At 39.7% G+C, this 922,746-nt stretch carries 631 protein-coding genes, 4 tRNA genes and 4 pseudogenes (2 of these 639 running past the window's edge); 278 read left to right on the top strand and 361 right to left on the bottom strand.

Going from position 1 to position 922,746, the window contains the following annotated elements; all coding sequences use genetic code 11:
• On the bottom strand, positions 1–6,117 hold the 5' portion of the coding sequence (locus UABAM_RS03365) for a HEAT repeat domain-containing protein (RefSeq protein WP_151966588.1). Its footprint begins 2,202 nt before the window's first position; only the first 6,117 of its 8,319 coding nucleotides appear in the window; the start codon lies at positions 6,115–6,117; the stop codon falls past the left edge of the window.
• A 268-nt stretch (positions 6,118–6,385) separates the two neighbouring features.
• Between UABAM_RS03365 and UABAM_RS03360 the strand changes: the two genes are divergently transcribed.
• A complete protein-coding gene (locus UABAM_RS03360) occupies positions 6,386–6,766 on the top strand; it encodes a hypothetical protein (protein WP_151966587.1) in 381 nt (126 codons plus the stop codon).
• A 9-nt stretch (positions 6,767–6,775) separates the two neighbouring features.
• The gene (locus UABAM_RS03355; RefSeq protein WP_151966586.1) at positions 6,776–7,741 is read left to right on the top strand and encodes an ABC transporter substrate-binding protein; all 966 of its coding nucleotides are present in this window, start codon (positions 6,776–6,778) and stop codon (positions 7,739–7,741) included.
• A 57-nt stretch (positions 7,742–7,798) separates the two neighbouring features.
• On the opposite strand, the gene UABAM_RS03350 is transcribed toward UABAM_RS03355, so the two are convergent.
• From UABAM_RS03350 to UABAM_RS03300, 11 genes are all read right to left on the bottom strand, one after another.
• Positions 7,799–8,170, bottom strand: coding sequence for a VOC family protein (locus UABAM_RS03350; RefSeq protein ID WP_151966585.1), 372 nt, complete (start codon positions 8,168–8,170; stop codon positions 7,799–7,801).
• Positions 8,171–8,852: 682 nt separating this feature from the next.
• A complete protein-coding gene (gene trxB, locus UABAM_RS03345) occupies positions 8,853–9,869 on the bottom strand; it encodes a thioredoxin-disulfide reductase (protein WP_173013109.1) in 1,017 nt (338 codons plus the stop codon).
• 1 nt (position 9,870) lies between these two features.
• The gene (locus tag UABAM_RS03340; protein ID WP_151966584.1) at positions 9,871–11,181 is read right to left on the bottom strand and encodes a Glu/Leu/Phe/Val family dehydrogenase; all 1,311 of its coding nucleotides are present in this window, start codon (positions 11,179–11,181) and stop codon (positions 9,871–9,873) included.
• A 12-nt stretch (positions 11,182–11,193) separates the two neighbouring features.
• Positions 11,194–13,140, bottom strand: a complete 1,947-nt coding sequence (locus UABAM_RS03335; RefSeq protein ID WP_151966583.1) for an acetoacetate--CoA ligase — start codon at positions 13,138–13,140, stop codon at positions 11,194–11,196.
• A gap of 12 nt (positions 13,141–13,152) precedes the next feature.
• On the bottom strand, positions 13,153–14,241 hold the full coding sequence (gene hppD / locus UABAM_RS03330) for a 4-hydroxyphenylpyruvate dioxygenase (RefSeq protein ID WP_151966582.1): 1,089 nt from the start codon (positions 14,239–14,241) through the stop codon (positions 13,153–13,155).
• 21 nt (positions 14,242–14,262) lie between these two features.
• Positions 14,263–14,877 carry an endonuclease III gene (gene nth, locus UABAM_RS03325; protein ID WP_151966581.1) on the bottom strand — a complete coding sequence of 205 codons (615 nt, stop codon included), beginning with the start codon at positions 14,875–14,877 and terminating at the stop codon, positions 14,263–14,265.
• A complete protein-coding gene (locus tag UABAM_RS03320) occupies positions 14,846–15,808 on the bottom strand; it encodes a hypothetical protein (protein WP_151966580.1) in 963 nt (320 codons plus the stop codon). The genes nth and UABAM_RS03320 overlap by 32 nt, the downstream gene beginning before the upstream one ends.
• A gap of 15 nt (positions 15,809–15,823) precedes the next feature.
• A complete protein-coding gene (locus UABAM_RS03315; protein WP_151966579.1) occupies positions 15,824–16,381 on the bottom strand; it encodes a hypothetical protein in 558 nt (185 codons plus the stop codon).
• A 4-nt stretch (positions 16,382–16,385) separates the two neighbouring features.
• Positions 16,386–16,844 (bottom strand): hypothetical protein, encoded by a 459-nt coding sequence (locus UABAM_RS03310; protein ID WP_151966578.1) that lies wholly within the window; start codon positions 16,842–16,844, stop codon positions 16,386–16,388.
• A 130-nt stretch (positions 16,845–16,974) separates the two neighbouring features.
• Positions 16,975–18,333, bottom strand: coding sequence for a type IV pilus twitching motility protein PilT (locus UABAM_RS03305; RefSeq protein ID WP_151966577.1), 1,359 nt, complete (start codon positions 18,331–18,333; stop codon positions 16,975–16,977).
• A gap of 83 nt (positions 18,334–18,416) precedes the next feature.
• On the bottom strand, positions 18,417–19,508 hold the full coding sequence (locus UABAM_RS03300) for a type IV pilus twitching motility protein PilT (RefSeq protein WP_151966576.1): 1,092 nt from the start codon (positions 19,506–19,508) through the stop codon (positions 18,417–18,419).
• 597 nt (positions 19,509–20,105) lie between these two features.
• Here UABAM_RS03300 and UABAM_RS03295 point away from each other — a divergent pair.
• The 11 genes from UABAM_RS03295 (at position 20,106) to UABAM_RS03245 (ending at position 31,338) form a co-directional block, all read left to right on the top strand.
• On the top strand, positions 20,106–20,465 hold the full coding sequence (locus UABAM_RS03295) for a roadblock/LC7 domain-containing protein (RefSeq protein WP_151966575.1): 360 nt from the start codon (positions 20,106–20,108) through the stop codon (positions 20,463–20,465).
• Between the two features lie 127 nt (positions 20,466–20,592).
• Complete coding sequence (locus UABAM_RS03290; RefSeq protein WP_173013108.1) at positions 20,593–22,170, top strand: response regulator; 1,578 nt, start codon at positions 20,593–20,595, stop codon at positions 22,168–22,170.
• Between the two features lie 100 nt (positions 22,171–22,270).
• Positions 22,271–22,675, top strand: a complete 405-nt coding sequence (locus UABAM_RS03285) for a hypothetical protein (RefSeq protein WP_151966573.1) — start codon at positions 22,271–22,273, stop codon at positions 22,673–22,675.
• Between the two features lie 2 nt (positions 22,676–22,677).
• Entirely contained in the window at positions 22,678–24,072 is a 1,395-nt protein-coding gene (locus UABAM_RS03280) for a DUF6134 family protein (RefSeq protein ID WP_151966572.1), read from the top strand.
• 193 nt (positions 24,073–24,265) lie between these two features.
• Positions 24,266–25,021, top strand: a complete 756-nt coding sequence (locus tag UABAM_RS03275; protein WP_151966571.1) for an FHA domain-containing protein — start codon at positions 24,266–24,268, stop codon at positions 25,019–25,021.
• Positions 25,021–26,886, top strand: a complete 1,866-nt coding sequence (gene asnB / locus UABAM_RS03270) for an asparagine synthase (glutamine-hydrolyzing) (RefSeq protein ID WP_151966570.1) — start codon at positions 25,021–25,023, stop codon at positions 26,884–26,886. Before UABAM_RS03275 ends, asnB begins: the two co-directional genes overlap by 1 nt.
• Complete coding sequence (locus tag UABAM_RS03265) at positions 26,879–27,475, top strand: DUF938 domain-containing protein (RefSeq protein WP_151966569.1); 597 nt, start codon at positions 26,879–26,881, stop codon at positions 27,473–27,475. Before asnB ends, UABAM_RS03265 begins: the two co-directional genes overlap by 8 nt.
• 3 nt (positions 27,476–27,478) lie before the next feature.
• On the top strand, positions 27,479–28,069 hold the full coding sequence (locus UABAM_RS03260) for a hypothetical protein (RefSeq protein ID WP_151966568.1): 591 nt from the start codon (positions 27,479–27,481) through the stop codon (positions 28,067–28,069).
• Between the two features lie 11 nt (positions 28,070–28,080).
• Positions 28,081–30,249, top strand: coding sequence for a serine/threonine-protein kinase (locus UABAM_RS03255; protein WP_151966567.1), 2,169 nt, complete (start codon positions 28,081–28,083; stop codon positions 30,247–30,249).
• Between the two features lie 3 nt (positions 30,250–30,252).
• Positions 30,253–30,720 (top strand): DUF402 domain-containing protein, encoded by a 468-nt coding sequence (locus tag UABAM_RS03250; protein ID WP_151966566.1) that lies wholly within the window; start codon positions 30,253–30,255, stop codon positions 30,718–30,720.
• Between the two features lie 66 nt (positions 30,721–30,786).
• Entirely contained in the window at positions 30,787–31,338 is a 552-nt protein-coding gene (locus UABAM_RS03245; protein WP_151966565.1) for a hypothetical protein, read from the top strand.
• A 149-nt stretch (positions 31,339–31,487) separates the two neighbouring features.
• Here UABAM_RS03245 and UABAM_RS03240 read toward each other — a convergent pair whose 3' ends face one another.
• From UABAM_RS03240 to UABAM_RS03230, 3 genes are all read right to left on the bottom strand, one after another.
• Positions 31,488–31,982, bottom strand: coding sequence for a hypothetical protein (locus UABAM_RS03240; protein WP_151966564.1), 495 nt, complete (start codon positions 31,980–31,982; stop codon positions 31,488–31,490).
• Between the two features lie 123 nt (positions 31,983–32,105).
• Positions 32,106–32,396 (bottom strand): hypothetical protein, encoded by a 291-nt coding sequence (locus UABAM_RS03235; RefSeq protein WP_151966563.1) that lies wholly within the window; start codon positions 32,394–32,396, stop codon positions 32,106–32,108.
• A 43-nt stretch (positions 32,397–32,439) separates the two neighbouring features.
• Complete coding sequence (locus UABAM_RS03230) at positions 32,440–33,966, bottom strand: hypothetical protein (RefSeq protein WP_151966562.1); 1,527 nt, start codon at positions 33,964–33,966, stop codon at positions 32,440–32,442.
• A 237-nt stretch (positions 33,967–34,203) separates the two neighbouring features.
• Between UABAM_RS03230 and UABAM_RS03225 the strand changes: the two genes are divergently transcribed.
• From UABAM_RS03225 to UABAM_RS03215, 3 genes are all read left to right on the top strand, one after another.
• Positions 34,204–34,623 carry a CBS domain-containing protein gene (locus UABAM_RS03225; RefSeq protein ID WP_151966561.1) on the top strand — a complete coding sequence of 140 codons (420 nt, stop codon included), beginning with the start codon at positions 34,204–34,206 and terminating at the stop codon, positions 34,621–34,623.
• A gap of 155 nt (positions 34,624–34,778) precedes the next feature.
• On the top strand, positions 34,779–35,336 hold the full coding sequence (locus UABAM_RS03220) for a hypothetical protein (protein ID WP_151966560.1): 558 nt from the start codon (positions 34,779–34,781) through the stop codon (positions 35,334–35,336).
• Positions 35,337–35,604: 268 nt separating this feature from the next.
• A complete protein-coding gene (locus UABAM_RS03215; RefSeq protein WP_151966559.1) occupies positions 35,605–37,908 on the top strand; it encodes an ankyrin repeat domain-containing protein in 2,304 nt (767 codons plus the stop codon).
• 91 nt (positions 37,909–37,999) lie between these two features.
• Here UABAM_RS03215 and UABAM_RS03210 read toward each other — a convergent pair whose 3' ends face one another.
• The 7 genes from UABAM_RS03210 to UABAM_RS03180 form a co-directional block, all read right to left on the bottom strand.
• Complete coding sequence (locus UABAM_RS03210; RefSeq protein WP_151966558.1) at positions 38,000–38,779, bottom strand: SMI1/KNR4 family protein; 780 nt, start codon at positions 38,777–38,779, stop codon at positions 38,000–38,002.
• Positions 38,745–40,667, bottom strand: a complete 1,923-nt coding sequence (locus UABAM_RS03205) for a transglutaminase-like domain-containing protein (protein WP_151966557.1) — start codon at positions 40,665–40,667, stop codon at positions 38,745–38,747. The genes UABAM_RS03210 and UABAM_RS03205 overlap by 35 nt, the downstream gene beginning before the upstream one ends.
• An 8-nt stretch (positions 40,668–40,675) precedes the next feature.
• Positions 40,676–41,953, bottom strand: coding sequence for a hypothetical protein (locus UABAM_RS03200; protein ID WP_151966556.1), 1,278 nt, complete (start codon positions 41,951–41,953; stop codon positions 40,676–40,678).
• A gap of 135 nt (positions 41,954–42,088) precedes the next feature.
• Complete coding sequence (locus tag UABAM_RS03195; RefSeq protein WP_151966555.1) at positions 42,089–42,424, bottom strand: hypothetical protein; 336 nt, start codon at positions 42,422–42,424, stop codon at positions 42,089–42,091.
• A 7-nt stretch (positions 42,425–42,431) separates the two neighbouring features.
• Positions 42,432–42,944 (bottom strand): RNA polymerase sigma factor, encoded by a 513-nt coding sequence (locus UABAM_RS03190; RefSeq protein WP_151966554.1) that lies wholly within the window; start codon positions 42,942–42,944, stop codon positions 42,432–42,434.
• A 60-nt stretch (positions 42,945–43,004) separates the two neighbouring features.
• Positions 43,005–44,498: a PspC domain-containing protein gene (locus UABAM_RS03185; RefSeq protein ID WP_151966553.1), complete on the bottom strand. Its 1,494-nt coding sequence runs from the start codon at positions 44,496–44,498 to the stop codon at positions 43,005–43,007.
• Positions 44,499–44,672: 174 nt separating this feature from the next.
• The gene (locus UABAM_RS03180) at positions 44,673–46,580 is read right to left on the bottom strand and encodes a PspC domain-containing protein (RefSeq protein WP_151966552.1); all 1,908 of its coding nucleotides are present in this window, start codon (positions 46,578–46,580) and stop codon (positions 44,673–44,675) included.
• 106 nt (positions 46,581–46,686) lie between these two features.
• On the opposite strand from UABAM_RS03180, the gene UABAM_RS03175 reads away from it, so the two are divergent.
• Positions 46,687–47,103, top strand: a complete 417-nt coding sequence (locus UABAM_RS03175; protein ID WP_151966551.1) for a hypothetical protein — start codon at positions 46,687–46,689, stop codon at positions 47,101–47,103.
• A gap of 32 nt (positions 47,104–47,135) precedes the next feature.
• On the opposite strand, the gene UABAM_RS03170 is transcribed toward UABAM_RS03175, so the two are convergent.
• From UABAM_RS03170 to UABAM_RS03130, 9 genes are all read right to left on the bottom strand, one after another.
• A complete protein-coding gene (locus tag UABAM_RS03170) occupies positions 47,136–48,896 on the bottom strand; it encodes a hypothetical protein (RefSeq protein WP_151966550.1) in 1,761 nt (586 codons plus the stop codon).
• Positions 48,896–52,564 carry a serine/threonine protein kinase gene (locus tag UABAM_RS03165; protein WP_151966549.1) on the bottom strand — a complete coding sequence of 1,223 codons (3,669 nt, stop codon included), beginning with the start codon at positions 52,562–52,564 and terminating at the stop codon, positions 48,896–48,898. The genes UABAM_RS03170 and UABAM_RS03165 overlap by 1 nt, the downstream gene beginning before the upstream one ends.
• A 21-nt stretch (positions 52,565–52,585) precedes the next feature.
• Positions 52,586–53,119 (bottom strand): RNA methyltransferase, encoded by a 534-nt coding sequence (locus UABAM_RS03160; RefSeq protein WP_229759351.1) that lies wholly within the window; start codon positions 53,117–53,119, stop codon positions 52,586–52,588.
• Positions 53,109–54,623: a carboxypeptidase M32 gene (locus UABAM_RS03155; RefSeq protein ID WP_151966548.1), complete on the bottom strand. Its 1,515-nt coding sequence runs from the start codon at positions 54,621–54,623 to the stop codon at positions 53,109–53,111. The genes UABAM_RS03160 and UABAM_RS03155 overlap by 11 nt, the downstream gene beginning before the upstream one ends.
• A 9-nt stretch (positions 54,624–54,632) precedes the next feature.
• A complete protein-coding gene (locus tag UABAM_RS03150) occupies positions 54,633–55,973 on the bottom strand; it encodes a formylglycine-generating enzyme family protein (protein ID WP_151966547.1) in 1,341 nt (446 codons plus the stop codon).
• 178 nt (positions 55,974–56,151) lie between these two features.
• Positions 56,152–59,604 carry a serine/threonine-protein kinase gene (locus tag UABAM_RS03145; RefSeq protein WP_151966546.1) on the bottom strand — a complete coding sequence of 1,151 codons (3,453 nt, stop codon included), beginning with the start codon at positions 59,602–59,604 and terminating at the stop codon, positions 56,152–56,154.
• Between the two features lie 120 nt (positions 59,605–59,724).
• The gene (locus UABAM_RS03140; RefSeq protein WP_151966545.1) at positions 59,725–61,482 is read right to left on the bottom strand and encodes a serine/threonine protein kinase; all 1,758 of its coding nucleotides are present in this window, start codon (positions 61,480–61,482) and stop codon (positions 59,725–59,727) included.
• A gap of 22 nt (positions 61,483–61,504) precedes the next feature.
• Positions 61,505–62,206, bottom strand: a complete 702-nt coding sequence (locus UABAM_RS03135; protein ID WP_151966544.1) for a glycosyltransferase — start codon at positions 62,204–62,206, stop codon at positions 61,505–61,507.
• Positions 62,207–62,537: 331 nt separating this feature from the next.
• On the bottom strand, positions 62,538–62,846 hold the full coding sequence (locus tag UABAM_RS03130; protein ID WP_151966543.1) for a YceK/YidQ family lipoprotein: 309 nt from the start codon (positions 62,844–62,846) through the stop codon (positions 62,538–62,540).
• Between the two features lie 47 nt (positions 62,847–62,893).
• On the opposite strand from UABAM_RS03130, the gene UABAM_RS03125 reads away from it, so the two are divergent.
• Positions 62,894–64,057 carry a DUF7079 family protein gene (locus UABAM_RS03125; protein WP_151966542.1) on the top strand — a complete coding sequence of 388 codons (1,164 nt, stop codon included), beginning with the start codon at positions 62,894–62,896 and terminating at the stop codon, positions 64,055–64,057.
• On the opposite strand, the gene UABAM_RS03120 is transcribed toward UABAM_RS03125, so the two are convergent.
• Complete coding sequence (locus UABAM_RS03120) at positions 64,052–64,996, bottom strand: MDR/zinc-dependent alcohol dehydrogenase-like family protein (protein WP_151966541.1); 945 nt, start codon at positions 64,994–64,996, stop codon at positions 64,052–64,054. The genes UABAM_RS03125 and UABAM_RS03120 overlap by 6 nt on opposite strands.
• An 11-nt stretch (positions 64,997–65,007) precedes the next feature.
• Positions 65,008–67,074: a hypothetical protein gene (locus tag UABAM_RS03115; protein ID WP_151966540.1), complete on the bottom strand. Its 2,067-nt coding sequence runs from the start codon at positions 67,072–67,074 to the stop codon at positions 65,008–65,010.
• 457 nt (positions 67,075–67,531) lie between these two features.
• On the opposite strand from UABAM_RS03115, the gene UABAM_RS03110 reads away from it, so the two are divergent.
• Positions 67,532–69,028, top strand: a complete 1,497-nt coding sequence (locus tag UABAM_RS03110) for an outer membrane lipoprotein-sorting protein (protein ID WP_151966539.1) — start codon at positions 67,532–67,534, stop codon at positions 69,026–69,028.
• Positions 69,029–69,306: 278 nt separating this feature from the next.
• On the opposite strand, the gene UABAM_RS03105 is transcribed toward UABAM_RS03110, so the two are convergent.
• The 4 genes from UABAM_RS03105 to UABAM_RS03090 are packed head-to-tail and all read right to left on the bottom strand — an operon-like array spanning position 69,307 to position 75,378.
• Complete coding sequence (locus UABAM_RS03105; protein ID WP_151966538.1) at positions 69,307–69,993, bottom strand: ABC transporter ATP-binding protein; 687 nt, start codon at positions 69,991–69,993, stop codon at positions 69,307–69,309.
• Positions 69,994–70,005: 12 nt separating this feature from the next.
• Positions 70,006–72,033: an ABC transporter permease gene (locus UABAM_RS03100; protein WP_151966537.1), complete on the bottom strand. Its 2,028-nt coding sequence runs from the start codon at positions 72,031–72,033 to the stop codon at positions 70,006–70,008.
• Between the two features lie 11 nt (positions 72,034–72,044).
• Complete coding sequence (locus UABAM_RS03095; protein WP_151966536.1) at positions 72,045–73,715, bottom strand: FtsX-like permease family protein; 1,671 nt, start codon at positions 73,713–73,715, stop codon at positions 72,045–72,047.
• Positions 73,716–73,734: 19 nt separating this feature from the next.
• Complete coding sequence (locus tag UABAM_RS03090) at positions 73,735–75,378, bottom strand: outer membrane lipoprotein-sorting protein (protein WP_151966535.1); 1,644 nt, start codon at positions 75,376–75,378, stop codon at positions 73,735–73,737.
• A 316-nt stretch (positions 75,379–75,694) separates the two neighbouring features.
• Here UABAM_RS03090 and UABAM_RS03085 point away from each other — a divergent pair, with 316 nt between their 5' ends.
• The 4 genes from UABAM_RS03085 to UABAM_RS03070 are packed head-to-tail and all read left to right on the top strand — an operon-like array spanning position 75,695 to position 82,608.
• Positions 75,695–78,340, top strand: a complete 2,646-nt coding sequence (locus tag UABAM_RS03085) for a PEP/pyruvate-binding domain-containing protein (protein WP_151966534.1) — start codon at positions 75,695–75,697, stop codon at positions 78,338–78,340.
• Complete coding sequence (locus UABAM_RS03080; protein WP_151966533.1) at positions 78,337–79,380, top strand: 3-oxoacyl-[acyl-carrier-protein] synthase III C-terminal domain-containing protein; 1,044 nt, start codon at positions 78,337–78,339, stop codon at positions 79,378–79,380. Before UABAM_RS03085 ends, UABAM_RS03080 begins: the two co-directional genes overlap by 4 nt.
• A gap of 4 nt (positions 79,381–79,384) precedes the next feature.
• Complete coding sequence (locus UABAM_RS03075) at positions 79,385–82,009, top strand: aminotransferase class III-fold pyridoxal phosphate-dependent enzyme (RefSeq protein ID WP_151966532.1); 2,625 nt, start codon at positions 79,385–79,387, stop codon at positions 82,007–82,009.
• Positions 82,010–82,020: 11 nt separating this feature from the next.
• Entirely contained in the window at positions 82,021–82,608 is a 588-nt protein-coding gene (locus UABAM_RS03070) for a hypothetical protein (protein WP_151966531.1), read from the top strand.
• A 259-nt stretch (positions 82,609–82,867) separates the two neighbouring features.
• Here UABAM_RS03070 and UABAM_RS33300 read toward each other — a convergent pair whose 3' ends face one another.
• Together UABAM_RS33300 and UABAM_RS03065 are read right to left on the bottom strand one after the other, a co-directional pair.
• Entirely contained in the window at positions 82,868–83,011 is a 144-nt protein-coding gene (locus UABAM_RS33300; protein ID WP_173013107.1) for a hypothetical protein, read from the bottom strand.
• Positions 82,992–84,095 (bottom strand): hypothetical protein, encoded by a 1,104-nt coding sequence (locus UABAM_RS03065; protein ID WP_151966530.1) that lies wholly within the window; start codon positions 84,093–84,095, stop codon positions 82,992–82,994. Before UABAM_RS03065 ends, UABAM_RS33300 begins: the two co-directional genes overlap by 20 nt.
• Positions 84,096–84,134: 39 nt before the next feature.
• Between UABAM_RS03065 and UABAM_RS03060 the strand changes: the two genes are divergently transcribed.
• From UABAM_RS03060 to UABAM_RS03050, 3 genes are all read left to right on the top strand, one after another.
• The gene (locus tag UABAM_RS03060) at positions 84,135–90,269 is read left to right on the top strand and encodes a type I polyketide synthase (protein WP_151966529.1); all 6,135 of its coding nucleotides are present in this window, start codon (positions 84,135–84,137) and stop codon (positions 90,267–90,269) included.
• Positions 90,262–91,269 carry a methyltransferase gene (locus tag UABAM_RS03055; RefSeq protein WP_151966528.1) on the top strand — a complete coding sequence of 336 codons (1,008 nt, stop codon included), beginning with the start codon at positions 90,262–90,264 and terminating at the stop codon, positions 91,267–91,269. Before UABAM_RS03060 ends, UABAM_RS03055 begins: the two co-directional genes overlap by 8 nt.
• A gap of 90 nt (positions 91,270–91,359) precedes the next feature.
• Positions 91,360–91,926: a hypothetical protein gene (locus tag UABAM_RS03050; RefSeq protein ID WP_151966527.1), complete on the top strand. Its 567-nt coding sequence runs from the start codon at positions 91,360–91,362 to the stop codon at positions 91,924–91,926.
• A 21-nt stretch (positions 91,927–91,947) separates the two neighbouring features.
• Here UABAM_RS03050 and UABAM_RS03045 read toward each other — a convergent pair whose 3' ends face one another.
• Positions 91,948–92,955 (bottom strand): leucine-rich repeat domain-containing protein, encoded by a 1,008-nt coding sequence (locus UABAM_RS03045; RefSeq protein ID WP_151966526.1) that lies wholly within the window; start codon positions 92,953–92,955, stop codon positions 91,948–91,950.
• A gap of 220 nt (positions 92,956–93,175) precedes the next feature.
• Here UABAM_RS03045 and UABAM_RS03040 point away from each other — a divergent pair, with 220 nt between their 5' ends.
• Positions 93,176–93,487 carry a flotillin-like FloA family protein gene (locus tag UABAM_RS03040; RefSeq protein ID WP_173013106.1) on the top strand — a complete coding sequence of 104 codons (312 nt, stop codon included), beginning with the start codon at positions 93,176–93,178 and terminating at the stop codon, positions 93,485–93,487.
• An 83-nt stretch (positions 93,488–93,570) separates the two neighbouring features.
• Here UABAM_RS03040 and UABAM_RS03035 read toward each other — a convergent pair whose 3' ends face one another.
• From UABAM_RS03035 to UABAM_RS02940, 20 genes are all read right to left on the bottom strand, one after another.
• The gene (locus tag UABAM_RS03035; protein WP_151966524.1) at positions 93,571–94,659 is read right to left on the bottom strand and encodes a hypothetical protein; all 1,089 of its coding nucleotides are present in this window, start codon (positions 94,657–94,659) and stop codon (positions 93,571–93,573) included.
• Positions 94,660–94,938: 279 nt separating this feature from the next.
• Positions 94,939–95,373 carry a hypothetical protein gene (locus UABAM_RS03030; protein WP_151966523.1) on the bottom strand — a complete coding sequence of 145 codons (435 nt, stop codon included), beginning with the start codon at positions 95,371–95,373 and terminating at the stop codon, positions 94,939–94,941.
• A gap of 239 nt (positions 95,374–95,612) precedes the next feature.
• A complete protein-coding gene (locus UABAM_RS03025; protein WP_151966522.1) occupies positions 95,613–96,026 on the bottom strand; it encodes a F0F1 ATP synthase subunit epsilon in 414 nt (137 codons plus the stop codon).
• 9 nt (positions 96,027–96,035) lie between these two features.
• Positions 96,036–97,451: a F0F1 ATP synthase subunit beta gene (atpD, locus tag UABAM_RS03020; RefSeq protein ID WP_151966521.1), complete on the bottom strand. Its 1,416-nt coding sequence runs from the start codon at positions 97,449–97,451 to the stop codon at positions 96,036–96,038.
• Between the two features lie 100 nt (positions 97,452–97,551).
• Positions 97,552–98,415, bottom strand: coding sequence for an ATP synthase F1 subunit gamma (atpG, locus tag UABAM_RS03015; protein ID WP_151966520.1), 864 nt, complete (start codon positions 98,413–98,415; stop codon positions 97,552–97,554).
• Between the two features lie 6 nt (positions 98,416–98,421).
• Entirely contained in the window at positions 98,422–99,927 is a 1,506-nt protein-coding gene (atpA, locus tag UABAM_RS03010) for a F0F1 ATP synthase subunit alpha (protein ID WP_151966519.1), read from the bottom strand.
• Entirely contained in the window at positions 99,917–100,474 is a 558-nt protein-coding gene (gene atpH / locus UABAM_RS03005) for an ATP synthase F1 subunit delta (RefSeq protein WP_151966518.1), read from the bottom strand. The genes atpA and atpH overlap by 11 nt, the downstream gene beginning before the upstream one ends.
• A gap of 62 nt (positions 100,475–100,536) precedes the next feature.
• Positions 100,537–101,130: a F0F1 ATP synthase subunit B gene (gene atpF, locus UABAM_RS03000; protein ID WP_151966517.1), complete on the bottom strand. Its 594-nt coding sequence runs from the start codon at positions 101,128–101,130 to the stop codon at positions 100,537–100,539.
• A gap of 13 nt (positions 101,131–101,143) precedes the next feature.
• On the bottom strand, positions 101,144–101,392 hold the full coding sequence (gene atpE, locus UABAM_RS02995) for an ATP synthase F0 subunit C (protein ID WP_151966516.1): 249 nt from the start codon (positions 101,390–101,392) through the stop codon (positions 101,144–101,146).
• A gap of 33 nt (positions 101,393–101,425) precedes the next feature.
• Positions 101,426–102,247, bottom strand: coding sequence for a F0F1 ATP synthase subunit A (gene atpB / locus UABAM_RS02990; RefSeq protein WP_151966515.1), 822 nt, complete (start codon positions 102,245–102,247; stop codon positions 101,426–101,428).
• Between the two features lie 354 nt (positions 102,248–102,601).
• Positions 102,602–102,793, bottom strand: a complete 192-nt coding sequence (locus tag UABAM_RS02985; RefSeq protein ID WP_151966514.1) for an AtpZ/AtpI family protein — start codon at positions 102,791–102,793, stop codon at positions 102,602–102,604.
• Between the two features lie 145 nt (positions 102,794–102,938).
• A complete protein-coding gene (locus UABAM_RS02980; RefSeq protein WP_151966513.1) occupies positions 102,939–104,168 on the bottom strand; it encodes a hypothetical protein in 1,230 nt (409 codons plus the stop codon).
• Positions 104,169–104,656: 488 nt separating this feature from the next.
• Positions 104,657–105,895, bottom strand: coding sequence for a hypothetical protein (locus UABAM_RS02975; RefSeq protein WP_151966512.1), 1,239 nt, complete (start codon positions 105,893–105,895; stop codon positions 104,657–104,659).
• A gap of 110 nt (positions 105,896–106,005) precedes the next feature.
• On the bottom strand, positions 106,006–107,652 hold the full coding sequence (locus tag UABAM_RS02970) for an acetolactate synthase large subunit (protein WP_151966511.1): 1,647 nt from the start codon (positions 107,650–107,652) through the stop codon (positions 106,006–106,008).
• A 316-nt stretch (positions 107,653–107,968) separates the two neighbouring features.
• Complete coding sequence (locus tag UABAM_RS02965) at positions 107,969–108,763, bottom strand: hypothetical protein (protein WP_151966510.1); 795 nt, start codon at positions 108,761–108,763, stop codon at positions 107,969–107,971.
• A 131-nt stretch (positions 108,764–108,894) separates the two neighbouring features.
• Positions 108,895–109,980, bottom strand: coding sequence for a coiled-coil domain-containing protein (locus UABAM_RS33295; protein WP_173013105.1), 1,086 nt, complete (start codon positions 109,978–109,980; stop codon positions 108,895–108,897).
• A 48-nt stretch (positions 109,981–110,028) separates the two neighbouring features.
• Positions 110,029–113,736, bottom strand: a complete 3,708-nt coding sequence (locus UABAM_RS02955) for a hypothetical protein (RefSeq protein WP_151966509.1) — start codon at positions 113,734–113,736, stop codon at positions 110,029–110,031.
• 120 nt (positions 113,737–113,856) lie between these two features.
• Complete coding sequence (locus UABAM_RS02950) at positions 113,857–116,370, bottom strand: hypothetical protein (RefSeq protein ID WP_151966508.1); 2,514 nt, start codon at positions 116,368–116,370, stop codon at positions 113,857–113,859.
• A 13-nt stretch (positions 116,371–116,383) separates the two neighbouring features.
• Positions 116,384–117,493, bottom strand: coding sequence for a FecR domain-containing protein (locus UABAM_RS02945; protein WP_151966507.1), 1,110 nt, complete (start codon positions 117,491–117,493; stop codon positions 116,384–116,386).
• 59 nt (positions 117,494–117,552) lie between these two features.
• Positions 117,553–118,110: an RNA polymerase sigma factor gene (locus UABAM_RS02940; protein ID WP_151966506.1), complete on the bottom strand. Its 558-nt coding sequence runs from the start codon at positions 118,108–118,110 to the stop codon at positions 117,553–117,555.
• A gap of 278 nt (positions 118,111–118,388) precedes the next feature.
• Between UABAM_RS02940 and UABAM_RS02935 the strand changes: the two genes are divergently transcribed.
• From UABAM_RS02935 to UABAM_RS02905, 7 genes are all read left to right on the top strand, one after another.
• The gene (locus tag UABAM_RS02935) at positions 118,389–119,846 is read left to right on the top strand and encodes a hypothetical protein (RefSeq protein WP_151966505.1); all 1,458 of its coding nucleotides are present in this window, start codon (positions 118,389–118,391) and stop codon (positions 119,844–119,846) included.
• Positions 119,843–120,652 carry an MlaE family ABC transporter permease gene (locus tag UABAM_RS02930; protein WP_151966504.1) on the top strand — a complete coding sequence of 270 codons (810 nt, stop codon included), beginning with the start codon at positions 119,843–119,845 and terminating at the stop codon, positions 120,650–120,652. Before UABAM_RS02935 ends, UABAM_RS02930 begins: the two co-directional genes overlap by 4 nt.
• Before the next feature lie 2 nt (positions 120,653–120,654).
• Positions 120,655–121,401, top strand: coding sequence for an ABC transporter ATP-binding protein (locus UABAM_RS02925; protein ID WP_151966503.1), 747 nt, complete (start codon positions 120,655–120,657; stop codon positions 121,399–121,401).
• Positions 121,402–121,531: 130 nt separating this feature from the next.
• A complete protein-coding gene (gene rlmN / locus UABAM_RS02920; RefSeq protein ID WP_151966502.1) occupies positions 121,532–122,596 on the top strand; it encodes a 23S rRNA (adenine(2503)-C(2))-methyltransferase RlmN in 1,065 nt (354 codons plus the stop codon).
• A gap of 14 nt (positions 122,597–122,610) precedes the next feature.
• A complete protein-coding gene (locus UABAM_RS02915; RefSeq protein ID WP_151966501.1) occupies positions 122,611–122,979 on the top strand; it encodes a Bor/Iss family lipoprotein in 369 nt (122 codons plus the stop codon).
• 16 nt (positions 122,980–122,995) lie between these two features.
• On the top strand, positions 122,996–123,358 hold the full coding sequence (locus tag UABAM_RS02910; protein ID WP_151966500.1) for a hypothetical protein: 363 nt from the start codon (positions 122,996–122,998) through the stop codon (positions 123,356–123,358).
• Between the two features lie 15 nt (positions 123,359–123,373).
• On the top strand, positions 123,374–125,479 hold the full coding sequence (locus tag UABAM_RS02905) for a bifunctional serine/threonine-protein kinase/formylglycine-generating enzyme family protein (protein WP_151966499.1): 2,106 nt from the start codon (positions 123,374–123,376) through the stop codon (positions 125,477–125,479).
• 226 nt (positions 125,480–125,705) lie between these two features.
• On the opposite strand, the gene UABAM_RS02900 is transcribed toward UABAM_RS02905, so the two are convergent.
• The 8 genes from UABAM_RS02900 to UABAM_RS02865 all read right to left on the bottom strand — a co-directional run bounded on the left by UABAM_RS02900 (position 125,706) and on the right by UABAM_RS02865 (position 139,772).
• Entirely contained in the window at positions 125,706–125,897 is a 192-nt protein-coding gene (locus tag UABAM_RS02900; RefSeq protein ID WP_151966498.1) for a hypothetical protein, read from the bottom strand.
• A 116-nt stretch (positions 125,898–126,013) separates the two neighbouring features.
• Positions 126,014–127,252: a hypothetical protein gene (locus tag UABAM_RS02895; RefSeq protein WP_151966497.1), complete on the bottom strand. Its 1,239-nt coding sequence runs from the start codon at positions 127,250–127,252 to the stop codon at positions 126,014–126,016.
• A gap of 404 nt (positions 127,253–127,656) precedes the next feature.
• Positions 127,657–129,669, bottom strand: a complete 2,013-nt coding sequence (locus UABAM_RS02890) for a sensor histidine kinase (RefSeq protein WP_151966496.1) — start codon at positions 129,667–129,669, stop codon at positions 127,657–127,659.
• A gap of 4 nt (positions 129,670–129,673) precedes the next feature.
• Entirely contained in the window at positions 129,674–131,347 is a 1,674-nt protein-coding gene (locus tag UABAM_RS02885) for a methyl-accepting chemotaxis protein (RefSeq protein WP_151966495.1), read from the bottom strand.
• Positions 131,348–131,349: 2 nt separating this feature from the next.
• Complete coding sequence (locus UABAM_RS02880; protein WP_151966494.1) at positions 131,350–131,820, bottom strand: chemotaxis protein CheW; 471 nt, start codon at positions 131,818–131,820, stop codon at positions 131,350–131,352.
• A 2-nt stretch (positions 131,821–131,822) separates the two neighbouring features.
• Positions 131,823–133,181: a methyl-accepting chemotaxis protein gene (locus tag UABAM_RS02875; protein WP_151966493.1), complete on the bottom strand. Its 1,359-nt coding sequence runs from the start codon at positions 133,179–133,181 to the stop codon at positions 131,823–131,825.
• Positions 133,178–135,808 (bottom strand): hybrid sensor histidine kinase/response regulator, encoded by a 2,631-nt coding sequence (locus UABAM_RS02870; protein WP_151966492.1) that lies wholly within the window; start codon positions 135,806–135,808, stop codon positions 133,178–133,180. Before UABAM_RS02870 ends, UABAM_RS02875 begins: the two co-directional genes overlap by 4 nt.
• A gap of 1 nt (position 135,809) precedes the next feature.
• Positions 135,810–139,772 carry a tetratricopeptide repeat protein gene (locus UABAM_RS02865; protein ID WP_151966491.1) on the bottom strand — a complete coding sequence of 1,321 codons (3,963 nt, stop codon included), beginning with the start codon at positions 139,770–139,772 and terminating at the stop codon, positions 135,810–135,812.
• Positions 139,773–140,427: 655 nt separating this feature from the next.
• Here UABAM_RS02865 and UABAM_RS02860 point away from each other — a divergent pair.
• Complete coding sequence (locus tag UABAM_RS02860) at positions 140,428–141,231, top strand: CDC27 family protein (RefSeq protein WP_151966490.1); 804 nt, start codon at positions 140,428–140,430, stop codon at positions 141,229–141,231.
• A 69-nt stretch (positions 141,232–141,300) separates the two neighbouring features.
• On the opposite strand, the gene UABAM_RS02855 is transcribed toward UABAM_RS02860, so the two are convergent.
• On the bottom strand, positions 141,301–141,942 hold the full coding sequence (locus UABAM_RS02855) for a hypothetical protein (protein ID WP_151966489.1): 642 nt from the start codon (positions 141,940–141,942) through the stop codon (positions 141,301–141,303).
• A 170-nt stretch (positions 141,943–142,112) separates the two neighbouring features.
• Between UABAM_RS02855 and UABAM_RS02850 the strand changes: the two genes are divergently transcribed.
• Together UABAM_RS02850 and UABAM_RS02845 are read left to right on the top strand one after the other, a co-directional pair.
• Complete coding sequence (locus tag UABAM_RS02850; protein WP_173013104.1) at positions 142,113–146,021, top strand: serine/threonine-protein kinase; 3,909 nt, start codon at positions 142,113–142,115, stop codon at positions 146,019–146,021.
• Positions 146,022–146,032: 11 nt separating this feature from the next.
• Complete coding sequence (locus tag UABAM_RS02845; RefSeq protein ID WP_151966487.1) at positions 146,033–147,643, top strand: tetratricopeptide repeat protein; 1,611 nt, start codon at positions 146,033–146,035, stop codon at positions 147,641–147,643.
• 50 nt (positions 147,644–147,693) lie between these two features.
• On the opposite strand, the gene UABAM_RS02840 is transcribed toward UABAM_RS02845, so the two are convergent.
• Entirely contained in the window at positions 147,694–148,545 is an 852-nt protein-coding gene (locus UABAM_RS02840) for a PhzF family phenazine biosynthesis protein (RefSeq protein ID WP_151966486.1), read from the bottom strand.
• Positions 148,546–148,552: 7 nt separating this feature from the next.
• Entirely contained in the window at positions 148,553–149,605 is a 1,053-nt protein-coding gene (mnmA, locus tag UABAM_RS02835) for a tRNA 2-thiouridine(34) synthase MnmA (protein WP_151966485.1), read from the bottom strand.
• A gap of 177 nt (positions 149,606–149,782) precedes the next feature.
• Between mnmA and UABAM_RS02830 the strand changes: the two genes are divergently transcribed.
• Entirely contained in the window at positions 149,783–151,438 is a 1,656-nt protein-coding gene (locus UABAM_RS02830) for an EF-hand domain-containing protein (RefSeq protein ID WP_173013103.1), read from the top strand.
• Between the two features lie 115 nt (positions 151,439–151,553).
• On the opposite strand, the gene UABAM_RS02825 is transcribed toward UABAM_RS02830, so the two are convergent.
• From UABAM_RS02825 to UABAM_RS02790, 8 genes are all read right to left on the bottom strand, one after another.
• Positions 151,554–154,541, bottom strand: coding sequence for a protein kinase domain-containing protein (locus tag UABAM_RS02825; RefSeq protein ID WP_173013102.1), 2,988 nt, complete (start codon positions 154,539–154,541; stop codon positions 151,554–151,556).
• A 399-nt stretch (positions 154,542–154,940) separates the two neighbouring features.
• Positions 154,941–155,975 (bottom strand): hypothetical protein, encoded by a 1,035-nt coding sequence (locus UABAM_RS02820; protein ID WP_151966482.1) that lies wholly within the window; start codon positions 155,973–155,975, stop codon positions 154,941–154,943.
• 176 nt (positions 155,976–156,151) lie between these two features.
• Entirely contained in the window at positions 156,152–157,168 is a 1,017-nt protein-coding gene (gene ltaE / locus UABAM_RS02815; RefSeq protein WP_151966481.1) for a low-specificity L-threonine aldolase, read from the bottom strand.
• Positions 157,165–158,115 carry a hypothetical protein gene (locus UABAM_RS02810; protein ID WP_151966480.1) on the bottom strand — a complete coding sequence of 317 codons (951 nt, stop codon included), beginning with the start codon at positions 158,113–158,115 and terminating at the stop codon, positions 157,165–157,167. Before UABAM_RS02810 ends, ltaE begins: the two co-directional genes overlap by 4 nt.
• A gap of 17 nt (positions 158,116–158,132) precedes the next feature.
• Positions 158,133–158,402, bottom strand: coding sequence for a helix-turn-helix domain-containing protein (locus UABAM_RS02805; protein WP_151966479.1), 270 nt, complete (start codon positions 158,400–158,402; stop codon positions 158,133–158,135).
• 279 nt (positions 158,403–158,681) lie between these two features.
• Positions 158,682–159,758: a redox-regulated ATPase YchF gene (locus UABAM_RS02800; protein ID WP_151966478.1), complete on the bottom strand. Its 1,077-nt coding sequence runs from the start codon at positions 159,756–159,758 to the stop codon at positions 158,682–158,684.
• 16 nt (positions 159,759–159,774) lie between these two features.
• The gene (locus tag UABAM_RS02795; protein WP_151966477.1) at positions 159,775–161,016 is read right to left on the bottom strand and encodes a metallophosphoesterase; all 1,242 of its coding nucleotides are present in this window, start codon (positions 161,014–161,016) and stop codon (positions 159,775–159,777) included.
• A 74-nt stretch (positions 161,017–161,090) separates the two neighbouring features.
• Entirely contained in the window at positions 161,091–164,375 is a 3,285-nt protein-coding gene (locus UABAM_RS02790; protein ID WP_151966476.1) for a HEAT repeat domain-containing protein, read from the bottom strand.
• Between the two features lie 396 nt (positions 164,376–164,771).
• On the opposite strand from UABAM_RS02790, the gene UABAM_RS02785 reads away from it, so the two are divergent.
• The 4 genes from UABAM_RS02785 (at position 164,772) to UABAM_RS02770 (ending at position 170,497) form a co-directional block, all read left to right on the top strand.
• The gene (locus tag UABAM_RS02785; RefSeq protein ID WP_151966475.1) at positions 164,772–166,724 is read left to right on the top strand and encodes an endonuclease V; all 1,953 of its coding nucleotides are present in this window, start codon (positions 164,772–164,774) and stop codon (positions 166,722–166,724) included.
• Positions 166,724–167,800: an S-methyl-5-thioribose-1-phosphate isomerase gene (gene mtnA / locus UABAM_RS02780; RefSeq protein ID WP_229759350.1), complete on the top strand. Its 1,077-nt coding sequence runs from the start codon at positions 166,724–166,726 to the stop codon at positions 167,798–167,800. The genes UABAM_RS02785 and mtnA overlap by 1 nt, the downstream gene beginning before the upstream one ends.
• A gap of 127 nt (positions 167,801–167,927) precedes the next feature.
• Positions 167,928–170,165 (top strand): FHA domain-containing serine/threonine-protein kinase, encoded by a 2,238-nt coding sequence (locus UABAM_RS02775; RefSeq protein WP_151966473.1) that lies wholly within the window; start codon positions 167,928–167,930, stop codon positions 170,163–170,165.
• A gap of 71 nt (positions 170,166–170,236) precedes the next feature.
• A complete protein-coding gene (locus UABAM_RS02770) occupies positions 170,237–170,497 on the top strand; it encodes a type B 50S ribosomal protein L31 (protein WP_151966472.1) in 261 nt (86 codons plus the stop codon).
• A gap of 72 nt (positions 170,498–170,569) precedes the next feature.
• Here the strand turns inward: UABAM_RS02770 and UABAM_RS02765 are convergent, their stop codons facing one another.
• From UABAM_RS02765 to UABAM_RS02745, 5 genes are all read right to left on the bottom strand, one after another.
• Positions 170,570–171,748: a metallophosphoesterase family protein gene (locus UABAM_RS02765; protein ID WP_151966471.1), complete on the bottom strand. Its 1,179-nt coding sequence runs from the start codon at positions 171,746–171,748 to the stop codon at positions 170,570–170,572.
• A 9-nt stretch (positions 171,749–171,757) separates the two neighbouring features.
• Entirely contained in the window at positions 171,758–172,915 is a 1,158-nt protein-coding gene (locus UABAM_RS02760) for an ATP-grasp domain-containing protein (protein WP_151966470.1), read from the bottom strand.
• Between the two features lie 37 nt (positions 172,916–172,952).
• A complete protein-coding gene (locus UABAM_RS02755) occupies positions 172,953–173,996 on the bottom strand; it encodes a serine/threonine protein kinase (protein WP_151966469.1) in 1,044 nt (347 codons plus the stop codon).
• Positions 173,997–174,009: 13 nt separating this feature from the next.
• Positions 174,010–175,239, bottom strand: a complete 1,230-nt coding sequence (locus UABAM_RS02750) for a cytochrome P450 (RefSeq protein ID WP_151966468.1) — start codon at positions 175,237–175,239, stop codon at positions 174,010–174,012.
• 310 nt (positions 175,240–175,549) lie between these two features.
• Complete coding sequence (locus UABAM_RS02745) at positions 175,550–179,746, bottom strand: alpha-2-macroglobulin family protein (RefSeq protein WP_151966467.1); 4,197 nt, start codon at positions 179,744–179,746, stop codon at positions 175,550–175,552.
• Positions 179,747–180,023: 277 nt separating this feature from the next.
• Between UABAM_RS02745 and UABAM_RS02740 the strand changes: the two genes are divergently transcribed.
• The 4 genes from UABAM_RS02740 to UABAM_RS33860 are packed head-to-tail and all read left to right on the top strand — an operon-like array spanning position 180,024 to position 181,909.
• Positions 180,024–180,560, top strand: a complete 537-nt coding sequence (locus UABAM_RS02740) for a hypothetical protein (protein WP_151966466.1) — start codon at positions 180,024–180,026, stop codon at positions 180,558–180,560.
• 47 nt (positions 180,561–180,607) lie between these two features.
• Positions 180,608–180,742, top strand: a complete 135-nt coding sequence (locus UABAM_RS33865; RefSeq protein WP_261343958.1) for a hypothetical protein — start codon at positions 180,608–180,610, stop codon at positions 180,740–180,742.
• Positions 180,743–180,762: 20 nt separating this feature from the next.
• Complete coding sequence (locus UABAM_RS02735) at positions 180,763–181,788, top strand: hypothetical protein (RefSeq protein ID WP_151966465.1); 1,026 nt, start codon at positions 180,763–180,765, stop codon at positions 181,786–181,788.
• Positions 181,781–181,909 (top strand): hypothetical protein, encoded by a 129-nt coding sequence (locus UABAM_RS33860; protein WP_261343957.1) that lies wholly within the window; start codon positions 181,781–181,783, stop codon positions 181,907–181,909. The genes UABAM_RS02735 and UABAM_RS33860 overlap by 8 nt, the downstream gene beginning before the upstream one ends.
• Here the strand turns inward: UABAM_RS33860 and UABAM_RS02730 are convergent.
• Positions 181,906–182,790, bottom strand: a complete 885-nt coding sequence (locus UABAM_RS02730) for a LysR family transcriptional regulator (RefSeq protein WP_173013101.1) — start codon at positions 182,788–182,790, stop codon at positions 181,906–181,908. The two genes, UABAM_RS33860 and UABAM_RS02730, sit on opposite strands and share 4 nt — an antisense overlap.
• 110 nt (positions 182,791–182,900) lie before the next feature.
• On the opposite strand from UABAM_RS02730, the gene UABAM_RS02725 reads away from it, so the two are divergent.
• Positions 182,901–184,058: a type 1 glutamine amidotransferase domain-containing protein gene (locus UABAM_RS02725; RefSeq protein WP_151966463.1), complete on the top strand. Its 1,158-nt coding sequence runs from the start codon at positions 182,901–182,903 to the stop codon at positions 184,056–184,058.
• Positions 184,059–184,245: 187 nt separating this feature from the next.
• Here UABAM_RS02725 and UABAM_RS02720 read toward each other — a convergent pair whose 3' ends face one another.
• The 6 genes from UABAM_RS02720 to UABAM_RS02695 are packed head-to-tail and all read right to left on the bottom strand — an operon-like array spanning position 184,246 to position 194,997.
• Positions 184,246–186,429, bottom strand: coding sequence for a serine/threonine-protein kinase (locus UABAM_RS02720; protein WP_151966462.1), 2,184 nt, complete (start codon positions 186,427–186,429; stop codon positions 184,246–184,248).
• A 34-nt stretch (positions 186,430–186,463) separates the two neighbouring features.
• Positions 186,464–187,588, bottom strand: a complete 1,125-nt coding sequence (locus UABAM_RS02715) for a glycosyltransferase family 4 protein (RefSeq protein ID WP_151966461.1) — start codon at positions 187,586–187,588, stop codon at positions 186,464–186,466.
• Entirely contained in the window at positions 187,588–188,289 is a 702-nt protein-coding gene (locus UABAM_RS02710) for a hypothetical protein (protein WP_151966460.1), read from the bottom strand. Before UABAM_RS02710 ends, UABAM_RS02715 begins: the two co-directional genes overlap by 1 nt.
• A gap of 11 nt (positions 188,290–188,300) precedes the next feature.
• Complete coding sequence (locus UABAM_RS33855) at positions 188,301–191,570, bottom strand: protein kinase domain-containing protein (protein WP_151966459.1); 3,270 nt, start codon at positions 191,568–191,570, stop codon at positions 188,301–188,303.
• Between the two features lie 9 nt (positions 191,571–191,579).
• Positions 191,580–192,974, bottom strand: coding sequence for a formylglycine-generating enzyme family protein (locus UABAM_RS02700; protein ID WP_151966458.1), 1,395 nt, complete (start codon positions 192,972–192,974; stop codon positions 191,580–191,582).
• 10 nt (positions 192,975–192,984) lie between these two features.
• Positions 192,985–194,997: a hypothetical protein gene (locus UABAM_RS02695; protein ID WP_151966457.1), complete on the bottom strand. Its 2,013-nt coding sequence runs from the start codon at positions 194,995–194,997 to the stop codon at positions 192,985–192,987.
• A 253-nt stretch (positions 194,998–195,250) separates the two neighbouring features.
• Between UABAM_RS02695 and UABAM_RS02690 the strand changes: the two genes are divergently transcribed.
• The 4 genes and pseudogenes from UABAM_RS02690 to UABAM_RS02675 form a co-directional block, all read left to right on the top strand.
• Positions 195,251–197,092, top strand: coding sequence for a M1 aminopeptidase family protein (locus UABAM_RS02690; protein WP_151966456.1), 1,842 nt, complete (start codon positions 195,251–195,253; stop codon positions 197,090–197,092).
• Between the two features lie 11 nt (positions 197,093–197,103).
• Positions 197,104–198,294: a GTP-binding protein gene (locus tag UABAM_RS02685; protein WP_151966455.1), complete on the top strand. Its 1,191-nt coding sequence runs from the start codon at positions 197,104–197,106 to the stop codon at positions 198,292–198,294.
• A 32-nt stretch (positions 198,295–198,326) separates the two neighbouring features.
• Positions 198,327–200,024, top strand: a complete 1,698-nt coding sequence (locus UABAM_RS02680) for a serine/threonine-protein kinase (RefSeq protein WP_151966454.1) — start codon at positions 198,327–198,329, stop codon at positions 200,022–200,024.
• 333 nt (positions 200,025–200,357) lie between these two features.
• A pseudogene (locus UABAM_RS02675) lies at positions 200,358–201,353 on the top strand (leucine-rich repeat domain-containing protein); the annotation flags it as partial.
• An 86-nt stretch (positions 201,354–201,439) separates the two neighbouring features.
• Here the strand turns inward: UABAM_RS02675 and UABAM_RS02670 are convergent.
• Both UABAM_RS02670 and UABAM_RS02665 read right to left on the bottom strand, forming a co-directional pair.
• Positions 201,440–203,074, bottom strand: coding sequence for a zinc ribbon domain-containing protein (locus UABAM_RS02670; protein ID WP_173013100.1), 1,635 nt, complete (start codon positions 203,072–203,074; stop codon positions 201,440–201,442).
• A complete protein-coding gene (locus UABAM_RS02665; protein ID WP_173013099.1) occupies positions 202,980–203,636 on the bottom strand; it encodes an IS607 family transposase in 657 nt (218 codons plus the stop codon). Before UABAM_RS02665 ends, UABAM_RS02670 begins: the two co-directional genes overlap by 95 nt.
• Before the next feature lie 362 nt (positions 203,637–203,998).
• Here UABAM_RS02665 and UABAM_RS02660 point away from each other — a divergent pair, with 362 nt between their 5' ends.
• Both UABAM_RS02660 and UABAM_RS02655 read left to right on the top strand, forming a co-directional pair.
• Positions 203,999–205,450 (top strand): C1 family peptidase, encoded by a 1,452-nt coding sequence (locus tag UABAM_RS02660; protein ID WP_151966450.1) that lies wholly within the window; start codon positions 203,999–204,001, stop codon positions 205,448–205,450.
• Between the two features lie 10 nt (positions 205,451–205,460).
• Positions 205,461–206,414 (top strand): hypothetical protein, encoded by a 954-nt coding sequence (locus tag UABAM_RS02655; RefSeq protein ID WP_151966449.1) that lies wholly within the window; start codon positions 205,461–205,463, stop codon positions 206,412–206,414.
• Positions 206,415–206,525: 111 nt separating this feature from the next.
• On the opposite strand, the gene UABAM_RS02650 is transcribed toward UABAM_RS02655, so the two are convergent.
• Genes UABAM_RS02650 through UABAM_RS02640 form a run of 3 tightly spaced genes read right to left on the bottom strand, consistent with a single transcriptional unit; the run spans position 206,526 to position 212,208 of the window.
• Complete coding sequence (locus tag UABAM_RS02650; protein WP_151966448.1) at positions 206,526–210,650, bottom strand: serine/threonine protein kinase; 4,125 nt, start codon at positions 210,648–210,650, stop codon at positions 206,526–206,528.
• Between the two features lie 41 nt (positions 210,651–210,691).
• A complete protein-coding gene (locus UABAM_RS02645; protein ID WP_151966447.1) occupies positions 210,692–211,849 on the bottom strand; it encodes a leucine-rich repeat domain-containing protein in 1,158 nt (385 codons plus the stop codon).
• Between the two features lie 44 nt (positions 211,850–211,893).
• Entirely contained in the window at positions 211,894–212,208 is a 315-nt protein-coding gene (locus UABAM_RS02640; protein WP_151966446.1) for a hypothetical protein, read from the bottom strand.
• A 352-nt stretch (positions 212,209–212,560) separates the two neighbouring features.
• Between UABAM_RS02640 and UABAM_RS02635 the strand changes: the two genes are divergently transcribed.
• Both UABAM_RS02635 and UABAM_RS02630 read left to right on the top strand, forming a co-directional pair.
• Positions 212,561–213,157 carry an RNA polymerase sigma factor gene (locus tag UABAM_RS02635; protein WP_151966445.1) on the top strand — a complete coding sequence of 199 codons (597 nt, stop codon included), beginning with the start codon at positions 212,561–212,563 and terminating at the stop codon, positions 213,155–213,157.
• 149 nt (positions 213,158–213,306) lie between these two features.
• Positions 213,307–215,589, top strand: a complete 2,283-nt coding sequence (locus UABAM_RS02630) for a DUF3160 domain-containing protein (RefSeq protein WP_151966444.1) — start codon at positions 213,307–213,309, stop codon at positions 215,587–215,589.
• A 290-nt stretch (positions 215,590–215,879) separates the two neighbouring features.
• Here the strand turns inward: UABAM_RS02630 and UABAM_RS02625 are convergent, their stop codons facing one another.
• From UABAM_RS02625 to UABAM_RS02615, 3 genes are read right to left on the bottom strand one after another with little or no spacing between them, the layout of a single operon-like run.
• Complete coding sequence (locus UABAM_RS02625; RefSeq protein ID WP_151966443.1) at positions 215,880–219,248, bottom strand: serine/threonine-protein kinase; 3,369 nt, start codon at positions 219,246–219,248, stop codon at positions 215,880–215,882.
• A 30-nt stretch (positions 219,249–219,278) separates the two neighbouring features.
• Positions 219,279–222,725: a beta-alanine-activating enzyme beta-propeller domain-containing protein gene (locus tag UABAM_RS02620; RefSeq protein WP_151966442.1), complete on the bottom strand. Its 3,447-nt coding sequence runs from the start codon at positions 222,723–222,725 to the stop codon at positions 219,279–219,281.
• Positions 222,722–226,642, bottom strand: coding sequence for a protein kinase domain-containing protein (locus UABAM_RS02615; RefSeq protein WP_151966441.1), 3,921 nt, complete (start codon positions 226,640–226,642; stop codon positions 222,722–222,724). The genes UABAM_RS02620 and UABAM_RS02615 overlap by 4 nt, the downstream gene beginning before the upstream one ends.
• Positions 226,643–226,743: 101 nt before the next feature.
• Between UABAM_RS02615 and UABAM_RS02610 the strand changes: the two genes are divergently transcribed.
• From UABAM_RS02610 to UABAM_RS02600, 3 genes are all read left to right on the top strand, one after another.
• On the top strand, positions 226,744–228,537 hold the full coding sequence (locus UABAM_RS02610; protein ID WP_151966440.1) for an SIR2 family protein: 1,794 nt from the start codon (positions 226,744–226,746) through the stop codon (positions 228,535–228,537).
• 25 nt (positions 228,538–228,562) lie between these two features.
• Positions 228,563–229,396 (top strand): hypothetical protein, encoded by an 834-nt coding sequence (locus UABAM_RS02605; protein WP_151966439.1) that lies wholly within the window; start codon positions 228,563–228,565, stop codon positions 229,394–229,396.
• Between the two features lie 563 nt (positions 229,397–229,959).
• The gene (locus UABAM_RS02600; protein WP_151966438.1) at positions 229,960–230,406 is read left to right on the top strand and encodes a hypothetical protein; all 447 of its coding nucleotides are present in this window, start codon (positions 229,960–229,962) and stop codon (positions 230,404–230,406) included.
• 204 nt (positions 230,407–230,610) lie between these two features.
• Here UABAM_RS02600 and UABAM_RS02595 read toward each other — a convergent pair whose 3' ends face one another.
• From UABAM_RS02595 to UABAM_RS02555, 9 genes are all read right to left on the bottom strand, one after another.
• Entirely contained in the window at positions 230,611–231,438 is an 828-nt protein-coding gene (locus UABAM_RS02595) for an SIR2 family NAD-dependent protein deacylase (protein ID WP_151966437.1), read from the bottom strand.
• Positions 231,435–232,736 carry an STAS domain-containing protein gene (locus UABAM_RS02590; RefSeq protein ID WP_151966436.1) on the bottom strand — a complete coding sequence of 434 codons (1,302 nt, stop codon included), beginning with the start codon at positions 232,734–232,736 and terminating at the stop codon, positions 231,435–231,437. The genes UABAM_RS02595 and UABAM_RS02590 overlap by 4 nt, the downstream gene beginning before the upstream one ends.
• Positions 232,736–233,494 carry a hypothetical protein gene (locus tag UABAM_RS02585; RefSeq protein WP_151966435.1) on the bottom strand — a complete coding sequence of 253 codons (759 nt, stop codon included), beginning with the start codon at positions 233,492–233,494 and terminating at the stop codon, positions 232,736–232,738. The genes UABAM_RS02590 and UABAM_RS02585 overlap by 1 nt, the downstream gene beginning before the upstream one ends.
• A 12-nt stretch (positions 233,495–233,506) precedes the next feature.
• Positions 233,507–234,811: an NHL repeat-containing protein gene (locus UABAM_RS02580; RefSeq protein ID WP_151966434.1), complete on the bottom strand. Its 1,305-nt coding sequence runs from the start codon at positions 234,809–234,811 to the stop codon at positions 233,507–233,509.
• Between the two features lie 179 nt (positions 234,812–234,990).
• Complete coding sequence (locus tag UABAM_RS02575; protein WP_151966433.1) at positions 234,991–235,575, bottom strand: nucleotidyltransferase family protein; 585 nt, start codon at positions 235,573–235,575, stop codon at positions 234,991–234,993.
• Positions 235,576–235,598: 23 nt separating this feature from the next.
• Positions 235,599–238,673: a potassium channel family protein gene (locus UABAM_RS02570; RefSeq protein WP_151966432.1), complete on the bottom strand. Its 3,075-nt coding sequence runs from the start codon at positions 238,671–238,673 to the stop codon at positions 235,599–235,601.
• A gap of 54 nt (positions 238,674–238,727) precedes the next feature.
• The gene (locus tag UABAM_RS02565) at positions 238,728–239,177 is read right to left on the bottom strand and encodes a hypothetical protein (RefSeq protein ID WP_151966431.1); all 450 of its coding nucleotides are present in this window, start codon (positions 239,175–239,177) and stop codon (positions 238,728–238,730) included.
• 18 nt (positions 239,178–239,195) lie between these two features.
• A complete protein-coding gene (locus UABAM_RS02560) occupies positions 239,196–241,133 on the bottom strand; it encodes a hypothetical protein (protein WP_151966430.1) in 1,938 nt (645 codons plus the stop codon).
• A gap of 9 nt (positions 241,134–241,142) precedes the next feature.
• Positions 241,143–241,601, bottom strand: a complete 459-nt coding sequence (locus tag UABAM_RS02555; protein ID WP_173013098.1) for a tetratricopeptide repeat protein — start codon at positions 241,599–241,601, stop codon at positions 241,143–241,145.
• A gap of 147 nt (positions 241,602–241,748) precedes the next feature.
• Here UABAM_RS02555 and UABAM_RS02550 point away from each other — a divergent pair, with 147 nt between their 5' ends.
• The 9 genes from UABAM_RS02550 to UABAM_RS02510 all read left to right on the top strand — a co-directional run bounded on the left by UABAM_RS02550 (position 241,749) and on the right by UABAM_RS02510 (position 251,864).
• Positions 241,749–242,897: a M20 family metallopeptidase gene (locus UABAM_RS02550; protein ID WP_151966428.1), complete on the top strand. Its 1,149-nt coding sequence runs from the start codon at positions 241,749–241,751 to the stop codon at positions 242,895–242,897.
• Positions 242,894–244,171, top strand: coding sequence for a DUF58 domain-containing protein (locus tag UABAM_RS02545; protein WP_151966427.1), 1,278 nt, complete (start codon positions 242,894–242,896; stop codon positions 244,169–244,171). Before UABAM_RS02550 ends, UABAM_RS02545 begins: the two co-directional genes overlap by 4 nt.
• The gene (locus UABAM_RS02540; RefSeq protein ID WP_151966426.1) at positions 244,171–247,110 is read left to right on the top strand and encodes a DUF4129 domain-containing transglutaminase family protein; all 2,940 of its coding nucleotides are present in this window, start codon (positions 244,171–244,173) and stop codon (positions 247,108–247,110) included. The genes UABAM_RS02545 and UABAM_RS02540 overlap by 1 nt, the downstream gene beginning before the upstream one ends.
• Positions 247,110–247,430 (top strand): zinc-ribbon domain-containing protein, encoded by a 321-nt coding sequence (locus UABAM_RS02535; protein ID WP_151966425.1) that lies wholly within the window; start codon positions 247,110–247,112, stop codon positions 247,428–247,430. Before UABAM_RS02540 ends, UABAM_RS02535 begins: the two co-directional genes overlap by 1 nt.
• A gap of 2 nt (positions 247,431–247,432) precedes the next feature.
• Complete coding sequence (locus UABAM_RS02530; protein ID WP_173013097.1) at positions 247,433–247,861, top strand: zinc ribbon domain-containing protein; 429 nt, start codon at positions 247,433–247,435, stop codon at positions 247,859–247,861.
• A complete protein-coding gene (locus tag UABAM_RS02525; RefSeq protein WP_151966423.1) occupies positions 247,858–248,421 on the top strand; it encodes an NUDIX domain-containing protein in 564 nt (187 codons plus the stop codon). Before UABAM_RS02530 ends, UABAM_RS02525 begins: the two co-directional genes overlap by 4 nt.
• Before the next feature lie 2 nt (positions 248,422–248,423).
• Positions 248,424–248,978, top strand: coding sequence for an NADAR family protein (locus UABAM_RS02520; protein WP_151966422.1), 555 nt, complete (start codon positions 248,424–248,426; stop codon positions 248,976–248,978).
• Positions 248,979–249,075: 97 nt separating this feature from the next.
• Entirely contained in the window at positions 249,076–250,467 is a 1,392-nt protein-coding gene (locus UABAM_RS02515) for a hypothetical protein (RefSeq protein ID WP_151966421.1), read from the top strand.
• A gap of 83 nt (positions 250,468–250,550) precedes the next feature.
• The gene (locus tag UABAM_RS02510; protein WP_151966420.1) at positions 250,551–251,864 is read left to right on the top strand and encodes a hypothetical protein; all 1,314 of its coding nucleotides are present in this window, start codon (positions 250,551–250,553) and stop codon (positions 251,862–251,864) included.
• A 10-nt stretch (positions 251,865–251,874) separates the two neighbouring features.
• On the opposite strand, the gene UABAM_RS02505 is transcribed toward UABAM_RS02510, so the two are convergent.
• The 3 genes from UABAM_RS02505 to UABAM_RS02495 all read right to left on the bottom strand — a co-directional run bounded on the left by UABAM_RS02505 (position 251,875) and on the right by UABAM_RS02495 (position 254,243).
• Positions 251,875–252,966, bottom strand: coding sequence for a 1-acyl-sn-glycerol-3-phosphate acyltransferase (locus UABAM_RS02505; RefSeq protein WP_151966419.1), 1,092 nt, complete (start codon positions 252,964–252,966; stop codon positions 251,875–251,877).
• Positions 252,967–253,091: 125 nt separating this feature from the next.
• Entirely contained in the window at positions 253,092–253,535 is a 444-nt protein-coding gene (locus UABAM_RS02500; protein ID WP_151966418.1) for a hypothetical protein, read from the bottom strand.
• Between the two features lie 153 nt (positions 253,536–253,688).
• Complete coding sequence (locus tag UABAM_RS02495; RefSeq protein WP_151966417.1) at positions 253,689–254,243, bottom strand: hypothetical protein; 555 nt, start codon at positions 254,241–254,243, stop codon at positions 253,689–253,691.
• Between the two features lie 184 nt (positions 254,244–254,427).
• Here UABAM_RS02495 and UABAM_RS02490 point away from each other — a divergent pair, with 184 nt between their 5' ends.
• Positions 254,428–255,114: a CPBP family intramembrane glutamic endopeptidase gene (locus tag UABAM_RS02490; protein ID WP_151966416.1), complete on the top strand. Its 687-nt coding sequence runs from the start codon at positions 254,428–254,430 to the stop codon at positions 255,112–255,114.
• Positions 255,115–255,417: 303 nt separating this feature from the next.
• Here the strand turns inward: UABAM_RS02490 and UABAM_RS02485 are convergent, their stop codons facing one another.
• The 3 genes from UABAM_RS02485 to UABAM_RS02475 all read right to left on the bottom strand — a co-directional run bounded on the left by UABAM_RS02485 (position 255,418) and on the right by UABAM_RS02475 (position 258,986).
• Positions 255,418–256,704, bottom strand: a complete 1,287-nt coding sequence (locus UABAM_RS02485; protein WP_261344000.1) for an IS4 family transposase — start codon at positions 256,702–256,704, stop codon at positions 255,418–255,420.
• A gap of 158 nt (positions 256,705–256,862) precedes the next feature.
• A complete protein-coding gene (locus UABAM_RS02480) occupies positions 256,863–258,125 on the bottom strand; it encodes a WG repeat-containing protein (RefSeq protein ID WP_151966414.1) in 1,263 nt (420 codons plus the stop codon).
• Positions 258,126–258,185: 60 nt separating this feature from the next.
• Positions 258,186–258,986: a TraB/GumN family protein gene (locus UABAM_RS02475; protein WP_151966413.1), complete on the bottom strand. Its 801-nt coding sequence runs from the start codon at positions 258,984–258,986 to the stop codon at positions 258,186–258,188.
• A gap of 402 nt (positions 258,987–259,388) precedes the next feature.
• Here UABAM_RS02475 and UABAM_RS02470 point away from each other — a divergent pair, with 402 nt between their 5' ends.
• Together UABAM_RS02470 and UABAM_RS02465 are read left to right on the top strand one after the other, a co-directional pair.
• Positions 259,389–260,018 (top strand): glutathione S-transferase family protein, encoded by a 630-nt coding sequence (locus tag UABAM_RS02470; RefSeq protein WP_173013096.1) that lies wholly within the window; start codon positions 259,389–259,391, stop codon positions 260,016–260,018.
• Between the two features lie 65 nt (positions 260,019–260,083).
• Positions 260,084–262,243 (top strand): protein kinase domain-containing protein, encoded by a 2,160-nt coding sequence (locus UABAM_RS02465; RefSeq protein ID WP_151966411.1) that lies wholly within the window; start codon positions 260,084–260,086, stop codon positions 262,241–262,243.
• 53 nt (positions 262,244–262,296) lie between these two features.
• Here UABAM_RS02465 and UABAM_RS02460 read toward each other — a convergent pair whose 3' ends face one another.
• The 4 genes from UABAM_RS02460 to UABAM_RS02445 form a co-directional block, all read right to left on the bottom strand.
• Positions 262,297–262,851 (bottom strand): hypothetical protein, encoded by a 555-nt coding sequence (locus tag UABAM_RS02460; RefSeq protein ID WP_151966410.1) that lies wholly within the window; start codon positions 262,849–262,851, stop codon positions 262,297–262,299.
• A 127-nt stretch (positions 262,852–262,978) separates the two neighbouring features.
• Positions 262,979–264,277: a hypothetical protein gene (locus tag UABAM_RS02455; protein WP_151966409.1), complete on the bottom strand. Its 1,299-nt coding sequence runs from the start codon at positions 264,275–264,277 to the stop codon at positions 262,979–262,981.
• A 48-nt stretch (positions 264,278–264,325) separates the two neighbouring features.
• The gene (locus tag UABAM_RS02450; protein WP_151966408.1) at positions 264,326–266,965 is read right to left on the bottom strand and encodes a PEP/pyruvate-binding domain-containing protein; all 2,640 of its coding nucleotides are present in this window, start codon (positions 266,963–266,965) and stop codon (positions 264,326–264,328) included.
• A gap of 234 nt (positions 266,966–267,199) precedes the next feature.
• The gene (locus tag UABAM_RS02445) at positions 267,200–268,414 is read right to left on the bottom strand and encodes a S41 family peptidase (RefSeq protein ID WP_151966407.1); all 1,215 of its coding nucleotides are present in this window, start codon (positions 268,412–268,414) and stop codon (positions 267,200–267,202) included.
• A 355-nt stretch (positions 268,415–268,769) separates the two neighbouring features.
• Between UABAM_RS02445 and UABAM_RS02440 the strand changes: the two genes are divergently transcribed.
• On the top strand, positions 268,770–270,278 hold the full coding sequence (locus tag UABAM_RS02440) for an ankyrin repeat domain-containing protein (RefSeq protein WP_173013095.1): 1,509 nt from the start codon (positions 268,770–268,772) through the stop codon (positions 270,276–270,278).
• Positions 270,279–270,422: 144 nt separating this feature from the next.
• Here the strand turns inward: UABAM_RS02440 and UABAM_RS02435 are convergent, their stop codons facing one another.
• From UABAM_RS02435 to UABAM_RS02425, 3 genes are all read right to left on the bottom strand, one after another.
• Positions 270,423–271,373, bottom strand: coding sequence for a calcium/sodium antiporter (locus UABAM_RS02435; RefSeq protein ID WP_151966405.1), 951 nt, complete (start codon positions 271,371–271,373; stop codon positions 270,423–270,425).
• Between the two features lie 319 nt (positions 271,374–271,692).
• Positions 271,693–272,679: an NAD(P)/FAD-dependent oxidoreductase gene (locus tag UABAM_RS02430; RefSeq protein WP_151966404.1), complete on the bottom strand. Its 987-nt coding sequence runs from the start codon at positions 272,677–272,679 to the stop codon at positions 271,693–271,695.
• A 5-nt stretch (positions 272,680–272,684) separates the two neighbouring features.
• Complete coding sequence (locus UABAM_RS02425) at positions 272,685–275,123, bottom strand: hypothetical protein (RefSeq protein WP_151966403.1); 2,439 nt, start codon at positions 275,121–275,123, stop codon at positions 272,685–272,687.
• 191 nt (positions 275,124–275,314) lie between these two features.
• Between UABAM_RS02425 and UABAM_RS02420 the strand changes: the two genes are divergently transcribed.
• Complete coding sequence (locus tag UABAM_RS02420; RefSeq protein ID WP_151966402.1) at positions 275,315–276,388, top strand: leucine-rich repeat domain-containing protein; 1,074 nt, start codon at positions 275,315–275,317, stop codon at positions 276,386–276,388.
• 33 nt (positions 276,389–276,421) lie between these two features.
• Positions 276,422–277,291: a helix-turn-helix domain-containing protein gene (locus UABAM_RS02415; protein WP_151966401.1), complete on the top strand. Its 870-nt coding sequence runs from the start codon at positions 276,422–276,424 to the stop codon at positions 277,289–277,291.
• On the opposite strand, the gene UABAM_RS02410 is transcribed toward UABAM_RS02415, so the two are convergent.
• The 6 genes from UABAM_RS02410 to UABAM_RS02390 all read right to left on the bottom strand — a co-directional run bounded on the left by UABAM_RS02410 (position 277,292) and on the right by UABAM_RS02390 (position 282,375).
• Positions 277,292–278,218 carry an MBL fold metallo-hydrolase gene (locus UABAM_RS02410; protein WP_151966400.1) on the bottom strand — a complete coding sequence of 309 codons (927 nt, stop codon included), beginning with the start codon at positions 278,216–278,218 and terminating at the stop codon, positions 277,292–277,294. It lies immediately after the preceding gene.
• 184 nt (positions 278,219–278,402) lie between these two features.
• The gene (locus UABAM_RS02405; RefSeq protein ID WP_151966399.1) at positions 278,403–279,302 is read right to left on the bottom strand and encodes a homocysteine S-methyltransferase family protein; all 900 of its coding nucleotides are present in this window, start codon (positions 279,300–279,302) and stop codon (positions 278,403–278,405) included.
• A gap of 101 nt (positions 279,303–279,403) precedes the next feature.
• Positions 279,404–279,961 (bottom strand): hypothetical protein, encoded by a 558-nt coding sequence (locus UABAM_RS02400; RefSeq protein WP_151966398.1) that lies wholly within the window; start codon positions 279,959–279,961, stop codon positions 279,404–279,406.
• 51 nt (positions 279,962–280,012) lie between these two features.
• A complete protein-coding gene (locus UABAM_RS02395) occupies positions 280,013–281,662 on the bottom strand; it encodes a DUF2330 domain-containing protein (RefSeq protein ID WP_151966397.1) in 1,650 nt (549 codons plus the stop codon).
• On the bottom strand, positions 281,644–281,811 hold the full coding sequence (locus tag UABAM_RS33660) for a hypothetical protein (protein WP_229759349.1): 168 nt from the start codon (positions 281,809–281,811) through the stop codon (positions 281,644–281,646). The genes UABAM_RS02395 and UABAM_RS33660 overlap by 19 nt, the downstream gene beginning before the upstream one ends.
• On the bottom strand, positions 281,812–282,375 hold the full coding sequence (locus tag UABAM_RS02390) for a hypothetical protein (protein WP_151966396.1): 564 nt from the start codon (positions 282,373–282,375) through the stop codon (positions 281,812–281,814).
• Positions 282,376–282,601: 226 nt separating this feature from the next.
• On the opposite strand from UABAM_RS02390, the gene UABAM_RS02385 reads away from it, so the two are divergent.
• The 5 genes from UABAM_RS02385 to UABAM_RS02365 all read left to right on the top strand — a co-directional run bounded on the left by UABAM_RS02385 (position 282,602) and on the right by UABAM_RS02365 (position 291,754).
• Positions 282,602–286,093: a WD40 repeat domain-containing serine/threonine-protein kinase gene (locus tag UABAM_RS02385; protein ID WP_151966395.1), complete on the top strand. Its 3,492-nt coding sequence runs from the start codon at positions 282,602–282,604 to the stop codon at positions 286,091–286,093.
• A gap of 247 nt (positions 286,094–286,340) precedes the next feature.
• Complete coding sequence (locus UABAM_RS02380) at positions 286,341–287,321, top strand: cyanophycinase (protein WP_151966394.1); 981 nt, start codon at positions 286,341–286,343, stop codon at positions 287,319–287,321.
• Positions 287,322–287,353: 32 nt separating this feature from the next.
• Positions 287,354–288,541 carry a cyanophycinase gene (locus UABAM_RS02375; protein WP_151966393.1) on the top strand — a complete coding sequence of 396 codons (1,188 nt, stop codon included), beginning with the start codon at positions 287,354–287,356 and terminating at the stop codon, positions 288,539–288,541.
• A gap of 23 nt (positions 288,542–288,564) precedes the next feature.
• A complete protein-coding gene (locus tag UABAM_RS02370; RefSeq protein WP_151966392.1) occupies positions 288,565–290,682 on the top strand; it encodes a HEAT repeat domain-containing protein in 2,118 nt (705 codons plus the stop codon).
• Positions 290,683–290,746: 64 nt separating this feature from the next.
• On the top strand, positions 290,747–291,754 hold the full coding sequence (locus tag UABAM_RS02365; RefSeq protein ID WP_151966391.1) for an NADP-dependent oxidoreductase: 1,008 nt from the start codon (positions 290,747–290,749) through the stop codon (positions 291,752–291,754).
• A gap of 133 nt (positions 291,755–291,887) precedes the next feature.
• Here UABAM_RS02365 and UABAM_RS02360 read toward each other — a convergent pair whose 3' ends face one another.
• On the bottom strand, positions 291,888–292,850 hold the full coding sequence (locus UABAM_RS02360) for a sulfite exporter TauE/SafE family protein (protein ID WP_151966390.1): 963 nt from the start codon (positions 292,848–292,850) through the stop codon (positions 291,888–291,890).
• 232 nt (positions 292,851–293,082) lie between these two features.
• Here UABAM_RS02360 and UABAM_RS02355 point away from each other — a divergent pair, with 232 nt between their 5' ends.
• A complete protein-coding gene (locus UABAM_RS02355) occupies positions 293,083–296,232 on the top strand; it encodes a VPS10 domain-containing protein (RefSeq protein WP_151966389.1) in 3,150 nt (1,049 codons plus the stop codon).
• 47 nt (positions 296,233–296,279) lie between these two features.
• On the opposite strand, the gene UABAM_RS02350 is transcribed toward UABAM_RS02355, so the two are convergent.
• From UABAM_RS02350 to UABAM_RS02330, 5 genes are all read right to left on the bottom strand, one after another.
• On the bottom strand, positions 296,280–297,647 hold the full coding sequence (locus tag UABAM_RS02350; protein WP_151966388.1) for an ankyrin repeat domain-containing protein: 1,368 nt from the start codon (positions 297,645–297,647) through the stop codon (positions 296,280–296,282).
• A gap of 178 nt (positions 297,648–297,825) precedes the next feature.
• Positions 297,826–299,703, bottom strand: a complete 1,878-nt coding sequence (locus tag UABAM_RS02345) for a S8 family peptidase (RefSeq protein WP_151966387.1) — start codon at positions 299,701–299,703, stop codon at positions 297,826–297,828.
• Between the two features lie 156 nt (positions 299,704–299,859).
• Positions 299,860–301,689, bottom strand: a complete 1,830-nt coding sequence (locus tag UABAM_RS02340) for a S8 family peptidase (protein WP_151966386.1) — start codon at positions 301,687–301,689, stop codon at positions 299,860–299,862.
• A 196-nt stretch (positions 301,690–301,885) separates the two neighbouring features.
• Positions 301,886–302,920, bottom strand: coding sequence for a hypothetical protein (locus UABAM_RS02335; protein WP_151966385.1), 1,035 nt, complete (start codon positions 302,918–302,920; stop codon positions 301,886–301,888).
• A 67-nt stretch (positions 302,921–302,987) separates the two neighbouring features.
• The gene (locus tag UABAM_RS02330) at positions 302,988–304,607 is read right to left on the bottom strand and encodes an endonuclease/exonuclease/phosphatase family protein (protein WP_173013094.1); all 1,620 of its coding nucleotides are present in this window, start codon (positions 304,605–304,607) and stop codon (positions 302,988–302,990) included.
• 240 nt (positions 304,608–304,847) lie between these two features.
• On the opposite strand from UABAM_RS02330, the gene UABAM_RS02325 reads away from it, so the two are divergent.
• Both UABAM_RS02325 and UABAM_RS02320 read left to right on the top strand, forming a co-directional pair.
• Entirely contained in the window at positions 304,848–305,069 is a 222-nt protein-coding gene (locus UABAM_RS02325) for a helix-turn-helix transcriptional regulator (RefSeq protein WP_151966383.1), read from the top strand.
• 164 nt (positions 305,070–305,233) lie between these two features.
• The gene (locus UABAM_RS02320; protein WP_151966382.1) at positions 305,234–306,454 is read left to right on the top strand and encodes an outer membrane protein assembly factor BamB family protein; all 1,221 of its coding nucleotides are present in this window, start codon (positions 305,234–305,236) and stop codon (positions 306,452–306,454) included.
• A 36-nt stretch (positions 306,455–306,490) separates the two neighbouring features.
• Here UABAM_RS02320 and UABAM_RS02315 read toward each other — a convergent pair whose 3' ends face one another.
• Complete coding sequence (locus tag UABAM_RS02315) at positions 306,491–306,907, bottom strand: hypothetical protein (protein ID WP_151966381.1); 417 nt, start codon at positions 306,905–306,907, stop codon at positions 306,491–306,493.
• 181 nt (positions 306,908–307,088) lie between these two features.
• Between UABAM_RS02315 and UABAM_RS02310 the strand changes: the two genes are divergently transcribed.
• Positions 307,089–309,113, top strand: a complete 2,025-nt coding sequence (locus UABAM_RS02310) for a serine/threonine-protein kinase (protein ID WP_173013093.1) — start codon at positions 307,089–307,091, stop codon at positions 309,111–309,113.
• Positions 309,114–309,153: 40 nt separating this feature from the next.
• Positions 309,154–312,789 (top strand): serine/threonine-protein kinase, encoded by a 3,636-nt coding sequence (locus UABAM_RS02305; RefSeq protein ID WP_151966379.1) that lies wholly within the window; start codon positions 309,154–309,156, stop codon positions 312,787–312,789.
• A 97-nt stretch (positions 312,790–312,886) separates the two neighbouring features.
• Here the strand turns inward: UABAM_RS02305 and UABAM_RS02300 are convergent, their stop codons facing one another.
• Positions 312,887–314,080, bottom strand: a complete 1,194-nt coding sequence (locus UABAM_RS02300) for a leucine-rich repeat domain-containing protein (protein ID WP_151966378.1) — start codon at positions 314,078–314,080, stop codon at positions 312,887–312,889.
• 114 nt (positions 314,081–314,194) lie between these two features.
• Between UABAM_RS02300 and UABAM_RS02295 the strand changes: the two genes are divergently transcribed.
• On the top strand, positions 314,195–314,788 hold the full coding sequence (locus tag UABAM_RS02295; protein WP_151966377.1) for a class I SAM-dependent methyltransferase: 594 nt from the start codon (positions 314,195–314,197) through the stop codon (positions 314,786–314,788).
• 26 nt (positions 314,789–314,814) lie between these two features.
• On the opposite strand, the gene UABAM_RS02290 is transcribed toward UABAM_RS02295, so the two are convergent.
• The 5 genes from UABAM_RS02290 to UABAM_RS02270 all read right to left on the bottom strand — a co-directional run bounded on the left by UABAM_RS02290 (position 314,815) and on the right by UABAM_RS02270 (position 324,660).
• Complete coding sequence (locus tag UABAM_RS02290) at positions 314,815–316,047, bottom strand: ATP-grasp domain-containing protein (protein WP_151966376.1); 1,233 nt, start codon at positions 316,045–316,047, stop codon at positions 314,815–314,817.
• Positions 316,047–317,189, bottom strand: coding sequence for an MFS transporter (locus tag UABAM_RS02285; RefSeq protein WP_229759348.1), 1,143 nt, complete (start codon positions 317,187–317,189; stop codon positions 316,047–316,049). Before UABAM_RS02285 ends, UABAM_RS02290 begins: the two co-directional genes overlap by 1 nt.
• 226 nt (positions 317,190–317,415) lie before the next feature.
• On the bottom strand, positions 317,416–319,797 hold the full coding sequence (locus tag UABAM_RS02280; RefSeq protein WP_151966375.1) for a flavin reductase family protein: 2,382 nt from the start codon (positions 319,795–319,797) through the stop codon (positions 317,416–317,418).
• Positions 319,798–319,945: 148 nt separating this feature from the next.
• Complete coding sequence (gene ppsA / locus UABAM_RS02275; RefSeq protein WP_151966374.1) at positions 319,946–322,339, bottom strand: phosphoenolpyruvate synthase; 2,394 nt, start codon at positions 322,337–322,339, stop codon at positions 319,946–319,948.
• A gap of 98 nt (positions 322,340–322,437) precedes the next feature.
• On the bottom strand, positions 322,438–324,660 hold the full coding sequence (locus UABAM_RS02270) for a leucine-rich repeat domain-containing protein (RefSeq protein ID WP_151966373.1): 2,223 nt from the start codon (positions 324,658–324,660) through the stop codon (positions 322,438–322,440).
• Positions 324,661–324,953: 293 nt separating this feature from the next.
• On the opposite strand from UABAM_RS02270, the gene UABAM_RS02265 reads away from it, so the two are divergent.
• Positions 324,954–325,445: a hypothetical protein gene (locus UABAM_RS02265; RefSeq protein WP_151966372.1), complete on the top strand. Its 492-nt coding sequence runs from the start codon at positions 324,954–324,956 to the stop codon at positions 325,443–325,445.
• On the opposite strand, the gene UABAM_RS02260 is transcribed toward UABAM_RS02265, so the two are convergent.
• Complete coding sequence (locus UABAM_RS02260; RefSeq protein ID WP_151966371.1) at positions 325,442–325,738, bottom strand: hypothetical protein; 297 nt, start codon at positions 325,736–325,738, stop codon at positions 325,442–325,444. The genes UABAM_RS02265 and UABAM_RS02260 overlap by 4 nt on opposite strands.
• A 237-nt stretch (positions 325,739–325,975) precedes the next feature.
• On the opposite strand from UABAM_RS02260, the gene UABAM_RS02255 reads away from it, so the two are divergent.
• The 11 genes from UABAM_RS02255 to UABAM_RS02205 all read left to right on the top strand — a co-directional run bounded on the left by UABAM_RS02255 (position 325,976) and on the right by UABAM_RS02205 (position 341,467).
• On the top strand, positions 325,976–329,908 hold the full coding sequence (locus UABAM_RS02255; RefSeq protein WP_173013092.1) for a DUF4062 domain-containing protein: 3,933 nt from the start codon (positions 325,976–325,978) through the stop codon (positions 329,906–329,908).
• A 20-nt stretch (positions 329,909–329,928) separates the two neighbouring features.
• Positions 329,929–330,960: a S66 peptidase family protein gene (locus UABAM_RS02250; protein WP_151966369.1), complete on the top strand. Its 1,032-nt coding sequence runs from the start codon at positions 329,929–329,931 to the stop codon at positions 330,958–330,960.
• A gap of 41 nt (positions 330,961–331,001) precedes the next feature.
• Positions 331,002–331,481 (top strand): dual specificity protein phosphatase family protein, encoded by a 480-nt coding sequence (locus UABAM_RS02245; protein WP_151966368.1) that lies wholly within the window; start codon positions 331,002–331,004, stop codon positions 331,479–331,481.
• A gap of 196 nt (positions 331,482–331,677) precedes the next feature.
• A complete protein-coding gene (locus UABAM_RS02240; RefSeq protein WP_151966367.1) occupies positions 331,678–332,100 on the top strand; it encodes a VOC family protein in 423 nt (140 codons plus the stop codon).
• A 215-nt stretch (positions 332,101–332,315) separates the two neighbouring features.
• Positions 332,316–332,546 carry a hypothetical protein gene (locus UABAM_RS02235; RefSeq protein ID WP_151966366.1) on the top strand — a complete coding sequence of 77 codons (231 nt, stop codon included), beginning with the start codon at positions 332,316–332,318 and terminating at the stop codon, positions 332,544–332,546.
• Positions 332,547–332,630: 84 nt separating this feature from the next.
• A complete protein-coding gene (locus UABAM_RS02230) occupies positions 332,631–334,016 on the top strand; it encodes an efflux RND transporter periplasmic adaptor subunit (RefSeq protein ID WP_151966365.1) in 1,386 nt (461 codons plus the stop codon).
• The gene (locus UABAM_RS02225) at positions 334,013–336,583 is read left to right on the top strand and encodes an HlyD family efflux transporter periplasmic adaptor subunit (RefSeq protein WP_151966364.1); all 2,571 of its coding nucleotides are present in this window, start codon (positions 334,013–334,015) and stop codon (positions 336,581–336,583) included. Before UABAM_RS02230 ends, UABAM_RS02225 begins: the two co-directional genes overlap by 4 nt.
• A 2-nt stretch (positions 336,584–336,585) precedes the next feature.
• Complete coding sequence (locus tag UABAM_RS02220; protein ID WP_151966363.1) at positions 336,586–338,547, top strand: ABC transporter permease; 1,962 nt, start codon at positions 336,586–336,588, stop codon at positions 338,545–338,547.
• 70 nt (positions 338,548–338,617) lie between these two features.
• Complete coding sequence (locus UABAM_RS02215; protein ID WP_173013091.1) at positions 338,618–339,457, top strand: O-methyltransferase; 840 nt, start codon at positions 338,618–338,620, stop codon at positions 339,455–339,457.
• Positions 339,458–339,623: 166 nt separating this feature from the next.
• On the top strand, positions 339,624–340,124 hold the full coding sequence (locus UABAM_RS02210; protein WP_151966361.1) for an RNA polymerase sigma factor: 501 nt from the start codon (positions 339,624–339,626) through the stop codon (positions 340,122–340,124).
• The gene (locus UABAM_RS02205; RefSeq protein ID WP_151966360.1) at positions 340,121–341,467 is read left to right on the top strand and encodes a hypothetical protein; all 1,347 of its coding nucleotides are present in this window, start codon (positions 340,121–340,123) and stop codon (positions 341,465–341,467) included. The genes UABAM_RS02210 and UABAM_RS02205 overlap by 4 nt, the downstream gene beginning before the upstream one ends.
• Positions 341,468–341,585: 118 nt before the next feature.
• Here UABAM_RS02205 and UABAM_RS02200 read toward each other — a convergent pair whose 3' ends face one another.
• Genes UABAM_RS02200 through UABAM_RS02190 form a run of 3 tightly spaced genes read right to left on the bottom strand, consistent with a single transcriptional unit; the run spans position 341,586 to position 344,231 of the window.
• The gene (locus tag UABAM_RS02200; RefSeq protein ID WP_151966359.1) at positions 341,586–342,155 is read right to left on the bottom strand and encodes a GDYXXLXY domain-containing protein; all 570 of its coding nucleotides are present in this window, start codon (positions 342,153–342,155) and stop codon (positions 341,586–341,588) included.
• Positions 342,148–343,212: a DUF4401 domain-containing protein gene (locus tag UABAM_RS02195; RefSeq protein WP_151966358.1), complete on the bottom strand. Its 1,065-nt coding sequence runs from the start codon at positions 343,210–343,212 to the stop codon at positions 342,148–342,150. Before UABAM_RS02195 ends, UABAM_RS02200 begins: the two co-directional genes overlap by 8 nt.
• Positions 343,200–344,231 carry a DUF2157 domain-containing protein gene (locus UABAM_RS02190; protein ID WP_151966357.1) on the bottom strand — a complete coding sequence of 344 codons (1,032 nt, stop codon included), beginning with the start codon at positions 344,229–344,231 and terminating at the stop codon, positions 343,200–343,202. Before UABAM_RS02190 ends, UABAM_RS02195 begins: the two co-directional genes overlap by 13 nt.
• A 289-nt stretch (positions 344,232–344,520) precedes the next feature.
• On the opposite strand from UABAM_RS02190, the gene UABAM_RS02185 reads away from it, so the two are divergent.
• On the top strand, positions 344,521–347,580 hold the full coding sequence (locus UABAM_RS02185) for a serine/threonine-protein kinase (RefSeq protein ID WP_173013090.1): 3,060 nt from the start codon (positions 344,521–344,523) through the stop codon (positions 347,578–347,580).
• 75 nt (positions 347,581–347,655) lie between these two features.
• Here UABAM_RS02185 and UABAM_RS02180 read toward each other — a convergent pair whose 3' ends face one another.
• The 5 genes from UABAM_RS02180 to UABAM_RS33290 form a co-directional block, all read right to left on the bottom strand.
• Complete coding sequence (locus tag UABAM_RS02180) at positions 347,656–350,082, bottom strand: protein kinase domain-containing protein (protein ID WP_151966355.1); 2,427 nt, start codon at positions 350,080–350,082, stop codon at positions 347,656–347,658.
• Positions 350,083–350,181: 99 nt separating this feature from the next.
• Positions 350,182–352,983 carry a serine/threonine-protein kinase gene (locus UABAM_RS02175; RefSeq protein ID WP_151966354.1) on the bottom strand — a complete coding sequence of 934 codons (2,802 nt, stop codon included), beginning with the start codon at positions 352,981–352,983 and terminating at the stop codon, positions 350,182–350,184.
• Between the two features lie 47 nt (positions 352,984–353,030).
• The gene (locus UABAM_RS02170; protein WP_151966353.1) at positions 353,031–355,832 is read right to left on the bottom strand and encodes a serine/threonine-protein kinase; all 2,802 of its coding nucleotides are present in this window, start codon (positions 355,830–355,832) and stop codon (positions 353,031–353,033) included.
• Positions 355,833–355,872: 40 nt separating this feature from the next.
• Positions 355,873–358,983: a serine/threonine-protein kinase gene (locus tag UABAM_RS02165; RefSeq protein WP_151966352.1), complete on the bottom strand. Its 3,111-nt coding sequence runs from the start codon at positions 358,981–358,983 to the stop codon at positions 355,873–355,875.
• Positions 358,976–359,113, bottom strand: coding sequence for a hypothetical protein (locus UABAM_RS33290; RefSeq protein ID WP_173013089.1), 138 nt, complete (start codon positions 359,111–359,113; stop codon positions 358,976–358,978). The genes UABAM_RS02165 and UABAM_RS33290 overlap by 8 nt, the downstream gene beginning before the upstream one ends.
• 259 nt (positions 359,114–359,372) lie before the next feature.
• Between UABAM_RS33290 and UABAM_RS33655 the strand changes: the two genes are divergently transcribed.
• From UABAM_RS33655 to UABAM_RS02150, 3 genes are all read left to right on the top strand, one after another.
• Positions 359,373–362,294: a vWA domain-containing protein gene (locus UABAM_RS33655; RefSeq protein WP_229759347.1), complete on the top strand. Its 2,922-nt coding sequence runs from the start codon at positions 359,373–359,375 to the stop codon at positions 362,292–362,294.
• Positions 362,295–362,484: 190 nt separating this feature from the next.
• Positions 362,485–364,101, top strand: a complete 1,617-nt coding sequence (locus UABAM_RS02155; protein WP_151966351.1) for a serine/threonine-protein kinase — start codon at positions 362,485–362,487, stop codon at positions 364,099–364,101.
• 108 nt (positions 364,102–364,209) lie between these two features.
• Positions 364,210–365,694 carry a hypothetical protein gene (locus UABAM_RS02150; RefSeq protein ID WP_151966350.1) on the top strand — a complete coding sequence of 495 codons (1,485 nt, stop codon included), beginning with the start codon at positions 364,210–364,212 and terminating at the stop codon, positions 365,692–365,694.
• Between the two features lie 121 nt (positions 365,695–365,815).
• On the opposite strand, the gene UABAM_RS02145 is transcribed toward UABAM_RS02150, so the two are convergent.
• From UABAM_RS02145 to UABAM_RS02135, 3 genes are all read right to left on the bottom strand, one after another.
• The gene (locus tag UABAM_RS02145; protein ID WP_173013088.1) at positions 365,816–366,313 is read right to left on the bottom strand and encodes a leucine-rich repeat domain-containing protein; all 498 of its coding nucleotides are present in this window, start codon (positions 366,311–366,313) and stop codon (positions 365,816–365,818) included.
• Positions 366,314–366,425: 112 nt separating this feature from the next.
• Positions 366,426–367,028, bottom strand: coding sequence for a leucine-rich repeat domain-containing protein (locus tag UABAM_RS02140; RefSeq protein ID WP_151966348.1), 603 nt, complete (start codon positions 367,026–367,028; stop codon positions 366,426–366,428).
• Positions 367,029–367,097: 69 nt separating this feature from the next.
• Positions 367,098–367,343, bottom strand: a complete 246-nt coding sequence (locus UABAM_RS02135) for a helix-turn-helix domain-containing protein (RefSeq protein WP_151966347.1) — start codon at positions 367,341–367,343, stop codon at positions 367,098–367,100.
• A gap of 120 nt (positions 367,344–367,463) precedes the next feature.
• Here UABAM_RS02135 and UABAM_RS02130 point away from each other — a divergent pair, with 120 nt between their 5' ends.
• The 3 genes from UABAM_RS02130 (at position 367,464) to UABAM_RS02120 (ending at position 374,025) form a co-directional block, all read left to right on the top strand.
• Positions 367,464–369,143 (top strand): RNA-binding domain-containing protein, encoded by a 1,680-nt coding sequence (locus UABAM_RS02130; protein WP_151966346.1) that lies wholly within the window; start codon positions 367,464–367,466, stop codon positions 369,141–369,143.
• A gap of 437 nt (positions 369,144–369,580) precedes the next feature.
• Positions 369,581–372,283: a serine/threonine-protein kinase gene (locus UABAM_RS02125; protein WP_173013086.1), complete on the top strand. Its 2,703-nt coding sequence runs from the start codon at positions 369,581–369,583 to the stop codon at positions 372,281–372,283.
• Positions 372,280–374,025, top strand: coding sequence for a serine/threonine protein kinase (locus UABAM_RS02120; RefSeq protein ID WP_151966344.1), 1,746 nt, complete (start codon positions 372,280–372,282; stop codon positions 374,023–374,025). Before UABAM_RS02125 ends, UABAM_RS02120 begins: the two co-directional genes overlap by 4 nt.
• Positions 374,026–374,058: 33 nt before the next feature.
• Here the strand turns inward: UABAM_RS02120 and UABAM_RS02115 are convergent, their stop codons facing one another.
• The 5 genes from UABAM_RS02115 to UABAM_RS02095 form a co-directional block, all read right to left on the bottom strand.
• On the bottom strand, positions 374,059–375,681 hold the full coding sequence (locus UABAM_RS02115) for a hypothetical protein (RefSeq protein WP_151966343.1): 1,623 nt from the start codon (positions 375,679–375,681) through the stop codon (positions 374,059–374,061).
• A gap of 86 nt (positions 375,682–375,767) precedes the next feature.
• Positions 375,768–376,652 (bottom strand): hypothetical protein, encoded by an 885-nt coding sequence (locus UABAM_RS02110; RefSeq protein ID WP_151966342.1) that lies wholly within the window; start codon positions 376,650–376,652, stop codon positions 375,768–375,770.
• 145 nt (positions 376,653–376,797) lie between these two features.
• Positions 376,798–379,554 carry a VIT domain-containing protein gene (locus tag UABAM_RS02105; RefSeq protein WP_151966341.1) on the bottom strand — a complete coding sequence of 919 codons (2,757 nt, stop codon included), beginning with the start codon at positions 379,552–379,554 and terminating at the stop codon, positions 376,798–376,800.
• Complete coding sequence (locus tag UABAM_RS02100) at positions 379,554–379,943, bottom strand: MerR family transcriptional regulator (protein WP_173013085.1); 390 nt, start codon at positions 379,941–379,943, stop codon at positions 379,554–379,556. The genes UABAM_RS02105 and UABAM_RS02100 overlap by 1 nt, the downstream gene beginning before the upstream one ends.
• A 129-nt stretch (positions 379,944–380,072) precedes the next feature.
• A complete protein-coding gene (locus UABAM_RS02095) occupies positions 380,073–381,164 on the bottom strand; it encodes an STAS domain-containing protein (RefSeq protein ID WP_173013084.1) in 1,092 nt (363 codons plus the stop codon).
• A 181-nt stretch (positions 381,165–381,345) separates the two neighbouring features.
• Between UABAM_RS02095 and UABAM_RS02090 the strand changes: the two genes are divergently transcribed.
• The 4 genes and pseudogenes from UABAM_RS02090 to UABAM_RS02075 all read left to right on the top strand — a co-directional run bounded on the left by UABAM_RS02090 (position 381,346) and on the right by UABAM_RS02075 (position 386,140).
• The gene (locus UABAM_RS02090; protein WP_151966338.1) at positions 381,346–382,104 is read left to right on the top strand and encodes a metallophosphoesterase; all 759 of its coding nucleotides are present in this window, start codon (positions 381,346–381,348) and stop codon (positions 382,102–382,104) included.
• A gap of 331 nt (positions 382,105–382,435) precedes the next feature.
• Positions 382,436–383,644: pseudogene (locus tag UABAM_RS02085) on the top strand (IS4 family transposase); the annotation flags it as partial.
• A gap of 313 nt (positions 383,645–383,957) precedes the next feature.
• A complete protein-coding gene (locus UABAM_RS02080; protein WP_151966336.1) occupies positions 383,958–384,818 on the top strand; it encodes a hypothetical protein in 861 nt (286 codons plus the stop codon).
• Positions 384,815–386,140, top strand: coding sequence for a glycosyltransferase (locus UABAM_RS02075; protein WP_151966335.1), 1,326 nt, complete (start codon positions 384,815–384,817; stop codon positions 386,138–386,140). Before UABAM_RS02080 ends, UABAM_RS02075 begins: the two co-directional genes overlap by 4 nt.
• A 2-nt stretch (positions 386,141–386,142) precedes the next feature.
• Here the strand turns inward: UABAM_RS02075 and UABAM_RS02070 are convergent, their stop codons facing one another.
• Genes UABAM_RS02070 through UABAM_RS02050 form a run of 5 tightly spaced genes read right to left on the bottom strand, consistent with a single transcriptional unit; the run spans position 386,143 to position 391,140 of the window.
• Positions 386,143–387,324 carry a glycosyltransferase family 2 protein gene (locus UABAM_RS02070; RefSeq protein ID WP_151966334.1) on the bottom strand — a complete coding sequence of 394 codons (1,182 nt, stop codon included), beginning with the start codon at positions 387,322–387,324 and terminating at the stop codon, positions 386,143–386,145.
• A complete protein-coding gene (locus UABAM_RS02065) occupies positions 387,321–388,526 on the bottom strand; it encodes a glycosyltransferase (RefSeq protein WP_151966333.1) in 1,206 nt (401 codons plus the stop codon). Before UABAM_RS02065 ends, UABAM_RS02070 begins: the two co-directional genes overlap by 4 nt.
• Complete coding sequence (locus UABAM_RS02060; protein WP_151966332.1) at positions 388,523–389,320, bottom strand: SDR family NAD(P)-dependent oxidoreductase; 798 nt, start codon at positions 389,318–389,320, stop codon at positions 388,523–388,525. Before UABAM_RS02060 ends, UABAM_RS02065 begins: the two co-directional genes overlap by 4 nt.
• A gap of 1 nt (position 389,321) precedes the next feature.
• Positions 389,322–390,308 carry a 3-oxoacyl-[acyl-carrier-protein] synthase III C-terminal domain-containing protein gene (locus UABAM_RS02055; RefSeq protein WP_151966331.1) on the bottom strand — a complete coding sequence of 329 codons (987 nt, stop codon included), beginning with the start codon at positions 390,306–390,308 and terminating at the stop codon, positions 389,322–389,324.
• The gene (locus tag UABAM_RS02050) at positions 390,286–391,140 is read right to left on the bottom strand and encodes an MBL fold metallo-hydrolase (RefSeq protein ID WP_151966330.1); all 855 of its coding nucleotides are present in this window, start codon (positions 391,138–391,140) and stop codon (positions 390,286–390,288) included. Before UABAM_RS02050 ends, UABAM_RS02055 begins: the two co-directional genes overlap by 23 nt.
• A 203-nt stretch (positions 391,141–391,343) precedes the next feature.
• Here UABAM_RS02050 and UABAM_RS02045 point away from each other — a divergent pair, with 203 nt between their 5' ends.
• A complete protein-coding gene (locus UABAM_RS02045; protein WP_151966329.1) occupies positions 391,344–393,206 on the top strand; it encodes a serine/threonine protein kinase in 1,863 nt (620 codons plus the stop codon).
• Between the two features lie 10 nt (positions 393,207–393,216).
• Entirely contained in the window at positions 393,217–394,143 is a 927-nt protein-coding gene (locus UABAM_RS02040) for an FHA domain-containing protein (RefSeq protein WP_173013083.1), read from the top strand.
• A 3-nt stretch (positions 394,144–394,146) separates the two neighbouring features.
• Here UABAM_RS02040 and UABAM_RS02035 read toward each other — a convergent pair whose 3' ends face one another.
• Positions 394,147–395,139 (bottom strand): NAD-dependent epimerase/dehydratase family protein, encoded by a 993-nt coding sequence (locus UABAM_RS02035; protein ID WP_261343956.1) that lies wholly within the window; start codon positions 395,137–395,139, stop codon positions 394,147–394,149.
• Positions 395,140–395,267: 128 nt separating this feature from the next.
• Here UABAM_RS02035 and UABAM_RS02030 point away from each other — a divergent pair, with 128 nt between their 5' ends.
• The 3 genes from UABAM_RS02030 (at position 395,268) to UABAM_RS02020 (ending at position 398,972) form a co-directional block, all read left to right on the top strand.
• Positions 395,268–396,467: an MFS transporter gene (locus UABAM_RS02030; protein WP_151966326.1), complete on the top strand. Its 1,200-nt coding sequence runs from the start codon at positions 395,268–395,270 to the stop codon at positions 396,465–396,467.
• A gap of 191 nt (positions 396,468–396,658) precedes the next feature.
• Positions 396,659–397,183 (top strand): hypothetical protein, encoded by a 525-nt coding sequence (locus tag UABAM_RS02025; protein WP_151966325.1) that lies wholly within the window; start codon positions 396,659–396,661, stop codon positions 397,181–397,183.
• A 151-nt stretch (positions 397,184–397,334) separates the two neighbouring features.
• The gene (locus UABAM_RS02020) at positions 397,335–398,972 is read left to right on the top strand and encodes a peptidase U32 family protein (protein ID WP_151966324.1); all 1,638 of its coding nucleotides are present in this window, start codon (positions 397,335–397,337) and stop codon (positions 398,970–398,972) included.
• A 185-nt stretch (positions 398,973–399,157) separates the two neighbouring features.
• On the opposite strand, the gene UABAM_RS02015 is transcribed toward UABAM_RS02020, so the two are convergent.
• From UABAM_RS02015 to UABAM_RS01995, 5 genes are all read right to left on the bottom strand, one after another.
• Complete coding sequence (locus UABAM_RS02015; protein WP_151966323.1) at positions 399,158–400,126, bottom strand: leucine-rich repeat domain-containing protein; 969 nt, start codon at positions 400,124–400,126, stop codon at positions 399,158–399,160.
• Between the two features lie 98 nt (positions 400,127–400,224).
• The gene (locus UABAM_RS02010) at positions 400,225–403,269 is read right to left on the bottom strand and encodes an NAD(P)-binding protein (protein ID WP_151966322.1); all 3,045 of its coding nucleotides are present in this window, start codon (positions 403,267–403,269) and stop codon (positions 400,225–400,227) included.
• A gap of 93 nt (positions 403,270–403,362) precedes the next feature.
• The gene (locus UABAM_RS02005; protein WP_151966321.1) at positions 403,363–404,148 is read right to left on the bottom strand and encodes a 3'(2'),5'-bisphosphate nucleotidase CysQ family protein; all 786 of its coding nucleotides are present in this window, start codon (positions 404,146–404,148) and stop codon (positions 403,363–403,365) included.
• A 2-nt stretch (positions 404,149–404,150) separates the two neighbouring features.
• The gene (locus UABAM_RS02000) at positions 404,151–405,122 is read right to left on the bottom strand and encodes an oxidoreductase family protein (protein ID WP_151966320.1); all 972 of its coding nucleotides are present in this window, start codon (positions 405,120–405,122) and stop codon (positions 404,151–404,153) included.
• A 451-nt stretch (positions 405,123–405,573) separates the two neighbouring features.
• A complete protein-coding gene (locus tag UABAM_RS01995) occupies positions 405,574–408,333 on the bottom strand; it encodes a MaoC family protein (protein WP_151966319.1) in 2,760 nt (919 codons plus the stop codon).
• 214 nt (positions 408,334–408,547) lie between these two features.
• Between UABAM_RS01995 and UABAM_RS01990 the strand changes: the two genes are divergently transcribed.
• From UABAM_RS01990 to dtd, 4 genes are all read left to right on the top strand, one after another.
• Positions 408,548–411,538 carry an NAD-glutamate dehydrogenase domain-containing protein gene (locus tag UABAM_RS01990; protein ID WP_151966318.1) on the top strand — a complete coding sequence of 997 codons (2,991 nt, stop codon included), beginning with the start codon at positions 408,548–408,550 and terminating at the stop codon, positions 411,536–411,538.
• 428 nt (positions 411,539–411,966) lie between these two features.
• On the top strand, positions 411,967–412,581 hold the full coding sequence (locus tag UABAM_RS01985; protein WP_151966317.1) for a hypothetical protein: 615 nt from the start codon (positions 411,967–411,969) through the stop codon (positions 412,579–412,581).
• 21 nt (positions 412,582–412,602) lie between these two features.
• Entirely contained in the window at positions 412,603–413,706 is a 1,104-nt protein-coding gene (locus tag UABAM_RS01980) for a DUF11 domain-containing protein (RefSeq protein WP_173013082.1), read from the top strand.
• A gap of 105 nt (positions 413,707–413,811) precedes the next feature.
• The gene (gene dtd, locus UABAM_RS01975) at positions 413,812–414,252 is read left to right on the top strand and encodes a D-aminoacyl-tRNA deacylase (RefSeq protein ID WP_151966315.1); all 441 of its coding nucleotides are present in this window, start codon (positions 413,812–413,814) and stop codon (positions 414,250–414,252) included.
• Here the strand turns inward: dtd and UABAM_RS01970 are convergent, their stop codons facing one another.
• From UABAM_RS01970 to UABAM_RS01960, 3 genes are all read right to left on the bottom strand, one after another.
• Complete coding sequence (locus tag UABAM_RS01970; protein ID WP_151966314.1) at positions 414,253–414,921, bottom strand: hypothetical protein; 669 nt, start codon at positions 414,919–414,921, stop codon at positions 414,253–414,255.
• A 162-nt stretch (positions 414,922–415,083) separates the two neighbouring features.
• Positions 415,084–415,524 (bottom strand): FxsA family protein, encoded by a 441-nt coding sequence (locus UABAM_RS01965; RefSeq protein ID WP_151966313.1) that lies wholly within the window; start codon positions 415,522–415,524, stop codon positions 415,084–415,086.
• 5 nt (positions 415,525–415,529) lie between these two features.
• Positions 415,530–416,252: an FHA domain-containing protein gene (locus UABAM_RS01960; RefSeq protein ID WP_151966312.1), complete on the bottom strand. Its 723-nt coding sequence runs from the start codon at positions 416,250–416,252 to the stop codon at positions 415,530–415,532.
• Positions 416,253–416,465: 213 nt separating this feature from the next.
• On the opposite strand from UABAM_RS01960, the gene UABAM_RS01955 reads away from it, so the two are divergent.
• Positions 416,466–416,645, top strand: coding sequence for a hypothetical protein (locus UABAM_RS01955; protein WP_151966311.1), 180 nt, complete (start codon positions 416,466–416,468; stop codon positions 416,643–416,645).
• Positions 416,646–416,693: 48 nt separating this feature from the next.
• On the opposite strand, the gene UABAM_RS01950 is transcribed toward UABAM_RS01955, so the two are convergent.
• The 5 genes from UABAM_RS01950 to UABAM_RS34080 form a co-directional block, all read right to left on the bottom strand.
• Positions 416,694–417,359 carry a type IV pilus modification PilV family protein gene (locus UABAM_RS01950; RefSeq protein ID WP_151966310.1) on the bottom strand — a complete coding sequence of 222 codons (666 nt, stop codon included), beginning with the start codon at positions 417,357–417,359 and terminating at the stop codon, positions 416,694–416,696.
• A 267-nt stretch (positions 417,360–417,626) separates the two neighbouring features.
• Complete coding sequence (locus tag UABAM_RS01945) at positions 417,627–418,391, bottom strand: PilW family protein (RefSeq protein WP_151966309.1); 765 nt, start codon at positions 418,389–418,391, stop codon at positions 417,627–417,629.
• Positions 418,392–418,402: 11 nt separating this feature from the next.
• On the bottom strand, positions 418,403–418,960 hold the full coding sequence (locus UABAM_RS01940; RefSeq protein WP_151966308.1) for a pilus assembly FimT family protein: 558 nt from the start codon (positions 418,958–418,960) through the stop codon (positions 418,403–418,405).
• A 4-nt stretch (positions 418,961–418,964) separates the two neighbouring features.
• A complete protein-coding gene (locus UABAM_RS01935) occupies positions 418,965–419,660 on the bottom strand; it encodes a type II secretion system protein (protein ID WP_151966307.1) in 696 nt (231 codons plus the stop codon).
• Positions 419,661–419,671: 11 nt separating this feature from the next.
• Positions 419,672–420,337 carry a type II secretion system protein gene (locus UABAM_RS34080; protein WP_173013081.1) on the bottom strand — a complete coding sequence of 222 codons (666 nt, stop codon included), beginning with the start codon at positions 420,335–420,337 and terminating at the stop codon, positions 419,672–419,674.
• Between the two features lie 504 nt (positions 420,338–420,841).
• Between UABAM_RS34080 and UABAM_RS01925 the strand changes: the two are divergent.
• Positions 420,842–422,050 (top strand): annotated as a pseudogene (locus UABAM_RS01925) (IS4 family transposase); the annotation flags it as partial.
• 152 nt (positions 422,051–422,202) lie between these two features.
• Here UABAM_RS01925 and UABAM_RS01920 read toward each other — a convergent pair.
• Positions 422,203–424,902 carry a bifunctional serine/threonine-protein kinase/formylglycine-generating enzyme family protein gene (locus UABAM_RS01920; protein WP_151966304.1) on the bottom strand — a complete coding sequence of 900 codons (2,700 nt, stop codon included), beginning with the start codon at positions 424,900–424,902 and terminating at the stop codon, positions 422,203–422,205.
• Positions 424,903–425,194: 292 nt separating this feature from the next.
• Here UABAM_RS01920 and UABAM_RS01915 point away from each other — a divergent pair, with 292 nt between their 5' ends.
• From UABAM_RS01915 to rpe, 3 genes are read left to right on the top strand one after another with little or no spacing between them, the layout of a single operon-like run.
• Positions 425,195–426,658, top strand: a complete 1,464-nt coding sequence (locus UABAM_RS01915) for a protein kinase family protein (protein WP_151966303.1) — start codon at positions 425,195–425,197, stop codon at positions 426,656–426,658.
• A gap of 5 nt (positions 426,659–426,663) precedes the next feature.
• Positions 426,664–427,989: a M48 family metallopeptidase gene (locus tag UABAM_RS01910; protein ID WP_151966302.1), complete on the top strand. Its 1,326-nt coding sequence runs from the start codon at positions 426,664–426,666 to the stop codon at positions 427,987–427,989.
• 9 nt (positions 427,990–427,998) lie between these two features.
• Positions 427,999–428,676, top strand: a complete 678-nt coding sequence (rpe, locus tag UABAM_RS01905; protein ID WP_151966301.1) for a ribulose-phosphate 3-epimerase — start codon at positions 427,999–428,001, stop codon at positions 428,674–428,676.
• Between the two features lie 28 nt (positions 428,677–428,704).
• Here rpe and UABAM_RS01900 read toward each other — a convergent pair whose 3' ends face one another.
• Positions 428,705–430,447 (bottom strand): AMP-dependent synthetase/ligase, encoded by a 1,743-nt coding sequence (locus tag UABAM_RS01900; RefSeq protein WP_151966300.1) that lies wholly within the window; start codon positions 430,445–430,447, stop codon positions 428,705–428,707.
• Positions 430,448–431,107: 660 nt separating this feature from the next.
• Here UABAM_RS01900 and coaE point away from each other — a divergent pair.
• From coaE to UABAM_RS01880, 4 genes are all read left to right on the top strand, one after another.
• Positions 431,108–431,830, top strand: a complete 723-nt coding sequence (gene coaE / locus UABAM_RS01895) for a dephospho-CoA kinase (RefSeq protein WP_151966299.1) — start codon at positions 431,108–431,110, stop codon at positions 431,828–431,830.
• Positions 431,831–432,003: 173 nt separating this feature from the next.
• On the top strand, positions 432,004–433,380 hold the full coding sequence (rho, locus tag UABAM_RS01890; protein WP_151966298.1) for a transcription termination factor Rho: 1,377 nt from the start codon (positions 432,004–432,006) through the stop codon (positions 433,378–433,380).
• Between the two features lie 9 nt (positions 433,381–433,389).
• Positions 433,390–434,319 carry a hypothetical protein gene (locus tag UABAM_RS01885; protein WP_151966297.1) on the top strand — a complete coding sequence of 310 codons (930 nt, stop codon included), beginning with the start codon at positions 433,390–433,392 and terminating at the stop codon, positions 434,317–434,319.
• Between the two features lie 10 nt (positions 434,320–434,329).
• Positions 434,330–435,232 (top strand): HEAT repeat domain-containing protein, encoded by a 903-nt coding sequence (locus UABAM_RS01880; protein ID WP_151966296.1) that lies wholly within the window; start codon positions 434,330–434,332, stop codon positions 435,230–435,232.
• A gap of 415 nt (positions 435,233–435,647) precedes the next feature.
• On the opposite strand, the gene UABAM_RS01875 is transcribed toward UABAM_RS01880, so the two are convergent.
• The 4 genes from UABAM_RS01875 to UABAM_RS01860 all read right to left on the bottom strand — a co-directional run bounded on the left by UABAM_RS01875 (position 435,648) and on the right by UABAM_RS01860 (position 442,456).
• On the bottom strand, positions 435,648–438,437 hold the full coding sequence (locus UABAM_RS01875) for an AAA family ATPase (RefSeq protein ID WP_151966295.1): 2,790 nt from the start codon (positions 438,435–438,437) through the stop codon (positions 435,648–435,650).
• A gap of 3 nt (positions 438,438–438,440) precedes the next feature.
• A complete protein-coding gene (locus tag UABAM_RS01870) occupies positions 438,441–439,244 on the bottom strand; it encodes a hypothetical protein (protein WP_151966294.1) in 804 nt (267 codons plus the stop codon).
• A gap of 6 nt (positions 439,245–439,250) precedes the next feature.
• Entirely contained in the window at positions 439,251–440,618 is a 1,368-nt protein-coding gene (locus UABAM_RS01865; protein WP_151966293.1) for a hypothetical protein, read from the bottom strand.
• 194 nt (positions 440,619–440,812) lie between these two features.
• Complete coding sequence (locus tag UABAM_RS01860) at positions 440,813–442,456, bottom strand: metallophosphoesterase family protein (protein ID WP_173013080.1); 1,644 nt, start codon at positions 442,454–442,456, stop codon at positions 440,813–440,815.
• 242 nt (positions 442,457–442,698) lie between these two features.
• Here UABAM_RS01860 and UABAM_RS01855 point away from each other — a divergent pair, with 242 nt between their 5' ends.
• On the top strand, positions 442,699–443,421 hold the full coding sequence (locus UABAM_RS01855) for a zinc ribbon domain-containing protein (RefSeq protein WP_151966291.1): 723 nt from the start codon (positions 442,699–442,701) through the stop codon (positions 443,419–443,421).
• 2 nt (positions 443,422–443,423) lie between these two features.
• On the opposite strand, the gene UABAM_RS01850 is transcribed toward UABAM_RS01855, so the two are convergent.
• Both UABAM_RS01850 and UABAM_RS01845 read right to left on the bottom strand, forming a co-directional pair.
• Positions 443,424–444,353: a S1C family serine protease gene (locus UABAM_RS01850; RefSeq protein WP_151966290.1), complete on the bottom strand. Its 930-nt coding sequence runs from the start codon at positions 444,351–444,353 to the stop codon at positions 443,424–443,426.
• A gap of 11 nt (positions 444,354–444,364) precedes the next feature.
• A complete protein-coding gene (locus tag UABAM_RS01845; RefSeq protein ID WP_151966289.1) occupies positions 444,365–445,432 on the bottom strand; it encodes a S1C family serine protease in 1,068 nt (355 codons plus the stop codon).
• 192 nt (positions 445,433–445,624) lie between these two features.
• Between UABAM_RS01845 and UABAM_RS01840 the strand changes: the two genes are divergently transcribed.
• Positions 445,625–446,569 (top strand): hypothetical protein, encoded by a 945-nt coding sequence (locus UABAM_RS01840; protein WP_151966288.1) that lies wholly within the window; start codon positions 445,625–445,627, stop codon positions 446,567–446,569.
• A gap of 44 nt (positions 446,570–446,613) precedes the next feature.
• Here the strand turns inward: UABAM_RS01840 and UABAM_RS01835 are convergent, their stop codons facing one another.
• Positions 446,614–446,952, bottom strand: coding sequence for a DUF962 domain-containing protein (locus UABAM_RS01835; RefSeq protein WP_151966287.1), 339 nt, complete (start codon positions 446,950–446,952; stop codon positions 446,614–446,616).
• 170 nt (positions 446,953–447,122) lie between these two features.
• On the opposite strand from UABAM_RS01835, the gene UABAM_RS01830 reads away from it, so the two are divergent.
• Both UABAM_RS01830 and UABAM_RS01825 read left to right on the top strand, forming a co-directional pair.
• Positions 447,123–449,408 carry a protein kinase domain-containing protein gene (locus UABAM_RS01830; RefSeq protein ID WP_173013079.1) on the top strand — a complete coding sequence of 762 codons (2,286 nt, stop codon included), beginning with the start codon at positions 447,123–447,125 and terminating at the stop codon, positions 449,406–449,408.
• Positions 449,409–449,438: 30 nt separating this feature from the next.
• Positions 449,439–450,503 (top strand): threonine aldolase family protein, encoded by a 1,065-nt coding sequence (locus tag UABAM_RS01825; RefSeq protein ID WP_151966285.1) that lies wholly within the window; start codon positions 449,439–449,441, stop codon positions 450,501–450,503.
• A gap of 78 nt (positions 450,504–450,581) precedes the next feature.
• Here the strand turns inward: UABAM_RS01825 and UABAM_RS01820 are convergent, their stop codons facing one another.
• The 3 genes from UABAM_RS01820 to UABAM_RS01810 form a co-directional block, all read right to left on the bottom strand.
• Entirely contained in the window at positions 450,582–451,430 is an 849-nt protein-coding gene (locus UABAM_RS01820; protein WP_151966284.1) for a hypothetical protein, read from the bottom strand.
• A gap of 107 nt (positions 451,431–451,537) precedes the next feature.
• Positions 451,538–453,070, bottom strand: a complete 1,533-nt coding sequence (locus UABAM_RS01815) for a hybrid sensor histidine kinase/response regulator (RefSeq protein WP_151966283.1) — start codon at positions 453,068–453,070, stop codon at positions 451,538–451,540.
• A 2-nt stretch (positions 453,071–453,072) separates the two neighbouring features.
• Positions 453,073–454,917 (bottom strand): MASE1 domain-containing protein, encoded by a 1,845-nt coding sequence (locus UABAM_RS01810; protein WP_151966282.1) that lies wholly within the window; start codon positions 454,915–454,917, stop codon positions 453,073–453,075.
• 251 nt (positions 454,918–455,168) lie between these two features.
• Between UABAM_RS01810 and UABAM_RS01805 the strand changes: the two genes are divergently transcribed.
• Entirely contained in the window at positions 455,169–456,239 is a 1,071-nt protein-coding gene (locus UABAM_RS01805; protein ID WP_151966281.1) for a C45 family autoproteolytic acyltransferase/hydolase, read from the top strand.
• Positions 456,240–456,250: 11 nt separating this feature from the next.
• Here UABAM_RS01805 and hemA read toward each other — a convergent pair whose 3' ends face one another.
• The 3 genes from hemA to UABAM_RS01790 are packed head-to-tail and all read right to left on the bottom strand — an operon-like array spanning position 456,251 to position 458,913.
• Positions 456,251–457,519: a glutamyl-tRNA reductase gene (hemA, locus tag UABAM_RS01800; RefSeq protein ID WP_151966280.1), complete on the bottom strand. Its 1,269-nt coding sequence runs from the start codon at positions 457,517–457,519 to the stop codon at positions 456,251–456,253.
• Positions 457,519–458,343 (bottom strand): cytochrome c biogenesis protein CcsA, encoded by an 825-nt coding sequence (ccsA, locus tag UABAM_RS01795; RefSeq protein ID WP_151966279.1) that lies wholly within the window; start codon positions 458,341–458,343, stop codon positions 457,519–457,521. Before ccsA ends, hemA begins: the two co-directional genes overlap by 1 nt.
• Before the next feature lie 9 nt (positions 458,344–458,352).
• Positions 458,353–458,913, bottom strand: a complete 561-nt coding sequence (locus UABAM_RS01790) for a DUF1294 domain-containing protein (protein WP_151966278.1) — start codon at positions 458,911–458,913, stop codon at positions 458,353–458,355.
• Between the two features lie 203 nt (positions 458,914–459,116).
• On the opposite strand from UABAM_RS01790, the gene UABAM_RS01785 reads away from it, so the two are divergent.
• The 5 genes from UABAM_RS01785 to UABAM_RS01765 are packed head-to-tail and all read left to right on the top strand — an operon-like array spanning position 459,117 to position 464,699.
• Positions 459,117–460,010, top strand: coding sequence for a hypothetical protein (locus UABAM_RS01785; protein ID WP_151966277.1), 894 nt, complete (start codon positions 459,117–459,119; stop codon positions 460,008–460,010).
• The gene (locus tag UABAM_RS01780; protein ID WP_151966276.1) at positions 460,010–460,918 is read left to right on the top strand and encodes an ABC transporter ATP-binding protein; all 909 of its coding nucleotides are present in this window, start codon (positions 460,010–460,012) and stop codon (positions 460,916–460,918) included. Before UABAM_RS01785 ends, UABAM_RS01780 begins: the two co-directional genes overlap by 1 nt.
• Positions 460,915–461,688, top strand: a complete 774-nt coding sequence (locus UABAM_RS01775) for an ABC transporter permease (RefSeq protein ID WP_151966275.1) — start codon at positions 460,915–460,917, stop codon at positions 461,686–461,688. Before UABAM_RS01780 ends, UABAM_RS01775 begins: the two co-directional genes overlap by 4 nt.
• A gap of 2 nt (positions 461,689–461,690) precedes the next feature.
• Positions 461,691–462,887 carry an exonuclease/endonuclease/phosphatase family protein gene (locus UABAM_RS01770; RefSeq protein ID WP_173013078.1) on the top strand — a complete coding sequence of 399 codons (1,197 nt, stop codon included), beginning with the start codon at positions 461,691–461,693 and terminating at the stop codon, positions 462,885–462,887.
• A gap of 21 nt (positions 462,888–462,908) precedes the next feature.
• Positions 462,909–464,699, top strand: coding sequence for a potassium channel family protein (locus tag UABAM_RS01765; protein WP_151966273.1), 1,791 nt, complete (start codon positions 462,909–462,911; stop codon positions 464,697–464,699).
• 371 nt (positions 464,700–465,070) lie between these two features.
• On the opposite strand, the gene UABAM_RS01760 is transcribed toward UABAM_RS01765, so the two are convergent.
• The 9 genes from UABAM_RS01760 to UABAM_RS01720 all read right to left on the bottom strand — a co-directional run bounded on the left by UABAM_RS01760 (position 465,071) and on the right by UABAM_RS01720 (position 477,313).
• Complete coding sequence (locus UABAM_RS01760) at positions 465,071–466,774, bottom strand: DEAD/DEAH box helicase (RefSeq protein ID WP_151966272.1); 1,704 nt, start codon at positions 466,772–466,774, stop codon at positions 465,071–465,073.
• Between the two features lie 235 nt (positions 466,775–467,009).
• Complete coding sequence (locus UABAM_RS01755) at positions 467,010–467,876, bottom strand: outer membrane beta-barrel protein (RefSeq protein WP_151966271.1); 867 nt, start codon at positions 467,874–467,876, stop codon at positions 467,010–467,012.
• Between the two features lie 375 nt (positions 467,877–468,251).
• Positions 468,252–468,698, bottom strand: a complete 447-nt coding sequence (locus UABAM_RS01750) for an RrF2 family transcriptional regulator (protein ID WP_151966270.1) — start codon at positions 468,696–468,698, stop codon at positions 468,252–468,254.
• Between the two features lie 309 nt (positions 468,699–469,007).
• Positions 469,008–470,435 (bottom strand): DUF2330 domain-containing protein, encoded by a 1,428-nt coding sequence (locus tag UABAM_RS01745; RefSeq protein WP_173013077.1) that lies wholly within the window; start codon positions 470,433–470,435, stop codon positions 469,008–469,010.
• A gap of 28 nt (positions 470,436–470,463) precedes the next feature.
• Complete coding sequence (locus UABAM_RS01740; RefSeq protein WP_173013076.1) at positions 470,464–472,923, bottom strand: DUF2330 domain-containing protein; 2,460 nt, start codon at positions 472,921–472,923, stop codon at positions 470,464–470,466.
• Between the two features lie 166 nt (positions 472,924–473,089).
• Complete coding sequence (locus UABAM_RS01735) at positions 473,090–473,659, bottom strand: hypothetical protein (protein ID WP_151966267.1); 570 nt, start codon at positions 473,657–473,659, stop codon at positions 473,090–473,092.
• A 118-nt stretch (positions 473,660–473,777) separates the two neighbouring features.
• Entirely contained in the window at positions 473,778–474,794 is a 1,017-nt protein-coding gene (locus UABAM_RS01730) for a TauD/TfdA family dioxygenase (protein WP_151966266.1), read from the bottom strand.
• An 8-nt stretch (positions 474,795–474,802) separates the two neighbouring features.
• Positions 474,803–475,552, bottom strand: a complete 750-nt coding sequence (locus tag UABAM_RS01725; protein WP_151966265.1) for a lysophospholipid acyltransferase family protein — start codon at positions 475,550–475,552, stop codon at positions 474,803–474,805.
• A 3-nt stretch (positions 475,553–475,555) separates the two neighbouring features.
• On the bottom strand, positions 475,556–477,313 hold the full coding sequence (locus tag UABAM_RS01720) for a hypothetical protein (protein ID WP_151966264.1): 1,758 nt from the start codon (positions 477,311–477,313) through the stop codon (positions 475,556–475,558).
• Positions 477,314–477,590: 277 nt separating this feature from the next.
• Here UABAM_RS01720 and UABAM_RS01715 point away from each other — a divergent pair, with 277 nt between their 5' ends.
• The gene (locus UABAM_RS01715) at positions 477,591–479,159 is read left to right on the top strand and encodes a phytoene desaturase family protein (RefSeq protein WP_173013075.1); all 1,569 of its coding nucleotides are present in this window, start codon (positions 477,591–477,593) and stop codon (positions 479,157–479,159) included.
• 527 nt (positions 479,160–479,686) lie between these two features.
• On the opposite strand, the gene UABAM_RS01710 is transcribed toward UABAM_RS01715, so the two are convergent.
• The 6 genes from UABAM_RS01710 to UABAM_RS01685 all read right to left on the bottom strand — a co-directional run bounded on the left by UABAM_RS01710 (position 479,687) and on the right by UABAM_RS01685 (position 486,184).
• Entirely contained in the window at positions 479,687–480,460 is a 774-nt protein-coding gene (locus UABAM_RS01710) for an ABC transporter permease (protein ID WP_151966262.1), read from the bottom strand.
• Between the two features lie 2 nt (positions 480,461–480,462).
• Positions 480,463–481,119: an ABC transporter ATP-binding protein gene (locus UABAM_RS01705; protein ID WP_151966261.1), complete on the bottom strand. Its 657-nt coding sequence runs from the start codon at positions 481,117–481,119 to the stop codon at positions 480,463–480,465.
• Positions 481,120–481,192: 73 nt separating this feature from the next.
• Positions 481,193–481,900 carry a PEP-CTERM sorting domain-containing protein gene (locus tag UABAM_RS01700; RefSeq protein ID WP_151966260.1) on the bottom strand — a complete coding sequence of 236 codons (708 nt, stop codon included), beginning with the start codon at positions 481,898–481,900 and terminating at the stop codon, positions 481,193–481,195.
• Between the two features lie 253 nt (positions 481,901–482,153).
• Positions 482,154–484,223 carry a transglutaminase-like domain-containing protein gene (locus tag UABAM_RS01695; RefSeq protein WP_151966259.1) on the bottom strand — a complete coding sequence of 690 codons (2,070 nt, stop codon included), beginning with the start codon at positions 484,221–484,223 and terminating at the stop codon, positions 482,154–482,156.
• A gap of 255 nt (positions 484,224–484,478) precedes the next feature.
• A complete protein-coding gene (locus tag UABAM_RS01690; RefSeq protein WP_151966258.1) occupies positions 484,479–485,651 on the bottom strand; it encodes a CIA30 family protein in 1,173 nt (390 codons plus the stop codon).
• A 14-nt stretch (positions 485,652–485,665) separates the two neighbouring features.
• A complete protein-coding gene (locus UABAM_RS01685; RefSeq protein ID WP_151966257.1) occupies positions 485,666–486,184 on the bottom strand; it encodes a GNAT family N-acetyltransferase in 519 nt (172 codons plus the stop codon).
• A 142-nt stretch (positions 486,185–486,326) separates the two neighbouring features.
• Here UABAM_RS01685 and UABAM_RS01680 point away from each other — a divergent pair, with 142 nt between their 5' ends.
• Positions 486,327–490,451, top strand: coding sequence for a serine/threonine-protein kinase (locus UABAM_RS01680; protein ID WP_151966256.1), 4,125 nt, complete (start codon positions 486,327–486,329; stop codon positions 490,449–490,451).
• A gap of 116 nt (positions 490,452–490,567) precedes the next feature.
• Positions 490,568–494,659 carry a WD40 repeat domain-containing serine/threonine protein kinase gene (locus tag UABAM_RS01675; RefSeq protein ID WP_151966255.1) on the top strand — a complete coding sequence of 1,364 codons (4,092 nt, stop codon included), beginning with the start codon at positions 490,568–490,570 and terminating at the stop codon, positions 494,657–494,659.
• A gap of 32 nt (positions 494,660–494,691) precedes the next feature.
• Here the strand turns inward: UABAM_RS01675 and UABAM_RS01670 are convergent, their stop codons facing one another.
• The 16 genes from UABAM_RS01670 to UABAM_RS01595 all read right to left on the bottom strand — a co-directional run bounded on the left by UABAM_RS01670 (position 494,692) and on the right by UABAM_RS01595 (position 520,589).
• The gene (locus UABAM_RS01670; protein ID WP_151966254.1) at positions 494,692–495,813 is read right to left on the bottom strand and encodes an SGNH/GDSL hydrolase family protein; all 1,122 of its coding nucleotides are present in this window, start codon (positions 495,811–495,813) and stop codon (positions 494,692–494,694) included.
• 90 nt (positions 495,814–495,903) lie between these two features.
• Positions 495,904–497,160 carry a phosphopyruvate hydratase gene (eno, locus tag UABAM_RS01665; protein WP_151966253.1) on the bottom strand — a complete coding sequence of 419 codons (1,257 nt, stop codon included), beginning with the start codon at positions 497,158–497,160 and terminating at the stop codon, positions 495,904–495,906.
• A gap of 67 nt (positions 497,161–497,227) precedes the next feature.
• Positions 497,228–498,325, bottom strand: a complete 1,098-nt coding sequence (locus UABAM_RS01660; RefSeq protein ID WP_151966252.1) for a serine/threonine protein kinase — start codon at positions 498,323–498,325, stop codon at positions 497,228–497,230.
• Positions 498,326–498,485: 160 nt separating this feature from the next.
• The gene (gene rpsU, locus UABAM_RS01655; RefSeq protein ID WP_151966251.1) at positions 498,486–498,704 is read right to left on the bottom strand and encodes a 30S ribosomal protein S21; all 219 of its coding nucleotides are present in this window, start codon (positions 498,702–498,704) and stop codon (positions 498,486–498,488) included.
• Positions 498,705–498,945: 241 nt separating this feature from the next.
• Complete coding sequence (locus tag UABAM_RS01650) at positions 498,946–499,230, bottom strand: hypothetical protein (RefSeq protein ID WP_151966250.1); 285 nt, start codon at positions 499,228–499,230, stop codon at positions 498,946–498,948.
• Positions 499,227–500,144, bottom strand: a complete 918-nt coding sequence (locus tag UABAM_RS01645) for an ATP-grasp domain-containing protein (protein WP_151966249.1) — start codon at positions 500,142–500,144, stop codon at positions 499,227–499,229. The genes UABAM_RS01650 and UABAM_RS01645 overlap by 4 nt, the downstream gene beginning before the upstream one ends.
• Before the next feature lie 6 nt (positions 500,145–500,150).
• Positions 500,151–501,191 (bottom strand): HEAT repeat domain-containing protein, encoded by a 1,041-nt coding sequence (locus UABAM_RS01640; protein WP_151966248.1) that lies wholly within the window; start codon positions 501,189–501,191, stop codon positions 500,151–500,153.
• A gap of 1 nt (position 501,192) precedes the next feature.
• The gene (locus UABAM_RS01635) at positions 501,193–501,624 is read right to left on the bottom strand and encodes a hypothetical protein (protein WP_151966247.1); all 432 of its coding nucleotides are present in this window, start codon (positions 501,622–501,624) and stop codon (positions 501,193–501,195) included.
• Positions 501,625–501,712: 88 nt separating this feature from the next.
• Entirely contained in the window at positions 501,713–506,086 is a 4,374-nt protein-coding gene (locus tag UABAM_RS01630) for a serine/threonine protein kinase (RefSeq protein ID WP_151966246.1), read from the bottom strand.
• 10 nt (positions 506,087–506,096) lie between these two features.
• On the bottom strand, positions 506,097–510,944 hold the full coding sequence (locus tag UABAM_RS01625) for a serine/threonine-protein kinase (protein WP_151966245.1): 4,848 nt from the start codon (positions 510,942–510,944) through the stop codon (positions 506,097–506,099).
• 1 nt (position 510,945) lies between these two features.
• Entirely contained in the window at positions 510,946–515,271 is a 4,326-nt protein-coding gene (locus UABAM_RS01620) for a serine/threonine protein kinase (protein ID WP_151966244.1), read from the bottom strand.
• Between the two features lie 9 nt (positions 515,272–515,280).
• Complete coding sequence (locus tag UABAM_RS01615; RefSeq protein ID WP_151966243.1) at positions 515,281–515,907, bottom strand: MBL fold metallo-hydrolase; 627 nt, start codon at positions 515,905–515,907, stop codon at positions 515,281–515,283.
• Entirely contained in the window at positions 515,907–517,730 is a 1,824-nt protein-coding gene (locus tag UABAM_RS01610) for a TapB family protein (protein WP_151966242.1), read from the bottom strand. Before UABAM_RS01610 ends, UABAM_RS01615 begins: the two co-directional genes overlap by 1 nt.
• Positions 517,731–517,791: 61 nt before the next feature.
• A complete protein-coding gene (locus UABAM_RS01605; protein WP_151966241.1) occupies positions 517,792–518,037 on the bottom strand; it encodes a hypothetical protein in 246 nt (81 codons plus the stop codon).
• Positions 518,038–518,134: 97 nt separating this feature from the next.
• Positions 518,135–519,310 carry an esterase/lipase family protein gene (locus UABAM_RS01600; RefSeq protein WP_151966240.1) on the bottom strand — a complete coding sequence of 392 codons (1,176 nt, stop codon included), beginning with the start codon at positions 519,308–519,310 and terminating at the stop codon, positions 518,135–518,137.
• A gap of 562 nt (positions 519,311–519,872) precedes the next feature.
• Positions 519,873–520,589 (bottom strand): transposase, encoded by a 717-nt coding sequence (locus UABAM_RS01595; protein WP_151966239.1) that lies wholly within the window; start codon positions 520,587–520,589, stop codon positions 519,873–519,875.
• A 515-nt stretch (positions 520,590–521,104) separates the two neighbouring features.
• On the opposite strand from UABAM_RS01595, the gene UABAM_RS01590 reads away from it, so the two are divergent.
• The 5 genes from UABAM_RS01590 (at position 521,105) to ade (ending at position 530,274) form a co-directional block, all read left to right on the top strand.
• Positions 521,105–522,307 carry a pyridoxal phosphate-dependent aminotransferase gene (locus tag UABAM_RS01590; protein WP_151966238.1) on the top strand — a complete coding sequence of 401 codons (1,203 nt, stop codon included), beginning with the start codon at positions 521,105–521,107 and terminating at the stop codon, positions 522,305–522,307.
• Positions 522,308–522,334: 27 nt separating this feature from the next.
• Complete coding sequence (locus UABAM_RS01585; RefSeq protein WP_151966237.1) at positions 522,335–526,429, top strand: protein kinase domain-containing protein; 4,095 nt, start codon at positions 522,335–522,337, stop codon at positions 526,427–526,429.
• 154 nt (positions 526,430–526,583) lie between these two features.
• On the top strand, positions 526,584–528,002 hold the full coding sequence (locus UABAM_RS01580; RefSeq protein WP_151966236.1) for an ATP-binding cassette domain-containing protein: 1,419 nt from the start codon (positions 526,584–526,586) through the stop codon (positions 528,000–528,002).
• Positions 527,999–528,562 carry a 16S rRNA (guanine(966)-N(2))-methyltransferase RsmD gene (gene rsmD, locus UABAM_RS01575; RefSeq protein ID WP_151966235.1) on the top strand — a complete coding sequence of 188 codons (564 nt, stop codon included), beginning with the start codon at positions 527,999–528,001 and terminating at the stop codon, positions 528,560–528,562. Before UABAM_RS01580 ends, rsmD begins: the two co-directional genes overlap by 4 nt.
• Positions 528,562–530,274, top strand: a complete 1,713-nt coding sequence (gene ade, locus UABAM_RS01570) for an adenine deaminase (protein ID WP_151966234.1) — start codon at positions 528,562–528,564, stop codon at positions 530,272–530,274. The genes rsmD and ade overlap by 1 nt, the downstream gene beginning before the upstream one ends.
• A gap of 30 nt (positions 530,275–530,304) precedes the next feature.
• Here ade and UABAM_RS01565 read toward each other — a convergent pair whose 3' ends face one another.
• The gene (locus UABAM_RS01565; RefSeq protein WP_151966233.1) at positions 530,305–531,813 is read right to left on the bottom strand and encodes a serine/threonine protein kinase; all 1,509 of its coding nucleotides are present in this window, start codon (positions 531,811–531,813) and stop codon (positions 530,305–530,307) included.
• Positions 531,814–532,199: 386 nt separating this feature from the next.
• Between UABAM_RS01565 and UABAM_RS01560 the strand changes: the two genes are divergently transcribed.
• The 5 genes from UABAM_RS01560 to UABAM_RS01540 all read left to right on the top strand — a co-directional run bounded on the left by UABAM_RS01560 (position 532,200) and on the right by UABAM_RS01540 (position 540,410).
• Positions 532,200–534,542 (top strand): bifunctional serine/threonine-protein kinase/formylglycine-generating enzyme family protein, encoded by a 2,343-nt coding sequence (locus tag UABAM_RS01560; protein ID WP_151966232.1) that lies wholly within the window; start codon positions 532,200–532,202, stop codon positions 534,540–534,542.
• A gap of 10 nt (positions 534,543–534,552) precedes the next feature.
• The gene (locus tag UABAM_RS01555; RefSeq protein ID WP_151966231.1) at positions 534,553–535,032 is read left to right on the top strand and encodes an aminoacyl-tRNA deacylase; all 480 of its coding nucleotides are present in this window, start codon (positions 534,553–534,555) and stop codon (positions 535,030–535,032) included.
• Positions 535,033–535,186: 154 nt separating this feature from the next.
• Entirely contained in the window at positions 535,187–536,530 is a 1,344-nt protein-coding gene (locus UABAM_RS01550; RefSeq protein WP_151966230.1) for a serine hydrolase, read from the top strand.
• Positions 536,531–536,644: 114 nt separating this feature from the next.
• The gene (locus tag UABAM_RS01545) at positions 536,645–539,878 is read left to right on the top strand and encodes a bifunctional serine/threonine protein kinase/MFS transporter (RefSeq protein WP_151966229.1); all 3,234 of its coding nucleotides are present in this window, start codon (positions 536,645–536,647) and stop codon (positions 539,876–539,878) included.
• A gap of 310 nt (positions 539,879–540,188) precedes the next feature.
• Positions 540,189–540,410, top strand: coding sequence for a hypothetical protein (locus UABAM_RS01540; protein WP_151966228.1), 222 nt, complete (start codon positions 540,189–540,191; stop codon positions 540,408–540,410).
• Positions 540,411–540,744: 334 nt separating this feature from the next.
• Here the strand turns inward: UABAM_RS01540 and UABAM_RS01535 are convergent, their stop codons facing one another.
• From UABAM_RS01535 to UABAM_RS01520, 4 genes are all read right to left on the bottom strand, one after another.
• Entirely contained in the window at positions 540,745–541,014 is a 270-nt protein-coding gene (locus UABAM_RS01535) for an FmdB family zinc ribbon protein (protein WP_151966227.1), read from the bottom strand.
• A gap of 50 nt (positions 541,015–541,064) precedes the next feature.
• Entirely contained in the window at positions 541,065–541,337 is a 273-nt protein-coding gene (gene rpsT, locus UABAM_RS01530) for a 30S ribosomal protein S20 (RefSeq protein WP_151966226.1), read from the bottom strand.
• Between the two features lie 16 nt (positions 541,338–541,353).
• Positions 541,354–542,733, bottom strand: a complete 1,380-nt coding sequence (locus UABAM_RS01525; protein ID WP_151966225.1) for a tetratricopeptide repeat protein — start codon at positions 542,731–542,733, stop codon at positions 541,354–541,356.
• Positions 542,734–542,949: 216 nt separating this feature from the next.
• The gene (locus tag UABAM_RS01520; protein ID WP_151966224.1) at positions 542,950–543,690 is read right to left on the bottom strand and encodes an OTU domain-containing protein; all 741 of its coding nucleotides are present in this window, start codon (positions 543,688–543,690) and stop codon (positions 542,950–542,952) included.
• Positions 543,691–544,062: 372 nt separating this feature from the next.
• Between UABAM_RS01520 and UABAM_RS01515 the strand changes: the two genes are divergently transcribed.
• The gene (locus UABAM_RS01515; protein ID WP_151966223.1) at positions 544,063–545,145 is read left to right on the top strand and encodes a hypothetical protein; all 1,083 of its coding nucleotides are present in this window, start codon (positions 544,063–544,065) and stop codon (positions 545,143–545,145) included.
• Positions 545,146–545,256: 111 nt separating this feature from the next.
• Here the strand turns inward: UABAM_RS01515 and UABAM_RS01510 are convergent, their stop codons facing one another.
• From UABAM_RS01510 to UABAM_RS01500, 3 genes are all read right to left on the bottom strand, one after another.
• Positions 545,257–546,051, bottom strand: coding sequence for a hypothetical protein (locus UABAM_RS01510; protein WP_151966222.1), 795 nt, complete (start codon positions 546,049–546,051; stop codon positions 545,257–545,259).
• 11 nt (positions 546,052–546,062) lie between these two features.
• Positions 546,063–547,493 carry a hypothetical protein gene (locus tag UABAM_RS01505; RefSeq protein ID WP_151966221.1) on the bottom strand — a complete coding sequence of 477 codons (1,431 nt, stop codon included), beginning with the start codon at positions 547,491–547,493 and terminating at the stop codon, positions 546,063–546,065.
• A 290-nt stretch (positions 547,494–547,783) separates the two neighbouring features.
• On the bottom strand, positions 547,784–549,349 hold the full coding sequence (locus UABAM_RS01500; RefSeq protein ID WP_151966220.1) for a glycosyltransferase family 39 protein: 1,566 nt from the start codon (positions 549,347–549,349) through the stop codon (positions 547,784–547,786).
• A 98-nt stretch (positions 549,350–549,447) separates the two neighbouring features.
• Between UABAM_RS01500 and UABAM_RS01495 the strand changes: the two genes are divergently transcribed.
• Positions 549,448–550,587, top strand: coding sequence for a hypothetical protein (locus UABAM_RS01495; RefSeq protein WP_151966219.1), 1,140 nt, complete (start codon positions 549,448–549,450; stop codon positions 550,585–550,587).
• A gap of 43 nt (positions 550,588–550,630) precedes the next feature.
• Here UABAM_RS01495 and UABAM_RS01490 read toward each other — a convergent pair whose 3' ends face one another.
• Positions 550,631–551,884, bottom strand: coding sequence for a serine/threonine protein kinase (locus UABAM_RS01490; RefSeq protein WP_173013074.1), 1,254 nt, complete (start codon positions 551,882–551,884; stop codon positions 550,631–550,633).
• Positions 551,885–551,991: 107 nt separating this feature from the next.
• Between UABAM_RS01490 and UABAM_RS01485 the strand changes: the two genes are divergently transcribed.
• From UABAM_RS01485 to UABAM_RS01470, 4 genes are all read left to right on the top strand, one after another.
• The gene (locus tag UABAM_RS01485) at positions 551,992–552,738 is read left to right on the top strand and encodes a SpoIIE family protein phosphatase (RefSeq protein ID WP_173013073.1); all 747 of its coding nucleotides are present in this window, start codon (positions 551,992–551,994) and stop codon (positions 552,736–552,738) included.
• 7 nt (positions 552,739–552,745) lie between these two features.
• Positions 552,746–553,954 carry an SGNH/GDSL hydrolase family protein gene (locus UABAM_RS01480; RefSeq protein ID WP_173013072.1) on the top strand — a complete coding sequence of 403 codons (1,209 nt, stop codon included), beginning with the start codon at positions 552,746–552,748 and terminating at the stop codon, positions 553,952–553,954.
• A 626-nt stretch (positions 553,955–554,580) separates the two neighbouring features.
• A complete protein-coding gene (locus tag UABAM_RS01475; RefSeq protein WP_151966215.1) occupies positions 554,581–555,522 on the top strand; it encodes an isopenicillin N synthase family dioxygenase in 942 nt (313 codons plus the stop codon).
• A gap of 63 nt (positions 555,523–555,585) precedes the next feature.
• Positions 555,586–556,314 (top strand): site-2 protease family protein, encoded by a 729-nt coding sequence (locus UABAM_RS01470; RefSeq protein WP_151966214.1) that lies wholly within the window; start codon positions 555,586–555,588, stop codon positions 556,312–556,314.
• A 66-nt stretch (positions 556,315–556,380) separates the two neighbouring features.
• Here UABAM_RS01470 and UABAM_RS01465 read toward each other — a convergent pair whose 3' ends face one another.
• On the bottom strand, positions 556,381–556,920 hold the full coding sequence (locus tag UABAM_RS01465) for a hypothetical protein (RefSeq protein WP_151966213.1): 540 nt from the start codon (positions 556,918–556,920) through the stop codon (positions 556,381–556,383).
• A gap of 10 nt (positions 556,921–556,930) precedes the next feature.
• Entirely contained in the window at positions 556,931–559,843 is a 2,913-nt protein-coding gene (locus UABAM_RS01460) for a protein kinase domain-containing protein (protein WP_151966212.1), read from the bottom strand.
• Between the two features lie 251 nt (positions 559,844–560,094).
• Between UABAM_RS01460 and UABAM_RS01455 the strand changes: the two genes are divergently transcribed.
• Both UABAM_RS01455 and mddA read left to right on the top strand, forming a co-directional pair.
• Positions 560,095–561,837, top strand: coding sequence for an adenylate/guanylate cyclase domain-containing protein (locus tag UABAM_RS01455; protein WP_151966211.1), 1,743 nt, complete (start codon positions 560,095–560,097; stop codon positions 561,835–561,837).
• 78 nt (positions 561,838–561,915) lie between these two features.
• Positions 561,916–562,644 carry a methanethiol S-methyltransferase gene (mddA, locus tag UABAM_RS01450; RefSeq protein WP_151966210.1) on the top strand — a complete coding sequence of 243 codons (729 nt, stop codon included), beginning with the start codon at positions 561,916–561,918 and terminating at the stop codon, positions 562,642–562,644.
• An 11-nt stretch (positions 562,645–562,655) separates the two neighbouring features.
• Here the strand turns inward: mddA and yaaA are convergent, their stop codons facing one another.
• The 5 genes from yaaA to UABAM_RS01425 form a co-directional block, all read right to left on the bottom strand.
• Positions 562,656–563,423 (bottom strand): peroxide stress protein YaaA, encoded by a 768-nt coding sequence (yaaA, locus tag UABAM_RS01445; protein WP_151966209.1) that lies wholly within the window; start codon positions 563,421–563,423, stop codon positions 562,656–562,658.
• Between the two features lie 15 nt (positions 563,424–563,438).
• A complete protein-coding gene (locus UABAM_RS01440; protein WP_151966208.1) occupies positions 563,439–563,960 on the bottom strand; it encodes a hypothetical protein in 522 nt (173 codons plus the stop codon).
• A gap of 83 nt (positions 563,961–564,043) precedes the next feature.
• A complete protein-coding gene (locus UABAM_RS01435) occupies positions 564,044–565,267 on the bottom strand; it encodes an ATP-grasp domain-containing protein (protein WP_151966207.1) in 1,224 nt (407 codons plus the stop codon).
• Positions 565,268–565,284: 17 nt separating this feature from the next.
• Positions 565,285–567,009, bottom strand: a complete 1,725-nt coding sequence (locus UABAM_RS01430) for a bifunctional metallophosphatase/5'-nucleotidase (protein ID WP_151966206.1) — start codon at positions 567,007–567,009, stop codon at positions 565,285–565,287.
• An 8-nt stretch (positions 567,010–567,017) separates the two neighbouring features.
• Complete coding sequence (locus tag UABAM_RS01425; RefSeq protein WP_173013071.1) at positions 567,018–569,417, bottom strand: serine/threonine protein kinase; 2,400 nt, start codon at positions 569,415–569,417, stop codon at positions 567,018–567,020.
• A gap of 204 nt (positions 569,418–569,621) precedes the next feature.
• Between UABAM_RS01425 and sucC the strand changes: the two genes are divergently transcribed.
• Positions 569,622–570,791, top strand: a complete 1,170-nt coding sequence (sucC, locus tag UABAM_RS01420; protein WP_151966204.1) for an ADP-forming succinate--CoA ligase subunit beta — start codon at positions 569,622–569,624, stop codon at positions 570,789–570,791.
• Positions 570,791–571,690 carry a succinate--CoA ligase subunit alpha gene (gene sucD, locus UABAM_RS01415; RefSeq protein WP_151966203.1) on the top strand — a complete coding sequence of 300 codons (900 nt, stop codon included), beginning with the start codon at positions 570,791–570,793 and terminating at the stop codon, positions 571,688–571,690. The genes sucC and sucD overlap by 1 nt, the downstream gene beginning before the upstream one ends.
• A gap of 33 nt (positions 571,691–571,723) precedes the next feature.
• On the opposite strand, the gene UABAM_RS01410 is transcribed toward sucD, so the two are convergent.
• On the bottom strand, positions 571,724–572,701 hold the full coding sequence (locus UABAM_RS01410; protein ID WP_151966202.1) for a hypothetical protein: 978 nt from the start codon (positions 572,699–572,701) through the stop codon (positions 571,724–571,726).
• 178 nt (positions 572,702–572,879) lie between these two features.
• On the opposite strand from UABAM_RS01410, the gene prfB reads away from it, so the two are divergent.
• From prfB to rdgB, 4 genes are all read left to right on the top strand, one after another.
• Positions 572,880–573,978, top strand: a protein-coding gene (gene prfB, locus UABAM_RS01405) for a peptide chain release factor 2 (RefSeq protein WP_151966201.1) whose coding sequence is annotated in 2 segments (ribosomal slippage) — positions 572,880–572,948 and positions 572,950–573,978 — 1,098 coding nt in all. Because the reading frame shifts where the segments join, the coding sequence is not laid out codon by codon here.
• Positions 573,979–574,131: 153 nt separating this feature from the next.
• Positions 574,132–574,686: a hypothetical protein gene (locus tag UABAM_RS01400; protein WP_151966200.1), complete on the top strand. Its 555-nt coding sequence runs from the start codon at positions 574,132–574,134 to the stop codon at positions 574,684–574,686.
• A 12-nt stretch (positions 574,687–574,698) separates the two neighbouring features.
• Positions 574,699–575,580, top strand: a complete 882-nt coding sequence (locus tag UABAM_RS01395; protein ID WP_151966199.1) for a leucine-rich repeat domain-containing protein — start codon at positions 574,699–574,701, stop codon at positions 575,578–575,580.
• A 14-nt stretch (positions 575,581–575,594) separates the two neighbouring features.
• On the top strand, positions 575,595–576,191 hold the full coding sequence (rdgB, locus tag UABAM_RS01390) for an RdgB/HAM1 family non-canonical purine NTP pyrophosphatase (protein ID WP_151966198.1): 597 nt from the start codon (positions 575,595–575,597) through the stop codon (positions 576,189–576,191).
• Between the two features lie 47 nt (positions 576,192–576,238).
• On the opposite strand, the gene UABAM_RS01385 is transcribed toward rdgB, so the two are convergent.
• Genes UABAM_RS01385 through lexA form a run of 4 tightly spaced genes read right to left on the bottom strand, consistent with a single transcriptional unit; the run spans position 576,239 to position 578,540 of the window.
• A complete protein-coding gene (locus UABAM_RS01385; RefSeq protein ID WP_151966197.1) occupies positions 576,239–576,688 on the bottom strand; it encodes a GNAT family N-acetyltransferase in 450 nt (149 codons plus the stop codon).
• An 11-nt stretch (positions 576,689–576,699) separates the two neighbouring features.
• Positions 576,700–577,641, bottom strand: a complete 942-nt coding sequence (locus tag UABAM_RS01380) for an NAD(P)-dependent oxidoreductase (protein ID WP_229759346.1) — start codon at positions 577,639–577,641, stop codon at positions 576,700–576,702.
• A gap of 21 nt (positions 577,642–577,662) precedes the next feature.
• Positions 577,663–577,911 carry a BolA family protein gene (locus tag UABAM_RS01375; protein ID WP_151966195.1) on the bottom strand — a complete coding sequence of 83 codons (249 nt, stop codon included), beginning with the start codon at positions 577,909–577,911 and terminating at the stop codon, positions 577,663–577,665.
• A gap of 11 nt (positions 577,912–577,922) precedes the next feature.
• Positions 577,923–578,540 (bottom strand): transcriptional repressor LexA, encoded by a 618-nt coding sequence (gene lexA, locus UABAM_RS01370; protein ID WP_151966194.1) that lies wholly within the window; start codon positions 578,538–578,540, stop codon positions 577,923–577,925.
• Positions 578,541–578,962: 422 nt separating this feature from the next.
• Between lexA and UABAM_RS01365 the strand changes: the two genes are divergently transcribed.
• Positions 578,963–580,537 (top strand): GNAT family N-acetyltransferase, encoded by a 1,575-nt coding sequence (locus tag UABAM_RS01365; protein WP_151966193.1) that lies wholly within the window; start codon positions 578,963–578,965, stop codon positions 580,535–580,537.
• 57 nt (positions 580,538–580,594) lie between these two features.
• Here UABAM_RS01365 and UABAM_RS01360 read toward each other — a convergent pair whose 3' ends face one another.
• Positions 580,595–581,431 carry an ion transporter gene (locus tag UABAM_RS01360; protein ID WP_151966192.1) on the bottom strand — a complete coding sequence of 279 codons (837 nt, stop codon included), beginning with the start codon at positions 581,429–581,431 and terminating at the stop codon, positions 580,595–580,597.
• 174 nt (positions 581,432–581,605) lie between these two features.
• On the opposite strand from UABAM_RS01360, the gene UABAM_RS01355 reads away from it, so the two are divergent.
• The 3 genes from UABAM_RS01355 (at position 581,606) to UABAM_RS01345 (ending at position 588,832) form a co-directional block, all read left to right on the top strand.
• Positions 581,606–585,271, top strand: coding sequence for a hypothetical protein (locus UABAM_RS01355; protein WP_151966191.1), 3,666 nt, complete (start codon positions 581,606–581,608; stop codon positions 585,269–585,271).
• A gap of 11 nt (positions 585,272–585,282) precedes the next feature.
• Positions 585,283–586,374 (top strand): hypothetical protein, encoded by a 1,092-nt coding sequence (locus UABAM_RS01350; RefSeq protein ID WP_151966190.1) that lies wholly within the window; start codon positions 585,283–585,285, stop codon positions 586,372–586,374.
• A gap of 457 nt (positions 586,375–586,831) precedes the next feature.
• Entirely contained in the window at positions 586,832–588,832 is a 2,001-nt protein-coding gene (locus UABAM_RS01345) for a (Fe-S)-binding protein (protein WP_173013070.1), read from the top strand.
• A gap of 85 nt (positions 588,833–588,917) precedes the next feature.
• On the opposite strand, the gene UABAM_RS01340 is transcribed toward UABAM_RS01345, so the two are convergent.
• The 4 genes from UABAM_RS01340 to UABAM_RS01325 form a co-directional block, all read right to left on the bottom strand.
• Positions 588,918–590,234 (bottom strand): serine/threonine-protein kinase, encoded by a 1,317-nt coding sequence (locus tag UABAM_RS01340; RefSeq protein WP_151966188.1) that lies wholly within the window; start codon positions 590,232–590,234, stop codon positions 588,918–588,920.
• Between the two features lie 205 nt (positions 590,235–590,439).
• Positions 590,440–592,788, bottom strand: coding sequence for a 3-hydroxyacyl-CoA dehydrogenase/enoyl-CoA hydratase family protein (locus UABAM_RS01335; RefSeq protein WP_151966187.1), 2,349 nt, complete (start codon positions 592,786–592,788; stop codon positions 590,440–590,442).
• Positions 592,785–593,930, bottom strand: a complete 1,146-nt coding sequence (locus tag UABAM_RS01330) for a thiolase family protein (RefSeq protein ID WP_151966186.1) — start codon at positions 593,928–593,930, stop codon at positions 592,785–592,787. Before UABAM_RS01330 ends, UABAM_RS01335 begins: the two co-directional genes overlap by 4 nt.
• A 109-nt stretch (positions 593,931–594,039) precedes the next feature.
• Positions 594,040–595,875 (bottom strand): acyl-CoA dehydrogenase family protein, encoded by a 1,836-nt coding sequence (locus UABAM_RS01325; protein ID WP_151966185.1) that lies wholly within the window; start codon positions 595,873–595,875, stop codon positions 594,040–594,042.
• A gap of 423 nt (positions 595,876–596,298) precedes the next feature.
• On the opposite strand from UABAM_RS01325, the gene UABAM_RS01320 reads away from it, so the two are divergent.
• From UABAM_RS01320 to UABAM_RS01295, 6 genes are all read left to right on the top strand, one after another.
• Positions 596,299–596,372: transfer RNA gene (locus UABAM_RS01320), tRNA-His, on the top strand.
• An 82-nt stretch (positions 596,373–596,454) separates the two neighbouring features.
• On the top strand, positions 596,455–597,951 hold the full coding sequence (gene hisS / locus UABAM_RS01315; protein WP_151966184.1) for a histidine--tRNA ligase: 1,497 nt from the start codon (positions 596,455–596,457) through the stop codon (positions 597,949–597,951).
• A gap of 276 nt (positions 597,952–598,227) precedes the next feature.
• Positions 598,228–599,322 carry a type IV pilus twitching motility protein PilT gene (locus UABAM_RS01310; RefSeq protein ID WP_151966183.1) on the top strand — a complete coding sequence of 365 codons (1,095 nt, stop codon included), beginning with the start codon at positions 598,228–598,230 and terminating at the stop codon, positions 599,320–599,322.
• Between the two features lie 19 nt (positions 599,323–599,341).
• Positions 599,342–600,259 carry a hypothetical protein gene (locus tag UABAM_RS01305; RefSeq protein WP_151966182.1) on the top strand — a complete coding sequence of 306 codons (918 nt, stop codon included), beginning with the start codon at positions 599,342–599,344 and terminating at the stop codon, positions 600,257–600,259.
• A gap of 17 nt (positions 600,260–600,276) precedes the next feature.
• The gene (gene rnc, locus UABAM_RS01300; RefSeq protein WP_151966181.1) at positions 600,277–601,359 is read left to right on the top strand and encodes a ribonuclease III; all 1,083 of its coding nucleotides are present in this window, start codon (positions 600,277–600,279) and stop codon (positions 601,357–601,359) included.
• Between the two features lie 193 nt (positions 601,360–601,552).
• Positions 601,553–603,040 carry a DUF3536 domain-containing protein gene (locus UABAM_RS01295; RefSeq protein ID WP_151966180.1) on the top strand — a complete coding sequence of 496 codons (1,488 nt, stop codon included), beginning with the start codon at positions 601,553–601,555 and terminating at the stop codon, positions 603,038–603,040.
• 363 nt (positions 603,041–603,403) lie between these two features.
• On the opposite strand, the gene UABAM_RS01290 is transcribed toward UABAM_RS01295, so the two are convergent.
• Complete coding sequence (locus tag UABAM_RS01290; RefSeq protein ID WP_151966179.1) at positions 603,404–604,324, bottom strand: glycosyltransferase; 921 nt, start codon at positions 604,322–604,324, stop codon at positions 603,404–603,406.
• Between the two features lie 29 nt (positions 604,325–604,353).
• On the opposite strand from UABAM_RS01290, the gene UABAM_RS01285 reads away from it, so the two are divergent.
• Genes UABAM_RS01285 through UABAM_RS01275 form a run of 3 tightly spaced genes read left to right on the top strand, consistent with a single transcriptional unit; the run spans position 604,354 to position 609,166 of the window.
• Positions 604,354–605,487 (top strand): glycosyltransferase family 4 protein, encoded by a 1,134-nt coding sequence (locus UABAM_RS01285; RefSeq protein ID WP_151966178.1) that lies wholly within the window; start codon positions 604,354–604,356, stop codon positions 605,485–605,487.
• A gap of 20 nt (positions 605,488–605,507) precedes the next feature.
• Positions 605,508–605,954, top strand: a complete 447-nt coding sequence (locus UABAM_RS01280; protein ID WP_151966177.1) for a hypothetical protein — start codon at positions 605,508–605,510, stop codon at positions 605,952–605,954.
• Between the two features lie 17 nt (positions 605,955–605,971).
• Positions 605,972–609,166, top strand: a complete 3,195-nt coding sequence (locus UABAM_RS01275) for a response regulator (protein WP_151966176.1) — start codon at positions 605,972–605,974, stop codon at positions 609,164–609,166.
• Positions 609,167–609,269: 103 nt separating this feature from the next.
• Here the strand turns inward: UABAM_RS01275 and UABAM_RS01270 are convergent, their stop codons facing one another.
• The 7 genes from UABAM_RS01270 to UABAM_RS01240 form a co-directional block, all read right to left on the bottom strand.
• Positions 609,270–611,891 carry an FAD-binding and (Fe-S)-binding domain-containing protein gene (locus tag UABAM_RS01270; RefSeq protein WP_151966175.1) on the bottom strand — a complete coding sequence of 874 codons (2,622 nt, stop codon included), beginning with the start codon at positions 611,889–611,891 and terminating at the stop codon, positions 609,270–609,272.
• A 517-nt stretch (positions 611,892–612,408) separates the two neighbouring features.
• Positions 612,409–612,924, bottom strand: a complete 516-nt coding sequence (locus UABAM_RS01265) for a HEAT repeat domain-containing protein (protein WP_151966174.1) — start codon at positions 612,922–612,924, stop codon at positions 612,409–612,411.
• Positions 612,925–613,167: 243 nt separating this feature from the next.
• Positions 613,168–614,460 carry a homogentisate 1,2-dioxygenase gene (gene hmgA / locus UABAM_RS01260; protein WP_151966173.1) on the bottom strand — a complete coding sequence of 431 codons (1,293 nt, stop codon included), beginning with the start codon at positions 614,458–614,460 and terminating at the stop codon, positions 613,168–613,170.
• Entirely contained in the window at positions 614,457–617,954 is a 3,498-nt protein-coding gene (locus tag UABAM_RS01255; RefSeq protein WP_173013069.1) for a protein kinase domain-containing protein, read from the bottom strand. Before UABAM_RS01255 ends, hmgA begins: the two co-directional genes overlap by 4 nt.
• 15 nt (positions 617,955–617,969) lie before the next feature.
• Positions 617,970–619,619, bottom strand: coding sequence for a 2,3-bisphosphoglycerate-independent phosphoglycerate mutase (gene gpmI, locus UABAM_RS01250; protein WP_151966171.1), 1,650 nt, complete (start codon positions 619,617–619,619; stop codon positions 617,970–617,972).
• Between the two features lie 4 nt (positions 619,620–619,623).
• Positions 619,624–622,266, bottom strand: a complete 2,643-nt coding sequence (gene ppc, locus UABAM_RS01245) for a phosphoenolpyruvate carboxylase (protein ID WP_261343953.1) — start codon at positions 622,264–622,266, stop codon at positions 619,624–619,626.
• Positions 622,267–622,391: 125 nt separating this feature from the next.
• Positions 622,392–623,831, bottom strand: a complete 1,440-nt coding sequence (locus UABAM_RS01240; RefSeq protein ID WP_151966170.1) for an aldehyde dehydrogenase family protein — start codon at positions 623,829–623,831, stop codon at positions 622,392–622,394.
• Positions 623,832–624,032: 201 nt separating this feature from the next.
• Between UABAM_RS01240 and UABAM_RS01235 the strand changes: the two genes are divergently transcribed.
• The 7 genes from UABAM_RS01235 (at position 624,033) to UABAM_RS01205 (ending at position 634,267) form a co-directional block, all read left to right on the top strand.
• A complete protein-coding gene (locus UABAM_RS01235; protein WP_151966169.1) occupies positions 624,033–625,061 on the top strand; it encodes a zinc-binding dehydrogenase in 1,029 nt (342 codons plus the stop codon).
• Positions 625,051–625,896: an alpha/beta hydrolase gene (locus UABAM_RS01230; protein ID WP_173013068.1), complete on the top strand. Its 846-nt coding sequence runs from the start codon at positions 625,051–625,053 to the stop codon at positions 625,894–625,896. The genes UABAM_RS01235 and UABAM_RS01230 overlap by 11 nt, the downstream gene beginning before the upstream one ends.
• A 25-nt stretch (positions 625,897–625,921) precedes the next feature.
• The gene (gatA, locus tag UABAM_RS33850) at positions 625,922–628,786 is read left to right on the top strand and encodes an Asp-tRNA(Asn)/Glu-tRNA(Gln) amidotransferase subunit GatA (RefSeq protein WP_151966167.1); all 2,865 of its coding nucleotides are present in this window, start codon (positions 625,922–625,924) and stop codon (positions 628,784–628,786) included.
• Between the two features lie 8 nt (positions 628,787–628,794).
• A complete protein-coding gene (gatB, locus tag UABAM_RS01220) occupies positions 628,795–630,540 on the top strand; it encodes an Asp-tRNA(Asn)/Glu-tRNA(Gln) amidotransferase subunit GatB (RefSeq protein ID WP_229759345.1) in 1,746 nt (581 codons plus the stop codon).
• Positions 630,541–631,152: 612 nt separating this feature from the next.
• Positions 631,153–631,530, top strand: a complete 378-nt coding sequence (locus UABAM_RS01215; protein ID WP_151966166.1) for a BlaI/MecI/CopY family transcriptional regulator — start codon at positions 631,153–631,155, stop codon at positions 631,528–631,530.
• Positions 631,530–633,578: a M56 family metallopeptidase gene (locus UABAM_RS01210; RefSeq protein WP_151966165.1), complete on the top strand. Its 2,049-nt coding sequence runs from the start codon at positions 631,530–631,532 to the stop codon at positions 633,576–633,578. The genes UABAM_RS01215 and UABAM_RS01210 overlap by 1 nt, the downstream gene beginning before the upstream one ends.
• Positions 633,578–634,267 carry a hypothetical protein gene (locus UABAM_RS01205; RefSeq protein WP_151966164.1) on the top strand — a complete coding sequence of 230 codons (690 nt, stop codon included), beginning with the start codon at positions 633,578–633,580 and terminating at the stop codon, positions 634,265–634,267. Before UABAM_RS01210 ends, UABAM_RS01205 begins: the two co-directional genes overlap by 1 nt.
• Positions 634,268–634,614: 347 nt before the next feature.
• Here UABAM_RS01205 and UABAM_RS01200 read toward each other — a convergent pair whose 3' ends face one another.
• Together UABAM_RS01200 and UABAM_RS01195 are read right to left on the bottom strand one after the other, a co-directional pair.
• On the bottom strand, positions 634,615–635,934 hold the full coding sequence (locus UABAM_RS01200; RefSeq protein ID WP_151966163.1) for a M28 family metallopeptidase: 1,320 nt from the start codon (positions 635,932–635,934) through the stop codon (positions 634,615–634,617).
• Between the two features lie 14 nt (positions 635,935–635,948).
• Complete coding sequence (locus UABAM_RS01195; RefSeq protein ID WP_151966162.1) at positions 635,949–637,139, bottom strand: sigma-54 interaction domain-containing protein; 1,191 nt, start codon at positions 637,137–637,139, stop codon at positions 635,949–635,951.
• A gap of 197 nt (positions 637,140–637,336) precedes the next feature.
• Here UABAM_RS01195 and UABAM_RS01190 point away from each other — a divergent pair, with 197 nt between their 5' ends.
• Entirely contained in the window at positions 637,337–638,755 is a 1,419-nt protein-coding gene (locus tag UABAM_RS01190; RefSeq protein ID WP_173013067.1) for a S8 family peptidase, read from the top strand.
• 78 nt (positions 638,756–638,833) lie between these two features.
• Here the strand turns inward: UABAM_RS01190 and UABAM_RS01185 are convergent, their stop codons facing one another.
• The 6 genes from UABAM_RS01185 to UABAM_RS01160 form a co-directional block, all read right to left on the bottom strand.
• Positions 638,834–639,409, bottom strand: coding sequence for a PEP-CTERM sorting domain-containing protein (locus tag UABAM_RS01185; RefSeq protein WP_151966160.1), 576 nt, complete (start codon positions 639,407–639,409; stop codon positions 638,834–638,836).
• Positions 639,410–639,411: 2 nt separating this feature from the next.
• Positions 639,412–641,394: a transketolase gene (tkt, locus tag UABAM_RS01180; protein WP_151966159.1), complete on the bottom strand. Its 1,983-nt coding sequence runs from the start codon at positions 641,392–641,394 to the stop codon at positions 639,412–639,414.
• Complete coding sequence (locus tag UABAM_RS01175; protein ID WP_151966158.1) at positions 641,391–644,054, bottom strand: DUF3352 domain-containing protein; 2,664 nt, start codon at positions 644,052–644,054, stop codon at positions 641,391–641,393. The genes tkt and UABAM_RS01175 overlap by 4 nt, the downstream gene beginning before the upstream one ends.
• A complete protein-coding gene (gene cutA / locus UABAM_RS01170; RefSeq protein ID WP_151966157.1) occupies positions 644,047–644,364 on the bottom strand; it encodes a divalent-cation tolerance protein CutA in 318 nt (105 codons plus the stop codon). Before cutA ends, UABAM_RS01175 begins: the two co-directional genes overlap by 8 nt.
• A gap of 128 nt (positions 644,365–644,492) precedes the next feature.
• Positions 644,493–645,977 carry a glycerol kinase GlpK gene (gene glpK / locus UABAM_RS01165; protein WP_151966156.1) on the bottom strand — a complete coding sequence of 495 codons (1,485 nt, stop codon included), beginning with the start codon at positions 645,975–645,977 and terminating at the stop codon, positions 644,493–644,495.
• Positions 645,978–646,284: 307 nt separating this feature from the next.
• Positions 646,285–647,328 carry a HEAT repeat domain-containing protein gene (locus tag UABAM_RS01160; RefSeq protein WP_151966155.1) on the bottom strand — a complete coding sequence of 348 codons (1,044 nt, stop codon included), beginning with the start codon at positions 647,326–647,328 and terminating at the stop codon, positions 646,285–646,287.
• 109 nt (positions 647,329–647,437) lie between these two features.
• Here UABAM_RS01160 and nadC point away from each other — a divergent pair, with 109 nt between their 5' ends.
• From nadC to UABAM_RS01130, 6 genes are all read left to right on the top strand, one after another.
• Positions 647,438–648,289: a carboxylating nicotinate-nucleotide diphosphorylase gene (gene nadC, locus UABAM_RS01155; RefSeq protein ID WP_151966154.1), complete on the top strand. Its 852-nt coding sequence runs from the start codon at positions 647,438–647,440 to the stop codon at positions 648,287–648,289.
• A gap of 8 nt (positions 648,290–648,297) precedes the next feature.
• A complete protein-coding gene (gene rocF / locus UABAM_RS01150; protein ID WP_151966153.1) occupies positions 648,298–649,218 on the top strand; it encodes an arginase in 921 nt (306 codons plus the stop codon).
• 13 nt (positions 649,219–649,231) lie between these two features.
• The gene (locus tag UABAM_RS01145) at positions 649,232–651,202 is read left to right on the top strand and encodes a protein kinase domain-containing protein (RefSeq protein WP_173013066.1); all 1,971 of its coding nucleotides are present in this window, start codon (positions 649,232–649,234) and stop codon (positions 651,200–651,202) included.
• Between the two features lie 23 nt (positions 651,203–651,225).
• Entirely contained in the window at positions 651,226–654,807 is a 3,582-nt protein-coding gene (locus tag UABAM_RS01140) for a hydantoinase B/oxoprolinase family protein (RefSeq protein WP_151966151.1), read from the top strand.
• Positions 654,808–654,827: 20 nt separating this feature from the next.
• Positions 654,828–656,045, top strand: coding sequence for an acyl-CoA dehydrogenase family protein (locus UABAM_RS01135; RefSeq protein ID WP_151966150.1), 1,218 nt, complete (start codon positions 654,828–654,830; stop codon positions 656,043–656,045).
• A gap of 137 nt (positions 656,046–656,182) precedes the next feature.
• Positions 656,183–656,752, top strand: a complete 570-nt coding sequence (locus UABAM_RS01130; RefSeq protein WP_151966149.1) for a glutathione peroxidase — start codon at positions 656,183–656,185, stop codon at positions 656,750–656,752.
• Between the two features lie 64 nt (positions 656,753–656,816).
• Here UABAM_RS01130 and UABAM_RS01125 read toward each other — a convergent pair whose 3' ends face one another.
• On the bottom strand, positions 656,817–658,142 hold the full coding sequence (locus UABAM_RS01125; RefSeq protein WP_173013065.1) for a formylglycine-generating enzyme family protein: 1,326 nt from the start codon (positions 658,140–658,142) through the stop codon (positions 656,817–656,819).
• Between the two features lie 56 nt (positions 658,143–658,198).
• The gene (locus tag UABAM_RS01120; RefSeq protein WP_151966147.1) at positions 658,199–662,809 is read right to left on the bottom strand and encodes a protein kinase domain-containing protein; all 4,611 of its coding nucleotides are present in this window, start codon (positions 662,807–662,809) and stop codon (positions 658,199–658,201) included.
• 238 nt (positions 662,810–663,047) lie between these two features.
• Here UABAM_RS01120 and UABAM_RS01115 point away from each other — a divergent pair, with 238 nt between their 5' ends.
• Together UABAM_RS01115 and UABAM_RS01110 are read left to right on the top strand one after the other, a co-directional pair.
• Positions 663,048–665,141, top strand: coding sequence for a hypothetical protein (locus tag UABAM_RS01115; protein WP_151966146.1), 2,094 nt, complete (start codon positions 663,048–663,050; stop codon positions 665,139–665,141).
• Between the two features lie 111 nt (positions 665,142–665,252).
• Entirely contained in the window at positions 665,253–666,446 is a 1,194-nt protein-coding gene (locus tag UABAM_RS01110; RefSeq protein ID WP_151966145.1) for a protein kinase domain-containing protein, read from the top strand.
• Positions 666,447–666,471: 25 nt separating this feature from the next.
• On the opposite strand, the gene UABAM_RS01105 is transcribed toward UABAM_RS01110, so the two are convergent.
• Positions 666,472–667,230, bottom strand: coding sequence for a class I SAM-dependent methyltransferase (locus UABAM_RS01105; RefSeq protein WP_151966144.1), 759 nt, complete (start codon positions 667,228–667,230; stop codon positions 666,472–666,474).
• 176 nt (positions 667,231–667,406) lie between these two features.
• On the opposite strand from UABAM_RS01105, the gene typA reads away from it, so the two are divergent.
• From typA to UABAM_RS01090, 3 genes are all read left to right on the top strand, one after another.
• Positions 667,407–669,218 carry a translational GTPase TypA gene (gene typA / locus UABAM_RS01100; RefSeq protein WP_151966143.1) on the top strand — a complete coding sequence of 604 codons (1,812 nt, stop codon included), beginning with the start codon at positions 667,407–667,409 and terminating at the stop codon, positions 669,216–669,218.
• A 72-nt stretch (positions 669,219–669,290) separates the two neighbouring features.
• The gene (locus UABAM_RS01095; RefSeq protein WP_151966142.1) at positions 669,291–669,764 is read left to right on the top strand and encodes a hypothetical protein; all 474 of its coding nucleotides are present in this window, start codon (positions 669,291–669,293) and stop codon (positions 669,762–669,764) included.
• A 246-nt stretch (positions 669,765–670,010) separates the two neighbouring features.
• On the top strand, positions 670,011–671,543 hold the full coding sequence (locus UABAM_RS01090) for a M4 family metallopeptidase (RefSeq protein ID WP_151966141.1): 1,533 nt from the start codon (positions 670,011–670,013) through the stop codon (positions 671,541–671,543).
• A gap of 613 nt (positions 671,544–672,156) precedes the next feature.
• Here the strand turns inward: UABAM_RS01090 and UABAM_RS01085 are convergent.
• Positions 672,157–674,946 (bottom strand): BamA/TamA family outer membrane protein, encoded by a 2,790-nt coding sequence (locus tag UABAM_RS01085; RefSeq protein ID WP_151966140.1) that lies wholly within the window; start codon positions 674,944–674,946, stop codon positions 672,157–672,159.
• Positions 674,943–677,873 carry a glutamine amidotransferase gene (locus tag UABAM_RS01080; RefSeq protein ID WP_173013064.1) on the bottom strand — a complete coding sequence of 977 codons (2,931 nt, stop codon included), beginning with the start codon at positions 677,871–677,873 and terminating at the stop codon, positions 674,943–674,945. Before UABAM_RS01080 ends, UABAM_RS01085 begins: the two co-directional genes overlap by 4 nt.
• A gap of 419 nt (positions 677,874–678,292) precedes the next feature.
• On the opposite strand from UABAM_RS01080, the gene UABAM_RS01075 reads away from it, so the two are divergent.
• The 3 genes from UABAM_RS01075 (at position 678,293) to UABAM_RS01065 (ending at position 681,462) form a co-directional block, all read left to right on the top strand.
• A complete protein-coding gene (locus UABAM_RS01075) occupies positions 678,293–679,717 on the top strand; it encodes a ChaN family lipoprotein (protein WP_151966138.1) in 1,425 nt (474 codons plus the stop codon).
• A 142-nt stretch (positions 679,718–679,859) separates the two neighbouring features.
• Positions 679,860–680,780, top strand: coding sequence for a multiheme c-type cytochrome (locus tag UABAM_RS01070; protein ID WP_151966137.1), 921 nt, complete (start codon positions 679,860–679,862; stop codon positions 680,778–680,780).
• Between the two features lies 1 nt (position 680,781).
• A complete protein-coding gene (locus UABAM_RS01065) occupies positions 680,782–681,462 on the top strand; it encodes a type 1 glutamine amidotransferase (protein ID WP_151966136.1) in 681 nt (226 codons plus the stop codon).
• 43 nt (positions 681,463–681,505) lie between these two features.
• On the opposite strand, the gene UABAM_RS01060 is transcribed toward UABAM_RS01065, so the two are convergent.
• The 5 genes from UABAM_RS01060 to UABAM_RS01040 all read right to left on the bottom strand — a co-directional run bounded on the left by UABAM_RS01060 (position 681,506) and on the right by UABAM_RS01040 (position 687,761).
• Entirely contained in the window at positions 681,506–682,597 is a 1,092-nt protein-coding gene (locus tag UABAM_RS01060) for a hypothetical protein (RefSeq protein WP_151966135.1), read from the bottom strand.
• Positions 682,598–682,660: 63 nt separating this feature from the next.
• The gene (locus UABAM_RS01055) at positions 682,661–683,203 is read right to left on the bottom strand and encodes a hypothetical protein (protein ID WP_151966134.1); all 543 of its coding nucleotides are present in this window, start codon (positions 683,201–683,203) and stop codon (positions 682,661–682,663) included.
• Positions 683,204–683,206: 3 nt separating this feature from the next.
• Positions 683,207–683,578 carry a hypothetical protein gene (locus UABAM_RS01050; protein ID WP_151966133.1) on the bottom strand — a complete coding sequence of 124 codons (372 nt, stop codon included), beginning with the start codon at positions 683,576–683,578 and terminating at the stop codon, positions 683,207–683,209.
• A gap of 36 nt (positions 683,579–683,614) precedes the next feature.
• Complete coding sequence (locus UABAM_RS01045) at positions 683,615–685,000, bottom strand: WD40 repeat domain-containing protein (protein WP_151966132.1); 1,386 nt, start codon at positions 684,998–685,000, stop codon at positions 683,615–683,617.
• Positions 685,001–685,259: 259 nt separating this feature from the next.
• Complete coding sequence (locus tag UABAM_RS01040; protein ID WP_151966131.1) at positions 685,260–687,761, bottom strand: VIT domain-containing protein; 2,502 nt, start codon at positions 687,759–687,761, stop codon at positions 685,260–685,262.
• A 236-nt stretch (positions 687,762–687,997) separates the two neighbouring features.
• Here UABAM_RS01040 and UABAM_RS01035 point away from each other — a divergent pair, with 236 nt between their 5' ends.
• Entirely contained in the window at positions 687,998–688,987 is a 990-nt protein-coding gene (locus UABAM_RS01035; RefSeq protein ID WP_151966130.1) for an ROK family protein, read from the top strand.
• A 53-nt stretch (positions 688,988–689,040) separates the two neighbouring features.
• Here the strand turns inward: UABAM_RS01035 and UABAM_RS01030 are convergent, their stop codons facing one another.
• The 4 genes from UABAM_RS01030 to UABAM_RS01015 form a co-directional block, all read right to left on the bottom strand.
• The gene (locus tag UABAM_RS01030) at positions 689,041–690,522 is read right to left on the bottom strand and encodes a NupC/NupG family nucleoside CNT transporter (RefSeq protein WP_229759344.1); all 1,482 of its coding nucleotides are present in this window, start codon (positions 690,520–690,522) and stop codon (positions 689,041–689,043) included.
• Between the two features lie 64 nt (positions 690,523–690,586).
• Positions 690,587–691,246: a hypothetical protein gene (locus UABAM_RS01025; protein ID WP_151966129.1), complete on the bottom strand. Its 660-nt coding sequence runs from the start codon at positions 691,244–691,246 to the stop codon at positions 690,587–690,589.
• A gap of 33 nt (positions 691,247–691,279) precedes the next feature.
• Positions 691,280–692,281: an NAD(P)H-dependent glycerol-3-phosphate dehydrogenase gene (locus UABAM_RS01020; RefSeq protein WP_229759343.1), complete on the bottom strand. Its 1,002-nt coding sequence runs from the start codon at positions 692,279–692,281 to the stop codon at positions 691,280–691,282.
• Positions 692,271–693,863, bottom strand: coding sequence for a 1-acyl-sn-glycerol-3-phosphate acyltransferase (locus tag UABAM_RS01015; RefSeq protein ID WP_151966127.1), 1,593 nt, complete (start codon positions 693,861–693,863; stop codon positions 692,271–692,273). The genes UABAM_RS01020 and UABAM_RS01015 overlap by 11 nt, the downstream gene beginning before the upstream one ends.
• Before the next feature lie 423 nt (positions 693,864–694,286).
• Here UABAM_RS01015 and UABAM_RS01010 point away from each other — a divergent pair, with 423 nt between their 5' ends.
• Together UABAM_RS01010 and UABAM_RS01005 are read left to right on the top strand one after the other, a co-directional pair.
• Positions 694,287–694,682: a DUF6567 family protein gene (locus UABAM_RS01010; protein WP_151966126.1), complete on the top strand. Its 396-nt coding sequence runs from the start codon at positions 694,287–694,289 to the stop codon at positions 694,680–694,682.
• A 32-nt stretch (positions 694,683–694,714) separates the two neighbouring features.
• Positions 694,715–695,074, top strand: a complete 360-nt coding sequence (locus tag UABAM_RS01005) for a DUF6567 family protein (protein WP_151966125.1) — start codon at positions 694,715–694,717, stop codon at positions 695,072–695,074.
• A gap of 73 nt (positions 695,075–695,147) precedes the next feature.
• Here the strand turns inward: UABAM_RS01005 and UABAM_RS01000 are convergent, their stop codons facing one another.
• Positions 695,148–698,597, bottom strand: coding sequence for a serine/threonine-protein kinase (locus UABAM_RS01000; RefSeq protein WP_173013062.1), 3,450 nt, complete (start codon positions 698,595–698,597; stop codon positions 695,148–695,150).
• A gap of 228 nt (positions 698,598–698,825) precedes the next feature.
• Here UABAM_RS01000 and UABAM_RS00995 point away from each other — a divergent pair.
• From UABAM_RS00995 to UABAM_RS00985, 3 genes are all read left to right on the top strand, one after another.
• Positions 698,826–698,900: transfer RNA gene (locus UABAM_RS00995), tRNA-Pro, on the top strand.
• Positions 698,901–699,079: 179 nt separating this feature from the next.
• On the top strand, positions 699,080–700,951 hold the full coding sequence (locus UABAM_RS00990) for a prenyltransferase/squalene oxidase repeat-containing protein (RefSeq protein WP_151966123.1): 1,872 nt from the start codon (positions 699,080–699,082) through the stop codon (positions 700,949–700,951).
• A gap of 55 nt (positions 700,952–701,006) precedes the next feature.
• Complete coding sequence (locus UABAM_RS00985; protein ID WP_151966122.1) at positions 701,007–701,849, top strand: tetratricopeptide repeat protein; 843 nt, start codon at positions 701,007–701,009, stop codon at positions 701,847–701,849.
• A gap of 3 nt (positions 701,850–701,852) precedes the next feature.
• Here UABAM_RS00985 and UABAM_RS00980 read toward each other — a convergent pair whose 3' ends face one another.
• On the bottom strand, positions 701,853–703,127 hold the full coding sequence (locus UABAM_RS00980) for a radical SAM protein (protein WP_151966121.1): 1,275 nt from the start codon (positions 703,125–703,127) through the stop codon (positions 701,853–701,855).
• A gap of 13 nt (positions 703,128–703,140) precedes the next feature.
• Complete coding sequence (locus tag UABAM_RS00975) at positions 703,141–704,058, bottom strand: Gfo/Idh/MocA family oxidoreductase (protein WP_173013061.1); 918 nt, start codon at positions 704,056–704,058, stop codon at positions 703,141–703,143.
• A gap of 136 nt (positions 704,059–704,194) precedes the next feature.
• Here UABAM_RS00975 and UABAM_RS00970 point away from each other — a divergent pair, with 136 nt between their 5' ends.
• On the top strand, positions 704,195–708,919 hold the full coding sequence (locus UABAM_RS00970) for a serine/threonine-protein kinase (protein ID WP_173013060.1): 4,725 nt from the start codon (positions 704,195–704,197) through the stop codon (positions 708,917–708,919).
• 38 nt (positions 708,920–708,957) lie between these two features.
• On the opposite strand, the gene UABAM_RS00965 is transcribed toward UABAM_RS00970, so the two are convergent.
• A complete protein-coding gene (locus UABAM_RS00965) occupies positions 708,958–710,175 on the bottom strand; it encodes a hypothetical protein (RefSeq protein ID WP_151966118.1) in 1,218 nt (405 codons plus the stop codon).
• Between the two features lie 726 nt (positions 710,176–710,901).
• Here UABAM_RS00965 and glsA point away from each other — a divergent pair.
• Together glsA and UABAM_RS00955 are read left to right on the top strand one after the other, a co-directional pair.
• Positions 710,902–712,845, top strand: coding sequence for a glutaminase A (gene glsA / locus UABAM_RS00960; protein ID WP_151966117.1), 1,944 nt, complete (start codon positions 710,902–710,904; stop codon positions 712,843–712,845).
• Between the two features lie 313 nt (positions 712,846–713,158).
• Positions 713,159–713,689 carry a PEP-CTERM sorting domain-containing protein gene (locus UABAM_RS00955; protein WP_151966116.1) on the top strand — a complete coding sequence of 177 codons (531 nt, stop codon included), beginning with the start codon at positions 713,159–713,161 and terminating at the stop codon, positions 713,687–713,689.
• Positions 713,690–713,749: 60 nt separating this feature from the next.
• Here the strand turns inward: UABAM_RS00955 and UABAM_RS00950 are convergent, their stop codons facing one another.
• Positions 713,750–715,168 carry a hypothetical protein gene (locus UABAM_RS00950; protein WP_151966115.1) on the bottom strand — a complete coding sequence of 473 codons (1,419 nt, stop codon included), beginning with the start codon at positions 715,166–715,168 and terminating at the stop codon, positions 713,750–713,752.
• Between the two features lie 260 nt (positions 715,169–715,428).
• Here UABAM_RS00950 and UABAM_RS00945 point away from each other — a divergent pair, with 260 nt between their 5' ends.
• Entirely contained in the window at positions 715,429–717,732 is a 2,304-nt protein-coding gene (locus UABAM_RS00945) for a serine/threonine-protein kinase (protein WP_151966114.1), read from the top strand.
• Between the two features lie 58 nt (positions 717,733–717,790).
• Here the strand turns inward: UABAM_RS00945 and UABAM_RS00940 are convergent.
• The 7 genes from UABAM_RS00940 to UABAM_RS00910 form a co-directional block, all read right to left on the bottom strand.
• A tRNA-Phe gene (locus UABAM_RS00940) sits at positions 717,791–717,863 on the bottom strand.
• Between the two features lie 59 nt (positions 717,864–717,922).
• Positions 717,923–719,641 (bottom strand): DNA polymerase/3'-5' exonuclease PolX, encoded by a 1,719-nt coding sequence (gene polX, locus UABAM_RS00935; protein WP_151966113.1) that lies wholly within the window; start codon positions 719,639–719,641, stop codon positions 717,923–717,925.
• Between the two features lie 3 nt (positions 719,642–719,644).
• On the bottom strand, positions 719,645–722,947 hold the full coding sequence (locus UABAM_RS00930; RefSeq protein WP_151966112.1) for a M20/M25/M40 family metallo-hydrolase: 3,303 nt from the start codon (positions 722,945–722,947) through the stop codon (positions 719,645–719,647).
• Between the two features lie 147 nt (positions 722,948–723,094).
• Positions 723,095–723,982 (bottom strand): 16S rRNA (adenine(1518)-N(6)/adenine(1519)-N(6))-dimethyltransferase RsmA, encoded by an 888-nt coding sequence (gene rsmA, locus UABAM_RS00925; RefSeq protein ID WP_151966111.1) that lies wholly within the window; start codon positions 723,980–723,982, stop codon positions 723,095–723,097.
• Between the two features lie 5 nt (positions 723,983–723,987).
• Positions 723,988–725,571 (bottom strand): FHA domain-containing protein, encoded by a 1,584-nt coding sequence (locus tag UABAM_RS00920; protein WP_151966110.1) that lies wholly within the window; start codon positions 725,569–725,571, stop codon positions 723,988–723,990.
• Between the two features lie 179 nt (positions 725,572–725,750).
• Positions 725,751–726,152 (bottom strand): hypothetical protein, encoded by a 402-nt coding sequence (locus tag UABAM_RS00915; protein ID WP_151966109.1) that lies wholly within the window; start codon positions 726,150–726,152, stop codon positions 725,751–725,753.
• A gap of 123 nt (positions 726,153–726,275) precedes the next feature.
• A complete protein-coding gene (locus tag UABAM_RS00910) occupies positions 726,276–729,302 on the bottom strand; it encodes a serine/threonine protein kinase (protein WP_151966108.1) in 3,027 nt (1,008 codons plus the stop codon).
• A gap of 122 nt (positions 729,303–729,424) precedes the next feature.
• On the opposite strand from UABAM_RS00910, the gene UABAM_RS00905 reads away from it, so the two are divergent.
• The 3 genes from UABAM_RS00905 to UABAM_RS00895 all read left to right on the top strand — a co-directional run bounded on the left by UABAM_RS00905 (position 729,425) and on the right by UABAM_RS00895 (position 733,027).
• The gene (locus UABAM_RS00905; RefSeq protein ID WP_151966107.1) at positions 729,425–729,889 is read left to right on the top strand and encodes a hypothetical protein; all 465 of its coding nucleotides are present in this window, start codon (positions 729,425–729,427) and stop codon (positions 729,887–729,889) included.
• A 12-nt stretch (positions 729,890–729,901) separates the two neighbouring features.
• Positions 729,902–731,197, top strand: a complete 1,296-nt coding sequence (locus UABAM_RS00900; protein WP_151966106.1) for a hypothetical protein — start codon at positions 729,902–729,904, stop codon at positions 731,195–731,197.
• A gap of 147 nt (positions 731,198–731,344) precedes the next feature.
• Positions 731,345–733,027, top strand: a complete 1,683-nt coding sequence (locus UABAM_RS00895; RefSeq protein WP_151966105.1) for a helix-turn-helix domain-containing protein — start codon at positions 731,345–731,347, stop codon at positions 733,025–733,027.
• 63 nt (positions 733,028–733,090) lie between these two features.
• On the opposite strand, the gene UABAM_RS00890 is transcribed toward UABAM_RS00895, so the two are convergent.
• From UABAM_RS00890 to UABAM_RS00880, 3 genes are read right to left on the bottom strand one after another with little or no spacing between them, the layout of a single operon-like run.
• Positions 733,091–735,217: a S41 family peptidase gene (locus tag UABAM_RS00890; RefSeq protein ID WP_151966104.1), complete on the bottom strand. Its 2,127-nt coding sequence runs from the start codon at positions 735,215–735,217 to the stop codon at positions 733,091–733,093.
• A 29-nt stretch (positions 735,218–735,246) separates the two neighbouring features.
• Positions 735,247–735,675 (bottom strand): rRNA maturation RNase YbeY, encoded by a 429-nt coding sequence (gene ybeY, locus UABAM_RS00885; RefSeq protein WP_173013059.1) that lies wholly within the window; start codon positions 735,673–735,675, stop codon positions 735,247–735,249.
• A complete protein-coding gene (locus UABAM_RS00880) occupies positions 735,644–736,582 on the bottom strand; it encodes a PhoH family protein (RefSeq protein ID WP_151966102.1) in 939 nt (312 codons plus the stop codon). The genes ybeY and UABAM_RS00880 overlap by 32 nt, the downstream gene beginning before the upstream one ends.
• 357 nt (positions 736,583–736,939) lie before the next feature.
• Between UABAM_RS00880 and UABAM_RS00875 the strand changes: the two genes are divergently transcribed.
• The 15 genes from UABAM_RS00875 to UABAM_RS00805 all read left to right on the top strand — a co-directional run bounded on the left by UABAM_RS00875 (position 736,940) and on the right by UABAM_RS00805 (position 752,999).
• Entirely contained in the window at positions 736,940–738,958 is a 2,019-nt protein-coding gene (locus UABAM_RS00875; RefSeq protein ID WP_151966101.1) for a urocanate hydratase, read from the top strand.
• A gap of 171 nt (positions 738,959–739,129) precedes the next feature.
• Positions 739,130–739,204 (top strand) — tRNA-Gln (locus UABAM_RS00870).
• Between the two features lie 179 nt (positions 739,205–739,383).
• A complete protein-coding gene (locus UABAM_RS00865) occupies positions 739,384–740,340 on the top strand; it encodes a ribose-phosphate diphosphokinase (RefSeq protein ID WP_151966100.1) in 957 nt (318 codons plus the stop codon).
• A gap of 17 nt (positions 740,341–740,357) precedes the next feature.
• A complete protein-coding gene (locus tag UABAM_RS00860; RefSeq protein WP_173013058.1) occupies positions 740,358–740,942 on the top strand; it encodes a 50S ribosomal protein L25 in 585 nt (194 codons plus the stop codon).
• Between the two features lie 5 nt (positions 740,943–740,947).
• Positions 740,948–741,526 (top strand): aminoacyl-tRNA hydrolase, encoded by a 579-nt coding sequence (pth, locus tag UABAM_RS00855; protein WP_229759342.1) that lies wholly within the window; start codon positions 740,948–740,950, stop codon positions 741,524–741,526.
• Positions 741,527–741,562: 36 nt separating this feature from the next.
• Positions 741,563–741,925: a 30S ribosomal protein S6 gene (gene rpsF / locus UABAM_RS00850; protein ID WP_151966098.1), complete on the top strand. Its 363-nt coding sequence runs from the start codon at positions 741,563–741,565 to the stop codon at positions 741,923–741,925.
• Between the two features lie 145 nt (positions 741,926–742,070).
• Positions 742,071–742,481, top strand: coding sequence for a single-stranded DNA-binding protein (locus UABAM_RS00845; protein WP_151966097.1), 411 nt, complete (start codon positions 742,071–742,073; stop codon positions 742,479–742,481).
• Between the two features lie 175 nt (positions 742,482–742,656).
• The gene (rplI, locus tag UABAM_RS00840) at positions 742,657–743,133 is read left to right on the top strand and encodes a 50S ribosomal protein L9 (RefSeq protein WP_173013057.1); all 477 of its coding nucleotides are present in this window, start codon (positions 742,657–742,659) and stop codon (positions 743,131–743,133) included.
• Positions 743,126–744,454, top strand: a complete 1,329-nt coding sequence (gene dnaB / locus UABAM_RS00835; protein ID WP_151966095.1) for a replicative DNA helicase — start codon at positions 743,126–743,128, stop codon at positions 744,452–744,454. The genes rplI and dnaB overlap by 8 nt, the downstream gene beginning before the upstream one ends.
• A 315-nt stretch (positions 744,455–744,769) precedes the next feature.
• Positions 744,770–747,085 carry an outer membrane protein assembly factor BamA gene (gene bamA / locus UABAM_RS00830; protein ID WP_151966094.1) on the top strand — a complete coding sequence of 772 codons (2,316 nt, stop codon included), beginning with the start codon at positions 744,770–744,772 and terminating at the stop codon, positions 747,083–747,085.
• A gap of 11 nt (positions 747,086–747,096) precedes the next feature.
• On the top strand, positions 747,097–747,918 hold the full coding sequence (gene lpxC, locus UABAM_RS00825) for a UDP-3-O-acyl-N-acetylglucosamine deacetylase (protein ID WP_151966093.1): 822 nt from the start codon (positions 747,097–747,099) through the stop codon (positions 747,916–747,918).
• 15 nt (positions 747,919–747,933) lie between these two features.
• Entirely contained in the window at positions 747,934–748,503 is a 570-nt protein-coding gene (gene hpt, locus UABAM_RS00820; RefSeq protein WP_151966092.1) for a hypoxanthine phosphoribosyltransferase, read from the top strand.
• A 1-nt stretch (position 748,504) separates the two neighbouring features.
• Positions 748,505–749,740 carry a metallophosphoesterase gene (locus tag UABAM_RS00815; protein ID WP_173013056.1) on the top strand — a complete coding sequence of 412 codons (1,236 nt, stop codon included), beginning with the start codon at positions 748,505–748,507 and terminating at the stop codon, positions 749,738–749,740.
• Between the two features lie 22 nt (positions 749,741–749,762).
• Entirely contained in the window at positions 749,763–752,204 is a 2,442-nt protein-coding gene (locus tag UABAM_RS00810; protein ID WP_151966090.1) for an alpha-amylase family protein, read from the top strand.
• On the top strand, positions 752,205–752,999 hold the full coding sequence (locus UABAM_RS00805) for a metallophosphoesterase family protein (protein WP_151966089.1): 795 nt from the start codon (positions 752,205–752,207) through the stop codon (positions 752,997–752,999).
• A gap of 667 nt (positions 753,000–753,666) precedes the next feature.
• Here UABAM_RS00805 and UABAM_RS00800 read toward each other — a convergent pair.
• The gene (locus UABAM_RS00800) at positions 753,667–755,427 is read right to left on the bottom strand and encodes a leucine-rich repeat domain-containing protein (protein WP_151966088.1); all 1,761 of its coding nucleotides are present in this window, start codon (positions 755,425–755,427) and stop codon (positions 753,667–753,669) included.
• Positions 755,428–755,834: 407 nt separating this feature from the next.
• Between UABAM_RS00800 and UABAM_RS00795 the strand changes: the two genes are divergently transcribed.
• Positions 755,835–757,019: a fasciclin domain-containing protein gene (locus UABAM_RS00795; protein WP_151966087.1), complete on the top strand. Its 1,185-nt coding sequence runs from the start codon at positions 755,835–755,837 to the stop codon at positions 757,017–757,019.
• A 183-nt stretch (positions 757,020–757,202) separates the two neighbouring features.
• Here the strand turns inward: UABAM_RS00795 and UABAM_RS00790 are convergent, their stop codons facing one another.
• The 5 genes from UABAM_RS00790 to UABAM_RS00770 all read right to left on the bottom strand — a co-directional run bounded on the left by UABAM_RS00790 (position 757,203) and on the right by UABAM_RS00770 (position 762,637).
• Positions 757,203–757,844 carry a glutathione S-transferase family protein gene (locus UABAM_RS00790; RefSeq protein WP_173013055.1) on the bottom strand — a complete coding sequence of 214 codons (642 nt, stop codon included), beginning with the start codon at positions 757,842–757,844 and terminating at the stop codon, positions 757,203–757,205.
• A 138-nt stretch (positions 757,845–757,982) separates the two neighbouring features.
• Positions 757,983–759,116 (bottom strand): S8 family serine peptidase, encoded by a 1,134-nt coding sequence (locus tag UABAM_RS00785; protein WP_151966085.1) that lies wholly within the window; start codon positions 759,114–759,116, stop codon positions 757,983–757,985.
• On the bottom strand, positions 759,103–760,926 hold the full coding sequence (locus UABAM_RS00780; protein WP_151966084.1) for a S8 family peptidase: 1,824 nt from the start codon (positions 760,924–760,926) through the stop codon (positions 759,103–759,105). The genes UABAM_RS00785 and UABAM_RS00780 overlap by 14 nt, the downstream gene beginning before the upstream one ends.
• Before the next feature lie 12 nt (positions 760,927–760,938).
• Positions 760,939–761,622 carry a hypothetical protein gene (locus tag UABAM_RS00775; RefSeq protein WP_151966083.1) on the bottom strand — a complete coding sequence of 228 codons (684 nt, stop codon included), beginning with the start codon at positions 761,620–761,622 and terminating at the stop codon, positions 760,939–760,941.
• 109 nt (positions 761,623–761,731) lie between these two features.
• Positions 761,732–762,637 (bottom strand): NmrA family NAD(P)-binding protein, encoded by a 906-nt coding sequence (locus UABAM_RS00770; RefSeq protein ID WP_151966082.1) that lies wholly within the window; start codon positions 762,635–762,637, stop codon positions 761,732–761,734.
• Between the two features lie 283 nt (positions 762,638–762,920).
• Between UABAM_RS00770 and UABAM_RS00765 the strand changes: the two genes are divergently transcribed.
• Both UABAM_RS00765 and UABAM_RS00760 read left to right on the top strand, forming a co-directional pair.
• Complete coding sequence (locus UABAM_RS00765; protein WP_151966081.1) at positions 762,921–767,777, top strand: DUF3320 domain-containing protein; 4,857 nt, start codon at positions 762,921–762,923, stop codon at positions 767,775–767,777.
• An 86-nt stretch (positions 767,778–767,863) separates the two neighbouring features.
• A complete protein-coding gene (locus UABAM_RS00760; protein ID WP_151966080.1) occupies positions 767,864–768,700 on the top strand; it encodes a metallophosphoesterase family protein in 837 nt (278 codons plus the stop codon).
• 90 nt (positions 768,701–768,790) lie between these two features.
• Here UABAM_RS00760 and UABAM_RS00755 read toward each other — a convergent pair whose 3' ends face one another.
• Positions 768,791–771,124: a choice-of-anchor L domain-containing protein gene (locus UABAM_RS00755; protein ID WP_173013054.1), complete on the bottom strand. Its 2,334-nt coding sequence runs from the start codon at positions 771,122–771,124 to the stop codon at positions 768,791–768,793.
• 273 nt (positions 771,125–771,397) lie between these two features.
• Here UABAM_RS00755 and UABAM_RS00750 point away from each other — a divergent pair, with 273 nt between their 5' ends.
• From UABAM_RS00750 to UABAM_RS00735, 4 genes are read left to right on the top strand one after another with little or no spacing between them, the layout of a single operon-like run.
• A complete protein-coding gene (locus tag UABAM_RS00750) occupies positions 771,398–771,901 on the top strand; it encodes a hypothetical protein (protein ID WP_151966078.1) in 504 nt (167 codons plus the stop codon).
• A 12-nt stretch (positions 771,902–771,913) separates the two neighbouring features.
• Complete coding sequence (locus UABAM_RS00745; protein WP_151966077.1) at positions 771,914–772,387, top strand: low molecular weight protein-tyrosine-phosphatase; 474 nt, start codon at positions 771,914–771,916, stop codon at positions 772,385–772,387.
• A gap of 2 nt (positions 772,388–772,389) precedes the next feature.
• Entirely contained in the window at positions 772,390–773,238 is an 849-nt protein-coding gene (locus UABAM_RS00740) for a fructosamine kinase family protein (protein ID WP_151966076.1), read from the top strand.
• Between the two features lie 13 nt (positions 773,239–773,251).
• Positions 773,252–773,812, top strand: a complete 561-nt coding sequence (locus tag UABAM_RS00735; RefSeq protein WP_151966075.1) for a biotin transporter BioY — start codon at positions 773,252–773,254, stop codon at positions 773,810–773,812.
• Here UABAM_RS00735 and UABAM_RS00730 read toward each other — a convergent pair.
• Positions 773,744–774,049 carry a hypothetical protein gene (locus UABAM_RS00730; RefSeq protein ID WP_151966074.1) on the bottom strand — a complete coding sequence of 102 codons (306 nt, stop codon included), beginning with the start codon at positions 774,047–774,049 and terminating at the stop codon, positions 773,744–773,746. The genes UABAM_RS00735 and UABAM_RS00730 overlap by 69 nt on opposite strands.
• A gap of 181 nt (positions 774,050–774,230) precedes the next feature.
• On the opposite strand from UABAM_RS00730, the gene UABAM_RS00725 reads away from it, so the two are divergent.
• From UABAM_RS00725 to UABAM_RS00700, 6 genes are all read left to right on the top strand, one after another.
• On the top strand, positions 774,231–777,290 hold the full coding sequence (locus UABAM_RS00725) for a right-handed parallel beta-helix repeat-containing protein (protein WP_151966073.1): 3,060 nt from the start codon (positions 774,231–774,233) through the stop codon (positions 777,288–777,290).
• Between the two features lie 272 nt (positions 777,291–777,562).
• Positions 777,563–779,443: a C25 family cysteine peptidase gene (locus tag UABAM_RS00720; RefSeq protein ID WP_151966072.1), complete on the top strand. Its 1,881-nt coding sequence runs from the start codon at positions 777,563–777,565 to the stop codon at positions 779,441–779,443.
• A gap of 81 nt (positions 779,444–779,524) precedes the next feature.
• The gene (locus UABAM_RS00715; protein ID WP_151966071.1) at positions 779,525–780,700 is read left to right on the top strand and encodes a pyridoxal phosphate-dependent aminotransferase; all 1,176 of its coding nucleotides are present in this window, start codon (positions 779,525–779,527) and stop codon (positions 780,698–780,700) included.
• Positions 780,701–780,777: 77 nt separating this feature from the next.
• Complete coding sequence (locus tag UABAM_RS00710) at positions 780,778–780,951, top strand: small basic protein (protein WP_151966070.1); 174 nt, start codon at positions 780,778–780,780, stop codon at positions 780,949–780,951.
• A gap of 154 nt (positions 780,952–781,105) precedes the next feature.
• Positions 781,106–782,215: a pyridoxal phosphate-dependent aminotransferase gene (locus UABAM_RS00705; RefSeq protein WP_151966069.1), complete on the top strand. Its 1,110-nt coding sequence runs from the start codon at positions 781,106–781,108 to the stop codon at positions 782,213–782,215.
• Positions 782,216–782,565: 350 nt separating this feature from the next.
• Entirely contained in the window at positions 782,566–782,820 is a 255-nt protein-coding gene (locus UABAM_RS00700) for a hypothetical protein (protein WP_151966068.1), read from the top strand.
• Here the strand turns inward: UABAM_RS00700 and UABAM_RS00695 are convergent.
• From UABAM_RS00695 to UABAM_RS00675, 5 genes are all read right to left on the bottom strand, one after another.
• Positions 782,812–783,111 carry a hypothetical protein gene (locus UABAM_RS00695; RefSeq protein WP_151966067.1) on the bottom strand — a complete coding sequence of 100 codons (300 nt, stop codon included), beginning with the start codon at positions 783,109–783,111 and terminating at the stop codon, positions 782,812–782,814. The genes UABAM_RS00700 and UABAM_RS00695 overlap by 9 nt on opposite strands.
• Positions 783,086–784,405: a hypothetical protein gene (locus tag UABAM_RS00690; RefSeq protein ID WP_151966066.1), complete on the bottom strand. Its 1,320-nt coding sequence runs from the start codon at positions 784,403–784,405 to the stop codon at positions 783,086–783,088. Before UABAM_RS00690 ends, UABAM_RS00695 begins: the two co-directional genes overlap by 26 nt.
• Positions 784,406–784,407: 2 nt before the next feature.
• Entirely contained in the window at positions 784,408–784,974 is a 567-nt protein-coding gene (locus UABAM_RS00685; protein WP_151966065.1) for a hypothetical protein, read from the bottom strand.
• 2 nt (positions 784,975–784,976) lie between these two features.
• Positions 784,977–786,668 carry a pilus assembly protein PilM gene (pilM, locus tag UABAM_RS00680; RefSeq protein ID WP_151966064.1) on the bottom strand — a complete coding sequence of 564 codons (1,692 nt, stop codon included), beginning with the start codon at positions 786,666–786,668 and terminating at the stop codon, positions 784,977–784,979.
• Between the two features lie 268 nt (positions 786,669–786,936).
• Positions 786,937–787,842, bottom strand: coding sequence for a hypothetical protein (locus UABAM_RS00675; protein ID WP_151966063.1), 906 nt, complete (start codon positions 787,840–787,842; stop codon positions 786,937–786,939).
• Between the two features lie 369 nt (positions 787,843–788,211).
• Between UABAM_RS00675 and UABAM_RS00670 the strand changes: the two genes are divergently transcribed.
• The 8 genes from UABAM_RS00670 to UABAM_RS00635 all read left to right on the top strand — a co-directional run bounded on the left by UABAM_RS00670 (position 788,212) and on the right by UABAM_RS00635 (position 796,895).
• A complete protein-coding gene (locus UABAM_RS00670) occupies positions 788,212–789,222 on the top strand; it encodes a zinc-dependent alcohol dehydrogenase family protein (RefSeq protein ID WP_151966062.1) in 1,011 nt (336 codons plus the stop codon).
• Positions 789,223–789,556: 334 nt separating this feature from the next.
• Positions 789,557–790,285: a hypothetical protein gene (locus UABAM_RS00665; protein ID WP_151966061.1), complete on the top strand. Its 729-nt coding sequence runs from the start codon at positions 789,557–789,559 to the stop codon at positions 790,283–790,285.
• A 50-nt stretch (positions 790,286–790,335) separates the two neighbouring features.
• Entirely contained in the window at positions 790,336–791,994 is a 1,659-nt protein-coding gene (locus UABAM_RS00660; protein WP_151966060.1) for a mechanosensitive ion channel family protein, read from the top strand.
• A gap of 163 nt (positions 791,995–792,157) precedes the next feature.
• Complete coding sequence (locus UABAM_RS00655) at positions 792,158–793,219, top strand: NAD-dependent epimerase/dehydratase family protein (protein WP_151966059.1); 1,062 nt, start codon at positions 792,158–792,160, stop codon at positions 793,217–793,219.
• Between the two features lie 21 nt (positions 793,220–793,240).
• Positions 793,241–793,891, top strand: coding sequence for a TetR family transcriptional regulator (locus UABAM_RS00650; protein WP_151966058.1), 651 nt, complete (start codon positions 793,241–793,243; stop codon positions 793,889–793,891).
• A 128-nt stretch (positions 793,892–794,019) separates the two neighbouring features.
• The gene (locus UABAM_RS00645; protein WP_151966057.1) at positions 794,020–794,553 is read left to right on the top strand and encodes a hypothetical protein; all 534 of its coding nucleotides are present in this window, start codon (positions 794,020–794,022) and stop codon (positions 794,551–794,553) included.
• Positions 794,554–794,604: 51 nt separating this feature from the next.
• Positions 794,605–795,822: a metallophosphoesterase gene (locus tag UABAM_RS00640; RefSeq protein ID WP_151966056.1), complete on the top strand. Its 1,218-nt coding sequence runs from the start codon at positions 794,605–794,607 to the stop codon at positions 795,820–795,822.
• Complete coding sequence (locus tag UABAM_RS00635; RefSeq protein ID WP_151966055.1) at positions 795,819–796,895, top strand: hypothetical protein; 1,077 nt, start codon at positions 795,819–795,821, stop codon at positions 796,893–796,895. The genes UABAM_RS00640 and UABAM_RS00635 overlap by 4 nt, the downstream gene beginning before the upstream one ends.
• Before the next feature lie 127 nt (positions 796,896–797,022).
• Here UABAM_RS00635 and UABAM_RS00630 read toward each other — a convergent pair whose 3' ends face one another.
• From UABAM_RS00630 to UABAM_RS00620, 3 genes are all read right to left on the bottom strand, one after another.
• Positions 797,023–799,002, bottom strand: a complete 1,980-nt coding sequence (locus UABAM_RS00630; protein ID WP_151966054.1) for a 4Fe-4S dicluster domain-containing protein — start codon at positions 799,000–799,002, stop codon at positions 797,023–797,025.
• Positions 799,003–799,005: 3 nt separating this feature from the next.
• Complete coding sequence (locus UABAM_RS00625; RefSeq protein WP_151966053.1) at positions 799,006–799,971, bottom strand: carbohydrate kinase family protein; 966 nt, start codon at positions 799,969–799,971, stop codon at positions 799,006–799,008.
• Positions 799,972–800,146: 175 nt separating this feature from the next.
• Positions 800,147–804,586, bottom strand: coding sequence for a hypothetical protein (locus UABAM_RS00620; RefSeq protein WP_151966052.1), 4,440 nt, complete (start codon positions 804,584–804,586; stop codon positions 800,147–800,149).
• Positions 804,587–804,995: 409 nt separating this feature from the next.
• On the opposite strand from UABAM_RS00620, the gene rfaD reads away from it, so the two are divergent.
• The 6 genes from rfaD to mnmE all read left to right on the top strand — a co-directional run bounded on the left by rfaD (position 804,996) and on the right by mnmE (position 811,571).
• A complete protein-coding gene (gene rfaD / locus UABAM_RS00615; RefSeq protein ID WP_151966051.1) occupies positions 804,996–805,958 on the top strand; it encodes an ADP-glyceromanno-heptose 6-epimerase in 963 nt (320 codons plus the stop codon).
• The gene (locus UABAM_RS00610; RefSeq protein WP_151966050.1) at positions 805,921–806,394 is read left to right on the top strand and encodes a hypothetical protein; all 474 of its coding nucleotides are present in this window, start codon (positions 805,921–805,923) and stop codon (positions 806,392–806,394) included. The genes rfaD and UABAM_RS00610 overlap by 38 nt, the downstream gene beginning before the upstream one ends.
• Positions 806,395–806,493: 99 nt before the next feature.
• Complete coding sequence (locus UABAM_RS00605; RefSeq protein ID WP_151966049.1) at positions 806,494–807,066, top strand: hypothetical protein; 573 nt, start codon at positions 806,494–806,496, stop codon at positions 807,064–807,066.
• 135 nt (positions 807,067–807,201) lie between these two features.
• A complete protein-coding gene (locus UABAM_RS00600; protein WP_151966048.1) occupies positions 807,202–807,969 on the top strand; it encodes a metallophosphoesterase family protein in 768 nt (255 codons plus the stop codon).
• A gap of 131 nt (positions 807,970–808,100) precedes the next feature.
• On the top strand, positions 808,101–810,035 hold the full coding sequence (gene yidC / locus UABAM_RS00595; protein ID WP_173013053.1) for a membrane protein insertase YidC: 1,935 nt from the start codon (positions 808,101–808,103) through the stop codon (positions 810,033–810,035).
• 186 nt (positions 810,036–810,221) lie between these two features.
• On the top strand, positions 810,222–811,571 hold the full coding sequence (gene mnmE, locus UABAM_RS00590; protein ID WP_151966046.1) for a tRNA uridine-5-carboxymethylaminomethyl(34) synthesis GTPase MnmE: 1,350 nt from the start codon (positions 810,222–810,224) through the stop codon (positions 811,569–811,571).
• 10 nt (positions 811,572–811,581) lie between these two features.
• Here the strand turns inward: mnmE and UABAM_RS00585 are convergent, their stop codons facing one another.
• Positions 811,582–812,100, bottom strand: a complete 519-nt coding sequence (locus tag UABAM_RS00585; RefSeq protein ID WP_151966045.1) for a hypothetical protein — start codon at positions 812,098–812,100, stop codon at positions 811,582–811,584.
• Between the two features lie 20 nt (positions 812,101–812,120).
• Between UABAM_RS00585 and UABAM_RS00580 the strand changes: the two genes are divergently transcribed.
• Complete coding sequence (locus UABAM_RS00580) at positions 812,121–812,507, top strand: hypothetical protein (protein WP_151966044.1); 387 nt, start codon at positions 812,121–812,123, stop codon at positions 812,505–812,507.
• A 135-nt stretch (positions 812,508–812,642) separates the two neighbouring features.
• Here UABAM_RS00580 and UABAM_RS00575 read toward each other — a convergent pair whose 3' ends face one another.
• Together UABAM_RS00575 and UABAM_RS00570 are read right to left on the bottom strand one after the other, a co-directional pair.
• Positions 812,643–813,776 carry an ATP-binding protein gene (locus tag UABAM_RS00575; protein ID WP_151966043.1) on the bottom strand — a complete coding sequence of 378 codons (1,134 nt, stop codon included), beginning with the start codon at positions 813,774–813,776 and terminating at the stop codon, positions 812,643–812,645.
• 19 nt (positions 813,777–813,795) lie between these two features.
• Positions 813,796–814,854: an RluA family pseudouridine synthase gene (locus tag UABAM_RS00570; protein WP_151966042.1), complete on the bottom strand. Its 1,059-nt coding sequence runs from the start codon at positions 814,852–814,854 to the stop codon at positions 813,796–813,798.
• Between the two features lie 653 nt (positions 814,855–815,507).
• On the opposite strand from UABAM_RS00570, the gene UABAM_RS00565 reads away from it, so the two are divergent.
• Positions 815,508–817,457, top strand: coding sequence for a SpoIIE family protein phosphatase (locus tag UABAM_RS00565; RefSeq protein WP_151966041.1), 1,950 nt, complete (start codon positions 815,508–815,510; stop codon positions 817,455–817,457).
• 94 nt (positions 817,458–817,551) lie between these two features.
• On the opposite strand, the gene UABAM_RS00560 is transcribed toward UABAM_RS00565, so the two are convergent.
• The 7 genes from UABAM_RS00560 to UABAM_RS00530 all read right to left on the bottom strand — a co-directional run bounded on the left by UABAM_RS00560 (position 817,552) and on the right by UABAM_RS00530 (position 823,521).
• On the bottom strand, positions 817,552–818,148 hold the full coding sequence (locus UABAM_RS00560) for a hypothetical protein (protein ID WP_151966040.1): 597 nt from the start codon (positions 818,146–818,148) through the stop codon (positions 817,552–817,554).
• The gene (locus UABAM_RS00555) at positions 818,141–819,598 is read right to left on the bottom strand and encodes an SUMF1/EgtB/PvdO family nonheme iron enzyme (protein WP_151966039.1); all 1,458 of its coding nucleotides are present in this window, start codon (positions 819,596–819,598) and stop codon (positions 818,141–818,143) included. Before UABAM_RS00555 ends, UABAM_RS00560 begins: the two co-directional genes overlap by 8 nt.
• 1 nt (position 819,599) lies before the next feature.
• Positions 819,600–820,166, bottom strand: a complete 567-nt coding sequence (locus UABAM_RS00550) for a BMC domain-containing protein (RefSeq protein ID WP_151966038.1) — start codon at positions 820,164–820,166, stop codon at positions 819,600–819,602.
• Entirely contained in the window at positions 820,166–820,780 is a 615-nt protein-coding gene (locus UABAM_RS00545; RefSeq protein ID WP_261343951.1) for a hypothetical protein, read from the bottom strand. Before UABAM_RS00545 ends, UABAM_RS00550 begins: the two co-directional genes overlap by 1 nt.
• A 180-nt stretch (positions 820,781–820,960) precedes the next feature.
• The gene (locus UABAM_RS00540; RefSeq protein WP_261343950.1) at positions 820,961–821,263 is read right to left on the bottom strand and encodes a BMC domain-containing protein; all 303 of its coding nucleotides are present in this window, start codon (positions 821,261–821,263) and stop codon (positions 820,961–820,963) included.
• Positions 821,264–821,323: 60 nt separating this feature from the next.
• The gene (locus UABAM_RS00535) at positions 821,324–822,871 is read right to left on the bottom strand and encodes an aldehyde dehydrogenase family protein (protein WP_151966036.1); all 1,548 of its coding nucleotides are present in this window, start codon (positions 822,869–822,871) and stop codon (positions 821,324–821,326) included.
• Between the two features lie 209 nt (positions 822,872–823,080).
• Positions 823,081–823,521 (bottom strand): heme-binding domain-containing protein, encoded by a 441-nt coding sequence (locus tag UABAM_RS00530; RefSeq protein WP_151966035.1) that lies wholly within the window; start codon positions 823,519–823,521, stop codon positions 823,081–823,083.
• Positions 823,522–823,746: 225 nt separating this feature from the next.
• Between UABAM_RS00530 and UABAM_RS00525 the strand changes: the two genes are divergently transcribed.
• Positions 823,747–824,646, top strand: coding sequence for a ChaN family lipoprotein (locus UABAM_RS00525; RefSeq protein WP_151966034.1), 900 nt, complete (start codon positions 823,747–823,749; stop codon positions 824,644–824,646).
• 114 nt (positions 824,647–824,760) lie between these two features.
• On the opposite strand, the gene UABAM_RS00520 is transcribed toward UABAM_RS00525, so the two are convergent.
• Both UABAM_RS00520 and UABAM_RS00515 read right to left on the bottom strand, forming a co-directional pair.
• Positions 824,761–825,018, bottom strand: coding sequence for a hypothetical protein (locus tag UABAM_RS00520; protein ID WP_151966033.1), 258 nt, complete (start codon positions 825,016–825,018; stop codon positions 824,761–824,763).
• Positions 825,019–825,095: 77 nt separating this feature from the next.
• On the bottom strand, positions 825,096–826,040 hold the full coding sequence (locus UABAM_RS00515; RefSeq protein WP_151966032.1) for a hypothetical protein: 945 nt from the start codon (positions 826,038–826,040) through the stop codon (positions 825,096–825,098).
• Between the two features lie 68 nt (positions 826,041–826,108).
• On the opposite strand from UABAM_RS00515, the gene UABAM_RS00510 reads away from it, so the two are divergent.
• Positions 826,109–826,468, top strand: a complete 360-nt coding sequence (locus UABAM_RS00510) for a GFA family protein (protein WP_151966031.1) — start codon at positions 826,109–826,111, stop codon at positions 826,466–826,468.
• A gap of 8 nt (positions 826,469–826,476) precedes the next feature.
• On the opposite strand, the gene rfaP is transcribed toward UABAM_RS00510, so the two are convergent.
• The 3 genes from rfaP to UABAM_RS00495 are packed head-to-tail and all read right to left on the bottom strand — an operon-like array spanning position 826,477 to position 832,345.
• On the bottom strand, positions 826,477–827,289 hold the full coding sequence (rfaP, locus tag UABAM_RS00505) for a lipopolysaccharide core heptose(I) kinase RfaP (RefSeq protein WP_173013052.1): 813 nt from the start codon (positions 827,287–827,289) through the stop codon (positions 826,477–826,479).
• A 16-nt stretch (positions 827,290–827,305) separates the two neighbouring features.
• The gene (locus UABAM_RS00500) at positions 827,306–830,989 is read right to left on the bottom strand and encodes an SIS domain-containing protein (protein WP_151966029.1); all 3,684 of its coding nucleotides are present in this window, start codon (positions 830,987–830,989) and stop codon (positions 827,306–827,308) included.
• 15 nt (positions 830,990–831,004) lie between these two features.
• A complete protein-coding gene (locus UABAM_RS00495; RefSeq protein ID WP_151966028.1) occupies positions 831,005–832,345 on the bottom strand; it encodes an FHA domain-containing serine/threonine-protein kinase in 1,341 nt (446 codons plus the stop codon).
• 262 nt (positions 832,346–832,607) lie between these two features.
• Between UABAM_RS00495 and serS the strand changes: the two genes are divergently transcribed.
• From serS to UABAM_RS00450, 9 genes are all read left to right on the top strand, one after another.
• Positions 832,608–833,867, top strand: a complete 1,260-nt coding sequence (gene serS, locus UABAM_RS00490) for a serine--tRNA ligase (RefSeq protein WP_151966027.1) — start codon at positions 832,608–832,610, stop codon at positions 833,865–833,867.
• A gap of 12 nt (positions 833,868–833,879) precedes the next feature.
• Positions 833,880–835,940 (top strand): protein kinase domain-containing protein, encoded by a 2,061-nt coding sequence (locus UABAM_RS00485; RefSeq protein WP_173013051.1) that lies wholly within the window; start codon positions 833,880–833,882, stop codon positions 835,938–835,940.
• A gap of 53 nt (positions 835,941–835,993) precedes the next feature.
• Positions 835,994–837,763: a hypothetical protein gene (locus UABAM_RS00480; protein ID WP_151966025.1), complete on the top strand. Its 1,770-nt coding sequence runs from the start codon at positions 835,994–835,996 to the stop codon at positions 837,761–837,763.
• 9 nt (positions 837,764–837,772) lie between these two features.
• A complete protein-coding gene (gene gspF / locus UABAM_RS00475) occupies positions 837,773–838,981 on the top strand; it encodes a type II secretion system inner membrane protein GspF (RefSeq protein WP_151966024.1) in 1,209 nt (402 codons plus the stop codon).
• A gap of 11 nt (positions 838,982–838,992) precedes the next feature.
• Positions 838,993–839,409 carry a type II secretion system major pseudopilin GspG gene (gene gspG / locus UABAM_RS00470; protein WP_151966023.1) on the top strand — a complete coding sequence of 139 codons (417 nt, stop codon included), beginning with the start codon at positions 838,993–838,995 and terminating at the stop codon, positions 839,407–839,409.
• A 64-nt stretch (positions 839,410–839,473) separates the two neighbouring features.
• Positions 839,474–840,070 (top strand): DUF4291 domain-containing protein, encoded by a 597-nt coding sequence (locus tag UABAM_RS00465; RefSeq protein ID WP_229759341.1) that lies wholly within the window; start codon positions 839,474–839,476, stop codon positions 840,068–840,070.
• Between the two features lie 260 nt (positions 840,071–840,330).
• Complete coding sequence (locus UABAM_RS00460) at positions 840,331–841,506, top strand: hypothetical protein (RefSeq protein ID WP_151966022.1); 1,176 nt, start codon at positions 840,331–840,333, stop codon at positions 841,504–841,506.
• Between the two features lie 79 nt (positions 841,507–841,585).
• Positions 841,586–841,984, top strand: coding sequence for a type II secretion system protein GspG (locus tag UABAM_RS00455; RefSeq protein ID WP_173013050.1), 399 nt, complete (start codon positions 841,586–841,588; stop codon positions 841,982–841,984).
• A gap of 113 nt (positions 841,985–842,097) precedes the next feature.
• On the top strand, positions 842,098–842,769 hold the full coding sequence (locus tag UABAM_RS00450) for a lipopolysaccharide kinase InaA family protein (RefSeq protein ID WP_151966020.1): 672 nt from the start codon (positions 842,098–842,100) through the stop codon (positions 842,767–842,769).
• On the opposite strand, the gene UABAM_RS00445 is transcribed toward UABAM_RS00450, so the two are convergent.
• Positions 842,764–843,210, bottom strand: a complete 447-nt coding sequence (locus tag UABAM_RS00445; RefSeq protein WP_151966019.1) for a hypothetical protein — start codon at positions 843,208–843,210, stop codon at positions 842,764–842,766. The genes UABAM_RS00450 and UABAM_RS00445 overlap by 6 nt on opposite strands.
• A gap of 102 nt (positions 843,211–843,312) precedes the next feature.
• Here UABAM_RS00445 and UABAM_RS00440 point away from each other — a divergent pair, with 102 nt between their 5' ends.
• Together UABAM_RS00440 and UABAM_RS00435 are read left to right on the top strand one after the other, a co-directional pair.
• A complete protein-coding gene (locus UABAM_RS00440; RefSeq protein ID WP_151966018.1) occupies positions 843,313–844,767 on the top strand; it encodes a protein kinase domain-containing protein in 1,455 nt (484 codons plus the stop codon).
• An 87-nt stretch (positions 844,768–844,854) separates the two neighbouring features.
• Positions 844,855–845,328 carry a hypothetical protein gene (locus tag UABAM_RS00435; RefSeq protein WP_151966017.1) on the top strand — a complete coding sequence of 158 codons (474 nt, stop codon included), beginning with the start codon at positions 844,855–844,857 and terminating at the stop codon, positions 845,326–845,328.
• 205 nt (positions 845,329–845,533) lie between these two features.
• On the opposite strand, the gene UABAM_RS00430 is transcribed toward UABAM_RS00435, so the two are convergent.
• Positions 845,534–846,211 carry a thioredoxin family protein gene (locus UABAM_RS00430; protein WP_151966016.1) on the bottom strand — a complete coding sequence of 226 codons (678 nt, stop codon included), beginning with the start codon at positions 846,209–846,211 and terminating at the stop codon, positions 845,534–845,536.
• A gap of 174 nt (positions 846,212–846,385) precedes the next feature.
• On the opposite strand from UABAM_RS00430, the gene UABAM_RS00425 reads away from it, so the two are divergent.
• Positions 846,386–847,294: an alpha/beta fold hydrolase gene (locus tag UABAM_RS00425; RefSeq protein WP_151966015.1), complete on the top strand. Its 909-nt coding sequence runs from the start codon at positions 846,386–846,388 to the stop codon at positions 847,292–847,294.
• A 31-nt stretch (positions 847,295–847,325) separates the two neighbouring features.
• Here the strand turns inward: UABAM_RS00425 and UABAM_RS00420 are convergent, their stop codons facing one another.
• Positions 847,326–848,951 (bottom strand): protein kinase domain-containing protein, encoded by a 1,626-nt coding sequence (locus UABAM_RS00420; RefSeq protein WP_151966014.1) that lies wholly within the window; start codon positions 848,949–848,951, stop codon positions 847,326–847,328.
• Between the two features lie 163 nt (positions 848,952–849,114).
• On the opposite strand from UABAM_RS00420, the gene UABAM_RS00415 reads away from it, so the two are divergent.
• Positions 849,115–849,954 (top strand): phosphatase PAP2 family protein, encoded by an 840-nt coding sequence (locus UABAM_RS00415; RefSeq protein WP_151966013.1) that lies wholly within the window; start codon positions 849,115–849,117, stop codon positions 849,952–849,954.
• On the opposite strand, the gene UABAM_RS00410 is transcribed toward UABAM_RS00415, so the two are convergent.
• Complete coding sequence (locus tag UABAM_RS00410) at positions 849,951–851,738, bottom strand: hypothetical protein (protein WP_151966012.1); 1,788 nt, start codon at positions 851,736–851,738, stop codon at positions 849,951–849,953. The genes UABAM_RS00415 and UABAM_RS00410 overlap by 4 nt on opposite strands.
• 29 nt (positions 851,739–851,767) lie before the next feature.
• Between UABAM_RS00410 and UABAM_RS00405 the strand changes: the two genes are divergently transcribed.
• Positions 851,768–854,275, top strand: a complete 2,508-nt coding sequence (locus tag UABAM_RS00405) for a HEAT repeat domain-containing protein (RefSeq protein WP_151966011.1) — start codon at positions 851,768–851,770, stop codon at positions 854,273–854,275.
• A gap of 45 nt (positions 854,276–854,320) precedes the next feature.
• Here the strand turns inward: UABAM_RS00405 and UABAM_RS00400 are convergent, their stop codons facing one another.
• Both UABAM_RS00400 and UABAM_RS00395 read right to left on the bottom strand, forming a co-directional pair.
• On the bottom strand, positions 854,321–855,274 hold the full coding sequence (locus UABAM_RS00400; protein ID WP_151966010.1) for a hypothetical protein: 954 nt from the start codon (positions 855,272–855,274) through the stop codon (positions 854,321–854,323).
• 209 nt (positions 855,275–855,483) lie between these two features.
• Positions 855,484–856,368, bottom strand: coding sequence for a DHH family phosphoesterase (locus UABAM_RS00395; protein WP_151966009.1), 885 nt, complete (start codon positions 856,366–856,368; stop codon positions 855,484–855,486).
• 212 nt (positions 856,369–856,580) lie between these two features.
• Between UABAM_RS00395 and UABAM_RS00390 the strand changes: the two genes are divergently transcribed.
• Entirely contained in the window at positions 856,581–860,519 is a 3,939-nt protein-coding gene (locus UABAM_RS00390) for a WD40 domain-containing protein (RefSeq protein ID WP_151966008.1), read from the top strand.
• Positions 860,520–860,818: 299 nt separating this feature from the next.
• Here the strand turns inward: UABAM_RS00390 and UABAM_RS00385 are convergent, their stop codons facing one another.
• The 9 genes and pseudogenes from UABAM_RS00385 to UABAM_RS00345 form a co-directional block, all read right to left on the bottom strand.
• A complete protein-coding gene (locus UABAM_RS00385) occupies positions 860,819–861,514 on the bottom strand; it encodes an LETM1 domain-containing protein (RefSeq protein ID WP_229759340.1) in 696 nt (231 codons plus the stop codon).
• An 8-nt stretch (positions 861,515–861,522) separates the two neighbouring features.
• The gene (locus UABAM_RS00380) at positions 861,523–863,031 is read right to left on the bottom strand and encodes an HDIG domain-containing metalloprotein (RefSeq protein ID WP_151966007.1); all 1,509 of its coding nucleotides are present in this window, start codon (positions 863,029–863,031) and stop codon (positions 861,523–861,525) included.
• An 82-nt stretch (positions 863,032–863,113) separates the two neighbouring features.
• Positions 863,114–864,874, bottom strand: coding sequence for a 30S ribosomal protein S1 (locus tag UABAM_RS00375; RefSeq protein WP_152021942.1), 1,761 nt, complete (start codon positions 864,872–864,874; stop codon positions 863,114–863,116).
• 390 nt (positions 864,875–865,264) lie between these two features.
• Positions 865,265–868,120, bottom strand: coding sequence for a tetratricopeptide repeat protein (locus UABAM_RS00370; RefSeq protein ID WP_151966006.1), 2,856 nt, complete (start codon positions 868,118–868,120; stop codon positions 865,265–865,267).
• A gap of 282 nt (positions 868,121–868,402) precedes the next feature.
• Positions 868,403–870,550, bottom strand: a pseudogene (locus UABAM_RS00365) (ATP-dependent Clp protease ATP-binding subunit); the annotation flags it as partial.
• 320 nt (positions 870,551–870,870) lie between these two features.
• Positions 870,871–871,122 carry a hypothetical protein gene (locus UABAM_RS00360; RefSeq protein ID WP_151966004.1) on the bottom strand — a complete coding sequence of 84 codons (252 nt, stop codon included), beginning with the start codon at positions 871,120–871,122 and terminating at the stop codon, positions 870,871–870,873.
• A 330-nt stretch (positions 871,123–871,452) separates the two neighbouring features.
• Positions 871,453–874,944 carry a PEGA domain-containing protein gene (locus tag UABAM_RS00355; protein ID WP_151966003.1) on the bottom strand — a complete coding sequence of 1,164 codons (3,492 nt, stop codon included), beginning with the start codon at positions 874,942–874,944 and terminating at the stop codon, positions 871,453–871,455.
• A gap of 490 nt (positions 874,945–875,434) precedes the next feature.
• Positions 875,435–876,265: a sigma-70 family RNA polymerase sigma factor gene (locus UABAM_RS00350; protein WP_173013049.1), complete on the bottom strand. Its 831-nt coding sequence runs from the start codon at positions 876,263–876,265 to the stop codon at positions 875,435–875,437.
• A gap of 244 nt (positions 876,266–876,509) precedes the next feature.
• The gene (locus UABAM_RS00345; RefSeq protein ID WP_173013048.1) at positions 876,510–878,693 is read right to left on the bottom strand and encodes a DNA internalization-related competence protein ComEC/Rec2; all 2,184 of its coding nucleotides are present in this window, start codon (positions 878,691–878,693) and stop codon (positions 876,510–876,512) included.
• Between the two features lie 100 nt (positions 878,694–878,793).
• Between UABAM_RS00345 and UABAM_RS00340 the strand changes: the two genes are divergently transcribed.
• Complete coding sequence (locus UABAM_RS00340; protein WP_151966000.1) at positions 878,794–879,153, top strand: 5-carboxymethyl-2-hydroxymuconate Delta-isomerase; 360 nt, start codon at positions 878,794–878,796, stop codon at positions 879,151–879,153.
• Positions 879,143–880,009, top strand: coding sequence for a UbiA family prenyltransferase (locus tag UABAM_RS00335; RefSeq protein ID WP_151965999.1), 867 nt, complete (start codon positions 879,143–879,145; stop codon positions 880,007–880,009). Before UABAM_RS00340 ends, UABAM_RS00335 begins: the two co-directional genes overlap by 11 nt.
• Before the next feature lie 475 nt (positions 880,010–880,484).
• On the opposite strand, the gene UABAM_RS00330 is transcribed toward UABAM_RS00335, so the two are convergent.
• The 21 genes from UABAM_RS00330 to UABAM_RS00230 form a co-directional block, all read right to left on the bottom strand.
• A complete protein-coding gene (locus UABAM_RS00330) occupies positions 880,485–883,526 on the bottom strand; it encodes a tetratricopeptide repeat protein (RefSeq protein ID WP_151965998.1) in 3,042 nt (1,013 codons plus the stop codon).
• Positions 883,527–883,552: 26 nt separating this feature from the next.
• Entirely contained in the window at positions 883,553–886,915 is a 3,363-nt protein-coding gene (locus UABAM_RS00325; protein WP_151965997.1) for a serine/threonine protein kinase, read from the bottom strand.
• A gap of 36 nt (positions 886,916–886,951) precedes the next feature.
• Entirely contained in the window at positions 886,952–889,585 is a 2,634-nt protein-coding gene (locus UABAM_RS00320) for a DEAD/DEAH box helicase (protein WP_151965996.1), read from the bottom strand.
• A complete protein-coding gene (locus UABAM_RS00315) occupies positions 889,575–891,488 on the bottom strand; it encodes an ATP-dependent helicase (protein ID WP_151965995.1) in 1,914 nt (637 codons plus the stop codon). Before UABAM_RS00315 ends, UABAM_RS00320 begins: the two co-directional genes overlap by 11 nt.
• Positions 891,485–896,506 (bottom strand): serine/threonine-protein kinase, encoded by a 5,022-nt coding sequence (locus tag UABAM_RS00310; RefSeq protein WP_151965994.1) that lies wholly within the window; start codon positions 896,504–896,506, stop codon positions 891,485–891,487. The genes UABAM_RS00315 and UABAM_RS00310 overlap by 4 nt, the downstream gene beginning before the upstream one ends.
• Before the next feature lie 3 nt (positions 896,507–896,509).
• The gene (locus UABAM_RS00305) at positions 896,510–898,213 is read right to left on the bottom strand and encodes a transglutaminase-like domain-containing protein (protein ID WP_151965993.1); all 1,704 of its coding nucleotides are present in this window, start codon (positions 898,211–898,213) and stop codon (positions 896,510–896,512) included.
• 22 nt (positions 898,214–898,235) lie between these two features.
• Entirely contained in the window at positions 898,236–899,309 is a 1,074-nt protein-coding gene (locus tag UABAM_RS00300; RefSeq protein WP_151965992.1) for a hypothetical protein, read from the bottom strand.
• Positions 899,296–899,631 carry a hypothetical protein gene (locus UABAM_RS00295; protein WP_152021941.1) on the bottom strand — a complete coding sequence of 112 codons (336 nt, stop codon included), beginning with the start codon at positions 899,629–899,631 and terminating at the stop codon, positions 899,296–899,298. The genes UABAM_RS00300 and UABAM_RS00295 overlap by 14 nt, the downstream gene beginning before the upstream one ends.
• Before the next feature lie 10 nt (positions 899,632–899,641).
• Positions 899,642–900,199: a 3'-5' exonuclease gene (locus tag UABAM_RS00290; protein WP_151965991.1), complete on the bottom strand. Its 558-nt coding sequence runs from the start codon at positions 900,197–900,199 to the stop codon at positions 899,642–899,644.
• Between the two features lie 10 nt (positions 900,200–900,209).
• Positions 900,210–901,622 carry an extracellular solute-binding protein gene (locus UABAM_RS00285; RefSeq protein WP_173013047.1) on the bottom strand — a complete coding sequence of 471 codons (1,413 nt, stop codon included), beginning with the start codon at positions 901,620–901,622 and terminating at the stop codon, positions 900,210–900,212.
• Entirely contained in the window at positions 901,619–902,980 is a 1,362-nt protein-coding gene (locus UABAM_RS00280) for an ABC transporter permease subunit (RefSeq protein WP_151965989.1), read from the bottom strand. The genes UABAM_RS00285 and UABAM_RS00280 overlap by 4 nt, the downstream gene beginning before the upstream one ends.
• 4 nt (positions 902,981–902,984) lie before the next feature.
• Positions 902,985–903,908, bottom strand: a complete 924-nt coding sequence (locus UABAM_RS00275; protein ID WP_151965988.1) for a carbohydrate ABC transporter permease — start codon at positions 903,906–903,908, stop codon at positions 902,985–902,987.
• Between the two features lie 5 nt (positions 903,909–903,913).
• Complete coding sequence (locus UABAM_RS00270) at positions 903,914–906,292, bottom strand: tetratricopeptide repeat protein (RefSeq protein ID WP_151965987.1); 2,379 nt, start codon at positions 906,290–906,292, stop codon at positions 903,914–903,916.
• The gene (locus UABAM_RS00265; RefSeq protein ID WP_151965986.1) at positions 906,258–907,517 is read right to left on the bottom strand and encodes a CCA tRNA nucleotidyltransferase; all 1,260 of its coding nucleotides are present in this window, start codon (positions 907,515–907,517) and stop codon (positions 906,258–906,260) included. The genes UABAM_RS00270 and UABAM_RS00265 overlap by 35 nt, the downstream gene beginning before the upstream one ends.
• A gap of 11 nt (positions 907,518–907,528) precedes the next feature.
• Positions 907,529–908,692, bottom strand: a complete 1,164-nt coding sequence (locus UABAM_RS00260; protein ID WP_173013046.1) for a 3-deoxy-D-manno-octulosonic acid transferase — start codon at positions 908,690–908,692, stop codon at positions 907,529–907,531.
• Positions 908,693–908,829: 137 nt separating this feature from the next.
• Positions 908,830–909,210, bottom strand: coding sequence for a hypothetical protein (locus UABAM_RS00255; RefSeq protein ID WP_151965984.1), 381 nt, complete (start codon positions 909,208–909,210; stop codon positions 908,830–908,832).
• 113 nt (positions 909,211–909,323) lie between these two features.
• Positions 909,324–909,818 carry an STAS domain-containing protein gene (locus UABAM_RS00250; protein WP_151965983.1) on the bottom strand — a complete coding sequence of 165 codons (495 nt, stop codon included), beginning with the start codon at positions 909,816–909,818 and terminating at the stop codon, positions 909,324–909,326.
• 112 nt (positions 909,819–909,930) lie between these two features.
• Entirely contained in the window at positions 909,931–911,028 is a 1,098-nt protein-coding gene (locus UABAM_RS00245; protein ID WP_151965982.1) for a tetratricopeptide repeat protein, read from the bottom strand.
• 113 nt (positions 911,029–911,141) lie between these two features.
• Positions 911,142–912,341: a tRNA pseudouridine(13) synthase TruD gene (gene truD / locus UABAM_RS00240; RefSeq protein WP_151965981.1), complete on the bottom strand. Its 1,200-nt coding sequence runs from the start codon at positions 912,339–912,341 to the stop codon at positions 911,142–911,144.
• Positions 912,342–912,366: 25 nt separating this feature from the next.
• Complete coding sequence (locus tag UABAM_RS00235; RefSeq protein ID WP_151965980.1) at positions 912,367–913,389, bottom strand: formylglycine-generating enzyme family protein; 1,023 nt, start codon at positions 913,387–913,389, stop codon at positions 912,367–912,369.
• 61 nt (positions 913,390–913,450) lie between these two features.
• Positions 913,451–915,205: a serine/threonine-protein kinase gene (locus UABAM_RS00230; protein ID WP_151965979.1), complete on the bottom strand. Its 1,755-nt coding sequence runs from the start codon at positions 915,203–915,205 to the stop codon at positions 913,451–913,453.
• Between the two features lie 218 nt (positions 915,206–915,423).
• Here UABAM_RS00230 and UABAM_RS00225 point away from each other — a divergent pair, with 218 nt between their 5' ends.
• From UABAM_RS00225 to UABAM_RS00210, 4 genes are all read left to right on the top strand, one after another.
• The gene (locus UABAM_RS00225) at positions 915,424–916,704 is read left to right on the top strand and encodes a thiolase family protein (RefSeq protein WP_151965978.1); all 1,281 of its coding nucleotides are present in this window, start codon (positions 915,424–915,426) and stop codon (positions 916,702–916,704) included.
• A gap of 4 nt (positions 916,705–916,708) precedes the next feature.
• On the top strand, positions 916,709–918,841 hold the full coding sequence (gene fadJ, locus UABAM_RS00220; RefSeq protein WP_151965977.1) for a fatty acid oxidation complex subunit alpha FadJ: 2,133 nt from the start codon (positions 916,709–916,711) through the stop codon (positions 918,839–918,841).
• Positions 918,842–918,948: 107 nt separating this feature from the next.
• On the top strand, positions 918,949–920,367 hold the full coding sequence (locus UABAM_RS00215; protein WP_151965976.1) for a 1-acyl-sn-glycerol-3-phosphate acyltransferase: 1,419 nt from the start codon (positions 918,949–918,951) through the stop codon (positions 920,365–920,367).
• The gene (locus UABAM_RS00210; protein ID WP_229759339.1) at positions 920,364–920,864 is read left to right on the top strand and encodes a hypothetical protein; all 501 of its coding nucleotides are present in this window, start codon (positions 920,364–920,366) and stop codon (positions 920,862–920,864) included. Before UABAM_RS00215 ends, UABAM_RS00210 begins: the two co-directional genes overlap by 4 nt.
• A 69-nt stretch (positions 920,865–920,933) precedes the next feature.
• On the opposite strand, the gene UABAM_RS00205 is transcribed toward UABAM_RS00210, so the two are convergent.
• Entirely contained in the window at positions 920,934–922,163 is a 1,230-nt protein-coding gene (locus tag UABAM_RS00205) for a serine/threonine protein kinase (RefSeq protein ID WP_173013045.1), read from the bottom strand.
• Positions 922,164–922,402: 239 nt separating this feature from the next.
• On the opposite strand from UABAM_RS00205, the gene UABAM_RS00200 reads away from it, so the two are divergent.
• Positions 922,403–922,746, top strand: the beginning of a protein-coding gene (locus UABAM_RS00200; RefSeq protein ID WP_151965974.1) for a hypothetical protein. The gene runs 610 nt beyond the window's last position; the window shows 344 of its 954 coding nt (coding positions 1–344); the start codon lies at positions 922,403–922,405; its stop codon lies beyond the right edge, outside the window.

Genomic DNA, 922,746 nt, shown 5'->3' with positions numbered 1-922,746 from the left:
TTGATCGCGAACTTCTTTGATGGGGCTCTTTAGATACTCGACGATTTTACGTGTATGCTCTACTTGCTCTTGGGTCCAGATATTCTGCAAAGTTTTGACTTTTTCAGCATCTTTTTGTAGATTTTTTGTGATATTTTCTACTTGAGATTTCTGTTCTTGTTCTTTCCACTTTGCAAACCATGTGTCCACTTTTTCTTGCCACTTATCTTCATCTACAGGAGAAAAAGCAACTTCAGGTTTACTACCAGCCCATTTACTTAGAAGATCGTAAGAATGTTTACGAACCTTTAGGTGGCTATCACTTAGTGTCGCTGCAATCGCAATTCCTTGGTTGAAATCACCAATGAGTCCCATTGCTTTTACAGCACCAAGACGCACACTGTCGACCTTGTCAACTAGTAGTGGTGAAATTGCACTCACAACACTGTGTCCATATTTATTCAAAGCTGCCTTGGCATCATCATCGGTCATGTCACCTGCAACTTCTTTTAGCGTACTTGTCAAAGCATCGCTGTCAATACTTTGTTCTTGCTTTTCTTTCCAGAAGTTTTGTAGCTTCGCAATTTGAATACCCCAAACTTTTTCCTGATCAGGACGTTCAGGTAATTCACTGCCACTGATAGCAATAAGTGCTTTTGTCGCGGCATCGCGTACTTTTTCACTTTGGTGATTTGCAAGATCAATGATCGCGGCAACATTTGTTGTTGATTTCACCGCTGCACTTAAACTTAGAGCCGCAAGTTGCTCTTTTTCCTCTTTAGAATTTAGCAGAGCTTTGGCACTATTCGCTGCTTCTTTGCCTAAAGAGCTTAGTTCTTTCACAGTTTCATCAACCTTGTTGTCCGCAACAGCTTTCTTCAACTGTTCTTCCACATTTCTCAAAGCTTCTTGCTTCTTGATCGCCCAGTCTTTTGCCCATTTTTCTACTTGGGTATTGACTTGGTCCCACTCTTTTTCATCTTTAGGAGCTTGAGGAGCAAAAGCTTCACCAGTAATGGCGCGAACTGCATTGATAATGAGAGTTCTCTCTGCATCTTCTGTTCCCGATAGATATGGCTGTAAGGCCGCAACACTATCTTTACTGTTGATCTCAATTAAGGCAGAAACAATTGCCTGCTTCACGGCAAGACGCTTGTCCGCCAGATAGTCAACAATCACAGTGTGGTCGTTTAATGCCGCAAGCTTTTTCGCCGCATCTTCGATTTTACCATCTGCCTCTAAAGCAGTAGTAATTTCGTCGATTTTACTCATGGCATCGTTTTTGAGCTCTTCGCTCTTTGTCTGCCACCAAGCTTGCAAGTTTTTGACTTGTTCTTGTCGTTGTACAGCTTCAACGGATTCCATAGGTAGTTCACCGATGAGCTTTTTCAGTGCCTTTTCTGCGGCTTTACGCGTTGCTTCTTTTTGCAGGAGTAAAATAATTTGTTCTACCGACTGCTTCGCATCTAATGCCACAAGTGCTTCTATAGCACCAACTACAACTTTAGCGTTGTCGTTTGCCAATTGTTTTTCCACAAACTCGATAGCGCTAGAACCTAGTTTGGCAACATCTTTCGCAACTTTTTCGCCATCTGCTTTTTCGTCACTTAGACTAGAAAGAAGTTCATCTACTTTTTTCTTTGTCGCCTGTTGCGCTTCTTGATGTTTTACTTGTAGTTTTGCTTGTTCAGCAGTCCACCAAGTGTTTACTTTTGCAACATTACTTTGCCATTCGCTTTCGCTTTTTGCGTCAACAACTAGATCTTTTATCTCCGCTCCGCTTAGTGATTCAACAGCTTTTTTCGCTGCCATGCGCACATTGATATCGGAATCAGATAGCAATCTTGCGATTTCGATAGACATATCGCGGCGCTTCATTTCACCTAAGGTCTCAACAGCGTATTTGCGAACAACACCCATAGGAGAGTTTAGCTCTTCTTTGAGTAGGCTTGCTGCCGCAGCTCCAAAACTAATAATGCGCTTTTTCACTTCGTCAATATTCGCTTGTGGATCACTCAGGCTTGCAACTAAACCTTGCAATTCTTCTTCTTGCTTGTGCTTCACCCACCATGAATTCCATGCGGCAATTGACTCTTTTCTTTCTTCTGCTTCCGCATCGAATGCAATGTTTTCACCAGAAAGTGAGACAAGTGCACTGTATGCATTGGCACGCATTTCAGGAAAAGGGTTGTTCAAGTGCGCAATTAGCTTAGGAATGATCGAGTTTTCGCCAAGTGATTTTAGGTGATCAACGGCCATATTTTGGATATTAAGCGGTTGATTTTCAGCAAACATTTCGAGAGAAGTTTCTTTCGAAGCTTCTTTGCGTTGTAGTAACCAATAGTAAGCTTCTTCGCGAACGCGGAAGTCAACATCACCAAGGTTATTGCGCAGTAGATCTGCGGCGTCTTTGCTGCTTTTACCAATGGCTTGAATGGCGGCAAATCTAATCTTTGCATCATCATTTTTAGCTAGATTGGTAATCACATTTGGCGCTTTGTCATAACCGATTTTCGCGATCGCGTTCACAGCGATCAATTGTAGTGATTTGTTTTCGTCATCTAAGAAGCGAGAAAACAAACTGATTTGTTCTTCGGTTGGTGATGCGGCGAGGAAAGACAACAAACCAATTTTACCTTGCGAGGAAACTTGTGCATCGTCTAGGTATTTTTCGAGTGCCTTATCTTTTATTTCTAAAGAGGAAAGTTCTTTCGCTGCATTTTTTCGTTCTAGAATATCAGAGGAAGCTAAGTTTTCAAGTACAGTATATACTTTTTCTTGCTTAACCAATTCCTTCTTGTATTCTAACCACCATGTAACAAAACTTTTACGTGAAGTTCGCGCTTCGTCGCTAAGAGCGCTGTAGCCTTTCAAAGCTGCTAGAAATGGTTTTGCTGTTTCTTCATTTCCGTCAACAATCTGCTTCGCTGTGGTACGTAAATTTTCATTGTTTACATTTTTTTCCACGAGAGATAGCAGAGTTTTTTGCAACTTCTCGTCTGCGCTTGGCAATAAAGCAGCAATAATGTTACTGTCAGCATATTTGTTCAAAAGGGAAAAAACTACGTCGTTATTTTTCGCGCTTTTTACAAACTCTGCTAGTTTATCTTGGTAAACCTCTGGGTATGCTTTTAACAATACATTGAGTAGTGTCAACTTCGCATCTAGGTCTAACTCGAACAGATAAAGTGTCGCTGCTTCTTTTGCAAAATTGGCGTCGCCTGCTAGAAATTCATAGGCTGCTTTGCGTAGTTTGGCATCACCACTTTGGGTCAATCCATTGAAAAAGTTTGTTGTTTCAGGTGTTTGCCAACCACTTAAAACCCCAATTGCTTTTGCATTAGTGGCATGATGACTTACAATTTCGTTTGTGGCAATTGTCTTGTGTTCTGCCAGTGCTTTTTTTGCCGCGGCAATATCGTCTTCTTTGTCAGAAGTTAGCACAGTATTCAGATTTTTTACCACCGCTTGGTATTTTTGATTCCACGCTGATATTTCTTCCGCTTTGACTTCTTCGCTACCCATAATCGACTTAAGGGCGCTTTGTGTGGCGTCAAATAATTCTTGTGACTCGTCGTTAATGATGAAAGGCAGAAGGGTCGCAACGTGTTCTTTGCCCATGATGGCACCACTGTTTTTGATAATCTCTACTTTTTGTTCCGTAGTGCTGTTTTCCATGACATTCGCAAAATGTTTTTTCGCTGCGGCAGCATCTGTTTTTACTAAAACGGAAAATACAGCAACATTTACACTTTTTTCCAAACTTGCCTTAGCAAATTCGGCAGCCTTTTGCGGTTTTACATCACTCAAAGTCGAAAGAATAGCATTTTGCAAAGACGCATCTTGTGTTTTCGAATATACTTCAACAAGTTTGTCTGCCAAAGTATTGTCTTTTGTGTCTAGCTTGCTAAGAGCGAGCTTTTGCAATTCACTGTCTTTACCGTTTGTGACTAGTGCAACTAACAATTCCTGGCTTTTTTTCGCATCCAGAGAGTGCAGACGTTCCACAAGAAGTTTTTTCACTGCGGTGTCTTTTTCTGCATCCAACGCTTGTTGCAATTTGTCATAATCTTCTTTTGTATAGGTGGTAGCACCATGAAGTTTTAAACGCACTGCCGCGTTTGTCTCTTTTTTCAAACGTTCAGCAATGTACGAGTCTTTCTTGTCTCCCAAGAGATTTAAGTAATTCTCAACAGCAGCAATTTGCATGTCACCTTCTGCTGTAGAAAGTTTTTCAAAAAAGCTCTTGGTGGCATCGTTATTCACTTTTGCAATCGCGCCAAGTAATGCGGTTTTCGCTTTAGCATCTGCTTCCGCGTACTTTTTCATCGCACCGTCGACAGATTTCTCTAACTCAGATACTGGTAGGTTGTTACAAAAAGCCACAACAACATCACTATCTTTTTCTGCACTAAACGCTGCTCCCAAGTTCGCATATTCACTAGGAACTTCTTGCAAATCATGTAGCAAGGTTATTTTGTCTGCAGATTCGAGATGAGAAAAGTTTTTGGAAAGTACACTCCATGCTTGTGGATTTTTTTCTTGTAGTAGATGTGTCACAACTTTTTTTGCTATCGCATTTTTTTGCGAAATATGGTTGGCTAATTCACCATAGAAAGCTGGTGTGACGTACTCAAGAGTTTTTTCTACGCTGCTACCATCTTTGATTGTTGCTTGTACAAATTCAGTGGCATTTTTGTAGTTAGCTTGTGCAAGATTAAATGCTAATGACAGGTCTTTTTCTTGTGCAGCATCAAATACATTTTGCAACGGCACGAGAATTTTTGGGTCCTGTAGTTTCTTCCATGCTCGGAAAGTGTTTACGGTACTAGCTTTTTTAATAGCGGCATTGTCGCTCCCTAGTCCTTTTGCAATTGTAACGAGGGCTTGCGGAGTCGGGTAATTTCCCAACAAGTTAATAATGCGTTCTTTACCAGACGCGCTGGCATTGTCGTAATTTTCGATCAACGTTGTGGTGCTTGATATTCCATACTCTAGTATTTTGTTATATGCTTCTTCTGCTTCATCTGCTTCTGCTGCGTCTAACCAATAGACCAATTCATCTATTTGTTTCCACTTTTGCCATTCGCCAATGCTCGGTACACGAGACGTTAAGTCTGCTTTGGCGTTGTATCCAAAGGTTTTTCCCGTTGTCTGTGATAGTTTACCAAAAGCTTTTTGGCGAACATTGACATCTTCATCCCAAAGAAGAGAAACTAAAACTCCAATATTTTCGCGATCGATAAGCGGTAAAACATTTTCTACGGCTTTTACACGCACTGAATTACTCGTTGCATTTTGAGCAACGCGCATTAGGATATCTGTTCCGATTTGTTTTTTGTGTTTTGTGGCGCATGCAACAACTTGCTCTAAAACTTCGTCTTTTTCCTGTGAAAAATCCAGTTTTGCCAATTCTAACAGTAATTCCGCAAGTTGTTTATCATCTCCTTGGGTGCAAAACTTTTCATAAATAGCTGCTTTGACATCAGGGTAACTCTCGGTCTTTAATGCAGAAAATAATGTGTCTAGGGCCTGTTCTTTTTTTAGTGCGACGAGAGAGTTCACGGCTTCCATACGCACAGCAGGAATTTCGTGTTCTAAAAGTTTTACAAGCTCTTCCTCTGCGGCTTGCCATGCAACTAAAGCACCCATCATTTTCTTGATAACTTTGACATCATCTTCGCTCTTTAGAGCATTTACAAAACTTTTGGTCACTTTTTCTTTGTGATCCGTAGCCTTGGAAAGTATGTCAGCACAGTGACCTCGAACTATAGGGTTGCTGTGACTAAGACCTTTGGTAACAACATCTATTGTTGCTGAAAGATCGGTACTTAGTTTATCAAGCGCTTCAGCAACTTCTTTTTCGTTATCTGAAGCTAAATTGTCCAACCACTTCTCTTCCTGAGGCTTTTCTTCGGCGTCGTCTTCTGCATTGGCGTCGTCTTCTGCATCGGCGTCGTCTTCTGCTTTTTCAGCATCCCCATTTTGAGGAGGGTTGTTTTCATCATTTTCAGGTTGCTCTTTTTTCGTTTGATCGTCAACCTGATCATTTTCGTCATTTTGTGCGTTTATAGCGACACTAAACATAAACAATAACATCGCAATCAAAAGCACAATATTTTTTGGGTAGAACTTCATAAAGAAGCCCTTTCTATTATGTCTTAGAAAATAAACTTCGAGTAGGTATATCAAATGAGAAGCGAGGTTTTTAGACCTCTTGAAGCTACGAAGTGTAGCAAAATTGAACTTTAGCGTCAATGAAAATTTCTCGCTAACATCACGAAATGGGCGATCAAAATTATTTGTATTGATGCAAAGTGGAACATATAATATATTTTAAAGGAAAGAGTCAATCTGTTTTACTGTAAAATAACAGCAAAATGTTTTAGTAGAAAAGAGTACAAATATGTATAGTTTCAAGACATTTTTTATATGTGTATTCATCGCATCTTTTCTTGGTTGTTCCTCAAGTGAAGAGAGATACGAACGCATATCAAGACAAGAAACAGCATTAAAAGAAGAACGCAAAAAAATAGTCAATTTACAAAACGCTATCGAGGATGCGGCGAAAGCACATTCCAATTTAAAAAAGCGTTACACACAACTAGAGCAATTGCGTGAAGAAAACGACAATAATGGTAACCCTGTGGGGCCAACACCTCCAAGTATCGATGATGCTTATGGAGATCAGTTGCGTCAAATCAAAAAAAATTACGAAGAAATTACCAATAAAATCGAAGAATTATTTGAGGAAAGAAAACGCATTGTCGAAGAGCAATATGACTAAAGATAAAATATGAGTAAAATATATTGGTTACTAGTGCTGTTTTTCCTGGCAACTTGTGGCTGTGAAAAACAACAACAAAACAATCTTACCAAAGTAGATTTGTATCTAAATTGGTTCCCCGAAGCAGAGCATGGTGGGTTCTATACCGCTCTATTGTCTGGATACTACAAAAAAGAAGGTCTTGATGTAAATATTGTTCCTGGGGGACCAGGAACACCTGTTTTACAACAAGTAGCGCGTGGCAATGCCGCATTTGGTATCTCAAATGCGGATCGCGTACTTCTCGCGCGTTCCCAAGAAGCACAAATTGTCGCGGTCATGGCTCCCATTCGCAAAAGTCCACGCTCTATTATGCTACACAAAAGTTCCCGTATACAAAAGTTGGAAGACATCCGTGATATGACACTCATCATGTCAGCCTCTGCTTCTTTTTCGCATTACGTGAAGTACAAATTACCGCTCACCGGAGTAAAAATAGTTCCCTACACCGGAAACATAACCTCTTTCTTGCGCGACAAAAATAGCGCGCAACAAGCGTATATATTTAGCGAACCTTTTATTGCCAAAAGCAAAGGTGTTGAAGTAAAAAATATATTGGTTGCCGATGCTCTAGGTTTCAACCCTTACACCAGCATTTTGGTAACCTCACAACAATACGCACAAAAAAATAGTGCTGTTGTAAAAAAAATGGCGATCGCCAGTCGCAAAGGATGGTTGAAATACTTGCAGTCACCACAAAAAACCAATGAATATATTCATTCCATAAACCGCGAAATGAGTATGGAAATCTTACAATACGGTGTGGAACAATTGCAACCATTGGTCTTCTCGGGTTTAGAAAAGCGCGAGACATTGGGGGTGATGGAAAAAGAACGTTGGCAGGCGTTGCTGCAACAAATGCATGCAGCAAAAATGTTAAAAAAAGAAAATATCGATATCGAGCAAGTTTTTAGCAATCGTTATTTGCAAAAATAACTCAATGCGTTCCCGATTTAACAAAACACGTACCAAATCGGGAACGTTTGAAACTACCTACACATGCTGATCAAATAGTATCGGATTACCGTCGGGATCAACAACACTAAAGTTGCCCGGACCACTCGTACTCTCATCCACTTCATCTTTGATCTCAACTCCCGCGGCCTTAAACTTCTTTTGTAGCTCGCGAACGTCTGCGAATGAATCAAGTTTGTTACAGGTCTTGTCCCATCCAGGATTAAAAGTCATCGCATTTTTTTCAAACATCCCTTGGAATAATCCAATGGTGTGGTCTCCATTGCGCATGATCGCCCAATTTTGCGCAACATCTCCTCCGACCATCGCAAAACCCAATTTTTCATAAAACTCTTTGGAAACGTTGATATCCTTGACACTCAAACTTACGGAAAAAGCTCCCAACTCCATATTTTTCTCCTTAAGGTAATTACCTAAATTTAGTTATACCTATATCTTAAAAAAAATTCGCTACATAAGTCAATACAAATAGTACAAAAACCGTACAAATAGTTTGTATTTTTTATAGGTATATTTAAAATCGGTGGATGTTTTCTAAGCAGAGATTTTCTAGTATTTGGTGCCCCCACAATCGGCTTCGCCGATTACTCCCCCACTGGGGTGTTAGGGGTAGGTTTTTTGTAAAACATTTGATAAAAAGTACTTGTAGTTAAAAACAGATATTGCTTCAAACTAAATTTTCCCAGGGGGGTCATTCCTGCGAAAGCAGGAAACCAGCAATATAAATTCGACTTGAAAGCGCCTGGGGCCCTGGTCAAGCCAGGGATGACAACCTTGAGATTTTTTAGTGTAAAAGCTTTTATCTCTTTTATTTATCTGTATTTAACAAAAACCTACCCTTGTCAGCCCCCACTGGGGGAGTTGACGTAGTTCAAAAAGTGTTGAAAAAACGCAACTTTGGTTCGAGTCAAACAAACATGGGATTTGTAACGCATCAACGTGTCGTTTTTTCTCTCTTGAAGTGCACTACGTAAGCCCTCCTGTGGGAGGGCAGCCGGCGATTAGCCGGCGGGAGGGCATGCTAGCGATTTCCTATACTTCAGGATTAGCTGAGTTTCAATGTTCCAAACTACTAACTTTCCGGTGTTTGGTGGGAAAGAAATTCCTCCGCGGCCATTGCGGCCTTGCATCCCATACCTGCAGCGGTAACCGCTTGTTGGAATTGCCAGTCAACGACATCTCCTGCGGCAAAAACCCCGGGGATGGCGGTTTCCACATCGCAAGAGGCACAGTTTGCGTCGTTGTGCGACGGGACAATGTAGCCATCATTATTCGTCGCTAGTTTTCCATGTAGAAATTCAATATTCGGAATGTGACCAATGGCGATAAATACTCCGTCGCATTTAAATTCATCAATAGTAACGCCAGCACTTTCAGCATTACCATCATGTTCTTGTAACTTCTGAGCAGGACTTCCCTTGGGATGTTTCGCCAACCTCACATGACTCACATTGTTTCCCTCACCGCAAATTTCCGTAACCGCACTGTTCCAGTGCACGGTTATTTTAGGATTATTCAGAGCGCGGTCTTGCATTATCTTCGAAGCGCGAAATTTATCGCGGCGGTGCACTAAGTGCACTTCTTTGGCAAAGCGCGTTAGAAAAGTCGCGTCTTCCATTGCCGTATCACCTCCGCCAACAACGATGACAGTTTTGTCTCGATAAAGAGCACCGTCACATGTCGCACATGTGGAGACAGTTTTGCCAAAAAATTCTTTTTCGCCGGGAATATCGAGAAGCTTGGCTCTTGCTCCGGAAGCAATGATCAATGTCTGTGCTAGATATTCACCACCTTCTGCGCTAATTTTAAAAGGACGCTGTTGCAGGTCAACTTCTTTGATAACCTCCATCACGTACTTCGCGCCAAAACTACTTGCCTGTTTCTTCATGCGATCCATCAACTCAAAACCGTTGATTCCTTCCGGAAATCCTGGGTAGTTCTCTACGGAACTTGTCAAACTTAGCTGTCCACCGGGTTCGTGACCTTCAAAAACCAAAGGATTCAAATTTGCTCTCGCAGCATAAATGGCCGCAGTATGTCCCGCACACCCAGAACCGATAATGACGACATCCAATATGTTTTCGCTCATTTTACTCACCTTTTCTATGCCATTCATTTTTGACAAGAGAATCTATAATTTGTTGACCACGATGCCCAAAAATAGGATGTTGCTCAAAAGAAAACTCGGTGGCTAATTCTACGGCAGTCTGACCAGGAGGAGTTCCATTTTCTTCGGCTAACTTTAAAGTTTTGAGAGTCATGTTGTACACAGATTGATCCCAATTTTTGTCGAGGTGTCGCTTAGAAAAAGGATCTTCATTGATGTATCCATACTGTTCATTGGAGCAATTCACAATTCCCATACGATTTACCAAAAAGTCGGGAACATAGTAGATTTTTCGCTCAAACAGCAATTTATCATCGCGCGTGGCATCTTCCAACTGGTTGTTCGCCGCCCCGCAAACAATCTTTGTATTTAATTTTTCAATTGTTTCTGGGCAGAGAATTCCGCCTGTAGCACACGGAGCAAAGATATCGCATTCTGTTGCCAAAAGCGAATTGTCATTTTTCGATGAGAGAATCGTCTCCAAGTTGTGCCCTGCAAATTGCTGCTGTGCGCGCTCTATCGACTCCGGAAAAATATCACTACCAATGACCTTCGCCACTTTTTTCTCGAATAAAAGACGTATAAGCTCTATTCCGACATGCCCCATACCTTGAACAACGACGGTTTTTCCTTCTAAACTCTCTTTAAAACGAAATTCAGCGGCGGCTTCCATACCACATAACACACCTTTTGCCGTTGCTGAAGAAGGGTTACCACTTCCTCCAACACCAGGTGGAATACAGGTGACAAATCGCGTCTTGGTAAAAATATTTCCGATGTCCGTAGGGGTAGTTCCAACGTCCTCTGCGGTAATATAACAACCATTTAACGATGTGATGAACTTTCCATAAGATTGAAATATTTTTTCTCTTACTCCTGCATCGCGTTTATCGATTTTAGGGTTGTCAACAATCACCCCTTTACCGCCTCCCCACCACAAACCGGCCAAAGCATTTTTATGCGTCATGCCCTTGGATAAGCGAAGACCGTCTCTTAAAAAATCTTCGGTGGTATCATAACTCCAAAATCTCGTTCCTCCTGCCCCCTGGCCACGACAAGTTCTGTGGACGAAAGCTCCTTGGAGAATATCATATTCTTCTAATAATTCGAAAAAAATGCCTTCGTGTTGTTCATAGTCTCGCTTGTCACTGTTAAAAAAATCGCAAAGAGGCTGTAGCTCGGGATGAGAAGCGCGACACTCATTTTCATTGTGGATGAAGTAAAAACGTTTAATGCCGTTACTTTTTAAAAATTGAACAAACTCGTCTGGCGAAGATTGAAGCAAATTCACCATAAATTTATATCCTTATTCTTGTAATTCAGAAATATTTTTGTAAAGTTCCAGTGATTCGGGATTTTTTAGCGCGTCTTGGTTGTACACTGGTCGTCCATGAATAATTTCACGAACCGCAATTTCCACTTTTTTCATACTAATTGTATAGGGAATATCATCTACAGCGATAATCTTTGCTGGTACGTGGCGAATCGAAGCATTTTGGCGAATGGTATTCTTTATACTATTACACAGAGTTTCGTCGAGTACTTTGCCTTCTACCATCTTAACAAACAATACAACGCGTGTATCATTTTGCCACTCCTGACCGACAACTACGCTATCTTCGATTTCCTCAAGCGCTTCTACTTGGCGATAGATTTCCGCTGTACCAATACGTACTCCTCCAGGGTTTAAAGTGGCGTCGGAACGACCATAAATAATAACTCCGTTACTTTGTGTAATTTCTATATAGTCACCGTGTCGCCATGTATCTTCGTATACGGCAAAGTATGCTTTGGTGTAGCGCGAACCATCTTCATCATTCCAAAAGTAGATGGGCATCGACGGAAAAGGAGAACGACACACCAACTCGCCCTTCTGCTCGGTAACTTCATTTCCCTCGCTATCATAAGCAACGACGTCCATTCCCAAACATTTCCCTTGAATTTCTCCTGGAAAAACAGCCGAAAGGGGATTTCCGCCAACAAAACATCCGTTGAGATCCGTACCACCAGAAATGGAGGCGAGATGTACATCTTCTTTGATATGTTTATGTACAAAATAAAAACTCTCTTCGGGAAGTGGTGAGCCTGTGGACAAAATAGCTTTTAATTCACTTAAGTTTGCCGACTCTTTGGGATGTATAACTTTTTGCTGCAATGCCGTCAAATAACGCGCGCTCGTTCCAAAAATAGTGATACGCTCTTTTTCCGCCATTTTCCACAAGCTATCTCCTTCGGGAAAAAAGGGAGAGCCATCGTAGAGAAGAACCGTAGCCCCTGTTGCCAGAGAACTCACCAGCCAATTCCACATCATCCACCCACAAGTGGTGTAGTAAAAAATGACATCTTCGCGTTTTACATCTACATGAAGAACGAGTTCCTTGAGGTGGTTAATAAGTATCCCTCCCACACTTTGAACCATACACTTTGGTAAGCCTGTTGTTCCAGAGGAATACATAATGTATAGTGGGTGATCAAAAGGGACCTGTACAAACTCAAGTTCTTCGGCACTATTGTCAACAAAATCTTCATAGTGAACGCTATTATTGATATGCGAAATCTCTTTGTTGTCGGGCAAATAGTTGATCACAACGACTTTTTCAATAGAAGGTAACTTTTCGACGACTTGTTGTACTCTTTGTAAAGAGTCATTTTGCTTACCATTGTAATAGTAGCCGTTTGCCGTAAACAATACTTTGGGTTGTATTTGACCAAATCGGTCAAGAACACCTTTCATCCCAAAATCAGGAGAACAAGACGACCACACGGCTCCAAGACTTGTGGTGGCCAACATCGCCACAACAGTCTCCAACATATTTGGCATGAATCCAGCAACGCGGTCACCGCTTTGAACACCTTGGTCTTTAAGAGCCGTGGCTAACTTCGCTACAGATGCATACAAGTCCTTATAAGAAATCGAACGCTGCACCTGATCTTCGCCTCGGAATACAATAGCAATACGGTCATCGCGGTAGCGAAGTAGATTTTCGGCGAAATTGAGTTTGGCACCAGTAAACCATTTTGTATCGCGCATTTTCTCACCTTGTACTAAAGCGCTTTCAAAAGGTTTACTTGCTCTAATTTCTACAAAATCCCACACTTTTTCCCAAAATTTGCCCAAATGTTCAATGGACCATTGATGGAGATTTTCATAAGTACCGACTTCCGTGCCGTCTTGGCGCAATACGTCTATAAACTTTTGCATATTAGAGTTTTTAACGCGCTCAGCACTCGGTGTCCAAAGTGGTTTTTGCATTATGATTCCCTTCTACAGAGTACCGCGACGGGCTTGTTCGCGCTCGATAGACTGAAATAAAGCTTTGAAGTTTCCTTTGCCGAAACTTTCCGCTCCTTTTCTTTGAATGATTTCAAAGAAAAGAGTTGGTCGATCTTGAATGGGACGCGTAAATATTTGCAATAAATACCCTTGCTCATCGCGATCAATTAAAATGCCTAGGTCAGAGATCACTTCCATATCTTCGTCTATTTTTCCGACACGTTCCTCTAAATTTTCGTAATATGTCTTGGGTGTCGGTAAACAATCAAGGCCGTTCTCACGTAGCTTTTTTACAGTGGTAATAATATCGTCTGTAGCAAACGCAATGTGTTGTACACCTGCTCCAGAGTAGAATTCGACAAATTCTTGAATTTGTGACTTCTTAATTCCTTCTGCAGGTTCGTTGATCGGCATTTTCACTTTGTGATTCTCACTTGCCACAACAATAGAACGCAAAGAAGTAAATTCGGTCGAAATATCTTTGTCGTCGGCTGTCCAAAACCGATGGAAGTCAAATATTTTTTCGTACCAACTGACAATTTTTTCCATGTCACCATCTGGCTGATTTCCCACAATATGGTCAATAAAATTCAGCCCTGTAGGATTGACTTTTGCGGTGGAATTGCTTTTTTTATAACCGGGTAAAAATCCCTTGTAGTTCTTGCGTTCGACAAAAGTATGAATGACATCGCCATAACTTTTTATCGATGCCATCACAATAGAGCCGTTTTCGTCTTCAATTACTTGAGGCTCTCTTATAGAAGTGGCACCACGCGATGTGGTCACTTCCCATGCTTTCTTTGCATCGTCAACAGTATAAGCAACATCTTGTACTCCATCTCCGTGTAAACGGATGTGCTCGTTAAGTTCGCTCTGAGCATGAAGAGGGGAAGTCAACAAAAAGTAAATATCATTTTGTTTCATAACGTATGTGACCTGATCACGACTACCAGTTTCTAAACCTTCATAAGCCACTTGCTCAAAACCAAAAATACTTTGGTAATAATGAGCAGCTTGTTTAGCATTGCCAACAATAAAACGTACATGGTCGAAACCAAGTAATTGAAATGGTGTTGTCATGTTTAATCTCTTTCTATAAAATCAAATCCAAGAGCAAATGGGGCACTTTTCTGCTTCATGTCCTCTAGCTTTGCAATACTCACGGCCGAAAAAAATAATTTGCAAGTGCAGTTTTTGCCAATATTTTTTTGCATATATTTTTTTTAGATCTCTTTCTGTTTGTACAACTGATTTCCCACTAGACAGTTTCCAACGTTCGGCGCAACGGTGGATATGAGTATCCACCGGAAATGCGGGCACGTTAAATGCCTGGCTCATAACAACAGATGCTGTTTTATGACCCACTCCTGGTAATTCCTCCAAGGCATCTATATCTGGAGGTACTTGTGCATCATATTTATCAATCAATATTTGAGAAAGGTCGCGAATAGCTTTCGCTTTTCGAGGTGCTAATCCACATGGGCGAATAATATTTTCAATTTGTTTGTAGCGTAGCTTTATCATCTTATGTGGTGTATCTGCTTTGGCAAACAACTTGGGTGTAATTTGATTCACACGAACATCCGTACATTGTGCAGACAATAGTACGGCGATGAGTAGTGTAAATGAATCTTTGTGATCCAGAGGAACGGGTGTCTCGGGATACAAGTCTTCGAGTATAACCCTAATCTTTTTTGCTCTTTCTCTTTTCGTCATGATTGCCTTTTTCTTTTTTGTCTACATCTTCTGCAGCTTCATCTTTAGTTTGTTCTTTCTTTTCTTCTTCGTTAGAGCTATTTTCTTTTTCCTCATCTTTTGGTGTGGTATCTTCTTTTTTGGAGTCTTCAGTCTCTGCTTTTTCTTCGCGCGGTGACTCATCAGAACTTGATTTTTTTTCTGCGGTTGTACTGTTTTTAGGTTCTTTTTTCTCTAAAAGAAGACGATCTTGGCTACTCTTATCGCTTTTCCATTTTTCGGCAAGACCACGAATTTTGTCAATAACTTCTGCATATGATTTTCCGGAAGCACGTTTTTCACTTCGATGAGAGGTGTAATCTTCAATGAGCATAACCGCCCACTTCGTTGCATCGCGCATTGTCTGAGCAACCATTTGTCGTTCTTCAAGATCTGGCTCTTTTGCATATACTTGCCAGTAGGTCATTTCGTTAAACCATGCCCCTAGGGCTACTTGCATTTGCACAAGGTTACCGATATTGGCATTGAGTTCTTGTAATGGTTTTGTGAGTAAAAAATAGCCCACAGGAATCGCACTCAAGAAAGATAAAAAACAGCCTAGTATGGCATGACCCTGGAAGAAGGCATATATACCAAAACAAAAAACCACAATACCAACGATAAAAGTAACGATATGCAGTGCCATCATCATGTAGTAAGAAAAAACTCCATGACGTGTCATATCACTAATTTTTTTTACAGTATATTGGTTGACATAGCGTACTTCCTGCACTTGTTCTAAATTAGTGCTAATATGGTCAACGACCGTTTTAATTGTATCTAGATTTTGTTCGTCAACTGTAATTTGCCACTTTTCGGTTGTTTCTTTTGGATTTTCTCTCCACTCTTCAAGGTGGACGGAATTTGTATACATTTTTTTTAGCAATTTGCTAATATCGCTTTGCTGTGACATTGTTGGTGATCCTCATTATATCTTCAAAACTGGAGCTGGAGTCAATTCTTCTGGTACACCTGGAAAGTTTTTTTGAATAAAATCTCCCATTGTTTTGCGCGTTTGTTCCGAGAGCAAACTTTGCATTTTTTCCGTGCATGTACCACAAATGGTGGAAGAAAACAGTAGTTTATTTCCTAAACATAGTGCCAACAAGGTGTGTTCTTTTTCAACGTTTTCGGATTGACATAAATGACATTCATGCATGTCTTCCGTCATTATGTAGTTTTCTAAAAAGAAATTTTGAAGTTTCTCTGTTGATTCTTTTGAGTACTCTTTTGCAAGTCCTTGCTGGCATTGAAAACACAACGCATACTCAAAGATTACCCTTTTTCTGCGAAATACTTTTTGAACCTGATACAATGTTAGAGACTCCACTAAATCACATTCACAGGAAACACAATTGGTAAACGCTTTACCTGAGTAGACAGAGTATAGAATTTCGGGGATGGGCTTTGCTTCTCTCTCCATATGGGATAAAAAATAGTGGAAATCTTCAAAATTGAAATCTCCACCAATGTATTCATCTTGCATAGCTCTACCCCTTTTGATAATGATTTTCTAAAGTATAGTTATAAGCTCGATAAAACGTTTTATTTTCATTTACGGCATTGGTCAATAAATCTTTGAAACTTTGAAGGTCTTGTATATTGATAACCAAGTTACAACTCAAGACATATGCTTGCATCGTATTAAAAGTTTCGACAAGGCTACCTACAAAAACAGAAAACATATAACGACGAATGTTCATCGAAAAACTTTGTAGGATTTGCATTGCTTGTAAATATAAATTTTCTTGCAATACAACAATGTGAAAAGAATGAAACCGCAACTTCTGAATGGCGTCCTCTTCGGATTTTGCCACGTAAACCTTACAATTCAAGTCAAGAAACTGGTTTACCAGGAACTCTTGTAGGTCTCCCTCAGCAATGACCATCACTTTTAGGCCATCGCAACCGCGCTGTTCATCGCTTAAAATACTTTTAACAACTTCCATATTATTCCTCGTCTTATTACTTTTGGTAAACAAGATAGAATACATATATTTTGAAACTACACTGTAGGTTTAAAAACGATTCTAACTTAGTTACTCTTTCATACTTTAACTCAACCAAAAACTTTGCAATTTACTCGTCTTTGTCCATTTTTAAATTTTTAAAATTAAAGGAATTACCCTGTGGATTTTGTTTCTTTTTTATTTCCGGTCGCGGAATGATTCCTCTACTGGGTATCGTTGGCTTTTGCGTCGTTTTTGGAAAGGCAGATGGTGGTTTAGCTGTAGGAGCTTGGGTAGACGGGTGTTGTGGCGCTTTTACTTCGTTTGTTTTGGGAGCTGGCTTGGGTTGCGAAACCGCCGTTCTGTAACTCCCCACAATCCCTTTTTCCGCGTTGACGCGATCTATTTCCCGCGTAATCACGCTGCGACGAGTACAATAGGTTCTTGCCGTATTTTCAGCAATAATCCCTTGTCCGTATAAACTACCAAGAGATTGGTCAAATGAGATCATTCCATACTGAGGACTTTTTGAAATAACATCATAAAAAGTTTTATCTTCCGTTTCACCATTCATGATAATTTCATTGATACGCGCATTATTATTTAGTATCTCAAGAGCCGCTATTCTTCCTCCTTGTATTCGTGGAACAAGGCGCTGCCCAATCACCCAACGTAAACTTTCAGCCAAACGGTTGCGAATAAGTGACTGGTCATTTTTGGGAAACATAGCACTAATACGTGAAATCGTCTGCCCGGTATCGTTAGTATGCACCGTACTGAAAACAAGGTGCCCAGTTTCTGCGGCGGAAAGAACAATTTCGAAAGTCTCCCTGTCGCGCATCTCTCCCACAAGAATCACTTTGGGAGTTTGGCGTAAAGCTGCGCGTAGTCCTTGAGGAAACGAGTAAAAATCGAGTCCCAACTCTCGTTGGTTAATCGTCGACAGCTTGTGTTTATGATCAAACTCGATGGGGTCTTCTAAAGTAATTACGTGAACTTGCTGATTGGTATTGATTTCGTCAATCATTGCGGCAAGCGTACTCGATTTCCCACTTCCCGTAGCACCAGTTACAAGGACTAGACCATTTTTTTCAGAAGAAATCTGCTGCAAAATAGTAGGCAAATTCAATTGTTGTAAAGTCGGAATAACAGAGCTTAGCTTACGAAGTACGATAGAGTACTGTCCGCGCTGCGAAAAAATATTTACGCGAAATCTCTCGTAGTCCATCAGTTGATACGAACAATCACAGGAACCCGTAGTAATAAGTTGATGCATCAAATTACTATTCCCTTGAACAAGGTTCAGAGAAAACACTTCTGTTTGGAAAGGAGTCAAATTTACAATCGGAATATCTTCGAATTGTACGGGCTGGAGAAGTCCAGAAGTAACAACTTGCATAGGACGACCGACAGTAAAAATGATATCGGAAATATCTTCGTAACTTTGCAGAATTCTTTCCAACATAAAATCAATTTCATTTTTACGCATTGTATTTACCGTGAATTAAGCCTAAAGAAAATGACAAGTAACAACGCAACACCCTTTGCGGATGTTGCACGCGCATGGTGCCTTTACATCTTGAACATATCTTTGTACTCTTGGGGAATCTCTTTTAGATATTTAATAAAACGTTTCTTTTCTATACACTTATCAAAAGCTTCGTCTTCTCTAATGAGATTTTCATCCAGTAGTTCTTCAATATGATCATCAAGCATACGCATTCCCATACGTCTATTCGTTTGGATAACGTTTATGAGTTGGTGAGTTTTTCCTTCGCGAACGAGAGCAGAAACGGCCGGGGTTTGTATGAGTATTTCTAAGGCGCAAATACGACCTGATCCGTCTTTTCTCTTAAAAAGCGTTTGTGAAACAACGGCTTTGAGTGATTCAGACAAAGTAGTACGTATCTGATCTTGCATGTTTGCAGGAAAAACTTCGATAATACGGTCCACAGTTTTTGTTGCGTTTTGCGTATGTAGAGTTCCGAATACCAAGTGCCCTGTTGCCGCCGCTTCGATAGCGAGCTGAATGGTTTCCTGATCACGCATTTCCCCCACGAGTATAATATCAGGGTCTTCGCGCAGTGCACCTCGAAGTGCCGCTGAAAAACTTTTTGTATCTTTTCCCACTTCGCGGTGGTTTACAATACAATTGTACGAATTGTGTTTGAATTCTACGGGGTCTTCTACCGTCAAGATATGATCTTTCCGCGTTTTATTTGCATAGTCAATAATCGCGGCCAGGGTGGTAGATTTTCCACTACCTGTCGGACCTGTTACGAGAATCAAACCTTTGTGATAAGTGGCAAAACGTTTTACCACTTCGGGTAAACCAAGTTGCTCTACAGTGAGTATTTCTGTCGGAATTTGTCTAAAAACAGCCGAAACCCCATGAGCTTGTTGAAAGTAGTTTGCCCGATATCGCCCCACATTAGGTAGCTCATAAGCAAAGTCGATATCACCTGTTTCTTCGAATACTTTTGCCTTGTGCTCTGGGCATATTTCGTAAAGAAGTTCTTTTAACTCACCATCTTCTAGCTGTTTAAACTTTACTCTTTCTAAATCTCCACGAATACGTAGAGCTGGAGGATTACCAGAGGATAAATGTAGATCGGAAGCTCCTTGGACTGTCATCAATCGAAAAAAAGCATCTATTTTTGCCATATGTTCCCCCACCAAATACGGGCCTTAAGTATCAAATTACATAGATCTCTTGTATCATAGCCTCGTATAATTACAAGAGATAAAAAGTAAAATACTTTAACTTATTTTTATAAATCATTTCTAGATAAAATTGTATTTTTTTTTGCAAAACTCAGGACCCAAACACAAATTTCTACTAATTGTTAGTTGATAATTAGGGCGTGTCATCAATGAACCTTCATTCACTATTGAGTCCTTCTAAATACTAGCGTCGTTGCTCCTTATTTAAATAAACTAACTATGATACATGCGGAGCGCCTAGCTAGAATTTACAATGACTTTAATATCAAATAAACTTTAATTGATGACACGCCCTAAATCGAAAGTTTTAATATATTATATTTTATAGATCAACCGTGCTACATGTAAGGTAAAGATGAAATAGTGTGTTTGGCAAAATACCATCAGGAAAAATTCACGGGTAAATTCAGCAATCAATCCAGGTAAATTTATCTTGTCTCACCGTTATTATTTCGCTATAATCCAGGTTTTGTATTTCTAAGTAGAAATGCAAAGGCTTGTGCGGCTACTTAACTTGTAAATGTTAGAAAGAGTACTATGGATGATCAAAATACTCAACAAAATTATTCACAAATTTTAGAAGAGTTTAGTGAAGAAAGACCAAACATAGTTGCATGTGCAGTTATAAAAAATGGGAGCATCGAATCGTGCATTTTTCCATCTACTTTTGAAAAAGACACTTTGGCTCTCATAATCGACTCCACGATGAAAGTTGGCAAAAACAGTTTAGACAAACTAGGTGGGAAAAACCTAAAACGAATTTTACTCAAAAATGAACAAGGGATTATTGTTCTCCAACAGTTAGCTAATTCTATTCTTTTTGTTCTTGCTGATCAAAAAACTAAGCCCGGTTCATTGCTTCTCAGTGTACAAGAACTGGCAACGAAAATGGCATAATAGCGTTTGTCCTAATATTTTTTGAAAAAATTGCCAAAGAGGCTTTATTTTCTCAAAATTTCCCAGGCATAACATTTGTTTTTGTACTTCCTAATAGATATTAGTTAGTGAGGAAAGGAAGTTTATTTTGTTAAAAAAAGTGCATAAGACCCCTTACAAGATACTACTTGTCGACCATGAAGATCCTATTCGAGAAATTTTGCGTTCTGTTTTAGAGGGGGCTGGATATAACGTAACTACAGCGCGAAACAGAGAAGAAGCCTTAAAGAAAATAGACAAAAAACTTCCAGATATAATTATTTCAGAGGCAGAGTTACCTCCTGTTAAAAGTGGGTTTCACTTCTACAAACATCTGAAAGCGGAAGCGAAGACTGCAAATATACCATTTATTTTCTTAACAGCCGTTGAAGAAAAAGTAATTAGTAAATTGCTCAAGGTAAATGATATTCATATAGTGAAACCTGTGAAATCACAAGATTTCTTAACCAAAATAGATGAATTTATCAACAAGCGTTTCCAAAAAAAACCAGCGGAAGCAAAGAGAACAAGGCGTACAAAAATCAAACAAGAGAAATCTATTATTAAATTGTTAGATTTTAATATAGATAAACTCCCCAAACCTAAAAGAGCGAAAAATATAAACCATCCGGTTATGCCTCTACCACCAGGTCATTCCACAAAATTTTTCAGCAATCCAAGCGGAGCTTTTGACCTAAAGATGCTCAAAACGGCATTCACCAAAGCAGTAAAAGATTTTAAATCTGGCAATATTGATTACGAAGATATGTTATTTCCACAAGTATCGGAAACAGCTACTCGCGAAAGGCTAGTACCTGTAAACATACCGCAACCGAAAGAAGCTGTGGATGACATGATGGTCGTTGATCTTGAATTGGCAGAGGACGATCACCTGTTACAAGAATTACAAGAAGCAGAAGAGCAAGTATTGGATTCCCCGCAAGGTGGTATGCACAATGTATTTCTACAACACTTTGCAAATAAATCATTAGATTTTCAAACGGGTATATTTGATGATATTGTGGTCTTAGATAATAAATATTCTTTACTACACAGTGACAAAGAAATTGATAATTTACCTGCTTTTCAAAATAAATGGGAAGATTTTTTATACAACTTACGCTCTTTGTCTGTCAACGCAGAAGTGAAAGGCAACACTTCCTATTTGTGGATGGAGACGGAAGAAGAGAATTTCTTACTGGTAAACTCTCCTCAAAAGGAAATTTTGGCATTTGCAAGTGTTAGCGACGCTCCAGTTGAAGCAATCTTCCTCGAAGAGGAAACCACAGTTCCACAACAGCCACAGGATGAAACATTTTTTCTTTTACCTAAACTAACCTGTAACATACCAATCATTACACGTAGCAAAGTATGCGGTTTAATTGCAAAACTTGTTAGTGATTTTAACGTTGGTAGTAAAATCAATGCCGTTATCCAAAACAAAACAAGTGGAGAGCTGATTGCGACAACACACGAGCAAAAAGATTACGCACAAATTCATCAGTGCGCTCACGATATTTTTTCTGTTGCGGGCCTATGTAGTCAAATTTGCGATATGGGATTTTCCACAGACTATGTTATTTTAGAAACAGACGACGAAAATTTATTATTTGTCGATGATGCGAACAAAGATTTACATATATCGTGTTTGGATGCGCGTATTGTTACTCACCTACAACAAGGATAAAATAATCGAATACACGAGATAAAATTCTAAGGTGCTATAACTTTTTCACAATTTTATCCGCTTAATTTCGATCTTCATAATATTTTCTCGGAGAAAGTAAATGTCTAACGAAATACTAAAACAAGAAATAGAAAAAGATTTAAGAGGAATGGGGCTACTCGATGAAGATCTGGTTGATGCAGTAATATGTGTTGCATTTCTTCGAGAGAAACTTGAACCTGTGGTTCGAGAATTAGAAGGCAAAAGTTTACCAGCAAGCATCGCAATAGCAAACGATCAGGATGCCATTGCCGCAGTTGATGAAATAACAGAACGCGTTGTCAATAGACAAGGTTTATTGGAAAAAGCGATGATGGGGGAAGATATTCACGACACTCTCGCAAGCATCAAAGCTAAAATAGAATCTCTTATTGTCGGTTCCGAAGTTGCAGCACGAACAATCGAACAAATGCAAGAAGCTACCAAAAAAATGCGAACCACAAATCGCAATAAAATAAAGGATTAATCATGCACAAACTCATTGTATTCTTTTTCGCCATATTATTGTGTCTCGGTTGCCAAAATTGGCAACTCAATAATTCATCAGACAATAACGTCTCACACAATAAACAGCAAGAAGTCGCCCAACAACCCACACAGCAACAAGATACGACAGAGCATAACGACACCACTCATGATGACACACAACAACCTGCGGAAGATACCAAGTCCAACGGTGTAGTTGACCTATCTTTCGGTGGAAATGACGAGAGTAGCAACAGTGGTGAATCTAACGCAAACACACAAGAAAATACAATTGATGAAAACGTAGTAGTTTCCGACTCTACAAATGAAAATATCGCGGAAGAAAAGACCGCACAAGAATCACTGGGAAACACATCAGAAAATCATTTTTCTGAAGAAGAAACTATCGAAGAAACATACATGGAAGAGGCCAAAGATAGTTCAAGCGACACCAGCGTTCAAGATGTCGAAGAAACAACCTACGAAGAAGAAGATATCAACGAAGGAAGCGAAACAAGCAAAGTTGATACCGAAACGGCGACGACGGATACAGACTATGAGGAAGAAAATAACCAGCAAGATAGCCTTGCACGTGAAGCCAAGATGAAAGCGGAAAAAGACCGCCTGGCACGCGAAGCCAAGATGAAAGCGGAAAAAGACCGCCTGGCACGCGAAGCCAAAATGAAAGCAGAACAACAACGTCTTGCAAAAATACAAGCAGAAAAAGAACGCCTGGCGCGCGAAGCCAAAATGAAAGCAGAACAAGAGAAAAAGCGTTACTGGAACTCTCTTCTTGCCAAACAAGGTACATTCAAATACGACATTTACATCGATAAAACAAAACGTGGACACCAAACCACAACCATTTTTACAAAAAATGGCGATATCATTGTCAAACTAGATGTGACTATAGACATAAGCACTTGGTACTATTCCTACAAATTTAAACAGACCTCTACGGAAGTATGGCGCAATGATGTGGTACAAAGCTATGACTGTTTCCAGGACGACAATGGTACAAAAACAAATTTAAAACTCCAGAAAATGTCCTCGGGATATACCATGACATTCAAAGGGAAAACCACCAAACTCAACGAGCCTGTGATTCCTGGTAGCTCTTGGAATTTGATGGAAGCATATGATAAATACCCTTCTTTTCTTGTTATAGACGGTGGTTTGGGTACCACAACAACATATGCGAAATCAAAAGTGAAATTTCACAATGACGAAAATGTCAAGGTGGGTAATACATACATGAAATGTAAACACTTCAGTCCCACCACAGGTGAAAAATGGTCGGCGTGGTATAGCACAGACGGCACATTCGTACGTTATAAAGATGTTGTAGACGGTTATCTTTACGACACAATATTAACAAGTGTTGCACGTGCACGCTAAACTAACACACGTAGATCACCAATATATTTGACAAAAAGCCACAGATTTTTCTGTGGCTTTTTAGTTAGAGACGGTTAACGTTTAAGAAAATAACCAAAACAAATAATTCAATGGGTGGCAATACGGACTACGATCCCCATCCTGATCCCGAAAGATTTTACTATTTTCCATTGATCAAAATAGTAGGTATAAAATGGATATAAATCAAAAATTTATTGATTGCGCTTTGCAACAAAAATACATAACCTTAAAGCATGTTCAGGAATGCAAAGAAATTCAGCAAAATTTCCCCACGATGAGCATTGAACAAATACTCGTAACACATGGCTTTCTCGATGAGAGTAAATGTAAAATTATTCGCGCAATTTTAAAATACAAAAATGAAGAGCTTGGAGAAGAGTTAGATACTAGCGTAAAGCGTAAAAGAGACCGTGATGTTGCCGATGCATTGCTGCAAAGCGGTATAGTGACAAAAGACGATATACTTAAACTCGTTGCCCTACAAAAACAGCTCAAAAAAGAAGGTATGAGTTACCCACTTATTAACGTAGTTATTGCAAAACACGTTTTATGGGAGAATGGCGAATGGGAAAATTGGTTTGAACTATCCAAAACAGAAATGTACAAAGAAATTATTTTTGTTATTGCCACCGGAAGTCACAGTGGAAAAAGCTTTTACATAAACAAAGAAGAGCTACTTTTGAAGTTTCTAAGTAATGGCGACTGGACCATTGGAAGATTTGCAAACACCAATAAAATTGTTGTGGAAGACTCCACTGTTTCCCGTGTCCACGCTAAGTTTGCCTTTGATGGTCATAAGTGCACAGTCGCAGATATGATGAGCTCTTTGGGAATTTACGTCAATGAAGAAAAAACCAAAAAAAAGCAACTGCAAAATAACGATATTCTGCGTGTTGGACCAAAACAATTTAAAATTAAAGTGCGCTGATGTGTGGTATATTCGGTAGTATTAATATCGAAAACACGCAACAGTGGAGTAAAGAATGTTGCCGGCTACTTGCACACCGCGGTCCAGATGAACAAAATATTTGGTACGACCAGCAAAAAATTCTCATGATGGGGCATACGCGCCTTGCGATTATCGATATATCGGGAGGGAATCAGCCCATTCGCTCACACTGTGGACGATACACTATGGTTTATAATGGTGAGATTTATAATTATTTGCATCTCAAAAAAACATTGTGTGACCAAGGGAGTAAATTTTACAGTGACAGCGACACAGAAGTTCTCTTAAAGGCTATCGAGCACTGGGGATTGCAAAAGGCGGTTTCATTACTTGCAGGTATGTATGCTTTTGCCCTATGGGACCAAAACACACAGATACTCCATCTAGTTCGCGATCGCGTCGGAATAAAACCGTTGTACTATGCAAAACTCAATAATTATTTTGTCTTTTCTTCTGAATTACAGCCCATTATGAAACACCCGGCCTTCGAAGAAAAAATTGATCGCAATGCTCTAGCCTTGTACATGAAATACAAGTATGTCCCTTATCCGCATTCTATTTTTACAAATGTTTATAAACTCCCGCCAGCAACAATACTGAGTATCTCTCCACCCTTACCAGCGGATACTCATCTTCAAAAATACTGGGACATAGGTCATCTTGCCACAAATAATCCCCCATTGACTGATTTTACAGAAGCATGCGAACAACTAGAGCATATTCTACGAACCAGTGTAAAAGAACATATGCTTTCAGATGTACCCTTGGGAGCATTCTTATCCGGGGGAATTGATTCGGCAACGATAACAGCTTTGATGACACAACATCATTCGCGAGTCAAAACTTTCAACATTGGTTTTGCCGAGAGTAGCCACAATGAATCGCAAATAGCAGCCTCTATTGCGCGCCATTTGCAAACGGAGCATACGGCGTTTATTTTAACAATGAAAGAAGCGCAGAACACTATTTCTGTGCTTCCACAAGCATTCGATGAACCTTTTGCCGACTCATCACAACTACCAACTCTTTTGGTCGCTAAAATGGCAAAAAAACACATAAAAGTTGTTCTTTCAGGTGATGGCGGAGACGAAGTGTTTGCCGGATACAATCGCTACCTCTTTGTTCCCAAAGTTATGCGTATGTCGCGCTTACCATGCCGTACGTTATTGAGTAAGTTACTCCTCAGTACGCCCAATTTCATTTGGGATTATGTGGGGTTTAAAAAATGGCAACTCTCAGATCGCATCGCTAAATTGGCAAATGTTCTCGCAATGAATTCTCCACAACATATATATAACTATTTAATTTCTTGTTGGCAATCTCCCATTGTTCTTGGCGCAAATCCTGTACAATTTTCGGGAAATATCTCTCATGACAACATCGTCCAAGACATGATGCTCCATGATTTCTCGTCATACCTTGTGGATGACATTCTTACAAAGGTAGACCGAGCAACGATGTTCTCCAGTATAGAAGCTCGTGTTCCTTATCTAGACCATCGCGTCGTGGAGTTTGCCTCGCGCATTCCACTACATATGAAAATTCATAATGGCATAGGTAAATATGTTCTACGAAAAATACTTTATAAATATGTTCCACCAAGTTTATTCCAACAACCAAAGATGGGATTTGCTTTACCGCTACATGCGTGGCTACGCGACTCACTAAAAGATTGGGTACAAGACCATTTATCCTCACCTTTACTCCAAGATTTTTTTGATACATCACAAATTATGAACATGTGGCAACAACATAAATCAGCGCGCAAAAATTACCAGGAACAACTGTGGAGTGTGCTTATGTTTAAACTATGGTTAGAAAATTATAGGAAGAAAAATGTATAAACCCTTTTCTCAAGCTTGTGAAAGAAACAAATTACCTATTTTGCAACATCTAAAAGATATTTTTTGCAAACAAGGCCGTGTATTAGAAATTGGTAGTGGAACAGGCCAACATGCCGTTTACTTCGCGAAGCAACTACCACATCTCATCTGGCAAACCAGTGATGTTGAAGAACACCATCGCGGAATTGAAACATGGCTAGAAGAAGTGCATTTAAAAAATTTACGTCTACCTTTAACGTTGGATGTAAGTGAAAAAGAACACTGGCCACAAGACCAGTTTAACTATGTATTCACGGCCAATACTTGCCACATTATGAGTTGGCCACAAGTCAAAGATATGTTGGTTCTTGTAGGACAAGTTCTCGAACCTCATGGATATTTTTGTGTGTATGGCCCGTTTAAATACAACGGTAACTATACTAGTGAATCCAACCATCATTTTGACTTAAGTCTGCGTCACTCAAAAGCAACAATGGGAATCCGCGACTTTGAAGATATATGCGCTTTTGCCGAAAAGCAACAATTGAAAATAACGGATGACCATACAATGCCGGCGAATAACCAACTGCTATCTTTCCAGAAAGTTTAAAATATGAAACAGAGCATCTACATCGTGATTGTGACACTTTTGGTTAATTTATTTTACGCGATACTTCGTTACAATGTTTTTGGCAATGTTCCGTGGGAACAATTGCCCCTTTATGTCGTCAATAAAGCGGTGTCTTTTTCCGCTATTTTTTGTATTTCGTTATCAGTAGTGTGGAGTAAATTACCCTCAAAAAAAATACAGGTTCGTAAGTTTTTGGGATTATATGGTTTTGCTCTGGCAATTTTTCATGTATTATTATCGGTAATACTTTTGAATCCCGAATACTATTCGACTTTTTTTGATGGTCAAAAAATAAATCTACGAGGTAATATCATCATACTATGTGGAGCGCTGGCTTTTATGTCGTTTCTCATTGCTGCTTCGTGCTCAATTGTAAATTCACCGACAAGCCTGCTATACATTCGCCCATGTGTTACAATTGCAATTATTTTTGCCGCGACACACATTTTTTTCCGCGGAAAAAATACCTGGATAAATCCTTATAATTGGTATGGTTATATGCCTCCTATTAGCTTGCTGAGTTTTACGGTCGTCATCATTGCGATTGCCAGTAAAGCATACACAAAAAAATAATGGGCTAATTTATGCTGATTCACAATAGATACAAACTACAAAAGCAACTTGGGCAAGGTGGCATGGGAACTGTGTATCTAGGCTTAGATACACAAAATAATACTTTTGTCGCCATAAAAGAAACTGTCATCTTGCCTTCGCCAAATGAACAAAAAAAATTCAAGCGCCTGCAGAGAGAATTTGAATTTTCACAACAAATTTCTCATCCAAATATCGTTCGCGGATTGGCGTTTTTCGAGTTTCAAAATACCCACTATATCATTATGGAATATGTGGAGGGATTTTCCATTGAGCAAATCATCCACAACAATCCTCGCTCTCTACCCCCCCGAGAACTACTACACATTGCCATTCAAATTTGCGATGCCATTGCCTGCTTAAATGAACAGGGAATTGTCCACCGCGATATCAAACCACAAAATATTATGATAACGCACGACAAAACCCCCAAAATATTGGATCTTGGCATTGCCAAAGACATCGAGACACAACTTACGATGCTAACACAAGAAGGAAGCGTCATAGGAACATTTCCCTACATGAGTCCCGAACAGTTTTCAACAGGTGCTAGCAGCAAAACCGACACTTTTTCTTTGGGGATTATGTTGTATCAATTATTTCTATGGCTTCCACAGTCTCCCTATTTTGCCAACACTCCCGTACAAGTAATGGATAAAATAACCAAGACAAAACTTCCCCCACTAACGGAGATGGCGACAATTTCGGACCCTATTTACCAAAAAATTTCACCTATACTACAAAAAGCCCTGGAAATCGATGTACAAAAACGCCTCACCGTTCGCGAACTAACGAAGCGTTTACAAAATGTACTGCGCGGTAAATCTACGACGAGAAAAACCACAAAAAAGCATTTACGGCAAACCGAAAGAAGACGCCAAGTTGCACAGCAACAAAAGCGTAATCATCATATACTATTCATCGCAGCAACAGGTAGCATACTACTGCTGTTGTTCTTCACTGCGTTTTCTTCTGCGGAAAAAAAATCACCACAAACTTCGCAAATTTTGCACCAAGCACAAAAGTTATTAGACAAAAAGGAATACAACGCGGCCAAAGATGTGTATCAAAAGTTACTCAGAGCGCAACCGAAAAATCCACAAATTTACCACAAACTTGCCACGATATCTGAACTTACACAAGATCGTGCATCTGCACTAGATTATCTCGATCAAGCCATAGAACTCAACACACACGATCCACAACTTTACTACCAGCGTGGCAAGATATTGCAGTCGATCCATCAAAAACAACGTGCAACACACGACGCCCAACAAGCGATCAACTTGAGTCCTGAGACTGTGGAATACTACATTCTTCTCGGAAATATATACCAAGACATACAACAATATGAAAAAGCCATAAAAGCATTTGAAGTTGCCATAGATCTCGATGCAAGCTGTATGGAAGCATTTAAAGGAAAAGGTATCGCAACCTTCGCCCAAGGTTACTACACTTTTGCCGTAGGAAATTTCAGCAATGCCATCCGCCTTTCCCCGCAAGATCCAGAGTTATACAACCTGCGAGGAGAAGCAAACAGTAAATGCTTATTTTATGACCGTGCGCTTAAGGACTTCAATGCCGCCATCAAATACGCCCCGGAAAATAAGTATTACTACAACAATCGCGGCCTCTGTTACAGTAAAATGCGTAACAACAAAAAAGCACTCAAAGACTTTGCACAAGCAATCAATATTGATAACAGCTACGCGGATGCCTACAATAATCATGGCATGATATGCCTGGACTTACAAAGAAACAAACGAGCGCTCAAGGACTTTAAAAAAGCGCTCGAACACCAACAGAGCGCCATGTTTTACAACAACTGTGGCGTAGCGTACAACCGACTTGGAGACTTTGCGCAAGCAATCCAGTACACTTTAAAAGCTTTAGAGTTGGATCGCAGTTTTTACAATGCACATAAAAACTTGGGCATGTACTACGCAAATGTAGGTAATTGGAAAAACGCAGTAAATTATCTATCACAGGCAATCAACATAAACAAAGTCGATTTTAACCTATACCTGGCACGTGCTCGGGCATGGACAAACCTTAAGCAAAATCAACGTGCCATCCAAGACTATAACATCGCCATACAGTTGAAACCAGACTTGTCTACATCTCTACAAAAAACCTTACGACAACTATCGAGAGAAAACTAACTCATGGAAAACAAACTAACAGTACATAAATGTGACTACCAGGGAAACGATGTTTTCGCATATCCTGCAACTATTTTACGACACAACGAAGAAAAAATGGTTGTTCGCGCCAACTTTACTAGTCATAAAGACTACAACATTGCCGGTTTAGAGTTAAAAAACGGTGACAAATGCCTTGAAGTTTTTTATTTCCATAGATGGTTTAACATATTCGAGGTTTACGCTGGAGAAAGCGATCAAATTCGCGGTTGGTATTGCAACATAACAAAACCAGCGATTTACAAAGAGAATCATCTCTACTACTATGACCTAGCTTTGGACGTCATTTCCTTTAGTGACGGTCGTCAAGTAATCGTCGATGAAGACCAATTCATGGAACTGCCACTCGACGACGAAACGAGACAAAAAGCCAAAAATGAACTGCAAGACCTTTGTCAACTTCTCAAAAAAGAAGTTCCTCTTCGTTATTAACGGGGATTGCGAATTTCAAATAATTTGGATCGTAAAAAATGGAGAATCTTAGTTAAGGAATGTATCATGCGCAATGAAGAGTGGAATAATAATCCAATGGATGCAACGGTAATATTGCATTTTGCTATGAAAACACTTGGTATCGTGATGGTAATTATTGGTGTTGTGTTCTTATTTTCCGTCACCAAACAAATATGGGAATTATTTGAAAACCCTGCAGCCGTCAAAAATTTTTCACAACGTTTTGAAGAAGAAAGCGGCATTGACAAATTTATCAACTCGATGATTAACGCATCTTTTAGCAAGTTTGATGAAATAAAAGACGCCATGCCACAAAATCAGCAAAATCCAAATAACAAACCACAAAACAAACCCGTCGATGTCCAACCTTTGCATATTTCGTATTTCGCGGCATGGTTTTTCAAAATCATCTTACTATCGGTCATTGCGAGAATTGCACTGTGGATGATCCGCGAAGGAAGTACTTTGGCGAGAAAAGAGAGAGAAACTAGGGCGCTCATTGCCGGTATCGCAAGAGAAATGTGTACCAATATTTTCAATGAAATGAACATGCGTAATCAGAATAGTAACCGACATCAGAGCGATAACGTTTCATAGCAACGACACAACGAAATTATACAGTTAACTTAAAATAATTGTATAATTTCATTTATCTCTTTTTGTCGTCTTTTTCGTACGTCGTTAACAGGTTTCAAAACTTTCAAGTATGAGCCTCGTCGCCTTTTTTATCTGAATAATTACCAAAACTAACCTAGATACATCTCCATAAGTGGTGGAACTATATCCTTAGAAAGGATATCCTGCGCAATAGTGTAGTCTTGTCCATTTTTTGATAAAATCTTACCACCAATACTCACTTTTGCTCCCATAAGTAACTGAGAAGTTTTGTGGTTCTCGTCATCTACAGGTGCAAATTGTAAATAATAATGCACACTCTGTTCTAGAGCCACCAAAAAAGGCTTTACTTCATCTTCGTTAAATTCCCAAAAATCTAGAAGCAGTGTCTTTTTGTTGTCAATAAGAGTGGGAGTAATTCGTCCATGTAATTTATTAAAATTGAGATAATCGGCCGTATCATTGACACCATCTTTTCCTATTTTAAACTGCATTAAGTATGTCTCTACGTCACCGGTGTAGTTGGTGCCAAACATACCATACATTCGCTTTTCCATGTTTAAATACGCGCGAAGTGTTCTCGAAGAACCATCCCAAAAAGAGATGAGTGGTTGCGGCTTGTTCATTGTGAGCTCCTATCTAAATTCAAAGGAAAATATCATATATTGTACAACAAAAAACGTTATTTGGAGCAATTCCCGTTTTTTCGTTTTTTTATAAAACGGGAATTTTGCTAAAACGGCTTTGCGTTATTTTTTCACAATGTCTACTTTTCCGGTTTTATTATCATACTTCCATTCCCAACCCTCGGGTAACTGTGGCACTTCTTTTACATCGTTCAAAGAATTCGGCCATTTGTTGTTTTCTACTTGGTACATACGCACTTGTTGTTGTACACCAGAAGTGTATTGTATTTTTTTTGCCGTATCTAAAGTTTTCACCATAGTCTTAGCGTAATTTGTAGACGTCTTATTGACATCGTCACAACCAACCATCAAAAATGCACAAAGGCAAATACACGCCATGAATCGAATCGACATCGAAAGCTCCTAAAAAATAATCACAAATAAAACGAAAAGCGGATTACTCCATAAGTTCTGTCTTCATTAACAAAAAGGGTAAGACTCCCGCCGAAAGGTCCCCAAGGATTGTTTGCCAACTATTGTCGAAAAACAATAGCAGTGGTAAACCAATAACAAACACAATAATATCATCGCTAAATGATGTTCGTGGGTCAACCTTACAATGAATAAAAATAAAATCGATAATGTAACGCAGGAATACAAACCAAAAAGCGCTGGTATATGTCAGAGCAAAGGTAACCATTGACAGAAAGAATACCCCCATGCGCACCGCAATAGGGTCTGACCAACATCGAAAAAGAACGATGATGTATGTCACAAACATCGCGGGAAGTAGAATGTTCACCAATGTGTCGCGACTCATCGGCTGTAGGTAATCTGTGCACAACTGTTTTGCTTCTCCCGACATTGTTAGATATGCAAAAAAGCGAAACCATACTCTCATCGTCCAGTATAACAGTGGAAATAAAAATGCAACTAGATATATGGGATTGGCATGATTGAGAAAGTGATCGAGAATAACAATTTCATTCATTTTATTTGCTGGTAAAGAAAAGCCTGTTTCTTCGGCTAAAAGAGGTATATTGTATTTTTTACGATATTTTTTCATTTTCTCGAACTGTAGTTCGCGTTCTTTTTCTAATTGTTTCGCTTGGTCTGGATGTAAAATACGCAACTCAAAAATTCGTTCTCCAAAAGTCAACCATTTCACTTTATCTTTCGTCACGTAGTTATGTGTATCTTCCCAAAAGTTTTCATATTGCGGATTAAAATGAATATTGTAAAACAACGGCACAAATATACACGCGCTCAACACACAATACAGTAAAAAAATATTTCCGCCAATAAAGCCACACCCCAAAAAAAGCCAGTAAATAGGACGTACAATAAATTTGTCGACAAACGGGTATTGTGACAGTAGTTTTATATAATTGACGCATGCCTTGATCCATCCTGGAAACAGACATGTAATTCCTAAGAGAAACAGAAACAGCGAAATACCAAATTTAGACTCCTCACCTTCTTCAATCAAGATATAATCATGGGCAAGTGTCAGATTTTGCTTCAGATATTCCCTTCTCTTCTCATCGAGAGTATTATCAATCCATCCTTCAATCGTACCAGACGCCACCACAAGTCTGTGATAATGCTCTTTTATAAATGCTTCGCGAGCTACTTTCTGTGCTTTTTTCAAATGATGATATGCACGTATAAGCCGTAACATTTCCCAATCAGGATCGAGCAAAATTTTGATGGGTCGCAACGGATTTGTATCTTTCCCACGAACAGGCACAACAAAAAAATCATCAGACGTTTTATATTTTAGACATGCTTCACGATAGTCAATCTTGCAACCTGTAAGGCGTAACCACGAGGCACTACTTCCTTCTTTTAGATACTGCGAACAATCCATGACTGTTGGCGACCAGTTGCGAATGGCAGTGTATAAACCAATTGTTCCCAAGAATAAGAACAATACTCCCGCAATAATCAAACAACCAAGGGCTTCTTTCGATTTAGGATACATAGCTACTCTCATAGATTTATTTTAAGACGCGTAACATGAAATATTTCAAGACATATGATTCATTAATTTACTGAAAATTATTATAGCATAAAAAATTATCAGCACAAAGCAATCTAAACTAGCCAAGAGGAAGTGTAAAATTCTTTACAGAGTAAATGGATATCTGGCACGGTTTTCGCTAGAATATTACCAACAAATCCATTTTCACAAACACAAAATAAGAATAAGGGGAATAAGATGAAAAAAGTAAAAGACATCATGAAAAGCGACCTAGTAACTGTTAAACCAGAGACCACACTAGACAAAGCGCTAGAACTCCTACTAAACGAAAACATCAATCACCTACCCGTTTTAGACCCCAACGAACATTTGGTCGGAATTGTCAGCGATCGCGACATGAGAATCGCAATGGACAGTCCATTTCTAGGACTGTATCCTGACAACATGAAAGATCGTCTCCACAACCGTATCATTGGTGATATTATGCAGTGTGCGTTACAGATGATCGATGAAGACAGCGACGTATTAAAGGCCGCGCAACAAATGCGTGAGCACAAAGTCGGAAGTTTGTTGGTGTTAAATGCCCAGAAAAAGCTTGTAGGAATCTTAACAGAGAAAGATCTAGTTGGGCATTTGATTGAACTATTACAGTCATAACCTTAACATTGATAAGACAAAAGTATAAGAATTTTGCCTCTACGGGATTACAGGATAACAGGATTTAAATTTATCTTTTACAAAAGAGATGTGTGACGCCTCTCCTATTTGTTTGGAGAGGCTGCGGACAAATTTGTTAGAGAAAGGGATACATAATGCCTGCTATTTGTGAAATCATTGGCTATATGGTTTTTGTCATTCATTTAGTGATTAACTACAATCACGGTTTCTCGGATATTCTCAAATACATATTGTTCTTTCAAAAAACCATTATAACGACGTTTTTTCTGATGGTACTCACCGCAATTCCCGGTTTTGTTATTGCTATTTTTAGCCCTGGCGATATGAACGTCATCTTTAAAATTTTGTACACCCTTATGAGTATCGTCATGCGTGTAGGTATGTCTGCTTGCGCGGTAATTTTGCTGGTATTCTCACTCATCGGTCCTGCCGTAAAATGCCTAGTGTCACGCTTCGACATTTCTTCGCAAAAAAATTTTGTGTCTTTTATGGGATGGGCGAGCGGCGTACTCGCTTTAATAACCATGATGACAAAAGTGAGTTGGCTGTGGCAAAACCCCTCTTCGCGTTTATATCGCTTTATCTTTGAGCCCATCATCGAAGCCCAGCAAGTACTACAAAACCAATACGTCGTTGCCGCCGTAAGCACTCTCATCTTGCTAGCATTGGTTTTATCATTTACCAAAAAATAACGTTTGCCTAGACGAGGACAGACATAAATCACCGTTGTCTGTCCTCCATGCCTCCGACCGTCACCGTAATCGCGTAAACGCAGATAAATTCACTATATACATCCGCCACCAACAACTATCCTTTATTTTGTAAAGCTTTCCTTCTCCCCACCTACTAAAACTCTTTAATTTCAAGGCACAATGGCTTTGTGAGAAAAATCGTTTATTCTCCCTTACAATAGATACACACAAATAAACAAATCGAACTTATCAATGGAGAATGTAAAATATGGATGTACAGAAATTAATAGATGCAATTGCACAAGAAAGCATAGAACAAATAAACAATCTACTCAAACAAAACATCGACGTTAACCAACTAAACGACTATGAGGAACTCCCTCTCATTTGCGCTGTGGAAACGGAAAACAGCAAAATAGTGAAAATACTAATCGAAGCTGGTGCCGATGTGAATAAATATCTCGATCGAAGTCCACACCACATTATCGATCCGCTTTCACATGCCATTGAAACTCACAACTCCAACATTGTACAGTTGCTCGTAAATGCCGGCGCTGATGTAAAACGCTATGATTACCTAGAGCAAGCCTGTAACGAAAATGCCACTGGCGTAGTAAAAACCATACTTAGAGCTGGCGCAACGGTAACAACAGAAGCTTTAATGGCCGCTCTGCAAACAAACCGAAAGTTGTTCGATACCGTGTTAGAACAATATGGTTCTGTGGATGCAAAACTTGCCGGAAAACTACTCATCGAAGCTGCGGAGTACTCCAGTTGGGATATCATACCTACTCTTTTGCAAAAAGGTGCCGACGTTAACACGCGCAACGAGTATGGGGAAACGGCACTACATATCGCATTAAAAAACGAATATGTTTCTCCCGTGAAAATGCTGCTAGATGCTGGTGCTGATGTCACGGCTGTCGACGATTATGATTTGACACCGATAAAGATGGGTTCTGATATTCCCGAAGTGTGCGACCTTATACGATTGTTTTCCAAAAAAAATGTCGCCGAAGAGTTAAAACAATGTGAACAAGAACAACAACAATCCGAAAAAGAATCGCAACAGATATACGCTACACGACAATACCAACAATTGGTAAATACGTATAAACCCCAGACACCGCAGCAAAACACCAATACCAACAACGCGCACAACAATATGTATCAGCAAATGTTTGGGATGTTGCACAACCAAGCCAAAGATCCAATACAGAATTTCTTCCAAACATTTAGCGATCCAAAAAAATGCCAAGAGTTTAGTGATAATCTTTCTAAAAATATGGCGAATCAATACAAAGACACCATAGAATCACTCGGCGATGGAAAACCAAAGCAAAGATTGCAAGAAAAAGCCCCTCACCTAGAACAAATATTTTCCAGAGCAATGGGCTCCATATTCAACGAAAAAGAAGACGAAAAAGCAATAACAGACATGAACAATGTTATGATGGACATGTTCTCCTCAACGTTCTCCTCTTTGGGCGATAAAATTTTAAATTCAGCAAAAGATCTCGATTTCTTGACCAAAACCATTATTTGCAATGACGTCAACAACCTGGAATTGCTTTTAGAAAAATACGACGTCAATGCCGTGAACACCGATGGCATTACGCCTCTGATGCTGTCTTGCTATTTTGGTTATGAAAATATGACAAAGATACTTTTAGATTGCGGGGCAAACCCCAACGTGGCAGGAAAGGAGTGTTTTGCAGGTGAAACACCGCTTACTATGGCTGTGGAACAACATAGCAATAGCATGATAATAGCCATGTTGATGGAAAAAGGAGCCAATGTTCATCATCAAAATTTACAGGGCAATACCGTTCTAATGAAAGCCATCTCCATGAGATGGCATGATCCCATCATTCTCGGTCTAATTGTGCAACTTATCGATTTAGGGGCCGACATCAAACTACAAAATAATAACAAAAAAACAGTCCAACAAATCACCGCAGATATCCTACAAAAAAATATTCGTCGCAGTGACATCAACACAAGTATACTTATTCTTCAGGAAATACAAAAAATTCTAAGCGACCCACAATCCTTAAACAACCTGCGTCTAGTATGCGCAGCGTATAAAGGTCACATCGAGAAAGTGAAAACCTTGCTAGAAAAAGGAGCGATGGTAAACTACATTTCTTGTATAGGAACAGCCTTGAGTAATGCCGTTATGACACAACAACAAGGAATTATTTCTTACCTAATAGACCATGGTGCGAATGTAAACCTCGCAGATCAAAAAAAGACAACCTCTCTAATAGAAGCGGCAACAACGGGAAACTTTGCCATTGTCAAATTACTCATAGATGCCGGAGCGGTAGTAAATTGTCGCGATGAGGAGGGTGTAACACCTCTACTCGAAGCCGCGGCAGGAGGTTATCCTGACATAGTGCAGCTACTCATAGATCATGATGCCAATCTTCACGACCAAATATTTGACGATCGTTACTGTAGAACGAGAAATGCTTTAAATCTCGCCCAAGAAAACGCTCAATATTCCAACGAAACCAGATTTCAAGAAACGGTACAATTATTAGAAAGTGCTGGATTGAATGCTTTGTAGAGCTTTAAACTAGACTAGTGAACAATTCAAGTTTAGAAAGAGACAACAGCAAAACTGTTGTCTCTTTCTAAACTTAGATTTGACTTTCATGTCATTCTCCAACAAATGACTGAAGGTAATCAAAAAAAGAGGAACTTTCAATGACTTCAACGTCATACCACGGGTGCGAATCGTGGCAGTCCATTACCGCACCATAGTCGGGGTGTTCGGTATCACAGCACAAATACATATCGTGTTTGTCCGAGTAGTGCGCGATTAAAATCCATAGCCCTAAATCCTCTCGGTAGTCACCACGACTTAACTCATTCAGGTATTTGGTATTCTCCACAACCTCATCTAAATCATACCAGTGAAAACAATACGGGTAGTACTGATTATTGGGATCTTCACGTGGTTCACCTTCGTAATAATAGCCATCCAAGACTTGCAAGAACCGCGCATAATTATGGGGAAGGCGTACGCGATTCCTATTTTTGGCAAACTCCTCAAAATGATTCTTGAGGCGATACTCCATTTGCATCACATCGCTTTGTGAATTTTTGGTGGTGTTTTCGTCTTTTAGGCTGTGAAAATGTTTACGTACTTTTGTGTACCACAAATATTCAATACTTTCCTGATCACGGCGAAAATTAAATGTTTCGATCACTCCACCTTGGATTTTGACATTTTCCATGATGTCCACAGCAAGTACCGAAAAATTGCAATTGATGAATTGACAATTCTTCACACTGTGGATATTGATTTCACCGCGAAAACTGCAATTTTCGAATGTACTTTCCTCAAGGGTATCGATAGCACTTTCTATGTAGAAAGTACACATTTTGTACTGTTCGCTACTATTTATCTTGTGGAGATTCTGTTTTATTATCATCGGAGTTTAATTTCATTGAATTCATTGATTTTATCAGTTGTTCGCGATATTTTTCTTTTTCAGCGGTTAGATAAATAACACGGATATTAAACATAATCTTGTTGTGCACAGCGAAGAATATTTCTAACGTGAGTTTCTTGCCATCAAGAGTCGCATCATACACGCCTAATTTTCCCGCTAAGGAACCAACAGTGTGGTCTTGTACTTCTCTTTCTTTCCACGAAGAAAAGTTTTTCCCTAGGTGATTGGCAATGAGCGGTTGCAAGATGTCCAGTTCATTGTCTCCGCAACCAAAAAAGCTATAAATGATCGCACTATTGACATTCATGGTGTATTGTACGATGCGCTCTTCATCGGAACTGTAGTCGTTTTTACTCCACAGGTTGTTCACTTCATAGCGCAACTGATACTTTTGGTCTTCCACAACTTGCCATTTATCATTGTCTTTGACGAATTGGCGCATGTTTACTTTCTTGTCTCCATGCCACACATTTTCAATTTCAATTTGCGGTCGCGAACCCATCATATTCATAATGAGATCAGAGTCGTCTTTTTCATAGTCATAACTAAAAAAGATGTATTTGCCATTACTTCCCAAACGATTCAGAGCACAATCAACCACCAACCACTTTCCTAAATAGACTTCGTTCCATGCATGAAGGCCAAATTCGCCATCGAGATACACCAAACCACCGCATACGCGCGTTGGTATTTTTAGCGAGCGTGCTAAAGCACAAAATAAATTGGCGTGCTCGGTGCAATCTCCGGCCATCGCATTTAAGGTGGCAATAGAAGAGGCATTTGCCGTACTGGTGCTGGCTTTTTTTATCTTCTCAAATACCCACTTTTGCAATTCTTGTACCTGTGTATATGTAGACGCCTTCGCCGAGACAATTTCCGTGGCTTTATTTACAATAAGCGGTGAATTACTTTGGATTAAAGGCTGGGCCTTCAAATATTTGCTAAACTTTTCACTATCTTGTGGTGAACATGTGTAATTCTCTTCGACCTGCGGTCGATGCTCATGCAGGACAATGCGAATTCCCTCTTCGGTTTTACTTACCGTTTGGTATTCACTATTTTGTAGCGATAGTTTGTGTGTATTGATCGAAAGTTCGGTTTGCGTAACATGTTCTTCCTCTGGTAAGATAACGTTACACGGAAACATAATGTCAAGGATGAGTTGCTCACTAAAAATTTCTGCTTGCTCCCGTGTGGTGCGCACTGCATTCACATTCATCCCTGGTATGGTGATCGCCGCTATTTCGCCCTTGGAATCGATAAACATCGTATAAGCAAACGAATTTTCTGTAGAGGTAATCTCTACTTCCCAGTTACCTTCGGCGGTTTTTCCCAAAATCTTCAGTGTATTTGTTTCAATCTTAATCGTTTCGTCATTTAGACTAAAATATTCGTACGTCGCACCTTTTTGCAGGTCTTTGTCTTTTACCAACGAATAGAGGTATACCGCTTCATCGAGAATGATCTTTTTGTCTGTTTTCAAAGTCTCTTTGTGTACCGTGTCATCTATTTGTGTTTGTCGTAGAACTTCTCCTTGTGAAAAAGTGGTTGTCACAATTTTTTTTTGTGCACCTTCTATGGATTTACTCACAGTAGAAATAGGTGTTAAGTCGGCGTAAACCAATGTATTTTCAGTGGTTGTCATTTCAAACTTGTCGTCACCACGTGCAATTTTCATTTTGTAGTACACATTGACTTCATATGCTTCTTTTCCTTCATAAGTGGTTTTGCGCACAACATTGTGCATCGCAATCGCCTTTGCACCAAAAAGTTCACCAGAGTACCACGAATCAAAAACAGTATTATTTGCCGCGACTTGCCCACATACATTTGCAGCAAGTAACAGAACGATAAATATATATCTCATGTCAGCACCTATTCGAAGATAATGTAAACAATGGAAAAACCCATCGGATTTTTCCCACCAAAGCGCGTTGAAATACCCTCCGTTACTCTTTCAACACCAAAACAATGTGCACGTCCGTCCACATAAAACACCACTGGATATAAAAGTTCGTACAATGGTTGCGGTTTATGCCACTGGCCTATCTGCGGATACAAAATTTCGCTTTTCCAGCTTTTACCTTTGCGCACAGCATGACGCAAATTGCCTTCGCAAAAATCATTGACTCCACCGCTGTGCCACGAGGCAACATCGTTAAAAATCACATTCGCACGATCCTCATCATCGAAAAAAATACATGGAGAAGCTCCCGTATAACTCTGACCGTCTTTTCCGGAGTAACCACGCGATTCGCGAAATATGACCTTTGTTTCCCAACCCTTTTCGCTGCGTTCGCTCCACAATAGTCGTGAGAAAACCAGTGACCCTGTAGACACCACCCGTCGAATGTTGGAAGCGACATACAATTTATCTTTATTGCGAAATATATTCGCCTCCCAACCTGCTTGCTCCATTTTTTTTCCGCTAACCACCGTTTCCGTATCCCATGTTCCACTAGAAAAATTGGCGTACATTAAACGATTGATTCCGCCATACAGCAATGTGAAATCTTCAAGATTGCGTATTTGAACATCAAAGATTTTCTGCATATCTTTGGGAATATCTTCCACCTCAAATAATTGCCATTTTTTTTGCGAATATTCGGCAAATAGCAAATGATATTTGAGTTTGACCATCACAAAAAACACAACGTACAAACGCTGGTTTTCACCTTCCACAATATGATATATCTTCGCACTATTTACACCGCTTCCATATATACGGCGAAATTTTATCGGCAAGACATCTTTAATCCACTTACTATCTTTGCGGTAAAAATGTATAAATCGATACGTATAGTCCACAAAAATATGTGGTTTACCCAAATGATCGTATATCAAAGATAAATTCATCTTCGGTATTTTGTATGTGGCTTTGCTGTAAATCGCTTGTACATCGTTCGTGGTGATGTCGTGAAAGAAAACCGTGTATTTTTTTTTCCCTCTGTCGTTAATTCTTTCTACCGTACGATAGACAATTCCTAAATTTCCCTGGGGGGATAACGCCGCGTAATTCCTTTTGGAATGGTCTGCAAAGTTAGGTATATGCCAAAAAACGGGATCGTGTTCTTGATTTTCGATCAAACGATGAACTTCAATGTCGGCATATAAAAATGATGCTGCGATCGCGACAAACAAAAACAATCTCATTTGTTTCTCCCAAATTATTCTATGGCCATCGCTGTCATAGATTTCTCCTTTGCGTTTAGTTATTCGCGAAAATTGTGGTGTGCGTTTTAGGTGTGGATAAGAGTGTTTTGGGGTATGAGGCGAAAATTCGCCCCTTTAAACCCTGCGATGGAGACTATAAGCAATCCAAATGGGAATAAACCCGTAACAAATGGCTCCTATCAAAGTGACAGAAACGGTGAATACAATTAAAAACGATGTCAACATTTGCGGAAAATACGTCACAATAATTTGTTGTAGTGCAATATAGTAAAAGTAATTCACCACAGAAAACAATGGTAGAGTTGCCAAAGTAATTAAGACAACTACTCCTAGTGCCTTATGGGGCAGACGTTGTTTCCTTGTCATCGCCGTAGCCATTTGCTGTTGAACTTTAAGTATAAGTTCCTCTTTAGGCTCTGGATTTGGGAATGATTCTACGAATAGTTCCATAAAATTTTCATTGTTCACCATGCATCCCCTTTAAATAATTCATTGCTTTGTGCAATCGACTTTTAACCGTTCCAATAGGAATGTCTAAAATTTCAGCAATTTCGCGCTCTTTTTTGCTATGAAAAAACTTCAAGACAACAACTTCTCTCTGATACACGGGCAAATTCTTCATTAGCTTACGTGCCCATTCGCTATTTTCTAGAGACGATTTTTCTTCATGGACAGCCGGAGGCGCTTCCTCTAAAGAAACAAAATTTTTCTTATTGCGGAAAAAATCTCGTGTACAGTTGGCGGCTATTTGGAATAGCCAAGTACTAAACTTTTTTTGCGGGTTAAATGTGCGACAATAACGGATAACGCGTAACCATGTTTCTTGAAAAAGGTCATCGCTATCACTTTCATTTACCGTCATGCGAAAAATAAAGCTATACAACGGCTTCTTATACCGTTCCAACAGTGCATCCGCCGCTTTTGAGTCTCCAGAGATCACTTGCTGCATCAAAGTTTCATCTGCTACCAATTATTATACTCCATCAATAAAACAGCGTCTATGTTTTTTTACTTCTCGCAAACGAAGCGGCTACTTCAAACCATACATCTTTAGAGTAACTCGGGCATTGTCACTCACTATTTTTAACAATTTGTCTTCCATGGAAAATCGTGGCGCGGAATTGACAATATTTTCTCCACGACAATCAAGATTGGGGATAAAGTCATGTAAAAAATATATGCGAATATTTCCCGAGTCGGTGGTGATTTCATTGTTATTCTCAAAAAGTGGTCGAACTATTTTACAATGCCCCACAATATTTTGTAGTTGTATTTTCCCTGCAAAATCGACCATCTCCAACCACCCATCATTTTGATATATTTTGCTATCTTTTCCCTGAAAAGCATCGATGATCGTCTCACAACTGGTAAGATATAGGTACATCGCTGCGACATCGGCATTTTCGATACGTACTTTTCCACCGTTGGTGTTTATGTTAAGGGTTTTAATTTGCGTGTTTTCTAAGGTAATTTCATCGATGTTCTCCAAGAAAACCTTGCGCCATTTCCCGGTAATATACAAACGAGGAATGCCACGCAATTCCAAATTTTCATTTTCAGGCATATAGATGAAAATATCGAAATATGCAAAAGATTTTTTCAACATATGTAGATTGTACCAACGCGGTTTTTCATTCCACAGCATGTCAATATTATCCATGTTTTTTACAATATTTGAAGAAAGCTCATGTACATATAAGGAATATGTAACAACTGTTTGCTTCTTTTTATGTGTCGTAAAAAAGATACGGCGAATCGGAATATTTTCCGTCTGTAAAATCTGCGATAACTGGCTGGTCGTTGCGACATTCCATGTTTTAGAATGAGTTTTGCGGTGCAGAAGATGAAACATCCATAAACATGAAACACACGTTGCAGCGATCACAAACCAAGTAATGACAGTTTTCGTTATTGTCCATTGCCATTTTTTCAGATGAAATGTCAATATCCAATGCACAATAAAATAAATCGTAACAATACCAAGAAGCGGGTTGCATATTCCCCACAAAAAGCCAATGGCACCTAGTTCAAAAAATGTGCTGCGATACACACCTATTTGTAAATAGGGATAGAACCATCCACTGATAGAGACAATTACGGCAACCGTACAGATAGTAAAAAGTGGTAGATAAAGACATGCACATAAAATGACAAAAATAATAAAAGACAAAAATTTATATAATATCTTTTTCGACGATTCAAAAATACCAATACCAGTGCTATCGTCGTCTTCGAATTGTGATAGCGGAGATGCCTCACTTGCGTCTCTGGCAGGAAAAAGGCATAAAATCAGATATAAAAGTATTCCCCAACCACCAAATATCGCGGCCACAACAAATGCCAAGCGAATAGCGGCCACTGGTAGATGAGTGTATATCGACAGCCCCTGGCATACACCAAAAATTTTACTACCTTCTCTGACACGACGCCAAGCAAAATTTGCGCTATGACAATCATCGCACCAATTGCCGTCTATTTCTCTACCACACTTACTACATGTTTGTTTCATAACAACCCAATCCATGAATTTTACCAATCCCGTTCCCGTTCCCGATCCCGTTCCCGAAAATAACGTTGTTCTCTTACGGGAACAGGATCGGGAACGTATAAAATATTTTCTCTACCTAACACAAGTCGTGAGAATTAACAAAATCAACCAGCCACAGCCGTTCATCCTGTTCATCCTGTCAAAAAAAATCTAATGATCTATGTACACGGGGTGTAGATAGACACGACCATAGTTCAGGTTTAAATCGACAATGGCGTCACCTGAAGAAAAATTTGGCAGTTTATTACGGACACGGCTGTGGCTGTTGGTGATATTGAACTGCGGTAAGTTTTTTGTCGACAATCCGATGTCTAAACTGCCGTGCTTGCAAGCAATAGAACTTTGACTTTTCTCTATAAATTTGTGGTCTCTAATTTCAACATGTCCACGATGATTTTCGATTTCTAACACGCCGACATTTTCCATAATAAATGCATGCCCCTTGTCATTATGCAACTGCAGTTGTATATTGCTCTCTGTGCAATGAACGCGACCACGGTAACTGTGGATCATCAAGTTTTCGATGTCGCTATTTTTGATGTGAGTTTTTCCTCTTTCGAGATTTACCTTAGCAAGTGGTATTTTCACTTCGCTTAGTTGAAAAAAAGTTTTCTTTCCCACCAAATTGATCTCAGGGGTTTCGATATTTTGCAAAACAATATGGCTATGGTCGAGATCAAGTTCTATTTGCTGAGAAAAAACGCCTTCAATGATAAGACGTTTGCGGCTCCGCCCCTTTATCGCAATTTTTTTTGTCGTAGGAACCACCACTTCAATATTGATTTTTTCAAAGTGAAAGTCATCACTATTTTTGACAATCTGCGGAAAAACTTTCCCCTCTAGCCAAGAAACTTGTATATTTTGCAAGTTATTCTCTGCTTGTTCACTGTCTTCCCCCCTAGCACTGATATCACAACGAACCGTTATTTGTTCCGCTGTTTTCTCACCACGGATTTTCAAACTTTCGACACGAACATGTGAACGCAAATGCTCAAGAGAAAAGTTTATCTCTTTGTCACTAGGGATGGTATGCACCACTGTATTTGACTCTACATTGCGGTTTTGAAACGCGGTAATCGCCACAGATGAACCTAGAGAAAAAATAGAGAGTACAATAAACAATATCGTAAAAACTCCCATGGTTTTCCCCATTACTTTTGCCTTGAAGTGCAAACGCCCTACAAAAGTAATTACCAGTAAAAATAACAAAAAGGTCAACACTGCGGCGGAAATTGCCAAAACAACGCCAGGAATGCTCAATTGTGCAAAGCTAAATTGGAATCCATCGATATCGACTATGGGGTAAAATATACCCCATAGCGAAAAGCTAGCTATCCCCAACAATACCAAAATACTTGGTAAATAGAGCAGAAGCGACATGGCGACAAACGTCAGGCCCCCAAAAACACGCCGAAAAAAGTTACGCTTTTTTACAGGCTCAGGTTCATCTTTTTTTTGTGTTTTATTCTCGGTTTGTTGTGGGGAAGAAGTGGCGACTTTTTTTTTAGAAACAACCCACAGCAATGAAATAACAACCACGCGAAGAATGTTGAGAACTTGAAAAATAAGTGCGACAAGAGGAGGGTAATCTTTGCCTTTTTCTTTTTCGAAAAAAGCCAACCATAAAATGATGTAAACAACAATTGCTGCTCCACCAATAAAACTTCCGGCGATAAATGCCACGCGAATGAGAGTAGGATCTATGCGAAAATATTCTCCTAATCCACCGCAAACACCGCCTAAAAAACGATTATTTTCCGATAAGTGAAGCTGGGCGTAACCGTTCGATTCTGCAAATTCTGGTTTTTCACGACACTCATTGGCTATTTCTGCTGCGCTCGGTAACTGCCCAATGATATCCATAACGGCTTCGGCATCAACTTCCGCAATTTCCGCAGTAAGCTCCTTAACTTTGCTACTGACATATTCGGCTATTGCCTCAGGAGCTAACTGATATTTTTTGCCATTGCTGACGCAGTCTTCAATATATTTTTGTAAAATTTTTTTTGCATTTTGCGTAAAATTGTTATCATAGTACGCAGAGTATTTACCACTCATATTATTTATCCTTTCGATTTCTTTTCTTTTTTTCTCAGTGGTAATACTCTACTAATTTATGGATGGTTCGCAAAAATTTTAGAAATGATAAAAAAATAGGGTAAATATGGTGGATTTACAGAATGAAGATAAGCTGATTTGCGTATATTTAGCACAAACAGCTTCACAAAAAATACTGACAAACGTCCTGGTGCAAATACTACCTTGCTATGCTGTGAAACTCGAAGGAAACAAGCTGTTCTTTCACCGCGTGCAAATGGGAAAACTTATCAACACAATTAAAAATTTCTCCGATACTACCTTTGAGATAGATATCGAAGAGATAGAGTCTTTTAAAAAAAATACCCGTTTTGTGGTGATTCCATACAACATAGGATTTCCAAGATACAAATTGAAACTGAAAAATGGCGAGGAGCACCTCATTATTTTTCCACGTATGCAGAAAGCGTTGGTTGGTAAAAGTAGATATGATAAGGAACTTAGACAAAAAATTATTGATAAGCTGTTTCATTTACCATCGTAAATGATAGATACTTCTTTACAAACCGCTAACGTTTATTCATCGTCGCCCACTTTTGTGCAAATCCATAACCCCAAAATCAAACAAATGATTGCCAAGATTCCGCGAGATACAACAAAGAAAGTACTTGGCAACTTTTTACCTTCTTCGATAAATGTATAGTTTTCTCCGACTTTACCTTTATTACGCATTTCGGCAAGGATCTTCTCGTGGCCTTTGTCTTCGCTAACCATACCCTTTATCGCTTTATAGTTTGTCAAAAGGCGTATTTTTTTTCCTTTGTTTTTAAGATGTAGGTATTTGCGCGCACGATTTTTTTTCTTCCATTCCCCTAAAATTAAAAAGATACGCATTTCTTCATTTTGCATATTTTTTGGGAAAACGGGGACGACTATTTGATGGTCTAAATGTACAGTTTTGTTGTAATCTACAATGCAATCTTTTATTGAAACATTGATAAGGTCTTCGCGATCTTTATAAAAATCTCCACAGTTTTTCTCGATAGTTTCTCCATGTTTGTACCTCGTGTATAGGCTACTAAACGTGATGAAGAAGGCGACAAGAGACGCAAACAAAATCAAAAGACCGGCCTTGGTCAATTGACCATGAGAATGGTCGTCGTAACTTCCACTGCGAAACATACCAATATAGCGCACTATATTTAGAGGTGACAATATACAAGCGATGACAAAAACCGCAATCAGAATCCACAACAAACGTTTATCGGTTTCCACCGTGGTAAGAACGAGTAAATCTTTGACTCTCACCCCGTGGCGAATACTTATTTCGTGGGACACTTGCTGCTGTAATTTCGGGTCCGTATAAAACTCTTGAACTCCCCGCGCACCAATTTTTTTTCTGTCGGCATCTTTGGAAAATTCAATCACGACGCGTATAAATTTGTGTTTCTTTTGCTGTGCACGAACAGGAACATACATATTGTCATCGATGGTTACCGCTTTTGTATAATCTAAAGAGCCATCGCTAAAATCCACCGCAAGGGGTTTTTTGTCGGTATCGAAAAACTCGCCACATGTCATTTTTTGTAGGGGAAAAAACTTCATATATGCCGTAGGTATGACAAAGAAAAACAGGAGACCTATAGCTAAAAGAGTCATAAATACGGTATTGTAAAATGACAAATGGAGAATCTTCGGGGTTTTTGGTTTTTTGGGCTGTGTCGTATGATTGTTTTTTTGCTTATTCCAATGATCTAAAAAATCGCGTGGCCAGTATTTGTGGGGGAGAACCATAGCCACACGCGGATTGTCCTTATCGATAATGACCGGGAATACGGAACCACTCAACTTTTTATTGGGCAGGTGGTGTCGTGCGAAATATACCGTGGAAATTTGATATATATCTTTACGTGATATGGCAGGAGGCACTGGCAAACCAAAAACGCGAATGTACCCATCGGTGAGATAATCTGCGATTTCTTTTAAAGACGGATCTTCAGGGGTTGTTCCTTTTAGATTAAAAATTTCCGCAGCAATCCATTCTAGTCTACCCACATCACAACGCAGCAAAGGATTCTTACAATACACCACTTCGCCTGGACGATCACATTTTCCAGAAGAATACAATTCAAAATTGGCTTGGATTAAGTGTCCCCAGACGACAACCCCGTTTTGCAGTAAATTTTCATATGCGGAAAAAAACGTTTTGAGATCGTCTTCTTCGATATACGGTTCGTCAATTTTGAGATAACCATCGATTTTATTGCCATTTTCTTGGTCTTTTTGCAACGCCACACGACAGTTTTCCATCACCATATCCATTTTGGTATCATACATTACTCGGGCAACCTTTGTATTTGAGAACTCTTGTAGATCAGCTTAAATTCGTCTTCAGCAAAGTCACTTTGTGCGATAATATCATCGTAACTTGCCGTAGTGGCGTACTTACGCTTAAACATCTTTACGCCCCAACTTACGTAACGAAGGGCTTCTTGACGTTTTTTTTGCAAACAAAAGATACGAACAATATCTAAAAATCGTTCTTTTTTATATGGGTCTAAGTCCCAAAGTTTCTTGTAAGCGATCTCCGCATGAGAGTACTTTCTTAGCTTCTTAAAAAGTTGTGCTATTTTCTGTAATGTATAAGGATTATCTATTTTTGCAACAATGTTTTCGACCAAAAGAAAAGCTTCTTTACCACGCCCTTCTTTTTGTAAAATTCCTGCAAGGGTGACTCGTGCCCGGTAAAAGTCTGGTACCAAGTCAATTGCTCTACGCAAGCTCGGCTTTGCATCTCGATTCGACGCCATGAGAAGCAAAGCTTCTTCATATAGATAAACAGGTCGCTCGTATAGCTTTTTTGCTTGATACATTTTTTGTAAATAGCTCTCAGTCGAGCGGCTTCTTGTTCGAAGAGCAACTTCGTATTTGTCATATTTCTTTTCAAACGTATACGGTCGATAACGCTGTGGATTTACCACCCTCATCATCTTCATTTGCATTTTGACGGGATCCTTGAGATCCATCAACGACAAACGCAATTGCATAATGCGGTGAAAACCATCGCTCGCTCCTGCAAGTACAAATGCATCCTGATTATTTTGCAATGAGTTGCAAAACTGTGCTCTCTCGTTGTCATTTAATATCATGACCATCATGGTATTGGCGGCTTGGCGTATGGTTGGCTGTGGTTCGTACAGGTATCGCGCAAGGTTGTCTTTTAAAAATTGTCCCTGTCGCGATAACCCCATAGAGTAGCCCAATCCGTTAATTAGTCCTGCCTGTGTGTCAGGATGCTTTCTTGTTCCGTCCATAACCAACTGAGGAACAAAAAGCGCCATGAGGAAATACATATTTGCTTGAAAAAAATGATTTTGGCTACGTGCAGTATATGCCAACAGTTTCATTAACCCAGGAGGAAAGCTTCCCGGACGATTTTTTTTCATGTATTCGCAAATGGAAAAATAGCGCACGATCATACACTGCGTAAGAGGAGACATTTGTGGATTTTCTTCCAATATGGAGATAATCGCTTCGACAGGCTGTAGAGAAATATTCCACAAGCACAGGGCGCGCAACGTCAGTTCTTGCGATTTTTGACTTAATCCTAATCTTTTTAAATCCAGAGCAATTCTATTTATCGAAGCCTTTTTTATGTACTTATCGAAAAAAGAAAGACATATCATATTAACGTTTTCGTCATTATCGTTTAGGCCGCTTTTGTATAGATTGACAAACTCATCTTTATCTTTTATGAACTTGCTGTTATTCCACAAATAACTGTGAGCATAGTGACGCCTTGTAGGGTTTTTATCTTGCAAAAACTTCTTTAAAGTGCGGTACCCTTTCCGCCCTAGATCATTATTTACCGCAGCAAAAGAGAAGGCACTTGCTGCCGCCGCCAGTCTTGCATTATCTGGAATGTTACTTGCCATTAGCTTAAAAAGCATCGTTTCCACATTGTTTTTTGCATTTACAGGAGAAACATACTTCGTATGGTAAATGTAACAACTTTGTCCCACGAGAGACATCAGCAACGAATGCTCTTGTTCTTTACGCAACATAATCTCTTTAAAACCACTTAGAACTTTATCCATATCTATGGAAATTTGATGTTGGCTGAGTATGTTACTCACCACTATTTTTCCAACCGTATCTCCGTCCATTTTATCAAAGTGCGAAGCGAGTAACTCAAATTTACCTAAATCACCAAGGGAGCGAGCGGCCAAAAAGCGCACAAAAGCATCGCGTTCTCGATCAGCCAATACTTTCGAAAAACTATTCATACCTTCTGTAGCTTGCGATGAATTTATCGGCTTGTTTTCAATATAGGCAACAGAAGCCAAGTACAAGTAAAAATCATCACTACGCTCGTCTAATCTTACTAATCCTTCTATGTATTTGGGATAAGTTTCCACTTTTGTTTTTTGGGCATACGGTCTGAAAAGTAACGGTCGCTTTATGCTTTCTAGTGAAAAAAACATTTCCTCGAGAATCATCCAATTATATCCCTGAAAATGAGGCGCACGTAACGACAAACGAAATAATAAATCCGCAGCCTCCAGATTACCAGGATCTAGATTCAATGCTTTTTTCAAATTTTCAAAACACGGCAAAGCCTCACCGGGATCTTCGAGGGTATTTGTATAACAAATTTTTGCAAAATCTATATAGTAACGTGGATCGTTGGGAGCAATCTCAATGCAATTTTGCAAATGTTGTTTTGCTTGAGAGGAATTCTTGTTTTCTCCATGTAACTGCGCTAAGTAATAATTTGTTTCTAAATGTTGCGGGATTTTTGTATATGCTCCTTGCAAATATTGTAAAATTCGCTTTATGTCGTAAGCCTTCCCCGTAATTTTGCGCTTATTTTTTTCGTGCTCGTATAGAGAAGCTCCTAAGTAAAATAGCAATATCGGACGCTTCTTATCTATGGATTTAAAAAGACCAAAGGCTTTTTGGTATTGTTTGTTCTCAAAAGCCACAGCCCCCTCAAAATACGTATTATCGACATTGACAACTTCCACGCTCTGCGAGCTAAAAACGACACGATATACGACAAAAAGAAGTAACAACGCACTGAATACCGCGACAGGGAAATACAGTTTATTCCACGCAAAGGGTAGTTTTGTACCTACTTTTTTTCCTTCTTTGAAACAATGTAAATCGTGAGCAAATAGCTGCATAGTTTCGTAGCGCTGCGCTTTGGTAGCCACCGCTTTCTTTTGAATAATTTCTAGCTCATCGGACAACTCGGGAATGTAATTTCGCAGAGGTACAATTTCAGCACGTTCTAAATTAAAAATAATCTCCATGGCAGACCTTCCCGGGATCATCTGCTGTCCACTCAGCAATTCATAGAGAATCGTTCCCAAAGAATATATATCCGCTTGATAATTTATTTCTCGCGATCGCGAAGGCTTGAGCAGTTCTGGTGCCATATAACTTGGAGTGCCGATGATGTCACCGGTTTTTGTTAGGCTGTAGTCCCCAATATGGACGCTTTTCGCCAAACCAAAATCCATAATTTTTGCCGTACCATCTCTTTGGATCATTATATTTGACGGTTTTACATCGCGGTGGACTACTTTTTTGCGATGTGCATATTCAAGGGCATCGGCGATCTGTGAGACAATACCAACAGCGTCTTCCATAGAACAGTCGCGATTTTCACTCCAGTCTTCCAGGGTGACCCCTTCGACATATTCCATCACTAGATACAAGTTTCCCTCTAAAGTTCCGGCATTGTAAACCTCAACAATGCTTTTGTGTTGTAGTTTTGCTGCTAACTCTGCTTCGCGAAGAAACCTTCTTTTGGCAATTTTACTTTGATTTTGAAAAATAATTTTGATGGCAACTATCCGCTGCGAGTTCTTTTCCTCGGCTTTAAAAACAATTCCCATTCCACCACGACTAACCTCAGATAAAATTGTATAGCCATCAATCTCCTGCCCAGGTTGTAGATGAAATACGCTGCCGACTTTCTGTGGATGAAAATCTACCATTTTGCGTGCTCCTCATATTTCTTACTTCGGACCATTCCACTGTCGCAATACTTCAAACATTACAACTCCAACAGAAGTTGCAACATTCAGCGTGGATTTTTTGCCATGCATTGGAATGTGAACAAAATGATCCGCTAATTCTAAAGCTTCTTCACTGACTCCCGTTACTTCATGCCCAAAAACAAGGGCTGTGGGTTTGGAAAACGAGTGTTCCCAAAAATTCTCACTACGACTTGTCAATTCAACAATACAAATATTTATCCCTTGAGACTTTAAATCCTTAATGGCCTCGGTTGTTGTATCATAATATTTCCAGGGGACCGAATCTGTAGCTCCCAATGCTGTTTTGGCTAGTTTGCGATTTGGGGGATATGCGGAAATACCACAAATACATATTTGCGCTATGCTACCTGCATCTGCCGTACGAAAAGCCGAGCCGACATTGAAGGCACTACGTATATTGTCTAGCACAAAATAAAGAGGAGCCCTCTCTAAATTAGAGAGCTCCTCTTTTGTCATATTTTTATCTAAAACAGTGTATTTATCAACCGGCACAGCTAACTTCCATATCATCAGACCATTTTCTTTGTAAATGTCCAAGGAGATATTTTTCGGATACCTCTTCCCCTGTTACATTTTCGATGAGTTCCGGACCGTTTACTGAACGACCAGCGCTAAATATGTTTTTTGCCAACCAGTTGTACAACGGATGGAAATTTCCGCTGGTGATATTTTGGTCAAAATCACTAATTTCCTTATACATTGTTGTCAGAAACTGTGCTGCGTACATACTACCTATCGTATAGGTTGGGAAATATCCAAGAAGTGATTGAGCCCAGTGGATATCTTGTAAAGCGCCTTGGAGATCGTCTTTGACTTCTACACCGAGATAGTCTCTAATTTTGCCACTCCATACTTCAGGAACATCTTTGACCTTGATGTCTCCATTGAATAAATCGCGCTCCATCTCATAACGCAAGGTAATGTGTAAGTGATAGCTTATTTCATCAGCACCAATGCGTGTCGGACTAGCATTTACATGGTTTATTGCGCGGTAAAAATCTTGTTCCGACAAATGCTTCAAGTGAGGAAATAGTTCTTGAAGACGTGGTAAATATCTGGTAATAAAAGGTTTTTCACGACCAACAAAAACTTCCCAAAAACGCGACTGTGATTCATGCACACCTATGGAAGTTGCTTCTGCAAGCCCCGTGCCTGGGTATTTCTTGTTTAGACCTTGTTCATAAAGTCCGTGACCACACTCATGTATACTTGAGTATATACCTTCGATACCAGTATTGTTAAAACGACTTGTAACGCGAACATCTTCAGGACCTAGAGTGATCGCAAAAGGATGAACAGATAAATCCATTCGTCCCGAAGAAAAATCAAAACCAAGATCTTTGAGAACTTCATTGACGAATTGTTTTTGCTTTTCTACATCAAAACAACCAGTAAGCGTAACGCTTTTTTGCTCGTTTTGATGTGCCAAAACTTTCGGCAAAGTAGGAATCAAAGCTTTTTTTATTCCCGCAAACAATACATCCAACTTGTTTACGGTAAATCCAGGTTCATATTCATCCAGGGCTACGTCATATGGATGTTGAGAACTATCAATATATCTTGACTTTTGAATAGCTAACTCAATTACTTTTTCTAAATGTGGGGCAAAAATAGCAAAATCTTTTTGCTCTCTTGCTTTTAGCCACGCGCTCATTGATTTTGAAATTGCCTGACTTTGCTCGGCAATAAAACTAGCAGGTAACTTTGTCAACTTGGTGTAATCGCGATGCGCACATCGAATGATCACACTTTGTTCATGATCAAAATTTTCGGGTTTACTTTGTAACTCTTCGTATAACCTATTTATTATGTCTCCCGTTGCTTTGCTTGTAAAACGCTCGTGCTTTAGTTTAGAAAGCAAAGACACTTGTTCGCCGCGAAATGCAAAGGCATTTTCAGGTAGGTATGTTTCTTGGTCCCACCATAATACCTCGACACTCGACCCTAACAAGTGTTTTTCGGTAAGAACATTTAATAGTTCTGTAAATTTGCTCATATGATAACCTCATTTCGAAATTAAAATGACATACCGAAATCCAGTGTGAATATTGCGTTCGTTCTTTGCGCGATATTTACGACTAGATACTCGGAGTTGGTGTATTTTGTTTTCCCATGAACCTCCACGAACCACTTTTCTTTGTGAATTGTGGTTTACATACAATGGATTAGTATTTTTTAATGTACTGTATGCTGTAGGATTATAGTCATCCAAACACCATTCAGCGACATTACCGGACATATTATAACAACCAAATGGAGAGCAACCGCGAACAAATGAATTCACGGGAGCTGTTTGTGCAAAACCATCTTCATGAACGCTATAGTTTGCGTAAAATGTGTCAGATTCGGCAAAAGGTCCCCAAGGATACTGCGAAAGCTCCGCTTCACCTCTAGCTGCTTTTTCCCATTGAGCTTCTGTTGGCAGAGCTACATTTAAATGCAATTTTTGTGATAACCACTTACAATAAGAATTTGCTTCTTCCCAACTTACCAAAACCACAGGATGATCTTTTTTTCCACGCGGATATTTGCTGGTAAGAGGGTTCCAATTAAAGTTTTGATATATTGATTCTCGTTTTTTTGTATATGGTATTGAATAATTTGTGTCTTTCACAAAGTTATAATAATCAGCGTTTGTCACTTCATATTTACTTATGTAAAAAGCATCTAAGTAAACTTTCCGTGACGGCCTTTCATCGTAATTTCCTTCGGAATACCCCATATAAAAATAACCGCCTGGTATATATATCATATGCGGAGGAATATTCGAAGGATCGGGAAAACTCTTCTGTTGTTGTTTAACTTTTTGTTTGGCTTTTGTTTCTGTCACGTCGTTCCACTGGAAAATATATTCCCTATTATAAAACAACAATGTTCCCAGTAACAGAAACACATACAACACATCTTTGTATTTAAAATGCGTTTTTGGTTTTGATGTTTTTCCTACTAAATTGCTCAGTTGCTTTTGAGGAATTTTCTCTTCGCGTGCTATTTTTTGCAAATAGCGAAATTCTGATGGAGCAATGTAGCCTTTTATACGGAAAAGAGCTATTTTTTGCGAAAGCTCTGCGATTTTTTTTTGCTGCAAGATGGCATCATATGCATTTCGCGACTCGATGTTTTCGAGCTGGCTACGCGCTTTGCGCAATTCACTTTTGAGAAATAAAATAGCTTCTTTGTATTTAGGGTTATTCCCCAGACGTTGTAATTTTTGTAGCTGCTGTTTGTAATTCTGTTGTAGCACTTCTACGGTAAAATTTTGCGGCCGAATATCCAGTATTTCGTAGTAGTTAGGAGCCGTGATTTCACTGGAGACTCCTAACAGTTTGTGATATATATTTTCCATAAGACTGGTTGTGCCCAACAACTCGCTGTTGTTTTATCAAGACGGAAATTTCCTAGAGCGCCGTCATTCCTGCGAAAGCAGAAATCCACAATATAAATTCAATTTGTAAACGCCTGGGTCCCTGATCAAGTCAGGGATGACACCATAAGAGTTTTGTATCTTATTGACACGTATGTCATTAATCAACGGAATCGAGTTTTCTCTCAATTTCTTTGATCTTAGCGCTCACAAAATCTTCTTTGTCATTTGCGTTTTCAGCAACAAGAGGCCAAGCAAAACTGTAATATTTTAGAGCTTCGGTGTAATTTTTTTGTTGTTCGTAAATTTCACCTAAAATTAAGTATGGTCGATACCAAGAAGGGGCTTCACTTATGGCATACTTACAATTTTCAATTGCTTTTTCGTGTTCATCTTTGTTGCGGTAAATTTCACTTAGAAGTAAATGCCCTTTTGCTTTTTGTTTCAAAGCATTGTTACTACTAGAACGCAGTGCATCTTCTAGCATCTCGATTGCCTTGTTAGGATCGGTCTGTTTGATTTTGTTCGCTAGTTCATTTACACTAATCAAGTATGATGTGCGTTGTTGGTACAATGGATTTTCAGCAGAAATATTTTTGTATTTTTCATATACCGATGCATCTTTCTTCTGCTGCAGTATTCTTATTTTTAAAAAGGCAACTTCATCTTTCAAGAAACGTCCCTTGCTCGCGAGAGCTTCGGGGGACACTCGATCAATATGTTTAAGAGCTTCGTCATGATTGCCCGCTAAATAAAGAAGCATCGCTTTTAATAACATTGCTTCTGCGGTATTTTGTCGATCTCTAACGAGAAAGTCAGAGAGTGTCTTGCTATTGACACTTCCTACACTTGCGGTGCTTAAAAAATAAGAGATTGCGCGATTTTGTAGATACAACCATTTATCTGGTAAAATATTGTTTAAATCTAGTGTATCATTTAATTCGTGCTGCGCTTTCTTACACAAGCGAATCCAATTTTGCTTAAAATTGCTCGCTTTATTTGCCACAAGCTCATTTCTCAAAATATGTAGAAATTGCCCCAAGTGCCAATACTGCTGTTCCTGAAAAGCAAGAATCATCCATTCTTCATAAATTCCTTTGCGCTTTTTCCAGTTAGGGGCACACCAAAATGCATGACTGTAGTAGTTAAAGGCTTCTTCATATTTTTTCTGCATTTTTTTTATTCGTGCCGCTTCATAGGCCGCTTTGTAATGAGATGGTTCCATTTCGAGCGCACTAATAAAATTCAGAAAAGCCTTATTAAAAAGATGAGGCTGACCTCTTTTAGCATGATTTAAAGCCATAAGACCTTTGAGATAGTAAAGATTACTCGATTCATTTTCGATCTTTTGAAAACCCGTAAAGTATTCACCATGTTCGTTATGCAAAAATTGGTAAACCAGGGAGGCTTGCTCATACGTTAGATGATCTGATATCTTCGACAAATTTTTCGCCGCGTAGCGCTGTACGCTATTTTTAATTCCTTCACTTAGCTGTCCGTCGCCCAATTCAATTCCACATGCCAATAACTCATAAAATGCCTGCGGTGAGTGTGGTTGTTCTTGTAGTATACTGCGAAATTCGTCTATGGCCTCCTGATACAACGCTTGTTTTTTCAAACACAAACCCTTATGGAACAAAGCGGCATTTTTCAATGCCACAGGAGAATCGATTTGTCCTAGTTTTTCTTCAGCAAGACGAAAAAGTCCTATTTCTTTGTAAATCACTCCCAATATCAATTTCCACAGCGCATTCTCTGGATTCTCTTCCACTAACTTCAATGCCAAATTGTGCGCTTCGGCAAAATGACTATTCGCGGCTAGAATAAGTGGAAAATTTCCTTTTGAATTGGTAAATATTTTGTTTTTTAGCGACGCAAGTTTTGCTTTGGCCTGCTTGTGGCGAAGACCTATCGACCATTGTAAACGAGCACGGAGAGACTTGGCCAACTCATCCTCGAAATGGTATTTTTCTGTCGCTTGCAAAGCTTTGTTTAAATAACCAATGTGGAAAAATGCCAAGGCGCGTGAAAAATGATCTTTCTCGTTCGATTTGCTAATCGCAATTAAAAAATCATCGACAGGTAGCTTTTGCCATTTTTCGACTTGAGACCAAAACTTAACAGGATCTTCATTTACCCAATATTCATTGGCTTGCCACACTAAATTCTCTAGGCGTAGCGGTGGGTTGTAGATATCAAAAGCATTGTTAACGGTGCTAAGAGCCTGGTCCAAATAATCACTGCTCTCTTTCTCGTTCAAAGACGGGAAGGATAAAAATCTTTTTGCCTTCACAACCTCTTCAGAGAAAAGCTTTTCTTGAACTTGTGATTTTTTATTCACAAAAACATGGGTACCACCATTATTTTTTTTCCCAAAAATTAGAATCGCCGACATAGTGATGATCGCAAATACCATTGCCGCCAAGGTACCTTTGCGTATTACCCGATAGTGACTGTTGATAAATTTGTTCACTTGCGTTGAAAAACCAGGTTTTTCAAGGACAACATCTTCGCCTTTTAAGTATTTCTCCATTACATCGGCAAAGTCATCGCAACTTTTGTAGCGTGTTGTCGTTTTCTTTTCTAGGGCTTTGAAAATAATTTGTTCTAAAATCGGTGGTATTTTCGGATTTCTCTTCATTAAAGAGGTTGGCTGTTGTTTTTGAATTTTGTGATATAGTTCGCGTATGGATTTCGCTTTGAACGGCGGATTGTTACACAGCATTTCGTAAAGTACCGCTCCCAGAGAATACGTGTCAGTATGTGGTCCTATGTCTTCACGTATTCCAAAAGTTTGTTCGGGAGACATGTAGTAGGGTGTTCCAACCGCAACACCTGTTTGTGTAAGTTTCTTTTCCAAAGGATCGGTGATCATCGCCAACGAAAAGTCAGTAATCATTGGAAAAGGAGGATCAATAGTGCAATCCATTAATACGTTTGCTGGTTTGACATCGCGGTGAATAATTCCCGCCTTGTGGATATGGGCAAGTGCTCTAGCAATAATAATACCTATGCGAACAGCTTCATTAATATCTTTGTTTTCCAACTCTTCCCAATACTCATCGAGAGTAGAGCCTTCGACAAAATCCATCGCAATAAAGGGGATATTATTGATTTCTCCTGAGTCGCGAATAGTAACAACTCCTGGAGATTTTACCATCAGAGCCGAGCGCGCTTCACGATCAAAACGTTCTTTTCTAATTTTTTTGGCATCTCCACCGTCACGTATAATTTTGAGGGCCACAATACCACCATCACGGGTATCTTCGGCTTTGTAAATCACCCCCATTGCCCCACTGGCAACGCGTTCCATAATTTTATAAGGCCCATAGGATTTGTATGACTTTTTCTTTACAGGGGTAAAATTAGAGCTTTGGTCATTCTTCACATAATCGCGCAGCTTTTTTACAATAGCGCGATGCTGCATTTTATTGATGACATTTTTTTCCAATAAAAAATCGGGAAGTTCTAGTTTGGGATTTTGACTTTTAAGATTTTTATATTCTTGCAATACATTTTCTAAAACTTGGGGTTCTACAAATTTTTGTTGTTGTAGAATTCGAATATAGTTTTTTTCTAGTTTTTCTATTTCTTGTTCTATTGTATTATTCATAAAAATTTGGCAACAAAAAAGATCGCTACCACCCCCTCTAAAAGTACGTCGAAATACAAGGCCCTACGTTAAAAACATCTTACTATATCATAACAAATAATACGTCAAAAAGCAAACGTTCTAAGGTTTCCAAATAACAATGACATAAAAAGCGCATATCAACAGAAAGACAAACAGAACACCCAAAACCAAAAACTGATGACGTTCTAGTTCATCCATGGCGATATGAAGGAATGAAGGAGGTTTTGCCACAACGGGCTCGTTGTTTAAATATCGTTCTAAATCTTCAGCAAATGCTTTTGCAGAAAGGTAACGACGTCCTGGTTTTTTTGCCATTGCTTTTTCAACAATTATTTCCAAATTTGGAGAGATACGCCGGTTGATTTTTTTAATCTTACGTGGTCTTTCATAAGCAATTTTTTGATATAATTTCGAAACATCATCTGCAATAAACGGCAACTTCTCTGACAGTAACTCATAGAGCATCACCCCCATGGCAAATACATCACTTGGCGCCCCAATTTGATTTTTATTTGCAAGTGCTTGTTCGGGAGACATGTAGTATGGCGTACCGAGCACAATTCCGCTTTGCGTTAGATCAATCGCCATAGATGTATCTTTAGCCAGCCCAAAGTCGGTAATATGTGGTTCACCTTTGCTATCGATGATAATATTTGCTGGTTTTAAATCGCGGTGAATAATATGATGGCGGTGTGCATGAGAAATTGCGAGAGCCACTTTTTTCATAATACGTATAGATTCGTTTACTCCAATACGTTTCTTTTTGCGATACTCAGATAAAGTTAGACCTTCTACATACTCCATGGTAAAGTATGGCGTGCCATCAATCTCCCCGGCATCGTATATGGCAACTATATTGGGGTGATTCAGTTTCCCTGCCGCCTCTATTTCACGGTGAAAACGTGCAACATACTTAGGATTTGTCGCGTCAAATCTTTTCATGACTTTAATGGCAACAAGGCGTTCGTTATCTTTTTGTTTTGCCTTGTATACGATTCCCATCCCACCACGAGCAATTTCTCCAAGGATTTCGTAGTTATCAAACATTTGTAAAAAATTATTGCCCGGAATGGCTTTTTTGGCTTCTTTTTTTTGTGGAGGGACTATTTTTGTCTGAGGAATGACCAGAGGACTATTGTCGACTTCACTTCCCAAAATATTCACCTTATTTTCGACATCAGATTTTTTGATAACCTGGGTCGCGCGATTTTGCATCGCTTCTACTTTACGGACAATTTCTGACGGGATATCAGGTTCTGGAGTTTCATTTTCTGAGACTTCGACATTACTTTCCAAAGTCAGGTCTTGAGGCACACTTTGCACTGGTGTACGCATGGGAGTTGGGCGGCGCACAACGATGTTATCGGCAAGCAACTCGTCAGCAGAGTCCACATCGACAACATTCATTTCTTGGGTAGGTTGATCCTGCATAGATTCTACTTTTTTATGAATATTCCGCGGAACAACTACATTATCTGCATTGATGATATTTTCTGATATGTTGGTATTGCTACCAATTTCGTCTTTGCGAATAACCTGCGTAGGACGATCTTGCATAAGAGCCACTTTTTTCAAAATCTCAGGTTTTTTGTCCATCACCTTCATTTGTTGTGTTACCCGAACCTTGAGATCTTTTACCGATTGTTCTAATTGCTCATTCTCTGATTTTAACTTTTGCTGAATTTCGCGATTTATCTCATCTAACATTTCGCGAGTAATCCACTCATTTTTGATACAAATCATTGAAAGATTCATTGTTGGATTTTGCTGTAATTTTCCAATAGCACCACGTACTTGGTTCTCTGTTAGATATTTTTTAGAGATAGCAATATGAGCAAAAAGTATGTTCTCATCCATAATTCAACCTACTTTTTCTAAGTTATTTTTTTCGCCTATTGAAGGCATGTATGTACCACCGTAAATAACTAGGCATCCACTTCCACATTTGGAATTTAGACGAGCCGCTTGTTCGATCAATCCACGTTGTTGGAATTTCCGTTATCTTACAGTTTTGTAAAAAGGCTTTGACAACTAACTCCATGCCAATTTCAAAACCACCTTGACTTTGTACTGCAATTTGTTCAAGAATTTGTTTTCGATACATCTTAAAACTATTTGTAACATCATGGGTGGGGAATCGACGCAACAGATACAATGACTTTCCCGCCAACGATGACAAAAATTTCTTTAAAAGGGGGCCACCCACCTGTTTTCCCCCGCGCATGTAGCGCGATCCGCAAACTATGTCAAAACCGTCCTCGTGAATTTTTCGATACATCGCATCTACAATACCAAGGTCATCAGACAAGTCTGCCATAGTTACAAGTACTGTTTCACCTCTTGCACACTCAAAACCCGTTTTTATCGCATTAAGAGCGCCACGCCCAAAATGGTTTTGCTCGGAACGAATTTCAAATTCGTAGCTGTGTACTATTTTTTTTAACACGGGCAACGTATTGTCTTCTGCAAAATCATATACCACAATCAACTCTAACGGTGATTGTATTTTTTTATCCACCTCTTCTACTAACTTCTCAATATTGTCGGCTTCATTGTAAACAGGGCAAACTATAGATAACACGAAATCAACCTATAAAATAATATAAATACCCAAATTGCTAGTGGAAAGTAAAGAAAAATAACCACAGAGATCTAAGAGAAAATTACAAAAACAAACCGTTAAGCCTTCATCCAACAATAAAGTCAAAACACATAATGATGAATTTTTTATTTTTCTCTGAGCCTCAGTGGTTCTCTTCTAAAAGAATAAAGTTCACAACCAGGGTTATAAATTTAAAAACCGCAAAGTTTATAACGGTACACTTTTTCGCGCGACAAACAGGCTTACTATCAATTTTACCAGTTTTTTGGTGTTGTTCAATATTTAAGCTTTACAAAATATGCGAATATAATCAATACTGAGTTGCCTGAGGATGAACAGTTTCTTTTTCATACGCGGCGAACTGCGCAGAACTCTTTATGAAAAAAACAACAGGTAGTGTTGCGGTATCAAAAACCAAACTGAATGGCATGTCAATAATACCTAGAGCAATACTTTCATCCAAGAGATCAATATCAAAGCCAACTCCACCGTAATATTCAATATATTTTTCTGTGGTATTATCGTAATCGGCACTAAGAGAAGCTGGTCGTCCAAGATTTGTCATTGTACCACAACCACAAAGTGTTATCATAATTGTATAAAGTATTATTTTTTTCATAATTGTTCTCTACAGCAGAAAGGGACGAGACATCTCGTCGTGTCAAAATGGATATTAAAATTAATAAAGATTACCGTTATATTACTACTCTATTATGGTACATCTCTTTTTTTGCACTTGCAAGTGCTATTAGCTACTTATTGCCTTTCGATTTACAGAAAAACTATGCACGTTTTTCTGCGTCCCATCGTGAATGCTGGTTTATTTCAGTGGGAACATTGCTTTTTACGTTCACTGTTTTTATTTATTATCGGTCGTTATGGAAAACGATCCTAATCAGCTTCTTCTCTTCATTTTTGTTTGCTTTAATCGGTTATGAGTTTTTTGGAAATCTCATCGACGATTGGTTAGATGTTCTTATATATATCGGCACTTTTCTTGTTGCTGTATTCGCAACATTCAGCGCATTTTTTTATTTTTTAGTTATCATCGATCATCTTATGAAATTTGCACATCCTGCATTCGTACTAAACGACAATGGTTTATACGATTATAGTCATCACATGGGCTTTATTTCTTGGGAAAACATTCAAAAAATACACATTCTCGACTTGGGTTCTCAAAAACAAATCGCCGTAGAAATTAAAAATCTATCCTGCCTTTCGCTACGCCCTTTTAGCTTTAAGAAGCTTTGTTTGCAAGCGATATTTTTGTTAACCAAACATCATTTTGTGCACCATATACATCTCAATAATCGTCAAGTTTCTCCACTTACTTTTTCTCATATAAAAGTTATGTTGCAATCCCAGGGTAAACTTGCGCAACAGCACCCAGGGCAAGGATTTATTCGCGAGTTTGCTCTTAGCAACGAAGAGAGAAACTTTGCCAATTCCTTTGCAATGGAAGAGCGCCTTCCTGTTTGGAAAGCAATCGCTGATTTGTTCCTTGATACCGAAATTGAACTTTTGTATGAACCTATTGCTCAAGTGCTAGCAAATTCTCCCTATGATTTACGTACATTAAATCACATTTACACTTATGAAGTTGCTCCCGTTTATCACGTCAATTTGCTTTCCGTTGCTGGAGAGTGGGGTGGTTTTTCGGAAGAAAGTGTAAAAGTAAATATTACGAAATCTTTATACAAAAAGCGTCGATCATACTTCAGCAAAGCAATCTCTTTTTTACTGCAATATATTTACACCTTTACCACGAAAAAAGACTGGAAAATCATCATAGAAAAAGTAAAACTGCGACGTCAACAGCAATCATGAAGTACAGTCTAATAGTATCTTCTTTGCGCCCCTAGTACTTGCTGCTTCGTATGCTTTTGTACCCTCTGTTAAAGGATAAATTTTTTCTATTACGGGCGAAAAATCGCTATTGTATTCGTCGATAAATTGAAAGGCATCCGCAAACGAACCACAACGAGAACCGATAATGCGAATTTCATTCACCACAACATCTGACAGACAAATTTCTGCCATGTCAGCGTATGTGCTTTTCAAAATTAGAGTGCCTTGGGGGCGCAACATTTGTAATGCCGTTGTTATACCCGACTTGCTTCCGGTACATTCCACGACTACATCAAAGTCGCGTTCCCCTTCGCAAATAGCGATGCCCAAATCGCGAAATATTTTTAGTTTCTCGGTGTATTTACCTAAAACTTGTAACGCAAACTTCTTCGCAGATAACACCGTAGCGATCATAAAACCTAGCTTGCCATCACCAACAATCGCAATACGAGACTCCGATGAGATTTCCACTTGACGAAGTATACGGCATGCTGCCGCAAGAGGTTCGATAAAGACCGCTTGCTCATTGCAAATATGTTGTGGAACTACATACAAATTTTCGTTGGGGATTACCGCATACTGCGCATGAACACCATCGCAATTCAAAATTCCCAGCACCCTGCGCTTACGGCAGTGACTTGTCATTTGCCGTAGACACATATCACAGTTTTGACATACAATATTAATTGCAGCAACTACGCGCTTTCCGACAAGAGAGTGATCATCAGATTCTGCAACAACACCAACAAATTCATGTCCAGGAATTCCACTGAATTTTTTATAACCATGCAGAAGATGTATGTCTGTGGAACAAATCCCCGCCAATTGTATTTTCACCAGTGAATGGTGAGGTTTTGGTTGTGGAACGGCAATTTTTTTTAGCGATAACTTGCCATTTGACATATACAGTGCTTGCAAAGTCTTACCTATTAAAATGTGTAATCCAGGATAAAAGAAACATTGTCATTATCGCGGTGAACGCCATAAATGATGTCTTCGCGTAAACCATTAAGAAATTGTGTTTTAAGACTTACAATCAAATTGGGGTGTACCTTATATGCCACACGTGCTTCGAAAAAGTCACTTGCCCAACGATAGTCCTGATTCAAATTCATCGAAAACAATAATTGAAAGCTCAATGTCGTATTGTATTTATATTCGGAAAAAATAGTAAAGCCACGATCACCTGACTCTTCTGGAAAACCAAGTATTTGCTCTCCGTTATTTAGGTTTGCGTCTAGCTCATTGACCACCAAACGATTAAAAAAGAGTTGCAACACCCCTTCTAAGGAATCTCCTTCGCGAAATACATTGATATAGCGACGACTAGATCCAAATATAACCGCAAAAAAGTCATCACTGTCTCCGGTTTTTGAATCGACGAGAACGCCTTCAAAAAATACCCGCCATTGACCAAAGGTGGTAACAAAATCTGCGCCAATAATGCGCAATTGATCATGAAATCGCGTCAGCAAAAAATTATTGGGATCAAAACGAAAATCGGAAAATCGGTTCACCCCCTCGTAGTAACTGAGGGAAAAGTCCCACCCCTTCACTGTTGCTGAAAAGCGAAATGCAAACTGTGAATTTTGAAAATTATGCGCATCAAGTTCATTGACTTGGCTCACTGTGTCAGGAGCTAGTCCCAATAACTCTTCTACAGCAGCTGGCGTATCGATAAACCACTTCGAACCTTCAAAGGCTTCGCGATTCCTTGTAAAACGGGGAACAAAGATGAATTCCAATGTAGGAAATTCCACATCACCAAAGTTAGGGAGATAATACTTCACCATGCCCGACCATACTCCCATTTTGCGACTACTGTCGATGTTAAATCCCTCGATCGGGTCGATTAAATCGTAAGGATTGATCACATCGGTGGGATTAGGGCCAAATGCCTTTCCCCATGCGTAGACTCTTTTGCCAAAGGAAATATCGATATCATTTACCCGGAAAAACAAGTACATTTCGTTGTAGTTTAAGTAACTACGTCGCGTACCATTGTCTTCTAGGTTTTCCAATGCAAAGTAACCCTCTGCGGCATTAAAGTCATCAAAATTGACTTCAGGGGCAGCGAAGAAACGCAAGTTTTCATTGAATTTGTATTCAAACTCTATGCGTGTGGTAAATTCGTTTTGAAAACGTCTCTCATTACCATTTTGGTCGTTGTTTTTCCAAAAGTATTGCGTGCGGCTATAATATGTAAAACGAAAATACTCAAACGAATTCATGAAGTATTTACGTCTTATGTAACCATCGAGATCGAGAAGTGCTGTGGTAAAGTCTAACTTTTCTTCTTCCTCTTCTTCGTAAGCCGCTTCGGCAATTAAGTTGCCTTTATCGATTTCTTGTATGTCTTCATCAATAACAACACCAAATTCATCGTCTAGGAGATCGTTCCCCACACCGAACTCATCCTCAACAAAAGACGTTTGGGTTTCGGAAGAATCTTCTGTAGAGGAAAATTCGTCTTGGATATAACCCGTTTCAAATTCATCGGCAACAAGATCATCACCTGTTTCAAATTCGTCAGCGACCAGTTCATTTCCCGTTTCGAATTCTTCGCTACTTTGGGAATCCCCGAATTCATCTTGTACATATTCCTTCGACGGCGACACATCGAACTCGTCTTCGACATAGTTTCCTTCAGGGGAAGATTCGCCAAATTCATCTTCCACATATTCTTCTCCGGCAGAAGATTCGCCAAATTCATCCTCCACATAACCTTCTCCAGGAGAAGATTCGCCAAATTCGTCCTCTACATAACTTTCGGACGGCGAAACGTCGAATTCATCTTCCACATAGTTTTCCGTTGCCGGGGCAACATCAAACTCATCTTCCACATAACCTTCGGAGGGAGTTCCGTCTTTTTCGTTAAACGTTATATCTGACTCAAACTCATCATCTAACAGGTCATTGCCTGTTAGCGTTTCATCTTCTTGAGAATTTACACATATGCATACAAGGCACAAGAGGAAAAGAATTGTTTTTTTCATTTTACAACATCAAAAAAATACTTTTTAGGATTGCAAATTAAATACAAAACATTTATGTTCTTTATTCGTAAATAGCTATATTTCTTTATTTTACTTGGGCATGTTATCAACATAAAACTTGTAAACTCTAAACGAAATACAACTACAAATATACAAACAAATAATAAATATATAGAGTAATAATGCCCGTATTTTATGAGGCAGAGACCAGATAAAGATTGATTGATAACACGCCCTATACTACATGAAATCACTCGTAGTGTAAACAGAAAAAATTTTTGCAAAAACCTCCTCGACATCTATATTACGAAAATAAATCACTGTGCTTAAGTTCTTTTACATCAAAGATGTACAAATTCTTATTTATTTGCTAACAAGCCGTAAGAAAAAGGCATAATATAGGGGAGGGAAACCTCTTAACTAATTCAAAACACGATATATCTATTGGGAGAAAACAATGAGAAGTTTTCTGTTTGTTTTGTTGTGTACAACTCTTACCTTTGCGGCTCCGAATGCCACAGCCCTTGTCAAAAAAGCCGACTTATTGATACGCGGAGAAAAAAGTTCTGAACAGCACGTGAGCTTTTCGGTCATACGCGCCAATAAAAAAGTCGACCGGACAATGATGGTATACCTAAAAGGAAAAAACTACAGTTTTACACACATTTTAAAACCTATTAAAGATAAGAACACCGTCATTCTAAAACGCAATTCTGATATGTGGATGTACACACCTGCCGTACGTAAAGAAATCAAAATCCCTGTATCGATGATGCACGAATCTGTTTTAGGGAGTGACTTTACCTACGACGACATCATGCGCGAGTCTACTTTTACAGACGACTACTCACACAAACTCGTCGGTAAATCTCCGTCCATGGAAAAAACCCACGGGACAGTCTACATCATAGATCTCGCTCCTCTTCCTGGAAGAGCGGTAGCGTACAAAAAATTGCGTATGTGGATTCGCACTAGCGATGGAAATATGTTACGCGTTCAGTATTACAACGACGACTTAAAAGTCCAGAGAATTCTTTCACTAGAAGATATCGCCAGTGTGGGTGATCGTTCTATTCCTACAAAATGGACAATGGTAGACAATAGCGTAAAAGGAAATATGACCGTTTATCGCATTTTGGGTGCTCGCTACAACAAAATGGAAAACGAAGATATTTTCAACAAACGCTCTATTCTATCTCCCCCTAATCCAACTTTGGATACGCAAGCGGAAAAACTTCCCGATGCGACAGCTTTAGTGAAAAAAGCCGACCTATTAATTAGAGGTGAAAAGTCATCAAATCAATATGTCAATTTCGAAGTTCGTCGTTCAGGAAAAGATCCAGTAAAACGTAAGATGGGCGTGTATTTAAAGGGGAGAGACTACAGTTTCACTCATGTTCTTGCTCCCATTAAAGATCGTGATATCACCATCTTAAAACGTCACCAAGATATGTGGACCTACACACCAAAAATTCGCAAACAAATCCGTATTCCGGTAGCACAAATGCACGAATCTGTTTTGGGAAGTGACTTTACTTACGATGACATTATGCGTGAGTCGACCTTTACCGACGATTATTCTCACAAGATTATCGGAACATCAAAAGCCTTCGCCAAAAAATACGGCACTGTATACGTTCTAGAGCTAACTCCTCTACCGGGAAGAGCAATTGCTTATCGTCAACTACGTATGTGGATTCGTGAACTCGATGGTAATATGGTACGCGTTCAATATTACAATGATGACTTACAAGTGACAAGAATTATGGACTTGACGGACATTCGCGAAGTTGGTGGACGCTCCATCCCAACAAAGTGGGTAATGTTCGATGTACAGAAAAAAGGAAACTACACTTTGTATAACATCCAAAACGCAAAGTACAACGAAGATATGAAGGACAGTACATTTGAACAACGTTCTCTTGCAGAGCCACCACAAGCTGTTTGGAAGTAGATTTTTCAAACTAAAACTGCCCCAGGAGTGTCATTCCTGCTTTCGCAGGAATCCACAATATAAAATCGACTTGCAAACGCCTCGATCCCTAGTCAAAAAAGGGATTACAAATGAAAAAGACTTGCAAATCCATGTCATTCCCGCGCAAGCGGGAAACCAGCAATATAAAGTTAACTTGTAAATGCTGGATCCCTGCTTTTGCAGGGATGACACCATAAGGAGTTTATATCTTAGCTTGACAGCCATGTGCTTTTGTAGGGATGACCGTGCGATTATCTCTAATGTTCCTCTATCTTTTCAATTTCACCATCTTTGAGACGAATTAACTTTTTCGCGGCGTCCATTACCATGGAATCGTGAGTGGAAAACAAAAATGTGACGTTGTGTTCTTTGTTGAGTTGTAACATCAAATCAATCAGTGCTTGCCCGGTTTTAGAGTCAAGATTCGCCGTAGGTTCGTCGGCCAAAACCAATTTAGGCTTGCTAACAATGGCACGCGCAACGGCCACACGTTGTTGTTGTCCACCTGATAACTCACGTGGAAAACGGTTATTCATCCCGCCCAATCCCACAATTTCTAAAATTTCGTTCACTCTTTTTTGTCTTTCTGCCGCAGGAACGCCTTGCAATAAAAGCACGAATTCCGTATTTTCCTGACAGGTGAGCACCGGAATTAAATTGTATGACTGGAAGATAAATCCAATGTTTTGCAAACGCAGTTCTGCTAATTTTTTTTGGGGAAGAGTCGATGCGTCTTCGTTGCCAATAAAAACTTTACCGCTAGAAGGATTGTCGAGTGTTCCAATCATATTTAAGATAGTTGTTTTTCCTGAGCCAGAAGGACCGGCAATCGCAATAAAATCCCCTTCTTGTACTTCAAGACTAAATTCGTTTACAGCAGTGACCGGTATACCTTTGCCTGTGTATGTTTTTGTTATTTTTTCGGCCTTTACAACAGAACTCATAACAATGCCTTTCTACGGATTATGAATAGCATCGACAGGAGCCATTCGCGATATTTTCCAAATAGGGTACAGAGGGGCGACTAGCGCCGTGAAAATAACTAAAGAAATAGGTTGCATTAAAACATCAGCATTCACAATTGCGATAATGCTTGGTTTTAACATACCTTGGCGAAATACATCCACAAAAGATTCGATGAAAATAGGTGAAAAATATAAATAACTACATGCCGCCAACCCAACAATGCAACCTACAATCAAAGCAACTCCCGTAAGAAAAAAAGATTCGAGTAAAATCATATATGTGATTCTTTTTGAAGTAACTCCTATCGCCTTCATTACCCCAAACTCCTTCTTGCGCTCCATTACCGACATCGTCATTACGTTAAAAATAATGATAAACACCGCGAGAAATATCGCACTCAAAAAAGTTTCAATGATAATATTCTCAATTTTGATAAATTGAATAACACCAATAAGCATGTCTTTCCAGGCGAGAACTTCAAAGTTTTCTTGCGTTTCGATTCCCTCCTTGCTCTCAACAAACTCATCGCGGAACTGTTCATCGACTACAAAATCACTTTCCAGAGAATCAATCTCATTGTACGAAAACGCCAACAGTTCATAATTAAATTTTCGCAAGCCGCTTTTTTTCGAAAAATCTGGCTTTCGCACATGCGAAAATACCTTATCATCGAAAAAGGATTCTTTGCCAAGAAGCACATTGATGTCTTTAATTAAACTTTCTTTTAGCTGAGGGGATGGCATATCGATTTCGTCATACTCATCTAACATTTTCAAGGTTTCCGCGGATAAAAATTTTGCGATATGTACGGAGGCTGTATCCATGGTAAATTTTAATTTATACACAAAGGAAGCGATATCAAGAAACGAATCTTGTGTGACAGCAAAAGTTGTATCCTGCGAACGTTGGTAAAATGTTTTGTAGGGTTGCAGTTTATCTTTAATTTTGCGCACGACTTCGTCAACGTCATAAGAATAGTCAAGACGAACGATAATTTGCGATGTCTTGTTTTGCCCGTAACCCACAAGTTCTGCAACTACTTTCTCCGGTACCACAACCATACCCCCGTTGAATTCGGGGTTTCCCACATCAAAAATTCCAACAACCTTAAAGATGGCCGCCTCCATAGATCCGGATAAACCTTGTAGTACAATTGTTAACTCTGTATCAATGTCTGCATTGAGGCGTAACGCCATTTTCGAGCCTATGATAATAGGGTATATTTTGATAAAGTGTTCTGGATAGACTTCTTCGAGTAGCTCGCGGTTAGCACGTAGAAAATTTTTGTTGTTGATGTCTTGCACAATAAATTTGCTATTTATTTGCATTTTGGCAAGTTGAGCAGTGGTTAACAAACTTTCTTTGTCGAGAACAGAGTTCATTTCCTTCACGAGTACAGAGGGCAAATCACTATCCATCGGAATAAATTCATCAAAAGAATCAATGCGTTTTAAAAGAGAAGGCGAAAAAGATTTGCGTAACGACGCGACAATCGGATTTCCCACCTCTTCTTGAACTTTCTTTATAAAAGATTTTCTTTCCTTGAAGTGATCCATCTTCAATAGACGCCCAGCGCTTTTGTTGCTATCCTCTGGTAGCAAAAAACGTCCTCGGCCTCTTGAAATTCCTCGATGGAAGACAGTAACTTGCGGTTCGTTCTGTGGATCAATTCCTACCAAAACAGCACCAAAAGACAAATCGCGATAACTCACTAAACCTCCACACACAACGCGCGTTGTATATGCTTTAACTCCCTCGATTGACTCCAACTCTTGGGTGATGAGGTCGTGGTTTTCGATATAACCGTCGATAGTTTCGTTACCAAAAAAGCCTTCGCGATTGATTTGAATGTAACCGTTAAAGGTATTGACACTTGATTCGATAATTTGTTCATGAAAACCGTTAATAATTGCCATAAACAGCAACAATGCGGCTGTACTAAAAGCGATTACGATGATACTAAGTATCGTTCTTCTTCTATTGCGCCATACGTTTCGCCAAGCCATGTCTAAAATCATTCTTCTTCTCCTTACACGAAACGAATTGCTTCAATAACTTTGATTTTTGTTGCTTTTATTGCGGGATACAAACTAACGACCACCGTAAGCAACATGATAAAAATCCAACTCAACACAATAGGAATAAACTCCGCTTTGGAATAAATCACCGTATCAATAGATATGGCAAAAAAAGATGCCCCTTCTTCTCCACCAGCGAGTAAAGCGGCGTCAAAACCATATACTTGCAAGTAGTATAGCGCTGGTCCCGCGATTATGGCTCCAATGACACAACTAATGGTTGCAATCCATATAGATTCAATAAGAATAAGTCGAATCAAACGGCTAGGGGTCATTCCCATGGCACGCATAATTCCAAACTCATAAATTCTTTCAAAAATAGCCATCAAAACAACGATAAGTATTCCAATTGCCGCAACCACAATCAGTACAAAAATACTGAAATACATAAAAATATTGTCGAGGGTGATAAATTCGACTAAATGGGGATTGATTTGCGACCATGTTAAAATTTCAAAATCTTTTCCTTGTAAACTCTTCTTTAAATCTTTCGCCACCGCATCAATGACATCGTTGTTCTTACAGATAATGGCGATTTCTGAAAAGTAGCCTTGTTGCGGACGCGATTTAATCTCAGCAAAGGATTGCTCCAAGATGTGGCGATTTATTTGTATTAAATCTTGTGTCGCATTTTTGTCCAAAGAGGACATTTCTTGGGGTATTTTGATATGGGAAAAGATTTTTTCCTCTGGTAAAAAAGTACTTTTTAACAGTTTGTTGAACTCTCTCTTGAGATCTGACACAAACTCCGCGTTTTTTTGTTGTTTACTTTGGATTTGTCGGCGTAGCTCCTTTGACAACTTTTCATATAAAAATCGATATTTATCATTTTGTGGCTCCTGTAAATGGTGCACAAGTTCGGGGATATCGATATCATTTTTTGAGAGAGGAGATTTTGCGGTGTAATCAAAAAGCTTATGTGCCGTTTTGTAGTGGATAAAAACCGTTCTTTTATCATACTCTGGGACAAGTGTCTTAAAAATACCATTTACGCGAAAAAGATGCTGTTTTATTTCTCCAGATAAACTTTGTAGAGTGAGTACCACTTTATGCCCTACGCGCACATTAAATTTTTCGGCAATCTTAGCACCGAGCAAAATACCTGGTAAACGAAATTCTTCACTGGTAATCGCAATTCCATCAGCGTCTTTTGGATATCCTTCCTGCCAATCTTTATCGGTTAAGTACTCTCCCGAAACAATGGGTCCTTTACTTTCAGGCGTATTTTTTTTGTGTAGTATACTCACCTTGACTTCAGTAGTAGGATTCACTCCAACAATCGTCACATTTTGCGCCTTTGATGTATAATTGACAAGTCCTGCCCCCTTGATGCGCAAGGTATAATCGAGAACATCAGGGTTTTCTTTCACCACATTGAGTACATCTTCGCTGTGTTCCATGTAGTAATGAGGATTAAACAAAGATGCAAATTCATTTTTGTGAACCTGAATATGGCTACTACCCGCTTTTACCGAATTTGTAATAATACCATCGTGATACCCAATGGCAAGACACAATGTAGTAAGAATAAAGAAATAGCTAAAACTCATCACAGCTATGGTAATCACAGTTCTCGTTTTGTTACGCCATACATTGCGCCATGCCATTTTTGCAAAAAACATATCTGCCCTTTCTGCAGTATTATTTGTCAATTAGATATTGAATGTTAAAAGTTTGCGAAGGGAACGCAACTCCAACTTTCCAACCTTTAATATTGATCAGCGTTTTTTTCTTGGTAAGCGCATTTACAATAAAAAGGCTGTTTGGTCGCCATATGTTTTCGCTAACACGAATCATTTTTTTCACGGCAAATATCTTTGTCAACTTACCATCTGCGGCAAAATATTTTATTTGCAAAGGATAAAAAACCTGCGCATCTATCCAGTAGTATCTTTTTGCGTAGTTTGCCCCACGAAAATTTTCTTTGGGTGTTGACAAAATAATATGTGTATTTCTACCACGTAACACCGCTTTTTTCACATAAGTATAATCATAGCGGTTCAAATCTCCAGGTAGCCAATCTGTGTAGGAAAATTCCGTATCGAGAATTCGATCTCGTAGGTTATGTGTTTTTGTGAAAATACGGTTTTCATTCACATCATAATACGAAAAATCGATGACATTGCTTGGCCAATCGATTTTAGACAAATAGGCATTGCCGCGCATTGCTTTTGGCATATTGACTTTAATCAGTTGCTTTGTCGCATTCGTAACAATGTTGTTTTGCACAAATATTTCCACATCCATTTGTGTATTGTTATCAATAATCACAGCTTTTATTTGTTCTGTAGGTGCATAATGTCGCATGCGGTACTTGCGAATAATCGCTGCGGCATTTGTATTCTTCGTAAAATCGAGTTCTTGTAGAGATTCGTCCACGCGATTTTCTGTCTTTGAAGATCTAAGACGTGGAGATTTTGGAGTTGTTGTTTTTTTCGCCGTAATATTCTGCGGGGTGTTCTGCTGCGCAGAGATCGCTGCCTCGCGTTCTTTTTGTATTTCCTTTTGCATTTTTTGTATTTCTTGCTGCATTTTTACCAATTCTTGGCGAGCACTCACTAAGTCTTCCACCAACTGGCCTTTACTTTCGTCCGACTTAGTTTTCTGTTCATTAATCTTCTGCGAAAGGTCCGCTATTTTTTTTATTTCCTCACGACGCAATTTCTTTTCCTCACTGATTTGCGCAGTAAGCTTGTCGATAATTCGTTTGTAACGTTTATCATACTTATTTTCTAATTTATCCAGTGATGCTTGTTTTTCTTTATTGGACAACGTATCATTTTTTGCCAGTTGTAGTTTTAAATCGTTCAGCTCCTTCTGTTTTTCTTGCTCTAGTTTTAAAACTAGAGCTTGCTTCTCTAACTCTTTTTTTTCCTCTATGGCGTTTAACATGTTTTTCATCGTGGTTTTCTGCTTATCAATAATTGCGTTGATAGAAGCTGTATTGTCTTTTTGCGAATTATTTTGTTGATTGCGATCAAGAAAAAATAGAGTCGTGATGAGCGTTAAAACAAGGATGGTGACAAAAAGAGTTGCATATAAAACCACACGCTGTGATTTTTCTTTTTCGACAACTCTTTCCAGAGTCATGGCCAATGAGCCTTCTGCGACACTGGCGAGTTCTTTATATTTGGTTTGAAGTCGTTGGTAGTCTCTCAGTAGATCTTCGTGCGTTACTTGTTTTCCCTCAAGAAACAAATTGTCATTTACAATTTCGTACTGACTGTCTTCTAGCACGTCTTGAAAAGACGAATCCAACGCTTTATAATCTTCATTGTTTTCCATCTTTTGTTGCGCGAGGAAATGTCAATACGACAAGTTTTGTTCATGAAGAGTTGTTCCCCGCATCCTTTCTGTAAATTACCGCGTATTTTTAAAGATCTGAAGTTAAAAAAGTTTTAGTACGCTTATGAAAGTTAACGGTACAAAAACCAACATACTAAATTAAAATTTTAAAACTTCCTAAATGGATTATAAAAAGCGTGCGAAATGTTTGCAAAATAAATCCTAATGTTGTTGATAAATTTCAATTATATGCTAAAATTTTTGGAAAACAATGAAAAACTGCTCTCCGCTATAACACAATATCTGCAGGTACTTTATGACTATTTTAAACCTACAAAATATTACCAAAAAAGATCAACCTATTGTGGGCAACAAAGCCTTTCAATTGAGTTGTCTATTGAAAGAAGGTTTCACCGTTCCCAGTGGATTCGTCATTACATGTGACTGCTATCGTGAATTTATGAAAACTACAGGCATTGACACCATCATCAAAGAGTATAAATACGATAGTAACACCATTCAAGATTTTTGCCAATCCATTCAACATAAGATTTCCCAAGAAGCCCTACCACTCTCGGTAACAAGTGAAATAAAAAAACATAATGATTTATTGCAAAACAAAGCCGTCGCCGTAAGATCATCCGCAATCAATGAAGACACCCAAAGCCTATCTTTTGCTGGTCAATACCAAACCATTTTGAACGTGGTGGGTGAGGAAAAAATTAGCGCCGCAATTCTTAAATGCTGGGCGTCACTGTGGTCTTATCGTGCACTTAGTTACCGAATGAAAATGCACGAGTCTTATGACCCAGGAGAAATGGCGGTTATTGTACAACAAATGGTTCCAGCGCAAAAAGCCGGTGTTGTTTTCACACAAAACCCCATCACCGGAAACGACCAAGAGACACTTGTCGAATCTTGTTGGGGATTGGGAGAAGCCGTTGTTTCTGGCAAAACCGCAACAGATTCATTTGTCGTCAGTAACGATCACATTACACACAAAACCATTCGCTACAAACTCATGATGTCTTCCGCAGTAGAAAACACTATGCACACGGTAAAAATACCTGAAGACCAAAGAAGTTTACCATCTCTGAGTGACACAGAGGCTTTGGAACTCGCAAAAATTGCCAAAAATATCCGTGATATTTACAACTCTCCTCAGGATATAGAATGGGCCTCTGCCAATCAAAAGTTTTACATTTTACAAACTAGGCCGATTACCGCAATAGAACACCAAAGTTTTCAACAACAACAAGAAGATACTAAGGCCGTATACACGATGGTTGACATTGGCGAATCGTGGACGGGAATGTTTTCGCCACTGGGCATGTCTTTTGCCAAACACTATCAATATCATACCCACGGAAAACTATTGCGAACACTTGGACTTTACGACACAGGGGAGCCACAAAAATATATGTTGACATTGTACGGACGCCCCTACGTCAACGCATCGTATTGGGCATGGCTCTATACACAATCCGCAATATTTCGTGACCAAAGTAAATTTGTATGTCGTTATGCCAGTGCCGAAATGGATTTATCCAACTACAAAGGCCCATATGGAGCGGGGCCAACAGGACTCAAAAATTTATTTACCAATCTGTTTTACTTTGGTTATCAATCGCGGCTAATGCTTGTGTATAAACGTCGTGCCAAAAAAGCCATCGCTCGCCGTTTAGAAGTCCTCGATAAGTTTCGCGCTGTAGATTTAACCACCCTTTCTCTACCACAGCTACACAGCGCCTTTAAAGAGGCGTATGAATATTTTCACAAAAGTAGCGAATTGATGGGACCACCTTACTTCAACAGTTTTATCATCTACGACATTGTTTCCCTATTATGCGATCAATGGATTGATGATAGTCGCGGGGCTGATATCAAACAAAAAATAAAGGCTGGAGCCTCTGACTTGCGCACCCTAGAAGTTTCGTTTGCCCTCGCTGATTTAGCGACAGAAGCACAAAAAGTTGCAGAGGTTAGTGACATTATTCTCGACAAAGAGCCGCGAGAAATTTATCCCGCCTTGTGTAAAATCCCTTCCGCTGAGAAATTTTTAAACAAAGTACAAGCGTTTCTACGTGCACATGGCGTGCGTGGTCAAAGAGAAATGGATCTTGCAACTCCGCGATGGCTAGACGATCCTAGTTATGCATTTTACATGATGAAAACCTACATCAAGGAAGACCATGTGGGCGAGGTTCAAAAAAGGCGTCGTGAAAGAGAACAAGTCACCAAAGATGTACTCAAAGACTTGTCGTGGTTTAAACGCAAAATGTTGAAATTTCTCATCAACAGTTATCTTAAAATGAGCCACTGGCGCGAAGCGACGCGTATGGGTTATATCCAAGGAATATGGATGATACGCACTCTCGTTCATGAGGTAATACGGCGTTTGGTGAGCGAAGAGCATGTTCTGAAAAGTGAAGAACAAGGTATATTCATTGATTACGAGGATATATTGGACTATGTCGCCGAGAAAAATTCAGCCAAAAACATTTTCACACCCGAAAAAATAGAAAAAAGTCACAAAAATCATATCAACAACCAAAAAATACCAGCACCGCCCCTAACCATCATCGGCAGTTGGCACCCTGCACAACAACAAGTGAAAAGTTTTAGCGGCAAAACCATTACCGGTCTTGGAACGAGCGTAGGATACATCAAAGGCAAAGCAAGAATTATTTTAGATTTAGAGCAACAAATAGACGAATTTACCAAAGGAGAAATCTTAGTCACCCATTTTACGGACACCGCCTGGACACCTCTTTTTAACTTGGCAACGGCTGTTGTCACCGATATAGGTTCTGTACTTTCGCATAGCTCGATTGTTGCTCGTGAGCTAGGTATTCCAGCGGTTGTAAATACAGAAATTGCGACACAAACCATCAAAACAGGTGACATCATAACGGTAGATGGCAATAACGGAAAAGTATATCTCGAGAGGAACAACGCATGAGAATCACATCAATAGGAACATCATTTCCCCAACAAGAAATTACAGTCAAAGAGACCGTTGCGCTCATTGAAGAGCACAGTCGTTATACTTTTCGCGGGAATTTGTCCGAAACCTTAAATGAAATAGAAACCAAATTGTATGGCTCTGGGGCACAGAAAAGAAGATGGCTACAACCCAACGAAAAGCCAATAGATCACATTAAAAATGCCATCGACGAAGCACTTGAGAAAGGTAACTGCCACAAAGACGACATAGAGCTTCTGATATATGTGGGGGTGGGAAAAGGTTTTCTCGAACCGGGCCAATCATACATGGTCGCCCACATGATGGACATGAAACGCGTACAGTGTTTTGACATTCTCGACGCATGCATGAGCTGGACAAGAGCCCTTCAAACCGCTTATAGTTTTTTTAAAACAAATACCTACAAACGCATCCTTGTTGTCAACGGAGAGTTTGTCAACGTAACAGGTGATGCACTGTTTCCAGGTAATTATCGTTTGTACACCCCCGAGCAGACAAAGTGGACCATACCTAACTATACCGTAGGTAATGCTGCAGTAGCAACACTACTTGAGCCCTCTTCCCAAGAATGGGAATGGCATTTCTCTTCACGACCAGACCTCGCTGATTTGTGTACAATTCCTTCTGTCGGTTACAAATTGTACTCAAAAGAATGCGAAAGAATCGGTAAAAACGGTGCCTATTGTTTTACCTCTTATGGAAGAGAACTGCACAAAGAGGGATTCCCAGAAGTGGTTGAACTATTTAAAAAATTGAGTGTCCCGCCACAGGAAATCAAGTGTGTATTTCCGCACGCTTCTTCGCAAAAAGCATGGGATAAGTTTGGAGAAGTCGTAGGTATTCAAGATAAAATATATCACATATACGCGGAACACGGCAACCTCGTTTCGGCTTCTGTTCCCGCCGCAATGTATTTAGCAAAAAAAGACAACACCCTTGTCCCTGGAGATAGAATTGTTTGTTGGGTAGGTAGTGCTGGTATGTCTTTTGCTTGTTACAGCTTTATATACGAGTAAAATTATGAGAATACTACACCTTTGCAAATTTTTCATAATAGTTCCGTGGGTAGCGACAAAGTTAATTTTTGTGTACTTTTTTATACGCAAACGTGATGAGCGCTTAGATCGTTTTGGCCACCATATTTGCAATTGTTTGCAATCATTGGGACCATTTTATATAAAAATGGGGCAAATTTTAGCCACCCGTAGCGACTTAATTCCCCAAAACATTACCAGTAAGCTCGCCATTTTACAGGACAATGTTCCCGGAGATAACAAAGCGTATGTCAAGAAATTACTCATCCGCGAATTGGGCAACGACTACCCAAAAATATTTAGTGATTTTGACTTCGAAGCTCTGGCAAGTGCTTCCATTGCCCAAGTTCACAAAGCCACTTTACAAAGTGGTGAAACTGTTGCCGTAAAAATAGTTAAAAAAAATGTAAAGCAGCAACTCACCGGAAACTTTTTCCTACTCAACATTCTGTTGTGGTGGTTACTACTTTTTTTTCCTATTTTGAAAAAAATGCGTTTGCGTGAACGCTACAACGAAATCAAAAAATTACTCGTAGAGCAAACGGATATGGTGCGAGAGTTGGCGCATCAAAAAGTTCTATACAAAAACTTCATAGGGCATCCATATATCGTCATTCCCAAAGCATACGATGAATTTTGCTCACAAAACATACTTGTGTTGGAATATATTACTGCAATTCGCGGCCAAGAATTTTCCCGCGTTAACTTTCCAAAAGACCAACTTGCAAGACGTTTACAAGATTCTGTTTATACCATGTTGTATTTAGATGGTTTCAGCCATGGAGATCCTCATCCAGGGAACATATTTTTTACGGAAGACGGAAAGCTAATCTTTTTGGACTTTGGCATAGTCACCATCCTAAGCGAGCGTGAGAAATGGGGGCTATCTTCTTTTTATTATGCCTGTACACGCAATGAATGGGACATCGCCGTTGACAGATTTACCGAACACTTTGTCACCGACAAACAAGATATACACGCGAAAATACAACAATACCGCCAAGATTTGTACAATACATTAAAGTATCATTTTCACGACAAAACAAATCGTTGGTCGACGATGGAGTACTTCAAAGACGTCAACCAAGTACTACAAAAATATAATGCTTGCTATACCACCAATTTTACCAAGGTCGAACTGGTGTTCTTATCATGCGAAGGATTTGCCTGCCAGATAGATCCGCAAATAGACATATGGGGAAACGCACGAAAATTTACTGACCGTTTCTCTCCTTACATGAGTGATGAGGTCAAGCAAAAATTCGATCGTTATTTTCAAGAAACCATACCGCGTTCTTTGCAGGTAACAAAGTCCGCGAAACAACATCTTGTCGCTCCCACACATTTTGACCGCTACTTTTTTCCCAGTACTTACCCATTGGTAGTGAAAAAAGCTTACGGCTGCAAAATAGAAGATATCGACAACAACACCTATATCGATGTTTCTTGTGGTTATGGTCCACACATACTCGGCTATGCGCATCCCGTCATTAACGAAGCTCTACAAAAAGCTTCGCAACAGGGAAGCATTAATGCTTTGGGGCATTTTCCGGAAATAGAGCTCGCCAAAATCATTAGCGAGGCCTTTCCAAGTGCCGAAAAGGTTATTTTCTCGAACTCGGGAACCGAAGCGGTTATTCAGGCCCTGCGAATTTGCCGCGCCTACCGTAAAAAAGATATGATTGCCAAATTTGAAGGTCACTACCATGGTTTTTCCGACCAAGGAATGGTCAGTTCGTGGTTTCGCTTTAGCGGACAGAAAAAAAATCCCGACCCCATCGCCGGAACATTGGGTAGTGTAAAAAGTGTGGTGAACAATACTCTGGTTTTGCAATATGGAGATCCTGGGGCATTGGAACAATTACTCTTGCGTAAAGACGAGCTTGCCGCGATCATATGTGAACCGCTACCGACATCCATGGCGAAAATCGACCACGAATTTTTACAACAACTTCGCGAATTTTGTTCCACACATGACATCCCTCTCATTTTCGATGAAGTCGTCTCTGGCTTTCGCGTTCACTATGGCGGAGCTCAGGTAGTCGCAGACGTAGAACCAGATTTGACATGCCTGGGAAAAATCATCGGTGGTGGATTACCATGTGGTGCTGTCACCGGGAAAAAAGAGCTTATTGATGTGGCCAAAAGCTCTGGAGATCCGTTTATTGATTACGAACAAAAGACTTTTGTTGGCGGAACGATGAGTGGAAATTCGCTATCTTGTGCGGCAGGACTGGCGACGTTGTCCTACTTAAGAGAAAACAAACACATATACGAACAACTACATGAGCAAACAAATTGGCTCACAACACAACTAGAAGAAATTGCCCAAAACAATAAAATCTCTCTACAAGTGAGCGGCTACGGTTCCATTTTTTCTTTCACCTTCAGTCATAAAAAAAGTAAATTTTACCGAGAAAAACAGTCTGGTAGTAACTTTAAGGCTAATTTAGCCCTAGCTTACTACATGCGCAAACACGGAATTTACATGCCGGAGCTACATACTTTAATGCTCAATGCCGCGCACAACATGGAGGACTTGGAAAAAATAACCGCTGCATTTGAAAAAAGCCTTTGCGAAATGACAGCAGATGGTATTTTTGTTTTATAAAGGAAAAAGGCATGCAACGTTGGAATTATCCACAGTTTAGACCTGGAATCATGGGGAAAATAGAAAAAGTCGTCGGACCAGGAATGAGCAAAACCGAACTAGTTGTCGTTTTCGCTTCAGGGACTGTTGCTGCAACAATGATGATTGCATTTAGCGTATACAAAGATCCACAGTGGTCACTTTTGCAGACCATCATCGCAACGTTGTTGGTCTTTGACTTGGTAGGAGGAGCCGTATGCAATGCGACTTCCCCGACAAAACGCTGGTACCATCGTGCACAAAGTAGTCGTCAAAGTCGCATTCTCTTTGTCGTTGGGCATGCAGCATATCCCTTTCTCGTCGCGTGGTTATTTCGCGCCATGGACTGGAAATACTTTTGCGTTGTTTACGGATATTTGTGTTTTAGCGCTGTCATTGTGGCTTTTACAGCACTCTATCTACAACGCTGTGTGGCCGTTCTCATCTTATGCGGTGCTATCTTTATCGATAGTTATATTTTCACACTTACTCCAGGGTTTGAGTGGTTTATTCCTATCCTTTTTCTAAAATTGATTGTAGGACATATGGTGAAAGAGGAACCGTACACTGCGGAAGAGTAAGTTGCTTATGTGATAAAAGCGTTTGAAACCGAGGGGTGTTGCATGAAACTATAAATCTACCCCGGGTGTCGTCCCTGACCTCGGGTGTCGTCCCTGACCTCGGGTGTTATCTCTGCCCCTAGGTGTCATCCCTGACTTGATCAGGGATCCAGCGTTTACAAGTCCACTTTACATTGCTGGTTTCCCGCTTATGCGGGAATGACATGGATTTGTGAGTGTTTATTAAGAAGCTTTCACGCTTAGCTTGACGTGTATGCGCTTACGCGGGAATGACACACTCGTGTAGTTCCGTCTCAGTAACACTGAAATAACTTTGTTCTCTTACGGGATCGGGAACGGGAACGGGATCGGGAACGGGATCGGGAACGGGATCGTTTATAAAATTATATAGTGTGTATTTCACGTGATAGATTTTTTCTTTTTGGTGCGGGAGGAAATTCAAATTGTGGGTATCCTACACGACTAAAAAACATGGAACGCCCACGAGGAAGACCGTGGTCCTTAACAAATGCTTTGCAAATATCAGTGTGTTGCAAAACAATACTCATGGGGTGAAAACTAATCCCTTCTTTGGCTGCGTTCAACCACAATTGAAATAACAGCGCTCCGCCTTTGAGTAGGGTAAGAGTATCCGGGTTCTCTTCATGAAAATTTACATACAAAAGAGCGGGGGTTGTTGCCACGAGTTGTCCAAACTGTGCAGCGATTGTCTCTGGAAATTTCGTGTGTTTTAAAAAACTCATTACAAAAGGTGAAAACAATACGCGGTACCAATATTTTTTCAACGTGGACAATGGCCCAAATAATTGGGTAATGGGTAGACCTATTTCTTTTTGTGCACCAAAGCTAACGAATTTATATGTTTCGCGCCACGCTTTACTATGTGTGAATTCCAACTTAGCGTGAGTAGAGACAAAATTTGCTATACGTGAAATTTTTTCGCTATCTTCGACAAAACAGATGCGACAATGCTCCTTGGCATCGTTAAACAACAGAGAATTGCTATTGATAAGTTGTTGCTGGACATCGGAAGAAATGCGTTGTTGCTGATATGGACCGCGATTGGTGATACGTTTGTCCAAAAATGCCGTATCAAAGTCGTGATCGCTATCAGAAACGGCAATAATGGCCAACGGTTTCCAATTTGAAGAAATACCCTTAATAACAACATTTTGTGAATTTGCCCAGCAAAACGTGGCACAGCACCTCTGAGAATGTAATGCCAAACTTAGGTTTTCTAGAAAAATACCAATACTCAACGCCATTTCTAGATGGTGACAATCTAAAGAACGTAGTTGACGTTCTTTATTCAAACAAACGGCAATATAAAGTGCCGAGGAAGACAAATTGATTCCGAAACATTCAAGGGACGAAAGAGCTTCGCGACTGTCAAATAAAACAATTTCCCATGGTTGACTATTGTGTGAAGATGGCGCTGTGGCAGCAAGATCAATAGCGTTGTGTAATCTATTTTTCAATGATTTCATTTCGCTGGTCCTTTTTTAACATTAAGTGGAAAGAGTAAAATGACAACAACAAACATCATAGATATTCTTTTTTCCCGAGCACAAAAAACACCGCGTAAGACGGCCTTTATCTTCCTAGAAGATGGAGAGCAACAAGAAACGCGCCTGACATACCATGAGCTGTGTCTTCGCGTCCAATCTATCGCTAAATCTTTATCTAACTATAAAAATGAAACAGCGCTGTTATTATTTCCTTCAGGAATAGATTATATATGTGGTTTTTTAGGTTGTTTATACGCCGAAGTAATTGCGGTTCCAGCATACCCGCCTCAACCTCATCGTATGAAGCGAACCTTGCCACGACTCAAATCCATTATTGAAAATTCACGGTCAAAGATTATTCTAACAAATAGTCAACATATACAAACAATAAATCGCGTTTTTAACGACACAAACATTCACATTTCGAACCCAATAGCGATCGATACGATTATCATAGAAAAAGACTTACAAAATTCACCACAAATACAGGCAGACGTTGCCTTTTTGCAGTATACCTCTGGTTCTACAGGTAACCCGCGAGGAGTTATGGTCACTCATAACAACATTATACACAATGCAAGTATTGAAAAAGATATTTTTCCAAAAACAGAGCAAGATATCGGAGTGAGTTGGCTACCAATGTTTCATGACATGGGGCTGTTTACGGGGATTATCCACCCAATTTTCAATGGATATACCCAAATTTTAATGTCACCGGAAAGTTTTGTACAAAAGCCTTTCCGGTGGTTACAAGCAATCTATAGGTATGGCGGTACAACCTCTTATGCGCCCAATTTTGCTTATGTAATGTGTGTAAAAAAAATTAATGCCGCACAAAAAAAGCAAATTTCGCTTAAAACGTGGCGCATCGCGGCAAACGCTGCCGAGCCAGTTCGCCAAAAAACTATGGATGACTTTTACCAAGCCTTCAAAGAATGTGAATTTTCACAACAAGCACTGTCTCCAGCCTATGGCATGGCAGAAGCGACCCTCATTGTCAGTGGTGGTAATCCTAAAGAGAAATATCGACGCGCTCATTTTCTCAAAGATTATCGTGGACAAAACGCGACAACACAAAAACAAGTCATCAGTGGTGGTACGCCTCGTGGAGAAGTCATCATTGTCCATCCACAAACCATGAAAGAATGCAACGAACAGCATGAAGGAGAAATCTGGATAAAAAATGCAAGCGTATCTCCTGGATATTGGAATAATAGTGCCGCAAATACCGAAAAGTTTGAACAATATACTGCGGACACCAAAAAAGGACCATTTTTTCGTAGTGGTGACCTTGGCTTTATTAAGGACGGAGAACTTTACATCACTGGTCGTTACAAAGATATGATCATTGTTCGCGGAAGTAATTTTTATCCACAAGATATCGAGTATGTTGTCGAAGAAAGTGATCCCTCTTTACGTAGTGGTTGTGGCGCAGCGTTTTCCATTGAAGTAGACGACGAAGAACATCTCGTTATTCTACAAGAAATCAATTCCACTGAGTTCGCGTACACCGATATCATAGACAAGATTCTCCAACAAGTCAGCAGTTATTATGAAATTGAGGTTGCGGCAATCGTGTTAATCGCACCGCAAACCATCCCCAAAACTTCCAGCGGCAAAATTCAGCGTTCTTTATGCCGCACACTTTTTATTGAGGGCAAATTAACCACTTTGCATTCGTGGAAAAATCCCATAATACAAACGAATAGCCAGAAATCCGCTGGTGAAATTGAACAATGGTTGATCGCCAAGTTGCAAAGTTGGGGGATTGATACACGTATAGATTCCCACGCCCCCTTTTCCCGTTATGGTTTAGGATCTTCAAGGCTCATCGAGTTGTCAGGTGAATTGCAAAACTGGCTCAATTGCACATTGAATTCAACAGTCATGTGGGAATACCCGACAATTGCATCACTCGCCTCTTTTTTATCCGCCAACAATTCATCGGCATTAGAATATCGTCCAATATCACGAGAGGCAACACCAACGATTACGCAACAACCCATAGCCGTCGTCGGAATGGGGTGTCGTTTTCCCGGTTCTAACAATGTCGATGAGTACTGGCAATTTCTAATGAACGGACAAAATGCCATTAGGAAGTATCCGCAACAGCGTTTTGCCGCCAAATCTCTATCGTCATTTTCCGGAGGATTTATTGACGATGTGGATCAGTTTGACCCGGTATTTTGGGGAATTGCCCCCAAAGAAGTGCCATTTATTGATCCACAACAAAGAATACTCCTCGAAGTAACGTGGCAAGCGTTGGAAAGTGCGGGAATTCCTCCCAAAAAAATTCGCGGCACAGATGTTGGCATTTTTATTGGTATCAGTAGTTGGGACTATTCTCAATTGCACATGCCATTGTCTTCTACGATTAACGAACATTCTCTTACCGGTAATGCTCTCAGTATCGCCGCAAATCGCATTTCATATTTATTGGACCTGCATGGTCCGAGCATGGCAATTGACACAGCGTGTTCTTCGTCTTTAACCGCCATCCATATTGCATGTCAAAACCTGCGTAACGCAGAATGCTCGATGGCAATCGCAGGCGGAGTTAACGTAATTCTGAGTGGCTCTTTTCATCACGCCTTGCAACATAAAAACATGCTTTCTCCTCATTTCAAGTGCCAAACCTTCAGCGCCGAAGCCGATGGCTATGTTAGAGGAGAAGGTTGTGGAATGGTTGTCTTAAAACGCCTAGATGACGCCATTCGCCATCAGGATAACATTCTTGCCGTGATTCGTGGTTCGGCCGTCAACCAGGATGGGCAAAGCAATGGCCTAACCGCCCCCAATCCACATTCGCAACAACATGTGGTGAACCGCGCTTTGCGTTTTGCCAACATTCGCGCACAAGACATTGATTACATCGAAACTCATGGCACAGGTACTCCCTTGGGAGATCCCATTGAAATAAATGCTCTTCACGAAATATACCAACAACGCAACACACCTTGTTTTTTAGGTGCTGTCAAAGCAAACATTGGTCACCTGGAGGCTGCGGCCGGCGTTGCGGGACTTATCAAAACGGTACTGTGCATTCACCATCGACGAATACCTCCACAAATGTATGCCACAAATCTAAATCCGTTATTGCAAGACGCCTTAACAACGTTTACCATTCCCCAGCAGTCCGAACCGTGGAAAAACGAAAAGCGCTGTGCAGGGGTAAGTTCTCTTGGTTTTGGCGGAGCCAATGCTCACATTGTTTTAAGTAATTCGGCCACGTCATCATTGCCATCAAGTCCACGCGAACACGAAGTTTTTTGTGTTTCTGCACGCGACAAAAATGCCCTACGTCAATTACTACAAAAGTGGCAAGCCTATTTGCAAGATACCACAGATTCTCTACGGGATATTTGTTACTCCGCCAATTCTGGTCGCAACCATTTTATTTATCGTTGGGCAACCACTGCCAAGAGTTGCGAAGACTTGCACCACAAAATATGCGATATAAATACAGAAAGTATTTGCGCAACACAAGACAATGCGCAAGTGTCTCTATTATTCACCGGACAAGCGAGCACGGCTCCTGGTATGGGACAAGACCTCTATGAAAACCATCAGGTATTCCGCACGGAAATAGATGCATGCGCGCAAATTTGCAAGCAATACACCGATGTATCGCTTGTCGATTTATTGACCAACGCCGACAACGATCACTATTTACAGCAAGACGCTGTGTGTGCGCAACTAGCTCTTTTCTCTTTTGAAGTGGCGCTTTTTTCTTTGTGGCAAAGCTGGGGAATAAAACCTTCGTGGGTGATGGGACATAGCCTAGGTGAATATGCTGCCGCCTATGTTGCTGGAGTATTTTCCTTAGAGGATGCGTTAAAAATCATCGCGGTGCGCGCGCAACTCATGAAGGACCTAAAAGATTGTGGTACAATGGTGGCGATCGAAAAACCCCATGAAAAAATTACGATAAACGAACATATTTCCATTGCAGCGATCAATGGTCCACAAAATACCGTTCTGTCCGGCAGTGAACAACACTTGCGCGATTACCTCGCGCATCACCCACAATTACCATACAAATGGCTACAAGTAACCCATGGTTTTCATTCACCTATTTTAGACTCCATACTCGACTCTTTTGAACAGCAAATAGCCGCGATTACTTACCATGCGCCACAAATAAATATTGTCTCGAATGTTACGGGACAGTCTGCAACGCAAATGGACGCTAGTTATTGGAGAAAACATTTACGTGAAACGGTTCGTTTTAGCGACGGTGTGCAATTTTTGCGACAACAAGGTACAAATATATTTTTAGAGATTGGACCACGCCCGGTGCTATCAGCACTTGTAAAAAAGAGTATACCACACGCGTTGTCACTATATTATCATCATAAAAATTCATGGAGAACGCTTGCGTCTACATTGAGACATCTATATCGTCACGGACTCCATCTACAGTGGTCAAATATTTACCGAGCGCATGAAAATAATCTAGTGCCCATTCCGCACTATTCTTTTCACCATTCCTCTTATTGGTTAAAGAGTATTGGTGACTCTTCTACAGAGAGCGTCGACTCTTACAGTAAGATGCTAGGAATGATCGAACAACAAAATGCTTTGATTCGCGATATTCATCAAAGCGTTTCTGTAAAGAGAGATTTACGGGATGTGGGGGGAGATTTACGGGATGTAAATATTGGACAGGATTTACAGGATGGACAGGATAAATATACCTTACTTATTGGTGCGATTTCGGAGGTGAGTGGTTTTCCTGTCGATGAAATATATGAAAACGACCATTTCATGGAGAATTTGGGTTTTGACTCGCTTATGATCGTAAATTTACAGAATAAAATAATGAGTCTGACACCATTTAAAAATATCAAAATAAAGGACCTAGCTACGGCAACTACTGTTGGTATTTTGTATAAACAGCTCACAAACGACAACCCTACGCCACAAAAAATCCTTGTCGCAAAACAAAACGTTTCTCATGAGGATAGCGACTTTAAAAACTGGCCAGAATACAAATCTTTGCAAAAGTCGCCTTTTTTTCCACAAGGAGAAAATCCCTACCGGCGTATTCACGAATCGCAACACGGAATCACCACCACAGTCAACGGTAAAGAGGTGATCAACTTTGCCAGCTACGATTATCTGTCATTAACCGGTGAGTCAGAAATTATCAACGATGTGCAACAAACCGTTGCGCTCTATGGAACTTCGGCTTCTGCATCTCCGTTGTTGATGGGAGATACTCCTATTCATCGTCAGTTAGAGAACGAAATCGCAAGCTTTATTGGTACACACGACGCCATGGTTTTTCCCAGCGGACATGCGACAAATGTTACCGCGGTAGGACATTTGTTTTCTACAGAAGATTTAATTATCCACGATCAACTGATTCACAACAGCGTTGCCCAAGGTGCGATACTCTCCGGAGCGAAATATCGTTCTTTTCCACATAACGATTGGCAAATGCTCGACAAAATTTTAACCACTATTCGCCATCAGTATCGTCGTGTTCTCATCGCGATTGAAGGAGTATATAGCCAAGACGGAGATATTGCCCCTCTACCACAGATACTCGAAGTCAAACGCAAACATCGCGCGTGGCTACTCGTCGATGAAGCGCACTCGATGGGTACCTTAGGGAAAACAGGACGTGGCATTAGTGAATACTTTGCCATAGATCCTTTAGAAGTCGATTTGTGGATGAGTTCCATTAGCAAAGCTCTTGCCAGTTGTGGAGGCTACTTGGCAGGACAAAGCGATTTGATGCGTTATTTGAAATTCACTGTTCCTGGGTACATTTTTGCCGCAACGATTTCACCGGCCAATACGATGGCGGCCTTGAGTGCTATACGCACAATTAAGAAACAACCGCGACGCGTGGCACAGCTACAGGAAAATGCTGCTCTCTTTTTACGATTGGCCAAAGAGGCAGGCTTGAATACAGGTCCCTCACAGGACTCTCCGGTGATACCTATCATTCTCGGATCTATCGAAAAATGTATCCACATTTCACAAAAGCTACTAGAACAAGGTATTAACGTCATGCCCATCGGTTATCCTGCAGTTCCCAAAACGCAAGCGCGCCTGCGTTTCTTTGTCAACACCAACCATTCTACGCAACAGATACAAAAAACCATTGAAATTTTAATAAAATTAGGAGAGGAATATGGATAAGTCGTTTGCTTTGGTTCAAGACCTTTTGATTGGTAGTTGGAAATTTCAAGTCGTCGTAACATGCTTACAACTAAAGATATTCGAAAAACTACAACAGTCTGCAACTTTGCAGGAAGTGGCGACACAAATATCTGCCCCCGAGGAGTCGACCCAAAAAATACTCACCGCGAGTGTGGCTTTGGGCCTACTGCATAAAGAAAACGAACAATACGCAAACACCCCTGCGACCAATGCCCTTTTAGTAGAAAGTAGCCCTGCGTTCATGGGAAACTTGTTTCACCATGTGTGCGATGTCAACCCACTGTGGCTCAACTTGACAGACGCTATTCGCGAAAATAGCAATCGCTGGTTACAAACCACTGGTTCTGCCGAGGGGCACTTCGCTACGCTTTATAAAGACCCACAACGTTTGCGAAAATTTATGGAAACGATGCATTTTTTTAATGAACAAGTCGCCAAAGCACTTGCCGAGGTGGTCGATTTTTCTTCACGTAAAGCCATTCTCGATGTTGGGGGAGCGACAGGGATTTTATGTGATATTATTCACAAAAAATATCCACACATGCAAACCACAGTTTACGATCTAGAAGAAGTGTGCCAAATCTCCCGAGAATTTACCGAAAAATATGACACCAATATTGCCTTTCACAGCGGAAATTTCTTAGAAGAACAATTGCCATCAGGATTCGATGTCATTTATCTCGGTTGGGTACTACACGATTGGTCCACGGAAATTCAGTTACAATTAATCGAAAAGTGCTATGAGGCTCTACCTGAGGGAGGAATGCTTCTTATTACCGAAAACTTCCTCGCCGAAGATGGAAGCGGACCACTGTTTACTTCACTACTATCTCTTGATATGCTAGTGTCCACCGATGGCGGTGGCGAAAGTACTCAATCACAGTACTGTGAGCGCCTACAACAAAATGGATTTCGCGACATTGAAGTAAAAGAGCATGTCGGAGGACGATCACTCATTATTGCTTATAAAAAAATTTAGACCGGTTTAACTTTTCGATGATCAAAAGACCTTTTTTACTCCTGTAAATCCTGTCTAAATCTTTTGGGTTTATGAAAAGAAAGAATTTTTATGAAAAATTATTGGAAACGCCTGTTGACAAAAGTCGGTGCCGTTATTTTTGGCATCATTGTTATTTTGTATACTTTTGAGATGATGTTCCCCGATCGCGTGGATTGGAAAACGTTTTTTGCACTGACAAACACTTTAGTAGACGCTTGGGGAAACATTATACTTATGCTCATCATACTTGCCTACTTGGGTTATACACGCAATGTGATGATGAAATCATTGGCTCCGTTTCTCAACGATTTGAAAAGCCAAAGTAAAGACCTAAGTGACGCGATCATTGTGAGTATTGACAAAATAAATGCCACGATGAAAAGCCTCGAAGAAACACTGGAGGCTTCGCGTCAATTTGTACAGTCCGACGAGTGGCGCAAAGAATTGCAAAGTGCCTCAGATCATTTACAAAAACAATTGGAGGAATTAGCGCAATCCGCTGGACTACGCGACGACGCCATTGAACTAAAAAACGCGATCGTCGAATCTTTGGCAAAAGCAAATAAAGCGATGGATAAATTGGCCGAATCGACCGAGGATTTGAAGGTATATTTGCGCAATAATCAAAAAAAATAGAAAAGGGTTCGTCCTGTGTCACTAGATTTCAATGGTGCAGTCTTTTAGGTAGTGATACAAAAAGTCACTATTTTCTATTTTGTTGCCCGATAGGTCTAGGTAAGAAAGTTTGGCAAGTTCGGCAAGTTCAAAAGGAACCTCGCGAATGTGATTGTAGGCAACATTAAGTTCAAACAGATTGGGCAAATTGTGAATCAAACTTGGAATTTCCCCAATGTAGTTGTACGACAAATCCAAATTCGTCAAACTGTGTAACTCCCACAAGCAACTAGGGACGTTTTGTATTTTGTTTTCTGACAAGTTGAGGTTGTGAAGATCTTTGAGATTTGCAATGGAATGTGGAATCGTTTCAATATCTGTTTTCCATAGACATAATTCGTTCAGTGTATGTAGTTTTTCAATTTCTTCGGGTATCTCACCGATGGAATTTCCCCACAAACTCAAATTGCGCAATTGTGTTAAGTGGGTAATTTGCATGGGAAAGCTTTTGAAATTGTTCATACATAACCGCAACTCTCGCAATTCTTTGAGTGCGGAGAAATCTTCGGGTAAATCCTCGATATTGTTTTCCGAAACGCGCAGACACATTAATCCACAGAGTTGCTTTATTTGCGCAGGGATTTCTGTCAAAAAGTTTGTCGATAAACTCAAAGAACGCAGCGATTTCATGGCAAAAACCTCTTTGGGAATTTCGCGCAGTTTGTTGTTGTCCAGGTTTAGTTCATGGATGTTTACATTTTGGATATCTATGAGGTCAATGGATCTTGCAGAACTCACATCCAAACGTTGAATGTGTCCGCCTTCGATACGCGAGTTCTCCATGTTTTTGAGGCGCAACTGTGAAAAATTACAATTGCGAAAAACCGTATTTTCAATCGTGTCTATTTCGACGAGTTTGCTGCGGAAACTACAATTGTCAAATTCACAATCTTTTACTTGTGAAATCGGATTTTCTAGGTGTAGCGTACACCCAAAGTATTGTGCATTGTCTTCGAGTTCTTCTATTACGGTTTTTTTATAAACAGCCATACTTTTCCCAACAACTAAAATTTACACAGCAATGGTTTGACATGATTTTATTATGATAACATATCTTTTCAAGATATTTTACATACTTTTATGAATGTTTTGAGTTGTTTCAAAGCAATTAAAAAAACATCAAATAACGTAAGTCTTTATTTTAAAATAACTTTTGAGGCCTTCAAATTGAAGGTCTCAAAATTGTATTCACGTTTTATTAGGAATGAAAATGATGGAATTTTTATTTATCGCTTCTTTCACCGGCGCTTTTGTCGCTGCGGTATGGATCGTTATTCTTGTCGTATTTGCGTGGTTAATGTTTACATTTCGCAAGGGTATGCTCAACAGAATAGATAGCGAAATCCTCGCTCACAAAGCGATGGCCGAAGCGCAGGGAATCGATATTACGGTGACCGATTTAGAGATTCATCGCCACGCTGGCGGAGACATTGCCAATGTCGTCACCTCGATGATCGCCGCAAAAATGGAAGGCGAAACTTTGACCTTTCAACAAGCATGTGCAAAAGATTTGACGAAATAAACCAAAGAAAACCTTAAGTCCTTGGTATAAAAAGACTTTTGAGACCTTCAAATTGAAGGTCTCAAAATCAATACAACGATAATTTATGCTCCACCCGCGGCGGCACCACCCACGCCCAATATAGCGCCGATCTTGGAATCAATGGCCTGTCCGATCGCCTCTAATAGTTCTTTTACCTCACCTAAAATCGTTTTCGGCAAATTTAATATTGAGTACACTGGACTCGGCTTTTTGATTTTGGAATTCTGCAATTGTCCATTGCGAAATTCAGCAACTAAGGCACTATGGACCATTGCGTAGCGTTCCGCAGGTAGCGTATACACCGGCGAATCATCTGGTAATAGAGCGATGGTATTCATATTGGCGAGCTTGACGGACTTTCCTTCTCTATTTTCGTAGTACAGAGACAGATTGACCACATAAGGATACGGTAAACGAAATTTGATACCGTTATCGAACTCCTCTGTAGTCGTTGGTGGTTGTGTCGTAGTATTTTTTTTGTTTTTCACACTGAATTTTTTTGCGCTCAGTGTCATTTTTAAATTTCCGGTGGCCACAGGATTGTTAATTCTCACCTGCTGCTCTTTATCGCGAACATCGAAGGAAAAATTTTGGTTGCCTTTGAGAACTTTTAAATCGTCGCGGAGTTCACTCACCAAACGCGCCTCTTCAGAAGAAAATTTTTGTGGGGCATCGGTAATGGTAAAGTTTAACGTTATCGAGGAATTGGGCAATTCAATGCTGCTTTCGTCCTTACTCTCCCCCTCCACTTTTGCGGTAAAGTCTTCTTCAGGTAAGATATCGGAAACAAACGTCTGGATAAAACCATCTTTAGAAATGCGAACATCAATGCTGTCGTTGTACCAAATACTACTATCGTAGTTTAATAGATACACCTGATCCGGATCAGGAACCGCCTTTTGTGTTAGTTTTATTTTTGCCTCGTATTGTAGTATTTGCTGTTTTGAAATCACTTTATTGTCTTTATCGGTTTTGACTGTCTCCACAACCTTATCACCGATTTGCAAATCTACAAGGAACATACTTTTTGGTAGATAATAAGGAATGCCCGTTGTACTTTGAGGATGAACAACATCTATTTGTTTGCTCTCAATGAGCTTATACGAACAGCCTGTGAACAGTAGCGCGAGAATGAACCATATTTTCAGCATTGTGTCTCCCATTGAAATAATGTCCCTTTTTTTATACACAAATTGCACAATTTTTAACACACATATAATATACGAGTATAGCTTTTTGAAATACGCATTACAAAAAAAAACAGACGTACACCTTGTTTTATCAATAATCCAGCATACGAATTGTGATTAAATTTGACTTTGGCATGGCGTTTGCTATATTCACACTTAATAAAATTATAAAATGATTAACTGACTAGTACAACAAAGGGGAAAAAAATGAAAAAGCTATTATTTGCAGCGATCGCAACACTATCTACAACTGCACTTTATGCCGACAACTGTCAGACCTATGATACACGCCATCAGCGATGGTCTAACAATAACCACTATCACGTACAAACAAGACATCATAGAGACCGTGTAGTACACAGAGATTATAGAAACAATCGAAATTTCCAAACCAACCGAAATTTTAGAAACAATCGCAACTTCCGCAATACGAGAAACAGCGGTTTCAATATAAACCTCAGATACAACTCTAACCATCGAGTAAATAGAGATTTTCGCCACAATAGAAACCATGGTGTGAACAGAAACTTTCGCAACACTAGGCATCACGGCGTCTATAAGAATTTCCGCCATACCAGAGATTATAGAGTCAACAAAGATTTCCGCAACAATAGAAACATTCGCAATACCAGAAACCATAGAGTGAATGGGAACTTTCACTACAATAAAAATCATAGAGTGAATAGAGATTTCCGTCACAGAAATCATGGAGTCAGCAAAAATTACCACTACAATAACAACCACAGAGTACGCAGAAATAATAGTAGATCAAAACGCGTAAGAGTTCTTCGCAATGGACGCTATGTTTGGGTAAATGTTCGCTACTAGAACAGAGGTTCCATTAAGATGAAGATAGATATGAATACAGGTATGAAAAATAACAAAAGCACCAGAATTTCTGGTGCTTTTGTTATTTAGGCGGAAACTTGTTGCATTTGCTGTAAGGTATGTAGTTTTGATTTTACCTCAGTAATAGACTTCTGCAACTTGCTTTTTTCTTTTGCATCAGTAGGAGATTGCTCTAAAAGCTCTTTTAAATGTCCCTGCAATTCATCTTCCGAAAGCTTGGAAGCATCTATAGCGGAGTCACATATGATATTCACTTCATTGTTGCCAATATGAGCAATACCTGATCTTACATGGAAATATTTCCACGCATCGGTGTTGATACGTAGAGTTCCTTGGCCGAGTAACAGAACAACAGGAGCGTGGTCATATTTTATAGCCCATTCACCATCTACCGCGGGAAGAACGCACCAATTAATAGTTTCGGTAACTGCTGCACCTTCTGGTGTGGTGATGAGAAATTTGATTTTTTTGTCGCTCATGCCTTCTTTTTACCCTTCCTTCTTCATTTTTTCTGCTTTTGCAACAGCGTCTTCTATTGTACCAACGTACATAAAAGCACCTTCTGGCAAATGATCGTAGTTTCCTGCAACAACTTCTTTGAAACTGCGAACTGTATCTTCACGTTTGACGTAAACACCAGCTACACCAGTAAATACTTCCGCAACGTGGAATGGCTGCGATAAGAATTTTTCGATGCGTCTTGCGCGGTGTACAACGAGCTTGTCTTCGTCAGAAAGTTCTTCCACACCAAGAATTGCGATGATGTCTTGCAATTCTTTGTAACGCTGTAAAATTCCCTGAACAGCTTTTGCCACCTCGTAGTGATCTTCACCTACGTACTGAGGGTCCATGATTCTTGAAGAGGACGCCAGTGGATCTACCGCAGGATAAATACCTTTTTCCACGATGGTACGCGACAAGTTTGTCGTCGCATCCAAGTGAGTAAACGCCGTAGCAGGTGCTGGGTCGGTGTAGTCATCCGCAGGAACGTAAATCGCCTGAATTGACGTAATAGAACCTTTTTGTGTCGAGGTAATGCGTTCTTGAAGTTCCCCCATCTCCGTAGAAAGAGTTGGTTGGTAACCTACCGCGGAAGGCATACGCCCGAGAAGAGCCGATACTTCCGAACCCGCTTGAGTAAAACGGAAAATGTTATCGATAAAGACGAGAATGTCCTTACCTGAAGTATCGCGGAAGTGCTCTGCCATTGTCAAACCAGACAGCGCAACGCGTAAACGTGCTCCAGGTGGTTCGTTCATCTGTCCATATACGAGAGCGGTTTGATCTAAAACGCTACCGCCTTCGATCTTCGCATCTTCCATCTCGTGCCACAGATCGTTTCCTTCACGAGTACGCTCACCTACACCACAAAAAACCGAATAACCATCGTGTTCTTTGGCAATGTTGTTGATGAGTTCCTGAATAATTACTGTTTTTCCTACACCCGCTCCACCAAACAAACCGGTTTTTCCACCGCGAACGTAAGGAGCCAATAGGTCAACAACTTTTATTCCCGTCTCAAATATTTCGGTTTTTGGTTCTAAGTTTACTAGTTTTGGAGGTGCGGCAAAAATGGGACGACGTTCTTTCGTTTTTACTTCACCCCTTTTATCAATTGGCTCACCTAGTAGGTTAAATACGCGTCCTAGAGTTTCCTTACCAACCGGAACTTGTACAGGACTACCCGTATCTCTCACCTTACCACCACGGCGCAAACCATCGGTGGAACCTAGGGCAATCGCACGTATACGATTGTTTCCAAGGTGCTGTTGGACTTCCACAGTTAGCTCACCGACTACATCCGACTCGATTTTTAGAGCGTTGTAGATGGAAGGTAGCTCACCTGGTGGAAATTCGGCGTCGATCACCGAGCCAATTACTTGTACTATTTTTCCTTCTGTCATATTCAACATTCCATTTGAGAAATAGAAAGTCTTAAAAAATCGCGATGTAATATTTTTTAAGATCTGGTTTCTATAAAATCAATACATATGTTATGTAAGATTACTTTTGCAAAGAACGAACTGCGCCCATAATTTCCGAAAGCTCGCTAGTAATTTGTGCTTGACGTGCTCTGTTATACAGCCTGGTCAAGTCTTTGATCATGTCTGCCGCATTGTCGGTCGCCTTGTTCATCGCCAGCATTCGACTGATGTGTTCGCTCACCGCACCTTCTAAGAAAATGCGATAAAGGTTCGAATATATACTTTGCGGAACAACATAATTTAAGACTTCGTTCACATCGGGATAGACTTCATAGTTACCCGAAGACTCTTCGCTGCGATACTCATCAATAGGAAATGGCAAAAATGTCGTTGCCTTCGGTTTTTGCTGTGTTGCCGATATGTATTCCATAAAAACAACACGTACCTCGTCAACTTCATTATTTAAATATTGATCGATCAATAATTCGGCGAGAGCATATACCTTGTCGTAGTTTGCATCTTCTAATTCAAGATAGAGTTCCTTTGGTCCACTACTCTCATTGTAAATAACAGATGCTTTTTTTCCGACTACATGTAGAGATACGTTCTTGCCTTGTTCTTCGAGTTTCTGAATTTCTTTTTTGGCATAACTGATAACATTGGTGTTATAAGCCCCACAAAATCCACGATTCGAAGAGATGACGATCAAAGAGACATTTTGCACTTTTTCTCTTTTACTAGCTAGAGGATGCGACAAACTTGAATCTCTGCTCATTAAATCGGCAACTAATTTATTCAAGCTCTCGGCATATGGCTTCGCAGCTGTCACTTTGCGTGAAGCTACTTTGTACTTTGCCGCAGCAATAAGCGCCATTGTTTTGGTTATCTTTTGGATATTTTTAGCACTTTTGCGACGTTTTACTAAGGTTTTAATTTCAGCCATGATTACCTATGATTTCCATTTGCTCTTGAATTTTTCTATTGCAGACTTTAGCTTGTCTTCCTCACTTAAATCTTTCTTCTCTGCTAAAGCATCTACAACACCTTTTTCAGATGAATGCATGTACTCAAGAAGATCTTGTTCGAATTTAGCCACATCTTTTACATCAACATCATCAAGGTAGCCTTGGGTTCCGGCATAGATGATAATGACTTGATCCGCAATCTTTAGTGGTTTGTATTGGCCTTGTTTTAGAACCTCAACCATACGTTTCCCACGCTCTAATTGTTTTGCTGCTGCGGGATCGAGATCGGTTCCCATTTGTGCAAAAGCTTCTAGTTCGCGAAATGCCGCGAGGTCAAGACGCAAACTACCAGCGATCTTTTTCATCGCCTTTACCTGAGCACTACCACCTACACGCGAAACGGAGATACCAACGTCTACAGCGGGGCGTACACCGTTGAAGAATAGGTCGGGAACTAGATAGATCTGACCGTCGGTAATTGAAATCACGTTTGTAGGGATATAGGCCGAAACTTCACCTTCTTGCGTTTCGATAATCGGAAGAGCTGTTAGTGAACCGGCTCCCAAATCATCAGAAAGTTTTGCTGCACGCTCTAGTAAGCGCGAGTGAAGGTAGAAAACATCTCCAGGGAAAGCTTCACGTCCAGGAGGACGGTTGAGTAGTAGAGAAACTTGGCGATACGCTACCGCTTGTTTCGAAAGGTCGTCATAGATAACCAAGGTGTGCTTATTTTCTTCGTACATAAAGTACTCAGCAATCGCACATCCAGAGTATGGCGCAATAAACTGTTGCGGCGCAGGTGCAGAACTCGAAGCGTTTACTACTACTGTGTAGTCAAGTGCTCCGTGTTGTTTGAGTGTTTCGATAACCCCAGCAACCGTAGAATCTTTTTGACCAATCGCAACATATACACAGATTACACCTGTGTCTTTTTGGTTGATAATCGTATCTATCGCAATAGCTGTTTTACCAGTTTTACGGTCGCCAATAATCAACTCACGCTGCCCTCTACCAATGGGAATCATTGAGTCAATAGCTTTAATACCTGTTTGTAAAGGTTCAAAAACTGATTGACGATCTGCGATACCTGGTGCAGTACTTTCCACAGGTCGATAGACATCTGCTTTGATAGCAGGTTTTCCATCAAGAGGGTTTCCCAAAGGATCAACAACCCGTCCAATGATGCCAGGTCCACAAGGAACGCTTAGTACTTTCCCTGTGCACTCAACACTAAAACCTTCTTTGATTTCTGTTGATTCGCCGAGAATGATTGCCCCGATGCTGTCTTCTTCTAAGTTGAATACCTGGCCGGAAACGCCATTTTCAAACGTGAGCATTTCACCAGCCATCGCGTTTCTCAAACCGTAAATACGGGCAATACCGTCGCCTACCTCTATCACTTGGCCAACTTCTGATACATCGAGATCTTTACCATACTGCTTAATCTCTTCCTGTATAATAGAGGCGATTTCTTCTGGTTTAAATCCCATATGTCTTACTTCTTTCTAAAATGCAATTGCCTATCTTTTCTAGGTGATGTTTAATAGAGCCATCTATTAAAGTGTCTTCAACACGTATGATGAAGCCCCCTAAAATATCGGCCTTAACCTGTTCCACGAGAACGATGTCAGCAGAAAGTTTTTTCTTCAAAGCATTTACCACTTTGGTTTTGAGATCTGCTGCAAGAGGCGTTGCTGTGGTCACAAAAACCTTCACCTTACTACCTTCTAGTTCTTGTAAACTTTCTATTTCGCGATAAATGTCGCAAAGAGCAGAGAGGTGACCTTTATTGGTGAGTACTTGCAAAAAGTTGACCAAGCTGTCATGTAACTTGCCGCGAAACACTTTTTCGATAAAGTCGACCTTTACCACGCGGCTTATCTTTGGTGTTGCCAAAAAAACCGCAAAATCGTGTTGTTCGCCAACGCATTTCACTAAAAAGCTCAGTTGGTCCAACAAATCTTTTTTGTCTTCACTATCACAAATAATATCGTAGAAGGCTTCTGCGAAAGTACGAGCAATTATTGTGTTTTGCATTTGTTTTCCGTTTTACATGGTGCCAGAACCTGAATGCTAATACTAGCATTCAGATTTCGACATTAGTTTAGTGTTTTTAAATCTTCAAACGTCTTCAGTGTATCTTCGATGATTTTTGCTTGCTTTTTCTCATCTAACGACTCTTGAATCAGTTTGGTACTTATTGCTATTGATATATCAGCAGCGGTTTTGAACACTTCTTCTACGGCTTGTTGCTTTGCTAGTTTGATATCGTTTTCTGCACGAGCGCGAATACTGTCGCATTCTTTGTTCGCTTCCGCAATCATTTCTTTTTTGATTTGCTCTGCGTTTGTCTTGGCCGAATCGAAAATTGCTTTTACCTCATCTTCCGCCTTGGACAATTTTTCTTCATACTCTTGTAGTTTTTGAGCAGCTTCTTTTTGTTTTTTCTCCGCGTCTTCAATGTTGCCGCGGATAGTGTTTTCTCTTTGCTCTAATCCCGCAATAAGCGGTTTCCAAGCTACTTTGCTCAAAATAAGGAAAACGATGAAAAATGTTACCAGACTCCAAAACATCAAACCTTTTTCAAGTTTGGTAATTTGTGCGCCGTCACCACTTGCCATCAATACGGTATTGGGAATAACGAGCATTAAGATGATCATTATTTTGCCCAAATTTCTTGTCAATATAGACATGTTTACACCTACATTACTGGAAGCTGATCAATAAGCACACTACTACTGCAAATAGTGCAACCCCTTCAACGAACGCTGCGGTTAAGATCATTGCACCTCTAATGTCACCTTTGTGCTCTGGTTGTCTTGCCATGCTCTCAACAGAACTAGCACCGATTTTACCAATACCCATTCCAGCACCGATAGCTGCAATACCAGCACCTAGCGCTGCTCCAAAAAGACCTAAGCCTTTTCCAGCTGCCACAGCCTCTAAAATAAACATATGTTTACCTTTCTTACATATAAAATGAGAATATTAATGGTCTGGGTGTAACGCCATTCCCATAAATACCGCAGTTAAAAACGTAAAAATGTAAGCTTGAATCATTGCAATCAAAACCTCAAGGAGAGTAATTGCGATTGCCATGAACAAGGGGAGTATCCCTACAGGATAACCTACGTATGCAGGAAGTCCGCCAGTCAAGGATACGATAAAACTTAAAAATACTGGAATTAATACGTGACCCGCTGTCATGTTTGCGAATAAACGCACTGCCAACGCAAAGGGCTTAATAATGTGCCCCATGATTTCGACAATAAGCAGAAGCGGCCAAATGGCGAGGGGTACATGAGGTACGATAGACTTCAAGTAGGTCACCAAGCCGTTTTTCATGATTCCAGATATGTGAACAAATAGGAAACTTATTAACGCTAAGGTTGCTGTCACTGCAATGTTTCCCGTAGCAGTTGCTGCGAAAGGAACTAATCCCAATAGGTTACAGAAAAAGATGAAAAAGAACAATGTCCACAAGTACGGTAGGTACTTTTTGCCATCTTCTTTGTCCATATTGCTGTAAACAATATCGTCGCGAATAAAAACCAAAATGGCTTCGAAAAAGTTTCTTAATCCGGTAGGGACTAGTGACTTTTGACGACAGACGATAGGGAATATGATCAGCATTAAACCCGCAGCTATCCACATCATCAATACATTTTTCGTAATGGGAAGCGTATACACTTCGCCCATTAGAGGTATCTCTAAAGTTGGTAGTGTATAAGACCAATCGAATATTTGTATTGTTTGAGTATCAAGTAGATGGTGGATAACATCTAATTTTTCTTCTTTTGACTCAGACATTTAATTGTCTTTCGACGTAAATAGTATCGTAAATCAAAGTTATAAAATATATAATCACACACAAAACCACGATTAACTCTAAATTTTTGTTATGGTACATTCGGAAATAAAGTAAAGAAGTGAGAATGCTAAAAAAGCGGATTATTATGCTAAAATAGAAGGATTCTAGGCTGTCGGGAAATTTGTGTAGTAATATGATTTTGCTTGTGATTGCAATTGTCATGATAAACAGCATGACAACTATAATTAAACTTAGGTCAAAGAACTTTTCTGTATCTGAAAAACTATACACGACACAACAAGAGACAAACCACACTCCCATAAGCAACATGGCATAGACAAAAAAAACACGAACTATTTTTTTTTTACCTCTGTTTCTTTAATGAGTTTGTAGCATGCCATTACAAAGCCGAGTAAAACACCCAGAATTGTAAATAAGGGTTGTAAATTTGTCTTTTTGTCTAACTGGATTCCTCCATAGACAAATAGCAAAAATATGGCGATAAATAGTATACCGACATGTGAATATTGAATATAGTCTCTCATAACCTCTACATATATAAAAATTACTACTTCAGTAACAAAGTGTATGAGTTACTGAAATAGTAATAAATGTGATTTTGATACAGATTTTGGTGAATTATATCCGCAGATATAAGGAAGTCAAGTAAATAATGATAATCTTGCGAAATTAATTGTCAAAGATAGAGGAGTTCACAGTAAAACCTATCTTCGCGAAGAAACTTCCACCTTCCAATGAAACATCATTGGCATCATCTTTATTGAAATCCAGCTCGCCGTCCAAAGTTCCTCCACCTAGAAGTTCAAGGAAAAACCCTTTGGTAAATTGGTAACGCACACCAAGACCTGCGCGCATTGAGTAGTAATTGAAGTCGTCATCTGCATCAATATTAGAGAATGCAGTGCTGTCATCTACCCGAAAATGCTCGAAGAAAATACTTTCGTAGAAAGCAATAAAACTTAAATTAAACTTATTCAAGTGAAAAGTAGCTCTTGCATCAAAAGGAGCCAGTACGCGAACTTCCAACTGTGGATCTGGTCTCCAAATAACCCCTCCCACAGGAAATACACGATAACTAGTTTGATCAGGGATCACATGAACCCCTAGAATTAAGGCCAATGTATTACTAACAGCATAGCTAACATTCATTCCACCACGAATTTGAAAATCGCGCGCATCAAAAGCACCTTGTAAGTCAGAGTGCAAACCAGGGGTAACTTCAAAACTAATCATAAGTTGGTCACTGGCAACGAAATGTAGTGCCAATGGTAGGTCGAACGCGTAAAATACGTCGCTATTTTCAAGACCATTAATGTCAACGATGAAATCGTATATGGAAGTTTTGACACCCACACTAAGATATAAGTTGGGTGACATTTCAATCATATGGCCGAACTCAATATGGTATTCCACAATATCAAACTCAGCGCCATCGATCTCTTCGACATCAATCCCTGGCATTATATTAGCTTCAAAGCTAGCAATAGTGGATGGGATAAAAAAGTCAATGATTCTTCTTTCAGGTGTTACCGGGACATCGCGGTAAGTAAAAGTCATTTCTTCCTCGAAGTCCTCCGCTTCTGCTGAATCATCTACAGCAGCGCTACCGGAGTCACCACCAACATCGTCACCAGAGTCACCGCCAGCAGCGTCTAGTTCCGTGTCACCATCAAGGGCACTGTCGTCGCTGTCGTCGCCTTCGAAAAGACCGCCATCACCCCCTTCGCCACTGTCGCTGTCGCCACCGCTACTAAAAAGGCCCCCGTCATCGTCGCCACCGCCACCGAAAAGACCAGCATCGTCACCACCGTCACCACCTAATAGGCTGTCTTCTTGGGCAGGGGCAAAGACTAGACTGAACAATAACAAACCTAGAAGCAAATACTTTGCTTTATTCATGCCAATTCTCCTCAAAATATAGCTTTAGGTGCTGGATGTACAATTTTTCAGACTTTGGCTTTTCCGAAAAAACATAGATTGTTCATAACACCTAAAATAAAGTCTTATAAAACACCTTGGATTTATCCAAATTTTGGTGAGTTTTAAATTTTTGCGTTGGTTGATACCCAACGTAATTATAGCAGCTCATTAAATTATAGTTTCCTGTTATACAGGAGTGTGTAATTTTACCCAAGCAAACTTAAATTGTGAAGGAGTATCTTTAATTATTTTTAGCTAAGGGGCTAGGTCTTTGTATTTTGCGAAGTTTGTTGCAGATTTTTGGTGTGGGTATAAGTGGTTATGTTTTGTTTTGAGTAAGAAAAAATTACTATTTCAATAACCAAAACGCATTATTGAAATAGTAATAAATTTAATTCGGAATATAATTTCAAGAACTATATTCGCACATATAAGGATGTCAAATAAATAATGATACTCGTTTAGGATTAGTCTTCAAAAATAGATGCATTGACTGTGAAACCAACCTTCGCGAAGAAACGTCCACCTTCAAGAGATCGGTCAGCAGCATCATTTTTGTTGAAATCGAGTTCACCATCCCAAGTTCCACCACCTAGAAGCTCTAGGAAGAACCCTTTGGTGAATTCATAACGAACACCAAGTCCAGCACGCATGGAATAAAAGTTGACATCGTCATCTTGGCCACCTGCGAACTGATTGTCATCGTCTATACGAAAATGCTCAAAGAAAATACTTTCGTAGAAAGCAATAAAGCTCAAATTGAATTTATTCAAGTTAAAAATTGCCTTGGCTTCATAAGGTGCCAATACACGAACTTCCAATTGCGGGTCTGGTCTCCATACAACTCCACCAACTGGGATTACGCGGTAGCTAGTTTGGTCAGGCATAACATGAACCCCAAGAATTAGGGCTAAGGTGTTACTAACAGCATAGCTAACATTCAATCCACCGCGAATTTGAAGGTCACGTACATCGAAAGCTCCTTGTAGGTCAGAGTGTAGACCAGGAGTTACCTCTAAGCTAATCATCAGTTGATCGCTTGCCACAAAGTGAAGAGCTAGTGGTAGGTCAAATGCGTAGAAAACTTCATTTTCGTCATTGCCAACGATATTGTTAAAGTTGTCCAATGTGAAATCGTATATAGAAGACTTCACTCCTACACTAACGTATAGGTTAGGTGACATTTCAATCATATGGCCAAATTGAACGTGGTATTCAACAAGATCAAATTCTTCCTCGTTATTTTCTTCAATTTCGATACCAGGAAGGATGTTAACTTCGAAGCTCGCCACGGTAGCTGGAGTGAAAAAATCAATGATTCTTCTTTCAGGTGTTACCGGAACATCGCGGTAAGTAAAAGTCATTTCCTCAAAGTCTTCCGCTTCTGTTGAAGTTGCGTCTACAGCATCATCACCAGCGTCATCGCCAGCAGCATCTAGTTCAGCGTCGCCGTCAAGAGCGTCATCGCCGTCAAGAGCACTGTCGTCGCCAGCACTGTCATCGCCACCTTCAAAAAGGCCTCCGTCGCCGCCGTCGTCGCCGCCGCTGTCGCCGCCACCAAAAAGGCCGCCATCATCGTCGCCGCCACCGCCAAAAAGGCCGGCATCGTCGCCACCATCACCACCTAAAAGGCTGTCTTCTTGGGCAGGGGCAAAGACTAGACTGAACAACAATAAACCTAGAAGCAAGTACTTTGCTTTATTCATGCCAATTCTCCTCAAAATATAGCTCTAGGTGTTATTAAGTGATTTGCGATTCTTCAGACTTTGGCTTTTCCGAAAAAACATAGATTACTCATAACACCTAAAATCAAGTCTTACAAAACGCCTTGGATTTTTCCAAGTTTTTCGGTGAGTTTTAAATTTTCACGATAGTCAATATCTAACGTGATTATAGCAGGCTTATTTACACTAAAAGCTTCCTCTAATACAGATTTTACTTGATTAGAGTGTGTAACTTTTTTACCCCAACAGCCAAACGATTCTGCTAGCTTGACAAAATCAGGGTTGTTGAATTCGAGTTTGGAGTGTTCTCCAAAATGATTCATTTGTTTCCATTTGATAAGACCGTATTCTCTGTCTTCCCATACCATGATTACCACATTGGCATTGATACGAGCAGCAGTCTCTAGGTCTTGAAAATTCATTAGAACTCCAGCATCACCACAAATGGCGAGTACATTGCTGTTTGGATATACAATTTTAGCAGCTATTGCTCCTGGAAGAGCAAACCCCATTGAACAAAATCCGTTCGAAATGAGACATGTGTTCGGAAGATCACACTGAAAATAACGCGCAATCCACATCTTATGGGCACCAACATCCGAGAGTAAGATATCGTTTTCTCCCATAACTTCTCGTGCATCCCACAAGACCTTTTGTGGTTTAATGACACCTTCGGCATCATCGTCTTTATGTTCTGCAAAGTCCTCAATCATTGCTTGACGAACTTCTGCGTAATCCTCTGTTTTTCGCAAAGCAGGTCTATTCTTAAAGTGCTCATTAAGAGACCATAAAGCACCTGCAACATCCGAATGGATATCAACAGTTACGTGATAGTTTTCATCAATTTCTGCGGATTCAAAATCAATATTAATAATTTGTTTTTTATTACCTCTGTTCCACAAGCTCGGATGATACTCAACCATATCGAAACCAACGGCGATAACAACATCCGCTTTTTCCATTTCGATAGATATATGGTCACGAGATTGAAGTCCCATAGTAAATAGACAGTGCTCATCTTTGCGTGGAATAGCTCCCTTGGCCATAAAAGTATTAATCACACCGATGCCTGTGTATTTGGCAAACAATTGTAGCTGTTGCGATACACGTGTACGAACACAACCGTTACCAGCAAGAATCACTGGATGAGAAGCGGTCTCGATTAGTTTAATTGCTTGATCAAGAGCTTTGTACTCTGGGGAAGGTCGACGTGTCTTAACGGGCTTAATGGGTGAAGCGTTTGTTTCTAACGCTGCGACATCTTCTGGTAATTCAATGTGGCAGGCTCCCATTTTTTCTCTTGTTGCGATTTTAAAGGCTTTACGTACGATTTCAGGTATGGTGTCAGGGTGTGTAACAGTTGTGTTCCACTTAGTTACAGGACGGAACATCTGTACAACGTCCATCGCCTGATGAGATTCTTTGTGAATTCTCTTCAAGTCTGCCTGACCGGTGAGGCAAATAAGAGGTGCACGGTCCATATTTGCATCTGCGACCCCAGTAATCAAGTTAGTGGCTCCAGGACCTAAGGTTCCCAAACATACACCCGGGCGTCCCGTTAATCGCCCATAGACGTCTGCCATAAAAGCGGCAGCTTGCTCATGACGACAAAGAATAAACTTAATAGGGGACTTTTTTAGCGAAATCATAAAATCGGCGTTTTCTTCACCTGGAAGTCCAAAGATGTATTCAACGCCTTCTTCTTGTAAACATTTGACAAATAAATCGGAAGCTTTCATATACAAGATTTAGCCTTAGTAACAGGCTTGCCTTTCTATTAACGAACTATGGCCAAATATTTTTTACGGTATATCGAGGAATGTTTAAGTGTTGTAAAAAACGTTTACCAAGTTAAATTTCTATTTTATTTTGTAGGTATTTTGCGTGCAATTTATCGAATTTTTCTTCATCGCAAAATTTGTTTACAAACACGACCTAATGTAACTCGAATTAAATAAATTGTCAAGTTTGTTTTGTACAAGATACCATTGTAGTGAAATATTCTGCATTTTGTGAAAAAAAATAAACAAAATTACGTATATCCATCCACAATGTTTACTGAGAAGAAAAAATAGACTGTGTCAGCAAATCAAAAATAAAAATTAACCATATTAAAAATAGACATGGAAAAATTAAAATCCACCATCCTTCATTAAAAGCATCTGGTTGTAAAAAATATTTGTGGATAAGTCCTCCTAAATCTTCCGGCTGTAGATGAACGACACCCGTAAACGGCAAAATCGCGATGAACATAATATTGTCACGCATTTGTTTTACAATATTAATGGGAAAGGTTATGGAGTTGCGCAAAACATGGCGCAAAAATATTTTATATTTGGGAATGGGTAATGAACAAGCAAAATGAACGTACAGTGTTTTTTTACCGTCGGAAATTTCTTTGTGGGTCTGTGCCAATAAAAAAAATGTTCCGCTAATTCCCAAAATTAAAATTAAATAGAAAGAAGGTGAAAAAGACAGGTGTGACGTTTGGTGTAGTTTTAATAGGGCAGAAAAAAATATCAGTACGAAAAGCCGTGGAAAATAGTTGGCTATTTTCAAAAGGTAGTTCATAAAAGGAAAATTTATATAAAAATCGATCACTAGCGTTAACAAACACAAAGTAGCGCTGATCACCAACGCGTAAAAACTAATGGTTAAAGATATTTTTGCCGCTTCGAGGACTAGGAAAAGTAAATTGTCATTGTGGTAAGTACCAAATATAAGAAAAGAGCTTAAGGTTGGTGCCTGTGATTTACTTGTGGCTGTTTCAGAAGTAATAATAAATGGCAACACCCATGTTGCCAGAAGAGTTGCAGTGATAATAAGTAATATATTATTTCGTTTTTCCATGGATAGTGTTTACTAGATTTAAATGGTTTTGGATAAGGACTGTTATGTTACCACCTACCATATGATAAGATGGTAACATAAACAGTTTTCATTTTATAAAGACTTTCCAGTAGAGTCAATGTTTCACATGACTATTTGTCTTTATCTTTTTCTTTTTTTGTACCTGCACCAGCAATTTCTTCGTAGTAGCGCAAGATATCTTCGCTGTACTTACCTTCTATTTTCTTCTTGCGGTCTGCGTGGATAAACTCGCGAATGTGCGGAGGTAAATTTCCCCAGCGCTCATTATCATCTTCGGGATTTTTCTTGTTGAGTTTTTTCCCGCGATCTTTGCTCTTGTTACCGCGTTCTTTGTCGCCTTTTTTCTTATTCTTTTCGTTTTTCTTTCCTTTGCCTTTTTCCTTCTCTTTTTTCTTTCCTTTGCTCTTTTGTTGCTTCAAACTTTTCGGCTTAGGATTAGAAGACGATGGCATCATTTGCTGTTGTTTTTTCGCCTCTTGGATAATTCTATTGATGCGATCCACAACTTTATCTTGGCTTTCTTCGAGACTTTTGAAAGTTCTTTCCATTTCCGAGATAGCCTCTTCTTGACTCTTGATATTTTCAATCAATTTATCAATGGTTTCCGAAACGTCTTTTTGATGTTCCATATCGTCAAATATTCTCTCAAGCTCTTGCGAAACTTTCTCTTGGTCCATACCTGACTGTTTCATCAATTTTTCCAGCTTATCGATCGCAGCTTGTTGCTGTTTTTGTGTACGCATAAATTCTTCTATTTTTTCTGCGACTTCTTGCTGGCGACGTGGATTCTTCTCCATGAGTTCTCTCTGGATTTCTTGGTCTTTTTGCTTGAGCAATTTTTCAATTTTCTCCGCAGCAGCTTGCTGCTTCTTTTGATCTTGCTCTAACAATTTCGCCAAATCTTCCGCCACTTCTTTTTGCTTTTTTTCCGAATTCTTTACTTCTGCGACTGCTTGGCGAATTTTTTTCTTGGAAACACGTCTCTTTTCAACACCACCGCGTAGAAGGTCTTTTTCAATCGATTCCATTTTTTTCTGGATATCTTTTAGCATGTCGAGGGGTTTTTGTTGTTGTTGTCCACGAGGTACAGGAGGTTTATTTTCGTCATCTTGCCCTGGCATTGGCGCATCGTCATCTTGTGCAAATACCGCAAGTGAAAACAACAAAACCCATAAAATACACAGAGTTTTTTTCATATCCTTACTCCTTCAAAAGCCAGGAGAGTTCTCCTGGCAGAATTATTATTAGTTACCACCGGATTTGCCTTCTAAACTTTCGATAAACCTCTTGGTCATTTCAGCAAGGTCTCCCTCTTCATAACCAAGTCGTTCGAGACGCTTACGCGTAAGACTGTCCATTACTTTTTTGTCTTTAATATTGTTAAACAAACGCTGTGTTTTGTTTTTGATCTCAATTTGAATATCTTTGATCATTTTCAATTCAGCAATTGTTGGCAATATTCGCGGACGCTGTTGCATTTGTTGTTCTTGTTGCTGTTGCTGTTGTTGTTGATTTTGTTTTTTGCGACGATCTTGCTCTTCTTTTAACGCCACTAAAAGTTTTGACATACGATCTATCGCTTCTTTTTGTAGGGATTGAGTCAAAATCCCCATGTCGCGACGGCGTAGATTTTTCACCGTCTCATCCATGTTCACTCTAATTCTACGCAAAATCCAGTTGAAAACTTGGCTATCTTCTTTTTCCAACTTCTTCATGATCTTATCAATTTCCGCCACAAGCTTTTTTTGTCTACTGCTAATGCGACGAATAGCAATCAAGTCACGACGTGTGATACCGTGTTTCTTCGTATTTTGGTCTAGAGATTTGGTGTCATTGTACACCGCTGTTTGCTCTTTCACAAGCTCTTTCAATTCTCCGCTCAAGTTAAAAATAATTTCTTCTTGGCGTAGATTTTCGTACTTCCACTTTTCTTTTTCCACTTCGCGTTTTGCTTGTTTTAAGCGCTGCTCTGCCTTTTCTTGTTCTTCGGCCGCTTGAGTGGTCTTTTGGTCTTTCATTTTCTTGTCGGCATTCTGCATGTCCTGAGAGGCGTCTTTTGCCGCCTTAGACGCTTTCTTTTTCTTCAAGGAGTCTAACTGCTTCGCCAACTGTTGCGCTTCTTTTTTCAATTCTTTTTGCTGCTTGCGTAGCTGCTCTAAGCGTTTTTGTTGCTTTTGTGTAAGACGTTCGTTTTTCATGTTGTCAAGCGTACGCTTGGATTGTTCAAGTTCACGCTGCGCCATTTTCTGCTCGTTTTGTGCGTCTTTTGGCTTTTTCTTGCGCAGTCTCTTTAGAGACTTTTTCATTTTCTCAACAGCTTTTTCCACAGACTTTTTTGCTTCGGCAATACGCTTTTTGTTTTCAGGAGAGATCTTTTGTGACTTCATCATCTTCTCCATGTTCTTCATCATCTCTTCGGTACGCTTTTGCAAATTCTCTTGTTCTTTGCCAAGTTTTGCCATCTGTTCGTTGTTTTGTTTATTTTCTTTTTTCAGACTCTTTTGCATCTCTTGCATGGTCTTGCGTATATTTTCCAGAGCTTGTTTTTGGTTCTTCGAGGCATTTTTAAAGTCCTGGCTTTCAATATTACGGTTTGCATTGTTCATTTTGCGGCTTGCCTGCATCATGTTTTCCAATGCTTTTTGAACTTGCTTCTTCAGTTCACCTTTTTCTTTTTCCGACATGCGTTGTAAATCACTTGCCATTTTGCGCGCTTTATTCTCTAAATCTTCTTGCGCCATTTGCATATCGAGATCTGATTTCTTGGTGTTGGCCATCATTTGCTGCAAATCTTTTTTCATATTTTGCAGATTTTCTAATGCCTTTTTGGTATTCTTATCGGCCTGCGGAAAATCTTTCTTCGCGATTTCTTTGCGTGCATTTTCCATTTTCTCCATGGCTTTTTTGATGTTGTCCGCTAACTTCGGATCATTCTTCTGCCATTTCTTTGCCAACTCTTTGGCTTGGTCCTCGATGTTTTTCTGTTGCTTTTGCAACTCTTGCATCTTACCTTCTTGGGCCAACTTCTTTTGCAGTTTATTGATACTCTGCTGCATCTTTTGCGACGCACTTTTTTGTGCCGCAATACGCTTTTCTTGGTTTCCCTGTTTTGTCTGTTGAGCTGCCTTATTCATCTCGTTTAGGATGTCTTTCATTTCAGGCATTTGCTGTGACTTAGCTTTTTCTCCAAGCTTTTGCATTCTATTGGCAATTTTTTTCTGCACGGCCGCCAACTTTCGCTGCATATCGCTTTGCGGTGTGTCCTTCATTTTTGCCAAAGATTTTTTCAAATAACTTTTCATCGCGTCTAAATTTTCAATAGCACGCTCTTGTTTCTCTTGAGCACTCTTCGCGTCTTTTTCTGCAAGTTTCTTTTGTGCCTCTTCCATTTTCTCTTGCGCGGCGTCTGCCCACTTTTTTGCTTCTTTCATGTCGTCTTTTTGTGGAACATTTTTGCTGACTTTGTCCAAAGCTTTCTGCAATTTTTTTGCTTGATCATTCAGTTGTGCTTGGTCTTTTTGTAATTTCGCAGACATTTGTTCTCCCAATTTTTGTAGAGACTTGTTGTCCGCCATTTTTTGTAAGGATTCTAATTGCTTACCGATTTTTTGTTGTTGCTCTTGTGCTTCTTTGAGCTGACCACTCTCGGTTTTCTTGGCAACTTCATCCATTTTCTTTGCTGTTTTTTCCAACTGCTTGGCTAGGTCTTCCGCTTGCTTTGCCGCCTTAGGATCATTCAGTTTTTCTTTTAGTGTGGGACTCTCACTTAATTTTTTTAATTTTTTCGCCAACTCGTCGGCAGATTTGGCTAATTTTTTCTGTCCTCGGGCCAGTGCTTTCGCAAAACGCGGATCATTAGAGCTCAACTTCATAACACGCGACGCGCGTTCTTGACGCTTCTTTAAATTCTCGATCTCTTTTTTGAGATCACTCATTGCTTGTGCTTGTTGCGTTTTTTCTTGTGTTTGCTGTTGCTGTTTTTTCAAGTTATCTACCGCTTGTGATAACTGATCAAGAGATTTTATTGTTTCCTGGACTTTATTCTGACCTGCTTGCTGTTGCTGTTCATTTTGCTTGATATTCGAAAGCTTTTCTTGTTGCTTTTGTAGCTTCTGCAGATCCTTTAGCAATTCTTCCGCTTTCTTGAAGTCATCGACTTTTTCAGCAACTTTTTTCTGTTTATTGAGAACGTCGTCAACATTTTTCATCTTTTCTTTCAAAGACGTCGGTTCTTGTTTATTTTGCGCTTGAGAGATAAGATCTTGTTGCTTCTGTTCCATATCCTTGAGATTTTGTTGCATCTTCTGCATCTCAGAATTGACCTTCTTTGATGTCTTTTGAGTGTCGTACATTAACTTACGTAGACGTTCAAGAATATTTTCATTTTCCTTTTTTAACTGCTTTTCTTCTTGTGTCAAAGCTTGCTTTTGTTCTTTTTCAATTTGTTTTGTCTTGTCTTTTAATTGACTTTGTTTTGAGGCAAGTTTATTCATGTTTTGTAATTGCTTCTGCAATTCGGCAATCTTTTTGTCTACTTTTTCAGGTGTTTGACGATCAAGTAAAAACTTGTATATCAACTCAATTTTCGCATTGACCTCCACGGATTTATCAAATGCTTTACCAGGAAGTCCCTCTTCGATGAGCTTTGTCAATTCTTGCATATCTGACTCAAGAGGGGTCTTAGAAGGAGCACTATTTTCGTCAAAGTTATATAATATTTTGTCTAGTGCACTCTTAATCTTGTCTGCTTCAACGTCGCGTCCTCTTTTTTTCAAACTTGTCTGAACGCGTGTCATTTTTTCTTTTAGAGAATTGAGCATCCGCACTAGTCTTTTTTGTGCCTGCATAGCGATTCTTTGCTTTTGCATGCGCTCTTTTTGTTGTTGATTGTTCTGGGCAACCACATTGCTGCACAAAAACAATATTAGTATTATCAAAATTCTTGTGATCACATCATTCTCCTTTATTTTTCGTGGCTAACACTGAAAAAAACTTCATCACAAAAAATCTCCTAAAAACATGCTCTAGCGTTTTTTGTGGTTACCTCATCAAGATAACCACAGAAAACGCTACTATTCTGTCCAACTTTTCAATATTTGTTGTTGTTTCTTACTTTCTTCTAGCAAACGCTTGATATCATCTTCGACGCGCAAGTCTTCCCACTGGCCAAGCAAATCGATCACCTCTTCAAGAAGTGTGACAATCTCTTCTTGGCTAAACACCGCATCACGCAATTTGCTTTGCCCCTTATCGGCATCATTGAGAATCGTCTTGTAGGCATCAATAATATTTGTCGCCGCCTCGTTCGACTTTCCAGTAAAGGAAGTAGAACTCGACGGTGAGGCAATATCCAATAGAAGCCGGTGCACATCTTGTACTTTTTTGGTCGTAAAAACGTCCCAAATACTGTTGTGACCAGCTGTCCACATCACATATCTAACAGCTTGCGCAATGTCATGTACTTGACGCGAAATGTTTTTCTGTGCAAAATGCCATTGGTGAATTTTCACCAAATCCCCCGTCTCCACAGCAGAACTTATCGACAAAAAGTCATCGATTTTTTCCTTTTGTGTAAGTTGTAAATCTAAAATGCGTCCCAACTGACGTTTGTTTTCTAACAGTCTCTCATTTAACTTTTTGAGAAGCTGCGTGTCATCGACGATTTCAATCGAGTACACATCTGATTCTTTCGTTCCTGGTCCCGAAATGTTGTTGTTGTCTTGTGCATACAATTTGTAGTAGACAACATCACCCTTTTGTAATTTACGGGCATTTGTACTTCCCTCATCAACTACAGTACCTTTTTCGAGAGAGAAAATATGATAACTGTGAGCTCTTTTGCCCTTTCGTTTTTTTTGTTGTTGCTCTTCTTCCTCTTCGGTAAGAATCTCCAGAGGTTGCCTTTTCCAGGTATCTTCTTTATTAGCCTTTCGCAAAATGGCGATATTGCTAATCCCATAATCGTCTTCTACATCTACACGCAAAGGAACGGTTGCTGTTCTCAGCATATATATACGTGGTTTCACACCTGAAACAACAACAGCACCTTTTGTGGCACTACTGGTAAACACTCCCTTGACATATGGCTTTGAATCACGCATCATGCGTACATAGTAGCTCGTTGGTGAAGTGTTTCTTAGGCCATTTTTGGCGCGTAATGTAATGCGATAGCGACTATCCATCTTCACTTCAAAAGAAGTTGCCAAAAGTTTGCCATCTTTTAGTATGTCTAACTTGGTATTGGGATATACCTCTTGCTGATCATCAGGAAACAAAACATTCGCTTCTGCGATGGGGATATTTGTTGTAAAGAGCAAACGCACGGTTGTTCCCTGCAAAGCTTTTACGTTTCCATGTTGTTCCGGCTTATCTTTTTCTGTAGATGCCAAACCAGAATACGCAGGATACTCATACCACATATAACTTTTCGTAATCGTGGGAGGATTCAACACTTCGACATTGTACACTGGCAAACCGTCGACATCATCATTTCCTTCTAGATAGAACTCAATGTCATCAATCATCGGTGGAAATGTATATTTGAAAATGCCTTCACCTTGGTGGCCAGCTAATTCGCTGTTCCAACTTTGATCTTCGACACCCTTATTGCGAAAATACACTTCGATACCTGAAGGGATCTTACCGCTTGCGTATATTTTTAAGGATAAACGCTCTCCTTTAGACATAACTAGCTTCGTGTCTGGAAGAGTAATGCCTACCTCGTTTGGCTTTTTCTCTTTATTTTCTTTGACTTCACCTTTTGTCACTCTTAAACGATAGGCACTTGACACGATATCATCTATCTCTGTGTAAAAAATCGTGTTTTTACTTAGTTGCGGCAAAGTTGCCTTGTAGCCTTTTTCTGTAGGATTAAGAACCGCTCTCTTCCAAAAATTCGAAGACTTATACCACAGGATTCCCTTTGAAGAGCCACTATTTTCCCAGGCGACGTTAACTTCAGTTGAGCGATCGTCGTATACAGTAAACTCATTGCGTACCAAAAATACTGTTGTACTACGCGGCCAAGCATTTTGCTTCAACAGAACGTTGCGGTTTAACCAAATACCCGAAAGCTTAGGGAATTGGTTGTATAACGAAAATACCGCAGCGGCAAAAACGATAGGTAATACCATACTACGTAGTGTGCGCGAAAAGTTCAAAACGCGAAAAAAATTGATTCCCTTGCTCAATTTTTCAGTTTCTTCGATAACGTTCAAAGTCATGTCACGCGAATCGTGGTACTGCGGATCATCTAAAAGTCGTGAAAACTGTAAAGCAGAGATTAAACGATCTTTCAATTGCGGATTTTGTTTCTCTACCGCCAGCGCAATATCTTCGTCTGATATTTTTCGTGTCAAAGGTAAAACCAAGTGTCGTGCGATGACATAAACAATTGCACACAAGTAAATCCCAAGCATTACTGTGCGTACTTTTAACGGGAAATGTAAAAAGTAATCCAATACAAACGACAATAAGATCGTTACGGATAGGGTAAGAATAGTTTTAAAACTGCCTTCTAAAGTAAGAAGTATACGGATAAATTTACGTATACCAGCGATTTTACCCTTGATATATTTTAAGGCCATGGCGAAACTTTCTTTAGTTATAGTCAATTACAATAGATGAACTGCGAATAATACCACTCCAAGAATTATTCCCCTGGATTTGGTCTTGAAATATAAGAGAGACCTCGTATTTTCCGGGGTTTTTTAATAATTGTGCCTTCGAAATTTTTAGGTTTTGTGTCTGCCGTGGTTTTACAATAAATGTTTTCTTGTTCTCAGAAAAAACAGGTGTTTGGTACTCTTCATTTGTTTGCAAATTGCGAACGTGAAACAAGAAGTTCGGTGTACCAGAGAAACGCTTTAGATACAATGTGTCCATTGTCAAATTTGTTGCAAAGATAGTGATATCTTTTTGCTTTTGTGTTTCTATACGTAAAAAAAGTGGTTGTGTTACCCACGACGGAATTTCTTCTCTATTTTTCTGAATTTTGGCCAGAGAGCTATTTATACTTTGTCCTTGGGTAAGAATATATTCTTGGTTATTGTGGTTAGTAAATTTTACTTTACCACGATATACGCTTACTTTGGTTTTTTTGTTGGTAGCTGTCACTAAAAATTTTGTACCAAGAACCTGAATAGTGCCGCGCTCGGTCTTTATCGTAAGGGCATTTCCTGGTACCACATGGAAATAAACACTACCTTGTACAAGCTGGACACTGTTTGCGTTTTCCAAGTACACAGAAGTATTGGGAGCAAGATCACAAGAAATTTTGTCCATGGATATTTTGGCAATGGCGTTTGAAGTGTATAAGGTGTCGCCAAAGGTGACAGAATCTCCGGCTTTGATATTTTTGTCGCTTTGCCCAGCAAAGCCATACGTGAGTTGTGGAGAGGAGGCTGTGTCTTGTAACAAAGAGACAGTAACAACAGCAAGAAGGAGTAAAGAGGCGGCTATTTGTAAGAGCACCGCGAAAGGTTTTTTATCTTTTTCAGTAGAAGGATTATTGATAAGTTTAGACCAATCAACATCTTGTGGAACAAATTGTGGGGTGCGAATTTGTGAATACAAACTTAAGTGTTTGCTTAGAGTTAACAGTTCCGAAGAACATTTTTGGCAACGATCAATGTGCAAGCCAATTTCCTCGCATTCTAGTTCATTTTTGTGAAATGCCAAAAGATCTTCACTCGATGGACAACTGATCATACATATCTCCTTCCATACTTGTACCTTCCTAAAATCATCCTCATCAAAATCGTAAAAGCCTAATCAATATATTTACTTAACTTTTCTCTAAGTTTTTTTTCCGCTGTCGACATCCGCGACTTTACCGTGCCGATGGGAATATCCAAAATTTCGGAAATTTCGCGATATTTTAGTCCTTCAAATTCACTCATGACGAAAACCAAACGATATTTTTCATCTAATTGATGTATAGACTCTAAGATCTTACTTGATAGCTCATCTTTTAACATTTGAACTTCAGGCAATTCCGTTTGTTTTGGGTCCTGAACCTGGGGGTTGCTTTCCATACTGTGTAGCAATGGTCTGCGCTTTTGCTTTTCGCTTTGGTTAATCCAATAATTTTTCGCGATTTGAAATAAATAGGTTGTAAACTTTGCCAATGGTTTATAATTATGTCGTGCGCGCCAAATACGCATAAAAACTTCTTGGACATAATCTTGGCATGTTTCTGGTTGGCAACCCAAGCGCAAATAAAAATTCCCCACTATTGCAGAATATTTTTCGTACAACGTATTAAATGCTTGTAAATCATCTTTTTTTACTTTGAGCATCAACTTAATATCTTCGTCTATCTTCATATATCTGTATAAACCAATTTGTCATAGTAAGGTTCGTTATTTTTACATTTTTCCACATGGACAAAATAAACTATTTGTAAAACCACTTTTACAAAGCGTGATATTCTACCGTTTTCCCACAGAGTTGTAAAAAATTAAATTCACGTTTTTTAGTGCAATTAAATTTATCTTTGTTTATAGTGAAAGAAAGTAATGAACTCTGACTATCCAATAATACGCGCTTCTATTCTAGGATAAAAATTTATAGAACGCTATATTCTTGATTTGAGGGCACAAAATTGCAGTGGTGTAACCTAAAACATATACTTTTATGGTCTTTTGTATGCGTATTAACTGGCTGTACCACAGTAGACGAATTAGACATTTGGCCTGTGGTGTACTATGATAAAGACCCCGAGCGGCAGACAACTCAACTCGACATACTTACCTCTGTTTACTCACAGACAGATACCTTGGAAAAAACAACCTATGCATTTCGCCCCTTTTTTGTTGGTGAGTTTGCCAAAAGCGGCAAAAACAGCGAAATTCTCGCCCTATGGCCTTTTGTACGCTACCGTCAAAAACCCGATGATACCCTTATCGCTATTTTGCCATTCTATTACAGTAGAGAAATCACCAAACAGCACACCAGAGAACGCGACTACGACTGGTTTTTTCTACCGTTTGCTTCTTTTGGTGGTGCAGACACAAAAGAAGGTAGTTATTTATATATGGGATTTTGGGGCAATATCAAAGGACTACTTGGCTACGACGAAATTACCGGAAAACCTTTTCCTTTCTATGTAACGGCGAGGGATGGTGAATATTTTTCCCGGGGATACATGTGGCCTTTCTTTCGCTTTGGCGATGGCGGCGGTAAGACGTTTCGCTTCTACGCATTTCTTTATAGTTACTACAAAAATAAAGATAAATACGAACGGCGCAGCTTTTTATGGCCATTCGTACACTACAACAAGGAAGATCTCAATACCAAAGATCCACGTACCGACGTTTTGGTATTTCCCATATACGGACAGTCTACAAGCAAAAAATCATTGGCGTGGATGTTTATGTGGCCATTCTTTTCCTACTCAGGACACGAAAATGGTTACAGGGAATACAACTTGCCATGGCCCTTTTTCAAATACCGCACCGGAAAAGGCATCCATGAATTTCGCCTATGGCCATTCTACTGGGAGAATAACCAGGAAGATGGTACACAACGTCACCGCGATGTCATCGCAATGTGGCCCTTTTATTGGTCACTACATAGCGAATATCCCACACATACAAAAGATAGTGTGTACATAATACCATTTTATTCTCAACATTGGAGCAAGGGGAAGGACCCCAAAGCTAAGGAAGAAATGCGTCTCAAGGTCTGGCCTCTTTTTGATTACAAAGTCAATGAAGATGGTTCTTTTCGCAGTCGCATCTTAAGCCCGCTTCTATTTGAAGATTATATTCCTTACGGCTTTGAAAAAGCGTGGGTTCCTCTATTCACCCTTTTTGATTATAATTGCAAAAGTACGGATGAAAAAACGGTAACTTTCTTAGGTCCGCTTTTCACCATGAAGAAAAGCAAAGATTTAAGTTACGAGCGCTTTTTGTTTTTTTCGTACAAAAACGAAAAGAAAACGAAGGGAGAACAAGGTCGTTTCTCCATCTTAGGTGGGTTATTTGAATACAACTGGTTACCGCAACAGCGCGGTTTACGATTTTTTTATCTACCCACGTGGCCCACTTGGAGTAAATGATGATCACCTCCTCTAAACAGTACATTGGCAATACCGGACGGCAAATTGTCGAAATATTCGCAAATATGGGATTTATTTGCCGCTTATTTTGGGCAACGATGAAATGCTATAAGTCACTTGCTTTTCGCGGCAGAGTGATTTTGGACCAATTTTTTATTTGCGGTATTCAAAGTCTGCCTGTTACCCTTATCGTAGGTGTATTTACCGGTATGATCCTCGCCCTACAATCGGGGCTTATATTAAAAGACTATCGCCTAGAAAATTACATAGGTGTTGTCATTTTATTGACCATGTGTAAAGAAGCTGGCCCATTCATGACCGCATTTATTCTGGCAGGTCGCGTAGGTTCAGCGATGGCTGCTGAACTGGGAACGATGAAGGTGTCAGAAGAGATAGATGCTCTAGAGGTTATGTGCATAGATCCTGTCGAATATCTAGTATTCCCAAGAATGGTTGCTCTCGCAATTTGCGCGCCGATACTCATTGTATATGTAAACCTACTCGGCGTTTTAGGAGGCGCTGTGGTTGCTAAGTACCAAATTGGGTTAGAGCCAGTTATTTACTTTAAACGCATACTCATTTATATGAGCACTTATAATTTAACCATCGTTTTTGCCGGACTATTTAAAGGTATCGTCTTTGGTTTTATCATTACTTCTGTCAGTTGTGCCTACGGCCTGCGTGCACGTAACGGTGCAGAAGGAGTGGGGGAAGCCGCACGACAAAGTGTGGTGTACATTTTCTTACTCGTTCTTATCAGTAACTACTTTATGTCCGCTTTGATTGAAAGAATATTCGGAAGTTAATTATGATCGAATTAAAAGATGTATATAAAACTCTCGATGGTCGCAAAATACTTCAAGGCCTCAATCTACATATTCGCGAAGGGGAGACATATGTCATCATTGGTCGCAGTGGTACAGGCAAAAGTGTGACCTTAAAAAATATCATTGGTCTAATGAAGCCCGATAGTGGAGAAGTAAACATTATGGGACAATGTATTAACAACATGGGAAAAGAAGAGTCATATGCCTTGCGTCAAAAAATGGGTGTTTTATTTCAAAGCGGTGCCTTGATCAATTGGTTGAACGTCGAAGAAAATGTCGCTCTTCCTTTGGTTGAACACCAACGTCATCTATCCAAATCTGAGGTACAAAGCATCGTGCAACACAAGTTAGAACTAGTAGAACTTGAACATGCAGGAAAACGCATGCCTTCGGAGCTATCAGGTGGAATGAAAAAACGCGCAGGGTTAGCACGAGCCATTGTCGGAAATCCGAAAATTATTTTATACGATGAACCCACAAGTGGCTTAGATCCGGTAATGAGTAACCAAATCAACGATCTAATTATCTCGATGCAAGAAAAATTAGGTGTTACCTCTATTTGCGTAACCCACGATATGTCATCCGCATACCGCATCGCCAACCGTATCGGCATGATATATGAAGGCCAGATCATCGAAGAAGGAACGGCAGACCAAATCAAGAATTCACAAAATCCGATTGTAAAACAATTTATCTCGGGAAGTACCGTAGGACCTCTAACACAGTAGACAGATATACGTATACAAAAAACGACATGCGAACGTCAGAATGTAGGGGCGGACCTTGTGTCCGCCCGTTCCCCCAAATACAGGTGGACACACTTTAAAAATAGAAACCAACGAAAATAGAAAGAACAACATGGACAGTGTATTTTTACAAAATATACAAAAAAAATACAACTTACCGAAATTTCGCGTACAACAAATGCAAAAAGCTTTTTTTGAGCAAAATATATCGAGCTATGCCGAAATTACCACTCTTGGGAAAAAACTACGCGAGCAATTATCTACGGAAAAAGTATTGTCTTTTCGCGTCCATCACATGGCGGCATCACGGGATGGCAACGCTTACAAGGCGATTTTGCGCCTACATGACGATCGATTAATCGAAACAGTACTTTTAAATCCCAAACCTGGTCTATGGTCGTGTTGCATTAGTAGTCAAGCTGGTTGTGCCTTGGCTTGTACTTTTTGTGCCACTGGTAAATTGGGATTCATTCGTCACCTGACTTCGGAAGAGATTACCGACCAGGTATTGTTTTGGCGATTTTTTATCGCCAAAGAACAACTCACCGATCACCTAAGTAACGTCGTTTATATGGGAATGGGCGAACCACTGCACAATAAAGAACAGGTTTTCGCGAGTATTGAGGAATTAATTAATCCACAAACGTTTCGCATTGGTGCGCGACATATTTCGGTATCTACATCTGGTCTTGTGCCTGCCATTTATGAATTTACTGACAGATTTCCCCAAGTGAACCTTGCGATTTCTCTTCATGCAGCAAATGACGAGCTGCGTCTAAAGATGATGCCCATCAACAAAAAATATCCGTTGAGTGAACTCATCAAAGCGGTCAATTATTATTTGCAAAAAAATAATCGTAAAGTTTTTTTCGAGTACATTCTACTAAAAGACGAAAACGATCGCTTACAAGACGCCGAAGATCTCGTAAACCTATACAAAAATATTGAAAAAAAGCACTTAGTCCACACAAATTTAATCGTGTATAATCAGATAGAGAGCCACCACTGCGAATCTCCGAAAACAAAAGCACGTGAGTTTAAACGATATTTGCAAAAAAATGGTATTTCGGTTACCATTCGTAAAAACTTGGGCCGTGATATTGATGGAGCCTGTGGTCAATTGGCTTTAAAAGAAATGAAAACCGCCACTTCAAATTTAGATAGTGAAATAGTTTAATTGAGGAGCTTTCAGTGAGAAAAACATACTTTGTAGTTTTGTCGATGCTCGCATTGGCATTGACAAGTTGTCAAACTGTAAAATACACAGCAGACCCAACACCTTTAATTACTTTTAAAAAAGTACAACCATCGCCCGAAAATTTTCATTACAGCGAAAACGTTGACTTTTTCTTGTGGGGTATTACTCCCAATCCTGGCGTAGTAAATATTACCCAAGTAGCTCGTAATAATGGTGCTCCTGCAGGATTGACCAACTTGAGAATTTATGAAGAATTCACGTTGTGGTCATGGTTTATCGGTTTTATTACTCTGGGGATTTATTCACCACGCTACATCGAAGTTCATGGTGTGAAAATTCCTGGAGGTTTAGATTTATATTAGGATACGGAGGAAAATCATGAAACAACTAATCTTAATTCTCTGCATAGGATGCCTAGCATCTGGATGCCAAATTGTTGAATTGGAACAAGAGGGCATGGGACAAGACGTTCAACTTTCCAATACCAATTGGGCACAAGGAAGACCAGTCTATGCCTACAAAAAAGCATGGTATATTATTGATCTTGGTCCAATAAATGACCCGTCATTAAGAGCGATATTGCGCAATAAATTACCGCGAAATGGCGATTTGCACAGCACAACCATTACCACAACATTCAACTGGTTTGATACCCTGCTCCGCGCTGCGCAAAGTGTTGGTGTCGGATTACCTGTTGTTGGTTCACGTACGATTATTGTCGAAGGTCAAACAACTTATTAAGAATGGAAAGTTATTATGCCTACATCAGATGACTTAGAATTCAAAAATATTGTCCTTGAACGCAAATTAGTTGCACCAGAAAAACTGGAGGAGTGTCTTCAAGAGTTAGAAAACTATGAAAAAGCGGGTATTCCTAAGCCACTATCAGGAGTACTTCTTGATAAAGAGCTCATCTCGCAAGATCAAGTAAGTGGTATATACAAATTGCTCAACAAAGGAGACCGTCACTTTGTTCGCGGCTATACCATTCTAGAAACCTTAGGACAAGGTGGTTTGGGTGTTGTGTATAAAGCACGACGCGACAACACCGGTATGTTTGTCGCTCTTAAGATTATGTATCCCAATTTTGCGAGCAACAAAGAATTTGTACGACGCTTCATGAAGGAAGCAAAGTTTTCGTGCCAACTCAACCATGTTAACGTCGTAAAAGGAATTGACTTTGGCGATTCTAATGACGTTTTTTATTTTGCCATGGAATACGTGGAAGGCTTCACCCTAAAGCAATATATCAAAAATTTAGGACGTATAACAGAACCAGAAGCGGTTAAAATTATCCTACAAGCAACAAATGGGTTAAAGCACATTGAGAACCAAAACCTCATCCACCGTGACATAAAGCCGGATAATATCATGCTGACCCAAGAAGACCAAACAGTAAAATTGTGTGACTTAGGTTTGGCGAAATGCATGGAAGACGCTTTAGAACTCACTGCTCCCGGCGTTGTAATGGGAACACCACATTACATGTCCCCCGAACAAGGAATCGCCGGTGGGGTAATTGATATTCGCTCCGATATTTACTCTTTGGGAATCACTCTATTCCACATGGTAAGTGGCGAAGTTCCTTACCAAGGCAACACAGCGGTGAGTATTTTAAATCAACACGTCTCCGCAGATCTTCCGAGTCCAAAAGACATCAACGCTGATCTTTCCGAAAGCATATGTAGTATTATCAGCAAAATGATGGCCAAAAAGCAAGAAGATCGTTACCAATGTTGCCAAGATCTTATTGTTGACTTGAATCGTTACCTAAATTCACAGCCACCTCTTCTAGTGAGCCAAGTTCGTCCTGCACCGACAACAAGTGAGCGCAACGAGGAAATGGACATTACCCAGCAACGCACCGTGGCGATGAGTACCACCAGTCTAAAACCTGATGAAGACGAAGAGCAAAGTACTTCTCACGAACAAGCGACTGCGGAAGCGGTAAAAAAAGAAAAGGCTTCTGCCGAACATTGGGAAGAGATTACCAACAAAAAAAATAAGCCTCGTAAAAAAGGCGGGAAACTACTTGTTGCCGCTGTTGTTCTCATAGGCGTTATTGCCGGAACCGGATATAAATTCCGCGACGAAATACGCAACTACGTAGAATACAACGTGCTTGCAAAAAAGAATGGCGAAGAAAATAAAGAATATGTCGTCAAACCGAGAGTAAAAGAAGAACCTTTGTCCGAAAAGCTTTTAAAGGCTTACAAAGAAAGACTACCCAAAATTACACCACAGGAACTATCGCACCAACAGCTCAAAAAGCATATGGTATACATTGCTGGTGGAAATTACAAACTGTCGGCAAATGGTAAACCAGTTACCATGGGAGAATTTTGGATCGACCGCCATGAAGTGAGTAACGGTGATTATTGGAAATTCTGCCAGGAAACGCAACATCCATTCCCCAAACATTGGCAGGGTAATAAACCACAAGAAATGACACTACCCGTCACCAATGTAACATGGTACGATGCACACTTGTACTCTGTATGGGCAGGAAAACGTCTACCAACAGAACAGGAATGGCAATGTGTTGCCGGTTCTTTACAAGGACACGCGTATCCTTGGGGAAATAAATTCAAAACCAAGTACGCCAATGTCGACACCGGAAAGGTAGCGGATATTGCTTCTCTGCCAAAAGGTAAGACGCAAAACGGAGTATTTCACATGACCGGAAATGTTTGGGAATGGACCGATAGTTTTCTGAGCGACGCCAAGCTAGACCGCGTTATTAAGGGTGGAAGTTTCTTGTATAGTGCACATGAAGGATCTTCCGCATACCGCGATGGATTCTATCCACACTCGCATCGACAAGATATTGGTTTTCGTTGCGCGTATTCTAAGAAGAAGTAGGAATTCGGATTCCAATTGGAATTCGTCTTTTGATTGGTGCCCTCACCATCGAATAGCAGTTATCAGCTACGCTGAAACCTGCTATCCTCATACCTCTCCCACCAGGGAGAGGTGTAATGCTTCTCTTTTGTAAAAAACAAAATTCACTTGATTTGCGGAACAAAGTTGTGATGTAGCAAGCTAGTGATATGCATCAAAGAAAACAAATGGAGACAATTCAGACGTGTTACGCCTCTCCCTGTGGGAGAGGCATGAGAATTAAGGCTTTTAGCGAAGCTAAAACCTTAAATTCGATGGTGAGGGCATCGCACACCAAACAAATTCCATCACACACCAAACAAATTCCATCACACACCAAACAAATTCCATCACACACCAAACAAATTCCATCACACACCAAACAAATTCCATCACACACCAAACAAATTCCATCACACACTACACCAAAAAGTTTTTACATCAGGACAAAATAAAACCACAGGTAATTGCTTACCTGTGGTTTTATGATTTACAGAGAGAAAGGAGTCTTGGATCTTAGCCCCATTCCTCATCGTCGCCACCAGCGTCGTCACCGAAGTCATCACCCTCTGAAGAGTCATCACCCCAGTCTTCGTCTCCGCCGTCACCAGCATCATCACCACCGAAGTCGTCACCAGCAGCATCGTCACCAGCGTCATCGCCGAAGCCATCATCGCCAGCATCATCACCACCGAAGTCGTCACCAGCAGCATCGTCACCAGCGTCATCGCCGAAGCCATCATCGCCAGCAGCATCATCACCACCGAAGTCGTCACCAGCAGCATCGTCACCAGCGTCATCGCCGAAGCCATCATCGCCAGCAGCATCATCACCACCGAAGTCGTCACCAGCAGCATCGTCACCAGCGTCATCGCCGAAGCCATCATCGCCAGCAGCATCATCACCACCGAAGTCGTCACCAGCAGCATCGTCACCAGCGTCATCGCCGAAGCCATCATCGCCAGCAGCATCATCACCACCGAAGTCGTCACCAGCAGCATCGTCACCAGCGTCATCGCCGAAGCCGTCGTCGCCACCTAGATCACCAGCGTCGTCGCCACCTAGATCACCAGCGTCGTCGCCACCTAGATCATCAGCATCGTCGCCACCACCAATGGTGTCGTCGAATTCGCTTGTGTCATCGGATCCTTCACCACCAATGGTATCATCAAATGAACCATCTGCAGGAATATCTTCGATTACAGGTTCAGAACCACCTACAACACCACTGTCACCAGATAGGTTGCTAGATGTATCAGAGCTACCACTATCTCCACCAAATAGGTCACCGCCAGATGAAGAATCAGAAGAACCACTGTCGTCGCCGCCGAATAGTCCGCCGTCACCTGAATCAGATGAACCGCTATCGTCGCCGCCGAATAGGCCGCCACCGTCATCAGATGAACCACTGTCGCCGCCAAATAGGCCACCACTGTCACCTGAATCAGAAGAACCACCGTCATCTAGTAGGCTATCACCAGCAGAAGAACCACTGTCACTTGCAGCTCCGCCATCGTCTGTAGCTCCGCCATCGTCTGTAGCATCGCTGTCAGAACCAGAGTCGGCATCGTCACCGGACTGCTTTTTTCTTACTGTTGTTTCAAATTTTTCAGGAGCACGTGGAGCAGGCTCCTCATTCATTAGATCAAAAACGTTGTATGTCGCAGTATTTACAATGCGTATTGGTGTGTCAACAAATAATGTTTTCCCCAACTCGCCTGGATTCGAACATCCCACAAGAAGTAAAGTTAGCAAGCAAACAACAAATACACTTTTAAACATGCTGTATCCTCTTTATCATAAATGTGTCAGAATATTCTAACATGATATTTGATGAGTTGAAATTATTGGTGCGTCTTCCCGTGGAAGAGCACATTAGCAACTTATAAGTACAACAAATATTTTTGAAGGCATATCATCCATCAGACTTGGAAAAGTAGCATTGCGTTTTCAATACCAAATGGTGATATCCCTCATTACTCTCGTAATTTTACCTGTTTATACCGATTTTTCTCTTAGCATTTTTTTGAAGAAGGAATTGCTCTTACTCTATTTTGTTATGGTCTAACATTTTAGATGAATAGAGACTTTCCCATAAAATATATCTATTATCACTATTTTTAGGTGATTTGACAACTATTATTTTAGAATTTTATCGTTTATGTAGAAGAATGTATGGGTAAACTAAACGTAAATTCACTTCCCACACCAACTTTACTGGAAACATTCACTTTGCCCTTGTGGGCCTCAATAATCGAAGAAACGAGTGCTAAACCCAATCCTGTCCCTTCAATTTTGGCGGCTCTGCGATCTTCGACGCGATAAAATTTTTGAAAAATTCGTTGCTGTTCGTGGCGCGGAACACCAATCCCGTTGTCTTTGACGCGCACTTCTAAATATTTTTTTCCTTTTTTGTTACAGGAAATGATAATATTTTTATTTTCTTTCTCGGTATATTTGTATGCATTTGACAATAGATTCATCAATGCCTGGTTAATCGCTTCCACATCCAAAGAAATCTGCGGTAAACCTTTTTTAATATTCAACGTAATCGAGCAATCAGGTCTTTTTTCTTGAAACTGTGTGGCGGTTTTGGAAATCACACTGCCTAAATCTTCTTGGGTAAAATAAAATTTGCGTTTATTTTCTTTCATCTTCGCAAAGTCAAGAATGCGGTCAATGAGACGACTCAAGCGGTCACTTTCTGCGGCGATAACATTTAGACATTGCAATTGCTCTTTTTTATCGGCAACGCGGTCCATAAGTAGTGTTTCCACAAACATCTTTATCGACGTCAATGGTGTTTTTAACTCGTGAGTCACATTGCTCACAAAGTCGGACTGCAAACGCGAACTTTTTATTTCTTTGATGAAGGAAGATATAAATACATACAATCCCATGAATAGTAAAATAATGACAAAAAATATTCCGCCGAAATACAAGTACGATTTCTGACGCGTCAAATTTTCCAACGAACTAGCATGTTGCGAATAGATTGCGACACTCCAAAACGGAAAATCATTGGAAATAGGGCGGGAAATGATCATATGTGCCTGTTTGTCGATATCATTAATCGGACGTCCCGCTTCGTCAATAATGGTAATAAAAAATTCTTGCCCAAGTTGTTTACCACTCACAATCGTGCGTAGTTTCTTTTTGAGGGCGGCAATATTTATTTTAAACAGCGCGATACTATATTCAAAACGAAAGAAGTAGATAAAGTGTTGCTCATTGTTATCTTTGTACTGTAGATATCCTCTGTCTTTATTTTCTTTTTGAATGTAGTCAATCAAATGTCGAATCTGCCGCAGTAGCAACTCTTGCTGTTGCTTTTGTTCATAAACTTCGATAATTTGCGCATGCTGTTGCAATAGACTCGTTTTGGTTTCCGACGTCAAATCTTGATTGTTTTTAATCTTAACAATGTCCTCTTCGACCATCTTGTGATAGTGGGTGTATAAATTTTCGGGTACACGTAGTTTGTTCGCATATAGGAATTCTAATAGTAGCAGACAATTTTCGTAGGCTTGTTTCATATCTTGTTGATATTTTTTAATCGCGATCATCTGCAACTTAGCGTTTACCACCAACTGAAACTCGCGCAGACTTTTTGAATCTTGAAATAACGTGGCGACATCGTTGTAGGTATCGAGTGCCTTCGTAAAATTGTTGTTTTTTTTGTAACAGCGCGCGATGGCGAGGAGTGTCATACCTAAGGTGGTTTTGTCTTGAGGAATTTGTCGGTACGCTTCAATAGCTCTTGGGTAGTCTTTTTCCTGAAATTCGTAGAAATGACCTTGTTGAAACGCATTGTAGTTATGCAAATCTAAACTCGTCGCTTCGGGAAAATTTTTGTTGCGCTGTGTCGGGTAGACAATTTTGTTGTTGCGCACAAGAAAAACATGCGTGTAGAACGGGTCTAACAATGTTAATTGCTGTGTCTCGTTTTCTGTATAATTTTTCGTCGTCACATAAACTTGGTACTCTTTTTCTCCTAAAACTTGTGACACACGCCGTTGTGTACTGCGTAATAAGTGCAAGTACGTCTCTTCTATTTTTTGGGTAATGATCGCTTTTTGACCTAGAATCGCATAAATAGCGAACGATGACAATAGTATGCTCGGAAGAGCAAGAAGCACAATCTGCGATATAAAAAATTTACGATAGTTCATCTATTTAATCCAACTGTTGTACTTTTTGCAAAAGGTGGTTGCGATCTTCAAGTTGTTTTAAGGAGATCTCACTAAAAGATACCATTTCGTTTTCCAACTTCGTGTCAGAGCAAATTACCAAGAATTTTTCCACAAGTGCGGTGAGATTCGTCATGCACGTTTCGAGTTCTTTGGAGTTTGACAAGGCCGTTTGTAGTTCACCATGCGTTTCCATGTAACGCTCTGAAATATCCGAAGCCAAGTCGGAGATAGAAATAGTTGCCTCAGACTGCGTTTCCGCAGAACTCGCAATACCCGAAATCATTCTAGTTACTCTTTTTGCTCCCGCAACAATTTTTTGTAAATTTACTCCTGCTCTTACCGCAAAAGCGGTTCCTTGGTCAATTTCTTTTTTACTATTGTCCATCGCTTTTACTGCGGAAGTCGATTCCTCTTGTATTGCCGAAAGCGTTTCTGCAATTTCCTTTGTCGCATGAGTGGTTTTTTCCGCAAGGGTTCGGATCTGATCGGCAACAACAGCAAATCCCCGACCTTGTTCCCCTGCTCGTGCAGCTTGAATAGCGGCGTTTAACGCCAAAAGTTCCGTCTGATCGGCAATATCATCAATCACATTGATGATGTCTCCAATTTCATGCGAACGTTTTGCCAATTCTTTCATAACTTGTGCAGAATTAGATACTGTTTTGGTGATTTTATTCATGTGCAAAATAAGTTGTTGCACTACCTCTCCACCTTTTTTGGCGTCAGTTTCGGAATTACGCGAAGTTCCGACTGTTTTATTTGCATTGGATGATACGTCTTTTATGGCACTACTAATATCGGTAAGCGAGTCTGTCATTGTCTTGACTTTTTCATTTTGTTTGTCAAGAGCAACGTAAATCATCTGTAGTTGTTGCAACATTCCGTGTAGGTCACCGGAAAAATGTTCGTTAACGCGCAACGTATCGTTTACCGAAGACTGGATACTCATTTTACGTTCCTGTATGTGCTGTTTTAAATTCTGTGTTAACGTTTCATTCTCTATCAATACTTTTTTTGTAAAAGAAATTTCATGGAGAATGTCGTCTTTTATCTTAGTGATTTTAGGTAATACACCACTGAAAACCACTACAGAAAGTAAATACACAAAAATTATTCCCACTGCCAGTGAACATACAACTAAAAACACAATAAAAGCAAACGATTTATCCGTGGAAGTAACAGGCTTATCGACAACAACAACCAATAGTGCGTCTTGAAGACTTAACGATGTGACCACCAGAGATTTTTTCTGAACAGTTACGATATTTGAATCATCGCGCTTTATACTACTTGCCACTTTGGGAGGAAGGTTAGTTACACTCAGGTTTCCCCAACCACCAAGGCTTTTCCACGTATCGGAATTGTCCTTTGTCAGCAAATCTATTCCATACTCCTCTCCGAGTATCGGAGACAAAAAAGTCTGCCAATTTTCCTCAAGAGTACTGAAAGAAGTCTTCCCTGATAAACACTCCGAAGGAATTTGCGATGCAATGCTTTGGCATAGTTCGCCTATTTTTGTTTGGTGATGGTCGTTGTGAATAGACTCCAAACTCATGGTAAATATAACAATGCTCATCGTGGTAAGTATTAGCAAAAAGGTGAAAAAAACAACGAATATTTTGACACCTAAACGATGTTGAAAAAGTTCCCAGCGCATCTTTATCCTCGTTCTATTTCGTCATGCAAAATTTTGTCAATATCTAACAACATAATAATTGCGTCTTCTGTCCGCGCGACTCCTTTTGTGCATTCACTATCAATGGTATTCATGATAGCAGATGGTTTTTGCACCAGTTCTCTATTTATTTTGCGGATTCCCAAAACCATATCGACTAAAAAACCAACCAATGACGTTTCCAATTCAACGATAACGATTCTTATACGATTTTTGTTTTGTAAAGGCGGGAGTTTAAATCTTTTACGCAAATCGACAATAGGTATTACTGTACCACGTAGATTGATTACCCCCTCTATGAAATAGGGACTTTTGGGAACAATGGTAATCTCGGGAACACGAATAATCTCCTTGACTTCAAAAATGCCAAAGGCAAACATTTCTTTGTCAATGTGAAAAGTAACAACCTGGTCGTGGTTTTCTTCGTGATTTGTATCAACACTTAAATTCGCCATAATTACTCAACCTCGTTGTGTTTCTGTAACTCTTCATGGGCAAAAAAGCGCAAATAGCCTTGTAAGGTAGAAACTTGCGACAATACCTCTTCGGAGTCTCTTTTAATCTCACTAATGGTTTGCAGGTTGTCCACAACAAAGCGATCCATGTCATCAATATCCTTTTTAGCGATGTTGCTATGGGACTTTTGATCCTCTATCGTTGTCGCAAACTCTTTTGAGATGCGCAAAATTTCCTCTATGTTAGAGTTGATGCGCTCATTTAAATTTACCTGGTTGCCATAACCTTCTTTCAATTTTTTGATTAATTCGTTAAAGCGATCAATAGAAGAGGCTATACGGCGTAAAGAAAGACCACCCTTTTCCGCCATCACCACACCACCTTCCACTTCTTTTTTTCCGCCTTGCATTGAGGAAACAGCACTTGTGGCTTCCACTTGAAGTCCTTTGATCATGATAACAATTTCTTTAGTCGCTTTTTGTGTTTTTTCGGCGAGATTGCGCACCGCCTCGGCAACAACGGCAAAACCGCGGCCTTGTTCTCCAGCTCTTGCCGCTTCAATTGCAGCATTGAGAGCCAAAAGGTTTGTTTGGTCGGCAATATCGTCAATCACACTAATAATCTCACCTATTTCATCCGAACTTTGTCCTAAATTTTCTAATATCTCTGATGCGCTTCTTACATTAGTGGAAATCCGATCCATACCTTCCTGCATTTCGCGGATTACAGAATTTCCTTCTTGCGCGACATCTACAGCCTCTTGAGAAATTTTACTGACATTTTCCATTGTCGTTGATTCATCACTAATCATATCATCAAGACTTTTTACCACTTGGCAAGTTTTTAGTGTCGACTCCGAAAGGCTTGTGGCTCGCGATGACAAACGATCGATGCTGTTGTCGATTTCCATCGATTTTGTCAACAACTTGCGCATCACATCCCCTTGGTCTTTTGTACTTTTCCCCACTTTTTCAATACGTAGCACAATGTGGCCGATTAGTTTGACAATTTCTTTTAAATTTTCCTGTAGATTATTTAGAGAACTGAAAGCTTCGTTGTAAAAAGAATCAATATTTCCCATTAAATCGCTAATACTGTCTTCGGTAAAAAAAACCGTTTGGATGGACTTGTAGCGCTCAAAGTTCTTTTCCTTCGTTCGTTTGTGCAACATGCCAATACGGTTTTCAATATGCCACCCTAGTAGGTACCCTAAGAATACTGCGGCAAAAATAGAAAATACCCAGGTAAATCCCAAAATGAAAAAACTAGAAGTTCCCTTGGATAGTTGCAGTGCGATCGCTGTAATCACTGCAGATGCAACGCTAATTAAAATTGTCTTTACTTGAATGGATATCCTCATATCAATTCCCTACTTAGTAATCTTTGTATAGCCTCTATTAACTTTTTATCATCACATGGCTTGGTAAAATAATCATCTATACCCACCTCCATACCTTTTATGCGATTTATAATTTCACGGTGGCTCGAAATTACAATAACGGGTATGTTTTTGTACTGCGTGTCTTTTTTGATTTTACGGGTGAACTCATAGCCGTCTATGTCCGGCATCTCTAAATCTGTTAGTACTAAATCGACATAGTAGTTTTCCAATTGTCCAAGAGCCTCACGGCCGTCTTGGGCTTCTACGACGCGAAAGTTCGCATTGTGAAGTGCTTTGCATATTCTTTTGCGTTCATTTTTAGAATCTTCGACAACCAAAACAGTGTAACGTCGTTGTTTTGAAGTTTGTTTGTCTTGATGTTGCACTTCGTGTTTCACGGCACCTAAATTTATTTTTTTAGGCAAGAGACGAATAACGCCCGCTAAATCTAAGATTAAAATTACGCGGCCGTCGCCCGCCAAGCAAGCGCCTGAGATCCCAGGTATATTATCGAGTATATTCCCCAATGATTTGACCACGATTTCTTGTTGGCCGAGTATCTTATCCACAACCAAACCTATTTTTTGATCGGCAATACGTGTTATAATTACGTATATTTTATCACTGTGTTCTTGGTTTTGTGGCAAAGAAAACAACGAGCTTAAACGAATCAATGGTATAATATTTTTGCGAAATCTTATCACTTCTTGCCCGGAAATGGTCTCTACTTTGTGGGTATAGGTACGTATCGTTTCAATCACCGACCCCAGAGGCACCGCAAAAACTTCATTGCCTACGCTAATTTTTAACGCTTGAACAATGGCAAGAGTTAAAGGAAGCCTTATGGTAAAAACAGATCCTTGGTTGATTGTGGAAGAGATTTCAATAAAGCCATTGAGTTTTTCGATATTGCTCTTCACCACATCCATACCAATGCCACGTCCAGAAATGCTCGTAACCTGTCCCGCAGTAGAAAACCCTGGCATAAAAATCAAATTCACTAAGTTTTCAGGCGGCACGTGCTCAAGATCTTCCACGGAGACAATTCCCATGTTGAGCGCCTTTTCTTTCACCTTTTCTGGATCAATTCCCTTGCCATCGTCGGATATACGAATAACGATTTGGTTGCCTTCATGGTACGCGGACAAGCGTATCGTTCCCGCGGGCGACTTACCTTTTTTTTGCCGTTCATCAATCGTTTCAATTCCATGGTCTACGGCATTACGTAGCAGGTGAATCAAAGGGTCCCCAATTTCCTCAATTACCGTCTTATCTAACTCCGTATCGGCGCCATCAATAACTAAGTTTATTTTTTTGTTAAGTTCTCTTGCTAAATCACGTACTGTGCGATTAAAGCGATTAAAAATTTTCCCTATAGGCTGCATGCGCGTCTTGAGAACCGCCATTTGTAACTCAGATGTCACAAAATTTAAAAAATCTGATGCAGAACTCAACATTTGTTTACTCTGTTGCAATTGTTCAGACTTGGTGGTCAACGAATTTGATTTTCGGTAGTGAAAATCATCACCGATAACATCTTCTAAATGGTTCATCGCCTGCAGCAGTTGATTTCTCCCCAGAACAAGTTCTCCCACCAAATTCATCAAATGGTCAAGTCTTTTGGTGTCGACGCGGATATTTGAATCCTGAGGTAGAATTCCCGAACGGCGTTGCGTCTCTCCCATATTATCCACTGGTCGACGCAGTGCTTCTTGGATGCGTTGCGTTTGCTGCACCGAAATTTTTGGCTTTTGTTGCGCTCGGTCCTTTGATAAAAATTCGCGCAGCTGCTTGGTAATGAGATTTTCATCGACATCGGTAATGACAAACAGAGACTTAATGATGTCCACGCTGCGTAACACCGTGTCCATAATCTCGGCCGTCATTTTTAACTTTCCACTGCGTAAAGCATCCATCACATCTTCCGCAGCATGGGCCACCTTTCCCATTTTCGAAAAATTTTTCTTACTTTTCAGGAAGTTTGCTGTTCCTTTGATGGTATGCAAATGACGAAAAATACTTTCGAGAAATTTTGTATTGTGTGGCTCTGTTTCCAAAGCAACTAAATCTTGATCTATTTTTTGCAGGAGATCGGTCGCTTCTACCGTAAAATCATCGACAATTTCACGAATATCTTCTTCGTCAAGTCCAGGGTCTTCCTCGGCTTCAGAATTTTCTTCCACAGCTTCGGAATCTTCTTTCACGGGAGCCAGCAAAACGTTCTGCAAATTTTGGCATGTAGCAGAGATATCTACATCACTAATCTCGCCGCGTTTCTCACAAGCAAAAAGCAACTTGACAATGTCAACTGTCTCTAATATATAATCCATAATTTCTGAGTTAGCTGTTATTTTATTCCCCAGCAACGCGTCGAGTACATCTTCTGCAATGTGTGAAATTTTTCCCATTTTTGCAAAGTTGGGTTTTTCTTCCAAAAAATTTGCTGTACCTTTTATGGTATGAAAATTACGAAAAATTCGTTTCAAACATTCGTGGTTATCCGGTTCAGCTTCTAAGGCAACTAGATCTTGATCTATCTGCTCAAGAAGCTCTGATGCCTCGATGGTAAACTCGTCTATAATTTCCTTGATATCTTCTTCATCCATGTTACAGCTTTTCTTTCACATACTGAATGCGTTCTTTAACTTTTCTCACCATTGCTACATCTTGCAGTTTTTCATACAACTGTATTGATTTCTCTAAATACCACAATGCACGGGCATAATTTTTGTGGTTGTAATGCAAAATAGCGATGTTGTTGTATGAAGTCGCGGTGCCGCGTTTATCATTCAATTTTTTCGATATATCGAGATCCATATTGTAGTATTTCAATGCTTTTTCATAGTCATTTTTCGCATCGAAAATTAAACCGATGTTGTTATATGAAGCAGAAAGCCCCACATAATCGCTAATTTTTTCTTGGATTTTAGCACTTTTCTCGAAAAAACTCAGTGCATTTTGGAAATCGGCTTTTTCTTTATAAAGAAGTCCAATACTGTTGTATACATTACCAAGAAGTCGACTCTCGCCAATTTTTTCAAACATTTCGGCACAACTAATGTAACAATTTAGCGCTTTGGCTTTGTCCCCTTCCAGCTTATAAATGAGAGCTTCGGTTCCTTTTGTTGTAGCAATCCCTTTAAAATCTTTTATTTTTTGATATATAGAGCGACAATCCATAAGAGTTTCTAGGGCCTTCTTTAGTTTATTGGTATGAGCCATCACCACCACAATATTGTTGTACACTTCGGCGATACCTTTTAAGTTCTTAATGGACTGATAAATTTTAAGACTGTCGTTATAATGTTTGTTTGCTTTATCATATTTTTTTTGCGTGTAGTACAACACTCCAAGTTCGTTGTGAATATCGGCTTGACCTTCTTGATCTTCATTGCGTTTGTATATTTCGAGCGCTCGAAAATACTTATCCAGAGCCGATTTGTATTGCTTGATTTTAAAATCTTGTTTTCCGGATTTGAAAAAACATTTCGCTAATCTTTTCTCGTCACCCAACTCCCGCAGGATAAACATTGCTTTTTCAATATATAACTTACCATCTTCCGATTTGTCTAACTTTTCATATATCTCGCTTAAATTCATATACAAATCGACAAGAAGAGTTCGGTCGTCCAAAACTTCGTAAACATTTAGAGCTTGTAAATAATGATTCGCTGCCTTTTCGTATTCGTAGTGCTGCTGATAAATTTTTGCTATGGTGTACTGCACATTACCTATTTTGTAATAATCTCCTGTATCTGAAAATATTTGCAGCGCTTCCTCCAAGAGATCAAGAGACTTTTCTTTTTCTTTTTGTAAGTAGTGTATGCGTGCTACATTTTCAAATGCGTAGCCCACCTTATTTTCATTGTTCAGTTTGTCGTAAGTTTTTTCTTGGAGTTCGAAAAACTCGATAGCCTTCGCATAGTTGCCTTTTTTTTCTTCTAGAAAACCAAATTCTTCGTACAAGTATGCCTCAAGATATGAACCAGTGATTTTTTTATGCAGCGGTTTTATCTTATCTAAAAAGAAACCAACTTTTTCAAAATCGTTCATTTCGCGATGTGCTTGCGCCAATAACAACGAAATTTGTAATTCAAGATTCGTGCCTTGGATTTTTTTCATTGCCTTATAACTTTTTTTGTATAGTTTCAGAGCGCGTTTCATGTCAGATGATTTTTGATAACTTCTCGCCGCGAGAACAAGCAGAGATACGTCGTCGTACTCTTGTATGATGTTATTAGTTTGTTCGGACAGCTTTTCAAACATAGCTGCTGCGGAAGAATAATATCCAATGCTATACAAGTATGCCGCAGCATCAGCAACCGCAACTGCGCAACTTTCATTATTGCTACGTAGCAATGCTTCAACAAATTCATCAATGGCGTTGCCTTTTCCCACCAAATAGTTGCAGCACCTAATTTTGAATAATAGTATCTCTGCCGTAATCCCCCGAGCAAACGAATTGTAACTGCCGGTATTTTTGATGACCAATGCCAAACGATCATAGTACTGCTTATCTGCTAGTCGCATCAATGCAAAATACACAACTCCCAATAGAGGATAATTGCCTTTTTCTAGCTTTTGTAAATAAGATACGAGTAACTCATCACCGTGCTGTCCTGACAACGCAAAGCAGCGATAAAATAAATAGTTCTTCACCAAAGACATCGGAATGTTTACCCCAGGAATTTCTCCGTGTTGATCGTACACCGAAAAATACGAAAGTATTCCTTTTTTCCGTAGTAGTGGCACTGTGGATGAGGAAGATAAATTAATCACACTTTGCACGAAACGATCGTTGTCAGACTCAATCACTTCATCAAAAGTAAGATTTGTTCGCGCCGACTTCACGGAGGATTCTACAAATTTGTCCATCGTATCGCGATGTTGCTTATTTACACTAACCTCGTTCATGACAAATCCTTCCATGATATCACGAATTCCTAGATTGTAGGGTACTTCGCGATTTTTTAATGCCTGTAGGAATATAAATGTCAAAGAAGGGTTAAGGAGCATGGCACGCAGATCTTGAGAAAAAGAATCATATGGCGTAACAGGACCTAGTTTACGGTTGGCCACACTACTGTATAAAGTTTTGCCAACAAACGAACGCGGGAGGTGTAACTGATAGTGATGTAATCGCGCTTCGACAAGCGGACATTTCCCCTCTATCGGCATAAACATACTTAATTTCAAGTGCTTTTTTAAATGTAGATAGAAAATGTTCGAAACGGACAAAATCACTTTTACACACTTTTGGTATTTGTGTGTAAAGTTTGTGATGGAATTTACCAACTTCTCCGGATGAGGATTGCCACTAATTTCATCAAAGATCAAAATTAAGCGATACCGCGTTTCTTGGAACTTGCTAATAAAATTACTGCAAGAAAAGTAATGATCAAGATGCGTTTCTATATTCGGGCACAAGGCGTTTAAAAAGACGACAACATCTCCTTGGGAAGACCATTTCCTTGCTGCTTCGAGTAACAAAGTACTTTTCCCGCAACCAAATTCACCGGTCAAGCAAAACATAGGGTATGGATTACTTTTTTCCACAAAACTCTCTAATACAGATTCACAATCTTTACGTGAAAAATATTGATTCAGTAAGCCACTGCGTTTTGCCTGCTCGACATGCTCTTCCATTTTGTGAAAAGAAAATTCCCAGATGTCTTTTACATCAATAGGTTGTGAAAAAGGTTCTTTGTAGTTTTGCCATAAAACCTCGTAATCTTCATAATGTTCTCGTAGAGCAACTTCATGTTTATAGCCAGAATAAAACAACCGTTTATTTGATGCAAACTGAAATAGAAACAGTTCTTTGTTGGAAAAAGATTCTTCGCGAATACAATAATAGCAGTCTTGGTAAACAACAAATGGATGCATGGATAAAAAGATATTTTTCTTCTTATTGTATATGTAAACCTGACCCTTTTTCAATTTTGTCGTTGTATTTAATTCGTATTGAGGAAACTGAGCGTTTGTCCCTTGAAAATAACAAATAAGATAGCTAGATGCCGTTTCATCTTCTACGGCAATAAGTAAATATTGGTCTAGTAAATCTTCCATGCTTTTGAAAACTGCGGCGAGCGCTTTTTCGCAAAGATCTAGATAAGAAAGAGCTTCGTCTTCGTTTAAAACATCGATGATGGGAATCACAAACTGACCAATTTCCCACAAACAATCTAAAGAATTTGTTGTTTGGTCTTCGTATTTAAAGTCTTTTACTTCTCTCAGATAAACATGACTTTGCTTTAGCTGTGACATCCACAATTTTATGTCGTTAAAAACAGGGTGCGAGATCTCTTGATCTAGTAATAATTTAAATGTTTCTAATGCACGATTTTCGCAAAGAAATTGTAGAGAAAAAGGATCATGGTGCTTTAAACTGCCCAGTGCATTTTTTTCGCGGTATACGGAAAGTAACATTAAATTGATATAGCGCAGTAAGTATTCATGTGTTTGTAAAAGCATTTTTAAACGGTCTTTGGTTTCTGTTTGACCAGTGAATGCTTTGTACATGGAGGCTATTGGAAAAGGATAATTATCGAGAATATATTTTTGATTCATAGCACGGTATTGGCAACATATTGAAGAACATCAACAAAGTTGCCCTCCCCAAGAGTAGTAAGGCATTTAGAAAAAAATAATATCTCACTCTAATTGCACATTATTTTTTATTCCGACCCAAGTTGAAAATCGCAGTAATTCAAATTCACTCCTGTTTTATTTTTATGCATTCATACTGCCGGTGAGTTTTATTTCGTGCCTAGCTAGCATTTATAATAACTCAAGGAATTAACAAACTTTGGGTGGTAACACGCCATAGAATTTCTAAAGTTTTTATTTTAATAGCTGATAGCGTAAAAGGCAAGTACTTTTGATGTATCTCGATGACGAAGTTCTCTAAAACTAAATCTCATAAAGCGTTTGTGATTGCAGGAAAACAATTTAGTTGTCACATCATTTTGTAATTGATGAAAGTTTCCGATTTCACTACAATAGTGAAAAAAGGAACATAGTCTTTTATTCATGTCATCAAAAGGCTTTTTAGCATATCGCGGCTTGCATTATCAATTACAAATTCATTTCTCTTTCATTCTGTTTTTATTTTAAAAAGACAAGAAGTTTTTAGTGCTATTTTATTATGGAACAGTTATGATATAAATTAGTCTAAACTCGCCAAGTCGTAAATACTACATTATTAAGAAAAGGGACGTTTAGTATGAACAAAATTTTACTGGTAGCCACTTTATTATTCGTAGCTTGTGGTTCTACGCAAACAGTTACACCAACAAACAGTAGTAGCGATCTGACAACTTACGAGGCCGCAAAGCAAGCGATAAATTCAGGGGATGAAACAAAAGCCAAACAGTTGTTTAGACAAGTGACAAAAATTGCGGCAAAAGACAATTTAAGTAACCAGGAACTTTTTGCCTTGGGAGATAGTAACTTTTTTCTGCAAGACTATGACAAGGCACAATATTATTTTGGTAAATACTTGGAATCAAACAGTAATGACCGCGATGCCATTTGCAAAATGGGCAAAACTAAATTTGAGCTCGAATTTTACAAAGAGGCTGTCTCCTATTTGCGTAAGTGCCATCAAAATGCACCACAAGACGCAGAGATTAGTTATCTTTTGGCAAGAAGTCTGCAAAAAGGAAACCAAGGAGTTGATAAAGAAGCGTTGACACTATACCAAACAAGTTCTGAGGCGGGATATCGTTTAGCGATGTTGGAACTCGCAGAAATTTATCGCTACAATAAATACAACGGTCGCGCGCAGAAATTATACGAAGACTATCTGCGTTTAGGTGGAAAACTGCAACCACAAGCACAACAATGGTTAGACGCACAAAAACCGGCACCACAACCTCAACCGGCAACACAAGACACGGTAGAGGAACCACAACCACCTGTACAACAACAGGAAATTTTAATGGTTTGTCCTGTTTGTGGTCGTTTAGGAGAAAAGGACTCACAACTCTGTACTTTTGATGGAGAACCGTTAGAGCCTTTGAACTAGAAGAGCCAACGACAAGTACGAAAAAGGGTATGTAGTCGCAGGCAAAAAGCCTGCGCCACGTAAACAGAGCTACTCAGTGACAATTTTAACACGCATGGTAAAATTCTGTGTCATTTCTTTATCTGTTTTTCCCTGCTGCTCGACATTCAATAGTAAATGGCTTAAAGACTCCGAGGTATTTTTGATAAATATAAAGCCACGATTTTGCTCTTGAGGAGTTAACAAAGTGCCTTTGAAGTGTTTTTTATCGTAGTCAATCTCTAAAAGTTCATTTGAAATACTAACACTTTCGTGAATACCGGGAGCAATAAATACCCCAGGAATGATGATAATCCAGAAAGGTATTGCTCGACTATGAGAAAATTTTACATTTTCAATAACTTCGGATACGGGAACAGGGCTTAGTTTATCACCCTTTTCTGTCACAACAGAAATGTTTTGATTGGTAATTTTAAAAGGATTTTCAGCGGTATTTTCCGCATTTAGCAAAATACTTGCATAACCCTTACTTTGAAGATCCATACCTAAATACTGTTCGCTTTTTTGACCGGTTAATTTTGAGGCCGCTATACGCAAACCGTTTTTATTGGCGCTATTAATGTCCTGACTTGCAGGTTGCTTTAAGTCATCCATCTCTAGAGCTTCATAACTGGCTGTACACCCTGTAAAAGACAAAATACATATGATTAAATATACAAAAAAAAGCTTCATTAATTCTCCTATCTGGTTATTAGTAAACTCAAGGGCGGAAAATACTCCCCCAATGCCATAAACTTAAGTTGTAAACTCTTGTTTGTAACTTTTTAAGATTTTTATGTAGGGCGCGCATCTATTAAAAATTTTTAATAATGACGTGTTCTAGCAATTATAGGAATATTCAAATGCACGGCAAGTTACTTTTTTTACAAAAAGCTGTTTCTTTAAATTATCTACCGCAGCAAAAACTCAGCGAACTTCTAAAACAATATGGTAGCGCTATACCCGAAAATATAGAAGATATTTTAGTCGAAGACAAAATACTCACCCCAGAACAGGTAAGAGCCATCCGTAATAAAATAGATTTGGAAAAAGAAGTGGTGAGGTTAGACCAAACCATCAGCGAAGATGAGCCAATTCCCAACAACAGTGTCATCATTGCTGATGAAAGTCAAAACCATCCAGAGATAGGAACCGACTTAAGCATTTCTTATGCCAATAACCAAGAAAATATCATAGATTTTTCTGGTCAGGGAACGCCTCTGCACCTCACGATGCCTGAGCAGCCAGCGAACAATGAACAAAACATGACAAATGAAAATTTTTCCAGTGAGGTATCTGCTCTAAATATCACGATGCCTGAGCAACCAGCTAACGAACAAAATAGTGAAGGAAATCCTCTCCACATCACAATCGCTGCCGAACCACAGCAAATCCCATTAGATATAACAATGACAGACGAATCAACCCCCAAGCAAGACGAACAACTCACTTCGGGTATCACAATTGCCGTTTCTGATACCGATGAAGCCAATGGCAATGAGTTCAGTGAAACCATGGCCTCCGATTCGGCACCTGCATTCTTGCAAACTCCAGATGGTGGTGAGCCACTTGACATTACTATTGCTTCGGAAGAGCAAGTCAACCCTATGGGAATTACTCTTCCCACAGCGGCCCAAGAGTCCTCCCCTTTAAACGTCGAAGATGGTTCGGATAGTATCATTTCGGCAAATGCCAACAAAGTTTCTTTCCACACGTTATCAGAAATAGAGCGCCATAATATCAGCGCACAACTCCCACAAGCGGGAACGCAACAGGATCGAGAACTCGCGCAAAAAGCTGTGGAGCAAAAGAAAATCAGCGTAAGTGATTTGCAGCGCTGTATGCAAGAGCAGCAAAAACACTCACAAAGTGGAAATAGTGTATCGCTGTGTCGCATACTACTGGAAAAAGACGTTCTTTCCCCCAGCGAAGTACTATCTCTCATGCAGGAGAAAAAAACCCAACCAGCAGCACCAACGACGATGGGACAGCATTTCGCTCCTGGCCAAATACTCGCGGATAAATTTCGCGTTGAGGAAAAATTAGGAAGCGGCGGCATGGGGGCAGTTTACAAGGTGCAGCATACCATGATGAGCAATCGCTATTTTGCCCTAAAAATCATGCACCCAAACATTGCAGCAAATGAAAACAACTACAGACGTTTTGTTCGCGAAGTTGAAGCGACAATGAGTGTTATGCATCGCAATATCATTCCCGTACGCGAATTTGGTCGTTTAGAAAACGGTAGTCCGTACCTCACAATGGATTGCAGTAGCGGCAAGCCACTAGATGAGATTTTACAAAAAGACTGGAATAAAGATATTCAAAGGTCTTTGGACATTACCAAGCAAATTTTACAGGGATTAGAGGAAGCGCATCGCAAAAATATTGTCCACCGTGATCTGAAACCGGCCAATATTCTCATCGAAAAAAATGAAGAAAATAACGATGTTGTTAAAATTGTCGACTTTGGTCTAGCAAAACTCGTAGAAGAATCAGAAATAGAGTCCATCACCCAAGGTGCCATTGGCACTCCTTTTTATATGTCGCCGCAACAAGCCGGTGGCGAAAAAGTGGATCACCGCACCGACATATACGCCGTAGGTGTTATTCTTTATGAGATGACAACAGGGAATTTACCCTTCAAAAGTAATACCCTGCGCGAACTACTCAAGAAACAAATGTTTGAATTGCCAGATCCGCCCAAAAAAGTGCGTCCCGATTTACCTGACCAGTTAGAACTCGTGATTTTAAAAGCATTGGCCAAACCTGTCGAAGAGCGCTATCAAAATTGCGCGGAGTTTGTTGAAGACATAGATCGTTTTGCCTGTGGTAAAAAAGTCGAAGCCAAAAAAACCAAGCCAGGCGGAAATTCGTTACTCATAGTTGCTGCGGCTGTTTTTCTAGCTGTTGCAGGTACTTTGGGATATTTTTTCATGACAAAGTCTACCACGACAAGCAACGCAAATGGTACACAACAGCATAGTGGAAATAGTACACAAACCTTCGAAAATACAGGGACGCGATTCACTTCTCTACAAAAAAAAGTAGATGCGTATATCGCACAAAAATTATGGCAAGAAGCGCGCTCACTACTAGCACAAACGGTTAATATGAATCTCTCAGCGTCGGAAATTAACAAGGTCGGAGAGTATCGCCAATTGATCGACCGTAAGATACAAGAAAAATCCGATTACCAAACACTCAACACTAGTGTCAGTATTGCGCGTAATCAACGGCAATTTGACAGAGCAATCGCTTTGTTGAAGGCTTTTGAAGCTTCACATCCCGACAATGCGTACAGCGAGCAAATCAAGACGGAATTACAAAACATAGAAAATCTTCGCAAGCAAGACGCCGCACAACAAAAATTGCAAACGGAGTTTCAATTCACGAGAGCTAAAAAAGAGGTAAAATCTCTCATCGACCAGCAATTGTGGCAAGCGGCTTATAAAGCTCTGTTAGATTTAGAAAAGCTATCTCCTCCAAGTACAGAAGCACAACAAGAGGTTGCGCAAATCAAAAAGCAAATTTTACAGCGTCTTGATGAAGGCCGTGAATACGAGAAAACAAAAGTCGCCACGGAATTGCAACTGGCCAAAAAGCAATACAATGTCGCTTTACAGTTATGGCAAGTATACATGGATAAATTTCCACAAAGTGCATATTTACCGCAAATACAACAAAAAATTTCACACTTACAAGAATTACAAAAAGATAACGACAAAAATGAGTTGCAACAACTTATTCGCAGCGTGCAAAACAACTTCGAAAATAAGAACTACAAAAAAACGCAAGAGCTTTGCTTGGAGGCTTTAAAACTTTCGCCCAAAAATCAAAAAGCGATGTTGTATTTGGGAAAATCCTACTACTACCAAAAAAACTATAAAAATGCCGCGCGCTATTTATCCAAACTCAGCAATCACAACAGCACAACATATTACATACTTTCGCGTATTTACAACAAAAAGTCTTACAAAAAGGCCACTTTTTATCTCGAAAAATCTATTGCTGCCGCAGCTCGCGAAGGTAGTAAAACAAATATCGTTTCCCATCATGTACTTCTCGGGCAACTTTATGAAAAGGGTAAAAAGACTTCCAAAGCGTTAACAGCCTACAAAAAAGCTTTGCGTTATGCGGAAAAACAGCGTTTACAGAAAAAGTATCTCGACTTATTTCGCAAAGTGGGAATGATACTTTACTCCCAAAAACAACTTAACGATGCCGGGAAATACCTAAAAACCTATCAAAATCTCGGAGGGCGACATCCACAAGTGAGCAAAATTATTGTACAGTTTATCAACTATGCTCCACTCAATTTTAATAGCAAATGGAAGTATCGCACTGTTGTCAACAACAACTCTTCTTACAACACATACATCATCGCCGCTCTTCAAAATGATCAATATTTACTAAAAGTAGACGGTCGTGTGGGAGATGAACGTTGGTACAAAAAAAATGGATACCTAGTGAAAGAATTTCGCAATGGCACCACCGATAAAGTGCTAAAATTTCCACCACGTCAGGGACAGTCTTGGGAGAGTCAACTGCCTCGCTACAAGGTACAATATCGCGTTGTAACTATTTCGGAAAGTGTACAAGTTCCCGCAGGAAAGTTTGTCAACTGTGTGAAGCTGGAGCTGAAATATTCCAATAATGCCAAGAGACATTCCTTCATATATTACGCTCCAGAAGTTGGAGAAGTAAAACAGGAAAAATATCTCAATAACCAACTCATATTTACCAAGGAATTGATTGAATACAGTCATTAATAGGAGCCGACATGCAAAAATTTTTCATTATTTTACTCACAGTCACAATAACCAGCATTTATGCACAAAATATAGATGTAGAAGAGCCAAATATACAAAATCGCGAACAGCAAGACGAACAAAACATGGAATCTCAAGAAAATCAACAACAGCAAAACATTGAGGATCCAGACGCTTCGCAACAGTCAGTGGACACAATTCTTGAAGAGGCTATCATTGCATTGGAAGACTCGCAGTATCCACAAGCTCTTTCTTTGGTAGAAACTGTACTACAACAAGAACCGGACAGCGGCGTTGCTCTGTTCTTAAAAGGGATGATTTTTATTCGTACCAATAAAGTTGACGAAGGACTTAAACTATTACAAAAAGGTAAAGAGCTGGGAGCCGACCTATCGATATATCAATTGGAAGTGGGTCGTGCATATTTTCTCAAAAGAATGTATCCGCGTGCGATTGCGGCGTTGTCGACATTTGAAGAAGAAAATCCAGGGGACTCCGAAGCCATTACTCTCCTTGGGTATTCGTATTTCTTTGTTAAGCAGTTTAAGAATGCCCAGAAATATTTGCGCATAGCACTAGAACGCGATGCCGCGGATACCGATGCGATTCATTATTGTTTAGCCTTGTGCGCTATACAACTGAAGCAGCGTAAAGAAATGGTAAAGCGCATTGATGAAACAATAAAAGACAAACACAAAAGTTGGTTTCGCAAATCGGCTTTGGAACTACGTGACTTGGCAGAAGACTACAAAATTGCCGAGGCGGAAAAGCCGTGGTGGATTCAGGCGCAAATAGGTGGTGGATATGATAGTAACCCACGCGCTTTTGGTGACGAAATTCCCGTTGATGTAGACCAACGCTACGATTTTTTTGTCTCCTACTTTTTACGCGGTGAGTACCATACAAAAGTCGGTTTGGGAAGTGAAGTATACATAAAAGGTTCGGTGTTTGGACGTAAATATTTGGAATTGGCCGATGAAATTGACCAGCTTGCTTTGGAAAGTGAAGTGGGGTTTCGCCATGCATTTAATGATTACTTAAATATTAAAACGGGTATACGCAACCAATACTTCCTCATTGACTACGATCCATTTGCCAATGATTTAGATCTCTTTGCCGATCTCACCATTTTTCAAAACGAATGGATTTTCACAGAAATAGGCTACACGCTTGAGTATCGTTGGTTTTTGGACGATGTAAACGATGACGAGGATGAACTCGGAGGATTTTATCACTTCTTCCGCATAGCACAATCTTTTTATATCAAACCAGCAAAGGCAACATTCAAAGTGGGCTACAATCACCTACTTACTTCTACAGAAGGTGAAAACTTTGACCGCAACGAAGGGGCAGCTTATGTATCTCTCAGTGGGTACATATTGAAAGACAATTACTATGGTGTGCGTTTAGAGTATCGCTACCGCGATTTCCAAAATGTCAACTCCATTGATGGTGATGAACGCGGGGACCATGTATACTTTACGCAGGTGTTTTTTGCGCATAAAATTATGGATTCGTTGTCACTGTTTTTCACATACACATATGAGCGTAATGACTCCAATCTCGCGGATTTTGACTACAGTCGTCAAGTATTTACGGCAGGGTTTATTGCGAGTTATTAATCCAAGAAAATCGATCCCGAAAAAAAAGTATTTCGGGATCGAGATAGGTCTTACATATCCACATATTTCTCCGTCTGTGCACGTCCTGCAACTTCAACACGCGTAATTTTTTCGTTTTGCACCTGCAAACGCGTTTTCAATAACGAAGGCTCTGCGATCGAATACCCTTGTTCAAAAGAAAACTGCGTACACGCTTCGACTTTTTGCAAGCGATGCTGTACCAAATAGCAACTCAGTGCTGCTGCAGAGGTACCTGTTGCCGCATCCTCATATATACCGACAAGCGGTGCAAAATTGCGACACCTTGCGGTACAGCTTTCTACTTCAAGAGTAAAGCAGTAAATTCCGGTTACTGAATATTTTTTACTCACTTCGATAATCGCGTCGTAATTAGGAGCGATAGATTCCAACGTAGCCAAGTCGCAAATGGGGGCAAATATCTTACGCAAACCTGTAGAGACCACTTGAATATCATGACTAAATTTCGATTTCTCTAGATGGAGGCATGGTACAATTTCCGATGGCGGTACCACTTCACAAAACTGCGGTACATTTTGTTGCATGTAAATAGTACCATCTTCTAAACAATCTATATTTAGTATGCCCGCCTTGGTTTCCATGGTATACCTGCCTGTATGAATACGCTGTTGTTCTTGTAACAAATGAAAGCTAGCGATTGTCGCGTGTCCACAAAGGTCCACCTCCTTATTCGGAGTGAAAAAACGAATCGTAAAGTCTGCTTGTTGCGACGACGAAATAAAAGCGGTTTCCGAAAAACCCATTTCATGTGCCATTTTTTGCATGCGTTGTTCGCTTAAATTTTCACTATTTGTCACTACACCTGCTGGATTTCCACCGCGGTTGTTTTGCACAAATGCGTTTACTTTATATACTCTGGTCATCTATTCCTCACTGTATACTTGCACATCCCAAACAAATGTCGTCTTGATAAAAAACGGCAAATTGCCCGGCAGCAATCCCTTGGTCAGTACCGTCTAACCTTACGATTCCGGTATTGTCTTCTTCAATACTTAGGCTGCAATGATAAAACTCTTTGCCATGCCGCACTTTTACTTTCAATTGTTGTGTTGTTATGGGTGGACGTGTAATCCAATTAAAATTTGCCACATGAAAAGTTGATTTAGATTCTTGCTGCGCATTTTTGTCTCTGGAAACATAAATAATATTATTTTGCACATCTTTTTTGACAACATACCACGGTCCGCCCGACAGTCCTAGGCCTTTGCGTTGTCCAATAGTGTGAAACCAATATCCGCGATGTCTCCCCAATACTTTTTGTGTTTCCCATTCTTTTATATCTCCTGGCTCATCGCCTAGGTGATACGCGGTAAAATCGCGAAACTTGATTTTACCTAAAAAACAAATCCCTTGGCTATCCTTGCGATCCTTGTTGGGTAAATCATATTTCTGTGCAAATTCACGCACTTGCGTTTTCGTCAAAGCGCCAATGGGAAACAATGCACGCTGTATTTGCTGCTGGTTTAAATGCGCGAGAAAGTATGTCTGATCTTTTATAGGGTCGGGAGCCGTTTTGAGAAATGTATAGTCATCGTGATCCTCGGTTCTTGCGTAATGGCCTGTTGCTATTTTCGGGTATTTATAGCCGACTTTGTCATAAAAGGCACCAAATTTAATACGTTGGTTACAAAACAAATCGGGACTCGGCGTACGACCTTGCTTTAATTCATCAATGGTGTAACTCACAACGCGGTCGTGGTACTCTCTCTGCAAAGGAATGATTTCCAGTGGTACAGAAAATTGCTCGCATACTTTAGAGATGTACTGTATATCTTCCTCCCAAGGACAGTCACCTAAAAAAGAAAGCTCTTCTTCCAACCAAATCTTTAAATAGTAAGCCGTAATATCATATCCTTGCTCTTTGAGAAGGGCCAATGCAACAGAGCTGTCCACTCCGCCTGAAATCAATAAAGCTATTTTCATAAATAAACGGTGAACTTAATTCACCCCTTTCAACTCTCACTTTAACTTAGAATATAAATTGAGTATAATGGTTGATATTTTATCATAAAATTTTTTCACTGGCCACAGTTGTTATCATACACACTATAAACAGACGAACTTATGGGGATGTCAAATTTGAATTTAAAGGATCTACTTATGAAAAAATTAACTATTATAGCCCTTGTCTTTGGTTCGGTGTTGTTTGCGGATACCAATGACAAATACACAAAGCTGAAAGCACAATTTGATACAAATAATGATGGCGTACTTTCGATAAATGAACGCCAAGCGTTGATGCAAAATCTAAAAAACGACCTAAAAAATACTCTTCAAACATACGAAAATAAAAATGCTCTTTCCGTAGATACACTTGAAAATAAGAAAGAAGCTAAATTAAAAAAAATACACAACCGTCCTCATTTAAATAGGGGTAGACATTTTTCGCCGCAACGAAGACAACAAATAAAGAAACGTATTCGTACCTACTTAAAAAACAAGTTTGATTACAATGGCGATGGTCACCTCTCTGGACGAGAGAAACGATTGGCAAGAAAACATTTTCAAGGTATGCGCGAACGTTTTCAAAATAGAACAAAGCAACGTCACTTTGCAAATAATATGCCGCACCACCACAGACGCTTTGCGCGTGGACAACAACGTTTTCAACAACATGGTCATCATCACTTTGGCAAACACCAACGCTCTCACAAACGTTTTGGCAGACATCACAGTAATGCTCCTCGTCACCACAGACGCTTTGCGCGTGGACAACAACGTTTTCAACAACATGGTCATCATCACTTTGGCAAACGCCAACGCTCTCACAAACGTTTTGGCAGACACCACAGTAATGCTCCTCGTCAACACAGACGCTTTGCGCGTGGACAACAACGTTTTCAACAACATGGTCATCATCACTTTGGCAAACGCCACCGCTCTCACAAGCGTTTTGGTAGACATCACAGTGATACTCCTCGTCACCACAGACGCTTTGCGCGTGGACAACAACGTTTTCAACAACATGGTCATCATCACTTTGGCAAACGCCACCGTTCTCACAAGCATTTTGGCAGACATCACAGTGATACTCCTCGTCACCACAGACGTTTCGCGCGCGGACAACAACGTTTTCAACAACATGGACGTCGTCACTTTGGTAAACGCCACGGCAAAAAAAACTTTTCCCCAAACAACCGTCGTGAACAAATAAAAAAGCGTATCAAAGAGCATTTCAAAAATAAATTCGATCGTAATGGCGACGGCAAACTTTCTGAAAAAGAAAAAAAATTAGCCAAAAAACATCTACAAAATATACGCAAACGTTTTCAAAGCAGACGCAATCGTTTCCAACAAGATACTCCACACAACAGACGTTTTGCCAAGGGTAAAAAAAATAAATGGCAAAATAGACGTTTTGCAAAAAGTAAAAAACGCGATGGTCAAAACAAATGGCAAAATAGACAATCTGCAAAACCTAATTGGAGCAATAAACGTTTTTCTCCACAACAAAAGCAAGCTCTAAAACAACGTATACGCGAACGCTTGACACAGAAATTCGATGCAAATGGAGATGGTAATCTATCACCACAAGAAAAACAAAAAATGCGTAAGCACATTAAAAATCTTCGCAAGCGTTTTGCGCAAAAAAAAGGACAACGTCGCTTTACGAAAAGTAAAAAACAAAATACTACGCCACGCAAAAATGTTCAGAAAAATTTGCTGAAAATGTTTGATAAAGATGGCGATGGCAAAATCTCTAAGCAAGAGAGAAAAGCGTTAAAAGATCAAATAAAGAAACTTTTGAATAGATAATCAAAGACCTTGATAATAGCAAAACCCAGAGTACTATCTGGAAGTTAAATATTGATATAAAAAAAAGCTACTTTGTGAGGACAAAGTAGCTTTTTTATTGGGTTATATTGGTAGGTTAGGTTTTGGGACGCCATACACCATCCCAGTTTTGGGGAGGGCGCTCAATGAATTGAATACATCTTTCGACATGAAATGCCGTAGGCCGGTCATTGGGAAGAATACAAGAGATTCCGATAAACTTTTCAAGTGCTTGGGCAAATTTACCTTCGTTGTACATTCTACGCGCTTTACTGTAAGAATCATGCGCCTTGATAATATCTTCGTCAAGAAAATCACTGGCAAGGCAAATCAGTTCGTATATTCTGACCGCTCTACCATTTACTAATGTATAGTCTATTTCACGGGCAATGACCTTATTTTTGTGATCGCTGTAAACATCTTCGGTGAGAAGAATGCGACATTGATAGTATTCACACAGACGCACCAATTCATTCGCAAGATCAACATTGTCGCCTATAGACGTTAAACGTTTTGTCTTCGCGGAACCAACACAAGCTTTTACGATTTCTCCGTAGTGAATTCCACTGTATATGTTGACTTCGGGGTACAATTTTGCAAAATCGTTTTTTACCTCTAGTGATGTTTGAATCGCCGACCATGCGTCCTCTGTTCCACCATTTTTATTAAAAACAGAAAGCAGGTAACTTCCCATTAGCGCATCAAAATTTCCATTGTAGCGTTCTACACAGACTTCGATATTTTCGGTAATTTCATTGAAAAAATTTATCATTTGCATTAAGTCGTTTTCTTGCGCTTCTTTATTTTTTACACGTAAAAAAAGAATAGACGCGGGACAAAATTGACTGTCTTGCTCATCATCAATTACCGTACCACTTTCTAGCCATTGACTGTCGTCTTGACTCACTTCGTACATGTTGCTGGTAAATTTATCTTCGGAAAAGTTAGTGTTAAAATCGTTGGCCACCAGCGGAGATATCAATTGTTTTGTAGAAGGAGTAGGGTCTTCGGGATTAATTTCGATACTTGGTACCTGGAAAAAACTTTGGTCTAGCTCTACCTCAACACTATCTTCAAATTGATTTTCTTCCTGTTGTTCACTTTCTTCTTTCGAAATAAATACCGTGGTAAAATCCTCTGAAGTTACTGTTTTTTCTGGTGTCCCCCCCAATGCCTCGTCAATCATGGAGTCGTCTTGTACAGCTTCCAATTCACCATCTGAAGTATTCAAAATATCATCAGTATCCACTTTTCCCTGATTCAAATATATTTCAAAAAGAGAGTCTCCTCCCTCATCAAATTCTTCGGTGCTTGCTTCGACGGCAGCATATTCGACGGCGTCTTCATCAAAAATCGAAGCATCTCCGGGTAATTCTATTGTAATTTCACCACTAGCGGAAACATCTTCACTGCTTGCGGTACTAACCGACAGTGGTGCCCCCACATCTTCTAAATCTTCGTCGTCAGGAGAAATAGTGTACGATTCCGCAAATACGTCTTGCTGCTCTTCTGCGTCGCGAAATTGTTCGATATTCATCCTTGCAGTAGTGGTTTTTGATGGTGTCGAAGGATTAAAAAATAAATCGTCTAAAGAATTGTTTGGATCTTGAGAATTCGTTTCGTCTACAGTATCCGAACTTGAACGCCCTAAAAGGTAACCCATACTATTCGACCTTGATTCTTCTTCAGAAGCGTTGTCCGTACTCAAGCTAAATGATTGGAAACTCATATCACTGCTTTGCGTTTCATTCGCACTCGCACCAAAGTCCACACTCGGTATGTTCGTGCTCAAGTCACTGCTCTGCGTTTCACTCGCACCAAAGTCCACACTCGGTATGTTCGTGCTCAAGTCACTACTTTGTGTTTCATTCGCACTCGCACCAAAATCCACACTGGGTATGTTCGTACTCAAACCACTACTTTGGGTTTCAGTCGCGCTCGCACCAAAATCCACACTCGGTATGTTCGTGCCCAAACCCGTTGTCGCAACATCCTTAGATTCTAACGTCGACTCTTGAGGTTGTTCGTTTGCACTACTGGAAGATTCTGCGGGTTTTGAACCGGGCATTTTCCAACCCGCACCATCGCGGATGAGTTCAATTGTTGAAGTTTCGATATTTTGATCTGGTCTAATCCATGAATTTCCACTACGTATTAATTGAATTGTAGATGTTTCTAAGGTGTCTTGACTCGTTGTTTTCCACGAGCTTTCTATGGGTTGTTTTTTGATCACGCGACTCACTTCGGTCTTTTTAGGTGCTTCGTAGCTAGATGTCTTATCTTTCGCGGCATCCTGAGCATCAAAAAATAACTGATAACAATTTTGGTAGCGTTCTTCCGATGACTTTGCTAGCATTTTTGCTAGTACACCCACCATCGCATCTGATAAGTCAGGTCTATATTTTTTTACATCGGGAATTTCTTGTGAAACATGTGCTTCCATAATTTCTTTTGATGTAGCACCTACAAAAACAGAGCGTCCCGTTAAATAATAGAAAAAAATATTACCAATGGTATATACATCAGAATGATATCCAGACTTTTTACCTTTGCATTGTTCGGGAGACAGATACTGTGCCTGTGTTGGAGGTAAAGAAAAATCGACCAGTTTTACGTTGTAGTTGTCATCAATAATAATGTTGTTAGGTTTTAAATTGCGAAATACAAACTCGTATGAATGTAAAAATCCAACACCAGAGATGATTTGTAGTAACATTTTTTCCGATTCAAGTATTCCAATTTTTTTCTTACTATAAATTGTTTGTTGTAGTTCTTCTCCAGGTACATACTCTCTTATAATGTATAGATTGTCATCTTCGTAATTTGCAATGTCAAAAATCTTCGCCACATTTTCATGAAACAACTGTTTTTCTACTTGTAAGTTTCTAAATTTATGTAGGTCTTTAAAAAATCGCGAAATAAACTTTTTATTCTTGGTAACTTTTTGTGATATGTGTTTAAGTACACATATTCCATATTCATCGTGCTCTATCTTATAACAATCTCCGAGTGAACTACTACCTAGCTTTTCTTGAATTTTTATATGACCGATAGACTGTTCTATTGACTCAAATTCGTTTTGCATAACTTTACCTGGCTTTAACATGTCTAAAATTTAGACATTTCTTTTTTATTGCTTATAATTCTTAGCCCATATGATTTCTGCCAAAAAACTGTCTAAAATCTAGACATTTTTTTCAGCATTTGAATATATTGAGAAGAATGAAGCAAAAAAATATAATCGCCGCCTCCCCTTATTTTTACTAGGTTTTATATCTTTTTTCAAAAAAAATCTTTTGTTTGGCACACTACTTGCTTATTCTGTCTAGCGTAGATTGTAATAAGCGCCCTATCCCAAGTAGCACCTAAAAAACCTTTTTCCCACTTGCAGGAAAGTAGTGAAAACTACTTTCCTGTTTTTTTTCTTTTCATTGAAAATCGACAACGTATTGCCCTGTAGTAAACCCCTGCCAACAACACAAAGCTATTTATCTTTGTTCTTTTTCTTCAAAACACCCATCTTGAGAAGTATGTTCACCATTGCCGGGTCTTTTTCATCTTTAGTATTACTTGTCTTCTTCTTGGGACTACTATGAAACGTTTTCTTGGTTTCATAGCTTTGTTGTACAATTTCCCTTTTTTCTTTTGCAACTTTGGCCTTCAGTATCTTCAGTTTTTCCAACATCTCTTTCTTCTCTTTTTTGAGTAGCGCAATTTGCTTCTCAAACTGAGCGCGATTGATCGTTGCACTATGATTTATTGTACTACTTTTTGCCACTTTAAAAGATGATTGCATACTAAGTAAAGTATTGATACTTGCCTTTATCTTTATAATAGAATCCATGATTTTTTTACGATACTTTTGTCCTCGATAGGACGACAACATCGAATCTAAATCGCTGCGTATTTTGCGAAACTGACTAATCATTTCCTGGACTTCCAAGGAATTTCTTTTCTCTATTTGACTCAAGTTGTTAGAAAAAGGCTTGTAGTGATCTTTCGTAGTAGAGGAAGTCTTTTCCGCTTTTGTTTTTGGGGAAGTTTTTGCGTAACTAATGAGCTCTTCACCTGTTTGATCTTGATCCTCTTCTTCTGTATGAAATGGTATGTCTATTACTTCCCAAGAATCATTACTATTTGCTTTTGGTTTCGATTTAGATTTTGGCTTTTTTTGTGATTTTTTCCACTTTTCCTTGGGTGTTTCTGCAATTAATTTTTCTATGCCAAACTTAGTTTCATTAATTTCTTGCTCTTGCTTTTTTATTTGGTTAATTTCTTTTAGTAATTTGGAATGTAAAATACCAGAGGATACCTTATGTGATGTTGTATAGCCCTTTACGTCAATACTCATTTGCAACTTCTTTGCTTTTGAGATGAGTCCCTCTACTTTGAGAATGGCGTTCATTATTTTTTTAGTGAAAATATCATCGTTGTGTTTTCCCAAAAGGGCTTCTAACTCAATTTTTTTCTTCTTTATCTGACTTATGATTTGCGTAATTTCAGAGTAACCCTCGTTCATGTGAATTCTCGCTAAAATAATTGCAAAAACAATTGATTGAAGACAACTTGCACTATTTATTTTGGCTTTACTATAGATTATTCTTGGTCTTTCTACCAGCACAAGTCGTTTAAAATATTTTACACTTTAATATATCATTATTTAGAAAATGATGCAGCAGAAAAATCGTAATATTATTAAGAGGCAAAACAGTGTAATTGTTCAAGTACATGATCGATGTGTTGCATAGTAATGTCACGGTGTGTCACTAAACGTATCATTTTTTTTGCTTCGTCCACCACAATGTTAACGCCCTTAGACATCATATGCTCTTGTAACGCCTCACCACTTATTTTACTTTGCGCATATGAAACAAAAACCATATTCGTTTCAACAGGACCTAAGATCTCCAAATAGTTAAGGTCTTTAAGTCCCGAGGCTAGATGCTGTGCGTTTTTGTGATCCATACTCAAATGCTGCACATTATTCTGTAATGCATACAATCCTGCAGCGGCGATAATTCCTGATTGGCGCATTGCACCACCCATAACTTTACGAAAACGATGTATTTTTTTCGCGTATTGCTTGTTGGAACAAATTAAAGCACCTATTGGAGCCCCTAGCCCCTTCGATAGACAAATAGTAACTGTGTCAAAATATTTGGCATAGTCTTTAACGTCGATTCCTGTGGCCACAGAGGCGTTAAAAATGCGCGCCCCGTCCAAGTGCATTTTAATATCCTTTTCACAACAATATTCGTGAAGTTTTTTTATGTTATCGATAGGTACAATTTGACCATTGTGAGTATTTTCCATGCACAGTAACGTTAAGGGCGGATAATGCTGATCATCGGGGGGTATCGTGTTACCTATTTCTTCCACAGAAATTATGCCGCGTTTGTCTCCCACTTGCAGCATTGTAACTCCAGATAAAAGAGGTGCGGCTCCTGACTCATAGCGATATACATGCGCATGTTTCAAAACAGCGATAGCATCTCCAGGAGCCGTTAGAGCTTTCACAGCAAGTTGATTGGACATCGATGCGGAAGGAACAAACAACACTTCTTCTTTCCCGGTAATTTTACGCGCGAATTCCTGCAATTCATTTACGCTAGGGTCCTCGCCAAACATATCATCACCCACAATAGCCGTGGCCATTTTCTTACGCATTTCATCACAAGGTTGGGTTACGGTGTCACTTCGCAAATCAATCATTGTTGTTCCTCGTTTTGCTCTTGCTTTTGTTCTTCTTGTTCTTCATTTACCGAGGTTTGATCAGCAATATATTTCTTTATTTCGTTGTAAATCTGCGTTGCCGTCTGCGGAAAATGATCGAGTTCTTCTGCACTTAACTTTTTTTCTGTCAAAAAGAGAGGTACGTATTTTTTTTGCGGACCGCTCCCCCCTCCCACTGGTCTAAAATAAGGGCAATGTTTATAGATAATTGTATTTTTAACAGTGTCCCACTCTTCGTCGCTAAGCTGTTCGAGATAATCCTTCTTTAACCCTAGCGAGATCCGTTCACTAGTGGCTCCATCCCAGTCGCGGCGTTCACGAATAATAAGGCATTCACTATATGCATCGCTAATATGCACACCTGTAGGACGATAATCTCCCTCTTTCAGCTCTTTATAGAAAACATGCGGAGCAATTTCTTCACCTAAAAGTTTTCGTTTTTCCTGGACAAGCTCCACAAATTTTTCTGACAAAAACTCGTGGACTTCCCGGTTGTCCTTATCGCTCAACATTTTTCCCAAATTTAAACCACTGCGGAAAATAAGTTCTCCAGGCTCGTCGCCCACACGACACCACGAATCGACAACATGTGGTACATCGCAGTCAAATAGATTGCAATTTTCTTCTTTTTTAAGCCATTCCACAACAGAATATGGAACGTTATTCGCAAAAAGGCCCTCTACTTTTTGCGGATCTTTTTTGATCCAATAACTAAAATAACCTTTTGCCAATCGAGAATATCGATCCGCGTCGCTTTCTTTGACTCTTGTTTTTAAAGCCATCCATGCTGCTGCTGATGTAGAGAGAAAAACCCATGCACCTTGCCAAAAGTCATCATACGGTAGATAGCCAAGAGCAATAGTTGCCAGCGCAATAAAAAAGCCAGCGGTAATTTCTTTATAAAACTTTTTGTATACAGGGGACATATTTAATTCCTGAGAACTTAACTTTTGTGATTTCTTGATAACTCTTCGATATCTTCTTTACGATACGAAATGCCATTGTTGTGGCGATAAGCTCGTAAAATTTCCTCTGAGACCATTGTCTTAATAGCTTCTTTACTTACTCCGAGTATTTTAAGAGCTTCCTCTTCTGAATAGAATGAATTTTGTTTAGAAACAGAACCAGAACCATCACCTCCTATAGAGAGCATAGCAACGATAACGACAACCACGATCAGTAAAACTCCATAGATAATTACAGATATAGCCATTAAGTATAATCCTTTCATCGAGTCGTAACATCAATGTCAATATGTGTTAAACATATATTAAGGAATTTATAAGATTAACGAAGGCGTGCTGTTAGAGGTGAGTAGTTTTGTATTAAAAGTTCCTTTAAAACGTGCCGATGGCGACACGTTTCGACAATAAAATTTGAGTTATCATACCAACTTTTGCTTTGTCACCGCGAATCTCTAACAAATATAGTTATCTATACATAGTAGATTTTCTATGGTTCTATTATATACACTTTTATTCGCGCAAACTAGTTATTTTTTCTTTTTGGCGGAGGAAACGTTAAAACGAATGTTGAGAATATCTCCATCAATCACAACGTAATCTTTTCCTTCTAGGCGTATCTTGCCCTCTTCTTTGAGTTTAGACGTGCCTAAAGACACAACATCTTCATAATGAAAGACTTCTGCACGAATAAAACCACGTTCAAGATCGGAGTGAATCGCCCCAGCGGCTCTTGATGCGGGGGTGTCTTTGCGAATAGGCCATGCGCGCACTTCATCTTCACCAACGGTGAAAAAAGAAATAAGTCCGAGAAGCTGAAAACAAGAACGTACGAAACGTCCCAAAGCCAATTCTTCGATCCCCAAATCTTCAAGAAATATTTCGCGCTCTTCCGGTTCTAACTGTGCAATCTCCATTTCTATCTTACCTTGTAAACCAAAAATGAGAGATTTTCTCTCTGTTTCAAGATACTTCAAGTCAGGATAGAAATCACTGAAGTTTTGATCATCTCCCAAATTCAGCGCCGTAACAAAAGGTTTTTGAGTTAAAAATTGGTATACTTGTATCGCATCTAATTCCTCTGTCGTTAGGTCTAACGCTCTTATGGGAATCTCGTTTTCTAAATTTTCACGGCATTTGATGAGCACGTCTTTTGTAAAAAGTAGCTCATTTTTCTTGCCTGCCTTTAGATTTCTTTCCAAACGATCAAGATTCGTTTCAATGATCGCAAGGTCTGCAATGATCAAATCACTGTCAATTTTTTCAATATCTCTCTTGTGGTCAACACTCTCGTTAACATGATGAACCATATCCGACTCAAATGCTCTAACGACGTGCACAAGAACATCAACACTGCGTAAATTTCCCCAATAACTGTTGGCACTTTTTTCTTGTAACCCTGGGAAGTCAGTGTACTCGATGGTTGCATACACTGTTTTTTTGGGATTGTACATCTTAGTCAGTTCGTCTAAACGTGGATCAGGTACTTTGGCAACGTATAGATTAGGAGCGTTATGTCCCTCATTGATATTCGCTTTTCCATCAGACAACGCAGAAAAAACGGTTGTCTTGCCACTAGAAGGTAAGCCAAATAGCCCTACTTTCATTTATTTCTCCATTTCGTCATTCATTGATAACATAGTTATACAGTTGATTCCCCTGGCGATCTCTCATTTCAATGAGCAATTCTTTATCAAAAAATTTCAACTGTGAATATCCGCCACCGGTATGAAAAAACAATGTTCCCTTTCCATTCGTCACGGGATCTTGTTTCGCGGCCTCCCCACACACAAGCTGCATACATGTTGAGGATGTGTTCTTTGTATTTAAAACTGTTTGCTGTAAATCTATCAGTTGGGTACAGTGCTCGTGCCCAGAAATAACAAGGGATACATTATTGTCTTTCAACATTGCATACACCGCTTTACGATAGTTCTCATAAGCACAGGAATGGATATCTTGGGGATAATGAATCGCCCACCAACCAAATGTGGTCAAAGTCCCTAAAGGTGGTACCATCAAAACTTTGTGCCACCATTTAGAAAACTGTGGCCAACCAGGCCCCAAAAGAAAACTTCCCCATTTCCCAGGACGATGTTTTGCATATGAGGCCAGGGGATGATGAGTGAGCACGATAACCCACTTATGGTTCTTGTTTTCTCGTAATACCTCTTCTAAAGATTGTAAATATTTTTTAGCGAGATCATAATACCCTGCCGCAAATAAATCAATAACTAATTCACTATCCATCGCAATTATTGCCGTGGAGGAATTTTCGACAGGTATTTTTTGGGGCTTCATAAACGTCACTAAATTTTGTAAATCACTATACAAATATTCATACAACTCAGAAGCGGAGGAGTGGGGGTTTGCGTCTCCCGGCATAAAAAGCCACTGCTCAAATAGTTTTGATTGTGGAGCCATTTGCCGTAAAAAGTACCACGGCGCAATATTACCCCAAGTGCGCTTGACGCTCACAGCATCGTCATTGTAATCGTGATTACCGGGTATGGTGATTAAGGGGATTGGTTGCTCTTTGTAACGACACTTATTAAATAGTTTCGCTATTTTACACAATTTGGCAAAGGGCTTTGATGTACGAGCATCGCGATGTGGAAATCCTTTCACATATAAATTATCCCCTAAACCAAGAATATAAGGCTGAGAAGACTGTCGTGCTGCATCTTTTGCAATGGAACTCGTGACATCCTTTAACAACGAACTAGGTGACCCAAAATCTCCTGCAATGTAAATTGTTTGCGTGTGCTCCGCAGAAATACGCGATATTTTTTGGCCAGGCGCAATGTAAATATGGGAGCAACTAAAAAGTAAGAGACTCAGCAAAAAAATAAATTTTATCTTCATATTTTTTCTATTTAAAAAAGAAATAGGGGACAAATGTCCCCTATGTAGATACTCTATGATAGAAAATCGCAAAATTAATCCGAAGACTTATTATTTTCCAAAAGATTTTGGCAGCGATTTAGAGCTGTTTGTAACATATACTTTACCATTGGATCGTTCTCGACAAGAATTCTTTGTGCAAGAGGAGCAATCGACTTGGCGGGAGCGATTTCAAATAATGCCGCCGCACATGCAAAACGAACCGTGCGATTTTGATGTTGCAGTGAACGAATTAAAGTCGGTACCGCTAAATCGGGCATTTTCACCATTGCCTTAATCACCAAACTCAACAGACGTTCGTTTTCGAGACTGCTAAGTAAGTGGCTAATCGAGTCTTTTGCTCCGGTCTCTCCCAGTGCATCCACCGCGGCATTTTGCACACTGCTATCGTTGTGTTCTAGTAATTCTAGGATTTTTGGGATAGCTTGTGTTCCTATACTTCCCAAGCATCTTGCCAACGCCGTTTGTTCACCCCCACGACGAATTTTAATCGATTCCTGTAAAACAGGTATTGCCCCGCGGGCTTTTGGACCAATTTGCGAAACAGCATCAATGGCCGCCAAACGCGCCTTTTGTTTATCAGAGTTAGAAATAACGAGCACAAGTGAATCAACTGCACTCTTTCCGATTCCGGCAAGCGTGTCTCCGACAACTTTGCGTTCTATGGAAAGCGCTGTATTTTGCAAAATGGAAATAAGCCCAGGTACCGCTTTTTCTCCAATATTTTTGACAACAGAATCTTTCGCTGTATTACGCACCAAACTACTTTCGTGCTTAAATTTTTTGAGAATAATGGGCAATGATTTTGCATCTTTCGAAAGTATTTCTATTGATCGCGACGTCAGAACTTCATCGTCTCCTTTTTCAACAATTTTTTCCAACGTAGAAAACGCTTCTTTGATAAGATGTCCTATGACATTTTTTGTTTGCGATACAATTTCTTCCGAATCGCTCTTTAAAAGAGGTATCACGAATGGAATACTCATATCACCAAATAACTTTAGACTTTCCGCGAGTAGTTGTCTTTCGTTATCATCTCGCGTTTTCTTCATCAACTCCACAAACCTATTTAATGTTCCTGTGGATCTCTTATTTGGACCAATCTTACCCAAAGTTTTGATAAGTTGTTCACGTTCTTTGCCACGCCATGAGTCAAGACAGCTATTTAGCGTACCCACCGCAGGAATTGCATTTCTTCCTAACTCACCTAAAATATAAACAAGTGCAATACGCGCTTCTGTTCCTGGGCGTTTTAGCGCTCGGGTTATGTCAATAACCGCGGCACTTCCTATTTTGATTAACGACGACGTGGCCACTTCGCGAATCACAACTGTTCCGTTACGCACTGCATCAATAAGAGCGTGAATGGCATAGCGGTCTCCTATTTTTCCTAAAGCATCCGCCGCGGCAATTTTGACAATTTCTGCTTCATCAAACTTAAGGGCTTTTGTTAGGGCGCGAACAGATCTTCGTGCTTGAGATCCCATATAACCAAGTGCCATAGCCGCCCCTTCACGTCCAGCGGGATCTTCATGATAATTTAGCATATTCATCAAAACAGAGACCGAACGCCGACCTATTTTTGCCAAAGCTTTTGCTGCCGCTTCGCGTTCTTTCACGTCGTAGTAAATAAGAACTTTTGTCAATGGTTCAATGGCTTTCTCCGCACTTTTCCCAAAATCTCCTAAGGACTCAGCGGCAGACTTTATCACGATTTCGTCTTCATCGTTTAAGGCTTCAATCAACGTACGAATCGCACTTTTGGCTGGCTTACCGATGCGTCCAAATTGACGACAAATCGATGCACGAACAATTCCGTAATCTTCGCGACGAAATTGACTCATAAGAGGTGTCACGGCTTTTTTCGCTTTTTCACCAAAGTTTCCAATTGTCTCTGCCGATGCCTGTCTTACTTGCCAATCGTCGGAGCGCAAATTGCTAATGAAGTGATCTAGAGCCACGTAAGCATGCATCCCCATATTCTTTAAAGCACGCGTAGCGGCTAGTTGTGTAGGTCCTTCTTTTTTCAAATACTTTACAAGTATGGGCACGGTACCTTTCGCCTTTTCTCCCATATCCCCAATAACAGCGATAGCTAACGCAATATTCTCCTTGTTAGCTGCTGTCTGGATATACTTCTTCAGAGAAGGAAGTGTTTTTTCGTCAAACTTCTTGAGTGCTCTTTTTGCAAAGTCTTGGATAAAGGGGTTCAAGTCGCCAAGCAGAGGTATAATCATCGGAATACAATCCACCCCTACGCCATAACTCACATTGATGGCCACATTTTTTATTTTCTCACTAGGGCTTATGCGTAAAAATCGTATAATTCCCTCCAGGCTTTTTGTCCCCATATTCATCAGAGATTTCAAAATAAGAGCATTTAAAACTTTCTCTTCCTTTGAATATTCCATGAGCATCGCTGCCACAGACATATCGGAATCAAAACTAGAAAGAATATTCACAAAATCTTCGTCACTTGGTGTATTGTCAATCGCTTTAATTTTCATTAGTGTTGGCATGATTTCCAACAACCGATCCAAAGAAACCTTACGTACTTTTTCATACTTGCTTTTTGTAAGTGTGATCATGTGGCGAATTATTTTTTTATTTGGTGCGTCTACCAGTGATAGAAAATTAGCTATCGCATAAAGATCCTCTTCACTTTTTGAACTTTCTTCCCAAATTTTTTCTAACTTTTCCAGAGACTCTACTTTTGTAGCGAGAGTTGTAAGCAATTCTTTCACACTCTCTTTTGCTACATTTTCACCGTTATTTGCATTTTGCTTGGTGTCATTGTCTTTTTCTGGCTGTTGATTTTTGCTGTCCTTTGTATCCGCAGATTTATCTTCGGTTTTTTCATTGTCTTTTTTTTCTGAGGCAGCATCGTTATTCGCATTTTCCTCACCGGTTTTTGTTGAATTTTCCTTCTCGTCTTCCGGTTTGGCATCTGGTGATGATTCTTTCTCAGGTTTTGCCTCTTTATCTTCTGACTTTACGCCTTCGGCAGCTTTACCATCTTTGGCAGCCTTATCATCTTTGGATTTCTCGTCTTCTGACGATTTTTCTTCCGCGGATTTTTTTTCTTCGGTGGATTTTTTTTCAGACTCAGTATCCTCTGCAGACTTTTTCTCTTTTGCATCTTCGGTGGATTTTCCATCCTCAGATGCCACGCTTTCCTCAGGTTGTTTTTGTTCACCTGCTGTTTTTTCCACAGGGGTATTTTCTTCCTTGTTGTTTGTTTCTTCTTGTGCTATAGAAGGTACACACATACAAAAAAAGAACAGTATGCAAAAAATATGGTATAGTGTTTTGTCATTCATATTTTTTTACTTTCTACGTAGATTGACATAAGGAAATTCAAATTGGACGCATTACCGGTTTTAGTTGGATGCACTCTCACTTTTTGCTACAATGACAGCACTTCGCATTACATCGAAAATTTTTGACAATTATGTAACAGTAAAGTAACGTAGTTAGTGTTGATCAGGGTGCTGCAAGTATTGACGCCACAGAACGCCCTATTTATTTTTGACATAAAATTTTTTGTATTTGTAGTAAATAATTCGCCAAACACTTTTACTCAACTATTTAGTCTTATTATAAGACAAAGTTCTATATCGTAAAGTCTATTATTCACTTTTTCGTTCACTAAAGACTAGTTCGCGTAAGATATTTAATCTAAAACATTTTCTATTAAATATTTAAGGTACTAATGTATGGATACTTCTTCGATACACTCCGGTCATGACTTTTTGACAACTTATTTGCAAAAAAATTCATTTTCTTTTCATAGTTTAACAGTAGAAAGCTTTCGTAGTTTCCTAGAAAAAATATTGGAACGCGAAAAAAACAACGATATTTTTCAACAACGTGCAAAAATTCGCGATCTCAAAAAAAACAACTGGCAGCAGTATAGTTCGTTGCAAAAACAACTGAAAATTGCGGAACAAGAGTTCGATAAACATCCGAACAAACCTCTTTTACAAGAAATAGAAAATGGTATTGACAGCTCACAAAAAGCCATCAATGGTCTCAGTGGTTTTTTAGAAAAAAATCCGCAAGACGAAAAGCGGCGCGAAAAATTGGAAAATTTTCAAAAAAAACTCCAAGATTTACAGGCACAACAAAGCGAAATGGTCGCCAAAACCCCTGAAAAAGTAAATTTTGAAAATGCCAAACAAGCACTGTATGAATTTGAAGTCTCCCTCCACCTGCCAGAAGAAGAAGAAAAACTCGCAGGTCTTCTTAAAAAGCAGGGGCAAAAACGCTCATTTGCCGGAAGCCAATTTGAAGATGTTTCTTTACCAGTTGTACAAGAAAACCTTTGCCCTATTCTTTACAAGCGCTATGATCTCCAGCCGTCCGATGTAACAATTCTATCGAACATTACACTGGGGTGTGCCCGTGCAGAAATTGATTATCTCGTCATCCAAGAAATACCAGAAAAACCGGTAAAAGTACTTGCCATTATTGAAGTGAAGAAAAACATCAATGATATCGCGGCAGGATTTGAATTGCGCCAAGAAAACATCCATTGGTTTACGGGAAACAGTGACAAATACGACGCGCAAATTTATCGAACGAAAGTCTTTAAAGATGGTCATTTTAGTCGTGCAGTGACACACTCTGAACATGGAAAAGAATTTTTATTCGACCGTTCGTCTTTTGAGCATTTTGAATGTAGCGGCGAGCATTTTTTACGCGATTTGTTCTTTATCACCTATCAAAAAAATTTAGTAGGGTTACGCGCCTCAGAAAAAAGCGTTCTATCTCACAGAATGTCCACGGATGTTTTTTTCAATCTTGACGATGAAAAATTCGTTGTAAATTTATTCTCGTGGTGTTTGGAAAGATTTTCTCCCTTGCAAACAAAAAGCGTTTTGGAATTGTACCTACAAGAGCATGCACAGAATATTTTTATTGTTGAAAATATAAAAAAAAATGACAATGAAATACGCGAACATTTAGAAAAAGAGCAGGAAAAGCTACTTCCCCTTGTTTCGATACCAGAAAAAGATGGATATACAGCAAAAGATGGCGATGTGGTATTTGCCTTCGACATACAATACAAAGGCGATGAGGCACATGTTGCTGTTGATGTATTCCGCTGGCCACAGGAACACATAAAAACATATGCTGGTTTATTTCGCATCAATGTTCCTTACGTTCCCTCGTATTTCTGCTTTCGTGAAGGGCCACCACTACTTGCTATTTATCAAAAAGTGGTGCAGGATGAAAATATTCAACCACAATTACTCATCATTGATGGTCATGGTATTGCTCACCCTAGAAAATTCGGCGTTGCTTGTTGGCTAGGTGTTGCCACACAAATACCCGCCCTAGGTTGTGCCAAAGAAACCCTGATACCTTATGATGGCGATCAACTAAAAAGCGACGCACGTAGCACAGTACCAATGACCTATAATGATGAAAGTTTGGGCTTTGCTGTTCGCCGCTTTGCAGATGTCAACCCTGTATATGTCAGTCCTGGTCATTTGATTTCGCAACAACAAGCCTTGGAAATTTGTTGTTCGCTTGCTGGAGAGTTTAAAATTCCAGATACAATTCGTCGCGCAGACCAAGCAGCGCGACAACACTGTGCCGGACAACCCGGAGAATGGACAGAGTTAGGTTTACTACCTAAAGCAATACCTTTATGGGAAAAATAATGGAAAATACAACAATTTGGTTAGACAAACAAGACAACCGTAAAGTATGTGTTATTGACCAACGATACTTACCACACAAGTTTTGCACTTTTGAAATTACCTGTGTCGCAGAAGCGGCAACCGCTATTCGCGACATGGTCGTACGCGGCGCTCCTCTCATTGGAGTGACCGCCGCATACGGAATGTATTTCGCCACACTAGAAGCAAATGCCGACAGTTGCGAACAGGATTTACAAACTGCGGCAGATACATTAGCGAAAACACGCCCAACAGCTGTTAACTTAAAATGGGCCATTCACGAACAACTCTCGGCGATTTCTGAAGTAGAAGACTTGGAATCCAAAAGGCAAGTCGCTCTTCGCAATGCACAAAAAATAGCCAACGATGACACAGCGGCGTGCAAAAAAATCGGCGAGCATGGTGTGGAACTTATTCGCGAAATAAGCGCCAAAAAATCAGGTCCGGTCAATATTCTGACACATTGTAATGCCGGATGGTTAGCCTGCATAAATTGGGGGACAGCAACTTCTCCGATTTACCACGCATTTTTGGAAAATATACCCATACACGTCTGGGTTGATGAAACAAGACCACGTAACCAAGGCGCAAATTTAACTGCCTGGGAAATGCAACAACGTGGTGTTCCTCATACGGTCATTGTCGACAACACGGGCGGACATTTAATGCAACATGGCCTCGTTGACATTGTCATTACTGGTGCCGATCGCGTAACCCGTGGTGGAGACGCCGCAAATAAAATTGGAACATACCTCAAAGCTCTTGCGGCCAAAGACAACGATATTCCATTTTACATCGCATTGCCCACCTCAACAATTGATTGGCAAATTGAAGATGGGGTGAAAGAAATTCCCATTGAAGAACGCAACCAAGACGAAGTAAAGTACATCCAAGGTTTATGTGATGGTGAAATAAAAAAAGTACTCTTAACACCTCCTGAAAGCCCTGCCAAAAACTATGGTTTTGATGTCACTCCTGCACGACTCATTACCGGCTTTATCACAGAGGAAGGGATACACGACAAGATTTGCCAATTACAAAAGCAAGAAAATAATTGACAATTACAGGTAATAGACTTAACATTTAGTGTTTAAAATTTAATATTTGTTGGACTACTAGACGTATCACCGGTGTCAATAATACCATTTTCAGACACAAATTAATGGACAGAGGATTGTTTTAACTATGGATGATCTCAGTTTAAAAGAACTAAAATTTCAATCGCAAACAACATATACCATCATTGAAGAAATTGGTCGAGGCGGACTTGGAATTATATACCTAGCTGCGCGGAACTCCGGTGGAGTTACTGATTATGTGGTGTTAAAAGCACTGCAACCTCTGAGCAGCGAAGATGAACAAATTTTACGCGAAGAAACAAATCTAGCTGCGACTCTTCACCATGAAAATATTGTAAAAACATACGGTCTAGAGTCTATCACTCTATCGCAACTTCCCGCTTCTTTTTCGGAAAATATCAAAAACCTTTCTTATCGCCGCGTGGTAGAGAAGCAAGAACATGAATTTCGCCGTTTAAACTTTCGCGAGGAAGATCATAGCGGCGGGAACCATGTTGAGTGCGGTACTGGTTCAGATAAAATACTCTTAATTGCCATGGATTTTGTCGATGGACTTAACTTGGAAGAACTCCATCAACAACACCTAAATATGTCCATTCTCATTCCCGAGAAGTTTGGAGCATTTATTATCAGTAGAATAGCAAGAGCCCTAGGCTACGCACACAACTACATGATACATAAAGATATTTCACCTAAAAATATTCTAGTGAACACTCACGGAATTTGTAAACTAGGTGATTTCGGTGTTGAGGCAATTGCCCATAAGCAAGAAGATTACCTTGAAGGAAAACTATCCTATCTTCCACCAGAAAAGTACCTGAAAACTTTTGTCGATGAAAGAACAGATTTATTCGCCCTTGGATTAGTGGCCTATGAAATTCTGACCGGGATATCGCTGTTTCATACCAGTAATAATCTGCCAAAAGAGCAACGAATAGAAGAGATTAAGCAGCGCATTGCCAAAGGAATTCTTCCGCCGAGTAAGGTGCGTAAAGACATTCCGGAAGAGCTATCGCAAATTGTGGTCAAAATGCTCAACCCATCTTCGGTCCTCCGTTATCAAAGATCGATTACCGTAGCGAATCATTTAGAGAAAAAGTATTTGTACAACAAAGGATACGGACCAACAAATAATAGTCTCGCAAACTACTTGCACATCTTCGAAAGTAAATTTAGTCTATACACGGAAGATCAGTTGCAAAATTTATCGTTCTTGAAAAACGCCAACGACGAAATTCAACTGCGTCGCAAGCTAGACGAAGAGAGCTATACGAAAGAAGGTCTTGAGTTGATGAAACAAATCGACTATGCTCTGTACCAAAAAGTAATCGACGGCGGAGGGGTTATCGTTAACAAATTTCATTGTATCAAGCTCAAGCATCTTGACAATGTTATTGAATCATTCTCCATCGAAAACAATGACTTATCCATCGGTAACGGTCCGCAGGCTTCGATCTCACTCATCGAGGAAAATATTTTAGAGCAACATGCAAAAATCGAACGTAAAGACAACGATATCAAAATTGTCTCTCTCGATGAAAGTAATAAAGTCATCGTCAACGACCAAGAAGTATCCACTAAAGATTTACAAGAAGGGGATAAGATAGAAATTGGTTCCCACGAGTTATTCTTCTTGAATCAAGTAAATATCGACGAACAACAGCCACAACAAGTCTTTACTGTAACAGGAGATATGGATATATCTCAAGTGGAAAATGTCTCGAACTTCGCGTTAAAAATCCCCATCGACAATCTCAGTTTCGCGGCAAGTGCACGCATCATTCAAAGCATGTTAGACAAAACGAACTTGAGTGTTTTGAAAAAAGGGGTAATCCCCACGGCGTTTATGGAAACACTGCAGCTTCTCAAAGGCGAAAGTGATTCTTTAAATGTTCACATTATCAAAGATGCGGTACGTATTTTGTTTCGTTGTAGCGGCTTTGATGAACAAGGCTACCACAATCTGCTATCCACGTTTAATAAACACCGTGCAGATCTTATGAAACAAATACAAGAAAGTAAAGTGGAAAAATCTTTTGGAATGACCTCTACAGAACTAGATCTATTTTCTTCTCAAGAAGACATGAAATCTTCAGATGCGGTCGACGAAGACTTACTCGAATCAGAAGAAGAAAGCGAAGATTCAAGTGATGCAAGTGACATTGACGATGATGATGATAGCGATTTCGATAGCGATATCGACATTGATTTAGATGCTCTTGAAGATGGCACTGCTTTTGAAAACGTAGCTATTTTAGCTGCCATTATGATCATTCACAGTTTTGATCGTATCGAGTTCAAGAAATACATGAAAGAAATTGAACTCGTGGTAAATTATTCTTAAATTTAGTTGCAACAACCGCGAATGTTTGCTATTATCATCCGCCTAATACGTAACATAGGAGAATTTAACAGATGAAAAAAGGTATACATCCTGATTATCGTCCCGTAGTTTTTAAAGACATGTCTTGCGGATATGCTTTTCTAACAAAATCAACAGCTCAAACAAAAGATACCATCAAATGGGAAGATGGTAATGAATATCCATTAGTAAAAGTGGAGATTTCTAGCGAATCACACCCTTTTTACACTGGAAAACAAAAGATGCTGGACGCTGCGGGTCAGGTAGAAAAATTCAAAAAGAAATTCGGCTGGAAAGAAAAAGAGAAAAAGTAAATATTCTCTTCACAATGCCAAAAAATCGGCTCGAGCTACAAAAGCTCGAGCCCGCCCCATTTATAACCACAATTATTCTTCTTCGGAACATTCCTCATACAACTGCAAAAATTCCTCAATGATTTCTGGATCTGCGGCTCTCTCGTAATGATTATTATGAAAATCGCGATACAAATCAGGTAACCATGTAGGACTATCTTGGGCGATGAGTTGTTTCGTGTCTTCACCAATAAACTCACGGCGAATGTCCACGGCGTTGGGAAATTGTTGCTTGATTTTATGTGATAAACCAAGAGTAGAGGCATCTGTCTTTATGGTTATTTTTAGATGAAAATTATCCCAGTTGTGATTATCTTCGGCGAGTAAATCCTCCAATTCGGCAATAGTACCACTGATGGATTGTAAGCGAACGCCTGACTTAAAAGGGATAAAGCGTGGTGTGCTCACTTTACCATCGGCAATCTCTCCGCACAGAAAACCCTTTTCGTGTTCGGCCTCTCCAAAATCCATTTGTAGCGGTGACCCACAGTAGTAAGTCGGACAAGGTCCTTCAATCTGCTGGTACATGTGTACGTGCGCCAATGCGAAATACGACACATTTTTGGGAATAGCAACCGGGTGTACGGCATAATTGTCCCCCAGATAGAGACGCCTTTCTCCTCCTCCTGGTCGCGCTCCATGCATGAGCAAATGTCCCACCATAATTTGCGTGGTGTCCGCAGCGAAATGTTTACTGATTTCATTTAAGACATAGGTCATTCCACGAGAGTAACGCATTGTCGTTTCTTCGCGCTTTTCATCGATAATGTCTTGAGCGCGAATGAACATTCTCTCAAATATAAAGGGAACAAGACCTATAGAGAGTTTATCTTCCCCATCTTTCGAGGTATACTCACACACGCAGTTTTGTGGGTTTTCAAAATCGTATTTTCCCACCATGGTAACATTTGCCAACGCCATAATCTGCGAGATCGCCTCAAAACGCAAACTGCTATCGTGATTACCCGCCACCACAATAGATTTTACTCCCAAAGACGATACGCGATGAAAAAAGCTATAGATAATACTTTCGGCCTCCGCCGATGGCGTAGGAGTATCGTAAATATCTCCGGCAACAAGAAGAAGCTCAATATTTTCCGCAACGATAAAGTCATATAGCTCGTCTAAAATTGCACGATATTCCCCACCGCGATGTTTACCGCGGATGGTTTTACCTACATGCCAGTCACCGGTATGGATGAATTTGATCATATTTTTGTCCTATTGCTGATGAATATAGTTTTTTATTTCGAAGATGTTCTCTAAGTGTGGATCGCGCACTAAGTAGGCATAGTTTCCCATTGCTTTCCAAAACATAGGTGCTAAAGATGTGTGATGAGTAATCCACGGCGAATAGTTTTGTAAAATCTGCTCGTGAGTGAATGTATAGCTGCGATCGTATTTACGACAAATATAAGCGCAATGGTACGGACGTGAATATGCGCTTTCAAAACGATTATGTACAACTACGTTTGCCCACTCTTTGTATATGTCGATATCATTGGCGTAGTTAAACATATCTAAAGTCAATCCACCTGGAGGACGCATGTTTATTTCCAAAACAACTAACTCACCCGTGCTACGACGAAAAAACTCCAAATGAAAAAAACGTTCCGGTAACCCAAGAACGTTGAGTATCTTCATACCTTGCTCGTAAATGTCTTCGTCAACATTGCGCACAGAATAGTATGCGGTGTGTAAATTGTGATGTACGATATCCATGACATTGTCACAATTTTGATGCACGGTATAAAAAACAGCCCTGTTATTTCGGTCTAGAAGTCCATCGAAGGAACAAATCTTGCCATCAATATATTCTTCCATAATATATGGATGTTCATCTTTAATGGAAAAAAAATGCTCCAACTGCTGTTCATTTTCAATTTTATATGTTCCGACAGCCCCCACCCCCTTATCTGGTTTTGCAACCACGGGGTATTTTACCTCTTTAATGAGGTGATATGCTTCGTGTATATTGTTCACCACATAGCCACGAGGGACATTTACACCGGCTTTACGGAATTCTTCTTTCATATGAGATTTGAATTTTATACGTTGTACATCATGACTACGCACACCAAAAACATTAAAGTCATCGCGTAAACGTGCGTCTGTTTCTAGCCAATGCTCATTGTTAGATTCGATACGATCAATTTTACCATAGCGATGTGTAAAATGACCACACGCACGCAAAATTTCATCGTAGTTTTCCATATTGGGTATATAATAATATTCTGTTAAGGTTTTTTTTAACGACTGGTTAAGTGTTTCATATGGAGCATCCCCTATTCCAAGAACGTTAACCCCCAATTTATGTAATTGCGAGCAAAAGTTCGCATAATTAGGTGGAAAATGAGGAGAAATAAATACAAAATTCATAACAACGCCTCTTATGCAAATCCAAAGAATACAACCCTTATAATGTAAAATAGTACACGAGTAGTGCTAATATAATTAAAATAATGACATTGGTCAATAGTAACCATTTTCTTTTATCACTATTTATTGTACCATTATCATGCAAATATTTCTCTAATTCCATGGCAAATTCTCGTGCAGAAACATGGCGATTTTTTTTGTTTTTACTTAGAGCTTTCAGACAAATATCATTTAGTCTTTCATCCACCTTCAGATTTATTGCCATAGGAGATTGTGGAAGATCATTCACCACAGCAGACAACGTTTCCTTATTTGATTTTCCTGTAAAAGGTAAACTTCCGGTGATAAATTCATAGAGGATCACCCCTAAAGCGTATACATCACTTAGATGGTCTACCTCACTACCCAAAGCTTGCTCTGGAGACATATAAAAAGGTGTCCCCATCACAAATCCACTTTTGGTTAATTGCGTGTGAGATTCCACTATTTTTGCGATACCAAAATCCATAAGAATTGGACGAAGATCGTTTGTAATCATTATATTATCAGGTTTTAAATCGCGGTGAACGATACTATTTTCATGAGCAAAATGTACCGCTTGCGCTACCTTAATAATAATTTCCACGCCCTTGTTTATCGTAAAATTCTGCCATAAAAACTCATAAAATGGCTTACCTTCGATATACTCCATGGTATAAAACAAGTGGCTATGGTGCTTACCAGCATCGTACACCTTCATAATGTTAGGATGTTGTAACTGGCGCATCATTTCTATTTCCCGAGAAAACCTCGTATTTGTATGAGAATCTCCGGCTTCGGCGATCGTGACTTTTATCGCAACAATTTGATTGTCGAGGTGCTCATCCTTTACTTGATACACCATACCCATACCACCTTCGCCTAGTTTTTTTATAATGCGGTAGCGATTTACGATAAGTTCATTTTCTTGCACATGTTCTTGTGAATGCTCACTATTGGCTACATTTAAAATACCCTCTATCATATCTTGAGATAGAGAAAAAACATTTTCTTTTTGCTGCAAGTCGTTTTTACTAATCTTTCGCGTTTTATGACCACTCATATTCTGTTTTCTATCATTTGTAACTGAGAATAAGCTCTTTTAGACTGTGAAAGTGATTTGAGCGCATTAAAGATATTGGCTGCGCAATATGCAAACGATCAAAATGTGGTAGAAGTTCTTCGTAAAGTATACGTATTTCCATACGCGCAAGAGGAGCTCCTAAACAAAAATGAGGTCCGCCACCACCAAAAACTAAATGGCGATTTTTTTCGCGCCCGATGTTAAATGTATAAGGATCACTAAAAATCTCTTCATCAAAATTTGCAGAATTATACCACATCACCACCTTGGCACCTTCTTCGATCTTTACTCCGCGAATTTCGGTATCTTTTGTTGTTGTTCTGCGAAAATAATAAACAGGTGTCGCCCAACGCAAGATTTCTTCTATCGCAGTAGGTAGAAGACTAAAATCGTTCTGTAGCTTCTCCAATGCCAGAGGGTGCTCTTTTAGCGCCACGATACCATGAGACATCGTAGAACGATTTGTCTCGTTTCCGGCAATCAGTAATAAAATAAAATACATGCGATACTCTTGTTCGGTTAATGGACGTCCATCAATAGACCCTTCCACTAACTTGGTAATAATATCTTGTTGAGGATCCAAGCGTTTTTCATCGGCAACTTTTTTTGCATATTCATATACCTTGAGTGATGTGGGACTGCGCATCGGTAAATCTTTTAAACTCTGGTCATCGCGATCCACGAGTCGTTCCTCATCGTCATCGGTACTACCAATCATTTGATTTGTCCAGTGAATGAGTTCTGGCATATCTTCGCCAGGAATGCCCATCATCTCTGCAACAACTCCCATGGTCAAGTTTCCCGCCACATCGTGGACAAAATTAAAACTTTCACGAGAAAAAGCCTCCTCAAGAAGCTTTTTCGCTAAGTTGCGAATAAACTCTTCATATTGTTTGACCGATTTCGGGGTAAAATCTTTGCTGAGGAGACCACGAAGTTTTGTATGTAGTGGTGGGTCGGTTTCTAGCATAGAGCGACGTACTTCCATTTGCGATTGGCTCATTTCTTCCAGATACACCGCTCCTTTTTGCGAGGAGAATAGCTTGGTATTTTTACTTACCGCCACAACATCGTCATATTTTGTAATAGCCCAATAACCTTGTCCGTCCTCTTCTTCTTGCCAGTAGACTGGACTCTCTTTACGTAGTACTTCAAACATCTCGTGAGGTAAACCTTTTTCATAAAGATCAAGGTTGTTTAAATCAATGTCTTTTAATCTCATGGTAATTTGGCGAGGATTCTTGCAAGAATAGTAAAAATAGACGCCCTCGCTCTCCCTTTCTTATGTTTGCAACACATACCAGCATCGCTGTAAGGCAAAAAAAAACCCCGAATTTTTATATTCGGGGATGATAAAAATTGAGTTCGTACTATAGCATGTTACGCAAAAATTGCAATATAAATTTAGCTTATACAACTGATAACACGTATCAATAAGGTAGTCAAACTTACCATGTTCTCCATCCAGTATATCTAAACAAAAATGGAAAATGCGAACAGGTAAACTCGAATCCCCCGAAGGGGATTTTTATTTACTTAGTGACAGTAAGTTGAACGGAGGAAACTTGCGCACGAATCGTAGGTTCATAGTATTCGTAGGCAACAGATGTCGGTGTTTTGACCTTCAAAGGTGCCTCGCTACGCAATTCATAGTTGAAAGTCAGTTGACTTGTAGAAGAAAGTTCTCCCACATACAAAACCACTTTGTTTTCTTGCAATTCGTAATGATCGATCAACTGCTCCTTCACTAGTTTTTCAAAAACAGCGTTGCCAACAGAGAAACCGCTAGGGATCCCTAATTCAACCATTAACGATTCGGCATTTTTTTTGCCGCGATACTTCACAGAAGCCGTCGCAACAATACTCGATCCCAGCTTTACATTTTGATTGTCATAAGTAAGAGAAAAATCAATATTGCGCAACTTCTCTTTACCCCACGGTGCATAATATTTTTGCGAAATTTGGTACAATGCCTCGCTGTTGGCGCTGCAACGCAACTCAATTTTGTTGTCACCGTTTTTGAGCCATTTACTTACATCCAGTTGCTTCACAACATCGTAATTCTCAAGTGAAGCGACCCAATAGCCGACTTTTTGACCATTGACCACAATGTCAAGTGCCATTTCAGAGAAACTTGGTTTGCGATCCACTTCACTAGCGATAAGTGTTTTTAACGCCAAAATTGTCGCATGAGTGGAGCCCCATATTCCGTTTGCATCGCGCTCCTTTACCAAGTAATCGAGTATTGGTGTCAAGTTCGCCTTGAATTTACCGTGCAAAATCGCATATGCCACCAAAGCCGTCGTTTCTACGTTAGCCGCTCTTCCGTAAGCGCGTGTCAAAGTAGATTGACCTTGCCAATACATTGTTTTACCTTTGCGTTGACTACGGCGCATCAACTCTTTTAGGATTTCAGCACATTCGTATTGTTTATTGGCAAACGCATATGCATTTGCCAGCAACGCCATCGTATATGTATCGCTAACCTTTGCGCGCTGTTTTTGCCAGTATACAAAAGCCTTCTTCACTGCTTTTCTTTGTGACATACCTGCTTCACAAAGTGACCATGTTATGTAAGCGGTCAGTTGTGGGTTTTTCCATGAACCATCAAATTTTTGCTGCTTTTCAATAAAATGATAGCAGCGCTCTAAGATGTTGGCATCAACCACATGTACTTTAGATGTCGCATGTAATTGTTGAATTCCATATGCGGTAAGCCATAGTACACCGGGATTGCGACCATACCACTCAAAACCACCTTGAGAACACTCAAAAGAAATAACGCGTTGGTAGCCCAATCCAACGAGTCGGTGTGCACGAACTTGTGCTTTTTTGAAACCTATTTTACGTAGGTACTGCAAAATAAGCACATTTGGATAACTCGTCGAAGATGTTTGTTCAAAACAGCCGTGAGGAGTACGCAACATACTCTCTAGTCCTTCTACAACCACAGAAGTTGTCTTGGGATAGTATTTTATCAGGACTTGGTTTTGCATAGCATCTTCTGGCACAGTAATGCGATGCGATACGTTTTTTTGCAACTTGCCATTCAACGCCTTGGTGGTCAACTTTCCATCAGGAACGACCGTGATCACACGACGAACGCCGTCATCAAAAGATTTATTAGCCAGTTGTGCCACAGCAGTCAAAGAATGTTTGCCTGCCTGCAAAACCCGCAGTGTAAAATGCGCAACGCCTTCTTTATCTACAGTAACCTCACGCTGGGTTTTGCCAACGATCTCAAACCACGACTGCTGCTGTAAACCAACAATAATCTTTTGTTCGTCTTTTAGGTGATTGTATATTGCAACACCTATTTGCATCTCATCGTTTTGCATAAACGATGAGGGCGTATTTAGCGCGATGAAAAACGGTTGAAATACGTTTAGTTCGCTATCGTTCTTTCCGCGTAAGCCTTCCGCGGAAATAGCTTGGGTCTCGATGTTGTAAGTGGTGATGGAATCAGCAATAGGTATCTCGACATCAACGCGCCCATTTTCATCGGTAATGATTTGTGGATTGAAGTATAGCGTTTCGGGAAAGTGCTGTCGTACATGCTTGGGTACGATGTTTGCATTTATCTGATTTTGTGGATTTTTTCGTTGGTACGCTTTTTCCGATACTTGGCTGAGAGCAGGCAGAAGCATTGCCGCCAGTAAACCAATTACGCATATTGTTATTAAAAATGCAACAAATTTTGGACTTCTCGCAATCGCCAAACCAACCAGATAGGCAAACACAATAAAAATACTACACCAGATGATCATCACAGTGTAATCACTTTGGCGCTTTTGGGAACGCCAAATTTCATATACGCCATCATCGATAATTTGCAATGTTTTTTCTTGTTGATCTTCTTGATGAAGACGTTCATACTTGATAAACGCTTGGCGTGCACGAACGGCTAAATTGCCCAGTTCTTTATCCGTACATTTTTGAAGGTTGTACAGCAACTGATCTGCAGGCGACAACGCGATGGTTTGGTTCGCAACAATACGCGCGAACATCTCCATCACACTACGGTCTATTATGTTGAGAGAGACCGCCACCTGTTCAGGCTCCTTGGTTTTGCGATTTTCCACTTGGATAGAGAGCTTGGCCGTTGTACCTGGGCGATACTCATCTTGGTCAAGTTGCGTTTTAATGTTGAGAAATTGTCGCTGCCCAACAGTCACTAATTCTTCGCTAAGATAATTTTCTCCCGATTCGTGATCGATAAACACCGACTGTAACGTTAGTGTTCCATACAACCCCTCGGGAATAGGTATCGCAACTTTTTTGCCTCCTACGATCTGCGTAGGCAAAGCAACGTTATTGTGTAGTAGACGAATACAGTATGCTCCGCGACGCGGGTTGTAGTTGTCAAAATAAGCATAAATTGTTTCACCGGATTGACATACTCTTGTGGATAGACGAAATTTATTATGTTTACTAGAATGGCCGGAGTAGTAAGGACGTCCCACGACAAACTTACTCAGAAATGCGGAGTTATTTTGCCCATCAAACCATGCCTCTATGAATATTTGTGTATAACGTGGACGATCTACGCGCAGTTGAACCTCGGCCAAGCCGAATGCATTTGTACGACATTGTTTTCCCTCATCTGAGCAGGCAACATAAACATTACACTGTACAGGAGAACCGCTGCGATCAAAGGCATACACGAAAAATGTATTCAGTTTCTCAGTGTCGAAATGCTGACTTTCTGGCACAACGTATACTGTGATGGGATAACCTCCAAATCCATAGGACTTGTGCAATTTACGGGTAATTTTTTCCATATGTCCAGAGCCATCGGCGACTTCAACGATTAACTTAGAAGAGGTGATTCGATGCCAAACATCACATGTAAAGTGATATTTGGCGTCTACTTTCTTTAAGGTGAGGCTTTTGGATTTCTCGATGCCTTCTTGCATGAAAGTCATTTGTGCCTTCACCGAAGGTGAGGCGATTTTCTTTCCTGTGATATGGGAAACGCTAAAAGCACCTTTTATAGTATAGCCGGAATGGTTATGACGGAAGGTGTAATCCATATCTGTCGTAAAACGTGGTAATTGATATTCTTGTATTTGTACTTTTCGCGTTACCGAGTCTTCGTTTATCGAGGCATGAATGACGTATTCCCCCGGAATAATTTGCTTTGCGAAAGCAATTGCCTTCCACGCAATTCCAAAATCAGAAGCAGTAAGTTGTTTCCGACAAATAATGTTGTCTTTTGGATCGTGTACTTCTAGCTGAATTTTTTGCTGCGGTGCCGGGCGTCCGCTCAACTTCTCTGTAGCCAAAACCCGCACATGCATTGTTTGTCCCGGCTGATATATAGGTTTATCAGTAAATATCTCCAATTTTTGTGCACTTTTCACCTCAATAACAAACGAAGACTTGTGTAGCGTTTCCTCGTTTTTTGTGGCTGTTACACTCAATGTCGCTATTCCGCACGGGACGCGCGTAGTATCAAAAAGTACATTGACAAACCCTTGATCACTAGTCATTTTCTCAGCGAACAGTTGTGGCGCCTTGTCGATATCAACACGCACCTTTACTCCAGCAACAGGTATAGAGTTGGAAAGATTGGTGACACAGATGGAGATATTCCCCTGCTCACCTTGTATGAAAGTATTATTGCAAACAATCGTAACTCTATGCCCTTGTGGTCGAAGTACGGCAACGATAGTAAGTAGTAAAACAACTACCCCCAGTAAAATACCGGTAATTTTAAATGTTTTCATAGAAATCCTTTAAAAAATTTACAGACCGTAATAAGGTATGATGGTCCGTTTGCATAAATTTAGTATAAAAATATAACTATGATTCAATAGTATCACGTGATTGGGGAAAATACAAATCGCACCTGTAAAAGAACGGAAACAAGCAGTCATCGTTTTAAAAACCTAATTTATGAAAAAAATCAAAATTTTTTCTTTTTGTTGTTTCCGACGAAATAGATAATAATAGAGGTATTCACCACCAGAATTCGCTACCTATTATTTTATTGAGGAGACACAGATGAAAAAAATTTGCTTGCTCTGTTTGCTTATGTGTGCGTGCGTATTCCATAAACACTTATCTTCTAAAAAAAATAAACCACTAAAAGACAATGAAATAAAGGTAAGTCTCATGTGGTATAAAGGCTACCCAAAAAATGTAGACACAGATCCTGGTGAATACAGTGCTCTCAAGCAAATAATCATCTACACAAACCCCACTCCTCTTTTTCTTTCTTCCATGACAAAAGGCAATAATAACTATCTGCTTGCTTATTTTCCCGGCTCCGAAGACGCGGAAAAAATGGGACGCATAAAGTCCGTCAAGTTTCTTCTCAAAGACGAAAGTTGGGAATTAACCCCGGCTAACATAAACATAGATGATATGGGAAATGTATCGACAGGTATTTTCCATGTATTCACAGATCACATCGCGAATATCAAGAATGTATTGGCCGTGAGAATAACTACCGAGAATAACTTCACGATGATAACTGGCGAAAATTTCGATACTTTTATCCAAGGTTTCAAAAAAATCAACAGCAGCGAGACAAAATAACAGTTGTCGCCTTGTGACAAATCCGGCAAATAGGGAATAACATATTCATGCAAACAATTCATTTCGGCAAAGGTTATCCTTCCACACAAAAAAAATTACCCAACTTCATACGCCTAAGCTTTTCTTTTTACGAGGAAGACATACTAGAACAAGGGATCAAACGCTTGGCCAAGTGTTTCTGAACCAAAAAATAGGAGAAATCATGAGAGTTCACATACACATCATCTACACTTTACTCGTTCTATGTTCCCACACATTATTTGCTGCCCCACACATAGTCTCTAGTGGCGCGTATACAACTGGGGGTGTTACTTTAAAGATTGATTTTCACGAACCTCCACATTCCGAAAGTAGTGTAAATAAAGCAAATCTTTTTCCCACGACACACCTAACTTTGACCACAAGAGCTATTCTTGTAAGCGCCTATATACAAATCGCTGGCAAAAAACATAGATTTAAAATCAATCCTTCACAAACAAGAGGTTTAAAATCGCAAAAGTTGACCGTTGACGACTACCCACACAACGTAATTTTATATTGCCAGGTCAAAAACAACATAAGTAAACCACAACGAGTTGTGCAAGCGGTATTGTCGGTTCAACAACAAACAACAACGCAAAAAAATATTGCAACGCCTTTGATTATCATTGGTAAAACATTGATTACACACGACAAAAAGATCCCCACAAAAAACCAACAACAAATGTTTGATCAGCTTGCGGTGAAGTTCGTGGTGACAAAAACGGAATATAAAATCGATTCCGCAGGTAAATCTTTGCCACAGTTTGCCAAAGAAATGCGCGCTATTTCCCGAAAAGCTTTCCTAAATGGTGGGGGAACACCGCTTACCAAACCAATAAAATTAGGAATGTTTCTCGAATTGACCAACAATGCAAATAAAGATATCAAACTCGAACTTGGTGGAGATAAAGGCGAAGTCGGTGTCACCGGAAAAGGAGCCGGTTTTGTCTCGATTATGACAGCGAAAACACACATTGACGAAATGCGTGGTGGAACAGGTTTCATGTTAAAGCCAGGACAAAGTCACCGCATTCCGTTTTCGATGGTTTCGGGATTTCGTTCGGAAAATCACAATTTTTGGACAAAACCAGGTCAGTGCTTGTTGTCACTTTATGCAACATGTTTGCTACATGAAAAGATTTGGAATTGGAATGCTCCGAGTGTTCGTATTACAATAACAGGGGTTCAAGTAACTGTTCATGAGTAGTTGTCGTGGTGACGGTTATGGCTACGGTTACGGCTACGGTTACGGCTACGGCTACGATTGCGGTGACGGTCAGGGACACGGTGACGGTCAGGGACGGTTATGGCTACGATTACGATTTTAGTGCATGCCGAGGAAGACATTGATAATTTCGCGAACACGTATGGTCTGTTGTAGATTTTCCAACGTGATGATATAGATAGTGTTCATCACTTTTTTGCCACTACAAATTTGCGATAAGTTTTTGTGATACTTTTGCAAACAGTGTTTGGGAATCAACGTAATCCCCATGCCCGAAGAAACCATATCCATCACACCTTGAAGATGATTGATCTTACCTACAATTTTCAATTGAGAAAATGCTGGATAAGATGGTAATTTTTGTTTGCACCATATTTCGTACAGAACTTCCATCCCAGGATAGGCAATCATGGGTTGCTGTAAAATTTTTTGTGCAGACAATTTACGAGAACCGTGCGCAATCCATATATATTCTTCTTCACAAAAAGAAGTGAACTCTACCGCTTGTATATTGTATCGCGATGTGACAAATCCAAAGTCGATTTCGTAGTGTGCCACTTTTTCGTAAATAACATCAAGGGTATTCACCTCCACTTGCAATTGCACTTGTGGTAGATGTTGCTGTTGGTATTGGAGAAGTTGCGAAAAATGCGGTGAGATTAGACAACTTTCGGGCATGGCGTAGCGAACTTTACCGCATAGTGCGGCTTGTTGTTCCTTAATCTCGCTAACAAGTTCGGCCACATTATCGAGATAATTTGCAATGAAAGCGCGTAATTTTTTCCCCGCAGGTGTTAAATATAAGTTCTTTTGCGCACGAACAAAGAGCTGTGCTTGTAGTTGTGTTTCGAGCTTCTTTATTTGTTGTGTAACCGCCGATTGCGTAATGTGAATAATCTTCGCTGTTTTTGTAAAATTGAGCGTTTCACAAGCAACCCAAAAAGCTTCGAAGTATTTGGAATTTAGTTGTTCAAAATTTTGCATAGAATACGCCATTAGTTTTTTTTATGATTTAAATAACAATATATAATTTTACTAATATCAAAATTTATGGCAAGATAAATCTATACATTCAATTTAATTGGGAGAAGAATATGAAGTTATTGCTAACTGTACTATTGTGTTTAACGTGCATTTGTGCTGAGAGAGACAAAGTATTGGTGATTGTTTCGAGTTCCGATCACATCACTCTTGCCGATGATAGTAAACATAAAACAGGTTTCTTTCTGTCAGAGTTAACCATACCTGTCATGGCGCTAATGAAGGCCAATTACGAAATTGTCTTTGCCAATCCTCAGGGTAACAAACCGGTTATGGACGCGGTGGGAGATGATGTACAGCATTTTTCTTCGAAAGAAGAGTACCAAAAAGCGAAAGAGTTGATTCAGCTATCGCACTTTGTCGCCCCTGTTAAGCTTTCCACCATAAGTGACGAACAACTTCATGAATTTGTGGGCGTCTTTTTTCCTGGTGGCCACGCGCCTATGGAAGATCTATGTCGCGACGCACAAGTGGGAAGAGTTTTACGACATTTTCATAAGCAACAAAAACCGACAGCTCTTATCTGTCATGGTCCTATTGCTCTACTAGCCGCGAAAGATGAAAATGGCTGGATTTACAAAGATTACAATATGACAATTTTTTCTAACGACGAAGAGAAATTTGCCGAAGAAAATATTTTACACGGTAAAATGAAAGAGTTTCCTGCAGAAGCGTTAAAAAAAGCGGGTGGAAAACTCAGTCACGCCAAGCCGTGGACAAGTCATGCGGTTCGCGATCGCGAATTAATCACTGGCCAAAATCCAAAGTCTGATCATCAACTGACACATCTTTTCATCGAAGCACTTGCGAAACAAAAGGTTAGTAAAAAACCATTGGTAGCCTGGAATGAAAAGGAACCGATGAAAAACAACGTGTTATACAACGCCTCTTTGGGAACACCGGACTGGTCAGCAGACGCACATATTGTTCTTTACGTTGGACGCAAGAAAGGCGACGAAAATTTCTTACAACGTCTACACGCACATGTAAAAATGGGGCGCGGAGCGTTTGTTGATTCGGGATGTGAAGGATATGTGGTTTACGCAACAGAAGACACCGAAATTGCTTACTTGTGGTGGAAAGACGTCGATTCCATGTACAAAGTATTTTCTTCAGACAAAGGCAAAGCGTGCATCGCCGATGCGAAGTCTTTTCTCGAAGATGTTGTTTTCATGCCTGTGACACAAAAGCCTGTGTGGTTAAATCAGTAAGAAGTAAATTGATTTAGCGAAGATGTCAGCACCTATCACATGTGTCATTCCCGTGTAAGCTAAGAGTAAAAACTTTTTTAATAAAGACTCACAAATCCATGTCATTCCCGCGTAAGCGGGAAACCAGCAATGAAAAATTAACTCGTAGACGCTGGGTCCCTGCTTTCGCAGGGATGACAATGAGTGTTTATTTAACACGTAATAGGCGAGATTTTTGTAGATGATATTGTGCTTTTGCATTTTCATTGACTGCTTTGTAGCACGAGTATAAATTATGGTGTGCCTGCCAATACTTCGGGGAAATGGCCAGGGATTTGTGAAAATCGTTAATGGCCTCGCGATATTTTTGCAAGGCAAAGTATATGGTTCCACGATTACAATACGCTTCGAAATCTTGCGGAGCGTATTGTACGACTTTATTGTAGTCACGTAGTGCCTGTAAATGATTTTTGTGTTTACGATGGATATTGCCACGATTGAAATACGCATTCACATAGTTAGGATTGAGCTGTAGTGCCTTGTTGTAATCCAAAACTGCGTGCTTATCGTCTTGCAAAATCTCGTATATACTACCGCGATTGTAATAATAAATCGCATTATCAGGTCCGGTACGAACGGCATTGCTATAGTCTACTAACGCCAATTTGTAATTTTTACACTTGCTATACAAATTTCCGCGTTGATAGTAAATTTGCGAATGATCTGGTGCAAGTTGCAGCGCTTTATTGTAATTGACAAATGCCTGAGATATGTTCCCCAATTTTTCGTAAGTACTCGCACTATTAAAGTAGGCAGGCATGTAATCGGGGTTTATCACCATAATTTTTCGATACTCACGTAGCGCTGACTCATATTTTTGCCAAATGTCATAAATCGTCGCTTTAGCGTGATAAACATCCACATACTTAGGACTGAGTTGTAGTGCGGTGTCGTAGTCTGCCATGGCTTGTTTATATTTTTTTAACTCTTCAAATATGCGACCACGGTTGTAGTAAACAATCGGGTCAGATGTTGCATTGGCAACTTGCTCGTTGTAATATTCTAAACTCTGTTGTAGATTACCGCTCATCTGCGCAATAAAGCCCTTTATTGCTCCCCATTCTTCGTTCTCTCCATACTTCCCCACAGAGCCAAAAACTTCGGAAACAAGCTTGGCAAAATTCTTGTCTTGCCGAAACACATGTGAATGGTTCTTTACCGAGTACTCAAGAATATTCATCACTTTGTTTAGGGCTAATTTGGTTCTCTCTTTTTCTTTTTTTATCGCGGCGGTTGCTTGCCGTGCTTTATTTTCTCCTTGTTCCGCACGTATCTTTTCGCGTTTAATATCGAATGAGTATTTCACCACTACAGCAAGAGAAACACAAAGCGAAATAATAATCGCCAATGTGCTGGCCACGAGTATGCGATGTTCGCTAATAAAATTTTTAATCGTGTCTTGGTAGGTGTACTTTTTGGCAAGTATCGGTTTATTGCTTTTTAAATTCTTGAACTCGCGAACAAGTTGTTGGCAATTTTTATACCTATTTATTTGTTTTTTTTCTAAACACTTCAAGCACACAGCTTCTAAGTAGGGAGAAATTTGCGGATTGACTTGTCGTGGTGGTGTCGGCCGATGTGTCGCCATTTGCAAAAGAATTTCGTGAGAGTAACGCCCGTCGTAAATGTTGCGGTATGTCAATGCCTCATAGAGCGTCGCGCCAATCGAATATATGTCACTTTTCTCCGTAGCTTTCCCCATCATTTGCTCTGGGGCCATATACAAAAGCGTTCCCATGATATCGTTGCTTTTAGACAAACTCTGTTGCGCGTTGTCATAAATCTTTGCCAAACCAAAGTCCATCAGTTTCGGCTCACCGCTTCGCGTAATCATAATATTCGAAGGTTTGATATCACGATGTAAAATTTTATGTTTGTGTGCACTGGCCAGGGCATCACAAATTTTCATCATGAGATTGATTAAAAATAACGGCTTTATTTTCTGTTCATCAATTAAATCCGCAAGAGTCACACCGTCGATATATTCCATGGTGAAATGCAACTGCGGTGCTTCGCCAAAATCGTATATGCGTACGATATGCGGATGATGTAATTGCGCCATGGCTTCTGATTCTAAACGGAAGCGTTTCACGTCACCAATGTTACTGTTTAGAATCACCTTTAGTGCAACAGTTCGTCGCAATTTTGTATCGTAGGCTTTGTATACGACTCCCATACCTCCGCGCCCCAACTCTTTTTCAATCATATAGCGATCAAACTTGCTCGTAGATGGCATGGTAAACTCTTTGGTTGGGGCCGTGTCTTGCGAACCAATGCCCTTTAAAAAACTAGGATCGAGATCGTTAGATTGGTCAAAAAAATTAGGGTCCAAACCACATTCCTTTTTATAAACAAGCTACGTGTCGTTACATCTTCAAGTTTAAAGAACGTCCGACGTCTTCAATGATATCGACGGCTCGGTCATGCTGACTGTAAAGATCGTTTTCGCGGCCATAGTTCCAGCCATTCTCTCCCCACACTTGGTATAGGTTTGATGTTGTTCTCATTTTTTGGAGTGCGTCATTCAAATTCTCTTGCCGAAAGGGTGCGGGAACGACAATGCCATTTTTCGCCTTATTTATATAAAAAGCATAGCCGCAATTTGCGGTGGTAATAACCGGTAGCCCCAATATTGTTGCTTCGAGTAAAACTTTTCCTGCGGATTCTGTATAAGAAGGGTGTAGAAGCATATCACTTCCCAAATATAGTTCGTGAATATCGGAACGCGCGCCTAGAAAAGTAACTTGTTTCTCCACACCTAATTTTTTCGCCATATTCGCAAAGTATGTTTCTTTGCCTTTTCCAGCGATAATTAAGTGTGCCTTGTTGTCTTTTAAGCTGTGAATTGCACGAATAGAACGGTCAACACCTTTGGTATGAAAGCCTGAGCCAACCATCAAGATCACAAACGTATCTTTTGCAAGTTGCAAATGGGCAAGTAATTTCTCGCGATAACTGTTGTCGCGTTTATATTCTTTTAGTTGTGGGTTAATTCCCGGAGGAAGTAAATGTGTGTACTGTGGTTTTACATCGTAAAATTCCTGGAAGTCTTTTAATTGCTGCGGAGCGATAAACATTACATGGGCTTGCGGGGAGTGAAATAAACTTGCTTCGAGGTCCAGTTTGTGATAATTACGTGGAAGAAAGCTCTTTTTCCACGACGACTTATGCTGCACTTTTCTCGCGTAACAACTGTCAGAAGCAAAATAGACATGTAGCCCTGGAACTTTGTTGAAACCGACAATTAGTTTTTGCTGCGTAGACAACTTTTTTTGTAATTTTTTGGCGTAGGCCACATCTTTGCCGACATTTGTTATGGCATTTGTCTTCATCAAATGAACAGAGAATCCATCGGGAATTTCCCCTTGCCAGCTACGCGTGTAAACATCAATGAGGTGTCCTTTTTCGCGGCATTTTTTGGCGATGGATAGGAAGTCGCTTTGTAAACCACCAAAGGGAAAATATTTAAACAAACAAAACGCAATGTCCATTATTCCCCGTTTTCCTCATTATTCTCTGGCTGTGCTTCTTTGCTTGCCTTCTCTTCGGATTTTTCTTCGATACTTTGCGTTTCTCTCCACTTTTTCTCGTCTCTTGCAAAGCCTTCCATTTCTTCAATCATCGCAATAATCATATTGCGTTTTTTTTCTTGGTGCTCTTCGTGATCGCATCTTTCATCGGTAAGTTTTTTGGCCTCTGCAAAACTCACTACGCGAACTTCTTCAATACCAGCACCTTTTTTAATAACACTCTCAATACCTTCTAGATTACAGCGAATATAACACCCCATGTAACCTTTGCCACGCAGTTTACTGCGAATACTAAACGCACTTATGCGTGCACGTGTAAGTAAACGTTTGTTGTGCAGTCTTACTTTTCCCAAAGAAGTAAAATAAATGAGCTTAAAGCGCGTTTGTGGAAGCCCTACTTCACGGTTTAAAATGTCGGCAACAGTTGTGTACATATTGTCTTCATATATTCCCCCTTGGTTGAATGACCAAAAACCGTTTACTTTGGAAAAAATTACTTTTTCTAATTTAGGGTCAAATATTCCGGTAACTGCCGTAGGACGATAACCAAAAAAATTCCAGCGACGTATGGGGTCGCGAAAGAAAATGAAAATGACAAAAATAAAGATACACGGTTCAATGATATTCCAAATAGCGAAATAGTGAATGATTTCATCGAGCATTGATTGTTCTCCTATTGAAGTTCGGGTAAACCACGGTCTTGAAATACAGTACTAAAAATAGCGTCTATGCATGTCTTATGCAATTTCTTTGCGTACTCGACTTTTTTATCCCAACGTTCCTGTTGCTTTTCATTTAATTTTAGTTTAGGGGTAAAGATGGGCTCTTTCTTTAATTCTAGAGCATAACCAAATAAAACCTCTGACATCGTTTTGCGAACGTCTTCTACGCCAATGCGATCTTGTGGTTGATGCTGAATCATTTTTTCGATCAACTCACTCAGTATGTCCACGATAGGACTACTTTCAATGTGATCTTTTACACGAGGTTTATTTGGGTCGAGAATTTTACTCATAATATCAAAAGTGTTGCGTCCGCTCACGGGCTTTTTGCCAGTCAACATGGTAAAAATGACCATACCCAATTGATACATATCACATGCTGTTGTTAGTACAACATCCGTTGTAAACTGTTCTGGCGCTGCATAGTACAACGATCCCGCAAAACGACCTTTCAAGGCGTTTTCTTCCGCACTAATGGGACGATACCTTTCCTTGAGTTCTTCGGCGCGATGTTCTTCTTGTTTTTTTAACTTTTCAATCGCTTCGGAAAGAATTTCTATTTTTTCTTGGAGCACAAGGTCGATGGCTTCCGAATTCTCTTGTGTACGTATTAGATTCTGTAAAATAGTTTGCATGTGTTCGCGCTGAATGCTAATTTTACAGAATTTTTCGTCGACAATACGCAATAGTCTCTTGCGATCGTCGGTTAACTTACTACTTGCCTGGTTCGTGGTAATTGCCAAGCCAAAGTCAGTAAGCTTCGGAATGCCGTTGTTATCTAATAGAATATTTTGTGGCTTGATATCGCGATGGATAATGCCTTTATCACTCAAAATCTTTAACGACTGAATCATGCCATACATAATCGCAAAGGCAATGGAAGGAGAAAGTCGATTGTCTGGACAGCTCTTATATATTTGCTCTAAATTACCTTGGTGTGCATACTCCAGCATGAGGTAATAACCAATTTTTTCTTGGTCTTCTTTTTCATCTCGCGCAAATAGGCGCCCTTGTTGTACACACCCAATAATCGTATTGCAAATATTTTCATTTTCTGCCAAACTCGTCAGTATCTTCGCTTCTTGGATTAAAGACTCTTCATACCCTTCAAATCCTACTTTGATCACAAACTCCGTTCCTTTGGGTAGTTCGGCGTAAAAAACTTCTTCCCCCTTTAGATTGCGTAAACTCTTTAAATATTCCGCAAATTTATACCGCGCCCAATAATTTTCGGGGCGCAGGGAAAGAATCGTACTATCGTGTTTGCTAATCAGTTTTAGAATAGCTCCCATTCCGCCACGATCCATTTCGGAGATTTCATAGTCACCTTCAAAAAACTCTTTGATGCGATCAATATGTTCACTTACTTTTTCATACGCTTTCAAGCGATCAATAAAAATCGTAAATGTTTGGCGTTCGGTTTCGGGTTCAACCTCTACATCGACATCTTCGTCTTCAACAATAAACTGCTTTCCTTTGTAAAGTTTATATTTGCGAACAAATTTAACCCATGCAGTGGCTTCATGTCTATTGTCGAAATCAACGGTAATCTGTACTTTTTTGCCAATGAGTTGGCGACTTACCATTAGGCTTTGTCGTGTAAAAGATAAGGATTTTATTGAATTTTTCACCGAAGTCAACGAATCAACAGTGATGTCGTTGAGTGTTTCAATGTGTTCACCTTCTAAATCGTAGCCATCCAGCGAGCCGCTCAAGTCTTTGCTGTCTATTTCCACCGAGCCTTTTTCTGTCACAATTTTTGTGACCCCATCCTTTTCAGAAACACTTATGTCTTCATTCACTTCTGGTAAAACAAATTCATTGCTATCTACATCAATTGTTTTGTACAAATCTTCACTATCGATTGTTTTATCGTGGTTACCCTTCGTTGGTTCGTTATTCTCTTGACTCTTATCTTCGTTGTTATCGTTTTCGTCTTCATCTTCGTCTTCGTCTTTACCATCATAGGCTTCATAAGCTTTACTAATCGCTGTTTCTAGTATATTTTCAAACTTGTAGTAATGTTTTTGGATACAGCCTTTTTCCAAATCAATCTCGATTTCGAGATAGCTCATTTTATCCGTGTCTTTAATCAACCAACACTCTTCATGGAAGAGGTCAAGTAAATAACCAACGATGGTTTCTTCATACTTTTTGGGAAAATAAAACTTTAAACACGGTAGTATTTCATTTTTGTCGGTACGAAATTTTGTTAGAGCGCTGTCAATCTCTTCTTGAATGTACTTCTCAAGTTTCTCTTCAGAAAAAACGATGTTTTCGGCATCGGTAACCGATTCGTCTGCAAGAACTTGACTTTCCACATTATTTTCTAGTCCGACCTCTCCCCACACATTTTTGTCCGTACTAGGTCTTTTGACACGGCGTGTTACCGTTTGTTTCTGAATTTTAATGGTATTGCGCCGTGGAACTTTTAGCGATTTTAGAATTCCGTTTAACTGTTTCACAAAGTGGAAAGGCGTATCGCGCTCTTGGGGGTCGCGATTTAAATTTTTACAAATAATATCGCGTATAGACGTAGGAAGACCTTTCGGCCAATTTTTAAAATTCTTCAGCTGCGGAGGAATTGCTGTTCTACTTTGTAATTCAATGATATCTTTTATCGTCTTGCCGTGAAATAGGAAACGCTTTCTGACCATTTCGTAGTATATAATATTGAGAGAATACACATCAGATTTGCTACTTACCTCTTGTTTTTTTATCTGTTCAGGAGATAGATAGGCCAATTCAATGGCTGGAAGACAATAGTCACAAAGTTTCGCCACGCCAGCGTCATCCACAATGATGTTTGATGGTTTGATGTTGTTGTATACAATCCCAAATGGATATCCCGAAAAAATTCCCTGAGCGATGTCGAGAATCATTTGCGTTGCTTCAATAGGGGTAAAAGTTCTTTTTTGCAGTTGACTTTCTAAACTCTCACCTTCGAGAAATTCGCGAAACAAATACGTTCCCTCTTCGGAAATACTCGTTTGATGGACTTTGGCCAAATTGATGTGGCTGATACGAATCGTGGTATCGAGCTGCTCGAAGAAAGTCTTTGTCTGTTCGCTATCCCTCAACAAAGTTTTTGAAAATAACTTCAAAACACACTTTCCATGTTTAGAATTCTCGGCGATGTATGTTGTTAATAAATAATTGTCGCCGATTTGCTCATGAAAATTCCATTGAGGAAATTGTTTTGCTATCGAGAAGTTATCCATTATTTTTTCCTATAAAATTCTAGCACAGCGAAAGCCAGAGCTTTTATCACGTAAAGTAATGATACCAAAAAAACGATAATATACTTTTAGAGTATCCACGTCATAGGTCCAGGCACCTCCACGGCATACTTTTTCTTCATCACTGCTATACCCTGGCCCAAGAGGATTTTCTCGTGGGCTATTTTCGTAATAATCGTCATCGTACCAGTCATAGCACCACTCCCAAGCATTTCCCGCCATATCAATACACCCATACTCCGAAGGTGCATCTTCAAATTGCTGAACTGGTGTCAGCTGCTTGAATTGCGAACGATAATTTGCTTTTTTATTACACGGTTCTTCGTCACCCCACGGAAATTGATTGGTTCCGGACCCCTTGGCGGCGAGTTCCCACTGAGCTTCTGTAGGAAGGTGTTTTCCAGCCCAAGCGGCATAGGCCATTGCTTCGTACCACGAAACCCCTACGACTGGGTAATCAGGACTATTAAATTTCTCATCATTCCAAAAAGCAGGCTGTAAGATAGAGTTGTTTACTCGCCACTGCCAACCAGCCTCACTCCAAAATCCTTGGAATTGGTATCCTCCCGACTCCATAAATTTTGCAAATTGTTGATTGGTCACCGGATATTTGTCGATGAGGTATTCCGACAGCACTACCTGATGTTCTGGCTCTTCATCTTCAAACCCCATGGTAAACTCCGTAGCAGGAATATGAATCATTTCGCTACTATCAATGCGACACACAAAGCGATCCTTCTTTTTGTTAAAGCCTTTTGGTAGGCGTGAACTATGATTGCTATTTACCGCCACAGGTTGCGCTTGCTTTGAGATAAGATGCGCCTCAATCTCACTTAGTGACGTATTATTACTTGGAGGAACATAATTCATTGTCGTGGGGGCATAACCTACCGGCATATATTGAGGCATTTGCGGTGGATACCCCGTGACAAAGCTGTGTGCTGCGGCCTCTTCGTAATCACGTCCAAAATCATCTTTCTCCATCAAAGCCTTAATACCAAGAACCAACCGTTCTTCTAAGTAACTAAGGCCTTCAGGTGTCATCTGATAGATAATCGCTGGTCTTGTACGCCAATCAAACGGCAAACATTTGTGATCTTGAGCCATTAAAATCAAATATTTCTTCTTTGTTCTTGCAAAGGCCGCTTCATGAACCACATTGGGATTGGGAACTTCCAGCATTCGATCTCCGGTAAAATCAGTAATTACAAAATCTGAGTTGAGTATCTCTTCTTCAATCTGCTTGTAAATATCCTCTCTTGCCCAGACTTCATCTATGCGAATTACTTTAATATTTAACGATTCACATGCGGCGCGAATGGTTTTGTACACCGTATAAAATTTTTGGTCAAAAGGCATGGCAATAAAAGCTTGCGCTTGGTGCATAACACACTCCTTATAGTTTTTGCAACTGTCGTTGTCGTTCGCTATCAATCATCGCCTTCACTTTACTTCTTACTCGTGGATTGATATCCACGGAAAGATCTATTTTATCTCTTTTGGGATTGCGATAGTAGTCTTCGATGACTCGCGCAATCGCGTAACCATTCAAAAACTGTTGCGATTTTGTACCAGAAAAATTGATATTTCCGTAGGATTTAAATAGGTTTATTACCTCATTTTTTATCAATGTCAACTCACGTCTCTTCACTCTATTTTCAATATCTTGTAGTGCACGATAGAAATTGTCGACGTTTTTCTCGCCCCGCGAAGACTGATCTTGCTTTGCTTGTGTTACCAAATTTCGCAAACTCTTTGGAAACTCTGGAGAAGGAAAAGAATGCTCGATATTTCTTTTGAGTTGTTGAGAATTACTTCCCTTAATCACTTTAATTTTATCGGCCACAGATCGTGGAGACGTTTCAAAAATGCTAATATTTGCCTGTTGGTATTTGGGCATCATCAGTAGCTTCGTCAGAGAATTTAAACGCGTAATCGCCGCTTCTTTCGAATTGAGCAGTGTCTTGGTCTCTCGATTTAACTCTAAAACCACATGAGACTTCATCAATGCTTCCACTCTACTAGCAAGTGCGGGGCAAACAAAATTCAAGCTCGCCTTAAAACCGCCAAAAGTGGTTCTGTTCTCTGGACGCATAAACGAATCTATCAAACCGAGTAGTTTGGAAACGGTGGCATCTCCTGAACTCCTGCGCAATACATTTATACAACCTTGGATATTTTTTTCGCGCTGAATTTTGCGAAAAATCTCCATATCGCTGCCACTTGTCACCAATAACGTACGCAATTTACTTTTGATATTGGTTTCACCGTGTTTTCCCAGATGCTTGTTCATTAAAACATCTAACTTTTGCGGGTTGCGATTGTACGCTCTCAAAAGATTTTTGACATTGCTAATAATGGCCAAATCTTTGTATTTGCGAACCACCGTAGAACTTTGCAAAGTGTAACTATCCAGCAATTTATCCAAGCTTTGGATGTTCGCAACGCGATCGAATTGTTTGCGAAATAAATTACCGTGTTTTTTTAGGCGTATTTCCGTACAGCAATGCAAATAATCGCGTATTTTACGATTTACATTTCTCTTTGTACAAATCTTGGATAAACGATCAAGAGTATGATTATACGATCTCATTCCCTGGTTTATTATGTTTATGATGATTTCATCTTCCCACAATAATTTTGAGCGAATCATGAGCGTATTTTTGAGGAAGTTGACGAATTTTTTTTGCTCTCTGGTCAAGTTGATCATCAACGATATACTGCGTAAAATTTTGAAGACGTCCACAGGTCTGGCGCGTAGTAATTCTCTTTCGTTGGGAATGGCAACCCATGCATGAGGCTTTTGTTTGTTAAAAGACACAAGCGTTTCTACGCGTAAATCTTCGAGTTCCTTGTCCTTTAACGGAGAATTTGTCCCCAAGATAGTTTTATTTTTCTTTATCGGGGCACTCGCCGACGTAAATGTTTCCTCGCGAAACAAGTTTTTCATTGCCCGCGGACCAGACTGCATAATAGTCTTCACGCGATTCCCGATTACTTTTTTACTTGCAGATATCGTCGCAATACGATTTCCCCAAAAACCCTTTTTCTTTGGAACGCTATTTTTTTGTGTCAAAGACAGTCTGCTTTTTTGCAAAACGCTGCACAAACTCTTCACTACTTTTCGCGTATTTTTCTCTTTTTCCCATTTGCCTATACTTTTTAGTATAGGTTGCGAATTCCCTTTTACGTGAGGATACAAGTTATATGCCAAAAACTTCGCCGTTTGCTGCGGAACGTTGGTATCCAGAACTAAAATAACAACATTTGCAAACTCTGTTGCACTTTTACCCGCAGCAAATTTCTGCATGTTTTTTCCCATAAGTTGTTTGCAAAATAACAACACTGGTTTGACGCGAGATGGTTTTGAGAGTAAATCTTGCTCAAAGTCTTTTACTGTGTAAGGCATAACAAACCTGCAAATAAGAGTTGTGTTTATTTTAGTTCTAACAAACTTGTGCCACAAAAAACGTTAGAATAAGTTTATTTTTGGCTGTGCACGTCGTATACTGTAGTACGATGCTGCAAGTTATCACAAATTTTGTCCAAATTGTGGCAAAGACAATAATGTTCACCAAGCAGCCAACTGTAATTGATAACGATTTATTTTAATGCAAATAGGGCGTATATCAAACGGAAAAATTTTTCCAGGAAGGATTTTTATGCGTTTTTTTCATTTTTGTTTGCTGTTTTGCTTTTCACTATTTGCATATAGTGACAATTCTTATGTAGTTAACAACGAAGCTTTGGGCATTCAGACTATTCTTCCTGGAGATGACTGGAGCGTGTTACACCAGAAATCTCCGCAGTCGCAACTGGCTATCTACACTTCGATAGAACAAAAAGCGCGTTTTGTTTTGATGTCTTTTCCTCCACAAACGTATGCCAATATGCAACAGCGAGCCACAGATATCGAAAAAAACGCTGCCAATTACCAACAAATACAACTCCAAGACACCGAGATCAACAATGTAAAAGCCCAGCGTCTTATTTATAAATTGTACAACTCTCATGTCATTGAAATTGGCATTCCACAAATACACGCATATACGATTGTGCAACTCACCACAAACGTGGCGGCGTGGCAAACACCACAACAACAGCAAGGGTGGAAAAACGTTTTTTTACGTTTGCGTGCAAATACCCCACAGGTTTTCTTTCGCAATTTAAAAAACACTTCACTACAACAAATACAGACACCAAAAAATATTACTGTCACCCACCATCAAGTGAAGATTTTTGTAAAAAACGCCTACATTGACATTGAGAATCAAGTTGTGTTGCAAGCGCGAAAAAACGTCGCGAAATTGTCCCTGTATGTAGCGCTAGGAAAAATTTCTCAAGTTCATTTTACACGACGTTCCCATCGTTGCGACTGGAAAGTCATTGCTTCAAAGTACCCTGGACTCGGCAAACTAATCATTACCAATGCCAAATGGGATGCGCAAAAACGCCTTCACCTTCAAGTAAAAGCGCGAATGCCTTACAAAAATCCACAGGGGATCGCCATGTGCTTTCCGACAACGTACACCACAAAAGCGACTTACAACTACCAAATATATCCCGGCAAAAACCTATCGGTGATTACTCGCAAGTACTTTTCGCCGGCCAAAGTCATCGAGTTTCGTCAAAAAGTTTTGCGGTATTCTCCACAAAGATTTTGTTTATTTATTGGTAAAAAGTACCTGAGTAAAAAACTTTCCTCGTCAAATCACCTCATTGTTGTCAATGGTAACAAGGCAACAGTAGATCGCATACACCAACAAATTTTATTTCTACAAAAACTGTGGAAAAAAACCATAAAATCCGATGTGATTGTCATTGTAAATAGTGATTTTTCACATGATAATTTTCTCAGCCTAGCCACAGAAGACGATGTCGAAAAACTGTCCTTTGTTTCGCAACTGGCGAAATTATTTGTTCCACACTTAGCTGCTAATTTACGCCTCGCCGTTACTAGTTATCTTAGCGCACTTTATATAAAGTCTAAAAAAAATAAAATAGGGTACTTTCACCATCTGGATAAAAAAATGGCCTCCTATCGCAAAATAGATATTCCTACGGAATACGCACTGGCCGATCCACTAAGTATTACTCACCCACAAATAATAGCGACAAAAGCACCTGTTGTATTTGATATGCTACGCGTTTATCTAGGAAATAAAAAGTTTTTTCGTTTGTGGCACACCATTGTCCACACCCAAAAATACCGAAATTACACACAACTAATACGTGCTCTTCCTCAATACAAAACATTCACTGATCAATGGCTTCTGCGCGCAGGTTACCCACAATTTGTTGTCAGCTGGTCGCAAAGTAAAGCACAAGTCATCGTGGACATCTACCAACAAATGCGAAAAAATCCTTTTGTACTATCGGGAAAAATTTATATTGTTTGTCGCGAAAAAACATATACAATGCCTGTAAAAATTACCCAATCGCACCACAAGTGGTTTATCGTCAGCGAAGAGGAAGTGGAACGTGTTTACTTTCGTTATTACTAAATGAGGAAAAAATGTCAGGAAAACTACCAGTGACTATACTTTCCGGCTTTTTAGGAGCTGGAAAAACAACGCTTCTCAATCACATTTTGACCAACCAACAAGGAAAAAAAGTCGCCGTAATTGTCAATGATGTCGCCAAAGTGAATATCGACGCTGAAATACTAAAAAACAATCAAGTTCAGGTAAACAATGAAGAAAGTTTTGTCGAAATTTCCAACGGCTGCATCTGCTGCTCCGTCCGTGCCGATTTACTCGCACAAGTTCGCGATTTATCCGCACAAAATAAGTTTGATTACCTACTAATAGAATCTACGGGGGTCTCCGAACCACTCCCCGTTGCCGCAACTTTTGCTTATGAAGATGAAAATGGTTTTAGCTTAGAACAAATAGCGAAGCTAGACACCATGGTCACGGTGGTAGACGCCAGCAATCTCGCAGAAAATTTTTATAATGTGGAAATGCTAAAAAACGTCGACAAATCTGTTGCCGCCGGAGATCAGCGTACCATCGTTGACCTCATGGTCGAGCAAATTGAATTTGCCAACATCATCCTTCTCAACAAAGTAGATGAAATTAATGAAGAGCAACATCAACAAGCCATGCAGATACTTCGCATGCTAAACGCCAAAGCCAAAATAATCCCCACCAACTACTCAAAGATAGACATAAACGAAATCATTGGTACTGGTTTATTCAGCTTTGAAGAAGCGGCAACATTTTCCCTATGGATGCAAGAAAAGAAAAAATTAAAAGGCCACAAAGTAGAAACGGCGAAGTACAACATAAAAAGTACCGTTTTTCGTACACCATACCCGTTTCATCCGCAAAAGTTATATTCATTTTTACAAAACACGTCGCTTGGCATTGTACGCGCTAAGGGATTTTTTTGGCTTGCTACCCAACCCGACATCGTTGCAGAACTATCCCAAGCAGGAAAACGGATTGCAGCGCAGCCTATCGCGACGTGGTGGGCGGCCCAACCGAAAGAGGACTGGCCCCGCGATGAAAATTGGCTAGCAAAACTCAAAGAGAGCTGGCATGAGGTTTTCGGAGACAGGCATCAGGAACTTGTATTAATAGGCGTGGGACTCGACACACAGAAGGTGGAGGAGTGCCTGGAAGAGTGCGTCATAAAAGACACCAAAATGAACATTGAGGAATGGCAAAAGCTCAAAGATCCTTTTAATTGGGAAATTTACTAATTTGAGTTTATTACCAAGTAAGGAATGAAAAAATGAAAGAAGCTAGCGGAAGATATCATATAAAATGCGAATTCGCCCGTGGGGGAATGGGTGTCATTTACGAAATATTCGAAAAAAGTTTGCGTCGACATTTGGCAATGAAAGTACTCTCCCCGCCAGAAAATGTCCCTGTACACAAGCGCGACCGCGATTATTTTTTTGAAGAAGCATTGATCACCGCCCAGCTAGAACATCCCAATATCGTTCCGGTTCACGATATGGGAATGCTTAACGACGGTCATCCTTATTTTACGATGAAAATGGTTCATGGCGAGCCACTGTGTGACATCATAGAAAAACTCAAAAAGGGAGACAAACAATATATTGAGAAGTATCCGCTAGTAAAACGCCTAATTATTTTTCGCAAAGTTTGTGATGCGGTTGCTTTTGCACATTCTTGCCATGTCATCCATCGTGACATAAAACCTGATAATATCATGGTCGGAGAGTATGGAGAAGTATTGTTGATGGACTGGGGGATCGCCAAGTACACCCAGGCAGATGCCGATACACCACTAGAATCCCGGCGCATACAATCTTTGCGCTCGAAACAAGATTTTAGCCAAACTAGTTATGATGAAATTCTCGGTACCCCTTTGTACATTTCCCCAGAACAACTCGACGACGACACCTCACAAGTCGACCACCAAAGTGACATATACCTTCTAGGGGGTACTTTATACGAGCTACTGACGTTTTCTCCACCTCACCAAGGCGAATCGCTGGCGCAAGTACTTGAATCTAGTATGTTGGGAAGAGTTGTTCCTCCACAAAAAATGAACCCCATGCAGCAAATCCCCACCGAATTACAAAAGATTACCATGAAAGCTCTTGCCCACAAAAAAGAACATCGCTACCAAAAAGTGGAAGACCTATGCGCAGATTTAGATGACTTTACCGCAGGATCTATTGTTTCCGAGCCTGTTATATTCAAAGAAGGCGAAGTTCTGATTCGCCAAGACGAAAAAGGAACCGAAGCATACTTCATATTAAAAGGTAAGGTCGATGTCATTCAAACACGTGCCGACCAAGAATATCTTCTTGCAACAGTAGAGGCGGGAAACATTGTCGGAGAAATGGCGGTCATTTCAGAACAAGTACGCATGGCAAGTGTTGTCGCCGCCACAGACACCCAAGTTCTGATTATCAATCACCAAAGAATGGAAGAGGTCCTACAAAAACTACCCCCCTGGGTAGGAAAACTTATCTTCAATTTAGTCGACCGCCTACAAACCACAGACAAAAACGCACATCCACTTCTACTGGGGGACAGTTTGTACCATGTACTCCACCAATTTACCTATATTCTTCTTTCGCAAATGGCTTTTCAAATCAAAACCGAAGAGATAGAATTCAACATCAACACCTTGACGAAACAAATTGCTGCAAACCTGTGTATGCGCCAGCAAAAAGTACAAACCGCCCTCAAATACTTAGCCACGAGTAGCATCTGCCAAAAAATAAACTCTGAGACTTTTAAAATCAACGATTTCTCTTTATTTGCCTACTTCCTGCATTTTGTACATAAGATGAAAAAACTCGACATCGCTTTTCCCATACCACAACTACCAGAAGCCGGTGAAGAGACCAAAACTCAAGCACTACAACTCGCACAAGAAGCCACCGATTATTTATCTACTAAGCATAAGTTCACTCTACGTCGCAAGAGGGACGACGTTCTCCGGCCTTAAGATGAACGAAATTGTTTTTGGCATAGTGAACAAGATCAACTTCGTCGTACACTCGAACAGCATTTGGTTTCAGAGTAGCAAGATTTTTTGTGCCAGACTCAGGTACAAATTGTTGAAGTAGAAATTTGAAAGCTAGAAATGAAAACAATAAAAAACAAATCACTACAAGATATAGAGAACAACACCCAATATATATGCTGTGCGTTTTACTTGGAGAATAGACTATATTCTATAAATAACTGCCTGTTCATTGATTGTAGTTTTAGGTCTCACCTTCAAGTCAGTAAGATACAAAAGTGTAAGTTCTCTAATTGTGGATTCTCTAATGGCTTCTTGCTTGATTTGCGTCGCAACAGGTTAACAGCACTACCAAAAGAGATCGGGCAACTACAAAATCTTACTTACCTAAATTTGGGTTCCAATCAATTCACAGAGATACCAGAAGAGATCGTTCAACTCCCAAATCTCAAGAAGCTAAATTTGAACTACAACCAATTAACAAGGTTATCAAAAGAGATAGGACAACTGCAAAATCTCCAGGAACTTCATTTGCAATTAAACCAATTAACAGGGCTACCAAAGGAAATAGCACAACTCCAAAATCTTAGGGATCTCGTTTTATCTCGCAACAAATTAACGAGACTACGAAAAAAAATATTCCAACTACAAAACCTAAAGAGGCTTGTTTCGCGCGGTAATCGATTAACAGTGCTACCAAAAGAATTAGGCCTGCTCCCTAACCTTACGCGCCTAAATTTGTCCAAAAATCAATTAACAGTGCTACCAAAAGAATTAGGCCTGCTCCCAAACCTCACTCACCTAGATTTGTCCAAAAATCAATTAACAGTGCTACCAAAAGAATTAGGCCTGCTCCCTAACCTTACGCGCCTAAATTTGTCCAAAAATCAATTAACAGTGCTACCAAAAGAATTAGGCCTGCTCCCAAACCTCACTCACCTAGATTTGTCCAAAAATCAATTAACAGTGCTACCAAAAGAATTAGGCCTGCTCCAAAACCTCAAAGAACTTTATTTGCATCAGAATAATTTAGTAGACTTACCAAAAGAGATCGGTCAACTCCAAAATCTTACTCACCTGGAATTGTCCCAAAATCAATTCACAAAGTTACCAAAAGAGATCGGTCAACTCCAAAAACTCAAAGAACTTTATTTACATAAAAATGATTTAACAGAGATTCCAAAGGGAATAGGACAATTTCGAAACCTCAATACGCTCTATTTACCTAATAACGATCTAATACAAAACCAAATTTCAGAAATGAAAAAATCACTGCCAAACTGCAGAGTAGTTTACTCGCAAAGGTATTAGAGCCTGGTATAAATACCTTCCCTCTTAGACTTTCTAATTCACACCGTTTCTATTTAGACTAAAAAATCTAAAGTAGTGTATAACACTCATACACGAAGGATTCCAAAGATAGTACCTTTAAAAGAATTAAAACTCTTTTGTACGACTATGGAAGATAAAGATACAGAGTGTATCCAGCCCTTCAAGTAATGAATGTGACTGGTGCAATGGGTTTTAGCACCAGCGTCCTGACGAAACAGTGAATCAGGCAAACGAGTCTTCTTATAGACGACTGTTTTTGTACATTTTTTGAGATTCTTTTTGAAGAGAACTTTGCGAGCAATATTGATGCAGGCAACATAATCGCGATCTGCAGAAAATTTGCATTTTGCACAGTGAAACCACGAAAAAGTTTTGTGTATTTTTTGTTTATTGTCAGAGGCTTTAATGTGTTGTCCTTTGTGAGAGCATCGAGGGCAAAGAGAACTGGTACCTGCCGGGTGAACAGGCTTTGCCAGAGTGATCCCACACAAACGAGCCTTGTAGTCGACTAGACTCATGATTTTCTGACGAACAGTGGTGTTGATTTCGCGATTTTTATCTTTTGATTTCTTTTGTGACTTAAGTGATTTGAGATTTTCGCAGTAGATTTTCGAACAGTTGAAGTGTTGAGCAAAGAAAACAATGATGTTTGCAGTGGTGTGAGCAATTTCCTTATTAAGAGTTGTTATTTTGCTCCATCTTTTAGCAATTTCTCTGTTACACTTTTTGAACAAAGAATCTTTATGGGCGAGTTTGTCGCGTTTACTTTTCCAGTGGTCAATATCTTTGTAGATACGCTGCAACTTATCCTGCACTCTTGAGAAATTGACAAAATGTGGTTGAGAAAGTTGTTGTCCTTTTTCGTTAAACACACACAAAGTGGTGAGCTTGCGAACTCCCCAGTCAAAAGTGATGAAGTTACCACTTTCTATTTTTTGAGGCTTCTCTATTGTTACCTTGAAATCAAGTACAGGTAAGTAATTACCTCTAACACATTCAAAACGAATATCTGGAGAAGTGATATGTTTGTCTTCTAAAAATAACGGAAGTTTGATGTTTGTTTTGAGCCAATACCACTTGATTGCTCCATTTTTTCTGTCAATCACTTTAAAACTAACAACTACTTTGTTGTTTTTCTTTTCTATTTTGATTGCCTGACCATCATCTGGGGCATATGTGAGTATCTTCTTTTTTACTTTTGGTGGCTTTTGTAGGGCATAGAAATCTTGTGGTAGCTCGTTGTTGTTTTTGCGTTTGTAGTTGATCACCTGCTCTTTGATGTTTTTTATGTAATCTATTTTTATGTAGATACCATCTTTTACCAGGAGTTTGCTTGTCCACTTCTTTGGGTCTTGTGTTTTTTTCATCAGCAAGTCAAATACTCGCTTGCGATCTCTCACCTGGCGCATCGTACGTCCGACAATCTCTAGCACCCCACGATTTATTCTACTTGGTAGTTTACTTTGCCTGTACAGCTTTACAAATATTGGTTCAAGTACTTTGTAAGAGTACTTACTTTTGTTTTTATCAAACACATTATACAATCTGTTTTCATGAGCAAACTCCAGGTACTCGTTGCTTTTTTGCTGCACATATTCCAATGTTTCACGTAGTTTTTCTGCTACTTTCTTTTCTTCTATCACTATGGGATATGCCAGTACCTGACCATTTTTTATTTTGTCTTTTTTTTCTTCGCTCATGCGATCGTCTTCCATAGATCTTTGCACAGTAAACGGTTAGCACACATAAAACATCTTCAACTACTGCCTCTTCAAACTTTTTTTGTGGTCTTTCGTTAAGGATCACTATTTCGACATTTTTTGCTGCACATACCTGTTCCAGTATTTGCGTTGCAAAGCGCATCAGCCTATCTTTGTATGAGACTACTATTCGCCTTACGCCACCACTTAGTATTAGATTCAGTAACTTTTTCAATCCACGTTTTGCATAGTTCAACACTGAACCTATTTCTGATATTTCCACTACGTTGCAATGTTCTTGTTTTTCGATGTAATCCCGTAACTCTTTCTTCTGTCTTAGCAAATCTTCTTTCTGGTCGTGAGCGCTTACTCTTGAGTACAACACTGTTTTCTTGTTTTTGCTTTCTATTCCTAGTATTTTTTCTATTTCTTCCAGGTTATATCTTCTGTGACCACCTAACGTTCTTCTTGCTGATAGCTTTCCTTCATATGTCCACAACCTGATCGCTTGTGTTGTAACACCAAAAAGAGCAGCAACTTTACCGATACTAATCCATGCCATTATTTTTTCTCCTGACATGGGTTTTTATATATTTTTGTTATTATATCTTATAATGAAAATAACTCAATATAAAACCGTATATTTACCGTAAAAAAATACCTCTCTTGCAATTTCTTAAATACATCTACTTTAGATTTTTATAATTAAAAGGGTTGCTGTCGTGTGCCCCCTTTTCCCCTGCCAATTCTGTAAAATATATTATACAAAACAAAACAAACGGCACAGATATTGCTCAATGACAACTGAATGTTGTTGTTAACGAGTTTTGATCTGTAAAGTTAACAACGTGCTTCCTAAATACAAGAAATGATTAAATATGTTAACAACACTGTTAATCTAAAATTATTCAGGAGTGCTGATCGATGAAAAAAACTATATATTTATTAGCATCTTTTTTGCTAGCACAAATCGTTTTTGCGCAACAGGTACAAAAAATAGATAAATTTTACCTACAACGTGAAAATAAAATGAGTGTTGTGTTGAAACAAAAAATACAAACTTTGCGCTCGCAAAAAATTTCTCAAAAGTGGTCTTTTAATGTTGGTTATACCACAGCAATGGACCGTTCACTTACACAATTGGCTGGATTAAAAGCGCCTGGTAATTTAGGACAATCTATACAGTTACAAAACGCGAAATCAACGAAGGCGATCCAACTTCTACCGAAGCAAACTCCGGATGCCATCAAAAAACTTAACAGTTTTTTTGTTTTACGCCGTTGGGATTGGCGCACAAGAGGTAAGGTTTCTCCCGTGCGCAATCAAAGAGCATGTGGTAGTTGCTGGGCTTTTGCTACTATTGGAGCTTTTGAAGGCAACGATCGACTTAGAAATTCGCGCTCCATTGATGCTTCGGAACAGTGTGTTTTAAATTGTAGTGGTAAGGGAACATGTCGTGGTGGTTGGTGGGCTTTTGACTTCTTGATCAACAAAGGCGTTGCTTCAGAAGCCAGATATCCTTACACAGCAAACGACAAACCATGTAATAACTCTATCCCTAAATACTACAAGGCCATTGCCTGGGGATATGTAAAGGGGATGAACCCAAATGTTACCGATATCAAAAGAGCGCTTCTTCGCTATGGTCCTTTAGCGGTAGCTGTTCACGTTTCACCAGCTTTTCAAGCTTACACTGGTGGTGTATTCAATCACAATGTGAACAAAAGTGTTAACCACGGTGTAACACTGATCGGTTGGGATGACACCAAACGCGCGTGGATCATTAAAAATTCTTGGGGAAGTGGCTGGGGCTCTACGGCTGGTTATGGTAGAGAAAAAGGGTACATGTACATTTCCTACAATTGTTCGCGCATAGGTTATGCGGCGGCATGGGTACTCTCTAAAAAAATGCCTACACCACGAAAAGAAGATTGTATTCCATTCAATCCCGCGAGAATAAAAGTTGTGAATATTAAGAGACGTTGGAAAATCGTTGATGGTCGGTCATGGTTAAAAGACTTTGGTTCAAATCGTGCAGAAGCGGTAAAAGCTTTGGCGATCATGAAACGTTATCGTTTAAATAAAATGTGCTTTGTCGGAAGACCAAATCCATCCATGGAATATTATCTAGTGAATGGTAAGTCTCCTGTAGGAGCTTTCCCTGGAGAAGACGCGATTCGATTTAACCCAAGAACAATACGCGTACAGTTCATAAAAGGTGACTGGAAAATTGTTGATGGTCGGTCGTGGTTGATGAGTTTTGGGAAAAAGAAAAACGAAGCATACGAAGCATATGCAAAGATAAAGAAATATGGATTTACCCACATGTGCTTTGTTGGTCGTCCAAACCCATCCATGACATACTTCCGCAAATAAGGAGTATGCAATGAAAAAGTTTTGTATTTTTGTGTTGTGCCTATCTTGCATTGCCGCCGATGAGAAAGATATTCTAGGCGGCTATACCCAGGTAGCGGTAAACGATGCGTATGTTGCCGATGTGATTCCCACAGTTTGCGATTTATTTTGCAAAACACACGAGGGTTATGTTTTTGTAAAAGCACAAAAGGCAGGATACCAAATCGTAGCGGGTACCAACTATTACTTCGCATTGCAGTTTCGCCACAATAAAGAAAAAGTAATCGTAAAGCTGTATGCCCACAAAACCCTTGATGGCAAAACGTCTATTGTAAAAATAATTTCCATAGACAAGTCTGTCTTAGGTGGCTATGAAGCACTCAGTAAAGATTCATCTGAGGCAAAAAATATTATTGCCACAGTGACTTCGAAACTAGAAAAACATGGCTATTTTGTGGAAAGTACACATGCGATTGGCAAACAAATTGTTGCCGGGACAGTTTACTGTATGGAAATGCAGTTGAGTTACCATAGCTTAAAACTGCCGTACAAAGTATATGCTTACAAAAAGCTCAATGGTGATGTATCAATCACCAAAATAGAAGGTCATGTTTCCGACATGGATTCATTGGGAAAAATAATGAAGAATTCATGTATAAAAGCACGTGAAACAGCGATGTCTTCTGGAAAAATGCAGTATATCGAAATTGCATGCTCAAAAAACACATGTAAGGTAAACACAAGCAAGGTGATGTACATTGTTTCACATATCACAAAAATAAAACCTGAAGAAATCTTAGTTGTATATAGCTTTGACGAAAAAGGCAATGTATTGTTGGTAGGTGGTAAGTTAGAAGACGGGAGTTACAGCCCAACGAGGACTCATGAAAAGGCACATGTCGTTTTCATAGGAAAAAAACAACGTTGTCTGTTCTCTGTCGATCCCAAAGGCAAAAAGATACAATACAAAATCGAAAGCAACTAAATGTTTCTTTGTAAAGATTCACATACAAGATATTAGTAACTAATTCACACGATATCCCGTTTGGCACCTTGAATAGGTGCCAAACTTTTTTATAGCTGTTTTTACAAAGAACTATTCTAAAACTTCGCGCTCCTGCGACCAGTTATCTATAAACGGTACGAAATTGGGTAATTTTTCTTTTACCATTTTTACAAAAAACTTTTGACGCTTGTTAGTGGTGTAATTTCCACGACGGAAAATTTGATACAAATACTCCAACATCACTGTAGCAGTTTTCCGATCCTTTTGCTTTAAGTAAATATTTACCATCTGCAAATCTCTGGTGAAAATTTCCGAAAACAATTCAAAATTCCCCTGAGTAGCGAAAAAATTTCGTTCGTACACACTAAGCGCTTCCTCCAACTTCCCAACAATGACATATGCATTTGCCACCTCAGAAAATAACGAAGGGTGCAAGGATTGCTTGCGTAGTTTTTGCAAATACAAATCGGTATTTTCCCGACGACGAATGGCAATTGTCAACCCCTCTAAAGAGTAATACAACTTTAGGTACCCCGCGCGGTAGTCCTGGTTTATTTCCATCGCCTTATTCACATCAGCAAGTGCATCTTTTTGGTTAAAGAAATATGCTCTTTCAAAAAAATACTTATCCCCTTTAGGGTCCAGCGAACACATTAAATCGAACCATCTCATCGCCTTATTTTTTTCATGGCTATTTTTTGCGCTATTTAAAAATTGATGCGTTTGACGCAAAGATTTGACATAGAGAGTTTCGGCACTTGACCACATCGCAACTGTAGGGCCTACCTTAACTTTTTTCAACCAACGTCTCTCGGTAAAACCCCGAATTCCCAAAGCGACAAAACGTTTTAATTTTGGCCACTTTTTCGCGATCCTTACATAGTTTTTCCCCACGTTTTCGTCACCCAATGAAATGTAGCTGGTTGTGGCAAATTGCTTCACTTTTGCATGGGGATATTTCAGGTATTCTTTGGCAATATCTTTTCGTTCCTTCAACGTTGGACTCTTTACAAAACCCTTTGGCATCTGATTTGAGAAAATAGCTTCCTGTTGTAGTTGAAATAACAGATACGACAACAAAAACGGATCGTTAATTTTATCTAAATACGCATGGTCAGTGTGTACATTGAACATCGTTAAAATATAACTAATCATACACTGTGAGCTGGGAGGCAAGGAATGGATATATGTTTTTGTGTAATTCATAAAATCAATGAGCTTTTTTATTGTGGAAAAGTCAATTTTGTTTGTACTTTTAAAGTCATCCATAATGCGGTACAACGTAGTTAAAAATACCATACTGTGCTCTACCGGTAGGAAGTCTTTGGCGATACTTGGATAAAATTTTTCTTCGAAAATTAGTTTTTTACTCCTTTTATTCATAACCAGAGCAAAAAGCGCCAATCTTCTAATTTCGGGTGATAAAGTTAAACATTTCTCTAGTTCTTTGGAAATTTTTGGAATGTAACTCCCTACCTTTAAGTGAAAACCAAGAACTGTTTTTTTCACCTCCATACTTGGGTCCTGTAAGCCTGCGCGATATAGTGGTAAATACTCTGGCTGTATAACTTGTTTTTTCTGCCAAAATATAAAATGAGAGTATGCGCGCACAACATTTTGCGTCGCACGCATTCCCCATCTTGTCAAAACATCACGGCTCATTTTAACTGTCTTTGCATCTTGCCTTTCATCCATAAGCCCATGCAAGCTCCCTGCTGCGATCACACGCACCTTCAACGAAGAGTCTGTCATTAGATACAATAAGAGATCTCTTTCCTTACGCGAAACTTCCGTGCGTCTTTCTTTGTAGTTAATTTTACGATAAAAGGTATCTAAATGTTTGTAAGCATGAGTTACATACATAGAGCGTGCGATTAAAATCTTAAAAAATTCTTGCTCTCTAGCAGAGGAAATTCGTTCCTGCATTTGCGGAAGTTGAAAAAATACATCAATCTTGGCGGCTAAGTGATACTCGCGAAATGTGGCGGCAACAATTGTACGTAATATGGCATCTTTTCCGTCATCATGTAGTATTTTTATCAGAGGTGCTACACCATAGAAATGTAATATTCCTTTTACCAATAAATATTTTTCAAATACACTCGTACCATTGGATAATACGTAGTGGAAAAGTGTATCCATATCACTGTGCCGCCATTCACTTTGAGACCATGCCCTGTTTTGTTCAATACGCGCCAATCGATATAAAATCATTGCCATGATTTCTTTATCTTTTTCGCGTCGCGCTTGTTTTTGCACTTCACGCAAAAAATTTTCTATTTGTGGCGTAATGTCTTGTGCAATGAAGTTTTCGATTTGTTGGTGGAAATTTCGACTGTAACGCAAATTCATCATCGCTTTTTTCAACAATTTTTGTACTTCAAGTGAGGCATTTGGTAATTTATCAAAAATCGTTGCCAAAGAGCTTTGTTGTGGAACTTGCAACCGCAACCACGAAGTATACCTTTCGCGATAACCTTGTTGAACAGCCACGCACTGTTGCAAAAATAAATGTGGAGTGTGTAATTGGATATCGCGAAAAAAGCCATTCACTACCGTCTGGTAACAAAACCTATTTAACGTCGGTTCGTAGTACGGAATCTCGTGCAATACCTCGTATGCATTTAGGGTGTTATCGCTATCTAGAATTTTACGAATAAGCACGAAAGCGTCATAGTGTCTATTCTCCTGAATGTATATTCTAGCTAATGGCACAGAATGTTTGGCAGCGAATGGTTCTTTCGCCACACATTTTTGAAAATATTCTTTCGCTACTTGTGATTTACGATAACGATGTATTGCCGCAAGCGCGACCAACACGTTGATATCGTCCTGATATTTTTTCTTCTCAAGTAAGGTAAGAACTTCGCCGAACAAGTCAAACTTATTGTATTTGCGGGCGATATGATATAGGCATAACCCAAGGTAATAGTTTTTATTCGCATATCCGGGTAATTTACGTAAGATTTTTTCTGCCAATTTATACTGTTGTTTATGGTATAGGATAATTGCTTTGTAGTACTTTGCGACAACACGATCTTCCACCTCAGACAATAGAGCAAAAGCCCTGTCATATTCGTTTTTTTCGTAAAGTTCTTTCACCAATGTAATATACTGTGACGGACTCAACCTTCTGGCTTTGTATTTGTGCTCGGCCACATCAAATTCGCGTTTGTCGATATGTGTAAGAATCGCCTCAAAGTAACGCAAACGCTCTTGCAAACGCTCTTTTGCCGCACGACTCAATTTAATATTTACAAGTAAACGATCATTTCGCGGCATAAATAAAAATGTTATCATGGTTATGCACAAAATCGCCAAACCATAACTAAGCATTCGCATTTGTTTGTGAGGACTTTTTTTGACACGCTTGTTGTTGAGAAATGCCTGCAAATCTAAACTAAGCAAGTCGATATTTGCGTAGCGATACTTGCGCTCGGGATACGTTGCTTTCTCCCAAATAGTTTGTAAATCTCTACTTAATTCGGGGTTTTGTACACGCAGCGGAACATAATTTCTATCGTGGATACGGCACATCACCTCAAAAACATTGGCCCCTTCCATCATGCGCTTTCCCGTCAGAACTTCGTAAAGAATCACACCCATCGCGTAAATATCCACTTGATGCGTAATATTTTTTCGCAAGCCAGCAATCTGCTCAGGAGCCATATAGTAAGGCGTTCCTACAACATCTCCTGTTTTCGTTAGATCAAACTCTGAGGAGTCGACACGTCTTGCCAAACCAAAATCAATCACAATCGGCTCATTGTTTTTATCCATCATGATATTTTCGGGTTTTAAGTCGCGATGAACTATTTTTCGCTGATGGGCATAACTAAGAGCTGCACAAATTTTCATCATCAGACGAATTTTTTCCTCCACAGATAAATCGTGCTGTTTCAGATATTCTTTGAGAGAAAGTCCTTCAATGTAATCCATCACCATATATTTTTTATCGTCAATGATTCCCGCATCGTAAATTTTGCAAATATTAGGATGATCCAACTGCGCCGCAATTTTCATTTCGCGCACAAAGCGACGATTACTTGTTTGAGAAGACGCCGTTAAGGTAATTTTTAGCGCTACCGTACGTTTAAGTTCCGTCTGGAATGCTTTGTAGACACAACCCATTCCACCACGACCAATTTCTTTAATAATTTGATAGCCGTGCCATGTATTATCCGATGGTAATTCTTTTGTTTGGTAATCATCCATAATTTTTTCCCAATAAAAGCTTTCTTCATCCTAAAATGATTTCACTGCCAATGTATCTCGCAATTTGGTAACCACGACTTGATTTTCTGTCGTTGCCACCAACCTATTCCAGTATTTTTCAAATATAAAAGTCGCAAACTTTTTAAGCGATGTATTTCTGATGGTAGGTGTCTTAAATCGTTGTCACTTAAATCGAGCGTTTCTAGATTTTGCAACCGACACAATTCTAATGGAATTTGTTTCAATTGGTTATCGACGAATCTTAAATGGCGAAGTTTTTCGAGTTGCCCTATTTCTTCAGGTATACTAGGTAGTAAATTTATTGATAAGTCTAAACTTTGTAGATTTGTAAGTAAAAAAATTTCCTCAGGAAAACTACTTATTTGGTTTCTAGCAAGTCGTAATGTCCTAAGATTTTGCAACTGTTCAAATTCCTTTGGCAAATTACGAATGCGGTTATAAGAGAAATTTAAAAATTTTAGATTTTGCAGTTTTGTAATCGCGAGAGGTACTCTACTTAAAGTATTGTATTCTAGATTTAGTATAGAAATTTTTTGTAATTTAGCAAACTCCTCGGGTAAATGCCTAATGTAATTCGACGTCAAATTTAACTCTTCCAAGTTCCTCAATTCACATAGATTTGGAGATAATACATCATATAAATTATTGTATGACAAATTGAGAACCGACAGTTGTTGTAACTGCACTATTTCTTTCGGTATAAATTCAATTCCATTTTCGGACATATCCAAATAACATAGTTTGTCGAGAAACAAAATTTCAGGTGGAAAATAACCCATAGCGTTGTCTGATAAATTTAATTCGCACAAATTTACTAAAAAACGAAATTTCCAAGGCAAAGTGCACATATTGCTATCGCGTAAATTCAACTTTGTAAGATCGTATAAACTACAAAAATGTTTATCAGGCCAAATACTTTCCGAAAAATCAAGCGCGAACGTTCCACAAAAGTTACAATTATCAAACTTACAACCTTCTAAGCCACTGAAATGAACATTCCCGCGAAAAGAACAATTATAAAAATAGCTATCTTCGATACAGTAACATTCCTCTTCGTTTAAATAAAAGGCACAACCTTCATAGAAAGTATCACTTTCTATTTGCAGTAACGATTTCCCCTTCACTCTTTGTTCAAAAATATTATTTTCCCAGAAAATATCTTCGATCTTCTTCTCCATCTATACAACTTATTAGCTTTTATTCCCAATAAATACACAATTTGCTACGTTCCTAAAAACTGTCTGCGATCTTCTTCACCATCCACAGGGGAAATAGAAACAATGTGCTCTGCTCTTAGATACGTATCCCCGTGAAAATGGGCAAAAATGCCGTCACGCCCGAGTAGGGTGCCTTGGGCCATCATCCTATTTTCACCGTGATCGTGGTATTCCGCAACCCAATATGTCTCTTGTAAACAAATCCAACCACTTCTTTGCGCTAAAATAGCTTCAAAATTTTTTTTCGATAATTTTCCGCGGTAAGAGTTTACATTGTTTGTCCCTTTGTTCGTTTCAACTTCCACCCAAATATCACTCATTGTCTTTTCCTTAAAATTGATTCATCATTATATAGCAAAGAAACCGTAGCCGTAATCGTCACCGTAGCCGTAATCGTCACCGTAGCCGTAATCGTCACCGTAGCCGTAATCGTCACCGTGACCGAAAACAAAAATAGCGCGATAAAAAGTTTTTTGCAAAAAAATTTATTTTTTTTTGAATATTATATACAATAGTTTGTCTTAATCAGAAATGTTTCGAAACATTATCTTCTGTAAGGTGTTAAAAATGCACCCCAGTGTAACCTCCATTTTCATCTTTATTCAAGAAAGGGTATATATGCGAAAAGTAAATGATTTTTATTAGAAACGTATATAACCGAAAGGAACGCCATTGACTTCAGGAAAAAATATCAATTGTGATCAGCAAAACCACGAAGAATTTCTGATAAAAAAAGCAATGGCTGGAGATAAATCTGCTTTTGGAATGTTAGCAGGTAAGTACAAAAATAAATTGTATAGTTTGCTTTACTATATGGTTCACAATCAAGACGATGCGATGGATCTGTTACAAGATACTCTTATCAAGGCATATAAATCTATTCACAATCTGCGCTCACCTAATGCATTTTACAGTTGGCTTAGTCGCATAGGTGTTAACCTTACATTGAATTTTTTAAAGAAAAACGAAAAAAACAAACAATATCGAGAAAAACTTGCCCTTGAGTATAAAGCACAAACAGAAAGTCCGTTGCAAAGTTTAGAAAAAAAAGAGTTGCAATCGAAGTTGACAAAACTAATTTCTCAGCTGCCCGCAAAACAAAAAGCAGCTTTGGTTCTTTGTGATATCGAAGGTTATTCCTACAAGGAAATATCTGAAATTCTCGAATGCAATGTGGGAACAGTAATGTCGCGAATATACTATGCAAGAGATTATATTCGCAAACAGATAACAAGTTACAATTGCGATGCTATTAAGGTACCCAAGTAGTCTTCGTAGCTCTTGATAAAGCGCATAGCCACAACAAGTAACACCTTGGTATGACGGCGAAAGTAATAACAATTTAATTTATAATGTTGTTATAAATCAAATGGTTATTTTATTTTGTTTAATTCCTTAATGGTGAAGAGGTTAATGGCATGAAATGCGAAAATCTTGAGATTCTACTTAGTGGTTACGTCGATAATCAGCTTTCTCAAGAGCAAAAAGTCTACGTGGAAGAGGCCATTAATAGTAACGACACATTACGACAAAAAGTCGAAGAATTACATAATGTCAAACAGCAATTGAGTACACTTGTTGCCCCATTACCAACAGATTGCTCTTGGGATAATTTCAACACAGACTTGTGGGAAAAGTTAGATGAAAAAAAACCTACAGGTATGAGCCTAGTACAAAAGTTTCTTTTTGTGGCAGCACTATTTGTTATTGTCACCGTCAGCTTATTTTTGCCCAATTTTTATACAACAAACACTTTTTCACTAGAGTATACTCCTTTAATTGGTCTCCCAGAAAAAAGTGAAGTGGAACATGAAGTAGTAAAAGTAAATGCAAGTATTCCGAAGTATGAAGTTCCTATAAATATACGTTACCTAAAGGAAGCAAATCTTAGCCAACGTGAAATTCAGTTTTTAAGTCAAAAAGGTTTTGTTGTAACTAAGAATAGATTTGGCTCCTTTAATGAGATATATGAAAACAATCAGCGTAACTCTATACCATCGTATGTGACGGTAGATACTGCGATCTCAGGCTTTTCTCATATACTCGGGCGTTTGCGAATTGATGTAGAAGAAAAGGCACTCTACGGTAGGCTGGCAAGCTTTACCGAAGTTATCGGTCATAAACTAATCAATCTACACAAAAAAATTGCGCCACAACATGAGAAAGCGAGCCTAAGAGCATTGGCTTTTATTCGCGTAGCTTCTATACTTCTAGATTTAAAACAACAATGGCCCGAAGAGATTACTTCGAAGATTAACAAACAGGTCCAAGAAGAATTAACGCTAATTTATACAGGAGGAAATGATTATCCTGTAGAAATTGTCAATAGCCCCATTTTTGGTTATGCGATGGATTACAGTCGTTTCAAGCTGCTACGCAAACCAAAAAATAAACGGCTAGAAAGATACATAATTGCCCATGAATGGTATGCAAGATGCTTGTTTCGCACAGCAGACCATTATTCAAAAGTGGCAGAGCAGTATCTTTCGGAAACACGTAGTGCAATGTTGTTGTTGATTGCGACAATCGCAACAGACGGTATGTCAATCTGGGAAGAAATCCATTACATACTGACGGCTCTTTACGGCCAAGCAGATGATCCACATTTGCTGGATTACTTGAAAACTGCTAGAGATGTATATGGACCAACAATTACCCTAGATGTTCTTTCACAAAAAGATAAGTTACTTGAGTTTTGTAAAGCTATTTCTCGCACACGTTTACCTAAAATTCGTTCTGAATTGGGTTTACAAAGTGGACTGAGAATATTTTCGCGACGTAGTATCGGTTGTGACTTTATATTACAACAGTTAACCTATCCCTATGTAGGTGAACTTCATTTGCCGCGTGTGGATCCTAGTTTACTCGATATTGCAGTAATCATGGGTTGGCATAAAGCTAAATACATAGCAGAAGACAAAGGTTATTACGAATACAAAGGCTACAAGTCTACTGTTCGTAAATACCAAGATCGTTTGGAAAAAGAGTTACAACCGGTTAACTATCCGTGGGGCAAAGGAGGACTTATTAGTCTAGCATGGATGTTAAATTCGCTCAAAATACCGGAGGGTAAGGGGGCTCCAATATTCAGCCATTCCGATGAATGGCAGGCGAGAAAATTGACATCTGTAGCATGTGGCTTACTTGATCTTTCTTTTGGACAACCAGTTTTCACGGGAAAAAGCACTGCGGATTTTCATGGTACAATAGAACCATACCCTGAATTTTTCAATCGCATGGCTACGAAAATAGAACACTTTGAAGAAGTGCTTCATCACATTGGTTACCCTCTGCAAACAGGTGTTGCCAAAGAGCTGGTGCACTACAAAAAAATGTTAAAAGAGCTAGCGGTTATATCTTCGAAAATGCTCGAAAACAAAGAGTTAAGTGACAAAGATTACAAAAAATTGTGCAACTTTGTTTTAGGTTGGCAAGGTAAATACGGTAGTGCAACCATTCAAGATATATCAACGATGTACTATCGCAATAGTTCCAACTTTGACAATCATCTATATGCTGGTGTTGGTGCAGTCTACGAAATGTGGGTTGCGATACCTGTAAATGGCAAAGTCCAGTTGGCAAGAGGCGGAATCTTTGGTTACCACGAATTTCAGAGTATGAAAAAAGTATCACAAGAAAAATGGCAGCAACTTTCCCCAAGGCCAGGATTGGCCTCATGGATTAGTGAGTATGCTTATTAAAGTTGAGCATGTTGTTTATAAAGTTGTATCTGTTGTTATGTAAATATCTCATGTAGAAGTTTCCAATGTAAGTAATCTTTTGTTGTTTACACTGAAAACTACATGCTTATTCTAAAAAGCACCCAAAATTTGGGTGCTTTTTTTTTTGGGATGTGTAAAGTTTAATTTGTGGTCTCGTTGAGGTTTTGAAAGGAATATCTATCGGTATGGGGGAACGGGCGGACACTAGGTCCGCTCCTACAACAACGCACTGTGTTATTGGTAGATGTATTTGTGCGACAATTCTGTTTCTAATCAAATTTCAACGAATATAGATTTCCGCCGTCATCTCCGATGTACATCGTTTTTCCTTCTATCGTTGGTGCAGAGTGGCTTATAGTATTTTGCGTTGCGTACTGCCAGGTTTTTTGGCCTGTGCTGCGATCTATCGATAATATTTTTCCTGGTTGTGTGCAAAGAAAAATTTTGTCTTTTGCCACAAGCGGTTGACATATAATTTTTTCTTGTGCTTGGTAAACCCATAGAGAATTTCCAAGTCGTGCATCGCAACAATATAGTTTATTGTCATCATTGACAAAATAAACATAGTCACCGTCAAAGGCGGGAGAATAACGAATGGACGCACTGGAAGAATATTTCCATAACTTTTTCCCCTGGAAAAAAGCGTAAAAATTTCCCTGGTGGTTACCGACAAAAATGGTGTGCCCTGATGTTGTCGGGGCAGAAGAAATCGGAGAGCCTGTCGCAAGTGCTATTCGTTTTTTGCCATCTTTTATTCGGTAAGAGATTACTTCTCCATTTTGCATTGCAAAATATGCACTATTATTGGCAAGAATCGCCTTTGTTGCTGGCGCTATTGTTTTTTGCCAAAGCTGTTTTTGGGTTTTGTAATTAATGGCATGTAAGGTTGTCGCGGTGGCAAAAACGATGTAGTTTTTTAAAATAATGCCCGGATAAATCACATCACTTAGTGATTTTTCCCACAAAGGTTGCATGTTACTCTCATCGTAACAAACAAGTTGATCCGGAGAAGATATGTACAAAAAATACTCGTATATATTTTTTGTGCTTGTTTTTATTTCGTCATAGGTAAGCGCACTGACATTGTCTTTCTTCCAAACCATCTCGCCATTGATTGTTGTTTTATAAAGTATATTGGAGTGATCCTTAACATACACGTGTTGCTTGAGCACAACCGGTATACCTAAATTTTTCCCATAATGGTTTTGCCAATTTAGGACCTGGAATTCTCCAGAGAGCGATGGGAAAAAATTTGTGTTGGAAAAATTCCGCGTACGTGGAAAATCTCGCTCAACATAAAATGACTTGCGCAAAATTTCTTTGTCACTATGAATCGATAGTTTTACATCAATAAAATTTTTACCATATTCCACGGGAAACGACAATGCAAATTCATTGTTTCTACGTCGCGCTTTTTTGCCATTGACATTAATGGTTATCCCAGAAATGATATCTTTTTTCGCTTTTGTCGTTACATTTTTGTTTATTAAAATCTTCCCACGAAGAGAAATCGTATCACGGTTTGTTGTTACATTTAATACATCTTCGTCTTCTATTTTTTGTGGTTTTAGTACATCCATTTTGAAAAGTGGTTGTGAATAAATTTTGCGGTATGTACGATGTAGGAAGTAGGTAGCTTGCGAATAGTTCACACATCGAAGCAAATACTTATAAGCTGTCTTGTAGTTTTTTCCGTAGTAAAACAAAAGAGCATAACAATATATTTGTTTTGCTAACTTTGGACGTACGTGGTAGGCAAAGTTTCGCGCGTCAAGTTGCCGCATTTCACCGTCCAAGTTATATAGATAAAATTTACTAGTTTTTGAACCTTTTTTTATGGAAATATAGTTGTCTTCTACTTCCAACACTTTCACTTTGAGCCACTTTTTTCCTACAACAACTTTCACATCTTTACCGCGTAGTGAACGCATTTTTCTTTTGAATGCCACCAATACGTTTTCCAGTGTATCGATCTCTTCGTGATACTGTTTGATTATTTTTTTCTGCAAATCGGAGACGTTACTCATCGCGTTCAAAATCTCGCGAACGTTTTTTAAATTGCGCTTTCGATACACCTCCACCCCAATTTTGTTTTCCAAGGTGTAACTATTTATTTTATTTTTTTCAACATCAGAGAAGTGTTTCTCGAATAACTCAAACTGTTGTTTGATCTTGCTTTCGTTTCGGTAAAGCTCCAGAAAAGCAATATTCTGCTTCCAAAAATAAATATCTTCCCATTTCTTCAATTGCTTGGTAGAGGGAGAGTTATTACTGTTCATAAATGCATTGGCATTTATGAGCGTTTCGAAAATATCTCTTTCAAGCTGCTCTTTCTTTGCCAACGATTTTGCAAAAGAATGTTCGAGATTAAAATTGTTAACGCGACTCCACTTGTCAGGTGTTTTCAATGTCTTGATTTGCAATAATAATCGCTCAAACATCTCGCTTTTTTGTTGTGCTATACTTTTTTTCGGTGGTATTTTTTCTGTTTCGGCAAAATGTATAAACAGAAACAGCGCCGTAGCAAGCACAAAAACTGCCATCACTAAAAATCCAACAACGGGCGTTGATTTTTTTTCGGCTTGATAGCGAGGAGTTCGCTTTGATTTGGTACGACGTCTACGTTTACGCAACGGAGTATCATCGCGGCCAAATTTATCACCCAATTTTTTTAATTTTTGAAATTCTTCGGGTTTGGTTTTCTCGATGACGTTCCAGTTCACCACCTGTGATTTTTTCTCTTTTACGCGACTTTTTGCTAAACGATATCCTTTATAGATCATCTCAAACTCGTCCGCCATTTCAGTGGCACTTGACATGCGTTCTTCGGGTTCTTTTATGAGAGCCTTCTCTAAAACCGCCCAAATTTTTACATAAGTTTGACGATACAACTCAGAGGAAAGATTCGATATATCTAATAAAGAAGGAAGTTCTTTTGTCGAAATAGACATCATCGTTGACATGGGATTTTCGTTGTGAAAAGGAGATTTGTCATCGCCAGCGAAAATTTGATATAAAACAACTGCCACAGAGAATACATCGCTATTCGAGGCATATTCTCCATTTATCTGTTCGGGGCTTAAATAATCAGGGGTCCCCACAATGTGACCGTGATTCGTCAAACGCGAAAGTTCGCTTTTCACTGTGGTAGCGACACCTAAGTCGAGAAGTTTTAACTTTTTATTCACATCGTTAATGATGACATTGGTTGGTTTAATATCACGGTGGATAATACCCGCGGTGTTAATAACTTCGATTGCACGTGACAATTGAATGGCAATGGCTAGATTCATCGATAAAGAAACATGCATTTGTGCTCTTTTTACGATCAAATCCTGTAGAGAAGGTCCTTTTACGATTTCTAAAACCATAAAAGCTGTGTTTGCTTCCGAAAAAAAGCCATATGCCTTGATCACATTGGGATGTTCTATAGCAGATAAGAAGTGAAATTCACGCCTAAATCTTTTGATAAAAGATGCTGAATCCCAAGCGCCGTGGGGAATAACCATTTGCTTTATCGCAACGGGTCTTTGTAACAAGTCATCAAAAGCTTCGTACACATAAGACATATTACCCTGACCGATAACACGTTTTATCGAATATCTGCCGTTGAGTCTTGTTCCTAAGTCGAGTTCCATTTGCAAGTCCTCAGTAAATACCGAGAAAGATTAATCAAAAGCATATAAGTGTCCGTTATCACCACCAAAATAGAGTGTATCGCGGTAAATCATTGGCGATGACTTTGTAATTTCAATGCCAATGTTATAACTCCATGTTTCTTGGCCACTTTTTCTATCTAACTCGTATATATAGCCGTCCTGACACGTGAAATACATAGATTTCGATGTGACAATAGGGCTTGTGGAGATAGGATTATTAACTTCCGCTTCCCAGATTCTTTTTCCTGATTTTAAATGAATACCATAACAATCACCATCTTTATTAGCAATGTAAGCAACCCCTTGCAATAAACACGGCGAAGCGTAAATAGATTCTGACGTTTCATAACGCAGTTTTTGTTTTCCACTCATGCTCAGAGAATAAAAGGCTCCGTCAATACTTGTAAAGTGTATATAATTCCCATACACCGCTGGAGTCGAATACTCAAATTCTCTCTTGGACTTATACTTCCATAAAAGTTTTCCCGAGGTGTAATGAAGAGCATAAATGTGTTTGTCTTTACTCGCGATATATAATACATTATTTTTGATAACTGGGGAAGAAAGAATTCCACCATTTGTCTTATATTTCCATAACAAATTGCGTTTTTTTACATCCACAGCATACACGTGCTTATCCACAGATGCAAAAAATACAATTCCATCTACCACAACAGCAGAGCTCTTTATTTCACCTCGCACGGGAAAATCCCACAATTTTTCGCCAGTAGTCGCATGCAAAGCATATAATTTTCTTTTCAAGCTACCGATGTACACAACTCCCTTGTCAATGGCAGGTGTCGCATAAACAATGCCTTTTATTTCCTGCTGCCATTTTTCCTTGCCACTTTGTGCATCCACAGCATAAACGATTCCAGCATCGCTTCCGAAATAGACCATGTTATACGCCCCGATAGGAGACGTATGTATCGCTTTCTTTGCTTTGAAACTCCACTTTAGATTGCGTGGTTTAAAATTTTTCCCCGTAGGATAAAAACCTGTTCTTTCCGGTGATCCACGAAACATTGCGAAATTTTCCATCTCCACTCGATCAATAATCCAGTTATATTCCTGAGATGAGCTATCGCGATTAATAATTTCCACCTTGATTTCGTTAATATCTTTTCCGAGAAAACTCACAAGGTATGTATACTGCGATGTTTCTTCGTCATATTTTGCCAATTGTCCATTGACCAGAACTTTTTCGACAGGTTTTCCTCCAGTTACTTCAATTTGAAATAATGTTTCGAGAGTATCAGAAGAAAGAGACACACGGTTTTTTCCTAACCAGTCTGCGGGAGAAATAAAAGATACTTTGCGTTTTTGCGCTTCTAATTTTGATATTTTTGCTGTGATTTGTTTTACCAAATCTTGCACTTCTTCGTCAGGTTTTTTGATGCGTGCAACAAACATTTTTGCTTCTGGTAAATCTCGCGCAACAAAGCTCAACAAACCAAGGTAGTACAAATCTTTATCGTCTAACTTTGAAACCAACTTATCAATTGTTTTTGTGGTAATGGTGGTATACTCGATCTTGTATACATTATTTTTGTAGTCTTTCAGAGAAAAGCTATCTTTGCCTATTTTAGTGACATATCCGCGAATAAACTTTCCATTTGTCAGGGAAATACTCACTTTGCGACCGCGCCTTTGGTTCTTTTTCAATGCAGGAATAACCTTGCGAAATAATTTCTGTAATTGCGATAAAATTTCGATCTTTGCTTTGGCAAATTTATTGTCATCCCATACGCCTAAACGAAATATCGCCGTAGCAAATTGACGTGTTTTCAAAGCTTTTTCAAACTCATCCTTGATATCACGATTGATCTTATCTTCTTGGTCTTTGCGAAAACTTCGCACTTTAGCGGAAAATTTATCATAACTTTCTTGTAAAAGACCAAAAGCTTTATGTAGTTTCCCGAAAGACACTTTAAGTTGCAAAAAATTTTCCTTAAGGTTTGTAAACTCATCTGTTAATTTTGCCCACCGCGACGGATAACCTTTATTGATTTTCTCTTGTAAATCCGCCATCACCGTCAAGATCTCTATTTCTACGGTAGCTTGACGTCGTTTTGCTTCACCGGCAATCGCTGCATCGCGATATTTTTTTACAAACTCTTCTAGAAGCTTCCACTTTTCAAATGGAGAAACTGTTTCCATTTTTTGTAATATACTTAGATATTTTTCCTGAATGGCTTTGGATTTACTCTCTTGTTGTTGTGTTTCCTGGGTAGCCACAGGTTTTTTCTTTTGTGGCTGGTATGTATCTTTTTCCTCATTATCCCTATCGTACGTTGTGTCGACTTGCTCTTTACGGTAATCTTCTTCGTAATCGTCTACATCGGGGTCTACCACCGAAACACTCATTAGGTTATGTACAACAACGAGTACCAAAAACAGCGCGGCAGCAATGCTCAAAGCAACAAGAGTCGAAGACTGCTGTTTTTTTTGCCGTCGTTTTGAAATGCGTTTTACGCGACGTGCAAAAACGCTATCACGCCCATATTTTTCGCCAATAAACTGTAGCTTTTCGGCCTGCGATGCGTTGAGAGGCTGCGGAACGTTCCACTGTGATTTTTCTTGTCCACAGTTTTCATAAACCTCCTGGAGAAGATCGGCAAAGTGTTTTGCGGTTTGTATTCTTTTTTCGCTCTTTTTTTCCAAAGCCTTGTCTAAAATTTCACTCACACTTTTGGATTGTCGATTGCCTAAAACTTGGTGTAGTGAAGGAACTTTATATGTAGAAATCGCCGTAAGAGTTGCGATATAGTTGTTGCGTTGAAAAGGAGAGTGATCTTCCCATGCAAGAAACTGGTATAGGACAACGGCGAGAGAAAATACATCACTATTCTCGGTGATATCTCCTCCCACTTGCTCGGGACTTAGGTAGCTCGGCGTTCCAACAATCTCACCGGTACGTGTTAGCCTAGTTAAGTTTGTTTCCAAATTTTTTGCGATACCCAAATCGAGCAGAGTCGCTTTTTTCTTGACCTCGTTCAATACAATATTTCCCGGCTTTATATCGCGGTGCAAAATGCCAGCGGTGTTTATGTACTCCACCGCTCTGGCGATTTGTATACAAATAGCTAGTTGTTCTTTAAACGACAGCTTTTCTTTGCGGTCGCGAATAAAGTCACGTAGTGAAAGTCCCTGAACATACTGCAAGACCATAAAAGCATTTGGTTCTTCGGTAAAAAAATCATATGCTCGGACAATATTTGAATGGCTTAAGGAGCGTAAGATGAGGTATTCGCGCTCAAAACGCGAAACCCCTTCTTTGAAGGAATAACTGGCCGGAACTTGTATATGTTTGACGGCGCGACGCTTGTTGGTGCTTAACTCCTTGGCTTCGTAAACCTTGGCCATACCACCTTCGCCAATGGATCGTAATATTTTATATCTTCTTTCACCAGAGCCGATTTCCACAGAGTCTTCTCCTCGATGTCTCTTGTTCATTGATTATTCACACGACGCGCATATGACATATGTTTTTTGGCGCGAAACTCTTGCTGTTGTCTTTTATGTATATTGTGTAATAACAAATGGATAAGTGCTTTTTGTTTCCATTCTTGATGGAGAAATGCATACTTCATGATCATGTTTCTTGCATATTCGTAGTCCGCGATGGAAATACCGATTTTCGCTGCCTGTGCAAAATCTTCTAAGTCACATCCAGAGTAATCAATTTTTTGCAAAATTTCTCGTGCTTTTATTGGATTTATACTACTAAGAATTTTCGCCTGTGTAAATAAATATCTGTTTTTTGGTGCGATTGCAAAAGCTTTTTGAAGATCTTCCAATGCGGCGCTACTTTCGTCATCGTTGTAAAGCAAAGAACGTTCATAGTAGAGAGAGTCATCTTCGACAAGAGACAGTGCACGGCTAAACCACTCGCGATACCGACGACACTTTCGCGGATTTTTTTTACTACTCACTAAATTTTCAATGAAAACCGTGTACTCATCTTCTTTCGACAAAAACTTTTTCGACCCTTCCGCTAACGATACCTCGCCAAGATCCCGCGTAATCAAGGAATAGTAACCTACGGCAGCTCCATATTTCTTTTCGGTGTCATTACCACGCAGTATTTTGCGGTAGAGCTTTTCCCGCTTTTCTTTAGAACTTAGCGCTATTGCTACGGCATACGCAGCGGTGCGCACGTTTTCATCGGCATCGTTGCGATATTTCTTCGCGGCAGTAAGATACTTCTTCATATCTTGTCCGCCCATAAAACTAATCAATCTTTTAACACGGTAACTCGTTAACAACGAAGCCTTTAAACGTGAATCAGTTTCTTCATCTATTTTTGTAATTACGGGAGAACCAAGTACCGCTCCCAGGAGATAGGCCGCAGCGCGTAACAATGAGTCATCACTATCAGTGAGCGACCTTACGCGCTGCACCATGCGCATTGCCCCCTGCAAGGAAAACTGTGTAGCATCGGCACCAATCGTGAAAATGAAACGAATAAAAAATATTTCATCCGGATCCGACGCGACTTTGTGAAGAACTGCGTTGTTTGGATCGCAACGTTGTAGCCATAACCCAGCAAGAACACGGACAGTAAAATCGGTTTTTTTCTCTACAAGATATTCCATACGCTTAATAAATTCCGGGTTGTCACGTATGGCGTCCATAAATTTCTCTTCGCGGTGCAATACATTATAATTTTTAAGTGCGGAAATAATGACATCTTCGTCCTTGTCATGACAACCGGTGATGAAATGGAATACGTAATTCTCTTTTACTATCGACATTTTTGAGCGCCAAAATGAAAAATGAACGTGCCGCCTATATTGCGCATCATCATGTTGGAGACAATCGACAATCGCTTGTATACATGCCTCTTTATCTACTCTTGAAAGACGCGCGCCCTCATCTTTCAACAGTGAAATAGCTGTATTGACCCGCACAATTAAATGCGGATTTTTCAATAATTTTACATTGTACGGATACGGACATATCCCAGCAATTTTGGCAGCGAGAAACATACTACAACTTTTTCCAGGTGCTTGTAGTGAATATTTTTGAATTTTTTCATAATGCAGCAAAATATGGCATATTAATTTTTTGTTGTAGTCGTCGCTGGTTTTTCCTTTTTCCAAAACATCGAAATATAGTCTTCTTGTTAAATTTTTTCCGCACAGGTAACGCAAAACATCATCGACGCTGGCGTCATCAAAAATTTGTAATAACACTTCATCTTCAACAAAATCGTGTAGAGGAGAATAAGAAGCCACATCCCCAAGTTCGCACTTGGCCAAGTAATAAAAGGTGATGTATTTTTGTTCCTGTTTCTTCTTTTTGCGTATTAGGCGCAATACATTTTCCACTAGCCGATACACGCGAGGATTATCGCGAAAGTCGCTCAACGCCGCTTCGATATTTTTCTCAATATCCTTTTGGTAACGTAGAGCGATCAATCCTTTCATCGCGGTGTTGTAGATTGCTTTATTTTGCGAAGCTAATTTTTTTAGTAATAATAGCGGAGACTGCGTATTTTTTTGCAAATGTAAGCGCTCAAAGTGGTATGCCGCGTACTTTTTTACCAGGCTTTCATAGTAAGGGAAAAATATGTTTGCTTTTAATGAAGATTTATCGGTAAGGGCATTGAAGTACACGAATAAATATTTGATATTCGTGTCTCTCAAGGAAACTTTGTGCAAATATGTACGTATCACACCTTCCAAAGCATAAACGTTTGCAACTTCCGACCGCAGAGCTTGGATGTAGGTCTCTCGGGCTAAAACCATATGCTTTTGTTTTTCGAGTATTTGCGCGTAAAGAGTCAAATATTCCCCGTTTTGTCCACCGAGTTTCCATCCCTTCTCCAGTATTTGTTTTGCTTTTTCATACTGTTGCTGTTTTACATAACATCTGGCAATGTATACATATGTTTCGCGTCTTTCCAAAAGGGGTAAACTTTCCTCAAAAGCCGCAATTGCCGCGGTAGAATTCCCACTAAAAAAATACGCTTTCCCTAACACATATCGTGCATTGGCAGCAAATAGCGACGAGGTCTTTTGCTGTGTACAACGGCGAAAAAAATCGATAGCGCGCTTGTAATTTCCGGTATGGAAATTTACGAGTCCCCTATATAAGAGTGTTTCTGGTAAACTATCCTCAGTGATTTTTTTCAAAAAACGATCGCAGTCTTCATAACGACGTTTCTCGTACATCATCTTTGCCTGAGCAAGATACAAAGATTGCTTATCACGATGTTCTTTAGGTATTTTCTCAAAAAATTTCTGTGCGGCGCTGTAATTTCCCATCTCAACACACACGCACATCAGGTATTCATACACCAAATGTCGGTCCGTAGACTTTACTATTCGCAGAGCTTTTTGTAATTTTTGATAGCTGGCTTCGTATAGTTTCTGCTGGTATAAGTACTTTCCCTCTTGAAAGTCGTCCTGGACGTGTACAATTTCTTTGGTGTGGATTAATGCGTCTCTACGAGTTGTTTTTTTATAAACCACAAAACCTATTAGCGCAATCAACACAACAATGATCATCTGTGTATAGACCTTAAGTGAACTACCAAGATTCACTTTTACTTTTTTATTTCGTGAATAGTTGCGTAAATCCACAGCAAACTCATGGGCACTTTGATATCGTACTTGTATATTGCGGTGCATTGCTTTTTCACAAATACGCGAAATATCTCTGGGAATAGATTCATCTAACTTGCAGCATGGAAGTATTTTTTTTTCTGTCACTTCAACTAACAACGCAGACATAGAAGTTGCTCGATACGGAATCTGTCCAACGAGCATTTCGTACATCATAACTCCAAGTGCAAATATGTCGCTGCGATGATCCACAAGTTTATTCCTACCTAAAATTTGTTCAGGAGACATATAAAATGGCGTTCCCAAGAGTTCTCCGGTTTTTGTTAAAGCAGAGATCTTCTCTTGATCTTTCGCCAAGCCAAAATCCATCAGAACGGGCTGAGCGTTATTATTTCTAATCATGATATTGGAGGGTTTTAAGTCGCGATGTACAACTCCCATCGTGTGACAGTGATGCAAAGCGAAAGCCACTTTACTTAAAATAACCGCTTTGGCTTTGTAATCTAAAGAATGATTCTTCAAAAAATCTGCTAAGTCACACCCTTCGATGTATTCCATGGTAAAAAAATGAATTCCATTCTCTGTACCTGTTTGAAAAATCTTGATGATGTTGGGATGATTGAGTTTGGCAACGGTTCGCATTTCCACAATAAAACGCTGTAAAAATTGTAAGTCACGTGACAAAACAATTTTTAATGCCACCGTACGTTTTAGCTCAGTATCAAAAGCTTTATAAACCTTTCCCATTCCCCCTTGTCCAATAAGAGAAATGATTTCATACTTACCAAATCGTTTGTACATTTTATTACCTTACCAGTGAAATTTTTTGCGAAAATAGGTAATTTATTATAAACTAATTTCAATAAAATATAAAGTAGAGAAAACTTTTGTGAGGATTACCTATGCGACCATTAGTCATTCGCGCCGATATTTCATCCATTCATATAGATGTCATAGCTTACGGGGTAGGTTGTTTCCTTGCTCCAGGCTACCTAGCTGCCTCTCTAAAGAAAAGATATGGTAAAAATTTTCACCAATATCTACGCGGTAAATTCAACACCTCTAAACCAAAGAGATTAAGCAATAATGACAAAAAAATTAACAATGAACAAATAAAAAAAATGGGTGGTCTACCTCAGGGATTTACACACTATATTCCCGCAACAGAACTGTGCGAGTCGCTACCAGCTCCGCATATGATTCTGGCTGTTGTCGGAGGAGAATATCACGGACATATCAATGCACACTCCATTCGCGATTTAGTAGAAAACATTGGTGAGACTTTGGCAGCGAATTGCAAACCTAACACAACAACACGAATTGCTTTTCCTGCTTTCGGTCTTGGAAAAGGCCGTTCACAGCGTATTGAAGTGATGACAGCCCAACTACAAGCCATGTATGAACTTGGAGAAAAGTATCCACACATACACCCTATTTTCATCAGTTACAGTGATATCGTATACCGCATGGCACTGACAATCTATGACAGTTTGCCACAGAACACCCGCGCATTCGTCACAAAATACAAAATGAATAACTACGTCAAAGAATTGCAATACGAATTGCAAAACGAACGCCTAGTTTTATTTATAGGTGCCGGTGTTTCACAAAGCTCAGGACTCCCTAACTGGCAAAGCCTAGTCGCGCAACTAGCCACAGCCGCTCAGATAAACGAACAGGCACAAAATGTTGATGAAATGTTAGATCTTGCGGCACAGTGCCGTGAAAAATTGGGAAAATATTTTACGAGAGAACTCAAACGCACCCTCGAAAAAAATAATCCCACACCTTCCATTACCCACTACTTGTTGGCCACTTTCCCCGTGGGAACAATAGTAACCACCAACTTCGATACTCTTCTAGAGCAATCATTGTTACGCATAAAAAAAGCAGCGTTCACCATTCATAGTGCATTTGATGTGGCATGGGCTCCGATGAAGGACCAAGTCAATATATTGAAAATTCACGGAGATATCGACACGCCACACGAAATTACTCTCAGTAAGGAAGACTACGATCATTACTTCCAACGCCGTCCTGCGCTATCCGCACTGTTAAAGGGACTATTCTTAAATCGTACTTTTTTATTTGTCGGCTATAGTTTACGTGATCCTAACTTGAACATTATTTTGCAAGAAGTGGGTAACTTACTCAAAAAAGCACAGCGCCCCATCTACATGATTGTATTCGAAGCAACAGAAGAAGAAATTATCAGTTACAAACAACAAGGGGTTGTGGTGATTTGCGTTGCTGGCACAAGTATTGAGGAGAAAAGCACCTCGTTGTGGCAGTTACTCAATTGTTTACAATCAAATGCATTTCAAGCACATAACACTTGGCTTGCCCAAGATGCCGATGAACTGGGTTTAGAAACTGCATGGCAGGAGAATATAAACGATTTGCGCAGTACACTGGGAAATTTCATCGCTAAGTTAGAAAACGAAGAACAACTTTCCGACGCGGTTGTCGACTTTTTATTTCCCTGGTTAACTTTAGCCATGAACAATGGTCTCAATATTCCCTCCACTTTGTGGGAAAAAATCGCCCATCACTATCGTCAGCGCGATCTACAAATTGAAGCCACAAAACTCAATGCACTCGTCGCCGAAATTGCCGCTTTTCGTTCAAGCGATGGCAAACGCCAAAATCGCCATGAGGCGCGTATATGGGAAATGCGTAAGAATTGGCATAAGTAGTAATTGTAAACATATGGAGAAAGTAATGACTAAAAAAAGTTCAGACTACGAAATCACCACTCTTGGTCAATTTATTGCCGTAGTTGTTGTTTTGGGAATCATTTACATCATATCTCTCATTTTTCCCAAAACCGCAGAAGAGAAACAAAATTCAAACTCTGCCGCGACCACGAAAACGCAAAACGATATTGCGAGAAATAGTACCAACGTAAAGTCACTGCAAAACGTCTCGGTTCAAAAAAATTCTAAACGTAAAAACAACAACACAGCAACCAAGGTAAGCAAAAACAACACCAAGCGCAAGTCAACGCCAAAGGTAAACACCAAACCCAAAAACGCGCCCAAACCAAACCCGAAAGTTGTGGGATACAAAGAGCCGCGTCAAAAAAGCGCTTATGTGCGTAAACACCACGACATCGACGTTGTCAAGAGCACCAACTATTCCAAGATGGCACCGTTGAAGAATCCGCGAAGTAAAAGCGAGAAGTGGGTCATGGATCGCATCAAAAAATACCCCAAAGACCTACCGCGTATTTTATTACAAGACTACGGTGACGACGGTTACTACATCAATACCTTGGGAAAAGATGCTTTGGGAAGACACATCATCCCCGGGATCAACCCTGACGGACAATGGTCCACGATGCTTTACTCCAATATAAACCGCAAAGGCAAACGCATCAAAATGATCCTGGGACACAACTGGGGCAAATGGAAAGACCAGGGATTTTATGTGCATGCGATTTATGTGTCGAATAAAACCATTAGCTTGCGTAATAAAGCGGGAAGGAACCTAGCTTCGAGTCTTTATCCTGTCAACCAGTCATTGTCTAAAGGACCGGTATTCCGCTTTCGCTAGGATATAGGTTGGTGTTGGTGTTTCACTTCCATGTTGGTGCCCTCACCATCGAATTAGCAGTTACAGCTGCGCTGTAAGCTGCTATTCTCATACCTCTCCCACAGGGAGAGGTTTCAGTAGTCTCTTGTGTTAAAAACTAAATTCGCTTGAGTTGCGAAACAAGGGAATGGCGTTACTACCTTTAATACTACGGCTGTACATGTGGCGGCACAAAATAACACAAATGGATACAAATTCAGACGTGTTACGCCTCTCCCTGTGGGAGAGGCATGAGAATTAAGGCTTTTAGCGAAGCTAAAACCTTAAATTCGATGGTGAGGGCACCAATCGGAAAACGAATCCCTTTTCCTAAGAAAAACCTAAATCTACGATGGTGAGGGCACCAATCGGAAAACGAATCCCTTTTCCTAAGAAAAACCTAAATCTACGATGGTGAGGGCACCAATCGGAAAACGAATCCCTTTTCCTAAGAAAAACCTAAATCTACGATGGTGAGGGCACCAATCGGAAAACGAATCCCTTTTCCCAAGAAAAACCTGAGCAACTCACGAAAGAAAAGCAAAATGAAACCAAAGTTTGTGAAAAGCAAGAAGACCACACTGCGAGAAAAAAGAAAAATAAAAAAGTTAGATCCCAAAAATTTTACCGTAGCAGATTTACATCCCGACTTCATAGAAGGGATGGAAAGTCTACGTTATAATCCAAACGCGAAGTGTCATTATGAGCTTTTTTCTGGTGGGTTATTGTGGACAGATGAACGATCTCCCGAAGCAGAAAACCGAGACAAAATTTGGTGCGAACTCTTAGTCTTTCGTATTTTGTTAATGTATAGATCCGCGATTATTCTGCGTGTAGAAGACAATGCAAAAGACTACAAACGCATTTGGGAGAAACTCAACGAAGCTTTTCCACATTGGCTGATATTTCGCCCAGACAGGCAAAGTAATAACCATGCTCAGCGCATCATAGAAGGGCTCAAAAATATGAAAAAAGAGCTAGAGGAAATGTAAAGCTACGCTTTAGTGTTGGTGTTTCACTTCCATGTTGGTGCCCTCACCATCGAATTTAAGGTTTTAGCTTCGCTAAAAGCCTTAATTCTCATGCCTCTCCCACAGGGAGAGGCGTAACACGTCTGGATTTGCTTCCATTTGTGTTATTTTGTACCGCAGGATGTAAAGCCGTAGTCTATAAAGGAATACTACACTTGTCTCTACCTACATCTTTTGCAAAGCATCATCAATACCTTCCAACGCTTCCAAACCACCGCACGCCACAGAAATATGGGGTGCCGAAATTTGTGGTTCGCGTGGATTTATGCGAATCACCGTTGCCTTTCCCGACGAACCTCTTCTCCAACTTGCACTGCGAATCGATGGAATTGCGGTACCTGCGCCAATTTCAATCACCACCGTCTTCTTATCGCAGCAGACCGCGTCGAAGTCAAACAATCGCTTTTGTTGTGCGCTGGAACGTCGTGAAATCCAACTCCAATCGCCAAACATCAATATATTCGGACGACTTGTTCCTCCACAGTGCGGACAACTGGGATTTTGCTTGTTGGTCATTGTCGCGAAATCAATTTCAAAATCGGCGTTGTTTTCCCAAATGTCATCGCGACAAGGTGTCAGACATTGCAGGTGATTAATCGAACCGTGGATCTCATAAATTTTGTCGTCGCTAAACCCGGCTTTTTGAAAATGCCCGTCGACATTCGAGGTAACGATAAAATACTCTTGGTTATATTTTTCAATCCATTGCTGCATTAAATGAAATCCGCGATGCGGCTGCGTTTCGCGATATAAATTCGTACGGTGTCCGTAAAATCCCCACGCAAAACTCGGGTCCTTTTCAAATTGATAGGGGTTCGCGGCATCGACAAAGTCAATCCCCAGTTTTTCGTACATCGGATAACAATTCCAAAACCCCTTGTTACCACGATAATCTGGTAGGCCAGAATCGACCCCAATACCTGCTCCTGAGTGAATAAACATTACTTCACTCGAAGCGATCACCTCTGCACATTGTTGGTACGTCGCTTTCATTCACTTTCCTCGACAGGTAAGACATTGTCTATTGGATTTGCTTGTTTAGGTCGCTTTGCGATATAAAAAACCAGTGAGATAAACAGAAAAACACCCGCGAGTATTGCCCCAAAACCGGTTTTTCCACCGCACAACTGTGTTGCTTGCGATAGCCATTCGATCGCCGCGGGAAGTTCTTCGTTAAAATCGATCTTAAGCGCATCTAAACTCGTTGAAATTACGGGTGAAATAATACTGAGGTACAAAGCACACTTTGCAATGGTCTGTTTTTCGACATTGTAGCGTAAATTTTCAACCGTATCGATCACTTTACCGTTGTATAGTATTTCCACATAGCCTAGTTGCTTTTTACTTTCCGCTAGCGGTGTCACCGAAAAATTGGCTTCGGCAATCTCTGGAGTGATATCCACTTGTTTACGGCTGGGAACAATCAGACATCCTGGAAAATGCGGTACGACTTCAACAATAGGTTTTTCGCGCTGAACCACAACATCTTTTTCACTTGCCACTTGCTCGATTTTTTCACTGACGACTTCCTGTATCTTTTTTTGTGAAAAAATCACCTTGAGTGGAAAAATACAAAAAGGATACATTCTTTTGAAGAAACGAATGGTGGATTTGCGTTTTATTTCTGGCTGTTGTGATATCACGTTTTTTTTCTTTGATTCTTCCACTTGAATCGTTTCTTTATACACCTCTTCGCTTTTCAATTCTCGTCGCGAACTGGCGCGATCATTTTTGGAAACAATTGTGACCCCATAAAGTGTGTCCAAATTTTTATTTTGTGCAGAGCTTGTTTGAATTGTCGAACCGTAAGGGTCCTCAATATTTGATTGTCTTGCTGGCAGAGATTCCGACGCCTGAATCGTCGATCCGTAAGGATCTAAACCGCTCTTTTGTATCGTTGCCTCATACGCGTTTTTATTTTCTCGTGGCGAAGATTCTGGTTCGTCAGCGGGCGAATGTGCTAAAAGTTCCTGGGTGGCATTCTTGATTCCTGAGGCAAAAACACTTTCATCATTAAATCCGGCATAGCGAAAAATACCAAGAAGCGTTTGATTTATATTAATAAAACGAATTTCTCCACCGCGATTGCGCACGATTTGTATTTGTTGAACCAAAACCCCTAAATTTTCCGCGCCTAAAAAATCAAATTTATTCATATCGACAACAAATTTATTGTAGCCGTCGCGTAGTAAATCGTCGATGGCGCTTTTGAGAGGAGAGATGTTATCCGTAGAACCACCAACCTCGATGAGATATATTCCTTGTTGCAAATGCTTGATGTTAATCTTCATTATTCTCTCTTCTTTGTAAAATACTCCACGATTTCTTCAGCGCGTTGTGTTTCGCCTTGGGGAACCAAAACGTAATGATCGTGTTGAACGCGCTGGTTGCCCTGTATTTCGATTTTAAAAATTAAATTGTTATCCTCCAATGAGACATCGAGGAGCACAACACCTACTTCGTTAAAACTTTGGTATTCTTTGCCACGTATGAAAAAACCTGGTCCAATAAAAGTCATCAATGTGTCTTTGTCGACATAATCAATGGCGTTTTTTTGCCATAATTTTTCGCGGTACCGTCCAGCAAAAAACACAATGGTCACAAAAAAAACCAATACCCCGGTAAAAATTCCTGTAAGTAGTAAAAAGTCTTTTTCCTCGTACAAAAAGCTAGCAGCGATGACATACAAAACGACAAAGATAATCGTTGACCACTTTATCACTGCTTGGTAGTTTTTTTGACGTCTCTCCAGCTCTGCGGCAGCAAATGGGCGCCATTCATTTTGCGTATATGTCCATTTTTGAAGGTACTCACCGTCTTCAATATGCGCAACGACCTCTTCAAACCTTCGGATACTACCTCCGAGAAGAAAAGCGATAAAAAAGCATAGCAAAAAAGAAAATCCCGCCAGTATACCACCGACAATCCACAAAACTTCATGTTGAAAAAACAACGCTGGTAGTGCAATGGCGATCGGAATAAACAGACCACTTTTTACAAACAACCTCTTCACATGCGCGGGATTTCCCGCAACGTTTTCCCAGTTCATTTACTATTTCCTTTAGCGATGGCACCAAATAGTCATTCCATAATTGCCTTCTTTATTAAAACTCCACCCAACCGTGATAATGCGGTCGTGTTTATCAATTGCTACTGCCTGTGCCAAGTCGTGATGATTTCCTCCAGCAGTGCTGTGATGAATGATGTAGCCTTTTTCAGCAAAAGAGGTGTCCAATTTACCTGTGGGCAAATAACGCCATACCACAACATCAAGGTTACCGTGTTGTCCATCACTACGTCCGACAACGGCAATGCGGCCAAAAGAGTCTATCGCCACACTTTGTCCTGTATCATACCCATTGCCTTTTGCGGCGTTGCTATGCGAAACATAGCCCTTGTCATTGAACGAAGCATCAAGCGTTCCCGTACCGTTGAAACGCCACACCGCCATATTGCGGCCCTCATTAAAGGTAGAATTGCGTCCAGCAACAACAATTTTTCCACTGTGATCCATCGTAATTCCACGAGCTTCATCACCAAAGTCTGTGGCTTTTACGATGTTGTGAACCACAAAACCTTTTTCGCCAAAATTAGGGTCAGGAGTCCCATCGTTTAGAAATTGCCAAACATACATTCCCGTAGGATTCAAACCTTTGCCCGTGACGATGATCTTGTCTCCCACTGTTGCAACACCGTAGCCCCAATCCCAATCATTGCCCTGGATCAGCCATCCACCGTTGCCAAAACTGGTGTCGAGTTTCCCATTTGGCAAATAACGCCACACGATCATTTGCGAACTTGGAGGAAAACCCGCGGCATAACTTTCTCCGGTGACAACAATGCGATTCTGTGCGTCAATCGCCACGGCGTATCCATAGTCATGTAAGTTTCCCCCTGCGGCATTGTGATGGATAGCGACGCCATTTTCCCCGAAACTTTTGTCTAGTTTACCATTGTCCTTTACGCACCAAATGACCATATCGTCGTTGCGATTCGCATTACGGCTACGTCCCACGACAATAATGCGATTGTTATGATCTATCGCAATGGCATTACCTTCTTCGTCACTATTTCCACCGGCGGTATTGTCGTCGACCAAAAAGCCTTTGTTGTTGAATGAGGTATCAATTTTTCCTGTTTCCAGATAGCGCCATACCGTCATGTCTATATTGAGCCCGTGATTGCGATTTGAGCTAAAACCGGCAACAACGATACGGTTTTTTTTATCGATGGTTACCGCTTGTCCAAAGTCATTGCCAACACCTGCGGCGTCCTCATGAACAACAAAACCTTTGCCATTAAAGCTCTCATCTAGCTGCGCATAAACCGCTGCCAGCATGGTAATTATTAGAAAAAAACTACGCATTTAATTTAACTCCCCTAGTATTGAAATTTGTTGGTATTTGGTTTTCTTCAGAAAAGTGATTCTTTTTCCGATTGGTGCCCTCACCATTGTGGATTTAGGTATTTTTCAGAAAAGAATTCCTAATCCATAAATCACCATAACTGCGATGGTGAGGGTATCAATATAAAAACGAAATACCTCTACATATTATCCAACTCTGTTATTTTTTTATACTCATCCATGGTGTCAATGTCAATATTTCCTTGTAAAAAAGGTATACTTACGCATTTATCTTGGTAGCGGTACAACAACTTCTTCGCCCCGCGGTCACCCTGTAGTTGCAAAATATCATCAAAGTATTTACGTGAAAACAGCGAAGGTATTCCCCACGTTTCGCCATACTGACAGGTAACGATTTCATGCCCTTCGCGATATTTATCTCCCAAACGTCGTAGTACATCAGCGGAAATAAATGGCTGATCGCAAACCATAAAAATCACCGCCTCTACATCACTATCGTCTAAAATTTTTTGTGTTCCCAAGCGAATGGAGCTACTTACCCCTTGGTCTCGATGGTGGTTTATGGCAATAGTGATGTCATGGTTGTGAACTACTTGGAGAATGTCTTCTTCAGGTGGGATGACAACAACAATGGGAGAATAATCACTGCCTTGTGCTGCGAGAATACTTTTTTCTAGTAAAGTCGTGTTTTGCCAGGATAGTAGTTGTTTTTTCTGTCCTAACCGCGAAGACTTTCCCGCAGCGAGTATTACAATGGCAATCATTATTTTCCCTTATCGTCAAATTTTTATGAGCGGATAATTTTTCGTGAAATGGTTGCGACAAAGAGCGTTGTTAGAAAAATACCCAAAATTCCTTCTAGAGAAAATAGATGCTTTAGCCAGTGATCTAAAACCGGACCACTGTCACCATAATCCATAGAAGCAAATGTGGTAATACTCAAATAAAAGGAATCGCTAAAACTAATATCTGTCAGAGGTCCGTCTGGGCCAAGAATACCGTTTGGTACAAAGGAAAACAATATGGCAAATACAAAAACGCAAGAAAGCGCAACGAAAGCGATATTCATCGGACGCGTTCCGTAGCCAAAACCTTTATCGAGAAATAACCAGTCAAAGAAAATTCCCATACTGCGCATTGGTCTCTTCCACGAGGCTTTTTTCATTTTACGCTTTGAACGGCAAAATCGATAGTACGCCCAATCCATACTCTCATAGTCATTTCTTTGATGAAATGATTGTTTTAGAATTCCGTATTCGGTCACCGCATGGCTAAATTCACCATTCTTTTCCGAGCTTAGTTCGTCACCAATGGAATGGCGATCAATCAAAAAGTGGTCAACTAACATATGGTTAAAAGAAATATCGCCAAATTTACAACGAAATAAATCGACCTTACCGTCGACATCGGTGTTGTACATTTTCAATTCTTTTTCAATGCGTCCATAACGCATGGTAAAACCACCATCAAACGAACTAAAACGCAAGTCCGCCGATTGACACTTGAGGCCATTCCACGAGGCCTCTTCTTTAAAACGTGCCTTATGGGAGTACAGCTTTCCTCCAATCGTTGAATTTTCACAGCGAATCATACCGCGAAAATACGACTTGGAAAATACCACGTCGTTGCCGACATCTACGCTATTGAGTTCCCATTCAGCATAGGAGTTGATGCCATCCAAACATAAATCTCCAGCAATGTTGGCAGAGAACATATTGATTTCTTTGTGAAATGTACTATCTGTCATATAGAACGTACCAGGAACAACATCATCCTTGCCTCTTTCTTCCTGGGTATGAAAAGTACTCAATTTTTCTTTGTCCTCAGCACTGAGTTTTGTCCCTACTTTAAGTCCACCAAAATCAATATAGCCATGAACGCGACTATCAGCCAAACTACCCCATGTACCAACCGTCAGAGCTGGGGCGATAATGGCACCTTCAATATTACTTCCGCTGAGGATTAGACGGTCCGCCACATTACTTTGCGAAATTTTGATATTTTTTCGCGCGTAGATTTTGGAAAGGCCAACACCACCGCCAAAATTAATATTGCGTAACACGAGATGGTTTTCAAACGTCGCGCCGGTGAAAAAGATGTCTTGTTTCACATCCGCAAGGTAAAAGTTCGATTCGTCGCCAAAGGTCGCTTCATTAAACGAACCGCGGCCATTGAAAGTTACTTTTCCAAAGTTACTACGTCCGCCCAATGTCGTTTTCTTAAAATCGGCCCTGCCCATAAACTCGCTCATCCAAAAACTTGAAACGTCTTGGAATTCCGCTTGATTAAAATTTGCTTGCTTATGGAAAACGCACTTGATAAAACGCGCATATTTTCCAAAACGCGCGCCGTAAAAATCGGTTTTTCCCTCAAAGTTGATACTGTCAAAATGGATATCTTCTTTAAAATATACAGGTTTTCCGATTTTACGTCCTTTTTCTTCTTTGGGCATCTCTGCAACAAACTTGCCTTTTATTGTTATTTCATGCCAGTATACTTTTGAGAAAAACATACTTTGCGACATATCCACATCAGCGAACGTGCAACCGGAAGCGTAAAAAGCATCATTGGTGTCATCGTTTCCAACGCGTGATTTTTTCATTTTAAGTGCTTGTTCTAAAGTACAAGAACTCAGGCTAATACGCGCAATCTTTGACGAGTTTAAATCAAGGCTTTCTTTTTTATGACCTACGATCGTGTGGCGTCGAATTTTGAACTCATGGCAGTGACAACGGAATGCACTCACAAGCAGAATGTCCCCCTCGCCGTCAAGTAAGACGTCGCCTTCGATCTTCGATTGATCGAGACGAAAAGTTCCCTTGAATTCGCAATTTTCAAAAACAACATCGCCGACGACACGTGTGTTACGCATAGAGACATTATCGTTCATTAATGTATCTGCAACTGTTATACCTTCGCGTATAATCGTATGCGACAGACCTTCGTCACCTCTCCACGCACTAAATTCAAGTCGCTCTGTTACTTCGCTGTCTCTTACCTCTATTCCCTGTTCAAATACTGTTCCTCGTGCGACAATTCCTTGTAGCTGACAATTTCGAATCACGAGCGGATGAACAATTCTTAAACCGTCGAGGTTGAGAAAGGGAATCACGGCATCTTCAATGATGCCTGTCTCTTTGATTTTTTTTACAGCTACCGCAGGAAACAAAACTTTGCGTCCATTGATTTCTTGTGCTTCTTCTTGTGCTTCTTCTTCCGTTTGTTCTGCCGCGTTTTGCGAAAAAACCTCTTTCATCGAAACTTCAACAGTGGTACTTTCGTCACTTTTTCCGTCCAAGGAAATCACATCGACTTTTTGTGTTTCTAAAAGTGCCTGTTCGTCAATAGATGATATGATTGTTTCTTCGCCTTCTACCTTAGAAATAATAGTTTCGTCGCCAGAACAAATCACTGTCTCTTCGGCATCAAAATTTTCTAAGTTATCAATCACGACATCTGCCGCAATATCTGCGACAGCACCGCTGACAATGGTATCTTCTGTCGATATAGCAGAATTGTCTTCCTTGTGTTCTACCGTATGCTCACCGGAAATATTTTGTTCCGTCGTGTTATTAGCAACTACCTTAGGCGTATCCTCTGCGCTGTTCGTTGCGTCATCTTTCTGTGAAACAGCTCGTTTATTATCTTCAGAAGAAATGTCGCCATTTATTTGTACATGTAGATTACGCTGTATAATTCTTTGTTCTAGAGGATCGTCATTGATAGATTTCACTGCTTCATCTGTAGAGCCCTCTTTGGTAGTTTCCGTAGAATGGCTACTTGCCTCTTCAGAAACATTCTCCTGAACTTTATCGGCGGCTTTTTTTTCGTCATTTCCGTCGATAAACTCATCTTTGTTCATAATTACCTTCCTTTATTTTCCGGTTACGAGCACGGTTATAATCGCTATCAAACTTTAGTTTGATTCGTCGGGTCTTCCATGTATTTGATCTAAAATCGCTGGTACATTGTCGGGAAGTTCTTCACGATCTAAACGATAAACCTTATTATCGACAAAGTCTTCGATACTACATAAAAAACCGTCTACAAAAACCAAACGACACTGCTGTTTATTATATGAACGAATGCTTGTTTGCGGTGGTGGTAAAACACCATTATCATCGCCCTCTAAAATGGGCTGATAGTCTAATTTTTCTTCACTGTAGTTCCAAACAGAAATACGATGATCCTTGGTGTTAAAATTAAACTGCGATTTGGGTTCTCCCATTTTATAATCTACTTGAGCTTCACTATCACCAAGTTCTACTCCCAATTCCTTGACAACATTTCGTTCTTGGAAAATCGTACAGCTACACAAAATGATACTGCAAATCGCAATAAGACAAACTTTTTCAATTTTATGCAAAATAACTTTACTCCTCACTTAAAAATGGCGTTTTATTTCCTTGACAAGAAGTATGTTGTTTTGCGATGTCATTACTTTGTCCATCACGATAAAATCCCAGTACGACGAAGCATTCATTTTCAATTGCTTTTTGCGTTGTAGACTACGAATACGCAATTCAGCATTGTCAGTAGAGATTTTCTTGTTTGCCATTAATTTTCGCAAAGCACTTATCTCATTGTCAATATTTTTGACTGCGCGTTCTAACTCTTGCAAGCGCTCCTTAATTCTCTTCTGTCGTGACATCCAACGTTTAGATGTAGGACTTATGTCTAAAGCATAAAAAGCCACCTCTACCTGCGAGCGGATTTGAGGAACTTCAAACTTAGCTTTGACAATCACAAAACTGTTGAGATAGTGGATACGCCAGACAGAAGCTCCTTTGAAATATTTACGATAGTACGCTTCCACGGTGTCGGTACTCGAATTGCACAAAAACAACGAACGGTAAAGAGATCGAGATTTAGAAGTTCTTTTGAGTCCTTCTTCCATCTTGTCATGGCTAATGAGTTTTGTTTGTGGAAAAACCACCAATGGGTAATCTTTTGCTAGTGTCTTTCTTTTTGCTGGTTCTAAACTCACCTTCGCGATTTGATCGACCAAACCTGCCTGTGGTTCGGTAGTAATCGAGACTCCCACCGGCTGTATGATTAAAAGCATATTGCGTTTTTTCTCCAAAACATGCTTAATAACCACATGATCCCAGTAAGTTGTGGTGTTTAGCATAATATTAAGTTTAGATTGCAACAGGCTTAATTTTTTATTACGTTCTTCTAAGGAAATCTTTTTTGCGTCGTACAGAGTTTTTTGTTCTTGTATCTCTGCAGATATTTTGTTAACTGCCGCCTCGTTCTTTGCGATCGTCTCGCGAATTGCCTCTATATTTTTAATGCGGTCTAAGTTTTTTGTGTCGATAGAATAACAGTGGATCTCCATCATTTCACTACTGCCAGGAACAGCAAATTTCAGCTTTAAAATATGCACAAGTTCATTGAAGTTAATACGTGAAACTTGGGTCTTTTTATACGCTTTGCGATAAAATTCTTCGATGTTTTCCAAAGGAGAATCCACGGCAAACAATGAGCAGTAGAACTCACGCTTTACCTTGGCAATCACATTTTCTTCTAAACTAGGCAATTGAACGTGAGAAGCTTTCGGATACAATTTTACATAAACCTTCTCATCCTTTGGCGAAACCAATCGACTCGTAGGTTTTGTTCTTTTTACCACGGGCTTATCTTTTTTTGGCTCTTTTTTCACTTCAACTAAAGGTGTTTTTTGCTGTTTTTTTATTTCAGAAATTTGCTTGCGATCGGGATTCAAGTGTATTTCCGCAAGAAATTTTATCAATTCGAGTGGGTAACCGTCGTTTTTCAACTTTAGTAGTTCGTTACTATTTATACTATCGTGATCAATCTCTGATTTTTTGAGCGCAGCAATGATTTCGTCGCTACTTTTACCTGCTCCAAACCACTTACGTACGTCTTTAATAGAAACTTTGTCACTTTTCGGCGAAAACTTATTTTTTAGGGCATTCACAATTTTTTGCGGTACTTTGTTGCGGTGCAACAAAAGCCAGTCTTTTACACTATAATTTTCGATTTGTTGCGCCTGCCCTATTTGGGCGATAATGTCTTCGCTACTTTGCCCTTCTTTTAGCATTTCAACAATAGATGCCGCTGACAAATCATCCGTACGCGACAACGCCTTAATAATCCGTGACGAAATACCTTTTTCCTTCAATAGTTTTATATCTTGGGCAGAGAAGGTACCACGATTTTCCGCTTTCTTAATGTGACCAATTATTTCTGTTTCTTCTACACCTAAATCGACTAAAAATATAATGTCTTTCGCGGTGATAGATTCAGCACAGATGCAACTCAACATGATGGTAAAAATTAAAAAGATACGTAACATGATGCTCTCCTAAATTTTATCCAATTCGATCAAAGCAAAAGCAGCTTTCTGGAAAAGAGGATAAATAGTAATTGATTTTTCATAACAAGTTCGAGCATTGTTTTTCATTCGCAGTATGTGGTATAGAGATCCTATATCAAACCACAACATATAGTCGTCTTGCGAAGCCAAATTTTCCGCTTGTTCTAGATGATATACGCCCTCGCTTATGTTTTGCAAAAATAGCAAACATCTCGCAAGGTGAATGTGTGGTCGTGGCGCCGAAGAATCCATGGCAATAACTTTCTCAAAATGCTCTATTGCTTTACGCCAGTTCATACTATACTCTTCTTGTATCCCCGCCAAGAAATGTGCCTGTGTCGCAATGCTTGGCTCTCCCACAGGAACGATTTCGTTGGGATAATGTTGTTTAAAGGAACAAGAATTTAAGCCGATTAGTACTGATATGATTACTATTCTCGCTAGCACAAAAAAATCCTTCCTAAAAAAAAAGAAACATATGCTATAATAAATAATAAATACAAAAAAAGCAAGTAGTCGCGCGATCATTTACCGAGCGAATCAGTTAGTAAACAATACGAATTATCGACCAACAATGTTTGCCGAGGTAATTAAATGAGCATAATAGAATTAACACAAAAATTAGTACAAATCCCCAGCTATGTTGATGGCAAATGCAATGAATACAAATGCATGGAATTCATCGAGTCTTACATCAAAGAGCACACACAATTGACCATGCACAGACAATTAGTTGAAAATGATCGCTATAATCTTATTGTACACGATAATGAACCTGCAAAGCTCATTTTTTTTTGCCACATGGACACAGTACTGCCTTCCTCTGGTTGGCAACACGACTTATTTCGCGGAGAAGTGCAGCAAAAAAAACTGTATGGTTTGGGAGCGGTGGACATGAAAGGTGGACTTGCTTGTGCACTCCACGCGGCCTCACACGTAAAAAATACACGTGGCTTACATTTGGTCTTTGATGTCGATGAGGAGTACTATTTTAAGGGAATAGAAAAATACCTAGAAAAATATAGTCCTGCGGCACAACTCGCTATTTTTCCCGAACCAGGAATGAAAATTCGCAACGGGCACCGCGGGGTAATCGAAATTTATTTTCGTCTTCACGGCGAAACAGGACATGCCTCACGTCCTCATGAAGGAAAAAATGCCATCCGTGGCATTCAAGAAGCCGTAGCTGTTCTCGAAGAGGCACTTCAAGAACATTCCCATCCGTCATTGGGAAAATCCACTTGTAACTTATCTTACCTTCACGGTGGTTCTGACCCAGGCCATCAAACACACGGGTATATAAACGTGGAAAAGTCTGCCAATAAAATTCCAGATATTGCCGAAGCCATACTTGATATTCGTCCTGCGCGTAGTACGGTAAATGCCGATTTTGTCGTCGACATCTTGCAAGATTTTGCGCAAAAACACGGTTACGCGTTAACCAATGTGGAAAAACGCCTAGACTACGGCGCATTTCACATAGACAAAGAGCAGCTACAGGATTTCGCCCAAATTGTAGAAACCTATATTGAAGGCGAGATATTTGCCGACGCCAAGCACTTTGGTTACGGAGAAGGGCAACTTGTTCACGAACGCCTTCAAATTCCATGTGCCTATTTTGGCCCTGGTCCTACGCAAAAAGCGCACGAAGTAGACGAATATGTTGAGACAGATGAACTCGTGTGCGTAGAGGCGATTTTTCGCGATACCATCATTCACTACTGCGGTGGAGAAAAAATTTGAAATCCTACAAAAAATACCATGGCTCTGATGTACGCAATCGTAGATTGACATGGATCTTCATTATTTTCTTTCTGTTGGCCGTAGGGTTAATTCGCGGAGAGCGTATTGCTCTTATCTTAGCACAAACCATGCTCGCGATGATGATTGTCACTTACATCTACGTACACTATATTATAAAAAAAATAGAAGTAACACGCGAAACAAACGACAAAGCAATAGAAGATGAACTAGTTCCCGTGTACCTACAAATCAAAAGTGTGTTTTGGTTTCCCATACGTTGGATTTGTATTAAAGACTATTTTGGTGCGGAAATGTATTGCGATCGCCAACATGAATACTTAATTACTCAATTCGATTTGTGGTGTAAAAAACAAAGTATTCAATATTTCGCACGCTGCGCTGCCGGAAGAGGAAAATACAATATTGGTCCCGTGGATGTCGTGGTAACAGATCCACTAGGCATTTGGATTTTGAGTAAAGAACTGCAAGTCATTGACAAAATATTAGTGCTACCTGCAATTGTAAAGCTAAAATCTATTTCGCCTCATGGAAGGCAAAAACTACACTTTTCAGGTATCAGGACTTCGCATAAAGCTGGTTTAAGCTATGATTTTTGCGGAACGAGAGAATATCGTAGTGGAGATAGTTTGCGCTACATACACTGGCCTGCAACCGCGCGCACCTCTAAACTCATTATAAAAGAGTTTCAGCAAATCACCACCTCGCGCATTGTTATCTTTCTCGATTTATACCGTAAATCACTACAAGGATTTCGTCCAACGAACTTGGACTACGCAATAAAAATAGCTGGCTCTGTCGCGAAATACGCCGTGGACAACTCTTATGAATTTCGCCTTGTTGCCGCAGGAGAAAAAGACTATGACTTTTATTATGGCAAGAGTGAAGCACATCTAAACTGGCTTCTAGAAGAAATGGCGGTAATGAAACCATCAGGAGACAAAAATCTACTGGAACTTCTCCAAGAGTATGCGCCTCTAATACCTTCAGGAGAGGAAGTGGTGGTTATTTTTAGCAGCCATATTGGTGATCCCCAACACTACCTACAAGTACTCACAATGCTGCAATACCGTAATATTTCTGTGACAGCAATATTTCTCGTAGCAACTAGTTTTAAAATATTACAAGAGCATGATGGTATCGATTGCTATATGGCAGAAAGCGATTTACCACAAATGTGCATGGCACGCGGCATTCACGTTGTTGTTGTCGAAAAAGGCGCTGATATTGCTCGTTGTTTCGAAGGAGGTTTCTAATGTTTTACTCATTTTTCTTACTACTAGCTCTGGCATGCCTCGGCGAATTTACCATATTTAATTTTTTAAGTATGTCCTCGCAACAACCTCCACTGTGGCTATTATACGTTTTACCTCTTTCTTTTGTATTAGGAGTTCTTCTCGCAAAAGAAAACAAAGGGTTTCTCGAAAAATTGCGGCGTTATATACAACTAGAAACGTTATTCATTATCGGTATGATTTTTTATGTATATATGCTATATACCACTAAAAATCACCCTTTAGTCAACTTTGGCTACTTCATGATATATTCCATGTCGTTGTCTGCCTGTTTCATTTTTCGCGAATTTTCGACATATCTATATTTGCTATCCTGCTCTTTACTTTTTGGTGTATCACAACTTTACGACGTAAGTGATCCTGTTCTCAAAGCCGGATTTTATCTCGCGGCTTTAGTATTTTGTATTGTCATACACAACGACTACATGAACTACAAATATATTGCACAAAGTAATAGAAACAAGATGTTCCCCTTCGTCATCACCATTGTTTCCGTAGTGTTTGGGGTAATGATCATGACGTGGATGACCTTTGCGACTCCTCAAATATCCAACTATCTAGATAGTGTCGCTCTCATACGTAGTTATTTTCAAAAAAAACAACCTCCTACACCACAAACAGCAAAAAATATACAGAACAATACACAAAGTCAACAACGCCGTCAGCAACAACAACCTCAAAAACAACAATCGCAACGCAAAGCCAAACAAAATAAAGAAAATAAACAGGCTAATAATAAACAAACCAATAGCGATAGCAATAGCAGTGATAAAAATCCCATCGCAAACCATACCCAGGTGTCGTTAAAAAACGATCTTAAATTTGGTGATGTTGATTTTTCAAACATTTCTCCACGAAAACTTTTCGAAGTGGAGCTAGCCACGGAGACCCTGGGAAATGCGGATATTCGTTCGCAAGATTTGTATTGGAAACTAGGACACTTAGACACATATGACGCACAGAACGGTTACTGGTATTTGCGCAATACTCAACAACAAGATTTACCGCGTAGTAGTGGCGGTTGGATAGCTCTAAATGCGGGAAAACCACGATTTAAACACAACAAGATATTGCAACTCTACACACTATACGCGCCAACTTCGCGACTTTACTATTTAACGCAACCAGGTTATATCGACATCAAACGCGGCCTGCGGGATCGCGGAGGTAATATTTTTCCCGAAACTCAGGGAAATCAGTATCAGGTAGTGAGCTATGTTGCCACAACAAGAGCACAAGTCCCTTATAGTATTATGAATGTAAGTTACCGTTACACCAGTGTCCCGCGAAACATACAAGTTTATCGCAACTTGGCAAAGCATATTACACGAAATTCTCGACGTCCATATGACAAGGTGAAAAGCATAGAGCGTTATTTACAAAAAAATTACACATATGACTTAAAACCAGGTATTCGCGGCGGTGACGCCACATATCAATTTTTATTCAAGAAACGTCGTGGTTACTGTCAGCATTTCGCCTCTGCCATGGTTTTGCTCCTTCGCTCTATCGATATACCAGCGCGCGTCGCCGTGGGATGTCACGGCGGCATATGGGACACAAACAAACAAGCATATGTTGTGTCTTCGATACACCGTCATGCCTGGGTAGAAGTACCTTTTCAGGTCTTAGGCTGGACAAAATTCGATCCAGTTCCTGTAGATGATCCACAAATAGATGCGGACTTTACAGAAAAAGTCGAAGAGTTTAAAAGACGCGAAAACATTCAAAGCGCCGACAACATTGTCCATAATGATGATGACAGGCGTGGTCGCCATTCATCCGAACGTACCCAAAACAACCCCAATAAAAACGGAGAAACACAAAACGACTTTGCGAGAAATGACCCGCGTAACGATAAAAACTCCGCTAATAACAACCAACGTTTTGGTGATAATGGTGATAAACAACGTTTTAGTGATAACAATCAACGTTTCGGCGATAACAATCAGCGCCTCAGCGATGACAAAAAACGTTTGGCACAAAGAAATAAAAGGCAGCAACCATTTGATGATCGCTCAGAAAACGCAAAAAAACAACGCCGTTTTGCCAACGAAGATTCCGTCAATCGCAATAACAATATGCAACGCGCGGACAAAGACCGTTTTTTTATGACACCCGAACAACAAAAAATGCAACAACTCGCCAGAAAACGTTTGCAGCGAATTCGTCGCGAAAGACAACGACAACAACAATTGCGCCAACAAATAGAAATACAAAGACAAAAACGCATTCAAAGACAGAAACAACTTGCCAAAAAACGCAATGCAAAAAAACGTAATTCAAGCGCTACACCACAGCAAAAAAAGCTAGATACATTAACCCATAACAAAACCGCTCAACAAAAAATGGCAAAAACATCAAACAATACGACGCAAAAATCGTCGAAACAATCGAGGCAAATGAGAACAGCAAATGGTATTATCACATTTATCAAAAATATGACCATTTTTTGTGTATCCTTTGTATTAATTTTGATATTTTGTTATGTCGTCCCGCAAGTGATCAAAACAATACGCTTTTTAATTAAAGTGTTATTTTCAAAAAGTGAAACGCAACAAGAAGCGGAAAATATACCCAAATGGGGCAAAATGATCGCCAAAGTCTTAGCGCCAAAGAAAAAAGTACATACAGAACTAGGAAAAATTATCCACGAGTACACACAACTATCAAAAAAATTGGAAACTTTTGGTCTGCACAAGCAAACGCATCAAACACCAACAGAGTATCTTCACTTTTTACAAAAAGAAGTGAGCCCAACGGCAAAGCACAATATGCAAATGCTAACCCAGCTGTTCCTCAAAGTAAAGTACAGTCCTTATGAAGTAGATAGTGATGATGTTGTACTATTCAAACAGTACTGCGAAACAATATTTAGCGATATAAGAAGGGCTTCGTAATGCCAAACACAAAAATTTGTAATAGTTGTGGGCAACAAATTAACGCGGAACATGTCTTTTGCATACATTGTGGTGCAAACCTAGAAAAACAAAACAGTTCCCCAACTGACCATTCTCCTCTACAAGGAGACAAAAATTCTGATAAAACAACGGTAGAAAATAAGAGTAACAATCTCAATGCCCTGTTAGTTATTATCCTAACGGTTATTGTGATTTCTCTAACGCTAAGAATACCTATTCAAAGGGTAATATTATTCTTCATTCCCGTTGCTGTTGTATGGGTTGTTCATTCTCTTTTAAAAAAGATCGAGGGGAGTTAAACATGGAGTTAAACTCAAATGTAAAAATGTGTATACAGTGTGGTAACTACGTAGAAAAACACGCTAAATTTTGTCCACATTGTGGGAGCAGCCAAAAAACACATCTTACCTGTGCAAAGTGCGGAGAAAACGTACCACGTGATGCAAAGTTTTGCCATACTTGTGGCTATACTATGGCAGCAGTAGAGCAGGAACAAGAACAAAAACAACAAACCGTAAATGCCGGATGGCGCGGTGTTTTTTATCGCTTTACCTCACTTTTATGTTGGTCATGTTTTCTATTTGTAAGTGCCGGAGCGCTGTACCAGTATTCGGAAGGTAAATGGACAGATAGTCACTTGGCGATTATCGGAGTAAGCGCCCTGCCACTCATGACTTTTATTACCGCACGTTGGATTCTACGTGGAGCAAAGAAAAAAGTCGTACGATGAAAAAGAATAAACAATACCTTCCCAGGACATGCTCCTGGGAAGATTTTCAAAAGTGGGTGGGGGAAGAAAAGCTCACCGAGCTGCAAAACGGCGAAAAATCAGCAAAGCACTTGTTTGAAGAGCTACAACTAGGGGAAAGTAAACTGTACAAAGAGAACGATATTTATCGTGAAATCTCCTTAGTGAAAATGCACATTCATCACCCAAAACAACAAAACACACAACTCATAGAGACCTCTCAATATCTCCCACAACAAAAATCATGGCGCCAGCGCAATATACCCCCCAGCGAAAAATTGCAATGCAATGAAAAGCCCGAAGAAGCGGCGGTAAGAGGCCTAAAGGAAGAGTTGGCTTTTGTAGAACACCAGCACTACCGTTTGGTCTTTCGCGGCGAAAACGACGAAGAACGTGTATCTAAATCGTATCATGGAGTAAAAACGCTATATCAAACCTTCTGTTTTGACGTATACATCCAAGAAACGTTATTTCAAGAGAAATACGAAATACAAGAGAAAGATGGTAAAATAGCCATATTCGAATGGCGCACACAGGAGTGAAAATGGACATCCGTACTGTAGAACAACTCATCGAAGAACACAACAAAAACACGAAGTTGAAATATGTGTTCTTCTGGGGGCATACCCCCAAAAACAAAAACGAAATTGACAAAAGCTGTTTTAGCAATTGGTTTCCCATGCCGTTTAGCATAGATGGGATCACATACGCCACCGCCGAACACTACATGATGGCGCAGAAAGCTCTGCTGTTTAACGACCAAGAGTATCACGACAAAATTATCCAGTGTAAAACACCCGGTGAAGCCAAAAAATTCGGCCGCAAGGTACGCAATTTCGACGACGATACGTGGAAAAAACATCGCTTCGACATTGTAGTAAAAGGGTGCGTCGCAAAATTTTCACAAAACACATCGCTCAAAGATTTTTTGCTACAAACAGGAACGCGCATTTTAGTAGAAGCAAGTCCGCGCGATCGCATTTGGGGAATTGGCTTAGCGGCTAGCAACGAAAAAGTCTACGACCCGAACCATTGGAAAGGTCTCAACTTACTCGGTTTCGCCCTAATGGAAGCGCGCCAACAAATAAACGAACAGTAGAGTCGTAAATATAAGCAATTAACCACGCCTAACAAAAACTAAACGGCACAAACTTTGCTCTTTAAGTTAACTTAATACTTATAAAAAGGGAGAAGTTGTGTCACAAACAAAAAAAAACAAACGGTCTATTTCCATCAAACTACCCAAAAATCGCGATTTGCGTTTGGAAATTGAACCTGTTATTGCAAAAAGCAAAAAAATCTGCGAAGAAATACAACAACAACTTGCACAACATGAAGGTTTACAGAGGGTTTCCCAACAAGTTTCGGAAGCGGCAACAAAAAGTAAATCTGCGGCAAAACAAAATAGTTTTTTTAGCATACACCGTTTACCGGGATATATGTTTATATTATTACTCATATGGAGTGCTTGGTGGGTATATTACGACTTTGTAGTGACCCCTCAAATCTCCATTGCCTTATCCGACCGCGATACACAAAACATTGTCGAGGTAATGAGCGGCCAAGTCGGTATTAACATTGTTAATTGCAATGGTTCTAGCCATGGATTAGAAATGTTATATGACAAAAAAGTCGATATTACTTTTGTACAAGGAGGTGTTGATTTTCCGAATCAATATCAAAGATTCATACTCCCAGAAAAGGAACTAATTATATTTTTGGTACGTGATGGACTAAAAAAACATCAAGTAAAAAGAGTATGTACCTCGGTAAAAAATCAGGGAAGTCATACACTTTCACAACGTTGTCTAAAAGTCATGGGAATGCAAGTTACCTTTACACATGACTGGCCGCGATTGGTCGAAAACGAAGAATTCATCCTACCACCAGACGTTGATGCGGTTATAGTGGTGAAATCCATGGAAGAGAAAAATATGGCCGCCATTCGCTCTTTGGTTGACAAAGGTTTTAGGTTTCGCACGGTAGATTTAGGAGTTTGGGGAGACACAAAATCTTATTTGCAAAAGATAAAACTTTCCAAAGGCTATATATTAAAAAATCCATTTGCTCCACAAATGACGGTGCAAAGTTATTGGGTGCATCGTTATGTGGTGGCAAATCCCCATATTCGCACAGCACATGTGAAAAATATCGCGCGCGCTTTGTACCCGACGAATTTAGAGATTTCTCCGGAGAGAGAATCCGTGGTGAATGACTCTCTACAAAAGGCCGACGCGTTTACCGAAACGTTCATTGGAGTAGCGATGATCTTAATGAGTTTATTTGGTTTGAGTGTGTACTCATTTCGCCAGCGTTTCAATGAATTAAATACATTGGTGAGTTTACTCAACATGTTGCAAAGTTCCAAAGACTTGCATGGTGAACTAGATCATGAATTGCGCACACAGTACATTCTATATCTCGCCTATTGCAGTGATTTACTGAGTATTATTGACATTGTTACCGGCTACTATGCCCAAGAAAATTCGGCGTTGATGTTTAACGGTTTTTGTTCCACGATTCATCAAAGGTGTTCGCATCTCAAATTGAATATTCAACTCAAGATTCAACATGCTACTTTGAAATAGGATGGAAAAAGAGGCTTAACAGGATAGAAAAGAATTTGGCACAATTAACAGTATTTTGTTTTGTTTTAATAAAGGTCGTATGAATGAAAAATATTAAAACGAATTGGGTTTTCAATGATTTGCCTGGTTTTCGTACAGTGAACGATTTCGCAACCTACTATGAATTTCCTTATGAAAATTTACCGCCTATTCCAGAAGATACCGACGAAGATTTTTCGTGGATCATCTCGCAACGTGAAAGAGGTATGGGTGGGAACCTCGATGGTACCATTGAACTTGCAAAACAAAACGACATCGAATTGCCGCAATCGTTACATGTATTTATTGAAAAAAAATTACAAAAATACATGCTCTCCTCAACGGATTATTATTTTGATAGTGGAGAAAAGGTAACGCGTACCCAAAATCCTTCGGGGTTTTTGTTACATCTGATCGCGGATTCGCAATGGTGCTACCATTGGTATTTGTTTGTTGGTGACAATGGAGAACATTGTGTTTTAGGCTGTGTGGAACCCTACGGTTATGAAGAATATGCGTCGGTCAACCAGTCTGTTGTCAATATTGAAGGTTCTGAATTAGAGCTGTGTTCTCCCAGCTTTTTCGAGTTTATTTATCGCTTTTGGATTGAAAATGAAATTTGGTTTTCTCTGGCCTATACATGCAATAACATACTAACGCCGCGTATGGTCGAGTATCTTGCTCATTATGCCGCGGTCGTCACCAAGCAAAACCTAAACACTGTACAAAACCGTACCATTTATGAAGGGTGCACTTTTTATTTGTCGGATAAACTACCAGCATTAAAAGGATGTATATTTCAAGATTGCAGTTTTCGCGATGCACAAACGGAGTTTGAAAAATTGGATAACTGTCGTTTCATCCGTTGTAATTTTAACAAAGTAATATTCCATGACTCCTCGCCAAAATTCCAAGGAGGGATTGCGAATTCCTTAGTTGTGCAGGGCAATATATACGACCTGGAATGGCTGGATGGCCTTCATGAAATTGAGGAACTACGAATTTGTCACATGAATATATCTTCATCACGACAAGTGAAACTTAGGACTGCAACTACGTGTATAAAGTCAATCGTGATCGACAATGTCGATATCAGCAATGTAATTTTTAGCGATTTAAATAGATCAAAACCTAACGGTATTAAAGGACTGCAAAAAGTTACAATCATAAATGCAAATGTTTTTGCAGCGCACATCAATCAATGGAATATTGCACAGATAAAACATTTGCACTTTAAACAGGTAAAATTAAATCCGCCGGTGGCAAAAGCACTTCTCAAATCCGACAATTTAGAAGAAATGTGTTTTGAAGAAACGTTCTACCCCGAAATTCATTTGCTAAAGCAGGCCTTACCGCATTGCAAGATTCGTCAAATATAAAAAGATATACCTATTCAAAAACCGGATGGAAATTCTCGTCGCCTTCAATATCATAGTGAGAGTGATGTAGTTCTAAAATTGGTCGAAAAATATCTTTGACTTTTAGCATATCAATCAACTCTACTTGTTCAATGCGCAACTCATCTGCAAATTCGACGATAATGTCCATCATTTCGATGGAATCTAATCCTAAATCTCTTCCCCATTCATCTTCTAAGGAAACGGGGCGACCTACTTTCTGGGTAAGTTTCTCTAAGATAGGATCGGCGATTTCATGAGGAATTTGCTCCGTATCGATCTTTGCCCAAAAACGTTTTTGAATTTTGGGATGCTTACGAAACGGAACACGGGGCTGGGCAATAGATTCATTGCCATCGCGATTGTACCATTTTTCTAAAGCCCGATTAAACTCTGTACGACTTTTGATCTTTTTGATTTCGGGAGGAATAAGAGAGTACTCGACATATACACGGCGCTTAGGCAAGAAAAGAAGTAGACTTTTCATACAATCCCATAATGTATGTTTCATTGCCACGGACAAATCGGGCGCATCTTGGCGCTCCGCATAAGAAAAACGACTTCCCCATAGTCCGCGAGCATTGACAAGAACTACATGGCAATCTGGGACTTGGCTAACAATATCATACGCCCCAGAAGCACCTTCCAATCTTTCATAGGCCGTTCTTTTTATCTTACCCGAAGGGTAAAACATAAAACGTTCACCTTTTTTCAATCCCCCAATAATTTCCTCAAGTAGATCGTAGTATTGTTGTTTTCGACCTTCCCAATTGTCGGTTTTAGCGAGATCAACCACAGGAAGAGACCGAGGAAGCGTCAAAACATAATGGATACCGGGAATATAATAAAACTTTTCGTGCAAAACAGGTCGCATTTTAAAACGCCGCAATAAAAGACTAACTTGCACCAATGGATCGAGTAATGCAACATGGTTAGGCAAAAACAACGTTCCCTTCTCACTTTTTAAAACGGTTTTCTTTATTTCTTTTAAGCCAGTGATGTAATAGCGATAGCGTAACTTTAATGACAGTTGTATCAGAGTGATGAATACATGTTTGTTAAACGAACGAATAAATTTTCTCATGGTATCTTTCGCTAAAAATAGAGTTTCCTATGCGTTGAAGTTTTAGCACATCACAACATCATAAAATAGCAAAAGCGAAATGTCACTTTTTTTATCAAAATTAAGATGCGTATCTCTAAAAGAATCTAATGAAAACTAGCTGCCATTTGTTGTAAAAGAAGCCACATAATCATGGGAACCCCCAAAGCGCATAACAATAAGCACGGTGCAATTAAAAAACCCACACAGGCGCGTCTACGTGCTGCGCTACCACGTATAACTTTTGTGTCACCCAGTACTTTCATACCTGAAGGCGGGAAGCATTGCTCCACATAAATACGTCGCGACAACAATGTCAACCACATCGCAAAACCCATTAGCATTATTGTCATACTACCAGCAATGATCAAAACAAAAAATTGAAATTTGGCAAACGCTTGCTTGGGTTGCTTTTGTGCGAGTTGTTGAATATCGGCAAAAAAGTTTTTACTGAAAAAAATAACGCCCATGGCAAAGCACGCACCGAGAATCAGCATCGCAAGTGCTTTTTTTTTGGCTTGGGGGTCTGCTTTTATGATTTCGTCAGTCATGTTTTTTTCCTGTTATTGTTTGGAAAAGAATATCCAACTGTATTTGGGAGAACAAACGGACACGAGGTCCGCCCCGACAACGCACTGTGTTCGATGTATGTTATTTTTATGCGTGCAACGATTCAAAACACACAGTGCGATACGTGAAATTTGTTACAACTCGGTGATGCGAAAGCGCATCACGCAATAGACTAGGCATCCGAGAAAGAAAGGGATGGAATACATCAACTGTAGTCGATCTAGCTTTTGTTCTGTGTAGTGTTTTCGCTGACAGATGTTGGCAATTCCAAAGCCACCTAAGCAAAATAAAACTGCCAAAATTTGCCCACCGCTATACACACTAATCCCAGAGTAAATAGTTCGGTATGCAAAGGTCAATGTCATGGTGATTCCAAGCCATAGCCAAATATACTGATAGTTATTTTCCTCGTTGCTTTCCTCACAACTCAGTCTTCGCAGAATGGTCAACGAACGATAGAAAGCCACCATAATAAAAATATCGATGAGAAAATATATTTCATTGTACAATATTGGTTGGGGGTGAAACTTTTTATAAACGGAAAGTAAGCGTCCCGCTAAACAAAGGATAAGGGAAATGGCGACGATAAATTGAAAGGTTTTCAACTTATTTTCGCGAAAAATATTAAATGAGAAACCGATGACAATCGAGTAGATCATCAACACCATCTCTATTTTGTATTGTTCCATGTTTTTTCTCCATGAAATGGCCATTTTGTTTATACATGTAGTCTACATATAGCATATCTCATATTGAGCGATATTGCATTGAAATATACATGAATTGGATATGTATAAAATATATACCTATTTTATTTCCCATATGTTGGTAAAATAACACAACAATATTTCATTCAAATTTACAGGAAAACACATGGAAAACAGTAAAAAAATCCCACTGCCACTCCTTGTGGTGGCGGCCTTACTACCAACTATTTTTACATACTTAGCGTTTTCAATACCTGGCTATGAAAAAGTCATTTATTCCATTAGCAAGATTGTCATTATTGTGTTGCCCATTGTGTTGTGGCATCGCGTATGCAAATCTCTCACCGAATTTAAGAAACGCATTGGTTGGAAAAAAACCAATGGAATATACGGAGTTACCACTGGTGTTGCGACCGCGATTTTGATTATTGCTTGCTACTACATTCTCTTTACTTCCTTGGATGCCTCTCTACTATACAATAAACTCAAAGAGCTAAATTTGATTGCGTATTTTTGGATCATGGCGGTCTTCATTTCACTGTGGAATAGCTTTATCGAGGAGTATTACTGGCGCGCGTTTATCCTCAACGAACAAAGTACATATAGTGATAAAAAATTACTGGTGTGTGTGATCAACGGTGTACTCTTTGGATTGCATCATTTTATTATCCTCAACGTGTACTTTGATGTACTTTTGGCGTTGTTGTTTACTGCAGGTGCTAGCGTGGGAGGTTTCTTGTGGGCGTGGCTACGTTTACGCGGAGTGTCTATTATTGATTGTTATATCAGCCACGTATTTGCGGACTTGGCGATTATGTGGATTGGCTGGGATATGATCAGTCGTTTTTCGTAGTAGTCTATAGTGTGCGATGCCCCCACAGGGGGCTGATAAGGGTAGGTTTTTTGTTAAGTGCATACAAAGAAAAGAGATAAAAACTCTTAAACTACAAATCTCCAGGTTGTCATCCCTGGCTTGACCAGGGACCCAGGCGCTTTCAAGTCGAATCTATATTGCTGGTTTCCCGCTTCCGCGGGAATGACACCTCTGGAAAAATTTAGTTTGAAACAATATCTGTTTTTAGACACAAGTACCTTGTGGTAAATGTTTTATAAAAAACCTACCCCTGACAACCCAAGCCCATTGACTTAAGAAAATCTAGTAAGTAGGTTTTCGTTTTCTTTTATAGTAATTAACTTGTTTTCGAGGAGATTTAACTCGGGGTCGAGGGCGATCTTTTCGAATGCAAGTAGGAGAAGAAAGAAAAAGTTGAGTAAGTTTTTCAAAAAGTAAATCAGAGTCATTTTCAAAAAGTAAATCAAGAGCGTAGTTTTTAATGGTATTAAAAGAAACGGATTTATTGACCTGCTGAGGATACTTATTGCTAGAAGTTTTCTGATCAAGAATATCTTGAGCATCTTCAATAAGAATAGATTCAAGACCACTAATGTAAATAGTAGCATAGAAATCTTGTTGAACAGATAGAGTAGTTTTGCCAGTGAAATTCTCAAGGTCAAGACGGTTTTTAATGCGATCAAAGAAAGTTTCTATACCCCATCTAAACCAATAAAGCTCTTTAAAATCATCAGTGGGGTACAATTGTTCATCCACTAAGGAAGAAACAAGGACTTCAACATCACCTGTATCAAGCATAACACGAACAAAACGTACAGAAATTTTCGATGGTAGAGACTGGTCATTAACTAATTTCTTTTTATCGTCAGGAGGTTCAATAGTTGTAATACAGCTCTCAATTTTCTGCTTAAACATTTTGTTTGCTTGATAGAAAGAATTAACAGGACATCTAACTACAAAATTGATACCTTTTTTACATAAATGTGCTAACAGGGTATATGAACAATAACCTCTGTCGAAGAGAATGAGATCATTTTCATTTGCATGTTGAAAGTGTTTGTAAGCAAATAGCTCTTCATCTTTTTTACAGTGTCCTATTTCGCTATCAATTGCGATTTCGTTTAGTAGATCATAAAGTACTGACACTGTTGCAAATGCGTGTGATCCTTCTACACTTATGTTTTTATTTTTATATCTTATTGTGCCAAAATGTTCTTCTATCTCTTTTTCATTTGGAAGTCTTACTTTTGATCCGTCTATTGCACATAGACGAAAACCTTTGTATTTTCTGTAGTCTTCATCTTCATACAATGTTTCAACTACTGCTTGCTTATTTAACTCTATAAAGGCTGTATAATTCAGCTTTTTCCTTGCTTTTGTATATGCTCCTGAGGTTACCGTTGTAAAATTTGTAAGCAAGTCTTTTACGAATTCGTTTAGCCTATTTTGTATTGATTTTATGCTTTTACGTATCATGAATACCATTAATCTTGAAAAAGGTAGTTTTCTTTCTCTTGTAAAGTCTTTTTCGTTTTTACGATGCATTTTTTTGAAACGCTCTGACTCTAATAGTTCTTTACTTTTATCTATTACTCTTTTTTTTCATAATCTCTTCTTTTACTGTTTTAAATTATTTTATACTATATACTTACGCTTAAGTCAATGGGCTTGCCCTGACAACCACAGGGGGAGCCTAGTACATCTGAGACATACAGATAAAGATGTCATTGGTTTGCGAATCGTTGTGTTTAAAAGCCTCGGTATTTTTTATATAGATATCGCTTTATGGATTTGTATTTAACAGCGGCTTTGGCGTAACCGGAAGAAAAGTTTCGTGCTGTGGCGTATTTTGCCGGAATAACAAATTTTCCGGTAGTGTCAATGTAACCGTATTTTTTTCTGTCTAAACTGGCAACGGCAAGTCCTTCTTCGAAAATACCCAGGTCCGCAAACTTCATGGGTATGGTTTGTTCTCCTTTGCTGTTGATGAAACCGCATTTTTTATCGATTGCCACTAGAATACGTCCATCTTTCCACTCAATACTGGCCTCGTCGTATATGGCGGGAATTACTAACTGCCCTTCTAAGTCAATATAGCCATATTTACCATCCATTTTAACACGTGCTAAGTTCTCACAAAACGCATCGACATCCTCATATTGTGCGGCGATCACTTTTTGCCCTTTTTTATCGATAAATCCCCATTTTCCATTTTCAAAAAATCGTGCGCGTCCACAGCTAAAAATATAGTCAAACCCAAATAGAAAATCTGGCATATCTCCGGTCAAGGTCAGCGGAATGACCACTTTGCCTTTGGGGTTAATATAGCCATATACGATGGTTTTTTCTCCCTCTTTCTCTACTGTTTTTCCTACTTGGGCAAGACCGTCATGAAAAGGAAAAGCGTAGTCGTAAGACAGAGGAACGATATACGCACCTTTGCGATCGATAAAACCATGTTTTCCATCCTTTTTCACACAAGCAGCACCGAAAGAAAACGGTTCTGCCTCGTCAAACTCTATTTTGATGACACTGTTGCCGTTTCTGTCAATATATCCATGTTTGTTATGTAATTTGACCAACATTAAACCTTGTCGTTCCGGCGCAACAAGATCGTATTTAAAAGGGATGATTTTGTTACCTCGTGTGTCATAACACCCTGCCTTTAAAACACCACCGATTAACTTTAATGCGAGAATACGCCCATTGATAGCGTGGCCAATACTTGAAAATTCTTTTTGTGGGGCGATAACCCAATTATTGTTTTTATCAATAACGCCAAAGCCTTTGCCCTCCTTAAAAACAGTGACAACACCTTCGTTAAACTCGTCCCACTCTGGGTCAAAGGCAAATTTGTAAACGCGTAAATATTGCGGTTCAATCACCCACTTGCCGTCGCGGTTAATAAAACCCCATTCCATGTAATATTCGTCACTGATGAGATAAAGTGCCGCATAAGCAACACCAACGACCAACGACAAAATAAGAAATACTTTCCAGTACTTGTTCATCTTTTTCCTTAGTCAAAAATAGAGTGTACTTCTTTGGTAGTTACAATATAAATTTTTATTCTAACATTTTTCACGATGAATTTTGTAGCCTTTGTTTCGTAGTAACTCAATCACACTATGGTCACCCACGAGATGAAAAGCACCCACAACAATAAAAGCATTGCCTTCTCGTATATGATGTTCTATTTGCGGCATCCAGTTTTTGTTTCTTTGCCACACGAGTTTTTTTTTCAGTATGTCCGGCATTGTAGCTAGATGGTCTTTGTTTAACTTCTGTGCGTTGCCAGATTTGTACACATCTATCATCTTGTATATTTGCGGCTTGGGGTCGTTGTCTAGTAGTTCCTTGATCATTTCCACATTGTAAATTTCACGTAAAATTTGAGGTACTGTATTCATCGATTCTAAACCACAAATTTTTTTGTTATGCGCTTTTTGTTTTAAAGATCTCTCGACACCTTTCCCATCGGGGTACGCACAATACGTCAGGATCACCCCCAGTTGCCACGGCTCACAATTTTGTATTTGTTTTGCACAGCGCAGTCCTAAAGTTTGCTCCACTTTTTTCCAGTATTCACTTCCCAATGCCTCACTTAAAGAAAGTGAGCAATGTAGTTCTTTACTTTCTTCTTCGTCGCACCTATTTTCAAAAACCACGACACGGCATTTCTTAAGTCTTTGCCATATGCGTTGGTGTATTTCGCGTTTATGAATCCCGGCGTGTAGTGAAGCAAGTAAATACGATGGTGAATCCATCTCTATTTTCCATAACATTGGTCGTGCTTTTTGATTGGTGGTGATTACCAAAACCAGCAATACCAAAATAAAACCTGCCATGCTTATTACAATGTACTCGATCATCTTTGTGGTTATTTCCTGTTGGAATTTTTATACTTTTTAGAAAGTTACTTTACCGACAAAGACAACAAATCTTCGGTGAAATTCATTTGCTAAAACAAACCGAGTTGCCTTTTCGGCGTAATTTGCAAACGACGTTTGCATTTCGGACATTTTATTCGATGTTGATATTTCCATAAATATCTTAACATAATGGCGGTGTAGATAACCACGCCAACTATCGGAAAAATAAAACTAAAATAGTCTGATGGGATTTTGTGTATGGCAGGTAGTTAAGAATTGCCTCATCGTGTAAAAGATATTTTTGATTATATCCAACAAAATGGCCATAAAAAAATTGGAATAGAATCGCGAATGTGCTACAGTAAACATACGGAAAAAAATTTATCTTTTAGGAGATTTGCAATGTTAGAGTTATATGGTTTTGATTATTCACGTTCGCATCGCGGAATGTGGGCGTTAGAGGAAGCGGGAGCGGAGTACAGATACACCAATTTAGACTTTACCAAAGGCGAACACAAGTCGGTGGAATTTTTAGCGAAAAACCCTGGGGGAAAAGTACCGGTTCTTATTGATGGGGACCTTGCTCTTGCAGAGTCAGCGGCCATCGTCACCTACATTGGCGACAAGTTTGCTGAGAAAAATTTAGTTCCCAAAGCAGGTACCAAAGAAAGAGCCTTATATGGACAGTGGATTGCGTTTGTGATTAGTGAATTGGAGCAGCCGCTGTGGATGATGGGACGCCACAAATTTATCTATCCAGAAGAAAAGAGAATACCACAAGTACTAGATCTTGCCGTATGGGAATTTTCTTCGCAAATCAAGGTTCTCGACGAAGGTTTGGCAGACAATGAGTATATCGTCGGCAATCACTTTACCATGGCCGATATTATGGTGGTACACACGATTATGTGGGCACAAAAATTCCAGGTACCTATTGAGTCTGATAAACTAGTGAAATACGCAGAACGTCTGAAAGAACGCGAAGCTCATGCGCGCGTCATCGCCAAGTACGAAGAAAACAAAAAAGAATAGATCGTTTGCGTTAGAGACTTACTGCTAACAAGCTGTTTTGTTAGTAGTAGTTCTAGGAGAGATAAATGAGCGGTGCGAAAGTTTTTAACAAATATCAAATACTCGGTGAATTAGGTCGTGGAGGAATGGGTGTCGTTTATAAGGCCTATGACAACACTCTAAAAACAACTGTGGCCTTAAAAATTATGACCAACAACGAAAAAGAGTATGTGGAACGTTTTTTCGTTGAAACAACAACCGTTGCCAAACTCAACCACCCCAACATTGTGCGATTTTACGAATGTGGTGGTCAACCGCGTGCATATTTTACGATGGAATATATCGAAGGCGCTACCTTATCACATTTTATCCGCAATAAAAGTCTCAAACCAATGCAGTTGGTCGATCTACTGATGCCTCTTTGTGAGGCACTGCACTATGCACATTCACACAAGGTAATCCACCGCGATTTAAAACCGTCAAATATTATGATCACGCGCGACGGAGTTCCCAAGGTGATGGATTTTGGCTTGGCCAAACGCTCAGATATGGCAAAATTGTCAAAGACGGGACAAATGCTGGGCACAGTACATTATATGTCTCCTGAGCAGGTTGCGGGAGAGGCATCGTTTGCCAGTGATATTTATTCTTTTGGGGCATTGATGTACGAAGCGTTGACATACCGCACGGTGTATCAAGGTGAATCGGACATTAATATCATCGTGCAAATTAATGAAAATACGCCCATTCCCCTGCGCCAACTCAATCCTGATATTTCTCCCTCACTGGAAGCGATCTGTTTAAAGTGCTTGCAAAGAAATCCGCGCAAACGCTACAGTGATTTCAAACAATTATTGCGCGAGTTCAAAAACTTCAAAGCACACCGACCCATTATTGCACGCAAGTATAGCTCTTGGGACGTACTTGCGAATTTCGTATACAAACACAAAGTCATTTGCAGTAGTATCGCCCTTATTTTTATCATTTTGTCGTGCTCTTTGGTCATCACCCTCAAAGCACTCGATTATGCAAAGTCTGAACGTCTCAAGGCGCAAAAAGCGGCACAAAAAACCATGGAAGAGAAAGAGAAAACTAAGGAGTCTTTGAATAAAGTGATGTCTATTCTTCGTTACTCGGTGATGAAATACGATGCTTTGGGGCAAGATGAAAAATTTGCGGCGCTATTTTCACAAATTTTTACTGATTTAGAAAGCTATGGTGAAAACCGCGACTGGAACTTTATCAAAGGCTACATCTCTTCGCAAGGTGGTAACACGGCAAAAGGGTTGGAGTACTATGCAAAACAAATCAAAAACAATCCGCAAGATCCACGTGCTTACAACAACCGTGGAGGAATTTATTATCGCTTACAGAAGTACGAGTTGGCTCTCGCGGATTTTAACAAAGCGATACAAATAAAACCAAGTTTAGCCACGGCGTATCGCAATCGCGCCAATGTTTATCGCGATACACAACAACACAACTTAGCACTTAAAGACTATAAAAAGTTTATCGATTTAGAACCACAAGACGCCAACGGGTATATCGATCGGGCCGCTCTCCATCACGATATGGGTCAATATCAACTTGCTCTCAACGATTTCAACAAATCAGTCACTCTTGCTCCCGACAATGCCGAGACATACTATAATCGTGGTATTTTTTATAGCGACATACAAAAGTACCCACTTGCAATTCGCGACTATACCCAGGCCATTCAGTGCAATCCACAACATGCACAAGCATACCTAAATCGTGGTTTGCTGTATACCAGAACACAAAAGTACGATTTGGCGCTTCAAGACTATGCCCAAGTAGAAAAGTTGGAGCCGGAGAGTGTCGAAGTATATACTAATCGCGGTAACATTTACAGTCGTACGAAACAATATGACTTGGCTCTAGAAAATTATAACAAGGCCATCGCCAAAGATTCTCGTGGATCAAAGGCATACTATAATCGTGGCCTTATCTACTACACGTGGAAAGAATACCAAAAGGCCATTGCCGACTTCTCACAAGCGATTGCCATTGACCCTAATTATTTTATTGCGTACCGCACCAGGGGAATGGTTTATTATGAACGCCAGAAATACAAGCTTGCCATTGATGACTTGAACAAAGCATTGTCTATTTCGCGTAATATGTGGGAAATTCACTATTATTTGCATCTGTGTTACCAGAGACTCAACAACACAAATAAATCGCAATATCACTTAAAAAAGTCGCAGCAGTTAAAACGTGGTTAGCCAAAGTTTATAGCAGATGAAAATTTGGGCAGATGTTCTGCCCAAATTGTTCGCTACTTTTTTGGAATTGTTTTTTTGATGTGAAAACTATCGATAAACTCTTTGTATAACGCGTGTAATTTCTCTTTTTCTCCCTCTCCATTTAACGAAACCCAATAAAAGTTTTTGTCTTTGCCAAAAAGGGCAATAATCAAACGACTGTTATTTTTGGCTTCTACTTCCATTTGCGTACCCGGAAGTCCCGAAATTTCTACTTTTTTATCGGGTAGATTTTTTGGTTCCATAAACTTGGGCATCACACTCGGGATAATTTGTTTGCGTATCGATTCCACGGTGGCCGCTTTGCCTGTTGGAAAAACACGCATTTGCAACGCCAATGGTGGACCTTGCTTTTTCGCCGAAGAATAGGCGGTCATGATGTAACCGTCCGCATTTTTATCCTTGTGTGAAAAAGAAATTTCAAATCCCACTGGTAGATGAAAACTAACGCGTCCATCGAGTACCTCTACTTTTTTTGGTTTTGCTTTGTCATTGGTTTTGTTTTCGTTTGCCTCTTGTGCCAACAATAAGGAAAGTGTCATTGCCAAACAACAGAATATAATTCTCATTGCAACTCCTTTGTATGTTCTGTTATCAGTTATCATTTTGTTTGATAGGTATACTATAGATATTTATGCAAGACTCTTCGTTGTTATGCAAGCCTAAAGTCAAAATCATCCTCCCATAAAAAAATACCTATTTTTTGCGATAGGAAATGGAAAATGAAATATACGGTGGGGCTTGGTGACAGGGAATATTATTGGTAATTGCTGCTCCCCATCCATTCAGTAAGTCGTTACTGGCAAAATAAAGAGTTTTTTGTTCGCGCGGTTTTAAAATCAATGCCAGCGGTTTTTCGCCTTGTGGTCCATAACCGACGTAGCGAAATACTTTAAGATGATAAATCGTATTGTTACGTACACTAAGTAGAGTCCCTTTACGCATAGGATTTTTACCGGAATAGTGATAGTTCGTACAAATATTTTTCTTGAGATTGATCACTCCTGTTGTTGACGATGGCTGCGGGTTAGGTTGTGGCGTATTTTTGCCATCCTTGGTGTCTTTATTGTCTTTCTTTTTTTTCGGGAGAAGAGCCCACACCTCGTTGGTATCTTTATGAATGGCAACAACAGACGCCTTGGTGTGACTACTCGCGACGATTTTTCTAGCCGGTCCCCATATTTTTTGCCATTTGTTTGGTGTTCCCAGGTATTTATAAATACCATCGTTTGTCGAAAGAGCGTATATATCTCTTCTGGTAACGGCAAACATTTTTCCAGGCCCGCCGATCTTTGTCCATTTTGCGGTGCGCGCATCGCGTAAGTACACATCGCCAGAAGAAATATTGGTGGCTAAAATTTTGTCACTCTCAGGATTGCAGTAGATTTTTCGCGCAGGTCCACCGATTTTCGTCCATTTAGATTGTGTATAGCGATATACGGCACTACCATCGTTGGGAAAACGATGCAAGGTACTTTTGTTTACGGCGATTGCGTACGGTGTATCGTCGTAGCCGATTTGAAAATCTCTCATGGGTCCACCAATGTATTTCCACGGACCAGAACGACCTGATTTTTCGTACCAGCGTTGCGTCGCCGCATTCATCGCCCACAACCTGATACTTCTTCTCCCCGCACGAATCTCTTGCGCTGGCCCACCTAATTTGACCAAATCGATATATCTACGCAACATGCCGTTGCTTTTTTTACTATATTCGTCTAAAAAATACACCCCTTGTCTGTTTTTGGGCAAAACGTAGCAATGGCGCCCTACGACTATTTTATCAGCAGAAAAGCCCATCCTCTCCCATTTTCCCGGTGTATGACTCCATTTGAAAATTTGATTACCTTGCGGACTAATAGCGTATAGGCTTCCACTTAGGGCTATATCGCGCGTTGGCCCCCCTATTTTTACCCACTCTCTTTCCACTTGCGTATGTGTTAAAGAGATGAGGGTACTACAAGTAATCAGCCAAAAAATAATATGTTTTTGCATGTTGCACCTCGTGAAGATTGTTTTCTTTCTCAACCATCTAGCGACAAACTAACTACGTGTTAGTATCTTGATAACTCCATGGGAACCGTCGACTTCCAGTTCATCTCCATCTTTAATAGACGCCGTAATATTCTCCAAACCACTCACACACGGAATACCATATTCACGGGCAATGATCGCTCCATGTTGTAATGGGCCACCAACTTCGAGAACCACCGCAGCTGCATTGATAAAAATAGGCGTCCAGCTGGGCTCTGTCGCCCGGGTAACTAAAATTTCTCCTTTTTCGAGAGGTTTTTCATAAGGACTGTGCAGCACCTTTGCTTTTCCTATAACAGTGCCGGGAGAAATAGCATCACCAATAAGTCCTGTGCCCTCTTCTCGTGGTGGGCGCAAAATTTTTCCGCGACTGTCGATGAGTTTTGGCCAGTTTTTGATATGCTTTACCGTAGCATAAGCACGCAAGTTGTCTGAAATGAGCGTCGTTAGTTGCAGTTCGCGATTTTGTTGCGCCTCGGTAATTTGCTTAATCGTCAAGTCAAATACTTGATTTACATGCTGCAAACGTCCCTCGTTCACAAACTCTTCTCCGAGTTTTAAAGCACGACGGCGTAGCATGTCTACGGCAACAATATAGATGTATTTTGGATGTTCACGATAACCAGCCATATTATGTTGAATTTTAGCATAACGGCGGAATTTTTTTTCTTTACCGCGCTTTTTAGCAATATCAAGTAATTCATTGTACGCTTTTTCACGTCTCTCACTTACGGTATTAATGGCGTTTTCATCAATATTAATATGCTTAAGACGTTGAAAAAACTCTTGTTTATTTTCATAAGAACGAGGGCTAGCGATATCAATTTCCTTCATCCCGCGGCAACCAAATTTGTTCATGTATTCCTCATACGCTTGCAAAAAATCTGTGGAATATGCATGGTTATTTAATTTGTGCTCAAATTCTTCAGCAGTTGTTGTTTCCTGAATTTCGGGATACGATGCAAGGCGCACCATAAAATGTCCCATTTCCGAAGTGGGGTTACCCGGTAAATCCATATTGAGCGCCACGAGTAAATCGGCAACGTCGTCATTCTTAAACATCTTACTTAGCCGCCACCTTGCAAACATAGGCGCGACGAGAACACCGGCGAACATCACGATGTTCGTAAAACAGTTGAGACCGTTTTCCACCAATACCGCAAAGGGTTTGTCTTTTTGTAACTCACTTTTGCAATACGCACAGATTTTTTCGCTCTTTTTTTTGTATTTTTCCAGGGCTTTTTGGCTGCGAAAAATTCCACCACAAATCGACGGGAAAAGTATGAAAATTCTTTTGAGTACATTCCACATAAAGCCTTTCATCCCCCGAGGTTTTTTTGCGGGAATGTATTCCTCAATATCTATGCTTTCGAGAATTTTCTTTAACGGCCTTTCATATTGCGAAATGACTTTGGCATAGCCTTTCCCAAATCCGCGCAACATGTTTGACAAATGAAAGTATTGTCGCCCGTGTATATTCCAAATCACTCCATCTGGTCCCACGGGCAAATTTTTGGCCTTTTGCAGCATTTTCCCCCAAATCTCCAGACCCAAAACAGAGAACGGTTCCGAAAAACCTTGCGTTAAGATAACAATGTCCATGTATAACGCCTTTTGTTCCCCTGGTTTTGTCACCATTTCTGGAAAAAGAGGTAAATATGTCGTAATCGGGCGCGATTGCAACAGGAACAACTGCTGTTTTTCAAATGCCCACTCGATATCCATAGGCTGAGCATAATGTTTTTCACATGCCGTTACCAATTCTGTCACCGCAAGCATTTGTTCTTTGGTCAACGCCGCTTTGTTTGGATTTTCATTATTCTTTTGTTGTGTACCACCGTCAGGTTGCAACCACAAAGCGTGTGACTTTGACGCAATTTTTTCCTGTAATATTTGCCGCCTCACTTTTTCGACAACATACATATCGGGAATAACCTGCCCCGCGACAACGGTCTCCCCTAAGCCAAAGTTGGCGTTGATTACCGCTTCATCATAGCAGTTGTTTTGTGGATTGAGCGAAAACGCAACGCCGCTGATTTCGCTGGCAATCTGTTTTTGGACAATCACAGCAATGCGTGGGTTATTTATCGCCAGTTGTTGTTGCATTTTATAGTGGACAATACGTGCATCAAATACCGAGCGAAAAGAGGTGAGAATTGCATCGGGTAATTGCTCTTTAGTGACTCCAAGAGTCGTTTCATAACCGCCGGCAAAAGAAGTACCTTTGAGATCTTCTTCCGGAGAAGAAGATCGCACCGCGAAGACGTCACTTTTCTCAAAAACTTGCAAAGCTTCTTGTAGTACCTTTTTTTGCTGCGCGTCAAAAGACAACGCAATTTCCTTTAACGCATCGCACTTTTCTTTGACGATTGCGCTATCGATTTTGTCTTCGGTATAATGTTCGCATGAAATGGTTTGCAAAAACAATTTCCACTCAGGGCACACCTTTACATGCTCCAACCACGGCATGAAAAAGTCAACACTCAATACAAATCCTGGTGGAACGGGAAAACCAGCGGCTGTTGTTTCAATGAGGGCTTGCGCTTTTCCCCCCACCTGTGCAATGTCTGTTGTGGGTTTGTCGTGGAAATGATAATAATTTGCCATGGTTACCTCGCTGTGAAGTCGTTTTATTTTGCCTGTAATCATTTCCTATCACCTGTGCAACTATCGTTCCACATCGTTTTTTGCAAAAAGTGATTGTTGTCATAAAGTTTATCCAATGAGACAAAGTAACGAGGTATGTTTTAACACTGTAAATGGCATGGGCAGCGTGTTTCCGTAGTAAAAATTTCCAACATTTACTACATAGTTCTGTTTATTACCCCTTTTATAGATAAATTCTTCTTGTAAACGACTAAAATATCGCGTTACTGCAATCAACTATTTTGTTAACATGCCATGCAACTCAGTTATAGCTCTTTGTAGTTGTGGATCGTTTTCATGGTACTTCAAAGGATAATCAACTTCCACATCTGGCTTAACCCCCTCACCTTCAATATCCACGCCATCCAAAAGTACCCCTTTTACAGATAAGAACAGCATATAATCCACATCCTTGTCGGCAAAAACGCCTTTTCCCGCCACAAAAGCTCCCGCGGTGGTTTTGCCAATTAAAGGAGCACGTTTTGTCTTCTTAAACTGAAAAGCCAGAGACTCCTTACCACTTCTTACCCCTTCATTGATAATCACCACCAGTGGTTTTTGGTAACTGTCTACATTTTTCGTCGCTGGAGTGACGATATGCTGTTGTTTTCCATCACGCGCGATAATTGTTGCCTTAAAGTACTGAGATCTATCGGCAAAAAACGAATCGAGATAGTCCCACCACGCACCACCATAGCCATCGCGAAGGTCGAGAATTACGCCATCGGTATCGGCAAAATTTTGGCTAGTCACTTTCTGTAGAAGGCGTAAAAACTTCACATTCGTACCACACCATAAACGAACATAGCCCATTTTTTTTCCGTGGTACTCGATTATTTTTACGCTGTTTTCCATGGCGCGATAAAAAGCATGATGAAGTCCGCCCTTCACCACCATAACTGGCACCTGTATTTTAACACCGTTGCGTACCACACTTAAAATGACTTTTTGATCTTTTTTGCCTTGAAAACTAAGAAGCGCTTGAAACTTTCCCCCATCTACGGCAGTGATGATATCACCTCTTTTTAAGCCAGACTTTTCTGCGGGGAAACCGTGAAGAACTGATCTGATCACATAGTTGCCGTTTGTAAATTGTAACTGACAACCAATGTGCTCCACTTCGGGCTTTTCGATATCTCGTGTGGAAAACAAAGAACGCAAAAAATAATAGCTTGCATGGCGCCGATCTAAAAATAACGTATGTGAAATGTTTAAACTTTTTAGAAACGGGTTAATTACGTCGCTCAACTCTGACCTACTCTTCGTATTTTTGATTTTCTCTTTTAGTTCATTGTATTTTGCCACGGTGAATTTTTGCTGTAATTTCTGCGGATAGATACTACTCTTGGAGATTTGCCATACTTGTTCAAAAACTTGTAAATTTGTTTCACGTTCTTGGGCAAAACAAATCGAAAAAATAACCACAGTGCACAGTGTACAAAACTGCTTCATCTTAAAACTCCTAAATTAAGTATTTTGACAACGGAAACCTTAGTCAATTATATCAGCAATCGTATTGGCAGTTGTATCAAAAATCACATGGAATTGTCATGCTCTCTAATGTGATAACCATCTTAATTCAGTCGAGAACACAAATGCAAAACCACGATTTAAAATGACTTCGCTTCCAGGTGCAAAAAGAGATATAATAAAAAGTTAGAGTGGCGATTGAATAAGACATATTCAACGCAAAATACGCATTATATTTTGAATCAATCGTTATTGCTTAGCAAGAAGTGCATGCCTAATTTTAAATAACCTAAAAGATTAGGTCATGAGGTTTTGCGGCTTAATTTTGGAGGATAGCATGAAAAAAACTCTAATAGTTACCATTTTGTTGGGTACCATTTCAACACTCAATTGGGCTCAAACTGATCTAGAATATAAACTCTACGAGGCTATTGCTGGCAACAATGTAAAAGAGGTCAAACGGTTAGCGAGTGAAGTAAATGTAAATAAAAAAAATTTGGGTGAGGAAATTGCCGATATTTTAACTGGCAAAGAAGTTGATATTGATATTCGTTTTTATGATGAATATACTCCCTTAATGATAGCTGCTGAAATAGGAAATTTGCATATTGTTGAAGCTCTAATAGAAGCGAAAGCGGATGTGAATGCAAAGTCAAAATACGGTATAACAGCTTTATATTCGGCCGTAGTAAATCAGCATGAGGAAATTGTAAAAGTTTTAGTCCGCGAAAAGGCAAATGTGGATGTAGATCCGAAGAATGCTCCCTCTGCCTTTGACCATGCAAGTAAAAACAACGACGCAATAACAAGTATTTTGAGAAAAGCGGGAGCAAATGGTTGGACTCCTCTCATGAATGCCGCTTTTGATGGTGACCTAGAGAAAGTACAGTCTCTTATTGCGGCAAAGGTAAATCTTGAAGCAACAGAAAATCGTGGAACAACGGCCCTAGCCTTCGCTGTTGTCAAAGGCCACAAGGCGATAGTGGATGCATTGATTGCTGCTGAAGCCAACGTAAATGTAGAAGTAGGAATGCACACGCCTTTAATTATTGCTGCGGGAGAAGGTCATCAGGAAATTGTAAAGACTCTAATTGCTGCCAAAGCCAACGTAAATTTCCGTAACCCGTACACTTTGAAATCCGCATTGATATTTGCTTGTGAAAAAGGCCACAAAGAAGTTGTCAATGTCCTGATTGCTGCCAAAGCCGATGTAAACGTAAAAAATCGTGAAGGAAAAACTCCTTTACAAATAGTCAATCGCCAAGGAAATAAAAAACTGGTACAAATATTACTTAAAGCTGGTGCAATCGCTCCCAAAGAGGGACTTCCTGTTTTTCCAGAAATTCCTGATTGGGCAGCAAAAATAGCAAGCTCGTTTGCAAAGGGAGATGTAGATTCTTTTGCTAAGTACCTCGATGAAAAAGTTCTTTTTATAGAAAATTCCAAGTGGCTTGCCCCAAGAGTAGGCTTTATTGACGCTCCTGTCGCAAACCAGTGGAAATATAACCCACGAGTATATGATACGAAAGCAAAATATATTAACAAACCAAGAATGATCAAAACATTAAAGAACATTATGTCCGACAAAAATGGAAATTTTCCTAAACTTTTGATGTGGAACAACTATCATAAAAACTTGGATTTTATAATAGCCACATCAGACAACGCAATTTTTTCTTCTGATAGACACAAAGCACAAATAAAAATAGCAAATATAAAAAAAGAAGATGCTTTACTCATTAGCTCTTCTTCTAAACGAGGTTATCCTTTTATGTTTGTCATAAGAAAAATAAATGACGAAAATAAGGTGATTATGATGTATTTAGGACCTATAAATAATAATTGATGTAACAAAAATTCCTAAAGAAAATTTTTCGTTTTGAAACGGATATTGATCTCCGTCATATTTGCCATCTACAAAAATGACAAATTTTGTTCGTAAATGGCTCCCACAAACCTAACGTTGTAGTGGGAGCCGCTGGTAAAAATCTTAAATATAACCAAATACGCTTGTTCCCATAAATAATAAATAAAAGGCCACTAAGAACAGAGCTTGAAATCGCCCCAAATGCCCTTTGTTGTTCAACATAAATAGCGCCGTAAGTGTAATCACCAATAAAATAGGTATGTCAATGGTGAGTACTTTATCGCTAACCGCAAAGCCACTGATACTGGCTCCTAGTCCCAAAGAAAGCAGTGGATCGGTGATGTTCGAACCGATGAGGTTTCCTAAAGAAATCTCCAAGGCTTGTCGTCGAATCCCCGCGACGGAAATGGCAAGCTCAGGTAAGGAAGTTCCCAAACCGATAAAAAGGCCGATCATGTAGTCAGGTACATTGAGTGCTTTGGCAATCGCAACACCGTTGTTGACAACAAGCGCCGACGAGAAAATCAAAAAGATACAACCAAACACCACAAGAGCGATATCGCGAAAAAGTTGATTCGGTAGTTCAGATGTTTGTTTGACGGTGTCTTTTGGTGGTTTCGTTGAATAGAGTAAATAGGCTAAATACACAATGTACATCAACGATAAAATAGCACCTTCTAATTGGCTGATGTGATTATCCCACGAAGCAATAAATAACGCGAGAATGGCAATAATCATACCAATACCATCACGGATTAGCGCTTTGCCGTCCGGTCGCAAAGTGGCTAAAAGTCCGACAATCCCTAAGATCAAAGTAATTTGGCAAATTTGTGACCCCACGATGTTACCCACCGCAATACCAGAACTCGTCAATCCCATCCGGATCGCCACTCCAGCGCCTAAATTGGTGGCTATTTCCGGCAATGAAGTCCCAATAGAGACAATGGTAAGACCGATGACCATCTTGGAAATCCCCAGCCTTTTCGCCATACGTGTGGCAGCATTTACGATAATGTCAGAACAGTAGATTAATCCACCCACGCCTAAAAATATCAAAAGAAATTCTTGAATCATTATTGTACCTCATAATATGAAATTAACGTAACTTCTCGTTCAAATAGAACAGTAAAACCGCCCCACATCTTAAATACGTGGTCGTATTATTATATCACCTGTATGCAAAATTACTATTTTTAAACGCGCTGTTTACAAAACGACAAGTCGCCAAATTTACTTGTGTAATTCGATCAGAGACGCGCGATACTCCATAAACTCCGTCATATTTGTTTCAATACATTTTGCAAAGTGTTCTTTGGCTTTACTTTTATTTTGATGGATAAGGAAGTACTGACCAAGGTAAAAATATCCTTCATCACCACACTTATCATTGTTTTTATTTACACATTTCCCATTGCGCCATTTTGCGGTATAGATCTTGCAGATGGCCAACATCTGTCTCGCACCAGGCTGCGATCCAATTGTTGTAATAATCAATTGCATCGTCTTCACCAATACGGCGCAGGGCAATATTTTGAATGAGATAGCCACACATAATACCTGACATCAGTGCCTTTAACACACCGTGTGATGAGGAAGGGTCTAAAGTAAATGCGGCGTCACCACCTGCGAAGTAGCCGCGGCCAGCGGCGCGGTGCATTTTTCTCCATGTGACATCGGACTTTTGTCCTCGCGTCACGTAAGAGCTATTACTCGCCGACGATTTCCAAGGTAAATAGGTCCACTGATACAACTGTGGTTGAATCTCTGCTCTCCACAACCAATTATCTTTGTTCCATATAAACTGAGGTTGCTCTGTTACGCCTGGATTTTCAGTTGTGTATCCAAAATGCGTAATCAATGTTTGTGATAACGGGATGACAGGCAACTTCATTTTTCGTTGCAACCAGTGGCTACCTCCGCTACCGTCAATCACGAAATCGCACATGATTTCTTGATGATCGGTACATACTCCCATAACACGTGAATTTCGCTTGATAACCGACCTTACCGTTTGTGGCTGTAAGACAATCGTTCCCAATTCTCGTGCACGTTGCAAAAGAATGGCGTCCAAATCACGACGTAGAATTTGGAACCCTTGCCATTGTGGGTTTTCCTCACCTCCGTAGAACGCAAAATTCTCTTTTCCTCGGTGATACGTGTGTATTCCCTTTGGGCGTATAGGGTTTAATCTTTCTATCTGCTCATAAACCCCTAGCTGTTTTAGTAGCGATTCGATACCAGGATGCAGGGTTTCGCCGGGTCTGTCTCGGGGAAAAACTCTTCTCTCCACAAGTATCACTTCGCTATTTTTTATTTTAGCCAACTCGATGGCAGCAGACGCTCCCGTGGGGCCGCCTCCGATAATTGCGATACGTACCATAGTTACTAAAACTCGTACGAAGTCCACGCTCCCGTTTTGCTGGAGCCATCTCCTAGCTTGAGTTTCATCAACACCGGTCCATCACCAACAAATATCGTCCACCAATACTGAGTGCGATACAAGGCACGATGGTGATTACCGACCATTTCAGGTCCTTCTACATTATCAATAATGTCTCCATTTTCCAATAATTCGCGATCGGCAAAAATTTTAAATCGATAAACTGGTCCTTGCAAAACACCATTGGTGTCGCTTTGTGCTTGTTTTAGCTCTGCGTCCGTCGCGTCTACCTGTGTAAAAGAGAAAATATGGAGATGGTAGGTATATTCTCCGGGTATGTCCCTTACCTCATCTAGTGCTCGGTAGCAGCGCTGCATCGCCAAGATGCGATCTTGGTATTCCCCCCCAGTAACTTTGTGTACGTTGGCAACACTAAATTGATTATCAATGGCATTACGTGTATAGTCGGCATGCGGATAGTCGGGGTAATTTACCGTTATTCCTTGTGCATCTTCTGCGACAACGTGAGGACCCATCACACCATCCCACGCGTTCGTTCCGGAGGGGATGCCCATTTCTTCATCGGTCATCGGACAAACCGTTCCCCCGCGAGAAGCTACCTTGAAAAAAGTGCGATTGGTGTCTGGGGAAGCTGCGGGCCAAAATGTACTTAAAGCAGCACACAGTTTGGCATCTTCCGGAAAAGGACTTCCCAAACCATATGTGGCGAGGTGCTTGCGATTTTGATTCTCTATTTTGACTTCATCATAACTAACATCCCATCCGGGAAAAAACGTGTCGGAGGCGGCATCTGGCAAGTACGAAAAACGCGACACTGGCTTAGATTCTTGCGTTATGGTTGCTTCCGTAGCACGCGGTACAAAAACAATGGCCGTTATCGTATCGTCATCTATGGAAAAAGGTGCATCGGGCATTTGCACGTTGGGTGCGCAACGTTCATCACTTAGCGGCGAAGGCGAACCAACCCATAGTCTTTTCCACCTTTGCTGATCAATGAGGTCCACCCACCACTGCGGTAGCTTTCCCTCGGCGGCAAGTTTTGGTGCATCGAGCCACCACTCGTAAAGTTGACGCTGATTCACATACGGAAAAAAGTCAGGAGCCGCGACAATCGAGAAGGCACTGATCACATCTATCGGTTGATTTTTATAGTGGATTTCCACACCGGTGTTACGGTCAGAAACTTCGCATTTGACCCAACCATCACCGGAAAAGTCCAAGTAGTGGAGCGCTTCATAGTTGCCGGCATTTGCGATATCAACAACGTCGGGTAGAAGATTGATATCTTGCGCAGGATTTTGTTTTTGGCGAATGTGCACATATTCGGGACACGAGCGCCCGCGAAATAATTTCAAGGAGAGTGTCGGAGAATTGGCATTGTAGAATCCCTTGGATGGCATCGGCGGCGAGGTAAATGTAACCGGATTGTTTTGCTGTGTGGCTTCTTTCACCAGCGGTTGTGCTGACGGAAATAAAACACCTTCTCCCCACTCTATGGCGTTTGCCCAGTTCGCAATGCCCTTTTCAAAAACATATGGTGGTGAAGTAAGTTCTTTGTCAGTTAAATTCGAGTGTCCATGCTCGCGTAGATACGTCGCAAATTTTGCCAACTTTTGATTGAAATGGCGCATATCCCACTGCAAATCTAAATTTAAATTTTCAATACATTGTGTCCCCGAGAATAACTTGTGAATGGGAACCCAAAAAGAACGCGCGCGATCAGAACCTGTGCTACGCATCGGGCCAAAAATTTGTGGACGTCCAATACTTTGAACGGCGATAAAAGGCACATAACGACAAGGAAGAGCACGTATATCATGTGCAGCATCTCCATCAGAAAACAGCACAAAACTACGCTCTTTTCCTTTGTAATGCGGTTGTTTATTCCCCACTCTTGAAATCCCGGTTCGCGATAGACAAATATCCGCGTGTTTTTTATGAGGAGTATCCGCTCCTGGACGATATTCTACAGCATAGACCACCACGGCCAGCTCTAAAGCGACATTCGATGAAATTTGCAGTAGTTTTCGTGCTTTTTCAGCGATCGCATCTATGGTGAGCGACTCAAGAGAAAAAATATAATTCTCCATGACGTCAAGGTCACGCCACGCAGGAAACATCGTCAATTCCGTACCATTTATTTCCGTAACGTTAGGAGAAGCGCAAGCATGATACAACAAACTATGGCACAGGCTACCGCTGGTGACCATGGTATTGCTGTCAACAGCAAAGTCCTCAAATCCTGGAATAGAACGATTCACACTTAAGCTCGTATTCAACAAAGCTTGTTGAAAATCATTTTCCGACATTTTTGCGATGTGATCCGCGGTAAACGGCCACCCATGCGCGTGAAAAAGCTGTTCCCACGCTGGGTCGTTTTTCATAAGATTTATCATGAAATTTTTTATATTGTTTATTAGCATGGGAACTCCTTGGACTAGTCTAGTTTAGAAAGCATGGTTCATTTTTTATTTCGTGTTGTCTTGCTGCAATTGACATCTAATGTTGGACTTACTAGAATATCAAATGCCAAAAAATCGCGCAATTGTAAATGTCAGAGTCAACGGTCCAAATTTAAATTTGGCGTCAATGAAAAAAGAAAAAGGAGTACGTGTTGCGAAGTATAAAACAAGAAACGTTACATAAAACAGAAAGCAATACACGTTACTACGGTTGCACTTTCTATCTTGGTGAAAATCACAAATACAAAGTTTTTAATTCACATTTTGACAATTGTAGTTTTCGTACCGATGTGACTTTCCAAGGTGCACGAAAATGTACTTTTGAGAACTGTAGTTTTTCCCAGAAGTTTGCTGTCGAAGCTACCATTAAAAAGCAGAAGTCACTTCCAAGGGAGATTTACGACTTGGCATCTCTTACTCATTTGGAAATACACAGTAAAAAAATACAGTACCTTGATAAAGAAATTGAACGTCTGTCGCACCTACAACATCTGAGTATGACAAATGGTTGGCTTCAAGAGTTGCCCATCGAAATTACACAACTTCGCGATCTTCGTCACTTGGAGTTTACCGGTAATGGTATTACCTCCTTACCTCCGGAAATAAAAAATTTGCAAAATCTGCGACAGTTGAAGCTATTCTTCAATCTACTCGTTGATTTTCCACTCGTAGTGACCGATCTTTCACAACTTACGACACTAGAACTCGGTGGTATATTTACAACAATCCCCGCAGAGATTGCAAAACTAAAAAACCTTGTGCACCTCCGTCTTGGACATGAAGTACAAGCGCTTCCTCCTGAAATTGGGGATCTAGAAAATTTAGAAGTTCTAGAAGTGTCATTTGATGAAATTCACCACGATGCAAGTGACAATTCAACTATGACAGAAATTCCCCCGCAAATAGCGAAGCTCACCAATTTACGGATATTAAATATCATAAATCATCATCTGATTACCCATGTACCTGAGCAAATATTTGATCTCAAAAATTTGCAAGAACTCAATCTTCATAGCAACAATATACAGTCTCTCTCCCCACAAATCGAACAATTGCAGAACCTTACATATCTTGACTTGAGTCACAACAATGAACTCGCAAATCTGCCGCCGGACATAAAAAAATTACAAGGCCTTCGCGAACTTGTTTTAAGCTATACGGCAATCGATGAACAGCAACTCCTAACAATTCAGTCGTGGTTACCCAACTGTAAAATTTCATATTAACTTAATTTACATCCATTTTATGTTGAAGAACTTATGCATACACAAAATTCTGGCAAAACCATCTATGAAGATTGGCTCATCTACACAACACAAAATGTGGCCGCACACAAAAAATATTATCAGCTGTATTACTTTGAATCTGGTGCTGGTAGAGTTCAAATAGATGAAGAGTTTTACTCATTGGTATCACCATGTTTATTATGCTTATCAGAACAACAAAAAATAACCCTAGTGGAAAACTCCGATGTGGTATTTCATGCCATTTATTTTCATCCTCGTATCCTGAATACAGCATTTCATTACGAAGTTTTGCGTCAAGATTTATCACAGCTACGCGAAACGCAACAACTAGATATCTATTGGTTGTTGCCATTTATCCAAAGTAAAGGTTTTTTAATGGTAGGTCCTTCTACCAGTATGCGTATCTTGGAAGTTTTAGTTGCCATTCAAAAAGAACTTTCTGAAAAACAAGGACAGTTTTGGATTTGCCGCAGTCGTTCTTATTTTTACGAATTGCTCAATCTGGTGACTCATGTCCACACTTCTCCTCACAAACTAGAACTACAAAAAAGTAGTGAAGATGACGAAGTGCAACAAATCGTCGACTATCTCAACGAGAATTACCATCAAAAAGTGACCATTACGCAATTAACGGAAATGTTTGCCATGAACCGGACGACCATGGCAGAGAAATTTCATAAAGCGACGGGGATGTCGGTGATTAGCTATCTATCTAAAATTCGAATTCAAATGGCGTGCATTTTACTGCGCGATACGACACTTAGAGTCTACGAAATCATGCAACGCGTTGGCCATGAAGATGCCACTCATTTTGGACGTACTTTTCGCAAACAAATGGGAAAATCCCCTAGTAAATATCGCGCAGAACATCAAAAAAAATAATTATGGAATGGTGACAATATCTCCTCCAGCAGGTATCATCACGTCTTTGCTAATTTCTTCGCCTAAAGTACCCACAGCATCTTTGAGAATATCTCGCGTGGTAAAACAGTGGTCGAGAGAATTCATATGCACAGCGATAATTTTGCTATCGCTATTGTATTTTTTTGCCGCTAAGATGAACTGCAGCGCTTGTTTTTCATCCATCATCAATGGATGTGGTGAAAGAGCATTGATGACAGCACCTCCGGTGTGAACAATGATAACGTCTGGCGCATACTCGCGCAAAATGTCTTCCACACGACCTTCCTCGTCAAGAATAGTGTCGCCTGTCCAGTAAATTGTCGGTTGTCCCTGCGCACGAAAAACAATACCATTAACGCCACCCATAAATCTCTTTAGTGTACCCTTGCCATGTAGCCCAAATTCTTGTATGATTTCAATTCCCTCATGAACAATGGCTTTTGAAGTTGCGGAACCAATCGCTTTTACGTTGTCAAATCCAAGGCAGTGCAACTGTTTTGCAAAAGAAAATGTCTCGTCCAAATTACTAGGATTCATCGGTGATTGATTGTTTGGCGTAATAATTACCATTTGCTTATCGATATGACTTGCCGCTGCCATATCAAAGTGATCGGCGTGCATATGACCCACGACAACCGCATCAATATCTTGCAATATGTGCTCAATTGTTTTTGGCAAATCAACCGTGGGATTTTTTTCAATACCCGCAAACGAAGGCAATTCTCCCTTTTTGGCAAACATCGGATCCAGGAGAAAAACTTGTTTATTGCCTTCAGGTCCATAGGTAAGTTTTGCGGTAGCGTTACGAAAAAATTCATATGTGACGCGATTATTGTCTTGCTGTGCGTACATCGTAGTTATTGATGCAATAACCACAAAAATTTTCATCACTAAAAAAGATTTCATTGTGCGTTCCTTTGAGTATGGTCTATTGTTCTGTGTTTTTTATGATCATATAACAATCATCATTTCGTGAGAAGAGCGAATTTACAGTTTTTATCGGCAATTTGTCAAAAGTCACCCGCTCAAAAAACGCAATCATACTTCAAATTTAAGCTTTACCTATATAGAAGTTCTGTTGAGACAAAGGTCATTGTAAATTGTTTTTTATCTCTGTGATATACTCCGGACCGATTCCACAACAACCTCCGATGATAGACGCTCCTTTGTCTAGCCAAGTTTTTACGGCGTGGACATAGTCTTTTTTTGATAGCACTGTATTTATTGTGTTCAGACCATTTTCTAGAGCAAAATTGGTAGGGATTTCATTGAATCTATTGCCATATACACCAAATGTAAAAGGCTTTTTTTGGGACAGTGCCTGCAAGATCTCTATGCTTTTATTGAGGTTGGGTAATGTAGCGCAATTTACGAGCACAGCGTGAACTCCCATATCTAAAATTTGCGTAGCCACGGTTTGTAGGCTTTCGCCGCTACGTAAATTCCCTGCCGCATTTACCGTAAAACTAATCCACAGAGGAAGTTTACATTGTTTGGCGATCTTGGCAATTACTTTGGCTTCCACTGAATGCGACAAAGTTTCCGCGAGGAGAATGTCCACATTATTTTTTACAGCTGTATCGATAAGCATGGTATATTCCGCCTCTAGCTTGGCGACATTGGCCACCAAATCAGCCCGGTAAGACTCGGACAACGGAGGTATAGACGCCGCAATGTAGATCGGGTAATCCACAACCACACATTGCCGTGCTTGATGTGCGAAATCGTATGCGGCATGAAGTAGCTGGTGCTGTTCGCCTTGTTTACCTGCTTTTTTTAAATAGTACTCGGTGATGGCGTAGGTATTTGTGGTGATGATTTCGGCTCCGGCGTGAATAAAATCCAAATGTATTTCTTTGACAATTTCAGGACGTGAATAGTAGACGTTTGCCGACCACAATGGAGCGGCAATTGACTCACCTCTTGCCTGCAATTCACGTCCAAAACCACCGTCGAGTAAGAGCGGATATTCAAAAGGATATGTTTTCATCTTAGGTGCTTTTCCAAATAAGTTGTGTCAACAGTAGAGTATAGAACGATGTTGCCCATAATACAGCAAATCTACCTGATGTCAAGAAATGTAAACGCTTTTTATGCCTTACGCGACACTTTTTTATACGTGAGGACTAAGATTTTGATAAGTCCTATGGATAGGGTGAGACGGTAGGTAAAAATCAGGGTGGACGCCCAAAACATTTCGGCGTTATGATAGATTTTGGAGTATTTGATATTGTAAATTTCAGGGATGTCCATAAGCACTACGCGGATTGTATTGTCAATGCCATAAAAAATCCAATGCCATAAAGTCGCATCTTTTGGGTAAATAAAATATCCATCGGCAGCTAAATTTTTGCACAACAACACAAAAAAACCAAAATGAAAAGCAGGTAACACCACAGTGTAATCGGTGATATCATCGCCTGCCGCAAGACTACGATTAATTTCTTTGTCAATGTCTTCCCTATTGTGCATTCCCCAAACAAGCAAATAGAAAGTACTGATGCCAAAACCCACGCAAGAAATTCGATAGCTCCATAGATCCGTATCGGTGAAATACTCTTCGATTGCCCCCGTGATAAAAAAGGGAAACATCAACGCCAATAACAATGCAAATATCAGGTGTATCGCCAAAGGTGGTTGCTTTTCCATTTTATCTCCACGCTTACCAAATATAGAGGCAACATAAGTTGCCTCTATACTTTATGCTTTTTTACTTAGTGAATTGTATTTTAAACGATTGCGTACAATCAATACGGAACCAACAATGACATCGAGCCAACACATACAGCCTAAAAAAACCGCTGCTGCCCTAGAAGAGTAATACTCTTTGGTCTTTTTCTTGTTATTGGTAACATTGATGACTCTTGCCACAATAATCGCCAATATGAGTATTGGTACAATTCCAACACTGATAAAAACGGTGGCTGTGCGGCTTATAATTACCATACCCATTGCAATAAAAGCAAAGCGCATATTGGGTGCAAAAGCCAGGATCAATCCCCAAGAAATGAGTAAGAATACACTAAAAATATCGATGAGTAGATAACCACATTCCACAAAAAAACTTTGATACACATGCCCCCTTCTTGGACCAGGTCGATCGAGCATGGCATGAAAGTTTCCCGTGTTGTTCTCGCGCTCCGGCATGGAAAATGAAGTAAAGCGTAAATTTTTGTCTGCCAGTGTTCTACTTGGGAATATTCCAGATATGACAGAGAGAGTCATATCTTTGATGTACTGTAGTCCTTCGTCGATTTGGTTTGCATTATCGGGCTCGGTGTAGTCGATTTGTTTTTTTTGTTGGTCTTTTTCGTCTTGCTCGCTGACGAGAATCATTACGTCGCGTTTAGCCGCTAGTGCGTCATGTGCGAAGAGTTTACGCGCTATTTTATTTGTGGTGATCGCCTGCGAACTTTTCCAACGCGCATATTGGTTCAAACGGCAATCAAATATATGCTTACCATAAACGCGTAACGGAACAGGACCAGAAAAATTTTGTAATAATACTTCTCCGGGTATTTGCCGCACAACATACTGCGTGTCTAAGCAATCCACACGGACAGGTTCATCTGTTAAAGCGTAAATCGTGTTGGTGGCGTCAAAATCGGTGTTATAAACAGAAAGACGCATCGGTACGATCATTTCTTTGCTGCGAAAGCGAAAAGCCATTCCCTGCATAAAGCCGCTAAAAAATTGCCCTTTGCGCAAATTAAGTTGCGCGTTGTTCATTCCAGGGGTGGGATTGATACCACTACTACCACCAATGCGTGCCTTGACAACAACAAAACACCAACCCATGTCGATATATTCATTGCATACTGTGTCCATACCTTGCGGATATTGATAATTGTTGTTGGTCATCCATTTTTTCAAGGCCGAAGCACTTCCTGCCTCCAAAACAGCGACTTGGTACATGCCGATCCCTTCTTCTGACAACACGCGTACTCGATTCGACCGCGCTTTTTCCATGATAACAGAAAAGAAAATCATTACATTGGTACCAAGAGAGCTAAAAGTAAAAGGATAGTATTGCCGTCCATATCGCTCGCGCGGAAACAACTGAAATTCCGGAGGATCAATGGCCGCGGCAATGTGTGCAAAAATATTATCTTCTACCTTGCGTATTGCTGGTGGTGTGGGAAAAGGAATGAGCATTCCAAAATTATCCAGACTACCTGTGAAACCTGGACGTAAAACGATAGACTGTATACCATCTTTGTAAAATACGTAGGTACGTTGTACTCCTGTGCGAAAAATTCCGGGACCAGAAGTGACCATTCCACATGGATCAGCCTTAACTTGTGAGACAAGTAATAAAAATATAAATAGTGCTATGGTGTATCTATACATAGATTATCCTCCAATACAATGCGAAATTCAATAATACGTGTGGCATTTTTGCGCCCATTGCTAACGAAAACCGTATCGAATCGTTGCCAGTTACTGTTATTTTTATGGACCGCGAACCACGGTCCCGCGACAAAATAATCGCTCTCCACTCACATACGTATCCAAAATCTATCGCGACTAACGCGTTTAATTGTCCCGTTAAACTCGGTATGTATGTCATCACCATCTTCAGAAATAACATGATGCTGTTTCTGATCTAGCGCTACGTGGCGAAAAGTTTTACAAATAACTGGTTGCTTGTTTTCGTCCAGCATACGCAAAGAAAAACTTACGTTTTTCTTTTGTAGTTCGGCAAGTACCGGTTGCTTTATCTTAATGTTTGGGTTCTCTTTCAGATACGCCAACGTTTGCTGACGATAAAACAACAGGTGAGACAGAGCGGTATCTGTCATTGTGGTGTTTTGTAATGACAAAATATAATGCCGTATTTGGTCATTACTAGTTGTCAAAACCACGGGTTTACCGCAACTGGAACTACACGTATTTGATTGTATTGTAGAAGGTTTTTGAGCATCATCAACTTCATACGAATGGACAGAAAAAGGTTTTTCTACAAAAGGGGAATAATATTCATTTTCCGCTGTAGAATGACCACTCAGTATAAGTTTTAGTATAGATATAGTAGTAAATATTATGATTGCAAAAAATCTCATAGTTACTCCTACAATGTAAAATAAAAACGAATGAAAAGTATAAATAGTTATATATTTAATAATACACAAAATCTACACATTTACAATGACAAAAGAGTAAAAGAGCCTTGGCAAAATGAGTCTTTACCGCATTTTGCGAAATTCTTATAGATTTGATATGCGAATCGTGTACACTAAATAAAGTGCACCACATTCATTTTGCCAACTTTACAAGATAGCGGATCAAATGGATAAAAAACATCTTTTTCAACAATACCTAAGACACTATACGCGATTATCACCACCCGAGGTAAATCGTTTGCTTACAACAAACCTATCTACCACAAATGTAATGAAAACAGGTGTGTTTTCTATGGAAGAATTGCAACGCTGGCAGCATTTTTTCCTCAACTATCTTCTTTTGCAACACGCAGCGCTAAAGCAAAATATAACGCAAAATGTTGCGCATACTGCAATGCAAAAATTAACACCTAATAAAATATGGGTTGCCGAAAAACAAGTCTATGGAGTAAGTGCCGTACACAACATATTGAACCATTTTCAACAACAGGAAATTGTCGACAATAACGACATTCACTTTGTTCATAAACTACTACAACCTAACAGTAACACCACACAATCTATCGCCACAATTGAAGTAGGAAGAATGTTTGAGCACTACTTTGTAGAGCAAGAACTCGGTAAAGGTGGTATGGGAACGGTGTACAAAGCAAAAGACACCACTCTTGGTCGTTATGTTGCGCTAAAGGTTCTCAATAAAAACAATCTCGACAAAAATGACATTGATCGCTTTATTCGTGAAGTTAAAACCATGGCCCAGGTGAATCACGAAGGCGTGGTGAGTTTACTCGAAGTACGAGAAAGCCCTTTCTATTACTTCACAATGGATTACATCGATGGCGTGTCTTTTTCCGACTATATCAAAAAAAATCCGCTTATGCCGACAAAGACAACGGCATCAATGATGTACAAAGTCACGATCGCCATAGAGCATGCCCATTCACTAGGAATACTTCATCGCGATATAAAACCATCAAATATACTTATTGATCAGCAACAACAACCAAAAGTGTTGGATTTTGGTTTGGCAAAAACGCAAGACTCAGAACTTTCACAACAAGGTGATGTCGTAGGAACACCGGCATACATGTCGCCGGAGCAGGCAAACGGTGATTTGGTGGATAAAAGAACAGACATTTATTCTATTGGAGCGACACTTTATGAAGCCATGTGTGGTCGACCACCTTTTCAGGGGCAAACCTTTTTAAATGTGATCAACCAAGTATTTAACGACGACCCTATCGCCCCGAGAAAACTCAACCCAGATATTCCGCGAGAATTAGAGGCGATTTGTCTAAAATGCTTGCATAAAGAACAAGCGAAAAGATACCAAAACGCACAATTGCTGGCCAGTGACTTACAAAACTTCATACACGACCGTCCGATTATGGCCCGTCCACCAAGTAATTTACAAGCTCTCCGTAAATGGATGATGCGCAACAAGGCCATCAGCATGCTCATTTTTAGTATTGCTTTCACTTTATACGTCACGATTTCGAGCAACTGGCAATTGTCAACTGTCAACCAACAAATGACGAAAAAGAATCAAGAGTTAGAACAGAATAAGCGATTACTTTTAGAAAGTAACCGCGAATTAAGTGAAAAAAACAAAAAAATTGAACTGTTGCGCAAAAAAGAACAGCAGCGACTGTACCGCAGTTCCATTGCGCTTTTGTATTCACTTACAACACAGGATGCGTACGAGCGAGCAACCCATGAATTGCAAAATCTTCACAAAAAAAATAATCTAGAATATGCTCTCCTGTACAAAAAAATTCAATCTTTACAAAATACCCAGTATCCCTATTTTAGTTTTGCCGTCGCTCCCAATGGCAAATATTTCGCTTTTACAGATGCAACGTTTGTGATTGTTTATGATATAAATAATTTGCAAAAACCCATCGCAAAGCACAACCTCGCAGTAATTGTGCAAGGAATACGTTTTCACCCTTATAAAGATGAGATGTTTGTTGGGACATACCACAACTTTTTCTTTAAACTAAAATTACAAAAAACCCCATCGCAGTTTAAAATTCGCCAACATAAATTCGTTAATCCTTACTACAAGGAAGACGAAAAGTTTGGAAATGTCACCAATAGAGTTGTTAAATTTTCGACTTCGGGAAAAATAGTTGCCTACTGCGATTTTGTCGGTCAAACCAACATAATATTTTTTGACTGGGAAAGAGAAAAATTTGCTCATCGCCACATACAAAAATCAACGGCGTTTGATACCAAAAGAGTCTATCAAAGTGGTTTCTTCGGCAATACATTCTTTTTTATTGAAAATTTTAACTCTTCAGATCGCATTTATTATCTTGATAAAGATTTACAACAACGTTATTTGCCGAAAACCGCGACGCAAACGCTGATCACATCTTTTGATATACATAAAAACAATATCGTCATCGGAAAATTAACCGGTGAAATAGAATGGGGTTCTCTTTCAGAGAACAACGGCCGCATAGCCTATCAACGCAAACATTCTTTTACAGCGCACCGTGGAACGGTTCACAAAGTACATTTCTATAAACAAGGAAAAGTCATTCTTTCGAGTGGTAAAGATGACTATATAAAAATATCAAATATTCGTGGTAAAACCATTTACAAAAAACAAACCGAAAACCCTAGTGCCATATCATGGCTACCACAAAAACAACTACTTTTTTCCGCCAGTCCTTCGGGAACATTAGTGTGGAATCTCACGCAAAAATATCCGTACACCATCAGCACCGGATCAACGGCATTACTTAAAGAAATTACTCATAGCCCCGATGGCCACTATGCCGTAACTAGCGCAGAAGCCCCTCTATACTATATCTGGGATATTCACGCACAAAAATTTATAAACACCGTGCCTGTCTTGGATTTTGGGACATCGAAGCGCGTTGTGTTTTCTAACGCAGATGAAATCTTAACTCTCAATACAAGTCAACGAATTTTGCGCTATTCCTACATAAGTAAGGCAAATAGCCGTCAACAAATTTTGCAATATAAAAGCACAGGAAAAACTCATGAGCGCTTTATCATCGATTTCGCGATCCACAACAACGAAATATTCACCATGAGCCATGTTTATATTCGCGTGTGGGATTTACACACAAAGAAATTCAAACGCCAATGGAAAATGTCAATTCCCGGTATCTCTGCGATTTTACCATACAACGACGATTTATTGTTGGTAATTGCTACAGAGTCAAGGAAGTCGCAATGTTTCTTCGTCGGCAAACAAAATGGATCTATACGCAACTCCTTTATTTTAAAAAAGGGAGAAAATCAACGATTTATTGTGACCAACGCCAAATTAATTCCATATAAAAACAGTAAAGCCTTAGTAGTTACCGACCGCGACACCAGTAAAATATACATGTACACTTGCGCCATTCAAAATGAACAGCAAAAAATCGCCACTTTTGCCGGACACAAAAATACCATTAATGACATTATTTTTCACGCCAATTACACGAGAATGATCTCATGTTCAGATGACCACACCGTAAAAATTTGGGATTTACAAAATATGCGCGAATATCGCTATGATTCTTTGATGACAATTACAGAATATGATGCTCCTGTGACAGATGTCATGATCACCCCACAGAATAAACTGATTACTTCAAGTGGAAATCAGTTGCAGATATGGGACTTACAGGACTAGTATTTTGCAGTTAAATTTGTGAAAGTTGCCTAAGTATAGATATTCTTTAGTACGCTGATGTGAATTATAAAAATCGTAATCGTGACTGTAGCCCGTAGCCGTAATCGTCGCCGTGTCGTTTTTTTTCTTACGAAGTGCTAAAGTATATTTGCACAAAAATTATTTATTGTTCATAATGTTTTGATCCTATATCATAAAGATAAAAGAGAAGACTTATCCGAACCTTCTATTTCAACAAGGAGTATGTATGACGAAAACTTTACAAATAATATCCATATTTGTGATATGCAGCGTTACCATTTCGGCACAATCATCATTGCAAAATCACACTGTCAATTACGACTGCTATGTAACTGGTAATCCACACGATGTCAAAGTAAAGACAACACCAGGCTTGGGATTACAAGGTGGTGGCGGTGATGAAGATGCCATGATGCGATTTTTAATATCCAAAGCCAAAGGCGGTGACTTTCTAGTTTTGCGTACATCAGGTAGCGATGGTTACAATGATTACGTATGGGATTTTGGCGGTGTGGATTCCGTGACCACTTTGGTCATTAAAAACAAAGAAGCAAGTAAAGACCCTTTTGTCATTTCGACCATCCGTAACGCCGAGGTCATTTTCTTTAGTGGCGGAGACCAGTCAAAATACCAACAATTGTGGCAAAATACAGAAATCCAACGGCTAATACTTCACAAATTTGCCAATGGTACACCAATGGGAGGGACAAGTGCCGGAGCAATGATTATGAGTGAGTACTTTTTTACGGCACGTAATGGCTCTGTTTATTCCGATGAAATGCTGGATGATCCTTACAATCGTTACGCCACTCTTGACAAAAATTTCCTGTCCCTGGTAGAGGGTGTTATCATTGACACTCATTTTCGCGAACGTGACCGCATGGGTCGCTTGGTCGGTTTTCTAGCGCGTATTGCCACCGATTGGAAGAAAAAATCAAAAGCAATTGCATTACAAACCAATACCGCTATTTTTATTGAGGCAGACAACAATGTTCGCGTCTATGCACCACCAGGAGAACATGTCTATTTCGTGAAACCCGATGGTTTGCCAGAACATTGTAAATCGCAAGATGCCCTCACATATCGCGAAATATCGGTTTGTAAAATAACCCAAGGAACTTTCAATCTGAAAACTTGGCAAGGAGACGGCGACGTCTATCGTTTTTCGGCAATAGAAGGACGGTTGTTTCCTAAGTCGCCCTACTAAAGAAAGGAAGTGCCTTTCAGGCACGAACTCACATGATCAGCAAATTGATATTTACAGTTCTGCTATTTCTTATTGCTCCTAGTTTTGTCAACAGTGAGGGAAGTGTGGTCATTATCGGTGGCGCACTACAAACAAACAATGATCAGGTATATAATAAGATTATTGATCTAGCTGGGGGAAAACACAACATACGTTTAGCTATTTTTCCCACTGCGAGCGGGACACCAACCAAAACCTCTCTTTTATACCAACAAGATTTCATTGGTTATGGTGTCGCGCAAGATAACATTCACATTATTCCCCTTGCAATAAAAGATGACCCCACCACGAAAGAACTGGACGAATCACAGTGGATCAAAAATGGCAACGATCAGAAAGTAGCCACAACTGTTGCAAAGTGCAATGCCGCATTTTTTGTAGGGGGAGATCAGGAAAGATACATCCGCGCTTTTTTTGATAATGGCGAAGAAACTGCGGTTCTAAAGAGCATTCGCAAGTTATACAGTAACGGAGGAGTACTCGCCGGGACCAGTGCCGGTGCCGCGATTATGAGTGATCCCATGATCTACGGCGGAGATAATCTAACCGCAATGATTGCAGGTACGGTTACGACGGGCAAAGGTTGTGGTTTTTTTACACTGGGAATTGTCGACCAGCACTTCATGCAACGCGGACGCTACGGTCGATTGCTAGTCGCCGCGATACAACACAATAAAATAGGTTTTGGCATAGACGAAAATACTGCTCTTGTCACAAGTACTGGTAAAATAAGTGTTGTTGGGCAAAATGGTGTTCTGATTATGGACACCCGTCACGCGAAAATTGATCCACATAGCGGTGGCACAAAAGTACAGCATGTCATTCTCCACTATCTGCAAGCTGGAGACGAGGTAGAGTGGTCAAGTCAAAAACTCAAGCCTAATACTGCCAAACAAAAAATAACCACTCCTTACTACCAGCAATCTGTCTCTAGCACCGACATTTTTTCCACAGACTGTTTACGCAAATTGATAACACAGGGAGTTGTAGACAATAGCCAAAAACAGGCAACCGGTGTTTCTTTTCTTATCGACGAACAAGGCAAAGGAACAAAGTGGGTTTTACGTGGTAATCGCAAAACATTTGGTTATTGGGGAAAAGTTGATGGTGTTAGCCACTACAGTGCCTGGAATGTCATTTTGGATGTATTCCCCATAAAGATTCGCTTGACGGAATATTAAGATAAGAAGAACGGAAATACAAAATGCAACGAAAAATGTTTTACATTTTGATCATCGGTTTTGTTTTTTCTTTGCAAAGCCATGCAAATGACAATGAAATTTCACAACTCATCAAAGCGTTAGCAAATGAGGACGAAGAAAGAGATATCGTAATAGAAAAATTAGTAAGTAAAGGGGAACAAGCGATTCCTGCGCTTACAAATGCGTTGTCTCATGAAAACGAAGAAATTCGCATAGCTGCTGCGGAAACTTTCGCCGAGATGGGGAAAAAAGCTATTTCCGCGGTTCCCGCTCTTATCAAGGGGTTATCTGATTCAAGTGAGGACGTTAAAATTTTTGTAGTGAATGCTTTGCAGGAAATGGGAGAGAATGCCGTCCTTGCTACTCCAACTTTGGTTAAGACATTGTCTGACCCAAGCGAAGATGTCACGCATGGTGCCGCAGAAACACTAATAAAAATAGGGGAACAGGCCGCTCCTGCTGTGGTAAAAGTTCTATCTAGTGAAAAAGAAAATGTCCGAAGTAACGCCGCATATATTCTAGGGGAGATAGGGCTGAAAACAAACCTGGTTGTTTTCGCTTTGTTGAAAGCGTTGTCCGACCCAAGTGAAGACGTTCGAGATGCAGCCATCTATAGTTTAAAATGCATGAGAGAAAAAACCGTCCTTCCTCTTTTATTTGACGAAAATACATATGTTTGCGACAGCACCGCAGACGCTTTGGAAATTTTCGGAGAAGAAGAAAATCCTGCTTTGATCAAAGTTTTAAATACAACAATTCGTATTTGGAGAACACAAGAAATATCCACTCCCATTTCCACTTTGATTGAGGATTTATTCGATCAAGATGCGAGTGTTAGATACAATGCGGCGCAGGATTTATGTCATATGGAAGAAAAAGCTGTCACCGCTGTTCCAGCATTAACAAAAGCGCTATTTGACGGCGACGAATATGTGCGTAGAGTCGTTGCCACTTCTCTGGGAATGATTGGTAAAAAAACAAACGCTGTTGTGGCGGCTTTAACAGAAGCAACTGCAGACACAGATGGAGAAGCAAAATTATGTGCCGCAGTAGCCTTAGCTAAATTGGGAGAGAAAGCTGTTGCAATTCCTCTGATAAAAAAAGCCTTTTCAGGCAAAGATAAAATTTTACAAATCATTGCCGCAAGAGCCCTGGCAGAGATGGAAGAAGATTCCGCCGCCATGATTTCTTTTTTGAGCAAAGCTTTATCGGATAAAGATGAGTATGTAAGAAGTAGATCCTGTGAATCGTTACGGGCAATAGGCGAAAAAGCAGCTTTGGCGATCCCATCACTCACCAAAACCTTATCTGATGTCAGTGAAGATATTAGATGCGATGCATGTGATGCTTTGGGAAAAATGGGCGAAAAAGCTGTTGCCGCTATTCCCGCACTAATCAAAACTTTGTCAGACAAAGATGGAAATGTTCGATGCGGCGCAAAAGAAACCTTGATAAAAATAGGTAAAATAACTGTACCTGCCTTAACCCAAGCTCTATCTGATGAAAATAGAGATACGAGAAGTAATGCGGCACAAGCTTTGGGTAGAATAGGAGTTCACAGTAATGATGTAGTTTTTGCTTTACTCAAAGCACTATCCGATCCCGTTGCAGAGGTCAGAGGTTGTGCCGTAGGTGCTTTAGGCAGCATAATAGACAAAACCGCGATTTCTCATCTAATAAAAGCTTTATCTGATCAAAGTATATATGTACGCTTGCAAGCCGCCATTGCTTTAGGAAATGAAGAGTATGCATCTTCTGCAACGAAGGCTCTCACCAAAGCTTTATCTGATAAAAACGCCGCCGTAAGAGCCTGTGCAGCTATTAGCTTGGGAATCGGGGGCAAAGTAAATCCTGCGGTGTTAATCAAGAGTTTATCTGATGAAAACGCCGCGGTAAGAGCCTATGCAGCTGTTGCTTTGGGTACGATAGGAGATGAAGCAGCGATCAAAGCTTTGGTGAACGCATTCTCTGATGAAGATATAAATGTTAGCCGTAATGCGGTAAATGCTATCGTAGAAATCGGAGAAACAGCAATACCTGCCTTGACCAAAGCCTTATCCGATAAAGATGAAACTGTGAGAGATAGTGCCAAAGACGCTCTAGAGAAACTAAAAAAATGACATAGTGACATCTTCTTTATTTTCGCGATTGTCAAAAAAAAAGAAATGCCTTTAGGAGAAACTTATGAAAGCCGCTGTTTTCCTTAAATATGGTAATAACGATGTGGTGGACCACATAGAGATTGATAAACCACAAATCAAAAGTCCACATGAAGTGTTGGTCGCGATCCATGCAGCCAGCCTCAATCCCGTTGATTTTAAAATTCGCAATGGTAAACTCAAAGCCATTATGCGTCATCAATTTCCATTGATTATTGGTAACGATTTTAGCGGAGTTGTCATTGCTGTGGGTGATAATGTTCAAAAATTCAAAGAAGGTGATGAAATATACGCCCGAGTGGACAAAGGGCGCATGGGAACATGCACGGAGTATCTTACCATAGAAGAACAATATTTAGCGAAAAAACCGCGCAACATCTCGTTTGTCGAAGCGGCTTCTATCCCCTTGGTTGGTCTAACTTCGTGGCAAGCTTTAAAAGACTGGGGAAATCTCCAGTCGGGAGATAAAGTATTCATCCATGCAGGATCGGGTGGTATTGGTTGTTTTGCAATTCAGTTGGCGAAAACAATGGGTTTAACAGTGGCAACGACCACGAGCGGCAAGAATGCTAATTTTGTTAAGCAATTGGGTGCGGATATCATTATTGACTACAAAACGCAAGATTTTACCCAAGAAGTTAGCAATTACGATATGGTGTATGATACTCTTGGTGGTGACATTTTAAACCGCTCTTTTTCTATTGTAAAACAAGGCGGCAAAGTAGTGACGATCACTGCCACGCCAGACAAGCAAACACTAAAAGAACTCGGAGCCAATGCACTGCTACGTTTTTTCGCAGGCATAATGACCCGAAAAACCACCAAACTAGCACGTCAAAAAAATATACGTTATGGCTTTTTGTTTATGAAAGCAAATGGTGATCAACTACAACAAATAACCTCCTTAATTGAGGAAGAGAAGATCAAACCAGTCATTGACAAAACATATCCTCTTGACCAAACAAAGGATGCGATGGCTTACTTAGAAAAAGGGCATGCACGCGGCAAAGTAGTGATCGAAATAAAGAAATAGAATAGGACTATGGGTCAAAAGAGCTAAAACCTTTCATATCCAACGATTTCGAGTGTACTCAAACTCTTGGCCTAAAGAGCTAAAGCCTTTTATTCCCAATGGCTTTGAGTGTCCTCAAACTTTACTTTTTGTTTTATCTGCGGCTCATTTGTATACATGTGATTGTTCCCAAGAGAACTACGAATCCACAAAATGAAACTAGTCCTACACTAAGTGGGATTATATATAATGCACCTATGAATTGTGCGGAAATTGAACAATACAAAAATCTAGTGATAAAAACACGGGATTTTTGCTTGATGAACCAAGCTCCGAGTGGTGCACCAACAACAACGACGGGAATGCACACCAACCAATAATTCCAAGCCTCAGGTGAAATATTAGTGAATACGAAACCATTCAAAAAGAAACCAAAACAGGAGTTAACGGCCATTAGCACTACAGAAGTAGGCGTTGCTACTTTTTCATTTATTTGGTAATGCAACGTCAACAAAGAAAATGTGATGATATCAATTCCACTCCCTGTAATACCACTAACAACCCCGCCGAAAACTCCAACAATACATAAATTTAAAGCATCTTTGCTCTGAAAATTAGATATTTGAGAAACCACCTCGCGTTGATCTTGTCGGTTCACTAAATATAACGCCACCGCAAAACTTAGCCATAAACTGGTAAAGAAAATTTTGATATAGCTTGGAGAGGGGAGCATTGGCATCAATAAAAAGCCTGCTGTTATGCCCACAATACCGCCGAGGCTAGTGTATTTTATCGCACGCCATTCCATCGGTGTTCTTGTTACAACGATAAATAATGCCGCCGCCGACATACCGATGGATTGGATCATCAAGGAGAAATCTCTGGCAATTTGCGGTGTTATACCAAAAATGAGAGTCATCACCGGAAACGCAACAGCACCTCCTCCTTCACTTGTTCCTCCAGCGATAAAAGACCCGACGACCATCGTAGCCGACATAAACCAGTTGTCGTAAAAAAGACTCCACTGATTTGTTTTCCACATAAATGCGGCCCAAAAGAACCACACAAAAACGATAATACATAAATGATAAATATACGGCGGTCGTTGTTTTTTCATGTTTTTTACACCAAGAAGATAAATCCAAGTTACATTTTCGCCAATTAATATTTCACTGAAACATCAATTTGACAGATTATCAATAAAAAAATGCAAGTTGATTGCATTTTCTCTGTAACTACTCACGACGTTTGTTATCATATAAATTCAAAAGTCGCATTTCTGGAAACGGGAATACAGTTAATTTTGCAACAGAGCCGTGAATGCTCTACATCTAGGAAAGGTTAGGAAATTGTTTAAACGAATTACAATCATTCTTTTGTTAAGTCTCATAGTACTTCCTTTATCGGCACAGTCCGTTGATGAAGAAAGTCTTAGTGGTTTACAGTGGCGTAATATCGGCCCGGCAATTATGGGCGGACGAGTTACCGATGTGGAAGGAGTTGTTGGAAAACCAAGTCATATTTACGTCGCAACAGCTTCAGGAGGGCTGTGGAAAACCGAAAACCGTGGCACCACTTGGCGTTGTATCTTTGAAAAAGAAAATACTGTTTCCATCGGTGACATCGCCATAGATCCCAAAAATCCCGAAGTGATTTGGGTGGGTTCGGGAGAATCTAATGTGCGCAATAGTGGTTCTATCGGCGATGGCGTTTACAAAAGCATCGATGGTGGAAAAACGTGGCAGCACATGGGGCTTAGCGAAACAGAGCATATTTCGCGAATCGTCATTCATCCACATAACAGCGATATCGTTTATGTTGGTGCTTTAGGTCATGCCTATGGTCCGAATAACGAAAGAGGTGTTTTTCGCAGCAAAGATGCGGGGAAAACCTGGGAAAAAGTACTGTACATTGATAAAAAACACGGTGTCGCCGATTTGGACATAGATCCGGAAAATCCTAACGTTCTTTATGCGGCGATGTGGCATTTTGAGCGAAAGCCATGGACTCACACTAGCGGTAGCACCGAAGGCGGAATTTTTCGCACCACAGACGGCGGCAACAATTGGAATAAGATAACCGCGGGATTACCAAAATTGATGGGACGTGCCGGAGTTAAAGTCGCTCCTAGTGATCCCAAACGAGTTTATGTCATCGCCGAAACGCAAAAGGGTGTTTTGTTTCGTTCAGACAACAGAGGTGAAAGTTTCACCACAATGTGTAAGGAAGAAAAAATTGTGGGACGAGGTTTCTACTATGCGGATTTGCGCGTCGATCCACAAAATTCGAATCGCGTCTACGCCTTAGCTTCCAATCTTTATTACTCTGTCGATGGCGGCAAAAATTTTGCTGTTATGTCACGGCGTACACATGTGGACTATCATGCTTTGTGGATAAATCCTCAAGACCCCTCTAACTTATGGCAAGGGCAAGACGGTGGTGTCGCTGTTTCCTACGATCGTGGTAAGAAATGGACTTATATCAACAATATGCCACTGTGCCAAGTTTATCAGATAGGTGTGGACAATAACGCTCCGTTTTACAACATCCATTTTGGCTTACAAGACAACGGTTGTTGGACAGGCCCTAGTCGCACGTACCGCCCCTACGGCATTCTAAACGCCGATTGGCAAATGGTGAGTTTTGGCGATGGTTTTTTTATTTTCAATCATCCCAAAAAACCACATTTGTTCATCTCGGAAGCCCAAGGTGGTTTTGCGGTCATTAACGATACGCGCAGCAAAGAAGAAAGTTCCATTACTCCCTATGCCAAAGTCATTTGGGGCGGGCCTGTCTCTGAAGGTAAATATCGATTTCATTGGAATAGCCCACTCATTCCATCGCATCACAATGATGACACCATTTATTTTGCGGGCAACGTAGTATTTCGCTCTGAAGATTTTGGCAAGAATTGGCAAATCATAAGCCCTGACCTTACGACAAATGATTTGCGCAAGCAACAAACAGCAGGTGGTCCCGTATGGCAAGAAAACACAGCTGCGGAATATCACTGTGCTATTATTAGTTTGAGTGAATCTCCATTAGACGCTAATTTACTGTGGGCGGGTACGGATGATGGTAATTTACACGTATCAAAAGACCAGGGGAAAAATTGGACCAATGTCATCGAAAACATTCCCAAATTGCCCAATAACTCTCCGGTATCACACATTGAATTGTCTCGCACCGACAAAAATGTGGTGTACGCGGCTTTTGATCGGCACATGCTAGACGATTTCCATGCGTATATTTACAAGAGCAGTGATGGCGGGAAAACTTGGCAAGATATCAGTGGCAATATTCCCACAAAATCTTACGTTTGGGTAGTACGCGAAGATCCCAAAAATCCACAAATTTTGTATGCTGGTACAGAGATGGGACTTTATGTCACCTACAACAACGGTAAGCACTGGTTCAAACTACATCTGAAAAATTTACCAACCGTAGCCGTTCACGACATTATTATTCATCCACGAGACAATGACATGATACTAGGAACTCATGGCCGTGGTATTTGGATTTACGATGACATGACTGCTTTGCAAAACTTGTCGAAGTTAGAAAACAAAGATGTGGAACTATTTCCTATTCGCACTGTATATAGCCACAGTAAAAAAATGATGCGTTATGGTATTGGTGATGGCGTGTACGTCGCCCCCAATCCTCCCTATGGAGCCTTAATCGATTACTACGTTTCGAAAAATATGAGTAAAACCAAACTAAAACTAGAAATATACAACGATAAAGGTAAATTGATTCGCAGTTTAAATAAATTAAATAACAAACACGGTATTCATAGAATGGTTTGGAATCTACAAGGCAAGAAATACAAAGCCAGATTTAAAGGGCCGCAATCCCTATCCATAGAAGTACTTCCCGGAAATTATCGTGTGCGGTTGGTGTATGGTGATAAGAACATCGAAAAAACGGTTTCTGTCAAAGTAGATCCCAACATACCGTATGACACCAAACAACATAAAAAGAACTATGAGTATGCCACATCTGTTTTAGAAATGCGCGAAAGCCTTTACAAAGATTTACAAAAACTCGATATCATAGAAATGCAAGTCAAACAGTTAAAAACGAGAATTGCGCAACTTTCCAATGGCAAAGTTTCTACTAAAATTTTGGGTTCCTATGTGTCTAAAGTGAAAAAGCTCAAGGGTAAAATGGAGCGCTACTCCAAAGACGCATCTCCCTCTAGATTGTTTTTCTCTAAAGCACCAAAGTTAGCAGATGAGTTATCTTTTTTTGGTTCCGCCAATAAGCAATTTGCCATGACCGCAGCTCAAATCGCCTACCTCACAGATTTAAAAAACCGACATGCTAAGGCAAGAAAAGAGATTCAAGCGTTTATTGAGCAAGCTCTATCGGAGTGGAATGCAAAATTATTGGAAGAATATAATGTCTCTAACTGGATTTTTTTGAAGATAGAAAAAAAGACCCAAAAGAAAGACCACAAAAAGAATAAAGAAAAGAAAGACCACAAATCCAAATAACAACTCCCCGGCTTAGAGGCCGGGGTTTCCCAATATTTATCGAAAGCCTATTTATCACTGTCTTTTTTCTCTTGGATCTTTTCATTCGTGGTCTGTACTTTCTTGGGTTTGGCTTCTTGCAATAAGGCTAAAATCTGTGGATTTTTTTGTGCTAATTTTATAGGTGTAATACCATCTTTATTAGCGCTATTGGGGTTCGCACCGTATTCAAGTAATGTTTTTATGACCGGAATATGACCTTTGTATACGGCTAAGAGTAAAGGTGTATTTTGATAAACGTTACCTTTGTCTACTTGCATGCCGTGTTCAAGTAACATTTTGACAATTTTGTTATGTCCGTATAACGATGCCAAAACCAAAGCATTGTTTTGTTCTTTGTCCACATGTTCCGTGTTGGCTTTATTTTCTAAAAGTATTGCCGCTACCTCGTTAGCACCACGTTGTGCTGCCAAAAGTAAAGGACTTTTTTGAGAGTTAGATACAATATTGATATCGGCAGATTGTGCGATGAGGCTTTTGGCGATCACCGGGAGGTTGTAGTAAGCCGCATAAATCATTGCTGTATCGCCAAATTTATTTTTTACATTTGGGTCGACTTTACGCTTTAGTAGCAAGTCGACAATTTGCGGTGCGTTGTTATTTACCGCAGCAATAAGAGGAGTGTGACCTCTGGCGTTTTGCAAATTGGCATCGGCTTTGTGGTCGAGTAATATGCTAATTATGTTGCTGTTTGTCAATGCGACTGCGAGATGCAATGCACTTTCTTGTTCTTTAGCGGTAATAGCATTAGGGTTTGCACCTTTTTTAAGTAAAAACGTAACAATTTTTGGTTTCCGCGCCATCGTTGCAGCAATTAGAGCGCTATTTCTTCCTTTTCCGTCTATTTGTGCTTTATGATCCAATAACAACTGCAACACGCTTTCCTTGCCACATATTACGGCCTTACTTAGGATAGACTCGCTGTTTTTTTCATTGACGCGGTTGGCATCTGCGCCGTTGGCGAGTAAAAATTTTGCGATATGCTCTTGTCCTGACATACAGCATAATTCTAGCGGTGTTTGACCATGTTTGTTTGGCTCATCTACTTTTGCACCAGCCGCAACCAACATCTTTACGCTATCCAAAAAACCATTGTAGGCCGCCCTGTTTAATGCTGTTTCTCCGCTACTCGCTTCGGCATGTACATCCGCTTTTTTTTCAATCAACAGCTGTACAATATCTCTTTGATCGGATTCCGCCGCAGTGATTAACAGTGTGTAGCCATTTTTATTACGACTGTTAATATCTGCTCCGTTTTTTAGCATTTTCTGTACTTCTGCTGCAGATTTATAGCGCGCATCTTCTACAAAATTATTTTGCGCATACATGAATGTAGCGCTGATTGCGATAGCAATTACAAAACATATTCGTTGCATAAAAGCCCCTTTATTTTTTATTTTGCTGTGCTTCTTTAATGAATGGGAATAGTAATATTTTTGACAGGATGAACAGGATGAAAACAGGATAAAAAAACCTTGTTATAAATTAGAAAGTCAAAACCAAATAAAAAATCCCACTCTCGTGGGATTTTTATTTTATATGAAAAGGGATGGTTTAGCGAATTTTACGACTTAGTTTCTCTAGTTTATTTCTAGAGGCCTCCGTCATTACCCATACAAATTCATTGTTTACGTTTTCTAAAACCATATCTGCGCGACGATTCACTTTTTTGTTCTTACCTTTACGATTGACAAAAGCTATGGAAAAACGCACGATAGAGGTTTGAGCATCCGTATTAATAGTTACCCTGCGAATGGTAAAAGTCAAAACTTGATTCTTGCCAGAGAAAATTTCTTCTAACTGTACGGCTAAGTCTTGTTCCACTTTTTCTTGGGTGAACACTTCAGGGCCAGGCTGTGGCTCTGGCTCTGGTTCCGGCTCCGGTTCGGGTTCCGGTTGTGGTTCCGGTTCCGGTTGTGGTTCGGGTTCGGGTTCCGGTTGTGGTTCTGGTTCTGGTTGTGGTTGTGGTTCCGGTTCTGGTTCCGGCTGTGGTTGAACCGCTAGTACCGAATTTAAAGCATTGACGATACCTGCTCCCACAGTATTATCACTTCTATTGCCCACAATATTTTGGATTAGAGTTGTTTTTACTTCTTGTGGAGTTAAATTTGGATTGGCCTTTAAAATCAGAGCACAAACTCCTGCAACGTTTGGAGTTGCCATGGATGTCCCTGATAAGAACCTGGTAGAATTTCCTGGAAATGTAGAAAGAACCTGTACACCAGGACCAGAAAGATCAGGTTTAGGAACGCCGTCGGCATTTGGACCGCGACTACTAAAAGATGCGAGGTTACCATTGGCATCTACCGCACCAACGGTGATTGCTTCAGGTGTTGACCCAGGGCTTCCAATAGGACTTTGTGTTCCATTGGCATTATTTCCAGAGTTACCAGCCGCAACAACACACACGACACCGGTACTAATGGCATTTTTAATCGCCTGCTCACCAAAATCTGTTCCCTGAAAGTCTCCCGAGGAACCTAGACTCATACTGATAATTTCAACGTCAGCGTTTACCGCTTCCTGGATACCATTTACGATTCCAACAAAACTTCCTGAACCACTACCGTTGAGTACTTTTATTGCTAAAATACTCGATTTGGGAGCGACTCCAAAAGTCCTACTTGCGATACTTCCCGCACAGTGTGTTCCGTGTCCATTGCGATCGTCATCAGAAGTAGATTCTCCAGTAAAATCGGTTCCCACAATTACGCGGCCTTCAAATTCAGGATGAGAAGCTTGTACACCAGTATCCAGTACGGCAACAACAATTCCTTCGCCCTCGTTGCCCAGTTGACTATTTACGTCATCTGCTTGCATCATTTCACGAGAGTAAGTATTGAAACTGTCAAAACCAGGAACTGGATCACCTTCGGCTAAAACTCCAACACTTTTTTGACGTTTGCGTTCTTCTCTACGCTTTTTGCGCTGTGCATTTGCGCTAGGACTGATCACAATTTTTGTTTGTGAAACAGTTTTTTTACTCTTCACATTTTTTACTTTTACCGGCTCGATAAATTGAATCTCGACATTGAGTTCAATCAAACTTACCTGTGGATGGGCCAGTAACTCAAAAATAATATCGCGACTTAAAACCGCAGAAATAGAGTTTGTAATCCAAAAAGCCTTCGATTTGTTTACACGGCCTTGCGACTTTAAGTTACTTAAAATATCACGTAAATTTCTTTGTTCATCGGCGGCAGTGTCTTTTAAACGTTTACGTATGGCTCGCAAAAGCTGCTTACCACCGCCTGCTCTGCGCAATAAACGGCGAATTTTTTTTCCATTAAGTTGTTTATTGAGCGTCACAACAACATCAAATTCTTCACCGCCATTGTCTAAGGCCGCTTGTAAATTAGGGCCGATTACTCCTTCAGCACTTAGTGTCAGTGCGAAAAACAACGTACATAAAATACATAAGTATTTATTCATAGATGCCTCCCTATTAAAACAGAAAAATGGTACCTAACTTACGATAAAACAGAATAATGGTACCTGACTTCGATCAACTGCTCTCCATATGTCTTAAAACAAAATAAAAAACCCCACTTGAGGTGGGATTTTTATCTCAATACGTCAATAAACGGTTTAACGAAATGTACGGCTTATTTCCTCAAACTCTTCTCTAGTGTCCTTTTCAAATCTCCATACGAATTCATTATCAATATTTTCTAGGACCATATCTGCGCGGCCATTTACTCTTTTGTTTCGACCTCTGCGATTGACAAACGCTACGGAGAAACGCACGATAGAAGTCTGCTGGTCAACGTCAATGTCTACCCTACGAAGGGTAACAGTAACACGTCGACTCAAACTAGAAAAAATTTCTTGTAGATCTAAGGCGAAGTCTTGTATGACTTTTTCTTGGGTAAAAACTTCTGGGCCAGGTTGCGGTTCCGGCTGTGGTTCTGGTTCCGGCTGTGGCTCTGGTTCCGGCTGTGGCTCTGGTTCCGGCTGTGGCTCTGGTTCAGGTTGCTGTTGAACAGCCAATACGGAGTTTAGAGCATTGACAATACCTGCTCCCACACCATTTTCGTTTCTATTACCAACAATGTTTTGGATTAGAGTTGTTTTTACTTCTTGCGGAGTTAGGTTTGGATTTGCCTTTAAAATCAAAGCGCAAACTCCTGCAACGTTTGGAGTTGCCATGGATGTCCCTGATAAGAATCTGGTAGAATTCCCTGGAGATGTAGAAAGAACCTGTACACCAGGACCAGAAAGATCAGGTTTAGGAACGCCGTCGGCATTTGGACCGCGGCTACTAAAAGATGCAAGGTTACCATTGGCATCTACCGCACCAACGGTGATTGCTTCAGGTGTTGACCCAGGACTTCCAATAGGACTTTGTGTTCCATTGGCATTATTTCCAGAGTTACCAGCCGCAACAACACATACGACACCGGCGCTAATGGCATTTTTAATCGCCTGCTCACCAAAATCTGTTCCCTCAAAGTCCCCCGATGAGCCTAGACTCATACTGATAATCTCAACGTCAGCGTTTACCGCTTCCTGGATACCATTTACGATTCCAACAAAACTTCCTGAACCACTACCATTGAGTACTTTTATTGCTAAAATACTCGATTTGGGGGCAACTCCAAAAGTCCTACTTGCGATACTTCCCGCACAGTGTGTTCCGTGTCCATTGCGATCGTCATCAGAAGTAGATTCTCCAGTAAAATCGGTTCCCACAATTACGCGGCCTTCAAACTCTGGGTGAGAAGCCTGTACACCAGTATCCAATACGGCAACAACGATTCCCTCCCCCTCGTTACCCAATTGACTATTTACATCATCTGCCTGCATCATTTCACGAGAGTAGGTATTGAAGCTATCGAAACCAGGTACAGCGTCCCCCTCGGCTAGTATTCCAAAACCTTTTTGGCGTTTGCGTTGTTCCCTACGTTTTATGCGCCGTGCATTTGCACGAGGACTAATCACAATTTTTGTTTGTGAAACAGTTTTTTTACTCTTCACATTTTTGACTTTGACTGGCTCAATAAACTGAATTTCTACATTGAGTTCAATCAAACTTACCTGAGGATGAGCCAGTAACTCAAAAATAATATCGCGACTCAAAACTGCAGAAATAGAGTTTGTAATCCAAAAAGCCTTCGACTTGTTTACACGACCTTGCGACTTTAAGTTACTTAAAATATCACGTAAATTTCTTTGTTCATCGGCGGCAGTGTCTTTTAAACGTTTGCGTATGGCTCGCAAAAGCTGCTTACCACCGCCTGCTCTGCGCAATAAACGGCGAATTTTTTTTCCGTTAAGTTGTTTATTGAGCGTCACAACGACATCAAATTCTTCGCCGCCGTTGTCTAAGGCCGCTTGTAAACTAGGACCGATTACTCCTTCAGCACTTAGTGTCAGTGCGAAAAACAACGTACATAAAATACATAAGTATTTAGTCATAAATACCTCCCTATTGATAGAATTCAGATCAGACACGTCGTTATTCTAATTTATTGTGTGGGTAACATGTCTATTAATAGCATATAAAATTATGATGCTTTTTTCCAGGAATAAGATTTCTTTTAGGAGGAAACTCAACAGATCTACACAAAAAAGAAACTTTTATCGATGACAAGTTTATATTCACAAGATAACCTTAATGGTGTTCCAGGTTTTCAAGAAGTGTTCTTCCTTGGGTTGTGAGGTAAAAATTTTGTTGTTGGTCGTACCACGGAACATTTATCGTTAAATCTATTTCCACCAAACCAAAGTGAAGTAGATGCCCAATAGTGAGAAGGAGTAACTCTTTATTTTCGGCATTCTCTTCTAATTGCGACAATGAATTCGCATTCGAATTCCCCAAAGTGCGCATGACTAGATTACGCTGCGCAAGGACGAGAAAAAAGTAGCGTACCCACGCAATTTCACACGGTTTATTGGTTGTTTTTCTACAGATAGTCGGATAGTTTTTGACTTGGTCTATTGTGAGGTGTGAAACGATGATATGCCAAGGCTTTTCGATTAAATTTTCCTGGTGAAAATTGTTAATTGTTTGGCGAAAGATATCCTGTTGTGCTTTGTCAGGATGTTTCGCAATATATGTTTGTAACAATGGGTGTGTCGGTGCTATGCATTTTAGGTATTGCATAGCTTGTTCTTCGATATCTTCGGGGTTTCCCATACGAATGTCTTGTCGATAGTCATTGGTAAAGTAATTTACCCAACCTCGCATCCACGGGTGGTCATTGTGTGGTGTGATACTATTACCGGCATTGAGCTGTGAAATTATTTTACAACGATTGAAAAAAACTTCTATTCCATGCCCGTAGTAGCTTTTGGCGACCCCTTCCCAGGCTTCTTCCATCGCTAAGGCGAAAAGCTCCTTTGTTGATGGATCGTATTCCAGGCGCCAAACACCTTTTATTTTAGCAATAGCTTTTACAACGCGTTGCGCATGCTGTGTTATAATTTCGGCGTAAAAGCCTCCGCCACAGTGCTCTTTTTCCAATTGTGCGACACTGGGCATTTTATGTTCGTCTTTTTCAATGGCGTTTATAACATCTGTACGCAGTATTTCAAAATCCACTAGTTCCAATAACATGCGTACTGTGCTGCTTTTGTAAGCAACATTGTAATTCTCCACAACAAACTGCCGTGCTTTGTTGATAGAATTTTGTATAAAATCGTTCACTTTTTCTCCGCCGATATGAGATGTCGGCAAAGCGGGTGTAGGAATATACACCCGCTTAGTCTAGTGGTTAATCGTTATCTTTTGTTGAAAATTCTACAAAACAAGGACGATTGCCAGAAACCTCTTTTGATGCTGTCCTGTCATCGTTTGCAAAAATTTGTTCGTCGAATTTATCGACACCAAGCTCTACTTCTTGCTCAGTGACTTCATTGAGGTCAAAGAAAAAGTTGTCCACAACGTCTCTGTCGGAAATATTTGTTCCTACAGTAGAGATGTCTACAGGTCTTCTGAAGGCGGCAAACATGTCGCCTGTTCCAAGCAACTCTTCCCACTCCGAAAAACGTGGAGCACGATTAAAACATCCGGTTAAGATAATGTCTTTTTCATTGGGAAATTGATTCTGTACTTCTCGAAAAACAGTGGGTAGCTGTCTTATCTCTTCCTTGGTTGCGGTCAGAGATCTTGTTGTTGTATGGTGTGTGAGCACAACAAAATCAAAATTTCCGGCTTTAAAACTGGAAAAGACCGGTCTTCGTTGAAAAGATCCCGAGGAAGTAAAGCGCGCCGCTTGTTGTTGTGTAATGAACTCTTTATTCCACAAAAAAGCATAGGGTAGTTTTACTTCAAAATCATATTCTTTTCTCGATAATTTCAGCTTTTCCACAAGCCTTTCAATTACCTCTTGGTCTCTCACGTCTTGCAAGGCAATAAAATCATACTTTTGTACGATACTTTTAATGGTAAACAATTCGTTTTCATCTCGACTGCTACTTGAAAAACGTCGTACGCGCCAAGTTGCCATTTTAAACGTCGGTGGAAAATCATTGGGAATATCAATTTTTAGGGATATCGGAAGATGGTCACTTACTTGGTTGGCTTTTTCAATGTCGATTTCCCCAAGCTGATCTTGAAAAAACTCCAAGACAAAGTCCTCGACTTTTGGATTTTTGATTTCTACATTTTTAGCAAAAATGTAGTCCACTTGTTTAGCGAGGTGACTTCCATCAATGATTCTATTTTTTCTAAGAGTGGTAAGTTGCCCTCGATCCAAAGAAGTTTTCAATCCAATGTCGAGAAGAGGGCTAAAATTTCTTTCGAAACTTCGATTGTGCTCCATGTTAAGGTCGCCCACCACAAAAATACGTGTTTCTTGTGGCAAATTAGAAAGATTATTGGCAATTTCTTCCCACTGCAACTTGCGTTCAGCAACACGACCACTGGCTTTGGCGTGCAAACTGACTATTTTGATATCTTCACCGCGAAAGTTGAAGTCTGTCACAAAATAACCACGCTCGGTTTGTAAATCTGGATGAGTGAATTCTACAATTTCGGAATTGACTAAGTTTCCTAAACCAGCACGCCACAAAAAAGCATAACGCTCTTTTTTTCCGCCTTCACCGGTTTCATCCGAAAGTGTAAGTCTCCACTCCAAACCTGTTTTTTGTGCCAATCTATCTTTTAAAATTTCTGCAGAGTTGCGACTGTCACCTCTTACATCAACAACTTGGTTGATTTCTTGTAAACAAATGACGTGGTCATCAGATAGAACTTCCAATACTTTATCCATTGCTTCTTGGTTGTCGAGTTTCGTTTCTCCAAAGTTTGCAATGTTCCAAGTCGTGATTTGAATTTCTTCACCTATCACAAAGGAAAAAAGTATAGCGATAGTAATAATGATTTTCTTCATTTTACGGTCCCTCTTTACATATTGTTTTTTGCCTATTTTCTCCATCATACAAAAAAAATAGGTTTCTATAAAGAGGGTAACATATATTGATGAAAAAAATTTACAAACAGACCTAAACAAAGCACCTATAAATATTTATTTCAAATAGCGATATTTACACGTGTAAAACGCTATTTTGTCGTACGACGTGTTACAATTTTATTGCGCTCACAATAACAATAATTTTTTTGGAGAAAGAACATGATCATACATTCCATACAAGGTGCCGCTCATTTTCTAGGTTGTAGTAAAAAAACAGTACAAAATCTGATTAAAAAGGGAGAGATGCCGCAGCCCATGCAAGTTCAACACAATCAAAAAACAGGCAAGTGCAAACGATTGTGGAGTTCAGAACAACTTGAGCCTATAAAAAGAAAGGTACGTAAACGAAAAAAATACATTCCGCTTTCGCTGAGGAAATAAACGTTGACAAAACTAACGATAGGTCCCATTCATCAAAATTACTTGTAACAACAATCCACACCAATTATAATTTACAATCGATTTTGTCATGGAGGTTGGAGCTTTTGCAAAAGGAGAGGCACGCTTTCTTAATAAGTTGTAGAGTCTTTTACGAAAGGTTTCTTATGAAAATGTTCATCATATGCAGTATGTTGTTGTCAATATCACTATATGCCGATAATTGGCCAAATTGGCGTGGTGTAGAAAATAATGGTATCAGCAGTGAAAAAGAATTTCCTGCCAAATGGGACAAAGACAATATTCATTGGCGACTTCCATTGCCAGGCGAAGGTATGGCCACTCCTGTTGTATGGCAAAACAAGATTTTTGTCACATCGGCAAAAGGCAACGATTTGGTACTACTATGTATCAATACGAACGGAAAAGTGTTATGGGAACGCAAACTAGGAACGGGAAATCGTTCGGTATTTAGTGGCGAAGGAAATTTTGCGTCTCCCTCACCTTCGACAGACGGAAAATATGTGTGGACATTTATCAGCTCAGGAGATTTAGCTTGCTATGATTTTGACGGCAAGAAAATCTGGCATGTGAATATTGCAAAGCGCTATGAGAATTTCAAGATGTACTTCGTGATGTCCTCTACTCCCCTACTCGATGGAGATAGACTTTACTTACAACTGATACATGCCAATGCCCAAAGAGTGTTGGCACTCGATAAGAATACAGGAAACGAAATTTGGAAACACAAGCGCCAAAGTGATGCGCGCGCAGAGTGTTTACATTCTTATGCGTCTCCGGTTATTTATCGCGATGAAAACACCGAACTGCTGTTAGTCCATGGTTCTGATTACATCACCGCTCACAGTTTAAAAGACGGTAAAGAGATTTGGCGCCATGGGGAACTACATAACAAAAACCGCTACAATCCATCTCTGCGTTTAGTTGCTTCGCCGGTAGTTACAAAAGGATTGATTGTGGTTCCTTCCGCAAAAAATGGTCCGGTTCTTGGTCTCACCCCCAACGGAAAAAAATTATGGCTGCGCAAAAGAGGTACACCCGATGTTCCTTCTCCTTTAATCTACGATAACCTTCTATACCTTTGCCGCGAAAACGGTGATTTAATATGCATGGATGCGATAACCGGCAAAGAGTTTTACAAACACAAAACCGATCGTTCGCGCCACCGAACTTCTCCCGTGTACATTGATGGCAAAATATACGTCATTTCTCGTAGTGGTGTTGTCACAGTAGTTAAAGCGGGTAAGGAATTTTCTGTTCTGGCAACCAATACGCTAAACGAAACGATCGCGGCTTCTCCTGCGATTGCCAACGGTGTTATTTATTTGCGAAGTTACAAGGCATTGTACGCAATAGGAAAAAAATAGTAGATCACTTCATAAAGATAGAGACTTCATAAAAATCTATAAGTAATCCAACGCACTCAAAAGAGCGGTAAAGTACAACCCCGCTAACATCGCGCCACGGAACAAAACTCCCATACAGGAAATTTCTTGTACTGAGGGAGTTTTGGCCATGCGTCCTCGCCAACCAAAGCCAATGCGATTTTCGATAAAAAATAACACAAAGTCGCGGACTCTTGGTACATAACTTAAAACATAAAAAGACGCGGTTAACCCACATATCCAAAGAATATTATGTGCTGGCACATACGCTCTATAGTTTACGGCTGTTTTTTTCCATACATCATCGGATACTAAAAGAACCAGCATCACAATAAAAATAGCTGGCGCAACTGTTTTCAATGGTGACTTTTGCGGCAGTTTTTTTTCGGCGAAAATCAATTCTTTTTGTGCATCCTGTAAATATTTTTTATCCATAGTAAGCCTTACTGCATAAGTGGAAATTTTACGGCGAACGAAAATACACCAACGTTTGACTATTTCATAAACATTCTCTACTCTATTATAATAAAATATCGCAGCTTTGTATTTTTTTTCTTATAGTATATAGAGTTATATGTAAGATGTTGTATTCTGCTAAACTATGGGGCATGTGAACATGCAATTACTGAACAATCGCTATTTATTACAAAAAGTGTTGGGCCAAGGAGGCATGGGCCGCGTTTATCTTGCGCTGGATCAACAAACAAACAAGCGCGTTGCGGTGAAGGAGTGTTTTTCTTGTCAAAATAAAAAAGACATACGTCGTATAAAACGCGAGTACTATTTCATGAAAAAAGTTGATCATCCTCATATCGTCAAAGGTATCGACTTTTTTGAAATAGCAAATCGCTATTTCATTGTGATGGAATACATCGAAGGCATTACGTTACGTAAATTGATCGAACTACACCCACCAAACGTTGACTTTGATCAGCAGCTCAGAATTGCACAACAAATATGTAGTGCGGTAGCTACTTTGAACGAGTGTGATGTAATTCACCGCGATTTAAAACCCGAGAATATCATGCTCATCGGAGAAAAATATCACCCCATGCTACTCGATTTGGGGATTGCCAAAATTACCAACAAAGAACTCACTACCCTCACAAAATCGGATGCGATTGTGGGAACGGCGGCATATCTTAGCCCTGAACAAGTAGATGGAAAAGTGAAGTTCAATAGCGATGTGTTTAGTCTAGGTGTGATTTTATATCAGTTTTTTAGTTGGCAGAAAACCTCCCCTTTTTACAGTGAAAACACCCTAAATATTTTGATGAATGTTGCACAAAAGCCTTTACCTACTTTATTTTCCATCATTCACAGCGATAATCCGCATTTTTATAAATTATCTCTAATACTCGATCGCGCAACACAGAAAAAAAGTCGTTTGCGCACATCATCTGCCACACAGTTATGGAAAGAGCTAAAAAATATTAAACGCAATAAATTGACAATTTATGCGCGGTATTTCGCATTGCAGTTATATCACTATAAGTGGCTGTGTATTTTACTTATAGGCGTAAGCGTCGCTATAGTCAGGGGTATAACGGATAATTACAGGCAACAAGCAAATAGCTACATAAGCAAAGCACAACATTTTTACGGTATTGGAGAGTACAGCAAGGCAATTGACTTCTACAACAAAGTAATTGACTTAGGGCGGGAAGATCACACGATCTATACACGGCGCGGCGGTAATTATCATGCTTTACAAAAATACCACGAGGCAATCGCCGACTACAATAAAGCCATGGAGTTATCTTCTCGCTCCAGTGCGCTTCATAATTTGAGAGGTTTGAGTTATCACAAACTACAAATGTATGACAAAGCCATTGCTGATTTTAGTCATGCGATAAAGAGTGAACCCAAAATGGCAGAAGCCCATAATAACAGGGGGTTATGCTACTATTCATTACAAAATTACGTCAAGGCCGTCGAGAATTTTTTACGCGCCGCACAACTTAAACCACAGCTAAACTCCGCGCAAGAAAATCTTGTCGCCGGTTATCTGATGTTAAAAGATTTTCACAAGGCCATTACCCACGCCAATAATTCGATTAAGTTGACACCTTACAGTGCCACCGCTTATAACAACAGAGCGGAAGCCTATGCACATCTATTAAAGTACGACAAAGCCATTGCCGACTATACAAAGGCCATTGCCTTGAGTCCTCAGGCTACACCTTCCTACTATGGAAGAGGCCGCTGCTACTTTGAACAAAAGCATAGTCAAAAAGCATTGCAAGATCTTACCCTCGCGATACAGTACCAACCTGACTACGAAAGCGCTTATTTTTTACGTGGGCGTGTTTTCGTGAGTTTACGAAAATATAAAGAGGCTATCGCCGATTTTAGTAAGTTAATCAAGCTCCAACCACAGCAAGGTCAGGCCTATCATGAACTCGCCCTTGTTCACTATCATATTAAAAATTACCGAAAAGCTTTGGAAAATTTTGACGAATGTATTCGTTTACAGCCCCGGGCGGAGGTATATGGTAATAGAGGTATGGTCCACAATCAGTTACAAAATTATCAACAAGCTTTAGATGATTGGGAAAAAGCCATTGAACTTAATCCCAAATACCGTCCACTCATTCAACCCAACATTATTATGTTGAAAAATCGTTTGCGAAAAAAATGAATATCATCAAGATGATTAGTATGCTATAGAAAGTCAAATTATGGAAAAAACTATTGGAAAATATCAAGTAATCAAAGAGCTTGGTCGCGGTGGTGCCGGGCAAGTCTTACAAGTTTATGATCCTGAATTTCGCAGAACACTGGCCCTGAAAATCATTATTGAACAAAACAAAAAAAATTTGCAACGTTTCCAACGCGAAGCGCAGTTGAGCGCTTCTTTAGAGCATCGCAACATTCCAAAGATTTACGATTTCTTTTTCCATAATAACCACGCGTGCATCGTCATGGAGCATGTTGAGGGTAAAAATGTGATCGACTATTGTCAAGAAAAACAACTGTCGACAAAGCAAAAATTGCGACTGATGTGCAAGATTCTAAGAGCGATAGGCTACGCACATGGAAAACGCTTATTACATCGCGATTTGAAACCAGAAAACATTTTGGTCTCTGATGATGGTGAACCACACATCCTCGATTTTGGCATCGCAAAAAGTCATCATGTGGAAGATAAATCATTGACAAAAACCGGTGAAATACTGGGAACTCCAAGGTATATGTCTCCCGAGCAGGCTTCTGGACGTTTACGAAATCTAGACCATCGTTCCGACATCTACTCTTTGGGGGTCATTCTATATGAAATGATCACCAATAAAAAGCTGGTCACCTCGGAGACAACAATGGGGGCACTATTTGAAGTTTTAAACGACAAACCTACTTTTTTACGAAGTACTCAAATTCCTAGTAGCATACAAGCGGTGTGTTTTCGCGCTCTGGAAAAAAAAGCCGATAAGCGTTACCAAAGTACTCAAGAAATGGCCCAGGAGATCAAGAAAATACTCGGTGGCAAAAAAACAAATAATATGCGCTTCTATTTGCTGTGGAGAAGCACCGCATTTCGCGCGTTTTGCATTTTATCATTGGTTGTTGCCGTTTTGCTGCCTATTTATTTAAAAACAATATTACCTAATCCTATTCAAATAAACAAAGAGCAAGCAAACATTTCCGAAGAGCAAGAGTTATGGACAGATGCTAAATTATTTATACAAATAAAATCTTACACCAGCGCGTACAATATACTGGTTCGCATCTTAGCCGATATCAATACCTATGAGAAAAAAATCAAAGACGAAAATAATTTGCAAGGTAAATTACATGACTTTTACATGATGACTCTTGTGGGTACAAAGAGGTATGAGGAAGCGCGAAAATATTATACCAAACTCAATGTATCACAAAAAAGTTTTGTTTGTATGTTAGAGTTTGCAAAAGCCAATTATTTGTTAGATGACATCGATTTTGCCGTAAAGTATTTTCAAGAGATAAAAAATCCACCGCAAGATATTTCCCGCGAACTCAACTATTGGTTAGGAAAAATTGCTGTAAATCAAAAACAATATGCAAAAGCTATTTCATATTTCGAAAAATCTTCGGCCACAGAACATCCGCTCATCAATCTGTATTTGGGAATGTGTTACTTTGAAACAGCCAACAACAATACACAGGTTTTAGATAAGGCACAACACTACTTAGAAAAAGCGTTACCGCTCAATAGACCAGAAGTTTATCGTTACCTAGGTCAGCTTGACCTTGATAAAGATCCCGAAAAAGCAGTACAACATTTTGAGAAATGCCAACAATTACAGCCATACAATGGCACAAATCACTACTTTCTCGCCAAAGTTTATGAAAAATTACAGCGCTATGATGAGGCGTTAGATTCTTATAATAAATCTTTCGAATTTCCCTCAGAAAAATACGCAAATGCGGTAGCCGGTTTTATACGCGTTATTGCCAAAGACATTACCGTTAGTAATAAAATTTTTAACTATCCGGCCAACATCGTCGATAAAAACCGTTTATCGACTCCTGATTTAACAAACTTATTTATTCAGAAAGTCGCCCGGGATTATCACGATGACTTCCTGAAATGGCGCCAACAACAAAATAAAGAGCAAAAAATTGCTAGCTTCATTAAATTGTACCACTCAGGTGATGCGAAAGTTCGTCAAAGAGCGCTGAGAGCACTAATTTCTTATCGCCATCACCCCGATACATTGACTATTCTAGAGAAAGAACTCAAAACAAGTTACGATAAAGATTTAGAAAACGTTTTAGCCGAAGTCGCACAAACGCACAAAACCGTTTTATATCACAAAATAGCAAAACTTTACCTTCAAATACCCATTTTCAAACAAATCAAAGAACTCTACAAATCATATGATCGAGAAATATTAAAAAAAGAACGGCAAACGTTGTTGAATATCGCGAATGATCAACAACAAAAAATAGTGCTGCGTTACCTGGCATCTATAACGCTCTTTGTTTTAAACGAACAACAACAAGAGTCTATTATCTCCGAATGTGCCGCATATAAAATACGCGAAGTGTACAACTTAAATACAGATAAACACCACCAAGCTTTTGAAGAAAAAGTCCAACAACATCAGTCGTCACCTAGTAATGAGCTTTTGACTTTCGTCATCGCTTCTCTGTCGCGCAATCGAGTACTTTTAGAAAATCTACAACAGCATCCAAACGAATACATTTCCACCGTTGCTGCGGCACAAATGTGGAAATATGCAAGAGATCACCAATTGCAACAGTCACAAATGATACTAAAGCGCGGAATGAAACACTCCTCTTTCGTGGTAAGAGCCTTCAGTCATTTTCACTTTTGGTATCCCTTACCATCAGAGGAATTTGATGCAAAAGAGCATTTGGATTTAGTGAAAGAAGGATTAGGAGATAACGAGGAAGAGGTCAAAAAGATCATTTTATCTGTATTTGTCAACAGACCTGACATTTTAGGTAAAATAAAAAACGCTCAACAGCATTTTGAAAAAATATTTATGGGCGTTTTACACCGTAGCAAAGATGTGATTTTGCAACTCTATTCGATAATAAATTTAGGGGCTTTGGCAAAGACAAAAGACGATGTGGATAAATATCTCAAAGAGTTTGTCATGGATAAAAATGCCTCCGCATACACAAGGGCGTTAGCCCTTTTACATATGTTTTTTCGCAAAACGCAAGTTTTTTTATTAGGCACTATACATCACCTAGATGAAGTGAAAAAAATTGCTGTAAAAGATGACAATGAAGATTTTCGTATGATCGCATTTTGTACACTTGGTATTCTAGGTCTTCATTCTACAGAGTGTTTGAAAAACGAAAAATCTCCCAATGTCCAGGCCGCCACATTACTTTTTTCTGGTATTGTCAACCATCATCTAAAATTAAATCCTAAAAACAAAAAACAAGACATCAAAATAATAAAGCGTCTTTTACGTAGTGAGTCAAAGAATGTGAGAATGGCTGCCGCATCTGGCTACGTAATATACAATATGAAACATAACCCAAATATCTCAGGAGACATTGACCGTAAGCTACACAAGGTCGCAATGAAAATAAAAAAAATGCAGAATAGTGAGATAAACCATGGGGCAGCAATAGGAAGCTATATATTCTTACAAGACTATGTCTCCTCCGTATCTTTACACTTTATGCAGATACAACAACAAAAGACTTCCTATCCTGATAAATTTATCGCAAGCTTAGAACAGAAAATTAGCGAAGAGAACATCGAGACATATAAAAAGGTATTTAAAACGATCATCAAGTTAGACAAAACAGCGCGTTATCCACGTGAAGAGAAAATTTTACACATCGAGCGCTAGCTTATAACCATCAAGTTTTTCATGATTTAATTGCATGAAAATCTCCTTTAAAATTTTGGTCAAGGTCACGATTAAACGCTAGGGCGTATGGTACGCCCTAATATTTGTAAATACTATTGCTTTTACGTGGCTTTACACCGATGGCAGCGGCAAATACTTTTATGTTTTTTTCAATAAAGGTATTGATATCTCGCGGAATGGAGCCTTTGAATATTTCGACAGATGGCAGATGTCTTCTCCATTTTTGTAAGATTTCCTGATATTGTTCCTCATACAATTCGGTGTAGATTTCGCGCAAAGTGTCTATTTTTGCTAAATCGGATATCATCTGTTGATCAAGATTTGTTTTTTTGCCATCAAGACACAACACGTCTAGCTTATGAAAAGCAGAAAATCGCGCCCCACTTATATTGCAATTTGCGAGGTTAAGAACCTCCACCCTTTTCAAATTGTACAATTCCTTTTTGGTTATATGACAATATTTCAAATGGACTTCGCGAAGCAATGGTAATAAAGCTAAGTGCTGTAAACCTGCGTCAGAAACATTCGTGTAGGAGAGTGACAGATATTGGATATTCTTGAGTTTAGACAGGTATTGCAATCCGTTGTTGGATATTTTTGTGCCATCGAGAGATAAGACACGAATGTTACTCAAGTTAGCTAAGTATTTTAACCCAGCGTCGGATATTTTTGTCCCATCGAGACACAGAATTTCGAGCTTGTTTAAAACCGACAAATATCGCAAATCCTCGTCTGATATTTGCGTACTATTGAGATACAAAGCTGTTAAATTCGTTAACGATGATAAAAAACTCCAATTGCCGTCGCTAAATCGAGTATTGCACAATCGCAGATATTTTAAATGCGGCAACGGTGAGATAGACGTCGTAGAGTTTACATCCAAATATGACAAATCTAATTTCGTGACTTGTTCAAAACCAGACAACAACTCAAATGTGATGGCTTTAGATCTTGTGAGATTGCCGCCCCAAATATTTTGCAACTGTTTTATACACGCGACATCTCTGTTTTTTATTTGGTAGCGTTTATCCCATGGATAAAGATCCCACATACAGATTTCAGACCAATTGCGAGCGTCTTCCATATTCACGTAAAAAGTAATGATATGTTCCGCCGAAAAACCGAAGGACATACCGCGGTATTTGTGGTAGGGCATTGTTTCTATAAAGTTGTTTTTGGCCGCGATTCCAAGGGCGGCAATACAAACACTGCAAAAAAAAGACAGTATTAAAGTTGTGAAAATCACCTTCGAAAGAATATTTTTTTTCATGCTAAAATCCTATGTTGTTTTATAATTTCTCTCTGTGGTTTTGCCAAAACGAATTTACAAAGTTATAATGTTCTCATTCTTACGTTTTATTTACATTTACTTAGTTGAAATCTTATGATGCCTGACTTACCTGAAATTTACAATGTTGATTTTTTCCGTGAGTGGGGAAAAAACAACGAAAAATATGTAGCCTCTGCAAGCGTAATTGTCAAGTTGTTACTCCAACAATTCCGTCCTTTAAGTCTAGTAGACATAGGATGCGGTTGCGGTGTATATAGCTATTTCTTTTTAAAAAACAATGTCGAAGTTTTATCCATTGACGGCGTACAACCTTGCATAGAGAATTCATATCCCATTGAAATACAAGTACAAGACCTCACCACACCATTTTCCAATGAACGTGGGAAATTCGATGTGGCGCTGTGTCTGGAAGTCGCGGAGCACATTCCACCTGAATTTGTGATGACGTTTTTGCATAATATTACTCAATTTAGCGACACGCTCTTACTTTCAGCAGCCCCACCTTTCCAAGGAGGCCATCACCACGTCAACGAACAACCAAAAAGATATTGGAAACAAAAATTACAACAAGTTGGTTTTGCATACAATCGCAAAAGAACTGGAAAATTTGTCGAAGCGTTCAAGTCCATTAAGGCCCCTCATATGTGGATGGGCGAAGGAATAAGTGTCTACGAGCGTATACAATAGCTGCGCGATGTCATCAGCATACGTGATTACACTTCCACATGTAGTCTCGACTCCATTTCGCGAATTTTTGTATAGTCCTCAAACACCGCCTCGCGGTCTCCTGATAAAGCAACGATTCCAATACTTGTCAAGTAATCAATTGTTTGTGGTATGGTGTCACCGTTTTTGAACCAGATGTGCCTCTGAAACAAGGTCGGAAGTTTAGCGACATCGTCAAAAACTTCGGCGTTTGTTACTTTTCCTCCGGTAGCAGACCTCAAAAAAACAGGAACGACGGTCTTTTTAAGTTTGTACTCTTTCTGAGCAATATCTCCATCAAGATACGCTTCGACAAGTTTGTCGGCTTGACTACTTCCGGTGGCCTCGCGTGCAAAGCCCACTACCGGACCTCCGGTCATTCGCGGTACAGACTCAATAAGGCGTGGTCCATCCTTGGTGAGCATCACTTCATTATGCGATGCTCCCCAAAAAACACCTAAGGCCTCTAATGCTGCTTTGGCAAAATCAAATATTTCCCCGTAGGTTTCTTCGGTGAAAGGAACGAACTCTACATGATCGTAAATGGTCTCGCGTCCATTGAAGGCGATTTTGTTATATTTGATTAAATGAGCAAGGTAGTGTTTGCCATTGGCACTTACCGTTCCCACTGAAAATTCGGGGCCAACAGCAAGTTCTTGAATAACGGCAGATTCATTCAGTTCGCCGGTAAGGTTGGAAGGATTCGCCAGGATGTCGTTAAATATTTTTCTCCAATCGCCACCTGCCGCAATATGGTACACCTTCTCGCTCCCCGCAGAAATAGGTGGTTTGATGATAAGAGGTGCTTTTTGTAAATTGTTATCTTTTAACCACGACTCTACTTGTACTTCAGACGATGTATCAAGAGTTTTTAAATTGGGAACCCCTGCCTCGCGTAACGCTTGCTGCATTTGTGCCTTATGCAAACGATTGAGGGCATTTTTGGGATCGTTGGCGAATTTTGGAGTCAGTTTTTCCGCCAGTTCATTCGCCAAAGGAACGCCTTTTTCCGCGCCAGGAATAAATCCAAGTGGGTTATATGGACGCAAAATTTCGACAAGATTGTCTTGTACAGGTATCACCTGTGAAAAATCACTGGTATCCACTTCGGTTCCAAATCCCGCGCGCTCCTTCAAAGGTTTAAAAGTAACGGCGATTGCTGGAATACCACGTGCCTTAAACGCCGGGGCAAGTTCAACACCAGAGGAACGCGGATCAACAATGACAATGGGACTTTGCATTATGCCCCCTTTCTTTTTAAACGTTGCATGAGTAAAATTTGACCGAGGAACACAACACCCAACACCGCTGCTCCACAAAACGGAAGATTTTTTTGATCAACACCACTGGCAATGACCATTGCCCACAGTGCAGTTCCCATCGATGCTCCCAATCCAATGGCCGAAGAATTGAGTGCCGAAAGAAGGGCTTTTTGCTTTTCATGTAGCTCAAAAAGCACGTATTGTTGTGGTGTCACCGTGGCCCAGCCCATAACCCCCCATACAAAAAACGGAACTAGTCCCACATAGGGAATTTCGATCAAGTAAGGTAAAATAACAAATGTGAGAGCTAATCCAGCAATTAAAGAGGCCATAACTCCTTGAGGATTCTGCGTTTTATCTACCACGGAACCTATGAACGAACTGCCGATAAAGCCACCAAAGCCCCATAAAAGCAAAATTGTGGGAAGTGCATGCGGGGAACCCGAGTGAATGAGCGAAATATACGAATACAAACCCGTTCCGACCAAACATGTAAAGCATGTTACCCCAATAACGGCAAGCACATTTTTATCGAAGAGTAAGCGAAACCTTTCCGACTTAGAAGACGGTGTCGACGCTTTGATCTCGGTTCTTTGTATGGAAAAGCCCAGCAACACAATAAAGGCAAAAGCCGCAACAAAGCCAATGGAATACTGCCACGCAAATTGTTGCGAAATATAAACTCCCAAAGGTACACCAAAAACCACACCGGCGCTATTTGCTCCCCAAATTAAGCTCAAAGTTTTGCCTTTTTTGCCTGGATCACCTAGCTCGATGGCAATACTCACCACTAGAGGGTTAAATATCCCTGCACCTAAGCCTGTGATCACGCGACCGATAATAAAGAGCAACAAGTTTTCGGCAAACAAGGTGAGAACATTTCCGAGAATAAAAACAAATAGTGCGACTTTGAGTGTTTGTTTTGCCGAACGGTTGGAAAACATCATCGAAAAAACCGGTGCGGAAATAAGATAGGTTAAACTAAAGGCCGTAATTCCTTGCCCAGTGATGGAGATGGATTGGCCGATGGTTTTTCCTATTTCCGGGAGAAGTCCTGCAATCATAAAGGCACTACTGCCCATAGTAAACATACCTAGTACGAGAAAAAACAACCGTTTCAAAATAAAATTTCCTCTCAAGTAACAACAACGGATTTTTAGTCATTTCTACAAAACTATCACATTGCACTATTTTTTTCTAGCAATTTTGAAACGCTAGCAAAAATAAAATCCTAGAGCGGATGTAGTTTATTTCGTATCGGATGGAACATTTTTCGCGTCGAAAGTAGGTGCAAACCGTCAGATAAAATACAACCATGTTCAAGAGAAATAAGTTTTCTTCCATGATCTACGCATCAATAGTGATAGACCCCTTGGGAATCGCAATACATGCCAAACACTGGCCTTCCGGTAACTCATCATGATCAGACGTATGTATAACCGTCCCTTCTTTAATTGTAACTTGACAGGCATGACAGTTTCCAGCGCGACAGCCAGATTCCATAAAAATATCGTTTCCTTCCGCCAGTTCCAGGAGTGAGTTATGTCCGTCCCATCCTACGACCTTATTCGATTTTGCAAAGTAAACGGTCGCATCATAGTCTGGCCTGTATAGAACTTGTATTTTTTTGGCTGGTTGTAGAAAACTTTTGTGCTCGTTGAATATCTTCTGAGGCTGCGCACTTACCTTTATCCCCTCTTTCAGCAAAGCTGTTTTTATTTCGTAAAATAAATACCTTTCCAGCTCCACAAAGTAAATAGTATGGCAGTTATCCTCTTGCCCCAGAAAAATTTCGCGAAGTAAGTCTTTACGCGGCCATTTAGACGGAGTTAAAAGGTAGTGGGGATTTGCCAAAGCGTATATCAAGCGTTGTATTTTCTTTTTATTGTCTTCGATCCCGTCTTTAAGAGAGTTGCTCAAAACGATTTTCTCACCAAGACGCTCTTTCATCTTGCGTTCGTGATTATTGTATTCTACAACATCTGCATTCCCTAAAATATCGATCGATTGTCGATAACTTGCGACGAATTCGACATACATTTTCTCCACTTCCTCGCGACGATAGCGTAAAACAAAAGCGATGATACACCAGTCTTTCCACGCAGAAATCAGTTCAAAGGGATTTGGAATATAAGAAAACAAGAAAGATGATAGGGAACTTTTGGCGGTTTGTAGTGTTTGTTCATTCGTTAATATATCTAAATCTTGGCGCATTTGTTCGAGGTGCCTACGCACTTCAATTACTTCTTTTAGTTGGAAATTCGAAGTAATTTGCTGCTGCTGAGACTCGCTCAACTCGAAGTCTTCGAGATAAAAACCGCGAAAGTGAAATATTTTCGACAGTAGAATGCGTGCGTGAAAAAGATCTGCAACGAGATATTCGCTTTGTGAACCTTTTTGGCGTTGTTGCTTACGACGTAACGTCCAAAACATTCTCCATGAGTAGTAGATGCTATTTATATAATTACCGATCACTTTTAGAGTAGTGTCAAAAAAATGAACCACCAAAACAAAATGTAACCCGATGGTTTTTTGTGCTAACTTCAGTAGAGGAACAAAGTAAACGCTAAACCACTCTAGTGGCCCAGGCCGTCCTGCGTCATCGCTCAGCCACGATTCCGAATTTTGTATGTACTCTTGTGTTTTCGGCACTTTTGCTTTTTTCGTGGGAACTTTCTGTTGTTCTTTTTTTGGTTTCGCGGGGATTTTTTGGCTTTTTGTGGCAACACTTTCTGTGGCAATTACACGAGCTACCTTTTTGACACTCGCCGCTCCAAAAACCTCGTAAAAAACGTTTTTTTCGTCTATCTCTACCTCTTCGAGTAAACTCCGTAACAAGTATTGCTCTTTGGGGGGAGCAAAAACATAAAAAACCGTTTCCGCCAAAGATGGTAAAACTTCGGTGAGTAATTCGACATTGATATCACCAGCATAATCATAATCTTTACCTTTTATATCCTGTCCTTGGGGATTTTCATAGCATGTTATGATATGAATGTTGGGATGCTGGGCAAATTTTTTTAACTCTTCACGAAACGGATGAGAACGACTGTGGTCCACTCCATAAAAGACCCAAATAGTCGCCGTTGTTTTCGAAGTACACAGTGTTTCTAGCATACTCAAAACTGGTGCGATACCAAAACCTGTGGCAACAAACACATATGACTTGCTGGGAACTATTTCTATACGCCCCCCCGGAGCTTTTATTTGTATGCGCTCTCCTATTTGCAAGTGGTCGATAAAAAAGTTAGATACATGCCCAAATTCCTTGCGTTCTACGATAATGTGATAATAGTAAGGATTTGGTGCGTTTGCAACGTAGTAACAACGTATGGCGGGTTTTTGGTTGCGAATCGCAACTTGCGTTATAAGGTAAGCCCCCGGCGAAAAGCAAGGTAGTGAAGAGCTATCACAAGGAGCTAAATACAAAGAGCACATATCTTCTGTTTCATAGACCTTACGGCATACACGAAAATCGCGGAAACCCGCCCATTCTTCCCCAAAGGGTTTCGCGAATCGCGAAGTTGCTTTTATTTTTTGTAGTAATGTTTCGAACTCTTTCTCTGTTGCGATTTGATCGCGAATAGCATGTTTTCTCTTCACGTGATCAGAAATTAGATCAGAAATTTCTTGGTCTGAACAGCGGTGCAGACGCTGATTTCTTCTCATTTCTTTGAGAAGTATAGAGTAAATTCGCTGAATTTCTAATTTTAAATCTTCACTATTCATACCACTCCCATCTATTTTTGAGATTTCCTTCTTTGGTAAAGTATATTACGCAAAGAGGCAATTCACAAAAATAAACACAATATTTTGGGGGCGGGCGGACTCTATTCGTGTCCGCCCTGTTGTGTGAGGTGTGGTTTTTGTAAAAGCTTTAGCCGTTATTTTTCTCCGCCTCGGTAACGTCTAAACGCGCGGAAACAACAGCATCGGGACTTAAGGATATTGAATCAATGCCCGCTTCGATGAGCAGCCGTAAATACTCAGGGTATGTTGACGGCGCATCTCCGCAAATACCAATGTATTTATTTTTTGCTTTGGCCACGGCAATGACTTTTTTTACCAGAGTGACCACCGCTTCGTTGCGTTCATCAAAAATTTCAGCGACTAACCCCGAATCGCGATCTAGTCCAAGTGTTAATTGCGTTAGGTCATTGGTTCCGATACTAAAACCATCAAAGACTTCCAAAAACTCCTCTGCAAGTATCACATTGGCGGGAATTTCGCACATTCCGTAAATATCCCAATCTTTTTGATCAATGCCATTTTCTTTCATTACCGCAATCACTTTTTTGGCCTCTTCTACGGTACGACAAAATGGTACCATCAGCTTCAAATTGTCGAGGCCATACTCTTCACGTACTTTTTTCATTGCCTGGCACTCTAAATCAAAGCCTTTGCGATACGCTTCGCTGTAATAACGAGAAGCTCCACGCCAACCGATCATCGGATTTTCTTCTTTTGGTTCATAGAGATGACCAGCGATTAAGTTGGCATATTCGTTCGATTTAAAATCACTCATGCGTACAATAACCGGATTGGGGTAAAAAGCGGCGACAATTTTCGCAACGCCTTGCGCCATACGTTCAATGAAAAAGTCGGTTTTCACTTCGTAACCATGCGTTAAATCTTCTATTTCATGGCGTAGGTTTTTGTCCTCAATATCACCAAAATTAATTAGGGCTAGGGGGTGTATTTTTATATAGGAGTTTATGATAAACTCTAAACGCGCTAGTCCTACACCGTCACTTGGTAAAAAGGAAAAATCAAACGCACTTTCGGGATTTCCCACATTCATCATTATTTTTGTTTTGGTTTTGGGAAGATTGTTGATGTCTATTTTGTGTTCTTCGTATTGTAGTTTCCCACGATAAACCTTTCCATCTTCTCCTTCTGCACAGCTCACGGTGACTTCTTGTCCATGTTGAATTTTCACATTGGCGTCATTGGTCGCCACAACACAAGGAATTCCCATCTCGCGACTCACAATCGCCGCATGGCTGGTACGTCCACCGCGATTGGTGACAATGGCGCTGGCAATTTTCATAATAGGTTCCCAATCGGGATCGGTATTGTCGGTGACCAAAACCTCACCTTTTTGAAATTTGGCAATTTCCTTTGGACTGCGAATGACACATGCCTTGCCGCTACCAATCTTCTGTCCTACCGCGCGGCCCATGGTCAACACTTCGCCTTTTTCCACCATCTTAAACTGCGTAAGATGAGTCATATCGCGTTGAGATATTACCGTTTCTGGTCGCGCTTGAACAATAAATAGTTCTCCGGTAATACCATCTTTCGCCCATTCGATATCCATGGGCATGAACCGTCCTGCTCTTTCCGAATAGTGCTCTTCTATGGTCACGGCCCAATTCGCAAGTTGCAGAATTTCGTCATCGCTTAGAACGAATCGATCACGTTCATGTTTTAACACAGGTACTTCCTTGGTGGGGTTACGATCATCGTCGTCGTAGACCATTTTCATTTTTTTTGACCCCACTACTTTGGAAATAATAGATCGAAAACCTTTTTTTAACGTCGGTTTAAATACGTAGTATTCATCGGGAGTGACTTTTCCTTGAACAATCATCTCTCCTAGGCCATACACAGAAGTGATGAGCACGGCGTTTTTAAAGCCCGTTTCCGTATCAATGGAAAACATCACCCCCGCACTCGCCAAGTCACTGCGTACCATTTTTTGTACACCAATGGACAACGCAATAGAAAGATGGTCGAAGCCCTTATCTTCACGATAAGAAATGGCGCGGTCGGTAAAAAGAGAAGAAAAACAACGCAAGCAGGCACGTAACAAGTCGCCTTTTCCACGAATATTGAGAAAACTATCTTGTTGTCCCGCAAAACTCGCGTCCGGCAAATCTTCCGCGGTTGCCGAACTACGAACCGCCACATCGGTATCGCGCCCATACTCTTCACATAGTTGATCGTAAGCCGCAAAGATTTGTTCCTTCACCTCGTCGGGAAAATCAACGCCGCGAATCAGGGTACGAATTTTGTGCCCTCTTTCTTTTAAATTCGCAATGTCATGCGTATCTAAATCGCTGAGTATCTCGCGTATTTTTTTGTCTAAGCCTGTTTTTTCCAATGTGTAGCGATATGCTGACGCTGTTGTTGCGAACCCCTGAGGAATACCAATGCCTTTATCAACCAACGAACAATACATCTCTCCTAAGGAGGCATTTTTGCCTCCCACCTGTGGCACATCTCCAATGCTTAAGTCCTTGAACCAACGAATAAAAGATTCCGCCATTCCAGATCTCCCATAATAACTTTATAACAGAGTGTAAAATTGTATGCTTAACACGTATGGTTCATGCAAATATTGTACCGTAATTACATTTCTGTAATTTAAGTTGAATTGTGTCGTTCGTAGTGGTCAACGAGATAAAGTGAAGAGATATCTGGTTGTGGCGGTGGTTCTCTATTAGTGATGCTTTCGCTTGGAACTCCAGGGCCTACACGTAAAAAGCTATACGCGGTTGCTAACGGAGCAATTATCAAAACAATCGTCCCATACAGATTTAAATCGCTCAAAAATAAACCCCTCCAGATCAACATAGATGCTGTCAACATGAGAAACCCAGGTAATTCCATCATAATACCTAGGTGTTTTACGTTGCTAATGCCCGCCATCAGCATAATAGTCGCGGTGATAAATATAACTCCCAAAAGTAAAGATCCCAAAGCAATCGACACCGCACGAAAAATATTCTCCATAAAATTTTGCGGTTTAGGAGCTCCAATAACATCGATGTAACCCAGTCCTTCGATAAACAGTAACAAAAATGTTATTGTGGTAATGATTCCCAATATATATTTGCATATAGATAGTATTTGTTCTTGGGACATGGTGGGCTTGCCGATGAGCTGTCGGAAGTTAACAAACTGTTCGATCATGTCAAGGCCGGTGTACTCGGGTTTTACTTGCAAGATTTTTTTGGAATTGGGAATGTCCAAAAGAGTTGCAATAACAATTAAGCATAGTATGTAAACCCCAATATAAAACAATTTATCACGCGATTGTTGTTGTTCCTCGGTAAAGTCTCGGGCCGAAATAAAGAAACTAGTACTTTGTACACCAAAGATCTGCGCCGTTTTTTCGTGTATCCAAAATTTACCATGATTTTTTTTGCCATTTTGCTGCCGTTGGAATTGTTTCAGTTGTTCATTGGTATACGATCCGCTGTGAGCGAGATAATATCTTTCCCCGGCCACCAAAAATTGAATTCCATATGGCTTATATTTGTACGCCAAAATGTAAAAAGACGCTTCTTTGGCAACGAGTTCGCTAAACTTTGGTGAGGGAACGAATTGATTGTGAAACAAAATAAATAACAGAGACGGAACCAAACAAGTCAAGAACATCGCTAATAAAAATAGATGATTGGACCCTGTCGTATTTTGTAGTTTATTTCTAAGTTTTTCCGTTGTTGTCATATCCACTTTACATTTTGGCAACCACGATGAAATATTTTGTTGATGGCGTGAGGAAATAAAATTTCTGTCTACGTTTAACTGTGATAACTTGTCCAATCGTTGTATTTCTTCAGGGACTTCCGCTATGGAGTTGTGTGATATATCTAAATTTACCAAATGCTTTAATTGGCTCACTTGAGGCGGAATTTTTTTGATATTATTCTGTGAAAGATTTAATTTTGTCAGGTGCGGGAGATTACATAGCCTATGAGAATATTCGGTTAAGTGATTTTGTGAAAGATCTAGAGTATGAAGATTTTGCAATCTAGTATTCTCTGCAAAAATATGTCTAATTTTATTGCAACTACCTTTGAGAACTTTGAGACGCTCCATATGAAAAATATCCGGGGAAATTTCGCTTATTTGATTGTCCGAAAAGTCAAGATACTCTAAACGGTTCTGTTTTCCCAATTTAGGCAGTAATTTCAATTGGTTTTGCTGTAATTTTAGCTCGATGAGGTTGTGAAGTGTCTCCAGTGATGGAATTTGTACTAACTGATTTGCACATAGATTTAGATGAGTGAGGTTATGTAAAGACAAAATTTGCTCGGGAAATTCGTGAAAGGCATTTTGCGATAGATCTAAATGTTGTAAATTTTGTAAATCCGTTATTTGTTCCGGTAGAAAGTGTAAACTATTGAAGCCTAAAATTAGGCTGGTAAGATTTCGTAATTTTGTTACTTCAACGGGAATATCGGGCATAAAATTAAGAAACATATCTAATGCTGTAATTTGCTGTAGGCGTTCTATCTGTGGTGGAACGCTTACGCAATTTTGTAGACAGAGTTTCGTTATCGGAAAATCATAAAGGTACTCAGGTATTGTGGTGCACGAAAAAGTAAACTCTCCGCAAAAGCCACAATCGACGAATAGGCATCCTTCTAGAGAGGAGAAGGCAATGTCACTTCTAAAACTGCAGTGATAAAAATGTACGTTTTGCAATGCGTCGTCATCGGGTGTATTACGGTGATGTCTTAAAAGTTGTCTAACCTCTGCTTTTTCGCGATGCTTGTCATCATTTAAGAAGAACGTACATCCTTCATACACGGTATCATTTTGTATTTGCTTTAAAACTTGCCCTTTGATTTTTTGCATCAGTTTCTCACTTTACAGACGGACGGACACAAGGTCCGTCCCTACATTTCCGACTTGATACCCATGATCATAGGTTTACGATTCGTCGAAGTTGTACAACGCATAACATCAATATTTCTATAACACAGTGCGTTGTAGGGGCGGACCCAGTTCTATTGACCCATACTAATTACTGCTATGTATTGATATAACGCCTTAATGGCAAGTTAATGATAGGAAACTTTACAAAATTAACGACTTTTTGTATAAAAGAAACGAGTACACTACAATCAATTATAAATAAGGACAAAGTTATGTCAATTTTTTCATGGCTGTTTAAGAAAAACTCTACTACCTCCTCTTTAGAGCTTTCACCTACATCTATTGTGAATACCAACATCAAACAGAGACCGGGGTGGCCGCCTTACCAAATTGCTAGCGAATTTAGCCCGGCGCAACTGAATGAAATAAAAGACATAGTGTATCTCAAAACGGGCTTCGAGACCAAAATAGAAGAACTCACAAGTGAGCCATACCAACGAATTGTTCTTCTGTTATTGGCGAAGGAAATTTGCAGTGAAAGTAGCGAAATAGATAACATTCCTTTAGATAAGCCGCTATTGGAAGAAGATCTTCCCAATTTTACTCCTGGGGAGTACGGTTTTGATGATCTGAATTTGGTATCGGTAACCAGTACACTAGAAGATCTTTTCAGTATTGAATTTACCTTTACCCCACAAGGTGGATTCCCATTTAAAACCGTCATTGAATTGGCCTCTCTCACCAAAAAACTTGTCGCATCCTAAATATGGTCCGTTAGCACTTCACCTACGTGCACACTACCATGCTTTTGAACTAGAGAACAAAAATGCTCCCAAAAACTCTTGGGGTTTTTGTCCAGTACCTCATCCCAATGCGGTTCATCTATACACGCGAGTTCGTATACGGCGTTGTCCACCGCGTCTTGATCGGGAAATGTAACTTCAATGACATCATAGTACGCGCGGTTAATGTAAAAAGTGAACTTTCCCCTTCTGCTTTTTCTCCAGCGTTCGCTTTTTCTAATTTTACTCGCAATAAGTCGTAAATTCTTGCTCATGTGTTCTCCTGTTCAGCATTCTTTTCTTGTGATATGAATAAACTATTTTGTCAATTCGAATTTAATGAGAGAATCATACTTTCATTTTATTAGAATATAACCAAAAAGTAAAAATCATTGCGTATAACGGTAACTTTTTTTAGTATGATTCTCGAAGTAACTCTCCTCGGAGGAGTAATTGGCAAAGCCGATTGTGAGAGACAAATACTAACAAATTTCTGTCTTATGGAGCCGGTCATGTACACTTGGAAAAACGTAAAGATATTCATTAGTTCGACCTTTAAGGATTTAGAATTAGAGCGCGATCAATTGGCGAAAGTTTTTGAAAAGTTACAACAGCGTTTTTTTGCGCGTAAGATCGCCATTATTCCATATGATTTGCGCTGGCAACAAAAGCACGACGAACAAAATCTCGTGAGGTGGTGTCTGGATAAAATTGACCAATGCCAGTACTTTGTCGGAATTTTAGGGCATCGTTATGGCTGGCGTCCCCAGAAAAACTATCAAGGACAGGAAAATGCCGCCCAGTATTCCATCACCGAAATGGAAATTCGTCACTCATGCCAAGTCATAAACACAAACAACCGCTTTTATTTTTTAGACGACCGCCATAAAAGTCCTCAGGAAGTGAATGAAACACAGCAAGATTTAGACTCACTACAAAATTTGGTTACATTTTTGCAACAAAGTAATGAGAAGACATTTCGCTACGATGACAGCTCTGTCATCTTAGAGAAAGTGTACAGCGAACTAGAACAACGAATTGACCGCGACTACCCCGAACTCCTTGAAGTACAAACATCTTCTCTGCACAGCATGCGTGAAGAAATCATTCTAGAAAAAATCAAAGGGTTTGTCGGACGCGAACAGTACTTAGAACAAATTCGTGAATTTTGCCGCCAATCCAGTGCGACAAACTATCTATGTGTCTGTGCTGTTGCCGGAACAGGAAAATCTTCTCTTGCGGCATATTTTATTGACACACAGCGCAAAGAAAACATTGTATTGTGGCATTACATGAGTATGGGGGGCAACACAGGAGAAATAAACACCATATACGAAAGTATTGCTGAACAATTGCAACAAAAAGAATTACTAGAAATCGACGACACCCAAGATCTAAAAGAGCAAATTGTCCAAACGTTAGAAAAAACCAAAGAGAAAATTATTATTGTCTTTGATGGTCTTGACGAAATGCAAGGCAAAGCGCTAGAACTCAACTGGCTTTTTAGGAATTTGCCGCCGAACATTCGCGTCATTATGACCACGAGACCTGTCGCACCGTGGGAAAAAATTCAGAAACTTGCCAACCTCCAAGTTCTAGAGCTTCCTCCTCTAGATGCCACAGAAATAGAATTACTCCTCGACAATTATCAAACTACACGCGATTTACAACTCACGACAGAAGAACGTGCACTCCTCACACAACGCGCACAAGGAAGCCCGCTATTTTTGAAAGTGGCCTTAGACCAAATGCTCAACTCTGGTGTGGCGGTAGGACAATTGGCCGAAAGTGTCAATCAGTTATTTCATCAAGCTTTAGAACGTTTAGAAGATGAGTATGGTAAAGGTTTGGTCGAAAGGTATCTGGGAACCATCGCCGCAAGTCGCTCGGGAATATCAGAGAATGAAATAGCCGAGATACTCACGTTTGGCCAGGAAGTGCGCATTAACGACGATTTGGTGTTGGTACTACAAAAGTCGTTAGAAAATTTTCTCATCCAGCGCAATTTTCTGGTAAATTTTTTCCATCCGGAGTTTGAACGTACTGTAAAAATGAGATTGGGAAAAGGCAAAATTCGCGAATATCATCAACTACTGGCGCAATATTTGTCTGACAAGGGTTTTGATTACGACCGAACACAATTTGAACTTCCTTATCAGTTACAGTGGGGAGAAATGTACCATGAATTGCTCGATCTTTTGACAAACCCGCAATTTTTGCAAAAAAAATCGGCGATGATCGACAATCTATTTGAAGATTTTGCGCGTTCTCTCACCGAATCAGCAGTACCGATTCCCCACGATCTCGAAATACAAAATAGCTTGCAAATCACCGTCGATAAATCGATTTTAGAAGATCTACGGCAAATTTTACAACTGCGCCACGGCTTCTTGAGGAAATATCCGCAAACATTATTTCAATGTGTGTGGAATTTAGGTTACTGGACCGAAAGTGATTCGTGTATCCACCGCTTTGTCGAAGCGTGGCGTGAACAATGTGCACCGCAGACGTGGTTAAAAAGCCTCAAACCACCAGCAAATCTTCTGCATTCACCACTACAAAAAGTATTGCAAGGTCACAAATCTCGAACAACGGACGTTATCTTTTCTGACGACGACAAACAGGTCATTTCTTGCGGGGGAATATATGATTTTCGCGTGCGCGTTTGGGACTTGTATACTGGTGAGTGCTTGCATATTCTCCGAGGACATGGAACCCCGATAGAATCAGCGCGCCATATCAAAGAGGGTAAGCAAATACTCAGCGTAAGCCGCAGTGGACGCATTGTGATTTGGGATGCCCAGACAGGTGAAACACTACAAATAATCGAAACAGAAGAAGCAAAAAGCAAGGTTAAGGTAGCTAAAATGGATATTTCGGCCGATGAAAAAATCGTGGCGCTATCTAGCAGTAACGAAAACAGTATTCGTCTGTGGCATATGGATTCATGGCAAATGTGGAAAGTTCTCTCCGGACACGAAGATTGGGTAAAAGACGTCGCTTTTCATCCTACAAAAACAATACTTGCCTCGGCATCCAAAGATTATACAGTGCGTATTTGGGACTACGAATTGGAAAAAGAACTCTATTCGTTTCGCCACGACGCCGAAGTATGGTCTGTGGTCTTTCACCCTGGAGGTGAAAAGGTGATTTCGTCGTCACGTGACAAGACGGTTCGCGTGTGGAATATCGTAAGTGGCGAATGCGAAAAAATCCTTACGGGGCATACCGGAGGAGGCGTCAATGCCGTCAATATTTCCTACGATGGAAAATGGATTGCATCAGGAGGCGAAGACCGTACCGTGCGTATTTGGGAAGAAGAAACGGGTAAATGCGTGCGCGTATTTAAAGGCCACCAAGAATTGTTAAAAGGTGTGGCATTTTCACGCAAGGGAGACAAGGTGGCTTCGGTTTCCAAAGATAAAACGGTTATGGTGTGGTGTTTAAATACGAAACCAATCGACACAGAACAAAATGAACACAAAAATAAAATATTTCAGGTGGTGTATGATAAGGGAAAAATCTTCTCCGCTTCACCGGAAGAGGTGCGCGTTTGGCAAGAAGACGGCACTCTACTACACTCTTTAGTGGGTCCTCCTGGACAGACGACACTACTGAATGTTGCACGGAACAAGCTAGTCACTTCGGGAAATGATCGCAAAATTTGGTTATGGACTGATTTTACCAAAGAACCACAAATTCTTTCGCACCACAAAAGCGGTGTTTTGAATGTACAGTTCGACGCGACACAACAATATTTTTTATCGGCAAGCCGCGACAAAACGATTTGTTTATGGGATGCCACCAACGAAGAAAATATTACCCCGACAACAACATTTCGCGGGCACAGTGATTGGGTACAAAAAGCGATATTTCACCCCAACGTTCCACAAATTGCCTCGTGCAGCAAAGATAAAACCATCAAAATATGGAACAAGGACAGCGGAGAGTGTATTCACACATTAGAAGGACACAAAGACTGGATTCGCGACATCGCTTACAGTAGTGATGGAAAATACCTAGCAAGCGTTGCTAGCGACAAAAAAGTCCATTTATGGTGCGCAACAACCGGCGAATTACGTAAGACATTCCTGGGACACAAAAGTCAGGTACGCGAAGTGACTTTTCGCAAGAATGACACGCAACTGTTTACTCAGGCTTTTTCAGCAACGATTGTATTTGATGTAGAGAGCGGGGAAACGTTGTATCGCTACCCTGGATTTACAGCCCTAGAGATGATCAATGACCAAGATGAGTATTTTGTGTTTGGTTCCGACTATTACACGACAGTTGTCGCTCGCCAAACACAAAGCGAAATTGCATGGTGGCCTTTTGCAACAGACTTTGTTTTTATTGGTAACTCGGGAGTGATTTCTGGCGGACGCGGTAGTGGTTATTTGCCCGTCATTCAATTGGTAACATCCACTGACACATTGAAAAACTAGGATATAAATAGGTGTGAGACATGCAACTCATAAAACCCGACAAACTAAAAAAAGGCGACACAATAGGCGTTTTTACCCCGTCGTCTCCTGCTTACGATATAAATGACCAGCTCTTTGTCAACGGACTGCGCAACCTTGAAAAAAGCGGCTTTAAAACAAAACTTGGTTTTCTAACCGCACAAAGAGCGAGTCAAGGATATCGTTCTGGTACAGCGCAAGACAGGGCAAAAGAATTTATGGAGTTAATTCACGACGACGATGTCAAAGCATTGATGTCCACCATCGGCGGAATGAACTCCAGTAGTTTAATTCCTTACCTTGACTTCGCCGCGATACGAAAAGCACGTAAAGTGATTTGTGGATACAGCGATGTTACTTCCTTGCACTTAGCGATCTTAAAATACGCCGGGCTTAAAACTCTGTATGGCCCCGCGGTGATGACATGGTTTGGTGAATACCCGGATGGTGTTGCGCAAAGTACACAGTCTTTTTTACAAGCGGCAACGGACAACAGCGACAAGGAAAGGCTCTTGACTCCATTTGCGATGTGGAGTAATCACTGCCGCGACTGGCAAAACGGTGACTGGAAAAATGTTCCACGGCAGTGGCAAAAAAACAAAGGCTGGAAGGTTCTCAATCCTGGACGTGTAGAAGCGCAAATCGTCGTTGCGAATTTAAATACCTTATTGAGTGCCGCGGGAACAGAGTATTTTCCAGATATCGAAGGAAAAATACTCGCAGTGGAAGAAATGTTCGCACCATGGTCGCAAGAGGAAAGAAGTTTGCGTCAGTTACAACTCATGGGCGTTTTCGACAAGATTGCCGGCTTTATTATGGGAAAAGTAGAAAAAAGTGACAATGAAGGGGCATCCTTTTCTCTGGACGATTTGTTACTAGAAGTAGTGGGAAACAGAGAGTATCCCATTGTCAGTGAGTTTGATTGTGCGCATACTATTCCTATGCATACCATTGGCCAAAGATGTCAAGTTTACATCGATGCAAAACTCAATGATGACGTGGTGGTGAAAATAAAGGAATCTTTTGTTGTGTAGAGGGATTAACTGGATTAGAGATATTTGACAGGATTTACACGATGAATATTACGATTAGAGATGTTTTTCAGGCTCAGAAACTTTTGGCGATCAAACCCAATCACTACTTTGTGGTGTCGATCTCTAGCCCACGCAACGTACATATACTTTGTGGTGCAAAAGATATATTGTATCTCGCTTTTGACGATGCCGAGCCAAGTAGGGAAAAATCTGCGCGTTTAGCCACAAAAAAGCATTGCCAAAAAGCACTCGACTTTCTTCGCGACAAAGACAATTTGTTGGTTCACTGTCAAGCAGGTATTAGCCGTTCGACAGCTATTGTTCTAGGGCATTTGTTGGAGAAATTCGCGAAAGACTATCGTCAAGCCATTGATATGCTCTTTGCCATACGTAACTGTGCAAAGCCAAACAAGTTTATCGTTGGTATGATGTGTGAAATTTTGGGAATGGACAACGAATACGACAATGTCATTGACGCGATTCGCGAAAAAAGAGAGCAGCAAGGATTTTTTATTTACTAAATTGGGCACGATGTTCATCTTGTTTTACAACAATTTGCAACGAATTTTCTCCTTATGCAAAATAAGTACGGTTTTTTTACGGTTTTATATTTGACATACTTTCCCATTCATGATTAAATGAGTCCGTGGTTACAAAATACTTACTCTAATAATCAAAGTTATGTACACGGTAAAAACCGTACGTAGGGGGGAAAGAATGAAGGCACTAACACCATATCTAACTTTTGATGGTAATGCTCGCGAAGCAATGGAGTTTTATCACTCTTGCTTTGGTGGAGAGTTAGATATCAGAACCTTTGATGAGGCTCCGGGAGGATCTTGTCCTGGTGGAGATAGTGAAACAATGAAAGATAAAGTCATGCACGCTTGCTTGACACTAGGTGATTTTATCTTAATGGCCTCTGACAGCCCACAAGGAGGTACAAAAAACGGCGACAGTGTTCACTTAAGCATCAACTGCGAAAATCGCGAACAAACGGATAAGCTTTTTGAAGCTCTTGGTGAAGGTGGCAATGTTACCATGCCACTACAGGATACGTTTTGGGGAGCGTATTTCGGCATGGTCGTCGATCAATATGGTTTCCACTGGATGTTACACCAAGAAACACAACAGAAATAGCACTAAACAATCAACCATTCACTTTTTTCAATCCCCGCATGGGGATTGATATTTTTCTTCTTCCTAGCATATTACCTATCAAATTCCAACATCGCGCTGGTCCTATCAAATTATTTTTATCCCTATCCACCGAATAAAATTTGACATTATCGTCCTCATTTGAAAAAATTCCCCAAGTTATGTAATGATATCATGCACTTTTCAAAGGAACACATATGAAAAGAAAAGATAATATGCCGACTATGGTATACATTGCCCTTTTAGGTATTCGTTCAAGAAAGCAAGCATGGGGATTTGTTTGGCTTGCGATTTTGATATCTATCGTTTGTTTTGCCTATAGTTTTATAAACAAGGATGCCCTATTCTTTACCATCGTAATATTCGCTGCTTATTGGTATTTTACTGCGATTAAGTGGATGGATCAACACTCTAGTTGGGAGTCTTAATAACTCCTAATAAAATTTTTTATAAAAAAATTTTAACCTTCTTCTCTTTTTTTAGTCTACTATAAAAAGAGAAGGAGGATAAATATGAAAAAGTTGGGTTTTTGTTGTACGCTGCTAATGGGCATTGCTATTTTTTATATGCGTACACAAGATAAAATAGAACCAATTACTATTACCGTAGAACGCAAAGATTTTGTAGTCGATGTTAGTAGCAGTGGAAAACTCCACGCTTGCGAATCGGCTATTATCTCCTACTTATCTACCTGGGATTCGTATATCACCAAAATGGTTCCCGAAGGTACATTCGTCAAAAAGGGAGACGTTGTCATGGAGTTTACAGACAACGAATTGCGCGGCTGGGTACGTGAAAGTGAGCTGTATGTTCACACCTCACAATTGGCAAAAGATGAGTCTGCTCTCCATCTTGCGGCGGAACGCGAGCGTATGAATTTGGAAATCGAAAAACTCAAAATTGACATCAAAATCACCGCGTTGGCCTTGGAGGAATTGCGCAATTATCCTTCGGCAACGGAACTGGAAATTGCTGAAAACAAATATCGTCATTCACTACTGGTCAAAGAAATTGCACAACAAGAATACGATAAATTTACACAGTCACAGCAAGCAAAATACATTACCACCGAAGAACGCCATGCTTTGGAAAACGCTCTGCAACAAGCAAAAAAAAAATATGACTTGGCGAAATCCGAACGCGAAGTGGTGCGCGGCGGCAAACATCCATACCATATCAAACAATTGCAAATCGAGATGAAAAAAAAGCGCCTAGCTCTTCAGGAAATAGAACAACAGATAGACAACCGTTTGAAAAAAATCCAAAAGCAAGTTGTGCGTCAACAAGCGCAGTTGCAAGAAGCACAGCACCAGTTACAAAGAGCACGTCAAGAATACCAACACATGAAATTGCGCGCCCCCATTGATGGGATCGTTCTATACCTGTCTCCTTTTGAGCAAAAAATTGCCATTGGGCAAAACGCGTGGCGTGGAGTGGAGTTGATGCGCATTGCCAATATACAACAAATGGAAGTGCGTTGTGGAGTCCTCGAAAACGAAATACACCTCATCAAAAAGGGACAAAAAGCAACGGTATATGTCGCCGCGATGCGTGCGTCTGGCACCGTCGTAAAAATTGGAAAACTACCCATCGAGGCCGATAAACTGGGAATTACTTCACGCTCAGGTATCAAAGTATTTGAAGTATCTGTTGTGGTAAAAGAAGCAAATCGCCATTTTTTACCGCAAATGGACGCGAGCGTGGATATTCATATTCACAAGCAAAAAAATGTTTTGGTCATACCATCTTTTGTCATTACACAAGAACAACAACGAAACGTTGTGTATACACTTGATGGCAAAAAAGAAATTACTATTGCCAACCGTAATAACCACGAAGCGATGATCGAAAAAGGCGTCCGTGTAGGCGAAAAGATAATTCTGGGGGATCAACAATGAATGCCAAAAAACTGTGGTGGTTTATGTGGTGTATCACTTTTCTTGTTGGTTGCGATCAAACGACGGCCTCTAAAAAGTTAGCAACTCTAACGGTAAAAAATGATGCCTTTACTCATGTCATCGAAGAACGCTGCAAATTACAAGCGCGCTATGAGTATGATATTCGCGCGCCGCAGCCACACAATAGAGTTCGCCGCAAAGGCAAAATGACCATTACCTATTTGGCAGAAGAGGGCTCTGTCATACGTAAAGGCGAGCTGGTTGCCGAAGTCGGAATTAACCAATTACCGGAAATAAGAGATGATTGGTTGGCGGAAGTCAAAATTGCCCAAGCCATTCTCGAAAGCGAAGAAAAAAATCTAGTGGTGGAAAAACATAAACTGCAAATGAATGTGGAAAAGCAAAAAGCGGCACTAGAAGAAAAAAATATTCGACTACAACTGCTAAAATTACCCGATAAAGTACAAGAGGTAACTGCTCAACTCGCCGTAAAGGAAGCAAAACATGTTGCCCTACAGCACAAAGAACTGTTCAAATCATCGGTGTTTCTTTCACAGAAAAATCTAGTTTCCAATTTAGTGTTGTCGCAAAAAGAATTGCAATATCTCGACAGTATAGAATCGATAAAAGATAAAAAAGTACAACTACAAATACTAAAAATGGACAAAGATCCACTACAAATTTTGCAAATGCGCTATGACATTGCGATGCAAAAAATATTTGTGCAACAAGCCCAAAATGATCTGTTGTACAAAGAAAAAGGGTTGTATTCCCGCGTTGCGAGAGCAAAAAGAAGGCTACATATACGTAAACAGAGACTGGGTCTTATAGATGAATTTTCCGCAGCATCCAAAATTTATAGCCCTGGCGATGGTATTGTCATCTACCACAAGACCAATAATGAAGGACAACGCGTAAAATTTCGCGTAGGTTTACGTGTGCGGCGCCGCCAACGCATTATGTCCATACAAGATATTTCACAAATGTTGGCGGTTGTCGCCATTCCAGAAAGACAGATCGCTCTTATTCAAGATCAACAACAAGTTCAGGTCAAAGTTGACTCTGTTTTTGGAAAAACATTCCGCGGGCGCATTACCAAAATAGACCGCGAAGCGCACAGCCGTAACCACGAGCAAAAACAACGCGAGACACTTGATGAAAAGTTTTTTCGCGTTTACATTCAACTTGACCAAGATGGTAAATTTTTAAAACCTGGTCTGACGGGGACAGCAAAAATATCTACGCGCAGTTGGAATAACGTGGTGAGTTTACCATCGACATCACTTATTGCCAATAGCAGCAGTGTTTATATTTATCACAATGGACAATTGCAACAAAAAGAGGTAGAAATTATTTCGCAAAAACCATTCGTGGTAAAAGGTCTTGCAGATAATACGCAAGTGGTGATAGATGCGCGACAAGTTTCGCAAAACAACACAGTACAACAACAAGCAACAAATGTGGTGATGACCGAAACCGGAATATTACAACCGCGGCATTCGGAAATTGTCTTTGCCGGTAGAACAGGTGAGCTCATTGATATTTTACCCTCGGGAACCGAAGTGAAAAAAGGGGATAAAATCACATCTATTGCTTATGAAGCCGAAGCAGATCTCGATTTACTGGATATCGAGAAACAAATGTACGAGTCGGAAATAGACCAAATGCACAACGAGCTGATTTTGTCGCAAAAAAACCAACAATTGGAAATGGATAAAGCGCTACTTGACATTACCTACGCACGCTTGGAATCCACGGTTTTACGCCAACAACCATACAAAGAACAAATAGAGAAGGCCAAAGTGGAGACAAAAAAAGCGCAGCTAGCAGTGGAAACAGCACGCGCCGCGTATGAGGCGATGAAATTACTTTCGGCAAAAGGTGTTGCATCGGAAACCGAACTTTTACGTCACAAATTGCAACTCAAAGAAAGCGAAGCCAACTTAATCGTCGCAAAACTGCAAGAAAAGTTAGCCCGTACGGGACCTAGCCCACAAACGATGGCAAAAGTGCAACAAAAATTAGAGTTGGGTAAACTAAAGCTTGAACACACGCGTAAAACCGTCAACAGCATTATCAAAGTACGAAAAATTGCCTTGCAGGTAAAAAAGTCCGAGAAAAAAGAAATCGAGTACCAACTATATCTCCATGAAAAAGAATATCCCAAACGCGGCACATATCGCGCCAATGGTCCAGGCGTTTTGTACTATGTCGAAAACAAAGATGGTGAGCCACAAATTGGCAATCGTTATAACGAAGGAACAGAGTTGGCAATTATCTCTGACCAAAAGCGCATGGTTGTCAAAACCAAAGTGCACATGGTGGACTACCAGAAAATACAAGTCGGACAAAAGGCAACCATCAAAGTGCGCGCTCTTCCACAGCGTATTTTTACAGGAGAAGTGATTAAAATTGCCCAAGTCGCGATAGATCGTGGCGAATGGAGTAAAAGTGGTGCCAAAACTGGCGTAACTGTTTTCGAGGTTATTGTCGCGGTGTCAGGTCTAAATCCCATATTGCGCAATGGAATGAGCGCGCGTGTTGATTTTCTTCAAAGAAAGGAATAATTGTGTACTTGCTGGAAATGAAAGATGTGCATAAAAGTTATGTATTGGATGTACAGGAAGTTCCTGTATTACATGGGATTAACTTACAAATTGCCAGCGGCGAGTTTGTCTCGATTATGGGGCCGTCAGGCTCAGGAAAATCAACACTGATGAATTTACTCGGATGTTTGGATCGCCCCAGTAAAGGTAGTTATTTGCTCAACGGCGTGCGCGTTGAATCATTGGATGACAGTGAGTTATCCAATATTCGCAATCGCGAAGTGGGTTTCGTTTTTCAAAAATTTAATTTATTGGCGGCCAATACCGCCATTCAAAATATCGCTCTACCACTCACCTATCGTGGAATTGCGCGCAAAGAACGCGAAAAGTTAGCTAGAGTGGTCGCAGAGAAAGTAGGAATAGGGGAAAGATTACATCACCGTCCCAATGAAATTTCCGGGGGACAAGCGCAACGTGTGGCCATTGCCCGCGCTCTTCTGGGACAACCACACTTAATTCTTGCCGATGAACCCACCGGAAGTTTAGATTCGCAAACAGGTGCGGAAATACTGTCGATTTTCCACGATCTTCATCGTCAAGGGCATACCATTGTCATGGTAACACACGACGAGAAAATAGCGGCAGAAGCACAACGAACCATTTACCTAAAAGATGGCTACATTGTTGAAGATACGCGTCGCAAAACATTTACCGCAACAGAGATGACAAAAACGTCTAGTAGACAAGACAACCTGAAGTGGAAAGACGTGTTTGGTATTGCCATACGCGAAGGTCTGTTGGCACACCCGCTACGCACAGCATTAACGATGTTAGGTGTTATTTTTGGAGTGGCAGCCGTCATTGCGATGATGGCAATTAATGAAGGTGCGCGTCAAAAAGCAATTGCACAAATCAAGCAAATGGGGCTAAACAACATTCGCGTTCGCAGCGTTGCCTTGACCGAAGAAGAGCGTTTACGTGCCCGGGAACATCTCTCCTTGGGGCTTAGCTTACAAGATGTTGTCTCCATCCAAAAATTACCTTCCGTGCAGCATATTGCTCCGATTCGTTATGTAAAAGCCGACATTTCTAAAGGAACACAAAAGTGGCGTAGTAATGTAATCGGTACGACTCCGCAATATAAATTGGTAGCAGAAATTCCTTTGAAGAGAGGCCGTTTTTTGCAACAACATGACTTGCAACACCACCGAAGGATATGCGTAATTGGTAGTCATCTTCATACGCAATTATTCGGTTATAACAGCGGATTAGGTAAAACTCTATACATTGGTACAGAAGTATTTGTGATTGTAGGTGTCTTACAAGGAAAAAATGCCAGCGATGAAGCGATAAAAGGAGTGCGCGCCGAAGACGTCAACAATAATATTTATATACCGCTCACCACTTCCATAAAACGCTTCTTTAACCAATCACGTTCTAGTGAGATAGACGAAATTACCATGATGATTGATCACTCACACCATTTGCCCACCACATCGCAGTGGATATCAAAAATACTCACAAAACGCCACAATAGCGTTGCAGATTTCACGGTAATTGTCCCCCAAGAACTTCTGCGGCAAGAAAGAGAGACACAGCGTATTTTTGATATTGTCATGGTGTGCATTGCCAGTATCTCTTTGGTAGTGGGTGGAATTGGCATTATGAACATTATGCTCGCCGCCGTCACCGAACGAATTCGCGAAATTGGCATCCGCCGTGCGATCGGGGCCAATAAAAAAGATGTACTAAAACAATTTTTGACCGAAGCGGTGACCATCAGTCTCAATGGTGGTATACTCGGAATTTGTTGTGGGTGGTTACTTGCTATTGGCATTTCGTCCTATACCGATTGGAATATCGACGTTTCACTGATGAGTATACTTTTAGGCGTAGGCGTTTCGACTTCGATAGGGGTAGTATTTGGTATCTATCCGGCATGGAAAGCGGCGCGACTTGATCCAATTGTGGCTCTGAATACATAGTCAACTACCTTGCAAATAAGCTTTGACTTACACCGCAAAGCATATTATGGTAGAAATAAAGGAGAAACCTATGAAGATTTATATCGATAAAATAAAGCGTCGCCTATTGCTATGGTGGTTGTCTAAGATGAAAAATCCTGCGGCGAATAAAATAGCAAACGCTATTTACGCGAGTATCAAAAAAGATTTGAACAAGCAAGAACAGCAATGGGTAGAATGCATTGAAAACCTACGTAGTGAGTTGCAAGAGAATCAAAAGCAAGTCTCCATCACCGATTATGGGGCGGGTCAAAGTGATTCGACTTATAGCGATGAAGAAATGTACGAGGGGAAAGTTCATACCACCACAGTCGCTGAAATATGCCGCACATCGAGTAAAAGAGATATATGGGCGTTAATCTTATTCAAACTCGTTAGAGAATTTCAACCAAACATTTGTTTGGAGCTAGGTACAAGCTTGGGATTTTCCGCAGCGTACCAGGCAGCGGCACAGAGAATAAACAACCATGGCCAAGTGATTACTCTTGAAGGAGCACAGGCACTCGTTGCGTTATCACAACAAAATTTCACAAAGCTAAAGCTAGATAACATCAGTGTTGTTGGTGGAAAATTCCAAGACACTTTATCCGCAGCCATCGATCAAGCCAACCAACCTATTGATTACGCTTTTATCGATGGACATCACGACAAAGAAGCCACGCTGCGTTATTTTGAAATACTATTGCCTAAATTGGCCGACAAAGCTTTAGTCATTTTTGATGATATCAATTGGTCTGAAGGGATGCGCATTGCCTGGCACAAAATAGTGACACATGAACAGATTAAGCTTTCAATTGATCTCAATGCAATAGGTATTTGCATGTTAGACTCTGAACTTAAAGGTAAATTAAATCTACGAATTCCATTTTAGTGAACTCTTTGTGCTCTCACCTTTCACGAATTCATTCCTTTACTATCGCATCATTTTTCGCTCATTTTTCAAAGTTTTTAAATTTTTTTGTAACCATTTGCATTTTTTGCGCAATAACAACTATACAAATTTACAAAACTTTATTTCTGGACTCTTTGGTGAAAAGATGACTTCATTTGAAGAACAATTAGAACACGCCATACCTGGTTTAATTCGCTACGGCAAGATCGTTTTGGGAAATGTACATGATGCCGAGGATTTTGCACAAGAGGTTGTATTGCGGACATGGAGAAAACGTCACTTATATGCGCTACGCAAAGGTAAGGTGACAACGTGGTTATATGGATTTGCCACAAAAGTTTTACAGGAAAAACTACGTAAGAAAAAAAATGCGCACTGTCATCATGAAATTCTCGAAAGTATATACGTGCAGTGGGCAAAACAACAAGATGTTTATTGCGAAACCCCCCTTGAATTTTTGCAGGAATGCTTGGAACATGTCTCCTCACAAGACCGAGAAATCCTACAGTTGCGTTACCAAGACGAATATGCCTTACCTAAAATAGCCCAAAAACTAGATAAAAGCGTGTCAGCGATAAAAGTTCATTTACACCGTCTACGTAAAAATCTTTTTCATTGCATTCACAGAAAGATGAATAAATCATGAAGCCACAACACGATGATTTACAATCCGTATGGATGGGAGAAGTGCTTTCGGAATTTTATCAACAGCACGATTACAACACGAATGCGAAAAGAATCATGGAAAGAGTCCGTCGTATGGAAGAAAGGCGGAAAAATATGCAGCGCATTTACATTTTTACAGCAAGTCTTTTACTGTTGGGCTTATCTTTTTTATACAGTTCCAGTGAAGATAAATCCGCAACTTTGATTTTTGCGGTAACTGCTAGTCATGAATCCCAACAAGCGATTTCTCTTGACCAAACGTTGGTAAACGGCGAAATATACAAAGGTCCTATTGCACTAGGCACATATAGTATCGTACTCAAAAAATCAGGATACCAGCCTCTGAAATTTGAGCACACGGTGGTTGCTGGCGAGAATATTATTTATAAAACTCTAAAAGTAAAAAAGCGTCGCTTAGTACTTGCCGCGACTTCTTATCAAAATGTGCAAATACGTCGTATTAACGAAGAGAAATTTTTCAATATCGCCCAAAAGACATTTGTCACTCCTGGAAAATATGAGATCTTTGCCAAACAACAAGGTTACCACGAGTATCAAAAACAAATCAATGTTCTCCCCGGAGAAGAAGTGTATGAAATAAATGTTCGTTTGATCAAAATCAACGAGAATCTCCGGTCTGAGTTGGTTGTCAAATTTACAAATCCGCAAGGAGAAGATATTTCACCACAACATATTTGGGTAGATGACAAGGAATTTGACAATTCCATATTACTTAAGCAAGGCGAACATCATATAAAAGCGTTTTTTCAAAAATACGCAACGGTGGAAAAAACTTTTGTCATCAATAACAACGAAAACAAATACACTCTAGACATCAAACTCGATCCATATGTCGAACATAAAATGCTTATCGGAAAAAAATACCATGGTATGATTGTGGATAGCATGAAATACCCCGTGGAGATATTCGTCGATGGTGATATTCTTCCGCAACATCACGTTATCCGCGGCGATGGGTTTAATTTAATCCCATATTCATTTTTTGCAAAAAAAGGGATAAGATCTATACGTGTGGTCGTTGGTTTTTATTACGACGAAGCTTTGGTGCGGGATTCTTTCGAGTTTCGCGATCTACGCAACATAGATGTCAACAGGCTTAGAGCACATTTATTGCAATTGCCCAGTAAGGATCAAGTAGTCCGTCGTGTCATACGACTGACAAAGGACCGTCAGGACAAATACAAAATTGATGCTCTATCAAAAGAGGATAAGGTGAAAATTATAAATGTACTGCGCAGTTTACAGCTGGGGAAAAATTATAAAAAAAGTTTGCGTATACTGATAAAAAAACTTTCGCGGTAATATATACAAAAATCTTAGGCTATTTCTTATAAAAGTTTCGAGTCGAAACTTGCTATTTTTAGCCATCTTATGGTTTAGATATATGATGATTATCTAAACCATAAGATAGAAAAAGTTATTAGTTTTTTGCCGGGTTTAAGTCGTTAAATTTCGTGTCATATAGTTTATCAAGTACTGCTTCCCCTGAGTTACTCAATTTTATGGACCCATAGCGTGCATTGTCATAGTGTTTTGCATGACCTTCTTGGAAAAAATACGCATCCGTTTTACCAGCGCTAATTTGTACATCGTTATTCCGGTAGTGATATTTCAATAAATGTTCATTTGCATTTAGTGCTTTTCCATCATAGACACGAACCGGTACAAGACTTTTGACTTGTCCATCTTCCATTTTCAAATACGCAGATTTTCGGTCTTGTGTCGATACGTTGTTGGTTTCTATTACAGGTCCACTTTCTGCGAGAACAACATAACCACTTGCTTTGACTTTTAACTGTGTTTCAATCTCCTGTGATAGACGATATCGTAAAATCATATAATCTCCCTGAATCAAAGAACGTGGATCAACAGGGGCGAGATCTAAGAACACCGTCTTACCGTCTTTCAATGTCGCTTCTTTTTTGTATATCAAAATATTAAGCGCACTAAAAACAATAACGGTTGTGATGATAAATATAATGTTACGCATTTTGCACCTCTAGCTTTGTACGGTTGACAACCAAACTTAAAATAATCAATAAAGCACCGCTGCCCATGAGTATTAACGACTTATTTAGCAACGTCATTTCTAAATCGTAATAGAAAAAAAACAAAAAGCCGCCCAGAAATATAAAAGAAAGTAACATCAGTAGCTTATGCCCACGATAAAATCCGAGTAGTAGCGTAAACATTGCCGCGATTAATCCCGGAGAATGGAGGGCCATGGCACAAAATAACAAAGAAGCGCTTAGAATGGAGATTCCCATGGTTGTTTTCGCTAAAGAGCCTAATAACACAAACTCTAACAGCAGCAATGCCAATGAGAGTATTAGGCCAGAAATCCACCACATTTCTAAATTGTGCGATCTTGTAAATACAGAAAAACTTACCATGACCAGGAGTGATAGCGTCGTTCCATAGAGAGAGTAGTGAAAAAGTCGATGTTTGAGAAAAGAAGACTCCTTATACCAAAAGTAACCTGTGGCGGCGCTTAACAACCCGATCACAATGTGAATCGACTGTGGACCTTCCAGGTAACCTTGCCTTCCTTCTATATCGTGAAGTAAGAAAAATAATGCACACGAGATGGCCATGGGGGCGGCAAAATGTTGTACCGGGTGTTGATACAAGTAGAACATGATCGCTTGCAGTACAATAACAAACAAGCAAATAGCGGCGATCTCATGCCGTTGAAAAACAAAACCAAGTACCATCAAAATTTGTCCCGCGACATTAAACGCAAGTGATACTTGACTAAAAAATATAGAATCCTTGTTTTGCGTACGGTTTACGATAATAGCAATCACACTCATAAAAAGTCCTGCGCCAAAAGCAACACTCTCGGGATCGCGAAACATGACAAGGAAGAAAAAAACCAGGAAAAAGATCGTCGAAAACCAGGCAGCCACGGCAATCAGTGCGTAAATATACCACGCTGTTGCACTTTCCGCTTCCTTTGCCGACAAAATTTGTTGTTCTTCTTCTGGATCGATAAGTTCTTTGGCGATTAAATGTTCCGCGATTTTTGTCAATGTCAATTGTTCCATGATTTTCCTACCTTATTTAACCAATAACCTGCCATGGCCGTAATTGCCATAATAAATAGACTGAGAAGAATAAAACTTTCGGAGTTGTTGACAAAGTTTTTACCAAAAACACAACTTAGCACCACAATGAGGCTCAAGCAATTGATGGTCAACATAAACAAGTCGCGTATTTGTCGTTGATAAACAACAAATATCGCCGCAACGTATAAAGCATAAATAACAGGTATGATTTGTAACACACCTTGTCCGCGACCAAAGATGATAATTAGAGTAGGTTGCACTAAAACGTAGTGTAGGAATATAGCAATACTTCGTGAAAAAAAACGATTTTGCAGCCACGTCACTTTTTTTACATAGCAATATTCCCATAGTGCCATGGCGATAAAATTGACCGCAAACAATGCTAAGTAAAGTGCTCCGTTAGAAAAAATACGGTAACCGTAGACTTGCTCACCATAAAGTGTGACAAAAACATTGACGAGAACTAGCCATATAAACCATAGACCTCCAAAGTTGCTAATCGCTACCCAGCCGAACATCAATAGCGACCATCCTAAAAACAACTCGTAAGCGTCCGCCCCTGTTTGATAAATTGTACCGTAAACTCCTAGTGCGGGTCCAATCATCACACATGCTGCGAGTAAAGAGCATTTTCCCACAATATGATCTAGCCCTTTTGCCATAGTGATCACCACAAAAACAAGTATAGTACTCTGCACAATGGCTAGCTTGGCAAATTTGTGTAGGTTTGCCCAATTATAGGCAAAGAAAAATATAATACCGCATAGTAGTAACGCCGTTCCCAAGAGCAACATCGTTCTACTAATAAAATTTTGCCATCCCTTGCGATCGGGAATCACTTGGGTTATGCGTAAGGACTCCTCCAATGCCGCGGGACATAACACTTTTTCTCGTGCCAACTGAATTAAAATCCCCGTATTCGCAAGTAACGAATCTTTGTCCGGTTGATTTGACTCTTCCGGTTGTTGAGGTTTATTATCTTCTATTGAATTAGACATTCAATTCTCCACTATATTACTTTCGTTTAGTTTAGCTACTTATCGTAATTACATTTGCGACTAGCAACTATTTACCATCGCATTATACAGCATTCTTGAAGTACAATGAACGTGATTTTTTACATCCCCTTCTAGGAAAGCACTTCTACAAGACATACAGTGCCGTTAATAATTTTATTGACGACAACAATTCTTGTGTTATTTTGATAGGAGTAGTTTCGGCAAACATTGCACAGTTTGTACCCCAAAAAGTACAGTGATTATGTACGACCAACAACGGAGACCATTGATGAACAACAATGATATTTTATTTGGTCAGGCTGCTCTAGCAAAAAAAATGATAGACTCCACGGAACTTGCCAATTGTTTACAAAGTAGAAAAGCCCAACCACACAAAAGCTTGGTAGACATTATGCGTGAAAAAGGCATTCTAAATGACGCGCAAATTCGAGAAATTCAATTGACATTGAAAGATGGTAAGTCGGTACACATTAATCGCTATCAAATCATTGAGGAAATCGGTCGTGGAGGAATGGGGGTTATTTACAAAGCGCAAGACACTCTGTCGCGCAGAACAGTTGCAATGAAGGTCATGTTACATGCAAACGCGACCTGCCACGAACGTTTCATGCGCGAAGCAAGAGCTATTGCTCGTTTGCAACACCCTAATATTATTAGCTTGTACGACGTGGGTAGCAGTGAAAAACACACCTATTTCACTATGGAACTCATTCACGGGGAGTCTCTTGAAAGCGTTGTCAAGTCAGGGGTATTACTTCCTGTACGCAAAACAGCCAACATCTTAATCAAAGTTTGCGATGCCCTAGATTATGCTCACCTACAAGGCATTGTTCATCGCGATATCAAGCCTGCGAATATCATGATGGACGAAAATAATGAACCAAAAGTCATGGATTTTGGTCTGGCAAAGCTACGCGATGCGAGCAAAGATTTGTCAAAAAGTGGTGCAATTCTCGGTACGATTTACTACATGCCACCCGAACAAGTCACAGGACGCGTCGGAGCAATTGATGGGCGTAGTGATGTTTATTCGTTGGGGGCTCTTCTTTACATAATGTTGAGCGGACAAACACCGTTTCGCGGTACGACGATGACGCAAGTGGCAGCACAAATATTGAAAAAAATGCCCGCACCGCCAAGTAGTGTCAAACAGCTCATCCCCAAAGAGTTAGATTACATTTGTTTAAAAGCCTTGGAGAAAAACCAAGAACACCGTTATCAAACCGCCGGTGACATGAGCAAAGATTTACGAAAATTTTTGCAAGGGGAAAAAATATCGGTACAAAAGGTGCGCCGCCAACGAACGTGGCTGTGGTTCCAAAAATATGCCGTCATCATTTGCGTTGCGCTTTTTTTACAGCTAATCACTTTTAGTGTATTTTTTAACTCACACAGTGACTTAACACAGCGCCTGCAAAAAATGCAACAAAATTTACAGTCACACCAGAGCGTGGACGAAGCATTGTTCATGGAAGCATTTCGCAATATGCGTTCTAGGGACAAACGTTTTTTTGCGAAGTTAACACGCATCATATGTGAAAAAAGTGATATACCACGTTATCATTTGCTACGCGCTTTGTACTTGCATTTGCACACCAAACAAAAAGAACAGGCACAAAAAATTGTCGATGACTATTTTACTAAAGCGGTCACGACCAATAAGTATTTGTTTTACATCAAAGGGCAACTATACCTACTCGGCCTTGTTCGCAACACGCAAAACATAGACCAAGCTATTTTTTGGCACAAAAAAGGTGCGGAAAAAGACTTCATTCCTTGTATCGAGGCATTGGGTAGTTTATATTTTGATCACAAAAAAGACTATGCGCAAGCCCTTCACTATTTCTCTCTAATTGCCCACGAAGACCACCAAGCGGCATTTTATATGGCAAAAGCTTTCACCGAAGGAAAAGGAGTGGAACGTGACGAACGGCAAGCAAAAAAATGGTACCACATCGCTTCGCGCATGGGAAATAACCGCGCAACCATTATTTTGGGATACTTTTTGGAAAATGAGCGCAAATATCGCGAAGCTTTAGAGCAATACAAATTGTCTATCGAACGCAATAATGACCCCAATGCAAAATTACGGTGGGGACAAATACACTTAGAAGCCCGAGGAGTAAAGCAAGATGTGTATAATGGTTTAGCGGCTATTTTTTCTGCGGCAAACTCAGGCGAACCCACCGCTGCAAATTATCTCGCAAAATTGTACATGAAGGGTCAATGTTTTCCACAAGATTACAACGTCGCGTTTTCCATCTTAACACAAACGAAAGGCACCGCAGAAGGAGCTTATCTACTTGGTAAAATATATGAAAACGGCTGGGGAGTCCCCAAAAATAGATACGTCGCATTACAATACTACAAAAACGCCGCCGCGAAAAACTTCTTAAATGCAAAAGAAAAAATCAAAAAATTGGCACACAATCCCAATTTAGATACTCTCTACGAGAGAGCCAAAAATCTCTTTTCAAAAAAGCGCTACCAACTTTCTCTAGATACATGCGTAAAAATTTTAAACATGGATCGCCAATATCTGCCGGCATACAAAATCAGTCATCGCGTATATGTTATTCAAGATAACACTCCACAACAAAAGAAAGTCCTGAATGCTTTGCTCACACAAGATCCTAACTCTGTATATGCGAATGTGCAACTAGGTTTGTGGTTCAAAAAACAGCAAGAATTCACCAAGTCACTAAAATTTCTGGAAAGAGCGGTGCATATTGCTCCTGTTGCACAGAATTACTTTCAACGAGGACAGGTATATTTTTTACAGAAAAAATATTTTTTGGCGAGTGAGGATTTTTCACAATGCATCCATCTTGCTCCGCGTGCGGAAACATATGAACTTCGTAGCGACTGTTACACTGCTCTTGGGCAAAATGCACAAGCGGCAAACGACTTAACCCAAGCAATACAATACTCACCGCGGACTCTGTACTACAACAAACGCGCGATGATTTATAGTAAAAAGTTGCATAAGTTTCCACAAGCTTTGGAAGACGTAGAACAATCACTAAAGCTAAGAAAAAATGTTATTGCCCTTAATATCAAAACATATATATTGAATCACCAACAGAAATACCACGAAGCTATCCAAAACGCAGAGCAGAGTCTTACAATAGAAAAATCTAGCGACGCCTACTTTGCGCAGGCGATTAGTTACTATTTGCTGAACGAAAAGCAGAAAGCAATGGTGCTTTTCCGCGAAGCAAGTGCTCTTGCAACCAACTCTTTTGAAAATTATTTGCGCTTTGCTCCAAAAGAAAGTGTCATGAGCATTCACAAACAACAAATGATGTCTTTTTTCTCTGCACAATAAAATTAGTGCTACCATTCCGGCTTTCACAGTAAGGCAATTCCGCATTTCAAATGAACCCGCGTAGTGCGGCCTAGTCTAGTATTTCTCAAACAAATCGTGTTCAGGGAATGATTTGGTACTTAGGTAAGCTCTCCACAGTGTTTGGTCAAGTATCAACGAAAATTTGGCAATTTTATATGGGTAAAAGTTAAAAAAACCTACCCAAGCAGCACCATTACCGAATCTTCCCACGAAAGCACTACTTCCCACCGTAAAACCACTATGCCACCAGTTCCTTTCAATGGGACGCACCATCCATCCTTTGGCATAGTAAAAATTGTCTTGCCAACCACAAAGCGGCTTTGCCGTCATCAACGCTGTTGTTTGCCTATTGAGAATATCACGCTGTGGTCCGCGCCCATCAATTACCATCACAAAGCGTAACATATCGATCACCGATGCCGTCCATGCCGTGGACGCGTCCATCTCCTGAATATTGAAAAATCCATATGGACGTGTAATTTGTTTTGTTTCGTCGGGAAATATAGATGTTGTTCTCAGTGCCGGATAGTCGTAGTATATGACTTCATCGAAACGTTGATCTCGAAGTCTTGTTTTTGCCAAGTGCATATTTTTAATACCGGCGGGCTTAAAGATATTTTGCGCTACGTATTTCTCATAACTAACCCCAGTTACTTTTTCAATAATGCGGCCAAGTATACAATAACCCAAATGAGAACGCACATGTTTCGTACCTGGTGGAAAGTCAAGTGGTTGTCCCATCATATAACGAATAATTGTGGTAACATTCGCTGGACGAGAAGTACGAAAGGCATCCGCTGCTTTTCTACTCAACGTCATCATGGGTTCTCCCTTTTGACGACTGTCCCAACCACCACTATGTTCTAGTAAATGACGAATGGTAATTTGCGACAGCCGTTCATCGGATTGTTTTCCCGACGGTGGTTTTAAGTGGCTTAAAATGCGAAATGCCTTGTCATTTAAGGTGAGTTTTTTCTCCTGTATGAGTTTCATAATCGCCACAGCGGTAATGGGCATCGATAAGTCGGTAATGCGAAACAAACTTGTGGGCTCCACCAATTTTTGTTTTTCTTTATTTGCGTAACCAAATCCACGCGCATATATTAAACGACCATGCTGTACAACGGCCACAGCGCCACCAGGTATATTACACTTTTTGATAAAATCACTTATGATAAGATCAAAGGACTTCATTGCAGGAACATATATACCGGTGATGAGAGGTTGTTGCGTGTTATGCTGTTTATTTGTCTCTCGCTTTACAGGTATACTCGATGATTTTTTTTTGTCGATCGTTTTTTTAGGCGATTCGCGAATAACTTTTTTGGTAATTTTTTTCTTTTCTGTCGTCGTTGCTCCCTGCTGACTCCAGACCACAAAAACAAAAATTGCCAACACGCAAGCGACCGCAACCGCCCAACTAGGGAAAGATTTATTTTGAATTTGCCGTTGCCTTCTTCTCGTATGTGGTCGATTGCTTTTCGTTGTGGAGCGTGATAATTTTTTCGTAGGTATAAGATCTTCGTCTTGGTACTGCAAACGCATATCGTCTAAAATTTTCTTAAACTCGGGTGTCATGCGTTTGGTTACACGCCCGCATTGCGTGTCGTTTAGACGCGAAGCATCTACTAAGTCGTTTGAGATGGAACAAAAACTGTCCGCCAAAACGTTCATTTGACAACGTTTTTCCGGATCTTTTTCCATTGCTTGGCGCAGAATTTTTGAGATCCGTTTGTAGGCATTGTCAGAGGATAACGACAATCTATTCTTATGTATCTTCTCGTAGAGTGGCGTGGGGTGTTCATTGATCAATTTGTAAATGGTCGCGTAGTTACTTTGGGCAAAAAATGGCGAATAATCCTCCCACAAAAAAAACTGATAGAGAGTCGTTCCTAACGAAAAAACGTCACTATTTTCACTAATTTGATTACGGCCTTGCTCTGGACTGGCATACGCTGTGGTTCCGATAAACCCGTGGGTCGTAGTAACGCTGGTATCTTGATCAGCAATATTTTTTCCTATCCCTAAGTCTAATATTTTTACCACACCGGTATTGTCATTGACCATAATATTTTCCGGCTTTATATCACGATGGATAATTCCACCGGCATTGAGTACTTCAAGCCCACGGCACGCATTGGCAGCTATGGCCACCTGCTCAGCTAAGGAAAGTATACCTTTGTGCTTTGTAATGATTTCCGCCAAAGACTTTCCGTGAACAAATTCCAACACCATATATGTTTCGTTGTTGCATTCGATATAATCATAAACATCGATTAAATTCGGATGTTTTACCGCACGTAAAAACCGATATTCTTTATGGAAACGTTTTCGTGCATTTTCGGTAGTCGCTGTTAGCCGTTTAATCGCAACAATATTATTTGTCTTGCGATCTAGCGCTTTGTAAACTTCTGCAACACCACCTTTCCCCACCATTTTTTCTATTTTATAACGATTTAAGTGTTCGTTGCTATTTTGCATTTTTTCTCCCGTGTGACAAAGAGATCAGGACTCCGTCCGTATTTTTTCATTGTTTGACACTGTAGTTTTAGGTCATACTAGGCAAATAGGTCATTATGACTATTGTCGGCGATCGTACTGCGCTATTTTACGAACAGCATATGTATGCAGTGGTTTTGGTAAGTCAAAAGAAATTGCCTTTTTCCAGTGCTTCAAGGCCTTAGAGGTCTTCCCCGTATAGTAATAAATATTGCCCAGTTCACAGTGTATGATGGCTGGCTCCAAACTCGTCTGCAAAATAGTTTGGTAGCTTTTTATCGCCGCCACATAATTTTTGTGAAGAAAATACAGTCGTGCTTTGTTGAGATATACAGATGGTACTTGCTCACGGGATAAGATAACCTTCATCACATGTTTTTCGGCAGCAATGTAGTTCTTTTTGTGTAAATATATCGTTGCCAAATTGTTGTGTGCTTCGAGATAATTAGGTCTTAACTCCAAAGCTCTTTTACTATCTCTCTCAGCTAAGTCCGTTTTTCCCAGCCAATAATAAACAATTCCACGATTATTGTATGCATCAAAAAAATTAGGGTCTAATAAAATTGCTTTACTAAAATCACGTTCGGCAGACTGGTATTCTTTTTTGTTATAATATACTACTCCGCGATTCATGTACAGAACAGCTTTGTTTGGATGGAATTTTATCGCATGATTGTAGTTTTTTTCTGCTAGATTGTATTGTTTTTGACGAAGATGTATCAGTCCTAAATTACTGTGTGCCGCATAATTTTTAGGCTCAAGGGTAAGCACTTTGCGAAAATAGGTCTTTGCCAAATCGTATTGCTGTTGTCGCATGCATATAAGTCCCATATTGTTGTACCCTCTAAAATTCCCTGGGGCAATCTCAAGCACTTTTTGGAAATCTTTTTGCGCCAATTCATTCCTTTTCAACATCATATATAACGTTCCACGGTGGTTATACGCACGGTCATTTTTGGGGTTTAGTTTTATCGATTTGGTGTAGTCATCCTCTGCCTGTGAGAATTTTCGTTGCTTTACATATAGCTCTCCTCGATTGAGGTATGCATTTACGTACTTAGGTTTGTGAACAATCGCTTTAGAAAAGTCATTTTCGGCAAGTGTGTACTTTTTTTGGCTGTGATATAGTAATCCACGGCAATTGTATGCTTTCGCAAAATTAGGGTTAAGGCGAATCGCTTGTGTGTAGTCATTCTCTGCTAAGTGATCTTCACCTTGCTGTGCATAAGTCCAACCACGATCGTTATATGCTTTGGCAAAACTCTTATCTAAGGTAATCGCCGTGGTAAAATCTTTTATTGCCAATTCGTATTTATGTTGTAAGTTGTATACTAGCCCGCGGTTGTAATAACCATAAGGATCGTCTTTTTTGATCCCAATGGCACGTGTGAAGTCTTTTTCCGCTAGATCGTATCTACTCTGAGTTCGATATAGAACACCACGATTTTTGTAATTTTGTGCAAAGTTAGGTTGTAAGCGAATCGCTTGTGTTAAATCTTTTTCTGCCAAACGATTTTTTCCTTGTCGGTAACGCAAGATCCCGCGATTAGTATAGACCACGGTAAAATTAGGATCTAGAGCAATGGCGTGGTTGTAGTTTTTTTCCGCTAAATACGGTTTATTTTTTAAGGCAAAAAGAGTTCCAATTTCATTATAAGATTCTGCATCGTTGGGGTCCAGTGAAACAGCGTAGTCAAAGTCTCTCTTCGCGAGATTGTATTTGCGCATTTTTAGATACACCTGCCCGCGTTTGCTATATAAAGAAGGTGTTTTACTATCAAACTTTATCGCAGCGTCGTAATCGCGCAAAGCTTTTTCATATTGGTGCATTTGCACATACAAAAAAGCGCGCGCCTGTAGTGCTTTACTACTATGGGGATCTATTTCAATCGCTTTCATATACTGACCTAAGGCTAGATTATACTGTCCGCCTTCTTGATATTTCGTACCTTTTTTTATGTAAAATTTGCCATCATTTGCATGTGGATATGTCGCAAAAACTACACAGAAAACCAGGGTCGCGAGTAACACCAGATATACATTCCGTTTCTTATGGTTGATTTGTTTGTGTTGTTCCAATGTTCTTTGCAAATCGCGTATGACATTAGATATTTTTTTGTAGCGTTTTTCTTTCGCAGCAACGCATTTGCGATAAATTTTTCGCAGACGTCTTTTGGTCATAAAATCATCACAAACAAAACGCAACTTTTCCACCTTGGCAAAGGGCTTCTCCGCGAATACTTCATACAGAGTAACGCCAAAAGAATATATATCGTGTTGCTCATCTACGGCGTTGGATTCCATTGTGTACTCTGGTGGCATATAGCGCAAAGTTCCAATCATTCCTTTTGTTGCGGTGGCATTCGCTAAACAGTTTTTGGCGATACCAAAATCGAGAACGACAACGCGTCCATTTTTCTCCACCATAATATTCAGAGGTTTGATATCGCGATGGATGATTTGTTTACGATGTACTTGGAAGAGGGCCTTGGCTACTTGAATCATTAACGACAGTTTATTTTTAAGTACCACCTCGTTACCTTGGACATACTGATCCAGTGTTTGCCCTTCGATATACTCCATAGCTAAATACAGAATCTCTTCGTCCTGGCCGGAGTCATAAATCTTGACAATATTACGGTGCTGTAATAGTGAAATCACTTGCATTTCACGCAAAAACCGTTTGAGCTGTTCTTTACCGTCTTTCACCAACGACATGGTTTTTACGGCGACAACACGATGGTGACGGTCTCGACATTTGTAAACCGTTCCCATGCCTCCTTCGCCAATTTTTTCGATGACGTGATATGGGCCTATTTGCGAAAGTTCTTGCTCTTCCACATTGGCAGATAACATGCGAATAAGATTATCTTTACTATGCATAATTTGTGCTCATCTTAATTTAAATATGAGTGAAATTCGCACAATGCTTAATGCTGCGAATCATACTGAGCTATTCTAAGAAGGGCCTGTTCGTACATTCTTTGTGGCAACTCAACAGTAATGGCTTTTTTCCAGTTTTTTACCGCCTCTTCGGTCTTTCCCAAGCGATGAAAGGTATTTGCGAGTTCACAATGTATGATACCTAACTCCCGACTTTTTATTCGTAGCGCTTGATAACTTTCCGTTGCCGCTACGTAATTTTGACGTAGAAAATATAACCGCGCTCTATTGAGATTCTTTCTAATAGGGTTTTGGTCGTGTTTAACGACTTGTAAAGCATGCTTTTCTGCTAAGGAGTAATTGTTTTTTCGTAGATAGATCGTGGCCAAATTGTGGTTTGTACTAGGATAATCAGGTTTGAGTTGTAAGGCGGCTTCGTAGTCTTGTATTGCCAACCGAACGCGTCCTGTCCACTGATACACCTCCCCACGACCATTATATGCCTCGAAATCCTTAGCATTCAGTAAAATTGCTCTCGAAAAGTCTCTTTCTGCGAGGTCATATTTTTTTGTCATGAAGTAAGCGACACCACGATTTTTATAGGCTATCGTGTAGTTGGGATTTAAGTCTAGCGCACGATGAAAGTTTTTTTCTGCCATATCAAATTTTGCCTGCTGTGACAGAGCAATCCCCAAAAAGTTATAGATAGAAGCATTTTGGGGAGCAATGGCAAGCGCTTGATATAAAAACTTTTCGGCCAAATCATACCTTTGTTGATCCAAATACGTGAGCCCCAAGTGCATATTCGTCTTTAGATGTCGTGGTGAAATAGAAAGTGCCGTTTGAAAATCCTTTATGGCCAAATCATGCTTTTTTAGCCGTAAGTACAATAATGCGCGGTTATCGAAGCCTTCTATGTAGCGCGGATTTATCGTAATGGCACTTGTGTAATCTCGTTCGGCCAGTTCATATTTATTCTGTTGCATATATAGTAGTCCGCGATTGTTGTACGCTGCAAAATAACGTGGCTTTAGCAGAATTGCTTTTGTAAAGTCTTCCTCTGCACGCATGTAATTTTTGTATTTGTAATACAATAGTCCACGTTGGTTATACACATTAGACATACGCGCGTCCAGTATAATCGCCTGTGTATAATCTTTCTCTGCCAAGTCATCTTTGTTTTGTTTTGCATATATCCATCCGCGATAATAGTAAGATTGTACCATACTTGCATCTAGGGAAATGGCTTTGGTCAAATCTTTTTTGGCCAAATCGTATCTTTGTTGCTTGCGATATAATAAACCGCGATTGTGATAATTTGTCGCGATGTTTGGTCCCAGCAAAATGGCATGAGAGAAGTCCTTCTCGGCCAAATCATATTTTTCCAGGTGTTGATACACAATAGCACGATTGCTATAAGTTGAGCCCGTCTTAGGCTCTATGCCAATCGCTTGTGTAAAATCGCTTATGGCTAAGCTGTATTTTTTCTGTCGAGAGTACAGTATTCCACGATTGTTATACGCGCCGAATAATTTTGCATCTAGGGCAATGGCACGATTATAGTCTTCTTCTGCTAGGTCATATCGATTCAGTGCGACAAACAAACCGCCACGGTGGATATACACCTCTGCAAAATTAGGATCTAGAGCGATGGCACGACTATAATCTTTTGCTGCTAAATTGTCTTTTTTCATGCTCTGATAAACAACCCCACGAGCAGAATACAAACTTGCATTGTCAGGGTTGAGTTTCATGGCGATGTTGTAGTCGTTTATGGACTTTTCGTACGCGCGCATGCGATAATACAATCCAGCACGCAACCGTAGCATTTCGCTATCTTGCGGCGCCACGTTGATGGCTTTTGAGTATTCCGTAATTGCCTGAGTATATTTTTCGTCTTTCTCGTACTCTTTGGCTTTGGAGATATAGACATCGCGATCACTAGGCTGTTGTTTTGCGAAAAATACAAAGCCTACTCCCACCACGGCCACAAGAATAGCACACAAAATTATTTTGCGAACATAGCGTTTTTGATATCTTTTAGATGCGATTTGCAAATCGCGAAGTACATACGTTATTTTTTGATAGCGCTTTGCTTTGCGATCCACGCATTTGTGATAAATTTTTTGTAAACGCTTTTTTGTGATATAGTCATCACAAGGAAAATACAGTTTTTGTACCTTGGTGAAAATTCGTTCGCTAAGAATTTCATACAAAGTAACCCCAAAGGAATATATATCATGCTGCTCATCTACCGCATTTGACTCCATCGTATATTCTGGAGGCATGTAGCGCAAAGTTCCCATCATTCCTTTTGTCGCAGTGGTATCCACTAAAAAATTCTTGGCGATTCCAAAGTCGAGAACAACGACACGCCCACTTTTATCCACCATAATGTTCAAGGGTTTAATATCGCGATGGATGATTTGCTTGCGATGTACTTGGTACAATGCTTTTGCCACTTGAATCATCAGCTCTAACTTACCCGTAAGTGTGACATTGTTATTTCGAATATAGTTGTCGAGCGTTTCGCCTTCAATATACTCCATGGCGAGGTACAGGATATCCTCATCTTGACCCGAGTCGTAAACCTTGACGATATTGTCATGACGTAATAGGGCAATTGTATGCATCTCGCGCAAAAAACGTTTGACTTGCTCTTTGCTGTCTTTCAACAACGACATGGTTTTCACCGCAACGATGCGACCGTGGTTGTCGCTACATTTATAAACCGTGCCCATGCCGCCTTCGCCAATTTTTTCGATAACTTTGTATTGGTCTATTTGCAACATTTCTTCGTCATCGACATTGCAAGATAACATGCGAATTAGATTGTCTTTGTCATTCATGGTTTTTGCTCATCTTATGATGTTGGTCACTGTCAAATTCTCAATGTGGTGAATCATATTGTGCTATTTTGTCTATAGCGTGTTGATAAAGTTGTTTTGGTATATGAAGAGATGTCGCTTTTTTCCAGTGCTTCACAGCTTCATCGGTCATTCCAACATGTTCGTAAGTATTTCCCAATTCACAGTGCGCAATGGCCTTTGTCGGATTTGTCTGTAGTACTTGCTGATAATTTTCAATTGCCGCGGTGTAGTTTTTTCGTAAAAAATGTAGCCGTGCGGTGTTTAGAAATACGCGTGACGATTCCTGGCTAAACTGAAGTGCAGCAATCACATGCTTTTCGGCGGCGATATACTTTTTTTGTTGTAAATACAGTGCCGCCAAACTATTGTGCGCCTCATTGTCATTGGGACTACGTTGCAAAACCGACCGATAGTCTCTTTCCGACAGATCGGTTTTTCCGAGCAAATCATACAGATTTCCACGTTTGTTGTACGCATCTAAATGATCGGGATTTAACGAAATGGATGTAGTGTAATCTCTTTCCGCTAGTTTATATTGTTCTTGGGTATAGTGCAGCACCCCTCGATTGCGATACGCGAAGTAATAATTTGGATTCAAACTGATCGCGCGGTCATAGTTTTTTTTCGCGCGTTCAAATTTGCGTTGCTCGAAATATAAAACCCCTAAACTGTTGTATATCTCCACATTTTGCGGATCCATTGTCAGCATCTTGAAAAAAGTCTTTTCCGCTAAATCGTATTTTTGCAATCGAAAATACATCGTACCTACGCTGTTATACGCATCCAGATTTTGAGGTAAAAGGGTAATGACTCTTTGGAAATCTTTTAAAGCTAAATCGTACTTTTCAAGATGTCCATACAACGTTCCACGAGCATTCAATGCCTTCGCATAATTTGGGTCTAAGTTAATTGCTTGGGTATAATCTTTTTCTGCCAACAAAGGTTTTCTTTGTTTTGTGTACAATGTTCCACGGTTATACCACGCTTTCGCGTAGCGTGGGTCTGCGGCAATGGCTTTGTTAAAATCATCTTCGGCAATTTGATAATTCTTTTGTAAAGTGTAGAGCAACCCACGGTTGTTGTAGGCCAACGCAAATTTTTCATCAATAGAGATGGCTTTTGTATAGTCTTTCTCGGCTAAATCATATTTTTCAAGCCGCACATACAATACTCCACGACTGTTTAATGCATGGGTATACTTCGGATTTAGGCGGATGGCTTGTGTATAATTTTTTTCCGCTAAATCGTATCTCTTGTCCCTTTCATACAACGAGCCTCGATTATAATATGCCTCCGCGTATGACGGATCTATCGCCATAGCTTTATTGAAGTCATTTTTGGAAAGTTCATCCTTTTTGAGAATAGCGTATAGCAGTCCCCTGTTATTGTACGCACCTGCGAATTTCGCGTCGAGAGCGATGGCTTTTGTATAATCTTTTTCTGCCAAGTCATATTTGCCTTGCATAACATATATAGCGGCACGATAGTCATACGTCTTTGCCAAATTAGGGTTTATAGCAATCGCTGTGTTAAAATCTTTTTCTGCTTCGCGGTACTTTTCTTGCAACTTGTAGACCAACCCACGATTGTTGTACGCGTCGACATAACTCTTGTCTAGAGAAATCGCCTGGGTCAAATCTTTTTTTGCTAAATCGTATTTTGCCAAGTTTCGATACAGCACTCCTCGACTATTATAGGCACTAATAAAATTTGGTTGTAAACGAATCGCTTGTGTAAAGTCACTTTCCGCTAAACGATATTTTTTTTGTTGGAGATACAAAATACCGCGATTGTTATATGCCCTGTAAAATTGGGGATCTAATGCAATGACACGAGTGTAATCTTTTTCCGCCAAGTCGTACTTCTTTTGTATGTTAAATACAACCGCACGGCTATTATAACCATCGATGAATTTGTCATCCAGTGCTATGGCATAGCTGTAGTCTTTTTCGGCGAGGTCGTACCTGTACATAAATTGATACGCCATGCCGCGTTCGTAATACAGTTCTGGTTTGTTGTTATCCAACTTGATCGCAACGCTATAATCCTCCACCGCTTTTTGATATTGCTGCATTCGGAAATACAAAAAAGCACGCGATAAAAATGCTTTGCTATTTTGTGGAGCTAATTTTATCGCTTCGGAGTATTGAGCCAACGCCAAGTCATATTGACCATCTTGTACATATTTTTTTGCTTGCGCAACATGGAAACTGTAAGGTTTGTTTTGCTTTGTCAAAACTAGATAAAGACCAACGCAGAGTCCGACAACGAAAACCATGCCCACAGCTAATTTTACGACACTCAACTGCTTGTAAAGTTTCGATGTTCGTTGCAAATCGCGCAGCACATCGGCGATTTTTTTGTAGCGCTTTTCTTTATTGTCAATGCATTTGCGGTAAATTTTTTGCAAACGTTTTTTTGTCATGAAATCGTCGCAAGCAAAATGAAGTTTTTGCGATGCGGTAAATGTTTGTTCACTCAGTACTTCATAAAGTGTCACACCAAAAGAATATACATCGTGCTGTTCATCGACCGCATTCGATTCCATGGTATATTCGGGAGGCATATAACGCAAAGTTCCGATGATTCCTTTTGTCGCGGAAACGTGCAGTAGAAAATTTTTGGCGATGCCAAAATCGAGAACAACAACACGCCCATTTTTTTCCACCATAATATTCAGAGGTTTTATGTCACGGTGGATAATTTGCTTGCGATGCACTTGAAACAGCGCTTTTGCCACTTGCGTCATCAATTTTAATTTACTCTTGAGGGTAACGTTGTTGTTTTGGATATACTTGTCGAGTGTTTCCCCGGCGATATATTCCATCACCAAATACAAGATTTCCTCGTCCTGCCCCGAGTCATAAACTTGTACAATATTGCGATGGCGCAGCAAAGAGATGGTATGCATTTCCTGCATAAATCGCTTTACTTGTTCTTTACTGTCTTCCACCAATGACATTGTTTTCACTGCAACAATACCATGACGCTCATCGTGGCATTTATAAACAGTGCCCATGCCCCCTTCACCTATTTTTTCGATAACGCGATATGGACCTATTTGCAATAGTTCCTCTTCTTCATCGGTGTCGAGAGATAACATGCGAATAAGGTTGTCTTTGCTATCCATAATACGTGCTCAGATCTGCGCCATTTTGTTGATATATTTGTAACTTCGCTTCACGCCGTTCATTCCATCTCAAGCCATTGCTTTCGATATTTGATAGATCAAAAAGTATATCCAGTCGATGTTTCGCCATGTTGCACCTTTACTTAGTTACTCGTTGTAAAATTGTGAATTACTGACTTTGACAATATAGCTCGCCATTCGTGAGAGTGAAGCGCTAATTATACAACAAAGTATATTTTTATAAAACATTTTGCCTAATTTCCCCCCAAACAAATTTACGTGAAATAAAGTGGAATCTTTTAGGCGTTTTTTGAATAAAATCGATTGGCACATGTCTTGTTCGTTGATGACTATCCATATTGCCATGAGTTATATATAGGAGATTTTCTATGACCAAGTATATCATTTTATTTGTTATTTTTCCGCTCGCATTTACCTGCATTTTTTCGCAAAACCTCTGCGAAATAGAACCAGACATTACCGGAGATTTCCCTGTCGGAGAACGCATTGATCCTAAGATTTTTACACTCAACGGAAAAGACGCTCGCGATCATATGTTTTCTCCGGGTCAGTACACTTTGGAGATCGCCCAACCAGGATACGTTCACCTCAAAGAACAAATTATCATTCCGGAGAACCAAAATCCCTTTCTAATCGAAAGAGTGCTTGTCACAAAACAACGCGAAGTAAGTGTTAACATCGGTTACGATGTTGCCCCGCAAAAAAATAGCTCTCCTTACGAAATATCGTGTCAACTACACGGCGTAGATAAAGCAATTCGCGTAGTAAAAGGACTGCTGTTAAAACCCAACAGTTACCTTTTTACGATAAAAAAACAGGGATATCATACAGCGCAAATGAAAAAACACATCTGGCCCGATGACCGCCCATTTATGATTGACGAAACTCTAATATCGCGCCCTGTACCACTTACATTTGATATTGAGGGTAGTGCTCCTAACCACTTACATGTTATGATACGCGACACAACACGAAATATTCCCCTTGTTGTTAAAGATGGAGACAAAGTTAAACCCGGAAAGTATCATTTAATGATTTCACAGAAAAATTGCCGACAAATTTCACGTGATATACACATTTTTCCTACCGACAACAATTTTATCATCAAAGAAAAACTAGAACCGGCAGAAAACGCTGGTTCGGCGCAATTATCACTCATATGCAAGGATGAAAACAACAATGTCCAAGTTCCTTACGAAGTACAAGTCAATGGACAACTTCTACAGCAACAAAAATTCTCGGAAGGGCAAAAACTTGATATAGTGGTCAAGTTTAAATACTACGCGACCCATAAACGCACAGTTCTGTTTTCTCCAGGGAGCAGTATCAAAATTCCGTTACTAAAATTAACAAAATATGAGTTCTCTTTCCGGAAAAAACATCAGATGATCGATGGTGTGATCTATCCATATACCTTCTATGCTGACGGCAAAGAAGTAGAGAATCACCACGTGTTGATAGAAAAGGGTTCAAATCGCTATTATTTTACACTGTGGATAAATCCGCGCACAAATATACTTGACATGGAGGCGGGGTATTTTCATACAAAAAGATATCTAAAACGATTCCGTGCAGGACAAAATCTAAGCAGACCCGATAAGATTGTCTCTTCGAAAATGGTCGACCATTTGCAAAAGATACAAACAACCAACGACTCCAACGCCTCTCTAAGAACACTAGAGAAAATTTTAAAAAGTTACCGCTCGCGAAAATTGCTGCGCGGGCAAAATATAGAGCCGTTGATTCAATATGTTGAAGGAATGAAAAAGAAGAATGCCCAACAACACCAACGCGCCAGAAATATCACCGACAGTTTGCGTAATTTAAAAACACGTCATGCCCAAAATGTCAATGCCGGTTTTGTACCACAAGTCAAAAAAGAAGTGCCTAAACCTAAATTCAACACCGAGCAATACAGTTACATAGTGGAGAATGAGTTTAAAAATGCGCTAGATAACCCACTCTCCACGGTTTCTGCGGACGTAGATACTGCGTCTTATAGCAATATTCGTAGATACATCAACATGGGCAAACTCCCACCGAAAGATGCCGTGCGCATCGAAGAATGTATCAATTACTTTCACTACGACTATCCGCAACCCAAAGAACACCCGTTCTCGGTTTCTACCGAACTGTCTTCGGTTCCTTGGGATCAGGAAAAGCTACTTTTACACGTTGGGTTACAAGGCAAAACAATGCAGAACGTCCCTGCATACAACCTTGTATTTTTAATCGATGTTTCTGGCTCCATGAGTGATGCCAATAAACTACCACTTTTAAAGGCATCGTTAAAACTCTTGGCCAAAAAAATACGCAAACAAGACCGCGTATCGATTGTCGTGTATGCTTCTGAAAACAAGGTAGTTCTACCCCCAACAAACAACCACAATAAAATCATCGCTGCCTTAAATGGCTTACAAGCATACGGATCAACGAATGGCGGAAATGGAATTCATGCGGCGTATCAACTGGCCACACAATCATTCATGAAAGATGGCACAAACCGCGTCATTCTTGCCACCGACGGAGATTTCAATGTCGGAACAACCAGTAATGCGGCGCTAGTACGTCTCATACAAGAAAAACGCAAAACAGGTGTGTTCTTGAGCGTATTGGGATTTGGTTATGGAAATTACAAAGACGCCAAAATGGAACAACTCGCCGACAACGGCAACGGCAATTGCGCCTATATAGATAACCTAACAGAAGGACGCAAGGTACTCGTTGAAGAATTCGCGGCAATGACCACCATCGCCAAAGACGTAAAAATCCAAATAGAGTTTAACCCAAAAAACGTCCAATCGTATCGTTTAATTGGTTATGAAAACCGAAAAATGCCCAAGGAACATTTCGCAAATGACAAAAAAGATGCGGGAGAAATTGGTGCTGGACACAGCGTTACCGTTCTCTATGAGATTATTCCGGTAAAAAGTGACAGTAACGAGCAGCAAACAAAACTCAAATATCAAAAAACATCGCTTTCACATGTAGCGAATAACGAGCTAATGACTTTGAAATTACGCTACAAAAAACCCGACGGTGACAAGAGTATTCTCCGTGAATTTCCCGTGGCGTTTCGCAAATTATCACCAAAAGAAACCTCACAAAATTTTCGCTGGGCAACCGCCGTATCCGCATGGACACATATTTTACGCGATTCAAAATTCAAAGGGGATGTGACCTATGACCATGTCATTGAACTTATCCAACAAGCGCGTGGAGAAGATCAAGACGGTTACCGCAGTGAATTTTTACGTCTGGTCAAGCTTGCCAGGGCTTTGGGTAAGTAGTTTTGTCGGGCTCGGAAGCGGGCTCGGGAGCGGGCTCGGGCTCGGGCTCGGGCTCGGAAACGGGCTTGGGTTTTAGAATAATATGTAAACACCAAATAAGTGTTATTAATATTTTAAGAAACTCATTTATTTTGCTATATTATATGATAATCGTAACGAATGACATCATATTACTTATTGCGGAATAATTATGAGTACCCAAAAAATATTTGGCAAATACCTTCTCGAAAAAGAAATTGGCCGTGGAGGGATGGGAATTGTTTATAAGGCTTATGATAACGAGCTCAAAAGAACTGTGGCGCTCAAGATTTTATTACAAAACCAAAAGCAAGATGTGGAACGCTTTCGCAATGAATGTGTTGCTTTGGCAAAATTAGAGCATCCCAATATCGTACGATTTTACGAATACGGTGAAAAACCGTCTTTGTATTATACGATGGAATATTGCGAAGGCGTTACTCTCCAAGAGCTTATTAAAAAACAGCAAATGCGCCATTTATTTGTCGTCGACTTATTGATAGATGTATGTAAGGGGATTGCGGCTGTTCATAGTAAAAATATTGTCCATCGCGATATAAAACCTTCGAACATTATGTACACCAAAGACAACAAGATTAAAATTATGGATTTTGGTCTGGCAAAAAGAATCTTGTCTGATCCGGGAAATCTTTCGAAAACAGGTGATATTGTCGGAACGATTACCTATATGTCTCCCGATCAAATTGCCGGTAAAATTTCGACAAGAGTGGACATATACGCCTTGGGAGCTTTACTATATGAGTGTTTAACATACCAAGAGCTCTATCGAGGAGATTCGCCACAAAATATACTTTTCCAAATCTTACACGAATCGCCTATCATACCACGAAAAATCAATGACAGCATCTCCCCTTATCTCGAAGCGATTTGTCTTAAATGCATACACAAAGATCCACAAAAGCGTTACAGTAGTTGTAAACAATTGGAAAAAGAGTTAATCAACTTTAAGAAAAAACGACCTATTTTGGCAAAAAAATATGGCTTTCGCGACCAAGTACAAAGCTTCTTGACACGCTATAAGCTTCTACTATCATTTAGCTTATTACTGATCGCTTTTGTCACAGTGAGCATATACTATAAAAAAAATTTACAGCGCGTACGTCGTAACGTCATTGTCGAAGATTGCCTCAAAAGAGCAGAAGTTCTTATACGCAACGACAATTTTAAACAGGCTCTGGAAGAATATAACAAAGCTCTGATACATTTTCCCAATCACGTGCAAGTAAAAGCAAGTATGCTGCGCATGAAACAAATACAAGAGCAAAAAGTAAAGGCGGCGATTGCGCAAGGAAACAACCATTTAAAACAACAACAGTTTGTTCTCGCCATTGGTCAGTACAACAAAGGTTTGACCTATGACCTAAACTGCTGGCTTTATTTTGGAAGAGGGAAAGCAAAATTCGCACAGCAAAAATTCTTACTGGCGATAGAAGATTTTGAACATGCGATTCAACTCGAAAAGCACTTGGAATTTTTCCATTATCGCGGAGTTGCCTACCGTTATGCAGAGGAATACCAAAAAGCACTGGCCGATTACAATCATATTTTGCAAAAGAATCCCAACCATGTGCCTGTTTTGATAGACCGCTCTAGGGTATATGAAATTTTAAAACAATACACCAAGGCTTACAACGATACAAAAAAAGCCCTAACGATTTATTCTCTAAAATTCAAAAAAAATCCATCGCAAAAGAGGTTAGGTGAAAATATACGTATTTTAGAAAAACGTCTCGCCAAGTTAGAAAGAAATTTGAAAAAAGAGGGGTAATAGGTCAGTAAATTTGACAGGATTAACAGGACCAACAGGATAAAAGCTCTTAGCAAAAATTGTCGCACAACCTTAGAGCAACACGTGTTGTTGTATGGGAGATGTTCTATGACCGAACACATAACTTTATTTGTTATTTTTCCACTCATATTTACCTGCCTTTTTTCGCAAAATAGCTGCAAAATAGAGTCCATTATTACCGGAGATTTTCCTGTTGGAGAACGGATTGCCATTGAGGTTTTTACACTAAACGGAAAAGATACTCGCGAACATATGTTTGCCCCGGGAGAGTACACTTTGGAGATCGTCCAACCAGGATACTTTAGCCTTAAAGAACAGATTGTCATTCCCGCAAACCAAAATCCTTTTTTGATAGAAAGGGTACTCGTTACAAGACAACGCAAAGTGAGTGTTAAGGTCCATTACGATGTTCCCCCACACAAAAATAGTATTCCTTGCGAAATATCGCTGCAAACGCTACAAACAGATAAGGTAATTCGCGTAAAAAAAGGATTGTTGTTAAAACCCAACATTTACCTTCTCACCATAAAAAAAGAAGGATATCATACGCAACAAATAAAAAAACACATCTGGCCAGATAACCGTCCATTTATTACTGATGAGACTTTAATATCGCGCCATGTACCACTTGCATTTGATATTGAGGGTAGCGTTACGAATCGATTACATGTTACAGTACGCGATACAACGCGAAATATTCCCCTTGTTGTTAAAGACGGAGACAAGGTCAAACCAGGAAAGTATCACTTAATGATATCACAGAAAAATTACCAACAAATCTCACGTGATATACACATTTTTCCCACGGAAAACAATTTTATCATCAAAGAAAAACTAGAACCCCCAGAAAACGTTGCATCGACACAATTGTCACTCATATGTACAGATGAAAACAAAAATGTCCAAATTCCTCACCAAGTCCTTGTCAACGGACAGCACCTAAAGCAACAACAATTTTCAGAAGGGCAAAAGCTTGAAATTTTGGTCAAGTTTAAAAACTACGTTACTCATAAACGCACAGTTTTCTTTTCTTCAGCAAATAGTATCGAAATTCCGTTGCAAAAACTACGTAAGTACGAGCTTACCCTCCGAAAAAAACATCAGGTGATTGATGGCATTACCTATCCATATGTGTTTTATACCGATGGCAAAAAAGTAGAGAATCACCACATAAAGTTAGAAGAAGGTAAAGGTCGCTATTATTATACACTGCAAATAAATCCACGGGCAAATATACTCGATATGGAAGCCGGGTATTTTCACAACAGAAGGTACCTAAAACGATTTCGTGGACCATGGAGCGATGACAAACCCGACAAGATTGTCACTTCGAAAATTGTCGACCATTTGCAAAAAATACAAACGACGAACGGCCCCGAGGCTTCTCTAAAAGCCCTCAAAAAATTTTTAAAAAGTTACCGTTCGCGAAAATTGCTGTGCCAGCAGAATATAGAGCAGTTCATTCAATACGTAAAAGGCCTCAAAAAAAATAACGCACAACAACACCAACAAGCCAAGGCCATCATCGACAAATTACATCGCCTAAAAGCATTCAATGACAAGGCAAAGTAGGATTCATAATTCTGTGTTTACTGGAATAGGATAGTGGCACATAAATACGCCAAATATGTTTGGTGATCGGTAAATATTTGATGCTCCATACGATAAGTCTGATTTTACGGAAAGCTAAGACCTATCTTTTGTTGATTTTTCGAGGATTTCCATCATATATATTGCATTTGGGTAATCGCTTTTTTAATGCTTTTTTTTGCGCGAGGCCAATTTTCGTACCTATCAAATAAATTCCCCGGAGGTTATGTAAATTACTAATCTCTAGAGGACGGCAACTCAAGTTTTCATTCATCTCTAAAGATAATTCTTCTAGAGAGTAAATATTGCCTATTTCACGAGGAAGTTTAACTATATCATTACCATGCAAATATAAGTTTGTTAAAGAAGAAAGATTACCTATTTCTTCTGGCAACTTTTTGAGCTTATTGAGGTCTAGATTTAAGATTTCTAAACGAGAAAGTTTACCTATTTCTTCTGGCAACTTTTTGAGTTTATTGATGCCCAGATTTAAGGTTTCTAAAAAAGAAAGATTTCCTATTTCTTGTGGAAGACTTGCTAAAATGTTCCCACCCACAGACAAATATTTGAGAGAAGAAAGATTGCCTATTTCTTTTGGCAACTTTTTGAGTTTATTCGTATTTCCAAAGTAAAAATAGTCATTTTTATTTTGAAGTTTTAGTGATTGAAGGGAGGAAAGATTTCCTATTTCCTTTGGTAATGTTATGAGTGCATTAATTAATTACTTTGAGCTTGGGAGCATCAATATCAAAACCTCGTATTTGATTTGAGTGCGCATATAAATATTCAAGAGAAGATAATTTATTTAATTCTTGGGGAAGTGATGTAATTTTGTTGTTACTTAAAAATAAATATTTTAGAGAAGATAGGTTGCCTATTTCTTTTGGGATACTTCTTAAATTATTGTTACTCAAAGATAAATATTCGAGAAAAGATAAATTGCCTATTTCTTTTGGAATACTATGCCAATTTTTAAAAGATAAATCCATGTACGTTATATGAAATTTGCGCAAATGACATATATCTCTTTTTTGTATAGATCTAAACTTGGCATGGTAGGCATCCCACATAACAACAACATATATTTTCGATAGTTTTGATTTGAAATTTGAGTTTATTTTTACCTGATCTTTGTGCCGTGGAATAACGACATAAAAAGTAATAAACTTTTTCCACGAAAAGTAGCCAAAATACAAGCTGTTATTGTTTCCGTATTGCATTTGTATGTCGTTTTTAATACCTTGCCAAAATAAAACGACTCGTAAGGTAAAAACTAAAAGTAACAATATTGTTATTTTTATAAACGTTTTATTCAACAAATCGTCCTCCTTGCTTCTGCTTCGGCAAGTAACATAGTTTTTTCTATGGCGTTAAATTTTGCAGAGCTAGAATTTCTTGTTGTCTGTTGGCTCTAGTGTTATGGGTGTGCTAGGATTAAAAAAATCCCAAGACACGCCAAAAATTCTACATATTTTTACCAGTTGATCTATTGTGACCATATTTCGACCTGATTCCCAGCCAGAAACGCACTGTTGACCACACCCTAACCTATTGGCAAGCTCTATTTGCTTCATATTATGAAAACGTCTTAGCGTGAGAATTTTTAGGCCTATTATTTTTTTTATATCCATTTTTATCCCCTATTTTTTTTTACCATAAAAGTAGCAAAAATCAAAAAAGAATTTGAATACTATTTAAAATGGTATAAAATACAAAAAATAGTCTTAATCGTTAGCAGAGAGAATTGGACAGTGAACAATACAGAAGCAAAAAAGAAATTAGATGAACTAATTTCCTTACCTGAAGAAACAGAGTGGCTTGAGTTTAAGCGCAATAATTCAAGTCCTGATAAAATAGGCGAATATATTTCCGCTATTTCAAACGCGGTTACTCTACATCAAAAAAAAGAAGGGTATATCGTTTGGGGAATTGAAGATAACACAAAAAAAATAGTTGGAACAAATTACAGCTTTCGCAAACAAAAAATAGGAAACCAAGAACTTGAAAGTTGGTTGTTACAACTACTTACACCCAGAATTGATTTTGTAATACAAGAATTCATATATGATAATAAAGCAATTGTTATGTTGATCATACAACCGGCAAAACATATGCCTGTGCGATTTAAAGGAGAAGAGTTTATTCGAGTAGGAAGTTGTAAGAGAAAATTAAAAGACTTTCCAGAAAAGGAAAGAAAACTTTGGCAAATTCTTTCGAAGGAAGATTGGTCAGCACAAATTTGTAAAGAAGCAACTGTTGCAAATCTTGATAGTAAAGCGCTTTTATTCGCTAGAGAACAATACAAGGAAAAAAATAGCAAACGGTCTTTAGAAATAGATCAATGGGATGATACTACATTCCTAAACAAAGCTAAGGTATGTATCAACGGACAAATAACAAATACAGCTCTTTTACTATTAGGAAAAGAAGAGTCTGAGCATCTATTAACACCAGCCCTTGCAAAAATTACTTGGATTCTTAAAGATGTACATGGTATCGAAAAAGATTACCAACACTTTCATCCCCCATTACTTTTAGCCGTGAATCAAGTTTTAAACAAAATACGCAATTTAACTATTCGAAAGCTACCCAGTGGGACGTTATTTCCCATCGAGATAACTCAATATGATCCTTGGGTTATTAGGGAAATGCTTCACAACTGTATCGCTCATCAAGATTATTCACTATCTGCTCGCATTAATGTTGTTGAAGAATCAGATTCTGTACTGTTTACAAATTTAGGAAATTTTATACCTGGTTCCGTCGAAGTCGTTATCCGCCAAGATGCGCCGCAAGAGCAATATAGAAACCCATTTCTTGCCCAAGCAATGGTTAATTTAAATATGATTGATACTATTGGTAGTGGTATAAAACGCATGTTTTTACTACAAAAAAAGCGCTTTTTTCCCATGCCCGATTATGACTTGAGTGAACCTCAACGTGTAAAAGCGCGCGTATTTGGCAAAATAATAGACGAAAATTACACAAATTTGCTAATTAAAGAAACCAACCTTGACCTTTTAAATGTAATTTCTTTAGATAAAGTACAAAAAAAGCGAAAAATATCCAATGAAGAATTCAAATCTCTCAAGACACTTAAATTAGTAGAGGGAAGACGTCCAAATCTTTTTGTTTCTGACAAAATTGCTGCTGTTACAGGGAAGAAGGCTGCTTATATTAAACAAAGAGCTTTTAACAAAGCACATTATGAAAAAATGATTATTTCCTACTTAGAAAAATTTGGAGAAGCAACACGAAAAGATCTCGAGGAACTTTTAATAGATAAAATTTCCGATGTTCTCAATAATAAGCAAAAAAAGAATAAAATTGCATACATACTACAACAAATGAAAAAAGCAAACACAATCTACCCGACCGGTGCAAACCGCTGGACAACATGGCGGTTGTGCCTGAAAAAAAAAGAAAGATAATTGTTCATCAAGAAATACGTCTATGTAATTTTATGTTGAAAAAATTCAATTACATAGAGAAATATACCTAGTTTTGAAGGGCAGTAATACTTAAGTCTTCCATTTACAGGTAAATACATCTATGTAATTTTATGTTGAAAAAATTCAATTACATAGAGAAATATACCTAGTTTTGAAGGGCAGTAATACTTAAGTCTTTCATTTACAGATAAATACATCTATGTAATTTTAGATTAAAAAAAATTCAATTACATAGAGAAATCCACCTAGTTTTTGAGAACAGTAAGCATGTCATGGGCGAAAACTTGCCACTATCTTGTGAATTTGTATATCCTCGTTTTACGAACTAAAATTGTTTATTTTGCTACATTACAAATAAAATCGTAACAAATGACTCATTACAGGTGTTTGTAGCACAGATGAAAAGGGAACCACCTATGGATAACAACACCTTAGTAAAAATCATCACATACATCGGTATTATTTCTCCACATGAATTGCAGCGCCACTTACAAGAATGTGCTCAGGAAAATCTGGGGCAATACTTTTTGACAAAAAAGATTTTGTCTCCGCAAGAACTCGAATTTGTCTATGAAACGTCACGTCAACCACAGGCACAAAAGCCGCATATTGGACATTTTTTCGTACAGCGCAAGATAGCCGAAGGTGGCATGGGAGTTATCTACAAGGCTTACGATCTTAGGGCAAAGCGTATCGTTGCTTTGAAGGTTTTAAAGCAAGTGCAAAATTCTGTGGCGCGATTTCAGCGCGAAATGCAAGTTCTATCACAAATACATCATCCGAATATCGTCACTCTCTACGGAATACATTGCATAAACAATATCACTTTCTACTCCATGGAATACATCGACGGGCAAACGCTAGAGCAAGTTTCTGATTTATCTTTTTACAAAATAGCTCAAATAATGATGCAGGTAGCTAGCGCTGTGCATTTCGTGCATCGTTTGGGAGTCATTCATCGCGATTTAAAGCCGTCGAACATTATGATTTCCAAGGATATGACGCCAAAAGTAATGGATTTTGGCTTGGCGAAAGAGCAATCGGTGTCAAGTGAACTTACCAAAAGCGGTGTTTTTATCGGTACGATATATTATGCTTCTCCGGAGCAAATAAAAGGAGAGCGCTTGGGGATAAGAACAGATGTCTATTCATTAGGAGCGACGCTATATACGCTGCTTGCAAAAAGAACGCCGTTTGTTGCTGACTCGATTCACAAACTCGGACGGCAAATCATCGAAGAACCATGTATTGCACTACACAAAATTAACAAGAAAACTCCGCGAGCTTTGTCGATGATTTGTGGTAAGGCACTGGAGAAAAACCAGCTAAAACGCTATCGAAGTTGTGTGGCACTGGCCGATGATCTACAACGCTTTATAAGAAAAAGACCGGTAAAAGCCGGAGAAAATTATCTAAGTTATGTTTTATGGAATTCCCTGCGAAAAATGGCCAAGCCTATTATAAAAATTTCCCTTTTTAGCATGGCTGTTATCTTGGCCTTTTTTGTGATTGAATCTTGGCAAAGTTACACGGAAGAAAAACGTCGCGAAAATACACGAAAAGAATACAATAAACTTATGCGAGAAACAGTTACAGCAGAGCAAATAAATTTAGAAAAATTGTCTTTTGATATATCTCCCCAGGTTGAATTTACAATGAACAACATGATTTTTCAGTGTGTAAAAGCACGCAACTTATTACAGCAACTTGCCAGTGATCCCAAAGTGCAAATAGACTCACATCAACAGCTCTACATCATTGAAAAACGCATTTCATTGTTAGCACTCGCGGTAAATAACTTTCTCCTAAGCCGTACATCGTTATTGCGCTGTCAAAATTTGGACAACACCAAAGATTTAGCTTCTTATTTTGAAAAGCTTGATCAACGACGTATACAGTTTGCCACATATCCGCAAAAAAAACTTGCCGCTATTCTCAAAATTTTACAACAGGAGCCAGAGTTGGCCGAAGAAGAATTGCGCCTATATTCTTCGGAAATTGCACGAATGAGCGATGATGTCGACGTTAAAATTGTCGCTCTTCTTCATTCAAAAGAACCTATCTTACGCCAGTTTGCCGCAGAAGTATTGGGAAAAGCGCAAACTCCGCGGAAAAAAGTACAGGACAAAGACCACTGTGAGTGGCTGCTGTGGCTTTTAGAAAAAGAACAAAATAGTGAAGTCATTATGAGTTTGGTTTGGGCACTAGGACGTTTACAGGATATCCGCGCGTGGAAACCTGTGGACAAAAAATTGCACAAATATAAATTTCGGGGATTACAAGTACATTTACGACTTCCTATTATGTGGTTGGCACAAAAACGCAAAGTGCTAGAGGATAATTTCAAAAACCCCGAGCAATATTTACGGGCAGCGTATTTTTTTTCTTCTTTCCGCCGCGACCACAACAAAGCCATTTCCATATGTGAAAAATACTTACAACTCAAAAACCTCACCCCACAACAAAAACTACGTGGGCAGGAATACATGGGATATATATACCTTCAAATAGAAGAAAATGAAAAGGCTATTGAGCTGTTGGAGTCACTGATCGCACCTCATGAAAGATTGATGAAAAAAAGTAAAAAAGGTGATCGGAAATGGATTAACGGTCTAGCGCGCGTTTACGTTAATATTGGATCTGCTCTAATCGCGCTATACGAGAAAAAACCACAAATGGAGTACATGACCAAAGCTATCGCCTGTTTTAAAAAATACATTGAATTGGCTCCTGGATGGCCAGGAGCAGAAAGAAACCTTGCTGACGCACATAAACTCCTCAAACAATATGACAAAGCATTAGAATATAGTGCTTTAGCTTTGGAAAACTCCAAAGGGAACGATATCGAAGCCTACTATAGCTATTTGCAAAGAAGTGTCATTTACACGGAAATGTCACAATATAAAAAAGCTCTTGCAAATGTAAACCTCGCATTAAAAAAATCTCCCAAATCTGCAGATGCATTTATACAACGCGCCACGTTGTATCAAAAAATGAACAACTACTTACAGGCTTACAACGACTGTTCACAAGCACTTCGTTTGGAACCACAACATCACAAGGCCAAAGAACTGCGCACACTTTTGGATTTCGAATTGAGTAAAGAGAAAAGAAAATGACACAACACATTGGACCTTACAAAATTATAAAAATCCTTGGCAAAGGAGGAATGGGTGTTGTATACCAAGCTCTCGACACACGCGTAGAGCGCGTGGTTGCGATTAAACTTCTCCACAGCAATGTCGACACGAATTCGGTAAAGAGGTTTGTCCAGGAAGGACAACTAATGGCGCGGTTACGCCATCCCAGAGTTCTCAAACTTTACGAGATCAACCGTTTCCAAGACAACGTCTATTTAGTCATGGAGTTTGTAAAAGGCAAGACATTGACACACTACATTGAGGAACGTTCTTTTGACCACAAACAAACATGTGAGATTTTTGGCCAAATAGTCAATGCTATGCAGTTCATTCATAGTGCCGGAATTATTCATCGCGACTTAAAACCTGATAACATCATGATTGATGCACAAGGCCACGTTAAAATAATGGACTTTGGCTTAGCGCGTTTTGTCAACGACGATAAACAGTTGTCGAAAAGTGGCATGATTCTCGGCACTCTGCATTATATGCCACCAGAACAAGCGGAAGGACATTTAGAAAAAGTCGATGCACGTAGTGATGTGTATGCCCTTGGGGCGATTTTGTACCAGATGTTGACGTACCAAAAAGTTTTCACTGCCAGCGGTATCGTGCAGATGGTATGTTTGATTTGCGAGCAACAACCCAAACCTCTCAGAGAAATTAATTCCAAAATCGACGAAGATTTACAGTTCATTTGTTTGAAAGCGTTAGAAAAAAAACGCGAAAATCGCTATCAAAGCGTGGGGGCTTTAGAAGATGATATCGGGAAATTTATCAACGGCGAAGCCATTGACACACAAAACGTGCGCGTCACAAAACTGCTGTGGTCGCGTCTTCAACAACACAAGCGTCATGTACTCATAACGATTGTTTTTAGCGCTATTGTTATCTCTCCATTTATTTATAATTCCATGCAAGAAAGTCGTAAAAACTATGGGGAAATACAGAATTTGCATACGCAAGCTCAAGGAGTATTGCAGCAAATTTCTGACAAAGAAGTGCCCACATGGACGATGCAAATTGAAAAAATACCCAATGTTGAATACCTTCTATCTCTTTATGTTGAAGCGGAAACTTTTTTAGCCCGTGCTTACTCTCTTGATGCAAGTTATGATGACGTAAACGCCGATCTTTTCAACGTACAGCGCAGTATTTGTATACTGGCAACTCTCAGTAAAAATTATGCGGTAAGTCGATTTTATCTACAGTGTTGCAAAGAACTCGATTACTATGCGGCTCGGAAACTAGAAGAAAAGATAACGCAACACGAAAACAAAATACGCTTATTGCACGAAAGAGAGATCGACAAAATTTTGCAGTCTTTGAAAAAAGAGCCTGAACCAGGAGAGCTAGACGAATACATTTTCCAGGGAGCTAGGTGGAAAAGTTCTTACTCTGTCAGAAAACTGTTACCATACATTTCTTCTTCGATTTCATGGCAAAGGTATTTCGCCATACAAGTACTCGGAAGCTTAGGCGATTTACATACTTCCTACAAAGAAAAAAATAGCGGCCAGTTATTACAGGCACACTTGGAGACGCGGAAAATTCCCCAAGAAATCGATGAAGCGAAGATGATTATTTGGGCGCTGGGAAAATTACGCTTTAAAGATGCTCTCCCCTCTGTCGAAAAAATCCGCCAACAATTTTCCCCCACAAGCTTGTTGCGTAAAGAGACACAACGACCATATGAATGGCTAACAGATAAAAGTAAGTAAGTCATTATCATTTGTTTTCAAAATGACGCAGTCCTAGTCTCCCGAATCAATAGATACGTCATTTTGTTGCGGTTCCTCGGCATCAAAGACCGGCAAAAGGTACGCGGCTTTAAAATGAAAAGAACCTTTGACCTTGACGCGTAATTGCCAAAAACGCGCACAAGTACTAGATATTTCAAAACCCATATCTTCCGGTAATGTAAAACTGATGGCAATGCTATCGGCGTTGTTGGGTACGTCTTTGATGACGCAGCGATCACTGTATAGCTGACAAACATGCATTATGTAGCTTGTTCCATCATCGCTACTGCTGCTTTTACATTCATATGCACTTTCCTCTATGCATTGCAAACAAAAAGCGACTTGTGCAACTTCGCGTAAGTTTTCATGTTGCCAGCGTAGATGAACCTTCTTTCCACTGATAAACGGATACGATTCAAAGTGTAAGAAAGTATTCTTTTTTGCATAAGTATTCTTTTTATGTTTGTACATAAGATGCATAATACAAATAAATATGACGCCCCCAATAAACGTCGCGGTCCTTTCAAAATACTCGTCGTTGGCACTATATGCAATGAGTAGAAATGAGTAGCAAAGGTATATGACCATCAAATTCGCAAAGCCGTAGTTCATAAAAGGAATTTTACTTGCACGAACTCCTTTTTTTGTCCAGGGATATTCACGTTCAGATGCGCCAAAGACACTTTTGCGTTTGTCATAAATATGAAGTATACCGGCAATAATAAGGCCTCCCAGCCCAATAAAAAAGCTTCGCGAAAAACGATTGTCAACGATAGAAAAATTCACACTTGTCGCCAAACAAATGCAACTCACTCCAAAAATAAAAATGGACATCGCTGTTCTCACAGTATTCTTTAAGAATACGGCCTGGCTTTCGGTATTGTTTTGATAGCAATAGAGAAGATCTGTCTCACGGTTGATTTGGTGATGTATATTGTCGTCGTAATACGCAGTAGGCTTTTTGTATAGTTGTTGTTCTTGCTCTTGGGCTATTTCTTCTGCGGTTTTATACTCAATGGGAAGGAAATACGTGGTGCGAAAATTGCCAAAAAATTTGTCGCCATAAACATCGATTTGCCACCGTCCAGGAAACTGATAGATGTTATAATTTAAGTCTTCACTGGGCATTTGAAAAGAAACAGGTTGTCCATTATAAACACTTCGAAGAACGATAGAATCTTCGTAGGTCATCGCGCCGGTTACATCCGTGTAACGTAGATAAACGCTTAAGTCTTTGAAATGTTGTTTCGAAAACTCCAAGTTTCCTTCTAGCGAACCATGGGAGAAAATGGGGAGTTCACGAATATGTAGGAAAGTGTCACCATATTTACGAAAAAGCATGACTCTTTGCAAAATCATGAACGGCATTATCAATACAATTGCCGCAGAAATGGCCACACATAAAAAGATCATCACTTGTAATGGTAGTACGGTATCCATACTGCCTCGGGTAAAAAACGTATGCAATACCCATAATGATCCGGCAAGTGCTATGATATCATGTAAAACGTTACGTCCATAACAGCCTTTTATTTTTGTATTTTCATATAACTGGAAAGCTTGTTGTGGTATAGGGCAATGGCGCAAACTGTTCATGAAATACATACTGCGCTGCGTTGATATTTGATGTTCCATATTATTTTACCTGCTGATTTGAATCGTGTTGTATCACAAAGTTCGTAATACAACACAATGTTTTAATGTTTGGCAAAGTTTGATGTTTACTCTTGTTTGTCAAACCACTCTTCCACTCTTGCGGCGATTTCCATGTAAATTGCCAATTCTTCCTCTGTTGTTTCCATACCGCCATTGTCGCCAACAGCCCTGTTATCGTTACTCCATGGAAGTAGTTCGTTCCATAAATCTTGTGCATCATCTGGGTCGACAAACACATCTTTGTTCAAACGAACTTGTCCAAGTCCTTGACCAAAAGGACGTGCAGAGTATCTTAGATTTTCATTAAAATATTGCTTCTTTGCTTCTTCATTGTCTAACTTATTTATTTCTCGTTGTAGCTCTTTTGACTTATCAATACCTATTTGTACGTTGGGAAGAGCTTCAGATTTGATTGTTTTTAAAAAGGTCTTCAGGTATTTTTTCTTAGCCTTAAGTTGCTTTTTGGTTTTTTTAGGTGTTTTTTTACAAGCCTTAGCAAACTCTTCTGCTTGTTTGGCAATTTTTCCGACATACTTTATAAAATCTTTCAGCTGTGGTTCAGTCTTCTTTAACTCTTTTGCTGCTTTTTCTGCTGTTTTTTGTAATTTTGTGGCTAGGTCTGCTGTTTTTTTCACTCTCTTTAAGTGTTTTTCAGCTAGTTTGGAATATTCTTCAAAGCCATCCATATTTTTTTTAAAAGTCGGACTGTAATAGGTATCAGGGGCTAAATATTTGATCTTTATCGTATCGTACTTTTTTTTCAACTTCGCCATATCTTTGCCGATCCCTGTCTTTGAGATACTCACTTCTTTTCGTTCTTCTAAGTAGTTACTTTTCACTAATATGTCTGGGTATTTGGGAAGAACTTGGTCTTTCCAAGAAATATCTGCATTTGAAAACCCTATGACAACGAAAAAACATACGAAAACGCTTAAAAGAGATTTGTACATAATTTATATCCTTATGCTGTTGATGACATACAAAGTTAAGTTGGTTTGTATATGTAGAATATTACATCGGATTGTTATTTTACCATATTAGTTCGCGTATACAGCATAACTAAATGATCAACAACGAATAGATATCTTGACATTTCTATGCTTTGTACTTGGTAATCTTGAGTAATTGCTCTTTTGTTGGCAAAGGAAAAACTTCTAGCCGATCGGCGATACGGGCGATGGCTTTTAGTCTGGGGTGGCGAGAACGCGGTGCAAGAAATGGGTTAATACTTTTAAAACCAATCAACATTTCCTCATTGTCGGCAACGGCCATCATGTGAAAAGATTCGTTGGGGTGCAATTGTTTGTCATTGATAATCACGATGACATGTTCCACAATTTCGGTAATTTCCGCACAAAACGTCTCCGAATAGTGAAGCTGCTTCGCTAAGGTAGTGATCGAGGATATTAGAGCCGATTTGTAGATGATGTGACTCGGAAATTTCACATCTAGTACATAAGAATCGACACGTGCATACACAGTTTTCTGTCCAGTGTTATCTACATTCATATAACTCGAACAAGAGATGCACTTGTAATTTCCTACAGTGGGAAATTCTAAACTGCGTCCACAGACGGTACAGTTTGTTATATGCGGAAAAGTAACAGCAGGTCGCGGTTGAGCACTAGTTGCTCCATCGTAGGAAAGTGTGAGACCACCACCAAAGTTGTCTGTTGCGCGAAGAGAGTCTTCACTCTGTGGTGGAGTAAAAAATTGTTGTAGGCTATTTTCACTAGGTGTGGGAATCTCCATTGTCGTGACAATCCCGCGAAAATCGCGCGTAAGCTGAACGGGAATTTCCCGTAGTTGAGGCTCCTGCACGCTTTTGTGTTTGTGTGTTTTTACGGCGATAAAACTAGTGGCGCTTGTCAATATATGAAATTGTAGGCCTATTTCGCGAATTTGTTGTTCGCGATTGTCCAACTCTAAAATTTCACAGTATTTTGCCGCCCACAAGGTGGGAATAACTTTATTTTGTTTGCGATTGACTACATTTGCCGTCCATTGTAGCCTTTCTTCCCCGACTGTTGCAGACAGGATCGCGGTTTTTCCCACACGCCCCTTGTATATACGTGCATACAAAGTTAGACTATCTCCCTCGAATATGGCCGGCGTTTCGGGAAGTTCAATCTCTGCACCTTTTACTTCAAGTGTGGCGTTGTGTAACATTGGACCACCGATACGTGCCAGTTGTCGTTCCACTTTTTCGCGAATACTTTCCGATGTATTGATCATCTCCCCCGAGCCGTGCGTTTTTTGTGGTAGTCTCTTCACAAAATCTTGATTGGCACTATAGCCGACTCCAAAGACAAACACGCGAATATCACTTTTGTGCATTAAAGCAATCGCATCTGTGGTGTCGTCTATGTGTCCATCGCTAATGACGATCACATTGCGCGAAGAAGCACTGTTTTTTGCACAAACATATTGCAATACTTTAATGAGTTCCTTGTTCCCCATATTGGCGTTGAGGGAATTTACATGCTCGATGGCTTGGCGCATATTTGTTTCGTTAAATGCGACACTTTTTGGCTGAAAAAGTGAAAAAATAGAGCCAAAAGAAATGATGTTAAACGTGTCTCCATCTCCGAGCAATTTAATACAGCTACACAAAACTTCTCGGGCAATGGCGATGGAACTTCCTTGCATAGAATCGGAACAATCTATCACAAAAATCATTTCTTGCGGTGGAGTGTCCGTGAAAATATCCCACTGTGGATACATACGTGCAACAAGAGCACGCACTCCGTTTGGGTGCTTGGCAACTAGGCATACAGGCTCATGCAACTGTGATGGTGTCAAATGTAAAATGAAGTCACGATCCAACGCGGTTTTCTGTTGAAGCTCAACCACAAAATTTTGATCTTCATTAATGAGCTTTATTTTGTGTGATGGAGAAGAGATGTCGCGAACCGTATCTTTGGCAACAGTGACTGTTATTTGTACATCATATGGTGCGTTTGTTGTGTATGTAGTATCTATGGACTGCTGTAAGGATGTCAGGGTTTTTTCCTGACAAGAGTAACGCGGACACAATGTTGTGGGAATTTGCATTTCGATTTTGTTGTCGACACATGGAAGCTCTGCAATGGCGTGTATGGTGACGAACACTTGTTGACCAGGTAAGATATTCCCCACGCAAATTGTAACGATATCCTCGGCTTCTTGTTCTAGCATATAAGCGGCATTTCCTTCGGAAAGCGCATCGTCATATAATGAAAAAGCCATGGCATTTTCTTCCACTTTCCCGCGAAAAATTTTGTTGTGCGTTTCTATTTCAAAAGCGTAAATTGTCGCTGGGCAAGGAAAACGATATATTGCTTCGATGGGAAATTGCTCGTCGTTTACATAACATTGCTTTAGTGTGGTGTGTGAGGTGATGTCGTCAATAGTGGCATGTATTTCTATTTTTTGTAACGCAACTAATTTTTGTTGTGAATTACTGATAAATAGAGCATAAGAGGATGGTTGTGTATTTTGTGTTTCTAGTTGCGATTGCTCTATTTGTGACACAGCCTCTTTTTTTGTTGTCGGTTGAAATAGAAAAGAAAGTCCCATGTCTTCTATAAACGTAGCGATTTTATCGCTACAGTTGATTATTTTTATATCTCCCCCATTGTCCTGGCATACATCGATCCATTTTACGAGAAGACCTAGACCTGTATCATTAAGTTCGTCTAGCTGTGTAAAGTCGAGAATAAAGTGATATGTTTTTTGATTGGTGTGTTGTAAAAACACTTTTTGCAATTGCTCTGAATTTACTTTGGTAACAGTACCTATGAGCTCTATAACAATGACAATTGTTTTATTTTTTAATGTCTCACGTTGTTGTTGTAAAAGTAACTCAGGCATTAACCATCCCCTTTTTTGCTTTGTACCAAGTCGAGGATAAAGTTTTCTATTTTTTTTAGGTCTGCGGCATCTAACGCTTTTTCGCGAAAATGTATTTCGATAAACTCTGCTACTTGAAATCGCTCCCAACGTGTTGTTTGTACAAGTGTGTTCGTATCTGTGTCTGTAACAAGTGCTTTTCCATTAAGAATATTTTTTATTTGTAGAAGAGGTATGCCCTGCTTTGACCATTTCTCAATATCTTTTAAAACTTTAAGATGCTCATCTGTATAGAAAGCTCCGCGACTTGAATCGCCTTGTGGAGGCGGAAGTAATTGTTTTTGGATATAGTAGCGAATGGTTCGCCGCGTAAATCCACTTAGATCTGCTAATGTTTGGATATTGTACATTGCATCTCCTTTTTTGTAAGAAGGAGAACAAAAAAAGGCTCTTCGCAAAGAACCTTTTTTTATTTTCATAGTATTTATTTACAACAAATTAGCGACAGTTGCAATAAAATTTTGTGTTGTCGGTAAATTTTACATCGCTGGCTGCATAGAAGAAACGTTTCTTTTCGTCATTTTTAGAAGTTGCCCTCGTGTAGGAAGAGGAAAAACTTCGAGCTTGTCTAACTTGCGTGCAATAGCCGGTAATCTTGGGTCTTTCGGGCCATTGGGATCAAGAAACGGATTCATCGACTTCAAACCAATCACCATTTCATCGCGATCAGCAACGGCAAGAAGATGTAGTTTTTCTTTGCCTTGTAGATAATTTTTCTCTAATGCGATGGTTAAGGCACTGTCGAGAACCTCTTTGATATCCTCCCAAAAATATGTCGAGTAGCCCAGCTGTTGTACAAGACCATTGATGGCAAAAAGCGCGACATTTTTGTGGTAAATATTACATGGAAAAGTAAGCTCAATCACATCAGAATTGAATCGTGCATGAACTTTTTGCTGACCATTTATATCGACAGATATATAGCTAGAACAGCTATTGCACTTGTAGTTGCCTGGTGTTGCAAACTCAATCTTGCGTCGACAAACAGCACAATCACCGACATAAGGAAATTGAACCGCCGCAGTTTTACTATCGTCGTCAATAACGAGTGGCTTTGCGCCCATTTGCTCTTCTAGACTTGTGGGCGTCTTTTTAAATTTTGGCATATCGGGTGGTACAGGAGTTTTACGACGTACATGTGCGTTTGTATTCTGTATTTGCACTTCTTTCTCTTTTGGTGGCTGAACCTTGTTTTTGTTCAAAATATTTTGTGTCAATTCCACGATAGCATCTTGTTCACTTTCGTATATTTTGAAGAGAGATAGTAGACCCAACATATCAAATAGCGCAATGACTTTTTCGGGAACGCTCACTAGGCGAATATTCCCATCGGATGACTGGAAAATGTCTGAAAGTTTCACCAACAAACCCATTCCTGTACTGTTGATATAAGTAACTTCCGCAAAATTTAAGACAAGATGCTTAGCGCCTTGGTCAAAAAAGCCACGAATTTTTTGTTCAAAATCATATACCGTCCGACCATCAATCGCCCCAATAATTTTGCAAGTAACGATAAAGTTGTTATCCGGCAGTGTTTTTTTCTCAGATTTAAAGTGAAGTACCTTTGTCATAGTAAGCTCCTTATTCCACAAATATCTATTCCCACTTTTCGTCACAAATGTGACACCTTTTACGACACTAATCATAACACCGATTACGACAGTTGGCCACGAAAAAAATTTTTTTTCTTTGTTTTTGTGAAAAAAGGAAACTATAGTAAACTCTTTAGAAGTCAAAAGAATAGGGGACTACATGCGCATTTTCACCGTTTCTGACATTCATACAAATTATAGCGAAAATCAAAAATGGCTTTTGAGTTTGTCCAAATATGACTACACCAAAGACATCTTGATATTTGCCGGAGATATTTCGCACGATATATCCTTAATAGAGGAAGCTTTTGCCGCAATGAGCGAGCGCTTTTCAGATGTATTCTATGTACCCGGCAACCACGATTTTTGGGTAAAGCGTGATAGTGGAACCTCATTTGAACGCTTCGAGACATTAAAACAGTTGGCCGATGGCTACGGTATCAAAAGACATTATAGCGAATACGACACCTTTGTGATTGTGCCACTGTTGTGTTGGTATGATTATAGTTTTGGTAAGATGGATAAAAGGCTACTGTCACAATGGGGAGATTTCTTTCGCTGTAATTTTGAAGGCATGAAGGACGCGGAAGTAAACGACTACTTTTTGCGACAGAACGAACTGCCACAAACAGACAAAACCATTGTGTCGTTTTCGCATTTTTTACCGCGCATTGATGTCTTATCTGGACTAAGTCGCATGGTAAATTTTCTCTCTCCCGTCCTCGGAACCACCAAATTAGAAAACGTTGTTCGCGAACTGCCTTCGCGCATTCACATCTATGGTCATTCACATGTAAATGTCTACAAATGGCGTGATGATGTGCTATACATCAACAACGCATTTGGTTACCCACGCGAAACGCATATTGCTGCAAAGAAATTATTGGATATCACTTATGATGTTTTGCGTAAGGGTTAGCGGTGTGATTGATTCTATAGTAGTTCGCTAGTATTTGGTCCCCCCTCAATCGGCTTCGCCGATTACTCCCCCAGTGGGGCAACGTCATTTAGTTAAGGTAAATGTAGTATTTTCAGTAGCTAGAGAAGTGAAGTGATGATATATCCCTTGCAAATGCTACATTTATAGTTTGTAATAAATAAATGAACGAACGAAAGATAGGGTGAAAATATGAGGTTAACATGAAAAACTTACTAGTAGTATCAACAATGAAAAGTGTAAGATCAGAACTAAGCAAAAAAGAAATAGTGGAACGATACAAAACTAAAAAAAACACTTTACACGTTGCCGGAAAATAACATTTGCAGGATTAGCAACAATGATACTGCTAGGAGCTAAAATGAGCCTCAGCAACAAAATAAGAACATTTTTCAAGAAAATCAAAGCGCTTGATAAAATAATTAGTCCAGGAGGACTACACCAAGCAAGGAACAAGCTAGATCCGAAGCTATATAAGCATCTCCAAAATACAATATTAAAAACTTTTTATGAAGAAGCGAAAGATGAAAATAAAAAATGGAAAAATAATCAGATCTATGCTGTAGATGTAAGTACAATCAATTTACCAAAATCAGAGGAAACTTTAGCATTTTTTAGTGTCCAAAGTAATCAAAGCCCAACTGAGAGAGTCCAAGGCTATGGAAGTTTTTTATACGATGTTTTAAACGAACTTCCTATTAACCAAGAACTTGAAGCAAAACAATCTGAGATAAAGTTTGTCTTTGATTCTCACTGTGACTACTACGATGAAAATACAATCGTTCTCTATGATAGAGCATATGCCAGTAATGCGTTAGTAGCTTTACATAAATCTTTAAGTGTTCCTTGCGTTATAAGATGTTCAACTTCCAGTTCTTTCTCAATTGTTAGCGAATTTCTAAAAAGTGACTCTTTCGACTCTGTTTACAAACTAGTCATTCCTAAAGAAAAACGAATTGAGTGGAAAAAATATAATTTACCATCATCTGTAAATGTTAGGTTAATAAAAGTTATTCTTTCGACAGGAGAGGTTGAAGTTCTTCTTACTACTTTACTTGATCAAGAACTTTATCCTCTTGATAACTTTGCTTGGCTATACCACCAACGTTGGAAAATAGAAACCTATTTTGATCGTCTCAAAAATCAGTTAGATGTTGAGCGTTTTTCTTCTGGTTTTTTATTACATATTGAGCAAGACTTTTATGCTCGTGTTTTTATGAGTGCTCTTGAATCCATCGTTATTAAAAGTGAACAACAAATTCTTGACCAAGAATGCGATAAAAAAAATACTAAATATCGATATCGTATCAATAAGTCTATTTCGTATGCCGAACTTCACGATGAAGTTATTGCTCTTCTTTATGATGAAAGTATTCCTATTGAAGAAGCATATGCTGAAATAAGAGTTCTCTTTCGTTTGTCTCCTTCTCCAATAAGGCCTGATAACAATGCGCCTCGTGTTAAGAAGTCTGCTAGCTATCAGCTTTGGCATCAGAAATATAGGAAAAAAACAGGACACTGAAAGTTCCTGTTTATCAAGGCTACATCTCTATATCTTAGATCTAGCCTTGATAAATACTTGTTTTTTACTAACTAAATGACGTTGCCCAGTGGGGGAGTTTACGTATATCAAAAAGTATTGAAAAAACGCAACTTTAAATCGGGTCAATAAGTATAAGTTTGTCGCGAACTAACGTGTCGTTTTTTCTATTACAAAGTGCTATACGTAAGTCCTCCCAGTGGGAGGACAGCCGGCGACTAGCCGGCAGGAGGGCATCGCATACCAGCGAATAATTTATACAATTTTACAACGCCGTTAGGACTTATCATAAACAATGGTATATCTTGCAATAGTAATATCCATTATCATACTTGCACTAGCCATTCCACTTATTGAAACGCTGCGTTGGTGGCGTTTATGGCACAACAACATTCCAAAGCAACCGCATACCCAACAATGGTCGCGGGCACTCGTATTTTTGACGGGGATTAGCGATTTTTCTGATCCTGAACTATCCACAGAGCAAAAATATTTCGTCGAAAAACTACCGTCGTTATTGAAAACCGACTTGAACATTGCGACACCGTTTCCTTACAATTCCGACATTTGTAAACGTTACACGCAAATCAATATGGTACGACGCTTATTTGGTACACCGCTTCCGATGTGGGTTTGTAGTTTGCATAACTTTTGGCAAACGGCTCTGGCGGTGTTGTGGAAAAGGCGCTATGGTAAAAGTGTTGCGCGTTGTCTACGTACAACATTGGGAGAAATCGAGTCGCAGCATACCATTTTTTTTGTGTGTGGTAGCGCCGGAGCGGCGATTGCTTTGGCGGCAATACCTGATCTTGTGGAAGACTCTAACGCAAACATTGTCATCATTTCCTATGGTGGTATCTTTTGTTTTCACAAAGGAAGTTTATACGTTACACGCCATTTACAATTTGTGGGAGAAAAGGATATTTGGGTGCGGATGTGGCGCTTTACTATGCGACAGTCGTGGTGGGCAAACCGTTTTCAAAAAAAGGCAATAGGTGACTGTCGCTATCAGTGTTACAATACAGGACCACATTATCATTTCGATGAACGTGGTTATTTGAGCTTATGTGTCGAACCGCTTACGGAAAAAACTTACCAACAACTTACATTTGAAAAAATTCGCGCCCAAATTCTATCTAGTGAGGAGCGGTATTGAAAATACTTTTTACGGTCATTGCTGCCGCGGGGCATATCCATCCGACTTTGCCCATTGCTCAGCAACTACAACGCCGAGGACATGAGGTGGTGTATGCCACAGGCGGCGACATGGTTCATACACTAGAAAATTTGGGGTTTCATGCCATTGCGTTATTACTTGGAGAAGTGGATAGTCCCGAACAGATGAACGAACCGATTCATAAACACCATGGTCGGCGCAATCCGTATAGTTTGTATATTGAATTTCGTTATTTGTTTTCGGTAATTTATCGCGCGCGTCTTGAGTTAGAAAAGCACATCACAAACTGGCGTCCCGATCTTATTATCACCGACTTTTCTACACCGGTGGGGGCTTCTTTGGGTACGGTACACGACATCCCGTGGATTACCACCACAACTGTTCCGGCGTGCATACGCACCTATGATGGTACACCTGCATTTTTGGGTGGTTGGGGAATATCGCGTCACTTTTTACATCGCTGGCGCAATCGTTTGGGGGTTTATGCTTGTGAGGTATTTCGTCATGGTGTGGATTGGCTGTTTTCCAAAGAATTGCGCAAACTGGGTCTAAAACTCAACTTGCCATCGCGCCATGATGGATTGTATTCCCCTTTTGCTATTCTAGGTCTTAGCATATGGGAATTTGAGTATGCGCGTAGTTGGCCGAAGCATTTTCACATGCTGGGGCCTCTCGATTACCAACACAGCCCTTTATCTCTCAGTGAGGATTGTCTGGATTTTTTGCACACAACAACACCGAAAATTTTTGTGACACTAGGAACGCATTTGGGGAACATCAAACGACAATTTGTTCCGCGTATGATTCGCCATTTTGGCACATTGCCGTTTCGTTTTGTCATTAGTCTCGGAGGGCATCAACTCAATGACTTCCCGCCGCTACCCGGTAATGTTAAGGTAGTCGACTACATTGCCTATGATCAAATCTTGGAGAAAGTCGATGTTGTCATTCACCACGGCGGGATGGGAATTATATACCACGCGATTGCCAAAGGTTGTCCGGCGATTACTGTTCCCCAAGGCTATGACCAATTTGACAACGCACAACGCATCGCTGATTTGGGGATTGGTTTGCGTATTACCAATCGTCAATTATTGGGTAGGCGTTTACATCGTTGTATCAGCACTATCTTAGACGATGAACGTTATCGATCGCGCACTGCACAATTGGCGAAGGTGATGGCAAACAACTATCAACCGACAGCAAACGCTGTCGCGGTGATCGAGAAGGTACTCTCCACATCGTCTCCTGTTTGCCGCGACAAGGCACCTTATGTAACTCTTGACGATTTTGTATCGTAGAGTTATTCTTCTTCGCGACGTTTGACAAACTCAAACTGTCCCGATTTCTTTACCCGCATCACATGTCCACGCCAATTGATGGTGTTGCCTGAGATCAAAGTCAGGGTAAACTGAAATGGTACCACGAACAATATAAACGGTTGCAAAAGTGTGTGCAGTAATGGTGTACTGCTGTTTAAAAAACGACGACTCAGATACATAAATATACTGTAGCAGTACAAAGCGTATCCAGCAAGAAGCCCACCGCTAAACATTCCCGGTTGAATGCACGCGTAGATCAATAATGATGGACCGACAAAACTCGGAAGCATAATCACCAAAAAAAACAAAATCCGCGTTGGCAGTTTCAAATCTTTTGCCAATGTCTCTTTGATAAAAATCATCCAACGGCTAATCAATTTGTGATAGTGAACACAGCCGTTTACCTGGGTACTAATTCCATGAAGCAGTGGTGTCTGCATCAGTTTTTTGTTGTTGTTCAGAAATAAATTTGCTACGGCAAAGTCGTCACACAACTGGTTTTTTATACTGGCAAAACCACCAAAACTTTGCAGTTCTTGTTTATTGACCACGTAAAACATTCCATTTACGGTGATGGGATCAATTAAAAAGGTGTAGGGGACATACGTTAACAGACTGTTACTGTTGACAAAACAAGAAACGAGAGAACTCCACAGGTTCGAGTGATTTAAATAATATGGTAGGCCGAAACACATTCCGATATCCTGTTTGTTAAGGTGGCGCGCACAATTTTGTAGCTGGTTCGTAGGTAAAATGGTGTCGTCATCGAGAACAGCGATAAATTCGTGTTTGGCAACTTCAACGCCTTTGATCAATTTGAAAGTTTTGGGATTGACGTCTCGCGGTGGAGCGGGTTGTGACACAATGTGAATGTCCGCTTTGGGGTGTTTGTCCTTCAATACACCACAAATTTGTTGTGCAGTGGGATCGTTGTCGTCCACTAGCCATACAAATTCTATATTTTCCCTCGCGATATTAATGATATTCTGTTCCAGGCAATCGCTCAGAGTGGGGTCTCCACTCAATATCGGCTGAAGAATCGAGATGTTCACACAAGTATCGGTAGTGTTGCGATGTTTGTAGAAAAAGTATTCAATGGCAATCACTTTGGCAAGTCGCTCTGCCGCCACTATCACAATGAAAATAATAATCCATAGGTTCATGTCACACGCTCATACTTTCCGCCTTTATCGATTTTCACTAATTCTCCGCGCCATAGAGCGGTATTATCCGTAACATAGCTTATCAATAAATGCACAGGAGTAAACAAATTTACAAAAAGCAATAACACCAACGAAGCAAAGGGAGTTGTGCGTTTGGTGTACAAATAACAATGCACAATATAGATGATCTCACTCAAAGCCAAAGCAATTCCACAATAGACAATCGCAAGAGTATTGGCAAATACGATGCCTATAATGAGAAGTATCACCGGGATGGTTGTTGCGAGTGATAGCAAAGTGGAAACGCACTTATCATAGTGACTAATATTGGGAAATAGTACCTGACGCGGAATCACCACCCAGCGTTTTATTTGCGCTTGGTAAGCGCGCCACGAGAAAAATTCATTCCACACATTGTACATCACCGGGCTTTGTTGCAACTCTAGTCCCAATGCGCGCACATTTTTTGCTATTTCATGATCGTCACCGATGCGTCCGGAGAAGTTGTCGAGGGCACCGGACTGTTCATACACACTCTTTTTTAAAGCAAAGATATGGCCGGTGATCGAATATGGCCGCGTGCAATAGCACAGAGGGATGTAGGTCATCAGCGCAAATCCGTTGACAAATAAATTCATCATCGCCGACCAACGACTGTTCCAATTCGCCGCCCATGCGAGTCCAAACACCGCTCCAATATTTTTTTGGTACAAATAGGGAACCATCTGTGTAAAAGCTGCGGGGCGTAGCTCTATGTCGTCGTCAATAAACACCAACACTTCCCCCACCGCCAATTGGTGCCCAAGTTGCATTTTTTTCACCTTTGAGGCAATCTCACCGTTGTCGGGCTGAACCTCCACCACAACAACGTCGCAATCGCGATATTGTGCGGCAAGATCATAGGCAATTTGCTTGTTGGTGCCATCGTGGGCATCACATAAAAAAATGTGTTGCACATCTTGTGCATAATCTTGGCTAAGGCGCGAAATGAGATTCCCTTGCAAGTGACACACACCACGGGTAATCGGTTGAATGACAGAAAGCGTCGGCCATTGTTGCGGTGATTCAGGCGGCTTTTTGGCAAAAAAATGCAACACCAACACACATTTCCCCAAGCGTTCGATGACAAACAACAACAAAAGACACGTAGCGACAATTTCGACAGTGGAAAGAGTGCTAAATGGAATGATACCTAACATCATTTGATATTTTCCTTCATGGCTATCGCGAATTTTTTACGATTCCACTCCAAAAGTTTGGTGGTGATGCGTGGAAAAAACTGATAGAGTATCGTCAATACATATTCTGGAGTGTAGAAATTAAGATGTGCTTTGCGCTTTAATATAGCACGCACGATTTTTTGTGCAACTGCTCCACAAGCATAAAATTTGCATGGTTGTAGTTTCATGGCCTTCGCCATACCCTGTGTCATATCCGTGTACATAGCGGGTGGATACGTCGTAAAAACGCGAATCCCCTGTGACTGTGCTTCATAATGTAGCGTTTTGGCAAATCCATGTATGGCAAACTTGGTGGCGGTGTAGATGCTATTGTATGGCATCGGAACATGAGAGGTGGTACTGGCAATAAAGGCAATAACCCCTTTCGCTGCTGCGAGGCGCGTAAAAAAATCTCGTGATAATTCCATGGCGGCAATGAGGTTAGTGGTGACACTTTCGCGAATGGCGGTGGATGAAATTTGCGTCAACGGACCGGAAACCAATACCGCGGCATTGTGCACCACAAAATCAAGCGATGCAAAATTTTGCTGTACGTAGTCAACGAGTTCTTTGCGCTCAACACTTTGGGTTAAGTCACAGCGAAAGATATGGGCACTACTGCCCACAGCAGCAATGGCATTTTTCGTTTCGTGCAGTTGCTGCTTATCACGTGCCACTAAAATAATCTCCACTTGCCTTTTTGCCAAGTGTATCGCAATTTCGCGCCCTAAGCCACGGCTTGCTCCGGTGATGAGTGCTATTTTTTTTCGCTGCATATCAATAACGCAAAATAACCGCCCCCAGAGACAAACCAGCTCCTGTTCCTACAAGTAAAACCTTATCACCACGCTGGATTTTTTTATCGCGAATGCCCTCGTATAACGTGGCCGGTATCGAAGCGGCGATGCAATTTCCCAAATGTTCAAGAGTATGGATAATTTGTTCTTCGGGCCATCCAAACGACTTCAAAAATTTTAGCCCCATGTAGCTGGCTTGATGTGGCACCACCCAGTCAATATCGCACAAACTCGTCGATAAACCCGCTTGCAATTGTTCGAGAAAACTGGTTTTGTGTTTTTTTACCATGCGCAGCACGCGAAGACCATTCATTTGGAACATACTATCTTCTTTTTTGGTGTGTGGTGCATTGGGAGGATAACTGGTTCCACAGCCCCGAATCTCCGTGTAATGAGCGCCCACGCCGTAGGTGGCAAAATGCGTGGTGCATACTTGCGACGTATCATCGGATTTTTCCACCACCACCGCAGCGGCCAAGTCACCAAACAGCGTACAACTCGCCGGATCTTGCCAATTCAAACCAATCGAGGCGATTTCAGAAGAAACCACCAGTATTCTGCTATAACGACCACTGTCAATATACAGCGAAGCTACGTCGAGCCCATTTAGGAAACTAAGGCAAGTGGTATGTACGGTCATACACGGAATACCTGATTCTCCTAACCCCAGTTCTTGCTGTAACAAAGGCGCGGTGTCGGGGATGGCTTGCTGCGGGGTACCCGAAGCATTGATAATTAAATCCAGTTCTTCTACCGCCAACTGTGCCTCTGCGCACGCTTCCTTGGCTGCGGCAGCTCCCATACTGGCATTTGTTTCTTCTTCGATAAACCGTCTTTCCCTGACACCGTTTTTGCGAAGAATCCAATCGGCCTTAATGTCGTATCGCTGAAAATAGTCATTAGTGATAATCTTTTGCGGCAAATAGCGACCGATGCCCGAGATTTTAACTTTGCGTATTGTGTTCATGTTGCGTAACCGTTTTCATACAGTGAGAGGGAATAATGTGCAGTTGCGGTCGTTCTAGATAAATTTGATGAATTTTTTCTAATGTTTTACGATATTCTTTATAATCGGCAAACAATAAACGCGTAATAGGATGCGGCATAATATTTTGCTGATACGATTGCTGCAACCAACACGCATCGGCAATCAAAAAGTAACGCGTCTTAACGTCGGTATTGATAAAAAGACCTATTTGTCCCACAGCATGACCAGGAAGTTCCACGGCAATCACACTCATGTCCTCACATAGGTCCCAACCCCAACGAAAAGGAATATAATCGAGGGGTAATTCTACCGGCGGTTTACGGTCAATGGTAATGGAACGTTCCATAAAATCACGGGGAATTAGTCCCGGGAGAAAAGCGCGAATGAGGGCACTAATACCTTTGCGATTACGCACATCGTCAAATGCTTTGGCAAGATAGATATATTTCGCATTGGGAAAATCTCCTAGTGCCGCGATATGGTCGGCGTGAAAATGCGAAATCACCACATATTGAATATCCTTAGCCGCGACACCATATTGCTGTAACTGATGCGCTGCCGCGTCTTTTTCGCTAAAATGTACAGGCGTGATACGCCGATATATACTACTGGGAAAGCGTTTTGTTTCGCTAAAAAAGCGTTCCGAATAACCGGTATCAAACAACATCGGACCGCGCTGCGGGTGCATAATTAAAGCAAACATCGCCGGAAATGGTATATCTTTGCGATTTTTGTTGCGCAGTATAATATGCTCAGGATGCGTACAGTATCCCGCATGAAAAATTTTTAGCCGCGTGTTTTTTTCTGCCATGGTATAAAATTAGCTAATCCCTTATGGAAGCTAACCCTCAGGAGAATTTGTTGTGGGTAATATTTGGATTTATATCCTATCACGCCGTATTTTTACGGTCAACTAAATTATGCGCATAAAAATATGCTATGCATTTGATCACAGGTAAAATATAATCGAAGATATCTTATCCTATAGTTTAAATGTCTTAATTAGGTTTTACGATGAATTCATCAATGAATACTCTTCGCAAAAATATTGATTTGTTACTGAGCGACGAAATGCGAAATAACAAACAGGGATATGAGGCGTTGCAAAAAATCGACTTTAGCGACGAAGGTTTCCTCAAGGAAGCCCTAAACATCGAAGATGAGCAAATTCACAAATACACATTATGGCGTATTCTCGCAGCAAATGATACACAACATATCGATCTGATTGAAAACAATCTTCATAAGCAAAACACTATGGCACCTTACAACCTATGGACACTGTTGCACCTAGGAATAAAAAGCCGTCTTTTGTCGCAATTGTACACCAACCCTATTCTCCAAGAAATCATCCTGTATGCGCTCGTGGAAAACCGTGTGGACCACGATCAACTTTTGCGCGAAATGCTCGCAAGCGATTTTTCCAATGAAAACATAAAAAAGTATGTCTTGCACATTCTCCAAAAACAGCAACTTTATCGACAAGCTATCGACCACTGGGAAGTCATACAGGAATCCTCTCTCAAAAAAATACTCCTATGGCAAAATCTACACGATATTTCGCTAAAGAAATTCCTGAAAGATCCATGGCCACTTATGGTCATCGACAACGAAAAAGACAAACAAATTAAAATGTACTTAGTTTCAGGGTTATACGAATACTTTCACGACAAAGATATTTTGCGACAATCTTATCCGGCCAATAAACGGTATCTTGTGGTACGACTTTACCGTTTACTAGGCCTAAAAAGACAAAATAGAACCGTTCTTGCCAAAAAAACAGCCATGATACGCGAGCTGCTCATCGCGGAGTCACAAAAACGCACCTTAAGCAAAGAAGAGATAAAACAATTCGTTCACCAAAACGTCATAGATCACAAGTGTAAAGACGCGCAACAATTTACTCCCCCACAAGATTTAAAAATCTCACCACCTACGTCTGACATTGTACAAAAGATAAAGTCGTATTTTTGGCAATTGCGTTATGCACATGATAGAGCAATGTCCGTAGAAGAAGTGGAAGTACAGCACGTCATACACGAAGCCATCGAAACAGAAGTAGAGATAGATATGCCTAGTATATTTGGCCCTTATCATATTGTCGATGTGCTAAACGAAGAGATAAACACAATTATTTGCACGGCACACATGCCACACAACAAAAACATCGTCGCACTTAAAATCCTTAGGGATGCCTATGACCTAGGGTTTAAAGACAAAGATTTCGCGCAAATAAAGCACGTTATGTCGCTAAACCATCCCAATATTATTCGCCCCAGTGCTATTGAAAAAATAGACGGTAACTTTGCTATTATTACAGAGTATTTTAATGGCTCGAATATCGAATATCTTGTCAAAAAATACGGCACTCTTTCTCCGCAAATTGTCGTCAAACTTGCCATAAAGATACTCAATGCTCTCGACTACGCACACAATAACGATATTATTCATCATGACATAAGACCCAGGCACATTCTCGTCGATAGAAAAGGGACTGTCAAAATCATTGACTTTGGATTTCAAGACATTACTAGAAAAATGGCGCAGAAATGTAGACAAATGTTAGGAGAAATACGATATATTTCTCCCGAGCAACTCGAAGACGCCAAAAGTGTGGATGCACGAACCGATTTATTTTCCCTAGGAGGTGTTCTGTACTTTGCCTTAACAGGAATTCCTCCTTTTGGCGAAGAACCACCAGGTAAAGTGATTGAAAATATCTTGCGTTATGACCCACCTCCTTTGTGTGCGTTTTTAGAAGACATACCGCAAGCGCTCGATGAAGCGATTATGAAGTGTCTAGCCAAAAAACTCCCCCAGCGCTTTTCGTCAGCCCAAGAGGCAAAGAACGCCTTCCTTAACATCTACAAACATTAGGAGTTATAAAGTGAATTTTGAACTTCGCGCCAAGGGAAAACGTTATGCCCTACAAATCAATAAGCCGCAGAAAGTCATTGTGGGACGAGAAAAAAATTGTGATATTTATATTGAAGATGATCCTCTGATTTCCCGGCAGCATGCGATTGTCGATTTTCGCGTCAACGGAATAACCATTACCGATTTGAAAAGTCGCAACGGTATTTTTGTCAACGGAGAACGAGTGCGGCAGAAAGTAGTGCGCATTTGCGACGAAATACGCATCGGTTCCTATATTTTCCATATCCTGGTCCCACAAGGTAGCCAGTGTGGAAAATGTGGACGCGATTTACAGTTGGAAATTTCACGAGGCAAATCTTGGAGACACAACGACCACATTTATTGCGAAAAATGCGTGGAAAAAGGAGTGGAAATTTCACGAGATAGTATAAAAAATTTAAAAAATACCGTAAGATCAACCCCTGTTAAAAACAGTGAAAAACGCATTAGGACAGTCAAGAAACTCACCACAACAGACACGGTAAAGTCTGTTGTTACGTTCAAAAGGTTAGAACGCCGTGTAAAAGCAAGCGAAATTCCGGAACCGCAAATCCTTATTATTGCACATGGAGCACTCTCCACAAAAGCAGCATCCATACACCCCAAAGAGCCACATTTACCGCAAACCACCCAAGATAAAAATTGGCATAGCGCTTTTAAAAAGTTCGTTCCACAAAAGCCTTCTGTAGAAGAACTACTGTCACAGGTGAAACAAGAAGAGAAAATTTTTGAAGGAGAGACCATTGCATCCTTAATGCTGGATAAATGGCTGCGGAAAGAGGTCGAGATTGCTTTAAATAACATAGGTTTCGAAGTGTCCATCGAAGAACAAGCACTGCGCGAAGTGGAGGATATCATATGGCAAGAACGCTTGCAAACCCAAAAAAAGCTAAAGTAATGTTCAACAGTGGGTGTTTTTCCACCATGTGATAAAATGAGACAACCCATCGCGAATATTTACTCTAGGAGTATAACCTAAATCACGCTGTGCACTACTGATATCCAATGTGATATTTTTGTGAAGAAGAGCGATACTGTAGGGAAGTATCTTCGGTTCCGCGGTGATGCCAAGTAACTTGTACAAGGACTCGACGACAATCGCTGCGGTAAGAGCCACACCATAAGAGACTTGGCGCTTGGGGTACTCCAGTTGCAATTCTTCGCACAACGTCTTTATCAAAGGCCACATCGCCACAGGTTCGCCATTGGTAATGTTGTATTTTTTTCCGAGTGTATGTCGTGGAGATGTTTGGGCCAATAACAGAGAGTCGACAACATTGTCGATATACGTAAGGTCAGCGATACTTTTGCCCGCACCGATTACTGGCATGCGCTTTTGTTGTAGTGCGTCAATAATACGCGGTAAAATAGCCTGGTCGCCTGGACCAAATATGGCACGTGGGCGTATCGTCACAACCGCTAGCCCCGCGGTAAAAGCGCGGTCCACGACCTTCTCCGCCAGCAACTTTGTTTGCGCATAGGAATTTACCATCGCGGACGGCAACGGATCGTCTTCTTTTACCAACAAACGATCGCGAAAATTAAAATAAATACTCGGCGTAGAAACATGAATTAAACGCTTCACTCCGTGCTGTAAACACCCGTCCACGATGTTTTGGGTACCAATGACATTGGCCGCATAAAAATCGCGATATTTTCCCCACGGTGACGACAGCGCTCCACAGTGAAACACAAAGTCACGCTCCGCGCACAAACTCTTTATTTTCTTAGTATCCGCTAAATCCGCAGCGACAAATTGCACTCCCTGTTGTTCGAGAATTTTTCCCTTGTGTAGATTGCGCCCCGTGGCACAAACATCCATCCCCATTTGTTGCAATCTTTTTGCCAATGCTCCCCCGACAAAACCGGTGGCACCTGTAACTAATACGTTCATTTTCATTCACTTATTTCTAAAGCATAGGATTTACTATATTTTATGTTAAACTCTACCATACGCTATTTTACCGGTCAATCAAATTGTGCTTTTATCACAAGATGTATTTCACATAGAAACAAACGATTATGAATCAAAATTTATCCGCAAATATATGGAAGTACTACATATTTAAAACATTGCATTTTTCCATTGGAATCTCTATTCCTACATTGGTATTGTTTTGGCAAGACCGCGGGCTCTCTATGACTCAAATTATGGTACTACAAACTATTTTTTCGCTAATTCTATTGGTTCTAGAAATTCCCTCGGGTTACTTTGCCGACTTGTTTGGACGAAAAATTTCTCTTATTCTCGGTGGAGTATGCTTTTTTGCTTCCTTCACCATTTACTGTTTCAGTTATCACTTTTACCAGTTTGTCATTGCTGAGACGGTGATTGCAATGGGCTTATCTTTAACCTCTGGTGCTGACAGTGCACTTTTATATGATACCCTAAAAGAACTCGATCGCGAAGACGAGTACCAAAAAATTTGGGGAAATGCGATGTTCTATGCCACAACTATCAGCGCAGGGTTTAATATTCTCGGAGGATTTTTAGCCGCCTGGGGCCTACGTGTTCCCATCATCGCCACCGCAATAATGTTGTTTTTTATGATTCCGACAGCACTGAGTTTTGTCGAACCACCACGTAGTAAAATCATTGTCAAAAAAGGCTATTTACGCGAATTGCTAAGCATAGTCAAATTACACGCGATTTCGCACAAGCAAATCCGCTCTTTACTATTTTTTTGTGCGATAGTCGTATGCTTTTACCACAGTGTCTTATGGCTTTACCAACCATACTTCAAACACACGGGTGTTCAACTTCAGTACTATGGAATCATCTTTGCTTTATACAATGTATTTGCTGGCATAGTGGCAAAATATTCGTACCGCTTGGAAAGAACTCTCGGTATGCGTCTGTCACTCCTCATGTTGATGCCCATTCTTATGTTAAGTTCCCTTGCCATGGGAATATGGGCGGTGTCTTTTAGTTTTCTATTCACCTTGGGTCATCAATTTGTGCGCGGTTTTTCACAAGTGGTTTTTTCCGACTATCTCAACCGCTTAGTCCCCTCTGATATTCGCGCCACGATGATCTCGGTGCAAAGTATGATTTCGCGCCTTGTGTACGCGCTATTTTTAACATTCATAGGAATGGTAACAGACAAATTTGGCGTACAAACAAGCTTCTACTACATCGCGATCAGTGCCTGTATCGCTGGTGGGGTTGCAATTTTTGCGGTTTGGTACAGCGGCTTATTACAAAATAAAAGCCACGCGTGAAAGCATAAAAAATTGTGAAAAATCAAAAAGTATTTTGCTGAAATTTTTTAAGATTGTTATAATTAAGAGTAGATTATAAATTCTTAATATCTCATGGCCAAAATAACTAAGTGTTATGGTTTGCACGAAAAAATGAACTTTATATAGGTGCTTCAACTAAAACAAATACAATAAGGTAAGGGGGCTGCAATATGAATAAATTTCTCGCTATTCTTACTATATTTTTGCTATGTGGTTGTCTTTATGCGGAAACAATAACCATCACGTATGGGACAGAAAACACACTTAGCGGCGTTATTATTGGTACCAATGACTTTCAAAGTAAGCAACTACAATCTATAGAAATAACCTTTGATAATGGAGATGTGCTTTACAACGAAGTTTTAACACTCTCCAACATAACCGACTTCCGTTTCACAACAAGCGCTAATGGACTACAAATTACGGATAATCCGGGAGTACTAAACGGAAAACTTATTATTGACAATCATGATCAAACTATTGGCTTAATCATTTTCTGCGGCACTCTCGTAGTGAATGAACCGTTATGCGGTAGGGAATTGAGTAAGGAACCACCAAGCACAAGTCCCCATCACAAAAACACTGCCAATTTTTTGGATGTTCAATTTGAAAATACACGCACTCCATTTAGCGCACTAGCTTTCAGTCGACAAAGTATAAATCAAGAATTTGTAACACTGGGTAAGCGACAGTAACCGTTCTACCTGAATTTTAGTAAAATTTTTAAAAGTCTGGTACCAAAGATACCAGGCTTTTTTTCGTTTGAGAAAGAATTTGACAAATTACCGCGAGCATTTATGATGGACAAAATTATTCATGATGTGAAAAAACTTTTGGGAGCATGAGATGCCACAACACAAAGCCGAACTATTAATGCCCGCTGGTTCTTTAACGAAATTAAAGGTTGCGATACTCTATGGAGCTGATGCCGTTTACTTGGGAACTCCGGATATGTCACTGCGCACCAAGTCGGATTTTTCGTTAGAAGACGTCATGGAGGGCTTAGAATTTGTACGTAAACATAATAAAAGAGCCTACCTCACCCTAAATTTATTTTCGCATAACAAAGATATCGACAAACTCTCGGTATTTTTAGATACCATACGTCAAGTCAAACCTGATGGTCTCATTGTCGCCGATCCAGGTGTTTTTGAGTATGTAAAAGAGTACGCTCCCGAACTCGAACTACATGTTTCCACACAGGCCAATGTATGCTCATGGCTTTCGGTAAAATTCTGGGAAAAACAAGGAGCAAGTCTTTGTGTACTTGCCCGTGAGGTTTCTTTCAATGAACTGCGAGAAATACGTCAAAAATGTCCAAATATCAAGCTAGAAGCTTTTATCCACGGTGCGATGTGCATGACCTATTCCGGGCGCTGTCTATTGTCAAACTTCATGACCGAACGCGGTGCCAACCAAGGAAATTGTGCCCACAACTGCCGCTGGAATTATAAATTACACTTACAACTCAAAGACGGAACGCGCAAAGAGCTCTCTTTAACTCCCGAGAATATCGAGCTATTCGACTTTTTATTAGAAGAAGGTTTTCGTCCCGGAGAATTTATGCCCTTTGAAGAAGATGGACGCGGTTCATACATTATGAATTCGCGTGACTTATGCCTGATGCCCAAACTAGACGAATACCTAAAACTAGGTATCGATTCACTTAAGGTAGAAGGTCGCAACAAAGGACCATATTATGCGGCGGTTGTGGCACGCGCTTACCGTCGTGCAATAGACGCATGGTATGAAAATCCGGAGAAGTGGTGCTATAAGAAGTACATGCAAGAGCTATACACCGTACCCAATCGCGGCTATAGTTTGGCATTTCATGACGGTCGCCTAACCAATCTCTCACATAGCTATGACGATAGTACCTCGGGATCGGAATGGGAATTTGCAGGGCTCGTCACCAAATGGGACGCCGATAGTTTTTGTATTTTGCCCAAAAACCGCCTACAAAAAGGTGATGTTCTGGAATTTGTCTCGCCCAATTCAGGGAACAACATTCTACTACGCATGTACGAATTTATCGATGCCAAAAATGGACGCGTCTCCGATGCAGTTCACGCCGGCCGCCAAACGGAAATTCGCATACCTTTTTCGCTCTTCAACTACGATGACCCCAATCTACTACGCGAAATTCTTCCCCCTTACACCGTAATTCGCAAAGAGAAGTTCTTGACAAATCGCCAGCAAACCAAAATATCTCTAGACCGTGCCAGTCAAAATTTAGAGCTAGGTAGAACCAACGAAGAGTGCTACCAAACCAAAAAACAACAATTGCAAGACTCAATTGATAACGAAGATACCACAAAAAAACGCACCAGGTCCCCACGCCAAGGAGTAGAAGGATGTTGTGGACGTGGTTGCAATGGCTGCCTAATATTTTTACACGACCCCGCATATGCCAAAGCACGCGAACTACTAAGCAAAAAAAAGATGGGCGAAAAGCTAACATACAACGCCATTACCACCTCCTAAATGACCCACGCATACCAGTGACATCTTTTCTGTGCACACATACCAGTGACATCTTTTCTGCACGCCAAAGATGTATTAGGCTCCCCCAGTGGGGAGCAATCGCTGCCTTGCAGCGATGTGGGGGCATCGCACACCAACGAACACCTATACTTTTCCCCTTTCACCATCACACCGTTCAATCAAAACTAAACATCACAATCAGGTAACCACGAACGAATAAGCTGCAATTCCTTGCGACTTAAGCCATCATTCCCCAACAAACAAAGCTGCACCAGATTTTGTAATTCTTTAATTTCCTCGGGAAGCTCCGTCAACTCGTTCTCTTCCAAGCTTAAATCTTGTAGGTTGCACAAACATCCAATTTCCGCAGGAATTTCCGTCAAGCGATTATTGTTGAGCGATAGTTCTTCGAGTTTGTGTAAATTTCCAATAGTCGTAGGCAAAGAACGAAGATTATTATCATCGAGATACAAATGAGTAAGGTTCGCTAAATTACCTATTTCCGGAGGAATCCCTCCAAGAGAGTTGTCCAATAAATCGAGATGACGCAAACTATACAAATCACCTATTTCACGTGGTAAATGTTCAATTTGGTTACCAAATACGTTGAAATAAGAGAGGTTGCGTAATTTCCCTATTTCAGGAGGCAGATATGTTATGCGATTGTAAAACATATCGCAATGAACCAAGTTCTTGAGTTCGGCAATTGCGATGGGAAATTCTACAAACGAGCCATGACTCGCGTACAGATGCGTTAACTTGGTAAGTTTACTGATTTCCGTTGGTAAACTTGCCAACGGATTACCATCTATTTTGAGAACACGAATATTCTGTAATTGACCAATAAGAGGTGGTATCGAGCTAAACTGATTGTTACTGAGAGATAGTTGTGTTGCGATTGTAATGTCAAAAACATAGTCGGGAACCGTCAACAAGGCATTGCGCGATAAGTCCAAATGGAAATTTCCAGAAACTCCGCAGTTGTCGAACTTGCATCCTTCTAAATCGCGAAATCTAACATCGTTTCGAAAGCTACAATGATCAAAATGAGAATTGTTGATTTTGTAATATTTTCCTTCCAAATAGAAAGAACAACCATCGTATTTGGTATTACTGTCGATTTCTTGTAGTGATTTACCTTTTATTGTCTGCACCGCTCAACTCCGTTACTGAAAATATTACCATTTGTTTATGTTTTTGATATTCGGCACATCAAATATAACACACTTTTTCTCATCGCACGGTAGTAAATTTATTTGCCAAATAATTTTGCCAACCACTCATCGTTTTCGTCGCAAATTTGAATATCTTCACCGCTAATAGCCCGTGCAACCTGCATTCCCGACATCACCGAAGCTTCAATGCATCCACAGTTAAAGTTATTGTTCGTCCAATCTCCGGTTAGGTATAGATGACGAAAACCCGATTCATCGCAGCGCAACCGATACTTATTAGAACCGGCAACGGAAAGTACATAGCGTTCCGAAGAGCCTGAATTTATACGATAGTACTGCGCATCGAAGCGCTTTTCGCCTTCACGGTTGTTGGGATCAACGAGTAAACTCCAATCTATTTTTCCGTTCTTGATGGTTCCTGGCCAAAAATAGTGCGCATTTTCTTTGAAATACTGCTTTGCTAATTGTTGTGAACGTTGTTGAGCCTGCTCTCGGTTTTCATTCTCTTTATCGGGAACCACTCCACAAAAATATGCGATACTCCCGTCTTTGTCTCCTGACTCCACCGCACACAGGTGGCTCATATCAGAGTATGTGTCTACAGGATCTGCATAGGTTCCCATGGTAAAAGTGGGTTCATTGCCACCTAACTGTTGTAAATTTTTACGAAACCAAAACTGGTATGCCTGGGTCGCAACAGTTTTTACCGAAGATATCATATTTTGCCAACGTTTATTGGCATCAATCAATTCTGGACATATTTTTGGTAAGGCTCCTATGGAAATTCCGAGTATCACCTCATCAAAGTCTTCACCTTGTTTTATAGATACTTCCTCATCGTGCTCCCAACCAAATCCAATACGCGAGCGATGCTCGATATCTATTTTTTCTTCATCAATAATTTTTTGTAGCTTTTCTCCAGCGACAATTTGCTCATAACATGGTGAACTTGGCCAACACAAGGCCCCACCAATATCCACAACAGGATCGTATTCGTTTGTTTTGAGTTGTACTTGTTTGACCATTTGAATAGTATCAATGCTCTTTTGATCCTCGGTTAGACCGATGTTTGTCACCGAATGAAAAAACTTGAACTGCACACCTCGTTTTTTGAGTACCTCGTACATTGGAGTAAAGACAATGTCTCCCATACCAGCGTTCATCTTGTATACTACCGCACCTTTATGTGTGCAAAAAAGCCGTAGCATACCACGCAAACCTGCACCTGCAGAAAAGTCGGCCTTTTGCGTGTCACCATCAACAAAAGCAAACGCCGCATTGTAGATGAAACGTACACTAGGACTTTGCGTCAGCGTCGGATATTTTTTGGCCCCGTGTTTATGTAACCATTCGCGTAGATCTAGGTGATCGATACTTGCCAGTCCATTTTCGATCAAGTTGTCGGCAACAACTCCGGTAATCACCGCAGAAATATGATCGAGAAGTATCCAAAATCTTCGCAATTCATCGTGGTCAATATTTTTCTCCACAAACGGCCATAGCCAATTTTTAAAGCGATTTAGGTTTGTAGCCAACACGTTTAACTGATTTTTACCACCGCGAAATTTGTGATAAACGCGTTGTGCCTTTGCCATTTCGTAAGACGCTTTTAATAATAACCACACCGGTACTTGTAACGCTTTTTTAATTCCTCGCGCAACAGTACCAATAAAATCCTTGTCCCAATCAATTTTTGTATCGCGGTTTGTAAAACCTAAATGCAGAACTTTCTCGCGCGCAAGGCTTTCGTATATCCCCAACAACCATTCCAGTAACAATTCTGTACCAGACCACAAATTCATCTCCAAGGGATCAATACCAGGGACTAAGTCATTTTCGCGAAAACGCATACGCCACTTTACCCAACGTCCTTTGTGATTTTCGTTTAAAATAAAATAGCTCTGTTTAGTGAAGGCTTGTTGCCACGTGGCAAACGGATGTTGTGGTACGCGATTATTGTCTTTATAACAACGCTGTATCAAACGAAATGCGTTGTCGTAAAAGCCGTACCATACGTGAAGCCCATGTTCTTCGATGCGATCCCCCATTTTGCGATTGCGGCCACTGGCCCCCTTTCCCCCCAAACGCCAACCAGGTAAATACACGGTGATATCATAATTGTCTTTTCTTGCAGGATCGCTCAATTCATATGCCGCGGTAAGTGATGACATTCCTCCACCGAGAATGGCGATGCGTTTATGCTTTTCATAGGTGTTATTTTGTGAAGAACGCCATACCTCCTGACCGTTTTTCATCGTCAAATTAGCGCGAAACCAAAACCCCGTGGTTTTTTGATTTTGCACACCGGCAATTTCTTGTAGCGGATGTGTCGCTAAATCATGAACTGTAAATTGGTAATTGTTCCCGAGATAACCGCCTTCTAAAAAGTCATTGACAACCACAGGAGTTTCGATAATCGATTGGTAACATGCCTTCTCAGGATGCGTGCAGGAACGGAACTGTTTCAGACCAAGCACACTGCCTTGTTTTTGTAGACCGCTTATAAGATCTGCTGTTGGAAAACCAGGCGCATCTTTGAACAGCATATCGACAAACATCTTGCCCATATCACGCATCGTAGAAAAATGATTCGCGGTGTTTTGTTTTTCCACTTCCCATAACAAAGAGCGCCGGGTAAACGTTTGCGATGACTGTCGCCCAACGACCTCTGTCCTGAAATAGTTGGCGTGCGACGGACTCGTTGGTATATCAAACCAGCCCATTTGCTTTGCTAGTCCAAAAGTTTCGCGTCCGGTCACCATGGTTTGTGCATTGTCGACAATGATATATAAAGGGAAAAAAGCAATGCGTTTTACCACAGGAAGCGTTTTACTATTATCCACTACGGCCAAAGGCATCCACAACGCGATGTCTTTGTAAGCAATAGCACCGTGTTTTTTTTGAGCAGAGGAGAGAGAGCCAATATCAACATGACTAAGAAGAACATACCTTGAGCAGGGGATATAGGAAAGCGTATCATCGGCAATACTGTTGAAGTAATTCTCACAAATATTTGTTAATTTGTCGATAGAAGCTTCGAGTAGGAATACGTAAAAAAGAGCATTTTTAATGTTGCCCGGCTGTGGCAAACATTGCTCTCCGGGAAATGGGATATATTTCATTTTTGTCACCTTTATGGTTTTGCCTTGGCTGTTTGTTGATATTCACACTGTTTATGTATTGGCAATGAAACAGCTAAAGGTGACACAAATATTTTACATGGTAAGATTATCTGTTGTTATTGATGAAATATGTCGTTGCGCAATCTCGCGATGACTAGCATAGACAACGCCTTTTTTATTCATATACAAAGACGCGCGACTGTTCAAATCTAAAGGTTTGCCATAACTGTCGCCAACAAACGCTGACATCTCATTAAAAAGACATGCTGTTGCCGCATAATCCCACAAACAACCTCCCCCTTGTTGTGGTTTCGGTTTTTTCACAAAACACGCTGGGGCATTCTCCAATACCCAACAGGCATTCATCACTGCTCCGCCACGGTCTATTTGTTGGTATGTACCATTGTATGTAGGTTTCCACTTCCAAAACTCGTTGTTACGAAAACTCCCCACGTCTTTTATCGCGTGATACAAGGTTGAGGAAGGTGGATCATAGATCACTCCAAGATAGGGAGTTGATTCGCGTGAAACCAAAGCAATGGCCACGGCGTATCCACGCCGTTTTTCGACAAAAGGTAGCGTTCCATCTAGGGGGTCAATACACCAAAAGTAGTCTTTTTGAAAACGACTTAAATCGTCATCACTCTCCTCGATGAGTAATCCCAAATTGTATTTTTTACATGTTGGTTGAATGAGTTGCAATATAATCTCTTGGCTTAAAAAATCAACTTCTGTCACAATTTGCGAGGCGCGACTGTGACCACTGTCTTTCTCTTTTACCACAATATCGCGATCTGCATATTTTTGAATCATAACGCCCGCTTGAATCGCGGCATCGATGGCTATTTTCGCCAAGGTTTTTAGAGTACGAGTATCCACAGTTACAAAGACTCCACTACTTGGCGTGTAATTTTTTCGCTATAGCTATTTATCTTCCAATGGCCTGGACTCCAACCTTTAAGAAAACGATGAAAGTCCGCCCAAGCGACAGGGAATAATGCACGCCAATTTTCTTCGAGGTAATCGCAATTTATGGTTGCGTTTTTTTGTGTCGCTGCCTGACGTATACAATAAAAATAGTGATCTAGCAACTCTCGCTCGAATTTTTCACACTCCTCTTCATGTAGGCAGCTACCGATAAAGTAAGCGAGATCTTTCATACCACATCCTGCTCCTACGTATTGAAAATCGACTGCGGCAACTTTTTTTCCATCGCGGGAAAAACAAAAATTGGCAAGTTTTGCGTCACCGTGGACAAACGTTTGAAAAGGACTTTCGCGTAGTTTTTTATCAATTTTGTGTGCAGCATTTTTCAGAGAAACATCCTGTAATGCTTGCAGTTCATCGGGACGCGTGTCTAAATGCCAATACGTTCCGGTTTCCCAAAGCTGTTGTGGAGATTGCCCCATAAATGTAACGTGAAAATGCGCCAGCCAGCGCACACATACTTTGATCTCTTCCAGCGTTACATTGGTTTTTACGCGAGGAAATCCGGTACATGCGAGATCCTCTAGAACTATCAACGTCTCGTTGTCGTGAACATCTACAGCAAAACACTTTGGAACATATGCGTTTTCATCACACAAATGACTCCAGTTCTTATACCATGCCGTTTCCACAGCGTAAGATTTGATTTTACGTTGGTGAGAAATATTGGTGTTCCACCCGCGTGGGTGGGAAATGTTTTCTGGTAAACATATGTGTTTCACAACAACAGAGTCTATAGTCGCCCCACGAAGAGCGTAGCGTGCAATAATCCCATAGCCACTCCACAGGTCTTGGATTTTTTCTTCATCGAAAAGCTCACTTGCTCCCGTGGCTTCACATACTTTTTTTTGTAGGGTGTTATCCATTGTTTTTTATTCCCAGTTTAGAGGTATTCATTTGGTGTGCGATGCCCTCACCATCGAATAGAGAGTTTCAGCGTAGCTGAAACCTCTTATTCTCATACCTCTCCCACAGGGAGAGGTGTAATGCTTCTCTTTTGGTAAAAACTAAATTCACTTGATTTGCGCGACAAAAGAATGATTTCAAATTTTTTTAAATCGGTTACAAAGTAAATCAATGAGAACAAATTAAGACGCGTTACGCCTCTCCCGTGGGAGAGGCATGAGGCTTGTTGCTTTCAGCGAAGCTGAAATCTACAAGTCGATGGTGAGGGCACCAATCCGGAAACGAATCTCTTTTCTTAGCTGAAATCTACAAATTGATGGTGAGGGCACCAATCTGGAAACGAATCTCTTTTCTTAGCTGAAAGCTACAAGTCGATGGTGAGGGCACCAATCACCAAACGAATCTCTTTTCTTAACCAACAACAAAACTACCGTCGATCAACACCTTGTTTGTTTTTGATTGTAGCAACTGATAAAGATAACGACCTCCCCCTTGTTCTTTAAACTCCAGCGAGTATGTCTCTCCTGGATACGCAGGTCGCACAATCACTCCGGTGAGTTCTTTTATGTTGCCCTCTAAACAATCGCGCAATTTTCCTTCTATTTCACATAAGAGGCCCAATCCCGGATTGATACGTCTTTTAAAACCGACCACATGCGCCACACCATCGATTTGGTGCAAAGGATTGTAATCACCGTTGAGTAAAGCAAAGTCTACCAATTCGGCATCATTCATCGTTAGTAAATCAACACGCTCCCCCTGTAAATCACGGTATTCCAAACGTGGAATTTTTTCGATAGGTAATTCGCTAGTGTTTCCCCTTACCAGCACTGATATGTCCGCCTGATTGATGATGTTACCTTCATGAGAAATGTCCACTTGTGAGGTAAATATTTGCCCTTTGTCTGTTTGCACAATCTTTGTTGGCGTTACCGTAGCCTGTAGAGTTTGCCCTTCTTCGACAACAAAATCACTTTTTTGATAAAAAGAAACGCCATACACCGTTACGCGCGTAAAATCCACTTGCCATTGAGGATTTTGTAGTAGCTTCAAACACTCTTCTAAAAAACCGCTATTTACCGGAAAGGTAACGCTATTCTGCGGTTTCCCTTTGCATAATCGTTCGAACAGAGAAAACTTTTCGGGTGTTAAATGTAGCGGTTGCAATGAAATTTTGGTGTCTTCTTCCACCACAGATGTATTTACGGAAGTGGGACCTGTCGTGCGCAATTCGCCCTTTTTGGGATTGTATTTATAGAGCATGCTGAGACAATTACTGCCGTCCACTAACGAGCGTCCAAAGTACATCGTCTGCTTTATGTAACCGTTTTCATCTACGAAAATTTCGACATCTTGAAGATTACGCTTATAAATACGAACGCTAGTCAATTCGCCATTACTGTTCGTACTTACCACTAACCGGTCATTTTTTTTGTAGTGTGGCCACAACATATTCGTTAGTAAGTTACCGTATATTTTTTTCTTGCGATTCTTGTCATAGAGCCATTTGCCCATCACAGGTAGTCGATGCATTTTTGCAAGCAGCGGTTGTAAACGCGCCGCATTTTTGGGAATCATCGATGTGTTACCTAAAAATAGATACATCGCTGGCAAATTCGATTTTCCACCCACAAACGCCTGCGCAAGCGTTCCATCTAGACCACTCACAATTTTTTCAAACACTGTTGCCGACTTTGTTCTTATTATTTGTGATTTTACACCTTGGCGTAGGAGTTTGCGATAAAAACGCACGGGGTTGTTGGGCATGATAAAGCGTTTTAAGTTACCACGTATTGCTGCCTCTTCGACACAACCACTTAGTATCCATGGCGTTGTGAACGCCCCACCATGAATTTGTTTGCGAAAAAAAGCGTCGTTGTTTTTTGTACAAAGCAAGTCATACAGCAGCATTGCCTGCATTAATTCGCGTGTTTCGTCGCTCTCGAAGATGTCGATAAAAAAGCGCTTCGCTTCACGAAAAGCAGCGCGTAGAAGAGGAGTATCCATAGACGACGTAGCGGTTATACCACCGACATTTGCGGACATTTTGGTGTCGTCATTGCAGTACACCTCCGCTAAATAGTATTTGCCAAATAGATTCGAGGCCGCATAACTACAGCCTTGAAAGTTACAGATTGTTTTTGCCCAATAGCGCGAATCTTTTTGCGCAATCGAAGGACCATACCACCTCCTTTTTGTCGTTTTGCGTAGCAGTTTACTCGTCGTTGGCAAAGGCTTATTGTATATTTGCAATGCATCTTCTGCGGTTTGTGGCGAGATTTCGGCAATCACTGAAGGAGAAACATAACAACAAATCGAAGCGAGTTGCTTACACAACTTACGTATAATACCGTCCTGGGCGACAGCTAAACGAAGCTCTTGTCCTTTACCACCGCGATAGGCCAATGTCACTAAATGTATTTTATCTTCCCCGGCAAACTCACGTATGGTTTGCGCTATTTCTTTAGGTTGCGTCAGTAAATTCATTCCCTGTGTTGCATAGTGCAATGATCCGCAAAATTCTCCTGCAGTGTCAATGAGATTTTTCACATTCTTGGTGTGTGTGGTTAAGACTTCTGCACCTGCTTGTAGTAAAGCATATATTGGCGTTAGTTCTGCTGTTCCTCCGAGGAGAACAAATTTTTGACCGCGTAAATCAATATAACCATCGTTTTCGGCATATGCATATTCGGTAATGGATTTTAGAGCAGTAATTGCTTCGCTGCTTATTGTTCTTTGACCTATTAAGTTTTCAGCAAATTGTAATAGAGATTGTTTATTGTTATAGACTTTTCCCTCGTGGGAAATAGTTAACTTGTAGCCTTTACTATCCTTCATCCACGGATAGTTCACGACCGACAATGGCATAGATTGAGCTTCCTCTTCCATATAGGAAGCGAAGGGTACACTACGCTCCCCATCTATAAATAAAAAGTTGTGGAACATGTCGTCTAAGACGAATTGAGCGATACTTTGCCTGTCGTCGGATGTGGCGCGATGTATTTCGAATTGCGATAGATGTTCGACATAGTTTTTGGCAAACAATTTTGTATTTTCAGGTAGGTGATATTCCGAAAATGCATTTGGGAAATTAGTATAACTTTTTTGTAGAATTTGGTACACTACCTTCGATGCACTGGGTATTGGTAATTGTATTCCCCTTGTAACCATGATAGACCTCAATAAACTCAAAAAAAATAAACAAAACAGGGGATCTCAATTGACTTTTGATCAGATGAAGCATTGGCTAAATTTGCATATCCAAGCGGCATTCACGAAAATATAGAAAACGCCACAACTGCTTGTTAATCGAAAATAAAGCTTCGCTGGCAAACACCTAAATTGAGGATGCGCCCTAAAACTGATATTTTAGGACAGAAATACTATGGAAACAAACATAAAAAACAATAAATTGATAGAAGAAGTTTCAGATCAGGTAAAAAATAACCTCATGCAAGCTATCGAAAAAATCACCCCGTGGTTTTTCAGCGCTCTACACACTTTCTACTATCAAATGACTCCAAAAGATGAGCAAATAGAGCATTTACACACTGTACTTTCCTTAAAACAAACAAACGTTCCTGCGGCAACACTACAAAGCGCGGACGGCAGTAAAATCACTTACATTAGTGTTCGTAGTCAAGCAAATGAACTTTTAGAAGCATTAAATTCTCTATCGGATAGTAATATTCGTGGAGCGACAATGCACACTAGCCGCGAAGGAGACTATTTAGCGGTACATACTTTTTTTACCGAGACCTCTGCGCTTGACAAAAACGATCCCAAAAACGCGGAAACTCTCACACAAGTTCGCGAGTTGTTATCTGATATGCCCGAAGAGAAAAAGCTACGCGCGGAAAAATTTATCAATGGCTTAGATTCTCAATATTTAAAGCGCTATGACACCCCACGTCTTCACGCGCACATTCAATTTTTCATGGAAATTGAAGATTACGAAACGGTCTTTAGCCTCAATAACGAGCGCGATGAACAATATACGAGAATTTCTCTATGTACGATCAATCCTCCCGCAACGGGATATTTATATCAAGTGGCCAAAATTTTTCATCTTCATGATGTAAAAATCAACCGCATGTATGTCAATATTGTTGAACTCGATGACAATGAAGAAGTTGTATTTATCACCGCATATGGCCAAGATAAAGATGGTAACAAAATAACCGAAGATTCCGTGTTGTGGCAGAGAATGCGCCTAGCAATTAAGGCCGTAAAATGGGTTATGGAAGATGAGCTTTCCAATCTTGCAAAGGTAGATGAGAAAGTATTTAGTGTACGCAAAGCCAACTTAATACGCGCCACGGCAGTGTTCGTTCACCAATTTTTGTCAAAATTGGAAAAAGAGCGTTACACATATGAAGTGATTAAAAAGTCATTTTTACGTCATGAAAACATCACCGAATTGTTAACAGATTATTTTTACACAAAATTTAACCCGACGACAAAAGATGTTTGTCCACATTGTGGAACATCTTCAGATCAACGCGCGGTTGATATGAAAAGAATACGTACCCAACTAAAAGAACACATGCGACAGTTGATGCATTTCATTGACAAGGGCGTTTTTAATGCTGCGCTGAAGTTTATCGATAATATTCTCAAAACAAACTACTTCATCGAAGATAGTATTGGTTTGGCATTTCGCATGGACCCAGAAGTTCTCGATAGTAGCGTTTATGAAGCAAAACCTTTTGGATTTTTCTTTTTCTTCGGGCGCGGTTATAAGGGATACCATATTCGCTTTGAAGATATGTCTCGCGGTGGCTTGCGTTTGGTTCGTTCACGAGATAGTGAACACTACGACTTGGAATCGACACGCGTTTTTGACGAAGTATACGGTCTTAGTAGCGCACAACAACTAAAAAATAAGGATATTCCCGAGGGGGGTTCCAAAGGTATTTTGCTACTCCAACCAGGAGTAGAAGTAAAACAAAGTGTGGAATGCGCTATTGATTCTCTACTTGATTTACTCATTACCAATGAAAAAGGGAATTTACATCCACGTATTGTTGACTACTACGGCAAAGAAGAAATTATATACCTGGGTCCAGATGAAAATGTCACCGATGATCGCATCAACTGGATCGTACAACGCGCTAAAAACCGTAATTACAAATACCCAAATGCTTTTATGTCCAGCAAACCAGGGGTAGGTATCAACCACAAACAATATGGTGTTACTTCTCATGGTGTCAACGTTTATGTCGAAGCATGTCTTGAGTATTTGAAAATAGATCCTCTTACAGAGCCTTTTACCGTACGAATGATCGGTGGTCCTGACGGAGATGTTGCCGGGAATGAGCTGAAAATACTCATTAATTCTTACCCACAGGTAAAAATTGTCGCTATTTCCGATGGCGGTGGAGCCGCATATGATGTGAAAGGACTCAATCATAAAGAATTGTTGCGTCTTGTCGATGAATCAAAATCCATTATCGAATTTAAACCGTCTTTACTATCTAAGAACTCACAAAACTTTGTTGTTAGTGCCAATACGATAGATGGTCGACAAATTCGCGATGAACTCCAAGTGAGTAATCGCATAAAAACAGATCTTTTGATCCCCGCGGGAGGAAGACCAAACACCATTAATATTGATAATTGGCAAATGTCCCTTGATGAAAACAATGTTCCCGTATTCAATGCCGTTGTTGAAGGTGCAAACTTGTACCTGACCAACGATGCTAGATACAAGTTAGAAGAAATGGGTGTTGTCGTCATTAAAGATAGCTCGGCAAACAAAGGTGGTGTGATATGTTCCTCTTATGAGATTATCGCCAGCCTTATTTTAAGTGAAGAGGAATTCCTGGATATTAAAGCCCAGTACGTCGTAGAAGTCGTTGACATTCTAGAAGAAAAAGCACGAAAAGAATCCAAACTTTTATTTCGCGAATACAAAATGAAAAAGAAACCGCTCACCACGTTGTCAGCGGAAATCAGCGTCGAAATAAATGAACTCACAGACATATTAAAGGCGTATATCCGCAAAGATATCGAAAACTCTGATAAAATAGAACGTTATCATCGCTTACTGAAATCACACTGCCCTGCTATTCTTGTAGAAAAGTACTCTGATCGAATTATTGAAAATATTCCACGTGAACATCAACTTTCCATACTTGCCAGCCAAATAGCAAGTCATATTGTCTACCGTGAGGGTTTAGGTTGGGTCAAAAGTCTCAATTATAACAACATACCTGAATTGGTGGATGTTTACCTCGATCAGGACTTACTTGTCATTGATTACATCCATAAAATTTTGGCCTCTGATCTTCCAGGTAAGGAAGTCATTGCAAAAATTCTCGATCGCAATGCACGTAAAGAGCTGACAAGAGAAGCTCTACATGAAACAGAGTAATGAATTACTAATTCAAAGTCGATAAAATCACAGAGATCACAGAGAAAGTTTAAGTTGACCAACGAGTTAATTTTTTCTTTCGCTGTGTCCTCTGTGGTCATTTTTATAAGACCACACAATTTTAGATAATTTGCTAAACAAAATTTTTCCATACTTCTTCGGAAAATTCACCAACCTCACGTATTAATTTCTTGACGAAAAAGCTTCATTTTACTAAACTAAATTGTTCAACTTCATAAATGAATTACAATTTATTACTTATTTAAACAACCCTAGTTGCTAGTTGGGATTGACATTTTAGGTTTAAGATAATGGCTTACAGATATATTGGCGGTCAACTAAAAAAAAATCTCATTGCCAATGTATTAGAAAATTGAGCTAGCAGTAGTTACAGACATCGAATCTTGTCATGCGTATAGGGAGAAAAAATGGCTGGAAATAACAGTTTAGGTTTGGACTTCAAACAAAGACTTCTGGGAATGAAGGCAGTAGAGGGAAAATTTATCACAGAAAAGCAATATACCCAGTGTCTCAACATTATTGACTTTTTTGAAAAAGACAAAAATCTTACCGACATTCTAGTTGAAAAAGGTTTTATGACCCAAAACCAAATTAGAAGACTCGAAAAGATAATCGATGGCGAGTTAGATCCAGATATTGAAGCAAAGAATATCAACAAAGAATCCGCATCACTCTTCGGTTCTATCGCTTTGGAAAAATGTTTGATTAGTCAAGTACAGTTAGAACAAGCTTTAGAAGAACAAAATAAGTATACGGAACGTGGAGTACGCGTTCAAATAGGGCAAATTTTGTTGAAAAAAGGTTATATCACGCTGAGTCAAATTTCGTCTATTCTCGAGAGCCAGCTAAATAAAACCTACTATTGTAAGAAGTGCTCTCTATCAACAACAACATCTAACCCTAAAAACGAAATATTACAATGTACAGAGTGTGGCCTTGACTTAGTTGAGATGAAACAGAAAAAGAAGCCACAGAAAAAACAAGACGATATATTACCAGCTCTCAATACAATTGAGCTGTAACAAGTTATGAGGAACATACTTATGCTGCGAACTATCACTATTTGTACAATGATGCTATTCTTATTAGTTTCGTGTAGACAACGCGAAGTGTGCTGTGACATAGATAGGGTAGCGGGTGTTGGATGGCCTGGCGGAAGTTACACTTATGTCGCTATCGATAGTCAAAATACGCAAAGTTCAGAAAGTGCAGACCAAACAAATCTTGACTCTTCTGTAGAAGAAATGCAGCCTGACTACTCACAAGAAAATACAGATAATATGACTGGAGATGTCACTGAAGACTCTATGCAAGGTGATACATTTGACGAAGACAATACAGTAGAAGGTAGTACATCTGGTGATGACGACAACGCCACTGGCCAATTAGGTGGTTCCGCCCAAGATGAAAACGCGGCAGTCGCAAAGCAAAATACACTTGTGGGTGTTGAATTAAAAGTTCCTGGAAAAAACTACATATACAATCTATTTACGTATGAAATAAAAGTGCGTAATACAGGGGATAGCCCTCTAAAAAATATTGTAGTAGAACATACTGTGCCTAAAAAATTGAGCTTGTTCTCTACAACAAAAAATCCTCAACAAAACAATAACGAATTAAAATGGGAAATTGATGAAATCTCGCCATTTGCAAGTCGTTCGTTCAGCGTAACAGTCAACGGTCAAGAAACCGGTGATGTACGCATCGTGGCGAAAGTTACCATGTTAGATGGATCGACAAAACAAGTAGAAAAAAATACAACCGTCGATGCCTCTGCTGGTCTAAAAATAAGCCATCTCGATACTATCGATCCTGTAGAAGTAGACGCAACCACCATCTACCAAATTGAAATTACCAATCAAGGTAATAAAGACGCTCGTGACTTAAAATTAGTGGATACAATACCAGCGGAATCTACTTTCGTAAACGCACAGGTAAAGAATATGGCAGATATAGGCCATGAGGTAAAAGGGAAAACTGTCACTTTCGCCACAATCCCCAAACTATCTCCTGGACAAAAGATAGTTTTCGAAGTTGAAGTTGAAGTCATCGATGTAGGTGACCTAGTAAATACAATAGAAGTAAGCACCTTAGATTTTGGTAAAACAATAAAATCCCAAGAAGGAACCAAGTCCTTTAAAGATTAAGTGTTTACTCATTATTTTCCCCTGGCTCTTTATGAGCCAGGCTGTGCTTTCCCCATCGAAAAAACATTCCCCATATTTTAAACTCATCATAGAAGTAGTCACATTATGAAAGCTTTAATCCAAAGAGTGAACAGAGCTTCTGTCACTGTAGATAATCGTGTTGTTGGTGCCATTGAAGAAGGAATGCTTATTTTTTTGGGTGTTCTGGATGGAGATGGCGAGAAAGAAGTCGAGTACCTCGCGCAAAAAGTTATGGAATACCGTATTTTTCGCGATGAAAATGGTAGAATGAATAAGTCTCTGTTAGACATAAAGGGTGAAGCTCTAGTGGTGAGTCAATTTACACTTGCTGCGGATGGAAAAAAGGGACGCCGCCCTAGTTTTGATAAGGCAGCTTCTCCTCTTGTGGCAAAACCTCTATACGAGATGTTCGTAGAAAAGCTCAAGGTTTTTGTTAAAACAGAATGCGGTTGTTTTGGGGCTAAGATGATTGTCTCAATTGAAAACGATGGTCCAGCAACATTTATATTAGACTATAAATCTTGACTAGCTTTCCAAAAACTTTTCAATTTGCTCATATGGATTCGATACATGGAACATGGAAGAAGTTGTTATTGGATCGGATAATTTTTCCAAAGCAACCTGAATTTTATCTAATTTTCCTGCTAGAATTTTCACTGTTTCTTCAATGTTATCTAATCTTTGACTTCCATTATTACCCATATCAATTGATTTTGCATTCATACTATCAATATTTCCATAGAACTGGCCTTCATTGTATTTTTCAGCATCTTGGTATTGTACAGCATCTTCCGAGGTGGCTCTTAGCAATCGACTATTAAATTCGTGTGCCTTAGCTAAATCCCGTTTTAGTTTAGCATTTTCAGATGTGAGTTGTTGAATCTTAAGTAGTGCTTCTCTTTCTCGTTCTTCTGATTTTTCGAGTTTAGCATGTGCATCTTTGATAATATTGTTAATTTCTTCTCTTGCACGTTCTAATTTCGCGATGGCTTCTACGACTTTATTCAGTTTTTCTTCGCAAATTTTTTCTCGAATTACTAGACTACTATTATCACCACCAAGCATCTTATACAAACACTCTATTTTGTCTTCCAAATTTTCATTGGTTTCCACAAGAGTATCCATATTTAGATTGGGATGCATGTGTCTATGTTTATTTTTTCTTTTTTGTATGATCTCTCTGAAATCAGCCATTCACTTTTTCCTGATGCATGGTTTTATATAACACAAGAACCACGATAATTACAAAATTTATCGTTTTATAGCGTACCATACGTACATTGATAAATCAATATATTTTTGAGTATTTTATAAAATTTTCAAAATACTGTAGTTTAACCTTTTAAATCAATTTAACTACTTGATAGTCCCTTCCGCATCAATCACATTATCATCGGAATATTCTTGCGGGTTGGAATCGAATGAAACAGCGTGCATTTTGAGATGTCTTTTCATTCGCGAGGTTACGATAAGACGTATTACATCTCTACTTCCAGGCATAATCAATAAGAAACCAACTATATCGGTAATGACACCTGGAGTGACAAGAAGCACGGAACCAATGACCAAAAAGAAACCATTTATCAAATCTTTTTTTGGCATCAATCCATTGGCCATATCTTTTTGGATGCGTTGTAGGAGAAATACACCTTCTGATCGTGCTAAAACAGCTCCTGATACGCCAGTAGCTAACACGATAAAAACCGTCTCCCAAAAGCCGATAATTTTTCCGATGTACACAAGTAAAAATAGATCGACTAATGGAACGACTGTAAATAACAAGAGTAAATTTAGCATACAATTTACCTTGTTGAAAATTTTATTTTGATATCAAGGAATTCGATCATTGCACCATCTTTTAATTGCACAACTTCAGTAATCCTAGTTTGGTCAAGATACATTTCCGCATTATTAGATGGAGAAAGAAAAAAGCCTGTGGGGCGACTACTTATGATAAAAATCACGTTAGATTCATAGTCTCCTTCGACTTTCAAGTCAGCATTATCGCCTTTTCCTGCAATAAACAATACCTTTTCAAGAAATACTTTCTGTGGTGACGCAGCTCCTTCAAGAACAGTGATGCTCGCCGAAGAAGATTCTTCTGAACTATTTGAACTAGGATTTGTAACTCTTCTAGTTCCTAGTTGTAAGGTTTCTTCTGGTGGACCAAAATTAAAATCTCTGCGTTGTGTTGGCGCTATTTCGCTATAAACAGTTACCTTTTCATTGTCGTTTTCAAAGAAAATCAGGCTATGTTTATTTTGTTTACCAATCCCTATTTCGTCTCGGTCACGTAAAGCACAGCGTTTTATCGGTAATGAATTTACACTTGTGCCGTTTTGGCTATTTAAATCTTCAATAAAAAATTCGCCATTCGACTGGATGATCCGCGCATGGTTACGTGAAATTCCAAGATTATCAATTGAAACAGTGTTATCTTCTGTTCTTCCTATGGTGAGAGGTCCTGCACCAATTAGGTATTCTTGAATAATATTATTTTTAAATTTTAAGAGTACTTTAGCCATATTTTTACGGTAAGAGCTTTAGCTCGATACCTCCCTTTTTACAATTTATTTTATATTTTTCTTTTTTCCTAAAAAAACAAATTGTAGAATAAAAGTATTAAATTTGGAGTGTATAATACAAAAAAAAATATAAAAACCAAATAAAAAACTTTGAACTAATTAAATTTCTTACGCTTATACAAAGTCTGACTACGTTTATCAAGGGGTATTGACATGAAATTGCGACTTTTTATTGTAATAGGGTTGTTTTCTCTGACAATGTTTGGATGTCAAAAAAGAGAAATTGTCTACGATAATTATATTGATTCTTTTCGTTACAAGCCTGAAACCGAGTGGGACTATCTATACATGCTCGACAAAGGTTCTGAAACGAAAGTTGCAGAGAAAAAGTAATATACCCACCTGCATGGTAAAAAAGCTCCAACTAGTTTGGAGCTTTTTTTATGATGGCCCTGGATTTCCAGGAGGAGGAGACACAAAGACTTGTGTTTTTGCTTTGTAAATAAGCTTTCCGGAACGAAAAATGCGTATAATAATGTCAAATAAAGTACTTGGCATTTGTTTCGCAACTGTCGGCGATTGAATTTCTATATTAAAAGAATATTGCGATAAATGACTGTCTTCGTTGGAAACTGTCACATTGTAAGGAAGTGTTGAAGCATTCGCGGCAACAAACCCTACTCCTAAATTACACACCGCATCTCCATCACGAATTCCAGGAATAAAAGTACTATCATTATCTGGATTGTTAGGGTCTTCAATTAAACCCAAAGGTTTCATCGCTCCATTCGCATCAAAAACAGCCTCGTCGCTACCATTTACTTCCACTGGCAAAATAAAGTCTGTACCTGCGTTTATACCATCGTAGAAAAATTTAAATTTACCTTTCGAAACATTGAGAGGCTGAGTGTTTAAAACTTGCATGGAAGACATAAAACTACTATGTACAGATTCTGCAATAATTGTGGATTGTGTTTCTTGAACTGCTTTTCTAGTTGAATGAAGACCGGCAGGAAAAAGAACAAGAACTCCTCCAAGTCCTACAATTAAGATACCAATCGCAATTAATATTTCGATTAATGTAAAACCGCTATTTGTTTTTTTCATCGATTTTTGACGAGGAACCTACTTGAATGAGTGGGAATTGGAATGTGTGGCGTTCTTCCATTCAACCTCGTATCTCCTTTTTCGAAAATAAAACATCGATTTTTGCCTGTTGAAATTTAACTACCGCCCGAAGGCGATAGTGGGTGTTCTCTGAATTAAAAACCTAAATCCGAGTGTCATCCTGATTTGATAAAAATTCAGGTATAACACAGAGGAAAATTCCGTCTCAATAAAACTAGAAAAGCTTTGCGAGACTGCCGTTCCTTGTTAATCTTCCGTTACTAATAATTGCACTACTTTTGAAAATGTTCGCGTTAAGCGTCCTCTTGCATCTGTCAAATCGACATTTATGCGAATGGCAAAAGGAAATTGAGTAAAAGGATCATTTATGTTATTTGTAAACGCAACGGGTAATGCAGGTCTTACCACCTGAATTTCCCCGGTGATGGGGTCAGAAAAAAAGTAGTCTATTTGAAACGAAGGACGCAAGTTACCTATCGAGTTTTCTTCGGCAATAAACTGACAAACAATGTCGTCTGCCAATGTATGTTCGTATGGCTCATTTACAGGGTCTGGATCTGGAACGAATTCTCCATCTTCTTTTGCCAAAGCGTCAACAATATGTCTTTTAAGAGTCCAACGATTATTAACTTCTTCAAGATAATAGATTATTCGCGCTTCGGCAGTTATTATTTCCGGCTCCACACTATCATTGCTCGAATTCATGAACGATGTTGTTGATAAAAATTTAACGAGCACTTGTGGACTTGTGTCATCCCGAGGATTACTAATAGTCAAAGGATATTCTTGAGGAAAAGGTTCTCTTTGATCTTGGGTATTTTTCAAGTCTTTGGTTAAATTATTCAATCCTGCTCTGGCATTTTGAAAAACGAACATGGTGTTTTCTGTTGTTGTCATCATTTTTGTTACCGCATTAAAGATAATGACAAGAGAACCGATTACAATAATCATCAACGACAGCGATATCAGAAGTTCCACTAATGTAAAACCGTAAAAACGTCTTCTACTCATTGTTTATCCTATCATTCACGAACAAAAACAACGACACGCCCGGTGTTGCGCACAACATCGATATAACAACTCTTATCTTCGTTAGATAGCTCTTCAATAACAATATCCGTGTCATCGCTTTCTTCGGGGTCATTGCCTTTATCTCCTTGGAAATGAAGTTCTCCACTAGGCAAGAAAATATAAATCTTGTTAGCCGCAGGTGTTGTAAATCGAGTGCGATCTGGTAATAAGCGCGGTTCTTCGTGCAACACGAATGTATTGTTAGATCTGTCCAAACGATATATGTGTATACTATTTAAAACGCCTGTTATCGATGTAGATACGCCATTTTTCGTCAATTCTTCCGTGGTATCGTCCACAAAAAAAACAACACGTGTTTCCGACTTTTTACTTATGGCAACAGAGCGTGCTTTCGTAAACATAGATTGTAACATTTGCCCAGATGCTTTTAAGCGTCTATTGCGTGTAAATTTAACAAATATAGGTGCGGATAAACTCGCGACAAAACTAATAATAGCAATAACAATTAGCAACTCTAATAAGGTGAAACCTTTTCTTTTTGTATACATTTTGTTAATCACTTCTGCGTTTTTTCGTCTCTTCTATATTCCAGCTAACAATTTCATCTCCGTCTATCAGCGCAAATGAGGTAGAATCATCATCGGAAAAGCCATCGGTACCATCTAATCCATCTGCTCCCAGTGAATAGATGTCCACCATCGTAAAAGAGCGGTTATCATTATTGAAATTGTTGGGCCCTTGGGGATTGTCTGCGGTATGGTTGCGACCAGGACACACGCGTAAAAAGTTGCCAAAAGCATCGGCGACAAGTTCTTCGTTATCTCCAGGGTTCTCTGCGGGAACACCATCATCTATTACCATAGGTAAATTTTGCGAAACGAGTATGTCACCATCAATTTCTTCATCGTTACTTACTTTAATATCCATAAGAACAAAGCGCAAACGGCGATTAAATTCAGCAAAGTCATCTTCATCGAAGGTGTCCAAAGCGTTGGTATCACCTCCTATCCCTTGATATCCATTGTTTTCCAATGTAGTCGTATCATTAATATCGGGGTAAACCTTGAATATGGCACGATATTCATCACATCCTGTCATCAAGGCCATGATCGTGGCTCGTGTACTTTCAATGAGTGCCTTATCGCGTACAGATTGGCTAGCAACAACGATAAATCCCGCAATAATACTGATAATAGTGATGACGATGAGTAGCTCAATTAAGGTAAATGCATTGTGCTTTTTTTGCATGAGTTTCTCTCTTATTCTGTAAAGTTTGTGATAATTCTAGTTGGATCGACAATGTCAACATCCTCTGCTTCGCAAAATGTTTGAAAACTATCAAACTTGATAATCGCTTGGCGCGGATCAACATCGACTTGGTCTCTCTGGAACTTTTGCGTTCTTCTTTCGGAATCAAGCTCATTGTACTTTACAGTTGTACCAAAACGTGTAGTAATAATCGGAGCTTCCCCGTCGGCCACTGGACCTCCGGTATCGTTACGCAAGTCTTCTTCTTTTATGTCCAAGTAGTTATCAAGCGGTCTAGCGGAAACGTCAGCAAAACCACCGATAGAGTCATTCGAAGTGTCTCCATCTAGGTGACGCACCAAGTTTTGGTCATTGTAATTGCTCACGGTACCGTTAAATTGTCCCCGTGTTCCCGCACGATTTACCGGAGAACATTCATTTTCGTCGGAAGGAGCTGCACCTGTTGCCGGGTTATTTTGGTCAGGAGGGTATACTCCCAAATCACTATTGTACATAGCAAGTGACTGGTCTAATGTACTCAGCAAAGCTTTAATTTCTGCGCGGTGAGACGCCAACACGGCTTTCTGTATCGCAGGAATCAAAATTGATGCGAGAACACCAATAATAGCGACAACGACTAATAATTCAATTAGTGTAAATCCTGATTTTCTTCTCATAAAAATCTCCCTTGTAAGGTAGGTAAAATCAATAGATGTTTGTTGCATTTCTATATTTTTATTGTATCGCGGTAACTATAAACTTGCAAGCAATTTACCAAAAAGTGGTTTTGGTGGGGATTTATTTTGTAAGGGGCTGTGGAAGGTGTTGTGGAAAAGTTATTTACAAGTATGCGATGCCCACAATCGGCTTCGCATATCAAATGTCGTCTTTTCTGCATGCGTTAGATGTATTTGGCTCCCCCTGTGGGGCAACGTCATTTAGTTAAGGTAAATGTAGTATTTTCAGTAGCTAGAGAAGTGAAGTGATGATATATCCCTTGCAAATGCTACATTTATAGTTTGTAATAAATAAATGAACGAACGAAAGATAGGATGAAAATATGAGGTTAACATGAAAAACTTACTAGTAGTATCAACAATGAAAAGTGTAAGATCAGAACTAAGCAAAAAAGAAATAGTGGAACGATACAAAACTAAAAAAAACACTTTACACGTTGCCGGAAAATAACATTTGCAGGATTAGCAACAATGATACTGCTAGGAGCTAAAATGAGCCTCAGCAACAAAATAAGAACATTTTTCAAGAAAATCAAAGCGCTTGATAAAATAATTAGTCCAGGAGGACTACACCAAGCAAGGAACAAGCTAGATCCGAAGCTATATAAGCATCTCCAAAATACAATATTAAAAACTTTTTATGAAGAAGCGAAAGATGAAAATAAAAAATGGAAAAATAATCAGATCTATGCTGTAGATGTAAGTACAATCAATTTACCAAAATCAGAGGAAACTTTGGCATTTTTTAGTGTCCAAAGTAATCAAAGCCCAACTGAGAGAGTCCAAGGCTATGGAAGTTTTTTATACGATGTTTTAAACGAACTTCCTATTAACCAAGAACTTGAAGCAAAACAATCTGAGATAAAGTTTGTCTTTGATTCTCACTGTGACTACTACGATAAAAATACAATCGTTCTCTATGATAGAGCATATGCCAGTAATGCGTTAGTAGCTTTACATAAATCTTTAAGTGTTCCTTGCGTTATAAGATGTTCAACTTCCAGTTCTTTCTCAATTGTTAGCGAATTTCTAAAAAGTGACTCTTTCGACTCTGTTTACAAACTAGTCATTCCTAAAGAAAAACGAATTGAGTGGAAAAAATATAATTTACCATCATCTGTAAATGTTAGGTTAATAAAAGTTATTCTTTCGACAGGAGAGGTTGAAGTTCTTCTTACTACTTTACTTGATCAAGAACTTTATCCTCTTGATGACTTTGCTTGGCTATACCACCAACGTTGGAAAATAGAAACCTATTTTGATCGTCTCAAAAATCAGTTAGATGTTGAGCGTTTTTCTTCTGGTTTTTTATTACATATTGAGCAAGACTTTTATGCTCGTGTTTTTATGAGTGCTCTTGAATCCATCGTTATTAAAAGTGAACAACAAATTCTTGACCAAGAATGCGATAAAAAAAATACTAAATATCGATATCGTATCAATAAGTCTATTTCGTATGCCGAACTTCACGATGAAGTTATTGCTCTTCTTTATGATGAAAGTATTCCTATTGAAGAAGCATATGCTGAAATAAGAGTTCTCTTTCGTTTGTCTCCTTCTCCAATAAGGCCTGATAACAATGCGCCTCGTGTTAAGAAGTCTGCTAGCTATCAGCTTTGGCATCAGAAATATAGGAAAAAAACAGGACACTGAAAGTTCCTGTTTATCAAGGCTACATCTCTATATCTTAGATCTAGCCTTGATAAATACTTGTTTTTTACTAACTAAATGACGTTGCCCTGTGGGGGAGCAATCAGTGCGCAGCACTGATGTGGGGGCATCGCACCAATGTCGTCTTCTGCTATCTAGTTGATATTCTTGGCAACACGAAAACCGAGAATTTTATTGCTGTATTTTGCTCCCAAGCCACTACGACTTGCAGAGCGACAAGACGCGATATTATCATACCAACTTCCGCCACGTTGAACTTTAACAGGGCGAACAGCTTTCAACATTTGGCTAACACCTTTATTGGCGAGCATGGCCGAATTTCCCGTACTTTTTGTCTCGTAGTTACTGTATGTATCCACACACCACTCCCACACATTGCCAATCATATCGTGAAGGCCAAAAGGATTGCATTTTTTCTTTCCAACTTCGTGCGTTTTATCTTCAGAGTTTCCTTGGTACCAAAAATATTCCTCGACAACATCATTCCCCCAATAGTTTTTTGATGTTGTTCCAGAACGACAAGCATATTCCCATTGTTCCTCATCAACAAGCCGCAAGCCAACCTTTTCACAAAAAGAGTAGGCATTTTCCCAGCTGACTCTTTCCACTGGTAGATAATCTCCTTGAAAGTGAGAGGGGTTGCTTTTCATAATTTTAAACCACTGGCGTTGTGTAACGGGATATTTAGCAACGTAAACTGGACGTTTCACAGTGGCAATATGCTGTATTTCACCGCTTTTCCGCCCCTCTTCATCTTCCGCAGATCCCATTAAAAAACGTCCTGGGGGAATGAGAACCAATTCGAAACTGACATCCTCAAACACATGCTCCACATCTCTTTGTAAGCCGTTTTGTTCGGCATACCATTGCTGGTAGGCTTTTGCATACTCTACTTGTTTTTCCCAAGAGAGAGAAGTCCATTGTTCTAGAGAAAAGTCCATTAGAAATTCACTGCTGTCCCAACACTCTTTCCACACTTCGTCTTCCGACTCCACATTTGCGCTAGGACCAAGATTGCCAAACTCTTCATTGGCCCTGCTTTGAAAACCAATGACCAAGCTTTGCATTGTTTCCGGCTCGCGATGATTTTTGGCTAAAATATCGAACAGCAAACGCCCAAAATACATAGAAATCATACAATGAAGTGAATTTTGATGTTGTTTATCTAGTTTGCTGAAAAAATCTTTAATGACCATGGGATTCAAGTCACTAATTAGATCTAAAACAATCGGTCTTAACCACTCAATTTGCTCTTTTTGCAATTTGAGAATGTTCCCTAAGGCACGACGTTTGACACTCGGATCAGGGTTAAACAACTCAATGCTTTCCACCCATATTTCGTAAAAATCTTTATCTTTTTGCGAAAGGGCATGGATAATTTTTTTCTTCGCCTTCGTTCCTTCTTCCCATAAACATCCACGCAACAGATCCACGGCATAATCGTTATCAAAATTGTAAGAGTCTAGCTTTTCGATAGCCGCGAGACGTTTGCCATCTTCAAAAGAATGTAACTCGTCAAATAACTCCCAAGTTTTGTTATCATTGGGATATAGTTTTTTTAGAATACGAATACATGTTCTGCGTACTGTGCGGTTTTTATTAATTAAGTAGTAAGAAAGGTTTTCCTTGAGCCAGCTCATTAAACGCTTTTGCCGTTCAGGTTTTTCACTTTCGTACATATCGTAAATTTCATCGATACATACAAATACTTTGTCCGTGTCGTAGTCTTCAAGTGCTTTGTAGCGCTCCATCACCAGATAGTAATAGATTTGAACATCCTCATTGAGAGAGCTAATGTTGTAATTTACACTTTTGAGTAGATTGGCCCCTTCGAGTTTTTGCGCAAAATTACTGCTGTTGGTAATTAACTTTGTGGCAAACGGGACAAAACTATCTTTGTCCCCCAGATTTCCCTTTTCGAGAGATTCGCGCAACAATTCTTGCCATTCTTCCTCGTATCTACGCAGTTTGTTTAGGGTTTTTTCTGGAGAAATCTTGATGCAGTTGAGCAACAAACGCTTTATTTCTCTCTTTAACTCGGTGGTATTTTTATAGCGTTGATCACGATTTTTTTGCATCATCTTCATTGCAAGATGCTCTACTTCGGAAGGAACGTCCTCGCATATTTTTTTGGGAGAAGGAGGATTGTTGCGTGGGCGTAAACGCATATATAAAAGTTGTTGTGTTGTCTGTCCGTAAAAAGGATACTCTCCGGTAATCATATAGAAAAACATCACGCCTAACGAATAGATATCCGTACGTGAATCTACCTCTCCCCCTTCAACTTGTTCCGGGGAAAGATACCACGGAGTCCCCATAATAGCACCATCAACGGTTAGAGTACTACTCTCTAGAAATTTGGCAATCCCCAAGTCGGCAATTTTTGCACGTCCCTTGCGATTGATCAAAATATTTTCGGGCTTTATGTCGCGGTGAATAATGCCTTTTTTATGCGCAGCTTCTAAACCTTTGACGATCTGATGTAGGATAATAAGAGCTGTTTCACAGGCCACCGGTAGATTTTCGTCCAAAAAATCGCGAAGGCTTTCTCCGTCAATGTACTCTAGTTTGATAAAGTGAATGTCTTCGGTCTCGCCAATTCCCCAAACCTTGATGACGTAAGGGCTATTTAACTTGTGTAGTCCTTGGGCCTCGCGCCGAAAACGCGCGATTACCTCTGGAGAATCGACAAGATCTTTTTTGAGAGTTTTAATAGCAACCGAAGTGTTCAATTTGCTATCGTAGGCGCGGTAAACTTCTCCCATAGCACCCTTACCGAGAAATTCGAGAATAACAGCTCCTCCAATTTCTTTTCCAATTAAGACATCCGACATTGTAGTTATTTTCCTTAAGAAATCTGCGCTTGTGTGACGAGCAAAGATATTTTATTTTATCCCTTAGATAATATTACAAGAATATAGAGTTTATGTCAATGTTATAGGTTTTATGTTTTGGGAAAAATCCGTAAAGATCGAACCCGATCCCGCTCCCGTTCCCGTTCCCGAAATAAAAGGACTTCATGATAATTCTTCAAGATTATTACTCACAAAGGAAAAAAGCAAAGAACAATAAAGTAACAAGCTTTTTAAAACAAGTTCGGGAACAGGTTCGGGATCGGGAACGGGGATGATGGATGTAACAACAAAGTTATTAATGACACAACGAAAACTTTATCATATAATAGCGGCTTTAACCCATAAAAAAGTCTTATTCCAAGATGTAGTTGATATAACCGCATCCTTAGAAAGTGTATTTATGGCAGCGAAATTCAAAAATAAATTTTTGACGATTAATAGAAAAAAAATTGAGATTGTACGGTTTCTCGGTAGTGGTAGTCTTGGCGGAGTTTGGGAGATAAAAAACGAATTAGGTTACCCCAAAGCCTTAAAAGTACTCTATAAACTTCGCGAAGTAAACACCGAAAAATTTTTAGAAAAATTAGCCATACTCAAAAAAATTTCTCACCCGAATATTCTAAAAATGGAAACAACGGGGATCATTAGTCGTTATAATCTACAAAGCCTTTTAGACGAGGAACAAATAGAGCAAAACTCCGTAGAAGAAGTACCGTACTTTACCATGCCGTACGCCGCAATTAACCTAGCGGACTATATTGTTACCCAGAAAGAAAACCTCCTAGAGCGTGTAAAACTCTCTTTGCATTTGTGTTCTGCCGTACGCAAAATTCATCAATTGAAAATTTATAATGAAAAAATGCAAGTCGAATCTCTGGAGCATGGTAATCTAAAATTTTCGAATCTACTTTTGATTGCAAAAAACAATACATTCAGCTTAAAAGTAGGAGATTTGGGAATCGAACCCTCATTGGGGGTAGATCGCCATCATACTTCACAAACCGCAATGGAAAAGCAAGATGATTTTGCCACAACACAAAAGACCTTGAACGAACTACTGTCTTCTCTTCACGAGCAACTCAAGAGTCTACCATCCATTTGCGATCAGAAAGCACTCGACATATGGACAGATAAATTGCGCGAGATAGAGCAACACATGCGTCGTGAGAAGTCCGCGCGTTCTTTTTTGCATTTAGGCATCAAGCTCTACGGCAATTCAGCCTACCAATATGCATTAAAAGACTTTGACAAAGCTCTTTCTCTCGACAACAACTTATATGAAGCGCATCTGTATAAAGGGCTGACATTACAAGAAATGGATAAATCAGAAGAAGCCGAAAAATGCTATCATCAAGCGATATCGGTCAACGATCTTGACCCACGCGCTCACGAAAATCTAGGAGAAATTTATTCGCAACGACGAGAATTTGACAAAGCGATCGCTTTTTTTGAAAAAGCCATACACCTTGACCGCGACATGCCCTTTTGCTACGCAAGCCTGGGGAGCATTTACAAAGAAAAAGAGTTGTATGACAAAGCAATAACTGTGTTCTCAAAGCTGATTGCCCTAGAGGAAGACTGTGTTCCCGCATATATTGACCGAGGCGATGTCTACTTCGCGGTTTGCGAATATGAAAATGCACAAAAAGACTATCAAAAAGCATTTGATCTGGAAAATGATAACGAAGAAATTAAAGCCAAACTAGCATTAGCGAACGAAAAATTAAAAGGATAAATGTTATGACAAAGAAGAAAACATCTTCAAAAAAAACTACGGCAAAAAATAAAAAAATAAAGGCCGAAGAATTTTGGAAAGCAATGCGCTTTAAAGAAGAAGCTCTTGTGGGAGATAAATTGCGTACGCTTCTTCATGCCGATGTCATTGAACCTATTATCGAAAAATGTCGTTTTCAGTTGCGTAAAGACTACTGGCACTCGGTGTTCTCTGGACATAGCTTTCATATTGACAAAGATCTTTCTCCAGGACTATTTAAAATGTGCCAGGAAGTTCTCGATACTTTGCAATTTACGGAACCTGTTAACTTTTTCATTACCAATGATCCACAAGTCAATGCCGCGGCTTTTATGAAAGGTGAGGGGGACAACAGCCATGTGGTGGTGATCAACTCGGGATTGGTGGAAAGTTTCGGTGAAAAAGAGTTGAAGTTTGTCATCGGCCACGAAATTGGACACTTAATTTACAAGACAGCAGAAATTCGTCGTTTAATACACTACCTTTTCGAAGAAGAGCGCTTTATACCTATCTCCATACAGAACTTGATTTCGCTGTGGGAGAAGTTTGCGGAAATTTCGGCTGACCGCATGGGATTTATTGCTTCTCCATGTATTGAAAGTTGTATTACCAACTTTTTCAAACTTTCCTCAGGCATTAGCTTAGAAAAAGTCAATTTAAATGCCAAAGCTTTTATGCACAAAATGGACGAGATGTTAGAGCAAGCGCGCCGCGGAGAGTTTCAAATCTTATTTCACAGCTCTCATCCCTCAAACCCTGTTCGCGTAAAGGCAATACAACTATTTAGCGAGTCAAAAGTCTATACGCAATATGCTTCTTCAGGTAAAGTTGTCAAAAATGACAAAGAACTCAGCAAGGAAATGCAAGGGCTTTTGGACTTAATGGAGTTATTTCCGACCAATCAAAGAGATTACTATCGTTCCATGGTGGTTGCCGCAGGTGGTATCCTACTCGCAGGTCTTGACGATAAGATTTCCATGGAGGAAAATGATGAAATTGTAGAGTATCTGGCTAAATTTACCGCGCGACCAAAGGTATTTTTGGAAAATATCCAAAAACAAGTGCGCAGCAAAAAAGGGCTAAAAGAAATTCTTATCGGTGCTATTTTCTGTCTTCTAGAGGCCGATCCAGAAGAACGCTATTCCATTTTTTATTACTTATGCCGTATTGTCATCGCCGACCATGCACTCAATCACAAGGAAATTAATTTTTTAATGGATATCGCAGTCGAACATTTGGGTATGCATGAAATTGAAGCGAATCGCTTGTTTTTAGAAAATTTACGTCATAGTGGTTTTGCACCGCGTTTTTAGGAGAACGTTATGGATGAAATGCTCATTGCCCCCTCACTGCTATCGGCAAACTTTGCCTGTTTACAACAGGAAATTGCCACAGTAGAGAAAGCCGGGGCAGATATTTTGCACCTAGATGTTATGGATGGTCAATTTGTTAAAAATATCACTTTTGGCCCTTGTGTCGTCAAATGTATTCGCGAAACAACACAGATGCCGTTTGATGTACATTTAATGATTGATCGTCCTGAACGCTACATAGAAGATTTTTTGCGTATAGGTTGCCAGTGGTTAAGTTTTCATATAGAAGCCACCGATTGCGCCGCAGACATTATCAAAAAAATAAAAGAATACAATTGCAAAGCGGCCATTGCCATAAAACCCAACACCGACATAGATACCATCACTCCATACCTAGCGGATTTGGACATGGTTTTGGTGATGAGTGTGGAGCCTGGATTTGGTGGACAAAAATTTATTGAAAAAATTTTAGAAAAAATTATTCAATTGCGAAAAATGCCGGATTGCCCGAAATACATACAGGTTGACGGGGGTATCAATGGTGAAACAGCACTAAAAGCTGCTGAGGCAGGTGCAAACATTTTTGTGGCAGGTTCGTATATATTCAAAAGCAATCAAATTTCTAACACAATACAAAATCTTAGAGATGTATTATACGGGTTATCAACAAAAAAAAGCCCTCACTAGGAGGGCTTTATTTTTAAAGTTAAAAGAACTAACCTGTAGTACCATACAGTTGTCCAATAACGTCTTTGTAACGTTGGAACACAACTGGACGGCGAATCTTCATTGTTGGAGTCAACATACCGTTTTCAACAGTAAATGGTTCGCGAATTATCTCAAAATTATCTATTTTTTCGCTGGCGTCCATTTGCATGTTCACTTGGCGAATGATCTTTGAAATCTCTTCACGAATATTCGGATTATTGAAATGATCATCCTGTGGTACGACAAGAGCACCCAATCGAGGTTCTCCATCACCGACAACCATGGCTTGTTGAATAATTTCTTGACCTGACTGCAAGATTCGTTCTTCTATTTGTGCTGGAGGAATATTTAGTCCAGATGATAGAACTAATATTTCTTTTTTACGACCTAAGAGGAATAGGTATTCTTTACCATTAATAATCTCTTTACGGCCGAGATCACCCGTTTTGAACCAGCCTCCTTCGCGTAAAGTAAGCTTGTTTAAATCAGGTTCCTCGAAATAACCGCTGAATACAGGATCACCTTTGAATAAAATTTCACCGTCTTCCGCTATTTTCGCTTCAACACCTTTTAGTGGGTAACCAATAGAACCTTTATGAGTTTTGCTCGGCTCGTTATAAACAATTGCACCTGAAACTTCAGTTAAGCCTTGCGCATTGGTGAGTGGCATACCAATTGCTTCAAAAAAATCGTAAATATGTTGTGGACAAGCTGCCCCTGCGGTAACAAGTATTTTGAACTGTCCTATATTCTTGCGAATTTTAGACGTAATTACGCTACCGATGGTGTGTACAAAAAGTCCATGGTACATTTTTCCGAGTAAAGAAGCTTCCTTGTATTTGTGGTACGTATTCACACAGCGCTGTAACAGCTTTCTCATAAAATCTTTTTTGCGCAGTTTGCGTTGTATTCCATTGTAAACAGCTTCATAAACGCGTGGCACTGCTACCAAGATATTGGGTTGAAAATTACGTAAACCGTGTAATAAGTGATCGCGTCCAACGATCTGGACGAGGGCCCGCTTTGTTAGGGCGATAAAAACTTCATTTTGAGCCATAACATGGCTTAAAGGTAAGAATGTCAGAGTGCGAAATGTATGATCAATACTCAAATGATCTCCGGCACGTACAACGCAGGAAATTAAATTACGGTGGCTTAGCATAGCCCCTTTGGGTTCTCCTGTAGTACCAGAAGTAAATACAATTTGCATTAGATCATCAGGATTGCTGTTTTCTACTACCTGTCCAATACTTGAAAGAGCTTCCTCCGTTGACGCTTCACGATTGAAAATTTCGAAAAGGTCTATATGCTGACACGGCAAAGCTTTTTGTTCAATAACCTCTGAAGAGCAAAAAATGGTGTGGATGTGTTCTTGAACATATTCAATTTGTGCCAGTTTTTTATACAAGCATGGTTTGGTAACGATAATAGATTTGGCGCGCACTTTTCGCAAAATATGTGTTATCGCGTCTTCATTTGCTATTGTGTGAAGAGGAACGCATACTTTTTGAGCAGACAAAACACCGAAAAAAGAACGAAGAAAATCGTAGGAAGTATCCAAAAACAACGGAATATACTCACCTACATCACTACCCTCTATGGATTTTCCAAAATTGTAAGAAGATAGGAGTAAATTTTTGTATGTATATTCGTTTATGTTGCGTTTATCATCCAATTCGCGGCAGAAGACCCGATTTTCTTCCTGTGGGGTACATAAAATATAGCCCAGTAAGTTATTTTTTTCTGTCATAACTCCTTCAACCTTTAGTAAGAATCTTCGTTAGAAAAAATGGCCCTCTAATTTAGCCTCTAATGCCATTTTCTAACTCTGGGCAAACACATGAGCTAAAATATATTAGGTTTTTCAATGATGTCACCTTTGCCGTAACACATTTAAGAACCTTCATTTTTGTTGCAGCTAGTTCTCAACCTATGAGAATTCGCAAAAAAAACTTATATCCAAATATCATAAGAGTATTTAATGGAAGGGTTTACATTTTTGGATGATTATGTTTATGGACGTGCCCATAAATCCCATCTTATAAACGCTAGTAAGTCAAAAATAACTAAACTTTACTCTTACGAGTATGTGCTTTTAGATATAAGTATGATATATAGTTACAAAAAAACAAAATTTTTTTCCATTTTTTGCAACTATGTAAAATCTAATTATTTAAACTTACACAAGTGTAAAAAATATGAAATCATAAATTTAAAATAGAGTCAAGTAACATTTTAAATTTATGAAGTTAATTTTCGCAAAATTTTTCTTGACAAAAGTTTTTCTTTGTATAAAATACTCAAATTATTGAAACACAACAGATCCCGAAGAACTTTCAAAACACCCTTTCTATACACCTCTCCAAACAAGTTCATGTAAACCTTAATCTTTTTTAGGACCTTAAATTACATGGAAAGCTTAGATGTCTTTCGTTTTAATAACAGAGAAAATTTGCTCATTTTAGGTGTAATGGGTGGTATAGCTTCAGGAAAAACAACAGTAACAAATGAATTTGCCAAGTATGGTGCTCATGTAATCAATGCCGATTTAGTTGTACGCGAAATCCTACAAGAGAAAAATACCCAACAACAGATAGGTGAAACATTCCCTCATATCTTTCCCAATGCAAATTTTGATAAAAAATTGCTTGCCCAACATGTTTTTTCTTCCAGGGACAACTTGAAAAAACTTGAAAGTATTCTTCATCCCCTCGTACGATTGCGGATAAAAAATATGTTAGAGGATATTGCAAGTAAAGGGAAAGAAAAAGTTGTTGTAGAGACAGGCCCAGACTTAAAACTGGAAGATAAAGATGCCAAGTTGGCCTTTGTCGACACCCACATGAAAGTACACCACGAAAAGACTGTGGTAATAATAGATGCCCCTTTGTTATGGGAAAATGGCCTTCACCAAGGAGTGGATACGTTGATTTTTATCGATACCCCTATTGAATTACGCCGTAAACGTGCAGAAACAAATAGAGGTTGGAACAACGATGAATTAGATCGACGCGAAAAATTCCAAAGCGATTTGCTGGTAAAAAAGCAAAACTCCAACTACGTTATTGAAAATGAAAATCAACAGAAAATGGAACAGCAAGTAAAAGACATTTGGCTTCAGCTTCCAAGGTAAATTGTTGAGAACAGCCATTCTTCATTTCATTACTCCACCATTTAGAATCAAAAGTATGAACAGAGCTCGTGTATGTAATGCATGAATAACACCTAATTATGATAAAAAATGATTAGCTTTGTCACCTCATTTGACAAACCACTTTTCCACATCAACTTATAGAAAGTAATTATATGACTTCGAAAAATGATCACAATGATGAAAGAAATGCACGTCGAAAGTCCACAAAAAAGCCTCAAGAAAATCCAAGCGAAGAAAACCACGGTGATGTTTACGAAGACTTAAAAAAAGGTGATCTACACATCACTGAATTGCAGAAAATGACAATTAGCCAGCTCCATTCTACCGCCAAAAAAGAAGGTATAAAAGAATACACAGGCTTGAAAAAACAAGAACTTATATTCAAAATACTCAAAGAACGCGTCAAGCAAAATGGCCTAATGTATGGAGAAGGCGTTGTTGAAGTATTACCAGATGGCTTTGGTTTTTTGCGTTCGCCACAATACAATTACTTACCTTGTCCCGATGATATCTACATTTCACCTTCACAAATCAGACGTTTTGGTATTCGAACGGGAGCAACCGTTTCTGGTCAAATTCGTCCCCCCAAAGACAATGAACGCTATTTTGCATTGTTACGAGTAGAAGCGATCAACTATGAGGACCCAGAAAAGCTAACGGAAAAAAGTGTTTTCGACGATTTAACCCCACTCCATCCAGAAGAACGAATTATGCTGGAAACGGACACAGATGAACTCAATATGCGCATTATGGATCTAATCACTCCTATTGGTAAAGGACAACGGGGTCTTATCGTTGCTCCACCAAGAACAGGAAAAACAGTCCTTTTGCAAAAAATCGCTAACGCGATTACCAAAAATCACCCAGAAATATATCTCATTGTACTTCTCATCGACGAAAGACCTGAGGAAGTAACGGACATGCAACGTTCGGTAAAAGGCGAAGTGATTAGTTCAACCTTTGATGAACCGGCAAGTCGTCACATTCAGGTAGCGGAAATGGTCATTGAAAAAGCCAAACGTATGGTAGAATATGGAAAAGACGTTCTGATTCTTCTTGACTCCATCACAAGACTGGGCCGTGCTTACAACACAGAAGCTCCGCATTCAGGAAAAATCTTAACTGGTGGTATCGATGCTTCTGGTTTACAAAAACCAAAAAGATTTTTTGGGGCAGCACGTAACATTGAAGAAGGTGGAAGCCTTACTATACTTGCCACAGCTCTCATTGAAACAGGCAGCAAGATGGACGATGTTATTTTTGAAGAGTTTAAAGGTACGGGGAATATGGAATTGCATCTCGACCGCAAACTTGCTGACAAACGTATTTTCCCATCGATAGACATCACACGCTCAGGTACAAGAAAAGAAGAATTGTTGTGCGATCCAGAAGAGCTAAAAAGAATGTGGTTGCTACGTAAATTCTTGGCAAACGAAATGGACTCTCTGGAAGCAATAGAACGCTTAAAAGAAAACTTACAAAAAACGAGTAGTAATGCTGAGTTTTTAATGTCGTTAGATGTTTCGTAAAGGAATTCTATGTCGTTAACACTTGATAATGTAAAACAGAAATACAAGTTTGCCATTGAGGATGTATTGGAAGGAAACGATGTTGTTAAGGCCAATAAATGTAGCCAATGGATGCGAAAAAAAGAACTCAAAGCCGAAAAAGATCTTATTTATATAAAAATAAGAGTTACATTTACCGATGTTGGTCAACAACCAATTACTTTTAAACAATTCTATTTGGAAGATACAGAAGGTTATTTTTGCGATGCGGTTGCACCAGACGATTATCTTGAAGATACTTTACAGTCTCAGCAAACGATTATAGGCGGATTGCTGTTTTCAGTTTACCAAGACATAGAAAGTTGTCGTTTGTGGTTTAATACAAATTTGTATTATGAAAATAGTAATGACGTTATCTTGATTGATATCGCGCTTCCTTCAGAAGTTTCCGAAACGCGAACCGAAATCTTATCCAAGCAGGCCATGCTGGTAAAACAATATACGCAACAAATCGAATTCAATCTCGAAAAAGAAAAAATAACGCCCGAAAACCAAACAAAAACGATCATAAAGCAACTCGCACAAAAGTTCGGAATTCCCTATAAGAGAATCGATAATGGTTATCTACTTCGCGTCCCTCTTCCCGAAGGTCGCAAACAAAATATTATCGTGACTTTTTCGGGCAAGGATGACAAAGGTAACGACCTCATAACCATTGCGACCATATGTGCGCCCGTAGAGGGAGAAAAAAACAATCGTATTTTCCTAAAGCTCAATCCCAAATTGACTTTTGGTGGCATTGGCATTACCACAATAAATGACGAAGAATTTTATGTGATTACTCAAACATATTCTATTCAAGCGCTCCAGTTGAAAAGTCTCATCATAGATGCCATCGAGTATATTGCACGTCAAGGTGATTGGCTGGAAGAGAAACTGATTGGTAAAGATATACGATAAGGAGTGGGTGGTGAATAAAATATGGATAGCTCTACTGGTAATTATCATAGGTGGTTGCAAAACACAATCGTCCGCCTCATCTACCAGCAGTATCAAAGCAACAAACAGCCAACAGGTTTCAGGCGGTGAGATCATCGTTAGATTACCGGAAGGTACACAAAACGCGACATTATCACAACAAGAGATAAACGAAATTCGTTCTTTACTAGATGTTTACTACACAGGGAATAAAAGTGCCTGGAGTGCGTCCCGGCAGAAAATAATTGCAAAAGGACCAATGGCCAAAAAAGCGTTGTGCTTATTTTTCATTAAATTTTTCGCTGCAGGAAGACAATCGGTGGGAGACATTGAAAAACATTGGCGCGCGGCTCGCTATGAATTGTCCCAGCAAAAAGAATTTGCCGTTCCGTTTTTAATTGCGACAATGGCGGTTCCTAAGTTGGGGACAACCGGGAAAATTCAATGTTCAAAAACCCTAGCAAAAATTGGAAAACCCGCTCTTCCAGCACTTATCGAAAATGTCGGACGTGGCGACGCGTCTTTTCAACGTCGCGTCATCGAGACTTTGGGTGAAATCAAAAATCAGCAAGCCATAACTCCACTTGCCAATTTGTATAACAATTTATCTGAAAAGGCAAAAACAGATTCTCAAGACGAGCAATATGGGATACGCTTTTATATTGTGAATGCTTTAGGGGATATTAGGTGGAATAAGGAAAGTGCCACAACCATAGAACGAGCGTTGTCAGATCCGAATAGAGAAGTGCGTAAAGCAGCAATTGAATCATCAATTTCTATGGCTGCCCCGCAAAATGTCGCGTTATTGCAAAAAGCACGAAAAACCTCACGTAAAGATTTTCCATTATCTAAATACCACACGCGTATTGAGGTGTTGTTAGAGGCATATAAGTAAAGCGTTTTAGCTTGTTGGTTCCATCGAATACAGCTTCTTTTTCTGTGAAACTGAAAAACGAAACCCGAGTGTCATCCCGCTACGCGAAAATGACCGTTCTCTGAAGTAAACTTCAATTTTATTGAGACTGAACTACCACAAGGTGTCATTCCTGCGAAAGCAGGAATCCACAATATGAAGTAAACTTCAAAGCACCTGGATCCCTGATCAAGTCAGGGATCTAGGTGCCCGACAGCTCGCTGTTGTTTTATTAAAATGAAACTACTTCAACTTGCTGTTGGGATTGTACAATTTGGTCGTATAAAGTTTTGCACAGTTATTACTTACGGTCAAAATTGCAAAACCATTTTGTTTTGTAGTTTCAGAGAACACTCCGATGGTAGTTTTGTAGTTCCAGAACACTTCGTGATAGTTTCTAATTTAAACGACGGATAAAACGCGGCTTAGGTGCATACGGCGACTTGTTTGATTTTTTGGTAAAAGACAAAATTAAGTCCGCCACTGACAACGCAGAAACGTTTTCTGTAGTGGGTGTTGTCAAAACAAACTGAGCCTTTGTAGAACGCAAGAACCTTCCTACCTCTACAATTCTTACCGTATCAAGGTGAGCATTGTGTTCATCCATGATAAAAAATCCACTGGCCTGGTCTTGTTCCATACGCGAAAGAGCTACGAGAAGAATCAAACTTGCGATAACATCTTGCCCACCAGAGAGAGACTTGTCGCGAATGTTCACCTCACGCTTTTGGTCAAAAGCCACGCGCACTTCCATACGCGAATCTTCAATCAGACTTTCCGCATTACCCATTTCTAAAAAGACGCGCATCTTACATCCCGCTAAAGAAGCAAGGTGTTTTACCGATTTATTGTAAAAATCAATCGTATGGATGATCATTTCGCGATAATCCTCACGACACTTCTCTAACTCGTCGGATCGATGCTGATAGTCATTTTCTTGGCGCACCAATTGCAACTTTTTCTTTTTGAGTTCTTTTGTTTCATGTTCAAAAAGAGCAATTTTTTCAAGTTCCTTACAACCAACATAGTTTTCTATCTTGGCAAATAGTTCTTTCATCTTATGCTCTAACCAATCGCGATCTTCGACATCTTCACGAGTGTATCCGGTACGAATATCCGAGGGGATTTCTTTTTCAAGCTCTTCTTTTTGCCAGCGTAGTTGTAAGATTTTTTGTTCCACGTTGTGCATTTCTTCTTGCAATGCTTTTTGGTCTCTCTGCATACGCGCAAACTCTTTTTCTGCTTGCTGGTACGCCGCAAAGTTTTGATTGACTTTTTCGTTGAGCAGGTCTATATCTTTGAGAATTTTTCGTCGCTCTTCATTGATTTTTTCCGATTCCGCAAGATACTTGTCACCTTCTTTTTTTACCTCATCATACTTATCTTTCGAGGACAACCATTCTTCCTTACGGCGGATGATTTTGAGCTTTTCGTCGATCTTTCTCTTTTGCTCGCTCGCCAAACTTAACTTTACTTGCAGATTGGGTATTTTTTCTTTTTCGCGTTCAATGGCTTCTTCGACTTCCTGGATTTGCTGCTCTACAGCAAGCCCTCCGCAGTAAAAGCGAATTTTATGGGCAATAAATATCCCGCCGCGCTTGTCTTGGCGATAACCCGACTGCGTTATTGTGATGTGCTTTTTGTGCTTGTGTCCTTCTTGCACACTATCCACTAACAATATATCTTTAAGGGGTACTAAGCGTTCGGCAATGCGTTCATCGGCTATTTGCAACTGTGCTAAAATAGAGTTGGTGCGTATTTGTGTGGGAATTTCCGTTTCTCCATAGGGAGAGATATAAAAAGCATAACGATTTCTTTCCCCGATTTTCTTTGCTTGCAAAAAGTCGTGTTCATCTACAAAAACTGAAAAGCGTTCTCGCCCCAAAAAAGCCTCGATAGCTAGCTGCCATTTCGGTTCAAGAATTTCGATACACTCTGCAAAAAGTAGGTGATCAATTCCCGCTTCATCGAGAATTTCGCGAAAATTATAGATCTCATCAGGATAAGTAGGAAGTGGGCTTTCTTCTAGCGTCGCTAGTTCTTTTTTCAATGTCGAAAGTTTTTTTTCTACTTCCCCAAGGGCATTTTTACTTTGGAAGTACGAAAGCTGAACTTCCTCTTGTTTTGCCTTAAGCTCTTGTGGAGATTCCGCGACATTTGTATCTAGAGATGCTTTGCGGAGTTCCTCTAAACGTTGCCATTCCGAGTGACACTTTCCAATTTTTTGGTGTAACGCATTGAGTTCTTTTTCGTGTTTTTGCTGTGTGCCTCGTAACTCGTTTTGATCTTTTTGGATAAGCTCACGCAACGTTTTCAACTTTTCCTGCTCTTCACGTACACCTTTTGATTGCTTTTCAGCAACAACCTTTAATTCTAGTTTCTCGGCATAGTTGCGTTCTAGTTTGTGCAGATTATCTAAAATGTGATACCATTTAGAAATCGGAAGTTTTTCCGTCTCAATCACCTTCTTTTCATCAAGAAATGACTTATATGCCTCGGCTTCTGAGGCTTGTTTCTCTAACTCTGCGGTTTGTAACTGTATTTTGTTATACTCTGTTTTTAATTCCAGCAGTTGCTGAGAGGCGCGGCGGTAATTTTGCCGTGCATCTTCATAACGTTTAATAATTTCCTTATTTCCAGTAATATCCATCACCAACTGTAGTAGTTGATTCGCATTGAGTTGACCTATGCGGTCTGTTTGCCCTTGTTCTAGAGCAATAAGTTGTAGTGTCGAACGCGAAACACCAGCATCTTCAAGTTGTTTTGAGTATTGTAGAGGTCGCATCCCGTTCTTGAAATCTTTAATTTTTTCAATCGGCGGGTCACCCTTAACAATGAAATACTCTTTTTCAATCTTGCGATTTCCCTTGTTACGGATAATGCAGATAATAGAAACATCTACCTCTCCATAAATACCGAGATGAGAAAAAGTTCGTCGATCCCCTACAAGGGTATTCGTCACAACCCCGCGGATCATTGCAGTTTCGACATCTTTACGTATATAATGATGGAGTGTTCTACTTTTACTTAATCTCGGACCGTTTAGCAATACGCGAAGGGCGTCGAGAAAGGTAGTTTTCCCACTACCATTTTGTCCGATGAGTAGTATAATTTCTCCATCCATGGGTACGCGATAGTTTGGATAGCAATCCCAATTCATCAACTCTAATGATTTAAAACGAAACATGTTTTATGATTCCTCATCTTGTTTAATTTGAATTTCCGAAATAACTAGCTCATCTGCCAAATCAATAAATTCATCTTCACCTTCTAAGTCTTCTTCTATGTCCTCTTCCCACTCAGCATCATCGCTAACACCTGCTAATTTATAAGCAAGAGCCGATTTCTTTATCTCATTACCCATTTGCTGTCCATCAATAAGTAGATCGAGAAAAACGCCTTCGGTGATGATCTCATTGTGCATGTGAATAAATTTCAAATTACTCAGGCGCGAAACAGTCGACTTAAAGGAAGTTTTGCTCCCAAATTGTTTGCCAAATTCAGCATATAGCTCAGAAAGCTCCACATAAATGCGATTCGGGTCCTTTTTCTTTTTCTTACGTGGTTTTTTCTGCTCTTGAAAAAAATCTTGTTGAACAGTGGGAATTTCTTGTGGTTCTTCTGGCTCTTCGCTTTGATTTTCCAGAGCAGCTTTCTTTTTAGCCAAGGCTTCGTCTAAAGCTTTTTGCGCCTGTGTACGTTTAGGCAAAATGAGCTTACTCCACAAAATCACTAGCATGGCGACTTCGTTGCTTTTCAAACTGAGGTTGTTGGATTCTTCAATTGTGTCCTGGCTATCTCGAGTGAGTTTGACGGCATAAAAGTCAGAATATGAGTTCATAACAAGTTCCATGCCCACATCTTGCAAACGATCGCGCACACTTGTCAAAAGAAGATCGTTTAACTCTAATTGTGGAAACTCTGATTTATGCACGTAACCTTGTCGCAGTAAACGCGCGCAGATAATCGCCGCTTCATTGGATGTTGTATTCATGTTTTTTTATTCCTTTTGTTCTCTCGTAACAACACCTTTAGTTATCTCTTTCACACCCGTAACAAAATCATTGAGTTTGACTACTTCTAATTGCAGGCCATCGTCAAAAGACTGTATTTGCAACTTAGGAACAGACTCGCCATTTTCAATGTCCATATCTTTAGGTAATTCAGAGTGCTCCAAAACTGCAATCATCGAAAAACGAAAACCAGAGGTTGCCCAATTTTCCGCGGGAACTATCTTTTCTAAAGCAACGCTATCGTTTTTGCTAAGTGTGTAATCGATTTCAGTAATGAAACTTAAAAATTGATTATTCTCTCCAATGTTATCTTCTGCTTCGTTTGCCATCTCAAATTCATCTGTCCACCCGCGACGATTGTCCTGAGGACGTTCTTTTTCGAATTGCCATTCTGTTTCATACACTAAGAGTGCGGGAACCAAATCAGGAACATGAATGGGATGTGCAATGAGGTCTTTACCTATTTCGGCAAGTTTTTGCAAATTGGTATTGACTAAAAAACTGTTGACATCGTGTTGTGTTAAAGATTTGTCGGTTAAGATAATTTTTCGTGCAACAAGATCATTTTGTGCTCTTTGTACCTGAGAAACCCGCGAGTGAAACTGCGAAAGTTTTTCGTGAATTTTTTGCTTTAACCGATAGTTGCGAAAACTTTCAGTTCGAACATTTTGTAGATACTCTCTTGATTTGATGGCGACATCAAACTGCGAACGAACCTGCCGATTCATTTTACGAATTAGATACTCTGACTTACTGGCAATGGTAGATTCGATGTCTTCGTCAATTTTTACCAGTTCGTTGATGAACATACGTAAATTACTGGAGGGGTCACTACTATCCTGCGACATTTCTAACAATGAAAAAGAAGATACGTTCGCTCCCAAAGCATCTTCGATATTTTCGTCTTTTGGCATCGCCGATAAAACCGATAAAATACTTTTGCCAAAACGCGTAATTTCGTACGAACCTTCGTTAAAAACTAACCAGCCACTGCGGCTGAGCTGTTGTATCATTCGCTTGCGAACTTCTTGTCGCATCCAATGGAATTCGTGTGCCATTTCCTGTGGAGTCCAGGATGTTTTGTCTTTGTTACTCGAAAGTTGCAGTAAAACAGACATCTTAATGAAAAAATCGTTGAGATTTGTTCGCGTCAATTCCTTGAATAGTTGAAAAAAAGGTTTACATGCTTCGGCATTACCAATGGATTCAACTTCGGCAACGGGAATGTTTTTCTTCAGATAACTATCTAGTTCTAAGTTAGATGTATCAGGTGTATTTTCGTCAAATAATGTTTGTTGCTTCTGTGATACGTCTGCAGTCTGTTTTTGTGATATCGTGTTTTTTTTATTATCCATAGCGTAAAAATTTTCACCTAAAATGTAAACTGACTACCAGCATTAAAACACTTTTGTAAAAAAGTGCTATTAAAACTAGTAGCCAGTTGTGAAATAGGATTTAAGGATACACTCATCCCTTATAAATAGGCTATTCTATTGTAAGGCGTAAAAAATCTAAAATCAAGTAAATTACTACGGTTTTTTTACGGCCTTTATTGTTTTTCTAATTTTTTGGCAATTTCTGGTGGAACTTGGAAACGCAAGATGCTATTGCGATTACTTTGATCTGTGCGTAAATGATGATCTTCGTATGCAAGTTCTCTGCACTGTGCCGCAAGTGGGTCTTTGGAAGATTCATGATCCACGACACTCGTGTGCACTGCACCAATACCGTTACCTTCATAAACAACTTCAAATAAACGCGCTTGTTGTGGAAAACCAATAAGAGAACTTGTTTGAACTTCCCAATATCCTTTTTCTCCACCAATAGGAGTAATTTTATTGGTGTGCTGATGACCTACGATGTGTAGGAAAACATTTGGGTAAGAAGCCAATGTATTGGTAAAAGTATTTCCATCGATGGTATTACTTCTATCTTCCATGCGACTTGCCAGTTGCTTCATTGCGCGATGCATTTTCTCATCTCTTTGACAGATATTCACCATGGCTTTTTTCGCACGTGAAAGTGTCATTATGCTATTTGAAGGGTGATGCGAAACAACAATAACCAATTCACCTGCGCGTTTTGCTTCCTCAAGCTGTGGAATGAGAAAGTTTTCAAATTGGTCGTAATCTATTATACCAAAAGCCGTACCTACTCGAGAAGTAGTATCGAGAACGATCATGCGAATAGGACTTGTTGCGCGCGGTTTGGTGCTATAGTACGCGAGACTTTCCCCTGCGAGATTCTTAGGAAAACCAAAAACTGGACGTTCACCGCTGTTTTCGATATAGGAAGAAATAAATTCTTCACTACTCAAACTAGCGCGTCTTGCGTCAGCAGCTATCTTCCCAGGTTTTAATTCATCAGGGTTATGAGGAGTCGCTTGTGGAACAATCACACCATTTGTGTAATCTCCCACAGGATCTTGTATCGCAAACTCTTTACCGAGAATCGGCTCTACAATACCGTTAAATACCTCACGAAGGTAGGGAGGTATATTTCCCTGGTAGAGAACATCGTGATTCCCAACGGCAGCATAGAAAGGTATGTTGCTCAGTAATCCTTGGGCTTTGAGTGGATCATTGCCATCATTTCCTGGTCCTTTGACAGGGTCTTCATTGTTTCCACTATCAGGATCTATCATTCCGCCGTTCATTGCTGTAGAAAACCAATCTAATTCAATTTTGTGCGCGTTGTCGATAGAGTCTCCTGTATTGAGCAGAAAATCAAAATTTGCTTGTAATGATATTCTGTTCAGGGTGCGGATCATGGAATCCGTACTAGAGAATAACAGTGCTTCCTGAGGATGAAAACCGCTGCTACTAATATCAAGGGCTGTCAAAATACTGTCGAGAACTGCGTAGCGTGATGGGGATTCCTCATCTATGATGTGAACATCGGTAATGTGACCAAAAAACAATAAACTCTGTGGTTGTTTTGCTAAAGTTAGTTTCCCTTGAAAAAAATCATTGCGAATGGTCATATCTTCGCCAGATGAAAATTCCAAATGTTTACTTCGCGAGTTAAATTTCAATGTTTTATTTAGTGTTGTCTGACGCCATACTTTGCGAAAAGCAGCACCGAGTATTTCTTCACCTTGATTTTCAAGTGCAAGAAGCTCTTTACCAAATAAAGGCCCTAGTAAAACAGCTAATCCTGCTGTTTTTATAAATTCGCGTCTAGTAAATTGCAAGGCCTGACCTCCTTCTTTCGAAATTTTATGTATGCAATTTGACATATATTAATTTATAATGAAATGGTTAAAATTGCAACGTGTTTGTAAACAAATGATAAAAAATATTGCATCTTTTTCGTTGCATCTCTCTTGACAAACTAATAAAATTTTAGAAATCTAGAGTGTATTGTCATTCCAACAGGTCTTTACAAGGGATATTAAACTACTTTTGCATCTGCCACTTCCAAGAAAGGTAATTTATGGAAAACATGTCTCTACTTCTAGCTTTGCAAGAGATTGATAAGGAAATTGTTCGTATCGAAAATGAACAGGAGCGTCTTCCGCGAAAATTATCAAAAACTTACCAAGAAGCCATAGAAATTCAAGAACAAATAGCAGCCCAAAAAAAAATGATTGATCAACTCCGAGTAGAAGAAAAAAATAATGAGTTAGAAATTAAGAGTATCGACGACTTGATCAATAAAAAAAAGGGACATTTAGCCGTTGCAAAGACGAATGTCGAGTACAAAACTTTGCTCAAAGAAATTGATGATCAGGGAGCACTACGTGCCCAAACAGAAGAAAAAACGCTAGAACTCATTGATAAAATTGAAGAAGAAAAAAACAAGCTAAAAGATATTGAGAAGAAATACGATGTGATTTCAGATGAATACGAAAAATTTCGTGCGCAAGTGGAAGGTGAACTGCGTGAACTCTCCGCGGAATTAGATGAAGTCACAAAAAAACGCGAAACAAAACGCGAAGAGATTGCAGATTTAGAGCCTGGTACTTTGTCGGAATACGAACGCATCTTTCAAAATTTGCGTGGTGACGCCTTGGTTCCTGTTCAAGATGAATATTGTACATCTTGCCATATGGAAATTTTAGCAAAAGATATGACAGATCTACTGTGCAAAAAGCTAGTTTACTGCGAAGGTTGTTTCCGTATATTGTATCTACCCGAGATTATATCTTCTTCATAGACTTACTTTTCTTCTTGAACGAACTTTTGTAGGGTAACCCGAAGCGTTAGTATTTGATCTTGTCGTTTTACTGTCACAGGTACCACAGTATTTGCCGGATATGTCCACAACTTTCCGTAAAACAAATCAAGACTGTATATTGGAAGACCTGCGATTTTTAATACTATGTCACCGGGTTTAAAAACTTTGATTGGGGATGATTTTACCAATACTCCCTGATTAAAGTATTCTCGGACATCAATACCTATATAGCCATGATGTATTTTTGCTCCTCTTTTCAGAAGAGGTAAAAAGTTCTTTACTTGATTAGAAGTAATTGCAAAACCCACTCCTGAACTACGGCGATTATTAAAACGCGATGCAATTCTGCCACAAATTCCGACAATTTCTCCTTGAAAATTAATTAGTGGACCACCCGAATTTCCTGGATTAAGAGACGTATCTGTCTGAATTGCATCCCCGTAGTTGTCTTGAAAACAGTGCAATGCACTCACAATACCCAGAGATACCGAGGGAGAACCATCCGTGGAATATAAAAATGGATTCCCCATTGCCAGAACTCTTTGTCCATGGTAAAGCAAATTAGAATTTCCAAGTTTCAAAAACGGTAGGTTATTTTGCTCAGGAACAATTTTGAGCAGGCACAGGTCACCTTTTTTATCGCGACCAACAACTTTCGCTCGGTATGTTTTTCCTTTTCCGGTCTTGACAAACCACGTTTCTTGGTGATCTTCTACCACATGATTGTTGGTAATGATATAACCATCCTTAGAAATGATCGCCCCAGCACCACCACCTATACTAACGTAAGCATCTATGCTACGTGCGATCGTCTGCTTTACTTGTTTCTGTATTTTGACCGCGACCGCCACAGAATCATCGCTAAAAAGAAAAGCTATGCATAAACATACCATGAAATAATAACGAACCATCGACAATTCCTTTAAAAAAACAGAGGTCTCTTTTTCATTTCCACTTGGAAGTTTCTTACCGTGTTACCGCGAATTACTCTAAACATCACCGGTCTTTTGACACCTGCCTCCTCTACCCAAGAAGAGAAATCGCTACGCTTGCGCATTCTTTTATTGTCCACAGCAACAATGATATCTCCACTGCGTAATCCCGCTTTGTATGCAGGCGTATCAGGGAATACACTGTCCACCACAACAGAAAAAGTCCCACTCTTTTTACTTATTTGCATACGACTTACACGAATCCCCAAGAATGGGCGTGTGGGTATGGGAATATTTTTTCTTTGACGTAGTGTAGGAAGAATGTGCAGTAACCTTTTTGTCGTAGTAAAAAAACCTACTCCCGAAGATTGGCCGCTTTTCGCGTAGTGACTCACCCTATTCACCACCCCCACAAAATTTCCATAAATATCAACAACAGCTCCTCCGGAATTCGCATGATCTACCTTGGCATCTAGCTGAGAAGAATAACCGCGATAGCGTTTAGTGCCACTTACAATACCACTGTTGATTGTATGGTACTTTGATGACTTACTTTTGGCAATGACAACTGCCCAGTCGCCTAGTTGTGGATCGTGTTTTCGCATAATGATTTGCGGTAGTCTCTTGTTGATTCGCAACAAAGCAATATCATCTAACTTGCTGTAAGCTATTAACTTTGCAGGGTATTCTGCGCCGTCGACAAAAACGCGAATGCTTTTTGTCTTTCCCGCAATATTGTAGTATGACGTCACAATTTCTCCACGTGCAGAAATCATAATTCCCGAAACTTTTCCCTTGGGGCGTTTGGATACTTCAATGGTTTCTTGTAAAAATTTTTTCCAGTGGCGACGGTGAATACTGGGTAAACTTTCAAAGTCTTGTAAGAAAAAACTTGGTGGCGGTAACGGAATATCTTTGGTTCTTTTTACCTCTATGCGAACGAGATAAGGTGCTATTTTTTTTGCTGCTTTTGAAAAAGCTTTCTGTAGCGCAAAAAACTCTTCCTGGTTTTGCCCAAAAACAACAGGGATGAAAAGAATTATAAATACAATACGCATGTTTACCTTTCCAAAATACAGTAGAATTTTCAAATTATTGTTCTCTGTGACTACCAGTAGATGTCGTCGTTTGCCACTAAGTGTAAAATTTTCCCGAGGGAATGTATTTTACACATTTGCGATATTTAGGTACAATTATATTATGTAATATTTGCAATAAGATCTATAAATAAAAATCATTTGGGAGGTTTTATGAAAAATTTTGTTGCACTTGTAATGGCGTTGATTATTTGTAGCAGTGTGTGGTGTGAAAACGCAACAATTGCTACTGCTGCGAAAAGCTTAGAATTTAGCGGCACATGGAGTATTGACGGAAGAAGTGACGAAACACAAATTTTGTCCGAAGGAAACCTACTAAAATCCTACAACGGAAGTCAGTATTTTCCTCTTGGAACTAAACAGCATGTTGCTGATGCCAAGAACTTTGTCAACATCATTGCTTATGCAGAGTGTGGCTACGCATTACCGTATGGTTATGATTATGCAACACATGCAATTGAAGAAGTTCAACCAGGTTATATCCTACAAAAGAGCGCTCCAGAGCCTCATACCATGATTGCTGTTGCGGTGAATGGTGAAGAAGTGAAGGTTCTACACAGTAACTGGGCCGCACACCATCGTGTATCTTACAATACTTTTACCAAGAGTTGGCTTGCAGAGAACGGCTTTCAAGTTTTCAAACCAGGTCAAGATGAAGTAAAAGACGTAATTATCATAGAAGACAAAAATCCTCAAGGACGCGTTCTTGGTTCATGGAGAGTACAAGTAACAGGTACCGTTCCTTACCATCGTATCAGCCAAGGAACCATTATAAGTCATAGTGGTCCTGGTGGACAAGTTCGCGTAAACGAAACCCGCACAGTTTCCAATACATTCCGTACAGAAGCTGGTGTAGATGCAAAAGTTATTTCTGCAAAGGTTGGCTTTGAAGTTACCGCGTCTTTTTCACGCTCTCTACAGTATTGGAGAGATGTAAGTCCTGGAAAATACGGTTACGTTGATTTGTATTACAAATATATGTTGAAAAATTTCAACGTATACTATGATCCACTTATTGGAAGCGAATACTTCGTCGCAAGTGGAAAAGCCTATAAATGGCAAGCTGTAGAATTCCAATACCGCGAATTCGACAACTAAATATCGTGAAGCTTGCAGTTTTTTCGTTAACTGCAAGCTTTGTTTTACTGTAGTGTCTTCTTCGCTTTTTCAATTTGTTTGCCAATTTGACCCGTTAGTATACATACAAACATTACCCAATCCGCCAAGAAAGATTTAAACGGATATGTAAATGTAGCAGGTCTGTTATGCTCAACAAAAAAATGTCCAATCCACGCAAAAGCATATCCTGAAACCAACGCTCCAAGAACAAAGTATGCGTTGCGATAATAAATCGCAGCACCGATAAAAACTAAAGCGATTAAAGAGCCAAAGAAATGCAAAAATCTATTTGTTGGATCCGAATGTTCTAGCAAGTAAAAAGGCCAAAATTCGCCAAAGGTCTTGTATTGTTTTTCCGCCATTTATTGCCTTTCTGTTTTATATTTAGCAGAATTTCAAACTGTTTTTGCTATAATAACAATTTATCGAAAAATATTCTAGAGTGTTTCCAAATAGCCAACAGTGGTGTATAATAGAGGCATATTTGCCTTAAAATTTTTAGCACCCCAAAACCATGTATCAGGAAATTGCTATGGACGAAAGAAATATCAAAAAAATGTGGGAAGAAGCGGTGGATAAATCCGCAAATAAAAGCGTTCGCGATACCTACAGAGGAAAAACCCATCCATATTTTGCTGAAAAGAAATTGAGTTTAAATATGCCGGTTTTTAAAATCAATCGCAACACGAAAGAAGGAAATACTTACCCATATTCACAAAGAACCATACAAGATCCCGGCGTACGCGATTCCCAAGAAGAAATTTTACAAACACTTGATGATACTTCATTACCCTCTCCTAAAGAGCATGTAAAACAAACTCCTACTTCACAAAGAAATAGCTCTGATTTAGACACGATGGACCTAAAAGAAATTCTTATTGATAGCGAAAATGTTTCTGATTACAAGAGCGATATTCCTCCGGCATTTTCTACGTATGAAATCGAACATGAACTCGCCCGTGGTGGTATGGGAGTTGTGTACAATGCGCGACAAAATAGCCTGAAACGTAGTGTCGCGATTAAACAAATTTTACCTGATTCATGGACTCCTTCAGTACAAGAAAAGTTTATTGCCGAAGCTACAGTTACCGCTTATTTAAACCATCCAAATATACCCGCGGTTTATGATCTTGGTCAAGGAGAAGATGGCGATGTACTCATGGCCATGCAACTCGTTGACGGCTTGTCCTGGGTGTACATACTCTATCCGGAGACCTTCAAGCACCAACTTGTTGCCGAAAAGTATTCAGAAGAAGATCATTTACACATCCTTCTGCGTATATGTAGCGCAATTGCTTTTGCCCACAACAAGGGAATCGTCCACAATGATCTTAAACCTGAAAATATCATGATTGGCGAATTTCATGAAGTATACATAATGGATTGGGGAATTGCGGTAGATATATGGGAAGATCGCGAAGAGCAACTGCCTATTGTCAGTAAAAATATGGTCAAACGTCCAATGGGAACACCTAGCTACATGCCTCCAGAACTAGCCAAGGGAAATGGAGAAAAAATAGGCCCATGGACAGATGTGTATCTTCTCGGTGGTTTGTTATACGAAATAATTGAGCGTCAGCCTCCACGAACCGGAGATACAACGCTTGAGGTGCTTGACCATGCCGTCAAAGGAAGAACACCACAATTTAGTGAACATATTCCAAGTGAATTAAAAAACATTTGTTTAAAGGCATTAGAAAAGAATACAGAGAATCGCTATCAAAATGTTCACGAGTTTCAAGAAGATATTGAACATTACTTGAGACACCGTCAAAGTTTAATGATCGCCGACAATAGCAATCGCATTCTACAACATTGCCTTGGAAATCTAAAAAATCGTAGTTACGATGAAGAAGACAACATACGTTGCTACGACAACCTTGCCAAATCGGTGGCAGGATTCGAGCAAGCGCTTCTTTTGTGGAAAGATAATCAAAAAGCACTTGAAGGAAAACAACGTGCTCACATCGAATATGCACAAATTGCACTTAAAAACGGAGACATATTGCTTGCCGAAGCACAATTTGTAGAGCTCAATAGCTCTCTAAAAGAAGCGCAACAGCTAAGTGTACAAATTCAAGAGGCCAAAAAGAGACGCGATCGCGCCCAGAAAATGACGAAACGGCTTCGCTGGGGTATTATCACAGCTATCGTAATTATCATTTGTGGACTGTTTACCGTCTTGCTATCGATCCAAGAAAAACAACAAAAAATGGCATTACAATACGCTTCTCTTTACACTTCATCACTCACAGAGTTCAGAAGTGCTTACTCATCTAAAATTGTCAGTAAAATGAAAGAGTTAGGCGTTGAAGTAACACACGACTATCACGATAAGGAAAATGCCATTCCTTTCCCCGCGACTTTTAGCATCGAGTTAGCAGAGCAAATTAGTCGCAACAAAAACGGAATAAAAGCGCGATTGTATAGCAACTATCCTTTTGCGTGGCGTAAAAATGGAGGGCCTCGCGATGAATTTCAAAAAACAGCATTGCAAGAAGCGCACAAAGATAGTAGTAAGCCATTTTTTCGTGTAGAAAAATACAACAACGTCCCCTCACTTCGTTACGGAAAACCCGTAATAATGAAACAGAGTTGTGTTTATTGCCATAACAACAGTGACCATAGTCCGAAGAAAAATTGGAAAGTGGGCGATGTAAGAGGTATACAGGAGGTTATAATCCCTTTAGGTTCCACAATCGAAGAAGCCAAAAAATTGGTACTACGCATATTTTTACCCATTACCATACTTGCTCTTTTGATGATTTTTGTTATGGGAGTAATCATATCGCGAAAATTCCCCGGAAGTAAAATCTAATCTTTTTATACAGCGAAACGGAATTTTGCTATGCGAGACATTTTAAAAAATTGCACGCGTTTTTTAACAGGACATATCCGACAAACGCCACAACAAATCTTAACAGAAATATCAACCGTAATGGACCCGGACACAGTGGCAGACGTTTATGGAACCGGTGAGCTCATAAAGAGTTTCGAAAGAGATATTGCTCGTTTATTAGGAAAGAAGTCCGCTGTCTTTATGCCCAGTGGCACCATGGCACAACAAATAGCTTTGCGCATTTGGGCACAACGCAAAAACATCAACAACTTTGCTTTTCATCCCAAAAGTCACTTAGAGCTACACGAACACAAAGGCTATCAATATCTGCATCAATTAAATGGTGTATATGTTGGTGAAGCCAACCGTCTGTTTGCGTTTAGCGACTTGCGCAATTTGAGTATTCCCATTTCCACACTGCTCATCGAATTGCCGCAACGCGAACTCGGGGGTTTACTACCTTCATGGCAAGAGTTACAAAATATTTGCCTGTGGGCAAAAAATAAAGGCATTGCTTTACATCTCGATGGTGCGCGATTATGGGAATGTAAACCATTCTACGAGAAAGATTATGACGAGATATGCGCCGTCTTTGATACGGTGTATGTATCTTTTTACAAGGGCATCGGTGGAATTTGTGGAGCGGTATTGGCGGGAGAACCAAACATCATTGCCGAAGCAAAAATATGGAAACGTCGTCATGGTGGAGATCTGGTACATCTCTACCCATATATTCTTTCGGCGAAACATTGTTTTACAAAACGCTTGGCGATGATGGAAGACTATCATCAAAAGGCCACGGAAGTTGCCCACATCCTACGTGAAATACCAGGAATACATGTTACTCCGGAAGAACCCATGACCAATATGATGCATGTGTATATCGAAGGGGACAAAGAATTACTGGAAAATCGCGCATTACAAATTGCCCAAAAAACAAAAATATGGATGTTCAACAAACTTGCAGCAAGCCCGATTCCCGATTATCATAAATTCGAACTTTCTGTCGGTGACGCGACATTACAGTTAGAGAATACAGAAATCTTCGATATTTTTATGCGCTTAGTGCAATAAAAAAAGCTCCTGATGATAACATCAGGAGCTTTTTATTTTAGTGGATACTAAACTTAGTATCTATTCTTTGCTGCCACTTCAGCCACAGTCCGCCAAAACAACTTTAACTGCCGCATTTTTAGGGCCACCTACCGCAGTAACACGGCAAGTATTGTTTTTTGCCTTCACATCGTAAGCAACTTGATACGCTTCGAAGTTTAAAGCCTCGCCATTGTAAATTTGTTTACCATTGACCGTAAACTCTGCTTTGGTGAACGACTCATGGATACCACGCCAACTCAATTGCACTGTCGCCAACAACTCACTGTCTGCCGCAAAAGAAAAGCTATCAACTGTCAAGTTACCTTCTGCGTCGGTATGTCCATCTATCTCAAATTCCCAAAAGTTATTTTCTGCCATACGCAAAAAATTCTTTTCAATGTGCAATAACTTTTTACCAAGAGCATTGTTATTTTGTATCGCACCTATAAGTTGATCACGGTGGTACAGTGTGTCACCTACTTGCAACATAAAATCTCGTGGCATTTGTTCATAAGCACAGACAACCAGCTGTACAAATTCACTTTTGCTTAGTTCGCTAAACTTTACACTACCACTTTCATTCTTTGTATACGCTACATAACTTATAAATTCACCACTGGTGGTGTTCTTAGCAAAAATACTATTTTTGATAGTCGTAAAGGGAAGTCGATAGCGGTCAACTTTATCTCCCAATATTTCTTTGCTGTTTGCCGTAGCATAACGAATTGCGTGTGGATCATTTTCTGCCAAACGCTTTACAAGAATTTGATAGTCACATACATTGTGATTTCTCTGTTGCAGTAATTTGTGTAGTGACTCAAAATCACGTTGTGACTTTTGTGTATACAATTGATCTGCAGATGCAGAGACAAGAAAAGCAATGATAAAAATAAATAATTTTCTCACAACCATCCCCATTAAACTAGATAAAAAAGTAATTTAGGGCCATTTTGCAGCGAATATTTACGCTGCAAATTTCAATTATTTTATCAAATATACGGCAAAATAACAGTTTATTTTTTATCCACAGCTGTAGATATTTTTTCCTCTAATTCTTCTAAACTAAAAGGTTTTGATAAAATAGCACTGATGCCACAAGCCTCAATATCCAGATCGATGGCGTAACCACTGCACAAAAGGATTGGCACATCAACGCGAATTTTTTTGAGTTCGCGTGCCAATTTGTCTCCTTTCATTTGTGGCATGGTGTAATCGGTAATTACAAGGCAAAAAAGTTGAGGATTCTCGCGAAATGCCTTTAGAGCTTCTTCGCCATTTTTAGCTGTTGTTACCGTATAACCTAAATCCACCAACAATATTTCCAAGGTAGTCAAAACCACTTCGTTGTCGTCAACAATCAATATATTGGGATTTGTAGCACTTGGCAAAGAGGTTTGGGTGTTTGGCAAAGTATTGTGTTGTTGTTCCGCAATAGGCAAATACACAAAAACCGTTGTACCAGAGCCCACCTTACTGCAAATTTCGATACACCCCTCGTGCTTTTCTATAATACTTAGGGCCACAGGTAATCCAAGTCCTGTACCGTGCGGCTGCTTGGTGGTGTAAAAGGGTTCGAAAATATGCTCAAAGATATTTGTTGGTATACCACAGCCATTGTCTTCAATGGCTATACGTAAAAAATGGTTATGTATTGTTTTGCCTTGGTGGTCCACCAGATCTTTTTCACCAACGTCTTCTGCATGAATGTGCAACTTGCCGCTTTCTTCAAGTGCTTGATATGCGTTATTGCATAGGTCAAATAACATCTGGTGGATTTGCAGTTCATCGACGAAAACATCGGGCAAACTTTCTGGAAAAGAACATTGTAGTGAAATAGACTTTTCCATCTTCGGACGTAACTCTTTTAACATATCGCCCACAATATTTTCTACGCTACATGGTTCACACTTCGCAGGCGTTTTTGTACTCAAAAGCAACATCTGGTTCACGAGCTGTTTGGCTTTCTCGGCACTTTTCAATACAGTTTCGAGGTTGTGCGCTTCTTCACTTTGTGCATCAAGTTTTTGGTGTACATTACGCGTTAAACCAAGAATAGGCACTAACAAGTTGTTAAAGTCGTGGGCAATACCCGCAGCAAGAGTCCCTACCGCTTTTAGTTTTTGAGCGTGGTGAACTTGTAACTCTAATTGTCGTTGTCGTTCCGCATTGCGACGCTTTTCCACAGCTCGATCAATTACCATTGCCAGTAAATCAACAAATGCACTGCTACTATCTTTTACAATGTAGTCTACCGCTCCTGCTTTTAACGCCGCCACCGCAATTTTTTCATTCCCTGTACCAGTTACCATAATCGTGGGATGTTTTGCCGCCACTTTCTCTACGATTTTTAGTCCACTTATTTCAGGAATATGCTGGTCTACCAACAGTACATCGTAACTACCTTCACTCACCATAGAGAGAGCTTTGGTTCCCTCAAAAGCAATTTCCACAATGTAATTCATTCGTTGTAATTGCTTTTGAATTAATCTTGCTAAACCCACATCGTCTTCTACAAGTAAAACATTTGCCTTATTCAAACTTGTCATTTCTAAACCTCATCTGTGTTGGGCGAAATGAAAAAAGAAAATGTCGAACCTTTCCCTAGTTGCGAACGACAATATATTTCTCCCCCATGACGACGTACCAAAGAACGAACATATGCAAGTCCCATTCCCTCTCCAGGAACGTCTTGTGGACCGCAACGTTGAAAAGTGTCGAATATTTTTCCTTGGTCCTCTTCACTAATTCCTCGTCCGTTGTCTTCAACAAAAAAAAGTGTACGATTGTTTTCTTTCTTACTACCAATTTTTACAATTCCTTGGCGTGTTGTATCTAAATAAATAATGGCATTGGTTAAAATGTTGTCAAAAATTTGTTGCATGGCAATTTCGTCAACAACCACACATGGCAAAGAATCAATCATAACCTGTACATTTTTTTGTTCAATTTGAAACGCAAGAGATTTCAGAGAACTTTGTACCACAGTATTTACATCTATTGTCTCAAAACACAGCTCTTTTCGCCCTAAACGAGAAAGTTTAAGTACCGCTTGGGTCAAATTATTGATCTTTACAACAGATGTTTCAATAAAATCAAGGGATTCTGGTATATCTTCACTAAAAATTTTTTGCAATTTTTTTTGATGCTCTACAGAGCAATGTTTTTTTACAGTATGAATAATTTCGCGCAAATCATCAATGCAGTAGCGCAGTTCTCCTGCAAAACCTTTTATATTAATAAGAGGCGTCTGTAAATCATGAGAAACGATGTATACGAAAGTTTTTATTTCTTTGTTGGCGATCTCCAAGTTTTGCGTTCGTTCTCGAATTCGTTCTTCCAATAGTTCTTTGTACTTCCATAATTCTTGTTGTGCAATATCGCGTTCTTCAATTTGTCGCTGTAGTAACTCGTTTGTCTTCGTGAGCTCCGCTGTTCGTTGCTGGACACATTTTTCCAAATCTTCATTGGTACGCATTAAATTTTGTTCGGTATTGCGTAACGCAGAAATAAGTAACGCTGTTAGAGATATAATAAAAGTGAATGTTTCCAAAAGCAATAAAGACTCAGGAACAAATCCTTTACTAAAAGGACCATTGTGATTTATCGTGCCCCACACCGCGAATGACACGATGACAATCACCGAGAGAACCGCCCCAACTTCTTTAAAACGAAATACTCCCCATAAAACAGGAGGAATGGATAAATACGCTAAAAAATACTGCTGAAATTCTACGGGAAACCGCCCCAAAAAAATAGCACCGCCTACGAAAAAAAGGCATACAAAAAACGCCATAATTTCAATGATTTTCGTAGTATGAATGAACGTACTTTTCCACTTCGTTTCACTCAGGCAAATCATAAGCGGCGCAACTGTCGCAGCTCCCCCCACATCCCCGAGAAACCACGTCAACCACAATTCAAAGAATATTCGCCATTCTGCGATCGCGAATATACATAAGCTCGTCACACCAATCGTTGCGCTCAACATCGGTGCAAATAGTGCCCCTATGACAAAAAAACATCTCACACCACGCGTAGTGTGAAGCGGATTAGAATTACCGATGAATAGGCGTAGTCCTTGAATCGCCACAACGGCTTCGAAAGTATTTCCCAAAGCGATGAAAAATGCCACAATACTAGAAGTTCCCAGAGCATAGTTTCCCGTAAGGAAGGTCTCAAGGTTAATAGTAAAAGCGCCCAGAAATACCGCAGGCCAAATACGAGTACCAAAAATATACAAGGCCGCAATCGCGAATCCAGTTGGTGGCCAAACAGACGAGACACTACTGTGAACAAATGCCAACGATAGACCAAATTTAGCTGTAAGATAGTATGCAACTGTAATACTAATAAAAGCTAGGGAGAACGGTATTTTTTGATGTTTGCTCATCATATATATTTCAACTGTAAAAGATTTTTTTGTTTATTTTATTCTACAAAAAAAACTTCAAAATAAAAGCAAATTATACCCAAGGCAAAACATGGTGAACATTGAAGTTTTTTTTACGTTTTCATGAATAATCACAATGATTTCTCTCTTTAGTATAAGGAAAACTATGAAAACACCTCAACAAGAGGACGAATAATTTTTGCAAACGACGTCGTCTTCATTGTATGAACAATTTTATTTAGAATGGAGGAACGATGTCTTTATACGAATTACCTGTGATAGAACTCAGTGGTACGTATCGCGAAATGGGAGAAGCGATTGGTGAGGGTTTTCGCGAAGAAATTATTTCACTTTGCGAAGGCCATTACCAGTGGACACAGACAATCCTTGCCCAAGCCGGGCGCGATTACAGTGATCATCAATTGACAGAAACTATTTATGAATGCATCGCACACATGAAAAGTTTCAGCCCGGAAAGTTACGACGAATTTTATGGTATCGCACGTGCCGCAAATATCTCTCTGGAATATTTGTTCTTGTCGCACATGACAGATATTATCGATGTTTTGGTATTTGGTGGGACATGGAATCGCTATGGCTGCTCTAGCGTTATCGTCTGTGGTGACCGTACCGCAACAAACAACATACTACTCGGGCAAACTTGGGACTGGTTAACTGTTGATATGCCATTTTTTTGTTTAATGCATCGCAAACCACAACACGGCATAGAAAATTGGAGCTTGGGGCTTTTCTGTAGTTATTCCATGGGAATCAACGTAGAAGGTGTTGTTGTGGGTACGACCAATCTTCTCACTTGGGATGCCGCTCCTGGTGTACCGCGCTCTGCGATTGTGCAACGTGCCTTGAATTCAACAACGGCAGATAGCGCGTTAAAAAGCATTGTAAATTCACAAAAGGCAAGCGCGCACTATCACTACCTCGGTGACACCAAAGGAATTGGTTATGGAGTAGAATCTTCGGTACGTCATACCGTGATCTCTGAGCACCATCAAGGTTTTTACGTACACTGTAATCATGCTTTAAATGCCGAGATAAAAAAATATGAAAATACCTCTCCCGACGCATCCACACTATTTCGTCAACAGCGTTTGACACAACTTTTACAAACAAATAGTGAGATTACGGTGTCAGACCTAAAAAACTATTTTAGCGATTGTGAAGGAGGGGAACTCGGCATTCGTCAAGATAACACGCTTGGAATTTATAGTACAGATGCTTGTGCGATATTCTCTCCACAAACAGGAGAGTTTTATGCCTGTCGTGGACAGGCAGATAAGGGCTTGTGGCGACATATCAAAATGTAGTAAGAACAATTCTAACGTTCGCTGTAGATTTCAGAAATCAAATGTAATTTTGATATGTCGAGTTGCTGTTTTCGTGCCATTTTTTGCAACGCTACTACCGGTTGATGTTGTATTTTTTTGATAATACCATTGGCCAACTTTTCTAAATTTTGATATTCTTCGGCAGAAACCTTATTGGAAAACTTTTCCAATTCTTTGTCGCGAATATCTTCAAAATAACGAATCACCGCTTTAATTGTAGGAGTTACATTGAGTGAACGTCGCCATTTCAAGTAGTTGTCGGCATAGTAATCGATAATGGACTGCGCTTCTGGAATTTGACCTTTGCGTTTCTCGATGTTATTGGTAATGACATTTCTCAAATCATCAATATTGTATAAAAATATATCCTGGCTCAGGTCTTTTATTCCAGGATTAATATTGCGTGGTGTACTAATATCGACCATGAGCAGTGGTCCACTACGCAATTTTAGTATTTTTTTCGTCTCTTCATACCCCACCAAATAAGTTGGCGAATTTGTCGCAGTAACCACAACATTTACTTCGCTAAGTGCCATGGGAATTTGGTCCAGAGAAATGACCTTCCCCCCAAATTTTTCTGCTAAAATCTCTGACTTTTCACGTGTACGGTTCGCGATGATAAACTGTTTGGCTCCAAGACTGGCAAAATGTTTTGCCACAAGCTCTGAAGTCTCTCCTGCACCAATGAGCAATATACGGTGTTTTTCAAAACTACGAAATATCTTACGTGCCAACTCAACAGCAGCTAAACCAATAGAAACAGCTCCCTGACACAGTGTAGTTTGCGTACGCACAGCTTTTCCAGCAACTATAGCCTGCTCAAAAAGTTTGTTGAGTAGCGGAAACTTATAGCCACTAGACAGTAACAAGTTATAACTTTCTTTGACTTGGCCGAGTATCTGATCCTCTCCAAGAATGAGACTCTCCAATCCACTTGATACCGCAAATAAGTGTTCTACCGCTTTTTGGTTATATAGTATATTTGGTTTAGGAGCTTGATAGGGAAAAGAAAACTGTTTATTATAGCGGTACTGCCACGACAACCAGCACATCAGCGCCTCAGGTTTACTTGCCACAAGATAAAATTCTGTGCGATTGCAAGTTGACACCACCGCAATTTCTCTTACATTATCATTGTTTTTGCCAACGGCCTTGGTAAAAGAAATTATCTTGTCCGAAGTAAGTGAGATTTTATCGCGAAATTCAACAGGAGTATTTTTATGATCATAGCCGACAAGGACAATTTGTTCGTTTTCCATTACACAAACCTATGAAAAGTATTCAAAAAGAATTCAAGAACCGCCACTAAAACAAATAGCATGACAAACAACCACACGGAAAGTATATTGGTGTGAAGACCGTGTACGCCACTTTTTTTGGTAGACCACCAGATTGTGGCATAAGCACATAAGGCAATGTCGGTGATCCACACTTTAGGATCGGCAAGCCCGAAATGGTTGAATAATTTATACGCCCAAAAATGTCCCAACATAATACCCAATCCTAAAAGAACAATACCGCATATCGTAGCGTTTTGTCTCATCGAATCTAAAGTTTCTAAATCGGGAAGCCCTTCGTACAGGATACCAAATTGTCTATTGCGAATCTGCCGCGCCAGGACACAATACATCAGAGCATACAAAGTCGCGATGGCCAAAGCCGATAAACCGAGAAGCGTAAAACTAGTATGCACGCCAAACAGAGGATTTGCCAAGAGTTCATTTGTCGTTTTCTCACCGCGAAATAACAGAGTAGATATTGTTTGACATAAAGTCACAATGGTTAAGAAGAAAACACCCGTAGTATATTCGCGCTTTAGTCTTTCGGTTACGTAGTAGATGATGGCGATATCAAAAGCTAACATAGATAAAGACTCAAACGAACTTTCAATAGGAAATCGTTGGAGGTGCCATCCCTTGCTGATGAGAAAAACTAAATGCAATAATACCCCGCAAAGTAGTAGAATGGATGCAAACTTTGCGTTACGCGTTTTTTTATATATAAAGTAGCGGCCGTATAAAACTGTCGAAATCCCGTATATGACCGGAAGTAAAATGTTTAGCGTTATCACCAGTTTTAACATAAAAATTCCTTACGAATGTATGAGTGGCCAAAATTTCCAAATAATGATTACTTGAACAATGAACACAATCCAAAAAGTGACAACAAAAGACACCTTGACTGTTTTATGACGGAAAAAACGCCGACTTACAAATGCCATAGGCGTACCACCAATAAATGCAAAAAAGTGTAAGGTGTTCTCTGGGATTCTCATACCGCCTTTTTGTGCTTTGGCAACACGTTTGTCGTAACCATACAATAGAAATACACTGATGTTTACTGCGACAAAGTAAGCGATTGTCCAATGAATATTCACATACTTATGTAAAATATACATCACAACAGCCACAATTGCCAAACCGCTCACGGAAAAAAAGACGAACGGTGACGTTTGTTTCCCTCCGGGCTTCACCTTGACGGCTTCCGCACCTTTTTCTCCATATTTAATGCCAAAAGATACTTTTTGTCCTGGTTCTAGAACTTCGTTGCCTTTGACATTTTTGATATGCACAAATATATCGTCGTCATGGTCGTCGGTACGTATAAATCCAAAACCTTTTTTCTCATCAAACTTTACAATTACACCGTTCATATTCTACTCCTAGAAATAGGCATAATCTAACCTATCTACCATAAAAATGGTAGCATTTTTTGTAAGTTTTTGCCAAGATAGTTGATATATCATCATATATGTAGTTAAATTTAGGGAACGACCTTACTACTATATTTATTTCCATGTCGTTTTGAGCAAAAACATAAACAGCAATACTATAATTCCATAAACAGGAGTTCTCCATGAATTTAAAGAATCACATGAGTAAAATACTCATTTTTATTACCCTCTTAGCTTGTAGCTGTAACTCTGTAGCCTCCGTCAAGTGGGTGCAAAGAGTCGGGGGAGAAAAACGCAAAAAAGTATGGATTCCCACATGCTCCAAATGCGGTCATGTCGTAAACTATCGTGCGCGACAATGCTCGAACCCTAAAGACCGTACTTTACTGGTGTGGAACGACAAGGATTTGTATTTTGAATTTCCCGATAATCCACAAAGTGATTACACAAGCGAACAACTAGAGGTTTTAGATCCTCGCGAACAAAGCGATGAAGTCATCGTCACCAACGAAGAAGAAGATGCCGTACCTGAAAACTCAGAGAGTACCGACGACGAGGCAACGCAACAACCAGGGACTGCTGCTGATTTTGATGACCTAGACTGGGAAGAAGACGACTGGGAAGAAGACGACTGGTCTGACGACGAGGAAGACGAAGATTCTAGCGAAGACGAAGATTCTAGCGAAGACGAAGATTACAATGAAGACGACGAAGACTACGGTGAAGAAGACACGTTAGAAGAGTCGCCAGAAACCGATGAGACAGAAGACTCACTAAGAGATGATAGTTTTAGCGAATGGGAAGACAGTGAAGAAATCGACAAATTTTTAGAAGAGGATCCACAAGAAACGACTTCTGAAGAGGAAGTTTCAGAATCTAACGAAGAGACCTCTGAAGAGTCTAACAGCGATGACGGTTTCGGAGACTGGGACAATGAAGAGGGAAGTTCCGACTCTGACACGGAAAAGACAAACGAAGAAAAAAAGGAAAATCCCGAAGATTCGAGCGATGAAGACTCTAGTGATGATGCTTGGGGAGACGATGGTTTCGGCGATTGGAGCGACGGAGATTCCTAATGCCAAACGCACTCAATATTTCGCAACTGAAAAAATCATACGGTAGTCTCGAAGCATTGAAAGGGATTAGCTTTTGTGTGCAACAAGGAGATTTTTTTGCCCTACTTGGACCTAACGGTGCAGGAAAATCGACTACCATAGGTATTATATCCAGTCTCGTCAATAAAAGCAGTGGTAGTGTTGAAATTTTTGGTTATGACATACAACGTCAAAAAAACATCGCTAAAAAGCACATAGGGCTAGTTCCTCAAGAATTTAACTTCAGCATCTTTGAACAAGTAATGCAAATAGTGGTAAACCAAGCAGGTTACTACGGTATTCCTCGTAAAGTGGCAGTGCCGCGCGCAGAAGAATTGCTAAACAAGCTAGGGCTGTGGGAAAAGCGCTCTTCTGTTGCGCGTACACTTTCAGGCGGGATGAAACGCAAACTAATGATCGTACGTGCTTTATTACACAATCCACAACTTCTTATTCTTGATGAGCCCACCGCCGGAGTAGATGTAGAAACGCGTCGTGAGATGTGGGATTTTTTAACACAACTGAATACCCAGGGTACGACAATTATCTTGACAACCCACTATCTAGAAGAGGCAGAACAATTGTGTAAAAATATCGCCATTATTGATCATGGAGAAATCATTCAAAATACCTCTATGAAAAAATTGCTCGCACAGTTAGACCACGAGAGCTTTATCATCGACACGCGCGACGAAATCAATGAATTACAAGAAGTAGAAGGGTATTCTTTACAGAAAATCGACAACAATACCATTCGTTTGGATTTGCACAAAGATCAAAATCTCAATAACGTAATTGCAAAACTCAGCGAACAAGATATTCAAATAAAGAGTATGCGGAACAAGGCCAATCGCTTAGAAGAATTATTTATCAGGTTGACAAAAAAATGAATGCCCACGAACAATTTATCGCCTTTTACACCATTCTGCGCAAAGAAATTGCCCGTTTTATGCGTATCTGGACACAAACTTTGCTCCCCGCAGTGATTAGCATCACACTTTATTTTATTATCTTTGGCGCTTTTATCGGCTCACAAATTAAACCCATTAAAGGTTTTAGTTACATGCAATTTGTCGTGCCCGGTTTTATCATGATGGCCGTAATTCAAAACACCTATGGCAATGTGGTTTCCTCTTTCTTTGGAACGAAATTTCAAAAATCGGTAGAAGAATTGCTGGTTTCCCCCACCCCTTCGTATGTCATTATTCTCGGTTATTGCTGCGGCGGTATGTTGCGTGGACTACTCATTGCATTTCTCGTTACCGCAACATCGCTGATTTTTGAGCCGCTGACAATTTTTCATCCCCTAACAACTGTGGTCTTTGTGATACTCACTGCATTTTTATTTTCATTGATAGGTTTAACCAACGCCATTTTTGCACAAAAGTTCGACGATATAAACATTATCCCCACTTTTGTGTTAACTCCTCTCATTTACCTTGGTGGTGTTTTTTACTCCATAGAACTCCTACCTAATTTTTGGCAAAAGGTGTCTCTATTTAACCCCGTTTTATATATGGTAAATGGCTTTCGTTACGGATTTCTCGGGGTTTCAGATATTGAAGTATGGTTTGCTTTGACGATGTTAGTTGTTTTTATTGTGATATTTTTTGTTATCAATTTAATTTTTATTACCCGTGGGGTTGGTCTGAAGAGTTAAGTATGAGATATCTAATTTTTACCATTGTTTTTTTACTACCTGTGATTTGTGATACAAATATAAAAGAAGCAGAACTGCTAGAGAATGCCGCCGCAAACTACACGCGAATGGCAGAAAACCACATCGCGATGGCACGTGTTCTAGAAAAACGTCCTCGTAAAGCGGCTGTTGCACAACAACACCGTAAACAAGCGATGAAATTCTTACAGCGTGCGCAGGAAAACTTAGACAAAGCCATTGTTCTACGTACCGGAATATTAAAAAAAATTCAAGAAAATTTGGTCAAACTCGATGCCCAAAAACGCAATAGCGTACGCATTGCTTCGTGGAACATTCAAAATTTTGGCGAAAGTAAGACCAATAAAATTGTTCCCTACAAAAACAAAGAATACACGATACCTGAAGTTGTGGCGGATATCATATACTCCGCAAAGTTTGATGTCATTGCCATTCAGGAAGTAGAAGGAGATAACCTCGAGTCAGTTGAGCGCGTTGTCGAAGTGTTAAATATGCGTGTTGGTGAAGAAGCATACCGTTTAACATATCCCGAAAAAATGGGTGTGAGTAGCAATACCGCAGAATTTCTACCCATTGTCTACGACAATCGTTATGTAAGACTGAAAACCCAAGGTATGTTGCGTGACTTAGAAATGCAAAGACCTCCACACTACGCACTATTTGAACTACGCGACAACAAGTTTAAAAGTCCACAAACGAAAAAAAATATCTTTGACTTTTGTTTAGTGTCCGTACACCTTGCCCCCAAAGCTTCTGGAGACAAAGATATTCCACGACGCAATGATTTTAAAAACGTCCCAAAAATTTTCCGTTTTCTCAATAAAAAATTCGCAATAGAAGACATTATCGTTGCCGGAGATTTTAACTGTGATCCCAATAGACGGGGTATTGATGGAGAACTATGGGCGCAAATTCGCAAAAAGAAAATAGTTGTTCACCCAATTACCTTACGCGGAAAACAAGAAATCGCCACGAAAACGATGACATATGGTCAAAGAGTTAACGACAATATGATTTGGATGGGAAATAGCGAAGAGGATTGGGCACAGACGAAGGAAGTCTATGAGTATGACAAATTGCACTTCCAACGTGATGGAAAGGTCGACACCACATCGGCGCGCGTCATCTCAGATCACCTTCCTGTCTGGGGAAAATTTTATGCGACTCGAGATAGTCGCTAATCTATATAAATAGAGGTTGTTATGGACACAAAATTAACTCCGCTTGAAATGCCACAGCTATTAAAAAAAGTAGCAAATGGCGAAACGATAGAAAATTGTCACATCGCTGTTTTTGATTTACGAGAACACCAAGTCGCCGCAGACATTGATATCAAAAACAGTATTATTGGTCAAATCATATTGACAGGCTGTGAAGTACAGCACAAGTTAAGCCTGGAAAATGTAACGGTAGAAAATGTACTGAACGCGGGACGCGACATTCGCGAACGCGATGTAAACCCCGCAAAATTTCACAGTGCTGTGATTTTCAAAAACTGCAAATTTAAAGATCGTGCGATCTTTGGCCACTGCGAATTCAAAACATTGATGTCATGTCAAGATTGTGTATTCTACGAAGACGCTGTTTTCGATAAGGCGCAGTTTCAAGAGCAAGCGTATTTTTGGGGATCACAATTTAAACACAAGGTATCTTTCAACCACGCCTCATTTACCATAGAAGCACATTTTGATAAATGCGACTTTCGCGATAGTGTTCAATTCGAGCACGCGCATTTCAAAGGTCAAGATGCTTCTTTCAATTACATAACAACACAACTCAACATAAATTTTTCCCACATCAAATGCGATTGTTTTTTTGCTTGCCGCAAATCGACAATAGATGGTGAGTTAAATTTTAAAGACGCAGATTTTCACGGTGAAGTGGATTTCCAAGACAGTGAATTGCGTGGCAAAAGCATTTTTGAGAATGCCCAATTTCACCAAAGAACAAATTTTTCCTACGTACAGTTTATGAACGCCGCTTTTTTTTATGGGTGTTCTTTTGCACAGGTTACCTTCTTAAACGCGCAATTTCACGGAGAGGTACTTTTCAATTTAGACTCACACACACGACGTAGTTTAGACAACAACGATGAAATCCGAGCCGCGCAATTTCATGACCATAGCGATTTCACCAATGTACGTTTCCACAAGCGCGCGATTTTCGAACAAGTACTCTTTGACAAACAAAGCCACTTTGCCAGCTGTTTTTTCGGTGAACAAGCAAATTTTATAGGTATTACGGTAAAAGATTACATTTGCTTTGACAGTGTATATTGTAATCAAGAGTTTTCCGCAGTAAATGCCCAGCTAAAAACCATTACTTTCAACTATGCAAATATCAATAGACGTTTAGACCTAAGCGATGCCACTTTAGAACAATTGTCATTTTACAAAGCCGCCGTCGATTTAATCGTCATCGAAAAAGAACAAATGCGACGTAAACTCATTCACGAAGATCCACAGCAGCCATCGTACGATAAGTGCGCCGAAGAATATCTTCTTTTAAAAGAAAGTTTTTTTCAACGCGGTTTACACGACGAGGAAGATTGGGCGTATTTTAAATTCCGCCAAGCAAAACGCAAATATCGCACAAAGAAAAATTTGCAACAGTTTTCTGAAGCTTCTTTTGTACGCAAATTATTTTATTTGAGTAAGTTGCCACTTTCTCTATTCGAAAGAATTCTGATTGATCGCGCCACAGGCTACGGTACGCGTCCACTAAATATCACCATAGTGGCGATTAGTTTTATTTTATTTTTCGGTGCCATTTATAGCTCTTTCCCCGATACATTGGTGAAGCCACCTTCCATGCCATTTGGTTTTGCCCAAGCAGTGTATTTTAGTTTCGCAACATTTACCACAATGGGATTTGGAGACATACAGCCGCGACTGGATACGATCATGCCTTATGTCGTGAGTACAGAAGCTTTTTTAGGTTTGTTTATCATGACCTTGTTTGTCGGTACTTACACACGCAAAATCATTCGCTAATTTTATTAGTGCGGGTTCTCTGGAACTACAAAACTACCATCGGAGTGTCATCCCTGACTTGATCAGGGATCCAGGCGCTTTGAAGTCGACTTCATATTGTGGATTCCTGCTTGCGCAGGAATGACACCTTGTAGTAGTTCCGTCTCAATAAAACTGAAGTTTACTTCAGAAAACGGTCATTCCTGACTTGATCAGGAATCCACGTATCATAAATCAACTTTATTGTGGAATCGACAAAGATAGTTGTTGGAAGATGTTGGATTTGAAAAACGGATGTCCATCGGTATTGGAGAGAACGGGCGGACACTAGGTCCGCCCCTACAACGCACCGTGTAAAAATAGATATATTATATGCGTCGTGCTGTTACGTGTTATTTCTTTCTTTTGCGTTTTTGTTTTTTACTTTTCTTTCCGACCGTATGATTTGGCTTGAATCTGTGGCCACTGTCTTTGCTTTCTTTGCTATCGGCCTTGCGTATTTGAACTTCCTTGTCATCTAAATAGACTGTTGTCGAAGTCAACTCATGGGCTTCATGTGGTGGCACTTCAAAAAATGAAAAGCTTTTGCTAATATCTATCTCACCAATCGGAATACGCCTTTTTCCCGATATATCATTTACTAAACTAATGATGTCTTGTGGGCGTACATTGTTTTTACGTCCGACATTGATGAACAGACGCTGAAATTTTGTACTATGCTTTTCTTTGTTTTTCGAACGCTGTTTGTTTTTATTCTGATCTTTTGAACGATATGGTACATTTAGATCACGCTCGTTTTTGTAGTAGTCGAGCAACATATTAAATTCTAGCGCCACAAAATGTTTGATCACTTCTTCAGGAGTAAATGCTTCTAATTTTTCGTAGACCTTATTCATAAATGGTGCTATTTGCTCTTCGTTTACCTCTACATTTTTTACACGCTCGATAAGATGAAAAAATTGCCTTTCGCAAATCTCGTGTCCGTTGGGAACTTGACGGCGTTCAAACTGTTTGTGAATGCTCCGCTCAATGCGCTTAATTTTCTCGATTTCTCTACGCGATACAATGGCGATAGAAACACCTTTTTTACCGGCACGCCCTGTACGTCCACTACGATGAGTGTAAGTCTCTAGGTCATCTGGCAAATTATAACTAATAATATGCGTTAAATTTTCCACATCAAGTCCACGCGCAACCACATCAGTAGCCACGAGCATTTGCAAATTTTTCTTGCGAAATTTCCCCATGACAAATTCGCGTTGTTCTTGCGATAAATCGCCATGTAGAGCGTCAGCATTGTAGCCATCTTTGATCAGTTTTTCAGCGATCAGTTTGGTTTCTGCTCGTGTACGACAAAAAATAATTCCGTAGATATCCGGGTGTATATCTGCGATTCTTTTCAATGCCTCGTAACGATCTTGTCCACGCACCACATAGTAAGCATGGTCAACAGTCTCAGCACCTGTATTTTTCTTGCCAACAGTAACCTCGTAAGGGTCGTGAATATAAGTCTCGGCAATCTGAATCACTTGCTTCGGCATTGTAGCGGAGAATAATAAAATATTTTTCGTTGTCGGTGTATGTTGTAGTATGGCATCTAGCTCTTCTTTGAAACCCATATTGAGCATCTCATCGGCTTCGTCAAGTACCACTGTTTTTATATTTGTTAAATCCACTTTTTTACGGCGAATAATATCATTCATACGCCCAGGCGTTGCCACAACAATTTGCACACCTTTTTTAATCTTGTTGATTTGTGGATCAATTTTTGCTCCCCCATAGACTGTTACAATAGCCACATTCTTTTTGTATTTACAAAAAAGCTCTAAGTCTTTGGCAATCTGTAAACACAATTCTCGAGTAGGGGACAAAATTAATGCTTGCGGTATTTTTTCACGATGTATTTTTTGAATAATGGGTAATCCAAAAGCGGCTGTTTTTCCCGTACCTGTTTGCGCCAAACCAATAAAATCGCGATGATTTTCTAAAAGAAATGGTATCGCTTTTTGCTGAATTTGCGTCGGAGTCTGAAATCCTATTTGTTCAATGGCTTGTAATAATTCAGAGGAGAGTCCAAATTCACTAAACGTTGTCACAATCTAACCTCTTTTTTATGTGATAATTTTTTGATTTCTAATTTATATACGACGCATTATGACAAAGTTTGCTGGTTTTTTATAGTTAATCTTTGCAGAATAAGAAATATTTTTTTGTGTACGGTACTCTTTTTTTCTTAAGAGCAAGCTTTTCTCTGTATTTCTTTACATAAAAAAAACGGTACTTTATCAAAAATAAAATACCGTTTTTATCCCAGTTAGCTTGTTTGTCTGTTTAGAATCTTGTACCAACAGTGAATGCTAAGTTAGAACTGTACCCTTTATCAATGAATAAGAAGTATGCACCATAATCAAGACCGACAAACAACATTTTTGTCAACATAAAATCGAAACCAACCCCTCCGGTGATCGCGGCGTACATATTTCCTTGACCTGCTGGAAAGTTAGAGTCGTTTAACTGCTGCGCTTGTGGAACTTGTCCACCAATATTACCATCTGAATCACTAATGAATACCTGCATAGCTGCTCCACCACGTACATAAGGTTGAAAACGACGTAATGCAGATCCTTCTTGCCATACGTTGTCTAAACGATACTTAAAGTTTAAGTCTACTGTAAGTGTCGTTAAACGTACTTCTTGATTTAGCAAATCAACACCTAAAGCATCACTTGTCACAACATTTTTGGTATCCTTGGACTTGGAAAACGCAATGCCAATGGTCCCAAGTAGTGAACTAGTTTCAAAATCGGCAAGTTTTAGATCAAGTGCTCCACCGATGACCCATCCCCATCCATTTTGAAAAGGATCGTAAGTAATACCCATTTTCAAATAAAACGCGTTACCGCGTAAAAAACCTGATTCTGCACGTGAATCAAATAGATCTTCGGACGTATTTTCTTGTGCCGAAGAAAGCTCTGCAATAATTTCTTCATATGTCGCTGGGGCTTTACCACTTTGCTGCGAAGGAATTGTTCGGCTGCTACCACTCATTAAACTATCGATCGTTTGTTGTTGCTGTTTTACTGTATTTTGTAGTTGTTGAATCTGTTCTTTCATTGCTCTAATTTCAGACAATAAATCGTCACTGGCAAAACTTAAGCCCATTACACAAATCATCAATACAATTATCTTTACTTTCATCCTTTTCCCCTTACTTAGAACAATGTAAATCTCTTATGCAAAATTAAAAGTTTAATCGCATGCTTTTATCCTATTATTAGGTAAAAAAACACAGAAGTGCTATTCTAGCACTTTCCATGTTAATACTTAATTATTAGCAGCGAAAACCACCCTGGTGATGGTCTTCTGTATACGATATCCACTCAATCAACCCAAAACCGTAGAGTAAACGTATACAAATTAAGTATAAATTCTTTGAGATAAGAATTACATTACATGCTATCTCATTTATGTGGAATATACAATTTATAATGAGGATAGAATATAATCGCATGCATATATCCTATTTTTGCCAAGTATATATTTACTTACTTTGTTTTGCAACAAAAAAATTTTTTAATTGATAATTTTTTCATAAAGGCCATTGCTATAATCCTTATTTTTATAGAAGTTCACAATAGATTCGATCGTTGTATTTTCTAGCATTTTTTGGTGTTCGGCCCTAATCTTTTTCCATTGATTGTGTAGAGCACATGGATGTTTTTCTGAGCAACGGTTCTGTCCCATAATACAATGAGGTTGCTGCTGAAGATTTTCAATAGGTTCAATAACTTCAGCAAGAGTAATATCGCTGGCATCTCTTGCCAAACGAACCCCACCACCAAAACCTTTTTGCGACGTGAGTATCTGATTTTGTACTAATATTTTCAAAGTTTTGGTCAAGTAGTTTTGCGGAGAACCTATTTTCTTAGCTATATTCACAGCCCCACTATATGTGTCGGGTGGCAACTTAGCAAGTTCAACTAGTGCTCGTATTAAGTATACACTGGTTTTGGATAGCATAATGTTCACCTATATTAAGTTAACAATTTTTACCATATTGATTTAGATCATTTCATGTTAATATGTTTTTTGAAAAGTTGCAATAAAATTCTGTTTTGCAAAACGCCTAGTATTTTGTAGACACTTTTTCTACTAATTTTACCAAGCGACGGGGTCGTTTTTCATCAATCAACTAGCACAAGTCTTACTCTAGTATAAAAAATAGAGGCCTCAGAGAAATAAAAATCTCTAAGGCCTCTGCGGGTTACTTTTCGTATTCACTGGTGGGAAAATTTACCGAAGATTACTTTAGTAACGTAATTGATAAAACTAACTTTGTGATCTAAGTTGCAGTGTTTTTCTACCGCAAACCACTAGCGCCAACAACACCGCCAATAACCACCATGTTGCTCCCGACTTTTTAGTCGGACGCTGTGCACCGCGGTATACAGTTCCTTCTTGTGCGTAATAATCGTTTCTCTTTCCGTTAAATCTTGCGTTGTATTTTATTCCGTCGTTGTTTTCTGTCATCGTGTAGTCGGAAAATGTCAAATTCTCATTGGCGAGAACTTCGCGTGGAAAGTCACCATCAACAACGGTCATTGTCATCGACTTAATGTCTGCGAGTGCTCGCTCAACGATCATTTTACGTTCTTTTTCCAATTGCCCAATGTTCAAAGCATCGATGTTTGGGCCGCGCAAGTTAAGAGCTTCACCAATGCGTAGAAACATCTTTTCTTTTTCTTCGTAATCATGAGCGAGTTTGCGAATACTTGCGGCGAGAAGATCTCCCGCAAATAACTCTGCGGCCATAGCGTTGTGTACTTTTGGATCGCGTTGCGACATTAAACTTTGCCAGTAACTTTCACTAATATCATAAACAGAACCGCCCACAATTCGCAGCGGTAAAGGCTGTGTCAAGTTGCGATACAGGTCTTCTCCCGAAACCTGTCGTACCACGTATTTTTGTGGAATAGAGTTTATGCGACATGATTTTTCGCTTAAGATATATACAATATTGCGCAAACTACCTTCGTTAAAAGTAGACAAACGCATCGGAACTACGGGCTTGTCGATAAAAAAGCGAAAACCCATTCCCTGTACATTTCCGTCAAAATTCGCCCCGGCAGGAAGTTTTGAATTCACGTCACGCATACCAGGACGCGCAGCAACACCTTTTTGCTGTCCTACGCGTGTTTTGACGGCAACAAAACACCAACCCATTTTAATATAGTCATTGCACGCCGTATCCATCCCTTTGGGATATTGATATCCATGCGTATCCATCCAACGGCTAAGAGCCTTGGCACTTCCTGCGGCGAGAACCGCAACTTCATACATACCCACTGCCTCTTCTTTTAGGACCTTTACTGTATCGTACTCCAAGGATTTTTCGTCCATGGAATCATCTACGCCACCGTCTTCCATTGCTTCGTATTCATCGTAAGGATACAAGTCCACGATAACTTCCGGTGGATCAATCGCTGCAGCGATTTGCGCAAAGATGTTGTCGGGAACTTTGCGTAGTTCGGGAGGTTTAGGAAAGGGAATGAGCATACCAAATTGATCCACTTTTCCGGAAAAACCCGGGCGAATCACAATTGTCTCCACGCCATCTTTATAAAAAACGTAGGTCTTCTGTAACCCAATACGCGTAATCGCTGGCCCTTCTCCGGTGTATATAGGTGGAACCATCCCACACGGATCGCTCCACAACAGTGAAAAGGTCGCTACGAAAGCGATCAAACACTTTTTCATTTTTTTCTCCTTTGTAATAGCGATACGCTTACCATTGCTCGCGTTCTTGTACTTTTTGTTGTGACAATTGCTTAAGAATTTCGATATAACGCTTTTCATTTTGCACGTTCTGCTCTTTTAAAAGACGCAGCAATTCCTTTTGTCCCACAGCTTTTCCCCAAACAAGTAACCACTGATCGGTTCCAATTTCGTTCCAAGCTGGACTTTCGTAACCTGCTGCCTGTGCTAGCGATAAACTGCGAATGTTATTGTGAATTTGGCGTTGTTCGGCTTTTTTTCCCTTGCGTTCACACCACAAATGCCAAGAGATTAAACTCCCTACCAAAGTTCGCGATGATTCGCGATCCCAACGCAAACCAGGAACAAATAGTGGCCCATTTGCCCATGGAACGTCTTTGGCGTCCACTTTAAATTCGTAGACACTGGCCACCTCGTAAGGAATTTTGTTGTTATTTTGCGCCATGCTTGCAAGATATCCCGCGGCCAGACGTCGAACTTGTTGATCTTTTGCTGTCGCCATCGCCTGAACTAACTCTTTGGAATCTAACCCAGTGATGACTTTACCTAAAACTCCTTGTAGTTTAGGCATGCGCTGCGCGAGTCCCAACAACTTTTCGGCAGACACATTGTCTTCACTAGCTAGCAAAGCCATCACCCGCTTACCGATCGGGCGTTCTAATGCTGGAAACTGCGACAGGTGCTGTGACATATCCATTACTTCACCCAACGATTGCGTCATCTGAATACGTGCGGCAATCGCCCAGGTACGTACCAACATCGGTTGCTTTTGATTTTGATGGATGTTTTGCAGATGTGCGTCTACAGTGCTACCACCGATTTGCGACAGACATACAATGGCCCAACCGCGTTGCACCATATCACTGCCTTCCACCGCTTCGCCTAGCAAATGCGGAACAGCTTTTTGTCCCATTTTCACCAGTTGTTGCATGATGCTACTTGTTTTTTTATAGTCATCGAGCTGTTGGATTAATTTGTATACCTCGTCCCCATCGTTGTCCGCGTGGAGATTGGGAGCAAAAATAGCCGTACATAGAACGAGCACACACGCTGTATGTAACATACGCGGAAATTTTTTACATAACAAAAGCAAGAATAATCCCCCTAATAAAAACCATATACTATTCACAAAACCGGACTTCTTTGGTTGTTGTTGTGGAACGAACAATTCGCCGTACATTTTGCCACCGGGAGCACATTTTTTGGCATCGTACTTTTCGGTGTTGTTATTGGTTGAAGACATTTCATATCGCCGAAAACTCAAGTTGTGATTGGCAATCACCTCCTTGGGAAAATCACCATCGACAACCGTCAACGTCATGTTTTTGATTTCCTCAAGAGCGAACTCAACGATTTTTTGTCGTTGTTTTGCGATCACTTCGCCATGTAGTTTATCAATTGCCTTGCCACGTAGTAGCAAATTTTCGCTGATGCGTAGTAGTGCTTTCTCTTGCTCTTCGTGGTCGTGTTCGAGTTTTTTCTCACGGAGCGCAAGAAGGTCTGCTGAGTATAGTTCAGCAGCCAAACCATTACGTGGTTGCGGGTTACGAAGATAACGAACTTCTTGCACGCGTCTTTCGATAAAAGCGCGATTGGCTCTACCAATAATGCGCACTGGAAGTAATTTGGTTAAGTTGTTATAAAGCTTTTCGCCACTGATTTGGCGACGAACAAACTTTGTTGGAATTTTTTCAATAGCACACGGTTTGTCTGTCAGAATGTACACGATATTACGAAAATTGTCGCCATTGAAAGCCGACAAGCGCATCGGAACCACCATTTTCTTCGTGTAAAAGCGAAAACCCATACCTTGTACATGACCATCGAAAGACGAACCTTTGGGAAGTTTGGAGTTCACATTGCGCATACCTGGGCGTGCAGCCACTCCCTGCTTTTGCCCAACACGCGTTTTCACCGCCACAAAGCACCAACCAAGAGCAACATAGTCCTCACAAGCTTTGTCCATACCCGTGGGATAACGATAGCCGTGTTGATCCATCCACCGCTTTAGCGCTGCGGCACTACCCGCTTCTAAAACAGTAACTTCGTACATACCCACCGCTTCTTGCTTGAGCACTTTTACTTCGTTTTTGTAAGACAACGGAGCGCTACTTGGCAAATGCTGCGATGTGGTCTCCTTCAACATGCGTAGTCGTCGATTTACATTCACAACAACTTCGGGTGGATCAATGGAGGCCGCAATATGCTCAAAGATATTATCGGGAACCTTGCGCAGTGAAGGCGGGCTAGGAAAGGGAATTAGCATACCAAATTGGTCTACTTTCCCCGAAAATCCAGGACGAATGACAACAGTTTGTAGACCATCTTTGTAAAAAACATATGTCTTTTGCAAACCAATACGCGTAATGGCATTGTTACCTGTTGTGTGAATTGGTGGAACCATGCCACAGGGGTCGGCATACAATAGACATGTAAAAACCATACAAACAATAGTATTTCTAATGTTCATGCTTAGACTCCTTTTTATCGTCTTTCGCAAATCGCAACTTAAATTCCACGCGAGCAGTGGCATTTTTGTTACCATTGCTAATCCAAATTGTATCAACGGTATACCATTCACATTTATCTTGTAGAACCATGAACCATGGCCCTGCCACAAAGTGGACACCGTCGAGTCAGAAACGACTCCATAAATGGTGGACGCCGACGCGTTTAATGGTTCCGCTAATCTCCAACTCCTGCATATCATGAGTTGTATGGATATGCTCGTGGTACTTTTGACCTATTTCCACAATTCTCGGTTCGAGTTCGATCCGCACATTTCCCTCATCGTCGATAACGCGTAATTGAATTTCCGCATGTGTTTTTTGCAATTCGCGTTGCAAAAAACGCAGGTGGTCTTCATCGAGTATCGATTGCTCAGGCAACCATTTGCGTGTTTCTTTCCCATAGAACAACAAAGTTTCGAGATCCAAACTTTGCTCGTCAATAGGAGAATTTGCAAAAGCTTGCAGATGTTTCATAAACTCATCTTTGGTAATTGCTGGAGTGGTATCGGGAATAGCACCACATCCTGTCACACACCCACTGGTGCTTATTTGTGGAGCACAACCGCAATCATCGCTTGCTTTTTTATCAACGCGCGGTTTGTCTATATTGAGACTTTTGTTTTCATTTTCATTTGTGGCCCACAGGTATACTAAACTACATATACATATGGCACACATTATCAGTGAAGATCGCATTGTACCTCCTTTGAATTAGTAAAACATAACGAGGGCTTCACAGACCAAAAACCCTTAAACACAAATTCTTAGATATTACCTTCAGCAAAAAGTTTCCGATTTTTATATTTTTATAAAATTATTTATACAAATGAGGCTTCATTCCTCCACGAACAGCTCCAGCATTTGTGTTGCCATAATTAGGTGCAAATAGTGGAGAAAGAGGGCGACTATTGGGAACCGCTAGCCAAATTCGCAATAGATGACGCTTTTTTTCATCGAGCTCGTGATCTTCAAATTCGGTTCGCGAATGGAAGGTGATAAAGTTATTGACAAATAAAATATCACCGGGCTCCTGGGTAAAGCGAATATGCATCTTCGGATCAGCGGCCATTTCTTCCAGCAGTTCCAAAGCTTCTTTTTGTAGAGGAGAAAGATCTGGAGTTTCCTCCATCTCGTGAGCACGAAATATCAAAACACGCATAATGTTTGCCGCAAAATGACCTTCGTGTTGACTAAATATCGGTAGTTCACAAAAAGGCTTACTGTTTCCCGCGTCCACATTGTGACGCTTATTGTAAAAAGTATTGTAAAGAACAGGCAACAAATGTGGATGCTTCTCCTGTATTTCATTGTGAATGGCCGGAGAACTCACAATAAGATTCTCACCACCTTCTTTGGCTTTTTCCACACAGAAAAAAGAGATCACATCGCAACGATCGGTATGAAAACTCAATTTATTTTTGGTATTCGGTCCGCGCGACTTAGGATGCCCTACCGGAAAGCCCGCATCGCGTACACTAAAAATCTTGTCATCGTCAGCACTTTGCGAAATAGGATGCCCTATGTGTTGTGCTAGTACCCAAAAAATAGCGGTGATTTGTTGTACGTTGTATTTTTCACGAGGAAATCCTTTGAGTAGCGCTAGTCCGGCATCTTCCTCAATGAACTTTTGGATATGCTGTAATTTTTTCGCGGTTTGGGGCAATGAAAAATTCTGCGGGGTGAGTTGCTGCCAATTCTCTAAATTATCTACCTGGTGAATAGCGGTGTCTATTTCTTGTAATTCTTCGCTACTTAAAGTAAACTGCCATGTAGAAGATTGTTGCAAATCCTCAGCATACCACACACAAGGACCGGTTATTTTTTGATACATGGTAACTCCTAACTATTTGGCTGTTGGTCTTCGCCAAGGTATTTAATATAAATCTCACGCACGCTGGCAATGTGCTCATCGAGAGTTTCTAATCGCCACTCACTGGTGTCAATCTTGGGTAGCACTTCTATCTTTAGTGGTTCCTTTATAAAATTAAACCCGGTTTGTTTCCCCCATCTTTTGTGCGCATCGTGTATAATAATCGGAACAATGGGAAGTCGCGAGTTCAAAGCAAGATGAGCAAAACCTTTTTTGAAAACTTGCAAACGACCATCTTTACTACGCGTCCCCTCCGGCCAAATCCATATTCCTAAATTGTCGCGTTGTGCTTGCTTGACTATTTTTTCCATAGAACGAATCGCCGCCTCGCGATTACTGCGGTCAATTAATAAATGTCCCGATAAATAGTACAACCAGCCAAAAAACGGTACGAACACAATTTCTTTTTTGCTAATTCCCACCGTCCCAATCGGAGCGAGCCACCCACCAATAAAAAGATCAAGTGTCGAAGTATGGTTGGCAATATAAAGAGCGGGAAAAGACTCACGGAGGAGATGCTTATCCTTAATAACAGGGTGAACTTTGAGAAGATATAAAACCGTTTTCCCCATAACCGTACCGTAAAATAAACAAATCTTGGTACGCAGTGTGCGAAAAGGTAATAATAAAAAGCACACAACGAGAAAAAATAAAGATGTACTCGCAAATATGACAAACGCCAACAGTATGCGTATAACTTTTTCCAAAAAACGTAACATAATTTATTCCTGTGGTTTGATCGAATAGTCGTAAGTGGAGCGCGTGGGATTTTTCCATACACGGCAAACAGTTCGTACTTTTTTCCATTCTTCGCTAGGTAACTCTTTTACAGAGTAGTGGTATTTTGCACTTTTGCGATTTTGATACTCACAAAGTGCGGTGGTATGAATCGCGTTGTTTTTTGCAGCGTAAAACAAAGGTTCTCCACTCATTTTATTTGTAGTTAGTCGCGATCCATCCTGGTAAATAGCCACCGCGGAAGACTTTTCCCTATCGGCGGGTAAAGCGAAAAAGGCGATTGTATCATATTGCGATGCTTTTTCTTTAAAAGAAAACTCTGAACCATTTTCATAAACCGGGCACGGTAAATACACGCGTTCATCATCGAGATGGAGACGATACATGATTTGATTGTAGTTATAACGCGGCGTAGCGGTGACAGGCACTTTGGTAAAAGTATTGGTATATGTGCCTTCGAAGTAAATGATCTTGCCATTTTCCTTATCAAAAATCGGATGCTGAGTAGGGTTATAAAATGTATAGTTGGTGTGTGTCACAATCTTACGTGCATAAACCCACGGTCCGATAGGCGTATCCGCTTCTGCATACCAAATTTCGCCTAAAAACGAAGAAGATCCGCCGGCCTCCTGGCCAATGAGTATCCAACGCTTGCGATACGGATTCCAAAAAATAGATCCCGCGTGCATATGCAGTTGTTTTTCACTGTGCATATCGCGAAGAAAAATCCAATCATCACTCTTAGCTTCGAGACATTTTTTGCCTTTTTTCCATATAAACCCCCGCTCATTTTTTACCAGAACTTCGTAATTATCCGGCTGCTGGATATCTTTTAAAGTCGCCTTTACGCGAACATTGGGAAATGGTTGTGGATGAGGGTGTGCAAAGAACAAATACTCTTCGTTATTTACCATCGCGCGAAAAGGGTGGCCGCGTGGATACAGGTCTTGTAAATCAAACACGCTAAGCGGTTTAAAGACCTGTGTCTCATCATCAAACATCACCAAACCACGTTGCAAAACCGTTGTAAGATCCTTTAATTCCTCGTACTGTGCAATAAGACGTTCACGATTTGTGTCGTCCTCAAGAACTACAACACTCTCAATCCATACCACACCGCGTTTGGCAAAAGGACACAACGCTTTACAAAAGTCGTTTTCGCGAAAATAATGTAGATCAATCCCATGATCAGGATCAGAAACAATAGAAGTGGCCCCCGAAACTTTAAAATTGCCCAGAGGATAAGAAACGCGGTTGGTATCTCCCCAAAACCAATAAAGTTTGTCACGGTACTTTGCCATCATCACCGTGTCCTGGCCCATGACATTGCTATTGATGACCGATGACGACGGTAGTGATTTTCCGACAAGAACGCTATCGCGATAAATTCCCTGCCCAGTAACACGGTAAAGCCTTTCCGCGACATTTATTCTTTTCATCGCGATGCGCTTTTTACCACCAGGAGTAATATCCAAACGAATACCGCGGTAGCCAAATCCATCTTTAGGGTATTCGTAACCATGACTTTTGATGTGAAAAAAAACGTTGTTGTTCATAAGCCCTGGTTCGTAAAAAGCGACAATCCCATTGCTGTCACTATGATAAACAACATCGTTTACCGTACGTAATTCCACAAGAGGAATACCGCGATGGGTGTCTTTGTCGACAATTTCAATGGTGAAATAACCGGGTAGAGCCTGCAAGAAAACAGACAAAAGAGAAATGACTATGATATTTTTCATGTTATGTATCGCTCAAAATAGTTTCATGTAAATCATGATAGACTACAATTGAAGCGCAAAACTGTAAAGTTTTATTTTGTTCTAAGGCAATGGCACCTAATAAAACCGGTAATGGGTATCACGTTGAAAATGTAGGGCGGACCTAGTGTCCGCCCGTTCTGTCAAATACAGGTCGATGCACTTTTACAAACCAAACTTGATATATTTGTCAAAGCAGTTTACGATGGTTACAAAAAAGTACGTTTTGTTTATTGCGGTGAATCATAGGAGGCAAAATATGAGTGAGAAAACTTTTGGTAAAGAGTTACCGGAAAAAAAATGGGACTGCATTATTGTTGGTTCTGGAATGGGAGGGATGACCTGCGCAGCGATGCTCTCTAAACTGGGGAAAAAAGTTTTACTAGTAGAGCAACACTATGTGCCCGGTGGCTACACTCATACCTTCCCCCGTAAGAATTGGCGCTGGGATGTTGGGGTCCATGCGGTGGGAGAAGTTACAAAACACAGTATGGTCGGGCGTGTGCTCTCGCGTCTTACCGACGACAGGTTACAATGGGCATCTCTTGGCGAAGCGTACGATGAATTCCATTTTCCCGATGAGTTTCGCATTGACTTTCCCGATACACCACAGAAATTTCGCGAGAATCTCCTCCACGCATTTCCCGAAGAACAAAAGGCCATCGACGAGTATCTCAAACAAGTAAAAACTGTGGCCAAAAACATGCGCAATTATTACTTAAGCAAAGGTCTCCCGGGAATATTTTCACGCTTTTTGGGAAAAAACGCTCAGCAATTTTTCCTACAAAAAACACAACAGGTGCTTGATTCGCTCACGGACAATAAACGCCTGAAGACCATTATCGCTTCACAATGGGGATACTATGGAAGTCCCCCGAGTCGTTCCTCTTTTGCCATGCAAGCCCTTGTCGCCAAGCATTTTTCCTACGGCGGCTACTATCCGGTGGGTGGTTCACAACAAATTGCCACGGAATTACTACAAACTGTCGCGAACAGTGGTGGCTGGACGAAAATTTGCACTGGTGTTTCACAAATCATCGTAGAAAAAAAGCGCGCCGTGGGCGTTGTTCTCGAAGATGGCCGCAAGGTATACGCACCAAAAATTGTCAGTGCCATCGGTGCCATCGAAACGGTGAACCATTTACTACCACAAGAAATGGACAACCACGCATGGGTAAAATCCATTCAAACGTTAAAACCATCCGCAGCGCACGTTTGTTTGTATCTAGGTTTCAAGGGCGACATCCGTCAAGCCGGAGCTTCACCGGCAAATAAATGGTTTTGGGAGACTTGGGATTGTGAGTTTGAAAGTTGGGACTTTCGTGATCCGCGGGCTTTGGCTCCGGTACTGTATACGAGTTTTCCCTCGCTAAAAGATCCACAACACGATCCTGGAAAACAAATGTTTCACACCGGAGAGGTCGTTACTTTTGTGCCGTTTGCCGAATTTGCCAAATGGCAAAATGAACGCGTCATGAAACGCGGTGACGATTATAATGCGCTAAAGGAAGAACTAAGTGATCGTCTGAAAAAGCAACTATTTAAGTACATGCCACAACTAGAGCCGTTGGTTGCCTATAGTGAACTTTCGACACCGGTGTCGTGCACGCACTACACACGTGCGGCGAAGGGAGCAATTTATGGTATTGAGCCAACGCCACAACGTTATGCAAATCCTTGGTTAAAACCACGCACTCCGCTGAAGAATTTTTATTTGAGTGGTAGTGATGTGTCTACAGTAGGCGTTATTGGCGCGATGGTTGGAGGAGTATTGACGGCTCTTGCGGTGGAACCATGGAAGACGATGGCATTTATTCGTAGGAATTAGTGCTCATCGCAATTGTGAGGATTTGCTATTAGGGATTCTTTCTCCGGATTGGTGCCCTCACCGGCAATTGTGAGGATTTGCGACTAGGGATTCTTTCTCCGGATTGGTGCCCTCACCCGCAATTGTGAGGATTTGCGATTCGGGATTCTTTCTCCGGATTGGTGCCCTCACCATCGAATTATAGGTTTTAGCTTCGCTAAAAACCTTAATTCTCATGCCTCTCCCACAGGGAGAGGCGTAACACGTCTGAATTTGTTTCCATTCGTGTTATTTTGTGCTGCCGCATACAGAACCGTAACTGTATAAAAAGTAACGCTATACTCTTGTTTCGCAAATCAAGTGAATTTTGTTTTTTACAAAAGAGAAGCATTATACCTCTCCCTGTGGGAGAGGTATGAGAATAGTAGCTTACAGCGATAGCTGTAACTGCTAATTCGATGGTGAGGGCACCAATCCGGAGAAGAAATCCCGAATCGCAAATCTTCATAATTGCGGTGAGGGCACCAATCCGAAGAAGAACCCCACCGTCATATCTTCATTTGTTGCGCGGGCGTAAAACAAATGCGTCTCACCACGTGAATTAGGATAATACAGCTGATTGCTGTGGAGGTCGTTAGCATTAACATTACGATAATTTGGTATTTGACCGCGGTCATGGGGTTGACTCCGGCGAGAATTTGACCGGTCATCATGCCTGGTAGAGTCACTAATCCTACGGTCATTAGGGCGTTGATGGAGGGGATCATTCCCGCCTTAATGCTACTTGCAACAATCGATGCGGTTGCTTCTTGGCAATTGGCACCTATGCACAAAAACATTTCAATCTCATCGCGTTGTTTTCTCATTTCCGAGAGCATTCTCTCTAGGGCAACGGCAATACCGTTCATTGAATTTCCCACAATCATCCCACCAATGGGAATAAAATACTGCGGTTTGTACCATGGCTTTACTTGCACAACCAACGAAGTTACGATGATCGTCACTAGCATACAACTCACAAGCATCGCCATAAATGTGGGAAAAAGTAGTGGTATTGTTCGTTCTTTGGTGCGACCTTTTACCGCGTGCGCTGCCCAAAATATCATCCACGTAAAAAAGGCCAAAACCAAATAGTACGTGTTTATTTGAAAGATAAATTTGAGCAAATAGCCCATGACAAACAACTGCACAAAAGTCCTTGTTGTTCCGATGAGCAGATCTTTTTCGAGTTTAAGGTGCAGCATAATCGAGCAAAAACCGGTGATCATGACCAAAATTAAACACAAAAATAGTTGCCACATGCTTATTTCGATTACTTGCATAATCACAGCTCTCTAAGACGACATGAATCGAGGATATATTTTTTAACTTGCGCTTTTTGCACCTTCACATCGGTGTGGGTCACTAACACTATGCCGATGTTTTTTTCCAGATGATAGTTTTCGAGACATTGCTCTAGGATATCTTTTGCGGTGGGATCTAAAGAAGAGGTGGGTTCATCACATAACAGTAAACTTGGTTCCAGTAACAAACAGCGAATAAAAGCGATGCGCTGCTTTTGACCAACCGATAACTTTTGCGCATCGTCGTCTAGGCACACATCTTTTAATAGCAAATCATCCAACCATTTTCGCAATTCTTCTTTTGAGGGAGCAGGTTTGGTGGCAGAAACGAGATGAAAGGGCAACAACAGATTCTCGGCAACACATCCTTCGACAATGATCGGTGTTTGCTGTAAATAAGTTACCTTGCGTCGTAAGTGTGTTACTTCATATGTGTACAAGGGTTTATCGTCTACAAAAATTTCGCCAGAGGATGGCTCTAGTAAACGATTCATCAGACGCAGTAAACTTGATTTTCCCGTGCCTGAAGATCCACGGATAATAACGTAATCCTCATGACAAACACTAAAGTTCACCTCGCGAAACAATGGTTCCTTTTTTGCATATTGCAATGCCACATCTTTAAACTCTATTTTCATCTTTTTTCGCCTAGTGACATTTGGTGTTAGAAAGTAGCATACGATTGTATGCTACTCAAACCTTACGAACAGATTACTTTTTGCGTTTTCTAACAACAAAACCACAAAATAGCATACCAATTAGTAAGGAAAGATATGTGGTCGGTTCCGGAATAGGATTACCATCCACTGTTACGTTCAAAGAATTGATGAGATAAGGGCTCGTGTCACCACCATTACCTACGAGAAAGAAACTTAGACCGGTCTCTAAATCGAGAGGAACGGCAAGGTTCAAGTTCCCGCTACCTGTTCCAAAAGCAAGAGATGCTGTTGAAACGCCACCATTGGTGCTTACAGAAAGAGTAATATCAAAAGTTCCAGGTAGACCGGCATTGTTAAAGACCGTTGTCAAGCCCAAACCTGTTCCACCTATACTACCGCGACCACCACTGTTATTTGCCACTTGAAATCCGGCAGAAGTTCCTGAGCCATCAATAAATCCAAACGAAGGATCGAAATCTCCGAAGTTCTGGCTAACATTTACAACTGCGGTAACAGTTGATCCTTCTGCTAGTACTTGACCACTTTGCAATATATCAAAGTCTAACAAAATGTCATTGTTTACCGGATTGTCAAAGCGCAAAGATGTACCATCTAATGAAGGTTGCACTACATTGGGAAAAGAGGCATCTGGGCTATTAAGAATTTCTTGTCCGGTAAAAGTGTTATTGACAATGGGTACCGCTTGTAGAGGTAATAATACAACCACAAAAATAACCATTGCTTTTAAGAGAATTTTCATGCTGTCCCCTTAAATAATGTCAAAACGAATGTCCATATTCTAGACGATCAGGTACTTGACGTCGTTATATCAAAAAATACTCAAAATATTTCCCTGCGAAATTTTTCTAAAAATGTAAAATACGCCAATCACCTTTAGTTAGAATCGTAGTGTTTATATTAGCACACCAACGCAAATCCACAAAGAAAATTCAAAAAGTCAAAAAAGAGGTTTTGTTGCGTTGTTTAAGAAAACACAACAAAACTAGGGACATTTATGGGTTTTGTAGCTCGATCACTAAATTCCCGGCATTTTCGGTTTCGCGTAGTATGCGACCAGTGTCGTCCACCCACACCTTGAGGGGCATTCCCGCCAATGATATATCCACCATCCAACACGAATACTCTTTGCCATTTACAGTAATGTTTTGTTGTTTCCCCACCTCTATCTGCAAGGTAAGTACTCTAATAGAGGACGGGTGAAAGATTTTCACCACCGCTTTTTCACCTTCTTTACGCGGAATTTTGGTGACGATCATTGCCAAAGTTCCGAGGTTAGAATTGTCGAAGAGATAGTGGTCACCTTGTAAAGGAACAGTCTTTGTCACCGGCCACATTCCTTTGATCACTTTTTCCACCACTTTGTCTTTCGAGAAAGCACAATCGAGAGTATACGCAAACTGTGGGGTTTTGCCTTCGAGCTTGTAAGAAATCGGGCGCATATCTTCATGTAGTTTCCACGTCCCATGGCTATTCAGTCCGGTCATCGCCAATTTATTCTCACAAGTATATACACCGTCTTTGAAACTCACGATGCGAAAAGAATCGGTGCCCAATTTTTTCCCTTGGTATGAATAACTATATGTATACTCTTTACCTATTTCCCAAGGTGCTTTTGTTTGTGAGACTAAATCTGTGGCTTTTTGTTCGAGTATCCTGTGTTCTTCTACAGTGATGTTCTGTGGATTAAAAGAGGCGAGGTTACCAATGCGTAGATGCCCAGAGTCGACATAATCAATTTCATTGGCCGTAGAGTCAATGGGAATCCAACCGGCTTTTCCCATGTATACTTCATTCCACACGTGTTGCCCAAAACTACCTCCGTAAAGAGGTGTGTACATTCCACCTGAAGCGAGGCGTGCTGGTATTCCTACCCCACGGCACAGCGCAGTAACTAAACGTGAATGTGAAGCGCATTCTCCGGTTTTACTGTCGAACGTTTGTCGTGCAGAGCCACCGGGAATTTTATAGCTAATATTCTCCGATACCCATCGTGAAATTTTGCGTACCGCATCCCAAGAATCTTTTGCACCAGCGGTTATTTTTTTGGCGTGGTCAATGAGCAATGAGTCATCCGCTTCGATTTGTTGCTCTACTTGGAGATACGTTTGCAGTTCTTTGTCGTATGTCGTAGGAAATGCTGGAGCATCTTTACCATCGTAGTGCGCATGCGCGATTTCAAAAACACCTTCGATCACATTATCGACGACTTTTCCGCGAAAACTTTGTCCGGGAACATTGAGAGACTCTGGGGTAACAATTTCTCCTGCGGTACGTATTTTGACATTTAATTTCATATAGGTAATTTTTGTATAATCGGTGATCGACACATTTACGCGAGCAAATAACAAATCGTCGATCTCAACTCTTTTTATCTTTCCCAAAATGTTTGGATCGGCAATGGCGATCTCCACATTGCCTGGTAATTGCGTTTTTAACACGCAACCACTCTCTACTTCATACCATATTTCCTGAGTTTGTCCGCTATTTTTATTGTAGTAACTTGCGACAATTGCCTGATATTTTTTTCCGGCAAGAGTAATTTCTTCCTCGCGCTTTTTTTGGTAGGTGACGTCTTCCACTTCTCCGGTTTGGTCACTAAAAACGCGGTAGGTGTGTTTTTGACCATCGCCAAGATCTTTCACTATGTTGCGATAGTAAGGATAACTTTCAAATGTGACCCCTGCGGCTTCGATTTTCTTTTCTTCACCGCCACTCTTTGAAGTAAAATGTATAAAACCATCTTTGATAGAAACGGTAGAACCTAGCTGTGTTTCCCCTTGTGTGACATTGCTATCAAAATACTGTCGCTTGCCATCAGAAGACAATTTCATCATCTCCGTGGCTTTCACATCGAAACTCTGCCCCATAAGGGACGCCTGTATAAACGTGCGTGAATGAACTTCTACGTGATCTGACTTAGGAAGTACTTGAACTTCCACATAGCCCATCACCTGATTGTTCATGGAAAATTTATAATACAAAGATCTCTTTTGAGACCAGTCCGCCATTAAGAAAGACAACGACACCACTACTAAGATCAAATATTTATTCTTGTAAAGCATGCTTCTACCTTTCCGTATTCGTTTCTATCATAACTCAACTAAGTCATTTGCCAGTATGCAATGCCCTTAACTTTTTTCTCAAATCAGCTCGCGCGTGTCATCCCTAGCTTGACCAGGGATCCAGGCGCTTGCAAATCGATTTTGTGTTGTGGATTCCTGCTTTCGCAGGAATGACACTATTGGGGTTCGTCAGCAAAATCGAGTGTCAGGCACAGCACACCAGCAAATTTTTATACTTCAAAACCAACGATCACACTAGTCACCTAGCGCGTAAATTTTGTCTAACAAGTAGCGAAACTCCCAGGCCTTTCCACTTGAGTTTTTCTCGTCGAGTTGCAAGGCCTTGTCAATTTCATTGCGTAATTCTTCCGTTGTGTCGAAATTCTGCATGATAAACAACAACCCCAAATAGTAAATATCTTGGCATATTTCAGGGTACCCGACATTAAAAGTTGCGGAGCCAATAGATATGACATACTGGATGAATTCGGTACGCGACATTTTCTGCAGAAATGTTTTTAGCGCCGAAGATGTCGCCGTTCCCGTGTGAATGATGCCATTTGCAACATAAATGTTTTTTTCACTTACTTCAAAAGCAGGGACTCTACTTGGAATAATCTGTGAAGTTAATGGAATTCGACCCACGCGAATGTGAGTTGCTAAGAAAAAATTACGTGCAAAGTGATTGCGACGCAACATTTCCAAACGTTTCTTCGGATATGTGGCAAATGATTCGTCCACTACTGCAAAAATAGTACATGATAGATCTCTACGTAGTAATTTCTCGAAGGAAGTTCCCTCTACTAGCGACCAAAAAACACTGGTGCTGCCATTTTTTTGTAGCCAATCCGCGCTGTTTAACAATTTTGGAGCGTCGTCAGACAATTTTTTCGCGGCTTTTATCCAAGCAATTTCGAGTGCAAAATTTCCCTCTTTTTTGTCGGCAGCCATAAATCCCATGCGTTTTATTTTATTCTTATTTAATGCCGGGAAAAAGGGGATTTTGCGCCCAAAAGATGTAGCTTGGAACTTAGAGAATGGTAAGAACAACTCCACCCATTTTCCAGGTATGGTCTGAATCGTAGAACGATACGAACCAGCGGGAATGCGTACATCAGTGTATATATTGAAGTAATACAGTCGTCCATCTCCCTTAACACGCACCGCGATCCCGGTGTAATCTTTAAAATTTGCCTTGATAAATGGAGAACGAATCGAAGAAAATCCACCGTTGTTTTTCAATGACAGTTCGCCAGAAAACATCATTGTTTGTTCTGCTGTCATTTTTGCTCCACCTTGAGAAATGCCGCCCATAACATTGTCGTTTACCGAGTACCATCCATTGTTTTTCTCGGTAAAAGAAAAAATAGTTTCTTGTGCCATAATGGTCCAAATCATGATCAAAAAAAGCAAAAAATATTTATACATAATATCCTCTTAATTTATGTGTCCAATTTCTTAAAATTTATGGAATATAATTGTAATTGTTGACCAGCATCGCAAACGATTTGTTTTTCAAACGTCAATCCAATTTTTTCGAGTACTTTGATAGATGCCAAATTTTCTTTCTGGGTAATCGCCGCAACGCGACTCATGCCCAAATGCTGTTGTGCATAAGACAATAAGACCGATGCCGCTTCGACAGCGTAGCCTTTTTTGCGAAACTGTGGCAAAAAAGCGAAACCGATGTCCACGTCTGGCAAATAATCTCTTTTTACAAAACCACAAATACCTACGGGAACCGCTGTTTTGAGTTCGACGAGAAACAAACCAAATCCCAAATCTTGATAACTTTGCATCGCGCTATTTTTGATGTAGTTGGCCGCATCTTCAATGGTCCTTTTTCCCTGATCGCGAATAAAACGCCGCCATTCACTGTCGTTGAGTAACGCACACATAAACGCCGCGTCATCCATACATAATTTACGAATATTTAGTCTCGTGGTTTTTACTACACTCATTTTTTGACACCTACGAATATATTATACAAAAAGAACGTAACGATAAGTACACTAATAACTATATTTTACTATACGCTTTTTCGTTTACCTCTATTATAATGAAACGGTGAATTAAATATTTTGCTTTGGGAGGCAACCGAACATGATGGCGCAACATGAAAAAAATATTCTACAATTTTTAGTGAGTAAAAACGTTTTAACTACTGCTCAAGCAATGTCTATCGCACAAAATAGAGCACAAATGCACGAGTCGCAACCATCGACAAATATAGTGACATTTTTGCTGCAACACAACTACATCACCCCCGCGATGGCACAAAAACTACAAGAAATGCTCGCAAAAAACGACAAACAGACAGGACAAAAGCCACAAGTAAACACAGACGGAGTCGTTGTATCTCCTACAACGGGACACATGCCACAAATATCCTCCCATACATCACAGCACAACTTCGACAACACAGCGATGGATCTCAAAATGAATCCACATACACGGCAAACTTCCCATAAAAATAACACACAAAAAAACTATTCTTCCCAAGAAATAACCACATATACGGACGAAACTGTATACCCACAGTCCCCTAAGTATTCTGATCAACAAATTAGCGACAGTCAACTTGGCAATGTAGACTCCCAATTCGGTAAGGGACACACCTCGACGCAAGACTTTCGTGTTTCACAGTTTGGTGAAGAAAATGGCGACAAGAGAATGTTTCGTCACTATCGCATCGAACGCGAACTAGGCCGTGGTGGTATGGGCTTGGTACTTTTAGCATATGATACAAAATTAGATCGCCGCGTTGCTTTGAAAGTGATTATCAATGAGCAAAATATTGCCGAAGAACAGATACGTCGCTTCTCATTAGAAGCCCGTGCAACAGCAAAGTTAAAACACCCCAATATTGTTGAAGTGTATGAGGCGGGAAACACTCCCAAAAACTACTTCACCATGGAATACATCAAAGGCTATCCGCTTTCTGGACTTATCCAAAAGGGCAATTTAAAGGCCAAAGACATTGCCACTATCATAAAAAAATGTTGCGATGCCATTTACTACGCACACAAAGAACATAAGATTATTCACCGCGATATCAAACCATCAAATATTATGATGGCTGGTGACGAGCCAAAAATCATGGATTTTGGTCTGGCAAAAGAAATGGATCGCGACGACGAGCTATCTCGTGACGGTGGTATGATGGGAACTTTGGGATACATGCCACCAGAACAAATAGATAATGATAATGTCGGACACCACAGTGACGTATATGCGCTGGGCGCTACGCTATACAATGCTCTTACTGGCCGTCCACCTTTTCAAGGTAGTTCTTACTACATGGTATTAAATCAAATTCACAACGATGATCCTATTCCCCCCAGTCAACTGGCTCCGGGTACATCGAAAGAACTGGAAGCCATCTGCCTAAAATGTTTACAAAAAAAACCACGTCATCGCTACCGCAACGCCAAAGAACTCGCTGATGATTTAAGTAACTTTTTCAGCAATCGCCCCGTAAATGCCAAGCCACCAAGTTTGCCGGTAAAAGCTTATAAATGGTATAAGCGCAACAAAGTGAAAACACTTGTTTCCATGACATTCATGCTCAGTTTAATTACAATTATTGTCTTGGTAATCGTAAACAATGCTTCTTTGAAAAAAGCCTATCAGCAAACACAACGTCAAAAAATTAAAGCCGAGCAAGCACAGCAACGAGCGGAGCAAGCGCAGCAACGCGCCGAGCAAGCACACAAAGATGCGGAAAAGAAAAAAGAAGACGCGATACAACAACTAGTGGGGGCAATGGAGTCGAAAAGGTCTTCGGTGGTAAAACAATACCAATTGACTATTATGGCGGGGCAAAATGCTGCAAGGAAAAACCGCCGCGAAGTTACCCAAAAACACCTTGGAAATTTCGAGAAACAAGAGAAAAACTACATCGAGTTACTCAACGCCGCACGTAGTAAAGACTACTATGATGAGCTACGCAAAATCATTCCACCTAATTCACCCGTTTCCTTTGACTTAACTCAAGATAACAAACAGGTATACAAACGCGGCTGGGAGTGGCAGTGGCTAAAAACAATTGCCTCCCCCAAGTTAAATATTAAATTTAAACATCCGTATGCAATTTTATCCTGTGTGTATCATCCGCAAAAAGAACAAGTTATCTGCGGCGACCAGAATGGAAACATATTTAGTGTAAATTTACCGTTATCAAAGCAAAACCCTACGTACATTTGGCGAAGTAAACTGTTTGATTCGCAACAAAAAATTAAAGGCTATCATCCGGCAACATTTATTCACAAACTCGCCATAAGCCCTAATGGAAAATATCTTCTTTCTTACGGCGAAGACAAAAATAGGCCTTTAAGCGTAAGGCCTGATTTCCGTTTGCTCTTGTGGGATATTCAACAAAAAAAAATCATTGGGCAATACAGAAACCACACACAAGACTACCCTGACCCCGGGCGAAATACCATAGAACCTACAGAATTTATATTTACCAAAGACAGTCAAAACTTCTTTGTGGGCTATCAACAAGCAAATGTTGACAGTGGATTTCAAGTTTTTAACAATCGCAAAAAATTAGTACCGCGATTTGCCAATGCCTTAATGTGGTCTGTAAAAAACGATCGCAAACCACGACATCAATTTTTTCTGTATTTAAACAAACAAAAAGGCGACGGCATCGACCATAGCGTCACGTGTTTGGACTTATCCCATGATGGGAAAATACTCGCAGTGGGAAGAGAAAGTGCCCCAATGCCAGTTGTCCTAGTCAATTTAAAGTCTAAAAAAGAACTCATTCTAAAAGGGCCACTCGGCCAAGTCTTGGATATTTGCTTTTCCGGAGACAGTCGCTACATCATAACCGGTGACAATGAAGGCGAAATATTCATTTGGAATACGAAAACAGGCAAACTCATGCGGAAATTGCTTGCCCACGATGGAAAAATGAGTCGCTGTGTAACGCATCGCAACATTCTTACGACAACAGCGGAAGACAACACAATAAAGTTGTGGGATCTTGACAAGATACGCTTGAGTAACATGTTAGTGGGCTCATTCTCGGAACAAAACACCGAAGATTTATTTATCGATCGTCGCCAACAAAAAATCGTTTTAACGCAACAGTTGAATTATTTGAAATCAATATCCCTAGATTCGATCATGAATCCATCGCGACTACCTGGTAGTCACAACAATTTCCAGCATGTACGATTTCATCCACAAAACAGCAGAGCGATCCTTACCGCCACTACATATAAATATTTTTCATGGCAAATGGACGCGAAACCTATTCAACTAAACTTGCTACGAGCTTATGACACTGTCTTCCACAAAAACAATCATATCCTTGGAATTCCACTAGGTGCGCAAGCAAGTACTCTTTTTGTCAAGTACGACCAACAAAATTTTGTAAAAAAGCTACAGTCAGTTAGTCTAGTAAAGCTGAAAGATCCCGATATTTCGAAAGTCATTGCTGTCCCCAAAAAACCAAGTGCGGTAGCATTTCATCCCACAGAGAATAAAGCGCTCATTGGGCTAAGTTACAACAGAGACAAAGTAAAGAGACTCTTTTTCCCCAACGGAGCATATTTTGGGCGCGAAATTTTGTATTTCTATGACTTAAGCCATCAAAATCCTCGTTTGTTGTGGTCAAGTTACTTTCACCGCGAAATAGACATGGTGGATATCTCGAATGACGCGCAACAAATGCTTATTCTATCCGCAAACTACCTATATTTAAAAAATTTGTACCGTGTAGATGCCGATATCAAAAGAAACCAACGCGTTTATGGCCGGATGCATCCAGATTTTCGTCAGAAGAACAAATACAAAAACTTTTTACTACAAAACAACTTTCGCGACTCTATGTATTTGCGACGTCTAAATCGCAAACTTTTACATGCGTGTTTTAGCCCTGACAGCAAATACATTGCCGTAGCTGCGGTAGGAACGATCAATAATCTGGTAATACTTGATGCACAGAATTTAAGTTTAGTGGCCAATCTCAAGGACCACCTTGATGATGTCCGTTGCTGTAACTTTTCTCCTGATGGTACAAGGCTTGTTTCTTGCAGTGCCGATAAAACAGTGCGCATTTGGGATGTAGAAAACCTGCAGCTAGGCGATGAGCGTAATTCACTGCTAACACTTCGTAAACATACAAGTTCTGTGGCTCATTGTGTCTTTAGTAATGACGGTAAGAACGTGGCCTCTTGTGGCCAAGAAGAATTATTGGTGTGGAAAACGAAATAAATTCGCAAAAATTGTCCGATGAGAAAAACAGAGAAGTAATTTTATATACGCTTTTTCGTTTGCCTCTATTATAATAAAATTTCCATTAAATATTTTGCTTCGGGAGACAAGGACACATGATAGCGCAATACGAAAAAAACATTCTACAATTTTTAGTCAAAAAAAATGTTTTAACCACTGCTCAGGCGATGCACGTCGCGCAAAGCATGCCACAAATACGTCAATCTCAACCCTCGGTAAGTATTGTAGCGTTTTTGCTACAACAAAACTATATAACACAGGTAATGGCGCAAAAGTTACAAGAAATGCTCGTGCAAAACCAAAAACAGACAGGACAAATGCCACAGGTCAACACAAATCAAACTATGGTTTCTCCTACCACAGGACAAATGCCACAGGTCAACGTAAATCAAACCGTTGTTTCTCCGGCAACAGGGCAAATGCCACAAATGACCTCCGATAATAACCTAGAACAGACAGCAGTTGATATCAAAATAAATCCACAGCAAACTATCCATGCACCTAGTGACCAACAAGTGAACCAAAACTATCAAGAAATAACCACGAACATAGAAGAAACCGCGTACCCACCGTCACCTGGATACGCCGATCCACAAATCGGCAACAGTCAACTGGGCAATATCAACAGTCAATTGGGCAAAGGACAAATTGCCACACAAGAGTTTCGCGTTTCGCAATTTAATGAAGAAAACGCGAATGACAAGAGAATGTTTCGTCATTATCATATTGAACGCGAACTAGGCCGTGGTGGCATGGGTCTAGTGCTTCTTGTACACGACACAAAACTAGACCGTCGTGTTGCTCTAAAAGTGATTATCAATGAGCAAAATATCTCCGAGGAACAAATACGTCGCTTCGCCTTAGAAGCTCGTGCAACGGCAAAGTTAAAACACCCTAATATTGTCGAAGTATATGAGTCAGGAGAGACTCCCAAAAATTACTTCACCATGGAGTACATCAAAGGTAAACCATTTTCTGCTCTCATTCAAAAGGGCAATCTAAAAGCCAAAGATATTGCTGCGATCATGAAAAAGTGTTGCGATGCGATCTATTACGCACACAAAGAACACAGCATTATTCACCGCGATATCAAACCATCGAATATTATGATGGACGGAAAAGAACCCAAAATCATGGACTTTGGCTTAGCAAAAGAAATGGACCGCGACGAACAGCTATCCCATGGTGGTGGCATGATGGGAACTCTCGGGTACATGCCGCCTGAGCAAGTAGATAATGATAATGTCGGACACCACAGTGATGTGTATGCATTGGGAGCCACACTTTACAATGCTCTTACGGGCCGTCCACCTTTTCAAGGTAGTTCTTACTACATGGTATTAAATCAAATTCACAACGATGACCCTATACCACCTAGCCAACTGGCTCCGGGAACATCAAAAGAACTAGAAGCCATTTGTTTAAAATGTTTGCAGAAAAAACATCGTAGCCGTTATCGCAACGCCAAAGAACTTGCGGATGATTTGGCCAACTTTTTATACAATCGTCCAGTAAATGCGAAACCACCAAGTTTGCCGGTAAAGGCCTATAAGTGGTATAAGCGCAACAAAGTAAAAACGCTCGTTTCCATGACCATCGCCTTCAGTCTCATTACCATCATCGTCTTGGTCATTGTAAACAATGCTTCCTTACAAGTAGCAAAGCAATTTGCTGAGAACGCACAAAAAAATGCAGAAGCTCAAACAAAACAAGCCGTAAGGCAGCTAGCTGCGGCAGCGGAATCAGAAAGATCTTCGGTAGCAAAACAATACCAACTGAGTGTGATAAGTGGACAAGAAGCCGCGAGAAAAAACAACCGTGAAGTAACTCAGAAATACCTCGAACTTTTTGACTTCCAGGAAAAAAAATACATTGAACGACTCGACGGCGCACGTAGTGAAGACTATTACAACCAGCTGCTGGATACCCTTTCACCTGATTCACCTGTTTATCTTGACTTGACGCAAAACAACAAGCAAGTGTACAGGCGCGGTTGGGAATGGAAATGGCTAGAAACAATTGCCTATACAGAGTTTAGTACTCAATTTGAACATGAACGCACAATTTTATCCTGCGTTTACCACCCGCAGAAGGAACAGGTCATTTGTGGTGACCACCAAGGCAATATATTTAGTCTAAACTTGCCCTTGTCAAAACAAACTCCCACATATATTTGGAAAAGTGAATTTGCCAAACCGCAACAAAAATTTACAGGTTACACACCAGATACATACATTGAGAAACTGGCGATAAGCCCCGATGGAAAATATCTTCTATCTTATGGCGTCCCGAGAAATAAGCCTGTAAAGCCTAACTATCGCTTACTTTTATGGGATCTACATCAAAGAAAAATCATTGGGCAATACACTCACTATTTAAAAGACTATCCCAAAAAAGGGATAAACACGATGAAACCGACAAAGTTCGTCTTTACCAAAGACAGTCAGAACTTCATTGTCGGCTATGAGCAAGTAGAGCTTGATGAAGGGTTCCAGGTTTTTAATAAAGATAGAAATAGAAAATCAGTACCTCCATTTGCCAACGCCCTCATCTGGTCTGTGAAAAATCACAACAAACCCCAACATAAATTTTTCCTGTACAAAAAAGTAGACGATCATAGAGATCATAGTATCAAGTCCCTCGACTTGTCTAGCGACGGTAAACTCCTTGCTGTTGGTACAGGAAGTGATATTATGCCCGTTGTGCTCATTCATTTAAATTCCAAAAAAAAACGTATACTCACAGGACCCAAAGAAGAAATTACCAATATTTGTTTTTCTGATGATAACCGTTACATTGTGATGAGCGACGAGCAGGGGGGAATATTTATTTGGGATACAAAAACAGGTAAACTAGTACGAAATTTTGTCGCCCATGGTGGAAAAATTAGTCGTTGTGTTGTACAAAACAATATTCTTGTCACGACTACCGCAGACACAATTAAGTTGTGGGATATGGATAAAATACGATTGAAGAACATGTTGCTTAATTCATTCTCTGAACGCACAAAAGATATATTTATTGATCGCAATCAGCAAACCATTACTTTCGCGCAAGCATCGAACTATTTAAAATCCATATCTCTATCGTCTATAATGAATCCGTTGGCGTTGCCTGGTGGTCACAATAATTTTCGCTATTCACGATTTTATCCACAAGATAGTAGTCATCTTCTCGTTGCCACCAAATATAAATTCTTTTCGTGGAAAATACACTCGAAACCTACTCAGTTTAACTTGATTCGTGCTCACGAGGCCGTATTCAACAAAAAGAACACGATTCTTGGAATTCCATTAGGGGCAAAAGTAAGTACTCTTTTTATCAAGTACAACCAACAAAATCTCATGAAACAACTACAATCTATCGCCCTTAACAACCCAGAAGGTGATAGTTTTACCATCAACGCTCAGCCCAAAAAACCAAGTGCAGTAGCGTTTCATCCGAAAGAGGATAAAGCGCTCATTGGACTAAGTTACAATAGAGGCAGGGTAAAGAGTTTGTCCGTAAGAGGGGAATTTTTGGGACGCGAACTTTTATACTACTATAACTTAGATAATCGAACTCCACAATTGTTATGGTCAAGCTATTTTAACCGCGAAGTAGATATGACAGAGATCTCCAATGATGCACAACAAATGCTTGTTATGTCAGGTAACGATTTATTTGTAAAATCTTTATCTACCGTAGAAAGTGATATCAAAAAAAATCAAACAAAGTATCGCGAAATATACCTACATTTTAAAAATAGAGGGCAAGAAAAAAAGTTTTTATTGGAAAAAGACTTTCGTGAATCAGAGTATTTAAAACAACATGGGCGTAAACTTCTATATGCATGTTTTAGCCCTGATAACAAATATATCGCAGTTGCTGGGGCGGGAGCAACCAATAACCTTGCGATTATTGATGCTCAAAGCTTAGATTTAGTGGTAAACCTTAAAGATCACCTCGATGCCGTTAGATGTTGTAATTTTTCACCTGATGGTACAAGACTTGTTTCTTGTAGCTCCGATAAAACTGTACGCATTTGGGATGTGACGAATTTAAAAACGACGGCTAAGGAAGAACGTAATTCATTACTAACGCTACATAAGCATACAGGACCAGTAGAGCATTGTATATTCAGCCATGATGGTAAAAATATTGCTTCTTGTAGCCAAGAGGAATTATTTATATGGAAAACGAAATAAATGCACGACAAAAGATTGTTTAAAACGCGACTCTAAAAATTCTCATCGTCCTGTAAAAACGTTTGTAAATTTTTGGCGACAACTTGCGCTATCTTTTGGCTTCCCAGCGAAGAGGTATGTACTGCGTCATAAAAGTAATCCACTTTTCCACATAAATGAGAAGTTTCAATTACCTCGATATCGTCGTATTTTTCTTGTAAAGTATCCATCACTTGGTCACAAAGGTCGAAAGCTTTGCAAAGAGCTTTGTGTGTCAAAAAACGCGCGTGATAATTGATCTTCGATTTTTCTACTTTGCCGTTGTTGCGATGCGGTAGCCTACTTTGTTTTAACAGCACCAATTTGCTATTCGTTATTTTGCAAGCGTGATACAACATTTCTAAATTGAATTTGTACTGCTCTACAGCAAATTTAGAAAATGTATCGTGCAATTTTTTTGCTTTTTGTCTTTTGGTCTCGAAAAAGCTTTTTGAACTATAGTAGTTGTGTCGTAGCTTACTATAAAATAACGACCATCCAAAAATGTAGTCCAACGTGTTATAATTGTAAACTAAGGCACTCGGAGAGCTCGGCAGAGTGTCATATGCATGTAATTGAATGATAGAACTCTCTGGCGAAATATTATGAAAATGTCTTATGTCATTCCATGCACCTGAAAAAACTAAAATATCAGGCTTCCAAGTGTGAAGGTCTAAATAATAGCGTGCTAAATTGTCATGGCTTGATTTACCAGGCATTCCGGCATTTATAATTTCAATTTTTTGATTTGTCTTTAGGTATGTCGCCACCATATTTGGCCAGTCTTTATTTTCAGGAGCGGCAAGATCAAACACATGCGAACCACCTAAAAACATAATTCGTAAGGTTTTATCTTTTTTAGGTTTTGCGATAGTTGGTCCACGAAGTCCATATTTATTGATGGTAACTTTGTTGGGGTTATTAAATAGCGCTCCCCAAAAAATATAGGAATTTTTTTTTCTTTGTAGCAAGGGGCCGGAGTACATATTCCAACTATACTTGGGATAATTTTCGACAATATCACTTACATAATATTTTGGACGAATCCCCAAAAATACGACTGCATAAGTAAGAGCTTCACATAGTAAAAAAAACACAATGAAGCTTGTAAACGCTAACAAAAATTTTTTTTTCACCTGCGTCTCCCGATTATGCATTTGTTTACTTATGTTAAAAGCAAATAGCTGGGTTATAAAACCCAACTATTTATATAAAATCTTTACAATTTAGCAAAACAACGCAGCAGAGGTGAGTTCACGTTCGATCTCTAAAAGGCGATTGTATTTCGCAATACGCTCACTGCGACATGCAGAACCCGTTTTGATTTGCCCGCCCCCCATTGCTACGCAAAGGTCGGCCATAAAGGTGTCACTTGTTTCACCAGAACGATGAGAGATGATATAGTTCCATCCAGCCTTACGACATAACTGAATGGTCTCTACAGTTTCGGTTACCGTTCCGATTTGATTCAGTTTTATAAGAACGGCGTTGGCACTACTTTGCTCAATACCTTTTTGCACAAACTCTTTATTGGTAACAAACAAATCATCACCGACAATTTGTACTTTTTTACCAATGGCGGCCGTAAGTTTGTTAAATCCATCCCAGTCATTCTCATCTAAGCCATCTTCAATAGAAATGATGTGATATTTCTCCATCCAATCCTGGTATAGAGCAATCATTTCGTCGGTGGTCTTCTTTCCTGTACCCGACCAGTGCATGTCATAACTTCCGTCCTTATAGAACGAACTGGCGGCACTATCAAGAGCCAAAGAGATATCTTTTCCTGGAGTGTAGCCTGCTTGGGTAATGGCTTCTAAGATGAGTTCACAGGCTTCATCATTGCTCTTAAGATTTGGTGCGAAACCACCTTCATCACCTACAGATGTGGCGTAGTTTTTCTTTTTCAATATTTTTTTCAATGCATGAAAAGTTTCTGCGCCATAACGAAGTGCCTCAGAGAAAGATGGTGCCCCAATGGGCATTACCATAAACTCTTGTAGATCAACACTATTATCGGCATGCTCTCCCCCATTGAGGATATTCATCATCGGAACAGGCAAACGAAAAGCACCAACACCGCCCAAATATTTGTAAAGTGGTAAGTTACATGCTTTTGCTGCGGCCACAGCTGTTGCCATCGACACACCGAGAATAGCATTGGCACCAAGTTGCTCTTTGTTCTTACTGCCATCTAATTCTAACATCGCCATGTCAATTTCGCGTTGATTGAAAGGGTTCATTCCTACCAATTGTGGGGCGATGCGTTGATGTATATTGGCAATTGCTTTTTGCACTCCTTTTCCGCAATAACGCTTATCGTCACCATCGCGAAGTTCTAAAGCTTCGTGAATACCAGTTGATGCACCTGAAGGAACAGATGCGCTTCCGGTAATCTTATTGTCGATTGTCACGTAGGCACGTACTGTCGGATTACCTCTTGAATCGAGAATTTCCATTGCAGAAACATTGGTTATTTTCATGGTGTTTATTCCTAAAACAAAAAATAAAAAATATATGTGTTTAGAGATATGAATCAAATAAAAGTATCTATTGTTTTATACATCTTTCTAAGTCGTAGATAAACTCTTTCATTGTTTTGTAGCGTAATTTTTGCGATTTTTGTAGACTTTTGAGTATAACTTTTTGTAGTGATGTGGGTATATTTGGATTTATTTTTTGTGGAGCTGTAGGAGGTTCTTGCAGAATTTTAATGATGAGTTTATTGGCTTTTGCTTCGTTGAATACTGTTTGCTGAGTTAATAATTCATAAAAGATAGCTCCAAGAGAGTATACATCACTCTGTTCGTTGATATCTGCTATGCGACCTTCCGCTTGCTCTGGAGGCATGTAGTTTAGGGTTCCCAAGATCATACCTGTACGAGAAATATTGCTACGCGTGTCCGCGATTTTTGCAAGACCAAAATCCATTACCTTTGGTACTCGATTTTCTTGCATCATAATATTTTCTGGTTTTAAATCGCGGTGTATGATGTTTTGATTGTGGGCAAACTCAACTGCGCGTGCTATTTTGCGTATGATTTGTACACTGCGTGAGATAGAAAATGGTTTGTAATTCATGAGCTTTCGCAGTGTGGAACCTCTGACATATTCCATGGTGAAGAACAAAACATCGTTGTCGTGCACCATATCATAAACCATCACTATGTTAGGATGACGTAATTTACCAACGAGCAGTGCCTCTCGGCGAAAACGCGTTATGTTGGAATCTTCCTTCACTTCATCTTTCATGATTTTGAAAGCAATTTCACGATCTAAATTTTTATCAAAGGCGTGAAATACATGCGACATACCACCTTCACCAATTTTTTTGAGTATTTTATAGCGTGTTAAAGTCCGCAGGTAGGCTTCAATACGATCCTCTTTTTCAACAAGCTCGACCTTTTCGTCATTATACCGAATTGTGGCATCTTCTTCAGGTACGGCTTTTTCACACATTTTGCGAACATATTTGATTTGAGATTTGTCTAGATAGCCTTTTTTGAACATTACCCAATACAACTTAACCTTTTTTCCTTTTAGCCACAACTTTTTTTGAATTTTAATAGATTTTGCCAGTTGTTGTGATTGTATAAATCCTAAATCTAGGGCTTTTTTGCCAAATTCAAGGTCTTCGGATGTAGGCATAATATTCTTTATTTTTATGAGGTTTGTGGGATAGTTTAGGTGTAGACACACCTAAACTATGAGGACATAAACACTCTTTCTGAGTGAGAGGGCTTACTGAGCCCAAATTGCAATAGAGTAAATTTTGCTTTACTAAATATGCAAATGATAAGATGGGAGCTTATCTTTTCTTCTTTTTAGTTTGTCGCATTAGATTGAGCATTTTAAGATGTCTGCGTTTGCGTTTCAAATATTCGCGTCTTCTCTTTTGACAAGGTTTTTCATAATATTGTTTCTTTTTGATTTCTTTGATCAGTCCTTCTTTTTCGCACATTTTCTTAAAACGGCGTAATACCTTGTCTATATTATCACCCTTCTCTACATTTATCTTGATACTCATAAACTTTTTTCACTTAACCTTTCTATAACATATAATAGCACCTCTTCGCGGAGGATATTTACTCTGTATGTCTTGCATGCAATTTATCAGGCATTCCTAACTGTGCCGAAAAGGAAGCTCTTCGCTTGCAATTGTTTAGTGGTAAGGAGTCTTAGTATTTGGTATAGATGTAAGACTGCCCTAGTTTCAAATTTCTAATCCTAACAAAAAAATATTTTGAAGTCAACAAGCTGTGTATTTTTTATCGAAGAATCACCGGAAGTGGTCCCGCCCAAACCGTTGTTTTTGCCAAAACCATTCGCTCTAACAACGAAATAAGTTGTAAGTTACACATTTTTTTCTCAATGACAACAGGAATTTGTTTGGTTTTTAATTTGACGTCTTGCTCACCACAGACCTTCCATGTGCCATGTTTGCTATTTTTGGCAGCATAAAACACATTGTCATCAACACTTACTTCATAAACACTATACCCGTATTCATTCTCTGGAAAAGCTTGTCTTATTTCCACCTTATTGTATTTCATCGTTTCATCCCTTCGTAAGTGCAAACAAAATCGACCACTTTCTCAAAAATATTTATATCTACATGTGCCTTAGCGATACCTTCCAGTCCTGGACAGCTATTCACTTCGAGAATAACAGGTCCATCCTTCGTACGAATAAAGTCAATTCCACAAAAAGGTAAATTCATTGCTTTTGCAGCAATGGTACACATTTTTTTTTCTTCTTCGCTTAACTGAGTGGCGCAAACACTGCCTCCGACAGAAATATTGGTGCGATACTCCTCTTTTGTCGCTGTACGTATCATCGCGTAGTGAGTGTCAAATCCCAAGGTCACGGCCCGAATATCTTCATGGTTTTGTTCCGAGCGCAAAAAAGGTTGTACGAGTAGAATGGCATTGCGATCTCTTACCCAAGTGTAGTCGAACATCGCCATCAACTGCGCCTTATCATACGCAAGGAGTATGTTCTTCCCCCCCGAACCAAAACAGTTTTTAATAATATACGGTGGGCCATCTATAAGTGAGATACCCGCGCGCAACTGTTGGTGATTGCGTACCACAAGAGACGGGGTAACGGGCAATTTGTGATGCGCTAGCGTTTGCAGCGTAAATAGTTTGTCTTTCGCTTTGATAATCGAGTATGTGGGATTGATTACCGGTATATTCCTATTTTCAAAAGCGCGCAACACGTAGTAGTCCGCACTATGTACACTGCGAATGGCAAACCGACTAAAAACGAGATCATAGTCTTCGATTTCCTCGCCATCATACAAGATTTTTTCTCTACCATCAACAATATAAGTCAATGCGCCATTTTTGTGTATATCTACCTGTACACCATGCTTTTCACCAGCTATTTTCTGGAAGTAAAGATGAAAGTCAGGCAATGGATTTTCGGATAAAACACAGTTAATGAGGGCTATTTTTTTGGGCATTATCGTTCACTTGACAAGAGGGCGCAATAAATCAAGATTTTTTTGGGCGGTGTATTTCGTATATTCGAGAGACAAATATTTTGTTATTTCGGGGATGGCCTCCACAGCACCGAGATTCCCCAATACATCAATGGCATTTTTGCGTACGCGAAGTGATGGATCATTGGACAGTATTTCCATCACAATGGGAATATCGTTCGTCGTTCCCTGAAATTTGAGATAAAAAAGACATATGTTACGCACATGATTCGACGTATGTTTTAGATTTTTTACCAAAATTTCATGACTTGTTTCGGTGTGGTATTGCCCAATGGTATGAATTGCCTCTATCTGTTTTTGTAAATCTTCACTTTGTAACTTCTCCATAACTTTTTCCACAGAGTTTTGCGTCACAGAAGTGTCGTTCTCTGGTGGCTGTGAAGAATTTCCTAAATTTCTCTTTACGCGGATGATAGTTTCGCGCAAACGTTTTTTCAAAGACAGTTCAGGAATAAGTGGATACGCTAGAATAACTTTTTGCAACATCGGATTCGTGACTTTTGTAAGTCTCTTATCAACGATATGTTGCCATTCCCAAAAACCATTCCACCTTTGCCACGCAGTGTCTGACTTTAGCTGTTCAATGCAAAAATCAAAATGCTGTTCTTCCACAATATCCCCAGGTAACTTTTCGATGGCAAGTAATTTACGAAGAGATTGTAGCTTTTGCGGAAAGAAATCATCCGCACTTGAGAATTCTTGCAGTGATTTGTAATTAGTACCCGAGGTCATGGACGCGACAAAAACTAGTTTAGAGCTTGTATCCAGTACTTTTGGCGCTTTGATATAAGGGTATATTATATTTATTTTTTGGGTGCTTATTTTTCCCCAATAGACATTCTCGATGGCAAACGTCACCAATACACCGGAACGAAGTCCCGTGGAAGAAATCGACTTGCCATAGAGTACCAATGTATTTTCTCCCAAATACTCCTCGGCTATTTTTGTCGTTCTTTCCGCATAAATAATTGCAACGGCAAAAATGAAGAAAATAAGCCACCTATTCATACTATACTACTTCTACCTCTAGAGGAGTGCTCTCTACGCACAGTAGTTCCTTTTCATCACTACTCTTTTTTAGATAAACTTGCGAATTTAATTTCCAACGAATACGGATAAATTTATCATTTCGAGATGCTTCTTTGTGCATTGGAATGCGTATATCAAAACAATATTCCTCTTCTCCACCATCGAGATCTTTCTCAATGTTGTGTCTATAGAGATAGCGTGAACGCGATGTCACTTTATCTAATGGTGCACGTTTATCTGTACGTTCGTTGATAAGTTCAAATAAAATAAAGTCCGTATGATATGAAGTATCACTTGTGATTTTAGCTGTAAAAGAACTCGATTCACCGATTTGTGGATTCTCGATAGGTGCTTCTATTTTTAATTCAGCATCTTTTATTAGTTTGGGTTTTACCGTACCATACATAATCATAATTGTCGTCCTTAATACGAAAACTGTGTATTTTTGGCGTTGTTATTCGTACTTTAAAGCGATATTTTACTTTGTTTTTTGCACACAATCAATCATTTTCCAGTTTTAAATACGTCTGTAAAATCTCATAACACATTTGGTGAAAACTAGGATCGCGACTTACTTTTTGCAACAACAAATGAATTTCCCTTATTTTCGAATAGGCCTTTTTGTTGTCGTCGTCATTGATAAAGCGAAATTTCGCCATCAATAGAAGCTTTTTATACAAAATCTCACGATACAATAGTTTGCTCTTTTCGCCGGAATGGTTTTTAAGACAGGCAAGCATGACATCAAAAAATACCGGATTACGGTTAAGTGGTAAATACTTTTCGATAGCCGCATGTGCTTGCGAAATAGATGTTTCACTTTTTACATATGCCCATTGTAGTTCATAACGCATTTTATATTCTAGTGGTAAATCTATTTGCTTTAGGCTTTTTTCGATATGAGCTTCGGCGAGGTGTAAAAATTTTTGAGCCTTCGACTCTTCTTTCACAAGACGACTCATCGCGTGGTATAATATTGATAGCTCGTAATTGTACTTAGAGCGAAAAACATCTTGCTGTGCAAAACTTAACGCCACCTTTAATTGTTTTATATAACGAAAAATTTGCTGTGGTTTTTTCTCATTGCCATGTTTATTTTTGGTCAGTTTCTGCAAATACAAATCATAATATGAAGAGGACGCAGCGCGAATCCTTTCATAAAATCCCGTCTCTTTGAGCATCAGAGTTTGACGTAGTTTACGGTATTTCCCCCAAGCAAAACCGGCTTTCCAGACTTTGTCATCCTTTCGTGGTGCTTTCTCTCCCAGAAACGAATAACTTGCCGCAATACTGCGAATTACATTTGGAACAGCAGGGGATTCATAGTTAGACAAAGTCGTCTTTAACAACGTATTACTGTCATGTGACACCTTTAAAAAACCACTCACAAAAGGAAGCATCGTTTCAGGAAGCATCGGATCAGAGCACAAATTCATGATAATATTTGCCTTTAACGATGGACTATACTCGTATTCACGCAATTGACGTAAAGAGCGGAAGCCTAAAAATGCCGTCACTTTGTAAATAAAGCTTTTAAAGGCGTCGTCATCTTTATTCTCCATGAGCTGATGGTATAGACTGCGTATTTGTGATATCACCTCGTCGTATTTGCCTTTCTGTTTATTTTTGACTAATTTTTGTAGCTGCCCGATAACACCCGATACATACGCGAGAGTTCTTTGCGCGTTTGGCAACGAGGTACGATTGACAATGCGTACATATTCCCGAGAATACGGCTGTCGATCAGCGAGAATGTATGTGGCCTTTAACCGGACAGTACTACTACCTTCAATAGCTAATTTCCCCAACGTATCAAAAAAATAAGTATCATTTATTCTGGTGTAAAAGCGATTGCTATTTAACATTTGAAGCTTACAAGACGCGTCGACGTTTTTGTCTCTGAGCCACCCGTAATATTGGTCGAGGTATTCGTTATTTAGAGTCGTATATACATGCGGAGAAATCCAATAAAAATGATGTGCATACGCGGCAAAAATTTTATCTTTACTATTCATGGCGTCGCGAAGAATTTCTCCCGCTCTGTGGTGTGGCATTTTTACATCCGCTTGCCACCACAATATTCCCGCAACCGCGAGAATATCTTTTGTTAAGGTTGTGGATTTATTTATTTTGACTTCGAGATTTCTCCATGCATTTTGCGGACGGTATCTCTTTAAGAAAAGTTCATAGTATTTGTTATCTATGCGAAACAATCGCGTGTACAACAAGGTTTTTTCTAGAGTATCCAGCCTCATATTTTGTGCTAGTAACACATTGAGATCAATAATGAGTCCCTCTTCAATGAGAGCGCAACTACTGACGAGGGCCAACTCAACATCATCGCGGTCATTGTAGTGACTGATCAATAACGAATCAGATTTTTGAACCAACATCTTTGCCGCAAGATAACGAATTAAAATATGCTCTTCGCTATTTAGTAGCAAAGACTCTACGTCTTTTTGGAAACTTTCGGTGTTGGGTAATTCTTTGCGGTGTAAATAAAAATCTGCTAACTGGTAGTAAACCACTTTTTTGCGTGCCGTATAGAATTTTTCGCGGATATCGTTATTTTGTAACAATGACAGTCGTGGTATGTGCTGCGCTACGCGAGAAGCGTAGTCATCGACTTTATGTAGCGGATAACTATAACTCTTTAACACAAGCATTTTCGTTGCGAGCTCTTGCGCATACTCTGTCGCACTCGAAAATAACTCACATATTTGTTTTATATCACTTTTATTGTAGCGATTACTACGCCACGCTTCGTAGTAGTGTGCATTTTGTAATTTAATGTTCTCAATATTTTCGCGCAAAAGATCTGGTTTGGATGTTTTGAAATTGGTGCCAAAACTGCGAAATATCGACCAAAATATTCGCTCTTGGTAGCGAGAATCTTCCAAGGGAAGTCGCATGATGGCATCCAGCGCTTTGACATTATTGTTACTTAGCGCTATCGCTTTTTCAAAAACCAAATACGCCTTTTGGTAAAACTTCCTTTGACTGTAAACTTGGCCAAGGAGTATTAGATAGTCATAATTCTTTGGACGTGCAATTGTCGCCTGGTGTAAATACTTTTGGGCATTTGCTAAATACCTATTTACCTTCGTTTCCTTGTGTAAAAAAATATTTGTCTTGGCAAAGCCTTCGTAGAACAAAATATTGCGGTGCTTATCCTTTACACTTTTGAAAATTTTATACGCATTGGTAAGAACAACCGTTTTTGTTCCTATTTTTCTGGGCGGTGATTTCTGTACAGCGACATTTTGCGCACCATGAATCAACAATTCTTTGCACAATTTGCGTTCGTCATCAATCTCTCGTTGAATACTGTGTTTTTTTGATTCGCGTAGCAAGTTCATTTTTTTTGTTAGGTCGTAGATTTTCTTTTCGCAAGCAACAATTGCATTGTAAATTTCCAAATAACTACATCCCAAAAATACATCGAGGTTCTCCCCTGTGACACCTAGAACTTTGTATATGTTGAGTACTTCGCGATATTTCTTTTGATAGAAATATACGATGAGTTTGCTGGATAAAGCTTCACGATTATATTTCCGATTTATCTTTTCCAAACGCGATAAATAGCGACCACAAAGTTCATGCTTGTTCATGTGAATAAGAGCTTGGATTTGTTCAAGAGCGATCTCGGGAGTTATGTCATCGTCATCCATGGCAACAACAGTATTGTAAACATCGTAATGTAAACCCTTGGCATTTTGCACTTGCAAAGTCAGTAGCTGTAACTTTTGTCGATTTAATTTACGATCGCGAAGTTTCGCAATGAGTTCTTGCGCGGCATCGAATAACTTCCGATCCACTAAATTTTGTAACGTCTTCAAGTTCTCCGGTAAATGTATGCGTTGTCGTTTTTGCGGCATTTGGGAAAACACGACGTAAATCGCCGCAATCACCGCGATAATAGATAGAATTAAAAACTCGCGTAAATGTAAGACAAAACGTTGCATCACTCGCTGTAAGGGAGAAAAGTTTTTTTGTTGCAAGTACTGTTGTAGGGCTATATAAAGTTCCCCGGCATTTGCGTAACGACTATTTTTTTTCGCAACACTTTTCTTCCATATAAGCTCTATATTCTTAGGTGCGTTTACCTCGTTGACAATCAAACGTTTTGCATAGTTTTGTCGCTGAATATTATAGAGTATCTCCATTAAAGTGTCGCCGGGCATCATCTGTTCCCCCGTCAGTATCTCATAAAGGATCGCTCCTAGCGCATAAACATCCGTACGTGCATCAACATTGCGATCGCCCTTAGCTTGTTCAGGGGACATATAACGTGGAGACCCCATGATTTCTTGGCTTTTTGTCAGCTGGAATTTCTTCCCTTCCGTAAGCTTGGCCAAACCAAAATCCATCACTTTGACTTGCCCTTCGTCAGTAATCATTATATTTTCGGGCTTCAAATCGCGGTGAATCACCTTGCGCTTGTGTGCGTGCCCCATGGCCTTGCATATTTGCATGAAAAGGCGTATTTTTTCTTCCAACGTTAATTGTTTATGACGACAATATTCATCAAGAGGAAATCCAGCAACATATTCCATCACCAAAAATATATGCTCTTTAAAAGAACCCGCTTTAATCACTTTGATAATGTTGCCATGGTCAAGTTGCCCCGAAACCTCCACTTCTTGCAAAAAACGTTTTCGCGATAAACTGGTCAAACGATTTTGTAAAATAACTTTAATCGCAACAATCTGCTGCGTATGAGCATCCTCCGCTTTAAATACGATGCCCATACCACCAGCTCCGATAGATGATATTATTTTGTAGCGATCAATTTTTGCTCCCGGTTTAAAGTCACCAAAACAATTTTGTTCTTGCGTTTCCTGTAGTAATTCATCAAAAAATGAGTCGCTCATGTCATCCCTCCTATTTACGATAGATGTTGCGCAAAATAGAATCTTGTTTTAACAAGCGTTCATTGATATAAGGTTTATAATCTTGGCTGTTTAACGCTAGGCGTTTTTCTATGTCGATGAGCATTTGTAAATGTTGTTCGGCTTGTTGATAACGGTTTTGTTGTACATACACTTTGGTCAAATCTAACGCGTGATTTATGGCAAGTGGATCTACTAAGAAAATTTTTTGTAAAACGTATTGTGCGCGATCCCATAATTCCAAATCCATATATAAATGAGCGATGTTACTTAAGAGCGGGGTGTACACAGTATTTTTCTCCGCAGAGAACAACAACGGTAGTATTTGCGAGTGACCATGGCCTGCCTCGTGTAACATTTGTGCAAGCAAATATTTATACCTACTAGACTTAGGGTTTATTTCAACGGCTTTTTTTAGGTTTGCAATAGCCGTGGTGGTCTTTTTTTGCATATCATTTACCAAGGCAATTTCATAAAAGTACCGACTTTCTTCAGGATTAAGCTCTAAGGCGTATTCTAAATAACGTTTGTATTCTAAAAATTTATTGTAATCTTTCGAAAAAGCATCTTTCATCAAACGATAAAAACTTTGCAAATAATTGTCGTAGCTTGCTTCCTCAAGAAAATTTTGAATATTTTGCCGGCCATACATATAAGGAAACGCGCCGTTGCGTATGATGCTATAAAAACCTTCGGCAGCGGCTATTTTTCTTGACCGCGAAGCATTTTTAACCTTGTAATATATCCTGTAACGCTCTTCCAACGTGGCGAAAGCTATACGCACCGCGAGAATACTACGTTGTACCTGTGGAGAAGGGTGGTTTTTATATTCGTTAAGCACAGTATCTTTTTGTCTTCGCGTCAGATTCGGCAACATCATCTTTATAATGGCACTCGGTTGTCGCGGTAGCTTTAGATTGGCAATTATATTGGCAATGATGAATGGATTTTTTTCTTTTTTCATCGTCCGTAACGGATGGAATCCCCACGATGCTCCCGCGTAGTAAAAAAAAGCTTTGATGTCATTTTTTTTGAAATACACCACTTGCGAGCTTTTATCAATAAGTTTACGTACATTTTCCCTGAGGAGTTGAGGATTACGTCCAATGTTGTACACCGTAAAATAGTATTTAGATAGTATGAACGTATATATGCGAAAAAAACTAGGGTAGCGTTCATCATTTTGAAACATCAATACCTTCGGATGAGAAGGATCTATTAACACCAAATTAAAAATACTTTGCAGCGCAACCTGATTACCCATATTGCGATGTGCCAAATCGATAAGTTCGTCTTGTAACGCCTTCATTTGCTCGGTAAATCTTCCAGCATGATTCATGACACAAGCGTTCACCTCCGTATTGGCGTCTTGCATTCCCCACCTTAAAACTTCCATGTATTTGGGAGCATTTTTCACCGTGTAATAGCTATTCCAAAAGTGATAGTGGCTATATGCGCGAATGGTTGGCGAAGAATTTTTCATTGCTTCTAATAAAATCTTCTCCGCCACAATCCGTACCTCCTCATCATTGTACAACGTCGAAAACGCCGAAGAGGCAGCACAAAGTCGTACAAGGTAGTTTTTCTGGTGCAACAAAGCCTTTAGAATATTTACATTGTTTTTGATTCGCTGTTGCGGAAGAGGAGAGGAGTATATCGCAATATTCTTAGCACTAAGAGCCAGTAAAAATTCTTGGTCTTTTTCATGAAGTCTTTCTGCAATTATAAAAACATCTTTTAATACCAAAGGTTGGTAGTAGCCTACTTCACGAAGAGCACAACTCAAAATAATCTTATTCACTGTAGAAGGTGTTTTCTGCAACATTTTGAGTAAAAAATCCCACTGTCCGGTATGAATCATCACTTTTGCCGTTGCATAGCGAATGGTGAGTTTGGTCTCTTTTTCGAATATTTTTTGCGCTTGTTTTTCACTGATGGTTTCATGGTGAGTGATATTGCTTTGTTTTATTTTATTGTACAAGTAGGCAACTTTGTAGTATGTATTATACTTATTTTCATTTGCCACAAAACTTTTGAGTTCAAAGTTGATCTTATCAAGCCTTTTTTGCGCAACATATGTTGTATTTTTATAAAATTGTCGTAGTTGTTTTTGTAAATTTTTCTGATAGCGTAAACTGAAAAGTCCCTTAGTGATGGATTCTAAAATTTTCGTATCGAGTTTTCGCTTTGTGAGTGGCTTTAAAAAAATATTCAGATCCGTTTTTTGGTGCTTATTTCGCAATGCCACTACTCTATTCATAAAATCATCGCGGTAAATTTTTTCCAACTCCGCAAAATACGAATGAAATAAATCGGGTTCTGTGACCTTGACCAAATTTGCCGCAGACTGGCTTTGTAAGACAAACCCGGCATACTGAAGAAACGGCTCACGATACGACAAGTACAACTGTGTATTTAATGCTTCCACATCTCCCGCATTCTTACCAAGGGCTATTTTGATCAAACGATGTGCCTCATAATATTCCCGTAGATGCAAACAGCTTTGCGCTGCCAGGGTATAGTATTCACTGGTATTAGAATCTAATTGTATACACTTCGTAAAGCATTCATACGCAAACTGGAGGTCTTCACGGGAACCTTGTTGCTCAAAATTTTGTGGGAGATAACTTTTCCCAAGATATTTCCATACCCGTATATCTTGCGCCATCTCTTTTTGTGCGGCTTTTAGTTGTTTTCTTGCGTCGAGGGGATTCTTCATTTTCATATTGCAGATCCCCAAATACAACTGTGTTTGGGGAATAAGTTCTTTATTTTTATTATGGCTTAACGCTTTTCGAAAAAACTGTTTTGCGGTAGGGAATTGTTGTTTCTCGTAAAAGATAAGTCCCTGGTAGTAAAATGCTTCCCCTTGAATATCACTTGCAGAACACTCTTTTAGGAGTACAAGAGCCTTCTCGTTTTTTCCTAATAAGTAGTATGTCTTTGCCACTTCGAACAACGTTTTTTTCGCTAAATTACCCTGGGATATTTCCCGATAAATTTCAATGGCCTCTTTATACTTTTTGAGTTTTACTTTTAAAACGATCAAGCGTTGACCTATTTCCCTCTTGTCCTTGTCATAAGCCGCGTCGTATTTTTGTGTCAGATACTTTTCCGACTGTACATGAAAAAATAACGCTGGGGACTCTTCGTATCGCGGAAATAGAAAAAATGTAATCGCACATAGCACCACTAAAAAAATAGCAATCGTTCGCATACGCACTTGAGGTACATGGAAAAACTTACGGCGAAAAGCACTCACTTTAAAATACTTTCCTTGGACAAAATACTGTAAGTCCCTACTCATTTCTTGCGCTGTTTGATAACGACTATCACTACTTTTCTCGATAGCTTTCATACAAATGTCGGCCAAAATTACCGGGACATGCTTGTTGAGCTTTTCAGGAGAGGTGGGAACCTTGGTGGCAACTTCATGCATAATTTGAATAGGCGTGTTTCCGATAAAGGGTAATGTGTCCGTCAACACTTGATATAATATAATGCCTACACTGTAAATGTCGCTGCGCGAGTCAAGATTTTTTGACATTTTTGCCTGCTCGGGAGACATATAAAACAGGGTACCCACAAGTTCTCCTGTTTTAGTTACTTGGTAAGAGTCTTCCACTTTGGCAATACCAAAATCCATAATATACGGACAGCCTTTTTCATCAATCAAAATATTCGATGGCTTCAAATCGCGATGAATAACTTTTTGGTTATGTGCGTAGTCCATGGCCTCAAGAACTTGAACGAATACCTCCGCTATTTCACGAAAGGATAACTTCTTTAGTTTAATGAAATCATCGATGGGAATGCCCGAAATATACTGCATTGTGAAGTAAATAGGCGGCTCTAAATTTATCTCGTAGAGTTTAACAATATTCGGATGATTGAGCCTAGAAATCACGTCGGCTTCCCTTTTAAAACGCACAACAAAACGTTTATTGTTTTGGTGTAAAATTTTAATCGCCACGTCGCGTCGTAGTTCTTCATTCCAAGCTTTATAAACAATTCCCGATGCTCCTTGCCCAATAACATTTTCGAGAATATGCTTACCTATCTTTTTTTTGCCCTCATATTTGAGCGGCAAGGTCTTTTTTTCACTTTGTTCGCGCTCACGCACAATGTTGTCTAACATGCCTTGCAAAAACTCTATTGTATTTTGAAAATCGACCTGATAATTCTCAAGACACTGTCGGACAAACTCTCCTAAGGTGTCGTAGAGAATCTGTTCATGCTGTGAGGCATATGACAGTTGTAGAAAATCGTCTTTAATACTTTGCGCATCGTTTATCGGCGAATTACCACACATAATCTGATAAATAAAAATCCCCAACGCGTAATAAATGTTGCGCTGTGAATCTTCATATGGCATGTAGCTTTCTTGCTGTGGAAAAGACGTAAACAAGCCGAAGTAAAAGAAAATTATTTTTTTTTGTTTGGTGTAAACAATGTTTTGCGGGTGGAGTATACCGCTAAATAAACTTTGTTGTAGAATAGATTGTATACCTTGTATTATTTGCAATGTAACACTTATTTTCTCTGGCAATTTTTGAGGAGAGTTGCAAAATTGTTTTAAAGACATGTGAGGAAAATAACGCCACATAGCGAGGAGCTCTTTAGAAGATACTTTCACATCAACAACATGTAGAATATTTTGATCTCTATCCTCTTTAAGTTTTTCATACTCCAACAGAAACATTTTTTCGTACTTTACACTGAGCTGCTGTACAATTACCTGCTCTTGCGAAGTAATATTTTGTGCGAGGAACAGGGATATGTCTTCTAAGCGATAAATACATTTTTTGACATGGTAGTTTTTTGAAATGCGTAGTTGCATATTATTTACTACTTTCAATTATATTGTCTAATTGAGAAATGTACTTCGCTTCATCTTCTTTAGAGTATAGTTCTTTCAGTAGCAGAATACTTTGTATAGACCTCTTTTTGGCGTAGAATTGTTTGAGAACGTTCTTGGCTTTAGATATTTGCGCAGTGTACTCGTATAGTTCCGCCAAACGAATAATGTCGAACTGTCCTAGTATACTAGAATCTATTTTTTTCAGATAATCGTTTACCAATTGTGGTTGTTGTTCTTTTCTCGCAAGGGTCGCAAGATCAATATAATAACGTTGATTTTTAGATATTTTGATTAGGTCCTGCCGACTCTCTTCAATGAGATTTCGTTCTGCGTATATCACTGAACGATAATAAAGATAGCGGTGATCTTCGCTAAGTTCTATGGCTTGATTCAGCACCTTTATATATTTCTCCGCAATGCGCCGGCTGCGAACAATACGTCGCAATTGATGAATGTGAATAAAGTGATGATCTTCATTGTCTAGGGTATAAAGTGTCGTCGCAAATGGTAGAGATTTAATAATTTGGATGCGAACATATAAATAAATTCCCTCCGCATAGATTTTGCGCTGTTTCTCCGATAAATTGCCGTTCTTTAAAGCTTCCTTTACAAATTGTAATTGTTTTTCTAAACCACCTTTATTCAACATGATTTTTGCAATGATCCCCGCAGGAGATAGCGCACGATTTTTATCGAACATAACATCAAACACCATTTGTTTTTGCTGTTGCGTCAAAGGCTTATTACGTCCGATAAAGCTTTCGACCAAAGAAAAAGCACTTGGCTCTTTGTATGAGGGAGACTCTTTATAGCACAAATTGATTAGAATATGATCTTGGCATTCTTTGTCTTCTTTTATGTAGTCAGCACCGTAATAACCAAACCCAGCACATAGCCCATGTATGCTGGCACGCACATCTGGAATTTTTTCCTGCATAACATTCTTATACAATTTTGCCATGGTTTCCTTGACTTTCGTGAATTTCTCACTGGCAAGTTTATGCTGTTTTTGGCTAAAAAGCTGCGCTGCATCTCGGATATTACTCACAATAGGCGCTATATGTAATACAACACGCATAAAAGTGTATTGTTTCCCCACTTTACTCTTCATAATTTTTGTGAGAGCTTCTTGACTATTATCTAAGGAACGCAAGAACAAAGCGATCTTGAGACCAAGTGTATGATCGTGATACTTCCAAAACAATCGTGAAAAAGCTTTAATGTGCCCCTTGTATAACTGTGGCGGAGCAAGCATCAATAAATTGATAATTTCAGGACTTTGAACACTTAGTAGCAGTCTCTGGTAAACTTTTACAAATCGTTGTGGTTCACGCTGCACAATTTTCGATTGCCAAAAGTAGAAATTTGTTAGGTAACGAACGGACGGGTTCGGATGCAAAAGGTTTTTTTGCATAATATGTACTGCTCTTTCATCAAGAGACAGCGCCCAATTGTCAAGACCAATAGCCGCGAGTATACGCACACGCAAAGATTTATGTTCCAGAGCTTTTTCAAGAAAAACAATAAATTTTGAAGAAACAGCTTTTCTTTCTAATATCGACTGTAAAAAAATAGTGAGAATGTGCGATTTATTCTCGTAGCTCTCCAGTGATGGTAACTCGGGGAAAAAACCTTCATCGTGAAGAGCAGCGTTGCTCACAATTTGCATTGTGCCTTGTTGCAAAGACAAATCATAAACCTTCTCCCAATTTTCTGTTTGAATTAGGGTTCGCGCCGCCAAGTACCGCGAAAAGATATCTTGATTGTCGTCTTGTAAAATTTTCGCCACGTCATCTTGTGCTGCGCGTAACTCGCAACGAGTTTGCTCATCGTGATTTTGTTGTAATTTAAACATTAAGTAATGATAGGCATTTGTACGTTCTTCTGTTACTTGTTTTTTTGCCTTTTCTAAAAATTCGCCCACCGCTTTTTGTGTTGTCTTTGGATAGTTATGGATCAGTTTTTTTATCTCATCGAAAAACCGCGGTGTGTGACGTAAAATTAGCAGTCCCTTGTATGCACTGTCTTGCAGTTCTTTTTTTTCACTGCTAAGTTTGTGCAATAAGTTGGCAACCATTTGCGCATTAAAAGTTTGTTGTGAAAGTTTAGAATATTCGTCGTAGTAGTATTTATAGAAATGGGCCCGTTGTTTAATATTGCTCGTATACAACTGTGGTTTTTTATTGGTAAAGGATAGTTCGACATAACTATGTATGAGCTTTAGTATATCAAATTGGTGTTCTGGATATTTTAAAACAAGGGCAGCAGCAATATTTAGAGTTTTTAAATCATATTGCTGCTTATTCAGCGCCGTCTTGACATGGTAGAACGCTCGTTCAAAGTTATCGAGATTTGTGTAACACTGCGCAGAATACGTGTGATATTTTCCGCTATTGGGTATTAATTTTAAACACTCAGAGAAAAGTTTATTCGCTTTTTCCCATTGCTGCTTTTGTACTAAAAATCGACCACAATACTCCAGAAAAAGGAGATCTTCGCCAAAGTGATCTTCCAATAAACGTATCTTCTCAGCAGAAAAGCCCTCGCGCTGTTCTACCGCGCAAACAAATGAGTACAAAGTCGCTTCATCGTGTATTTGCGACGTATCCGCCAATGCCTTTTTGAAACATTGTGTCGCTTTTTGCCATTGCTGTGCCGCCACATGTCGACGTCCCTCGTAGTAATGCATTTGGCTGAGTTGTTGTGGTGAAACGCGAGCATCAGACCGCATTTTTTGAGCATAAAACTTAACTTTGCGATATTTTTTATGTGCAAGATAGTACTTCATTAGGGCTAGATCAATATCGGCATCTTGCTCATCAATAAACGCGTAATACTCTTTTATCTTGTCTTCATCGATCTCTAATTTATGGGCATGTAGCAATATTTTTTTTGTCATCGCCACCCTGTGATCTATTGGTATCGCAGAATGTAGATGTTCGTTGTATAAATTAAGTGCCTGTTTATACATTCCAAAAGCAATAAAATTATCAAAACTATTGACAACGGTTTCTTCTGTTGCAAGCGTTTTTTCTATTTTAATTTGCACATTTGTTTGCGAAGATTGAAAGAATAAAACAATACTCAGTGCCACAATTCCGATAACGGCACATATTATAGGAAGACTTTTCTTGTTATAACGCGGAAGTTGTCCATGTAGATATTTATGAATGTCTTGTTGCAACTCTAACATTGTATTGTAACGTTTACTGACAGGAGAAACACACCTCTTCCATATATATTCAATTTCTAGAGGAACACTTTTGTTTGCCTTACGCAGCGGTACAACGGGTTTATGCTGAATATTATACATTACCTCTAGCGGTGTTTCTCCTTCGATCATAGGACGCATTGCAAGAATTTCGTAGAGTATAGCACCTAAAGAATAGATATCGTCCTTTGCCGACAGGGGCTGACTATTCGATATTCTTTCCGGAGGTAAATAAAGTGGTGTTCCAACAATTTCACCAGACTGGGTAATGAGCGCTTCACTTGACGCAATATTTTTTGCCAAGCCGAAATCGGTCAGTTGAGGAATACCGTTGTGATCCACGAGAACGTTTGACGGTTTTATATCACGATGAATGACATCTCGCTCATGGGCGTAGTGAAGCGCTTCGGCGAGTTGCCCAATAATTTTTAATTTACGGCGTAGTGAAAGTTTTTTACAATCGAGATACTCTTGTAGTGGCAACCCTTTCACAAAAGGCATGACTAGATATAAGTTACCGTTAAAGTTGCCTCCGCTATACACTCCCACAATATTGGGGTGGTCGAGGGTTGCCGCAACTTTCATTTCCCGTAAAAAGCGTTTTTCCTCGGTGTCACTTTGGCGTTTTTTGATAACTTTAATCGCCACTTCGCGTTGTAAATCTTGATCAATTCCTTTATAAACCACCCCCATGCCACCACGACCTATCTCAGAAATTACCTTATACTTATCGATAACAAAAGAGTGAGCCATACGTGAAATTGCCTGAGGCAACTCCTTGGTCTCCAGTATCCGTGGTGGATTCTTCTGTGGTTCTTTTACATTTTTTGTCGTCCATGGAATTGCGTGATTCACCTGTGTTTCGTTTGTGGCATTCCCCTTCCTTAATTTTATAACGGAGTGTATTTTTTGTACTTGTTCTTGCGTAAGTAATTTTAAATCAATACATATTTCTTGCAAACTAATGCCTTGAAGTCCATGCTGTTGATGATTACGCATGGTCTCCATACATTCCTCTATGGCGCAAGCACCTATGAGCTTTCTTTCTACAATTACTTCTAAAAAAATACGATCCTGAGGGGTTAAAGTCGCCACACAATTCTCCTATGTTACGCGAACAAAATGATTGTGATATTTTTCTCTTCCTATCGTCGTGTTAGGTCCATGTCCCGTATGTACGACAGTATCTTCTGGAAGAGTATATAATTTTTCAAGAATGGATTTTCTTAAAGTTTGAAAACATCCTCCAGGTAAATCAGTACGCCCTATAGATCCAGCAAAAAGAGCATCCCCGCCAATGAGATCTTTACCAAACAAAAACCCCACACTTCCCGGAGAGTGTCCAGGGATGTGTAATATAGAACAACTGCACTCTCCAAAACTCAAAGTATCACTTTCATCAATAAAACGGTCTACCTTAGGAACATCATTTATTTCCAGACCGAAATGTTTTGCCTGTATGGGCAAACTGTTGAGCATTTCTTCATCGTCTTTGTGCATGTAAAATGGTACTTTGAGTTGCTCTTGTATTTCGTGTACAACTCCGACATGATCAATGTGCCCGTGTGTGGCCCAGATATAAGCAACTTCAGCACCGAGAGTCTCGGCTCGTTTTATAATTCTTTGCGCTTCATCTCCTGGATCGACAATGACCGCTTTTTTTGTTTTTTCACAAACGAGAATGCGTGCATTTTGCGCAAAGGGACTTACAGTTAGAACTTCTATTTGCATTACTTAAACTTTCTTAAAACTCGGGAGTATATTTTTTTTCGATGGTGGTAAATTTCGCTTTTTACTTCACCTACTTTGTCAGCATAGTATTCTTTGATGATATAACCTTCCTTCTTTTTGTGCTTGGCAACAACGACTAAACACTCAAAGTTTCCCATTTCGGTGGTCACAATTTCGCCAAAATGACTGATGTATACATTGAACTGACCACGCTGCCATGTTTCAGGGTTTTTCGCGTGAAGGGGTACAATCTTTTGCAACCCACGTAAGACAAATCCTTCGGCAACCGCAATCGAAGGAGCGTAGTTGCTATTGTCTTTTAACTTCCATTGACCATTCTCGCGATTTAGTTCCCAACGCATGGAAGCAATGCGATTTTCTTCTAATTTGAGAACTTCGTATTCCCAAATACGACGACTATTTACCGGAAAGAATGTCGCATCTTGAGGAAACGGCTTAGAGCGATTTAACTGTTCACGCTCCGCATTTGTTTTATAGTCCACCAATATCTGCTCATATATCTTCTTTCCGCCAACAAAACGCGTTTGTTTTACTTTCCCAATTTGCGGTGCATAGTATTCTTTTATCACGTTGTCGCTATTTTGTTTTAACGCGGCATGTATTACCACGCAATAAAAACTACCTGCGTCGGTACTTACCCACTCATTATCGTGTATCTCAACGCTGTACCCACCTTTTTCCCATGTCTTTGTGTTTACAGAGCACGGTAAAACTTTTGCCCCATTTTGCAAAATAAAACCATCCACGTATTCGATAGGATGTTTGTTTTTTTTGTTATCTTGCAGGAAAATTTTACCGCCCTGCTTTTTCGTGGAGAAAGTGATATACGAAATATTTTTATCAATGTATTTTTTTACACGGTATTTCCAGAAAAAGCCCTTGCCGATGGGAAATAGTTGATGAGTAACGATATTTTTCTGTTTTCGTAAATGCTCCGCGGCTTCTTGGCGCTGTTTTTTTAGGAGAAGTGCCTCTTTTTGGCTTTGCAGTAAGTATTTCTCCGCTTCTTTTTGACTTTGCAGCAAATACTTTTCCGCTTCTTTTTTCTTTTTTTCTAAGGCTTTGGCCTGAAGCCTTTTTTTCTCCAACATTTTTTCCACTTTGGATTTTTCTTTTTCTAAAGAATTTGCTTGTTCTTTTTTCTCATGAAAAAACTTTTCCATTTCACGCTTTTTCTTTTCGAGTGCCAGCATTTCGCGTTGTTTTTTTTGTAGGAGTTCTTGGGCCTCACGCCTCTTGTTTTCCATCTCACTTATTTCGCGTTGTTTTTGCTGTAGCATTTTTTGCGCTTGCTGTTGTTCTTTATTTAAACGCGCAGTTGTTTTCTTTTTGGCCATCAACTGGTTGTGTATAGTTTCCGCGGTATTTTTGACAAACTCATAGCGTTCTTTTAATTTTCCATGAACATCACTCCGCATTTCGTTCGGGAGTTCTTTGATAATTAAATTGTCGAGTTTATAATAAAATTTTCGTAGAGATTTTCCCTTCAGTACTTTTTGTGTAGGAGTAAGTTCCATGTAGTCGGAGGAAGAAAACTCGTGGCGATGTACTTTAGGTTCTCCCTTTTCATTGCGAGTAATATAGCGTATTTCTTGCGATGAATGTTCTTGGACAAACGCTTCTGCTTGTGCCATGGCCTCTAAAAAAGAATATGCAATTTTATTGTCGAGATCACTGTGGGATTGTTTTTCGCTTTCGCTTTCTATGCCTTGGTATTTTAAATACAAAGCTTTATAGTCAATAACATGTCCCCCGGCAATGATGGATAAAATGATAATTACAAGTGCCCAAAAATATTTCATTACTTTTTTCCTTTTCATGATATTCAGTGAAAGTCTTGGCGCAAACCAAAATACTTTCCACTTACTCTGAGGATGGTGCGGGTGATTCCGTAGGTTTTTCTCCTGAGAGTAGGGCAAAAGGAAGAAACGGTGTGCCAAAAATAATACCGCCGCTATACGCCCCCCACTCAAGAGGAGTTGATATAAAGTCTTTTCTTCGTTGGTCATCACTAAAAGACACATAACCGACAGGAACGGTAAATAAGAGTAGAGGAGCAGTCGTTGCTCCTCCAATAATATTCCCCATCAGCGTTGGTATTTCAGACACGACGGAAGATTCGACTAAATAGTTGTTGTAATCTTTAATGCTCTGACAGTTCAAACAAAACAAAGATATGAAACACACAAATAAAATTTTGCAATACCTAAGGTAACTTATATAACCTATCTGCGATTTCAACGTATAATTCCTTTAACCATTCAGCACCGATAATCGGATCTTGGTAATGCCCTACAACTTTTACATGATCTTTGCTATCGATAAGCTTTACATAATTCCAAACGCCTTTTTGTGGAGTACCATCGTAATTCACTATTTTAGAAGTACTTGGTCCCTTCATTGAGGTAGTATTCACAATACCATCATTTTTCCACCATTCTTTATGTTCGACAACATGGTCGCCCTTGTAATGGCCCATGTAATATGCAAAAGCCCACATGATAGGCGTCATTCCTGGCTCTGCCCATTCATAACCAAATGTCGATAACAGGACGTAGGTTTCTTCTGTTGCGTAACTGAAATAGTACACATCGGCAAAATCACGAACACGACCATTGAGCTCTTTTGCTCCTTTAGGTAAAAGGTCATGCATCGATATGTCTTTTGTACTACCAACAGTATCATCCACACGTTGGAGGAAATCGGAAAGAGTTTCATCTTTTTTAGGCTTTAAACCCCATTGGTCCAACTTGAAATCATAGATATACCAATCGGTCCCGGCAAGAGCAAGAAACATACTAATAATCTCTTCCGCGAGCCCACCAGAAAAACTGTCGATCATCGTTGCGAGGGTAGTTCCGTTGTGTGGTGTTGAAATGGTAGTGACAGACTTAACCCACTTTTCGTTTGTACCAATCCCAAAGTAATCTTTTGCCAAAAGCTCCACCAGCAAACGCGAAGTTTGTCCCCCCATACTATGTCCAACTAAATGCACAGGGTTTTCTTCACTCCATTCGCTATATAAAGCTTTAAAATTTCGGCCTTTTCTGTCGTGGTTATACGCCTTACAATGGTCCGCCCCATAATCTACCGTACCACCCTTGATTTGATAAAAAAGTTCACAAGCCCGGTCGTGATTGGACGAAATAGGACCCACTGTTGCCGTTTCCACTCTATAGTTTTTTTTATTGAGATACTTTTCGATATCTAAAGCAGTTCCTCCCCAATATTTATAACCCAAAAGTTCATCCGGTCCCCAACCAGTAAAACCATGAACGAGGACAATGGGATAATTATTGGTACGCTTTACTTTGCTGAGATCTTCTGCAAATATAGAAACTGCAAATATACCAATAAATACCACTAGATATATTTGTCTCATCAGTTAAACTCCCCTTAATTAATTTTTTGCATATCTGAGATATGGCGAAAATTTTAAATCATAACATTATATTACTGAATTTTTCACAAAAGGTAAAGACTGTTCGGTGAAGTTTTGCAATACAAACGACTTATACGAGTAGAAAAAGTAGATCAATTGCGATTATAGTCCCAAAAAATCAGTGGGTAATTTGAATAGTGACAGACTATTAGAAAAAGTATTAAATAGTGCCAGACTCATTTTCAAATATAGTGTTTGAGAGTGATTAGTGCCAGACTCATTTTCAAATATAGTGTTTAAATATAGCGACATACTCATATAATTTAATTTTTAAATATAGTGACATACTCATATAATTTAACAAAGACCAAAAGAGAATATCAACGAATCGTCAATCAAATTGAAATTCTATTTACAAAATATATGCTTAGAATATTGTACGAGTATGAAAAAATTGAATTAATAGCTGAAGTGTGTATAAAAAATGTACATCATAGAAATTTAAACAGACCATCTCTATAGCTCGTAACAAATCATATTACAAAATTAAAAATAGTTTGACTCAAGTATTAGGTTTTCTCAAGCATGCAGTTTGAGAATCAATAGAATAGCTTTTTCTGTTTTTGTAGTAGTTGTGGGGTGCATATCTGGTAACGATGTTCTTGATGAACGATTCTGAACCAAATATTAAACCATAAGTAAAATGAGGTTGTTTAGATAGTAATCCTTTTTGCATCATCTTTTCCTCCATCATCGCAATATATTTTTTCCTTCTTTGTTTCATTGTGTTACCCAGACGCAAATAAATTTCATGAAAATCAATAGAGATAGTACCTTCACCTTTTACATGCTGACTATAACTACTCCATTTCCATTCTTTTGGATGACGGGTTACGCCATTTCTTGTCATATTTAATTCAATATAAAAAATGATATTCAGTAGTTGAGCCTCTGACTCAACAATAGTTGAATAAAACCTCTCCCCCCAGAAATGCCCGGTTCTTTTATGTCTATAATTGTAGTTTCTAGCGTATAGGCCGTTGATGTACTGCATCAACTTAGACAAATTGTCTTCTATGGGAGTAGAGATGAGTAAATGGACATGATTGCTTGTCAAACAATAGGCGTGGAGTTTAAAAGCATATTTTTGACGTGCTCTATCAACAATATTAAGGTATTCCCTAAAATCTTCGTCTTCTTGGAAATAGAAGTTTTTGTTGTCACATCTTGTTGTTATATGGTATAGACCATTCATCATTGAAATCCTAGCTGGACGCATGTGTTCCTCCGTACAATAAAAATAAAGTTGTTAAATTTATTATACGCATGCTTTCGACAGAACTTTGGATCTTGAGTCTGTCACCTTTCGAAACCTTTAAATTTATTATACGCATGCTTTCGACAGAACTTTGGATCTTGAGTCTGTCACCTTTCTAAACACCTTTCTAAAACGTCTTGAGTATGCCACCTCTAAAACAAGTTACATCATAGATCTTGAGTCTGTCACCTTTCTAAAAACAAACAAACATCTTGAGTCTGTCACCTCTAAACACCTCTATAAACACCTCTAAAACAAGTGACATCATAGAAATTTAAACAGGCCATCTTTATAGCTCGTCGTAACAACACCTCTAAAACAAGTGATAAAAATCCTCTTATTTCGGGAACGGGATCAGGATAGGGATTGAGATTGGGACTGGGATTATTTTTGTTGGAATGCCTGAAACAAAATGCTATACTCAATCACAATTTATTTTGGTTGACGTACATTTTTTTTGAATATTGAGTTTAATTATGCCAGACAACAATGCATGGCCTGTTGCTAAAAGAACAGAAGAAATTACATATGCTGTTCGCGACATCATTTTGGTTGCGGATAAAGCAAAAGCAGCAGGAAAAGATATGATATACCTAAATATCGGTGATCCGAATATTTATGACTTTGATACACCACCCGAGCTAATAGATGCTGCTTGTGAAGCGATGCGCAATGACAAAAATGGTTACGCTCCTTCACCGGGAATTCCATCGGCACTTGACGCAATCCGTGCAGATGCACATCGTAAAGGTTTCAAAAATGTTCGCGATGTATTTACATCGTATGGCGCTAGCGAAGCAATCGAAACCTGTTTGGCCGCTTTAGCAGATCCGGGGGATAATATCATTATTCCTTCACCGGGATATCCACTGTATTCAGCTCTCAACAGTAAATTAAATTTACAATCAAAATTTTATCCATTAAATGAAGAAGACGGTTGGCAACCAGATGTAGAGTACATCGCTAAGTCTATCGATGAGCGCACTAAGGCCATTGTACTTATAAATCCAAATAATCCGACAGGAGCGATGTATGGCCGCGAAGTACTACTCGAAATTATCGAACTAGCGCGTAAGCACCGCTTGGTCATTTTTTCTGATGAGATTTACGATCGTCTCACTTTCGACGGCAACGAACACATTCCTACAGCCTCTTTGGCCGATGATGTACCGATTGTCACCTTTAATGGATTGTCAAAGTGCTATTTATCTCCTGGGTGGCGAATCGGATGGGCAGTGATTAGCGGTCCGCAACATATACAATCTTATATTGATGCCATGCAAAAAATGGTACGGGCGCGACTTTGCATCAATCATCCGTTGCAGTATGCGATTCCAGTTGCCCTAGAAGGCGAGCACAAACATTTGCCTCCAGCAATTGCCAAATTGCAAAAGCGACGTGACGTTGTGTGCGATCGCTTGAATAACATTACGGGAATTTCTTGTGTCAAACCAAAAGGTACCTTCTATGTTTTTCCCAAAATAGAGATAGATGTTGCCGATGACAAATTTATCAAAGATTTGGTTTTGGAAACAGGTGTTGTTCTCGTGCCAGGATCGGGTTTTGGAGACCTTGCTTCTGCCGGACATTTTCGCCTTGTCTTTTTGCCACAACCTGAAATACTCGAAAAAGCTTGTAGTAATATTGAAAACTTTATGCAAAAGTATTTAAAAACATAGCAAAATCCATTTTCAACGGGACCAAGTATGGAATACAAACTATTATATTCCCCAGAAAAATTATCGTCTATAAAATCAGAAAAGCAGTCTTCCTCGGAAGAAAAGTGGGAAATTGGCAATACCATAGACAACAAGTATGAAATTCAAGAAATACTTGCAGAAGATGAGAACAAAATCATTTACAAAGTGCGACACAGTCAATGGAATATTCATCTGGCGGTGCGTGCTCAACTCAAGAAAGAAGAGCAAGCGACGTTTTTTAGTCAGGCAGAACGCTGGGTCAATTTAGAAAAGCACCCGAACATCGTAAGTGCCTACTACACAAAAACAACAGAAGATGTGTCGCGCTTGTTTGTCGAATATGTAAGAGCAAAAACATTGATCAGTTTTCGCAGTGAAGCGACTCTCGACGTAGAAACGATTCTTGATGTTGCCATCCAATTAGGATGGGGAATGAATCACGCTCATAGCAAAGGACTACTTCACGGGGATTTACGACCTGGTAATATCTTTATTACCGACGATTACAAGGTCAAAATTTCTGATTTTCGTTTGCGCGAAGAATTGGGAACGTATACACCATACATGGCCCCTGAACAACTCGACGTAAATGCTCCTTTGCAACACACAGTAGATATGTACGCCTACGGGGTCATTCTCTACGAGTTGTGCCTAGGTGAATTACCTTTTAAACTACCAGGAAAAAGTCTTGAAGCAAGTAATATAGAAAAATACAAGACAGTTGCGATGACACAACCTCCTCGTAACCCTAGTCAAGTGTTAAATTCAATACCAAAAGAATTTTCACAAATTATCATGTCGTGCATTTCACCCAACCCAGAAGATCGACCACGGGACTTTGCACTCATCAATGAAACGTTAACACATCTCTACGAAGACTTCACCGGATTTGACTATCCACGTCAAGAACCTGAGCACAGTACACTTATGGCTATCGATCTCAACAATCGTGCACTAGCTCTTCTTGACTTAGGGGAGGAAGAAAAAGCCGAACAGTATTTGCAAGATGCCGTTGAGTCTGACCCCGCATGCGCCGGAGCTGTCATCAACTTCGAATTACTACGTCTGCGTAAAAGAAAAAACACCATCGCCCATCTGCTAAATCAAACAGCGGCTCTCTTGGAAGCAGATCCACAAGTTATCGCGTATTATCGTGCCAAGATTTGTTTAGAATACGGCGGTTTTTTGGAAGAAGCGCTAGAGGAATTAGAATTCATACTACATGATTATCCGCGCAACAAAGAACTTCTCAATCTCAAATCTAGTTTTTTAGAACGCTTAGGTAAATACGAAGAAGCGATTACGGTTTTACAAACTTTTGTCGATTCTGAAAATAGCACTGCAAAGGATCATTTCAACCTAGGAAAGTGCTATTTAAATCTGCGCAAGTTCAAAAGTGCGCAAGAATCGTTCGAAAAAGGATGCGAACTTTTTGATACAAACCGCGCCTTAAAGCTAGGCCTGGGTTTGGCCATGGCACACCGTGGTAAAGTAAAAGAAGCCCAAGAGCACTTTCAGAAAATGGTCAAAGAAAAAGATGATGACTTTTGGCCACTGCTACAACTCGCAGAAATCACCTCAGCAATTAGCAAATACATCAAAGTCTACGGAAAAGCGACTCAAGACTACGAAAGAGGCAAGAGCCTTTATGACAAACTGTGGGAAGTAGGTGCTGTACCACGTGTCAAGCACGGTTACGAACTCACACATGGTGCGCCACCAACAACAAAAGGCACACCCATTACCGATCGTTCCAATTGGCGCTACACACGTAGCTTACCAGGTCACGAAAAAGGCGTACATTGCATTGCGATTTCTCCTGATGATCGTTTTGCAGTTGCCGCCGGAGATACACCACAAATTTTCGTATGGGAAATTGCCACCGGTAAAAACAAGAAAATTTTTGAAACCGACAGCGAGCGCATTACAGATTTACGCATCAGTCATGATGGTCACTTCGCCATTTCTATTAACGATGGTAATATCATCGATGTTTGGGATCTGATTGCCAATCAGCGCGTTTGCCAATTGGAAGGCCATGTTTCTCATATTACGTGTTTAGAATTGACAAAAACAGGTTATATCGCTACTGGTAGTGTCGACAAAACCATACGCATTTGGGACCTAGGAGGACTCGTCTGTCACAAAGTTCTCAAAGGACATACGGATAAAGTCTTGTGTGTCGCCGTAACACCGAACGGTCAAAAAATATTCTCGGGTGGTGAAGACCACAATGTAGGGATATGGAACATCGAATCTGGAGAATGTTTAGGAATACTCGAAGGGCACAGCGACGGTGTCAACTTCCTTGTTGTTTCGGACAACGGTAAGTATGCTGTTTCTGCGAGTTGGGATCAGACTCTACGTGTTTGGGATGTGGAAACTTGCCAATGTATACAAGTACTAGAAGGGCATAGCGGTATTATAAACTCTGTGGTTATTTCCCCAGATAGTAAAAAAGTGATTTCCGCTGGCGAAGACAAGAATATATTGATATGGGACATCGAAAGTGGCGATTGCATTAACTCTCTAGAAGGCCACGCTGTTAGTGTCACGTGTTTGAAGATTGGAGCACAGACACAAACAATCGTCTCCGGTAGTTGGGACCACACCATCAAAATGTGGGATATGGACAGCGGAGAGTGCCTAAACTCTCTGGAGGGACATACAGACTTGGTCAGTGCCATTGCGATGACCAAAGACGAATCCTACATGCTTTCAGGTGGTGACGATCCGGTTTTGCGCGTGTGGAAAGACATCACAACAGAAGTATGTCCAAACTTCAAAGAACCACCACTGAGTTATATGATTGAGAGTCCAAAGCTTCAGAGTTTTGGTAATATTCTCGAACAGCGACTTATCGGTAAACTTTTCGGAAAAGCGCAACAACACATTAAAGAGGGTAATGTGGCACGTTCTTTTGAGCTGTTCCGTGAAATACAGGAAATGAAAGAGTTTGAAAAGAACAACCGTATTTTGGAAGTTATCGCCTCCACAGCCATTCAAAATAACTTTAAACGTAATAAAACGCGAAAAATATGGAGTCCGCGAACTCTTAGCCCACACAAAAATGCCATCAGCGTTTTTGCCAACACTGTAGACAACGATATACTCGCCGTAGCCAGTTACGACGGATCTATTTCTTTATGGAATGAAGAAGAAATGAAGAAGACCGACGTTTTAAAAGGACACAGCGACTATATCACGAGTATAGATATTAGCGCAAACAAACGTTTCTTGATTTCGGGAAGCCGCGACAACACCATTCGTTTATGGGAACTGCAAACTGGACAGTGTATCTATAGCCTAACAGGCCATAAACACTGGGTGGAAAAAGTCAAATTTTCCGGTGACGGACGAAAAATTATTTCTGGTAGTCGCGATGGATCTATCATCATCTGGGAAACAAAAAGTGGAGACGTAGTACACAATTTGACCAACCACACCGACATTGTCAACAACTTAGAGGTTTTACCACAAAAAGAGCAAATTATCAGCAGCAGCCATGACCGCAGTATTCGCATTTGGGACATCGAAACAGGCAAATGCCTGTATACCCTAGAACGTCACCGCGAACACGTAAGTTGTATTGCTGTTGTGCCCAATAGCCCCTACATGGTTTCGGGTGGCTGGGACCACGTTCTATACTTGTGGAATTTAGAAGACGGCTCTTTTGTACGCAAATTTTCAGGTCACACAAGTTGGATAAATACCATTAGTGTTTCCCACGATGGCAAAACAATAGTTTCCACAAGTTTAGACAAAACCATCCGTGTGTGGGAGTTAGAAACAGGTGAATGCCGTGGTGTCTTAGAGAATCACGAAGACGATGTAACTCAAATACTCATCACACCTGATGATCGCTTTGCTATCTCAGCTAGTTATGACAACAATATATTGGTCTGGGATATTATGAACTGCGAGTGCTGCGATGGTATTACCACCGCAGATGGGCGCATCACAAATTTGATTATGCTTGAGGAAGGTAGACGCGTTCTCAGCGGTACCATGGAAGGCAAGATCGGAATTTGGGAAATCGATTGGGAATGGGAAATACCCTACGAATACGAGCAAATCGCAGATAAAACAACTATCGACTAGTTATCGCTAATCGTGACCGTAACCGTAATCGTCACCGTGCCTCTGACTGTGACTGTGACCGAATATTTTTTTAAATCAATTACGACTACGGTTACGATTACGACTACGGTCACGGTCAGGGTCGCGGTCACGTATTTTTAATAGAGAAAATATCATGTCCCAAGAATTACTGTTAGAAATTAAAAACCTCGCAATACAATTTCCTCAACAAGAAGAAGCATTATTCAGCAACGTCAATATTCAAATATACAACAAAACAATCTTTGGTATTTTTGGGGAAACCGGTTGCGGTAAAACAACTTTAGCCAAAAGTCTTGTAGGTTTTCTACCCAAAGAGTACATCCAAGGCGAGATATGGTTTTATGCCGAAGAGACTATTTCTTTACACAACAGGAATGCAAAATTTTTCCAACAACACATACTTGGAAAAAAGATAGTCTATGTCCCGCAAGATCCCTACCAAACATTGAATCCTTTTGAAACGTTACGTACGCAACTCCAACGAGTTATAGACTTAAACGAACCACAGCCCATGAATCAATTGTTAGAGTGTGTAGAGTTTCCACTGGATAAAGTGGACATTGCCATTTCATCACTTTCTGCGGGCCAGAGACAAAGAGCAACAATTGCCCTAGCACTCGCTTGTTCACCCCATTTACTTATTTTTGATGAACCAACGGCATCTCTCGATCGCGAGACGCGTAAAAAACTACTGCAATTTTTGCAAAATTTACCTGCACAGAAAAATTTATCTATTGTTATTATTTCGCATGAAATTTTTGATTATGAATCGCTCATTCCACGCGAAAATCGCTATTATTTTCAACAATATGCTGACAATCAAGATGCCGTCAAACGCGACGTGACCACAGGGCAAAAGATACTTGAGGCGCATAACATTCAAAAAAACTTTGGTAAACACGAAATTTTAAAAGACATTGATTTTTACATCGAAAACGGAACATGGGTTCATTTACAGGGTAAAAACGGCAGTGGCAAAACAACATTTATGAATATACTCTCTGGATTACAAAAGATAAACTCTGGAAAAATCTACTGGGAAGAAAACGACATATCACAACAAGTCATTGCCTACCAAAAGTACATTCATCTTGTGTACCAAGACTCATTTCACTCATTTAATTACAATCATACTGTGAAAAAAATTCTTCAAGAAGTGATCAACTGCGACGTACGTTTTTGCGATGAATTACAAAATTTTTGTGATAAATGGTATCCTTTACTAGAAATTCCCACGCGTATCTATGAGTGCAACCCTAAGCAAATTTCGTATGGCCAACAAAAACGCGTTGCGCTTTTACGTACGCTGCTAAAATTTAAGCTATATGGACTGCGCGATCCACAACATAGTCATTTATTCTTACTCGATGAAATTTTCGCTGGAATACACATACCGCTGCGTTATAAAATAATGACCTTGTTTGTATCCTTATTCGCGGAACAAGAAAACTTCGCAGTGCTATGGATCGCACACGGCCAAGATTTGCTTCGCGATTTTTGCGATAGAGATTATCTACTAAGTCAGGGATCAATGAAAGAAGTACAACAATGAGAATTTGCGGTGGTAGTAAAAAAGGTATGAATTTAGTAAGCCCCAAAGGTATGAAGACCCGTCCAATGATTGAGAGAATAAAACTCGCAATGTTTAATATCATTGGTTACGAAATTGAAGATGCGCGTATTTTAGACTGTTTTTCCGGCAGTGGAGCCCTGGGATTAGAAGCTTTATCTCGTGGAGCACAACAATGCTACTTTGTAGAAAATGGTCGCCATGCGCTTCCGGCCTTAAAAGCAAATATTGAAAAGTCACAATTACAAACGTGCAAGTTGATCAGCAAAAGCGCTTTTTTTGTCGCCAAAGCCTTAGGAGAACAAAAATTCGATATCATTTTTATGGACCCACCATATAAATATATTGACCATCCTTGTGAGCGAAAAAAAACACTAGATTTTATTGCCGATTTATTACAGAGTGTTGGAGAGCAGAACAGTTTACTAATCTTACATTGTCGACGCCACGCTATGTCAGGATGTCCTATTCCACAATCCTTAGAAGTGGAGAGTAAGCGCGAATATGGCTCGGCAGAGTTGTGGTTTTTAAGGAAAAAGTAATGGATTTTAGTCAAAGTATGCCACATCGCATTCAAGTGGCCATGGGAAAATCTCCCGCAGATATTATTTTCAAAAATGCAAAAGTTGTATCGACATTTACCGAAGAAATATGGGAAACATCGGTAGCGGTCGCCGACGGTAGAATAGTCGCGGTGGATGACAGTCTAGAAGCCAAACAAGAAATTGACCTACAGGGAAAGTACTTATCTCCTTCATTTATCGATGCACACATCCACGTTGAATCATCAATGCTAAGTCCAGAAGGTTTTGCCGAAACAGTTGTTCCTCATGGAACAGGTGCGGTCGTTAGTGATCCCCATGAGATTGTCAACGTTCTCGGAATTGAGGGCTATAAGTACATGTATCGCGCTGCGCAAGATGCGCCTATGGACATTCATTTTAGCATACCATCATGTGTTCCAGCAACACACATGGAAACCTCTGGTGCAGAGATCACCGCAAAGGACTTCGAGGAAATATTCCGTTACAACAACGCGACACCTGCGCTTAGCGAATTAATGAATTACCCCGGCGTTTATTTATGCAATGAAGATGTTCTGCAAAAGGTAGCCACAGCACACAAACTCGGACTGAATATTGATGGACATTCTCCCATGCTAAAAGGACGGGAACTGAACGCATATTTAAACGCTGGCATTTTTACCGATCACGAATGTACATCTGCACAAGAAGCCACAGAAAAGTTACGCAAAGGCATGCATGTCTTAATGCGTGAAGGTTCCGCAGCACGCAACTTAAAAGCCTTAATTCCGGTATTGACGGACCAAACAGCGCACCGTATTTGCATCGCTTCTGATGACCGCCATCCTGATCAACTCCTAGAGCACGGGCACTTGAACTTAATATTAAAAATGCTCATAGACGCAGGGGTAGATCCTATTCGTGCAATCCGCATTATGACACTAAATCCAGCAACGGTATATAACCTAAAGTGGGTTGGTGGCATTGGTATCGGTTACTACGCCAACTTCGTGATTTTGGATGACCTACAACAAGTCAAAATAGACAGTGTTTACTATCGTGGTAAGAAAGTTGCCGAAAACGGCAAAATCATCAAAAAGGTTACCCGCACAGAGGCCTCTTCTACTTATGACTCTGTTCATGTACCCAATGACCTATCAGAAAAATTGAACAACTACCCTACATCAGGCAAGGTCAACGCCATAAAAATATTACCAGGAGAATTGATCACCGAAAAAGAAATTGTAGACCTGGATAATCAGGAGCAAACAGACCTTTGTTATCTTGCTGTTGTCGAAAGACATGGTAAAAATGCTCAGGTAGGTTTAGGCTATGTTGTGGGAATGGGACTGCAAAGTGGAGCTCTTGCCTCTACCGTCGCTCACGATAATCACAATCTAATTTTGGTAGGAAAAAATATCAACGATATGATAAGTGTTGCCCAAACAATTCAAAAAATCGGCGGTGGGTTTGCTGTTGTTGATAAGGGAGAAACACTATGTGAATTACCTTTGCGCATAGCAGGTCTAATGTCGGATGCTCCTGTAGACGATGTCGTAAAAAATTTACATGATATAGAGGAAAAGGCTCAACAGATTGGAACACAATTGAAGTCACCGTTTATGGTACTATCGTTTTTAGCTCTCGCTGTAATTCCTCATCTAAAACTGACTGATTTTGGTTTAGTTGATGTAGATAAATTCGCGGTGATAGATTTGCTGGAGTCATAAAATTGGTTAACCATCTGCTGCGGCAGATGGTTAAAATTGCGAGTACTGCTGGAGAATACCTTGTATATCGCGCTGCATTTGTGAAAATGTTTGATAGCGATTTTGCGGATCTCTGGCCATAGCGCGTGCAACAAAATTGCTAATAGACTTAGGAACATCGGCCACTTCATGAAGTGCGAGACAATCCTCATTTATTTTCGCACGCATGATATTGTGCAACCCCTTGTATTGGGCATAAGGTGCTTTTCCCGAAACCATGCGATACAGAGTGGCTCCTATAGAATAGATATCTGTTTTGTGATCGACACTACGCGTATCAATAATTTGTTCGGGGGAGATGTAGTATGGTGTTCCCATCACCTCACCTGTTTTCGTATTCCCGCTTTGGTTCAATATCTTACCAATTCCAAAATCAGTAAGCTTTACATTGCCTTCGTCACTCGTAATCATGATATTCGCGGGTTTAATATCACGGTGAATGATGCGCCGTGTTAAAGAATAACGCAAAGCCTCCACCACACAAGATATGATTTTTAATGAATCAACCACTTCAATAAAAGTAAGTTCATTCAAAATTTCCTTCACGTTTTTTCCCGGTGCGAATTCCATCGCAATGTAGTATTGATTAATCGCATGGGCAAAACTAAACTCATACATGTTGATAATATTTGGATGATCTAAACACGACAATACTTCGGCTTCCTGCATAAATCGACTCGTAACGCTATCAGCAAGGTCATTGGCAAGTATTTTGATCGCTACTTTGCGATTTTGTTTTGTATCGTTTGCCAGATAAATTTCTCCCATGCTACCTTTGGCGATTAATTTAATGATTTGGTAGTGGTTTAGGTCATTTGGCATGTCAAGGTTGTCTTCCAATTGGAGACGTGTCGGCGACTTAACGACCTTCTCCAAATTGGGGAATATAAAGGTTTTTTCTTTCTTCTCCTCGGGAGAGTCCGACATAACCTTATCTATGATTTGTATTGTCTGTGCATGTGGAGAGAGTAAATCCATATTTTTCTGGTCTATGGTGAATTCCTCGGCCAAAATTTGCTGTTCTCTTTCCTGACGTTTCACTTCCATAGGTGTGTTGACTTTTGTATTTGGCCCTAACGTATTTATATACTGCTGAAACAGATTTTTCAAAAATGCTGTGTCTTGTTTGGTAAATACAGAGTTGCCTTCTAAAAGTTTGCAAATTCCCTCAACAGTGTCAAGAGTAAACATTTGCGCAACGCTTATATCTAGTTGCCAAGAACGTTGATTGATGATGAGAGATAATTGATTTTTTTGTAGATTTCTCGATTGATCTTCTGTTATCATTTTTTTCTGTTCTGCTATTTTTAGCAAACATCTCATCACAAACAACACTCGGATCACATGTTTTTGATAGGATGATAATTTGGAATGTCCAAGAATAAATGAATTGCAATCAACTTGGCCAGTGTAGTACTCTTGAATGTCTATATCTGTAAGATAGTTTAGTTTTTTGGCGTAGTGAAAGATAATTTTCTCTTTTAAGGTTATTTTAGGCATTCTTGTTTACCTGATTCCCATATTAAGAATTATATGATATAATGTTGTTTTCTAAACCCTATCTAAAATTCTATCGTCTTTGGTATTAAAATAACGCGGAATGGCCGAAAGAGGTAAATACTTAGAAATTTTGTTCATCAACAAGTTGTTGCAAAGGCGTGTAGTTATTTCGTGGATAAAAACCACAAAACTGATGCACAAAACAAGTAAAGGTGTTTTTTCTCAATGAGCCTAACGTTAGTAGATTTATGTTTTTAACTCCCCTGAATCACAAAGTCTTTCGACTTGTGAGAATTACCACTAAAACGGTAGAATGGACTACTAATAATGTATTAAATATATGTTTTATAAGCAAGTACAAAAAAGTTTTTTAAGGCAAACTACAAATGAATGGTAATCTGCTCGCAGGGAAGTATCTAACGCAGGAACTCATTGGAAAAGGCGGTATTGGCGAGATTTACAAGGCAATTGACCAAAAAAAGAAGCGAACAGTAGCCATTAAGCGGTTGATGTCGATCGATAAAGTACGCAAGCGCAGATTTAAAAGAGAATATCGCCTACTACGCAAAATAGACCATCCTTTTTTTGTACGTGCTTTTGATTTTTTTGAACACGAAGAACATGCCTACTTGGTTATGGAACTTGTAGATGGAAAAACGTTACGCGAAGTTATTCGTGAACACAAAAACAGTTTTTCCCTACCAGAGCAATTAGCCATTGCCAACAAAATAGCACGCGCCGTAGAAATTCTAAACTTAGCTGGTATCATACATCGCGATATTAAACCAGACAATATTATCATAGACGATGAAACAGGGGACATCAAGCTACTTGATTTAGGTTTAGCGAAAGATACAACATACGGAACAGTGCAGATTACCAAAGGTGATGATTTTCTGGGTACACCTCTCTACGCAAGTCCGGAACAAGTGAAAGGAGAACACAGTTACCAAAGTGATATATTTTCACTGTGTACAGTATTGTACCAATTTTTTTTATGGGAAGACCGCTCTCCTTTCTACGACGAAAATGAATTCGCTATTTTATACAAAATTACAGACTTTTCTCCTCCGAGTTTAATGGAGAAAATATTATTAAGCGATAAACAACTCAACCCAAAAGAGCGCGAATGCCTACAAGAACTATCCCATTTGTTAAAAGAAGGTATGGATAAAAATCCACAAAATCGCCCAGAAACGGCCAACCAAGTCGCTGACCGTCTGGCACAAATCCAACAAAATTTGTTACATACAAAAAAATACATCGACGGTGGACGCGCAAAGAGAATTCAATTATCAAACCCAGTTGATACTAACCTATCAAAAAAGCTTGCCACAATCCGTATTAACTACCAAGAAGTTCACGGAAACAAAATTACCGGACCACAAAACAAAGTGGTGGCAATTTACCACCAAGCCATTGAATTTTGTAAAGAGCAGTGGCTTTTATCCCTCATCGTTGTCAATGCATTACTACTACTATTGCTAGTTATTGCCGCGTACTGGACTTTTGGTGGCGAAAGTATCAAACCACAAGAGAATAAAATATGGAACAAAGCCAAAGAATACCAGAGCAACGCAGATTTGCTTTTTGCCAAAGGGATCGCAGCGGAAAAAAATAAGAACCGTGAATTACTACTACAAAGCAAAACTCTATATCAATTAGCAAAAACCAAAGCCCAAGAATACTTTAACAACGAAGTTAAGATGCTACAAAAACGCGAAAATATTTCCAAAAAACAGGCCATCAGCAGCCTAAACTCAGCGAATTTTGAAAAATTTATGGAAAATTGCCGCCAAAGAATTGCAACGATCAACAACATGTTGTCCATACAACAGCAAACCCCCTTTGACGAAGAGGTATGGAACTCTTGTTGGGAAAATGGTTACTTTGACTTCACCAGTTTAATATGGGTAAATTTATCTGCCAATCAACAAATGAACTACGCAAAAAAATACCAAAAGTGGTATGCCGATAAAATAGGTGAACCTCTAGAGAAAAAAGTTCAAATATCAGGTGTTGCTATTCCGATGATGCTTATCCCTCCTGGTAAATTTTGGATGGGGTCTCCGATTACAGAAGTGGATAGAGACGAAGATGAAAAACAACATACTGTCACCATTGATAAACACTACTGGATAGGCAAGTACGAAATTACACAAGAGCAGTGGTTTAAAGTTACGGGAAAAAAGCCATGGCAAGGCCAAGATTACATGCATGATAACACCGCACACCCAGCAACCTATGTATCGTGGAATGCCATTCATCAGCAATTTTTGCCAAAACTCCGCAAATTTACTTTGCCCACAGAAGTTCAATGGGAATATGCATGTCGCGGTGGCACAGATAGTCGATTTCCGTGGGGAGATGATATAAATTATATTGGTAAGTACGCCAATATTATGGATAAAACCACCAACATGAAACACCCTCAACATCCAGGAATAGAGGTCATTGACGGCTTTGCCGAACTTGCACCGGTGGGTAATTTGCAAAGCAACGCATTTGGAGTGCACGATATGGTCGGTAACGCCAGCGAGTGGTGCCAGGATGACTACCAAAACTTTGCAAATAAAGAGGCAAAGTCTTTTGCTGGTTATAAAGTTTCACGTGGTGCGGCATGGAATCACTTTTGGATAGGCAGTATGCGTTCTGCATATCGCAGCAAATTTGAACCACATTTTAAAAACAGTACCACTGGATTTCGCATTTGTTATATACCCAAATAATACATAAAAAATGACTAAAAAAACCACAACACCAGCAATTCGATTGCTAAAACAAAAAAATGTAACTTTTGTTTCTCACACATACAAATATGAGGAGCATGGCGGTGCAAAATACGCCGCGCAAACATTAGAAACTTCCGCGCACATGGTAGTAAAGACCATTGTCATGCAAAACGACAACAAGCAGTGCTTCATCATCTTAATGCATGGGGACAAAGAAGTGTCTTTAAAAAAAATGGCGCGTGAAATAAACTGCAAGACAGTAAAACTTTGTCATCCAGACAAGGTGAGAAAATTAACCAACTATCTTGTTGGTGGGACTTCTCCTTTTGCCACGAAAACCCCCCTAAAAATCTACTGCGAACACACCATACAAAATCTAGAATACCTGTGGATTAACGCTGGCAAAAGAGGCCTTCTTGTTAAGATTAGTTTTCAAGATTTGCAAATGCTTTTACAACCACAATTTGTCAATGTTGCCATTCAATAACGCCGTTCATTCTAAAATTTTGGTGGCTGTAACACCACAGAGATAGAATTGAGATGATGAACATATCAATATTTGTGAAGTAAATCAAAAAACTTCGGGCTCGGGCTCGGGCTCGGTTAAATTTCGCTATTTCAAATACTACCAGGAGAAAAGTATGTACCGAACATTTACCATATGTATTTTGGTCTGCCACTCGTTCTTGCTTGCTCAGACCACTTTACAGCAAGAAATAGACAAAATGATCCAACCGATCATTGAATACAAATGGAATGTGGGCGTTGTCGTTGGAGTCTATCAAAAAGACAAAGAAGATGTGGTCCTATCTTACGGTTTTTCTGACAAAACTACACAACAGAAAACAAATGTCCAAACCGTTTTTGAAATCGCGTCTATTTCTAAAGCGTTTACTGGTATCCTACTATCAAAGATGATTTTAGAAAATAAATTGGCGATGGACGACACGATCGACAAATTCATCGATATAGATTCCGAGGTAGGAAAAATAACCTTACAACATCTCGTTACTCACACGTCAGGACTACCAAGTTTGCCGACGAACATAACGCCTAAAGATATCGATAATCCTTATACCAGCTACACGGACGAAAATATACTCGATTTTCTTCGTAAATATAAGCTAACCCGTAAACCAGGGAAACAATACCAATACAGCAACCTTGGTGTCGGACTATTGGGAAAAATTTTACAAATACAAGCAAAAAAGAGTTACGAGAGTATGGTAAAGGAGGAAATCTGCCAGCCTCTTTCGATGTCACACACCGCCATTACCAAAGACAAAAAATGGCAAGTCGCTGTCGGACATGATTTGGATTTAACCCCTGTCCCGTTCTGGGATTGGCCAGTTCTTCAAGGCGCTGGTTCTCTACATTCTAATGTGAAAGATGGCTTACGATTTATTAAAGAAAATATTGCTGCTCATCATGCACAGCCAAAAACCACTTTACAACAAGCATTGGTCAAATCACACAAGACTTTACGTCATGTAAGTGGTAAGTTAAAAATTGGTACGGCATGGCACAAACTAGGAGAAGATGTTGTGTGGCATAACGGTGGATCGGGTGGGTTTCGCAGCTTTTTAGGTTTTAACCCACAGCGTGAAATTGGAATTATCGTATTAACAAACACCGCAAATAGCCTAGATTACGTGGGTTTCAATATTTTAAACTTTCTATCGGGTGAAAAAATGCAAGAAGTTGTTGTTCGCAAAACCGCGGAAGTTGATCCAAAAATATTTTCTTCTTACCTCGGAACGTACAAACTAGGTATGCTAAAAATTCAGATTTCGCAAAATAATGACAAACTTATGGTAAAAATTGCCGATCAACCTGCTTATCGCATTTATCCTGAAACAGAAACGAAGTTTTTCTGGAAAATTGTCAACGCACAGTTAGAATTCGTAAAGAATAAAGAAGGTAATGTAAACAAAATAATATTGCATCAGTTTGGGCGCCAGATGCCCGCTGTGCGCATCAAATAATAGAGCAAATATCATCCACGAATGTTGGGCCGACAATACTACTTTGATTTCCCATCGCCACCTCCTCTTTCGTGGAGTCAAAACATCAATTCTACAATTTTATAAGGTACGAACATGGATAACTCTAAAGACAAAATATGGAAAGATCTTTTTGCCAACGAAGAAAAAATGGGTAATAAAGCTCTCAGCTACAGTTTTCGAGCGCAGGAGGAATCTATTCCCGAAATTCAACTAGATCTCCCCAAAAGTAGTATTGGCGGTAAAAAAATAGAAGAGTTTACGGTAGTCGGTGCCCAACAAGATGTTCCCTTTGCTGCCGCGCAAACCATGAATTTGCACGACGATGAAGAAGTAAAACAACACGAAAAATCCGTATCTGGGCGTTACCGAAAATTAGAGAGTAACTTGAACGAAGACTTCATTCTCGATGAGGTCATTGGTGAAGGGGGAATGGGTAGTATATTCAAGGGTATGCAACGTTCCTTAGGGCGCGATGTCGCCATCAAAATTTTACACAACGGTAGCGAACATGCAAACTTATTTGCTTCAGAAGCACGTATTACCGGAGGTTTGGAACACAGTAACATTGTTCCCATCCATCACTTTGGTGCAACGGAAAACGGTGTTCCACACTTGGCGATGAAACTTGTTAAAGGAAAATCGTGGCTAGAGATACTAGAAGACGAAAAACGACCGCTCAAGGAACATCTACGTATTTTAATTACGGTATGTAATGCGATCGCATATGCCCACGAAAATAAGATTATCCACCGCGACTTGAAACTCGAAAATATTATGGTTGGCGAATTTGGTGAAATTTTTGTGATGGACTGGGGATTGGCCGTTAGCTTTGCCGACAAAAAAGAACCACATATTTTGCACAATTCGGAGGTAGAATTTCCAGCAGGTACACCTATATACATGGCTCCAGAACTTGCCACCGGAGAGGGGAAAAAACAAGGTCCTACCACAGACGTATACCTGCTCGGAGCGTGTTTACATCATGTTCTCATGAAAAGTGCACGCCACACAGGACAAAGTTTACGCGAAGTATTAGAAAACGCCACCGCCTCACAACCATTTTCCTATCCAAAAGAAATTCCGCGAGAGTTGGCGAACATTTGTAACAAAGCCACGGCACAAGATCCTCAAAATCGCTACTCTTCCGTAAAGGAATTTCAAAAGCTAATCGAAGAATATTTGGAACACGAGCAAGCCAACTTACTTATCAATGAAGGGCTCGCCAAATTAGAAGAGCTAGATAAAAGTGTCGCAAGATTTGCTCGTGCCTCGGAGCGTGAGCGTGAAACTTTAGAGAGGGAAATCCATCGTCTTGATGGGGAAATTGTCTTTGCGCTCGAACAAGCCTTGAAGATATGGAAAAACGCTGAAGAAGCGCGTAACGGACTTACCAAAGAAAATACCTTAATGTTAAACTATGCTCTGGAAACAGAAGATTTGAAATTTGCGCAATACTTGATGTCGCGTTGTGAAGTCCCCGAGTATCAAGACAAAATTCGCAAATTACAACAAAAATTGAAGGCACAAAAAGACGAACTTATTCATCTACGTGAAGCCGTTCGTGCTCACGATTGGCAGGAAGTTGCCTCGCCACTCGGCACTATTTTCTTATTTGCCGCGATACTAGGTGCTTTGGGTTGCTTTCTAACAGGTTCTGTACTGAGAAAGCCCGATTTCAGCTATTGGATGGTGGTCCCTATTTGGTTGTTTATTCCCGTGGTACTCGGAGGGATCACCTACTATCAAGCCAGGGGATTAAAAATTCGCAGTTTGGTCTCGCAAGACATCATCGGTATGTGGGTCATCGTAGGTATAACCTGCATGCTAACCGGTGTTATCAATCACTCTTTGGGTTTACCACCATTTCGCATGATCGGGGTAGCATCACTTCTCATTGGTATTGGTATTGCCAACATGGCCCTGGACATTAAAAAATGGTTGTTTATTCCCGCCGCAGTCTTTTTTCTTGGCGGTGTCATTATGGGCGTTTTGTATGACTATGGTTTGGAAATATTTGGCTTTTTGTGGCTTACCAGTCTCATGTCAATTGGCGTCTACTTCAAAATACGCAGTTTCGTACTAGAAGAAGACGAAGGTCTTGTCGATATACAAGGCGCACACCGTGGCGTTTCAGGCAGCGTCATGACATTTGCCCTATTGTTTTTTGGCTACTTTGCCTATTACCTAACACGCGCAAATATGTCTGTCGCGCAATTAAGTATTGTGGACACCACCGCACTCACCACAAAGGACCTAACAGCCATCACTAGCTGGGGGATCATGTTCTATGCCATCGGAAAATTCACCAACGGTATGATCGCCGATAAAATTGGTGGAAAAAGCATTTTTATTCTCGGAATGATTGGCTCGGTGTACTCAACATGTATGTTTGCCACAGGAGAAACATATGCATGGTTTCTTGGTTGGTGGTGTTGCAACTTTTACTTCCTATCCATGGGCTGGAGTGGACTCATTAAAATATGCTCCCACTGGTACGGTGGACATAAACAACGTGGAACGATTATGGGTATTATGTCGTTTAGCTACCAAATGGGCGAGGCTGTTGCAAAAGCCGTAACAACTTTACTCGCTTCTTTTTCGCTACTTATTTGGCAAGGATTGTTTTTCGTCCCCGCAGCTTTATTGGCAATTGCCGCCTTGATCGTATTCTTATTTTTAAAAGAACAACCCTCAAACCGTCCTGCTGTTTGTGAAACTCCCAACATCAAAAAAGTTTTACAAACATTGTTTACCTCACGTGCTTTCTTACTAATGATATGGGGGGGCTTTGCTTTGACAATGGTACGCGGTTTCTTCCAAAGCTATAGCCCTCAGTTACTGGCAGATCGAGGTCTGGTCAACGAAGAAGCGGGATATGTATCCACTTTATTTCCAATAGCAGGGATGGTCGGAACTTTTCTTGCAGGGTGGATCTCTGACAAGATGAACGGTAACCGCGGACCTGTGTTGGTGGTTCCGTGTATGATTTTGGCATTTATGATGTTTGGTAGCGGTCTGTTTTTCCACTCGCTATTCTTACTACAAGGTTTTTTAATTATCAGTGGTTTTTTGATCTACGCTGCATACTCTGTATTAGGTGGTGTTGCCGCGATCGACGTAGGAGGAAACCAGGCCCCTTCCACCACAGCAGGTGTTCTCGATGGATTCGGTTACCTTGGCTATGCTGTAGGATCATTTTTAATGTTATACTTCAATCCAGAACAAATGTTTACAGTATTTGCGGTTGTCATGTTGCTCATGTCGCTTACTCTCATCCCGTTGTGGAAAATTTACCCGACAAAACCTCTGGATTTTACCGAAGCATAATTCGCAACAAGCACCTATGCTGAAACCTTTGTAATAGCTAGTCTATGAAACAGCTATCTTCTATAAGCTTTGTTTTTCAAGCTATAAATGTTTGGGAGACAAAGCTTATTTTTTTATCTATGATAGCAAAGATACGGTATTTGTAGAGAAAAATGTTACAGAATACCAGTTTTTTCAGGGCCTCAAGCACGAAATGAAAAATACCGTACAAAAACCGTATTTTTGAGTTGCATTTATCAAAATTAAGTAGTATAGTATGTGTACATTCAGGTTGTTCACAATTTGGATATTACATAGGGAGGGTGCAAAAATGTTAAGTACAATACAAGAACCTACAAATTTAAAAAATGAATTTGATTCGATTAATAGATCTTTAGAAGAAGAGTACAAACATCAAATGTGTGCGATGGAATTACACAGAAAAAAAGAGAAGTTATTAGATCTACTTACAAATGATGAGCACCTGACAGAAGAGGAACGACAGAGAATTTTCGAGTGGGTGCAACAAAATATTAATATGGTTGTTATGTAGCACGGATAGTATGGATAGTATACACAAATAAACCTAAACCCGAGCCCGCTTCCGAGCCCAAGCCCGTTTCCGAAAACCTTCTAGAAAAAGGTAATGAAACTTTAATGATAAGCCACCTACTAAATAGCCAAAACGCAAAGCAAAAACTTCGGGCTTGGGAGCGGGCTTGGGGCTCGGGTTTAATAAAATCATGTACGTTTTTAGCATTGGACAAATAGCAAGAGCTATAATGTTTTTTCTTCTAGAGGAGATTTATTCTCCTCTTTTTTTATGCCTAAAAATAAAACAAGCCCTCTAATGTTATGTTAGAGGGCTTGTTTACATGAATCGAACATCACGTACTTGTTTTGGATGTTTTTGTATCCGATGATGTAGATGATGATTGTGATTCTGATTTGGCTTTCTCTTTATAAGATTTACTGCGGTAATCCGTTATATAAAAGCCTTCACCTTTAAATATAAACCCTGCTCCTGGTCCAATTAGACGTTTTAATGAACCTTCTTTTTTACATTCTGGGCAGTCTTTTAAAGGATCTTCACTCATGTATTGAAATGCGTCAAATACATGTTGGCAGGATTGGCATTCATAAGAATACGTTGGCATATTTTACTCCAAAAAAAATAGTCTTTAGAGATACCTCATTTCTTATAAATTTACTCAGCAGCTGCCATATTGTTTAATTTTTTGTGCAAAGAAGATTTCTTTCTTGCAACATAATTTTTATGGTATAGACCTTTTTGCCATGCTTTGTCAAGCTGACTGGTTACCACAGGTAGTTCTTTTTTTGCTTGCTCTGCTTCGCCTTTTTCTACTAGAGATAGAAAATTTTTGACGTGGGTTTTAACCGCAGATTTAATGCTTTTGTTGTGAACACGACGTTTTTCGTTTTGACGCATTCTTTTTTTTGCTGATTGAATATTCGGCATTACTTTTTTCCTTTTATCATACTTTAAGTTTTTCTAATCTATCGCTTACATCTTTATATTGAATATCTATATTCAGTAGAGATGTAAAGGTATCTATTGCATCTGCTTTTTTACCAGCAGATTCATAAACAACACCTAGACTGTATAACAATGTTTTATATGCTTTGTGTCCTGAATTGAGGCCATCTAATGCATTTTTGAATTGGGCCTCTGCTAAAGCGTAATTCTTTTTGTGTAGAAACGCTTGCCCCATGTAGTTGAGAGCTTCTACTTTTAGCCCTGGAGATTGAATCGCCTGTTGGAAGTTAGCAATCGCTTCGTCAAACTGCTTACATTGAAACAAAGCTTTTCCTAATTTGTAACGCAAATCTGATTCCGTAGGACGCTCGTCGGCTAAAACTCGATATTCTTGTATTTCTACCGCAAGTTTATTTTTCTGTACTTGCTTCAACTGCTGGCTTATGTTCGCATCTTGTGGATTTTTCTTCAATTTGCTGCGAAGAACTTCCATTTGCCCACTTAATTTATTCACTTTGCAATTTGCAATTTTGTATTTCGTATCGAAGTTTGTTGGATCCATCTCTAAATATTTTTGCAAAAGTTCTGCGGCATTGTCATAGCCGTTAAAGTCATACTTTGCAAGAATGAGATATTTTTCTGCTAGATCGCGAAGTAACTTTTTGTTTTCAGGATCTTCCTGCAGTTGTCTTTTGAGAATTGCAATCACTTCTTCTGCATCTTCTTTGGAACGTATTTTTTGGTTGAGTTTTTCGAGTACGTTGGCCTTGTCCTTATCTTTAATTAAATCGCGAGAACTTTTTGCCTCGGTGTATACGTCGGTAGTTTTCATTGCGGCAATGCGCTTTACTTCCCGCGAGATTTCTCCATCGGTAGGGCTTAATTTAGCGGCCTTTTGGCAGTAAAAAATCGCTTTGTCATAGTGTCCCAAACCTTTGTGTATTTCACTCAACTTTATCAAACTTTTTACATGACTAGGATCTGTGGCATAAATGTCTTCGAAAACAAAGATAGCCGTATCTGTGTGTCCAGAGTGCATACACGCTTCACCTAGGGAAAATAGCACTGGTACATTTGAGGGGTCATGTAATAAGTAATTTTCGGCTTCTTCAATCACAGTGTTCCATTTTTTGCGCATTTGTGCAAATTTGAGTTTTGCCTGCGCACCAATTCCCTTAGACATAGCCTGTCCTTTTGTTGGTGCACCATGAGCCTGGTGTTTTTTCTTTACTGTAGCGCGAAGAAGTTTACGAGCTTTTACGTCGTTGGGGGTATACTTTAAAATTTGGTTTTTTAGAAGTTCTATTGCAAGATCATAATTATTTCTTTTTAAGGCTTCTTCTGTCCTTTTATAAAGTTTTTTGATTTGTTCCGACACGTCTTCACCTTCCTAAAGCGAAAGATTGTTATTCTAACATAAACCAAGCTCTACAACAGCGGAAACTTAACACATTTGCAAAAATTTACCGCTTATCGTTTATGATACAATGTTTTGTGCGCTTTTGCAAAACAAAATTACATGGGTTATGAAGCTTGTTTTTCTTAATTTTGTGTCGCTGTAACGCTTCTTTTTTTTAGCGACACTTAAGCCAAATTATTGGGCCATTGCTTGTAAATTTTGCAAATCATTTGCGGGAACATCAAGGCCAAAACCCGGCACATTCGTAATTAAGTTATCTTGCTGAATTAAACTTTGGGCTTTGTCTTTGGCCCCATTTTTGGAATATGTCCATGCTGCGATGTAAGCTAAGGCATAGTAATCTTTTCCCTTACCTTGTGCTGCCATTACATTCAAATGTTTCTCCATTAACTCTATATTTTTTGAACGTGCAGCAACAAAGCCGTGCTCAAGTTCTCTTTCAATACCACTTACAGGGGTCCAATACATTCCATAACCCTTGTTTAGATATTCCACAACGTCTTTGGACATATCTTTGTCTAAAGCACCTGGTATTAAGCTCAAGTTTTTGAGATATTGAACGATATAAGCCTCGCGAAATTTTTCCCAATCATCATCGTCACCATCAGCAACAATAAGTTGTTGAATGTTGGAAGAACTTAAAACATTCTCTTCCATGATGGAAGGTTGAGGTGCTTGGTACTGTGTATCTTGAGCTGTATTGTCGTTAGTATTATTGGTATCTGTATTATCCGAATTATCTGTATTATCCGAGTTATCTGTGTTATCGGTATCGGTATCGGTATCGGTATTTGTATTATCGTTGGTCGTTTGTTGGTTGTCTTGAGAATTATTTGTATCTGTATCATCTACTTGTGTAGAAACACAAGAAACCAACATTATAGATATAAAAAAAATTGTTACGAATAGCCTCATTTAACATATTCCTTTATTAACACATTTTCATCACAATTCTTAGAGTGAATTTGGGTAACGTTTGAAGACGTTATAAAAGTTCTAAATTTACCACAAAGCAAATGGAAAGTCAAAAGTATTACACGCTGAAAAGTTTTTACTCCAAATAGAAAAATTTATCGCGACAAGTAAAAGTTACGGTATTTTGTGATGGAGCAGTTGTAAATTTCTAAACCTATTCCAAAAAGACTTGATATAATAGAGGTAAGAGAGCATTAGTTATAGTAGATCGATTCCAAGAATGTACTGTGATATCTATTACGCCAACGTGTACAAAAATGGAATTATCTGCGAACTAACAGCAAAAATATGATAAAGAGCAAAGGAGATACAATGTTTAGAATGTTGTCCATTTTTCTTATTTTAGTGATTACAGCAAGTGCACAACAACAAGTAACAATTAGAGATTTTCAATTTAAAGAACAAATAGCTGGAGAAACAGCGATCGTACCACAAACATTAGGAAATTATGTCACAGTTGTCTATCTTTGGTCTGGTTCTGAAAGAGGTTCTGGAACATCGGTATCAACTGTAGCAGGTAATGGACGATTTCGGCAACAGAAGACATTCGCCGCGGTTGCCTTAGAAGGTTTCAAATACCTCAACAAAGACTACAACAAATTGAAGAGTGTCGGACTAAAAATGGTCGGCGGACATGTTCAGTTCCAAGGAGCTCAAATATCGGACATCCAAGCTTTTCAAGCAATTCCAAAAGAAGTGAAATTCCCCGTATTTTTCCAATGTCGTGCCACAAAGCGTTTCCCGATGACACCACCGCGTGCTTTTGTTTTTGATGTAGGGGGCAATCTACTTTACACAGGAGATAGTTTACAAGAGGCCATCAAAAAAGCACAAGAACTATTGGTGAATCGTCGTGCCAAGCTGGCGGCACAATTCTCTACGAAATTCTTTAAACGAGAAGTAAAAGATATCATTCGCGGAAAATCCCTGGGCAAGACATACCAAAAAATTCAAAAGGCTATCGCCAAAAGCAGTGAAAAAGAAAAAGAAGGACGACAAATTCTACAAAGGCTAGAGCAAATGTATCAAGTAGAGGTAGCCAACGTCGAGGCAAATGCCAAATACAACCCTGTTGCTTACGTAAAGCAAGCAGGAAAGTTGTGCAAAAATTGGAAAGGCTACGAAAAGGCGGACAAATTCGCCAAGGAAATTTCCACAATGAAGAAAAGCAAATCATTTCGCACAAAGCTAAAAGGCTTTTCAGTATACACAAAAGCCAAGCAAATTTACTACTCTATGGAAGTTCGTGGAAAAACTAGTTTTAAGAGTCAAAAATTCCAAAGTGACAATAGACGTGCTATTGCGGGCTTAAAGAGTTACTGCAAGGCACTTACGAGTAAGTATGGTAGTACTTTTTTTGCGGTTTGGGCACGAGAGACAATGAAGAAGTTTTAGTATGGTTTGCTGAATGAGAAATACTTATAGAAATTTGTGGTAGCATGAAAATTAACTACCACAATTTCTATAAAATAGAAGACTATGATCACTTGTAGTTTGTTGTTTATACTAATCTCCGCGACGACCTCTTCCACGGCCTCGACCTGTTCTTCTACGTTTTTTCATGCGTGGTTTTTCTTTTAAATTGGCGAAGAAACTATTACCGTTTTGTAGGTGATTAATTTTGATTTGACGAACTTTGGCATCCAAAACTTTTTCGTTACCGCGATAAATTCGCGCTTCTCTTGGAAAACAAATTCCATCAACCCAATAATTTTGTTTATCTAGAAAAACTTTGAATATTGTATTGTTTCCTTGCCACGAAAACTCACCACCAAACAATGAATAATCACTATCTTTTACATATATCTTTATTTTCTCGCCTTCGCCGTTTTGCTGTAAAATAACATGAATACCATATGATTTTCTTTTCACATGCTTTTCATATTTTAGAGTACTACCTTTTTCCAATAGATTTGTCAACATGATGAGTTTTACAAAACGTAAACTTTCCTTCAAGTTGTCGCGTTGACGTGGATCTGTAGTTTTTTCAAGTTTATCCTTTGTTAATTGCCATGCTTCGTTTCCGTTCCAACTAACTTTTGTAGGAGGATTCATCATCGAGCTAATTTCGGCACGCAACTTGTTGGGAAATCGAAAATATTGTTCAATGAGACTTTCCACATCGGCTTTTTCGTTTTTGGAATGCACATCCATTTTAACGTAGATATTCTTGATTTTTTCGAAGTTTTGTTGTCCACCATGGCGTTTTATACATCTTTGTAAAATTTCTCGTGGCGAAAGTTTTGCAGCATACAAACTACAGAAAGTAACGAGAATTAAAAATGTTACGCAGCGTTTCATAGTTATGACTCCTATTTAATTTCAAATTCAATAAAGTTAGTTAAAATTTTCCCAAACCATGCATCCGACTTCTCCCGAGCATAACTAACCGGCACATACAATTGTACATATATTCCATATTTTCCCGCGGGTAAGTCACAATAATCGCGTAAATTTAGAGTAGGAATGACAATATAGCGATTGGGCTCTAGTTTTACAAAACTTTTTTGCATTTTGCGAAAAGGCTTCAGTCCATCTTCTAGTACGAGTTTATTTTTATCGACGTTTACAATATTCACCCCGAGGAGATAAGGAATATGGCTATTGCAAACCGTGATAGGAGCCTTAGACAAGTTTTGAATGAGTAGATTTACAGCAACAGGTTGATCTGCAGAAAAACTTTGGCCTGCACTTTGCCCAAATATTTTCAATCCCTTTTGCATCTTTCCCGCTCGGTCTTCAAAACGACTTCTTACGGATGAGGCTTTTGTGACTTCTTTAATGACGTAGTGCCGATCTACGATTGCGCCATCAAAAGAGGGTGCTGAAAAATAATTGATTTTCGCATTTAGATATTTGCCAAAATACTTTTCAAAAATTAAACAATTGATTTTTGCTATATTCTCTGGTGCCTTACGGTCCCAATCTTTTGGTACATCAATATCCGTCAAAACAGACACATACATGTTTTTTTTGTATAAAGTAGTATTTAATTCTTCGCAAAACATTTTCGGTAGTTTTGGATCATTTGCCTTGGAAGCAACAGAGAGTATCTTTAGTGCTCTTTTGGACAGAGAGTTACGAATATGTTTGGCAATCTGAGTTTCTTTGAGTAGGGCTTGCGAAAACCCAGAGAAATCACTGATATTCCAAGGATTTATTGTAGAGCGATGCGCTCTATCTTGTAAAAAGAATACGTAGGTCAGTTTGGGGAATAGAAATATTCTTTTGGCGTTTTTTTCGCGATCACTGCGATACATAACTTCAAATATTTTAGAGCATTCACCTTTGTAGTATTTGATCACTTCACATGTCGCCACAGTGTATTTCTTTTTTGTAGAAACCACAACATCGCGCGTCTCTAAAACCTTGGCATTAACAACAGCGACAGATGCCTCTACGCGCTGCTGCATTACTTGCTCGCGAATACGCGACTGAATCATGACATCGCTTTTTATGGTATTTTCTTTTATAAGAGAAAATTCATCATCCACTAACTTGAAAAACAGGATGTAATCGCGTTTGAGTGCTATATCCGTCACTTGTTTTTTTAGTTTAATTCTGCGCAGTTTTTGCGGACCTTTTATTGCGTCTGACACTTTTATTTTACTCTTAGAAGTAAATTTTCCTTCGACGATAACATCCGAATTTTTGATCATTTTTTCCAAATTGCGCGAAGAAAGTTCCCAATCGCCGAAGATAGAGATCGTAAAAATAACAGTGATAATCAGCATTCTTTCCATAATTTTTTCCTACGACATAACCAATAATATTTTTTCATTAGGACAACACTCTAGTATATTATGCGATGTATATCAAAAAAAAGAAATAATTTTATTAAAACACGCATCAGGTTCTCGATAATCGCAGTACTCCTTGAAGAATTTAGTCTGGTTAGGGTGACGGTCAGGGTCAGGGTCAGGGTCAGGGTCACGGTGACGGTGACGATTACGGCTACGGTGACGACTAACTTGTAGTGTCATCCCTGCAAAAGCACGTCTTAACTTAAAACGTATGATGGTGACGATTACAACTATTTCCGCGGAGTATACCTACGAACAATAATTGTCCCAAAACTTCCTTGGTAAGACCTTTGTTCTACGCGTTTGAATAGTTTTTCGCACCATATAAAAAATGCGTGGTTTCTTGGTGTCGAGTGGCAGTTTGCTATTTCGATCAACCATAAATTGCGTTTGGATACTCTTTGTAAATGTTGTTCGCTAAAGTATATATATGGTTGTAAACGACGCGGAATATTTTGTTGTGGAGTAAGGTATACAAAAGCAGGAACAATTTCTTTTCCTTGTAAAGTGCCTTGTCTTTTGTAGTAATACATTGCAGGAACTTCGAGGTAGTAAGGATTGAAGCACAAAACATCGCCGCGTTCGATGTCGCGATATACTTCGTTGATGGCAGTATTCCATGGCTGTTTTTGTTTGTGGCTTTCGCTATGCAACATATACAAGTTAGTACATATTAGTGCAAACAAAAAGATACTAAGAATGCGTATATTTAGGCAACAAACGTTTATGATACATAATAGCAATGGTAGCAAGTAAATAAGATGTTTACTTTGAAAAACATGTCCTTTAAATGGGAAAAAAACCGTAATGATAGTGGGTAGAAGTATTACACTATACAACCATAGGTATTTTTTATCACTAAACAACAACGTAATACATCCAAGTATTAAAATACCCACAAAAATATATTGCGCGACATACAGTTGCGTTTCTCCCATCAAAAAATCTTGTAGTAATTCGTATAAATTCGCTAGTGTTACACTTCCGCGTTCTTTGACCTCTACCTGGGCAAATAGAGATAAACGCAAAGGAAGTACGTAGTAAAGCCACGGAAAAAATACCACTGTCGCGACTACCTGGCTTTTTACCCAACGCGCAAAATTAACTTGATGCGTTATCTGCTCGTAAATATTTCCGAAAACGCTATGGGTATTTTTTGCTGTGCGGATGTTATACAGAAGTTTTTGTTGGATTCCGCCATAAAAAAACAATATAGCCCCATGAGTAGCGAATAAAAAGGCCAGATAGTAGTACGTATAAAACCCTAAAATCGTGGCAAACGCATAAATAAAAAAATAACGCGTTTTGTTCGTCATCACTCCTTGGACAATACACCACGAGGAAAAAATGGCAAGAAAGTTTACTAAACTGTAGTGTCTTATATTTTGACTGTAATGAATTAAAAAATAGCTACATGCCAAAGTGATCGCACATAGCGAAGCTCTATAGTGGTCTGCCACTTTTGCAACAATGAGATACGCAAAAGCAATAGCTCCTATACCAAATAACATCGACAGTAGTTTCAGCCAAACAGGATGGTACGAAACAGACGCCCATAATCTCAACAGTACATAGTAGCAAGGCGGATGTGCATCGTTGTGCGCTACATAAGTGATTAGATCGGAAACAGATCCAATTTTTCCGGTAATACCGCTGCGCTCTAAACTATAGACTTCATCTAGCCAAAGTGATGACTCTACATCATAGAAACGCAAACACAAAGCGACAAGTATAATAAAAAAACACGGTGCGTATTGTAAAATTTTTTTGTAAAGCTTTTGGGTATCTGCTATCATAATCGCGCAAACTTTCTTTGAAATCTTTTACTAGGAGATGATAGGCCTTTATCTTTGTATAGCAAAGAATGTCCTTCGTTAAACTAATGAAATATGTAATGCCTGCTTTTTTGCAAAAGTTTCGTTGCCTTGAAGAAGGCTACTGTTGTCACCGTTGGAATATCAGTGTCAGCCCTAAAGAACTAGAAACCATTCTCGCAAATTTAAAAACCATACCTCAAAAAGATTGGCCGCAAGGTTGTGGCTTTGAAACGATACAAGATGACAACGGTAAAATCACAGATGTTTATACCAAAACATGTGAGAATCGTTGTTCTTTCCTCGTGGACAAAAAGTGTTTTTTGCACGCCAATTTTGGGCTGGAAGGAAAACCCATTATTTGTCAATCATACCCCTTCTATGCCCTTAAAACACCTAATTTATCTTATATTAATGCCTCAATGGCCTGTCCATGTACATTGCAAATGTTGCTGGAAAAAAACGATTTTACTCTTGTCAATCCCGCGCGTTCTGTTGGTAATAAATTTTCGCTAAAAGCAGATTTACAACATGTAAAAACAGTACAGATTACGGAAAAAGTCTCCACAAACTGGCAAGGTTTTTATCATATTCACAAAAAACTTTTGCGCAATTATAACGACAGCGCTTTTCTCGCACATGTTTGGAGCTTTTTTACGAAAACTCCGCAAGAGTACTTTACCTTTGAACAAATCAAAGATGTTTGTGAACAACCGTACAACACGCCCGAATTTTCCGAACAAAAACACCTATACTACACTCTTTTAGGTTGGCAACTTTGGTATCAGGAAAACTCAGGAGATGACGAAGTCAGCCCTGTTATTTCTTACTTTCTAGATTATCTGGGAATTTCTGATATAGAAAATATTCCCCCCGTCGCCACACAAAAATATTTTTCTTTATACCGTGAATATTTTTCCCAACAAGAGATTGTTGAGGTAATGGAGAATTACTTTTTTATATTGCTATTCAGCAGTGAATTGTACTTCACCGATAATATTGCACAAGCCCTATGTTACTTGAGTTTAGCCGTTTCCCTGGCGACATTTTGCGTTGTCGCGCAACTAGGGGATAGCCAACAACCTATACAGCGAGAAAATGTTCTCGATGCTATCTATGTTATCGAAAAATTCTTTTTCCATTCCGATTATTTTGCGGACATTGACAATCTGCATGTCCCTCCACATATTTTGCTACCACCCAAGGTTGAAAATTCATAACCCCTGCTTTTATACCTCTAGAAGTTCGAGTTTGTACGCATTTCTATTTGTCCAGTATTTTACGCAAACGCGTACCCTTAAATTTCTTTATAAGTTCTAAACCCCTGCCAGTATACTTGTTTTGGGCGATGTAACGGCGTAATTGTAATTTCCCATCACTTCCTTCTAAGAAACGCAATTGCCGCAATTGCTGTTGTGTGTAATTCTCAAAATTGGACTCAAAGATATCCAAGTATGCTTGTAACGAGTTATTTGTAGGGCCAAAGCCTTTGGCATACATATATTGTTGCTCTAGGCAGTCGCATATTTCTCCTGCGGTTTGGTAACGTTTTTCTGGATCGATTTCTAACATTTTCATGACGGTGTCTGACAAAATTTTTGGTATATCTTTCATCACCTCTGCCGGAGGAATAATTTCTTCCTGATGGAGACGCCGAATGTAATCAGTTTGTTCCTCCAACCCCATACCAAAAGGAGTTGCAAATAGGTTGATACCTGTTAAGCAAAAATAAGTAACTACTCCTAAGGCAAAAATATCGACGCGATGATCATAAAGGGGGTTTAGAAGTTGTTCTGGAGCCATGTAGTTCAGTTTTCCCATCAGAAGCCCCAATTGTTCTTTACCACCAACTGCCACCCCAAAATCAGATAGCTTGGCCACACCGTGATTATTAATAAGTATATTTTCAGGAGAAACGTCGCGGTGGATGATGTGGTTGTGAGCATAATCGAGTGCACGGCAAATGCGACTGACAACAAATGCTGTTAGCACCGGTGGTATTAACAGTTTTTTACGACGGTGTGCGCGAAATAGATTACCCAGATCTGTTCCTTCTACATAATCCATTACAATGAGATACAATTTTTGCTTTGTTTCGTTATTGTTTTGAGTGACTAGTTTACGCGAACGTCCAGAACGGCGTAAATGTCGTCGAAATACCAAAGGTTTCTTTTTTGGTTGTTGGCGCAGTTTGTTGTATTCAAGTGTTTTGAGATCTTCTTGAAAATATTGAGGAAATAAATCTACCGGAAAAGCTTCTAACCCGTATGTTTTCACAATGTTTTCGTGACGTAGTTGTGTAGCGATATTTGCTTCTTTTTTCAACATATCGAAATATTCGCTGGACAAACTTTTGATTGTTTTGAGAACGAGCAAATCGCAGACACCTTCACTGTGTTTTTCTGCAAGATACACAATGCCCATCCCACCGCGGCCAATTTCATTTACCAATTCATATGTCGATGTAGAATGAAAAGCAAGTCCTTCTAAGGAGGATATTTCTTTTTCTTCTGACACTTTTTTCTCCATTGAAAATGTTTTTTGTGCTAAAGTATTTATTAGGGCACGTCACGCCCTAAGATAAAGTAAGATTATACTAAAGTTTTATCTTTATGAGAACAGTTATGCATATTTATTCTGACAATTTTTGTGACAACGCACGACAAAACTATAAAAATGACAAATGGCAAGTCGAATGCGCCTTTAAAGCGTTCCATAACGAGTTTCCGGGAGGAGATCGTTTTGCCATTGATGTAAATTGCGATGGTCATTTGTGTTTTTACATCGCCGATGCCACCGGGCATGGCCACTGGGCACAACAACTTTGGGATCAATGCCGACAAGAATTTGATAGCGAGTGGCATAACTTTCTACAAACGTCTTTTTCCTCGCAAAATCTCTACGAATTTTGCCGCAAGATAAATTTCATTCTGCGCAAATACAAAGAAAAGTGTGACACGCAACTGTGTATTGCATTCGCAGCCTTATGTGGCAATGAATTGACATTTGCGAATTTTGGGTACGGAACGCACGTCCTTATTCAACAGCAAGGCCAAACACTGTGGCAACCACCATCTTCGCAGCCTTCATTTGGCTTAAAACTCGGGTGGTTTGACGAAGACATTTGGAAAAGTTCCTCGCGTGCATTTGTATGCCATACCGCGAAGGATGTGAAACGTTGTATTTTGATGACCGACAGTTTTCTCGGAGATGATTTTGCAAATCCACAGCAAACCATGTTGGATATTTCCCAAATGAACCAGCAGTGCTTGTCACTACAATTTAATGAAGTGGTGCCGTATTTTTTGAACACGTTTGCGCACGACGGCGATGATATGTCTCTTGTTGTTATTGAAAATATACAGCGTTAGGAACGTCATGTATTCCGCATCGAAGATATCCAGAGTTTTGTTGTTTTGGGCAATTTTTTTTCTGACAAATGCGTTATTTTACAACTACTTTTTTCTCGACTTTCTCAACACACGTTACTTTCATTTTTCTCACTTCTCCGCAAGCAAATACAAAATATTTTGTGTAGAATTCATTTATTTACTAATTGGTTTTACGCTGTTTTACATTTCCTTTTCCATCAAAACGACAGCAATGAATCATTTTTGGCAGTACGCCTTTATTTTCGCAAGTAGCATACTATCGCTATTTGTCATATGCGAATTAGCCCTTGTACCTTTTGTGGATTTGCGCTCTATATATACAAAAGACGATATCCGTGGCTGGAAATTACAAGCCAACGCCAAAGGACGTATTCTCGGAATGCCCTTTTCCATAAATGCTAAAGGTGTTCGTGGTAAAGAAATCGATTATAAACGTTCACAAAGTTACCGAATACTTTACTTAGGCGACTCCGTAACATTTGGATTTATGATTGAAAAGGATCGTGATACGCTACCCTACCAAATAGAAAATTGTCTAAAAAAACATCGTGTAAACGTCGAAACTATCAACGCAGGTGTTTGTGGTTATGCACCTTCCCAAGAATATGACTACCTAGTAAAAGAAGGTATAAAATACAATCCACATCTCGTCGTCATTTCTGTTGTCCTCAACGACGTAACAGATAATATTTTTTTTGAAAATTTAGGCGATAATATTGCCGGATTTGAATCTTTAGCACAAGACAATATTTTTACCTATAGTCGCTTTTTATTACTGTTGAAAATGCTATACGTCAGCAAAACGAAACGCCAAAATTATTTCGCTGTCAATCGCGAATTGTGTGACTCTCCACAGAATGATAAATTTGCTCAATACCTAGCGCAAACAAAGACAGAACTTTTGCAAATACAGCGCTTTTGTCGATCGCATAATATCAAAACACTTTTCGTGTTTTTTCCTTGTCAATATCAACTCTCGAAGAAACCATCACACATCACCCCACAAGTCATTTTACAACAAGACTTGTCTTTTCTCGATTTATACAACCCCTTTTACCAAGCGCAAAATGAAAAGCCCATTTACTACCGTGATTTTTGGCATCCGACTATCAAAGGTTACCACCTCGCAGCGCAAGAAATTTCGTCACATCTTTTGCCCACAATACCCAAGGTATATTTTACTTCGCGTCATTAGTGCGTTGCAACTTTGGTTTGAGTTTATAGATATGCAAATATGCTGGTATGCGATGCCCACAGAGCTGGTAACGGTCTATACGTATGTAAATATGCTAGTATGCGATGCCCCCACAATCGGCTTCGCCGATTACTCCCCACGGGGGAGTTTACGTAGTTCAAAAACTATTGAAAAAAACGCAACTTTGGTTCGAGTCAACCAAGCATGGTATTTATCGCGCACCAACGTGTCGTTTTTTCTATTACGAAGTGCTATACGTAAACCCTCCCACAGGGAGGGTCGCCGGCGATCAGCCGGCAAGGAGGGCATCGCACAATAACACAACGTTAAATGGTTTTAACTCATTGCATTAAGTGCTTGTTTTGAAACATTTTAAGTAGATTGCCTTTGCAAAAAAAATATCATTTTTTTGCAATTTTTTTTGGCAAAAATTGCATGTTGTGATGTAGAGTTTTTCTAGAGTATGCAACATACACTGCGATTGCATCTCGAATTCAGTATTAAAAAAAGACAAAATTTACTTGATAACAAACAAAATTATGATAAATGTAACGCAGTATGTTGTATTTTTGTATAATTTATGTACAGAGTAATTTTGTGCATGGTGAATGTGATCGGGGAAAAAGATGAAACCTTGTTACGATACAATCCCCTCGCTAAACCTCCAAGATTTTCTCGGTAGTGATGAAGGCAAAAAGCAAAAGTTTATCTACAACTTGGGTAAGGCTTATCAAGAATTAGGGTTTGTTACGATCAAAAATCACAACTTAGACGAGCCTCTCATAAACAAATTATTTGCCATATATCGTCAATTTTTTGATTTACCCGAAGAAGTCAAAAACAAATACTACGATGAAAAACTTTGTGGTGAACGAGGGTACACCGGAAAAATGCGCGAACGCGCAAAGGGATTTAAAGAAGCAGATTTAAAAGAATTTTTTCATGTTGGTCAGGAGAGAGAACGCAAGTATCCTACCAATATTTGGCCTAGCGAAATAACTAATTTTAGCAAAATAAACATAAAAGCGTTCAAAGCACTTGAAAACATCGGTTTTTCGATTCTTGAAGCGCTTGCGCTCTTTCTCAATCTTCCTCAAGATTTTCTCAAGGAAAAAGTCACCTTGGGCAACAGCGTTCTACGCGCTATTCACTACTTTCCTCTCGAAAATTACCCCTCCTCCGCTGTACGAGCTGCAGAACATTGCGACATAAACTTCATTACGGTTCTCATGTCGGCAAGTGCAGAAGGACTCCAAGTGAAAAGACTTGATGGCAAGTGGATCGATGTTAAACCAGATCCTGAGAGCATTGTGATTAATGTGGGTGATATGTTATCGCGTCTGACAAACAACCGCCTCAAATCAACAGTTCATCGCGTTGTCAACCCCTCTCCTGAAAAAATGCACCAACCGCGTTATTCCATTCCTTTTTTTATGCACCCTAGACCAGACGTCAATTTAGCTAGTCTAGAAAGTTGTGTTGACAAACAGCACCCCAAACTCTATTCAGATATCACAGCAGGTGAATTTTTACATCAAAGACTGGTAGAAAATGGTCTAAAAGTATAAATTTTTTGTTATACTCTCATGTTTTACATGAGAGTATTTCTTCGCCTGTGAAGGGAATGCAAAATGGATTCGAATTTCCTAGCCTTTGGTATTACATGCTATCTTGTACTTCTCGTATCGACTGTATTACACGAAGCAGCGCATGCTTACGTTGCGATGAAGTTTGGTGATTTGACAGCCTACTACGGTGGTCAAGTTTCTCTTAACCCTATGCCACATATTGAACGTGAACCTGTCGGACTGGTGGCTGTCCCCATTATTTGTTATTTTTTAGGTGGCGCGCCTCTAGGATGGGCAAGTGCACCTTACAATGTCGCGTGGGCAGATCGTTATCCGAAACGCAGCGCTCTAATGGCACTAGCAGGTCCTCTGGCCAATCTCTTTTTGGCAATATCAGCATACACGATTATTATGTTTGGTTTACATGATGGATGGTTAACACATCCTCAACGTGTGAGTGGCGGGTTGATAGGACTTACACAATTTACTTCCCCCGTTGCCGAGGACAGCCATATTATGATTGGTGTTGCCACTACCCTGAGTATCTTTTTTTCATTGAATGTATTGTTGTTTATTTTTAACTTAATACCCGTTCCACCTCTGGATGGCAGCTCTATTATTAAATTATTCATGTCGGAAGATATGGCGCGAAGATATCAAGTGGTGGCCTGGACGCCGATCAATTCACTGATTGGACTTATGATCGCTTTATCGGTTTATAATTTCCATATCGCCAAATATCTTTCATGGTTTGTACTCAAAGTTCTCTATCCAGATATTGAATATTCATAGTGACTTATGCGATTAGAAAGAGTCGTTCCCGAACGGTTTCGGGAACGGAATTGTTTTTTCATCCATCTACTTTCCCAATATTTTTTTGTAAAGTGTCAAAGTTGATTTTTGTATTGTAGGTAAAATAGTTATGTGCTTATTGATCTTACTCACGGGATAGTAAATGGTTTCTATAGTATTTTTTGCACTGGGAAAAGAATATTTGACCACTTCAAAACTGAGAACATACGTACTTGCAAGTAGTAAAAAAACAACAAACCACACCAAGCCGTGTTTTTTGTGCTTTTCTTTTTTTGAAGGAACAGGTTTTTTTTCCGAGCGAATGGCTATATGCATTGGGTCGACTTTACGTGTTCCTTTACGTCCTATTCTGGGAAGAACTCTTTTACCTGTCACCGGTATACTTCGATGCTGTGGCGTACTATCGATATTTTTTCGCAACACCTCTTGACTCTGCGGTTTTGGTGGTATATTTTCTTGAAGATCGGCCTCCATACCCACTTGTTCTTCCTCTTGTACAGCCCGTTGCAATTCGCCAAGGGTTCCGATATAGGTATTTTCTTGATATTCTTTGGGTCTTTCTAAAGCAAATTTTCGTTTTTTCACCACAAACTCCTTATTTTTGACGATACAAAAACTTCTTGATTTTGTTTGCTTCCTTAAAGCGTGGATTCAGTTGTAGTACGTATGAAAAGTCAACACGTGCTTTGCCATACTCTTTGTTTTTTATGTGTACTTTGCCTCTCTCATAGTATGCTTCAAACATTTCTGGCTCCAGGGCAATTGCCTGTGAGAAATCTTCTTCTGCAGAGGCGTACTCGTTCATCAGCGTGTAAATTTTACCACGTTTCAAATAAAAAAAAGGTACTTGAGGAGTCAAGAATATCGCCTGAGTATAGTCTTCTATTGCCCCAGTGAAATCTTTCTTGTCTTTTTTTATAGATCCACGCAAATCATAGTATTTGGCATAACGTGGCTGAATGCGTATCAGGTGTCCCATGTCATTTATGGCGGCGTCATAATTTTTTTCAATTCTGTAAGCGAGCGCTCTATTGCTGTAGGAATCGAGCGAAAATGGATCTAAGGCAATGGCTTTGGTAAAGGCCACAATTGCTTGTGTTGTTCGCCGTGGTTTCATATTCATATAACAAGCACCTAAGTTATTATGTGGCATAGCTTCATTTGGTTCAAGCTGCAAAGACATTTTGAAATCGCGTATCGCTTCTTCCACACGCCCGAGCATCATAAGAGCGGTCCCGCGGTTTAAGTATCCCTTTGGATCATTCATATCGCGATCTATTAATTTTGTTAATTCCATGACCCCTTGCTGTGCTTTTCCGCTGGTAATTAGAAGAAGAGCGCGATTACTGTAGGCTTTGGTATTCTCGGGATCGGCTTGTATGGCTGCATTGTAATCCCTATATGCCATTTGAGGTTGACGTAGCATTGCATAAGTTACCCCGCGGTGGTTATATGCTTTGGCGTTTTGTGGATCAATATAGATTGCCTCGGTGAAGTGACTCAAAGCTTCGCGAAGGTTACCTTTGAAAAAATGCATTGAGCCACGACGGTCCCATTCTTCAGAAGACAATACCATATTTGTTTCGCGTAGTGGCATTGGAATCCAACTAAAAGGTAAGTTCGTACGCTTATAAAAAAAAGAATCGTATTCCATATCGTGGAGTACATCGAAAATGGCATCGTTGGCGCGAATATCTTTTAGCCTTCCTAGCGCCCAGATAATCGCTTCTGCTTCGCGCATGTTGGTACGTACATTGATCGCGGAAAGTCTATCAACAAAAATAGTGACCAACTCTTTACCAGCAAATATCAAGTTGGGATCGCGAAGTCTCCCCAAAACTTCGATGGCCATCACTCTTTGCAATAGGTCTTTTGCCTGGAAATATTCAAAAAGTTTTTCGCAAATAAACGAATTTTTCATACGTAGTATTTGTACCACATAGTCTTCCCACAACTCTTCTGATGCATTTTGCAAGTCTTGCATGATTTTTGTTATTTTTTTTTCCTGTGCAGCAAAACGTTGATGGTAGGTATTTTGTAGTTGTTCCAACAATCGCGTTCCATTTTCATGGTCGAGACTTTTACACCTTTCAAAAGATAGCTCCGCGAGAAAAAAGTTATCCTGTTGCAAAGCGAGAAAACCAAGGCGTTTTTCGAGAAGGTACAGACTTTGTTTTACCTGAATGTGTTCCGGGTCCAAAAGCAGTAATTTTTCAAGAATGAATAAATTTTGTCGATACTGGGAAAACAGCGTAATTTGCGCGTCACTTTCGCGCATGCGGTTGATAAAAGGCTGGATTTGTTTTAATTCTTTGGAAATTTTGATCTGTAGTTCTTGATTTTTTTTATAGGTATACAATTTTTCGCGATCTTTTTCTTGTACTTCGAAAACAACCCACATGACACTAAATATGAACAATATGATGCATAAAATACTCAACCCCACACCCGCGGTTTTGCTACCTTGGACCTTTTTAATGAAGCGATCAATCCATGTCTTTTGTGTGGCAACAACGCTTTTCCCTTCTAGATATTGCAACAAGTCATCCGCTAAAGAGGCAGCGCTTTGGTAACGATCTTCGGGATTTTTTTCCAATGCCTTCAAACAAATATTTTCTAAATTTTTAGGAATGAGCTTTTTTATGGTACGTGGTGGCTGTGGTTCGCGTCCGACAACTTGAGAAATGAGCTCAGAAAATGAATTGGCGGTAAAGGGAGGACGTCCGGTTAAAAGCTCATATAATATAGCCCCCATAGAGTACACATCACTGCGCGCGTCTATTTCGCGTGTCTCTCCACGGGCTTGTTCTGGGGACATGTAAAACACCGTACCCATGACTTGGCCACTTTTGGAAAGTTCATTATTTTCCGAAAGAACTTTAGCAAGTCCAAAATCCATGACTTTGGGCTCTTCGTTCTCCATGATTATATTGGCGGGTTTTAAATCGCGATGGATAATTCCTTTACCATGAGCATAGTGTATTGCTTCGCTTACTTTCATCATAATCGTGGCAATTTTATTCCAACTTAGCCGATTGCTTTTGCTCAAATTTTCAAGTGTTGGCCCACTAATATATTCCATAGTGAAGTAATGTTGCCCATTTTCGCAACCAATGTCAAAAACACTCACGATATTGGGGTGGGCCATAAGTGCCGTTGCCTTTGCTTCTTTTTTAAAGCGTTTGACACCGACTTCTCCAAAGTCACTTTTGAGAATTTTAATGGCGATGGTTCTATTGAGATTAGGGTCGTACACTTGATACACTTTGCCCATACCACCTTTACCAAGTTCTTTGAGAATGTTGTACCGTGCAAAGCGCAGTTCAATAATGCTTTCAATATCTTTTTTACTCAAGCATCCTTCGCGGATAAAAATTTGCGCAAGAGTAACATCTTTGCCTATTTGGCGCATATTATTCTGTATTTTTAGACATCTCGCGAGTTCGTTGCCTTCTATATAACTGAAAGTCAATGCTCTTTTGGCTAGTTCTGCATCATCAATTTTCACCACTTACTCCTTTGGTTTCCACCATTCAAAAAAACCATTGTCTCTTTTTCTGCGAAGTTGTAAATACGCGTTTCCAAGTTTATTTTTTCATAGGTGGTGGTACTCTTCTAAAATATCCTATATTTTTTAGAAACTTCCATAAAAAATTACTAAATAAATAGCGATTGTGATATAAGGAATGTATATTATTCTACCAATCCATGTTGCAATCGTCTATAACTGTTCAAAATTCCTGAGTAACGGAGATTACGATGAGAAGTATACTATTCGCTCTTGTTTTCTTGGTAAATCTTTACTCACAAACTTTTATCAAAAATTATCAGTATCAATGGCAAGATACAAATAATTTTACGCAAATCTCTACGGAATGGAAAATCACAGAGAATATTCCATTATTTCACAATACCTCAGATAAGTATTTGTGGGTCAGATTTCAAATCCCTCAGCACTCTTACACAAAGCCCGCGCTTTGCATACCATCGATTTATCATCACTTTACGGTGATGGATCATCAACAAGTTATCTATCAACATGGTGATTTTTACTCCTCACAACAATTTTTCTCCTATGGAGATCTACATAAAATTTCGACAGACATAACACAAAACGAATACGTCTATTTGTGCATTCGTTCTTCACTAAGCGAAATTGGAATAACTGAGGACATATTTATCACAGAAACGGATAAATACTATATTGAAACAATAAAAGAAGAGTCTGGACGTCTTATTTTGGGTAGTATTTATATTTTTTTAGGTATTTTTTCACTACTACTTTTTTTTCACCGCAAAACGCAAACGATTCTCATCTATCTCGGAAGTTTTTCTCTGGCACTGGGAGCGTACACAATATGCTGGTTGCAAATTAAAAGTTTTTACCCTGTTTCTGATTTATGGTGGTTGTATATTGAATACATAAGTTTGTACTCGTTGCCCATTTTCTTTTGTTGTTTTTTTATGCAAATTTTTGGCGCAGGTCCAAGACAACTTATTGCCACATCGATTAAATTGCATACTTGCTATCTAAGTTTTTGCTTGATTTATGCCATCTTTGACCCTCTATGGTGGCCAACAAGCCTGATAGGATTCCATTGTTTATTTCTTTTTAGTGCGGGTTTGGTGTTTTTCGTTTCCTTTCGTGCTGTTATTCAAGGAAATAACAACGCCAAGATTTTTATTGGTGGTCTAATCATTTTGATTTCGTTTGCGACATACGATGTACTTGGTAAATTGAAAATGATTACATGGTCAAAACCAATCGTTCACTGGGGAATGTTTGTATTTATGATGAGTATTGCCATTATTTTAGAAAGACGTTTCTACTACACTCATCTGCAATTGGAAAAAATAAACAAGGCATGTAGTCGTTTTGTTCCTTGGAAGTTCATGGAACTCTTGGGATATGAGAATATTACCGAAGTAGCATTAGGTGATCAGATCGAAATGAAAACAACCGTACTGTTTTCCGACATACGCTCTTTCACCTCACTTTGCGAAAATATGACACCGCAAGAAAATTTTAACTTCATCAATTCGTACCTACAAAAAATAGTTCCTATCATCCGCAAGTACAACGGATTTGTCGATAAGTATATCGGTGACGCAATCATGGCGATCTTCCCTGGTGAACCGATATATGCCTTACAAGCCGCAAGAGAAATGATCGAAAAAATCGACGAATACAATAATGAAGCAAAACCAAAGTACCCTCTGAAAATAGGTGTGGGAATTCATACCGGAACACTAATGCTAGGTATTATAGGTGAATCGGAACGCATGGATTGTACAGTAATTGCCGATGCCGTAAATACTGCTTCGCGTTTAGAAGATTTGACGAAAAAATACAATGCGGGAATTATCACCACAGATGTCACTTTAGAATTTATAGAAGGGGAAATCCCACATCGTTTTCTTGACAAAGTAACGGTAAAAGGAAAAAAACATCCTGTGGCGATTTATGAGATACTCACAAAAGTTTCTCATGATAGGGAGTAACGGTCACGGTCACGACTACGGTACTACGGTCACGGTCACGGTCACGACTACGTTCACAATTACAACTGTTAGGGTATTATGGTTACGTTTATTTATGGAATAATTTGCTATCTCATCTTTTTTGTGACATTTCTTTATGCTGTTGGCTTTACGGGAAACTTTATCGTACCGAAAGACATAAATGGTGGTGTCGTGGGCTCTTTCTTCCAATCACTCACGGTAAATATTGCTCTACTGAGTTTATTTGCTTTACAGCACAGTGTTATGGCGCGGCCAGGTTTTAAGCGGTGGTGGACGAAATATATCCCTAAAGCTGCGGAACGAAGCACTTATGTGCTGTTGTCGAGTGTCGTACTTATCATTCTTTTTTGGCAGTGGCGACCAATGCTTGGCATTGTTTGGCATATCGAAAATGCAATGGTACGAAGTGCCGTCTTTGGCTTATGCGCTGTGGGATGGTTAATCACACTTTCCTCATCATGCATGATCGACCATTTCGAATTATTTGGTCTAAAGCAGATCTTTTTTCATTTAAAGAATAAAAATGTGCGCGCTCATGGCTTTAAAAAGCCTGCTTTGTATCGTGTGGTACGTCATCCCATTATGCTGGGATTTTTTATTGCTTTTTGGGCAGCGCCGACCATGACGGTTGGGCATTTGATTTTTGCCATTGGCACTACGTTGTACATCGTCATAGGAGTCTGGTTTGAGGAAAGGGATTTGGTATGTCACTTTGGAAAAGACTACAGCGAGTACCAGAAAGAGGTATCGATGTTGTTGCCTTTTCCAAAGAAAAATATCAAATGATCGTTTATTGTTTAGTCACGCAAAAATACTAACTGCTTTTTATCGGACATTTGCGGTGAAAAGTAATACCCTTCGCTATCAAAGCTCTTCAAGTCTTCAATATTCTTTATACGGTTTTTTATGGCATAGTGTGCCATCAAACCGCGCGCTTTTTTGGCGAAGAAGCTGATCATTTTGTACTTGCCGTTTTTTAAATCTTTAAACACCGGAGTTATTATTTCGCAGTCGAGTTTTTTGGTATCTACTGCGGAGAAGTATTCATTCGAAGCTAGATTCACTAGCGTTTTGCCCTTTAATTCTTGTAAGTCATCCTTTAACACCTCGGCGATTTTTTTTTGCCAAAAGTTGTATAGGTTTTTACTACGGCCTACCTTTAGTTCGCGTCCCATTTCTAAACGGTAAGGACGGATTAGGTCTAGAGGACGAAGAACTCCATATAACCCGGAAAGAATTCGCAAATGTTTTTGTGCAAAATTTGCGTCATGTCCGCTGAAGTCTTGGGCATTTAAACCAGCGTAAACATCTCCTTTAAAAGCATACATTGCTTGCCGCGCATTTTTTACAGTAAACTGTGGCTCCCAATCTTGGTATCTTTCATAGTTGAGTTCGGCTAATTTTGTACTTATGTTCATAAATTCGCCTAACTTCTTTTGTGAAAGTTTTTGTAGTTTGTTGACTAATTTTTGCGCATCGTCGGCAAATAAGATTTGCGAATGTTTTTTTATCTTCACTGGTGTTTCAAAATCTAGAGTTTTCGAGGGAGATATTACATATAGCATTTTGTATCCTTTTTCCTAAACATCTTTGTTGATGGCAGACATCAGCATCACGTTGAAAAAAAGTAGATAGCCAATGACCACAACATCAAAAACATACTTGGCCTGTGAAAAAAACTCTGGTCCTTTATCAAATTGCATTACGACCAGATTAATGTGGTTTGACGGCCAAAAGTATACAGTTATGGTTGCGACCACGAAAAGTATAAATAAAATAAGAGAAAAGTTTACTGTCTTGGCTGCCGCATTCGGTTGATCTTTTGAAGTTCCTAAAAATCCGGTTTTGTACCCTACAATCATCGTAATTAACAGCACATATAAAATCCATTCAATTTTTATCTTATAGTGTTCAGCATGTATGATAAGGTCCCATAAATAGGGAATTGAACTAATTAGACTTTGATCAATATACGTCTTTACACTTGGATGTTGCTTATAAAAATAAGCAATGGCAAGTAGTGATAGAAAACACAAAGTAAAAAATAGGGTAACGATTTTTAATGTTTTTCCCATGGGAAAACCTTTCTTTTTTCGAGGCATTCTATGAGACCGCGACGTAGGCATGTTGTCAATAATTTTTGTTTACGGTTTCGTTAGTGTTCATTTAAGTACGTATTCATGTTTTAATCGCGTATTTCACGAAGTTTTTGCTGTAGCACAGTATAAATATGGTCGATATTTTCGCGAGATTTTCCAAGGACAACGCCGGTGAATTTACCGTTGGAGAAATTATAAATAAAATATCCTTCACTACCTTCTTTTGTCAGAAACAGATCTTGCAAATGTTGATAGAGTTGTTGGGGGGTTGTGCCTTCTTTGATTTGCTCATTACTTAAACGGAAGGCGGCGGCCTTTTTTTTCTTTGCGGCAAAATACCCATAGTGCGGTCCTGTAACGCGAGGGTTTGCTTCGACGATCCACACTTGTTGCTGCTTGGTAACAACCGTATCAAAACCAATAGGCCCACAATAACCCCGTTGCATAAAATCTTCCACAATAGGACGTGCATAGTTCCTAATTTTTTCAATAACATCGCGACTGCAATTGCTAGGAAAAACATTGCCACGGTGGATACATGTTCCCTCCTTACCGTAAGCAGGCGGAGCATCTTCAAATATTTGATCGCTAATAAATAGCTCTTCGATTTCGTTGTCGTGAACCCAGTAATTGATGGAAGGTGAGGCGACGAAACTATGCCACTCTTGAATTACACCTCCCCCTGGTAATTCATGGTTACTGACAAATGCTTCAACACCATCCTTGTCTTTGACAATAGTGGAGAGTAACCCCGAAGCTCCCTGGAAGGGTTTAATCACTGCTTCCCCTGTAAAATCGTCACGCGCCGCAAGACGTTGCCATGCCTCTATAAATTCGCTTTTACTATGGCAGGTAAATCCAAGTGGTACATGCCCGTATTTTTGACCTAGTTCAATGAGCGAACCTTTGTCTTCACCCCAAAATGCCAACTCTTTTGTGCAGAATGTATATTCAATATTTAAATGTTTGACTAAATCGTGAACAACAGGCGACTTTGAGGTAAAAGGCATAAATCTCTTGAGGGGAAATTTCTCCAATGTCTCGATCACTTCACGGTTTTTCTGTAAATTTTGTTCCCAAGTTTGTGAAGAAGAAAAATTTACCGCAAATATATTTTGCGGTTTTGGACCTAAACCAGCGGTGTTTAGTAGTTCAATCTCTTCAATGGGTATTTTGATCCCTGGGTAGTAATCGAGCAACAATACGTCTTCCCAGTTACACAACGCCGCAGCTCTTTTGCCATAACGTTCGATACCTTTTATGCTGTCTAATCCGTGAAATCCCTCTATGCGATGGTAGTATACATCCATGTTGATCTATATCTCCATTATTCTTTTACAATACGTTGTTCTAAGCGTGGGTATACATTGTCTTTTTTACGTAGGTAATCAGCAATGATATCGGGCAAACCCTTATTTGATGTGTAGTGGGGCGCTATTTCCTTTAGCATAATGTAATCATCCCCTCCTGAAGCAATGTAATCTAAGGTAAGCATTTCATATTCTTTATTCAAATTCAAAGGCTCCCCCTGTATTTTGATTTCAGAAACACGCGAAAATATTGGTTTGCTTTCAGAGAAGTGAAAAGACATTCCTCCCACTTGCAAAAATGCTCCAGGAATAGACTCATAACGTGCCACAGCATTCTCTAAAACTTCCTTAACAGCTTTACCAGAGATCTTTAGCGCCACCACTTTGTTTTGGTAGGGCAAAACATCTAAAACCATTCCGTAAGTCACATCTCCGATTGATATTGAGGCGCGAATAGCACCACTATTGATGATCGCAAAATCGGCTTGTGATCTTTTTTCTAGCATAATGTCAGCGAGTAAATTTCCGAGATTTGTCTCTTTCTGACGTATTTGTGAATATTCACCTTCTAAGAAAGTTTTCGATTGGCACAACACTTCACTGCGAATTTTTTCCATATTTTGCCATGCGGCAATAAGCGCTGTGCTTTCAGAGTCTGCACGATTGAATTTACTTGCGTCAGGCCCAATATCGTGGAATTGTGGTGTGCTGAGTTCGGTAATATTTACCTCTCCGAGTTGTACGCCTTTCTTTTTACTTGAACGAACAATCATCGTATTGTTTATTTTTACAAAGCGATTCTGTGTATCGACATCGTGGCGTCCGATGATTAAATTTACAGAGGGAAATGCTTTGGCGATTTCGATGTCATCGCTGTGCCGCAAATTACTGAGAACAACAACAATATCTGCTTTGTTTTTTAGTTTAGCAAGTATTTTTTGTAGTTCATTTGCAGGTTTGCGAAATATAAGATTTTCCACTGCTTGAGGAATAGATTGCACCGCGGCTTCGCGAGAGGTCAATCCAATAAAAGCAATACGCTTTTCATTTTTGCGGACGATGGTGTGCGAAGAAAAGAGTCGTGTATTTCCTTCGTATATGTTCGCGCACAATGGCGTAAATTGCGCGTCTTCTAATTTGTCTTTTAACTCTTCGGAACCGTAATTCAGTTCTAAGTTACTGATATTACATACATCAAGTCCCATGATATTTAACGCTTTGACCACAGGACGACGATCCTTGACATCGCCACGAAAAAAGTTTCCTGTCGTACACAATACAACATGTGAAGACTCTTCTATTTTTTTTACCGCTTGGGTTAAATAGGCCAACCCACCTAGCTTTTTTCTGTTATGAGTTTGCGGCAATAAACTAGCTTCCCAAGATGTCAGATACAAAATTTTTGTATCTTTTTTGTCATCAGAAGCATCTGTTTCTTGCGGTTGTTGGTTTGTATCTTGCGTTTCTTGATTCGTATCTTGAGGTTCTCCATATTTATGAATTTCTTCGACAGGGCGCGAATCGTTTTCAGTTATGTTACTATCTACATTTTGATTGTCTACATTTTGTTCGGTGGCGCTAGAAGTATCCATACCTTTTTGCGACACGTCATTTTGGTTTATAGCGTTTGTCGTTTGTTGTGTAGGGTTTTTCTGTTCCGTCAATGAATTTGGAGACGACACTTGATTTGTTGTGCACCCAACGGCAAGTAATACTAACACGATAGACAAAAAGACTTGCATTCTCTACCTCACTTTTCACTCAACATCTGTTCCAGACTTTCACCGCAATTAACTTGTTTAAGATATTTTTTTACGACCAAATGAATCTTTTTCACATCTTCGTCGGCAATTTTACTTTTCAGATTAAAAATGGTCCTTTTTTCACTTAAACTCAAATAACAATCTTTCACACTTTTTTGTAAAATTTTACGGTAATTAACAACTTTTTGATAGTACTCTACTTGCTTAAGTGCCCTACTGGCAAATACGCTTTGGCTATATTTTTTAGAAAAACTTTTCCACTGACGGAGGTTTTCATCAAAATCGTCTATTGTTAGCAACTTCTTGAAGTACTCTGCCTCTTTCGCTTCTGCTTTACTCAAAGAAAGTCTCAATTTCCAACTCGGATCTTGCAAGTTGGGATTTTCTCCTTCAAGAAGTGAAACTAAAAATTTATACAGCATTTGTTTTTGTTGTTGTGGCAAACTCTGTATTTTTTCCAGATCATTGCCGAGTAATTTCTCCACTTGCAGTGAAAGATCTTCGCGTTTAGCAATCGAAGCTAAATGTTTTAATAAACGCTCGACATCTATGTTAGGTAAATCGTTTAATAGATAGATTTCCTTTATACTAACTTTTTGATAAAAATAGCCACTTTGCAACATAATATTTTTTGCATGAGACGGGACTTTGATAAAGCAATGTAATCGCGACTTTTTCACGTCATATCTATAGTATTTTTCATCGAGAGGTACATTGTCCACCCAAACCTCCACCGGGTAGTAACTACCATCTACTTTTTGTACCACCGTATCTAAATTCAAAATGATTTCGCGAAGTGGGCGGAGGTAAAATTCTAATTGGACGGGACTTTCCGCCGGAGTAACAACTATATCGCTATGAATTTCTTCATGACTGTGAAAGTAAAGATCTACCTTATGTGTACCGGGCTTTAGTAAAAATTCGCCTTGTACTTTTTTGCCGTCAATTTTTAACGATGCCGGGGTCACTTGTTGTTTTGTCGCAATATCCGTAACTTCAGTGTTTACGAGTCGCTTTTTTGCGACAAAATTGATGTTGAGAAGTAACGTATTTTGTTCTTTTGTTACGGTGATTGTCGACTTATTTTGTAAACAAGTATAACCAGGAAAGTCAATAAATATAGTATAGCTACCTGGTTTTATCCTCGTCTGAGCGACGATTGGAATTTTTTGGGCATTGGCAACATAAGACTCGATGTATATCTGCGGTTTCGTATAGTCGGCTGGCGGTGTAACATCATATTGTACATTAGCAACAACCGGTATCTTACGCGTAATAATTTTATTGTGTAAAAATAGCTCATACAGGCCAATAACTGCGATAAGAGAAAATAGTATGGCGAGCGAAATGAGTAAAATTCGCTTGTATTTACGGATAACTTCAGAGGATTCGTTATTGGTAACTGTTTGCAAATTCTGAATAAACTGTTTTTCTGTTTCCGAAAGACTTTTTTTCGATGCCGTAGGTGCTATTGTTGCCGATTGCTTCGGGAGTAAAACACGAGTGGAAACAGAGGCTGCTACTTCTAACTCAACGCTATCCATCGCCGCTAATAGTTCCTCATCAGAGGAAAATCTTTCGTCACGTGGACGCGATATCATTGTCGAAATTAACCAGTTTAAGCTGGGACTGATGACACCTACACGCTCTGATAACGGAACCGGAGGTTCGTTTAGTGATTTCATTAAGCTGACCATGTTTTTTGCCTGATATGGTGGACAGCCACAAATCATTTCGTACATAACAACGCCAAGGGCATATTGGTCAGCACGCTCATCTAGTTCTAATTCATCGACATTTTCATCTGTCTCATACCAATGCATTTGCTCAGGAGATGCATATACAAAAGTTCCTACCATTGCTTGGGTCTTTGTTATACTTGCATCAGACTTACGTTTTACAATACCGAAGTCCGCTACCTTGAGATTGCGATAGTTGCGGTCAAATAGCAAATTATCGGGTTTTATATCGCGATGTATACAACCTTTTTGGTGAGCATAATACAACCCTTCAGCGACAGGACGCGCAAGACGCAACACATTATTGGGGAGCATTTTGCCGTTTTGATTTAGGTAGTTGCGTAGTGAACCACCTTCCATTAATTCCATTGCATAAAATAATGTGGGGGGGTCGCCAAATTTATCACGGTGATATACCGTAACGATGTTTGCATGCGAAATCGTTGCCATTGTGGCAATTTCTCGTTCAAACCTTTGCAACTCAGCTGTTGTCATGTCACAGGTGGGAAACAGCTTGATCGCCACTTGCCGATTTAAAGACAATTGGCGTGCACTAAATACAGACCCCATGCCTCCTCGTCCGAGAAATGATACTATTTTATAATCGTCCGCAAGAACTCGACCGATCATGGGGTGCTTATCTGCCATAGTCATGTGCCTTTTTAGAAGGTGTTTGACAAAAAAACAAAAACAAACTACAATCTTTCGAGATTGTATGAAAAATAAAGTTTTTTCACAATGAAATTTTATATTTTTTGAAATCCTGTACTCAGTAATTCAAGTAGTTGATTCTCGAAAGGTTGTTACACCTCATAAATTAAAAACTACGGTGAGATGTAGCAAATAAAATATATGAATATTCATGAATATCAAGCCAAGGAAATCCTTGCAAAATTCAATGTTCCCGTCCAACAGGGCGTCGTCGTAAATAACGGCGATGAAGCTGCTGGCGCATATGAAACACTGGGATCAGAACTTGCAGTTGTCAAAGCTCAAGTCCACGCAGGTGGTAGAGGTAAAGGCGGAGGAGTAAAACTTGTACGTTCCGCACAAGAGGCAAAAGAAGTTGCAGAAACGATTTTGTCCAAACCACTAGTTACTCCACAAACCACCGCTGAAGGTGTACCTGTACACAAACTTTTGGTTTGTCCAGGTGCTGACATAGAAAAAGAGTACTATGTTGGTATGGTAGTTGATCGTGCTCTAGGCCCGGTTATTATGGCTTCAACTGAAGGTGGTATTGAAATTGAAGAAGTTGCAAAAAATACCCCGGAAAAGATTCTGAAAGAACCTGTAGATCCTGGCTTAGGACTACAAGCTTTTCAAGCACGCCGCTTGGCTTTCGGTTTAGGTTTCGGTAAAGACCAACTTGGCGTTGTTTGCCAAATTATGCAAGGTTTAGCAAAGGCGTTCTTGGAAACCGATTGCGCCTTAATGGAAATCAACCCTCTAATCACTACGAAAACTGGTGAAGTTTTGGCACTAGATGCCAAAATTGGCTTTGACGACAATGCTTCGTTTCGTCATCCAATGTATGCTGAATTACACGACAGTACTCAAGAAAATGAAACAGAACTCAAAGCCGCAGAGCTACATCTTTCTTATGTAAAATTAGATGGTAACATCGGCTGTATGGTAAATGGTGCGGGGCTTGCCATGGCAACCATGGACATCATCAAGCAGGCCGGTGGAGAACCTGCGAACTTTTTGGACGTAGGTGGCGGGGTTAGTGAAAAGCGCGTAACCGAAGCGTTCAAAATTATCCTTTCAGACCCTAATGTCGAAGCGGTTCTCGTGAACATATTTGGCGGTATCGTACAATGCGATGTCGTGGCACAAGGTGTTATAGAAGCCGTAAAAGCAGTACAGTTGAGTGTACCTCTAGTTGTTCGCCTCGAAGGAACAAATGTAGAAAAAGGTCGACAAATATTTGCAGACTCAGATCTACCTATTATCACCGCGACTGGTATGTTAGAAGCTGCAAACAAAGTTGTAGAAGCAGCTAAAGGAGGAGCAAGCTAATGAGTATACTCGTAGGAAAAGATTCAAGAATTTTGTGCCAAGGTGTAGGTCGTGCCGGCCTATTCCATACTTCACAATGTATTGCTTATGGCACAAAGGTTGTTGGTGGTGTAAAGCCAGGCAAAGGTGGCACAACAGCTCCTATCGATGCGGGAGATGGTAAAGAGTATGATCCGCTACCGTTATTTAATACCGTTAATGAAGCCGTTGCCGCGGTAAAGCCTGATGTGACGATGATTTATGTTCCTGCTCCAGGAGCTGCTGATGCTATTATGGAAGCCGCAGATGCTGGAATACCTCTTATTATTTGTATTACCGAAGGTATTCCAACGATTGACATGGCGAAAGCTGCTAGGTATGTCCAGGAAAAAGGCTGCCGTTTAATCGGTCCTAACTGTCCAGGAATTATTACTCCAGGTCAGTGTAAAATTGGAATTATGCCTGGGTACATCCATACACCAGGAACGATTGGTGTCATTTCACGTAGTGGAACTTTGACCTATGAAGCAGTATGGCAGTTGACAAATGAAGGTTTAGGACAATCTACCTGTATTGGAATTGGTGGAGACCCCATCATTGGAAGTGTTTTTATCGACCTATTAAAAGATTTCAATAAAGATCCAGGTACAGAGGGTGTCATTATGATTGGTGAGATCGGTGGGGAAAATGAAGAGATCGCCGCTCGCTACATAAAAGAACATTTCACAAAACCTGTTGTGGGATTTATTGCAGGTCGCACCGCCCCTCCAGGAAAACGCATGGGACACGCAGGCGCAATTATCTCTGGTGGAAAAGGAACAGCAGCGGAAAAAATTGCTTGTTTGGAAGAAAACGGCATTGTTGTTGCACCTAGTCCAGCAGAAATAGGTATCACCATGAAAAATCTACTCAACAAGTAGTACATCAATAAAGAAGGCGCCTAGGCGCCTTCTTTATTCATTATCATCGTTATTCTTCTTTGGTGCATCATCGTCCATCATGAATATCTGCTCTAAATCTTGTGCATGAGGACTATTCTTCATTTCGCGTGCCAACGCCGATTTATTTAATACTTGTGTAACACTAAAGGCATTTTTCGCCGGTATTTTCGTTTTCGGTTTTTCATCCAGGGTAGAAGCCAGGGAACTATCCACATCGTCGAACAAGTCGAGGTATTTTTCTTCTTTTACTGGTTTTACGGTTTTTATAGGCTTCTTGACAACTTCTTCTACTACTCTTACTGGTTGAGGTGGTGCTTTTTTCACTTCTTTTACCACGCTTAAATTATCTTCAAGAACTCTCGTCTCTTTTTCTAGCTCTTGATATGCGGTTATGTTGCTAGCTCCTGAAAAACGATCTTCTAAATAGCTAGGTAATTTCGCAAGAATCTTTGACATACTTTTAACGTTGGTTTCTAAAGATTCCTGTTCATTTACAACTTTGCTGTGATCGCTCAAGACTTGCTGCAAAACAGCTTTTTGTTTACGCTGTTCATCTTGTATATCTTCAAGAACATCGTATATCTGAATCAATAAGCGATTTGTGACTTTGAAGTCGTCTTCGAGTCTTTTGCGAATTTTTGTAGTTTCAGCAGGCGAATTCACTACAATGTTGTTCGCATCGACCACATCTGTACTTATATAACAAAGCTTACCATTTCTCTCCGGCATGCAAGAGCAAGTAATGAACAGCGTGCCCAAAGGAAATACATCTTTTTTATATGAATCAATAGCTTTTGGAAAAAGTGCCAAGGGTTTTCCTACGTATTTAACGTTTTCAGATAACAGTTGAACAGCTTCTCCTTGTTTGGGATCTTGGTACTTCCAAGCAACTGTGAGGTAGTGATCAACATTTGGCCTTGTTTTATAATATGGACACCGAAAAGTCAACAGGCGCGATTGGTTAGTTGGTACTGAATCAAAAAAACGCATATTTTATCCTAAACGAGAATTTGTCACGATATAAATGTTACATGTCCTACTCTCAGTTTATATAAAATCACAATTGAAGTCAACAAACGTTTGAAATTCACTCCTTGACGTTCATGAATACCGGTGTATAATGACTATTTTTGTAATAGATGTTCCCATTTACAGACGGAGTCACCCAATGAAAGATTCTATAGAACATAATATTGAACAGCTAAAAACCGACTATAATTCTATCAAGGTGTACCTTTGACATCGAAACTCAAGTTGGAAAAATGCAGTCTTTAGAAGAAAAAATGGCCGAGGCTGACTTTTGGCAAAAGCAAGAAGAAGAGCGGCAAAAAGTAATTGAGGAATTGAAACAGGCGAAACAGATTGTCACACCTGTGATGGCTATGGAAGAAAAACTAGCCGATATTGAAACTCTCTATGAACTTGCCCAAGAAGAACAAGATGAAGATGTACTAAAAGACATTGAACAAGATATTAAAAAATGCCAAAAAAATATGAAGTCACTGCGTTTGAGTAGTATTTTTTCTAGTGCAGAAGACAAAAACAATGTATTTTTATCTATTCAAGCCGGTGTTGGTGGTACAGATGCTTGTGATTGGGCGAATATGCTGCTGCGCATGTATTTGCGTTTTGCAAACAATAAAAATTTCTCTCATCAAATTGTTGAAATTGATCCAGAAGAGGAAGCGGGAATTAAAAGTGCAACGATTCACATAAAAGGGGTCTTTGCATACGGATATCTAAAATCAGAAACAGGAATACATCGTCTAGTGCGTATTTCACCATTTAATGCAAACGGCAAACGACAGACTTCTTTTGCTTCCGTAACGGTAACACCTGAGTTTGAAACTCCTCCTCCCATTGAAATCGATGAAAAAAGGGATTTGAAAATAGATACATACCGAGCGTCGGGCGCAGGAGGGCAACACGTAAACGTGACCGATTCCGCAGTGCGCATTACACACTTGCCTACGGGAATGGTTGTATCTTGCCAAAATGAGAGATCGCAACACAAAAACAAGGCCACCGCATTGAAAATTCTTCAAGCGCGCCTCTATCAAAAACAAATAGATGAACAACGCGAAGCATTCGACGAGCAATACGGGCAAAAAAAGATCGCGGGGTGGAGCAACCAAATTCGCTCATACTGTTTACATCCTTACACTATGGTAAAAGACCATCGTACAAGTGTCGAAAAAGGCAATGCCCAAGGTGTCCTCGATGGAGATCTTGATGATTTTATTGAGGGATACTTACTGAAGTCGTAAAAAATTACTTAAAATTTTTTGAATAATCTTCTTTATTTTTTGTCTGTATTTCAAAATAAGCTATAGTGGCTGCACAAAGGGGAGCTTTTGAGCTCCCTGCAGCAAAATATCAGTAAAAGGAAATTTCATGGCATGTGTTTTTAGGCTACCTCTATGGATTTTTTTCTCTGCGTTCGTCTGATTGTAAAACCTAAATTCATACTAGCTTTTCTTGTACTATCGAGTTTTTCTTTTTTACAAACACAAGTCATCTCCGACGTATACCGCAAAAAATTTTATACACAAATTCCTCCGACATGGATACCACCTAAGCAAAAATTAGAGATTGTAAAAAAAACCAGAAAACGCTTAGAGAAAGAATGGGCCATCAATCAAGTCAAAATTGAAAATGTACTTCCGAAAAAGGAAATCAAGGCGCTAAAATGTCACCCGCCATTTTCAATGAAGATAACACAAAAAAAACCAAAGAAAGAAAAAAAATCTCCGCGTAAAGAGAAAGAGAAATTACTGCTTACCTTTTTACTCATTGTGTACCCACGCAGCTACCGTAGTATTATAGAAGATCCTCTTGAACCACCACCCATAGACTATCTTGGCAGTACAAAACTGCTCGCTTTTTATTTTTACAAGCCGCAAACAAAGAAGCCGAAAAACAAAAGCCAAAAGAAAATGGAAAAAGAAATAAGCAATATTTTTTATTTGAAGTAGGATGGGAAATGAATGTCACGTAGTTGTAATTGTTTTGATATGCATGGTTATCCTCGTAAGAGAGATGTAAAAATACAGTTTCACATGGAGGAGCAAGATACACAATGTGATGCATGGCAGCACCTTTTGCAAATTATCGACGAAGCTGCCCAAGACAGAAGGACTATCTTTGATCCGGGTGCGGAGATGACCACAAAAGAGTGGCGGCAAATCATTACGTTACCTCCTTCGATTCGCAAGTTAAAATTTGTGCGGCGATTTGTACTTTACGGTTGTTATTTAGTGCGAATTCCTCCGGAAATTAGCGAAATGACCGCTCTCGAATCTTTAGATACGTATACCTCGTATCATTTGCATTGGTATCCCTATGAAATTACTCATTGTCCGAACCTAAAGGACACTTGCGTAAGCGTACGTGCGTTGTACGGCAATGGAAAATATTTACCGCCTTTTGCACAAATTCCATCTATTTCTCCGCTTTTCACCCCAAAAAATTGTAGTGTTTGTCGCGGTCCGTTTACGAGCTCTATTCAGCAACTGTGGCTTTCGAAATTTGTCGGAACAGATCTCCTACCTCTACTTGTTCATGCATGCTCGGATCAATGCATTAATGAGTTACTAAACGCTCATAGCCATGCAAAATTTTACAAAGAGAGCTCACATATTATTCGTGGAAAATCTTTGCATGAGATTCACAGCAATACACGTTACTATGGTTGTACATTTTATCTTGAAGAACGGTGGAATAAATGGTACACCATAAAAAATTCGCTATTTGATAATTGTAGTTTTCGATGTTATGCTGCATGGAAAGATATTGAGAATTGTCGTTTTGAAAATTGTAGTTTTCCATCTAGTTTAAATTGTTTTTACTCTCCACCAGCACGGACTTAGACAAGAGGTTTTTTATGAAGAAAATATTGCTTGGCAGCAACAACAAAAAAAAATTGCATGAACTAGAAAAGTTATTGGCAAAAAGTGACTATAATATTGTTACGGCAAAAGATTTGGGGATCACTCTTCCCGATGTTGTCGAAGACGGTAGTACATATGAAGAAAACGCGGCGAAAAAGGCACTGGCTTTTAACAAGTTTAGCGGTCTTCCTGCCATTGCCGATGATTCAGGTTTGGAAGTAGATGCTTTAGATGGAGAACCGGGCATATACTCTGGTCGTTGGTCGGGAGAGAACGGTGAGAATCAATCGCGAGAAAATAACAAGAAGTTACTCACACTTTTACAAGGTGTGCCTTTTGAGAAACGTACGGCAAAATTTGTCTGTGTGATTGTATTGGCCGTTGATGGAGAGGTAAAAATTACGACACGTGGTGAATGCCCCGGAGTTATTATTGAAGAACTGCGCGGACAAGGTGGTTTTGGTTATGATCCACTATTTTTTTTACCTAAATACGATAAGACTTTTGCGGAGCTAACCGAGGTGAAAAGCAAAATCAGCCATCGTGCAATAGCTTTAAAGAAGTTTGAGCAAAAATTATCATCGCTATAAATCATTTTTGTATTGGTAGGTAAATACACTACCAATACACAATACATTTACAGAACAAAATCCTCTTCCATGAAGTCGTAGTGACTAAATTCCATCCCCAACTTTTCGTAAGTTTGGCGTGCATTTACATTGTTTTTATCTACATACAAACGTATTCCACAAACATTGTGCTCTTGGCATTTTTCTCTGATATAAGCATACAATCGCGTATACACTCCTTTACGACGGTGTTCTTTTGCGATATATACACTTTGAATCCACCAGAAGGTTCCGTTACGCCAATCACTCCATTCATAGGTGATCATGAGTTGGCCAATTACCTCACCATTTTCTTCGGCAACGATATAAAAACCTTTACTTTCATCGTTTAGAAGCGCCTTGACGCCTTTGGTAACACGTTTCTTGTCCAGTTTTTTGTTCTCTGTTTCCAGTGCCATCGCACAATTACCAAAAACAATGGCTTCACAATCTTGGGGTTGCGCTTTGCGAATTTGCATGTTGTTCCCTTTCAATAGCCACGATTTATGTCAATTTTATTGGGCATTTCGTCGCCGTTTGCCGCAACGTTAACAAGCTGTGCTATGTGTTCCATGCGCAAAAACTCTACCTCATCACATCTACCCGCACGGTGCGGACTCATAACGATGTTCTCTAGTTCGCGAAACGGAAGATTACTCGGAGAAAAGTTTTGCGCTGTTACCTCTTTAGGATAGTTATACCATACATCGAGACCGGCGCATAATTTATTATCCGATAAAGCATCAAACAACGCTTTTTCGTTAATAATAGCTGCACGACCAATGTTGACAATAACCGTCTGCGTTGGTAACAAATTTAGACGTTTTTTGCATAGCAGGTTTGTTGTCTTTTGTGTCTGAGGCAAACAAACCATCACCACATTTGCTTGAGGTAGTGCTTCGTCGAGCATATCAATATTGCGTACCTTGATGTCTCCGTCTTCAGGATAAGAATTCCTACGTAGAGCAGTTACTTGCATGCCTAACGCATGGCAAACATTTGCAACGCGTTTGCCTATAGCACCGTACCCCAAAATCAATGCATTCTTGCCGCTAAGAAGAGGAGAAGAGATCATACGCCCTTGCCAATCATGATTGCGAAACTGGCGGTCAATGGGAACTATTTTTTTTGTTGCGGCCAGCATCAGTGCAATCGCCATTTCAGCAGTGATTGCGGCATTGTGGTGAATATTGTGCAGTGCTATGTGAGGAAAATTATGAAGAAGGGAACTTGTTTCTTTGGGGATTCCAGCAAAAGGAATAACGAGGGAGTGAAGATTTTGGCTATTTTTTAATATGGAAGAAGAGGGGCGACCACCAATTAGTATTGTGTAATCAGTGGCCTTCGGTTCCAAACCAAACGTAATGTCGACATTTTCTTGCAGAATTTTCATTAAATGTTGGTGATACACTGGTTCGGGTTTGTACAACATATGTACACGTAGGCTCATAAATTAATTACTCGCATCTATTGCCAGTGCGTGAATTTTATCTGGCATATCATCATCAAAAACTTTATAAATCATGCGGTGCTTTTCTATTCTGCTTTTGTTGGCAAATGCTTCTGCAACAATACGCACCTTGTAATGACCGCCTTTTCCCGCACCTTTATGTCCCACATGCTTGTAACTTTCATCTATCACTTCTAGTTGCGAAGGAGAAAAAGCTTCCTGTAGCTGTTTTTTCATATACTCTACATACATTTTTTTACTCTTTAATACTTACGGTATAGACCGACAACAATACCCTGAACTTTAACCTCGTGTGGTTTTACATAAAAAGATTCCATTGTCTCATTTGCCGGACGCAGTTCAATGCGGCTTTTTTGACGGTACATGCGTTTCACCGTTGCGCTATTATCGACAAGGGCTACCACCATTTCGCCATTTTCTGCATTTTGCTGACGACGTACAACAATATAATCTCCCTCGAAAATACCATCCTCAATCATCGAATTTCCTTCGACAGTAAGTGCATAAAAACTTCCATTACGCACCATTTCTTTGGGGACAGGTATGCGTTCTTCCGAGCTTACAATTGCTTCGATAGGTCTTCCTGCGGCAATTTTACCTAAAAGAGGCACAGATACCGATTCTTTGGGAATCATGAAGTTTTCAACAAAACGATGGTCTACTTCAATGGCACGACGTGCGTTCCATTCTTTTTTCAAAACACCTTTTGCCTCTAACTTTTTCAGATAATCCTGAACGGTTCCCAAGGATTTCCAACCAAAATGATCAGCAATTTCTCTTTGACTCGGCGCATAGCCATTTTCTGCTGTAAAATTACAGACAAACGTCAAGAGTGCCTTTTGTTTCGGAGTGATCCTCATTTTTTTTTCCTTTGTTAGTGTAACTAAGTAGTATATACATTAATAATAATATCCGTAAGTTACCGTGATATCAAGGTAAAATTCAACTTTCCCACAAAAAATTACTATTTTTCTACTATTATCTGACGATTTTTTTGCTGTTTGGTATTTTTTTTGCTAAATACTTAATAATCGTTAAAAGTGTTAATCTTTTAAAAAATAGCTCGTTCTGTGTTGGTGACCATTGAAAATTGCTTCTGTGGAACTAGAAACTTCATTAGAATGTCATCCCTTGCTTGACAAGGGATCCAGGCGTTTGCAAGTTAATCTTTCATTTGTGGATTCCTGCTTCCGCAGGAATGACACTTTGAGATAGTTCCGTTCCAATAAAACTGAAGTTAGCTTCAGTGGACGGTCATCCTAGAACTAGAAAAGAGGGGGAAATGTACGAGGTTCGTAAAGCACAGGATAGTGATGTGGTGGGCATAAAAGAGTTATTTATTTGTACATATGGTGAAAAATATCCCTATCATCAGTTTTTTGATTTGTGGTCATTAAAAAAAATGTGTTTTGATGATGACTACGCCTTTATTGTCTGTGTAGAAAAAGAAACGCAGCGCGTTGTGGGATCGGCTTCTGTTGTTATGAACATCGGTGCTTATGCCGACTTAGTGGGAGAGTTTGGTCGTTTAATTGTGCATCCCGATGCCAGGAAACAAGGTTTGGCGCAACTTCTAATGGAAGGACGATTACAAGCGATTAAAGATCGTTTACATGTTGCCATTGTCGATGCGCGAACAGCACACCCTTATTCACAAAAAGTGGCAGAAAAAAACAACTTTCGTGTTGTGGGCTTTTTACCGCAATATTTGAGTATTCTCGATCAGCACGAATCTGTCTCCTTGTTGGTCCAATATTTTGGAAATGCACTTTCTCTACGCAAACACAATCCGTGTATTGTTCCAGAAGTATACCATATTGCCGCCACAGCAATGCGCAATGTTGGTATCGATTTTGACGCAGTCATTGACGAAAAAACCCAGGCGTATCCTTACAAAGACACCTACACCACCGAAGAGTTAACAACCACAGGTTATAGTCATCTACTACGCATACAGCGTGGTCGCCTAAAAAATCGCGAAGTATTTGGTTCGATGCGTTTACATTACGGTTTTTTTAAACTAAATGCAAAAAATGCGCACTACATTATCGCCAAAGAAAATGGAAATATTGTGGGAGCTATTGGTTATAGCGTCGATGATATCGGTAAGGCCGCAAAAGTATTTGAGCTAATTAGCATCGACGACCAATGTATTTATTTTTTAATACAACAAATGCAAAAGAAGTGCAAAGAAATTGGCATGCGACACATAGAAATAGACGTAAGTGGCTATTCACCGCGCATACAAAGAACTTTACTTGAACTACAATTCTTACCTGCTGGTTATATACCTGCGTTTGCTTTTCACGACGTAGAAAGATACGATGTGATAAAAATGATCAACATACTGGACTCTTTTGAACAGAACCCTTATTGTACAACAGAAAAAGGCCAAGAAATGGCCGATATTGTTTTTAAAGAATTCATTAAGCAGAACTCATACAACAAAATTCACGACTGTATGAAACAGGTAAAACTTTTTGAAAGCTTAAACTCGGAACAGTTGCAAAGAATATCCTTGATCTCTTCTATACGGTTTTTTGAAGATCAACAAACTATTTTTAACCAAGGAGACACCTCCCAAGAGTTATACATCATTGTTCAGGGAGAAGTAGAAATATCGCAAAATGACAAAAAAATTGCGACAGTGCACAACTGTGAGTGTTTAGGAGAGATGTCTCTTGTTGATTCCACTTCGCACTCTGCCGCAGCAACCGCAAAACAGCAAGTGAAAACATTGGTAATTTTACATCAGGATATCAAAGAATTAATGCGCGTACGCTCTGATATTGCGGCACTGCTATACAAAAATCTCGCACGCAGTTTATCGGCAAAATTGCGACGTAACAACCTATAATTTTACGGCACGTTGTTGAGAAATTTACATGGATAAATGTGATTCTCAACAACGTAACTATGTCGTTTCTGTCTCGTCATTTGCGGCAACTTTGGGAAATTCGTGAACATCTTTTCCGCAGTGTGGGCAAAGATGTTTTTCCGTAGGAGCTTCATCTTCGACACATTCGACAAAACCTGCACCGAGAATCCCCACGGGAAGAGCAAAGACACATATTCCTAAGAAACCTATCATTCCACCAATAATTCTTCCCCAAACAGTCACCGGAAACATATCTCCATAGCCGATCGTAGTAATGGTAATAATTGCCCACCACAAGGCGGCAGGAACGCTAGAGAACGCGGGATTTTTCTCATGTTCGACCATATACATGAGATTCGCAGCCAAAACAGTGACAATGATCACGATGGCAAAACTAATAAGTAAATGTTCGCGTTTGTTGTATAGCACTTGCCCCAACATCTGAAAAGCTTCGGCGAGTTTTCCCACACGAAAAATGCGGAATAGACGGAATAAACGCAGTATGCGAATAAAGCGCAGGTCGACTAATCCTTCTAGTAAAATTTCGAGATAGAAAGGTAAAATGGCTAATAAATCGACCACTGCCATGGGAGCCTGCATTTGGCGCAAACGTCCTTGTATCGCCCCCTGGTATTTAGGATGTGATGTACAAGACCAGATGCGCAGCAAATATTCCACAGTAAAAATAATTACCGACACCATCTCGAAGTTATAAAAAAATGCGCTATGATGTTTATTTAGAGATGGTACTGTTTCGAGTATCCCGACAAAAACGTTCACAGCAATCAATAACAAAATGCTAATGGAGATAGTGTTTCCAACAATATCCCCCTTCGGAGGGTCCGATAATATCTCATATATACGTTTCTTCATCTATTTTTCCTTGAAAAAAAACAATCGTTTTTCGTTTGGGTACAGTATAATATATGTAGGCTATGTACATTAAGTTAAAAACTACACAAATAAAAAAATTTACTCCATTTCCAAGTAAAATGCAATTGTCTATAACCAGGAAACGACGTAACTAGGCCATTTGAGGTGAAAAATATGGAATTTTTACAAGACTCTCTATCAAAAGTGAAAAAAAATCCTACAGATTTTATTGCGGTTTTAGGGGCCAAAGGTAGTGGTAAAACGCTTCTGACAACAGCCATTATCTCAAGTATTATCGACGGCCTCGTTCCCGATATGACCGGTACTGTTTCCGAAGGAACGCATGAATTTCTCAATCGTCACCTCATTCCCATTCGCCAGAAAAAACAATGGCCTGAACCAACGCGTGGTTGGCATGACCTTAATCTGTCACTTCGTTGGGAAACTCCCAAAAAAATACGCGATTACAAAATCCAATTCCAAGATATACAAGGAAGTGATTTCGAAACAGGTGACTCCGAATTAGTTCAACGTATGTATGATGCCAGGGCGTACTTTTTCGTCGTATCACCTAAACACTTACTTACGGAAAATGAATTGCGCCATGCTGCGGGAGACAATGCCTATTTAGAATCCATTATTCCGGAAGAAGGACGCTTTGCACGACAGATGAACTGGAACTATTCGCAAATGTTAGAAAAAATTATCACCAGTCATCACATCGAGGGACACGATGGCAAAATCAGTCGCCCTATTTCTGTTATTTTCACTAGAAAAGACGACTACCCCAACTTGGAAATTGAAACACTAAAACATAAGTTTCAGGGAACGTTTAAGTGGTTTCAAGCTCATGCGCGTTATGTGGAGTATTTTTTTGTATCGTCTGTAGGAAAAACCGTAGCTCCTGATCCGGAACAAGATGCAAAAACCAAACAAATTTTTATTCACCAATATGGCGAAGACTACAACATTGATTTGCCGGCGAAAAAAAGTCCTCCGGCGGAGATTTCACCAGAAGGAGTGATAGATCCGATCACTTTCGTATTGCAAGCTTTTGCTTTTGAAAGTACACGCGTATTGCGTCAAAGAATACAAATTTCATCCATCGCCGCAGGTGCTGTTTTGGCACTTTTCGTGATTTGGTCAGCAGTTAGTTGGCTGTACAATTACAATTTATCGATGCAAATGCGTAGTGAAAGTGCAAAAATTCTAAACAACTTTATTCGCGAAAACGAAACCCAAGAAAAAGAAATCTATCAAAAAATAGGCAACTACGTCGATACATATGGAAGCGATCACAAGGAAGGAAAAGAATTCCTCGCCAAGCAAACGCGGATACGCAGCAAAGTCCAAGCCGAGTGGTTAGATGAAGTTTCACAACAAGCACGTGAAAATGACCAGGACGACAAAAGTGTTCGCGATTACCAAGAAGCGTGTCGTTCCATCGAAGAGTATCTGCGCTCTGGTTTTCCCGAAGGAAAAAAATATTTACACGATATGCTGGAAAGACTAGAAAAACGTATTGTTCTGGCCAAAACATTGGAAAATTACCAGCAAAGCTATTTGCATGCTGATTACCGCCATGCACTTTCGATATTGGACGAATATCTCAAAAGGCATAGTTTCCAACGCTCGCGCTTGATGGAGAAACGCAAAAAATTGCAAAGAGTGTATAGTGCTTTTCTCTACAAACAGGCTCTGGAGCAAGGCAAAATTTATAATACACGTGCAAAGCTAGAGGATAAAATCATTGCCCTAGAGTCTTTTCTTAAAAAAGAACGCATGAATTTTATCAGTGAAGATTTGCAAAAGTTAGAGAGCGAAATATGGGAATTGCGTGCACAACAGGCTCATAGAGAAAGTAAAGAGGCTTTTGACAAACGCGACTACAAAAACGCACAACGTATCCTCAAAAATTTTGAGCGTTTGGAAGGAATACCAGAAAATATTCGCAAAAACATTCGCCAGGAACTACAACAGTTATACGCACAAGAATACCAGCAAGAATTAAATCTCGCTTTGCAGTTTCAGGGGAAAGAATGCTTGGATGCCTTGGCAAATTTTCAAGATAAGTACATTCACCATAGCGCTTTTGACAAAAACTCTCTACTAAATAAGGTGTGTCTGGCACTCGCTGAAGTAGCCAAAGAAGTACAGCAAAATGGAAGTTGGGAGCAGGGCATTGCCTCTTTTAATCATGAAGAGCAGCGTTTTCCTAACGTGATCAACGAAACAGCATTTTGGAAGTTATTTTTACCTGTGATCCAAGGACGCATTTTCAAACTAGCAGAGTTGAAAAACTACGAATCGGCGTGGTCACTTTTAAAAATATATGACATAAAACTTTCCGGGCAAATTCGTCTAAAAAAATATGCACTGGAGCTACAAGAATGGTCGCAAAAGTTAGCGCAACGAGAGTTGGAAGATAAGTGGAAAAGTATACTTATTGAAGAGAACGACGTCAAGGCAATTCGCGATTTAGAAAGGTTCCGTCGTTATAGCAACCAACCAACGACAATGAGTATTTATCGCAGTGAGTACAAAGAGAAAGTGGATGAAAAACGTTTCCAGCTTTGCATTCAACAATATGAGGTAGCTGTTGCCAAGAAGGATTTTGCACAGGGACGCTTGATATTAGAGCAGTATGAAGGATGGGGAGCAGAAAAATACGCAACGCGAATTTTCGATATGAAGGAAAATATCGACAAACAGGAAATTATGGTTTTTTGGAACTCTGCTCTAACAAAGATAGAAGACGATTTTCTAACAACAACACAAAAACTAGAGGCTCTGCAAGAATTTCAACGCCTACATCGTGAACGTCCTGGATACAAAAATGTAGAGGAAGACGTCGAGGTATTGGCAAAAAGCATGACCGATAATCTAAAGGATGAACATAAGAATCAAGTTACGGCACAAATTGAACGAGCTTTTGAGGACGAAACAGCATTGCCCAAGGCACAAGAGGCCTATGAGAAGTATCAAAAAGAATATCCTGGAGATAACGCGCTGACAAATTTTCAGGCGCAAATACACGAGGCGAAAATAAGTTGGTCAAGACGTCACCTACAAGATTGCGAAGATATGTTCGATCCACAAAAGAAACACGAAGCATTTGAACAATATCTACGCAAATACTCTACAAATCGTTATTTATACAGGGAATTACTCCATAAAGCAGAAAAAGGTAAGAAAGCCGCGGCTCTTGAGTGGGACCGCCGCGAATTCCAGAAAGCAGACTCCGCATGGAGAAGTTTTCAGTACCGCGCGGATGAATTCTCCGCAGCAGAAGGCCGAAAACGCATAGAAGAAATCAGTCGTTTGTACACGGAGTACAGCAAACACTGGGGCCCTGAAAAACAGTTTATCGAAGAATCAAAAGAACAAATACTTTTTTTACGGCAATTACTCAATGGAGCACGTTATACTTTAAAGTTACAAAGCGGAAAATTTGCCAAAAATTACTGGGTATATAATCCAAGTGTGAAAGTATCCATTAAAGTTGGTAGTGTAACGTATCCCTTTACCGTCTATAAAGACAAACAAAAAGTCACGTGGGATGAAACAAAGGAAATATACTGGAAAGCCTACGAAACTGTGAGTTTAGAGATTGTAGACAACGACAAGAAAAGTAAAAATGTTTTACTCACCCACAAGGAAGTGGGGTGTTTTAGTTTGATTAAATTCTGCACTGTTGAAGATCGCCAAGAGAAAAAAATGGTTCCGCAAAGAACTATAAGCAACAAAAACAATTCCATTAATTTTGAATTAGTGAGTAGCAACGTAGCGACTATCAATCAATGGTACAGCATTAAAGGAAAGGCTTCAGGAGACAAATAAAGGAGTAGTATATGACGCCTCTACATCTAATTTGTTTCTATACATCAGGGATAAAGCCTCTGGAAAGTACTTTACCAAATCACGATGACTGGGGGCTCAAGTACATTCGCGAAAAAAACAACGTTCCCATAATACGTTGGCAACAAAAATGCGAAAATCTCTATATAGAAGCAAAAAAATTTCTCAAAGACGAAAACGAAGGTGTTTTTACACGTCATTGGGAAGAAAATGATAAAAAATATACAGCAATTGCCGTCGCTGCCATCGAGAAAGGTTCTATGCGCCGCAACGTACTCATCGCGATTTTTGAAACAGTGGAAGATTTCGCTCCACAAAAAATTGCACAATTGTGTTTTGAAGGGAAATTACTACCCGCAGGTTTAAAAGAAATCAAAAAAAATCCACAGGTAGAAATTTCTCTCCAAGATACAATAGCAAATTTTCCAGCGATGTCAAAAATTGGGGAACCCATAGAACCGCCCAAAAAGGATCTCAATCGCACCACGACAAGTCACGTTCCGGTACCAAAACCGAGACGCCGCCGCGGTTCATTGCCGTGGGTAATGACATTCGTGATGGCGATTATTGCGATAATACCATACTTAAAAGATGTCGAGACCAATCCGATGTCGACAAGTATGACTTCGGCAATTCAACCAAGATTTTCTAAGCATCTAGATCGTACCGCTGACTTAGAGAATGAGAACATTGAGTTGCGACAAAAGCTAGACAGAGTGAACGCCAAGCTCCGTGAAAAGATGTATGAATTAGAAGAAAAAGACACGATCGCCACGGAGATCGGTGGCTGGGAATCTCTACGCGTGTTAATCAATATATGCAAAAAATACCGCATAGACCGCGCCGAAAAACTGCAACTGGTTTTGGAAAAATTTAAACGCGAAGCAGAACAACTAAAACGTGCCAAAATTGCCGCAGAAAATAGTAGTAACCAACAAAAGGAAAAGATGAAGTACATCAACTTCAACTTGCAAAAACTCCAAGAACTCATTGAGCAAGAACTTGCCCAGAGTGATAACAAAAACTGGAGACTCACCCTAAAACACTGCAAAAAAGAAATACAAGATCTACTAGAAGACGACTAACGATTCGATCACAATCTTCATCCTGAGACTTCCGGATAAAGATTGTGATGGGATCTCTGAAACCTTCCTTAAAATTGCCAAACATTTGTCTTAGATTTTCTTCTTTTTATTGGTGCCCTCACCATCGAATCAGCAGTTTCAGCAAAGCTGAAAGCAACAAGACGATGGTGAGGGCACCAATCGGAAAACGAAACACTAGTCTTAAATCAATACGAATCGCCAAATACCAATATCATGCCCAAAATCCATCTCTAAGATTGTCGCGCAAATCTTGATATTTCAAAACGAATATAATATAATTATGTGTCTAACGTGCTGCTGTAGAAACTCAATAGTATAGAAACAAAAATTTTCCACATATTGATGTGTAGCACGCTTTTAACTCAAGTGACGGCTGTTTGTTTTTCATCTTGAAGATATGCCGCCACAAATATTTAGAACTAGACACGGAGATACTATGACTATAAAAGCAACTATCGTTATTTTGTTAACGTTGGTAGCTATGGGGTTTTTAGCGCGTACGGTTTACATTTTGTACTCCCTGTTAAAAAAAGCCCAACCTACTGAAAATTTTCCTCCTATATCGCAGAGCATTAAAGACTTTTTTGTGATGGTTCTGGCCCAGACTAAGGTACTTCGTTGGCATTACTCTGGAGTACTTCATGTTTTGATCTTCTGGGGTTTTCTTGTATTGGGAACGACAGTAATCGAGATGTACGGTGAAGCCTTTGACCCAGAGTTTGTGATCCCTATCATTGGTGGTAATGAGGTGATGGCTTTTTCACAAAACTTGTTCACCATTCTCGTTCTTGTCGGTGTATTTATGGCCTTTGTGCTGCGTACTTTTGTAAAGCCTAAGCGCTATGAAGGTTCCGATCACGTTGATGCGATGGTTATTTTGGGTTGTATTACCGTTATAGCCGTTACACTACTATTTATGCATGCCCAACGTGCGCAACACGGTATGGAATATGCCCAAGGATTTTTTGTGTCAAAGCACCTCGCGGCGGCGATTCCTGCGGGAATTCTCAATCCCATTGCCGATGTTTCTTATTGGCTGCACTTTGGGGTGATACTGTTTTTCATGAACTGGATTCCTCGCGGAAAGCACTTGCACCTATTGGCCATTATACCCAACATTATGTTGCGTAAGAATCCAAAGAAAGTCGCTCGTGGAAAGTTGCGTAAGCTTGACCTAGACGACGAAGATGCCGAAGTTTTTGGAGCAAATAATTGGACGGAGTTTCCGTGGAAAGATATGCTCGACACATTCGCATGTATGGAATGTGGCCGTTGTGTGGCTGTTTGCCCTGCAAATAGCACCGGTAAGGAACTCAATCCTAAAAAGTTACATACAGGTATTCGTTATTCTGTGCAAGAGAATGCCCAAGAGCTTCTCAAGGAAGGTGCAGAATTTCCGAGTATTGTAGGAGATATATTCAGCGAAGATTTCTTTTGGCAATGTACCACCTGTGGTGCTTGCGTAGAAGAATGCCCAGCGACAAATGAACACATTGACAAAATCATGGATGTTCGCCGCTACATGGTACTCACCGAAGGTACAATGAAGCCAGAGACAGCGCAAGCAATGAAAAGTTTGGAAACACAGTACAATCCATTTACCATGAGCCATCAAAGTCGTTTTGATTGGACAGAAGATAAAAAAATTCCGACGATGAAAAACAATCCTGATGCGGAATATTTGTACTGGGTTGGGTGTTTTGGTTGCTTTGACGATCGCAATAAAAAAGTTACGCAAGACCTGTGCAATGTAATGGACAACGCTGGTGTATCTTACGCCATTCTCCAAGGCGAAGAAAAATGTACGGGAGATCCTGCGCGTCGTGCTGGTAATGAGTACTTATTTGAAATGCTTGCCGAAGAGAACGTGGAAACTCTAAACAAGTATAAAGACAAGAAAATTATTACACAGTGCCCTCACTGCTTTAATACCATCAAAAATGAATATCCAGATTATGGTGGAACATATGAAGTAATTCATCATAGCCAGGTATTAGATCAATTGATCAAAGATGGTAAAATAAAATTGGAAAAAGAAGTCAATAAACGAATGGTATATCACGATTCGTGTTATCTTGGACGACACAACGGAGAATACAAAGCTCCACGCAATGCTCTTAGTAAAGTAAAAGGAGCAAAAATTCTCGAAATGGAACGCAACCACAGCAAGAGTTTCTGTTGTGGCGCTGGTGGATCGAGAATGTTTATGGAAGAGACGGAAGGTAAACGTGTGAATGTAGAGCGCGTTGAGGAGGCCTCACGTACAAATCCAGATGTGATGGTAAGTAACTGTCCATTTTGTTTATCAATGTTCGAAGATGGCATTAAAAGTGCTGGTCTACAGGACAATTTTCAACCTGTGGATTTAGTCGAAGTAATTGCGGAAGCAATGGAATATACCGAAGAACAACAAGAAAAAGCGAAACAAAAGAAGTAAATTTTTTGTTTGTCAAATTGTTTTAAAGCCTTTCCTAAAAACAAGGAGAGGCTTTATATTTTTTGTTTGATACGTTTACACGCCTTTATTCTGCAGATTCTTCCATTTTTTTTACTAATTTTAAACATCCTGCGACCTTGCGTGATAGGCTACTTTTTAGGTATGCAAGATCTTTTTCTTCAAAACTGTACTTTATTGCGTGCTGTGTGCGCCAATCAAAAAACATATGTTCTGGCTGCTGAGAAATCAGCACAACAGGCTTACCAATCGCACGTGCATGTGCCGCTTCAGTTACAACATTACTATTGGGAACATCTTCGTACTTGTCGCCCGAGAAATCAGCAATAATAAACTCGCAATCCTTAATTTCGCGTAAAATCGCGTACCATATATTATCTACGTCTACGATATTATCAACACGCATTGCCTGTACTTTGTTTTCTTCGCATGCCGCCTCTATTTGTTGGTAAACCACATCAAATTTTTCCATAAATGGCATCGCAATAAAAGCTTTCGCAATATATTCTTGTTCCTCAAAACGAATATCATTACTGCGTTCTTGCATGTAATTTTGGAAATCTGCTAAAAGTTCAGAAACACTTTGATAACGCTCTTGTGGATCTGGCTGTAGCATTTTTATAATAATCTGCTCTACTTCTTTTGGAATTTTTGCGTTGTGTGTTGTTGGTTGCGTGGGCTTCTCGGTATCCAAACGATTTAGGTAGGCCATTCCTTGTTCTTCACCTAAAGGATACTTATTTGTCGTCATGTAATAAAAGAGTACGCCAAGTGAGTATATATCAGAACGAGCATCTAGAGGTTTGTTGTTGTATAATTCTGGCGACCAGTAATAAAAAACATCTTCGTCTACGTCTAATTCACTTCCTTGCTCGTATTTCCCTTTATTGATTTCGTCTAGTTCAAATCCCGTTTTACCTATTTTTAGGTTAAGGCCATATGTCAGCAGCTTTACAATATTATTTTCTCCCAATGCGATGGATTTGGGATGTATATTTTGATGGACAACACCTAGACGATGCCCTTTTTCCAGGCCATCCATAAGGGAAAGTAATATTTGAAATATTTCATCTAAGGAAAAATCTCGCTGTTCTTGAAAATACTTGTATAGAGTTTTTCCCTCGATAAGTTCCAAAGCCATATAGTAGTGTGTTTCGTCTTCAACCACCGTGTATAGTTTTGGAATGGCTTCACTTGCTACTGCTGCGAGAGTGTTTGCTAACTCTAACAATTTTTGTGTTTCAAGATCATCACTTTTTTGAACTATCTTCAAACGTACGACTCTATTCGTGAAGTCTTCCACTGATTTGTAAATACCACTGCTTAACTTAGACTCTATAGTATAGCCGCGTATTTTTTTTCCAATAAATGGATCCTGATCCATGATTCACCTTTCTAAATATCATGTAATGTTGATAATAAGCAGAGCTTTAACATAGAATAATACAACATGGATGTGAATTTTGAAAGGTAAAATAGAGCTTGTATGGTACGCGATACGTATCTGGTGCGTTATCGATGAGTTTACGGAGGTGTGATTTACGATATGAACGGTGTTTTACCGTTCATATCGCTTGAAAAAGAATTGTCTAGTTCAACAAAGGTTTCTTAGTTTTTAGCATGTGCGCTATACGTTCTTGGCTCTTTGGTTGTGAACAAAGTTCGACAAACGCTTCGCGCTCTAACTCTAGAAAATAGTCTTCGCTTATTGGGGTGGCGGGATTTGCTCTTTCACCACCTGTTAACACATGGGCCATCTTCGTTGCAATAAAAGCTCCGTGTGGAGGAACCTGGTGAGCACGTAATAGTCCCTTCAAGTTTTCTTCTATCACATAAAAAGCACCGCGTCCAGCTAACAACAAATCTTTTGGTTTCTTTGCCTCAAAGCCATCCACCATTCCAAGTGCCACATCTTTGGCCTTTTTAAGTTGCATGTCTTTGTCTAACACAATCACGTCATCTTTATTCAAAAAGCCTTTGCCAATCGCATCGTGAGCAGAAGAAGAAACCTTACCATAAGCAATGAGTTCTAGTGCCTTCATTGTTGGTACAACTGGTCCAGGTCTTCGCGATGCCATGTTCTCAATAAATTGCTTAATCAAGAGTAAGTTACCAGCACCACCTGGCAAAAGACCAACACCGACTTCGACAAGACCACCGTAGAGCTCTGCGGCCGCTACGCGTTTGTGTCCCGCTAGTGTCACTTCCATTCCGCCACCAAGAGTCATACCGTGAGGGGCAACAACAACTGGTACAGAGGCGTAATGTAAACGCATATTCGCATCTTGAAAAGCCTTACTCATGTCGCGAATGGCATCCCATTTTTTCTCTTTACACAGCTCTAGAAGCAACTGAATATTTGCTCCCGCACAAAAATTGGCTCTCTGGTTCGATACAACAAGACAAGTAAAGCCTTTGGCTTCGATTTCTTCAAAAGCTTGCTCCATCATCGAAACAACGAATTCGTCAATGGGATTCATTGTCGGTACCATACGCGAGTCAATTTCAAGTAAGAGCGCTCCGTCTTCCATGTCAACAAGTCGCGCGCTAACATTTTCGCGTAAGACATTGCCTTTTTCTTTGAGAGCGGCAATCGAAATGACATCTGGATTTGATTTTACCGGAACCATAGCCTTTGTGTTAATGTCAAAAAAGCTGCGACTTGTGCCCGACTTCTGATAAAAACTTCCTGTGGTACTCGCCACTTCTTGTAAGAGAGGGGGAACCGTCATACCTGCCGCACGCATCCATTCCATCGACTTGTCTAAACCAATGGCATCTAGCGCTTCGATAGGGCCTATCTCGCGATTAAATCCCCATTTCATTCCATTGTCGATTGTTGCGACATCGTCAGCAATTTCACCAACTAGATCGACGGCATATGCGGCTGTTGACAAGGTGATTTCGCGACTAAATTTATGAATAGGGCTGTCACCTTTTACCATTTGATAGAGTCGTTCTTCAATCGTTTGGTAACTACGCGCGACTTTGATTTCATCAAGTTTGACCTTCTTCGCTGGTTGGTATTCCCAACTCTTCAGATCCAAAGCAAGTATCTTGCGACCTTCTTTGCGATAAAAACCTTTGCCGCTCTTGAGGCCGAGCATGTTGTCTTCGACCATACGTGTCAAAAGAGGTGGCGCATTGTATAAATCGCGTTCTTTGTCCTCGGGACAGTTGTCGTACAAGTTTTGCGCAACGTGCAAAGTGGTGTCATTTCCCACGAGATCGCACAAACGCAAAGTCGCTGTTTTTGGATTTCCAAGTGGTGGACCAGTAATGGCATCGACAGTTTCAACATCAAAGTTATACTTTTCCATCAATGACAATGTTTTCATTAGACTGTAAACACCAATGCGGTTCGCCACAAAGTTTGGCGTATCGCGGCAAATAATCGTTTTTTTACCTGCTTTGGTGAAAAAGTCTTCTAAAAACGCTAACATTTCCGGATCGGTTGTTGCCGCTGGAATAATCTCCACTAGCGGAAGATAACGCACTGGGTTAAAGTAGTGCGTTCCTGCAAAACATTTCTTCATATTGTCAGAAACACTGGCGATCATTCTATTGACAGATAAACCAGAAGTATTGGTCACAACCATAGAATCGGTTTTGCGGCTTGCATCAATTTGCGCCATCATTTTGTCTTTGAGTTCTTGTATTTCGGGTACAACTTCGACAATCATGTCCGCTTTATTTAAATGCTCTGCCATTTCCGCGTTACCACGCGGGGTAATTCTCTTTCCGAATTTAGGTGTATATAGCAATGGTATTTTTGCCTTCGGGCTAGCTAATTTTCCCAAATTAGCGGCCGCAATATCTACTTCGACGTCGTACATATCGCAAGTAATTCCCTGATTAGCAAAAAAAGCAGCAATACCTCCACCCATCACACCACTTCCGATAACGGCAACGTGATTAATGGTTTTTATTGGACTCATTCACTTCTCCTCTCCAATATGGTTGCTGCTCCTTGTCCACCACCTACACACATTGTCGCCAATGCGTATTTCTTGTCGAGCTTTTCGAGTGCTGTAATCGCGGTACCTATAATTCGCGCTCCTGACATTCCCAGTGGGTGTCCTAGAGCAATCGCACCACCTAAAACATTGATTTTGTCCATTGGCCAATTGCCTTCGCGAATTACATACAACGACTGCGCAGCAAATGCTTCATTTAGTTCAATAACGTCGATGTCATCTAGTTGCATACCCGCACGTTTCAACGCTTTTTCGGTAGCAGGCAAAGGACCCATTCCCATGCGCTCGTGATCACATCCAGCGACTGCCGTCGTTTTGACGTACGCACGTATGTTTAATCCCAATTCCTTTGCCTTGTCTTCGCTCATCAAAATAATGGCGGCGGCTCCTGAAGATACAGGAGATGAAGTTGCGGCAGTTACTGTTCCATCTGCCTGAAAAGCAGGTTTTAGGGATTTTATCTTTTCAACATTGGGTTCTTTCATACACTCGTCACGGTCGAAAGTACTACCATCTGGTAACTCAATGGGAATTACTTCGGAAGAAAAAGCGTTTTCGTTCCATGCTTTTAGCGCTTTTTCGTGGCTATCTATTGCAAATTGTTCTTGATCTTCACGCGAGATATTTAAATCTTTTGCTAGATTTTCGGCGGTGTCCCCCATGCCAATGTAAAAATTGTTGCTATTGAGTTCTTTGTCATAAGAAGGGTTGTATCCGCCCATAGGTACGCGAACCATGTGTTCAATTCCCGCCGCGATTCCAATGTCACCTTTTCCACAAGCAATTGCGTCGGCAACTACCATCAGCGTTTGCTGTGAAGAAGCGCAAAACTGGTTTACAGTAATTCCAGCAACAGAAGAAGGTAAACCCGATTTTATGACCATAGCACGCCCAACGTTTAAACCATTTTCGGCTTCGGGGAATGCGCAACCTACCGCCACCAATTCCACCTGGTCCTTTGGTAGTTTGTCGTTGCGTTCCAACAATTTAGCGATTACTTGGCTACCAATCTCTAGAGAAGTTAATTGATTTAAAGCCCCACCCTTTGCTTTTGAAATAGGGGAGCGACCATAATCAACAATTACAACATTCCTAAGTTCCATAAATTTTCCCTTTAGTCTTTCTTTAAATATTTAGAATTACAATATCATAAATAATTTTCCAAGGCGAACACACGCGTTCGCCTTGCGATTATTTATACCAATGCAAAACTTATAGGTAGTACTGTTCTTTTTCTAAAACAGCCTGGCCAATTACTCTTTTTAGTGGGAATACATTTTCGTTGTACTCGGTATGCGAAAGTAACCATTCAAGATCTTCGCGCGAACGATCCACATCGTAATCGTGAGAAACATCCCAAATAGCACGTCGTGCTAAAGTGCGTATTTGCTCTAAACGATCAATGGTTGTTACTTTGGCAATTGCTTCCTCTACTTCGCCATAATTTCCATGATCTTTTAGGTAATGACATCTTGCGATGACCGAATCTACAACGTAAAGATGAATCAACATGTCGGAAATGTGCTCAATTACCTGCTGCTGATTGGAAATATCTTTACCATAGCGTAAAATAGCCTTTTCCACTAAATATGCAACAGCATATTTGGCGGCATATACGCTTTTCTTTTCCTCTTCAAAAGCAACTTCGCGATACGCATAGTTAAACTGACGCGTACGCAAGGCCTGTTGTACTTCTTCTGTAAACACACGGTAAGGAATACCACCACTGTATATATTACGAACTAGAAAATCGAAGATAACTAAACGGTTGATATCGTTCGTTCCTTCATAGATCATATTGATAATACAGTCACGGAATTCTCTCTCTACGCTATATTCAGAAGTGTAGCCATAGCCTCCGTGCATCTTAACTGCATTTTCACAAATATTGTATTGCGCTTCAGAACCTTCCACCTTGCAAATGGAGGATTCCATTGCAAAAGAACGTACCGCTTGGATTAAGCTTTCCGCGGAAAAGTCTTGAGATTTTTGCTCATTGATTTTTTCATCAATTGGTGCTGCGGTGCGAAAATTTATGGATTCTATGCCAAAAAGACGAACACTCATATCCGCTAATTTTGCCAACTGCATATCAAATTCAGCAAGGGAACGGCCGAACTGTTTGCGTTCCTTGATGTACTTGATTGTAGTATTGATTACGGTACGAGCTCCTCCTTGGACAGCAAATCCAAGAGCCAGGCGTCCAATGTTCAGAATATTGAGGGCGATATTCGCTGCATCACCGAGCTTCCCTAACAAATTCTCTTTTGGCACTTTTACATTGTCAAAAGTCAAAGTTGTTGTGGAAGACCCTTTGATCCCCATTTTCTTTTCTTCGGCTCCTCGCGAAACACCTTCTAAATCTAAATCAACAATAAGAGCGGAATATTTACCTTCAATACGTGTAAATACTACGGCAACATCCGCCCAACCACCATTGGTAATAAATTGCTTACTACCATTCAGAATGTAGTGATCTCCCTCAAGACGAGCTTCCGTTCGTCCACTAAGTGCATCAGAGCCACTACCTGGTTCCGTCAAAGCGTAACATCCCATATACTCACCGCTAGCTAGTTTAGGTAAGTACTTCTTTTTTTGCTCTTCTGTTCCAAACAACAAAATAGGCTTTGTACCTATACCAAGGTGAGCAATACAAGTTACTGAGAAACTGGCGTGAAAACGACATAGATTTTCCGAGACAAACATGTCGGTCATGAGATCCATTCCCAGACCATCATATTCCTCTGGAATAGCTGCGCTAACAAGACCTTGCTCGGCCGCTTCGCGAAAGAGTTTGACAAGGACGGGAGTTCCATCATCATCAACTGGTTTTTTATCTAAGTCATGAGGGCAACTCGCAACTTTGCTTTTACAAAAATCATAAGTTACTTTTCCGATTTCTAGTTGCTCTTCGTTTAACTGTTCTCTGGTGAAAACTGTACCAGGAGGACAAGGAGAAACTAAAAAACCACCGTTGCCAATATTGTGATTTTCGCCATGAGTAATAGCTTGTTCTTCAGAAACTGTTTTATTCTTTGTAGTTTCCATGCATATACTCCTTTTTTGCAAAATATAATTTTATGGTTTATGACGCAGTGTGTCATATTCAGGTATGAATATAGCAAATTTTCGTCAACTTGACAAGAAAATGTTTTTATATGTTCACTACATCACTGTAATTATAGCATAAAATCAACATTTTAGCTATCAAAATTTACATAAAATCAACACTACGAAACGGGAAAAATGTACACTGTATCTCAATAAATTCTATCCTGAGTATGAAACTACAAAGTATACGACGAGAAAAGATGCATAAAAAAGTAATGCTTTGTTTTGACCGTTTACACAATGTTGATTTTATTGTGGATTTAAAAATATCAACACTATAATATAAAAAAAATATAATTTACTTCATTTTTGTCTTGACTTTTGTCGAAAGTGTAGTATTATTTGAGCACTAATTCAAATGCAGCTGTAGCTTAGCTGGTTAAAGCGCCGGATTGTGGTTCCGGAGATCGTAGGTTCGAGTCCTACCAGCTGTACAACTCTCTATCCTTCCATCAGATTACAAAAACAACCATTCAAAACTATCAAAACCTCCTACAAAATACAAAGGTTAACTTCATGACTCAGGGAAGAAAATATAAACTTCAACCTCGTTTAATCAAAGGTTTTCGTGATATTTTTGCCGAAACTTACCTTGCACGTCAGTGGATGATCGAGCAAGTTCGTTCTGTTTACGAAAAGTACGGCTTTGTACCTCTTGAAACTCCTGCTCTCGAATATGTCGACAATTTGGGTAAACATATCCAGGAAACAGATAGCGCCGAAGAGGGGATCTTTGCCTTTCGCGATGATGATGAAGAACTCATTGCACTGCGCTATGATTTAACAGCACCTCTTTCGCGAGTATTCGCTCAATACACTGAACTGACCCGTCCATTCCGCCGCTATCAACTAGGAACGGTATGGCGAGATGAAAAGCCAGGACTTGGAAGATTTCGCGAGTTTTACCAATTTGACATTGACATTGTTGGTAGTAACAAGATGTCTGCTGAAGCTGAAATTTGCAGCGTTATTTGCGAATGTATGGAAAAATTGAATATTAAACGTGGTGAATATTTAGTGCGGGTGAGCAATCGCAAAATTGTCAATGCGATGATGGAAAGTTGCGGAATCGATCATTCTGACGAAAAAGGCAATCCCACATTTAAGTGTTTAACAACACTTAGAGCGATTGATAAGCTTGATCGCCTTGGTATGTCGGGAGTGGTAGATCTCTTAGGTAAAGGTCGCAAAGACGAAACGGGAGACTTTACCAAAGGGGCTGAATTGACATCGGCACAAATAGATTGTATCCAGAAATATCTTGCTGTCAGTAGTGAAAATCGTCAAAAAGCGTGTGATGAACTATTTGAGATTGTAAAAGATACCGAAGTAGGACAAGAAGGTATCGACGAATTACGACAAATCGATAACATTTTACAAGTTCTAAAAATTGACGAAGAACGCGTGGTCTTTGATCCTACGATTGTACGAGGCCTCAACTACTATACAGGGCCAGTTTTTGAAACAGTGCTAACTACTTGCAAAAATGAAAAAGGCGAGGAGGTCGGTTTTGGTTCGGTGTTTAGTGGTGGACGCTATGATGGCCTCATTGAACGTTTTACCGGACAAAAAGTTCCGGCAACAGGTGCATCGATTGGTTTAGATCGCCTATTAGAGGCACTTAAGGTGAGTGGTCGCATTAAACAACGTAAAGCCACAGCGCAAGTATTCGTCACCACCATGGATAAAAACCTAACTGCCGAGTATCACAAACTAGCACACAGCTTACGTGAAGCAGGTCTTAACACAGAACTTTTCATGGGAAAAGGCAAGCTGAACAAGCAACTGAAATACGCAGACCGTTGGGATATTCCCGTAGCCCTACTTCTCGGTAGCAACGAACTAGCAGAGGGAACGGTTAGTATTAAAGATCTTTACCACGGTAGAGAAATTGCGACAGAAATTGCCGACCGCGAAGTGTGGAGAAAAGAGCAACCCGCACAGATGACTGTTTCGCGAGAAAATTTGGTGGTAGAGATTAAAAATATCTTAGAAAAATATGGTTTAAATTAATTTTTAAGATCTTACAAACACAAAATAAACTTCGGTAAATTTGAAGTTTATTTTGTGCAAAACACTTTCTCATGACACAACTCCCAAAAATATATAACACCCCCTAAACTTTTTTCCCACAAAAACGTCATAATAAAATGTAGTTCCCCTAATTGCTGTTGACTTAAACGTTATGAATATATAAACTTTATATAAAGTAAATTTGAGTGCTTTTGAAAATAAGAACCTTTTCTTATTTTGCAACTACAATTGATATCGCTCTAGAGGTGGATTACTATGGATATCTCTAAATTTTTTAGATACATGATTGCACAGGGAGCTTCCGACTTGTACTTGAAAACAAACAGTCGTCCTTCCGTGCGCATTGATGGAAAAATACGCTTTATCGCCGATGTACCTTTATCGGAAGATAATATGTGGAAGGTTTTTGATCGCTTACTCGACGAGGCCAACAAAGAAAATTTTAATGAGACAGGTGGTGCAGACTTTTCCATTGCCATACCGAACGTTGGCCGATTTCGTGCGAACGTTTTCCGTCATATGAGTCAGCTTGGTATGGTCTTTCGCCATGTTCAAGAAAAAATTCCCTCTTTTGAACAGCTAGGCCTTCCCGTAAAAGGCCTACAACATCTATCGAGTCGTAAGCGTGGTTTAGTACTGGCAACAGGAATTACCGGTAGTGGAAAATCTACAACCCTCGCCTCGATGTTGCAGTATATAAACTTGAATTTTTCGAAACATATCGTAACCGCAGAAGACCCTATTGAATATGTATTCAAAGAAAAGTTATGTATATTCAGTCAAAGAGAAGTCGGAATTGACACCGAAAGTTTTACGCAAGCTTTGCGCCACGCGATGCGTCAAGCCCCTGACGTAATACTCATTGGTGAGATGCGCGATGTGGAGACTGTCGAAGCGGCGATTAATGCTGCGGAGACCGGGCACTTAGTTTTCTCGACACTTCACACCCTGAATGCGATGCAAACGGTAGAACGTATTGTGATGTTTTTTCCACCTCACCAACATGACATGCTACGTCAACAGTTAGGTTTACTTCTCGAAGGTATTATTTCAACACGTCTTATTCGTAAAAAAGACGGCAAAGGACGTGTACCTGCCGTAGAGTTGTTGTTAAAGACGCCGACTATTCGCGATGTGATTTCCGAAGGTAGAACTTTGGATATTCCCAAGGCGATTTACGAAGGCTACGACTACTATGGTACAATGACTTTCAATCAATCTTTGGTTGCGTTAGTCAAAAGTGAGATCATCACCCTTGAAGCGGCAAAAGCGGCCTCTGATAAACCAGAAGAACTGGCGATGGAACTTCGCGGTATCTCACGGGGAACTTCAATGAAAAATCCACGTTAATATAAGAAAGGAAGTTCAGATGCCTATAAAAACAATAAAAAAGATGATTTGGCTTGCAAGTAGCTTTTTTAGTTTGCTGTTATGCGGTGCTTTATTTATGGTGTTTTTTATTTCCACTGTTGACGCGCAAAAAGTACCCAAGTTGCCTCCTGAACCTCAGAGAAACAACAGTAAAAAAACAACCCTAATCCAACTCAGTGCGTTGTGGAAAACAGATTTTAATGCGAAACAGCCCGTCAGGCAAGTTGTTAGAGTAACACAGCAACCGGTGCGCCAAGCTCCAAAGCTGGAAAGTATATTACCGCGCTACTTGCAAATACACAGTATCCTCAATGAAGGATTTGCCATTGTTATTTTGAATAGACGGCAAAAGATGATTATGCGTCCTTTTGACCAAAAGGCAGAAGACACCTTCCTTGATCTAGGCGACGAATCGCAACGCCCTTGGGAAGTATCGATACCTGGAAAAAAACTCATTTTAATTAAAATCGACTATGAGCAAGGTATTTTATTTCAAAACGCCAACGACGAAAAAGAACAAGGGTGGCTCAAACCGTCCAAAGATGGTGGCTTTGGAAGATCTGTACGCAAAATACCTAAAAGTCGCCAAATTGGTGAAAACCAATGGATGGTTACGCGTGATGAAGCACGGAAAATGTACGAAGAGTACGACAAATACATTGGGGAAATGGCATTAAAACCTCACAATGACGGTATTTGGGTACGTCGTGTTCCCGAGGGATCCAAAGCGGCCTTTTATGGATTGCAAAAAAATGATATTGTGGTGGATTTCAACGGTACACCACTAAAACTGGAAGAGCTTTCCTCGAAAAATAACATACGTAAAATGGCGAGAAAATATCGCAAAATGAAAAGTTTTCGACTTAATATTATACGCAATGGACAAAAAATGACCTTGCGCTTTGATAAACCATAGTACGAGAAAGGTTAACTTTGGTAGATTCTCAAACACTAGAAAAGTGTGAAAACAGCATTGGCTACGTTTTTAAAGATAGAGCCCTACTTGTGAGGGCTCTAACACATGCCTCTTTGAGAAAAGAAAGCGGTACCTGTAACGAACGTCTTGAATTTCTTGGGGATGCAGTGCTCGGATTGGTGGTTTCTGATTTTCTTTTTCACACATTTCGCGATTTCGACGAAGGTGATCTGAGCTTGATTAAATCGATTGTTGTTTCGCGTGCAACACTTGCCAAACAAGCGCGTGTTTTGCGTCTGCCCGACTTTTTTTCTTTTGCCAACCCCAACAAGGAAGAAAAAGGAAATAAAATACCCAACTCCGTGTTGGCAAACGTCTTTGAAGCGATCATCGGTGCTATTTACATTGACAGTGGTTTGGCAGAGTCGCGAAAATTTATTTTAGCGTCTTTACGCAACGATATTGAATCGGCCATCAAAAACCCATATCAAAAGAACTACAAAACACTGCTGCAATTTATCGCCCAAAAATACCTGGGCACAACACCTAGTTATAAAATACTCGGCATGAAAGGTGCCAATCATGAAAAGGTGTTTATTGCATGTGCGATTATAGGAAAACGCAAGTTTTTGGCAGCAGAAGGTCCCAATAAAAAAGAAGCAGAACAACTAGCCGCCCATGCAGCATTACAAATTCTTTCCTTAGAAGATCCGGTCATTGCCGAGAATATACGCCGTAATCTATCGGTGGAAGACAGTAAAAAAGATAAACCTTTGGCAAAAACTCCCAGTCTATTCCATAATTCAAAATCTTTACTACAACATGTTACACAAAAAAATAAACTTCCGTATCCAGAGTACAAACGTATTCACATTGAAATTGAAAATGAGCGCAAATTTTTTTATATTGCGGTACAAATTGGTGGACGGAGATTTCCCGAAGCAAAAGCAACAAAAGTAAAAGAGGCAGAAAGACTGGCGGCACGCAATGCGCTGGATATTCTTGCGGAAGACTATGCAAAGACTGGGGCAAATAACGACTTAACTTTTTTCCCTGCGGAATACATAAACAACCCTCCTTTATGGCATAAACTCAATTAGTCCTTATCCAAAAGCTACCTCTATCCATAACCTTCCTGTTGAAATAGTTTAAAGACATGCTACTCCGCAGTGAATCGTGACATAACTATGATTACAGTAAGATAAATACAACACAATATTTAAGATTGAAATTTCTTTTAGAAAGGAAATACGGGGTTACTTCGATTAAGGTAAGAAAATCTCGTAGTACACCATGGACAAGTACATCTGCATACACGGTCATTTTTATCAGCCTCCACGTGAAAATCCGTGGACCGGAGAAATTGAAAAACAAGAATCTGCTGCACCCTATCACGATTGGAACGAGCGCATTACCGCAGAGTGCTATGACCCAAACAGTCATTGTGAAATATTTAATGGCGATGGCGCGAAGGTCAAAGATCAAAACAATTACGCATACACAAGTTTTAATTTTGGACCAACACTCTTGTCATGGATGGCGCGCAACAGTAAAGAAGCCTATGAAGCGATAATACATGCCGATGCAGAAAGTATGAAAAACTTTAACGGTCACGGTTCTGCGATTGCACAAGTATACAATCACATAATCATGCCACTAGCAAACCAACGCGACAAAGAAACGCAAATTATCTGGGGAATAAAGGATTTTGAGCATCGCTTTAAGCGCAAACCCTTAGGAATGTGGTTGGCTGAAACGGCTGTAGACACAGCAACATTGGAACTTTTGGCACAACATGAAATTCAGTTTACGATTTTAGCACCACGCCAAGCAAAAGAAATTCGTAAAATAGGTACGGAGCACTGGGATTCAGTGGCGTATGAAAAAGTAAATCCGTTTCGCGCGTATTTATGTAAACTACCGTCGGGGAAAAGCATACATTTATTTTTTTATGACGGGCCCATTTCACAAGACATCGCCTTCAACAATTTGTTAGCCAATGGCGAATCGTTTGCCAATCGTCTTCTGGATGTACTTTTTCATGGAGATGCCCAGGTAGTACATATTGCAACAGACGGTGAAACGTATGGACACCACCACGCTTTTGGTAATAAAGCTTTGGCGTATTGTCTACACCATGTCAACAACAATCCTCACGCAAAATTAACGGTGTATAGTGAGTTTTTACAAAAATTCCCTGCAGAATATGAAGTTCGCATTTTTGAAAATTCGTCTTGGAGTTGTGTACATGGGGTCGAGAGGTGGCGTAGTAACTGTGGATGTGGATCTGAAGGCGGTGGGCAACAACAATGGCGTGATCCTTTGCGCAGGGCGATGAGTTGGCTTGTAGAGAAGAGTGCGCAAGTATATGAAAAGCAAATGAAAAAATATAACGTAGATCCATGGGAAATACGCAATTGCTACATAGAACTGATCCTGGAACATGGTATTGATGATATCAATGCGTTTTTTAAAAATCATTTTCCGAAGCGCTTAAGTAACCGTCATAAAAATAAAATATTGCGGCTACTCGATATGCAACATCAGTCTTTATTAATGCAAACAAGTTGTGGATGGTTTTTTGAGGAAATTTCGCGTTTAGAGGGCGTACAGGTGATGGCATATGCTCGTAAATGCTTAGAATTAGCGCAAAAGTTTTGCTTTTTTTCTCTGGAGAAACAATATTGCCACATTTTAGAAGAGGCGCAAAGCAACATGGAACAGTATAAAAATGGAGCCGATGTCTACCGGCAAATCGTAAAGAAAATACCGCGTAGCTAATGAAGTATAGAAAGATGCGAGTATGCGATAACCTAAATCGTAACTCTCCCAGGTTGTTCTCTGGAACTACAAAACAAAATGGCTTTGCAATTTTGACCGTAAGTAATAACAGTACAACACTTTATACGACCAAGTTGTACAATCCCAACAGCAAGTTGAAGTAATTTCATTTTAATAAAACAACAGCGAGCTGTCGGGTACGGTCATCCCTGGTTTGACCAGGGATCCAGGCGTTCACAAGTCGACTTTGAGTGTAGATTCCTGCTTCCGCAGGAATGACACCCTGGTTACGTAGTTCAAAAAGTGTTGAAAAAACGCAACTTTGGTTCGAGTCTACTATTATAGATATAGACCGCATACCAATTACGACCTACGTTTTTTTAAATATTCACTCAAAGCCCCCTTACACCAAAAAAGTTGTTTGGCAATAGGAAATTTTTTGGCTTTTGGGTGAAATACGTGCAAAAAGTATCGTAGTGACAAAGTCACTCTTTGAATCCATATAAAATAGGGAACACCAAAAATAAAAGGGCATGTCAATTTTTGGTAATGAGCGTAGCCACGGCCCGCTAAATAATATCGGCGACATAGCCACTGAAAGTTGAGCTGATCTTCGCGAATCACATGTTGCACTTTTGCTTTGGGCACATAAATGAATTCAAATTGTTGATTTTTTAACCGTTGCAGCAAATCCGTTTCACCGCCCATGATATACTCGCTGTTGGATTTATTTTGTTTTGGACCAAGATTCTCATTGTATTGAAATTTTGCCATTATGTCGCTGCGAATCGCTAGATTTGCACCAAATGGTGTGAACTCAATCGGACCTTCCTCGACACTGTGTTGGTATTTTGCAAAGGCGATGCTTTTGGTATTTTCATCAATATCTTCAATCCACTGTGGAGTATTAGGAGGCATCAATGGCGTTATTGTTCCACCAAATATAGAGTGTTGTGGCCATCGTGAGGTAGCGTTCATTAGTTCTTGTAGCCACATTTGATCAGGAATAATGTCATCGTCGGTGAAAACGATCCATTCGCTGTCAACAATTCTAAGTGCTTTGTTGAGAGCCAAATTTTTTCCAGGTCTTTTTTCTTCTAAGATCGTCAGTGGAAGTAATTCACAATATTTTTGTAGAATTTGTGGTGTTCTGTCATCGCTTCCATTGTCGACAACGATTATTTTCCATGATATGAGCTGTGTATTTATATTTGTGAAGCCCGAAAGAGTTCTATCCAACGAAGCAGCCCGATTTCTCGTCGAAAGAATAACATTGATTTTCATTTACGTAGATCCTAAAAGATAGGTTTATAATGGTAAAGGTATGCTTTATCTCTCATTCATCTCAAAAATGGGGAGCCGAAAAATTCCTATTAGAAACTGTGTTACAACTACGAGATCAGATAGAAATTGTCGTCCTGCTTCCCAACAATGGTGCGTTATGCGAAGATCTACAAAAATACGATATTGATCACCACATAATACCATATACGTGGTGGGTAGGAAAAAATATTTCCATTATTAAAGGTGTGGTAAAACTAGTACATTCGCTATTTGTGGGTATGTACATTGCCTACAAGTTAAAAAAAATGAAATGCGATGTTGTTTTCAGCAACACATGCACCATTTGTGTCGGTGCCATCGCAGCACAGGTTCTACGGATAAAACACGTGTGGTTTACACATGAATTTTTATGGGAAGATCATCAACTACGGTTTCATTTAGGAAAAAATATCTCTACTTTTTTGATGGATAAACTTTCTCATCACTGTGTGGTAAATTCTTACGCTGTTTACGAAAGTTTCACCAAGAACCTTTCTCGTCGCGAAAAATGGAGGGTTATGTATCAACCTGTTACTTTACATTTTTCTCCCAAACCCATATCCATAGTCGCGAAAAAAAATTTCAGATGTATGATCTTAGGAGCTATCAAAGACAACAAAGGACAAAAAGATGCCATTGCTGCCGTATATCTATTAAAAGAAAAGTATTCTATTTGTGCAGAGTTGTTTATAATAGGTGATGGAAAATCGGAATATGTGAACGAATTAAAAAAACAAGTCTGCGAACATGATATGCAGGAGCAGATTATCTTTATTCCGTACGTAGAGTTTGCGGCTTCGTGGATGAATGAAACGGATATCGTTTTAGTTTGTTCAAAAAACGAAGCCTATGGCCGTGTTACCGTAGAAGCGTTTCTATCAAAAAAAAGTGTTGTTGGATCTGCCAGTGGCGGGACATGCGAACTGCTAAAAGATGACAACAACGGCTTGTTGTATGAGCCCGGTAATATCGAGCAATTGGCAAAAAAAATCAAAATATTGCATGACAGTGAGACGTTAAGAAACGAAATAGCAGAGAGAGCTTATCTTTGGGCTGAAGACAACATTTCGTGGCAAAAATATAATAAAGAATTATGCGAAATCTTATCTGTACAAAGTGAATAAATCTATTTGGGAGGAAAAAAATGCCATCAGCAGATTTCATTATAAGAACAGGTGATTTTATTCAAATATCCATGAATCCCCCGGAGTCATACCCCACTCTTGCAGCACCGATCCCTCTTGTAGGAAGTGGAACAACAGTAAATGCCGTGGCTATGGCGATTTGCTTAGAAGGTGATGAGACACCACAGCTTCTTTTAGCTCCACAGCCATATCAATCTCCTACCTTCTATACCACTCCAGGCATGGGGACGGTCACAATAAAACTTGGATCAAGTAATAAAACAGCAAAGACGAAAAATGGCAAAGCTATTTTAATCAAAGGACAACCCTTTAACGCAGAGTTTAACGTAACTGTTCCCGCTACCTATGTAAATGAAGCCAGTGGTGTTACAACCACCGATCCTGTGTCGAAAAAAACAGGAACTGTACAATTTATAACAACAAATGCGACAGTGAAGGCTAGCTAAAAGGAAGGAAATTAGATATGCACATACTCATAGCTGTAAAAAAAGAACTTGCTATCGGTAGTATGCTAATTTCTGCTGTTCGCGATAATGGTTACACCCCAGTTGTTGTCAGTGATGGCTTTGAAGCTTGGCAACAAATACTGAAGATTCATACTTTTGCTCTGGTAATTTTACAGGATGACCTGGAGCACATGAGCGGAGTAGAAATTTGTCGCCGTTTAAGTAGTGAGCAATTCAAAAATATGTTTTATACTGTTTTAGTGATCGAAAACTACTCCCTTGCTGTTTCCTCTAAATATGTTGATGACTATATAACGAAAACAATAACCCCCATTGAGCTTAATGTAAAAATCAACTGTATTTTAAACCACATTCATCGCTATAGAAATGTATTTCGTCAGGCACAAATAAATGTAGTGGATGAAATACTTATTGTGGAAGATGACGATATTTCGCGTACCGTTGTGGCCAGTCTTATTAAAAAATTTGGTTATCACAGCTGCGAAGCAGCGGATGGCGAACAGGCGTTAGAATATTTTTACAGCCATTCTTTTCCACGCATAGTGATTCTAGATTGGATGCTACCAAAAATTTCCGGTATTGATGTGTGTCAAAAAATACGGCAAATGAAAAATGAAGAGCCTATCTACATCATTTTTCTTACAGCGAAAAATACACCTGAAGACATAGAAAGTGGTTTTTATGAAGGCGCGGACGATTATTTAACAAAGCCTTTTTCTGTAAGTGAACTACATGCACGAATAGAAGTGGGGATACGTTACGTCAACACCCAATTACAAATCCGAAAACGTATTCAAGAAGCAGAGATTAGCTACGAAAATATATTTCAAAACTCTCCGCAAGGTGTCTTTCGCGTAAATACTAAAGGAGAACTGCTACTCATCAATCCTGCTTTTGCAAAAATTTGTGGATATCTTAGCTCCCAAGAAATGAAAGAAGAAATTAAGCACATCTCTCAACTGTATGGCAATACGCAATATTTTCAAAACATATCTGAAAAATTACAACTCAACATTAGTATTTGCGAAGAAACGGAAATAAAATGTTGCGATGCTCAAAGTAAGTGGATTTCACAGCAATTTACCATTAACTATGATGGCACTGGAAACCAGTATATTGATGCCTTTGTACAAGACATCTCCGAGCGCAAAAAAGGCGAACTAAAGTTACACAAATTAAATCAACATTTAGAAGAGCGTGTTGAGCAGCGCACCGAAGAAGTCGAAAAGGCACGAGAATTTTTTTACCTTATTCTCGATACATTGCCATCACACATCGCCGTACTTGATGAGCAAGGAGTGATTATTTTTGTCAATAAAGCATGGCGTAGTTTCGGAGACGAAAATGGTTTGGGAATAGAGCAACATTGTGTGGGAAGTAACTATGTGGATATATGTTTAAATACGATGGGGCCAGAACGTAAAGAAGTGGTGAATAGTGCTTATAAACTAAAACAAATACTTGCTGGACATCTCACTCATTTTAGCCATGAGTACCCATGCCATAGTCCCAAAGAGGATCGCTGGTTTAATGTACATGCGGTACGTTTTTGTTTTGATGGCCGCGCACATGTGGTTGTGTCACATGAAAAAATCACGGAACTAAAGCTCGCGGAAAAAGAGTCTCTTAAAGCTCGCGATGAAGCGCGCATTGCCAATGAGGCCAAAAGTCAGTTTTTGGCAAATATGTCTCATGAAATTCGCACGCCACTCAATGCGATTATCGGCATCAATACTCTGATGAAAAATACCCACTTAACCCCAAGACAACTAGATTATGTGCACAAAGTTGACCTAGCTTCGCGCAATTTACTCGCCATCATTAACGATATATTAAATTTATCGAAAATTGAATCAACGAAGATCCAACTAGAGTCCACTTGGTTTGACGTTCATGACGTCTTTGAACGCATCACCAGCGTTTGTATGCTAAACATTGAGCAAAAGCAACTAGACTTTATTATCGAAGTAGACGATGATGTTCCGCAGCAACTTGTCGGAGATCCTGTACGTTTGACACAAATACTCATCAATTTAATCAATAACGCCACCAAGTTTACGGAGTATGGAGAAGTGATACTTCGATTGAGCATGCATGATAAAAATGACGAAAATTTTTATCTACAGTTTACAGTCAAAGATACCGGTATCGGAATACCCCAGGAGCGCAGTGAGGAACTTTTTGAAGCGTTTACACAAGCAGATACTTCCACAACCAGAGAATATGGTGGAACAGGTTTAGGACTTAGTATATGCAAACAACTTGTACAGATGATGCAAGGCAAAATTTGGGTAAAAAGTCGTGAGGGCTATGGAAGCGAATTTAGTTTTATCATACCATTCGTCATCACAGAAGATCATGCCAACGCTGTAGAAACATCGCGTATGGAGAGAATTTTACAAGACGACAAAACATTGGAAGAAAGAACGATCCTCATCGTAGAGGACAATGAAATTAACCAAGAGGTGATTAAGGAGCTACTTGAGGCCCAAAATTTAAAGACAGTCATTGCCAATAATGGTTTGGAAGCTCTTAACATGCTGAAAATTAGTTCAGAAACAGAGTTTTGTGGTATATTGATGGATTTGCAAATGCCCACGATGTGTGGTATGGAAGCCATTGGTCTTTTACGTGATTTAGATCACTGTAAACAAATCCCGGTTATTGCGCTTACCGGAGACGTAATGAGTGAGACAAAAGACTCTGTTCTTGATGCGGGATTTAACGACTACTTAACGAAGCCAGTTGAGGTCGAAGAACTTTTTCGCGTGTTGAAAAAATGGCTCAGCAGTAAAAAAACGGAGCAAGAAAACGCAACATCTACAGAATGGCAAACATTACTAAATTCCATTGAGGGAGTTAACGTAGAAATGGGATTACAAAGGGTTGCCGGTAACGAAAATTTGTATTGTAAACTTCTAAAGCAATTTTTCGAGAAATACATAAAACTCAGTTCAAATTTAGAGGAACTCTGGGAAAATAAAGATGTGGAACAACTCAAGAAATTATGTCATATGGTTAAGGGAACAGCAGGGAACTTAGGAATGGATACTCTATATGAAAGAATGAATGAGTTAGAAAAGGCGATTCATTTACAAACGACGAACATGGACCTCTTTTTTAGAGAGGCATACGATGAGGTTTGCCGCATTATAAATACATTGAGTATTTTTAAAGACTTTGCAACATAATCGTTTACGATTCCAATGCCGTTGTCTTGGGCGTTTTTAAAATTCCGTGACCACGACTAAGGTCATGGTCACGGAATTTTACCATCCCTAAGTTTGACAATAATTATCCCTGCATAAATTTATCAAACCACACAATGGGATGCTCACTGTGTATTTGATGACGTTGCGCCATTTCTCTACATGAACGACCTGTCAAAGCAATAGGAGAGTCTTTGCACTCCTTTAACTGCGGTATAAAACTATCTTCGGAGATTTTCATGGCCAAATCATAATTTTCTTTTTCGTAGCCAAAACTCCCTGCCATACCACAACATCCAGAAACAATCAGTTTTACATCGCACACCATATCGAGTAATTCTTTTGATTTTAATCCCAAATGCATAGCTTTTTGGTGGCAATGAGCGTGATAAAAGACTTGTTGCTTTTGCGAATTTTTTTGCTCTTGCGTTTGCTCTTTCATGACCGCGAGTAAGTAATCTTCTAAAAGAATAAATTGTTCACGGTGGGAGAATGACTTGTCTAACTTGATGGCATCGTCGCGTAACATCGACAAACAAGAAGGTTCGACAACTACAATTTTTTTGTCTTGAGGTAGTTGTAGTTTTGTGACTTGTTTCTTCGCGTAGTCTAGCACTCCTTTAGAGAAAGCAGGTCGGCCACAACAGCCCACGTACAGCGGATATACTTTATGGTTTAATTTTTCAAACACACTCATTGCTGCAAAACCAATTTGTGGTTCGTAAAATTCAATGTGGGTGTCGATAAATAGATATGCCGTGCATTCCTCTACTTTCCACGGACATTTGTAGTTGTGACTGAAGCGTTTTTTTGTAGGGGTTGGTAACGTACAGTCAGGATGAATGCCCACTATTTTTTTGGTTAGCGACTTAAACGGTATGCCGAAAGCACTTCCTAGTTTTGACAGCGTGGAAAAATGCGCAAAAAAGCGATCGCGCCATGTGGGGCCGGCCATATACAAATATTCTGCTTTTAGTATGGCCATATCCACCTGCGAAGGACATTCACGATGACATCCTTTGCATGCCAAGCAACTTCGCAGAGATGACTGTAACTCTTTGTCTACCGGTTTACCTTCTAACCACGCAGATAATAGATTGGCTCTTCCACGTGTGGAAAGTGCTTCGTCTCCTGTTACTTGAAATGAGGGGCACATAACACCTATTTTTTTACGGCAAGCGCCTTCTCCGTTACACTTTTTTACCGCACTTACAAAACCATCTCCTAAAAGAAATGTTTCTTTATTTGGTGTGGCAAAATCTTGGCGAAACTGCGTTTTACCATTTAAACGAAAAATTTGTTTCGGGTCTAAGGCTTTATGTATTTCGGCAAAAGCATTCACAAGATCTTTGCCAAATATTCTTTCCAGGTATGGTCCTTTGGAGCGCCCATCGCCGTGTTCTCCGGTTAGAGTACCGCCTAAATCCACGAGAAGATCGATGCATTCGTCGAGAATATTGTCCATACGTGTTTGATCTTTTTCATCGCTCAGATCAAGAAGAGGACGAATGTGCAAGCATCCCGCAGAGGCGTGCGCGTAGTATGCACCTTCGGTATCGTGCTTTTTTAAAATGGTATCCAAGCGTTTCACATATTCAGGTAGGTCTTGTACCGGGACAGCGCAGTCTTCGATAAAGGGAATAGGTTTACGTTTTTGGTCTATCGACATCAATATCCCTAACCCTTCCTTACGTGTTGTCCAAACCTCTTGCTGTGTTGCCGGATCGTCAATGATCATGTTTGCGTTCATTTGCGTCAACAGTTCTCTTTTGTCTTCGCAATACTCGACGATCAAAATAGCTCCAGGCGAATCCTGTAGTGCCTCTACTTGAAAGTGTGGACTTTTTCGTGCCAGACTCAAAATGGTGTGATCCATAAGCTCTATGGCCGATGGTTTTGTGTCGAGAAGTTTGGGAATATCTTTCATGGCTTCGTAAACACTGTCGTAATAAAACAGAGCCATCTGCGTACGTTGCGGTTTAGGAAATAGTTGAATGTCCGCTTCAATAATAATCCCTAGTTGCCCTTCACTGCCACAAAATATGGGAAGCAGGGACTCAAACTCCATCACTTTTTTGAAGTTTAACCCTGAAGCGTTACGCCATGTTTTTGGCCAGTACTCGGATTCTAAATGCGGTTCAATAATTCCTAGAATACTTTTGGTCAGCGGGTCTTCGCGATCTAAATCTCCTCTAGCAAAAGTGCGAATGGTTCCATCTGCCAAAACAACTTTTGCCTTCAATAAACAATCCACGGCCATTCCATACATAATAGAATGAACACCTGTACCGTTATTGGCAAGGAGACCTCCAATGGTCGAACGATTTGCCGAGGCAGGTGCTGGTCCAAAACGATATCCTGGCTGACAACGACTTATGTCATCCACAACCGCACCCGGTCCGACAGTAGCGATATCTTTGTCTGCCACTATTTTATCCCAGCCGCATAGATCTAAAATAATAGATTCGCTCACCGCTTGACCAGAAAGAGACGTTCCTGCGCCACGTGCAAGTACTGGTATGCCATATTTATGAGCCGTTTTTACAATGGTAACTAAGTGTTGTTCGTCTTCGGGATACATTACACCCAAAGGACGACAACGGTATACCGAAGCATCTGTCGAATACAATGTCGTTAATGCTTCGTTATCTTCTAGGTTCACCTCTTGCTTAAACAACTGTAAATTTTCTTTAGATACCTCTAACATATATATACCTCAGTTATTGTGAATTGTATTATAATTTTGCCTACATCGTATAATTGAGTTGGATGTGTTTAAATTTAACAAAAAAAAAAGCAAAATGAAGAAACTTTTTGAATTTCTTCATTTTGCTTTTGTAAAAAAATATAGTTTAGATGTGTTACTTATTTATGCAAGTTCAGGGAAAAGAGAAACTTCTGACTGAATATCAGTAGCTAATACATCTGTAACTGCAGGGTTCATACCCAATTCGAAATTGATTGTTTGTTGTTGTATACCCATGACATAGATCCTTAAAAAATATGTATTATTTCAGTAAACCATAAAATTATGTTTTACCTATTAAGCAAGAACTATGCCAAAACAACAAAAATCGCGTAAGACACTAAAATACAAAAACTTACGTTTTTCATCTTTATGCCATATATTTATTGCAGTGCATATTTATGGCGCAAAAAAAAAATGGCGCAATAAATTCTATCTCAAAGCGCCATTTTTTTTTTGCAGTTAGATGTTGCGACTTCTACTCTTGGGTAAAGTATTTGGCGTTGAATTGCCACCACTCTTCCCAGTTTTTTTGATTTTCACCACTTTCGTCATGAATAGGTATTAGCGTAAGTTTAGACAAACTACGCGAAGCAGCATCCGCAACCAATTCGTCGTCGTCTTTTGTCGATGATACCAGTGCGCGCACGACAGCACTTTCTCTTACATTTCCCAGTACTTCAACTGCATGAAATCGAACTTCTTCATCTTCATCTTTCAACAAGGTGATGAGTTCTTGTTGTGCCGAACTGGGAGCAAGTTTACCCACAGCAATGATAGATTCGATTGTTTTTTCACTATCAAATGTTTGTGGACTAGAAATGCGATTTTGCAAAAGTTTTTGCAAACCAGGTGCTAACTCCGAATCTTCACTCTCCCCCGCCGCCACAATTTGCTCTAACTCAACTTGTGGATCACCTGTTTTTACATAGTGAAAACTACTACAACCTATCATCATAAGTGTAGAGAAAATACATAAAATAAATTTTGTCATTGTGTCAGCCTTTCTAGGGCTCAATTAGCTAAACGCACCAAATGTAGAAAAAAATATACACTGAGTGTCATTCCTGGCTTGACCAGGAATCCACAAATAAAAGTGTAAAACTCCGTAAAGGTAAAATTTTCTTTCTACATGAGAATTTTTTCTTTTATTGTTTTATCTCTTAAAAAGCGTGGATCCCGCATCAAGTGCGGGATGACAAAGTAAAGCAAATATTTCTTTAATTGGTGACACTCCCTAGTTTTCAGGAGAAAAAATGGCTTTAATACCCTGCCAACAATCTAAATAATTTTTTTGTCGTAATTGTGATTCATGCACTTGCTTTGTCAGTCGATACGGCAAGAAACTTTCAAACATGAATGCCAAGGTTCCTTCCAAATATGTAGGTTTCAACTCAGCATTAGAGGCTTTTTCAAATGTTGTTGCGTCTGGACCATGAGGTGTCATGCGGTTGTGTAAACTAAAGCCTCCCGGAACAAAACCTTCTGCTTTGCCATCGTAGACACCTTCTATGAGTCCCATAAATTCACTCATATAGTTACGGTGAAAATAAGGCGGACGAAAAGTGCGTTCGGCAACTAACCATCGCGAAGGGAACACAACAAAATCGATATTCGCTGTTCCTGGAACACCGCTAGGACATGTTAAAACGGTAAATATACATGGATCTGGGTGATCAAAATTTACGGCGTTGATTGCCTGGAAATTTTGTAAATCGTATTTATAAGGTACGTAATTTCCATGCCATGCAACAACATCTAGCGGCGAGTGAGGAATACTTGCTTCCCACAAATTCCCCAAGTATTTGTTGGTTAAACGAAATTCGCCTTCACGCTCTTCATAGCGCGCAACCGGTGTGAGAAAATCACGTGGGTTCGCTAATCCGTTTGCACCCACTACTCCAAGACCAGGCAAGCGAAACGCCTGTCCATAATTTTCGCAGACATAACCCCGCGATTCGCCTTCCACAGCGACTTGAAATCTTATTCCACGTGGTACGACGCATATTTCTCCAGGACTAACATCCATACTTCCCAATTCGGTATGAATGAGCAACATGCCTTGTTGCGGAACAATCAAAAAGTCTCCGTCAGAGTTATAAAAAAAACGATCTGTCATCGAAGCGTTGGCTACATAAGTATGTACGGCCAAACCAACTTGAGAGTCCACGCTACCATTACCACCGATGGTAATGAGCCCGTCGATAAAGTCTGTTGGCTGTTGCGGGAAAGGGTAAGCTCCCCAACGCATCTGGTTTGGAGATGGCGGTACTTCATCAAATGGGGCACTACGCAAAGATAAGTTGTCGATTTGCTGATATTCCCCCTGAATGACAGAAGGGCGTATACGGTAACACCAAGTTCTTTTATTCTCATCGCGTGGAGCGGTAAATGCTGTTCCACTAATTTGTTCGGCATACAAGCCATGCTTTACTTTTTGTGGGGTATTTTGTCCTTTGGGTAGTGTGTCAGGCAATGCTTCCGATGCAAACTCATTGCCAAAACCACTTAAATATTCAAAATTTCTCATGAAACCTCACTCCAAATCCAATCAATTTCAAATAGACATACTTCATTACTATCACTGGCCGTCAGAACTAATCGATCATCAATGACTTTAAAAACAGAAATATCAGAACGATGTGCCTGAAATTCATATATACATTCACCACTATCTATTTTCCAAAAGCAAATTTTACCTGTGTATGTCGTTCCCAATATGATAGATTCGTCAATGATATCGATATTCTTCAAAATATTATCTACATTAAATTCAGTGACAATATCCATTGTTTGTGCGTGCAGAATGCTAATTTTCTTACTGCGCGAGGTCACAACGATTAGTTGCTGTTTTTTTATGACATCTAACAGGTGCCGCTGGTGGGGTCGCGCGGATTTCTCAATAGTATCTGTGGAAAAATTCCACAGATGTATATTTCCATTCCATTCACAAACAATTGCCTTTTCGTTATCGGCAAATAAAATTTTATAGATACTATCGGTAAATTTTCTCTGCGCTTGTAATTGCTTACTTTGAACATCGTATAAAAAAACATGTCCGTTGCGATCTCCCGAAAGAACATATTTTTCGCATGCACTGATGCAAACACTATTCACCCAATTCTCATGAAGCGACCACATGGCATGTTTGTTCCTGTGCTCCAGATCCCAAACATATACACACTGATCCCACCCTCCCGAAACAGCAAATTTACCGCTTTGACTAATTTGCAGTGCAGAAATAGTGCGTTTATGTCCTTCCAAAACATCTAGGTCATAATCAGTTTGTAGGTTAAGGATTTTTATCGGATCATCACCGCTGCTCATCACGGCAATATTACCATTGTCAATGGAATCTAAATGCCAAATTTGTTGAGGAGTATGTATCATTTTGCGCAGAATACAAGCCTTGACCCCTTCGATGTCAAATTCACTATGCATTGCGCATTTTTTTATTTCTTCTGTAATGCGTGCATTTGCTTCATATCCTGGTATTCGTTGTAAGGAACAAAAGATTTTGTATGCCTCAGCATATTTTTCCTCATTGCACAGTATCTGTGCTTGTCGCATCTTCTGAGGAATAAGAGCAGGGACAGCAATTTGATTTGTTTTCGGTTGTAAAAAGCACGCCTTACGACGTAGTGGAAAGGCCTGTTCAAAGATATTGTTCCATATGGATATGGTACAACCATTGGCCGATACTAGAGTTTTGACGTTATGGGTCATTGCTCCACAAAGAGCTTCTTCGTTAAAGAGAATTGTGATACAGTATTTGAGAGGCAAGTACCAAATTTTCAGCATATCATCTTCATTGCGCGTTAATAAAAAATAGCCATCTTCACTTAGAGATAGAGCCGTTTCGTGATCGTAAGTTTCAATTTGAGACAGCAGTTCTCCGGTTTGCGATTCCCATACGTATATCGCTTCCTCGTCTGTAGACACTAATTCGCCATTATTACCGGCGATAACTGAGCCTCCACGCATATTGTACAGTACTTTTTGCGTTTGGATATCCCATAAATACATATTTTCGTGTTCATCGCAGTAGATCGCATGGTGATCGTCGCACAAAGCAACGTCTTTAATCCAGCCACTACCACCACTGTCTATTGTGGTTAGGCATTCTCCGGTGTTAATGTCCCATACTTTACATGTTCCATCCCAACTACCAGAGGCAATGTAATTTTGAGAAATGTCAATGCTGTCAACACGATCGCTGTGACCTTGCAAATGATGTATACACTCACCAGTTGTCAAATCCCAAAGGCATATTGTGTGGTCCCAACTGGCCGAAACAAGTTTGCTATTGTCGCTATTAATTTTTATTTGGCTAATATGTTTATCGTGTTCTCCGAAGCCAAAGAGTGGAGTATGGTCGACCCCATCCCAAATAATAATATTGCCTTCGCAATCTCCGGAGGCAATGATCGAACCATCTTGAGAGGCATCCATTGCGGTAATTAAGTTCTCGGGGTGATCAAAATACGCCGCCTGCATCCAACCTTCAAGAATGTCGAGGCTTTCGACTTCGGGTATTTCTTCGTTGCTACAAGTATGAAAACCACGAATGGCGCGAATCATATTCGGATTATCGCAAATCACCTGCCTGTAGTAATGGCTAGCTTTTTCTTGAGACTCTTTTGTTACCTCTCTGTCGTAGAGACCTTGCCCTGAAAAAAACTCGGCAGCATGAAGGTTAGCCCAAAAAATATTAGGGTACTTTTCCGTCACTTTTTCCAATAAATTTTGTGTTTCCTCTAACTGTCCTTTATGGAAAAAGTGCGTAGCTCTTCCCAACAAAATCAACATATGGTTGGGGTGTAACTCATGACCTTTTTCCCAGGTGGCAAAGGCTTTTTCTGTTTCTTGGTATTCGTAAAAGGCCGCCCCCAGTCTGTACCAATCGTCACCATTGCAGTCGCTGTGTTGCAAAACCTCTTCAAAAGTGGCGATTGCTTTTTCATGCTCTCCTAAACGGAAATATAGTTCACCTTCTAAACGTTGAGAAACCAATGTTTTTGGCATTTGCGAATGGCAAAATAAAATTTCATCCAAACTTTCTTCAAGACATGAGCCTGTTTCTAACGCTAACAAGGCCTTTGCACACGAAATGCGTTCAATATCTTGTTCTACCAAATGCGTTGTGTCGTCGAGAAACTGATCCAAAGTTTCTAAACCACGACGAAAGTTAAGAAGGTGCCAGTTCCAAGTAGCACTGACACTTGGAGGAGTTTGCGTCATATTGGCAAACCACAGTTGCGCTGCGCGATCTTCATCGTCGACTTCAATATAAGAAAGTGCCTGTTTGTTGGCCTGCTCTATTTCAAATCGCGATGACTTTACCGAATCAAGGTGTAGTTCACCTGTTATCTCTTCGTAAATTTGCTTCAATTGTTCTACCGCAATTTCCAGGCAAGGACTATCGATAAAGTGTTGTAATGTAGGAGGCAACTCATTTTCTTGCAATGTATCCATACTCAAAGCGAACAAGCCTTGCAAAAACTGCTTATAGTTATCTTCACCTTTTTGTTGGTCGTTATCCATGCACAAAAAATCACTTACTTTTACACTAGAGTTTCCACGTGAAATAATTATGTTTTCATGCTTTAAGTTCGCATGCACCATATTTGTATTTGCCGCGTGGTACAACGCTTGGGTAACTTTTATCACGATGTCAATTAGAGACGGTAATGATGTAACATTACCATTCGCCATGTGTTGACGCAGGTTACTACCTTCTACATATTCGGAAATCAAGCAAATATATTCGTCAATTTTGCGTACATAGTACACATTTACTATTTCGTGACATCCCGATAATGATATCCATTTTTTTAAGAAATATATAAATTGTTTTTCCTTTTGCGCATCGGCATAGAGTGACGGACAAAAACATTTCAAGCGAAAAGGGCGATCCCAATTTATATCGTATATTTTGTATGACTTATGTTTTGTATTTTGTGAATCTAAAGCACAGATAACTTTGTACTTTTGAACTAAAATATCTTCATCTTGCCAAAGCATTGCATCTCCCATTTACTACTCAAATACAATTAAAGATGGCTGCCATTCGTTTGGTGCTTCATAGCCTAGTAAATTTACGACAGTTGCCGCAACATTACTCAAACCTTTTTTCTGTACGTCATCATTTATTTTATACTCGTTATTGTACTGAGGATCAAAAATAGCAAATGGTACTGGATTCAAAGTGTGAGAAGTCTTATTTTTTAATTTTTGCGTTATTTCATTGTGTACAAAATTTCCCTTAGAGTCTTTTTCATACATTTCGTCGGCATTACCGTGATCAGCAAGAACAATAGCAATACCCTGTTTCTTTTCAATATACTTCAAGAGGCGTCCCAAGCACATATCGACCGCTGATACGGAGATTGTTGTCGCGGTAATATCTCCGGTGTGACCGACCATGTCACCGTTTGCATAATTTAATCTTGTAAATTTTGTGTTGTGTTTTTCAATATTTTCGATAACAGCATCGGTAATTTCCGCGGCTTTCATCCATGGTCTTTGTTCGAATGGTACACTGTCCGAAGGAATTTCTTGGTAAATTTCAAGTGCGTCCGAGAATTTACCTAGGCGATTTCCGTTCCAAAAGTAAGTCACATGCCCATATTTTTGCGTTTCAGATATAGCAAATTGTGAAAAGTTATTTTTTGCCAAAAACTCTCCTAGGGTATTGCGTATCAAAGGCGGCTGTACGAGAAAAAGTTCTGGCGTTTTAGAATCGCCATCGTATTGCATCATTCCCGCATATTTTACTTTAGGATGGCGTACGCGGTCGAATTTATCAAATGATTCACTTGTAAACGCCTGGGTAATTTCAATGGCGCGGTCTCCACGAAAATTAAAGAAGATAACCGAATCACCATCATTTATTTTACCAACAGCTTGTCCATTTTCATCGCCGACGACAAAACTGGGGAGAAACTGATCGATAACCCCGGGGTCTTCACTGCGAAAGGTTTCGATCGCCTGTGTCGCAGAGGAAAAAGTTCTTCCTTCGCCCAAAACGTGAACTTTCCAACCGCGATTGACCATCTCCCAATCAGCACCGTAACGATCCATGGTGATATACATGCGTCCACCACCAGATGCGATTTTATAGTCGTTACCACTAGCACTTATTTGCTGTAAGTGATTTTCTAGTTGTTCTACATACTTTAAAGCCGAAGTTTCGGAAACATCTCGTCCATCGAGAAGACAGTGAACGCGAGCTTTCTTTACTCCTTCCTCATGCGCTTTTGTCAACATCCCCAATAGATGATCGATGTGACTGTGTACATTACCATCTGAGAGCAAGCCGATGAAATGCATACACGTATCGTTTTCTACACAATTTTTCCGCAACTCTTGCCATGTATCTCCGCGAAACATTTGCTGCGAGGATATTGCCTCCCCAACTAGCTTAGCACCTTGATCGTATATCTGACCAGAACCTATGGCATTGTGACCTACCTCAGAATTCCCCATGTCTTTATCACTCGGTAAACCCACCGCCGTACCATGAGCTTGCAATTCGCAATATACGGAATTTTTTCTCAAGGAGTTAAGAACGGGAGTTTGTGCTAAAAAAACAGCATTTCCTTCGTCTTCTTTACCGATGGCAACTCCATCGAGTACAACTAAAACAAGTGGACCTGTACGTCCTGAAAATTTTTCGAGCGCTTTCAATTTTCTACCCCGTGTTTCTCATACCTGCTGCAATACCATTAAATGTAATTAACAACGCATCTTTTAGTTGTTCATCGTGTTCTTCACTACTGCGTAAGCGCTTTAATATTTCTATTTGTAGTAAATTGATCGGATCAACATAAGGATTGCGTACATCAATAGAACGACGTAAAACTCCATTGCTACCAACCGGTCGTTCATTTCTTGTTATTTGTAATACCGTTTCATAAGTGGCCAAAAATTTCGCGCGAAGATCTTCGCCGAGGCCACGCAAGTCGTCTTTTACAAGGGCCTTATCATACTCCTCCGCGATTTTAATGTCTGCCTTGGCCAACACCATTTCAATGAGGTCAAGCAGTGCACGAAAAAAAGGCCATTTTTCGTACATTTCGTGTAGTGTATCTTCATTATTTTGCATTTGCGATTTTAGACTCTCTCCGACCCCTAGCCATGACGGTAAGATAAGACGTGTCTGCGTCCATGCAAATATCCAAGGAATTGCGCGGAGTGATTCAACCCCCCCACCCTTTTTACGTCGTTTAGGGCGGCTACCAATGTTTAGTTCTCCTAACTCTACTTCCGGCGTTGCCGCGCGAAAGTACGGAACAAATAGCTCATTTTCTTTTACAATACTGTCATAAACCCCATGAGAGATTTTCGCAAGTTCATCCATCTGCTTGCGCCACTCTGGTGTTGGTGGCTTAGGGGGATCTAGCGTAGAAATAAGCGTTGCCGTTGTATAAATTTCCAATGTACGGAACGCAATACCAGGCAGACCAAATTTGGCATTGATCATTTCTCCTTGCTCTGTCACTCTCAATCGGCCATCAACAGAACCAGGAGGTTGCGATAAAATGGCCAAGTATGTTGGACCTCCTCCACGTCCAACAGTTCCGCCGCGTCCGTGGAATAGTGTCAGTTGTACATTATGTTCTCTACAAACTTCCACCATTTTTTCCTGAGCACCATAAAGAGCCCAAGCTGCGGCAAAACGTCCGCCGTCTTTTGCCGAATCCGAATAACCAATCATGATCTCTTGATGGTCACCTATTTTTTCGCGATACCACGTGTTACTGAAAAGTGTGGCGAGAGTATCCTTCGCACCGTTCAAGTCGGCTACTTTTTCAAAAAGAGGTACAACACGCATTGGCTTGGCAACGCCCATTTCTCTTTGCATGAGCTCTACCGCAAGAATATCCGAAGGTGTTGCTGCCATCGAAATGACATATGCCCCAAAACTATCTTCGGGAATTTCGGCAATCACCTTGAAGGTATTGATCACCTCCTCCACCATACCCTCGGGTTTAAAATCTCGTGGAATCAAAGGTCGTTTACTTTGCAATTCTTTGCATAAAAATTCGTAGCGTTCTTGTTCGCTCCATTCTTTATATGAGCCAATTCCTAAGGCGTTGGTGATCGCATCAATGGTTTCGGTATGGCAAGTAGATTCTTGACGCACGTCAATTTTAACAATGGAAAGTCCAAAGCAGTATAGACGTCGCAACACGTCCTTTAAACGTCCCTCGGCCACAATCCCCAAACCTGTTTCATGCAATGACTCGTATATGAGGAGTAGGTTTTTTTCCAGTGTGTCTTTATTGGAATAGTAGTTGGTATATGCGGACGTTTGTCCCGCCAATAAAGCCGCAAAGTGCAAACGCGTTTCGTGCAAACGTTCGCGAATAACGCGCAAAATTCTCCGGTAAGGTTCGTTGGAACTACCAACTATTTTGCGTAGTTCTGCAGAACATGTTTTTATCGATAGCTCACTATAAAGGGCTTCGATTTCTTTATGAAACAAATCTGCGGCAACCCATCTTGCCATCCAACATACTCGCTGTGTGGTTTTGTGATCCACGTTCGGGTTACCATCCCGATCTCCCCCCATCCATGAACCAAAAGAAATGGGAGTTGCGTCCATAGGAAGCGGCTTACCGGTAAATTTTTGTAAATTACTATCTAAATTGCGTAAGAATAATGGCAAAGAATCCCACAATGTTTTTTCTAAAACGGCAAATCCCCAACGCGCTTCATCAACAGGAGTAGGTTTGCTACGTCTAATTTCATCGGTTTGCCATGAACATACCACTTCACAATATAGTTTTTCAAGAAGCGCTTCGCGATCTTCTTCTAAACAGAAATCTAACTGCTCTAATAGATTATCGATCACTTGATATTTTTGAATCAGGGTTCTACGTGTTACTTCCGTGGGATGCGCGGTTAATACTAATTCTACTTTTTGTTTGCATACCGCATCATACAGATCTTCTTTTTTTACCCCTACCTGGTTTATTAAGCGGTCAAATGCTTCTGCACAAGAGGCCCTTTGCGGTTGTTTCCCCAAGGATTTATATTCACGGGCACGGCGAATACGATGACGTTGTTCGGCAATATTTGCTAAGTTTAGAAAATGTGTAAAAGCGCGGGCTACAGGAATAGCCTCTTTTATATCCATGTTTGAGAGTAACTTCGCCAAATCAGCGAAACTATTTTGGTCACCACTACGTGCCTTTTTTGAAAGGCTGCGCACCTGTTCTACGATTTCAAGAGTCTGAGGACTTTGCTGCTCGCGGATGGTTTGTCCCAACAAATTTCCTAACATCTTGACATTTTCTCGTAGTTTTAAATGAGGATCATCACTATTCAAATTTATACTCTTTTCTAAAAATAACAGCTGTTATTCGTAAAGTTAAGGTAGGGAAGTTGTTTGGTGGCTTGACTTTGCGAAAGAAAAATAATCTACATTTGTAGATTATTTTTCTTCGACATCTATTACATTTTGTGAGGAGGTGTACGCAGAACCATCAAACGAATTTCGGTCATATCTTCCATCGCAAAGCGAATTCCTTCGCGACCAAGACCACTCTCCTTGACACCACCGTAAGGCATGTGATCTACACGCCATGATGGTACATCGCCAATGATAACTCCACCAACTTCTAGCTCATTCCACGCTTTATGAGCCTTGTAGATGTCATTTGTGAAAATACCAGCTTGTAGTCCAAACTCACTATCATTTACCATCTTCAATGCTTCGTCAAAATTCGAAAATTTTGTCAAAACAGCAACAGGACCGAAAGCTTCTTGGCAATTGACTTCCGCATTTGCGGGAACATCCTCTAGAAGAGTCGCTTGCAACATCGCTCCCTGACGGTTTCCTCCACAGAGTAGTTTCGCTCCACCGTTTACGGCGTTCTGAACCCACGAGTCTAAACGCTTGGCTTCTTTTTCTGAAATCATTGGGCCAATGAATGTTGTGTCTTCTTTCGGGTTACCCATTTTCAATGTACTTGTTTTTGCTAATAAACGTTGCCGGAAGTCATCGTATATCTTTTCATGAACAAGAATACGCTGCACACTTACACAACTTTGCCCTGATTGGTAGTATGCCCCAAAGATAATTCGAGAAATGGCATCTTCTACATCAGCATCTTCGTCCACAACGCATGCCGCGTTACCACCTAACTCTAGAACAACCTTTTTCTTACCCGCTTTGGCTTTTAAATCCCATCCTACTCCAGGAGATCCTGTAAAACTCAGTAATTTCAAACGATCATCGGTTGTAAATAAATCGGCTTCACTACGTCCACATGGCAAGACAGAAAACGCCCCTTCTGGAAGATCTGTTTCTGCGAGAACTTCACCGATAATAATCGCACCAATAGGTGTTAAACTAGCAGGTTTCAAAATAAACGGACAACCCACAGCAATAGCCGGAGCTACTTTATGAGCAGCAAGGTTTAAAGGAAAGTTAAATGGAGAGATGAAAGAGCATGGTCCGATAGGAACACGACGCCACATACCGGTATATCCTTTCGCGCGAGAGCTAATGTCCATCGGCATTACTTCTCCGGTCATTCTCACAGCTTCTTCCGCAGCAATGCGAAAGGTGTCTATCAAACGACTTACTTCTCCGCGACTATCTTTAATTGGTTTACCAGCTTCTATACACAATGCAACCGCCAACTCTTCCGCACGCTCTGTAAATCTTTTCACACAATGGTTTAAAATATCTTGACGCTGATAACTTGGCATTTTCGCCATTGGCTCGGTAGCTTCCACGGCTTTTTGGATGGCAAGATCTATGGCTTCGCGATTTGCCACGGCAATGCGTGTTGCGATTTCGCCTGTGTATTTATCAATAACCTCAAGGTCAGCATTGGGAGATTGTGGTTTGTTCGCTAAATAGTAAGGGTAAGTAGGTTGTAACATAAACAATACCTCATAATGAAAGCAATATCGAAAGATGCCTTTTAGGCATAATTAAGTATGAGCCTATGCTAACTAAAAATAACACAGTGATCAACGAAAATTTGTTACGAGCACAAAAGTTTCATAAAACTATGGAGATTTTGTAAAAAACTATTATTATGAAGCAAAAGATTTTGTAAAATTACGACTGTGAGAAAAATCATGAAAAAGTTATGGAAAATTAAACAAGCAGGTAATATTAATAACTTGGCCCTAAGCGAAGAAAAACTGTTGCCTCTCGCGGACGATAAAATTCGCGTCGCAACACGGGCAGTTGGTCTCAATTTTGCCGATATTTTCGCTTTGGTAGGTTTATATTCCGCAACACCAAAAGGAAGCTTTACTCCAGGACTTGAGTTTGCCGGAACTGTTACACAGGTAGGTAAAAATGTAGACGGTTACAAAGAGGGCGACCGCGTTTTTGGCGTTACGCGTTTTGGAGGGTATTCCTCTGTAATCGATAGTTTGCCTCAATATTGTTATGCACTGCCCGATGATTGGAGTTTTGCGGAAGGCGCCGCTTATCCAGCACAAACACTTACCGCATGGTATGCGATTAAAGAGTTGGCAAATGTTAAACCCCAACAGAACGTTCTCATTCAGAGTGCGGCAGGCGGAGTAGGCTATCAAGCACTACAAATTTGCAAAAGTATCCATGCCCGTGCCATCGGTAACGTTAGCACCACGGAAAAAAAAGAATTTTTAGCCAAAAGAGGTTTTTCTGACATTTTCGTGCGCAATCCAAATTTATTTACACAGCAGGTACGTGAGCTACTAAATGGACAAGAGTTGCATGTTGTTCTCGATGCTATTGGCGGTAAAGTACAGCAACAAAGTTACGACCTACTTAGTGCCACAGGACGCTTAATTATCTTTGGTGCTGCAGAGTACACTCCCACAAAAAGACGCCCCAACTACATAAAGTCTATATGGAAATATTTAAGCCGTCCACGTTATGATTCCCTACAGCTAATATCTGACAACAAATCCGTTATGGGATTTAATTTAATCTGGTTGTGGGATGAAGTAGAAGTTTTACAACCAATGTTTAGTGAAATGCAAGCACACGATTTGCGGCCCTTTGTGGGCAAAGAGTTTTCTTTTACCGAAGCCTTAAACGCCATAGACTGGTTAAAAAGTGGCAAGTCAATAGGTAAAGTCGTTTTGAAAGTAGATGAAAATGATTTTTAAAGTAATTCTATTTTACAGTGTAATTTTTCTATGGATTTGGCTTATTTTTCGTTGGGCAGCGCGAAAACTAGCTTGTAACATGCTATTTCACCCCGACAAAGAGCATCTCGACACGCCAAAGCAGCACAGTCTTGATTACGAAGATGTTTACTTTACTACGCGAGACAAAAAAAAGCTTCATGGTTGGTTTGTCCCTTGCGAAAATTCGGTAGCCACAGTTCTTTTTTTGCACGGAAATGCCGGAAATATATCCAATCGCCTTGACGAAATAGCACTATGGCATTGTATTAAGGTTTCGGTATTCATTGTTGACTATCGCGGTTATGGTAAAAGTAAAGGTAGTACTTCGGAAAGAGGTTTATACTTAGATTCGGAAGCCGCCTACGATTATTTAGTACAAGAGCGTAGTATCCCACCAGAAAAGATTGTATGTTTCGGTAGATCCTTAGGGGGAGCTGTGGCGATTCGTTTGTCTCTAAATCGCGAATTCGGTGCGGTAATTGTCGCTTCGACATTTACCAGTTTAAACGATCTTATTCGCGGTCTTTTTGTTCCATGGCTCGCGTCTTTTTTTTGTTGGGCAAGCCCTTTTAAGTTTCGTTCCATCGATCTTATTGGTTATGTCACACACCCACTTTTAATTTTACATGGTACAGAAGATGAGCTCATCCCTTATGTGATGGCAAAAGAACTATATGAGTCTGCTTCAAAACCCAAGTTACTTTATCCGGTAACTGATGGTAAACACAACGACACATTTATCATCGGTGGAAAAAAGTACTGGTATGTTATTGAAAATTTTATCAAAAAAAGCTTAACAGAACTAAAAAAATAGATCTTCCACTTTGAGAGAGAAAATCATGGTCCAGAGCTGTTTAACTCAGCTACCCCTACAACAACTTACTAAATTATTACAACAGCGTGAAATTTCTTGTCGCGAAATTTTACAAGCTTACTTAGACAAAATTCACACATTCAACAATCATCTGGGTGCTTTTTTGCAAGTAGCCGATCGTGAAAAGTTACTGAGTCTTGCCGATGAAAGTGATGCACGCTGGCAAAAGAAACAGAACAAAAGTGCACTTGATGGCATTCCCATTGCCATAAAAGATAACATTCATGTTCATGGTCTCAAAACGACATGCGCTTCACGACTTTTACATAACTATTCACCACCTTACGAGGCCACGTGCGTTGAAAAATTGCGCGAGGCAGGAGCCATTTTTATTGGGAAAACCAATCTCGACGAATTTGCCATGGGGTCGACGACAGAAAATTCTGCGACACAGCAAACACATAATCCTTGGGACATAAATAAAGTAGCCGGAGGTTCTTCTGGTGGCTCTGCTGTCGCGGTCTCTGCTGGAATGAGTCCTTTAGCACTCGGTAGTGATACAGGTGGCTCTGTGCGGCAACCTGCGAGTTTTTGTGGTATTGTCGGGTTAAAACCCACTTACGGATATGTATCGCGCTATGGCTTAGTGGCATATGCCTCTTCTTTAGACCAAGTGGGGCCCATGGCACGCGACGTTTATGGAGCTACCCAGCTTTTAAACGCTATTGGTGGTTTTGATGAACGAGACTCCACTTCTATTCGTAGTGCTCCTGTTGCCTTAGAGGCACTACAACGCAATATTGCGGGAAAAAAAATAGCCATTTTAGGCGAAATTTCTAACTACATAAATCCACATGTTGCGAAGGTTTTTGAACAATCTATAGAAAGTTTGCGAAGTCTAGGTGCCGAAGTCACTGAAGTAGAATTTCCATTTTTTGATTATGTGGTCGCGGCTTATTATTTAATCGCTACCGCAGAAGCAAGTAGTAATTTAGCGCGTTATGATGGTGTCAAGTACGGGCAACGTGAAGAGCGCAAAACATATCAAGAGATGCTCACAGCTACCCGTTCACAGGGCTTTGGCAAAGAAGTGAAGAAACGCATTTTGCTGGGAAATTTTGTGCTATCTTCTGGCTACTACGATGCTTATTATCTCAAAGCGCAAAAAATGCGTCGGCGTATTTGTCATTTGCTCAACAATATTCTCCATTCTTACGATGCGATTGTGACCCCGACAACACCGAATACTGCCTTCACAAAAGGGGAAAGTGAACAGGACTTCATGAAGGTTTATGTCGCCGATGTCACAACGGTTATCGCTAATTTAACTGGCTTACCCGCTGTTAGCATTCCATGTGGTATGGTGGAAAATTTACCTGTCGGCCTACAAATTATCGGCGGTGCGCTTCAAGAACAACAGATACTCAACATTGCCTATCAATTCGAGAAAACGCAACAGAAACAGTTTATTCCTAAGCTAGAGAATATCGATACGCAGCAACAAATTGTACATAAAAATATTGCCACGCAGAATAAAGCACACCAAAGTTTTAGCGAACAGCTACAGCAGGTTCGTGCAAGTTACAAGGCGCAACCACAACATTCACGCATTTATAACAACGATTTGGCCAACCATGTCGCCAAAGAAGTGACCATTTGTGGTTGGGTACATAAAATCAATAAACTTGGTGGTGTGGAGTTTATGATCATTCGCGACGCAACGGGATTTGCACAAGTGGTCGTGGAGAACTCCAGCGAAAAATATGAGCTGGAAACGGTTGTCCGCGTAACAGGGATCGTGGCCCGCGAAAAGCGCAGCCCATATGGCGAGATAGAAATTGCAAAACCACAAATTGAAGTTGTGGGCCATTCCTATGCCGCCCCTCCGCTATCGATGAGTACCAACCCTGAAGGATTTAATTTGCCAACCGTTCTCGATAACCGCCCGGTGTCACTTCGTAACCCACAAATACTTTCGACCTTTAAAATACAATCGCTTGTCGTTCGTTTTTTCAGTGGATATTTGCGTAGCCAAAACTTTTTTGAAATCAAAACCCCAAAAATTATATCAACGGGAACGGAAGGAGGAAGCAATATTTTTCCTCTCGATTACTTTGGACGCAAAGTTTACCTAGCACAATCACCGCAGTTTTATAAACAAACCATGGTGGGAAGTGGGCTAGAAAGAGTTTTTGAAGTGGGACCCGTATTTCGCGCCGAGAGACACAGCACTACACGTCACTTAAATGAATACACCAGTTTAGATTTTGAAATGGGATTTATTCACAACGAACAAGATGTTATTGACATGCAAGAAAAGCTACTACGCCACATTTTTCAAAATCTTCAACAAACATATGCGGACTATGTAACCGATCGTACTTTGGATTTGGCCATTCCCGACACGATACCGCGTATTCACTTCCTCGAAGCACTAGAAATTATCAAAAGTCGTGGGGGGAAAGCCGTGCAACAAGACGATGACATTTCTTCTATTGGTGAACAAGTTTTGCATAAGTATTGTTTAGAAGAGCATAATTCACATTTTGTGTATGTAATTGGCTATCCGCAGCAAAAGCGTCCCGTGTATACCATGCCCGACGAAAGACTTCCAGGATATACGCGCAGTTTTGACCTATTGTACAAAGGGATCGAAATCACTACCGGCGGACAGCGTATCCACGATTATGAAATGTTATGCGAGAATATACGCAAAGGCGGTGGTTCACTAGAAGATGTGAAGGACTACTTGAGTATATTCAAGCACGGTATGCCACCTCATGGTGGTTTGGGTATGGGTTTGGAACGTTTAACCATGAAAATTATGGGACATGATAATGTACGCCACGCATCACTTTTTCCTCGCGATATTCATCGCGTAAGCCCTTAGGAGAACTCATGGAAAAGCAAATTAATTCTCTGATAAGACTATCAGGCGTCGAAATCGAAAAAGAACAGCGTGAAATTCTACAAGAAGAACTGCAAACTTTTTTGCACTACGCGCAGATTATAGACAAAGCGCCTGACTTTGAAGACGATAAGTTATCAACAAGCGAAAGTTTTATGGTGGACGACGTCGCGGTGGATTGGCAGGGAAATTTATTGGAGAATGCACCGGTACTTAAAGAGAGTAGCTACCTTGTGCCGCCCCAACAATCGAAAAAACACCACGAAGCAAAATTAGAGCAAAGTAAAACGAGCACGCTCGAAAATTGGGAGGTCGTAATTGGTTTAGAAGTTCACGCGCAGCTACTCACAAAATCAAAATTGTTTTGCCGTTGCTCCACGGAGTTTGGCAAAACACCAAATGCCAATACTTGCCCGGTGTGCACAGGACAACCTGGGGCACTACCGGTTCTCAATAAGGAAGCGATACGCATGGCGATATTGGCTGGTTTGGCCATGAATTGTGAGATCAATAATCACAGTGTTTTTGCGCGCAAAAACTATTTTTACCCCGACTCTCCGAAATCCTATCAAATTTCGCAATTTGAAAAGCCGCTGTGTAGCAAAGGGCACATTGTTATCGAAAATGAAGAAGCGCAGCAACAACAAGTGCGTTTGAATCGCATTCATGTCGAGGAAGACGCCGGAAAAATGATTCACGTAGGTACACCGGGAATTTGGGGAGCACAGGCCAGTGCGGTCGACTTTAACCGCACCAGTATCCCCTTAATTGAAATTGTCAGTGAGCCAGACATACAAACTCCCTATCAGGCAAAAGAGTACATGACGATGTTGCGTACCATACTGGTATCCATGAACATCTGCGATGGAAATATGGAGGAAGGAAGTTTACGCTGCGATGCCAACGTTTCACTGCGCAAAAAAGGGGAAAGTGAACTAGGTGTAAAAACAGAGATCAAAAATCTAAATTCATTTAAGGCTGTCGAACGCGCCCTTGAGTATGAAATCAAACGCCAAAAAGAAATTCTCGATAGTGGGAATGTCGTCGAACAACAAACGCGACTGTGGGACGACAACAAGCAGAAAACACTCATTATGCGTACCAAAGAAGATTCACATGATTATCGCTATTTTCCCGATCCCGACTTGCGTCCTGTAGAAGTACCGGCGGAGTGGGTAACCAATTTACGTAGTGAGCTCCCGCAAATGCCCCTAGAGCGCAAAGAGCAATACCTGGGTTATGGACTTTCGCAAAAAGAAGCGATATATCTCATGCACAATCCGCACTATGCGGCGTATTTTGAAGATATTCGCGCAATACATCCCAATGCCAAAGCGATCAGCAATTGGTTTTTTAGTGAAATCTTATCCTACGTAAACGCGCGATCGTCGCAAATTCATATCACACCGCAAGACTTTGCTGACTTTTTACAGGCAATAGATAACGAGGAAATCAGCGGTAAGATTGGTAAACAGGTGGTAAAAGAAGCTTTTATGAGCAACAAAGGCCTAATGCAGGTTATTGAAGAAAAGCAGTTGCGACAGATCAGTGATGAGGGTGCGATTGCCAAAATTGTAGAGGAAGTACTACAAAAAAACGAGCAACAAGTCGCCGCATACCGTGGAGGTAAAACGACTATCTTTGGTTATTTCGTTGGGCAAACCATGAAGGCAAGCCACGGGAAAGCCAATCCCGGAATGGTGAATAAGATTTTGCGTGAAAAATTGGATGGTTAGGTAAAAGTATTGGAATTCGTCTTAGTATTGGTGCCCTCACCATCGAATTATTAGGTTTCAGCTGCGCTAAAACCTAATATTCTCATACCTCTCCCACAGGGAGAGGTGTAATGCTTCTCTTTTGTAAAAAACAAAATTCACTTAAGTTGCGAGACGCGAGCATAGCGTTACTGTCTTTATACAATCGTGGTTGTGTGTATAGCGGGCACAAAATAAAACAAATGGAAGCAAATTCAGACGTGTTATGCCTCTCCCGTGGGAGAGGCATGAGAATTAAGGTTTTAGCTTCGCTAAAAACCTTAAATTCGATGGTGAGGGCACCAATCGGAAAACGAATCTCCTATCCCAAAGATACCAATTGGAAAAAGAATTCCCTACCCCAAGATACCTATCCGAAAACGAATCCCCGATCCCAAGGCACCAATCCGAAAACGAATCCCCTACCCCAATAAAATCAAGCCTTCCTACATTAATTTCCCCAAAAAATATTTTTATCGTTGACAAAGTACTACATGTGTAGTATCCTTTTTCACAACACTACTACAGATGTAGTATTTTTTTCACCATGCTACTACAAATGTAGTAATCAATACAAACAATGAAAGAATAAGCATGACACAACTAGCAAAATTGTCTCAGGCGGAGTGGGTCATTATGAAGGTGTGCTGGGAAAAAAGAAGTTGCTCGGCACGTGAAGTTTACGAAGAGGTTTCTCCTCCTAAAAGTTGGGAGTACCGTACGGTAAAAACTATGCTGGATAGACTTGTTGAGAAGGGGTATCTCAAACGAGAAAAAGATGGCAATGTTTGTCTGTATATTGCAACGGCTTCACAAAAAGCGGTAACCAGTACGGCAATTGAAAATTTTATTGCCACTGTTCTGGACAACACCGTGGCTCCTTTGTTTACTCATTTTTCCAAAGGCAAAAAACTCAATAAAGAAGAACTATCTTCGTTGAAAAAATTAATAGATGAATTCGAGGAGGAGTAATGAGTCTTGACTCTGTAGCAGAAAACATCCTGAACCATTTATGGATGATCAGTTGGCAAATTTGTATCTTAGCGATTGTAGTATGGGGACTATGTAAAGTTTTCTCGCGTTCTTCCGCGAGTTTTCGTTACTGGTTATGGTGCATTATTCTCCTGCGTTTATGTTTACCGGGAGACTTTTTTCAAGCAGATCGCGAAGGATACTACATTCCCAACAGTTTGCCAACGGTATGGGAAACACCTGTAACGATAGAAGATGCTTTACCTGAGAATTATACAGGTAGTTCATCACCAATTGTCAATGAGCCTTATATCTCTTTGCATCTGTCTTTTCCGGGCGTTATTGTTCTGCTATGGGGACTATGTGCTTTATTTCTGGGGAGTATTGTTATTCTTCGTGCAGTATACGCTTATGCGCAAATAAAGATTTATCCGCGCATCGAAGATCCAGCAATACTCAACCTCCTCGAAGAGTGTCAAAAAAGTCTTGGTATAAAAAAACACATAGAAGTTCTACTTTCACCAAAGGAAAGCGATGGACCGTTTTTGACGGGTATATTGTTTCCGAAGATTATTTTACCACAACACGTTATTCATTCTTGGAAAGAGGAAGAACTGGCACCTATTGTTTTACACGAATTAGCACACTTGAAACGCAGAGATCTTGTGGTGAATTGGTTGCAGATTCTGTTGCAAATCGTCTATTTCTTTCATCCGGTAGTGTGGTACATCAACCGTAAGATATACACAGAGCGAGAGCTAATATGTGATGACTTAGCGGTGTTTTATTTAGGAGGAAAACGTAAAAGATACACGAAAACTATGTTACGCGTTTTACAGGAAAGCAACGATGTTTTTTCTGCTTTTGGTGCAGTGGGGTTAGCAGAAAAACATCATTTTTTGAAAACACGTATTATACGTATTTTAGATAGCAAATATTTGGGGTATAAAAAAATGAAAAAATTAACTTTATTTATCTTAACATTATTTGCCGTTTGTTCCATAGGAGTTTTTGGACAACAGCAAACAACAGCAACCAAAGCAGAGGGAGAAGTTGTTGTTACCTATAGTATATTTACTGTTCAAGATGGAAAAGAGAAATCTTTAAATCCAGAGATCTTTTTTCTTAGTGGTGTAGATGTGAAAAAACAACAAAAGTTTGCACCAGGAGAATACACACTACTCATTTCTCAAGCGGGCTATCACCACATTTTGAAAAAAATAAGCATACCTGATGGTGTTAAAAAATTTCATATACAGGAACAAATACAACCTCTCCGTCGCGAAATCAAAAAGACCAGTAAAGATGGAGTGGATATAGATGTGGTTATAGATGGAGATTTTCCAGCAGGGGAACGTATTGATCCAGAGATTGTTGCATTAAATGGAAAAGATGTCCGTGATAATGTTTTCCAACCGGGAACTTATCGTCTCAAGATTAGCCAGCCTGGATACGCAACCATTGAAGAAGCCGTTACTATACCTAAAGATGCAAAAACATTTGTCATATCGCGTACATTGAGTACAAATGTTCGCAAAGTAATTACCCAAATTTCTTATGATGTACAAGACAACAAACGACCACAAATTACCATGGAGAAGATAGGTACGAAGGAAAAAATACTTATTAATAGCGACACAAAAATAAAGCCTGATAGTTATTTGTTGCACATCTACCAGCAACACTACTTTCCCATCGTCAGTAAAGTACACGTGTGGCCAGATGATCGTCCTTATGTCATGCAATTTCAATTGGTCTCTAAACCTGTAAGAATTCGTTTGGATGTCAGATACGACGACAAGAAAAATTTACCACAACAGCTCGTTACGTTGAGTGATCTTGAAGGTAAGGCAGTACAGGTCGTTCACGACAATCATCGCATCAAACCAGGGAAATATATGTTGAATATCCAGCATCCTGATTACACTTTTGGACGTGAGAAATATATTCAAATTCATCCGGGGGATCAATTTTTGATTCTCGAAAAGATGGCCAAGAAAGCCTCTTCGCCATCAGGAAAAGAGTACACCAAACTTTTTTTCAAATAGTGGATGACAATACTCAGGAATTACTTGCTCCTCATGGTATTTTAGTCAATGGTAAGCAATACAAAGCTGCGGATGTCTTTGCCGTGGGACAAACAGTACAAGTTCAAATAAAAATAAAAAAGTACAAGACGATTACGAAAAGTTTTGCGATACAACAAAAAAATCCGGTGATTCGCGTCAACGCTAAAAAGCTGCGAAAAGTTGAATTTATGTTGCGCAACTCCACCATAAGGCTAAACGGAATTACCTATAATGCACGCATCTTTGTGGGTAACCAACCAGTGGAAGAACATCTGATTTTTATAGAACAGGGTATTGGTAGAGTATACTATACAGTGCATATAGCCCCTGAAGCGAAAAGTATCAAAGTTATGCTTGGCTACCTTTATAACAAAGGGCTTACAAACAACAGCTACGTCCGCATAGATCGACAAGCATCTAATGTCGATGTTGGCGGCTTAATACAACATCTACAAGCGTTAAAGAGCCGTGAAAATACGAAAAAGATGGTTGATGCTGTGGAAATAATGCTCAAAAAGTTTTCCATGAGAAAAGGATTAAAAGGTATGGGTGCCGAAAACATCACCATGTTATGCGGGTATCTACAATCCCTACCTATGCCAGATAAGGAATACAAAGTAAGAATTGCTGTCATTATTGAGGCATTGGAAAAATTAAAGCAGCAGTAATCTGGTGAATAAGATTCGTCTTCGTATTGGTGCCCTCACCATCGTCTTGTAGGTTTCAGCTACGCTGAAAGCAACAAGCCTCATGCCTCTCCTGTGGGAGAGGCATAACACGTCTTAATTTATCTTATTGTTTTATTTTGTGCCGCTATACACACAACCACAATTGTATAAAAACCGTAGCGCTATACCTATTTCTCGCAACTCAAGTGAATTTTGTTTTTTACAAAAGAGAAGCTTTACACCTCTCCCGTGGGAGAGGTATGAGAATAGCAGGTTTTCAGCTGCGCTGAAAACCTGTTAATTCGATGGTGAGGGCACCCATTGGAAAACGAATCCCTTACCCAAGATTAATCTTGGTCCATCAACATTCCAATGGTCACAACATTCATACGTAGTACTTGGTGCCCCATATCGGTACTCACCTTGGAAGAAAGGTCTCCTGTGGTGTGATATGGTTTGTACTCGTCCCAATCGTTTTCGATGGTCAACAATGCTGGTAGACCTTTGCGAATGTATGGTACGTGGTCAGAACCAAATGGACGTAGTGAAGTTACGATACGCAGTGAAGTGTACTGTTTTGCTGCTTCGGTAAAAATAGGAAATAGGTGTTTTCCTACATCCGCGGTTTCTAGCAACAAGTCTAAGTCTGAATCACCCGTATAACCAATCATATCCATGATAAGAGCTGCTTTTAGTTTCTTGTGATCCCCTTTGGCGATCATGGTATCTACATGCTTGTAGCTTCCGACTAAACCTTGCTCTTCTCCCGAAAAGTTAATGAAAATGATGGTAGACTTGGGAGGATTTTTGGCGAAAACACGTGCCATTTCTAGTACCCCAGATGCACCACTGGCATTGTCTTCACTACCAGGTGCCGCAGTACTTGGGCTCTGTGAAATAGAGTCGTAGTGACCGCCAACGATAAATATCTCATCGGGCTTTTCTGTCCCCTTCATGACCGCAATTACATTGTAAGCAGTGGTGAAACTTACGCTAAAACTTTGTGTGGAAACTTCTAGTCCCAGGTCTTTGTATTGCTGTACTAGCCAATCGCGTGCTTCGATCACTCCGTCGCCGTGGGTGTAACGGTTGTAAGACGATAAGTGATCTACAGTGGCTTTCCAACGTTTGCCATCAACGCTATCGGCAAGTTTAGAATAATCAGCGCGTGTAGAGAATTTAATCGAAGGCATTTCATTTGCTGTTTGACGTGCAACAACAGTATTGGGTGCAAAAGGTGCTAGTGAAGCGTGTACTGCGTTGGAGTTTGTGGTGGCATCGTAGTGAGAGTCATGACATTGTCCGATTCCCAAAACGCAGCTCTTCTGAGCTTGGACCACCGCCGTACGACCGGCATTACCCAAAACTTCGACACCTGGTATCATCAGGTCTTTTTGGTGTGCACGCTTTACGAAGTGCAGGTTTTCTTCCTCAACAGCAATAGGTAGAGTGTTGCACTTGTACTCTTTTTGTAGAGCATCGATATTGTCTTTGTTCACCAGAGTGAGTAGTTGATTTTCCAATTCAACCCACCACTTTAGAGACTTATGTTGTTTTAACTCTTGTAGCTTTTCATAACCTATGCTATCGATGTCCACAACAACATAGTTCATTTCGCTTGCAAACAGCAATGCGGGTAATATCAGTATTGATATAATCCACTTCATCTGTCTGACCTCCTTTATTTAACGTTTTTTATATTTTCCGAGACAACTTCGGCATTGACCACATCATCACAAAGTGCAACAATACGTCGTACTTCGTTTTGTAATTCGCGAATGTTGCCTGGCCATTTGTATTGCAAAAACATATCGCGGACTTCGGAGTCAACGGGTTTTTCTTCGACTCCCATTTCACAACATATTTTTTTGTAGAAAAAATCAAAAAGTAATAAAATGTCATTTTCACGTTCGCGAAGTGATGGTAATTGAATTGTAACTACGTTTAAGCGATAAAACAAGTCTTCGCGAAAATTTCCGAGTTCGACTTCGTGTTTTAAATCTTTGTTGGTGGCAGCTACCACGCGTACATCAACATTCTTTATTGTTTTTCCACCCACCGGGCGAATTTCACCATTTTGCAGCGTGCGTAGCAATTTCTTTTGCATATTGAGGCTCATGTCACCGATTTCGTCGAGAAAGATCGTTCCTTTGTCGGCATGCTCAAACAATCCTTTACGACTTTGCACTGCTCCGGTAAAGGCTCCTTTGACGTGACCGAATAGTTCGCTTTCTAAAAGAGTTTCGGCAAGCGCGGCACAGTTTTCACCGACAAATTGTTGGTCTTTGCGTGGCCCGTACATATGAATTGCTCGGGCAATGAGTTCTTTGCCTGTCCCACTTTCTCCTTGAATGAGAACCGGAACATTCGACGGAATTATTTTATCTAACTTGGCTAGCTGTAAAACAAGTGCTGCACTTTGGCCGATGATTTCTTTGTAAGCATAGTTTAGTGCACTGCGTTTTACGACGCGCTTTTTGGCAGATGTTGTTTTGCCAGTAGAACGCTGTTTGTTTTTTAAACGTAGGAGATTGCGGATAATGGTAAATACACTGACTTCTTGTGTCGAAAAATCTTTTTTGGATTCGATGTAAATGATTTGTTGTGCTTCAATGCAATATCCGTACTTTTTTTTTGAGTAGCAATGTTGTGGAGTGTTCTTGTTCTCCCAAAACCAATCAATAGAGAATTTTTTGTTGTGGCTTTTATGAAGCACCTTTGTTGTGGGATCTTGCTGGGTAATGGCGACAAAATATTCTTCGCCAAAATTTTGCAAAAAAGCGGCGACGGCTTTTGTTCTTTCAAGCATATCACTGTTTTCAAGAATCGTCGTCGATAAATCTGCAAGGCACTCAATTTTTGTTATTTCCAAGTTTCACCTCACTTTATAGTTACATACTATAATACGTAAAGCGTATCGAAGTTTCAAGCATTTTATTTGCCGCCAGAAAAGTAGAAACTGTTTGACTTACAGGCGGATAAAAGGTATGTTTTAAGTATTGTATATTTTATTTCAATATCGGGAGGTTTTTGATGAAAAAACTAGTAGCCCTATTCATGGCTCTAAGCATGCTGTTCGTTAGTTTTGCAGTTGCTGATGCACCAGCTGTACAGTCTACAGTAAAAGAACAATTTGTCCCTGGACAACTAGTGGCATATGTTTCGAATGCACGCAGCGCAAACGTAACCGCAGCAACACAAATTTTGGAAACTTGGGGTTATACCCAAACACGTCGTGAACTTTCTTTTGGTCAAATGACTTTAAAGTTATATGAAGCAAAAAATCGTTCTGCGGCGAAAAATGTTGTGGAAGCAGTACGTCTTTTCAACAGTAGCATGTCTCGTGACGCTCAAGGCGTTAAGTTGATGCCGAACTACATCTTCAAAATCAACAACAACGACCCTTGTTTCAACCGTAAAGATATCTACAGAGATCGCGACGGAAATGCTCACGATATTTTATTGCAGTGGGATATGAAAAACCCTGGTGAATTCGGTGGAATCGCTGGTAGCGACTTAAATGCTACCGCAGCTTGGGAAATGATTCCTGAAAATCACGAACCAGTGATCGTTGCAGTTGTAGACACTGGTGTTGATACAGAACACCCAGGTTTGAAAGGCCGCATTTTGATGAAAGACGGCAAGCCAGTTGGTAAAGATACTACCGCTTGGTGGGGTGAAGGCGATCATCACGATGATCATGGTCACGGTTCTCACTGTGCTGGAAGTATTGCGGCTGGATATTCTGATAAAGAAGGTATGACCGGTTCTTCTGGCCCAACAAACGTAAAAATCATCTCAGTAAAAGCGATGGGCAAAGATGGAAGTGGTGACCTATTTTCTATCGGTGATGGAATCAAGTGGGCGGGTAAACAAGGTGCTGACATCATCAGCTTAAGCCTTGGTGCAACTCCATTGTTCCCAGAACAAGAGCCTATCTTAAAAGCGGCTTTTGATGATATCCTAAATGCTCCAGAACTCAAAAATGCAATTCCTATCGCTGCTGCAGGAAACAACGGTGAAGATCTACACTCTTTCCCAGCTTTCTGTGATGGCGCTATTGCTATTGGTGCTAGTGATCACCAAGACAAGTTAGCGACATTCTCTAACTTTGGTAACTGGGTAGACGTAGTTTCCCCTGGTGTAAACATTCTTTCTCTTCGTGCAAAATTCAAGGGCAAGTATGTTGATATGTATCGTGATGCTGGTTATGAAAAGGCTGAATTTGCAGTTGGAAACGGCGGAGCAAAAGATCCTTACGATAACAGAGCTTACTACATAGCATCTGGAACATCTATGGCAACTCCTAATGCGGCTGGTATCGCAGCAATGCTACTTGCTGTAAATCCAAAATTAAAAGGAAATACCGAAGCTGTTCGCAAGATTTTGATGGAATCAAGTGTCAAAAAAGGTACTTTTAAGATCAAAGAAAACGGTGGACGTATTGATGCTGTTGAGGCTGTAAAAGCTGCTAAGAACTTCAAGTAAGTTACAAAGTAAGATTTCGTAAGTTACAAGCTAAGATTATGGGAAATGCGTTTCCCATAATCTTTTTTTATTGAACGTTTACTTTTTGGAACGCCTAATAAGAAAAACCATTCCCAACAACAACGCAATATACGTAGTCGGTTCGGGAACCGTCTGTAACTGTAAGTCGTCTATAATAGGTAAAAAGAAGCCATCAGGAACCGCGTTATCAACAGCAGTTACCAACAACAAATCCAAATTTGTAAATCCTGCCAAATTAACTAAGGTATTGCTGGGAGATACACCTGCGATATTTTGGCTCGCCACTTGTTGTCCGTTGCGAAAACCGGTAAAGGTAAAGTCTCCGTTACTAATGGCTCCGACACGTACGTCTAGAGCATTAAAGAAACTACCGCTGGTGGCGAAAAATTCCACTTGTGTGCCATCGCTATTAAAACCAAGTATATCATCATCAAATGATGCGGTGTTTAGATTTCCGTTACTTTCAATGAAGGAAGCGGAACCAGATATTTCGCGAAATGTAAACGAGCCTTCGGTCAAGTCAACGTTTGTTTGCAAATCAAGAATATTACCTGTTCTACCATTAAAAGTAATTGTCTCAGCCATAACAATAGACGACATAAGCATTGCTATGAAAAACAATCGTAATAACATATTTATTTTCCTAAAACTTGTTTTACTGTGGATAAAACGTTTTGGACATTAAATCCAAACTTGTCGTAAAGAACTTCCCACGGTGCTGAAGCTCCAAAGGTGTCAATACCAATCGTGGCACCACTATTTCCCACGATACTTTGCCAGCCAAGAGTTGATCCCGCCTCAATAGAGATTTTGGGAACGTCGTTAGGCAAAACACTTTCGCGATATTCCGGGGATTGTTGCGCAAAAAGTTCCCAGCATGGCATAGAAACTATGCGGCAAGGAATACTTTCTTCCCCCAGTTTTTTCTTCGCGTCCAGAGCCAAACCTACTTCCGAGCCAGTTGCGATTAAAATGACTTGTGCATTATCGTCTTCGCAAAGTGTATATGCTCCCTTTGCGGCGTTAGCGGTAATTGCTGACGCGTATTCCGCAAGAGGTGTAACGCCTTGGCGTGTTAAGCATAATGCGGAAGGAAGAGTCGATGTAACGGCTTCGCGCCACATAATCGCTGTTTCTAAAGCATCTGCAGGTCTCATGACCAAAAGATCGGGAATAAGACGCAAACTCATGAGTTGTTCTACCGGTTGGTGTGTTGGGCCGTCTTCTCCCAAGGCGATACTGTCGTGGGTAAATACAAAAATAGAGGGTGTTTTCATCAGGGCCGCTAGGCGAATCGCGGGACGCATGTAATCGGCAAATGCCAAAAATGTCGCAGAAAAAGCAACAACACCTTGATGCAGAGACATTCCGTTGACAATGGACCCCATCGCATGTTCGCGAATTCCAAAACGGATATTACGTCCCGCTTGTTGTTGCACGCTAAAATCAACGCTGGATTTGATATCGGTTTTGTTCGAACCAGCTAAATCTGCGGAGCCGCCTAAAAACTGAGGTAAGCGCTCGGCAATAAAGTTGATCACTTTTCCTGAGGCCGCACGGGTGGCCATAGACTGTTCTTCGCCAAAAATATCAGCAATTCCGTCGCTCCAGTTTTCTGGGTATTGGCGATGCATTGCCGCGTCCAATTTTGCCGAACATTCTGGATATTTTTCGCTATATTGTTTCCACTTCTCTTGCCAAGTATTGTGCTGTTCAGCACATTTAGTAAGTACTTTCTGCATCTCTTCTTTTACTTCTTGTGGAACATGAAAGTCACTCTGCGGCCACGAAAATTTGTCACGTGTTGCTTGAATTGCCTCGCTGCCAAGAGGTGAACCGTGGACCTTTGCCGTGTCTTGTTTGGGACTACCATAACCAATATGTGTTTTTACGATAATCAGTGACGGCTTATCTTGTTGTTTCGCTTCAGAAATGGCCGCGGCAATGGCATCGCAGTCGTTGCCATCTGCTACACGAGTCACATGCCAATTGTACGCTAAAAAACGTTGTTCCACATTTTCGGTAAAAGTAATATTTGTGTTGCCATCAATGGAGATGTTGTTGTCATCGTATAGATATATCAATTTATTTAGCTGTAGATGGCCAGCAAGCGAAGCCGCTTCGGCGGTGACACCTTCCATAAGATCCCCGTCAGATACCAAAGCATACACGTAGTGATCTATTATTTTGCTATCTTCTTTGTTGTATTGCGCACTCAGATAACGCTCGGCCATCGCCATTCCCACTCCCATAGCGAAACCTTGCCCAAGTGGACCAGTCGTTGCTTCCACTCCTGGTGTTTCTCCGTACTCGGGATGCCCGGGAGTTTTACTGTGCCATTGGCGAAAATTTTGTAGATCCTCAAGTGACAAATCATAGCCATAAACATGCAAGAGCGCATACAATAACGCCGAGCCATGTCCCGCAGACAAAATAAAACGATCGCGATTTATCCACTGTGGATTTTTAGGATCATGTTGTAAAAAACGCGACCATATGGTGTGGGCAATCGCAGCACAACCTAAAGGCAATCCGGGATGTCCGGAATTTGCTTTTTCAACGGCATCAACAGATAGCATGCGAAGAGTAGTAATGCACTGCGTTTCCAAAGTATTCAATTTTTAGCTCCTTGAAGGTGTATTTTAACGATAAAGCCTTGATCGGTAAAATTTAAATCTACAGATGTATCGGGCCATACTGCGTTTACCGAGTCAGGCTGTATTTTCCTTTTTGATAACAAATTTGTCCCGTGAACATCGCAACGTAAACGATGAAAATGACGTGTGTACTTTCCTCCCTGAGGACAAACTATTTCGCTGTAACCATACATTGTGTCTTGTATATTGGCAAGTGTTTTTTCGGGAAAAAAGCGCCCCACGACTTCGAGCATGTGCATATTATAGGTACACTCTTGGCGGATATGGTCTCCTGCTTCCCATTTCAAATTTTCGCGAATCTTATTTATCTTTTTTGGGCTTACGAAGATTTCTAAATTATTTGCCTGCGCCATAAAAGAATCGACTTTGTCGTCAATAAATGCAAACGCAACGTCGCGTTTGTTTGTTACCACTAAAAAGTTCTCCTTGATAACAAGAAACAACGAGTACTGCACCGAACGATATTTAAATTTGAAAATATAACATTTTTTACCGTGATACTCCTCTTTGACAACGTTGAGCTGAATTTCGTTTTCAATAGAGTGATATTTTTTTATGTCCCAAATAATTGCCTGGAGTTTACGTTCTAATTCCATGGGATTTTTAATCGTGATTGTACTATAAAATGGTAGCGTAACAAAAGCCGGCATAAATGTCGAAATATCATAAAACTTTGCGTCTATTTGCGGAACAAACAATAGATCGTCATCGCAAACATATAGTGAGAGCTGTTTTCCTAGATTAGGTAGAAGCGCATGTAAATGCGGGACACGCAATTGCTGCAAATACTTTTTAACTTTAGGGTCTTCGAGTACTTTGTCCATATTGCACGATAAATTAGCTGCGAAAAATACATTGGGTAAATACGTTTTTAATATTCGTTGATTGTCATTAATTAAGTATTTTGGTAAATTTTTAAAGAGTGCATAGCTCGCTGCGGGAGAAAAAATTTCAGCACTTAACTCTTTGGACTCAGGTATGCGCATAGCAATGGGTGACAAAAACTCGTTTTCCTGTCCATAAAAGCTATCGCGAAATTTTGCGTAGGCGCTGTGTTCGCTTTCGTAGACAGTTCGTGGTAGGGTTTCATCGACAGGGGTAAGGTAACCAAGATGATTGTGCACCGTGCACGTCGGTTTCGCATAACGAAGCACATATTTACCGCCATCTGCGCAATGCATTTCTTCGGGAATCGCTAAATCTTTTGGCATTCTACGATGATTACTGTAACTTTCCAGGAGTTCGTATTGTAGAAAACGTAGGTTATCACGGCACATGGCCCTGCGGTAACTCGATATGGTGTATTGTGGACTATTTATTTTGTACAAATGGTCTCGCGAAATGTATAGAAATGCCTGTTCTTTTTGGGGATTTGCAGCGAACACGGAACGCGCCTTTAATAAGTCATTTGTACGCGCCAACGATTTTGGTGGTGTTGTGGAGATAATATTTTTGATCATTGTCTCGCTGTTACTCAAAACCAGAAAATTATTGATGTAGCACGAGTGGCTATTTATGCCTTTCTTGGTGTCGACAATTTTACGGTATGAAATCCCTCTATAGCGCTTTGATAAAGAAGTTGCTCCGTTTTTGACCGCCTGGCTAAAATATTTTTTAAGTTGAAAGTCTAATAAAAATTGACTTTTTACGTGGACGATCAACGCATAAGAACTCCCCTCGCTCAATAAAAAGTCTGATCCCACAAGAGCCATATCCGCGATGACCCAATCGAGAAGACTTTTACCTAATCCACCGCCGCCACTATCACTTTCACTATTGTCAAAGGAAATGGCAAGTGTTTGCAGCATTTTTTCAAAAAAAGAACTAGAACGGCCGGTTGTCGTGAACTGTGTAAGCAAGTTGTCTTGACATTTCCCCAGTTTGTCGACAAGGTTAAAGATGCCCTTTGCCGAAGTAAAATGCAGAAAATAATAGTCTTTAGGCACAATATTTGTCATGAGAAATGTAGGAATATTTTTATCTTTGACCGGAAATTTTTCGTAGGGACGCAGCCCCTCCACCTGGACAATGTCAATGTTTTTTTCACTTGTTTTGGTGTAGGATATATTGCGAATATTTTCTCCTAGTAAGTAAGGAGAAACTTGCACTGGTATGCGAAACCTACTGGCCGAGCTTACCAAACTGTGTTCGATATAATCATTGCGTTGTTGACGTAAATATCGGCTATAAGACGCATTTCGCGCCATCGCCCACATCGAGGGCAATGCTTTATTTTGCGTGGCTTCTTTTGGTAGTTCTAACGTTTGACTAAAGGCATGAAAGGTATTTTCCGAAAAAAATGGCAGTAGAGTGGTATCTACTAATATTTTGCCTTCTTCAGAAAAACGCCCGATCCAATACAAACGACTTGTTTGTGGATTCTGTGATACAAAATCGGGCCACTCCTCACCGCGTAGTAAAAAATGACTATAGGTTTTTTGCGAACTGTCTTCGACAACAATGTCCATTTCCGCAACAAGATCTGGCGTGCTATCTATCACATCCAACTCTACGCAAAAAAACCGCTGTTGCTGTAAAGCATAGTAAGAAATATTACCAACTTTTACTTCATGCGCATGAATGCTTAGCAGTAACATAAACCCAAGTAAATACTTACGCATCTTCTCCTCCTGTACTAGCATACAACCATTTTAGATATTCCGCATTTACATTGGATACGTTTAGTTCAACTATTTCCGGAACATCGTTTGGGTGTAGCTGTAATATTTTCTGTTGTAGCACGCGAAAATCGTGACCGCGAATTTTAATGAGTAGTGTTTTTTCTTCATCACAACACAACTTCCCATCCCAGTGGTAAAAGCTTTTTACATGTGGCAAGATATTTACACATGCCGCAACACGGCTTTCTACGAGTTCTTTGGCAATCTCTTCTGCTTTGTCTGGTGGACAATTACATAAAACAACTTTCATTTTGTTCTCCCAAATACCTTGCTCCACATAAATTATGTACGAAAATGCGCTGATTTGCAAACGAAGGAATGATGTAGTACCTTTGGTGGAGAAGGGAGGTATGATCCGCCCTTCTTTTTTATATGAATTTACATTGTGGTGACTTGTTGTACCGCTTTTTGCCAGCCGTTATATTTTTCTTCGCGTACTTCTTCCGACATTTTCGGGGTATACGAACTGGCAATTGACCAATTTTCCGCAATTTGTTCGCGGTTTTCCCAATATCCCACAGCAAGTCCCGCTAGATAGGCGGCCCCGAGGGCAGTAGTTTCAAATATTGTCGGCCGATGAACAGGAACATTGAGTAGATCGGCCTGGAATTGGCATAACAAACTGTTCTGCGATGCGCCACCATCAATGCGCAATTCTTTTAAATTAATGCCGGAATCTTTTTGCATTGCATCAACAACATCTTTGGTTCGGTAGCACATGGCTTCGAGTGCTGCGCGCACGATGTGATTGCGGTTGCTTCCGCGTGTCAAACCCAAGATAGCACCGCGTGCGTACATATCCCAGTGCGGCGTACCCAGTCCGACGAAAGCGGGAACAAAATAAACCCCTCCGGCATCAGGCACTTTTGCGGCATAGTATTCGGTATCTGCGGCATCGTGTATGATGCGTAGTTCATCGCGTAGCCATTGAATCGCCGCACCAGCAACAAAAACACTACCTTCGAGAGCATAGTCCACTTTACCATCAATCCCCCAAGCAATGGTAGTAATGAGACCTGACTCCGAAGATACCGCTTTTTCCCCGGTATTCATCAAAATAAAACAGCCAGTTCCATAAGTATTTTTTACCATACCAGGAGAAAAGCATGCTTGGCCAAAAAGTGCCGCTTGCTGATCTCCAGCGATCCCAGCAATGGGAACCTCCGCGCCAAAAACTTTTTTGCATGTCGTGCCATAGACACCGCTAGATGCGACCACTTTCGGCAAGATGCTGGCAGGAATATTTAGTTTGCCGAGAATTTCCTCGTCCCATTTTTGTTCGTGAATGTTATATAGCATGGTCCGCGAAGCATTGCTGTAGTCGGTAATATGTAGCTTACCTCCTGACAACTTATACACAAGCCACGAGTCGACGGTGCCAAACAAAATTTCGCCTTTTTCTGCACGGTTGCGTATACCTGGAATGTTATCCAATATCCATTGTACCTTAGTACCAGAGAAGTAAGCGTCTACGGGCAGACCTGTTTTACTACGAAATTCTTCTTCCCAGCCCTTTGCTTTGATTTCTTCGCAGATTTGCGAAGTACGACGACACTGCCATACAATCGCTTCGTACACCGGTTCACCAGTATTTTTATCCCACAAAATGGTAGTTTCGCGTTGGTTGGTAATGCCGATCGCGGCAACATCAGAGGGAGAGACTTCTGTATCACGTAGTACCTTGCGCATAGTGTGCGCTTGAGAATCCCATATTTCGCGTGCGTCGTGAGAAACCCACCCTGGTTGCGGATATAGCTGGGTAAATTCGCTACTGCGACTCGCAACTATCTGCGAATTTTTGTCAAATAAAATTGTACGCGAACTTGTGGTTCCTTGATCTAAGGCCATTACATATTTTGTCATATTTCGTTCTCCAAAGACAAAAATGGTTGAATAAAAATATTGGTATTAGCGTTGTAAAAAGCACAGTATGCAAACACAATAGTGAATATCGCATTCATTCTTTTGATCCATAACGCATGAACTTGTATACCTTTTGCGAAGTGCGTTGTAGGGGCGGACCTCGTGTCCGCCCGTCCCTCAAACGTTATAGATACTCATAAATTTTCGTGATTTTGCAAGAATGGGGAAATTGATAGGTAAGAAATTTGTTTCATTCGCGTTTATTTTGAATAATTTATTGCAAAATAAACGCAAACAAAACGTTATTCTATCGTTCTCTGTTAATAAAGTCTATTAGCTTTTGTTTGTCTTCATTCGTGAGGTCTTGGTGGTCTTTGAAGCCACGGCCGGTCAACATCGTTAATGACTTAGCAATGGATCTTCTCACGTGAATATTTTTATCAGAAACATTACTGAGTAGTTGTGGGATGCTTTTGTTTGCCCCTAGAGATCCTAGTGCTTTTGCCGCAAAGCTGCGTACCAACGGACTTTTATCTTTGAGAGATTCCACTAGAAGTGGAATACATGCTCTTTCGCGATTTTGCATGATTTGTAAAATTGCCGCGACTCTTTCTGCTTCATCAGAGCTTTTGAGTTTTCCAGCAAATGTTTTTTGTATATTTAAGTTTATTTGTGCTATTTTGTTGCGAACGGTGTTGTCCGACTTAGGTCGTTGTGGTTGAGGGTTTTGCTGCTTTTGTTGTTTTTTCAAATCACCCAGGATATCATCCAGTGATTTTTTAGGCTGTGTATTGTTTCGTGGTGTATCATTTGCTTGTGAAGAACTATCAGCGGTGGTGTTATCTTGTTGCGTATCACCGTTGTCTTCCTCAACAGCGGATCTGGTTCTCTTGTTCATCAAAACGTCTGTCAACTCCTTGAGTTGCTTTTGCATGCGGAGCATATCTTCGGACATGGCATTTTCTTGAGGTGTAACAGCGTTACCTTGTATATTTTGCATGTAGCGATATAGCCACATTGTAGAACCAATCATCATGGGAATGCCCAAGAATAATACAAAAACGGCAGAAAGGTACTTGAAATCTAATATTTCTCGTGATGTCTTCTCCGCGAATTCGCGACAACGATGGCAATAGAGTTTACCTTTAATTAATGAGGCTTTGCCCGTTCTCAGTAAATCGAGAGAGTGTTTTTTCGTGCAACGATCACATGTGAAGAGTTCGCGACTATTTTTTTGTTCCACAGAACAGTCACCACAAATTACCTCTCCATTCTTCTTGCGTGTGCTACCATTTCGTAACTCAGCTTCTGATATAATCTTCTGACATTGGTCACATAAAAAAACTATCAATTTTTTTTCCCTTGCAAATTATTTGATGTTGTGAAAGTGTAACTTGTGATAGTATAACTTAAACTTACAATTTGTGCGAGTCTAAAAATTATGTTATGATAGTAAAGATATGACAGTAATAACAAAACAAATCATTGATTTAATAGCAGCCGCTTTAGAAGAAGATATTGCAGATGGAGATATTACCACCAATGCAATTCTTGGTAGCAGTTCTTGCCATGGAGCAGCAGAAATTTTGTTTAAACAAGACGGTGTTCTTGCTGGCATGCCCGTATTTACTCAGGTATTTCACTCCGTGGACCCTCAAGTAACCATTTCTCCTCTTTTTGCGGAGGGAGAATATATAAACAAAGGTACAATGGTTGCCACAGTCACAGGCCCAATGTCCACCTTGTTAAAATGTGAGAGAACTGCACTTAACTTTTTGCAACACCTAAGTGGCATAGCAACATCTACACATGAATATATTATCGCTGCTAAACCGCATCGCCTTGGTATTTTAGATACGCGAAAAACCACTCCTTTACTCCGTAGCTTGGAAAAATACGCCGTTCGGATTGCCGGTGGTACCAACTATCGTTGCGGACTTTACGATATGGTCATGATTAAAGATAACCATATCAAAGCTGCTGGAAGTATTTCTCAGGCAATTGAAAAAGTGCTAAATGCTTACGGAGACAAATATTTTATTACCGTTGAAGTTGCTCACCTAGAACAGTTACATGATGTGATAAAATACAAAATAAATCGTATAATGCTCGATAACATGAACAATGAAAGTATTCACAAAGCTATTGGTATTATTCGCGGTTGCGGCAAACATATAGACATTGAAGTTTCGGGAGGTATCACCCCGCAGAGAGTTAAAGAGTTAGCTCCTCTTGATATTGATTATGTGTCCAGCGGAGCGATCACAAACCGTGCAGTATCATTAGATATTAGTATGAATTTTGTCAAGTAGGAAAATTTATGCAAGCTAATAAACGAATCGTTGAAATAATTGGATTTCCAATGGACTTAGGGGCGGATCGTCGCGGTGTTGACATGGGCCCTTCCGCTTTGAGAATCGCAGGTATCGAAAAGAGACTGGAAAACCTTGGGTACGATGTTATCGACCATGGGGATTTGCAAATTCAGCACCGCGCTCAACAAAAAGTCATAGACACAAAATTAAAGTACTTGGATGAAATTGTAAAAACAGGAGAAGTCCTGGCCAACAGAATCCAAGGTGTGCTGAATCGTGGAAATTTTCCACTATGCATCGGTGGAGACCACTCGATGTCTTTAGCCAGTATTGCAGGTGTTTCGGCTTATTGTCGCGACAAAAATAAAAGATTAGGAGTTCTATGGGTAGATGCTCATCCAGACATGAACACCGATCAAACAACGCCTTCGGGAAATATACACGGCATGCCCATGGCCGCTTCTTTGGGTTATGGCCATGACAAGTTGACAGGTCTTTTAGGCTTTTCCCCCAAAATCAAAGCAGAGAATTGTGCACTCATCGGAATACGAAGTATTGATATTGAAGAGCGTAAAACCATCATTGACTCTGGTTTAGAAGTATACTCTATGAGTAAAATAGACCAGTTAGGTGTGTACAACATTATGCAAAAAATTATCGATAAATTTAAAGGTAACGTCGATCATTTGCATGTAAGTTTTGACGTCGACAGCCTTGATCCGCGATTCGTTCCAGGAGTGGGAACTCCTGTAGCCGGAGGCCTTTCCTATCGTGAAGCTCACATGATTATGGAGTCAGTTGCTGAGTCTGGCATGATGTGTTCACTAGAGGTCGCTGAGGTAAATCCTATTTTGGATGTACAAAATCAAAGTGCAGAAACTGCTGTCGAAATTGTTGCTTCAGGAATGGGTCAAATCATTATCTAGATCGGAAAGAGTTATGGAAAACCTGCAAAATATACATCTGACAACCGAAAATTTACAGCAAGATTTTGATCAAACAATGAGCAAAGTTGCCAGTGTTAAAGAAGCTATGAGTATCGACCGTCGTGTTGTGAGTTTGCCCGCGGAGTATCAAGATACGTTTATATACGGACTATTTAGCATCTTTAAGCGCGAGTGCTGGTTGCTAAAAACAGATGAAAATGAAGGTCGTATCATTGTCGAGATAGATTTGAAACAAGCCGCTGTACAATTTTACTACAACAAGTTCGAAGGCATTGTTCAAAATCACATTAGCAGTTTCTCAAATCACCAGCGTACCAATGTTGCGGAAGAAGCACCGATAAAAGAAGACCAAGACTTTGATTTTACCATGTGCTTAGGTGGTGACGAAGAAAAACCAAAGCCAATGGATGACGCCGTAGATGTTCCTGTGTATACGCAAGCGCCAGAACAAATGATTGCTTGGGATCGCTTTGCTAGCGACTACAAATTGCAAAACGGTCAACACTATACCGTACGCCAAGAAAATGCATTTAAGATATTTACGGTGCGCGTTTTAAAGATTCCGCAAGCAGAAGTTGTCGAGGATAGTATTTCACGTATCAAAAAGTTTTTTGAAGGTGACTACAACATCGTTGAACTCGACAAGGGTGGTATGGGCGCTATTCTGAAATTGACAACAAAACACGACCCAACTATTTTGCCACTTAGACCAGAAAATGTGTGGGCACGTCAAAAATTTGCCGATTATCTACAAGTCAGGAAAGATGCACAAAACCGCGAAAGTATCTATGCGGAAATTCCCAAGGGCATGGATTTTGTAGCCAAAGTTGCCTTCGAAGGGCATGAAGAAGCACTGATACAAGAAGCGGCGCTAATGACGCGCGTTGCAGAAGATCCGGAAATATGCGAAACGATTATTGGTGCGATTCAACACGGTCGCGTTTTTGCCGTAGATGGCAACGACAAAGAGTGCTTAGGATATTATCTTTTAATGGAGTTTGCTCCCGAGGGTAATACCGAACAACTGTACAAAAAATTTCCCAATGGCCGTTTAACACCCACTGTGGCTTTCGCCATGATGTATGGTATGGTACGCACTTTACAAAAACTAAAGCGCAAAGGTATCATTCATCGCGATATTAAACCTCTTAATGTTCTACTGGGCGACAACGGTATGCCAAAGTTATCTGACTTTGGTTTGTCTCTAACCACCAAAAAAGACTCTTCTCTTTCCGATGAAAGACGCAGGTTATTGCGTATCGTCGACGAAAATTTCTTAAAAGTTAGTCGGGATAGAGAGCAAACAGAAGCGCAGCTACGCAGGCTTTTGCAGGAGGTTCAGCAAACAAAAGATGAACGCACCATGCAACAAATTAAGAAACTACAATTCCGCATACCAACGATGATTGCACGTGAAGAAGCATGTGCCGAAGAACTTCGCGATAAGTACCGTCCGATTACTGCAGAAGAAAATGCACAGCGCAATAAGTTTGAAGGATCTATTTACTACGCGGCTCCTGAGCAATTTGAACCGACAAACATTCTTAACCATAAATGTGATGTATACCAGCTTGGAACGGTAATGTTCACAATGTTAACAGGGTTGCGTCCTATCAGTGGTAACAACCTTGACGAGCTTGTCGATGCCGCAATGAACCCTAACAAACCGCGTGTAAACGATTTTATTAAAGGGCAACCCCTTATTGATGAGATGAGTGACCTTATTCACGAAATGATCACTTTTGAATATGAAAACCGTATCGAAATCGATGAAGTTCGCGAACGCATGGATCAAATTTTATTTTCCCATGCACTGGAATTGCGGAAACAACCCAATTATGTAATGCCGCCTGAATTTACACATCCTGAAGATATCGCATGGTGGGAAGACAGTGTCAAGTTTGCAAAAAAAATACACAGTACTTGTATGGAAACAATATTTAATAGTTTTTTACATGGATAAAATTTTATTTAGGGCACGTCCCTATGAGTAAAAACAATTGGACAATTGCCGTCGACCGCGGAGGCACCTTCACCGATATTGTTGCTATTTCACAAAAGGGTGAAATACACACACACAAAGTATTATCGCGGTCGAAAAATTATCACAACGCCATTGTTTTTGGTATCCACGAAATATGCGCCTCGTTTTCGATTGAAAATGTTGCGCGCATTCATATTGGTACAACAGTCGCGACAAATGCGCTTTTGGAACGCACAGGAGAAAAAGTGTGTTTTGTCACCACTTGTGGATTTAAAGATATCCTAAACATTGGTTATCAAGACCGTAAAAACTTATTTGCATTAAATGTCCAAAAACCTGACCCCATACATTTACGTAGCATTGGCATCAAAGAACGCATTGCTGCCAATGGTCGTGTTATTACCCCCATTGATATAGATGATACAACCCAAAAACTTCGTAAAATTAAAAACGAAGGTTTCACATCTCTTGCCATTGCCTTGATGAACTCGTGGTGTTATAGCGCTCACGAACAAAAAGTGGCTGAAATTGCACAAGAAATGGGATTTACCAACGTCCATGCTTCGTATCACTTATGTCCCCTCATAAAATTAGTTATGCGCGGACAAACCACTGTAATCAATGCTTACTTACATCCTAAATTAAAAGAACATATCGATTTTTTGCTCGCAAATTTTCACGACACAACACTACGCTTCATGCAATCTAGCGGTGGTGTTACCCGTGCAGATTCTTTTTGGGGAAAAGACGCTATTTTGTCTGGGCCTGCGGGTGGCATTGTTGCGGTGCAAAACATCATGCAAAATTTTCCCAAGCAAAAGGCCATTAGCTTTGATATGGGAGGAACAAGTACCGATGTGTCGCGCTTTGATGGCAATATCAACAAAATTTTTGAAACACAAATTGCCGACATCCCCTTTCATTCGGATATGCTAAATATAAAGACGATTGCTTCGGGAGGCGGATCTATTCTCAAATTCGATGGAACTAAATTGAGTGTCGGGCCAGAAAGTGCCGGAGCCTCACCAGGACCATCTTGCTACGGATACGGTGGGCCACTTACCATTACGGATGCCAATTTACATCTTGGACGTATACTACCTGAATATTTTCCGCGGGTTTTCGGCCAGAGCAACAGTGAGCCTTTACAAGAAAATGCCCATTTGTTCACAAAACTTGCCACCCAGATCAAAACCGACCTAGGAAAGAGTTACTCCAGTCATGAACTGGCACAAGGTTTTATTGATATTATCAACCAAAACATGTGCAATGCGATTAAAGAAATATCTATTGCCGAAGGTTTTGCTCTAGACGATTATACTTTGGTGTCATTTGGCGGAGCTGGTGGACAACATGTATGTTGTATTGCACAAATTTTGGGTATAAAACAAATTGTCGTTCACCCCACCGCAAGTGTTTTTTCCGCATATGGTATTGCAGTTTCTGATCATGTCGAAACAAAAGCGAAATCAGTTTTGCTACCTTTCAACCAAAAAACTTGCGCCATTGTGGATCAACATTTTTCAGAGTTAGAGAAACAACTATCGGTAAGAGATGAGATTACCCGTTATTTAGATTTGCGTGTTTGCGGTACAGACTATAGTACGACGGTACTGTACATAGATAACAATTACCAAAAAACATATGATGACTTTGTTCAAAAGTATCAAAAAAATCATCAACGACAACTAGCGCAAAATGAGCAGCTCGAAATAGTCAATGTTCGTATAGAAGCGAGTAGTCGCAGCAATGCTTTTCGTGAAAAAAAACACCCAGTGCATACTCGCGAGGTACAACGTAGCAGTGCCGCAACTGCCCACCACCAAGTTTTTTACCAAACGTCATTCATCGACGTAGCTGTTTTTTTGCGAAGTACACTCCAACCCGGCGATTTTTTACATGGCCCTGCGATGATCGTGGATGATCACAATACCATCTTTGTTACGCCTGAATTCAAGGCCGTAATTAACGAATATAACTACCTTATATTGCAAGTACAAAACGTGCCACAAAAAGCAATAAAGACAGAAAAAGATCCGGTACTACTCGAAGTTTTCAACAATGCTTTTACACACATTGCGCGGCAAATGGGTTTTGATTTAATCAACACCGCGCACTCGACAAATATCAAGGAACGTCTTGATTTTTCCTGTGCTATTTTTGATAAACAAGGAAATTTAGTGGCCAATGCTCCCCACATTCCGGTACACTTGGGAGCGATGTCCGAGACAGTAAAAGATTTAATTCATACTCACAAACAAAATTTATGCCCAAACGATTGTTATGTGAGCAATGATCCGTTTCATGGGGGATCACATTTACCCGACATTACGGTTATCTCACCTTTTTTCGATGGCGATGAAGTACAATTTTTTGTGGCGTGTCGCGGACACCACGCTGACATTGGTGGAATAACGCCTGGTTCCATGCCACCTTTCTCCCAAAAAATCGAGGAAGAAGGGATTGTACTTCGCAATTTTTGTTTAGTAAGTGACGGAACAACAAATTTTTCGCAACTCACAAAGATATTATCTCAAAAACCATACCCTGCGAGAAATATCAATGAACGAATTTCCGATTTACAAGCACAAATTGCGGCAAACAGACGTGGATTACGCGAACTCGATAATCTAGTAACTCTCTATAGTTTAGAGACTGTTAAATTGTATACTTCCTATATACAGGAAAATGCGTGCATGGCAACGCAAAAACTCATCGGTTACTTACTCAAAGATCGCAGCAACGCCCTGTTTTCATTCCGCGACTATCTAGAAAATGGTGCGTGTATATGTGTAAAAATTACCCTGTCTGCCACAAATAAAGGCCATGCGCATATTGATTTTTCAGGAACTTCACCACAGGACTCTGGAAACTTAAACGCACCGCTAGCGGTAGTGAAGTCGGCAATATTATACGTTTTACGGGCACTAATAGAAGAAGATATCCCGCTAAATTCCGGTTGTTTAAAACCATTAACCATTACTGTGCCTGAAAAATCGATCCTAAATCCTCAACCCGGCGCTGCGGTGGTGGGAGGTAATGTCGAAACTTCGCAACGTATTGTCGATGTTCTCCTTGGAGCTCTGCAAGTTGTTGCAGCAAGCCAAGGTACGATGAATAACCTTACATTCGGTAAGGACGGAGAGGACGGATTTGGTTACTACGAAACTATTTGTGGTGGAACAGGAGCTGGAAACAATTTTCATGGCGCTAATGCTATACATTCACATATGACAAATACACGCATTACCGACCCCGAAGTCTTAGAGTTTCGTTATCCACAAGTTAGACTGGAATCATTTTCCATTCGCAAAAACTCAGGTGGAAAAGGAAAATTTAATGGTGGAGATGGTGTGATTCGTCGCCTGCGTTTTCTAGAGGCTTGTAAAGTCAGTATTCTTTCTGAAAGACGCAGTATACCACCATACGGTTTACAAGGGGGCAGTGACGGTATGTGCGGCAAAAATACCATTACCAATATCGACGGTAGGGAACAAACGTTACCAAGTAAAATTACTCTCGATATACAACAACAAGAAATAATATCCATATATACCCCTGGCGGGGGTGGTTTCGGTGAATAAAACTTAGAAAAGGAGCCAAAATGACATTTTTTACCAAAGAACAAGAAGAAGTTCTTTACAAATTGCATCGCAATGATGAAGATTACGAGGAAAATATTGCTTTTCTCAAAGGTTCGTTGCAAAATTTAATTGAAAATAAAATAGCTCCCAAAGCTTTCGAAAATGACATGGAAGAAAAATTCTGCGAAGAAAACTTTCGTTTGTTAGGCGAGACAGGTTATTTAACCATGCCCTTTTCCGAAGAAAACGGTGGATTGGCAACATGCTTTTCGTACTATTCTGCTGGTTTGGAAAGTTTATCAAAAGCAGATGCTGGTTTTACCTTGGGTGTCGCGATTCATGGAACCGTTTGCGACGGTATCGCTCATTTTGCGAGCAAAGAGATCAAGGACATGTATCTCGAAGACTTGATCAACGGACGAAAAATAGCGGCCTTTGGTCTTTCTGAAGCAGACAGTGGTAGTGACGCCAAGAGCATGAATACATCCTATGTATTTGACAGCAACTCCAATGAGTACATTCTGAACGGTGCGAAATTCTGGATCACAAATGGTATGAGCGCCGATGTATTCTTTGTAATGGCTCGTGGCCCTGAAAACCAAATAAGCTCTTTTATCGTTACCAAAGGTAACGCCGGAGAATTTCAACAAAATAAAATTGAAGACAAGGTTGGTGTTCGTGGGTCCAATACCGCCGAACTGGTATTCAATGATTATCGTATACCAGCAAATCATCTTGTTGGTGAAGAAGGGGCTGGATTTAAATATGCGATGCGCATGTTAAATGGCGGACGCGTCACCATTGCGGCCTGGTCAACAGGAGTTGCACAAGGTGGTTACGAAAAGCTGATCAAGTATGCCCATGAACGCAAACTTTTTGGTCGTTACCTAAAAGATTTAGATAACTTAAAAAAGGAACTAGCGGAAATGGTGATCGAAATATCCAGTAGCCGCGAACTTTCATATGGAGCGGCGTTCTATAAAGAAAGTCCTGAAATTATGCGCCATGCCGCTATTGCCAAAGTCAAAGCCAGTGAAACAGCTGTTTATGTTGGCGAAAGAGCAATTGAACTTGCTGGGGGCTATGGCTATTTAAAAGAATCCAAAATAGAAAGACACCTTCGCGACGCGTTGCTTGGACGTATCGGTGAAGGGGCAAATGAACTTCTTAAAATAGTTGTTATCCCAAGAGCGTTGTACAAAGCTTTTGAACAAAAACCTGTGACCGCCTCTTGGTAATGATCCATCGTCGGAAATACTATATTGACTAGAGAAAATGCTTTATTGAATTCTCGGTGACTTACTATATGGTATTTCCAATGTTTATAGCTTTTACCATATCTCGAATACAACTTTAATGTTAGAAAGAGCGCACCATGATAAAAAAAATATTGTGTTTGATGTTAATGTGTACTTTTATTTTTGCCGAAAAAGATGTCAAAAAAGATGAAAAAACAATCTACGACATAGAAATCACAACCATTGATGGTAAAAAAGCAAAAATGGCGGACTACAAAGGAAAAGTTGTTTTGATCGTAAACGTTGCTAGTCAGTGTGGTTTTACTTACCAATATGCAGGTTTGCAAAAAGTATATGAGAAATACCAAAAGCAAGGATTCGCAGTATTGGGTTTTCCCACAAATGATTTTGGGCAGCAAGAGCCAGGAAGTAACGAACAAATAAAGGCTTTCTGTACATCACGCTTCAAAGTTACTTTTCCTATGTTTTCTAAAATTACTGTCAAAGGAAAAAATACTCATCCACTTTATAGCCATCTTATCGAAAAGAAAACCAATAAAAAATTCCATGGACCGATTACCTGGAACTTCAATAAATTTTTAGTAGATAAAAATGGTAATGTAGTGGCACGATTTGGCCCACGTAGCGGACCACAAGATCAAGTCGTTACCTCGGCGATTGACAACGCACTAAAAGTTAAAAAGTAATTGTTTATGATTGTGAGCTCACGAACAAGATCGTTTGTGAGCTCACGAATCATCTATTCAGAATTTATTCTGTCGTAAGTACGCTACGAAAACCAATGTCGCTCTTTGTCTCTTCTGAAGACACTTCGATTGGTTTCTTTAGAGTTTCTAAACCGCTGTTCCAACTTCCACCATAACAAAATCTTTGCTCGGCCTCTTCATCAGCGGTCCATTCCCAAACATTTCCCGACAGATTGCTACAAAAGTACGGCGAGTCTCCGAGTCCATCAAAGGCAATAGTCGGTGCTAACCACCCATAACCGTCAGCATCTGCCTTTTGTGGATGATAATTACAACGATATACAAATAGATCTGGAGCCTCTTCTCCCCATGGAAACGTTCTCTGTTGTAATGGATTGTCAACAAGAGACACTTGACCGTTTTTTATATCGGGAATTTGCTCACCACCATGAAAAGACTTCAACCACTGGTTTTTTGATGGTAAGGCTTTTCCAGCCCACTTGCAATATTCTTCTGCTCCAAGCCATGAAACCTCAACGACAGGATAGAGTTCACAGCCTTCTTTAGGTACATAAGAACCGTCCTTGCTTTGGATAAGACTGTGAGTGCTTTCCATATCAATCCATTGTGTGACGTCTGCATCTTTATTGCTGTTTAAAAACTTGCAGAATTGTTCGTTGTTTACCTCATACTTATCTATGTAGTAGCCTGGAATTTCTTGTTGCTCAAAAGAACCACCGGGAACATATACCATTGTACTAAGATCTTGTTGCCATACATATTGACCGGGAACTTTTGACTTGGCGAGTCCTGAGGGAAGCTCTTCGTTAAACCAGCCTTTATTTTCATTGTCGCTCTTACCGCTTTTTAGTTCCTCTACGTGTTTTGCCAACATACTTTTTTGTAAAAGTTGTGCAACGCGTTTTTGCATTCCCTTCCAAGTTCGAGAGCGTACAAATTTCGTTTCGTCCCCCTCGCTATTTACAGGTAGTATTCGATAAAACAAAATCAAGCTCTTTGGTTTGCGCGATATGTTCATTCCACAAATAATTAAGTAGTCAACACCTTTGCTCTTTAACCACTTGCGAAAATTGGGTCTTATTTTAAAGGACTTATATAAATAAGATGCTGTAGGTTTGACCCCTTTATAAAATTTGCGCATTACGGAAAGTGTATTTTTTGCCGGTATATAATTGGTCATTTCTTGAGGAACAACCTGACGTATCATTTTGTCGATGTATTTTGCTTTGCTCCCTAAGTTTTTGTTATATGCTTTGCAATAGACGGAAAAAGTGATTTTATCATCTTTTGCACACACAAATCCTATCAACATCATGATCATTAGAATCTTTTTCATATTTACAAATGCGAAATATCCCAAATTTCGCATTCTCCTTTCTGTAAAAACGGTACAGCAATTAATTTTACTGAACGGCATCGACAAACTTATTCAACAATATCTTTCACCCATAACTTCATTACTGATTTTCCTGATGAGAAATATAGGAATTCGCCATCGCAAGTTGGTTTGGAATATATTTCGTCTTCTTTTGTTGCTTCATATTCCATAATTATTTTTCCTGTTGCTTTGGAAATCGCCCATACACTATACTCACCACATACAAAAATGACATTTTTGTATTGCAAAAGTGGAACGCGTATTTTGGAGGATACTTTTTGCTTCCACAAGTACTTTTTCGCATTTGCCTTTACTTTAAAAATTTCGCCATTACTTGAAGCAAAATAGACATCATCTTTATCCACAACAGGTTGCGAAACGACAGAAGATTGAGAAGGGTATCGCTGTAGAGGCTTTCCGGAAAAATCAGTGACCACAACACCTCGTGTTGTAGGAATATACAGGTTGTTATTTCCCAAAGAAACCTCTCCACTAATACGATAAGGTCTTGTACTGCGGACTTTATTGTTACGCAAGTCAACAAAATACACCTTTTTCTTACCAGCAACTGCAGCTATGCCATTGTTGTAAACAGGTGTAAATTCTAATGCATCACGAAGAGAATATCTTTTTGAAACACTAAAACGAGAACCCGACTGGTTTACAACTAAAAATTTTCCGTTGCGTGCCGCCACAGCCATGCGGTTTAAACCAAGAGCCCGAGGCCCACCGCGAAAACTTGCTCCAGAAACACGTCCTGACCACACCACTGTATCTTTTGCGTCGACAACATTCTTACGTAAGTCAAGCACATAAACATAACCAGCAAGAGTTGCCACGAATAAATGATCTTTATATATTTGCATTGGTCCTGAAATTTCGGAAAGACGTCCTGTATATAACTTCCAAATTTGTTCACCGCTTTTATTTACGCAGTAAATTCGGTTGTCGCGACTAGCACATATTATTTTGTTCTTATGCACTAAAATGGGAGACTCAATGCGACCTTGTGTATTGAATTTCCATACGGGCTGTCTCTCTAGATGCAATACTATTTTCCATGTTTTTTGGCCGTTTATTTTTACTCTATCCACTTTTTTCAAACGGAGACCAACAGATTTGACTTGCCAACGTAGCTCTACGTTTTCCGCAAATTTTTGCTTGTAGACAACGGGGCTTTTCCCTAAAAATTTGCCGCCGTCATAACACGGTATATTTGTCATAGGGGATGTGGTAATCACGGTTGGCCACATTGCCTCCCTGAGAAAGCGACTATTGATAAGTTTACTGTTTGAGACAATTCTCTCTAAGTAAATGTAGGCATCATCTTCTTGGCCACTTTCTAATTCTTGCGTTGCGGCTTCCAACCATTCCTTTGTATCGGCTAAATCTCTGGTTAACGACTCACGATACGTTTTGGCACGTTGGGCATTGATGGAACTTTTCAAAAGTGCTTCTGCGCGACTATAGGTTTCAATCGCAAGCTCGATGGCTCCTTTACTCTCATATTCTCTCGCCTCATTGAGTAACTCTTGTTGTTGCTCTTCACGCACTATTTTTTCACTCACCCATTTTTCGCGTTCTTTCTCCAAAAGAACCATTGTTTCTTCGACTCTCTTGTTCCACAAATCGTAATTTTGGGCACGTAGATTTTTCAGAATCACTTCCGCTTTGTCGAACTCTTTCTCTTCAATAAGTGTTTGTACGTTGGCAAAATCTTCCTCGTTTTTTTGTTTCTTTTTTTGTGCGTATTCGAAGCGGATATCATCGATTCTTTTTTGTACTATTTTTTCAAGGTACTCTTTTTCTGGTTGGAAATACTGTGCATGAATTTTATCTAATTCCTTCAACAGTTGTGCCTGATTGTCTTTGTATTGTATAACAACGTAGTCTAATTTTTTGACCAACGCTTTTTTATTGCGCTCGATCAATTGATTTTTAATTTTTTTGTCTTCCGCCACATACAAAGTCATTGCTTCCGCATGAATACCTGAGAAATAAAAGTTTTTTCCTATATACTCCAGCTCTTGTTGTACAACGAGAAAATTCCCAACTTTGACTTGTTGTTGAAGTCTCTGAAACTCTAAATATCCACTGATCTCTCGATAGCCAAACCATGCTAAAAATAGCCCTAAAATGCCAAGAAATGTATATTTGGGGTTTACAACAAAGGAATTTTTCTTGATCACTTTTGTTGCGGAGTCTAAAGCACGTATTAGTTTGACAGGTTTTCCTTCTAACTCAAACAATCGTTCGCGAACGTCGTCTTTATTCGGGTCCATCTTGAGGATTTTGTGATACGTTTGTACTAAAGCATCTCTATTCTCTTGGCGTTTGTATATACTAGCGATTTTTTCGAAAGACTCTATCGCGTCTTCGTTTCGTCCCTCATCAATGTAGTAATTGATCAATTCTTGATGACATGCGAGTAGCTCTGGGTCAATTTCAATTAACCTTTGACAAGTCTCCACCAGCAATTTTGTTTCTTTGGCGGAGCGTAGTTTTGAAATGAGCTTTTCACCTGTTTTGATAATGTCATCGGTGGGTCTTCCATAAGAAATATAGAGATTAAGTAGGTTTTGTAACGGTTCGTAACTTTTATTATCAAGGGTAGTCGCGTACTTGTAGCAAGAGTCAGCACGTTCAAAGTCCTGCAGCTCTTCGCGTAGTTTTCCACAACGCAGCCAATATTCAATTGCCTTAGATGTGTCCTTCGCAGCTTCGTACCCTTCTGCGATTTCTTCCATCAATTTGAAATTATAGCGATATAGTTTTAAGCTGATATCGATAAGTGGTTTGGCGATGGAGGTGTCTTTTTCATCAAATACGGTACGTACAATCTCACCTATTTTGTTCGCAGCAAGTAAAGCCTTGTCTTTCACGATTGCCCCGGCAAATAGAATGGCGTAGTATTTGGGGAGGCCTATTTCCTCTAATTTTTTGTACCCTTCGAACATTTGTTGTAGGACACGCCCTAGTTTAGTTTCTAACTCCCGCACCTTGGTAATGGTTATTTTGTTTTCAGAACTGGGGAAAATACTCTTGTCGAAAATGGAAAACCCTTGGAAAAAACTATAATCCGGACAACCTTCTAAAATTTGAAAGAAAATTCCAGCAAGAGAATTTTCTTCTTGTTCTTCTGGGGTGATATCTAAAATCGTTTGGTACTCTAAACTATAGTTACTCTGCAAAATGTTCTCAATGGTAGCCTCTGCTTGTTCTGGCAAAAGAAATTGTGCATTGTCGCGATGAGGTAAAGGGCTACAGGCATAAATACTTTCTGGGGTGTATGATATAAGTATCGACTTTATGGGAGTACGAATAATCAACGAGCCTGGTTGTACCAAACTGAGAAATATTTGAATTGCGGTGGATGTATTGCGTAAAAAGGAAAATATGTCCACTCGCGCAGCAATGCAGTAATCCCTAAATTCTCCCGGTGGCTCTTCCTCGACAAATTCCCAAGTAAATGGATCCCACGAAAAAGAAATGGTGATGAGCAAAGTAATCATTTCCGTAAAGGACAACTGCGAATGTTTTTGGGTAAACTCTTCCATATAGTTTTCAAGGTAGGCATAGATGGTATTGTTCTCTATGTAGAGAAACAAGTGCTCTTCTTTCGAACGTATCGAAAGAATCCCTTTACGTCCTTCGTTTATAATTTTATCTAGTCCATCGGCCAACTGTTGTTGGCTAACCCCTGATAAACGATAAATAGTTTTTTCTTCGCCAACACCTTCCACATTCGCTGTGGTTTGTGGATTTATGAGTTGGCGTAGTTCTTCAGCTACTTCTGCGCAGCTTTGATAGCGATCTTCGCGATTTTTTGCCAGCATTTTCAGTACAATATTGGACAACTCTTCAGGTATTTCTGGGTCTATCTGACTTATGGGTTTGGGAGCCTCGGTGATTTGCTTTTCCAAAATGTCGTACGAATTGTCTCCCATAAAAGGCGGACGCCCGACCAACAAGTAGTACAAAGACGCTCCTAATGAATAGATATCGGTACGTGCATCTATTTGCGTACCTACACACTGTTCTGGTGCCATGTACAGTGGTGTACCAACAATAAGTCCCGCAGAAGCACTTGAGGTGGTGTGTATAGACAAACTTTTTGCAAGTCCAAAATCAGTAATTTTGATCACTTCGTCCATCGTAACCATAATATTGGCTGGTTTGACGTCGCGGTGAATAATATTTTTTTCGTGAGCAGAATACAACCCTTCCGCAACTTGAATGGCATATTCAAGAGCTTTTTCGATGGGTAAACGTCCGCCATCAAGGCTTTTCACTAATTTATCCAAGGAAGCACCATCGACATACTGCATTACGATATAAAAAGTTTCTAACTCTTCGCTATAGTCAAGAGCATATACTTGAATGATGTTTTTATGTTCTAATTGCGCTATAGACTGGGCTTCTCGTTGAAACCACTCAATCGCCTTTCCATCTTTGTTTGGTGTACTCAAAATTTTCAAGGCCACTTCACGATTTAGATTGGTCTGTATGGCTTTATAAACAGCTCCCATACCACCTTTTCCGATAAATTCAACTATTTCGCACCCACCTAGTTGATAGCCTACCATTTCAGAACCGTATTGGATGCTGGATGAGCGACCTCCAGTTACACCCATACCTTTTGCATTCTCATTAGTCATGTAAAAACTCCATAATATTCGCACGATTTATAGCAGAGAGAGGAAATAGAAAATCTGTCGAGCATAAAATTTTATTGGATCTAGTCTTTTCCTATTATATATTTGTTTGTATAAAATTGTATACGATATTTCACACTATGCAATAGTAAAAACAGCACGCCTTGTTTTTTGTAAAGAAAGACGCGTAGACATGTGACAAACCACAATCCCTTAAAACATTTTGAGGTTATTTATTCAAATGGATGATTTTCCCCGCGAAATAAAAAATTTTATCACTACTATATCAGAAATTTTAGATAAAGTGCAGCAACAAAAATCATATTCTACACTATCAAATACACAATTATCTATGTGTTTTGATATTTTTGCGTCACTACTTTTCTGTTCACACAAAAATATAGCCATTGTTTTTGTTTACGAAAATGCACAACATAAATTATTATTGCAATATACAGATGTGATCACGATATTACCCAACAACGCGGCGATTGACTTACAAATTACTCTAGATTTAAAAGTGCTAGAGCCGCATTTACAACATGGTTGGATTTTTCTTTTTTTTGCTATTTTACAAGGAAAAGGAATTGAATTTTCCCCATCTACTCCACCACTGTTTGCGCATTTTTCGCAAATAAAAATTTCTATTCGCGGTATACAAACTTTGCTCGAATGGTTTTTCCCATACTCTGGTATCGCAATCGTTATTAACCACAATGAATATAACTTACCCATAGTTCTTTATGGTGGAAAAACTCCACGTGGCAAAGTTTTTCCACTAAGTACTCAAAAAAACTTAAGTACAGTAACAAAACAATTTCGTTATAAAAATAACATTGCCTTGGCCGTAGGTATTAAGCTCGACTTTTTACTGCAAGTTGTTGCAAAAGAAAAGTCTTTTTATGAAATACGAGAAAACTATCAAAATAGTTGGATAATAAGTTTACCGACAGAAATTGACGACTTCTTTGTGAATTTTCACCGATTTTTCGCATTGTTGTTACCCAAAAGCATGGCAAACAAGCTCAATGAAGCAAAAAATAATGCGGTGTTGCTTTTGAAAAACTACTACCAAAGCTTGCAAGAGTATTGGAAAACCAATTTTATATACCTGAGATTCCACGGCGAAGAGAAAGAATTTTGTTTTGCCATAAATGGTATGCAAATAGAGGAAGTGTCCGCTCCACAAGATTATTTATTTCAATTTAATGTAGATTCCTTTAGTACTTGGTCAGCGTGGCTCAACGATAAGTCGATCCGTCTATTCATACGCTTTTTAGACGCGATCACCCCTATTAGTTGGATGAAACGCATTGCGGCAGATGAAATTCTTCTAAAATTAAAATTACGCGATGCCAAAGACAACGAATTTGACTTATTTATCACAGGTAATGACATCTCTTTTCACAATAAAATGTGCAGTGGCGATTTTTATCTGGTATTGTTATATAAAGACAAAATTATTTTTAGTGAAAAAATTTGGGATAGCAAAACAACCGTGATTCACAAAAACGATTGCTGTGAAATCAATTTTCCTTTGCGTAGTGAACTGGCAGGAACATCTTTTACTTTTTCGAAATCACAAGTGGCAAAGATAAATCGTGGTTTTAGCCACTTGATCAGTGAAACTTCCATTCTCGCAGAAATGACACCGGGAATTCGCAACAAAGTTTACTATGGATTACTACAAGATCTAGATAAAAACAAAACCATTACGATTAAAGATAAAGTCTACACAGTGGCTGATGGCAATGCGGTGATAAATACCAGCAATGGACGAATTGTTAGGTATGACCCACCACTATGTGCTTCACAATTGTGCATTTTACAAGAAGAGGAAAGCTACTTTATCACACATGGAACAATGCCTACGCCGCAAAAAAATTGGCAATCATTTGTCGATTCTACCGAGACAATGGCGGCAAATATTAGTGCGAGAAATACACACATATTCACAAACACCGATATTGTTTTTCCGCGATGCAATGATGAAAAAAATGCCGTTTTGATATTTGACGACAGCCCGATTATCAGCGATAAATCATCTACTCAGTTTAAGTTTCGCGTTCTCAGTGCATGGATTGTTCCTAATTACGATTCCTTTCGTATTCGTATCGTCTCTACAGTAGAATATCGTCGTCACCAACGCGACTTTGCTGTATTTGATTATCCTTGTGAATTACCCGAATCACTGCAGCCCAAAAATATCAAACTGCTTAAAGTAATTCTCAATCAAAAACGCATTGAGTTTCTCATGGGCAATACCTGTGTATTTTATGTACAGCATCCAAGTTTTTCTTTGTTTGCGCGAAAGAGAATCGCTTCTATAATGTAAGCGCCATAAATTTTGCGCAGTTGCATTCACGTTTACAATACTTTCAAAAACCACAATAAAACTTTTATGAGATTTCAAAACCACAATAAAACTTTTTATGAGAAATGAGTGATGGAAAGAAAAAAAGAAATTCTCGTGATCGAACAAGACAAAAACATACACGAAGCATATAAAGAAATTTTTGATGCACAAAAATACCATATCATCAGTGCTCACAATGCTCAAGATGGCATTGCCATAAGTAAAATACTTTCTCCCAACATCGTCATATTGAGTATGGAGCTAGGTTCGCCAGAACAAACGCTGAAAGAATTAAAACAAAATAGTGGCAATACACCTATTATTGCCGTGGGGGGAAAGGAAGCGGATCGTTCCCAAATACAAAGTTTTTCTAATGTATATCGCTATTTCCTAAAACCTTTGTCTCTCAAAAATTTACTCAAAGCGGTGACCGAAGTTTTACAACAAACTTCACTAAATAGTAACGAAGTTTCGCAAAAAGGAGTGATCGAAATTGAGAACTTTGAATTTGAAAAATTCTTAGGACAAGGCGCTTATGGCAAAGTATACAAAGGTCAATACCTTGGTGAAGAGACCGCAATAAAAATTTTGCGCAAAAGCGATTTATCTTCGGAGAAGATTAGTAGATTCCAACGTGAGGTTTTTGCATTGGCCAGCATTGAACACGAAAATATAATAGAGCTTTTGCATACAGGTGTCACAAAAGAAAACTACTATTATATGATCACAAAATATTTTCCGGGAGAAAACCTAGAAACACTACTAAAAAAGCACGGCAAATTCCCTCCCAAAGACGCAACAGAAATCGCCATACAAGTTGCGGAAGGTTTGACCGAAGCACACAAAGAAAATTTAATACACCGTGATATAAAGCCGTCGAACATACTTTACTCACCAAAATTACGCAAGGTGAAAATTATCGACTTTGGCTTAGTAAGATTACATGGGTACAAGAAAACGATTACCCAGAAAGGCATGGCGTTAGGTACACCATACTACATGTCTCCAGAACAGTGCAAAACAAAAAAAGCCAATCATTTTTCCGATATTTATAACCTAGGGGCTACGTTTTACCATCTCCTAACTGGTGTGCCTCCTTTTGTAAAGAGGAGCATTTTCGAAATAATGGTTGCTCACGAAAAAGCAAAGGTAACATTTCCCAAAAATTTTAATGCGAACCTGGCTTCCATTATAGAGAAAATGATGGCCAAAAAGCCGACAAATCGTTACCCTAGTATGCATGACGTTGCCGAAGTACTAAAGCAAACAGTAACGACATTGTAACCACATGAAATTTTTCACAAAATAATTAACAAGCTTTTTTAACTACGACTAACTGAACTTCAATGCACATACACGGAATCAAAGATCCCAAAAAACGATTAAAACGCCACCACCAACGATAAAATTCTAATTTGCGCAAAATTCCTCCCGAAATAATGCGAAAACCTCTACGACTTTGAATTTTCCAATTGCCAGATTTTTTAACAAGTCTGGTAAAAGTAGAGAGACAAAAGCCTTGTACATGGGAACGCACTTTCTTTTTTGCAAAAACTTTGTCAAGTAGTGGAACTAAGTATATGCGAAACCAATGAACTCCATAAGGGAAACTCGGTACTCCCAGTATCGCCATTCCTCCCACTTTTAAAACGCGGTGAATCTCCGAGGCGAGAAATTCGGGATGGTGTAGATGCTCCATCACTTGTTCACAAATAGCAACATCATAAGTATTGTCAGGTATTTCTTTCAAACCATCCGTTTCAAAATCCGCGGTGTACAGTTTGCGATTTTCCTTTTTGTATACCCCGTCTGAACCTTTGGGAAAAAGATCTATAAGATCGCAACGTACATCCTTAGCATTAGGGTATGCTTCAATATGGCGTAGTATACGACCTTCATCTCCTCCCACATCGAGGATTTTCAATTGTGAACCTTTTGTATCGTATTTACGAATAAAATCACTCACCGTTTCACCAATCGCTTGATAACGTGCCATCCTTAATCTATAAGGAACACCTTTAATACTTGGATCTAAAGAAAATGTTACAATTTCCTGCTTTTTATTCATTTTTTTTTCCAATATTTTATATTGAGAATTGTCGATATTGCACACAATTTTACCGATGAAGAATTATAATTCAAAATAAAAAAGTTGCTTTTTACAATAAAAATTGTATTCTTCTTAGGCATACCAGGAACGCCTGGAAGACTAAATAAAAAAGTTAGAACTATTAGGAAATACTTATGGATCAGACGAAAATTCGCAATATTGCCATTATTGCACATGTCGATCATGGAAAAACAACACTTGTGGATCAACTATTCAAACAAAGCGGTATGTTCAGACAAAACCAGGTTGTAGAAGAGCGTCTTATGGACTCTATGGATCTGGAAAAAGAGAGAGGTATTACCATTTCCTCCAAAAATGGCTCATTCCACTACCGCGACCATCTAGTCAACATCATCGATACTCCAGGGCACGCCGACTTTGGTGGGCAAGTAGAACGAGTATTGCAAATGGCAGATGGAGCCCTTCTTTTAGTTGATGCCGCAGAAGGACCAATGCCGCAAACGTATTTCGTTTTGAAAAAAGCTTTGGCAGCCAAACTACCCATTATTGTAGTTGTCAATAAAATAGATAAACCAGCCGCACGCCCCGATTGGGCAGTAGATGAAGTATTTGATTTATTTGTAAAGTTAGATGCTCCTGACGATCTTCTAGACTTTCCGATATGTTATGCCTCTGCGAAAAATGGTTTTGCAACTCTTGACTACAATGAAACAAGCGAAAATATGATTCCATTGATGGATTTCATCATTGACAAGATCCCACATCCGCAAGGAGATCCAACCGCATCACTACAGCTATTGGTAAGTTCCATAAGTTACTCATCTTATCTTGGCCGTTTGGGAATAGGAAAAATAACTTCCGGAACACTAAATATAAATGATCAAATCGTTGTCATGCGTGAAAATGAAGCTCCTGTCCCCGCGAGAATAACAAACTTATATCATTTTGTGGGCAATAAAAAAGAAGATATTCAAAGTGCAAGTATCGGACAAATAGTCGCTGTTGCAGGAATGGACACCATCACAGTGGGAATGACATATACCGATGCACAAAATCCAATGCCTCTTCGCGCAGTAGAACTCGATCCTCCGACAATATCAATGACATTTACCGCAAACGACTCTCCTTTTCACGGCCAAGAAGGCAAGTTTGTGACTTCACGCCAACTACGCGAAAGGCTTCATCGCGAAATTCTTTCGGATGTTGCTCTTGTCGTCGAAGACTTACAAGATGCACAAGGTTACAAAGTTTCCGGACGTGGAGAGCTACATTTATCAATTCTTATTGAAAAAATGCGTCGCGAAGGCTATGAATTTCAGGTAACGCGTCCTCAAGTCATTTTCAAAACGATAAACGGACAAAGACAAGAGCCATATGAAGAGTTGACCATAGATGTTGATGAAGAATTCTCCGGCAATGTGATTTCGAATCTGGGAAATCGCAAAGGTATCTTATTAGAAATGAATACAAACAACGGTCTAACACGCTTAAAATATAAAATTCCTACGCGTGGACTATTGGGATTTCGCGGCGAACTGATGACCGAAACTAAGGGAACGGGTGTGATGAACTACATTTTCGCAGAGTATGGTGATTATGTTGGTCCAATGAAAAATCGCAAACGCGGAACACTTGTTTCTGCTGAGCAATGTAAAGCCACGGCTTATGCACTATCATCTCTACAAGATCGCGGTAAATTTTTTATAAAGCCGGGTGATAATGTTTACGAGGGGCAAATCTTAGGGGAACATTGTCGTGATAATGATCTTGCAGTAAACCCTGGAAAAGGAAAAAAACTGACCAACGTCCGTGCCGCAGGTTCTGATGACGCTGCCGTTGTAGAGCCGCCCACAATAATGGAGTTAGATCGCTGTATATCTTTTATTAACGACGATGAAATGATTGAAATTACACCCGAGAGCATCCGCTTACGCAAAATCTTGCTCAAGGAAAATGAACGACGTCGTGCAAAAAAGATGGCTTAACAAACAAAATATTTGTATAATATATGAAACTCTCCATTAATATAAAATACAAATATTTAAAAGGAGTATCAAATGGCAAAGTACACCATTATATTGATTGTCGCTTTTGTTTTTGTAGGATGCCACCACCAACCATATGAATTCGAAAATGTAGGTACAACTGCAGCAGTTCCCATGATCGGGACGCAACAAGTTGCAGATTCAACTCCTTCCCAAAAAGAAGTCGAAAGACAGGTGGCACAAGCAGAGCGCAAAATAAAAACAGCGAAAAAAGTACCAACGATAACAAACGAGACGATCGATAGAAAAAAATCGGTTAACAAAAAGAAATCGGTTAATAAAAAGAAAACGATTAATAAAAAGAAATCGGTTGTTACAAGCACCACAAAAGCTGATGATATGGGCACGCAAGATAGCCCATGGGTCGACGTTGTTATGGAAGCACCGCAGGTACAAGAGCAACAAGTACAAGAGCAACCAAGAAAAAGAGTCCCTTATTATTTAACTCCAGAATACCAAAATACTATCAAAGGCTCTTCAAAATAAAGTGTTTCAAAATGTAACACTTCAACGAGTAATGTGTAAAACGATTGCACAGCCCTTCGTAAAGCCAAAAAAGACAAAAAGCTGCAAGCTATTGAAAAAAATAGACTTGCAGCTTTTTTTATTTTTTACTTTGTTTATGGCACATATTTTGTACATTAAATAGGCAAAGAAAAAAGTTTTGAAACAATACAAATCTTCAAAACTTAAGTGTATTTAAAAATAGTGTAAGAAAGGATACACATACTCATGAGTAAAAAATTATTTGTACTTTTCACAGTATTCGCAGTTGCTTCTTTCACAATGGCAGCTGACATTGTTGACTTGACTCAGGCACAAGCTCAACTACAACAAATGCAACAAATGAGATCTGCATCTCACGAAGTTATGTTACAAAACGCTTTTGGAATGAGCCCAGAGATGTCTCTAGAGCTTGTTCGCAAAACATCTGACCGCGCTGGTCAAACACATCATCGTTATAGAATGCTTCACAATGGTGTTCCTGTATGGGGTCAACAAGTTGTAATTACACAAAGTGGCCGCAGTGTTGTAAGAATGCATGGTAACCTAGTTACTGGTATCGAAAACGACATGAACACACGCGTTAAGCCTTCTTTCGACAAAGCTACAGCTCTTGAAATGATGAAGAATCATCAAAGAGGACAAGCTGAAGTAAGAAATGCTAGCTGGAAATACGAAAACGAAACAAGCGAAATGGTTGTTTACGTTGACGAAGCTGACTCTAAAGCTAAGTTAAGCTACGCTGTTTCTTTCTTTGCAGACGTTGAAAACGGTGGCGCTCCTACTCGTCCTTACTATGTAGTAGATGCTAACGACAAAGACAACATCCTTCTACAATTCGAAGGTTTAACAACTGACAAAGTTGGTGCTGGACCTGGTGGAAACAGCAAAACAAAGAGATATGAGTATGCTCCTAACTCTAAGTTTGGTGCAATGGACGTACAGTACGCTAACGGTCGTTCTACCATGATCAACAAAGACGTAAAAACAGTTGACATGAAGAACTCTTCTTGGGGTGGATCTACACACTCTTTCCAAGGAAAGACAAACACTCACAAGTCTATCAACGGCGCTTTCTGCCCTCTAAACGATGCTCACTACTTTGGCGGTGTTGTATTCAACATGTACAAAGATTGGTATAACACAGCTCCACTTACATTCCAACTAACAATGCGCGTTCACTATAGCTCTAACTACGAAAACGCTTTCTGGAATGGTTCTTCCATGACTTTCGGTGACGGACGTAACAGATTCTATCCACTAGTTTCTCTTGACGTATCTGCTCACGAAGTAAGTCACGGTGTAACTGAGCAAAATTCTGGTTTGATCTACAGAAATCAATCTGGTGGTATCAACGAAGCATTCTCTGACATCGCTGGTGAAGCTTCTGAATACTTCATGAATGGAAAAAATGACTGGGAAATCGGCGCAGACATTTTCAAAGGCCCAGGTGCTCTTCGCTACATGGACAATCCTCCAAAAGATGGTCGTTCTATCGGACACGCAAGCGACTATTACAATGGTATGGATGTACACTACAGCAGTGGTGTATTCAACAAAGCGTTCTACCTACTTTCTGAAAAGTATAACTGGGGAACACGCAAGGCTTTCGATATCTTCATGAAAGCTAACCAAAACTATTGGACTCCAAGTACAAACTATGTACAAGGTGCTAAAGGTTGTGCAGACGCAGCAAGCGACTTAGGTTACTCTGTTGCAGATGTAAAAGCAGCTTTCGCAGAAGTTGGAGTTAACTTCTAATAGTAAGCGATACAAAAAACTAGCCTGAAAAGATCCCTTCACTTGTGTGAAGGGATTTTTTTTTGCCTATACGACAGTGTTCTAGAGCATTGATTTGTGGAGATTCCCAAAGTATAGAAATATACTAATGTTTGGTGCCCCACAACGGCTTCGCCGATTACTCAGTGGCTGACAAGGGTAGATTTTATTATAAAATCTTTTTTAAAAAGACTTACGTTGGTGTGAAGTATGAAAATCGTAATCGTCGCCGTGACCGTGACCTTCAGTGCCATTGACTTAAGAGTAAACAATCTATAATAAAGACTTACGCTACGTGTCATCCCTGACTTGATCAGGGAACCAGACGCTTTCAAGTCAAATTTGTATTGCTGGTTTCCCGCTTTCGCGGGAATGACACGGATAAGTAAGTCTTTTATTGAGTAACACTTACTTATCAAGTCAGGGATGCATTGGACCGTGACCTTGACCGAAAAAATCGGTAACGATTACGGGTCACGAAAGTTCGTGTGACAAAATTGTTTGAGAATATAAATAGATTTAAGAAGTGCATATCATCCCCAAAATGAGGATGATATAAATTGGAAAGTTTTAGATGTGGGTAGAACCCAAATTACTAGTTATCGATAAAGAAGTACACAATCGGCGAATCACTCTCATCTAGACGTTGTGCTACTTGTACACCTAACGGTAAATCGAAATTCTCTAATGGATAGACATCAATCCGCAACCCCGCCCCTACCGTGAAAACAAAATCTACTTCGTTGTAGTTTTCAAATTTAGAAAACACGTCATCAGTACTTGTTCCCACATGGCAGAATAAAATTCCGCGAATGTCTTTGATGACACCTAAATTCAGCAGGAAGTAATTCCAATCACGATATATAGGAAAACGGTATTCCATTGTGGCAAATAGTCTTTCCGTACCTTCTAAATCGTCTTCAGATAGACCGCGAACAGCATTGTTACCACCCAGGTCAAATAATCCTGGAAATCCAGCAGTGCCCACATCGGCATCAAACGCCAAGCGAATGATATGGTCTTCAACGACACTCCAATAGTATCTCAATCGCAAAGAGATCAGTTGATAGCTATCATCCGACCCTAAAAAACTTTCGAAAAAAGTGACGCGTAAATTGGCGCTATAGCCATAGGTGACGTCGATTCCGCGAGTATATCGGTTGTCAATACCTATATCAAAGAATATACCACCTGACCAAAATTCCTCCTCTTCGAAATCATCATCACTGGTTTTTTGATAAATAAGTGTATAACCCGTTTGTATTTCTATTCGTGGAGTGATGTTGAATGTCGTAAAAATATCGGTCCCTGCGAAATAGTCAAAATCATCATCATTATCGTCGTCATCGTCATCATCGTCGTCGTCATTATCATCAGCAAGTTGGACTCCACCGTAAAGCGAAAATGTCAAAAAGTTAGCGAATGTATAGCTGACAGAGCCTTGAACTCCCACATCCACATCAACATTGCTTCCACCATTGTTCGGGTCCAGAATTGCCCCGGAAAATACTCCGAATTGGGTGTCCACTTGATGCGCACCAACAATATCACTAAAGCGTAAGACATTCACCGCCAAAAAGGGAAAAATATAATCTGTTGTGGTATTTGCTTCATATTCACTCACCTTCCATTTCTCAACCTCGTTCTCAGAAGTCAGAGGCACAATGTAAGGATTGCCGTCCGCCTTTAAAGAATTAGCATTAGATGATGATTTCCACTTATCGTATCTTACACGATAAAGACGCGCCTCTTGGTCGTGATAATATGTGTAGTACAACCATTTGTTATCACGAGTAAGTGTCGGAGCAATCATAACTCCGGGAACGTTGGTGAGTATTTCCCAATTCTTGCCATCAATATCCGTACGTGCTAGATTGATAAAATGGCCATTGTTGGTGGTACACAGAATTTTATTATCATTCGTTAATATCGGAAAACCTTCCTGCATACCAACGTTTTTAATGTGTTTTTGCTCCTGTGTTTCTAGGTCAAGAATAAAGATATCTCTATCGAGATCAACTTCTGCGATATATAGTACTTTTTTGCCATCGGGTGAAAAACTGGGCTGCAATTTTGCTGTCTTATCAAAAGTCAATTGTGTAACATTTCGCGACGCAATATCATAACGATATAACTGCGCATCTCCCGAGTTAATTCCCACAAATACAAACGACTTACCATCTGGTGCGTAACATGTTCCTGCGTAGTCGTCAAAGCCAAGATATAAGTTTTCTTCCGCAATCACCGCGTTTAAATCAATGATAAATAACTGTATGCTAAAAGCATCCTTGCCCTTCACTACGGCAAATTTTCCATCAGGAGAACATGCTGCGGGGAACTCGAACCCTTCTAACTGATCAATCCACCATCCTTGAGAAAACGCCAGGAGGCGCTTTGTGTCCAAAGTTTTTGTATCCATAACATACAGTTCTTCATTGTCACGGCGGTCTGAGAGAAACAGCATTTTTTGTCCATCTGCCGACAGGGAAGGAGAGAAATCCAGACGTCGATAGTATGTTTGGTATTTTGTGAGTTGTTCGTCGTAAGCATGCTGCATTTTATGGTATTCACTTCCCCATTTTTTACGCAGATACGCCATCACTTCATCGGAAAGTTGATACTCGTCTTTTCCCAAAGCCTTTTCGAGAATACAGTCGGCAGGCTGAAATTTCATACCGTAGAGAATTTGCCGCACTTTTTTCAAGCCATATTTTTCTTCGATATAGCGAAATACTTCTGCCATGTAGCGATAAGAAGATGCTCCTTCGAGACGATTCAGGTGGTCGAGCCCCTTTAGTTCAACAAGAGGACGCAAACGATTTGAAAATAATGCGTCGACAAACGCTGCGGTGGCAAACGGATCGTAATCAATACCCGCAAGATAAATGGGAATTCCTGTCATTATCCACTCAGAATACGCATAGCGAACAAAAATAGTGTAGTCCGCTTCGGGAAATAAATAATGAAAGACAAGCATCTGTGCCAAATTTAAACGCAATTGGTATATATTATCTCTTTCTGAAGGAGATACCCATAGTACGATCCTCTTTCTTACAGGCTCACTAAAACCAAAGCGACTTTTAATACCAAAGGTTGATTTGATATTTGTACGTTGGAAAGAGCCTTGAGATTCGTAAAGAACTACGGATATGCGCATTTTGTCGGGAAGTTTCAGATTTAGTTTTTGTTTAAACTCTTTGTGTGCGGCTTCTAAAACACGTCCCGCTTTCCTTGCTTGTCCCTCCAAACTATCGACAGAAAAATGGATATCAAAATTAGGAGTAGCTAACACTTTGTAGGCTTTTAGTGCAATTACAGCATTTTCATCGTCGCAGTATACTACACAAAGTAGTAAACTGCATAGAATTAGTAAACACTTTCTCATTGTGACTCCTCTTTGTCTTTTTCCCAAGTTTTCTTCTTTGCCGCAAGTAAGCGACTTGTGTAGTCAGGTGCTTCCTGCGTTTTTCCAACTTGGGACTTTGGCTTTGGTTTCGGTTTCTCTTTTGCCGTTTGTTGTTCGCTGTTACCAATCGTTTTACCAAACCCTTTACCTCTAAGATTACTATCGCGACCCATCTTTTCTAGGTTGTTCAAATCCAAACCTTTACTGTGACTCATTTTTTCGCGTACTTTCTCCTTGCGTTGCATCAAACGCGACATAGTAGCATCGCTCTCCTCCGAACGCTGACGCTTTAGAGAAAAGGACTTGATACTTTGCCACAACTTTTGATAGTCCAGTAGTACTCTACGTACGAATATGTCGACAACGAAAAGTATCACGAAAATAGTGATAAAAATATGCCACAGTTCTTTGGGTTGTCCTCCGCGAGGTTTATCATGAAGAAATATTTCTTGTTCAGGTAGCTCAGAAAATTCGATTAGGCCGTTTTCATCTATATCGAGTCTCGAAAAACTCTTGGTGTCCTTTTTCCATTCCTCAATGTCAATGGCTTTGTCAAAATTGCTATCCATAAACAAATACTCAAGATTGCGTCCTCCCGTAGCCGAAGCCATTTGTCCAAGGAGTTGCGTATTGCTCTTGCTAAAAAGATATTCGGAGGAAAACGACACCGATAAACCGGTTGTCAAATATTTACTGTTACCATCTTTGTCTTGGTAAACAATACTCGCCAGATATGTTCCGACACCATCGACGGCAAAGTCACCTTGATAGCGTCCAACCCCTGTCTTCTTAAATTCAATTATTTGCGTGTTGCCATCGGGTTTAATAAGAGTTCCCTGCATACGCAAATACGGCATATATTCACCTTTGCTATCAATTGCATCGATGGCGATTTGCCCTTTGCCTTTTTTTATCTGAGTAAAGATCTTAAAATTATTCTTGTTGACTTGTCGTGATGACCACCTTACGATTTGTCGCCAAAACTTATCGTATTTTGCCCAGCCTAACCACTCTTTGGCCCAACGATTTTTGGCATCAGAAGTAAAAGCCACACTGCGCCCCAAACCATACTGTCCGTGTACGAGTAGCGGTTCGTTGTCGCCTTGGGGACCTTTTATATAGAGAGGCATATGCACAAGTCTTTTTTTAGGTATGGTAAGGACACAACCGTAGATAGGGGGAATCTCGCCTGGAGAGATGCCACGTACCAAAGAAGTGGACTCATTCATCTTCGGCTCACGCTTCTCCTCAAAAATAAGAGTACTACGTACCACCATGCTTTCTTTGATAAAGATATTGGGTAGTTGTGCCACATTGGTTACGTCGTAGAAATTTCCACCGGTGTATTGGGCTATTTGCTGCATAAATTTCCCATCTCCCGGGGAATGAGGATTGATAACGATTGTCGTGATGCTTATTTTGGATTTCGCAACATTATTCATCAAACTTTTACTGGGAGCACTTGGATCTCCATCAGTAATAATGATTATATGCTTTTTTATCGCGGGTATGTTAACGAGACCTTTGTATGCGGCCTTTAAAGCGGGGTCGAAGTTTGGCATGTCACCTGCGTTGGAATTATCAATGGCGGTCATAATTCTACTTTTATTGATTACTCTCGTGGGCGGAATAAGCCATCCAGCACCTTTATTGTAATCATAAATAATCACACCTGCATAATCTTGAGGAGAAAGCTTTTTGATTGCCATCTTGCATATTTCGCGACCTTTGGCGTTTCCTTGAGGAAATTCACACGTATGGAGAACTACTGCCAAAGCTCCGTTTGGTATGATACGCCGGTTGCGAATATCCATATCTACAGGCAAGGCACGCTCGATAGGTGTATTTTTGTATCCACCGGCTCCAAAACTTTTTTCTCCCCCAATCATAATAAGACCTACACCTGCCTCATGAACGGCACTTTCCATCAGTTGCATCTGCTCTATCGAAAGTTCGTATGCGGCGACGTTAGACAGTATGATCGCGTCATAAGTATTGAGCGTTAGAATATCGGAAGGAACTTGTTCTGGGGATATACGATCTACACGCATTACCTCTTTATTATTTATTTTTTTGCCAATAGCTCTTTGTAAATAGTCATTATTGGCATTGTCTCCTTCGACATACAGTACTTTTGGAATACCTCTTACATAAGTGAATTCTTCCACGATATTGTTGGCAATGATCGAATCGTCTTTGCTATTAATAATCGCTTTAAGTTTATGAAAGCCAAACTCCACCCAATCACCGGGTATGAGAATATCAAAACTATCTTTGCCTTTTTTAATGTCCACTTGTAAATCGCGAATAAGTTCACCATTTAGAAATAAGCGCAGCGAGCCAGTTGTTGCCGTACGACTGGATGTTACGACGGTTACTTCATAAGACTGTCCTTCATTGACATGACTGGGAACTAGCATTTTTTCAATAAGCACTTCCTTGTCATTTTTGAAAGTAAGAGGCACCACGTCAATTGTAATCTCGTCAGAAATCGCTTGCTCAATTTCTTGCATCGCGTCACCAATGGTCTCGTTACCGTCGCTAATAAGAACTATTCTGCGTTGCCCTGTATTTGGTAAGGCGGCGATCGCTAAACGTATGGCACCAGCGATATCCGTTTGGTCTTTGAAAATTTGTGATTGAATGCTTTTGAGTTTACGCTTTTTCTTTTCGTTCAAATATTCAAAACTAGCGTCTTTACCAAAAACCAACAAACCATACTCGTTGTTCGTCACACTCATATTGGCAATAGAGTTCTCAATAAAACGTCGTGCTTTTTTTTCCGACTCCTCAGGTATACTTTTCGATAGGTCCAACACAAATAACACAGACAAGCGATTACTTGCTATAGATACATGCACATTCGCCAGAGCAAGAATCAATAATATTAGAAGTGTGTAACGCAAAAATACGCTTACTCGCCTACGAAATTTGGAAAGGCCTGCTAAACTTCTTTTTGAGACATAATGTACGAAAGGTAAAAAAAGTAGTAGCAAAAAAGCCCAATAATTACTTATGTATAGAGACACATGTCACCTGCTTAAAAAAAGGCTTTAACGAAATAACCGCTGTAAATATACTTTATTTTTCAGAACAACAAACGTTATAATTTTTGTGAGATACAACAAAAGTTTTATTCCAGACTTTTTGAGTTTTCACCATATTTACCATTATATGGTAATTATTTTTTTATAGCAATAAATAATGATATTGATTCTTCTGTATAACGCGTGGAAAAAATGTTATAAATAATATGAAATGTTATCACATAATGAAATGTGAAGATGTCAACATACTTAAAGAATGATAGATAGAAAGGTTCATCATGAAGACATTTGCTTTATTACTATCATTGCTATTCATTACCAATTGTACTTTTGCGGAAAAAAAATGGCCCAAAATCTACGATACCAATAGCAATAAATGGATTGCTTTAGAAGAAGTAGAGGAAATTCTACAAAAACATCGCGTTGTTTTCGTAGGAGAAAAACATGGACATCGTTGGGGACATCGCATAGAGCGTATGCTTCTAGAGATGTACTGGAATGTTCGTGGAGACGTTGCCGTTGCCATGGAAATGTTTGAACGCGATACACAACATATTCTCGACGGTTATGTACGTGGAGAGATCGACGAAAAGTTTTTGCTACGCAATACACGCCCATGGAAAAACTATAAAACGGATTACAGGCCTCTTGTAGAATTTGCAAAAGACATGAGTTTGCCAGTTTTGGCGATGAATGCTCCACGTCGCTATGCCTCTTTTGTTGCAAAAAACAAGGAAGAAATCCTATTTGCGATGCCAAACAAAGAACAAACATTTATGGCGCAAAAAATCACCGCCCCACAAGACCGTTATTTTGAAAAATTCCAACAAGCGATGCGTGGTATGCCTAAATCCATGATATCATCTTATTATCGTGCACAATGCTTTAAAGACGATACGATGGCAAAATCAATGGCGGTTTTCATGATGACAAATCGTCGTACAAGTATTATTGCCTACATGGGTTCTTTTCATTGTGATGAAAGATTGGGAACCGTACAACGTTTTTCAGCAATGGTACCGCGAGTAAAATCTCTTGTGGTTAGCATTGTTCCTACAAAAGGCGACAAGATTGAAAATATTGATACGTACAAACCTCTTGGTGATTTGATTTTCTTTGCTCCTGAAAACCCCAATCAATCGAAACAAAAAACTCCAGCGGTTCATCCGCATATGAAGGGCAAAACAAATCCTCATACAAAGGGAAAAATGCCAAACCCTCATACAAAGGGAAAAATGCCAAATCCTCATACAAAGGGAAAAATGCCAAATCCTCATACAAAAGAGAAAATGCCAAATCCTCATACAAAAGAGAAAATGCCAAACCCTCATCAGGAAAAAGTTCCCGTACATCCCAATGTAGAGGAGCAGTCAAAAAACCCTCATGAAGAAAAAGCTACCGCGCATGCCAAGGTAGAAAAAACGCCCAATCCTCATGAAGAAAAAGCCGCTGAAGAAAAAACAGCTGATCATCCTCACGAAGAAAAGGCCACCGACGAAAAAGCAGTCGATCATCCTCACGAAGAAAAAACCGCCGAGGAAAAAGCCGCCGATCATTCTCATGAAGAAAAAGCCGCAGAGGAAAAGTCTAGCGACGCCAATGTTGAGGAAAGTATAGAGCAAGAAGATAAATCAGCACCTCAAGATAATCGCGAAAAAAGCGATGAAAGCGAAGAAAGCCAAGACAAAGATAATATTGGTTAAAAGTTGACTCTGCTAAAAATAACAAGCACAATCTAAATACGAATAAATTTGCAATACTCAGCTCAAAACAAAACCACAAAATTACAAATAATACTTGGTTTTATACTCAATTAAAGGTCTTATCACACAAAGGAGGAACTCAATGAAGTATTACATCACAGCTTACCTACTCTTTGCCGTGTGTTTTGCGCAAGCACATATGGAAAAAATCATCGGACAAGAAGAGTGTAAGATATGTCATAAAAAAGAATATGGTGTATGGGCGGGAACTCTACATAATCAAACGTATGATTCACTACATGTCAGTTCCACAACAGCAAAAATTATGAAACGTTTAAAATTAAGTGGTAGTCCCAAAAAGCAAGAATCATGCCGTCGTTGTCACTATACAGCAAAGCCTCGCGGATCTTTTATTCGTACAATAGGTGCCATTGCATGCGAAAGATGCCACGGAGCTGCAAAAGACTGGGTAATGATCCATAATATCGCTGATATTGACAAAACCGAGCGTCGTAAAAAAGCAGGCGAAGCGGGTATGTTTCACCCCGGTGATGTATACGGTATCGCTAACAATTGCTACAGTTGCCACATTATAGACGACGAAAAACTAGTGGATCGCGGACGTCACCCCATAGGAAAAGAAGACTTCAAGTTCGTAGTAGAAACCCAAGGCAAGATGCGCCACAACTTTACATCGGGAAAAGGAATTAACATTCCCGCTTCCCCACAACGCAAACGACTATTTTACATAGTCGGTCAAAGTCTAGAATTGCAACACTATCTGAGAGCATTAGGCAACAGTAAAAAACAACGTAATTTTTTTCTGTTAACCCGTGCGCGTTTAAAAAAATGTGCAGATGAAATGGTGAATATACACAAGGCCACCAACAAAAAAGAGACAGAATTTATTTTAAAAGTTCTTTCCGAGGTCAAAGTTACTCCCAACAACAAGGCACAACTATACAAGGCAGCGGACTACATTCACAATGCCACTAGAAAACTCATCGATAATTACGAAATAGAATCAATATCGTCGCTAGACGCACTACTACCGAAGGAATAAAATGGATATTGCGATATTGAAAGCTGAAATAACACATGAACCTGTCAAAAAACAAGCATGTGATATCAGTCAACTTTACAGTAATTTTTTTGACGGGCACCATGTGACTTTTTTTGATGTTTGTGCACAACAATATCCTGAAAAACATTATGACTTGTATGTAGTGACAGGTAGTGCTGCGAGTGCTTACGATGACACTCCCTGGGTCATTGCCCTGCGAAAATTTATCCGTCACAATAGTGACAAACGAATTTTAGGCGTTTGTTTCGGCCACCAAATCATTGCCCAATCGCTCGGTGGAAAGGTAGAAAAAGTAGGCTGGAATTTAGGGTGTCGTGAAGTTTTTATACAAAAACGCGAAGCGTGGATGGAGCCTGATTCTCAAAAAATATACGCTATTTTTAACCATCAGGACCAAGTGGTTGTTCTCCCTGAAAACGCAACATTAATCGCAGGTGGACAACAAGTCCCCATACAAATGTATCGTATCGCAGACAATATTTTGTGTATGCAGCATCATCCCGAATATATAGCGAAATACCAACAAGCATTGATGAAACATATCGCCCACGTCATCGGCGATATGCCCACCATCGACGACGCGATGAGTAGTTATCAAGACGCGGAACACCTATTTTCTATGCGCAAATGGGTAAATGCTTTTTTCGCAGAGAAAATATAACAACAAAGAGAGAGTGGAAACACTCTCTCTTTATGAATAAACTCTACTTCAACTGCTCTAAGGTACGACGCACTGTGCCAACTACACGGTTATAGTTATCCAGAACTTGAATTTCAAATGCAATCGTCTGGTAAGGAAATTGTTTCTCAAATACAATATTTCTTCCATTGTCGCACGTTTGCTCCGCTAAAAGTTGCTTACTACCACTTGGTTGAATGGCAAACAATTTTGTTCGATGAATATTGATTCCCAATACCTGATAAGCAATACGCAAGGTATAACTGTTGTGAATGAGAGCAGTACCTATTTCAATCGTTCCACTTCCTCCACTACCGCTATTGTCTACAGTAAGTGTCGCGTATCCTTTTTTGCCACTTACGGGATCTTTTGCCCAAACTTTTGCATTTCCGCGATAACTTCCTGCGGTGTATTCTCCTGTTTGTTTTACACTCCCTTGGCCTTCCACATACCATCGAGGTTTAAAGGGTACTTCATTGCCCTTATCGTCATAAGCCAGTGCAAAAAAACGCATCTTCTGCCCCAATAAAACAGTTGTAGATTTTGGAGAAACGGCAACACGTTTGATGTTGTTCGCGTAAATAGTCAACTCCAACACCGCCGATAGTGGAGAATTTGCATCGCGAACTTGAATCGTGGCTTTCCCCGACTGGGTCGCAGAAAACACACCACTACTTGAAATAGTTCCTCCCCCACTGCACCGCCACATAGGACTAAAGTGCACCTCGTTTCCTTGGTGATTGTAAGCAGTTGCTTGTAATTGAACTTGTTGCTTTTCGTAGATATTTTTCTTAGGAGCAATAATTTGTATACTTTGAGGAATATCTTTACCTGGAAGTTTTACATAGACTAGGGCCTGTGCTCTTTGGTTATTTGCCATCACAATAATGCGATACTTTCCCGCAATGCGTGGCGAGGTATATTCACCACTCGCAGTAATCGAGCCTCTTTGAACACTCCATCTCAAATTGCGTGGTGTATGTACGACCCCGTTTTGCTTGTCAAATACGCAAAACTGCAATTTGCTATCGGGATACATCACTACCTGTCGCGGAAAAATCTCAAGAGCATACATAGTAGTTATCAAAAGTATTAGCAACAAAGTATAACGTTTCATTGGATTTTAACTTTCTTTGAAAATAAAGACTTAAAAAGCGCCAAATACATGGCACTTTTTTGCTTACAAATGATTAATGATTACATAGGCTGTGTATGCTGCCGTCGCGATGATCCCCGCGACAGTAATTCCATAAAAAGCGCGATAGTAAAGTCGTAAATTATTTACCGCCTTCATCGCAAAAGAGATGTCATCACCTTCTGTGGTCACAATATTGAGAAAAGATCGCGACGCTTTTAAGTGACAGACACCGATATACATACATAACACACCCATCAGGAGAAAGGAGGCAACGCCGTTGAGTATATTTTGATAGTAAAGAGAGATGCTAGAGTGAATAAAACCGACTATTCCGGTGAAGATCGCAAGTTTTCCCACAAAGCCAAGACGCATCGCAAACTCTTCGAAAATCATATTTTGTTCGTTTCCGAATTCATATGGCGTAGTAGGGGCACTTTCCTCTTCTTTTTGCTCTTCACTTTCGTCTTGTGCGTCTTGTGCGTCTTGTTCGGTTTGTTCCTCAACTTGTTCAGCACTTTGTTCTTCGGCGCTATCACTTTTTACTTCGTCTTGTACTTCTTCCTGCTCTTTGTTTTTTTCTTCCATGTCCTATCCTTTCACTCCTAGGTTAAACAAATAAGAAAATGCCGTGGACAAAATGAATATGACAAAAGCCCAATAGTACAAGAAATAAAAACGATTGAAGTTCTTAATGGCATTTGTGAAATGGTCAATATCGTTTCCTTCCGTATCCACAACTTTTTGTAGCGATTTCGCCGCAGAGAAGTGGCACACAGCAATAATAAATATTACCAACAAATCGACAATGAGAAGTGTATGTTCGGCAGAAAAATAAAAGAAAAAACCTATAATTTTCAACGCAATAATAGTCAAAATAGAAATGCCGACAAAGCGAACATTTTTTGCGAGATCTGCAAATATTTTTTCTTGTTCCGTCGTGAACTCATAGTTTTGAGCCATGTGTTCTCCTTTGATATTTATAATTCCAGATTGCCCTTATGGCAATCCATACAAGTTGATCTTTCCGTTTAGCTCTCCGATTGCGGCAAGTTTTCCATCGAAAGAAAATGCTCCTGCCGATGCACGGTGATGCTTGTAAAGAGCGGTACTATAGCGTTTAAAGCCGGTTTCTATCTCAGAAATTCGTATAGCCCCTTCTTCGGCAACATACATAACGTATTTACCATCCCCAGAGGTGTTCATATACACAATAGGAGAGCTGTAACCGCGTATAGGGTGACCGTAGTATATTTTATAGTACGCTTTAGAAGAGCTATAGTCGTCTATTTCAATCTGGTCACGCTGAAAAAACGCCGTCCACAATAAATTGTACTCTTCACGCCACGAAGGGTCATCCACATGAGGTTGCAATAAAGAGCGACTCCACTTTACACGTCCGGTGGTGTCTCCTGTATACAAGTGACGCATGTTACGCGTCATCGCAAGTGAGGTAATCGGGCCACTACCAGAAACAGATTTTATGTATGTTCCCTCGGTAGCATCAAAAATAGTTGCCTTATTCCTGGAGTCACCGATAATGGTGTAGCGATCATCGCTAGTAAAAATAGCGCTCAAGTATTCGCGTGTTGTACTGCTGTCGGGATAATCCATTACCTTTTTGTGTGTAGCAAGATCCCAAAGTGCCACACGTGAATTTAGGCTACCACTAATAGCATACTTGCCACTATTACTAATTGCAATGGTATTCACCGCATTTTTGTGCGCACGAAATACCTTCAATCTTTTTCCCGTTTTAATTTCCCAAACGCGAATGTTACCGTCTTTACCACCCGTTAATACGTATTTATCGTCGGGAGTGATGGCAAGACTTTCGACATAACCGCGTAAACTGCGCACCACTTTCAACGTTTTCGCATCCATAATATATGTGTAATTGTCATCGCCACCACTTATAAGATAACGATTATTGCGCGTAAACGCCATATCGGTTATGGTGTCGCGATGAATTTTTTTTGCCGTTATACTGTCGTAGTCCTCAAATTCCGTATTGGTAATAAATCTTGAAGGCGCCAAGGACATCTTTTTCTCTAGTTTTTTTCCACCTTCTAGGTGAGCAACGATCAGTATGTCGGTCTCATTTGCTTCGAAAGTGAGTTTTCCCTGAAAAATAGCATCATTCTTTTCTTTGAAGTATACATCCAAAGCGTTCTTTCTCGTTTGTGCCTCATAACGGTAAAAAACAACCTCAACACTAGAAATACTGTTGCTAGCAGTGACGCGGCCTTGCAAGTTAAAAGGCTCCACAATCACATCGACATTGGTGTTGTGAACATTTTGCGAAAATGCCTGCCACACAACAATTTCATCGCAATAGATAACGCTAAATATACTCAAAACAAGTAAAATCATTTTCCTACACATCGATTTTTTCCTTCTTTAAAACAATTTCAGTTTCCATATACTTATATCATGATGCAGGGAGTATCATCAATTAAATAAAAATTACTTTATAAACATATTTGCGTTACCTATTTTTCGAACCCGAGCCCGAGCCCGCTCCTGAGCCCGAGCCCGATTTTTTTAAGCATTAATCTACTTCGTAAACATCCTTGCGTTACTCGAAAGCGGACTGGGATTCCATGCTAATTTTTTCCATTTCCGTGTACTCGATCATTTCCTTTTATTCGTTATCTATGATCACTAAATTTTGCAGCGCCTCCATCAAAACGGTGCCATCCTTCTGTGGAAAATTTTGTTTGCGGATATATTCAATGAGCTTATTTAAACTTGCTGTGGTGTTTTTTTGTAAGGCCTTGCGATCACGATATGACTTTACCAACATTTGTAATTCCTGCAAACGAACATTTACCTCTTTGATTTTTTCGAGGTGGGTGATAAGTGCCTCTATATCAATTTCGTCCAGTCGTCCAAGACTCATACCTGAACGAAAACGCGCCAAAGGTATTTCGCGATATTTATATCCTGCCATAACGCGAAACAACTTTGATTTTGGCAAAATCATTATAGTATAGTAAAAACGTCCGATGCCTTTTTCTTTTTTGAGTAAATGTGGCTCTATTTCCTCACCGTCGACAAAAAACCGATAGTCATATGTAAAGGTACCTAATGTCATTTGGGACTTGCGCGAAGTATACTCCAATGGTTGCAATTCTATCAGTGGTACACCAGCAATAAAAGGTCCACTTCCTGGAGCAATGCGCATAGTGCGTTTTACCGTTTTGTATTTTTTAAATTTAATCAAAAAAGTCACTTCTTCACCGGGAGTAAAAGTATCGCGAAAGGAAACACGCTGGCCCGTTTTCGCATTGATCACGTCATGGGCATCTACCAGGCTTCCCGTTTTATAATCTGTCATTTCGAAAGAAATTTGTCGTGGCGCACGACTGTTTGCAAGGGCCATTTTTTTCATGGGATAATACCCTTGTTTCATGACATCAAATTTAACCTCGTAGTCCGTCTGTGGTTTTTCAATTCCCCAATCCTCATAATCTTTCTCGTTTTCGAGAACTAAATAAGACGTGTACGGCGTCACAATCTGCGCCTTCTTTGACAACTCAATAACTTCCTGTTTTATTTCCGCATGTTCTCCAGATTTACGTATGTTGTAAAGTAAATAGTCCATTTTCTTTGTTTGCCATAGACGTTCAATCAGTGGAAAGTCAACTTTTTCCGCAAAATCTATCTCTTCCACTATTTCGACCTGTTGTTGTTTTTTATTTCCGCGTAAAGAAACTTTGCGCAGACCTGTATTTTCATAGCGCCCACATATCACGATTTGCGATCCTTGAAATAAATCATTGTAGTTTTTGGGGAATATTTCACTTGCGCCTGCCAAATCGATGAAGAGATCCGTTAAAACAGGATTATTGATTTTTCGAAAAAACAACGATAATGGCAATTCCAGATTTTCATATTCCCTAACAGCACAAAAAGCACCTTTGTTTTTTAACGCCAGCTCTTCTAACAACAACACATTTGCGCCATTGCCTATGCCAAAAGTGAACAAACGCACAGATTCGTCACTTTTTGTTTGTATTTCCTGCAAGATTTTTTTGTTATCTATAATCCCAATACTAGGGCTACCGTCCGAAAGCATGACGATATTGTGTGGCACAGTTGTTTTTTGTTCCAAAGCTTTCACTAAGCCTCCACACAAATCGGTACTGCCTCTTGCATGCATGCTATCAATAAATTTTCGCGCTTTGCCTTTGTTTTCGGGAGTAGCGGCAAGTAATTGTGTAGAAAAAACCTCTATAGATGTTTCAAAAGTCACTATGTTAAACACATCACTACTATTGAGTAATCGCACGCAAAATCCCAACGCTTCTTTCGCCTGATCTATTTTATCTCCCGACATGCTTCCCGAGACATCGACCACAAAAGTAACCGCTTTAGGGACGACAGACATTTTTTCTTCTGGCGGTGTGATAAACGCCACAAAATACCCCTGTTTATTGCGATGGCAAAAGACATCGATGCCCAATTTTTTCTTGCCCAACACATACAGCAATTGCACATTTTTTCCCGGAGTCATTTTAGACGTCTGATAAGTAATTCGTGCTTTATGTTCCTCTTTTTTTATCACAACTTCGTGATTTTTACTGTGAACATTGGAGATCGAAATTTGCGAGACAATGTCCATTTCTAAAGAAAACGGACCGGGATTGATATCGTCATCTATATGATAATCATAAGAAACAATACCAGAGTTATAGGGAAGTACCTGCCAATAAGAAAACTCTATTTTCTGCTCTTTTCCCGCAGCAACAGGGAAAATACGTATCTTGTATGACGTATCCGACACTTGTTCGAGAAGGGCTGGGTCTAGTTTTTTGCTTTTTATTGTCTCGTAAATTTCACGACCACGTTGCTTTTCAACTATGCGCCCATTCATTTTGCGTCCATTCACCCACATAGCAAACGCATATATTTTCGCATAGCGTGGTAATGTAAAGCGATACTCTGCCTCAACATCCACAGCGGAAGTATTGTGAAAATTTTGCGAAACATGTGTTAAAGTCAATTGATTATTGACTTCAACACGCACATCATGTGACTTTTCCTTCATACAATTCTCATGCCCCGGTGTTAGGGACGTTAAAACTCCGGCATTCACATACACCATTACAACGATTACGAATAATATCCAACGATTTGTCATGATAGTTCTCCTTAAAACAAATTTTATTAAATCAAATACATTTATTTTATAGGACAGTTGGACAAGACAAATTATTCATAGTACCTGCTAGATGTCCAACAACAGTGAACATTTTTACTGTGATATATTTATTTTCTATAAAACATTGTTGATAAAATCATAAATCCTTGGAAAATAGGTGTAGTTTATTTCAAGTACATAAAGTGTTTACAAAATGATCTGTTCTGAGGTGAGTCATGTTATTAGCTATTGACATTGGTGGTACCAAAATTACTCTTAGTATTGCAAATAGCGAAAAGATTGTCATAAAAATGTTTCAAAACGTACAACTAAGTGGTGATGAAATGACCATCCCGCGTCAAATCGACAACTTAATTGCCCTCGCTTGTGAAAAAATTGCCATCAGCGAACAACAAATTACCGCCGTAGGTATTAGTACCTGTAGTCCTTTTGTGAGAATGGGAGACGACAAAGCAATTGCCGCTCCTAACTTATGTGGGGGACTTGGTTTGCAACAACGAAATATAGGAAATGATTGGAAAAAAATTCCTTTGCAAACGCATTTACGTCAGCGTTTCCCCAAAGTAGAAATGGAAAATGACTGCGTAAGCGCCGTTGCAGCAGAAAGAATTTTTGGTACAGGAAAAGGTCTCAACGATGTGATTTACATCACCTGGAGCACAGGCATTGGTTGTGGTGCCTATGTAAACGGAAATCTGATCAAGGGGAAAAACGGTAATGCTCCTCACTTTGGCCCTATTTACATGGTAGACCGCGACAGTACATCGGGAAATAAAGGATTTGAGCACCTAGAAGCTCTGGCATCTGGAACCGCCATTGCCCGTAATTTTGCACAAGGTTCTACGAAAGACGCTTTCGAACAATATGCGACCAACGAACATGCACGCAACATAATCGACAATGCCGTCCATCATTTTGTCAAAGGACTCATCTCGATCAACTACGTTTTGGATACCAGTAGAATTATTCTTGGTGGAAGTGTTTTGCTAAACAACGAAAAATTGCTCATGCCCATGATACGCCAAAAGTTTTTTGACGAGTCATTTGCCGCTTTTAGCGAAGGAGTAGAAATTGTCGTAACAGAGTTGGGGAATTACTTAGGAGACTTAGCCGCATTGAGCCTTATTATGCCACAAGAATGGATTGCCATCTGGCAGCAACAAAAACCATGGCAACAAGCGCCAGCAGCTACTGTTGTCGAATGATAATGAACCAATGCTCAATGAAACAAATGTTTCATTGAGCATCGACACAGACATTACATCAAAATACCAGCAACGGTTCCTGTCATGCATGCTGCGAGTGCACCACCAATCATTGCCCGCATACCGAGCTTTGAAAGATCTGTACGTCGTTGTGGAGCGATCCCACCAATCCCACCAATTTGTATTCCAATAGAGGCAAAATTCGCAAAACCACATAGGGCATAAGAACAAATGATCGCGGAACGTTCCGAAAGAAGATCAGGAGTACTACGCAAGATGTCACCAAGGTGCATGTAAGCTATAATTTCGGTAAGTACTAGCTTTTCACCGAGAAGCATTCCCACCGTCATACATTCGCTCCACGGAATCCCCATAAAAAACGCAATCGGCGCAAAAAACCATGCCAGAATCAACTGCAAACTCAATTGATTCACTCCTGTGGGAAGTATGGCACTTGGTACAGGAATGAGACCAACGACAAAGTTCACCATAAACATCAGCGCAACAAATGCCACGAGCATTGCACCAACATTCAACATGAGTTGCATACCTTCTAGGGCTCCACGCGATGCGGCTTCGATCATATTGGCATCAGGTCTTTCAATTTCCGATTTTAATTCCCCTGCTGTTGCTGACTCTTCTGTTTCCGGATACATGATTTTTGAAATCGCCAGTGCCGCAGGCGCACTCATAATACTCGCCATCACTAAGTGTCCCGCAATATTTGGTATACCAACAATTGCTACGTAAACGGCCATAACCCCACCAGCAACCGTAGCGAATCCCCCCACCATAATGGCGTGCAACTCTGAATTGGTCATTTCACTAATAAACGGTTTGACAACGAGCGGCGCCTCCGTTTGCCCCACAAAAATATTTGCTGCCGCAGACAATGATTCGGAACCACTCGTTCCCATTGTCATTTGCATCACCCGCGCCACAATATTTACCAAAAATTGCATCAACCCAATGTGATATAAAATGGTCATCAGTGATGAAAAGAATATAATCGTTGGCAAAATCCAAAACATGAAGTTTTTCATGATAGGACTTGTGTAGGGGATAAAAGAAAAAGGATTTGGTCGTGAAGATGGCGGAGCAACATTGTCTTCAAATTGTCCGTTACCAAAGTTAAACGATTGAATTTTGTTTGGTACCGTTCCTTGGAGTACAAATGCGGTACCTTCGGCACTAAAACTAAGAAGTTTGTTCACTGCTGTATCAATTGTTTTAAAGAAAAAACCACTCATTGCCGGAGAAAGGACTATAACGCCAAATAGTAATTGTAGCGCGATTCCCCATATCACAGGGCGCCAGTTAATGTTTTTGCGGTTAACGGAAAATAAAAACGCAACGAAAACCAGAACAAAAATACCGAGAAAACCCATTAAGCGTGTGATAAAAGAAACACCTTCTTCTGCAACAGCTTCTTTTGCTACTTTAGCATCTTCGGTAGTTTGTGCCACAACAGTAGGTTCCATGAGTGCAGCAAAACACAGAACAAGACACAACAAAAAAAAAGTTTTTTTGAACATTATAGTATCCTTATATTGGTTCGCATAACATATACCACTCCATTGCAGTTAACTATTACGCGAATTATTTACTAAAGACTTGTATTCTCACAATATAGTGTGGCTTTTGTTGATACCCCAGTTTAATAGAAGCAGTCAAAGGTGCGTCAGAGTCAGCATCTACTAAATCCTGAAGCATATCCGCCGACATAAGTACTCCAATTTCTTCTTGTTCTAAAATGGTATACTCTTTTTCTTTAGGCCCACGCACTTTACTCTTGTTGCTACCAAAATTTTCATACAGAAGGTTATTATCCTCGTCCATGTATAATTTGCCGTGTAAAGCAGAGATAATGGAGCAGTTTTTGAGTATCTGCTTGTCCTGCGTTTCCCCTTGGGAACGGCCATACAATACCGGCGTTGACATATCCAAAACCTTATCGGTGTATTCTTCGTAGTCTTGTCCTATTTTTTGGCGTTTTACAATGGATTGCTTGAAAGTGAGTTGTGACACAAGGCTTGTGGGAGTTTCCACTTCGTCATCGACGATAATGCCCAGACTTTCGGGCTCATTGAGTACATCTTCCCCTAAAATGCGATTGATATCACTCTTGGGAAAATAGATCATCTCTCCTTTGGTAATGCTTCGAGGTTTTCCCTTGGCAATTAATTCAGTAACCCCTTCTTTACCTAATTTGTCTAACAGTTCTAATAAAGAGTAACAATTATCTAAAGGCACTGACATATCGACTTCCTTAAAGTTTAGATAAATAGTGGGTTATTCCCACAATGACTTTCTCTGCATAAGGCTTGTAATAACTTCCATAATATCTTTGTTTTCGTGCACAATCTCATAGACACCTCGGATAATGGGAAGTTCTACGCCTACTTCAAGCGCAAATTCATGAATTACCTTACACGTATTTATACCCTCGGCAACCGACACAATATTCTCACAAATATAGTTAAGGCTTTTTCCTTTTGCGAGATGATATCCCACGCGATAATTACGCGAAAGATTACAGGCACAGGTCACCATGGTGTCTCCGACTCCAGTCAAACCCGTAAATGTAGAATTGTTGGTTCCTAGTTTACTACCAATGCGACACATTTCGCTTATGCCACGTGTAACAAGTAATGACTTACTGTTATTTCCAAAATCAAGGCCATCAATAATGCCCGCGGCAATCGCAACGATATTTTTGATTGATCCGCCAAGCTCAGACCCCAAAACGTCGTTGTTGCCGTATACGCGAAAACTTTGGCTGGCAAAAGCTTTGATTGTTTTTACAATCACTTCGTTAAAGTGGCTGGCAACGACTGTTGCCGAGGGGTGACCTTTTAAAATTTCTTCAAACAAATTTGGTCCGGCAATCACCCCAATCTTTTTGCAACAAGTCTCTTCTAGCAAAATGCTTGTCATACGACTTCTGGTTTTTTGCTCTAAACCTTTACTCGCGGACAACAGTATCTGGTCGCCCTTTACGTAATTGCCCAGTTTATAAGTGATGCGCCGAAAACTGTGTGATGGAATTGCAACGATAATGATTTCGCAGTTCTCTGCGACTTCCTCAAGACTATCTGTCGCTTTGATGTTTTCGGAAATTGCGTACTCTTTTGTATACTTAGAGTTGCGATTTTTGTTATTTATTTCTTCAATTCCCTCTTCATCTCTCATCCACAGCAGTGTTTTATTGTTGTTAATTCCGGAAAGATGCGCAAGAGTGGTTCCCCAACTTCCTCCCCCAATGACTCCTACACTATCATAATTACTCATCATTATTTCCCTGTAGTTCGATGCCATAGTTCATCAAACGTGTGTTGTAGTAATAAATAAGATTGCAGTTATTGATATAAATTTTTTCATTTTTCTTGATAATCGCCGGCTTCGTATGATAAACACGAAACCTCTTTAAAGCGTGATTTAAAATGACCTCTGCATCCGCTTCCTTTAAACGCTCATCAATAAAAATTTCATTATTTTTTTCTAGTTCCCTCAACTGAACCATGATGACTTTAAGTGGTTCGAGAACCTCGTCAACAGTGTAGTATTCTTTTTCACCTCCTGTAAACAACAAACGGTAAAAATCCATTTTGGGATTATCGCGCAATAAGATTTTATAAATGACAAAAGCGAGGATGTTGGTGCTCAAAGCAATATTGTATTGTTTATAAAGCTTTACAATTTCTCCACCGAGTTGCCTTATATATTCTTGGTCGCGCTGCGTTAGATGATCGACTTCACCATCCACATGTACATAACGATCAATTTCTACCTTGCGACCGCGTTTGTCATATGAAATTCCCTCTTTATCCACACGATTACCAAACAAATCTATTGCGGGACAAATATTCACAAAAATTCGCGAATCTAAACTCATGGTACTGCTGACAAAATTTGTGATACGTCCTAAACGCGAAAATTCATCGTCTTGAATGATAAATTTGGACCCGCCCTCCCGGCGTAAAAAATCTCGACTGAGTCCTTCCGCCTCTAAGACAAGTTCATAGGAAATGGTACATGGTACAATGAAAATTTTCGGTTGGTCCTTGTTTCTCTTAAGATTATTGATATAGGCCTTTAATCCAGATCCTAAAAGGCCTAATTTTAGGCGATCCTCTATTGCACCAGAACGACTCCGCGTTCCTCCAGGAAAAAACAAATTATTATAGCCATATTCAATCGTGACGGTGGCATATTCTTTCAAAATGTCTTTGTATAGCGCGGCTTTTTTCTTGCGATCAACCTTATATGCTCCAAGATTATTCATAAAGTAACTGATAATCCAATTGGTAAATAAGTTAATTCCCGCACCATACGTAAAAGGCAGTAGTCCTATTTTATACAACGCAAAACCAATAATAATAGAATCCATGTTACTGGAGTGCGTGGGTAACAGGATAACTGTTCCTTTTTTTTCTAATTCACGTAAAAGTTCTATCTCACCTTGAATAAGAAGGCTGTCGCGTAGGTCAGGCAGGCGTGGAAATTTGGATATTAAGACTCGCGGAGAAATTGTATTGAGTAATATACCAAGCCCAACAGGTAAAATCCTAGTCGAAAATTTATACACTTTTTCGTCAAAGTGCCCTACAATTTCATCGACAAATATCTTTATGAGTTCCCGTAAAAGAACCTCTTGTTCTTTGCGATCTGCGGCAAGAAACCGTTTATTGACACTTTTCCAGTATTTGATGGCTTTTTTGTCAGGGTCTGCATGAAGCCTCTTTTTTTCATGGTAAATCGTATCATTTATAATTGTTTCTAGTAAGATTTCGCCTTGTTCTACCCTTTGCATTTGAGCTTCAAAAACGCGTTCAATAACATCACGACAAACGTCTTCTTTGTGCTCAGGCCTCATGCCTCTCTCCCTCGAATGTAAAAAAAATTTAAGCCGTTAAGATTTTTAATAGTAACTTATTTTTTATCAGGTGTCAACAAAGTACTACCTTCTAGAATAGATATCTCCGAATTGTAGCTAGGCTTTGACACACAATACCCAAACAACAAAAATCATCATCTAGTTCGTGCAAAAAAATCACGCATGATTCCAAAAATTTCATTCCAAATCACCACTCATGAAAAACGCATCGCAAACCTCATTTTGAAAACATTTCAAAAACAAAATAACCAATAGAAATACGTAAACTTTTGAGCAAAATGTACATATTATCAGTTAATAAACTTGACTTTTACAAATTTTTACTTATTATAAGGCCTATCAGTATCTACAGTAGATATTGATTATCACTTTAAGTTTTACACATTTCTAAGGAGTTGTTTTATGAAAAAGATCTTAGTTACTCTTGTAATAACAACTATGATCTTCGGCTTCACTGGATGTGGAACCTTTGCTGGTTATGGCCCAGGAAGTCATTCTTCACAAGTAACTTTGGAAGATGGCAACTTCACCGTTGTTCAAAGCGGCGTAGAAGCTTCTGCTACAGTTACCGTTCTCTTTCCTGCCCTAGGTGCACTTGGTATACCTGGTGGTCCAGCAGGTCTTCCTCTTGGAGATGCCGCTCTTTACCAAAGAGCAATGGATCAATTGCGTGGTCAAATCAAAGACAACAGCAATGTTGGTTTAGTAAATCTAACTGTTGACGAGAGATTAAAGCATTTCGCAGTCATCGGATGGAAAACCTTAACCATTACCGCTGATGTTGTGAAGTTTAAGTAATCGGGTATACAAATTATTTCAGGAGAACCAATATGAAGAAAGTTGTGTTCCTAGTTGCAATAGTAGCTATAGCCTTCACCGGATGTGTAGCAGCTGGTGGGATGAGCAATGGTGGTTTTAGTTCAAACACAAATCTAAAAAGTTCTGGCTACAGTGTAGTTAAAACTGTTTCAGCTAAAGCCTCTACAATGTACATTCTTGGATCTATCCTTTTTGATGCTCCACAAGCTGATTTGCATAAGAGAGCTTTCCAAGATTTACGTAGTCAAGCTGGATTGCAAGGAAAATCTCAAGCTTTAGCGAACATTACAACTGACGTTGTTGAAAGAAACTATCTAGTTGTTCGCTTTGTTGAACTAACTGTAACCGCTGACGTTGTGTCTTTTGAATAAAACGGCATAAATAAAAGCAAAAAGACCCGCGCTCCGAAGCGCAGGTCTTTTTTTTTGTTCATATCTTATTTACCTACCGACTTAGTTTGTTTTCTATTTTTTCAATCAATTTCCACCACGATGAATCATCGTTCAGTAGCAAGTCACAACGCTTCACTACTTCTTGCAATGCACCGCGATCGAAAAAATGATTTTGTTCCACCACGTAAATTCCACCTTCGCCATTGCCAAAGTAAGCGTTTTTCCAATTTGTAGAAAAATTACTTGTGCCAAATTTGCGGTATCCGCGATATAAAGAGTATGTTTCTTTGGCTTTGCGGTCGTATACGTAAATGGAATGCATGGTAAAAATGGCGACGTACTCACCATCTTCCGATATCGATATTCCCAAAATTTGTCCAATGACTTCCCCCTCAAAATCCAACTGTGGAGTTTCGAATCCACGCCACACAGAAAAACGACCGTAGTTGTCTCCTAAGGCAAATAGTTTGTTTTTGCGGTTTACTCCCACAGTAGGAATAAGCGAATGCTTGATTTTATTGAACTTTTTGTGAAAAAATTTCCCATTTTCATAACGGCAAATACTGAAGCCTCCTACGTCAATACGTCCCTGCGTTGTCGTCGCAATAAAAATGTTTTTGTCAAGGGTAGCCATTGCCTCGCAAGTAAAAGTAATATTGCCCAACATTTTAAATTTGCGCTCTTTTATATCAAAAAGCCCTATTTCTCCGCGCTGCCCGCCCAAGAAAATGAACTTATTGTCTAAAGAGAAAGTGATCTTGTCCATGCGAGAAGCGACAAAGTTTTCGCTGAGCATTGCAAACCTTGTCGTGTCATACAATTTTAACCTGTTTGGTGCGATACTAATCGCCAGTAGACTTTCATCTTCACTACGCTTGAAGTCAAAGGGATGCTGGTATGTTGCACGACGAAAAAAGAACTCTCCATTGTCGTTCCAAGAGCTAAAACCAAACAAGTGCGGGTAAATCATGACATTTTTTTTGTCGCATATTAAAATTTTGCGTCCAATTTCCGCGACAAAAGGCATGGATTTCAAGAGTTTTTGTGCAACAGTTTTATGATCACTTGGTAGTGGATTGTCTGCAATCGCATAGGTATAGTGACAATATTTTTCTTTGGTAATGGTTTTAACTTCAAGCCCTTTTGCTGTACGTTTTAATTTAAATTGCTGGATGTGGTGGTCCTCGACAATGTTGTATACATTTTTAAATGTGTGTGTATCTCGGATTTGTAAAATGTTTCCCTTTGAGATCGCAATCGCACTGGGAGGACAAGCTTCAATACGTGAAACTTTACGACTAATTAACTGTGGAATTTTTTCATAAACTGCCGCGGAGGTAAAGTCTTTATGATGAACAGAAATAAGGCCACCATTTTTATCAGCGAGAAAAACATGGGCATCGGTAGTCGCCACAGGGGGTACTGTAAATTCGAGATTGATTTGTCGCATGGGAAGTACACGTATTGTCCGCGAGGACAAATTGTACACGACAATGTTAAAAAAGGTAAACACGTATAGATGCTTGTAGTCCGCAGAGAAAACCAACCCCGCAGAAGAACGAAATAGTTTTTCGCGTTGCGTGTATGTCTTATAGTTTTCTAAGTCACAAATGAAAAGAACGTCCGAACACAAGACTGCTAACCACCGGTCATTGTTAGAAAGTAATGAATTTAACTTTTTACCTGGTACAGAGAAGGAATGAACACGTCGTTGTTTTTGTAAATCGTATACATGAAAAAAATTACCTGAGCGAAAAACAATTGCACTTTCATCTTTGCGAATTCGTATACTACGTAAGCCTCCTTGCCCGCGGAATACTTGGCGATTTTTTTCTACGTCGTGTACAAACAACTCGAACTCGCCATTCTCTGTTTGATCTCCCGAGTAGGCCAGATATCGTCCACTTTGTGAAAGAGAAAAAATGCTCATCGCTACTTTAATATCAACACTCGCAAAAGCGTTTTTTGGTAAAAAACGTCGGATATTTTCATCGATATTCCACACGTAAATATGCTTGTTGATAAATTGTGCTAAACGGCGCTGATTTCCAGAGAAAACAGCGCTTCCGTTCTTATTTTTAAAGCGGACAGTTCGTTTTTTAGGTAAACGTGTCGCAGCTAAGAATTTCAAGCGATTGGAGAGCAAACGATATTGATTTCGCAATTCCGCGTCGACATCTTTTTTGTCTCTTATCATTTTATCAAACATGAAATACATTTTTTTCAAACTTGATAAGTTTGTCGTAATATCTTCTTGAGGTAACTTTTCAACAAAAGAATGTAAACGGCTTTCTAGCAAACGTCGCTGGATAAAATCTTTTTCTTGTATAATATTTTCTTTTTGTTTTGCGATCAGAAGATTATGCTTTTCGATGCGTAAATTTTCCTGCTGTGCTTTGTTCCACAAAATGAGAAATACACTGGAGCTTGCGATTAGGACAATCAGCAACGAAGTCAGTAATGTACCTAAGAGGTAATTGCGCTTGTACCATTTAGAAAACTTCTGCCATGCCCCTGGTGCTTTGCTGCGTATTGCGCGATTTTGTAAAATACTCTCTAGTTCTGTTTTAAGAAATGAAACGCTCTGGATGCGTTTTTCACGATTTTTCTCCAGTGCTTTTAGACAAACAATTTCTAAACTACTGCCCTTGGCCACAGCAGAATTCAATCGCGATGGTGGAACAGGGTCCTCTACGGCGATCTGATAAACCAAGGCGACGAAGCTCTCCACATTAAAAGGAACGTGGCCCGTTAACATTTGATAGAGCATCACTCCAAGAGAATACACATCACTTCTCACATCTAGTACTTCCGCGTTTGCCGCCTCGGGAGCCATGTACTTTGGCGTGCCAAAAATTTCTCCGGTCTTTGTCAAACCGTCCATTGCTTCGGTGTGCTTCGCAATACCAAAATCCAAAACAATGGGATATGTTTCGGAGTCTTGGCATACAAGTACATTCGAGGGCTTTAAGTCGCGATGTAATATCTTTTTTTCATGAGCAAACGCCACAGCTTCGCATATTTTGATAAAAAGTTCGAGCTTTGCGTTTAAAGAAATGGAATCTATTTTGATGTATTTGTCGAAAGGTATTCCCGCAATATAATCCATCGCGAAAAAATAATGTGGTTCGGTGTATATTTCGTGGATTCGTACGATGTATGGATGCTGTATTTTCGCAACAGCCCGTGCTTCATTAAAAAAGCGTTGAATACCCACTTCCTTATTGTCAGCAATAGTAAGAACCTTTAGAGCACATTCTCTATTTAATTGTGTATCACGTGCACGGTACACAACCCCCATACCGCCACGCCCGACTTCCTCAAGTACTTCATACTTTCCGAGGTATTTCTGTTTGGAAACGCTTGGTTTCCACGTAACTCTATCTGTAGAAATCAAAAAGTCGTTTGATTTTTTTTCACTAAAAAATTTTTGTACTTGTTGTTGCGTGTATGGTCCAAAAATTTGTCCGTCTTTTTTTGATTTTAAAAACCATTTTTTCATAGCACTCTCTGTTTCCATCTAGTGCGTAAATACATATCCTCGGTACTTGACGCTTTCTCACACATATATTTGATCAATAAGAATTCCACTAAACACAACCACACAACGAGAATATTGTTTTACTACCGTTTACTGTTGATGACAAATTTGAAATAACAATAATTTCTTTTAGTGTACTTTATTTTTCTTGACTTTTAAAAAAAAAAGCTTATTATCTTACGAAGAATACGGGGTGTAGCGTAGCTTGGCGAGCGCGCCTGAATGGGGTTCAGGAGGTCGCTGGTTCAAATCCAGTCACCCCGATAAAAGCTTGCGAATAAAATTTTATTCGCAAGCTTTTTTTTTTGAACTTTTTTTACCAAATAACGTTTTACAGCAATAACAGAACTACTGATTGCAAAAGAATATTCATTTAGATATAATAAATTACAATAAATTCTAATAAAAAATAAAATGTTAATTCCCCATTTTAGGAGTATAAGATGTCGTATGATTATGATGAAGATTATCAAGATGAAATAGACGATGTTGAACTCCGTGATTTTTGGGCTGAGCAACTACAGAGAGCCCCTTGGTGGCTAATATCCATAGTCTTCCATGCTATTCTTGCTCTGTTAGCAACTCTTGCCGTCATCGCCACTAAAAGAGAAACTGTTCAAGAAGCCTACCCTGTAGAAGTTTACAAAGTGGAAAAAAAAGAGGTTGTTCTAAAGCCAAAGATCCGCGAAGAAAAAATAAAAGACACAAAACCAGTTCCTACTGATGAGCCTGTGATAGAAGACCCTGTAGTTCGCGAAGTAGAAGTTTCAGATCACCATGAAACGAATACCAACGAAGACCAACAAATGGCAAAGGGGGATTTAGATGCAGCGTCAGACAGCCCATTTAACGCTCGTTTTGACAACAGTAGTATAGGTGTCGGAGGCCTCGCAGGTGGCTACTTTGGTCAACGTCTCGGTGGAGGACGTAAAGACCTAGTGAAGCGTGGAGGAGGTAGTGACCTTACCGAAAGTGCTGTTAAAGCTGGTTTGGAGTGGTTAAAAAGACACCAATCCGGAGATGGTCGTTGGGATACCGATGGCTACACTTCTCAATGCGGTAAAAATCCTAAATTCTCTGGTTTTTGCGAAGGTGCAGGAAACCAAGAATACGATCCTGCAATGACGGGATTCGCCCTACTATGTTTCTTAGCCTCAGGAAGCTCGACAAGCTCCGGAGAATATAAAGAACAAGTTAAAAAAGGTATTAATTTTCTCAAGCAGCAACAAGATGCCGAAGGATGTATTGGTACCCGTTCTACAGAGCACCACATGTACAACCATGCGATTGGAACATTCGCGTTAATCGAAGCATACGCTATGTCAAATTACAACCCACTTCTCAAAATTCCCGCGCAAAAAGCCGTAGATTTTCTTCTAAAGGCTCAAAATCCTGGTCAAGGATGGCGCTATACCTTTTCTAAAGGGGAAGATGATACATCGGTAATGGGTTGGTGTGTGACAGCGCTGCGTTCCGCAAAAGAAGCTAAACTGAGTGTGCCAGACTCTGCGTTTGAAGGCGCAACAAATTTCTTAAACAAAGTAACAACTGAGAGCAATGGATATCGTGCTGCTTACAGAGAAAGAGAAGATGGTTTAGAATTCGAAGGTTCCGTAATCGACGATGACGAACTGTTCTCTATCGATTCCAAAAATGCAGAAGAGTTAGATAAAGGCAATATTCCACGTGAACTCGCAGATAAATTAAAACAAGTCGGTAAGCCACTTGGATACAACGCTACCGTAGAAAAAACTCAGATCACCAACATCAACATGGCTCTTGGATCTAGTCGAAAATTGCAAACAAATGATGCCTGGATCATAAAAGATGTGGTGTCTTCTAACCCTCAAGAGTTCGTACTGCAAAAGCTACCTGATCGCATCAAATTAGACCAAATCAATGAAAAATATGCCGCGAGCGAATCCATGACTGCGGTGGGAATGAACGCGCGCGTTTTCATGGAAATTACATCCGGAAATGACGTTTATGTCAATCAAGGTGCACAGAGGCTGTCGCAAAATCCTCCTATATGGGGAAAAGACCAACAAGGGTACAGTTTGATAAATTACTACTACTGGTATCACGGTACCTTAGCTCTTTTCCAAAAAGGTGAGCCTCACTGGGAAGAGTGGAACAAGAAAATGGTGGATGTGCTTGTCAACAACCAAATCAAGGGTGGTTGTCAAGATGGATCTTGGCCACCTGTTGGTAAGAGATGTCGTGTAAACAGTCGTATTTATGCCACCGCCCTAAGCATTATGTCTTTACAGATTTACTACCGCTATCCAAAATCTTTTGGTAATCGCGTCAGATAAGTTCATAAAGGTTTGCCCCTACTAAGGGGCAAAGCCTCATTTTTGGAATTTTATTATGAAAAATGACTTTGACGATTTGTGGGACTATCAAAACCCACAACAAACACGAGAAAACTTTACAAAACTTCTACCTCTCTCCGATGAAAATCTCAACTTACAACTCAAAACACAAATAGCACGTACTTACTCGCTGCAACGAAATTTTACTGAGGCCCACAAAATCCTCGATGAAGTGCAACAACAATTGCCGGCATCGAATTCTCTAACTCATACGCGTTACTTTCTAGAACGTGGTCGTACATTTAATTCGGCAAAAAAACGCGAAGAGGCGGTAGATTGCTTTCATCAAGCATCAGAAATTTCACGTAAAAACAACCATGATTTTTACAGTATTGATGCGCTTCACATGTTGGCGATCGCTGTTCCCCAAGAGGCGATGAGTTGGAATTTGCAAGCATTAGAACTTGCTGAAAACACCTGTGACGAACGCGCAAAAAACTGGTGTGGGTCCTTATACAATAATATCGGTTGGGCATACTTCGAAACGAAGGACTATGAAAAAGCACTCACCATATTTCGTAAAACGAAAGATTGGTATGCGGCGAAAAATGACGAAAACTACACCCTAATTGCCGAATGGTCCATAGGTAAAGTTTTGCGAATGCAAAATAAAATTTCCCAAGCTCTCGAAGTACAACACAAACTTGAAAAAATTTATTTAGAGAAGCAGCAAGACGAGGGGTATGTTTGCGAAGAGCTCGCCGAATGCTATTTGCAGCAACAAAATCCCAAATATAAGGACTATGCCCAAAGAGCCTACGACGAACTCAGCAAAGATGTTTGGTTACAAAACAACGAAGCAAGCCGTTTACAACGTTTAAAAGAACTTGCTCTATAATTTCTATAGATAGTAATCAGGTTCGATCATTTCTTTCGCTTGCAATTCGTCTAGCTTGTAAGGATTCGCAATCAGATCTTCAATCCACCAGTTCACGTGATTGTAAAGGCATGTTACTTCTTTGCACTGCTCTGTAGCGTTAAAGCTAAAGAGTAGCTTTGCCATTTCTTTCTTTACATCCCCAAATTTTTCATTTGTAGAATATGTATCGCGTGCTCCTAGTTTACCATGGGGCTGATTGCGATACACTGGACAGTTGAACATGCCAAGTGGACTCAATACTTGACGGAAAAACTGCATATGACACATTTGTGGCTGATGCATATAGTCTGACGCACTGTTGTTGATAAGAACTTTGAGATTTGTCGATTCGAATACTTTAAAAGTATCATCTTCTAATTTTTTCGCTTCCGCGACATACTCTTGGATCTGCTTGACAACATTGGCAAAATGATTTTCTTTTTCCTTCAAATCGACAATTTCAGCATTATTGTCTTCCGCTCTGGTGAGAAAAGGCTTAAAGGATATGTAGTCAAAACCAGAATCTTTCGCTAACTTCGCGGCCATAACCATCTCATGCAAATTTTCCACGATATTGGTATCGTTGATAAAAGCACCCTTCCAAGTGATAATGTAGGAAAAACCTACTTGTACGTCGGGGTTGACATTTTTGATGAGAGATACTTTTTCGCAGATCTCTGGTAGGTTAACCGCTTTGCGCGGTTTGTGCATTTTTTGAAAAATATCATCGCTACCCGAATCAAGAGATAGACGCACCCAATCTTTTTTCTCCAAACAATCGGCAATTTCGGCAATTTTTTCGTTGCGCGAGCCATTAGATACAATCGCCACTTGTAGACCCAATGACTTCATGAAACGTATTGCTTCACCAAATTTTGGATATATAGTTGGTTCCCCTCCACCAATAACAATGATAGATTTTAAACCTTTGTCTGCCATTAATTTAATGGAATCAAGTAAACGTTCATGGTTATAACGAATTGCCTTATTGAGAATATCCATATCGACACAGTGGTCACATGCGTAGTTACAAGATGTGGTAATGTCCAAATTAATGGAGATAGGTGCGTAATCTGGTATTTCGGCCAAATCGGTGATATCACGTGCCGCTTCTGGGGTGCCTCGTAGTTTCGCTTGCCACTTTACATATTCTTTTAGTGACTGTATCGTTTCAGGTTGTAGCAATTTTCCTGCAAAATCGTGAATGGACGATAACTCTACCTGTTTTTCTTTTGTGTTTTGTATAGTTTTTACCATCGTATATTCCTCGCTATAGTGGTACTTCCTGCTGGACAATAGAATATAAGCAATGTAGTTGCTGCATATTGTTTATTAGTTTAGTTGTATCTGACAAATTTGAATTTCGTATATTGTGAATAAAATTTTGGATAAGACTTTGTAATGGGTCTACGACCTTAATTTTTCTTCCATTTCCCCAAAAGTATATTTGGTAATTCGATGCTTCTACATGTCTACTTACTTCATAGTTATTAATTGTATATTTCGCAGGTTTGGGTTGTTCTTCTAATTGTATTAGAGTACATTTTACTTTTGTTTCGTATTGATGTCCATAAACAAATTCTAGCTGTAAGCACTTTTCTTTTTCTGAAAATAAACACTCAGTCTTTTTTATATCTCCTTTTCCAACAAGAGAATACAACATACTGAAGACATGAGGCATTGCATCAAGAACCATTTCACGCCCTATAGATATGGGGCACATTAACATTGAAAAGGTTTCCACAGGTTTTTCTTTCACCTGTGGGTACAAAGTAAAAAAATTTTCTAATGTAAACGGCCACTGTGTAATGGTATCGACAAATTTTCCCGAAAAGCCCGCAAGGATATCCTCCACGTCTTGAACATCATCCCATAACAGCGGCTTATCACACAAACAATGTTTGTTGTATTTCGCAACCGTTTTCAACATGGCTCCATGTGTGCGAAACGGCGTACAGATAACAACGATATCGGGATCTTCACTTATGATTGCTTGCTCAAGATCTATGTACCCACGACACATGATTCCATACTTGTTTTGCAGATGTTCTACAGTAATTGATTTCGTTTGCGGCGAAGAAGAAACAACGCCACAAATGTCAACCCCTGCCAAATGCAGATATTTACAAACATATTCACCTATTCCTTGGCGTGCACGACGTGCGCCACATACAACAGCTTTTAACATAACATCCACCATTCGTTTTGAATCTTTTGATAATCGATACAGAAATGTTAGTAGTAGGACGTTGTAAAATCAATAAATTTTGACTATGATATAAAAGATTATGCAAATTTTACCATCCACACATAAGGAAAGTTCTATGAGTAACATTCGCAAATTAAAAGAGCTTTACAACAAATACACGGTAGACCACAACTGGAAAAAGTCTGTAGAAATTATTAATAAAATCATTGAGCAAGAACCAAAAAACGCAAAATTTATCATGCGCCGCGGCATGCTCTACTACAAACAAAAAATGTGGAAAAAAGCCCAAGAAGATATTGCGCGTGCTCTAGAACTTGACAAAACTTTAAAACAAGCGTACCAAATCCAAAGCAGCATTTCGCGTAAGTTAAAAAATAAAACCGTATTTAGTGAAGATGTTACCTTGGAAGAACTTCTTGTCCCCAACGAACGCATACTGGTAACGCCACGAAAAATCGTGCGACAAACAAAAAAACAAATAGGTCGTTATGTGGTAAAAGAAGAAATAGGTCGTGGTGGTATGGGTAAAGTGTATAAAGTTTTCGACCCCAAACTCGATCGCAACGTCGCTCTCAAAGTACTTCTCGAAGGTAGTGAGTCACATCCTCAGCGTGTACAAAGATTTTTACGTGAAGCCAAAGCGACCGCAAAACTTCATCATCCTAACATCGTTGCACTACACGATATAAACCACGAAAAAAATTTCGTATTTTTCACCATGGATTTTATCAATGGAGAAACTCTAAAAAGTTATGCCGCGCGTACCAACCCCTCTTTCAAGGAAATCATCCATATCACCATAACAATTGCCCAAGCGATTCACTATGCTCATCAGGAGGGCATTGTCCATCGCGATTTAAAACCGACAAACGTCATGGTAGCAAAAACAGGAGAGGTGAAAGTCATGGACTTTGGACTCGCAAAAATTGTCCATAGTAATGACGATTTATCGCGTACAGGTGATTCTATGGGTACGCCTGCCTACATGTCACCGGAACAAGCGAACGGTTCCAAGGTCGATGTGCGTACAGATGTTTACTCTCTGGGAGCTATTTTGTACCAACTTCTCGTCGAACACCCACCGTTTGTCGGAGAAAATCACTACAACATACTTTTTCAAGTACTCAATCGCGACCCTATTTTGCCACGGCGTCTTAACCCTGACATTCCCGTGGAACTAGAAGCCATATGCCTAAAGTGCTTGGAGAAAAAACCAGAAAAACGCTATAAAACAGCGCAGCAATTTGCCGAAGATTTACAAAATTTTATCCACAATAGGCCCATTATCGCCAAACCAGCAACAGTCACAACCTTAGCCGTTAAATTTATACGGCGTCACCGTACTCTTACAGTCACCACATTGTTAGTCTTGATAAGCATCATACTGGGGGCATGGAGTACTTATATTCAATGGGAAAAAACCCTGGCGGAAAAGACAAAAGCACAGCAAGATCGTCGCAACACGGTATTTCGTTTGGCAAAAATCACCTTGGCAAAAGCAAAAGAATATTTGCGTTCTCAAGACGAACAGCAAAAGTGGCAAAAATGTGGTGCCATGGCCAGTACAGCCATCGAAATGGTAAAAGAATATAGTGGAGAGGATAAACAAAAAATCGTCGGCGAAGCACAAGATTTAGTTCGCGTTGCTTTACAGCGCAATGGCATTTTATGGGAAACCAACTATTTCGGAGTAGCACCTGTTCGCGAAGAATACTCTTCTTCAAAAACCACGGACTACGAAGAGGCATCACTGCAGGTAGCCTTCTGTGGAGAAAATATTTTATGTGGACGTTGGGATGGAAATATTTCTTTTTATGGTAGATATACCGGAAAAAAATTACATCAAATAACCGCTCATCATAAAGACATTGAACACTTGGTCAGTCATCCTAACCAACCAATATTTGCTTTTGCCGCTAACGATGATCAAATTTCGCTATGGCACGCACAAAAGCAAAGTGCTATTACGCTCTTGGTTCTCAACGACTTTGTTTCTTCTCTGGCCATTTCTCCTGATGGACAATGGATTGCTGCCGGTGGTAAAAATGGCTCATGCCAAATTTGGCACATGTCCTCGCATAAAAAAGTAGCGCAGTTCGCCTATTCAAAGAAAGTCTCCGCAGCAACCTTTGATCCACATAACCAATATCTAGTCACTGCCGTAGAAAATAGAATCCATCTAGCAAACATTGATCAGCAAAAATTACAAAAACAAATCGTCGGTCACGACGCGTTTATCACAAGTTTACACTTTCACCATTCAGGGAAAATGCTTGTATCGGCAGCACAGGATGAAATTCACCTATGGTCTTTTCCGCAAATGGAAAAACGGCATACATGGAAAACAAGAAGTTCGGTAAAAAAACTAATATTTTCACATCAAAATGACTTCTTTGTCTGTGCTTGCGACAACGGAGAAATATTGGTGTACGACACTTCAAGTCGTGGTTTGCATCACATCTTACAATCGGGGAAAATGCCGGTATCGTCTATCGACATTTCCGATGACGACAAACACCTGTTGAGCGCTTCACTCGCAAACGACATCCAACTTTGGAATCTAAAAACAGGAAAAGCTCTACACGAAAAAAATGGTCATACCAACACCATTGCCCAAGTAGTTTTTCACCCCAAGGGAAAATTACTTGCGAGTTCTTCTTACGATGGAACTGTTCGCATATTAGATTCGTTCTCCGGAGAGTCAATAATTGTGTTAGCACACAACAGTTATGTTTACAGCTGCGCTTTCTCGCCAAATGGTAAATTACTGGCCACGGTAACAGACAAAAAAATTCACATTTGGAATTGGCAACAAAAAAAAATTCTGTACACCCTAAAACAAGAAAGTCCAACAAGTGTTGCCTTTAATTTTGATAACTCGCTTGTCGCTTCTTCTTCGCAAAACGGCAATATTGACGTCTGGCACCTTTCTTCAGGTAAAAAATATAAAACAATTCGTCTGCACAAAGACATAGTATGGGATATAGACTTCCACCCAAACAATAATACAATTGCTTCTGTTTCAGAAGATCGTTCCATGCGTATTTGGGATTTAGAAAACGACAAAGAAATAAGAAAAGTAGAGTACTCGCTTGAATCTTTTGCGTTTGTATCCGTAAAATTTAGTCCCCAAGGAGACAAAGTCGCCTACGGAGGAGAAAGTAAATCTATATTCGTCTATGACGTTTCTGGCAAGGAAAACATCTCAGAAATAAGCGGACATCTAGGTTCGATAAATGATGTCACCTTTGATGCAACAGGAAATTTCATCGCATCTTGTTCCGATGACCAAAGCATCCGTGTATGGAGTGTCCACGACAAAGTGCAACTACACCGCTTTTCTAGCTATGCATGGATAAACTCGATTGATTTTCATCCACAACAAAACAAAATCATTAGTGGCGACCAACAAGGCATTGTAAAAATGTGGGATTTGCCCTACATGCAGCAACACAGACAGGCTCTATCTACATTAGGCGTATTTCTTTGTCCTACCGAGAATAGTAACATATACGCGATGTTGCAGGAATTACGTACCGTTAGTTTGTACGACGCGACAAAGAGTACCATAAAAAAACTATTTACATCTCCCATTGAAGCATATGGGATGTCTTACTCTAGAGACGGTCGTTTCGTGGCCTTGGCCAACATAGACAACTGCGTTCGCATTTTTGATACACAGCAACAAAAAATTTCCCGCACTCTTAAAGGACATGACGCTCCCGTGTGGTCGGTGGCGTTCTCACCAAACGGTAAATTTTTAGCCTCTTCCTCAAAAGATCGTAGCATTATTTTGTGGGATATTTCCACAGGAAAACAACTACGCCGCTTACAAGGTCACCAGCTTTCGATCTATCGCATCGTGTTTAGTCCCGACAGCAAACTGTTGGCTTCCGCATCAGAAGATCGCAGTGTAAAAATTTGGGATGTAAATACCGGAGAAATTTTAGAAAACATCGATGAAAAAGACCGCATTACCATCTATGTACTATTTAGTCCCGATGGCAAAAAATTAGCGTATTCTGCGAGTAAGAATGCCTACATATGGGACTTGGAAAAACGCACCAAAAAAGTGTTACGTGGTCACCAAGGATTCCTAACGGACATTGCCTTTAGCAAGGATAGCAAAATCCTTGCCTCCAGTTCTTATGATAAGACCATACGCTTATGGAATGCGCAAACGGGTATTTTGGAAAATGAAATCAAAGGTCATTTGCACACGGTAATGTCTATTATTTTTCCGTCTCACAAGCCTATTATCATCTCGATGGGCGAAGATAAAACCATACGTCACTGGCGTCTTCAACAAACAAAACACCGTGCGGTGGTCCAGGTTCCTCTTTATCTAAGAGATATCATTGCAACAACCACATATATTCCTCCAACACAGCGTTCATTTATTCACCACAACATCTCCGCAGATGTCATTTTGCAAGCTCTACAAAATCCCCATCACAACCTCACAAAGGAGTTGTTTCAATTTCGCGTAGGGGAAACGTTACAACTAGAGTACCAACAACGCACTGCCTGGTTATGGAATAAGCCATTTGCTTTTGATAAAACTCTAAGAGACAAATATCTGCAACAAGCACACAAATACGCACCACAGCATCCACAGCTAGCAGTGGACTGTTTAGAGGTGAGCTTGCGTATAGATCCCGCCATTGTCCCACAAATTCGTCTCCAATTTCCCAAGCTATGTGCCATTTTATCCGAACGCTACGCAAATATTGCCGAAAGAATGGCCAGCAAAGACAACGCAAAACACTATTATGAGATAGCGCTTCTCATCGATGAAAGTAACCAAAAAGCGCAAGCTATTTTGCGTAAGATGAAATAATAATTGCGATCTACAAATAAAAAAATGGCGCTATCGCTTTAGCCTTCGCGGTTTACATATACTTGGTAGTCTTTAACAACAGCGCGCATTCCGTCGCGCCGAAATAAACTTTTCTTTTTTGGCGATGCCTTTTTTTTCCCAAGGCGCGCAGAACCTCTCAAACTTGCATACACTTCACATTGTAGATATTTATTGTGTTTTTCACCAAAATGAAAGATGCGGATCTCGCTACCTCTGTTGTTATTCATGTAAGTCAGTGTTTCAAAAAACTTCGTCAAATCGTTAGGAGAAAAGAAGAAACTCCAAAAGCCAGACATCTTAATTTTTTTTGGCACCTCTTTAATCTTAGCTCCCAAATAAGTATGCTTACTGTTGTGTGTAAAAGATAGGTGAATACAGAAGTCTTCAATTTGAATGCCAATTCCCGAACGGTAAAAATCCAAGTCAATTTTCAATAACATCTTGCTCGGTAGGCGTTGAGACAAGTCACATTTGAAATCCAAAGCTCTATTTTTCTTATTCCAGTGCCACATTGCGAGTGTCTCATTATTTTCTTTTGACACTAAAGTGAACTTTATATCTATCGCGGCGATCTTTTGTAACGATTCCCCCCATTGTGGATACTTATGAGAAATGGCTTTGTTTTTAGGTGTAAAACGCAAATGAACTTTGTCTAGATTAGTTGTGACTAAACGATCTTCGACATTTACATATCTAGTAAAATGATTGTACGTATGGGGAAGATCATGCGCAAAACGCGCAAAAAAGTCTTTACCTACAGAAGAATATTTTGTTGGCGCAGCGCTATTGTCTCTTTGTTTTTTGATGTCTTCCAAATACAATTGAAAAAACTGCATAAATGTGTCCCACGGAATGGCGACATCTTGCAAACACGTTTTGGTTAATGTAAAAGTTCCGTAAGTATTTTTCTTATCGAGTGGATGAATTCGAAAAAGGCCGTTTGTCGCAAAATCCTTTTTTAGACGTAACGGATTTGCAGCCCACGCAATAGGTGTTTGTGGCGCAACGGCAAAATGAATTTCACGCTTGGTATTCTTACTCAATAGGTGGTAGATTTCCTCAACGGTTTTTCCAGGAGAAGGCTTTTCCTCTTGAGAGGATTTCCATTTTTTGAGCTTCTCCACTCCGCGAATAAAGGCACTATCTTTTTTCAAAACTTCTACGAGATCAAAAAAATGCACTTGTTGTGCGCAAACAACGTTTATAAATAGCATCGTCAAAATTATAGCTCTCATAATTCCATCCTATTCTCTCATTAGTTTTTATTATTTGTATACGTAGTACCGCAAATGCCAAAAAGGTTGGATTTTTTTTGGGGAGTGTTGTAGGAATTCGTTTTCAGATTGGTGCCCTCACCATCGAATAGTTGGTGAATTGGGTAAGGAATTCGTTTTCATATTGGTGCCCTCACCATCGAATTAAAGTTTTTAGCTTCGCTAAAAACTTTAATTCTCATGCCTCTCCCACGGGAGAGGCGTAACGCGTCTTAATTGATCTTATTGTGTTGTTTTGTGCTGCCGCTTGTGCAACCGTAACTGTATAAAAATAGTAATACCATGCTATTGATTCGCAACTCCAGTGAATTTTGTTTTTTACAAAAGAGAAGCATTACACCTCTCCCTGTGGGAGAGGTATGAGAATAGCAGCTTACAGCGATAGCTGTAACTGCTCATTCGATGGTGAGGGCACCAATACGGAAAACGAATCCCAATCATAAAATCCCACAATTGCGATGGTGAGGGCACCAATACGGAAAACGAATCCCAATCATAAAATCCCACAATTGCGATGGTGAGGGCACCAATCTGAAAACGAATTCCTTACCCAAGTCACCAATATGAAAACGAATTCCTCACCCAAGTCACCCGCACCAAAGTAAAATAATCATTTTTTTTATTTTCATAATCGTATATGATTGTTCTACGTATTTTTCATTCAAATTCTCTTACATAAGATGTACTATGGTAAAACAAAAAACTATAAAGAAAACAACGAAGGTCATCAACAAGAAATTATCACCACCAAAAGATGCCGATTTACGCGAGTATCAACTATTTCTTTCGTTGGATATCAAACAACAAGGACGTATTTGTCCGTGGGAATTGAAAAATCTTCTTATCAGACAAGGGCTTTTAGAAGACGACTTTCGTTTAAAGGAATGCTTTGATCTACTGAACTCATACAAAAAAAGTGACAAAATTTCCTACCAGCGCTTCTGTGAAATTATTCGTCCGAACATACTACTCATTGAGCAAGCATTACAGGGCAATATGGTGATTCCAAACTTTGGAGATTTCACAAACGAAATTCGCAACATTTACAATACTACGAAGAAAAATGATCATGGACAGGTCGCAAACTACATACCAGAACTATCCCGAGTGCATCCAGATCATTTTGCCGTTGCGGTATGCACGATCGATGGGCAAAAATTTGCGGTTGGTGATGCCGATAAAAATTTTTCCATACAGTCGATATGCAAAACCGTTAGCTACTGCTTAGCTTTAGAAGAGCATGGAGAACAAAATGTTCATCGCCATGTGGGACGCGAACCTAGTGGTAGTCGTTTCAACGAGATCACCTTTAACGACAAAGGACTTCCCCATAACCCAATGATTAACGCCGGAGCGGTGATGACCTGCGCTCTCATACGTCCGGACCTAAAGATTGAAGATCGGCTACAGCACATTATGAACACATGGTCACGGCTTGCCGGTGATCAAAAAGTTTACTTTAATGAATCCGTGTACTTATCCGAAAGCAAAACCGGACACCGTAACCGCGCTTTGGGTTGGTTAATGCTGGAGAATGACGCTTTTCCCAAAGGTGTCAACTTAAATGAAGTTTTAGAACTTTATTTCCAAAGTTGCTCGATTGAAACAAGTGCACAGATGATGGCCGCTGTGGCAGCAACTTTTGCCAATGGTGGAATATGCCCCGTAAACGGTGAACGTATATTTAGTGCCAAAACCGTTCAACACTGCTTGTCCCTTATGTTTTCTTGTGGTATGTATGATTTTTCGGGAGAACACACCTTTACCATTGGACTCCCAACAAAAAGTGGTGTGGGAGGAGGGATGATGATTGTTGTCCCCAACTTAATGGGCATATGTACGTGGTCACCACGCATAGATCAACTAGGGAATAGTGTTCGCGGTATTGAATTTTGCAAAAGGCTCGTGGAAAAATTTAATATTCATCACTACGACAATCTGACAGGCGTTTCGCAGAAAAAAAATCCGCGCTTAGATCGCATTCAGACAAAATCACAAAAAATAGACGAACTTATATGGGCGGCAAGCAAAGGAGATTTAGGGGCGATTCAACGTTTGGAAGTAAGAGGTATTGACCTAAACGGGATGGACTACGACAAAAGAACACCTTTACACTTAGCCGCTGCCGAAGGGCGCAAGAACATTGTGGAGTATCTCATCAAACGAGAGGTCAACATCAACGTTCAAGACCGCTGGGGAGGAACACCTCTTGACGATGCGATACATCATAACCATGAAGAAATCGTCGCGCTACTCAAAAAAAATAAAGCTCTTCACAAGGGAGAGTATATCATAAATTTACAAAACGAAAACGAACGCGAACTATTTTCAGAAGACATTGTACGTGTTATTTGGGCGGTCAGCATGGGAGACATGTCCTCTTTACAAAATATGATCGCCAAAGGCAAAAGCCTACGAGGTGCCGACTACGATATGCGAACCCCGCTACATCTTGCGGCTTGCGAAGGACACATTGCCATAGCAGAGTTACTTATATCTCACGGAGTAAACATCAACGCCCAAGACCGCTGGGGAAATACGCCTCTTGACGACGCCCACAATCACCAACAAAAGAGTATTATCACCTTACTACGCAAAAATAATGCAGTGAGATCACAGGTGTTGTCATAAATCACAACACCTAAAATGCGTTCTATCTCAAACCCAATTCCACAACGCATAAAGTACATCTATCTTGTACACTGTACGTTGTAGGGGCGGACCTAGTGTCCGCCCGTTCCCTCAAATACCACTGGATACCCGTTTCCAAGTCCACAGCAAAATTTGCATTCTGGCATATGAAACAAATTTGCAATTTCGCATAAAAAAACACTCACATCAATTTTTTAACAAATTTACATGTCTAAATCTATGATTTTTTGTTAATATGAATTATCAACACATTATTTGAAGAATAAAGAATACTTCTAGATATGGAGGCAATATGAAATATTTTATTTGTTTATTGGTTTGTTTATTGCCGTGTTTTGCTGTAACGATTGACTTCTCATCAGGAACAACGCTTCCTCTAACCGAGGATGGTTTTCTTATCATAGAGAATAACTTTCTTGGCAACACTAATAACGGCGCAACCATTTTTACCGGTGGACCTTCTGGTAATGAACTTGGTGATGCGAACATCGATGGTAATTTTGCAGGTGTAGAAATCTCATTGGGCGGGGCTTTATTTGAAGTAATTAGCTTAGACATCCGCGCAACATCAGTTACCGGTCAAGATGTTCAATTAAGAACTCTCGACAACTCTGTTGTAGATGGTTTTTCTCCCACATCAACTTCTTTTCAAACCGTAGGGGTAAACACTTTTGCAGGTTTGCAATTAACAGGATTTACTCTAAATTTTGAAGATACCGCAAGAGTGGACAACATTGTTATTAGAGTTATACCTGAGCCATCTACATACTTGGCTTTTTTACTAGGTGGCCTTTCTCTTTTGTACATACGCAAACGTAAGTAGACTTACCTGAAGGTATGCTGGGAAACTTGCTCCCAGCAACCTAAAAACACAAAAATAATTTTATTGCGTTTTCACCCAACACTTCCAAACTTCCGCTTCGCAATCGTAGTGTATTCGTATCACATCAGATGATTCATATCCCTCTACTTTTACTTCTTCATAGCTAGGTGCTTTCCCGGTAATCATCTCCACAGATATGTCCTTAGCGTTTTGTTTGTGGCATACCCATTTTTGATTATTTTTTAACCAAATAGACGTAAAAGATTTTTGTGGTACCACTTGTTCTTCAAGTGCGATATTCCCCGAGGAATTCTGTCGCGTTACCAGTAAATAGCATGTGAACATTGCACCGAACTGTACATAGTCTTCTTTTTCAACGTTGTAACTGCCCAACATCAATTTTGCTTGAAACTCTGCTCGTGATCGCGCTTGTTGCTTACTGAGACCAATACCGGTAAACATAAACTTTATCGGCTCATTCTTTACCTGAAAATGAGCTATCTGCATATCTTGTACAGAATATTTTCCCTGAGAAAAATGACTCTTACCTTGGGCAACGCAATATACAAAAGAAGCTCCCGCAACGTATTTTACGTTTTCAGCTTTCATTTTTAGCACATGCAATTGTTGCTTTAAATCCACCAAGGCTTTTTGTTTGTCTTCTCCCACACCAACCACCATAATTTCGTCATTGTCGAGTGTATTCATTAGAGTAATTTGTGGAATAGAAATCATTTTGCCACGCGTACGACTTTTCGTAACCACTAGATTGCATAACCACATCGCACCAAATTGTTGGTAATCTTCTTTTTGAATGATGTAATTTCCCAAAGATCCCTTCGCAAACAGTTCCGCTTGAGCTTTTGCACTTTGTTGGGAAAGTCCTGTACCGCGAAAATGAAAAGACATCGGTTTTGGGGTGACAAAAAGATCGCACATCCATGAAAAACCCATTTGCCGATACTGCTCATTTTGTATGTCAAACTCTTTGAGTACTGCTTTAGCACTGTTTTCCGCTTGTGTTCTCGCACTATTTTTATCATTGCCAAAACCTGAAAATCTCAAAGGGACAGCACTAGCGATGTTGGGAAGCCCCATTGTCGCTACACAAAAGAACATATCACCAATGTTGAAAAAATAATATTCCTCCGCAAAACGCGAAGACCACAAAGAAGTGTACTGATTTATCTTGTTCAGCGCTTCTTCAGAAGTTGTCCCTGTTTGTAGGAGCGCAATTTTCTCGGTAATGAGCAACACGAAATCAGAGTCTGGCACTTCCATTTTGACGTAGGCATAAACATCGCTATGCTTTTTGACAAAACCCTCTTGCAAAATTTTGCCGTGTGGCAAAATCGGAGAAATTTTTTCATATAAACGCACTCGTGCAGAATTTAGAGAGGTGCTCTTTTCGACAAATTGCACCACAAAATCGGCATACAACAACCCACACAAACCGAGAAATAAAATAAACTTTTTCATTGATACCTCCAGCCCGGATTTTAGACAGGATTAACAGAGTAAAAAATTTTGACAGGATGAACAGGATTATGATTTTAAACAGTAAAACATTATATCAATTAGTACTAGCAAACACAAATCACTGTTCGTTTGCAAAGTTTACATGTTGTGAAAAACATTTAATTCAAAGGCATCAGAACTATATTGATTTTATCGCTTTCTTTGTTAGCATATTAATATAACTGTATATACACAAATCATATAACAGCAAAAGAGAAGACATGGATTACGATAATACTCTAGGCAAAATGTTTGGGCACTACAGGATAGAAGGTGAGCTTGGGCGCGGAGGCATGGGCAGAGTTTACAAAGTTTACGATACACGACTTAAACGAATTGTGGCTTTAAAAATGCTATTGTCTGAAGCTTCCACAAATAATAGAGAGGTAAAGAGACTCTTGATAGAGGCCCGGGCAACAGCAAAACTGCGTCATCCAAACATTGTCACACTTTACGAGATAGGGCAAAACAATAACCAACCATTTTTTACCATGGAGTTTATCCCTGGCGCGTGTTTAAAAACAATTGTACGAAAAAAATCGTTAAGTGCGCGTCAAACGGTGCAAATCATGATTCGTGTAGGAAATGCGGTCGCTTATGCACACAAAGAAGGCATCATACATCGCGACCTAAAACCCGCCAATATTATGATGGACAATGACGAACCCAAAGTAATGGATTTTGGTTTAGCGAAGATGGTAAAAACCGAACACAGTCTATCCAAAACAGGTATGATATTGGGTACTTTGAGGTACATGCCACCAGAGCAGGCGAGCGGTAAGGTTAAAGAAATCGACGAGCGCAGTGATGTTTACTCTTTAGGGGCAACGCTATATGAATTGCTCACCGGCCAACCACCATTTCGCGAAGGTTCCTCCTTTGACATTTTATACAAAATTTTAGAAGAAGAACCTCAAGCCCCCCGCAAAATAAAAAGAACTCTCCACAAAGATTTAGAGAATATTTGTTTAAAAGCTCTTGCAAAAAAAAAGCAGCAACGCTACCAAAGTGCCAACGAATTTGTCGCCGATCTCCAACGATTTTCCAGAGGAGAACCGATCATGGCCAAACCGAGCAGTTTGTTGACAAAAAGCCTAAGAAAAATGTATCGTCACAAGGCAATCTACGCCACCATACTCATCAGTTCGTTATGTTTTTATTTTTTCAACCTCCATCAACCAAGCGCTGTTAAAAACGAGAATACGGTTGACAAAAAGAGCGATGTGGTAAAAATTACCCATCCCAACACCTTGGACACGCAAAATACATTGTCAGTTCCTCCCTCTCGCTGGCGACTTAAATTTCAAGGATATCTTGCCGATTCTACGCCAGAAAAAATGCGTTTAGTCCTCAATCAAAAACAGATCTTTCTTGACCTACAACAAAGATATTTTGATGCAAAATTACCCCTTGATTATGGTAGCAACGAATTAGAGCTAGCCATACAAGACAACGGTACTTGGAAAACGCACCGTCGTCTCACAATCGTACGCCAAACACCCCAAAGTCTTCCCCCCAAAGTTTGGCGACAGTACACGAAAGTTTATAACCACAAAGGCATCCGTAGTCTAAATGAAATTATTATCTCTGAAAAAGAACTGGAACATCACTCATTTATGGTCGGAATGCACGAAGATTTGGTTTTTTTGGGTTCCGCGCACGGGATTTCGGCTTTCCACACGCAACCGTGGCACAAAGTATGGCATTTTCCTATGAATATGCCACCTCAAAGTCAATCGGCCGTTATTGTGAACAAAACACTTTACTTTGCTGCTAGCGAAGAAAATTATCTTTATGCCATCGATATTCAAAATGGAAAACTGAAATGGAAATTTACTACGGTGGCTGAGACAGCGTCAAAACCTTTTGTTATGGGGGGAATGGTTTGTTTTGGAGACAACGGCCTCCTTTATGGTATTGATGCACAAAACGGTCAACAAAAGTGGAATTTCAATGTGGGACGCGGAAATGATGCCTGGCATGCTCCATTTCCTGTGGGAAAAGACGGAATTATTTATTTTGGTGGACGTAATTTTTTATGTGCTGTCGATCTTTATAGTGGTTTAGAAAAATGGCGTTATCCCCTCGAAGATCGTCCTTTTGACGTCCGAGTAGAAGGAGATACAGTGTATTTTCATTGTAAAGATTCGCTGAGAGCCGTCAATATCAAAACGCATCAGCTGCAATGGAAATATCCCAAACAAGGGCAAATATTTTTAACTGTCGCCGGTGGTGTTGCCTATTTTACAAGTCGCAACGATGGTGGTTATATGCGTGCTATTAAAAACGGGAAAAAACAATGGGAGTTCAAAGCAATAGCTCCCGGCATTATTGGTTATGCTTCGGTACTTGTGGACACAGTTTACTTTAAGGACACCAAAAGAAACTTTTATGGCCTCAATCGAGATAGTGGTGTAAAGTTATGGAGTAATCCGGTGCATGAGTTTAATAAATATGTGATTAGAAAAGGTAATTTGTATTTTGCTTATAAAAACGCATTTTTTGGAATAAGCCGGAAGTGGTAATTTGTTTAAAGAATTTTTGTGGTGAATATTATTTTTACGGGGGGAAATTTTATGGAGGTGGGCAGGGGCAGATTTGAACTGCCGACCCACAGATTTTCAGTCTGTTGCTCTACCAACTGAGCTACCTGCCCAAGTAATGTGGAGTAATTATACCTCGACATTTTCTAATGTCAAGGTATAAAATGAAAATTTATTTATTTTTTGCAAAAAACTTTGCAATATCGTCTGTTTCCCAAGTATTTACAACTCTTTCCGATTCAAACCACGCTTTACGTGCAATCCCTACGCCGTAGTATATATCGTGAAATCCTTCGGCAATGTGAGAATCGGGATTAATACTCGTGAGAAGATTTTTTTCTGCGGCGAGTTTTCCCCAACGCCAATCTAAGTCCAAACGAAATGGATGTGCGTTGATTTCAATCACCACATTGTTTTCTACCGCAGCATGAATAATTTCTTGCATGTTGATGGCGTATGGCTCGCGTTTTAATAGCAGCCGACCTGTTGGGTGACCGATCATTGTCAAATAAGGATTTTCGATTGCCTTAATAACTCTTTTGGTCATTTCCGCTTCACTCATCTTAAAGTTACCGTGAATGGAACCAATGATAAAGTCAAATTGACTTAGGAGTTCATCATCGTAATCAAGTCCACCGTCTGCAAGAATGTCCGACTCAACACCTTTGAAAATACGAAAATCTTTGAGTTCTTTGTTTACGGCATCAATTTCGGCAAACTGATCTTTCACCGCTTGCGGTTTCATTCCATTGGCGATGGTCAACGATTGACTATGATCGGTAATACCTATGTACTGATATCCCATCTCCTGCGCTGCTTCCGCCATCTCACGCACAGTATTTTTGCCATCGCTATACTGCGTATGCATGTGAAAAATTCCCTTTAGGTCACCTTGCGAGACCAATTTAGGCAATTTTTTTTCTTGCGCCAATTCAATCTCTCCGAGATTTTCGCGTAGTTCTGGAATGACATACTGTAAGCCAAGAGCACTAAAAACTTGTTCTTCACTTTCGCACACAGCGCTTTTGTCGTTTTCATCGAATAAGCCATATTCATTGAGTTTTAAACCATGTTTTTTGGCAATACTACGCATTTGCGTATTGTGTTCCTTGCTTCCCGTAAAGTACATAAGAGCAAAGGCAAATTGATGCTCTTCCACTACGCGTAAGTCGACTTGTAGACCCTTGCGCAATTGGATACTGGACTTCTTTGGTCCATGGCCAATGATCTTTTCCACTTCAGGGTAGGAGACAAAATGTTGCATCACGGTTTCCGCATCAGAGGCAACCACTAACATATCAATGTCTTTTGTCACCTCCTTACGTCGTCGTAAACTACCGGCAATTTCTAGTTTAGAAATACATTCGCATTCGCGCATGTATTGTATGATTTTTTGGCTTTCCGCATGAGCAAAACTAAAAAGATATCTGCCCGCATGTTTTTTCAATGTTTCGATACCTGTCAGAATATTCTGTTGTACCTTTGCACCGAACTTAGGCAAACTTTCAATCTTATTATCCACACAAGCAAGCTTCAGTTCTTCTAAGGTCGTAATTCCCAATTCTTTGTGAATGGTACGCACTTTTTTCGCACCTAAACCTGGGATCTCCAACATTTTAACCAAGTCTTCGGGAATTTCATTTTGCAAATCTTCTAGCCACGTACTTTTGTCGTGTAACACCATTTCGGCTATTTTTTTCGCAATACCTTCTCCAATTCCTTTGATATTTGTCAAACGATTTTCGTCAACAATCGTTTTCAAATTTTCGGTCTCGGACTCCAAAGCGCGACAGGCATTATGAAAGGCGCGAATTTTAAAGCTATTTTCACCTTTTAACTCCATCAATGTGGCGATGTGTTTTAAATTGACAATAACTTGTTCTTTTTGCATCCCTTACCTTTCTTTCAGAGTGACAGTTTCGGTAAATGTCTTTTTGTCACGTTGAAAAACCACCTGTATTTTATCTCCTGGCTTGTATTCTTTTAAAGCGTTTGATAGACCGCGTAAGTTATTAATGTCAATACGACCTAACTTGGTGACAATGTCCCCTTTTTTCATACCTGCTCCTGCGGCAGCAGAACCAGGAACAACGCCAGAAATTCGAACTCCTGGACCGCGATAGGTAAAATCAGGAATACTTCCTAGACTCGCACGTCTTTCTTTATTATTTTTGTTGGTCTTCGTTGTCTTATTTTGTGCATTTTTGATAAATATCGTAAATGGTTTTTTTCTATTGACCACATAGTTGAGCATTTCTTGTACCACAAGCATCACATTTACCATGCCAGGAAAATCTAGCCGATCCATGGTATCTTTGGGACTGTGATATTCGGCATGTGGGCCAGAAAAAAGTTGTATTGCCGGAATTCCCTTCGCCACAAAGCTCGAATGATCACTACTATCCTCACTTTCGGGAACAGAGGTAATTTTAACATTTGTGACCGCACCACATCCGAAACAAATAAAAGGCCACTCACGAGTACAACCCGTACCAAGTGCGAGTAATGCGCGACCATCTAAACGCCCGACGCTGTCTATGTTGATCACGGTAAAAGGCTTGCTTTTCAATTGTGAAACATAGTACTTTGAACCAAGACGTCCAGCTTCTTCCCCGGAAAAGGCAATAAAAATAAGTGGTCGTAAGCCAGGTTTGCGCACAAACAATTTCGCCATCTCCAGCATCACCGCAACTCCACTGGCGTTATCGTCTGCTCCGAAGTGAATTTTCCCCTCGTTTCCTTTTTTCACATCTGGCCAACCAAGTCCCAAATGATCGTAGTGTGCACACAAAATTACGGGTTCATTTTTGAGCTGCGGATCGGTACCTGGTATCATCCCCATGACATTGTGAATCTTTACTTGTCGTTGAGGGTTTTTCACTTGTGTGGTAAAACTTTGGTAGTAACTATTGCCATTTCCTGGTCGCAGTCCAAAACTTTTCATAGAGTTGGCAATGTACTCGCCTACTTTATCCAGTTCGGGTGTTCCCAGTCCACGACCTTTCATTTGTGGAGAAGTTAAAAAAGAGACGTGCTTTCGAAGCCCCTTGTCATTGAGCATGACCGGAAGTTTGCACAATGCTTGTCGTGGAGGAAGTTTCCCCATGGCACTATTTGTCGTTGTCAAATGATACGTCATTTGCGACTGCAACACACTCCACTGTCCCTTCAGAACATTGTTCGCCGCTGCTCCTGAAAAAGCGAGATAACTATATTTCCCATAGTGTGGTAATTTTCTAGCAACCGCAGCGATCGCCTCCATCTTATCTCCCAAAATCCACCCGATGGCCAATTCTTCATTTTGTGGATGCTGGGTACACAGTACAATCATATGGTCTTTTAAAGACACCGGTTTGTTATTACCGACCTGTATATAATCTTTACCAAAAGTAACCCCATGAGTTTTGGTAAAAATTTTTCGAAACTTCTCCGCGTACTTGTGATTTTGTCCCAAAAACCACACGCTGCTATTTTTAGGGATAGCAGACAGATCATCATCACTCACCATATACATCAGACGACCGCGCCCCCATTTGTCTAAAACAGCTTGATAATCACTTGGACTTTGCGAAACGAGTACCGTCCTTGTCGAACCAAACAACTGTCCAAAAGAAGTGGGGATTTCACTGCGATGTACTTTGCGGAATAAATCGAATTGTGGATCGATATCTATCCGCGTCGCTGCTTTTGGTAAATCGAACACAAAGGCCTGCAATTGTTTATTCAGTTGCACCTTTTTTAATTCAGCACTTCCATCTTTATAGGTAACGGCAATAGGTATTTGCAAATTATAGACAATACCTTTTTGCAATTGTTCCAGGCTAAAGTGTACTTTGTTTTGCTCAACGTATACATTTTTAATGCCTATATCAGGGGCACCTTTTTCTTGTACTCTTTGTACAAAAAATGACTTTAGATCTTGCTTTGTCACTTGCGAAAAGGTCTTTTCGATATCATCAAAACTGGCTTTTTTAAATAGAAATTTCTTATAAAATTCCCGCAAACACAGCGTAAAAACTTTATCTCCTAGTTTTTGGCGTAGCTCATGAAATAACATGAGACATTTGCCATATCCCACCGCTTCTGTTTCCGGTGAATGGCGACTGCGAAACTGCGCTAAAGGAAAATCGCGGTCTTGGCGTACAAAGTTGCGATATCTTTGAAGAGTACTGCGACGAGACTCAACCCCCTTACCTTCTTGTTCTTTCAAGAGATGATCGGCCAAATATGCGGTAAGTCCTTCACACCAGTTACCTGTTTTGTAATCGACAAAAACGCCATTTCCCCACCAATTATGCAAAATTTCGTGTGGATAAGAGGAACGTAAAATAAATGGAAAACGGATGATACGTGGGCCAAGCAGTGTAAACGAAGGCATTCCATACCCTGTTTCCCAAAAATTTTCGACGAGAGCAAATTTACTATAGGGATATTTTCCCAATAAATCATTGTACATCTTCAGATATTGACCTGTTGCGGTCAGGTATTTGTCGGCAAGACCTTCATCATAACTGTGTGTATACACCATGGCCTTCGTTTTGCCATACACGCGCTCAAATTTTGTCAGTGGACCGCCTACGACATAGATCTCCTCCATTGGGGAGGTACAATCCCACACGACACAATCCTTATCGGCAAACTTCTCTTTTCCTTGGGATATCAACTGCCAATTTTTAGGTAGATGCGCTTTTAATGAAAAAGACACCATCTTTCCTTGCTGTTGCGGGTACCATAAGCTAGTACTGGTGAGATAAACACCTTCCTTACACACAATGCCCGGCGTTTCGCTAAAACTACGTACATATTCTTCGCGAGAAGTCGTCGGAGGCAAGGTTATTTTACCACCATAAACAACCGTCACCTTGTTTGAATCTAGTTGTTTTGTTGGCGTTAATCTATAGTTATGGATAGGAAATAATTTATCTAATTTTTTATAATATGCGTTGATACCTGATGCATCCCACGAAACTTTTCCGATGAATTCCAGTTTCCAATCAGAACTTTTCACTTGAATGGGTAAGTTACCATGTAAACTAAATTCGATATGGCGATCACCTGTATTTTTGTATGTCATCGTATCCGTAACGTTCAGATGATTTGTTTTGGGATCGAGTTTGAGAATTATTTCATGATGATTTATATCTAAGGCATACAAAATATTCAGTATTAGTATTACAAAAATAAATCTTTTACTCATGTTGATTACCTTCTTGAATGATGTAATGGTTCGGTAAGGAATGTACGCAAAATACCGCTATAAAATTTGATCTGCTCTACCGTTATGGTTGGCATAATAACCACAGAGTTTTTTATTGAAAAACGACCGAATACGTCAGAGTCAGCTTTAATCGCTATTCAGGAGATCATTCAATATGTTTGCCATGTGAATAAACTCTTCCACAGAAAAAGTTTCTGGACGTCGCGATAAGTCAAACTGTTCTTGTAGTTTCTCTAAATTCTCTTTTGAAATTTCCGGTAAATTCGCTCCCTTTTTTAGAGAGTTGGAAATTTTTTTGCGACGCAAACAAAATGTTGCCTGAATCAAGGTCTTAAAGAGATCTATGTTATTGATAGTATGCAACAATTTGTTGTCAGGTACAATTTGTAAAATAGCGGACGTTACCTTTGGTGCAGGAAAAAATGCACTGGCAGGAACATACTTTAAAATTTTTGCGTGGGAATATATTTGAGTTTGTACTGTTAAAGGGCCATAAAATTCGGTTTGTGGTGATGCAACAATTCGCGCGGCAATTTCTTTCTGTACCATAATGACCATCTGTGAAATAGGAATAGAACACGACAGAAAATTGACAATGATAGGAGCGGAAATGTTGTAAGGTAGATTTGCAACTATTTTAAGACTATTTTGACCTAGTGCCTCACTCACCTTTTGTAAAACAATAGGATTCAGTTGTCTTTTTTTACGTAGAATATCTTCAGAGATGATTTCGATATTGTCTGCTGCGGCAAAAGATCCTTGTAGCGCTTTTACCATGATAGGGTCTATTTCCACAACAAATAGCTTTTTTACCATGGGTTGCAAAAACTGCGTCAAATGACCAAGACCAGCGCCAATTTCTAACACAATATCATCTTGATCTAACTGAGCTGCTTTTTGGATAGCGACATGATATTGTGTATCCAATAAAAAATTTTGCCCCCACTTTTTTTGGGGGGCAGCACCTAAAAAATTTAAATATCTCTGAAGTTTTTTGGGAGATGTGGGAAACATATGGTTTAGTTTTCTTTGGCAAATTTAATAAGAGATTCGATAATCTGTTTTTTACTTTTCTTCGCCTTTTTGCCTTCTTCATTTATCACAACGCGATGATGCAAAACATAATAAGACATCTTACTCACGTCTTCAATAGAGACTTCTTTTCGATTGTCTAAAAGTGCATGAGTTTGCGCTGCTCGCAACAAAGAAAGTCCTGCTTTACGTCCACAACCGTAAAGAAAATACTGTTTAACGTCTTCACATTGACTCTGATATGGACGACTATGATGTACAATGGTTGCGATAAACTTTAAGACCTCATCACTCACAACACTGTTGGCCATTAACATTTGGAAATAACCAAAACAACGTGTGAAATTCATTGGTTTTTTTGCTCTGTTTATCACACCGATATTTTGTTTCAATATAGACGTTTCGAGATCAATTCCCAAATAGTCTAAAGGAACATCAAACATAAAAGCATCTTTGTATTGCATCATTTGCGAAGAAGTTTGCTTGCTTGGCAAATTTCCGGCAATAATCGTGTTTACTTGTTGAAAGTTACTCGTTTTTCTTTCTGTAGGCATCTTTTGATTTTGTAAAAAGTCAAAAATAAGCGTCATTACGTTTTCAGGTGCTTGAAAATTATGATCGATAAAATTCAAATTATTACTGAACAACGTCTCTAAATTGTACTTACTGCTATTTTCTATGTGATTTTCGATACCGACATTGGAAACTCTCTGAACAGAAAGCCCTAATAGTTCGCTAACAGTACGAACAATAAATAATTTCCCTGCTCCTGGAGGGCCTGTAAGTAAACAGTGTTCATTGTTGATAAGAGCAATAAACAGTAGCCGTGCTACGTAGTCATAACCAACCACTTGCTGGGCAAATTGTGCCGTAAATGTTTTATATAATTCACCTACTTGTTTCGCGGCCGTCGCACTGCGGCGATTGCGCATTTCTACAGAGCGATTCCCGGTAGCACTTTGCGATGCGCCTTCTACATCATCGGTGTTGTTTACGGGCTCTGATGGTTTTGAACTTTTGTTTAGGCTAATTTCTTTAGGATGCGCGGCCGATGCTGGAGGCATTGGTGGGGTAGGCGCTGGTACAGGAGGAACTGGTGGTGGCGCCGGTTGTTCCGAAGGCGGTGAAACTTCTTCTTGCTTCACGGGCACTTCTACTTCTTCTTTTTTTGGCGTCTCGACTTCTTTTTTCGGTGGAGCTTTCACCTCTAGTTCTTCGTCTTGCAGCGGATGTTTTTTTATCGGTGAGTCAGCAAGCATGCTCTCTTCGGTCTGCAAAGGTTTTTCTTGGGCAATCATAAAAATAATTTCTGCCGCCCCCACGGAGATTTTGTCGCCGTCTTCCAACTCTTGTTTTTTAATTGGTTTTTGATTTACCAACGTACCATTTTGGCTGTCGCAATCTACAGCAAACCATGAATCTCCAACTTTGATAATATTGCAATGTCTACGCGAAGCATTGCGGTCTTTAATGGGGATATCATTTTTACTACTTCTACCAATAGTAACTACACGGCTTTCAATATTAAAAACTATTTCTTCGCCATTTTCGATAATGATCAGACGTTCCATTATGTCTTTCCTTGACCAATAACAAACTCTAAACCATGCCTTTTAAAATGAATTTGCAAAACTAGCAGTAAAGTAGACATGCTTTTTGCTACCAGGTAACAAATACTTTGCTACCACACCTTATATATTTTAGAATACAACACGTCCTATGGGCATGTCGCCTCAAACAAAATTACCCATTAGCCATTATATTCTTGATAAACAAGTATAATCGTAAACTTATCGGGATTTTCTGTAGATTGAGGAACTACAGACAAGTGAAGAACTTCATCAGGAGAAACAAACTCTAACAACTCATCGAGTTTACTGTTTAACTTATCTTTTGTTGTGTCTTCAACGTTTGTAATAATACGAGGTATTCCTTGATTTCCTCCTCCACTACTTATCTGATCTTGGAGCGTTATAATAAGAGTATTCAAATTTGCCATACGTATGGCAAACTTATCTTCTATTTCTTGCAAACTAAAAGAAGAGGGGTCATCGTCTTGATGTGCAACTAGTTCATCAACCATTGTTTCTAAAAGGTTGTCTTTTACACGTATAAGCACGTTTAATGCCGTATGAAGTGAATTATCTTCCATGTGTTATATTTTCCTCGTTGTTTAAACACTACAAACAGGGATGTATTCCCTGGTAATCGTTCGGCTTCTTAATGTCGAAGTTTTTGATCATATTCTAACGTTATTTGTTATGGGAATCTATCTCTAAAATTTAAAATGTTCTTTCTCTAGATATTTCTCGGTATAAAAATGAGCATTTTGTATTCGTATAGATTTAATTATTAGTGGATAACGTGACTTGAGATTTACAATTCCAATATAAAAATCTTTGTTTAACTCATATCCTTCATCTTCCAATTGGATGTTTTTTTGCCTTATATGAAAATCCAATGGATTTGTCTTTGCCTTAAAAAAAATTGTTTGAGGGTTAACGTCTCCACGAGGGAACTTTTTTCGTAAACGACGTATGAGCTTAAATCCACCAAACTTAGAGTTGACCGTACCAATTTCTATGGTTTTAGGGTGAACCAAGTACATCAACTGCGACTCTTTTCCGCTCAAGCCTATGATACCAAAAGAATTCGGCCAACGTCCGGCCGACAGATTGCGACGTCTTGTTCTACGGTTAACAGGATTCCATATCTCTACATCAACTTCAAATTCCTCTGTCACTGGAAATTTCCACAGGAGTATGTACCCTCCACCAACAGCCGGAAATTTGCTTGCGGCTTTATTTGAGGTTATGCGTTTTCCCTTGATACGCATTAACACCCAATCTTTTGCCCCATCGGGATTTCTCTCGAAATTATAAAAAAAGGAGTTATTATTGCTTTGTAATTCCATTAACTCGCGTATACGTGCTTCATTGCGTTTCTCGTCGTAGTAAGCATTTAATTCTTCATCGTTAAAAACAGTTTTTGTTTTTTGGCACACATTCTGCACTCTTTTGTATTTGTGTTGCCGCGATAAATTACCCAAAACTTTTGTCATGTGGTCGTGTAAATGTTCTTTATTATCTTCCTCTAAATCTTTGATATCTTCATCGTCAATCTCAATGGCAAAAACACTTGCGTGATGGTCTAGGAGTTTTTCCCAATGCTGCCCCCTATGTCGCCGTGAATAATTTACAAATCGCTCAAAGGCCTTTCGTGTTGTATCAATCCACGCTTCATCCAAATCTTCTAAGGCATCACGATGATCACGTAAAAAGTTCAGTAGTTCCATAAATGTAGATAAGTCGCTATTGTCTGGTGCTTGCGCAAAAGACGTATTCAGGATTTCATCCTTGAGTTTTTTCATTTCGTCGTTTATAAAAGACTGCTTTCCTAAAATTTCTTCTTCTATAAAAGGTACCATTCGCACATACAAACCCAGAATTTTTTCGACACCCGCAAGACCTTGTTCTTCTAATATTTTTGTAAAGTATTTCTTTATACTTTCATCTATCTTTGCCAATTCAAGATACAAAACGTTCTCTGACGAAAATTTTTGGATCAATGACTGTGATTTCTCTAAAATGTCTAAAGCTTTGTCCATGTCTCCCGCTGAGATAAGTTCGTTGATTTTTGTTAGTTGTGTAATGAGTTTTTCTTGTTCAGGGTCCAACGTTTTTTCTTCGCGTTCCTCTTTGTTTTCGTTTCGAGGCTCCACATTTTTTATTTCTTCCCATTCGTTCTTGGGAGACTCTTTTTTAGACTGCGCTTCTTCATTATTTGCGGCAATTTGCCTTTGAATGGCGGCGATAAGTTCTTGTTGACGACGTACATGTCTCGGAGAAAAAGAGATACGTTCTATTTCCTCAATCAAACTTTGTAGTTCAAATTCGGATAACTCAGGTACTTTCTTTTCAAAACCATCAAGTGTATCGCTTTGTAACGAGTTGACATGAACGCTTAGTTTGCTTACATATGGTATAATAGCTTCATGATCTACTTTGTCTTTTACCTGTGTGGCCAACACGTGCGCATGAGAATAATTTTGCTCGGTTAGCTGTACAAGAATAGAGGCTCTATGTTTTTCAAACAAGGACATTTGCTCTTCAATATGGCGAAGTTTCTCATCTGAAATAACGTCGTTGTAGTGTTTGGCTTTTCCAAAAGCATCGCCCCACTTGTCCTCATTAAGAAGCGTCACTATTTCGTCATATAACGCATCAACATCGACATTATTACCACTGCTAATAAACAGTGTAAATGCGACTAAACCCAGAACGATCCCCACGGCAATAACCAAAAAATTATTATTGTTACTTCTTTTAGCTCGTTGGTTTGCCAAACGACTGGTCGAGGAGCTGCTAAAACTTTTATTTCGCTCTTTCGCGTCACGAGAAGAAGTTAAACGGTCCAAGCGGTCTCTCTTCAGGCGTCGCGTTTGCACTTTCCTTGTACGATTTTTGCTAATATTCACTTTGGGAGCCACAATTTTGCCATCGAGAATATCTTGAATGTGCGTCATAAGCTCCTGCGGGTTCTGGAAGCGGTCGCTGGTTTTTTTTGCCGTCATTTTATTTATCAAAGCAACAGTTGCTGCAGAAACATTTTTTGAATCTCTGGGGTCTGGCATTTCGCTGGAAATGTGTTTCATGCAAACGGCAGCAGCATGTGGAGCATCAAATGGAACATGCCCTGTAATCATGTGAAAAAGTGTTATTCCGAGGTTATATATATCGCTTCGCGTATCAACCTCTTTCTCTCCACGGCATTGCTCAGGAGACATGTAATGCGGAGTTCCCATCATACCACCTGACACTGTCGTGTTATGGGAAGTACTTTTTGCAAGCCCTAAATCGCACAACAACACGCGTTTGTCTGGTGTAATCATTATGTTGTCGGGTTTTATATCGCGGTGGATAATGTCATTTTTGTAAGCGTGGTTCAATGCCTGAGATATTTGCAGTACAATCTCAAGAGCTTTTTTTTCTGAAAAAGTCTGTTGTTCTAGGCTGGATTGTAGGTTTACGCCTTCGATGAATTCCATCACAAAATAACACACTTCATCGTTTTTTCCGTGATCAATTCCTCTTACGATATTCGGATGATTAAGTTTAGCTACCGATTTGGCTTCTTTTTCAAACCTTTTGATGTAAGATTCGTTTTCCGTAGTGTTGGGAATAACCTTAATGGCGACGTAGCGGTCCATTGAGATTTGTTTTGCTTTAAAAACTTGTCCCATTCCCCCGACACCTAGAACGCTATCAATTAAATATCCATCTATTTTTGGGTATTTAGCCACGTGATCCGCCTTTCTACTTAAGATTTTGCCAAAAACGGAATTTTTGTTTATTTTGTTTGCGCATTTTACGAATGCAACGTAAAATGCTGCATATTTTACATGAAGTTTAAACAGGAAGAACCATGTCTCATTCTAGCAACAAATGGAAAAAATTACAAAAAATATTGCGAAGATTCATAGTTTACACATCTATAGTTGCTGTTATATACTTAACAACGCGTTTCTCTGTACTATCAATTCGCAGCAGTATAAATTTTCAGGATAAAATCCTTCCTGCTGGTTATGTTCTCATTGATTGGTACTTCAGTTATGGAAGAAAACTAGATGCGAGTGATATTGTTATTACTCAAACAGATGTATGCTACATCATAGCAACTAAAAACAACACACTTTACAAAGAGGATGGCATACTTTATGTAGATAATATACCTACTAATTTTTCTGTCGCAAGTAATTTTATTCTTCCAAAACTCACAACAGGTAAATATTTGGTGTATACTTCTAGTAGCAAGCACTCAAAAAAAATTGACATTATCGACTCTCAGCACATACGAGCAAGAATTTTAATGACATTACTTCAAAAATAAACAAGGATAAAAATGATACACGATAAAAAGTTTTTCAAGCTGTTGCTGTTCGCAGCACTGTTACTATCTATCAATGCGGGTATTTTTGCCGTTATCGAATTTACCATCACAAACATGACCTTAGTTTTTTATAGCTTATCCGTCCCTTGTGTGTGGAAAATATCCTCCATTTTGAGTTGGCGCATGGGCTATTTCGTTCAAGAAGATCAAAAAGAACGTAAAAAAACAGCCTTTGTTATTTTCTTCGCTTCAACCCTGTATCTATTTGTTTCCATTTTGAGTTTGTTTTCATGTGTGATGCTATTTCCTCATCCATACATCCACAGATATCTCATTGGTATTATTTACAGCGTGGGTATGCTAAACATCATTTATTTGTACTATATAGCTATTTGTATTCGCCAAAAATCTCTTCCGCGGTTGTTTGCAACTCGTTATAAAGTACAACGTACATTTGATAAAATTTCTCAAATACGAAGAGAGTTTTGTACTGCGCAAAATTTTACACAAGAAAATTTTGACAAAAAGTGTAAAGACAGTCCAACGGAGTACAATGCAAAAAAATATTTTGCGAAACGTCTTTTGAGTACATGCGTTTATGTTGCTATATTTCTTTGGATATTTGTAATTATTCCATGGACAAGTTTACCTGAAATTTATTTTTTTTACAAAATTATATTTGCAATCGTCATCACAATTAGTAGCATTAATATTTTTGCATCCGTATTAAAAAGCTACAAAACGTGTTTTGTGTACAAGCATGGTATAAAAATACGTGAGTTATTCTCTGAAAAATGCCTTTTTTGGGAACAAATTCACTATGTAATTATGCAAGATGTGGAAATTGAAATTCATTGTTTTGATGGTGCAAAAGTTGTCATCCCTTTTCAAGACGTAAAAAGAGACCATTCTTTTCTAGAAAGTCTTTTTCATCCAGGAGAGTTTCTTTTCCAGAAAAAACCACCAAAGAGTTTTTCTTGGGAAAAAATAGGGGATATACAACACCTATTCAAACAAAATAATCGAAAAATTTCAAAAGAAGCAAAATTAGAAAAAATTAGTTCTGATAAGCTATTTATTGTAGATAAAGATCAACTTTTTTGTTTAAAAAAGCCTAACTCCACTATCAAAAAGTCCGAGCCTACACTCAAAGTATTTATGGGCAAACTTCCCTTTGAAGTATTTTTTATGCATGAAGTGCTGTGGAAAAAAATGCAAAAATTGAAGGACGTTTCGTACATAAAGACTTTTATTTACGAATACGTAGATCGTGTCAAGGTTTGTGATGAAATAGAAAATCAAACATAAATACGCTTTACACTGGAAAAAATGTTCGTTATAATAGTTATTTAGAGTTAATAATGTTTTGTTGTGTTGTTGATTAGCATTAGGGATTTGTAGGGACGTGTTAGCCCTTACTATGACCTTTACTTCAACTTCAGTAGAGGAAATGTAATGTCTGGTGTGTATACATTTGGTGAAGTAAAAGAAAAACTTGGGATTACATCAAAAGAACTCAATGATTTGATGGCGAGTAGCCAATTAAATCCCGTTAGACATGAAGGTAGTCTAAAATTTCAACAAGCTGATGTTGAAAGAATCAAGAAGCAAAAAGATCATGAGCACCTCTTGCGCGGCAACCAACCTTCAGGTGATAAAAAGTACTACTCCTGGGATGAGGCTTTGACAAAGTTGCAGATTGAAAATGAAGACCTGCAGCGTTTTATTGAAGATGGAGATATCCAGGCGCATCAAGAAGGTGGAGAAGTAAAGTTTTCCTGTGAAGAGATAGATCGTTGGATCAGCACCCTCATGGACGACAAAACCATTGTTATGCCCGGAAGCAGTGGAGATATTGTTGTAGAAGACGAAGAAGCAATGAGTTTGGCCATTCCAACAAACCTAGGCTCACCATCTATATCAATACCACAAAAAGAAACATACTCCCTAGACCAAACACTACGCGAACTACAACTTGAAGAGGAAAGTCTCGAAAAAATGGTCGAAAATGGGGAAATTGAGACCCTGAGTGTTGGTGGGGAAATTCGTTACGTCCAAGAAGACGTTGACAAATATCGCCAACAAAAACAAGCCGACCAGACAATTGTCATGCCTTCCAACCAAGAACTTGTTGTAGAAGAAGATGATGACGATTTTGCACCAATTGTGATACCCGCGGCAAACACAGGTACAAGCATGAAAATTGATTTTTCAGCCACACCTGACAACAAAATTGACAACCTATATACAGAACCTGCGCAGCCAGCTATGGTCATTTCACCGGAGGAAAGCATTCCTACACCAGTTGTAGCTCCCACTCCCATAGCAGAAGTCGTGGCCCCAGCAATCGAAATAAATACATACCAGCCGCAACCTAAACAAGATGCTCCACGAAAAGAATTTACCAAATCTTTCTACACACTTGCAGAAGTTGCCCAAGAGCTAGAGGTAGACCCAGATGAGTTGATGGAGATTATCAAATCACACGAGATAAAAACCTATCGCATGAATAAGCTGAAAAATATCAAGCGTAGTGACTTACTCAAGTTATGCTCAATGCAGTTTGTACAAAACTCCATGCAGGTTCCCAATAAACCGACCCCAGCATCGCCAGCAGTACCAGAAACACCAACACCGACAGCACAATCACATTCAATAATACCACAACACCTTGCACCACAAATGCACGACGATGACGACGATGATGATGCTGCGGATGCAATTCCCATTCAAGATTTAGCTTCATCTATCAACGAAGAGAATTCAAAACCTAAGCCAAAATATGAAAACACTATCGTTCTTCCTCTAGTCGATGACTTCGCAGAAGAAAACGAGCAGGCGAAAAAAGTATATTCTCCAAAGGTAACCCCTCCTGTAGCACAACAAGGAGATCCTTCAATGTACTACTCATTTGCAGAAGCGTTAAACCTTTTACAAATGGAAAAAGAAGATCTTGATAGGTTACTCAATCAAGGTACCCTAAGCTACACAATAATTAATGGGGTGAAAAGTTTGTTGAAAAAAGAAGTGACGGACTACAAAACAAACAAAATGATAGAGCCCACAATAATGATGGATGATTCGGGAGATGATGTTCTAGAAGAAGAAAATGATGATGACATATTCTTCATAAGCTAAAATTGCAAAAGCCTACCTAACGTCAAAAAAAAATGGGCGGCATTTATTGCGCCGCCCTAAAAATTATTTCCCCTTTAATTCCTCAGCGAAGATACGATATTCTTCCAAATCTTTCACATCGATGTTTATCTTCTTACAAAGCTCCCAAATGCCTCTTTGCAACATTGGATCCTCTAAATAGTCACAGGCATATTGCTTGCCGCGATCATCAGAAACTCTTGCGCGTACTTTGGCTCGTAACCAATAACGAACATCATTTTTACTAGCCTTTGTTTTTAAAGAAGTATACCAAGCTTCGAACTCAGGATATTTAGAGTAGTCCAATTGATCATTGTCTGCAAGGCCGTGAAATTTCTCAATGTTTTGTTGATAATGTTTATCAAGATAACTCTGAAAAGCTTTCTTTTCCTCTAAACGAGTATATTCTTCATTTTTCCAACTTTCAAAGTCTTTATAGCTCACTTCGATGTTGGGAGAAATCCCCTTGCGTTCAACAATTTTTCCATCTTCATCCATAATGTTGTGAATACAACTACCATCTGGCAAATAATACAGGGCAATTGTCAGTTTAAGTCTTGCTCCAGGACGTGTATCTAAAGCGATGGGCTCTTGAACGGATCCTTTGCCAAATGTTCTTTGGCCAATAAGCACTGCTCTTTTGTAGTGCTTCAACGCTCCGGCAACAATTTCAGATGCGCTTGCTGAAGACTCATCTACCAAGACAACCATTGGAAAGTCAGGGTGCGTTTTATTGGTACTATAATAATTAAATCTTTTGCCTTTTTGTGGGTGGCGGCCTTCACTATATACAACGAGCTTCTTACCGGAAATAAATTTGTCCACAATATCAACAGCAACTTGTAAGAAACCACCGCCATTGCCTCTTAGATCGAGAACAAAAGCCTTCATTCCGTCCTTTTCCAGTTGACGTAAAGCTTTTTCCATATCCTCGGTACCTTTTCGACCAAACTGGGTCAGTTTTATATAACCAATATTTCCAGGCAGCATTTGCGTAAATAAACTAGGTACGCGTATTTTTTCACGATTTACTTCTATTTCACGTGCTTTACTCCAACCATTGCGGTATATCTTAAGTTTTACAGACGTTCCTTTTTCACCTTTAATTTTTTTAACAATTTCATCAATGGTCTTATCGCGTGTTGACCAACCGTTCACCTCAAGAACTTTATCCAAAGAGCGAACTCCTGCCTTGTAAGCTGGTCCACTGTATACCGGAGAAGTAATTGTAAATTGTCCATCTTGTTCCCCCACATACACACCAATCCCCACATACTCTTCATTAATCGTGGTTCGTACAAAGTCGTCCCACTCCTCTTTTGTCCAAAAAGCAGAGTGAACATCGGTACCGGCCACAACGCCATCTACCGCGGAGTTAATCAACTTCTTTTTCGTAAACTTATCTCCCACCACATGATATTCATTGATCTTGCGAATAACTTCATCAACAAGCGGGTACTTTAGCTTATCTTTCGTCACCGTTTCTTTAGGGGTTGATGGCTGCGAACTCAGCAGCGTTTCATAACGACTTACTTGCGCTTCGTGATTGAGTAAAATTTGCGCCATACGCCCCTGAGGAGTTGGCTGTTCCTTTAATCGATTTAAGATAGGTAGTGCTATATTTATATTTCCGACTTCGCCAAGAGCGAGGGCAGCTTCTGCTTGTAGTTGAAAGTTGTCCACTTTTAGAAATCCTTTTAGCGATTTTATCGCATCAGGAGATCGCGAAATCTGCCATGTGAGTTTTGCGATGGCTATTTTTACGTACGGATCAAATGCTCGGTCGTGGACTTCGAGAAGTTCCTCTTCTAACTCAAAATCTCCAATAACTTCCAACATTCCCGTGGCCATAATTTTTAGGTCTCTTGGGTTTCTTTCCTCGAGAATCTCAACTAGCTTTTGTTGTGTATAATCAAGCTCCCCAAGACTGATGAGCGCTTTTAAGCAACCAATTTTTGCGATAGTTGGTAGTGTATTGTATTTGCGCTTTATTACCGGAGAAACATTGGTGCCTAGGCCATATAATTTTGCCGCAGCTCCCCAAATATTAGGGTTTTTCTTACGCGTCATCCACTTTACGTATTTGTCTACCCGTGACTCTAAATCGTTTTGTGCGTAACCAATACTTATACAAAATATGACTAGCAACAATATGCAAACTTTATTTTTCATATTTGAAACCCTTTCGCAGTACGTAAATTCTAATCATCCCAACTCCAAGTATACCCTAATTGTTCTAGAAGTTTTTTTTCTATCGCATGCATTTCCTTGTATTCTTCATCACTGTGATCATCATATCCCAAGAGATGCAAAACACCATGAAATGTGTACAGCAAAATTTCCCCCTGCACATCAATCTTTCTTTCCGTAGCTTCACGTAAAGCTGTCTCTGCCGAAACAATCAGTTCGCCTTCTTTAGAAGAAATAGGAAAGCTGAGTACATCTGTTGGTCCGGTATGTTTTAAATATCTCTCGTTAAAAGTGCTAATTTCGGCATCATCGACATAAACGATAGATAAACGAAAATTATCCAGCTCTGGTATTAATTCTAGAGCTTTTTTTATCTGAGAGGGAATTATCTCTACATGCGACTGCTCGTTAGTGATGACTATTTTGCGATTTTTTTTCATAAGCATCTACAATTCTTTGAACTAAACGATGGCGGACAATATCATTTTGTGTTAGGTGCGCAAATTCAATTCCACGAACACCTTGTAAAATTCTCTCCGCTTCCACTAAACCAGATACTTGCCCAGGAGGTAAGTCCACTTGAGTTCGATCCCCGGTAACTACGGTTTTCGAATGAAGCCCCATGCGAGTTAAAAACATACGCATCTGTCCACTTGTGGTGTTTTGAGCCTCATCAAGTATAATAAAGGCATTCTCTAGAGTACGTCCGCGCATATACGCCAATGGTGCTACTTCGATAATATTTTTTTCCATATACTTCTTTACTCTAGTATAATCTCCCAAATCATAAAGGGAATCGTAAAGAGGACGGAGATAAGGATTTACCTTAGCTTGGAAATCACCAGGTAAAAAACCGAGTTTTTCCCCTGCTTCGACGGCAGGACGCACTAGTATGAGTTTGCGAACAACATTTTTACGTAAAGCGTCAAGAGCCATCGCCACCGCTAAATGAGTTTTCCCGGTTCCTGCAGGACCTATCGCAAAAACAATATCGTTTTTTTTCATTGCGGAAAGATAGTTTTTTTGGCCTAAGGTTCGTGGAGAAATAGGAAAATATTCGCTTTCCTCCACAGGCGGCTTTTCTTTTTCTTCTTGGGGTAAGTGTTTCTCGATAATACTATCTATTTCTTTTTGGCTAATATTACCTTTTGCTAGTATCTTATTTTTTACTTGTTCAACAACACTAGTTACACACTCTATAGAGTGTGCGTCCCCTAATATTTTTAGATTATCCCGAGCGAGAATATCGACATTAAATTTTTTTTTCATCAGTTTAATGTTGCAATTTTGTGTTCCAAAAAGCAATGATATATCGGGAAAATCTTGAAGAGATATAATATGTTCCATAAACTAAGTGTACCACGTCTTTCTATATAAAACGAATCTTTACGCCGCGGAGGTGAAACAAAATAACGTATCCACATCCTATTTGTAAATTTCTTTGCAATCGCATAAAGATTTTGACATCTGATCATAATGTATTACGCAATATTTGTAAATATTTATTTGGTCATTTAGGGAGTGTCATCCATGAAAGTTTATTTAATTGATGACACTCCCTAATTCGAGCCTGACACCCATTCTATTCCACATGATAAACCGACAACATAAACTTGAAAATGGGAGTCTAGCCAGGACAAGTTATCATGCGCTACAGAATATAACCGTTCAATATTCCTTAGGTTCTACAAAAAGGATTTTTTTATGATTACTAACATTGATATTTCAAAAAAAATGACGATTAAACTCGATGAAAACCTACCTGAATACCCTAATTTTGTGGAGGGCATTCGTCGTGCGCCTGATCGAGGATTTACCTTGCGAGAGGAACAAGCACGTGTAGCACTGAAAAACGCATTGCGTTATGTCCCAGAAAATTTACATGACCAATTGGCAGAAGAGTTTATGACAGAATTAGTGGAACGCGGCAGAATTTACGCTTACCGCTATCGCCCTCAAGGAAACATCAAGGCGAAAAACATTGAAGAATACGAAGGGCGTTGTCTTGCAGGCAAAGCTTTTCAGTTAATGATGGATAACAATCTTGATTTTAACGTTGCCCTGTACCCCTATGAACTTGTCACCTACGGTGAAACAGGACAGGTCTGTCAAAACTGGTTGCAGTTTCGCTTAATAAAAAAATATCTACAAAATTTAACAGAAGACCAAACTCTGGTGATTGAGTCCGGGCATCCCTTGGGTTTTTTTTCTTCTTGCGTAAATAGTCCACGCGTTATCATCACCAATGGTATGATGATTGGTCTATTCAACAACCCCGAAAGTTGGCACACCGCAACGCAAATGGGCGTTGCCAACTACGGACAAATGACCGCAGGGGGTTGGATGTATATCGGCCCTCAAGGCATTGTACATGGAACATACAATACACTTCTTCATGCTGGTAGAATAAAACTAGGTACGGGTGACGATCTGCGTGGACGACTGTTTGTGTCGTCTGGTTTAGGTGGTATGAGTGGTGCACAAGCCAAATCCATTGAAATTGCACAAGGTGTGGGAATTATAGCAGAGACAGACGCGTCACGCATCCAAACACGTCATGAACAAGGATGGGTGGGTACGGTAACAAGCAGCGTTAGCGACGCATTTGCGATTGCCAAAGAATATCAAGAAAAACGCGAGTCTATTTCCATCGCCTTTAACGGCAATATCGTTGACCTGTTGGCATTTGCCGTAGAAAATGACGTTACCATCGACTTACTATCGGACCAAACGTCTTGTCATGCCGTCTACGAAGGTGGATACACACCTCAAGGTATCTCATTCGCCGAAAGAACAGAGCTACTCAAAAAAGACCGTGAAAAATTCAAATCTTTAGTTGATAAATCGTTGCGTGAACACTACAAACACGTTAAATCTCTTGTGGAAAAAGGAACATACTTTTTCGACTATGGCAATAGTTTTATGAAAGCCGTGTTTGATGCTGGAGTCCAAGAAATTGCCAAAAATGGAATTGATGAAACAGATGGCTTTATTTTTCCTTCTTACGTGGAAGATATCCTTGGCCCAGAACTTTTTGATTACGGATATGGACCGTTTCGCTGGGTATGTTTAACGGGAAAAGAAAGCGACTTACAAAAAACAGACCAAGCAGCGCTGGAGTGTATAGATCCAGAAAGACGCATACAAGACAAAGACAACTATGTATGGGTTCGCGATGCTGCCAAAAATAAAATGGTGGTTGGCTCCCAAGCACGCATACTATACCAAGATGCTGGCGGACGAGTGAAGATAGCTCTAAAATTTAACGATATGGTGAGAAAAGGTGAGGTTGGCCCTATTATGTTGGGCCGTGATCATCACGATACTGGTGGCACAGACTCTCCTTTTCGCGAAACCGCGAATATTAAAGACGGAAGCAATGTGATGGCCGATATGGCAATACAGTGTTTTGCTGGTAATGCTGCACGTGGAATGAGCCTTGTGGTCCTTCACAATGGTGGCGGTGTGGGTATTGGTAAATCCGTAAATGGTGGCTTTGGTCTACTTCTCGACGGTAGCGAGCGCATTGACAAAATTATCAAACTGGCCATGAGTTGGGATGTCATGGGCGGTGTCGCAAGAAGAGCTTGGGCACGCAACACCAACTCTATAAAAACTTGTATGGAATATAACGACGAAACAAATCACATAACACTACCCTACATTCCGAAAGACACTTTGATACAAGAAACGGTAAAGAAATCTTTCCCCAAAAAACAATAATGATTTTTCGATTAAGGCATGTCTCAATTAAGCAAACTTTAATTGATGACACGCCTTAGTACCAAGCCACTATTCTAAAAAGAAGTGGCTTCTTTATAAAAATTTCAAAAAAATTTCAAAAAAGGTATTGACATTAATGAAATAGGTCTTATAATTACGTCGAAAAATCACTACCCCGTGGTGTAATTGGTAGCACTGCAGATTTTGGTTCTGTAAGTTAAGGTTCGAGTCCTTACGGGGTAGCCAAAAAAAAGAATCGGCGCAAACCGATTCTTTTTCTTTTTATAGTGATTTTTTCATTACAAAGTACTCTAATATAATTGTTATATAGAGTTACAATAAACAATACTGCACCTTATATAGGATAGTTTGATAAATTATAGATATTTTATCCACAATTTAACAAACCAACCAAATCTTTTCAAATGAGACGAGATCGCCTACTAATTTTTTCAGGAACAGCACATCCGCAATTAACTAACAAAATCTGTGAATACTTAAACGTTTCACAAGGTAAAGTTTACATTGGCCGATTTCCAGACAAAGAAGTTGATGTAAAAGTTGAAAGTGATGTGAGGGGCGCTGATGTTTTCATTGTACAGCCAACTTGCTGTCCAGCAAACGAAAATCTAATGGAATTACTGATTCTGATAGATTGTCTTCGCCGAGCATCCGCAGATAGAATCACCGCGGTGATTCCCTACTATGGTTATGCACGTAAAGATCGTAAAGACGAAGGCCGTGTGCCTATAACAGCAAAGTTAGTCGCGAATCTATTGGTCAATTCCGGTGTTGATAGAGTTCTTACTGTAGATTTACACGCAGCACAAATCCAAGGTTTTTTTGATATTCCTGTAGATCACCTTTTAGCAGGTTCCGTTTTCGTTCCATATTTTGAGAGCCTCAAAATACCTGATCTTGTAGTCGTAAGTCCAGATGTAGGAAGTCTCAAACAAGCCCGTTCTTATGCCAAACGTCTCCATGGGGACCTAGCAATCGTAGATAAAAGGCGTGAGTCTGCAGAAAAAGTAAGTTCTCTAAATATTATTGGAGACGTTGATCAAAAAAATGCCTTGCTTGTGGACGACATGATCAGCACAGGAGGTTCTATTGCAGAAGCATGTCGCTTTCTCAAAGATAAAGGTGCAAAGAAGATATACATATGTGCGACTCACCCCGTTTTATGCGGTAATGCTACTGAAAAACTACAAAAACTACCTGTAGAGGAAATTGTCGTTAGCGACAGCATTCCCATACCAGGATCAAAGCAATTAGATAATTTGAAGGTAATTTCGCTTGCTCCTATGTTAGGAGAGTGTATCAGGCGAATCAATAACAGTGAGTCTGTGAGTTACTTATTTCAATATTTTGGAAAAAGTTAGTTGGAAAGGAAATCGTTGTGAGTGTGCCCCTTTCTATAAAGCAAAGAAGCCTTATTGGAAGCAATGCTTGTAAAAGAGTACGCCAAAGTGGTGATGTCCCTGGCGTATTATACGGAGAAAAAAAAGAGTCGTTACATATTCAATTTTCTAATGAAGATTTTGTAACATACCAACGGCAAAAAGACCGTATACTGGCTCTACAAATGGACGGTAAAGAACAAGAAGCCATCGTACAAAAAGTTCAGTACGATTCATTTGGCGACGAAGTTGTCCATGTCGATTTTCTCCGCATTTCATCAGATAAAGAAATCACCGTACCTGTGGAACTTGATTTCAAAGGAACACCTAAAGGTATTCAATTCGGTGGTGCCACCAACATACGTTTGAAGAAAGTCAATGTAACTTGTCTACCAAGTGACATTCCCAAATCTATTACCGTCGACATTTCTGGTCTAGATATATCAGAACAACTTCGCGTAAAAGATCTTGGATCATCAGACAAGTACAAAGTTGCCAACCATAGTGAAACAATGTTGGTAATTGTTAGACCTCCTCGTAAAGCTAAAGGTAAAACTGCTGCGGAAGGCGAAGAGGAGAAATAGTTTAGTTGTTTGACAAAATTTTTTCATTTTTTAGTTGTCAACACACAAACAGTGTAGATAAAATTATACTTGGTATTGGAAATCCTGGTGAAAAATATGCCCATACGCGGCATAATTTAGGATTTGCAGTTGTTGATAATTTAGCCAAAGACTGGAACATCTCTTTTAACAAAGAAAAATTTAGATCATTAATCGCATTTTATCGGTTTCGCAACAAAGATGTTTTACTGGTAAAACCCCTGACATATGTAAATTTATCGGGGGAAGCAGCAAAAAAAATGCTCGACTATTTTCAGTTAGATAATCAGTCACTGCTTGTTGTTGTAGATGATATAAGTTTACCTGTAGGTAAGAATCGTTTGCGCCTAAAAGGAAGTAGTGGTGGACACAATGGACTCAAATCCATTATAAAACACCTTGATTCCGAATGTTTTGCAAGGCTGAAAATGGGGATAGGAGAAAATAAAGATTGCGATCTTGTTTCTCATGTACTGTCTCGGTTTTCCGACGAAGAACTTCCCTCTATTAATGATGCGATCGTGTCTGCCAAAGAAATGTGCCAACAATGGCTTTGTCAAGAATAATACAATAAATCAGTTATTAGATTATAGGAAAATAGTATGGTATCTAGAACCTACGAAGGACTATTTTTGCTAGACCCCACACTAGCCAACCAAGACTGGGATGGTTTAAAAAATAAAGTGATAGCATTGATCGAACGTAGAGAAGGTCAGATCGTAAGTGCTAAAAAATGGGGAGAAAGAAGACTGGCATACGAAATAAAAGGCCGTAAGAGAGGAACATATCTTCTAATTTATTTCCAAATGCCTGCCGAAAATATAGCTACCTTAAAAAGAGACATACAACTCTCAGAAGTTGTGCTTCGCAATATGATTGTAAAATATGATCGAGCCATTGATCAAGAGACAGAAGAAACACAAGAAGATACAAAAGAAGAAGCGGCAGAAGGAGCGGAAGCTTAATTCTACACGAACTTACTATGCTTTTAGCGGCATACACGGGGAATGTAAGTTTTAATACTCCTAAATGAAAACAAGCATAATATATCATTTTGGTATCTTGCGCAAATGCATTGTCACAGAACATAACTCCTATAGGAAGGTAATAATGGCTAGTTTAAATAAGGTTTTTCTAATAGGAAATCTCACGAGAAAGCCCGATTTACGTTACACACCTAGTGGTACGCCTGTAGCTGAATTTGGTTTAGCAGTAAATCGCAACTATACAACCAGTAGTGGCGAAAAAAGACGAGACACATGTTTTGTTGAAATTACTGTGTGGAGACGTAAAGCAGAAATTTGTCATGAACATCTCTCAAAAGGTAGCCCTGTATTTATAGAAGGTCGTTTGGAGTTGGATACATGGGAAACTCGTACAGGTGAAAGACGCAGCAAATTAAGGGTGGTTGCCGATACCTTGCAATTTCTGAGCCGTTCTAAAAACAAAGACAAGGAGTTTGACGGAAAAAGCGATTCACAACATCAAAGCGGTGAATCGAGTGATAATGAATCACAATAAACTATTTACAAACCCCGAATAGAGTTTCTTCAGTGCCTCCATAAGGAACTTTTTAAACATTTTGTTTAAGAGTAGCCTACTCAATTCTCACTATTCTCTCAAACATAAGAACTTTCGATGGCTACGGTATCGGAAGTTCTAAAATAACAAATCGTAGTATATGGAGATAATCGCCATGATAGAGCTTTTACTAAAAAAAGATGTTCCCAAATTGGGAAAAACAGGTAGTTATGTAAAAGTTAAGCCTGGATATGCAAGAAATTATTTAATCCCACAGGGACTGGGTGTTATTGCAACAACAGAAAATATTCGTCTTGTTGAAATAGCGAAAAAACGCATGTTACAACAAGAAGCCCTTGAAAAAGAACAACTAAAAGACGTTGCAAAAGATCTACAAAAAGCGGCATGTAATATCGAAGTTAAAGCAAATGAAGACGACACACTTTTTGGATCAGTGACATACGATTTAATCGCCGCTGAATACAACAAGTTGGGTTTTAACTGTGTCAAAGCAGACAATTTGAAACTGGAAGACCCAGATGTTTATCCAATAAAGTCTCTTGGAATTTTCCCAATTGAAATTACTCTACACGAAGATGTTGTTGCAAAAAGCAAAGTGTGGGTAGTTAAAGAACAGGAATCTGGTGAATAAAACAATAAACGATCCAAATTCACCTCATAGCATTGCTGCCGAATTTGGCGTACTTGGCTCTATGTTGATCGAAGAAGAAATTGCAGGAGAGGTAATTCAACTTCTCAATAAAAGTTGCTTTTTAGTGCCCGCCAACCAAGTTATATTCGAAGTAATGACACACCTATATGACAACAATAAACCCTTGGATGTCATCGTTCTTCAAGAAGAACTAAGATCCAGGGGTTTATTAGATCAAATAGGTGGAAGTGAATACTTATTTTCACTCGTTGAAGGTGTACCTTCTGCAGGAAATGTCGAACATTACGCGCATGTTGTACGTGATAAGTCGATTCTGCGGCAATTGATGGCTGCAGCTGATGAAATAGGTACATTGACACGTAGTGGTAATATGGACACGGAAGAATTGTTAGACCGCGCCGAACAGCTAATATACGAAGTAACGCAAAAAAAAGCGGTCAATGAACCAGAACACATATACAATTTACTACTCAATATCTTTGCGGATATAGAAAACAGTAATCATTCTCCAGGTTTATCTTCGGGTTTTCCCGACTTAGACAACTTATTGTCAGGTTTAAAAGGTTCAACACTCAATATTCTCGCAGCGCGACCTAGTATGGGAAAAACTAGTTTTGCACTAAATATTGCTGACAATGTTGGAGTGCGCCAAAGCGAAGGCGTTTTAATTTTTAGTATTGAGATGTCAAAGGATCAATTAGCTCGTAACATGGTTTGTGCACGAGCACGCATTAGCCCCCACAAACTGAGTTATGGTGTAGACGAGAAAGAGTATAAAATACTAACAACTGATGCTAGTGTATTTGCCCAAGCTCCTATCTTCATAGATGATACTCCAGCTATTTCTATTCGAGAAATTCAAGCTAAAGCACGTAGATTTAAAACCAAAAATGATATTAAGTTAATTATAATTGACTATCTGCAATTAATTGAAGGTCCAAAAGAAAAAAAAGAAAACCGCCAACAAGAGATATCCTTCATCTCGCGAAAATTGAAAGAAGTTGCTCGTGAATTAGATATACCCATTATAGCACTTTCTCAGTTAAACAGATCTGTAGACGCACGCGATGATCATCGCCCAAGAATGTCAGATCTTCGCGAATCGGGAGCTCTAGAACAAGATGCTGATAGTATACTTTTTCTATACCGCGACGAATATTACAACAAAGAAACCACAGAACCAGGTATTTCGGAAGTGATTGTTGCCAAAAACCGAACCGGACCTACAGGAAGTGTCAAACTGAGATTTATCAAGGAGTATATGAAGTTTATGGGCATTAGTTATCAAAAACCGACATAAACATATACAAATACTAATCTCACCTCAAAACCTTCCTTTATGCAAAGTAACTTTTGGTTACTTTGCAGTCATACAAAACCTCTCCTAAAAAATTTTCAAAAAAAAATGTAACAAAAACGATCCTCCAGAGACTAACTTGGTAATAAGTTTACTTTGTTACCAAAAATAACTATAATGTGACTCTATTCTACAAAATAAATTTTTCATTTGGGAATATCTAGGATAGTATTTGTCACAAAACAGGCAGTATTATTATCACAAACAGTGGTTGATAACGAAATTATTTGCCATAAAATTTTCAGTAAAGAGGTATATATGGCTCGTCTACTTTTATTCATATGGATATTTTCAGCATTTTTAATTGCACAGAGCAATAAGGTAAACGAAGTAGAAATAAAGGGATTGATTACAGTTGGCGAAGATTTTATTAAGGCTAAGTTAGAAACACAACCAGGGAAAAACTATTCACCACAATCATTACGTAACGATATTTTGAAGCTACACAAACTCAAGCTATTCTCAAATATAGACGTAAAGCTAGAACAAGCCAGTGGTGGGTTAAAAGTAATGTTTCTAGTAATCGAAAATCAACTACTTGGGAAAGTAAGAATTATTGGTAACCAAAATATCACCAAACAACAAATTCTGGATACCATAGAAATAGACAATCAACGCTATTTGGCTCCATACTTGTTGTCGATAGATAAAATAAAACTCAAAGAATTCTATCAAAAAGAAAGCTTCCTGTTTGTTGAAATTTCCACAAAGTTAGTACCGCGTAACGGTTGGGTTGATGTAGAATTTCGCATCGATGAAGGTCCAGCAGTATACATTTCAGAAATCAACTTTTTTGGTAACCACAATTTTGCCAAAGGAAAACTCATAAAATTACTTAAAACACAGGAAACTGGTGCTATTTCATCCGTAATCTACAACGAAGCCGTTTTAAATGAAGACCTAATATTAATACGTAACTTTTATCGTTCCGAAGGATACTTAGATGCGCGCGCAGAATTAAGAGATATCATATTCTCTGAAACTCGCGAAGCAATGCGCATTAATATCAGCATAAATGAAGGTCCACTCTATAAAGTTAATTCCGTCAAAATCGTAGGAAACACGACTTTCACCGAAGAAGAACTTTTTGCACGTCTAAGGCTCAAAAAAGACAACCCATTTAAACAAGCAGACATGTTTCAAGACAAAGCACGTGTTGAAAGAATTTATGGCGAAAATGGATTTATGAACGCCAAAGCCCGACCGCGATTCACATTGCCCACACTCAATGCACGTGTTGTAGACATTACCTATGATATTACCGAAGGCAACGAAGTCTATGTACAAAAAATAGATATTTCCGGTAACGACCCCACCAAAGACCGCGTAATACGCGACAATATAACAGTGAATCCCGGGGAACGCTTCAACATGGGTAAAGTAGAAGTTAGCCAGCAAAAGCTGCGTCGACTGAATTTCTTCGAAACCATCAAAATGGACTTACAAGATACACCGGATGCCGATTGGAAAGATATCGCGATTCGCGTAACAGAAGGTCGAACAGGAAACTTGCGTTTTGCTGCAGGGATTACCTCAGACATAGGTGTCGTCGGCGAGGTATCTGTTACTAAGCGAAATTTTGACATCACAAAATGGCCGAAAAGTTTTGACGAGTTTTTCAGTGGTGTTAGTTTCACAGGAGCTGGCCAAACCCTATCGGTAAGGTTGCAAGCTGGTGGAGAAATCTTGCGCTTTAATGTCGACTTTCAAGAACCGCGGTTACTTGGATACAATATTATCTTTGGAGTCAATCTATTTTCCAATGAACGACTACGCGAATCCTTTGACGAAGAACGTTTCGGAGGAAAAATTACTTTTGGACGTAACTTGGACATTGATACCCGAGTAAGTTTGAGCTATCGTCTAGAAAATGTAAACATCAACAACCTTGATGATGATGCCCCCGTGGATGTTGAAGATGTGGAAGGAGATAACCTTCTATCAAGTCTCATTTTCGATCTAACCATAGATACACGCGACGATTTCATTCTTCCCGCACGCGGGTACATTTTTGGAGTTTCGTATGAAATTGCCGGGACTGCATTGGGTGGAGACCACGATTTCTCCAAAGTTAACCTTCGTCTGGCATGGTTTCAAACAATTTACACCAATGACGATGGATTTAAACATATTTTGAGCCTCGGGAGTCGTATGGGGTTTGCATTACCACACCTTGACACCGATCGCGTCCCGATATTTGAACGATTTTTTGCCGGTGGCGCTAGTTCGATTAGAGGTTTTGAATTTAGAACGGTAGGTCCTCTTGACCAAGAATTTTTAGAAGACCCTTTAGGAGGAGAGCTTCTATTTGTCAATACCATCGAATATTCGATACCTATATTCCAAAATACATTCCGTATGGTATTGTTCTCCGACTTCGGAAGTGTTGCTCCTGAAGTTGGTGATGTCGATGTTATATTCGACGAATTTAGATTATCTATTGGTTTTGGTTTTAGAATCAAAGTACCTGCACTTGGACCACGTCCATTTGCATTAGACTTTGGTATCCCCATCATAGCTGAAGATACTGATGACGAACAAATTTTTAGTTTTTCATTTGGTAAGCCTTTTTAACGGAAAGAAATATGGCAACTATATCTAACATTGCACATTTTGAAGGTATTGGTTTACACACAGGAGAAAACGTAAAACTCAATATTCATCCTGCTGATACCGGTCATGGTGTCGTATTTGTACGTACAGATATTGAATCGCGGCCAAAAGTTCCCGCGAGTATTGATTACATCGATTATCGTCAACGCCGTACAGCACTGGTAAATGACGGTGTTGAAATACAAACACCAGAACATTTTCTGGCAGCATGTTATGGCCTAGGTATCGATAACCTACTTGTTGAAATCAGTGGACCCGAATTGCCTGGTGCAGATGGCAGTGCCTTACCTTTTTGCCAGGCTCTTATGGATGCTGGCATAGAAGAACAAGGTACCGGTAAGACCATCAAAATAGATTCGGAACTTCAAGTAGATCGTGACAAAGCAAGCATCAAAGCGATGCCTGACACAGGGTTTCATATAGAATACACTCTTGACCATGACCTAGACTTTTTTCCCAAACAAGTGTTCTCCTTGGAAATAACCAAGGATAGTTTTATCAAAGAAATTGCCCCGGCAAGAACATTTGTACTAAAAAAAGAAGTTGAGGCATTGCAAAAGTTTGGTTTAGGCAAGGGAGCCACCGTCAAAAACACCTTGGTAATAGATGATGATGGTAGCATTATCGATAATGAATTGCGTTTTGCCGATGAATTCACCCGTCATAAAATTTTAGATATTGTAGGAGATTTTTTCCTACTAGGAGCACGCTTAGAAGGTAAGTTGTACGCTCACCGCTCTGGACATAATTTAAATGCATTATTAGTCGAAAAAATTCAGGCGTGCCAATCTTAGAGTAAAGGTCAGAAAATGTCAAATATAGAAGAGATTCTCTCTTGCGAAGAATTAGAAGAACGTATCCAAGAATTAGCAGAAGAAATTAACAACCACTACCAAGACGAAGAGATAACCATTCTCACAGTACTGAGTGGCGCCTTTATATTTGCCGCTGATTTAGCAAGAGCGATAGATCTCCCTCTCCAATGTGAATTTGTAAAAGTTTCTTCCTATGGAGATGGCAAAGTTTCCTCAGGTAACGTAAAAATGGTATTGGATATTGACCCTAAAAAAATTGAAGGGCGAAATATTATCTTAGTAGAAGATATTGTTGATACGGGAAACACAGTTGTATTTTTAAAAGAATACTTGCAAAAAATGTCTCCAAAAACACTCAAAGTTTGTAGTCTATTATTAAAAAAAGATGCTCTAAAACACGATTTGCAAGTAGATTACACAGGATTTTCTATTCCTTCGTTATTTGTCGTTGGCTATGGATTAGACTATGGCGGTTTATATCGCGATCTTCCATTCCTAGGTGTACTATTAGAAGAAGGTGAATCACTCGACAAGGATGCATTGCTACTCGAAAAAGGTCAATAAAATGTTGAAAAGCGTTTTTGCCAAAAAAGTAGCCGCTAAACTGCGTAAATATTTAATCGAGCAAAAATACGACAAAGCAAAAAATCTGTACATAAAGCATATCCCCAACATCCCAGGACTTAGGGATGTTTGGGTACGCGTTTACCGCAAAAAACTCAAAGAAGGTGATCACCTTTCCGCCATAAATATCGCAGAAACGTTCGAAAATACAAGACAATGGATTGTACCTGCTGCAACAAGTCTTGTACAAACAGCTTTGTGCTCTGGAGAATATAAAAAAGCAAAAGAGCTTTTAGTTAAGCACCCCGTACATTACTTTTCAATGCTAGATATCCTCTCGCAATTAAAACCAGCAAAAAGCTCCGACCTCAAAATGATGTTAGAATCCATCGAGCCGCAACCACGCAGAGATAAAAAACAAGTTTTGGAAATTTTAAATACGGCGCTTGTCGTACTACAAGATAGTAAATATCGACAAGGATTTTTGTTTGAGTTACCCAAAGATGCAGAACTTTTTATCACAGGCGATTTACATGGAAACCGCAAAAACTTTGATATCATAAAGTCGAAGGCCAAACTACACAAGCATCGTAATCGTCACTTAATTTTTCAAGAAATTTTACATTCGCGTAGTTTTCTCATAGATTATCGCGATGTATCCTTTTTAGAAATTATTGATTTTTTTGAATTGCTCATCACTTTTCCCAATCAAGTGCACATTATTTTGGGCAATCATGATTTGAATTTCTTGTTAAACCGTTCATCCATGAGAAGCAATCGTAAATTAGACGACTACTTTTTTCGAGGACTAGAACTCATTTTCGGTGAACCAAGCGATGATATTGTAAAAATATATAAAGAAATCATTTCATGGATGGCAGCGGCAATCAAGTGTGGCCCTCTGATTTTGACACACTCTAACCCGAATAGTCGTAATATCAAGAATTTCGATTTCGAACGCCTAAAAAAAATATCTACATTGCGCCCAAAAAAAACAATCGACTTTCTAGTTTCTGGCCGAGATCATTCGCACGAAACAGTTCAAGAGTTTTTACGAAAATGTGGCAGCGACTTCTCGGTAATAGGTCACGAATTTTGCCGTAAAGGTTTCTTACAAACAACAGAACAACAAATTATCATTGATAGCTGCCATAACCTAGGCTGTTATCTTTTATGTCATCCAAACAAGATAAAATCCATAGAACAATTGCAATCTTGTATCCACAATATTCGTTAATTTTCCCAGATGGACTACTACAATGAAAAATACAAAACAATATCAAAATTTAAAGGCGCATTATTGTCAAAATTTTCCTTCTGATATTAGTGATCACCGCATAAAAAAAATCGTCGAAAAGTATGGTTACGTGCCGATTCCCTTAGCGGTTGCTAAGGAGGAATTATCAGATACAGACATTTTTGTCGCCCTCGATACACTTTTGCAAAAAGAATACCAACATCCACTACAAGACTTAGGTTACACAACAAGTTCGTGGCTACACCAAGAACAACACAAGATACAAACGCTATGTTTATCTGGTTTTAAAGACTCAGATAGCGGCTTCTTCCGCAATTATTTACTAAAAATCATCACCACCCCCAAAGGAAACAAAGAATTAAAATTGCCCGCCACCACCTTTTATTTACTACCTCCTTACAGAAGAGACATGGCCTTTTCATCTGTGTATTGTCCTATATCCACAGAAATTGAAGTAGAAGATAGTGACTTAAAAAACAACCTAAACTGGGACGGCGAAACGCAATTGCGCTTTTTTATTGAACTAAGTCAGAAAATTGGCCATCCCGTGGTGATAGACTTACTTCCCCAAGCCGGTCGCTTTAGCAAAACGGTTTTTACTCATCCGGAATGTTTTTTGTGGAGCGACCTACAACCATTAGCGGAACAGCTCACACAAAAAGTGTATGAAATTACTGATCGTATGCAACTTCAAGGATTTGCGCCCATGATGATCAATGATATCTGTGGTTTGCCTCTTTTTGAAGAAGACGACGTAGAGAAACAAGTTCTCAATGCTCTACGAACAGAATACAACAGCCGACGCATACAACTTTTACGCGACCAAAAATTTGTAGAGGGCGGGGACAAAGGAGTCTCGCCAGCAAAACTCAAAGAGTATTTGTTAAAAGATATTCAAAGCGTTGATATGCAAACTCTCGCAGACAAGTATGCATTTCGCCAAGAAATCACTCACGAAAATTTTTGTCAATTATACGCCCAACTTATCGAAATAGACTATTTGCTCGATAAAGAACGCGCCCATTTCAGTACACAACAATTTTTGGACGCTGCACAAAGTGATATACAGCAAAAAGTACAGAGCTTAATATATGAAAACGTTGGACTTATCGACAATGAGCGTGAGTTAGATGATCAAAAGCACAAGATGCTTATAGATAAATGTATCGCAGAAAATTTATGGCCCATTAGTGGTGGTTGCTGGAACAGCTGTGGATATCCCATTTTTCGTCGTATGTCAACAGACAACTACCCCGTTTGTGATCATTATAACTACAAAGGTAACTTTGTGACCGCTTTTTCCGGAGATATGGACATCATTGCTCCATGGCATTTTGCCGCCCCATGTAAGCATGACGCGCAAAATAATCTCAATTATCATATCATCAAAAAATATATTGCCTACTGTTATGAAATCTATGAACGTTTTCGTCCCGACGGGTTTCGACTTGATCATGTAGATCACAGCGCCGACTACCCTGTCTCGGTTAACGAAAAAGGAAACTTTATTAGCTACCGTGCACCTCTTCTAGTGTTTGCCGAACTAGCAAAAAAAATCCACAAGCAACAACCAACATTTGCATTTCTGGCAGAATACATGGGCTGGGGAGATGACAACTATCCACATCTATACCACGAATACGCGGAAAATAAAATAGGCACGGCCATTTCACTAGATATAGTTGGCGAGTATCGTCATAATGTCGAAACAGTCATCAAAGAAACCAACCAACAACTAACGGAATTCAACAAAAAATATGACGAGCAATGTTTTACCCTAACACACATTCTAGACAATCATGACCGCAGCCATCCAGACATCGTGCGCGCTTTGAGTGAGTTTACCGCTGAACGTGCTCTACTCAAATGGGTAAAATGCATTTTCTTACCCGGAGGAAAATGGGCACAGCGTTCCACCGTATACCTGGATGGAAATGATACCCTTACTCCCAATAAGGAATTTGCACAAGTATTTTTGAATACAGTACCTCTAAATCGTGCGACAAATAACGAGTTTTTCAACGCCTTCTCGGCACTTTACAGATACTCACTCAACGACAAAGTTCTACGCTATGGACAAGCACAACTTATTCTGAGTGAACCTGCCGCAGAAGAATCCAACAATGCGATAAGTGCATGGACTGTTTTTGATGACGATAATTCTCAACAAGGCTACTTAGTGGTTTGCAATGAATTTATTGATGACAATACCAAAGCCACTCCGAAAAAAGTTGATATTCAAATACCATCCATAGAGTCATATCATATAGAAGCCCAACTAGTCGTACCACAAAACGAAGCTCTATCTAAAGATTGTCAAGATGTTCCAGAAATCACCACAAAGCAAAAATGCGAAAATTTACAACTCGATCCTGAAAGTTGGACATTCGTAGATGTAAAACAAAATGAATTCCGTATCTTTTGCTTGAAGGAAGGTGAATAAATGATCCAAGCATTGTGGTTGACAGATATCCATCTTGAATTTCTAGAAGACGACGCTTTTCACAATTTTTTAGAAATTCTCCAACAATGCGAATACGACATGCTATGGATTACCGGGGACATAGCGCATGGCGCAAACGTTTCACAATATCTGATAAAACTGGCGATGACTTTACAAAAACCCATTTACTTCGTACTAGGTAACCACGACTTTTACGGACGCAAGACAAATGATGTATACGAAGAAATGTACATAGTCAGCCAAAATCCATATCTAACTTACCTGTCCGCATCTCCCGTAATTGAAATAAATGCAAACCATGCCCTCATTGGGCATGACTCATGGGGAGACGGACGGTGGGGAAACTATTACGCATCCAACATCACATTAAATGACTTCTTAGTCATCCGTGATTTTGCTGGTTTAGATCAAGAAAAAATTCTTTCCCGTATGCAATATCTGGCTCACCGATCTGTAGTGCACATAAAAAAAGCTCTCAAAAAAGCCCTTAAGAAATACCACCATATATGGATGCTAAGCCACGTCACACCATTTAAAGAAACATGTCTGTACGGTAACGAAATTGCAGACGATAACTGGCTTCCGTTTTTCTGCTGCAAAGAAATGGGCGATATGCTAATAGAAGTGATGAGCCAACACCCACAACAATATCTAACGGTACTCTCTGGGCACACACACAACGAGGCTCATGTACAGATCTCTAGCAATATACACTCGATTGTCGGAGGTGCGGAGTACTGTGAACCATGCGTTCAACATATATTTACCATTTAATCATCGAATTCTGCGTTCTGCACATTTGAGTCTGACACTCATTTGAGTCTGACACCCATTTTTGAATGACACCCATTTTTGAATGACACCCATTTTTGAATGACACCCATTTTTGAATGACACCCATTTGAGTCTGACACCCATTTTTGAGTCTGACACCCATTTTTGAATGACACCCATTTTTGAATGACACCCATTTTTGAATGACACCCATTTGAGTCTGACACCCATTTTTGAGTCTGACACCCATTTCACTCATTTAAGTCTGACACCATTTGAGTCTGACACTCATTTGAGTCTGACACCCATTTTTGAATGACACCCATTTGAGTCTGACACTCATTTGAGTCTGACACTCATTTGAGTCTGACACTCATTTGAGTCTGACACTCATTTGAGTCTGACACCCATTTTTGAATGACACCCATTTGAGTCTGACACCCATTTGAGTCTGGCACCCATTTGAGTCTGGCACACCCATTTGAGTCTGGCACCATTTTAACACTTCCAAAACAACAAAACGAATGACACCCATTTGAGTCTGACGCCACTCTTTGAGTCTGACACGAATGTCCAGTACAACACCCAGTCTGACACCTTTTTAACTGGCAGTCATTTAGGTACCGAATTTTACCCATTTATAAAAATACCAAAAGAGGTCGCTCTGCTAATTAATTTTGCAGTTTGGTAGCAACTCATTCACTTGTTCCTTCTGGAAGTTTGTTAATTCATTTTTATATAAACCTAGATAAGTAAGATTTTTTAGTTGGTATATTTGTTCTGGCAGTTCTCTTAGCTGATTTTTAGATAAATTTAGAACAATAAGATTTTCAAGTTGTCCTATTTCTGTTGGTAGTTCTGTTAGTTGATTTGTAGACAAATATAGAAGAGTAAGATTTTCAAGTTGTCCTATTTCTGTTGGTAGTTCTGTTAGTTGATTTGTAGATAAATTTAGATGAGTAAGATTTTTTAGTTGGTATATTTGTTCTGGTAGTTCTGTTAGTTGATTTGTAGATAAATTTAGATGAGTAAGATTTTTCAGTTGGTATATTTGTTCTGGCAGTTCTGTTAGTTGATTTGTAGATAAATATAGATCAGTAAGATGTTTCAGTTGCCCTATCTCTTTTGAGAGTTCTTGTAGTTGATTTTTATATAAACCTAGATGAGTAAGATTTTTTAGTTGGTATATTTGTTCTGGCAGTTCCCTTAGCTGATTTTCAGATAAATATAGATGAGTAAGATTTTCAAGTTGTCCTATTTCTGTTGGTAGTTCTGTTAGTTGATTTTCAGACAAATCTAGATGAATAAGATTTTCAAGTTGTCCTATTTCTGTTGGTAGTTCTGTTAGTTGATTTTCAGACAAATATAGATGAGTAAGATTTTCAAGTTGTCCTATTTCTGTTGGTAGTTCTGTTAGTTGATTTTCAGACAAATCTAGATGAGTAAGATGTTTCAGTTGCCCTATCTCTTTTGAGAGTTCTTGTAGTTGATTCATAGACAAATCTAGATGAGTAAGATATTTCAACTGGTATATTTCTTTTGGTAGTTCTGCTGGGAAGTTGCCTACAAAGGAGAGTTTAGTCAGCTTTTGAAGCTGGCCTGTCTCTTTTGGCAGTTCTGTTAATTGGTTAATGTCTAGGTAAAGTGTCGTAAGATTTTTTAGTTGACCTATTTCTGTCGGCAGTTCTGTTAATTGGTTCGTGTTTAGGTGAAGTGTCGTAAGATTTTTTAGTTGACCTATTTCTGTCGGTAATTCTGTTAGTTTATTTTCAGACAAATCTAGATGAGTAAGATTTTTCAGTTGCCCTATCTCATTTGGCAACGCTGTTAATTGTAAATAACATAATTCAAGGTGTGTGAGATTAATTAGTTTCCATGCCTCACCTGATATTTTTTCTTTATTACTTAACCTTAACCGAAATTCTTTAGAAAATCCACAGTTGCTAAATTTGCAGCCCTTTATTTCATTTAATGTTAAACTGGACCTGAAACTACAATTAGTGAAATGACATTCTACTGCGGTGTAGCCTTTTTTTTCCTCTAAATAAAATGCACAACCGTCATACTCAGTCCCATTTACTATTGCCTCCAGTGTTTTCCCTTTGACTTTTTTTCCTTCGTCGCTTGAGTATTGCTCTTCAAATAACATCTTTGTTTGTGCAAATTTTACAATATCTCCGGATTCTAAAACCTTTGATATTACTGTTCTATTGTTTACATAGACCCCACAAGTACTTTCTGCATCTTCTACTAAAAAATATGTTTGTTTTCCTCTTATTATACAATGACGACGATCTGTGTGTTTAACTTGAATATCACAACTATCTTTTCTACCAACGACATAATCTTGGTTAGGAGACAAAGTATATTTTTTACCTTTGTTAGGGCCATTTTGTTCGATCAAAACAGCTTGGTATTTTTGCAACATAGAAAATCCTCATATAATCAAAAGTATAAGTGCGGAAAGTATTAAAATTCTACGAAAAACACGAACGATCAACTAGATGCTTTGTACGAGTATACAATGTATTCTATCAGCATGGGAAACAAATAAAGTAAATCCTCTGGTTTTGAGTCTGACACCCTTGAACAAATAAAATAAATCCTCTGGTTTTGAGTCTGACACCACTCTTTGAGTCTGACACCACTCTTTGAGTCTAACACTCTTTAGAAGAGTGTGAACTTAATACACTTCATTTTACGTTTCTTTTTCTATTAAGTAATTTTTATTCTACAAAGCGCAACAAATGACAAAAATAAACTACAAAAACTTGACATGTTGAATTATATAAACTACAATAATAGTAAATCTAATTCAATCAAAAGGAGTTCATCGTGACAAAGTGGATTATCGTAACCATACTCGTCTGCGCCCCCAGCGCTTTTGCGGCAAATATTTTAGAAACAGCGCAACAAACAAATCAATTCAATACCTTACTGACAGCAATACAAAAAAGCGGTCTACAAAACACCTTGGAGGGAGACGGACCATTCACGGTTTTCGCCCCTACAGACGAAGCATTTGCAAAAATTCCACAGGAAACATTGCAAAAAGTGCTCGACGACAAAGCAACACTTGTCAACATACTAACGTATCATGTAATTGCAGAAAAATTAAACTCTTGGGAAATACTCGACAAGCGTTCCCTGAAAACAGTCAACGGACAGTTGCTAGCACCGACATATGATGGAAATAATTTGCAAATACAAAAAGCCAATATTACCACTGTCGACATAAAGTGCGACAACGGTGTAATTCATGTGATCGACAATGTTATGATGCCTGTTCTCGAAAACATTGCAGTGATCGCAACCAATGCCAAAATTTTTAACACACTAGTTGCTGCAGTAGAAAAAGCAGGTCTTTTGGAGGCATTGACTGGAGAGGGTACGTTAACCGTTTTCGCCCCTACAGATGAAGCATTTGCCAAAATCCCACAGCAACAAATTGAACAGTTATTGCAGGATAAGAATGCCGACAAACTAGTGGCGTTGTTGAAGTACCATGTGTTGGGAGAGTCCTTGTACGCACGAGATCTTTTAAAGGCACAAAATCGTGCGACACTGTTAGGTCAAACGTTGAATTTTTCTTATGAAAACGGCAACACACTTGTAGAAAAAGTGGTCATCTCCAAGCCCAATGTCGTGGCCAGTAATGGAATCATACATATTGTCGACCAAGTTCTTATTCCAAAAGACTGGTCATTAGAGACCGAGGGCGAAACTTTATCCCAGCAAAAAACAAATACCTTTTCACCGGAAAAAATGCAAAAAATCATCGAACTTGCCATTGAAAGAGGTGTTCCTCTTTACAACCACGGACAAGCTGCAGGATGTGCTGCGGTTTATGAGGTGACGATAAACTTTATCCTACAAGAACCCGGTTTACCTAACGATTTAGCCACAACCTTGCGTCAGGCATTAAACAAAGCGGATAATCAGAATTCGTATCGTTTAAAAGCGTGGACATATCGCTATGCGTTAGATGAAGCATACATGCGCGTTAAAAATATGAACTAGTTGTCATTCAAAATCTTATTCAGCTGTGCTCCGACGGCAAAAATAAAACAATAGAAGAAAATTAAGACGTGTTACGCCTCTCCCTGTGGGAGAGGCATGAGGCTTGTTGCTTTCAGCACAGCTGAAATCTACAAGACGATGGTGAGGGCACCAATATGGAAACGAATTCCGAAAACGTACAAATTATTCGTCGTCTTTAGATGGTGGGGTTATTGGTAGGAAAACGCCTACTTTTTGTGCAGCTTCTCGGTCTTTCATTCGCGCTAGATAGGATTCTACATTCGGTCTGTCTTGTATTAGTTTAAAATTATTGGCCCAATTGAGCGTCGAAGCAAGCATAACGTCGACAGCAGAAAACTTGTTATCGATAAAATAGTCTTGTTCGCCCAAGTGATCACTAATCATATCGAGAACAGGATTAAATTTCTCTACTATTTGAGCAAAGGCTTTGTTACGTTCGTCTTCGGGAAGTTGTGAGGATTTGAAACCGTCGTTTAAAATCGGTTCGATACTTGCAGGAATCATGAACATCCACTGCATGAATTTGCCGCGATGTGGTGAATCTAGTGCCGGCGCGAGTTGTTTGTCTTGGTATTTGTCGGCAAGATACACACAGATCGCTCCAGATTCGGTTAAAACTTTACCGTCTTCTTCAATAGCAGGGATTGCCCCTAAAGGATTGATCTTTAAATACTCTTCGCTTTTATGCTCTTGTTTCTGATAATCCAATCGGTGATCTTCATAAGCCACCCCCATTTCGGCGAGTAGCCAACGCACTCTACCACTACGGTCCATCGGGCCAAAAAAGTAAATTTTGATAGCCATTTTCATCCTTTCATAAAGTAAATGATTTTATGAAAGATAACATAAAGGCACACCGAAGTCAATAAAAACATACGGGATAAATACGGACAAACGGCGTGTTTTAAAGTTTGGTACCGTCACCGGTACCAAACTTTTATTCTACTTTAGTGCTTGTAAAAACTTTTCGATACTGAGAGTGTTTCCACCTGCAACATAGTTATTCAAATCTTCGACTTCTGTACTACCTTTGCTAGAAAGTAGTGCAGCAAAATAGTCTTCGTATGTTTTTTCCGAACCATGTTCGGAAATCGCCATAGCAATAGCAGCCGTAACATGTGCCGCCGCAATATTGGTAGAACTCACCTTACGATAAGTATTATTTGGAGCGGTTGTTAAGACGTCTTTGCCAGGTGCTGTGGTGTGAACAAATTGGTAACTATAGTTTGCCAAAAATGGTTTTTTATTGTCTTTGTCAACGCTTGTCACCATGAATACGTTTTCGTACGCAGCAAAAACCTTGCGGATTCCTTCTTGGCTTCCCAATTCCATGTGTATGTTGCCCGCTCCAACGACGATAGGAATACCTAACTTTTGCGCTTTATTCAACGCATTTTCTATCGCCTTGGTTTCTACACGACTCACTTCAGGAAAACGCGATAGCTGAACACTGATCAAGTTAATAAGTACTACATCAGGTTTTACTTCGCTAATGTGTCCAAGCGCACGTGCTAGCGTTGGGATGCGCGACTGACCATTGGTGTTTATGTAACGCACGGGATATATCGAGGCCTTCTTCAGAATCCCCTTAATTCCCTTACCATTGTTGTGCGTCGCGGCAATAACACCTGCCAAGTAGGTATCGTAACCATAGCGGTCATATGCCAAACCATCATTGTCCACATAATCCCAACCTACGAAGTTATCCACCAAATTGTCCCCATCATCGTCTTTGTTGTTGAAAGAACTACCATTATGTGGATTTTTTTCTTTGAGTTCTTTCATATTGATATGGACATTTGCTCTTAGGTCTTCATGATTGTAGTCAATACCACTACCAATGAGCATTATTTTTACGGCTTTACTACTTGAGTACTGGTCCCATACGCGCGGTGCAGAAACTTTTTGTAAATTCCATTGATCCGCGTACAATGGGTCCTCTTGTTCCTCTCCCACCGCAACAGGTTTTGGCGTAGGATCAATATTTGGCTTCGGAGGATCAATCAATCTTTTTCCATCGCATGCGATACATATGAGTACGAACAACAAAATGGAACAAATTCTACTCTTTATCATTTTTTTCCTCCGCTTTCACATATTCTATCTTATCGATGACGAAGCCTGCGCTTTCAAAATTGGCAAATGATTCCGAAAGTATAGGAATATAGCAGATAATTTTTCCTGAAGCTTCCTCCATACATACAGTCGCTCCAGCACGAAAGCCTTCGTCTGGTGTTTTAAATTCGCGTTCTTCATTTTTTTCAATCGCGACAAGTGCATTTGCAAAACGCACTAAAGCGGCATCACCTTTAATCCATGGAGTCCAAAAACCTTGAGGATATTGTTTCTCTACGCGGAAAATAAGTCGGTATGACTTATCGTAAATCGCAATAAAGTCAAAATTTGGAATATCGGCAACCAGCCACTTGAAGTGCACACGTACATAGTCCGCTTCTGGTTCGGCGATTCTCCATGTCTTATCGAAAAGTTCTTCATTGTAACGCGGGGCAGTGATGTTGAGGTCCTTACTTTCCACATTGTCTAACTGATAAAAAGCATTCACTTTATTGGCCAGTGCATTGTGCACGTTCAGACGTCCCTGGCTAGAAACCATACCAGAAAGTTGTGGCAAGACATCCACTGTTGATAACAATCTTTTTTTGATTTCCATTGGTTTTTTGCGCAAGTTGTTATCATGGGCGATCAACAACGCAGCGGCCCCCGCCACAAAAGGAGTCGCCATACTTGTACCAGAAAAAGCTGCGTAAGCGAACTTTTTATTGCGACTCATGCTCACGGGAATGGTACTCATAATAGAGACACCTGGTGCGGCAATGTGAACGGTGGAAGCTCCGTAATTGCTAAAGTTAGCCAGTTGGTCTTTATTATCTGTGGCAGCAACCGAAACAACATTATCTACCTCGTAGTTGGATGGATAGTGTGGAAAATGATCGTTATTCGAAGCGCTATTACCAGCAGCGGCAACAAACAAAACACCACTGTTCTTGGCTTTTTGTATCGCATACTCCATTAAATCATCTTTATCCCCGCCACCCCAACTATTGGAGAGAACGTCTACATTGTTTTTGATTGCATACATAACAGCAAGATATGCATCTGAGCTGGAACCAGAACCTTCTTTGTTGAGGAACTTCAATGCCATTAACTTTACATTCCAGTTAACACCCGCAATTCCTTTGTAGTTATTGGGTGTTGCACCGATAATACCTGCGCAGTGTGTTCCGTGAGCATTGTCATCCATAGGATCAGGATGCCCCAGTTGCCCATGATAAGTTCTCTTACTCACACCGGTAATAAAATTCCATCCGTATTTATCATCGGTGTAACCATTGCCATCGTCATCTTTACCATCCACACCTTTGAGTTCTTTTTCATTTATCCACATATTGCCTTTTAAATCAGGGTGTGTATAGTCAATACCAGTATCAATGACACCAACGATGACGTCGCGACTTCCTTTGTTTAATTCCCATGCTTTGAGAACCGCAATATCAGCTCCTGCTGTTCCTTGGGCACCCGATGGACTATCTTGCCCAATATTGTTCATTCCCCATTGATGTAACCAAAAAGTATCTTTGGGGGCCTTCACGTCACGAAGAGTATGAATCCAGTTTACTTGTGCAAAATCGATATCGCGAAGTAATTTCATTTCTTTTGCCATCTGCAAAACGTCGCTATTTTTTGCGACACGCAGTACGTAAATATCACTATCTATCGATTCAACGTCGTGTAGTACACATTGTTTCTTTGCTAGGTAATCTTTCGCGACTTGTAAATTTCCCTTCACAATAATTTGTGCGGGGACATAGTCCTTGGCTTGAAGCAATACGCAACTAACGAGTAATACGAACAACCATTTTTTCATATTCGATCCCCCTTATTTTAATTTGCTATGTAATTGATTGCCAATAGTTGTAAAACGCTGTTTAAAAAACAATAAGATGGGATGAACCTTTGGTTCTGTCGTTAAATGAAGTGTTTTCTTTACAGACGATAACCAATGAATGATAAACAGGTTTGTCAATGAAAAAGCCTGTTGCACCGTCCATTGCATACCAGTACTTTTTGCCACAACAGTTAGTTTAAGAGAACGAACATCAAATTTATCCATGGCAAAATCAAAGTAATCGGTATATAACTTACATGGCGAATCTAACTGAATCGTTGCCATGGGAAATACTTTGATTTTTGGATCTTTGATCATTGCCTCTGGGTAATCAACTGTAGTGACTTTAAAAGTAACCATCGCTTCGGGATAGTAGTCAATATTTGACTTGACAAAGAAATAAACTTTCTTTTGTACAGTAGTTGATTTTTTGCGTGGGTCTTCTTTTTCGCTAATAACCTCTTCGAAAATTTTATCGAATCTTTCGATATAATATTCTTCACTAAGAGCTTGAAAAAACTGATCTACAAATGCTTGTGGTTTCAATGTTGCTTTGTTATTCCACATCAATGTAGATGAGACAGCACTCGGTGTTAAGGTTATTTTTTTTATGACATTGTCTTGGGCAGTTAGAAAGACTGCACTCAACAACACATATATAAAAAATTTTCTCATACGATATCCTTTATATAGAACAAAATATATAGTAATGCTCTCTATAACAATACAAGGAGAATAGAAAAATGTCAAATGCGGAAAATTTTGTATCGTTTATAGATACTCTTTATTCCGTACAAAAGACTTCTTCGCGCAAAAAATCCTCTACTTTTGTCCACTTTATATCATAGCGATCATTGTCTAATTTTTCGAACTTGGGTTTTCCGCCAAACATGCTGTGGAAATATTGCATTCCTTGCCATGCGGGGTACAAGTCATTACTCTTTGGCGTAAAAAACTTCGTCATCGCGATAAAAATCTTTAGTTGTGTCAGGCCACCTGGACGAAACGTTTTAAATTTTTTACCACTTGCATTTGTTGCTGCGACAGCGAGACCTCGCGGAGATATTTCATCTCCAGAAATTTTCAACCATCGCGGAGTTTTTTCGTCTAGCGCGGCGTGGGCTGTGTATTCAGCGGTATTGTCAATTGTGGTAAAGTCGAGTAGTTGTTGCGCGTTTCCCCAGTGCAAAGCACGTCTTATTTTGTACAGTAAAAAAGGTGCAGTGTCTTTTAGCATGTTGGTAAATGCACCATTTAATATCGAAGTGACTTCGATAGGTGTATCGGAAATTTTTTGGTAGAATTTGAGCCGTAAATTTAAATTGCGATTGGATTTTTCGGGAATCTTGGTGTAGTCTATGGCAAAGTCCGAGGGGAAAAACCGTTTTACGTTCGCCTCTAATACTGCTAGATATAGGTTGTACTGGGCATCGACAATAACGTCTTCTAAGCCTGATAGACAACTTACCACACAGTGAGCCCCCTCCAGTGCAGAGGCCATTTGCTCGACATCCGAGTAGTCAACTTGCTGGATTTCACAGCCGAGTTGTTGTAATTCATTTATACTTTGTGATTGTGTACTACGCCTTGAGAGTACTCTAACACGGGCATTTAGCTTTAATAGATATTTCGCTACTCTACGACCTAAGTCTCCTGTTGCTCCCGCTATGATGATTAAGTTGTTGGTCATTTGTTGCCCTTCGTTGGTTTTAGAAAAAATTTTCCTTGCAGATTACGAATAATCAGCGCCAATTTATAATCGATTACCCTAAAGTATAAACCTAGAACATAAAATTTGCGGTAAAATATCTCACACAATTTTGCATGTACTACATAACCAAATTCTGTCAGTGGCATATACATGCAAACGGTGAAAAGTAACTAACTTAAGTCGCAAACCAACCGTGGGCCAAACGGTCATCGGTTAGAAAATCTACACTTCAAAGTTGAAATTTTTTTTTATATGTGAAATAATGAAGCTGTACAAGGCGTGCCAAAGAGCACGCCTTATGCGTTTTGTTACCAAAAAATTCTACATGCTGGAGAAAGAGAATATGCAGGAATTTTCTACCTCAGACATTGAAAAGCAGTTGCAGCTAGCACGCCAAAGTTTACTTGACTTGACCATGCGAAACCGCCTCATCAACTACCAACCATCGTCGTCTCGTAGTGTACAAATTATCGACGACAATCCACATAGTGCCTATGAATTTCTGGTCATCAAAGGAAAAAATATCGACATCAAACCAGGACGTCCACCGGAAAAGGTAGAAGAAAAAGTAAACACCGAGCAAGAAAATGAAGACCAAAAAAATGAAGACCAAGAAAACGAAGAACAACAAATTGAAGATGAACAAGCTGCACAACAGAAACGCGAATACGAGGAACGTTTAGAGCGACAACGAGAGCAACGTCGCGAATACGAAGAAAAACGTGGACGAGGAATGCGCCACTCGGACCTGAAGAGCAAAGATTTAGAAAAACGCATGTTTAACACTTATCAAAAAGCGCGCATGATTATCGAAGAACAAGGCTACACGGCTTTGTTTGTCGCGGCGGGTTTCTTGCGTTGGGTGGACGACAAAGAAAGTTGCTTCTCACCACTTATCTTAATCCCTGTAGAATTGTTTCGCACACGTGTTGGAAGGTCCTTCAAAATGCGTTGGACGGGGGAAGATATTATTACCAATATCTCTCTCCAAGCCAAACTCAAAGAAGAAGGTATTGCACTTCCTGATTTTGAAATGCCCGATCGCATTAGCGGCGTCGACAAATATATCAAAGAAATCAACAAAATTATTGCCGAACAAGAGCAGTGGCAAGTAGAGGATGATGTTTACCTTGACTTCTTCAGTTTTACCAAGTTTGTGATGTACAACGATCTTGCTCCTGAAGCGTGGCCAGAAGATATGACTCCTGCAAAACATCATCTGATTCAGTCCATTTTCTACTCGCAAGAAAACGCACCAGAGAATGAAGCCACCGAGTTCAATGCGCCTCTTAAGGATTTGTATCATGTCATGGATACCGATGCCTCACAAATGGCCATCATCGAGGATGCGAAACGCGGAAAAAATTTAGTGGTAGAGGGTCCTCCGGGTACAGGAAAGTCGCAAACGATCACCAACATTATTGCGGAATTTATGGCGCGTGAAAAAAGCGTACTTTTTGTCAGCGAAAAAATGGCGGCTCTTGAGGTGGTGAAAAGTCGTTTGGACAAAATCGGTTTAGGGGATTTCTGTTTAGAACTTCACAGCCGTAAAGCGCGTAAACAAGACGTTTTAAATGAACTACAACGTACATTGTCCATTCCTGGTCCGCAAAAACCGGAAATGGAAGAGAAATTTATACAGATAGAAAGTTTACGTAACGAACTCAACGAATATGTCGACATTTTGCAAAATCCCATAGGAGAAATTGGGCTCTCTCCTTTTGACCTGCATTTGATGCGCGAATCTGCACGCCAACATTTTGACAGCGAAGATATTCCCCGCATGACATTCCGCGAAATCGAAAATGTTGCAGTGGAAGACTGGGAAAAGGCCAAATCACTGTGCATTAGTTTTTCACAAGCTCTTGAAGTCGTACAACCAGTGTCTTCACATCCGTGGCGCGAATGCGCTCCGGGGATGATCTTGCCTTCTGACGAAGACAGTATCAAAAAACAACTGGTGAATACTTTGGCGCATATTGAGAGTGTACGCGAGAGTGTAGAATTTTTACAAAAAACCACACATGTGGCAATGCCTGACAACCTGGAAAATATTAGTAAAACCATCGAAGCCACCAATTTAATGGCTGACATTCGCAAAATTTCACAAAAAGTCATTGAACATCGCGAATGGGAAAATCCCACGGGAAGACCGCAACATCTTATCGAACAGGTAGAAAAAGCGCAACAACTCAAAAAAGACATTCTCGAAAAATTCGAAGAACGCGTTTTGAGCAAAAACGTCCCCGAAGTTTTACGCGAATTTAAGCATAGTGCTATGAAGTTTGTGCCATCGTTAAATGGTCGCTTTCGCTATCTGCGTTGGGATATCCGTTTTTGGTATAAAGATCATGCAAAAAGACCACCACAACAAGTCATTTTAGACCTAGAACAAGTCAATGATTACCTAAACCTCGTACATGACATACAACAAAAATATCAGGAAGGAACCAACCTTTTTGACTTTTTATGGCAAAGTGAAAATAGCGACACCAAAGCGTTGCGTTTGTTCATGCAGTGGATGGAAAAACTCAAATTTTTCTTATCGCGCAAAATACTTTTGCCAGAATCATTGGAGGTGTTGGAGGAAGGTGTTGTTCCCGAAGACATTCGCTTGTGCGCGCAACAAATTGCTGCAAGTCAGGACTCACTAGAAAAAGATCTCGACGAGCTCTTTGGTAAAATAGGGGCAAAAATCGATAAAACCTTTGGTTGCCAACTGCAAAATGTACCCATCAGTACTTTGTCGCAACAAATTCAGTTATGGCTCAAAGAAATCCATCACTTACAACGTTGGTCACAGTACTACTCTTTTCGTAAGCAATGCAGTGATACAATTGCCTACTCGATGGTAGACATTATCGATGAAGACTTACTGACCCACGAAGATGTTATTCCTTGTTTAGAAGCCAATCTCGCCGATGCCCTCCTTGAACATGCTTTTATCAAATACCCTTTTTTGGCGAATTTTATCAGCAAATTGCACGAAAGCAAGATAAAACGTTTTTGCGAACTCGACAAAGAAATCATTTACTACAATCGTTACCGCTTGTCGCACAAATTGCATTCTTTGCGTCCACAAGTACTCGGGGGAGCATCACCCAATTCTGAAGCCGGCATTTTACTCAGTGAGTTTAACCGCAAACGCGGGCACATGCCGATTCGCAAGTTAATGACCCTTGCCGGACACCTCATTCAAAAAGTCAAGCCGTGTTTTATGATGAGTCCGTTGTCCATCGCCAAATTTTTAGATCCACGCAATGTGCGCTTTGATGTGATTATTTTTGACGAAGCATCACAGGTTCGTCCCGAAGATGCATTAGGCGCGTTGCTACGTGGCGACCAAGTAATCATTATGGGTGACAGTCAGCAGTTACCACCAACGAGCTTTTTTGACTCGATTATTCAAGAAACCGAAAGCGAAATCGCAACTATTTCCGATATGGAGAGTATTCTACACCAATGTAAACGTACTTTTCCAACACGCATGTTGACAAACCACTATCGTAGTCGCCATGAGTCACTCATTGCGGTATCAAATAAGCAATTTTACCACAATAATCTAACGGTGTTTCCGTCGCCAGTATCGCATTCGTCGCGTTTGGGATTACACTTAAATTATCTCAAAAATACGGTGTACGACCGCGGAGGAAGCCGCATGAACCTAAACGAAGCGCGTAGTGTTGCCAAAGCAGTGACCGAACACTATCGCAATTCCCCGGAAAAAAGTTTGGGTGTCGGTACTTTCAATATCCAACAGCAACAGGCGATCTTACAAGAAATTGAACTCGAAATGATCAAGTACCCTGAGGTAGAAGAAGCGATTAATAGCAACATCTACGAGCCATTTTTTGTCAAAAACCTCGAAACCATCCAAGGTGACGAAAGAGATGTGATTTTCCTGAGTATGGGCTATGGTTTTGATCAACAAGGAAAACTCTCTCACAATTTTGGTCCCCTAAACCAAGATGGTGGTGAAAGACGTCTCAACGTTCTTATTTCGCGAGCCCGAGAAAAGTGTGTTGTGTTCTCCAATTTTCGTGGACGCGATTTAAAAGTCGACTCGCAAAGCCCTCAAGGATTACAAGTTCTGAAAACCTTTCTTGAATTCGCAGAAAATCGCCAAATAAAACGTGTTGACCATTTTGCGGTAACCTCTTCGGCCATGCAAGAAACACTAGAAGAATTTATTGAAAATCAGGGATACAAAGTGGAACGCAACATCGGATGCGGGAATTTTCGCATTGATCTCGCCGTTGTACACCCACAAAACGATAAATACTACTCGCTAGCCATCGAAATAGATAGCACCAAGTACCTTGATAATCCCTTTACACGTGAACGCGAACGCCTATACCGTGAAATTTTACGTGGCTTAGGCTGGAACCTTCATCAAATTTGGTTTCCCGAGTGGTACCGCAACAAAGAAGCTACTGAAAATGCACTACTCGAAATTATCGAAAATAGCAATCACCAAGCAATGGATTTTGTACCCGCAGACGAAGAAAAAATAGAAGAGAACCTACCCGCTCCACCGCCAATGGAAAAGAAAGAAGAAGCGAAACAACAACCTATTTCGGAATATAAATTGTGCAAAAAACTCAGTTTTGATACCTCAGGAGATTTCCAACAGCAACCAGAAACCATCTTAATTGCGACAGTCAGCGAAATCACCGAAGTCGAAGGGCCAATCCATCTTGATGAATTGCAGCGACGCATACGCACGTTGTGGAGTATCAAACGCAAATCCAGTAAATTAACGGAGTTAATTGAACAAACAGTCAATGAAGCCCAAGAGCAAGGGCGCGTTTGTGTACGCGATCGTTTTATTTGGCCTCACGACATGACGGAGGTTACCGTACGACGTCGTTTCAACGATTCCCCCGCAAAAGTCGACTATATTTGCGAAGAGGAAATGCGCGAAGCACTGCAACTCGTCATCAAACGTCAACACGCCACGAAGTTCAAAGACTTGATGAAGCAAGCCTCGCGTTTTCTGGGTTTTAAAACCGTTACCCGCGCTGTTAGTGATAAACTCGGGAGCATCATAGAACAACTAGTTAACGAAGAAATACTCACCGAACTCTCCAATGGAATGTACGACTTGACGAATGGCTAGTATTGTGAACCATAGAGCAAGCGGGCTCGGACTCGGGCTCGGGCTCGGGCTCGGGCTCATATTCAAATCAGTAAAGGAAAATCTACATGACAACATACGCACTGCTTTCGGACATACATGCCAATTTAGAAGCTCTTGAGGCAGTTTTACAAGACATCGAAAAACGCAATGTGGACGAAATTATCGTATTGGGTGATGTAATAGGGCACGGCCCCAACCCCCGTGAGTGTTGGAAAATAGTTTCGGAGATTGCCAAATTCATTCTAGTAGGCTACAACGAACAACAAATCATCTCCGGAGTAAAACTCAAAGATGACATGTTAATATGGACAGTAAAAAAACTACGCCTACTTGATAGCTGGGATGCTTTTGTGCATATGGCACAAAATAACGAAGAGCAACAATCTATGCGCATTTACAACGGCAAAACATTTGTACATGCCGCACCAAGTAATACCACCAAAGAGCACATATGGCCCGGCCACATACAATATTTTATTTTACACAATGAGCAACTAGATAGACGTCTAAAAAGTTTTATGGACGAATTCACTACACCTCACGGTTTTTTTGGTCATACACACGTTCCCACGGTGCTCACACACTACGAAAACCACAACATTTTCGATGGGCAATGGAATAAAGAACTAACTTTTTTAGGTCCAAATAGTATCTTCTTTGTCCCCCAGGGGAATATACGCATAGAAAATCTAGAGGACAAACGCATTTTCATTAACCCTGGTAGCATAGGACAATCCAAAGACAAGGATCAAAGAGCTTGCTATACCATATATAATGAACAAAGCGTAGAGTTTATCCGCGTTGATTACGATGTCGCCGCTGTACAAAACAAAATAGCCAAAATCAATATTGATCGCGAAATGCGCAATCACCTCTGTGATCTTTTACAAAACGCTTACTAAATTACAAATATGGCATCGCGGTAGAAATATAGGGGCGGACCTAGTGTCCGCCCGCCCCTCAAATACAGATAGATATATGTTTCCTGTTCCCTAATTCAATGGGTCAGTTGTTCCCACACTCTCGTATTCATGCCACTGAAAATTGTCAATTACCACAAGCGAGTCGTAGATTTCATCTCCCTCGTCGTGTACAGAGAACGTGAGTTTAAACGTTTCGCCACCTTCGATTGGCCAACTGGTACGTAACCATGAAGTGGAACCACTGCGGTCAAATCCGGTGCCGCGATTGGAAATGGGATGAAAGGGGTTTTGAAAATAGTTGTTGTCCACTTCAATCGATGAATTATTTGAATCAAACGCAATATTGGTTGGGGCACCGTTGTTCGTAGATTGCGCTTCAATATTCGCATAAAACGTATCGTTGTAATTTTGCTTTACATACTCGGGATATTCTGCGGAAAAAAAGTTAAAATCAAAGGAGAAGCTCTTAGCGCCGCGCGGGGCTTTTAGAGTGATGGTTACCTGGTGAAGATCGTGTATGCGCACTTTGCTTTCATTCACCGATTGTCTTTTTCCCATGTACTTAGGGTGTGGATCACTGTATTGATTGGTGCTGATTTTTCCTCCACCTTTTTTGTTCGTGTTGTCAATAGGCCCCGACGCAATAACTAGAAATTTATACCCTTCGCGTGGCCGCAACTGAGTAGAATTGCCTAACTGCGACCGAACCTCAATGGCTTTGCGCGGATCTGCTCCGTTTTTTTCCGCTGCGACAACATGTGCATCTTGTAATCCCAAAGCATGTACGATTGCCGTGGAATCTTTGTCTAAACTTTGTAGTTGTTCACCGCCTTCAAGTATTTTTTTGTACATTGCAATCCAAGTTGCAACTTCTGTCATTTCGGCGTCAGCAGACATTGTCTTCACTTGTTCTTCCACAGCCGCGATCGCCTTTAAATTGTCTTCCGTATTTTCGTCGGCAATAACAAATTCTTTGAACATCTCCGCAAAGGCAACAATTGCATTGCCTTTTTGTATCTGCTGATATTTTTGCTGCAACATATCGCGAACACTTGTGCGAATCGTTACGTTTTTCTTGTCATTGCTAAGTGGATCGATAAATTCTGCTTCGAATACAAATTCCTGTTCCAGCGCAACATCATCATTCTTATTCGTCGCGATAATCTGATGGTAAATCATCTGGTCATTGGGAGACAAATGCTGGGGGACTACCTCACTGGCAACTGTCGAAACCTGCTCACCGTGAAATTTAACCATTTTCCATCCAGCAGGCATTACCATTTTCAAACGCACATCTTTTACCGCTAAGTCAAAATTAGAAACAAAATTTTCTTCGAGAGCTTTACCAATGTCAGCGGTATTGTCGATAAAAAAATAAGCCCCTTTACCCGCATCGGTAAATGCATTCATCAATCCATCGTTAAAACCTTCGCCAAAACCAATCCCCACAAGATAAATGCCCTTACGCTCAGAATCGGCAGAATGTTTCTTAATGATGTCAATCGAAAGTTCTCCAGCGTTTGCTGCCCCATCACTTAGAAGAACTACGCGATTCAAAAACTCATCGATATAGTTTTTTTGCGCCAACTCGTAGGCAACGCGAATACCTTCGTTTAGATCTGTGATATCATCTGGTTTTAAAGATTGTATTATTTTATCGATCATCGTCGGTATGTGCTCCTTACCGACCTGGACATTATCAACGATCACTTGTGAACTACGATTGCAAACCACGGCAGAAAAACGATCCCCCTTTTGTAAAACCATAGGGATTTTTTTCATAAACTCCTTCACTAACTCCATGGATTTCCCTGCCATAGAACCCGAAACATCAATAAGAAAAGTAAAGTTCACCGGTATCATCGACTGCCGCTCGCGATTTTCCGCACGTACAGCAACCTGTAGTGTATACTCATTATTCTCATCTTTTTTCATTTCTGGATAAATAGCCACACTTCCCTGTGGTGCAGGAGGATATACAAATGAATAGTAATTCAAAAATTCGTATGTACGTATCGCATTGGGGTTCACATAACGTCCCTCTTCGATATATTTTCTCACAACAATAGGAGAAGCCTGAGAATTAGAGTCATCTGCTGACAAATACAGTGTAGTTTCGCGCTCCGCAACGTCATCATTTTTGTTGTTGTCTTTGTCTGGTGATTCGGAATCGATTTCTTCTTTTTCGGATTTCCCTTCATTTGCCGGTTCTTCAGGAGACACTCCCACCTCCAGATCACTCGACATATCGAGAGCCATCCCATCTGTCACCATTTCACCTTCGCCACTATCATCAGCGCTGCCTATGGAACTGCTATTCAATTGGGTTTTCATTTCGGTGTTGTTTTGACAACCAACAATGCATAAAATCAATGTAAGAAATATAAACATATCGCGTGCCATTTTATTCTCCTTGTGTAGAGCATACATTTACCATTAGAACTTCCTACATCCTAATATACCAAAGAAATGTCATGCGTCTGTCATGGTTTTATCATATTCCCAATAACTTTTTGTCATCATATCTTTGTTGATGCAAGTCGTGAACACAGAGCTATAGACACCGACATTGAAATGCAAGTTCCCCAAAAAATAATTTATTGTAAAAAGACGCTCAATTTAGATAACATAGTAAAAATATTTTTTACCTCTTTAAAATGACGTAAAGGAACTGCTATGTTGGACTTTTTAATTTTCGATATTATCGCCAGCCTTCGACTTCTAGATACGACAACAAACATTTACATACAATTTTCCTTTCTAACATTGTATTGCCTGGGATACTTTTTTACTTTTGTGAAACTAGGTTATGGGAAAGCCGCCTTTGCCTTACTATTTCCCATCATAAACTTAATCATTATTTTTGACTTTATCGAAAAACCCAAGTGGCTTATATTGCCATGGGTTTTATTTGCATATGTACTTTTTGCATATAGCATAGGAAACCAAGCGATTGAAATCACATCTCGTATCCTGTTCTGGCTCGTAAACTTTTATATTTCCGCATTACTTTCTCTACGCGTCGCACAAGCTTTTTCCAAAGGAAAACCCTTTGCCACATTTTTGTTTTGCTTTGGCTCTCTGGGTTACATTTCCCTGGCTTTCTTTCAGGTCGTTGGTATCAAAAAAGGTATTGTTGGCAAAAGACGTAAAGCTGTTCCTGGCGCACGCATAACCTAAAGGAGATTCGCCATGAAAAATATTCTATTTGTGTGCCTGGGTAATATTTGTCGTTCGCCTGCCGCAGAGGGTATCATGAACAAAATCTTAAGCGATAAACAGTTAACGCATAAATACACATGCGACTCTGCGGGAACAACTGGTTATCATACAGGTGAAAGCGCCGATGCCCGAATGATCGCACACGCGAAAAAAAGAAACTACGATCTCACCAGCCGTGCGCGACAGTTTGATCCTTCGAGTGATTTTGAAAAATTCGATTACATCATCACGATGGACCAACACAACTATGAAAATGTGCGCGATCGTAATTATGATAAACAACACCACCACAAAATACATCCCATGGTATCATTTTGTACGAAGCATCAAGTAGATAAAGTACCTGATCCTTACTATGGTGGAGCACAAGGGTTTGAACGAGTACTTGATATTTTAGAAGATGCCTGTCATGGTCTACTCAAGCACATGGAAGATGAAAACTAAGTATGTTACCGCAACACATAACAGTAAAAGTCCAAGATGCCCTGAAAAGCAGAATAGTTGCCACAACTTCGGTAAGCGGTGGATGTATTGCGCAGAGTTATCGCATTGATTTGCAATGTGGGAAGAAATTTTTTCTCAAAACACATCCTTCCCAAGACTTTGCAAAAGAAGCCAATGGGCTTAATGAAATCAAAAAATCTGGAGCCATAGCAGTCCCCGAAGTCATTTTGTATGAGAAAAACTTTTTATTACTTGAATGGATAGAAAGCGGTCATAAGCCCGCTGATTTTTTTAAGAAATTTGCGATGGACTTTGCACAACTGCATCGTTACACCAACAACCACTTTGGTTTTTATGAAGATAACTACATTGGAAGTATGCCGCAAAAAAATATTTATGATACGCAAAGCTGGAGTGACTTTTACCACAATAAACGTTTACTATTTCAGATGAAAGCTGCCGAAAAAAACGGTTATGTCACAACACAGCTTACCCAAGCTTTTGTGAACTTAGAAAAAAAGCTCCCGCAATTAATGGAGGGAAGTGAAAACGTGGCATCTTTGTTACATGGCGATTTGTGGGCAGGTAATTATATGGTCGGTAAAAACGGAGAGGCCGTTCTTATCGACCCTGCGGTTTATTACGGAAATCGTGAAGCAGACCTCGCCATGACGATGCTATTTGGCGGCTTTTCTCGCGAATTTTATGAGCAATACAACAAATCATATCCTTTGGCCCCTAATTATGAAAAACGCATCGATTTATACAAACTATACCATGTCCTCAATCACATGAATCTATTTGGCACTTCCTATCGTTCTCAAGCAATCAATATTATGGAAAATTTATAAACTAGGAGCGATAATGGTTTTTTACTCTCTCATTTTTACCATCTTGATTATCATAGGAAGCCAAATTAGCATAGATGTTCCCATGAGCCCAGTCCCCATAGTTCTTGCCAACTTTTTTACCTTATTGTCCGGGCTACTGTTAGGTAAAAAATGGGGAACAATAAGTGTTGCGGCATACTTATTATTAGGCGCTATTGGTTTTCCTGTGTTTGCCGGAAGTACAGGTGGACTCGAAATACTGTTTGGCAAAACAGGTGGTTATCTATTTGCATACTTACTCTCCACTTTTCTTGTGGGTATGATATCGACATATGGCAAGCATTCATGGAAAAAAGATATATTTGCCCTTATCGTCGGTGTATCCACATTATTTCTCGTCGGACTACCATGGCTCAAAATATCATTGGGATTAAGCTGGACAGATACGATCTCCATTGGTTGTACCCCTTATCTTTTAGGTGCTGCCATAAAAGCAACCCTAGCCTTTGCCATTGCGCAAATTCCATTACTTCGACGTTGCTCTCTTGATGCAGTACACCGCAATTATCAAATGATAAATAACAGCTACGGGTAATAGGGCAAAATAAAAGACCCAACCAACTTGAGCAAATCCTTCATTGAAAATAATGACAATCATTGGTCCTGTAAGCATGATGCTAAGGGGAAGCATCATTAACCAAAAGTACTGGTTTGCCAACTTGTAATTTTTCTTAAACAAAAAGGGAATCGTGGGCAAAAACGAAAATACCGCAACAATTGCGATCACAACGATCGTCGCAATGTGGAACCCACCTTCAATAAACACCTTCATCTTACTCTCCTAAACAGTTTTGACAGGATTAACAGCATAGAAATTGACAGTATTAACAGCAACATTCTAGTTTATAAAAAAATACTCTGGCGGCAAGCAAAAATATACCTTATCATTTAATTAAGGTGTTTACGTTCTTAAACGGTTTATATTACGTGGCAGCAGCAAAAAGGGGTTTATTGTGGAATACAGAAAAAATAACGGTATCTATTGGGGGCTCTTAATAGTTATTTGTTTTTTGATAGGAATTTCTTTCTGGGAAAGAAAAGAGATAAAACGTGAAATGGAACTGCGCGTACTACGTGAAGTGACATATTCTTTAGTGAAAGAAAAACTCTACTCACAGGCGTGGAGTTACGTTAGCTCTTATCAACTTGACGATCAAAAAAATATTGACCACTACAAAAATTTCGTCAAAAATGAAGCACAACGTGAGAGACAACGAATTTGGATTTCGCTAAAAAAAACTTGGCAAACCACCGACGCCAAACAACGCGAAAAAAACTTAGACATTGTCACGAAGGCGCGGCAACATCAACTGTTGGATAACATAACGTTTTTTGACGAAAAAGTACTGCAATTGCCCAAGCTAAAAAAAGCAACTATTCCCGAAAAGCGTCTTGCGGAAGTAGAGAAAAAGGTAATGGCAAAAGCTCCTGAAAAAACTCCCGAAGTCGTTTTGCCAAAAGCGCCACAACAGATACAAGTTCCACAGAAAAAACTGACGATTGCCGAACAACTGGCACAAGATTGGGAAGAGCTACTCGCCAAAGAAAAACCTGCTGTGCGCGGAACACTAAAAGAAATAGAAAAACACATTCAAATAAAAAACAATTGGCGATACATGTTTCGCGGCAAGGGAAAAAATATACTAACAACTCGCTCAAAAGCTTTAATTCCCTTAATGTTGTCCACAATGTCCAAAAAATTCTCTCGTGACTATTATTCGCTGCAGTATGCCGCGAAAATACTAACCATTTTAACGGGCAAAGAAATTAAATTCACACGATACAAGACTGCCCAAGAATTAGAAAAATTAGTGGCGTGGTGGATCAAGGATAAAGATAAAATTACCATTGATTATAAATCCTGGGATCGCCAAGCAAAAGACAACTGTATTCAACAAATCCTCGAAGTAACCACCACAAATAATAGCTATTATTCTTCTTTCTATCGAGAAAACGCTAAATTTCGTAGTTTAAAATCCGTTCTCGACATGCTACAAAAAGAAACCTCATATCGACCATTTGTCGACGTCAAATGTGTGCCGGAAATGATTCCGCAACTTTTAGAACAAACATCTGGTCAAAGATGGTGGGGCCTTGTACATATCTTTCGCAATATGTACAAAGAAGGACATTTTGACAACATTGACAAAATCGTCGATAGCGACGAACATGCGGCAATGGCTAGGTTTATATGTGTACTGGCTTTGTGGAAAAATGGTAAGACATTTTCGGCCAGTCAACTATTTGCGATTGCGCAACAAGAAAAAAATGCAATGAACCAAGCATTAATGATCATGGTACTACGCCACGCAGAGAATACCAAAGATGTCATCCCACAGTTACTACGTAAACTTGATCAATCGGACAATCGTTTACAACAAGCCATTTGTTACGCACTCGAAGAATACAAACCAACCAAAGAGCAACGCTTTATTTTTACACCCTACCTGCCCGCCATCGAGAAAATGTTGATTTACTCATTAAATGACAATCGCGTGCTTTGTGTTCTAGCAAATATCTCTAGCCGACAAGCCACAGAAATACTCATTTCCTATGTAGAAAAAGTATATAGGAATCCCAAACAAAAACATATTTTAAGCCAGGGGCTTAAATACGTAAAACAAGCGACATCGGCAAGTTGGAACACACACAAATATTACGAAAATAACTATCAAATAGCCAAAAAAGTTATCCAAGATTGGCGTGGAGTGGAAAACAAAGAGAAAGCCGTCGAGTTGCACAACGAGAAAATTACATGGAAAAAAGATTTACCGCAAGGAAAAACCACCACAATAAAAGGTGAAAAACAAATGCGACAAAGTCTCATCAACAGCACGCTACGCAGTGTTAAATCAGGAGACATTGTTGAATTAACCCCGGGGGAATATTATGGTAATTTTACGATTCCGGCAGGAGTTACGTTTCGTGGATCATCCCCGAATAGCGTTCAAATAAACGGTACGATTACATTGCTGTCAAAATCAACGCTGGAAAATATCACCATTCACAGTTCCCACACACCCGTTGTGGTAAAAAATGCTAGCGGAGCCTTAGTAAAAAACTGTTGGATAAAAGGGGTCACAGGGCGCACGGGTATCCAAAATACTTCGGCTATTTTCATACAAAATTCCTCTGGTGTTGTGCTAATGCAAAATGTTGTATACGATGTCGGAGTTGATAGCCCCGCACAAGTTATGGCGATCCATATGCAACAAAGTAGCGGTATCATTACCAACAACATCGTAGGACGTATTATTGCCAAAAATAATCCCGCCTATGCAATACATATTGAAGATTGTAAGGCCGTGCGCGTGTATAACAATACGATAGCACATGTAAAAAGTACGAATAGTAGCGGATATGGTATATATATTGATAGTGCCAGTTCGACGCTTGTGGAAAACAATATTGTATACAGCATTATTGGTAAGGAAAGTTATGGCGTTGTCAATCAAAGTAACTCCACACAAGTACAATACAACACCGTTTTTGATGCACAGTTGCCCTATGTGGGTGAATCCCATAGTAACCACATACGCAATCCCGTTTTTACAAATGACCGCGAAGGCAATTTTACCTTACAAGCGACCTCTCCGTGCCTGGCGATTGCGAATATAGACGCAAAACCAAATGTTGCAGGTATCGAAGCGACTTCTTTCGTCAATCAGTTGGGAGCCTTAGGTGGACACAATGTTTTCGATAAAAAATACAATGAATTTTTACAAAAATTTACCCCACAGAAAGGCAGCGCATTCCAGCAACGACGAAATATATGGATGGGGTATTCGGGAAGAATGCTAAAAAAATACCTACACGAACTACGAGACCCCTTGAAGAAAATGCGTGCTAAGATACAAATTAAGCGCTACAAACAAACGGCAGTAGAAGTTCTACAAATGATCGTAGATCGCAAAGGGCCTGCGGAGTTTAGGGGCTTAGAAGTACAGGCGCGACAAATCTTAAGTGAAATGAAGCGCGAAATGAAAATTGGTTCGTGGTCTTTTGGCAAATAGTTGTTACTTTTAGTTACAGTGTAACACAGCGTAACAATTTTGAAAGGTGTTTGTGCCAACAATTGCACAAACAACCACAATTAATTTGTACACAAAAATTTTTTTCATTTTGCTGTTATATCAGTAAATATAGAATTTTTTCGTTGCTGAACAATGCTATTTTTGCTATTTTTTTATAGTTAGGTATTATTTTTGCTTATGTTGTTTTTGTAAAATAACATGTGAAAATATTACAAATAAAATAAAACTCTCTGTTTCTAGATGTCCTAGAAATGGAATTTGCCAACACTGTGTTGGTAAAATATTCGGAGGTTACTAAACATATGAGTTTACGTAAATTATTAGTTGCTCTACTAGTAGTGTGCTTTGCGTTCTCATCAGTATCATTTGCTGAGTGGCAAGCCCTTTCTTCTGATGCACCACAAGGTCTTCAGGTAAAAGTATTAAAATCTACACCTAATCTAACCAAGCTAGAGCTTACTCTACCTGGTTATCACATTGGTTATGTTAAGCATCCAACAGGCGAGAAGCCATTCTGCATTCAATTCATCATTCCAGACGCAAGCTGGCATATGAAAGCTGAATGTCCTAACTTGCCACGTATATCTGAACTTGTTCAGATTGCAAACAACGGAACAGCACAAATGGAAGTTATCTCAACTGAAGAAGTTGAAGTAGACCTTCCTGGTTGGGTTATTCCTTCTAAAGGACACTTAACACGTGACATTAATCCTGCAACTGTACCTTACAAATTTGGTCCAGTTTATGATCAAAACAATTTTTATGTAGAAGATGGTAAACAATTCACAATGGGTGAAGAATTCATCATGCGTGATGTACGTGGTGTTCGCATTAGCGTTATGCCTATTACAGTTAACCATGTTACCATGAAAATGCGTGTTGTCAAAAAAGCAGTAGTCGCAATCAAAACTGATGGTGTTAGTGCTAACAATACTCTATCTGTATCCAGAGTTCCTTCTCAAAACTTTGCTTCTCTATACAACAACGCTTTCTTGAACTACCAAGCTCCTGCTGGTGCTAACAATGCACTACCTGCAGAAGACAACAAAGTTCTTGAAGTAATTGTATACGATGCTTTCGCTGGTCTACAATCTTTCATCGATTGGAAAGCAACAAAAGAAGCTAAAGGTTACACCGTAACTGTTAAAGAAGTTAATGATAGTACTTCAGCTAAAGACATCAAAAACTATCTTGCACAACGTTTTCAAGCAGCTCACTTTGGTTATGTAGTACTTGTTGGTGACATCGCACAAGTTCCTACACTTCAAGGTCCTTACGAAAACGCTGACGCTGATTCAATGTTTGTTCGTCTAGAAGGTAATGATAACTATCAAGACGCTTTCATCTCTCGTATTTCTGGTAACAACGCTAAAGAAATCGACGTTCAATTCGACAAAATCATTCGTTACGAAAAGTCTGCAAAGCCAGGTATGTGGAACAAATCTGTTCTAGGTATCGCAAGTGACGAAGGTTATCCTCACTCTGATGAAGATCGTATGGATTGGATCCTAAGAGGTGGCAGTAAAGGTCAAAAGCAAAAAGTTGACAAAAAAGGCTTAATGGGCATGGGCTATGAAAAAGATTACAAAGCTTATGGTTATTCTGCAAAAGCTTCTGACGTTGCAGCTGCTTTAGAGAATGGTGTAAACGTTATCTGCTATATCGGTCACGGAAGTGCTACTTCTTGGGTAACTAGCGGTTTCAGTAATTCTCACATTAAAAATCTACGTAACAGTGAAATGCTTCCAGTTATCTGGAGTGTTGCATGTGTTAACGGCGAATTCGATCGTCGTGAGTGTTTCGCAGAAGCTTGGTTACGTCAACCAAACGCTGGTGCAGTAGCTGTTGAAGCTGCTTCTACCAACGAAGCATGGGTTCCACCTTGTGATAAGCAAGCAGCGACCATCAATGCATACATCAATAGAAAACACAAAACTTTTGGTGCACTAGAAATGGCTGGACGTTTAGCAGCTCTTAAACTTTGGGGTGATGGAAATCGCGATCAAGGTACACAACTAGCTGATCAGTGCAACCTATTCGGCGACTGCACAATGGTTGTTCGTTATCCACAAACTGACACAGTCGAAAAGAAGACAAAGAAGGTTTTTGGAGTAGAAGTTGAAGTTAAGTAATTTCAGTTACTAACTAAATTTCATTACAGAACACGAAACGGGGAATTTTTCCCCGTTTTTTTTATTGGTAAAGGCATATATATGTTAACGGCAAAACGTGTTAGCTCACCTCAGAAGACTATTTTTGCTCAAATGACAGCACTGGCAAAAGAGTACAATGCAATCAATCTCGGGCAAGGATTTCCAAATATGCCTTGCGCCTCCTTTATAAAAGAATTTGCCCAAGAAGGTATTCACAAAAATTTAAATCAATATGCTCCGAGCAGTGGACTACCCCTTTTAACACAGGCAATTGCAAATCTATATTCGCCGCAGTTTTCAAATCCAATTGATCCGGCAAAAAACATTACAGTTACTGTCGGAGCAACAGAGGCAATCTTTGCCACCTGTCAAGCTTTCGTAGAAGAAGGAGACGAAGTTATTCTCTTTGAGCCATTCTACGATTCTTATCCAGCATCAATTAAGATGGCAGGAGGCACGCCAGTATACATCCCTCTTACTTACGAAAACGATGAATGGGTATTTGATCGCGACGAATTGGAAAAATTGTTTAACAACAACACCAAACTTATTTTTATCAACACACCACATAACCCTTGTGGAAAAATATTTACAACAGAAGAGCTATCTTTCATCGCACAACTATGTTTAAAATATAATGTGCTTGCTGTATGCGATGAAGTATATGAATACATGATCTTCGACAATAATCAACATCAGCGTATGGCAAATATGGAAGGGATGGCCGAACATACCATCACCATTTCGAGTGCTGGTAAAACTTTTGGTGTGACGGGCTGGAAAATAGGGTGGATTATTGCCAATGATAAGTGGATTCAAGCGATCTGCGAGGCAAGACAATGGATATCATTTTCTGTAGCAACACCTTTACAATATGGTATCGCCAAAGCGATTGAAAAAGCGCAACAAAACGATTTCTTCACCACAATGCAACAAGAGTACCAGCAAAAACGCGACTTACTCATCAACTGCTTGCAAAAAAGTAACTTGCAGGTATGTAAACCAAATGCTACTTATTTTATCATGGCAGATCATAGCGATTACAATTTTTCTGATGATGTTGCTTTTTGTGAATACTTAACCAAGGAAGTAGGGGTAACAGCCATTCCGCCGAGCTTTTTTTATAGTGCGTCTCATCGTCACCTTGCAAAAAATTATGTGCGATTTTGTTTTTGCAAAGATGAGGAAACTTTAGCAAATGCGGGAAAAAAACTTGAAAAATTGCACAAAAAATAATACTATTGCCCTTAAGAATATTAAATCGATGTCTCCCATAGACAACATTAAGAAACAATTATTATGAGGTATTTTTCATGACTATTCATAAAAGTCTACGTATTAAGTCAGGTGCGAATAAAGTACGTAACGTGTTAAAAAGAGAAGAACGTCTGGCTATTTTGGCAAAAGAAGGTCGTTGGGAAGAAGGCAAATCTGTTTATGGATTGCCAAAAACCAAAACCGGCGTTACACTAAAGAAAAAGAAGTAACAAAAGCAGTCTTCTTATTTTTATATGAGGCGTTCGTTTCATGTCGCTTGATCGACAAAACGCCTTACATCGCCTCTTATTTTGAGGCACAAAATACACGTTATTTTGTGCCTCAATTTCTTTTACATAGAAAATTTGTTGATGGGGTACAGCTATGTTTGCAGATCGTGTAAAAAACTTATCCGCTTCGGGAATTCGCAAGGTGTTCGATTTAGGAGCTTCCTTGGAAGATCCCGTTAATTTTTCCATAGGGCAACCGGATTTCGATGTTCCTGAAAAAATAAAAAATGCGGCGATACAAGCAATTCGCGAAGGACAAAATAGTTATACAGTCACTCAGGGAATACCAACGCTACGCGAGAATATCAAAAAACAAATTTCGCAAACACGAGGAGTATGTCCAGAAGAATGTTTTGTGACATCGGGAGTATCGGGAGGAATTTTATTGTCACTCATGGTGCTCATAAATCCGGGAGATGAAGTTATCATACCAGATCCGTATTTTGTCATGTATAAAAACCTGGTTGAGCTTACCGGAGGCATACCCAAATACTACGACTTGTACCCAGATTTTCAATTACGACCGCAAAAAATAGCCGCGTTAATCTCAGAAAAAACAAAGATTATTTTCATCAACAGCCCTTCAAACCCCACAGGAGTTCTGTTTAAAAAGCAAGATCTCCAAGAAGTGGCCGAAATCGCCAAAAAAAATGATATTATTGTGATTTCGGATGAAATTTATAGCTCTTTTCTCTACGAAGGTAGTTACGACTCCATCTATACATATTACCCTGAAAAAACCATACTTCTAGATGGTTTTTCAAAAAGTTACGGAATGACAGGGTGGCGTATGGGATATGCCGCTGGCAACAAAGAAATCATGGAGAAAATGACCACCTTGCAACAATTTTCGTTTGTGTGTGCACCGTCCGTAGCTCAATATGCATGTAACGATGCTTTTGATGTAGATATGACGCCATACATAGATGAGTACCGCAAGAAAAGAGATATGATATATGAAGGTTTAAAAAATAAGGGGTTTACCGTAGAAAAACCAAGTGGATCATTCTACATCTATCCACAAACGCCGTGGGGAACAGGCTCCGAATTTTGCGAAGCTGCCATTGCGAAGAATATGTTAGTGATACCTGGAAAAGCCTTTAGTAACCGCGACACCCATTTTAGAATTTCATTTGCGGTAAGCGACGAAAAAATTGCAGAAGGAATAAAAATTCTAGGAGAACTGGCCGAAAGCAAAGGTTAGAACTGCGTAGTCATCTAACTATTAGAGTGCCATTCTAACTATTAGGTGTCATTCCTGACTATTAGAGTGTTCTCTGGAACTACAAAGCTACCATCGGTAGTGTTATCCCTGACTTGATCAGGGATCCAGGCGCTTTAAAGTTTACTTTATATTGTGGATTCCTGCTTTCGCAGGAATGACACCTTGTGGGTAGTTCCGTTTTAATAAAACTGAAGTTTACTTCAGGGAACGGTTCTCTGGAACTACAAAACAACCTGGACAATGATGACAACCTGGAAAATGATGACAACCTGGAATTAGTTTAAAAATAGAAATCAAAACAACAACCAATTTTAAAACGGAGAAAAGCAATGAATTTTACCGAAGAAATTGATTTGACTCAGTTGAAAAAGATGCCAAAGAAAAAGCGTCTAGAAAAAATAAGCGAATTTGAAGAACAAAAGGCGGTATTGATCGAGAGATACATAGAACTACAGGATATTTTAGATGACTATAACGAACAAATTTATACCATTAGTTGTAAAATAGAACAGCTCAATCTGATTGTTCGCGAACTCAATGCACCAAAAAGTCGAAAGCGCAAAACGAAAAAAGCATTACAGTAAATCGTAATCATCCCGTAAAATATCAGCAATAATACCTTCGTTATTTCCTTCGACAAAAACTCTGCCAACTTCTTCGACTTGTCCATTTGCAGCAATCGAAAATATTTTTTCCGTTGTATATTCAATGCAAAGGCCCGGCGTATCTTTTTGAGGATTTCTCAAAAAATGAAGTTGCAAAGCTGTATGAGTTGAAAATGAATGAATGCTACGAATTCTTTGACAAACTCGTTTACACCATTTGCTAAATTTTCTTACTTGAATTTGTTTATTGCGACGTTTCATTTTTTTCATAGCTAACTTTTTTTACTTGTACGGTAATGAAATATTCATGGTTATCCCAACTCGATATACCACACTGAATACTTCCCATTTTGTAGTAACTTAGAATTTTTTTCACCATTTCTAACTCGATGGCGTCTCCACGCACTCTGTTTTCTAAAATTTTGCGGCAACACTGCGAACAAGCAAGATCTTTCAGATAAACACTGTATAATGAGCGTACCTTTTTTCCGCACTCAGGGCAGGTATCTTCATCACAAGAAGACGGAGAAATATTGGCCTTAGCAATACATTTGAAGCTAAGAGTCTCATCGTCATCCGAAATGACCACAAATAACTCTTTGTCATCGTTAAAGAAGTACAACCATTGGTAAAAAATCCAGGACATACCTGGCTCAAGAGGAAGCGTTATCATCTCGTCAACATTATCATCGCGTTGTATTTTCAGTTGCTGTGCTTCGTGCGGTAAATTTTGATGAATTTCATTTAAATACTCTTCTATTTTTATTTCACGGCTGTTATCAACAACTAAGTTTTTGCTCTCTAGTGAAAAAATTTCCCCTAAAGAATCGGGACATAGATTTTGATAAATCGTATACTGTTGCGGATCACGCAATATTTTATAAAAATTTTTATAGAGAAGTAGAGATCTTTGTTGATGTTTGAGACCTTTACTTGCGGTATTAGAAGCTTTTTGTAACGAACGCAATTCTTTATGCTGCGCAAAATAATCGACAATACGATTTTCCTGAATTTCTCTTATTTTATTGCGCCATACAACATTATTGTTTTCCAAAAGAAATGCAAATCCATACCATAAGCTCAAAATGAAGATGGACTCGCCACAAAATAGTACGACAAAAGAAATCATTTTGTGTGTCACCGTTTCACTAAGAACTAAGCACAGTACAATAAGGAGTAGCAAATAACTCAAAAATAACTTTTTAGGGGCAGGAGTTTCTAAACGAATGGAAAGAAGTAAAAGAGTAATTTGCGTGTTAAGTAAAATCAGAATGACAAATATGGGAAACTGAAGGAGTGTACAAACAAAAATAAATGCGAGGTCAGCAAAAATGAGTAAACGCCTCTCTCCGACATATGGGAATATACGATAGTAGCAATGATAACTCGCACTGCAAAGAGCATACAAAAACAAAAGTATTGCCCACATACCATTTGCGAGAAATAATGCATTTGTTGCCGTAGATAAAAACCAACCACCTAATAGAAAAAACAGCAATACGCTACAAAACCACGCCATCATATAATGTTGACGTTCTTCCACGCGTTTTTTATCTTCGCTCACAATTATTCATCCTCATCATCGTCAGGTACACGATGTACAAAAACCAACTCCACTTTCCATTGATCTTCGTAAGGGCGCGCACTTTCCACCTTGTCCATCTCTAAACTTTTCACCACGAGGTTTACTTTAAGTGCCAAAGCACGCTCTTTTATGTAGAAAATATACCGTGACAGCTTTTCACGGCTAATAGAGCGGAAACCGATGTTGTAACTGCGATCAATAAACGCAATATCATCTTCGTTTTCTTTTTCCAATTCAGGTCCTTCAACACGTTCGGGTGTAATTCCCGGAACAGTGCGTTTGAAGAAAGTAAACGTCTTTTGAATAACAGGTACGTCTGGTACGACAGGGGCGTTGGGGTCCTCTTCATCATCACTTTCTGCAGGCGGTGGCATTTGTGGTTCTAAGGCCACGATCTTTTTATAATCGCGAATTCCTGTATCAAAGCTGCTCACATAGGAGGAATAAGATAAATAGTTGTATATTAGCCAACCCGTGGCTAGGATACACAATACCCCCATCATCCCTATGTAAATTTTATAGCTATCATAACCTTCACTCGAGTCCATACTTATTCATCCTCTTCATTTTCTTTGTAATAAAACTCCATTTTGTACTCACGAGGCAACTCGGAAATTGGAGGACTACGCACGATTTCATTGTCCGTAAAATTTGTTTTGATGGGATCAATTTCCTCAATACTATTGATACGTCTACGCATATAATCCAGAGGACTATCATTTTGTCCAAGAAAACCGCCAATGGTACCATCATTTTGGTCTATACGTAACTCCGTGACAACAATATATGTACGACGGCGCACTTCCGCAAATTGTTCACTAATATCCTTCCAGCGCGTGAAAGCACTTTTTACCTCAGGAAGCTCTCCTGCCCCATCGGCGAGAACACCACGCATTTTTTTCAGAATTCGATATAGAAAATCCGCATTCTTCGCGGGCACTCTAGTTCCAGGTAGTGTGCGTTTCAATATTTTTTCGCCGTTACTGCAAAGCTCGTCATATTTTTTTTGCGCGGCGATGCGGCTTTCTTGGATGCCATACCCTGTCACCAAAAGTAGTAATAAAACAATCGTCACAAGTACTGCCAAAGGAAATTTCATCATCTCAAAACGCTTGGTATAGGCGTACTCTTCCTTGCGAAAATCCATGTCGATCTTATTTTTTCCCAAGCCTTTTAATGCACAACCTAATGCCACACTACCGCTATATAAAACTTCGCGACTAGTGTCATCTGCAAGGTGAATACTTTTCGAATAGTTGAGAAAAGTGGTGTCAATTTTTAGATTTTCTTTTAAAAACTCGGCAATTCCTTGAAGTTGAGATCCACCACCAGTCAGACAAATAAGTTCTATGGGATGTTCCAATTGCAAGGTAAGCATCGTACGGCGAATTTCTTTCACTAAGCGATCAAAAACTTCGGATTTTCGTTGCCCTTGGTCTTCTTTCTCATCGGATTGATGCACGAGAAACATGCGATCTGAACGCATACCATCGGGGACGGGAAGTGTCACGATCAACTCACTTTCCAAATCCCAATCAATATCGTTCCATTCTTCGTCCGTACCATCAGTAGACGCATTTAATTTACCTTCGCCTTCCACAGGCTCATCGTCGCGAAGGTTTGCTCCCAAACGGATGGCGCGAACGTGCTTCATGTCATTTTTATTCATAAATATCAACTTCGTCGCACTTGCTCCAAAGTCGATAATCAGCACCATTTCTCTCTTCATTACCGAAGGGCACAACGCCGAAATATTTGCAATGGCTGTAATATCTAGGTCTACCGAAATAGGGTCAATCCCACATGTTTCCAAAATTCCCAATCTTTGCGAAAGGATTACCTTGGGAACAGCAGCCACAAACAAACGCGATCTTTTGTCATCGGTGTTTAATTTTGCGTAATCAATGATCACTTGCTCGATGGGGTATGAGTGTAAATATTTTTCCGCTTCGTATTTTATAATCTTTTTAATGTGTTCATCTTGCGAAAAATCAACGGTAATCTCGCGCAAAATACTATCTTGTGTGGGAAGAGATAAAATTACATTGTTGCGATCAAGAGCGTTCTCTTTAAAAATAGTATGAATCGCTTCTATTAATAAATTAGAGTTGGCTTGCTCATCTTCCCCAAACGAAAGTTCTAAATCGAAAAAGTGCGTCACACGTATTTTACCTGCACTTGTTTCTAGTTGAATGATTTTTAGACTTTTCGAACCAATATCAATTCCTACAGCGCGAGCCATTTTCTTTGGCACCCCTTTCTGCCTGAGCCGATTTTATTCAGTGATAAAGCACTGGACAAAGTCATTTTGCCAGTTTAAAGAGTGTGGTAAAACAAACCACCTCTTCATAAGACGAGTGATTACGATCAAAGTTTATTTGTTTAGGGCAAATCATCTGTTTTTTAAAATGTTTACCGATGATTTGCCCTAAGAGTATAATCAAATTTTATACAAAGATCAAGAGAGCTAGCTCTTAGAGTCTCTATTTTTATTAGGGAAATGTCAGTGGCTAACTCGTCATCTGAAAAACTTCGCGCCATACCATTTGCGAAAAGCTTCCCCCTTTTGCTTTGCTAGGACGAAATTTTTTGATAAACCCCGATGGTGAAGCTATATGGATAAATCCAACGATGAGCTCTGGGGCAACAGACTTCACGAGAACCTGACTGTTGCGATTCGCTTTCTCTAAGCGACGTTTTTTCAACCATTCGGGAGAAAACCACTCATTGACATACTGCCATTTTTTTTCACTGATGTTCAAAGGAAATTTGCTGTAAAAATTGCACCAAAATGCACAGTGATCTTCGTACTGTGCGTTCAATTCTATGTATTCACTTTCCTCTATGTTACTAAAGTGAATTTGCAAAAAGTGGTAAAATGGTTCACCGAAGCCTACATGCTCAATAAAATCGACAAATTCGTCGCTTACTTCCACTCCGAGAATATCGAACATAAAGCGTTCGTCTTGTTTGCGCAAATCTTTGTAATAGCCACGTTGATCATATGCGTTAAAAATAATCGCATCGCTTTCTTTTGCTTTGCGTTTTTTTGGATGAGGGTACGATTTTTTCTTCCATACCTTGTACAAAGCGTATCCCACCTTGCGAAATTCTTCACGTACAAAGAAATGAAAACGCACGTAGTCATCCAGTACTTTGTTATCAAGTATGGCCAAAAAATCACTATTTTCTTCAATGTCAATCACAACTAGATAGCCATCACAGTTGCGATCTCTTGCCCCTTGTACCGCAAAATAAGAAGGACTTCCTCCTTCTCCAGCATTCGGTTTACTAGCAATACAACAGAATTTTTCTCCGGTGATTTCCGTAAGCCACTGATCATCGGTAACGCTGCGCAAACCATTTTTTTTAATATCTTTTAAAAAATTTTCAGATGTTCCATGAAAAAAAATCATATATTTAAATTCCTAAAATTCGAAAATAAAGAATTGGTGAGTTTTTCTACACAGAGCACCCGCAAGCCAATTAGAGTAATTTGTATTTATAGCGGAAAAACAAAAAATTATGGTTATAATTGTTAACCTTGTCTGGAACTACAAAACAAAATGGTTTTGTAATTTTGACCGTAAGTGATAATTGAACAAAACTTTACACGACCAAATTGTACAATTCCAACAGCAAGTTGAAGTAGTTTCATTTTGATAAAACAACAGCTCGCTGTTGGACACGGTCATTCGTAACAAAAACGAAATACATTTACATTCTACCAAACAATTAGACATGTGTTAAAAAAAAGTTTATTTTTCATTTGGAGCTTTTACAATATGAGATCTATACAAATACAAGAGAGTTTTGGCCTACAACAACTTAAGTTTAACGATTGCAGTGAAAAACCGATTCACGACGACGAAATTGAAGTTTCTATGCATGCCGCATCTCTAAATTACCGAGATTTGTTAATGGTAAAAGGGCTATACGATCCCAAACAACCCTTACCGCTAGTACCTTGTTCCGATGGCGCCGGTGTTGTCACTGCCACCGGTAAAGACGTCTGTGATGTTGCCGTAGGTGACTTCGTCACAACAGTTTTTGCTCCTTACTGGCAATCGGGAACACCAACAACAACACAAATGCGCGGCACTATGGGTGGACCAATCCATGGAGCTTTAACACAACGCTTTGTTGCCAAAAGTTCTCATGTAATGAAAGCTCCTAAACACTTAAACGCTGTAGAAGCGTCTACCTTACCCTGTGCTGCCGTCACGGCGTGGAATGCTCTCGTAGAGGTGGCAAAAATAAAAGCGGGTGATAAGGTTCTCATTCAAGGGACTGGAGGGGTCGCACTTTTCGCTTTACAGTTTTCGAAAATCTGCGGTGCCGAAACCGTGGTACTCTCCAGCAGTGATGAAAAATTGCAAAAAGTAAAAGAGATGGGAGCATCGCACACTATTAACTATCGCACCACTCCCAAATGGAGCCGCGCTGTTCGCGATTGTGTAGGTCAAGTAGATATTGTTATTGAGCTTGGAGGTGCGAAAACTTTAGAACAATCTCTTAAAGTATGTCGTCCCGGAGCCACGATCGCTGTCATTGGAATTCTTTCGGGAATAAAAAATGAAATCAACTTGTTGCCGATTATCATGAATAAAATCAATATGAGCGGTATTCTTGTAGGTTCGCGTAGTTGTTTTGAGAGTATGAATAAAGCCATCGCACACCACAAATTGCAACCAGTTATTGATAAAACATTTGCCTTTTCCGAGACAATACAGGCATTTGAATACATGGAGAGCGCCGCACATTTTGGTAAAATATGTATTGATTTACAAAAATAGGGTGTTGTGAAAGAGTGGTTTTCTTCGTATTGATGCCCTCACCATCGAATTTAAGGCTTTAGCTTCGCTAAAAGCCTTGATTCTCATGCCTCTCCCACAGGGAGAGGCGTAATGCTTCTATTTTGTAAAAAACAAAATTCACTTGATTTGCGAACCAAATTTTAAATACGCATAATTCAAAACAATAAAAGAAATTAAGACGTGTTACGCCTCTCCCCGTGGGAGAGGCATGAGAATAGTAGTTTGCAGCGATAGCTGTAACTACGTATTCGATGGTGAGGGCACCAATCTGAAAACGAATACCCAACGATACTAAAAATAGAAAGTAATTCAAATGAACAATATTTCCAAAGAAGGAATGCAGTCCACCGCCATTGGCTTTGTTGGTGCATTAGTTGTATTTGCATTTCCGTTTGTGACATTTATATTCAGTAACCTCATCATTTTAGTTCATGAAATGGGACATGCCGCTTTTGGAATTTTATTTTCTTACCCGTCCATACCTGCGTTTGACTTTCGCTACGGTGGTGGTGTTACCACAATCCAATCGCGTAGTACTTTTTTTATATTTATCATCTATCTTTTATTTGCCGTAGGACTCTTAAAAATTTCGAACTATCCGCGCCTTTTGAAAGCGGCGGTTGTCGCGATTATCGTTTACTCTTTTTGCGCGTTCACCAGCATACATCAACAAATCATCTTGTTTATGGGCCATGGAACAGAACTGATCATTGCCGGTATTTTCCTCTATCGTGGACTAAGCGGTAGTGCCGTCATTCACAAAATAGAACAACCACTATACAGCATGTTGGGATTTTTTATTGTCTTTTACGATATGCGTTTTGCCTATCGACTAGCTTATGTGGAGTCTTACCGAATTCAGTACGGCAACGCCAAAGGCGGTGGACACTGGATGGATTTTAGTCAATTGGCTTCGTGGATGCAAATTTCCCTATCTTCCATGGCTTTTTTCTTCTTACTGTGTTGTATTTTGCCCGTTGTCTTAAGCGCCTTGGCGCACCTTTATCGTGAAAAAATACTCGCCTTTATCAGTAAAGCTTAAGTAACTTGTTGCACACGATTGCAAAGTGATAGATTTTTTGGAACAAAATTATGTTAGTAGACATTTTAAAATTGCTGGACATCTCTCCAGACATATTTCATGTATTTTTCGTTGTGGTGATTGCCGTAGGATGTTTCGCGCTATTTTTACTTGTGCGTGTTGTTGACTTTGTATTTTTTCGCAGAAAACTGCAAAAACAGGTATGGCTAATAGATCTCATTTGTTTGCCAACGCTTATTTCGATGATCGATATATTCGTGTACAACTTTTTTGGTGGCAATGCGCAAGTATACTTGACAACACGTAATGTCACCAATAGCTTCTTGTGGCTTCTCTTTGCCTGGTTTTTTTGCCGCGGAATGGAAATCTTTATTTGGACCGCTTTCTTCAAAAAATTAACCGGAGAAGAATGCCCACGTCTCCTAACCGGCTTTTTTTCGGCACTGGTATACTTTGCGACTTTCTATATAATACTAACCGTAGTGTACAAAAAAGCCCTAGCCAGTCTATTGATTCCCACAGGGATTATTGCCGGGGTTTTAGGTCTGGCACTACAAAGCCTCATTTCTAACGTTTTCGCTGGCCTTGTCATCGCCGTAGAAAAGCCCTACCGCGTCGGTGATTGGATTGAACTCCCCAATGGAATGAGCGGGCGCGTTATCGACATCACATGGCGTACCACACGCCTATGGTCGCGCAAAAATGGCATCTATATTATTCCCAACGACATGGCCACAAGCAATGCCGTACACAACCACACCATTCTCGACAATAAATATTCCGAATGGTACTACATTGACATCGACGGAGAAGTTTCGCCAAACGTAGCTTTAGAACTACTTACCCAAGCCGCTCTGCGTTGTGAAAAAGTACTCAAATATCCCGCTCCTGTCGTTACCATACATGACATAACATCCCGTCCTTACAAATACAAAATACAAGTTTACTTTGAAGACCACGCCGCACACTGGTACGGAAAAAATGAGCTACTACTAAGAATTCAAAACACACTAATTATCCACGGAATCGCTCCATCAGAAACGCGCATAGAAATCAACAAACTCGAAGAACCCAAAATTAATATACAAACACCAAGGTTAGAAACATATCTACGTAGGGCACATCTATTTAAGTCTCTCTCTGACGACGACCTACGTATCATAAGTATCAACTCAGAGAAAAAGGAATACTATCCAGGAGAGATGGTCATTGTCGAAGGAGACGAGGCCACAGCACTTTTCGTCATCGCCTATGGAATGCTTCGCGTCTTAAAGAAGGACCACACCGGAACCAATCAAGCCGTCGCCGAACTTTCTGCAGGAACAGAATTTGGCGAAATGTCCCTACTCACCGGAAAATGCCGTTCCGCATCTGTGGAAGCTGTCACCAACTGTGTCGTCATTAAAGTGCCAAAAGGAAGCATGAAAGAACTACTCGATCGCAAACCACATCTACTGTCCATGCTAATAGAGAGAATGGTCGAGAGACGTATGAACAGTGAAGGAATGCTCGACAAACTCAGCAAAGACGCGTCAAAAACTCAATTTCTCAACTACACCAAAGAATTATTCTCCACCGTCGCCGCTTTCTTCGATTTGCCATCGCGTAGAGCGACAAAAATTATGCGCGAATCTCCTCTCGCTTCGCCGAGTCGCGAGACAGAAAAACTTGACAGAGAAACCATCGAGGAGAAAAAAAAAAATAAGTAGGTACCGTTGAATTCTATTTTTTGACAGGATTAACGGGATGAAACAGGATATATAATAAATGAAGTGCCAGGTCTTTTTTCCAAAAAAAACTTGACAAAAGACGAACCGTCTCTTAAATTAGAGACATTACGTCTCTTAATTAAACTTACAAAAGGAAAAAGCCATGAACATTGATAAAACAAAACCTGTTATGGTAACAGGCGCAACGGGTTATGTTGCGGGTTGGGTCGTGAAGCGACTCTTAGAAGAAGGCTTAGTGGTCCACGCCGCGATTAGACAACCAGAGAACAAAGAAAAAACAAAATATCTCGACGAAATCGCCGCAAATTCTCCAGGTAGTATCAAATACTTTAAAGCGGATCTCCTTACCCCAGGAGCGTACGCCGAAGCGATGCAGGGATGCCAGGTGGTTTTTCACACCGCGTCACCGTTTTTTCTGGATGTGAAAGATGCGCAAAAGGAACTCATTGAACCAGCAAAAATGGGAACGCGCAATGTACTTGAAGATGTAAATAAAACCGAATCGGTGAAGCGTGTGGTACTGACGAGTAGTTGTGCAGCGATTTATGGTGACAATCGCGATCTGTACAACGCACCGCAACAAACGCTTACCGAAGAGGTATGGAACACCAGTTCGTCGGTAGAACATCAACCGTATTCGTATTCCAAAATGCTTGCGGAAAAAGAGGCGTGGGATATTTGCAAAGAGCAGGATCGCTGGGATCTTGTCACGGTGAACCCTTCATTAGTTCTTGGCCCAGGAATCAATCCATTTGGTACTTCGGAGAGCTTTGCGCTCATTAAGCAAATGGGTGATGGTACATTTAAGATGGGTACGCCCAACTGGGCGATTGGTGTGATTGATGTGCGTGACTTAGCCGAAGCGCATTTGCGTTGTGCGTTTATTCCCGAAGCGAAGGGACGCTATATTATCTCAGCACAGTCTTCTAGTTTTCCGCACATCGCATCTATTTTGCGCGAAAAGTTTGGCAAAGCGTATCCATTCCCGAAAAAGTCGTTACCTAAAGCCATGGTGTGGTTATTTGGTCCTATCGTAAATCCTGGTTTAAGTAGAAAAGCGATCAGTTATAATGTCAATCATCCGTGGAAGGCAGACAATAGCAAAAGCAAAAAGGAATTGGGTATGGAGTATCGCCCTTTGCAAGAGTCTCTCGCAGATTTTTTTCAACAAATGATCGACAACGGGTACTTTAATAAAAAATAATCCGCAAACTACAGGACAATTATGACTTGGGAACGAGCAAGAACGGAACAACAAAAACAACAACGTATACAAGAAATTATTGATGCTACAGCGCGATTGTATCAGGAGCGTAGTTTTGAAGAAATCACATTCGCTCTTATCGCCAAAGAAGCAAAATTTACGCGTTCTAATTTGTACAAATATTTTAACTCAAAAGAAGAAATATTTTTCGAGTTTTTAAAATACGACATTGTCACATGGCGCAAGGACTTTGTGTCTAGCGTTTGTGACAAAGCTTTTTCGGTCGAAGAATTTGCCGAAATGTGGTTTGAAGTGCAACAACGCCACTTGCGCATGCAAGATTTAATTTCGATACTTTATGCACATTTGGAAAAAAAATCTTCTTTAGAAACACTGGTGAGTTTCAAGAAAATGGTGGTGTCAGAGTTTGGAATTTTATGTGGCGTTTTGCAAAGTATATTTCCAAAACTCTCTGTGGCAAATGCCATTAAATTTCTGCAAATACAGCTAGCTCTCTCCATTGGCCTCTACACGATGACCGATTTGTCACCCACGCAAGAAAAGGTGTTTGAGATCACCGAATTTGCGCATCTCAAAATGGGATATCCGCAGTATTTCAAGCAATCACTGGTATATATGTTGCGTGGTCTTATCAATGATAGTAAGGTTTGAAAATAGCTTTATTTTTCAAAAAATATTCGCTATGATATGGCCAATGTAACTTTACCTATATCTATGCTCTAATTGCTAGCTAAGCTAGCAGTTAGGGGCTTCATTGTTTCTTTTTAGACGGGAAAAACATGTATCTACTTGCATTTTCTGTTTCTGAAAACCTCATGAACATACTGAGTCTATCGGGTTCTATCGTTGCGGCAATATTAAGTGCGTTTATCTTTTTTCGTACATCCAACAAAGAACGCCCGCGTATTTTGATTCGCCAGACTTCCAAGGTACAACCTGCTCAGGATGTATGGAAAACAGGCGAGGTTTTCCGCAATTATTTTGAAACCTCATTTATCATCGCCAACCAAAGCTCTTTACCCAATGCTCTACTAGGAGTAAAATCCTTTTTCCAAATAGACGGTAAATGGGTAGAGGATGATATTATGACAGCAGAAAAGACACCTTTACCACAAAACATCCAACCTCTATGCACAGTTCCTTTCCAAGTGAGTGCGGTGAAATGGATCGAAGGTGAACCCGGAAAAGACAATGCCGAACGTGCAGAATCCCATCCTTCATTACCTGATAATCTAAAAATTCGCCTGCAATTTGAAATGCTTTCAGGTAAACCAGTAAATGTTGATATGGAATATCAGCGCAAAGCAAAATAATCTCCACTCCAACGCGATCAGCGTTGGAGATACAACGAAAAGAGGTTTTTGATGAAAAAGTTTGCTGTCGTAGTCGTTTTATTCCTCTGTATACATGCAGAAAATTACACGTACTTGACCTGGGAACAACACGATATTCACAATCATATCACCGTTCATTTCTTTTCTCCCAATAAGCGCTTTCCCTCTTTGTTGGTAAATTATTCTTCTGACAAACAACAAGGTACACAACCATTCGTAGAAACAGGCATTCCTTTTATTGACAACGTCTACGTTCGCTCAACGGTAGGTGGTTCGGTCACAAAAGTAAAAAACAAATACCAATACGTTTACCACACAACTCTACACAATTTACGCGCTGGTTGCGAATATACGTTTCGTCTTCATGACCACAGCAAAAATTTTGAAGGTAAAACCAAAAAATTCCGCACACCTCCTTTGCAAAAAATTCGTTTAATTGCGGGTGGCGATATGGGATACGCTGACACCGAAATAGTTCCGATCTTACAACAAGCCGCAGCTAAAGCTCCCGATGTAGCGCTCATCGGTGGTGACATTGCCTATGCGAATGGCGAAAAGAAAAATTTGCCACGGTGGATTTCATGGTTTAAACATTGGCAGGACAACATGGTGTCGAAAGAAGGCCATCTCATTCCGATGATTTTAGCCATAGGTAATCACGAGGTAGACCGTGTACTTTTGTGGAAACAAGCCCCTTTTTACTTCGGTTTTTTCTTTCAAGGGGGTAAACCTTACTTTACGAGAAAAATAGGTAAACACGCGACATTAATCGTCCTAGATACCGATCATATATACTCGTACTCTTCGCAGCGTCGCTGGTTAAAAAAACAACTGCAAAAGTACAACAACAGCACTTTTAAAATAGCGATGTACCATGTTCCATTGTATCCTGCACACCGCGACTTTGACAATAGCGACAGTGTCACCGCACGACAGTTGTGGCTTCCGTTATTTGATCAATACAACCTTGACATAGGGCTAGAACACCACGACCATGTTTTCAAAAGAAGTAAACGACTCAAAAACAACCGCGTTGTACAACAAGGCGGAACGATTTATTTGGGCGATGGTAGTTTCGGGCGTAGGCCGCGTTCTGTGGAAAAACGTTACTATATAGAAAAAGCGCTTCAAGCGAAGCACTTTTGGTTTTTGGAAATAGATACTAATCGCATATTTATCCAGGCAGTAGATGACAACGGAAAAACTTTAGACCAATTTACCCTCGACAAAAAAGGAGAAAATCAATGACGGCCCAAAACAAAATTTTATGCACGCGTTTATTGCAAACATTAGACTCCGAAGAAAGGTTCGGAGTACCTTATGGTACAACATCTCCTTTTCATTTTGGTTTTCGAGATTTTGCCTTCTCTCACCCAGGAAGTCGTAGTCACAAATACTATATTGACCTGCGCTCTTATCACAGTATTCGCGGATATCGCCAAGCGGTAGCGGAATTATATAAAGATGAAAAAATTGAAATAGAGGTCAATGGCGAGACGCGAAAATTCCCCATTCAGATCATTTCGATTCCCGTGGAAGATCAGAGGAAATTACAAGAAATAGCGGAAAAAAACAACTACGAAGGTGAACTACTAAAACAAGAAGACGAAGAACTCGTGTTTATATCCAGTCTGCCTTCTCCGCGTTTATTGGGCGTACCACCTAAGGGAAAGAGCCGTTCTGATTATCTACAACTAAAAACCAATAAAGTCATTGATATTGCGATCATTACACGCCAAAGTAACGAAAAAGAGGGAAAAAAAGCGTTGGCCAAAGAAATCTCCAAATGCCTAGCTCCGATAGAACCAACTTTGGCATTTGCCACAAAAACAGCACAATATTTAGCCAATGCCATGCCCAAACCTGTAGGGATCTCACTACGCGGAACAATCGCCGATAATCCTGTGGTTTTTGAAGATTCGTTTCGCGTTCCCGTTTCGGGAAAAAATTTCTATGAGATCACCAAAGAAAAATCTTGGCCGACTTTAGATATCGATTTAGACATTTTTTGTGGGGAAGAAGATTTTCAAGAAATATATGAAACGCTATGTGACGAACACCTGTTTTTTGAAGTCAATGCCGAAATAAAAGGTTTAAACCTACATAGCCAAATGCAAGAAAAGCTATTTTACAAAGAAAAAAATTTGCGCAGTATCGATATATACTTAATGACCGAGGAATGGGTGATGAAAAGTGTACAGCGTCACTTAAATTTGGGATTTGAACAACCGTGGGCTTATTACTATTTCAATTCGCACGCGTTGGTATTTGACGATTGGGTAAATTTTTTGAAATCACTGAATCGTCATATCTTTAATTAGACAATGGAAATCAAAATGGAAATGTAGGGGCGGACCTTGTGTCCGCCCGTTCCCTCAAATACAATTGGATACCCGTTTGCAATCATGAATCCCAAACAAAAATGCCCACAAGAATGTGGACATTTATTTAACAGCAATCGCCAGAAAGCATGGCATAATTCACTTGTTCGCTACGGTTTACACCGCGGCGTAGCAAATTCATCCAAATCAAATATGTGCCGTCGATTTCTGTTCCTTCTGCGGCGTCACCTTGTATTCCTTCGCTCGTCATACGAAACGTTTTTCCACGATAGTTAAATTCGCAAGGAGGCAAATCCGCTGTAGAGTCTTGGTGATCGTTTGCCACTTTTAAAGTGTATTCATTGCCATCAAAACGCGCCCACAGAGTTTCCTCGTCAGAAGTTTTCTTTAAAAAGAAACCATCGAACTGTTTATCTTCTTGCCATTGTTCCAAACTACTAAAAAATCGTGGCTTTAAAATGTATGGTCCACCCAAGTCTGGGCAAAAAGTATCACAGTTGCCACACTCATTGCAAAAGTCAGCAAAGTTTGCGATTTGGTGCCTTTTATTCACCGAAACTTCTCCCGATTCCTGTTTTTCCCACATACTATTTTTGCGCACAAATTTCGTTACCGGTACCGAGCCTTTCTCTAAAAAATACGAGAAATTGGCGTGGTTTGGACACACAGGAATACAAATGTCACATGTCAGGCAGTCAAATATTTTCATTTTCGTACCTGGCTTCGGTGGGGTTTTGGTGTGTTTGCTTTGGTGATATTCGCCTTCGGGATCAGCTACCGCAGCCGCATAATTAAGACTGTTTACTTTCAACGCCTGCGACAGACTCGAAACTTCACTATCGTTTTCTTGAGCGCGGGCAGTGATATAACTAGGGATATCGTTGCAATTGTGTTTCTTCATATCTTTTGCCAAAGCTTGGAAATACTTTGCCGAACGTGCATAACCACCTTTGCGCAGTAAATCCGTGCAAACGGTTATAGGTTTAAAACCGAGTGATGCGGCGTGATGAAAATTGTTTGGTGCAATTCCTGCGGAAAAGGAAATGGGAATTTCATTGCCAAAGTGTTCGCGAAATTTGGAAACTATTTGTATTGCCAATACATGCAGCGGTGCACCCGATGCGTACATGACTTCCTCTTTTTCCGCAAAAACTTTGCGATAGTTTTCGACGATAAGAGTATTGGTAAATTTTGCCCCGTAGCTCACTCCACAATCCGTGGCCAACTTTTTCATTCTCTCACAAATTCCCAGGGCTTGATCCCATTGCATGTCGTCATCAAATGCCTTATCGGGAACGACTAGGTCGGTGTACTCTAAGCGTTCGTGTAAAATTTCGCGTAACTTTGCCTTTCCCAAAAGAGTGGGGTTAAATTTTACGATAGTATTTAACCCCATTTCGCGGATTAAAAAACTAGCTATTTTTTCCACTTCATCTGGAGGACAGCCATGAAATGTAGATAAAGTCACGGAATCTGCAATCTTTGTTGTAAAAGGAATGTCGCGTAAATGAGCATACTCTTGTGGAATTTGTTGGCGGTACAAATCTACGATATCACTGGCATCACGCATTTTGCTCACGTAATGTTGTATCTTATCACTTTGTATGCCTTTTAGGTCGTATCCTAAAGAAATATCTAAAACAGTGTCGAGATCTCGTTCTTGCCATGAGACAATACCACTGTGCTTTAGTATATCGATTAACATCGACCCCTTTACATATTCGTGCAATGATTCTTCAATTTTTAACTCTTGCGACCATTCCACATTGTAACCAACGTTAGGAACATCGATGCATGGACGTGGAATGTCCAATTCATCGAGAATTTGTACCGTTTTTAACTCTATAATTCTCGCTCCACATAACCACGACATGGCAATATTTTGTGCCATTTGTGCATGAGGACCAGAGGCTGGCCCAAATGGTGTTGCCGCACGTTTATTGTGAAACTGTATTGAAAAGTCAAGGTTCTCTGGAGTATGAAAAAAGGATTTTTGCTTGATGTCAAAGATAGATTTTTGTATTTCCCATTCGCGAAATATCCTTGTAACAAGTTTTCCAAATGAATAAGGAATTAATTCAGCCATTTTTTACCCATTAAAAAGTTTAACTACATCTTCATTCTGACCATAATTTTCTGAAAATCTTGCGATGAAACTTTCCGCATCGTAAGCAAAGTTCTGCGTTCCGGTGCACTCGACGGCATAACACGCGGCCGTGGATGCAAGCTGTCCACATGTTTCCATCGGTAAATCATTTACAAGACCTTTTAGTAAACCAGCGCGATAAGCATCCCCTGCTCCTGTCGGGTCTACAAAATTGTCTGTTTTTACCACGGCAACTTTTGTTTCTTCGTCTTTATGATAAATGACAGACCCTTCGCCACCAAGGGTTACGATAAAATAATCGACTAGCTGGCGCAGTTCTTCTAAACTCTTTCCAGTTTTATCCACGATGAGATCCGCTTCATATGAATTGACCAATACGATATGCGAACCATTCAACAAGCTCATAATTTCTTCGCCGTTAAACGCTGGCAATGAGTGCCCTGGATCGTATATGTACTTGGTATTTGTATTGCGAAATGTTTCGGCGTGGCGCAACATACCCGTTTTGCCATCAGCAGCAATAATTGCAATCTTTATGTCAAACTTATCAAGAGTTGGTTTAATGCAAAAATCATTTGCCAGCATGGCTCCACCATGAAATGCAGTGATTTGATTGGCATTTAAATCGGTAATAATATGCGCAGAAGCTGTCCACTCGTTTTCTAAAACGACGATCTCAGAGGTAACAATACCACGTTGCTCTAGAAAAGTGCGATATTCATCAAAATCTTTCCCTACGGTTGTTGCAATGACCGGAGTTTCTTTCAGTAAAGCAAGGCTGTAGGAAATGTTACCTGCGGTTCCCCCTCTGTTCTTACTCAGATCACTCGCTGTAAAACTCACATTTAACTTATCGATTTTGTCAGCAAGTATGTGCTTGGAAAAAGTGTCTCCGAAATGCATTATGTAGTCATAAGCTAGAGAACCAGTAACTAAAATTGTTGGCATAATTTACTTTCTAATATAAAAATTTTAACTCGTGACAGGGCGATAACGCCCTTGAAATAAATATTTTGTGGGTAAAAGATTGTAGCACTCTGTAGTGAAAATAGTATTTTAGGTATACAAAATGCATTTAGTAGTGGTAGGATTGCTGTTGGTATTTTGAGTTTCAGCTTATGTTTTAACGTTTCTTTAAGAGTTCGTGCGTAAATTGAGGTCCCGGAGCAATTTTTTTGATGTCAATGTCAATGAGTTTATTCCCACGCCTGATATGAACTTTTTGGTATTGGTTTTGGCGTACGGCAAGCTCTCTAGCGGCATTCACTTCGATCGAAGTGTGAACGTACTCTTCGTCAAAACGGAGTATCGTATCGTTCAATTTTAGTACATTGTTTCGTGGAGCTTCTTTGACGACGATGCGCACGTAGTCTTGAAAACGCTGCATATTGCGATTGTTTGCGGCAAACTCTTTTATTTTTGCTTGGTACTCGGAAAAAAATGAAGCAATGGTGTTAAAGGATTCGTCTAACAAACCAAGAATGCGAGGATAATACTGGCGAAATCTGGGGTTTACCATATAAGAGCGAGCTTTTGCTGCCAGTATTATATAATTTAGCAAAGCCTTTTCCTTTTTTTTTATATTACGCGGTGATTCTTTTTTTTTGATTGCCCTGTTGAGGGAAACTCTTTGTACGTCGGCAATAATTCCTAAAGAAATGCACGGCAAGTGTATAAACCTTTTCCCCTGAATGTTTTTGTAAACTTCCTTAAAGATAGCGACTTTCTTACTTCCATTGCCTGTTTTGTATTTTGTGAAGAGATGTAATTCCTTCATCACCAAGTAGTCAAGTTTGCTATCGTCAGGTTTTGACATACTTAAAAACTTTTCAATATACTGCCCTGCTTTTTGCAAGGAACTGTCGTCTTGTGTTCGAAAATTGCTAATTCCAAGCTCATAGTAAAATGGAGCATAGCCTTGATCAATATTGACAGCTTGATCAAGTAGTTCGTATTGTTTTTGCCCACGAACTCTTTCAAGTATGGCAACTCTAGCCTCATGTATATCGGCTTTTGCTGTTCGGTAGCCATCGTTTTGCAATTCTTTGGCCAATTTAAGTGCGTCAATGAGCAACCCTTTTGCCTTCATCACCTTCATTTTTACGGACTTAATTTTCAGAAAGCCCGGGTCAGAATCTAAAGCTTTGTTACAAAAATCAATACATAGCTCGTAATTTTCATCTTTCTGTGCGCACACAGCTAAAATATAGTAACACTCTGTGGGATTGCTCAGGCTCTCAAGAGCTTTTTCCGCATCAAGTTTTGCTTCACGGTAACGATTACTACGAAAAAAACATTTGGCGCGAAGAAAATACGCTTGTTCATAATCAGGTCTTTTACTGATGATGTAACTCAGGTTTTTTATTGCCTCTCGTGTGCGCGGTGGAGAGTTAATCTCCATAGACTCTTGCGCACTTTTATAGTAGGACGCCAGGGTACTTTCATCGATTTCAGGATCTTTAGTGATATCGTTTACTGGCTGGCCGTCTTCGCTTACCTCTGCCACTTCGGTATTTTCCGTGTTGTTATCTATCTCCCCGACGCGGCGCTCTCCACCCTTCATCAAGACAACAACAGTAACAATGATTAATATCGCAATACAGAAAATGAGTACCGCTAGCAAGTATTTTATTTCTTTACTGCTAAGGCTCGAACGCTCAGAGCGTGCACTAACACGGCGTGATATGCGTGAACCGCGTTGTCTTGGTATATTAATTTTCTTATGACTTTGTGACCTTCGCGACGAAGGAGTCGCTTTTGGTGCGGCAAAATTGTTTTGCTGTGGTGCCGCAGGAGGACCACCGGCAAATGGTGAATCCGTTGGTGGAAATGTTCCTATATTTTGTTGAAAGGGCGGCGCCCCCATGCCTGGATTAGGATTCGCAGGAGCCGCAATAGTTACGTCACCGGTATTCACAACATCTGGTAAATCGAAACCACCACCTTGTGGTTGCGGAGGTTTAATGTCACTACGCAGATCTGGTGGGTTAAAAAAGTCAGACTCTATATCGGAATCAGGTGGAAGTTGCTGATTCTGATTATTAATGCTTTCCCAATCCCACTCTTGTGTTTGTGCGTTTGGTTCGCCTGTTAATAAATTATTGTTTTCGTAGGAAATTGTTGGATCAGATGCACTTAGAGGATCGAAATCGTTGGCGTTCATCGAATTCTCTAAATTAATGGGGTCTGCAATAGGTTGCATCCCGAATGTATCGCTTGGTATATTCTGTGAATTTCCCAAATCAATAACGTTATTCATCGGCATGTTGTTGTTACCGCCAGACAAATCAATTGTCGGATCACTAGCTGGGTTGAAAGGATCTCCCCCCTGACCAGCAAAAAATGAATCGAGATTTTGGCTATTTGGTGTTCCACTAAAGAAAGAGCCACTTTCACCTGGTCCACCATTGTCACTTAAGGTTATTTCTTCACCTGTGGTAATTTTATCAATACTCGACTGAGAAAATAAATCAATCGCCCCTTCTTGCTCTTCGGAAATGGTAGCGTCTTCTTCCGGACTTATTTGGCTACCTTGGTTAGGTTGTCCAAAGATATCAAATCCACTATTATTTCCTGTATCGGGAAATTGGTTAAAAAAAGAATCTTGACCACCTGTGGCCGGCTGGTTTGAAAAAATGTCGTTGGGATTTGTTCCACCGAATGGATCACTTCCTTGTTGGCCGCCAGCGAATGGATCACTTCCTTGTTGGCCGCCAGCGAATGGATCGCTTCCCCCTCCTAAGTCAAATGGAGTTCCCGATCCGCCAAATGGATCACTTCCTTGTTGGCCACCGCCAAATGGATCACTTCCTTGTTGGCCACCGCCAAATGGATCACTTCCTTGTTGGCCACCGCCAAATGGATCACTTCCCTGTTGGCCACCGCCAAATGGATCACTTCCTTGTTGGCCACCGCCAAATGGATCACTTCCCTGTTGACCACCGCCGAATGGGTCACTTCCTTGATCACCACCACCAACATCAAATGGAGAACCACTATCCCCTAAGTCAAATGGTGTTCCCGATCCACCAAATGGATCACTTCCTTGATCTCCACCGCCGAACGGATCACTCCCTTGTTGGCCACCGCCAAATGGGTCATTTCCTTGATCTCCGCCAGCAAAAGGATCACTTCCTTGTTGACCGCCAAATGGGTCACTTCCTTGATCTCCACCGCCGAACGGATCACTCCCTTGTTGGCCACCGCTAACATCAAATGGAGAACCACTATCTCCTAAGTCAAATGGTGTTCCCGATCCACCGAATGGATCACTTCCTTGTTGGCCACCGCCAAACGGATCACTTCCTTGTTGGCCACCGCCAAATGGGTCACTTCCTTGATCTCCACCGCCAAACGGATCACTTCCTTGTTGGCCACCGCCAAATGGGTCACTTCCTTGATCTCCACCGCCAAACGGATCACTTCCCTGTTGACCACCGCCAAACGGATCACTTCCTTGATCTCCGCCAGCAAAAGGATCACTTACTTGCTGACCACCGCCGAACGGATCGCTTCCCTGTTGTCCACCTGCATCAAATGGAGAACTACTATCTCCTAAGTCAAATGGTGTTCCTGATCCACCAAACGGATCACTTCCTTGGTCTCCACCACCAAATGGGTCGCTTCCTTGTTCTCCCCCAGCGAATGGGTCACTTCCTTGTTGAACGTCATTCGAAAAGGGGTCACTGCCTTGCTGTCCACCAGCGAACGGATCGCTTGCTTGTTGACCACCAACATCAAATGGAGAGCTGTTGTCTCCCAAATCAAACGGTGTTCCCGATCCACCAAATGGATCACTTCCTTGATCTCCACCGGCAAATGGATCACTTTGCTCTACTTCGGAAGAACTTATGTCAAATGGTGTGCCTGACCCGTCGTCAAAAGGGCTTGCTTCACTGATATCAAAACCGGAATCACTTCCGGAAGTAGGATCAAAAGGAGTACTTGCTCCCGTATCAAAAGGACTTGCTTCTCCCACATCAAAACCGGAATCACTTCCAGAGTTGGGGTCAAACGCAGCACCAGAACCAGTATCAAAAGCCGTAAAAGGTTGTTCAGGCGTTGCAGATTCTTCATTGTCGGTCACGCTTAGAGCAACAGCATCTTGAGCATCAGAATCATCATCAACAAAAATATCCTGCGCAGAATTAATATCGAAATCTGGGGATTCGTTCTTGTCTACTTCCAATTTCATGCTATCGGAATACCCTAAATCTAACGGAATACCATCTTCTACAGGTTCATCATCCTCATCTTCCACAATCATTTCGTCTGAAATATCATCCGCCATCATCTCAACAGAAGATTCATCAAAATCATCAATTTCATCGATTTCTTCGATTTCCATATCGGAAGAATCATCATCATCTAAATCTTGTGGAGCTTGACGTTGTAAGATACCAGACACTGCATCAGAAGAAATGTACCCTCTTTGGACCATTATTTGCCCCAAAGGTTGCCCAATCGCTTGTGTTTTCTGTATTTGCAAGCATTCTTCCACTTGTGCAGAAGATACAAGTCCCATAGAAACAGCTAATTGTCCAAATTTCATTTTACCATTCATGGCCGCATCCATTACATTGACCTTTTCTGCTAGGAATTTTAAAATACCGTTAAACGGTTAACTGTTTTGCAATTTGTTAGGGAGTTCTCTAAGAGTTGCCTAAACGTTATTTGTAATTAAAGGATAACAAACCATACACAATTTTTCCAAGATTTTTTCAAACTATTCCCTGCACCAGACATTATTTTTTTGCTATATTGTACACTCGTTTTTCACAATAGCTTAAACTTCGCCAAATATTTTGTTCTTGCCAAAAGGAGTGAATGGAAATATTTTCGGCATATTTGCTAGCCTAATGTCACAAAGATAAACCACACAAAAATATTTTTGACATAAAGCACATTTTGGACACGACGCACTGTCTCAACACTAAAAAGTAGTGTTTACTCTCAAAAGAAAGGCGACAGAAATGTATATTGTAACAGGGGGAGCTGGCTTCATAGGCAGCGTTCTTGTTAAAAAACTCAACGATCGCGGCATTAATGATATTATTATTGTTGATAATATTGGAACTTCTCTAAAATGGAAAAACCTTTTAGGTAAAACGTACAAAGATTACATACCCAAAGAAAATTTTTTAGATCGTGTTCGCCGCGGAACCTTTCCACAGGTAAAAGCAATTATCCATATGGGCGCTTGTAGTGCAACGACCGAAGAAGATTTTGATTATTTATACAACAACAATTATCTATATAGCGTTGAACTGGCAAAATGGTCCATGAGAGAAAAAATTCGTTTTATCTACGCGAGTAGCGCTGCAACATATGGTAGCGGAGCCAACGGCTATGTAGATAGCCAAGACATAGAACTTCGTCCACTAAACCGCTATGGTTATTCCAAATACATATTTGATCAGTGGATAAAGAAAGAAAATTTAGATAATTCCTGTGTCGGCCTAAAGTTTTTTAATGTTTATGGTCCAAACGAATACCACAAGGGAAGTATGGCGAGTCTGGCATACAAGGCGTTTAGCCAAATAAAAGAATACGGTTCTTTAAAGCTATTTAAATCTCATAAAGTTCCTTATAAAGATGGCGAGCAACTTCGCGACTTTGTTTACATAAAGGATTGTATTGATGTTATGCTGTGGTTTCTAGACAATCCACAACACAATGGAATATTCAATGTGGGAACTGGAAAAGCGAGAACATGGAATGATCTTGCCGCCGCAATATTTAAAGCGATGAATTTGGACTATAAAGTGGAGTACATAGATATGCCTATGCACCTTCGTTCTCAGTATCAGTACTTCACAGAAGCTAGCATGGACAAATTAACAAAAATGGGCTTTAGTCAAGGCTTTAGGAGCCTAGAAGAAGGAATTCGCGATTACTATGAAAATTACTTACTACAAGAAAATCCTTATCTGTAATTTCGCATTATGCCTATTGTTGATATCGTGTGCAAACAAAGATCGTTATGTTATTAGTGATTCTAGAGTTGTGAAGTATCGCTCCCCAATAGATCCTGTAGGACATTTGGCGGGAAATTTTGCAAAAAATCCCACAGCTCCTTCTTACAGACAATTTTTTCTATCGTGGTTTGCCGAGCACAGAAATTTAGAAAATAGTTTAGGAAAGAGTGTTCTTGCGGTAGTAGATGCACACCATAATATTCAGAACGCGTTGTCCAATATGCACACTTTTTTAGACGAAAACAAAAAGCAAAAGTTACAGGCATATCAAAAACTATATGATACGTTACTCCTTGCTTTACGCAGAAACACTTCATTGCGTATTCTAACGACACGTTATCGTGCGCTCGGAAAAAGTATAAACGAAGAGTTTTCGCCCACTGCGACAAACTGAAACAAAATGATTACAAACACTTTGACAAGTAACAACGTCATAACACTACTAGCAACTAAAAAAACACAACCTCATAACTGAATTTAGAAAGGGTTCTACATGTGGTATAAAATAGATAAGGAAGGGTTTTCCCGAGAGGAATTAATACGATTATACTCTGTTGTCGAAACACGAACGCGTGGATTTCGCGAAGATTTGTTTCGTTTTACCAATTTCTATTCTGCGGTATGCTTTGCTATATTAGGGATCACACTCTCGGGATTTGTCAATTTCTACGGAAAAGGTTTTCCAGTGTTATTTTTTCTTTTTGGCCCGGTCACAACTATAATGATGTGTTTTCTTGGCTTGCGTGTTACCAACCAAATCTATCGTAGAATCCAACAGGAAACTTCCATGAAAGCCAAAATTGAAAACGCCTTAGGATTAGACCAAGCTATGCCTATCGAAAAATTCTACGGTGAAAAAGTGATTTGGGAAAATGATAACTCTTTAATACCTACACGTCATGCAGAAAGACGCTTTCTCGAATCTGACAGTTCTGATTTTGTCAATGCTGGTTCCCGTAAAAAGGGCGGTGTGAACAAAAACAACAAGCTGTATTTCGGAATTATTGGTGCTGTATCTGTTCTTCTAATCGTAACCATAATTGTATTTGCTATGAAGCAAGTTTAGACTATTTTTCATGATATTGACATCATGTTAAAAATGTCTTGACATCGAATCATTTTTGTAGAATAATATCGTAAAATTATTTTAAAAATACAAGATACAAAGTAAATTTTACCTTCCCAAGTATGGAGAAATAGTTTGATAGCGCTAATTTCGGATATACATGCCAATATAGAAGCCTTAACCGTTGTAATGGAAGATATAAATAAGCAAAATGTTGACACAATTTTTTGTCTTGGTGACGTAATTGGTTATGGACCAAACCCACGGGAATGTATAGAGATTGTGCGTAATTGTAGCGAATTTACACTTTGCGGCAACCACGAGGAAGCAGTACTTTTCAGTGCACAAGACTTCAATGTTAAAGCTCGTAGGGCTATTGATTGGACAAGAGATCAACTTAACTCGGATAAGTACGATCAAGAAGAAAATTACGAACTTTGGGATTTCTTGGGTGAGTTGAGAAAAAAAGTAAAAGATGAAAGCGTTCTTTACGTACACGCCTCTCCAAGACAACCAACCCGCGAATATGTACTTCCCAAAGATATAAAAGACCAGAATAAAATGGAATCCATTTTCATGGAATTTGAAAATTGCGGTGTATGTTTTTGTGGACACACGCACATACCTGGTGTTTTTACCGATGATCTAAAATTTGAATACTCTCGAAACCTAGGCAACCGCTTTGAAATTTCTTCTTATCCTGGGAAAAAGCTGATAAACGTTGGTTCGGTTGGTCAACCACGCGATGGTGACAATCGAGCAAGCTACGTTTTATTTGACGTAGAAAATCAGATCATCGAATGGAAACGACTTCCATACGACTACAAGAAAACCATGGAAAAAATTAGAGCTGTTGACGACCTTGCGGATTATTTAGCTGTTCGTTTAGAAGAAGGTCGATAAACAACATATCTCGAACACCATCCATATGGAGTTCCATAACTTCCCCTTTTCCTAATTCTTATAAGATTCTCTAGCTTGCAGCATGCTTAAATAGCATGCTTTTTTTTAATTCATCAAACAGGAACATTTCAATGACTCCAGAAAAAAGATTTCTTCTTGCAATGTCTCTCTCTTTACTTTTCCTCATGATTTGGGGACAAGTAATGGTAAAAAAAAGACAAGCTGCCTTGAAAAAACGACAAGAGCAACAGCAGCAGGTGCAGCAAAACAACAATGCGCAAAACAATAACGATGCGCAGAAAAACGACAACGCACAGAAGAAAGAACAAAACAACAACGAAAACAACAACGAAAACAACAACGAAAACAATAACGAAAACAACAACGAAAACAATAACGAAAACAACAACAAAAATAACGACGAAAACAACAACGAAAACGAAAAACAACAACAAGATATTGAAGATGAAAAGTTTGTTGTCGAAACGCCAAAATACTACATGACATGGACAAACAAAGGAGGTTCCTTGGTCTCCTTGAAGTTAAAAGAATACGTTACTGGAGACACAGACAAGAAAAAAGAAGGCTGGCAGAACAACCAAGAAAACTGGCTAGACATTATACCCGAATTCAATACACGCCATCTGTCGCTCACTTTTGCCAACAATACAGGAAACAAAGAAAAGCTCAGTGCATCTTCTTTATCAAGTTTACTATGGAATGTAATCAACGAAACCGATAAAAATCCACGACGACTCATCTTTACCAAAACGGATAATGGTGTACTGTACAAAAAAATCTTCACTTTCACCGATGAAAATATCATCAAAGGGGAAGTGGTTATTACCAATACAAAAGACCAAAAAGTTACCTGTAGCCCTGCAATTGGTGGTTCAAGTGGAATCAGTTGGGAATGTGCAGATAAAACTGTAAGCCAGTTTATTACGCTACACCACTTTTATCGCAATCATAAAGGAAATCCAGTATCTTCTTACGAGTACTTGGATACTGCTACTGCGGATGATTTTTCCATACAAAATAACTTTTCATGGTTATCCATTGACAACAAATATTTTTCCACCGTCATCGAGGCAGTCAACCCCAAAGAAGTCTCGGGAATCACTTCACAAAGTTTTTCTCCTGACATATTCTATATACAGAAAAACATAAGTGCGAAACGCGAAAAAGGCGAAACGCCAAATGAGAAAGATTTAAAAGCCATCAAACTTTTTGCACCTATTTTGCAATTTGCCTCATTCGATCTTGCAAAAGGGGAAAGCAAAACTCTACAATTTCATTTCCGTGCAGGCAGTAAAGTTGACTTGGCAAAAGATAACAAAGAATTCACTCTTTTAGAAGACTTTGGAATGTTTGATTTTGTCGCGCGATTTTTACTTGCTGTCGCAACTCTATTCGCAGGTATTTTTGGTAATTATGGTATTGCAATTATTTGCATGACAATATGTATAAAACTGATTTTGTTTCCTTTGACAAAGAAACAGCAATTGTCTATGCAAAAATATCAAAAATCCATGAAGGTGATACAACCACAACTCAAGAAACTACAGCAGAAATACAAGAACAATCGCCAAAAGCTAAATCAGGAAATGATGGCCCTTTACAAAAAGCACAATGTGAATCCAATACCAGTCGGTGGATGCTTACCTATATTCATCCAAATTCCTATTTTTATTGGTTTATACCAATCACTACAGTACTCAATACTCTTAAGACAAGAAACATTTCTCTGGGTGACAGACCTTGCGCAACCAGATCGTTTCATGTTAGTAGACTGGTCCTTATTCAACTCGGTATTTGGTGATTATCTAAACATTTTGCCTATCATCATGACCGTGCTATGGATCTTACAACAAAAGTTAATGCCAAGGCCGGAAAGCCCAGAAATGCAACAACAACAAAAGATATTTATGTTCATGACAATCTTTTTTGGGTTCCTCTTTTACAGTCTTCCTTCTGGTTTGGTAATGTATTGGTTAACGGTTAACCTAATCAGTATTGGCGAACAACTTATTATTCGCAAACTAAAGGAAAAACAAGAAGCTTAATTCCTTTAAATAAAACGAAACTTCCCCAACGTGTCATTCCTGCGAAGGCAGGAATCCACAATGTAAAGTTAACTTATAAACGCCTGGATCCCTGATCAAGTCAGGGATGACACTTGGGTTTAATTTTTAATTCCAGGTATACTTTTTCCACTTTCAACATCACATATTTAACAAGTGAACATCTCCATGAATAACTCCACCATTGTCGCAGTATCATCCACATCGGGCGAATCCTATCGTGGGGTAATACGTATTTCAGGCCCAGAGGCTTTTACGATTACCTCAAAGTTCACTGTAGAAGAAATCAAACCACAAAAGCATAAGTGGTGTCAAAGTGATCTTCTCATAGAACAGTGGCAAATGAACATTCCTGTAATCTTGTACCTAATGAAAGCTCCTTTTTCGTATACCTCCGAAAACATCATTGAAATACACACGTTTTCATCTCCTGTACTTCTAGACATTATCGTACAACAATTTATCATGGGGGGATGTCAACCCGCACAACCAGGAGAATTTACCAAAAGAGCATTTTTATCTGGAAAGATGGATTTAACTCAGGCAGAGGCAGTGGCCGAAATTATTGCCGCCAAAACGACTGCGGAAAGAAAATCAGCTTTTTTGGGAATGACCGGACAACTATCGCGACAGATAGAAGAAATGCAAGCGGTGATCTTAAACGTTGTAGCACTCATGGAGGCTCATATTGATTTTTCAGATGAGGAAATAGACCCACTGCCTGCAGACTATGTATTGGAAAATTTGCAACCTGTCTTCGATCTCCTGTGTAGTTTCCATAAAAAAAATAAAGAGGTATCACTACATGGCATACAACTGTGTATTTGTGGTGCTCCAAATGCCGGTAAATCTACATTTTTCAATCTAATCGTTGAGAAAAACCAAGCACTCGTTTCCGATGTTTCGGGAACAACATTGGATTGGGTAGAGGATTATATTGTGATAGATGGTATTCGCTTCAATGTAATCGACACGCCTGGCTTAGAAGATAAAGCGGTCGATTTACAACACAAAGCGCAGAAAAAAGGTAGGGATATTTTACGTAATTGTGATATTGCTCTCTTTATATTAGATTCTTCAACACCTTATAAAGAAGTATACGAACAGTTGTTCGCCATTATACCCCACGAAACTCCATTGGCTATTTTATACAACAAAGTAGACCTACCATCACAAATAGATCAACAAATATTCATGGACAAGTGTGATACAATTTTCTCCACTTCGTTTACTACAACACAAAATCTAGACACTATCAAAAGTTGGCTAGTCGCAAAGGCGGAGCAAATCAAACAAAACAAGAATGAAATCTTACTAAATACTCGCCAACATTTTGCTGTCAAACAAACAGCAACAATACTAGAACAAGTAATCGATGATCTCAAAAACGCAACATCATATGAGTTTATTGTAGGAGACCTACGTTTATCTCTCGATTACCTAGGAGAAATAGTGGGTAAGGTAACAACGGAAGACATTTTAGGTGAAATTTTTAGTAAATTTTGCATTGGAAAATAGATGTTTGCACCTACTGTTTCTGCAAAATAACCTTTTTGTACCACAATTCATTAATTTTACGTTCAACCATTTCGCTAGAGTCGTTACTGGTATTTTTTCCTCCGAACATTTTTCGAAACCATGCTCGATGTATTTCGCGAATTTCATAAAGTGGTTCTTTACAATCTTCCCATGTATCTTTCAAAACAGCACTCTCGATTTCAACCGTACGGATATCTTCGCTGTAATGTAGAATAGTGATTCCGAAAACTAATGCTAAGAAAACAATGTAAATTAATAGTGCTAGCATCTTGTGGATAAGAGATTTTTTTGCTATATTTGAATTCATAGGTTGGGTGGAGCTCAGTTGTTGCTGTTCCATTCGCTGAGTTTTTTCCAGTTCCAACTTATGCATAATTTCTTGTGTTTTAGACATAGAAAGATCTACAGCGATTGAACGGTTACAGGAAGGACATTTTCCCGTCTGGCCAATTCTTTCCTCTGGAGCTAAAAGTATGGCTCCACAGGAACACCTAATCTTTAAAGGCATGAAAATCTCCCGAAAAAAAAATGAAAATAAAATTTAAATGTGAATGTGGAAAGAGGATTAAAACTTCCGTAAAAAAAATAGGACGTCAACTACATTGCCCTCTTTGCCAAAGAAAAGTAACAATACCCAAAATAGATTCAGAAGCAGTTCTAAATTTAGAATGTGATGAATGCAAAATACCGTTTTCAAACAATTTGGATAAGTGTCCGTCTTGTCATAAAATCGTAGAAGAAGAAAATGAAACAACTCAAGAAGAGTTTAACCATAACCGTAGTAGTGTCATTATCTCTCCTAAAAATCCGGCAAATCTATACTACATTGTTTGGGGCGTTTGCATTATTATAAGTTTGATATCGATTGTTTACATTATAGTAAATTTAAAAACACTCAAATCAATTATTGGGTAATTATGCCCAACAGTTCGCTTTATTTGAAACTACATCTAAAAGCAGTTGTGTTTTTACAGTTTGTTCGTATCAAGTGTTGGATAGTTCCTACTCACAATCAAAATTATAAAACCATTTTGCTATCTAACTATAGAATTATGCTTTTGCGTATTTAACTAAACTGATAGATGTACCATTTGTTTCGGTTTTGCGAATATTGACCTCATCCATCATTCTTCTCATTAAAATAAGTCCCATGCCTCTACCGGATTTCTTAATCTGGTCGTCATCAGGCTGAACTAGATGTTCACTAAAGGTATTGACACCGCTATCAGTAATGGTAATGGAGAAAAATTCTTCGTTGATTAAAACAGACATGTGAATTTTTTTATTGCGGTCAAAATGATGCGCATGTTCAATGGCATTGCTACACGCTTCATCTACAGCCATAGTGATACTATCGCGCTGTTGGTCGTCAAATGTTGCCTTAGTGAAAGACATAATAAAATCGCGAATTTTGCTCAAGTAGTTCGTATCAGAAGGAAAAATAATAGTAATTTCATCTGGCGCACCTTCGTTTTCAGGTACCGCGGGCAAAGACGGAGATAAGGGGTTTTCAATGAGGTTTAGCGTTCCCTCGTTATTTATAAATAAAATGGACTTACATCGTGGACATCGATAGTGACCAGTTGTTCGAAAATTAATCTTCTTCCCACAAGACAAACATCGCTTTATTGTAGGAAATTGAACATGTGTCGAAGGTGTTCCATCCGTAGGCGTGGGCATTCTCGCTGCGGAGTTTGCGGTAGCATTTGTCGCTTCGGTTGTCACCTGACTGGTATTTTGCTCTTCTTCAACATGTAATTCTCGTTCACTTTCGTCCTCTAGTTCCTCTATTTCCTCTATAGAAGATTCTCGATCATATGTCCCGTCCTCAACTAGAGTTTTTGCTACTTCCATCGCCGATTCTAAATCGGGAAGGATATCACAAACGTTATCAAGACCAAACATGGAAAAAACTTCGCTAATATTACTTTCTAAATTGCAAAAAATAATTTTAAACTTCGGTTCATTCATTGCTCTAGAGGTTAAAGCTCCAAAACCAGTACTATTCATATACGTCAATCCACTAAGATTGAATATCAAAATATTACAGGTCACTTCCAAGACTTTATCCAAAAATTGCGAAAAGTCTCCAACATTAGACAAATCTATCATGCCCGAAATGCTAATAATACCGATTCTTTTGTCTTCTGCATCGTATGAGAAATTCGTGGTTACGTTTTGCATATTGTCACTCTTCTTTACCTTATGATAAAAACTTATCCACTACCGTATTCGGCCAAAGTATGTTTAGTGCTTTTAACACTTTTTGAAAATCTAGTGGTAACGGGGCATGGATAAGCATCTCTTTTTTTGTCTGCGGGTGTATAAATTTTATTTTCCACGCATGAAGTGCTTGTCGGTCAATCAATGTACCACAAAGATTTTCTTCCGCAAGCTGTTTTTCATATTTTACATTTTCACCTGTAAAACTTTTGAGAATGTCATCCACTGTTAAGTTAGGATTTGCCCCATATAAATCATCAGCAACTATTGGATTTCCCAAAGACTTAAGATGGACTCGTATTTGATGAGTACGCCCTGTTTTTGGAAAAACATGAACAAAAGAAAACTGAGCATAGTTGCAAAGAACTTCATAATTTGTTTCTGAGGGTCTACCGCCATGATTTACACACATCTTTTCCCTACAACGAGGATCTGTCCCGATAGGGAGACTTATATTGCCTTTTTTACATTCAATTGGTTTTTCTGTTATCGCGATATACTCTTTTTGTATTTCACGGTTTTCAAACTGCTTTGCTAAAAAAGCATGCGCATAGTTGGTTTTGGCGATTAGTATGACGCCACTTGTAAAACGATCAAGGCGGTGAACTATCCCAGGACGAATATAACCATTTATTTCCGACAAATTTGCAAAATGATGCAACAAACCATTTACCAAAGTTCCTCCATTTTGTCCTTTGACGGGATGAACAACTAAATCAGGTTGTTTATTGACAGCTGCCATATACTCATCTTCATATAGAATGTCTAAGGGTATGGCCTCTGGCTTTAATTCCAGTGGTTCTAGTTGTGGGAGAGAAATAAAAATTCTATGCCCTACTTTGATTTTAGAGCTTGGCTTTACAGTATTTCCATTTACGGTTATATCACCGTTTTTAATCAGCTTTGTGATAAAAGAGCGTGTATATTGAGAAAAGCAATTTACCAAGTACTGATCTAAGCGACAATTCGTCGCCCCAGCAGGAACAACAAAGTCAAAACGATCGAGTTTTTCATAGTTGGGTACAAGAGGTCGTTCCATAAGTTTTTGTCACAAAACAATTATTAAAAAATTCAAAGAAAAACGGTTGTTTTCACCACAGTATAAATGTAAGAAATACCACTACATTAAGTTATTTATAATAATAGATTTTCTATTAGAGATTATTGTACTGATTAATTACAGGTTTTCAATGAAAAATAACTGTGATCTTTAGATTTTTACAACTTACTTACTTGTATGAACCATTGGTAAAAAAGCGATAAAAATAAAAACAGATCGTTTGACATAAAAAATTATATTTGTTAACATAAAAAGGCTAAAGGGCGATAGAAATAGATTTTTTAAGGCCACACAACAAATAGAACAAAAAGATTTTTATTGTAATGTGAGCCACTTAGTAACAAGTCTTAATAAATACATCCAACTAACTCCACCTTAGGATGTCAATTGACCTAAAGTTACCTAATTAATATCTTTAAAAATATAAAAAAATCTATATTATGCTGAAATTTATGCTAAAATAGTAACAGTATATTAATTCCTAGCTGCAAGAATAAAAACTTGTATTGAAGTTTAGTCGTGAAAACTAAGGCTTCATACAAATATCAACGCACACTAGGGCGTGCCCTAAATTTTGTTACATATTTATATCATTCCCATTCACACACACTTAACTATGAAATGGCATAAGTATGGTTATTGATGAGAATACAGTTGTCAAGCTAACTCTTATCTTATACGAAGTAGACAAAAAACCAAGAACTATACTAAGTACTCTAAAATCGGGTGACAGCTTAATTATTGGTAGAGGACAAAATGTCCAATTATGGGTAAACGATAAGAATATTTCGCGTGAACACTGCAAAATATCATGTGTAAATGGTGAAGTATTTGTAGAAGATTTAGCAAGCCGTAATGGAACATTTGTAAATAAACAACGAATACATGGCCGCGCGCAGTTAAAGGGTGGAGAACAAATCCGTTTGGCCAGTAGTAGTTCGGTAATTGTTTCTTTGGAACTGGCGCAAGGCAACCAAGGCGCTATCGCAGATCCTCCCACCCCACCTCCTCCAGGAGACCAAATTTTACAACCTGGAGAAATTATCAATGGATATCGCATAGAGCGACGCGTTGGTGAAGGAGGTATGGCGGTTGTTTATAAAGCAACTCACCTAGGATTAAACCGTCCTGTTGCCATCAAGACTTTAGTTAGTCGTTTAATCCAAAATCCAAAAGCAATAAAGCGTTTCGCAAATGTTGCCAAAGTAGCCAGCGTATTAACACATCCCAACATAGTACAAATCTTTGATAGTGGTCGCCTAGATAAGCGCGGTATATACTACATTGTGATGGAATATGTTGAAGGGCAAAATTTAAACGCGCTACTCAAAGAATATGGCAAACTACCATTGGATCGTTCACGCCTTGTAATCGGACGTATAGCAAGTGCGTTGGAATTTGCAAACAAACACAATATCATTCACCGCGATATAAATCCATCCAACATTCTAGTGGGTGAAGAAGACGTCCCAAAACTAATTGGTCTTGGCCTAGCAAAATGTTTGAACGACGAAGTGACTTCGTTAACACAACCAGGACAAGGAATGGGAATGGTAGGTTACATTGCACCCGAGCAATTACTTGATGCCTCGAAAGCCGACCATCGATCAGATGTTTACTCCTTAGGTGCTGTTTTCTATCGTTGTCTTTGCGGACAAACGCCCTATGATACAAAAAACATCCGCGATTTCTTCAGTTGTATACACAAAAGAATCCCCCCTCCGCGGCCACACGAGGTAAATCAGCATATTCCAAGAACAATCAGCGACATGATATTAAAGGCTCTTGAGTATAATCCAGAAAAGCGTTTTCAAAGTATCACAGAATTTATCTTAGCATTAAAAGCGGCCGTTTCTCCTGACAAATATAACAGTCAAAAAATAGCCGAAAGTGCCATGAGTATGTTACCTCAAAAAGTTGAGGTAGAAAATTTTGAATTTGATGCACTTTTTAAACCATATGCAGATGTGGGTGGGGATTTTTACGACTTTATTGAGCTTAACGATAAAGAAATTGGTATTGTTATCGGTGATGTCACAGGCCATGGTATTGAAGCGGCAATTATCGTTGGTATGATTAAAATGGCGGTAAAGATTTTTGCAAAACAATATGCTTCCACAACGGATGCTTTGAAACATGCCAACAAGGAAGTATTTCCTGATTTGGATCAAACAACATTTGCCACAGTGTTTTATGGAATCATTAATAGGGAAAAGAAAACCCTACGCTTTAGTCGTGCAGGGCACAATCCATTGATTCTTTACAACCCTAATCGTGCAAAGCCTATTACAACCTATCACCCCGAAGGAAAATGTATCGGAATGTTTGCACAATGCGAATTGCAAGAAATGCAAATTCAGTTGCAGCCAGGCGATTGTTTAATCCAATACACAGATGGTGTTACCGAAGCTATGAATTCAGAGCAAGAAGAGTATGGTATGGAAAAACTATGCGAAACCATCCGCAGTAGCGAAAATAATATCCAGACTATCTTAGGTAACATAGAAAAATCTGTGGAAGAATTTGTAGGGGCTGAAAAACAACAGGATGATATTGCAGTGATCGGAGTGAAGGTCTTATAGTAGGTTTCACTTAAAGACCTAATTTTCTTGATATAACAAGAAAAAAATAAATCCCCCTGAATCCACAAGAATTTGGGGGGATAAAATTTTGCTACTAGATTTTCACATACTTGCCTTTATTGTCTTCCCACCATTTTTCCCAACGATTAATGCCTGCTTCGCGATCTTTTTGCGAAACATTATAACGGTAATTAAAGTTCATTTTGAATACGGATCTCAATGTTTGTTGAGAACGAAAACGTATACCCATATTGTTATTTCTCAATCCAATCCCAATCAGCACTGGTACTCCACGATAGTCATCCATATCACAAAGTGAAGCTGCCGCTTCTAACTGGACAAAATCAACCGTATCCTCCAAGCGTTTATAAATATTTTCTTTTAATTCCAAAGCTTCTTGTGATTGATTATTCTTGTATATCCGCGCAATACAATACATGCATCCTGTGCGAACTTTTGGTGAAAAACTAGTAATATTTTTGCCAAGATGAACCAAGGCTTCATCGCCATAATCAATGATTTCTTGACATAAACGCCAATAATCTTGACCTTTGGACAAATGCATAATTTGAATTAACCTTGGTATTCGTTCCTCAGAGGTTTCTTCTGTGGTTGTCTGTACATTGTTTGTGGAACTAACGCAACCAGCAAAAACAATAGCTAAAACAACATATATATATAACTTATTCATGCCTGGTTCCTATCTGATTCGCATCAATAACATATCGAAATCCTAACGCCAACATCTTAACTTGTGGTTGTTGTGGATAGCGCTTACTGCAACGTAACGTATTTCCTTTATAATACCAACTACCGCCTCGTGCCACCTTATATCCTGGTCGTATAGTGAGAAGATGTGGATTTCCTTCATAGCTTTGATAATTGTCCGCTGTCCACTCTAAAACGTTACCTATCATATCATAACAACCGTAGGAAGATTTTCCAGAAGAAAATTGCCCTACAAAGGCTGTGTCCCGTAAGCCCTCCTCTATGGTATTGGCATATTTTTGATAAAATTTATTTCCCCAAGGGTAAACAAATCCCTCATCGCCTCGTGCCGCCTTTTCCCATTCTTTTTCAGTAGGAAGTCGTACTCCCATCCAATTACAATACCCCACAGCATCATTCCATGATACGCCTGTGACTGGCTTTTGTAAATTTTGCTGTGCTGGCTTTCCCAACTGCCAATGTTGTGGAGGGTTCACATTGGCCGATTTCACATAATCGTAATACTCGGCATTTGTCACTTCGTATTTACGTATATAAAATGCTGACAAAAGTATAATTTTTCTAGGCGTTTCGTCTTTTTCTTCATCATTTCCAAAGACAAAGTTTCCACGAGGAATAAAAACCAAAAGATCATGAACTTTAGCAGGTAAACGTGGAAATAGTTTTTTAAAATAATTTTTGTTGAGCGACGGGTGAGATATGTAGCGCAGGGCGTAAATATAGCGTTTTTCTTTTAGTAACTGGCGAACTTTGTCTCGTATACGTTTATGTATTTTGTAAATTTTGCGCAAAGTTTTTATTTTTGTTTTGGCGTGTAGAGTGTTGACAGAAGCATACATTTTTAATGCCTTTGCAAACTCTCCTTGTTGTTGTAGCTTCTGCGCAATATCTAACTTACTCTTACTTTCTTCGTCGCGAAGTATTCTTTCGCGACAGTACTCTATTCTTTGTCGCACTTTTTTTGCAAGAAGAGGGTGATCTTTGATTTTCTCATAATAGACAACCGCTTCGCTGTATTTTCCATTATTTTCATAATACAGCCCTCGTTGCCATGTATCATAAACGCGTAACAACTGCGCATCTTTGCGACTTATTTTTTGCGTAAGTTCAGAAATTCTCTGTTGGAGAATATGATCGGAGTAAAAACTCAAGGCCCAAGAATAACAACGTATTGCTAATGTAAGCTCACCTTTTTTTTCTGCGATCTCCCCCTTTTGCTTCCATGATATGTACTCTTGGGGAATTTTTGCACTTTGGGGAGAAGAAATAGCAATCTGTTCTTGTTTTTTGAGTAGGGGTTTGGGGGGAGGGGGAGAAATTTTAACTATCGGTTCAATTCCACCATTCACCACAAAGAGTACACTACAAACAACAAGACTCAGCAATGAAACATAAAAGGCTTCAAATTTCATACTACAACTGCAATGCTGGGCGAAATGCTTGTATAATTTCGGGTGTCACTTGGGAAATAACAACTTGTTCAATAAGGGTGTTTTTGCGTTTTGCAATTCTCGTTGCTGCAATCATTGCCGTTTCAATGTTATCCACTTCTCCGTTTATCACAAAGTAAGCATTTCCCGCAATTCCTTTTGCCAAATGTATCTTCACAAGTTCAACACTTGCTGTTTTTAAAGCACAGTCCGCACCTTCAATACATGTTGCACATGCTGTTGTTTCCAGTATACCAATAGCATTTAAATTGTTTGTGTTTGGTTGTGACTTTAACATTTTAATAATGGCCGGATGAATATTGGGCAAAACAAAAGAATCCACAACGCTATATGCACCTATTCGTAAACCTTCGGTAAATGAACTTTTTACCTCATCTACCTCTCCATCGAACATTACGATGTATTTTCCCGAACTTATTGTTTGTGCAACTAAGATGCGTACCTCCGCTTTTTTAAGTAACGCATCTACGGATTCCATACCCTTCGCAATAGAAGTAAATTCAATAAAGCCTACACACGGTTTGTTCATTATACTTCTCCGGCAATCTGTTCGAGAACACTTATCGCTGCTTTTTGCGCTTCTTGTATTTCACTATCTGTTCCTGCTAAATATAAACGTCCAAATGCACCTATGGGTTGTATATCAACAAGGGATAAAGGTGTGGCTTTTTCTGCTTCGTTCGCGGCAATCATTGCATAACCGGCGGGTTGTACCTCTAATATAAACAAAGTCTGTCCACCCAACAGCATGTTGCCTTTTCGCGTTCTATTAATTAGCATTGCTTGATGATCGTTCACCCCAGTGATGATCTCGTTGGTTTTAATCGCTGGTTTTTGCCGCATATTTTCAGTCATATTTAGATATGATAGTATTTGTCGACCTGCTTCTAAAACCGAGTCTTGTCGTTCTGCATGGACTTCAAGAATCCCAAATGCTCTTTCAACAACCTGTACCGCGGGTTTCACATCGGTGCTCTTTTGTGCCACATCCGTAATACGATTGATTTCCATACCTGGAGCAATTTCAATCCATAACGAGGCTTCTCCTGCAACAGGCAGGTATCCACGACAAGTTGCTGCCATGTAGCTAGCCAACTGTGGTTGTAAACTGTTTAAAAAAGTATATGTACGTAGTTGAATCATAATTTTCTCGTGAAAGGGTTTTGTAAACAATACAATATAGATAACGCTGACATGTCTACATAGGACATAGTTTATTACGCACATTCACGCTCGTTTTTAAATTATTTAATCATACGGATATGTGTCGATAACATTTCGAGCGTGAACGTTGTTTTTCGAAGCAATTTACTATGCTACTTTTTAAGCGTTTTGTTCTCTATTCCAGTTTGCGTTTTTCGGCAAAATAAATTCAACTTCGCTGTGTGGTCGAGGTATTACGTGAACAGAAACCAGTTCACCTACTCTTTTTGCTGCTGTAGCTCCCGCGTCGGTAGCCGCTTTTACAGCCCCAACTTCTCCACGTACCATAACGGTCACATAACCGCCACCAATTTTTTCTGTGCCTAGTAAAGTTACTTTTGCAGCCTTCACCATTGCATCAGCGGCCTCTACACATCCAACAAAACCGCGAGTTTCCACAAGTCCAAGAGCAATCTTGCTCATAATTCATTCTCCTTTAGTAATTTCTACTAGCAAATAATTTTAGATGGCACAGCCACACGCCTAAATCGCGTCGTATGGCCAACCGCGTTTTTTTACACCCTGGCTTGAAACGAACTGTTGCGGAACCAAATCCAACGCAGATTTTTCAGCCAATATTTTTTGTTCATAGCTAAACATGTTACTTTTAGACAGTTGTACTTCTTCTTGTAAATCTAAGCATCGATTTTGCATATCGACACTTGTTTTATCGTCCCATAGCGCAAATTCTTCTCGTAATGTAGTGACTCTTTTAATATTCAGTAAATGTTTGGCCGAAATGTTATCTGAAATAATATTGTTCCCAAAACTTCCACACCCAAGAGTCATAGAAGGCAATAAATTTGTCGCAAAGCCCACCCCTCCTTGTGATGTAGGGCCATTCACTACAATCCTAGAGACCGGTTGACGTAAGGCGCACTTCATCACAACCTCAGTGTTGGTTGAGTGAACACAAAATGTGTGTCCACGTCCGCCTAAATTCAATAATGCTTCGCCTAAATCTAGAGCCTCTTCCACTGATTTTACTTCATAAAAAGCAAGAAGGGGTGCTAAGGTTTCGTAGGACAATGGATACTCTTCACCCCATCCATCTAGGGGAGCGAGTAATACGGATGTATCCATTGGCACGTTGATGTTTGCTTTTTGCGCAATTATATATGCCGGTTGCCCAACAATCTCAGGATTCATCATTTTGTTGCGCACAGCAATTTGCGATACTTTTTTTGTTTCTTCTTTGTCTAAAAAATAGGCCTTATGTTTTTTAAATTCACTTACTACTTGTTCTTTGATCGAAGATTCTACAATAACGGATTGTTCTGAAGAACAAATCGTTCCATAATCAAAGAGTTGGCTCGTTACAATACAGTCAACAGCATGCGCAACATTCGCTGATTTTTCAATAAAAGCAGGAGGATTTCCCGCACCAACCCCATAAGCGGGTTTCCCAGAGCTATACGCCGCTTTTACCAAGCCCGGTCCACCGGTAGCTAAAATGAGAGATACAGCGGGGTGTTTCATTAAACGCTGCGTCGCCTCTAAAGTTGGATGGTTTAAACAACCAATAGCTCCTGCTGGTAAACCGGCTTCTACAGCTGCTTCACGAAGAATTTCCGTTGTTTTGTAAACGCAATTTGCTGAACGTGGATGGGGAGCGAGAATGATAGAATTTCTCGCTTTTATAGCAATAAGTATTTTATATATGGCTGTAGACGTGGGGTTTGTTGTGGGAATAATAGCTGCGATAGTTCCTACAGGGTCAGCAACTTCGTAACAATTGCTACTGTCATCATAACGCAAAATTCCCGTTGTCTTTTCGTGGCGAATACTTTCGTAGATATCTTGTGCAGCAAACAAATTTTTTGCTGTTTTGCTTTCCACACGCCCCATTTTTGTTTCACCTGCCGCCAGACGCGCAAGCATTTCTGCGGAGCGTACACTGACCTCCGCCATCTTCGAAACGATATGGTCAACTTGTGATTGATTGTATTCCGCTAACCGTTGTTGTGCCTGTGTGGCATTAGCAACAAGCGTTTCTACTTCTTGTAATTTCGTAAGTTTTTCTGATAGCATTATTTATATTTACTAACATGAGGATAAAATTATCGTATAAAAATTTTCTCAAACAAAAGAAGTTTGAGGTTTAGACGTAGCACTGTTATTAGAAAACTTTAACATAACTCGCGCGAAAATACAATAAAATTTCGAGAGCAAACCAATGTAATATGAAGGTTACAATTGCGGTGTTTTTCTCATCACATACATAGATGTAGGTACGAAATCTACTTTATGGAGAACGTTTTTTTTAAGCCTTCAATGAACTCTTTCTTTTGCTCTGTAGTCAGCACCGCTTCTGAATGCATATCGATATACTCTGGTAATGGCATGTTACCACTTTCGATTTCCACAACAGCTTCCTTGCTTCTACCCATTTTTCGAACAGAAATATTAAAACGATTACGTCCAGACTCAACATGGTCAATAATCATTTGCGATATAGGAGCAAAATGTGAATACCACGGCCATTTGGTCTCGTGACTATGACAATCCGCACATGCCGCATAAAAATATTTTTTTGTTTGCGGTGAATCCCACTCTACGGTATTGGTGATTTCCGGGTTACTGTGCTCACCTGCCGCAAAATAAGAAGCGATGATCATGACAACAAACACAACAAATAATATAAGTAGAATTCTTTTTGCTTTCTTTAATAATCCATCCATATTCTCAATACCTCTTTCATCATTTAAGTCGTAGCCGTAACGACTACGACTTAGGAGAAGTAATCAATTACAACAATAGCCATTTTGTAAAAATAGTTTATAATTCATCTGTTACGTAATCAACTTTTTACTTCAGAAAAAACCCAAATATTGATTTTCGATAAAAAATAGGTTATCATCCGATTGCTTCACTACAAAACCAAACTTAAAGACAGGGAGGCCAAATTGAAAAAATTATTCATGGTTATATTAATTATAGCCAGTACAATTGTCGCAGAAGAGTGGCCAAAAATATACAACAGTAACAGTAAAGGCTGGATGGACTGGGACAAACTAGAGCAACAAATGCTTGATAGTAAGGTTATTTACGTTGGTGAACTGCACGATCACGTTTGGGGACACAAGATTGAACTTATGTTATTGGAAAAGTTGTTCTCCAAAAACGCGAAAGTGGCCATTGCTTTAGAAATGTTTGAGCGTGACACCCAACATATCTTAGACGGATATCTCACTGAACAACTCACAGAAGCTTTTTTCCTAAAAAATAGTCGTCCGTGGGGAAATTATCAAAGTGACTATCGTCCCCTTATCGAATTTTGCAAATTATATCGTTTACCCGCCTTAGCGATGAATGTTCCACGTAGATACGCATCTTTCGTGGCAAAAGATAAAGAAAAAGCCTTAGCGACCATGCCTGACACAGAAAAAAGCTACATGGCGTCGGAAATTAAAGCTCTCAAGGGAAAATACCGCGATAAATTTTACGAGGTTATGGGAGGACATGTTCCACCCGCTTTAGTGGAAAGATACTATCGTTCGCAGTGTTTAAAAGATGACACGATGGCGGAGTCCATCGTTCAATTTTTAAAGGAAAAGCCTGATACAACGGTTATCTCTTATACAGGAGCTTTTCATAGTGACGAATCTCTCGGTGTTGTCGAAAAGGTAAGTGCTTTATCTCCTAAAACAAAAAAAATAGTTATTTCCATCGTTCCTGTAAGTAGCGCAAAGTTTGACCCCAGTGAGCATAGCCACAAAGGCGATTTTATTTTGTTCGCTCCGGCCAACGATTCGAAACGAAGCGAAATGGCAACACAAGTTTTACACAAACTGCAAAATAACTAAACACATACACCACTAAAAAAGCACAAATAAAAAAAGCCCCGTAATGGGGCTTTTTTTATTTGTGCAAGTCACAACAGTAGCGTCTCACAATTTATCTCACGTACAACAATCTAGTTATTGTTTTAAGTCTTCATAAAGAATATAAACACCATAAAATAAACTAGCACATAGTAAAAGATACATCACCGTCATAAATAATGTCATTGGGGTATTGAGTAACACCACGAGCAAATATAGACCGCCCCCAGCAAACAAAAACATCATCGCTAACTCAAGGTTCACCAATGCTTTTTTTAAACAAGCTGGACACTGTTGAAACTCGTTATTTTGCTCCGCAGGAATATTTCTGTGACACGTTTTACATTTTACCATAGTTATTTACCAATATTTACGAATTTCACCATTAGAAAAACGGATCAATCACGATCCTATTCCGATAAGTTTTAAGGTTATTTGTTTTCTTTCACTGGTTTTTCTGACTCTTCTGATTCTTTCGTTGGCTTTTCTAACTCTTCTAATTCTTTCGCTGATTTTTCTGACTCTTCCGATTCTTTCACTGGTTTTTCTAACTCTTCTGATTCTTTCGCTGGTTTTTCTGACTCTTCCGATTCTTTCACTGGTTTTTCTAACTCTTCTGATTCTTTCGCTGGTTTTTCTGACTCTTCTGACTTTTGTAGTTTTTCCTGTTTCTCGAATACTTTTTTACGGTGTTCCATAAACGGTAAATTAGTGAGATCCAGATTTTTATTGGTATCCGTACCACCTAGCCATACCGTAAAATAGCGACTCTTCAGACCGATAATCCTTACATTGACGACAGGAATTCCCTCACTTTTTCCTTTGCCAATAACAAGACCTTTTTCATCATACACATTTACTTCGTGACGATAAGTCGACTTGCCATCAATCACGGCAATGAACTCCACATCGACTAATCCTGGATGCTTCCAGTCTTCAAGAATATCCTCTGAAACGGCGTAGTGTGCGGCAACTTGTTTGCGAAAACCGCGAAATAGTGTAAAGTGTTTTAATTCCATAGCACGAAAGCGTTCCCAAAGAGCTGGGTCCCAAACATAAGAGAATACATCTTTTCCATGTTGTAGATACCAACCTTTTTGATGCCACTTTACCTTTTTAAAAGTCGCGTTGGCGATTATTTTACCATGGTATTCTTTTAACGACTTGAGTAATTGTTCGCGTTTGGGTTCGACTTCTTTGTAGCCACTGCGAAACTTGGCAAAGTCATCTCCACTCGCTTTTGTAGACGCCCTACGTATACGCTGTAGAAACTCACTCTTTGTTTGTCGTAAAACCACAGCGGCACGATCTTCTTGCACTTTTATATCAACTTCTTTGTTTTGCGCGTGTGTCATTACTAGTATAATTAAAATCAAGAATTTTACCGTAAGCCTAACCATACATTGGTCCTTTTGCAAATATTTCAAACTATCAGGAGCTTCTAATGACTTCTCAACAAAATTTGCGACATGGCAGTTGTCTCTGTGGAAAAATTCAATTCGATATTCGCGAAGATTCAATCATAGATGTTGTCAATTGTTACTGCCGAATGTGTAGTAAAGCGAGTGGATCATTTTCCATTATTTGGGGATGTATAGATAATAACTCCATCTATTACAGTAATGTATCTCATCTCTCAACGTTCTTTTCTTCAAGAAATGTAAAGAGATCTTTTTGTAATTATTGTGGATCAAATGTTCTCTGGCAATCTATTTTTACGAAAAATATTACATGGTTTGCCGTAAAACTCCTCGACACCGAATTAAAACAAGCCCCACGTAACATTTTTAAATTTGACTGTTAGTTACGCAATCACTCATTTTGTGACGGCGGCTCTTTTTTATGAATCTTGTGGTAAAGCTTGATGGCTTTTCTACGCACCTCTTGCCAAAAAAGAAGTTCATGTTTTTCTATCCACGACAATGGTTGTTGATGATATGTTTCCATAAATAGCGAAATATCGTTTTTGGTAAGAGGTAAATCCATAGAAGAGAAGTAAATAGCGGCTAAATCTTTGATAATGTAACGTTTTTTTAAAATGGTGTGATACTGTGCTCGGTGCAGATCTATTAAGTAAAGATAAATCTGACCTCTTTGCCATTTACTATTATCAATCCAGAAATGGCAGATATACATATCGTGGTGGGTTATATTTTGCTGGTGTAACTTTCGCGCAATCTCAGCAACCGATTTAATCAAAGCTTTTTTTAATACATCACCACGGGAAGCTTCGGCAAAGAAACGCGGAGCAAAATCTTCTAATGTTTCCACTCCGGTGAGCTCGTCCGTAACGAGAAACGACTTTTGACTTGCGGGATTTAGTCCCTTTTTACCATACCCAGCCACTTCCATTGTATTTATACCGATATTGCGGCAAACATCAATGGCATGCCACTCATTTTTTGCGCTAAGGACCGGTATTTTAAAACGTAATAACTCTTTGAAAATTTCTTTCCAACCAACACCCGTGTGCTGTTTGATAAAATACGTCTTATCATTTAAATTCACGGAAAAAGTATGACGATTTTTCACTTTGCGATATGTTTTACCGTTAAGTTTCATGATATCCTCAAAAGAAGATCGAGGAGATAAGGCCTGCTGTAAATCGTCGCGTAGATAAAACATTTGCAACCTCTTGAGACTAGTGAACTTTGGCAATAATTTTTTCGCTAATATCTTCATGGGGGAGCAACAATAAGTCCCTTACCGTTACTTTATCTAAAACGGTCGCCAAGAAGTTATCATCGGTAATATCCTCACTCATACGATAGTAGGTAAGAATATCTTCTCTATTTTCTTGGATCGTCACAAATATTTCTGTGGCTTTTGAATTTTTAGATTCCAGTCCGCCCAACAAAGCAATTTTGTCCAAGGCTTCTAAATTTTCATTCGTATCAAATCGGCACAAAAGTATTTTGCTAATCTTTCCCAAAGATCGCAACGGAATGATAATCGTATTTTCTTGATTTTGCCCTTTGCCAATATTTACCTTGTTGTGCTTAATAGCAATCGCCTTACGTCCGCCACGTAATTTCATTTTATCCATGTACCGCGATGTTTTCCCCTGAGAGTCGCCAAACATTGATTCGCCGATGGTTTCCAAGTAAACGTCTCCATCTTCATGGTATACGTTGTACAACAAACCGCCGACAACTTTTATGCCACGTTGAACGTTGGATAGGGTAATCAAATCGTATTCGTTTACGTCTTCTTCGTAGCGCATCAATAATTGATTGTGTAGTAAACTTTGAAAAACGTCGTTCAGCTCTCCAGCAGCCATATCGGTAATACCTTCAAATCCGGTAACCCCTACCGTTATGTATTTCGCTTGATGTTTGATGGCATCGATAGAACGGCATAACCACGTTCGCAGATAGGTCAACTTACTTTTGAATTCCTGCAAAATTTGTTCACTACTCCAGTTTTCATTAAAAAGAAAAGGCGTCGCGGTCACTGGTATAATCTGCAAAACTAATAAAAACAGCTTTTCTAGTTCGGCAATGTCTTTTGCAAGTAAACCATTATTAAAACAATTATTTTCGACAAAATTTTTGTAGTTCTCATAGTGTTCGCGTAAACACTTTTGAAAATCTTTGTTTTGCAGGATTTGTATCGGAAAACTGTCCTCATCGACAACCATAGATTCCAAACGATTGATGTCATCGAGAATTTGAGCAAAAAACAACGAACGTTTATTTAAGGCCTCCGCAGCGTAGTAAGCCCACAAATGTCCAGCAGCGGTATTCATGATAACAGCAAATGTTGGAGATATCTCAGGTATTACTTTTAACAACTGATATGGTTGTTTTTGTGGTGGGATCACATCGTCATAGGTAATATCATTTTCAGTGGTAATAACAACAGGAACATTGCTCTGCGCCAAAAATATAGCGATTTCGCCACGTAAATCTTTCGCTAAAGAACCTTGATGTAAGGCACCTGAAAAGTCTACGGCTCCTAAAAAACACAATATCAGCGCCTCTGCTGAAAGATTAATATGCTTTTTGTTTGCCGCGGTAAAAGACGGAATACTCATATAGCACAATTCGCTCAATTTTATTTTTAGCTCACGAGCAACAGGTTTGCCAATTCCCGTAGATAAAGTGTCCCAATACACATGTTTTGGTGCTAATTCGTTCGCAGATTTCGCTATTTGTTCACGGCGCGCAAACAGTGTCTCCAGTTTACCAGGAATCTCTAAAAGTTCTGCGGCAATCTCGTGTAGTTCTTCATCTTCAAAACCAAAAATTTTTGATATCTCTAAGGCATACAACGTTCCAGCGATAACTTGCGCATAAAATGCTTTTGTAGAGGCCACAGCAATTTCGACATCACGTCCATCGCCGGTGTATAAAACGCCATCGACCAAAAAACTCATATCAGAATCGCGTTTATTAATAATTCCGAGAACATCCGCCTTGTCTTCTAAAAACTTACGAATAGCGGCATTTGTATCTGTAGTACCGCCCGACTGAGAAATGCCAATTACCAATGTATTGTGTCTATCTTTTTTGCTATACGTCGCCATAAATTCGGTGGCGAGTAAACTCGAAAAAATTAGCTCATTGTTTTCATTGTGCAGAATATTTGCAAAAGTTGCCGCGATGGCTTCCCCCGCAGCGTGGGCGGTTCCCATTCCGACAAAATATACATAACGATATTTTTTTTCTCGTAGTTTATCACGAATTTTTTGCGGAAGAATTTCGTTCCCTAGGTTTGTCGTAATGTGTCCGCTTTGCGTTTTAATCAATCGGCCGTTCAACGTTTTTTGGATAATTTGCGGGGCTTCGTGAATTTCTTTTTGTAAGAAATGTTGAAATCTACTCGTATCGAGAAAAACATCGCGTGTTGTAATCGGTGTTTGCGCAATTTGCGTTTGCAGTGGCACTTCTTTACCGTTGCGATCGAAGGTTTTTATAGCCTTTAAACCGCCATCACTATTCTGATCTAACACAACAATTTGCCCGGGTTCCATGGCAATATAGTCGGCCGTTTGTTCAACAAAACCGTATATTTCAGAAGCAATATGATAACCATAATCCGATAAGCCTACATATAACCCCTGTCCTTTACCTTGCTGCGCAAGATATATTTTTCCAGGAGCCAAACTACTGTGCATCTCTATCGCAAAGGAGCCGTTAAATAGATTCACCGCTTGGCAAAACGCTTCCTCCAAATTGTGTCCTTCGCCAAGAAATTTATCAATAATGAGAGGAATAATTTTCGCATCCGTAGTAATTTGGTCGCTAATTTTTTGAGAACCATTTTCACACATACTGCGCAAATCAGCATAGTTATCAATATCTCCATTTAAAACTGCGTAGATATAACCACGATTGTTTCCCAATGTTTGATTGTCAACAGGATGGCAGTTTTCAATAGAGACAATTCCTTGCGATGCCCAACGTGTATGTACAATCGCACTACAAAACTCATGTGCAACTTTTCCAAGTAGCACATGCAGTATCTCATCGCCTTGAATATAGTTGCGTAAATGGGCGACATTATCCCCCAGTTGGCCGATTGCCTTGGCAACTTTATAGGTAAATGTCACCACGACATCATCATTCACAGTGTGTACATCAAGAGCATAGTTTTTTAAATCGGGGCTAAGTTGCCTATTGTGAAAATCATCATCAAAAGACTCGTGAAGATAACCACAGAATTTTTGATATTGTTCTTTTTCCATGCGAAACATAATGGACAGTCCACATGAATCGCGTCCGCGTGTTTCTAACTTTTTATCCAAGCCGCGCAATACAGACACAATGGCTAAACTTTCGGTAAAGACCTCTAATTTTGTCTTCGCCTCAGGAAATACATCGATAATGTAATCAATTACCTGCAAATTTTCTTGTTCAATACACCAAGCGCTGTCCAAAAGCCATAAGTTTTCCTGAGTTTCTTTTTCCGATTGCTGTGACGAAATGCGAAAGGCTTCTTGCACGCGAAACGAAACAAAATCGCGAATTTCTTCTGCAAGTTGCATAAACTTCTGGCGTTCTTCTGTGTTGTTGCAAAAAAGAAACATTTGCTCAGGATGTTTTAATTTGCGTACAACATCCAGAAGTTTTTTTGCATCTTGCGGTGAGGATTTTACCTGTTGCCATAGTTCGTAAACATCCTGTTGCGGTGGTGCCTGATGCAAATATTTGGGGTAGAGAACACCCGCAATTCCACAACTTAAAACAACAGATTTACCGTCATTACTCGTCAAATAACGAATAACAATAGATTGGTATTTCCAAACTGTTATGGCTATTTTCCAATTCAAGTCAACTATACACCGTACGACGACTTTTAACCATCTTTTCACTATACTCACGAGATCATTTCCACCTTAAAGGTCTTTGAGATATACGTTCACTTCTTCCATTGTCTGCGGGCGTTTCCTCGCATCTTTTTTCAAACACTGCATGATGAGTTTATTGAGCGCCACAGGTATGCCCGGGCACAACTCCTTGATAGGAGTAAATTTCCCCCCGAGAACTTTGTCAAGAAGTTCAGCGAGAGTTTTTCCTTCAAAAGGTGGTCGACCAGTCAAACAATAGTAGAGACAAGAACCTATCGCATAAATATCGGCACGTTGATCTACCTTACTTGCATTTGCTATTTGTTCAGGAGGCTGGTAGCGCAGAGTTCCAATAAATTGCCCTCGTTGAGTTAAGTCACTTGACTCTGGATTTTCCCATTCTTTTGCCGCGCCTAAATCGGTGAGTTTTAATTCACCGGTGTGATTGATAAGGACGTTGGAAGGTTTTATATCACGGTGAACAACTCCCCACGAGTGCGCGTAACCTACAGCGTTGCACAACTGCTTCGCTATTTGAATCGTTTGCGAAATGGAGAACGGCTTTTGTCCTGCAACCTCATACAACGTTTTGCCGTCGAAGTATTCCAATACCAAGTAATAGTATTTTTGTGCTTTACCAGCATCGTATATGCGAACAATGTTCTCGTGATCAAAACGAATACCAAACTTCGCTTCACGGAAAAAACGTTCGACAATATTTTTTTGTCCCGTAAGGTTTGTACGCATCAACTTAATGGCAACAACTGTATCAACAAAAACATGCCGTGCTTTAAACACGTTACTTACAGAACCTCCACCCAAGGGCATTAAAAGTTTGTACTGCGCAACAATTGGCGGAATACTTTTCTCTAAAGGTAAGCAATCTTCGCAATAATAGCGTTTTTTAAAATAAACCGCTTTGCCTAAGATGATATCTTCACGTGTGATTTCTTTCGAACACCCGCGACATGGGTGTTTTTCGTTTGCAAGGTTCTCACTGTCATCGATAAAAACTTCTTTCAAAGTGTTGTGTTTCAGTTGTTGTTGCTTTGCGGTTGTATTTGCTTTGGCTTCTTTTGAATCGCTTTCTGCTTCATCGCGGCGTACAAATTTAAAAACATTTTTTCCTAAGCGAATCTCGTCACCAAAAATGAGAGCAGATTTTTGCACTCTGCGGTCGTTTAAATATGTGCCTGTTGCGCTTCCCAAGTCGACAATACTACTTCCTTTTGGAGAAAAAACAACTAAAGTGTGAAGCCGCGAAACATTCGCGTCATTCAATATTACTTCGCATAAATGATGACGTCCCAAAACTACTTTTCCATTTGGTTGGATAATAATTTTTCGCTCTGGGTTTTCCCCCTGAACCATTAGCAATTCGGCCTTCATATACGTTTTACTTCCTCTTTAATCATAAAATGTTTCGGATTATGCACAGTTATCAATTTCCTGCTATTATTATATATTCAAGGTTACAAATCAATAACAAACTATCATTAAATGTCAGTTGCTTTTTACAAAAAAAAAGGTAAACTAGGCTTGTTACCAATTATCTATAAGACAACTTATAGTGTTCCAGGTAAATTGGTAATTTTGTCGTAAATAATGCACTAGATTCTTCTCCGCAAAAAAATTTGAGGAAAATTTTTTCATGTTAGATATAAAGTTTATCCGTAAAAATCCGGATAAAGCCACAGAGTTGCTAAAAAAACGAAAACACGATCACAAAGTAAACGATCTGTTGCAACTTGACGAATTACGTCGCGAAAAAATCGTTGCCGTACAAAACTTAAAAGAAGTAAAGAATCAAAAAAATCAAGAAATCACTGCCGCGAAAAAAGAAGGCAAAGACTTCTCGCAAATTATTTCCCAAATGAAGGATGTATCCAAGGATATAAAAACCCACGATAACGAAATCAGTGAAATAGATGATAAAATAAAAACCTCTCTCTTGCAAATCCCCAACATTCCGCAAGATGATGTACCCGTGGGCGATGAATCGCAAAACGAAATAGTAAGTGTTCATGGAGAAGAACCCCAATTTAGTTTTACGCCTAAGCCCCACTGGGATTTAGGAAAAGATTTAGGCATTCTCGAAACAGAGCGTGGAGCACGAATGAGTGGTAGCGGCTTCAACGTCTTGGTGGGTGCCGGAGCAAAATTTGAGAGGGCTCTCATTAATTTTATGCTCGATGTGCAAACAAGTGCCGGCTATACAGAAGTTTCGCCGCCACATTTGGTATTACGCAGTACAGTAGAGGGATCTGCGCAACTACCTAAAATGGAACACGACATGTACAACACCCAGCCAGATGATCTTTTTCTAATACCTACTTCAGAAACAGCTCTTGTAAACTTGTACCGTGAAGAAGTATTACCGGCAAAGAACTTACCCATTCGTGTCACCGCTGCAACATCTTGTTTTCGTCGAGAGGCAGGGGCTGCAGGAAAAGACACACGTGGATTACTTCGCGTACATGAATTTAAAAAAGTAGAGCTGGTAAATTTTGTCGCCGCAGATAAATCCGATGAAGCACTACAAACGATGCTAAAAAATGCCGAAGCAGTGCTACAAAAACTCAACCTTCGCTATCGCATACTACTACTTGCTAGCGAAGATATGTCTTTTGCATCGACAAAAACCTACGATTTAGAAGTTTGGTCTCCTGGAGTAGATCGGTGGTTAGAGGTTTCTAGCTGCAGTAATTGTACAGATTATCAAGCAAGAAGAGCGAATATACGCTATAAAGAGCAAGGTGGAAAGCCACAATTTGTCCATTTACTCAACGGTTCTGGTTTGGCAGTTCCGCGATTGATGGCTGCTCTTTGGGAGACATATCAAACTGCAGATGGTCATATTTCTATTCCAGAAGCTTTACAACCTTACTTTGGTGGGGAAAAAGAAATTTAAGGAATGCACACTATGATAGGCCAGGTTTTCAATAACTGTAAAATTGAATCAAAAATAGCGTTGGCAACTACTGGAGTAGTTTATAAAGCTACAGATATTCACCTTGAAGTTATGCGTGCTATAAAAATCATACATCCACAACTTGCAAAAAAGAAAGTTGTGCGCGATAGATTATTGTTGGCGGTTCAAGCTTGGGCAAAGTTAGACATACCTAGTTTTGTTCAAATATTTTCTGCTATTTATCACGATGATCAATTGGGATTTGTAATGGACTACTTCGATGGCGTTTCGTTAGCCAACTTGCTAAAAGATCAAGGTCATCTAGGAATTTCACAAGCAGTTGAATACTTTTTACAAGTAGCGCGTGCAATTGCATTCTCACATAAAAAGAAAATACTTCATCGTAAACTATATCCAGGAAATATTATCATCGGGAAAGCCGAAACCATTAAAATCTTAGGGTTAGGTGCCTGTAGAGAAATTAACGTTCCGAAAGTAACTCCTTCCAACTTGTGTTTGGGTAAAATCAAATACATGGCCCCCGAGCAATTGGCCGGTGAATACACCATTCACACCGACCAATATGCCCTCGGGGCTATTTTTTATGAAATGGTCACCGGAGTTCCGCCCTTTAACGGTACGACAATGTCGTCCATTTGCCGTATGCACTTGCGACAAAAACCTGCCAAACCGAACAAACTAAATGGTGAAATATCGGAAGATTTGGAACAAATTATATTAAAAGCATTATCAAAAAAACCGGAAGATCGTTACCCTGATGTAGAAACAATGATCAATGAAGTGATTGCCGCAACAGACCGTATTGATTTTACCACGGACCTAAGTGTTCATTCACTAATGTCTCATGGACGTAAAGCGTTTGAGCGCCGAAAACTAGAAAATGCCATATACTTTTTCAATAAAGTGCTCTCGATATACGGAAAAGAAACTGCATACTATGAAGAGGCGTTTGCCAATCGCGAAGAATCCATCAAAATGCAAAAAGAAGAAGAAGCGGCAATACATATTCGCGATTTAGTACAAGAAATGTTCGTGCTTTTTGATGAAGAAGACGAAAAAGGGGCCCTGGACTATCTCGTCAAAATATTACGCATTGTCAAAAAATACCCTGAATCTAGTCGTTTAAAGGGTATTGTTCTCGATATCAGAAGGGAATTACCTGATCTTTTAGATGATGGCGAGGTCATCATTCAACGCGAAATAGAACAATGCAATATTGCCTTTTCTACAGGTAAAAAAGCGTACGAAGAGGGTAATTATTCTGAAGCGGTTGATTTTCTTGAACAAGCACTCGAATATGATAGCGACCACATTGAAGCAGCGCAATTGCGCAATAGTGCCCAGAAAAAACTACGTATTGCAGAAATCACCGGCCTATACACCAATGGCCTTATTTCGATGAAAAAGGGACGCTACCAAACAGCGATAAATTACTTTAAAAAAGTTTTGGAAATTAATCCAGAGCATGACCATGCACAAAACTATCATGACCTAGCAGAAAAGTCGTACGAAAAACAAGCAACAACGAGAATTGCCGTCGACGAAGCCTACAAACGTGGACTACTAGAATATCAAAATTGGCAATACGACGAAGCGGTACTCAATTTCGAAAAAGCCTTGGCCTTGAACCCGAATCATAAAGAAGCACATCAATTCCTAGAACAAGCCAGAGCACGCCTGTATGATGGAAATACTCTAGAAGACATTGGTTTCTTCTACCAAGAAGGAATGAAGTTTTACAATCAAAAACAATGGCATGAAGCCATCGTGTGTTTTAACAGAATATTGCAGTGTATGGATTCACACAAAAAAGCTTTGGAATATCGAAATTATGCCCAGCACGAATTAGAAAAGGAAGAAGCTTTCGAAAAGACCATGGATGAGGCAATGTTGTTTTTTAGAGAAAATCGCTATAGCGAAGCTCTTGAAAAGTTTGACTATCTCCTCACAATGGGAGACAGTGATAGCAAAGAAAGTGAAGAGGTAAGCAAATACAAAGAGTTATGCCTGGAATTTATGGAAATGGAAACAAAACGTACAGGGACAGAGTAGTGTGCCGTAAGCGACACATGAAATAACATGAAATTACTACCACAAAATTTAGCATGAATAAAAAAGCGTCTAATATATATTTTCTGGCATTGTTTATATTAATTAGTACTTTGTTTGTCAATTTACTCTTTCACAACACTATACTACATTACATTAGCTGTGCTTTATCCATTTTTATATTATTTTTTTCCATTAATGCCCTGTTTCTTGCCCAGCAAGAAGCACAGCGCATTAAAGAATTAGAAAAACTATCGGAAAAACTTGCGGAACAACAAGCAGCATTTGAAGATTTGCAAGAGAAATACCAAGAAAAAATTCACAATGAAGCACAGCTACAACAACAACTCGAAACAATCTCTACGGATTGCAAAGATAACAAAATCGTCCGTCAAAAGTTAGAACAACAACTCAATGATGTTGCTCAAAAAAACAACTTAGACACACAAAATCTGTGGGAAATTATTCGTTCTAACAGTGACATTCTTCAAGATTTCCTGCGTGAAATACCACAAAAAATAGAAACACTTCTTCATGAATTCTCTATTCTACAAGAACAATCAGCAAATCGCGGCCTTCTGGCAAATTTAGACACGCACATTCAACAAATAAAAAACCAAACGCGTTTATTAAACTTCACCACTGCCACAACTAAGTGTAAAAAAATCGAAGCCTTATCCGGCATTGTCAGAACGAAAACAGGCGAAATTCGATTGGAGCAACTTGTCGAAATGGAAAACCATGTTTTGCAATTGGTAGATAGCCTAAAGCGCTACCATAAGTTTGGCCAGCAATACGTAGAACAATTGCAAAAAAATACAAAAAACAATAAACTTTCGATTAGTGGTCAACGTCTATCTAACGTAGAGAATCACTTGCAAGTGCTACAGCGCATGATTTTCTCAGGAGATGTTTACAGCTCAGAACTCGATGACTTCTTGAAAACAACTCATAAAGCATTGTCTAGTGTTCTTGATTTACCTCCATTCAAAGACAGGCTTATCTTTGAATTTAGTGATCTTTTTGATCAAGTGTTAAAGGTTCATCATAACAGAGTGCAACGTAGACAAATAGCATGGAGTATTGAGCATAAACACCCCCGGGTACTGTTGCATGCAGATTGTGTAAATACCAATCAAATTCTAACTGTTTTCACCTACATGTGCATTGTATTGGCAGATAAAGCAAACGAAGTACACTTTAAATCGAAAATTTTACCTGCAACGCGAAAAGACGACTGGGATATTCTTCAGGTTGAAGGTGTGGTAAAGAAAACGCATAAGACCGATAAAATAAAGAAAGCAATAAAAAAATTGTTTCGCGAGTACCAAAAAGTTTCTCGTGATACACTCACGGAATTGGAAATCATTGGTAAAGGATTTTGCCTACGTTTTCCGGTGGTTGTCAACAAAAAATTTAACGACAAACTTTCGGTGGGAATTTTTGGCTCTGTAGATGAACGTCTAAGCGACAAACTTTCTTCTTGTGCTAAATTTTTCCCCTTTGATTTTGAAATTGTTCAAAATCCTGCGGACTGTCATACTATCGACATTGCCATTGCCGATAGTAAGGTGCTAGAAACTTTGGGTAGCCATATACATAAGCTACTGCAAACTGGTAACCACGCCATTCCGCTCTTAATTTCCGTTTCGCAAAATGAAAAAGACCCCATTACTTTTGCAGGGGAATACTATTATCTGAATTTACCCATACGAAAAATCCAACTGCGTTGGCTTATTTTCCAGTGTCTTGATTACATTATTACCAACACCATGACACCGAAAATAGCAAAAACAATTGTATTTCAACGCCCACCAAAACAGTGAGGTATATGTATGCCAATATACGAGTACAAAGCTTTAGGAAAATCTGGTCAAATTAAAAGAGGTCTTATCGATGCTGATAGTCCCAAAGATGCGAGAGACAAACTACGTATGGATCGCATCCATGTTATGGACTTGAAGGTGATGAACAAAAAAAAATCAGCGTCTGGTAGTAAAGGCCGGTCAGGAAAAAAAATAAAACCGATGGAACTGGCGATGATAACGCGACAATTAGCAACATTGATTGAGTCTGACATCAAATTGCGCGAAGCCATTTCCGTACTTATTGACCAAATTGAAGATAAAAGCGTACAAATTGTATTTCGCGATATTCGCGAAAAAATTACGGCAGGTACTACGTTTGCTGATGCCTTAGCGCAACACGCACATGTTTTTCCTGAATTGTATATTCACATGGTGCGCGCTGGGGAAGCGGCAGGAAATCTAGATACAATACTCAATCAATTGGCAAACTACCTTCAGGCGCAAAGTCGTATGAAAGGGAAAGTTTCCGCAGCACTTGCCTATCCCATGATGATGTCACTTATTGGGGTTGTGGTGGTTATTTTCTTGGTGACCTTTGTTGTTCCCAAAATCCGCCGCGCAATCGAAAGTCAAGGTGCAGAGTTACCCGTACCAACAAAAATATTGATATTTTTATCCGACTTTTTTATCAACTGGTGGTGGTTAGTCTTAGGTATTGTGATTGCTCTGGCAATCGCGTTCAAATCTTTCATCTCCAGCCAGTCAGGACGGCGTGCTTTTGATCGTTTTTGTCTATCACTACCTATCTTCGGAATACTGTTCAAAAAGCAATCCGTGTCGCGATTTGCCGTGACTTTTTCGACGCTGCTACAATCGGGCTTACCAGCGCTAGAATCGCTGCGTATTGTGCGCAATGTTGTTGATAATAAAGTAATGGAAGAAACGTTAGATGAAGTGGAAAAAAATATCATTGATGGTAATGGAATTTCCGTTGCCATACGCAAAAGTGATGTTTTTCCTTCGGTCGTAGGTTACATGATCTCAGTAGGGGAACAAAGTGGTAACTTGGACAAAGTTCTCGTCAAAATTGCCAGCGCTTACGACGAAGAAGTTGAAATTACTACGCAAAAAGTTACATCTTTACTGGAGCCTATTATGATAGTTAGCTTATCAGCCATCGTCGGCTTTATCGTGTTGGCTATTATTATGCCCATTATGCAGATGTCACAACTATAGGAGAAAAATTTATGAGAAAAACACGTCATACCCGCTCACAAGGATTCTCTCTCGTAGAGATTATGGTTGTTGTGGTTATTATCGGTCTTCTTGCAGGCGTTGTAGGAGCGGGAGTTGTCCGTTACCTAAAAGATGCGCGCATTACGGCTGCCAAGACACAAATGAAAGAATTTGGTAACGTACTCAAGTTATACAAAATGAAAAAGGGATCTTACCCAAAAACATTAGAAAAACTTACCGTCCCAAATAAAAGTGGTGATACGTTCATAGACTCTATTCCCGTCGATCCTTGGGGAAATGAGTATGAGTACAAAAAAAGAAAAGGAAAATTTGAGATTACTTCTTTTGGTGCCGATGGTCGCGACGGCGGTGAAGGCGAAAGTGCCGACATCAAATACAGCGAACTACACAAAAAAGAGGAAGAATAATCACCACTACTTCGCAACTACTTGTACTTGCTGCGGCAAGTACAAGTGTTTTTTGGAGAAAAATGTGAATCACAGTGTTCGTGCCAATTTCAACAAAAATTCTATCGTAATTTATCAAGCCTTTCGCCCACAAATCGCCCTTCCTGCACTTCAAGAGCAAAAATTTGTGGCTCCATTTTCCTTCGAACGCATGACGTGGATAAAGCCCTCTTTCTTATGGCTAATGGCTCGTAGTGGTTGGGGACGAAAAAATAATCAACATATCTTGGGCATACGCATTTCACGCGAAGGTTGGGAAAAAGCTCTACAACAGGGTATCTTAACAACACCACAACCACAAATTTATGGATCTTACGATAACTGGCAACAAAAATTTTCGAAAGCTAAAGTTCACATTCAGTGGGATCCGGAGCGCAATATTTTTGGCAAAAAATCTAACTTGCGCAGCATCCAAGTAGGACTTAGTCGTTTTATCATTCGCGAATATGTCGACGATTGGATCTATGAAATTATCGACTACACTCCACTCACCAAAAAAATATACACGCTACTACAAAAAGGTTACACAGATAAAGCCAAAAGACTTCTCCCACCAGAAAAGCCATACCCACTATGTACGAAACGTCACCGTAATCTCTTTCCCAAAGACGCATTTTCATAAATAACGCACCGCGTCACGTTTTTTCTCATTTTACAGATATTGAAATATAATAAAAAAATTGAATATAAGCACCTTCTCGATTATAATTTATATTCTAAATTAAGTTAGCAAATAATATATTGTTACTTAACACACAATTCACAAGCACAGTGTAATGAGCTCTAGTTTCAAAAAAAATAAGGAAATCTTGCTAGAGTAGCACGCACAGCTTTCGATATTTAACAATAGAAATTAGAGAAACTACCCAGAGGAGGTTGGTTATGAAATTTTATTGCATTTTAGTTGCATTGATATTGAGCATTTATGCCGAAGAGATGATAGATACTGATATAGGAGCCGATGGTACTTTACCAGCAACCTTTTCTGACGCAGACGTTTCTAGGGTTGACAATACCACAGGATTTAAATGGGCCTGGGAAATGCCATTGTATGCCACCACACATGAGCGCCTACAAGGAAAGCCATGGTTGGAAGCGGCAAATTTATGGGAACTATCGGGAAGCGCCACTCATCGTCGCGAACACGACGACCAGGATAACTATTACTTAGTCGGTTATGCTTCATTTCGTCCTTTAGTATATGACTTTGGTAGCGGTTCTCTTGCCTTTGGTGTATCCATGATTGGTCGCGCCGTTAGTATTGATGACTTTGATCCCAAGGTGGTCAACGCAAACCTTGGAGGACTCAACATCGTCGCCACCGTGGAAAATAATGAAACCGAAGCTTTCCAATATACCGTTAACTTTTCCACTCTTCTTAGTCTTCCCGATGCTGGCTTTCAAATGATCGTAGATCTGGGATATGGTTACTCCCGACTGCGCCAAACCATCGACCCCATTACCGCAGATATTGGTGGTAACTTAGTACAAATTATCGACTATCAATACGAACAACGTGATCGTGGTTTTTTCGCCGGAATCAATTTTCTAAAATCTTTCGATCGTCCGTATCTCGATTACATACGCTTGTTTGTTTACGGTGCATACCGCGATCTGACCACAAGGCGTGCATCTACCGGTAATGTAACCCTTAATGGTATTGACTTAACAGGAAGAGGATTTAACTTAGAACTACCTGCTCCAGTCATAGGCTTAGTACTAGATCCACAAGTAACCGACGAAAGTAACCTTAGCTTTGCGGCATATCAACTATATGTAAGACTTTTCACAATTCCTACTCCCGTGTCAGAGCAACGTGGTATCTCCGTTTCCTTTTTCAACCAAATGGTGTATACTTCTTTTGAACTCTTAGGAGAAAACTTCCACGGTGTACAAATGAAGTGGGGTACACAAATAGGTATCTTCGATGCCGTTAACGTACGCTTAGCTTTTGTCGATGAAACAAACACCAACGACAACAACGATAGAGTAGATGGTTGGGAAGTAAGCGTTAGCGTACAAATTTCTGCTCTTATTCGTGCCGCCTTGCAACAATAGATCTCTCTCTTTGAGATAAACATTTTCAAACCTCGCTCGTCTTCTATAAAACAACCCATTTATGGAAGGCGAGGTTTTTATGAAAAAATTTGATTTCATCATTATTCCCATCATCATTGTGTCCACAATTGCATTATTTACTCTGATTTTGCAAGAAATCTTTCCTATGCACTACCACGCACAAAAAAGAACAACCGCCGCGAAAACCCAACTCAAAGAATGGGGCAATGTACTCAAACTGTACAAAATGAAACAAGGTGTATACCCCAACGCCCTCAAAACATTGACAATCCCCAACAAAAGTGGTGATACATTTATCGACGCTATACCTATAGATCCATGGGGTTATGAGTATTCTTATACAAAAAAAAATGGTAAATTCGAAATCGTGTGTTTTGGGGCCGATGGTATTCCGGGAGGAACAGGAGAAAACAGTGATATAAAATACAGCGAATTGCACAAAAAATCGGGGGAGTAAAACGACGACGCGCACAAAATATACGGCATTTCCATTAGATCATTGATTTATCCATCATAATATCTTATGCTAAATACACTTACATCAGACTTTAGACTAGAAAGAATTGCACAATGGATCTGCCGTACGAAAAGCGCCGCGAAAAAAACGTTAAAATCGTCATTCAAAAGAACTTTTTTTCTTCAGACGATTGGCTAGGAGAATTGAAAAAAATTTTTGCGGACGGTGTCATGATCAAAAAAGGGAACACCACGGAAGTGGTGCGCGCAAACCACAACCATCGGCAAATCTTAATAAAGAAGTATAAATATAAAAACTTTTGGCACTCTCTAAGGCACTCAGGACGCCAAAATCGCGCGATAAAATGTTGGCATTCCGCCTTAAAATTTAAAGAGTATGGAATTCCAACTCCCTTACCTCTAGGTCATATCAGTGAATACAAACATGGTTTATTTTATGGAGCGTATTTAATTACGGAGTATGTAGAAAGTCAGTTTTTATACCAATACTTTGACACGCCTCATGAGAAAGAGCGACTCATCGAAACAGCACAACACGTCAAAAATATTTTTGCTCTTTTCGACAAGCATTATATTGTTCACGGAGACTGTAAGTGTACCAACATACTCATCCACAACCACAAGCCAATGCTCATTGACCTCGATTCAACGAAGTTTTATGGGTACATTGGTTTCCAACGACGTAAACACAAAGACCGTAAGCGTTTTCGTCATGAAGTGAGCCGCTTCCCGTCTCTACAAGAGTTTTTTAGCGAAATGCTATAGACATAATTCATTCAACGGCCGCAAGTCAGGTTGACACCATTCTTTTCTTGCCTCAACAGAAAATAGCAGCTCTCGCGAATAATAAAGCAAAGGATACTTTTTGTCGACGATTTCGGACGATAGCAACTGCAAAAATGCTTGGGCACACAAAGTATCCAAGGTATTTTTTGTGACATATTCAGCGATTTTTAGTAAATAAAATCGCGTTATGGTTTCATGGTAACCACGCTCGTTATTATTAGGAATACCTAAAGCAACGTTATTTTTTTTTATTGCTTCACGGAGTAATGGTAAAACTTTTTCGAATGGATTTTGCAGCACATACCACAACGCCACAACAAAATGTGCTTGGTGTGTCCACTCCTCTTCCCTTAAAGTCCCGTCGTTAAATCTTTGTACGAATTTTTCGATATTTTCAAGTGTGGCAAATGAATTATCCATACTGTGCCCTTTTAATTTTTGAAAAATTGTGTATTATGTTAACAAAATTCTGGTATCTTGTACTTTACAAACACCGTCTGACCAACAATGTAAGTGTTTTTAGTGAGAGTCAACATGCTCAATAATCGTTACCAAGTATTAGAAAAACTCGGAGAAGGCTCGATGGGTGTTGTCTGTCGTGCTCTTGACAAGAGTAACAATCGTTTGGTGGCAATTAAGCAGTGTACATTGTCCACGAAAAATGACAAAAACGTCGAGCGCTTTAAAAGAGAATACCAATTCTTATCACAAAACCAACACAAAAATATTGTAAAAGCCTACGATCTTTTTAGAATCGAAAACCGTTACTATTTAGTTCTGGAGTACATTAGAGGTATCACTCTCGGAGATCTTATTTTTGAGCATCCACGCTCTATTCTTTTTTCGCAACAATTGGAAATTGCTATTCAAATTTGCGATGGTGTTAAATTTCTCAACAACCGGGGAATTGTACATCGCGATTTAAAACCTGATAATATCATACTCACAGAAAACTATGTTCCGAAAATACTCGATATGGGAATCGCCAAGTCGCAAATGAGGGATATGGACTCTTTGACTTCCGCTGGCAAAGTTGTCGGTACGATCTCTTATATGAGTCCAGAGCAATTTTCCCATAAAGACTCTAACAAAATTGATGTATTTTCTTTGGCGATACTCTTCTATCAATTTTTCGCATGGTTACCGGGGTCTCCCTTCAAAGGTAAAAACTTTTCCCAAACCATGCATCGTATACTCAAAGAAACATTACCGTGTTTTTCGATATATACCGATAAAAACAACTTACAGCACAAAACCGTCGGTAACTTCCTACAACTCGCCATGCAAAAAAATCCCACTCAGCGCATCGACATTAACAAACTGTATTTTGCGCTGTGCAATGCGCGGCAGATAAACAATATACAAAACCTATACAATCACAGCAATAACTTACTAACAAGCCGCACCAATCCCCGTAGAGCAATGTATATAATCATTTGTACTCTCATTGTTTTGACAGCCATATTCGTTTACTATATACCTTTTTCTTCGCAACCTACCGACAAGAAAACGCAAAATACAACATTTACAAAGAGTCTCGAACATTTAGAAAATTTACACAATACAGGAAAGTATACACAAGCCATACAACACGCAAACACAATGATCGAAAAAGGCGACGCACATCCTCTACTTTACCGCGTTTATTCCTGTAGAGCTGCTGCGTATTATCGAAATGGAATGCGCGACAATGCAATTCGCGACTTTCACCAAGTATTACAGCTCAATGACAAAGCTCTGAAAATTTATGTAAAACTAGGTGCTTTGTATGCCCAAAAAAGACTCTTCAACAAATCGCTACAACAATTCAATGCCGCCCTAAGAATAAAGCCTGATTACGCCGCGGCGTACTACTATCGCGGAATAACATATGCTCTAATGAAACAAAAAGACAAAGCACAAACAAATTTTAAAATAGCAGTGCGGCTCGACAAAAGATATATGCAAAAAATACACAAGTATTATAGAGAAAATTAGAGCAAACCCCCATTACCATTTTGTCGATTCGTATGATATAATTCTACAGCAAACACCGGTTCACTAATAAATTTTTGAGGAAATGATATGGATGAGGAAGAGTTCGATATCGCATTGCAAAAATATCTCGAAATTCAAAACCAAGAAAAACATCTTGCCCAACAAAAAGCCCTATTACGTCAAAAAATCGAAAGTTATTTAAAGGGAGTGCAACGCGATCAAATCATGGTGAGTATGAGCGACTTTGATGTGCGCATATCGCGCAAAGAAAAGGTAGTAGTAAAATACGATGAAGACGTTTTACGCGAACGTTTACAAGATGATTATCCAAAAGTATTGGCTCTGGATATCCAAAAGATAAAAAAACGTCGACGGGAGCTTGAAAATATACTCCAGGAAAAAATAGAAGAGTTTGCTTCTCCTGATCGCGAAAAAATTCGCAACCTCATTGAAGATGGTGACTTGGACTCAAGACAATTTCACGGAGCGTTCACCAAAGAAATTAAGAGTACTATCTATGTAACACGCAAGAAAAAGTATGAAAAGAAACTTGGTATGTAGGTTTAAAGTAGTTTGATTTAAATAAAACTACAGCTTGCTATTGCGTAAGGGTCATCCCTGCAAAAGCAGGGATCGAGCGTTTAAAAGTCAATTTTATATTGCTAGTTTCCCGCTTACGCGGGAATGACATGAATTTTTAAGTCTTTACTAGGAATCTTTTACTCTGAACTTGACAGTCATGCGCTCACGTGGAAATGACACGGACCTACCAGTATTTTTGTAGCTCTTCTTCAACAGCGGTAATATCGCTAATAAATTTGTTGTATTTGGCGAGGTTTTCTTCGTTTCTTTCTGGCCTTGTCATAATCCATGCTTCAAGATCTTTGATGATTTTCTTGCGCTTTTCGATAAGAGCCTCATATTCTGCTTTTTGTGCATTTTCCAATTTAGCCAAGGTTTTGGCAATTCCTTCAGGAGATAGGTTGATTGCCGCAAGTATTTCATTGCGAAAACTCGCTGCTGTCTTCTCTTTACCGGCCCCTAACTGTGCAATTTGTTTTTTCTTGCTATCTAGTAAAATATAAGTAGGATAGCCTCTTACAGCGAATTGTTTCGCTAATCCTTTATTACGTTCTTTGTATTTTTCAGGAACAATTTTTGGATTACTTGGAAAATCAACGGTGACAAGTACTAAACTTTTTTGCGCATATTTTTGCCATTCGGCGTCAGCGAAAACATTTTTATCCATTAATTTACACCAGTAACACCAGTCAGAACCAGTAAAATTCATGAGAATGGGAAGTTTGTTTTCTTCTGCAAGTTTGTACGCGGCATCAACATCCATTGTCCATTTACCAATTTCAGCGCCTTCCGTGGCGACTTCATTGGCAAAACAAGTAACAGCTACACACAAACTCATTAAAAGAATAATGGTCTTTGACATGTTCCACTCCTATATAGATTGGTATTGGTAGAGTTATTTTACCATTCTACCTCTTTGTGATTATAATAGAGGGTATACCCCCTGAATATTTTGTTCATTGTTTATATTTTGTCGTATAAACATACAAAAGTTTACAACTTTAATATAAAATTTCCAAGTGGAGAAAGATTTTATATGCAAAAAACATACAACACACAAGAAAATGTCAAATTTGATGAAGATCAAGGATGGCTTACAGCACCTGGAAAACGTGGAACAGTGATCTTACTACACGGATCACATGCCAGTCCCATTAACAATGAATTGCTGGCAACAGAACTTGCCAAACTTCAATACGGAATCGTATCTCCTTTGTTAAAAGGACATGGATTAGGGGGGGAATACCCTACGGCGACATCACAAGAGCTCATCACTCAAGTACAACAATGCATAGAAGACGTAAACAAACAAGAAAATTTTTGTATCGTAGTGGGGTCGAGTATGGGAGGAACTCTAGCACTTCTTGCAGGAGTTTTAGATAATCCACCAGACATGATCGTTTCTATTAGCGGTGCTCTTAGTTGCCGCGACATAGACCATCCCTGGATTCGCGTCCTTAATGAATTAAAAACCCATTTAATGTCAAAAATGAGCGAAATTCAAATTCCCACGTTAATTTTCCATGATATCGATGATAACAGTGTACCGTATGAAGATGCCCAGATCGCCATGCGTCATTGTGGTAGTGAGCAGAAAAAATGCATTCTTTTTAGCGGTAGTGGCCATAGTTTGATGTTTAGTAACTATGCAAAACAGATTGCTCTCGACATCGAAAATTTTCGCAACTCGCTACGCAAAAAAAAGAAGATTACTCTGGAATTTTTTGGTGAGGCAAGCGAAGTATATTTGGCAGGGGAATTCAATAATTGGCAACCAACATTACAATTTGAAAAACAAAATGACCGTTTCGTACTACAAACACGACTACTAACGGGTACATACCCTTACAAAATCGTAGTCGATGGAAGATGGATTTTAGATCCAAAAGCCGCGACAATTTCTACTCCAAATGGCGAAAAAAATTCGCGGCTTGTCGTGGACTAAACTTAATTTAGCTTTTAGAGATAAACAAAAATTAATTTTGTCTTTTTTTCACGATAGAACTCAAATCGTGCCAACCACTTATTTTAGATGGTCGAGGATTCATCAGTCGCTTACGCTGAAGTTGTAGTTGTTTAAAATTCCAAAATGCCAGTGTTGTTTGACCAATGGTAAATGTCACCCCACTGTCAATTTGACATTTATTTATCTTGTCGCCTAAAATCTTTGTGCCATTGCTACTTCCAAGATCTTCTAGAGTGCAAACTCCATCTTCTAGAATAATCTTGGTGTGTTTACGCGACATGCGCGTATCTCCTGGTATATTGATATTGGCCTGGCGACCGATGATGAAACTTTGGTTATCAAGAATGGGGCACATTTGTCCTTCTATCTCTTTTTTCGGGGACGACACCACTTGCACACCGAAAAATAATTCGGTCTTATCCACATTGAGAACACTTTCCCATAACGCAAAATCATTGGCCTGTTCTATCCAATTTTGGATTACATAAAAACCAGGACGGTCTTGTGGTGAAAAAGATAGCATTTTTTCTAGTATACCTGCCATTTGCGGAGTAACGTACGCCGATCCCGTCTGCAATTCATCTTTGGTAATGGGCTTGTTATTTAAAACACGCTTTTCATATTCTTCAGAGGAAACAAAAGGAAAACGTCCGGTTACCATACGATAAAAGATAATTCCCGCGGAATAGACGTCAGCCAAAGGTGTTGGTTTTTCTCCGCGAATATATTCAGGTGCAAGGTACAATGCATGTCGCGAACTAGGCATTGCTCCTACAAGCGTCATATTCCATCCGGTAAACTTAACTTGCTTCTCGCGACCACAAAGGATGTTATCTAAATTAAGATTTTTACAGACATAGTCGTATTTTTCTGTGGTCTGCAAAAGTTCAATAATTTTCGCAAACACCATCCGCGCTTCTTTGTATGACAGTTTACCTTTTTTTGCTAAATAATTTTGTAGCGTTTCACCTTGAAAAAATTCGATTTCAGCATGGGGAAGTTTTTCATCAAAACTTTTAATATTACGTAGTATATCACACTCTATCTCTGCAACTCTTTTCGCTACATTAAAAAACTCCATCACTTGTAATTGCTCTTCTTTATGATATGGATGCAGTATTTTTACCACAGAGTCTTTACTTACACGATAAATTAGGTAACGTTCGCTTTCAAAAATTTTCTTGGCAAATTCATACTTTGTCTCTAAATAGTGCTCCATGCCTTTTTTTGCCAAGCCTTCTTCACTGGTGATGGTAATATTAATCACTGTATAAGGACGTATTTCTAATCCCCACTCAAGAAGGGTATGTGCCTCGATAATCTTGTTTTTGCTAAACTCAAGCGTATAAATATCACCCTTTTCCAGACAAACTTCACCTTTATTGGTATTCAGGATAATCTCATCATAAGCAGTGATCACAGCTGAGTCGTGTTGAAAATTAAATACACAATGCTTTGTATTTATTCCTTCGACCACAATAGATGATTTCTTGGAACTCCCAATTGTGATAAAAGATGTAGGAGTACTTCCAAAAAACAAATTCAAACTATTATGCAAAGTGTCTTGTTCTGTTATGCTATTTGGTAAATTTCGCGATATGTCTATCTGACAATGAAAAGCATCATAATTATTCATAATCAACCTTTATAAATTTACATCGATGACACTCAAATATATTCATCTAAATTGGTGAAACGCATTAGCAATTAGGGTATATTTATATAGATCAAATATATATAATATATTAAATCTTAAACACATAAATTGCAACTTCTGAATAAAATAAAAAGGAATCGCGATGCCTTGGGAAATCAAATTTATACAAGCTTTACAAAGTTTCGACTCTGCGCCTATTTTGTATTTTAATAAAGCCATGACCTCTTTAGGAGAGGTATATTTTTTCTTGGTCTTTCTTTCTGTTAGTTGGGTAATTGCCCCAAGACGATTTTCTATTCATTTCACGTTTTTATTGCTGTTCACCGTACTGGTAAACACCGTTCTCAAAGAAATTTTTCTGCGTCCACGTCCTTTTGTATTAAATCCTCACCTACAGTTATTTGCTGCAGAAGGTTATTCATTTCCCAGTGGTCATTCGCAGATAGCCGTTGTATTTTGGGGATATTTAGCCTACTATGTTCGCAATAAACGCTTTACCATTTTGTGTCTGGCACTCATGTTGTTCATTGGTATTTCACGTACTTACTTAGGTGTACATTATCCTACCGATGTTCTGAGTGGTTGGTTTATGGGGCTTGTGTGTTTGGCGCTATACTTTGCCTCGCAAAATTTTTGGCAACAATATCACAAAACAACCGCCATATTTTTTGTTGTTGCTGCAATGATAAGCGTACAATTTTTTCACACCGAATTACTCGTTCCTGCTCTCGGTGGATTGGTAGGAACCATTATTGGCTGTTACCTTGCTGCCCAATACCTGAATTTTACGCTTGCCACATCAAAATCCAACAATATACTGCGTATTGCCGTTTCTATTATTGGTACTTTATTACTGTACTTTTGCGGCAAAGAATTTTTTCCACGAACCGATATGATTCGTTTCGTTCATTACGCACTAATTTTATTATGGATGTCATTTATGGCACCAAAGTTATGCTGCTGGAAAGGCAGTAATGACTAATAAATAAAGTCTATATCACAAGCCACATTCCACAGTATTTCATCAGGGGAAGGTTCAATTTCAACAACAGCCTGGACATCAAAAGACTTTGCATAGTTGAGATTTCTTCTCCACCCCCGAAGTAGTCGCGCTTTAATGTGTTCCATTTTTTGTCCGCGAGGATTGCGGTTAAACAATGTCAGAGCTATTTCTTCTGCCCATAATTCCTGAAAGTCTTCAATGTATTTAATCACACCTTTACCGGCAATATCTACCTTAATGGTTGGGGAAAGAAGTTGCGCACTCTTGTCAAACTTGTATAAACTACTTTCATGCCAAGTAGGGGCTATTTTGTCTTGCACATCAACAAGGTCGCGCAAGAAGGAAGCGTGGCTACTAAATACGACATTATTTCCGAAAGTAGTCAAAACCGGTTGTATAGCTCCTCCTGTAATATCAAAACCACCTATATCTATGCGCAAAAAAGTGTGATTGCCATATTTCTCTTCCGCAACTTTTACTTTGCCTTTGGTTTTTGCGACTTCGCGTTCTAACATTTCTTTTAAATAATTGTAAAAATCACTCGCTGTGGGAGAGGGAACGATGAAACACACTGATGGATATGGGTCCAAGACATCAATGTCTTGTTTGACATAATCAATGGGAGCGGAAACGACAATGATTTGTTTATCGATGTGTTTGAATATATACTCTTCTATAAATTTAGTTGTTTTGTGAGATTTATTGAGGATGCTTATACTACGATCGAGTTCGCGACGCATTTGCCGTGGTATTTGTTGATAAATATACCACCAGACATCAATACTGATGGGAATCTGTACTTTCAGGTTCGTTTTTTTAGGCAACATCTTGCCCGCAAACTGCTGTGCAGAAATTTGGTACAGCTTTTGGTGATATGACGACACGGAATCAAGTTCTGTAATACCTTGGATCGTAATATGTGGTTGTAATTTTAAGGACAGAAGAGTTCCACCTAAACTCTTCACTTCCACAAGTGGTCTTAGTTGGCGTGCGAACTGATTTATATGCTTTTTTAATACTTCATCTTGTACATACATAAGTATCGGAAAGTTTTTCTTTTCCACACGATTTTTGAGCGTCTTGGATTTTGAAAGAATCGAAGAGCTTTTACTTGTCGCTAAACGCCAACTTTCTTGTAAGTAATTTTCATCGTTAGAAACAAAAAGAACATCGTTTTGCATCGCAAAAAATAGGTTATTTTTTGTGTCTAAACGAACTTTTTTAATAGTAGAGTTAAGGTCGACATGGTGCTTTTTCGCCATTTCTTCGGAGACAAAATAAGGAGCTGCCCCTTCTGCAATACGTACTAAAAAATCAATGCGTATGATACCTAAAAACTGTGGTTTGTTGTCTCGCAACCTCATCGAAGTTGCCATTTCACCTTTTACAATCTTCCACAAATACTCTTCATGCAAAAACTCAAATCCCGCTTGTTTTTGTTGTTTCAGCAAATCCTTCCACAATCGGTTGAGTTGCTTATATTCTCTAGTTCTCAAAAATTGGCGAAAAGCCATGGTCTTTTCTAAAGTTTCCATGGGAAAAGTTTGTTGAATGTCATTCCACAATTGTTTTGCGTCATGTATATATGTTATACTATCACTTTCTACAGGTACTAAGGACGCTAAATTTTGTTCATAGACTCCTTCAAAAGGATTTGCGATTAGAGTACAAAATAGAACAAACGAAACCCCTAGCAAAGAAAGTAAAAACACAACGATATATATGAGAAATTTTTTCCAACGTTTTTTTTTCACATCTTCCAATTTTCAACCTTTCGCTGCGGAGAATTATATTGGCTAACCCAAAGCATATTCAAATTCTAGTGGAGTCTTCTCAACAAAACAATTGTAACATACAATGGAATATGTGGCGCAAACAAAATCCAAAGGAATCTATAGATTTATCCTCTGGCAACTTGTCATATTTGGACCTATCTTCTGCGAATTTACATGGAGCAACATTTGATAAGTGCTATCTTAAAGGTACGGTATTTACAAACTGTAACCTTAACAACAGCTTTTTTCGAGGCTGTTATGCCTACCATGCGACCTTCGATCATTGTACAATGATCAAAACAACTATTACGGATTGTCATTTCCTACAAGTTCAATTTCGCAATAGTAACTTGACACATGCGCAGTTAACAAACAGTGACTTACGAGGTTGCCATTTTACACAAGTCTGTTGCAAAAAGCTCAAACTTGATGGTAGTTTCTTAGATAAAATTTCATTTTTCCATTGTAGCGGTCAAATAGCTTCGGTGGAGAATATCAAGTGTTCACAATGCATTTTAGATGATCAGACCGTCTATGTCAAAAATCCCAAATCCATGCAAAAAATGTTAAAATTTCCTGTGCAACAACAATTTTTAATGCAATTCCAAAATATAGAGATTCCTCCCCAAAGCACACAAACAAAAGTAGAACAAAAATCTGAGCCACAAAATCAACACATTTTACAAGTGGAAGAGCCGCAATCAATACACTTTCCTATAGATCAAAATATACAACATTTTCCGCATCAACAGTCACCAGTAAAAACGTTGGTAAAAACACCTACACCGACCACAAAATTTTCCAAGGTATATGTATACATATGTTGCATTGCGATTTTCGCGGGCCTTTTAGGCATTTATTTTCGTCATTACATTTTTTTAAAAGTTCTAGAATACCGCCTTCACCACAATGATCCTCAAGTGCGCGACCAAGCGATTTCGGCGTTAAAACAAGCCTCACGAGAAACTCAATCACATCCGCAAGTCATCAAAATACTTATCGCGCGACTTCATGAAAATGTTCCAGAAGTTCGTAAAAAAGTACTAAAGGTACTCAATCAAATCAATCGTCCGGCACTCAAAAGCCTATTAGATGTATTGTACAAAGGTAACGATAAACAGCGTTTAGCGGCATTAGAGGTCATAGGAAACATGCGCGACCAAGGGCTACCTGCTTTGTCCATCATATTAAAGCTCTTACAGCACGAAAATACCGCCATTGCCATACAAGCAACAAAAACTATTCAACAAATTGGTGACATGGCGTACAGCTCTTTACCCATTTTGCTGCAAAATTTACAAAAAAGTGCAAACCCTCAATTACAAGCCGTGACCATCCGCACGATGTCGCGTATGAGGCTTTTTCGTTTAGTGCGTCCCTATATTATTCCTTATTTGCAAAGCGAAGACCCTCAAGTATGTGGCGAAGCGGCACTTGCAATTGCCTCTAGTAGATATCTACCACCGCAAACTATTCCGTTTTTAAGTAGACGCTTGTTAGAGGTAGAAGATATGCAACTCAAAAACAGACTGCTGTTCTGTCTTGGACAACTTGCAAAACAAATGGACATCAGTGCGGCGCTGAAAAACATCACGACGTGTATCTATGACGAAGACCCGAGAGTTGCACTTTATGCAGCACAAACGTTAGGGCATGCCAAAGCTTTTACCACAATAGAAAAACTACTCTCCGATAAAAACAGTCGTGTACGTCAACTATCCATCGTGAGTTTTTTGGGCCTAGAGGAAAAAAAATCAAAACTACTAAATACATTTATAGAGGTAGTCAAAAAAGAAAAGGAACGTATTGCCTTATTAGAACAGCTCATGGTATTTCAACATCTCGAAAGATCTCTAGAATACGAGAAAATTTTGCTCAACATATTAGACAATCATAAGGATGACAAAATACAGGAGTTTTGTTTGCTGGCTCTTGGTAAAGTTGCCGTTTCCCACAAAGCAGTGGCGATATTAGCGCAAATTTTTTTACAAAACTCTCGCCAGAAAAAAACAGCCCAAGCGGCATTATCTGCCATGGGAGAAAAAGCTCTACCAACCATTCACAATATGTGGATTTCAGGCAATCGCAACACAAAGATAGAAATTCTCAATATCTTACAACAACTGGATGATATAGGTCCACTTTTGCCCCTAGTTCGTCCCTTTATCAACGACAAAAAATACCAAGTCCGGTGCTCCGCACTACAAATACTCGTTGATTTTAATGCCGAAAATCTCGAACCGATTATTGTAAGAAGTTTACAGGACACCTCAAAAACCATGCGTCGTTTGGCAACCAAACTTTTTATGGTAAAAAAGATGAAACGTTCCCCACAAATACACACGGCTTTCATGAAAAACATTCGCCATGAAAATAATAGATTGCGACTATATACACTGGACGCTCTTGTCCGCTCGGGATATTATGATGAAGAACTTCTTGGTGAATTACAAAATGACTCTTATCACCAAGTACGTAATTTGGTGAAGAAGATACGAAAACAGAGGGTTTTAAACGCGGATTAAGGAATGGAAAATCCGTTAGAAAATCTAACGGATTTAAAAGAAATGTTAGTTATTGGACTCGCGATAGTTAAATTGCAAAGCTTGCCAGCGATATGCTTTTCCTGAACCAACACGCTTTTCACTACCAATAAATGGTTTGTAATATACGTCGAAATTTTTCACCGTATACTTATATGTAAGATCTACATAACCATATTTTCCAGGTGTAACATCTCTCCAATATGAAAGAGATCTAGAGAATGAATTTGTTACGTCAAAACCAACGGAAGCGCTAATGATTTCAGCTTTAACACCAACGTTTACTGAAACCTTGTTGGAAACACTTCTTGTTTCGTTGACAACAATTTTTCCACCTGGTCCACTGTGACTAACAATGGTTCCTTGGCTAATCGGGTAATAATTTTGCGTTCCTGTTACAACAACGCGATATGTGCCAAGTACTCTTGTTTCTGCTTGCTGCGGTTGTTTTTCCACAACAGGCTCAACATCGTTTTCTACCTCGTCAATACCTGGTTTGAACACTTTAAAACCATTGTCTTTTAGAAATGATTTTGAAAAAACATTGCGCGATACACAATGAGTTGCTCCCCAGCCAGTATGAATAACGGTAACTTCCTCCCCATTTACTCCAACGACAACCATAGTATGTGCTTCTGGAGCATTCTTTTGCAATATGTTTCCTGCTGCTACTTCAGAAATAGGATGTTTTGCATAATCAGATCCACTAGGTAGCGCATAGCCACACTCTGAAGATACAACAATACGTGCAAAAGTTTTGCTATCCGCAACATGGTGTCCAGAACCTGCTGGAAAATCAGCAAAGCCATTGTATTGAAGTAATTGGTCATCTTGTTTCAATTGTGTTACGTCTTTATCGTTGCCCTGCACAACCCACTTGCCCAAAAACTCTAAAGAGCTTGCTCTTTCGGCAATATTTGCATTTTCAGCAACAACAAAACTACATAACACGATTAATGATAATAATATATTTTTCAACATAGCGATTCCTTATAAGAAATGCCTTGTGTTTGTAAACGAAATGACAACTATAACTATTATAAACTTATTCCGTGGCATCATCAATTACAAAATTCTAGTTCTCTAAGTGTAGATATTCTCTTGTATTTGATGCCCCACAATCGGCTTCGCCGATTACTCTAGTGATTTCCTATACTTCAGGATTAGCTGAGTTTCAATGTTCCAAAGTACTACTCTTCTTTCAAATGAAAAAAAGAGTATATATCAAAATCTTTAATCGCATACCCGGCAGCGTTTTTATGCCCTCCACCGCCAAATTTTTCCGCGACCTTACTCACATCAAACTCATTATCGTAAGAGCGCAAAGAATGCGTACCTTTTTCGACGTTCACCATATCGATGTATTTCACGTCATTCCAGGCTTTGGGAGGATTTTTCAAATTTCTGATATAACCGGCGAGATCAGAGGTGTAACGATTAGCGGTGATCAGAAGCCGCTCACCGTCGACAACAGCACTTTCCACTTTGTTTTTGAAATACCATTCTTTCTTTACGGACAATGCTTCTAAAAATAAATTGTCATTGCTACTTATCAACGCTTCTTTCTTGCGTAAACGACTCAGCATTGTATCCACAAACTTCTTCTTCCCCAACAAACTTAAAAGATCATTAAACTGCGTTGCATATGGTAAAGAGTGTAACCACAAATCATAATCGTTTACATAATAAACAAATGCAGGTAAGTTTAATGGTACTTTGCACCCAGGTTTTCTCAAACAGCAGTCTTCGAAAATTATTTTTGTTGCACATTTTGATTGATCAACAACACACCAGTCATAATCTCGTAAATATTGTTCAGAAGTTTGATGATGGTCATAGAGTCGCACGCGCTTCGCATATTTTTCGTGTATCAGTTTTGCTATTTCTTCTGAAACAGATACGTCGCTAATGATCAACTCTTCATCTGTTTGTGTCAAAATATTTTTTACCGTTTCGTTTACAATACCATAATCACAATGGTAAACTTTATCAGGGGTGATTTCAGCAGGGTAAAAGCAACGAGCAACAATTTCACATCCTACACCGTCTAAATCATTATGTGTAACTAAAATCATGAAAAAACCTTTAAAGTTATTGAGCTAGACATCTATGTCTAACTAAAGACATGTAATATAAAGAGGGCTGTCAATACCGATTCTATAGCCCGAAACCACACGCGAGTCTACCAAATATAAAAAGGAGTGCTCGCGCAAGTTTGTTACTATAACAAGACCGCGTTGGCAATGAAAAGCACAAAATAAAATTCACTACTCAAAGAGGCCGTAACATGGATACCTGGAAAACACTTAAGTTATTTATCAGTTCGACATTTGTCGATTTAGAATTAGAACGCGACGAACTCACACAACAATTTCGCAAACTCAAAGCACAACTTATCGAACGGCACCTATCCTTCATGACATATGACTTAAGGTGGCGACAAAAACACCAGCGCGACTCTATCGTCAAATGGTGTATTGAAATGGTAGAACGTTGCGAATTTTTTGTGGGAATTTTGGGAAGTCGTTATGGATGGCGACCTGAAAAAGACGCCTGGGGTAACAACAATGATAGCAACATATCCGTAACAGAAATGGAAATACGCCATGCACTCCAGAATATTGATCGCCAAAAACGATTTTTTTGCATTCTAGAGAGAGATATCGACGACGCGAAAGATCGCGCGTCGATGTTGGCACTAAAAAAAGATCTAAAAGCCCAAGGTGAAGATGTATTTGAATTTTCCGATACAAAAACGATGCTTACCTTTATCGTCGACAAAGTACAAAAGCAAATAGACGAACATTACCCAGAAGTCGTCATAAATAAAGATGAAGAAAATACCCGTGAAGTATTGATAGAAAATTTTATCGATGAAAAATTACAAGGATTCGTAGGACGCGAAGATTTTGCCACAAAAATTTGGAATTTTGCCCATAATAGAAATCAAAAAAACTACCTAGTGGTTCATGCAATTGCCGGGACGGGAAAATCGGCAGCGATGGCCCAATTTTATAAGCGTTGGAAACAAGAAAAAGATGTACCTATTCTACGCTATTTTTTTAGTGTGGATAACAGTGCACGTCAATTTGTTGCCAGTATTGTCGACCAACTTCATCACCACGGCTTACTTGAAGAGACACCGAAAACCGACCCGCTAGAGCTGCGCTTCCAAATGCGCTCGACGTTGGAAAATTTATCGCAAAAAATACTCATCGTCATCGATGCCATTGACGAAGTAGAGGAAGCCCACAAAGACCTATCATGGCTACCGAATAACTTACCACAAAACATAAATGTTATTATTTCAACAAGACCTGTGTCTACTTTCGATATTGTACGTGACTACATAAAAACACAAACGATTGAGTTGCCACCGCTTTCCACCAAAGAAATCGCTTTGATCATCGATTCTTATACAAAAAAACATCAAATTGACATCTCCACCGAAGATGCTCAACTTTTACAAACGCGTGCCGATGGAAATCCTCTGTATCTAAAAGTAGCTCTCGAAGAAATTGTATCCAGTGGATCAGGGGTTGGACAACTCGCGACATCTATAGATGCTTTATTTGAGCAAATCATTCAAAGATTGAGTGACAAATACGACACCAATGTTATTTTTGACTATCTCGGTCTCATTACCGCGAGCGAATCAGGACTCATGGAAACAGAACTTCAGGAAGTTCTACAGCAGTACTACAATATTGGCGACGATCTATTACTTATTGTTGCCAAAGCACTCGACAACTTCATCGTAGAACGTGGACAATTGCTACAATTTTTTCACGCGGAATTCGAACGTTCCGTCAAAGAAAGACTAGGAAGAAACCGTTTACGCAACTACCACCAAAAACTTGCCGACTATTTCAAAGCCAAAGGTTACAAATATCCCCGCGCCTTGAAAGAAATTTGTTATCAGATGTTGTGGGCAGAAAAATACAAATCGCTATTACAACAATTATGCGATTTTCATTTTTTACAACAAAAATCTAAAATGGGAATGATAGATGAACTAGTACAAGATTTTGAGATGGCTCTCTATCACCCACTTCTGCCCATGCCACAAAATACCCAAGATACATATAACGATGTAGAGATCAATCGCGAAACCCTACGCTTGCTATGCCACGCACTAACGCTAGATTTACGCTTTCTACGCCGTCATCCTGAGTGCATATTCCAATGTTTGTGGAACCGTTGCTACTGGTACGATAACCCTAAAGTCAAAAACTACTACAACTATGACGACAATTCACAACTACCATGGAATAACACAAAATTATTCTTACTGGTAGAAAAATGGCGCGAATCTTTCCACGGAACTTGGGCAAAGAGTTTATCTCCTGCGGAACCGCATCTTGACTCCAAATTACGCAGGTTATTTATGGGACATAGTCGCGAAGTATACAGTGTTGCCTTTCACCAAGATCGCCAAAGAATCGTTTCTGTGAGCGAAGACAAAAAAGTACGTTTGTGGAACGCCGAAACAGGAGAGTCACTACACGAAATTACCGAGCATGGTGAAGTCGTTCGCGCCACTACCTTCAGCAATGACGGCAAGAAGTTCGCCACCGCCAGTGATGATGGCTTTATATTTATTTGGGATACACAAACCGCAGAGTGTCTACAGATAATAGAGAGTGGTTTAGGAACAATTACCGCCCTACAATTTACCCATCAAAATAAACAACTTCTTAGCGGAGGAGACGATGCGCGCATTGTCATATGGGACGTGGAAAGTGGGCAACGTGCCTATTTCTTAGAAGGACATCGCGACGCGATTTATGCTCTACATGCCATGGACGACTACACAGCCTCTGCTGCCAAAGACGGCGAAATAAAAATTTGGCAAAACGAAGAATGCATCGCTACATTTACAGGGCATGACAGAATTGTCAACGATGTAAAATTTAGTTTCGATGGCAAGTACTTGGCCTCTTGTTCCAAAGACAACACCATACGTATTTGGGAAATAGCAACAAAGAAGTGCTTGCGAGTTATTGAAAACCACTACGATAGTATCAATGCCATCGACTTCATTCCCCATACTCATTTACTCGTTTCAGGAAGCGACGACCGCTCATTGTGTGTTACCGACATTACCACAAGCAATGTTGTCCTAGGATGGAAACATCACAACTGGCAAGTAACAAGCTTACAAGTCAGTCTAGACGGTAACTACGTAGTTTGTGGTGCAAGAGATGGTTCTGTATCACTATGGGATATCCGTAGGCATGCCGCGCAAAGCAACATGCAACTTTCGATAAAAGGGCATAAAGAACGCATTCGTCGTTTGTGTATACTACGCAAACAAAACCAAGCCGTAACAGGGGCGAAGGATCAATTTATCAAAATTTGGGATGTCAAAAGCGGAGAATGCAACAAAAGTATTTTTACTGATATGAAAATACGTTGTCTCAATATCAGCGAAGATGAAACAAAAGTCGTTGTCGGAAGTCGGCAAGGGGACATTGGTATTTGGAATTTACAAACCGGTGACTTTATCCATCGCATGAAAGGACACAAAGGGATCGTGTCAAGCATCATGTTTTGTCATAACGATAAACATATTCTGTCGATCGGCTATTACGACAATACCATGCGTTTGTGGAGTGTTGCCGATGGAAGTTGCTTAAATATCTACGAAGGACACAAACGCTGGATAGAAAGCGTAGATGTCGATCGCAATGCACGGCTCATTGCCACAGGATCTCGCGACAAGACACTCAAAATTTGGGACATGCAAGGAAATTGTTTGCGTACCATGCACGGCCACGAATTAGGGGTAATGAGTGTTGCGTTTAACAGTGACAGCAGCAAAATCGCTTCCGCAAGTGCACGTCAAGGAATTGTACGCATTTGGAATGTACAAACCGGTGCGTGCCTGCACGTACTGTCGGGGCACAAAGATATGATCACCCACATGCGTTTCAAAGGAGAGCAATTAATCTCGACAAGTAGGGACCACCAAACTTTTGTTTGGAATACAAATGACGGAAGTCTCATACGAACCATCGATGGACAAACAGACTTGGAAAGTTATTGCAACGAAAGCATTTTTAGCATTGCGCAAAGCTGGAAAACGTCTATTGTAAAAGACGACAAGGATCTAGTGTACTTACCAGAAAAAATGTCATTTGTTTCGGTGATTGACGACCACATCGTGGGTATTTACAAATCCAATGAACGCTCTATTTCTGTTTTGAAAATTGTGGAGAATTAGGTTGTCTCTTGTGTAACCATTGGGTTGTTACTTTGTTTTTAGATTATCTTTGGTGTGCGATGCCCCCACATCGGTGCTTCGCACCGATTGCTCCCCCTGTGGGGGCTGGTAAGTGCATACAAAGAAAGAAATAAAAACTAACAAATCACTAGGTTGTCATCCCTGGCTTGACCAGGGACCCAGGCGCTTTCAAGTCGAATTTATATTGCTGGTTTCCCGCTTCCGCGGGAATGACACCTCTGGGCAGCTTAATACATCTATAGCATGCAGGAAAAGACATCACTGGTATCAGGGTGATTTTATTGCGTTTTTTCGTCTTGTGATTGTTCGTCTTCGGTACTGGATTCTTCTCCATCATTACTGTTCAGTAATTCGCGCATGCTTTGTTCTACTTCTTCACGTACTTCAGAAGAAAACTCCACGTCGTTATCGATAGGCACATCTTCACCATCTTTAAGGTCTTGATTTAGAGCGTCTTCACCATATTCTTCTTTTACTTGTTCTTTGAAGGAAGAAGGCATCAAATCCCACGGAAGTGCTTTTGCCAAAAGTGGTAAAAGAATCATTCCACCTGGAAGCAAAAATATTCCAAGTGCAGGTACTGCTTTAACGATATCTCCCAATTGCTCCTTCGCCGCTTTTTTTTCTTCTGTGGAAAGATCATGGCCATTGGAATATTTCCACAAAACCATCAACATTTCGTTCGATTCACTCAGTTCTTGACGTATTTTTTTCCAGTTGTCGCGTAGAAGGCTTTTCAACCACGGATAACCCACTTCATTGCGATATTTAGTGTCTGCTAAAAATCTTGTGCTGTTAATTAGAGAGGATGTTACCATCTCTACTCCCTGGTATATAATATTTCCTGTCGTTTCTACCGCTTTTCCTGCTGCAGTTGTTACAGAGACAGCGGTATCTACTACGGTATTGACAGAACTTTGTGCGGTATCTACTGATTTCTTAAAAAATTTAGAACAAAATTTAAATATACTCATTATTCGCCTCATGTATAAACTTCGATTGTTTTTTCTCGGATAACAGTTACTCTAACAACACCTGAATATAAAATCTCTTTACCTACAGAATCCGCCAATTGTTTTGCTATTTGTTCGGCATCTTTGTCGTTAATAATCTCAGAATTTACCACAACGCGTATTTCGCGTCCAGCGGAAACAGCGTAAGCGTCCTCAATACCTTGAATATCTTTCGTTAAGGACTCTATCTTCTGTAATTTTTTCATGTACTTTTCAAATGTTTCACGTCGTGCTCCTGGTCGCGCAGCACTAATTGCATCAGAAATATTCACCACTGCCGCAAACGGTTTTTGTGCGCTCACATCTTCATGGTGTTCCACAACACCTTCGATTACCTCATTTGTCTCGTTTTCATCACGTAGCATCTGCTCACCTAGAGAAGAATGCCCTCCCGACTCCTGGTGATCTACCGCTTTACCAATATCGTGCAAGAAACCACCACGTTGACAAAGAAACTGAGAAAGTCCTAACTCCCCAGCAATGCGCCACGATAGCATTGCTACCTCGAAGGAGTGAGCCAACACATTTTGTCCAAAACTGGTACGATATCGCAATTTCCCCATCGACCACGCCAAAGTTTCTGGTAAATGCTTCATTCCCAATTCGGTACATTTTTGTTGCACAAAATGAATCGTTTTTTGTTTGTATTGCTGCTGTTTCTTTTCTATGTCTAAATCATCTATCTTTTGAATATCGTACTCTACAATGTCCAAGAGTAATTTTCGCATGATTTCGCGACAATACCCATCGGAATCATTAATAACAACATTGTTGTTCTTGAAATGAAAGGTAACTCCCAATTTATCTGTAAAAGTGTGTTGATGACTTTCGATAAAACGCAAAACCTCATCTTTTTCTAGCCACACACTATTTGGATAAGAGTCGTGCCAATGTCCAAAAACACTACGCTGAACAATAGAAGACAACAAACGTTTTGCAATCTCCTCAGAGGAGATTGTAATATCATCGGCAAAACGATTTAACAAAAGCTCCTTTTCACCACGTAGCTCTTTATCTACTTTGTTTAGGATATCTTCTTTGACGGTCGCAACATCATAATCATTTGTTTGTAAAAGTTTATTTTTATGCTCTCTGCGAATATCTTCTAATTTTTCATAGAGGTTTTTATAACAATCAACATTGGTTTGTACACGTGCCTTTTTTTCGAAAAACAATTGTTCTTTCAAGGATAGATATTCTTCACGATTTTGAACTTCTACCTCTTGATACGTAATTTGTTCCTCTAAAGATTGAATATTTTGCTCATATTTTTGCACAATAATTTTTTTGAGATGTTGATATTCCGAAGCCAAAGACTCTGTTTTTGTAGCACTGATATTTCTTTTGTTGGCTATCTTTCTTGCACAAATATGCTCTATTTTACGCTTTATTTGTTGTGAATACTTTTGCTGGCGTTTATACAACAACCATGAAAAAATATATCCAATTATTGTGCTTATAAACAACAAAGAAATCATTTTATGCTTTCATAATAAAAATAGCGCATCTCCTTCATACAGAAGTAGATGCGCTTTTATAAACGATAAAAGAAATTAGATATTACTCTTTTTCTTCGCTTTCGCTTGCTGCTTCAGAAGACTCTTCAGCTTCGTTTGTGGCTTCAGTGTTTTCTGCACCACTATCTTGTGCTTCTTCCTCAGCTCCAGATTCAGCATCCTCTTCGTCAGATTGTGCCTTTACCAAGGATAGACCAATTTTTCTTTCTTTTTCGTCCACTCTTAGAATCTTAACTTCTACGACATCGCCAACCTTGACAACTTCGTTAGGAGATTTAATTTTCTTATCTGTCAATTCTGAGATATGTAATAAACCTTCTAAATCTGTTTCTAGTTCAACAAAGACACCAAAATTTGTCAATTTTGTGACTTTACCGCTAACGGTATCATCCACTTTGTATTTACCCAGAATTTCATCTTGCCAAGGATCAGAGTGTAGTTGTTTCATACCAAGAGCAACTCTCTTACGCTCTTGATCAACTTCTAAAACTTGCGCTTGAATATTGTCACCTTTTTTCAACATCTCGGAAGGATGACTAATTTTCTTGGTCCAGCTCATATCTGAAATGTGTAACAGACCATCGATTCCTTCTTCTATTTCGATGAATGCTCCGTAGTTTGTTAAGTTACGTACACGACCTTCAATGACTGTTCCCACAGGATACTTTTCTTCAACAAGAGACCATGGGTTGATTTCGGTTTGTTTCATACCCAAAGAAATTTCTTGTTTTTCTTTGTTGATATCTAAAACAACAACTTCAACCTCATCACCAATGTTAACAACATCTGAAGGGTGATTAATTCTCTTTGTCCAAGATATTTCAGAAATGTGAACCAATCCTTCGATACCATCTTCCAATTTAACAAAAGCACCGTAGTTCATTACATTTACTACGCGACCAGTAACTTTTGATTGGATAGGGTATTTCTTTTCGATATCTGTCCAAGGACTCTCGGTTTTTTGTTTTAAACCAAGCGCGATTCTCTCTTTTTTGCGATCCAACTTCAAAATTTTGATTTCGATCTCGTCGTCTATTGAGACAAGTTCTGATGGATGACTAATTCTTCCCCAACTCATGTCTGTAATGTGGAGAAGACCATCTATGCCGCCTAGGTCAACAAAAACACCAAAATCTGCGATGTTTTTGACAACACCTTTGCGAATTTGACCTTCTTCTAGCTCTTCTAGAAGCTTTTCCTTCATCTTCTTACGTTCTTCTTCGATGAGTCTACGTCTAGAAACAACTATGTTCATGCGAGTTTGGTCAATCTTGATGATTTGTGCCTGTAAATTACGTCCAATGTATTCAGAAATATCACCTGTACGGCGAATATCAATCTGAGAAGCAGGTAAGAAAACTGGAACGCCAACGTCGAGTAACAACCCACCTTTAATCTTACGAATAACCTTACCTTCAACAAGGTCACCCTCTTTTTTAGTGGCAATAAGTTCTTCCCAACCTTTGATTCTGTCAGCTTTCTTCTTAGAAAGTACAACTGTTCCGGACTCATCTTCGACAGCTTCTAGAAGAACCGCGACTTCCTCACCTATTTCTGGTGGGGTGTCAAATTCCGAACAAGAAACTTCCCCTTCTGATTTGTAACCAACATCAATAACAACAACATCGTTTGTTACATTGATTACCTTACCTTGTACAATTTTATCAGGTTCGAATTCTTTTGTTGAGTCGTCATACAACTGAGCCATGTCTTCGCTGGCAATTTCACCCATTGCTTCAGCAACTTCTCTTTCCAAGACTTCTTGTTCAACAGATAGTCGCTTAACAATATCTTTTTGCTTCATTATCATAAAATGGAACTCCTCTGTTCGATGAATTTGCTAAGTCCCAAACCACCTAGCTTTATACTAGACACACTCTAGCATATAATTCATCGTCACAAAAAAAATAGCTATTTTTTTGCTTTTATCAATTTAAATGTCCGAATGCTATTGCAACTGTAAACATTACCAATTTTGCAATATAACCAAAGAATTGGTCACCAAAAAGCCAGAACTGGAAAATACAAAGGCATAAGAACTACTATATGAGTAATAGTTCTTATGCCTTTGTATTATTTATGTATACAGGTCTTAAACACTCTAAATAACAATACAAAATCACTAAATTTTTTCATATTGTTACATAGTAAAATCATAAATATTTTTTGTATATTTTACAATAAAAATTTATTTTTATTTTACTTTTTCCCAAATTTTTTTGGCGCGACTGTAACCAGGCTTTAAATCCAAAGCTGACTTAGCATAATTTTTCGCTTCTAATTTATCTCCCAGTTTCAAAGCCAACTCAGCGATGTTGGTATGCAATACATGCTCATCTTTCTTTGGTTTTAACGCAATAGCAAGTTTATATGCCGTAATTGCTTTTTTCCACTGTTTCAGCTTCGTCAAAACTTCTGCGCGTTTCATTTGAAACTCTAAACTAAACGGGAATATGTCTAGTGCTTCTTCCAACCACTTTGAAGCTGTTTTGTATTTTTGTTGATCAATATAGTGGTTCGCTAGTTCTAGACGCAATTTGAATTCGTTACCTTCTTTGTTCAAAAAGTCTTCGATTTCTTTGTAATACTCCGCTGTTCGTCCTTTCGCTTTGTATATCTTCGCCAGCAACATATACGGATTACTTGGCCCAACATAATTTGGAAAACTTTTTTTCGCTTTTTTCAAATACTCTTCTGCTTTGGTAACATTTCTCTGATTGAAATACATAATTCCCAAATACAGGTAGGTATAAAAATTTTCACATCCAAGCTCTTCCGCTTGTAGCAAGAACTCTTGTGCTTTTTTGTAATCCTTGCGTCGATAAAATATGCGACCCATAATTTCATACCCATCAACACTTTCGGGATCTAAAGCGAGAGCATATCCTGCATTGATCTCTGCATCTTTCAACTTGTTGCTCTGTAAGTAAGCGATCGCCAAATGAGTATATGACTCAATGTCCATTGGGTCTTCTTCAACTTTATCTTTTAAGTCGTCAATTTTTTGTGGCGGAACGGACATCATCATTTTCATGTTGCCAAAAATGTTCTTTTTGATCCATTTCAAGAAGTAGCCATCAAACTCTTCGGCCGTTAATCCCGTAACTTCTTTGATAATCTCTACGTCTTTTTTACCTTTTTTGTACAGTTCAAGCATTTGTTTTATCGCGGTAAATCCATAATTATTGCGAATGAAATGACACAACAGTCCCGCTTGGTAATAACAAACCACCACTTCTAATGCATACTTTGGTCTTGTAAATCCCGCATTTAAATCTTTAATTCCACGCATCAAACCTGCGTTGTAAACAGTCCATAAATCTTTATCTCTTTTACGAATCACCGAAGGATTGCGGTCTCTTTCGAACATTTCCGAAAGCCCTTCCGTAAACCAACGCGGTATTTTATGATCCGTCATTTGCAGTGTGAAGGCGTGACTCAACTCGTGCCAACCAACAGAAGCCCAGTTCATTGTGCCTAATTTCATTGCCTTCGGTGATAACTGCGCAAGTACTTTTCCAAAACATACTCCGCTCGCCGCAATCATCGACAAACCCAATACACGAACAGAAAAGTCCTTTGTTTCAGGATAGACTTCCCACAACATAGGAGTTTCAGGAGTATAGCCATAGATTTTGGACATTTCTTCTAAAGACTTTTCCAAATGCTCGCTAATAATAGGTAGCATGACATCTGCTTCGCTGACGTGTAAACGAATACGAAAGTTCTTGGTCTCATAGACTTTAAACTCCTTGAATTTGTCGAGAAGCAATAGCATATTGTGTGTTTGAACGTGGAAATTGTACTCTTCACGAACTTTCTCAAAATGTTTGCGCGCTTCCTCTTCCTCGCCGGTGCGCATCAAATTTGATCCAAGCTCAATGTAAGCGTCCCACAAAAACGGATTCAATTTTATTGCCTGTCTTTGCATGTCTAAGGCTTTAGAATATTGGAAGTTTTGCGCTAGAATAACACCTGCTAGTTGATAAAACTCGCCATACACAGGATTTATCTTAAAGACCTTTTCTTTCACTTTTTTGTACTCAGCCATATTTTCTTTTAGGAAGTGGTATGTGGCCAACCAAGTTAACGCCTCTAAATGATTTGGATTGATTTCGAGTGCCTTTTCGAGTTTTTCAAACGCGCGACCATATTCTCCATCTGAAAGGTGTACTAGTGCCATAAGAGTTAAGGCATCAGTATATTTCGGATTGATTTCGAGTGCGTGATTTAAAGTGGGAATAATTTCTGGGCGTTTCGCATAGTTTTTCGTGCAATAAATGGCTTTTGCGTATAACAGTTCCGGATGGTGAGGGTTCAGTTTCAATGCTTCACGTAGTGTCGAATTGGCGTCAACGGTGTTGTAAGCCTCTAAAAACATATGTGCCATTTCTACATACGCAGGAAAATAAAGTGGGTCTTTTTCCATCGCACCACTGTTGTACTCCGTATCGGAGAGGATACCGTTAATGACCGCCTTCAAGGTATCACTACGGTCCACTTCATCACTATTCATCGCATAGTAACGGCAAGCAGAACCGATGGCGACTAGATCTTCGGCCGAATATTCTTCTTCTGGATAATAATTATCAAAAATATTGGAAAATATCTCAAGAGCTTTGTCTTTTTTACCAACCATCATATAGTGTTTACCAAGCGCTACACGAACAACAACACTTTCCGAATCCGTTATGAATGCCGTGATAAAATTTTGATACGCTTCATCGTATTTCCCTTGGATTTCGAGCATTTTACCCACCAACATCAAACCACGCGCAGCGCGTTTCTTGTCTGTGGTATTGCTGTATTGTTTTGCCAGACGTCGCGCTTTTTCGTACTCGCCAGTCAAACGATAGGCTTCAATAAGGCTCTCTACACCCAACGGTGAAGCATCTGCATCAACAAATTTTTCTAACTTTTTGATCGCCGTTTCATATGAACCTTTTTCAAGTAGCTCTTTTCCTTTTAGTGCAAGAAGCTCATGTTTCTGATCCGCATACGCCGGTACTAGTAAACACATAGCAGTTAAAATAAGAATAAAATTTCTCATAAACGCTCCTTTGAACTATTTTCCTATATAAAATGTTCTCTGGAACTATATAACTTCCTTATAGTGTCATCCCTGCGAAAGCACATACCTATCAAACTAAGATATAAAAGCTTTCTCAATAAAGACTTACATAACCGTGTCATTCCTGGCTTGACCAGGAATCCACAATACAAAGTTAAATTGTATGCGCCTGGATCCCTGATCAAGTCAGGGATGACACCCGTAAGGTAGTTTTGTAGTTCCAGAGAACATGTATTGGTAATTTTTCGTTGTTAAATATAGTTACGCACTGGTCAAAACATAATTGCCGTCATTAAAATCTACGCACACTTCACTGCTTTTCGGCACTTCTCCCTTGAGCATTTGCTTTGCGAGCATGTTTTTGATACGTCGTTCCATTACTCTCTTCAGAGGTCGTGCACCAAAAACTGGATCAAATCCTTCCTCGGCAAGATTTTCTCTTGCGTCACCACTTAACTTTAACTGAAATTTATGCTCTTTTAGTAAATCATTAAAACTTTGCATTTGAATATCGATAATTCGTTTTATATGCTCTTTTTCCAAAGGATTAAAAATAATCACTTCGTCAATGCGATTAATAAATTCAGGGCGGAAATATTTAAATAGTTCATCATCTATTTTATTATGTAGCTCTTTGTCAATTTGCCCTTTAGCCTCTTTGATATAGTGGCTACCAATGTTTGAGGTCATGATGACGATGGTGTTTTTAAAGTCAACCTTACGCCCTTGTCCGTCGGTTAATTGTCCGTCGTCTAAGAGCTGTAAAAAGATATTAAATACTTCAGGATGCGCTTTTTCAATTTCATCAAACAACACCACAGAGTATGGACGACGGCGAATGGCTTCGGTAAGTTGCCCACCATCTTCGAAGCCCACATAACCAGGAGGGGCACCGATTAGACGACTAACGCTATGTTTTTCCATATATTCCGACATATCAATGCGTACCATCGCATCTTTGGTATCAAATAAAAACTCTGCCAGTGTACGAGCTAGCTCGGTTTTTCCGACTCCTGTAGGTCCAAGAAACAAAAATGAACCTATTGGTTGTTGTGGATTCTGTAAACCTACACGGCTCCTGCGCACGGCATCGGCGATATATCCAACAGCATCATCCTGCCCTATTACTTTTTGCTGTATTTTTTGCTCCATGTCAAGTAGACGTTCTCTGTCCCCCTGTAACATCTTGTCTACAGGAATACCTGTCCACAAGGCAACAACATTGGCAATTTCTTCTTCGCCAACTTCTTCTTTTAACATTTGCTCATCGCCTTGCATGTCCTTAAGGAGAGCACTCTCCGCTTCAATAGCTCTCTCTTTATCGGGAATCGCTTGGTAACGAATCTTACCCGCTAACTCTAAATTTCCATCGCGTCTTGCGAGTTCTTCTTGTGTTTTTAAACTTTCCAGTTCTTTTTTAAATTTACGTATCGCAAGAATTTTGTCTTTTTCCTTTTGCCATTTATCTTTCATCAAACTGGATTTCTCTTGCAAATCTCGCAAATCTTCTTCGATCACTCTGTAACGTTCTTTCGAAGCATCATCTTTTTCTTTTTTTAGGGCCTGTTGTTCTATGGTGAGCTGCAATATCTTTCTCTCTAGGACATCAATTTCCACAGGCATACTATCTATTTGAATGCGTAGACGGCTTGCGGCTTCATCCACAAGGTCAATGGCCTTATCAGGTAAGAAACGATCGCTAATATAGCGATTGGAAAGTGTTGCCGCAGCAATTGTGGCTCCATCGGTTATACGTACTCCGTGGTGCACCTCATATCGCTCTTTTAACCCACGTAAAATCGCAATCGTGCTATCCACAGAAGGTTCAGTGACATAGATGGTCTGAAATCTTCGCTCTAAAGCCGCATCTTTCTCAATATACTTGCGATATTCATCCAATGTTGTCGCACCTATACAGCGAAGTTCACCTCTGGCAAGAGCAGGTTTCAACATATTGCTTGCATCTTGGGCACCTTCGATTCCTCCAACAACCGTATGGAGTTCATCAATAAACAAGATAATGTCGCCTTCCGATTTGTGGACTTCTTGTAGTACGCCCTTCAATCGTTCTTCAAATTCACCTCGATATTTCGCTCCGGCAATCAAAGCTCCCATATCCAAGGAAATCACCTTTTTTCCCTTTAAACCTTCGGGAACATCCTCATCGATAATTCTTCTTGCCAATCCTTCAGCAATAGCTGTTTTACCAACTCCTGGCTCACCAATTAGCACTGGATTGTTTTTTGTTCTTCGCGACAACACCTGCATAACGCGGCGTATTTCGTCATCACGGCCAATAACAGGGTCGAGTTTTCCTTTTCTCGCTAGCTCTGTTAAATCAGTCGAGTATAGCTTTAAAACTTCTTTGTCATTGTTAGGATTGTTTGCGTTCAACATGATTTTCCCCTTTTCCTGCTGATTTTACATAAAATGTAAACATCACAAAATCCGCTGTAGAATGTGATTATTGTGCCTTACACATCTAAAATTAGGAAGTTTTTACCAAACCAGTTTGACCACTGTATCAATACACGCGGATTGAATGCAAATTGCTTGCCATTTTTTTTAAAAGAGGGGGAAAATAAAGAAAGAGAATTAGTTTTATACTGCAAAGCATTGCTAATTCTCACTTCTCTTGGGATATGTTTTTTTTAAAATTTTAGCTTTTTTGTGAAGGATTGTATATTTCGAGAATACACGCACAAATATTTGTGCTATTATGACATAGTTTATTTATTTCGGTACCTGGTTTTTTCCAACGTAACCAACTCGTTCCAAATGCGTTGTAAATCAGACAATTTGTCTAAATATTGTTCTTTGTATGTTTGGAATTTATAAGAGTATGATTCAGGATGTTCTATTGCTTCTTCTAAACAATCTTTGTCATCCCATAACTCTTCAAGAAGTCTTTCACGAAGAGTTAGCTGCAATTTTTCAATTAGCTGTCTAATCTGTTGCCCTTGCTTTGGATTTATCGACATATCATTGTCATGGATCCCCACTGTTCACGCTTCCTTTCTTCAACTATAAGTCGACATTATTAGAGACTCGCCCTAACTTTATTTGTTTTGCATTTATTGTAGCATGTATTCTTTTTTTTGCAAACTAGTCTTTAAAGTTCAAGATACATAACCCACAAAATTTATGTTTAACAGCACAATAGAGATGGATCTTTATAGAACCATCTCTATCACACTAGAACCTATCTAGTTTGGTATTGCTTTCACAGCAATCACCAGAGTACTAGCTAGGTTCCAAGCAAAGTCGAAGAAGAGTGGCTCTTCGACCCTGCTTTATCATAGAAGAAAGAACTACTCAAGCATTCTTTCCAACTTGCCGACAACATCTTCTACTTTTTCAATCAAAGTTGAATCGTCGGTGTCAAGAGAATCAAGAGAAGACTGTAAGAAATCAAGAAGTTGTTCTTTTTCTTCATCTTCCCAATAGCGTCTAATAGAAGAATCATAACGCATAGCCTCGTTCAATGAAGAAACAAATGCTTCTGCACCTTGTTCATCTTTAACTTGAGACAAGTGATTCACTAAGTGTTCACAAGAAAGTCTTGCCAAATACCCAATTTTTTGACGTTCTTTTAGCAAAGACTTCTCGGCATAACGGTAACCACTATGCACATTGACACCTTTGGCTTCCGAATCGACATACAAATGAAATTCCACTTGTCCTTTTGCTTCGTAAACGGTCACCAAATGTTCGGGAATTTGTTTCTTGTCAGCAAAGAACTCAAATGCATATTCAATATTGTCGTATTTCATTGTTTTGCTGGCTTCTAGTAAAACAATTTTCTTTAGAAGTTGCAAATCAACTTGCAATACTTGCGATCCTTCACCAGGCTCTATTTTCGCACTACCTTCATACGTCTTGTATGTACTAAACAACACGCGTAGCTTACACTCTTTACCTACTTCGATAGGATCATTCATGTATAGCTTACCATCGATGAAAACTTTAAACGGTGTTATTTTTTCTAGAGTATCTGGGTTGACACCTTTCACGACAAGAACACGCGGTTTGGTTTTATTTTCCGTTTTTTCTTGCGTTTTATCTTCCACTGGTTTTTCGGCTTTCTTACCGAGAACTAGTGGTATCTTTAATTCGAATTCCATTGTATTCGGTTCGATAAAGATATCCTTTTTACCAGAATAGGTGTAACCTTTTTGCTGTACAACAACTTCGTACTTTCCAGGTTTAATCATTTGGCCATTGGTGGGCACAAATGATTTTTTTGTGACAACATTGATCATCTCAAGTTTACACTCAGGATAGCCCGCTGCTGGTGCTACATCATATTCATATTGGATACGTAAATTTCGCAGTGTAGATTCTAAAACCACTTTTGTACTAAACACATCCTTGTCATTGGTAATCTCAATATCTTTTTGGTACATCTGGTGACCATTTGTATATGCCACAACAGTGTATTTTCCTGGAAGAATTTTGAAACCTGGAGTGTAAGAGCGATCGTTAATGGTGAGAATATCTACTTTAATCGGTGCTGTTGTATCAGCATCGCTAAATGCTTGTAGCTCTACAGGGATAGGAACAATTTTTTTCTCTTCTGGTTTTGGAGTAAGTGTCAGTTCCACTTTTTGTGCTTCGTTAGATGGTACAACGTTCACCTCTTTGGTTAACGTCTCGTAACCTTCTTTTTCACAGTTTACAGTATATTTTCCTGGAAAATACGCTGTGGCTCCATCGTACTTTTGTCCATTCATCTTTACAATGTATTCAGACACTGCTTCATTCGTCTTGTTGTTAGTAACAACAAATGTCACAAAAGTATTTTTTACCGTTAGCAATGCTTTAACAAGTTGAGGATGTACTCCCATATCTACATAGATATCTCTTTGCCATTCTTCGTAACCTACTTTATGAATAACAAATTTGTAGTTTTTGCCAGGTAATATTTTGCCAGAAAACTTTTCACCATCCACCAATACTTCATCTGCTTGTAAGATTTCGTTTACTGGATAGTTGGCGAGTATTTCTAAAGAAATATCTCGTTTAGAAACTTCAAGATCTTCCTTAAGAACAAATAATTGTGAACCTGCAGGAATAGTTACTTTCTTGCTAATAGAGTTATATCCATTTACCTCTGCAACAAAATCATACTCTCCTGGTTCAAAACTGTTACCAGCAATATCAACTCCATTTAATGTTGCCTTATCCGCTTTTACAAGATAAGGAGTTTGTGCCGCATAACTACTCATCAACTTTAAATCAACAGAACATTTTGCTACGGTTTCACCGCCTGTTTTGGCGTCTGTCTCGCCACCTACGTTGGTTTCGCCACCTGTCTTAGCGTCTGTCTCGCCGCCTACGTTGGTTTCGCCGCCTACGTTGGTTTCGCCACCTGTTTTAGCGTCTGTCTCGCCGCCTACGTTGGTTTCGCCGCCTACGTTGGTTTCGCCGCCTGTTTTAGCGTCTGTCTCGCCGCCTACGTTGGTTTCGCCGCCTACGTTGGTTTCGCCGCCTGTCTTAGCGTCTGTCTCGCCGCCTACGTTGGTTTCGCCGCCTGTCTTAGCGTCTGTCTCGCCGCCTACGTTGGTTTCTCCACCTACGTTGGTTTCGCCGCCTGTTTTAGCGTCTGTCTCACCGCCTACATTGGTTTCTCCACCTGTTTTAGCGTCTGTCTCACCGCCTACATTGGTTTCTCCGCCTGTTTTAGCGTCTGTCTCACCGCCTACATTGGTTTCGCCACCTACGTTGGTTTCGCCGCCTGTTTTAGCGTCTGTCTCGCCGCCTACATTGGTTTCGCCACCTACATTGGTTTCGCCACCTGTTTTAGCGTCTGTCTCACCACCTACGTTGGTTTCGCCACCTGTCTTAGCGTCTGTCTCACCGCCTACGTTGGTTTCGCCGCCTGTTTTAGCGTCTGTCTCGCCGCCTACATTGGTTTCTCCGCCTACGTTGGTTTCGCCACCTGTTTTAGCGTCTGTCTCACCACCAGCGTTGGTTTCGCCGCCTACATTGGTGTTTGTCTCACCACCAGCATCTGCAACGTCTATTTTCTTTGGTAGTTTTTCCAAATCAACTTTATATTTGAAAGGACTACCCGCCCCATCGACATCAATATTGTCTGAAAAACTTTTATATCCTTCAAGTTCCACTTGCAGTTTATGAGTTCCTGGAAGTATCTTATTACCAAGTAATGTGCGGCCATCGATAATAACTTTCAAACTTGCTGTATCTAATTTTTTGCCTTCAGAAGATGCTTCTAGATAAAAACTGCGCGGTAAGGCTTTCAGGGTAAAACTCAAACGCTCGCTTTTTTGTCCAACATTGACTTCACCGCGATGAGTGATTGTTTCGTAACCTGGATGACTAATTGTTACATTATATTTTCCAGGTAAAACGGTTAATGTTGTTTCCTTTAAGAGCTTTTCTTCATCTCCTATTTTCAACAATACACGTAGCTCGTCTTTTGACAAAGGCTTGGCACCATAAGCCACAGACACTTCTAGCTCACATAATACCTGCTTCCAACTTGGCTTAATAGAATGTGTCGTTTCCTTTGACTCTTTTTTTATAACTACCTTTTCTTTTACTGTTTCGTAGCCATTCTTTTTCAAAACGAGTTCATAATTACCTGGCTTTAGCTTTATTTCATCTATTTTCGTTAACTTTCCATCGACATAAACTTCATCTGGTAAAATAGTTCCTTCGATGGAAACGCTATGTAAATTTTTGGTTTTCTTTTTTTTGCTATTTGGTATTTGCATTTCACACGAAACCAAAAACACAAATAGGCTTAAGATTATCCAAAAATTGCTTGCAAAATTCATAATATCTTCCTCAATTTTGTAATGGAAGTACAATTTGAAACATAGGAAAATGCTTTGTGGCTGTCTCAGTGGTCTTTCACAAAATACGGAACGACCTTAATAGCTGAGCGAAAGTATTTTGGACATTTCTAGCATAAATTTGGAATATGTTTATGGAGTAAGATACGTAAGTACGATTTATTGCAACAGAAATCGCCACATTTTAACGCAAGGGGTAGTCGTTGATAAAATATTGTATTATCACAAATAACACCTTGATATCATGAATGAAACAAAACTCTATTGCGTATCTTAGCTCTAGAGAGGTCATAAGCTGAAAAGCCAAAGAGCCTAAAGACTTTTGTCCAGCTACCTTAAACTTGGGGAGATAATAACATTTTCATAGAAAAAGGGGCAAGAAAAATTTAAATTCAGGAAGTGCTTTTTCCAGAAAGGCAGCGCGTTCTACATCTCATCGTAGAAAGCGCGCCTTAAACTACATATTTAAAATCTAAAGTGCACAATCAGAGGCCTTTCTTCTTTTAATGATTTGTCTTAACATTGACAAAGTTTCTTTTTCGATTTGGCGAATACGCTCTTTCGTCAACTTTAAAAGCGACGCGATTTCTTTTAATGTCATCGGAGATTTTCCGTCCAAACCATATCGCAATCTAATTACTTGTGCTCTTTTGGAATCCAAACCGTCAATAATACCCATAATCCATTCAAATTCGCTCTTATCAAATATTTGTTGTAAAGTATTATTTGTTTTACGATCTTCTATCCAGTCCTGGTTTGCATTCAAAGTATACAAACTTTGCATGGATTCCAAAGCCTGAGTTGTCATAAGAGCTTCGTGAATAATACTCTTTTTTGTCTTCTGCAAATTTGTTCTCTCAACAACTTCTTGTACAGTGGGAGTTTTACCCGATTCACGTATCATAATCGCAATTTGTTCTTTGCATTGGCTAATAATTTTTTTCATGTACGCAGGAATACGTACTAATTGATTTTTTTCTGTAATAGCGCGACATATAGAGTGTTTAATCCAGCACGTTGCATATGTTGAAAATCGGCAACCTTTTTCAGGATCAAATCTTTCGACTGCGTAAATTAGCCCCACATTGCCCTCTTCAATAAGATCAATAAACGGCAAACCACAGTTGACGTATTTCTTGGCAATACTTACAACTAAACGTAGGTTTGAAGTGATCAAATTCTCACGTGCTTTTTCATCTCCGTCTATACAAAGTTTGAATAGTCTCTTTTCCTCTTTCGCTTTCAAAATTGGATATTCTCTGATTTCCTGAAGATATTCTTTTAAGTTTGGATCACCCATCATAACTCTCTCCCTCATAATTGTGAAATTTACCATTGTCTTGACTCGCCCTAGAGTAAAGCAACAACTATGCCAAACATTATTTTTTTCTCAAAACAAAAAACTTAAAACTTTACAATTAAAAGACTTAAAGCCAAAAAACATCTTAAGGGATTTTTACAACAGTGATCGTCCACATCATAACTGTAGATTTTTGTAGACACATCTTTTTATTTTTTGTAGACAGTGTTACCATTTTAGTAAAATATCACCAGTGAACCACAATCGCTCCCCGTGAATATGTGGCCAATACCTTAACACTATACTTAGCATACAAATGAAGAGTGTTTAAACAAGGAAAGGTTTTTTTACTGCTCAAAGTAGCGTATTTGGGTCGCCACTTTCGCAATAACTTCTCTGTAAAGTTATTTTTTGAGCCATGATGTGGAACTTGCATCAAATACACATCCTGAATATTATATTCGAGAAGTATGCGCAGAGCTTTGTCTTCCATATCGCCAAGTAAGACAATTTTTTTGCCATGTATCTCACATAACACACCCAATGAATGATCGTTATCTGTGGCTTTTTTGTTTTCAAAAAACTCACCGGGATACAAAAAAGTAAAACCTTCGGCGTGTTCTCGATCACGCACTACGCATAACTCAACTCCATATTTAGAGACCTCAGAAGCTAGTGGTGTCGCGGCAAAATGAGAGTTACAAATTATTTTGTCAACGTGAACGCTTTGTATCAATGCAGACAACGCACGACAGTGATCAATGTCACCATGAGATATAATCACCGCATCGATTCGATAAATACCTTTCGCTCTCAGAAAAGATAATATGCGAAAGCTCCCGCAATCGTACAAATAGTTTCGTCCATTTTTTTCGACAAAGATACAATCTCCATGTCCTACATCAAGTACGGTTAAACGAAAGTCCTGTTCAATTCTGAAGAAAATCATCGTACAAAAAATCACAAAAAGAACACAAACCACCATGATATTGCGTGGCCTCGTTATCATGAGCAGCAAATAAAAAACCAATATTTGCCACATGTGGGGTTGTGGAACGTAAAAGAATCCTCCTGGTATCGAACGAACACAACCCAACAACCACAATAGTAGAGCAATGTTCCCATACACCATTCCAAAAAAGCTGTCGCCAATAAAAGTCAAACTCACAGGAGAAAAAACCCATGTAAGAACCAGTAGCAACGACATGTATATTGGTATGTATAATGCAAAACCGGTAATCATTGCCGCAGGAGCGATAGAGTAAAAATAGTACGCTGTTAATGGAAATGAACTTAGAGTAGCGACAACTGCCACAATAATATTGTCCTTTAATTTTGTGGTAAAAGAGTCTGTCGTATCGCGATCTCCAACATGCAGTATAAAAAAACACACAATGAAGGACATCTGAAAATCAATGCGCAGTATGTGAAATGGATCAAAAAATAAAAATGCCAATGCTGTCACTAACAAACTATGCATGGCATTTTTTTCTCGTCCGACGATAGAGGAAAGCAAATAAATGCACATCATCACCACCGCCCGAGTAATCGACACTGTCATTCCCGCGATGAATGCGTATACAATCAGCAAAAATAAAGTTGTGAAAACAGATGTATAGTAGTCGCGAAATACGATGGTGCATAACCGTAGCAAGATCCCAGTGATGATCACGATGTGAAAACCAGAAATGGCCAATAAATGCATTGCCCCACTTTCCACAAACTCATCGCGCAAAGAGGAATCTAAAAAAAAACGTTCGCCAAAACAAAGTGCTGCCGCAACACCTCCCACCTTGGTACCAAATTCTTTCACCAAATATTTCGCAATTTTTGCCTGCAAAAACTTTGCAAAATTGAACAGTGGGCAGCCGCGATACGTTGACAAAAACCGCAAGCCTTCTTTTTTGACGTACAAATCATAGAAAACCCCTCGTGACATCGCAAATAACCGACGATTAAATTCTCCGGGATTACGCGGTTTTCTGATATGACGAATTATCCCATCTACTTCAAAATAACCACCTCTCAAATAATCACACTCTACTGCAAAAAATACAACAACATACATTTTACAACGCATTTCCACCCATTTGTTGTTTACTTTTCGAGAGCAAACTTGTATAACAAAACTACGTCGCGTATTTTTTTGCTGTTGCCGCAAAGCAAAAACGTTGTCGATCAAAATTCCTCGCACGGTAACTACGGTGTTATCATTAAAAAAAAGTTGTGGTTGTGTTAACTTTTCAATATTCACTCTCAAAAACCCACTTAGAGTAATGACAAAGACAATCACCAAAAAATTGCGCTTTGGAGCTAGCATCCCCACGACAAAAATCGCAAAAAACATCCATATATAACTGGCATAAAAAATAGCCAATGCGATACCTAGCGAGTAAAGTGTGAGAAATAGACCTATCGACAACCGCGTCATATCTCCTCCAAGAATTAATATTGTTTTCATTCAACAGCAATAAACAGTTCCACTAGATATCATTTAAACACAAGCTACGACAAAACAACTGGAGTTTGTTATGCCTCATATCAAAATAGAACTTTCTCAAAATATAGAGATGCAGAGTTACAACGATCTATTTCTCGCTCTACAAAAAGTATTACAAGATTGCGCAGACGTTCCGCCACAAAACTGTAAAAGTCGCGTTCATGTAACTTCCGATTTTTTATTAGGGGATGAAAAAGCACAAGCATTTGTTCACTTAGAAATTGCCTTGCTAGAAGGAAGATCTCCTGAGGTAAAGTCTCAAATCGGCGAAAATGCCCTAAAAATATTAAACGAAGTTTTTACAAGTGCGACAATGGGAATGCAAATCACCGTGGAAGTTCGCGATATACTACGCCCACAATACTTTAAGAAAGTACACCATGTCCAATAACCTTACCTTTTATCTCAAAGTCTCGCGACCAGGACTTTGGTTCCAAACGTTGTGGGTATATCTTTTACCCGTCGTTGGTACACAGTCTATTTACACATGGCCTTTTTGGATTGGCTTTATCTATGCCACGTTTCCATTAAATTTTATGATTTATGGATGGAATGATATGGTGGACTACGAAACCGACCGCCATAATCCGCGTAAGAATAGCTTTTTGTGGGGGGCAAAGGGGACAAAAGAACAACTGCAAGGTTTAATGACTCCGATTATCATTGCGCAACTACCATTTATCATATTTTTTATTTGGTATTGCGGTTGGCCAATGGCCGTGGTGTTATTTTGTATCTACCTAGTGAATATCACATACAATTTACCTAAGTATGGGCTTAGAGGAGTGCCACCTTTAGAACTGGTAAATATCCTAGGAATGTTAATCATCGTGCCTTTGTGTACTTACTTAAATGACTTTCCCAGCCTTCCGTGGCAATCCATGGTTTACCTGGGAATATTTTGCATCCTGGCACAACTCATCGGGGAAATTATGGACATAGAGCCCGACAGAAAAGCCGGGAGAAGGACAACCGCAACGGTGATCGGCAACGATGCCACCAAACTATTAGTCATTGCCCTTGTCGTGGCAGAAGCCGTCATTCTCTACGCTGTTTTTCACGCGTATATGCTTGCCGCCTATATGATATTTGTGATCTTGTGGTTGATTTTTGACTTCGTGTATCTCAATAAAAAAATGCCGTACAGTATCGCACAATATAATCTATTAGGTTTTGGTATCAATGCCGCGGGATATGGAAGTATTCTTTGGGTTTGGTATACGCAAGCGCTACATCAAATTTATTGATAGTATGACTTGTGCTAGTAGAAAGATATCACTTTTATACGTTCCCGATCCCGTTCCCGATCCTGTTCCCGATCGATCCAGTAAGAGAACAAAATTATTTTAGAATTTCACAATAATACAAAAAATGTAATTTTAATACATAACACGCTACTAATATTCGAAATAAATCCGATTTTTGGTAATTTTCAATAAGCCATACATTTATGATTACTTACTTTTTTACTCAATTTTCGGGATCGGGAACGGAATCGGGTTCGGGAACGTATTACAATTTTAACTAGCACAAACCGTTGATAGTAATAAATACATATAAAGAAAAGAGATAGAAACTCTCATATTGAACAAATCCCAGGTTGTCATCCCTGGCTTGACCAGGGATCCAGGCGTTTACAAGTCGACTTCATATTGTGGATTCCTGCTTTCGCAGGAATGACACCCCTGGGAAAAAGCCATCACTGGTGTGCGAATCTTTGGTTTACTTCTTCATCAATTTCTTCACTTTATCCATCAAAGGCTGTATTCTTTGCTTTGGATATCCTAAGGTGATAGCTGTTTCCCAGTCTTTTAAAGCCAGCGCGTACTTTTGCATTTGGTTGTGCATATGGCCACGCAGTAAATACAACATCGAATTCTTTGCTTCTATGGATATCGCGGCATTGCAGTCCTTTAATCCTTTCTCATACTTTTTCAGATTAAAAAACAAACGCGCTCTATTGGCATATGCATTTACATTTTTAGGATCTAGCGTAATCGCTTTACTGTAATACCTCATTGCTTTGCGGTTGTTCTTCATCAGTTGGTATGCAATGCCACTATACCCATAGGCTTGGGCATTTTTAGGGTCTATGCGAATGGCATCATTGTAATCGTTTAATGCGTTTTGGAAACGTCGATTTTCCAAGTTTAGCAATCCACGCCCAATATAAAACTCTGCATTGTTCGGATTCAGTTTTATGCTTTTGTTATAATCGATGTACGCCATGTCATACCTTTTTTGCCGCGTCAACAATTCCGCTCTTTGGAAATACACCTCGGCATTCTGGGGATTTAACGCCAAGCTAATGGTAAAGTCTTGTAGTGCTTGGCGGTATCTTCTTAAAGCAACGTAAGCCTTACCGCGCAATATATATCCTTGGGGATTCTTCGCTTGCAGTTTGATCGCACGGTTGAAGTCTGCTACTGCCTTATCGTATTTTTGCTGGGCGGTGTACAAGTTCCCTCTGCGCAAATAAAGATCGCTGTTCGCAGGATTTTTCGTAATGGCGTCATCGCACTCTTTGATTGTGGTTAATTTTTCGGGGATTACTTTGGTGGTTTTTGTGGATTTTGCTTGTGCACTTTGTGTATCTTGCCTTTGTTCTGTTCCGTCAGCCTCTTCTTCGTCATCGTCGTCTTCGAAGTAATCTTCGTAGTCGTCATCATCGTCATAGCCCTCGTCTTTGTATTCGAACGCGTCACTTTTCTTCGTCGCATCTTTCTTTACCGGCTGCTGTTGTGTGTCTTTTGTATCTTTCGAATTTTGCTCATCATTTTCTTCATCATCGTCATTGAAGTAGTCTTCATAGTCGTCATCGTCGTCGTAACCCTCGTCTTTATATTCGAGTGCAGTGCTTTTTTGCGTCGTTGTTTTTTCCGTGGTGGTATCAGCGTCTTTTTTGTCTCCGGAACTTTGATCCTCTTTGCGCTCCATACCTGAGAGCGAGATAATTTGCGCATCAATAGCAAACGGTAATTCATGTGCAACAAAAACTCGGTGTTTCTGCGCAGTAATCGTTGTCGAAAAATTTTGCTGGATAGACGTTGCGCCCTTGAACATCAAATCTGTGTGTAGATGTATATTCACATCTTGCACATGTGGTCTAAAATGGATCGATACAGATCGCGAGCGGTTTTCAACCTTAGCTTCGACATGCCCTTCATGACTATTTTGTGTGCGTTTTGTTATAGAAATTCCCGTATTTTCATTGCCGAAAGCGTAGGAAATGAGCACTTGCGTTCCATATCGATGACGCCGTAGTGTACGTAATAGCTGGGTGACCTCCCCCTGTTTTGCCTGTGTATCGCATACAACGAGAATTCCACGACATAACCCCCACTTCTTTGGACGAATATTTTGCGATAATATTCTTGTAAAAGAAGAAGATGCTTTTCTGAGTATATTTTTGTCGGTAAAAAGCGGGTTTACAGCCATTAGGTCTTCGACATAGTAAACACGTGTCGTGTCCTTCGCAACGACTCTATCACGCGTAGAAATGACAACAATACCTTTCTCGACTTTGTAGTGAAGACCAACAGAGGAAGCAATAAGACTTAACAGATTTTTCAACTTTACTCTCTTCACATTTAAATCAAACTTTAACTCCTCCGGGAATTCTTGGTACACGGCCGCATCTATTAAGATATTCAAACCTGTGGTCACTCTAAGAAAATCGACAGCGTCGCCTAAAGGGGTATCGGAAAAATCCACCGACAAAACTTCGGAGTGCAAACGATTGTGTATTTCTCTGTCTTGAAGAGAGGCTTCGCTATGATGCGCGACATTCTTTTTTATATAATTGCTATGCATCGTCGCACTGACAACGATCGATTCACCTCCGTAGGAGTAAGTGACCACATTTGTTTCCACCCCATTCTCTACCGTGGTGATGCCATAGTCGTGGTAGGTATTTTTGCTATTTGCAAGCTGTATGTCACTTTGCAAACGTATCCCGTATTCTTTTACGATCGTGGGACTTAACGCAAGCGCAATGTTCAAATCTTTGCTTTTCGTACTCATGTACACAAACTCATTCTCAAGAGTGGAAAACGTGTTTGTATATATCTGGTGTTTTTTTCCATTGTGGAGCTTATATATAGAGACACGGCCATCAATATTTTTTGGCGTCAGTAGCGCCATATCGTCTAAAAAACTTTTTATTTGTCGATGTACATCTGCGGAAGTGCGAACAAGTATTTGCTTATTTTGCGCAACAATACTATGTCCTCTTCGCATCCAGGAATCCGGCGAAACATTGCGGCGTATGGCATTTACTAACTCATCTACAAAACTGCGTGTGTGTTTTACCGCAATTACTTTTCCACTTTGCGCATTACTTTTTAATAAAATGTTGCGTGCATCGCGCATGTTAAAACGTTGAAGATCATAACTTTTTGCTTCAATAGCAGGCTGTACCGAAGGAGAATCTATGGCGGCCATAAAAAGCACTTCGTTGCGTATGGAATATGTAAGATGATAAAAGTTACAAAGAACATCTAACAATGTTTTGATCTTCACATCATTGAGCTCAATGGTTACCGTTGTTCCTTCTATCGTAAAATTGTGAATGACCTTTGGCTCAATGACAATATTCACATTTGTCGTTTGTCTTACAAAATGCACCACATCTGCAAAGGGTGCGTCGGTAAATTTAACGGTAATATGCTGTTCTTTTATTTTGTTCCATATTTTTGCATGACTGTCATCACTAAAGACAATGCATGAAAGGAACAACACACAAATAAAACAATATTTCTTCATAATTTTCCTTTCGCGGAAAGTATCGCTTACTTACGCAATTTACGCCGTATTTGCTGCATTACTTCAACGAGAGCCTTGGCATTGTACTTCTCGTTGACGATGTCATATCCCATAATTTTTTGCTGTTGCTGTTCATAGTCAAAAAAGTAACCTTGGTTAAAAACAATCACATCTCCCATACCTATGGGAAAATAAATATGGTTCCAATCCTTACTTACGTTACTCACGGTACTTTTGAAATAGCCGATATACGCCTCAAGTAATTGCTTGAGCTCTACATCATATATAAATAAACTGTCCGAAGTGAAAATAGCCAAATACTCATTATTTGGCGAGAAACATATGTTATTCACCGAGCCAGGAACACGAAAAGATGCCTTCTGTTGGGGATTTTTGTAATTTTTCCACAGTGTCACCCTGTCGCCACCTCCCGACGCAAAAATAGATCCGTTATTCGCAACCGAAAAAGTAGTTAGAGTTGGATCTTCATACAAGAATTTATTTTTTACACTGCGTTGTTGCAAATCAACCACACAAAATCCATGCTTTGTTCCCACAAAAACCGCATCATCGACTCTTTGGCAAAAAATGGACTTGGCATGTATTTTCTCCATAAACTTTTCATACACATCGGACGCTATGTGATAACGACACATTTCACGATGCGTCGTGGTTGTAAAAATTGTTTCGCGATCTAAGAAACAGGTTTGCCTTGGTTCACCTTCTAATTGCGACTTGTTTAGGGACAACAACATGCTTTTTTCGATAGAAAGATCTTTGGTATTTACCAAGTCTATTTTAAAATCGTCGTATGTCACTACCATACGCGAGTCTCCATCGTAACCAAAACTGTGTGGCATACCTTTTTTTAAGTTATATTGCAAAACAAATTTACCATTTACCCAACCTAAGTACCCGAGTTGGTGAGGAAGGAATACAGTGTTTGTTCTTTGCGCCAATTCAATTTTGCGCATCATTTGCTTCAACTCGTCAGAGGCATAGTACAATCTTCGTAAAGTTTCCGAAAATTCTGGCCCGCATGACAAAGTTTGGGCTACAAATTTGTAAGAGGTATATTTTGTTTGCGACATGACTCTAAGTACATATTCGTTGCTTAACTGGTGAAGAGATACAATCCCTCCATCGTAAGGGGTTGAAAATGTAGTGTCCAATGACAAAATATTGCGAATCTGTAAAACAGCTCCTTTCGCAACACAAACAAAATTCTTTGCGGGATATAAACCATGAACTTCTTCACGTAAATATACGGGAAACTTCACAAAACGGTGCGGCCGAAAATCATTTTCGCGAAAGTACGTAATGATTCCACCGCGGTCTGTACCAAAAATCAAACGATCGTGAACCACAATGGGATCAGACTTAAGGAAATGACTGCTATACGGATTCGCAACATATTTTTTCGTATAGCTCACACAGTCGTAAATCGTCAATCCGAAAGTTGTCACGATGTATAAGTAACGTGACTGATCAAACACAAACTTACATCCATAACTAAATGAATTTTTATCGGTAATGGTATAACACTTTTTCTTTTTGACACTGTAAAGATAAAAAGCCTGGTAGCCCAAAACAGCGACAGATAGACCATCTTGTGATATTTTTATCTTACTGATGGCGTTGACCGTAAAATACGCGACCTTTTTTTGCAAACGCAAATCGTAAATCCATACTTTATTATTGGTGTTATAAGTAAGAAAACGTGAATTGTCTGAAGCAACAGCCATTACCTTACCAGTGTACGATGCAATAGAAATATTGCGCTGTTGTTGTTGGTCATAAGCAAAGACTTTTTTATCGCGACAATAAACGACAAAACGATCATCTTTTGTAGAACACAAAAAGCGCGCGTCTTTGCCTATTTCAATTTTCTGACTATTTGCGATGCTTATGTTTTGTTGCTGTCTAATATCCCACGTATACAAATAGTTATTTTGACATGCCAAAACAAATCTACCACTTGCGGAAACATGCAATGGTCTTTTCAAGTCTATAATATCGTGATTTTCAATACGTGGAAGGTTCGTCAAAACCGAAAAATTTAATATATTTGTCAAGCGACGATAAATCACGGCATTTTGTTCGACGGTCCTTTCAGCAAAGGAATCATCTAAGGCAACAAACGCACGCTGTAAATTAACCAATGCTTGTTGCAGTTGACCAACGCGCACGCTTTGCGGTACTTTTTCTGCTATTTCGATAATAGTATCATTCGCTTCTTTTTTCTTGTACAAAGCTTGTTGTTTTGCAGCCAATGCTTCTTGTACCGAGTTAAAAGTGAACAATGTTATACCAGAGAGAATAGCAATCGCCATAATAAGCATAACGAAAATACGCCCCACGATTCCACTTCCGCGATACCAACGCATCATTTGTTCCAAAGTAGTTGGTTTACGTAAGGAAATTGGCAGGTCTTTTACAATTTTTTCAATTTCTTGCTGTAGATATGCGGCACTTTCTATGCGCTTTTGCGGTTTTTTTTCGAGTGCCTTTAAACACAAAATTTCAAGATCACTATTCTTAGGAATCGAAGCGTTCAATTGCGAAGGAGGGAGAGGTTCTTTAGATGTTAGGGCATGCACTAAAGAAAAAAAGTTATCTACGTCAAAAGGAGGACGTCCCGTGAGCATCTGATACAGAATTACTCCCAGAGAATATACATCAGAGCGATCATCAAAAGGTTGCTCCAGCACAATTTCAGGTGCTATGTAGCGTGGCGTTCCGACAATTTCCCCCTTTTTCGTTAGGTTACTCGTCGTTTTGGAATCTTTTGCAATGCCAAAATCGAGGACCACAGGGCTGCCATTGTTACGCACCAAAATATTTTCGGGCTTTAAGTCGCGATGTAGTATTTTATGACTGTGTGCAAGGGCAATGGCGTCACAAATTTTCATAAATAATTGTAGTTTTTCGTTCACAGTAAATCGCCGTGAAGAAAGGTATACAATAAGTGTTTGCCCTGAAATGTATTCCATCGCAAAAAAGTGCATAGGTGATGTGTGAATTTCATGAACTTTAATGATGTTTGGGTGATTGATCTGGGCAATAGCGCGCGCCTCGTTAAAAAATCGTTCTACGGCAGAATCGTCTCTCTTACCCGTAAGTACTTTTAACGCACATTCACGCTGCAAGCTCGTATCTAATGCATGGTACACGACTCCCATTCCCCCACGACCAAGCTCACGCAGTATTTTATATTTCCCCAGCATCTTTTGCTTTTGCGGTTGCGGCAACGTTTCGTACCATTGAATCTTATTTTGCGAAAAAAGGAAGTTGTGTTGGTTTTCTACTGTAATTTTATCTGCCAGTTCCTCTTTTGTATAAGGCCCGAAAATACGACCATCTTTATTTGATTTTACATACCAATGCATAGCACCTCAGTTTCTACAACCCACCTACTCTAGTTATTATATATTTTTGAGATCGTCATAGCGGCGCATAATTTTCTCAATCGTTCGATCTTGGCTCTGCACATCGACAACATCAATGCAAAATTTTTGCGGTACGGAAACATAGTAACGGATGGTTTTTTCAATCTTTTTCTTGTTTTCTTTTTCCAAAACCCATTTGGCAAGAAACTCCGATGCGATACTCAATTGTAAAGACTCTTCTTGCACCTTGATTTTTTTTATATGAGCCAAAAATTCACCGAGTTTTTCGCCGCGATCGCACAACCCTTTCACAAATTCGTCCCATTTTTGCGGTAAATCTTCCAGAACGAATTGCTTTTCTTCTCTCGGGGCCACAGGTAACTCATAACTTTGAACCTCTATGGGAGCTTCCGCCTCTTCCCTCATACTCGCAAGTCCCCAACAGACGACATCTTTATTTAAAAAATAGTCGCCGACACACGCAGGACACCCCAGTTCACACCCGCAACTTTGTACAAGAGTAATCGCATCGTTTAAGATCTCAGAAGCAAAGTCAAAAGCTTTCTCGGTAAATCCCAAACCACTGGGATATAAATCATATAACAATATATATGAATTTTGCAAATGCCCATAATTCTGGACATTGGTAAAAAACGTCGCGCTCATATCTTCTATTGTTGCCATCGTTCGCATGCGCGCTGCGGTTAAAAGCGCATGCTGTAAACCACGGTAAAAATTATACTCGCGGTGCGTTTCAAATATTTTGGCTACTTGTGGCGGAATTTCATACCAAATGGCCTCTGTTTCCAACTCTTGCACTAGACGTAAGTTGATACTTTCGTATCCCAGATTTTGGTGATTGTGAAACTGCACCATTTTGTAAGCCACGACTGTCTCTGCAACTTTTACATCTCCAAAAGTCACCGAAGAGCACGGCAATTGTGTGCTGCGAAAGTCGCGAATGATGGCAACATCTGTTTCCACAAAAGGCACGGTAAAATAATTCACATCTATAGAAAAAACGCGCACGATACGATTTTCCAAATCCAACTCTTCCACCATATATTGTAAGCCATCATGTATATAGATCGCTTTGGGATACGCTTCGCGAAACGCTTGAGATTCGTCCATTTCAGTAATCATTGTTCCCGTATCACGGTGAATTACTTTATAGGTGTCCTGGGAAGCATTGCGTAAACTAAAATCTCCGGCAGGGTACTCTTTTCCTTGCCAATGAAAATTGCCATGTTCATTTTTTAACTCATTGGCTTTGAGAAGTACGGGTATCGATTCTCCCAAATCGGGGAAAATAGCAGCGTCTTCTAACGTAATGGGTAGTTCGGCGGCCGCTGCACGGATATGCGCTAGTTGAATAAACAAATTGTCTTTGTCAATAATGGCATTCTCTATTTGCGCGTCCGTTAAGTAATTGCTGTTTAGCGCAATGTATTGATCTACAGATCCCACGTCCAAAAACAATATTGCCAAAGAATTTCCCTTGCGACCCGCACGACCCACTTGCTGCCAAAAAGAGGCTTTTGTCGAAGGAAAGCCACACAGCAATACAACCTCTAAGTCTCCAATGTCAATACCTAATTCCAAAGCATTGGTCGAAATCACTCCAGATAAATGGCCTGTTGCCAATTTTTTCTCTATTTGTTTGCGTTCGTTTTTTGTGTACCCACCGCGATATCCCGATACTTTATCTCCTAAGTCCTTCATCAAAGAAGGCTTCCCATCAACGGCCATCAACTTATCGCGCGCTTCTTTTAAAACCACTTCTACCTGACGGCGTCCCTGACAAAACGTAATAAACCGGTCGCCATTACATACGAGGTCTGGTATCAGTGTCGCTGCCTCTTCTTCTGGTTTTTTGCGGTAAGGTGAATCTCCCACAAAAGGAGGTTGCCACAGCACAATTTCACGTTCGTATCGCGGCGAACCATCTTTATCGATCAGTACAAAATCACGATGGCAAATATTCTTTGCCAACTCCACAGGGTTGGCGATCGTTGCCGAACTCAACAAAAACTGCGGCAAAGATTTATAATATTTACACACGCGCTGTAAACGGCGCATGACATTTGCCATATGCGAACCAAACGCCCCGCGATAAACGTGTAGCTCGTCAATAACCACAAAGGTAAGTTTGCTAAAAATATGATGAAACCCATAACGCGAATGATTGGGAAGAAATGACCCATGTAGCATTTCAGGATTTGTTAAAATTAAATTTGCCCTTTGACGAATTCGCGAACGTTCATTTGGTGGAGTGTCTCCATCATAAACACCAGCTTCCACTCGGTCACGGCCAAAATAGTCCAAAAAAGGCTCCATATTGCGCATCTGGTCTTGTGCCAAGGCCTTCGTGGGATATATGAGTAAAATTCGAATGCCGGGGTTTTGTAAAATGCGCTGAATGATGGGCAACAAAAAAGCGATCGTCTTCCCACTTGCTGTTGCCGTAGTGATAATAGCATCTTCACCATTCTCCCCGGCTTCAAACATTTGCAATTGATGACTATATAATTTTGTAATCTTTTGCGAAATTAAGAATAGCTTCAAATCATTGTGCAATTTTTTTGGTAAGCTGCTATAGTCCCCCGAGTGCGCTTGGCAGTTGATAGATTTGAGAATTTTATGTTTAAATTTATCTAGCTTAGTTTTCATCGGTTTCCTTAAACTTTAGAGGACAAAAAACTTTGGAAAACGATTTCTCCCCATAACCAGGAAAGTCGACCATAAAAGAATTTTCATCTTCAGCAACGACCATTCCCGTTCCATACTTTTCGTGAAAAGCTTCCCTTTGCGATGTTTGATTTTGTAACCGGCTTTCTTTCACCATATTGGTCAACTCTTTGAGGTCCGTTTGTGTGTCGTCTGTTTCTTCCCAATGAACACAAGAAGGATTTAACTCTTCCAAAAACGCAGAAGGGTCCTTGGTTGCACCATACAATTGCGTTGAATTTGTATAAGAAATTTCTACATATTCTTTCGCGCGTGTAAGTCCCACATAAAACAAACGTTTCTCTTCCTCTAGATTTTGTCTTTGTAGAGGAATATTACCAGCGTTTGCCCCAACAATAAATACATGCGAAAACTCCAGACCCTTCGAGCTATGCAACGTCATAAGTTGTACACCATCGCTACGACATCCATCGACCTTATCTACGACCGTCTCTAAATTATAATCGCGGCACAATATATTTTGCCGCAAAACATGGTAAAAATCATCGCGCGATTTATCAGGCAATATCTCGCGTAAAAATGTCAAAACCAGCTGCTGATCTTTTTCAAAAGAGGCACTTGTGGGTGATAAAAATTTATGTAGCGCAAAATAATCCCATATATCATCTTCATCAACATATTGCTGGGCAAATTCGCTAAAATTTGCAATTTTTTCTTTTAGAAAAGCACGTTTCTCTTTTTTTGCGCCGTATTTGCGATGTGAAAAGACCATGCGTTTCGCAAATAAATTTTTGCGGTTTAAACACAAAACAAACAAATTATATAGCCAATCAAGAACCGCAATAGAAGACAATTGTACCTGACGCTGTATCACAAAAGGAATGTCGTGCTGCTGAAAAACCTTCACGATTTCTTCGCGTTGTACTTGACGACGATATAAAATGGCGATTTGGTTGTAGTCAATTTCTTGTGCGGCAAGTGACTTTATTAAAAATGCTAAATAGGTGGCCTCATGAAAGGCATCGAGATGTTTTTTTATCGTTACCGGCGTACCAGGTTCACGATAAGCACGAACTTTGTTGTGTGGAGCAAATAATTCTTTGGCCGCTTCCACAATATTCGCGCTAGAGCGATAGTTTAATGATAACTCTGTTGTGTACGCCCCAGACAAATTTGCAAAATCCTCAAAAATAACCGGATTGCTTCCACGCCAATGGTATATTGTTTGGTAAGGATCTCCCACAGCGAACAGCTGTGCACCATGATCAACGAACTTGTTCAAGATCTGCGACTGTATCTCATCGCAGTCTTGGAATTCATCGACGATAATCCATGAAAATTTTGCCGGTTGTAACGCAAGAAGCTCGTTCAAATATATCATTAAGTCGTCAAAATCAACAATGTTATTACGTTTTTTGTAGGTAGCGTATTCTTCTTGTAGTAGTTTTGTTTTATCGCTACTTTGATTTCCAGGAAAATTGCGCAATTCCCTTTTGCTAATGCGAATGTTGTGGTCAAAGCACAATTCTTCCAGTATTTCACTGCGTTGTCTATCTTCGATGATCGAAAAATCACGACTAAAACCCAACACACTTATATCAAAATAGTCACGCAACAAACGATTGGCAACACTGTGAAAAGTTCCGCAATATTCTAAACTCTGGCTATGCACAACAAACTGCGATAAACGCCGATGTATTTCATTGGCCGCACGGCGTGTAAAGGTGAGCACCACGATGCTTCCCGGATCAACCCCGTCCTCACATAGCTGGCAAATCTTATGCGTTAATACAGTAGTTTTACCACTGCCAACAGCTGATTTCACCAGAACAATTTGCTCGTCAACAGCGATCGCTTGTTGTTGCTCTTTATTGAGTTTTTTCATTTTAGACTGCGAACCCAACTATCTTCAAATAAGGGATCTAAGTCCTTATAGCGTCGCAATTCTCTTGCAGCAATCGGCACTCTATTGTATTTGTTTTTTAGAAATTGAACTGCCTCTTTGTATTTCTGCATACGTGCGTATGAAAGCAATACGTTGAGAACTTGGTCTTTGGAGGTGGGATAGATATAATTGGAAACATACAGAAAGATATGTAGCGCCTCTGCGTAGTCCTGCAACTGGAAACGGCATCGTCCCATATTGATGTAATGCATCCAATTTGTGGGCTCAAGGACAAAAGAACGCGTATAAGCGTTCAATGCTTCGCTGTGACGGTTCATTTTCATCAGCACATCCGCCTGATATTTCCAACCTTCCACAACGCGCGGATTCAACTTGGTCAGCTTATCACTTATTTTGAGAATCTTTTGATAGTCTTGCGCTTTGTAGCACAAGTCGAGAAGAAGAGGGTAAAATCGCGGTTGTTTAGGATCAAGGCGAACAACCGTCATCATGTCGTCGATTGCCTTTTGCCATTTTTGCTCATAGGCGTAAATCAAAGCTCTTTCGTAATGATAACGCGTATTCGGAAATAGATCAATGGCTTGGGTTAAGCGCCACATGTACTCTTTGCGTTTCTTGTTGTCGCGTATACTATTTCGAAACTGTGCCAAGTACAATCTTTCGTATAGGAATTTGAATATATTCCCATAAGCAAATATATCGTACTGCTGTATTTCCCGAGGATTAATGATCTGGGTAACGGTGTTTTCTAGTGTTTCAAAATAAATGAGAAAATAATAGCCAAACGCTGCGGATTCACGGATATGAGAAGGTTTCTTTTTTAAAGAGCGATGGAAAGACTTTACCTTGTTGCGTTGTTCGCGCGACATAATTCCCAGCATTGTCGCGTAGGACAAAACACGTACTTTCTTTGATTTGGTCTGTTTGATTTTCTTTTGTAAAATCGGTATTACCGAAGATTGTCCGTGAAAAATCATGCCGCAAATGGCACTCGCTTGTATATCGGGATTTTTGTGTTTGACATATGGCATGAGTAAAAATGGTCCGAATTGCCCGGCGACTATTCCAATAAACGACATCACAAAACGTGCCGCCTCTTGTCCCTCTTCGGCAATTAGGTCATCGAGTTTAAACGGCAGATTCATACTTTTTTCAGAATGCAAAACCGGAATAATCGTTGAGCGCATCAATAATGATTCACTAGGATTTGCCGATATCTTCTTGATCACATCTTCACCTCTTCTCATCCATCCAAGCGAAATAAGTGCTTGGTAACGAGCAGAAGAATCATCCTCTTTGGCAAGTTTCAATAGATACGGGGCAAGATCTCTTAAAAAATACGCTCCAATGCGCGTTGCTGCGACTCTTTTTACGGTAGGATGAGTGTCTTGCACACAACGTATTAGAGTACTTTGGTATTTTTGTATAAACTCTGCGGAAGGTGTTGCCGCATACTCACGATGTATCTTTTTCGGCCACAAACTCATACAACCATAGATTCTCACAAACGGATTTTCACTTTTTGTCGCTTCGGCGAGAATGTCATAACAACGTTCGCGATTGTTTGCCGAAACTTTGATCAGCTGATTTGCCGCATATACTTTTACACGCTCATCTTCATCTGCCAATAGTGGCAACAATGCATGATAGTTACGCACATGCTGCGTGCACAAAGAGCGTAATAATGGATTGGTGTTTTTTAATCCTTGTATTAAAACGCGCTCATTGACACGAAAATTTTTCTCTTTTAGTGCCACCGTTGCCAAAATTCCCACATCTCCGTTTTCATCTTGTTGCAGGTAATCTTGAACGATTGTGTAGCCGGTAGGTGTTCCCAAAGCGAGAAGTGTACGACATGCCAAAAAACGCATCAACATATTTTCACGTGAGGAAAGTAAGATTTCTTTTATACATAACTCTCCGCGCTCACCTTCTTTATCAAGAAGTTTAAACGTCAACGGGTCGCGCGCCACAAGCAAACGCACAATGAGACGTTTCATATAGTCTTGATACGCTTTTTGCTTTTGCAATTGCAGTTTGTCCCACAACTTTGCCCAAGATTTGCTGGTTTTCATACGCTTTTTTACTTTTTGTAACAATGTCTCGTCATCATAATGATAAGAAAGTGCGTTTATGGCAATGTCGTGCAATTTATTTTGTTGTGGGTTATCGAGTATTTTAATAAAGCTTTCGCTGTTGCCTTTTTTACGCTCTTGGCGTTTTCGATATTGTAAAATAAGAGAGTTGTATTGGTCGCGAAATAAGTCTTTAGGTTCACCATTGCTCCAGAAATGCGCAGTATAAGAATTGTAATATCCTGGAACGAGGATGGTCTTTTCTAAGTTACTCTGATCCATTAAGTTGATAAGAAGCGGCGTAAAAGCTTGTAAATTTCCCGGCTGCAACTCTAGAGAACGAATTAAATAATCTTCGGCTTCCACAAAGTTTTTGTCTTTAATAAGCGCTAATCCGTAAAGATAGTAGTAGCGAGACTCCCAGGGAATAATTTTCAAACAAATCTTTAAATTCTCCAATGCATTTTTCACATCTTCTTTATGTAAATAATATTTGGCGAGATACTCATACAGCAATGGATTGTTGCGCACCTCATTTTGCACTTTTTGTAAATGGACAAAACCGCGCTCGTAATTTTCTAGATCAATATTCACTGCTCCGAGATACACCGTTGCTAAATGAAAGGATTGATTCATCTTGAGAGCCTGCGTAAATTGAGCTAGTGCATCGCGATGTTTTCCAATCTCGCGATATACAATTCCCTTATACAAATGGCACTGTGCCGTTATTGTGCGAAAAACGGTCTTTTTTGCCAGCGCTTCATCCAAATAAAACAAAGCTTTTGCGTATTTTTGCAAATAGTAAGCTGCCTGAGCAAAATACAGGTAATTTTCCGCAGAGGGCGTTTTTTGCAAAACCAAACGATAGTACTGGTATGCCTGCGCATAGTCTTTGCGTGCCAGAGCTAGCTTTGCTTTGATGGCATGATATTCGCCTTCATATTTTTTGGGAATATCTCCCACAAGAAGCATCGCATCTAAAATCTGCTGTGTATCATCGTAATAGTTTGCCGCAAACGAAATTTTTGCTTTGTGCAAATAATACTTTACCGACGGCGTTTTGGCAATCGCTTGCGAAATGTCAGAAAGAGCCTCTGTCCAATTTTTCTGCGTGTACAAAATACGGCTGCGCATATAAAAAATTTGTGCGGACTCCCCGTATTGGCTTTGTAAATTTTCTAGTGCCGCGAATGCTTCGGCATAACGGTGGCTTGCAAGAAAACCTTCGACTTCCTGCATGTCAATTTCATTAGAAGACTCTATTTTTTCCGCGCGTTTTTCATCATCGTTGGCCTTGGCATAACGGTCTAGCTTCTTGTGTATCGAAGCACGCAATCGATAGCTAGGAGCATATTGTTTGTTATTCGCCACCACTTTATTCATTAACTTTAAAGCCGAGATAAACTCTCTCCGAACAATAAGCAAACGCGCTTTTTGCATACGAATGTCACGATATTCTTCCGCAGTATTCGCCAGCGCTTTATCTAAAATTTTATGTGCGGCATCCAATTTCTTCATTTCGATCAGTGCTTTTGCATAGCCTATATAAGCTTTTGTAAAAGACGCTTCTATCCCAAGAGTCTTTTTGTAAAGAGAAATGGCCTTTTTCCAATCGCCGCTTTCCAAAGAACGGTGTGCCTCTTTGTATACTCCGTTGGCTTTTTGGTATGAGGCACTCTGCTGTGGCTTTTGCATTTTATTGGGGAAAAATACTGTTTTGGCGACAAGCAACATAATCACAGCGCTGATGACACCCAAAAGCGGCAAATAATTTCTTCGTAACCACCGTGCCATGCCTTGGGTGTAATTTTTCTTTACCCGCGATTTCCCATGGCGATTTTGCAAGAACTTCTCCAAATCTTTTGCAAATTCAACGCCACTTTGGTAACGATGCTTGGGGTTTTTATCCATAGCACGCAGGCAAACGCGTTCGAGATAGCGAGGAACTTTTTCGTTAATCTTACGTGGTAGAACAGGCATATCCAGAGCAATTTTTTTATACAACGTCATCAATGTATCGCTGTGAAAAGGCAATTGTTTCGTCAAACACTTGTACAGCATAACCCCCAGTGCATAAAGATCGGTACGATGATCTATTTTACGCGTTTCTCCCATCGCTTGTTCAGGAGCCATGTACTGAGGCGTTCCCAACGTAGAACCGCTACGCGTCATCGTCTTGTCACCGATGATTTTCGCCAAACCAAAGTCGGTGATGTATGGTTCGCCATTTTTATCCATAAGAATGTTATCGGGTTTGATATCGCGGTGAATAATTCGCTTACTATGCGCTGCCGCTAGTGCACGTGCAATCTTCGCTAAAACAGCGACACTTTCGCGCATCGTCTTATTGTTAATGATATCGGAAAATGTACCACCATCGACATAATCCATGGTAAAAAAGCGACAACCATTTTCTTCGCCCATGGCATAAATTTTTACAATGTTAGGGTGATTGAGTTCGGAAATCGCCTTTCCTTCACGCACAAATCGACGTTGGTCTTGGTCACTGGCTTTGGCCGATAGCATTACTTTTAATGCCACATTGCGTTTACTAGCGTCTTGTGCCAAATACACAATTCCCATACCCCCACGGGCAATTTCTCGTATAATCACATAGTTACCAAAAGTTTGTCCAGGAGCAACATTGGGCAAATTGGGAGCAGCGCTTTTCACATTACCGGCTGATCGCGTCGTATTATAATTTCGTTGTGTCGAAGGATTTTTACTGTTTAAATTTTGCACCTCTCCCACCACTATTTGCGTGTCAACCCATTTATTGCGTATTAAATACTGGGCAAGGTGTGGCGTATCGCTGCGTTTGGAGTCTTTTAATGCAAATTGTGCTTGCTCTTGCGATAAATATCCTTTGTTGACTAAAGCTTCTGCCAAGCGTATATTTTGTGTGTTTATATTTTCTGCCATGTTTTACTCCGTAAATTTCAAGGAGGCGATAAACGAAAAGAACTCTTTCTCGACGTTCGAAAATTCGGCTTTCGGTACGAACAAAAGTACAAAAATAATTTTTTGTTGTCGTTGTCCTATAAAAGCACGATAGACAAAATCTTTGGATTGTAATGCACCTTCAAGTCCATAAATGTTCTGAAACTTTCTCTTTTTCGTCCATAAGATTTTTAGATTTTCACTTACCAATTTTTGCGGTAGACTACGCAATATATCCTCTAGTTTCTTGGAAGAGTGCAAGACTTTTACGAGAATCGCCGGTCCTTTTCCCTTTAAAGATCGTAAAACGAGTATGTTCGTAAAAGAGTTTTTTGGTAGTAATACCCAATCACTTGGGCGGATCGCCTCTATACCTAGTAAACGATCCTTTATGGTACTTTCATTGTATTGCACGTAACTGTTTACGTTATTCACGACAACGCGCGCCTTGTTTTTGGTGAATTCCACGATGCGAATTGTCATATTTTTGCGTTTGTCACTAGCAAAAAAACGCGCCCCAACGTCTATCTTTCCGCCGTAAACAGGAAGCCACTTTTGTAAATACACCTCGCACCAACTTTCAAATTGAAAAAAGCCGGCGTGGTACACCCAACCACTGACAACCTTTGCGGGTATTCCATTGGCGCGACACAACGTTGCTGTGGCATAAGAGGTGACATCTTTATTCATGCGCCATATTCTGCGCAATGCATTTCCATATTTGCTATTCGTCTTGTGCAAATGATAGTCGGTCCATCGTACCACATTGCGCACAATTACAACAGGTTCATTTCCTCCGTAGCGTGCTTTTGTAGCACATTGTTGAATATACGCGCGATTTACTGGATACATTTTGTTGGCTTTGAGGTAAGAAAAATTTTTTTGAATGGCGGCAAGGGAAATACTTTGAGGAAAACGTTTGCGTTTGATGACAACATTCCTTCCACTTTTTTGACCGGCCTCCTCAAAAAAAATTTGTAAGGCATCAATAGAATTGACATCGTGAATGTAGATAGTAGGAATGCGCTTATTTTTATTGATAATTGCATTGGTGCGCGTAGTTTGCACCACAGATAAATTTGCGATGCGATAGCTAAGAAGCGTTCCTTGCAAGGAAAATTGTGCTGTTGCCCATTTGCTTTGCAGTTCGTCACTTGTCACTTCGAATTCGTGCACTTTTTTTTTGTCGTAGGTCTTCTTAAGCCCCTTATAACGTGCCGTGGCTTTTATCAATTGCAAGTGATTGGAAGACAAAACGGCCGTACTGTAATAACGACCGACTTTAGGCGAGCGCTTCAATAGAAATTTGAGGAAATCTTGCAAGTGTAGATAAAATTTTTTTTTAGGATATGTGTGTATCTTAGTCGCGGTTTGAATGGTGATCTCTTTACCAACATTGATAATAATAAAGTGTTGGTGCGTTTTTTGTTTCAACTTCTCTTCGACGGAGAAATACAAAGAACGCACAGTGTAGTCGGCATTTAAGACAGCAGAAATTTCTTCCGTACGTTCTAAGTCGGGTAGCAAAAGATTTTTGGTTCTTTTGCGATGATAAACTTCATGAGTGGCATCGTATTCGTAACTGCTTTCCGCGTAACCTATTGGTTGATTGTTGTAGTAATATCCATACCAATTTTCCGCGCTCAAAAACGTACAACATACCATCACCAATAATATTGCTATTTTCATTCCTATGCTCACAACAAAATTCTTACAACAAATGAGAATACAAATCTGGAGACTCGGAATCTAAAGGAGGAGTTTTTCCCATTAGCGGAAATGACTGTTTGCCGTTTTCGAAAACTTTAATAAAAAAAAGTATCATCCATATGTGATTGCGCAACACTGTACTATTGAGTTTCTTCCAGCACAACAACAACATGTCTTGTTGCAGTAATTGTTGTGCGTAACACATCGCTTGAATTCGCAACACAATCATTTTGCGTAGCATCGGTGGGGGCGCACAAGCGAGTAGCAAAAAATAACCGCGTTGTTGAAAATAAGAACTACTTTCTGAGGTAGCAAATTTTTGCGCAATATACTCCGCAACATCCGGCTGTTGGTATGAAGCAACGACAATACTTTTTAGTTTTTCCAAATCTTCCGCTTGAGGAGTGCGATTGGCTTCACCGCGTCCACGACGCCAACGACAATCAGGACCCCAGACTTCGGCAATCACCTCGTCTTCCATGTCATGTATTTGTTGCTGTAACTTTTTATACACACTGGATACACCGCGATAATCTGTTTTGTAGCCTTTAATTTGTTGCTGCTCTTCCTGACTCAAATGCACCTGTAGTTTTTCCATGGTGCTCAAAAAGTACTGAACCTCTCGCCACTCTTGTTCCAATGATGCCTTCTCACAAGAATGATCAGCAAATTTTTGCAGTACGTGCGCACTATTTTCTTTTTCTAGGGACACAAAGTGTAAATCGCAATCGTCACTCAAAGCACACTTAAATTGAAAGCGCAATAAGTTCTTATCGCGCTTTTCACTGTGAACCCGCATACCAATTTCGCGCAGTTTTTTCTTTAGCTCCGTGATCGATTCCACCGTTTCTTGCCAACACGTCACTTGGTGCAAATAGCTTTTCTCTTTGGTACTTTTGTCATCTATGCATGAATTTAAGTCTTTTCCAGTGGCAACTTCATCAACAAATGCCTTGATCACCGAAAAACGCTCTTGCGTACAAAACACACATTCATCGTGAGGTTCTATGCTGTTTGGACATGGCAAAAAATAGCGACTCTCGTACTCTTTACCACATACATCACAGTTCCTCATGATACTCCCCCACCAACTCAATTTTCCCCACAATATGGGCGTTGAATTCATCCAAATCTTCCGCAGGTATCCACCACTCTGTATGATAGTCAGATCCCACCTGGTGGATCTTATATTGGTCCATAAAGCTTTTTTTTACCGCAAAGCGTGTCACATAGCCCACACCCAGCTCAGGAACATTCCACCTACAGGTAATTTCACGTGCGTACTTTTCATTGGTTACGGGGTAGAAAATCGGCTGTTCAGGAAGACGTGGAGGCCACTTAGTACATTCACTCTCCTCGACTAATTTCCACTCAGCTTTACCTGTCGGACGATACATGGTGACCGTTTCAACCAACTCTGGATTCTCCTACTATATACGGCATTAATTTTACCATATTGCGTGCATCATCAATTCCACGATGGTGTGTACCTTCTAAAGGTAACTTCGCTTTTTCCAAAGCCCTTTTCATCCCGAAATTTTTTTTCAAATTCTGTTTTTTTGAAAATTCTCTCTTTAGATTAATGTGTTCTTTGTCAAAAGGATATTCCACTTTATGGTAAGCGCAATCTTGTAATAACTGTTTTTTGTCGTAACCTCCCCAAGAACAAAAAATGGGGCCCGGAAACTTTGCAAGCCATGAAGCAAACTGCGGTAAAACTTTTGGAAACTGCTCGGCGTTGTCCACGTCTTTTTGGGTAATACTTGTTAATTCCTGACAAAAATCGGTTAAAAGATTATGGCGTACGGGTTGTACAAATTTTTGAAACTCCCCCAGTGGTTGTAGAGATGTAAAATCAACGGCAACCGCACCAAATTCTATAATTTCCATTTCATTGCGCGGTATCTTGTTGTCAGGGGTGCACGTGGCCTCAAAGTCGACAATCACATATGTTTTTTGTTTCATAAAAAGCTTTCTACTTTTTTGCTAAATCATCTTTCTTAGGTTTCTCGAATGGTTTAATGATCTTCTCATTGATCTTTTTCGCGGCATCTTGCAAAGCTTGCTTGGCCAACTTTGCCCCCTTAAAAACCAATTCCATCTCAGGGTTTAAAATATCAGACTCAAGATAACCATATCTCGGTAATTTTGGTGGTGCATTGGAATAAAGAGCCTGCTCCATAAAAACGCGGATGTCATAATCCGTATTTTTATCGTTGCGCAAAGTATTGGTGGCTTCTTTATTGATAGATAATTGGTTCAGCTTTTTGCACCACTCTAGCTGAACTTCGCTAGAGGTAATGTAGTTCATGAAATCATAGGCCACTTCTTTGTGTTGGCATGTTTTAAACATGGCGATATTTTGTCCACCAATGTTTGTGGCGGGGCTGGTAACCTTGAGATATTCTTCCTCAGAGGCATCTTTTTTCATCATATTCGCTGCCACGGCTTGTTCACGAGACAAACGCGGCATTAAACTGATACCAAAGTCCAAACCACTACTGCGATACTTGCTCACATTCCACGGTCCCATAAATATCATCGCATATTGTTCATTTTGAAATCCCACATCGGGATCATCTTGTCCTGCCCAAGTGGCGGCAGCAATTTTGTGTTTCGCGTATAAATCCGCCTTCAGTTGTAAAGCAGCGGTAGAGCGTTCATCACCCAAAATACAACGTTGCCGTCCTTTGTCCCATTCAAGATACTGCGTGTTGTATGCCGCAAAGAATGGAATGGTAAACCACAATGAGTTGCGCATGGCAAAACCATATTGCTTCTTATCGGAATCTGTAAGTACCTTGGCATAACGTACAAAACTATCCCAATCTTTCGGCGCAGACTTGTAATCGAGTCCGGCAGCCTCTAACTCTTGACGTTTTTCGCGAAATAATTTCCGGTTCCAAAACAAACTCAAACAGGTAATTTGTAGTGGCAGTCCATAGAGGTTTTCTTTGCCATCGACACGGATTACATTCGTATTGTAGGCCCCCGCTATATATTGTTCTCTTTTCTTATCGATAGACTTTTCGCTAAAATTAGAAAGTTTATCCAAAGGTACCAGAATTTTATGATAGGCGAACTCTAGAACTTTTAAACTGTCAAAACAGCCGAGATCAGGTGTTTTTCCACGTAATGCCATTAGTTTGATATTGGTCGCAAAATCGTCAAATGGAACGCGTTTTACATTTATCTTAACTTTTTTTCCGTGCTTTTTCTCGTAATCACCACAAAAACGCGAGACAAGATCCACAAATAGCTCGTGCTCGTCATATTTGTAACATTCCCATACGGTGAGTTCTATACCGCCACTCTGCTCTTGTGTGGCGCGATCGCAAGCACCACACAATAAAACCAAGACCAAAACAATGCATAATTTTCTTGTCATTTTACTGCTCCGCTCGTCATACCAGCCACAAAATATCGCTGTGTAAAAAGAAATAAAAGCGCTATTGGAATGATGGAGAAACATGCGCCTGCCATCATAAGACCCCAATCCGAAGCATACTGACCACGAAATAGAGCCAAGCCAACAGGTAAGGTACGATACACCGAATCGGGTGTATTCACAATGAGTTGCCACAAAAAGTTTGACCATTGCCCCACAAAAGTCATTAGAAAAAGTGTTGCCATAATGGGCGTGCACAGAGGAACAATGATAATGCGAAACACTTGCCACTCATTCGCACCGTCTAATCTTGCGGCTTGAAATAAGGAGTTGGGTATTGTGTCAATATATTGCTTCAGCAAAAACAACCCGAATACATTCGCCAAGTGAGGAATCACCATACCTTGATACGTGTTAATCCACCCCAAATCATTGACCAACAAAAATTGAGGAATCATAAAAATCATTCCAGGAACCATCATGGAACTGAGTAGCAAAAAGAATATCTGGTCCTTAAGCCAAAAGTCTTTTTTGGAAAATGCGTAACCTGCCATCGTACAAATGATTACGGTAACAAGAGCTGTTAAGGTTGCAACGACAAATGAGTTAAAGAAAAACAACGCAAAAGGAAAGTCTTTGTTGTATAGCACCTTCACAAAGTTGGCAAAAGTGTACAGGTCATTCACTGCCTCTTTCCACTGTTTTTGTTGAATAAAGCGGTACTTTCCAAAACACTCTGCAACGGGGACTTCGGCAACAAAGTACTCACCCTCTTTGGTAAGCGTTATTTTACGGTTGTTACCCAACTCCACCACCGGAGATCTTTGTTGACGTTGCAATAAACGCACAAAAAAGGTGTTGTCTTTAACAAAGCTAACATCTTCGAGTTTTGTATTTGATTTTTGTGTATCACTAACAATAAAAAACGATTTATCCCCTTCGCGGTTTTCATGCGAATAATCGGGAACTCTTACTGAACCGTTCACCACAAATTGGTAGTAATATTTTTTATTCTTCTGTAAATTAGTTAAAGCAATCAACCACAAGTCGCGATCGCGAAATAAAACGTCTTTCTCCTCACTCCACTCATTGAAGTCACCAATCACTTTTACACGATTTATTTCCGCGATATCTTTGTACAGTTGTGGGTCAAACTGTAATACAAACTCACGGGTATCTTGTTTTGTAGGTATTTCTTTCCACGCACCCAAAAAGTTTTGGTCGGGAATAAAGTTGTACTTCAAAGCTTCGTCAGGTTGTTTAAATGCCGTTAAAATCATCCAGAAAAACGGTAACAATACTAATATAGATCCTGCGAGAAGTACAAAATAGATCGCTATTTTTTTTATAATTTTCATATTTTTAGTCTTGCTTGTTTAAGATTTTCATATTGGCAAAAGAAATAACCAGGGCAATAGCTAAAAGAACAAAAGAAACAGCCGCTGCCTTCCCATAAAATCCATCAATAAAACCGCGGTATAGATAATATCCCGAAAGATTTGCCGCCTTGAAGGTTTCTCCAAAGAAAGTTACCGGTGGACCTCCAGAGTTTGTTGTCATTGCATAAACTTCTGTAAAGGCTGTTAGACAAGCAATGGTACCGGTAATTGTCATAAACAGTACGATGGGCCTAACCAGTGGCAGAGTGATATACCATAGTTTATGCCATTCATTGGCACCATCAATCTCGGCAGCTTCGTATGTTGATTTGGGGATATTGTTAATCGCCGTTAGAAACAAGATCATTCCAAAACCAGCCCCCTTAAACACCATGGCCACCGCAATAGAAGGTAAACAGCTATAAGGATTTGTCAAAAACTCAAATTTTTCCGGTAGCAATCCTATTTCGTGAAACAATATATTGAGTAACCCTGTTTCAGGTCGATACAGCAAAATCCAGATGACCCCTATAACGAGTAGATCTAAAACGTTTGGCAGAAAGTATGCACTACGAAAAAATGTACGTCCAAAAAAGCTTTTTTGCAATAAAATGGCTAAAAACAACGACAAGGCAATTGTCGTTGGAATTGTAAGAATACCGTAATACACGGTGAGAATTAAAGTCCAAGCAAACTCTTTGTCTTGCAACAAGCCAAAGTAGTGCTTTCCTCCCACATATTCCATATCACCAATCACATTGTACCAGTCGCTATACGCTGGTACTTCGTGCACACTCAACCATAAAGAGTACAAGATAGGGTATCCCAAAAATACCAGGAATACCAAAAGAAATGGGAACAAAAAGGCATACGCCTTTATATTTTCCACGAAACGATTATCATTCATCTAATTTACTTTCGAAATAGATCTGTACGATACATAGAATCAACGCCCATATTATCCGCTGTTTTAAAATCTTCGCGTGCTTGAATTAAATTGGGATTGGGTTTTTCTTGGTAGCAAATAGCGCGCTTAAAATAAGCCACTTTGTCTTCAGAAAACTGAATTACTTTCGTAAAGTCATCGATGGCTCGATCATATCTTTTTTGAATTATATAGGCCAAACCGCGATTGAAATAAAAATTACTGTTGTTTGGATCTAAAGCAACCGATTCTTCAAAGGCTTGTTCAGAGGCAGGAAAGTCTCCTTTTTGTGTAAGTAATAAACCTTTGAGGTTATGGAGAGAAGCATTTTCGGAATCCAACACAATCGCATCGGAAACATCTTGCAGGGCATCATCATATTTTTTCAAATAGTAGTATGCTTCGCTGCGTGCGCGCAACACACAAGCATTTTTCTCACCGCGATTAATCGCTGCCGTGAAATCGTATACTGCTGACTCATAGTCGCTTAGAGAGAAATAAATACGCCCGCGCATTACAAACAACTCGGGCTTTACATAGTTGTTGAATATGGCATCGTCTAAGTCGCTGAGAACTTGCTTGTCTGCACCTTTTTCCATCAAAAACTGTGCTCGTTTCCAGTAAACTTTACCTTTTAGAATTTGTGATGCTTTTGTTTCCATCAAATCTAAAACTTTCAAAGCCCTTGCGAAAGCTCCCTTTTCCCAGTATTCTTTTGCTTTATGAAAAACGATTTGGTTGTAACGGTTTTCGACATCTGCTTTGTGATAACCTAATTTTTTTGCCTCGCGAATGTCCGTTAAAGATTTTTGCCAATTTTGTTCACAGGCATGTAGTAATGCACGTGCGTAGTAAGCGCTAGCTGCATCGTTATTTTCGACAATCGCTTTTGAATAGTGATACAACGCATGTTCCCACTTTTTCTGTTGAAAAAACTGCCAGCCAGCCTGGACATCCGCATTGCTACCCATAAAGTTTTCTTCTTCGGCAATACGTGTGTAATCAATCGCAAAACCTTCGTCGGATAGTTCTACTTCGCTCTTTTCACCTTCGTTAATAAAAACAGCGTCTGCCACGCCATCATCGTCTTGTACAACCTCAGAGCCTTCTATTTGGAAGTCTTCCCCAAGTGATGCTTCGTCGATGGCATCTTCCACGGAAGATATATCCTCTTCTAAATCATCCTCTATCTCTTCAACATCATCAATATCGACTTCTTCAATACCGGTGACACTTTCTACATCAAAGTCTTCGCCATCGTCTTCGAGCGTGTCTGCGGTAAGAGCTTCTTCTGGAAAGGCTTCTGGCACTACCGCTTCGGGCACAACTGCCTCCGGTATTGCTTCGGGAACCACCGCCTCTGGTACCACTGCCTCTGGAACAGCTTCCGGCACTACCGCATCCGCTGGAACGAACTCCTCCGCCGCAACAAGGTCATCTGCAGGAACAAAGTCTTCCCCTCCGCCATCCAGAGGTTGCGCGTCGAAAGAAAATGCATCGTTATCTTCGATGGCACCAGCCTCTACAGGTGCCGCAAAATCGGCATTCATATCGTCAGCTTCGGCAAAGTCGGCATTTAGCCCTTCGTCTAAATCGTTGTCAAGAGCAAGCGGATCATCGTTGTCGCCAAAAATGAAATCATTATCGAGCGGTTCTGCGGCAAAACTGGATTGATCAAATGCATCTTGCTCATCACCAATAGAAATGTCTTCTCCCGAGTCATAGCTACTTGGCGTATGAAAAATATCAGAGTTGGTGTCTACCGCTTTAATATCTTGTGATTCCGCCCAAGTTTCTGTTTTTTCTACACCTGAATTACTCGCCAATTCATTATAAAATTGTTCATCGGCACTTGTAATAAATTGATCGTCTGGCGTGACATTACGCGTTGGTGGGACGGCAACTTTCCCCAAATCTTCAAACGCAGGGGCTTCAATATCTTCCCCCGATAGATTATCCGAAAAATCTCCCGATATATCAAAGTCGGACATTTCCGAAGACCCTGAATTCATAAGCATTTCAGCTGTTCCTTCAGCGCCGGCAGGAGGCTTAACGGAAAAAGAGGATTGCTTTCCGCCAGGTGATTGTGGATCTGTGTCCTCTAGAACAATTGTCTTTAGAGATGGTAAACTCGGAAAATCTATGTTGTCAAGGGCTTGTTGTGTTTCTTTCTGTTGTTGCGATTCTAATTCTTTTATTGTCGACTTTATTGTCTTCAGCGACGGAATTTGAATTTTTGCTTTACACTTTGGACAAGTCCCTGTTTTTCCAGCAAACTTAATAGGCACCTTCACACGCTTACCGCAAGACCAACACAAAAGTCTCACCAATTCAGATTTTTTCTTCTTCGAATTTTTCAATCTCAATCCTTTCCCTTTGTAACCATTTGTCGCGAACATAATGAATAGCTTGCTCATAACTATTTATGTTACCTAAAAGCTGCTGATCTTCAACATCATATAATATTTTTTTGTATAAAGGGCCAGGAGGCACCCCCATTTCTTTCAAATCATATCCATTTATTACCTTAGCTGGAAACAATTTGTCACCAAACTTTTGCAAACTTTGCTGTGCAAATTCATAGTTTTTCTTACTCAATTCGTTTATATCACAGTCTGCACAGTGTAAATTCAAAACATCTGCGATGTTTGATTGTCTTAAAAAACGTTTCAAAGAGGCAACATTCAAATCCAATAAATGAAAGCAACGTTCACCGTTTTCGAGAATTGCCATCACCTGATTGTGAGTCTTATTTGCAAATCGTAATTTCTCACAAAATTGGACGACTTGTTGATTATCTTCTTTAAAAGAAAAAAACAGAAATGAACACAATGCAAATGTTTCGTCGGTAAAGGGACGAAATTTTCTTAACATTTGCCGTGTTTTATCAAATACCACTCCGTCTTTTAACAAATGGGGGAAAAGTACATTGAGCATGCCACTTTCTTTGAGTAAAACAATGGCCCTCTCTGGGTCTTGCCCCATCAACATCTTAACAAATTCCTCGCGAACTCTTTCTTTCGCAACTGTTTCAATTGACTTTGACATGGTGTCAACGGCATCCCATGTTGTGTCACACAGAGCAAAATCTAACTGTGTAGCAAAACGAATGGCCCTCATTAAACGCAAATGATCTTCGCCAAAACGTTCATAAGGGTCACCTATTGTACGAACAATCTTCCGCTGTAAATCTTTTTGTCCGTCAATGTGGTCAATGACTTTCTCGGCGACAGGATCAAAAAATAATCCGTTAATAGTAAAGTCACGGCGCTTGGCGTCCTGTATTTCGTCAGAAAATTCTATATTTTCGGGTCTTCGTCCATCGATATAGTCACCATCTTTGCGAAAGGTGGCCACCTCAAAAATTTGCCCTTTAAACTTAACGCATACGATGCCAAACTTCATTCCAACTTCTACAGCCACATGAAAAATCTTTTTGATTTCCTCTGGCCGCGCGCTGGTAACAATATCATAATCTTTAGGCTTGCGCTGCAATAGTTGATCGCGAACACATCCACCACATAGGTAAGCAATAAACTGCTTTTGTTGTAAGCGTGACACAATTTCAGTCGCTAATGTTAAGTCATCCATATCACTTATTTCTATTTTGCCAATGGAATCAAGAAGTCAACACACTGTTTTATGGCTCCTTGATTTTCCAATACAACCTTTTGACCCCTTTTTCCCATTGCTTTTGCTTCATCCGCATCGTGTAATAAAGAAATGATGGCTTCATACAAAGCAGTTTCGTTTTCGACAATACGGATTCCATGACAACTCTTCAGACTTTGCACATGTCTACGAAAGTTAGAAACATACTTTCCGCTAATGACGGGCTTCGCAAAACAGGCCGCTTCCATAACATTGTGGCCACCAATCGGAACTAAACTTCCACCAACAAATACCACTTCTGAGATGTAATACATCTTGCGTAATTCACCATACGTATCGCCAATAATAACACTTTGCTGCTGTGGAAGTTGCGAGCGCAAGCAAAAATCCAAACCGTAACTCGATACTGTTTTCTGTACTTCTTCTAGTCGTTCTAAGTGACGCGGTACTAAAATTAGACAGAGATCTTGGAAATCCTGTTGTAGTTTTTTAAATACGCGACACAAAATTTCTTCTTCGCCACTGTGCGTACTTCCTGCAACAATAACCCTCTTTTTTTGTGGGAAATCACTTAACGTTTTTTTATCGGCCTCGCTTAAATCTGTTTGTAACCCATCGTATTTTATGTCACCAAACACTTTGATATTTTGCGGATTAGCACCTATAAGTTTCATACGTTTTGCATCGTCTTCACTACGCATTAAACAATAATTTTTCTGCAATACATAATGGAAAAAAAAACGCGCCAAGTAATATTTTGGAAATGATTTTTCGGATATTCGTCCAGAAACAATGATAATCGGTTGGTGATTTTTAGCTGCTTGCCAGAAAAAATCAGGCCAAATTTCCGTTTCTAAAATGACGATAATTTTGGGAGAAATTTTGCGCATTGCTTTTTGCGTGGCGAAGAATGCGTCGTAAGGGAAAAAAAACAAATAATCGGCTGCTTTCTTTTGCAACGCAATTGCTTCGCCTCGCACAGTATTTACTGTTAAAACCTGTACATGATCATAGTGTTTTTTGAACTCTTTCATCAAAGGAATAAGAGATAATACTTCTCCCAAAGAAGATCCGTGATACCAAATAACAGGCTTTTGTTCTTTAATTTTTTGGTACAGAGCCAAACGATCGCGAAGTCGTTTTATTGTAGACAACACATCTTTTTTTATAGAATAATCTTTTGGGTGAAACACTATGCGCCATAACAAAAACGCGATAGAAAACAGTAGTAAAAAGGGTACTGCTATACAAAAGAAAATGTTATACAACAAACGAAAAAGTCTTGAAATCATTACAGTTTGTCAAATGAAGGTAGTTTACAATTATCAATAGCGGCAATTGCCTGGGTTTTGATTTTTTGGTCTCCACGACGATAACGATTATAGATGCGTTTCATCGCAATTTCTACAGGGTATATATCTTCCGATAGTTTGTTATCTCTTGCATTTTCTTTTGCGTAAGCAAAAAACTGAAGATACTTACCTTCAAGTTCCGTAAGTGCTTCCTGGTAAGCAGGTCTCTTGATGTCGTCCCGCTCACAACATAGTTTCAACTCATCCAAACACTTACTGTAGGCCGTAAGCATTTCGTCATACAAATCTTTTACATCTGAAGATGTTTCTTTTAAGTTTTTTGTTACCGTCACCATCTTGTTTTTTTCTGCCTTCAACATGGAGGACCCACTTTTGTTTTTGGTGATATTTGTTTGATATGGCGGTAAATTGTCCCTATTCAAACAACTGCAAAAAACGATGCAAAAAACTAATAAAACATATATATTTCTCATCACTCTAGTTCCTGATTAAGAATTTCAAGAAAATCGCGAAATTCTTCTTTGTTCTTGTCATTTAATACAACTAAACACTCATGAGCTTTTTTGACAAGCTCAATATGCTGTCTTGGGCAATAGGATGTATCTAGAGACAATTTTTGCATCTCTAGGTTAGGAAAAGCAATATTTTGTGTTGTGATATTTAGTAGATCAAAAATACCGAGATTTTTTAATAAATCACAGTGTTCTTCACTCATATTTACCAGGGTAATTGGAGAGCTTGGCCCCATTTTGACTTGATTTATTATATATAGCAAGGTCCCCATAAAAGTGCTGTCCATCCCCTTGCAATTTTGTAAATCAATGACAAAGTCATTGAAGCCAGCTGCTACCATTTCATCCACAAAATTTTTGAAAAATAGGGAATTGTTTTGAATAGCCCATCCTTCGATCTTAATAAATATGTGTGATTGATAAGATGCCGTAAAAAACGTACCAGAAAAATCCATATTAAGCTCATGAGCGTTACATTAACAAAAAAGTACGCAATATTTTCATTTGTGTTCATATGATAAAAATCCCGCATAAAGAGCGGGATGAGAGACATAATTAAATAACTAACTACTCGCGATCTTCTACATCACCGTCATCTTCAGAAAATTCTTCGGAAGAAAATTCTTCATCTTCTTCGTAAAAGTCTTCTCCATAACTTTCATCTTCATTGTCGTCATAGGAGAATTCCTCTTCACTATTCGAAGCACCTTCTTCATCATTTTCAGAAAATTCTTCTTCAGAAGTATCAGAAGTCGCACTTGAATCGGTATTTGTAGGTTCAGAATACTGGCTGTAGTTTGTTGTATCTTCCTTCTTTGGTTCTCCTACTGTTGTATAACTACCAGGCTGTACAATTTCAGTACCAGTAAGTTCACTTTTGTCTTCAGGAAAATAGTCTTGTAGTTCGAAATTGATCATTACTGGTGCGGGAGCCTCACCACCGTGTTTGAGATAATAATCACATTGTGTGTGCATATCCAATAACTGTGGATCGTTATTTGCTAGCTCCAACCCTTGCATTAATTCACTCATTGCAGCAGAATAGTTTTTCTTGTGGTATAAGAAAATGTTTGCCATCACTTTGTGAATCATCGCTTGTATATCTGTAGGAGGATTTGTCTTTGCTACTTGGCTATAGTAAGAAATAGCATCGTCAAAAGAACGGTTTTTGTAAGCATTTGAAGCGCGGTTTAATAAAGTAAGGTTGTGAACATTTAGAAAACCAGATTGCTTGCAAACCCATACAATTTTAAAGTAAGGTTTACCGCGAAAAATGGAAACCACTTTCCCCATAACCGCAATGGTATCAAATTTTCGTAATCGCAAAAATGCTCTGAATTCTTTCGCATCTTTTTCTACATAAAAAAATGGATAGTCGTTGTTGAAGCCTTTTTTCTGCCAAATATGAGTATGAATATCCCATGCAGAAAAATTATGGTGTCTGTCACGATCAAAGGCGGTAAAATACGCGGTAAAAATATCGCGTGGCCCAGAATAACGAAGTGGAACTCTCACAGGAACATCCAACCAACTCTCTGGATTTTCGAGAATTTGAGAAAGATATACAACCGGTGGGGCTCCCTTGCGGTCTTCCCAATCACAAACAACAGACACGGAAAGAATAAAGGTAATAAGTGCTATACATATGAGTTTTTTGTTTAGCATTTATGAACTCTCCAATTGAGTTTAGGAAATTACATTAAATTTTTAGTGTACCTTAAATTACCTAAGAGTCAAGCGAAATTTACATTTGCAACCAGGGCGTATCATGGCGTGCCCTACTCAGGTATATTGCTATTTACTTTCATAATCTCGCGTAAAACCACGGTGGCATAACATCCTTTTCGCAGAAAAAATTTCACGTTTATGGCGTTCAATGTTTCATTTACCTGTGCATCGACAATGAAAAAACGATAGGAACGCCGTTCACCTTTTATTTTATAATTGCGAAATAATTGCACATCTAAGTTTTCTTCGCGAAGTATTTGATCTTCTACTGCCCGTTGCCGTTCTAAGGGACAGATCATTTTGTAACCGTACATGGGTCCTGTTGGCGAAATTTCATTTCGCAAACATCGCGTTTGTTCTTTTTCACCATCTTCTACCAAAAATACAGATCGTGAAGGATGCAACATCGCTAGGTCCCCGGTGAAAAGTATATCAATTTGCGGTAAGCGCTGTACCAAACTACGATTAAATAAATAAGATTGGTATGCACAAACGAAAAAATATTTTATCTTCCGCGGAATTCTTTCTACACAGTACTTCATATCTTTACCGCGTGCCAAGTTGCTGAGTACTACTTTTTCGGCTTCGAAACTACCTGGCATGGTTCGGTATGCTTCTTTGTAATTTCCACTGGCAAAAAATTGCTTGGCCGTTGTCAATTTCTGACGATCATTACTATGAACGCAAAATAGTGTTTCGGCAAAAGCATCGTACTGTGTCAGTAACAAGTATTTTCCCAAAAGATGCGAATTGCCACCATTACCAAATCTCTGTAGTCCAAAATAGTTGGGGACTCCATTTTTTTCTAAACGCTGTAAAATTTTGCGAGCATTTTCCACATTGCCATCACTACCATGCACATTGATCGAAAAAAAATTGCCGCGTATTTGACCTAATTTTAATTTTTTATCATGGCGATCAACATCCAAAACGCGCAGAGACTTTCCTTCTAACTTACTTAGCGATGACTCATCAACATTGTACAATGAAAAGTATTGTTTGGTCACTGCACGTGCATCCTTCTGTCCAGCATATCCCACGGCACTTTTCGCAATTCCTAACCTTTTACAGATAATGCGCACCGCTTCCATCGTCGTTATATTTGTTTTTTCTATTTGGACATACAGGTGCTCGCCTTGTCCACTAAGAGGAAACAGTAACTGTTCCTCTACGACGAAGTCCTCCGCCAGTGTTTTAATATTTCCACCAATTCCAGGTAAACCAGATGTCAAAAATGGTAAGCTGTGCATTTTACTCTCGTCTCAAGTGATATATCTAAATAGAAAAACTCTTCGCGCACCGAAAGCCATACAGACCACTTACTGCGGAAGGTACATCGAAATAACGATATGCATTTACCGTATATTCCTTACAAGTATACCACGAACCACCTTTCAGGATTTTGTAAGTCTCATCATTGGAGTACCAACTGTCCGTCCACTCCCATACATTGCCGCACATATCGTGGCAACCATAGGTCGATTTTCCTTCTGCGTAATTCCCCACGCTAGAGGTGCCTTTTCCCCCACTATCCAGGCAATTGCATTTCTTTAGTTCGTAGTCGTTTCCCCACGGCCATTTATTTTTTTGCGGTCCCGCAGCGGCTTTTTCCCACTCTTCATTACTAGGCAGTCGCTTATTACACCACTGAGCGTATCGTTTGGCATCTTCTTGCGAAATCCAACACACGGGATGATTTGCTTCCCCGATGGGATACATGTCTCCCTTCCAATGATGCGGTGCCGGGTAGTTCATGTCTTTTAAGAATTCCAAATACTCGACATTGGTCACCGGGTATATATCGATAAAATATGCTCCCAAATCTTTATCGTTCACAAATACCATGTTTTTGGGTTGTTCTCGGGCAATCAGTTCTTCAAATACTGTCCTGTACCATTTACTATCGGGAAATTTTTCGTAGATCTTCCAAAACTTTTCCAAACCTTCGCTGTATTTACCGTGGTCTAGTAGAAATCGTCCCCACTTATACAGTATTTCAGATACTTCATTTTCGGCTTGTTTCCAACTAAAACTCGTTATCTTATTGAAAACTTCATTACACCATTGTTGCTTTTTTTCATAGTCTTCTAACGAACGAACTGTATCGATAAAGTTCTTTATCGCCACTAAAAACTCTTGCGTTTCTTTGATGTTTTGTGTTACGTCCTTCACCGGAAGTTCACTAAGGATAATCCGTCTTGTTTCTTGTAAGTTGGATATTTTTTTTTGTTTATTGGGGGTGGCAGAGACAGGTGTTTTGGCGTGAATATTTACCGCGGGGCGCTCACCTGTTTTCACTCGTTCAACAGGCTTGGCTACTTTTTCAGCGGGTTTAGCTACTTTTTTTTTTGCGTCTTACTTAACTGCTCTTTTTTTTTCTACTGCGAATCGCTTTTATTTTTTTACGAGCACTTTCGGCAGAAGAACTTTTGGGATAGCTTTTTACGATGTTAAAAAATGTTTTAACGGCTTCTTCGTAGTCGCCTTTTTGGATACGAGTTAGTCCCCACTGGTACATTTCTTTGGCGCGTTCATCGCTATCCACTTCCACAGTTTGACTCAAATTTTCGTAATCAACCTCTTCCTCTTCTTGGGCGGCAACGACAACTTCTGTTTCGGTACCAGAGATTTTCTGAGAAATTTTATCCCAAATATTTTTGATGGCAAACAGTTTTTTGTTTTCGTAGAAAACCGATGATTTATCTTCCGACTGCTGTAATTTTTCGCCATTTTGTAAAAAGCGACACAAGCGGTCTAAATCGCGTAATAGTTCACCAGAGTTATAACGATTGCGCGGGTCTTTCGCAACCATCTTATTGACAATTAGGGTAAGCTCTTTAGGTAAATCCGGGTTTTCTTGGTGAATAGGAGCGACATTCTCTTTAATATTTACAAACAAGTAGCCAATCGGCTCGTCAACGTTAAATGGTTCTTTCCCCGTAAACATCTCGAAGGCGGTAATTCCCAAACTAAAGATATCATTGTTACCGTCAACCCCTAAGCCCTTTATATATTCTGGAGCCATGTATTTAAAGGTTCCCACGAGTTGGCCCGTAACAGTTATGTGACTATCATTGACTGCACGTGCTATTCCGAAATCGGTAATTTTGGCAATTAACTCACGGCGACTTCCCCGCGTAAGGAGAATATTGTTCGGTTTGATATCACGGTGTACGATTTTATTTTCATGGGCATACTTTAAACCCATCGTAACTTGTTTGAGTATTGTCAACCCTTCTAAAAGCGGAATAACCCCCATTTTTTCGATTCTTTTGTCCAACGAACCACCGTCAAGGTATTCCATAAAGAAGTATGGACGATTGTCAAGGTTCCCCGTCTCATAAACGCGAACAATGTGCGGGTGTCGCAAGGCATGTGCACTTTCAAATTCACGGGTAAAGCGTTCCATTCCCGCAGAGGCTTTCATAATTTTAAGTGCGCGCGGTTTGCGCTTAAAAGGACTTGTTACCTTATAAACATCCGCCATACCGCCTTCACCGAGAAGCTCGGAAATTTCATAATCGCCTATTTTGCGACCAGAGAGCGAAACAGCTTCATCGTCAATTTCGACAGTTTCTTTGTTGACAATACTCTTGTTCACTCCTACAGAAACGGAGTTGATCGATGAACTAAGGATGTCACCACATTTGGGACATTTGTATTTCTTATTGCTTTTGTAATTGCGAATATTGAACTTGGTGTCACATGACTCACAACGCATGATCTTCTTGCCTTGCATTTCCAAAATGTACTGTGCTTGGCGAAAAGCAACGTATTTTTTCTCAATGAGTATTTGTCCAATACGGAAGTGTTTTCCTTCCTTTTTCAGTTTTGACTGAATGGCAATGCATTCGTCTACTTGTGCCTGACTTGCAAAACCTTTTTCGACACAGTATTCCCCGAACTTCTTCTTTGGAGGCGTGCGACTTTCTTTTTCTTGTCCCTTGGGAGAGATATTTTTTACTATTTTTGCAAGAGTTTTGTCATTGATATATCCTTGTTCAATCGCTATAATAAACAGCGATCGATTGTTAGAACTAGTGCGCTGTATTTCTAAACATTCCTTCAATGCTTCAGAGGATATATAATCCTTTAGTTGGTCTGCTTCATGCATTATTAAAATTCCCAAGTTTTGATTTTAAGGATGTATCAAACCCATCCTTACGAAAAATAGTCACATCAAACACTTTAACAATTCTTCAAATATCCTTATGCTTTATCATACTACATGATAGTTATTTATTTACTCTTTTGCAAGCTTTTTTTAGGGCATGTTCAAGATCATGTAGTTTCCAAATTTTCAGCGACATTTTAACGAAAGGCTACACAAATATGAGCGAAAGGAAAGTAGTGCTCGTTGACGGAACGAGAATACCATTTTTGAAGGCAAATACCTCCTACAAAAATTTACGTTCTTACGACTTGGCACGGCTCGCACTCAAAGGTTTATTGGACAAGACTCAACTTTCTCCACACGAGCTACAACAAGTCATTGCTGGAACAGTAATTTCAAATTTTACAACGAGCAATGTTGCGCGAGACGCCCTTTTAGGTGCTGGTTTACCGTATACCATTCCTGCGTTCACGGTTACCATGGCCTGTATTTCTGCAAATCAAGCAATAACAAGTGGTATCGATTTAATCGCCAGCGGTCAAAAAGACGTAGTAATTGCCGGGGGAACCGAAAGTTTGTCCGATGTTCCCATTCGCTACAAGAAAAAATTTCGTCGCAAATTAATGGCGGCGCAAAAATTCACCAAACCATGGCAGTTTCTTACATTTTTGAATTTAAAAGACTGGCTACCTGAAATTCCACGCGTTGCAGAATTTGCGACAAACCGCACAATGGGACAAGATTGTGAACGTACAGTCTCTCGTATAGGAGTGACACGTCGCGAACAAGACGAATTTGCCATTCGTTCACATCACCTCGCTGCGGAAGCCACAGAAAAAGGTTTTCTCAGCCAAGAAATTACGCCCATCTCCGTAGAGCCCAAATTTCAGCTCGTTGATAAAGATAATGGATTTCGTAAAGATAGTTCGATGGAAAAGCTACAAAAACTACGTCCCGCGTTTGTCAAACCACACGGAACCATCACCGCGGGTAACGCTTCCTTTTTAACAGATGGTGCCGCCTTCGTACTGTTGATGGAAGAAGAAAAAGCCCGTGCATTGGGATACGAACCCAAGGCTGTTGTAAAAAGTTACGCCTACACAGCGCAAAGTCCTCACGATGAATTGTTATTAGGACCTGCATATGCCATCCCTAAAGTACTCGACCAAGCAAACCTAACTCTACAAGACATCGATGTCTTTGAAATACATGAAGCTTTTGCTGGGCAAGTACTCGCAGCTTTGAAATGTCTCGATAGTGATACTTTCGCGAAAGAAAATCTTGGACGCTCGCAAAAAGTAGGAGAAATTCCCATGGACAAGGTCAATACGTGGGGTGGCTCTCTTTCTATTGGACATCCTTTTGGCGCTACAGGCTCACGTCTTGTTACTTGTGCCGCAAATAGACTGATACACGAAAACAAAAAGTTTGCTCTAATCGCGAGTTGCGCCGCAGGAGCACTTGGGCACGCAATGATTATTGAAAACTGTAGAGGATAGAACCATGAGTAACGCAGAAAGTAAAGATGTTATTTTACAAAAAGACGATGGTGTGGCCCTTTTGTGGTTAGACCGCCAAGGAGAAAAAGTAAATACTCTTTCCGTAAAAACACTAGATAGCTTCTCTAAACTGCTCGATGAATTAGAAAAAGACCCGGAAGTCAAAGCCGTTGTACTCATCAGTAAAAAGAAAGACAACTTCATCGTCGGTGCAGATCTCGACGTACTACAAACTTTTGATAAAGCAGAAGACGCACAGAAGGCCAGCCAGGACGGCAATGATCTTTTAACACGTGTAAGCAAATTTCCCAAACCATTTGTTGCGGCAATCAACGGAACGACAATGGGAGGCGGATTGGAAGTGGCCCTTGCTTGTCACTACAGAATTGTTACAGATCACCCAAAAACAGTTCTCGCTTTGCCGGAAGTCAAGTTAGGTTTGCTCCCCGGCGGTGGAGGAACACAACGTTTACCACGACTCATTGGTATACAAAAAGCTTTGGGTCTAATGCTAACGGGGAGAAACGTCTATCCGCACAAGGCGAAGAAAATAGGGTTGGCTGACGAAATCATTCACCCTCACGGTTTACTACAAGCAGCAAAAAATGTGGCTCTCAAACTCACCAAAAAACCGCACAAACGCAAAAAGCGCATGGGCTTTATGGAAAAAGCTCTAGAGAGCACTCCCCTAACAAAAAATATTATCTACAACACCGCAAAAAAACAAGTTATGCGCCAAACATATGGCAACTATCCAGCTCCGTTAAAAATTATCGATTGTGTTAAACGCGGCATGGGCACAAACCTAAAAAGCGGATTGCAAATAGAATCCAAAAACTTTGGTGAACTTGTTGTTAGCCCAGAGAGCACACAACTGGTTAATTTGTTTTTCGCCATGACCGACAGTAAGAAAAATCCACAACAAGACAAAGTCAAAAAAGTAGAAAAAATAGGTATGCTTGGTGCTGGTCTCATGGGAGCAGGTATTGCCAATATCTCTGCAACAAAAGACATTCGCGTCGTTTTAAAAGATATATCAATGGAAGCGGCCAATAACGGTTTTAAAAACATTTCTAAAGATATTGGCGTAAAATGCAAAAAGCGCATCTACACTGCTTTTCAAAAAGACACCATCTTGAGTAAAGTATTTCCCACAGACAGCTATAAATCTTTGCGCAATACAGATGTTGTGATCGAAGCCGTATTTGAAGATCTTGACCTAAAACGCAAAGTTCTTGCCGAAACCGAAGCCGTAGTGCGTGATGACTGCATTTTTGCCAGCAACACCTCTTCTCTCCCCATCACAGATATTGCTGCTGAAGCAAAGCATCCAGAACGTGTCATCGGTATGCACTACTTCTCACCTGTACCCAAAATGCCACTGTTAGAGATTATCACTACCGATAAAACCGCCGACTGGGTAACTGCCACGGCATATGACCTTGGTGTAAAGCAAGGTAAGACGGTCATTGTTGTCGGTGACGGACCGGGTTTTTACACAACGCGTATTCTAGCCCCCCTCATGAATGAAGCGATATGTCTTCTCGAAGAGGGAGCAAAAATAGAAGATATAGACCGCAACATGAAATTATTTGGTTATCCTGTCGGCCCCATTACCCTGCTTGATGAAGTAGGTCTTGATGTTGCTGCCCACGTAACCGATGTGATGAATGACCTCTTCAGTAAACGTGGAGTTACCGGAAGTAATGTTGCCAAACAAATTACCGATGCCGGTTTGAAGGGTCGTAAAAACGGCAAAGGTTTTTATCTTTATCCAAAGAAAAAAGGCAAAAAGAAAACCATCAATACCGACATTTATCGTTTTTTTGGTGGGAACTCACGCAAAACTTTTGACAGGGAAGAAATGCAGTTACGCGTTGCCCTAATGATGGTCAACGAAGCAGCTGTTTGTTTACAAGATGGTATTTTAAAATCTCCAAGAGACGGGGATCTCGGAGCGATACTTGGTTTAGGTTTTCCTCCTTTTAGAGGCGGCCCATTCCGTTATATCGATACGTTAGGCGCCTCTAAAGTTGTCGCAACTCTTGAGTCTTTACAGGAAAAACACGGTGTACGCTTTACTCCTGCACCTATTTTGCAAGAGTATGCGAAAAACAATAAGAAATTTTATAATTAAAGACATTTGACAAGATGAACAGGAGGCAGGGATAAAAACCACAGTAGTGATTTTTAACTCCTGTCTTTCCTGTTCATCCTGTCAAAAATTTTTTGGCCAGGATTGTTATGTTATCACAACCAATCTCCATTCCACTATGGATATTCATTATTCTCGTCATGGTAAGTTGCGTAGCAGCAATTGAGTGGATCTTTCTCCCTTCATTTCGCTGGTATGTTCGTAGAAGAACCAACAAAGCCCTCGCAGAGATTAGTTCACACCTGCGTATATCCGTACGTCCGTTTCAACTTACCAAAAAACAAGTTATTGTTGATCGCTTACTTCATGACCCAGAAGTAATGAAAGCCATCGACGAACACGCAAAAGACAACAACCTATCGCGCGAAAAATCTTTGAGTATTGCCAAAAAATATGTCGGGGAAACTGTTCCCTCGTTTAATGCCTATATTTATCAACGTTGTAGTTACTGGTTTGCCAAAAAACTCTCATGGCACTTGTACCGCGTTCGTGGACATGTTCTCGACGCCAAAAAACTCATGAATGTCGACCCAGACGCCACAATCGTTTTTGTCCTAAATCACCGTAGTAACATGGACTATATACTTGTGTCGTACCTAGCCTCACAAAGCACGACCATTTCCTATGCTGTCGGAGAGTGGGCGAAGTTTTGGCCACTCAAGTCATTGATCCAGTCGATGGGAGCCTTTTTTGTTCATCGCAACTCAAGAAATTCACTATACCGCAAAGTATTAGAGCGTTATGTACACATGGCGACAGAGCAAGGAGTATGCCAAGCTGTTTTCCCAGAAGGCGGACTCACACGCGACGGCAAGATGCGCCCTGCCAAGCTTGGATTTATCGACTACATGCTACGCAGTTACGATATCAAAACAAAGAGAGATATTGTCTTCGTTCCCGTGGGTATTAACTTTGACCGCGTAATAGAAGACCGCTCTCTCACACGCCAACTAGACCCTAAAGCACCAGGCCGCAGCTCATGGTTTATCGTAAAAACTACCGCACATTTTTTTCTCAAAAACTCCATACTGCGCTCTACCGAAGAACGCTGGAAACGCTTTGGTTATGCAGGGGTAAACTTTGGGAATCCCATATCGTTAAAAGAATATTGTCACGAAAACGACGTTTTTTTCAATCAACTTCCACGCGAACAACGTTTTGAAGAGATAGGTACTCTTGCCCAACACCTTATGCAAAGAATTGAACAAGTGATCCCAATACTGCCAACGCCTCTCATTGCAGATATCTTGCTGGAGCACCGCGAAGGCCTTAACCATTTTGATATAAAAATGAAAGTTCATACAACCATTGAAGAACTACAAAAAAATGGAGCGCCAATAAAGGATTCAGAAATACCAAAAGAAACAACAATTGACCACGCAATCCAAATTCTCGAGATGCGTAAACTTATTGTACAAAAGCACGATAAATATTTTATTAATAACAACGAAATCAAACTACTCGAATACTATGCAAATTCGATTAGACACTTCAGGAGTAATACATGAGATCTATAGCCGCTTTTTGGGGAGCTATAGGCATTTTTGCCTTGTTATCAACAGCTCTCTATAGATTGACACCTATTGCATGGGATGTTTTCGATTATTCACTACAATGGTACCACTATTTGATTTTAACAATAAATGTTATTTTTATGGCGCATAGCGAAGGTTACCGCGGATTCCAAAAGAGTTTTTCTCCACGAGTCACTGCGCGAGTTTACTACTTATCAAAAAATGCGACATGGGGACTACTTCCCTTTGCACCGTTTTTTTGTATGGGCTACTTTCGCTCTTCGCGCAAAACACAAATCATCACCATATCTTTGACTTCCTTTATTATAGTGCTGATCATTATGCTACGCTATATACCTCAGCCATGGCGTGGTATCATTGATTGGGGCGTTGTGGTGGGTTTAACATGGGGTATTATTTCTTTAATCGTCATGTTACTACATACTTTTATTACGCAAACCTGCGCATACGATGCCGATGTGCCTGCCTAGTAACTTCCTGGTATTTGATGCCAACTTATAGGCATCAAATACTAACTCATACCAACAGATGTCTTCGCATCATATCAAAATGCGCTTTAAGGCAAACATCAAATTCTTAATTTCCCGGTAGCGTTTCTTGGGATTTTTACGTATCATGCGATGAACAATTTTTGCTAATTTTTCAGGTATGGTAAAGTCGATGGCGGTAATGTCTTTCGGATCGCGTTCAATAATACTTTTCTTGATGTCTTCAATGGTTTTACCACTTGCCGGAGTGTGCCCTGTTAACATTCGGTAGAAACATGCTCCTAGACAATATATATCTGTACTGGTATCCAAAGTCGCGGACTTGCTAAATTGCTCCGGAGCCATATATTGCGGCATTTTCGTGATCTTACCAATACTTTGCGGATCTCCATTTTTGGTAGTGCGCGAAGAACTCAAGTCCAGGAGTTTACTAACACCATCGTCACGAATCATGATGTTGCGCGGGTTTACTTCGGTGTGGATTCTTCCTTCAGAGTGCATGTGTTGTAAGGCACGTGCTATTTGCTTAATGATTCGCAAACTCTCCCCCACTTGCAAACGTTTTTCGCGGTCTAATCTGCCCGAGAGGTTTTGTCCGTCAACGAGTTCCATCGCATAATAGTACATACCGTTATCAACGCCTTTGTCATAAATACGCACGAGGTTTGGATGATTAAAACGTGCGGTGATTTTTGCCTCATGGAAAAATTTACGAATATTTTCGTAATTTTCAAATTCGTTTGACAGAACTTTCACGACGACAAGGCGGTCAAGTTCTACTTGGATGGCTTTGTAAATCGCGGCTTTCTTAACTTTATTGAGTACTCCCACTAATTCATAACCGCGTATAACAGACTTTCCCTGTGATTTTAATTGGCGGAAGTGCTGAAACTCAGGATCTTTGATGATCTCTTCTACTTTTTCGCGAACAATGTAATTGTCCATCATCGCAATAGAGGCAAAGTTGAGAAGTTTTCCTTGAAGACTTTCTTCTTCGTGGCGTTTGCGCAATTGCTTTATTTGCGCGGAGTTTAAAACTCTTTTCTTGAAGGCAATATGAGCAAAATATTCGTTATCGAGTTTCGTTCTGTATATAGCTTGCATTTTTAATACACGTTGGATTTGCTCATCTGAGAGAAGGCCCTTTTCCTTCATTACTTCACCGATCAACTTTGGCTCTCGGTATAATTTTTGTGTATTAAGGCATTCCACCACTACTTTATTGTTCACATATCCTTCTGAAACAACTATTTCACCAAAGTAATTAGGAATCACTTTCATAAAAATTTTCCTCACAGGATTGTTAGAATCTGTTAACTGATTTTGCCATATGACCTTGTTAGAGCAATACGTAGGCATTTAATGTTACAAAAATAAACGTTTATTGTAAATAAAATTCCCTCACGCTGTTTTTTCTTGAAAACATGAAAATTTTTTGCATAATTTCACAAAGCTCACGAACGTAAGTTTAAACGACAAAACAACACATTCTTCTACCCAAGATAACTATGGGAGGAAACATGAAAACTTATTTTACTTTTTTTTTATTGATTGTTGCCATTTGTTCGTGCAATCAGCACACCCCTTCGCAAAAAAAAGTAATTTCTTTCCATAAAGAATTTCAGAGGGGCCCACTTACCATTAGCATTGACTTTTCACCGGAAAAACCAACAATCGCCGACAGAATACTATTTGAACTTCGCGTAATAGCTCATAAAGACTATGACGTGAAGATGCCAGAGTTTGCCGATAACATTGGCAACATCTTCTATGTTTTCTCTTTTTTTCCGCAACAGGTAAAAGTAAAAGACCAAAAACATACATACACCCACAACTACGAGCTAGAAGCATTGGTGTCCGGTAA

It is taken from the genome of Candidatus Uabimicrobium amorphum (assembly GCF_009002475.1).
Lineage (GTDB): Bacteria > Planctomycetota > Uabimicrobiia > Uabimicrobiales > Uabimicrobiaceae > Uabimicrobium > Uabimicrobium amorphum.
This window is presented reverse-complemented; position numbering and strand designations above follow the sequence as displayed.

Bases quoted from the DNA above. Each gene is read 5' to 3' on its own strand.
- UABAM_RS01910 (WP_151966302.1), top strand. From the start codon at position 426,664: ATGACAAAGAAGAAAACATCTTCAAAAAAAACTACGGCAAAAAATAAA.
- gatA (WP_151966167.1), top strand. From the start codon at position 625,922: ATGGTCCAGAGCTGTTTAACTCAGCTACCCCTACAACAACTTACTAAA.
- UABAM_RS01425 (WP_173013071.1), bottom strand. From the start codon at position 569,417: ATGGCAGATAAGCACCCCATGATCGGTCGAGTTCTTGCGGACGATTAT.
- UABAM_RS01000 (WP_173013062.1), bottom strand. From the start codon at position 698,597: ATGAAAAAATGGTTTTTAAAATCAAAAAAAGACGGACAAATTTTTGGA.
- ccsA (WP_151966279.1), bottom strand. From the start codon at position 458,343: ATGTTAAAACTGGTGATAACGCTAAACATTTTACTTCCGGTCATATAC.
- UABAM_RS02760 (WP_151966470.1), bottom strand. From the start codon at position 172,915: ATGAATTTTGTATTTATTTCTCCTCATTTTCCACCTAATTATGCGAAC.
- UABAM_RS02535 (WP_151966425.1), top strand. From the start codon at position 247,110: ATGCCAAACACAAAAATTTGTAATAGTTGTGGGCAACAAATTAACGCG.
- UABAM_RS01020 (WP_229759343.1), bottom strand. From the start codon at position 692,281: ATGATGAGTAATTATGATAGTGTAGGAGTCATTGGGGGAGGAAGTTGG.
- yaaA (WP_151966209.1), bottom strand. From the start codon at position 563,423: ATGCTATATGTAATATCTCCCTCGAAAACTCTAGATTTTGAAACACCA.
- UABAM_RS01270 (WP_151966175.1), bottom strand. From the start codon at position 611,891: ATGTTAGAGGTATCTAAAGAAAATTTACAGTTGTTTAAGCAAGAGGTG.
- UABAM_RS02655 (WP_151966449.1), top strand. From the start codon at position 205,461: ATGAAAAAGTTTTGTATTTTTGTGTTGTGCCTATCTTGCATTGCCGCC.
- UABAM_RS34080 (WP_173013081.1), bottom strand. From the start codon at position 420,337: ATGAGAAGAAAATCAGGATTTACACTAATTGAATTATTAGTCGTTGTC.
- UABAM_RS01705 (WP_151966261.1), bottom strand. From the start codon at position 481,119: ATGAAAATAGAGTTTAAAGATGTGGCATTGCAATATGCAAAAAAGGAA.
- UABAM_RS01455 (WP_151966211.1), top strand. From the start codon at position 560,095: ATGAGAAGTATACTATTCGCTCTTGTTTTCTTGGTAAATCTTTACTCA.
- UABAM_RS00665 (WP_151966061.1), top strand. From the start codon at position 789,557: ATGAACAATATTTCCAAAGAAGGAATGCAGTCCACCGCCATTGGCTTT.
- UABAM_RS00430 (WP_151966016.1), bottom strand. From the start codon at position 846,211: ATGTCAAAGACCATTATTCTTTTAATGAGTTTGTGTGTAGCTGTTACT.
- UABAM_RS02865 (WP_151966491.1), bottom strand. From the start codon at position 139,772: ATGAATCAAAAATATATTCTCGATAATTATCCTTTTCCAATAGCCTCC.
- UABAM_RS03185 (WP_151966553.1), bottom strand. From the start codon at position 44,498: ATGGATTGGGTTGTTATGAAACAAACATGTAGTAAGTGTGGTAGAGAA.
- UABAM_RS01440 (WP_151966208.1), bottom strand. From the start codon at position 563,960: ATGCCTCGAAAAAAGAAAGGTTTTCCCATGGGAAAAACATTAAAAATC.
- UABAM_RS02410 (WP_151966400.1), bottom strand. From the start codon at position 278,218: ATGAAATCTTTTTTAGTGATGAAAATTTTTGTGGTTATTGCATCAATA.
- UABAM_RS03090 (WP_151966535.1), bottom strand. From the start codon at position 75,378: ATGGAAAACAATGAAGATTATAAAGCGTTGGATTCGTCTTTTCAAGAC.
- UABAM_RS02455 (WP_151966409.1), bottom strand. From the start codon at position 264,277: ATGCAAAAACATATTATTTTTTGGCTGATTACTTGTAGTACCCTCATC.
- UABAM_RS02820 (WP_151966482.1), bottom strand. From the start codon at position 155,975: ATGAACGAGGGTTACTCTGAAATTACGCAAATCATAAGTCAGATAAAG.
- UABAM_RS02855 (WP_151966489.1), bottom strand. From the start codon at position 141,942: ATGAAGCTTTTTTTTGTATATTTAATCATATGTATTTTGTCTTTTACA.
- rsmA (WP_151966111.1), bottom strand. From the start codon at position 723,982: ATGTTTCCCACATCTCCCAAAAAACTTCAGAGATATTTAAATTTTTTA.
- UABAM_RS02490 (WP_151966416.1), top strand. From the start codon at position 254,428: ATGGAAAACAGTAAAAAAATCCCACTGCCACTCCTTGTGGTGGCGGCC.
- UABAM_RS02435 (WP_151966405.1), bottom strand. From the start codon at position 271,373: ATGATTCAAGAATTTCTTTTGATATTTTTAGGCGTGGGTGGATTAATC.
- UABAM_RS02020 (WP_151966324.1), top strand. From the start codon at position 397,335: ATGCCACAACACAAAGCCGAACTATTAATGCCCGCTGGTTCTTTAACG.
- UABAM_RS02645 (WP_151966447.1), bottom strand. From the start codon at position 211,849: ATGGAGAAGAAGATCGAAGATATTTTCTGGGAAAATAATATTTTTGAA.
- UABAM_RS02155 (WP_151966351.1), top strand. From the start codon at position 362,485: ATGAGTACCCAAAAAATATTTGGCAAATACCTTCTCGAAAAAGAAATT.
- UABAM_RS01985 (WP_151966317.1), top strand. From the start codon at position 411,967: ATGGCTGGAAATAACAGTTTAGGTTTGGACTTCAAACAAAGACTTCTG.
- lexA (WP_151966194.1), bottom strand. From the start codon at position 578,540: ATGAGGATCACTCCGAAACAAAAGGCACTCTTGACGTTTGTCTGTAAT.
- UABAM_RS02120 (WP_151966344.1), top strand. From the start codon at position 372,280: ATGACACAACACATTGGACCTTACAAAATTATAAAAATCCTTGGCAAA.
- UABAM_RS03155 (WP_151966548.1), bottom strand. From the start codon at position 54,623: ATGAGCAAATTTACAGAACTATTAAATGTTCTTACCGAAAAACACTTG.
- UABAM_RS01280 (WP_151966177.1), top strand. From the start codon at position 605,508: ATGCCATCAGCAGATTTCATTATAAGAACAGGTGATTTTATTCAAATA.
- UABAM_RS03240 (WP_151966564.1), bottom strand. From the start codon at position 31,982: ATGAACAAGCCGCAACCACTCATCTCTTTTTGGGATGGTTCTTCGAGA.
- UABAM_RS00765 (WP_151966081.1), top strand. From the start codon at position 762,921: ATGAAGCTGTACAAGGCGTGCCAAAGAGCACGCCTTATGCGTTTTGTT.
- UABAM_RS02680 (WP_151966454.1), top strand. From the start codon at position 198,327: ATGAAAGAAGCTAGCGGAAGATATCATATAAAATGCGAATTCGCCCGT.
- UABAM_RS00395 (WP_151966009.1), bottom strand. From the start codon at position 856,368: ATGATTTTAGTTACACATAATGATTTAGACGGTGTAGGATGTGAAATT.
- UABAM_RS00545 (WP_261343951.1), bottom strand. From the start codon at position 820,780: ATGATTCAACTACGTACATATACTTTTTTAAACAGTTTACAACCACAG.
- nadC (WP_151966154.1), top strand. From the start codon at position 647,438: ATGACAGTAATAACAAAACAAATCATTGATTTAATAGCAGCCGCTTTA.
- UABAM_RS02405 (WP_151966399.1), bottom strand. From the start codon at position 279,302: ATGAAAACATATCCTTTTGAATATCCGCTCTTACTCGACGGTGGTTTT.
- UABAM_RS02620 (WP_151966442.1), bottom strand. From the start codon at position 222,725: ATGAACAAGAGACATCGAGGAGAAGACTCTGTGGAAATCGGCTCTGGT.
- UABAM_RS00385 (WP_229759340.1), bottom strand. From the start codon at position 861,514: ATGAGTATATTTAAATTTTGTTCTAAATTTTTTAAGAAATCAGTAGAT.
- UABAM_RS00955 (WP_151966116.1), top strand. From the start codon at position 713,159: ATGAAATATTTTATTTGTTTATTGGTTTGTTTATTGCCGTGTTTTGCT.
- UABAM_RS03085 (WP_151966534.1), top strand. From the start codon at position 75,695: ATGACTATTTTAAACCTACAAAATATTACCAAAAAAGATCAACCTATT.
- UABAM_RS03230 (WP_151966562.1), bottom strand. From the start codon at position 33,966: ATGTATCCTAAATCGAAAGAAGCCCTTGGTTGTTTGATTATTGCGGGA.
- UABAM_RS00745 (WP_151966077.1), top strand. From the start codon at position 771,914: ATGAAAAATATTCTATTTGTGTGCCTGGGTAATATTTGTCGTTCGCCT.
- hpt (WP_151966092.1), top strand. From the start codon at position 747,934: ATGTCAAATATAGAAGAGATTCTCTCTTGCGAAGAATTAGAAGAACGT.
- UABAM_RS02310 (WP_173013093.1), top strand. From the start codon at position 307,089: ATGCAATTACTGAACAATCGCTATTTATTACAAAAAGTGTTGGGCCAA.
- UABAM_RS02375 (WP_151966393.1), top strand. From the start codon at position 287,354: ATGATCAGCAAATTGATATTTACAGTTCTGCTATTTCTTATTGCTCCT.
- mnmE (WP_151966046.1), top strand. From the start codon at position 810,222: ATGAATAACTCCACCATTGTCGCAGTATCATCCACATCGGGCGAATCC.
- UABAM_RS00230 (WP_151965979.1), bottom strand. From the start codon at position 915,205: ATGCATGAAGCAGACCAACTAAAGGATTATATATCCTCTGAAGCATTG.
- UABAM_RS00880 (WP_151966102.1), bottom strand. From the start codon at position 736,582: ATGGAACATATTATATCTCTTCAAGATTTTCCCGATATATCATTGCTT.
- UABAM_RS00585 (WP_151966045.1), bottom strand. From the start codon at position 812,100: ATGCCTTTAAAGATTAGGTGTTCCTGTGGAGCCATACTTTTAGCTCCA.
- UABAM_RS02480 (WP_151966414.1), bottom strand. From the start codon at position 258,125: ATGAACAAGTACTGGAAAGTATTTCTTATTTTGTCGTTGGTCGTTGGT.
- UABAM_RS02945 (WP_151966507.1), bottom strand. From the start codon at position 117,493: ATGATCAGTTGTCCATCGAGTGAAGATCTTTTGGCATTTCACAAAAAT.
- UABAM_RS01085 (WP_151966140.1), bottom strand. From the start codon at position 674,946: ATGAGAAAGTGTTTACTAATTCTATGCAGTTTACTACTTTGTGTAGTA.
- UABAM_RS03110 (WP_151966539.1), top strand. From the start codon at position 67,532: ATGAGAAGTTTTCTGTTTGTTTTGTTGTGTACAACTCTTACCTTTGCG.
- UABAM_RS00380 (WP_151966007.1), bottom strand. From the start codon at position 863,031: ATGATTTCTTTGTTGTTTATAAGCACAATAATTGGATATATTTTTTCA.
- UABAM_RS03145 (WP_151966546.1), bottom strand. From the start codon at position 59,604: ATGAATAATACAATAGAACAAGAAATAGAAAAACTAGAAAAAAACTAT.
- UABAM_RS00280 (WP_151965989.1), bottom strand. From the start codon at position 902,980: ATGAAAATTATAAAAAAAATAGCGATCTATTTTGTACTTCTCGCAGGA.
- UABAM_RS02980 (WP_151966513.1), bottom strand. From the start codon at position 104,168: ATGAATAAAGCAAAGTATTTGCTTCTAGGTTTGTTATTGTTCAGTCTA.
- eno (WP_151966253.1), bottom strand. From the start codon at position 497,160: ATGAAAATAACCAATGTTTCTGCAATGGAAATTCTCGATTCAAGAGGT.
- UABAM_RS02300 (WP_151966378.1), bottom strand. From the start codon at position 314,080: ATGAAAAAAAATATTCTTTCGAAGGTGATTTTCACAACTTTAATACTG.
- UABAM_RS02825 (WP_173013102.1), bottom strand. From the start codon at position 154,541: ATGCAAAACGAATTTGAGTCAATAGAACAGTCTATCGGTCATATAAAA.
- UABAM_RS00985 (WP_151966122.1), top strand. From the start codon at position 701,007: ATGAAAAATGACTTTGACGATTTGTGGGACTATCAAAACCCACAACAA.
- UABAM_RS00425 (WP_151966015.1), top strand. From the start codon at position 846,386: ATGCAAAAAACATACAACACACAAGAAAATGTCAAATTTGATGAAGAT.
- UABAM_RS00630 (WP_151966054.1), bottom strand. From the start codon at position 799,002: ATGGCTGAATTAATTCCTTATTCATTTGGAAAACTTGTTACAAGGATA.
- UABAM_RS02550 (WP_151966428.1), top strand. From the start codon at position 241,749: ATGAGCATAATAGAATTAACACAAAAATTAGTACAAATCCCCAGCTAT.
- UABAM_RS02845 (WP_151966487.1), top strand. From the start codon at position 146,033: ATGCAAAAATTTTTCATTATTTTACTCACAGTCACAATAACCAGCATT.
- UABAM_RS01030 (WP_229759344.1), bottom strand. From the start codon at position 690,522: ATGTTCAAAAAAACTTTTTTTTTGTTGTGTCTTGTTCTGTGTTTTGCT.
- UABAM_RS01685 (WP_151966257.1), bottom strand. From the start codon at position 486,184: ATGAGTGTAGTAAAAACCACGAGACTAAATATTCGTAAATTATGTATG.
- UABAM_RS00905 (WP_151966107.1), top strand. From the start codon at position 729,425: ATGTCTCATTCTAGCAACAAATGGAAAAAATTACAAAAAATATTGCGA.
- UABAM_RS03105 (WP_151966538.1), bottom strand. From the start codon at position 69,993: ATGAGTTCTGTTGTAAAGGCCGAAAAAATAACAAAAACATACACAGGC.
- UABAM_RS01275 (WP_151966176.1), top strand. From the start codon at position 605,972: ATGCACATACTCATAGCTGTAAAAAAAGAACTTGCTATCGGTAGTATG.
- UABAM_RS03355 (WP_151966586.1), top strand. From the start codon at position 6,776: ATGAGTAAAATATATTGGTTACTAGTGCTGTTTTTCCTGGCAACTTGT.
- UABAM_RS00740 (WP_151966076.1), top strand. From the start codon at position 772,390: ATGTTACCGCAACACATAACAGTAAAAGTCCAAGATGCCCTGAAAAGC.
- UABAM_RS01520 (WP_151966224.1), bottom strand. From the start codon at position 543,690: ATGAGGCTATTCGTAACAATTTTTTTTATATCTATAATGTTGGTTTCT.
- rpsU (WP_151966251.1), bottom strand. From the start codon at position 498,704: ATGAGTATCAAGATAAATGTAGAGAAGGGTGATAATATAGACAAGGTA.
- hisS (WP_151966184.1), top strand. From the start codon at position 596,455: ATGACTCAGGGAAGAAAATATAAACTTCAACCTCGTTTAATCAAAGGT.
- UABAM_RS00275 (WP_151965988.1), bottom strand. From the start codon at position 903,908: ATGAATGATAATCGTTTCGTGGAAAATATAAAGGCGTATGCCTTTTTG.
- UABAM_RS02260 (WP_151966371.1), bottom strand. From the start codon at position 325,738: ATGAGCAAGAATTTACGACTTATTGCGAGTAAAATTAGAAAAAGCGAA.
- UABAM_RS01295 (WP_151966180.1), top strand. From the start codon at position 601,553: ATGGACAAGTACATCTGCATACACGGTCATTTTTATCAGCCTCCACGT.
- UABAM_RS02385 (WP_151966395.1), top strand. From the start codon at position 282,602: ATGGATAAAAAACATCTTTTTCAACAATACCTAAGACACTATACGCGA.
- UABAM_RS01785 (WP_151966277.1), top strand. From the start codon at position 459,117: ATGAATTTAAAGAATCACATGAGTAAAATACTCATTTTTATTACCCTC.
- UABAM_RS02095 (WP_173013084.1), bottom strand. From the start codon at position 381,164: ATGACAAAGGTACTTCACTTTAAATCTGAGAAAAAAACACTGCCGGAT.
- UABAM_RS00715 (WP_151966071.1), top strand. From the start codon at position 779,525: ATGTTAACGGCAAAACGTGTTAGCTCACCTCAGAAGACTATTTTTGCT.
- UABAM_RS02440 (WP_173013095.1), top strand. From the start codon at position 268,770: ATGAAAAAAACTCTAATAGTTACCATTTTGTTGGGTACCATTTCAACA.
- UABAM_RS02240 (WP_151966367.1), top strand. From the start codon at position 331,678: ATGAAGGCACTAACACCATATCTAACTTTTGATGGTAATGCTCGCGAA.
- UABAM_RS00450 (WP_151966020.1), top strand. From the start codon at position 842,098: ATGGATCTGCCGTACGAAAAGCGCCGCGAAAAAAACGTTAAAATCGTC.
- UABAM_RS02135 (WP_151966347.1), bottom strand. From the start codon at position 367,343: ATGGATATAAAAAAAATAATAGGCCTAAAAATTCTCACGCTAAGACGT.
- UABAM_RS01645 (WP_151966249.1), bottom strand. From the start codon at position 500,144: ATGCCCAAAAAAATAGCCCTCATTAACTGTGTTTTATCCGAAAATCCA.
- UABAM_RS02055 (WP_151966331.1), bottom strand. From the start codon at position 390,308: ATGAACACAATACGCAAAGTTAAAATCTCGGGCATCGGTCGCTATTTG.
- UABAM_RS00560 (WP_151966040.1), bottom strand. From the start codon at position 818,148: ATGAATAAGTTATATATATATGTTGTTTTAGCTATTGTTTTTGCTGGT.
- UABAM_RS03170 (WP_151966550.1), bottom strand. From the start codon at position 48,896: ATGTATGATACCAAAATGGATATGGTGATGGAAAACTGTCGTGTGGCG.
- UABAM_RS01545 (WP_151966229.1), top strand. From the start codon at position 536,645: ATGGATAACTCTAAAGACAAAATATGGAAAGATCTTTTTGCCAACGAA.
- UABAM_RS03335 (WP_151966583.1), bottom strand. From the start codon at position 13,140: ATGCAAAAACCACTTTGGACACCGAGTGCTGAGCGCGTTAAAAACTCT.
- UABAM_RS03200 (WP_151966556.1), bottom strand. From the start codon at position 41,953: ATGAGATTGTTTTTGTTTGTCGCGATCGCAGCATCATTTTTATATGCC.
- UABAM_RS01595 (WP_151966239.1), bottom strand. From the start codon at position 520,589: ATGCGTCCAGCTAGGATTTCAATGATGAATGGTCTATACCATATAACA.
- UABAM_RS00675 (WP_151966063.1), bottom strand. From the start codon at position 787,842: ATGATTTTTTTTCATGGAACATCTGAAAATTTTTTAAAAGATATTAAA.
- UABAM_RS02585 (WP_151966435.1), bottom strand. From the start codon at position 233,494: ATGAACTGGGAAAACGTTGCGGGAAATCCCGCGCATGTGAAGAGGTTG.
- UABAM_RS03100 (WP_151966537.1), bottom strand. From the start codon at position 72,033: ATGATTTTAGACATGGCTTGGCGAAACGTATGGCGCAATAGAAGAAGA.
- UABAM_RS00650 (WP_151966058.1), top strand. From the start codon at position 793,241: ATGACTTGGGAACGAGCAAGAACGGAACAACAAAAACAACAACGTATA.
- UABAM_RS02940 (WP_151966506.1), bottom strand. From the start codon at position 118,110: ATGAAGATAGACGAAGATATTAAGTTGATGCTCAAAGTAAAAAAAGAT.
- UABAM_RS01900 (WP_151966300.1), bottom strand. From the start codon at position 430,447: ATGACAGAAAAAAATAACTTACTGGGCTATATTTTATGTACCCCACAG.
- UABAM_RS01255 (WP_173013069.1), bottom strand. From the start codon at position 617,954: ATGCTTTGGCAAGATGAAGATATTTTAGTTCAAAAGTACAAAGTTATC.
- UABAM_RS03310 (WP_151966578.1), bottom strand. From the start codon at position 16,844: ATGGAAGTTGTTAAAAGTATTTTAAGCGATGAACAGCGCGGTTGCGAT.
- rfaP (WP_173013052.1), bottom strand. From the start codon at position 827,289: ATGTTTTATCTACGCGACGATTTACAGCAGGCCTTATCTCCTCGATCT.
- UABAM_RS33295 (WP_173013105.1), bottom strand. From the start codon at position 109,980: ATGAAAAAAACTCTGTGTATTTTATGGGTTTTGTTGTTTTCACTTGCG.
- UABAM_RS00950 (WP_151966115.1), bottom strand. From the start codon at position 715,168: ATGAAAAAGTTTATTTTATTTCTCGGTTTGTGTGGGTTGTTGTATGCC.
- pilM (WP_151966064.1), bottom strand. From the start codon at position 786,668: ATGGCTCGCGCTGTAGGAATTGATATTGGTTCGAAAAGTCTAAAAATC.
- UABAM_RS02090 (WP_151966338.1), top strand. From the start codon at position 381,346: ATGCGCATTTTCACCGTTTCTGACATTCATACAAATTATAGCGAAAAT.
- UABAM_RS01050 (WP_151966133.1), bottom strand. From the start codon at position 683,578: ATGGCTCAAAACTATGAGTTCACGACGGAACAAGAAAAAATATTTGCA.
- UABAM_RS02605 (WP_151966439.1), top strand. From the start codon at position 228,563: ATGACTAAAAAAAGTTCAGACTACGAAATCACCACTCTTGGTCAATTT.
- UABAM_RS00750 (WP_151966078.1), top strand. From the start codon at position 771,398: ATGTTGGACTTTTTAATTTTCGATATTATCGCCAGCCTTCGACTTCTA.
- UABAM_RS00285 (WP_173013047.1), bottom strand. From the start codon at position 901,622: ATGACAAGAAAATTATGCATTGTTTTGGTCTTGGTTTTATTGTGTGGT.
- UABAM_RS01740 (WP_173013076.1), bottom strand. From the start codon at position 472,923: ATGAACATTAGAAATACTATTGTTTGTATGGTTTTTACATGTCTATTG.
- UABAM_RS01140 (WP_151966151.1), top strand. From the start codon at position 651,226: ATGAGTAAAAACAATTGGACAATTGCCGTCGACCGCGGAGGCACCTTC.
- UABAM_RS00705 (WP_151966069.1), top strand. From the start codon at position 781,106: ATGTTTGCAGATCGTGTAAAAAACTTATCCGCTTCGGGAATTCGCAAG.
- UABAM_RS01675 (WP_151966255.1), top strand. From the start codon at position 490,568: ATGATAGCGCAATACGAAAAAAACATTCTACAATTTTTAGTCAAAAAA.
- UABAM_RS02700 (WP_151966458.1), bottom strand. From the start codon at position 192,974: ATGCACCAAGCGCAAGCTTTTATTGCCATGCCTTTTGACCAAAAATTT.
- UABAM_RS02885 (WP_151966495.1), bottom strand. From the start codon at position 131,347: ATGCGCTGGGAACTTTTTCAACATCGTTTAGGTGTCAAAATATTCGTT.
- UABAM_RS00575 (WP_151966043.1), bottom strand. From the start codon at position 813,776: ATGCAAAACGTAACCACGAATTTCTCATACGATGCAGAAGACAAAAGA.
- UABAM_RS03080 (WP_151966533.1), top strand. From the start codon at position 78,337: ATGAGAATCACATCAATAGGAACATCATTTCCCCAACAAGAAATTACA.
- UABAM_RS02235 (WP_151966366.1), top strand. From the start codon at position 332,316: ATGAAAAGAAAAGATAATATGCCGACTATGGTATACATTGCCCTTTTA.
- UABAM_RS00760 (WP_151966080.1), top strand. From the start codon at position 767,864: ATGACAACATACGCACTGCTTTCGGACATACATGCCAATTTAGAAGCT.
- UABAM_RS02710 (WP_151966460.1), bottom strand. From the start codon at position 188,289: ATGCTCGATGAAATCATTCACTATTTCGCTATTTGGAATATCATTGAA.
- UABAM_RS02745 (WP_151966467.1), bottom strand. From the start codon at position 179,746: ATGAAAACATTTAAAATTACCGGTATTTTACTGGGGGTAGTTGTTTTA.
- UABAM_RS03040 (WP_173013106.1), top strand. From the start codon at position 93,176: ATGATGGAATTTTTATTTATCGCTTCTTTCACCGGCGCTTTTGTCGCT.
- UABAM_RS03285 (WP_151966573.1), top strand. From the start codon at position 22,271: ATGTCTAACGAAATACTAAAACAAGAAATAGAAAAAGATTTAAGAGGA.
- UABAM_RS01045 (WP_151966132.1), bottom strand. From the start codon at position 685,000: ATGTGTAGGAAAATGATTTTACTTGTTTTGAGTATATTTAGCGTTATC.
- UABAM_RS01640 (WP_151966248.1), bottom strand. From the start codon at position 501,191: ATGAATAGGTGGCTTATTTTCTTCATTTTTGCCGTTGCAATTATTTAT.
- UABAM_RS02105 (WP_151966341.1), bottom strand. From the start codon at position 379,554: ATGCCTGAGTTACTTTTACAACAACAACGTGAGACATTAAAAAATAAA.
- UABAM_RS00350 (WP_173013049.1), bottom strand. From the start codon at position 876,265: ATGATGGGTGATCCAAACTTAAAAGAATATCTTCAGGAAATCAGAGAA.
- UABAM_RS02415 (WP_151966401.1), top strand. From the start codon at position 276,422: ATGCATACACAAAATTCTGGCAAAACCATCTATGAAGATTGGCTCATC.
- UABAM_RS01535 (WP_151966227.1), bottom strand. From the start codon at position 541,014: ATGCCAACGTATTCTTATGAATGCCAATCCTGCCAACATGTATTTGAC.
- UABAM_RS00535 (WP_151966036.1), bottom strand. From the start codon at position 822,871: ATGCTATCAGAAAAACTTACGAAATTACAAGAAGTAGAAACGCTTGTT.
- UABAM_RS02595 (WP_151966437.1), bottom strand. From the start codon at position 231,438: ATGAAAGCGACGTACCAACAATGTGCAGAGGTGATCGCTTCGAGTGAA.
- UABAM_RS01015 (WP_151966127.1), bottom strand. From the start codon at position 693,863: ATGAGGCCTGAGCACAAAGAAGACGTTTGTCGTGATGTTATTGAACGC.
- UABAM_RS01325 (WP_151966185.1), bottom strand. From the start codon at position 595,875: ATGGAAACTACAAAGAATAAAACAGTTTCTGAAGAACAAGCTATTACT.
- UABAM_RS01700 (WP_151966260.1), bottom strand. From the start codon at position 481,900: ATGAAAATTCTCTTAAAAGCAATGGTTATTTTTGTGGTTGTATTATTA.
- UABAM_RS03250 (WP_151966566.1), top strand. From the start codon at position 30,253: ATGGAAAACAAACTAACAGTACATAAATGTGACTACCAGGGAAACGAT.
- UABAM_RS02890 (WP_151966496.1), bottom strand. From the start codon at position 129,669: ATGAACTATCGTAAATTTTTTATATCGCAGATTGTGCTTCTTGCTCTT.
- lpxC (WP_151966093.1), top strand. From the start codon at position 747,097: ATGGCAACTATATCTAACATTGCACATTTTGAAGGTATTGGTTTACAC.
- UABAM_RS02790 (WP_151966476.1), bottom strand. From the start codon at position 164,375: ATGAATGACAAAACACTATACCATATTTTTTGCATACTGTTCTTTTTT.
- UABAM_RS02190 (WP_151966357.1), bottom strand. From the start codon at position 344,231: ATGTCTAATTCAATAGAAGATAATAAACCTCAACAACCGGAAGAGTCA.
- UABAM_RS00360 (WP_151966004.1), bottom strand. From the start codon at position 871,122: ATGTCGATAAATCCAAAGCAAGGGCAACAGATTAGACAGCTAATTGAA.
- UABAM_RS03150 (WP_151966547.1), bottom strand. From the start codon at position 55,973: ATGGAAAATATATATCACAAACTGTTAGGAGTCTCCAGTGAAATCACG.
- UABAM_RS02395 (WP_151966397.1), bottom strand. From the start codon at position 281,662: ATGTATAGATACACCATAGCACTATTTATATTTTTATTACTTGTCTCA.
- UABAM_RS02905 (WP_151966499.1), top strand. From the start codon at position 123,374: ATGCCTACATCAGATGACTTAGAATTCAAAAATATTGTCCTTGAACGC.
- atpE (WP_151966516.1), bottom strand. From the start codon at position 101,392: ATGTTTATTTTAGAGGCTGTGGCAGCTGGAAAAGGCTTAGGTCTTTTT.
- UABAM_RS01230 (WP_173013068.1), top strand. From the start codon at position 625,051: ATGATTTTTAAAGTAATTCTATTTTACAGTGTAATTTTTCTATGGATT.
- UABAM_RS00865 (WP_151966100.1), top strand. From the start codon at position 739,384: ATGAGACGAGATCGCCTACTAATTTTTTCAGGAACAGCACATCCGCAA.
- UABAM_RS02035 (WP_261343956.1), bottom strand. From the start codon at position 395,139: ATGAACGTATTAGTTACAGGTGCCACCGGTTTTGTCGGGGGAGCATTG.
- UABAM_RS01040 (WP_151966131.1), bottom strand. From the start codon at position 687,761: ATGACAAATCGTTGGATATTATTCGTAATCGTTGTAATGGTGTATGTG.
- UABAM_RS01635 (WP_151966247.1), bottom strand. From the start codon at position 501,624: ATGATTATGTATGGTACGGTAAAACCCAAACTAATAAAAGATGCTGAA.
- UABAM_RS02250 (WP_151966369.1), top strand. From the start codon at position 329,929: ATGCAACTCATAAAACCCGACAAACTAAAAAAAGGCGACACAATAGGC.
- UABAM_RS02925 (WP_151966503.1), top strand. From the start codon at position 120,655: ATGATCGAATTAAAAGATGTATATAAAACTCTCGATGGTCGCAAAATA.
- UABAM_RS02575 (WP_151966433.1), bottom strand. From the start codon at position 235,575: ATGATTGCCATTGTAATACTCGCTGCGGGAAAGTCTTCGCGGTTAGGA.
- UABAM_RS02630 (WP_151966444.1), top strand. From the start codon at position 213,307: ATGAAATGCGAAAATCTTGAGATTCTACTTAGTGGTTACGTCGATAAT.
- UABAM_RS02320 (WP_151966382.1), top strand. From the start codon at position 305,234: ATGAAAATGTTCATCATATGCAGTATGTTGTTGTCAATATCACTATAT.
- UABAM_RS00710 (WP_151966070.1), top strand. From the start codon at position 780,778: ATGACTATTCATAAAAGTCTACGTATTAAGTCAGGTGCGAATAAAGTA.
- UABAM_RS01725 (WP_151966265.1), bottom strand. From the start codon at position 475,552: ATGTTACGTTTTTTGGAAAAAGTTATACGCATACTGTTGGCGTTTGTC.
- UABAM_RS01310 (WP_151966183.1), top strand. From the start codon at position 598,228: ATGGATATCTCTAAATTTTTTAGATACATGATTGCACAGGGAGCTTCC.
- UABAM_RS00785 (WP_151966085.1), bottom strand. From the start codon at position 759,116: ATGATAAAGAGTAGAATTTGTTCCATTTTGTTGTTCGTACTCATATGT.
- UABAM_RS01830 (WP_173013079.1), top strand. From the start codon at position 447,123: ATGGACGAAAGAAATATCAAAAAAATGTGGGAAGAAGCGGTGGATAAA.
- UABAM_RS00320 (WP_151965996.1), bottom strand. From the start codon at position 889,585: ATGAAAACTAAGCTAGATAAATTTAAACATAAAATTCTCAAATCTATC.
- UABAM_RS01345 (WP_173013070.1), top strand. From the start codon at position 586,832: ATGACTATAAAAGCAACTATCGTTATTTTGTTAACGTTGGTAGCTATG.
- UABAM_RS00920 (WP_151966110.1), bottom strand. From the start codon at position 725,571: ATGGAACGTCTGATCATTATCGAAAATGGCGAAGAAATAGTTTTTAAT.
- UABAM_RS01335 (WP_151966187.1), bottom strand. From the start codon at position 592,788: ATGAGTCCAATAAAAACCATTAATCACGTTGCCGTTATCGGAAGTGGT.
- UABAM_RS01615 (WP_151966243.1), bottom strand. From the start codon at position 515,907: ATGCAAATAGAAGTTCTAACTGTAAGTCCCTTTGCGCAAAATGCACGC.
- UABAM_RS00640 (WP_151966056.1), top strand. From the start codon at position 794,605: ATGAAAAAGTTTGCTGTCGTAGTCGTTTTATTCCTCTGTATACATGCA.
- UABAM_RS01995 (WP_151966319.1), bottom strand. From the start codon at position 408,333: ATGGTTACAAGGGGAATACAATTACCAATACCCAGTGCATCGAAGGTA.
- UABAM_RS01130 (WP_151966149.1), top strand. From the start codon at position 656,183: ATGATAAAAAAAATATTGTGTTTGATGTTAATGTGTACTTTTATTTTT.
- UABAM_RS01065 (WP_151966136.1), top strand. From the start codon at position 680,782: ATGGATATTGCGATATTGAAAGCTGAAATAACACATGAACCTGTCAAA.
- glsA (WP_151966117.1), top strand. From the start codon at position 710,902: ATGGTAAAACAAAAAACTATAAAGAAAACAACGAAGGTCATCAACAAG.
- UABAM_RS01035 (WP_151966130.1), top strand. From the start codon at position 687,998: ATGTTATTAGCTATTGACATTGGTGGTACCAAAATTACTCTTAGTATT.
- UABAM_RS02690 (WP_151966456.1), top strand. From the start codon at position 195,251: ATGCGTTTTTTTCATTTTTGTTTGCTGTTTTGCTTTTCACTATTTGCA.
- UABAM_RS01075 (WP_151966138.1), top strand. From the start codon at position 678,293: ATGAAGACATTTGCTTTATTACTATCATTGCTATTCATTACCAATTGT.
- glpK (WP_151966156.1), bottom strand. From the start codon at position 645,977: ATGACAAAATATGTAATGGCCTTAGATCAAGGAACCACAAGTTCGCGT.
- UABAM_RS03235 (WP_151966563.1), bottom strand. From the start codon at position 32,396: ATGTCGATTCGATTCATGGCGTGTATTTGCCTTTGTGCATTTTTGATG.
- UABAM_RS02730 (WP_173013101.1), bottom strand. From the start codon at position 182,790: ATGCAAAATTTTGAACAACTAAATTCCAAATACTTCGAAGCTTTTTGG.
- UABAM_RS00295 (WP_152021941.1), bottom strand. From the start codon at position 899,631: ATGTATCGTCCGACAGGTAAAGCTGAGTGGAAATTAGTCGAGGAGAGT.
- UABAM_RS01105 (WP_151966144.1), bottom strand. From the start codon at position 667,230: ATGAATAAAAAGCAGGAAATTGTAACATTTTCTTTAGATCCAAGTATT.
- UABAM_RS02615 (WP_151966441.1), bottom strand. From the start codon at position 226,642: ATGTACAAACGATTTGGTAAGTATGAAATCATTTCTCTTATTGGACAA.
- UABAM_RS01590 (WP_151966238.1), top strand. From the start codon at position 521,105: ATGCCAGACAACAATGCATGGCCTGTTGCTAAAAGAACAGAAGAAATT.
- UABAM_RS00335 (WP_151965999.1), top strand. From the start codon at position 879,143: ATGTCCAATAACCTTACCTTTTATCTCAAAGTCTCGCGACCAGGACTT.
- UABAM_RS03060 (WP_151966529.1), top strand. From the start codon at position 84,135: ATGACAACAACAAACATCATAGATATTCTTTTTTCCCGAGCACAAAAA.
- UABAM_RS00400 (WP_151966010.1), bottom strand. From the start codon at position 855,274: ATGTTGAAAAATATATTATTATCATTAATCGTGTTATGTAGTTTTGTT.
- UABAM_RS02870 (WP_151966492.1), bottom strand. From the start codon at position 135,808: ATGGATGAAGAAGATATCAAGGAAATTATAGACGAGTTTACCATCGAG.
- UABAM_RS00625 (WP_151966053.1), bottom strand. From the start codon at position 799,971: ATGCCAACAATTTTAGTTACTGGTTCTCTAGCTTATGACTACATAATG.
- UABAM_RS02325 (WP_151966383.1), top strand. From the start codon at position 304,848: ATGATCATACATTCCATACAAGGTGCCGCTCATTTTCTAGGTTGTAGT.
- UABAM_RS02750 (WP_151966468.1), bottom strand. From the start codon at position 175,239: ATGAGATTAAAAGACATTGATTTAAACAACCTTGATCTTTATGAAAAA.
- hppD (WP_151966582.1), bottom strand. From the start codon at position 14,241: ATGACAACACCATTTCAATTACTTGGTTTCGACCATGTACGTTTTATT.
- bamA (WP_151966094.1), top strand. From the start codon at position 744,770: ATGGCTCGTCTACTTTTATTCATATGGATATTTTCAGCATTTTTAATT.
- UABAM_RS00805 (WP_151966089.1), top strand. From the start codon at position 752,205: ATGATCCAAGCATTGTGGTTGACAGATATCCATCTTGAATTTCTAGAA.
- UABAM_RS01210 (WP_151966165.1), top strand. From the start codon at position 631,530: ATGAGTCTTGACTCTGTAGCAGAAAACATCCTGAACCATTTATGGATG.
- UABAM_RS01290 (WP_151966179.1), bottom strand. From the start codon at position 604,324: ATGAAAATCAATGTTATTCTTTCGACGAGAAATCGGGCTGCTTCGTTG.
- UABAM_RS02640 (WP_151966446.1), bottom strand. From the start codon at position 212,208: ATGAGTGATATTTGGGTGGAAGTTGAAACGAACAAAGGGACAAACAAT.
- UABAM_RS00225 (WP_151965978.1), top strand. From the start codon at position 915,424: ATGAGCGAAAGGAAAGTAGTGCTCGTTGACGGAACGAGAATACCATTT.
- UABAM_RS00875 (WP_151966101.1), top strand. From the start codon at position 736,940: ATGATTACTAACATTGATATTTCAAAAAAAATGACGATTAAACTCGAT.
- UABAM_RS03065 (WP_151966530.1), bottom strand. From the start codon at position 84,095: ATGAAATCATTGAAAAATAGATTACACAACGCTATTGATCTTGCTGCC.
- UABAM_RS01885 (WP_151966297.1), top strand. From the start codon at position 433,390: ATGTCGTTAACACTTGATAATGTAAAACAGAAATACAAGTTTGCCATT.
- UABAM_RS01485 (WP_173013073.1), top strand. From the start codon at position 551,992: ATGCATATTTATTCTGACAATTTTTGTGACAACGCACGACAAAACTAT.
- UABAM_RS01720 (WP_151966264.1), bottom strand. From the start codon at position 477,313: ATGAAAAATATCATAGTCATTTCTCTTTTGTCTGTTTTCTTGCAGGCT.
- UABAM_RS02860 (WP_151966490.1), top strand. From the start codon at position 140,428: ATGAACAAAATTTTACTGGTAGCCACTTTATTATTCGTAGCTTGTGGT.
- UABAM_RS02370 (WP_151966392.1), top strand. From the start codon at position 288,565: ATGCAACGAAAAATGTTTTACATTTTGATCATCGGTTTTGTTTTTTCT.
- UABAM_RS01175 (WP_151966158.1), bottom strand. From the start codon at position 644,054: ATGCGTAAGTATTTACTTGGGTTTATGTTACTGCTAAGCATTCATGCG.
- UABAM_RS02195 (WP_151966358.1), bottom strand. From the start codon at position 343,212: ATGGAACAATTGACATTGACAAAAATCGCGGAACATTTAATCGCCAAA.
- UABAM_RS02695 (WP_151966457.1), bottom strand. From the start codon at position 194,997: ATGCCTTACACAGTAAAAGACTTTGAGCAAGATTTACTCTCAAAACCA.
- UABAM_RS00210 (WP_229759339.1), top strand. From the start codon at position 920,364: ATGAGATCTATAGCCGCTTTTTGGGGAGCTATAGGCATTTTTGCCTTG.
- UABAM_RS02380 (WP_151966394.1), top strand. From the start codon at position 286,341: ATGACGAAAACTTTACAAATAATATCCATATTTGTGATATGCAGCGTT.
- UABAM_RS02740 (WP_151966466.1), top strand. From the start codon at position 180,024: ATGAAAAAAATTTGCTTGCTCTGTTTGCTTATGTGTGCGTGCGTATTC.
- UABAM_RS01430 (WP_151966206.1), bottom strand. From the start codon at position 567,009: ATGCAAGTCTTTTTGTCTATCGTGTTAGTATTACTTGCCGTTGGGTGC.
- UABAM_RS01555 (WP_151966231.1), top strand. From the start codon at position 534,553: ATGACTAAAAAAACCACAACACCAGCAATTCGATTGCTAAAACAAAAA.
- UABAM_RS00580 (WP_151966044.1), top strand. From the start codon at position 812,121: ATGAAAATAAAATTTAAATGTGAATGTGGAAAGAGGATTAAAACTTCC.
- UABAM_RS00730 (WP_151966074.1), bottom strand. From the start codon at position 774,049: ATGAAGGTGTTTATTGAAGGTGGGTTCCACATTGCGACGATCGTTGTG.
- atpB (WP_151966515.1), bottom strand. From the start codon at position 102,247: ATGTCTGAGTCAAAAGAAGAAAAATTAGATGTTATCCACCATCTACTT.
- rdgB (WP_151966198.1), top strand. From the start codon at position 575,595: ATGAAGAAAATATTGCTTGGCAGCAACAACAAAAAAAAATTGCATGAA.
- UABAM_RS01750 (WP_151966270.1), bottom strand. From the start codon at position 468,698: ATGCTATCCAAAACCAGTGTATACTTAATACGAGCACTAGTTGAACTT.
- sucD (WP_151966203.1), top strand. From the start codon at position 570,791: ATGAGTATACTCGTAGGAAAAGATTCAAGAATTTTGTGCCAAGGTGTA.
- UABAM_RS01970 (WP_151966314.1), bottom strand. From the start codon at position 414,921: ATGGCTGATTTCAGAGAGATCATACAAAAAAGAAAAAATAAACATAGA.
- UABAM_RS01835 (WP_151966287.1), bottom strand. From the start codon at position 446,952: ATGGCGGAAAAACAATACAAGACCTTTGGCGAATTTTGGCCTTTTTAC.
- UABAM_RS00775 (WP_151966083.1), bottom strand. From the start codon at position 761,622: ATGAGAAAATTTTTTATATATGTGTTGTTGAGTGCAGTCTTTCTAACT.
- UABAM_RS03025 (WP_151966522.1), bottom strand. From the start codon at position 96,026: ATGAGCGACAAAAAAATCAAATTTCTCATCACCACACCAGAAGGTGCA.
- UABAM_RS02065 (WP_151966333.1), bottom strand. From the start codon at position 388,526: ATGATGTTAGGTATCATTCCATTTAGCACTCTTTCCACTGTCGAAATT.
- UABAM_RS02810 (WP_151966480.1), bottom strand. From the start codon at position 158,115: ATGTCCCCTGTATACAAAAAGTTTTATAAAGAAATTACCGCTGGCTTT.
- atpA (WP_151966519.1), bottom strand. From the start codon at position 99,927: ATGGGATTTAAACCAGAAGAAATCGCCTCTATTATACAGGAAGAGATT.
- UABAM_RS03305 (WP_151966577.1), bottom strand. From the start codon at position 18,333: ATGCGTAAAAATGAAATTGATTTTATGTTGGAAAGAATTCTGCAAAGT.
- UABAM_RS01135 (WP_151966150.1), top strand. From the start codon at position 654,828: ATGACATTTTTTACCAAAGAACAAGAAGAAGTTCTTTACAAATTGCAT.
- UABAM_RS33290 (WP_173013089.1), bottom strand. From the start codon at position 359,113: ATGGCGAAACATCGACTGGATATACTTTTTGATCTATCAAATATCGAA.
- UABAM_RS02125 (WP_173013086.1), top strand. From the start codon at position 369,581: ATGGATAACAACACCTTAGTAAAAATCATCACATACATCGGTATTATT.
- UABAM_RS00300 (WP_151965992.1), bottom strand. From the start codon at position 899,309: ATGAGGAACTGTGATGTATGTGGTAAAGAGTACGAGAGTCGCTATTTT.
- UABAM_RS00720 (WP_151966072.1), top strand. From the start codon at position 777,563: ATGGAATTTGCCAACACTGTGTTGGTAAAATATTCGGAGGTTACTAAA.
- UABAM_RS02735 (WP_151966465.1), top strand. From the start codon at position 180,763: ATGAGAGTTCACATACACATCATCTACACTTTACTCGTTCTATGTTCC.
- UABAM_RS00570 (WP_151966042.1), bottom strand. From the start codon at position 814,854: ATGGAACGACCTCTTGTACCCAACTATGAAAAACTCGATCGTTTTGAC.
- UABAM_RS02470 (WP_173013096.1), top strand. From the start codon at position 259,389: ATGTTAGAGTTATATGGTTTTGATTATTCACGTTCGCATCGCGGAATG.
- UABAM_RS01790 (WP_151966278.1), bottom strand. From the start codon at position 458,913: ATGAACGGTGTAATTGTAAAGTTTGATGAGAAAAAAGGTTTTGGATTT.
- UABAM_RS01410 (WP_151966202.1), bottom strand. From the start codon at position 572,701: ATGCGTTTTTTTGATTCAGTACCAACTAACCAATCGCGCCTGTTGACT.
- UABAM_RS01355 (WP_151966191.1), top strand. From the start codon at position 581,606: ATGGAATTTTTACAAGACTCTCTATCAAAAGTGAAAAAAAATCCTACA.
- UABAM_RS02660 (WP_151966450.1), top strand. From the start codon at position 203,999: ATGAAAAAAACTATATATTTATTAGCATCTTTTTTGCTAGCACAAATC.
- UABAM_RS01240 (WP_151966170.1), bottom strand. From the start codon at position 623,831: ATGTTACAACCTACTTACCCTTACTATTTAGCGAACAAACCACAATCT.
- UABAM_RS01780 (WP_151966276.1), top strand. From the start codon at position 460,010: ATGCCAAACGCACTCAATATTTCGCAACTGAAAAAATCATACGGTAGT.
- UABAM_RS03125 (WP_151966542.1), top strand. From the start codon at position 62,894: ATGGATATTAAAATTAATAAAGATTACCGTTATATTACTACTCTATTA.
- UABAM_RS01875 (WP_151966295.1), bottom strand. From the start codon at position 438,437: ATGTTTCGTTTTAAATCATTAGAGTTGATGAATTGGGATTGCTATCCA.
- gspG (WP_151966023.1), top strand. From the start codon at position 838,993: ATGAGAAAAACACGTCATACCCGCTCACAAGGATTCTCTCTCGTAGAG.
- UABAM_RS02685 (WP_151966455.1), top strand. From the start codon at position 197,104: ATGTCAGGAAAACTACCAGTGACTATACTTTCCGGCTTTTTAGGAGCT.
- UABAM_RS01850 (WP_151966290.1), bottom strand. From the start codon at position 444,353: ATGGTTCGTTATTATTTCATGGTATGTTTATGCATAGCTTTTCTTTTT.
- UABAM_RS00790 (WP_173013055.1), bottom strand. From the start codon at position 757,844: ATGGCTATCAAAATTTACTTTTTTGGCCCGATGGACCGTAGTGGTAGA.
- UABAM_RS01735 (WP_151966267.1), bottom strand. From the start codon at position 473,659: ATGCGATCTTCACTGATAATGTGTGCCATATGTATATGTAGTTTAGTA.
- truD (WP_151965981.1), bottom strand. From the start codon at position 912,341: ATGCACAGCTTACCATTTTTGACATCTGGTTTACCTGGAATTGGTGGA.
- UABAM_RS01070 (WP_151966137.1), top strand. From the start codon at position 679,860: ATGAAGTATTACATCACAGCTTACCTACTCTTTGCCGTGTGTTTTGCG.
- UABAM_RS00990 (WP_151966123.1), top strand. From the start codon at position 699,080: ATGTCGTATGATTATGATGAAGATTATCAAGATGAAATAGACGATGTT.
- UABAM_RS02210 (WP_151966361.1), top strand. From the start codon at position 339,624: ATGACTTCATTTGAAGAACAATTAGAACACGCCATACCTGGTTTAATT.
- atpF (WP_151966517.1), bottom strand. From the start codon at position 101,130: ATGTCTATATTGACAAGAAATTTGGGCAAAATAATGATCATCTTAATG.
- cutA (WP_151966157.1), bottom strand. From the start codon at position 644,364: ATGAAAGTTGTTTTATGTAATTGTCCACCAGACAAAGCAGAAGAGATT.
- UABAM_RS00555 (WP_151966039.1), bottom strand. From the start codon at position 819,598: ATGAAATTTGAAGCCTTTTATGTTTCATTGCTGAGTCTTGTTGTTTGT.
- UABAM_RS02150 (WP_151966350.1), top strand. From the start codon at position 364,210: ATGACCGAACACATAACTTTATTTGTTATTTTTCCACTCATATTTACC.
- UABAM_RS00265 (WP_151965986.1), bottom strand. From the start codon at position 907,517: ATGGATGACTTAACATTAGCGACTGAAATTGTGTCACGCTTACAACAA.
- rocF (WP_151966153.1), top strand. From the start codon at position 648,298: ATGCAAGCTAATAAACGAATCGTTGAAATAATTGGATTTCCAATGGAC.
- UABAM_RS02165 (WP_151966352.1), bottom strand. From the start codon at position 358,983: ATGGATAGCAAAGACAACCTTATTCGCATGTTATCTCTCGACACCGAT.
- UABAM_RS02770 (WP_151966472.1), top strand. From the start codon at position 170,237: ATGAAAAAAGGTATACATCCTGATTATCGTCCCGTAGTTTTTAAAGAC.
- UABAM_RS02930 (WP_151966504.1), top strand. From the start codon at position 119,843: ATGATGATCACCTCCTCTAAACAGTACATTGGCAATACCGGACGGCAA.
- UABAM_RS02775 (WP_151966473.1), top strand. From the start codon at position 167,928: ATGGATGATCTCAGTTTAAAAGAACTAAAATTTCAATCGCAAACAACA.
- UABAM_RS00485 (WP_173013051.1), top strand. From the start codon at position 833,880: ATGATAGGCCAGGTTTTCAATAACTGTAAAATTGAATCAAAAATAGCG.
- ybeY (WP_173013059.1), bottom strand. From the start codon at position 735,675: ATGAAAAAAAATCGCAAAATAGTCATCACTAACGAGCAGTCGCATGTA.
- UABAM_RS00660 (WP_151966060.1), top strand. From the start codon at position 790,336: ATGTTAGTAGACATTTTAAAATTGCTGGACATCTCTCCAGACATATTT.
- UABAM_RS00965 (WP_151966118.1), bottom strand. From the start codon at position 710,175: ATGAGAGCTATAATTTTGACGATGCTATTTATAAACGTTGTTTGCGCA.
- UABAM_RS03050 (WP_151966527.1), top strand. From the start codon at position 91,360: ATGAAAAATTATTGGAAACGCCTGTTGACAAAAGTCGGTGCCGTTATT.
- UABAM_RS01305 (WP_151966182.1), top strand. From the start codon at position 599,342: ATGCCTATAAAAACAATAAAAAAGATGATTTGGCTTGCAAGTAGCTTT.
- UABAM_RS00780 (WP_151966084.1), bottom strand. From the start codon at position 760,926: ATGAAAAAATGGTTGTTCGTATTACTCGTTAGTTGCGTATTGCTTCAA.
- rpsF (WP_151966098.1), top strand. From the start codon at position 741,563: ATGGTATCTAGAACCTACGAAGGACTATTTTTGCTAGACCCCACACTA.
- UABAM_RS01815 (WP_151966283.1), bottom strand. From the start codon at position 453,070: ATGACAAGTTTGAATAAGGCAAATGTTTTACTTGTAGAAGACGATGTG.
- UABAM_RS02360 (WP_151966390.1), bottom strand. From the start codon at position 292,850: ATGAAAAAACAACGACCGCCGTATATTTATCATTTATGTATTATCGTT.
- UABAM_RS00695 (WP_151966067.1), bottom strand. From the start codon at position 783,111: ATGAAAAAAATGAAACGTCGCAATAAACAAATTCAAGTAAGAAAATTT.
- UABAM_RS02400 (WP_151966398.1), bottom strand. From the start codon at position 279,961: ATGGAAAAGCAACCACCTTTGGCGATACACCTGATATTTGCATTGTTA.
- UABAM_RS01400 (WP_151966200.1), top strand. From the start codon at position 574,132: ATGGATTTTTTTCTCTGCGTTCGTCTGATTGTAAAACCTAAATTCATA.
- UABAM_RS03030 (WP_151966523.1), bottom strand. From the start codon at position 95,373: ATGATTTTTATTGTAGTGAAAGTTCCCATTCACTCTATGGTTTCTGGT.
- UABAM_RS00565 (WP_151966041.1), top strand. From the start codon at position 815,508: ATGGTTATTGATGAGAATACAGTTGTCAAGCTAACTCTTATCTTATAC.
- UABAM_RS01865 (WP_151966293.1), bottom strand. From the start codon at position 440,618: ATGGATAATAAAAAAAACACGATATCACAAAAACAGACTGCAGACGTA.
- UABAM_RS02290 (WP_151966376.1), bottom strand. From the start codon at position 316,047: ATGCAAAGTCCCATTGTCATTGTTGATCCGCGTTCCTCTGGTGTTGAA.
- UABAM_RS02530 (WP_173013097.1), top strand. From the start codon at position 247,433: ATGGAGTTAAACTCAAATGTAAAAATGTGTATACAGTGTGGTAACTAC.
- UABAM_RS01810 (WP_151966282.1), bottom strand. From the start codon at position 454,917: ATGATGAGCAAACATCAAAAAATACCGTTCTCCCTAGCTTTTATTAGT.
- UABAM_RS01710 (WP_151966262.1), bottom strand. From the start codon at position 480,460: ATGCAAGTAATCGAAATAAGCATGTGGCAACTATTTTTGTGTTTAATT.
- UABAM_RS00325 (WP_151965997.1), bottom strand. From the start codon at position 886,915: ATGCATTGGTATGTAAAATCAAATAAAGATGGTCGTATTTTCGGGCCT.
- UABAM_RS00460 (WP_151966022.1), top strand. From the start codon at position 840,331: ATGAAATTTTATTGCATTTTAGTTGCATTGATATTGAGCATTTATGCC.
- sucC (WP_151966204.1), top strand. From the start codon at position 569,622: ATGAATATTCATGAATATCAAGCCAAGGAAATCCTTGCAAAATTCAAT.
- trxB (WP_173013109.1), bottom strand. From the start codon at position 9,869: ATGAGCGAAAACATATTGGATGTCGTCATTATCGGTTCTGGGTGTGCG.
- UABAM_RS01715 (WP_173013075.1), top strand. From the start codon at position 477,591: ATGAGTGAGAAAACTTTTGGTAAAGAGTTACCGGAAAAAAAATGGGAC.
- UABAM_RS02505 (WP_151966419.1), bottom strand. From the start codon at position 252,966: ATGAGAAAATTTATTCGTTCGTTTAACAAACATGTATTCATCACTCTG.
- UABAM_RS01915 (WP_151966303.1), top strand. From the start codon at position 425,195: ATGATGGATGTAACAACAAAGTTATTAATGACACAACGAAAACTTTAT.
- UABAM_RS00445 (WP_151966019.1), bottom strand. From the start codon at position 843,210: ATGGATAATTCATTTGCCACACTTGAAAATATCGAAAAATTCGTACAA.
- UABAM_RS00455 (WP_173013050.1), top strand. From the start codon at position 841,586: ATGAAAAAATTTGATTTCATCATTATTCCCATCATCATTGTGTCCACA.
- yidC (WP_173013053.1), top strand. From the start codon at position 808,101: ATGACTCCAGAAAAAAGATTTCTTCTTGCAATGTCTCTCTCTTTACTT.
- UABAM_RS03140 (WP_151966545.1), bottom strand. From the start codon at position 61,482: ATGGATGAGAACATACTTTTTGCTCATATTGCTATCTCTAAAAAATAT.
- UABAM_RS01805 (WP_151966281.1), top strand. From the start codon at position 455,169: ATGTCTTTATACGAATTACCTGTGATAGAACTCAGTGGTACGTATCGC.
- coaE (WP_151966299.1), top strand. From the start codon at position 431,108: ATGGAAAGCTTAGATGTCTTTCGTTTTAATAACAGAGAAAATTTGCTC.
- UABAM_RS02495 (WP_151966417.1), bottom strand. From the start codon at position 254,243: ATGGAACAATACAAAATAGAGATGGTGTTGATGATCTACTCGATTGTC.
- UABAM_RS03095 (WP_151966536.1), bottom strand. From the start codon at position 73,715: ATGTTTTTTGCAAAAATGGCATGGCGCAATGTATGGCGTAACAAAACG.
- UABAM_RS02725 (WP_151966463.1), top strand. From the start codon at position 182,901: ATGAAGTTATTGCTAACTGTACTATTGTGTTTAACGTGCATTTGTGCT.
- UABAM_RS01515 (WP_151966223.1), top strand. From the start codon at position 544,063: ATGTTTAGAATGTTGTCCATTTTTCTTATTTTAGTGATTACAGCAAGT.
- UABAM_RS02950 (WP_151966508.1), bottom strand. From the start codon at position 116,370: ATGGCCTTAAAATATATCAAGGGTAAAATCGCTGGTATACGTAAATTT.
- UABAM_RS01435 (WP_151966207.1), bottom strand. From the start codon at position 565,267: ATGGATGTATACTACCATCGCATAGAGGGATTTCACGGATTAGACAGC.
- UABAM_RS02185 (WP_173013090.1), top strand. From the start codon at position 344,521: ATGAACAACAATGATATTTTATTTGGTCAGGCTGCTCTAGCAAAAAAA.
- UABAM_RS02840 (WP_151966486.1), bottom strand. From the start codon at position 148,545: ATGACCAGAGTATATAAAGTAAACGCATTTGTGCAAAACAACCGCGGT.
- UABAM_RS02045 (WP_151966329.1), top strand. From the start codon at position 391,344: ATGAATTCATCAATGAATACTCTTCGCAAAAATATTGATTTGTTACTG.
- UABAM_RS01625 (WP_151966245.1), bottom strand. From the start codon at position 510,944: ATGCAACTACGCATTTCAAAAAACTACCATGTCAAAAAATGTATTTAT.
- UABAM_RS03315 (WP_151966579.1), bottom strand. From the start codon at position 16,381: ATGCAAGATGAATACATTGGTGGAGATTTCAATTTTGAAGATTTCCAC.
- UABAM_RS01235 (WP_151966169.1), top strand. From the start codon at position 624,033: ATGAAAAAGTTATGGAAAATTAAACAAGCAGGTAATATTAATAACTTG.
- UABAM_RS02475 (WP_151966413.1), bottom strand. From the start codon at position 258,986: ATGATCGAGTACATTGTAATAAGCATGGCAGGTTTTATTTTGGTATTG.
- UABAM_RS00290 (WP_151965991.1), bottom strand. From the start codon at position 900,199: ATGAAACAAAAAACATATGTGATTGTCGACTTTGAGGCCACGTGCACC.
- UABAM_RS02010 (WP_151966322.1), bottom strand. From the start codon at position 403,269: ATGAAATATATCCCATTTCCCGGAGAGCAATGTTTGCCACAGCCGGGC.
- UABAM_RS00480 (WP_151966025.1), top strand. From the start codon at position 835,994: ATGAATAAAAAAGCGTCTAATATATATTTTCTGGCATTGTTTATATTA.
- UABAM_RS02850 (WP_173013104.1), top strand. From the start codon at position 142,113: ATGCACGGCAAGTTACTTTTTTTACAAAAAGCTGTTTCTTTAAATTAT.
- UABAM_RS02510 (WP_151966420.1), top strand. From the start codon at position 250,551: ATGAAAAATATTAAAACGAATTGGGTTTTCAATGATTTGCCTGGTTTT.
- UABAM_RS01185 (WP_151966160.1), bottom strand. From the start codon at position 639,409: ATGTTATTACGATTGTTTTTCATAGCAATGCTTATGTCGTCTATTGTT.
- UABAM_RS01990 (WP_151966318.1), top strand. From the start codon at position 408,548: ATGGAAACAAACATAAAAAACAATAAATTGATAGAAGAAGTTTCAGAT.
- UABAM_RS00375 (WP_152021942.1), bottom strand. From the start codon at position 864,874: ATGAAGCAAAAAGATATTGTTAAGCGACTATCTGTTGAACAAGAAGTC.
- UABAM_RS02445 (WP_151966407.1), bottom strand. From the start codon at position 268,414: ATGAAGCAGTTTTGTACACTGTGCACTGTGGTTATTTTTTCGATTTGT.
- UABAM_RS02025 (WP_151966325.1), top strand. From the start codon at position 396,659: ATGAATAAATTTCTCGCTATTCTTACTATATTTTTGCTATGTGGTTGT.
- UABAM_RS00975 (WP_173013061.1), bottom strand. From the start codon at position 704,058: ATGTTAAAAGCTGTTGTATGTGGCGCACGTCGTGCACGCCAAGGAATA.
- UABAM_RS01480 (WP_173013072.1), top strand. From the start codon at position 552,746: ATGTATTCCGCATCGAAGATATCCAGAGTTTTGTTGTTTTGGGCAATT.
- UABAM_RS02030 (WP_151966326.1), top strand. From the start codon at position 395,268: ATGAATCAAAATTTATCCGCAAATATATGGAAGTACTACATATTTAAA.
- UABAM_RS03215 (WP_151966559.1), top strand. From the start codon at position 35,605: ATGGATGTACAGAAATTAATAGATGCAATTGCACAAGAAAGCATAGAA.
- rlmN (WP_151966502.1), top strand. From the start codon at position 121,532: ATGGACAGTGTATTTTTACAAAATATACAAAAAAAATACAACTTACCG.
- UABAM_RS01025 (WP_151966129.1), bottom strand. From the start codon at position 691,246: ATGTCAGTGCCTTTAGATAATTGTTACTCTTTATTAGAACTGTTAGAC.
- UABAM_RS03180 (WP_151966552.1), bottom strand. From the start codon at position 46,580: ATGAGTGGTAAATACTCTGCGTACTATGATAACAATTTTACGCAAAAT.
- UABAM_RS00610 (WP_151966050.1), top strand. From the start codon at position 805,921: ATGAAAATTACTTACTACAAGAAAATCCTTATCTGTAATTTCGCATTA.
- gatB (WP_229759345.1), top strand. From the start codon at position 628,795: ATGGAAAAGCAAATTAATTCTCTGATAAGACTATCAGGCGTCGAAATC.
- UABAM_RS02245 (WP_151966368.1), top strand. From the start codon at position 331,002: ATGAATATTACGATTAGAGATGTTTTTCAGGCTCAGAAACTTTTGGCG.
- UABAM_RS02200 (WP_151966359.1), bottom strand. From the start codon at position 342,155: ATGCGTAACATTATATTTATCATCACAACCGTTATTGTTTTTAGTGCG.
- UABAM_RS00980 (WP_151966121.1), bottom strand. From the start codon at position 703,127: ATGGTAAAAACTATACAAAACACAAAAGAAAAACAGGTAGAGTTATCG.
- UABAM_RS02315 (WP_151966381.1), bottom strand. From the start codon at position 306,907: ATGGATAAAAAATATTTACAGGATGCACAAAAAGAATTGATTTTCGCC.
- UABAM_RS01775 (WP_151966275.1), top strand. From the start codon at position 460,915: ATGAATGCCCACGAACAATTTATCGCCTTTTACACCATTCTGCGCAAA.
- UABAM_RS03300 (WP_151966576.1), bottom strand. From the start codon at position 19,508: ATGGCAAAAATAGATGCTTTTTTTCGATTGATGACAGTCCAAGGAGCT.
- UABAM_RS00735 (WP_151966075.1), top strand. From the start codon at position 773,252: ATGGTTTTTTACTCTCTCATTTTTACCATCTTGATTATCATAGGAAGC.
- UABAM_RS00255 (WP_151965984.1), bottom strand. From the start codon at position 909,210: ATGTTGAAGGCAGAAAAAAACAAGATGGTGACGGTAACAAAAAACTTA.
- UABAM_RS00655 (WP_151966059.1), top strand. From the start codon at position 792,158: ATGAACATTGATAAAACAAAACCTGTTATGGTAACAGGCGCAACGGGT.
- UABAM_RS02350 (WP_151966388.1), bottom strand. From the start codon at position 297,647: ATGCAACGAATATGTTTTGTAATTGCTATCGCAATCAGCGCTACATTC.
- UABAM_RS01600 (WP_151966240.1), bottom strand. From the start codon at position 519,310: ATGAGACAAATATATCTAGTGGTATTTATTGGTATATTTGCAGTTTCT.
- rsmD (WP_151966235.1), top strand. From the start codon at position 527,999: ATGAGAATTTGCGGTGGTAGTAAAAAAGGTATGAATTTAGTAAGCCCC.
- UABAM_RS03245 (WP_151966565.1), top strand. From the start codon at position 30,787: ATGCGCAATGAAGAGTGGAATAATAATCCAATGGATGCAACGGTAATA.
- UABAM_RS01215 (WP_151966166.1), top strand. From the start codon at position 631,153: ATGACACAACTAGCAAAATTGTCTCAGGCGGAGTGGGTCATTATGAAG.
- UABAM_RS01385 (WP_151966197.1), bottom strand. From the start codon at position 576,688: ATGCAAATTCGCAAAGCGCAACCCCAAGATTGTGAAGCCATTGTTTTT.
- UABAM_RS02000 (WP_151966320.1), bottom strand. From the start codon at position 405,122: ATGGATAACACCCTACAAAAAAAAGTATGTGAAGCCACGGGAGCAAGT.
- UABAM_RS02560 (WP_151966430.1), bottom strand. From the start codon at position 241,133: ATGTTACGTATCTTTTTAATTTTTACCATCATGTTGAGTTGCATCTGT.
- UABAM_RS03205 (WP_151966557.1), bottom strand. From the start codon at position 40,667: ATGAGATATATATTTATCGTTCTGTTACTTGCTGCAAATGTATGTGGG.
- UABAM_RS02230 (WP_151966365.1), top strand. From the start codon at position 332,631: ATGAAAAAGTTGGGTTTTTGTTGTACGCTGCTAATGGGCATTGCTATT.
- UABAM_RS01475 (WP_151966215.1), top strand. From the start codon at position 554,581: ATGAAACCTTGTTACGATACAATCCCCTCGCTAAACCTCCAAGATTTT.
- rplI (WP_173013057.1), top strand. From the start codon at position 742,657: ATGATAGAGCTTTTACTAAAAAAAGATGTTCCCAAATTGGGAAAAACA.
- UABAM_RS33860 (WP_261343957.1), top strand. From the start codon at position 181,781: ATGAGTAGTTGTCGTGGTGACGGTTATGGCTACGGTTACGGCTACGGT.
- UABAM_RS01770 (WP_173013078.1), top strand. From the start codon at position 461,691: ATGAGATATCTAATTTTTACCATTGTTTTTTTACTACCTGTGATTTGT.
- UABAM_RS02590 (WP_151966436.1), bottom strand. From the start codon at position 232,736: ATGAAGATTAACATCAAGCATTTGCAACAAGGAATATATCTCATCGAG.
- UABAM_RS01550 (WP_151966230.1), top strand. From the start codon at position 535,187: ATGTACCGAACATTTACCATATGTATTTTGGTCTGCCACTCGTTCTTG.
- UABAM_RS33855 (WP_151966459.1), bottom strand. From the start codon at position 191,570: ATGGATAACTTCTCGATAGCAAAACAATTTCCTCAATGGAATTTTCAT.
- UABAM_RS03350 (WP_151966585.1), bottom strand. From the start codon at position 8,170: ATGGAGTTGGGAGCTTTTTCCGTAAGTTTGAGTGTCAAGGATATCAAC.
- UABAM_RS01955 (WP_151966311.1), top strand. From the start codon at position 416,466: ATGAAATTGCGACTTTTTATTGTAATAGGGTTGTTTTCTCTGACAATG.
- UABAM_RS02600 (WP_151966438.1), top strand. From the start codon at position 229,960: ATGAAACCAAAGTTTGTGAAAAGCAAGAAGACCACACTGCGAGAAAAA.
- UABAM_RS02180 (WP_151966355.1), bottom strand. From the start codon at position 350,082: ATGCAAAATAGCAACGAACACTTAAATCGTTATAAAATAGAAAAAATG.
- UABAM_RS01660 (WP_151966252.1), bottom strand. From the start codon at position 498,325: ATGCCTACATCCGAAGACCTTGAATTTGGCAAAAAAGCCCTAGATTTA.
- UABAM_RS02050 (WP_151966330.1), bottom strand. From the start codon at position 391,140: ATGGCAGAAAAAAACACGCGGCTAAAAATTTTTCATGCGGGATACTGT.
- UABAM_RS02800 (WP_151966478.1), bottom strand. From the start codon at position 159,758: ATGAAAGTAGGGCTATTTGGCTTACCTTCTAGTGGCAAGACAACCGTT.
- UABAM_RS01380 (WP_229759346.1), bottom strand. From the start codon at position 577,641: ATGTTGTACAAACCCGAACCAGTGTATCACCAACATTTAATGAAAATT.
- UABAM_RS01765 (WP_151966273.1), top strand. From the start codon at position 462,909: ATGGACACAAAATTAACTCCGCTTGAAATGCCACAGCTATTAAAAAAA.
- UABAM_RS01560 (WP_151966232.1), top strand. From the start codon at position 532,200: ATGAATGGTAATCTGCTCGCAGGGAAGTATCTAACGCAGGAACTCATT.
- UABAM_RS01540 (WP_151966228.1), top strand. From the start codon at position 540,189: ATGTTAAGTACAATACAAGAACCTACAAATTTAAAAAATGAATTTGAT.
- UABAM_RS02390 (WP_151966396.1), bottom strand. From the start codon at position 282,375: ATGAGATTTTTTGCAATCATAATATTTACTACTATATCTATACTAAAA.
- UABAM_RS00645 (WP_151966057.1), top strand. From the start codon at position 794,020: ATGTATCTACTTGCATTTTCTGTTTCTGAAAACCTCATGAACATACTG.
- hmgA (WP_151966173.1), bottom strand. From the start codon at position 614,460: ATGAGAAATTTTGAATATTTAAGTGGTTTTGGCAATGAGTTTGCATCG.
- UABAM_RS02500 (WP_151966418.1), bottom strand. From the start codon at position 253,535: ATGACTGACGAAATCATAAAAGCAGACCCCCAAGCCAAAAAAAAAGCA.
- UABAM_RS01145 (WP_173013066.1), top strand. From the start codon at position 649,232: ATGGAAAACCTGCAAAATATACATCTGACAACCGAAAATTTACAGCAA.
- UABAM_RS02985 (WP_151966514.1), bottom strand. From the start codon at position 102,793: ATGAGAGACTATATTCAATATTCACATGTCGGTATACTATTTATCGCC.
- UABAM_RS01095 (WP_151966142.1), top strand. From the start codon at position 669,291: ATGGCAAAGTACACCATTATATTGATTGTCGCTTTTGTTTTTGTAGGA.
- UABAM_RS03175 (WP_151966551.1), top strand. From the start codon at position 46,687: ATGGTGGATTTACAGAATGAAGATAAGCTGATTTGCGTATATTTAGCA.
- UABAM_RS00330 (WP_151965998.1), bottom strand. From the start codon at position 883,526: ATGAAGAAATATTGTTTTATTTGTGTGTTGTTCCTTTCATGCATTGTC.
- UABAM_RS01265 (WP_151966174.1), bottom strand. From the start codon at position 612,924: ATGACAAAATTTATTTTATGTATTTTCTCTACACTTATGATGATAGGT.
- UABAM_RS00520 (WP_151966033.1), bottom strand. From the start codon at position 825,018: ATGGTAAAATGTAAAACGTGTCACAGAAATATTCCTGCGGAGCAAAAT.
- UABAM_RS01190 (WP_173013067.1), top strand. From the start codon at position 637,337: ATGCTGTTCGTTAGTTTTGCAGTTGCTGATGCACCAGCTGTACAGTCT.
- UABAM_RS02215 (WP_173013091.1), top strand. From the start codon at position 338,618: ATGAAGATTTATATCGATAAAATAAAGCGTCGCCTATTGCTATGGTGG.
- UABAM_RS03115 (WP_151966540.1), bottom strand. From the start codon at position 67,074: ATGAAAAAAACAATTCTTTTCCTCTTGTGCCTTGTATGCATATGTGTA.
- UABAM_RS01500 (WP_151966220.1), bottom strand. From the start codon at position 549,349: ATGATAGCAGATACCCAAAAGCTTTACAAAAAAATTTTACAATACGCA.
- UABAM_RS00340 (WP_151966000.1), top strand. From the start codon at position 878,794: ATGCCTCATATCAAAATAGAACTTTCTCAAAATATAGAGATGCAGAGT.
- UABAM_RS03210 (WP_151966558.1), bottom strand. From the start codon at position 38,779: ATGATAATAAAACAGAATCTCCACAAGATAAATAGTAGCGAACAGTAC.
- atpH (WP_151966518.1), bottom strand. From the start codon at position 100,474: ATGCAAAACACAATAATTGCTCGTACTTTCGCAGAAGCCTTCTACGAT.
- UABAM_RS00770 (WP_151966082.1), bottom strand. From the start codon at position 762,637: ATGACCAACAACTTAATCATCATAGCGGGAGCAACAGGAGACTTAGGT.
- UABAM_RS01940 (WP_151966308.1), bottom strand. From the start codon at position 418,960: ATGTATACAAAAAGAAAAGGTTTCACCTTATTAGAGTTGCTAATTGTT.
- UABAM_RS01495 (WP_151966219.1), top strand. From the start codon at position 549,448: ATGCCTGCTTTTTTGCAAAAGTTTCGTTGCCTTGAAGAAGGCTACTGT.
- UABAM_RS01950 (WP_151966310.1), bottom strand. From the start codon at position 417,359: ATGAAAAAAACAAATAGCGGTTTTACATTAATCGAAATATTAATTGCG.
- UABAM_RS00895 (WP_151966105.1), top strand. From the start codon at position 731,345: ATGTCTGGTGTGTATACATTTGGTGAAGTAAAAGAAAAACTTGGGATT.
- UABAM_RS00435 (WP_151966017.1), top strand. From the start codon at position 844,855: ATGGATGAGGAAGAGTTCGATATCGCATTGCAAAAATATCTCGAAATT.
- UABAM_RS02875 (WP_151966493.1), bottom strand. From the start codon at position 133,181: ATGAGGATATCCATTCAAGTAAAGACAATTTTAATTAGCGTTGCATCT.
- UABAM_RS01870 (WP_151966294.1), bottom strand. From the start codon at position 439,244: ATGAATACAACATCCAATGAAGCGGCGATTATCTGCGCGCGTTTACTG.
- UABAM_RS00310 (WP_151965994.1), bottom strand. From the start codon at position 896,506: ATGGCAGAAAATATAAACACACAAAATATACGCTTGGCAGAAGCTTTA.
- UABAM_RS02205 (WP_151966360.1), top strand. From the start codon at position 340,121: ATGAAGCCACAACACGATGATTTACAATCCGTATGGATGGGAGAAGTG.
- UABAM_RS00345 (WP_173013048.1), bottom strand. From the start codon at position 878,693: ATGACGCGGTTGTCGATAGGTCTATTTCTCACACTTTACTCGCTAGGT.
- UABAM_RS00700 (WP_151966068.1), top strand. From the start codon at position 782,566: ATGAATTTTACCGAAGAAATTGATTTGACTCAGTTGAAAAAGATGCCA.
- UABAM_RS00635 (WP_151966055.1), top strand. From the start codon at position 795,819: ATGACGGCCCAAAACAAAATTTTATGCACGCGTTTATTGCAAACATTA.
- UABAM_RS02570 (WP_151966432.1), bottom strand. From the start codon at position 238,673: ATGAACAAAGATGAGTTTATCGACGGAAATGACGAAAAAAAAGCCGCC.
- UABAM_RS00370 (WP_151966006.1), bottom strand. From the start codon at position 868,120: ATGAGAAATTTTATTCTTATTTTAACTGCTATGTGTTTACTAGTACCG.
- gspF (WP_151966024.1), top strand. From the start codon at position 837,773: ATGCCAATATACGAGTACAAAGCTTTAGGAAAATCTGGTCAAATTAAA.
- UABAM_RS02580 (WP_151966434.1), bottom strand. From the start codon at position 234,811: ATGCGTAGTTTTTTTCTAATAATTACCATGCTGGCAGCGGTTTATGCG.
- UABAM_RS00900 (WP_151966106.1), top strand. From the start codon at position 729,902: ATGATACACGATAAAAAGTTTTTCAAGCTGTTGCTGTTCGCAGCACTG.
- UABAM_RS02765 (WP_151966471.1), bottom strand. From the start codon at position 171,748: ATGATCAAATTCATCCATACCGGTGACTGGCATGTAGGTAAAACCATC.
- UABAM_RS01980 (WP_173013082.1), top strand. From the start codon at position 412,603: ATGCTGCGAACTATCACTATTTGTACAATGATGCTATTCTTATTAGTT.
- UABAM_RS02715 (WP_151966461.1), bottom strand. From the start codon at position 187,588: ATGGACATTGCGTTTTGTTTGTTTAAATATTTTCCCTTTGGTGGTTTA.
- UABAM_RS02345 (WP_151966387.1), bottom strand. From the start codon at position 299,703: ATGAATAAATACTTATGTATTTTATGTACGTTGTTTTTCGCACTGACA.
- UABAM_RS02965 (WP_151966510.1), bottom strand. From the start codon at position 108,763: ATGGAAAAACGAAATAATATATTACTTATTATCACTGCAACTCTTCTG.
- UABAM_RS01565 (WP_151966233.1), bottom strand. From the start codon at position 531,813: ATGCCTAAAATAACCTTAAAAGAGAAAATTATCTTTCACTACGCCAAA.
- UABAM_RS00845 (WP_151966097.1), top strand. From the start codon at position 742,071: ATGGCTAGTTTAAATAAGGTTTTTCTAATAGGAAATCTCACGAGAAAG.
- UABAM_RS01110 (WP_151966145.1), top strand. From the start codon at position 665,253: ATGGAAAGAAAAAAAGAAATTCTCGTGATCGAACAAGACAAAAACATA.
- UABAM_RS03360 (WP_151966587.1), top strand. From the start codon at position 6,386: ATGTATAGTTTCAAGACATTTTTTATATGTGTATTCATCGCATCTTTT.
- UABAM_RS03260 (WP_151966568.1), top strand. From the start codon at position 27,479: ATGAAACAGAGCATCTACATCGTGATTGTGACACTTTTGGTTAATTTA.
- UABAM_RS01965 (WP_151966313.1), bottom strand. From the start codon at position 415,524: ATGCTAAATTTACTCTTGTTATTTACAGTCGTTCCATTAGTCGATCTA.
- UABAM_RS01745 (WP_173013077.1), bottom strand. From the start codon at position 470,435: ATGAAAAAGTGTTTGATCGCTTTCGTAGCGACCTTTTCACTGTTGTGG.
- atpD (WP_151966521.1), bottom strand. From the start codon at position 97,451: ATGACAGAAGGAAAAATAGTACAAGTAATTGGCTCGGTGATCGACGCC.
- UABAM_RS00890 (WP_151966104.1), bottom strand. From the start codon at position 735,217: ATGAAAAATAAAGTTTGCATATTGTTGCTAGTCATATTTTGTATAAGT.
- UABAM_RS00215 (WP_151965976.1), top strand. From the start codon at position 918,949: ATGTTATCACAACCAATCTCCATTCCACTATGGATATTCATTATTCTC.
- UABAM_RS00930 (WP_151966112.1), bottom strand. From the start codon at position 722,947: ATGAGTAAAAGATTTATTTTTGTAATACTAATACTGAATATTTTGTAT.
- UABAM_RS01920 (WP_151966304.1), bottom strand. From the start codon at position 424,902: ATGTCGGATGTCTTAATTGGAAAAGAAATTGGAGGAGCTGTTATTCTC.
- UABAM_RS00415 (WP_151966013.1), top strand. From the start codon at position 849,115: ATGCCTTGGGAAATCAAATTTATACAAGCTTTACAAAGTTTCGACTCT.
- UABAM_RS00670 (WP_151966062.1), top strand. From the start codon at position 788,212: ATGAGATCTATACAAATACAAGAGAGTTTTGGCCTACAACAACTTAAG.
- UABAM_RS00305 (WP_151965993.1), bottom strand. From the start codon at position 898,213: ATGAAAATAGCAATATTATTGGTGATGGTATGTTGTACGTTTTTGAGC.
- UABAM_RS01395 (WP_151966199.1), top strand. From the start codon at position 574,699: ATGTCACGTAGTTGTAATTGTTTTGATATGCATGGTTATCCTCGTAAG.
- UABAM_RS02270 (WP_151966373.1), bottom strand. From the start codon at position 324,660: ATGCAAAAAATCAAAGGGCAAGTTTTAAAGCAAATACAAAATGATACC.
- UABAM_RS03055 (WP_151966528.1), top strand. From the start codon at position 90,262: ATGGATAAGTCGTTTGCTTTGGTTCAAGACCTTTTGATTGGTAGTTGG.
- UABAM_RS01960 (WP_151966312.1), bottom strand. From the start codon at position 416,252: ATGGCTAAAGTACTCTTAAAATTTAAAAATAATATTATTCAAGAATAC.
- UABAM_RS01360 (WP_151966192.1), bottom strand. From the start codon at position 581,431: ATGAAGAAACGTATATATGAGATATTATCGGACCCTCCGAAGGGGGAT.
- UABAM_RS00800 (WP_151966088.1), bottom strand. From the start codon at position 755,427: ATGTTGCAAAAATACCAAGCTGTTTTGATCGAACAAAATGGCCCTAAC.
- atpG (WP_151966520.1), bottom strand. From the start codon at position 98,415: ATGGCTGAAATTAAAACCTTAGTAAAACGTCGCAAAAGTGCTAAAAAT.
- UABAM_RS00245 (WP_151965982.1), bottom strand. From the start codon at position 911,028: ATGCTAAACAAAAAACTCATATGTATAGCACTTATTACCTTTATTCTT.
- UABAM_RS02365 (WP_151966391.1), top strand. From the start codon at position 290,747: ATGAAAGCCGCTGTTTTCCTTAAATATGGTAATAACGATGTGGTGGAC.
- UABAM_RS03340 (WP_151966584.1), bottom strand. From the start codon at position 11,181: ATGGTGAATTTGCTTCAATCTTCGCCAGACGAGTTTGTTCAATTTTTA.
- UABAM_RS01340 (WP_151966188.1), bottom strand. From the start codon at position 590,234: ATGGATCAGGATCCATTTATTGGAAAAAAAATACGCGGCTATACTATA.
- UABAM_RS02880 (WP_151966494.1), bottom strand. From the start codon at position 131,820: ATGGCGAATTTAAGTGTTGATACAAATCACGAAGAAAACCACGACCAG.
- UABAM_RS02450 (WP_151966408.1), bottom strand. From the start codon at position 266,965: ATGATTACAGGCAAAATAAAACGACTTCACAGCGAGGTAACCATGGCA.
- UABAM_RS01730 (WP_151966266.1), bottom strand. From the start codon at position 474,794: ATGTATCAAAAAATAACCGGTCCTTGTGTGTGGTATGCTGAGGATTTG.
- UABAM_RS02785 (WP_151966475.1), top strand. From the start codon at position 164,772: ATGGATACTTCTTCGATACACTCCGGTCATGACTTTTTGACAACTTAT.
- UABAM_RS00495 (WP_151966028.1), bottom strand. From the start codon at position 832,345: ATGAAGGCCGAATTGCTAATGGTTCAGGGGGAAAACCCAGAGCGAAAA.
- UABAM_RS01650 (WP_151966250.1), bottom strand. From the start codon at position 499,230: ATGAAATACAATAAGGTGGAAATAAGACAAGCTTTTCCAGAGAATGAA.
- UABAM_RS02970 (WP_151966511.1), bottom strand. From the start codon at position 107,652: ATGAAAGCTTCCGATTTATTTGTCAAATGTTTACAAGAAGAAGGCGTT.
- UABAM_RS02610 (WP_151966440.1), top strand. From the start codon at position 226,744: ATGCGACCATTAGTCATTCGCGCCGATATTTCATCCATTCATATAGAT.
- UABAM_RS01630 (WP_151966246.1), bottom strand. From the start codon at position 506,086: ATGAGCGACTCATTTTTTGATGAATTACTACAGGAAACGCAAGAACAA.
- ltaE (WP_151966481.1), bottom strand. From the start codon at position 157,168: ATGATTGATTTGCGAAGTGACACCGTAACCCAACCTTGTGATGAAATG.
- UABAM_RS00970 (WP_173013060.1), top strand. From the start codon at position 704,195: ATGAGTAACATTCGCAAATTAAAAGAGCTTTACAACAAATACACGGTA.
- UABAM_RS00390 (WP_151966008.1), top strand. From the start codon at position 856,581: ATGGATACCTGGAAAACACTTAAGTTATTTATCAGTTCGACATTTGTC.
- UABAM_RS02330 (WP_173013094.1), bottom strand. From the start codon at position 304,607: ATGAAGAAAATCATTATTACTATCGCTATACTTTTTTCCTTTGTGATA.
- UABAM_RS01945 (WP_151966309.1), bottom strand. From the start codon at position 418,391: ATGAGTAGAAGACGTTTTTACGGTTTTACATTAGTGGAACTTCTGATA.
- UABAM_RS01610 (WP_151966242.1), bottom strand. From the start codon at position 517,730: ATGAAATATTTTTGGGCACTTGTAATTATCATTTTATCCATCATTGCC.
- UABAM_RS02805 (WP_151966479.1), bottom strand. From the start codon at position 158,402: ATGGCTATATCTGTAATTATCTATGGAGTTTTACTGATCGTGGTTGTC.
- UABAM_RS00620 (WP_151966052.1), bottom strand. From the start codon at position 804,586: ATGAATGGTAAAATGAAATTTGGACAATTAGCTGTTTCTATGGGACTT.
- nth (WP_151966581.1), bottom strand. From the start codon at position 14,877: ATGACGAAAAGAGAAAGAGCAAAAAAGATTAGGGTTATACTCGAAGAC.
- UABAM_RS02295 (WP_151966377.1), top strand. From the start codon at position 314,195: ATGATGCCTGACTTACCTGAAATTTACAATGTTGATTTTTTCCGTGAG.
- UABAM_RS33655 (WP_229759347.1), top strand. From the start codon at position 359,373: ATGACCAAGTATATCATTTTATTTGTTATTTTTCCGCTCGCATTTACC.
- UABAM_RS01055 (WP_151966134.1), bottom strand. From the start codon at position 683,203: ATGGAAGAAAAAAACAAAGAGCAGGAAGAAGTACAAGACGAAGTAAAA.
- UABAM_RS00510 (WP_151966031.1), top strand. From the start codon at position 826,109: ATGACTTCTCAACAAAATTTGCGACATGGCAGTTGTCTCTGTGGAAAA.
- UABAM_RS02110 (WP_151966342.1), bottom strand. From the start codon at position 376,652: ATGTACAAATCTCTTTTAAGCGTTTTCGTATGTTTTTTCGTTGTCATA.
- rpsT (WP_151966226.1), bottom strand. From the start codon at position 541,337: ATGCCGAATATTCAATCAGCAAAAAAAAGAATGCGTCAAAACGAAAAA.
- UABAM_RS03130 (WP_151966543.1), bottom strand. From the start codon at position 62,846: ATGAAAAAAATAATACTTTATACAATTATGATAACACTTTGTGGTTGT.
- UABAM_RS01125 (WP_173013065.1), bottom strand. From the start codon at position 658,142: ATGCGAAATTTGGGATATTTCGCATTTGTAAATATGAAAAAGATTCTA.
- UABAM_RS01350 (WP_151966190.1), top strand. From the start codon at position 585,283: ATGACGCCTCTACATCTAATTTGTTTCTATACATCAGGGATAAAGCCT.
- UABAM_RS02175 (WP_151966354.1), bottom strand. From the start codon at position 352,983: ATGCATAGTAAAGATAATCTTATTCGCATGTTATCTGCCAATGTGGAA.
- UABAM_RS01585 (WP_151966237.1), top strand. From the start codon at position 522,335: ATGGAATACAAACTATTATATTCCCCAGAAAAATTATCGTCTATAAAA.
- UABAM_RS01840 (WP_151966288.1), top strand. From the start codon at position 445,625: ATGAAAAATTTTGTTGCACTTGTAATGGCGTTGATTATTTGTAGCAGT.
- UABAM_RS00250 (WP_151965983.1), bottom strand. From the start codon at position 909,818: ATGGATTTTTCTGGTACGTTTTTTACGGCATCTTATCAATCACACATA.
- UABAM_RS02755 (WP_151966469.1), bottom strand. From the start codon at position 173,996: ATGAGTGGTCATAAAACGCGAAAGATTAGTAAAAACGACTTGCAGCAA.
- UABAM_RS01755 (WP_151966271.1), bottom strand. From the start codon at position 467,876: ATGAAAGTAAAGATAATTGTATTGATGATTTGTGTAATGGGCTTAAGT.
- UABAM_RS02625 (WP_151966443.1), bottom strand. From the start codon at position 219,248: ATGGAACTCGACTTAGGAACAAGACTCAACGGCAGATATTCGATAAAA.
- UABAM_RS03070 (WP_151966531.1), top strand. From the start codon at position 82,021: ATGCAACGTTGGAATTATCCACAGTTTAGACCTGGAATCATGGGGAAA.
- ppsA (WP_151966374.1), bottom strand. From the start codon at position 322,339: ATGGCGGAATCTTTTATTCGTTGGTTCAAGGACTTAAGCATTGGAGAT.
- UABAM_RS03165 (WP_151966549.1), bottom strand. From the start codon at position 52,564: ATGGTAGATTTTCATCCACAGAAAGTCGGCAGCGTATTTCATCTACAA.
- UABAM_RS01330 (WP_151966186.1), bottom strand. From the start codon at position 593,930: ATGGAACTTAGGAATGTTGTAATTGTTGATTATGGTCGCTCCCCTATT.
- UABAM_RS02665 (WP_173013099.1), bottom strand. From the start codon at position 203,636: ATGGCATGGATTAGTATCGGTAAAGTTGCTGCTCTTTTTGGTGTTACA.
- UABAM_RS00755 (WP_173013054.1), bottom strand. From the start codon at position 771,124: ATGGCACGCGATATGTTTATATTTCTTACATTGATTTTATGCATTGTT.
- UABAM_RS03295 (WP_151966575.1), top strand. From the start codon at position 20,106: ATGGATGATCAAAATACTCAACAAAATTATTCACAAATTTTAGAAGAG.
- UABAM_RS01010 (WP_151966126.1), top strand. From the start codon at position 694,287: ATGAAAAAGATCTTAGTTACTCTTGTAATAACAACTATGATCTTCGGC.
- mnmA (WP_151966485.1), bottom strand. From the start codon at position 149,605: ATGAAAATAGCTTTATTGATTTCAGGCGGAGTGGACAGCTCTGTTGCA.
- ade (WP_151966234.1), top strand. From the start codon at position 528,562: ATGGATTTTAGTCAAAGTATGCCACATCGCATTCAAGTGGCCATGGGA.
- UABAM_RS01580 (WP_151966236.1), top strand. From the start codon at position 526,584: ATGTCCCAAGAATTACTGTTAGAAATTAAAAACCTCGCAATACAATTT.
- UABAM_RS02425 (WP_151966403.1), bottom strand. From the start codon at position 275,123: ATGCTAATAAACAATATAAAAAATTTCATGATAAATCTTATGAAAAAC.
- rho (WP_151966298.1), top strand. From the start codon at position 432,004: ATGACTTCGAAAAATGATCACAATGATGAAAGAAATGCACGTCGAAAG.
- UABAM_RS00685 (WP_151966065.1), bottom strand. From the start codon at position 784,974: ATGGACTCGAGTGAAGGTTATGATAGCTATAAAATTTACATAGGGATG.
- UABAM_RS02170 (WP_151966353.1), bottom strand. From the start codon at position 355,832: ATGAATGACAAAGACAATCTAATTCGCATGTTATCTTGCAATGTCGAT.
- UABAM_RS00420 (WP_151966014.1), bottom strand. From the start codon at position 848,951: ATGAATAATTATGATGCTTTTCATTGTCAGATAGACATATCGCGAAAT.
- UABAM_RS02265 (WP_151966372.1), top strand. From the start codon at position 324,954: ATGTCAATTTTTTCATGGCTGTTTAAGAAAAACTCTACTACCTCCTCT.
- UABAM_RS01090 (WP_151966141.1), top strand. From the start codon at position 670,011: ATGAGTAAAAAATTATTTGTACTTTTCACAGTATTCGCAGTTGCTTCT.
- UABAM_RS03045 (WP_151966526.1), bottom strand. From the start codon at position 92,955: ATGGCTGTTTATAAAAAAACCGTAATAGAAGAACTCGAAGACAATGCA.
- UABAM_RS00945 (WP_151966114.1), top strand. From the start codon at position 715,429: ATGGATTACGATAATACTCTAGGCAAAATGTTTGGGCACTACAGGATA.
- UABAM_RS02830 (WP_173013103.1), top strand. From the start codon at position 149,783: ATGAAAAAATTAACTATTATAGCCCTTGTCTTTGGTTCGGTGTTGTTT.
- UABAM_RS02650 (WP_151966448.1), bottom strand. From the start codon at position 210,650: ATGGATGATTACCAAACAAAAGAATTACCATCGGATAATACATGGCAC.
- UABAM_RS02080 (WP_151966336.1), top strand. From the start codon at position 383,958: ATGGTATATCTTGCAATAGTAATATCCATTATCATACTTGCACTAGCC.
- UABAM_RS03035 (WP_151966524.1), bottom strand. From the start codon at position 94,659: ATGCTGAAAATATGGTTCATTCTCGCGCTACTGTTCACAGGCTGTTCG.
- UABAM_RS02975 (WP_151966512.1), bottom strand. From the start codon at position 105,895: ATGAATAAAGCAAAGTACTTGCTTCTAGGTTTATTGTTGTTCAGTCTA.
- UABAM_RS02100 (WP_173013085.1), bottom strand. From the start codon at position 379,943: ATGTACAATATCCAAACATTAGCAGATCTAAGTGGATTTACGCGGCGA.
- rpe (WP_151966301.1), top strand. From the start codon at position 427,999: ATGGATGAAATGCTCATTGCCCCCTCACTGCTATCGGCAAACTTTGCC.
- mtnA (WP_229759350.1), top strand. From the start codon at position 166,724: ATGGAAAATACAACAATTTGGTTAGACAAACAAGACAACCGTAAAGTA.
- polX (WP_151966113.1), bottom strand. From the start codon at position 719,641: ATGCAAAAAGAACAAGTTATTGTCAATTTAAAACACATCGCCACATTG.
- UABAM_RS01935 (WP_151966307.1), bottom strand. From the start codon at position 419,660: ATGCAAAAAAAGCACAATGCATTTACCTTAATTGAGCTACTCATCGTC.
- UABAM_RS02070 (WP_151966334.1), bottom strand. From the start codon at position 387,324: ATGAACCTATGGATTATTATTTTCATTGTGATAGTGGCGGCAGAGCGA.
- UABAM_RS01680 (WP_151966256.1), top strand. From the start codon at position 486,327: ATGATGGCGCAACATGAAAAAAATATTCTACAATTTTTAGTGAGTAAA.
- dtd (WP_151966315.1), top strand. From the start codon at position 413,812: ATGAAAGCTTTAATCCAAAGAGTGAACAGAGCTTCTGTCACTGTAGAT.
- UABAM_RS03255 (WP_151966567.1), top strand. From the start codon at position 28,081: ATGCTGATTCACAATAGATACAAACTACAAAAGCAACTTGGGCAAGGT.
- UABAM_RS01005 (WP_151966125.1), top strand. From the start codon at position 694,715: ATGAAGAAAGTTGTGTTCCTAGTTGCAATAGTAGCTATAGCCTTCACC.
- UABAM_RS00205 (WP_173013045.1), bottom strand. From the start codon at position 922,163: ATGAAAGTGATTCCTAATTACTTTGGTGAAATAGTTGTTTCAGAAGGA.
- UABAM_RS02305 (WP_151966379.1), top strand. From the start codon at position 309,154: ATGGAAAAAACTATTGGAAAATATCAAGTAATCAAAGAGCTTGGTCGC.
- UABAM_RS01060 (WP_151966135.1), bottom strand. From the start codon at position 682,597: ATGAAACGTTATACTTTGTTGCTAATACTTTTGATAACTACTATGTAT.
- UABAM_RS03195 (WP_151966555.1), bottom strand. From the start codon at position 42,424: ATGGAACTATTCGTAGAATCATTCCCAAATCCAGAGCCTAAAGAGGAA.
- UABAM_RS02255 (WP_173013092.1), top strand. From the start codon at position 325,976: ATGTACACTTGGAAAAACGTAAAGATATTCATTAGTTCGACCTTTAAG.
- UABAM_RS00815 (WP_173013056.1), top strand. From the start codon at position 748,505: ATGTTGAAAAGCGTTTTTGCCAAAAAAGTAGCCGCTAAACTGCGTAAA.
- UABAM_RS02115 (WP_151966343.1), bottom strand. From the start codon at position 375,681: ATGGAACATCAAATATCAACGCAGCGCAGTATGTATTTCATGAACAGT.
- UABAM_RS00530 (WP_151966035.1), bottom strand. From the start codon at position 823,521: ATGGATGGATTATTAAAGAAAGCAAAAAGAATTCTACTTATATTATTT.
- UABAM_RS00315 (WP_151965995.1), bottom strand. From the start codon at position 891,488: ATGAAAAAACTCAATAAAGAGCAACAACAAGCGATCGCTGTTGACGAG.
- UABAM_RS02280 (WP_151966375.1), bottom strand. From the start codon at position 319,797: ATGAATAGTGAAGATTTAAAATTAGAAATTCAGCGAATTTACTCTATA.
- hemA (WP_151966280.1), bottom strand. From the start codon at position 457,519: ATGGAAAACGAACAAATTGTCCTTGTCGGCTATGATCATAAAAATACT.
- UABAM_RS02465 (WP_151966411.1), top strand. From the start codon at position 260,084: ATGAGCGGTGCGAAAGTTTTTAACAAATATCAAATACTCGGTGAATTA.
- UABAM_RS01825 (WP_151966285.1), top strand. From the start codon at position 449,439: ATGCGAGACATTTTAAAAAATTGCACGCGTTTTTTAACAGGACATATC.
- UABAM_RS03320 (WP_151966580.1), bottom strand. From the start codon at position 15,808: ATGTCACAGCAAAGCGATATTAGCAAATTGCTAAAAAAAATGTATACA.
- UABAM_RS03265 (WP_151966569.1), top strand. From the start codon at position 26,879: ATGTATAAACCCTTTTCTCAAGCTTGTGAAAGAAACAAATTACCTATT.
- UABAM_RS02340 (WP_151966386.1), bottom strand. From the start codon at position 301,689: ATGACTAAATACTTATGTATTTTATGTACGTTGTTTTTCGCACTGACA.
- UABAM_RS03075 (WP_151966532.1), top strand. From the start codon at position 79,385: ATGAGAATACTACACCTTTGCAAATTTTTCATAATAGTTCCGTGGGTA.
- UABAM_RS00915 (WP_151966109.1), bottom strand. From the start codon at position 726,152: ATGGAAGATAATTCACTTCATACGGCATTAAACGTGCTTATACGTGTA.
- UABAM_RS02430 (WP_151966404.1), bottom strand. From the start codon at position 272,679: ATGGTACGTATCGCAATTATCGGAGGCGGCCCCACGGGAGCGTCTGCT.
- UABAM_RS01845 (WP_151966289.1), bottom strand. From the start codon at position 445,432: ATGCGTATTGTATTTATAATTCTTTTCATCCCTGTTGTTTTTGGGCAA.
- UABAM_RS01365 (WP_151966193.1), top strand. From the start codon at position 578,963: ATGTACGAGGTTCGTAAAGCACAGGATAGTGATGTGGTGGGCATAAAA.
- UABAM_RS01695 (WP_151966259.1), bottom strand. From the start codon at position 484,223: ATGCTTTACAAGAATAAATATTTGATCTTAGTAGTGGTGTCGTTGTCT.
- UABAM_RS02540 (WP_151966426.1), top strand. From the start codon at position 244,171: ATGTTTTACTCATTTTTCTTACTACTAGCTCTGGCATGCCTCGGCGAA.
- UABAM_RS02460 (WP_151966410.1), bottom strand. From the start codon at position 262,851: ATGAGAATTATATTCTGTTGTTTGGCAATGACACTTTCCTTATTGTTG.
- serS (WP_151966027.1), top strand. From the start codon at position 832,608: ATGTTAGATATAAAGTTTATCCGTAAAAATCCGGATAAAGCCACAGAG.
- UABAM_RS01505 (WP_151966221.1), bottom strand. From the start codon at position 547,493: ATGGAAAGAATGCTGATTATCACTGTTATTTTTACGATCTCTATCTTC.
- UABAM_RS03225 (WP_151966561.1), top strand. From the start codon at position 34,204: ATGAAAAAAGTAAAAGACATCATGAAAAGCGACCTAGTAACTGTTAAA.
- UABAM_RS00355 (WP_151966003.1), bottom strand. From the start codon at position 874,944: ATGAATTTTGCAAGCAATTTTTGGATAATCTTAAGCCTATTTGTGTTT.
- UABAM_RS02520 (WP_151966422.1), top strand. From the start codon at position 248,424: ATGGACATCCGTACTGTAGAACAACTCATCGAAGAACACAACAAAAAC.
- UABAM_RS33865 (WP_261343958.1), top strand. From the start codon at position 180,608: ATGCAAACAATTCATTTCGGCAAAGGTTATCCTTCCACACAAAAAAAA.
- UABAM_RS01690 (WP_151966258.1), bottom strand. From the start codon at position 485,651: ATGTATAAATATTTTTTGCTTTTTTTGATCATGATTTGGACCATTATG.
- UABAM_RS02225 (WP_151966364.1), top strand. From the start codon at position 334,013: ATGAATGCCAAAAAACTGTGGTGGTTTATGTGGTGTATCACTTTTCTT.
- UABAM_RS01115 (WP_151966146.1), top strand. From the start codon at position 663,048: ATGGATGATTTTCCCCGCGAAATAAAAAATTTTATCACTACTATATCA.
- UABAM_RS02060 (WP_151966332.1), bottom strand. From the start codon at position 389,320: ATGCAGCGAAAAAAAATAGCACTCATCACCGGAGCAAGCCGTGGCTTA.
- UABAM_RS01855 (WP_151966291.1), top strand. From the start codon at position 442,699: ATGGAAAACATGTCTCTACTTCTAGCTTTGCAAGAGATTGATAAGGAA.
- UABAM_RS00540 (WP_261343950.1), bottom strand. From the start codon at position 821,263: ATGAGCAAGATTGCTCTTGGACTTGTGGAAACTCGCGGTTTTGTTGGA.
- UABAM_RS00550 (WP_151966038.1), bottom strand. From the start codon at position 820,166: ATGAACAAACCGTGTGTAGGCTTTATTGAATTTACTTCTATTGCGAAG.
- UABAM_RS03280 (WP_151966572.1), top strand. From the start codon at position 22,678: ATGCACAAACTCATTGTATTCTTTTTCGCCATATTATTGTGTCTCGGT.
- UABAM_RS02525 (WP_151966423.1), top strand. From the start codon at position 247,858: ATGAAAAAGAATAAACAATACCTTCCCAGGACATGCTCCTGGGAAGAT.
- UABAM_RS00810 (WP_151966090.1), top strand. From the start codon at position 749,763: ATGAAAAATACAAAACAATATCAAAATTTAAAGGCGCATTATTGTCAA.
- UABAM_RS02910 (WP_151966500.1), top strand. From the start codon at position 122,996: ATGAAACAACTAATCTTAATTCTCTGCATAGGATGCCTAGCATCTGGA.
- UABAM_RS00605 (WP_151966049.1), top strand. From the start codon at position 806,494: ATGTGGTATAAAATAGATAAGGAAGGGTTTTCCCGAGAGGAATTAATA.
- fadJ (WP_151965977.1), top strand. From the start codon at position 916,709: ATGAGTAACGCAGAAAGTAAAGATGTTATTTTACAAAAAGACGATGGT.
- UABAM_RS01470 (WP_151966214.1), top strand. From the start codon at position 555,586: ATGGATTCGAATTTCCTAGCCTTTGGTATTACATGCTATCTTGTACTT.
- UABAM_RS02795 (WP_151966477.1), bottom strand. From the start codon at position 161,016: ATGAAGATAAAATTTATTTTTTTGCTGAGTCTCTTACTTTTTAGTTGC.
- UABAM_RS03275 (WP_151966571.1), top strand. From the start codon at position 24,266: ATGGATATAAATCAAAAATTTATTGATTGCGCTTTGCAACAAAAATAC.
- UABAM_RS03220 (WP_151966560.1), top strand. From the start codon at position 34,779: ATGCCTGCTATTTGTGAAATCATTGGCTATATGGTTTTTGTCATTCAT.
- UABAM_RS01120 (WP_151966147.1), bottom strand. From the start codon at position 662,809: ATGACTAATGAGAATGCAAAAGGTATGGGTGTAACTGGAGGTCGCTCA.
- UABAM_RS02670 (WP_173013100.1), bottom strand. From the start codon at position 203,074: ATGAGCGAAGAAAAAAAAGACAAAATAAAAAATGGTCAGGTACTGGCA.
- rfaD (WP_151966051.1), top strand. From the start codon at position 804,996: ATGTATATTGTAACAGGGGGAGCTGGCTTCATAGGCAGCGTTCTTGTT.
- UABAM_RS01375 (WP_151966195.1), bottom strand. From the start codon at position 577,911: ATGTATGTAGAGTATATGAAAAAACAGCTACAGGAAGCTTTTTCTCCT.
- mddA (WP_151966210.1), top strand. From the start codon at position 561,916: ATGGTTACGTTTATTTATGGAATAATTTGCTATCTCATCTTTTTTGTG.
- UABAM_RS01285 (WP_151966178.1), top strand. From the start codon at position 604,354: ATGGTAAAGGTATGCTTTATCTCTCATTCATCTCAAAAATGGGGAGCC.
- UABAM_RS01200 (WP_151966163.1), bottom strand. From the start codon at position 635,934: ATGAAGTGGATTATATCAATACTGATATTACCCGCATTGCTGTTTGCA.
- typA (WP_151966143.1), top strand. From the start codon at position 667,407: ATGGATCAGACGAAAATTCGCAATATTGCCATTATTGCACATGTCGAT.
- UABAM_RS01510 (WP_151966222.1), bottom strand. From the start codon at position 546,051: ATGAAACGCTGCGTAACATTTTTAATTCTCGTTACTTTCTGTAGTTTG.
- asnB (WP_151966570.1), top strand. From the start codon at position 25,021: ATGTGTGGTATATTCGGTAGTATTAATATCGAAAACACGCAACAGTGG.